Origin of the sequence: Arcobacter venerupis (assembly GCF_013201665.1) — a bacterium.
GTDB lineage: Bacteria > Campylobacterota > Campylobacteria > Campylobacterales > Arcobacteraceae > Aliarcobacter > Aliarcobacter venerupis.
On record NZ_CP053840.1, the window covers coordinates 2,421,442 to 3,209,085 of the forward strand.

The following is a 787,644-nucleotide window of genomic DNA, read 5'->3' on the forward strand; positions in this document are numbered from 1 at the left end:
AAATTGTTCTAAATTAAAATAGTATTTAGTTTGACTTTGTGCAATATCTGAAATACCTTGAATTATGGCTTCTTTTTCATTTCCAATAAAAATCCCATTTGTAGAGAATGGTCCTTTAAACTCTAATTTTGTTAAATTTTTAAGAGTTGATAATTCATTGATTTTTATATCATATTTTAAATCAACACTCTTTTTTAAAATAGATAAATCCCCTGAAATATTAATTTTTGAATTATCATTTATCCATGCATCAAAATTTAGATAATTTAAAGTTAATGTAAAATCATTTACTTTTAACTTAACATCTTTTTGGTCTAAATTAACTTTTCTTTCAATATATGATGAAACAATATTGTTTCCAAATTTTGTAAATAACAACCCATAAATTGAACCTAATATAAGAATAATTATAAGAGTAAGTAATAAAAATATTTTTTTCATTCGTAACCTTTTTTTGATAAATGAGACGATTATATCAAACAATGGTAAATAAAAAGAAAATAGATTTTTTTAGCTTTATTTTATTTTTTTTTGTATATAATCACGAACTCAAAGTGTTAAGTAGGGATACGCAAGCCGAACAGACTTTGGAAATAATAAAATATAAGGAATCTAGAATGAAAAAAATCGTTCTTTTAATGTTAGCTATCGCTGCTGTTGCATTCGCTGCTGATGCTGAAGTTGCTAACCAAACTTTAAAAGCTTACTCTGTAGTAGCTGCTGGAATTGGATTAGGTCTTGCTGCACTTGGTGGTGCTATTGGTATGGGTAATACTGCTGCTGCAACTATTGCTGGTACTGCTAGAAACCCAGGTTTAGGTGGAAAATTAATGACAACTATGTTCATTGCATTAGCGATGATCGAAGCTCAAGTTATTTATGCACTTGTTGTTGCAATGATTGCATTATATGCAAATCCATTTTTAGGATAATCTTTAAATCTACAGATTTAATAACTTCCAAGGGTCAAAAAGTTTATCTTTTTGACCCTTTTTTTTATTCAAAATGACACCTTAATGACACTATTTAGTTGTACAATAGTCTTTTAAACTATAAAAAGGCACAAAATTGAAAAATAGTACAATTAAAAATAAACTTCTTATGCTAACCCTTTTTAGCATATCTATTTCCTTTATTATCTTAGGTTTTTATAATGCCTATAACAACTATACTTCAGAGTATAATTTAATCAAACAAAAAGAGTTAGATTTAGCAAAAGAGACTTCAAAGTCTATTAATAACTACCTTCAATCAAAAATTGATATTGTTGAAGCAGTAGCGAATGAAGTATCAGCATTAACACTTGATGTAAAAAACAAAGAAATAGTTGATAAATTACGTCTAGGTAATTTATCAGGTAAATTTTCAGGATTGTACTTAGGAATAGCAGAAAATGGTAATTTTTTACAATTTGATGCAAGTTTTAGAACACCACAAACCCATGATTATGACTCAAGAGCTAGACCTTGGTTCAAAAAAGCAGTTGAATTAGATGGAGCTGGAGTTAGTGAACCATATATTGACTTTAGTACAAAAAAACTAGTTATCTCAGTATCAGCACCAGTAAAAAAAGATGGCAAAATTATTGGCGTTATTGGTTCAGACATTCAACTTGATACTGTTGTAAATACAGTTTTAAATGTTAATCTTGGAGAAGAAGGTTTTGCTTATCTTATAGATAATCAAGGTAAAACACTAATTCATAAAGATGCTAAACTATTCAACACTCAAAATAAAATTTATGAACAAATTAAAAGTGATGATAAATTACATTTCGATGAAGCTTTAGATGAAAGTAGTCCTCAACTAATCGCTTATAGTTCAGTTCCTATTACAAACTGGAAATTAGTAATTCAATTAGATAAAAAAGCTATCTCAAACAAAATAAACGCTAATTTAATAAAAGATATTATTTTATATATTGTTTTATTAATTATCATTTTAGCTATTTTATTTTTTGCATTAGTTAAAATTCTAGCACCATTGAAAACTCTTGAAGATGGATTAAATTTCTTCTTTAGATATTTAAAAGGTGAAGAAAAAAGTATTAATAAACTTAACATTAAAACAAATGATGAGTTTGGAAATATGGCTGTTGAAATAGATAAACAAATGGAATTAATTTCTCATAATTTAAATGAAGATAAAAAATTAATTGAAGAAGTTAAAAATGTTGTAAATAGAGTTAAAGAAGGACGTTTGGACTTACAAATCAAAAATGAAACTTCTAACTTATCATTAAATGAATTAAAAAATATGTTAAATGATATGATTACTACAATCAAAGGTAATGTAAATGAAGATATTAACATTATATTATCTTCACTTGAACAATATTCAAAATTAAATTTCGTTAACAATATTTCAAATCCAAGTGGAAATGTGGCAATTGGATTAAATAATCTATCAAATATTATTAATCAAATGCTTCATGAAAATAAAACAAATGGTTTAACACTAGATGAAAGCTCAAAGGTTTTATTAGAAAATGTTGATATATTAAATAAATCATCAAATGAAACAGCTGTTTCGTTAGAAGAAACTGCTGCTGCTCTTGAAGAAATTACAAGTACAGTTATTAATAATACTGAAAGAATTGCTACAATGGCTAATCACTCAAAAGTATTATCTACTTCTATTGAAGAGGGTCAAAAACTAGCAAACATAACAGTTGAATCAATGGATTCAATTAATGAGCAAACAAAAGCGATTGCCGATGCTATTACTATTATTGACCAAATTGCATTCCAAACAAATATTCTTTCTTTAAATGCAGCCGTTGAAGCAGCAACAGCTGGAGAAGCTGGACGTGGATTTGCAGTTGTTGCAGCAGAAGTGAGAAACCTAGCGTCAAGAAGTGCAGAAGCAGCTAAAGAGATAAAAGAACTTGTTGAAAATGCTACAAGTAAAACAAACAGCGGTAAAAAAATTGCTGATGATATGATTAATGGATATGTAAAATTAAAAGAAAATATCAGTAAAACTACTCAAGTTATAAATGACATTTCAATTTCATCTCGTGAACAAAGAACAAGTATTGAGCAAATAAATGATGTTGTTAATAGATTAGATAGACAAACACAAAATAATGCTTCAGTTGCTACACAAACCCATGATATTGCAATAAATACATCAAATATTGCAAAAAGAATTTTAGAAACTGTAAATGAAAAAGAGTTTAGAAATAAATAGAATTTATCTATTATTTCTAAACAAGCTATCATAATACTTAAACTTATATGAAGTATTATGATAGTAACATTCCAACCTTATTTTTAAAACTTAAATTTAAGAAGTGCGGTTATGGTGGAACGGTAGACACGCTACCTTGAGGTGGTAGTGCCCTACGGGTGTGCGAGTTCAAATCTCGCTAACCGCACCACTTTTTATTTCAAACAAACTTTCTTCTTCATATATATTATTTAGTAATATTTATTTTTACACCTGTACTATGAAAAGTCTCTATAAATTTATGTTCTAACTTAGTTCTTAATCTATATAATAAAGTTCTAAAAGCACCTTTTGATACCAATTCATCTTGCCAAACATAATTCTCAAGCACATTAAATGGCACAATATTGCCTTTTGCTTCTATTAAAATTTTTAGTAGAATTACTTCTTTTTGTGTAAGTTTAATCTTTTCTTCTTTATAATAAAGTTCATCAGAATTTCTATCAAAATAATAATCTTCATCAAACAATATAATATTTTCAGAAACATAGTTTAGTTTTTTATACTTATTTTCTTTTTTATAAATTGCCAAATAAAGAGTTGTTTTTAACTCTTCAAAACTATAAGGTTTTAAAAGATACCCAACAGGATTTGTTAAAGAAGCTCTTTTTAGAGTTTCATTATCGTTAAAAGCTGTTAAATACAAAATATCCACAGCTGGTTTAACTTTTTTTATATCAGTTGCAGTTTCAATACCATCTCTACTATTATTTAAATTTATATCCATAATTATAATGTCTGGTTCATCTTCTAAAACAAAAGCTATTGCATCATAATAATTTGTTACACTATTTGTAATATTAAACCCTAACTTGATAAGAGATTTTTTTATTTCCAATGCAACAATTGTTTCATCTTCAACTATCATTATCTTAATTTTATCCATTATCTCTCCATGAAATAATCACATTTGTGCCATTTTTAGCTTCAATAATAAATGAACCTTTTAATTGTTCTTTTGCTAAAGTTTGAACTAAAACTAATCCTAATGAATCACTTGATTTAGCGTTATCAAAACCTTTTCCATTATCTTTAACATTTAATTCAATTAAAGAATCAGTCTGAGTTAATGAAATATGAACTGTTCCTTCTTGAGAATTAAAAGCATGTTTAAAGCAGTTTGTAATAAGTTCATTTAAAATCAAACCACAATAAATTGCTTTATCTATTTTAAGATTTGTTTTTATGTCATAAATTATTTTAATATTTTTTTCATAACTATATTGTAACTCTTCAATTAATATTTTAAAATATTCATTTGTATCAATTGTTGTTACACTATTTTGTCCATGTAAAAGTTCATGTAAATGGCTCATAGCTTTTATTCTATTTTGAACAGTTAAGAATATATCTTGTATTTTTTCATCTTCAATATCAATGCACTGCAATCTAATCAAAGAGATAATTGTTTGCATATTATTTTTAACCCTATGATTTAACTCTTTTAATAACAACTCTTTTTCTTCTAGAGCGAAGGTTAAGTCTTTTGTTTTTTCATTTACAATTATTTGTAATCTTTGCTTTTCATTTTTTTGTTGAATCAAAAATTTATTTGCAATAAAATCTTTTTGTTTTTGTAATTGTTTGATTTTATCTGTGAGAGCAATTGAAAAGATTATTGCTTCTAAAACTAAAGATATTTCTACATAATATGGGAAAATCTTATATCCATTAAATAACCCTAAACTTGTTAAATACATATACATTCCAGCAGATATAAAAATACACCAACCAAACAATATAAAATAAGCCTGTCTATTCTTTTTGAATGTGGCATAAATAGTAATAATAAACAAAAGTATGAGTAATACAACAGAAAAGATATTACGATATTTATTAAAATCATTCGTGATAAGAAAAATTGAAATCATGAAAGGAAAAAGATAAAGATATATTTTAAGTATTCTATCAAATCTTGGATATTTTGCTGTATCTAAAAATGACCTTGTAAATAAACCCAATGCAAAGGCTGGAATTCCAACGATTACAGAGGAATAGCCAATTACTATTTCAATTATTTTAGCATTAGGAATATACAAATAACCTACTCCCACATATAATAAGTGATGAAAGATGATACCAACAATATAAAATACATAAAATAAATAATTTTTATCTTTTGTGAAAAAGTAAATAAACAAATTATACATAGCAAGAATCGCCATTGCGCCAAAAAAGAAATTTAAAATAGATTGATGCAAAATCTCATTTTGATAAAAAGGCTCTAATTCCCAAAGGTTTAAATTTATTATCAAAGTTGTAATAGATGAATTTATTTTAAAATAATAAGTTTTTGTTTCATAAGGTTGTATTTTGATTCTAAAGATTGGATTTAAAGATTTTCTATTTTCACTTATATTAAATAAACCCTCTTTTTTTATTAAACCTTCAGAAGAATCATAAAGTTCAATATTTGTTGTTAAAGGATTTGAATATTCTAAAATTTTATGTAGAGTACTATTTTCCAAGTTCGAAAGTGTGATTTTTATCCAAACATTAAACTTTGGTGAATATCCATAACTTAATGATTGTTCACTGTTTTTAGTGAATTCTTTACTCTTAATTTGTTCAAAATTCAACTGTTGTGAATAATCAATATAAATATCAGATTTATCTAATATATTATATTTTTGGACATTTGATGAAATCTCAAAAGCATTTGAATATACAAAAAAGACAAAAAGAAGCACCAACACTCTGAGTATACTCAAAAAAATTCCTGATAATTACTTGATATTTAAAAGTAGATTGTATTTTAATTATGCTTATTTTTTGTATTAATAATTCTGAATTAATTTTTTTAGTATTAAGATATATTTTATGTGACATGAAATGTGACACTTTTTTGCAATATTGTTCCTTAAATTTATAAAAAAGGACCAATATGGTACACATCAATCGAAATCTTTCTTTAAATACTTTACAAGAGTTAGTTGAAAGAACTATGTTAAATAATTTGAATTATTTTCCAGACAACTCTTATCAAGAACAACAAAAAGCTTTGGATATTTTTAAAAAAAAATTATTTTAGAAGAAATTATTGAAGAAAATATTCAATTTTCTAAAAGATTATCTTGGGATAATCAAAATCAAAATATCCACTTAGCCACAACCGCAGAAGAAATAATAGAAGTTTATAAGTTAAGAAGTGATGTTTATTGTAGATTGAATTATAATAGAGAATTTCCAGATTTAATAGATGGACTAAACTTTGATAACTATGATGAAAATGCAGCAATTTTATATACTAAATCGAATAAACAAATCTCAGGAACGTGCCGATTAATTTTTGATTCATCCAAAAGATTCCCAATCGAAGAAAAAACTTCTCTTTCTAATCTAAGAGAAGACTACAAAAAAATCCTAGAAGTTTCAAGATTAATCATAAAACATGAACAAAATGGATTAAATCTTGACTTTAAAAATCTCACAAAAGGAACCTACCTCATCCTTTCACAAAATGAAATGGATTTAGCAGTATCCGTTATAAAAAATGAGCATTTCAAACTTTACTCAAAATTTGGTGGTTTTGAAATCGAACAAGAGGTCAAAAGTTATGGTGAATTAAACTCAAATTTTATAATCACCTCATGGAAATATAAAGAGGTTTCTAATTTCTTTAAAAAAGCTTTTTTGTCGTAAGATTATCTGAAATTATTTAAGATAAATAAGCTAAAAGTTAGTACTGGTGTACTAACTTTTAGTAATGTTGGAGGATTCATAATTAACTGTTGTTTTAAAAATAAAATTTTCTATTGGGATACCCAATCCTATTTTATAGTTGGATTACTTCTATTTTTTCATCCATACCTTCAACTTCTAAATAATATTTTGAGCCATCTTTCCAAATTTTAGTATTTGGTCTATATTTATACTTCTTTTGTTGCCATTTACTTCAATCTATGAATTCAAAAATATCATTTTCATTCCACCATTGGATTCCTCTTCTATTTTCTTATCTTTATATAACTAAACTTTAAAATTATAAACTTACCGCCGTTGCATTTGAGAAAAATTGATTAATTAATACTTCTTCATCTTGTGTAATTAACTTTATACAAGTCAAATTCTTTTTGGTTCGTGAACAAGCAACATAAAAAAGTTTTTGACTTGCAATTTTTTTAACATCATTAATTGTAGTATCAAAAATTTTACTAAAATCATATTCATTCCAAAAATACTCATCTAAAACAACAATTACATTTTCAATTCCAGAGCCTTTTGTTTTGTGCATTGTTATATATTCAACTTTTTCACTAATATAATTATAATAATTGACCACTTCCTCAAAAGTAACAATTGGTGAAAATAAATCTATAAACAATTTTTCTTTTTTTAATTCTTTTTCTAACTCTTTAAATCGTTCTTCTTCTATTTCGACTCCAGTAGTTGTCATTCTTGTATATGTATTTTGTTCAGAAGTATAATTTGTTTTAAACGTTCTATACTCATCATTATTTAAACTCGTTAAAAAGACATCTCTTCTTGATAAAAAAGCATCAAAAGACTCAGATTTTTTAATTAAATTATTTTCAAAAGCATAAATTACTGCTTCAATTGCACCACCTGTAAAATTTAACAAATATTCAATATTTTCTTTTAATTTTTGCTTATCTGCTATAGTTCTTATTGGGTATCCAACTTTTTTCAATTCACTCAATATAAAATTAAAATTCCCCTTTTCATAGGATTGACAAAGTTCTACTAAATCTATAAGCTGTAACGTTATCAATACTTTATCAATATATTCTTTTGGTTCTTGATATCTTTGTGCAAAAGTTTCATAAAGATTTTGAAAATTTGACTCAATCGAAATAGATTTATTTGTTAACATTAAAAATTTTGAATTGGGCTGATTGTTTTTTGCAAGTTCGATTAAACTGTTTATTTTTTCGATATATTGATTTTTGATTTCTTGAGTTGAATAAGTTGTAGGCTTACTATCAACAATAGAATAATAAAATGTAACATTGCCTTGTCTTTCATCCAAAGTAGATTCATCATGCTTTAGTTGAACTTCTTGGCTTAGTCCATCTGTTCTTATATTATTGATAAAATCAACTACTTGGACAGAACATCTATAATTATCCTCTTTAATTATTTCTTCTAAAGTTTCATCAGTAATATAATTTTGAACATCTCCTATTCCATCTTTATAAATCGACTGCATTGCATCCCCAAATAATCCTATTACTGTTGTATCAGATTGAAGCAAATGCTCTAAAAAGATTTTTATGATTTTTTCATTGGTATCTTGATATTCATCAATAAAAATATAATCAAATTTATCTTGAAGAATTTTACCAATTTTAGGGAAAGAGCTAAAAAGTTGATACGCAATTTCTAATAACCCATCATGTCCAAAAGTTAAATCATTATAACTATTAAATCGAGTTTCATTATATTGAATCTTATTGTAGTCTTTTGCTTCTATTTGGCTTTTTATAAGTTCATTTAATGCTTCAATTTTAGTATTTAAATTTGTATTATATGTTACTGGATCAACATCATAAATTCTTTTTCCTTCGGGATTACCTATTTTTTCAGTAGTGACAGTAAAAAGCTTATTAGCATATTTTTCAAAAACTTTTTTGTATTTTTCGTGTTCTTTCTTTCTCTGTTCAGTTACATTACCACTATAAAATTCTATCTCTTTACGCTCAATTTGTTCAACTTTAAAAAGTTCAAAAATACATTGAAAAATATTCTTCTTATAATCTTTGATTATTGAATTTAGAAATGAATGTATAGTACTAATAGTATATTTATCACCAACTCTAGATTTTATCTCACCAACTGCTAAATTAGTATGTGTTATACAAGCAACTTTTTTATTGGGATGATTTTCAGATATATATTCTAAAACATTTTTCAATGTTTCTGTTTTACCACTACCAGCACCACCTTGAAGAACAAAACATTTTTTATCTTCAATACATTGTTTAATACTATCAAGAGGCGTCATTTTGAATCCATTCTAAAGCATTTTTGATGTAAAGAGGCATTGCCCAATCTATATTTTTTGATAATGCCAAATACAATAAAGAAAATGCAAAATCTGATTTTTTATCTAAAATTTCTTCAGTTAATTCATAAATATCATCTCTAATTATTAATTCATCATCATTTTTCAAACCTCGTAAAACGCTTTTATTATCAATTAGCTTTTGTAAATTCACTTTAATAAAAGCATCTTCAAAACTTCTTGCATGATAATTATCTTCTTCAATTTGATATGACAATTTTATTTTTCTATTATTAATTGATATAGATTCTTTTTTTAAATTTTCAAACCAATTAGCAAAAGTATTGTTATTAACATCAGGTGAACTAAAATATTTTCTTATTGTCAGATTGCTTGTATGTGTTGCACCATCAACTTTATGTCCTTTGTAAATAGTTCTTCCCGTTTGATTTTGAGTTTTAAATGTTGTGTCGATATCAGTGATTATTAAAGTTTGAATATCAAAGAATCTTACTAATTTATCAAAAGCTTCTGCATTAGCCCCTACTTCTAAAATTGAAATATTTTGAGAAGAAATAGGTATGTAATTAGGAATATCTTTTCTGTCATTATCAAATTTATTAATAAAATATGGAAGTAACATTTTTTCTGTTGTTCCCTCAATAAATATTATTTTATTTGCAAAAAATAATTCTGAGGCTTGAAGTGTTAAGTATTGTTCAACAAACTGAAATTCTTCCTCTTCAGTTCCATATAGTTCTTTTAATTCTGAATGAAAATTTTTGATTTTTATATTCTCATGGATATTTAATAAATATCTTATATCTTTAAAATCACACTTAGATACTATTTGTGCAGAGTGAGTTGTTATAACTGTTTGCAAATTTTCAATACTTTTAAAAACTTCTTTAATTTTATCAATAAATTTATATTGCATTTGAGGATGAGTATGAGCTTCTGGTTCTTCAATAAAAAGTAAATTTATAGCTTTTTTTTCTTCTTTAAAACTTTCTTTTTTCATCTCAATATCTAAAAGAAGATACAAAATATTCATAAAACCTAATCCATTTAAATGTTCAGGTAAATGATTAGAACTTTCACCATAAATAACCTTTGAAGAATTATTAATAACCTCATTTGATTCTAGGTCAGATACAACTTTTAGTGTATCAATATTTAAAAAATCTTTACCGAGTTTTAGAAAATCTTTAAATTTTTCAGTATATTCAATATCTAACAATCCATCCATTGTTATCATTTGGTCATTTATATTAGAAAAATTTGGATTATTTAAATTTTTCTGATTGAAATACTTAGTAGTCATACTTGAAAGTATTTTTTTACCTTTGTTATCATCTGAACTTGAAACATTTCTTTTTGCATGAATTATTTGGAAATTTATGATGTTTTTAATTTGCTTCAAATCTTTTTTTATTAATTTATAACGATTTACTTCTAGTAAATCATCATCATTCTCAAATGAATAAATAGTTGTTTTTAAATGATTTTGTAAATTCTTCTTTAAATATCTAGTTTTTTTATCTTGGCTATCTAAAGATTCTAAAATAGGTAATATTTTTTCTTTTTTTATTGTTACTTCAAAAAGTATTTTTACGGTATTACTGGCTGGGTCTAAATCCAAAATAAATTCAGATAAATGTTCTAGATTATCAGATTCATCATATTTTATTTCTAAAATCATTTGTATAGTTAATTCTAAAATATTTGTATAAATATCAATATTATCAATTTGTTGACGCAAAGATATACTAAAATCATCATAAGTAAAATTTTCATTGTTATAAAACTTCTCAAACAAAACTAAAAGTGAAGTTTTCCCACTATTATTTCTTCCTATTAGTAAAGATAAACCATCTTTCATTTCTAATACAGAATCTTTTAATAACCTAAAATTCTTTATTTTTATACTTTCTATTTTCACATTATTCCTTTGTTATATATTATAAAAATTTAATAAATTCATACCAGATTTCAAACATTCTATTCAATTCTCTCTATTGATAAGTCCCTATGTAAAAATATATCTTCATTATTTACTTAATTTCTGAGCTAGTTCTCTACAACTCTAATACCTCTAAAATTCTGACCAAAACATCAATCAAAATAAATCCAAAACTTAAAAATACCACTCTTCCCCAATAATCAACCAATATCCTATCAAAAAAGTGTCACACGCGGTGTCACATGTTTTTTTATACTTTTATTTCAAAATCATGGTTATTCTTTTTTAAATATAAAGCTATGTATTAATAAATTAGATATTATCCCTTTATTTTCATGCTATTTACTATTCATTTATAACTTTTTGATACCATGAAAATATATTAAAGTAAGCCTAATAACAATATAATTGCAAATTATAAATCCAAAAGGAAAACTAAATGTTCCAAAAAATTTTATTAAAAATATTTTTTATTTTAATAATCCCAATTCTTTTATTTTCAGATAATATTCCCACAACTCCAATAAAATTATTAATAAAAGAAGTAACACCAACTACTGTAGCAGTTGAACCAACACCAGTTGAGGAGAGCATAAATGCTCCTATTGCTCAAAAAATAGAAGACCAAATAGCTGCACAAACTCAACTAATAAATGATGTAATTGATAATATAAATAATGAATCTTATTTAACAAGTCTTCCTGATAAAACTTATTATGAAAATGAGATTCTTTTTTTAAACAATAGAATAAATGCTAATAATATTCAAAACAATTCAATAGCAATAAAAAGAGATGAACTAAGAGTTGCTTACTTAAAAGAGAAATCAGCTTATGAGACTACGTTAAAAGATATTATTATCGGAAAACAAGAGTTTAGAAATAAGAAATATTTTGAAGATACCCTACTCGATAATATTAGATTAATTCAAAATTTTAAACTTGATGATTATACTTTAATCTATGAAAGTGAGTCAAAAAATAGTACTAATAAAGTTTCAAGTGATTTTGTAAATAATTATATTGATCTTTATAACCAAAAACATACACAACTATTTGTTTTACAATACTTATACACAAATATGCAAAAAATAAGAACTTCAAACTTTTTTATTGATGAATTTAATCTAAAATATATGATAAATAAAATTGATAATATTAGAGGAATCTCTTTCTTATCTTCACTAACTTCATATCATTTAAATTTTTCAATTGGGGAAGCAGTTGTTGTTTTATTTATCATTTTATTTTTTAGATTAATCAATAAATATGTAATTGCATTAATCGCAAATTTCATTTCAAGAATATTTATAAAAGAAGAAACAGCAGATGAAGAAAGTGTAATCTTTTATTTAAAAGATGCTATTAATTCACCTTTAATTTATAGCTTATATCTTCTTTCTATTCAACTTTCTCTTTTTATTTTAATAAAAGACCAAACATTACTAAATCATATTATTCCTTGGATAAATACAATGTATATGGCTTTATTAACTTGGGCAATATATTCTATATTAAATAATAGTATTACAATCTATGCACAGAATTTATTAGAAAAATATCAAAATGTTAGAAAAGAAATGATTGTTTTTATACTAAAAATAATCAAAGTTTTACTTATATTAGTGGTAATTTTATTCTTATTCACGCAACTTGGAATTGATGTAAAAGCAATCGCAGCATCACTTGGAGTTGGGGGTATTGCTATTGCACTTGCTGCTAAAGATACATTAGCTAACTTCTTTGCTTCATTAAATATCATGACTGATAACTCATTCTCTCAAGGTGATTGGATTAAAACAAAAGATTTCGAGGGAACTGTTGTTGATATTAGAATGAGAACTACAAGAATTAGAACTTTTGACAATGCAATGATTACTGTACCAAACTCTCAAATAGCAAATGCACATATTTTAAATTGGTCAAAAAGGGTAATTGGAAGACGAATAAAAATGTCAATTGGTGTTAGTTATGAAAATAAAATGAAAGATATTATAAATCTTAAAAATGATATTTTTGATATGTTACTATCTCATCCAAAAATTGCTACTAATCACAATATAAATATTTCACAAACAAAAGCTTTTGAAGCAATAAAAAGAGAAGATTTATATGGTATTAAAAACACTCTTTTAGTTTTTATTGATGAATTTGATGCCTCATCTATAAATATCTTAGTTTATTGTTTTTCAAAAAGTCCTGTATGGGAAGAATGGCTTGATACGAAACAAGATGTTATGATAGGAATTGCAAAACTTGTTGAAAAAAACAATTGTGAATTTGCATATCCAACACAAACTATATTTATGAAACAAGATGGGAAAATAGAAGAAAATATTTAATCTTATTTTTTTACTAAAAAATCAGCTTTGGTTTGAAGAGTTTTTTTATATAAAAACTCTTTTTCTCTTTGAGTAAATTTTTCTTCTTTTTGCTCTTCTTTTTTAGGTTCTTTGATTTTTGTCTTTTTGTCTTTTTTTAAATTTTTGTCATCACTATTATCTTCTTTTTTAAACATTGTCAAAAGAAGATAAACTGAAAAAACAATATTAAAAATAATAATTACCCATTTTGAAATAAGTGCAATTTCTAAATAAGCTAACTTATCTTTTAATTTTAAATATTCAATAACATCGCCATAAATTGCATTTGCAAAAAAAGCAATTATTAAAAGTAAAACAATTAAGATAACTCTTCTTCTAAATTTAAATAAGTAGTACCAAAAAAATGCAGATTTAACTTGTTTAAACATTTATACTCTATACAATAAAGTTAAGCCCAAGAGCAGCAAGGGCAACAACAAGGGATTTGGTTTTTAAATCATCAATAATTTTTCTCTCTTCATCTGCAATTATAATTTCTAATTGTTCATCACTATAATCATCAAATGTTTTATGATTTTCAACTAATCTAGCTTTTGTAGCTAATATGGCTTTTTCTCTTATTTTTAGTTTTATTGATTCTTTTAATTGTTGACTCTTAATTTTTGGATAATCAAAAGCTTTTGTAGCATTTTCACTAGCAATACTTAATAGTTTATTTGAGTTCTCTTTTAGTATCTCTTTAATTCCCATAATTTATCCATTAATTTTTTTGTTTATTCTAACATTTATACATTAATGAAATAATAACTATAAATATATAGGGTAATTACAAAACATATTCCCATCTAGGATAAACAGCAGCTATGTTTTTTATGTCATCTATTTTAAACACACTAATAATCTTAAATCTACCACTTGTTAAAAAGGCTTTAATTCTCATGTTGTTTTCCTTGATTTTTATACACGCAAATTATATGCTTATTAAAATAATAATATACTTAAATATATATTTATTTACATACTTATTATTAATTTATGATATACTTTTGCATACTATTTGGTGGAGAAATATGGAAAAAGAAAATTTCAAAAAATTATTAAAAAAAGCCGATTTTAATAAACGAACATTTTCAGAATATTTAGGATTAAAATATCAAAGTGTAAACTCATGGGGAAATAATGGACGAAATGTTCCATATTGGGTTGAATCTTGGCTAAATTTATATATTGATAATAAAAAATGCAAACAAATAAAAGAGATTTTAAAAGATAGTGGTATTTGTAAATAATATAAATTATTAGATTAAAATATAAATGATTATAATAAATAAATTCTTACAATATTAGAATAATTTTTTATGCTAGAAAGCTTTAAAAAAGGCTTATTTAAGTATATTATACATAAAATACTCAAATTATAAAAAGGATTATTATTGGAACCACAATATGAAAAAATTATTGTACTTCTTATAGTACTTACATCTGCATTTTTAACATGGAAAATGGTAAAAGATTTTTATATCACTAAAATTCATAAAATTTTTGCACATTTAATTGCAGTTATTACCTCGTCTTTTATGTTACTTTCATCCATGTTTTTATTTATGCCTAAAAACTACCAAAGAGGTGTTGGTCCTGAAGTTGAAATAAATGTTATGAGTATTATTACAATCATAGTTATGTTAGGTGTTTTATATCTATTTTTTAAATTTATACCTGACAACAAAAAATAAATTTTATAGGAATTATTATGCAAGCATTTTTAGAAGAGGCTAAAAGATCTAGCCGAACTATTGCGAACCTAAGTACTGCTGTTAAAAATAAAGTTTTAAATGAAATGGCTGATGCTTTAATGAATCACTGTGATTTTATCATTTCACACAATGAAAAAGATATGATAGATGCAAGAGTAAATAATTTAAGTGAAGCTTTACAAGACCGATTACTTTTAACAGGAGAGAGAGTAAAAGAGATGTCAGATGCAATTAGACAAATTGCATCACAAACTGAACCAGTAGGAAGAATCTTAGATGGTTGGGTTACAAAAGATGGCTTAAACATCCAAAAAGTATCTATTCCAATTGGTGTAATTGGAATTATTTATGAAAGCCGTCCAAATGTTACAAGTGATACAGCAGCACTTTGTTTTAAAAGTGGAAATGTATGTGTTTTAAAAGGTGGAAAAGAAGCTGAACATTCAAATAAAGCAATTGCTGTTGTTTTAAAAGAAGTATTAGCAAAAAACAAACTTCCAGAGCAAGCAATATCTTTACTTCCAGATTCTAGTAGAGAAGGTGTAGCCAAACTTATAAAACAAAACAAATACGTAGATTTAATTGTTCCTCGTGGTGGAGAAGCTTTAATTAAATATGTAAGTGAAAACTCATCAGTTCCAGTTATAAAACATGATAAAGGTATTTGTCATATTTATGTGGATAAAGATGCAGCACCAGCGAAAATAATTGATATTGCAATAAATGCAAAATGTCAAAGACCAAGTGCTTGTAATTCAATGGAAACACTTTTAATACATGAAGATATTGCACCATATATTTTATCTGGACTTGAAGATGCATTTGCAGAACAAGGCACTATTTTAAAAGGTTGTAGTGAAACACTAAAATATATTAGAGTAATTCCAGCAACACTTGAAGATTATGATACAGAATATTTAGCTAATATTTTAAATATTAAACTTGTAAAAAATGTTGATGAAGCAATTGTTCATATTCAAAGACATGGTTCAGGACACTCAGAAGCAATTTTAAGTGAAAATTATTCAACTGTAAATAAATTTTTAAATGAAGTTGATGCAGCTTGTGTTTATGCAAATGCAAGTACAAGATTCACTGATGGTGGAGCTTTTGGATTAGGGGCTGAAGTTGGTATTTCAACAAACAAACTTCATGCAAGAGGACCAATGGGAATAAGTGACTTAACAACATTTAAATACAAAATTTATGGTTCTGGTCAAGTTAGATAATTTTATAATTAGGAAAAAAATGTCAAAGAAAAATTATGTAGAAGCTTCATTTGAAGCTATAGTGAAAATATAATGAAAAAAGTATCATTAACACTAGCAAGTTTATTTGTTGTTGTACTATTTTGGTATATTTTAGGGGCTGTTTTAGTTTTAAAAGATAATTCAAGTACTTTTTCAAAACTTCAATGTGTATCTTATGCTCCATTTGGAAAAGATGATTCACCTTTTATGATGGATAAAGGTTTAGTAATTTCAGAAGAGCTTATTAAAAATGACTTGCAATTACTTTCTAAATACACAAATTGTATTAGAACTTATTCAACAGTAGGTTTAGAAATGGTTCCTAAAATTGCTAGGGAACATAATCTAAAAATGCTTATGGGTGCATGGGTAAATGGAGATGAAAAATCAACACAAAAAGAGCTAGATACTTTAATTAAACTAGCAAGTGAGAATAAAGATATAGTAAATGCGGTTATTGTTGGAAATGAAGCCTTATTAAGAGGTGATTTATCTGATAAACAACTTTATAAATATATCAAACAAGTAAAGACAGCACTTCCTGATACTCAAGTTACTTATGCAGATGTTTGGGAATATTGGCTTAAATATCCAAATATTAGAGAAGTTACAGATTTTGTAACGATTCATATTCTTCCTTATTGGGAAGATGATCCAATGAATATTAGTGATTCAATTAAACATTTAGCAAATGTAAGAGAAGAAGTTGAAGCAATATTAAAAGATAAAAATATCTTAATTGGAGAGACAGGTTGGCCATCTGAGGGAAGAATGAGGGAAGATGCACTTCCAAGTAAAACTAATCAAGCCATCTTTGTGAGAGAATTTGTAAAATTAGCACAAGAAAAAAACTGGAATTACAACATTATTGAAGCTTTTGACCAACCATGGAAAAGACAAAGTGAAGGTGCTGTTGGAGGATATTGGGGATTTTTTGACAAAGACAGAGTTGATAAACATGTATTTACAGGAGATGTTTCAGATTTTCCAAATTATAAATATTTAGGATTTGGTTCACTATTACTTGTTTTAGTTTTTTCATTTTTATTAAAAAATTCAACTATTTCAACAAAAAAAGTAGTTCTATTTAGTGTTGTAAATACACTTTTTGCAATTTTATATATGTTACAAATGGAACAGTTTGATATAACAGTTAGGTCAAGTGGAGAAGTTGTTTGGGCAACTTTGGTTTTAATAACACATATTTTCATCTACTATTTTGCACTTTCAAGTATTGCTAAAAATACAAAACCTGAAATTATTGCTATTAGAGAAATTATCAAAGATAAACATATAAATACAAATACTTTGCCAATGATGTTATTTTATTCATCATTTATTTTTGTATTAATTTCAACAATAATCCTTGCATTTGAAGGAAGATATAGAAATTTTGAAGTTTATATATTTGCTATTTCTGCTATTTCATTTGTTTTACTTTATGGTGGGAAATTTGTAAATATGCAGTTTAAAGAGTTTGAAAAATTATCATTTTTAATTCTTTTAATAACAACAGCAATCACATTTTATAATGAAGGTTCTTTAAATATTTTCTCAAATATTTGGGTTATGATAGCTTTAGTTTTCACTTTTATACTATTTAGAGGAAGCAAAGATACTTCATTTAGTAGTTTAAAAAATGTAATTAAGTATATTGTAGTATTTTTTGCAATTGCAGCTTCATTTAGATATGGATTTGTTTCAGATAAAGATATTATCGCTCAATGTAATTTAAATGATGACACATTGCTTTGTGGCTTTAAAAATGAAATTGGATACTTAGGATATATTGGAGTGTTTGGAATTATTGCTATTTTTAGTGCAATTATTGCTTTAGTTACTAGAAACAAACAATTTATACTTGCTGCTTTATTTATATCTATTTTTGCTATTATGATGTTTAATACAATTGTAGGATCAATAGCATTTATTTTAACTACTATGATTTTGTGTAAAGAAAAAAACCTAAAAGTTTTAAACTCTTAGGTTTTGCTATTAATATTTTGTACTAAATTTATAATCTTTTTTATAAATCTTAGTACAAATTTTTATCTATTTTGAGTAAGTTTTCCCTGTTTGTTTCATCATATCTTCTACCATTTTTTCTTGATCAGGACTTAATTCAGGAACTTCTGAATTATTATTTAATACATCATCCATAACTTTTACAGGAAATGGTGGTAATTTAAATTTATCATCTTTAATATCAATATTAAATACAGCTAATTTTGCTTGTTGTATTTGAATAATTCCCAAAGATTTACTTACAAATTTTAATGGAACTGTATTATAAATCCAAATTTTATCTTCACCTAATTGCCAAATATCACATTTGTAACCTAAAATTTCTTCTGAACCAATTTTTTTAGCTCCCATAGAACTTAATGTTTCGCTATTTTTTAAATTTAAGAAAGGATTCTCTTCATCTACAACCATCTCTTGTTGATAAGTTACTTTTTCATCAAAATCAACATTATAAATTTTATTACCAACTATTTTTGTAATATTATGTTCTTCTTCTTTATCATCTGTTACAATTTGAACTATTTTATCTTCTGATAATTCTAATTGTCCATAATCTTTAAAGTATAACTTACTACTTCCACTCACTGATGCTTCACTTCCCATAACATCACCATTACCTGAAATTTCGTACTCAACAATAGCTGATTTAATATCATATCTATTTGATTGAGCAAATAAACCAACTACCCCAAATAATAAAAATCCAAAAATATATTTTGATTTTCCCACTCTTTTATCCTCTGTCTAAATTGAGCGAATTATACATCTAATCCCCTAAATAAAGCAATACAAAAATTTAATAAATACCACCAAATGAACACTATTTTTACTTAATATAATAAAAATAAAAGGAGCTTTTATGACTTATTCTAAAAAAAGATATTTTGTCTACTTTGCATTAACACTATTTATAATGTTAGTGCCTTTTATAACAATAAATGACAATCATTTATTATTATTGTCTTTTGATAAATTACAATTCCATTTTTTAGGTCTTGTATATAGTGTTAGTGAACTTTATGTTATGCCATTTTTACTTATGTTTTTATTCATAGGAATTTTTGCCCTAACTTCAATGTTCGGAAGAATCTGGTGTGGATGGAGCTGTCCACAAACTATGTTTAGAGTAATTTATAGAGATTTAATCGAAAGTACAATTCTTGATTTAAGAAGAATTAAAAATAAACAAAAAGATATTGATTATAGTAAAGGTTCAAATCAAATAAAAAAATATATTGCAGTTTTATTATGGTTTGTGATTACTTTAATAATTTCTTCAAATTTCATGCTTTATTTTATTCCACCTGAAGACTTTTTTGTTTATTTACAAAATCCATTAGATCACAGTTTTATGATTATATTTATTTTAACAGTTGCCCTATTTTTAGTATATGATATAGTTTTTATGAAAGAAAATTTCTGTGTTTATATCTGTCCATATTCTAGAATTCAATCTGTTTTATATGATGATGACACAAAACAAGTAAATTATGATTACAACCGAGGTGGAAAAGTTTATGAGAATAATGTTAAATCAATCTTTAAAGTAAAAGAGTGGAGTAAAAATGAAGAGTGTACAACTTGTGAAGCTTGCGTAAAAGTTTGTCCTACTCATATTGATATTAGAAAAGGTTTACAAGTTGAGTGTATAAATTGCCTTGAGTGTAGTGATGCATGTGCTAGTGTTATGGGAAAATTAAATAAAGAGTCACTAATTCATTGGGGAAGTACAAACAAAATTTTAAACAAAAAGAATGTGTCTATTTTTACTAAAAAGAATACAACATATTTTGTATCTCTATTTTTATGTATATTCTTAGCATTTTATTTCTCACTAGAAAAAGAGAATTTTTTAGTAAATGTTAATAAAACAACAGAACTTTATAGCGTTAAAGAAAATGGTACTATTTCAAACAACTATATTTTAACTATTCATAATACTCAAGATAAAGATTATACTTTTGATATTAGATTACTTGATGACAAAGATTTCAAAATAAAAAGATTTGAAAGTGTTAAACTAAAAGCTGGTGAAAAAACTAAAAAAATTCTACTTTTAGAAACTACAGATGATTTCAAAAAATTAGAGAAAAAACCATCAAAAGTTTCGATAGAAATATTTACACAAGAAAATGAGAAAATAAAAATCTTAAGACAAATAGCTTTCTTTTATCCAAAAAACTAAAGAGCTTTTTCAATAAAGAGGGAAAATAAAACACCCTCTTTTTTGTTTTCAACAAAAATTTTTCCTGCAAAACTCTCTTCAATAATCATTTTACAAAGATATAAGCCAATTCCAGTTCCTTCTTCTTTAGTTGTAAAATATGGTTCGAATATCTTCTTTAAGTTTTTACTTTTTATTCCGCCACCATTATCTTCTAAAGAGATTATTACCTCAGCTTGATTTGCTGATATATTAATTTTTATTTTAGGATTTTCTATGTTTTTCAAAATATCAATAGAGTTTGAAATAATTGCAATTAAAACTTGTGAAAGTTCACTTTTTACTCCAAATATTTTAATCTCTTCATAAACTTCAAACTTTGATTCTAAAGTTATATTATTAGTTTTTAAATCTGCACTTAATATTGTTGTAGCATTTTGAACTGCATCTTTAACACTAAAAAGCTTTTTTTCTTTATCTTGCGTATAAAAATCTTTAAAATCATCTATTGTTTTTGATAAAAATTGCAACTGTTCATTCGCTTGTAAAACTTTTTTATCAAAATACTCTTCGTCTAATTTTTGAGTATTAAACCTTTTTTTCAGATTCATTAATATATATGAGATATTATTTAAAGGTTGTCTAAATTGATGGGTTATATTAGCAATCATTTCCCCTGATTTTACAAATTTTGATTGCTGTAAAATCATCTTTTCAAAACTTTTATTTTCATTTTTTAATTCATTATATTTTGCAGCTATTGAAGTTGTAAAAAGTATTGCTTCTAGTGTAAAAACAACAAGAACAATATCAAAATATCCACTTTGAATATAAAAATCCTTAAAATCAAAAACAAATAAAACAATACATAAAACAGACCAACCAATTACATAAATGAGTGTTGGTTTAAATCCATCTTTTAAGTTAAAAATAATCGAAATAAATAAAATTGCATAAATAATAGTATAAGGAATATATTCAAATAAAAGATAGTGATAAACAGCTGTTAAAATCACAACATTTAAAAGTAAAGTGTTAATTATTAACTCTTTATAGTTTGTGATTTTTGGTAAAAACTTTCCTTCATAAAAATTTATAGCAAAAATCATAGCACTAAGACTTGCAAATACTAAAGATAACTCTTGAACCAAAACTGCAATATTAAATAATTTACTATAAGAGACAATATAAACTAAAGAAAAAACTTGCATAAAACAGTAACTTATATAAAATATCTCTTTTGAATATACATATCTAATAAATGTATATATTATTGTCATTATTAATATACCAAAAGTTATACCATAAAAAAGAATGAGATTTATTTCAGACATCTATTTTATAACCACTATTTGTAAGATTTAAAATTAGATTTTTAGGGATTTTAGTTTTTAGATTTTTAACTAATGTTTTTAAAGCATCTTTAGTCATAACACTATCGCTCCAAACATAATTTTCTATCTCTTCATAACTTACATATCTATTTCTATTTTTTACTAAGAGCTCTAAAAAAACAAGCTCTTTTGCTCTTAGTTTTACAATTTCATTTTCAATTACTAAGTTTTTATTAAACATATCAAAATATATATTTTCTTGTAGTTTTACAATATTTGATTGATTATTTTCTAAACTATCTATACATAAAAACAAAGCTTCTTCAAACTCTTTTTCACGTACTGGTTTTACTAGATATTTTACAAGTCCTAACTCAATTGCTTTTAATAAATAATCCTTATCACAAAAAGCAGTGATAATAATGATTTGAGTATCTTTATCTTTTTGTCTAATTCTTTTTACAAACTCTAAACCATTTAATTTTGGCATTTGAATATCTGTGATTATAATATCTGGTTTATGTTTTTCGTATAATTGTAAAGCAATAATTGCATCACTTGCTTCATAGATTTGCTCAAAAAAGTTTTCTAAATACTCAATACCATTTTCTCTTGCAATCTCATCATCTTCAACATACAAAATTTTTATATTTTTATATAATTTTTTTATCATTTGAAATTATATCTTATAAATGATTATGATAAAATTCCGCCATGAGAGAATATAAAACCCAAACAAAAGAGTTAATTTTAACAACAACATTTTCAACCCCAATTGGTGAAATGTTTGCTGCTGCTTCAAAAAAAGGTATTGTAATGCTTACATTTTTTATGCCTTTTCATCTTGAAGCTAAAATCCAAACTTTAAAAAATATTTTGGATGCAGAGGTAATTCCTAGCAATTGTGAAATATTTGAAGCTTTAAAAACTCAACTTGAAGAATACTTCAAAAAACAAAGAACAACATTTGAAATACCTTTACAATTAATCGGTTCACCATTTCAAATAAAATGTTGGAAAGAGTTACTCAAAATTCCTTATGGAAAAACAATAACTTATAAAGATGAAGCAAAAAATATAAATCAAGAAAAAGCTTATAGAGCTGTAGGTAATGCAAATGGACAAAATATGATAGCTATACTTGTTCCTTGTCATAGAGTGATTTCAACTAATGGGGAAATTGGTGGATATAGTAGTGGTGTTGAAAAAAAAGAATTTTTATTAAAGTTAGAGAAGAATGATAAATAAAACGATATTTAGACAATACGATATTCGAGGTATCGTAAATGAAGAGTTGACCTATGAAAATTCAAAATTGATTGGATATTATTTAGGTCTTTATATAAAAGAAAAAGTTCAACAAACTCCATATATTGTTGTAGGTTATGATGTAAGAACCCACTCAAATATGTTATTTGAAGCTTTGATTTCAGGATTAAATTTATCTGCTTGTAAAGTTTTACATATTGGACTTGTGGCAACTGGTGTAAACTATTTTGCCTCTTATCAAGAGTTTTTAATAGATGGGAATAAAATAAAACCAAATGCTTCAATTATGATAACAGGAAGTCACAACGCAAAAAAATATAATGGCTTTAAAATCACAATTAATAATGAACCATTTTTTGGCGATGAACTTTTAGCTTTATATTACAAAATCCTAGAAAATCAAACTATAGAAATCCCTGATAATTTTTCTTGCATAAAAACAGATGCAAAAAGTTTATATGTAGATTATATGGTAAATCAATTTTCAGATCTAAAAAATTTTAAAGTACCTTTTGCAATTGATTGTGGAAATGGTGTTGCAAATACAGTTTTGAGTGAAATTTTAGATAAATTAAATCTAAACTATCAAGCTTTGCATTTAATTCCTGATGGAGAATTTCCAAATCATCATCCAGACCCGACAAATGAAAAAAATCTTGAAGATTTAAAAACTCTACTTAAAGATGATTGTAATTTAGGATTTGCCTATGATGGAGATGCAGATAGAATTGCTGTATTAACACAAAAATACAATATCAAAGGTGATATGTTAGCCCTACTTTTTTCAAAAACTATGAAAAATCCAGTAATTATTGGAGAAGTAACCTATTCACAAAATGTATTCAATGAAATGAATCAAACTTCTAAAACTATTATGGATAAAACAGGCTACTCAAACTTGCGATTAAAACTAAAAGAGTTAAATGCTGATTTAGCTGCCGAAGTTTCTGGGCATATTTTTTTTAATGATAGATATTACGGTTTCGATGATGCAATATATGCAACATTTAGAGTTTTAGAGCTTTTATATAAAGGAATAGATTTAGATGAAGAGTTAGATAAACTTCCGAAAGTTTATACAAGTTCAAATATTGAAATAGAAGTTTTAGAAGATAAAAAGTTTTTAATCATAGAAAAAATAGAAAATAAACTAAATGAAATTCAAAGAGGTTTTCCAATAATCAAAGATATTTTAAAAATAGATGGCCTTAGAATCAATTTTGAGTATGGTTGGGCGTTGATTAGAGCTTCAAACACAAATGCTTTAATAATGACAAAATATGAAGCCACAAGCTTTGCCACAGCGATGAGTTATAAAAAGGCTGTAGAAAATTTATTAAATGAGGTAATAGATGAAATTAATAGCACTACAAATTAAAACAACACCAAATTTTCAAGATAATTTGACCCACTTACAAGAGCTTATAAATTCTTGTGAAAATAATTCACTTATTTTAGCTCCAGAATTAGCTCTAAGTGGATTTGCCTATGACAAAATGCAAGAAGCTGCTGATTTTTCTATAAAAGCAATTGAAGAGATAAAAGAGTTAAGTAAAAATAAAACAATTGCTTTAACATTTATAAAAGAAGAAAATAAAAAATTCTTTAATACTTTACATATTTTTCATAATCAACAAATTATTCATAGCCAATCAAAAGTAAAACTTTTCCCATTAGGAAATGAACTTGAGCATTTTTCTGCTGGAAATATTGAAGATATTAAGATAATTGAAATAAATGGATTAAAAATAGCTACATTAATCTGTTTTGAACTTAGATTTCCAGAACTTTGGGGAAAAATAAAAGGTGCTGATATAATTTTAAATCCTGCAATGTGGGGGTTAAAAAGAAAAGACCATTATGAAACTATTTCTAAATCTCTTGCTTTAGTAAATCAATGTTTTGTAATAGCATGTAATAGTGCAGATGATGATATGGCAAAAGGAAGTGCGATTATAAATCCATTTGGAATTGTAAGAAAAGATGATAAAAAAGAGATAATTGAAGATTTTTTTGATTTAAATGAGATAAAAAAAGTTAGAGAATATATAAATATTGGTTTAGATAGATAATTTTGTATTGATTAGAGATTTTTCTCTAATCTACTTTTAGTGAATTTCTTATTTCTTCCAAACTCACTCCATTTTGTTTTGCTAATAATGCTAGTTTTGTAATTCTTCTAATATGAGTTGGAATCACTTTATATGTCGTAAAAGTTGTTGCTTTTACACCTATTTCTTCTGCAAATTTACCTTGAGAAGAAAAGCCAATTTCTTTAATTATTTTTTTAAACTCTTTCTTTTCCAATGTGTTTCATTTTCGTTAAATTTTTTTGGAATTATATTGATATGAAGCTAAATAATTTATTAAGCGAACCCCTAAAAACAAGCAAATCATAGTAATATTTGACAATATTTTCATTTTAAAGTATAATCACGCACTTAATTTAAGAAAAAACAAAGGAGAAGACAATGAGATTGAAAATTATTTTAATATCTCTGATATTTATATCTAATGTTTTTGCATCAGATTTTGACATAAATAACCTTACACCACAAGAGCTTAATACTCTAAAAGAAATAAAAGAACATGGTAAGAAAAACGGTTTAAGTTACTCTTTAATGGCAATTGCAATTAAAGAATCTGGATTGGGTAAATACCTAGTAAATGTAGATACAAAAGATTATGGTTTATATCAAGCGAATATAAAAACAGTTATTAGTAGAGAAAATGCTAAAGATACTTCTATGAATAGAAATATTTTAGCAATGAAACTTATTTCAGATTTTCAATTTGCTACAAAAAATGCAATTGATGAACTTACATTTTGGAAAAAAGTTCATAATAACAATTGGGCAAAAGTTTGGAGCAGCTACAACGGTGGTTGGAAATATAACTCAGAAGCAGCTAAAAAATACTCTGAAGACATAGCTTCAATTATTCGAGAACTTAAAAAAGTTGAAGTTTAATATTTAACTAGGATTTTCCTAGTTATTCTTCTTTAAAACTCATAATATTTTAATCACCTAATTTTTCATTACTTTCAAGTCATCAAATTTTCCTTATTTTCCAATTCTTCTTTTTATTATTTTTATATTTGATAATCATTCTTAATATTAATTTAGAATTAAGATTCATTGGTGTATTATTTCAATAATGATTATCAATATAAAGGATTTGAAATGAATAATTGTTTTGATATAAAAAATAAGAATGACTTAGTTAAACCAACTGGTTGTACTTGTTAAAAAGGATTAAAAATGAGTGTACTAATTATTGGTGGTGATCAAATTTCGCAAATATCTTCAATGTTGGAAGATTTAGGTGCAACAACTATAAATCATTGGGATGCAAGAAAGAAATCTTCTGCACCAAAGAAAAAAGTTCCGCAAGATACTGATTGCATTGTAATGATTACATCATTTTTGAATCATAATACAATGCTTAAATATAAAAATGAAGCAAAAAAGAAAAATATTCCTTTTATCTGTACAAAAAGATCTATCTCTTGCGTGTACGAAGAATATGTGAAAATTATGGGAATCAAAGACTGTTCGAGTTGTTATGCAAATTGTAATGGAGATTCAAATGCTAAATAATAACTTTATAGGTTTTGACGAAAACAAAGAGTACTTACCAAAAGATTTTGATGAATTTAATTCAATAATTAGATTAAGACAATTATTTTTAAGTTTAAGTAATAATATTTTGAAATCAACATGTCATTTCACAAAACATGAGCAAATTAAATTATCTAAAGTAAATTTGAAAGAAGCATTTTCACATAAAATAAAAGAATTGATGCCTTTTAGTTTTATAAAAACAACTAAAAAAAAGAATATAAATAATTTTAAATTATGTGTTAATTCAACAAAAATAATTAATAATTATTTAAATAAAAACACAAAACATTCTATTGTTATTTCAAACAAAAATTTACTTCCAGTTGCAAAAATTATTTCACTTTGCTTTATAAATAATAAAATGCAACTATTTATTGATAAACATTTACTATTCCATGAATTTGTTTTGAAAAAAATAAAAAAACTTCATAGTGACAAAATAGTAATTGATTTAGGTGATTCAATATGTATAAAATCACAAGATTTTGTTGGATTAAAAATTTATACTTCATGGAAAGATATTGAAGTTAAAAAACCAAACATCAAAGATGAACTTGAAGATGCAATTAAATCTATTAAAAAAGGTGAATATTATCAAATATATTTAGCTTATCCAAAAAATAATGAGTTTACAAAACAGATTCCTGTTTTTGTAGATGAATTAAAAAATAAAGAGTATCAAATTAAAGCAATTCCATACTCTTTAAGATCAATAATTAAAAATTAAAATATAAGGAAAATAATAAAATGGCAACAGCGATATTTTTTGCAAGTAGTACAGGAAATTCAGAAGAGATAGCAAATAAAATCTCATTGGAATTAAATAAAATAGAAGTATTTGATTTAGCAGGTACAAAAATTGATAAAATAAACGAATATGATAAGTTAATCCTTGGTGGTTCAACTTGGGGAGATGGTGAATTAAATGATGATTGGGAAGATGTTTGGGGAGATTTTTCAAAATTAGATTTATCTAATAAAACAATTGCATTATTTGGTCTTGGGGATCAAGAGAGTTATAGTGACGAGTTCTGTAGTGCGATGGGAATAATTTATGAACAAATTGCAAATTCAGGAGCAAAAATAATCGGTTTTACTTCAAGTGATGGTTATTATCATGATGCATCAAAAGCACAATTGAATAATCAATTTGTGGGATTAGCAATTGATGAAGACAATCAAAGTGATTTAACAGATAAAAGAATTAAAGATTGGGCCAATACAATAAGAGAAGAGATTTTATAAATATACTATAAGATTAAGAGATTTCCTCTTAATCTTTATTCTTGACAAGCTTCACAAATCCCATATAACTGCATTGAATGACTTGAAATTTTAAATTTATTCTTTTTTGCAATTTTATCTTGTCTTTTCTCTATTTCATCATCCATAAATTCAATTATTTTTCCACAACTTGTACAAATTAAGTGATCATGATGAGATTTTGAATTAGTTTCATATTTTTTACCATCAGTTCCAAAAGTAATTGAAGCAATTAAATCCACTTCTTCTAAAAAACTAAGAGCTCTATATACTGTTGCAATCCCTATATTAGAATCAGAATACCTTTTTTTGATTTCATTGTATACTTCTTCTGCAGTTAAATGTTCTTTTGCATGTAATAAAATACTAAGAACAATCTCTCTTTGTTCTGTATATTTTAATCCTTTTTGTTTAACAATCTTTTTTAATTCATCAATAATTTCTTCATTAGTATTTTCATTTAACATTAAAATTCACCCTTAAAATTTTATAACTATCTAGTATACCTAAAGTTAACAAAAATTTACAAATATTGCATCTTTTTGATATATAAATGATAAGAAAGTTTAATTGTATTATAATAATCATTATTAATCTTAGCGAGGCTATGAATGACGTTAAACCAATTAAACATAAATGAGAAAGCAGTAATTACAGCAATTAATTGTAATGAAATATTAAAAAGTAGACTATATTCTTTTGGAATTAGTAGAGGAGTTGAAGTGCAAATAGTAGAATTAACACTTTCAAAAAGTACAATTGAGATAAAAATCAATCAATCTAAAATTGCTTTGAGATTAAATGAAGCATCTAAAATAGAAGTCGCTTATGAAAAGTAATATAAAAATTGCTTTAGTTGGGCAACCAAATGTTGGTAAATCAATGCTTATTAATTCAATCTCTAATGCAAGATTAAAAGTTGGAAATTTCTCAGGTGTAACAGTAACAAAAGAAGAAGTATTTATTGATTATAAAGATTTTCATATTCAAATAGTTGATTTACCTGGCGCATACTCCTTAAATGATTACACAATTGAAGAGAAAGTTACAAAAGATTTTTTGAATAATGAAGAGTATGACATTATATTAAATGTAGTTGATTCTACAAACTTACAAAGAAATCTTCTATTAACATCTGAATTATTAACTATTGATAAAAAAATGATAATTGCGTTAAATATGATTGATGAAGCACAAAAAGAATCAATATTAATTGATGAAGTACAATTAAGTAAAATTCTTGGAAAACCTTGCATAAAAACAAGCGCAGCAAAAAAAATAGGAATCACTCAATTATTAGATGAAATATTATATAAATTTCAAAGTAATAAACTTCCAAATAAACTATTTTTCTCAAATCCAATAGAAGAAGAAATTGAAAATATTTCAAAAGTCTTAAAAGAGAATAATTTCTCTACAAAACAAACTTATAGAAGTATTGCTATTAATTTATTAAAAGAAGACAAAAATGTTTATAAACAATTAAAAGATGTACCTATTTGGATTAGAATACAACCAATTTTAAATGAGGCTTTTGAGCATTTATTTATTCATTTTAATACAAAAAATATACAAGATATTTTTAATGAAGAAAAATTTGCATTTGCAAAAGGCGCAGTAGTTGAAACTGTAAAACAAAAAAATATTACTGAGAAAACATTAACTGAGAAATTTGACTCAATATTAATACATAAGTTCTTTGGATTACCAATATTTCTATTTTTTATGTGGGGATTATTTCAACTAACTTTTGTACTTGGTAATATTCCAATGGATATGATAGATTCATTTTTTGCAATGATAATTGATAAAACAAAAGAACTTATGGGTGATAATCAAATTTCATCTATTATTGCAGATGGTGCAATTGCAGGAGTTGGTTCAGTTGTTTTATTCTTACCAAATATTGTTATTCTATTTTTTGGAATTGCATTACTTGAAACAACAGGATATATGAGTAGAGTTGCATTTTTATTAGATGGCTTTTTTCATAAATTTGGATTACATGGAAAATCATTTATACCATTAGTAACAGGATTTGGATGTTCAGTTCCTGCATATATGGCAGCAAGAACATTAAAAAATGAAAAAGATAGACTGTTAACCCTGTTTATTATAGGATTTATGTCTTGTGGTGCAAGATTACCAATATATGTACTTTTCGTTGGTGCTTTTTTTAGTGAACATAATGCAGGTAATATTTTATTCTGTATATATATAAGTGGTGCAATTTTTGGTTTATTTGCAGCAAAAATATTAAAAATAGTAGTATTTAAAAGTGAAGATGAACCTTTTGTAATGGAAATGCCAAAATATAGACTTCCTTCATTTAGGTTAATCTGGCACACAGTATCAAATCAAGCAAAAATGTATTTAAAAAAAGCAGGAACATATATATTGGCAGCTTCACTATTAATTTGGTTTGCAAGTAACTATCCTAAACATATAGATATAGAAATATCTTACAATAATAAAATAGAATTAACTAAAGATAGTGATGAAATTTCAGCACTAAAGAATGAATTAGCACAATATAATCTAGAGCACTCGTATTTAGGATATGTAGGGAAAGCATCAGAAGCATTATTCACTCCTTTAGGATTTGATTGGAAGATGACAATAGCACTAGAAACAGGTTTAGCTGCAAAAGAGATTGTAGTATCAACATTATCTATATTGTATGGTTTAGGAAGCGATAATGATGAATCATCAGCAAGTTTAATAGAAAAGATAAAAACGAATATTCCATTTGAGTCAGCTATATCATTTATTGTTTTTGTAATGATTTATTTGCCTTGCTTAGCTGCCTCAATGGTTTTTGTAAGAGAAGCAGGCAATTGGAAGTATTTAGCTTATTTATTTATTTTTACAACTACTAGTGCATGGATTTTATCATTCATTGCATATAATGTAACTAGACTACTAACTATATAAATTAAAAAATAGAGAATAAGTTCTCTATTTTTTAAAGTCACTTCTCCTTATATTTTAATAACTATAATCATAAATCATTTCAGAATAAAACTAAATCAGAATTTATTTATTTTATCCAGAATTTCAAAATAATTAAAAGAAACAACATTAAATAAAGGCTAAATAAAGTAAAAGTTAGGGATGGTGGTGCTCACAACAGGATTTGAACCTGTAACCTCTTCCTTACCATGGAATTGCTCTACCGTTGGAGCTATGCAAGCAAAAGAGAATAATAAAGAACTAACAGAATATGTGGATAGAGTTAGTGTAAAAATAAAGACCAATTATACTAGGATAATAAAAGATGAATATAAAAATAACCTAAAAAGCGGGTTAAAAAAAAAGCTTAGCATTGAATACTTTGGTAAGTATAAAAAGCTAAGCTTTAAAAAAACTCAAGAGCTGGCAGCGGCCTACGTTTCCACCAGGGGACCCGGCAGTATTATCGGCGATGAAGTGCTTGACTTCCAGGTTCGGAATGGGACTGGGTATTTCCACTTCTCTATAGCCACCAGCAAAGTTGAGTGTAAAAAGTAAATAAACATAAGATAAATCAATATGTATTGCTCTTTACACTCAACTCGTAAAGGAGTTAAGAAAAAATAATGTTAAAGTCTTATACGCGCTTAAAAAAATATTCATTTTTTCAAGGTAACGCTAGTTTTTTCTAAAAAAACACAATTTGTATTAAATATAAGAAATATATTTAATAAGATAGTAAACCAAAGAATTTGTTAAATAAGCCAAACGTTCTATTAGTACTGGTCAGCTAAACGCCTTACAACGCTTACACATCCAGCCTATCAACCAGTTAGTCTTACTGGGAACTTCAGGGAAAGTTAATCTTAGAGTTGGCTTCGAGCTTAGATGCTTTCAGCTCTTATCACATCCGTACGTAGCTACCCAACGATGCTCTTGGCAGAACAATTGGTACACCAGTGGTACGTTCATCCCGGTCCTCTCGTACTAGGGACAAATCTCTTCAACTTTCCTACGCCCACGGAAGATAGGGACCGAACTGTCTCACGACGTTCTGAACCCAGCTCGCGTACCGCTTTAAATGGCGAACAGCCATACCCTTGGGACCTACTTCAGCCCCAGGATGCGATGAGCCGACATCGAGGTGCCAAACCTCCCCGTCGATGTGAGCTCTTGGGGGAGATCAGCCTGTTATCCCCGGCGTACCTTTTATCCTTTGAGCGATGGCCCTTCCACACAGAACCACCGGATCACTATGACCGACTTTCGTCTCTGTTCGACTTGTATGTCTCACAGTCAAGCTAGTTTATGCCATTATACTCAACTGGCGATTTCCAACCGCCATGAACTAACCTTTGTAAGCCTCCGTTACTTTTTAGGAGGCGACCGCCCCAGTCAAACTACCCACCAGACATTGTCCTGATACAAGATAATTGTACGCAGTTAGTAACTCAAATATTCAAGGGTGGTATCTCAAGGATGGCTCCGACTCTACTTGCGTCTAGTCATCATAGCCTCCCACCTATCCTGCACATGAATATCCAAGCTACAGTGTCAAGCTGTAGTAAAGGTGCACGGGGTCTTTCCGTCTTTCCGCGGGTAGGAGGAATTTTCACCTCCACTACAATTTCACTGGATCCCTGGTTGAGACAGCTCCCATCTCGTTACGCCATTCATGCAGGTCGGTATTTAACCGACAAGGAATTTCGCTACCTTAGGACCGTTATAGTTACGGCCGCCGTTTACTCGGGCTTCAATCAAATGCTTCGCTTGCGCTGACATCATCAGTTAACCTTCGAGCACCGGGCAGGCGTCACACCTTATACATCCACTTACGTGTTAGCAAAGTGCTGTGTTTTTGGTAAACAGTCGGGAGGGACTCTTTGTTGCAACCTCTCTAGCTTTCTGGAGCAAGTCCATATACCAAAGTAGGCACACCTTATACCGAAGATACGGTGCTAGTTTGCAGAGTTCCTTAACCAGGGTTCTTCCACGCGCCTTAGAATACTCATCCCACCCACCTGTGTCGGTTTACGGTACGGGCAACATACAATATACTTAGTGGCTTTTCTTGGCACGACAGTATCATCGATTCTCCATCTCCTCCGAAGAGTGTCAAGAGCCTGTAAGATCTCGGCCTAATGTAACCCGGATTTGCCTAAGTTACAGCCTACGTCCTTCGACCCACTATTCCATCAGTGAGCTCGATTAACTCTATGCGTCCCCACATCGCGCTTGTATGTTGGTATTGAAATATTAATCAATTTGCCATCGTCTACCCCTTTCGGACTCGACTTAGGACCCGACTAACCCTACGATGACGAGCATCGCGTAGGAAACCTTGGGTTTTCGGCGTTGAGGATTCTCACCTCAATTATCGCTACTCATGCCTGCATGCTCACTTCTATCCGCTCCAACGCTCCTTGCCGGTACATCTTCAACGCTGAATAGAACGCTCTCCTACCACTCGAATAAATTCGAATCTAAAGCTTCGGTGCACATCTTAGCCCCGTTATATTTTCCGCGCAGAATCACTAGACCAGTGAGCTGTTACGCTTTCTTTAAAGGATGGCTGCTTCTAAGCCAACCTCCTGGTTGTCACAGTAACTCCACATCGTTTTCCACTTAGATGTGACTTAGGGACCTTAGCTGTTAGTCTGGGTTGTTCCCCTCTCGACGGTGGATTTTATCACCCATCGCCTGACTCCTGTGATTCCACATATAGTATTCATAGTTTGATAGGGTTTGGTACCGCGGTAAGCAGCCCTAGCCCATTCAGTGCTCTACCCCTATATGCTACAACACAAGGCTATACCTAAATATATTTCGGAGAGAACCAGCTATCACGAAGTTTGATTGGCCTTTCACCCCTATCCACAAGTCATCCGGAGACTTTTCAACGCCTATCGGTTCGGTCCTCCACTGGCTCTTACACCAGCTTCAACCTGCTCATGGATAGATCACTTCGTTTCGGGTCTGCAGCATCTGACTAATTCGCCCTATTAAGACTCGCTTTCGCTACGGCTTCGTACTTGACTTAACCTTGCCAGACACCACAACTCGCAGGCTCATTATGCAAAAGGCAGTCCATCACCCTGATAAATCATAGGGCTCTGAATGATTGTAAGCTAATGGTTTCAGGTTCTATTTCACTCTCCTCGCTGGAGTACTTTTCACCTTTCCCTCACGGTACTTGTTCACTATCGATCTGTAAGTAGTATTTAGGATTGGAGGGTGGTCCCCCCAGTTTCAGTCAAAATATCACGTGTTCCGACCTACTCAGGATACCATTAGAGCTATTGAAAATTTAAATTACAGGAGTTTCACCTTCTATGCTACACTTTTCCAAGTATTTCATCTATCTTCTTTAGTCTCATATCATGGTCCTACAACCCCCAATGCAAGCATTGGGTTTGTCCTAATCCGCTTTCGCTCGCCGCTACTGACGGAATCTCGTTTGATTTCTCTTCCTCTGGCTACTGAGATGTTTCACTTCACCAGGTTAGCTCCCCGTAGGGTAACATAGTTCTCACTATGCTGGGTTGCCCCATTCAGAAATCCCCGGATCAAAGCTCTTTGGCAGCTCCCCGAGGCTTATCGCAGCCTAATACGTCTTTCATCGCCTCTTACAGTCTAGGCATCCACCATTAGCCCTTAATAGCTTATTAATAAATAGAGTTAAACTCTATCGCATTTTTGATAATATTCTTTGGCTACTATCTTATTAAACATATTATTTAAAATATATCAATAAAATTAGTTGTGTTCTATCTATTTCTAGATAATTAAAATTTTTGTTTTTAATTATTAGTTCTATTAGAATAAATTCTTTTAGTTCTTTTAATTAAACGAAAAAATTAAAGACTTTAACATTATATTTTTAAATATCATTGTTACTTAAAAAAATTTACATCTTTTCAAGGCAACATTTTTGATTCGAAAATCAAATATAAATTCAATCTTTTTGAACTTATATTTAACTTTTTTATCATTTCTTCTAATTATAACTTTTAGCTTATTTTTAATAGGTGGTGGAGAATAGCGGGATCGAACCGCTGACCTCCTGCGTGCAAAGCAGGCGCTCTCCCAGCTGAGCTAATTCCCCACACTGATTAATCTTTTAAGATTATTTAATGGTGGGCCTATCAGGACTTGAACCTGAGACCTCACGATTATCAGTCGAGCGCTCTAGCCAGCTGAGCTATAGGCCCATTTTTCTACCTATTTAAATAATCTTTATAAACCGAATATAAAAACTCTTTCTTTTTAGTTTTAAGACTAGAAACGAATCTAGTCTCAATTCTCTGAAAGGAGGTGATCCAACCGCAGGTTCTCCTACGGTTACCTTGTTACGACTTCACCCCAGTCGCTGAATCCACTGTGGAAGGTAGCTATTTTAGCATCCCCGCTTCGAATGAGTTCAACTCCCATGGTGTGACGGGCGGTGAGTACAAGACCCGGGAACGTATTCACCGTAGCATAGCTGATCTACGATTACTAGCGATTCCAACTTCATGTAGTCGAGTTGCAGACTACAATCCGAACTGGGAGATATTTTTGAGATTTGCTCCACGTCACCGTATTGCGGCTCTTTGTATACCCCATTGTAGCACGTGTGTAGCCCTGGACGTAAGGGCCATGATGACTTGACGTCGTCCTCACCTTCCTCCTACTTGCGTAGGCAGTCTCATTAGAGTTCTCAGCCGAACTGTTAGCAACTAATGACGAGGGTTGCGCTCGTTGCGGGACTTAACCCAACATCTCACGACACGAGCTGACGACAGCCGTGCAGCACCTGTATATAAGTTTCTGCAAGCAGACACCAATCTATCTCTAGAAAGTTCTTACTATGTCAAGTCCAGGTAAGGTTCTTCGTGTATCGTCGAATTAAACCACATGCTCCACCGCTTGTGCGGGTCCCCGTCTATTCCTTTGAGTTTTAATCTTGCGACCGTACTCCCCAGGCGGCACACTTAATGTGTTAACTGCATTACTGCAAGGTCTAGCCTCACAACAACTAGTGTGCATCGTTTAGGGCGTGGACTACCAGGGTATCTAATCCTGTTTGCTCCCCACGCTTTCGCGTCTCAGCGTCAATAATGTTCCAGTAGATCGCCTTCGCAATCGGTATTCCTTCTGATCTCTACGGATTTTACCCCTACACCAGAAATTCCATCTACCTCTCCCACATTCTAGATATACAGTTTCAAAAGCAGTTCAATAGTTAAGCTATTGGATTTCACTTCTGACTTATTTATCCGCCTACACGCTCTTTACGCCCAGTGATTCCGAGTAACGCTTGCACCCTCCGTATTACCGCGGCTGCTGGCACGGAGTTAGCCGGTGCTTATTCATATGGTACCGTCATTATCTTCCCATATAAAAGGAGTTTACGCACCGAAATGTGTCATCCTCCACGCGGCGTTGCTGCATCAGACTTTCGTCCATTGTGCAATATTCCCCACTGCTGCCTCCCGTAGGAGTCTGGACCGTGTCTCAGTTCCAGTGTGACTGATCATCCTCTCAAACCAGTTAAGCGTCATTGCCTTGGTGAGCCATTACCTCACCAACTAGCTGATACTGTACAGGCTGATCCTAGAGCTATAAATATTTCCCTTGCAGACTTCTGTCTTAAAGGCATATAGAGTCTTAGCAGTCGTTTCCAACTGTTATCCTCTTCTCTAGGGCACATTACCTATATATTACTCACCCGTGCGCCACTTAGCTGACAATTATAGCAAGCTATAATCCGTTCTCGTTCGACTTGCATGTGTTAAGCACGCCGCCAGCGTTCACTCTGAGCCAGGATCAAACTCTCCATAAATTGAAGTTTTTGAACTTGACTTCTTCTGTATTATTTTACTATTACAAAATTATCACTCATAGTATAGACAAGTTATATGTTTTACCATATTGTTCTTGTTTGTTTTTATATTTTTAACATTTATTCTTATTTTACATCTGTAATAAATAACAGATTTTTATAAGAGTCTCATATTCGGTTTATAAAGATTACTTTACAAACGTTATAATTATTTTTAAAGATCATCCAGTTTCGATTACAACGCTTTCTATCATTCTTTCGTTTGATGCGCTTCAGTCAAATTGGACGGGAATTATAATAGATTCTTTTTCCTTTGTCAAGGGGTTATCGCTTAAATTTGGCTTAAATTTATATAATCACCCTACCTCATCTCTTTTACTATGTTTTACTTGGCTTTAAACATTGCTTCTGCTTTTTTTGTATAATTAATACGTTTTTTTATTTTAATTTAATTAAGAATTTAAATTAAAATAGATTATTCAAGTGATATTTAATTATAATTTATACTATATTAATGTTCTTCACCTTACATATAAACAACAAAGAGGTATTTATGTTCAAAATCGTTATTGCATGTCTTATTCTATTAAATATTCTATTTGCTTCCCAAAAACAAAATTCTAATATTACAGAAAACTTATCTCTTTCAAAAGAAGAACAACAATGGATAAAAAATAACCCTGTAATTAAAATTGCAATAACAAACTATTGGACACAATTTGAAAATATCAATACTGATGTTATAAAACTTCTTAATAAATATGGAAACTTAAACATCGTATTAATTAAATATGAGACTTGGAAAGATGCATACAATGATTCAATCAATGGAATTAATTCTTATGGTATTTTAAATTTGAGCTGGAGTCAAGAAAGAGAAGACAAGTATTTTTATTATACAAAAGCTTATAATTTTACTCCAAGCCAATTAATTGTTAAAAAAACAAATACTGATATCCTATCTCTTAATGATTTAGAAAATAAAACAGTTTATACAAGGGAAAAATCAATTGCTAGAAAAATACTTGAGGAGGAAGTTCCTTCAAGTAATATCGTTGATATTAGTGATGAAATTTCTATGTTCAATAACTTATCACAAAGTCAAAAATCTGAAGCTATTTTCGATTTTGTTTCTGATACTGATTTGATTAATAGTTTTGATTTAAAGATAGTTAAAAATATTTATAATAAATATAGTGAAGTTTCAATTGGAATTAGTAAAAAACATCCTGAACTTCAAAATATTATAAACAAGATTTATGAAATAATTCCAAAAGATGAGTTATTAGAACTACAAAATAGAATATATCTTAAAGAAAAGAAAAAAACTTTTATCTCTTTAAATAGCCAAGAAAAGGAATGGCTTGATGAACATTTAATAATAAAAGTTGGAAATGAACCTGATTATGCACCATGGGATTTTAATAGAAACAATGAACCCCTTGGTTATTCAATTGACTATATAAAATTATTAGCATCTAAACTTGGCGTGAAAATTGAATTTGTTCAAGATTCTTGGGGAAATCTTAATAAAAAACTTGAAAATAAACAAGTTGATCTTTTGCATACAATGTATAAAAACAATTCAAAAAAAGGTGTACTTTATACAGACAAATATAAAACTGTTATAAATGCAATATATGTACATGAAGATAATACTAATATACAAAGTTCAAAGGATTTAGAAGATAAAACTATTAGTATTCCAAAAGGTGATTCGATATTAATTTCTATTAAGGATAATTTTCCTAATGCAAAAATCATTGAACCAGATGGATATGTTGAATCTTTAAAAAATGTTGCATTGAAAAGAAGTGATGCAACAATTTTAGATATGGCAGTTGCAAATTATTTAAAAAATGAGTTTACAATACCAGATTTAAAGATTATAGATCAAATTAAATTTTCTTCAAAAAATCTTGTGCATAGTTATAGAATAGGAGTTAGAGATGATTATCCAATATTGGTGTCATTATTAAATAAAGCTATAAATAGTTTAACGGAAGAAGAACTACAAAAATTAGATGAGAAATGGCTCTTAGAACCAATACAAAAAAAAGACCAAAATAGTTTAAATTTATCTAAAGAAGAGCAGACATGGCTAAATAAAAAAGAAACTATTAAATTCAGTGTAGATCCAAATTGGTTTCCAATAGAAGGAATCAACAAAGAAACTGGGAAATATCAAGGTATGATCAGTGATATAATCGAAAAAATCAAAGAACTAAGTGGAATGCAATTTGAACTTATCCCTACAAATACATGGAGTGAGTCAATTGATTTAATAAAATCAAAAAAAATAGATATGTTATCTGCTGTAAGTGTAACTCCAGAAAAAGAAAAATTTTTAAATTTCTCCCATACAAGCATTGAATTAAATGACGGTGTAATAATGAGAAGTGATGCTCCTTTTATCTCTTCATTAGAAGATTTAAAAGGATTAAAAGTTGGTATTCCAGATGGGAATGGACTTGAAAAAACGATTAAAGATAAATATCCAGAGTTGAGCTTAATCCCAATTAAGGGAGTAAAAAATAGCTTAGAACAACTTAACTCAAAAAAAATTGATGCATATATTGGAAATTTGGAAGTTTCTTCATTTTTAATTTTTCAGGAATCTTTTTTTAATTTAAAAATTGCCCTTAGCCTAAATGAGAAAAGAGCTGTAAAAATTGCTATAAATAAAGAATATCCAAAAGAAGCTATTCAAATTATAAATAAAGCATTAGAAAAAATAAGCCCAGAAGAACTTCAAACTATTAAAAAGCGATGGATTGGTATAAAACTTGAAGATAAAACTGATTACTCACTAATATGGAAATTTTCTGCAGCATTTATTTCTATAGTTCTACTATTTGCTTATTATAATAGAAAACTTAAATTATTAGTTGCTAAAAAAACAGCTCAATTACAATCACTTTTAGAATCTTTTGATACAAATGTAATTGCATCAAGAACTGATTTGAAAGGTAATATTACATATGCTAGTAAAGCATTATGTCAAATAAGTGGATATTCAAATAAAGAGTTAATTGGAAGTTCACAAAATATCGTAAGACATCCAGATACAAAAGAAGAGATATTTGAAGAGTTATGGCAAACAATAACAAATGGAAAAATCTGGAAAGGTGAATTAAAGAATGCCAAAAAAGATGCTGGATTTTATTGGTTAGATATAATTATTACTCCTGAATTTGATGATAATGAAGAAATCATTGCATTTAGTGTAATAGGAGAAAATATTACTGCTAAAAAAGAGGTTGAAGAATTAAGTAAAAATCTTGAACAAAAAGTTGAAGAAAGAACCTATCAATTAAAACAAAATCAAGAACAAATGAAATTTGTATCTCATTATGCAAATCTTGGATTTTGGACATTTAATCCTCAAGTTGGTGATTTATTAGTTAATGATACCTTTGTTCAAATGCTAGGATATGATGCTAATGAAGTTTTAATTGCTGGTTGTGAAAATGAGATGTTTAAACCATTTAAAGATGGTTTGGCTTTTTGGGAACAACTTATACATGAAGAAGATAGAGAAAAAACAGCTGAAAATATTAATGCTCATATAAATGGAGAGACAAATTTATATAAATCAGAATACAGAATGAAAAAAGCTGATGGCTCTTGGATGTGGTCTTTAGATATAGGAAGAGTTGCACAAAGAGATAAAGACGGTAAAGCTATAGAATTTAATGGAGTAAATTTAGATATTCAAGATGCAAAAAACGCCCAAGAACTTATATCACAAAATAAACTTTTCCTCAATTCTCTTTTAGACTCTCAAGAACAAATAGTAATCACTAAAGAGGGTAAAACTTTAAGAAGCGTAAATAAAAAATTCTTAGAATTTTTCGATGTTAAAAATATAAATGAATTTACAAAAGATTATGAATGTATTTGTGATAAATTTGTAATAGATGAAACAAATACTTATTTACAAAAAGATATGAAAAAACTAAGTTGGATAGAGTATGTAATTAAAAATAGTAATAAAACCAATAAAGTAGTAATGGAAAAAGACAACATTCAAAGAATATTTAGTGTAACTGCTGCTGTTATGCCAATAGGTGATGGTACAATAAAATCAGCAGTATTTACAGATATTACAGAACTGGAATTTAAAAAGAAACAAACTGATACGATTCTGTCATCTGTACTTTTACCTATGATTATTACTTCTAAAAAAACAAGAAAAATTGTTTATGCAAATACTTTTGCAGAAGAACAATATGAAACTACATTGGATGAATTAATTGGATTGGATATTGAAGTATTTTATACATCTGATAATCAAAGAGATACCATATTAGCTGAATTAAATAGTAAAGGTATTCTTCAAAATTTTGAAACTACATTTAAAACTTTAAAAGGTAAAAAATTTGATGCTATTTTATCTTTAGTTGATATATCTTTTGGTGGAGAAGATTGTTTTTTAGGAGTTGCAAGTGATATTACACAACAAAAAGAACTTCAAAAAGAGATTGAATCAATACATAGACATACAAGAGAATCTATTGAATATGCATCATTAATTCAACATGCTCTTATACCATCAAATGATTTATTTAGAAAATATTTTAGTGATTATTTAACTATTTGGCATCCAAAAGATATAGTTGGTGGAGACATCTATCTATTTGAAGAACTTAGAAATGACAATGAATGTCTTTTAATGGTAATAGATTGTACAGGACACGGAGTTCCAGGTGCATTTGTAACTATGTTAGTTAAAGCAATAGAAAGACAAATAACATCAAATATAATAAATAGTAATGAAGTTGTAAGTCCAGCGAAAATATTAAGTATTTTTAACAGAAGTATGAAACATCTCTTAAAACAAGAAGATAATGAATCAATTTCAAATGCAGGATTTGACGGAGGAATTTTATATTATAATAAAAAAGAAAAAATAGTTAAATTTGCAGGTGCAGAAACTGGATTATTTTATATAGAAGATGAAGAATTAAAAATGATAAAAGGTAGTCGACATTCAGTTGGATATAAAAAATCTGATGCAAACTTTGAGTTTAAAGAGTTTATAATAGACGTAAAAGATGGAATGCAATTTTATCTAACAACAGATGGATATTTAGATCAAAATGGAGGAGACAAAAGCTTTCCATTTGGTAAAAAAAGATTTAAAAAAATTTTAGAAGAGAATTATAATTTACCTTTTGCAGACCAACAAGAGATATTATTATACGATATGCAAGCTTATCAAGGTGAGGAAGAAAGAAACGATGATATTACTATTGTTGGTATTAAAATATAAGGATTAACATTGAAATTTTTAGTTGTAGATGATTCTAAAATCGCACGAAGTAGAATTTGTGATTATATTAAAGAACTTGGATATGAAGTTCTCGATGAAGCTTGTGATGGTATTGAAGCAATTGAAAAATATAAAAAATTACTTCCAAGTGTTATTACTATTGATTTAGAAATGCCAAATATGAAAGGAATTGAAGCTTCAAAAGAGATATTAAGATTAAATCCTAAAATAAATATTATTTTGATAACATCAATTGTTGATAAAAAAGAAGTGATAAATGCACTTAAAATTGGGATTAAAAAAGTTATTCAAAAACCTTTTACCTTTGAATATTTTGCACAAGAAATAAATAAATTAAAAAAAGGAGCTTCTCTGTGAATATAAGTACTATACAAGAAATAGTAAAAAAAGATGGAATAGTATTTTTAACATATGGTGGTTTTTTATCACAAGCATTAATTTCAGGTATGACAGAAGCCCTTGAAAAAGAAGCAAAACAAAGTGATTTAAATATGGGAGATGCCAATAATATTTTTATTATATTTATTGAACTTGCACAAAATATGATGAATTATTCTAAAACAAAATCAAAAGATAATAATGACTTAGCATCGGAGGGATTAATAGTTGTTGGCAAAGATAATGAATTAAACTATTATATTCATAGCCAAAATGTTGTTGGAAAAGAAGATAAAGAAAAAATTGAACCTAAATTAAAAGAGATATTAACTTTAGATAAGGAAGAGATTAAAAGAATGTACAGAGAGTTACGAAAAAGTGGGAAAAATACACATGGGAAAGGTGGGGGAATTGGATTTTACGAAATAGCAAAAAGATGTGATAAAATTAATTATGAATTTATAGAGATAAATGAAAATAAATTTTATTTTCATTTTAAAGCTGAAGTAGCAACTAAATAATAAGGGAACAATACATGGAAAATATAAAAATTGAAGCTACTAGATACACACCAGAAATATTGATGGATAAAGATACCGGTATAATATCTATAGTAGGAAAATCATACCCTGAAAATACATTTGAATTTTATGAACAAGTTATGAAATGGATGAGTAAATATTTTAAAGAAGCTGCAAAAGATAAAACTATTATTAATCTTGAAATAATTTATTTTAATTCTAGTAGTTCAAAATTATTTTTTGATCTTTTTGATTTATTAGAAGAGGCAAACGCGAATAATAAAATAGAAATAAATTGGTTTTATCATGAAGATAATGAATCTGCACTAGAAGCTGGTGAAGATTTTAAAGAAGATTTTGAGAATTTAGAATTTAACTTAATAAAAAAACAATAAAGAATTAAAATGGAAGAGATTAGTGAAAATAAACTTATACAAGAAATAGAAGATTTAAAAAAAAGTTTTAATGAAACAACAAGTAAGCTAATAAAAGACATTAGAAGACATGATAAAATCATGGCTAGAAGTGATAAAAGACAACAAATCGAATATGATGAACTTCAAACAAAATTACAAGAAATTGAAGCGTTAAGTAAAGAGATAGAAGATACACAAAGAGAAGTTGTTTTTACAATGGGTGCAATTGGAGAAAGCCGTTCAAAAGAGACTGGAAACCATGTAAAAAGAGTTGCTGAATACTCAAAGATATTGGCTTTACATTATGGATTATCGCAAGATGAAGCTGAACTATTAAAACAAGCAAGCCCAATGCATGATATAGGAAAAGTTGCAATTCCTGATGCTATTTTAAATAAGCCAGGTCGATTTGAGGAAGATGAACGAATAATTATGAATACTCACGCTCAAGTGGGCTTTGAAATGCTTAAACATTCAAATAGGAAGTTATTAAAAGCAGCTTCAATTGTAGCTTATGAACATCATGAAAAATGGAATGGAAAAGGATATCCAAGAGGTTTGAAAGGTGAAGAGATTCATATTTATGGAAGAATAACAGCACTTGCAGATGTTTTTGATGCGCTGGGAAGTGATAGATGTTATAAAAAGGCATGGGATGATGAAAAAATATTTAATTTTTTCAAAGAAGAAAGAGCCCAACATTTTGATCCAAAACTTATAGATATTTTTTTTGAAAATTTAGATAAATTCTTAAAAGTTAGAGAAGATTTAAAAGATAAATTTTAAATCTTCATTATACTAAGACTAAAAGTTACTTATATAAACTTTTGATTAATCAATTCCACTTATTTTATAAAACTCACTTAAACTCATTATCTAAGCACTTATTTGATAAAATACAAGCCTAATAATAGTTTCACAATCAAAGGTTTAATAATAATGAGTGAGCACAAAGATTTTTTACGTACAATAGTTGACGAGGACTTAAAGTCTGGCAAATATAAAAAAATAATTACAAGATTTCCTCCAGAACCAAATGGATTCCCACATATAGGACATGCAAAATCTATCTGCATAAATTTTGGTATTGCACGTGATTATAATGGTTATTGTAACCTTAGAATGGATGATACTAATCCAACTACTGAAGACACAAAATATGTTGAAGCACTTAAAGATGCTGTAAAATGGCTTGGTTTTGACTGGAATGATGATGTATATTTCACTTCTGATTATTTTCCTAAAATATATGATTATGCTGTTGAACTTGTTAAAATGGGTAAAGCATATGTTGATAGTCTTAATGAAGAAGAGATTAGAGAATACAGAGGAACTGTTAACGAAGCTGGTCGTAGAAGTATTTACGCAGAGCGTTCTATTGAAGAAAACCTTGACTTACTTGAGAGAATGAAAAAAGGTGAGTTCAAAGAAGGTGAACATATCCTAAGAGCTAAAATAGATATGAGTGCAGCGAATATGAAAATGAGAGATCCACTTTTATATAGAATCAGGCATGCACACCATTTTAGAACACAAGATGAATGGTGTATTTATCCTATGTATGACTTTGCACATTGTTTATCTGATTATATTGAGGGAGTTTCTCACTCTATTTGTACACTAGAATTTGAAAATAATCGTGATATTTACGATTGGGTATTAGATACACTTAATCTTGTTCCACCAAGACCTTATCAACATGAATTTGCACGTTTAGGTATAAACTATACTGTTATGAGTAAAAGAAAACTTTTAGAACTTGTAAATGGTAACTATGTAAATGGTTGGGACGATCCTAGACTTCCAACAATTGCTGGATATAAAAGAAGAGGTTATACACCTGAGTCTATATTAAACTTCTGTGACCAAATTGGAATTGCAAAAGCAAACTCGATGGTTGATGTTTCTCAACTTGAATTTTGTATAAGAGATGATTTAAATACAAAAGTTCCAAGAGTTATGTGTGTACTTGAGCCACTTAAAGTAACTATTGAAAATTATGAAGGAAGTGAAGAGATTGAAGCTTCATATTATCCACATGATGTACCTAAAGAGGGTTCAAGAAAAATACCTTTTTCAAAAGTGATTTATATTGAAAGAGAAGATTTTGAAGAAAATCCTCCAAAAGATTACAACCGTTTAACGCTTGAGCAACCTGTACGTTTAAGACATGCATATATCATCACTTGTAAAGAGATAATAAAAGATGCAAATGGAAATATTGTTGAGATAAAAGCAGAATATAACCCTACTTCAAAAAGTGGTTCAGATACAAGTGGTATCAAAGTTAAAAGTGCAATCCAATGGGTTGATGCAGCACAAGCAAAAGAAATCGAAGTAAGACTATATGACAGATTATACTCTTGCGAAGCTCCTGATGGACTAGAAGATTTAAACCCTAATTCATTACACATTATCAAAAATGCACTTGTTGAGCCAGCTGTTATCACGGATAGTGCAGATGTTAGATTCCAATTTGAAAGACAAGGGTATTTTTATGCTGACCCAATTGATTATACAAATGAAAAACCAGTATTTAATAAAATTGTAGGATTAAAAGATTCTTGGGCTAAAAAAACAAAAGTAGTTGAAAATATAGATAAAACAGAAGTAATATCTAAACAAGAAACTAAGAATTTACAAGTTATTGGTGAAGTTGCACCTATGAGTGAAAATCAAAAAGCATTATTTGATAAATATACAAATGAACTTAATCTAAATAGTGAAGTATCAAATATTCTTGCACGTGATGAAAAACTTTCATCATTCTATGAAGAAACATTATCAAAGCTTAATAGCCCTGTTTCAATTGCAAATATTGTAGTAAATGAAGTAGCAAAAGAACTAAAAGAAAAACAAGCCAATGAACTAAAATTTACAGCATCTCAAATAGCTGAACTTATCAAAATGGTAGATGATGAAATAATTTCAAATAAAATTGCAAAACAAATATTTGAAGAGATGAGTCAAACAGGAGTAAATCCTTCAAAAATAGTTGAAGATAAAGGTTTAGTTCAAATAAGTGACCCAAGCATTATTTTACCTATTATTGATGAAATCATTTCAAAAAATCCAGACAATGTAGAAAAATTCAAAGCAGGAAATACAAAACTGTTAGGCTTTTTTGTAGGACAAGTTTTAAAAGCTACGGGTGGGAAAGCAAATCCACAAGTTATTAATGAGCTTGTGGCTGAGAAGTTGAAATAACACATTAATATCAAAGACTATTTAATAATAGTCTTTGTAAAATTCCAACTAAAAAAGACTTCCTTTCCATCTTCATAAAATAAAACTAGTCTATCAGACAAAATACAATTCTTATTTTCAGTTTGGCAAAAGAATAAAACTAGGAATAATTGATTAAATATGTATTTGATTATCTACCATATGAAACTGAATTAATTTCCCTTCCTCATTAATCCTCAGATGATAATGGTCTCCATTATAAAAAACTGCCATTTTCCCATGTCTTGTAAAAATTTTATTTGTATTCTGAAAGTGATGTTCAATTTCTTTTCATATACTACTCAAGACTTGTTCAATCAATAATTTTAAATCTTTTTCTTTATAGGGGAATGGTGTTTTATCTTTAAAAATTCCAACTTGATAATCTTTCATATGTCTCAATAGAATATGAATATATGAATCAACATCCCAATAAATTTGCCTTTTAGTATGCATTAAAATTGAAGAATCAAAAGTTTCTATAGCACTAAATATTTCAGAAAATATTGGATTATTAATTTCATCTGAATATTTAGCAATTTTAGCTTTCTCTAATTCTTTTATAAATTTTGTAAGTTTTTCTAAATAAATAATATCTTTAATTTCCAAATAATACTTTTTATCTATTTCTGTTAAAAGATTACGATTCGCTTTAACTTTATAATAACTCCTCAACATATTTACATTATTTTCTATACTATCTTTTGAGAAGCCAAATTCTTTTAATATACGTGAATCAATTATTCCTTTATTAAAAGCTAAGGTTATACCAATTAATTGTTCTTTTTCATACTGTATTAACTTTGTACCTCGATTGTACTTCATAATAAAGTAATTTTGAAGTAGAACATCAACGTCAATATCACTTAAATCAGTTTCTATTTCTATAATATTTGGAACTTTCTTTTCACCTGTTTCATATATTTCTATTTCTTTAAAATAAACCAAAAAAGATATTTTACTAATATCCCTTATATCTATTCCTTAATACTTTAGCATTTTATTTTTTTCAATAGAGATATTTTAAGAAGAAGGAGATTTAATGCAGATTTTATTTTCAATTATTTCTTTTGATAAATTCAAATACATTTCTAAATTATCTAAACTTTTTTTATCATAATAAATAACACCTACTATTGAATTACCATAATTTTCAAATGATTTAGTATTATTTTTTAAATCAAACGTAGTCATATATTGATTTTTCCCAACTAATTCATATAAATCTTGATAATGAAAATTTTCTCCATATACTTCAATAGTTGGCATTCCAATAACAGTATAGTCAATAAATTTATATTCATATATCATATAACTCTCAAGATTTTAATTATTAAAATGAGTATATCTAAAACTGTTAGAATTTTAAAACACATCATTAGAACTATCAATATAGTTTTCCTCAATAAAATCTAAAAAGATAGTTCAATGAAAATTGAAAAAATATTATGGAAGTTACCGTCCAGTAATGACTGCTATATTTTTTAGTTTGAAACGGGATTTTTCAAAAAGTGTATTTAGTAATTTGATTTATTTTTGATAAGAAATGGAAGTGGCTCCGGCACCAGGATTCGAACCTGGGACCAAATGATTAACAGTCATCTACTCTACCGCTGAGCTATGCCGGAACTTGTAAGTTTGTTTTTTGAAAATTTATAAATGGCTCCGGCACCAGGATTCGAACCTGGGACCAAATGATTAACAGTCATCTACTCTACCGCTGAGCTATGCCGGAATCTATAAATTTAAACATTAAAAAAGAAGTTATGGCTCCGGCACCAGGATTCGAACCTGGGACCAAATGATTAACAGTCATCTACTCTACCGCTGAGCTATGCCGGATTTTGACTTCATCTTTAATGGGTTGGAATTATAGTAAAAAAATGCTTTAATGTCAAGGCAGAAAAACTATTTCTTTAAATTTTTATAAAATTCAACTCCACTGCTATTTATAAGCGTTATTATCTTGTTTTTTATTAAGTCATTTAAAGTCATTTTTGATTGATTATCAAACATGTTTTCTATATCTTCAGCAGTTAATGGTCTTCTTTTTAGCATTTTAATTATTTCATCTTCTGAGTATGTTTGCATTGATTTTGGTCTATTTTTGTAAACAATATTTACATTAATATTTTTAAACTCACTAGCAACATTTTCCAAAAATTCATAAGTTACAGGTTTCACCTCATAAGCTGGTGGTCTGTCAATTGTTCCTATATCTACTCTCTTAGGCTTAATTTGATTTATCGCTTTATTAAGCAACTCTATCTCTTCTATTTTGTCATTTAAATCTTTTACAAATAAAATCTCTAATACTAAATCATTTTTTGTTTGTTTTGAAAAATCTATCATCGCAGGAACTATTTTTTGTGTTTCAACACTACTATTTACCCTATCAAGTTTTTTGAAACATTTTTCACTTATACAATCAAGGGATAGTTTTACAATATCAATTTTTAAAAGAGCATCGTAAATCTCTTTTTTATATATAGTACTTCCATTTGATAAAATCAGAGTTTTTGTATTTGCTTTGATTTTATTGATTTCAGTAATCAATTCATCTAATTTGGGATATAAAGTTGGTTCACCATTTGCTGTTAGTGTTATAACATCTATTTTAGGATGCATTTCGAAGCTATTTTTAATCTCGTTAATAATATTTTCAACACTTGGATATTCATCCATTTTATCAACTGTTTTAGCGCCTTCTAATTCACAATATAAACAATCAAAATTACACTGTTTTTTTGAAGGAGATAAATCAATACCTAAAGATATACCAAATCTTCTTGAGGGAATTGGTCCAAAAATAATAGAATTTGAATATGACATGATTTTTTCTTTCTGATAGTATAAGTGAGAAAATTCTCACTTATGTTAGTTAGATTATTTTTTACTTACTCTTTGACACTCTTTTACAAAGTGAATTGCATTTTCAACTGGAACATCTGGTAATATTCCATGTCCAAGATTAAAGATATGTCCCTCACCTTGCATTATATTTTGTAAAGCTTCAACACATTTTGTTGTTTGTTCTTTTGAATATAATCTACAAGGTTCCATATTTCCTTGAAGTACATACTTACTTCCTAGTTTTTCCTTAGCTAGTGCCATAGGAGTTCCCCAATCAACACCAAACACATCAAAGTTTCCATAAACTTTATCTAAAAATGCTGGAATTCCTTTTGGGAACATAATTACTGGAATATGAGGATATTTTTCTTTTAAATACTCTGAAATCTCAACCATATATTTCCATGAAAATTCATCATACATAGCAGGTTCAATCGCAGATGCCCAAGAATCAAAGATTTGAACCACATCAATACCTGATTGAATCTGTTTTTCCATATAAAATTTTACAACTTCAGTTACTTTTTTTAATATCTTGTGTAAAAGTTCAGGATTTGAATACATCATCTTTTTACAAAGATTATATGTTTTTGTTCCTTGACCTTCAATCATATAAGTAGCAAGCGTCCAAGGAGCTCCTGTAAAACCAATTAAAGCTTTATCTTCTGGTAATCTTTGTTTTAAAATTTTAATTGTTTCATAAACATAAGTTAATTTATCAGCAGCAGCTTCTCCACCTAAAAGTGCATCAACATCAGCTTCAGTTACGATTGGGTCTTTAAAAATTGGACCTTCACCTTTAATAAAATCAAGGTGCATTCCCATTTCATTTGGAACTACTAAAATATCTGAAAATAAAATTGCAGCATCAACACCTACAATATCAAGTGGTTGAATAGTAACTTCGGCTGCTAGTTCTGGATTATGACAAAGATTTAAAAAGTTTCCAGCTTGAGCTCTAACATTCATATATTCAGGAAGGTATCTTCCTGCTTGTCTCATCATCCAAACTGGTGTATATGGAGTTGGTTTTCTAAAACATGCATCAACAAAAATTTTTGACATTTTTATCCTTAAAATAGTCCCTATTTTAAGGGACCAAAATTTATATATTTACTTTTTTAAAAGTAACAAAAAATTTAATGTTTTCCAACTTTACCTAAAAAGTAAAGTCCTACAGATAATATTCCAATTGATAATGCAAAATATAACATTTGTAATGCACCATCATAATTTGTATGTAATACCTTTTGGAAAAAACTAACAATTAAAACCATCACAATAACTTTTGCAATTTTATCTTTTAATTGATCAAGTGAATGAATAGCTAAGATATTATTTCCAGCTTGTGTCTCTTCAGCTGCATCAATTTTTGAAATAAATAATTCATATATACCAAATGCAAAAATCAACATAACAACAGCAATTAAATATAAATCAACTGCTCCAATAATCTTACTTACAATCTCTTCATGAAAATTTTCTGGATGTAACCCATTTAAATAAACATTTAATGTATAAACTAAAACTTCAAAAATATCTTTTGAAGCTACAACAAAAAGTATTATAGCTCCAATAAGTCCAAAAATAACTGGAAGCAAAACAAAAAGTCTTGCTTTCCACATCGCATTTTCAAAGATTTTTTCTAACATTAGATATCATTTTCCAGATCAGCCCATTTTAGAGCGATTCTAACTGCATTTGTTGCAGCCCCTACTCTTACTTGGTCAGCAACATTAAAATAATGAATAATATTTGAAGAATAAATATCTTTTCTAATTCTTCCAACATATGTAATATCTGTATCTGTTGAAATAATTGGCATTGGATATTTTTTATTTGCTAAATCATCAATAACTTCTACATTTTCAAAGTTATTTAATACTTCTCTTACTTTTTCTAAATCAACATCTACACCATCATTAAATGTAACTGTAATTGATTCACTATGAGATCTTAGAACTGGAACTCTTACACAAGTTGCTGCAATTTGCATCTCTTTGTGCATAATTTTTTGAGTCTCTTTTACCATTTTCATCTCTTCTTTAGTAAATCCATTATCCGTAGCAACGTCAATTTGAGGAATTACATTTAAAGCAATTTGATGAGGGAAAGCTTTTATTTCAGCTTCATCAAGTGTAAATGAAAAGAATGCTTGCATTTGTTTTACAAGTTCTTCCATCCCAGTTTTACCAGCACCAGAAACTGCTTGATAAGTTGATACATCAACTCTTTTAATTCCATATAATTCATCAAGTGGTTTTAATGATAAAACCATTTGAATTGTTGAACAATTTGGATTTGCAATAATTCCTGATTCTTTCCATAATACTATATCTTCTGGATTTACTTCAGGTACAACTAAAGGAACTGTTGGATCCATTCTAAAGTGACTTGTATTATCAATTACAACAGCTCCTGCTTCAACTGCAAATTTTGCAAATTTTTCAGAAACACTTCCACCAGCACTAAAAAATGCAATTTCAACATCATTTTCTTCAAAACAAGTTTCAGTTAATTCTAAAACTGTAATCTCTTTATTTTTATATTCAACTTTTGAACCAGCACTTCTTGAACTAGCTAACGGTATTAATTTATTAATAGGAAAATCATACTCTTCTAAAACTCTAAATAATTCTTCCCCAACTGCACCAGTAGCTCCAACAACTGCAACATTAAACTTTCTCATCTTTCTATTCTTCCTCACCTTTTTCTAAATTATCATCTTCTAAATCTATTACATCTAATAAAGTTTGTGTTTTATTTGTTTCATGATCAAATGGAATTGATTCTAAAATTTCACCATCTTCTGTGTATCTAATAATATTTCCATTTTCATCTAATTCTATCTCTTCATCCTCTTTTGGACATTTAGCAATTGATACAACTTTATCATTTTTATCTACATTTACAATTATTACACCAGCCGTATTTCTTCCAGCTTTTCTAATTGATTGCATATCAACTCTAATCATTTTTCCAATTGAAGTTAATAACATTAAATCTTGTGTATCATCAACTAAAACTTCACCGATTACATTTCCTGTTTTTGGTGATAATTTCATAGAAATAACACCTGAACCTGCTCTATTTGTAAGTCTATATTCACTTACAGTTGTTCTTTTTCCAATACCTTTTTCAGATACAGTTAAAAGTTCTTGTTCTTCATTACTTACAACATCAGCATCTACAACGAAGTCTATATCATGTTTAAACTTGATACCTCTAACTCCTCTTGTACTTCTTCCTTGATCTCTTGTTTTTTCAATTTCGAATCTAATACATTGACCCATGCTTGTGAAAATCATTAAATATTGAGTTTCAACATCTGCAATTTTTGCAGTTACAATTTCATCTAAATCATCAAGAACAATAGCTCTTACACCATTTGATCTAATATTTGAGAACTCACTTAATGAAGTTCTTTTTATAATTCCATTTCTTGTGAAGAATACTAAAGATTTAGATTCATCAAAATCAGGAGTTGGAATAATTTCCATAATTTTTTCGTCAGGTCTTAAGTTGATTAAGTTAACAACTGCTTTACCTTTTGCAGTTCTACTTCCTTCAGGAATTTTGTAAACTTTTAACCAATATAATTGTCCCATATTTGTAACAAACATTAAAGTATCATGAGTATTACTTACAAAGAATTTCTCAATAAAGTCATCATCATGAGTAGTCACGGCAACTTTACCTTTTCCACCTCGTCTTTGTTTTTCATAAGATTTGATTGGAACTCTTTTTACATAACCATTATGAGTGATTGTAACAACCATTGGCTCATTTGGAATTAAATCTTCAATATCAATTTCGTCATAAGAATCTTCAATATCAGTTCTTCTATCACTTGCAAATCTCTCTTGAATATCAGTTAATTCTTCTTTGATAATTTCATTTAATTTCTCTTCAGATTTTAAAATAGATTCTAATTCAGCAATTAAAATCATTAATTCTTGATATTCAGCTTCTAATTTATCTCTTTGAAGACCTGTTAATCTTCCAAGTCTCATATCTAAAATAGCTTGAGATTGAATTGGACTTAAACCAAATCTATTTTGTAAACTATCTTTTGCTTCTTGATCATTTGCACTAGCTCTGATAATTTTTACAACTTCGTCAATATTGTCTAAAGCAATTTTTAAACCTTCTAAAATATGAGCTCTAGCTTTTGCTTTTTCTAAATCAAAAATTGTTCTTCTAATAATTACTGTTTTTCTATGTGATAAGAAAACAGTTAATAATTGAGGTAATGTAAATACTTTTGGTTCTTTGTTATAAACAGCTAAAAGAATAATTCCAAAAGTAGTTTCCATTGGAGTTGATTTATACAAGTTGTTTAAAACAATTTCACTCATCGCATCTTTTTTAAGTTCAATTACAACTCTAATACCTTCTCTGTCAGATTCATCTCTAACTTCTGAAATACCATCAATTTGTTTATCTTTTGCAAGGTTTGCAATAAGTTCAATTAGTCTTGCTTTATTCACTTGATAAGGTAATTCATCAAGAACTATAATCTCTTTTTTACCTCTTGTTTCAATATGATGTTTAGCTCTAATTCTTACTCTTCCTCTACCTGTATTATATGCATCAATAATTCCTCGTCTACCAAAAATTGTTCCACCTGTTGGGAAATCTGGCCCTTGAATAAATTGCATTAATTCATCAGCAGTTGCTTCTGGATTATCAATTGTGTATAAAACAGCATTTAATAACTCATTAATATTATGTGGAGGGATTTTTGTAGCCATACCAACCGCAATACCTTCACTTCCATTTAGAAGTAAAGTAGGAACTCTTGTTGGAAGAACTGAAGGTTCTTTCATCGTATCATCATAGTTTGGAGTAAAGTTTACAGTATCTTTATCTAAATCTCTTAAAACTTCTTCAGCTATTTTTGTCATTCTAGCTTCTGTATATCTCATAGCAGCTGCGCTATCTCCATCAATAGAACCGAAGTTTCCTTGACCATCCACAAGTGGTGCTCTCATTGAGAAAGTTTGTGCCATTCTTACAAGTGCATCATAAACAGAAGTATCACCATGAGGGTGATATTTACCGATAACATCTCCAACAATTCTTGCTGATTTTTTATAAGCAGATTTTGAAGTAATATTTAAATCGTGCATTGCAAATAAAATTCTTCTGTGTACTGGTTTTAAACCATCTTTTGCATCTGGTAATGCTCTACCTATAATAACGCTCATTGAGTAATCTAAATATGAAGCTTTAACTGAGTCTTCAATATTTATGTCTATAATATCTTGATTTTCGAAAAGGTTTTCCATAAAAAAAGGCCTTTGTAATATAAAATTGATTTATTATATCTAAAATGCGCTTAGCATAAGTTGTAATAAAATTTATAAAAATATAAATATAAAAAAAGGGACAAAAGCCTAAACTTTCATCCCTTTATTTTTAGCTAACTAAAAAATTAATTTTCACTCTTATATTTAACGATTATAGAATAAATTTCATCTTTTAATTTTAGCTTCTCTTTTTTACTAGCTTCAATTTCAAATTGATCAGCATGCGATTCTTCAAGTTTTGCAATAATGTCATCTAACTCATTATGTCTTTCAAAAAGTTTATGAAAGTGTCCATCTTTTTGTTTTAACTCTGTAATTAGATCTCTGTATTCGTGAAACATTTTACATCCTATTTTTTAATTTATAAAGATTATACTAACTAAGTACTTAATTTTTTGTAAAAAATTATTTATTAACTTCTATAATCAGCATTTATCTCTACATATTTGTAACCTAAATCACATCCATAAGCTGTAAATTTACCTTCACCTAATCCAATATCACAAATAATTTTATATTTATCTTTTTTTAAAACATCTGCAGCTTTTGCTTCAATTGTTGCATCAAAACAGATTTCACCTTTATTAAAAACAACTACATCATTATAAGAAATTACTAATTTTTCATCATCACAATCAATTCTTGATGCGCCAATAGTTGAAGCAATTCTTCCAAAGTTTGGATCTTCTCCAAAAAGTGCTGTTTTTACTAATAATGAATTTGATAAAGCTTTTGCAGCAATCATTGCTTGTTCATTTGAAACAGCATTAATAACTTCAAATGCAGCAACTTTTTTTGCACCCTCACCATCTGCTACCATTAACATAGCCATATCAAACATTACAAGTCTTAAAACTTCTAAAAATGCTTCTTTGTCATAAGCTTTTGAATTTCCATTTGCTAAGACCATTACTGTATCATTTGTTGAAGTATCTCCATCAACTGAAATTGCATTAAATGTTGTTTCACTATTTACTTTTAATGCTTCCATAATATCTGAGTAAGGAGCAGCTGCATCTGTGCAAATAAAACATAACATAGTTGCAAGATTTGGGTTTATCATTCCAGCACCTTTAGCAACAGCACCAATTTTAAATGAACTTCCATCTTCAAGTTTTACTTCATACATACAAGTTTTAGGATAGGCATCAGTTGTCATAATTGCTCGACTAAGATTTTCACCATTTTTAGAAGTTAAATCAAATCTTTTTGCACCTGCTACAATTTTTTCAATAGGTAATGGATTTCCAATAACACCAGTTGAACTCATAATTGGATTTACTAAACCAAAATCTAATTGAGAAAATAGTGTATTAATATTTGCAATACCTTTTTTTCCAGTTAATGCATTTGCATTTTTAGAATTTATTAAAACAAAGTTTGTTTTAAAATCTTCGCCATATTGTAAAAAATGTTTTAAAGGTGCTGCTTGAAATCTATTTTCTGTAAAAATTGCTCCAACAGTACAAGGTTTATCACTATAGATAAATCCTAAATCATTATTTCCATTTGGCTTAAGTCCTGCGTGAATTCCATCACAGAAAAATCCATCTATTTGATCAATATAACCCTTGATTGGTAAAATAGTAAACATAATTTTAAATATCCTCTGGTTTTTTAGTTAAATTTATAATTTTTTTAGCTCTTACAATACCTTTTTGAGAACCAACTAATAATAATTTACAATTAGCATTAATTAACATTGTTCCTTTTGGCATTTGAACAAACTTACCTTTTTCTTCTGTAATTCCAATAATAGAAACTTTTAATCTATCTCTTAAATGTATATCTTTTATCTCTCTATTTACAACCCAAGAATCAGCATTTACAAAAATCTCTTCCATATCTATTGGAGTATCTCGTTTATATAAGAATTCATCAAGAACATTTTCCATATCAGGTCTAATTGCCATTGCTGAAACTCTTTTTGCCATAAGAGAAGGAGTTGCAACAACTTTATCAGCTCCAAGTTTTTGAAGTCTAATTTTTTCATTTTGTGTTTCTGCATTTGAAATAATTAAAAAAGGATTTCGTCCTAGCTCTTTTTCATAAAGCCTAACAGAAGCTATTAAAGTAATATTATCTGAAATATTTTTTGATAATGAAATTGCACCTTTTGCTGAACTCAAATGAGATTTTAAGAAAGCTACCTCTTTATATGGCTCTTCTTTTACAAAATATGGATAATTATTCTCTTTAGCAATCTCTTCAATATCTTCTCTTGGATCAACTACAACAAAAGGAATGTGATTATCTCTAAATTGTCTTGCCACTTGTGCTGTATATTCATTGTGATAACAAATGACGAAATGTTTTCTTAATCTTGCTATTTTATAAAGCATTTTTCTCTCCCGTAATAATACTAATAAAGAACCATTTGCTATAACATCAATTACAATCCCCACAGAAAAAGTAAGTGTAGCAAAACCTGCTAACATCAAACATACTGTAAATACAATTCCTTGATTACTGAAATTTGCTTCATTTAATGCACCAAATCCTGTTGTAGTAAATGTATAAGCTGATTGAAAAATAGCATGCATAATTGAATAATCTTCAATGTAAACATAACCTAATGTTCCTATCATCATTATAGACTGAATTAGGATTAATGGTAATCTAAAGGGTTTTAATTGTGAATATATTAAGGGATTTAAATCGTATTGAGGTTTGGCTGTTCTTATTTCCCAGCCAATAGCCTTTTTTACTTTAGTAAAGATGCTCATGAAAGCACTTTTCTAGAGCCTACTTATGAGTGTTTTTTAAGAGTTCTTAACTCTTTTGCTGAAACTTTTAATTTAGTTGTAGTTCCATCTTCTAATGTAACTCTTACCGTTCTAATATTTGGTAAAAATCTTCTTTTTGTTCTGTTTTTTGCATGACTTACGTTGTTTCCAGACATAGGCCCTTTTCCAGATATTGCACATCTTCTTGACATTTGTATTCCTTCTATAGTGAAAAATATTTGCGTATTCTACCTTATTTTTCTTAAGGTAAATTTAAACATTACTTAGTATATGTTTAAATTTCGATAAATTGTTTTCAAGAGTAAACTCTAAAGCTAGTTTTCTATTCTCTTTTTTTATTAGTTTCAAATCATCTTTTCCATTTAAAATTGCATCGATTTTAAATATTAAACTTTGATCAGTTGGGCTATCCATTGAAGCAAAAACATCTACAATCTCTTTTGCATCATTATCAATATTCAGAAAAACTGCACACTTGCAAAACATTGCTTTTATAATATTTGTAGAAAAAGATTTATTATAAGTTGGTAATAAAAATATATCAGAAACTAAAAATAGATCATTTATATTTGAATAATTTTCTAGCACAATAATTTTATTTTCAAGTTTTGAATACTTAGGTAGTTGAAATTTTAAAGTGTTAATTTGATTTTTTTCACCTGCGATTATTATTTTGAAATCCTCATAAGTAATAGAAGAACAAATATCTAAAAACTCTTTTACACCTGAAGATTTAAAGTTTTTAGCAGTAAAAAAGATAATTTTTGTTTTTAAATCAATTTGAAATTCTTCACAAAATTTTGCTTTTACCTCTTTTATCTTTTTATATTCGATATTAATACTTGGATAAATCACTTTTATTTTTTCATGGGAAATTTTAGTTTTTGCTATTATTTGATTCATCGAAGCAAAAGTATTTGTAATAGTAATTTTTGAATTTTGAATTTTATCAATAGAGTTATCATCTAAAAGACCAGAATGAAAATATACATCAGCATATGTTTTTTTAGAAAACAATTTAGTAAAAAAATTTCCTTCTTTTAAAACTTCTATATCCTTTTGTTTTTTTAGTTCATCAATTAACAAATTTGTTGTTTTGTATGAGATTGTTGTTTTGTTCATAAATTACTTTTAGAGCCCTTTTATTTTTTTTAAGATAATATCTTTTTTATAATTATAATTTAATATGAAAAGAGAAATTTGTCTAATTTATTAAAAAAAATAAAAAATACACCGCGAATTGATTTAATAAATTATTTGATACTCATTTATGCTTTTACACTAAGTTTTCCCAGTGAAATAAAAAGAGTTGTTGCTATTGTAATGATAATTCTTTGGTTAACAGATAGAACAAAATATGAATTTATTCTTCCCAAAACAAATATATTTTTATTTTTTTGGATATTTATAGGATATTGTTTGTTATCTTATTTTTGGAGTGATGTAAGTTTTAATGAAGCTTTAAAATATCTAAAAAGATATTGGTATTATTTACCAATTTTTATTATCTTTAAATATCTTAAAAAAGAATATTTTGAATATACTATTTCCTTTTTTCTTTTAGGAATGTTAATTAGTGAGATATTATCTTACGGCAATTATTTTTCTATCTGGCAAATTGGCATGGGTAAACCGCATGACCCTACTGTATTTATGCAACATACACTTTATAGTATATTCTTATCTGTAACTACTATATTTTTAATGTCTAAAGTAATTCATGAAAAAGATAAAAAAAGAAAGTTCATGTATCTTTTATTTTTTACTACTGTAACAATAAATCTACTACTAAATTCAGGGAGAACTGGTTATTTTACCTTATTTATTACAATGATTGTTGTAATTATAACTATTTACAGAATGAACTTGAAAATAATTTTTGGCACAATAATCATAATTTCTTTTGTATTATTTTCAGCATACAATTTATCACCAAATTTTAAAAATAGAACTTATGCAATTAAATCTGATATTACAAAAGTAATTGATAATTCTAACTATAGCACTTCAGTTGGAGCGAGAATTGGTTTATGGATTATTGCAAAAGAAATATTAGAAGATAATTCATTATTTGGAGTAGGAATAGCAAATAACATAAATAAAAAAAATGAATACATAACTAGTAATAATTTAGAAAACTTTAGCTACATCAAAACCTTAGTACATTTTCATAATAATTTTCTTGAAATCATTACTCAGTTTGGAATTATTGGTTTGACTTTATTTGCTTATTTATTTTATTTAATAGCTAAAATTAAAATTGAAGATAAAACTATTTACATATTAAAAATTTCTACTTTATGTATTTTCTTCTTGGGTAGTTTAACTGATGTCTTATTTTATCTAAATGATACAATGTTCTTATTTTCATTTGTTATTGGGATTTTATTAGCAAAATATAAATTAGAATATCAAGACAAGGAACTGTTATTAATAAGTGATAAATACTGATTAATAATATTTTCTTCACTAAATTTACTAATATATTCATCTTTAATACCGATATTATGTTCCATCATTTGATTCATTTTTATCGATAGATCATCAGAGTCATTAACTTTTGCTAAATATTTTGATAGCTCACCAGTTAAAATCTCACTTGGCCCCGAAATACAATTTGTTGAAACAACGGGCGTTCCTAAAATTAAAGATTCAATTAATACTGTTGGTAAGCCCTCCCTTTCAGAAGAAAGAATTAAGAATTTAGCTCTTTTTATAATTGGGTATGGATTTTTATTAAACCCTAAAATAATAACTTTTTTTTCTAATCCCCTATCCTTAATCATTTCTATCAACTCTTTTATTGGACTACATAACAAAAATAGTTTTAATTCGATTGCAGATTTTTTATAAGCATCAAGAAGAATATCATATCGTTTAACAGGTCTAAATGCAGAAGCACTTAATATATAATCTTCTTCAATTTCTTCAATCTTTTCATCTCCTTTTTTTCTTATTTCATTAAAATCAAAAGGGTTATATATACGAGTAACTGATTCATATCCAATATTTAAACTATCTAAATCTTCTTTAATTTTATTAGCTACAATAACTAACTTCTTATTTTTATATATTCGTTTATAAAGTTTATACTTTTTATTAGCACGAGAATCATTACCTCTAGATTTAAATTCTTCAATTTCTTGTAAATACGATGTATGAATACAAAAATAGATATTTTTTCTCGTTGAATAATACAAAACCCTATCACTTGCGGGTAAGTTTGATAAAATTAAATCAAAGTTTTTATTTTCTTGTTTTTCAATTATAGATAATTTTTTTTCTAAAAGATAATGTAATCTTTTATCTCCAATAAATGAAAATAATTTATGATATTTTCTATTTGTAGTCAAACTAATGATTTTGCACTTTTCATTATCAGATAAATCGTAACTAATAATATCCTCAAGTAGGATGATATATATACTATGTCCAAACTTTTCAAACATATTAAAAAGATTTAAAACTACTTTTTCAGCACCACTTCCTGCAAGATTTGTAATAACTAGACCTATTAATTTATTATTTTGCATCATTATTTTCTATTATTAAATTTATTTCGTTAAACATTAATTCAATTCTTTTATTTGCATCATTTATATAATCCTCAATTTTATTTAGTTCTTCTTTAGAAAAAAAGTTGCTCTTTCTATTTACTTTCTCAAAATCATTTAGTTCTTTTATATCAATGATTCTTCTTTTATTTAAGCCAATATCACTCAATAAAGATTCAATTTTAAAAGTATTTGAAGATATAGCAACAAAGGGTACTTTAAAATGTAAAGACAAACAAATTGCATGAAACCTTGCAGATATTAGAAAACTAGAATTTCTTATATTTTCTAATAAATCATCTTCATTATCTACAAGAATAAATCTTTTATATTTATATTTAAGAGTTTTAGATTTCTCAATAAAAGATCCATAATTATTAAAAAAATTAAATTTTAATTTCTTAAAAAATCCATTCAAATTACTATATTTTTCAAAAGGAGCTATTATTGGAAGAAAAGTAATTTTATTTTTCTCTGCAATTTTATATAACTTTTCTGATTTCTTAATATCATGACTATCAGTTATATATACTTTTTTTTTATCTTTTAGTACATAATTTTTTTTCAATGCATAAAAGGTCATGTCTGGCACAACCTCAGAATCAATATTATTTTTTATTAACTCTTTTTTACTAAATGTTTCTCTCACATAAATTTTTCTAAATTTTGAGACTAATTCTGAAAACTTTTCAGAATTATTCTGATAAGTCATATTTATTAAGAAACAAGGTTTATTCGTATAATTTACAATTTCTAATAAAGAATAGGCATAATCACTATCATCATGTATTGTTCCCTCTGCATTTATTATAACTCCATCAGATTGATTTAAATTATTTAAGAAAGATGCGTTTTTTTTCCAATCTATTCCTATTGGATTTGTTGCAAGTAATTTTATATCTCTTTTTTCTAAATTTCTTTTTATATTTTCAATAACTATATTGCAACCATGATGATTCTCAAACGAAGTATCATTCAATAAAACTATATTTTTCAATATTAATTTACCTTTATTAATGGGATTTTTTTCTCCATATAATTTTTATATAGATTTTCATACTCTACAATTTGACTCTCTTTTTGTAATTGTGTTTTATCTAATTTAATTATATTAAGAAATTTTATATCATATAAATAGCCTAATGTTTCGAGGGCTGTTGATCGAATTGTTATTAAACCTAAAGGTTTCTTTTGATGTTTAAAAATTGCTAATTCTAAAATTGTAGGAAATTTTTTAAGTTCAAAACCACCTTTTATAGATAATTCTTTTAAATAATCAATATCTTCATATCTGTGAGGAATATATATTATTTTATATTCTTTAAAATATTTAATTGTATTTTTTAATATTTCTTCAAAATACTCTTTTTTTATATAACTATTAATTAAGTTTGAACCTATAAAAAATATCTCATTATCTTGTGGTAAACTATTAATTAATTTTTTGAATTCACTATAATCGTTTTTTATAATCTCATTATTTAATGAATAAAAATTTAAATCAAAAAATGTAAAAATTTTCAATTTATCAATAAAATCTAAATTAAACTTTAGTCCTCTTATTCTATTTAATAGAATATTTTGGAATTTATTTTTATAAGTATCATTTTTAATATTATTAGCAATTAAAAATGTTTCATTGCCATCATCAATTAATATATTATTCTTTGCATTAATTTGATTTACTGAATGTATAATATAAGAGGTAATTAAACCAAAAAAACAAAATTCAACATCTTTATACTTTCTTAATATATTACTTAAAATAAAAGAATAAAAAATTTTATTAAAAAAATTTAATTTAAAAAAATATACTTTTTCCCAGAATAACTCTTTTGAAATTTCCTCAAAAAGATTTTTATCTACTTCATTTTTATATATACATATTAAAATATTAGAACCATTTGTATTAAATCTTTTAATTGCTTCTATACAATTAAACAATTGAAAAGGTGTTCGTATTAAGCAGATTGATAGTTTTTTCATCTAAATTCTTTCTTCATAAAAGTTTTAAATTCATAATTAATGTTTTTATTATTAAATTCATGTTTATTTTCTTGTGAACAAAAATCTTTTAATCTTATTATTTGATTATTTGATTCGAATTTCTCTAATATGCTTTTATAATTTTCATCAGTATTTGAATATTCATTTCCAATTGTAAAAACCTCTTTTGATGAAGAGATAGCTTCACTAATCATTGAAGAACTCTCTTCTGTTACAAAAATAACATCACTTAAACCTAAAAAAGGTAATAATATTTTTTCCTCTTTTTTATTGTATGCTACAAAATAAGTGTAAAACCCTTTTAACTTATCTTCCAATTTATTCTCTATTTCAACTGGTGTTCTTCTTGAAGTTGTGATAAGCCATTTGATATTTTTTTCTTTTGATACTTTTTTTACAAACTTTATTAAATCATCATAAAATTTATTATCATATTTATATCCAGCACCATTTCCACCTATTAACAAAGTATAATATTTTTGATTAATATCTAAATTATTTAATTTTAAAAACTCTTCTGATTTTTCTAATAACTTCTCTTTTGTAATAGTATTTGGTGCAACATCTAAAATTATTTGATTTTTATATCCCAAATCAATTACAGTTGTTATATTTGTAAAAAGTTCTTCTTTTAGACCTCTCAAAGCTCCATTTAAAATATTTTTACATTTATAAACTTTTGTAAACCATGCATTTAAATTTGAAGTATTTCCACCTGTTGAGATAATTAAATCTGGTTTATTTTTAGGAATATTAAAAGTTTTATAAAAAAAAGAAAGATATTTTAAACTATTCTCTTGAAAAAAATCAGAAAAAGTATTTAATAAAAATCTTAATATTTTTCTAGATAGTTTTGATTTTATCTCTATTTGAATATACTCAACTTCTAAATCATTATAAATTTCTTTTAAATATAATACTAATCCATCTGTTTGATTGTAGTGACCTGGTTTATCATCTTTTATTACTAATAGTTTCATTATTTTAAAACTTCTTTATAAACTTCAACTGTTTCATTTAGCATATTTTCTATTGTAAATTTATTTTGTGCATAATCAAATTTCTCTTGAAAATCAGATATTACTTCAGCATAATTATCTTTTATAAATTCAATTTTATTTGAGAGTTTTTCTATATTTGAGAAAGGAACAGTATATTTAGCTCCAAGAAGTTTTTCCATATCAGAAACAGGAGTAGAAATAAAAGGAGTTTTACAAAACATAGTCTCAACAAAAGTATAAGGAAAACCTTCATTATCAGATGACATAACAAATAAAGAAGATGAAGAAACTATCTTTTTAACTTCAGCATTTGCTAAATTGCCAGTGAAAGTAACTTTATTTTTAATATCTAATCTTGCAACTTCATTTTTTAAACTCTTCTCTTCATCTCCAGAACCTACTAAAATCAAGTGTAAATTTAGATTTTTAATAGCTGCTAATATTAATTCAAATCTTTTTACTTTTGTTAATCTTGCAACACTACAAATTATAAATTTATCTTTTTCAATGTTATATTTAAAGTAAAGATCTATTTTTAAATTTTCATCACTGTTGAATGCTATACCATTGTATATTGTAACTCTATTTTTTGTTTTTAGATCTTTTCCAATATTATCTGAAACAGTAATCACAAAATCACTTTTTTCAAAAGCTAATAAATTTTTTTTATAATTATGTAAAGTAGAAACTATCTTAGAATTAATAAATGATTTTATTTTTGTCACCATAGAAGTTGCTTTATTAGCTTGAGTATGAATAATATCAAAATTCTCTTTTTTTAGTATTTTGTAAAGTTTAAATAAAATAAAAAAATTATTCCTGCTTTTAGATAAATCAAGAGGAATAAATTTAATATTTTCAAAAGATTCCTCAAAATCTTTATGAGCAATTACAGTTATATCGAAACCTCTATTTGCTAACTGTTTTGATAATTCAATAGTGTGTTTTTCCAAACCGCCATCTTCATTTCCTGCAAGAACTTGACATATTTTCATTTTTTAAAACCTCTCAATCCTCTTTTAAGTTTAATCTTAAATGCAAACATATTATCTTTGCCACTTATTGTGATTCTTTTTAACTCAAATAAATCTGACTTTGTTAAATCATCTATACCTTTTGTTGTAGTTGTTGCATTTGTGTAAGACTCTTGAACTAATTTTATATCTTCTTTATCATACAGACCAAAAGGATAACAAAAAGAGATACATTTTATATTAAATTTTTTTTCTATTTCTAGCTTAGAATTTTTTATTTCATCAAGCTTTTGTCGTTTATTTAAAGTAGGTAAATTATCATGGGTCATTGTGTGAGAACCAATTTCAATTAAACCAGAATTTATTAATTCAGATATTTGTTCATCCAATAATTTTGGTTCATTTTTCAATTCTCCACTACTATTTTTCTTTTTTCTTTTTGATGACCACTCTTTATTATGTCTATCAATAACAAGATAAATTGTAGCTTTTGCATTATATTTCTTTAAAATAGGAAAAGCATTTGTAAAGTTATCTTCATATCCATCATCAAAAGTTATGGCAATTGATTTTTCTGATAAATTATTTTTATTTTCTATTAATTCACTCATAGTGAAAAAAGTCCAATTATTATCACTTAAGTATTTTATTTGCTTTTCAAACTCTGCTGGTTTTACTCTAAGACCATTAAACTTAGCATTTTTTTTATGATCAAAAATCATGTGATACATTAAAATTCTAGGATAATTATAATCTATAATTTTAGTCCACCAAGCATACTTGTATGAATAATATATAAAAATAATTGCTAATATTAAAAATAATAGTTCCAACTTAGACTAACCTTTTATAAACTTCTATAGTTTTATTTAACATATTTTCCAATGAAAAATTGCTATAAATATAATTATATCCATTAAACTTTAGATTTCTAGATTTTAAAATATTTTTAGCTAACTCTTTATCATCACCAACTTCAAAGAAAAAGCCATTTTCATTTTCAATTATTATATCTTTTACTCCGCCATGATTTGTAGCAATTACTGGTTTATTCATACAAATTGCCTCTGCAACTGCACGACCAAAACTCTCTGGTTTTTTTGAACTGCTGATTACAACATCACTTAAAGCATAGATTTGCTCTATTTTACTTTGACTTCCTGTAAAAATAATATTATCTTCTAAAGCTAACTTTTTTATTAAATTCTTTAAAGAGTTCAAATAATCTTCTTTATCACTTCTTACCCCACCAACTATTAAACCTACAATATTTGGAAGTTCATTTTTTACTATTAAAATTGCTTTTATAAAAGTCTCATAATCTTTTAATTGAGTAACTCTTCCCACACTTGAAACTATAAATTTATTTTCTAAATTAAACTCTTTTTTAAAATTTACAATAAATCTATTATCTATATTTTTTTCATTAAAAAGTTGTAAATCAATGCCTCTTGGAATTACAGTTATTTTAGATTCACTTGTTTGATAATGTTTTTGAATATACTCTTTTATGCTATTACTAACACATATAACTGCATCTGCTTTTTGCATAATTGAACTATAAAAACCAACACTATTAAAACCGTGAACTGTACTCACAACTTTTATTTTTAAACTCTTATTTGCAAAATAGACAAGCCAAGCAGGAACTCTACTTCTTACATGAATAATATTTGGATTTAAATCTTTTAAAATCTTTTTTAGTCCATTAATTCTTGAAAAGGTAGTAAAAATATTTTTACTACAAACATCAAATTTTATGAAAGTTCCACCATCAAGATTAATTTGATTTTCAAGTTTTCCTCCTGCACTAATAACATATGATTCAATTCCAAGTTTTACATATTCTCGGTTTAGTTCAACAACACCTCGTTCAACTCCACCTTCATTTAATTCAGGCAATAACTGTACAATTCTCATAAATTTACTTTTCTCTTAATTGAAGATAATTATACTTTTTCATTAAAGAAGAAACAAAATTCTTTTCTTTTAAAAAGTCATGGGGTGTATCTGTTCTAATTTTTTCTAAATAAAAAGATTTAGTCTCAAAAAAATCAAATCCATATAAATCTACTTTTTGAGCGTTGCAATGTTCTAAGATAAAATATATAATTGATAATCCAGTAGTTGGTCTTATTTGATTTAATTCTTGATATAACTCTTCCCAGATAGAAAAAGGCAACATAAACATCTTTTTATGTAAATATATACTATAAATAGGTTTTACTGATAGTTTTGGAGTAATCCAAAATACATATTTAGGATTAAATTTTTCGTTTACTTCACTCTCTTTTAAAGGAAAAGAACTAGCCCAAATAGTAGTTTTATTTCCTTGAGATTTCGGCTCTTTAATCATGCCACTATTCATTCTTATAACAATATCATGGGAATCTATTTCTATTCCTAATTCTTGATCAAATAAACTTTGAGCATTTCCAATAATTGCAATTGATTTATTATTAAAAAATTCTTTAAATTTATCTTCTTTTAAAGTAAGCTTCCTTAATAGTTTATTTACCAATACCTTTAGTAGTTTCATATTAATTTCTACAATTTCCAAGTAGGATTAGGAACAATTCCTTTAACATCAATAATGATTTTTTCACCAGTTATTATATTATCATACTCTTTTTGGCTTAATGATTTAAATTTATCATGTCCCACTGCTACTAAAATTGAATCATATTTTTTTGAGTTTTCAAATGGATTTTCTACAAAGTTATAATCATAATAATCTTTATCTTTTTCATCTATCCAAGGCTCATATACATCGATGTTTGCACCATAATCTTTTAATTCAGAGATAATATCTACAACTTTTGTATTTCTAATATCAGGGCAATTTTCTTTAAAAGTTAATCCCATAATTAAGATATTTGAATCTTTTATAAGTTTCCCAGCTTTAATCATAAGTTTAATAGTTTTTTCAGCGATATATTTACCCATTCCATTATTTATTTGTCTAGCACCCAAAATTAAGTTTGGTTTATAACCTAATTCTTCAGATTTATAAGTAAGATAATATGGATCAACACCAATACAATGACCTCCAACCAATCCTGGTTTTAATTTAATAAAATTCCATTTAGTTGCAGCTGCTTCAATTACATCATTTGTATTTATATTCATAGTATCAAAGATTAGTGCTAATTCATTTATAAGTGCAATATTTACATCTCTTTGAGTATTTTCAATTACTTTTGCAGCTTCTGCTACTTTTATTGAGCTTGCTTTATATGTTCCTGCAATTATAATTGATTTATATAATTCATCAACTACAATTGCAATTGTTGGATTTGAGCCAGAAGTTATTTTAAGAATTTTTGTAACTGTATGTTCTTTATCACCTGGATTAATTCGCTCAGGACTATATCCGCAAAAGAAATCTTTGTTAAAGACCATTCCAGATTCACGTTCAAGTTCAGGCACACAAACTTCTTCAGTAACACCAGGATATACTGTACTTTCATAAATTACAATATCATCTTTTTTAAGAACTTTTCCTATAGTTTGTGAAGATTTTATTAAAGGAGTTAAATCAGGTCTATTTGAAGAATCAATAGGAGTTGGAACCGTAACAATGTAAATATTACAATCTTTAATATCATCCATGTTAGTTGTATATATCATACCATTAGCAATTGATTCAGTAACTTCTTCATTTGTTAGTTCTAGTGTTCTATCATATCCTGTACTTAATTCAGCAACTCTTGGTTTATTTATATCAAAACCTACAACTTGATATTTTTTACTAAATGCATGAGCTAATGGAAGACCTACGTATCCAAGTCCTATGATACAAATTTTTTTATTCAACTTTTTTCCTTTAAATCTTTAGATTTTTATTTTTTTTAATATCTTTGCAAAATCTAGTTTTTCATCCATATTATTTATAATAGATGCCAACTTATGATATTTTGTATTTTCTTTTTTTGATTCTAAGTTTATAATACTAATTTTTGCATCACTATTTGCTCTTACTTCACTAAGCATTGATGTTGAATCAATAGTTATAAAAAACTCATCACAAATTGCAATAAAATCCCCTATTGGATTTATATTAGGTTCTTTTGAATAAATTAATTTATAATCAAAAGCATATTTATCAATCAACATTTCTACATCAGAAGAAGTTCTTCTTGATGTTGTAATATATTTTAAATATTCAGGATATTTTTCAAAAATTTCATCTAATTTCTGTTTAATTAAATTACAATTCATAGAAAAGATTCCATTATCTCCACCAATGATTATAGCTAATGATTTTTTATCATCAACTTTTTTAAGATAACCTTTAGGGCTTGAATAAGATAAATTCAAAGGGATTGCAATTAAATTATCCAATAATACTGGATGATCATGTTCTTGTGCAATAATATAATAGAAAGTTGAGTATTTATATGATTTTGGAAGCATTAAAGCTATTGATTTTTTATTATACTTTTGAGCTATTACTTTATTAAAATAATAAGTTCCAGAACCAGCACTAATAATTGCATCGTAAAACTCTGGATAATAATTTTTATGTTCTTCAAAAAGTGATTCTGTAAAAAAATCAAAGTTATCAAAAATGTAAGATAAAGCTTTATGAAACTTTGATTTAAATTTAACTTCTAAAATATCATAACTAATATTTTTAATTTTACAAAAAGCAATTGATTGATTTAAATGACCTGGTTTCCCATCACTTATTATTAGAATTCTTTTCATATATCTCTTTATAATGACTTTTAAATCTTTTATGTGCCCAAAACCACTGCTTCTTATCTTCATAAATTATAGCAGATATTGCATTAGCTTCTAATTGAGCTATTCTTTTTATATCTTCTTTTTCATCTTCAGTTTTTATAGGAATTATTGGTTCATAAACTTTGATTTTATACTTATAATTATTCTGATTAAAAATAGCAATTGGAATGATATATGCTCCAAATTTTCTTGATAAATTTGCGCTTGAAGATGATTGATAAGCCATTTTACCTAAAAACTCAACTTCTTCACCTTCTCTTGAATTTATATTTTGATCAATTATCAAAGATACAGCTTCTTTTTTTATCATTGCTTTTACAAGTGTTTTTATAGCACCTGATCTAAAAATGATTTTACTTCCTGATGCTTCTCTAGCTTTTATAATAAACTCATCAATTTCTTGAAAATTAGATTCCCTAGCTACTTGATAAACTGGAATTACAAATCTATTTATATAACTACTTAACATTTCAATATTTCCATAATGAGCGGATATAAAAATTAAAGGTATTCCTTGTTTTTTTAGATTTTCAATTATATGAACATTTTCAATACTTACAGTATTTTTTAACTCTTCATCTGTTAAATCCAAGTTCTCAATCATTGATTGAGCCCATAGAACTAAATTAAAATATGAATATTTCTGTATATTCTTTATTTCAGATTTTGATAAACTATTATTAAATACAAAATTTAAATTAGTTTCAATTATTTTATTTGTTTTTCTAGCAAATAAATACCCTAAATATGCTACAAATCTAAAAAATGCTCTTTCCATTGATCTTGGCAATTTTCTTAGTATAAAAACAACTACTAAAAAAAGTTTATAAACTATTTTTTTCATCATCAAATCTTTATTATTAAATCTTCTGGACTTTCCAATTTATCAATATTTGATTGAATTAAAAATGATTTATTTGATAGATTTATTTTTAATGTATCACTATCAAGTATATATTCAACTTTTGGTCTTGATAAATCTTGATTAATTGCAATATTAAGAGAAATCATAAATGACATCCATTGCATTACTTCTAAAGAGGGTAAAAGTTCTTCATATTTTAAAATATCACTTCTTGATGGAAGAGATTTTTTAGAAAATTTAATTGTATGAGCTACAATTACCCTTGAAGTATGTAAAAAATCATAATTTAAACCATTTAATATAAAATCAAAAGCATTATCATTTGATTTATAAAAGTTAAGTGTTGAACCTATAGAGTGTAGTTTAGATGCAATTATAAGTAATGTTCTAAATTTATTATCTAAATTATGTAAAGGTTTTAACACATCAAAAATTTTACTTGCATTATTTCCCATAAATGCACTTTGTTTTTCATCAATTTGAAATCTATCAAGCAAAGATCTAACACTAACATTAAAGTTTGCAGGGAATTTATGGTTACAATTTCTTAATACATCAGTTAGATAAACACCCTCACGAACTCCAGCTCCTGAAGTTATAACTTCATTAATGCTAAGTTCATCTAAAATAGTTTTAAATATAAAAGCACCCTCTTTTATAGTATCAAATCTATCTTTTTTTACACCTAATGATTTTAAATCATCATTATTTTGTGCTTGAATAATTTCTTCAAATAAAAATGATTCTTTTTTTGCTTTATAAGTATATCCATGAAGAATATCTAAAGGATAGTCATTGTTTGACATTACTATTTTAGATAAGGCTCTTATACTTCCACCAATTCCTACAACTTTTTTAGGAATTTCAATATTCAAATCAAAAATACTTTTTAAATTATCTAAAATATTTTTTCTTGCACCCTCAATATCATTTTTATTAAAATAAAGTTCTTTTATTCTAACTGTTCCTATATTTAAAGATATGGATTTTTCTACTTTTCCATCTTTTACAAAACAAAATTCTGTAGAACCTCCACCAATATCAACAGTTACAAAAGTATCATCGTGAAGTAAATTTAAAGCAGCAACGCCACCATAATAAGCCTCTTTTTCTCCATCAATTACTTTTATATTTAATCCTAAATCTTTTGAGATTCTAGAAATAAACACATTAGAATTTGGAGCATCTCTTAAAGCTGATGTTGCAACACAAATAATTTTTCTTGATTTTAAAGATTTAGATATATTTAAAAAAGATTTTAAAGATTCATATGCTCTTTGCATAGGAATCTCTTGTAGATTTCCGTTATTTTCATAACAGCCCTCAGATATTTTAACTCTACTTTTTGTTTCATTTATTAAACTAAATGCAAACCTACTACTTTTTTGTAATACAACCATTCGCATTGAGTTAGACCCAATGTCAATAATAGTTGTTACTTTAGACATTAATTCTCTTCTTCCATTAATTGTTCATACTTGAATGTTAATTCTTCCATCGTTTCTTGGTTATCTGGATCAATTATAATACAGTCAACTGGACAAACTTCAATACATGAAGGCTCTTCATAATGCCCTACACACTCTGTACATCTATCAGAATCAATCATATAAATTGGATCACCCTCTTCAATAGCATAGTTTGGACATTCTTCTCTACATGCATCACATGCAATACATTCATCAGTAATAATTAAAGACATATAACTTTTCCCTAGTATAATTTATTTATCTTGGAGTTATAACCTAAAATTCATTAATTATTTCTTTAATTAAATCAAATTTTTGTTTATTTTTTGTTATAAGTACAGTTCTATCAGTTTGATAAATAAAAAAATCTTTATTAATGTATAAAGCTGCTGCTACATCAAATTCTCTTATATTACCAAAATATAAGACAAAGTCATAATTCATTGAATCACATAATGACAAAGCTACTGCACCTAATGATCTAAATTTAATATTATTCTCATGCAGTTTTAAACAAATTTGTGGATATTCATATGCTCTTTCAAAGATAGCAATTTTTGTTTTTGATGATGTTATTGGTATTATTTCTTTGTTATTTAAAAGCGAGAAATACTTAATTTTACTATCAAATGCTCTATATGTAATAATTCCCGTTATTAGATTTGTAACAAATCCAGCAATTATAATTCCATCTTTTTGTAAAGCCACGGAAGAGCCATAATAAGGTAAATTAGAATAAAAATTATTACTTCCATCTATTGGATCTATTATAATTGTACACTCTTTATTTGTACTCTTTAAGCCACACTCTTCAGAATAAATATTTCCAAATTCTTCTAAAAGTTCTATAAAAATATTTTCTGCAAATAAATCCATCTTTAAAGAATTATCTCCACCAAAACCTATTGTATTTGTATATTCATAATCATTTAAAGTTAGATTTGTATTTATGTAAGTAAAGAGTTTTTTATTTGCAAGGATTACAGCCTTTATAAAATTCTCTTTATATAAGGCTGTAAGTTTAGTATTCATTTATTTTTATATTTCTTTTATAATAGCTTTAGCAGCTTCTCGTCCATCAAGTGCAGCAGTAACTGCTAAGTGAGCACCTCTTCGGCAATCTCCACCTGCATATACTTTTTTGTTTGAAGTTTTAAATTTAGAATCAATTACAATTCCACCCCATGAATTTGTTTCAACATTTAATTCTTTTAAAAATGATGGAACTTCAGGAGAGAATCCTAATGCTAAAATTATAATATCAGCTTCTTCTAAATATTCACTTCCTTCAATTATTGTAACTTTTTGTCTTCCACTAGCATCAGCTTCACTCATTGAAGTTTCATATAATTCTACCGCAGTTGCTAAATCATTTTGAACTTTAATTGATTTAGGAGCAACATTAAATACAAATTCAACTCCCTCTTCTTTTGCATTAACAACTTCTTTTTTAGATCCTGGCATATTTGCTTCATCTCTTCTATAAAGACATTTAACACTTTCAGCACCTTCTCTAACAGATGTTCTAACACAATCCATTGCAGTATCTCCACCACCAATTACAACTACTTTTTTATCTTTAACATCAATAAAATCAATTTTTTTATTTCCAAGATTTCTTTTTTGAAGTCCTGTTAAAAAATCAATCGCAAAATGAACATTTGAAGATTTTTCACCTTCAATTTTTACTTCATTACTTGCAGTTGAACCAATACCTAAAAATATTGCATCAAAATCGCTTTCAAGTTCTGAAATTGATTTATCTTTTCCAATTTCACAATTTGTATGTAATTTCATTCCAGCTTCTAATAACCAGTTAATTCTTCTATCAACTGTTGTTTTATCAAGTTTAAATCCTGGAATTCCATACATTAAAAGCCCACCAGCACGATCAGCTCTTTCAAACATTTCAACATTAAACCCTTTTCGTAAAAGGAATGTTGCAGCTGAAATACCAGCTGGTCCTGAACCAATTACGGCAACTTTTTTATCATTTTTGTGTTCAGTAAATTTAGGTTTCATTCCTTTTTCAAATGCATCTTCTGAAATAAATGTTTCAATTGCTCCAATTGAAATTGCACCATGACCTGTATTTAAAGAACATGCACCCTCACATAATACATCTTGTGGACAAATTCTTCCTAAAATTTCAGGGAAAGGAGATGTTTCATTTGATAAAGCAAATGCCATATCTGGATTTTTAGTTGCAGTTTGTTTTAACCAAGCTGGAATATAGTTTCCTAATGGACAACCTGTATGACAATATGGATCTCCACATTGCATACATCTATCAGCTTGTTCAGTTGCTCTTTGTTTTCCAAATACTTGATATACCTCTTTGAAATCTTTTAATCTTTGAAGTACATCCCTTTTTTCAGGATTAATTCTTTCAAATTTTGTAAAGTTTAACATCTCTTAATCTCCCTTGTCCGGATCCAGTGGCAACACTGTCATATTTTTAGGTTTAATCATCCAGAAATTTCTAATTTCTGCTCTAAAGTTTTGTAATATATCTTCAGCTATTTCACTTTGTGTTTCGTGTAAATAGTCTAATAACAATCTTTTTAAATATAATCTTTCTCTTTCTGTATCATCTGTATCAACCCTAACTGGTTCAATTAGTTCTTGATTCATTTTATCAACAAATGTTTTTTCAGGGTCATATACAAATGCTAAACCACCTGTCATACCAGCACCAAAGTTAATTCCAGTGTTTCCTAAAATAACAACTATTCCACCTGTCATATACTCACATGGATTATCTCCAGTACCCTCAACAACAGAAATAGTTCCAGAGTTTCTTACAGCAAATCTTTCACCAACAGCTGCTCTAATATATAATTTTCCACCTGTTGCGCCATATAAACATGTATTTCCAGCACCAGCAAATTGGCTACCTTGGTGAATTGGATTGATGATAATTTTACCACCATTCATTCCTTTACCAACATAATCATTAGCAGCGCCATCAAGATATAAATTCATACCTTTTGATAAAAAAGCACCAAATGATTGACCAGCAATTCCTTTTAAATTAATACTAATAGAATTTTCAGGTAATCCTTTATCTCCATAGAATCTTGCAATTTCTCCAGAAATCAAAGCACCAAATGATCTATTTAAGTTAGAAATATCTGAACTTACTTTTATAGGAGAATTTGGGTTTTCTATGGTTCTATGAACTTTTTTCAATAACTCTTTTTCAAATTTATTATCATCAAAAGGAGGATTTGTATCTTTTTGACAAGTGTCAATTCCATCAATTTTTCTTAAAATATTTTGGAAATCAAATTTTTGTGCAAATTTATCATCAATAACTTTTAATAAATCAGATCTGCCAACTATTTCTTCAATAGTTTTATAACCCAATGATGCAAGAATTGCTCTTACATCTTCTGCAATAAAAGTAAAGTATGAAATTAATCTTTCAACAGTACCTGTAAAATGGTCTCTTAATGTTTCATCTTGAGTAGCAACCCCAACAGAACATTTATTTGTATGACAAATTCTTAAAATTTTACATCCAAGTAGTGTTAATGATGCTGTTCCAAATGCGTAAGATTCAGCTCCAAGCATTGCTGCTTTTACAACATCAAGACCAGTTTTTAATCCACCATCAGTTTGCACATGAACAAATTCTCTTAGTTTATTCGCTTTTAAAGCATTATGAGCTTCTGAAAGCCCCATTTCCCAAGGATTTCCTGCATGTTTGATTGATGTTAAAGGAGCAGCTCCAGTTCCTCCATCTCCACCAGAGATAACAATTTTATCAGCATAAGCTTTTGCAACACCTGCTGCAATTGTTCCAACACCAATTGAAGATACAAGTTTAACTGTAATTTTAGCTAATGGATTGATTTGTTTTAAATCAAAAATTAATTGAGCTAAATCTTCAATTGAATAAATATCATGGTGTGGTGGTGGCGAAATCAATGTAACACCAGGAACTGTATGTCTAAGTGTTGCAATTAAAGGAGTTACTTTATGTCCTGGTAATTGTCCACCCTCACCTGGTTTTGCACCTTGTGCAACTTTAATTTGTAACTCTTCTGCACTTCTTAAATAAGCAGGTGTAACACCAAATCTTCCCGATGCAACTTGTTTAATTTTAGAATTTCTAATTGTTCCAAATCTTTTTGAATCTTCTCCACCCTCACCTGAGTTACTCATACCACCAATAGTATTCATAGCTGTTGCCATTGCTTCATGAGCTTCTGGTGAAATTGATCCAAGTGACATAGCTGCACTTGCAAATCTTTTGAAAATATCTTCTTTAGACTCAACTTCGCTTAAATCAATAGCTGTTTTATCAGAATTAAATTCAAAGAAATCTCTAATAAATTTTTTATCTCTATTATTTACTAAATCTCTTAAACCATCAAAATCAGTAAGTTCTTCTTTTTTTGATGCACTTTTATTATGCATAGCTTTAGTTGTAGCGGGACCATAATCATGGTATTCACCACCATTACTATATTTGTAAAATCCACCTAAATCAAGTGGGAAAACTGTATTTTCTTCTACAAATGCATTAATATGAGATTTATTGATTTTTTCTTCAATATCTGAATATGTTAATCCACATAAATCACTATGTGCACCTGTAAAACAGTCATTGTTTATTTCATCACTTAACCCAATAATATCAAATAATCCTGAATTTCTATAAGATGCTATTGTACAGATTCCCATTTTTGACATGATTTTTAATAATCCAGCATTAACTGATTTTTGAGTATTTTTTAAATACTTTTGCATCTCATATTTAGATGGTTTTTCTCTTTGGAAAAGTGCTATTGTTGAAGCATACATCATATATGGATAAATTGCTGTAACTCCAAATGCGATTAAAACAGCCGCCATATGAGGATCATAAACTTCTCCTGTAATAGATACAATAGAAACATTATGTCTAATACCATTTTTTAATAATTGTTGATTAACATAACCAACAGCCATTGCCGCAGGAATTACTTTTTCGTTTTCATTTACTGCTCTATCATCTAAAATAACAACAGAAACACCATCATTTTTTACAGCTTTAATAACATATGAAGATAATCTTTCCAAAGCTGCTTTTAAATCTTTTTTAAAAGTTGTTGTAAATATTCTGTTTTTATAATATTTATCATATCTTGGTGATTTTTCATCTCCAAAAGAAAATAATACATCATATTTTTCTTTCATTAAAATAGGACTTGTTACTTTTAATCTTCTAGCATATTCTGGTTTTTCATCTAGAATATTATGCACTTTTCCAAATCCAGTTTCTAAAGACATTACGACTTTCTCTCTATATGGATCAATTGGAGGATTTGTAACTTGAGCAAATTTTTGTCTGAAATAATCTGTAAAATTTCTATTTACAGTTGAAAAACATGCTAATGGAGTATCATCTCCCATAGAACCAACTGGCTCTTTTCCATCTTTTGCCATTGGCTCAATAACTTGATCTAAAACTTCATATGTAACATTAAAGAATTTTTGTTTTTTTTCTAAGTTTTCTAATTTATAATCTTTAACATTTAAAAAAGTATCTTCAATGTACTCTTGAATATAGTCCATATCATCATTTAACCATTTTGAATAGTGTTGAGATGATTTTAAATAATCATTGATGTCATCTTCTTTTAAAATTTTTCCATGTTTAAGGTCAAGTGCAATCATTTGTCCTGATTGTAATCTACCTCTTTCTAAAATATTATCATCTTCGATTTTTAATGTTCCATACTCAGATGTGATATATAATTTATCATCTTTTGTAATAACATATTTTGATGGTCTTAATCCATTTCTATCAATTAAACATCCAATATGTCTTCCATCTGTTAAAGATACGGCAGCTGGCCCATCCCATGCTTCCATAGCAGTTGCAGTATACTCATAAAATGCTCTTAAATTAGAGTCCATGTGAGGAGCATTTTGCCAAGGTGCAGGAATTAAAGCCCGTGCAGCTTTAAAAAAGTCAACACCATTTGCTAATAAAAACTCAAACATATTATCTAGTGAAGTAGAATCTGAACCAACATTTTGTAGAATTGGTAATAATCTTTTCATTTCATCTTCAGAAAAAATTTCTGATTTTAATTGTTCTGATTTTACTTCAACATTAAATCTATTTGCTTCAACTGAGTTAATTTCACCATTATGTGCAATTGCTCTGAATGGTTGTGCTAATCTCCATAAAGGAAGAGTATTTGTTGAAAATCTTTGGTGAAATAAAGAGAATGATATTTTAAAATCTTCATCTCTTAAATCTATATAAAAATGCTTAATATGCGTAGGCATAATTAGCCCTTTATAGGCTATAACTTTTGAAGAGAACGATGGAATATAAAAATCTTTATTATCTATTAATTTGTGTTCACACTCTTTTCTTGTTAAATAAAGCATTGCATCAAATCTTTTTGATGACATTAATGTATTTGGAACAACAAATACCTGAATAATTTGAGGTAAACTTTCTAATGCCTGTTCTCCAAGAGCATCGGTATCTACAGGAACCGTTCTTGTTAGTACAACTTTTAAATCATTTATTCCACAAAATTCTATAAATGTATCTATATCAGTTAAATCTCTTGTAAAAATCATCGCAACAGCATAGATTTCAGGTAAATCAATACCTTTTTCTAAAACTATTTTTCTCATAAAAGAATCTGGCATTGATAATAATAAACCTGAACCATCTCCAGTTTTACCATCTGCTGCTACTGCACCTCTGTGCATCATTCTTTCGAGTGAAGTTATTGCATCTTCTAAATTTTTATGACTTGGTCGGTTTTTCATATCAGCTACTAAACCAAACCCGCAATTATCTTTAAAAGAAGTTAGTAAGTCTAAATTGCACCCCATCATTTTCCTTTATATTAATCTTTATTATATCCCTTAGTAAAGTCCGATAATTTACAATATACTTGTTTAAAATATGGTTAAATACCTTAGGGTAGCGAACTCACGCAGTTCCATATTCTACTATATAAATTGTTTTAATAAATTTGACAACTGTATATTTTTTAACCATTTATTATTTTTTATACAGATTTCATATCAAAAAAAAATTAAAATAATACATAATACTTACACAAGTTTTAACTATAATTTTTTTATATCAAAAATTAAGGAGAGATAGATATGAGAAAACTAGTTTTAGGAACGGTTGCAGCAGCAATGTTAGCGACATCAGGATTTGCAGCTGATTATGTTATGAAAGTAAGTCATGTGGTTAGTGCGAGCACTCCAAAAGGTAAAGCAGCAGATTTCTTTGAAAAAAGAGTTGAAGAGTTAACTGGTGGGAAAATTGATGTTCAAGTATTCCCTAACTCACAATTATATGGTGATGGTGAAGAAATTAAAGCACTTGCGATGAACAATGTTCAAGTTATTATGCCAAGTTTATCAAAGTTTACAAGTATAGCACCACAAATGCAACTTTTTGACTTACCATTCATTTTCAGAGATAAACAACATCTTTACAATGTAATGGATGGAGAAGTTGGAAAAATCTTAAAATCAAAAGTTGATGAAAAAAAACAAATGATTGCACTAGATTATTGGGATGCTGGATTTAAAGATCTATCAAGTAGTACAAAACCTTTAATTTTACCAACAGATGCAAATGGTATGAAATTTAGAATTCAAAGTTCAAAAGTATTAGAAGCTCAATTTAAATCAGTAGGTGGAAATCCTCAAGTATTACCATTTTCAGAAGTATATTCAGCATTACAACAAGGTGTTGTTGATGGAACTGAAAATCCATTATCAAACTTTTATACTAAAAAATTCCACGAAGTACAATCTAGTCTTACTATGAGTGAGCATGGATACCTTGGATACTTAGTAGTTATGAATGAGCAATTCTGGAATAAATTACCAAAAGATCTTCAAGCAAACGTATCTCAAGCAATGAAAGAAGCTACAGCTCTTGAAAGAAAAGAATCAGCATTAGAAGATGCTAAAATAATGGAAGAATTAACTAAATATTCTAAAGAAACAAATAAGCTTCAAATTATTGAATTAACACCTGAACAAAAACAACAATGGAGAAAAGCAATGTCTGTTGTATATCCTCAATTTTATGATGTAATTGGTGAAGATTTAATTAAAAAAGCTATTGATACAAAATAATAAAGTTTTAATATGAAAAAATTTTTTGAAATTATCGATATAATTGTTGGTACTATCAACCAAACTATGGCAGTCGTTGGACTGTCAGTTGGTGTTTTACTTGCATTTATTAATGTAATATTAAGATATGTTTTTGATATGAGTTTAACATGGGCTGCTGAACTTACAAACTATCTTTTTATTTGGTCTGCACTTTTTGGTGCTGCATATGGATTTAAGAAAGGAGCACATATCTCTGTAACTTTACTTATTGAAAAGTTTCCTCCTCAACTTACAAAGTTTTTTTTAGTTTTTGCAAATTTTATTTCAATTGCATATCTTGGTTTAATGTCATATTTCGGGTATATGCTTATTATTTTATTAAAAGATTTTGGTGAAGATAGTGTTGATTTAGGGATTCCAATGTGGATTCCACATCTTGTTCTTCCTATTGCATTTGCTTTAGCTGCATATAGATGTGCTGAAAAATTAGTTGAAATTTATAATACTGATTCTAATGAAATTAAACTTTTTAGTGAACATGAAACTGTAATACATGAAGTTACAGCAACCAAAGGAGAAAACTAATATGGTTATTGCAACTTTATTTATTTTACTTTTTGCTTTAATGCTTTTAGGTGTGCCTGTTGCTGTTTCATTAGGAGCTACAACATTAATCACATCATTCTTTTTTACAGATATGGATTTAATGGGAGTTCCATCAAAGGTTTTTGATGGCTTAAATAAGTATACACTTATGGCAATTCCTATGTTTATATTAGCTGGTTCTTTATTATCAAGAGGATCATCAGCTTCAAGGATAATTGAATTTGCAAAATCTTTAGTTGGACATCTTCCAGGTGGACTTCCGATTGCTGCTATTCTTGCATCTATAATTTTTGCTGCTGTTTCAGGAAGTTCTCCTGCTACTGTTGCTGCTATTGGTTCAGTTATGTATGGTGCAATAAAACAAGCTGGATATAATGAACAATTTGCTATTGGTACAATTGCAACTTCTGGAACATTAGGTATTCTAATTCCTCCTTCAATTGTATTTATCGTATTTGGAGTAACTGCTGATCAATCTATAGGAAAACTTTTCATGGCAGGGGTAATACCAGGTCTTATGATTGGTGCGATGATGATGATAGCTACTTATTTCTTAGCAAAAAGAAGTGGATTTAAAGGCGGGAAAAGTGCAAGTTTTAAAGAAAGATTTATAGCTTTCAAAAATGCTTTTTGGGCTTTATTAATTATTGTTATTGTAATTGGTGGAATATATGGAGGGATTTTTACTCCAACTGAAGCTGGTGCATTCAGTGTAATGTATGCATTTTTCGTTTCATTTTTCATATATAAAGATACAAAATATAAAGACTTATATAAAATCATCTTAGATTCAGCACAAACAAGCTCAATGATATTCTTTATCATTGCAAATGCTATGTTATTTGCCCATTTCTTAACTGATGAGCAAATTCCTCAACACATAACTCAAATGATTATTGAGGCAAATGTTGGACCTTTAATGTTCTTATTAATAGTAAATATTTTACTTTTATTAATGGGACAATTTATGGAACCAAGTTCAGTGGTAATGATTACTGTACCACTTTTACTTCCAATTGGTATGGCTTTAGGAATAGACCCAATTCACTTAGGTGTTATTATGGTTGTAAATATGGAAATAGGAATGATAACCCCACCGGTCGGACTCAACCTCTTTGTAGCCAGTGGTATTACGGGACTTAGCCTAAAACAAGTTATAGTTGCATCATTACCAATGACTGCTATATTATTAATTGGACTGATGTTAGTAACTTATATACCTGTTATTTCATTATGGCTTCCAAACTTCATGTATGGATAAAAAAGAAAGAGATTTATTCTCTTCTTTTTTAAATTAAAAAACCTTCAAAAATTATTCCATCAACTTTATCATCTATTTCATCAAATCTTTTTTTATTTCTTATAGTCCAAGTAAGAATATCTAAGCCATTTTTTTTACAAAAATAATAAATTGAACTTCCAATCAAAGAGTCTTCTATAGATACATAATCAGGTTTAGTTTTAAAATATTTATATAAAAAAAGTAGATATTTATATCTTTTAAATTTTTTAGAACTGTAACCAAATATTAGACCTCTTTTAAAACTTGTTTTATGGTTTTTAAACCAAAATAAAATATCTTTTTCAAAAGAGCATATAAAATAAATTCCATTATATCTTTCTAATAATTCAACTAATTTACTTTCTAATATTCCAAGCTTATTATGTTTTTTAATCTCTATTACAAGCGCTATTTCGCCATTTATCAATGTTAAGACATCTTTAAATAAAGGAATCTCTTCTTTTGAATCATAGAGTTTTAGCTTCTTTATAAAACTATAATTTAGCGCTTCTACTTTTTTATTTATATTACATAATCTAAATAAATCATCATCATGAAAAACTATAATTTGATTATCTTTTGTTATAGTCAAATCAAACTCTATTGCATAGTTTTTATCTTTTGCTTTAAGAAAAGCCAAAAGGGAATTTTCAGGAATCTCTTTTTTTTGATGCAAACCTCTATGAGCTATAAATTTATTTTTAAACAAACTCATAATTTACAACTTTTTCAAAACCATCTTTAGGAATAAAAATAGCAAATTTTGCACCATGCAGAGTATTTCTAACTCTTAATTTACCTTTCATATTTTTATCAACAATAATTTTTGACATATATAATCCAATTCCTGTACCATTACTATCTTCTTTTGTTGTAAAATAAGGCTCAAATATTTTTCCTTTTGGCTCAACGAGAACTCCACCACCATTATCTTCAATATATACAACTACATAATTTTCTTCTTCATACGCGCTAATTTTTATTAATGGATTTATAATATTTTTCTCAATCAATATATCTTTTGCATTATTTATAATGTTAAGTAACACTTGTTTATATTCATTCAAATAAGTTTTTATTTTTATATTTTCATCTATTTTAGTTTCTATTTTTATATTGTAATTTGATAAAGTACTTGAAATAATATTCATCACAGTTTGAACTTCTTTAAGTAAATAAAATTCCTCTTTCTCTTTTTTTGGCATAAAAAAATTTCTAAAGTCATCAATTGTATGAGACATATATTCAAGTACTTTATCAGCTTCTTTTGACTTCTTTTCCATAGTTTCTTTATCTAAAGCATCTATATTGTATTTGAATTTAATAAACATCATTATTGAAGATAACTCAGATAAAGGTTGCCTCCATTGATGGGCAATATTACTAATCATTTCACCTAAAGCAATAAATTTTGATTTCTGCACTAGAAGCTGTTCTTTTTCTCTATTTTTCTCTATTTCTTGTTTAACTTTCATTTCCAAAGATAAATTTAAATCTTCTAGCTCTTTTGCATTTAATCGTACTTTATTTTCGTACTCTTTTAAAATGTCATCAATTTTTTGAGAAATTGCAATAGAAATTAAAATTGCTATTGATAAAAACATTGTAAATAAAACTACATTTTGTGCAACTTGATTTTTTATTCTTTTTCTTAAATCTTTTCTTTTAATAGCAATCTCATTTTCTATATCATCTGTATATATACCAACAGCAATTACCCAATTCCATCTTTTGTAATATTTAAAATATGAGAGTTTATGTTTTGCTTCATCAGAATCTGGTTTTTTATAGGCATATTCCGTATATGATTCACCTCTTTCTCTAATATCTTTTAAAAATATTTCTCTAAATTTTTTTCCATCATCATCTTTATAATTTGTTGAAATAAATTTTCCTACTAAATCAAGTCTATTTGGATTAACAACTAATTTTGCAAAATCATCGCCACCATTAATATTATTAATTTCATACACAAAGAAATAGTTACTTTTATTCTCTTCAAATGTAATGTTATTTAATAACCTAATTGCATCCATTTTTAATTCATCATCATCCAAATTTGATTTGATAAGATTATAAGTAAGAATATCAAGAACCGTATTAATCTCTTTTTTTAAAGTCTTTTTTTTAGTTAAATAATACTCTTGTACAAACTTATCCATTTCAATATCAAAATCATCATAGGCGTTCTTAACATAAAAGTATGATATGGCAAATATCATAGAAGACATAATAATAATAAATGTAAAAATAATAATCTTTGATAAATTTTTTTCCATCGTAAAATTCAAAATAAACCTTTAATTAGCAATAATTGGTTATGATAACATAAATTTTCTAATAAGGATTTTTATAATATGCAAAATAATTTTATAAATAAACTTACTGCCTTTTCAGTTCTTTATGTAGAAGATGAAGATGGAATAAGAAATAATATAGAAGAGATATTAAAACATCTTTTTAAAGAAGTATTAACAGCTAAAAATGCAAGCGATGCATATTTAAAATATATTCAAAATAAACCAGATTTAATAATAACTGATATAAAAATGGGAAATGAAACAGGACTTGATTTATTAAAAAGAATTAGACAAACTGATTCAAAAACTAGATTAATAATAACTTCAGCACATACAGATTTAAATTATTTATTGGAAGCTACAGAATTACATCTTATAAAATATATTGTAAAACCTATTACAAATGATAAATTAATGGAAGCATTAGAATCATTTGTAAAATCCTATGATGAGAGTAAAATATATAATTTAAATACAAATTGGATTTTTGATTCAAGAAAATCTATTGTTTCAAATACAAATGAAGATTTTGCCCTAACAAAAAAAGAAGCAATTTTCCTAAAACTACTTATTACAAAAAATAGAATAATAACTTATGATGATCTTGAAAACTCAATTTGGGATGATGATTCAATTATGACAGCAAATGCAATGAGATTGTTTATAAAAAATCTAAGAAAAAAACTCCCTGAAAATTTCTTGAAAAATATCCAAGGAGTTGGTTATCAAATATCTAGAGGATTAGATAGCTAACTCTTTTTTGATATCAATTTTACTTAACTCATCTAATTTTATAAAATATGCGTGTCCTAAATAAATAATATAATAAACAGCAGTAAAAAGTGTAGCAAAAGGAATCATTGAAATAAAATACAAAAATAGCGTTCTAAGTCTAAAATTATTCCCCTCAGCCTTATAAATAATCTTAAATTGTTCTTTACTCAAAATCGTTGATGAAACATCAAAATTCAATAACTTATGGAAAAAATAATAAAAAGGTAAAGAAAAAGCCAATACATTTAAAATAGGTACAAAATAAACTGGAATTAAAATTATAAATAAAAAAACCATCATAAACAAACTTTTTAGCAAAAACCAAATAGATAAAGGTATCGTTCCGTATTCATGTAATACTAAATGAGAATAATATCTTTTATGCAAAATTCTTAAAATCATCGGTGTTAAAAATCCAATTACAATAATTGATAAAACAACAGAAGCTTGTAAAATAATCACTGTTCCAACCGTATAAAATAAAAATCCAGCTATCCATGAAGTAAATGAGTATTTAAATAAAAATACAATTAAATAAGTAAACCAGATAAAATAAAAAGGAGCATTTTCATCAATAACAATTTCTTGACCGTTTTGAGAAGCTTGTGCAATTTCTTGAAGTGAAGATATTCCATAATCTGCTGCTGTAAAAAATAACATATATAAAATAATCATTGTTACAATCAATGGTACAAGTGCAATTTTTAACATTGAACTTGTAAAAAAATCTTTAATACTTTTTATTATAATTTCAACTTCATTCATTTTTTCTCCTGTTTATCAAACCTTGTTCGATACTCACATTTTTGGCAGAGCTCTTCAACTAAAATATTGTTTTTAAAACCTTGTTGAATTGCTTTTACTCTTTTTGAATTTAATATATCCTCTAGTTGTGTAGTATTTGTATTTCCAAGATTTACGCACGCATTTTGATCTAGACAACAAGGAACAACATCTCCGTTTGTCAAAATCCCAAAATGAGAATCTAAACCATAACAAAATCCACTTTTCGAGACAATTTCATTTTGTAGATTTGGCCAAGAAAAATATTCATCAAAATTAAAAAATATTTTTCTTGCAATTCTTATATTTTTAGGTCTTTCTTTATACACTTCTTCAATATTTATATTTGAATCAAAGGTTTCATTTATTTTATCAAAAACTTTTTTGTTAAACTCTTTTGCACTTTTTTCTTCATCTAGATTCCAAATCCTAAAATTTATAAAATATTCATGATTTTTACTTTGGGCAAATTTAACAAAATTTAAGATTGGATTTAAATACTCATCAAGTGTTTTTTTGTGTGAATTTGCATTATATGAATTTATTGAAAAATTGATTTGTTTAATTGTAGGATTCATAAGTGCATCATAATATTTTTCATTTATATTATTTGCCGTTGTTGTTATATTTACTTTTAAGCCATGTTTTAAGCTTATGTTTAAATAATCTGCTAAATTTGTTAGAACTAAAGGATCACCAACCATATGATAAGCTAACTCTTTTGTATATGGCTTTAATTGAGCATTTAAATCATCAAATTTTTCTAAACTCATTATTCCATTTGGCAGTATTTTTGGAGGACAAAATGTACATTTTAAATTACAAATATTTGTGATTTCTATATGCACTTTTTTAAATTTTTTTATAATACTTCCTTTTAAAATTTTCGAAATTGTACCCAATAGTAGATAAAAACTAATCTTATGCTAACTTTGGTTTAATTATAATCCATTCAATAATTAAAAAGGCAAAAAATGGAAATGATTCTAAATGAAAACGATTTAGTTGTTGGTGCTATATTTGAAAATGGTACTATTCAAGATTATGTTGATGAAAATAAAACTTATGGACTTATTAGAATTGAAGAATCAACTGCAAACTGGTTTTTATTCAATAAAGATGAGAGTGAAGATGACTTACAAAAACTATATACTAAAATAATCAAGGAAGAGCATTTTATTCAAGATGATTTTGGTGAAGAAATAGTGATTTTTAATAAAATAGGTGAAAAACCTTTTGAAGAATTCATCAAAAAAATTGATGCATATTTAGGTGATGAGATGGGAAGTTTTATTTAACTTCCCTATTTTAAACTTTAAAAGTTTTCCCACTCTGCATCATCTGCTTTACTCGAAACACTCTTTTTTACTTCAGCTGTTTTTGTTTGTTTATGCACAACATGTGTTGTTTTTACATCAACAGAAGAGTTATTCCCTCTACTCATTTTTTTAGCTTTTACATCATTTTTTCCAATAAACTCTTTTGCATTTGCATCACTTACAATTAATCTTGCAATTTCATCTGTAATTTCTGCTACATCTTGTGTTTGTGATGCTACTGCTGCATTTTGTTGTGTTTGTTGGTCTAATTGATTTACTGCATCATTTATCTGTTCAATTCCTAACAACTGCTCTTTTGATGCATTCTGTATATCTTGTATTAAATTTATTGTATGCGTGATATTTCCATTTAATTGTTTATATCCCTCTATCATATTTCCAGCTATTTTTTTACCATCATTCGCTTTTACTGTTGCTGTTTCTACGATTGATTTTATCTCTTTAGCTGCTTCTGCTGACCTTGAAGCTAGGTTTCTCACTTCTGCTGCTACTACTGCGAATCCTTTCCCTGCTTCTCCTGCTGTTGCTGCTTCTACGGCTGCATTTAAAGAAAGAATATTTGTTTGGAATGCTATTTGGTCAATTACTGTTATTGCTTCATTTATCAGGTTTACTTGATTATTTATTTCATCCATTGAAACTGTTGTTTGATTTGCTAATTTCTCACCTTGAGAAGCAGAAGCTGTTACTTCATTTGAAAGAATTGCCATTTTTGAAATATTCTCTGTATTATTTCTAATATTTGAAGTTATCTCTTCTATTGCTGCTGCTGTCTCTTCTAGTGATGCTGCTGCTTCATTTGAGCTTTGGTTTAATTTATCTACATTTGATAAAAGTATATTTGAACTTTCTTCTAATGTTAGACCATTTGTTTTACTTTCTACTAACATATTATTAATCGTATCAGCTAAAGAATTAAGTGCAATTGCTACTCTACCATGAGGATTATTTATTCTAACTGTAAAATTAACATTTTTATATTCATTTAGAACTTCATCAATAACAATTAAATCATTGTTTATTTTTTCTGAAACAATAGATAACATATCATTTAAAATATTTTTTAATTCTTCTAAACTTTCATTATCACTATGTGCATCTATTCTATTTCGTAAATTCCCTTTATTTATTTCAGAAACTACTTCTTTAACGTTATTGATTAATTTTTCATCTTCTTGAATCAATTTATTTGTTTTTTCAATGTTTGTATTAACAATATTTGTCATAATTCCTATTTCATCATTTGATCTAACAGAAATTTTTTCAACATTTTTAGTCTCTTTATTAAGATATTTAAAGAAATTTAAAAGACCAACTTGAAAAGTATTTAAAGGTGCAATTATCTCTTTATTTATAAAGAATGTTACAAACATAATTATCACAACTGAAACAATCAAGGCAATCAATAAGATTCCAAAAATAGTTGATGCTATATTTTCTTTTGATTGTTTTCGCATTTTTTCAATATTATCTTCAATAACATCAGTATATGCACCTGTTCCAATCATCCACTTCCATTCATTAACACCAACTGAATAACCAATTTTATCATACAATTTAGTATCATTTGGTTTTTCAAAATCAAAAGTGACCATTCCACCATCTTTTTTGGCAACTTCAATTAAATCTTTTATGTAATAAACACCTTTTTTACTTTTTAAATCTATTAAATTTTTTCCTACTAAATCAGGTTTTATTGGATGCATTAAATTTACACCATCATAATCATAAATATAAAAATATCCATCTTTCCCAAATCTAAGATGAGATACATCTTCTAATGCTTTTTTTTGTAAAGCTTCTGTTACATTATCTATATAAGCACCTGTTCCAATTATCCAATTAAAAGGTTTAAATAGTTTTACATAAGATACTTTTTGTCGGGGTTCTTTACCTTTTACAATTTGTGCATAAGGAACTAAACCTGCTCCATTTTTAAAAGCTACATCAATAAACTCTTTAACATAAGGTTGAGTATTTTTAGTTCCTTCTCTTTCTGGACTTATAGGAAGTTTTAAAATAGTTGAATTTTCATCATAAACAAAGAAGTAATCCTTATCTTCTCCATATCTAACTGCATCTATAGTATCAAGTAATAACTTCTTTAATTCATCTTCGGAAATTTTACCTTTTTGGTCTTCATACAATCTAGTCAATACTGTAAACAAAAAATCTGATTGATTTCTTAAAGTATTTTCTACATTTTTCTTAACATTTTCAGGTAAAGATTGATTATAAAGATTTACCACAATATTTTTTGCAAAATTTGTATAAGCTTTCAACTCTTCTTCTGAAGTTTTATAGGCATTTTGTTTATATTGTTCAATATTCTGATTAGTTAAATCATTAATCTCAGATATTGATTTTAAGGCTATCATTGTAGCTACAAGGATTATAGTTACTATCACTATAATCAATAATTTACTTTTTATAGAAAAGTTTTTCATGGGAAGATCCTTCTTTAATTCTTGTACTATAATAATTAATTAATGATTAATAATTCATTAATAATTCATTAATTGAAACAAAGAAAAAAGTTAAATTTATTATTGACAAATTATTTGTTATTTTTTCGTAAATCTTCTATAAATAATTGTTTATAAATATTATCAAAATTATTAATTGGTATTTGATTAAACTCTTGTTCTTTTTCATTTCCCCAATATAAATATTTGTTTCTAAATTTATTATTATCTACATTAAAAAAGATATTAAATGCTGTTGCTAAAATGTAATTTGTTTTTGTATCAATGAATTTATACTCATATTTCCCATAAAGTTTTGGGAAAAAAGTTGTTTTTAAATTTCTTTCAATAGTAAATCTAGCTTTTTCTTCTAAATTTTCATCATGATTATTCAATGATACTCTTTGAATACTAGAAATTGTTCTATTATACTTGTAAGCGTATGTTGATATATCAATAAATTTTTCTATATAGTTTTCATGCACATTTCTTATTTCATCTTTTTCAATAGAAGTTAATGTTGTTGAGTATTTAAGTGGATGATTATAAATATTAACTAAAGATAAACTATCAATTTTTTGTCCTTCATTCTTTTGTGGATAAAAATATATTTTTGAATCCATTTGCGTTAATTCATAATATTGCTTGATAAAGTATTTAATAAACAAATCATAATAAGCTATACTCAACATTGAAATCAATAAAATAAAAAATATTATCGCACTTTTAAATATCTTTGACAAAATATAACTTATAAAAAAACATGATGATATAAATGACAAGTTTGCTGGGATAAATAAAAAACTTTGAGGTATTACAAATTCAAAAGAAGGCATTCAAAATCTTTATTTAAGTAAATAAGGTAAATCTCTTTTTAAAGAATCCAATAAATCTTCATTTAAAAAGAACTTTCCATATACTGTGTTTGGATTATTGAAACAATAGACACAAACATATCTATTTTTTTTAATTATTTCAACTGTATATTCTAATAATTCTTGAAGTTGAGTGTTATTTATATAATAATCATAAATAGTTTTTAAATCACTCTCTTCAATTTTTTCTTTTATAAAAACAACTGAATCTTGCATAAATTCTATAACGTTTTCATCTTCTGATTTTATACTTAAAAAAGCCTCTTTTACATCATCAAATCTAATATCAAATTTTGCACCAACTAAAAGTAATTCTTTTAAATTTTTCAAATCGTTTTTTTGAAAATAGTATTGTAACAACAAATTTAAGTAATGTTTTTGTATATCAATATCATAATCTTTTATAAATTCAAAAACTTCATTTGCATCTTTAATTTTTTCATTTTCTAATAAATCATTGTGTAAAATACCTATTTGACCCATTATTTCATGTAATCTATCACTCATAAAATTCCTATATATTAATTAATTTTTGGTTATTGTATCTAAATTATATTTCAAAAGATTTATCAAATTTTTTTGATGATATAATCTAAAATAATCAAATTATAAATTTTTTTTTAATAAAAGATACCTAATGAAAAAAATATTTCAAATTCATATAATTTTTCTAATTTTGTTTTTTAACTTTTTATTTGCAAATACACAAGCAAATAACTTAGAAAAAGTAACTTTACAACTAGAATGGAAACATCAATTTGAGTTCGCTGGTTTTTACACAGCAATTGAAAAAGGTTACTATAAAGATGTGGGAATTGAACTTGAGATAAAAGAGTTTAAAGATGGTATTTATATAACCCAAGAGGTTCTAAGTGGAAATGCAACTTTTGGAATATCTTCCTCTGCTTTAATTTTACAAAAATTAAATAAAAAACCTGTAGTTTTAATTGCTTCTTACTTTAAACAAAATGCACTTGTACTTGTTACAAAACCTGAGATAAAAACTCCCGCTGATTTGAAAAATAAAAAAATAATGGCAGTTGATTGGGAAATGGGACATACAAGTTTAGGTGTAATATTAAAAGATGCAGGAATAACTTCAAATGATTATACATTAGTAAATCACGATTTTAAAGTAGATAAATTTATAAATGGCCAAGTTGATGCAATGAGTGTATTCATAACCTCTCAACCATTTGAGTTAGATAAAGCTGGTGTTAAATATAACATATTAAATCCTGCAGATTTTGGAATTTATTCTTATGATGTTGAATTATTTACAAGTCAAAAAGTAATAAATTTGAATATGGAAAAAGTAAAAAACTTTGTTGAAGCTACAAATAAAGGTTGGGAATATGCCTTTAACCATAAAGAAGAAATTGTTGATTTGATTTATAATAAATATACAAAGAGTAAAAGTAAAGAATCTTTATTATTTGAAGCAAAACAAACAGAAAAATTATTTAAGACAAATGTCTTTAAAATAGGAGCAATTGCACCTGAACTACTAAAATTAAATGCAGATATGTACACAAATTTAGGATTAGTTGATAAAAGTTATGACATTAATCCTATATTAAATAATTACTATTTTGATATAAATAATAAAGTCCAAAATATTCTTACAGATGAAGAAAAAAACTACATCAAAAATACTACTATTAAAGTACATAATGAATCAAATTGGCCACCATATAATTACAATATAAATGGCAAAGCAATAGGATATTCAATTGATTATATGAATTTATTAGCCTCAAAAGTTGACTTATCAGTGGAATATGTTTCAGGTTATAGTTGGGATAATTTTTTGCAATTGATAAAAGAAAATAAAATTGATGTTATGTTAAATATTGGCAAAACGATAAATAGAGAAAAATATCTCAATTTCACTACACCTTATGCAAAAACATTAGATACAGTATTTACAAAAAAAGATTTAAATAATTTCAGAAGTTTGGATGATTTTAATGGAAAAAACTTAGCAGTAATAAAAGGTTTTTATGAAGAAGAACTTTTAAAAATGTTTTATCCAAATATAAATTTAATATTAGTCGAAGACTCTATCTCTGGTTTGAAAAAATTAGCTTATGGACAAGTTGATGGCTTTATTGATAACTTTTCAGTTGCGAGCTACTTTATGGAAAATGATTTAATTAGAAATTTAAAAGTTGCTTTTGAAGTAAAAGATGAAAGGTTTAATCTTAATATGCATTTAGCTACTAATAAACAGAATACATTATTACAATCTATCCTAGAAAAAGGTAAAAATGAAATTAGCCAAGAAGAATTGTTTGAACTAAAAAGAAAATGGATTAATTCAACTCCAAATAGTACTGAGTTAAAAAGAACAATTCCCTTAAGTAAAAATGAAGAAAAATATTTAACTGATAAAAAAGTCTTTACAATGTGCGTTGACCCAGATTGGGAACCTTTTGAAAAACTAGATAAGAAAGGTAAATATACAGGAATCGCTGCAAATATAATAGAATTAATTAGTTCAAAACTTGATATTGATATAAAAGTGATCCCAACTAAATCTTGGGAAGAAAGTGTAAAATTTTCAAAAGAAAAAAAATGTGAACTTATGAGTTTTTTAAATGAAACTCCTCAAAGAAAAGAATGGCTTGATTTTACAGAACCTATATTTGAAGACCCAAATGTTGTAATAGGAAGAATAGATAGCCCAAGTATAAAAGATTTATCAAAAATAAATGCTTCAATTGCTCTACCTAAAGAAACAGCAATGTATGAAAGATTTCAAAAAGATTTTCCAAATCTTGTTATAATTCCTGTTAATTCAGAAAATGAAGCTTTTAAACTTATAGAAGAAAAAAAAGCTGATTTAACTATTAGATCCATGATTATATCTGCATATAATATAAAAGAAAATGGATTTTTTAATTTAAAAATTTTATATCAACCTAAAGATTATGAAAATCATTTAAGAATTGGTGTTATCAAAGATGAATCTATCTTAAGAGATATTCTAAATAAAGCTATTCTTACAATATCTGAAGATGATATTCAAAATATAGTTAATAAATGGGTTTCAATTAAATATGAAAAAGTTGAAGATTATACTTATTTGTGGGTTTCTGTAGGTTTAATTATAATAATACTAATTTTCTTTTTATACAGACAATATTTACTAAAAGATAATAACAATATACTTCAAAATGAGATTAGAAAAAGAACTCAAGAATTAGATAAATTGAACTCTTCATTAGAGCTAAGAGTAAAAGAAGAATTGGAAAAAAATAAACTTTTTCAAGAAAAGCTTTTTAAAGCTGATAAACTAGCTTCTATGGGAGAAATGATAAGTAATATAGCTCATCAATGGAGACAACCTTTATCTATGATCTCAACTGTAGCAACAGGTGTAAAAATACAAAAAGAGTTAGGAACATTAGATGATAATGAGTTAATTCAAAATATGGATTTAATAAATAAAAATTCTCAATACTTATCTGAAACAATTAATGATTTTAAGAATTTTATTAAAGATGATAGAAAAATAAAAAACTATAATTTAACTAATACAATAAATAACTTCTTACATATTGTAGAATCCTCTATAAAAAAAGATAATTTGCAAGTAATTCTAAACTTAAATGATGAAATTAAGATTGATGGTTATCCTAATGAATTAATCCAATGTTTAATTAATATTTTCAACAATGCAAAAGATGCACTTGAAGAAAAGAAAGAAGAATATCCTTTAATATTCATCTCAACTACAAATAAAAATAATATTGTATCTATAAGTATAAAAGATAATGCAGGTGGAATACAAGAAGATATAATTTCGAAAATATATGACCCTTATTTTACAACTAAATATAAATCTCAAGGCACTGGATTAGGACTTCATATGACATATAAACTTATTGATGAAGGAATGCATGGAAGAATTGAAGCTAGAAATGTAGAATATAAATATGAAAACAAAATATATAAAGGTGCTGAATTTATAATAACTTTAAATATATAAAAGATAGATTGGTTGCGGAAATAGGATTTGAACCTATGACCTTCGGGTTATGAGCCCGACGAGCTACCGTGCTGCTCTATTCCGCGTTAAATAATAAGTATACAAATAGTTTTTTATTCAAGAAAAAATTTGGTTGCGGAAACAGGATTTGAACCTGTGACCTTCGGGTTATGAGCCCGACGAGCTACCGTGCTGCTCTATTCCGCGATATATATTTAAATATATAAATAATCAACAGTATCAAGTATTAATTAGATTTTATAATAAGTAAGTTTTTGTGGATGGGGTAGAAGGATTCGAACCTTCGAGTGACGGTACCAAAAACCGTTGCCTTACCGCTTGGCGATACCCCAAGAAAATAAAGTTTAAATATGGAGCTGGTGAAGGGAGTCGAACCCCCGACCTGCTGATTACAAATCAGCTGCTCTAGCCAACTGAGCTACACCAGCGCCGTATTTCTTTCGAAATGGTGTCAAGAGAGGGACTCGAACCCTCGACCTCCGGCTTATGAGACCAGCGCTCTAACCAGCTGAGCTACCTTGACATTTTAAATTGGTTGCGGAAACAGGATTTGAACCTGTGACCTTCGGGTTATGAGCCCGACGAGCTACCTAGCTGCTCTATTCCGCGATATAAATAAAAGAACTTTAATCTTCTAAAGATTAATTAGTGGAGCGGGAGACGAGACTCGAACTCGCGACAGTCTGCTTGGAAGGCAGAAGCTCTAGCCAACTGAGCTACTCCCGCATCACTTTTGGTAAAATAATAAAAATCAAATAGCATTACCAAATCTATTTAATAGTGGAGCGGGAGACGAGACTCGAACTCGCGACAGTCTGCTTGGAAGGCAGAAGCTCTAGCCAACTGAGCTACTCCCGCAAAAAAATGCCTTTAAAACATTTTTAATTCACTTGAAAAGTGAAACTGGTGGGTCATGAAGGACTCGAACCTTCGACCACTCGGTTATGAGCCGAGTGCTCTAACCAGCTGAGCTAATGACCCAGTGGCGGACAGTGAGGGATTCGAACCCTCGGTGCCGTTACCAGCACGTCTCCTTAGCAGGGAGGTGGTTTCAGCCAACTCACCCAACTGTCCGTTGTTTTCCGTAATTTTAACTTCTTAAAATCAGGACGGAAATTATAATACTATGTCACTTAAATCATACTTAAAAATTGAAGAGATAATTAAATATTTTTTAATATCTCTTCAACCACTTTTTTTGGATTCTCAGCTTTATATATAGGTCTTCCAACAACTACAAAATCTACAAGATTTTCTTTTGCAAAAACAATATCAGCAACTCTTTTTTGATCACCACTATCTTCACCAAAAGGTCTGATACCAGGACATAAAGTAATAAACTCTTTTGAAGTATTATTTTTAATATCTAAACTTTCATAAGCTGAGCAGACAACACCATCTACACCAGAAGTATAAGTGTCTTTTGCAAATTGTATAGCTTTTGTAGATATATCTTCGTTGTAGATAGCCTTAAAGCTCTCATTGTCAAAAGAAGTAAGTGCTGTAACTGCTAAAACTAAAGGCTTATTTGGTACATCTTTGATTCTTTGCATAACTGTTTTCATAGCCTCAACACCTGAGCTTGCATGAACATTAAACATATCTACAAGTCCAAAGTTAGCTATTTCAAAAGCTGCATCTGCCATTGTATTTGGAATATCATAAAGTTTTAAATCTAAAAATATTTTGAAATTTGGATTAATTGCTTTTAAATCTTCTAAAAACTTTTTTCCATCTCTAATATATGATCTAAATCCTACTTTTAACCAAACATCAAAATCTTTTATTTGTTCAACTAAAGCTAAATTTTCTTTAGCAGTTGGTAAATCTAAAGATAAACATAATTTCATTGCATTACTCATAAATTAAGCCTTAACAATCTTATCAAGTAAACCATTTACAAATTTTGGAGCACCATCACTTGCTAATCTTTTTGATAATTCAATAGCTTCATTTATTATAATTGCTTTTGGTAAATCTTCAAATAAAATTTCATATACTGCTAATCTTAAAATAGATTTTTCAACAGAACCAATATCTTCTAAAGTTCTTTGGTTTAAGTGAGAAATAATCTCTTTATCAATACTTTCTATATTTTCTATTGTTCCATTAAAAAGTTTTAAAGCAAACTCTTTTTGTTGATTTCTTATTTTTTTATCTTCTAAAATTTCATCAACAAATTTTACAATTCCTTCATTTCCTAAATCGTAAGCATATAATAAACCAATTACAGACTCTCTTGCTTGTGTTCTTGTTGCCAATTATTTCTCCATTTCTGCGTATAAATCTAACATCTCAATAATAGTAACCATAGCTTCTGCACCTTTATTTCCTGCTTTTGAACCAGCTCTCTCAATTGCCTGCTCTATTGTATCAGTAGTTAAAACACCATTTGATACAGGAACACCGTGTTTAATCCCAACAGTTGCAATTCCTTTAGTAGCTTCAGCTGAAATATAATCAAAATGTGGAGTTGCTCCTCTGATTACTGCACCAACACAACAAACTGCATCATATTTTCCACTAGATAGTGCTTTTTCTAAAGCGAAAGGAATTTCAAAAGCACCTGGAACTAATATTAAGTCTAAATTATCTTCATTTCCACCATGTCTTTTGAATGCATCTTGTGCACCTTCAACTAATCTATCTGTTATAATATGATTAAATCTTCCATTGATAATAGCGATTTTTTCAGTACCATTTAATCTTAAATTACCTTCAATAATTTTCATTTATTTCTCCAAAAATGTGTGTATAAGAATTAATTATATCCTAAAGCGTCTTGTATTGCAAAAATGTCACTAACTGTTTTGTATAAATCTTCAATTCTAAGCATATTTGGTCCATCACTTTTTGCTACTGATGGGTCAATATGTGTTTCAAAAAAGAATCCATCAACACCAACAGCTGCTGCTGCTTTTGCCATATACGGAACAAATGATGAGTTTCCACCCGTTGTTCCACCAGTACTAGGAATTTGTACAGAGTGCGTTGCATCGAAGATTACAGGGGCATATTGTTTTAATAAAAGTAAATTTCTCATATCAACAACTAAAGCACCATATCCAAATGTATTTCCTCTTTCACAAAGCCAAACCCTAGCTTTTTCAGATGTTTCATAAGAAACCTCAGTGATTCCTCTTGTATTTAGAATTTTTTCAACTGGATGTTTCATAGCATCAGCTGCTAAAAATTGCCCTTTTTTGATATTTATAATTGCAGGTGTTTTTGCAGCTGCAACTAATAAATCAGTTTGTCTACATAAAAATGCAGGGATTTGTAAAATATCCATAACTTCACCAGCAGGTGCTGCTTGATATGATTCATGAATATCAGTTACAACTTTATATCCAAATTGCTCTTTTATCTCTTCAAATATTTTTAATCCCTCATCAAGTCCTGGTCCTCTAAATGAAGTTATACTTGTTCTATTTGCCTTATCAAATGAAGCTTTAAAATAAAAGTCAATTCTTTTATCTTCACTTAATGGTTTTAATTTTTCAGCAATTCTCATTACTGTATCTCTATCTTCTAGAACACATGGTCCTGTTAAAATTTTCATTTAATTCCTTTAAATATTGTTAATTTTTCTTTTCCGGTTAATGCATAATAAAATTCATAATTATTTTGGCAAATATACTCTACGTCATTTTTAGCGTGTGCATCGCATGCTAATAAAAGTTTATCACCTATTTTTATCTCATATTCCCATTCAGGGGTTAGTATTATATCATTATCTCGTTGAAGTAACAAAGGGACAACATTATTTTTCTGATTATGGTTATAAAGAGAAGTAGCAAATATATCTAAAAATAATATCTCTTTTGTTAATAAGTATTTGCAAATTTCAGGAGCAAAAAATTCTGCTATTTCAAACTCCAATAAAACTGGACATTCATCTATATCTTGCACCAATCTATTTATAAGTTTTGAAGCCCAAATATTATCTTTTTTAATGATTTGTCTTAAAAATATATCACTAAGTGGATTAACTAGTGCATTGGTAACTTTATTTACTACAATTTTTGATGGAGTAAAAATATGGTCGATATTTGCATTCCTAAATAAAAAATCATCTGCTAAATCATTTTCTCTAACTATTGTCATAATTAAAGGATTTAGTTTTTTTGCTGTTGCCAAAATAGATAAATTTGTTGTATCATCATCGGTTGCAGCTACTATTGCAACAGCTTGGTTTATACCAATATTTACCAATAATTCTTTATCATCCGCATCACCAAAAACTAAATGTGAAATCTCATTTTTTGTAAATTCAATATCTCTATTTTTTTTTATTTCTATTAACTTTACGTCAATATTATTATCATTTAATTTTTCAAAAATCTTTTTCCCCATTCGTCCATATCCACAAATGATATATAAACCTTTTGGGAAAAGTGGCAAACTTGAATTTAAATCTCCTAATTTGTAAAGCCACTTCTCAATTTTAAATAAATTTGGAGCAATTAAAGCCATATTTATTTCAGATGAAATAATTGAAAATGGATTTACAATTATTTGAGCATCCAAATCTTTGAGATTTTCTGTATGATTTTTTGTTGTTGATTTAACTGCAACTTTTACATTTTTATTTAAACTTTTTGCAATTAAAGTTGTTTTTAGATTTAAAGCATCATCTTCAAATAAAGAAACAATTGCTTTACAATTTCTTTTAGTAATTCCAGCTGCTTCCAAAACTCGTACGGAGTATGTTTCACTATATAAAACAGGAACTGTTGGTGTAAAATTTTCAAGTATTAAATCATTTATTCTTAATTTATCTTTTTCAATTACTACACTTCTAACGCCTTGTTCTAGTGCTTTTATTATGATTTTTTTTGTAATTTGGTTATAACCTAAAACTATTATAAATCTTTCATTTAAGTTTTTTATCTGTCTTAAAAATTTTGTTCTTTGCATCTCTTGAATAAAAAGTTTATCTTGCAATAGAGAAACCAAAGAACCAATTCCATAAAACCAACCAAGAACAGTAATATATATAGAAAAAGTTACCCAAATTCTTTGAGGATAAGTAAAAGTATAAGGAGTCTCTCCAAAACCAATTGTAGTTGCCGTATAAGAGATAAAATAAAAGGCATCAAAAATAGACATCTTTGTTGGATTCCCATTTGCGTCAACACCTTGTATTAAAATCAATCCAATTATTGCAATAGTATAAGTTATAATAATTACTAAAAAAGGTATACGCATTTTTTGTAAAACTATAAATAAAGAGTTATTTCTCAAAATATTACCTATTTTATCTTTTTGATTTTATGGTATCACCCACATATAATATAACAGATGTTATATTTGCTAATAAAGCTCCACCAGATAAAGACACGACCATACCTATAATTTCACTATCCAACATTGTTGAATAAATTGCTACAGTCCAAATAGTTGCAGCTGCAATTAGTTGAATATCAGCAACTAAAGAAGTTGCTAATAGAACTGAACCTAATTGAGTTTTGTCTCCTAGTTTTAAAATTGTTGCAATCAAATTTACAACAATTGCAGCAAATAATTCATATTTACTATGACTTGCAACTGTATGCATTTCACCATAGAAAAACCCAAAATTTAAAGTCATAGCTAAAATGATAAAAAAACCAGAGATTACTTTGTCTAAATTCATTTTATTCTCCTTTATTTTTAGCTAAATCTAATTTTCTTCTAAATACTTCATCAATATCATCATGTACTCTTGAATCTTTATCTAAAAATAGTAATTTATTTTGATCTAACATTTTTATATTTTTTAATCCCATAATTGCTAATAAACCTTTTACATTTTTTAAAAGATTTTTATGATAATTTGCAACATAATTAGCATGTCTAAAGACAAAATATTTTCTTCTTTTTTTCTTATCTTGAGTTGCCAGTCCCACAGGACACTGTCTTCCTGTTGTTCCTGAGCAATATCTTGCTCGAATACAACCAGCACTCATCATAAAACCACGTGCAATTTGTAAAAAATCTGCACCTAAACTCATTACAATTATAACATCATCAGGAGTTAATATTTTTCCACTTGCAACGATTCTAACTTTATCTCTAATTCCATACTCAGTTAAAACTTTATTTACTAAATAAACAGAATCCCTTACATTTAATCCAACTCTCTCCATCATTTCTAAAGGTGCAGTTGCACTTCCTCCACTTCCAGCATCAAGAGTAATATAATCAGGATAACCATTTATTCCTTCATCAATTCTTCTTTTTATCTCTTTTGCATATGGTTCAATATTTTGTAAATCTGAAATTACTATTTTTATTCCTACAGGTTTTTCTGACATCTCTTGAAGTGTTCCAATAAAATCAAATAACTCTTCAATAGAATTTGCAAAAGGAAATCTATTAGGTGAGAAAACATCTTTATATGCTTCAACATTTCTATAATATGCAACAGCAGGAGTTACCTTTTGCCCTGATAACTTTCCACCTGTTTGTTTTGCACCTTGTGCTAATTTAATCTCTGTCATTTGACAAAAACGCATTACTTTTTGATATCTATCTGGATCAAATTTTCCATCTTTATCCCGTGCGCCATAAAGTCCTGAACTAATTTGAAACACAATATCTGGCATATCTGAAGGAACTTCTTTTGGAAAAGCTTCTAATGGTGCATCCCAATTGGGTCTATAAAATCTCTCTTTTTCCATATCTAAAATATATGTTTCAGCTTCTAAATCTTTTCTAAATACTAATTTTCTATAAACATCAGCAGCAACTGCACCATTAAAGAAAAATTTTACAGCTCTTTTTACAGCTTTATTAAAATTATTACTATCTACAATTTTCATATATGATTCATCATATTTTTCATGGGTAACAAAAAAGTTTGATGTAACACCACCTTCTCCTGAATTAATAGGAAATCCACCTATGAAAGAGCCTTGAACAAAAGCTCTTGTTCCCTCAGGAGAAATTGAACCATCACTCATTGCAGATCTAGCAATTATACTTTTTGATATAAAAGGTTTTTTCCTTCTTTCCCCAAAAAGTACTTCAAAATTATTTTCAACCTCATTATCATTTAAAACAATATTTGCATGTCTAATCATAAACTTAGGTTTTGGCAAAGGTTGAGAAGGAGAAAAAGAAGCATAATTTGGTTTATCTCTTGCTGCTTTATATACCCAATCTAATTTATCTTTTGACTCATAGAATTTCTCATCACCAAAATATTGTCTAAAAGGTTCTCTAATTTCCTCAAATAGATATCTCAATCGTCCAATAATTGGATAATTAACTAAAATCTGATGATCTCTTTGTACATATTTATCATGAATATACCAAGCTACTATTACAAGTATAAAAACTACCCAAAACTCTTCCCAAAATGTAAAACTTTCTATAAATTCCATACTATTCCTTTTTACTAGAAACTAAAATTCCACTTATAACAATTAAGATTATACCAAAAACAATTAACATTGAAGGGAAATTATCCCCTAAAATAAGACCTAAAATTATTGAAAAAACTATATTACTATATGATATCGTTCCTATAATTCCAGCTTTTGCAAATGAGTAAGCTTTTGTCATATAAATTTGAGCTAAGGTTGCAAATATTCCCAATAATATTATGATTAGCCAATCATTTGGCTTTGGCATTATAAATGAGCCTAACATAAAATCCAAATTTGAATTTGAATAAAAACTTCCAATAATCATCAATATCAAAGGTCCTACAGTTCCAATTGTCATAAATGATAAAACTATTGCTCTTGTATCATAAAATTTTCTAAGTTCTCTCACAGATGTATATGCAAGTGCGGCACCTACACCTGATAATATTCCTAAATAATCACTTTTTTCTAAACTACTTCCATCAAATTCTGTAATAAATATAATTCCTATGAAACCCACAAAAACACCAAACCAGCCTTTTATTCCTAATTTTTCTTTTAAAAAAACATAAGCTAAAACAGCAGTAAAAATTGTAGAAGTTTTTGAGAATGTCATAGCTTCGCCAAGAGGTATTTGTGATATATTGTAAAAGAAAAATAGTAATGCTACAAATCCAGCAACTCCTCTAAAAGTCAATAACCAAAATTTTCCACCAATTTGTTTTAATGGAGATTTATAGATTGATATTAAAATAAAAAGAACTCCAAAAACGTTTCTAAAAAATACAACCTCAACTGAACTCATTGAATCCGTTAATTCTTTGGCAGCAGCTCCCATAAAAGCAAATAATAAAGAGGCAAAAAGCATATATTGAATGCCTTTATTAAGCTGATTTTCCATTTTTATCCCTTATTTTTAAAAGTAGATTGTATTTACAATCCTATTAAAGATAGATTATTGAGCTTTCCATATCTTAAAGCTTATTTTAGATATTATATTATCCATATATATAAATACTTCGTAGGGGAAACATGGAATACTTAAAAATTATTGGGGGAAAAGATATTTCAGGAAGCGTAGAAATATCAGGTGCTAAAAATGCAGCCCTTCCTTTGATTGCTTGCACTATTTTAGGAAAAAATGAAATTACTATTGGAAACTTACCAGATGTAGTTGATATTAACACTTTTTTAAAGCTAATCAAAAAACTTGGTGGAACTTATGAAAAAGATAATCACACTGCTAAAATCAATACAACAACAATAAATAATACAACAGCAACTTATGATATTGTAAAAACAATGAGAGCATCTATTTTAGTTCTTGGACCAATTCTTGCTAGATTTGGACACTGTGAAGTTTCACTTCCTGGTGGTTGTGCAATAGGTCAGCGACCAGTTGATTTACATCTTAAAGCACTTGAACAAATGGGTGCAAAAATTGAAATTTTACACGGATATATAAGAGCTACTGCACCAAATGGATTAAAAGGTGCAAAAATAGTTTTTGATAAAGTAACTGTTGGTGGAACTGAAAATACAGTTATGGCAGCTGCTCTTGCTCATGGTACAACAACTATTATAAATGCAGCAAAAGAGCCTGAAATTGTACAACTTTGCGAAGTATTAGCAAATTCTGGAATAAATATTCAAGGAATTGGAACTTCAAAAATCATAATTGAGGGAACTGGACAACAATTAATAGATATAAAACCTTTTGATGTAATACCTGATAGAATTGAAGCTGGAACATATATGTGTGCAGCTGCTATTAGAAATCAAAAACTAACAATCAAAAAAGTAATTCCTCTACACCTAGAAGCTCTTATTTCAAAACTTGAAGAGATGAATTTTGAAGTATTACAAGATGACAATAGTGTTACAATCTTACCTACAGATGAAATCAAACCTGCGAATATTATAACAACAGAATATCCTGGCTTCCCAACTGATATGCAAGCTCAATTTATGGCTCTTGCAACTCAAGCAAATGGAACAAGTACAATTGATGAAAGATTATTTGAAAATAGATTTATGCACGTTAGTGAACTTTTAAGACTTGGAGCTGATATTCATCTAAATGGAAACACTGCAACTATTAATGGAAAAGCTGGAACTTTAAATGGAACAGATGTAATGGCAACTGATTTAAGAGCCTCATCTGCTTTAGTTTTAGCAGCCCTTGTAGCAAAAGGTGAAACAAATATTCATAGAATTTATCACCTAGATAGAGGTTATGAAAATCTTGAAGGAAAACTATCTCTTATTGGTGCTGATGTAAAAAGGTTTACTGAATAGCATCTTTTTTAATGATAAGCAGGAAAATCTCTTGCTTATCATTTTTTTTAAGTAAAAATTATATAAAATCTAAGTAACTATAAAATAAGGTACGTTATTAATGAAACTAGAAATTTCTTTATTCAAATTTGATAAAAACTCTGATTATTTACCATACTACACAAAACATTTTTTAAAAACTGAAAATGAAAAAAATATATTAGATATTTTAAATACAATAAATAAAAGTGCAAGATTAGGATTTACTGATTCTACTGATTTTGATTTGGTTGTAAACGGAATTTATGTAAAATCTTCAATTACATTAGAAGAAGTTGTAAAGAACTTTGGAAAAGAGCTTACTATTGAGCCTATATCAATTAGAAGAGCATATGATGATTTATTAATTGATGATAATGATTTTAAAGATAAAATGAAAATCTTAAGAAATTTGATGCAAGAAGAAGATAAAGCGGAATATTTAAAACTAAAACCATACTTTTACGCTTCTAATACTTTAAACTATAAAAGTGATTATATTGGTGATTCTATTTTAATCTTAGCCCATGATTTAATTAATAAAAATCCAAATTTGACAAACTATATACTTCTTGCTCTTGATGTTGTAGAAATTGGTGCACAATATCATACAAGTTTAGAAAATAGAATTTATAATTTTGATATGCAAATCGAAGAAAAAATTCAAAAAATTCAAGAGAGTTTGAACTTTTTTGATACACTTGAAAATCAAAATTTTAGATTAAATAAAACTTTGATTTTAGATTTTGCAGAGTTTGAAGAAAATTATGAAATAAAACATGATTTCAAAGATTTTAATATTGCTTATTATGCTTCTAAAAATTCAAAACAAACTTTAGATTTATTAGATAAATTGGATGCTAAAATTCTAAAACTTGATAGTTTGAAACTAGATTTAGCAAAACATACTTTTAATAGAAATCCTTTGATTACTTATCATGTTGCTGCAACAATTTTACTAGATGCTTTTGATAATAACGCAGATTTTTTACTTGTTGATACAGCTGAGGATTTTTATATTTTTGACTACAATAGAAAACAATTAGAAAAGGTTTGTGGAAGAGAAATCATTCTTCCAGTTATTCATAAAAATGAATTACAAAAATTAGTATCAGGAAATCATATTGAGGCTTTAAAAACATTAAAGAATCATCAAATTAATCCTGAAATAATTTAAGGATTAATTTTGATTTTAGATTTAACTTATGTGTTTTATTCAACTTTAATTATATTTTGTTTATTACCTCTTTATATTTATAGGGAAAAGATTTTTTCAAAAAACTATAAAAACAATGGAGGTTTTCCTCTATTTATAAGTGATTTAAAACATCATATGTCAAGTTTTCATCCAAAAATAAATATTGATTATCATATTGTTAATAGAACTGCAAATGAACAAAATATAGAATTAAGAGAAACCATGATTATTGAAAATGTTATTGCACAATTTTTCAACTATCCTTATTCTAAAAAGACTCAAAATGACATTCCAAGGGAAAAACATTGGATTAATTATGAAGAAAAATCTTTATCTAATCCAAAATATCCAAGTGATTGGCCATTAAGAAAAGAGTTTGCTTGGAAAAGAGATAATAAGTGTTGTAATAGATGTGGAAATAATCTTAATTTAAAAGATACTCATACTTGTTTTGTTAAAGACATAAAAGATGGTGGTGGGTATAATCTAGAAAATATCATAACTTTATGTATTGATTGTAATAAAATTCTTCATTCTCAAAATCCTAAAAGTACTATGTCATCTTTGGTTTTAAATGAAAAATTAATGGCTTTAATTCACTCTTAATTTTTCAATCCTAGTTTATAAGCATTATAAGAAACTCTATTTTTATCTTTTTGTTTTAGAACAATATTATAATTTACCCCAGTGCTTTTTAGTTCAAAAAACTCTATATTTTCTAATAAAATATCAATATAAGAATTTGCTTCAAAATCCAAAGTCATAGGTTGTAATTCATTAAAAGCTTGATAACTCTCAATTCTTACAAGTTTTTTTGATGAATTTATTAGATAAGTAATATTATTAAAAAAAGCATTATGGTAAGTATTGTTTGTAACTATTTTAACAATTGTATTTTTATTTTTATCATAACTAATAGTAATATTAGAAGACTCACCAAAATCTTCTAAAAAAATATTATGTAAATGATTGGACTCTTTCAAAGCTTGTTCTTTATTGGAAAAAAGATTATTTGAATGTTTTGTTTGGTCAATAGTTTTATATAAAAAAACAACTATTATAGAAAATAATGCAATTGAAATAAGGAGTTCTAAAAGAGTAAATGATTTTTTCATAATTCAATCTTAAAAGTATAAATCTTTTTTTTGATATTGCTATTTTCTAAACTATAAGTTCTTGAAAATATTGTTGTATTTATATAATTTAAATCACTTTCTATTGATTTTGACTCAATTTTATCATCTTTTATTAAAATCTTAATATCCTTTAACTCTTTTCTCATATCATCATTTATATATTGATATTTTTTATCTAAAAAAATATCCTCATTTTTATTTGATATTTCATCTTCAAAATCTACTGATAAAAGAACATAGTCATTTGATTTAGTATTTTCATCATTTTTTGAAATTAAAAAAATATTTTCACTTTTTATTTTAAGTAAAGTAATCATCACAACACTTAACATCACAATTGCAATAATAACTTCCATTAAAGAAAAAGCTTTTTTCACTATTTTATACCTATTCTTACAACTTCTGAAACTGAAGTATCCCCATTTTCTAACATCATTTTTAGTTGTTTATCTAAACTAATCATTCCACTTTTTAAAGCCATCTTCATCAAAGTATTATCATCAACATCAGTTTTTAAATACTCTTTTATCTCATCATTTATAATAAACAATTCACCAATAGCAACTCTTCCTTTATATCCTGTAAAGTTGCAAGATTTACAACCAACAGGTTTATATATAGTTTTATTTGAATCAAATCCAAAAAGTTTATGTGAAGCCAATGAATCGTCACGTTCCTTACAATCAGGACAAAGTGATCGAACTAACCTTTGTGCAAGAACAGCCAGAAGAGAAGATGAAATCAAAAACTTTTCAACTCCCATATCAATAAGTCTAGTAATTGCAGCTGGTGCTCTATTTGTATGAAGTGTTGAAAAAAGTAAGTGCCCTGTAAGTGCTGATTGAACTGCTATTGCTGCTGTTTCTGCATCTCTTATCTCCCCAACCATTATAATGTCTGGATCTTGTCTTAGAATGGATCTTAAACCTGCTGCGAAGGTAAGTCCAACTTTTGTATTTACTTGTATTTGTGAAAATTCATTTGATTTATACTCAACAGGGTCTTCTACTGTTATGATATTTTTTTCCTCACTAACTACTTGATGTAAAAGTGAATGTAAAGTTGTAGATTTTCCACTTCCTGTTGGTCCAGTAACCAGAACCATTCCATAAGAGTTCCCTAAAACACTTTCAAGCTCATCAGTTATATATGAGGGGAATCCCAATTCTTTGATGCTTAAAATATCTTCACTTTGCATCAAAATTCTCATTACTACTCTTTCACCATAAAAAGTTGGAAGAATTGAAACCCTAATATCTAAAGTTTTCCCTGCAACTTTGATTTGTGTTCGTCCATCTTGGGGAACTCTTTTTTCACTAATATCAAGATTTGAAACAACTTTTATTCTTGATATTACTAAAGACATAATATTTTTATCAAGTTCAATATGTTTTGTTAAAACTCCATCAACTCTATATCTAACCTCGGCTTTAAATTCATGCATTTCAATATGAATATCAGAAGATTTTTTCTTAATAGCTTGATAAAAAAGTGAATTTACAAATTTTATAATTGGAGCTGATTCTTCAGAAGTTAAAATATCACTTCCTACTTTTAAAAACTCACTAACAGAAAAATCATCATCACTTAAAGTTGCGTCCTCTTGTTCTTGCTGAATTGCACTCATCTCTTTATCTGTTTTTATTTCTAAAAATTTATTATAAAGCTTTTCAAAAGAGATGTCATCTAAAAAAACTATGTCTTCTTTTGAGTCGAGTTTTGATAGATAATCAAAAGAGATACTCATATAATCCCTTGAAAGAGCAATTACAACTAGCTCATCTATTTTTGTATATAAAACATAGTTTTTTAAGGCTGTTGTATAATTATTTGCTTCATCAAAGGGAACTAAATTTAGATTATGAATTTCATTTATATTCATTTTATTGTCCTAAAATTTCTTTTACTTTTCTTTCATGTTCAGTTTTTTTATCAACCTCTGAAATTGTTTTTTCTGGATTTAAATCTTTTAACTGGTCATTTAAATCAGCTATTTTTTCTTCTCTTTTTTGAGTTTCAACTCTTTTTTTAACTGCATTTTCTTTTAATCTAATTAAAGAATCTTCTAAATATTTATCTTCCATACCTTTAAGTTCTGCTAACTGATTTCTAACATAAGTAATATCTTTTGATTTTGGTATCATATACGGAGTTATAATTACCACTAAATTATTTTTCTTTACTGTATTTGAATCATTTGTAAATAGGTTTCCAACCAGAGGAATATAACCTAAAACTGGAACTTTTTGAATAGTTGATTCATTTTTATTTTCTATTAGTCCACCAATGATTACACTCTCACCATTATTTAAAATAGCTGTTGTTTTAATCTCTTTTTTCAAAGTATCAGGATTTCCACTAGCAGTTTGAGTAGTTTTAATTCCCTCTAATAAAGTACTTATTTCAAGAGTAACTTTTGATTCACTTGAGATTCTTGGTTTTACTTTAAGAGTTAATCCCACATCTTCTCTTTGATAATTTGTTCTTTCTGTTCCACCATCTGTTACTGAACTTGAAATCTGTATCGAGATTTTTTCGCCAACATAAATTGAACTCTCTTTATTATTAACAGCTAGAATAGATGGCTCTGAAACTACATCTAAAGCTCCATTTTGTTTTAAAAGATTTAATGAAGCTCCAAGCGCTAAACCAGATTTTATATCAGGAATATCCAAACCAATTGCATCTTTTACTAATGAAATTGAATTCGAACCACCATTCAAATTCGAAGAGAAAGTTGCAAGTCCATTACTTCCAGAAGTTCCTCCAAATATTCCATATTGAACCCCAATATTATTAACTACCTCATCATTTACTTCAATAATTCTAGCTTGTACATACACTTGACCTTTTTCCTTATCAAGTTCCTCTACTAATGTACTAATATATTCAAGTTCATCACTGGGTCCCATTATAACAATTGCATTTGATTCTTCATCTGCTGAAACTAAAGGTTTACTATTAGGATCTGCATATGTTTTTTTACCTACAATTGAATCAAGTATTTTTATTACATTTACAGCATCAACATTTTTTAAAGAAAAAACTTTTACTTCTCTTTTTATTAATGAACTATTACTATCTACATTTTTTATATATCTAGCTAAATAATTTATATTACTTTTTTCACCTATAATTACTAAAGAGTTATTATCTTTATTATCTACAATCGATACTTTTTGAGTTTCAACTTTTTCATTGAATTTTGATTTCGCTATTGCATCTAAATTTTTCTTTGCATCACTTGCATCTATATTTATAAGTTCAACAATTACAGTATCTTTATTCGCTCCTGAAGTCATTATATTTACAACCTCTTTAACTGTTGTTATATTATCTTTGAAATCAGTAATTACTAAAGCATTTGAATCTTTATTTGTAACCATTTTCCCATCTTTTGAAACTAAATGTCTTATTTTTGAAGCAATATAATCAACATCTGCATCTTTTACTGTAAAAACTTCTGTTACCATCCAATACAAATCATCTTTAGGATTATTATTAGCAACAGGAACATTACTATTTGCACTCTCATTTAATTTAACAATTCTTAACATTTCATCACTTTGAACTAAAGAGTAACCTTTGCCTTCAAGTACAAAACCTAATATTTTTATTAACTCATCTTTATTTACAGGTTTATTGGAAATAAAATCAACATTTCCTTTTATCTCTTCTGTTATCAGAATATTTTTATCTATGATTTTAGAAGTAATTTTTACTAAATCCATAATCTTTAAATCTTTAAAATTTATATTCATTTTTTCTTCAGCACTTAAAGTAAAAATAAATACTCCAACTAACAAAATCTTACTAATTAATCTCATAATTCAACTCCACTAATTCATTTTTTCTCAAAACCTCAATATTTAAATAAGTTGTATCTTTAATATTATTATAAACCTTCATCGCATCACCATAAGAGTTTAAAGCATTATTATTGATAGTTTTTATTATATCGCCCTCTTTTAAACCAATCTTTTCAAAAACAGAATTTTTCGTTATCTTACTTATTTTAAACCCCTCAACTTTATTATCATTTTTAATCTCATCTATTGCAATATTTTCCCAAATTTTTTCTATATTTGACGTATAAGAATTTAAATAATCTCTACTTATTATCGCTCCATTATTTTTTATAACAATCTCTTGATTTTGATTATTTAAAGGTTCACTAAATGAGGAATTACCACCTATTTCTTCTTTAATTTCCAATTTAAACTCTTTATTATCTTTTATAAAAAGTATATAGTTTTTGAAAAGCCTGAAAAGGGTATATCCATCAATTTGTTCACCTTGTGCTAAGATATAACTTTTATCTCCTGATTTTTCTTCTATTGTAATCCAACCCTCATCATTACTTCTAAAGTAGATAGCTTTTAAATTGTATTTTGATAAAGTCTGCACAATCTGTTTTGAATTTGTATCATCAACTTTTTTTTCTATATTTTTTATATTTGAATAAAAAGCATATTTTTTATAATCTAAAAATAAAGAATTATTTTTTATAAAATCAACACCACTTTTTGGAAGGTAAAAAAAGATTACACTATTTATTAAAAATGCTAATAAAATTATATATATAAAAGGTAATGATTTATGGAATAAAGTATTAAAATTTATATTCATAGATATACCTTTCATTTGTAAGTTTCATATTTTGTAGAAGTTTATTGTATGAATTTTTCATCATATTTGAAGCACTTAGCTCAATTTTTACTTCTCTTTTTAGAATATCAATATATCCACTTAATTCACCAAAAGTTCCTTTTGATTTAATATTGATTTTATTAAAATCAAAAATAGAGTGTTCAAAAATAACTTCATTTATTGGGGTTGGAGCAAAAGAGCTTAGAGAATCTAAAAAATTAATATTTTTAATAGTAACTTTTGTTTGAACTAAATATGTATTAAAAGTAATATCATCTACTTTTGAAATATTACTTCCTTGATAAAAAATATCTGCATTCATCACAGAAAAAGAAAATGGTTTCTCTTTTTTTATTTCATTTGAAATTATAATTTGATTTTTTTCTAACTCTTTTTCTAAAAGATTATAAAAAGATTCTTTTGGTAAGAATATTATAAAAAATACAATAAAAACAAAAATATACAAGAAGAGTTTTAATATTTTTTTCATTATTTGATACCTATTTCTAAATCTATAGAGTTTTTATCTAATTGCAATTTTTTGATAATTAATTGTTTATTTAAAACTTTGTTTAAAAAAATATCCAAAATTTCTGGATTAGCTGAATCAATTTTTATTTTTATAAGCTCTTTTGTTGCAGTTCTTGAAATCTGCTCTTTTGCAAAAATCTGACTTTTTGAAATCTCATCTAAGGTGCTATTTATATACTTTTCACTTGTCCAAGCATTTACTAAATTTTTAAACTCTAAAGCTTTACTTTCTAGCTGTTTTGTCTCTTCAACTTTCTTGTAATAGGCTTTTTTCTCATTTGAAATTGTATAAAAAGATAAAAAAACTATTGTAATAAAAAGTAAAATTATATATAAAGGATTTAATCTATTCATAATTGAACCTTTATATTTAAAATCAAATTATTTGAAGTGCTTGAAATTATTTTATATTTTTTTGAAATATACTTTTCTATTTTTGTCTTATCTACATTTAAGAAATTCATATCTAGTACATCACCTTGAAGAGTAATATCTTTTATATCTATACTATTATTTGCCAAAATATAAAACAAAGCGTCCCTTTTATTTATCTCTTTTTGTGCAATGTTAGTATTTGCTTTTATAATTGAATCAATTTGAATTGTGCTTGAGGGAAGATTATTTGAGACTTTTATTTTTTCTATTTTTTCATCAAGTTTTGATATTTCATTTTCATAGGCAAAATATTTAGAAAAGTTAATTGTGAAAATAATCGTACAAATAATCAAAACCATATAAATTTGTTTTGAACTCAAAAAATTATTGTAAAACTTTATATCTATTTTATTTGAAGATAGATTTATATTTTCAATAAAATCATTTAACACTACTTTTTGAGTTAATACTTCATTTGGAACTTTTACTAAAATATCATCACTTGTATATAAAAAACTTTTATCATCTATACAAAACTGTCTAAAATCTTTACACTCATTTTGTGCAAAATAAATAGCATTTACCAAAGATAGATTTATTCCTGAATCTTTTACAGCTTCAAATATTTTTTTATTTATATATGCAAAACATAGATATTTATTCTCATCTGATTTTATTACTTGATAAGAGAGTTCACTAACTTCTTGTAATACATCCTCAAATAATGGCGGTATTACAGCTTTTGCTTGTGTTATATTTTTTACAGGTATATCAAATACTCTAACCCAATAAAACTCAGGTGATAAAATAATATCTACCTTTGAAGTTTCATCTATTTTCATGTTAGAACATAAAAAAACTTTTTTACTTTTACTTGAAACTAAGCTCAAAATACTCTACTCCTCCATTTTTATTTAATATATAATATGCTTTTGCAAACTGTTTTATATAATCTACTTTTACAAATAATTCATAAAAAAGTATCTCTTTTTTTTCATCATTCGTATCCGTATCTTTTTTATCAAATTTTATAAAACCCAAATAATTTTTTAAATCTAAAATTCGTTTATCAGAACTCTCTTTTGTAACAGTTACTAATAAATCATCTAGTTGTTTATAGTTTTTTATATCTTGCTTATCTTTCATTAAATATCTAAAAGTTTCAATATCATAAACGCTATTATCCTCAAAAAACTTTTTTATAGATTCATAATCTTTTTCATCCTTACTTTTTAAAAGATTAATATTATATTTATCATACTCTTTAAGTTTTACTATGATTTTCGCATCTTTTACAACTATAGGATAATCAATATCTAAATAAGAGCTAATATCATTTTCTTGATTTTTAGATAAAATTTTTGATACTTCATCTTTTGCATTATTTAAAAGAAACATTATTTGTGTTTTAGTAAACTTACTATTTTGCTCATTTATATAAGAATCTGTATCTTTAAGATTTTGGATTATCAATAATGAAACGGCTGCTATAAAAAATAAAGAGATAAGTAAAACAATAGATTTTTTCATCTTAACCCAAATTCATAGAGAAGATTGGTAAAAGCATGGCAATAACAATAAATCCAATTGTTGAACCTACAAAAAGCATAAAAACAGGTTCTAATAAAGCTAAAAATATATCTGTTTTATCTTTATTTGCTTCATTATATAAAGAGGCTAAATTACTTAAAATTTGAGCTAATTTACTTGTATCTTCTCCAATTGCAATTGAGTGAATAAAAGCTTCATCAATTTTATATATTTTATTATTGCTAAGTAAAACAGAGAGTTTTTTCCCCTCAACTACACTTTTTGAAGCTTCAATAAAAACTCTTTTTATTACAGAGTTTTTTAAAATATTTGCACCTAAGTTTATGGCTTGAACTATTGGAACACCTGATTTTATCAAAATAGAATTCATATAAGAAAATCTTGAAAGTTCACCTTGTTCTATCATAGTTGAAAAAAATGGGATTTTTAAACAAAACTTATCAAAGGCGTATTTAAAAGTTTTTGATTTTTTTAGTAAAAAAATGAACCCGCCAATACTTATAATAAAAAACAAAAGTACATAAGCATAATTATTTGAAAAAAAATCACCTAATTTTATAACTAATTTTGTACTTGTTGGTAATTCTTGATTTATTTGAGTAAATATATCTGTGATTTTTGGAACGATGAAACTTAACATAAATCCAACCATAAAAAAAGATATAAAAAGAATAAACAAAGGGTAAGCCAAAGCAGAACCAACTTGTTTTTTAATTCTATCTTGCTCCTTTAAAAAAGTTGAAAGTTCAAATAAAACTGACTCTAACAATCCACCATTTTCACTTATTTTTATTGATTGTTTATAAAAATCTGGAAGTTTTATTACATTTTGAGAATCTAAAGCTAAATAAAAAGTCTTTCCTTCATCTAAATACGTAGCAATTGATTCAAAAAAAGAACCCAAAGTTTTATCATTTTTATATCTTTGTTTTAATAAATCTATTGATTGAATTAAAGAGATTCCTGAATTTAAATAGATACTTAAATCTCGACTTAGATATGATAAATTGGCTAAATTAATACTTTTTCTTCTTTTAAAAGAAAAATTTGATAAAGAAAAACTCTCTTCTTCCAAAGAAATATGTAAAATACCTTTTGCTTTTAATTTTAGTTTTGCTTCTTCTAGTGAAGCTGCTTCAAGTTTTGATTTGACTTTCAAACCATTTGAATCAAAACCACTATACTTAAAAAGCATCTCTTACCTCTTTTTGATTTACACTAAAAGTATCTGTACTTTCATATAAAGATTTATATTTTTTAGGCTTTGTAAAAATTGAATTAAAAACGAAAATTTCACTATCTAAAGTATCAGCAATAAACTCATTTGTTTTATAATCATTATTTATTTTCAATTCAAAAATTACATTGTGATTTACATTATCAACTCTTAACTCTTCAAACTCTACTTTTCTTTCATCGGCGTTATATTCGTATATATCAGGTTTTGTTTTAAAAAAGTTTGTTACTTTGAAATCTTTATCAAGAATTCCGTCTTTTTTTATATAACATGAAAATTCATCTTCAATACATAAAAAAGATAACTCTTTTTCAAACTCAAAATTATTTAACAAATACTCTTTTAAAGTTAATAAAGTTAATTTTTCAACATCTTTTTTCATATTAAAAGTACTATTTGAAAAAACTAAAAAATATGTAGTTGAAATAAGAATAATCACAATAATTAATTCAATTAGAGTAAAAGCTTTTTTTACCCTAATCAAATCCATATTTAATTGCCACATTTTGACAAATATATATCATCTTCACTGTTTTCTTTTTTGTCTGACCCAAATGATACTAAATCAAAACTATCATCAGTTGATATATAAATAAACTCATTCCCCCAAGCATCTTTTGGAAGTTTCCCATCTTCAAAGTATTTTTTCTCAACTAAAAGTTTTAATCCCTCTTCAGTTTTTGGGTAACTTGAAGTATCAAGTTTGTACATTTTTAATGTTTGAGCAATACTTTTCATTTGAATACAAACCAACTTATTTTTTGCTTCATCACTTTTACCAGTTAAGTTTGGCAAAACAAAAGCTGCAAGTAAACCTAAAATGATAATAACTACCATCAATTCCATTAATGAAAACGCTTTTTTCAAATCAATTCCTTATAAAAAAGAAGTATCCTATCTCAGTTTGGTTATATTTAGGTTACAAAATACTTTATTATTAAATAACTAATTAAATTATATAATTTACTCCTTAAATATATTTGAATTTTTTATTGAAATTATTTAGTTTGATTATAAAATTTTTATATTTGCTGAATTTTTTAAAAGTTTTTGTACATTTCTGATGATTCAAAAGAACGCTTAATTGTTAGATATTCATATATTTTCTGTATTCACTTAACATACTTTATATAAAGTCACTATAATTTTTCTAAAACAAACTATATCCATCAACTATTTGTTTATGTTGTTCCTTTACACTATTTTGAGCTGTTGAAGTATTATTCAAATTTTATACATAAACATGTATTTAGGATCTTTAGTTTCAATATATTTTTCCTGTAGTTACAATAAATAATCTTCACTAATAGAAATCGTAAATCTACTTATATTTGAATTATCTTCTATTTCACCAATAATTGGTACATATCTAGTAGAGTTTTTATCTCTTATTTCAACCTCTACTTTTTCTTGCTTTGGTAACTCTTTTATCTCTTATACTTTTTCTATATGAGGTCTTGTGGGTTTTACCATTTCCATCACATATTCATCTTTTGGATAAAAATAATAAATTATAAGTCCAACTAACGCAACTAAAATAACAATAATTTTGATTCTTTTATCTTCTAAATTATGCATAATATGACTCTTTTTTTGATTGATTATAATTTTGTTGAAATAAACTATATCCATCAACTATTTGTTTATATTGATTTTTTACACTCATTGGAGCATTTGCATAATCTTCTGAAAATGCTACTACCATTTTAGAAAGAAAATCTTCCACATTTATACTATTTAATTGTGACTTTGTAAGATTTTTATCCGTATGTATTTGGTTATTTGATACTACAAAACTCGCATTAATTGCTTTTCCATAATAATAATCTTGTAGATTTGTGTGTATTTCTGAAGATACTGTAATTGACTCAACAGGGTCTTTTATAGCTCTTAAAGTTTCATAAACTGCTTTATTTAATTTGTCATTATCACTTAAATTTACGCTACAAAGTTGAGTGCAAACATCACTATATACCATTCCCTCATCAAATGAAAATACTTTCATACCTAAATCATTTATTCTTTGATTTATTGCATCATAATTAGCTTTTGCTTCTTCATAGGGAATTTCTTTCATTTGGGCAGGAGTATAGTTACTATAATCAATTTTTGTAGTTTCTTGGCTATAAGTTGTATTTTTAACACTTTGTACTTCATTAATTGCACTCAGATAAGATTCAAAAGAGATTGTTTTATTTTCACTATTCACTTGTGTAGTAAAATTAGAATTACCACTAGAATTATTTTCTATGATTTGATTATTTGTGATTTGCATTTTTTATCCTTTTAATAAAAATATAAAAATAAGTATACTTCGACATAAAAACTTTTTATCAAGCATAAAATGAACTTTCTCTATATGAATTTGTTTTATTAGTCTCTATCTGGTCTTTCATTTGTTGATAATTATCTACTAAGTCTTGATATTTATCTTTTAAATCTCCACTTGAATTTCCTAGTTTTTCTATAAATATATCTAACATTTTATCTACAAATTTTTGACTATCAACATCATCATTATTTGTCATCGTTGCTTTTTTTTCTGTCCAGTTAAATTGTCCATCTTTTCCCACTACAAACATTGAATCTACATCACTTCCATTTTGGTATGCGTTATACTGCATAATAATTTCTGTTTGCATAAACATATATTTTGGATCTTTAGTTTCAATATGTTTTTTTTGTAGATCTGCTAATTGATCTTCAATTTCTTTAGGAAAGAATATTGTATTACCATCAGCATCTGTTCCAGCACGGTGTCTAATTTGAATTGGACTATTTTCATCATTTTTTACATTTGAAACTTCATCATCAGAAGTTTTTGTTTTTAATTGCTCTTGCAAATAACTTTCAAATTCTGAATTACTAATTACTTTTGATGTACTTGTTGTTTTTGATGAACTATATCCATAATCTTGTGTTGAAATTTCCATGATTTTATCCTTTAGTCAATTTTTATATTACTTCTAAATAATAATATAACTAATTGGATTTATTTAAAATAAATGTATTAAATAATTATGAAATTTTTATATTTCTTGAAAGTTTTGATTCTAGGATAAGAAATTGTTCAGATGTGAGTTCTATGATTAAACTTACATTTGTAGAAAAATCTTTTGATTTTATTTGTATATCTTCTTGATTTAAGAGATATTCTAATTGAGAAAGTTCAGTATATTCGCACTCTAATATTTTATTTATTAGTTTTTTGTACTCTTTAAAAACAGCAATTTTTATAACTTCATTTATGCTATCCCCATAAGCTCGAACTAATCCGCCAGTTCCTAACTTAACGCCACCAAAATAACGCACTATTATTACTGCACTATTTATAATCTCAGCTCCTGCGATTACTGCAAGTGAGGGTTTTCCACTTGTACCTTTTGGTTCTCCATCATCACTGCTATTTTCAACTATTTGACCAAACTCATTTAAAAATCTATAGGCATATACAAAATGTCTGGCTTTTGGATGTTCGTTTCTTAGTCGAATCATCACAATATCGAATATTTCATAGGGTATTAAATATGCTATAAATTTTGACTTTTTTTCTTCAAAAGCATAGCTAAACTCTTTTTGAACAAACTTCAACTATAATTGCCTCCATGAGATTAGATTTATACTTAACAACCACTTTTAATGTCCAAAGCCGAAACAAGGCAAATGAACTAATAAAATCAAGCAAAGTTAAATGTGATGGCGCAATTATAACAAAACCATCTTTTAATGTTGAAGAATTTCACAATATTGAACTCTTAGAAGAAGATTTTTATGTGTCTCGTGCAGCATATAAACTAAAATATTTTTTAGAAGAGTTAAAAGATTTTGATTTAAAAAATAAAAATTGTTTAGATATAGGAAGTAGTACAGGTGGTTTCACTCAAATACTTCTTGAAAATAATGTTTTAAAAGTTACTTGCGTTGATGTTGGTTCAAATCAACTACACCAAAGAATAAAAGATGATAAAAGAATATCATTTTTTGAAAATACAGATATTAGAAACTTCAAAAGTGAAGAAATTTTTGAAATTGTAACTTGCGATGTTTCATTTATCTCTATTTTATATATCATTGAAGATATAAATCGTTTAGCTTCAAAAGATATAATTATTCTTTTTAAACCTCAGTTTGAAGTAGGAACAAAGGTAAAAAGGGATAAAAAAGGTGTAGTAAAAGATAAAAATGCGATTATAAAAGCAAGGGAAATTTTCTTAGAAAAAACAAAAATATTAAATTGGAATTTAAACTATTCAAGTCTTAGCAAACTACAAGGAAAAGATGGAAATGACGAAGAGCTCTTCTACTTTAGTAAATAAAAATACAATAACTTCAATTGCAATTGGAGGATTTGATGGAATGCACATAGCCCATCAAGAACTATTCAAAAATTTAGATGAACATGGTGCAATTGTATCAATTGAATCAGGTTATGCAAACTTAACCCCTAAAATATATAGACAAGAGTACAGTATTCATCCTATTTATTACTATGTACTTGAGAATATAAAACATCTTGAGGGTGACCAATTTATTAAACTTTTAAAAGAAGAGTTTCCAAATTTAAAAAAAATAGTAGTAGGTTATGATTTTTGTTTTGGGAAAAATAGAAAATATTGCACAGATAAATTACAAGAACTTTTTGCAGGAGAAGTAAAAATTATTGATGAGATAAAATTAGATGATATAGCTGTTCATTCAAGAATTATAAGAGAATATCTAAAAGATGGAGATATACAAACAGCAAATAAACTTTTAGGAAAAGAATATAAAATCTATGGCCACCAGATCAAAGGACAAGGTTTAGGTTCTAAAAGTTTTGTTCCAACAATTAATCTAAAAATAAAAGAATTTTTACTTCCAAAAGAGGGAGTTTATATCACAAAAACTATCTTAAATGAAAAAGAGTACAACTCAATAACTTTTTTAGGACATCGAGTCACAACCGATGGAAGTTATGCTGTAGAAACTCATATTTTAGGTGAAAATATAAAAAACAGCAACTACACAACTCAAATAAAATTTATTAAAAAAATTAGAGATAATCAAAAGTTTAATGGTTTTGAAGAGTTAAAAAATCAGATACTAAATGACATAGAATCTGCTAAAAATTACTTTATTAATATTTATTAATATGCATTTAGATAAAATATTAGAATGATAGATAAAGTATTTAATAAATCAATAACCAAACAGTTTGAATTTGATGAAGAAGTAGCATCAGTATTTGACGATATGTTAAACAGATCAGTTCCTTTTTACAAAGAGATGCAAAGGTTATCAATAGATTTTGCTTGCAATTTTTTAAGTGAAAATGACAAAGTTTATGACTTAGGATGTTCAACAGCTTCAACTTTGATTGAACTTAGTAAACATTGCAGTCATAATTTAAAGTTAATTGGTATTGATAACTCAAGTGCCATGTTAAGTCGTGCAGCAAAAAAAGCAAAAGCTTTTGGGGTTGAAATAGATCTTATAAATGCTGATTTACATGATGTAAACTATGAAAATGCAAAACTAATTCTTTCAAACTACACTTTACAATTTATCAGACCACTTCAAAGAGAAAAATTAGTAAAAAAAATATATGATTCACTAGAAGACAAAGGAATTTTTATCTTTAGTGAAAAAGTTATCTCTTCAAATTCAACACTAAATAAACAATCTATTGATGAATATTATGAGTTCAAAAAAACTCAAGGTTATAGTGAATTTGAAATATCGCAAAAAAGAGAAGCTTTGGAAAATGTACTAATTCCATATACAGAAGAAGAAAATAAAAAAATGATATTAGATGCTGGATTTAGCCATTGTGAAACTATTTTCAAATGGGTTAATTTTGCAACATTTATAGCAATAAAAAAATAATAGTTCCCTTTCAAATTGGGAACTAATTTAAAAGGAAATATGATGTTAAAAGTTGGAGATATAGCACCTAGTTTTTGTGCACCAAATCAAGATGATGTTGAAATTTGTTCAAGAGACTTAGCAGGAAAATGGATAGTTTTATACTTTTACCCAAAAGATTTAACACCAGGTTGTACTACTGAGGCTTGTGATTTTACAGATAATCACTCATCTTTTGATGATTTAGATGCAGTTATTTTAGGTGTTAGTGCTGATGATACACTAAAACATAGAAAATTTATTGATAAATATGATTTAACAATTACTCTTTTATCTGATGTTAGCAAAAAAATGTGCGAAGATTATGGAGTTTGGCAATTAAAACAATTTATGGGTAAAGAGTTTATGGGAGTTGTTAGAAGCACATTTATCATAAATCCTGAAGGGAAAATTGCAGCTATTTGGGATAAAGTAAGTGTTAGAAAGAAAAAAAGTGTAAAAGGTGAAAAAATAGAGATTTTACACGTAGATGAAGTTAAAGCTAAACTTCATGAATTACAATCAATTTAAATTAGGAATAACAATGACAAAAATATTTAGTAAGCTTTTATTAGTTAGTGCGAGCACTTGTTTATTATCAAATCTAGCATTTGCTCAAGATACAACTTGTTATAAAAATGAGGTAGAAAAACCTTCTTTAATTGAAGATGTTGCACTTGATGGTGGTATTTGTAATGGGAAATTATCATTAAATGATATGAAAGATAATGGTTGGGATGTTTTGGATATTAAAATTAATTCTTCAAAAAATAAATTTAATTATACTTACTACTTTACAAAAGGTAATAATACAAAACAAAATAATAGTAATGTTTTATTAAGAACATCAATTACTGAAAATCCAACTACTTCAAATAATGAATTCTCAATTAAACCAATTGGCACAAAAATTACAAATATCCAAGATAATAAAAGTACTATTGATGTTGGAAATTTAATTATTGGACAAACTGGAATCGTTGTTCATATATTTAACAATGACAAAAGATTAATAGTTTCTAATGCAAAAGTAATAAGTTCAAGTGCAAATAGTTCAGTTGTTGAATTTTTTGAATTCAATGATTTAGAACAAAATGCAATTCCAACATCTAATAGAGTTGTAGCTAACAATGATATTTTAATTTTAAATTATATGTATAATTCATCTTTATTAATAGCACCTGAGTTAGATGCTTTCCAAAGTGTAAGAGATAGTTTTAAATCAAATAACTTTATCCACTCAGATATATTTGCTGCAAAATTAAAAGTAGATAATATTCCTTATCCTACAAAAGAAGATATTCAAAAATTTGCAATTGAGCAAAATCTTGGAACAATCTTTATGGTAATTGAAAATAAAGTTTTTGTTATTGATACGAAAACATTCACTATTTTACAAAGTTATGCAATTAATTATGATAACTCGGCTGAAGTAAAAATGCCATTTTATACAAGAGTTGAAGAAATTGAAGATACTATTTTCCATTGGTCATTTTTTGATTTCTTCTCAGGTAAAAAGAACTTAAGTTACAACGATTATTATAAAATGATTTTAGGAATTAACTAATGATTGACAAAAAACATTTAGATTATATTACTTCAGTTGTTGGTGAAGAAAATATAAAAAGTGACAAAGCACATTTAATTGCATTTTGTTACGATGCAACAAGAACAAGATTCGAACCAGATGCTGTTGTATTTCCACGACATGAACAAGATGTATCTGATATTTTAAAATATTGTAATGAACATCAAATCATAATTGTGCCACGTGGTGCAGGTTCTGGATTTACAGGTGGAGCATTACCTGCAAGTGGAGGGATTATTCTAAGTCTTGAACGACATATGAATAAACTACTTGAAATTGATATGGAAAATATGGTTGGAGTTGTTCAACCAGGACTTATCAATATGCAATTTCAAAAAGCAGTTGAAGAAGTAGGACTTTTTTATCCTCCAGATCCAGCAAGTGAAGAGTACTCAACACTTGGAGGAAATGTAAGTGAAAATGCAGGTGGTATGAGAGCTGCAAAATATGGTATTACAAAAGATTATGTAATGGCTTTAAGAGCTGTTTTACCAAATGGAGATATTATTGTTGCAGGAAAAAGAACTATTAAAGATGTTGCTGGTTATAACACAGCTGGAATTTTAATAGCAAGTGAAGGAACTCTTGCTGTTATCACAGAAATTACTTTAAAATTAATTCCAAAACCAAAGTTCAAACAAACATACATGGGAGTTTTTCCAAGCGTTGATAGTGCAATGACAGCTGTATTTAAATCACTCGCAGCTGGAGCAAATCCAGTTGCTATGGAATTTTTAGATGCCCTTGTAATTAAAGCATTAAAACAAAAATTTCCACAAGTTTCACTTCCTGATAATGCAGGTGGAATTTTAGTTGGTGATGTTGATGCTAGTTCAATGGCAGAAATTGATTCACAGCTTCAAACGCTAAAAGAATCATTTGCTGCAAATGGTTCAACTGAATTTATAATTGCTAAAGATGAAGAAGAAGGTAAAAAACTTTGGTTTGCTAGACGAAATGCAAGTCCAGCAACTATGATTTATGGAACTAAAAAATTAAATGAAGATATTTCCGTTCCAAGATCTAAACTTCCAGTTGCCCTTGATGGGATTTATAAAATTGGTGAAAAATATGGCTTCCAAGTTCCTTGTTTTGGTCATGCAGGAGATGGAAATATCCATGTTAATGTAATGGTAAAAGATAAAACAAATGAAAAAGAGATGGAAGACGGACACAAAGCCATCGAAGAGATTTTTCAATATGTTGTTGATTTAGGTGGAACTTTAAGTGGTGAGCATGGAATAGGTACATCAAAAGCTCCATTTATGCATATTGCATTTACAGAAGCTGAAATGAACCTATTTAGAAATATCAAAAAAGCATTTGATCCAAATAATATTTTAAATCCATTTAAAATGGGTTTATAATAAAATGAATAGTTTTAATAGTGAAGAGAGTTTTTTAAGAAAAGCTATAAATAAATTAGATTCATTTTTTAATGATGATACAACTTATTATGCTGCTTCTTTGAGTTTCTTTACTATTTTTTCTATTCTTCCAATTCTTGCTTTATTTATTGCAATTATCTCTTCTTTTTCAGAATTTGACACTTACATTGATATATTTATAACATATATTTTAAATATAATAAATCCTACACATTCAGATGAAATTATAGTTGCACTTAAAAACTATATTTCAAATTCCAGTAACTTAGGATTTTTAGGAATTGTTTATATGCTTTTTGTATTTATTATGTTTTTTAAAGATTATGAATACATAGTAAATAAAATACATAAAGCTAAAAGAAAATCTATTCAATTCTCTTTTCTTTTTTATTCTTTGTTTTTAGCAATTTTGCCTATTGCATTTACTGCATCTAATATTCTTATTTCATTTTATAATAATACAATTTTACAAAATATATTTTCACATATATTTGCTTGGATAATATTTTTTACACTTTTTAAATTAAGTGTAAATAGAAAAATAGATAATAAAGCAGCTTTAATTTCTTCTTTTATTACCCTAACAGTTCTATCAATAACAAAAAATCTATTTGTTTATTATGTAATCTATAACAAAACTTACACCACAATTTATGGCTCATTAGCAACTTTATTATTTACATTTTTTTGGATTTATATCTCTTGGATTATATTTTTATATGGAATAAAAATCTGTCATAAACTAAATGTGAGAGAACAAGCAAAGCTAATTAATAAATAATAATTTCAGCACTAAAGAATGAATTAGCACAATATAATCTAGAGCACTCGTATTTAGGATATGTAGGGAAAGCATCAGAAGCATTATTCACTCCTTTAGGATTTGATTGGAAGATGACAATAGCACTAGAAACAGGTTTAGCTGCAAAAGAGATTGTAGTATCAACATTATCTATATTGTATGGTTTAGGAAGCGATAATGATGAATCATCAGCAAGTTTAATAGAAAAGATAAAAACGAATATTCCATTTGAGTCAGCTATATCATTTATTGTTTTTGTAATGATTTATTTGCCTTGCTTAGCTGCCTCAATGGTTTTTGTAAGAGAAGCAGGCAATTGGAAGTATTTAGCTTATTTATTTATTTTTACAACTACTAGTGCATGGATTTTATCATTCATTGCATATAATGTAACTAGACTACTAACTATATAAATTAAAAAATAGAGAATAAGTTCTCTATTTTTTAAAGTCACTTCTCCTTATATTTTAATAACTATAATCATAAATCATTTCAGAATAAAACTAAATCAGAATTTATTTATTTTATCCAGAATTTCAAAATAATTAAAAGAAACAACATTAAATAAAGGCTAAATAAAGTAAAAGTTAGGGATGGTGGTGCTCACAACAGGATTTGAACCTGTAACCTCTTCCTTACCATGGAATTGCTCTACCGTTGGAGCTATGCAAGCAAAAGAGAATAATAAAGAACTAACAGAATATGTGGATAGAGTTAGTGTAAAAATAAAGACCAATTATACTAGGATAATAAAAGATGAATATAAAAATAACCTAAAAAGCGGGTTAAAAAAAAAGCTTAGCATTGAATACTTTGGTAAGTATAAAAAGCTAAGCTTTAAAAAAACTCAAGAGCTGGCAGCGGCCTACGTTTCCACCAGGGGACCCGGCAGTATTATCGGCGATGAAGTGCTTGACTTCCAGGTTCGGAATGGGACTGGGTATTTCCACTTCTCTATAGCCACCAGCAAAGTTGAGTGTAAAAAGTAAATAAACATAAGATAAATCAATATGTATTGCTCTTTACACTCAACTCGTAAAGGAGTTAAGAAAAAATAATGTTAAAGTCTTATACGCGCTTAAAAAAATATTCATTTTTTCAAGGTAACGCTAGTTTTTTCTAAAAAAACACAATTTGTATTAAATATAAGAAATATATTTAATAAGATAGTAAACCAAAGAATTTGTTAAATAAGCCAAACGTTCTATTAGTACTGGTCAGCTAAACGCCTTACAACGCTTACACATCCAGCCTATCAACCAGTTAGTCTTACTGGGAACTTCAGGGAAAGTTAATCTTAGAGTTGGCTTCGAGCTTAGATGCTTTCAGCTCTTATCACATCCGTACGTAGCTACCCAACGATGCTCTTGGCAGAACAATTGGTACACCAGTGGTACGTTCATCCCGGTCCTCTCGTACTAGGGACAAATCTCTTCAACTTTCCTACGCCCACGGAAGATAGGGACCGAACTGTCTCACGACGTTCTGAACCCAGCTCGCGTACCGCTTTAAATGGCGAACAGCCATACCCTTGGGACCTACTTCAGCCCCAGGATGCGATGAGCCGACATCGAGGTGCCAAACCTCCCCGTCGATGTGAGCTCTTGGGGGAGATCAGCCTGTTATCCCCGGCGTACCTTTTATCCTTTGAGCGATGGCCCTTCCACACAGAACCACCGGATCACTATGACCGACTTTCGTCTCTGTTCGACTTGTATGTCTCACAGTCAAGCTAGTTTATGCCATTATACTCAACTGGCGATTTCCAACCGCCATGAACTAACCTTTGTAAGCCTCCGTTACTTTTTAGGAGGCGACCGCCCCAGTCAAACTACCCACCAGACATTGTCCTGATACAAGATAATTGTACGCAGTTAGTAACTCAAATATTCAAGGGTGGTATCTCAAGGATGGCTCCGACTCTACTTGCGTCTAGTCATCATAGCCTCCCACCTATCCTGCACATGAATATCCAAGCTACAGTGTCAAGCTGTAGTAAAGGTGCACGGGGTCTTTCCGTCTTTCCGCGGGTAGGAGGAATTTTCACCTCCACTACAATTTCACTGGATCCCTGGTTGAGACAGCTCCCATCTCGTTACGCCATTCATGCAGGTCGGTATTTAACCGACAAGGAATTTCGCTACCTTAGGACCGTTATAGTTACGGCCGCCGTTTACTCGGGCTTCAATCAAATGCTTCGCTTGCGCTGACATCATCAGTTAACCTTCGAGCACCGGGCAGGCGTCACACCTTATACATCCACTTACGTGTTAGCAAAGTGCTGTGTTTTTGGTAAACAGTCGGGAGGGACTCTTTGTTGCAACCTCTCTAGCTTTCTGGAGCAAGTCCATATACCAAAGTAGGCACACCTTATACCGAAGATACGGTGCTAGTTTGCAGAGTTCCTTAACCAGGGTTCTTCCACGCGCCTTAGAATACTCATCCCACCCACCTGTGTCGGTTTACGGTACGGGCAACATACAATATACTTAGTGGCTTTTCTTGGCACGACAGTATCATCGATTCTCCATCTCCTCCGAAGAGTGTCAAGAGCCTGTAAGATCTCGGCCTAATGTAACCCGGATTTGCCTAAGTTACAGCCTACGTCCTTCGACCCACTATTCCATCAGTGAGCTCGATTAACTCTATGCGTCCCCACATCGCGCTTGTATGTTGGTATTGAAATATTAATCAATTTGCCATCGTCTACCCCTTTCGGACTCGACTTAGGACCCGACTAACCCTACGATGACGAGCATCGCGTAGGAAACCTTGGGTTTTCGGCGTTGAGGATTCTCACCTCAATTATCGCTACTCATGCCTGCATGCTCACTTCTATCCGCTCCAACGCTCCTTGCCGGTACATCTTCAACGCTGAATAGAACGCTCTCCTACCACTCGAATAAATTCGAATCTAAAGCTTCGGTGCACATCTTAGCCCCGTTATATTTTCCGCGCAGAATCACTAGACCAGTGAGCTGTTACGCTTTCTTTAAAGGATGGCTGCTTCTAAGCCAACCTCCTGGTTGTCACAGTAACTCCACATCGTTTTCCACTTAGATGTGACTTAGGGACCTTAGCTGTTAGTCTGGGTTGTTCCCCTCTCGACGGTGGATTTTATCACCCATCGCCTGACTCCTGTGATTCCACATATAGTATTCATAGTTTGATAGGGTTTGGTACCGCGGTAAGCAGCCCTAGCCCATTCAGTGCTCTACCCCTATATGCTACAACACAAGGCTATACCTAAATATATTTCGGAGAGAACCAGCTATCACGAAGTTTGATTGGCCTTTCACCCCTATCCACAAGTCATCCGGAGACTTTTCAACGCCTATCGGTTCGGTCCTCCACTGGCTCTTACACCAGCTTCAACCTGCTCATGGATAGATCACTTCGTTTCGGGTCTGCAGCATCTGACTAATTCGCCCTATTAAGACTCGCTTTCGCTACGGCTTCGTACTTGACTTAACCTTGCCAGACACCACAACTCGCAGGCTCATTATGCAAAAGGCAGTCCATCACCCTGATAAATCATAGGGCTCTGAATGATTGTAAGCTAATGGTTTCAGGTTCTATTTCACTCTCCTCGCTGGAGTACTTTTCACCTTTCCCTCACGGTACTTGTTCACTATCGATCTGTAAGTAGTATTTAGGATTGGAGGGTGGTCCCCCCAGTTTCAGTCAAAATATCACGTGTTCCGACCTACTCAGGATACCATTAGAGCTATTGAAAATTTAAATTACAGGAGTTTCACCTTCTATGCTACACTTTTCCAAGTATTTCATCTATCTTCTTTAGTCTCATATCATGGTCCTACAACCCCCAATGCAAGCATTGGGTTTGTCCTAATCCGCTTTCGCTCGCCGCTACTGACGGAATCTCGTTTGATTTCTCTTCCTCTGGCTACTGAGATGTTTCACTTCACCAGGTTAGCTCCCCGTAGGGTAACATAGTTCTCACTATGCTGGGTTGCCCCATTCAGAAATCCCCGGATCAAAGCTCTTTGGCAGCTCCCCGAGGCTTATCGCAGCCTAATACGTCTTTCATCGCCTCTTACAGTCTAGGCATCCACCATTAGCCCTTAATAGCTTATTAATAAATAGAGTTAAACTCTATCGCATTTTTGATAATATTCTTTGGCTACTATCTTATTAAACATATTATTTAAAATATATCAATAAAATTAGTTGTGTTCTATCTATTTCTAGATAATTAAAATTTTTGTTTTTAATTATTAGTTCTATTAGAATAAATTCTTTTAGTTCTTTTAATTAAACGAAAAAATTAAAGACTTTAACATTATATTTTTAAATATCATTGTTACTTAAAAAAATTTACATCTTTTCAAGGCAACATTTTTGATTCGAAAATCAAATATAAATTCAATCTTTTTGAACTTATATTTAACTTTTTTATCATTTCTTCTAATTATAACTTTTAGCTTATTTTTAATAGGTGGTGGAGAATAGCGGGATCGAACCGCTGACCTCCTGCGTGCAAAGCAGGCGCTCTCCCAGCTGAGCTAATTCCCCACACTGATTAATCTTTTAAGATTATTTAATGGTGGGCCTATCAGGACTTGAACCTGAGACCTCACGATTATCAGTCGAGCGCTCTAGCCAGCTGAGCTATAGGCCCATTTTTCTACCTATTTAAATAATCTTTATAAACCGAATATAAAAACTCTTTCTTTTTAGTTTTAAGACTAGAAACGAATCTAGTCTCAATTCTCTGAAAGGAGGTGATCCAACCGCAGGTTCTCCTACGGTTACCTTGTTACGACTTCACCCCAGTCGCTGAATCCACTGTGGAAGGTAGCTATTTTAGCATCCCCGCTTCGAATGAGTTCAACTCCCATGGTGTGACGGGCGGTGAGTACAAGACCCGGGAACGTATTCACCGTAGCATAGCTGATCTACGATTACTAGCGATTCCAACTTCATGTAGTCGAGTTGCAGACTACAATCCGAACTGGGAGATATTTTTGAGATTTGCTCCACGTCACCGTATTGCGGCTCTTTGTATACCCCATTGTAGCACGTGTGTAGCCCTGGACGTAAGGGCCATGATGACTTGACGTCGTCCTCACCTTCCTCCTACTTGCGTAGGCAGTCTCATTAGAGTTCTCAGCCGAACTGTTAGCAACTAATGACGAGGGTTGCGCTCGTTGCGGGACTTAACCCAACATCTCACGACACGAGCTGACGACAGCCGTGCAGCACCTGTATATAAGTTTCTGCAAGCAGACACCAATCTATCTCTAGAAAGTTCTTACTATGTCAAGTCCAGGTAAGGTTCTTCGTGTATCGTCGAATTAAACCACATGCTCCACCGCTTGTGCGGGTCCCCGTCTATTCCTTTGAGTTTTAATCTTGCGACCGTACTCCCCAGGCGGCACACTTAATGTGTTAACTGCATTACTGCAAGGTCTAGCCTCACAACAACTAGTGTGCATCGTTTAGGGCGTGGACTACCAGGGTATCTAATCCTGTTTGCTCCCCACGCTTTCGCGTCTCAGCGTCAATAATGTTCCAGTAGATCGCCTTCGCAATCGGTATTCCTTCTGATCTCTACGGATTTTACCCCTACACCAGAAATTCCATCTACCTCTCCCACATTCTAGATATACAGTTTCAAAAGCAGTTCAATAGTTAAGCTATTGGATTTCACTTCTGACTTATTTATCCGCCTACACGCTCTTTACGCCCAGTGATTCCGAGTAACGCTTGCACCCTCCGTATTACCGCGGCTGCTGGCACGGAGTTAGCCGGTGCTTATTCATATGGTACCGTCATTATCTTCCCATATAAAAGGAGTTTACGCACCGAAATGTGTCATCCTCCACGCGGCGTTGCTGCATCAGACTTTCGTCCATTGTGCAATATTCCCCACTGCTGCCTCCCGTAGGAGTCTGGACCGTGTCTCAGTTCCAGTGTGACTGATCATCCTCTCAAACCAGTTAAGCGTCATTGCCTTGGTGAGCCATTACCTCACCAACTAGCTGATACTGTACAGGCTGATCCTAGAGCTATAAATATTTCCCTTGCAGACTTCTGTCTTAAAGGCATATAGAGTCTTAGCAGTCGTTTCCAACTGTTATCCTCTTCTCTAGGGCACATTACCTATATATTACTCACCCGTGCGCCACTTAGCTGACAATTATAGCAAGCTATAATCCGTTCTCGTTCGACTTGCATGTGTTAAGCACGCCGCCAGCGTTCACTCTGAGCCAGGATCAAACTCTCCATAAATTGAAGTTTTTGAACTTGACTTCTTCTGTATTATTTTACTATTACAAAATTATCACTCATAGTATAGACAAGTTATATGTTTTACCATATTGTTCTTGTTTGTTTTTATATTTTTAACATTTATTCTTATTTTACATCTGTAATAAATAACAGATTTTTATAAGAGTCTCATATTCGGTTTATAAAGATTACTTTACAAACGTTATAATTATTTTTAAAGATCATCCAGTTTCGATTACAACGCTTTCTATCATTCTTTCGTTTGATGCGCTTCAGTCAAATTGGACGGGAATTATAATAGATTCTTTTTCCTTTGTCAAGGGGTTATCGCTTAAATTTGGCTTAAATTTATATAATCACCCTACCTCATCTCTTTTACTATGTTTTACTTGGCTTTAAACATTGCTTCTGCTTTTTTTGTATAATTAATACGTTTTTTTATTTCTTTGTTATTATTTTGGTAGATTTTAATTGATTTTGAAGAATAAGTGTCTGTTTTATTCAAAACAGTAATGATTTGAGGAAGATTGATTTTAAAAAGTGGAGTTTCCACTTTTTATTTTACATTTTTGAGATAAGGTCTGCCAATGCTTCAATTTCAGCATCTGTTTTATTACTAACTTGTCCTGTCATGATATTTTTCATAACTCCACCATAACTACCATCTTTATAACCATGCAATGAATCAATAATTCTTTGTTTATCCCAACCTGCAATCACTTGTGATTTTCCTAAAGCTGATTTTTCTGCTTTTTGTCCATGACAAGATGCACATGTTGTAAATAAAGTTGATGCATCAATTGATGATACATCAGTTGTAGCTGTTTGTTCTGTCACTTCTTTAATCTCACCTTCAACTTTTTCTGGTGCAATTACAATATTTTCTTTTGTTTCTGTAATTGTAGTAACTGTATCTTTTGGTTCTTCCATTTTTTCAGTTGATTCTTCAACTTTAGAAGTTACGTCTTTTACTGTTTCAACTACTTTTTCACTATTTTCTTTAACTTCATTAGAAACTTTCTCTACAGCTTGAGTTGTATCTTGAACAGCAGTTGTTGGTTGTTCTTCTTTCACTACAGGTGTAACTTCATCTTTTTTAATTTCTTGTACAGTTGAACTAGTTTGATTAGACTCTTTTTTCTCGTCTCCACAGCCTGTTAATAATGCAACTGCTACAGCTGAACCTAATAAAAGTTTTTTCATGATTTTTGTTCCTTTGTTAAATAAAATAATAACTTGTTTGTTTTGTATAAAAAACAATTTTCGAATTGTATCTAAAGATTTGTATAAAAATTGTGTTACAAAGCTATAAATTCAAAAATAAACTCTTTTTCGAAATCTATTTTTACCAAACCACCCTTTTTTAACTTACCAAATAAAATTTCATCTGTTAATGGATTTTTAATTTTATCTGAGATTACTCTATTAAGTGGCCGTGCGCCCATTGCTCTATCATAACCTAAAGTAGCTAGTTCTTTTTTCGCTTTTGCACTTATTTCAATTTTGATTTTTTTATCTACTAATTGTTTTTCTAAATCTTCTATAAATTTACCTGCAACTTTAGTAACAATATCAATACTTAACGAATCAAAAGTAACAACCGCATCAAGTCTATTTCTAAACTCTGGTGCAAAAAATTTATTTATAGCTTTGTTTTCATTTAGTTTTTCATTTTTTGCAAATCCCATTACATTTGCTTCTGTTGCTCCTAAATTTGAAGTCATTATTAAAACAACATTTTGGAAATCAGCTTTATTACCACTATTATCAGTTAATTCAGCATTATCCATAACTTGAAGTAAAATTGACATTAAATCAGGATGTGCTTTTTCAATCTCATCAAGTAAAAGTACTGTATGAGGATGTTTTCTGATGGCTTCAGTTAAAAGTCCACCTTGTTCAAATCCTACATAACCAGCTGGTGCTCCAATCAGTCTTGAGATTGTATGAGCTTCCATATATTCACTCATATCAAATCTTTCAAAATGAATTCCAAGTTGAGCTGATAACTCTTTGGCAACTTCTGTTTTTCCAACTCCTGTTGGTCCTGTAAATAAGAAGCTTCCAATTGGTTTTTTATCAAGTCCAAGACCAGCTTTATTTCTTTTTATTGATTGAACAATAGTTGTAATTGCACTATCTTGTCCAAAAACTCTTTTTTGCATATTTTTTTCTAACGATTTTAATAGAGTTAAATCAGATTTTGTTGCACTTCGCTCTGGAATATGTGCCATTTTAGCAATTGTAGTTTCAACATCTTTTGAAGTTATTGTTATATTTTTTTCAGATTTTGTTTTTAAATCACTTGCTAATAATATCTTTTTAGAAGCTCCAACCTCATCAATTACATCAATCGCACAATCTGGTAAAAATCTATCTGTAATATATTTTTTACTTAATTCAACGGCACTTATTATTGCACTTTTTGAATATTTAACACCATGATACTCTTCATATTTTGATTTTAAACCTTCTAAAATAGTAATCGAATCTTCAATTGATGGTTCATTCACATCTACTTTTGCAAATCTTCTACTTAATGCTTTATCTTTTGAAAAATCATTTCTATATTCACTAAAAGTTGTAGCTCCTACACATCTTAATTTTCCATTAGCTAACATTGGTTTTAAGATATTTGAAGCATCCATGGCACTTCCACCAACACTTCCAGCTCCTACAATTGTGTGAATTTCATCAATAAATAAAATCGCATTTGGTATTTTTGCTACTTCTTTTAAAAGTGATTTTAATTTTTTCTCAAAATCACCTCTATATTTTGTTCCTGCAATCATTGAACCCATATCAAGTGAGAAAACTTTTGCTTTTAATAAAAATTCTGGAACTCTTTCTTGTGCTATTTCTAAAGCTAAACCTTCTGCAATTGCAGTTTTACCAACTCCTGGTTCACCAACTAAAATAGGATTATTTTTCTTTCTTCGACTTAAAATTTCAATTACCCTTGAAATCTCTGTTTCTCTTCCAATAACTGGATCAATTTCACCTTTTTTTGCAACAGATACTAATTCTGTTGAATTTTTATCTAAAACTTTATTATCAATATCATTGTCATCTTCATTTATATTATCTTCATCTGTTTCTTTATGAGAAATTTCTTCTAAAATATCAACTCTTTGAATTCCTAACTTTTTTAATAAATATGTAGCATAAGATTTTTCATCTTTTAAAATTGCGACAAACATATCTTCTACATTTGCATTTGATTTTCCACTTGTTTGAACATGTGCTACCATATATTCTATTGTTGATGTTAAAGAGATGGTTTCCATTGGTTCATCTATTACATTAATTGGCAGTCTTGGTGTATTTTCATCAATATATTTTTTTACATCACTAAATAATTGATTTGTATCAACACCTAAATCTATAAATAAATTTTCTATTGTTTGGTCATGAATTAACATTAAAAAAATATGTTCTAATGTTAGATATTCATGTTTACTACTTTTTGCATATCCTACAGCTTGTGTAAAAATGCTTCTTAATTCTTTGCTAATCATTTTATTCTTCTTCCATTATAGCTTTTAAAGGAAAACCCTTTTCTCTTGCCATTGTTTTAACTTGAGCAACTTTTGTTGAAGCAATTTCATATGTATAAGTCCCACATAGTTCTTTTCCCTTGTGGTGAATATTCATCATTATAACTGAAGCTTCATCAACTGATTTTCTAAATACTTTTACTAAAACATCAATTACAAAATCCATTGTCGAGAAATCATCATTTAATAAAAAAACTTTATATTTTTTTGGCTCTTGTAAATCTAACTCATCATCTAATTCAATTTCTATTTCATTACTCACTTCAAACCTTTGTTATAATAATTATTATGTCTCTTATATTATAATAAAAAAGCAATAATTAAAATAAAAAATATTTCCATAATAGCATTAATGAATTATTAATACCTGATTATCTTACTATTAATGCTCTATTTACTCATCTGAATTATACTGCTAAATACACAAAAATAATTTAAACAAAAAGGTATTAAATGAACAACCTAATACAAAATATCAAAAATGAAATGAAAAAAGTTATTGTTGGTCAAGAGGAGTTAATTGACTCTTTATTAATTGGTCTTATTGCAAATGGACACATTTTAGTTGAAGGTGTTCCAGGCCTTGCAAAAACAACTGCAATTAATGCCCTTGCCCAAGCTTTAGGAATAGAGTTTAAAAGAATACAATTTACTCCTGATTTACTTCCAAGTGATATAACTGGAACTGAAATTTATAATCCAAAAAGTGGGGAATTTTCTATCAAAAAAGGACCTGCATTTACAAATCTACTTCTTGCAGATGAAATAAATAGAGCACCTGCAAAAGTTCAAGCAGCACTTTTAGAAGTAATGCAAGAGAGACAAATCACTATTTCAGATACAACTTTTAAATCTCCAAGTCCATTTTTAGTAATGGCAACAGAAAATCCAGTTGAACAAGAAGGAACTTATAGACTTCCTGAAGCGCAACTTGATAGATTTATGATGAAAGTTTTAGTGGGATACAACACTTTTGATGAAGAGATGGAAATCGTAAATAGAGTTGCAATTAAAGGATTTGAACAAATTCAAGTTGTTGCAAGCGTTGATGATATTATAAATATGAAAGAGTCATTAAAGGAAATACATGTTGATACTGCTGTAAAAAATTATATGACAAAACTAATTTTTTCAACAAGAGATCCCAAAGATTATGATTTACATGAAATTGCTGAATATATAGAGTTTGGAGCAAGTCCAAGAGCTTCTATTGATTTATATAAAGCAAGTATCGCAACTGCTTTGATAAGAGGAAAAGATTATGTAACTCCTTTAGATATCTCTTATGTTTTAAAAGGTGTATTAAGACATAGATTAATTCTTAACTTTAAAGCCAGAGCAAATGGAATTACAACTGATTATATTATTGAAAAAATTATCCAAAAAATAAAAACTCCTTAAGTAAAAGGAACAATAAAATGTATGATAAAGCAAAAGAGATAATAATAAAAGCCAAAACAAATATTTTTAATACAAATCTTGGAAATCAATTAACTTCTCTAAAAGGTGATGGTTTAGATTTTAAAGAGATTAAAGAGTACAACTATGGTGATAATATAAAAAATATCAACTGGAAAGCAACTGCTAAAAGTAATTCTCTAAAAGTAAATGTATTTGATGAAAGTAGACAGTTAAATATAATTGTTGCTTTTTTGATAAATGGAAGTTTAGAGTTTGGTTCTGTTAATATGAAACAAGATATTGCAACTGAAATTATCGCCCTACTTGGTTTTTCATCTATTTATAATCATGACTTACTTTTTCCTATTTTTTTTAGTAATAAAAGTGAAATATTTTATGAACCAACCTATGATGAGACAATTATGTATAAACTTATCCAAGATGCCTTAGAAATTAAGTGCATTAAAAAAGAAGTAGATTATAAAAAATTCTGTGATTATATAAATAATACAATGAAACAGCGTTCTGTTATTTTTGTAATTGGTGATTTTTATGGAGATGTGGATTTAAGTGAAATTGCTTATACAAATGATGTTTATGCATTAATAGTACGAGATAGATTAGAAGAGTATCCTTTATTAAATGGTGAATACGAACTTGTAAATGCCACAAATCTTAAAAGTAGTGAATTTAATATTACAAAAAATGTTGCAAAAAAATATAAAGAACTTTTAGATTTACAAGATGAACAACTAAAAGAGCATTTTCTTAAACACAGAATCACCCACGGAAAAATATACACAGACGATGATATTTTCCTTCGATTATCACAAATCATAAAAGGATAAATGTGGAAGAGTTAAAAGATATAAAAGGAATTATTGAAGTTCCTGATTATTCCCTTTGGATTTTACTTAGCATGATTGTTGGTTTATTACTTTGTTTAATCTTTGCAATCTATTATTTTAAAAACCGAAGAAAAAAGAGAAAAAGATTAACATCAAAACAAATTGCAATGAAAAATTTAAAAGAGATAGATTTTGATGATACAAAAGGTGCGGTTTACAGTTTTTGTGAAAATTTCCAATACTTTATAGATGAAAAAAACAAAGAAGCTTTTGAAAAATTACAAAAAGAGTTGGAAATATTTAAATATAAAAAAGAGATAGAAAAACTCTCAGAAGAGCAAATAAACAAAATAAAAAGCATGATAAAGGAGATTAAATGAATTTTTTAAACTATACATTTGAATATCCTTATGCTTTTTTAATATTAATACTCTTTTTTGTATGTTTAAAATTTTGCAAAACAAAAGGTATCTCTTTTTATTTTCCTAATATTGCCTTGTTAGAAAAAGCCTCAAAAAGTTCAATGCTTTTAATAAATAGCTTAAAGTTTTTAACTGTTTTATTTTTAGTTATAGCTTTGAGTTCACCAATTAAAGAGGATGATGTAAATATTAAAAATGATGAAGGTTATGAAATATCACTTATATTGGATGCCAGTGGTTCAATGATAGAAGCAAATAAATTTGGCATTGTAAAAGATATAGTGACAGATTTTGTTGATAAAAGAGAACATGACCGTTTGGGTTTAAGTATTTTTGCAGATTTTGCATATGTGGCAATTCCTTTGACTTATGATAAAAATAGTATAAAAAGATTATTAAGTAAAATAGAAGTGGGAATTGCAGGACGACAAAGAACAGCTTTAAATGAAGCTCTATTTTTAAGTTCAAATCTCTTTAAAACAAGCAAATCAAAAAACAAGATTGCCATACTTTTAACTGATGGAATAGATAATACAAATACAATTCCTTTAGATGTGGCAATATCTACAGCCAAAAAATATGGAATAAAAGTTTATACAATTGGAGTTGGAACTCCTGGAGATTTTAATCCAGCAGTACTGCAAGAAATTGCAAATCAAACAGATGCAAAATACTTTTATGCTGACACAATTCAAGGTTTAAAAGATATATATTCAACAATTAATAAATTAGAAAAAAGTGAAATAAAAGCTGAAAAATATGTGAAAAAAACATATTTCTATCAATACTTTTTAGCTTTAGCAATGCTATTTTTCATGGCATATTTTTATATGTCAAATAAGGAGTAAGGATGTTTTATTTTAAAAATATAGAGTTTTTATATCTACTTTTTTTGATTATTCCTTTGATTTATCTAATAAGTAAGAGAAAAGAGTTTGTTTTAGGACAATTTTCAGCTGAAGTATTTAAGAAAATAGAGTTTAAAAATAACAGATTCTCAAAAAAAACAAGAGCTATAATATTAATTTTCTCTTTTGTTTGTTTAATTTTTGCACTTGCAAGACCTGTAATGCAAAATGGTGAGATAAAAATAAAATCAAGTTTTGTGGATATGTTAGTGGCTGTAGATATTTCAAAATCAATGATGGCAGATGATATTTATCCAAATAGATTTGAGTTTGAAAAAAATAAACTCTTCTCATTTTTAGATGAACTAAAAAATATTAGAGTAGCCCTTGTGGGCTTTAGTTCTCAAACTTTTTTGATTTCACCTTTGACTGAGGATTTTAACTCTTTGAAGTTTTTAGTGAAAAATCTAAGATTTGATTATCTAAATCTAAAAGGTACAAATATCAAATCAGTTTTAGAAGTTACAGATGATTTATTAAAAGATGAAAAAAATAAAATTCTATTAATCTTTACAGATGGTGGAAATGAAGATAATTTTGAAAATGAAATAGCTTATGCAAAAACCCACAATATCACAGTTTATGTTTATAATATAGGAACTTTAAATGGTGGAATTATCAAAGATGATAATGAAAATTCTGTTTTAGTAAAACTAAATGAAAATATTAAAAAATTAGCTTTAGATACAAATGGAGCATATTTGCAACAATCATTAAATCAAGATGATATAAAACAATTAAGTGAAATTATAAACAATAATTACAAAGCTGAAAAAGAAAAAGAAGATGTCATCAAGGATGAAAAAGAGTTGTTTATTTATCCATTAGTCTTGGCAATAATCCTATTTTTTATGGGGATTTTTTCACTTCCAAGGAGAGTATCATGAGAATATTTATAAGTTTACTTTTTATTACTTTTTCTTTTTCTTGGGCTTCGGTTTTTGATTTTAAATATTTAGATGATGCAAAAAAAGCTTATGAAAACAAAGATTATGAAAAAGCAGCAGATTCTTACTCAAAGGTAAATAGTGATGAAGCAAAATTTAATGAAGCAGACTCTTTATACAAAGCAAAAAAATATGAAGATGCTTTAAAAGCTTATTCATCAATTTCAAATAAAAACTTAGAGTTTGACAAACTTTATAATATGGGAAATTCTTACGCTAATTTAAAAGATACAGATAAAGCCATAAAAAGTTATGAAGATGCTTTAAAAATAAAAGATGATGAAGATGCAAAACATAATTTGGAAGTTTTGAAAAAGAAAAAAGAAGAACAAAAAAAGAATCAAGATAATAAAAGTGACCAAAATAAGCAAGATGAAGAGAACAAACAACAAAATTCTCAAAATCAAAATCAGGACAAACAACAAAATAATAGTAAAGAAGATGAAAACAAAAAGGAAAATAGACAAGAGCCTGAACAACAACAAAATAGCCAAGACTCCCAAAAACCAGAGAATCAAAAAGATACAAAACAAGAAAATAAAAAAGAGCAAGAAGAGCAAAAACAAACACCAGCTTCCGAAATGCCACAAAAAGAACAAACAATTAGCAATATGGAAGAGAGAAAATGGCAAAAACTTCTAAATGATAGAGAGATAAATACACTTTTACTTCCATTAACAAAAGGAGATAACAATGAAAAACAACCTTGGTAAAATATTTATATTTTGCACATTTTTTCTAAGTGCCTTATTTGCAGATGTTAAATTAACACTAAATACACCAGCGATTTACGCGGGAGAGATGGCTAGTTTTACAATTACTTCAAATAGTGATGGAGATGTGGAATTTCCAGAAATCAACACAATTGATAGTTATAATATAATCAATAGATCTTCATCTTCTTCAACAACTATTATAAATGGAAACTATTCTAAAAAAATATCAAAAACATATAGTTTTGCTCCAACAAAAGATGTGATTATTCCAGCTTTTGAGGTAAAAGTTGATGGAAAAACTTATACAACAAATCCTCAAAAAATTTCAGTTTTACAGCCAAGTGCCAGCAAAGATGGTGAAGATTTTGTAATTCAAATAAAAGCAGACAAACAAGAAGTAAAAGTTGGGGAATCAATTAATTTAGATGTAATGTTTAAATATAAACTTGATTCTCAAATTGATAAGCTTCAAATTAGTGACCCAAAACTTGAAAATTTTTGGATAAAAAAAGTAGGTGATGCAGAAAAAAGTAGTGAAAATGAGTACATAGTTTACACACAAAAATATCTTTTATTTCCACAAAAATCAGGAGAATATGACTTAAAATCTTTAGAAGCTGATGTGGGAAAAGCTTTTAAACAAAAAATGGCAAATGATTTTTTTAATGATCCATTTTTTAAAGACCCATTTTTTGATTCAATAACAAGTACAATTAAATGGCAAAAAATTTATTCAAATGATTTGCATATATCAGTTAAATCTTTACCAAATAATTTAGAACTTTTTGGTGATTACACTTTAAAAGCAACTGTTGATAAAACTTTAGTTGAAGCAAACCAACCTGTAAATCTAACTATTGATATTAATGGGGTTGGAAATATTGATGATATTCAAAAATTCAATTTAACGATAGATAATGTTGTAAGTTACGCAGATGAGCCAAAAATTGATTCAACATTTGAAGATAAAGAATATAAAGGGGATTTCTCTCAAAAAATAGCTTTTGTTGCCCAAAATGATTATACGATTCCAAAAATTTCTTTGACTTATTTTGATAAAAATACAAATCAAGTTAAAACAATCTATTCAGAACCCATAAATATCAAAGTTATAAATAATAATTCAAATAACACAGCTGTAAAAATTGAAACTTCAAACAATACGCCAATTGTTTCAAACAATAGTGAAGAAACTCCAAAGATAAAAGAAGACAAAAATATAAACTACATAGTTTTAGCTCTTGTTGTTTTAGTTGTTATTTTGGCATTACTTCTACTTTTTAGAAATAAGAAAACAGATAAAAAAGTTGAAAAAGATATAGTACAAGCAATTAAAAAAGCTAAAAATGATAAAGAGTTATTTGAATTACTTTTAACATATAGTAAAAAAAGTGGAATAATTACAGATACTCTTAATAAATTAGAAGAGAATCTTTATAAAAAAACAAATCATAAAATTGATAAAAATGAATTAATGAATTTCTTTGAAGATGAAATAATGTAACTTTCAAGTTACACTATTTTTATTTTGTTATACTTTTGCCAATTAAACCAAAAGAGAAAATATGAAAAAAATTCTATTTGTAAGTGCAACAAACACAGATGTAGGTAAAACTTATGCCTGCGGAAAACTTCTTGAACATTATGCAAAAAAAGGTTTCAAAGTTGGATATTTCAAACCCTTTGAAACAGGTGTTGTTGATTTTCCCCTTGATGGAACTAAAATGTTAAATTTAGTAAAAACTCTAAATCCCTCTTTTAATGTAACAATAAATGATGTTGTTCCTTATCAATTCAAACTTCCAGCAGCTCCTTATGTAGCAAAAGAAAACACAATTATAGATATAGAGTTTCTAAAAGAGAAAAAAAAATATTTAGAACAATTTTGTGATGTGCTTATTATTGAGGGAGCTGGTGGATTAATGGTTCCAATTGAAAAAGATTTGTTTATTATAGATTTAATAAAAATATTTGATTGTGAAGCTATTTTAATCACCTCATCAAAACTGGGAGGTATAAATGACACCCTACTTTCTATTAATGCTTTAAAAGCTAAAAATATTAATTTTAAATTTTATATCAATTTATATCAAGATATTGAGAGCTTTGAAAAAGTGTCAAAACCATTTTTACTTGACTACTTTGGAAAATTAAATTTCCTAGAAGATTTAGAAAAATCATAAGTTTTTTTAAATTTCTTCTAATTTATTTAATTTTTAAACTTTACATTTATTCATATTAAATAAATTTCAAGCTTTTTTTAGCACATTTCAACGCTAAAACTCCCTATTTATAGGCTCTAAATCCTTTCCTGATTTCTACCTTAAATTTATTTGCTATTTCAAAACCCATAAAAACAATTCATTTTAAATGGTGTATAACTTTCTTGTTAGTTTTCAAGTATAATAATTATGATGAAAATAAAGAAACAATAATAAAAATCAATAAAAAGAAAGGTAGATGAGAATGACTTCTGCAATAGATTTATCTAAATTAACAGCAAATGATGATTTAACACCAGTTCTTGGTGGATATTGGCCTGGTATTCAAATATATTACCCACCAATCAAATTTAATCCACTTGATGGAACATATGAAAGTATGGAACAAGCGAAATTAAGACTACAAAAACACGCTTATAAAACAAAAGCACATACTGTATTATTTGATTTAGAAGATGGTTGTAGACAAAAAGCTATGTCAAGGGAGTTATTAATTCAAGAGTTACCAAAATTTCCTGAGCGAAATTTTCAAATTGCTATCAGACTTAATCCATTTAGAACTGAAGAGTATGAAGAAGATTTAAAAATGTTAAAACAAATCCACCAATATATTGATGTTATTGTTTTAGCAAAAGCTGGAGAAGTTTATGGAAGTGCTGAAATTAGAGATTTATCTTCTTGGTTAATTTCAATCGGAAGTAAGTTAACAATTCAACCAATTATTGAACATCCAAAATCTTTACAAATTGCAGATAGATTAATGGAACACTCAACTGTAAAACATGTTGTTTTTGGAATCCATGACTTTTCTAAAGCTATGGCTTATAAAATCACTCCTCAAGGATGGATTAATGAGTTAGAAACTTTCTTTAATATGCTTACAATGGAAGCTAGAATTAAAGGTAAAGGAGTTATTGGTGGAGTTGAAGTTATGTTAACACCACACTCATTACCTGATTCTTGTGTTGAGAAAAAAGATATTAGAAGATGGTTAGATTTACATGGTGATGATGCATCTAGACATGTTTATGCTCATGCAATTAGAGAAAATGCAATGGGATTAACTGGTAAACAAATCATTACACCAAATCATATTAATATCTGTAAAGTTGCATTTACTCCATCTCCAAATGAGCTTGCAAAAGATATTAGAATTTTAAAAGCTGCAATTGAAGCTGATGCGCTATTAAGTGGTGCAATTAGATATGAAGGTGAAATGTTAGATCCACCAATGTTTGGTAAATCTTTACAAAATATTTTAAGAGCTTACGCATTAAGAAGCTTAGAGAAAGAAGATGAAATATTTGCATTATCTGTATTAAATAGAATGCCAATTCACACATTTAAAGAAAACTGGCCATACGGTCAAATTTAGTAGGGAGAAATATTATGAGTTCAAACGTTAAAATAGAAATACCTGAATTTTTAAACATTGGAGTTGCTTGTACTTCTTCTCATGTGGGAACACCTAAAGAGAACAGTATCGCAATGATTATTGAAGATGATAAATTAGGTACAGATGAAATAACTTATAAAGATTTAGCTACTAAATCTGATCAAGTTTGTAATTTCTTTACAGGAATTGGTCTAGAAGCAAGAGATAGAGTTCTAGTTTGTTTAAAAAACTCATTAGCCTACCCTATTTCTTTTTTTGGAACTATGAAAGCAGGAATCATTGCAGTTCCAACTTCAACACTTTTAAGTGGTAGCGAAGTTAAATATCTTGCAGAAGATTCTCAAGCAAGAGCGATTGTATTATCAGCTTCTATGTATGAAAACTTAGTTCCTTACTTAGAAAACCTTGATAATTTAAAAACTATTGTAATTGCAGGAATTGATAGTGTTGAAAATATCAAAAAACCAAAAGGTATTAATGTTTATTCATTAAATGAAATTTTTAAAAATACAGATAAAACTCCTAATCACTATAACTCTAAATCAGGTGAACCTGCATATTTAGTTTATACATCAGGAACAACAGGTTATCCAAAAGGTGTTTTACACTCTCACAGATCACTTGTTGGAAGAAAACCAGCAACTGATTTTTGGTTTAACTTTAAAGAAAATGACAGAATCATGCACTCTGGTAAATTTAACTGGACGTATGTTTTAGGTTCAGCTCTAATGGATCCATTGTTTAATGGGCATACGGTTATTGCTTATGAGGGTGCAAATGATGCATCAACTTGGATTAATTTAATTAAAAAACATAAATGTACTATTTTTATTGGAGTTCCAACAATTTATAGACAAATTATCCAAAAAACTGATTTTACTTTAGAAGATTGCCCATCTTTAAGATATTGTATGTCAGCTGGTGAGCATTTATCTGATGAGATGTTAGGTCTTTGGAGAGAAAAATTCAAACAAGATATTTATGAAGCAATTGGAATGAGTGAATGTTCTTATTATATTTCACACTCGATTTTTAACCCAATCAGACCAGGAAGTGCAGGATTTGTTCAGCCAGGGCATACTGTAAAACTACTTGACCCAGATACTTTAGAAGAAGTAAAAGATGGGGAAGAAGGAATGATTTGTATTGGAGAAGATGATCCAGGATTATTCTTAGAGTATTGGCAATTAGAAGAAGAAACTGCAAAATCAAGACATGATGGATATTTCTTTACAGGTGATTATGCGAGACGTGATGAAGATGGATACATCTGGTTTATTGGTAGAAAAGATGATATTATCAATACATTTGGATTTAGAGTATCTCCACATGAAATCGAAAGAGTTGTAAAAACTCACGATGCAGTTGCTGATTGTGTTGCTTTTGGTTTAGATATTGGAAAAGATAAAACTATTGTTGCAATAGCTGTTATTGGACATGAAGAATTATCTGAAGAAAAACAAGGAGAGATTTTGGCATTTGCTCAAGCAAATTTAGCAAAATACAAAGCTCCAAAAGAGATTTTTGCAATGCTTGATTATCCAAGAACTAAAAATGGAAAAGTTTTAAGAAAACAACTTGTTAAACAATTACATGAAAAATACCATGCTATCGAGACAGGAACAAAAGTTGTAGAATATAAGGCCAGACGTTCAATGTTATTTGTACCTGCTTACAATAAAAACAATGTTCAAAAAGCAAAAACCGTATTAGCTGATACAGTAATTTTTGATCTTGAAGCAATTTTACAAGAGCAAAGAGAAACTGCAAGAGCTGTAATTAGAGAAGTATACAAAGAAGATGGATCTAAATTTGGTGAATCAGAAAGAGTTCTTAGAATCAATAATATTGGAAGTGAAGATGCAGCAAAAGATTTGACACTTGCTGGTGAAATTGAACTTGATGGTTTATTATTTTCTAAAATTCAAACGAAAGAAGATGTTTTAGAAGCAGTTAAATTAACAGAAAAAATAAATCCAGACTTATCTTTGATGATTATGATTGAAACTCCATTAGCTGTTTTAAATATTCATGAAATTTGTGCAGCATCACCAAAAGTTGAAGTTGTAGTTGTTGGTTCTAATAAACTTGCAAATAGACTGCATATTGATGTAAAAAAAGGTTCAAAAGCAATGGTAAATTATTTATCACAAATTGCTCTTGCTTCAAAAGCTTATGGTAAAACGGTAATTGATGGACCACACTTTGATGTACACGATGAGTTTGCTTGTGAAGATTCAACAAAAGATGCCTTTAATTTAGGATTTGATGGTAAATCATTAATACATCCAATTCAAATTGAATATATCAATGATATTTTTACTCCAAAACAAGCTGAAGTTGAAGATTATGAAAAAATGATTGCAAAATATGAAGAAGCAGTAAAAGACGGTAAAGAAGTAATTTTACATAATGATAAATTAGTAGATTCTTCAAGAATTAAATGGGCTAAAAAGATGATAACTTTATATGAAACATATAAAGCTTTAGGTCAAAACCTATTTAATAAATAAGGAGTAAAATTTGTCTAAGATAAACATGGGTAATTTTTTTGAAGATTTTTCAATCGGTCAAAAAATCGTTCATCCACTTCCAAGAACAATAAGTGATGGTGATGTATCTTTATACATCGCTTTCACGGGTTCTAGATTTGCCCTACACTCTTCTGATGTAGTTGCAAAGGAAATGGGTTATGATAAAAAACCAATTGATGATGTTTTAATGTTCCATCTTACATTTGGAAAATCTGTTCAAGATGTTTCTTTAAATGCAATTGCAAACTTAGGTTATGCAGAGATGTCTTTTCCAAATCCAGTTTACGTGGGTGACACAGTTTCTATGACATCAACTGTAATTGGATTAAAAGAGAATTCAAATGGTAAAAGTGGAGTTGTTTATGTTCACTCTATTGGTGTTAACCAAAATGGCGCTGTTGTATTAAACTTCAAAAGATGGGTAATGGTTCATAAAAAAGACCACTCTACTTTAAGTGGAGTAAATGAAGTTCCAACTTTTGCAAAAACAACACCAATTGCAGATGTTATTAATATTCCAACAATTAAAACTGTAGATACAGATTCAACTGGTGGAAAATATTTCTTTGAAGATTATGTGCAAGGGGAAAGATTAAATCACCCAGAAGGTATTACTATTGATAATAGTGACCATACATTAGCAACAAAGTTATATCAAAACAATGCAAAAGTACATTTCAACGACCACATGATGAAAAGCACACCAATGGGTCAAAGACTTATGTATGGTGGAATCATCATTTCAATGGCAAGAGCTATTTCATTTAATGGTTTACAAAATGCTCAATGGATGTATGCAATAAATAGTGGAGCTCATGCAAACCCAACATACGCTGGTGATACAATCTATGCTTATACTGAAGTTGTTGAAACAATTGAAGTAAATAGAGAAGATATTGGATTATTAAGATTAAGAACTATTGCTCTTAAAAATCAAACTCCAAAAGAGATTGAAAATCCAAAAAGTGAAGATGGTAAATATTTACCAAATGTTGTTCTTGATTTGGATTACACGGTTGTAATTCCAAAGAAAAAAACTGAAAAAAAATAATACAAAATTTAAATTTAATAAAAAGGAAATAATATGACACACCCTAATGAAGCACTATTTGGTTCTGGAGACAACTTACCAATCATCCCATCTTGTGAACATTTTGCAGGTAGCGAAAAGCTAATCTTAAAAGGTTTTGAGATGCAAAAAAAATTAGGACCTGTTTTTGATATTACTTGTGACTGCGAAGATGGAGCTGAAACTGGTAAAGAAGTTGCACATGCTGAAATGATCGTAAGAGTTGTTAATTCTGATGCAAATCCTTATGGAATGGCTGGAACTAGAATCCACGATTTTGACCATCCAGATTGGAGACAAGATATTGATATTTTAGTACCAGGTGCTGGAGAAAAATTAGCATATATTACAATTCCAAAATCAACTTCTTATGAAGATGCAAAAACTCAAGTTGAATATATCCAAGAAACTGCAAAAAAAGCTGGAATTAAAAGAGAAATCCCTATTCACGTTTTAATTGAAACTCATGGTGCTTTAAGAGATGTTGAAAAAACTGCAACACTACCATGGGTACAAGTTTTAGACTTTGGATTAATGGACTTCGTTTCTGGTTACCAAGGTGCAATTCCTGCTTCTAATATGAGAAGTCCAGGTCAATTTGAACATAGATTAATTGCTGCTGCAAAAGCTAAAGTTGTTCAAGCTGCACTTTCTAATCACATTATTCCTTGTCATAATGTTACACTTGATTTAAAAAACCCATACCAAACTTACAAAGATGCGGAAAAAGCAAGAAATGAGTTCGGGTTTATGAGAATGTGGTCAATTTACCCAACTCAAGTACAAGCTATTGTTGATGCTATGAAACCAGACTTTACAGAACTTGAAGCTGCACAAAATATTTTAATTGCTGCTCAAGATGCTGAGTGGGGACCAATTCAATATGATGGTGAATTACACGATAGAGCAACTTACAGATATTTCTGGGAATTAGTTCAAAGAGCAAATTTCTCTGGAACAAAATTACAAGATGAAGTAACTAAAAGATTCTTTTCTTAATCCTTTTCACTTAAGGCCATTTGGTCTTAAGTTGTCTTACAATATTTGAACTTTTTTCAAATGAGAAAAGCTCATACTAATATTAAAATAATTTTCAATTCTTCAATTTAAAAAGATGTATTTCATCTGTACATTGGTATAATAATGCAATTTCTAAAGTAAAGGAAAAAAGATGAAAGTAATTAAAGAACAAGATATAGTAGATAGTATTGCAGACGCCTGTCAATACATTTCATATTTTCACCCAGAAGATTTTGTAACAGCTATGGTTGAAGCTTATGAAAATGAAAAAGGTGAAGCTGCTAAAAATGCAATTGGACAAATTTTAATTAATTCTAAAATGTGTGCATTGGGACATAGACCTTTATGTCAAGATACTGGATCAGTAAATATTTTTGTTAGAGTTGGATTAAAAGCTAACTTGGAATTAACGAAAGAATTAGTTGATGTATTAAACGAAGGTGTTGCAAAAGGATATACTGATCCTGATAATACTTTAAGATATTCTGTTGTTTCTGATCCTGCTGGAAAAAGAACTAATACTAAAAACAATACTCCTGCTGTTATTCATGTTACTGTTGATAATTCTGATGAATTAGATATTACTGTTGCTGCAAAAGGTGGAGGAAGTGAAAACAAATCTAAATTTGCTGTATTAAATCCATCAGATTCTATTTATGACTGGGTTATGGCAAATGTTAGAGAAATGGGAGCTGGATGGTGTCCTCCTGGAATTTTAGGTATTGGTATTGGTGGAAATCCAGAAAAAGCTATGCTTTTAGCAAAAGAATCTTTAATGGGTCATGTTGATATTCATGAACTACAAAAAAGAGGTCCTCAAAATGCTTTAGAAGAATTAAGATTAAAATTATATGAAGATATTAATAAAATAGGAATTGGTGCACAAGGATTAGGAGGATTAACAACAGTTGTTGATGTTAAAATTTTAGATTATCCATGTCATGCTGCTTCTTTACCAGTTGCAATGATTCCTAACTGTGCTGCAACTAGACATATTCACTTTAAACTAAAAGCTGGAGAAGGTGTAGCTAAATTTAAAAAACCAAATTTAGATTTATGGCCAGATATTGAACTTCCAATGGATACAATTAAAAAAGTAAATATTGCAGACTTAACTAAAGAGAACTTATCTCAATTTAAATCAGGTGATACATTATTATTAACTGGAAAAATTTTAACTGCACGTGATGCTGCTCATAAAAAAATTGTTGAGTACAAAAATGCTGGTAAACCTCTTCCAAATGGTGTTGATTTAAAAGACAGATTCATTTATTATGTTGGACCTGTTGATCCAGTAAGAGATGAAAAAGTAGGACCTGCGGGACCAACTACATCTACAAGAATGGATAAATTTACAAAAGACATGATGGAAATTGGAATCATGGGAATGATTGGTAAAGCTGAAAGAAAACAGCCAACAATTGATTTAATTAAAGAATATAAATCTATGTATTTAATTGCAACGGGAGGTGCAGCATACTTAATTTCTCAATCAATTAAAGATGCTAAAGTTCTTGCTTTTGAAGAAATGGGAATGGAAGCTATTTACGAATTTGATGTAGAAGACATGCCTGTTACTGTGGCAGTTGATACAGAAGGTGTTTCAATTCACACTACTGGTCCTGCTAAATGGAGAACTATTTAATTTACAAAAGGCTTTTGCCTTTTGTAGTTTTAACTTATAACTTTATACACTTCTATTACCTAAAATAATCCTTATACCAACAAACTAGATTCAATTTTTGACTTTAAGAAGATAAAATAAATGTTATTCTTTCCCACTTAAAAGATAATAATATAGGAAAATAAATGTTATTAGATGATTTAAAAGATTATTTAGGTTTTGCTGTTGCTGGAAATTTTGCTAATCACTTAGGTGAAGCGGGAGAAGCTAGTGAATTTGCAGTAATAAAAACCGAAGAAAAAGATGCACCAAAAGGAATGTTTCCTTTTTATATAAAAAACCATAACAGTTTTTTGGGAACTTATCCAATATGTGATGAAATTATTTTAACACATGGAAGAGAAAATGAGAATTTACAAGTTGAAGCAGAAGTTGCATTAATTTGTGACTTTGAATACAAAGATGGAAAAGTAATTGATATTATTCCAAAATATTTTTCAGCCTTTAATGACTGCTCTATTAGGGTAAATAATGGAGAGAAATTAAGTACTAAAAAGAACTGGGGAATTAATACAAAAGGAATTTCACAAGATATTATAGAGATTGATAACTTTACTGAAAAAGGAATTTTAAGTAAATATCATATCTCTTCATTTATCAAAAGAGATGGAATTGTATATGATTATGGAACAACAAGTGCTGTAAAATCATATAGTTACTTTTTTCATCAATTAAAAGATTGGATGATAAATAAATTAAATACCCAAGAAGATTGTGGACCACTTGAAGAGTTAACTCAATTTATGACTGAGGCAAAAAATTCAAAAGGTATTTTAATAGCAGCAGGTGCAACTGCTTATACAGAATTTGGAAAACACAATTTTCTAAAAAAAGGTGATGAAATTTTTGTTTATGTTTATAATGCCCATGCACATAGTTTCTTAGATATTATGAATGATATGTGCGGGATGGATACTTATTTAGGACAATGTTCAAAACTTCATCAAATAGTACAATAAACAAAGCTTTTAAAAGCTTTGTTTTATTAAAATCAAGTATATATTTTCATATATAAATATATACTCTTATATAAAGATATATAAAAACTTTATAGATTAATTACTTTTTTTAAATTTTTTGAATCAATATATAAAACATCATTTAAGCTGTCAAAAACATTTGCTGTTGCATCTTCAATTTGAGCTGATATTTCTCTTAAAAGTTTATTTTCAACCCTTTTTGCATTATTCTGAATATAAAATCCAATTTTTTCGTGAACTTCTTCATGATTTGTTTTTAATATATTCCACTCTTTTGACTTTGTAAATGGTACATTTTTTTCTTCACAAGAGATAATCCATTTTCCCATGTTACAAGATTTACAATCTACTACTTCACAATTTTCAAAAGAATCAAGTGTTGAGAAATATTTCTTTTTTAGATTTATATGATCATTTTTATATTTTGAAATATCTTTCATTAAATCTATATTTTCAACCATTTCATAATAATTCTTATCTATTTTTGCTTGTGCAGTTATTTGTAATAATCTGCTTGAAAGTTTAGATACTTCTTTTGATAAAACATCAATATTTGAAGAGGTAAAGGCATTTTCTTGAGTTGCAATATCTAATCTTGAAATTGTTTCATTTATTTGAATAATACCAACTTCTTGCTCTTTACTAAACTGTGTAACATTTTGAATAATATCTTTTGTTTGAGTAATTTTTGAAGTTAAACTCTCATATCCTTTTATCATATTTTGAGCTATATCTTTTCCCTCATTTGATTTTAAACTAGCACTCTCAACTAAATTTTTTATTTCACGTGCAGCTTCTGCACTTCTAGAAGCTAAGTTTCTTACTTCTGCTGCAACAACAGCAAATCCTTTTCCTGCTTCTCCAGCTGTTGCAGCTTCAACCGCAGCATTTAAAGATAAAATATTTGTTTGAAATGCAATTTGATCAATTATTGAAATAGCTTGATTAATTGCTTTAACTTTTTCATTTATTTCATCCATAGAATTTGAAGTTTGGAAAGCAAATTTACTTCCAATAGTTGCAGCTTCGTTTACATCATTTGCAATATTCATCATTTGATTCATATTTTGATTGTTATTTCTTATATTTGAAGTTATTTGTTCAAGGGCAGCTGAACTTTGTTCCAATGAACTTGCTTGTTGCGTTGAAGAAAGAGCTAATTCATTTGAAGAACTCGCTAAAATTTTAGTATTGTTTTCAAGTTCAATTCCAGCATTTGTAATCATTGCAATTAATTGAGAAGAAGAATTCCCTAAAAGTTGTGTTGATGTACATAATGTTCCGAAATCACCATACATACCCCTCTTTTGAACTTCACTAAGTTTAAATACATAATCAGATTGCATATAACTATTTAACAAAAGATTTATATTATCAATTTTAGATTTTGTTCTATTTAACATCTTATTTATAATAAGTCTTAAATCTTCAATATCTTTTGTTACAGCTTTTTGTTTTATTGTATACTCAAAAAATCCATTATTTACTTTTTCTATTACATCTGATATTTCTAAAACAACTTTTTTATCTTGTTCTTGAATCTCTTCAATTTTTTTAATTTGAGAGTTCATCTCTTTTGTCATTATTGCAAATTCATCATTTCCTTGAATATCGTGTAAAGTTACTGTTTCTTTTTCTTTCATTGAATAGGCTAAAAATTCATTTAAATTAGCTTGAAAATTTCTCATTGATATAACAATTTTTCTTGTCATAAAATAAATAATAATAAATATTAATATAGTTAAAAATGTTATAAAAGCTAACTCAAAAATTATTTGATTTCTAAAAGTTGTAATATTTGTATTTACATAAGAGATTAAATCATCATATAGTTCTTTTTGAGCATTTATTAATAAATTAATTTTATTAGTTGATTTCTCTTTCCAGTTTATATTAGCACCATAAATATTATTTGATAATTGATTTAAAGCATTAATGGCATTTTTATTATCAATCTTTTCTTTATTTGAAGAGTCATTATCAGATTGAGAAATATCATATGCATTTGCTATCATTAAATCAAATGTATCTTGTAATGTTTTTAACAAGACAATTTCTTCAGGAGTTGTTCCATCAAATTTTTCATAATATTTTATAACTTTTAAAAGAGAAGAGTGTTTTGATTGCATTTTATTTAATAATTTATCATCTTTGTTTTCTAAATAATCTTTGTATAAATTAATTAATCCTCCATAACCACTAAGTTCTTTTATTTTTAACATAAACTCATTTTTCTGACTTTTTAAAAATATAACTTTTCTAATATTATCAATTTGTTCAAAATCATTAGATGAAAATATTTTTTTTAGATTCTCTAAGTCCTCATTAAATATATTATTTTTTATAATTTCTAAATAAAGATTTTGTTTTGAAACTGATGTTAAAAAATTATTGTAATTATCCCCAGAAATATTTCCAATATTTAAAATATTTCTAATATATTCTTGCTCATCAAATGATTCATCTATTAAATGGGAAAATGCAATATAAGATTGAGAATATTTTAATAAATCTGCAATATTTGAATATTTAAGTAAGTTCTCTACAAAATTTGTTAAATTATCAATTTGTGTTGTATAAATTCTTTCTAATTCTTCTTTACTAATTTCTAGTTTTAAACTTTTTTGTCTTATCTCATCAATATTCTTAATATTTGTCTCATAATTTAAAATCTCTTTATTTGAATCTTCATCTTTAAAAAAAGAGTATTTTTTCAAAGATTCATTTAATTTATTAGTTGACTCATCACTTTTGATCTTTTGATTTTTTAATTCCTCAACATATTCTTTTCCATAAGTCTCTAAAAAAAGTATTGAGAATTCTCTTTCTTTTTGTAGATTATGAATTAACGATGAAACATTTTCTAAAAAATAAAGATAGTTTAAACTCTCATTCATTTTTATATTTTTTTCATATTTATCTTTAATTGAGATAAAAGATAAAATTAATATTGCAATAATAGGAAGTAACAATATTAAAAATATCTTATGCTGTAATTTTAAATTATTCATTTTTACCCTTAAAAAATTTTTTTTGTGTAATATATCTTATATTTTTTAAAAGTGGAATTATTGATTATTTTTTGTAATCAAGATGTAATCTAAGGATTATTAATAAGTTATTTAATTTTGATTTTTATAATTTTAGTACCAATGAAGATATTTTGATTATAATTTCAAAAATATTAGGAGTAAGATATGTTAAAAGAATTTAGAGATTTTCTAATAAAAGGCAATGTAGTTGATATGGCAGTTGGATTTATTTTTGGAGCTGCTTTTGCAACTTTAATCAAATCACTTGTAACAAATGTGATTATGCCTCCAATTGGATTATTACTGGGAAGAGTTGATTTTTCACAATTGTTTATCTCTTTAGATGGAAATTCTTATGCTACTTTAGCAGAATTAGAAAAAGCTGGAGCTCCTGCAATTAAATTAGGTTTATTTGTAAATGATACAATTTCATTTGTAATTTTAGGTTTTGTAATGTTTATGTTTATAAAATCATATAACAAATTAAAAAAAGAAGAAGTTGTTGAAGAAAAAGCTCCAACTACAAAAGTTTGTAGTGAGTGTGCAATGGAAATTCCAATTGCTGCAAAAAAATGTGGACACTGTGGAAATACAGCAGTATAAAACAAAATATTAAAAGGCAAATGCCTTTTAATTATAAATCAACTAAAGCTTTAAAAGAGACTCCACATCTTCCAAGATTTTCTACATTTACATGATTTCTTTCATTTATTCTATCATCTTCAATATATTGATACTTTAACTCTAAAACTACAGGTGTAATATCTCCTGAAATTTTATATGTATCATAATATTCACAAAACATTGCACTTTGTGAAGATGCTATCATTGGAGGAAAGCCTTCCATTACATTTTTTACATCTATTTCAAACTTTTCAATTTCACTCTCATCTTTTCCAAGAGGCATTGCACATTTTTGAACTTTATCAACATTATCTTTATTTACAAAACAAATAGTTGCTTTTTTAGTTTTTAAGATATTTGCTAATGAATCTTTTGGACTTCCATCATCTTTTTTCCCAATTGAAACAATTAATAATGCAGGATTTGAAGAAATAGGAATAAAATATGAAAAAGGTGCAGCATTTAAAACACCCTCATCTTCAGTTACTATCCAAGCTATTGGTCGTGGAATTACAGTTCCTGACATAATTTTATATCTATTTAAATCGTCAATATTTTTATAATCTAAAATCATCTATTTCCCTTTTATATTTTAAATTCTTGTTCTACATTTTTAGCAATAACTTCACCTTTTAAAGTCAAATAAGAATCAGTAATAAACTCTTCACTTCTAAGTTTTTTTAAAAGTTTTTTTCCCTCTTTTAAAGAAAATAAATTTGTATTTTCTAGTTTTAAAACAACATCATTTAAAGACTCATCAACTTCTTTTTTTAATATTGCTAACAATAAAATCTTTTCGTTTATATCCATTTCAAAATCCTTGTGTAATAAAAAGCAAAAGCTAAAAATCCTACTCCTAAAAGAATAGTTATTATATCTACAGAAGTTAAACTTGCCATTAATCCAATAAATAAAGTTGTTAGTACACATGAAAGCATAAAAAACATATCGTTGTAAGAAATAACTCTTCCTATAAATCTTTCATCACAAGTATCTTGGATTAAAGCATAGGTAAATGACCATAAAATCGTGGTACTTAGTCCCACAAAAAATAAAGCTATCAAAGATATATAAAAGTTTTCTTGCATAAATCCCCATAAAATTATGCTTAATCCTTGAAATATCATTAAATAGTGTAAGTTCTGTTTTGTAACATATTTTGATATTAACATAGGTCCAATCATCAATGCAACTGCTCTTACAGCATTTGATAATCCAATTGCTAAAGGAACAGAGATAACATATTTATACTCATTTTTTGCCAAAATAGTAATCAAAGCATCAAAAGAAGTTAATCCAACACAAGAGTGTAAAAAGATTAAATGTAACATTATCTTATGGTTTTTGATATAAATAAATCCATCTTTTATAAGTTGAAAGATTTTGTCTGTTGTAACACTTGCTTTTACAACAAAATCAATATTTATAAAAATTATTAAAGCAGTAAAAAATATAAAAGCATCAATAATAAAAGCTACTTTTACACCATAAAGATTTACAACAAAACCACTTATTGCCATACCAGCAGCATAAGTAAATGACCAAATAATTGAATGTATTTCATTTGCAAGTTGTAATGGTTTTTCTCTTAATAGTTTAGCTAATAGTGACATTTCTGTTGAAAAAAACATAGAAGCAGCACTCATTCTAATAAAAATGAAAATCATCAAAAGCCAAAGTTGACTTTTGTCATCTATTGTTAAAAAGCATAAAGTCATTACTAACTCAACTATAATAAGACTTATCATTAAAGGTTTGATTTTAACTCTATCAATTATTGCACCTGAAAAAGGAGCAATTAAAATTGCTGGTAAAAAGTGCATAGCAGTTACTAAAGAAATAGCAAATTCTGTTGAGCCAAAATTTACAAGCATAGTATAAATAGCTACATTTGAAAACCAAGCTCCAAAATAAGAGATAAATTGAACAAGGGATAAATCCCTTATAATTTTATGCTCTCTAAAAAGTTTACGATAGTTCAATTTCCACCAATACTTCTTGGAATATTGCAGAAAATGAACTTTCATCTTCTTTTGCAGGAGTTAGATAATTAGCATTTTTATTTCCTGCAAAAAAGAAAGCACAATTACTTTTTACATCATCATTTATTTTTACAATAAATTTTGCACTTCCATATTTTGAAGATATATTAACAATATCTTCATCTTTAAAATTTGTTGTTGCATTTAAATATACAAAATTATCATTTGTAAATTGAGAATTTAGTGATTTTTTACTTTTTCCTGTAATAAAATAAAAATTATCATTTGTTTTTTCTTTATATAAAGGTTCAATGTCTAACTCTTCTACAAAATCGAATGTTTCAAAATCTTCTAATTTTGGTTTATGATTTTCATAATATGAGATAATTTCATCTTCTTTTTTTAACTCTTTTAAATTAAATTGTTCAATTAAATAAGAAGTTAATTCATATTCACTCATTGTATTTTCATCTTTTGCAATTACAACATCCGAAATAGATTTTAATTCATGACCATAAGATAATCTAACATCTCTTTTTGATAAAAAAGAACAAGATGGAATAATCAAATCTGCATATTCACAAGTCTCATTTAATGTAGTTCCAAAATAAACAACAAATGTTTTATCTAAGCCATCAATTACTTTTTGAGTATTAGGATGAGAAATAACAGGGTTTCCACCTTGAATGAAAACTAAATCATACGAAGAAAATTCAACTTCAGGAATTGAAACTTTTTTATTTGTTCCTTTTATTTCAAATGGTTTTTCATAACCAAATCCTGAATCACTTAAATACCAAATTCCACCAGCATCTTGTTTGTGGAATCCCATGTATGCAGCAAAAGAATCAATACATCTAGTAATTTGAGCACCTTCAAAATATTTTTGAACTCCTAGTCCTAAAACAATAGCTACTTTTTTATCTTTAATTAAATCAAAAAATTCATACACTTGTGAGAGTGAAATACCAGTTGTTGCCTCATATGAAACAAGTGGTCTATTTCTTGCTATATCAAAAAACCAATCTGCACCATTTCCAAACTCTTCAATAAATTGCGAATTTTCTAAATCTTGCATATGAGCAAATCTTGTAAATAATAAAGCTAATTCATAATCAGTTTTTGGATTAATTTGCATATGTATTTGTGATTTTTTCGCAATATCAGTACAAAGAGGATCAATAGTTATAAATGTTTTGTCTTTTACTAAATTATACATATGAGAAGAAGTTACAGTAAAGTTTCTTCCCCAAACAATAATAATATCCGCATCTATTAATTTCTGAATTGGTGGATTAATTACATTCTGTCGCCCTGCTTCAATTCCAGCACCACCACCACCATCACACAAACTACCTTTAGTTAAAGTTGCTCCATATTGTGTAAAAAAGTTTTTTGTTACACTTTGCATTACCCCAATATTTCCACTTCCTTTATAAAAAAGTGTTTTAGAAGGAGTCGTTGTTTTTAATTTATCAACTAAAATATTTAATGATTCTTTTAATGAAATTTCATTGCCTTCAAAAAAAGATTTTTTTAGATTATCTTCTTTTAATAAGTTTGCAAAATTTACACAAAGCTTTCCATTAGTAGTTTTATGCTCTTTTGAGCCTTTTATGTTGCCATCTATCATTTGCCCTTGACAAGCATCATAACAGTCTAAAGGACATGCTACTTTATTATTTGAATTCAATTTTCACCAACCTTGAAAATATTTTTACATCATCTATTATTAGTTCCACTTTATATGCTGAAATATTTGTAGCATCTGCAACATCATAAATTTTTGATATTTTTATATCACTTTTTTTACCATCTAAATAAATATCTTTATTTTTAATTTCATCAATTTGAGCAATTGGAACAAAAAATTCCAGTTTGCCTTTAGATAAATCTTTTGCCTCATAAAGTAGAGTTCCAGGATTTACATAATCTCCATCTTTTACTGCAATATTAAAAATATAATTTGACTTTTCTACTAATTTTTTATTATTTATTGTATCTTTTAATGTTTCAATATTTATTATCATATCAGCTTTTGAAGATTCTAAATTAATTACTTTTAATTTTTGAGTATCTTTTTCAAAGGCTGATTTAGAACTTACTTGATTTAATCTATCATAATTGTTTTTTTCAATTTGTAACATTTCGTCAATATATTTTAATTTATTTTTTGATTGTTCAAGCTCAACTTTATTAACTTGTGAATCTATTTCTATAATTGTTGAATTATTTGCTTTTAATCCTTCAATTTTAGAATTAGAATATATTATTTTTCCAGCAACTGCCGCTTTTACTTCATAACTTTCTATTGGTTCTAATTTTGCATAATATTCATTTGCAAATATTGATGAAATCAATATTAAATAAATCCATATAATTTTCATATATTTTCCTTATATTTTTTAAAACTCTAACGTTCCCTCAATTGCAAAGTTTGCTTTTGAATCAAGTTCAGCATGAGATAAAACTGAAATTTGTAAACCAAATTTCTCATAAATTTCTGATATTCTTTTTCTTAGAACAGGGTCTACAACCATTGTTACTTTTGAAAAACCTTTTGCTTCAACATCATCTAAAAGTTTTTTTGTTTTTGTTACAAGATTATTAATCTCTGCTATTGAAATCATAAGCTGTGAAACTCCATGGTGTTCTTGAAGTTTTCCTATAAACTGTTGCTCAAGGTCAGGTTTAATTGTAACAATATGTAAAACACCATCATTATCTTTAAACTTTTGCGTAATAAGTCTATATAGTTTTGCTCTTACGTGTTCTAATAAAATTTCTGGAGCTTTAGTAAATTCTGCAATATCTGCTATTGCTTCAATAATAGTTAGCATATCAACAATTGGAATTTTTTCATGTAATAAATCTCTACAAACTTTTAATAAAGAACCATAAGAAGTTACTTTCATAGCTTCCTCAATTACAATTGGGAAATCTTTTTTCAATCTTTCAACAATATCAACAATATCTTGTCTTGTAATAATATCTTCTGCATGTTTTTTGATAATTTCAGAAATATGTGTTGAAATAATTGTTGGAGCATCTACAACTGTAAATCCTTTCATTAAAGCTTCTTCTTTTATATCATTAGTAATCCATGTGGCATCGAGATTAAATACAGGTTCTTTAACTTTTAATCCAACTAATTTTTCATTTGCTAATCCACCCATTGCAAGAAGTTTATCAACTTCAACTCTTCCTTTTACAAGTGGAATTCTTTTTAAATATAATTGATACTCATTTGGTGATAAATTTGCATCATCAGAGATTCTAATTTGAGGAATAACAAAACCTAATTCACTTGCAATTGTTTTTCTAATAGCTCTAATTTTATCAAGTAATTCAGAATTTCCTTGTACAAGTTGTAATAATCTGATTCCAAGTTTTAACTCTAAAACTTCAAGTTTCATTATATTTTCAATTGTTTGAGTTTCATCAGCAATAGCCATGCTTTTCTTTTTCTCTTTTAGTACATTGATGTCATCATCAACTTTTGCTTTAACAATTTCTGTTTTAAAGAATCGAGTAATTGAGTTATCTTGTTTATCATTTATCATATTTATCACATACCCTATAAATATCATTAAGAAACCCATACCCATTAAAATACCAGTTGGGAAACCTGGGATAAAACCAAAAAGAACCATTCCAATACCCAATAAAATCAATGCTTTACTGTCATTAATTAATTGAGAAATAGATTGGCTTGCAAAGTTTTCTTCATCCATGTTAGAACGAGTAATAATAATTGCAGTTGCAGTTGATAAAATTAAAGCTGGTATTTGAGCTACTAAACCATCTCCAATAGTTAGAATAGTATAAATTTCTCCTGATTCACTAATAGTCATATCATGTTGAAAAAGTCCTATTAATATTCCTCCAACTAAGTTCACTATTGTAATAATAATACCAGCAACCGCATCACCTTTTACAAACTTTGAAGATCCATCCATCGCTCCATAAAAATTTGCTTCTGAAATTAGACTTTTTCTTCTAGCTTGTGCTTGTTTATCATCAATAAATCCAGCATTTAAATCAGCATCAATGGCCATTTGTTTACCTGGCATTGAATCAAGTGTAAATCTAGCAGTTACCTCAGCAACTCTTGTTGCACCTTTTGTTACAACCATAAAATTAATAAGTACTAATATAATAAATATAATAATACCAATAACCATATTTCCACCAACAACGAATTCACCAAATGCCGAAATTATCGAACTTACAGCATCTGGACCATTATGTCCTTCACTTAAAATTGACCTTGTTGTTGCAATATTTAAAGATAGCCTAAAAAGTGCAAATATTAAGATAAGCGTAGGGAAAGTTGTTAAATCTGATGGTTTTTGTATGTATAAAGATATTAATAAAATAAGTAAAGATATAGATAATGAAATTACCAAGAAGAAATCTAAGATTCCTCTTGGTAAAGGTACAATTATAATTAATAATATAGAAACAAATAGTGCAACAACTATTAAATCTTTAGTAAAAAACTTTTTTATATTCATATATTAATTATAATTAACTAGTTAATTCATAAAATTAACTAATGACAATTGACTTGTTTTATTAATTGTTGAATAAAGTGCAGTATATGTTAGTTCCAAAGCTTTAGCCTCTACTGCAACTTTTGTCATATCCGCACCACCAATATTTTGAGATAATATATCATATTGAGTTAATTTAGAAGAAATATTATCAAGAGCATTTTCAAATAATTTATTTCTTCCTCCCAGTTGTGCATGAGCAATGTTAATTCCGTCATAAGCCTTATTTAACTCTGTACCACTTTTACTAATCAATGCTTTTGATTCTTCATCACTAATAGGATTACCAACACTATCAACTTTGTTTAAAGCATTTATTGTATTATCAATTAAATCAAAAATACTTGTTTTTGCTTCAAATTTTGTACCATCAGTCGATGGGAGAGTTGCAGTATATGTTGCAGGTGTTAATCCATCATTTGTTATAGGAGTAATAGTTTCAGTTGTTGCAACTCCATTTGAATCAAATTTTGTTAAAGTATCATTTGTTGGAGAATTTAATTTCCATTCATTGCCATCTTGATCAAGAATTCTATCTGAACCATTAAAATTTAGATTTTCACCTTTATAAGCAGTAGCACTGGGATACATCATCATATCAAATCCAGTAACTCCTTTTTCTCTATATGATCCCTCCTCAACAGCAACTTTTCTAAGTTGGTTGTTTCCAACGTAAGTTACTTTTCCATTTGAATCTTTTTCAAATGGTTTAATTGTTGAGTTTGAGCCTGCAAATACATATTGACCTTCAACTTGAGTATTAGCAAACTGATAAAGATTCTCTTTTATTCCTGAAAGATTTGCACTAATTGCTGCAATTCCCTCCGCTGTAGTCGTTGCAGTATTTGCTTTACTTAATTCCTGTATAGCATTTTCAAATATTTTCTTTATAGAAGCCATACTGGAATCAGCTACATTATTTTGAGCAGTGGTTCTTTCAATTTGAGTTTGTAATCCTTCATAAGTTCTAACTTTTTCATCAACTGCTATTAATCTTGAATATAAAGTAGAATCATCACTTCCCTCTTGGAGTTTTTCTTTTGTGCTCATTTGATAAGTATTTAATTGTTGTTGAATATTTAAATTACTCAATCTATAAAGCATTTGATCTGTTTGATTAATCATTGTAAAACCTTTCTAAACATTGTTACTATCTCATCAAATCCAAAGACTTTCTGAGTATCTTGAGTTAGAAATTCTCTTATTTGTTCTTTCTTTGACATTGCGTTGTCAAGTTCTGGATCCATTCCAGTTTTATAAGCCCCAACTCTAACCAACACTTCATTCTCTTTTATTAATGATAATACCCTTTTTAACTTTAAAAAATCATTATAGTGCTCTTTTGTAACAACCTTATCCATAACTCTTGAAGCAGATTTCAGCAGATTTATTGGAGGATAAAATCCTTGTTCAGTTAATTCTCTTGTTAATACAATATGTCCATCTAAAATAGATCTACTTTGATCAGCAATTGGATCATTCATATCATCACCATCAACTAAAACAGTAAAAAATGCAGTAATTGATCCTTTTTTATTATTTCCAGCTCTTTCCATTAATTGAGGTAACAATGCAAATACAGAAGGTGGATATCCTCGACTAACAGGTGGTTCTCCTGTACTTAGACCTATTTCTCTTTGTGCCATAGCAAATCTAGTAACTGAATCCATCATTAGTAGAACATCATGTCCTTTATCTCTAAAAAACTCTGCAATTGCCATCGCAGTAAAAGCTCCATATTTTCTCATTAAAGCTGATTCATCTGAAGTTGCTGCAATGATTACTGTATTTTCTAAATTATTATCCAAATTATAATGGATGAATTCAGGAATCTCACGTCCTCTTTCACCAATTAGAGCAACAACTTTTATCTGTGCTTCACAACCTTTTACAATCATTCCCATAAGAGTAGATTTTCCTACTCCTGAACCTGCAAAAATACCAACTTTTTGTCCTTTACCACTTGTCAACATTGAATCAATTGCTTTAACACCTGTTGCAAATTTTTGTTCAATTATTCCTCTTTCAAGAGGAGGCATTGAAAGTTTATTTATTGGCGCATTTTCTTCTAGATTAGTAATTTTTCCCAAATTATCAATTGGTTCACCTAAAGCATTTATTACTCTACCCAATAAACCATAACCACATTTAACAGTTAATCCATCTTTTTGAATGTAGACTTTATCATGAATTCTAAATCCATCAATAAAAGAAAATGGAACAATTGTAAATGATATATTATCAATTGAAGCTACCATTCCTAAAACAGTATATAAATGTTGAACTGATTCTATTTTCACTATATCTCCAACAGCAACTTCTAAACCTGTTGCTGTTAAAGTTGTTGATGAAATATTTTTAATTCTTCCAAAAGGAATTGATAGATTTGTTGAGTCAATTCTGTTTAATATATCTTCAATATCCATTACATCTCATCACACATTTTTTTATATAAACTATCAACACTATCTTTTACTTCTTTACATTTTAAAATATATTCATCTCTTTTACTCTTATTACCCATAGTATCATATAAATTTAAAATATCATAATAAATTTTCACTTCATCATTAGGTTTGATTTTTCGTGTATCTTTTAAAGCTTCAAGTAATAAATCAGCTGATTTTTGGTTTTCATTTGATTCTTTAGCTATTTTTGCAAGTTCAGTTTCAACAAAAGGAGAATAAACAAAAACTTTTAATTCTTTTTGTTTATCATATAATTTATTCAAAATCTCATTTGCAAATTTCTTATCATTATTTTTTAATAAATTAAAATAATAATCATAATAAAAATCTATAATTACAGGATTATTCTCATTTACTTTAAAAAAATCATGATGAATATTAGCATAAGCAAAGAATTTTTCAAGAGAAATGCTATCATCTCTCTGTTTTAGTATTTGATACCTATATAAAAACTCATTTGCCAATACATTTGAATCATCAACCATCTCAACTTTTGCAGAGAATTCTAAAGCTTCATCACTTAATCCTAAACTAAATGCCATTCGTTCTAAATATAAATATATATTAGCATCTCTTGTTTTATCAAAAGTATCTTTTATTTGTAAATAAGCTTTTTCATATGGTGATTCTACTAAACACTCAAAAAAAGAGTATTTAACTGTTTCATCTTCTATTAATTTAACTAAAGTTTCATTTCTAGAGGTTTTTAAAATATCATTTAATTCAGTACATTTTCCTTGTGCTAAATAATCTTTCATAATTTGAATATTTATTTCATCGTAAATATCACTTATACTTTGATAACCAAATCTTTTTACAATATCATTAGAAATTTTGTTATAAACTTTTTCAGCTTTTAATATAAGCTCATATTTTTTATCATTCATATTATTTAAAAGCTCTTGCAAAAGAGCTTTTTGTTGCATTGCTTCTACTTCGAGATATTTAGCAGATATAACAGTTGGACTAATAAATCCTTGTCTCATTAAAATTTCATCAATATACATTTTTGCATCTTTTGCATGTATACCTTGAGAAAAATCATTAATAATATCTTTATACAAATCTTTTGCTTTTTCTAAATAATAATTTGTTTTATCATACATAAGCATATACGTATTAGCTAATTTAAATTTAAAATCTTCAATTGAATCTTCTTTTGTAGTTCTTTTTAATAACTCATTTAATATCTCAGCTGCATGTTCTGGCATACCTGCTTTTATTAAACGATTGATTTTTTTATTTGCCAAATATGAGTCATTAGCATAAAAGTCAATATTTGTTTTTAAAACTTGTGTTATTAATTCATTTGCTTTATCGTATTTTTCATCTAAAATATAAACATCAAATAGTTCATCAGCGACAACTGTAGCAATATTTTTATCTTTTGTTACTGTTAATATCTCATATAAATATTTTATTGCTTTTGGATAATCTTTTTGATATTTATAAACTTTTGCCATAGAAATTTTTCCATAAGTTTTTGTTAATTCATCATCAAAATTATCAATTATAATTTGCGCAAAATATTTTGCATCTTCAATTTTATTTATTTCCAATTTTAATTCAACTAAAAGCATATAAGCTTTTGCTAAATCATATTGGTTAATTTTAGAAGAATTAATTGAGGCTTCTAGTTCAGTTGATGCCTCAAGAATTAATCTTTTTGATTGTTTTTTTAAAGCAAGTTCAGCATATAAAAGTATTGTATCAGAAACTAAAATATTAACTTTATTTTTATCTTTAAAGCTTTTTACTTGATCATAAGCATCATCAATTTTTCCATCACGTGCTAAAGTTCTTGCATTTTGTAAAATATCAAAACCATCATTTATTGATTGTTTTCTTTGCTCTGAAATTTGTACGCCTGAAGAATCAATAAAACCATAATAAAAATCTTTTTTTGCATATGACACATTTAATATTAAAAATATAATTATTAATAATCTCAATTTTTACCTTTTATTTTTTAATTCATATACATATGAAAATATTTCAGCCATTGCTTTATAAAATTCACTTGGTATCTCTCTATCTATATCTATTTGATCATACAAAGACCTAGCAAGTGCCGGATTCTCTATAATGGGTATTCTATTGTCTTTTGCAATGTCTCTTATTTTAATTGCTAAAAAATCAATACCTTTAGCTACAATTTTTGGTGCAGAATCAACTTTATTGTCATACTTTAAAGCAACAGCATAATGTGTTGGATTTGTAATAACAACATCAGCTTCAGGAACGGAATTCATCATACGTTTTTGAGCCATTTGCATTTGAATTCTTCTAATTCGACCTTTTACTTGAGGATCTCCCTCCATATTTTTAAATTCATCTTTAATCTCTTGTTTACTCATTCTTAAAGACTTTATATAATAATGTTTAGTAAAATAAAAATCTATTATAGCAAAAATAATAATAATAAAAAGAATTGCGCTAAGGAAATAAACAGATAATTCAAACATAGTTGCTATTGTATCTTGAGTATCTTGATTCATCATTGTCAAAATTTTTTGATAAGTTAAAGAGAAAATAATAAGCATTACTACAGTAATTAGTGTTAACTTTGCTAACAGTTTGAATGCCTCAATAAGTTTTTTAAATCCAAATATATTCTTTATACCTTTGATAGGATCTAATTTCTGTAAATTAAAACTTATAGGTACAGTAAGAAAACCAAATTGAGCAAGATTACTTGCTAATACTAATACTAATACTAAAATAAATAAAGGGGCTAATGCTTTTAAAAGAGTCAATGTTATTTGAAAAGTTATAGTATAAAATAATGGACCATCTAATTCTTGACCAATAAAACTATAAGAAAATAACATCAATTTTTTAATTTCAAGTAAAGAGTATGAAGAAAAAAAAAGAAGGTACATTGTCCCTAATGTCAATACTGTGGCACCTGAAATTTCTGCAGATTTTGCAACATTTCCTTCTGCCCTTGCATCACTTATTTTTTTATCGGTGGGTTCTTCTGTTTTATCATCATCAGCCATATGAAAACCTTACTTTATTGGAATTTAGAAATAAAATAATCTACAAATGCATTTGTAAATATTTCCATACCTAATATTAAAAAAATAAAAATCAATGCAAATTTCAACTGAAATGTAACAATAAAAGGCGAGAATGAAGGCATAGATTTTGTTCCATAACCATAATAAATATCTAAAATAAAACCAATAAAGAATAAAGGTAAAGCGAAGGCAAAGGCAAAGGCAAACATTCTTTTTATTTCATCAGTAGCTAGTTGAACTCCATCATAAGAGAAAATATTAAAACTTCCTAAATGAATCATAGAAAAGCTTTTTACTAAAATAACTAATGTCATTTCATACATCCCTGTTTGAAAAAACAACATTAAGGCAATCCAATAAAGTAGATTAGCAATTATCCCTTGTTGTCCACCAGTAGATGGATCAAACATTGAAGCCATTGATAATCCAGTTGAGTATTCAACAAACTCTCCAATTATTCTAACTGCTGAAAATATAATATTAATTAACATTGCAGCAGTAAGACCTAATGTTATTTCAGAGATTAAACTCATAATAAAGTTATCTGCATTAACATCTGATGTAATATCTACTAAAGGGAAAATAAAAATTGTTAAATAAAATGCAAAAGCTATTCTTACTGTTGATCCAATAGATGTATGTCCAAAAACTGGCATAAAGGCAACAAAAGATAATATTCTGGCAAGAAGAAGAAGAAATTGATATAAAATATCTTCATTAAGTAAAGATAAAAAGGCTTCCATTACATATAATCTATACTTTTTTCTTCTCTATCTTTATTCTCTTCTTTTAGTTGTAAAATTGATTGAGTATCCATTTGTTGTTCAATTTTTCTTGGATTTTGTCCTTGACCACTTTGATTATTAAACGATGATTGATTATTACTATTTTGATTTGAAGAACTAAAATCTAAATTGAATTCCGTACTTTCATTAAATGTTTTATTTAATGAATTTTTTAATACGTTTTGATTTTCAACTAATGCATCTAAAGTTGAATTACTTGAAGCACTCAAACTAATAGATAATCCATTACTTTTGTCACTTTTCATCAAAATAGCAATTGAACCTAATGTTGTAGGATTTAAATTTATTCTAAAAGCAGTTACAGGTGGTTTATAATTTTCATACATTTGCTTTGCAATATCAGACATCATCGTAGCCATTTGTTGTCTTGCACCTATTATTTTTGATTGAATATTAAATGATAATGGTGAATTTACATTAATTATTGCATCATCTGCTAAGTTAATTGTATTTTCTAATAAAGCAGCACTTGCTTCAACTGACTTAGTAATTAATCCTTTGATATCATCACTTTTAATATTTTTATCTAAAAGAATATTATCAATAAAATCTTTTTTATTTTCAGTTTTTAAATTAATTGTTTTAACTTCAACTTTTTCAATTTCAATATCTTTATCTACATCAATACCTTCTAATCCTAAATCTAACATTTCAGCACTGGTTTTAACAGCATCAATTGAAGTTCCATCTTTTAAAAGAGTCACTGCTTCATTTTTATTAAACAATGATTGATTATTTATCTTATTTTTTTGAGAACCTAAATATAAGCTTGATATAAAATCTTTACCAGCAATTTCTTGTTCTGTTGGGTTAATATCATTAGTAGTCATATTTAAAGTGATTTTTGCACTATTTTTTAAAATTAGTTGATCCATCAAAGACATTTTTTGATCTTTTGTATTACTTACTAATTCTGAAGAATTTTTATTTACATCTTCAATAACTAAAGATTCATCTGGAAGGATACTACTATTTTCTAAATCACTATCAACTAATACCGTTGAATTTAAAGATTCTTTTTCATTAGATAAATCAATATTATTTGTGATATTTTCTGTACTTATTTCTACTTCAATAGAATTATTATCTACAATATTATTTGATAATAAATCTTTTCCATTATTTACTAATTTCGACTCATTGATTATCGATGTATCATTATTATTTATCTTATTTAAAGACGAATCTATAGTAATCTCTTTTGTTATCTTTTTTTCACTATTTTCTTTTACATCAATTTTTTGTTCGATTGATTTATTTGAATTTGACTCAAGTTTAGGAGTAATAATTTCTAATGTATTTTCTACTACTTTATTTTTTGTTTCTAAAGGTTTTTCAATTTCTGAAAGAACTAACTCTGAAGTATCTTGATTTAACTTATTTTCACTATCTAAACTATTATCCTTAGCATTGATATTAATTAAATTTGATGTATCTTGAATATCTGTATTTAATTTATTTGTTAATGTGTCATCTAGCATTTTTGTTGTTGTAGTTTTTGTATCATCTGTTAAATCTGCAGTTTTTAAATCATTACTTTCATCTTTTTTAACTTCTTTGATATTTCCATCTACTGTTGTTTCAATATTATTCAATAATGTACTATCAGTCTTTCCATTTTTAGTATCAGTCTTTTCATTTCTAATGTCAATATTTTCATTTGTATTTGATGCTTCTTTAGCACCTTTTTTTGCTTCTATTATTAATCTATCTAATAAAGAACTTGTACTAACTTTTTGCTCTTTATCAGTACTAGATATATCTTCTTCAGGCAATGCTACATCTTCTGTAGTTTCAATATTATTAAGTGTAGTTACTACATCTTCTTTTTTTATTTCTGATATAACAGTCGTTTTTGTATCAACATTTGATTCATCTTTTGGCATACTATTTAATAATAAAGAATCAAATAAAGAAGGTTTATCTTTTAATGGTTGATCCGTTGTTGATGTAGTATTTGTATTTACTATTTTATCTGTAGGAAGTAAATTATCTATTATGTTTGACATTTTAATTACGCATTTAATATATCTAATGTTTTAGAATCAATATTTTTATGAGTATTAAATGAAGCCACATTTGCTTCATATGATCTCGTTGCTTCTATCAAATCTACCATTTCAACAACCGGATTAATATCTGGATATGCTACATACCCATCTGCATTAGCATCAGGATGAGCAGGTTCATATCTCATTACAGGTTTTGCTTCTGATTGTACAATTGATTTGACTCCAACACCTCTCAATGCTAAATCAGAATTTTTATTATTTGTAGTTTCAACATCATTAGAATTTGTTTTATTAGTATTAGCTAAAAGTACATCTTGAAAAACAACTTGTTGTTTTTTATATGGACCACCCTCTAAAGTATGAGTAGTTTTTGCATTTGCAATATTAGCACTTACAACATTTATTCTTGTTCTTTGAGCACTCATACCTGAAGTTGCTACATTATAACCATCGAAAAAACCCATAACTACTCCTTTTACTAAATTTGCATTCTCATAATTTCTTTATATGCACTTATTGCTTTATTTTTAACTTCTAATGCTAATTTCATAGATAATTCAGCTTCTTCAATTTTTTGAACTGCTTCTTGTAAATTAGTAACTTTACCACTTGCAATTCCTTCCATAGCATTATAACCCTCAACTTGTTGATTGTTAACATCAGAAATAGCATTATTTAACATATTTTGAAAAGATTTGTCATCACTCTTTTCAATTTTATTATTTGTGTTTAAACTCAAAGAGCCAATTGAATCTGCTATTGAAGATATATTCATAATTTACCTCTTATTTTGTCTTTTTTTGATCTTTTGTATTTGCGTCTATAACGTCTTTTACTGTTAATTCATTTAACATAACTTGAATTTTCTCTTCATTATATTTAAAATTAAATTCATTTCTTTTATTATCAAGACTAAAAAGACTAATAATCAAAGAGAGCATCATATTGCTAATGCCTTTTAAAGATATAGTTACTAAAATTATACCTAAAATCATCTCCATTGGAGTAAATAAATCTGCATTAATCGTAAAAAAAATTAATGTTGCAAAAAATCCAGTTGCAATATAAAATCTAAATATTCCACTATTTATTACAGTTTGAGAGAATCGTTCTACAACCATGATTCTCTACTTGAAACAATAAAAATAGAATTAATTAAATTTAATTTTAACACCTAGAACAGACCTTAATGAATGTTTTTTAATAATTGATCGATAATCACTTGTAACTGTTTTGTTGTTTCATCAGATGAAAATTCATTGGCAAATAATTTTCTAAGCCTTCCTGTTGTAGAAATATTTGCAGAAGTTGAAACGTTTCCTATATATTCTACCATAAAATCTTTATTTAATCTATTTTTTTTTCCCAAGTTTACTAAAGAATTGGCTATGGTTTCGCCAATTTGATAATTTCTTGTATGATTAAAACTCAACATTAATTTACTTTTATCAAGTGAAAGCATTTTCATCAATGAGTACACATCAGTTAATGCACTTGGATCTGTTGTAGTAATTGCCAAAATATTATCAGAAATTGATAAAAATTCTTTTACATATTCATTTAATCCCGCACCAGTATCAATAAGTAAAACATCGAATCTATTTAATTCAATTATATCTTTAACTATTCTTGAGAAAACAAAACTGTTTCGTGTAGAACTATATTGATAACCACTTCTGCCTGCAATTAAATGAATATTTGAATAGGCTGTTGGGGTTATAACCTCATCTAATGTTTTAGTACCATCAATATATTCAAATAGAGTATTTTGAGGTTTTATATCAAATAAAACTTGCATATTTGCTAAACCAATATCAGCATCTAAAACTGCTACATTAAAACCTCTGCGTGAAAGTAAAAAAGCCATATTTGCAGTAAAAGTTGATTTTCCAACACCACCTTTTCCTGATGTTATTGTTACAAGTTTTGTTTTAGAATAATTCTTTTTTACTCTATTAGTAAGATTAATTAATTTACTGGCTTGTGAAGAAATTGTATTAAGCAACTCTATCTCCTAACACATTGTTTATTCATAAAACAATCAATTAGATATGTTGAATCAGAAACAATTAAATCATCTGGAACATTTTGTCCAATTGAGAAATATGTAATTGATTTTTTTGTTTTGTGAGCAAAAGAGATAAGGTTTCCAAAACTTCTTGTTTCATCTAATTTAGTAAAAGTTAAATAATCAATAGAAAGCCTAGAATAATTCTTATAAATCTCTAATAAATCACTATGTTTAACATTTGCAGGAAGTACTAAAATCTTCTCAATTGGTAACTCTTCAACTCTTTTCTGATATTCATTTATAAGTTCAATTTTATCAACATCATATTGACTTGAACCTGCTGTATCAATAAAAATATAATTACAATCTTTTAATCTTAAAAGTGCTTCAGATAATCCCTCAGGTTTTTTTACAATCTCTAAAGGGAGTCTCATAATATTTGTATAAGCTTGTAATTGCTCAATTGCACCAACTCTAAAAGAATCAAGAGTTACAATACCAACTTTATAATTTTGTCCCAATTTATAAGCATATCTTGCTGCAAGTTTCGAAATAGTTGTAGTTTTGCCGACACCAGTTGGTCCTACCATCATAATTATTTTTCTTTGATGTTTTCGCAAAGGTACTTCATGTTTTATAGGAATTACTCTTCTTAGAATCAATTTAAAAAAATCATTAACTTTTTTTGGATTTGACTTTAATGCAATAGGTAATTGTTTAATAGTTTTTTTCATAATAGTATAAGTCATTTCTTGATCAAACTCATTTTGTTCAAAAATATTATACATAGATGCAAATTCAGGAGGAATAGTTAAATCGTAAAGTTGACTTTTTGGATTCCAAATTGATTTTTGAACTTGTTCTAAAACACTTTGCATTTTTAGGATTTCTTCTTTAAAATCATAAACTTGCGTTTTTATTGGCTGAGAATTTTCACTTGCTTTAGTTATTGCAGTTTTTGTATATTGTAAATTTTTCTTTTTTTGTTCATCTTCAACAGCCACAACAACTTCATACATACTTTTACCATTTTGTTGTGTTGATATTTTTTTTGTAGATATTACAATTGCATCTTCTCCGCACTCTTCTTGTGCTTGACGTAGAGCAATTGTAGGGGTTTCTCCTAAGAAAGAGAGCATATTCATTTTATTCTTCCATCTTTATATATTTGTTCTATACTTCCATCTGTATTTTTTATACGAATAAAATCATTATTTTCATAAATAATTTTACCTTTCTTTTCGATTTTAACACCACCGAAATTAAAAACTATAGATTCATCTTCATATTTTTTTACATCTTTTAAACAAATAATTGTATTTTTATTTATGTAATGAGTTGTAATATACTCTTCTTTTTGTATATGAGATAATTGTAAAGGTACACAAGTTTTATTTAGTTCATCAATATTTTGTACTTTAACTTTTGTGTTATCAATTTTTTCTTCAAAATTTATAGATTCTTTTGAAATTAATACACTAACAGCAAAAAGATTCATATTTAATATAAAAACTATAAAACTAAGCTTTAATATCAAAGATTTTTCCTCCGTTTGCCGCACTTATTTCAGCAACCAATTCCTTATACATTTGTTGAACTGGTAATACAATTGAAGCTAACTTTCTATTTAATTCATAAAGTTCTTTTAATTGTATTTCTAATAAATCAACACTTGCTCTATAAATATTAACATCTTTACCTTCTTGTATCTTTAATATAAGTTCATTATTTAACTGTGCTTTTAATAGAGTAATATTATCTATCATAACATGCTTTTCATCATTTCTTTTAAGAAGTTCTTCATGCTTGGCAGCTTTTATATCTTCAATATCCAAAGAAATAGAGTCTTTTAATTTTGTAATCAATTCTGACATATTTTTTATAGTATTTTCAATCATAAGAACCCTTATTTATTATTTTTAGTTAAAAATTCATATAACATATTGCTAATTCCTAAACTTCCAGAAGAGTTATCAGCAATAGCTTGTGTATACATTCCTTTTATTATATCAGAACCAGCACCTTCCCCTGCAACTTTTGTTGATCGTAAAGATACATCCATAATTTGATTTAAAAAAAATGATTCAAAATCATTACAAACTTTTTTTAATTGTTCATCATCATTATTTTTTAAGTTTTCTTGTTTTATATTACTTAATTTACTACTTTGTAATAAATCTTGATTTATTACATTATTAGTTCCTATTTCCATTATTCCAACCTATCGAAGAAATTTTCTTGCGTTAAAATATCTTGTTGATTATCTTGAGAAAAGAATCTCATTTCAACCCTTCTATTATCAGCTGCAACATCACTCTTAGGATGAAATGAACCATAAGCTGAAACCTTTAATATTGATGGATCAATTTTATTTTTAATTAATTCTTTAACTACTGAAATAGATCTCAAAGCAGATATATCCCAAGCATCACGTGGAATTGTACTACTTAAAACTCTATTAGTATCAGTATATCCTATTATTTCAATATTAAAAGTTTGAGGCATTGTTCTTATAACTCGTGCAATTTTAGAAATAAATGTCTTTGCATTTGCATTTGTTAATTCATATTCACCATCATCAAACATTATACTTGATGGAATATCTAAAACAAACTCATTTTTGCCTTTTTCCATTTTAATTTCTTGACTTTCAATATTTTGACTAGAATTCATTTCTTGAACAGCTTGTGCAACATTCTGTTCAGTATTATCAAAAGAACTTTCATTTGATGAATCATTTTGATCTGAAGTTGAACTATTATTTTGAGTAGAATATGAATCACTTTGAGTTTCCACATCTGTAGATGCATCAATAAATCCCATTGCTTTTTTCATAATATTAAAATATTCTTCAACTTTAACTTTATCCATAACCGCCATAGATAATAAAAGAATAAAAAAGGTAAGTAATAATGACATTAAATCACCAAATTGTACAAGCCAACCGGGTAAACATTTAGGACATTCTGGACATTTATTTTTTGCCATTATTCAACTCTACTCTACAACTTCAACTAAAATAGAATTTAATTGCATTTTTATATTTCCTATTGATTCTTCAGCAGCAATCATTGTTGCACCATGAATAATTACTTCACAGGCAGTTGCTTCTTTTGAATGTTTTTGAGATAATTTACTTTCAGCAATACCAGCAAAAAGAGTTCCAAGTAACGCACCATATAAAGTTGTTAACAAAGCAACAGCCATAGCAGGTCCAACAGCTGCAGGATCAGATAGATTTGCAAGCATTGCAACAAGTCCAACAAGAGTTCCAATCATTCCCATTGCACCTGCAGTTCCACCTATATTCCCAAAAATAGATATCATAGTCGAATGTCTTTTTTCCATATGTTCTAACTTTAATTCCATTAATGGCTGTAAAACATCAGCTTTTGTTCCATCAACTAAAAGTTGGAATGCTTCTCTAAAAAAAGGATTCGTTTCTTGTAACACTTTTTGCTCAATTTGCATAACACCATGTTTTTTAATCTCCGTTGCATAAAAAACAATTTTTTCAACTAATTCAGGCAGAGGTTCAACTTTAACTTCGTTTAATGCAACTTTAAATGCGGGCATAATTCTTTTTAAATCGCTAGATTCAAATTGAGCAGCAGTAACTGCAATTGTACCACCAATTACAATTACAACAGAGGGAACATCCACATAAGGGCCGAAACCAACTCCCCCTAAAATTATGGCGAGAGCAATTAATGCCCAACCTCCTCCTAATCCTCCTGCGGTACTTTTATCCATAAATTACAATCCTATATGATTTAGTCTAAAATCTTCATTTCCGATTTTCTTAATTTTAAGCCCAAATTTTCCCTCTACAATTACAGCTTCACCCACTCCAATTTTTACGCCATTAACTAAAACTTCCAATGGTTCATTTACCATTTGCTCAAGTTCTATAATTTCTCCAACATCCCATCTTAAAATATCTTTTAATAAAACGACTTTTGTTCCTAATCGAACACTAAGTTTTAATTTTATGTTATATAAAAGTTCAAGATTTTTTGGAGTTTGTACCGTTGGTTGATTCGAGTACATATTATAATTATTATTTGACATAACAGTTGGCGTCTCACTTCTTGTTTCTATTTCATCTGAGTTTACTCCTGTAATAGAAGAAAAGAATGGTAAAATCATATCATCAAAACATATAATAAAAGGCAATTTTTCATCATCCAAAGAAACAATCATTTCATAAATATTTGTTTTATTTTCTAATGAAGAACCTTCAATAATTATTGAACTTTTTACTTCTGATTTTATTGTTCCAATATCACCTAATCCTTGTGCATTAGCAGAAGTACAAAAACTTCCACAGATATTTGAAATTATTTCATTTACAGCATCTGTAATTTCATCATCAATATGTTCTTTTAAATCTCCCATTCCTCCAAGCATCAAATACTCAAATTTCGTAGCAGTTAATGTTGGTATATAAAAACTAATTTTAGGAGAGATTCCTTTAAAATCAAATTTAACAATACATTCAACAAGCTGCGTAGAATCAAAATTATCACTAACTAAAGCTACTATATCTTCAATCTGAGCACTTTTTGATAATAATTGTTCTAATGTATTTGAGAGTTCTTCTTTAAATATATTTGATAAATCTGATGCCAATTAAAACTACCTTTATTTATTATTTGAATTTTCTAATTCTTGTAAAACAAATGCTTTAACTTTCATCATATCCTCTGTTGGATATTTATATTCAGCTTCACCTCTTGTTATTTTTACAAAAAAATCTTTCGAACTTTTATTGTATCCGAACTTTACATTATCTAAAGTTACTTCATTTTTATCTGAAATATTTTCAGTACCTAATGCTTTTTTATATTCATCTTCTTGGATAACTTTACTCTTTTGATCAACATTACTAACTTTTTGGATTTTTTCTAAATTATTAGCTTTAGAATTATCTATCTCTGCAGTTCTACCAATTTCCATAATATCCTCCTTAAAAAGTAACTATTTTAAGCCATTATAGCAGAAAAAAATTAAATTATTTAAGAATCTTTGTATAAACTATAGAGATTCCAAATACTCATCAAATCCTATTAATTTGAAATCTATCAAAGAATCTAAGTAAGGTCGAATCAAATATTGCTTAGCACTTGAAATTTTTAACTCTTGAATTAATTGAATTGCAGTTAAAAAATCTGCATCTTGATCATTTAAAATGGCTTTAATTAATGATATTTGTATTGAGGCATCATTATATCTTCCCGCTTCTAATAATGCAGCAACCATTAAATACATCGTATATTTATCTTCAAGTTTATATTCTAATTGTAAATACTCTAAAGTTTTTATAGATTCATCAGGTGCATTAGAGTGTAAATCTTTTAACGCTTTAGTTCTTAAATATGAAGGTGTTTTTTTACCTGTAATATTCATATCAGCTTTTGAGAAAAGACCTAAACCTTTCAAAATATCTACATAATATCTTGTAATAATTAGTGGACCTTCTAAAAATTGATTATTTAATGTTAAAGGTAATGAATCTTGTAATCTTGAATGATAAGAGTAATCTGTTTCACTTTTTCTTCGTTGAACTAATTTTATTAAAAATGTTAAAGGATCTTTAAAATGCTCATCTAATAAAATATGATTTTCATCTAATTTTCCACTATCCATAGCTTTTAAGAAATCTATTGCTTGATAAAATATAGTACTTTCATATTCTAAAGGTTTATCTGCTGATGTGAATTGAGGGTTAATAAATAATTTGTATATTTCTTTAGAAAAATAATTATAAAGACCATTATTACTTTTTATATTTGATTCTATATACTCTTTATCTTTTACTTTTATATTTAATCTATTCGCAGTTATTAAATACATAATTGAGTAAAGTTTATTACCTGGATTTAATTTATATGCTCGTTCAAAATACTTAAAGGCATTATTAAAGTCATTTATTTGAGCAAAAGATAGTGCCAAATTATAAAAAATATAAGATTTTGTATCTTTAGTCAACATTTTCTGAAGTTCCACAACTCTTATAATTGGGTCTTCTTTTACAATTTTAAGAAATTTTGCATTATATTCAACCATCTCTTCAAGATTTAAAATACTTTCTTTTTGATTATAAATAAAACCTTTCAAACTATCATAAATAATCTCCTGAGAATCTGAAAAAATAAATGGTGCAAAATAAAAAATAAAATCAACTTTTCTATCTTCATCAAATTTTATAACTGAATCTAAATATTGTTTTGTTGTATATTTATTTTTATTAAAAAATATTTCTAAAGGTAATTCAGTATTCGCTTTAAAAGTGTTTTTTCTCTCATTTATTAAATCTAAAGTCTCTTTTAATCCTTCAATATTATTCATTTTTAAATCAGTATAACTTAAAAACCATAGAATTTTATCGATTGTATTTGGATTTACATTTTGATCTTTTGCTTTTTTTAATAATAAACTTGCTTTTTCATACTCTTTTAATTTTATATAAATTAATGCTTTTTTTAAATCCATAGCATAATCCATTGTATTTAAAACATCTAAAGCATTCTCATACTCTTTTAAAATTATATAAGTATCAGAAAGCATTCTTTTTGAGTGTTCTGATAAATTTTTAAATTTTTTTGAAACTTTTACGATAGTATCAAGATACTTATTATCTTTTGAGATTTGATATAGATAATAACATGCTGACATATAAGGGAAAGTATGAATATTTGCATTTTCTGGTTTTTCATAAATTTTATTTAAATACACTATTGCATTATCAATTGAACCCAATTTATAATATGCAATTCCCATGTTTAAATAAGATGGAACTTCAATTATTTTAGAAGTTTTTTCAAAAAGTTTAATTGCTTCTTCGTATTCATCTTTACTTAAATGTAAAACTGCTTTATTAAAATCAATTTGTAAAGACAGATTCTCTTGAGATTTTTTTAATTTCTCAAACTGAAATATTATTTCAGGTTGTGATTCAATTACATCTTCATTAGCACATAAAGTATAATTTATAAATATAGCTGTTAATAATAATTTATATACTAAATTCATGTAATATTAAAACCTAAACCATCGCATTAACTTGGGCATAAAGCTCTTCATTTCTTTTTTGTAATTCATCTAATCTATTTTTTAAGTTTATATTTTCTATACGTAATACTTGTAAATCATCTCTTGCTACTTGTAATGTACCTTGATTAGTTTTTAAGGTATTTGCACTTATCTTTACTTGTTTTTCATATCTCTCAATCAATGATTCAAATTTACTTACTTCTTCTTGTAAAATGTTTTTTTCTTCATTTACTTTTTTATATAAAGATTTATAAACGTTAGAACTTGAGAAAAAGTAGAGTAATAAAACCCCTAATACAACAATTAATAAAAAATTTTCCAAATTAATCCTATTCAAATATAAATAGAGTAGATATTCTACTCTATTTAAGAAATTATCTTTTTAAGCCAATTAAGGTAGTTAAAAGTTCGTCAGCTGTAGTAATAGATTTAGCATTTGCTTCAAAAGCTCTTTGAAAAACCATTAAATTTACAAGGCTCTCTGATAAGTCAGCGGTACTTAGTTCTAATGTTTTAGTTTGTATTTCAGCTGTTTTAGCATTATTTAAATTATAAATAGGATCACCTGATTCATTTGTTTTTGCTAAAAGATTTCCACCTACTGGATTTAATCCTCTATTATTATTAAAAACAGCAACTGCAACTTGACCAATAGCAAATTCAACGCCATCTTGTTTCATTGTAATAAGACCTGTACTATCAACTGAGAATTCTCCAAAAGGAGAATCAGAAATACCTAAAGTGTCCAATCTTAATTGTAAACTTCCTTTTGTTGATGTTTGGTCAACTTTATTTGTTATTTCAATAAATTCTGCACCAGCACCTTTTCTTCCTGAATAATTAGCATTTACATCTATTGGAGTGAAAACTCCAGCAGGAGCCACTGCTGTACCTGAAGCATCATCAGAAACTTTCATACTTCCTGTAAATTCAACATCATAATTTGAATCAAGTGTCTCTACTACTAAATTTCCATTTACATTTCTTGCTACAACTTGTGCTGATAAATCTGGATTAGAATTAATTTGCGAAACTACATCATCAATACTTGCTGCATTATCAATATAAAAAGGTTTAGCTTGAGGAGGAACACCACCATCATTTGGTATTGGTAAGTTAATTCTTAACTCTTTATCATATATAGTTAAGCCATAAGTATAATCTTTAGGTGTGCCATCAATTCCCAAATTAGAAGCAGTATAAACATCTTGTTGTTTTCCAGTTATTAACTTAGTAAGAGCATCTCTTGAGGCATCTAATGCACCAATTCCTGAACCTTTTGATGCTGTTGATGTTGTTTGGAAATTTCCTTGAACTACTGATTCTTCACCAGCTGATTCTGCTACTTCTGATATTTTAAATTCTTGACCAGGAATTAATGATTTAATTTGAATAATACCTTTTAACATATCAATATTATTTGTCGAAGATGTATATGTTTCCCCTGTATTAAAAGCATCTGCTCTTCCAGAGTCAATAGCCATTGTTGCCACAAGACCGGGTATCTCTGAAATTTGATCAGCTAATGCTTTATATGTAGCAATTTTACCTGCAGCTTTATCATAAACTGCAATTTGTGCTGGTGTTAAAGTTCCAGTTGGATCTGCGTATGTTACAGGATCATCAGCAAAAAGTTCAGCTTTTAGAGAATCACTTGCACTAGTTACAACAAATTTTTGTGAAATTTTATTCCCATCTATATATACATATATTTGATCTGAATCTTTTCCAATAACTGACTCACTACCTGATTTAAAATTAATTTGAGATATTTGAGGAATTGATGTGGCTGATAAAGCATCTGGTTCCTCTTTTAATTTTTGTAACCAATTAGTATAATCTTTTATTGCTGCTTCAATATCAGAGACTTTTGAAGATTTTGTTTTTCCACCATCTCCACTAAAAACTGTGCTTGAATCTGATTTTGCAGTCAAGTTATAATCAGTTGCTTTAGCTGTAATTGTTTCTATGTAAGTACCGTGCCTTATTATTCTTGAAGCTAAAGGTTTAGTAAAATCAGAAGTAAAAACACTTGTATTTGGATTTGTACTTGTTACATCATTTTGGCTATCAATTGGACTCATCATCCAACCTTGTACCTCATTTCCTGCTGAATCTTGAAGAGTTCCATTATCACCCATTCTAAAATTCCCAGCTCTTGTATAAAAGGTTTCAGATCCTCCTGAAGTACTTGATTTCATTACTGTAAAAAATCCATCCCCATTCAATGCCATATCATAGTTTACACCAGTTAATTTGGTACCACCTTGAGTATATAATTTTTCTGCATCAAGTACTGTAGAACCTTTTCCAATTCTATCTTGGTACATTTGATCTGCAAATGAAATTCTTGAGGCTTTATATCCTATTGTATTTACATTTGCTATATTATTTGACTCATTATCTAAAGCTTTTTGTTGTGACGCTAATCCTGAGATTCCTGTCCAAAGTGCTCCTATCATGACTGATCCTTTATTTATTAAGGTGATGAACTTTAATGTTCATATATTAATACTTAATTAGCACTAATATAAAAACACTATTTTCTTAATTGAATTGCAGTTTGTAACATTTCATCAGAAGTTGTAATTGACTTAGAATTTGCTTCAAATGCTTTTTGGTATACTAGCAAATTTGTTAAACTATTCGCTGTACTTGATGTACTCATTTCTAAAGAATTACCAACAATTTTGTTTAAAGTCCCTGCATAAAATGCTCGTCCTGACTCTAAAGTATTTTCATACATATTGTCACCCTGCGGCATTAGTCCTTGTTCATTCGTAAAATTTGCGGTCTGTAGTTTTCCAACTATAAACTTATTACCATTATCTTTTAAAAAAATTATTCCATCTGATATTTCAACTTTACCAGAACTATTTTCTGATAAATTTAAATTCGATAGTTTCATTTGTATTTCATTAACAGATAATGATTCTTGACCAACTAAAGACATTGTGCTTGTAATATCTAATAATTTAGCATTAGAAAATTCTAATGCAGTTTTTAATGCATCTCGAGAGCTATTAACCAGCCCTATTCCTGAACCTAAAATTGCATTTTGAGTATTTGTAATATTCAAAAAATTTTCATTTATTTGAGCATCTTTTATTTTTACTTCTTTTGCAGGAATCAAAGAATTAATAGTTAAAAGTCCAGTTGTAGTATTAACAGATGAACTTAAACCTTTGATATTAGATATTTTATCTGAAAGTTTTTTCATCGTTGTTGCAATATCTGTATCAAAAGCCTGACGTATTTCAGCATTATCTATTGTAACTTTTATACTATCATTCTCATTTATCAATTGATTCATAGAAGTTGATAAATCAATATTAGTTACTTGAGAAGCTGAAGGAGAAGAAACTGCTGTTGACGTTGTTGAATATAAATCAAGTTTGTTCTTATAATCAGTAATTAAAGCATCTATGTCAATAATTTGTGCAGATTTTGTTTTTAATCCATCTCCACTTACACCTTTATCAACAGCTGAAGTTGTGTAGTTAGTTGCTCTTGCATTTATTGTTTGCAAAAAGTTTGGATTACCTATAGTTTGTGCTACAATATTTTCAGTATATGAATCATCAAATTTCGTTTTTGTTGAATCAGAAGTAACAATATTATTTGACTGAGGAGTTAATCCAAGTACCTTCATGCCATTTTGAGTTTGTAATAAGCCATCTTCAGCCATATAAAAATTACCAGCTCTTGTATAATAAGTATCATTAGTTTTTCTGTCTGAGATTATAAAATAGCCTTTCCCTTCAATTGCAACATCATAATTATTATTTGTTTGTTTCAAATTACCTTGTGTCATAATTTTACTTACAGAACTAATAGATGTACCTTTTCCATATCCATTTTCATACATCATATTTTCAAATTTTATATCATCAGCTTTATGTCCAATAGTATTAACATTAGTAGAATTATTTGATTCAACATTTAATGCTTTTTCAAAAGCACTTAAACCTGAAACTCCATTCCATAATGAACCAATCATTTTTTCACCTTAGAATATTTTTGTTATAGTTGAAAAGGGTAATGTAGTCATTTGGTCAGAATACACAGCTACAGAGACACCAGCTAATGAATATTTATTATCTGGAATTTTTTCATCATTTTCATCAAGTATTGTTAATTTACCATCACTAACTAAAGGAGTCCCCGGAGCTGTTAAAACAATTTTCTTTCCTGTTTTAACACCATTATCATCTAAAATCTCACCATTAACATTGTAATTTACTATTGTACTTTTTGTGGGATCTGTAGAATCAGGAAGAACAACTCTATCTTCAAGATATAAAATTTCTTGTGCTTTTACTTGAATATTTCCATCAACGTTTTCTACTGATCTTACTGTATATGCTTTAGTAACACCTGATTGATTAATATTTCCATCTTCAACATTTTTTCCAATAATTCCTGATGCATTTGATAAAGAAGATTGTGAAAAAGCCGTTTGCATTGATTGCATTGCTTTTATCATTTCTTGATTTGTATTCATAGATGACATTTGCATCTGAGTAGAAAGCATTGATGCTGAATCTGTTGGTTTTGTTGGATCTTGCATTTTTAATTCTTGAATCATCAATTTTAAAAAATCATCATTAGTTAAAGTATCATTACTTATTGCTGTTGTATAAGTATTACCGTCTACACCTGTGCTTGAATTTACTTCTACTGTACTAGCCATTTTAATCTCCTATATCATATGTTCTTCAAAGAAATATCGAACTACATTATCAGAGTCCATAGAATCTTGAACTCTAACAGCCAACTTATCATCCATTACAATAATATCACCTGTTCCAATGATTCTTGTATTTACATAAATTTCGCCACCTGTTCCAGCGGCTTTATGCAAAGAAATTATATCACCATCACTTAATTTAAGAAATTCCGAAACTGTTATATTTGTACTACCTAGCATTACATCGACAACTATCTCTGTATCAACTAATAAATCATAATCTCTTTCACTAATTTCCATTTAAATACTTTGCTTATTATTTTGATAAATTATATCATAAAGTTACAATATTTACTAAATGATTTTTTTATTACTAAATGATTAAATCCAAAGAATCGAGCATTGAAGAAACTTTTGATTCAATATTTCCATCGAAATTGCCAAGATCACTTGCAATTACTACACCACCTGCTGTCACGTTAGCATCTTTTTTTAATTCTATAAAAGGTTCTAAATCTAATTGACCTTTCAAAATTTCATAATCCTTGGGATTAAGATGTATTTGTACTTTTGAAGCTGTTTTAATCTTATTTAAAAGATGATTTATTGTTTGTTGTGCAATCTTTGACGAATTTTCACCTACTTCAATACTTATAATTTTTTGTGCAATTGAAATTGATGTTTTTAATAATTTAGTTTCCATTTGAAAAGTTGCTTGTTCAAAAAAAGCAGCATAATTCTTTAAATCTTTTATTGCTTGAACAACTTGTGCATCAACATCCTTTCCTTTTATTCCATCACTTTCAATACTATTAACTTTTTGAGATATCTCATTTATTTTTAAATTTAAATTTCTAATTTCAATAAGAACAGGATCTGTACGTCCATTTATTTCCCTATCATCTAAAATTGATTTAGAATTTGAAAGTACATTATTATCAATTTCACTATTTATAAAAGTACCTAATTCATATTTCTGTACTTCTTCATTTTTAGTTAAAATCTTAGCACTAGAATATACATTATCAGCCATTAACCATTCTCTCTCTCAATGATGCCATCTTCTATCATTTTTTGTGCTACATCTAACATTTTTCTTTGAGCAATTTCAATATCTTTGATTTTTACTTTATTCGACATTTCAAACTCTTCTTTGAATCTATCTCTTGCTCTTTGTGACATTGAAGATGTAACTTTTTCCATATCTTCATCTGTAGCATTCTTCATTGCAATTACAACATCTGCTGTATCTACACCTTGTAAAATCTTCATAATATATTCAGGATCTAGATTTAATAAATCTTCAAATACAAACATATTTTCTTTTATTTTTGTTGCAAGAGAAGTATCAATTCCATTTATATTTTTTAATATATCTTGCGCTTTTGGTCCTAATTTATTAAGCATATCAGCCACAACTTTTACTCCACCAACATCAACAATTGATGATAATAAAGATTCAAGTTTTTTCTCCAAAACTAAGGATATTGTTCTTACAACATCAGGAGATACATCCTTAATAGTTGCTATTTGAATAGTTACTTTCACCCTTATTTCTTCATCTAATTGCATTAAAACTTCTGAAGATTTATTCGGATCCATATGAGATAATATTACTGCAATTGTATGAGGAGATTCATCTTTAATAAAGTCACTTAATTGTTTTGGATTAATCCCATCTAAATATGAAAAAGCTTGAGATGCTAGTTTCATTTTTGATAATTTTGCTAATACTTCATCAGCTTCATTTTTCCCGAGTGATTTATATAAAATTTCTCTTGCAAAATCATAACCACCTGAACTTATAAAACCTTTTGTTCTAGTATATAAATGGAATTCTTCGAGAACTGCTATTGACACATCTTTATTTATCGATGTAATTTGAGTAATTGCCGTTGAAATTGCTTCAACTGTCTCTTTAGGTAAATGTTGAAATATTTTAACAGTTGATTCTTCACCTATTAATACAAAAAATCTTGCAACTTTTTCCATCATTGACATTCCTTTTAGAATATCATTTTCTTTTGTATTACTTTCAGCCATTATTTAACACCTTTTTATTTAAAAGTTCCACTACCTTCATTTAATAGTAACTCAATCATTCTCGCAACTTCAAGTGGATTAGTATTTATATCTTTATCTAATTCTTCAATAAATACTTCATATCTTGCTGCTGATTCTTCATCTAAGCCTTCAATATTGTTTAATATTTGACTTTTAACTTTCGATTTTAATCTTCCTTGTGCAGTACTTGAATCAAACTCATTTTCATAATCTGTTAACATATCTTTAACTAAATTTTCATCTGTTCCATCAACACTTTTTCTTGTGCCATCACCTAATATAACAACTTCATTGCTTGCAATAAATTTTCTATAAAAAATAAAAAGTAAAATTGCAGCTATTAAATATTGTATATATTCACTGAAATCTCTTAAAATAGATTTAATCATTGCAACCGTATCAGTAGACTCATCACCAACAATTATAGCATTCCCATCTTTATCTAAAGTTTGACTAATTTGTTCTATTGGTTTTACTCCAATAAATTTAAAATCTTTTACTGTAATTTTGTCACCTCTTGCTTTATCAAAACCAATTGTATCTTGAACTACAGACTCTAATGAAGTTATAAAATCATCCTTATTTATATCTTTAAGCACAGAAGAATCAAAGGTTACAGCAGCAGTTATACGCTTAATATTAGTATAATTATTGTCTTTTTGACTAATTATTTTTTTAGAAATTTCATAATTTGTAACAGTGTTTGTACCTTCATTATTTGAAGCTATATTATTATTTCCAGTGCTTGTAGCAGGTTGCTGAATATTACTATCAACGCCTGCTACACCACCATTATTTGAAGGCATACCTTGTGATTTTGAACTATTTTCTATTACTTGTTGTGATCGAATAGTTCCCTCAGGATTATAAATTTCTTCTTCAACATCTTTTTTAACAAAGTCTAAAGATACTGTAACTTTTGCAACAACTCTTCCAACTCCTACAAAAGGTTCTAATAAAGCAACAATTTTCTTAGAATAATCTTCTTCTAAGCCCTCTTTATATTTATTTTGTGTTGTTGATTTTAAATTATTAATCTCTTCTGGTGATTGTTCAAGTAAACTTCCATCTTGGTCAATAAGTTGAATGTTTTCATGTTTCAAATCTGGAACAGCAGAAGCAATAAAGTTTTTAATCCCATCTATTTGCTTTTGAGTTAAAAATATTCCTGGCTTTAATGAAACCATAACAGAAGCTGTAGTGTCACCCCTTTTTTCAGTAAAAATTGTATCTTTTGGAATTGCAATTTTTACACTTGCTCTTAAAACACCATTTAAAGATTCCAAAGATCTTGATAATTCACCTTCTAGTGCACGTAAATATTTAACTTTATTTTCAAAATTTGTAGTACCTAAAGAAGATTTTTCAAATATTTCCCAACCAACATGTTGACTAGTTGCTGCTTCACTTGTAACTAATTTGATTTTAGCAATATTTATAAACTCTTTTGATGTTTTTAAAGTTAAACTATTTCCCGTTCCACTTACTGCAAATAAAATTCCTGATGCTTCAAGCTCATCACTTGCTAACATAACTTGAGATTTAGTTAAATTTGAAGCAATTGTATAATTTAATTTTTTATCTTCTGCATTGATACTTGAAAAAACTAAAAAACCAACTAATAATATAAATAATAAAGAGAAACCTCCTATTATTACTGCTCTTTGAGCAGTATTTAAATTACTAATAAACTTTAAAAGTTGATCCATTGATTACTTATCCTAATTAATTTTTTGCAGAAGATTCAATAACTGATCTAAATAATCGAGAATCCCTTTTTATAGATGATTGAATAGCATCGAATAATACTTTATTTTTAGACATTTCACTCATTTGAGTATCTAAATTAACATTATTACCATCATTTTGTTCTTCTAATCCTGCAACTTGGATAAGTTTAGGATTTCCTATAGATGAATTATTATCTATAGATGCGATGTGTCTTGAATTTGTTTGTTTCATTTTTAAAGTATTATCTAATTTATTGTTTAACACATCATCAAAAACCAAATCTTTTGTTTTATAGTTTGGTGTATTAATATTAGCTATATTACTTGAAATAACTTTTTGCTTTTCACCTCTAAAGTTTAATTGCTCATAAAGATTGCTTGATACGCTACTTGCTTCCATTATTTAGTATTACTTCCTATTTTTTCTATTAATGAAGCATTTAATTCATCTATGGATTTAACGGCTTTTTGTGCTTGTTCAAAACTTCGGTTTGCATCTATTAATTCAACCATTGTACTAACTGAATTAACATTTGATTTTTCTATAGCACCATTAACAATTAAACTATCATTATTATCAAATATTTCCATTTGATTAGGATTTTTTATTGAAAAAGTATTGTCTCCAATTTTATCTAAGTTTGTATATGGGATTTTAACAACACCAATTTGTGAAGCAAATTCATCCTCAAGTGTAATTGGCTCATTATCAGCATTTAATATATTATTTCCATTTGAATCAACCAAAAAATTATCTAAATTTTTAAAAGCACCATCTCTTGTATAAACTATATCTCCATTTGCATTTTGAACTTTAAAAAAAGTATCAGAATCATTTAATGCAAAATCTAGTTTATTTCCAGTTAATGTAATAGAACCCATTTCAGAATTAATAAATTTTGAATCAATCTTTGGTATGTTGTTTGTTACTGTATTTATTTTAGTTGGAACAACATTTTGCTCCTGAGCTTTTTGTAAATAATAATTAAAAGTAGTTTCTGTTGTACCTTCTTGTTTAAAACCATTTGTATTTAGATTTGCCAAATTATTACTAATTTGATCAAGCCTATTTATTTGGTTTATCATTGATGCAGCGAGTGGATAAGTACCTTGATTCATAAACTACTCCTCTAAATTATTTATTGTTTGAAAATTCTGCAATTAATTTATCTAAATCATCACCAATTAAATCATTTGTGTCATCACCATGTATATGTCTTGCAATTGCTACTTCTTTTGTTGCACCATCATCTTCAAATAAGTTATTTAAATACATAGATAACTTTCTAATAACAGACATAACTCTTTCGATTTTTTGTCTATTTATATCATTAAATTGCATTAATTCCATTGCTTGAAAAATTTCTAAATCTTCTGAATTAAGTATACCTTTTAATTTTTTCAAAGAATCTGACATTTTATTTGCGCTAATTAAATGTTCATCAAATATTTTTATATTCGGAAATTTACTATTCAATGAATTAAGTAAATTTGATTGCATATTAATAAAAGATTCAAAATCTTTTATCTGATTTCTAATTTCATTATTATTATCAAGTGTTAAGCTTAATACATCAAATATCTGTGAAACTTTTTCTTCTGAATCGTTCGCAACTTGACTTAACTGATTAACAACTTTTGTATCTTTTTCTGCAGGAAGAGGAAAAACACCTTCATTTATTTTAGTAGATGTCCAATCTTTTACTATTTCATCTTCGCTTCTGTTAGATTTTTGTTCATTTAATAGCTGCATTTTTTCTGATTTAACTGCTGATGATAAATCAAGCATAGGTTCATCTACTATTGGTTCTAAACTTTTTTCTAGTGTATTTTTTTCATTTACACTTTCGATTTCACTTAATAGTTTCTCAATGTCTGTACTATCAACACTACTAGAATTAGATTTAGGTTTAATAACTTCTTCAGATATTACGACTTCTTCTTTTTTTATTTTTTTACTACTATCTTCTTTAAATTCTTCTGTTTGTGATAATAACTCTTCAATTTCTTGCGTATTGACTTTTACACTCTCTGATGCGTCTTCTGAATCACTATCATCTTCAATATCAAGACCATTCATTAAAGCTTCAATTTCTTCTTGGCTCATACTCATGATAATACCTTATATTATTTTTTTAATACTCCGTCAAGTTTCTCTTTTAAAACTTCAGCATTAAAAGGTTTAACGATATAATTATTAACACCAGCTTTTAAAGCTATAATAACTTCGCCTTTCCCACCTTCTGTTGTAATCATAATTATAGGTGTTTTTTGATGGATACCTTCACTTCTAACTTTTTTAACTAATTCTAAACCATTCATATTAGGCATATTCCAATCTGTTAGAATAACATCATATCGACCTTCACTAAGTAGTTTCCAAGCTTTTACACCATCTTCAGCTTCATCAAAACTTTCCTTAGTAAATCCTAATTGCATAACCACATTACCAATGATTCTTCTCATTGTAGAGCTATCATCAACTATTAGAATTTTCATTAACTATCCCTTTTTTTATAAATATCTTCAAATTAGTATGCATTATATATAATTTGTTTTAAATTTATACTTAATGTATCTAAAAAACTATAAGCTATTTTATCTAAATTTAATTATTCTTAAAATATAATAAATATATGCAACTTTTAAGGATATACCGTGATTAGAGGACTTTACACAGCAGCAACAGGTATGAACTCAATGCAACATCAAATCGATGTAACATCAAATAATATAGCCAATGTTAATACAACAGGTTTTAAACAAGATAGAGCTGAATTTCAAGATTTAATGTATGAATCACTAAATTACACAGCAGGACAAACAACTCAAACAACAATGAATCCAACAGGCATTGATGTAGGACTTGGAGTTAGAATTTCTGGTATTCAAAAGAATTTCACAGAAGGTGATTTAAAACAAACATCAAATGACTTGGATTTAGCAATTGAAGGCAAAGGTTTTTTTCAAATAACATTACCAAGTGGTGAAACAGCCTATACAAGAAATGGGGCTTTTAAGCGAAATAATGAAGGTTCAATTGTTAATGCAAGTGGTTATCCACTTAGTCCTGAAATTGTTATTCCTGATAATGTTACAGATTTAACAATTGGAAAAGATGGTACAGTAACTGCAACTGATCCACAAACAAGTGCAACTGTAGATTTAGGTCAAATAACAATTGCAGATTTCATAAATCCAGCAGGACTTACCCCATTAGGAGATTCTTTATTTATGCAAAGTGATTCATCAGGCGATGCGTTAGTTGGAAATCCAACAGAAGAACAATTTGGAAGTCTTCAACAAGGGATGATTGAACAATCAAATGTTAAACTAGTTAATGAAATGGTTGATTTGATTACGGCTCAAAGAGCTTATGAAGCTAATTCAAAAGCGATAACTACAGCTGATAGTATGCTTGATACTGTAAATAGATTGAAAAACTAAAGTAGCTAAATAAAGTTTATGAATTTAGATGAATTAAAGAAACTTCGTGAAGAAAAAGTTTTAGCCCATAAAAGAAAAAAAAGGGAATATTATCTCAAAAAAAAGCAAGAAGTAGTAAAAAAAGTTTATGATTATGATACAGAACTTAATAATGAGAATTTTACTCTTAAAATAAAAGAGATTATAAAAGCCCAAAAGAATTATCTTGATAATAGAAAAGATATAATTATTTCTAAACTAAATGAATATAAAGATAAAAAAAAAGAATATTATGAATTGAATAAAGAAAAAAGACTTGAATACGATAAAGAGTATCGAGAAAAAAGAAAAGAAGAACTTAAAGAGTATAGAAAAGAGTATTATAAAAAGAAAAAAGAAAATAAAACTTTAAAAGAGTAAACAATGCCAGATGAAAAAGATATAGAACCTGAAAATATAAATTATACAACTAAGGATTACTCTTCAGGTGGTGGAGATGATGAAGAAACTTCTTCTGAAATCAGTGAAGATATTGAAGATAACAATGAACCTCCAATTGAACTAAAAGATGAATTTGTAAAACCTAAAAAAAGTATTTTATTGAAAATATTATTTGGAATTATTGGTCTTTTATTTTTACTTTTAATTATAGGAGCTATTTTATATTTCACAGGCTTTTTTAAACCAAAAGAGATAAAACAAACTGAAGCACCTATTGAGGCACAAACTGCTCAAAAGGTTGAACCTGCACAAGATACATATAAATTTGATATTAAAGATATAAATTCAAAAAAATTAAATGAGCAATTAGCAAATCTAACTAATGCAAATTTGAATAATGATAAAATTGATGAGTTAGAAAAAAAAGCAAATGAAGAAAAATTAATAGCTGAACAAAAACAAAAAGAAGATGAATTATTAAAAGAAAAAGAAGATGAATTATTAAAACAAAAAACTGAACTTGAAGAGAAAAAACAAGAATTAGAAAAACAAAAAGCACAACTTGAATCAATGAAACAAGAAGCTTTACAACTTAAAGAAGAGTTATCTAATATAAATGCACAAGAACCAAGTGTATCAACGCAAGATAAAGTTATTCAAGATGCTTCCAATAAAACTACAATGAATCATGATGATAAAAAAGTTGAAAATTTAAATAATAATTCTATTAAAAAAGAAAATAAAAATGGATTTTTAATGTTGATTAATGTTGCGAAAATAAAAGGTGTTTTATACAAAAAATATCTTGATAAACTTACTAAAATCAATCCTAACATAAAACTATGTAGAGATGATCAAAATAGAATTGAATTGTACTATGGGCCTTTTGAAGATGATACTCAAAGAAGTGAATTATTAAATAAATTGATTAGCAATAAATTTAATGAAGCATATGAATTAGAATTTACGCAAGAAGAGTATGATAAAAGATGTAACTATTAATTTAAGAATTTTCTAAAATAATTAGTGAATCTTTTACTTCTATTTTTTTATCATTGATATTTACATCTAAAATGTATTTATCAAACATATGAGGTATTAAAAATACTTTTGAGAAACCTTTTTCAACAAGTTCATCAGAAGTTTGAATTTCTAAATAATCATTTAAAGGATACCTTTGTATCTCTTTAACTTTTCCTAACAATAAATCATTTTCAAATACATTACAAGAAATTAAATCAAACCAAAAAAATTCGTTCTTTTTTAATTTACAGTTCTCTTTTGTTTGCTCAATTGTTGAATATAGTTCTTGATTAGTTAGTTTTTTAGAAGTTTCGAGATCATCAAAATTTTCAAATTTTATTAGTTCTCGAGTAGTATTATATTCAGCTACTTTTAGTTCTAATTTTTTATTAGTTTTAAAAACAGCACCTTTTTTAAACTGCTCAGGAAAATCTGTATCCATAAAAAGTCTTAAATGACCTTGTAATCCAACAGCTTTTCCTAACTTAGCTACAAATATATCATTACTATTCATAGACAACTATTTCACCACTACTTGTATTTTATATGAAATACCATCTTTTGCTTTACAACCATTTGCCATAGTTTTTAAAGCATTAATCATATTACCATTTTTACCAATAAGCTTGCCAATATCAACACTGTTTACACTAATAATAATTTCAGCAAAATTATCATCAATTAATTCTTTTGTAATAGTAACATCCTCAGGAACGCTTACAATTAGTTTTGCATAGTTTTCTATAAATTTAGTAATCATATTATTTTCTAATTATAATTATTTAGAAGCTAATTTTTTAACTTTTTCAGAAGGTTTAGCACCAACACTTAACCAATAGTTATATCTTTCTTCATCAATTTTTAATACTTTTGGCTCAACTACTGGGTTGAAATAACCAATTGATTCAATCCATCCTGAATCTCTTCTTTTTCTTGAGTCTGTTACAACGATTCTGTAAAATGGTTTTTTGTTTCTTCCCATTCTTGTTAATCTAATTACTGTCATGTTTTCTTTCCTTTTTTGATTATAGTATTGAATTCTGAACTCCAAAACATGAAAGTTAAAAGTTCACAGCTCAACACTATTTAATTTATTTATCTAGGGATTTTTGGCATCCCATTTGGTCCCATTTGAGACAACATATTTTGTAAACCTTTCATTCCGCCCTTAGAAGAAAGTTGTTTTGCCATTTTTGAAGCATTTTTAAATTGTTTCAAAATTTTATTGATTTGAACTTCTGAAAGTCCAGAACCAACTGCAATTCTTTTTTTTCTGCTAGGATTCATTAAATCTGGGTTTTCTCTCTCTTTTGGAGTCATAGAACCAATAAGAGCTTTAATTCTTTTAATCTCAGTTGAGTTTTCAAAATCCATATCTTTAATTGGTCCAGCCATTTGTGAAAGACCGGGAATCATCCCTATAATAGATTTCATTGAACCTAATTTACTCATCATAGAAAGTTGATCCAAAAAGTCATTAAAGTTAAATTCACCTTTTTTAATCTTTTTACTAACTTCTTTTGCTTTTTTCTCATCAATAATTGCAGAAGTTTTTTCAGCAAGTCCTTCAATATCTCCAAGACCTAATAATCTTGAAACAATTCTATCTGGAATAAATACTTCTAAATCTGGCATTTTTTCACCAGTACCTATAAATCTTAAAGGAACTTCAACTTGATTAGCAATAGAAAGTGCAACTCCACCTTTTGTATCACCATCATATTTTGATAAAATAACTCCATCAATTCCTATTTTTTCTTTAAAAGTAGTTGCTGTTTTTGTAGCATCATGTCCTGTTAGTGCATCTGCCACATAAAAGATTTCATTTGGATTAATTGCATCTTTTACATTTTTTAATTGCAGCATTAACTCTTCATCAATTGCAAGTCGTCCTGCTGTATCTATTAATAAAACATCGTAATGTTCTTTAACTGCTTTTGCTTTAGCTGCAAGTGCAATTTTAATTGGATTAGTTTCATTGTCATCGAAATAAATATCAACTTCAATTTGAGCTGCTATTTGTTTTAATTGTTCAACTGCTGCTAGTCTTTGTAAGTCACAAGCTGCTACTAAAACTTTTTTCTTTCTAGTTTTTAAATAGTTAGCTAATTTACCTGTCGTAGTTGTTTTTCCAGAACCTTGAAGTCCTGTCATTAAAATTGTTGTTGGAGGAGTATTTGAGAAAACAAAACCTTGATTTCCAGGAACTGTTAAAAGTTTTGTTAATTCACTTTTTAAAGCTCTTAAAAATGAATCTTGACCAATACCTGCATTTTTTGTTTGTAGTTCAATGGCAGATATTAATTCTTTTGTAGTTTTATGATGTACATCAGCTTTTAATAAAGCTTTTTTAAGTTCTGCTGTTGCTTTTGTTAAAGCTGCAACATCATCTTGATGTCTTATTTTGTTAACTGCATTTCGAATTGAGCCGGTTATTGAATCAAACAAAGTAAATCTCCACAATTTTTAAATTGCGTAATTCTACTTTAAATATGCTTTATTTTAGATTAAATTGCGAAGTAGTTTAAGTAAATATTTATATTTATATTTTTAGTAAAACCCTAAATATAGGGTTTTACTATTTATCTAAGCTTAATTATGAATTAAAGTCATACACTTTAAATTCTTTTGGTTCCTTTGATTCAAAAACATAATCAAAGATTTTTGTAATTTTTGAATGAAGTAAAACTCTATTTATATTTGAAGCTGTTCTACCATAAATTGCATCTCCAATTATTGGTAATCCAACAGAATTTAGATGAACTCTAATTTGATGAGTTCTTCCAGATTCAATAACAACTTTAATTTTTGATTTATTACCCTCAACTAATACAGGATAAACTGTACTTTTTGCTGGTTTTCCTCTTTTTAAATCAATTTTAGATTTTGCCATTCCTCTATCTTTTGTAGTTAGAATTGGTTTATCAATTTCTATTTCATCAACAACTTTCCCCTCAACAATAGCAACATACTCTTTGTAAACTCTATTTGCTTGAAATTCTTTAATTGCTTTTTTCTGAAATTCTTCATTTTTTGCAAACATCATTACACCACTAGTTTCTTTATCAAGTCTGTTTAATAAAATTGCCTTTTCATATTTTTTTGCAACATCATCAGCAGTTAAAAACGCTGGTTTATCAACTACTAAAATATCATTATCTTCAAAAATTACTCTTATTTTAGAGATCTCTTTAATATTAAATTTTGTATCACTTCTAATTTCACCACGTGCAATTAAAACCTTTTGCTCACCAACTTTTACAACACCTCTATCGATTAACTCTTTTGCCTTTGAGTTTGATATATTTTCTTGTAATGCTAATAGTTTATACGCTTTATCATAAGTTACAGCCATCTGTTTATCTCCTTTATTATAGGTTCGATAGAACCTGCTTTTGTTAGTATAGGTTTTTCTAAATTTTTTATATTATTTAAATAATCACCTAATTCATCATTTTGTATTAAATAGTAATTTTTGATACAATCAAAAAGAGATTTTTGATTAAATATATTTTTACCACTAATAATCTTACAATTAAAAAAAGCAGGCTCAACTGGATTATGCCCACCAATTTTTTCAAATGCACCACCAAGAATAACTACATCTGATATTGCATAAATATCATTTAGTATTCCCATTTTATCAACTAATATTATATCAGATTCAAAATCCTCTTTTGAAGAATATCTGTGATATGAAATATTTTTATTTTTAATATACTCTTTTATAAGTAAATCAACTTTGTCGAATCTTTCTGGATGTCTTGGAACTATTACTAATTTTCCTTGCTGTTTTTTATAAGCATCTAAAATTAATTTTTCCTCATTTTCATGAGTACTAGCAGCTGTTATTAAAATACCATTTGTTTTTTCAAAACTAATATTCACTTTTGGTAACTGCGCTAGTTTTATATTTCCAATAACTTCAACATTAGAAGCACCCAATTCTTCAAGCCTTTGTTTATCTGTCAAACTTTGTGCAAAAACTTTATCAATATTTTTAAATATTCTTTTGTATAAAAAAGAAAATCTTCTATATGATTTATAAGATTTATCTGAAATTCTTGCATTAATTAATAAAGTTTTTGCACCTTTTTTCTTTGCTATCAAAAAAAGTAGATACCAAAGTTCCGCTTCCATTACAACTAAAACTTTTTGTTTATTTATCCAAAATGGCAAAAATATTTCAAATGGCAAATATCTTACATTTGAAGATATTTTTTTTGCTTCTTCAAATCCTGTATTTGTTATAACAGAAATATTTGCATCATTCAAATAATTTTCAATCAAAGGTTTAATAGCTTTTGTTTCACCCATTGAACACGAGTGAAACCAAATACCATTTTCTTTAAATTTACGATTATTTCTTAAAAAAAATTTTGCGGGAATTGCTTGTCTATATTTAGAATTTTTTGATTTAAAAATTAAATAAGGAATTGCAAGTATATAAATAAAACTTAATATTAAGTAATAAAATATACTAAAAAGGCTCAAGATTAAGCCTCTTCTATTTCATCTTCTTTATAAAGTATTCTTCCACAATGTGGACAATTAACAATCTCTTCTGCTTTAATAACTTCTGCATAAGTTTTATCATTAATTTTCATATGACATCCATAACATGCTTGTTTTTTTACAGGTACAACAGCTGAATCTTTAGCCCATCTTTTGATTTTTTCATAAAAAGTTAAAATTTTATTATCAAATATTTCTAATAATTCACTTCTTTCTTGATATACAACATTTCTGTCTTTATTAATCTCTTCAATAGTAGAATCAACTGCAACTTGGATTTCTTTAATATCTTCTTCTTCAACAGCTAGTTTTTCTTGTAACTCTTTTAAAGTAACTTCTTTATTTTTAGCAAGACTATCTAATCTTTCGATTTCTTCATTTGCAAATGAAATTTGCTCTTTTGCAATTTCTTCTTCTAATTGTAAAGCTTTTAACTCTTTTTCATTGTGAACATCTTTGTTCTTTTTAGCAATATTGTCTAACTTAGTTTTTAATTCAGCTAAGTGAATATTGTTTTTTGTTCTTTTTGATTTTACATCATCAATTTCTAAATAAATTGAATTAATTGATGCTTTAATTGAGGCTGCTGTTTCAACAAATGTTGCTAACTTAGCTTTTTCATTCTCAATTTTTGGTTCAAACATACTAATTGCTGTATCAAATTTTGATAATTTGATTAAATCCTGTAAATACTTATTCAACCGTTTCTCCTTCTATAAAAAACTCAAATGGATTTTTTGAAGCTGTTATTATAGCTTTTAATTTATTTTTTTTCAAATATTCTGAAAGAAGTCCCTCTAACAAGGTGTTGAAGTATCTTTCACTCTCATAGTGTCTTATGTCAATAAGTGATAAACCTCGAGCTTTTGCTTCCATCGCATCGTGATATTTTATATCACCCGTTAAGAAACAATCAGCCTTTAATTCATCAATTAATGACATTCCAGAACCTGTAACGATTCCTATTCTTTTAATAAAATCATTACATCTAACTGTTTTTGTAGTTTTTAAACCCAATTTTGATGAAACATATTTTACTAGCTCATCAAAGTTCATATTTACTTCACAATAAGATATAAACTCTTTTGAATTCTCTATTTTAAATCCAAGTATCTCTTCTGTTACATATTTATTTAAATGGGTTTTATCAATATTTGTATGCATTGAAATTAAAGAAATATCTTTTTTAATCAATTCTTTTAGTAATTTTGTACTATAAGTATCAAAATTTACTTTTTTTAATCCTGAGAAAATCAAAGGATGGTGAGTAATTATTAAAGAGTTTTTTTCAACTTTTGATAATAATTCTTCATCTAAATCAATACTAATATAGATATTTTTAATCTCATCAGATAATGAACCTACAAGAATTCCTGCATTATCCCATTTTTCTTGTAATTCAAATGGAGAAATTTCATTTAAAACATCGTAGATTTCTTGTAGTTTCAAAGTAAACTCCTAAACAAATAATTCAGGATGTTTTACTTTTAGCTCTTCTAATGCTTTTAAAGAAGCAGGACTTCCAATTCTAGCTAATCTAGCTGGCTCTTGCTCTTTGTAAAGCATTGCGCATCCTTGAGCTAATTCTCGCACTTTTAAAATGTAATTTTGTCTTTCCGTTACGGAAATTGCTTTTCTTGCATCTAAAGTATTAAAAGCATGTGATGCAATCATACATTGATCATATGCAGGAAGTGGAAGAGCTGCATTTAAACATGATTTACACTCATTAAAAGCATCATCAAAATGTTTAAATAACATATCAGTATTTGCTACTTCAAAGTTGTAAGTAGAAAATTCAAATTCACTCTCTTTATGAACGTCTCCATAAGTTGTTTTACCAAATTTATTTTCATTCCATACAATATCATAAACAGAATCTACACCTTGTAAATACATAGCAAGTCTTTCTGTTCCATAAGTTATTTCAACAGCTACAGGATCACAAGCTAATCCACCTACTTGTTGAAAATATGTAAATTGAGTAACTTCCATTCCATCAAGCCAAACTTCCCATCCAAGCCCCCAAGCTCCAAGAGTTGGTGATTCCCAGTTATCTTCAACAAATCTAATATCATGTTTAGATATATCTAAACCTAAAAATTCTAAAGATTGTAAATATAAATCTTGAATATTATCTGGACTTGGTTTTATTAACACTTGAAATTGATAATAAGCACCCAATCTATTTGGATTTTCTCCATATCTTCCATCAGTTGGTCTTCTGCTAGGTGCCACATAAGCTGTACTCCAAGGAGTTGAGTCTAAACTTCTTAAAAGTGTAGCGGGATGAAATGTCCCTGCACCTGCAGGAATATCGTAAGGTTGAACAATATTACAACCTTGATTTGCCCAAAATTCTTGTAATTTTAATAGAATTTGTGAAAATGTAACCATTTATTTAAGTCCTAACTCTTTATTTATTTTATCTTTATCAAAACCACAAATCCATACATTTCCTATTAAGATAACAGGAGCTCCTGTACATTTGTGCTTTTGACAATCTATTAATGCTTGTTTATTTTTTGATAAATCAACTATGTTGAATTTTATCTTTTTAGTTTTTAAGTAAGTACTAGCCTCTTTGCACCATTTACAATTTGGTAAAGTAAATAGTGCAACAGGTTTCATTATAAAAGTACTTCTATTTCTTTAGAATCAGTCTCAACAGCTTTTGCTTTTACAATTCTGTCTTCTTTTAATTTAATTGATAATTCTTTATCAGTAATTGCTAAAATTTGCATTGCTAAATAAGCAGCATTTATTGCTCCAGATTTTCCAAGAGCTACAGTAGCAACTGGCATACCTGCAGGCATTTGAACAGTTGAAAGCATTGCATCCATGCCATCCATTGCTCCACCTTTCATAGGTACTCCAATAATTGGTTTAGTTGTAGTTGCAGCTAATGCACCAGCTAAATGAGCTGCCATTCCTGCAGCTGCTATGAATACTACAGCACCTTTTTCTTCTGCTTCTTTAACATAATCTTTAGTTCTTTCTGGAGATCTATGTGCTGATGATATAATCATTTCATACTTAACATTAAATTTTTCAAAAGTATCTGCACAATTTTTCATAATTTCAAAATCTGATTTACTACCCATAATAATTGATATAAAATTCATTCTAATCCTTTTTTTATTTTTAAAAGTGCAAGATTATATCAAAAATTATCTAATAGTTTTATAATCTTATTTACTTTCAATTTATTCCAAGACTCAAATTTATTTATAGTTAGGCTATCATTATCATAAATGAATTTTGATAAATTTTTTGATTTATCTTCTATAAAAATTGGTTTAATATATTTAAAATATTTTATTTTCTTCAAATAATCATTTTGTGTAAAAATTACCACTGTTGGCACCATAAAAGCATCACTTATATGAAATGTTGAAGTATCAGCTGTAATAATTCTGTCCATTGAAGAGATAATATACATAAAATCATTTATATTTTTTGATTCTTTTGTTAAATCAATAAACCTATCATCTTTTATTTTATTATCTATTAAAAGTGTAGAAACTATGATGTAATTTTCTGCTTTTAACAAAAGTGATTTTAATAATTCAATGGCAATATTTTGAGGAATTGATTTATTTATATTTGCAGAATATGGATGAAATAAAAGCAATTTACCTTTTGATTTTAGCTCTTTTAATCTTTTTTTTAGACTATCTTGAACTTTATAATTTGAAATATCTAATTCATTATATTTTTCATTTTCACTTATTTTTTTATAGTCTATTCCAAATTTTAAAAGCCAAGCATCAACATAATTTAAAGAGTCTAGTTCTAAAAAATTTATTGATATACTATTATCTATAAAGTAATCATATTCACACAATTTTTTTGAAGTAATACTCAAGGGAAGAATATTATTGATGTAATCTTGTGTTTCATATATCTGTTTATCTCTTGTATAAAAACTATTATTTGAAGCATTAATATACATATCAAATTTTATATTTTTATAAATCTCTTTTAGTTTTTTATGAAGTATTCTCAAAGCTGTACAAGAAGAAACCATCTCACTAATACTAGTACCAACTCTTCCAATAATTGCAATTGACACTTCATCTTTTTTTATACTTGTTAGTTGTTTATAAATATCTACTTTTTTAATATCTTGGAAAAATTTTTGTTTAAAATTTTCTCTGTAATTATATTCAGCAAGATTTCGGATTCCCAATTCAATTGGAAAGTTTTCTGTAGTTCTAATTTTATCTTCATTTAATACTTTTGCAAAATATTTATCTTTATCAACTTTTAGGAATATCTCTTTTAAATCTAAGAAATCATCATAAGTTGTAATATAAATAGTAGAGTTTTCCATATCTGATGGAATTTTCAGTTTAAAATAATTAACCAAAGTTCCATCAGTAGTTTTAATATTTATATTTTGAGTAACTCTAAAAAATATCATTTATAGTTTAAAACTTATTCAATAGTTTCTTCAATATTTGCAACTCTAAACATTGTTAAATAAGGTAATCTTCCAGGAAGTTTTATTTTGTTAACATTTCCACTATGAACAGATTCTAATTCTTTATTTGTTTCTGTTAATATTTTCTTGAAATTAATATAATAAATTCCATCTTTTTTAAAGATCTTTCCAATTTCATTTTCACACTCAACTAATTCATCACCCATTGGTGTAAAAATTTCAATATCTTCATTTGGATAAACTTTGTATTTACATAAAAAATGTTCTTCATCTTCTGTTACAAGTCCTGTAACTTCATATGAACCTTTACTTAATGCATATTCATGATTTTGTGAATCTGTTTTTTCAAATGGTCTATGAATTAAATAAGCATCTGTAAAACCTCTATTTTTTGTTGTATAAAGTTCTCTTTGATATTTGTCAGCTTCAAATTTACCATCATAATAGTCATCAATTGCATTTCTATAAGCTTTTGCAGTAACTGCTGCATAATATGGTGATTTTGTTCTTCCTTCAATTTTAAGGGAATCAACTGCACCAGAATCAAGTATCTCTTTTATATGAGAAGCTAAGTTCATATCTTTTGAATTAAAAATATATGTTCCAACACCTGGTTCTTCTTCTAATCTAAATAATGTACTGTGATCTTCATTTGCTGCGTATAATGTATATTCAAATCTACAGTCATTTGCACAAGATCCTCTATTTGGAACTCTTCCCATTTGAACTGCACTTACTAAACAACGTCCAGAATATGCAAAACACATTGAACCATGTACAAAAATTTCTATTTCCATATCTGGTAAGTGTTTTTTAATTTCAACAACATCTTTTAATGAAATTTCCCTTGCAACTACGATTCTTTTTACTCCCATATCCCAAAAAACTTGGGCATCTAGATAATTTAAAACATTTGCTTGTGTTGATAAATGAATATCAATTTGAGGTGCAAGTTCACGACATAATTTAACAACTCCAGGAGCTGCTACAATAAATGCATCGGGCTCAAGTTCTGCCATTTTTATAATATGTTTTTTTAATAAATCTATTTGAGAATTAAAAGGAAAACCATTAATTGTGGCATAAACTTTTTTACCACGAGCATGGGCATAGTCAATTCCTTCTTTAAATGTTTCAAATGTAAATTCTTTTCCCGCTCTAATTCTTAAGCTAAAGTGACTAACACCTGCATATACAGCATCTGCGCCATATTTAATTGCTATTTTTAATTTTTCTAAATTTCCAGCAGGTGATAATAACTCTACTTTTTCATTATTCATATAATTCCTTTAAATATTTCATTGTTTTATTTTATTTTTTGATTGGCATTATATCTATTTTTTAATAAATATAAAAGAGGATATTTTTACTCTTGTTTACTCTTGTTTATTTAGGAAAGCTTAAAAGCTTTCCCATTCATCATCATCTTTTTTTAATGAAGTAATACCTGTAGTTTTTTGTTTAGTTGCTAATTGTTTATTCTCATGAATATATTCATTACTATTTTTTGTATTTAACTGTTTTGAGCTAGAAGCTACTTTTTCACTTAATAAAGGCTTTGCATTAACATTATCTTTTTTTAATTGATCTAAACATTTAAACACTTTTAATGTTGAATCATCTAATTTTTGAGATAAATCACTTAATAGAACATTATCTACATAATCTTTACAATCTTCATTAATATACTCTTGAACACAATTATGAACAAAATCATGATTTAACTTTAGTTGTTTCCAGTTTTCAGTTTTTGTAAATGCTTTTCCTGAACTTTCTTCTTGCAATAACCATTTACCTAAATCACACTCTGTCGATTTTGTAACACTCCATGCAACTTTTGTTTTACCAATTTTATCAAAGTTTGTTAACTTAAATTTAATGTGATCATTTTTTAATTTAGAAATTTTAAATACTAAATCTATATCTTCAATCTCTTCTTTTGAAATTTCGTTAAATTTAGCTCTATCTGCAATTTTCAATAAATTTTCTGATAGTTTCGTAACTTCACTTGCTAATTCACTGATAATTGTTGCAGAATTTGCATTAACTTGTGTAGCTTGATCCAAAGTATTAATAGTGTCATTTATTTGTATGATACCTTTCTCTTCTTCTTTGCTTCCTTGAGATACATCTTCAATTAAAGTAATTGTCTGGTTAATTTTAGAATTTAAAGTTGCATATCCACCTATCATTTCATTTGCAATAGATTTTCCTTCATTTGCTTTTGATGTTGCAATTTGAACTATATTTTTTATCTCTTTAGCTGCTTCAGCTGATCTATTTGCTAAGTTTCGCACTTCAGCTGCAACAACGGCAAATCCTCTCCCTGCTTCTCCAGCAGTTGCTGCTTCAACAGCTGCATTTAATGAAAGAATATTTGTTTGAAAAGCAATTTGATCTATTACTGTAATTGCATCATTAATTGAATTAACTTGGTTATCAATCTCATCCATAGCTTTTGTTGTTCTTGAAGCTAATGTTTCACCATCTTTTGAAGAGTTTTGAAGTTCAACAGCTAAATTTGACATTTGATGAACTTTTTGTACACTTGATTTTACAATAGAAGTTATCTCTTCAACAGCAGCTGCTGTTTCTTCTAGAGAAGCTGCTTGTTCATTTGCAGATGCAGATAATTTATTTGCTGCTGTTGATAAGATATTTGTATCTTCATTTAGTTTTCTACCACTTACAATAATCATAGATAAAAATTCTGAAACGGTAACACCAATTAATTGGCTACTTGCTGCTAATGATGAGATAACTCCATTAACTTTTGAAGTATTGAGTTTTGAGTCATCAACACTAAAATTTGAATTTCCATATTCAATTAATACATTATTTAATGCAACTAAATTATCATTCGTTTTTTCTATCATTGAATTAATCGAATCTCTTAATTTAATAATTTGTGGATTAGATGATGTTTTCTCAATTTTATAAACATAGAATCCATTAATTACTTTTTCAATAACTTCATCAACATTTTCAATAACTTTTGAATCTTCTTCATAACCATCTTTTAATTTACCAATATAATCATTGAAACTATCAACTAATTTTCCAATTTCATCATTTGATTTTTTTTGAATTATTGCTGTGCCATTTGTATCATTGCTAATATCAGTAATTGCTTTGTTTAAATTTTCTAATGGTTTAATAATAGATTGATTAACGAAATAACTATATATTACATAAACAATTATTATTGAAAGTAATGAAAATAATATAATATTTAGAATGATTTTATTAATTTCTTTTGTAGTATTTTCTTCCATTAGTATAACTTCATTCTCTATATCATCAACATAAGCACCTGTTCCAATAATCCAATCCCAAGGTTCAAATTTTTGCACATAAGAGAATTTTTCTCTAGGTTCCCCTTTTTTATTAGGTTTGTCCCAAAAATATTTTACTAAACCACCATCTTTATTATTTTTAACAACTTCAGTCATTTCAACGAAATGTTTTTTACCTTTTGCATCTTTATTTTCAGATAAATCTTGCCCATTTAATTCAGGTTTAATTGGATGCATTATCATTTTCGGTGTTGAATCATTTATCCAAAAATAATCATTATTTGCATATCTCATTTCTGATATTGTTTTTAAAGCTTCTTCTTGCATTTTTGAAGTTACATCCTCAACATATTCACCTGTTCCAATAACCCAATTATATGGTTTAAACAATTTTACAAATGACACTTTTAATTGAGGTGCTTCAAATCCTGGTTTTGGCCAAACATAATCAACAAAACCTTCACCACTATTTTTTGCAACTGTTGCAAATTCTTTGAATATTTTTTTACCATTTTTATCTTGATAATCAACTAAATTTTTACCATTTAATTCAGGTTTAATTGGATGAACTACAATAACAGCATTTGTGTCATTAACCCAAAAATAACCAGTACTTCCGTATCTTGTTGAATTAATAATTGATTTTAATCTATATTGTAATGCTTCTTCTGATAAAGAATCTTTTAACTTATCATATTCAGATTGTAAAATTGAAAATAGAAAATTAGTCTGCATTTTTAATTGTTCTTGCACTTCAACTTTAATTTTATCAACTGATGTTCTACTATGATATGCTTCAACGGTTTTAATTGCCAAAGATACATAATTTTTAAGTTCTAGCTCTTTTTTTGCATAAGCTTGATTCTTAAAGTTCTCAATATTTTTATTTGAAAACTTTTTTATTGAATAAATAGAATTCACAGCAATTGCAAATGATACTATCATGATTGTCACTAAAGAAAGAAGTAAAATCTTACCTTTAATTGATATGTTTTTGAACATAAAAAACTCTCCTAGTTATTATAATTGTTTATATAATATCCATAGTCAGGATATTTTGTCAAGTTTATGTTATTTTAAAAGATTTTTTGCAAATTCTACAGCTTCTGATGTAACTTTTTCTCCACTTATCATTCTTGCAATCTCATTTACTTTTTCATTATTTTTTAATTCTTTTACAAATGATTTACCATTTATTTTGTCAACTAAAAAATGTTGATTTGCACTTGATGTTAGCTGTGGTTGATGTGAAATTGCAAATATTTGATATGAATTACTTAATTTTTTTAGAACTTTTGAAATTGCATCGCTTTCTTTTCCACTTAAATTTGCATCAATTTCATCTAAAAAAAGTATTCCATTATCAACAATATCAAACTCACTCATTGAAGTTAATAATGCCAATCTTAATCTATTGTATTCCCCTGAACTAATTGTGTCTAAAGATACCCCATTTAATTCAAATAGAACTTCATCTGCACCTGAAAAATCTAACTCTTTTTCATTAATAATTATTTTAGCGTTACTTAAATATAGAAATTTCAGATACTCATTTATTTTTTTCTCAAGAATTAAAGAACTCTCTTTTCTATAAATAGAAATTTCACTTGCTAACTCTTGTAATTTTAAATTTAAATCTTCATATTTTTTTTCTAATTTTTCTTTTTGGAAAAATATATTTTCATAAGATTCTAACTCAATTTTTTTCTGTTCTTTATATTTTAAACACTCTTCAATTGAACCAAATCTTTTTTGTAAAGCTGAGAGTTTTTCAATTCTATCCAGTACATTTTCAATATTTATATCATCTAATTCATGTAATGAATCATTGAATTTTTCAAAGATATTGTTCAACTCATTCATTGTTTCATCAAAAAAACTAGAATCTGTTTCCATTAATTCTAATGCTTGAATAACATTGTGATTAAATTCCAAAATTCCAGAAGCTTTTTTTATTGCAACTTCTATTTTTTCTTTTTTAGCTAATCTTTTTTTTATTAAATTTAGTTCTTCATATTCATCAATACTTGGATTTATTTGCTCAATTTTATCTATTTCAAATCTTGCAAACTCTTTTAAATCTTCTAATTTATTTTCATCATCTAATATTTTTTGTAACTCTTTTTTTACAACTATTAATTCTTTATATAAATTATTAAATGTTTCTTTTTTCTTTTTAAAATCTTTTTTCTTTTGAATAGTTAATCTATCTAAAAAATCTAAAAGTTTTAAACTATCAAATTCTGAGGTATCTTTTAAGTTAAGATGTTTTATAAGTTTTGTTGAAAAATCACTAAGATTTTTTTTAGAAACAGATTGATTATTTAAAAAATATCGTACTTTATCTTTTTTAATACTTTTAATAATAATATCGTCATCAATAGACAAATCATAAGTTTCATCATTAATTTTTGAATTATTTAGTAATACTTCACCAAGATTTGCTTTTACATCAGCTAGAGCAAATAATGATAAAATCGCTTGCATCAAAATAGATTTCCCAGCACCACTTGGTCCTGTGAAAATATTTAAACCATTTTTAAACTCTAAATCAACCTCTTCAAAAGATAAACAATCTTTTAAATATACTCTTGTAATCAAATTAATTTCCCCATCTTAGTTTTTCATTTAATACTTCAAAATAATCTCTTTGAATTCTATGCATCATTTTTGCTTTTTTATTTGCTATTCTAATTTTAATAGATTGATTTTGTTCAACTTCATAAATATCTTGTCCATCAACAATTACAACTGCACCTTGATTATCAACTATTTTAAACTCTATTTCAAAATCAGCTGGCATAACTAGTGGTCTTTGTGTTAAAGAGTGAGGAGCAACTGGCGTTACAATAAAAGCTTCAGTTAAAGGATAAACAAGAGGTCCACCAGCTGAGAGATTATAAGCAGTTGAGCCTGTTGGTGTTGAGATAATTACACCATCACCATAATAAGTATTAAAAGCTTTTCCATTAATTTTACCTTTTATTCTAATCATTGATGAGATAGATTTTCTTGAAATTACAATATCATTAAATGCAACAAATTTATTTAAATTTACACTTCCTTCAACCATCATTCTATTATCAATTTTATAAATATTTTTTTTCAAATCTTCAATAAATTTTGGTAATTGTTCCATACTTATATCAGTTAAAAAACCTAAAGTTCCTAAGTTAATTCCTAAAACTGGAATATCATATTTGAAAGATTTTCTAACGACTGAAAGTAAAGTTCCATCTCCTCCAACTGAGATTAGAAAGTCAACTTTATGGCATAATTCATCTAAGGAATGTCCACCTTTTAGGCATATCATATTTGCTGAATTATCTTCTAAATAGACTTCGATTTTAGCTTGTTCAAAAAGAGTTTTAATTTTTAAATATATCTCTTTTAATTCTGGACTTGAAGGTTTTAAAATTATTCCTGCACTTTTAATATTATTCAATAATTCATTATTTGTTTCTATTCTCAATGTTATTCCAATTTTAAATTTATGTAAACCATTTTAGCTGATTATTTATAATAACTTAAATAAATTTAAAACAAAAAAAAAGGGATATGCAAACGCATATCCCTTTTTGTACAAAACTAAAGAAAATTTCTATTATTCTATACAGACCTTTAGGTGTTATTAGGAAATCAAAGATTTCTATAACACAAAAAAGCTCGTTAATCACTATAAGAGTGAAATACTTTACTCTTATTTAACGTGATTAACCATTTCTCTTTTTAATAATTTCATCAGAAACATTTTTTGGAACTTCTGAATAGTTATCAAAAATCATTGAATATGTAGCTCTACCTTGAGACATAGATCTTAAGTCTGTAGAGTAACCGAACATTTCAGATAATGGAATTAATGCAACAACTAGTTTAACACCAGCTCTGTCATCCATAGACTGAATTTGTCCTCTTCTTTTATTACAATCGCCGATACAATCACCCATATAATCTTCAGGTGTTTCAATCTCAACTCTCATAATTGGTTCTAAGATTACAGCTTGAGCAGCAGCAGATCTACAACCTTGTTTGAATCCCATTGAAGCAGCTAATTTAAATGCCATTTCAGATGAATCCACATCATGGTAAGAACCATCATAAAGTGTTACTTCAATATTAACCATTGGATAACCAGCTAAAATACCACCTTGCATTGCTTCAAAACAACCTTTTTCAACAGCTGGGATATATTCTTTAGGAACAGTTCCACCTTTAATATCATTGTTAAATTTAAAGTTTTCTTCACTATCAACTAATGGTTTAATGTCTAAATATACGTGACCGTATTGACCTTTACCACCTGATTGTTTTGCGTATTTATACTCTTGTTTAACAGCATTTTTAATTGTTTCTCTATAAGCAACTTGAGGAGCACCAACTTCAGCTTCAACTTTAAATTCTCTTTTCATTCTATCTACAAGAATTTCAAGGTGTAATTCACCCATTCCTGAAATAATAGTTTGTCCAGATTCTTCGTCAGTATTAACTCTGAATGAGGGATCTTCTTCTGCTAATTTTCCTAAAGCAATACCCATTTTTTCTTGGTCAGCTTTAGTTTTTGGCTCAACTGCAACAGAAATAACTGGTTCAGGGAATTCCATTCTTTCTAAGATAACAGGATCTTTTTCAGAAGCAAGTGTATCTCCAGTAATTGTATATTTTAAACCAACAACAGCACCGATTTCTCCAGCATAAAGCTCTTTGATCTCTTCTCTATTATTAGCATGCATTTTAAGTAATCTTCCGATTCTTTCTTTTTTCATTTTTGTAGAGTTATAAACATAAGTTCCAGATTCTAAAACCCCTCTATAAACTCTTGTAAATGTTAACTGTCCAACAAATGGGTCAGTCATAATTTTAAATGCTAGCGCAGCTACTTCACCTTCGTCTGTTGAAGGAACAATAACAGCTTCACCATCTTGAGTTTCACCATTAATATCAGCAACTTCAGTTGGAGCTGGTAAATACATAGCAACAGCATCAAGTAAAGTTTGAACACCTTTATTTTTGAATGCAGTTCCACAAGTCATTGGAGTAATAGTCATATTTAAACAACCAGCTTTAATACCAGCTGTAATTTCTTCTTCAGTTAACTCTACACCCTCAAGATATTTTTCCATTAACTCTTCGATTGACTCAGCAGCAGATTCAATCATTTTTTCTCTATATTCTTCTGCAATTTCCATCATATCAGCTGGAATTTCTTCAATATGGTAATTAGAACCCATTGCTGCATCTTCATCCCAAACGATAGCTTTCATTTGAACTAAATCTACAATACCTTTGAAGTTTTCTTCTGCACCAATTGGTAATTGAATTGGAACCGCATTTGATTTTAATCTTTCATTTACTTGGTTTAAAACATTATAAAAATCTGCACCTGTTCTATCCATTTTATTAACGAATATCATTCTTGGTACTCTATATTTATTAGCTTGTCTCCAAACAGTTTCAGATTGTGGTTGAACTCCACCTACTGAACAAAATACTGCAACAGCTCCATCAAGAACCCTCATAGATCTTTCAACTTCAATAGTAAAGTCAACGTGACCTGGAGTGTCAATGATGTTAATCATTAAATCATCACCTGTTTTTGGGTGTTTCCAATGACAAGTTGTAGCAGCAGAAGTAATTGTTATACCTCTTTCTTGCTCTTGTTCCATCCAGTCCATTGTAGCAGCACCTTCATGAACTTCACCAATTTTATGTGAAACACCTGTATAGAATAAAATTCTTTCAGTAGTTGTTGTTTTTCCAGCATCAATGTGAGCTGCAATACCAATATTTCTAACTCTGTTAAGTGGTGTTTTTCTTGCCATGTTATAATCCTACCATCTATAGTGTGCAAATGCTTTATTAGCTTCTGCCATTCTATGAATATCTTCTTTTTTCTTGAATGAAGTTCCTCTTTCGTTAGCAGCTTCGAATAATTCGTTAGCTAATCTTTCTACCATAGTTCTTTCATTTCTTTTTCTTGCAGCATCAACTAACCATCTTAATGCTAAAGTTTGTCTTCTTACGGCTCTTACTTCAACAGGAACTTGATATGTAGCTCCACCAACTCTTCTAGATCTTACTTCTAAAAGTGGTTTAACATTTTCAATTGCTTTTTCAAATAATTCAATACCAGCTGCTTCACCTCTAGCGTCAAGGTTTGCAATTGCACCATACATGATTTTTTCTGCAGTAGATTTTTTACCATCTTGCATAACTGTATTAACAAATTTTGTGATCACTTTACTATTATAGATAGGATCAGCCATTATTTCTCTAACTGGAGCTTTTCTTCTTCTCATTTTCTATCCTTCTACTTTTTCTTAGCTTTAGCTTTTTTAGTACCATATTTAGATCTTGCAACAGTTCTGTTAGCAACACCAGCAGTATCTAAAGCACCTCTTACGATGTGGTATTTAACCCCAGGTAAATCTTTTACTCTTCCCCCTCTTACAAGTACTATTGAGTGCTCTTGTAAGTTGTGACCTTCTCCACCGATATATGAAATAACTTCAAAACCTGTAGTTAATCTAACTTTTGCAACTTTTCTTAAAGCCGAGTTAGGTTTTTTAGGTGTAGTTGTATATACTCTTGTACATACTCCTCTTCTTTGTGGACATTCTTTTAATGCTGGCGATTTAGATTTTTTGATAACCTTTTTTCGCTCATTTCTTACAAGCTGATTGATTGTAGGCATTTCTTTCCTTTATATAAATTGGTTTGAGTAATTATAGCCTTACCCATGCTTCTCGTGCACTTCAACATTAAGTTGAAACGATACTCCCATTCTAGGAAACTCAATTATTTTAGTTTTCTAAAAAAGTACGGGATTATACTGAAGACATGCTTAATAATTGTTTAGTCAAAAATTTCATTACTTCATCCCAAATTTCCAATAATTCTCATTTAAGTCTAAAATAAATATTTCTTACTAAAATTCCGAATTACATAATTTAAATTCAAAAAAAGATTCTACATAATGACAAAAAAATTACTTCCCCTAGCCTTAGGTGGACTTGCTATTGGTACTACAGAATTTGCAATCATGGGATTATTACCAGATGTTGCAAATGACTTAAATATCAGTATTCCCGTTGCTGGACATTTAATCTCTATATATGCTTTAGGAGTAGTTATTGGAGCACCAATTTTGGTTGCTTTAAGTTCAAAATTTCCTGCTAAAAATATCTTAATTGTATTTATGATTTTATTTACATTTTTCAACTTTTTATCTGCTATTGCTCCTAATTACACTACATTACTAATATCAAGATTTTTAAGTGGTTTACCACATGGCGCTTTTTTTGGTGTTGGTACTGTTGTTGCTGCAAAACTTGCTGATAAAGGAAAATCAGCACAAGCAATTGCTGTAATGTTTACAGGACTTACAATTGCAAATGTCGCTATGGTTCCTCTTACTACATATCTTGGTCATACTTTTAGTTGGAGATATGCCTTTGCAATAGTTTCAATAATTGGTTTAATAACAATTTTCTCTTTATATAAAAATCTTCCAAAACAAAAAGAGGTAAAAACTGTTACATTAAAAGAGGAACTAGAATTTTTCAAGACAATCAAAGCTTGGCATATATTAGCTATTGTTGCAACTGGTTTTGGTGGATTGTTTGCATGGATTAGTTATATTGCTCCATTGTTGATTCATGTTACAAAATTTGAAGAGAGTAGTGTCTCATATTTGATGATTGTTGCGGGGCTTGGGATGTTAGTTGGAAATATAGTTGGAGGATATTTAGCTGATAAAAGAAACCCTATAAAAGTTGCAATTTTCCTTTTATCTATGATGGTTATATGTTTAATATTGGTATTTTCCCTATCTGAATATAAGTTTGCAACTGTTGTTCTTACATTTGTATGTGGTGCATTTGCTATGTCTATTGGTGCACCTATTAATATTATCATGTTAGATAGTGCAAAACATTCTGCCATGCTAGGAGCTGCATTTTTACAAGCTGCATTTAATGTTGCAAATTCTTTAGGTGCATTTTTAGGAGGTATTCCTTTATTTATGGGATTAAACTATAATTATCCATCATTAAGTGGTGCTTTAATGGCCTTGGTTGGTGTGGGATTATGTTTAATTTTCCTAAAAAAATATAAAGTGCAGGGATAGTTTGTATGACAATACTTGGGCATAAAATTGTAGGTAGTGGTAAAAAATATATCTTAGTTTTACATGAACTAATGGGAGACCACACAAATTTCGACCCAATTTTACCATATATTGATGCCACAAACTTCACATATATTTTTGCTGACCACAGAGGTTATGGTTTATCAAAAAACATATGTGGTGAATATACTTGTGAAGAAGCAGCAAATGATGTAAAAAACCTCATCACAAAACTAAATCTAAAAGAAGTAAATCTACTAGCTCACTCAATGTCCACGATGATAGCCCAAAAAGTAGCTCTAATCGATGACAGAATTAAGCAACTAATTCTAATCACACCAATCTCAGCAGCTGGTATAAAAATGAAACCTCATGCCCAAAATGAGTTAATAAACGCAATGAAAGAGAATAAAAATAAAATAGAAGAAATTGTAGAAGCTGCAAGTAAAAGATACAGCAAAACTTGGTTTGATTATAGAGTAAAAATGGCATATGAAGCCTCAACGGTAGAAGCCAGAGTTGGATATATGACCATGTATCTTACAACTGATTTTATAGATGAAGTAAAAGATATAAAGATTCCTATTAAAATCATGACAGGGAAACATGACTTTGCTGTGTTCAATAAACTACATATTAAAAAACTTTTTGAACCTTATTATAATGATTTTGAGATTATAGAGTGTATGGAAGCTGGACACTATCCGATGATTGAGTGTCCTGTTTATTTTGCCACTGAGGTTGAGAGATTTTGTAAATAGATTTGTCTTCAAAAAAAAGAAAACTTATAAAACTATTTTGAATACCTTTTTAATGTCTTAATAGCTAATTCTGAATCAGCGAAAACTGTTTTATAAGATTTCTTATAAATATATTCATTTAAATTTAATACATCACTTTCATTTATATTATCTTTCAAATTATTATATGTATCTGAATCATTAATCATGTAAGCATAACTTGGAGAAAGAGGAAAATATAAATCCATATGTTCTGGGGCTGTTCCTTTTTTTAATTCATTTAATGATGAGTGAATATTAATTACAGGAGAATCACTTGTTATAAATTTTAAATTTGTATTATTAACTATAAATATATGATTATTTTTCTTATGATTTTGATATAAACTATGCCCTAAATTAATTCCAAACATATAAGCAATAAACCACCAGTTTTTTTCCCATAAATCATATAATCTGTCATCTTTGGCTAAAGCAAATAAGATTTTTTCTTTAAAAGCCTTTGTTCTACTTAATTGATGTCCTATAAAATATAAAAAAGCTATCATTTTTTTATCTTCATGAAGTACTTGAGAATTTCCTTCTATTAATTCTGATATTACTTTTAATGCTAAATTCTCAATTATTGAATATGTATTTTCTAAAGTATTTGATTTAATTGTATTCACCAACTGATTTTGTTCATTTTGGTAAAATTTATTGATTTTATAATTTTCAATATCTAATAAATTTTTAAAATAATTTAACTGTCGTAAATGTATATTTTGTAAATTGATAGATGAATATGAAGAAAGCTTTTTAATAAAAAATATATCTTTTTCATTTAATGAATTTATTTTATAAAAATCAATATCTTTTGCAAGTCCTTTAACACTATCACAAGAAATTTTGCCTTTTTTTGATATATAAAACACTTTATTATCTTCAAACGACCAACTTTTAAGATAATAACTCCAAACATAATGATGATTTCTTTTTATTTGTTCAAACTTTTCCATGAATACTAGTATATAACATTTGTAATTAGAATAATAAATTTTTAGCTTTTAATTATTACCCTTTTCTATATCGAATAATCTGTCCATTAAAAGGTTCATCCAAATACTCTTCCGTATCCAAAGGTTCACTTTGACTATGTTCATATCCTAAAGCAACCATCATTTTAGAAAACTTAGCGTGATTTCCTCTTCCTGGGTCTACTATTATTATCTCACAAGTTTCATTTGTGTGTTCATTTAAAAATCTACTTAAATTTTCTAAGTGAAACTGTTCATATAAAATATCACTTGCAATTATTAAATCAAATTTTCCTAGAGTATCATCACTATTTGCCCAATTTGCACACTCAAAAGGGATTATTTTTCCATAATTTATTCTTGTGTTTTCACTTAAGAACTTTTTTACTTCTGGATTAAAATCTGTTGTAGTTATATTTGCATTTCTGTGATTTAAAACTAAACTTGAAAGGGCTATTCCACACCCTACTTCTAGGATTCTTTTATCTTTGATATTATAGTTATTCATTAAAGTTGCTAGGATTCTAGCTGAGGGCCAAATCACACCAAACAAAGACCAATTTGCAGAAGAAATTCCAGCAGTTGGGTTTAAATCACATTTTTCATCGTATTGTTGTTTATCTTTTAGTGTTTTGACATGTATGTCAATGTTATCAAACTCTATTGTTTGATATATGTATCGTAGTTTTGGCATAAGAACCTTTCAAGGTTCAGTATACCCTTTTATTTACTAGTATCTATATTATTGGAAGTTTTCTTATAGAATCTCTTGAACACGACCAACTTGTCCATCTTGAAGTCTTACTTTTATTCCATGTGGATGAGTTGGTGAATTTGTTAAAATATCTTTTACAATACCTTGTGTTAATTTTCCACTTCTTTGATCTTCTTTTAAAACAATATTTACTTTTAAACCTTGTTTTACATTAAATCTTTTTTTACCATCCATTAATTTTCTTCTGTTTTATAATTTATAACATCTTTTGCAAAATCAACATGATAAAAAAACATCATTTTGTAGAATAAATCAACTTTTGTTTTTTTCTCTACACTTGTATCTAAAATAGAAAATGAAAACATTTTTGGTTCATCAACTTTTTTTGGAGTAACTGTAATTATAAGAGGTTTTAAAGTTCTCATCATATTCATAGTCTCTTTGTAATCTTTTGGAGCTAAACCATTTAGCATATCTCCATCTTTTTCTTCTTTTCTCATAGCTGAAAATAGATTATTAATACTTTCTTTAAATAGTTGTTTATTCCAATTTAATTTACCTTTTGAGAAGTGAAATACACAACTTTTATTTAATAAGGCATGGGGTTTTTCCGTTTTTATATCTTCTATCATTTGAAGAAAAAAATTAACTCCACCTAAATTTGTTGCAAGTTCCATTGCTTTTGAATGTAATTGTTTTTTTTGTTCTTCATCTAATTGATTAAAATTCATAATTCTCCGATTAATTTACTTTTTGCAAGTATAGCTAAATAATCATTTACTATTTACCCTCAAACTCTTTTTCATTTGTATGCTCTACAACTTTTTCTGCAATTTCACTTACTTCACGTGCTACTTTGTTTGCTTCTTCAGCTGATGCAGCATTTTGTTGAGTTACTCTATCAAGATTATTAACCGTATCATTTATTTGCTCCATCGCACTAAACTGTTCTTTTGATGCTGTTGATACTTCTTTTATTAAAGATAAAGTATTATGAATATTATTATTTAATTTTTCATATCCTTTTATCATCTCTGTTGAGATATTTTTTCCTTCGTTTGCTTTATTAGTAGCATTTACAACTAAATCTTTTATCTCTTTTGCAGCATCAGCACTTCTTGATGCTAAATTTCGCACTTCAGCAGCAACTACAGCAAATCCTTTTCCAGCTTCTCCTGCAGTTGCTGCTTCAACGGCTGCATTTAGTGAAAGAATATTTGTTTGAAAGGCAATTTGATCAATAATTGTAATCGAATCAGCAATTGCATTTGTTTGAGTATTTATCTCATCCATTGATAATGCTGTTCTTGAAGCTAAATCTTGACCAATTGCTACTGAACTTGAAACTTCATTTGCGAAAGAAGTCATTTTTACAATATTTTGAGAACTATTTTGCATATTTGATGTTATTTCTTCAATTGCAGCTGCTGTTTCTTCAAGTGATGCAGCTTGAGTATTTGCAGAAGATGTGAGTTTTTCAACATTTAAAGATAAATTTTCAGCATTAGATGATAAAACTAAACCCATTTCTTTATTTTCTACTAACATAGATGTTATTGAAACACCTAAATTATTTATGTCTTTGCATAAATCTTTTAAATCTCCATCTAATGCTGATATATCTATTTTTGTTCGATAATCATAATTTGTATACAAAGACAAAGTTTTCATGGCTTTATTAATATTTAACTCTGTTGCTTCTAACATTTGATTAATTACATTTTTCAATTCATTTAAAGATGGATTTTTTGTTTCACCTTTTATTCTTGCATTTAATAAACCTTTTTTTGCTTCATTTGCGCATGTTATTGCACTTTCAACAACTAATCTATCTTTTTGAAGTGAATCATTAATATCTAAAATATTTCTATTTACCTCTTTTGCCATAATACCTAATTCATCTTTTGAGTCAATTTCAATTAACTTTGATTCATTTGTCTCTTGATTTAAGTATTTAAAGAATTCAATTAATCCACTTTGGAATCTTTGTAATGGCTCTTTTATTGAATTTGTAATGGCAAGAATTACAAAAAATAGAATAATTAAAACAACTATAACAAGAGTGTACAATGTATATGTTGTTGAATTAATTTTTTCTAATGCAGAAAGATAACTTGATTTATTTTCTTCATTGGCGGTTTTATTTATTGCATTTAATTTTTCATTTATTTTCAAAAACATCTCATCTGTTATAAATAACATAGGTGTGGCCATTCCTAAATCAACACTTAACATATCAACGGCATCTTTTATTGCTAAGTTATATTCAATTAATTCTTTATTAACAGATTCTATACTTTTTTTATTTTCTTCTGTTAAATATGGTGCTTTTAAGAAATTTTCCATCTCTTTGACAATACTAATTCTTAATTTTTCTAAAAGAGCTAATTGCTCATCAATCATAAATTGTTCATATTTACCAGTTGAATAACTGAAGGTTTTATATAAAATTGAATTATACAAATTTACATCACTCAGTAATTTACTACTTGTCTTGTACAATTCAAATTTTACTTGCACTATTTCATTTAATGTACTTTTGTCAGATTTAAGAGCATTATTAGAAAAAAGTGCCAGAATCAATAAGAATAGAACAGCAATTGCAGGTGCAATTATAATTTTTTTTCCAATTTTCATATTTTTTATACCAAACATTGATAACTCCTGTAGATTAAATTCTCAAATAAATTAAATGCATTTTTTAACTTATTTGGAAATTTAAAGCTTTGAAAAACAAAGCTTTAAATTAGAAGATTATTTATAAACTCCAGCACCGATTAACTGATTTTCTCCAATTCCAATAACATAAGAAGTTTTTGGAGTTTGTTCTCCTCTTGTTGGATGATCCCAAACATAATCAACCCATCCAGAACCATCAGCTTTTACTTTATCAATAAATTCTTTGAATAATTGATTTCCAGCTCTATCTTTATATCTGTACATATTTTTACCTTTTAAAGGTTTTTTAGGATGTGCTGTGATTATTCCATCAAAGTCATTTGCCCAAATATATAAATCATCTTTTACAAATTCACTATCAGGTTTATTGAACTCTTCAACACAAGCAGTAACTCCAACTTTTTTACAAAATTCAACACCTTTATCAACTAATGCTTTTGCATCAGCTTGTGTACTCTCAGCATTTGCAAATGTAACACTTAATAATAAAGCAGCTGTTAACTTAACTAATTTACTCATAATCCATCTCCTTAGTTTATTTTCAAACTTGATATTTACATAAAAGAAATTAATCTATTCTTAATATTTTAAAATTATTAATTATAAACTTAAAATTTTATTAAAATGCTATTCTATTGCTATTAATGCTATTTTATAGGCTTTTCAATTGATAATTAGAATCAATTTTCCCTATATTAACATTTCTAAGTTTATTAATAAAAATTATTTTTTTAAATCTTTAGAATATTAATATATTTTTATATAATTAGATATATTTTATATATTTAATATTATATTTGTTATAATATTAATACATAATTTATATTTATATATAGAATTATATATAAATAAAATAAAGGATTTATATTGTCATTCGTAGTTTATAGTATTAAAGGTGGAGTTGGAAAAACTACCCTATCAGTTCAAATTTCTCAAATGTTAGATTACACATACGTAACAAATGATTCTCATTCTTCTGCACATAATCTTATGCCGGAAGAAAAAGGTTTTTTAGTTTCAAGTGAAGAGTATGAAGAGATTCCTTTTGATAACAATATAGTATATGATTTTGGAGGATTTAAAGATACAAGAATCAATGATATTATCAAACAATCAAATAAAATTATCATCCCAACTCTTACATCAATTGTAGATGTTCAAGCAACACTAGCTACATTAAAAGATGTATATGAAGTTAATAAAAATATAATCATTGTTGTAAATAGGGCTAAAAACAACAACAAAGCTATAGAATTAAAAGAGTATTTACTTGAAGAAATAAATAAATCATATAAAGAGATAAATGCAACTATACTTTTTGTAAGAGAATCATCTGTATTAGAAGATAGTTTATTTGATTGTGAGTATGTTGAAACAAAAGCTGGTAGTAATAGATTTAAAAGACATATTTATAGAAATGCAATAGAAGATATGATTACACTAAAAAAAGCTTTGGAGAGTTAATATGGGATATGCAGATAAATTAAAAGAAAACTCATCAAAAATCCAAACTGAAGAGAAAGTACTGAAAGAAAAAGTTACTAAAAAGAAAATACTAGGTAGACCAAAAAAAACTGAAAATGAAGTTAGAAACACAGCAATTCCAGTTGCGCTAAATCAACTTGAAAAAGTCTGGATAGAAGAACAAGCCATTAAAATGTCAAATGAAGTTGGAGTAAAAATTACAACATCAGCTTGGATGAGAATGGTTTTACTAAAAGATATGCCAAAAAACAATTAAATATTTTAACTTGTCTTTTTATTAAGGATAATATTTATCCTTTGATATAATTTATTAATAATACTTTAAGAATAAAAGTGTACAATTTCAACATAATAAAAAATATTAAAGGAAAAGATATGTTAGTAACAAAAAAAGCTCCAGATTTTACAGCAAAAGCTGTACTTGCAGATGGTCAAATTGTAGAAAATTTTAACTTATATGAAAACATTGGTGAAAAAGGTGCAGTATTATTCTTTTATCCATTAGACTTTACATTTGTTTGTCCATCAGAAATAATTGCATTCTCAAAAAGAATTGAAGATTTCACTTCAAGAGGAGTATCAGTAATTGGTTGTTCAGTTGATTCTCAATTCTCACACTTTGCATGGAGAGAAACTGCTGTTGAAAATGGTGGAATTGGAAGAGTTAAATTTCCATTAGTAGCAGATTTATCAAAATCAATTTCAAGAGATTATGATGTATTATTTGGAGAATCAGTAGCATTAAGAGGTTCATTCTTAATTGATGCAGATGGAACAGTAAGACATGCAGTAATTAATGACTTGCCACTAGGAAGAAATATTGATGAAATGATTAGAATGGTAGATACAATGTTATTTACAAATGAGCATGGTGAAGTTTGTCCTGCTGGATGGACTAAAGGTGACGAGGGTATGAAAGCTTCTACTTCTGGTGTTGCTGAGTATTTAGCTAAAAACGAAGGTAAATTATAATGGCAAGTTATATTGAATTAAATCAAACAAATATTCAAGAAACAATTAACGAAGGTGTAGCATTAGTTGATTTCTGGGCACCTTGGTGTGGACCTTGTAGAATGATTGCACCTGTAATTGAACAATTAGCACAAGAGTTTGAAGGAAAAGCTAAGATTTGTAAAATAAATACAGAAGAAGAGCAAGAATTAACACAACAATATCAAATTAGATCAATACCAACTATTCTTTTTTTCAAAAATGGTGAAATAGTTGACCAATTAATTGGAGCAACAACAAAAGCGATACTTGAAGAAAAATTAAATAAATATTTATAAATTTTACAGTATAAAAGCCCTATTTTAGGGCTTTTAGTTTTTAGGAAGTAGTTTCATAGGAACTATCTGGAATTCAAAGTATATCTACAAATACCTATAAAATAGATAGTTTTAAAATTTTATTTTCTAAAATACCTTAAAAAATACCTTGAAATTCATTGCCACAACATTTACATTTATAATGGTTTGTACCTCTATTTGAAGGGTCATCCCAATCTCCACTTTCAGGAGGAGTTTGATAATGTTCATGACATGTATATAAATTACACTTTTCACAAAGTCTAACTTCCTGTCCTGACTCACAATTTTGCTCTTTCTTACATAGATATCTCTTAAAAACTTTAAAAAAATAAATAATTATAATAATAGCTATTATTATAATTACAATATTTATATTGTCACTCATAAACATCCTTTTTAGTTAATATAAAATATATTATTTAACAATTATTTAATTTCTCAATTGTATTTTTCACAATATATTTATTAAAATTTTCTCTTATCATATAATTCTTTATTTTTTGTTTTTCATCATATTTATAATTATCTATTAACTCATTTACATTAATCCAGAAATCTTTTTCATTTGTTAAAAAACGACAATAGCTTACTTGTTCTTGATATAAATAATTATCTGCATATCTTGAAGATAAAATTTCTGCTAAAAATTGTATCCCTTTATTTGGACATTCATAAAGTGAGTTAACAAATTTTGTTGTATCTAAATCCTTTAGAATTGGTATATCTTGATATTTCTCGCTGAAAAATGATTTAAGATAGTTTTCATCACCATCTCTTATTGATTTAAGAAATAATTCTAATTCATCTTTGTCTTTCAGAACTTTTTGATTATAGAAATATTCTTCATTCTCTTTTAATATTTTGTTATACATTTTAACAAAATCTTCATCATTACTATTCATAAAGCCAAGTCCAAATCCACCATATATCATATTATTTTTGTTTAAAAGTTTTTTTCCCCATTTTTCTTTAGTTTTCAATAAACTTATATTTATATCAATTTGCTTTTCGATTGAATCAATAGAATATTCAGATAATTTTTCTTTATAAAAGAATATCAATAGAGCTATAACATGAAACAATACAATTTCATCAGTATAGTTATTTTTTATAAATTTATCTTTCATATCGGCAAATGCTAAATTAAATTCATCATCATTTAATTTTCTAAAATTCCATAGTTTATACCAACTAGGTTCATCTCGCTTTTTAATAAAATATGTTGTATTTTCAATATTAGCTTTCAAAATATCTTTATCTAAATAGCTTTTTATTAAAATATCTGACCAAATATCGTTAGTAAATATATGTTGATTAATTTCATTTTCATTAAGAATATCAATGCATTTCACTATTTTTGATTTTTCATTTTCTTCTTGATTATTAAACATTCTAGCTTTAAGTTCTTTAGATAAAATAAAATAATTTTTTATCAGTTGTTTAATAAACTCTTTATTTTCCACAAATTTATCTTCTAAATATTCAAAAGAATATTCAAATGCCATAATACTTTGTTTAACAATTCTTAAATTAATTGAATCATTATTTTTACATACAACATCAATTAAAGTTTCAATATTTTCATTTAATATATTTTTTGTTTTATTTGAATATTCTTCTACAAACGTCTTAATTATTGAATGTATATCCTCTTGTTGTAATTCAAAAGTTTTTCCAATAACTTTTTCTTTAAACTCAATATATTCTTTATCTGCCAATTTTTTTTCATCTGTAATAATAATTATTTTATACTGTAGTTCCTCTAATATAGAATTAATGTACCCTAAGAATAATCTAAAATCCAATTTAGTTCTTTCTAAATCATCAAAAATAAAAACTAATTTTTTCTTGCTTTTATTCTTAGAAAAATAATCATCAAAATTTGATTTCATATCAAAATTAACATTTAAATCACTTTTACTATCACCATTAAAATCTATATTTGGTATACCTAATTTAACTCCATTTTTTAAAATACCACCTGCAAATTTTACATATTTATGACCTAATACAGGGTGTATTTGTTGATATATCTTTTCATCAATTAACTTTAAATCACTTATACCAAAAAGACTTATTTTTATAAATTTACATTCTTCTTTCTTAGAATCTTTTTTATAGTCTTCTATATATTCATTTATAAAAAATGTTTTTCCAGTCCCCCATTTCGCTGTTAATAAAACTGCAAATTCTGATTTTTCAGATTTTAAATAATTATCAAAATATTTCTTAATATGTAAATTATTTTCTTTTTTTTCCACTTTTATATCCTCTGTATAATTATTCTTCTGGAAGTATTTTATAATAAAGTTTGTAAGACTTTTCACAAGTCTCATTTTTTAAATCCACTAACGAGAGTTAATAAATCTTCTTCAGTAGAAGTCATCTCATTTTTTGAATTTTCTAATTTATTTATTTCATCAAGCTTTTCTATATTTTTAGTCTCTTTTTCTGCAACTTGTTTATCATTTTTATTAGTTCGCTTTTCTCTAACTTTTATGAAACTTTGCAATGCAGTTAAACTTTTATCATTTTTTAAATTGTATGTATCTTCTAAAAATTGTGCTATTCGAGAAATAGGAAAACCTTCTTTTTTTAAAAACATTATATCTGCTTCATAATCTTGATACTTAGATTTTTTTCTATTTATCAGCTCTTTTTCTTTATTTTTCACTAAAGCCAAAGCTTGTTTTGAAATTACCATATATCAATCCTAACTATATATTTAACTAATATGAAACTATATAATAAATTATATAAAACTATATTTAACTAATACATTATTTATATAATACTATTTAACAACTATATTAAACAATCTATTAACCCAGTATATAAACTATTCTTTACCTATTAAAATATTTTTTTTATTAATCAGGTAATGTCATAAAAAATATTAAGCAATAAATTGCTAAAATATTTCCAATGACTAAGCTATATGCTTAACTATCGTCAAGCTTTTTTATAAAGGATTTCTATGAGCAAGAATGAATCATCTTACAGGGTTGATTTACATATTTTAGACCATGCAGAAACTATTTATAATACTCTTGGAGAATACAATCCTTTAAAACACAAAGCTCACTTTAAATGCTCTATTGATACAAGCCAGTTAATTGCAAATGGATTTAATTCAAAAGATAAAATAAACAATGTAATGAAATTAATGTTAGATGAGATAATCAATACAAAATATATTTTTAGAGTAAAAACTAGAGAATACATTGATAGAAATGGAAATAAAAAAGAGTATTTTTCAAATAAGAGTTTTGATTTAGCAAGTGATACATTAAGTGCATATCACAATAGAGCTTTTAGTAGTGAAATTGATTTTGATAATATTGAGCCACATTTTCATTTTTTATTAGACTCTTCAAAACAAACTGGTTTAAACTATTACCATTTAAAAAAGCATTTACAAACTGTTGCAAGTAAATATAGTTTAGTATTTCATTTTGATGAAGAAAAAGATAGAAGTGTAAATAAATTTCAAGGACTTATGGAAAAGTGTTCAAGGTTCTCTTGGTTCACTCAAAAGATGACAGATAAACAAGTAATAAACTATGTTAATTCAAAAGCTGATGATTTAACAAAGAACTTAGAGCTTTTATATGATTATGCAACTGCAACTGGTAATTTACAGTTTTATATTAAAGCTATGAACAATATCAAAAAAAGATTAAATAGATTAGATTTAGGTTTCGAGTTCAGGAGTAATAATATAAAGCACATCTACCCTATTCCAATTGATGAAATTACAAATGAAACTTTAATCGCAATTGCAAATAAAGATAAAGAAAAATTAAAAAAGCTAATGACTAGGGATAACTTTTTAGCTAGAGATTACATCAAATATACAAATGGTTTTCAATCTACAATAATTGATGAGTTAAAACAAAGAGATTATATCTTTCCAATAATTTCTTCAAATGATTTAATACTAGATAATATGAAAGGTAAAAGCAAAACAGAGTTTAGAAGTAGTGATAAATTTTTATCTTTTAACAATGCTGTTAAAAATGATATATTAGAAGCTTTAAAATATGCAAAAAATGAAATTGAGCTAAAAGAGATACTTTTAAAATTTGGATATAAAGATTTAGGATTTAGAAATCAAAATATACAAGGAAAAAGAAAAAAAACTGGATTAAAATTTAGCTATGAAGATAAAAATTACTCTGTATATTTTAATCAAATTGGACTAGATGAAAGTACAATTTTATTTCACTTACAAAATAATGTAAAATCAAATGTAACTAATACTTTAGATTTAAAACAAAAATCAAATATTCAAAACCTAAAATTCTTTGATTCTTTCCAAAATAAAATCTATAAAGATATTTACAATCTTGAAAGTGATATTGATTTATCAAGATACTATATTAAAAAAGAGAATAATTCTGTAAAAATAACTTCTAAATCAAAAGATAAAGACCTTGAAATTATTGACTCTATAAATGAAATTTTAAGTAGTGGAGAGATTAGTGAACAAGAGGCTAAATTAATAGTTCAACTTATGAAACAAAAGGGATGGACTGATATTAATAAACTTGATTTTAACGACTCTAGTAAAGAATTTATTTCTAAGATTAGGGATGAGTTTAATAATGAGAAATAATATATTTTGATATAATAACTAATTAATAAGATATTTTTAAATTAAAAAAAAGGTAACATGATAAAAATTATAAAAAAAGTTTTCAATTCTTTAAATGGAAATAAAAATCTAACAAAAAATACAAATAAAGAATCAACATCAATAGATTATAGTGAAAAAGAAGTGAAAGTTGTAACATTCAAAAATAAAAAATTTTCTAATATTGAAAATGAAATAAAAAATGATTTGACTAAGTTTGAAACAATTAAATTTATTGATTGTACTTTTACTAATTGCTTTTCAGATGATTTAATAATAAATAAAAATTGTGAGTTAATTTTTGAAAAATGCACTATTCAAGGAGAATTTAGACACATATTTTGTGAATCAATTATTTTTAAAGATTCTGAAATTGAGAGATATTATTTTAATAATCCTTCAGAAGATAAAATTGAAATAAAAGATTTATTATTTTTTAATTCAAAAATAGACAATTTAGAATTAGAAGGTGTTGTTCTTAAAAAACAACTTATAAAAAATAACAATAATATAAAAGAAAAATTTAAAGAAATTAAGTCTCTAATATTAAAAAATTGTTCAATAGAAAAAAATTTCATAATAGATTCATCAGAAAGAAAAAAAGAAAATGATTCTAAGCGATTCAAAATTACTGAATTAGATTTAACTAATTCAACATTTGAAGAAAATACAAAAGTAAAAATCCAATTTTGTGATATAAATAAAGCTATATTTTATAATACAAAATTTAAAGATTTAGCAGACTTTTATCAAAGTAAATTTGAAGAAGTAGATTTTGAAAGAACTGATTTTGAGAAAATATCAGTTTTTAGTGAATCTGAATTTAATTGTACTTTAAATTTTAAATATACTAAATTCTTAGGAAAAGCGATTTTTAGGGATACAGTAGTTTCAGGAGAATTAGATTTAAGAAATTCTATTTTTGATGATGAAGCAAATTTTTTAGATATTACATCAATATCGAGAAAAGAATATGATGAAAAATTAAAAGATTATAAATTTATTGGAGAACCAACTGATATAAATGTAGCCAATAGAGAAACAGCAAGAATCATAAAAAATTTTTATGATAATTCAAATAATATTATTGAAGCTAATAGATTTTATAAATTAGAAATGAATAAAAGGATGGATGAATATAAACTTTTAAAAAGAAGTGATTATCGTACATTTGAAAGATTTGTATTCTGGCTACATAAAATTAGCTCAAATCATTCTCAAAGTTGGTTTTTAGCTTTTTTTTGGATTATGTTTTTTACATTTACATATTCAGCTTTCATGAACAATTTTAAATATGAATATACTTTAATATATAATGAGTTTTTATCTCAATATTTTGCAAAAATATTTATATTAATTTGTATAGTTATAATGTTATCATTTCTTGTTTTTTGGAAAATGAAAAATGAAAAAAATTTACTCTATTCCTTTTTATTTTTTTCAATAATATGTTTATATTTAGCTTACTCATATTTAACACAGGATGCAAATTTAAAATATTTTTCAAATTCAGTAAACCCTTTTTCTATAATGACAGGAAAAGAAGAATTAACATTTTGGGGACTAGTTTATAAAACAACTATCGCTTATTTAATTTATCAATTAATTATTTCAATAAGACAAAACACAAGAAGAAAATAAATTCATAAAGAATAAACTTGTATTACTATGAATTAATTTAATAACAAAGATGTTAAATCATCCTTCTTATTACTTATATCTATTATAAAAATTTTGTTGCTATTTCTCTTGATTTTATTAAACATATAAAATTATTTTCTTTAAAATTTGTAACCAACTGTTTCTTAGTTTTTTTACTTTTAGTTTGTCAGTTACTAATTCTTGCTCTAAATATTCAATTGATTTATTTAGTTGATTTTTTATTATTTGTTGCATTTTGATTTCCTTTATGAAATAAAAAAAGAGCAAGAATTATATTCTTGCTCCTCCTAATGTTTGAACTCTATCTCCAAGTAAATTTGTTAATCCACTATCACTTTCATCTTTATATTTGAACTTAGATAATATCATGTCATCACCTTTTAGGATAATAAAATAAGCTAGTATCATTCCAATAAAATATATAAATATATCTGCAAATCCTGTTATAACACTTTGTGTAACAAAAGACAATGCAATACTTGAATCTTCATACAATGAATTAGATAAATTTAAAGTTGAAAAAATAACATCAAATATTAATGAATAAAGTGCAATAAGAATTTCATAACTAACAATAAACATGAAAAAAGAAATTACCATTAATGTTGGTTTTGCCATAAAAAGCACAAAACCATCCACAAAATAAGCATTTACTCTATCTGTTTTTTCTTTTACTGTCATTTGCCAAAGCACAATAAATGGAGACATAAAGAAATACATAAAACAATCCCAGAAATACAATCCTATCTTTAGTATTGCTAATAGTGTAACAACTGCTGCGAAAATTCCTTGAATCATAAGCTTATATAAAATTACTGCAAGTGTAAAACTAGCAGTATAAGACATAAATGATTTAAATCCAGAACTTAATACATCTATATTTTTTTGACTAAAAATATTACTTTCTTTACTATTTTTTGATTTTTGCTCATTAGTTTCTTTTACAAACTTATCCAAAGAAGATTTTGCAAAAGATAGAAGTTTACTTTGCGGTAAAAATATTCCTGCAATCTCAAATAAAGATTCTCCCGTTCCTTCAACAGCTTTTTCAAAAAACTGTCTAATTTCACTAAAAAAAGGAAACATATTATATACCTGATAAGACATCATTGTAGAAAAAGAATTTTTAATCCAGTTACTTGTCATTGAATTTAAAATCTCTGTATCTAATGTTTGTTTACTTATATTCTCACCATCTTTTTCATATAAATCATTTGCTTTATTGACTAACATTGTAGTTACTGCTTCGCCGTTTGTTGTTCGTGATAATCCATCGTAAGCATTATTAATTATGTTTGAATTCAACATAAATACATGACTTACAGGAAGAGTCGAAGCCATAAACCAACCTATACTTTTAAAGCCTAATAGTTGAGTATCTATATATAAATGACTCATTGTTGAGTATGAACTATTATTAGTTGCAAAATTTACATTTGAATTTTTTGATAGATTTGCAATAGTTTTTTCACTAACTGATTTGGTTCTTTTTAAATATTCCCTTCCTATCATAAGAGAAATTTCTAAATTCTTACACATAAGAGGTGATATAGTTCCAGTATCATTAAAAATTTTATTACTTCCAGTGTTTACATTCCATAATAAATCAATGTGAGAATCTGCCATTTGAAAACCATTGTATTTTTTATAACTTGCTTCATGAGAAGCTATACAATTATCTTTGAAAAATGATTGAAGTACTGCTTGTTCAACAATATCTCTTCTATTTTGATTTAGTAGCGTTATTGTATCTCCATAACTTTTTGTATGAGTTACCTCTGTTAAATAAGTCATGTAAATAACACCAATATTTGATGCAGTTAAATCAGCTATTTGAGCTCCCATATTTGCTAAAAAGCCAATTACTTCTTTGAACACAGTTGAATGAGAATCCATTTGTATACTTTGATTATTAATAGTAGTATTTACTTCTACCATTTTATCGCTCTCATTATTGTTTAATGATACAGTTTGAGAATTTCCCGTAGGAAAGTGAAGAAAAAATACAGCTAACATAACAACAATTGCTACGATTCTATTTGTAAAAGGAAAATCCCACTCTTTGTTTTCATTATTATTGTTAATTCTAAACATTAAATATTTATATCCAATGATTCCACCTGAATACATAAATACCATTGCAAGTATCAAAAGCCCTGCATAATTAAAAATTGATTGCCAACCAAGAGACATAAATCTGTAATAAAGAGCAAATATTTTTTTATCAAAATATTGCTCGAAACTATATACACTTGTATAATTTACATCAGTAATTTCATTTCCAGTTGAACTTTTATAAATCTCAGAAACTTTGTCTTTAAAGTTAGCCCATATCCCTTTTTGATACTCAACTGAATCTAAAATAGCCATTTTATTTTCAACTTCAGAATCAATACTAATATCTCCCATTGAATCTACACCTGTTACAACACTACTATTTAAGGTTACTAAACCAGTTACAAATTGAGATACAGTAAAATTTTCTTTATCGCTGTTTTGACCTAAAAATTCAAGTCCTAAACTCCTAGCCCTTGACATTACATCATAAGGAGTTGTCACTAAACTATTTGAATCATCTGTACTGTTTCCAATAGTTAGTATTTTATTCCCTAATCTTTTAACCGCTTCCCAAGTAGTTTCATAATGCTCAAATTCTGGAAGTACACTAAGATTTGAAGGTTTATATTCACCATCAAATAAATTATATACATCATTTATTTCAGTAGGTACATCAACTAAACTTTTACCTGATTTTGTGCCATCGATGAGCCCTAGTAATAAAGTCCAGTTGGAGATTGAAAGAGTTATTGATTTACTGGCATTTCCAAACTCTTTCTCATTTACATAAGAGCAAGTAAATGTTCCCTCTTTATAGTTAAAATCAATTAGATATTTTTGAGCATCTACTTTTGATTTTGATTTAATGTTTTCGTTTTCATCATAAACATATTTATATAAATCATTACATATTGGAGTACTTGTATTAAATTTTAAGCTTTTAGAACTTGCCCCTTTTATTATAGTACTTGCCATTTTATCATCTAGTAAAGAACTTCTATTCTCTGTCTGGTATCTTGTTATTTCAACTGCTATACTATTTACTGAACAAATAAGTAGTAAAAAGATATATAATATATACTTTTTCATAAGTGACTCTTCTCAGAATTATTTTTAAGCTCACTTAAAAATATCAAATCATCTACATTTATATTTAATTTTTTAGTGATTAAACCTAAAATAACTACCTCATATTTATTTGGATTTGTTTTTTTTAAGCCAATTAAACTGCTAATTGAAATGTTATCTATATCGCCAATTAAATCTGTAGATTTCTTTTCTCCAATTACTTTTGCAATTTCAGTAGGAGATAACAACTGTATATTCATTTTACATCCTTTTAATTGTCATTTAAAGAATAATGCAAAAAGTAAAAAAACAATAACTATCATCAAATAGACAACTTTATTATTGCTTTTTGTTTTTTGATTATTCAACATCTTTTCAAACTCTAATTCGAACTCTTCCATTGATTTTGAGATACGAGCGTTTATTTCTAGTTCACTTTGAGAGTTCAATTTTGCTTTTTGCTCACTTGCTTGTAAAAGGATTATCTCTTGAATCTCTTCCATGATTTCAAATATATCTTTTATTTTTGACTCATAAATATCAAGCTTTGAGACAACTTGTTTAATTATCTCTTGACCTAAAGCTTCATGTAAAACTTCTAAGTTATCTCTCTTTTTCTCTTGAGAACTCATGCTCATTTCCTTTTATATTTTCTGCTATATTTTGAGGATTGATATATTTTTCGAACTTTTTGTCGTCAAAAATTTCATATAAACTATTGTTATCCAAAAACTCTTTTAGATCATGGCTTTCAGCTTTTTCAATAATATTAATTCTTTCTCCAACTTGCTCGAAGAAATCGTTAATCAATTTCTCTTTTTCTGTTGTAATTTCATTTTGATTTTCTAATCTATTTAGCTCTTTTTTTGCTAATTGTTTTTTAGTTAGATAATAAATATCAGCTAAAGCCATTAGTCCAAAAATATCATGATTAGACTCTTGTATCTCTTTTAATTTAGAAGAAAAGATTTTATAGTCTTCATCTTTTGTATCTATTTGTTTTAAAAGCTCTTTTTTTGAGTTTTTTGTTCTTTCTTGCATATCTTTTATTTTTTGAATAAAATCTATTTTTTTAGCGTTTGTTAGCATTTTATAATCCTTTCTCTCTCCATCTTTTTTCTCTATCTCTTTGTTTTTCTTGTTCTATTTCTTTGTGAGTTCTAAAACTTTGCAGTTCTTCTTCTTTTTTAACATCTAAATCATTACCATTAATTACACTTTTAATGGTTGCTATCTCTTTTTTTAGTTGGGCTAATTCATCAACTTTTGAGTCAAGTTGAGAAAGCTTCGAGTTATAATTTTTTAAAAAATCTAAAGCTGTTTGTTCATTGTTTAAATACTCACCTTTGGCTTTTTTTTCTTCAAACTCACTAAACTCTTTTTTTAGTTCATAGTTAGTTCCGTAAACATCTTTTGTTAAGCCATCTTGTTTGAACTCTTTTGTAAAAAGTAATAACTCTAAATCTATAGAATTTTCTCTCATTTGATGAAGAGTTAAAAAATCTCTTGAAGTTCCATATTCACCTTTTCCAAACCATCTTCTAACCTTTTCTTTAAGTTGTTCCCATGGAGTTAATTTAAGTGTTTCTTTTGGCATTTAAACTCCTAGCTCAATTTGTTTTTTTATAATCACATCAACATCTACATATCTGTTTAGAACAACATCATCTTTTGCAGTTTTGTATAAGCTTTTTTGCTTCATATACTTAGCCATAAAAGGTGATGCTATAGAGTTTTTAATTATGTAGCCCTCACCATTTTTAATATTGCTTAACATTTCAGGTTTAAAAAAGTCTTCTTCACTTTTTGAGAGTTTTGAATCTTCGTTGTTATGAGATTTTTTTAGATTTTTTTCTCTTTTCATACTCTCTTCAAGAGTGATTTTTTCAACTTTTTGTACTTTTGAATTAAGAAGTTTTATAAGTTCTACATCTTCTAATTTTAAAGATATAATTGTTTTTACATTTGCTATTATTTGAGAGTTATCAATACTTCCCATCGTCTCTTTTAAATCACTTTGAAATGAAAGAACTGCTCCCATGTATAAACCTCTAATAACTGAGAGTAAATCTCCAATTTGATAGCTTTGATTATTTTTTGTTTTAAGCCATGAGTTAATCTCATCAAGTATTACAAGGGTAGTAGTATCAGGAATAAAATCTTTCCCGCGTCTTTCAGCTAGTAGATTTAAAGTTGATACTAAAAGTTCGGCTAAAATTGGGCTATAGATTTTATTTTGTCCTGGCAAGTTCACTATTACAATTTTATTACTATCTATAGCATCTAAGATATTTAAGTCACTATTTACATTTTTTAGAATTGGTGCGAAAGAATCAAAGAAATTAACTAACTTATCCATCAATCCTTGAGCTACTGAAAGGTCATAGAAAGTTCCACTTCTTTGTGGATATTTTAAACTTACTGCTTCAATACCTTTAATAGTAGTTCCACTCTCTGTTACTACTCCATTTAAGTATGTTTCTTTTAATTTTTCCCAATCTGGTACATTCGAAAGCATAATTACAACATTTTTTAATTCATTGTGAAATTGGTTTTTTACACTACTATCTAAATGAGAAAGTGAACTATTATTTTTACTTTCAACTTCAATAATTTTAATGAACTTTGAATATAACTTAGTGTTAATCTCATTTTTATTTGTTTCATAAATCTCATCAAAAATTAGTAAAAACTTGATTAATAAATCTGTTTCACTAAGAAGCCTATTAAATGAAAAATAGTCCAGTTTTACTAAATGTTTTTGATACTCTTCAAACTTATTAGTTGAATTAAAAACTTTATCAATTTTTGAAATATCTAAAAAGAAATTTGCATCTCTTAGAGTTAATATTACTTTTAAAAGTGATGATAAGAAAAGTTTTGCTTTTCCATTCCATGAGCCATCATCATTTCCCTCTAAGTCAGCTATACTTGTTAGCATAGTAATAATATCTTTTGAAGCTCCTAATTCAAAAAGATTAATTGTATTTGAGTTAAATTTTCCTCTTTTATCAGGATTCCAGTTTACTATGTGTAAATCAGACAATCTATTAAAAGTTGCGCAAATAGATTGAACTCTTTGAAGCATTGAGTTGTCTGCTTTTCCAAAAATTGCAAATACTCCTGAACCTTTTGATATACTTGATTCTATATACGAATTCAATAATAACTCTGTTTTTCCACCACCAGTAGTAGCCATCAAAGCACAATGCTGTCTTAGAATTGCATCATCAATTAAAACTGGAGTAATTGCATTACTTTTACTTGAAGTTAGTTTTTGAGACGGGATTGTTTTTTCAATTTCATAATCAAATCCAAAAAATTTTCTAACTTGATTGTAAAGAGTTAAAACATCAACATCTTTTTTATGCTTTTTTACAAGCGTTCCAAGATGTATACTGTATTTATTTTTTAAATTATCATTATTTATGAGAAATAGCTCTTTAATCTTTTCATATTTATTTTTGTTTTTTAATAAATTTTTTTGAAATTTAAAAGAAAAGAAATAGATAAAAAGTGCAAATGCGAAGAAGTGAATCTTTAAACCAATACTAAATACAAAAAATAGAATTATCCATAAGCTAGACCAAAAAACTTCGTCAAGTAATTTTTCTTCACTATCATCTATTTTTGTGTAGGTATTAACCCTTATTTTATCACTGTTATTATTTTCCATTTTATACCTCTTTTATATAAAAAATTGCGTGTTTAAGGCTTAAGCTAGAGTATTTATCATGAGAGTAATCTCTTAAGAAATTTAAAAACTCTGTTTCTTCTGGAATTGAAATTTGAAATAATTGGCTGATACTTGGAAAGTATTGATTTTCTTTGAAGATTTCAAATTTTGAAAGAATTAAAAGCTTTAGAGTTTTTACTGTTTTTATCTGTTTTAAATCTTCATTTGAGATTTTCTGATAATCAAAAATATCAGCTTTTATGTTAATGTACTCTATTAATTTTAAATAAAATTGAGTTATTTGAACTGGTTTATCTTGAAGCTTTGAAAACTCTTGCATATCAGCATTAGTGATGTTAATTGTTACATTTTGAATAGTAAAGTCTTTAGGACTGTACTCATAGGTAATTCCACTATAAAAATGTGCATAGTCTTTTATTTTTTTAACCACTCTTTGTACAGGAGAAAGATTAAAAGGAGTGTCTTGTTTTAATTTTACAACTCGCTCATCTACTAACTCCAACTTACGATTATAAAGATAATTTACAACTAAAAAAAATAAAGCTAACAAACTGAAAACTTGAAATTTAAAGCTTGTCTCTATTTGATTTAAACTATCTTGAATTTGTGTATAAATAAGAGTTAAGATATGATTTAACCCCATAGATAAAGCAATTAATGATACTAATATGATTCCTTGTTTTATAACCAAGTTTGTACGATTTGAACGCTGATAGCCTGTTAATTTTTTGTCTTTTGTTAAAGCCCAAAGGATTGATAATAGGATAAAAAAAGTAATGAAAAAAATGTAGTAAAATACTACTCTGTCACTTAGTGGTTGCATTATTTCTCCTTTTGGTTATCGTTTAGATTTTCATAATCTTTGATTAATTGAGACTCTGGCTTATTGTATGTGATTTTATTCCCAGTTGTTTTTTCTTGAAACTCAGTTTTAGAATTTTTAGTTTTATCTTTTAGGGCTTCGATTTTAGATTCTAGTGATTCATTTTCTTTTTCTAAGCCTGATTTTTGAGACTCTATTTTATTTTTTTCAACTAGAAGCTCTAACTCTTTTTTTAAGTTTTGGTTTTCTTCTTTTAATTTTTCAACCGTTGATTTAAGGTTTAAAATGTCTCGTTCAAGCTCAGCGAACAATTTATCTTTTTCGCTTTGAGATAAAGAAGCATCTGTTAAGTCGTTAATTTTTGAATAAATTTTTTTGCTGTGATTTTTTAAATCGTTTATATCTATTTCGATTTTTTCAGCTTTTTTTAAATTTTGCTCAAAAGCATCATTAATAAGCCCAATATTTGGGCTTATTAATGATTTGAATTTATAAAATTGATTTAAAAAATCTGTATTATCTTTTTCTTTTTTTGGTTCGATTTTTACATCTTTACTTTGAAAATTATCAGATTTTAAATCTTTGATTTTTTGCTCTTGCTCTTGAATTTTTTTAGAGAGATTATCTAGCTCGTTTTCATTTTTTAATCCCCACTCTTTTATAAATTGTGAAAAAAAATGTTGCTCTAATTTTTTTTTTGCTTGGTCTTGATTTATTTTATCCTTGTAATTAACTAACCCATTTTTATTAAAAATTTCTTTTACATTTTTTTCGGCTTCTTTTTTTACATTTTCAAAATAAAGTGGATTAAGTTTACCATCTATAATTATTTCTATTTTATTTTTTGATTCTTCTATAATTTTTTTCATTTTTCACTCCAAATTAAATTTATATGTAAAAATTTTAGTGCTGTTACTATTTCTCTTTTCAATTTCATTTTTTTTGAATTTGAAGAAATAAAATTGATACTCGTGAATATCTTCGATTTCAAATTCATTTTTGATTTTTTGAGCCAAAATCTCGACATTGGTTGTATCCCAGTATGTTCTAAGATTTTGAGAATATCCATCTATTACTAGCAGCTGATTTTCTAAATCTATAAAAAAAGGTATTGTCTCTGCACCTGTTACTTTTACGTTTATTTCAATATTTTCATCTTTTAGTTTTAGGTCTTTTTTTACTATTTTTTTAAGATTCTTCTCAAAAAAATCTATTTTATTTTCCATTTTTATTCCTTTATTTCAAAATTATAAAATTTATGCCAGTTGTAACAACTGCAACTATCAACACCACTTTTAAGACAGAGAGATTAAGTATCTTGTCTGCAAGATTTATTATTTTTTCTATTTTTTTAAGCTCTTGATTTTTCCCTAAATCTTCAAGTTTTTGAGAAAGAAATGAAAGATAAAGTGAGTAGTTTTTAATCATCTCTTGCTCATTTTTTGGCTCGAACTTGCTTATCATAAATGTATAATCTTTCATTTCTGAATTTAAATCTTGCAGTTGAGTAATATTATTAATTACCTCTTGATTTAAAACATCGAGTTTTAAAATTGATGCTTTTAACTCTGCGGTAACTCTTTTTGCTTCACTTAGAGTTATCTCATCATTTTGCATTAAGCACCTCGTCTAATACTTGGTGAGCGACATCAATAACTTCTGTTTTGTAGTTTTGAGAATCTTCAAGAATCTCTAGAATAAGACTATATGAATATATTGAGTTCTTATCATTTTTATCAAAAGATTCTAAAAGTTTTTGATTAATGTTCTCTTTTTCTTGCTCATCTTGAGCAAGTTCATAGACAGTTTTCTTAAGCTTTCTGCTTAAATCTATACAATCACTCTCTGGCAATATAATATATGGATATTTATTTAATTCTTTATCTTCAAAAAAATCACCGTATTGAAACTGAACTCTTTTTGGATTTCTCACTCGAGATAAAACAAATAATACTTTTACATTTTTATTCATATCTAATATAATTTTCAGACATTCTTTAGCATTTTTTAAGTCTTGCGAACCGCCAGACATGGGAACGATGAATAAATCAACCATGTTGTACATGTGTGTTGATTTAAGCGATCGTAAAAAATTAGTTGTCGTAGCGTTCCCCCCAACATCCAACACTGTGTTATTTTTATTTTCAGATAAAAATAAATCTCTAACCGTTTGATTTAAATCTTTTGAATTAGAATCTACAATTATTTGTTTTGTCTTGATTTTTGATTTTGAAAATATTTTCGCATCTTGATTTTGATTATCTAACTCCCATAATTCTATTTCTTGACCTTTTGCAAGAAAATAAGTTGATATAATCTGCATAGCAGTAGTAGATTTTGAAGCTCCACCTTTAGATTGAACAACTAGAATATTTTTCTGATTTCTCATTTTTTAATCCTTTTTTAAATTAAAAAAGGTTGAATAATCATTGCTATTATCAGTTATGTTATAATGGCAACGGTTAAAAACTATTACTTATGGTTTTACCACTCTCTCTCTTTTGTTGCTCGTCGAAAAGTTTTTTAAAAGAGGGAGTTTATTTTGTTATTTTTCTTTTTTGTTTTTGTTCTTCAATCCATTTTTGTATCTCCTTTACGCTGTATAGACTATGCGCGAATCCTTGTATAAATATTGGTGTCACAAAATTTCCTTCTTTTATAATTGCATCAAGTTTTGTCTCCCCTATCTTAATGTACTCAGAAAGTACTTCTGTTTTTTTAATCAATTTATCTTCTTTTTCCATTTTATTTCCTTTATGTTAATAGAATATATTTCCACTTATATTAAATCATATTAAATCATATAAGCAGTAATAGAATTATATTCCATTAAACTTATTTAAAACTTAAAATGGTAAAATATTCCATAATAACTTATTAATTTTATAATTTGAAAAAGAAAAAGGAATAATATGCCTGAAAACCATAAACAACCAGAAAGAGGATTTAAACAATTAGCTTGTGAGATTCTTGATATTAGTACTCGAAGCTATTCTAATTTCAGCAAACAGAAACGATTAATAATTACTCTACTAGAAAAATATTTTACTAAAGAAGATTTACAAGAATTCATTGAATTTGGGAAAATAAACAATTTTGAAAACAACAACAGTATTCAAGAGTATTTTATAGAGACAAAAAAAAATAAATATATTCAAAATTTTAAAAATAATCACTCATCATTAAAGTTTGTTGCCGAAAATGAATATATCACAGATTTCTATTTCTATTTTTTAACAAATTTAAAAAACAAAAAAAACTTCTTTTCAACTACAGATTATGAGTATGAATCATATTTTATTGAGAGATACGACTTTAATAAAGCACTCAGTGATTATATATTTGAAAATCAACAAAAAGAATTTGAAAAAAAGAACTTTGAAATAAGACTACTATTTATAAAAGAAGAAAAAGAAGCGGAACATGAATATTTTATAAAAGATATTGAAGAATTTTTTCCTCAACAAAAAAATGAAACAAAAAAAGATGAAATTAAATTAAAGAATAATGATTTTAATTTTGATGAAGAAAAAGAAAAACAAAATTTAATTAAAGAAATAATTGAGCATTCTCAAAAGCAATTTGAACATATATACAATCACTTATCATTTATACAACATTGGGATAATGATATGTATTTTTTCATAAATTTTTTAATTAAAACAGATTTTGAATTATTTATAAATTCTGGCGATGATGAATTATTATATCATGCAATAGGATTTTTGGTTTATTCAAATAATAACTTTAAAGAAGAAGATATTTTATGTGATAATAAAGTATCCGTTGTAAATGAAATTTATGAATATTTTAATAAAAATAAAAATGAAATAAATAAAAAACTAATAAAAGATATATCATCAGATTTTGAAAAATTATATGAGTTTAAAAAATATAAAAAAATTAGTGAATATTTAAAAAAAATAAATAAAGAATTATCTAAAGAGGAAATATACAAAATAATTTCAGAACCTAAAAAATTTGAAAAAATAAGTAAAGAAATAGAAGAATTTGATAGAAATGAATTTGGGAAAGAAATTTTAAAAAATCTAGTAGAAAATATTAAATCCTAACCACCTTTTTTATCTCAGTTGTCCCCGCTTTTCTGATTTAATCTTTCCGTTCGCCTTTGGCTAAGTTCAAATGATATGGTAGGGAATGGCTCAAGAGCGGAGACATCTTGCCCTTATACTACTTTGGATTTAACAAAATAGTACAGGACAAGTTAGTCTAAAAATTTGCAAATGACACGGCTTTTGCAGGACTTTCGCTTACGACTTAAGTAGATTATTGAACAGCGCTTAATCTACGACACAATTACACTAGACGGTTCCCCTTATCTAGTAACCTATATCTTTAATAAATCCAGTATTAGTTCTCATACTAATTTAAAAACCTCTGTTTTATATATTAACTGGTAAATCTATAGGAGTGTCCTTGCTACTGCTTTCGCAGATGAACGGGCATCTCCAAGGTGAATCGTACCACATACACTTCCTCACACCTTGCTGATTTGGTCTCTTATTTGGCTGTGATTGTTTTCGGTGAGTTCATTCTCACCTTGCATAAGTATTTAATTTTATCGCAGGGTTTCACCTTACTGTGCAGTCCTTATACTCTACCGCTTAATAGTTTTTTAGACAATACTTTATCCTCAACACTTAAGTTGATTTTTTTTTGAAAATTTTTTGGATAAAAGCTTGAAATTTATTTAGATATTTGTTAAGATGTCATTACTTTTTTAGCAATTCTTTTAGTCGCCAAACTAACAGGGAAGGATTGCTGAAATACTCCTTTTTTTAGACATAAAAATATTCTCCAACAATTAAGTGGCTTTCATACTTTTACATTTAACATTTGAATTTATTTTGAGATTTGTATTTAAAATTAGAATGTAGATTTGGCAAGATACATATCTAATTAAAATACTTAGAGCTTAGCAAATCTATCGAGCGATAAATCTACCAAGCAGATATGTAGCTTGCCAAGCTCTAAATATTTATAGAGCAAGTATATACGATTTTGTGGGCTTTGTAAATAAAGAGTTTTTATAAAAAGTTTATGTTAGTTTGATTTTTTTTGATTTGATTTGAGAAGTAATCATTTGAAAGATAGATAAATAAACTTAAATTTATAAATTAACTTTTATATTTTATACTGAATTAATAATATAAAGAAAGTGCCTTGTAACAACTGGATTAACTCATTTTTGCTAATAAATTGCCTAGCCAGTTGTTCGCTCATTTTTCTTAACGGATTTTTGTAAAATCCTAAAAAATCGAGCCCTAGAAATAAAATAGATATTAAAAATTAAAAAAAATCTTAGTGAAGCAAAAAGATATTTCTCAGAAGATTGTTAAAGAAATGAAGATGTTAACTTTAGTGAGAATTCACCTGAACAAGATTTATTGAATTTAGTTAATGATTTATGATAAAAATTAAAATTGTGACGCTATATGTGACGCAAGTAATACATCTGATTGTAAAGAGATGACAAGAGCTGATAGTATAGGAAATGTTTTTGCTTGTAAAGATGAAAATGAAGCAAGAAAATTGTGTGCAGAACATGGAAGAAAAGTTTGTGCTAATTGTATAAGGGAATTATATAAAACTATTTAATAAAAATTTGTACTGTAATAAAAACAGAATTTATTGAATCTTTGTAGTGAATTAAGAAAAGTAAAGCTTTATAAATAAAATATAGTAGTTATTTACTTGGTTTAACAATTAAATTGTCTAGACTATTTTTTATAACATACACTATATTTTTTTCTTATTATATGAAATAAAAAAGGTCAAAATGAAGCAAAAATTAAAACTTATATACATTTATTTTATAAAAAAAAGTATATTTAAAATACTAATAAGTATTTTTCTTCTTTACAATTTTTCCTATTATTTTATGTATATTATGAATATAGGGAAAGAAGACTTATTTAAAGACGCTATTTTAGATGACAATTACTGGTTTCAAATGTTAATAAATCTTATTTATTTGCTAATATCTACAGTATTAGTATATGATAAAAAAGCAAAATCATTATTTGATAGACATACTCAAATCAACAAACTTTTAATTGTTTTTATTCTGGGATTTATAATTATGATAAATCAAAGAGACCAATACTTAGACGATGTTAAATTAAAAAAAGATCTTAATGAAATTAGAAATAAATTAAAACAAATAGAAAATACTTTTAATACTTAATTTGTTTTTTCTAATCTTCTAACTAATTTTAATAAATCTTTTTCCGTTAAAATTATATTATTAAATATTTATTATTTATTTTATACAATGTAGTTCACTGATAAACCAGTCAAATATTAAGTCAATTAAAACTGATTTTAAATCATAGTAATTTTAAAAAGGATCTTATGATGCAAAAGATTGAATATAATAAAAGAAAAAGCAAATTTAAAAATATTGTTCTTGAACATTTACGTGCTATGACTATTCCTCAACTAAAGGATGATTTAGAAATTAACTTTACTAAAAATGGTTACAATGGAAATTTAATAATTGAAATTAGTGAAGAAGATTATTTTTATGCAAATTCTTCATTTTCTGATATATCAAGATTTCCTGCAAGAATAAAAGCTACAGCTTCTGCATTAAAGTCACTAAACTTTTTTGGTAAATTCAATATTACTCATTATAATGGTATATTAAGAATTTCCCAAATATAGTATGCTTATATAAAATAAAGTATCAAACATAATTTAATTTAAAAATATATTGATGGGTACTTATTTTATTTCTATCTAAAAAAAATTTATAATTTTAAATTGTTAAATTTTCTTATAGATAAATTTTCCATAATTTTCTTATCATATGAAAAATAGAGTTTTGATTTTTGAATATCTTTTACCTTTTTAATTGTTTTTTGATTTATATTACCAAGACAATCTCTCCAGCTTAATTCTAATGACTTCGTACTATCATTATAAATTAACCAAGATAACATATCGTTTTTTACATCACTATGTTGCAAAGTGGAATTATCTAAAAAAGTAAATATTGTACCCTCTGATAAAGAAAGTTGTATTGCTACAATGTAATATGATCTATCAACAATTTGAAAAAATTTTATTACTTTTAATAGATCTTCTATTTCTGAATTTTTTTTAACTAATTCATTTAATATTTCTATGTTATTAAATAATTTATCAGGAGAATCTAATTTACTGATAATATTCTCATTAATAGTAGAGATATATTTACTATTAAAAAAACTATGTATATCCAAAAAAGCATTATTATGTATTGCACTATTTAAAGTTTTAAATAAAAGGTCATGAACTTGTAAATTTGAATTATCTTCATTCTGTGCTAATATAAAAGCTATTTCTAAAAGTTGATTAGTAAGGTATGAATGTTTGTCAATAAATTCCTTTAATTCAAAAGCATTAGGATCCTCCATAGCTATAAGTTTTATTATTTGACCTAAATGTGACATTAAATAAATCTCATTATTTGGTTTAATTGAGCTGTTATACTTTCTAAGCGTGCTTTTAGCATAGTCTAAAGCAAATTGTTTATTAAATAATGACACTGTTTCAAATGCTGCTACTTTCCATGAATAATTTATATCAGAATTATTCAATACACTAATTGAATAAGGTAACATATTTATTGATTTGTTAAGATTTTCGATTAATGATAATTTTTTATAAGAAGTAAAATTATTGCTATTTAATATGTTCAATATAAAATTTTTTTCTTCAACTTTCTCTTCAAAATTAATGCTATATGGTCCATAACCTAACTTAAGAACTTTTAATCCATCAATAAAGTTGCTTAATAATAAGTCTGGATTAGAGAGATAATTCATTAATTCTGTTTTTTCTTCTAAATTAAGTTCACTTACTCTTACACTATACTCATCTATACTATTTTTTTCTAATTTAATTAAGTTGGCATTAATCATTGTTTCAACTCTAATTTGTTTCATTTCTTTTGAAATTGGAGAATTTTTATCTGAAAAAGTAAGCCAATTATCCATTTCTTTTTGAAAAATATTTTTATAAAAAGTTTCTAAATTATCTCCAGTTGCCCAAGTAACAAAACCAATAAAAATAATTAGTCCTGAGAATAAAGCAAAAATAAATTGTATATAACTATTTATTTTTGATAAAGCTTTTTCTATAATACTATATTCTATTACTTTCATTTTATTTTCAAGTTCATTCAAATATCCCTTACTTTTTTTAATTCTTTCTTCTAATTCATCTAAATCTGAACTCATTTTACATATCCCTTTTATAATATTAAAATTAATTTTCAAATAAATCAGGAATAAGATATCCAGATAATTTACTATTTAATTTAAATCTGAGCTTTCCTCGTGGACTGTTTGTTTCTAAATAATCTTCTTCTAAAAGCTCTTTTACAATAGATATTGCAGTAGGTGCACTTACATCTAAAACCTCTTGTGCTTCTCCTCTCGTTACTTCTCCATGAATTAATAGATGTTCCAAAAGCTTATTTGATTCTTTAGGTAATGGCTTTATATTATGAAGTAAACCTTTTTGTGATAGTTCTACAAATGCCTTTATTTTTCTTGCCATAGAATCTAATTTTAAATATTCACTCATAAATAATACTTGATCCAATGCAATATCTAACATAAACTCTAAAAAAGCCTCTAAACCTTTTAATGTCAAAGGACCTCTTCCATCATTGTATCCATTGAATTGTTCATCTGCTTTTGCTAAAAACTTTCTATAATCTTCTTGATTACGAGCTAAGCCTCTTGATATATTCCATAGACCATATCCTTGAATACCTGAATGAAATAGCAAATAATCTAAATAAAGCCTTGATACTCTACCATTCCCATCATAAAATGGGTGAATATAAGTTAATCGATGATGTGAACACAGAGCATAAATTAATTTCATTGTATGAGTTGAATGTTTAGACTGATTGTATAATGTCTCAAACTCATTGAAACAAGATTGTAATTCATTACTTTCAGGTGGTATATGTTGACCTACTCGAACATATCCTTCTCTTAATTTACCAGGAATCATTTCCACTTCTAAATCACCATTTTTAATATTTAAAGCATACTTCATTTCTTCTTTATTATAAAACACGTTATGGATTTCTAATATTTTTTCTAATGAATATGATGGAGTAGATATATCTAATGTACTTTCAAGATATTTTTGTACTTCAATATGTACTAATGATAATTGTTGCATACTCTTCTTTTTATCATCTTGAGAAAAATCGTTTTTCATTGCTCTTTCAATATCAATTGGATGAGTACCCTCAGATTCAATTTTGTTAGAGTAATATGAATTTATTGTACGTAAATTATCTTTTATTGCATTGATTACATGAATATTTAAATTACCTGTTAACTTAGCGCTTTCAATTATAATACGTTCTGCTTTATTAATTATCTCTTGCTTTAAAGAGTAATGTTCTGTTTGAGGTATAATTGGAGTTGTGTACATTCGTAACCTTTTTATATAAAAAAACTATTTATATTTATCATTTTTTTAATAGTAATTTTAAATCTGTTTATCTAAAAAATATACCATAACCGTGGTATTATGTCAAGTTTATCATATAAATATTTTACAAATATTTTATAAGATTTTTTAAAAACTAAAAGATGCTAATGAATTAATCAATAAACACTCATTTTTAATTTGTCTAACCAATCGGCATACCACTGAACTAGTTCTTTTTTCTCTTCAAAATATTTATATTTTGATTCTCTGTTGTAAGCTGCTTTAGTTTGATTCCTTTCTTTATGAGACAGGCAAGATTCAATAATATCAGAATGAAAACCATGTTCTTTATATAATTCATGTGCTATTGTAGAAAACATACTTCTAAAGCCATGGAAAGTGTGTTTATCTTGATAGCCTAACTTATTTAATGTATTTGATAATGTAGCTCCTGAAACTCCTCTATCATTCTTATATGGAGAAGGAAATACAAATTTACTTTTATGTCTTGAAAAAGGTTCTATTTGTTTTAGTATATAAATTGCTTGAGTTGGTAATGGACAAACAAAATCAACTTTCATTTTCATCTTTTCTTTTGGTATTGTCCAAATACCTTTTTCTAAATCTATATTTTCCCAACACATAAGTCTTATATTATCACTTCTAACAAATACATAAGGAATTAATTTAAATATAAATATTGTACTTATTTCACATCTTAATTTTTCTCCTATTAAGTTTATATCAATAAGTAATTGTTTTATATCCTTTGGTTCAGTTAATGCAGGAAGATGAGTATCTTTTTTATTTGGAACTAAAACAGCATTTTTATCTATATCAGCAATTATATTATGTTCTATATACTCTTTAGTAACTGCATACATATATATTTTATTTATTATCGATAAAAGCCTATGAGCTGATTCTATAATTCCTTTATTTTGCATTTTTTCTAATGCAGTTATAATATTAACTCTTTTTATGTCTTTGATTGCAACACTACCTAACCAATTTGTGATATTTTTTAAAATTCTTGTATTTTGAATAATTGTTGCTTCACTAGAACTTTTTTTTCTTAATTCAATCCATTCATCTACAACATTTTGTAAAGTCAAAGATTCTGAAGCTTTTTTAATTCGTTTTGCTGAAATGGGATTGATATTATTAGTTAATAATTGTCTAGCTTCTTCTCTTTTTTCTCTTGCTTCTTTTAAAGTTACTTCTGGATAAACACCAAAAGACATACTAAGATTTTTATTTCCATATCTAAAATCATATCTCCATACTTTAGAGCCATTAGCTTTTATAATAAGATACAAACCTTTTCCATCTGCTAACTTATTTTTTTTTATTGCTTTTTCATTTGAATTAGATTTTTCTAATTCTTTCTTTAACAGCTCAAATTCTTCATCAGTAGTGTATTTAGCATTTTTAATCTCTGTATCACTAAGAGGTTTTGATATTTTTGGCATTTTTAAGGTACTCATCTTTTAATAATTCTTATAGTACCTGAAATATTACCTAAAAAAAACTTGATTTAGTCTAATTTATTATGATTTAATATGATGTAATGTGAGATTTACAAGTAGAAATAAGCCCTATAAAATGGGCTTATTTGATGTATTATTTAGTTTTTTGGGAGTAATTTCATAGGAACTATCTGGAATTCGTCCATATTCCAAACATTATTTTTTACATATGGCTCATTTTCTAACCATTCATCTAACTCTTCATCAGTTTCAAAATCAATTAATAGTGTAGATCCAACCATAACTTCATCTTCTATTAGTGCGCCAGCATTAATTATTTTTCCCTCAGCCATTAATTTTCTAGCACCATCAATATGAGCTTGTCTTGATTCTAATCTTCTTTCTAGTGCATTTTCATTGTCATAAGCTATTACTAAATATTGCATTAATATCCTTTTTAATTTAATTTTATCATTTTACCATAATATTAAAATGATAAAATTAAACTATGTCAATTTGATTGCAAATAAAAATGTCAATGGATATATTATGACATTAAAGTATCTTAACAAAGGAGTCATAAGAATATTCATTGGAATAATCTCTTCAACTAAATTTCCATTAGAGAGTTTTTTCATAATAAATAATTTAAAACTAATATCTGCAAACTTTACTATAAAAATTGAACTCATCCAAAAACCAAAATTATTATAATAAAAAGATAAATAAATTGTATAAAAAAATGTTAGATGTAACAAAAAATATAGAAAAATATTTTTTCTGAAGAAATTGAAGTTATTATTTAAAAAGCCAAATAAAGAATCAGATTTTTGCCAAGTTGACTCAAAAAATTCTAAGGCAATAAAGATTAAAAGTAATGAGATAAAATCCATTGTAAGAAAATCAATAGGGGAAAACCCTATTGATTAATATTAATGTTCAGAAAATTTAATTTTTTGGTTTTTGTATAGACCAGTTCCAACAGGAATTGTTCTACCAATAACAACATTTTCTTTTAAGTCTTCTAACATATCCATTTTAGCACTAATTGCAGCTTCTGTTAAAACTTTTGTAGTTTCTTGGAATGATGCAGCTGAAATAATAGAGTCAGATGTAACAGCAGCTCTTGTGATACCTAATAATAAAGGTTCAGCAATAGCAGGTTCTCCACCAAGTTTAATTATTTTTGCATTTTCAATTTTAAATCTTTTTTTAGAAACCATATCACCTACGATAAATTTAGTGTCTCCACCATCTAAAATTGAAACTTGTCTTAACATTTGAGAAGTAATTACCTCAATATGTTTATCCGCAATATTAACCCCTTGAGATCTGTACACTTGTTGTACTTCAGAAACAATAAAGTAATGAAGTGCTTTTTCACCAAGAATTCTTAATACATCATGTGGAGATATTTGTCCATCTGTTAATGCTTCACCAGCATGAACAAACTCCCCTTCATGTACTAAAACTTGTTTAGATTTCTCAACTAAATATTCTGTATTGTTACCAAGACCATCAGAAATTATGATTCTCTCTTTATTTCTTAATGGTTTACCAAAAGAAACAACACCATCAAATGATGCAAGAACTGCTATATTTTTTGGTCGTCTTGCTTCAAATAATTCAGATACTCTAGGAAGTCCCCCTGTAATATCTTTTGATTTTTGAGTTGCTTTTGGTGTTTTACCAATAATATCTGCAACTTCAACTCTTTTACCCTCTGCAACGTTTAATGAAGTTTTTGGGTCTAATGAATATCTAATAATCTCTTTATCATCAGTAGCTAAAATAATAGTCGGTTTATATCCACTTGGAATATACTCATTAACAACTAATTTTGAAGTTCCAGTTAATTCATCAAATTGTTCAGAAACAGTAACACCTGGAATAATATCTTCAAATGAGATAGTTCCTGCTTTTTCTGCAATTGTTGGATTTGCATATGGATCCCATTCTGCAATTACAACTTGTTCTGCAGTTTTAGGTGTTGTAATAATTGAATCTTTTTCAACTAAAGTGTTGTCATTTAATTCAATTAAAGAACCACGTGCAACATAATGTCTTAATGCTTCTCTATCTTCAGCATCAACAACTACTGCAAATACACCTTTTTCAGTAACTGTATCACCAGCTTTAATGTCTGATCTTCTTTCTAAATAGTCACCAGTTAATTTATAATATTTAACTGCACCTTTTGCACCTGAAATAATTTTAGATGTAATTGGAGCACCATCTTCAACTTTTAATTCAGAGGCAAATGGAATCCTATTTGGAATATTCCATCCATCTTTAATCATCTCAACGATAGACTCATTTTGTTCAACTTCAACACCATCTTTATATGGTAAGTATAGTTTACCTTCAATTTTTCCAGAAATACCTGCTAACTCATTTGCTTTAGCAACGTCATTTTTTCTTAAGAAATATTTTTTCTCTTCTTTACCATTTGAAATAGTTAGAATTGTTTCTTCATGTAAAGTTTCAACAGTAACTTTACCTTTAAATGGTGCATTAATTTTTGGTTCAACTAATAAAACACCAGCATTTCTTCTATTTGCAACAATAACTTTTCCGTCAGATTTAACATGTTTTTTAATGTTATAGTATCTAATGAAACCTTCTTTATCAGCTTTTAATTCTCTTTCAGTTTGAGTAGCACTTGCAGTTCCCCCAACGTGGAAAGTTCTAAGTGTCAGCTGTGTTCCTGGTTCCCCAATTGATTGAGCTGCAACAACTCCAACTGCTTCACCTGGTTTTGCTTTTCTTTGCTCACCAAGGTTTAGACCATAACATTTTGAACATAAACCATTTTCAACTTTACAAGTTAATGGAGTTCTAATTACTACTGATTTAACTTCTGCTTCAGTTACTAATTTAGCATCTTCTTCAGTTATTAATGTACCCTCTGCAAATAAAATCTCATTTGAAATTGGGTCAATAATATCTTCAGCAATAACTCTACCTGTGATTCTTTCTTCTAATGACTCAATTAATTCATTACCAGAAGTAATATCAGTGATTTCAATACCTTCATGTGTTCCACAATCTTCAACTGTAATTCTTACATTTTGAGAAACATCAATTAGTTTTCTTGTTAAGTAACCAGCATTTGCAGTTTTAAGTGCAGTATCGGCAAGACCTTTTCTAGCTCCGTGAGTTGAAATAAAGTACTCAAGTACATTTAGACCTTCTCTAAAGTTTGAAATAATTGGGGTTTCAATAATAGAACCATCTGGCTTAGCCATAAGTCCCCTCATACCTGATAACTGTCTAATTTGTGCAGCAGATCCCCTTGCTCCTGAGTCAGCCATCATATAAATAGAGTTAAATCCATTTTTATCAGATTTAACTAATTCCATCATTTCAGAACCAAGTCTGTTATTAACTTCTGTCCAAATATCAATAATTTTATTATATCTTTCTTGCTCAGTTAATAAACCTTGAGAGAATTGTTTTTGAACTTCAATAACTTCTTTTTTAGATTTAGCAATATGTCCAACTTTAGTCTCAGGAACTCTAATATCATCAATAGAAATTGAAATACCAGCTACTGTTGCATATCTAAAACCTAAATTTTTAAGGTTATCTAAGAATCTTGGAGTTACTTCATATCCACCATGTTTGTAAATATAATCAACTAAAATTCCAATATCTTTTTTCTTTAAAATTTTATTCCATAAATTATCAGGTACAAAACTTGGCAAAATTTCATGAATAATTAATCTTCCTACAGTTGTATGAATAACTTTATCATTTAATTTTGTTCTAATTTTTGCATGCAAATCAATTTTATTCATATCTAAGGCAATTTTTACTTCATTTACATCAGTAAATAATTTATGTTCACCTCTTACACCATCTTTTTCTAATGATAGATAATAAATACCTAAAATCATATCTTGTGATGGCACTGCAATTGCTCTACCAGATGCAGGAAGTAGAATATTCATTGAAGACATCATTAAAATTTTTGCTTCAGCAACTGCTTCTTGTGATAAAGGCACGTGAACTGCCATTTGGTCACCATCGAAGTCGGCATTGAAGGCAGCACAAACTAATGGGTGTAATCTAATTGCTTTTCCATCAATTAAAACTGGGTGGAAAGCTTGAATAGAAAGCTTATGTAGAGTTGGAGCTCTATTTAACATAATTGGATATTCATCAACGATTTCGTTTAAACATTCCCATACTTCATTTGCTTCTGATTCAATTAATCTTTTTGCAGCTTTTAAAGTTGTTGCATAACCTTTTTCTTCTAATTTAGCCATCAAATGTGGTTTAAATAACTCAAGAGCCATTTTTTTAGGAATACCACATTGGTCCATATTTAATGTAGGTCCAACAACAATTACAGATCTTCCAGAGAAGTCAACCCTTTTACCAAGTAAGTTTTGTCTGAATCGTCCTTGTTTACCTTTGATAATTTCTGATAAAGATTTTAAAGGTCTTTTATTTGCACCTTTAACAGCATTTGCAGTTTTACCATTATCAAATAAAGCATCTACAGCTTCTTGAAGCATTCTTTTTTCATTTCTAATAATGATTTCTGGAGCATCAAGTTCTGTTAATCTTTTTAATCTGTTGTTTCTGTTAATAACTCTTCTGTATAGGTCATTTACGTCAGATACAGCAAATTTTCCACCATCAAGTGAAACAAGAGGTCTTAAATCTGGTGGTAAAACTGGAAGTTGAGTAAGCATCATCCATTCTGGTTTATTTCCTGAATTTAAGAAATTTTCAACAACTTTTAATCTTTTAATTATGGTTTTTCTTTTTGCTTCTGATTTAGTAGAACCCATTTCTTCTTTTAAAACTGTTAATAATTCAAATAAATCAATAGTTTCTAATAAATCCCTTACAATTTGTCCACCCATACTTGCTTCAAAACCTGTGTGTTCAAATAAATCAGCAATAGTTCTGTATTGTTCTTCATTTAAAATATCATATTTTAAAACTTTTTTAGTTTTTTCATTATCATAATAAGCTTCACCAGCTTCATTTACGATATATGCTTCATAATATAATACTCTTTCTAAATCTTTTAATTTAACACCTAATAAAGTACCAATTCTTGTTGGAAGTGAGCTTACCATCCAAATATGAGCAACAGGAGATACTAAATCAATATGACCCATTCTATGTCGTCTAACTTTTGATGATGTTACTTCAACACCACATTTTTCACAAACAACACCTTTATATCTCATTTTTTTGTATTTACCACAAAGACATTCATAATCTTTTACAGGTCCAAAAATTTTAGCACAAAATAGACCATCACGTTCTGGTTTTAATGTTCTATAGTTGATTGTTTCAGGTTTCTTAACTTCTCCACAAGACCAAGAAAGGATTTTCTCAGGACTTGCAAGTCTTAATTGAAAAGCTGCAAAATCTTGCGGTCTTTCTAATTCTTTAATTTCAATAGGCTGTAACGTTCTTTCAGTTTTACTCATTGTTTTCTACCTCTCCAAAAATCTCTACATCTAAAGCAAGAGCTTTTAATTCTTTTGTTAATACGAAGAATGTTTCAGGAACACCTGAATTTGGAACATTTTCACCATTTGCGATTGCTCTATAAGCTCTTGTTCTTCCTTCAACATCATCTGATTTCGTTGTTAGCATCTCTTTAAGTACATTAGTTGCACCATAAGCTTCAAGAGCCCAAACTTCCATCTCTCCAAATCTTTGACCACCAAATAGAGCTTTTCCTCCAACTGGTTGTTGAGTTACTAAAGAGTAAGGACCAGTAGATCTTGCATGCACTTTTTCATCAACTAAGTGGTGAAGTTTAAGCATATACATGTAACCTACATTTACTCTTTCCATCATTTTATTACCAGTTTTTCCATCATAAAGAACACATTTTCCATCAGTATCAATTTTTGCTAATTCAAATAATTTAACAAATTCTTCTTCTTTAACACCATCAAAAATTTGTGTAGCAAATCTAACACCTTTTGTCCAGTCTTGTCCATATTTAATTAAGTCATCATCACTTAATGCATCCATAAATGCTTTACCATTCATAAGTTTTGCAACAGATGCAATTTCAGTCATTTTAGCTCTAAGTTCAGTAACAAAATCAGCTTTTTTAGCATCAAATATCTCTTGAATTTGTGCTCCTAATCTTTTACCAACTAATCCTAAGTGAACTTCTAAGATTTGTCCAATATTCATCCTAGATGGAACCCCAAGTGGGTTAAGAATAACGTCAACCGTTGAACCATCTTCTAAGTAAGGCATATCAACTTTAGGAACGATGTTAGAAACGATACCTTTGTTCCCATGTCGTCCAGCCATTTTATCCCCAACTTTGATTTTTCTCTTAGTTGCAATATAAACTTTAACTTGTTTAATTACACCAGAAGATAAGATATCATCGTGTTCTAAAACTTGAAGTTTTTCTTCATGTTCATCTCTTAAATGAGCTTTTTGTTTAATGAAATGTTCTTTAATATCATTATAAGTTTTTTCAATCTCTTTTGGATAAGAAGAAACAACTTTTTTCATTGCAAATCTATTTACATTTAATAATACATCTTCAGGTAATGTTTCACCTTTGTTGTATGTAACGTCATCTAACTCTAAATCTTTAATTAAATTTGATTTTAATAATAAGTCATTAATTTTTAAAATCTCTTCTCTATCAAGCATTAATAATTTGTCATGGTGTTTTAAATCTAATTCAGCTTTTTCTGATGCAATTTCAGCGACTGCTCTTTCATCTTTTTCATAACCTTTTTTAGTAAACACTTTTACATCAACAACTGTACCTTCCATTGATGTTGGACAAACTAATGATTTATTAATAACATGTCCAGCTTTTTCACCAAAAATTGCTCTTAATAATCTCTCTTCAGGAGTTGGTTTAATTTCACCTTTTGGAGTAACTTTTCCAACTAAAATCATTCCTGATTTTACAAATGTACCAATTTTAACGATTCCTGAATTATCTAAGTGAGTAATTGACTCTTCTTTAACACCTGGTAAATCTCTAGTTATTTCTTCATTACCATGTTTTAATTCTCTACACTCAACTTCTTTTTCATAAATATGAACAGATGTAAATGCATCTTCTTCAATTAATCGCTCAGAAAGGATAATAGCATCTTCATAGTTATATCCATTCCATGGCATAAACGCTACCATTGCATTAACACCAACTGCAAGTTCACCTTTATCCATTGAAGGACCATCAGCAATTACTTGACCTTTAGATACAAATTCACCCTCAGTTACAGCAATTCTTTGTCCAAATGAAGTGTTATTATTAGTTCTTACATTTTTATTTACTGAATAATGATCAATGAAAGCACCGTTTGTATCTTCACCTCTAACATAAATATTTTTTGCATCAGCTTTTTCAACAAGTCCTGCTCTATTAGCTTTAATTGCTTCCCATGCATCTCTAGCAACTGTTTTTTCTAAACCAGTTCCAACAACAGGTGCATTTGGTCTTAATAATGGAACAGCTTGTCTCATCATATTTGAACCCATAAGTGCTCTGTTGGCATCATCATGTTCTAAGAATGGAATTAAAGAAGCCGCAACCCCCATAACCATTTGAGAAGAAATATCAATTAAATCAATTTTACCTTTTTCAACTAATAAAATTTCTCCATCTTGTCTAGCTTCTGTTAAAGACTCAATGATTTTTCCATTTTCGTCAACTTTAGTTGATCCTGGAGCAATTACTAACCCCTCTTCCTGAGTAGCTGTGTAATATTTGATTTCATCAGTTACTACACCATCAACAACAGTTTTATAAGGAGCTTCAATAAATCCTAATTCATTTACTTTTGAAAAAGTAGATAAAGTATTGATAAGACCAATATTTTGTCCCTCTGGAGTTTCAACTGGACAAATTCTTCCGTAGTGTGTTGCATGAACGTCTCTTACTTCAAATCCAGCTCTCTCTTTTACAAGTCCACCTTCACCAAGTGCAGAAAGTCTTCTTTTATGAGTCACTTCTGATAATGGATTTGTTTGGTCCATAAATTGAGATAATTGTCCTGAAGTAAAGAATTCAGTAATTGTTGATGTAATCATTTTAGAGTTAACTAAATCATGTGGCATAATATCTTCTAATGTACCAGATAAAGTAGTCATTTTATCTCTAATTGCTTTTTGCATTTTGATTAAACCAGCATGTAATTCATTTGCTAACAGTTCACCAATTGCTCTAATTCTTCTGTTACCTAAGTGATCTCTATCATCAATATGACCGTGACCAGATTTTACTTTTACTAGGTATTGAACAGTTTTAATAACATCTTCATAAGTTAAAGTTGTCACATATTCTGGAACATTTACACCAAGTTTGTGGTTCATTTTCATTCTTCCCACTTTTGTTAAATCATATCTTTCTGGATCAAAGAATAATTTTTTAACAAACTCTTTTGCAGCTTCTTTAGTAACTGGCTCACCTGGTCTCATAACTTTATAAATTCTGATTGCTGATAAATCATTTTCATCATCAATTTGTTCAGTTTGTTTTAATAATTTTAAAGATTCAACATCAGCTTTAAATGCATTAATGATAGAGTTATCAATCCCTGTAGCTAAATCATTTGCAATATCGAATGATTCAAATCCTAAATCTAAAAGTTTTTTTAATTTTAATTCATCAAGATTAGTCAATGCATCAAATAAAACTTCTCCAGATTCTGGATCATAAATTGTATTTGAAGTATATCTATCCATTAATTGTTCTAATGGATATTCAATTAATTTAAGACCACCATCAATTAAAGCTTTAGCTTTTCTAGCTGTTAATCTTTTTCCAGCACCAATAACTAAATTACCTTTATCATCTTTAACATCATATTCAATTCTTCCCATAAAATCATCAGGGTTGAATTCAGTTAAAAATTTATTACTTTTAATTTTGATATTTACTATTGGGTAGAATAATTTGATAATATCTTCTTTAGAGTAACCTAATGCTCTAAATAAAATTGTAACAGGAACTTTTCTTCTTTTATTTATTCTTACATATAACACATCTTTTGAATCATATTCAAAATATAACCAAGAACCTCTATCTGGAATAATTTGTCCAGTATAAATTAGTTTATTATCAGCAGTATTTGATTCTTCTTCTTTAAAGATAACACCAGGAGATCTGTGTAATTGATTTACAACAACTCTTTCAACTCCATTAACAATAAAAGAAGTTCTATCAGTCATTAAAGGAATTTCTCTAATGAATAAAGATTGCTCTTTCATATCTTTAACACCGATTTTTTCACCAGTTTTTTCGTCTAAATCCCATAGTGTCAATCTAATATTAATTTTAAGAGGAATTGAATAAGTAAGACCTCTAACCATTGATTCTCTAACATCATATTTAGGTTTACCTACTTCTGAGCCTAGGTAGTCAAGTGTAATTCGGTTTTGTACATCATGAATAGGGAAAATAGATTTAAATACTTTTTCAATCCCAGCAGCAGTTCTATCATCTTGACCAATCATTAAGAAAGTATCATATGAAGTTTGTTGTAGTTGTAATAAGTTTGGAATTTCAATTTGTTGTGGATTTTTTGCAAAATCAACTCTAAGTCTATTACCAGATTTTAAAGAGTTTAACATTGTCGGCCTTGTTATAAAATTTGGTTAAGTTTTGCTTTTTATATTAGTATAAAGCACAAAAGCATCCATAAAGGATAGGGTTAAAATTTCAAAAAATTTTAACCTTAACCTTCAAAGATGCTAATCTTTATGCAGGACAAAAGCCCTGCATATCAATCATAATTACGAATAATTATTTAATTTCTACTTTTGCACCAGCAGCTTCTAATGCAGCTTTTGCAGCTTCAGCATCTTCTTTAGAAATACCTTCTTTAATTGTTGAAGGAGTTTCTTCAGCAGCAGTTTTTGCTTCTTTTAATCCTAAACCAGTTAATGCTCTAATTTCTTTAATAACATTAATTTTTTTGTCACCTGCATCTAAGATAACAACATCAAATTCAGTTTTTTCCTCAACAGCTTCAACAGCTGCTACAGCACCACCAGCAACCGCAACAGGTTGTGCAGATACTCCAAATTTTTCTTCGAATTGTTTTACTAATTCAGATAACTCTAATACTGATAAACCAGAGATGTATTCTAATACGTCTTCTTTAGAAATTGCCATTTCTTTTCCTTTTAATTTTATTTTAAATTTATTAATAGCTTAAATAATTAAGCTGCTTCTTCTTCTTTTTTCTTTCTAAGTGCGTCAAGTCCGATAGTAAAGTTTGTAACAGGTGCCATCCAAGTAGCTGCAAGCATACCAAGAAGTTGTTCTCTAGATGGTAATTTAGCGAATGCATTAACTGTATCAAAATCTGCAACTTTACCTTCAATAATACCTGATTTAATAACAAATTTTTCTTTATTTGCAGTTGCAAATTTATCTGCAACTTTACAAGCTGAAATTTGATCTGCAGACCATAAGAAAATATTTGTACCAGTTAATTCAACATCACCTAATTCTGCATTTTTTACAGCAACTGTAACTAATGTATTTTTAGCAACTTGAACTTTAGTATCATTTACTCTTGCTTCTTTTCTTAAGATTTCTAACTCTTTATGAGTAAGACCTTTATAGTCACATACAACGATTGCTAAAGAGTTTTTGAACTCACCTGTTAATGAATCAATAATTTCTGATTTTTGTTGTTTAGTCATTTTTTCTCCTCCCTTCAAAACATCGACTTAGGCGGGACTTACAAGAAACGGAGGTGTCTCTTACCAGCTGTCTTCAGTTTTATTTCAGTGCTTTGAATAACACTCAATAATAAAGAAATAGTTCTTTATTATTGAATGCTAAAAAAAAATTAGATAAGGAAGACCTTATCTAATTTCCATTATTTCCATATTATCAATAATAATTGATGGGCTCATAGTTAGCGATATAGCTGCATTAGCAATATATCTACCTTTTGCAGTTGAAGGCTTAGCTTTATTAATTGCAGCAATAAATGCTGCAGCATTTTCTCTAAGAGCTTCAGCAGAAAATGAAACTTTTCCAATTCCAGCTTGCATATTACCTTTTTTATCAACTCTATATGTAACTTGACCACCTTTTGCATCATTAACAGCTTTAGTAACATCCATCGTTACTGTACCTGTTTTAGGATTAGGCATTAAACCTTTTGGCCCTAAAATTCTACCAACTTTTCCTACAATTCCCATACAATCAGGAGTTGCGATTAAAACATCAAAATTAATGTTTCCAGCTTGAATAGCTTCAGCTAAATCATCATTTCCAACAACATCAGCACCTGCAGCTTTTGCTTCATCCATTTTTAAACCTTTAGCAAATACTGCAACTCTAACAGTTTTACCAGTTCCATTTGGAAGTACAACAGCACCTCTAATCATTTGGTCAGCATGTCTTGGATCTACATTTAATTTAAGTGCAATTTCAACACTTTCATCAAATTTAGCTGATTTTAACTCTCTTACACTTGTACAAGCATCCGTTAAAGAATATTTTCTATCTTCAATTTTTTCAGTTAGTGCTTTGTATCTTTTTGAAATTTTTGCCATTATTATCTCCGCAATTTATATTATTTTGCTACCGCCATTATTGAGTCTGGTGGTAAGACTTAAACCAAAACAGAATATTATAATTCTGTTTCGATACCTATTGATCTAGCTGAACCAGCAACAATTCTTGCTGCCGCTTCTTTATCATCTGTATTTAAATCTTTGATTTTCATATCAACGATTTCCATAATTTGATCCCTAGATAATTTACCAATTTTTTGTTTAAGCGGATTGCTTGAACCTGATTTAATACCAGCAACTTTTTTTATTAAATCTGTCATTGGTGGTTGTTTTACTTCGAATGTAAAACTTTTATCAGTATAAACTGTAATAACAACTGGTAATCTAAACCCAGCTTTATCTTTAGTTTTTTCATTAAAAGCTTTACAAAACTCCATTATATTAACACCTCTTTGACCTAGTGCTGGTCCAACTGGTGGTGATGGGTTTGCAGCACCTGCAGGTATCTGTAATTTGATTAGACCTTGAATTTTTTTAGCCATGCTATTCCTTTATCAATTTTTTAATGATTAGACATTAGGCAAGAAAACTATTTACAAGAAGCTAGTTTTTTTGCCTAATGCCTACAATTACTTTTTAAATCAAACTACTCTTTCAACCTGAGTATATGAAATTTCAACTGGCGTATTTCTACCAAAAATAGAAACATTTAATTTTAATAATCCAGAAACCATATCAAAATCTTCTACTAAACCATTAAAATTAGAGAATGGACCCTCATTAATTCTAACCATTTCACCCTCTTCAAATGAAACTTTTGGTTTTGCTGCTGCTCTATTTTTAACTTTTTCCAAAATTAAATTAATATCTTTATCTGATAATGCAGTTGGTTTTTTTGATTCACCAATGAATCTTCCAACTTTTGGCATTGATTGAATTCTATGCCATAATCCAGTATCTAAATCTATTCTAGCAAATGCATATGCTGGATATAAAGGTCTTTCAACAATAGATTTTTTACCTTTTTTAATTTCAATTAAATCTTCAGTAGGTACTAATACATCTGATATTCTATCATCAGCCATTTCTTCCGATAATTGTAATAAAGCTTTTTTAACTGATAACTCACTACCTGAATAAGTTTGAATTGCATACCATTTATGTGCCATAATTACTTCCTTAGTTAATAATTGAAGATAAGCTTAATGACATTATTCCATCAATTAAAGCTAAAAATAAAGTTATTACAGTAACAACAATAAAAACAGATAAATATGCAGATCTAATTTGCTCTTTAATAGGGAAAATAACTTTTAGTAATTCTGATTTTGCATTTTGATAGTAATTTTTAACTCTATTCACACTTACTCCATTTTGATTGCTATTATATTTAATAAATTCTTTCAAAAAAAGAGATCTACTTCTTTTAAAAAAATTTAAAGTGGCAGGCCAGGAGGGACTCGAACCCACAACCATCGGATTTGGAATCCGGCGCTCTACCATTGGAGCTACTGACCTATGTTTAAATGAACTTATGGCTTTTCAACCATAAGTTCAAAAATTATGATTTAAGTTTCACTTCTTTGTGTAAAGTGTGTTTCTTTAATCTTGGGCTATATTTTTTAACTTCAAACTTTTCAGTATGAGTTTTTGGATTTTTCCAAGTAGTATAGTTAATATCACCATTCTCTTGACATTTTAATCCGATTTTAATTCTAATGTTTGCCATTATAAATCCTTATTCAATGATTTCAGCAACAACTCCAGCACCTACAGTTCTACCACCTTCTCTAATAGCAAACTTTGTACCTTTGTCTAGAGCGATTGGAGCAACTAATTCAACCGTCATTTCTACGTTATCACCTGGCATAACCATTTCAGTACCTTCTGGTAAAGTACAAGAACCTGTTACGTCTGTTGTTCTTACGTAAAATTGTGGTCTATATCCTGAGAAGAATGGAGTATGTCTACCACCTTCATCTTTAGAAAGAATATACACTTCACATCTAAATTTAGTATGTGGAGTAATAGTTTTAGGTTTACATAAAACTTGTCCTCTTTCTACGTCTTCTTTTTTAATACCTCTTAAAAGAATACCACAATTATCTCCAGCTTGACCTTGTTCCATTTCTTTTCTGAACATTTCAACACCAGTTACAGTAGTTGTTTTTGTATCAGAGAATCCAACGATTTCAATAGTTTCACCAATTTTAATTGTACCTTTTTCAATTCTTCCAGTAACAACTGTTCCTCTTCCTGAGATAGAGAATACATCTTCAACTGGCATTAAGAAATCTTGGTCAACATCTCTTTCTGGAGTTGGGATATATGAATCAACAGCATCCATTAATGCAATAATTTTTTCTCCCCAAACACCAATAGAACCAGCCTTAGCTTCTTCTAATGCTTTAAATGCAGAACCTGCAACGATAGGAGTATCATCACCTGGGAAATCGTAAGTAGATAATAATTCTCTAACTTCCATTTCTACAAGTTCTAACATTTCTTCTCTATCTTCATCATCTAATTGATCTTCTTTATTTAAGAAAACAACGATGTATGGAACACCTACTTGTTTAGATAATAAAATGTGTTCTCTTGTTTGAGCCATAGGACCATCAGTTGCTGCAATAACAATAATAGCACCATCCATTTGAGCAGCACCAGTAATCATATTTTTAACGTAATCGGCATGGCCTGGACAATCAACGTGAGCGTAGTGTCTAGTTTTTGTTTCATACTCAATATGAGAAGTAGCAATTGTAATTCCTCTTTCTCTTTCTTCTGGTGCATTATCGATTTGATCGTAATCCATCATAGTTCCACCATCTCTTACAGATAATACTGCCGAGATTGCTGCTGTTAATGTAGTTTTACCGTGGTCAACGTGACCGATTGTACCGATATTAACGTGCGGTTTATTTCTTGAAAACTTTTCTTTTGCCATAGAATTCCCCTTCTAAATTTTGGTTATTGCCCTCTGAGTAGATAAGCCCATTTGGCTTCTCTATTCAGAGGGGATTTAATTATTTAAATTACACAATAAAATTGTGTGCGTATTATATTTAAAAAATACTGAAAAAAACTTTAATGGAAGATATAATATATATTAAGAGTTATAAAAAAATTGTGCTTATAACTCAGCTCCCAGTAATCAATAAAATAAATGGAGCGGGAGACGAGACTCGAACTCGCGACAGTCTGCTTGGAAGGCAGAAGCTCTAGCCAACTGAGCTACTCCCGCAACATTTGCGTGGTGGTGAGAGAAGGATTCGAACCTTCGAAGCCGTAGGCGGCGGATTTACAGTCCGCAGGATTTGACCACTCTCCAACCTCACCGTTGAAAAATATTATTGTTCTGGTCAAGCGCTGTTCTTTAGAAAGAAGACGCAGGACAAAATGGAGCTGGTGAAGGGAGTCGAACCCCCGACCTGCTGATTACAAATCAGCTGCTCTAGCCAACTGAGCTACACCAGCATCCACAAAATGGTGGTTCGAGACAGAATCGAACTGTCGACACAAGGATTTTCAATCCTTTGCTCTACCGACTGAGCTATCGAACCTATGCAAATTGGAGTGAGATTATACAAATTAAATTATTAATATTAACTTAAAGAATATACTAAATTTTTAAATTCATCGCCTCTATGAGCATACGACATAAATTGATCTAATGATGCAGCAGCAGGAGATAACATTGCTACTGAATTTTCTTCTAAAATTAAGTCTATTTTTTCTATTGCTATATTAAGAAATGTACAACTTTCAACATTGATTTTATATTCTTTGCAATATTTCACAATTTTTTCAGTATTACTTCCTATTGCATAAACATTAATATCTAATGTCTTTATATTCTCAAAAAGTGGAAGTAAATTGGCACCTTTATCATCTCCACCTAATATTATATGTATATTTTTATCTTTATATGGAACTATTGCATTTATCGTGGCATCAACGTTTGTTGCTTTACTATCATCAATCCATAGTCTATTTTTACTATCTTTAAACTCTTCAACCTTATGTTTATCAATTACAAATTCGTTTATTAACTCATAATCAATTTCATCAAATATGATTTTTCTTGTTGCAATTGATAAAATTGCATCTAATAAAAATGGTTCTTTAAATTTAATTTTTGTTTTATCAATATTAAAATGTTTACATAAATCATCACTATTTTCATATGTAATCAAATGTGCATTAGTTTTAATATCTTTAAATTCACTTGGAATTATTGCTATTTCATTTTCATTCATTAAAGATAATGGCTTTAATTTTGCATTTTTATATTCTTCGAAAGATCCATGCCATGTAATGTGATCTTCAGAAATAGGAAGTAAAATATAAATATTTGGTTTCGTTTTATTTGTATAATGTAAAGTAAAAGATGAAGTCTCTAATATCCAAATAGGTGCTTTTTCATCTAAATGACTAAGAGGAACACCAATATTTCCGCCATAAATTGCTTTATACTCTTTTAATAAGTGTTGACACATTTGTGTAGTAGTTGTTTTCCCATTTGTTCCTGAAATCCAAATTGAAAAAGGCATTACAGATGCAAATAAATCATAATCGCTAATTAAATTTTTAGAATTTAATATCATTTTATTATAAGGTGGAATTCCTGGACTTACAACTGTATATTCATTTGAATTTAAATCATATTCATTAAAATCGTTATCATCATATAGTATTGCATTAGGAAATTTATCTTTTAGTGCAAGTGCAGTGATACCTTTTCCTAAAATTCTAATTCTTTCATTTTTTGTAATCATTATTTAATCTTTATCTGATTTTTAAACTTAATAGAGCAAGTAAGTTTGTCATAAATGCAATAATCCAAAATCGCACAATAATCTTATTTTCTTTCCAACCTTTTTTTTCAAAATGATGATGAATTGGAGCCATTAAAAACACTCTTTTTTGTCTTAATTTATAAGATCCAACTTGTAATATCACTGATACTGTTTCTAATACGAATATAAATCCTATTGCTAATAAAAGTAATTCTGATTTTGCAACTATTGCCATATATCCCATAAATGCTCCTAAAGGTAAAGAGCCAGAATCTCCCATAAATACTTCTGCTGGATGAGAGTTAAACCATAAAAATGCAATTAATGCTCCACAAATTGCACTTCCCATTACAGCTAATTCACCTGCTATTTGAATACTTGGTAATAATAAATATGATGAGAATATTGCATGACCTGTAATATAAACTAACACAGAAAGTGAAACAAATGCCATAATTGAGGGAACTGTTGCTAATCCATCTAGTCCATCTGTTAAATTTACTGCATTTGATGAAGCTACAATAACCATCATCCATAATACTATTGCAAACACTCCCATATCAAATAAAGGAAGTTTATAAAAAGGTGTATATAATTCTGTTGTATGTGAATAGTAATAAAGAGTAAAACCTACAATAAATGCACAGAAAAATTGTAATACAAGTTTAGCTCTTGCACTCAATCCTGCTGAGTTTTTCTCTTTTGAAATTTTTGAATAGTCATCTTGAATACCAATGAATGAGAAAAGAGCTAAGGTTGTTAATCCACCAACCACATAAAAATTACTTAATTTAGCTGTTAAAAGTGTTGCAATTATGGTAGAGAAGATGAAAACTACCCCGCCCATTGTTGGTGTTCCAGCTTTTGCTTGATGAGATTCTGGTGCATGTTCATAAATTGGTTGTGAGGCTTTTTTATTTTTTGCCCAAGCAATAAATTTTGGCATTAAATACATTGTTAAAACAAAAGCAATAAAAAAACTAATTCCAGCTCGCACTGAAATATATTGAAAGATATTAATCTCTAGATGTCTATAGAACCAATAAAACAAACTTAAACCTTGATTTTGATATAATATGCGCGATTATAATATATTATACTTTTTAAAAGGTTTAAATCATGACAAATAAAACACTACTTATAATAACTGATGGAATAGGACACAACTCTTCAGATAAATTTAATGCTTTTGCTAGTGCCAAAACTCCAACATATGATTATTTATTCAAAAATGCTCCTTATTCATTAATTCATACTTATGGAAAATTTGTTGGTCTTCCTGATGGGCAAATGGGAAATAGTGAAGTGGGACACATGACTATTGGAAGTGGTAGAATCTTATATCAAGATCTAGTAAAAATAAATATTGCTATTGAAAATGACACTTTAAAAGATAATACAATTTTTAAAAATATTTTAGATACATCTAATAATATTCATTTAATTGGACTTTTAAGTGATGGAGGAGTTCATTCACATATTGATCATATAATTGCAATGGCAAAAATTGCAAAAAATTCTAATAAAAAAGTTTTTATCCATATAATTACAGATGGAAGAGATGTTGCTCCTGATTGTGCGGAAATTTATATTAATCAAATTCTTAATATCTGCGATGAAGATATTAAGATTGCAACTATTTCTGGAAGATATTACACTATGGATAGAGACAATAGATGGGACAGAGTAAAAAAAGGTTATGATGTAATTGCTTTTGCCCAACCTTCAACATCAACTAATGTTTTAACTTATATTGATAATTTATATAAGAATAAAATTTTTGATGAATTTATTACTCCTACAGCTTTTGATAAATATGAAGGACTAAAACAGAATGATGGAATAATCTTTTGTAATTTTAGAAGTGATAGAATGAGAGAAATTTCATCTGTATTTGTTAATAAAGAATTCGCAGAATTCCCTACTTTTAAAGATTCTTTAAATCTTGCAACTATGACACAGTATGATAAAAACAATCCTATTGATGTTTTATTCCCAAAAGATGCACCAATTAATACATTAGCTGAAGTTATTTCAAATGCTGGATTATCTCAACTTCACACAGCTGAAACTGAAAAATATGCCCATGTTACATTTTTCTTTAATGGAGGAATTGAAGAACCTTTATTAAATGAAACTAGAGTTTTAATTCCATCACCTGCTGTAGCAACGTATGATTTACAACCTGAAATGTCAGCTCCACAAGTTGGAACTGCTGTTAGAACTGCTATGAATGAACAAATAGACTTTATTGTTGTAAATTTTGCAAATGGAGATATGGTTGGACATACTGGTATTTTTGATGCAGCTGTAAAAGCGGTTGAAGCCGTTGATTATGAACTTGGATTAATTTTAGAAACTGCTAAAAAAGAGAATTATAATATTATATTGACATCTGATCATGGAAATTGTGAAATGATGAAAGATGAAGATGGAAATACTTTAACAAACCATACAGTTGGGGATGTTTACTGTTTTGTTATTGCAAATAATGTTAAAGTTGTTAGAACAGGAAGTTTAAATAATATAGCTCCAACTGTATTAAAACTGATGAATTTAGAAATCCCTCAAGAGATGGATGAACCATTAATATAAAGAAAAACTGTGTTAAATATTAATATAAAAAAATTAGAAATAAAAAGCAATGAAAAAAAGCTAGTTGATATATCTTTTGATATGTCAACGTCTACAGCACTAATTGGTGAAAGTGGAAGCGGAAAATCATTGACTTTAAAAGCTTTATTAAATCTACTTCCCTCGACACTTGAAATAAATAAAGATATTGATTCAAATTTTGAGCTAAATTATCATACAATAGGTTTCATTCCACAAAATCCATTTACATCATTATCAACAATGACAAGAATTAAAAATCAATTTTTTTGTAGTGATGAAAAAAAAGAAGAAGTTTTAAATTTAGTTAGTCTTGATAAAAGTGTATTAAAAAAATTTCCTTCACAATTAAGTGGAGGACAAATTCAAAGGGTTGTTATTGCAATTGCATTAAGTCGTGATGTAAAATTGTTATTGCTAGATGAACCAACAACTGCGTTAGATGAAGAAAATAAAAACAATATTATAGATTTAATTAATGAGATTAAAGATAGATTGAATATATTAATTTTATTTGTAACTCACGACATAAATTCGATAAAAACAATTTGTGAAAATATAATAATTTTAAAAAATGGAGAGATAATCGAAAAAGGTTTAACAAATGATATTTTATCAGCACTTAAAGAAGATTACACAAAAAGATTAATTAATTCAACATTTAAAAATAAAACTTTTAGGACATAATATGATGAAATATATTTTTGGTTTATTAATTATTTTAGGATTAGCAGCAGCTGGTTGGCTATATAATTTATATGATGAAATAAAACATGACATTGATGTAGTTGTGAACTACACACCAAAACAAAGTACTCAATTTTTCGACAGAAATGGAAAAGTAATAGCAAATACTTTCAAAGATGAAAATAGAGAATATGTAAAATATGATGATATTCCTGCAAGAATTATTGAAGGATTAGTTGCAATTGAAGATACTCAATTTTTTGAACATCATGGTATTAATCCAGATGCAATAAGTCGTGCGATAATAAAAGACATAAAAGCTGGTGGATTTGTTGAAGGTGCAAGTACTTTAACTCAGCAATTAATTAAAATGTTAATTCTAACAAGAGAAAAGAAATTGTTAAGAAAAGTTAAAGAAGCACTTCTAGCTATTAGACTTGAAACCGTTCTAACAAAAGAAGAAATTTTAGAAAGATATTTAAACCATGTATATTTTGGACATGGTTATTATGGAATCAAAACAGCAGCAAAAGGATACTTTAATAAAGATTTATATGAATTATCTTTAAAAGAGATGGCTATTTTAGTAGGACTACCAAGAGCTCCTAGTTTTTACGATCCTACAAGAAATTTAAAAATTTCACTAGCACGGGCAAACCAAGTTATAACAAGATTAAATACATTAGGTTGGATAAATAAAGAACAATATGAAAGTTCAATGAAAGAAACTCCTGTAATTTATAATCAAAGTTTAACAAAAAATTTAGCTCCCTATGCAGTTGATTATGCAATTAGTTTATTAAGTAATGATATTCCAGATATTTTATACGGTGGATATAAAGTTTATTTAACTATTGACTTAGATGCTCAAGAAATTGCACAAAATAGTTTAAAAGATGCATATGAGGAAGCATTAAAAAGAGATTTAGATTTTAGAAAAAGAGAAAATAAACCTAATGATGACTCTTATGTAAAAGAGTTAAATGGTGCACTGGTTTCAATGGAAAATAATTCTGGAAAAATTTTAGCTTTATGTGGTGGAATTGATTATAATCAATCAATGTTTAATAGAGCTTTTCAATCAAAAAGACAAGCAGGAAGTTCAATTAAACCTTTCTTATACCAAGTTGCATTAGATAATGGATACAATCCTGCCTCACAATTAATTGATATATCAAGAACATATAATTATACAGTTGGTGGTGTTGAGAAAAAATGGCAACCAAAAAATTATGGTGGAAAATTTGAAGGAATTGTAAGTTTAAAAGAGTCATTAACAGATTCACGAAATTTATCTACTTTGAATTTAGTAACTGATGTTGGAATTGATACAGTAATCAAAGGATTAAATAATTATGGATTTAAAGATATTCCTAATAATCTTTCTATTACTCTTGGTTCAATGAGTGTTTCATTAATTGATTATAGTGAAGCTTATAGTATGTTCTCAAATGCAGGTACTCAAGTTAAACCTTATATAATAGAACAAATTGTAAATCAAAGTGGTAACACAGTAACTTTTGGTCCACAAACAAAAGAAATAGACAAACCAGAACAAATATATTTAATGACTACTATATTAAATAATGTTGTAAATAATGGTACAGGGAAAAATGCACAAGTTCCAGGTATAGAAATAGCTGGAAAAACTGGAACAACAAATGACAATATTGATGGATGGTTTTGCGGATATTCACCATCAATTCAAACTATAATTTGGTTTGGTAATGATAATAATACTCCAATGAGAAGAACAGAAACTGGTGGAAGAATTGCAGGTCCTGCATTTTCAAACTTTTATAAAAAATATATGGAAATACATCCTGAAATTCCTAGAACTTTTGTAATGCCTTCAAATGTTTATACATCAAATATTAATGGTAGAGATGAACTTTATACAGATATGTCTCCTCTTCCTGATGTGGAATTTCAAGCTGAGCCACAAAACTCTGGGCAAGAAGTTCTAGATTTTTAATGATTAGTTAAACTAATCATTATATTTTAGATATAAAAAAAGGGTAAGTTTTAAAACTTACCCTTTTTTATTTTGGTAAATTAAATACTAACAAGAATATGTAGTTTTTAACTCAAATGGAGTAGGTCTTGCTTCATTAGGCCATACTTGAGTTTCAAATTTATAATGTTGGTATGTATCAACCATATCTTTTGTAAATACTGGTTGTAAGAAATCATTATCTCTAACTAATGCTTCTAATGCACCTCTTAAAGTATGAGGCATTTGAGGGATTCCTCTTTCTCTAATTTCATCTAATGGTAATTCATATAAATCATCATCCATTGGTCCAATTGGTTCAAATTTATTTTTAATACCATCTATTCCAGCCATTAACATAGCAGAGAATGCTAAATAAGGACAAGAAGTTGAATCTGGGAATCTCATTTCAACACGTACAGCTTTTTCACCAGCTCCATAAGGAATTCTACAAGATGCAGATCTATTTTGTGAAGAGTAAGTTAAAATTGAAGGTGCTTCAAATCCTGGAATTAATCTTTTGTAAGAGTTAGTTGATGGATTAGTAAATGCAGCAACTGCTCTTGCATGTTTAAACACACCACCAATATAATGTCTAGCCATTTCTGAAAGATTTCCATATTCACCTTGTGTGTAGAATAAGTTTTTACCATCTTTCCAGATTGATTGGTGTACGTGCATTCCATTTCCATTATCACCATAAAGTGGTTTTGGCATAAATGTTGCAGATTTACCATTTAAATGTGCAACCATTTTGATTACATATTTTAATTTTTGAACATTATCAGATGCTTCAATTAAGTCACCAAATACAACACCTAATTCATGTTGACCTTGTGCAACTTCATGGTGTCCTAAAACAACTTCTAAACCAACTTGTTCTAATACTTGCATCATTTCAGCTCTTAAGTCAACACCTGTATCAATAGGAGCTACAGGGAAGTACCCACCTTTAGTTCTAGCTCTGTGACCCATGTTCCCGCCTTCCATATCAGCAGCATCATTCCACTCACCATCTTCAGTATCAACTCTATAATATGATTCATTTGCTTTATCAATGATTTTTACATCTTCAAATACAAAAAATTCATTTTCTGGACCAAAGTATGCAACATCTCCAACACCTGATTCAGTTAAAAAAGTTAATGCTTTTTTAGCAATAGATCTTGGACATTTTTCATACATTTCATTTTTGTAAATGTCGTAAACATCACAAATTACAATGATTGTAGAATCAGCAGTAAATGGATCTAAAAATGCTGTACCAACATCTGGTTTTAATAACATATCTGATCTATGAATTGGTTGCCAAGCATCAATTGATGAACCATCAAAAGGCATTCCATTATCTAATTGAGAAGCACTAACCGCACTCATCATATAAGTTACATGGTGCCATGTACCTTTCATATCAGTAAATCTAAAATCAACAAATTTTACTTCATTTTCTTTACAATAAATAAAAAACTCTTCAGTATTATTAACAAACTTTCCCATAGGTTTAACTCCTTCAAAATTATTTAAAACATTTTATCTAAAATAGTATAAAATAAAATAAAACAGCTGTATATTTTTTAAACAACTATAATAAAAATATAATCTAATATCTATTTTTAAAACCTTATTACTTTTTTTTCTCTATTTTCAAAACTAATACATTCTTTAAAGCCTATTTCCTTCGCAAGAGAGGCAGCTTTCGCATACATAAATCCAACTTGCTCAACACTATGGGCATCTGAACCAAAGGTAATATCAATTCCCATTTCAAAAGCCAATTCAAGTAATTGTTTAGAAGGATATGTTTCATTAATAGGTTTTCTCAATCCTGCTGGATTAATTTCTAAAACCATATTTGATTTTTTTATTTCATTTAATGCATCTTTTGCAAGTAATCTAATATCTTTTTTTGGTAAAAATTTGAAAACTTTTATTAAATCAAAATGTCCAACAATATCAAATAGGTTTGTTTTAGCCATTGATTTAATTGCATCAAAATATTCAATCCATATTGCATCAATATCTTTTGATTTATAAACACCGATAAATTCAGGATTATCAAAACCCCACATATCATTTTTATTTTTCAAGAAATGTACTGAACCAATTAAATAATCAACCTTAGCATTTTTGATTTCATCTAAAACATAACCATCTAAATAATCTACTTCATAAGCTAATAGAACTTTAATTTTATCTTTATATTTTTCTTTTGCATCAAGTACCCATCTCTCATACAATTGTTTTTGAGAAATGTCCATTCTATATTTTGGATCGTAATTCATTGGTGCATGGTCAGAAAATCCATACTCATCAATACCTAATTCAATTGCTCGTTCTAGATATTCATCAACACTACCTTCTGCATGATTACATAAAATTGTATGATTGTGTAAATCTACTCTCATTTTTTATCCTGTTTTATACTCATAATAAAATACCTGCACCACTTATTGCAGTGCTTCTATCTTTTGCATAAACTCTTTGTTTATTTATAATATCATATTTCCATATTGGAGCTTGTGCTTTAAAATCTTCAACAAATTCATCAATTAACTCTAAAGCAACTCTTCTTTTTGGGCTACAAACAGCTGCAATATAAGAGCTTTCATGATTAAAAACATCTCCACGGCTATGCGCCATTAAAACTATTGCATTTTTATCATTTGCTATTTTTTGCCACTTATCAAACCATGAGTTTAATATAGGTTCATAAATATCAAAGGATAAACCCTCAATTTTATTTTCATCTCTTACTACTCCCACAAAAGTAATAATTGCTCCATAATTTGAATTTTTGTATTTTTCATACCAAGAGTTAGTAATCTTTTCTACAGGTAAACAGCCATCAAATAAATGTAAAAATTCTTTTCTATCCAGCATTATTCAACCACCACAAACAGGAGGAAGTAAAGAAATTTTATCACCATCACTTAATTTTATATCTTTTGAACAAATTAGTGTATCATTAATTGCAACTGCACAAGTTTCAAGCCATGTTGAAACCTCTTTATCATTTTTTAAAATTTCACTCAATTGCGATAAATTATCTATATCTAAATCCATATCATCTTTATTTATTGGTCCTAGAAATTCTATTTTAACCATTTTAACCCTCTTTTATAATATTTGTATTACCATATCAAAAAAATTTTACCATAATAAGGACAAATATTTCATGATATTTGCAAAAATAGATTTTATTAATTTACTTCCCTTTCACATATTTATCAAAAAAAACATTAAATCTTCTCAATTAAAAGCTAGTATTGAGTATAAAAAATCTTATCCATCTTTAATAACTAATAAATTTAAAAAAAGAAAAGTTGATAGTGCATTTATATCTTCTATTGCTTCAAGAAATGAAAAATTCTTAAATTTTGGAATTGTAGCACATGATGAAGTTTTATCGGTTTTATTAGTTCCAGGAGTTGAACAAAGTGATTATCAATCAAAAACATCAAATGCACTTGCAAAAGTTTTAGACTTAAAAGGCAAGGTAATAATTGGAGATAAAGCACTAAATTTTTACCATGAAAATAAAGATGAAGAAAAAATAGATTTAGCTAAACAATGGAAAAACAAATATAATCTACCTTTTGTTTTTGCAGTACTATGTTTTAATGCAAATGAAAAAGCATTGACAAAACTTACAAAAAACTTCAATAAAAAATATATTAAAATTCCTCAATACATACTAGAGCAATACTCAATTAGAAGTGGTGTTTCAAAAAAACATATTCTTGAATATCTTAAAAAAATAGATTATGACTTAGGAATAAAAGAAAAAAGAGCTTTAAAACTCTTTCTAAAATTAACAAAAGAAAAAGGATTAAAATGACAATTTTAGACTCTATTATTCTAGGAATAATAGAAGGATTTACAGAATTTCTACCAATATCATCAACTGGCCATATGATTGTTGCTAGTGAATTTTTAGGATTAGAACAAACAAGTGTAAATAAAGCTTTTGAAGTTATTATTCAATTTGCAGCAATATTGGCTGTAATATTAACATATCCATCAAAATTTACTTTTAAACATATTGATTTATGGACAAAAGTATTTATTGCATTTTTACCAATTGCAGCTCTTGGTTTTATATTTTCTAAACAAGTTAAAGCTATGTTTAGTTTAGAAATTGTCGCAATAATGTTTATAATAGGTGGAATTGTTTTTTTAATTGTTGAGAAATTTTATAAAGAAGAAACTACACATACTCTAGATGTTGAAGATGTAACATATAAACAAGCAATTTGGATTGGAATTGCACAAATATTTGCTTTAATTCCAGGGACAAGTAGAGCAGGAGCAAGTATTATTGGAGCAATGTTAGTAGGACTTAATAGAAAAACAAGTGCTGAATTCTCATTTTTATTAGCTTTTCCTGTTATGTGTGCAACAACTGCTTATGATATATTAAAACATCACGATGAACTTTTAGTTGGTGGTAATTTATTACTTTTATTAGTTGGATTTGTTGTATCTTTTGTTGTGGCGTTTTTAACAATAAAAATATTTCTTAAATTCCTAGAAAAGTTTACTTTCGTAGCTTTTGGAATTTATAGAATTATATTTGGGATTTTACTTCTTATTATTTTCTAAGATAATATTTAAAATTAAAGATATTGCATTTGAATTGATTGAACCAATTAATTCAATGCTTATTTTGTGAATATCAGAATTTACAGCTTTAAAAAAATCTTCTACATTTAAATTTTCTTCTCTTTGTAAAAAACATAAACCTTTATCAAATAAAACTTTTGCATTATAATATTGATGGTCTCCTGCTGCATATTTAAATGGAATAAAATATGTAGGCAATGAATTCGCACACAATTCCCATAAAGTTGAAGCCCCTGCTCGACTAACTGCAAAATCAGCTGTTGCCATTTTATTAGGTATATCTTTTGAAAAATCAAAAACATCTGCACTTATATCTAGTTTTTTATATTCAGCTTTTACTCTTTCAAAGTCATTTTTACCTGTTTGATGAATAATTTTTATTCCCATTTCAGTTAAAGTTGGTGCAACTTTTAAGGCAAAATCATTAATACAAACAGCACCTTGCGAACCGCCAAAAAAAGCAATAGTTTTTATTTTATCTCGTACTCTTGCTGTATCAAAAAACTCTTTTGCAACTGGATAATCTTTTACTAAAGAGTTTTCGTCAAATGAAGAGAAAACTTCAGTTGCAAATTTAGAAGTAATTTCATTTAATTTACCCATTTTTGAGTTTTGTTCATGAATATATAATTTACATCCAAATTTTAAAATTGATGCAAAAGTTCCTGCAGCTGCTGAAAATCCTCCAACAGAAATAACAGTTTTTACATTGTATTTTGCATAAAAACTTAAACAATATAAAGTTTTTGAAAATATATTTAATAAAGATAAAACTTTTCCAAATGAGCTTTTATTAACAACGCCTCTTGTATCCAAAAAAATAGCCTTTTTTAATCTTCTATCATTTTCAAACCAAGCTTTATCTTGTCCATTTGAAGAACCAATAAAAATTACATTTATGCCTCTATTATGAAACTCTTCTATAAAAGCATCTGCAACTTTTAAATGCCCACCTGTTCCACCACCTGTAACAACTACTGTTCCATTCATTTATCTTTGACCTTTTTAATAACTTTCTCTTCTTTTGCAACTCTACTAATTGATAATACTAACCCAATAGCTAATGCCACGGAAAGCATTGAAGAACCTCCATAAGATAAAAGAGGAACAGCAATACCTTTTATTGGAATCATCCCTGATATTCCATATGAATTGATTAAAAATGCAATAATTATCATTAATGCAATTCCTAATGTAAATAGATGATAAATTGGATTTTCTACTCTTCTACTAATTTTAAAAATTCTCCAAATAATCAAAAACATAATTGTTGAAATTAACATTAATCCAACTAAACCTATCTCTTCAGTCAGACCTGCTAAAACGAAGTCAGTATGAACTTCAGATAAAAATCCAACTTTTAAATCACCTAATGCAACACCTTGACCAAAAAAGCCACCATTATGAATCGCATTTAATGAGTGAGAAACCTGATAAGGTTCAGGTAAATCATCAATTCTAAGGTATGTCTCTGCCCATGAAGGCAAAACCGATAGAATACCATCTTGAACCATTGCCCACCAAGAGTGAATCCTTTGAATTCTATGTGGTGCTACAATAATTAATCCAAATACTCCAACAATTGCAATAGTTCCTAAAGTAAGAAATATCTTAAATGACCTATTTGCAAAAATTAGTAAAACAACCATAATAATTGCAAGTAATACAACTTGACCTAAATCTTTTTGTAAAAATGCAATAATAAATACAACAATAAAAAAAGTAAAAAAATACGGTGCTAATAGCAACATCTCTTCTATCAATCCAATTTTTTTAGGTTGATGAATAACTTTTCTATGAAAAGACCAAGATAAAAAATATATAAATCCTATCTTAAAAAATTCTACAGGAGATAATGAAAACCCAGGAAGCCTAATCCATCTATTTGCTCCCCCTGATTCAGTCACCATAAAACCAGGTAAAAAAGGCATTAATATCATAATGATAAAAAAACCTATAAAAAGTCCCATCCCAATTTTTTTAACTATTTTATCTGGATCTAATAAAGAAAAATACCACATAATAAAAATGGCAGAGATTCCTACTAATCCTTGTCTTATGAAAAAGTGGAACTGATCATATCCAAAAAAATCTACAGTATAAACGGTTAAAGAATATGAAAAAACTATACTTACGATAATTAATATTGACACCAAAATAAATAAAGGGTAGTCAGCTTCATTATTATTTAAATTATTGTTATTTGCTTTAATATTAGTTTTGTTAAAATACATTTCTCATTATATAATAATATGGATAAATATGCCTTCAAAAAAAATCGAAAAAGTTGATAAAACAAAAAAAATAGTGATACTATTTTCATTTATTTTTTTATTCCTATGTATTCTATTTTTTTCAGTGTTTCGAACAATAACTGAAAAAAGACATATACCCTCATTAAAGGGAGAAAAATCAGAGTTATCAGTAAGAGGAGATATAATTAGTTCTGATAATTTTAAGATTGCTTCATCTAAAAAAGTATATAAAGCAATGATTGATACAAGGTATCTTGATCCCTTAAAAGAAGAACTTTTTTTAAATCTTTTTTCAATTTATAGTGGAATTGATTATAATACATTAAAAGAAAAATTAGCTGAGGGAAAAAAAGACCCAGGAAGTTTAGTTCTTTCATATAGTATTGATTCAAGATCTGCAAAAAACTTAAAAGAATTAGCTTTTAAATTAATCCAATTAGATGTTTTCACAAGTAAACAAATAAATGGTGTAAAAATACTAAGAGGTTTAACAGTTAGTGAAAGTGGTGAAAAAAGAACATTTTCATATAATGACACTCTAACTCCTGTTGTAGGATATATTTCAAAATTTGAATCAGAAGCAGGAAAAACAAAAGTTAATGGGATTAAAGGTTTAGAAAAATATTATAACAAAGTATTAAATCAATCAAAAGATGGGATTTTGCAAGGAGATAGAGATGTATTATCATATATCTCATTTGACAAAAATTCAATTATTAGAAAAAGAGTAGATGGAGCAACTTTAAATTTAAATATTCCATTAAAGCTTCAAAAAAACAATGAGCTTACACTTGATATGTATAAAAAGAAACTAAGTGCTGATGAAATTATAGTTTCAATTATGGAAAATAAAACTGGTAAAATCATTACAATGGCTTCATCAAATAGATTTAATCCTGAGAAAATCGCAAAAGAAGATATTCCAAATTTAAATGTTAATGCTATTGAATACCAATACGAACCAGGTTCTGTTATAAAGCCAATTTCAATATCACTTGCCCTTGATAAAAATTTAGTAAAAAGAAATGAAAACTTCTATGCTTTTAATGATGGGGTTAAAGGTTCAAAAGGTACATTTCCAAAAGGTGCATATAAATTAGGTAGATTTACTATCAAAGATGACCATGAATTCTCTAAACATAATTTATCAATTGATGACATCGTAATGTATTCTTCAAATATTGGCACATTACAAATCGCACAAAGATTGTCTGGACCTGAATTCTTTGAAGGTATGAAAAGATTTGGATTTACAAGAAAATCAGGTATAGATTTACCATATGAAAAAAAGGGTGTAATGCCTAAAATTTGGCAATTTTCAGCTGGAGACAAAGATAAAAAAGATAATGTTTTTAAAGCAACTGTATCTTTTGGTCAAGGTATGACATCAACATTTATTCAATTAATTAAAGCCTATTCCACATTTAACAATGATGGATATATGATTACACCTAGAATCGTTTCCCACTTAACATATGACAACAATCAATATAAAGCTAATGATAGTAAACCTGAAAGAATAATCTCAAAACAAACTGCTGATGAGATGAAAAAACTTTTAGTAAGAACTGTTGAAGAAGGAACTGGTAGGTCGGCAAGAATAGAAGGTTTAGAAATTGGAGGGAAAACAGGAACTGCACAAATAGCTCGTGGTGGAAAATATTTAAAAGAATATATTTCTTCTTTTATTGGTTTTGTAAATGATGAACATAATAACTCATACACTATTGGAGTTACTGTTTTTAATCCAATATCAACTGGTGTCAACTGGTATTATCACTACGCTGCATCATCTGCTGTTCCTGTATTTAAAGAAGTAATACAAAATTTAGTAAAATTAAATTATTTAATACCCAAAGAAAATATAATTTTTGACAAAAATATAAAAGACGATATAATGCCACCTGATGAAAACTTAAAGGATTAGAATGTTCGGATTTAAAAAAGAATTAAAAAAATATAATTTAACACAAGAAGAATTAGCAAAATTTGGCTATGCAAAAATTACTACTGAAAATGGAGTAATTTGGATTAAACTATTTAATCAAGAGACTCCGACTGCTGTATCAAATTTTGCAACTTTAGCAAATGATGGTTTTTATAATGGATTAAACTTTCATAGAGTAATTCCAGGATTCATGGCGCAAGGTGGTTGTCCAGAAGGTTCTGGTGCAGGAGGTCCTGGATGGTCAATTGAGTGTGAAACAAAAGCTGAAAAACAAGTTCACAACAAAGGAAGTTTATCAATGGCTCACGCTGGTAAAAATACAGGAGGAAGCCAATTTTTTATCTGTTTTGTACCTTGTCCTCATTTAGATGGTGGTCATACTGTATTTGGTGGAATTGAAGAAGATGATAAAAATAGTTTTGCTGTACTTGATGCAATCAAACAAAAAGATAAAATCATTTCAATTGAGATTTTAGAAAAAAGAGATTAATTCTCTTTTTCTAGTCTTTACAGTATTTCCTCTTTTTTTGTAGTTTAGCTTTAAATTTTGTTCTATCTTTTTTATAAATCTAATTGCTTCAATTGTTTCTTTATTTTTATATTCATATAAACAATAAATATTTCTTGCTTTTTCCATATAGACTTTTGCAATTTTGCACTCTTTTAAATCTCTGTAAATAAATGCCAAATTATTATAAACTCTTGCTAATTCAGGATGATTTTTATCTAATATATGTTCACTTATTTCCAAAGATTTTTTTGCATAATCTAATGAGAAATTGTATTTTTTTAAATTATAATACACTAAAGATATATTTCCATAATCAATTGATAGTGAAATATGGTTATTAACCAATATCTTTTCACTTATTTCTAATGCTTTCTTTGCATAATCCAATGATAAATCATATTTTTCTAAATTTCTATATATCATAGATATATTTCTATAACGGATTGCTAAAGAAAAATGATTACAATCTAATATATTTTCAGAAATTTCTAAAGCTTCTTTTGCAAATTGAAGGGATAATTCTATTTTTTTTAAATCAGAATAAATCAATGATATATTATTATAACTTACTGCTAAATCTTTTTTTAATACTTTTTTATTTTTCCGTATAATTATTGCTTGATTATGTAATTCTAAAGCTTCATTATATTTTCCCAATTCTCTAAATATAACTGCTTTTAAATTCAAACCTTTTGCATATTCATTCACATCTTTCCCAAATAACTTTTCTCTTAAATATAACATCCTCTCTTGTATATCTAAAGCCTTTTCATACTTTGCAAGGGAATAATACAAAAATGTTAAAGAATCATTTAATCTTATTAAATACTCATCTTCATTTATTCCATAATCATTTAGAAAAGATTCAATAATAGGAATATAATAAATCAAACTAATAGCATTTACAGTAGAATCATCTGGATTAATAAAATTTGAAACTCTTTTAAATAGAAGTTTTACTTTTTCATAATCTAAAACTATTTTCTTTTTTATCTAACCAGCCATTTTTTTCAAGTTTAATCAGTTTATTTTTTATATTTTCATCATCAAAACATTTTCCAAACACACTAATGTCAATCTCAAGGGATGAAAAAAGTGAAAGCATTAATAACAATTCTTTTAAATCCTCTTTTTTCAAGCTCTCATATTGTCTATTAAAATTATCTTCTAAATGCTCTTGAAATATTTTTGCATCATCAATATCTATATCTTTTAGTTTTTTCTTTTTCAACTCTTCAAGGATAATAAATCCATTTCTAAGTGACTTTGCCGTTAGTTTTATAAACAATGGATGATTTCCCAAATACTCTTTTACAATATCACCTATCTCTTCATCTGTGTTATAGTTTAATTTAAATAAATCTATTGCATCAGTATCATTTAAAACATCTAAATTTATCTGATTTATTTCATCAATATTTTTAAGTCTTGTAGTTATTAATAAATCAAAATTATGATTTAAAAGTTTTAGTTTTTCAAAATCCTCTTTTGATTCTAAATTATCAAGTATAAAAAGATTTTTACCACTTATATTTTGTAATCTTTTTATAACCGTATCAATTGTGCTATCTTTATCTAGTTCTAGTTTTTCTTTAAAAGAAGTAATCATCAAACTTTCAAATGTAGTTTTCTCGGAAATCTCTAAAAATATAATATTCTCATATTTATCTTCATTTAAAAACATATATTTTCTTACAATCTCACTTTTTCCAACACCACCAATTCCATTTACGATTAAAGTCACGTTACTCTTTTGCAACATAACATCAATTTTATCTAAATCTTCTTTTCTACCAATAAACTCTGTATTAACACTTGGTTTAATAGTCCAATATCTATCAATATCTCTGATTTGTTTTTTCTCACTTATTTCAACAGAATTATGTGGTATTAACTCTTCAATAAGTTTTGGTAAATCACTATGTTCTTTATAAGTAATTATTTTAATATTTTCACTCAAATTACTTATAACTTTATCTTCTTTTATTATCAAATAATGATTTCTTCCATGCCCAGCATATAAATCTAATATATCTTTTATAACATTAAATTCATGCCCATGTATATTCAAAACCATTGGTTTTGTTTGTTCATCTGAAACAACTTGAGAAAGCTTAAAATTATTATCTAAATATAGAGCCTGTACATTATCACTCTCATATGCTTTTTCTAAAACGCTATCATAGTTTGTTGAGATTATAAATAAAGAAAAACATTAAATAAGGGCTAAATAAAGTAAAAGTTAGGGATGGTGGTGCTCACAACAGGATTTGAACCTGTAACCTCTTCCTTACCATGGAATTGCTCTACCGTTGGAGCTATGCAAGCAAAAGAGAATAATAAAGAACTAACTGAATATGTGTATAGAGTTAGTGTAAATATAAAAATAAAGATCAATTATACTAGAATAATAGGATAATAAAAAATGAATATAAAAATAACCTAAAAAGCGGGTTAAAAAAAAAGCTTAGCATTGAATACTTTGGTAAGTATAAAAAGCTAAGCTTTAAAAAAACTCAAGAGCTGGCAGCGGCCTACGTTTCCACCAGGGGACCCGGCAGTATTATCGGCGATGAAGTGCTTGACTTCCAGGTTCGGAATGGGACTGGGTATTTCCACTTCTCTATAGCCACCAGCAAAGTTGAGTGTAAAAAGTAAATAAACATAAGATAAATCAATATGTATTGCTCTTTACACTCAACTCGTAAAGGAGTTAAGAAAAAATAATGTTAAAGTCTTATACGCGCTTAAAAAAATATTCATTTTTTCAAGGTAACGCTAGTTTTTTCTAAAAAAACACAATTTGTATTAAATATAAGAAATATATTTAATAAGATAGTAAACCAAAGAATTTGTTAAATAAGCCAAACGTTCTATTAGTACTGGTCAGCTAAACGCCTTACAACGCTTACACATCCAGCCTATCAACCAGTTAGTCTTACTGGGAACTTCAGGGAAAGTTAATCTTAGAGTTGGCTTCGAGCTTAGATGCTTTCAGCTCTTATCACATCCGTACGTAGCTACCCAACGATGCTCTTGGCAGAACAATTGGTACACCAGTGGTACGTTCATCCCGGTCCTCTCGTACTAGGGACAAATCTCTTCAACTTTCCTACGCCCACGGAAGATAGGGACCGAACTGTCTCACGACGTTCTGAACCCAGCTCGCGTACCGCTTTAAATGGCGAACAGCCATACCCTTGGGACCTACTTCAGCCCCAGGATGCGATGAGCCGACATCGAGGTGCCAAACCTCCCCGTCGATGTGAGCTCTTGGGGGAGATCAGCCTGTTATCCCCGGCGTACCTTTTATCCTTTGAGCGATGGCCCTTCCACACAGAACCACCGGATCACTATGACCGACTTTCGTCTCTGTTCGACTTGTATGTCTCACAGTCAAGCTAGTTTATGCCATTATACTCAACTGGCGATTTCCAACCGCCATGAACTAACCTTTGTAAGCCTCCGTTACTTTTTAGGAGGCGACCGCCCCAGTCAAACTACCCACCAGACATTGTCCTGATACAAGATAATTGTACGCAGTTAGTAACTCAAATATTCAAGGGTGGTATCTCAAGGATGGCTCCGACTCTACTTGCGTCTAGTCATCATAGCCTCCCACCTATCCTGCACATGAATATCCAAGCTACAGTGTCAAGCTGTAGTAAAGGTGCACGGGGTCTTTCCGTCTTTCCGCGGGTAGGAGGAATTTTCACCTCCACTACAATTTCACTGGATCCCTGGTTGAGACAGCTCCCATCTCGTTACGCCATTCATGCAGGTCGGTATTTAACCGACAAGGAATTTCGCTACCTTAGGACCGTTATAGTTACGGCCGCCGTTTACTCGGGCTTCAATCAAATGCTTCGCTTGCGCTGACATCATCAGTTAACCTTCGAGCACCGGGCAGGCGTCACACCTTATACATCCACTTACGTGTTAGCAAAGTGCTGTGTTTTTGGTAAACAGTCGGGAGGGACTCTTTGTTGCAACCTCTCTAGCTTTCTGGAGCAAGTCCATATACCAAAGTAGGCACACCTTATACCGAAGATACGGTGCTAGTTTGCAGAGTTCCTTAACCAGGGTTCTTCCACGCGCCTTAGAATACTCATCCCACCCACCTGTGTCGGTTTACGGTACGGGCAACATACAATATACTTAGTGGCTTTTCTTGGCACGACAGTATCATCGATTCTCCATCTCCTCCGAAGAGTGTCAAGAGCCTGTAAGATCTCGGCCTAATGTAACCCGGATTTGCCTAAGTTACAGCCTACGTCCTTCGACCCACTATTCCATCAGTGAGCTCGATTAACTCTATGCGTCCCCACATCGCGCTTGTATGTTGGTATTGAAATATTAATCAATTTGCCATCGTCTACCCCTTTCGGACTCGACTTAGGACCCGACTAACCCTACGATGACGAGCATCGCGTAGGAAACCTTGGGTTTTCGGCGTTGAGGATTCTCACCTCAATTATCGCTACTCATGCCTGCATGCTCACTTCTATCCGCTCCAACGCTCCTTGCCGGTACATCTTCAACGCTGAATAGAACGCTCTCCTACCACTCGAATAAATTCGAATCTAAAGCTTCGGTGCACATCTTAGCCCCGTTATATTTTCCGCGCAGAATCACTAGACCAGTGAGCTGTTACGCTTTCTTTAAAGGATGGCTGCTTCTAAGCCAACCTCCTGGTTGTCACAGTAACTCCACATCGTTTTCCACTTAGATGTGACTTAGGGACCTTAGCTGTTAGTCTGGGTTGTTCCCCTCTCGACGGTGGATTTTATCACCCATCGCCTGACTCCTGTGATTCCACATATAGTATTCATAGTTTGATAGGGTTTGGTACCGCGGTAAGCAGCCCTAGCCCATTCAGTGCTCTACCCCTATATGCTACAACACAAGGCTATACCTAAATATATTTCGGAGAGAACCAGCTATCACGAAGTTTGATTGGCCTTTCACCCCTATCCACAAGTCATCCGGAGACTTTTCAACGCCTATCGGTTCGGTCCTCCACTGGCTCTTACACCAGCTTCAACCTGCTCATGGATAGATCACTTCGTTTCGGGTCTGCAGCATCTGACTAATTCGCCCTATTAAGACTCGCTTTCGCTACGGCTTCGTACTTGACTTAACCTTGCCAGACACCACAACTCGCAGGCTCATTATGCAAAAGGCAGTCCATCACCCTGATAAATCATAGGGCTCTGAATGATTGTAAGCTAATGGTTTCAGGTTCTATTTCACTCTCCTCGCTGGAGTACTTTTCACCTTTCCCTCACGGTACTTGTTCACTATCGATCTGTAAGTAGTATTTAGGATTGGAGGGTGGTCCCCCCAGTTTCAGTCAAAATATCACGTGTTCCGACCTACTCAGGATACCATTAGAGCTATTGAAAATTTAAATTACAGGAGTTTCACCTTCTATGCTACACTTTTCCAAGTATTTCATCTATCTTCTTTAGTCTCATATCATGGTCCTACAACCCCCAATGCAAGCATTGGGTTTGTCCTAATCCGCTTTCGCTCGCCGCTACTGACGGAATCTCGTTTGATTTCTCTTCCTCTGGCTACTGAGATGTTTCACTTCACCAGGTTAGCTCCCCGTAGGGTAACATAGTTCTCACTATGCTGGGTTGCCCCATTCAGAAATCCCCGGATCAAAGCTCTTTGGCAGCTCCCCGAGGCTTATCGCAGCCTAATACGTCTTTCATCGCCTCTTACAGTCTAGGCATCCACCATTAGCCCTTAATAGCTTATTAATAAATAGAGTTAAACTCTATCGCATTTTTGATAATATTCTTTGGCTACTATCTTATTAAACATATTATTTAAAATATATCAATAAAATTAGTTGTGTTCTATCTATTTCTAGATAATTAAAATTTTTGTTTTTAATTATTAGTTCTATTAGAATAAATTCTTTTAGTTCTTTTAATTAAACGAAAAAATTAAAGACTTTAACATTATATTTTTAAATATCATTGTTACTTAAAAAAATTTACATCTTTTCAAGGCAACATTTTTGATTCGAAAATCAAATATAAATTCAATCTTTTTGAACTTATATTTAACTTTTTTATCATTTCTTCTAATTATAACTTTTAGCTTATTTTTAATAGGTGGTGGAGAATAGCGGGATCGAACCGCTGACCTCCTGCGTGCAAAGCAGGCGCTCTCCCAGCTGAGCTAATTCCCCACACTGATTAATCTTTTAAGATTATTTAATGGTGGGCCTATCAGGACTTGAACCTGAGACCTCACGATTATCAGTCGAGCGCTCTAGCCAGCTGAGCTATAGGCCCATTTTTCTACCTATTTAAATAATCTTTATAAACCGAATATAAAAACTCTTTCTTTTTAGTTTTAAGACTAGAAACGAATCTAGTCTCAATTCTCTGAAAGGAGGTGATCCAACCGCAGGTTCTCCTACGGTTACCTTGTTACGACTTCACCCCAGTCGCTGAATCCACTGTGGAAGGTAGCTATTTTAGCATCCCCGCTTCGAATGAGTTCAACTCCCATGGTGTGACGGGCGGTGAGTACAAGACCCGGGAACGTATTCACCGTAGCATAGCTGATCTACGATTACTAGCGATTCCAACTTCATGTAGTCGAGTTGCAGACTACAATCCGAACTGGGAGATATTTTTGAGATTTGCTCCACGTCACCGTATTGCGGCTCTTTGTATACCCCATTGTAGCACGTGTGTAGCCCTGGACGTAAGGGCCATGATGACTTGACGTCGTCCTCACCTTCCTCCTACTTGCGTAGGCAGTCTCATTAGAGTTCTCAGCCGAACTGTTAGCAACTAATGACGAGGGTTGCGCTCGTTGCGGGACTTAACCCAACATCTCACGACACGAGCTGACGACAGCCGTGCAGCACCTGTATATAAGTTTCTGCAAGCAGACACCAATCTATCTCTAGAAAGTTCTTACTATGTCAAGTCCAGGTAAGGTTCTTCGTGTATCGTCGAATTAAACCACATGCTCCACCGCTTGTGCGGGTCCCCGTCTATTCCTTTGAGTTTTAATCTTGCGACCGTACTCCCCAGGCGGCACACTTAATGTGTTAACTGCATTACTGCAAGGTCTAGCCTCACAACAACTAGTGTGCATCGTTTAGGGCGTGGACTACCAGGGTATCTAATCCTGTTTGCTCCCCACGCTTTCGCGTCTCAGCGTCAATAATGTTCCAGTAGATCGCCTTCGCAATCGGTATTCCTTCTGATCTCTACGGATTTTACCCCTACACCAGAAATTCCATCTACCTCTCCCACATTCTAGATATACAGTTTCAAAAGCAGTTCAATAGTTAAGCTATTGGATTTCACTTCTGACTTATTTATCCGCCTACACGCTCTTTACGCCCAGTGATTCCGAGTAACGCTTGCACCCTCCGTATTACCGCGGCTGCTGGCACGGAGTTAGCCGGTGCTTATTCATATGGTACCGTCATTATCTTCCCATATAAAAGGAGTTTACGCACCGAAATGTGTCATCCTCCACGCGGCGTTGCTGCATCAGACTTTCGTCCATTGTGCAATATTCCCCACTGCTGCCTCCCGTAGGAGTCTGGACCGTGTCTCAGTTCCAGTGTGACTGATCATCCTCTCAAACCAGTTAAGCGTCATTGCCTTGGTGAGCCATTACCTCACCAACTAGCTGATACTGTACAGGCTGATCCTAGAGCTATAAATATTTCCCTTGCAGACTTCTGTCTTAAAGGCATATAGAGTCTTAGCAGTCGTTTCCAACTGTTATCCTCTTCTCTAGGGCACATTACCTATATATTACTCACCCGTGCGCCACTTAGCTGACAATTATAGCAAGCTATAATCCGTTCTCGTTCGACTTGCATGTGTTAAGCACGCCGCCAGCGTTCACTCTGAGCCAGGATCAAACTCTCCATAAATTGAAGTTTTTGAACTTGACTTCTTCTGTATTATTTTACTATTACAAAATTATCACTCATAGTATAGACAAGTTATATGTTTTACCATATTGTTCTTGTTTGTTTTTATATTTTTAACATTTATTCTTATTTTACATCTGTAATAAATAACAGATTTTTATAAGAGTCTCATATTCGGTTTATAAAGATTACTTTACAAACGTTATAATTATTTTTAAAGATCATCCAGTTTCGATTACAACGCTTTCTATCATTCTTTCGTTTGATGCGCTTCAGTCAAATTGGACGGGAATTATAATAGATTCTTTTTTCTTTGTCAAGGGGTTTTTCCGCAAATTTGCAAATTTATTGACTATTCTCTGCTCTTTTGCTCTTTTACTATCTTTCTCTTGGCTTTTTATACCCTCTTGTGTTTATTTTCTTTAGTTATACTCTATTTTACATATCCAGTTTTTGGGAAAAGTACTAATTCAGTACTTTCCCCATCTCTTGATATAAATTTTATATTACAAGGCTCAGTAATTTCATATTCAAGAGATTCATTTTCGTATGCACTTAATTTTGAATATACTTTTCCATCACTTCCAAATGAGAGTTGTCCTAAAGATGTTGTTTCATTACAAGACATTTGTACATCTGTTATTCCAAAAGCTTTTGTTAATAAAACATATTTACTATTTGAAATATTTTCTTTACAATAATTTGAGCTATATATATTTTTACCACTTAATGGATCTTTTAAACTATCCTCAACACTTGGATGACCTGTTTTATTTTTATCACTATATATAGAGTAATATATTCCATCTTCATAATCTCTACATCTGAAAAATTTCAATGTCCATCTTTTTTTATACCATAAAGAATCATCTAAATCATATTTATCATCTATTAATGCTACGTATCTTATATATGATAGATATAAAGATATTCGATTTGAAAATTCATCTAAGTAATTGATTTTATTTTTGGGAAGAAAAATTGTATATAAAAAAACTATTAAGGTAATAACCAATATTAATTCTAATATAGAAAATGATTTTTTCATTTTATTTTTATTAGATAAGCAACGAAAAGTTCTTTTCCATAATATTTAATACTTATCCTTTGACTTGGATAATTATAATTTTTTAGTGTTAAAAAATAATCATCACCTTTATCTATTTTATAAAATTTTAACCTTAAAGCCAATTCTTGATCATCAGTTGTTACTGCTGTAATTCCTCTTTTAGATAATTCTTGTGCTAATTCTTTTACAAAATGGTATTCATAAACAAAGTGTTTACTTGGATTTGGAAGAATTAAATACAAAGGCTTATTTATAAATGTCAAAATTACATTAATTGACAACATAAATATAACTAATCCAGCCAATATATTATATTTAGTTCTAAACTCTTTTAATCTAACTCTATATGCATGAAAAAATGTTTTTAACATAAACGGTAAGAATATTACCACATAAGGTGCAAAATCTTCTATATATGCTCTTTGTCTAAAAGAGACTGCCAAAGATAAAAGTAATGCAGTTATTGAAATGTACCAAGTCAAATTTTTTTCTTTTTTTATCCATGCTCTATATATTGTGTATAAGAAATACAAAAAAAGAAAGGGTGAAAATACTGTTGCGTATATTGCAAAAGTATCAACTAAAAATCCTCGAGGTTTTCCTCCTGTTGGGAATCCATATATATACATAGATATAGAAAATAGTATTAATGAAATATATAAAAGTTTTGTATCTTTGTTTTTTAACGAATAAAAAAATAATGCTAAATACAAAATAGCAAATGAGTTATCAATAAATAGAAATATAAATAATAACAGATATGAGTGTTTATTGTATTTTTGATAGTAATACAAATACAATAAAGTACAAAAGATTATTATTATTGCACTATTTACCAATAATGAAGCACTAAGAAAACCTGGAAGAATCATAAATATTAGAATGGATATATATCTGTCTTTTTCATATCTGAAATAATTTTCAGTAATTTTATACATAAGTAATGCAGAAAAGATATAAAACAAAATAAATGGCAATCGTAATGCTATATCATTTTGTCCAAAAATGTAAATAGATATATTTGTAATCAAAGATAAAATTGAAGTATTCACAAATACATTCAAAGCTTCTTTGTATGAAATACTAAGAGAATTACTTGCTTTAAACAACAATATAAATGTTAAAAATAGTAGTGATAAATAAAAATAGTATTTATATTTGTTGTTTGTTATCATTTTTTATAATTTTAAGAAATTATCTATAATTTTATATCCGTGCTCACTCATAATTGACTCAGGGTGAAACTGCACTCCATAAATTTGTTTTCCTTTTATCTCTAAAGACATAATTTCATCATCATCTTCGCTATATGAAGTAACAACAATATCTTCTGGCAAATTATCTTTTTCAACTATTAATGAATGGTATCTAGTTTGTATAAACTCTTTAGGTAAATCTTTAAAAATTTCTGTATCTTCTACAACTTTAATTAAAGAAGTTTTCCCATGCATCATATTTTTAGCTCTTACTACATTTCCACCAAAAACTTGCCCTATTGCTTGATGTCCTAAACAAATACCAAAAATTGGTTTTTTACCAGCGAAATGTTTAATTACCTCTAAACAAACTCCTGCATCATCTGGTGTTGCTGGGCCTGGAGAAATGATAATTTTTTGTGGATTTAAATCTTCTATTTGCTTTAAAGTTAGTTCATCATTTCTTATAATCTTTAAATCTGCCCCTAATTCTAGGCAATATTGAACTATATTATATGTAAAAGAATCATAGTTATCAATCATTAAAATCATATATATTATTTCCTTTTTTTTAAGTTTGCTATTATAACAATAATAAAATTTGTTTATCTTAAAAATCATTTCTGTTTAATATGATAATCATTCTTAATATTAAGAATCATTAAAGAAAAAAAGTATTACTATACAACAATTAAATTTTGTATAAAACAAAAAGGAATGTTATGATAAAAAAGTTAGCATGTGGAGCAATTATTTTAGCCTCTTCATTATTTGCTTCTAATGAAGTAAATGTATATTCTCAAAGACACTATGATTCAGATAAAATCTTATATAAACAATTTGAAAAAGAAACAGGGATAAAAGTAAATGCTGTTACTGCAAAAGCTGAAGAACTTGTAGCAAAACTTGCAATTGAAGGAGCGAATACTCCTGCTGATGTACTAATAACAGCAGATATTGGAAATTTATATCAAGCAAAACAAAGAAAATTATTACAACCAATTGAGTCAAAAATATTAAATGAAAATATCCCTGAAAACTTAAGAGATAATGATAATAATTGGTTTGCACTGACAAAAAGAGCTAGAGTTTTTGTTTATAATCCACAAAAGGTTAATCCTGCTGATTTAGGTGATTATTTTAGTCTTACTCAAGAAAAATTCAAAGGAAGAGTAGTTACAAGATCATCAACAGCTGCTTATAATAAATCTTTACTAGCTTCAATTATTGCACATTATGGAGAAGATAAAGCTTTAGAATTTTCAAAAGGCTTAGTTAATAATTTTCCATATAGTCCAAAGGGTGCTGACAAAGATCAAATTGTAGCAGTTGGAGCTGGTGATGCTGATATAGCAATCGTAAATACTTACTATTTAGGGGTTATGCTAAATAGTAAAAACAAAAAAGATCTTGAAATTGCAAAAAGTTTAAAAATATTTTTCCCAGCACAAGAAACAACTGGAACTCACATGAATATTTCAGGAGCTGGAGTTACATACTATGCAAAAAATAAAGATAATGCTATTAAATTTATTGAATTTCTGAGTTCTGTAGAAGCACAAGAAATCTTTGCAGAAGCAAATCAAGAATTTCCTGCTAATCCAAAAGCTAAATCTTCAGAAATTGTAAGTTCTTGGGGAACATTTAAAGAAGATAAAATTCAATTAAATGAAGTTGGAAAATATACTAAAGAGGCTGTAGAAATAGCTACAAAAGCAAATTGGAAGTAAATAAATCGAAATATTTCATAGCTCCACTTATTGGGCTATGTATATCGCTACCTATATTAACACTACTGTTTTACTTTATAATCAAAGGAAACTTTGATTTTGGTTTTTTATTCAGTGAAATGTTAGCTGGATATATCACTAATACAACAATATTAGTAGCTGGGACTTTTTTTGTTGTTGTAATATTAGGAACAGTAAGCTCATATTTAAGTGCCAGATTTGAATATACTGGTGATAAAATCTTTTCAATATTATTTGTACTTCCCCTTGCCTATCCTGCTTATCTTTTAGGTTACACTTATGTCGGTTTTTTTGAATATAGAGGTGTTTTATCTGAAATTTTAGGTAATGTAGAGGCAAGATATGACATTTTAAATATGTCTGGTGCTATATTTATTTTTGGAATTGCTATGTTTCCTTATGTTTATATCCTAGCAAAAGTGTCATTTGGCTCTATTTCATCAACAGTTGGAGAACTAATTTCTTTACATAAAATAAATCCTATAAAAGCTTTTTTTACCGTATATCTACCATTAGCTTATCCAGCTATTTTTGCAGGAAGTATTTTAGCTGTTATGGAAACATTAAGTGATTATGGAACAGTTTTATATTTTGGTATTGAAACTTTCAGTGTAGGAATTTTTAAAAGCTGGTTTGGATATGGGGATTTAATGCAATCTATAAATGTAGCAATCATTTTACTTGTATTTGTATTTGCAATATTATGGACAGAGAGTTTAATTAGAAAAAAATATAAATTTGTTAGTTCAACTTTTAGTGGAAAAAAATCTTCAAAAATAAAGTTAACAGGTAAATACAATTTAATTGCATTTTTTATCTCATTTTTTATTACAACCATTACACTTTTAATTCCAACTTTTGTGTTGATTTATTGGTTTATCTCTGATTTTGATTCTTTAGATTTTGATACTTTAGATTATTTTTACCATACAATTAGTTTAAATATCTTTTCATCAATAATTATAATTTTATTATCTTTTTTTGTTGTCTATATGCTTAGATTCTATCCAAGTAAAATTGGCTACTTTACTCATAAATTGTCAATGTTAGGATATTCAATTCCAGGAGCTGTTGTGGGAGTTGGATTATTATTAATAAGTAGTTTTGTTGATACAGCACTTGGACATGTGCTTATGGGAGGAACTTTTTTCCTTTTAATTTTTGCTTATACAACTAGATATTTTACCTCAAGTATTGGCTCTATTGAAAATGGTTTTAGTAAGATTGATACAAGTATAGATGATGCAACAAAAATATTTGGGAAAAGTGAATCAAACAATATTTTTAAAGTATATTTGCCTTTAATGAAACCTTATATTATAAGTGGTTTTTTAATTCTTTATATAGATATAGCAAAAGAATTACCAGCAACTTTAATATTAAGACCATTTAATTTTGATACTTTAGCTATAAGAATTTATGAATTAGCTAGTAATGAGTTACTTTATAAAATTGGTTTTCCAGGACTCATCCTTGTTGGAACAACGGCAATTGCTGTTATATTACTTAATTCAAAATTTACGAGAAAAAAAATATGAAAAAAATTGTACAAATTAAAAATCTTAAGAAAGTATTTTGTAAAGGCAATATTTGTGTTGCAAATGATATTAACTTATTTATAAATGAAGGTGAAATTTTTACAATACTTGGTAAAAGTGGAAGTGGAAAAACAACTTTTTTAAGAATGATTGCAGGTCTTGAGATACCAGATAGTGGTGAAATTATAATTGATGATAAAGAAGTTTTTTCAAAAAACAACAATCTTCAACCAAAAGATAGAGGAGTTGCAGTTGTATTTCAAAACTATGCATTACTTCCACATTTAAGTATTGCTTCAAATATTACCTTTGGAAGTAAAGCTTCAAAAGCTGATTTGGAAGATGTTTTAGAAAAAACAAAACTAAAAGGTCAAGAAAATAAATTTCCTCATGAATTAAGTGGAGGTCAACAACAAAGGGTTGCCCTTGCTAGAGCTATTATTACAAAACCAAAAATTTTACTTTTAGATGAACCTTTAAGTAATATTGATACAGAATTAAGAGCTCATTTAAGAGTTGAACTAAAAGAGATGATAAAATCTTTTGGAATAACTGCTTTATTTATAACCCATGATAAAGAAGATGCTTTTTATCTATCAGATAGAATTGCCATTATGAATGGTGGAGATATTTTACAAGTTGGAACTGCAAAAAATATTTATCATAATCCTGTAGATTTATATTGTGCAAATTTTTTAGGAAAAATCACAGAAATCTCCCAAAATAATTATGTAAGGCCAGAACATATTTTTATTACTCCAAATGGTAGATTCAATGCAATTATTAAAAGTATAGTTTTTTATGGTAGTTTTTATGAAATAATCCTAAAAACGGAGAAAACTGAACTACTAATTCACAGTTTTGATGATAATTTAGAAATTGGACAAAATGTTAAATATGACTTTAGTGGTGAAATTCTAAACTTTTAAATTATTATTACAATATTATTTTTATATATAATGTTGTAGAATAATGAATGATCTTAAAAAAATTACTTTTATTATTTTTACTACTTGTTACAAGCTTAAATGCACAATCAAATGATAAAGTTACTCTTTATTTAGATTGGTTAAATCAATTCCAGTTTGCTGGGTATTATATAGCTAAAGAAAAAGGCTACTATAAAGCAATTGGGATAGATATTAACATTAAAGAATTTGATATAGATACAAATATTTTAAAAAATGTAATGGAAAATACAGCAACTTTTGGAGTTGGAAAATCATCTTTAATTATTGATAAATTTAATGGAAATGATTTAATATTGTTATCTAGTATTTATCAAGCTTCACCTTTAGTACTTATAAGTTTAAAAGATTCAAATATTAATAATCCAAAAGATTTAATAAATAAAAATGTAATGATTACAGATGATGCGATTAGTTCAGCTAGTATTAATTCAATGATTATTTCTCAAGGGGTAAAACTAAATGATATTACAATTCAAAAACACTCTTTTAATATAAATGATTTAATAAATAAAAAAACTGATGCTATGGCTTGTTTTCTTTCAAATGAGCCATATTTTTTAGAAAAAAATAATATTCAATATAATATATTAAATCCACATAATTACAATTTTGATTTTTATGAAGGTATTCTTTATACTTCTCAAAAAGAGTTATTAACTAATCCTACACGTGTTCAAAACTTTAATAATGCTTCATTAAAAGGCTGGAGATATGCTTTTAATAATGTAGAAGAGACTGCAAAATTAATTTATGAGAAATATAATACTCAAAATAAAAGCTTAGATTCTTTAATTTATGAAGGATTTGCATTAAGAAAATTATCTGGAATTGATGAAGGTAAATTAGGAAAAATTGATTCACAAACAATTGATGAAATTAAAAGGTTTAATAGTTTTTTAGGATTAAATAAACAGAATACTACATTTGATACTAACTCAATTATATTAGATAAAATGAACATTCTTTTAAGTGAAGAAGATAGTAAATATTTAGAAAATAATAATTTTACTCTTTACGTTGAAGATAATAGAATTCCTTTCTCGTTTAAATTAACAAATCAATTAAAAGGTATTGAAATTGATTTTTGGAATTTGATTTCACAAAAGTTATCAAAGCCTTTAAATATTGAAGAAACAATAAATAACCAAATATTTACTATTTTCTCAAATTCAATAAAAGCAAAATTTATTTATAGTTTTGAGAAGAAAAACACTCCTGGTTACTTATTAACAGATCCTGTTGCTCAAGTTCCTATTGCAGTTGTTACTAAAAATGATAAAAATTTTATTACTAATTTATCAACTCTTAGAAATATCAAAATTGGTGTAATTAATAATTTAGAAATAATTTCAACTTTACAAAAAGAGTATCCAAAAATAAATTTTATTGGAATTGATTCTATTGATATAGCATTGATGAAATTGCAAAGAAATGAAATATTTGCATTAATAGACAATATGTATACAATTTCTCACAAAATAAATAAAAATAATCTAAATAATATAAAAATCAATACTTTACTTAATCACAAACTAAATTTATATTTGCAAAGTGAAGAAAAAAATAGATTATTTATAAATATTCTAAATAGTGCAATTAATAGATTTTCACAAGATGATAAAAACAATATTTTAAATAACTACCAATTTATTTTTTATCCAAAAACTATTGACATATACTTTATAGCTAAAATTATTATCCCATTTATTTTATTATTGATAATTTTTATATATTTTAATTTTAAACTGAAAAAAGAGATAGAAAAAAGAAAAGAGATAGAAAAACAATTATCAGAATTAGCTAATAAAGATGGATTAACTAATATATATAATAGAAGAAGAATTGAAGAACTTTGTGAACTAGAATTAATAAGAAATAAAAGATATAAAACAGATCTTTCTATTATATTTTTTGATATTAATGATTTCAAAGATATAAATGATAATTTAGGTCATCATTTGGGAGATGAAGTTCTAATCAAAATCGCAGGGGTAATAAATAAAAATATTAGAAATAGTGATTTTATTGGTCGATGGGGTGGAGATGAATTTTTGCTCATCCTGCCTCAAACAACTTTAACACAAACTAAAAATATTGTTTATAATTTAGAAAAGTTATTAAGTGAAATTGATTTTACTAACTCTATAAAAGTAACTTGTAGTTTTGGAATAGCAAACTATGAAGAAGGTGATACATTAGATTCACTACTTAAAAAAGCAGATGAATCTATGTATACACAAAAAGCTAACCATAAAAAGTTTAAGAATTAATCATCTTGTTCTACAGCACCAGCTGGTTGTAAAGCTGCTAAATAATCTTTAAATCTTTTTTGACCTAAATTATCAGCTTTATAATCATTTATTAATTGTCCAACATAATCAACTAATCCTGTTGCTGGAACTTTTACTCCAACTTTTCTAGCAAGTCTACTATTTGTTGTTCCCTCTAGATTTCCTCCTAAAAGAACTTCGTAACCCTCAACTCTTTCACCATTATGTCTAATCATTCCACCAACAAATCCAATATCAGAAATTTGAGGATGAGAACATCCATTTCCACAACCTGAAATTGCCATTGTTACATCTTCTTTAAAATCTGGGAATCTATTTTCAAGTTCAACTAAGAATTTTTTAGCAAACTCTTTAGTTTCTGTAATACCAAATTTACAGAACTCTTTTCCTGTACATGATTGTAATCTTGCTCTAAATGGAGTTGGAATATATGGATAACCTAAATTAGCAAATTCATCTGCTAGATTCTGAGCTACCTCATCTTTTACACCATAAACAATAAAGTTTTGAGTAGCTGTGATTGTAATTCCACCTGCATTGTATTTTTTACAAATATCATACATTGCTTGGAAATCTTCACCTGCAACTCTTCCAGAGTTTGTAGCAAATCCAACATAAGACTCGCCATCTTGTTTTGCTTTATTGATTCCAAAATGGTTTCTATTTTCAGATGAAGTAATTTTTGGTTCAACTAGTCCTTCTTGTAAAGAGTAACCAATTACTTTTTCAATTTCTGCAACAAATTTTTCAATTCCCCAGTCATTTAATAAGTGTCTTACTCTTGCTTTATTTCTGTTATCTCTATTACCATTGTCTCTAAATATTTCTGCACAAGCAACAGCTACATCTTGAACTTGTTCAGGTTTTACATATCTGTTTGCACGAGTAGCTATTTGTTTAGATTTTGATAAACCACCACCAATAGTTAAATCAAATAATACTTCACCCATTTCAGTTTTAAAAGCAGTAAATGCAACATCTTGAATTTCATGTGAAGCACAATGACAAGCACATCCACTAATACCTATTTTATATTTTCTAGGAAAATTACAAAATCTATCATCGTTTTTGTCAAAATATGTATCTACATTTTTTACAAGTTCTCTTGCATCAAAGATTTCATCCTTATCAATTCCACCAACGGGACATGTCATAATTGGTCTTGGTCCATCACCTGATGCCATTCTTGAAGTTAATCCAACAGATTCTAATAATTTAAAAATCTCTGGCATATCTTTAATTTGAATATAGTGAAATTGAACATTTTGTCTATTTGTAAAGTCAACTAATCCTTGCGCATAATCTTGACCGATTTTTGCCATAACTTTTAATTGCTCTAAATTCATACTTGTATCTACAAGTTTAATTCTTTTCATAAAATATTTTTTATCTTCTCTTCCATCACTATTAATATGAGGATACATTCCGTACCATTTTAAAAGTCCAATATACTCTTCTTTTAAAGGTACACCTTCTAATGCTTCTTTATATATATCATCAATAACTCTTAAAGGATTTCTTGAAGCTTTTAACTGCTCTAGCGCTGATAACTCTTTTGCCATCTTTTTCTCCTATTTTTAAAGTTTTTTTTATCTTTAAATATCTTTCTTTTTCAAAATTATATCTTATTTTTATAAAAAATAAATAAATTTAATCCTGATTAAAAAAGTAGAGATTAAAAATCCTTGATTTTTGATTTTTTCTGTATTTAAATTATTGAAAATTAATCTGAAACAATTTATTCATCTAATAAAAATTCCCATTTCTAGGCACTTATTAAGAGAAAAATAATTTTAAGATTTCTTTCAGGAAATTTCTTTTTTTTATGGTTTATAATTACAGCATAGAATAAGAATTAAATCACAAAGTATTTAATCTAGCTTCCTACAGCCTTATTCTATCTAAAATTTCCAGGAGAATAAATTGGATAGTTCATATACAAATGAACCCGTAATGAATTTTGTACATTTCCTCGACTTATTAAAACAATTGATAAGAGTTCCATCAGTAACTGGTGCTGAGCACTCATTTTTATTGTATTTAAAAAGAGAGCTTGAAGAAATAGGTATACAAACTCAATATTATGATGGTTTATTAGTTGCGCAAGGTAAAAATCCTACAAAAGGAATGCTTAGTGCACACATTGATAGACATGGCGTTATTTGTACAGGCCCAAATGAATTCCAATTTGCTGCCTTTCTTGCAAAAAATCGTTCTGATTTAAGAGGAAACTCATTATCTGAACAAACTTATCAGTTAATTGCAAAAAGATATATAAATCAACAAGTACAAGCTTATGAACCTTGGAGTGGAGGTTATTTAGGAATTGGTAAAATTACTAATGCTTTCATGTGTGAAGAAGTTAATAACTTGATTTTTGAAATTGAGGGTTTATCTCACTTGCAACCAGGAACACCGATTGCATTTAGCGATAGACTCAACATTGAAGATGATTTAATTTCAGCTCAACTTGACAATGTTATTAGTGCAGCAATTATTATCTATTTATACCAAAATGGATTTCAAGGAACTGCATTTTTTACAGCACAAGAAGAAGCTGGAAAATCTTGGAGATATGTTTATGAGTGGTTTAGAAAAAATAAAGTTACTACAAATGAACTATTAGTTTTAGATACAAGTCCTTATGATACAAGAATTGAAGCTGAAGTTCAACAAGTAGTTTTAAGAAATAGAGATGCAAATGCACGATTTAAATCTCCTGTTTTAAAACAATTAAAAAACTTCTGCCATAAAAATCGAATTGATTTTTCATGTAAAGATACTTATATTCAAGAAAAAAATAAGATAAGAAAAGAAAAAAATTTACCTTTACTTACTCTTGGAAGTACAGAACTTGGAAGAATTGTAATGGAATCTCGTGGGTCGATTCAAGGATCAACTTTACAAATACCAACAACAGGTTATCATACAGTCGAGGAGACAGCTTCTATAAAGTCTGTTAAAACAATTTTATATATGTTAAGCAGTTTATATATTGATAAAAAGCCTAATATAAAGTAATTTAAAATCAAAAATATATATTAATTAGAGGAATTAAAATTATGGATTTAGCGATTATTTATGAATTAAGAGCAAACAATGTTAGTGAAGAGCACATTGAATTAATCATGGATAGAGTAAAAAATAGATTGACAGAAGAAAATATTGACAAAGAACTTCAAAAGCTTGGTTATGCAAAAATGTTTACTGTAGATTATGATGAATATGATAACTATGATTTTGACGATGATTATAGTTCAAGCCACAAGGGAAATCATGAAGAAATTGACTAATAAAGAGTTAGTAAAATTATATTATAACGAATTATGGAATAAGCAAAATAAAGATTATATTGATATTTTATTTGATGATGAAATAACATTCCATGGTTCTTTAGATATTTCAGTTGTAGGAAAAAAAGAGTTCGAAAAGTATATGGACACAATGCATATTGCTATTCCAAACCTTTTTCATAGTATTATTACTATGGTTTGTGAAGATGAAAATATTGCTGTAAAAGCTTTATATAATGGTCGACATACTGGTAAATTATTTGATTATGAACCAACTAACAATAAAATTGTTTATAATGGAGCATCTTTTTTTAAATTTAAAGATGGGAAAATTGTAGATATTTGGGTACTTGGTGATTTAAAAAATCTTACTAAGCAACTTTCATAAACATATGTTTATGAAAGGCGGTAAATGACACAAATTAGCAATAATATATATTGTGCTGATTTCTTAATTACATTTGATATTGAAACTAAATTATTACCTAACCCTTATTATGACTATCCTTATTTGATTATTGACAATTTTCTAAGTATTCATGACTGTGATGAAATTAATAAACAAATCAAAGAAGACGATGATTATCAAAAAGCACAAATAAAAACTACAGATATATTAATATCAGCGCAAACAAATGAAGAGATTAGAAAAACAAATATCTATTCATTAAGTGAAAAATATTTAGATGTGTATACAAATAGATTTTTAGAACATCAAGCCCTAATAGAAGATTATTTTAAAATAGCACTTACAACATCAACTGAAGTACAAGTTTTAGAATATCTAAAAGACTCATTTTATACTATGCATAGTGATGATTCAAGTATGTTATACAAAGATGAACAATTAATAGGTTTTCTTCCCGTTGCAAAACAAAGAAAAATATCAACTGTTTTATTTACAACATCATATGATGAGAATATTAGTGATAATACCTTTACTGGTGGTGAGCTTTTATTTAACTTTTTATGTGATAAAGATGCAAATGAAGTAAAAGTAAAACCAAAAGCTGGAACTATGTTAGTATTCTTAAGTAATCCATTTTTTACCCATGAAGTTTTAAAAGTAAATCAAGGAAGAAGAATAAGTTTAGTTCAATGGCATAATGCACTTATCAATTAAAAAAAAGTTTTTTTTACTATAATTACACAAAATATCAATATTAAGAGATAATATGAAATTAGATGAAAACCAACTAAAAGAGTTCAATGAAAATGGATTTTTAATCCTAAGAAATTTTGCAGATTCAGCACTTTGTGATGAGATTTTAGAAAAAGCTAAAATCCATCTTGAAAATAAAACTGCACCTATTGAAACTGAACAAGAGTATATGCACTTAAACAAAGACAAAATAACTGTAAGAAGATTAAGACAAGTATATGATAGAGAAGAAGTTTTTCAAAAATGGATGACAAATGAGAAAATTAGACCCATTTTAAAACAAGTTTTAAATGATACACCTGTTTTAACTTTAGCTCATCATAACTCTATTATGACAAAGTTACCACACGAAAGTACTAGAACTTTTTGGCACCAAGATAGACGTTATTGGAATTTTGAAAATAATGATTTAGTTTCTGTTTGGTTAGCTTTAGGCGATGAATATTTAGATAATGGACTTTTAGAGTTTATACCAGCTTCTCATAAACTAAATTTAGAAAAAGATCAATTTGATGAAGTGAGCAATTTCAAAGATGAACATCCAAAAAATCTTGAAATCATAAAAAATAAAGTTCATGCAAATTTACAAAAAGGTGATGTTGTATTATTTCACTGTAAAACTCTTCACCATGCAAGTAAAAACAATAGTGACAAAGCAAAAATCTCTTTTGTTTACACGGTTAGAGCAGCTTCAAATAAACCTTTAAACAACACAAGAAGTGATTTTAAAGAGGTAATTCTTGACTGATAATTTAATAGCACTTTTAGAAGAAAAAACCTCATTTTCTAAAGGTGTTATCCAAAACATACTAAAACTTTTAGAAGATGGTTGTACTATTCCTTTTATTGCTCGATATAGAAAAGATTTAACTTCAAATGCTACAGATGAACAACTTCGTGATTTTGAAGACATATATAATTATTCACTAAAACTTCTAACTAGAAAAGAAGAGATAATTTGCATTTTAAAAGAGAGAAACTTTTTAGATGAAAAAATTAAAACTCACATAAATAGTGCTACAACTTTGCAAATGTTAGAAGATATTTATGCACCTTTTAAAGATAAAAAATCATCAAGAACATCAACAGCTATTGAAAATGGACTTGAACCACTAGCAAATATTATTCAATCAATGAAATACTCACTTGATGAGATAAACCAAAAAGCAAAACAGTTTATAAATAAAGAAGTTACAACTGTTCAAGATGCAATAAATGGAGCTAGTGATATTATCGCTCAAAGATATGCCGATGATTTTAGAACAAAAGAAGTGATTAGAAGTATCGTTTTAAACTATGGAATTTTAGAAACTAAAAAAACAAAAACATTTAATGAAAATGGTGTTTATATTAGTGTTGCAAATATAAGTGAAAAAGTAAAATATATAAAATCACATAGATTTCTAGCAATAAATAGAGCTGTAAATGAAAAAGAACTAACAGTAAAAATCGAAGTTGATGAAAACTATATTTTAGAAAATATAAAAAAATATAAAATTCCTTCAAGTGCATCAAGCTCAAAAGAGTTAGTTTTTGAAGCCTACAAAGATGGACTAAAAAGATTACTTCTTCCAAGTTTAAAAAGAGAAGCATTAAGTGAACTAAAAGAGAAAGCTTCAAGTGAAGCAATCACACTTTTTGGAAAAAATCTAAAAGAGCTACTTCTTACTCCTCCACTTGTAAATCAAGTAATTTTAGGAATGGATCCTGGTTATGTGAGTGGTTGTAAATTAGCAGTAATTGATGAAAATGGAAACTATCTTGCTTCAAATGTGATTTATCCAACCAAACCAAAAGAGGATTTTCTAAACTCTTCAAAAATAGTTTTAGAGCTAATAAAAAAATACAAAATCAACTCTATTGCTATTGGAAATGGAACAGCTTCACAAGAGACAGCAGCATTTATATCAAAATTGATAAATGAAAATAACTTAGATATAAAATACGCAGTTGTAAGTGAAATAGGAGCAAGTGTTTATTCAGCTTCAAAAATAGCTATGATGGAGTATCCAAATCTTGACGTTACAATAAGAGGTGCAATCTCAATAGCCCAAAGACTTCGTGACCCAATGGCAGCTTTAGTAAAAATCGACCCAAAATCACTAGGAATTGGACAATATCAACACGATGTGAATCAAAAAGAGCTTGGAGCAAAACTTGAAAATGTAACAGTAGATTTAGTAAATAAAGTAGGAGTTGATATAAACTCAGCTTCATATAAACTGCTTTCATTTATCTCAGGAATTTCTGAAAAACTAGCTCTTAATATAATAGAACACAAAGAAAAAATCAAAAACTTTAAAACAAAATCAGAACTTCTAAAAGTAAAGGGAATCGGTGCAAAAGCTTACGAACAATCAGTTGGATTTTTAAGAATCAAAGATGGAAAAAGTATCCTAGATAATACAGCAATTCATCCAGAAAACTACGATGTTGTAGAAAAACTTCAAAAGAAATACAAAATAGAAGAGATAAAAGATAATCAAATTGAAGAAATTTCAAAAGAACTAAACTGCCCTATTTTACTTCTAAAAGATATAATCGCCGAACTTCTAAAACCAGGCTACGATGTGAGAAGTGAATTTGATACAGTAGAGTTTTCAAAAGATATAAAAACAATAGAAGACTTAAAAGAAGGATTTATAATAAGTGGAGTTGTAAGAAACATCACAGACTTCGGAGCTTTTGTGGATATTGGTCTAAAAAATGATGGATTAATCCATATCTCACAAATCAGCGAAAAAAGAATCTCCCATCCAATGGATGTTTTAAGTATAAATCAACAGTTGAAAAATATTAAAGTTATTAGTATTGATTTGGAGAAACAGAGGGTTGGGTTGAGTTTGAAGTAATTATTTAAGAATTATTTCAATACTATAATAATTATAATGAAAAGGAACATAGATGCAAACATGTTTTATAATTCAGCCATTTGATAATGGACAATTTGATAAAAGATACAAAGATACAAAGATACAATTGAACCTGCCATCAAAAATTTAGGATTAACCCCATATAGAGTTGATGAAGATCACAGCACTATCGTGCCTATAGAAAATATTGAAAAAGGGATTAGAGATTCTGTAATTTGTTTAGCTGATATAAGTGAAGATAATCCAAATGTCTGGTATGAACTAGGGTATGCATTTTCTGCAAATAAACAAGTTATACTTATCTGCTCTAAAGAAAGAGATAAATTTCCATTTGATATTAGACATAGAACAATTATCAGATATTCAAAAGATTCTATGCGAGATTTTACAGAACTCCAAGAAAAAATTGAGAAAAAAGTTAAAGCACTTTTAGAAAAACAAGAGACTTATTCTAAAATCTCATCAGATAGTATCGCTAAGGTTGAAGGATTATCACAACATGAGTTAATTACAATTGTTTCTATAGTAGAAAACTTAGATGAACCAAATGGTAATGTAGCGGCATATAGTATAAAACAAGATGTAGAAAACAGTGGTTTTACAAAAATGGCTTGTGTTCTTGGATTACAAAGTTTAGAAAAAAAAAGATTTATTCTATATACACCATATCAAGATTATAATGGAAATGAATATTTTGCTTATCAACTTACAGAATTAGGTTGGAATTGGATTAATAAAAATCAAGATAAATTCGAAATGAAAAAAACTCAGGTTACAAATCAAATAGTAGATTTTGATGAAAATGAAATACCGTTTTAAAAAGTGAGCATTTCCAAAATAGCGTAAAGAAAAATTTATATAAATTCGTAAAGAAATTTGAACTGTTTGAGACGGAGGAACGGAGTCGAGTTTTCTCAAAGAGAGTGCAAGCACAGCAAATTTTAGAATTTCTATAAATTTTTTAGCTATTTTGAAACCAGCGAACGCTTTTCTTTTGTTTCTTTTCTTTACTAAAAAGAAAAGAAAAAAGCATCCTTACTCAGAAATCTTCGAATTAAACCAAATGCTCAGGTTCATGGAACAAATAACCTTGTGAAAAATCTATTCCCAAAGACTCAACAATATCTTGAACCTCTTGACAGTGAACATACTCAGCAACAGTCTTGATATTAAGTACCTTTGCAAAGTTTACAATAGTTGAAACTGTTAATCTAACATTATCATTCACATGAATATTTTTAATCAAAGAACCATCTATTTTTAGAAAATCTACATTTAATTTTATAATATATTCAAAATTCGAATATCCTGTTCCAAAATCATCAATTGCAACTAAACAACCAAGTGCTTTTGCTTTTCTAATAAAATCTCCAACCTCTTCAAATTTCTCAATACCCTCTGACTCTACTATTTCTAGAATAACTCTATTTGCAAGATTTGATTCCATTAATTTTGAAAATAAGAAGTTTACAGTTTTTTCATTTTTTATATCTTCTATCATCAAATTTATAGAAAAAATTGCATCTTTATCTTTGAAATATTCACAAGATTTTTCAATCATTTTATTTGTCATCATAGAATAAAGTCTTGCTTTTTTTGCATGTTCTAAAAATACAAAAGGTGACAAAATTTTACCATCAGGAAGTTGCATCCTCATTAATGTTTCATATTTTATCTCGTTAGTTTTATTATTTATAATTTTTTGTCCATACATTAAAATATTATCTTCTTTTAATGCTTGTTTTATATCTTTTGTTAACTGAATGTTTTTCTTTAATTCTCTATAAATAGGCATATCTTCATCAAAAACTCCAATATCTATATTTATTTTTTTTGCCCAGAAAAGTGCAATTTCTGCATGAGTTAGTAATTTATCATTAGTATCTGCAATTCCTATTGTAAATGAAATATCAAAACTATAATCATCAATAATAAAATTTTCCCTATCACACAAAGTAATAATATTCATACATGTTTTACGTAGTTCTTCTATTTTAAAATTTCCAGAAGCCATAAATGCAAATATATCTCCTGAAATTCTATAAATATTTAGATTTGTACTTTTAAATGTCATCAACCTTTTTGCAAATCTTTTTAATATTTCATCTCCAATTTCTATACCATAAGAGTTGTTTATATCTTTAAATCTATCAATATTTATAATTGCAAGTTTTGGATTTATTGAATTTTTTAAGTCATTTAAGAGTTTTTGTCTATTTGGCAAAGACGTTAATTCATCTGTAAATTGTTCATAAATTAATTCATCTTTTTCGAATAAAGAAGTAATATCATTTCTTATTGCAATATATTCAGTAATTTCATTATTCTTATCTAAAAGTGGAATAATAGTTGAATTTACATAATATGCTTGATTATTCTTTTTCTTATTTTTTATAATACCTTTAAATACTTTTTTATTATTTATTGTTTGCCATAAGTGTTTAAAGAAATCTTTTTGTGTATCTGGATGTCTAATAATATTGTGATTCGCTCCGATTAATTCTTCTTTTTTATATCCTGAAATTTCACAAAAATTATCATTTACATAAGTAATGATTCCTTTTAAATCTGTTTTAGAAACTATTGAACTTTCATCAAGAGCTTTTTTATAACCTTCTAATAATATTAAAGATTCAAGTAAATTTTCATTATCTTTATTTGATAATAAAATTTCATTTATTTTTTGAATATATTCATCTTTTTGCTCAACAATTTGTTTTTGTTTAATTAAATCTTTTTCAATATTTCTTGTAGTTTCTAAATTTTTTAATTTGCTTACTAAAACCTCTCTGTCGTCGATAAGAACTTTTTTTAAATTAATTTCTACTAAAAAAATTTTTCCATCTGTAGATTTAGAAACCCACTCAAATGTATGCTCACCATTTTTATAACAAAGAGCTAACATTCTCTTAGCTTTTTTAGATGATAGTTCACCATCAGGTTGATATTCAGGAGATAATTGAAAAGGATGATATAAAAAAAGTTCGTTTTTTGATTTTATTTTAAAAAGAGATAATGCCGATAAATTGGCGTTAATATAATTTTGACCTTCTAACAAAAAGATTGGTTCTGAGACATTTTTGAAAATCTCTTCATAATAAGAATTGTCACGATACATTAAAACCTACCAATGTTAAAAGATATTTTCTTGTATAGTACAAAATTTTATTATTTATGTCAACAGCTTATTTTTAAAATTATTATTTAAATTAAAAACTAGGGAAAATCCTAGTTTTTAAAAGCAATTGTATCAACTTCAACTAAAACATTTTTAGGTAAAGTTTTCACAGCAACTGTTGATCTTGCAGGTGCAGTTTCACCTTTGAAATATTGAGCATAAATTTCATTGAAAGCTACAAAGTTATCCATGTCTGATAAATAACACGTAGTTTTTAAAACATTTTCAAAAGAGCTTCCTGCTTCTTCTAAAACTGCTTTTAGATTGTCCATAACTTGTTTTGTCTGCTCTTGAACTCCACCTTCAACTATTTCCATAGTTTGTGGATTTAATGCAATTTGTCCAGATGTAAAAATTAATTTATCAAATGCTGTTGCTTGATTATATGGTCCGATTGCGCTTGGTGCTTTTGGTGTTGAAATAATAGTTTTCATTTTAATCCTTTTGTAGCTTGTTGTTAAACTCTCTTCGAAAAAATCCAAAGACTTTAAGTCCAAAGCTTTTAATTTTTTGTATTATACAAACTTCTAACTTTCTATTGGGAAAAATAGTTCGAAATCTTTTTTAATATGACAAAGAACTTCTTGATTCGCTCTTTTTAAACCTTTAAAATTTATTGCTGCTAAAACTATTGCCTTTGAATAATCAGAAACATTTATATCATCTAAATAACTATCCACATCCATCCATTTTGCATCAATTATTTCTTGAGTATCATTTATATTTATTTCTAAACTTTTTGGAATTGCTGTACATAATATATATAAATTTGATTTATAAAATTGGTGGGGATAAAAATGCCCTAGAGAGACTATAGACTCAAACTCAACATCTATTCCTGTTTCTTCTAAAACTTCTCTTTTAAGTGCACTTGAAATCATCTCACGGTTATCAATGTGCCCACCTGGAAGTTTATATCCAACAGTTGATATTCTCTCTTTGATTACTAATAATTCATTTTTATCATTTATGACAACAGCTCCCACACCTAAAGTATGATTTGAAGCTGTTGGGATTATGGCATTTTCTTTTAGTGCTTTTACAAGTAAAATATAATCTTCATCACAAGAGTGAAAAATAAATCCTTTTTTTGTAGCAATTGGAATAAAGTCTGATTTTTTTATATCTATATAAATCCAAATTAAAAATCTTTTATTTTCAACTTCATTAATTAAAAAATCAAGGTTTAACTCAAACTCTTCTTTTGATTGTGGTAAATCTATACTATTAATTGTTATTCCATTATATGGATCAAGAATTGTTTTAAAGCAACCAATATTTTCTAAACTTGTATTATTGTTCATTATTATTCCCTTTTCGTGAAATAATTATAACTAATAAACTATCAAATCTTTTAAAGAGTAAGCAATAAACAACATCAAAAAACCAATACTAATATCAAGTAGTTTCCAAGTAATAGGCTTTTTAAATAGTGGAATTAAAAATCTAGCTCCAAAGCCTAATGAAAAAAACCATATAGCAGAAGCACTTACCGCACCTAATAAAAAATAGATTTTCAAGCCATTTTCAATATTTGCACCAATTCCACCAATTAGTAAAATTGTGTCCAAATAAGTGTGTGGGTTTAAAAAAGTAAAAACTAGAATTAGAGTTATAACTTGTTTTATTGGATTTGTTTTAACATTTCCATCTATTTGTAAACTCTCATTTTTTAAAGCAGATTTAAAAGATAGTATTGCATATACACATAAAAAAACTATTCCGATAATTGCAATAATATTTATTAAAAGTTGATTACCTTGAATAAAATATCCTAACCCAAAAACACCAAGACTAATTAGAATAAAATCAAATAAAATACATAAACTAACAGCCAATAAAACATACTGTTTTAAAAGTCCTAGTTTTAGTATATAAGCATTTTGAGCACCTATAGCAACTATCAAAGAAATAGTTACTATAAAGCCTTTTAAGTATATATCAAGCACCTAAATAACTTTTTGATAAGGCAACGATTCCACCAATTATAAATTGCACTGCAATTGCTCCAACAATTAATCCCATCAATTTTGTAATAATATTTTGTCCAGTAAGACCTAAATATTTTTTAATATAAATTGAGTTTCTAAGTATCAAATAAAATACTAAAGCATTTAAACAAAAAGCAACGGAAATAGACAATAAATCTAATGCACTCTGAGCTTGATGTTTAAAAATTACAATAGTTGTAAATAATCCAGTACCAAAAGCAATTGGAATTCCAATTGGGATTACTGATAATTCTTCATTATTTTTATCATCAGCTGAATCTTTTGAAGTTTTCTTTTCAACTGAACCATTTACCATAGAAATAGCCATTAAAATTAGAATAATTCCACCCATAACTTTTAATGAGTTTTCATCTATTCCAAAAAGTTTTAAAACCAAATCTCCACTAATTATTACCACAAAAAAAGCTACTAAAATCGTAATAGTAGCTTTATATGCAACAGTATTCATTTGTGTTTTTGTAATATTTGTACTAAGTATTGACAAAGCAATTGCACTTATTCCAATTGGGTCTAAAATTGCGAAAAAAGTAATTGATTGTTGTAAAAAAGCAGAAAGGTTATCCACTAACTCATTCCACCTTTTGAAGCCATTTTTTTCTCTATAATATGTCCAATATAACTCATACTTGAAGTAATAGTTAAATAAACTAACGCAACTACTATCCACGTTTCAAATGGTGAGAAAGTATTTGCAACAATCTCTTTACCAACTTTTGTTAAATCTGTAATTGAAATAACTGAAACTAAAGAAGAATCTTTCACTAAAGCAATCATTTCTCCTACAAGTGTAGGTAAAGCTCGTTTGAAAGCTTGTGGTAAAATGATATATCTCATAGCTTGAAAATTTGAAATCCCTAAAGATTTAGAAGCTTCAAGTTGACCTTTGTCTATTGATTGAATTGCACCTCTTAAAACCTCAGCAACATAAGCACCAAAGAATATTCCAAGAGCTAAAACCCCTGCTACAAATCTATCTAATTCAAATATATTTGCAACTATAAAATAAAATAAAAATATCTGAACAAGTAAAGGTGTTCCTCTAACAATTGTAATATAAACTGTTGCAATATCTTTTAAAAATTGATAACTTGATAACCTCATTAAAGAGACTATTATTCCAATAAAAAGAGTTAAGATAGCAGCAAAAAAAGATATTTTTAAAGTAACCCAAAGTCCATTTAAAACAGGACCTGTTTTACTTATTGATTTTTTAGCAATAGTATCACCCTCATAAACATCTTCTCCAACATTGTAAGAAAATTTATAAGTATCATCTAAAGCTAACTGAGTTTTATCTTTATTATTTTGTATATAATAAATACCATTTTCAAGTACAAGTTTCCCATCTACAGATGCTTCAACTGCTTTTGTTTCAGTATATACAAAATAATCAGGAATAGAATTCCATTTCCATACATAATTCATATTTGATGCAGCAATATATAAGAAATATCCTACAACTACATAAAACATTAGGGCAATTAGATGCCCTAAGTTTTTATTTTGTGCTAATGATTGATGCTTTTTTGACATATATTATTGAACTCTTTTTAGCCAAGTAGTATCAACTAACCATTTATTATATAACTCATTTGAGAAGTCAACAACTTTGTCTTCTTGACATTGTCTTAAGAAATTATTTAACCAATTTAAGAAATCTGGATCACCTTTTCTAATAGCCCATGCTAATGGTTCATAAGTTAATGCTTTATCTAAATGAACTAATTTATCTTTACCTTTATCAGCCATAAACAAAAGATTGTATGGTTGGTCATAAACAAAAGCATCGGCATTATTATTTAAAACTTCACTAACAGCATCTGCTTCAGTTTCAAATGTAACAATTTTTGCATTTTTATAGAATTTTTTAATTGCAATTTCTGCTGATGTTCCAAGTTTTGTCACAATTGTATATCCAGATTTATCCAACTCTTGTGCAGTTTTAATTTTACCTTCTAATGATTTATTCATAAGAACAGTTTGCCCTACAACTAAATATGGATTTGCAAAATTTACTTCTAAATTTCTTTGTTGAGTAACAGTCATACCAGATATGATAATATCGTATTTATCAGTTATTAAACCAGCGATAATTCCATCCCACGCAGTTGGAACTAATGTTAATTTAACACCTAATTCTTTAGCCATTTTTTTAGCCATATCAACATCATAACCTATAACTTCACCTTTTTTATCTTTCATTTCAAAAGGCATATAACCTGGTTCTAAACCAACTCTTAATTCACCTTTTTGAACAATCTTATTCAAAGTTGAATTTTTCCATAAATCTAAATCAGCAGCAAACATATTTAATGATGCAAATGCTAAAACCAACATAACTAGCTTTTTACCTGTGTGCAGGATTCCATTTTTTCTCATAATTTTTATCTCCTTTTAATGTGTTAAAATTTCATTTAAGAACTTTTTAGCTCTTTCACTTTTTGGATTATTAAAGAATTCCATAGGACTATTTTCTTCAATAATCACACCATGATCCATAAATACAATTCTATCCCCTACTTCTTTTGCAAATCCCATTTCATGAGTTACACAAACTATTGTAAAATTTTCTTGGGCTAAATCTTTCATAACAGAAAGTACATCTCCGATTGTTTCAGGATCAAGTGCAGATGTTGGTTCATCAAAAAGTATTATTTTTGGTTTCATGGCTAAAGATCTTGCAATTGCAACTCTTTGTTTTTGACCACCACTTAAATCAGCTGGATAAGCATTTGCTTTATCTGATAATTTTACTTTTTTAAGTAATTCCATAGCTACATCTTTAGCAATTTTTTTATCCATATTTTTTACTAAAGTTGGAGCTATTGTAATATTTTCTAAAATTGTAAGATGTGGGAAAAGATTAAAGTGTTGAAATACCATTCCTACTTCACTTCGTATTTCTTGAAGATTCTTTTTACTTCCATGAATATCAATTGAATCAACAATTATATCACCATCATCAATATCTTCCAATCCATTTATACACCTAATTAGCGTAGATTTACCTGAACCACTAGGCCCACAAACTACTACTATTTCACCTTTTTTTACAGTAAAATTAATATTTTTTAATACATGAAAATCATCATAAAATTTATTAATATTTACCATCGAAATTATGTTGTCTGACATCAATACTCTTTTTTTATTTATTAAAAATTAATCATATCCAAAGTTTTATTTAATTTTTATACCATAATCATATAATTTATATACAATTTATACATAATATACAATTTTGTAAATATGATATAATCTCGGCTTTTATTTTTAAAGGAATATTTTGAAGTCAAAATTATATGAATTAAGAGCAGATTTATTACTTTTATCTGTTGCAATTGCTTGGGGTGTAACATTCCTAATGGTTCAAGATGCCATTAATACAACACCTGTTTATGCTTTTTTATTTTTTAGATTTGCTATTGCATCTATTTTAATGTTTTTTATTGCATTTAAATTTTTAAATCAAATTAATAAAAAAACCATTTTTTATGGAATTATTCTTGGAATATTTTTATTTAGTGCTTTTGCTACTCAAACCTTTGGATTGAGTTATACAAAAAGCTCTATTGTTGCTTTTATTACAGGACTTAATGTAATTTGTGTTCCTTTTTTAGCATATTTTATTTTTAAAGATCATATAAAGAGAAATGTATTAATTGCCACATTTATAGCTGTGATTGGTCTATATCTTCTAACTATGTCAGGAGCATTAACAATAGGAAAAGGTGAGCTTTTAACTTTAATTTGTGCATTTTTATTTGCCTTACAAATAATCTATACAGGAAAGTTTTCAAAAGAGGTAAATGTATTTTTATTAGTTTTATTTCAGTTAATTACAGTTACTGTATTATCTTTAGGCTTTTCACTTCTACTTGATAATGTTACATTTAATTTAACATATGATTATGCATTTTTTAAAGCTGTTTTAATCACAGCTATATTTGCAACTGTTTATGCTTTTTTAATTCAAACTTATATGCAACAATTCACAAGTGCCACAAAAACTGCCATTATCTTTGCTATGGAGCCTGTTAGTGCTTCTATTTTTGCTTTTTTAGCAGTTGGTGAGTTATTAACAAATATTCAAATAAGTGGGGCTATTTTAATTGTACTTGCAACTATCATTGCAGAAGTAAAATTCAAAAGCCTTTCACACATATTTAATAGGTAAATAATAGTCCAAAACAAACTCTTCGTCACTACTTAGAAAATGATTTTTTTGATAAATAGTATATGAAGGGTTTGGTGTTGTTTCATAACCACTATCAATTAACCAATAATGATAAACCCACTGAATAAGTTTTATTACATCCCCATATCTTCCACTAAGGGAGAATTTTGCATAAACTCCCTTTGGAATAATTAAACTAGGAAGAGAAACATCTTTTAAATCTTCATTTTCAAGGGTTACAATTGCAATATATTGACACTCTTCAAGTGGAGTTATAATTGGATTATCATGGTGTAAAGCCATTTGTTTATACTCTTTAATATCATTTGTATAAATCCATGTTTGTAATTTTCGCCAAGTTTTTTTGATACTTACATCATAACCTTGATGTCTTATATAATAACCTTTAATCTCTGGCATTTTTACAATAACTGGTTCTATATCAAAAATAGTGATACTCTTATTTTGGTTTGTAATTTTTTCAACTATTTTACTTGAGTAATCTTTGTATCCACCATTTTTCCAAATTTTTGGTGTCATTTCAAATCTTTGTTTAAATGCTCTTAAAAATGAAGTTTGAGAACTATATCCACACATACTTGATATATCTGTAATTGTAGAATATTTATTTGTAATCAATAGATTTGAAGCTTTTTGAAGTCTTATAGATTTTATACTTTCATAGATATTCTTTCCAAACTCTTCTTTGAAAATTCTATGAAGATGAAACTTACTTACTTTTAATTCTATACTTAATTCATCTATATTTATATCTGTGTCTATATATTTATAAATATAGTTCATCACGTCATTTGCAATTTTTGCTCTTTTTTCATGGGTACTTTTTTTCATAAATGAATTATATCTACAAATTAGCAAAAATAGATAATAATAAAAGCAATATATGTAAAGAATAAAAACTCTCATTTGAGTATGCTTATAATAAAAAATAGGAGACTTATGAAAAGATCATTTATTAGAGAAATCCTTGAATCAATTGATGAACATACAATATCATTTGCAGGTGGACTTCCAAGTGAAAAACTATTTCCAAGGGATGATTTAAAAACTGCAACAATGAAAATATTTGATAATCCAAAAGTATTTCAATACGGAGTTAGTAATGGAATTTCTGAATTAAGAGAAAAAATTGCAGCAAGATATACAAAAGAGGGATTTCCTACAACTAAAAATAATATTTTAATTACAACAGGAAGCCAACAAGGTATGTACATCCTTGCTAAATATTTTGAAAGTAAAGATATAACTATTGAAGAACCATCATATTTAGGTGCTATGAACATTTTTAGATTAAATCATCTTACAATGAAAGGTGTAGAACTTGAAAAAGATGGAGTTAATATTGAAAAATTCAAAGAGAGTTTTAAACAAACAAAATTAGCATATTTAATTCCAGATTTTCAAAATCCATCAGCAACTACATACTGTGATGAAAAAAGAGAAGAAATTGCAAAAATTGTTGAAGATGAAAATGGATTATTAATCGAAGATAGTCCTTATAGTGAACTCTATTTTGATAAAAAAAATATTTCTATTAGTTGTAAAATTCCAAATAGATCATTTCATTTAGGAAGTTTTTCTAAAACTTTAGTTCCAAGTCTTAGAATTGGATGGATTAGAGCAGATGAAAAATTACTTCAATCTTTAATGATTATAAAAGAAAGTATTGACTTACACTCTTGTGGAATTTCTCAATATATTTTAAATGAGTATTTAGAAGATGAAGCAAATTATGAAAAACACCTTCAAGATATTAGAGATGATTATGAGAAAAAAGCAAACTTCTTTTGTGAACAATTAGACAAGTATTTACCAGAATTTAAATATGAAAAACCAAAAGGTGGAATGTTTTTATATGGTAGTTTTGAAGGAATTGACTCTTTTGCATTGGTACAAAAATGTATTGAGAAAAAAGTTGTTTATGTTCCAGGTAATCAATTTTATATAGATAAAATTCCAAATGGAGAAATTAGATTTAACTACACTCACTCAAGTTTTGAACAAATTGAGCAAGGTATTAAACTAATCAAAAGCTGCTTATAAAACTATAGACTAGAGATTTCTCTAGTCTATGACTTAAACTCTTTATTATTTACATCTTCTAATATTTTCTTAGCAATTGTTGAAGTTTCTTGTGCAATTGTTGAAGTTTCACTAGCTACAACAGCATTTTGTTGTGTTTGTTTATCTAGTTCATTTATTACATCATTTATTTGTTCAATACTTGTTCTTTGCTCTTTTGATGATTGTGAAATATCTTCAATAATTTTTGTTGTTTTTGAGATATTGTCATTTAATTGTTTATAACCACTTATCATATCATCAGCAATTTTTTTACCATTATTAGCTTTATTAGTTGCATTTTCTACAAGTGTTTTAATCTCTTTAGCAGCTTCTGCTGAACGAGATGCAAGGTTTCTCACTTCTGCTGCAACTACGGCAAATCCTTTTCCAGCTTCTCCAGCAGTTGCTGCTTCTACGGCTGCATTTAAAGAAAGGATATTTGTTTGGAATGCAATTTGATCAATAATAGTAATTGCATCTGCAATTGCATTTGTTTGCTCATTTATTTCATTCATTGAAATAACTGTTGAGTTTGCAAGTTGCTCACCTTGTAAAATCGAACTTGTTAATTGAGTTGAATATGAAGACATTGTTGCAATTTTTTCACTGTTATTTGCAACTGTTGATGTGATTTCTTCAATTGCTGCTGCTGTTTCTTCTAAAGCTGCTGCTGTATTATTTGAAGATTTATTTAAAATACTTACATTACTTGATAACTTTTTAGAATTTGCTTCTAAAGTAATACCAGTCGATTTATTTACATTTAGCATTTCATTAATAGTCAAACACAAATTATTTAAACCCCTTGCAATATCACCTTTTGGATTTTGAATTGTTTGTGTAAAGTTTGATTTTGAATATAAATCTAAAGTAGTAATTATTTCATTAATATTATCATGAACATTTTTACTAATTTGACTAATCATCTCATTTAATATCTCTTTTAATTCACCTAAAGATTTATTGTTTGTTTCTTGAGTTACAAATTTATCTAATTTTCCCTCTTTAACCCTATTTACTACAGATTTTACATTTTCAATTAATTTTTTATCATTTTCAAAATTTGTAGAAACTAATTCAATCTCTTTATCAAGAATAGCTGCCATTTTCCCAAATTCATCTTGAGAATTTATATTAAGTTTTTTAACATTTTGAGTTTCACCTTTTAAATAATTAAAGAAATCATTAAATCCATTTTCTAAAATTTTTAGAGGTTGCAACATTTTTGTTAATGAAAAATATAATATAGAAATAAATACAATTAAAAGTGCTAAATATGTAATGATGTCAATAATAACATTATCATGAAGCTTTTTAAATACAGCATCATTATCTAACTCAATTACTAAATACCAATTAGTTAAAGGAACTTTACTAAAACTAACGATTTTTTTAACACCATCAACATCTAAAATCTTAAAGGCAGAATCTGTATTTTTTTCTATTGATTTAAAAGCAACACTTTGTTTATTTAATAACTCTTTGTTTTTATGAATTAAAATTTTGTTATCTTTATCTAATAAATAAGCAAAACCAGATTCATGAATTTTAAGATTTAAAATAGTATTAACAACTGTATCTAAGAAAATATCTGAACCAATAACTCCAACAATTTTTCCATCTATAACAAGTGGTGTTACAACTGAAATAATTAATTTACCAGTTACCACATCCATATAAGGTTCAGAAACAGCTGATTTATTTAGCTCAATTGCTTTCATGTACCAAGGTCTTTTTCTTGCATCATAATTTTTGCTTTTTAAATCATAGATTTCACCAGTAGATAATATTAATGCTCCATCTTTTTCATAACCTAAATATAAATCTGCAAATGAACCTGAATCTCTACCTAATACTAATTTAGATATAAATTCACTATTTTGATTATAAATATCAATTTTTGCTAACTCTTTAGCAACAGATTCAACTATGACAATCTTTGATTTTAAATAATTATCAATAAAATCAGATGTTTTAGTTACTAACTCTAGATTTCTTTCCTCAACCAATTTATACTCTGATGTATATGCATGGCTTGTATTTAAAAATCCCAATATTGAAAAAGATAGAATAAAGCCAATTAAAACTATTAATAAAACTTTGTTTCTAATATTATATTTTTCCATGAAAACCCTTATTTTATATGTTCAAGTGATTATATCTTTGAATAATACCAATATGGTATCATTTCTTACATATGATTTATTGATTTTACATCAATTAATAAATAGATATAATTAAAATATGAATATTTTATATCCTTATTTATTTTTTGTATATCATCTATTTTAATTTAAATCAATAATCTATATATTCACGGGTGAACAGGTATATTGGGATACTATGGGATAATAAAGAAATCAAATAAAATGATTTACTTGTATATACCTGCTCACCAGTAAATATAAAATTTACTGTTTATTACTTTTGTTTTTCAAATATTCTTCTTTCAAATAATGAGTCCATATCATCATGTATTTTTGAATCAATATCAAGAAAAATTAATTTCTCTTTTGTTAAACCTTTTACATTTTTTAATCCCATAACAGCTAATAAGCTTTTCATACTTTTTAAAACATTGTTATGATAATTTTTAATATATTCTGAGTGTTTAGCTACAAAATAATTTTTTCTTTTTTTAATATCTTGAGTTGCTAATCCAACTGGACATTGATGTTTTGTGGCACCTGAACAATATCTCGCTCGAATACATCCAGCACTCATCATAAATCCACGTGCAATTTGAACAAAATCAGCACCTAAACATAAAATGATAATTACATCATCAGGAGTTAATATTTTCCCACTTGCAGATATTTTTACATGTTCTCTAACACCATAATCTTTTAATACTTTATCAACTAAATATAAAGCATCTCTAATATCCATACCAATTCTCTCCATCATATCAAGTGGAGCTGTTGCACTTCCACCACTTCCTCCATCAATAGAGATATAATCTGGATATGGTAAATTTAATTCAACTCTTCTTTTTATCTCTTTTGCTATTGGCACAATATTATCGTAATCAGAAATTACAATTTTAATACCAACTGGTTTTTGTGACGCTTCTTGTAAAGTACCAATAAAATCAAATAACTCTTCAATACTATTTGCATAAGGAAATCTATTTGGTGAAAAAGCATCTTTGTATGGTTCAATATTTCTATAATATCCAATAGAAGGAGTTACTTTTTGAGCAATTAATTTTCCACCTGTTTGTTTTGCACCTTGAGCCAATTTTATCTCAGTCATTTTGCAAAAACTCATCTGCTTTTTATATCGTTCAATATCTAGTTTTCCATCTTTTGTTCTCACCCCATAAAGCCCTGAACTAATTTGTAAAATAATTTCTGGCATATCAGAGGGGACTTCCTCAGGGAAATTTTCTAAAGGTGCATCCCAATTTGGTCTATAAAAAGACTCATTTTGTTTATTAAATACATAAGTATCTTTTAAAGGATTTTTCTTAAAAACCAATTTTCTATAAATATCAATAGCAACTGGAACATTAAATAAAAACTTTGAAAGCTTAAAAATCTTTTGTTGTAAATCATTACCAATAACTTCAGTCATATATTTTTCATTGTAATTATTATGAGTAACAAAGAAATTTGATGTTAATCCACCCTCACCACTATTTATAGGGAATTTACCCATTTGTGAACCTTGAACAAAAGCTCTTGTTCCCTCAGGAGAAATAGATCCATCACTCATAGGAGCTCTTGCAATTATTGAAGATGTTTTAAATGGTTTTCCTCTTTTTTCACCAAATACAACTGAAAAATCATTATCAACCTCATCATCATTTAATACAATAGTTGTATGTCTTAACATAAATTTTGGTTTTGGTAAAGGTTGAGATGGAGAGAAAGATGAGTAATTAATCTTATCTCTAGCAGCACTATAAACCCACTCTAATTTATCCATTGATTCATAAAATTTTTCATCACCAAAATATTGTCTAAATGGCTCTCTAAACTCTTGAAATACAAATCTCAATCTTCCAATTATTGGATAATTTACTAATATTTGATGTTTTCTTTGTACATATTTATCATGTATATACCACGCAAGTATTACAATAATAAAAATTAAGAATACTAAAATCCCTACTGTCATTTTTAATCCTAATTTATTTAATTTAGAATCATATCACTAAAAAGTGCGTGAAAAGTAGTCTTAAAATTAGGAATAAAATAAGAAGATTAACTTCTTATTTTATTCCTCTTGCACCAATATTTCCATATCTATGGAAAGAGTGAGAAATTGATTGTTCGATGAAGTAATTAAGTAATTCTAATCTTCCTTCCATCATAGGTTTTGCTCTTACAATAAATGTTAATAATTTAGTTGCTGCTTCAAAAACTAATGCAGGAACTTTTGAAATATCTGAGTAAATTACTCTATCGTATCTTGAAATAGATGTAATAAGTTCTTCATCACTTTGTTCTATTAATCTATCTCTTGTAGAGAATAACTCTTTTGTAGCATTTAAAAATGATTTTACTTCTGCATTATTATTTACAGAAACTTTAAAATGAACCCCTGAAACTTTTGCTGCTAAAATTCTTGAAACTGTTTCGAAAATTGTATCACCTGAAGAAACTCTAATTAAAACATTTTTTAAAGGTAAATATTTAAAGTGATTATCTTCACCTCTTACTTTTGCATAATCTTTAGCTTGAGAGAATTCATTTTCAAAATTTTCTAAATATGATTGTAATGCTACTTCAAGTTTTTCAAACTCTTCTTTGTTTTTAGAACTGTTTTTACAATTTTCTAGTAATCTTGTTAAATCATTGTTATATTTTTTAGCTACTTTTGGAGCTGATTTTTCTTTAAATTCTACAAATTGTGTGATGTAGTTAAAAATACCTACTTTTCTTCCTGCCCCAATTGCTGATTTACCCATTCCACCAAATGGCTGTCTTAATACAATAGCTCCAGTTGTTCCTCTATTAATATATAGATTTCCAGCTTTTAGATTCTCTTTCCAATATGTTACTTCTCTTTCATCAAGTGATTCAATTCCAGAAGTTAAACCATATCCTGTATCATTTACAATTTTTACAGCATGTTCTAAATTGTTTGCTTTAATAACTGCTAAAACTGGCCCAAATAATTCATTTTTATGGATAAAACTTCCTTCACTAACTCCCCATTTAATAGCAGGTTTTAACATATATTCATTATCTTGTGCATATGAAGGAGCCAATAGCCATGATTCATTTTTTTCTAAAGTATTAAGTGCTTTTTCAAGATTTCCAGAAACTTTATTTGCTAAAGTTCCAATTCTATTTTTGAAATCCCAAACAGATCCCACACTCATTGAACTTGCAGTATCAATTAATGCTTTTTTAAATCCCTCATCATTGTAAACTTCTTCTTCTAAAACTAATAGTGAAGTTGCACTACATTTTTGACCTGAATTTGCAAAGGCACTTTGACAAACATTTTTAACTGCTTGTTCTCTATCTGCCATATTTGTAACTATTGTTGCATCTTTTCCACCAGTTTCTGCTGTTAGAAATAAATCTGGTCTAGTTTTTAGCATAGTTTTTGCTGTATCTTCACCACCTGTTAGAATTACAAAATCTACATCTTTATTTGCAATTAAATGCTCACCTGCAAGTGCTCCAGCACAAGGAACGAATTGAAGAACATTTTTAGAAATACCTGCATCCCAAAAACATTTGCACATTTCATATGCAGTTAACGCAGCTGATGATGCTGGTTTGATAATAACTGTATTTCCAGCTGCTAGTGCAGAAGCAACTCCTCCTAAAGGAATAGCAACAGGGAAATTCCAGGGTGGAATTACAACACCAACACCTCGTCCACTAAACTCTAAGTTTTCATATTTTTCAAAATATTGAGTACTATATGGATAAAACTCTAAAAAATCAACTGCTTCACTTACTTCAACATCAGTTTCAGTAAATACTTTACCAACCTCAGCAGCAGCAACTCCAATTAAATCACCTCTTCTATCACGTACCTTTATAGCAACTAATTTTAAAGCTGCTTGTCTTTGAGCATGGGTTAAACTTCTCCAACCATCAACATCAGCCTTTGCAACTTCAACCGCTTTTTTAATATCTTCAGCATTTGCATTTGCAAATCTTCCAGCTAAAACGCCCTCTTTTAATAAAGATTTATCAATTGCATCAACAACTATTCTATTTTCTGTAATATCTAATCCACCAATTACAATTGGAGTAATAGCATGAACTGTATCTTTTGTAAATTTCCATTTTTTAACAATATTTCTAGCCCACTCTTGGTTAGCAGGTAATACAAAATCTGTATCAGCTTCTGCGTGATAATGTTTTGTGTCATAAGATGAATTAGAAAAATTATCCCAGTTTTCAGTAAGTCTATTTTGTTTTCTTTTTGCACCTACAAATGAAGTTTTTTCATTTTCAAAAGATTTCAAAAATAACTCTTTTTGCATTTTCCAATCAGATGAACCAACTTTTAAACCAAATGAATATCTAATAAAATTATTTGGACCTGTATTTTCATCAAGTCTTCTCACTAAATATGCAATTGCATTTGTAAATTGTGCTTTTGAAGCAGTTGGTGCATATAAAATTACAGATTTAGAAATCTCTTTTATTGCTAATCTAGCAGCTTCACTCATTCCCTCTAACATTTCCAAAGTATGATATTGGCTTGTTCCATTTTCAGCAGCTAGTGTTGTTGCATATGCTAATTCAAATAAGTTATGAGAAGCTGTTCCTATGTGCATATATGGAGCATTTTCAGATTCTAATGCATATCTTGCCATTCTTTTATAGTTTGAATCTGTATCAGATTTATCAGTATAAGTTACCATTTCCCAATGTTTTTGACTAGCTTCTGTCTCTTCCATTTCCATATTAGCACCTTTTACAAGTCTAAACTTGATAGGACTTCCACCATTAGCAACTCTATTTTTTGCCCATTGGCATAAATCTTTTTGCCAATTAAATGAATCTGGTAAATAAGCTTGTAAAACAATACCTGCATAGAAATCTTTAAATTCTGGTTTTTCTAGGGTTCTTTTAAATACTTCAACAGTAATTGCTAAATCTCTATACTCTTCCATATCAAGATTGATAAATTTATTTGATTTTGTTCCATCAGGAGCAATATATGGATATTTTTTTGCTTGTGCGTAAATTTTAGATAATTTTTCAACAAGTACTTGAACTGTATGTTCAAAATTTAAAGCATTAATTTGAGAATATATAGTTGAAATTTTAATAGAAATATAGTCAATATTTGGATTTGATAGAGCTTTTAAATATTTTTCCATTCTCTCTGCTGCTTCAACTTCACCAAGAACAACTTCACCAATAAGGTTGATATTTACTCTAGTTCCCTCTTCTTTTCTCATTACTAAATGTTTATTAAATGGTTCTTCTTCACCTTTAATAACTACAGTTTTAGTATCTTCTCTGATTTGATTTACAAACATAGGAACAGATAAATTTGGTAAAAATTTACCAAAATTAGTAAACAACCATAAAAGTGTTTTATCTTTTGTTGTAAAAAAGTGAGCCATGCCATGTTTTTCAAGTAAAAAACAAATTTGATCAGCAATTCTAGCATTTGAATCACATCTAAAACATTGATCCATTAACTCTATTAAAAGTGCTTTATCTTTTGGATGATCAAGCATTTTATTCATTTTTATATAAAACTCTCTATCAAAGTCACTTACAAGTTGTGTTGCTCTATTTTGCCATTTTTCTGCAAGACTTATTGCTGAATTTACAATTTCTACTTCATTTTTCATATACTATCCTTAAAATTAATTAAATATTAACCAGATTTTAAGTAGCTTACGACGCACGCTTTAAATGTGTCAATAGAGGGGAAACCGCCAAGTTACACCCCTCTTGCTACTTATACTTCTTTTCTTTTATGTTCTTAATGCTTTTTACCCAAATAGGCTTCTTGAATGGTTTTTGAGTTTAGTAATTCCTGTGATGTTCCTTCATGTGTGATTTTTCCAACTTCTAAGACATAAGCTCTATCTGCTAATTTTAAAGCTGCCTTTGCATTTTGTTCAACTAATAAAACTGTAACTCCTGATGAGGCTATCTCTTTAACTGCTTTAAAAATTGCTTTTATCAAAATTGGTGCAAGTCCAAGTGATGGTTCATCTAAAATTAAAAGTTTTGGTTTAGACATAATTGCTCTTCCAATTGCAAGCATTTGTTGCTCACCACCTGAAAGTGTTCCTGCAAGTTGTTTTTTTCTCTCTTTTAATCTTGGCAAAATGTCATAAATCCACTCTAAAGTCTCTTTGTCATGGTCTTTTAATGTGTAAGCCCCCATCATAAGATTTTCTTCAACTGTTAAAGTTCCAAAAACTCTTCTTCCTTCTGGAGAATGAGACATTCCAAGAGCTACAATATCATGTGCTTCACATTTAGTAATATCATTTTTATCAAAAATAATATTCCCCGATTTTGCTTTTAAAAGTCCAGAAATTGTCTGTAAAGTTGTAGTTTTTCCAGCACCATTTGCACCAAGAATTGTTACAACTTCACCTTTTAGAACTTTTAGTGAAATTCCTTTAATAGCTGATACTGCACCATATGAAACATGAAGGTCTCTTATTTCTAGTAATACTTCATTATTTACCATTATTCATCCTCCTCATCATCAGTTCCAATATATGCTTCAATTACTTTTGGATCATCTTGAACAAAATCTGGCTCACCTTGAGAAATTTCTTTTCCAAAGTTAATAACTGTAATATAATCAGTTAATTTCATAACCATTTCCATATCATGCTCAATCATCATAATGCCAAGACCCATTTCTTTGATTTTTAAAATAATATTTGTAAGTTCAATTGTCTCATTTTCATTTAATCCTGCTGCTGGTTCATCTAAGATTAAAAGCTCAGGATTAGCTGCTAGTGCTCTTGCCATTTCAACTTTTCTTTGATTTCCATAAGATAAATCTCCAGCAGGTGTTGCTGCATATTTTGTTAATGCAAAAAACTCCATCAACTCTTCAACTTTTTTCCATTGTTTCAACTCATCTTTTTTATAAAAAGGAGTATGAATAATCGAGTGATACCATTTTTGCATCGATTTTGTATGACAACCTGCAATAATATTTTCAGCAACACTCATCTCTTTAAAAAGTCTGATATTTTGAAATGTTCTTAAAACTCCCCTTTGGGCAATTTTATATGGAGCCATTCCTGTTATATTTTCACCTTTGTATTTAATAGTTCCCTTTTCAGGAGTATAAATACCTGTAACACAGTTAAAAAGGGTAGTTTTCCCTGCTCCATTGGGACCAATAATTCCATATATTTGGCCGGGTTTTACTTTGATTGTTAAATCATCAATTGCAACTAAACCATGGAAAAATTTTGAAACATTTTCAATTTCTAATACATATTTCATTATTTTGATTCCTCCACTTTAGCTGCTTTCTTTTTTAAGAATTTAGGAATAGTTCCAAAAGTTGCAGGCCAAACACCATTTGGTCGCAAAATCATCGTAAGAACCATCGCTGCTCCAAAAATCAAATATCTTGATTCTTTAAATTCAGTGAATAATTCAGGTAATACAAACATTACAAATGTTCCAATAATAATTCCAGGAAGTGAAGCAGAACCACCAACAAGAACGATTGCAAAGAACATAACAGATTGCATAAAGTTAAATGACTCAGGACTTACAGCTGAATACTGAATAGCAAAAACACACCCAGCAGCACCTGCAATTGCAGCACCTAAAGCAAAAGCAAAAAGTTTATAATATGAAATATTAATACCCATAGATTTTGCAGCTATTTCATTTTTATTTATGTAATATAAAGCTCTTCCATATTTTGAGGTATCTAAATTTCTAATAATAAATAGTGTAAGAATTAATAATCCAAAAGCAATGTAATAAATTGAAGTATCACTAAATAATTCATAACCAAAAACTCTAACAACATCAATTCCAAAAATACCATTTGGACCACCTGTTAATCCAAATAGATCATTTGATAAAACTTGCTCAAATATAATATTAAATCCAATAGTTGCAACTAATAAATAATCACCTCTTAAATGAATAATTGGACCAGCAAGTAAAATTGAAAAAACAACTGGTACTAAAATAGCAAAAGGTACAGTTTCAATAATTTCAAATCCAAAATGCACATTTAATATAGCAGTTGTATATGCACCCATTCCAAAGAAAATTGCGTGTCCCATATTAAAAATTCCAGCTCGTCCAAGAATAATATCTTGCGAAAAAGCAACAACTGAAAATACTAAAAATGTAATACCAATGCTTAACCATGCAGAATCAACTAAAAATGGAAAAACAGCCATAACCGCTATAAATAATGTAGCAATAATTGTAGTTTTATTCATTATACTTTCTCCGCCGTTTTTTCACCAAGAAGACCTGTTGGTCTTACAATTAGAATTACTATCAATAAAATAAAGGTAAAAGTTTCTGCCCAAGTAGTTGAAATATAACCTGAAATCATTGCATTAAATAATCCAAGTAATAATCCACCTAGCATTGCTCCTGGGATTGAACCAATTCCTCCAATAATTGCTGCAATAAATGCATTTAAACCATAAAGCCATCCCATATCAAATGTTAAACCTCGATAATAAATACCTATGAATAAACCTCCAACAGCTCCTAACATTGAACCTATAATAAAAATAGTCATAATAATTCTATTAACATTAATACCCATTAATTTTGCAGCATCTTGATCAATAGCCGTTGCTCGAATTGCTGTTCCAATTTTTGTTTTATTAATAAAAATATAAAGTGATACCATTAATACAGATGACAAAAGTAAAATAATAACTTGTGTAAATGAAATAATTACGCCACCGAAATCCCAAGATGTACTTGGAAATATATCAGCTGGGAATATTTCCATATTTGGTCCCCAAATAAGCATAATTGCATTTTGGATTACCAAAGATGCCCCAAGTGCTGAAACAACTGCACTTAATCTTGGTGCCGTTCTTAAAGGTCTATATGCAAGACGCTCAAGAAGAACACCTACAAAAGCCACCACTATTGCTGTTAATAAAAATACGATAATTATATTTATTAAAGACAATGCATTTGAACCAAAAAACTGCGTAAATATAGTCAAGCCAACATAAGCAGAAAAAGCTACCAAGTCACCGTGTGCGAAGTTAATTAACTTCATCACACCGTAAACCATTGTATAACCTAAAGCTACTAATGCATAAAGACTTCCTATAGTTAAACCATTAATTAACTGTTGAAGAAAAATATCCATTATTTATAAACCTTATTGACTTATTACGTCTTTAGTACCGTCATTTTTCATTTTATAAACGACAAATTTAGCACCAATTCTTTCACCATCTTCTCTTATGTTAAATGGTCCTGTAATACCTGGAAAATCTTTCATAGTTCTGATATATTTTGCAATTTTTTCAGTATCTAGCGAATTTGTTTTTTCTACAGCTTCCATTATTGCTCTTAAGCCATCTGCATTTGTAACTGGCCAAATTGATGGAGGATCCATTTGGAATTTAGTTTTATATGCTGATAAATATTTTTTAGCTTCTGGGTATGGCAAAATTTCAGGAGTTGGGAAGTTAATTAAAACTGTACCTTCTGCTGCATTACCAGCTAATTTATAGAAATCAGGATTATCATTTGAATCTCCACCAACAAAATCTGCATCAATTTGTAGTTGTTTTTGTTGCGCTCTTAATAAACCACCATCAGTATAATAACCTGAATAATAAATTACATCTGGTTTCATCTCTTTAATTTTAGTTAACATTGCAGAAAAGTTTTGAGTTCCAGATTTAATTTTTCCTCTAAATATCACATTTCCACCAATAGCTTTAATTGAAGCTTCTGTTGCATCACCTAAACCCTCAGAATAAGAAGAATAATCAGATAAAACAACTATATTTTTGTATTGTTTTGTTTTAACCATGTACTCAGCTGTGTAATCACTTTGAGATGAATTAGGGAATGAATTTCTAAAAAAAGTCCAATATTTATTTGTAATTAAAGAATCACTTGTTCCATCAGATGTTTGTAAAACTTTACTTCTGTAATATGTAGTTTGAGCAGCTTCTGTTGCTCCTGAAGTATAAGAACCAATAACTGCAAGTACACCTTCATTTACTAATTTCTTAGCACATACAGCTGCTTTTTGAGCTTTTGCTTCATCATCACAAGTTACAACTTCAATTTTTTTACCTAAGAGTCCACCTTGAGCATTTTTTTCATCAACAATCAATTTTACAAAGTTTTCAATACTTTGCCCTTCATTTGCATATTCTCCAGTAATTGGCGCTTGTACACCTATTTTTACTACATCACTTGCAAAAAGTGAGCCTGCTAATATTGTACTCAACGCTATTGTTTTAGTTATATTTCTTAAATTCATTTATCTCTCCTTAAATTTTATTTATATTGTATGTTCTATCACATAGCAACCTATGCACCATTCACCGATTTTGTCAATTTTATTAATACTCCCCCCTTTAAAGCTAGATTTCAAATTTTTATGTGAAGACACTATTTTATCAAAGGCTTCAATAATATTTTCTAATCTCTCTTTTGCATTTTTTCTAGCACTTGATGAAATATCTAAATAGAATCCAAAAATTCCATAATCTAAAGTTGTTTCATCTTTATTATCTCTTTCTAACATTTTACACATTAATTCAATGTCATCTAAATACTCTTGTTGAACATTTCTAACACCATTTTTTAAAAACATTATTACTTTTGAGATAGAATCATTGTCACTTTTGTGGATAAATCTTTTATCTAAAGTAAGACAAAGAGTTCTATCAATAATATATTTTTTTTTCATAAAATCTCTAAAATCACTTCTATTAGGTAATGAACATCTTAAAATATCAGATACTGTAGCATCTAAAAATAATTCTGGACTATCTTCTAATTTTGCGATTTCTTGAGCAACATGAATAGCTAAAAATTTTGGCGGAGCATAAGATAAATATAACTCATCACATGTCCAAAAAGTATAATTTTTTTTAGCATTTAACATTCCTGTTATTACTGAATTTTCTACACTCTCTTTTAAAGGAAATTTATTCATTATCTAACTCCACATAATTTTCATCAACTTCTTGCAAAATACCACTTTCAAATAAAATGTCTTCAATTAATCTATTTTTTGAAATATTAAGTTCAGAACTTAATATTTTTAATGCCTCATCTAATCTACTATCTATCTTAATAGTTAATTGAGAAATGGTTTTTTTATTTATCAATGTATGCTTATTGATAACTTTTTGAATAATTGATCTTTTATTTTTTAGCTTTGCCATTTTCACCCAAATTATTAAAGATTATTTAGTAATACTTTTTGTACTACCTTTTTTTCTTTAAGCATTATTTCATAGTGAAACTTAACTGAAACTTAATATTTTCACTATATTTGTATAATATATAATCAATTTCGCAATATATAAAAGAATGCTATTTTGATGCTATTTTTCTGTAGATTTTATAGAAAGTTGTATATTTTTTATTAGTTTTTTTCTTTGTTTGATTGCTGTAAAATTAAGCCAATTATAATAATTGATAATCCAAAAATTGTAGATAAAAATATCTCTTCCCCAACAATAAAATGAATAAATATTAAAGAAAGAAAAGGCGATATGAAAATCAAATTTGCAATTTTTGCAGTTGATGTTGCTGTTTGCATTGCTTTTAACCAAAAAAGAAAAGTAATACCCATTTCAAAAAAACCAACATAAGCAGCTGATAATACTCCTTTTACATCAGGAATTATCAAAGGTTGAGTTAATACAAAATAAATAATGATTAAAGGTAGTGAAATTAAAAAGTTTGAGAATAATCCAACAATCGGATCACCTTTATGTTTGGTATTTACAATCCAATACATAGACCATAAAACAGTAGATAATAAAGCAAAAAATACTCCATCAAAATTTGAGAAGTTCAAAGAAAAAGGTGCACCTTTAGTTGAAATAATAAGCACACCAAAATAACAGATAATTCCTGCAAGTATATCTTTAAGTGTTAGTTTTTGTTTTAAAAATATTACTGATAAATATGCCAACATTAAAGCCCAAGTATAATTAATTGCTTGTGCTTCTTGCGCTGGCAATAAATCATAAGCTTTAAAAAGAACAAGATAATATAAAAAAGGGTTTATTAAACCTAATATAAAAACTTTTTTATAATTTGAAAAAATGTGAATTTTTACATCATTAATCTTTTTCTCATAGACAATTACAAAAAATAAAATCAGTGTTGAAAAAAACGATGAATATAAAACTAATTCAATAGGAGTTAAAAATTGTAAAGATACTTTAAAAGCAGTTGCTACAGTTGACCAAAAGAATATTGAAATTAATGCATATTTATATGCTTGTTTTTGAGTATTAATAATTAAGCCTTCAAATTTTAGCTTATTGTATTATATAAAGTTTAATTAATATTTAATTTTTGTTATTTTGTGTTTTATTATTTTATAAAGTCCCATAATTTTATGTTTTAATCTACCTTTACTTAAAAAACCATTCTCTTTCAAAAATTTTTTATATTCAGCAACTTTTCCTTTTATCATTATATAAATTGAAGAGTTTTTAATTTTATAAATAGCTAAAATCAAATTATCATATACAAATTTAAACCATTTGAATTCTAATAATTTTGGTCTTACAATATTGAAAAACCAAAAAATAAACGCAGCTACTGGTATTTTAAGAATATATATAAGTACTGCTGTAACAATATGTCCAGATATAAACAATAATCCTGCATAAGCTCCAATAACTTCAACAATTACAAATATTGAAACAAAAAATATTAAAATAAAATATGAGTTTAAATTTAAAATTTTGGGAATAAGATTTTTAAATATTTCTTGTTTTGTAATAAAAGTAATTATAGGCTTTGCGAACTTTTCCCAAATTAACTCTTCAAAAATTATGTAAATAAATACTAAAAGAATTAAAACAATTTTTAGTATTTTTTTATACATCTATAATCCTTTAATTTTTGTTTGTTTTTTATAATACCAAAAACATAGAATTACTAATAATATCAAAATAACTATAATAATGTAGTGCAAATACTCTTTAATTAATAATTGATTATCTCCTAAAAAATATCCTAAAAGTGTTAAAATCACAACCCAAATAGCAGCACCAAAGGTTGTGTATAAACAAAATACAAATAAATTCATCTTTGCAAGTCCTGCAGGAAATGAGATATATTGTCTAACTACTGGTATTAATCTTCCTGAAAAAGTTGAAATATGCCCATGAACTTTAAAGAATTCTTCCATTTTAATAATAGTTTCTTCTTTTACAAAGAAATATTTGCCATATTTTATTAGAAATTTTCGTCCATATTTTACTGCTAAATAGTAGTTAAATAAAGCTCCACTAAGAGAACCTAATATTCCAAACAAAAGAACTAGGTACATATTCATTTCACCTTTGAATACTAAATATCCAGCAGGAATCATAACAACTTCAGAAGGAAATGGGAAAAATGAACTTTCTAAAAACATCATTATAAAAATACCTACATAACCTAAAGTTCCAACAGTGTTAACTATGAAGTCAATTATACTTGTAAACAATTTATACCTTTAAATTAGTTTTTTCCACTTTGAAATTGAATTATTAATGAGTTCAAATATTTTATCAGATGTTGGTTCAACTTCATCAAAATAATCAGAAACAATTTTTAATATATAAAAATCTTTTATATTCTCTTTACATTTTTGAGAAAAAAACAAAGCTTGTTTATCAACAAGTAAAGTCTCTAAATTTTCATCGGTTTCAAGGGGTTGTTCAATAGTAGTAATATTAGCAAAGTTTAATCCACCAATAAATCTATTAGTACAAAAAAGTGTTCCAAGGGCAATTGAGCCATCACTACAAGATGCAATACTTAAATCAAATGCTTTTGAAATTGAATAGTTTTTAAAAATATAATCCAAAGACTTAACTATTAAATCTTTACTTACTCCAGATATTATAAGTAAGATATCATCGTTGGAATATATTTTATTTTCGACAGACTTTTCTAATTCTTTCAAATTAAAAAATTCAATAATCGGGTTAGCTTCGATTATTGAGGTTGTGTGAATTAAAATCTTAGACATAAATCAAACTAAGGCAAAAGCCTAAGTTTTACTTTCTTTTAAGTTCTTTAATTCTTGCAGCTTTACCTTTTAATTCTCTTAAGAAGTTAAGTTTAGCACGTCTAACTCTTCCTCTTCTTAATACTTCAAAAGATTTTAAAGACTCAGAATATAATGGAAAAATTCTTTCAACACCGATTGAATTTGCACCAATTTTTCTAACTGTAAAAGTTGCGTCTACACCGTTTCCACTTCTACCAATAACAATACCTTCAAAAAGCTGAATTCTTTTTTTCTCACCTTCTTTAATCTCTACACCAAGTCTTACAGTATCTCCTGCTCTGAATTGAGGAATCTCTTTTGACTCAATTTGCGCTGCTTCGAAACTAGCTATATATCTATTTTTCATCGTTTTTCCTTATTAGGTCTATAATATTTTGTCTTACAATTTGACATCTGGAATTTTAAGTCGGAAATTTTACTATGATTTCCCTTTAAGAATTCTTTAACAACACTTAATTTTTGAAAAATTTCAGGTTTAGTAAAAGATGGCGCTTCTAAAAGATTATTTTCATAGCTCTCAACATCCAAAGAATCAGCATTTCCAAGTACATTTTTAACATTTCTTGAAATAGCATCAGCCATGACAAGTGAGGGTAATTCTCCTCCAGTTAAAATGAATTCCCCTATAGAAAATACCTCATTTGCATATTTTTCTATAACTCTTTCATCAATTCCTTCATATCGTCCACTAACAAATACTACATTTTTTTTCTTTGCTAGTCGCTTTGCATCATTTTGTCTAAATGGTTTAGCAGCAGCTAGTGGAAACACAATGTAAGCATCATTATTTTTACTCTTTATTTCATCTAAACAATCAAATAAAGGTTGGCAAGTAAGAAGCATTCCTGCTCCTCCACCTACCATTTGATCATCAACTTTTTTATGTTTATTAGTTGTAAAATCTCTAGGATTATAAAACTCATAAGATATAAAATTTGATTCAATTGCTCTTTTTAATATAGAGTCATGAAAATATGGTTCTATCAAATTTGGGAAAAGTGTTACAAATGTAAATTTCAAAATAAAATCTACCCTTTTTTTGATGGAATCATACCATATTTACTTTTATTTACAATTAAGCATTAATTATTTACACTTCGTACTTATTTATTATAAAGGTTTTACTTGAGATTGCTAAAGGGTTTTGGAAAAAAATATTTTACACTTTGTTCAATACAAGCGTATGCTGTTGCTCCAAAATTACATAGTGTAATTACTTCATTTAAAAATCATTTAAATACAAAACTTTTATTATCATCTCAAGATGAGAAAGAAGAAGACTCTCCACCTAATTTACAAGAATCTCTTGTTCTTTGTTTTTTACAAAACAATAAACCTTGTCATTGTGACTGTGTTTTTAAAAGAAAAACTGCCTTAGCAGTAAGCTTATTTAAATTTATTCCACGATGTCCTTATTATAATACATTCTTCGCATTTAGAAGAACTGGCGTTCATCCTCCTATTTTTTAATTAATCAAAATTTTATATCTGTTGTTATGGCTTTATTCTTAAAGGCCTTTAGTTTTTGCTGCTTGTAAAAGTTGGCAATTATTCTTAAGTTCCATTTTATGGACGCATTTAAAAGGATTAATTATGCAAAAAAATTATGTTATAGGATTTCCAAGAATTGGAGAAAAAAGAGAGCTTAAAAAAGTTTTAGAAAAATACTGGGCAAATCAAAGTGATTTTAGTGAAGTTGAATATTTAGCAAGTCAACTAAGAAAAAGACATTGGAATTACCAAAAAGATGCAAAAGTTGATTTTATTTCATCTAATGATTTTTCATATTATGACAATATGTTAGATACTTCTATATTATTAGGAGCAATTCCAAAAAGATTTGAAAATCTAAAAAACGAAGAGTTATATTTTGCAATGGCAAGGGGAAATGAAACTTGTGTAGCAATGGAAATGACAAAATGGTTTAATACGAACTATCATTACATTGTTCCTGAAATCTCAAAAGAGACTACATTTAAACTAAATAGCAAAAAAATAATTGAAGAGTATAAAGAGGCTCGTGAATTAGGAATTAAAACAAAAATTAATCTAATTGGAGCAATTACATATTTAGGTTTATCAAAAAGTGTTGATAATAGTGATGTTTATTTACATATAAATAGTGTTGTTAATACCTACAAAGATCTATTATTAGAAATATCAAAACTAGATGAGCAAGTTATTGTCCAATTTGATGAGCCATTATTTGTAAAAGATTTAGATTCAAAAGTTTTATCTTTAATCAAACCTGTTTATGATGCACTTGCAAATACAGCTTCTAACATTAAAATTGTTGTTACAACTTATTTTGAACACTCAAATGAAGCCACTAAAATATTAGTAAATACACCAATTTGGGCTCTTGGATTAGATTTTATTTATGGAGCTAAAAATTTTGAAAGTTTAGAATATATAAAAAATTCAAATAAAATTTTAATTGCAGGAATAATTGATGGAAGAAATATTTGGAAAAGTAATTTTAAAGATAAATTACAATTATTAGAAAAAATAGCTTTAACTATTCCAAAAGAGCAATTAATAGTTTCAACATCTTGTTCATTATTGCATGTTCCATTTTCATTAAAATATGAAGACAATTTAGATAAAGAGATAAAATCTTGGTTGGCATTTGCTTGTGAAAAATTAAATGAATTAGCACTTGTGGGAAAACAATTCTTTGATTTAAAATTAAATTTAGAAGAGACATCAACAATTAAAAGAAATTTTGAAGATAACAATCAAAGAAAAACATCACCTAAAATTCACAATATACAAATTCAAAAAGAACTAAAAAATTTAAAAATCCTTGAAAGAACAGATAAATTTGAAGATAGAATAAAAGTTCAAAGAGAGTTTTTTAATTATGATTATCTTACAACTACAACAATTGGTTCATTTCCTCAAACACCAGAAATTAGAGAAAATAGAAAAAACTTTAAAGCAAATCTAATTTCAAAAGACGAATATGAAAAAGAGATAAAAAAATATATTGATGATTGTATCTCTTTTCAAGAAGAGATTGGACTTGACGTTTTAGTGCATGGTGAACCTGAAAGAAATGATATGGTTGAATACTTTGGTGAAATGTTAGATGGCTTTGCCTTCACTCAAAATGCTTGGGTTCAATCTTATGGAAGTAGATGCGTAAAACCTCCTTTAATTTACGGAGATGTAAACAGAGAAAATCCAATGACTGTTGAGTGGATTAAATATGCACAAAGTAAAACTTCAAAAGTAGTAAAAGGAATGTTAACAGGACCAGTTACAATATTAAATTGGTCATTTGTTAGAGATGACATTTCAAGAAGTGAAGTAGCTCATCAAATAGCCCTTGCAATTGCAAAAGAAGTAAATGATTTACAAAATGCTGGAATCAAAATGATTCAAGTAGATGAAGCTGCTTTTAAAGAGGGTTATCCATTAAGAATTGAAAACATGAAAGACTATGCACAATGGGCAGTTGAAAATTTTAGATTAAGTGTAAGTACCTCAAAAATAGACACACAAATTCATACACATATGTGTTATAGTGAGTTTAATGACATTATAAAAACAATTGAAGCTATGGATGCAGATGTTATTTCCATAGAAACAGCAAGAAGTGGAAATAGACTTTTAAGAATTTTTAAAGAAGTAGCTTATAAACAAGAAATTGGTCCTGGAATTTATGATATTCACAGTCCTAGAGTTCCAAGTATAGAAGAGATGGTAAATCAAATAAAAGCATTACTTGAAGTTTTACCAAAAGAACAGTTATGGATAAATCCAGATTGTGGATTAAAAACAAGAAAATGGCCAGAAGTTAAACAGAGTCTAAAAAACATGGTTGAAGCAGTACAAATTATAAAAAAAGGAGAAAAATAAGTAGAGCTTTTGCTCTATTTAAAAAAAGTTTTAATAATACTAAAACTTTTTTTAGATAACATCACAAAAAAAATGAGAAAAGAAATCATGATAACACTTAACAATATAAAAGAAGCAAGAAAAAATCTTGAAAATATAGCAATAAATACTCCAATTGCAAAAGCTCCAATTTTAAGCAAAGAATTAAATGCAGAAATTTTCTTAAAAAAAGAGAACCTACAATTAACAGGAAGTTTTAAATTAAGAGGTGCATTTAACAAAGTTGCCTCTTTAACAAAAGAACAAAAAGATGCAGGTGTAGTTGCAGCAAGTGCTGGAAATCATGCACAAGGTTTAGCTTTTGCAGCACAATATTTTGGCTGTGAAGCTACAATATTTATGCCAGAAGCAACTCCTCTTACAAAAGTATCTGGTGTTAAATCTTATGGTGCAAAAGTTGTTTTAATTGGTGAAAATTTTGATGAAGCTTATCAAGCTGCAACAAAATTTGCAACTGAAAATAAAAAAGAGTTTATTCATCCCTTTGCAGATGATGCTGTAATTGCGGGACAAGGAACAATAACTTTAGAAATTTTAGATGAAATAAAAGACTTAGAACAAATTATTGTTCCAATTGGTGGAGGTGGATTAATCTCTGGAATTGCAATTGCTGCAAAAACTATAAATCCCAATATTAAAATTGTTGGCGTTGTAGCTAGTGGAGCAAGAGGAATGAAAGAATCATTTGAAGCTAGAATGCCAATTGATTCAGTATCAGTAAGAACAATTGCAGATGGAATTGCAGTTAGAGATGTAACGCCAAAATTACTTGATATTATTTTAGATTATGTTGATGAAATAGTTGAAGTTACAGATAATGAAACTGCAAATGCAATTTTATTTTTATTAGAAAAACATAAACTTGTTGTTGAGGGTGCAGGTGCAGTTGCTACAGCTGCACTTATGCATAAAAAAATTGATGTGAAAAATTCAAAAGTTTGTGCAATCGTAAGTGGTGGGAATATTGATGTTACTATGTTATCTTTGATTATAGAAAAAGGTTTAGTAAAATCAAATAGAAAAATGAATCTAATCGTAACACTTATGGATAAACCAGGTGCATTAATGCACTTAACAGAAGTTTTCACAAAAAGCTCTGCAAACATTGTACAAATAGATTATGATAGAAAGTCTGTAAAACTGGACTTTGGTGAAGCACACGTAACCATTGCCCTTGAAACAAAAGGTGAAGAACATCAAGAACTAATAAGGGAAAATTTGAAACAAAGTGGTTATAGATTTAAGCAAATCTAAGTTAATTTATTATCTTTAGAAAGATTTTAGAAAATAAATATTATAATGCAGGCATAATTTAGTATGTAGTAGAACAAAACAAAGGAAGAACATGGAAGGAAGACTGTTTACATTCTTGGGTCTAATTGGTGGGCACGGTCAAGAGTGGATCATCTTATCGCACTATATTTTAGTGCTTGGTATTATTTTTTTAATTGCAAGAGCTGCGACAAGAAAAATGCAATTAGTTCCAACTGGTGCACAAAATGTAATGGAAACATTTATTGGTGGTATCATCAAAATGGGAACAGATACAATGGGTGAGCAAAATGCTAGAACATATATGCCATTAATTGCATCTTTAGCTATTGTAATTTTCGTAAGTAACATGATGGGAGTTATTCCTGGATTTGAAGCTCCAACAAGTAATATTAACTTTACTTTATCATTAGCATTAATTGTATTTGTTTATTATAATTATGTTGGTATTAAGAAAAATGGTTTTGTAGCTTATTTTAAACATTTTATGGGACCAATGGCTATTCTTGCTCCTTTAATGTTCCCTATTGAAATTATCTCTCATATATCAAGAATAATTTCATTATCATTCAGACTTTTTGGATCAATCAGAGGTGATGATATGTTCCTTATGGTACTTTTAATGTTAGTACCTTGGTTATTACCATTACCAGGATTTTTCCTATTAACAGCGTTTGGTTTCTTACAAGCGTTTATCTTCAGTATATTAACTTATGTTTATATTGCTGGTTCTGTTATGATGGAACACGAAGAACACTAATTAAATTTAGTTTCTATTTAAAAAAGGGAATAAGTTTTTACTTATTCCCTTTTTTTATATCTTTTAAAAAGGAATTCTTCTTTTATGAATAATCATAATTTCAAAAACTATCTAATTACTGACCCAAAATATTATTCAAATAATAAAGAACTTTTCAAAGAAAATTTAACGAAAGCTTTAAAAAATCACAAAATAGACTTAGCTTGTTTTAGAGATAAAAGCTCTTCAAATTTTAAAGAGTTAGCTTTAATATTTATTGAAACTTGTAAAAAGTTCAATATAGAAAAAATACTTTTAAATGGTGATTATCTTCTATCTCATGAATTAAAAGCAAACGGAGTTCATCTAACTTCCACTCAATTTGATAAAATAAAAGAGGCAAAAGAACTTGGTTTATATGTGATTATTTCATGTCATAGTTTGAGTGATATTCAAATAGCTTTGGATAATAAAGTAGATGCAGTTACTTATTCTCCTATTTTTGAAACACCAAATAAAGGCGAACCAAAAGGAATAATTGCTTTAGAAGAAGCTATTTATAAATATCCTAATATAAACATTATCGCTCTTGGCGGGATTATAAATGAAGAACAAATAATGCAAATATCTAAAACAAAAGCCTATGGAATTGCATCTATTAGATATTTTGTTTAAACTTCACTAATCTGCACTTCATTTGATTGTAAATAAAGCAAATAAGAAAAAACATTTTGTGTTTGAAAAATATCTTTTATAGCTTTTTTGTAAAAAGCAACTTGAGCTATATGTTCAAGATGTCTATCTTTTGTAGTTTTATAATCAATAATATAATAATTTCCATCTTTGAAAAGAAGTAAATCTATAATTCTTATCTCTTCTTTATAAACCAAAGATTGTTCAGTAATAAACTCACTATCTTTAATAAGTGAAAGAAATTGCTCATTTTTTACCAATAAAGATAATCTATTTTTTATATCAAGAAAATCAATCTCATCTAAAAAGTTTGAGTATCTAGTTTTTGATAAATTCAAAGAATATAGTAAATTATCACTATTAAATTCATTCATCATTTCAAGACAATAGTGAGTTGCAAGTCCAAAATATTTAGCTTTTAGATGGTTTTCATCAAACTCTTTTTCTTTTGAAATTTGTTTCTCTTGCGTTCCTAAATTCATAGCAGTATATAAAACTTTTTCTATTTTTTCATAGTTTTTTGAGATATTTTGACTTTGGATAATAGTTCCAATTTGCGTAGGTTTCATATTTAAAACATCAAAAACTGAAGATTTTGATTTTTTGAAAATAATCATATTATTTTTAGCCCGAGTTAATGCCACATATAAAATATTTATCTCATCTTCAATACTCAAAGCTTTCTCTTTTGAAAGTGCTTTTTCATAATCTTTGTTATAGTTTTCATAACCTTTGATTTTATAAAAAATATTTTTTAATTGCACACTTTCATATTCAAATAAAAGTGAAGATTTATCTACATTTTTTCTTTTAATTCTATCAAGTAAAATTACAGTATTAAACTCTAAACCTTTTGATTTAAAAATAGTTAGAATTTGAAGTCCAACTGATTCTGAGTTTTCCATATTAGAATCTAGTTTATCAATCTCATATACAAAATCAACAATATTTGAAAAAACTGAACTTACTTCAATTAATTTAATTATATTTTCATCAATGATTTTTAGTCTACTTGCTAACTCTTTTATCACTTCTTGAATTGATTTTTCTTCTAATTCTATAGTTAAATCAAGTTCATTTAATATTGGTTTTCCAATTAATGCATTTAGATTTTCTTTGTAAATCTCTTCTTTAAAATAGAGATATTTTATGGCATTTATTACAGCTTTTACATTTTGTTGATTTATAAGTTTTGAAGTCATCTCTGTTGATATTTTCAAAGATGGGAATTTTTGTTTTAAATAATAATATAGATTTAAAACATCATCATTTGTATAAGTTAAAATTGCAATATCATTTGAATTTACACCCTCTTTTAAAAGTTGGGCAATTTTAGAAGCAATATTTTCATATTTATCATCTTCTTCAAGTTTTTCATCAACTATAACTTCAATATATCCACCTTTTGAAACTGACTCTTGTTCAAAGTATTCATAATTTGGAATATTTAAAAACAGAGAGTTTACGTAAGAGATTATATTTTCACAAGAACGATAATTTGTATTTAAAACTTCAACTTCTAAAAGTTTATTTGTATTTGCAACATAATCAAAAAGTTCTCTTTTCCCACCTCTAAATCTATAAATTGATTGTTTTGTGTCTCCCACATAAAAAAATGTTTTGAATTTAGTTTGGTCACCTGCAAGAATCTCTTTTATTAATGGTTCTAAGATTTTATATTGTAAAAGTGAAGTATCTTGAAATTCATCCATCAAAATATGTGAAAAAGATGAATCAAGTCTAAAATATAAAAAATCTTTATCAATTTTTGTAGATAGCAATTCATAAACTAAATTTGAAATGTCATTAAATTCTAAATAGTTTTTATTTTTGTTAAAAGTAAATTTAAACTCTTTAAACATCAAATAAAGTTCAAAAAGTTTACTCAAACTATATCCAGCTCTTAATTTATAATAAATAGCTATTTGTTCTTTCAGATTAAAAAAGTGATTTTCTAAAATATCATTTGCACACTTTTTAAAATATGAATAATCAGCTAAGGTTTCTTTTTCAAGCCAAGTTCTTCCAAATAATTCATCAAAAGTTTCAAAATCAACAGCTTTAATTGCACTAGCACTTGCACCATTACAATTTGAAATTTGCTCTTTTATTTTAAATGCAAACTCTAAAACATTTTGTTTTTGTAAATCAATAAGTTTTGCGTCAATATTTACAATATCAACTGTTTCATTTTTCTCAAGTAGATTTTTGAATAATTCAAAAATTGAATTAAATTTCTTTTTTTCATAGTGAGAAAAATCAATCAAAGTTTCAAATTGAGTTGCATTTAATGATTGTAAAAACTTCATACTTAAAGCTTCAATATCATCAACTTTTATCTCAAAATCATCTGATATTCCAATATATCCACAAAATTCTCGTAAAATCTTATTTATAAATTTATCAATTGTAAAAATAGATAGAGTTGCATTTGAAAATGATTTAACTAAAAAACTCTTTTTTCCAAGAATATCTTGTTTACTTAAATTTGATTGTTCAACAATTGCACTTAAATATGCTTCATCATCACCTAAAGTTAAAAGAGTTTTATAAATTCGCTCACTCATTTCATTTGCAGCTTTATTTGTAAATGTAAGAGTTAAAATTTCATTTGGTTTTGCACCAAGCAACATTAGTGTTATATATCGAACAGTTAAGGCAAAAGTCTTTCCACTTCCTGCACTGGCTTTTAGGGCTAAGTATTTTTTCATGGCCTAATGATACTAAATTTTTTATTAATAAGATTCTTTTAGATATAATCAGCACTCAAAAATCACTTAGGATTATAGATATGCAAAATAAACATCAAAAAGTTCAAACTCTACTTGATGCAATACCATATATTAAAAAATTTTTCGGAAAAGTTATTGTTATCAAATATGGTGGCTCAGCACAAACAAGCCCTGATTTAAAAGAAAAATTTGCTCAAGATATTGTTTTTCTTTCACTTTTAGGAATCAAACCTGTTATTGTTCACGGTGGAGGGGCTAGAATTACTGAATTATTAACAAAATTAGAAATTCCTTCACACTTTGTTGATGGACACAGAGTTACTTGTGAAGAAAGTATGAAAGTTGTTGAAATGGTGTTAAGTGGTGAAATCAATAAAAATATTACATCTTTACTTACACATCATGGAGCAAAAGCAATAGGAATTTCAGGAAAAGATTCAGCTTTAATAAATGCAATCCCAAAAGATGGTGGGAAATTTGGATACACAGGTGAAATCACAAAAGTAAATGGTGCAATGATTAATAATCTAATTAAAGAAGGATTTATTCCTGTTATTGCTCCAATTGGAGATAGCGCAGAACCAAATCATCCAGGATTTAATATAAATGCAGATGTTGCCGCTTGCGAAATTGCTGCTGCTATTGGAGCACAAAAAGTTCTATTCTTAACTGACACTATTGGTGTTTTAGATAAAGAGGGAAAATTAATTCAAACTTTAGATAAACAAAGTGTTGAAAACTACAAAAAAGATGGAACAATCGCTGGTGGAATGATACCAAAAGTTGATTCTTGTATTGATGCAATACACAATGGCGTAAATAAAGCGCACATCATTGATGGAAGAGTTGAACACTCTATTTTACTTGAGTTATTTACAAGTGATGGAATTGGAACTCAATTTATAAGAAAAGAAAATCCTAATAATGGGATAGATATGGAAAAATTATTAAGTGAATAAATAAAGAGCAACGAGTTGCTCTCTTTAGAGTTTGTTTCTTTAGCTGAAATTTATTTTCAGCGTTAAAAGAAATTAAAAAATAATAGGTCCCTAAAAAATTGGGACAATTTTTAAGGATAATTATGAATTTTATTGAAACAAGAGGAAATGATGGTATTAAACCAGTTGAAGTGCCATTTAGTGAAGCTATTTTAAATCCTAGCACTTCATTTGGTGGATTATATGTACCAAAAAGTTTACCAAAATTAGAAGATAACTTTATTTTAAATCATATTAACTCTTCTTATAAAGAACTTGCTTTTGACATATTAAAAGCATTTGAAATTGACATTGATGAAAATGAAATAAATAAAGCCTTAGCTTTATATGACAATTTTGATGATGCGTCAAATCCTTGCCCAGTTGTTAAAGTTAAAGATGATTTATTTGTTCATGAACAATATCATGGTCCAACACGTGCATTTAAAGATATGGCTTTACAACCATTTGGTTCAATTCTTTCTTCAATTGCAAAAAAAAGAGATGAAAAATATTTAATTCTTGCTGCAACTTCTGGAGATACAGGACCAGCTGCACTTAATACTTTTAAAAATAAAGAGAATATTCAAGTAGTTTGTCTTTATCCAGATGGAGGAACAAGTGATGTTCAAAGACTTCAAATGGTTTGTGAAGATGGAAAAAACCTAAAAGTTTTAGGAATAAAAGGAAATTTTGATGATGCACAAAATGCACTAAAAAAACTATTAGCATCTAAAACTTTTAAAGAAGAGTTAGAAAAAGACAATATCAATTTAAGTGCAGCAAACTCAGTAAACTTTGGAAGAATTATTTTTCAAATAATTTACCACTTCTGGTCATATATCCAACTTTTAAAACAAGAAGAGATTACAAATGGTGAAAAAATTTATCTAGTTGTTCCATCTGGAAACTTTGGAAATGTTTTAGGTGGATTCTATGCACTTCAAATGGGTGTTCCAATTGAAAAACTTTTAGTTGCATCAAATGAAAACAATATTTTAACTCAATGGATTAATACAGGAGTTTATGATATTAGAGAAAAAGAGCTAAAACTTACAAAATCTCCTGCAATGGATATATTAAAATCTTCAAACATCGAAAGAGTAATCTATTCATTATTTGGAGCAGAGAGAACTAAAGAATTAATGGAAGATTTAAATAAAAATAATATCTTTAAAATGAGTAAAACTGAAACAGAAAATCTGCAAAAATACTTCTCTGCAATTCACTCAGATGATACTTTTGGTACAAAAACTATAAAAGAGTTTCTTAATATTGGTTACTTAATGGACCCTCATACTGCAACTTGTATTAAAGCTTACAATGACTTAAGACAGAAGCCATTAAAAACTGTTATTTATTCAACTGCTGAATGGACAAAATTCTCTCCAACAGTTTTAAATGCACTAAAAGAAAATGACAACAAATACTCTGATAAAGAGGCTTTAGAAGAAATTTCAACAAAATACAATGCAACTTTAGTTGATAGTATAAAAGAATTATTTAATGCAAAAATAAATCATTCATTGGTTATTGAAAAAGAAAATATTGAAGAAGAAATTGTAAAATTTATTAGAGAATCATAAGATTCTCTAATAATTACTTAAGCATACTTATAAACTATATAAAAAATATACACTGTGTCAGAACTTCACAGAAATCTACTAAAAACAATCAAAATGTGACCTAAGTCAAAACTTTTTAAGTAATTTGATAATATAATCCTAGAATTCTAAATTTAAAAAAAGGAAGCCAAATATGTCTAAAGAAACAAATAGACGAGATTTCATTGGTTACTCATTTGCTGCAGTTGCTGCAGTTGGTGGTGCGGCCTCGCTTGTTGGTATGAAACAAGCATGGGATCCACTTCCAAGCGTTTTAGCTGGAGGATTTACAACAGTAGATCTTGCGTCTATAAAAGCTGGAGAACCTGAAACTTTTGTATGGAGAGGGAAACCTGTATTCGTACTTAAAAAAACTGCAGAGATGGAAAAATCGGAAAGAGATTTAATTGTTGGAGCAGATAGATACATTATTGCTATTGGATTATGTACACATTTAGGTTGTATTCCAGCATGGAGTAAAAATATGTGGAAATGTGCATGTCATGGTGGAGAATATGATGCAAATGCAAAAAATACTTTTGGACCACCACCAAGACCTCTAGATGTTCCTCCATTTAAAATAGATGGTTCTACTATTGTTTTAGGCGAAACAGGTCCTGAATACAACACAATTGCTGCTTTTGTAGCAACAGAAGCATAGGAAAGGGTTCGCATGGCAAAATTTGAAAAAGCAAACTCAGTTGGTGAGTGGTTAGACCAAAGATTAAATCTTACAACATTCAATAAAGTTATGATGACTGAATATTGGATTCCAAAAGATATTAACTTCTTATGGGCAATGGGTGTATTGTTAGCAACAACATTTGGAATATTAATAATTTCTGGAATATTCTTAATGATGTACTACAAACCAGACATTAATTTGGCATTTGATTCTGTAAACTATACAATTATGCAAGAAGTTGCATTTGGTTGGTTATTTAGACATATGCATGGTGTTGCAGCTTCTGTTGTATTCTTAATTATTTATATTCACATGTTTACAGGAATCTATTATGGTTCTTATAAACAAGGTAGAGAGATGATTTGGATTTCTGGTATGTTATTATTTATGACATTCTCAGCTGCTGGATTCTCTGGATATATGTTACCATGGGGACAAATGTCTTACTGGGCGGCAATGGTTATTACAAACTTATTTGGTGGAGTTCCTGTTATTGGAGATGCACTTGTAGTTTGGATTAGAGGAGACTTTAACGTGGCTGATGCTACATTAACAAGATTCTTCATGTTACACGTATTTTTATTACCTATTACTATTATGGCAATTATTGGTGTTCACTTTTATACATTAAGAATTCCTCACGTTAATAATCAAAATTCTGATGAATTTGATTTCGATGCAGAAGCTGAAAAATATTTAGCAGGAAATAAAAAAGAATCAAAAGTTATTCCTTTTTGGCCAATTTTTATCTCTAAAGATTTAGCTGTATTAGGTGTTTTCTTAATTTTCTATTTCTATTTAGTGTTCTTCCATTATAACTTTGCAATGGATCCAGTTAACTTTGACCCAGCTGATAATATGGTAACACCTGCTCATATTTATCCTGAGTGGTATTTCTTATGGTCATATGAAGTATTAAGAGGTTTCTTCTTTGATATTGCTGGATTTAAAGCATTTGATATTGGATTAATAGCATTCGCATTTGCAAATGTTATCTTCTTAGTATTACCATGGTTAGATAGAGATCCAAAAATTCTACCTGCACATAAAAGACCTGTATTCTTTATTTGGTTCTGGGTACTAATGATTGACTTAATAGTATTAACTGTTTATGGTAAATTACCTCCAACAGGTGCAAATGCATGGGTTGGATTCTTTGCAGCATTAGGATTTATCTTATTATTTGTTGTACTTCCAATCGTTACTAAAATTGACGCTAAGAAAAGGGGATCACTATGAGAGAATTAAAAATACTAGCAGTAGTAGTAGCTTTAACGTTAATTACATACTGGGGAGTTGAACCATTCGCACACTCTCAAATGCATCCACATGTTGAAGCAGCAAATTATAAATTTGATAAAGCGGATGAAGAAACATCTAAAGACGCAGTTAAAAAAGCTGAAGAAGCTTTAGTAAAAGCTGAAAAATCAACTAACAAAAAAGATATTGATGCAGCAAAAGCTGATATTGCATCATTAAAAGAATTTGAAAAAACAAGTAATGAATTTTGGGCTTCAAATAAAGAAGCAGAAAATTTAGTTGGTAATGTTGCAAATGGTGAAACATTAGTTACTAGTAACTGTACTGCTTGTCACTCAATTGAAGCAAAAGGTTTCCCAGCAGTTATGGATAATGCAAGTTCAGCAGCTGCTTATGGTGTAGTTCCACCTGATTTAGGAACAGTTGGTAAATTATATACTAAAGAATATTTAGTTGCATTTATTAAAAACCCACCTATGGCATCAAAAGTTTCTCATAAATTTGTTGATGGTAAAGTGCATCCAATGCCAAACTTTGATTGGTTACAACCTCAAGAAATTGCTGATTCTGTTGCTTATTTAAAAGATATCGCACCAAAAGAGATGACTAATAAAGAAGTATTTATTAATGCTTGTCAAAGATGTCACTCAATTAAATACGCAGATATGAAAAATGGTACAATGGCAGCATTTACACCATCTGATGATATCAAAAAATACATGGGAAAAGTACCACCTGATTTATCTCAAATGATTAGATCAAGAGGTCATGAATATTTAGAAACATTCATTAATGATCCACAAAAACACCTTCCTGGTACAGCAATGCCTAGAGTTGGATTAACAGAAGAAGCTCAAGCTCAAGTTATTTCATATTTAGAAGAAGTTGGTGATTCTAAAAAAGCACAAAGAGAAGAACTAGGACCTAAATTCTTAATCTATCTAGTGATTTTTGCGATTTTTGGTTTCTTATGGAAAGCAAGTAAATGGAGAGATGTTCACTAGAACATCTCTTCTATAATAGGAGAAAATAAATGAAATTAGCAAAATTAATAATCGCAGCATCATTATTTGTAGTTTCTGTAAGTGCAAATGATGTGTTACAAAATTCAATGTCAACTATGGAAAAAGGTATGACTCAAATTCAAAAAGGATTTTTAAATAACAACCTTGATTTGATTAAAGAGGGTACAAAACTTGTAAAAGAAGGAAATATTCTTTTTTCTGATGCTAAAGTAATAAACCAATATTTACCTGATAATAAAAAACACATGGTAAATGTTGCTGAAAATGCTTCAAAAAGAATTTCTTTAGATATTACGGAATTAGAAGCTAATTTAGATAATAAAGCATTTATAAAAGCTGCTAATTCATATTCTGATATGTTAAATGCCTGTTCTAGCTGTCACTCAATAGTTAGAAATTGGTAAAAAATTAAAAAAGATAAACTTTAAAGTTTATCTTTTTTTTATAAAAGAATTTTTGAGCTAGCAGATATTATTGCTGTTTCAGAACGAAGTATTAAATTAGAATTAAATCCTACAATATTTTCACTATTAAATTTTCCTCTTTCATTTTTTGAAAAACCACCCTCACATCCAATAACTAAAGTTTTAATTTCATCTTTTTTATTATCAATACAAACTGTTGAGAAATCTAAAAAATAAACATCTTCATTCTCTTTTATAAAATTTTCTAAACCTTTAGAAATTTCAAGTTTAATAATATCAGATCTTCCACATTGAGATGAAGAATTAATTAAAATCTTTTCTAGTTTTTCGATATTTATTTTGAAGTTTTTTTGTGAATAATCAGCATAAATAAATGTGATTTTATCAACTCCCATTTCATTTAGTGAAGTTATATACTTTTCAACTGTTTTTGGATCTACAACACACCAACCAAGATGTAATTTTTTTTCATTAATTAAAATTTTCTCTTCACTTAAAATTAAATTCAAGTTTGCTTTTTTTTTGTCAATAGAGCTAATTTTATATAAATAAATATTATTATCTTTTAAATTTCTAAAATATATCTCATCATCAATTTTATGTCGTCTTGCTTTTATCAAATAATTATAAACATCATCTTTAATTTCTAATATTTCTTTTCCACAAAATTCATCATAAGTAAACTGCATTAAAATACCTTACTTATAATATAAACAGCAATTATTACTGATATTTCAATTGTATAAATCTTTTTTGCATAAACAAAAAATTCATTTTGTAATTCAATTTGATCATGTTTAATAACTCTCATTTTTTTGTATCTTTTTATTTCAATTACTAATAAAAATATAGAAGCAGGAATCATTAAAGCTATTGTAATACTAAAAGTTTGGGCATAAAAAGCTACTATTGTTCCTGTGTAAATTACTATTGCATTTGTTAAATGATATAAAGGTGTCATAAATTTCAATCGTTTTGCTAAAACAATAAACTCTTTTTCTTTAGATACTGAATATAGATTAAATAACATAATTGCTAAGAAAAAATATATTGTATAAACGTGCATCTGAACCGCACTGTGCATTAATTCCATTCTTGTTTATCTCACTTTTAAAAAATTTTGGTATTATATCTAACTTGTCATAAGTTTTTATTTTAACTACAAAAAGGAATAATATGGCTATTAATGTACAAACTGCTGTAGATATTATTTCAAATTTAACACTAAGTCTTAATTTTGAAATTATCCCAATAGAAAATGCTACAAGTAGAATATGTGCTCAAGATGTTTTTGCCACAAGTTTTTTACCAAAATTTAATAATTCAGCAATGGATGGTTATGCAATAATTTATGAAGATAAAAATAGTGAATTAGAAATAATTGATATTATTTTTGCAGGTGATAATAACGATAAATTATTAGAAAAAAATTCTTGCATAAAAATCATGACTGGTGCAAAAATTCCAGAAAATTCAACAGCTATAATTCCAAAAGAAGATATAGAAGAACTTAATGATAATAAAATAAAAATTTTAAAAAATGTTAAAGAATTTCAACATATAAGATATATTGGTGAAGATATAAAACAAAATGAACTTTTAATAAATATTGGTGATGAAATAAATTTCTCAAAAATTGCCCTACTTGCAAGTCAAGGAATATCTCATATAAAAGTTTATAAAAAACCAAAAGTTACTATTTTTACAAGTGGTGAAGAGTTAAAACTTCATTATGAAAAAATTGAATCTTTTCAAATTTATAATTCAAACACTCCAACATTTATTTCAAGAACTCAAGAATTAGGTTGTGATGTAACATTTATAGGCCAAGCAAAAGATACTATTGAAGCTATTAAAGAGTTAGTTAATAACTCATTAGATGCCGATTTAATAATTACTTCAGGTGGTGTTTCTGTTGGGGATGCTGATTTTACAAAAGAGGCATTTTATGAATTAGGATTTGAAACACTTTTTGATGGAATAAATGTAAAACCAGGAAAACCAACGGTTTTTGGAAAAATTAAAGATACATATATTTTGAATCTTCCTGGTAATCCTTTAGCATCTGCGCTTATATTTGAAATGTTTGGAAAAATATTAATTCAAAAATTTCTAGGTTCAAAAAATATTCATCAAAATTTTATACTTGGAAAAATCAAAGATACCTTTTGCACAAAAAAAGGTAAGACTACAATAATTCCAGGTTTTTTTGATGGAGAATTTTTTGAAGTTTCGCAAAAAAGGTCACCAGGAATGGTATCAATTTTAAGCTCATGTAATTCAATGATTATTATTGATGATGAAGTTGAAACTTTAAAAAAAGATAATTTAATAAAAATATTACCAATAAATTGGAAATTCTTTAGCGATATAAAAAAGGACTTTTTAACACATGAATAACAAAACTAAAAAAGCAATATGCATTTTAAGTGGAGGAATGGATTCAACATTAGCTTCATACATAGCAAAAAATGATGGATATGAAATAATTGCAGTTCATTTTAATTATGGACAAAGAACACAAGACAGAGAACTAAAAGCATTTAGAGATATTTGTGAAGATTTAAAGATTTTAGAAAAATATGAAATAGATATTCCATTTTTTACACAAATTGGAGCGAGTGCTTTAACAGATAAAAATATTGATGTACCAACAGGTGGAGTTGAAACTGGTGTTCCTATAACTTATGTTCCATTTAGAAATGGGATATTTTTATCAATAACGGCAGCAATTGCAGAAAAAGAAGGTGCAACTGCCATGTATATTGGAGTTGTTCAAGAAGATAGTTCAGGTTACCCAGATTGTACTGATTTATTTATATCAGACATGAAAAGAGCTATAAATCAAGGAACAAAAGAAGATACTCATATTGATATAAAAACTCCTTTAGTTCATCTTTCAAAAGCACAAATTGTTTTAGAAGCAAAAAAACTAAATGTTCCACTTGAACATACTTGGTCTTGTTATAAAGAAGAGGAAGAAGCATGCGGAGTTTGTGATTCTTGTAGATTAAGATTAAATGGATTTAAAATAGCAAATCAAATTGATCCAATTGCTTACAAGGCTTTATAATGCATTGGAAAATATCAAAAGAGTTTGAATTTTGTTATGGACATAGAGTTTGGTCACAAACTTTAGATGCCGAATTTTCATTGGATTCATGTTTAAAATGCAGACATTTACATGGACACCAAGGGAAAATTTTAGTTTATTTAGAAGCTCATGAATTAAAAGATGGAATGGTTACAGACTTTAAACATCTAAATTGGTTTAAACAATTTATTGATGATGTATTAGATCATAAATTTATTTTAGATTTAAATGATCCTTTATTTTCAACACTACTTCCAAAAATAGAAAAATCAGAATTAATAAAATTTGATGAAAACTTCTATTTAGTAGATTTAACAAAATTTAAAGATGAAGAAAATCACATTAAAGAGCTTTATGAGGGTTATGTAATTGTAGATTTTGTACCAACAAGTGAGAATCTTTCAGCTTGGTTTTTAAAAATTGTTCAAAAAAAGATGGATAAATTAAATATAAAAGTTTCCCATGTGGAATTTTTAGAAACACCGAAAAGTAAAAGTACCTTTTATGCTTGAGATAAATGAAATCTTTGGACCAACAATTCAAGGTGAAGGAAAACTTGTAGGAACTCCTTCAATTTTTATTAGATTTGGAAAATGTAATTTCAAGTGTGAAGGATTTCAAGTTGAGTATGAAACTCCAAGTGGAATAAAAAAATGTGCTTGTGATTCATATTACGCTGTTGATACAGAGTTTAAAGATACTTGGACAAAATATAAATCTTATGAAGAGATTGTAAGTGAAGTAAATGAATTATTATCAAAATATCCAAACAATTATAAAATCGATATTGTAATAACTGGTGGAGAACCTTTATTATATTGGAATAAAATTGAGTTTCAAAAACTAATAAAACATTACATAAATGATGGTCATAAAGTTACAATTGAAACAAATGCTTCACTAAACTTAAACTTTGAATTTGACTATCAAAAAGAGATTTTATTTTCAATGAGTGTAAAATTAAGTAATTCATTAGAGCCTTTAAAAAAGCGAATAAATAAAGAAACTCTTACAAAAATATTAACAAATACAAAAAAATCATATTTGAAATTTGTTATTGGAAAAGATTTTTTACAAGATGCAAATAAAGAAATTCATGCAATTTTAGAAGATATTCCAAAGTGTGAAGTATATTTAATGCCACTTGGTGATACAGCAGATGAGATAAATAAAAATTGTGAAGATGTGATAAATATGGCAATAGAAAATGGTTTTAGATATTGTGATAGATTACATATTAGAGTGTGGAATAATAAAAGAGGCGTTTAACACTCAAATATATTATTTATAAAAGTGTTGATATAATAAACAATTAATGTAAAATTAAAAAGGATTAAAATGAAATTTACAGGTTCTAATGTATTAGTTACAGGTGCAAGTAGAGGAATTGGTGCACAAATTGCAAAAACTCTTGCAGGTTTTGGACTAAAAGTTTGGATAAATTATAGAAGTGGCGCTGAAGCTGCTGAAGCTATAAAAGAAGAGATTGAAAAAGCAGGAGGAATTGCTGCAATTATAAAAGCTGATGTAACAAATGAAGATGAATTTGCAAATGCAGTTAAAACAATAGTTGATGCTGATGGTGAATTATCTTATTTAGTTAATAATGCTGGAATTACAAAAGATAAATTAGCTTTAAGAATGAGTGTTGCAGATTTTAATGATGTAATTAGTGCAAACTTAACATCTGGATTTATAGGTTGTAAAGAAGCTTTAAAAGTAATGAGTAAAAAAAGATTTGGTTCAGTTGTTAATATCTCTTCAATTGTTGGAGAAATGGGAAATGCTGGTCAAACTAACTATTCAGCTTCAAAAGGTGGCTTAAATGCAATGACAAAATCATTTGCAAAAGAAGCAGCTTCAAGAGGAATTAGATATAACGCAGTTACACCTGGATTTATTCAAACAGATATGACACATGAATTAAAAGATGAAGTAAAAGCTGAATATGAGAAAAATATTCCTCTTTCAAGATTCGGTCAACCCTCAGAAATAGCTGATGCAGTAGCATTTTTATTAAGTGATCATGCTTCATATATTACAGGTGAAATATTAAAAGTTAACGGTGGATTATACGTTTAATATTTTTAATTAAACTTCAAATATTTAATTTAAAAGAGTTTTTAAAAACTTTTTTGTTATAATACGTAAATAATTTTATAAAAGGAATAAGTATGGCATTATTAGATGATGTAAAAGAAGTTGTTATTGAGCAATTAGATTGCGATCCAGCAGAAGTAAAAGAAGATTCAAAATTTATTGAAGATTTAGGTGCTGACTCTTTAGATGTTGTTGAATTAGTTATGGCATTAGAAGAAAAATTTGACATCGAAATCCCTGATGAAGATGCTGAAAAAATCTTAACTGTTGCTGACGCTATAAATTACATCGAAAATAACGCGTAATTTATACGCTATTTAAATAGAAGATTAATTCTTCTATTTATATTTAAACTATTGAGTTTTTTTATAAAAAAATTGAATAATTCAAATAATAAAAACATGGAGCATATTTAAATGAGAAGAGTTGTTGTAACGGGTATTGGTACTATTAATTCTACAGGACATAATGTAAAAGATTCTTTCAAAGCTGTTGTAGATGGTGTTTGTGGTATTGACACAATTACACTATTTGATGCAAGTGAATTTTCTGTAAAAATTGCTGGTGAAGTAAAAGATTTCGATCCTACAACTGTTATGGACAAAAAAGAAGTAAAAAAAGCTGATAGATTTATTCAATTAGGTATAAAAGCTGCTCTTGAAGCTATGATTGATTCTGGTTATGTAACACAAGAAAATAAAAAAGTTGATGCTTCTATTGCAGATAGATTTGGAATGATTTCTGGTTCTGGAATTGGTGGTTTATCAACGATTGAAAGAAATTCTGTTGTTTGCGAAACAAAAGGTTCAAGAAAAGTTTCACCTTTCTTTATTCCATCATCACTTGCTAATATGTTAAGTGGATTTATTTCTATTGAACATAATTTAAGAGGTCCATCATTGGCACATGTTACTGCTTGTGCTGCTTCAACACATGCTTTAAATGATGCTGTAAAAACTATAATGATTGGTGGAGCAGATAGAGTTTTAGTAGTAGGTGCAGAAAGTGCAATTTGTGGTGCAGGAGTTGCAGGATTTGCAGCGATGAAAGCATTATCGACAAGAAATGATGAGCCTAAAAAATCGTCTAGACCATTTGATATTGATAGAGATGGTTTTGTAATGGGAGAAGGTGCTGGAGCACTAGTTGTTGAAGATTTAGAAATAGCACTAGCACGTGGTGCTAAAATTTATGCTGAAATTATTGGATTCGGAGAATCAGGCGATGCTAATCACATCACTTCACCTGTTATGGATGGTCCGTTAAGAGCTATGAAAGCAGCATTTGAAATGGCAAAAAGCATTACTGGAGAATATCCAAAAATTGATTATATTAATGCACATGGAACATCAACTCCTGTTGGTGATAAAAATGAAACAGCAGCAATTAAAGCACTATTTGATGGAAAAGATATACCATTAGTTTCTTCAACTAAAGGTCAAATTGGACATTGTTTAGGAGCAGCAGGAGCTATTGAAGCTATTTTTACTATCAAGGCTCTTGAAGAGGGAATTATTCCTCCAACTATTAATATAGATAATCAAGACCCAGAATGTGATTTAGATTATGTTGCAAATGTTGCAAGAAAAGCAAATTTAACTACTGTTATGAGTAATAATTTTGGTTTTGGTGGAACTAATGGTTCTGTAATATTTAGAAAATATGAAAAATAATTTAAAATAAAACCTAACTATAAAGGAGATAATTTTTATTATCTCTTTTTTTTTTAAAGGGAAAAAATTGGCAGCTTACCTAGAATTCGAAGATAAAATCAAAAAAATTGAAGATGATATAATAATAGCTAAAACAAAAGCAGATGAACATGCTGTTGATATTTTAGAAAAAAAATTAGAAAAAGAAGTTGAAAAAACTTTCAAAAACTTAAGTGATTATCAAAAACTACAACTTGCACGACATCCAGATAGACCTTATTCACTAGACTATATAAATGGTTTACTAACAAATGCTTATGAAATTCATGGGGATAGACACTATGTAGATGACCATGCAATTGTATGTTATCTGGGATATATTAATGATCAAAAAGTATTAGTAATTGGTGAACAAAAAGGAAGAGGAACTAAAGATAAACTTTTCAGAAATTTCGGGATGCCAAATCCTGAAGGTTATAGAAAAGCATTAAGAGCAGCTAAAATGGCTGAGAAATTTCAAATTCCTATACTCATGTTAGTTGATACTCCGGGTGCATATCCAGGAATTGGAGCAGAAGAAAGAAGTCAAAGTGAAGCGATTGCAAGAAATTTATATGAATTTGCTGACTTAACAACTCCAACTGTTTCTGTTGTAATTGGAGAAGGTGGTTCAGGTGGTGCATTAGCAATTTCAGTTGCTGATAAACTAGCTATGATGAGATATTCTGTTTATGCTGTTATCTCACCAGAGGGATGTAGTGCTATATTGTGGAATGATCCTTCAAAAGTTGAAACTGCTGCAAATGCATTAAAAATTACAGCTGAAAACTTAAAAGAATTAAATTTGATTGATGATGTAATAAATGAACCATTAATTGGTGCACATAGAAAAAAAGAAGAGGCTATTCTAGCTTTAAAAGAGTATTTTTTAAACTCTTTAACTGAGTTAAAAAAATTAACTCCTGAAGAAAGATCTAATAAAAAATATGAAAAAATTATGAACTTAGGTTCTTTTTTAGAAAAATAATCTCAAAGATAAGAAGTAAACTTCTTATCTAACTAATCTACCAACTGGTTCCCCACCAATTAAGTGAAAATGTAAATGATGAACCTCTTGTCCACCATGATCTCCAATATTTGTAATCAATCTATAGCCACTTTGTTTTATATCTAATTTAGCTGCAACTTTTTGAATAAAAGTAGTCATATCAGCCATAATATTTGAAGGTACTACATCAAAAGAGTCATAATGTTCTTTTGGAATAATTAAAACATGAATTTTTCTAGTAGGATTAATATCGTTAAATGCTAAAAAATTTTCATCTTCTAAAATAGTTTGATTTGGTATCTCACCTTTTACAATCTTACAGAATATACACATTATTTTTCCTTGAAATTAAATAGTAAAATATTATAACCAAACTCTAATAAATCTTTAAGTATAATCCCAAAAATACAGATACGAATAATTTAAATCCAAGATAATTATTTACAAATTAGGGAGAAAAAAGTGACACAGTGGATTGAAAAAATAACCAATGCAGCTTCACTTGAAGAATTAGAAAATCTTAGAATTGATACTTTAGGTAAAAAAGGTATTTTAACTTTAGAATTTGCTAAAATGAAAAGTGTTCCAAATGAAGAAAAAAAAGCATTTGCAGAAAATTTAAATAAACAAAAAGAATTAGTTACTAATGCTTTAGAATCAAAAAAAGTAATTTTAGAAAAAGAGGCTTTAAATAAGAAGCTAGAAAATGAAAAAATTGATGTAACAAGATTTAACAATGAACTAACTTGTGGAGCTACTCATCCAGTGGTTGAAACAATGGATAGAATAATTACATATTTTCAAAATTTAAATTTTGCTGTTGAAGAGGGTCCTTTAGTAGAAGACGATTTTCATAACTTTGAAGCACTAAATCTTCCTAAATATCATCCAGCTCGTGATATGCAAGATACATTTTATAATAAAGATTATACATTACTAAGAACTCACACATCTCCTGTTCAAATTAGAACTATGCTTAGTCAAAAAACTCCAATTAGAATGATAGCACCAGGAACAGTATTTAGAAGAGATTTTGATATTACTCACACTCCTATGTTTCATCAAATTGAAGCATTAGTTGTTGATGAAGCAGATAAAGTTTCATTTGCAAATTTAAAACATGTTTTAGTTGAATTTTTACACCATATGTTTGGTGATGTTGAAGTAAGATTTAGACCTTCATTTTTCCCATTCACAGAACCATCAGCCGAAGTTGACATATCATGTGTATTTTGCAAAGGTGAGGGATGTAGAGTTTGTTCACAAACAGGATGGCTTGAAGTTTTAGGTTGTGGTGTTGTAGATCAAAATGTATTTAAAGCAGTTGGCTATGAAAATAAATCTGGATATGCTTTTGGATTAGGTGTTGAGCGATTTGCAATGCTAATTCATAATATTGGAGATTTAAGATCACTATTTGAAAGTGATACAAGACTATTAGGACAATTCAAATGATAATTACGAGAACATGGTTAGAAGAATTTATAGATATTTCAAAAATTTCTACGGATGAAATTTGCAAAACACTTAATTCAATTGGTCTTGAAGTTGATAGTCTAGAAAGAATTACAATTGTTCCAAAAGTAGTTATTGGAAAAGTTTTAGAAAAAAAGAAACATCCAGATGCAGATAAATTAAATATTTGTCAAGTTGATTTAGGGACACAAACAGTTCAAATAGTTTGCGGTGCTAAAAATGTAGATGCAGGACAATTTGTTCCAGTTGCAACTGTTGGTTGTGATATGGGAAATAATTTTATTATTAAAGAAGCAAAATTAAGAGGTGAACAATCAAATGGAATGATTTGTTCATCAACTGAACTTGGACTTACAAAATTAAATGATGGAATCTTAGAACTTGATAACTCTATTGGAGAATTAATTTTAGGAAAAGAGTTAAGAGAATATCCAAAAGTATGTGATGATGTTATTGAAATTGGATTAACTGCAAATAGAAGTGATTGTTTAAGTATAAATGGAATTGCAAGAGAATTAAGTGCATATTATAATATCCCTTTACTAGAATGTGACAAACAAATTAAATATAATGATTTAGGAATTGGTCAATTTTTAGAAATTGAGTGTGATAGTAATATTGATTCATCTTTATCTTTTAAAATAGTTGATTTTTCAAATTTCATATTAAATGTTTTACAAAAATTAAGAACTGGAATAATTGGTAAATATAAAGATAACTCTGATGTAAAAAATATATTAAATTATGCTACTCAAGCAACTGGCGTAATTTTAAATGCTTATACAAAAGAAAAAACTATTAAAAAGAATAATCTTAATATTTTACATGTAAAAAAAGATGAATTAGGTTTTGATAATATTTATGGAAGTGAACAACTAAGTAAAATTTGTGTTGAATATAAAGATATTGATTTTAATGAAACAGATTTGATTATAGAAGCTTCTTATGTAAATCCAGAGCTAATTTCAAAAAGAGTTTTTGATACAAAAGTAAAAACAGGAGAAGTTTTTTATAAATCTTCAAGAGGAAGTGAACCTAATATTGAATACGGTATTGATTATTTTTCTAATTTAGTTTCTAAATTTGGAGCATTAGTTTACAAAGGTGTAGAAACTTTTATTGATGATAAAGAAAAATTAACACTTGATGTTAATATAAAAAAAGTTAATTCAATTATTGGTCAAGAAATTGAAAAAATTACTATTGAAAAAATTCTTGTTTCATTAGGTTTTGAAGTAAAAGATATGGGTAGTATTTTAGTTACTAAAGTACCTCATTTTAGACATGACATAAAAAATATTGCAGATATTACAGAAGAAATTGTTAGAATAATTGGAATTGATAATATTATTGCAAAACCTCTGCAAATTGATGAAGTAAATAGAGTTAACAAAACGTCTAATGACATAATTAAAAAAAATAAGTTAAGATTTAAAGCAATAGAAAATGGTTTTTATGAAACTTTAACTTATGTATTTTCATCAAAAGAGAATTTAGAAAAATATGGTTTTAAAACAGTTAAAGATGAATTAGAATTAATAAATCCTATAGTAAAAGAATTAAATACATTTAGAACAACTATGCTTTTAAATTTAGTAGAAGCTTGTGCTAATAACTTTAAAGTTGGTGTAAGATCTAGTGCATTTTTTGAGATAGGAACAATATTTGATGAAAATAGAGCTGAGAGTAAAAAAATATCGTTTATTCAAACGGGCTTTGCTGAATTAGAAGATTTTTCAAATGCAGGAAAACCAAAAAATATTGATTTTTTCTCATTTTCTAAAAAGATTTTAAATAGTGTTGGAAAATTTGATTTAGAACCAATGACGAATATTGATAATATGTTTATTCATCCTTTCCAAAATGCAAATGTATTAATTGATGGAAAAGTTGTGGGATTTATTTGTAAATTACATCCAAGTGTTTGTGCTGATTTTGATTTAAATGATACATTTGTTGCTGAAATTGATTTTGAAGCAATCAAAGATGAACTTGTAAAAACAACTTCATATTCAAAATTCCAATCATCAAAAAAAGATTTAACTATCATTGTTCCGAAATCTTTAGAATATAAAGAGATTAAGAAAGTAATTAATTCTTTAAATAATTCAAATATTAAACAATTTAATTTAATTGATATTTATAATGATGAGAAACTTGAAGAAAATGAGAGTTTAACAATAAGATTTGTTTTACAAAATAATGAAAAAACGATGGAAGAAGAAGATATTACAACAACAATGAGCTCAATTTTAGATGTACTTAATAAAGAGTTATCAATTGGTTTAAGACAATAATCAAAAGGAAAAAAAGTGGAAAAATTCAGCATTAAAAAATTGACAAAAGCATTTGATGTAGAAATAGATTCAATTGCAAGTGATAAATCAATATCTCACAGATGTGCAATGTTTTCGCTTTTTTCAAACCAAACTTCATACATTAAAAACTATTTAACAGCTGAAGATACGTTAAATACTTTAAGTATCGTAGAACAATTAGGTGCAATTATTAAAAGAGATGGTTCAAGCGTTGAAATAACGCCAACACCAACTCTTACTGAGCCTTCTGATGTTCTTGATTGTGGAAACTCAGGAACAGCAATGAGACTATTTTGTGGGCTATTAGCTAGCGTTGATGGTGCATTTACACTAACAGGTGATAAGTATTTAAGAAATAGACCAATGAAAAGAGTTGCAGATCCACTAAGAAGTATCGGTGCACTAATAGATGGAAGAGAAAATGGAAATAAAGCACCTTTATTTATTAGAGGAGTAAAAGAGCTTCAACCATTTACTTACCATTCTCCTGTTGATTCAGCTCAAGTTAAATCTGCAATGATTTTAGCAGCTCTTAGAGCAAATGGAATTTCAAAATATAAAGAGAATGAATTAACAAGAGACCACACAGAAAGAATGTTAAAAGGAATGGGCGCAAAGCTTGAAAATGATTCAGATGGTTTCATAAATATTCATCCTCTAACTGAACATTTAAAACCTTTAAATATTACAGTTCCAACTGATCCTTCCTCTGCATTTTTCTTTGCACTTGCAGCTTCTATTACAAAAGGTGCAAGAGTTCTTATTAAAAATGTAACTTTAAATCCAACAAGAATTGAAGCTTATCAAGTTTTAAAAAGAATGGGTGTAATTGTAAACTTTATTGAAAAAGAGAATGTTTACGAGCCTATTGGTGATATTGAAGTAATTAATAATGAATTAAATGGTGTTGACGTTAGTGAAAATATATCATGGCTTATTGATGAGTTGCCAGCCTTATCAATTGCAATGAGTTTAGCAAATGGAAAATCAAAAGTTTCAAATGCAAAAGAGTTAAGAGTTAAAGAGAGTGATAGGATTTCAAGTGTTGTAAACAACTTAAAACTTTGTGGAGTAACTTATAAAGAATTTGAAGATGGATATGAAATAATTGGTGGATCTATACAAAAAGCTGTAATAAATTCTCACGGTGACCACAGAATTGCCATGAGTTTTGCAATAGCTGGACTTAATAGTGATATGGAAATTGAAGATGTTCAATGTATTGAAACATCTTTCCCAAATTTTAAAGAACTTCTAGACTCTTTATACTAAGAATAACTCGTTGTTCCCTTTATGGTTTGCTTCTTTAAAGATTGCTTTGCCAACTTGTTAAAAAAATGTCCCTTAAAATTGGGACAATTTTAAGGATAATTAATGAAAGTAAAATTAGCATCAAATTATGGTTTTTGTTTTGGTGTAAAAAGAGCAATTAAAATTGCAGAAGATTATAAAAACTCAGCAACAATGGGTCCACTTATTCATAACCAAGATGAAATAAATAGGCTACAAAATGATTTTAATGTAGGTTTATACAATAATTTAAGTGATGTAAAAGAGAATGATACGGTAATTATTAGAACACATGGTATTCCCAAAAATGAATTAAAAAATTTAAGAAAATTAAATGCAAAAGTTATTAATGCAACTTGCCCATTTGTTACAACTCCTCAACAAATAGTAAAAAAAATGTCTAATGAAGGATATTCTATACTTATTTTTGGAGATGCGGATCATCCAGAAGTAAAAGGTGTTCAATCTTATGGAGAAAATCAAGAAGACGTTCATATTATTTTAGAACCCTCAGATTTAGACAATATTGTATTTAGGCAAAATAAAATTGCAACCGTTGCTCAAACAACTAAAAAGAAAGAAAAATATCTTGAAATTGTTAATACTTTAATCTTAAAAAATAAAGAAGTTAGAGTTTTTAATACTATTTGCGATGCAACTTTTGAGAATCAAGATGCAGCTAGAGATCTTTCAAAAGAGGTTGATATTATGATTGTAATTGGTGGCAAAAACTCATCAAATACTAAACAATTACACTCAATTTGCTTAGAAAATTGTCCAGATTCTTACCTAATAGAAAATGAAACTGAACTTGAAAATATTTGGTTTAATAAAAAAGATTTATGTGGTGTAACAGCTGGTGCAAGCACTCCTGACTGGATAATACAACAAGTTATAGATAAAATAGAATCATTCAACTAAGAGTTTTTAAGTCAATTTTCTGTATAATCATCCCATTTAATAAAACTGGTAAATATGAAGGAATAAAATGGGTATCGAAGATATTGATTTAGGTGAAGACTTTGATTTTGAGCAAATGCTTAATGAGTCTTTTGAGAATGCAGAAAATAATTCTGTAGTTGATGGTGTAATTGTAGAAATTTCTAGTGAAAGAGTTCTAGTTGATGTTGGTCAAAAAATTGAGGGTCAATTAAATATTTCTGAAATTACAATTGGTGGTGAAGTTAAATACAAAGTTGGTGACACAATTCCTGTTATGTTAATGGGAAGCAGAGGTGAGAGACCAAGTATTTCACATAAAAAAGTTTTACAAAAAGAAAAATTTGACGCTTTTGTAAAACTTCATGGTGAAAATGTAGAAGACGTAACTATTGAAGGTAAAATCGTTTCTGTTAAACAAAGAGGTGGTTTTATAATCGAAGATACTGATGGTTGTGAATATTTCATGCCGATGGCACAATCTTACTTAAAAGCTATTGGAGCAGTTGGAAAAACTGTTAAAGCAAAAGTTATTAAAGTAAACAAAGCACAAAATTCAATTATTGTTTCAAGAAAAAAATTAATTGAAGAATCAAAAGCTGTAAAAGACAATAAAGTAACTGAAATTTTAGATAATAAAGAAGCAGTTATTGGAACAATCAAAAAAATTACTTCTTATGGAATGTTTGTTGATTTAGGTGGAATTGATGGTTTAGTAAACTACAATGAAATCTCATACAAAGGTCCTGTTAATCCTGCAAATTATTACAATGAAGGTGATGAAGTTTCAGTTGTTGTTTTATCTTATGACAAAACAAAACAACATTTATCATTATCTATCAAAGCTGCACTTTCTAATCCTTGGGAAGAGATCAAAGACGAATTAGAAGTTGGAGATACAATTACTGTAACTGTTTCTAATTTTGAATCTTATGGTGCATTTGTTGATTTAGGAAATGATATTGAAGGTTTACTACATATTTCAGAAATTTCATGGAATAAAAACTTAAAAAATCCAAAAGAACTTTTAACAATTGGTGAAGAAATCAATGTTGAAGTTATTGAATTAAATATTGAACAAAAAAGATTAAGAGTATCTTTAAAAAATCTTCAAGAAAAACCTTTTGCAAAATTCACTAATGACCATAAAGTTGGTGATGTAATTAAAGGTAAAATTGCCACATTAACTGACTTTGGTGCTTTTGTTAGCATTGGTGATGTTGATGGTTTATTACACAATGAAGAAGCTTCATGGGAACCTAATGCAAAATGTAAAACTCTTTACAAAAAAGGTGATGAAGTTGAAGTAAAAATTATCAAAATTGATAGAGAAAAAGAAAATATCTCATTATCAATTAAAGAAATTGCTGATTCTCCTGCAAAAAAATTCCAAGATGCTTATAAAATTGGTGATATTGTAAAAGGAACAGTAAAAGATGCTAAAGATTTTGGAATTTTCATCAAATTAGAAAATAACCTTGATGGTTTAATTAGAAATGAAGATTTTGGTCCATTAAAAGCCGATGAAGTAAAAAATGGTGATGAAATCGAAGCAGTTGTTGTAAATATTGATACTAAAAAAAATAGAGTTAGATTATCTGTTAGAAGATTAGAACAACAACAAGAAAGAGAAGTTTTAAAATCTGTAAATGATGATTCATCTATGACTTTAGGTGACATTATAAAAGATCAAATGAAATAATAGGATTTATTTAAATGACGAAACATACAATTGTAGTTTGTGATCATATACATGAAGCTGGTTTACAAATTCTTCAAAATACTGAAGATGTAAACTATGTATATGCAGCAGATGTAAATAAAACAGAACTATTAGATATCATCAAAGATGCTCATGTAGCAATTACAAGATCATCTACTGATGTTGATGAGAAATTTTTAAATGCAGCTACTAATTTAAAAGCAATTATTAGAGCTGGTGTTGGTTATGATAATGTTGATATGGAAGGTTGTAGTAAAAGAGGGATAATCGCAATGAATGTTCCAACTGCAAACACAATAGCAGCAGTTGAATTAACTATGACTCACATGCTATCTTGTATGAGAAAATTTCCATACGCTCATAATCAATTAAAAAATGATAGAGTATGGAAAAGAGAAGATTGGTATGGAAATGAACTTTATGGTAAAAAACTTGGAGTTATAGGTTTTGGTAATATTGGTCATAGAGTTGCACTTAGAGCTAAATCATTTGAAATGGATGTAATGACTTACGATCCATATATTCCTTCAACTAAAGCAACTGATTTAGGTATTAAGTATACAACTAATTTCGAAGATATCTTATCTTGTGACATTATTACAATTCATACGCCAAAAAATAAAGAAACTATCAATATGATAGGTTTCGAAGAAATTGCAAGAATGAAAGATGGTGTAGTTTTAATTAACTGCGCAAGAGGTGGATTATATAATGAAGATGCATTGTATGAAAACCTAAAATCTGGAAAAATTGCAATGGCTGGTATTGATGTATTTATCAAAGAACCTGCAACTAGTCATCCTTTATTAGATTTACCAAATGTAACTGTAACTGCTCACTTAGGAGCAAATACAAAAGAATCACAAAGAGAAATCTCTGTTCAAGCGGCAAATAATGCAATTGAATCAGCACGTGGAATTGCTTATCCTAATGCTCTGAATTTACCAATTGATGAGAGTAAAATCCCACCATTTGTAAAACCATATATTGAATTAACTCAAAAAATGGCTTTTTTAGTAGCACAAATAAGTAAAAGTGAAATTAGATCTATTAATATTTCAGCTGAGGGTAAAATTTCTGAATATTTAGATTCTTTACAAACATTTGCAACGGTTGGAGTGTTAGCTGTTAGTTCAGGAAGTGAAGTAAACTATGTTAATGCTAATTTTATTGCAAAAGAAAAAGGAATTGAACTTACAACTTCTGAATACTCAAATAATAGTGGCTACCAAAATAAGGTAACTATTAAACTAACAACTTCTACAGGTGTTAAAACAATATCTGGAACTGTATTCAATGATGATGTACAAAGAATTGTTGAAATTAGCGGTTTTTCTTTAGATATTGAGCCAAAAGGTAAAATGATTATTATGAGAAACAGTGATGTACCAGGTGTAATTGGTGAAGTTGGAAGAATTTTAGGTGATAATAAAATTAATATTGCTGACTTTAGGTTATCAAGAGGGAAAGATGGCGCGTTAGCTGTAATTCTAATTGATGAAAAACCAAGTTCAGATATATTAAAAAAACTAGATAATTTAGAAGCTGCAATTGCAGTTGCTTATGCAGAAATTTAAGGAGAAAATATGGCAATTGGTATGAGTGAATTAAAAAAGGGATTAAAAATTGAAGTAGATGGTGTTCCTTACAAAATTACAGAGTATCAACATGTAAAACCTGGAAAAGGTGCAGCATTTGTTAGATGTAAAATTAAATCATTTTTAAATGGAAAAGTTATTGAAAAAACATTCCATGCTGGTGATAAATGTGAAGTTCCAGATTTACAACAAAAACAGATGCAATTTTTATATGATGATGGTGAATTATTACAATTTATGGATAACACAACTTATGAACAAGAGGGGTTAACTTACGATCAAGTTGGTGAAGCTTTTGATTGGATTATAGATGGTATGTCTTGTGACATGATGTACTATAATGGTAAAGCAATTACTGTTGAGCCTCCAATGGTTGTTGAATTAAAAATTGTAGAAACACCACCAAACTTTAAAGGTGATTCTCAAGGTGGTAGAAAACCTGCTACTTTAGAATCAGGTGCAGTTGTGCAAATTCCTTTCCACATTCTAGAAGGTGACATTATTAAATGTGACACAAGAACTGGTGAGTACTTAGAAAAAGTAAAATAAAAATAAAATCTTTATCGCTATAAACTGCGATAGAGATTTCTTTTCTTCAGTACACTAGTCAGATCCTTCTTCAAAAAAATTTCTCTGTTGTTTCTATCAATAAATGTTTACATTTTAGAAGATTTTATTATGTTTGCTTTTTTAATTTTTGGTCATTTATATTACTAATAGAAAGTTCAATTATTTTAGAAATTTATATAAATTATTTTCTCTTTAAATATATAATTTTTTCTTCTCCAAGATAATTCTCATGGACAATTTCAAAATCTATGTTTATGTCATTTAAAGCATTAATTCCATTTCTAATTTTTGGACTTACAATTAATACAATATAATCAATTTTTTCTTTTAATATATTCATTAAATTATAAACACCCTCAACCATTACAAGCTTGTAATCAAGTAATTTAAATAAATCATCGCTAATCAAAACTTGCCTATTTGGTACTTTAAATAGTTGAATATTATTATCAAATATTTTATTTTTACTATAAATCATTATATTTGGAGCACGACCTGCAATATATCTTGCATCAAGGGTTGGTTTATCAATTCTTACTGTATTTCCACCTATTAACATTAAATCTACTTTATCTCTTAATGTGTGAACGTAAAGTTGGCTCATTTTTGAGGATACTGTTCCATCAATGCAGCCATTTAATGTTTGAGCCATTTTATAAAAGATAAAAGTTCCACTACTCCACTTTATAAATGGATATAAAAGGTTATAAGCCTCTTTTTTCATACATCCTAAGCTAACATCAATATTAAAATTTTTTAGTGTTTCAATGCCTCCTGAGGCAACTTTATTTATATCTTCATGGGCAACAATTACTCTTTTTGGTTTTAACTCTTTTAATAAGTTTGCACATGATGGCGTTTTACCTATATGATTACAAGGTTCTAGGGTTACAAAAATTTCACAATCATTAAAATACCCATTATGATTTTCTAAAAGAAAAGTATGAATATCTTGAGAACTATTTTTCATTTTTAGTATTGAATTTGGATATTCTATTAAATATGCAGCTTTAAGTGCATTAACTTCTGCATGGGGCATTCCAGCCTCTTTATGTGCCTCTATTGATAATAACTTACCATCTTTTAAAATAACACATCCAACAGCAGGATTTGGGTATGTTAAAAGCTGATATTTCCATGCTTCATCAATAGCTAATTTCATATAAAAATTATCATCTATTTTCATTATAATATTCGCTTTTTTTGTATAAATTTTTGAGAGTAGTATATATTAAGTAGTTTTAATTAGGGTTAAAAAACAATAGAAATAACTATTGTTTTATTACCACTCGTAGTAAGTTGCAGCTGCTAAAATATTATCATATGTGATTTCATCATCTCCAAATTCAGTTTTAACAATTATTTTTTCATTATCAGCAAAAATTAATTCACCTTTGAATACTTCAGTTGCAAAGTTTTTAATTTTAACTTTTTCACCAACTGAGGCAAGAAAATGCTCTTTTCTTCTAAGTTTTCGCTCGATACCTGGAGAGCTAACTTCTAGAATATATTCTCCACCCATTGGCTCATTTACATCCAATATTGGTGAAATCATTCTTGAAATTTCCGCACATTTATCTAAACTGATACCATTTTCAGCAGTTACTAAAACTCTAAAAATATTTCTATCATGTTCTTTTGCATTTACAATATCGTAAAGTTTAGCACCTAAACTCTCGACAGCTAATTTAATTGATTCTTCTAAACTCATTCTTCTTCACTTTTCGTTTTTCTAATTTGAGCAAATAATGCTTCAATATTTTTTGATTTTTCTAAAGATGTATCATTTAAAAAAGTAAAGTTTGGACATTTGTACCAACCAGTACTTGCAAGTATATGTGTCTTTAATCTTCCATTTGCTTTATTTAATAAAGCAATAATCTCTTTTATTTCTGCTTTTTCATAATCAGAACCATCAAAATATACAATTGCATCATATTTACCATTTTTGCAATTTACCGCTGTTATTGGTAAAGAATTAATTCTCGAATCAACTAAATTTGATAGTGCTTCTGGAATTAATTCCATTAATAAAGATTCTGTTCTTTGTAGATTAATACTTTTCATTAGTTCTTATCTACTGATACTTTCTCTTCGATTTGTATGAATGTTTCAATAAAGTCACCTGGTTTAATATCATTGAATTTATCAAACATAATTCCACACTCATAACCATTAGCAACTTCTTTAGCATCATCTTTAAATCTTTTTAATGATGAAATTTTACCTGTATAAGTTACAATTCCATCTCTAATAATTCTAGCATGACCACCTCTGATTACTTTTCCATCTGTTACTAAACATCCAGCTACAGTTCCAACTTTTGGAACAACGAAGGTGTCTCTTACTTCTGCTTGTCCAGTATTTTCTTCTCTAATTACTGCACTCATCATACCTGATAATGCATCTTTAACATCATCAATTAAATCATAAATAATTGAATAAGTATTAATAGAAATTCCATCTGCTTTTGCTTTTGCTTTAACAGAACCTGTAGGTCTTACATTAAATCCTAAAATAATACATCCCTCAGATGCACCAGCAAGAATTAAATCAGATTCTGTAATTCCACCAACAGCTGCATGTATTACTTTTACTTTTACTTCATCATTTGCAATTTTTTCTAATGAACCTTTAATAGCTTCTAGTGAACCACCAACATCCGTTTTAATAATTACGGGAAGTTGTTTGATTTTACCTTCTGCAATTAATCCACTCATCTCTTCTAAAGAAACTTTAGTAGATTTAGATAACTCTTTAGCACGTGCATGTTCAGCTCTTGTAGTTGCGATATCTCTTGCTTCTTTATCAGTATCAAGAACAACCATTACAGTACCAGTTGTTGGAACATCATTTAAACCTAAAACTGTTCCAGTTTCTGATAGTCCAAGTTCTTTAACTGGATTTCCATTATCATCAGTGATTGCTTTTACTCTACCAAAAGTAGTATCACAAACAATATTATCACCAATTCTTAGAGTTCCGTTTTGCACAATAATAGTAGCAACTGGACCTCTACCTTTTTCTAATGAAGATTCAATAACAGCAGCTTTTGCTTTTACAGTTGGATCAGCTCTTAATTCTAATAGTTCAGATTGAATTAAAATGTTTTCTAATAAATCATCAATTCCAGCACCAGTTAAAGCAGAAACTCCAATGAATTCTGTATTTCCACCCCAATCAATTGGAGTTAAATCTCTCTCAGCCATTTGAGCTTTTACCATGTCTGGATTTGCAGTTTCTTTATCCATTTTGTTAATTGCTACAATAATTGGACAACCACTAGCTTTTGCATGAGAAATAACTTCTTCGGTTTGAGGTTTAACCCCATCATCAGCAGCAACAACAATAATAACGATATCAGTAATTGCAGAACCTCTTGCTCTCATAGCAGAGAAAGCAGCATGCCCTGGAGTATCTACAAATGTGATTTTTTGTCCATTTTTTTCAACTGTATAAGATGAAATATGTTGAGTAATTCCACCTGCTTCACCTTTTGCAACTTTAGAAGATCTAATTTTATCTAATAATGAAGTTTTACCATGATCAACGTGCCCCATAATAGTAACAACTGGCGGTCGTGTAACAAAATCTGAATCATTTATATCTTCATCAAGATAATCACCAACATAATTTACATCTTCTAATGCATCTCTAACAGTTACTTCTATTCCGAACTCTTCACCAAGAATTTCTAATTCATCTTGTTTTAAGAAATCATTTTTAGTAACCATCATTCCTAAAGAAAATAAAACTGTAATAACTTCAGCAGGTGATTTTCCACAAGCTTCAGCAAATTCATAAACTCTAATATCTTCAGGAATTGTAACTTCTGTAATTTCTATAGTTTCTTGTGTTCTAGCAATTCTTTTCTTTCTTTTCCCTCTTTTTAAACCTTGAGGTGCATTTCCAAAAGCAGCTGGTCTTGAACTTCTTGATTGTTTTGCAGGATTTTGTGGTTTTGGTTCATCAAATATTTTGAATCCATCACCTAAATCCATATCTAAAAGAACAACTTCCTCACCAAGTAAAGAATCATCTGAGCTTACGAAATCATCTGTATAAGTTCTATTAACATCAAGTTTTTTACCATGATCTTGAGCTCTTACAATAGTTTTCTTTTTCTCTTTTTTTATTCTATTAATTCTTTTTTGATCTTCACTTAAAATGTGATTGTCAATATTTGATTTGTCATCTTCATCATTAGAACCTAAAATTTCACTTAATGATTTCATTTGTTTTCTTGGTTGAACTTCTAGCTCAAATGAATTAACAACTGGTTCTTCTTTTTTAGGTTTGTTCTTTTTAACAATAACTAGACCTCTTCTTTTAGGTACTATTTTATTTGCATTATCAGGATTAACTTCAGGTTTGTCTAATTCTTCTTGAGTTTTTAAAGCAGGTCTTGAAATAGGTTTAGAAATTACAACTTTTTTTAATTCAGGTTTTTTTATAACTTCCGCCTCTTTTTTTTCGATAACTTCAGTTTTCTCTAATTCTATTTTAACTTCTTTTTCTTCTTTTACTTCTTCGCTAATTTCAGGAATCTTATTTTCAATAACTTTTTTTGCTTTTGATGCTGGCTTACTCGGTAATCTTGAACTATTTCCTGTCATGATATATTTTGTAATCTCTTCAGCATCTTCATATGATACTGCACTTTGCGGTGATTTTAGTTCTATTCCTAAATCTTTAGCTTTCGCAATTACATCTTGGCTACTTGCTCCCGCTTCTTCTGCAATTTCATATACTCTTACTTTATCTGACATCTGTTAGCATCTCCTTAAGTTGTGTGACATACTTATCTTTATTTTTACACTCTCTGCAGAGTGACTTTTCGATTTTTTTATAATCTTTTCCGTTTATATCCATTTGTAAATGTTTTTCACACTCTCCACAAATATAAAAACTTCTACCATAATTATTGTAAAACAATAATTTCTTCTCTTCACATTTTAGTCTTAATAACTCTTTTTGTTCAAATTTGCCTCTGCAAATGACACAAGTTCTTAAGGTCTTTTTTAAACTAGGCAAATATTATACCTAAAATATACTTAATATCAAAGACTTTCAAATTTCTATTCTCACACCGACATTATCAAAATCTGCTACAAACACTTTGAAATGAGGAAATCTAAGCTTTAGTGCTTTTTCAAGATTTTTACTATCATCTCCATAAGCCATTGAAAATAGTGTTGAACCAGATCCAGAAAGTGTACTCATTAACGCACCTTCTTTTAAAGCAGTTTTTTGAACATCAAAAAGTTCTGGCATCTGTTTCATTCTATATTTTTGATGAACTTGATCATGAGAAGCATTTTTTAACATTTCCCAATCTTCAGCCATAAAAGCAGCTGTTAATAAAGATGAATGTGAAATATTAAAAACTGTATCTTCTTTTGAATATTTAAAAGGTAGAGTTTTTCTTGATAGTTGCGTAGATATTGCTCTATTTGGAACAACAACAACAGCTTTTAAACTTTTTGGTATCTCTTTATGAATATATCTTACTTCATTTTCTTGAACACATGCTACATTAAATCCACCCATAACGGCTGGTGTTATATTATCAGGATGATTTTCATATGCTAAGGCTAAATTCAATAATTTATCTTTTTCAAGTTTTATTCCCTCAATTGCATAAGCACTTGCAATTGCAGAAACAATAACAGCTGATGAGCTTCCTAATCCTCTTGATAAGGGAATTTCATTTTGAAATTCAAATCTAAAATGTCTTTTTTTATATGATAAGTTGTGATAAAAATCATTAAAAATTGATATAAACATATTATTATCTTTTAAAGCAGGATTATTAGCACCCTCACCTTTTAAAGATACACTATGAAATTTTGATGGTCTGATTATTACTTGATTTTTCATTGAGATTGCTAGACCTAAGCAGTCAAAACCTGGGCCTAAATTTGCACTAGTAGCTGGAACGCTTACTTTCATCCATTTCCTTCTTAAACAGCTGGTAAATTATATATCGGCAGTGTTTCTTCATTAAATTTATATTTTTCTATACACATAGGTAATTTAAAGTCGTGGATTATACTATCTTTTTCTAAAAAGTCTACTTTAATTTTATTATTTACTTTTATAAAGTATTTTTTTCCTAAGGCTTTTATTGCAGAATTTTGATTAAACTCAAAACCATCAGAAGCTTCTAGTTTAATATTTTTTGTAATACTGATTGTTTTTAAAAAAATGTAAGCAACTTTTATTGCCATAAATGAACCTGGAGAATTTACATAAATTATTTTATCTATATTATATTCTATTATAAGTTTTTCAAATAAACTTGGCAGCAAATCAGATGTTTTGCCATCAAGTTTATGTTCTTTAATTAATTTTTTATTTTCATAAATTCCAATTAATAATGGATTTGAGATAGTTATTACTAAAACTTCAATCAAATTTAACCTTAACTATCTGCATTAGCATAAGCCATTTCAAACACAACAGCTTCACTACTTGCTTCTTCTAAGTCAATAATTTCATAATTATCAGCACTTTCGAAAAGTTTTTTTGTTAACAGATGATTTAGATGATGACTTCCTGCAATTGCATCATATTCACCAACCATTGTATATTCAAGTAAAGCCATATCACCAATAGCATCTAAAATTTTATGTCTTACAAATTCATCTTCAAACCTTAAACCTTCAGGATTTAAGACTTTAGTTTGATCAAGCACAATAGCATTTTCCATAGAACCACCTTGAGCTAATCCAATACTTCTTAAATATTGAACTTCATGTAAAAACCCAAATGTTCTTGCTCGACTAATATTTTCTTTATATTCAGAAATAGAATAATCAAAATGAAATTTTTGTTTCCCAATTGCTGGATGATCAAAAGTAATCTCAAAATCATAAACAATTCTATCCGATGGTTTTAAACAAACTCTTTTGCCCTCAGGAGTTGTAACTTCAACCATTTTTTTGATTTTAATTGCTTTTTTTGATTTATCAAGCTCTTTTATTCCAGCTTCTTCAATTAACATACAATATCCAGCAGAACTTCCATCAAGAACAGGAACTTCATCATTATCAATTACTATTCTTAGATTATCAATTCCATAAGCATAAATTGCAGATAAAAGATGTTCAATTGTTGAAATAACAACTCCATCCTTACCAATTACTGTTGCCATTTTTGTGTCAACAACATACTCTTTTTTAAGTGGAATAGTAACTCCTGCATCAACTCTATAAAAAACTATTCCCATATCACTTTCTAATGGTTCAAGTCTCATTTTTACAGGGACACCTTTATGCAATCCTATTCCTACTATTTCCGTACTTTTTGCTATTGTTCTTTGTTTCATTTAGTATTTATCACTTTCACAGCATCATTTATTGTTTTAGTAACATTTGTACTTATCCAATCTTTTGTTTGCCATTCATTAGGGTTTACTTCTATTCCTTGAACTAAGACACCAAAGTGTAAATGATCACCAAATACAGCCCCAGTTGATCCAGTATTTCCAATTTGTTGTCCAGCTTTTACTTCATCATTTAATTCAACATTTGCACTACTTGTATGGGCATAAAGTGTTGCTAATCCGATACCATGATCTATAATAATAGAATTTCCATAAATTCCTAAATAATCTTTAAATATTACTTTTCCATCATTATATGTTTTAATTGGAGCTCTTTTTACACTTGCCCAATCCATTCCTAAATGCCACTCTTCATCAACTTTTTGATCATTGTAAAAATAACTTCTTCTTTCTCCATAACCCGCAACTGTTGCTGAATTTTCTAATCTTAAAAATGTTTTTAAATCATATGATGTAACTAAGTTATTAGAGAAATTTTTTCTTGTAACATCTCTAATTGTTTTAATATTCTTTTCTCTAACTTCTTTATTAGTTTTTAGGAATATATCCACAGGATCAGTTGGAATATTTACATCACTTTTTTCTAATACTTGTTTTGCTACATTTTGAATAAAATCATCTGATACTTTTATATCATCATCTTTTTCTTGAAAACTTTTAATATAAAAAGGAACTTTAGCAACACTTTTATTACCAGCCATATCAACTGCTACTAAATTTACTCTACTAAATTCTTTTATTTTTACTGGCCATGTAATAATTGCTATATAGTAATTCTTTTTATAAAAAGGGAATAGTTCAAATAATTCTTCATCATTAAACGAGATGTAATAATCTTTTAAATTTTCATCTGAAACTTCTACAATTACAACACCACTTCCACCTTGTCTTAATAAATATGAATTTGCAATTACATTTGCAACTGGACTTTTTTTATCAATAATTACTTTTGATGTTGTTACGCTTTGATTTCCTCTAAAGAAATTCCATTTACTTACATCATAAACATCAATTTTAATATTTCCATCTTTTGGTTTTTGCATTTCATTAAAAGAAGGAGGTAATATCTCTAATTCAATTAAACCTTTTTCACTTTTAGTAACTTTTGTCTCTAATTTTGTTTGTTTTTGTCCATCATCATAAATGATATCATATGATTTTATATCATTATTATCTGTGATCTCAACTTTTATTGGTTTTTGTAAATTCCAATAAATCTCTTTATCTATTGATATTTTGGGAGCAACTCTTTCAAAAGTTGGAGATAAAAATAAAAAGGCTATTAAGGCCATAACTAATATAAGAAGGATTATAAAAATCCAAAATACTTTTCCGTTTTTATTATTTGTAAATTTCAAAAATTTCCTTTAATACAATTTCTTTCGCTTTATTAACATCTAATATTTCTAATGTACAACCAGATGCATTAAAATGTCCACCACCACCAAATTTCATGGCTACAGTAGAAACATCAATTTGTCCCTTTGATCGCAAAGATACTCTTGAGACTCCATTAACTACTCTTACAAATATTGCAATTTTTACAATTGCCATACTCATAATCATATCTAGGGCATCTTCACAATCCCTATTATGAGCGCCCGTTTGTTTAAACCATTCTTCCATAGCAATAATAGAAGCAACTTCTCCATCTTTAAATAATTCTAAACTATCCAAAACTTTCGGAATAATTCTATATTTTGCCAAAGAATCTCTTCGTAAAAGTTTATTTGCAATTCCAGAAGGGCTTGCACCACACTCTACTAAAAAGTTAACCTTTTCAAAAGTCATTTCATCGCATCTTCCTAAAGAAAAAGCTAATGTGTCATCATAAATGCCAACATAAAGTGCAGTCGCAGAATCTTTTGTTATATATAAACCATTATGCTTAAAAAATTCAAAAACTAATTCAGCAGTTGAACTTTTCTGAGAATCAACAATATTAACAACCCCAAAACTATTATTTGATTTATGATGATCAAAATTTATAAGTGGAATTGATGGATCAAGTTCAAACCCTAATCTTTTATAAGTTCCACAATCAACACTTATAGCTAAATCAAAAAAAGCTGGTAATTGATCTGTGATTTTTTCAAATCTTGGTATAAAATCAAGATTTTGAGGTAAATCTGAACTTATATTAAATACTTTATGTTTTATTTTATTTTCATGGAACAGATTTGACAAAGCTAAAGCTGAACCTATAGAATCTGGATCTGGATTTACATGAGTAATTATTAATATATATCTACTTTTTTCAATAAGCTCTAATGCTTTTGTATACTCAGACATATCAACTTTATTACTAATTATAAAATCTTTTTTCAAATCAAATCCTAATCAAACTTCATAGAGAAATCAAGCCAAGTTGCTTGGTGAATTATACTTCCACTACTAATTGCATCAACACCAGTTGAAGCATAGTTTCTAATAGTTTCTAAATTTATATTTCCACTTGCTTCCAATAAAATATGTGGATAATTTTCATTTCTAAAAACTACAACCTCTTTTATTTGCTCTATAGTCATATTATCACACATAATAATATCAGCACCAGCATGCATTGCTTCTTTTACTTGGTCTAAAGTTTCACACTCTATTTCGATTTTTGTAACCCAAGAAATTCTTTTTCTTGCTTTTTTTACAAACTCTTCAAGATTATCAATAGTTCTTAAGTGTGTATCTTTTAACATTAAACAATCATCAAGTCCAAGTCTATGATTTATCGCACCACCAACTCTTGAGGCATATTTTTCAAAATCTCTAAGTTGTGGTCTTGTTTTTCTAGTATCTAGTAAAACTACACCTGTTCCTTCCATAAGCTTTGCATATTTATTTGCCATAGTTGCAATTCCAGATGCATGTTGAAGCATATTTAAAAAAGTTCGCTCAGAAGACAATAAGATTGAGGCTTTCCCCTCAAGTTCAGCAATCACATCTCCAGCTTTTATCTCATCACCATCATTTTTCAAAAATTTACAATCAAATTTCTCAGTTCTTGCTAATACTTTTGCATATTGAACACCTGCTAAAATACCATCAGATTTACAAATAGCACGTGCAGTAAATCGTCCTTTTGGAGCAACATCGAAGAATAAATCTCCTCTACCATTATCTTCAATAATGGCATTTTTAACAAACTTTTTTATATTAATCATACTTCAAACATCCTTTCAAGGGCAACTTTAGCCCATTTAGCAGTTTCTGCTGATACAAATATTTCATTCTCTTTTAATATATTATCATCTTTAATTGATTTCAAAGTATTATAAACATCTTCCAATGTTGTCTCGTTCATTGTAGGGCATTCAGGTTTTGTAGAGCTTAAAATATAAGTATTTTTTTGTCTTAATCTATTTACCATATTAAATTCAGTTCCAACAGCTATTTTTTGCTCAATAGGTAATTCTTTTATATATGCAATTAATTGAGAAGTTGAACCTACAAAATCAGCAGCATCGCAAACACTTGGATCACATTCTGGATGAACTGCTATTAAAATATCTGGATATTTATTTCTATAAAATTCAATATCTTCTACAGAAAATTGTTGATGAACTGAACAAAAACCATTATAACAGATAATATCTGCTTCTTTTAAATCAGTACCATCTCCAACAATTGCAGATTTTAGATTTAATGATTTAGCAAAATTTTGCCCTAGACATCTATCAGGAACAAAAAATATCTTTTTACCAGATTTCAAACCTTTTTCTATGATTTTATAAGCATTTGATGACGTACAAACCATTCCAGCCATTTGCCCAACTTTTGCTTTAACTGCTGCACTTGAATTTATATATGTAATTGGTAAAATATTTTCATTAGGAATTCCAGCATCATTTATTTTTTTTAAATTTTGCTCAAAATATCCCTCATCAATCATTCTAGCCATTGCACAACATGCAATTTTTGGCATAAGTACTGTTTTCTCTGGACTCATAACTTTTACACTCTCACCCATAAAACCAACACCACAAAATACCACAAACTTGGAATCTGTAAGCATTACTTTTTTTGCAAGTTCTAATGAATCACCTGTTATATCAGCTAATTCAAATACCTCGTCTCTTTGGTAAAAGTGTGCAACAAGAGTTACATCTAACTCTTCTTTTAATTTTAGTATTTCTTCTTTTAAATTCAAAATAAACCTTCACATCTTTATTAAATGTGAATATAACAAAACTTTAGTTATAATCTCATTTAATCACACACTTTATACAAGGGTAATATATGGATTTTATCACAAATACAAATATTTTATTTTTTCTTGCAGCTTATTTAATAGGTTCTATTCCTTTTGGTTCAATTTTAGCTAAAACATTTGCAGGAGTTGATATTACAACAGCTGGAAGTAAATCAATTGGAGCTACAAATGTTCTAAGAGTTGTAAAAGAAACTAATCCTAAATTAGCAAAAAAATTAGGAATTGCAACAGTTTTACTTGATGCTTTAAAAGGTGCAGTTGTATTACTCGTAGCTCTATATTATGGAGTTAGTGACTCAACGCTTTGGGGAGTTGCAATTTTAGCTGTTTTAGGTCACTGTTATTCTATTTATCTAGGATTAGAAGGTGGGAAAGGCGTTGCAACTGGACTTGGTGTTTATTTAGTACTTATTCCAATACCAACACTTATTGGTGCTCTTGTTTGGATAGTTTGTGCAAAAGTTTTAAAAATTTCATCTTTATCATCACTTTTAGGATTAATTGCGGTAATAATAAGTGCAAGTTTTTTAAATAATGGATTAAATGTAGGTTCAAATGTGCCTATGTATATTATTGCTTTTATAATAATCTATAAACATATTCCAAATATTTTAAGAATTATAAAAGGTGAAGAGAAAAAAGTTATATGAAAATTGAAATTACTGATTTAACATTTAAATGTATAATAGGAATTTTAGACTTCGAACGAATCAAAAAACAAAAAGTCATAATAAATATATCTTTTGAGTATGAATATTCAAAAGATTTATTTATTGACTACTCACATATTTCAAATCTTGTAAAAGCAACGATGAAAGAACAAAAGTTCTTACTTTTAGAAGATGCAATTTTACATCTTGAATCATTACTACTTAATAGTTACAAAATAGATACACTAAAAATCAAGATTTCTAAGCCAAATATACTCAAAAATTGTATTGTTAGTCTGAATAACTAAATAATAAACAAGACAAAAAAGCTCCTAAAATAGCATTAATCAAGCATTAACTATGTGTTAATTAAAAACTAACTTAAATTAACGCTTAATTAACACTCAAAACCTCATTTTAAGAAAACTTTAAAATTTAGTGCTGTAGAATGGCCACAACGGTATGTCGGAAAAGGTTTAAGGCAATAGTCTTAGATGAGTTCGCGCGCTCCGATAGACTGAAAACAAGATTTCGAAATTTTAGGAGAACAAATGAAAAAAATCGCAAAATTAAGTTTAGTAGCAGCTGTTGCAGTTGCTGGGTTAACTACGGCTAATGCTCAACCATTAGAAGAAGCAATCAAAAATGTAGACGTATCTGGTTCTGTTGTTTATAGATATAATGACTATAGTAATGATACTTCGGATACTTCTTCTCAAACAAATAACTATAAAATTGGTTTAAATTTAGCTTCTAAAGTAAATGAAGATGTAAAATTAAATACAAGATTTATTGTTGGAAGAGCTGCAAATGCAGGATTTGCTCAATTAGGTAATGCATCTGGTGATGATGTTAATAAAGATACAAATGCTGATGTTTCATTATCAAATGTTTATTTTGGATACACAGGTATTCAAAACACTACTGTTAATGTTGGGAAACAAGGTTTAACAACTCCTTGGACTGTTGCTATTGACTCTGATAATAATGAGCAAAATGGTACTGGAATTTTAGCTCTTTCAACTGTTGGTCCAGTTACTTTAGCAGGTGCATACTTTAATCAAACTAATTTAGATGCTTCTACAGATGCAAAAATTAGTACTTTAAATGGAACTGGAACTCCTTCAGAACAAAATGCTGGCGGAAACTTTGCAGGTGTATTGGATGGGGATGAAGATGTTGCAACAGTAGGAGCAATCGTTGCTGCTGGACCTGTTACAATTGATGCTTGGTACTTAGATTTACAAGATACTTTTGATACATACACTGTAGGAGCAAAAGCAGATTTAGATTTAGATGGTATTAAATTAGGTGCGGATGCAAGATTTGCATCATTAACTCTTGATGATGATTTTTTTGGAATAGGAACAGATAATTCTATTGCAAAAATTGCTTTAACTGCAAAAGCAGGTATTGTTAATGCAAAAGTTGTTTATGCAACTACTGATAAAGATGGTGGGTTAACTGCATTAGATAATGATGCTGTAACTACTGTAAATGGTTGGAATACAACTGTAAATGGTAAAGCTGATGCTGATTACTGGCAAACAACTTTAGGTGTAGATATTTTATCTAACTTAAATTTATCAGCTAACTACAATAATTTACAATATGTAAATGGTGCAGATGCTGATATGACTGAAGAAGAGTTATATGCTCAATTAGTATATAAAATGAGTAAAAACTTATCTACTTATGTTAGATATGGAACTTATACTAAAGATAATGACACAACTAACACTGAAGTTAATGATGATGTTAGAGGAAGATTACAAGTTGAATATACATTCTAATATTTTTAGAGTATAAAACTTTTATTTTCAAGGCTAGAGATTTTATCTCTAGCCTTTTTTTATTTCTAAATTGTAATCATTTTTAATCTTATTCTAAATATTTAATCTTATTATGCTAAAATCTACAAAATTAAAAAAAGGATTTAATCTTGAAAAAAGCGATTCTTTCAACAATAATACTATTGGGTTCATCTTCACTTTTTGCTGATACTACAATGTGTTTTAAAGAAAATCACCAATCAATGAGTACTATTGAAAACACTGCACTTGACGGTGGTCTTTGTAATGGAAAATTTACAGTAAATGACATGAAAGCAAAAGGTTGGAATGTAGATGATATAAAAATATCACAATCACCAAATGGTATGAATTTTATATATATTCTAAAAACTGCAACAACTGAAGTTTCTTCTAATTTCACAGGAAATCAAGCTCAAATGGAAGCTAATATTTTAGCAAAACTTGAAAAGAAGAAAGTTGCTGAAGAAAAAGCAAAAGTTGAAAAAGAGTTAAAAGATGCAACAATTCTTGCACAAGAACTTTATACAACTAAATGTCAAACATGTCATGGAACAAATGGTGAAAAAAGAGCTTACAATACTTCAAGACCACTAAAAGATTTATCACTTGAAGATATGCAAGAATCAATCAAAAACTATAAAGTTGGTAATGTTAATTCAATGAATGCAAATATTATGACTCCCTATGCAAACTTTTTAGATCATAATGAGATAAAAGGTATTCATGCTTATTTAAAGTCAATAAATAACAAATAAACAAATTCTACTAATATTTTTTAATTCTGAGGTATAAACTTCAGAATTAATTATTAACTATACAACTAATCCTAAATTTATAAGTAAGTTATAAGTAATTTTCCGATAATTTTATAAAACATTAAAATAAAAAAGGATTCAAAAAATGAAAATAACAAAATTAAGTTTAGCAACTGCGATTGCGATTGGTAGTATTACATGTGCAAATGCTCAACCATTAGAAGAAGCAATAAAAAATGTTGAAGTATCAGGATCTGTAGCTTATAGATATAATGACTATGAAGAAAATAATAGCTCAGTAAAAGGTGATTCATCAACTTCAAATCTTTATAAAGCGGCTATAAATATCGGTACTAAAGTAAATGATGATGTTAAATTTAACTCAAGATTTATCGCAGGAAATAAAGCTAATGCTGGTGAAGTTTCATTAAATACTCAAGCTGATAGTGATTCTAACGTAGATATATTCTTATCAGAAGTTAATTTTTCATATACAGGTGTTCAAAATACTATAATTACTCTTGGTAAACAAGCAGTTGTAACTCCATTTACTATTTCTAGAGATTCAATTGGTAATGAATCAACTGGTACAGGTGTAGTTGCGGCGACTCATTATGGAGATTTAGTTTCATTAACTGGTGGATACTTTAATCAAACTAATTTTGATAATAATGATGGTCATGCATTAGATACAATAGGTATTGATGGTTCAGAAAGTTTTTATTATGTAACTGGAACTTTAGCATATGCAGGAGCAACTTTAGATGCATCATATGCTGATTTACAAGATGAATTTGATGCATATTCTATTGGATTAACAGGTAACTATGATATTGCTGATTTAAAGTTAAATCCTTATGCTAGATATTCATCTTTAGATTTAGATTCTTCAGATGATAAAAATAGCTTGTGGAAAACAGGTATTCAAGCTAACTTAGGTATTTTTGGTGCTTATTTAGCATATGGACAAACTGATAAAGAAGGTGGAACTGTTGGTCTTGATGATAGTTCTGATGCAGGAATGGATGACCACTGGAGAGTTACATTATCAGGTATAAGTGATGCTTCTGCAATTTATGCATCTGTTGATGCACAAGTTACTGAAAAAGTAAATGTTGCATTAAAATATAGTGGTATTGATGTTGGAGCAAATTCAAATGATTTAGATCAAAATGAAATCTATGTTCAAACTAAATATAAAATGAGTAGTAATTTATCAACATATTTAAGACTTGGTCAATTAGAAAAAACTAATTACTATGGTACTAATGATGATTTAAAATCAAATATGGGAAGACTACACGTAGAATATTCTTTCTAATCTAAAAGTTTATTTTACAAAAAAATTAAAAAGCTCAAAGTTTCTTTGAGCTTTTTTTATATCTAACTCAAAAGCTTCCTAACCAACTTTTATACATATTTTATGTATAATGCCTTTTTTTAAAGGATTACACTAAATGGATGCATACGAATATTCAGAACTATTAAAACTTTTAAACACTAAACTTAAAAATATCAAAGGTATTTTAAAACCTGATGATTTAAACAAAAGATTAGATGAAATTAAAGAAGAAGAATCAGCACAAGACTTTTGGAATAATATAGAAAATGCTACAAAAATCGGTATTGAGAAAAATAGAATTTTAGGAAAATTAAGTAAATATAATAAAGCAAATGATTCTTTAAAAGGAACAAATGAACTTTATGAGATGGCAAGTGATGAAAAAGATGAAGATACTTTTGAAATGCTTTATGATGAAGCACCTGAACTTGAAAAATTAATTAAATCAACTGAAATTTCGGTAATGCTATCTAATCCTGATGATGCTTCAAATGCAATTGTATCTATTCATCCAGGAGCTGGTGGAACTGAATCGCAAGATTGGGCATCAATTTTATATAGAATGTATTTAAGATGGGCTGAAAGAAATGATTTTAAAATAGAACTACTTGATTATCAAAATGGTGATGAAGCTGGAATCAAAGATGTTTCTTTTATCATCAAAGGTGAAAATGCTTATGGATATATGAAAGCTGAAAATGGTATTCATAGACTTGTTAGAATCTCTCCATTTGACTCAAATGCAAAAAGACATACTTCATTTTCATCGGTAATGGTGAGTCCAGAAGTTGATGACAATATTGATATTGTAATTGAAGATAAAGATATTAGAATTGATACATACAGAGCAAGTGGAGCTGGTGGGCAACATGTTAATAAAACAGAATCAGCTATTAGAATCACACATATTGCTACAAATATTGTAGTTCAATGTCAAAATGACAGATCTCAACACAAAAATAAAGCAAGTGCAATGAAAATGCTAAAATCAAGACTATACGAACTTGAACTTGAAAAACAACAAGCAACAAAAGATGGTGTTGAAAAAAGTGATAATGGCTGGGGACATCAAATTAGATCTTATGTACTTCAACCATATCAACAAGTAAAAGATAGTAGAAGTAATATTGGTTATTCAAATGTTGATGCTATTTTAGATGGTGATATTACAAAAATTATTGAAGATGTTTTAATCGCAACTGCAAAATAAATAGTGATGTTATCACTATTTATTTTGTATTATTTTGATAGTACAAGTCACACCAGCTCTTAATATAAACCCCTCTGGAACTTCATCAATATGAATTCTTACTGGAATTCTCTGAGCTAACCTCACCCAAGTAAAAGATGGATTTACATTTGCTAAAAGTCTTTTTCCAAAATCATTATCCCTATCCGTTATTCCATTTGCAATACTTTCCACATGACCTTTTATAATAAAATCTGTTCCAAGAGGCTGAATATTTGCAATATCACCCTCTTTTATAAGAGGGATTTTATGTTCTTCGAAATATCCATAAATCCAAAAAGAATTATTAATAATTAGAGCTAGACTATTTTCACCTTTATTTATATAATCTCCATTTTTTAAAACTAAATTCGTAACCCAACCATCTTCACTAGCTTTTACACTTGAACGCTCTAAATTTAATTTTGCAATATTTAATTCAACTAAAGCTTTATCATAATTTGCTTTTGCAATTTCTAATTGATAGGTAGCAGTTTCATGTTCTTCTTTTGAAATAACATCATTATTTACTTTAAATCTTCTATCAAACTGTTTTTTCTTCATTTGATATTCAGATTTTTGGATTTCAAAAAGTGTTGCATATTTTGCAACATCTTCTAAAAATCTTTTTTTATCAATTTGAAAAATCAACTCACCTTTTTTTACAAGTTGATTGTCTTTTACATAAACTTTTTCAACTAAACCACTAACATCAGGAGAAATCATAATTGTATCTGCACGAATACGTCCATCTCTTGTCCATGGATTATTCATATAGTTATGCCAAAGTTTTAGTGCTAAAAAAATTGCAATTACAACTATAAAAAACGTAATTACAAATTTAATAAATTTAATTAATTTACTATTTTTATTCATTATTATATTTCCTTATTTATAAATCAAAAGTGATGTAGCAGCAAAAAGTGCTACAAAAAGTGCTGTTCTAAACAATCCTGGATGCCAAACATAATTATAAACTCCAAGATCAGCTAAAATTCTATTTATCAAAATTTGAACAATACCTACTATTATAAAAATTACTACCATTGTTGGTATTTCATTTCCTAACAATGTAACAACTAAATTCATCTTATTTATCCTTTTGAGGGTAGTGATATTTTATTTAACATAAGAGTATAAATCAAAGAAATCTCAACTAAAATATTTTGCATAATTTTTTGTTCAATAGCTGATTTATATACTCTATTTTTTTCTAATTCTATAAACTCTTCTCTAATCTTAAAAAAGATTTTTTCTTTTTTCTTTTCATCTTTTAAAGAAAAATAATCTTTAATTGAATTTAAAATTTCATAAACAAATTTTGGTTGATTGTCTTTTTTAAACTCTTTTAATAAATTTTTTATATCTATGATTGCCCTAGCTATTTCAATACTTGAAAGTAACCATTGAAAGATTAAAATATTTGATTGAGGATTTAATCTTCCTTGAGTTGAAAAATGTTGAATCAAATCTAAACCACGACTTTCTAAAACTACTCTTCTTAAATCCTTCTTCTCATTGATTAATTTTATTATTCTATTTACTAAAAGATTTGATACTCTTCTTTTTGTCCAAGATTCAGACCAAGAATTTACAAGTTCATAAGCAACACCAGCAACTATAATTCCTATCAAAGAAGCAATACTTGTTTCAAAATAAGTAATATAATCCATACTATAATATAAATTCATCGAACAAACAGTAATAATAATAAAAATAAATCCAAATGCAAATAATCCTCTTTGAGGTGAAGTTCCAAGCCATGCAGCTATTGCAAAAACAGGTGCCATTACAAAACAAAAAGTTGGTATATCACTAACATAAGTTGGTATTAAATAAAAATTATAAATTCCCGCTACAAAAAAAGATAAAATTGAACCTTTTAAAAAACTTTTACTTGCATCTATTGGATTTGGATTAGAACTAAACATAAGAGTGGTTGCAACAGCTGAGATAATCGCAAAAGGAGCATAACCCCAAGCTGTAATTATCCAAAATATTGTCATAACTATTAAAACAACTACTGCTCTAAATGAGGCTAAAAGTACAAGTAAATTATCAGTATAAGTTGAAAATTTTAATGATTGAGTAACTACTTCAGCTTCTTCATTTCTTAACTTACTATTCAAAAATGATATATATGTTTTTGTATATTGTGAAAATTCATCAAAAAATCGTACTACTAAAAAGGATGATGAATTAAAATCATTTTGTAAATCAAAATCTAAATCTTTGAATTTTTCTTTTTTTAAAACTATTCTCTCTTTTATTTTTATTTTTGTTGTTTCAAGTTCACTTACTATATTTTCAACATTATGTTCAAATAAACTATCAGAATATTTTTCCAAAAAAGTTTTTATTGGTTCATAAATCTCTTGCAATGATAAAATTACATTTTTCTCTATTTTTTCATTATTGGAAATACTATTTATGATATTTTTTAAAGAGTGAAAAGTAACGGATAAATGCATAAATTCAGAATTTAATCTTTGATAATACATCTTATCTTTTTTATTTATATTACTTTCAAATATACTATTTACTCTAAGAGCATCTGAACCTAAAATATTTTTTGAAAAATTTGAAGTACTATTTTCTTTACTAAAAATATTATTTGTATCTAAAATCGATAAAAAAATATTTTTATATCTTTGTTTTTCACTTGCAAATAGTGTATCTGATAATTTTTTTGGAAACACAACTTCACTTATTACACTAGCACTTAATAAACCAACTACAACTTCTGAAAATCTTTCAATTGCAAAGCCGTAAACACTTAAAGGGTTATGAATATTTGGTAAAACAATTAAGGCAACAGTATAACCAGAGAGAACAAATCCATAAGAGATAAAGTTTCTATATTTAAATCCTGCTGCTGCACAAATTGCTATCCAAATAGTAAAAAACCCCATAAACCAAACTCTATCTTGAGAAAAGGCAGAAGTTAAAACTAAAGAGATAATAAATCCTATAGTTGTACCTAAAAATCTATAAAAACTTTTTGAAAAAACCATTCCACTATACATTTGCATTACTATAAAAACAGTAAATACAGAAGTTTGTGGACTTGAAAGATTTAGAAACATAGATACACTCATTGCAATCAATGCAGAAATAGTCAATTTAACAACATAAACAATAATTGTTAAATCACTATTTATCCACTCTTGCAAAGCAAGTTTTAAAATGCCAAATTTAACCTTTGACATTTTTTAAATTCTCTTCTTTAAAACCACCACCAATTGATTTTATTAATTCTAACTCTAGTTTTGAATGACTCTCTAATAATTCCATTTCTACAATATGAATCATTAAACTATTAATTTTTGAATCAAAATAAAAAATTTTGTCATTTAATCCTATCTGAAATCTTTTATTTGCAATTTTTTCATTTAATTCAACAGATTTTTGCTCTTCATTATGCATTCTTATCTGCAAATTTTTATATTCTATTTTATTTAATACACCTATAACTTCATTTACTGCTTTATTAACAATATCATTATACTCATAGATTGAACTATTATATTCAACTACTTTTTCATCTAAATTAGCTGCTCTTTTCCCCCAGTCAAAAATTGGTAAATCAACTGCAAATCCAACAGATGGTACACTTGAAGCTTTTGATAAAAAATCATTTGATAAGAAAGAAGTAAATCCTAATACTCCTGACAAATTAATATTTGGATAAAACTTTGTAGCTGCTACATTAATATTTTCATCATTACTTAAAACTATATATTTCTGAATTATAACATCAGCTCTATTTGATAATAAATTTAAATTAATATCTTTAGGAATTGATAGATTAGTTGAACTATTTACATTTGGTTTTTTCAAGTTTTGGGCAAATGATGGTAAAAATCCACCCAAAATACAAATACTTGCTTTTTGGCCTTTGATTATCTCTTCAATAGAATATATATTATATTTTATTTGAGAAATTTGAGCTTTTTTGTTATTTAATGAAACTTCATCAGCTAATCCGATATCGTATTTTTCTTTTAACAATTTTGATTCATTATCTAATATTTTTGCAATCTCTTCTAAAATCTCTACTTTTTTTTCATTAAAATTCCATGATAAATAAAGTTGCGTTATAGCTAAAGATAAATCTAATTTACTTTGTTCAATAAATGCCAATTGGGCATAAGCTCTATTCTTTACAGATTTAATTTTTGATTTCCGTTCATCCCAAAAATCAAATTTATAATCAAGTGTTGTTCCTACATGATAAGTTGTGAATTCGCCACCACCAAGAGGAGCTGGAAATATATGGTTTTCACTAAATCTCTGTCTTGTTACATCTGATTCAAAAGAGATATTAGGTAAATTCTCTGATTCAACTGATTTAATTATTGCATTTGCTTTTTCATATCTTTGTTTTATACTTTTTAATGAATTTGATTCTTCTAAAGCTTTTGTTATAATTAAATTTAGTTGTAAGTCTTGAAAAGATTCCCACCATTTAATAGTTAATTCATCTTTACTCTTATATTCTTTGATTATTTTTAATTCATCCGATATCTTTGACTCATCATTTTTTTCTATTTTATTAATTTTAGGAACACAAGCTATTAAAATAAAACTGCAAAAAATGATATAAATAAAACTCTTTATCTGCATCATTTATCTTTGTTTAAATTGTAATAAATTTTATCTAAAATATATAAAAACTCTTTTTTCTGAGTCTCAGAAATTCCATCTAAAATTCTTTTTTCTAGCTCTTTTGCAATTATTATTAATTTATTTTCTAGTTCAATACCCTCTTTTGTTATTGCTATTAAATATGCTCTACGGTCATTTTCTTTTGCTTGTCTAATTATTAATTTTTTTGATTCAAGTTTATCAAGAATAAGTGTTAAAGCAGATTGTTTGTGATTTGTCTCAATTGCTAAATCTTTTTGAGTCATTTTATCTTTTTCACATAATTTTAATAATACAACAAATTGAGTTGTTGTTATTTCATATGGTAAAAGTGCAATTTCCATCTCACTTTTTATACTATTTCTAACTTTTGCAACTTTTATTCCAAGATACTCTTCTAATGTATAATTCATTTGAAAACCTTTTTTCATTTTTTTGAATGTATCATATCATTAATTAATATATTATTAACATGTTAAGTATATTTAGAAAAAAAATTATTCTCTATCGCATATTATTGAATATGCACAATAAGTACAATTAGATTTATCATTGCATTTTGAAAATGAAATTTCATTTTTTGAACTTTCTTTTAATTCGTTAAACTTTTCACATAATAACTCAAGTTTTTTATCCAATGCAATTTCACAAATAAGTGAAGTATTATTTAAATCATAATAATAAGCTTCAATTCTTTGTGTTTTATAAAGTTCACTCATTGCAAGATAATAAAATTCTAATTGAAAATCATCTGTTTTTTCATAATTTTTCAAAGTATCAACACTCAATGAACTAGAAGTTTTATAATCTATAACTTCATAAGTATCGCCATTCATATCAATTCTATCAATAACACCTCTGATTTTTATTCCCTCAAATTCACATTCAAAAGTTTTTTCTAAAGCAATTATTTTTCTATTTTTTAATCTATCTTTTTCATATAAATAAAAATCATAAAGTTTCTTTTTCCATATTTCTAAATCTAAAATCAAAAATGGATTTGTACTTTTATACTTATTAAATAAATCTTCAATTTTTTCAAAAGAGAGTTCATTTGAATTTTCATTAGCAGTATAATAATCTTCTAAAATTGAGTGAATAATTTCACCTAATTCATAAGCTTTAGGTTTTAAAGAAACAGTGTGTTCTCTTATTTTTAAAATATTTTGTAAATAAAATTTTCTTTTACACTGTAAATAAGTTCGTAATGATGTTGCAGACCAAGTAATTTTTGATAAATCAATCTTAGCTATTATTTCCTCTTCAAAATGATTGATTTTATGATTATTATAAAGAATATGTTTATACATATTATCATTGGTATCCGTTTTAATATGAGTATTAAATAGTTCATTTGCAAATCTTGATATTTGATTTGTATCTGAATTAACATATGATATAAATACATTTTTTGATGAGCCAATCAATCTTTTATAATAATATTTTTGTAAAGATTCTCTATCTGTTTGTGTTGGAAGCTGAGAGAGTTGTTTTAATTTTGTTGATAAAAACTTATCTTTAACAGAAATTTTTGGAATAAAAGATTCATTAAAATCACAAATTATAACTGTTTCAAAAGATACTGCTCTTGTTTCAAGAAGTCCTAAAACTGTTACTTTCCCTGAGTTTACATCATCTAAAGTAATTGAATTAAGTCTTTGTAAAAATATTTTATAAACATCTTTTAATAAAATATTATGATTAGTTGAAAATAATATAATATTTAGCTTATAGAGTAATTCATCATATTTTTCAAGTAAATCACCATTTTTTTCAAAAGATTTTATAAACTCAGAAATAACTAGAAAATTCTCTTTAGTGGCTTTTTTATTCCAAATAGTTCTAATATTTTTGTCAATGAATAACTTATCAATTCTAAAAAACTTCAAAAATTCAAGATGTTTTATTTCATCTTCATTTAAATATGAAAATATTGAATATGCAATTTGATATAAGTTTGCATTTTTAATACTTTTACCCATTGCGTAATTAAAATATCCTTCATTATCAAATAGTTGCAAGCTAACGGCAAAATTCTCATCTGGCAATACTAAAGCAATATTTGAAGGATTTACTCCATTTTGTACTGATTTTGTAATAATACTTTTAATATATGCAATTTGATTAAGTCTTGAAGAAAAACCTTTTAATTCTACAAATGCTAAATTATTTATAATCTTTTCTTCTTCTAAAATAAGTTTATTTGTTAAATCAATTTTATATTTATAATCTAGTTTTATATCAAAATTTAAACTATTAAAAACTTCAAGAGATTTTTGATTATATGTATTTGAATAAAAATTTATGTTTAAATTAACTACTTTTGATATTTTTTCAACTATGTCAAACTCAACTTTTGTGAAATATCCTTCGAAATGTAACTCTGCATTTTCAAATTTCTTTAAAAAACTTTCATTAATTCTATAGTGTTTTTCCATATTTATTCTATCAACATAAGAATTTTTTTCTAATATCTCTATGTAATTCTTTTTTATCATTTGAAGAATTTGTAAATGTTCAAAATAAAAATCGTAGGTATCAACATTTTGAATATCACTTATCTCTATTTTTTCACTTGCTAATTCTAAAAAGAATCTATATATGTAATCACTTTGTTTTAAAAATTTTGTAAAATTATTTGAAATTCCTAATTTCTCAATATTTATATCTTTAATAGCTTCATTTAAAAAAAGAACTCTTTGCTCTTCTTCGCAATATTTCATATTATCAAAAACTATTGATTTTTTAAAAAATTCATCTATTGTAAGTATAAAAGGTAAAAGAGTATTTGTACTTTTTTGTGTAGTAATAAAACTTCTAATCGCCCTTGATGTAGGGAAGATTAGAAGTTTTTTTTTAAATTGCATTTGTTTTTATATAGATATAACCTGTATTTTCATCAACTTTGAAGCTACCTGTTATAATCCAATTTGTTTCATCTTTAATTTCAAATAAAGAAGTAAATACTTTATCATTATTATGAAACTGTTCATTTTGCAAGATCAAATCAGAATTAGCAGAAATAGTTTTAGAAACTTCAAGCTCTATAGTTATATCTTTTTTCTCTTTCGTAATTTTATCAATAACAATTACTTTTAGTGTATTTTGACCTATTTTTAAAATGTTTTTATGTTCAGAATATTTTTCAATAACCCTTTGGGAAAATTTAATATCTGAAGTTGTTAAATCAAGTTTTTTATCATTTATATCTATTTCAAAGTCATATTTAGCCAAAAATACATCATTTGAAGTCATCATGTCATTATAATTTTCATCAACTTCTTGATACTTTTTCATAAAACTTTTATCTTCAATAACAGGTACAGAAACTGCACTTTTAACTGTCCAAACAATCATAGAAAATACGAAACCGAAAATTCCTATAAAAAATAAAGGCCAATAATTTCTTTTCATTATTCTACTTTCTCTTTCTTAATATAGCGTATGTGTAAGCTAATAATCCTAAAACAACTACTGAATACATAAAAACTCGCCAAATTGTACTTGATACCTTACCAGCATTTCCAATACTACTTTCTAATTTAACTTTTTTTGATTCAGCTATTGTATCTGCAATTGCTGCATATCCGTTTAAAGAAGCTGCACTAACTTTTGCAAAAAGTGTATTTTTATCATTTGAAGCTAATAAAGGCACAACATAACCATCTAAAATATCATTTTTATTTATAATGCCTTTTAGTTCATCACTAAATAATAAATTAACATGTGTTTCTTCAACAGAAATACTTAATAGTACATAAGGTTTTTCAAGAGTTTCTACTATTTTAGTTTCATTATTTTTGATAAAATCAATTTTATCTTTTGTACTAATATGTTCAGCTAATCCTAAAGTAGATTTTGCATATATGTATATATTAACACCTAATTTAGATTTAGTTTCATCACCTATTTGATTTATTTTTTCTATCGCTCTATTATCTATTAATTTATCATCATTTAAGATAAAATTCTGAGCGCTTAAGTTTTGGCAGAAAAAAAATAGAAGTGAAAAAATCACTCCTACTTTTATAAAATTATATCTTTTCATTAACCAACAAACACTTTTGCTGAATCAAAGAATCCATAATATACAGTCATTACAGCTGATACAACAAGTAAAATACCAATAATTTTTTCCATATCTTACCCCTTATTTACCAGAACCAACAAGTTGATACTGTTTATAATTATCTGAACTATTCATTTTTAAACCATTCAAATCTTGATTGATTTTATAAAAATTACTAGCCTCATTTTGTTGTACTTTTATCCCATTAAATGTTAATACACCTAATATTGTTAATAACAATACAACTGCTACTAACATACCTGTAATACCATTTAGTTTAAAAGTCCCTCTCTCATTCTCATTCATTTGTGTATTTCCAGCCATCTTACTCTCCTATACTTCTTAAGTATGTAGCTAATGCTTTCTCTTGTGTCTCATTTAATCTACCATCAAAACTTGGCATTGATCCAATAGCACCTTTTTTACCATTTTTTAGTACAGCTGTTACTAAAGCATCATCATAAGCTCTGATATTTGGAGCTACAAACTCCATACCTTTTCCATCATCACCATGACAACCAGCACAAGTAGCAAATGAAGCAGGTTGTTCACCTTTAAATCCACCAGCAACATAATCAGCAACTGCATTTATATCTGCATCTTCTGTTAACATCATTGGAGGCATTCCAGCTGGATATACTGTTTTTAAGTTATTCGCACCATTTTTAATAACATAAACAACTTGCTCTTTTGACATTCTTTTTGTTAAGTTATGAGCTTTACCATCAATTCCCTCAGCATCTACACCATGACAAGGTGCACATTGTACTAAGAAAGTTGATTGACCCATAGCTTTTAAAGTCTCATCTGATGGGTTTTCCCATTTCTTCTCAAATTTTGCATTATATTCTAATGTCTCTTCATTCCATTGACCAACTTGTGAAAATCCATTTATTGGATAACCAACAGTAAAATACCAGAACATCCAAATTATTGTTCCTATAAATGCTAATGCCCAACCAGTTGGAACTTGGTTTTTATATTCACCAATCCCATCCCATTTCTCTTCTGCTAATTCACCACTTGCTGTATCATTTTTCATTTGATTAACATATTTTAATGCAACAAATACAGTAATTGTAATAATAGCTACTGCACCCAGCATTGTTAAGCTGTTAATATAATCATCACCATTAAAAGCATCACCTGCTACAAAGTAAGTTCCTGCTAATAAAGCGATGATAAGAATTATTCCACCTATAACCATAGATTTCATCTTATTTCTCCTTATTATCTATATCTTTATCATTTTTTCTTTCTTCAAGAGGAACTGAAACACTTGAATCATCATGTACAAGTTTTGAATATTTTTCATAATCTCTCTCTCCTGTTTTATCCCTTTTATATATTGAATAAGCATAAGAGTAAAAAATAATAAATATTACTAAAATCAAAAAGAATTTAGCATACCCTTGTAATGTTAAAAGTGTTTCATAATCCATAACAACCTCTATTTTAAAGAATTTAAATATGCAATTAATGCAACTATTTCAGGAATTTGACCGTTTGCAACAGCATCTTTTATAGCTTCATTTTTCATATCAGCAGCAATAGCTTTTGCATCTTCTTTTGCTTTTGCAATTGCTGTAGCATAATCACCTAACTCTACATCAATTTTCCCATCACCATTTAAATCTTGATCATATGGTGTTGCAAACACTGTTTTTACTGTATATGCTTCTGCATATGCTGTATCTAAATCAGCTTTATTTGTAAATTGATGTTTATATGCTGGCATAATACTTCCAGGAACAACAGCTGATGGTTCATACATATGGTTTTCATGCCAATCTGTAGTTCTATAATTTCCAACTCTCATTAAATCTGGACCTGTTCTTTTTGATCCCCATAAGAATGGTCTATCATATGCATACTCACCACTTAATGAATACATCCCATATCTATCAGTCTCTGATTTAAATGGTCTAATTAATTGTGAGTGACAAGCATTACAAGAATCTTTTATATAAACTTGTCTACCTGCTAATTCTAATACACTGTATGGTTTTGTACCAACAGTTGGTCTACTTTGTTTTGCAAAATCTGGAATAACTTCAACAATACCCGCAAATGCAACGAATAAAAATACTAGTACCGCAAAGAAAAACGGTCTTTGTTCAAACCAATGAAACATAATTTCTCCTTTTCTTACGCAGCTACTGGTGTAGCATTTACTGGTTCTTTATCAAGTACTCTTCCACATCTAATAGTTTTATAAATATTATATGAGAACATAAAGAATCCAATTAGGTATAATAACCCACCAACTGCTCTAATTGTATAGTATGGATGTAATACAGTTACTGTATCAATAAATGAATATACTAAAGAACCATATTCATCATAAGCTCTCCACATCATACCTTGTGTAATACCTGCAATCCACATAGAAGTAAAGTATAAAACAATACCTGTAGTTTGTAACCAGAATTGTGTATCCATTAATGATTTAGAGTAAATCTCTCTTTTATACATTCTTGGAACCATATGGAATAGTGCTGCCATAATCATAAATACAACCCATCCTAAAACACCATCATGTACATGTCCTGGAATCCAGTCAGTAAAGTGTGCGATAGCATTTACAGATTTAATAGCTTGAATTGGTCCTTCAATAGTTGATAACATATAGAAAGTTGAAGCTAATACCATAAATTTAATTAGTGTATTTGTTTGTAATTGTTGCCACTCACCCTTCATTGTTAAAAGCATATTAATAGCTGATCCCCATGATGGTAAAATTAAAACAACTGACATAACAGAACCCATTGTTTGCATCCAGTCTGGAACAGTTGAATAAATAAGGTGGTGTCCACCAGCCCATAAATAAACAAATAATAATCCCCAGAATGCTAAAATAGAAAGTTTATAAGAATAAACATTCTGACCAGATTCTTTTGGTAAAAAGTAATAAATTAAAGCAATAATTGGAGTTGTAAAAACGAATGCAACAGCATTGTGTCCATACCACCATTGAACTAAGGCATCATTTGTACCTGAATACATAGAAACAGAGTGAATCCATGAACCATAACCAGATACTAAAGCTGTTGGAACTTCCATATTATTAAATAAATATAACATTGCAACTGCGATAAATGTAGCAATAAAATACCATAAAGAAATATAAAGAGTTCTTTCTCTTCTAATTCCAATTAATCCAAAAATTGAAATACCCCATAAAACCCACCAAACAACAACTAAGATATCTAAGGGCCATTCTAACTCAGCATATTCTTTTGAAGTTGTAATACCCATAAAAAGTGTAACAACTGCTAAAAGAATTGTAATAAAATATAACGCAAAGTGTAATTTAGCAATTGCCATTAAAAAAGGTGACTCTTTTAATGAAACTTTTAATACCCTTTGTGAAATATAATACCATCCTGCAAAAATACCACTTAGAGCAAAACCAAAAGCAACACCGTTAGTGTGTAAAGGTCTTAATCTACTGAATGTACCATATTCTCCAGCTAAATGATTTAACTGTGGAAACGCCAATTGAAACGCAAGTATAACACCAACTGTCATACCTATGATACCAAACAAAATTGTTGCAAATGTAAACGCTTTTGCAACTGAGTAATCGTACTCAATTTGTGCACCGTTTTGCATCAATCTCCTCCTACTAATTTTATATACAAGTCACAAAAATGTCACTCATTGCGGTAATCATAGCCAAGAGAAACTTAAAATTAACAAAAGAATTAACGAATAATTAACAAATAAAATGTATTTTTATTATAATTTTAACTTATAAAACAAGAGACTTTTTATCTTATTTGATGCCTTTTAATATCTGCTGAGTTTCTCTTTGCATCGTTTTAGCTTTCATATCTTCTCTTTTATCATGTAACTTTTTACCTTGAGCCGTTGCTACTTCAACCTTTATCATATTTTTATCATTAAAATATAATTTTGTAGCAATTAAAGTTATTCCATCTTTTGTAACTTTTGAAAATAATTTTGCAATTTGTTTTGAATGTAAAAGTAATTTTCTATCTTTTCTTTCATCTGGTCTATAAGTTGTATGAGTTGTACTTAAATGTGAAATATGCATGTTTAAAATAAATACTTCGCCTTTTATTATTCTAACAAATGAATCTTTTAAATTAATTCTTCCTTCACGAATAGCTTTTACTTCACTACCTTCAAGCATGATTCCTGCTTCTAATGTATCCATAATTGTAAAATCATGGAATGCTTTTCTATTTTTAAAAACTAAATTTTTTTTTGTATCTTTTTTATTTGACATGAGTTACCTTAAAAAATGAACTTCCACTTCCACTAAAAAACCAATTTTCTTTTGCATATTCTTCTAATTGTGAATATACACTTATTGCTGGTTCATATAAGTCATTAGCTTCTTTTATATCAAAATTACTTAAAATTTCTGTTGATTTCATTTTAAATAATCTATCTGATTCTTCTTTTGAAATCTGTTTATAAAATTTTTCTCTAAAAACTTTAAAAATTTCACCTGTATTACACTTGATTTTAGGAGTTATTGTTTGTATATCTAATATTTCTTCTTCAAATTTTTCAACAATTTCTCCAATACCAGTTACATTAGCACTATCGTATTCATAAACAAAGAAAGGGACATCTGCCCCAATTTTAACTGCTATATAACATAATTCATCTTTTGATAAATTTAGATTGCAATATTTATTTGCCATAAGTAAAAATGTAGCTGCATTTGAACTTCCACCACCAAGACCTGCAAACTCTGGAATATTTTTGTCAATTATCACACTATAATTTTTAAAAAACTCTTCAACACCTTCAAAATTTTCTATTAATTTGTATGCTTTATATACAGTGTTTGTCTCCATTTTGCAACCAAAATTTCCTATAATACAAAATGCTTTCCTGCTAGATTTAATAAACGAGATAGTATCATACAAACTATGTACTCTAACAAACCTAGATACAAGTTCATGATACTCATCTCTTTTTTTTGAAATTTTTAGAAAAATATTCACTTTAGCGTAAGATTTCTCACTCATTTCATTCATGCTTTTAGAACCTTATTTAATAAATATTTTACATCACCATCTTCTATTTCTATAATACTAAAAAATTTATCTGTAATAATTAGATATTTCCCATTTTCTTTTATTTCTAAATAATCTATAGAAATTTTTTTACCTGTGTTTAGCCATTCACTTGTACCAAAATATTTATTTATTGGTAAATCAATATAATCAAGAGGATCTAAATCTTTTTCATTATCATAAAAGAATGCACCTTCATTTATTCTTTCTAGATAAGAAAGAGTTCCAACTGTTCCTAATTTTTCTAATAATATTTGTGCAAAAGATCTAATATAAGAACCTTCGCTCACTGTTGTTTCAATTGTAATAAATGGATGTATATACGAAATAAACTTTGTATCATAAATATGCATATTACATTTATTTAATTCAACATCAAGACCTTGTCTTGCTAAATCATAAGCTCTCATTCCATCAACTTTTTTTGCAGAGAATTTAGGTGGAATATATTCTAAATCACCAATTAATGAATTTAATTCTAATTTAATATTTTCAACATTGATTTTATCAACTAAATCTACACTTATAACTTTTTCAATATCAAAAGATTCAGATTGAGCGCCTAACCAAACAACTGCTTTATATGTTTTTGGAGTTTTTTTCAAATATTTAAAAAGTTTAGAATATTGACCAAAGGCAACTATTAAACACCCTTTTGCAAAAGGGTCTAAAGTTCCACTAAATCCAGCTTTTTTATTTTTATATTTCTTTTTAATTTTTGTTAGATAAAAATTTGAACTCATAAACAAAGGCTTATTCACGACTATCAATTTATTAATTGATTCTTTATTATAAAATCTCTTTTGCAAAATTTTTCCGTTTATGCTTTTTGAACAAATGAAGATAAAATATCTCTATGTGTTCCGCCAAAATTTATTGTTAATTTATAATCTTTTCCAGCATTTGTAGATTTAATAACTCTTCCCATTCCAAAAATCTTATGTTGCACTAAATCACCTTTTCTAAAACCTGATTGTTTTTCAATAGTTAAGCATCCTTTTATAAGTCCACTTTCACTTAAAAACCTACTTTTTATTAATGTGGTTCTTTTCCCTTTATAAAATCTTGAATGAACAAATGATAAAGTTAGATTATCCATAGCTCTTGTAATTGCCACATAACCTAATCTTCTTTCTTCTTCCAAATCACTTCCATCACCAACAATTGGGAAAAATCCTTCTTCAAAGCCAATAATAAAAAGTTTTTTAAACTCTAAACCTTTAGAAGCATGAATACTCATCATTGAAACAGCTTCTCCATTATATTCATCTTTTTCACTCTCAAGTGCAATTTCATTTAAAAAATCTTTTAAATCTAAGTGTGGATTTTGAATAAAATAATCTCTAATATATCCATAAAACTCATCAATATTAGCTTGTCGTTCAAATCCATCTGGAAGATTATCATATGATGCTCTATAATCAAATGTTTCTTCAAAAGTGTCAAAAAATTTCATTTTTGACTCTTCTAATAACTCTTTTAAATCTAAAATAGAAGCTTCAAATACCTTTAGAGTTCTTGCATTTTTTTTACCTACAATTGAGCTTATCTCTTCTGAATCTAATTGTTGTATTAAATCAAAAATTGATTTACCGCTTTCAATTGACTTTGCCTCAAGTTTATCAATTGTTGTTTTACCTATTCCACGTTTTGGTTTATTTATAACTCTTTTGATTGAAAAGTTATCATTAGCATTTGTAAGAATTCTAAAATATGCAATTAAATCTTTAATTTCAGTTCTTTCGTAAAATTTCATTCCTCCAACTAATTTATAGTTTAAACCTGCTTTGTTAAAACCCTCTTCTAAAGATCTTGATAGGGCATTTACTCTAAATAATATTGCAATATTTTTAGGACTAGTTCCCTCATCAATTAATTGTTTAATATCTTCTATTATTTTTCTTGTTTCTTCATTTTCATCTTGTGATTCATAAACTCTGATTGAATCACCTTTTTGTCTTGTTCCAATAAGTCTTTTCCCAAGTCTATCTCTATTGTGTTCAATCAATTGATTCGCATGATTTAAAATAGTATCTGTTGATCTATAATTTTCTTCAAGTTTAACAACATTTGTATCTTCAAAATGTTCTGAGAAATTAAGAATATTTTTTATAGTTGCACCACGCCATCCATAAATTGATTGATCATCATCACCAACAACACAAAGATTATTATGACTTGAACATAAAAGTCTTAAAAGTCTATATTGTAACTCATTTGTATCTTGGTACTCATCTACCATTATATACTGATATTTTTGACTTATTTCATTTGCAAGTTTTTCATTTTTACTTAATATTCTATATGGAAGTAATAATAAATCATCAAAATCTACAAGATTATTTTTTTCTAAATATGCTTCATATTTTTCATAAATTTCTGCGATTTGTTGATAGAGTTTTAATTGAGCTGCACTTTTTGCTTCACTTGGAGTTAAGAGTGAATTTTTATATTTTGAAATTTCTGCTACTAATAATGATGTTGTAATATCTTTATCAATAGATTTTATTATTCTTTTTTTATCATCTGTATCAATTATTATGAAATTATTCTTTCTATTTAATTCACTCATATGAAATTTTAAAAATAAAAGTCCAAATTTATGGAAAGTACATAATAAAGGTGGAGTATTTATCATTGAAGAATCAAGCATACTAAAAGCTCTTTCTCTCATTTCACTTGCTGCTTTATTTGTAAAAGTAAGAGTTAAAATTGACCTAGGATCAATACCTATTGATATTAAAAATGCAAGTCTAGTTGTGATAGTTTTAGTTTTACCAGAACCAGCACCAGCAAGTATAAGCATTGGGCCATCGATATGTTGTGCAGCTGTTTTCTGCGATTCATTTAATGATAATAATAAATTTTCAGACATTTTTTCTCCAATATTAGATTATTATATCATATATTAAATAAATTCATTATTGCTCTTAATTATTCTATATATAAATAAATGTTATCATAATCATAATTTATTTTATGGAGGTTATGATGCTTACTGATTTTGCAAAATTAGAAACTTTTCTTACAGTTGTAAGAGAAAAATCTTTTTCAAAAGCTTCAGCAAAACTTGGCATTTCGCAACCTGCTGTTACACAACAAATGAAATTTATTGAAGATTATTTAGATGTTCAAGTAGTTGACCGAAAAAAGAATGGTATTAGACTTACCAAAGAAGGACAAATGCTTCACGCTATTGCTTTAAAGATTGAAAAATGTGTTGCAAATGGTGAAAAAGAGTTATTAAAAATTATGAATAAAAATGTAACCTTTGTATTTGGAGCATCTTTTATAATAGGAAATTATATATTACCTAGATTTTTAAATAATTTAAAAGAGAATATTCACAATGATGTTTCAATAAATGTTTCTGTTTCGCATGAAGCAATAGAAGATTTATTAGATAAAAAAATAGACATAGCTTTAGTTGAAAATTATGTTCCAAATGATGATATAGTTTATAGGGAATGGATGGAAGATGAAATTGTAATTTTTTCTAACCAAAAATTACCAGCAAAGGCTAAAGCAGAGGATTTATTATCTTATAAATGGGTATGTAGAAATCCTGAATCAAATACTAGATTATTATTTAAAGAAAATCTTGAAAAAGCAAATTTCCCTGATTGTGATACTTTTAATGTTACAAGTGAAGTTACATCAGCAACAACAATAGTGCAAACAGTTTTACATTCAGATAAAAATCAAACACCAACTGTTTCTATTGTTTCAAGAAATGCAATAGATTCACTTTTAAAATCTGGGGCTTTATTTGAATCAAGAATTAATAATCAAAAAATGTTAAGAAAATTATATATAGCATATAGAAAAGATAGAAAGCATGATGCATTTATAGAAAATGTTGTAGACTATCTACTTAAAATGAAATAATATTAGGGTAAAAAAGCCCTAATACATTTTATCAATAAATCTCTCTTTTAATCAAATTTTTAAAAAAGGTAAAAAATGGATTCAATAGATAAAATAGAACTTACATATCTTCAAATAGAAGACCACCAAAACATAGTTTCATTAATGAATGACGAATACAAAGATTTAGAAGATTCAAGTTGGTCAATGGAAGAATATTCAACATTATTAAAAAAATTTCCCAAAGGTCAAGTTGCCATTAAAATAGATGGTGAATTAGCAGGTTTTGCACTTAGTATTGTTGTAGATTATAATAAATTTGATGATTCTCACACCTACAAAGAAATCACTGGAAACTACACTTTTAACACCCACGATAACAATGGAGACACTCTTTATGGAGTTGATGTTTTTGTTAGTAAAAAATATAGAGGATTACGATTAGGACGAAGACTTTATGAATTTAGACAAGAGCTTTGTGAAGAGTTAAATTTAAAAGGAATTATTTTTGGGGGAAGACTTCCAAATTATAAAAAATATTCTGAAAGTTTAACACCAAAAGAGTATATTTCAAAAGTTAGAGAAAGAGAAATTTATGATCCTGTATTAAACTTTCAACTTTCAAATGATTTTTATGTAAAAAGGGTTTTGAAAAACTACCTTGAAGGTGATATAGAAAGTTGTGAATATGCTTCTTTATTAGCATGGGATAATATCTACTATACAAAACCATCTATAAAACCTATGCATCAAAAAACTGTTATCAGATTAGGACTTATTCAATGGCAAGTAAGACCATATAAAAATATTGAAGAAGTTCTAGAACAAGCGGAATATTTTGTTGATGCTGTGTCGAATTATAGAAGTGATTTTGCTTTATTCCCAGAGTTTTTTAATGCTCCACTTATGGCTGCTTTTAATCATTTAGGAGAAGCTGAAGCAATAAGAAAATTAGCTAAATTCACACCAAAATTCAAAGAAGAGTTTTCAAGACTTGCTATTGCTTATAATATTAATATTATTACGGGAAGCATGCCTGAGTTAGTTAATGGTAACTTATATAATGTTGGTTTTGTATGTAAAAGAGATGGTTCAGTTGAGAAATATGCAAAAATACATGTAACTCCTGATGAGAAAAAAGTTTGGGGATTAAAAGGTTCAAATAGTATAAAAACATTTGATACAGATTGTGGAAAAATTGGTGTTTTAATTTGTTATGATAGTGAATTCCCTGAGTTAGGAAGAATATTAGCAAAAGAGGGAATGGATATTTTATTTATACCCTTTTTAACTGATACACAAAATGGATATTCAAGAGTAAAAATTTGTGCCCAAGCTAGAGCTGTTGAAAATGAATGTTATGTTGCAATTGCAGGATGCGTAGGTAATCTTCCTAAAGTTGCCAATATGGATATTCAATACGCTCAATCAGCTGTATTTACCCCTTGTGATTTTGCGTTTCCACCAAATGGAATAAAAGCAGAATCAACTCCAAATACTGAAATGATTTTAGTGGCTGATGTTGATTTAGAATTGTTAAAAGAACTTCATAATTTAGGAAGTGTAACTAATTTAAAAGATAGAAGAACTGATATTTATGAAGTAGAATTAAAAAGTTAAGATTAGAGTTTTAAAACTCTAATTCTTAGTTTTTAGTAATTTAATCCCTCTTTTTCTAAAGCCAATCTGATATTTTTCATTTGGGTATGTTTATCTCTACACCAATCAGGTGATAAAAGTGTACTGTCATTAATTCCAGCAGTTATTCTTTGAATAGAAATATTTTCAGGTAAATCTTTAATTGACTTAACAACTGTATCAATATAAAGTTCTTCACTAATCGGAGTAAATCTACCTTTTTTAAATTCATTTGTTAAAAGTGTATTTTTCACAACATATAAAGGATGAAATTTGATAGAATCTACCTTTAACTCAACTGTTTGTCTAAATGTTTCAAGCATCATTTCTTGTGTTTCATTTGGTAAACCATAAATCAAATGTCCGCAAACATTTAATCCTTTTTCTTTACTTCTATTAATCCAATATCTCATATTAGAAGCGTTGTCCCCACGATTTATATTGATTAATGTTTCATCATAAAAAGATTGAATACCAAACTCTATCCATATCTCTTTATTTTTTGATAAATCAACTAAATAATCTAGTATTTCATCTGTAACACAATCTGTTCTCGTTCCAATACTTAAACCAACTACATTATCAAAACTTAATGCTTTTTCATATAAGGCTTTTAGCGTTGCAAAAGGGGCATAAGTATTTGTAAAAGATTGAAAATAAACCAAAAATTTTTTAGTTCCAAATTTATTTTCTAATCTTTTTTTTGTTGCAGTAAACTGCATTTCTAATTGTTTTAATTGATTGTCTAAATATGGATTTTCATTAATTCTAGGATTTAGTTTAAACTTAGTTTTTTTCTCTTGCAGATTAGGAGAAAAGGAGTCATTTTCACAAAATGAACATCCTCCTTTTGCCACAGTTCCATCAATATTTGGACAAGTAAAACCAGATATTGAGATAGGAACTTTATAAACTTTTTCACCAAACTTATTTTTTAAATATCTTCCGATAGTTAATACATTTTTTAATTCACTCATTCTACTCTTTTACGAAATAGTCCCCATCAAAACTCTCTAGGGCATAATTTCTATCATTTCCAATAGCATTTACTAAATCTTCAACTGATAGATATTCTAAACTATCTGCTTCAATATATTTACAAACTTCTTCTTTACTCATATTATTAGAGATTAACTCTTCTTTATGAGGTGTATCTATTCCATAATAACATGGGAATTTGATTTCTGGACTTGCAACTCTAAAGTGTACTTCTTTAGCACCTGCTTCTTTTAATATTTTTACAATTCTTTTTGAAGTAGTTCCTCTTACAATCGAATCATCGATAACTAATAGAGATTTTCCAGCAATTAGAGATTTCATAGGACTTAATTTCATTTTTACTTTTAAATCTCTCATCTCTTGAGTTGGTTCAATAAATGTTCTTCCAATATAATGATTTCTAATAATTCCCAATTCAAAAGGTATACCGCTTTGAGCAGCATAACCAAGGGCTGCTGGAACTCCAGAATCTGGTACAGGAATAACCATATCAACTTTTATATGAGAATTTTCATCATTTTTTGCTAAAACTTTTCCCATGTCTTCTCTTGCTCTATATACACTTTTACCATCAATTACAGAATCAGGTCTAGCAAAATAAACATATTCAAAGGCACATGGTCTATACTCTGGTTCAAATAGTTGTATTGATTCAGGCTCTTGATTTTCACTAAAAATCAACATTTCTCCAGGTCTTATATCTCTTAAAAATTCAGCATCAACTAAATCAAAAGCACAAGTTTCACTGGCAACTATATATCCACCACTTTTCAATTTTCCAAGTGATAGTGGTCTAATTCCATATCTATCTCTAATAACAAACTGTTTTGCCCTACTTTGAACAATAAAACAGTATGCACCAATAGTTTTTGTTAATGCTTCTTTAATTCTATCTCTTAATCTATCTTTTGTATTTTTTGCAATTAGATGAATTAAATTTTCAGTATCCATCCCTGTTTGGAAAATAGCACCTTTATCAATTAAATCTTGTCTAACTTCATCTTTATTAATTAAATTTCCATTATGAACGATAGAGATTTCACCGAGTTTATATTTAGCATAAACAGGTTGTGCATCTAAAATCGAGTCTCCACCAGCTGTTGAATATCTATTATGACCTATTGCCATATTTCCTTTTAGATATTTTAGTGCATCATCAGTAAATACTTCTGAAACTAAACCTCTGTCTTTTTTTGTATAGATTTTTCCATCACATGATGATGAGATACCTGTAGCTTCTTGACCTCTGTGTTGCATTGCAAACAAAGCAACTGAGGCCAGTCTTGCAGCATTATTATTCCCGTAAATTCCAACTATTGCGCACATATTTAATTTTCCTTATAGACCTAAAGCGTCATTGATTGAGTATAGTTTAGCTTCTTTTCCAATAATCCATTTTGCAACTTTAATTGCACCTTTTGAAAAAGTATTTCTAGCAGTTGCAGTATGATTTAATTCCAAAAATTCGCCATCATTGTATAATCCAACCGTATGACGACCTACAATATCTCCACCTCTTAAAGCCATTACTGCAATTTCATCTTTAGTTCTAGCTCCAATATTCCCATCCCGTCCAGAAATTCGTACATCATCTAAATCTAAATCTCTTGCACTTGCAGCATGTTCTGCAAGTGTTAACGCTGTTCCAGATGGGGAATCTACTTTATTTCTATGATGTTGCTCAACAATTTCAATATCAAAATCTCTTAAAGTTTTAGAGGCAAGTGCTACTAATTTATTTAAAACAGCAACTCCAAGACTCATGTTTGTTGCATATAAAATAGGTACGATTTTACTAGCTTCAAACAATAAATTTTGCTGATGCTTACTAAATCCAGTAGTTGCAATAACAAGCGGTTTATTTGCTCCATTTTCTACAACTTCAGTTAGAAGTGCTTCAGTTGCAGCTGGTGCACTAAAATCAATAATTACATCTGATGAATCGAATAATACTTTCATATCATTTGTTACAATTGTATCAGCAGGTAAATTTTTAACTAATTTATCTTTTACATATACTGCTGATACTCTTGCTTGACTATCATTTGTTAAATCATCAATTAAAAGTGAACCTACCCTTCCTGTACTACCTAAAATACCTATTTTAATCATTTAAAAACTTCCTTATCCTAAATATTCAATAATATTGACAGCAGCAGTTGCACCATCACCCGCTGCACAAACTACTTGTTTTGGAGCATCAATTCTAATATCTCCTGCTGCATAAAGACCAGAAACTGATGTTCTCATTCTTAAATCAACAATAACTTCACCAGCTTCATTTAAATTACAAAGGAAACTACCATCTTCTTGTTTTAATGGAGCATTTAATACATCACGACCAACAAAAATAAATACACCTGGAGTTGGTAAATCTCTTATTTCACCAGTTTCTCTGTGTTTTACTTTTATACCTTGAACTCCACTCATATCACCATAAACTTCTTCAACAGTAACATTTGTAACTTCTTCAATATTTTGGGCATGCTTCATATGTTCAATTGTACTTGGAGCTGCTCTATATGTATCTCGTCTGTGAACTAAATAAACTTTTGAACACATTTTTGATAAATAAACAGCCTCTTCAATAGCAGAATCTCCACCACCAATTACTGTAACTTCTTTTCCTCTATAGAAAAATCCATCACAAGTTGCACAAGTTGAAACACCTTTACCAAAAAATTCATTTTCACCTTTAAATCCAGCACGTTTAGGAACAGAACCAGTTGCAATTAAAACTGTTTTTGCTTGAAACTCTTTTTTGTCATTTGTAGTCAAGGTAAAAATATCACCATTTTTTGTAACTCTATCAATTTGTGCCATTTCATGTTTTAAACCAAATCTTTGACATTGTTCAGGCCAATTTGCCATTAAATCCATACCTGAAACAACTTCTGATTGTCCTGGATAATTTTCAATCTCTGATGAACTTGTAATTTGTCCTCCTGGCATTCCCATTTCAAACATAACTACATTTTTTAATCCACCTCTTGTTGCATATAAACCAGCTGTTAATCCTGCGGGTCCTCCACCAATTATTGCTAAATCTAACATGTTAAATCCTTATTTTATATTAAATAATCTATAGTATTTTTTGAAGCTCTAATAATACAAAAACATTTGTAAGTTATAGGTTAAACAAATACTAAATATCAAGGATAAATTTTATCCAATAATAATTTATATTAATCTTAAATCGATAAAATAGTTTTTAGAATAAAAAAAGGGAGAAGTAAAAACTTCTCCCTTTTTAATTAATTGTCGTATATATTATAATAATGAGTTAATTTTATCAGTAAATGCTTGTTTAGAAGAAGCACCAACCATAGTTTCAACAACTTCACCATTTTTCATGAATAAAATTGTAGGAATTGATCTGATTCCATATTTAACTGCTAAATCTTGTTCTTCATCAGTATTAACCTTACAAATATTAGCTTTTCCTTCAAAGTCAGCAGCTAATTCTTCAATAACTGGAGCAATCATTCTACAAGGTCCACACCAAGGAGCCCAGAAATCTACCATAGATACACCAGCTTTTGTAACTTCTTCAAAATTTGCAGGAGTTAATTCAATATATTTTCCCATTTTATTTCCTTAATTATTAAATTTTTAATTTCATTCTATCTAACATGTTTATCTTATAAATTAAACTTAATCATTATAACTTGTGAAAACTTAAATTTTGTTTTACATTATTTAAGTTTTACTAATCAAGGCTAAATAATATTTTCGTTAAAATAAAACAATTTAATTTAAATGGATAAATTTATGGATATCAGAAAAGAATATTTAGAGTTTTTTAAAAGTAAAGGACATGATGTAATATCATCAATGCCACTAGTTCCAGATGATCCTACATTAATGTTTACAAATGCAGGTATGGTTCAATTTAAAGACATTTTTACAGGTGCAATTCCAAGACCTAAAAATCCAACAGCTACATCGTGCCAATTATGTGTAAGAGCTGGTGGAAAGCACAATGATTTAGAAAATGTTGGCTATACAGCACGACATCATACACTATTTGAGATGTTAGGTAATTTCTCATTCGGAGATTATTTCAAAGAAGATGCTATTGCTTATGCATGGGAATTTATAACTGTAAATTTAGCTTTACCTATAGAAAAATTGTGGGTAACTGTTCACGAAAATGATGATGAAGCATTTAATATTTGGTCAAAATATATCAACACTTCAAGAATTATAAAATTTGGAGATAAAGATAACTTTTGGGCAATGGGAGATACTGGTGCTTGTGGACCTTGCAGCGAAATATTTTATGACCAAGGGGAAGAACACTTCAATAGCGAAGAAGATAAAATGGGTGGAGATGGTGATAGATTTTTAGAAATCTGGAACTTAGTTTTCATGCAATATGAAAGAACAGCTGATGGAAAATTAAATCCATTACCAAAACCTTCTATTGATACAGGGATGGGACTTGAAAGAGTTATCGCTATCAAAGAAGGCGTTTTAAATAACTTTGACTCATCTAATTTTAAACCAATCATTGAAAAAATTGAAGAGTTAGCAGGTAAAAAAGCAACTAACGAGAATATTGGTTCATATAGAGTAATTGCTGACCATTTAAGAGCTACATCATTTATGTTATCTCAAGGTATTTTATTTGGAAATGAAGGAAGACCTTATGTATTAAGAAGAATTCTTAGACGAGCAGTTAGACATGGATATTTAATTGGTTTTAGAAAACCATTTATGGCAAAACTTCTTGATACTCTTATTAATATAATGGGTGGACATTATTCTGAACTTGTTGAAAATAAGAATTTCATAAAAGATCAATTAACACTAGAAGAAGATAGATTCTTTAAAACTATTGATTTAGGAATGTCTTTATTTAATGATGAATTAGAAAATACAAAAGAAATTTTCTCTGGTGAAATTGCATTTAAACTTTATGATACTTATGGATTCCCTTTAGATTTAACAGAAGATATGTTAAGAGATAGAGATTTAAAAGTTGATTTAACTAAATTCGATGAATTAATGAATGCTCAAAAAGCTATGGCAAAAGCTGCATGGAAAGGAAGTGGAGATTCTTCTAATGAAGGTGATTTCAAACAACTAATCGAGAAATATGGAATAAATGAATTTGTTGGTTATGATAATGTTACATATAAATCAAAAATCGTTGCCTTATTAGATGAAAATTTCAAAGAGGTTCAATCTTTAAATGAAAACTCTATTGGTTGGGTAATGCTAGATAAAACTCCATTTTATGCAACAAGTGGTGGGCAAAGTGGTGATATTGGAGCATTAGAAGATAATAGACATATTGCTATTATTGAAGAAACTTCAAAATTTCATGGATTAAATCTTTCAAAAGTAAAAGTTGCAAATTCAACAATTAAACAAGGTGAACTAGTTGATGCAGTTGTAGTAAATAGATATGAGATTGCAAAACATCACAGTGCAACACACCTTTTACAATCAGCTTTAAAAATGGTTTTAGGAGATAGCGTATCTCAAGCTGGCTCTTTGAATGATTCTTCAAGATTAAGATTTGACTTTACTTATCCAAAAGCTATGACCACTGCTCAAATTGATGAAGTTGAAGATTTAGTAAATACAATGATTTCAAGAGGAATTGCTGGAAATATTGAAGAGCTACCAATAGACCAAGCTAAAAACAAAGGTGCTATTGCTATGTTTGGTGAAAAATATGGTGATATGGTAAGAGTTGTAAGTTTTAGTGATGTTTCTGTTGAATTTTGTGGTGGAACTCATGTAAAAAATACAGCTGATATTGGAAGTTTTTATATTGTTAAGGAATCAGGTGTAAGTGCAGGTGTAAGAAGAATAGAGGCTGTTTGTGGAACTGCAGCTATTGCTTATACTAAAGAGATTATAACTGCAATGAATGATATTAAAGCTGAAATTAAAAATAACGATGTAATTTCAGGAATTAAAAAATTAAAAGAGCAAATCAAAGATTTAAAAAAAGAAGTTGAAACAGCACAAAGTCAAACATCTGCACCAATTAGTGAAGAACTTATTGGGGATACAAAAGTTGTTGTAGCTGTTGTTGAAAATGGTGATTTAAAGAAAATAGTTGATGATTTAAAAAATGCAAATGAAAAACTTGCAGTTTTATTACTTCAAGCAAAAGATGACAAAGTATTAATTGTTGCTGGAAGTAAAAATACAAATATTAAAGCTGGTGAATGGATTAAAAATATTGCGCCAATCGTTGGTGGAGGTGGAGGTGGAAGACCTGACTTCGCTCAAGCTGGTGGAAAAGATGTAACAAAAGTTGAAGATGCAAAAATTGCTGCTTTAGCTTATGCAAAAGAAAATTTGTAAGGCATTAAATTGAGCGAGTTTTTTAACAATTTCTCAACACTGATTATATTCTTACATATTATATCTGCAATAATTTGGGTAGGAGGAATGATTGTAATTAGATTTGCAGTTCATTACTCTATGCAAAATATTGAAGATCCAAAAATAAAATTAGGAAGAACTTTAGAAAATCTAAAAAGATTTTTTTCTATGGTTATTCCATCTATTATTCTTTTAGTTACAACAGCTATCATAATGATATTAGCTTTAGAATTTAAAGGTGGAGAACTTTATAAATTTGTTATCTTAAAAGAGATAATTTGGTCTATTATGACTATTATCTTTATTGTTATCTATATTAAAAGAAACAAAGCTCAAAAAGCTTTTGATAATGCGGATTTTGCAAGTGCAAAAAATCAATTAACTCCACTTGCAAAATATCTAATTCCCATAAACATTGTGTTAGGATTATTTGCAATTATTTTAGGAATAACTCTTAGAGGATTTTAAAATCCTCTAATTAATGATTAAACAACTCTCTATTCTTATAAGTTACCAAAAGAACAACTAATAAAATAAATACAAAACAATAAATCATAATATCCCAACCAAAATATTTATATATAATAGATGGAAGAAATGAGCCAGTTGCTCCACCTATATAATAGAAACTTAGATACATCCCTGATGTTAATGATTTTTGAGATGCTTTCATAGAATTTGCAAGGCCTGTTGAAACAGTATGAACTGTAAACATTCCAATACAAAATAAAAACAATAAAACAAAAAGATATATTACATTACTTGTTACAAGAAATACTAAAATAAAAAGAAAAAATGAAATTGAAATTATTATAGTATTTACTTCATTTTTGAAAAAACCAACTATTCTTTTAGAAGCTAATGAAACAACAATTCCCATACCATATCCCAAATATAAAAGACTAATCTGAAATTCATTAACTGAATCCGATATATCTTTTACTCTAAATGGTAAAATATTTAAAACTCCACCAAAAACAAAAAACATACAAAACATAATAAAATAAACAAGTGCAAATCTTTTATCTTTTAATATAGTTACTATGTCATTCAATTTAGGTTTAACAAGTTTTGCATCACCCTCGAAAGATAATTTCTGGATTAATAATATTGAAACAAATAAAGCAGCTGATAAAGAATAAAATACGTATTCATAAGAAAAGTTTGTTGCAATAAAACCAGAAAATAATCTTCCTACTAATCCACCAAATACAGTGGAAGCTACATATATTGACATATTAAATTTAATATTTTCTTTATCAGTATTTGCTAATATGCTCATAAGTGCAGTCAAAATTGCAGGGACAACTAAAGCTTCACAAATTCTAAGAGTTAAAAACATTTCATATGACTTTGCCATACCAAGAAAAATATTTGTGATTAACAAAATTATAGATGAGTATGTAAGCATCTTCTTTGCGCATACTTTTTCAAGTACATATCCATATACAATTGGAGAGATTGCTAGAAATAGCATTATAACAGCTGTAAATTGTGAAGCCTTTATAATAGATATATCAAACTGTTTTGCAAGTAATGGCTGTAAAGGTTGAGTAGCATACATAACAGATAGAACTATTATAATACAATAAACAATTATAAATAAGTTAATTCTCAAAATCACTCCTGCTTATAGAAAAATATCTATTTAAAATATTCATTCGTACTAGACTATTTAAATAATTTGAATCGAATCTAGGTTCATTTAGAAATCTATTAATATAGTTTATATCAAATTTCCTAATCTCTTGATCAAAATATTTACCATCATAATCAATAATAAATAAATCTTCATACACTAAATATTTATAAACTAAATTCATATAATATTTATTATCAATCAAATAAGTACTAAACTCATAATTTTTATATTCTTTTCTTTCTATAACTTTTAGACTATTTAGATTTAAAGTAGATTTAAATAAATCATCAAAGAAACCTCTTTGCATTCCATTCCAATGACAAGATCTATCTAAGTTAATATATTCATAAAATAATTTTCCATATTTTTCTTCTTGATTTTGTGAAATATATGAGAAATTTGTACAGCTGTCATGGGTATAGATTTTTTTATTATTTTTTAAATTTCCAATATTATCAATAAAATTATTTGATAATGAAGAACAACCAACTAACAGTAATAATGAAGATAAATATATAATCATTTTCATAATTAAATCCTTTTTTTAATAGTTATATTATACAACTTAGAAATTAAAACTTGACATATTCTTTTTTTTTCAATATCATAAAAATCGGAAAACTATATGTAAAAGGTATTTAGTGTGGCTAGGTACATAAAAAATTTCTTATTTTTTCTTATTTTTATAATTGTTATGAATGGCTGTTCATCTAAATATGTTGACAATTCAGATTTATCTAAAAATGAATACATATTTCAAAGTGCATCATTACAAAACACTATATTACAAAGAGATTTAAGATTAAAAAAGTACAAAGAACTTACTAAATCAAAGAAAAACTTTGATTCATTTAAAAATGATCTTGCTTTTCAAGATGATAGAATGGGTTTAAACCTTGAGCTATTCGATTTTTACAACGAATGGGAAGGTGTAGGATATAAGTTTGGTGGCAATTCTAAAGATGGTATAGATTGCTCAGCTTTTATTCAAAAAGCCTTTAGTGAGAAGTTTGACTTATCAATGCCAAGAACAACTGATATGCAATCAGAGCTTGGTAAAGAAATAGATAAAAGTGAACTTAAAAGTGGTGATTTAGTTTTTTTTAGAACAGGTGATACTAATCATGTTGGGATTTACCTAGAAGATGGAATGTTTATTCATGCATCAACATCAAATGGCGTGACAATATCTGAGTTAGATAATGTCTATTTTAAAGAAAATTACTGGACAGCTAGAAGAATTATAAATTAATTTTATTATAAAAGGAGAAATTAGTGACAAAGAAGACCTTTATGCTTCTACCTATTATGTTATTGCTTACAGCTTGTAGTAATAATAGGGATATTCAGATAGAAGAAAACAATAAAATAAAAGATGCGAGTAGCCTAAATGCCTCAAATATTTCTTATAATGATTATAAATCAGCTTACGAATCAGAAAACAATAAACTAAAAGACAGACCTCACTTAAGATATGAACCAAAAATCAGTAAAACAAGTTATGACAAACTGGTTTTAACAAACGATGAAAATGCATCAAATGACACACCAACTTCTAAAATCCTAACAAAAAAACAAGCCTTCCTTGATTTTTATGGTGATTGGAAAAATGTAAAATATAAAATGGGTGGAACATCAAGAACAGGAATAGATTGTTCTGGATTCACACAAAAAGCATTTAAAGAGAAATTTGGTATTGAATTACCAAGAACTACAACTACACAAGTAAAAGTTGGAGTTGAAGTAAAAAAATCTGAACTTAAAATGGGTGACCTTGTTTTTTTCAAAACAAGTAAAGTTACCAAACATGTAGGAATTTATATGGGTAATGGAAGTTTTTTACACTCTTCAATTAAAGGTATTCAATTTACAAAATTAGACAAACCTTTTTATAAACAAACTTATTGGACAGCTAGAAGAATTATTAATTAATTCTTCTAAAATCCCCCGTATATAATTAAAACAATTGGTATATAAACAACTGATATTAATGTACTAAGCAAAACAGTAAAAGAAGCTTTTTCTGGTCTTGCTTTTAATAATACTGCCAAAGTTACAGTATTTCCTGCAAGTGGTACAACCGAGAATAGAAATAACACTTTATAAATCTCTTCACTTAAAAATCCTATAAAAGTTTTGTCTATGAAAATTATAAATAAAATTGAAGCTGGCCAAAAAATGAATTTATAAAAATACGCTACTTTTAAATACTTTATATCTGCATCTGTATTTAAATCAAAACCTTTCATTCCCATACCTAACATCATCATTCCTAAGATTCCATAAGCCCATTTAAACCCCTCAAAATAAGGAATTATTAACTCTGGTATTCTAAAACCTAAAACATTTAAACTAAGCCCTGCTATAAAAGCATATAATAATGGAAGTTTAATTACTTTTACAATAGATTGTCTTGCTGTAAAAGTACCTTTTGCTGTTACATAAAAACCTGTTGTATTTTCATATAATAAAGAAGCAAGTGTTGCAAAAATAAAAATATTTGCAGATTCAGGACTTAATAAAATCATAGCTAGTGGAATACCAAAATATCCAGTATTCCCAGTTCCACAGGTAAATGCCAAAGTATTTATACTAGCATCATTCCAATCTTTTTTATATCTTTTTAATATATAAAAAGCAATTGATGAGCCAAAGAAAAAAACAAATAATGGAAGAAAAACTAATTGTAGATTTATTTCAATTGAAAGTGTTGCGAAGAAAATTACAATTGGTCCTAAAATATAAATGAGAAGTGTTGCTATTAAATCTCGTTTAACCTTAAAATATCTTGTTAAAATATATCCAAAGGCGATATTTAGATATAAAGGAGAAATTTTGCCTAATAAAATAAAAAATAAATTCATATTGTTCTCTTAAAATAATTTAGGCTTATTGTAACGAATAATATTAAAAATAAAGTAAATGCACAAATTTATAGATTTAGGAAGCAGAAAGAATATAAATATCTTGTGCATCTACAATATTTGAATAATTTTATAAAAATAAAATGATAATTATATGATTTTTTATAATTTTAAATAATTTGACAAAATAAATAAACAAAAAATAGAAATTAAATACATTTTTGCAGCATAAAAGATATTTAATTTAAAAATCTCTTTTGCTTCAAAATTATATCTAGCTACAATTGTAAGATTCAATCCAGAAAATGGTGATGTTGAAACTGTAATTGACCAAGCCATTAAAAAAGTAACTGCTAAAAGTGTATGATTTACTCCACTTAAAAAGTCTCCAATAATTGCTATTGTAATAATTGGATGAATTCCAACAAAAGCAAAAATTATAAATATTAAAAGTAATATAGAGGCAATTTGCCAATCAAAAACTTCAAAAGGTAGATTTAAATTCATTCCTATTAATATTGAACTAATTGAAATACCAAACATTCCAGCTACTAAAAATAGTGATAATTCACCTTTCATTCTAGGTAATTCATCTATAATATGTAAGTTGAATTTTTTAAAAGAATCCTTTACTCCTTTTTTTACTGGTAAAATTAGCAGTGTCATTAAAACAGAATAACTTGAAATTAACACTATTACTTTTATTTCTGGATGAAAATGATTTGTAAATAATACTAATAAAGCCAATAGAAAAGGTAAATATAAACTCTCAAAAGATAAGGGATAACCATTAAATTCATCTAAATTAAACTTTTTATTTTTTAATACTTCGTAATATGTAATGAAAAAAGCTAATAAAGCTAAAATTATTCCATTTAATAAAATAATAAAAGTATTCAGTTTAGGGGCATAAGTAATAGCAGCAGCAAAAGCTACAAAAAATGGTGACCAAAAAGCATCACTTGCAAATGCTCTTGTTAATAAAACAATTTGAGTAGCACTCAAAGGTGCTTTTTTATACATTTTATCAGCTACTAAAATCAGTGAAGATAAATTAATAACTGAACCAAAAAGATGTACACTTATATATGTTTTTATAAATGATTTTTTTCCTTTTGGTAATTCTGATATTTTCTCTTTTTTTGGACTTGCAATCAATCTTAAAAATCCAACTGCTATTAGTAGTGTTAATAAATATTGATTAACTGTAAAGACTTTTATAAAATCAATTTTATAATCATTAAAATATGAAAAAACAAAAGCAAAAAAACTCAATATAAATAGAATAATAATAATTTTTTTACTCTTAAGTCCTGAAAAAAGTATTAGTAATGAAATCCAAGCAAATAAACCTGAAATAATCAAAAGATTATTGTTAAAAAAATATGCATATATAGTCAACAAAAAAGATAAAAAAATAAAGATACCTGATAATTTTGATAAAAGTGCCATTTATATTTTTTCTCTTTTAAAAAATATTGATAAATAAATTCCTAAACCTATTAAGCTAATCCCAACTAAATGATAAGATTTTAATACTTCACCTAAAAATAAATAAGCCAAAATTGCTCCAAAGATTGGCATTAAATGTGTGAATTGTCCTGCTTTATTTACCCCTACTTCAACGGTTGAAATATTCCAAAAGTAAAATGCCAAAATTGATGGAAAAATTACAATATATATTAATGAGTATAAAACCTTTTCATTCTCTAAAAAGTCTAAATTAAAACTGTAACCTTGATAAAGAAATAAACAATATAAAATAATTGTACCAATAAGCGTAGTTAAACCAAAGAATTCAAAAGAGTTTAACTCTTTGGGTTTATGTTTTAATAATACAGTATATAAAGCCCAATCAACACAAGCAGCAATTATCCATAAATCTCCACTAGTAAACTCTAACTGCGAAATATGATTTATTTCACCTTTTAAAATTAGATACATAACACCTAATGTAGAAATAATTACACCTGTTAATTGCAGTTTTGTAATTTTTGTTCTAAAAATCAAAGAAGATAAAACAATTATAAATATTGGAATACTAGAATTAATTAATAAGGCATTTGTGGCAGTTGTAGTTTGTAAACCATAATATAAAAAAGTGTTAAAACCAGAAATTCCCAAAGCACCAAAAGTTATGATTAAAATATATTTTTTTTTAAATACACTTAGAATATTTTTATAATGAATCAAAATATAAGGCAGTAAGATGACTAAAACAAAAAACCATCTAAAAAATGACAATTGCGTGGGTTCAATACTTGTTGAAACTAATCGTCCAAATACAAAATTTCCAGACCAAAAAAGTACGGTTAAAACTAAAAAAACATAATATTTCATAAATAACTTTCAAATTTTTTTGTATTATACAAAAAATATATTAGGTAACACTTTTTACATATTTAATGCAATTATAATTTTATTTAACTCTTCTTTTATTATAAGAAAATTCTAAAATAGTAGAAATTGTTCTTGTATATGGTGCATCTAATCCTTGCTTTTCACAATTTTTTATCACAACTCCACAAATATCTTCAAGCTCTAAATCTCTATTATTTAATTTATCAAGCCACATTGATGGTTTTATTGATTCAAAATTTATCATCAATTCAAACATCATATCAACATTTTCTTGTGTAATATTTACTCCAACTACTTTTGCTGCAATTGCTGTTTCACACATAAGTCCATAAATTAGTTTTGAAACCTTTTCATCTCTTATTAGAATTCCAGTTTTCTCTTCTAATAAGGCACAAATTGCGTTTAGTCCATTATTAATAATTAATTTATTCCAAAGTTCAAGTTCAATATTATCACTTAAAAAAGTAGTTGTATTTGTTTTATCTAACTCAATTTTTAGATTATTTAAAAAAAATTGATTAGCTGAAGTTGGTTTTATTGCACCTAAGATTGTTTGAACTTCACCTGTAGATTCTACATATCCCAGTCTAATTGTGTGTGCTGCTATTAATCTTGTTAAGCCTCCAATTACAAACTCAATTGGATAAAATTTAGCCATAATATCTTCATTTTCAACACCATTTTGTAAAGAGATGAAATATGGTATAACTTTATTATCTTTTATCCATTCACCCATTTGGTTTGAGATAATTTCTGTACTCATAGATTTTGTTGCTAAAAAGATTACATCAACTTCACTTGGATTTGAACTCATTAATTCAGCCATTGAAATAACATTTACTTTTTCTTCAAAATCAAAACTACTATGGCTAAGTTTTAGTTTATTATTTTTTAAATATTCTAAGTTTTCATTTCTTGCTACAAACTTTACATTATGTCCAATTCTATGAAAAATTACACCATAAAATGAACCTACTCCTCCAGAGCCAATAACTACAATATTCATATTTAATTCCTAAATCATATTAATATCTTTAAAAATTAATTATATACAATTTAAGTATAATCCAAATAAAAAAGGCTTAATTTGATTAGACTTGGTTCAAATTCCCCAACAAGAGCATTAATTTTAAAAAACTTTGGCATTGATTTTATTCAAAATGGTGGAGATTTTGATGAAGATTCTATTACAACAACTAACCCAAAATCTTTTTGTTACCTTGCAACAAAAGGCAAATTTGAAGAACTCTTTAAAAAATATGGCATTAATGAAATGCCTTTATTAGTTGCTGATTCTGTAGTTACTTGTGAAGGGAAACTCTTGAGAAAAGCAAAAGATTTAAAGGATGCCAAAAGCATGCTAGAGTTACAAAGTGGAAATAAAACTTCAGTAATAACTTGTATGATTTATAAATCAAAGGAAAAAGAACTTATTGATATTTCTATTACAACTTATGAATTTTTACCCTTTGATAAAAAACATATGCAAGAATATTTAGATTCAGGGGAATGTTTTGGAAAAGCTGGTGCAATCATGGTTGAGGGATTTTGTAAACCTTATATAAAAAATGTTATTGGATATGAAAGTTGTGCTATGGGATTGTGTGTTGAAAAATTAAAAGTATATCTTTAGAGGAGAACCTCTAAAGATTTTTATTTAGAATCTGGTCTTGCAGTATCTATTGAAGATTCTGGAAGTTGTGGATAAGAAATATCTGGTTTTACACCTTTTAGTGTTTTTAAGAAAGTAACTATTTCATTTGCATCAGAATCTGAAATCTCAATTCCTAATTGAACTGAACCCATCTCTTTTACTGCATCATTTAATGCCCAAATTTGTCCATTATGGAAATATGGTGCTGTTTCTGTAATATTTCTTAATGTTGGTGTTTTAACCATTCCATTTTTATCACCTTTAAAATCTCCTATATTCATGAATTTATATTGTGAAGCCACTTGGAATGGTTGCATTGTTCCACCAAGAGCAATTCCTGTATGACAAGTTGTACATCCTTTATCTATAAATAAAGCTAAGCCTTTTTTCTCTTCATCGTTTAATGCTTTTTCATTCCCATTTAAAAAATCATCAAATTTTGATGGCGTTACTAATTTTTTTTCAAATGTTGCAATTGTTGCAGTGATTTTTTCAAAATCTATTTTTACATCTTTTCCATAAGCAGTTTTAAATTCATTTACATATTCAGGAATAGAGTTAATTCTTTGCTCAACAAGGGATGCTGGTGCAGCCATTTCAGGACCTGCTTGAACTGGACCTTGTGCTTGATCAGCTAAATGAGGACTTCTTCCATCCCAAAATTGCGCTTTAAAAAATACTGAATTATATACAGTTGGAGAATTTAAGTGATGTGGATTTGCTGTCCAACCATGACCAATAGCCGCAGAAATACCATCTGCACCACCCAATCCTAGATTATGACAAGTATTACATGAAATAAGTCCACTTTTTGAAATCCTAGGGTCAAAATATAACTTTTTACCTAATTCAACTTTTTCTTTTGTTATTGGATCTTTTTTATCATCAATTAATTTCATTAATTCAACATTAGAACTTGGAATACCAACTAAACCATTATCTTTAGCCTTTGTAATTAATGAACTACTTGCAAACAATGTACTCGCACCTAATAAACATATTGTCAGTGACACTACTTTTTTCATAATTGCTCCTTTAAATTGTTATTTAACTTTAGAACAAATATTATTAAAAGAAAATTAATTTCTATACTATTTTATTAAATATAGTATAATTTTTTATTATAATATAAGATATTTTATATCCTATTTTAAGGCTTTTTACTCATTTTTGTTATATAAATAAGATATAAATTATCTTATTTATATATAAGTTTTAGTTATAAAATAAATTTGAATAATAATAAAATGTGAAAGTAATTGATAGAACAAAAAAAATATTAAGAATGTGTTTATATTTGTAGATAATAAGAGAATCTAATATTATTTAGACTAGGTTCTCTTATTTAATTTTTAATACTAATTGTTGTGGTAAAAGTTCTAAAGATTCTTCAACTAGATTTGTATCACCATGTTCTATAAAATTATCATTATATTCAAATGATGTTACATCTACATTATGGATTTTTTTCTCATTTAAAACTTCTAAAATTGCACTAGCAACTCCACCTTGTTTTTGAGAATCTGAGAATACATACCAATCATTATATTTTTTTGATAATTCAACTAATGTATCTTTATCAATTGGTTTTACAAATCTTAAGTCAAATATTGCAATATCATCTTTATGTAAAGACTCTGTCTCGATAGCCCTGCTAACCCCTGCTCCATATCCAATAAATAGTTTTTTACAACTTCCAACTTTTAGAAGTTCTGCTTTTCCTAAAGTAAATGGAGTTGATGGATAAATTAACTCTTTAAATGCACCTCTTGGGTATCTAATTGCACAAGGACCTGTTAAATTATAAGCAAATTCTAAACCTGATTCTAAAGTTGTATTATCTCTTGGAGCAAACAAAATCATATTTGGTATAAATCTTAAATATGAAATATCAAAAGCTCCTTGATGAGTTTCTCCATCATTTCCAACAATTCCTGCTCTATCCATTGCAAAAACAACTGGAAGATTTAATATACATACATCATGAATAATTTGGTCAAATCCTCTTTGAAGAAAAGTTGAATAAATAGTAATAAATGGTTTAAAACCCTCTTTAGCCATTGCTGCCATTGAAGTAATTGCATGTTGTTCTGCAATTGCCACATCCCAAAACCTGTCAGGAAACTCTTTCATAAGTTTATTAATTCCTGTACCACTTGGCATTGCAGCAGTTACACCAACCACATTTTCATGATTTCGTGCCAATTCAAGTAAGGCATCAGCAAATACAGCAGTAGCAGCTTTTGGTGCTTCTTTTTTAATAAATACACCATCTTGAATATTAAAAGGCCCAACTCCATGCCAACATTCATGTTGTCCCTCAGCAATTGGATAACCTTTTCCTTTTACAGTTCTTGCATGAACAATTACTGGTTTTCCCATTGCTTTTGCTATTTGTAAAGTGTCAATAATTTCAGCAATATCATGTCCATCAATTGGACCTATATAATCAATTCCCATCTCTTCAAACAAAATCCCAGGAGTTATTAATTTTAAAGCTTCTTCCATTCTTTTTGCTATGTAAGTTGTGCCTTCTGGCATATTCTTTTTAATAAATTTATCAACTTTTCCTTTGAATCCTTGATAATATTTTCCTGCAAGAAGTTTTGATAAATATTTTGAAATAGCTCCAATTGGTTTTGCAATTGACATCTCATTGTCATTTAGAATAATTACAACAGGAAGTTTTATATCCCCAAGTTCATTTAAAGCTTCATAAACCATGCCAGCAGTCATTGAGCCATCTCCAATCATAACAATTGGAACTCTGTTCTCTTTTTTTAAAGCGATTGCTTTAGCAGCTCCAACAGCTAAAGATATTGAAGTTGAACTATGTCCAGCTACAAAATAATCAGCAGGACTCTCATTTGGTTTTGTAAAACCACTAAGTCCTCCAAATTGTCTTACAGTTTCAAACTCTTCCCATCGTCCAGTTAAGAGCTTATGGGGATAACATTGGTGAGAAACATCGAAAATAAAAGGATCACTATATGCATCAAATACATAATGCATTCCAAGAGTTAACTCAACAGCTCCAAGAGTAGACGAGAAATGTCCACCCTTTCTTGATACCACATCAATAATTCTATCTCTTATTTCTTGTGATAGTGTTTCTAACTCTTTTACTGATTTATCTTTTATTTCCATTTATTTAATACTTTATTTTAATTTTTCTAATACTTCGTCTAATTGTTCAAATACTTTTGTATTTTGCTCATTTTTCCCTATTGTAATTCTAATTGCATTTTGTCTATATCCAGTTAGATCTCGAACAATTACTCCTCTTTCAAGTAGTTTTTGTGCAACCGTTTTTGATACAAATTTATCACCAAATTTAATTGTAATAAAATTTGTATAAGAAGGAATATATTCAAAACCTCTTGAACTTGCATAATCTTCATATCTTTTCATCTCTTCGAAATTTTTAGTAATACATTCAGTTACAAACTCTTCATCTTTTAAAGCTTCAATTGCAGCTGCAAGTGTTAAAGTTGTGATATTAAAAGGAGCTCTTAATTTATAAAAAGTATTAATAATTTCAGGTTGAGCAATACCATATCCAACTCTCATTCCACCAAGTCCATATGCTTTTGAAAATGTTCCTAAATATATTGAATTTGGGAAATTTGCAATTAAATCTTTTGGTACAATTCTTTTGTTTTCATCTTTAAATGCAGCAAACTCTTGATAAGCACCATCAACTACAATTAATGTTTCTTTATCAACTGTTTCTAAAAAGGCATAAACATCATCTCTATCCAAACATTCACCTAAAGGATTGTTTGGTAAACATAAAAATATTACATCTGCTCCATGTTCTTTATATAATTTAGAAAATTCTTCAAGATTATGTTGGTCATCTTTTGTTTTAATTATTTCAGCACCAGTTTGTTTTCCATAAATCTCATACATAGCAAATGTTGTGTTTGCCATAAGAATTTTTGAGCCTTTTTCACATTTCGCATGAACACAAAACTCTAAAATCTGATCACTTCCAGAACCTATAATTACATGTTTATTAGTTACATCAAATTTATTTGATAATGCCTCTTTCAATTCATACATTGAATCATCAGGATAAACCGACATGCTCTCAACTAAGTCTTTAATCTTAGCTACAACTTTTGGACTAGTTCCATAAGGATTTTCGTTTGAAGCTAATTTTATAACATCTTTTGGATTAACACCATATTCTCTAACAACTAACTCAATTGGTTTTCCAGCTTCATAAGTTGTAACATTTTCTAATACTTGATTAAATTGCATTTACTTTTCCTATTAAATTTTAAAATTAAATATCGTTTATCTCTTTTACATAAGAACCAAGAACCTTAATACTTGATTCATGTTTTAATAATACCTTTTTAACGTTTTCATCATCTTTATGTCCGTCAAAATCAATAAAAAAAATTGAATTTCCCTCAACAATATGTGATTTTATTTTAGTTAAATTAATTCCAGCTTCATTAAAATCTGTTAAAAATTGTACTAAAACTCCTTGTCTGTCAGGAAATTTTACTAATATTGAAGTTTTATCATTTCCAGATGAAGCATTTTCAAAATCACTAATTATAAAAAATCTTGTTTTATTATTGTCTTTATCTTCAATATTTTCAAATAATATTGGTAAATTATGTAATTTTGCTCCAACATGTGGACAAATTGCAGCACTTCCTGGTTCATTTGCTGCAATCCTTGCTGCTTTTGTTGTAGATTCTATTGGAATTAATTCCACTTCATCTAAACCAAAATTTGCTAAAAATTTTCTACATTGTTCAAAAGCAATATCTTTTGAATAAATTCTTTTAATATCACTTACTTTATCACAAGTAGTTGCTAAAGTATGATGAATATCTAAAACAACTTCAGCAATAATTTTTAAGTTATATTTACTAAGACAATTTATAGTGTCTGTTACAATCCCATTTGAAGAATTTTCAATTGGAACTACTCCAAATCTCACTTTTTTTGTATCAACTTCTCTAAAAATTCCACTAATTGAGCCAATAGAAATATAAGAACTCATTGCACCAAATCGCCCTTCTGCTGCTTGATGAGTAAAACTTCCCTCAGGGCCCAGATATGCAATATTTTCTGGTAATTCAATATTTCTTGAAATAGCAAAAATCTCTAAAAATAGAGCTTCAATTGCACTTCTATTTAGAAGTCCATCATTTTCAATATTTATTTTTTCAAGTCTGTCAATAATTGATTTTTCTCTCTCAGGTCTATAAATTGCTCCACCACTTTTTGCTTTTAAAGCGCCCACTTCATGAACTATTTTCATTCTTTGATTAATTAATTCTAATAAATTATTATCAATACTATCAAGTTTGTTTCTTAGTTCTTTTAATCCCTCTTCACTCATAAAAAGACCTTTTACCTAATTATTTTATAAACTCTTCTTCTAAAGCAATTATATCTTCAAAAGTTTCTCTTTTTCTAATTAATCTATCAATTCCATTTTCTACTGCAATTTCAGCAACTCTTCCTCTTGTATTGTAATTGCTAGCCATTGTAAATCCATAAGCTCCAGCACTGTAAATTGCTACTAAATCATTATGTTGAGTTTTTGGTAATTGAACATTTTTAGCAAAAAAGTCTCCACTTTCACAAATTGGTCCAACTAAATTACAATCTGAAAACTCTTGATTGTCATTTAAAACTTCAATTCTATGATAAGCATTGTATAAAGATGGTCTAATTAAATCATTCATTGCTCCATCAACAATAACAAATCTTTTATTTCCATTTACTTTTTCATATAAAACTTTTGTTACAAATGTTCCAGCATTTCCAACCATAAATCTACCTGGTTCACAAATTATTGTAATATCTAATCCAAACATATTATCTAATACAGATTGTGCATACTCTTTTGTATCAATTAAAGTTTCATTATCATATACAATTCCTAAACCACCTCCAATATCCATAAAAGATAGTTCAATTTTAATTGCTTTTAAATTTCTTACTAAATCAGCAACAATTTTTACTGATTCTTTAATTGGCTGTAGTTGAGTTAATTGAGAACCAATATGACAATGCATCCCAACTGGTTCTAAATTTTCAGAATTTTTACATTGAATATACATTCTTTTTGCAGTATCAATATCTACACCAAATTTATTTTCATGAAGTCCAGTTGAAATATATGGATGAGTTTGAGGGTCAATATTTGGATTTACTCTAATTGATATTCTAGCAACTTTTCCTAATTCACGCGCAATTGTTTCAACTCTATTTAATTCAGCATCACTTTCAACATTTATCATTAAAATATCAAGATTTAAAGCTTCTCTAATTTCATCATCAATTTTTCCAACACCAGAAAAAATGATTTTATAAGGAGCAATCCCTACTTTTAAAGCACGTTTCACTTCACCAATACTAACACAATCTGCGCCTGCACCTAAATCTGCTAAATGTTTAATTACAGACAGATTTGAATTTGCTTTTACAGCATATGCAATTAACGATTTTCTTGCTCTAAATGCACCTTTTAACTCTTCATATTGTTTTGTAATATGGTCAAAATCATACACATAATAAGGCGTTTGATATTTATTTGCTAACTCTTTAAAATTTATACTCATTATAATAATTATCCTATATTTAAAATCTTAATTTAAAATTTCATTAAATTTAAAAGTAAAATCTTTATTCTTCTTATTCTGATAGTAGTCAGAAAGTGGAGATTTTGAGTGAAGTTCAAGGCGGAAGATAGATTTTAAATAGGAGCTTACAAAGGTAAGTGAGTATTTAAAATTTATCTTCTAACGCAGAACTTCGCCAAAAGCTTACGCTTATTGACTATTTTTCTCCGTTCCAAGCGATTGTTGGTTTACCCTCTTCGTCGAATTTTACTGCTGGCATACCCATAATATTGTATCCACAATCAACATAATGAATTTCACCAGTTACAGCACTACTTAAATCAGAAAGTAAATACATTCCAGAATTTCCAACTTCTTCAATAGATACATTTTTCTTTAATGGTGAGTGAGCTTCATTCCATTTTAACATAAATCTAAAATCACTAATTCCAGCTGCTGCTAAAGTTTTAATTGGCCCTGCACTAATTGCATTTACTCTAATTCCATCACGTCCAAGATCTTCAGCTAAATATTTAGTTGTCATTTCTAAAGCTGCTTTTGCAACACCCATTAAATTATAGTTAGGAATATATTTTGCTCCACCATAATATGTTAATGTTAAAATTGAAGAGTTATCAGATAATAGAGGTTTTAATTCTCTTACAACTTCAATTAATGAATAAACAGAAACATCCATAGCAATATCAAAAGCTGCTCTTGAAATGTCATAAAATCTTCCAGATAATCCCTCTTTTGGAGCAAAGGCAATTGAGTGAACAATAAAATCAATTTGTCCTAAATCTTTTTCTAAAGACTCTTTTAAAGCTTTAATTTCTTCAGGATTTGATACATCACAAGGATATACTAAGTCAACACTGCCAAACTCAGCAGCAATTGGTTCAACTCTTTTTTTCAAAGAATCATTTAAATAAGTAAAGGCAATTTGAGCACCTTGATCAGCACATGCTTTTGCGATTCCATAAGCTATTGACTTATTATTTGCAACTCCTAAAATTACCCCTTTTTTACCCTTCATAAACATCTTATAAATCCTTTGTATTTTCTAATATTTGTATAAAATCTTCTTTTTTCCAAGAAGCCGTTCCAATTAAAACGCCATCAACATTTGCTATTTGACAAATTTCTCTAACATTTTCTACTTTTACACTTCCACCATATAAAAGCGGTTTTGAAATCTTTTCTTTTATTGCATTATGAATGTTTTCAATATCTTCATTTGTTGCAGTTACCCCTGTACCAATTGCCCAAACAGGCTCATAAGCAAGAATTAGATTTTCATAATTTGTATCAATTTCATCAAACTGCCCGTAAATATACTCTAGAGTTTTTGGTAAACCTTGATTTTTTATTTCTAATGGCTCACCAATACAATAGATTATTTTATAACCTAACTCTTTATAAAATTCATATTTTTTAGCAATCTTATTTTGAGTTTCACCCAAAATATGTCTTCTTTCACTATGTCCAATTAAAATAGTTTTAATTTCAAATTCATCAAGTTGAGATGTTCCTATTTCTCCTGTAAATGAGCCAGAAACTGTTGCATACGCATTCTGAACTCCGATAAAAAAAGTTGGAACTGTTTCAAAGTAATCCAATGAAGTTGCTGTTGGAAAAACATAAACTTCATTTTTTATTTCATTTGATTTTAGATAATCATTCACTTCATTTATAAATAAAGCTGTTGATTTTCTCGTATGATTTGTTTTGAAATTACTAGCGATAATTGCCATTAATTATCTTCCTCAATTACTAATGCTTTAACACCTGGAAGTATTTTTCCTTCGATTAGTTCAAGAGAAGCTCCACCACCCGTACTAATAAATGTCATTTCGTCTTCATCACCTGTAATTCTTACAAGGTCAGCTGTATCTCCTCCTCCAACAACAGTTGTTGCAAAAGAGTTAGCAACTGCATGGGAAATTTTTGTACTTCCTTTTGCAAATTTATCCATTTCATAAACACCCATTGGACCATTCCATAAAATAGTATTCGCATCTTCTAAAGCTTCTGAAAATAACATAGCAGATGCAGGTCCAATATCAAGTCCCATCCAATCTTTTGGAATTTCTTGGATTGTCACAATTTTTGCAATTGCTTCTGCACTAAAACTTTCAGCTGCAACAACATCAACTGGTAAATATAATTTTACACCTAAAGTTTTTGCTTGATCCATTATTTTAAGAGCTTCAGGAATTAAATCTTCTTCAACTAAAGAGTGTCCAATTTCATGCCCTAATGCTTTAAGAAATGTAAATGCCATTCCTCCACCAATAATAATTTTGTCAACTTTTGGAACTAAATTATGTAAAGCTTCAAGTTTTCCTGAAACTTTTGATCCACCAACAATTGATATAAATGGTCTTTTTGGATTGTGTACAATATGATGGAAAAATTTAATCTCTTTTGCCATTAAAAAACCAGCTGCTTTATGCTGCATATCAAAATATTTTGCAATTCCTTCAACAGATGAGTGAGCTCTATGAGAAACACCAAAAGCATCATTAATATACACTTCTGCCATCGAAGCTAGTTTTGCACTTAATGCTTCATCATTTTTTGTTTCACCTAGTTCAAATCTCATATTTTCTAATAATAAAATTTCACCAGCTTTAAGCTCTTTTGCCATTTTCATAGTTTCATCACAAATAATACTTGGAGCCATTTTTATGTCTTGTTTTAAAAGAGTATGTAATCTTTTTGCAATTGGCTGTAAAGAATATTTCTCTTCAAATCCACCTTTTGGTCTCCCAAAGTGTGAAGCTAATATAACTGAACAATCATTGTCAATACAGTATCTTATAGTACTTAATGCACTTCTAATTCTTCTATCATCAGTAATATTATTGTACTCATCCATTGGAACATTAAAATCACATCTAATAAAAATTCTTTTACCAGATATATCAATGTTTTTAATCTCTTGTAATTTCATTGCTAACCTTATTTATTTGCCACAAAAACAGCCATATCAATCAATCTTGACGAATAGCCCCACTCATTATCATACCAACTCATAACTTTTATCATATTTCCACCGATAACTTGTGTTAAATCTGATGCCACAATTGTTGAATTTGTATTTCCAACTAAATCACTTGAAACCATCATCTCATTATCAACTGCAACAATTCCAGCTAACTCTTTTGCTTTTGATTCAAATAAAGCATTAATTTCTTCTTTTGTTGTGTCTTTTCTAATTATAAAGTTTACATCTACCATAGAAACATTTGGTGTTGGAACTCTAACGCTTTGTCCATGTAATTTTCCATCAAGCTGTGGCATAATTAATTTCATAGCTTTTGCTGCACCTGTAGATGTGGGAATCATATTTTGAGCCCCAGCTCTTGCTCTTCTTTTATCTGATTTATGTTTTACATCTAAAATATTTTGATCATTAGTGTATGAGTGAATAGTTGTCATTAAACCTTTTTCAATTCCAAAAGCATCATCAATAATTTTTGCTATTGGTCCTAAACAATTTGTTGTACAAGATGCATTTGAAACTATTGGCTGTCCAGCATAAGTTGACTCATTTACTCCTAATACGAAAGTTGGAGTATTATCTTTAGCAGGTGCGCTCATAACAACTTTTTTTGCTCCATTGTCAATATGAATTTGACATTTTTCTAGTGTTAAGTAAGCGCCTGTACATTCAAGGATAACTTCAGCTCCACAATCTTTTGTAAAAGTTAACTCAGCTGCATCTCTTGTTGAGTAAAGTTTTGCATTAACTTTCCCCATTTTTAGATAACCATTTTCAACTTTTACATCACCTTGAAAAGTTCCATGAACAGTATCATACTTTGTAATATATTCTAACATTTCTAAAGATGCTGTATCGTTTATTGCAACTAATTCAACATCATCTCTTGTTGCGATAATTCTTGCAACACATCTTCCAATTCTTCCAAAACCATTTATTGCAACTTTAATAGCCATTTGTTCCCTTTAAATAAATCTAATTGTAGATATTTTATCGAAAAATTGCTATAATAATATTTAAGTATATTACAAAGGTTTTAATTAGGTGCGAATTGCAATATTTGGTGGAAGTTTTGACCCTATACATGTTGCACATGTCATAGTCGTAGAAGAAGCATTAAAAACACTTAATATCGATATGATGATTGTTGTTCCAACATATTTAAATCCTTTCAAGAGTAGCTTTTACTTAGATCCAGAAACTAGATTTAAACTACTAAAAAAAGTTTTTAAAAACTTTGATAAAGTTCAAATCTGTGATTATGAAATAAATCAACAAAAAACTAGCTATTCAATCGATACAGTTAATTATTTAAAAAATTTATATAATCCCTCAAAAATTTATTTTATAATTGGTGAGGATAATTTAAAATCTTTAGATAAATGGCAAGAGATTGATAAACTAAAAGAACTTGTAGAATTTGTAGTTGCTTCAAGAAAAGGTTTTGAAAGTAAAAAAGCAAAAGAGTTTAAAAATTTGGATGTAAATATAAATATTAGTTCTACCTCTTTAAGAGATAAAATTGATTTAAATTATATTCCAAAAGAAATTAAAGATGATATATTAAATCTTCAAGAAAAAGGTAAAAGTTTTTGAATACTAGATTAGAAAACATTAGAAAAATATTAGATGATAAAAAAGCGGAAAATATAGAAATTATTGATTTAACATCAAAAGACTATATAGTTGATTATGTTGTAATTGCTACAACATTAAATTCAAAACATGGATTTGCATTATTAAACTACTTAAGAACTGATTTAAAGCCAACAGGTGAAGAATTTTTAAGAGTTGATGAAGATGACGAATGGACAATTATTGATTTAGGTGATATGTTCATTCACTTAATGAGCGAGAAATATAGAGATAAATACTCATTAGAAGAGTTCTTATCTGAATTAGTTACAAAAGAAAAATAACACACCAGAGAATTACTTCTCTGGCGTTGCTCTTAACAATTTGTTGTAATTTGATGCAGCATCTCTTGCTCCACCCATATTATTTGTATAAATAGCATAGGCAATAATTATTACAGTTATTGTCAAAATCCATTTCATTACATTTGCTCCTTCGCCTTTATTCCAAGTAGACTTAATCCAACATTTATGCTTAATGCTGCCATTGCTAAAACTTTTAAATACATACTCTCTTCATTACTTCCAATTACTTTATGTTCGTTATAAAACTTATGAACACTTGAAGCTAATGAATACAAATATTCAGTTATTTTTTGCATATCTCTTTTAGTAAATGCTTCAGTTAATATTGATTCTAGTAAAAGTGATTCAAATACTAAATTTAAGCCATCTTGATTTAAATTTTTAAAATCAACGTCTTTAATATTATCAAAAGAAGTTTCTGATTTTTTGAATACTTGATTTATTCTAGCATGTGCATAATTAATATAAAAAATTGGATTTGATGAATCCTGATTTTTTAGCATATCAATATCAAATTCTAAGTGAGTATCACTTTTTCTTGTTAAGAAAATAAATCTTAATGCATCAGCACCAATTTCTTCTGTGATATCTGACATCAAAATAACATTACCAGCTCTTTTACTCATTTTGTATGGTTCTCCACCTTTTAATAGCTGAACCATTTGAGATAAAATTACTTCTAATTTTGATGAGTCATTTCCTAAAAATTCTATAGCTGCTTTTACTCTTGGAATATATCCATGATGATCAGCACCCCAAATATTTATATATCTGTCAAAATTTCTATCATATTTATTTTTATGATAAATAATATCACCTGCAAGATATGTAGGAATTCCATTATCTCTTACAACAACTCTGTCTGAATCATCTCCAAATTGAGTTGATTTTAGATAAATTTTTTCATTTTTTTCATATAAAGAACCATTTTTTTCTAATACTTCTTTTGTAGAATTCCAAGATGAATATAAAGATTTTTCAGATACAAAGTTATCAAACTCTATTCCTAAATCTTTTAAATCTTTTATAATAATTTCAAGTACTAAATCTTTTGCAAAAAATGCAATATCTTTAAATTTATTTTCATTATAAATAATATCTTTACCAAATTTTTCTATTACTACATTTGCAATATCAATTAAATAATCGCCTCTATAGTATGTTTCAGGATATGTTACATCTTCTTTAAAAATAAAATCTCTTGCGGCTAGGGATACTGATAAACCTAATAAATCCATTTGAGCACCAGCATCATTTATATAATATTCAGTTGTAATATCAAAACCTAGATATTTTCCAACTCTAGCTAATGAATCCCCTGCTATTGCACCTCTTGCATGACCAATATGTAAAGGACCTGTAGGATTTGCTGAAACATATTCTAATAAGATTTTTTCATCTTTTTTTTCTTGTTTTGCAAATTCATTTTTGTTGTTTAATGCAGTGTCAACCAAAGACTGTAAAAAAGATGATGATAATTTAAAGTTAATAAAACCTTTAACTGCCTCAACTTTTTCGAACATATCAGAGTCACTTAATTTTAAAACCAATTCATCTGCTATAACCATTGGAGATTTTTTTAATTCTTTTGCTAAAGAAAAAGCAACAGGTGTTGCATAGTGACCAAAAGATATATCTTTTGGTTTTTCTAATACTATATTTGTATTTAATTTTTTTTCAATAAATTCTTTTACTAAATTTTGCAATAGTTTCTCTTATACTTGTTTTGTTTCGTTTTTATCAACAGTTGTTGTTTCTGATTTTTTTTCTATTTCATCAGCTTTTTTATTTTCTGCCACTTCATCTTCATCATCTTTTATTGCTTTTTTGAAGTTTTTAATACCTGAACCTAAACCTTTAGCTAATTCTGGTATTTTTTTACCTCCGAATAACAACAATACAACTAATGCAATTATTAACCACTCCATACCACCTGGCATACCCATGATATATCCTTATATTGATTTTGTATTATTATAACTACATAATACTTAAAGAAATTATATGAGTCTATTTTATGAAGAAATGCATTAGCTTATATCCTCCGCCTGCAGCAAGTATAGTTCCAACTAAATTAAATGTAATATTTATTAGTGCTAAATAAATTGAAGTACCAAATAATAGATATGATTCAATAGCAAAAGTTGAATAAGTCGTTAATGCTCCTAAAAAACCAGTTGTTAGAAAGGCTTTTAAATTAACTGAAATTGTATAATTTGAAAAGTATGCAAATAGTATCCCAATTATAAAAGAACCTATTAAATTAACTAAGAGCACTCCTAAGGGAAAATCTAGAGGGAAAAATCTATTTGTAAAATGTACAGCATATGCTCTTGCAATTGAACCTAAAAATCCTCCAAGTCCAATTGCTAAGACCATAGACCAATTAAGAGACATAATTATTACACTCTTTCTTAAAAACTTCTTTCATGTTTTCTTCGGTTTTTTCAAACCAATCTGTATTTTTATCAGCTTGTATTGGTTCTAAATATACAACTTTTACAATGCCTGGAGTTGCTAACATTTTTTTAGAATCTACTATATTTCTAGTATTAAATAAAACTATTGGTTGAACTCTTAAATTAAATTTATTAGCTAAGATTTTTGCACCTGGTTTAAAACTTAACATTGATTTCCCATTACTTCTTGTTCCTTCAGGAAACATTGCAATTGGTCGTCCTTTATCAAGTCTATCTTTAGCTTCTTTTAAAAGATTAATTATTCCAGCTTTATTTTCTCTATCAATACTAATCATTCTTGGAGCTTTTATTATATGGCCAAAAAAGAATAAATCAGTTATTTCTTTTTTTGCAACCCAAGCTAAATCTCTTGAGTGTATATATTCCATTACAATAATGTCTAGTAAAGATTGATGATTTAATAAAATCATGTCACAAGATTCATCTAGTTTTCCCTGTGTTTCTAGTTTTATTCCTAAAACATACATTTGAAAACTCATCCAAACTTTTATTACTTTGTGAGTATGATTTTTAAATATATACATTAAAACAACTGTAATTGCAACAGTGATAGAAAATTGTATAAATAATATAAGTCCTCTAATTCGTGCCAAAACTCTCTTCCTTTATCCAACCTATGAAATCACTATCTAGGCCTAGAACTTTCATAAATCCATTCTTTTTCTCTAATATTTCAACTTTTTGTTCATTTTCTAATTTGAAGAAAATAGTTGAATTTTTCGTAGGTAAAATATAAACAAAAGAATCTTTTTTAACAATGCCTCTGCTATTAGGCAAAAAATACACAATTGAAAGAACAAAGAATACTAATGAAATAATTAAAAGTAATTTTTTTCTTTTCCACATAAATAAAAGTAAAAATAAAACAAAACATATTAGTAAAACTACTTTTTTATATCTTTCAAAACTTGAATCATTTGGATTTAAATCTGTTTGTGTACTAACCAATTCATTTTGTAAAATCAATGGTATTATTACATCTTTAAAGCTTTTTGTTTTACTATTATAATAAGTAATAACAACTTTCTTTTTATAAATTGGAGTTACAAAGTAGTAAACTAAATTTTCTTTTTCTTCATAATCTTTTATATTAGAAACACCTTGTTCATCAATATCTTTGATTTTAAAATCTTCTAAGTTTGAGTTTACAGCATCCACATCAATAATTGTTAAAGCCTCTTTATTATTATACTGCTTTGTTTTGTAAGCTTTTAGAATAAATTCATCTGCAATTACTCCTGAAAATCTTTCATCACCTTTTGCAATATCAGAATATCTAATTGTTGGAGCTGATAATTCGCTAACATCTATTAAAGCGCCATTATTCATTAATCGCACACTAATATCTGGGAATTTGAAACTTCCTTGTTTTACTTTAAAATAGTAACTATTTTCATATGTATCATTAGATATTTTTTTCCAAGGATTATTCGCATTTAAAATTGTTATATTAGAAGAATTGGTAAAAGTGGTAGCTAATTCATCAAAATTACCAGTAGTAATTAAAGCCTTAACAATTACTTCAAATTTTTGATTTTTATATACATTTGTAGGTATTTTATTATATGATAAATATAGATTCTTTGAAGCGAAAAGATTCACACATAAAATAATATTTAATAAAATAACTAATTTTAATATTCTTTTCATTTTACTTTTTACAATATGAGATTAACTCATTATTGTAAAAAACCCTTCAACATATTTACACCATCAATAGAACCTAATAGTTCTTCAATAGCACGTTCTGGGTGAGGCATTAAACCAAATACATTTTTCTCTTTATTACAAATTCCTGCAATATTTGATATAGAACCATTCATGTTAACTAAACTTCCATCTTTATCACAATATTTTAAAAGAATTTGATTATTTTCTTCTAATTCTTTTAATCCATTAGCATCTATGTAATAGTTTCCATCATGATGAGCAACTGGAATATTAATAATTTGATCTTTTTTCATTAAAGATAAAAATCTATTATCCGTGTTAATTACTTTTAAAGTGTGATATTTTGAAATAAAATGTAAAGAATCATTTCTTTTCATAGCACCAGGTAACAATCCAGCTTCTAATAAAATTTGAAATCCGTTACAAATTCCTAAAACTTTTCCACCATTTGCTGCATACCTTTGAACTGACTCCATAATATTTGCAAATCTTGCAATTGCACCACTTCTTAAATAATCTCCATAAGAAAACCCACCAGGAATTACTAATAAATCTGTATCTGTTGGAATATTTTTCTCTTTATGCCAAATAATTTCTACAGTACATCCTAATTGCTCAAATGCGTATTTTGTATCATATTCGCAATTTGTCCCAGGAAATTGTAATACTGAAACTTTCATAATTAACCTACTATTTCTATATCATAATCTTCAATAACTGTATTAGCTAAAAGTTTTTGGCACATTTTAACAACTTCTTCTTTTGCACTTTTTTCATCAGAAGAGTTTAATTCTAAAATGATTTGTTTACCGATTCTTACATCTTTAACAATTTCTTTAAAACCTAAAGTATCTAATGCATGATGAGTTGCTTTACCTTGATCATCTAATACACCTTGTTTCAATGCTACATTTACGATTGCTTTCATTTATTACCTTCAATTTATATTTTTTGGGATTATATCTAAAACTGCCTTATAGCAGTTTAGACTCCTAGAATATAATAATATATTCTAGAAAAATTATTTACTTAGTCTATTAAGAATAGTTGTATATCCACTTAAAATTTTGTCTTTTAATGTTTGTGGTACATCTACATCTAATTTTTCACCAGCTTTAAGTGCTTTTGAATTCTCTTTCCAATTATTTGCTTTTCCAAAATCTCTTAAAATTTGTTTATCCATTGAGATATAATTTCCTGAATCAAAATCTTCTTTTGATATAAATCTTGAACTCTCAGGAGTTAGAACTTCATCTCCAAGAACCCATTCACCTTTTTGGTTAACAAAAATTTCAAATTTAGTATCAACAACAATAATACCTCTTGCATATGCAAATTCAGTAAAATCTTTAAATAAATTTTCAAGACTTGAAGCAATTTCTGGGAATTTAATTCTTACTGTATCAGAATTTAATGGTTCGTCTTTAATACCTTTTGTAGTTGGTGTAAAAATTGGTGTTTCAAATTTATGCCATTGTTTTAAACCTGAGGGTAAATTTAAACCATATGGATCTAAACCATTTTGACAAGCATCAAAAAGTGAACCAGTTAAATAATTTCTAAAAATCAACTCAAATTGAACTACATCCCCATCAATCTCAGCTTCTAAAGGTTTACATAATTCCATAAGTTGACATCTTGGAGCAATTGCCAATGATGGATCAACTGTTTCTGATAAAATTGCTGTTCTAATTCCAGCTTCTTTTGCAAATGCTGCTCCATTATTAGAAATAGCAGTTTGAGAAACACCTTTCCCTTCTATTTCAAGATTTAATGGAATATCAAATACAGAACATCTATCACTTCTAACTAATAAAACTTTTGGCTCTACTCCTGGACAAGTATAAAGATCTGCATTTTTACCAATATAAAATAGGTTATAACCTAAATCTTCTAATTGAGAAATTCCTTTTTTTGTTGTAGTTTTCTTTGATTGGGGCCAAAGACCAAGTGCAACAATTTCACTTATTTTCATCAACGCTCCTAATTATTTATTCATTATTATTAGACTTTTTAAAATTGCAATAGAAGTATTCAATTGATTATCTCCTAGTACATCTTCACCTGTAATTACTTTTTTAGTTTCATTAGCTATTACTTTTTCTTCTTTTTTTGTATCATCAACTTTTGCAAGTTCACCTTCAAGATGTTTTTTCAAATCAGCTTCTTTTATTTTGAATTTATCTTCATCATCTTGAGTTACTTTTCCAGCAGTTACGACAACGTCAGGGGTAACACCAACAGCTTGAATAGTTCTGCCACTTGGTAAATAATATTTTGCAATGGTTAATTTTATATTTTCAGTTCTATCATTATCAATTGGTAAAACAGCTTGAACTGAACCTTTACCAAAAGTTTTTTCTCCAATTATTACTGCTCTTTTATGGTCTTGTAAAGAACCACTTACAATTTCAGATGCAGAAGCTGAACCTTCATTTACAAGTACTACTAAAGGTAATTTAGTTTTTGTTTTTGAAGGTGATGCATCAAATTTCTCTTCATCTTCAGCATTTCTTCCTTTTTGAGAAACAATAACACCTTCATCTACAAATAAATTTACTACTCCAATAGCTTGAGATAGTAATCCTCCTGGATTATTTCTTAAATCTAAGATATAACCTTTTACATTTTTATTAGTAGATATAATTTTTTCTAAATCTTCTGTTACTTTTGTATCAAAACTTGAAACTCTTAAATACATTAAATCAGTATTTTCAATTGTTTTTGAAAAAACAGATTGAATTTTTATTATGTCTCTTTTCATTTTTATTTCTAAAGGTTTAAGTTCACCTTTTCTTACAAGAGTTAATGTAATATCTGTTTGTGCATTTCCTCTCATTAAAGAAACTGCTTCATCTAAAGTCATATTTATAGTTGATGTATTATCAATCTTTAAAATAATATCAGAAGCTTTTACACCTGCTTTAAATGCTGGAGTATCATCAATAGGTGAAATTACAGTTAATGCACCATCTCTCATTCCAACTGTTATTCCTAATCCACCAAATTCACCTTGAGTCTGAATGGCCATCTCTTTTGAGGCTTTCTTATCTAAATAAGAAGAATGGGCATCTAATTCTTGCATTAAACCTTTTAATGCTTTATCCACAATCTCTTGTAGTTTTATGTCATCAACATAATACTTTTCAACTGTACCAATAACTTTTGTTAATTTCGACAATGACTCAAATCTTGATTGTTCTGATACTACTTCCTCTTTTGCAAAAAGATTTTGCGAAATAACTAGAGCAAGAGTAGAAGTTAATAATAATCTCTTCATATTTTTAGTAACCCTTATAAATTTATAGAGAAATATTATACAAAAAGTAAGATAAAAGTAAGATTTTATCAAAAATTTTGTACCATATCAACTACTTTTCAGAAAGGTTATTAAAATGAGTATAAAAGAGAATGTAGATTATGTTAAATCAGAGCTAACTAGCGAAGAGAAATTTTTAGAGAATTTCGTAAAAGGTGAAAGGTTTTTTAAAAAATATAAAACATTAATCATTGCATTTATAGTAATTATAGTAATAGGAATTATTGCTTTTTTTATTAAAAATAATATAGCAGAATCAAATAAAATTGAAGCAAACATTGCTTTCAATAAAGTACTTGAAAATAGTAAAGATAGTAAAGCGCTAGAAGTTTTAAAAGATAAAAATCCACAACTTTACAATGTTGCATTGTTTTTACAAGCACAAGATGAGGGAAAAGCTATTGATATTAATGTTCCGATGTTAAAAGAATTGGCTAAATATCAAACTGCATTAACAAATAATGATATTGCACAATTAGATAATTTATCAATGCAAAATGATTTTTTATTAAAAGAGTTTGCTATTTTTAATAAGGCACTTCTTTTAACAAATGAAGGAAAATTTAATGAAGCAAAAACAACTTTGGCACTGATTCCTCAAACATCAAAAGCCTTTGAACTAGCTAAATTATTAAACCACTATCTACTTACAAAATAAGGAAAAACTATGAAATATCTTCTAATTTCATTATCTGCTATATTTCTATTTACAGCTTGTTCAGGAAAAAAATATTTTGAACCTGAAGATGTAAGTAGTAATATAGAATTAAATAAAGAGTCTATGTCTTCATCAATAACATCGATGAATAAAATTGGTGCAACATTAGAAAATAAAGAAATTATTACAAATACAGGTATTTCATCTTTTAAATTACCTGAAAATTTTGATTTTTTAAATGTAAGTGCAGACGGAAAAATCATTGCAACAAATTATATTGATAAAATTTTAATTGGCAATGAAGAAAAAGCTGTTAAAGATGTAGTTGTTGCTGCATCTTTAAAAGATAATAAATTGGCATTAGTTTATTCAAATAACACTATTGAATTAATTGATATTAATACAAATAAAACTCTATTTAAAGAGTATTTACCTGTATCAATTGCAAATGATACAAGAATTACAAATCCATATTTTATGGGTAATTTAATACTTTTCCCAACTTTAAATGGAAAGGTTGTAATTGTTTCAGCAACAACAAATGAATCAGTTAGAAATATATCTGTTGATCCAGATAGTCAATTTAACAATATTATTTCTTTAAATGTAATTGAGAGTTCACAAACTCTAATTGTGGCTAGTCCAAACAAAGTTGTATCGATTTCTCCAAAAGAAATTCTTTCAAAAAATTATGAAGTTAGAGATATTATTGTAAACAAAGATGATATTTACTTAGCAACTATTGATGGTCAAATTATTAAGTTAACTCCTAGTTTAGTTGAAGTTGCTAAGAAAAAATTTAAATATGCAAAAATTCATGCTTTAGCATATTCAAACTCATTGTATGCAGTTGAATCTCAAGGTTATTTAATAAATTTAAATCAAGATTTTAGTGACTATAAAATTTATGATTTTAGTTTTGATAATAAAGAAAGAATGATAGCAATTGGGGATAAAGTATATTATGATTCAAAATATATTACTTTGCCATAATTAATAGTAAAAAAATTTAAAAAGGGATATTTGGAAAACCAAATATCCCTTTTTTTATGTCAAAATATAATTTTAAGAAAAATTTCTATTTGCTAAATATTCAACTAAAACTGTTGCATATGAACCTTTTGGAAGAATGAAATCCAAGTTGCATATTTTTTTAGCTGCATCATATTTACAATTTACATCTTTTGGAAAAACTAAGGCTTCTCTTCTATAACCTTTTTCTTGTATGTATACATCGTCATACTTTTGTTCTATTAAAGCAGCTTCACCAACGGCTTTGAATACTTTCCTACCAGGTAAAAGACCTGTTGGTGTAATTTTAAAGTTATGGAAATCATTTATTATATTTGCTGTTATAACTTTTGGAGTAAATAGTTTATCTTTTTGTAAATCTAAAAAAACATCTCCATCTAAAAGTTTAAATTCATCATTTGATAATTTCAATCTTTCAACTAACCAAGCATTAAAAAAACTACTTTGATAAGCAGAAATTAACATTTTTGATAATTTTTTATCTTTAACTATCTCTTCTCCATAAACTACATCTTTAGCTTTTGCAAGATTATCAACTACTTCTTTCCCAAATCTTTGATAACCAAAATAGTTTGGCATACCATCTTTATTAATTAATTTAATGATTTTTTGAATATGATTTATATCAGAAACTTCAACATCGTGAAGATTTATTTTAAATCTATTTCCCTCTAAATCACCAATATTTAATTTTTCGTTATGCAAAGTAGTATCAAGAATTTCAATCTTTTTATTTTTAAAAAGTTTAATTTCTTTTGAGTATTTTTTGGGAATTGTAATATATTGAGTTGTTGTAGCTCGTTTATCTTTTAGTCCAGCATAACCAATTTCATTTGAAAAAACATTCAGAAATTTTGCTAATCTATCAATTAACTCCCAAGTGTCACAGTTATCTTTTTTAATTTTTAAAACTAAAAAACTTCCTGCGCCTGAAAATTTTATAGGTTGTTCTTCAACTATAAAATCTTCATCATTTTGAACAAATTTGAAATTTAAAGTTTTATCATTTTTTGGATAAAATCTTTTTATCAATTCTTAGCTCTTTTCATTGTTTCATTTTCAAAAACAGTTCTACATTCTGTACAAAATTTTGCGAATGGTTTTGCTTTTAATCTTCCTAAAGGAATAACTACTCCACACATATCACAAATTCCATAAGTTCCTGCATCTATTTTTTTAAGAGAATCTTCAATTTGCTTTAACTCTTCAACTTGATGATTTGCAATCATTCCTTCTGTGAAAGAATCACTTACTAATTCAGCATAATCTAATTCATCATTAATTTCTTGTTCTTTTAACTGATCAATGTTTGCTCTACTATTGTTTATGTTTGATAGAATATTTTCTTTTCTTTCAATTAAAATTGCTTTTAATTCATCAATTTGCTGTTTATTTGGCATAGTTTCTCCTTAAATATTCGCGCAATTATATACTTTTAATTATATATTATTACTTAAATAAGACTTAAGTGCCTATATTATGGGATTTTACACAATGAAAACAATTATAAAGAATAAAAAAAACCGCATTTTACTATTATTTATTTAACTATTACTTAACTAAAAAAAGATAGAATATTCAACTTTTAAGAGGAGTTTATTATTACTACATTATCAAAAAAATTCACTTTTTTTATTTTATTCTTTTTATTCACTTTTATTTTTTTTATTTTTTTTCACTCTAAATTAAATAACAATATTAACTTCTCAACAAAAATTAGTGCAATTACAAAACAAGCAAACTTAAGTTATTCAAATAATATTTATGAAACAAGAATCAAAGAATATAAAGATTTCACTAATGTATTATTTCCAATGCATACTCAAATTAGTTATGAGGATTTTGTTTATGAAAAATAGTGTTTTTTTTAATTTCTTATTTCTTTTACTTCTAAAACACAAATCAAAACATATTGCTATTTTTATTATTTCAATTTTAATTGTTTTTTTGATTTCTAGTGTTTTATTTATTTCTAATAGTTTAAAAAAAGAAGTTTTTTTTACTTTAGAGAATCAAAGTGATTTTGTAATTCAAAAAATAAATAGTGGAAAAATTTTAGATATTCCAACTTCTTGGATTGATGATTTTTCTTCAATAAATGGAGTTACAAATACTCAACAAAGAGTTTATGGTTCATACTATTTTATGCCAGAGAATGTTTATTTTACAATAGTTGGTGTTGATTTATTTGAAGAAAATATTAATAAAAATCTAAAAGAGCTTTTAAGTATTTTAAATATCTCTGATTTTTTACAAAATGATTCTATGATTATTGGAAATGGAATTAAAAAGATATTCGATAAATATCACTATTTTGATTCATACGATTTTAAACTTTTTAACAATGTTACTACAGATGTAAAAATATTTAAAGATTTACCAAAAGAGTCAAATTTAGTAGCAAATGATTTGATTATTATGGATATAAATCTTGCAAAAAAGATTTTAAATATAGAAGAAGATGGAGCAACTGATATTATTTTAAATGTTCCAAATGATTTAGAGAGACAAAATATTAAAGAGCAACTTATTTTAAAACACTCAAATATTAGAATTTTACAGAAAGAGACTCTAAAAAAAGAGTATGAAAATATGTTCAACTACAAAGGTGGAATTTTTTTAGTTCTATTTATAGTTGTTATATTTACTTTTATTTTGATTTTATATCAAAGATATTCGATGATTAGTTCAAATGATAAAAAAGAGATTGGTATTTTAAAAGCTGTTGGTTGGAGTATTAAAGATATTATAAAACTAAAAATTATTGAAAACTTTATTGTGGGATTCATGGCTTTTATTATTGGAATAATAATTTCATATATTTTTGTATTTATTTCAAATGCTCCAATATTAAAAAATATTTTTATTGGTTTTTCAAATGTTCAGAATGATTTTGTTTTAAATCCAAGTGTTGATTTTACAACTCTTATAACACTGTTTTTGTTTTTTATCATTCCTTTTTTAAGTGCAGTTTTAATTCCTGTTTGGAAAATTTCTGTAATTGATGCAAATGAGAGTATGAAATGATAAAAATCACAAACCTAAATAAAATATTTAATGAAAATACAAAAAGAGAATTTCACGCATTAAAAAATATCAACTTAGAAATAAAAAACTCATCTTGTGTTATTTTAAAAGGAATAAGTGGAAGTGGAAAATCTACACTTTTATCAATAATTGGGACTTTATCAAAACCTACAAGTGGAAGTATTCAAGTTGAAGATGAAAACATAGCTAAACTTCCAGATTTGCACGCTTCAAATTTTAGAGCAAAAAAACTTGGTTTTATTTTCCAATCATATAATTTATTTGATACTTTAAGTGTAAAAGATAATGTCTCTATTGCTTTAATTCCTTTAGGATTTAATCAAACCCAAATAGATGGAATGGTTTTAAAAGCTTTGGAATTAGCAAATATCCAACATAAAAAAGATGAGTTAGTTTATAATCTTTCAGGTGGAGAAAAACAAAGATGTGCAATTGCTAGAGCAATTGTTAATAATCCAGAGATTATCCTTTGTGATGAACCTACTGCGAATTTAGACTATGATAACTCACTTATTTTTATTGAGAGTTTAAGAACTCTAAAAAATCTGAATAAAACGATAATTGTCGCAACCCACGACCCAATATTTGACAATCTTGATTTTGTAAATAAAGTAATAAATATCAAAAATGGAGAAATTTGTGAGTGAAATACTTTTATCAAATGAGATAATTATCTATTTATTTACACAAACTATTTTATTTATTCTTCTTTTTATAGCTTTTTATTTCTCTATTTTTATAATCAAAAAATGGAATTATGAAAAAACAACATCAGCCCAATATAAACTTGAAAAAACTTCATATTTAGTAATACTTATAATCTTTTTTACTCTCGTAGTAAAAATATTTTTGATGCCCTACTTTGCTTATAGTTTAGATAGTTTATCACATATAATTCCTGGAGCTATGTGTGCAGCTGGTGTGATAAAAGCCAATAATTATGGTGAAGTTTTATTAGCATTAAAACTAATCATTCTGTTTTGTATTGGAGTTTGGTTAATAATTAATAGTTTAGATTTAAAAGAGAAGACTTATCCTTATACAAAAAAGAAATTTATTTTTTATATTTTTATATTTTCTTTGATTTTAATAGAAACAACTCTTGATATATTATATTTATCAAATATCTCAACAAAAGAGCCTGTAATGTGTTGTTCTGTGATATTTGGAGTTAATTCATCAGGGAATAACATTCCTTTTAATCTATCAATTTCTATGCTTGTGGGTCTATTTTATTTAATTTATGTTTTAACTATTTTTACAAACATTCAAAAACAAAAAATGTTAAATTTTATAATAAATCTATTTTTCTTATATATTGCATATTATGCTGTTACATATTTTTTCTCAACATATATTTATCAACTTCCTACACATCAATGTCCATTTTGTATGCTTCAAAAAGAGTATGGTTTTATTGGATATTTTATTTGGTCAACGCTGTTTTTGGGAACTTTTTTTGGAATTGCAAGTTTTGTTGTACCTAAATTTACAAATAAAGATTTAGATTATTGTTTTAAATATTCGATTTTATTTAATTCGATTTTTGTATTTTTGTGTTCTTTTTATTTACTTAGATATTATTTTGTAAATGGAGTTTTTTTATAAAGATATTCCGTGTTAATTTTATCAACACGGAATATTTAAATATAAGTTTAAAATTATTTGCTTACTTCTTCTTTTTTTACTTCTTCAGTTGCTTCTGATGCTTTTTCTTCTGTTGTTCCAGTAGTTGCAGCTGGTGTTGTTTCTTCAACTTTTTTTACTTCTTCAGTAGCTTCTGTTGTTGTAGTTGGTGCAACAACTACTTCATCTTTTTTCACATCTTGTGTAGTTTCAGTAGTTTGAGCAGGTTTTTTTTCTTCATTACAACCTGTTAATAATAAAATCGCTACAGCAGTACCTAATAAAATTTTTTTCATGGATTGCGTCCTTTTTATACATAATTTTTATTTTGTCTTTGTAAAAACAATGTGGAATAATATCAGATTGATTGTGTATTAATCGTGATAAATATATATTTTATTAAATTTTGGGAATTGAAATTTTAAACATTGCTCCATTTTTTACATTTTGAATTAGGATAATACCTTTGATTTTTTTTCTATAATCTTTTTGATAAATATAAACCTAAACCTATTCCATGCTGAGCCTCTTTTGAAGAACTATATGGTTCAATTATATTTTCCAATATTTCAGAATACTTCCGCATTATCAAAGAATTCAATATTAATTAAATCTTCACGACATCTTAGATTGACAATAATTCTTTTCCTTCTATATTTTTATCCATTAACCAATCCTTTTTGTTCAATTCTATATCCATCTTTAACTACAACATTTACTTCATCTGAGCTTTTGTTTATTTTTTCTTTATCATAAGTTTTTTTTGCATATGGTAAATGTAAAACCAATCTCAAAGCATTTTTTACTGAATAAAATCCTTGATAGTTATAAATATCAATTTACTAAATCTTTTAAATTTTCTGTGATTTTTGGGTAACTAATTACTTGTGATGAACTGATAATATGAGTTTTATTTATATCTGATAATAGATTTATTTCAATATAACCTTTTGTTTTTGCATAACTATAAATGCTTTTTAAATATCCAAATAATTTAGAAGCTGTAACTGGTGCTTTTTTATTTTTTTCAATCAATACAATTGTAACATCTTGGATTTTAATATCTTTTATTTTCTTATTACCAATAAAAGGCAAAATATCATTTTCAATTCTTGTTTTCTTCCATTGATATTGAGGTAAACCACTTTTTGATTTTTCCATCTCTAACCATTGAATAAAGATATTTTTAAAACTACTTGTATCTTCAATTTGTTTTAGTTCTTTTTGTTCTTTGTAGTATTCAATAGGGTCAATTCCAAATTAGTTAAGGAGTTTGTAGTACTTTTGGTACCTAAAAAAACATATTTTTATGTTTTTTAGTTTTTATGTACCAATTTATGTACCAGTTTTATTTAGATGATGTTAGAATACCTTAGATTAATATTTGATTAAATAGGCTTAGAAGTTCGATTTTTTCGTGGTTGCTTAGATTGATTGAATTTATGAGGTAGTCGGACTCGAACCAACGCATGTCGGATTTGCAATCCGAGGCATTACCAGCTTTGCTATACCTCCAACAGAAATGTATAGTCTATTTTTAAATCATTTAAAATTGAAAAAAGTTAGATGATTTAGTTATGAATAATGGCAGAGGGCAAGGGATTCGAACCCTCGGAGGCTTTCACCTCGCCGGTTTTCAAATTCTTCTTTAAGTAAGAGTTTATGGATATAAGTCCGATATATACTAGGCTTTGCAAAAAGTTTTCCGGTCTAAAACCTGTCTTTTTCTAACTTTTTACATTCATAATAAGCGTACCTTCAACATACATCACATAAACTAATCATTTTAATATTTGAGTTAAATCATTTTTACTTATTTTATTCAAAATCAACTCAAACATATTTATTTTCTTTATTCTTGATAAATTTTATTAAACTCTATTTTTTACAAAATTAAATATCATTAGTTTTGATTTAAAACTAGCAACAAAAACCACTAAACTTATTATTAAAGAAAATAATTGAATTATCAACCCTAATGTAAAATTTATAATGAATTCTCCTATTGTTAAAGCATTTTTACCTAGTATTTTAAATACTCCTTTCGTTTTTGAACCAAATTTTGCAGAAATTTTATTAAGTCTTTTCAAATCGTCTGTATTATCAACATATTTTAATAGCTTTATAGTGTCAATTTTTGAGGAAACATTTTTACTAAGTATTGAAATATTCTCAAAAAGCTCTTTCGTATGTTTTAAATCAATTGTTTTCCCAAATGAAGCAAAATTTGTTTTTAAATTTTTTGTATCTTTAAAATCTATAGATTTTAATTTCGAGTAATCCATTGATTTTGAAAGTAAAGATGAAAAATTTTTAGTGAATTTTTTAGTTAAATTATTTGTTTTTTTTGCAAATTTCATTATAGAAGTACTTATTTTTAGTGAGCTAGAGCCTCCTAATGTAACTAATTGAGATGCACTCATACCAACACCAATTGCAGCAAGTCCCATAACAAGAGAGTCATATTCTTCACCTGAAACTAATTTTTGACCTTCTAATGATAAATCCCTAATATCACCAACTATTAACATATCAGAAATAGTACTACCTGCTAATCCTGCCATACTATCTGATTCGCCAGTAACAAAAGACTCTCCAAAATCGTGTGTATTACTTTTTACTTTAGAGAAAAAAGTATTTTTTTCTTCCAGTTTTTTACTTAATTCTTCTGATAAATCAATATTTAAATATTCTGCCATATCCCTATAAATAATACTATCTTCAATTTTATTTTCATTTAGTGATTCAATAATCTTTTTTTCCAAGTATTCTTTTGTTGCAACTTGTTTTAACTCTTTCTCAACTTCAATACTTGGGTCTTTTATCTCATAAGTAAAAAAGATAAACACTGCTATTATTAATATAGATATAAAAGATAGATATCGCCACTTCTTTTGATTATTTTCTTCCAAATATGTTCCTTTTTTAGTAAAGAATGTTTGTATTGTTTTTATTATATCCATCCAAATAACTCATAAATGACTCATTTTCTTATTTTTCAAAAGAATTCCAAAATTTACTAAAATAATTATTCAATATTCCCTCAATATTTGCTTTCTTATATTTTCAAATACTCTTTCAAACCATTTTCCAGTTTTTCTTTGAGATAATCAGGAGAGATAATCTCTACATTTGGTATCCAGTATCTAACTATTTTTAGTATTTCTTCATCAAATGAAACTTTACAAGAAACAAGTAATCCTTTATCATCTAGTTCTTTTAAAACAATTTGATTAGGGATGATTTTTCTTCTTAAGAAATAGTTAGATACTTCTTTTTTTATTTTTAATACTACTTCTATTTCACTATTACTAAACCAAACATTATCATCATTATTGATTTTATCAATTATGCTTTGTTCAATTTTAAAGGTTTGTGATACTTTTTCTAATTTAGTGATTTTTTTGAAGCTAAAAGTTTTTATTTCATCTTCTTGAGTTGCTATAAGATACCAAATACCTTTAGTATTTAGTAGCTTATATGGTTTTACTATTCTTGCTTTATCATTGTAAGTGAATGTAATAGAATTATTAGAAAGAATAGATTCTTCAACTAATTTAAACTCATTTGTTTTATCACTTACATCTTCATAGTTATGCCCTTTTATGATATAGGCTTTAGAGATTGTATCATCAAGGATATTTTTTAAAAAATCTTCTTGTAAAGATGGATATAGTTCTTTTATACCACTCAAAACTGCAAAGTTTTTTATATCATCAAAGTTTAATTTTCCTAGATAATACTCTTCGAGATAATAAAGATTATTCTCTTTTTTAATTGGTAAATATGAAAGTCTTTCAGATAAATCCCTTTGAATAGTTCTTTTTGTGACATTAAACTCTTCAACTAGATTATCTATACTAAACTTTTCACCTGAGTTGAATTTATTTAAGATTAAAGCTAATCTAGTTGCAATTTTATCGTGACTTTTCATATCTATCCTTCTATTTTTTTACATTGGTTGATTGTGTATTTACAGATGTTTTTCGTTTTTCTTCTTCAATTAAACCTCTAATACTACCAATTTCATCTATACATTCACCACTATCAAAAGTGGCATCTACACAACTTGTTTTATTTACATCTATTTTTGATGCAACAGTTTTCACAAATTCTATCATTTCATCTGCTCTTTTACTTGTATTATTTTTATAAGCATCTAATGTTATTTTGCCCCAATCTTGTTCTTGAAACCAACTATAAAAAGGTATACAATTATGTAGTCTAACTGAACCAATTGCAAAATCATTGATTTTACAAATCATTTGTACTTCAATTCCCTTTGATAAATTTGATGCCCAATCAATATACTCTTTTTTCATTCTAGCACTTGGAGTCATATATGGATTACTTCCACCTGATAGTGATAAAGAAGGTTCATTTGATGAACTTTTACTAATATTTATAACTTTCCCACTAACTAACAATAACTTATTCTTAAACAAATTATCAGCATTAATTTCATTTTTTTCATATTCTAATTGAATTGCATTTGCAGAAACAACACTAGGTATTACAATATTCTCATCATTTGAAAATATTGGTTCTCCACCATTTATTAGGGCTTCCGTTTGATTTTGTATCAAAGTATGAAATATATTTGCTTCTATTTCAGTTAGATATAGTTCTTTTTTTACAGTTGATGAACTTGATTTTTCAGTTGAATTTGTTCCAAGTTTCGAATCATCAATATTATTCCCTACAACAGATAATATAATAATAGCTATCAAGAAAATCATAATATAAAACCAAATACCTCTTTTTCTTTTATATCCACAATGTGGACACACTTTCACATTTGATGAAATCTCTTTCCCACACTCTTCACATTTTACCAATGCCATGTTATTTTCCTTTTTTTTGTTTTTTTTCTTACATATTGAAATCATAACTTTATGCTTTGCAAGGTTGTGTCGCAATCAAATAACATACTCCTGCAATTTCTCCTTTATTTCTTCATCCAATATATCTTCCAACATCACAAACGCAACATTCACATCATTATCTATAAACACCAATATTTCAATAACTCCATCTTCTATTTCAACCATATTTATATCATCATAAAGTCCTGTATCTATAGAACTTAATTGACAAGTTGACAAAGTTATTGGAGTTGATTTTATTTCATTTTGATTTTCTATTATTACAAAGTAACCATCATTTAGATAATCAAACTCTTTAGTTAATCTATCAAATGATTTATACAGATGATTTTTTAGTTTTTCATTTTGGATTTTATTTATATCTGTTTTATTAAGTATTTCTATCATTGGTGTTCCTTTTTTATTACACTTAATTTTGTAGGTTTAAAAGAGGTATCTCTTTCAACAGCTAAACCAAGTTGACCTTTTACAGATTCTAGTTCTTCAAGTGAGAAATATCCCAACTCACGTTCAAGTCCACATACATAACCAAAGAATATTTCATTTGTTTTATCAAATTCAAGTACATACCAACTCCAAGAGCTATCAGGAGTGAAGAATTTACATTGGATTAGAGGGTCTTTGATATTTTCAGTTGAGTATAGAGGTGGAAGTGTTTTTATTAGTTCATCAGTTAGCAGTTTCATTTTTTACTTCTTTATTAGCTTTTTTAAGAACAAAGAGCTGACCACTTTTATCTTGTGAATTGTTATAAGAGATTTTTCTCACATATTGTTTTAAATCTGTATTTTGAGAGATAAGTCTGCCTAATCTTCTTTTATCCCCTACTTCAAGTTTTACATTTAGTATCATGGTATAACTTGATTTATCTATAGTGATATTGATTAATTTATCTTGTAGATAAGTTTTTACAATATCTTCTAAAGCATCTTTATAATCAAGTAGATTTATCTCTTTTATTTGAGTTGGGTTTGATAATACATAAGTGTATGAGAATTGAGTAATTTCATTATCATCTACTTTTGTTTTTACAGGTGTTGGGATTGGAGTTTTGTTTAGAGAAGATGATTTTTTGATAAGCTTTACTATTAGTTTTACCCAATCATCTGGGTAATCACCATCTTGATGGGCAGATAGTTCTATATTGTAATTAGCTTTGAACTTATTTACAACATTTACTTCTTTTGAGGCATTGAACCAATCTTTGGCTTCTTGTTCATTGCTATTCTTAAACTCAAATTCTAATTGCGCTCCATCATCATTACTAACAAATTTGATACTATCAGGAATACCGCCTTTTGGGTATTCGCCTTTTCTATTTTGGAAATCAGCTGTTTCTAGCTTTTTTAGTTCTTTAATTAGATTCATGGATATTTTTTCCTTTACTATTTTTTACATTATTTTCAACAACAATTGCAATTACTGCAACAACTAAACACTTAACCAATACGCATATATTTTTATTCATACAATTTCCTTATTTTGATTTTGATTTTTAATATCACATTTTTAATATATTGTTATAGATATAGATTTTTCACCTCGCCGGTTATCTTAGTTGTAAAGGAAGGTCTTAGTATGGATGGAAGGTTGATTTATAGGTTTATTTGTGGAAAAATACCCTGTATAAAATAGGTCAAGTTTAGAGTCATTTTTGTAGTGGTTCATTAAGAGCATTGGGGGAAGAGAATTATTTAAAAGAGTTTTTATTAATAATTTGAAAAAAGGTATACTAGTCTTATATTAAAAATGGGAAATACAATAATGAGATTACTTGGCAATTTTTTATGGTTTATTTTAGGTGGAGTAATAATGGGAATACTTTGGTGGATAATGGGATTGATTTGTTTCATATCAATTATTGGTATACCTTGGGGAAAAGCTTGTTTCGTAATAGGAGAGTTTACATTTTTTCCATTTGGAAAAGAAGCTATTAGCAGGAAAGAGTTATATCAAACTGAAGATCTTGGTACGAGTGGATTTGGAGTAATTGGAAATATCATTTGGTTTTTACTCTTTGGATTATGGCTAGCAATTGCTCACATACTTAATGCTGTAGCTTGTTTCATTACAATCATTGGGATACCTTTTGCTATACAACATTTAAAACTTGCAGGTATTGCACTTTTTCCAATAGGTCAAACAATAGTTGATAAGGAAGTAGCATTTGAAGTTCGTATGCAAAATGCTAGAGAGAAAGTTAATCAATTGCGAAACTAATACTAGTTTACAAAAAAAAAGAGTAGATGAATAAATCATCTACTCTTTAGAGTTATCAAGCTGTTAAATTTTCTAATTGGTCTCGAATATCATCTTGATTCGCATTCCCAAATTGTAGATAAAATCGTTCTGTGGTGCTTAAAACACTATGACCTAAGCATTTTGATACAGTTGATATGGGTATCTTATTCTCAACAGCAACACTTGTAAAAGAGTGTCTAGTATTGTATAAAACTCGATATTCAAGGCTTAACCTTTTTAAAAGAGGCTTATAATATTTATCAACTATAGTTCTTGAATCACTATAGGGAGAATCTGTATATGGTTTTGGAAACAGATATATTCTTTGAGAAGTTCCTATCCATTTGATTAAAGTTTCTTTTAGAGTTTTTATCATTGGAACAACTCTTGTTTTTCCCGTTTTTGTACCAGATTCTACACCTTTTCTGATTGAGCGTTGAATGGTTATTGTATTTCAAGTTTTAAAGCCATAATTTCACCAGTTCTAGCACCTGTTAATAATGCTATATGCATAAAAGTATTTATAAATGGAAAATCTATTTTATCTTTAGCTGTTCCATTTTCACAAGTATCATTTAGTATGATATTTCTTTCATCTTTAGAAAAATATTCTGTACTTTTATCTTTAGGTTTTGAAAAAAGTTTTGAACTTCTTTTTACAAAACTTATAGGATTTGATTCGATATATTCATTTTCACAAGCGTAATCTAACACTCTTTTAACCACATAGTACTTTTTATTAAATCTACTTTGAGATAATTCTTGCTCTGCTATTTCATTTACCCATGCTTTAATATCTTTAACTTTAATATCTTTTAATGGCATCTTTGAAAAAAATGGCAACACATCTAGTTTAAGAATATTTTGATAATCTTTTGTACTATCAAGTTTTCCTCTATCTGCTTCTGCTTCTTTTAATGCTAGATGTGCAACATCTTCAAACAATACTATTTCTTTATTCTCTAAAGTTTGAAATAGTGATTCATAATGTTCTTGTGCTAAATCAAATTTATTCTTTTCAATAGACTTTAATGCACTTGGTGTTGATTGTATTCCTGTGCTAAATCTAAATCTATTACCAACTTTTCCTTTTGGTAGCTTTACATTTGGTTTAGTTCTGTAATCTAATTTAATAGAACCATCTTCTTCAAAAATCCTAACAGATTTAATAACTGGGTTTTGGTTTAATATTTTCATAATTAATTCCTTGGTTTTATAATTTATTCATATTTTTAATATATTATTGAAAATGCATAAATCCCAAAGGATTTACGCATCAATTTCCATGAGTTCAGCATTCATTATTAATTTTAATTCATTATAAGCTGAATTATTTTTTGCTAATACATCTGCTTCATCTTTTGTGAAAAGAATTTCATCTTTATCACACTCTAATTCTCTACACATCCACTTTAAATGAGCTTCGTTGTCACTAAAATCTCTAAGTGTTTCTTGTTTTTTTGAAGCACTAAGCCAAATATTTTTATCAATTTTTTTCATTTTATTTTTTCCTATTATTCATTTTTTATCAATTTTTATATTTTTACTGCAAAAAATCACCCGTCCCGCCCATAAATTTTTATGGGTGGGCATGGGCAAAAAAATTATCATTTTTTATTCATAATCATCAGTATTAGGTTCAAAACCAGTTTCATTTTTCAGTTTATTTTTTACAATTCTAAAATGTTTAGAAGAGTTTTTATAAGATATAAAGCCCATATGCTCTAATTCATGACTCAAATATGATGAGGAATATGGATTATGCCCATGAGTGTTACACCAATTTTTAAAAGCACCAAATAATTCTATTAGTGAAGTACCTGTTTTAAAACTTTCATCAACTGCTTCATATTGTTCTTCTTCTACAAAACTTGCAACATGATTAGATGATTCTTTATAAGTGTTCATTGCTTCTTTCATAGCAACAGCTTCTGTGAATTTTCCTTGTTTATTTAATCTTTGCATACCTTTTATTGCAAAATTTAATATTGCTGGAAGTTCATTTGCTATAACTTTTGATTCAAGTTCATAATCTTTATCTTCATCTTTAATGATATTTTTAAAGGGAACTAGAAGTAATCTTCTATAAAATCCAAATGAATTATCCCCATTATGAAATGGCAATTTATTAGTTGCTACAAAGAGTTTTGGTAGATTCTCTATTGTATAAATATCTTTAAATAGATATTTACCAAGAACAGGTTCGCCACTTACTATTTTTTTAAAGGCTGATGTTTCAAGTCCATTCCTCTTAGCATCACTGCTAATATTTAATAATTTCCCATCCATTAATGCACATTTGAGCATATCACCCATATCAGTTATTTCAACAACTGATATATTTTCAACACCAAACAAAGCTTTAGTTATATTTATTAATGTACTTTTTCCATTTGAACCATCGCCATATGCAAAAAATGCTTTTTCATATTTTTTAGAATTGTTATCTAAAACATATCCTAAAAATTCCCCTAAAACATCTTTTAAATCTTCATCTACAAGAGATGTTTTTAAGAATTTATCAAATACTGGTGATGTTGCATTTTCATCATAATCATAAGGTAATTGATAAGTAAAATTGTATTTTTCATCATGTGGCAAAACTTCAATTTTTCCATCTTTATGAATTGCTAATACATTTGATTTCATATTTATGTATGTTACATTTGAATTCTTAGGAATATATAATTCATGGAACTCTGTAAATAATTCATTCAATACTGCACTAATTAAATTACTTGGTACAGCTCTAACTGCATTAAATTTCATTATTAGTCTTTTGATATAATTTTCTGCTTTCGCCATTGAATTTATTGGAATATATCTTCCATTATAATAAATCCAAATTCTACCAGCAGAGGCAATAATTTTATGGGGAGTTTGTTTTAATATCTCAATACAATACTCCAATGGTGTTCTTTGTATAACTTCACCCTTTTTGTCTTTTTTTGCTTCTAATTTATTTACCTTATCAATAATTTCTACGAAAACATGATTTAATAATTCTCTTTCATTCATAAAATAATTTCCTTTAATAATATCCCATCAGTACCACAAGAAACGCACTTTGCATAAACATTATTGGTATTTAGATAGATAAAACATGAAGGGTTTTTATCTTCATGCTGTGGATTTAAAAAGCAATGACAAGGAATTGCACTATTACTAACTTTAATGTTGTTAATAATATAATCCAGTATATCTGTTGCTTTAATGCCATTTTGGTAATAAGTAACTTGACTGTTCAAATCTAAATCAACTCTTTTCTTACTATTAGTTGATTTAAAGCTATTCAAAATAGAAGAAGTTAGGTTTGGCGACGGAACTTCTTCATTTTTTTCTATTAATGTATCAAATTTACTTACTTCAAAAAACTTGCCACTATTACTATAATAGACTTCCTGATTAGGATTAGGACTATAATATCTAGCAGGGTCACTACAAGCTATGTCAGCATCATAAAACCTTGTAAGATATCTCATTAATTTAGAATAATATTCCATATCAATAATCGATTGATTTAGAGGTAAAATTACTCTATATCTATCAGCAACTAATCCTTTTTTTTCAATTTGATGAGATTTTGTGGTAACTATCAAAGATTTGAACTCTTTGAAAGTTTCTATCCCTTCTTCAAGTGTTTGTCCATCATCAATATCTAGGATAATAGTAGATACACCTTTTGCGGAAATATTGTTTCTCTTACCATTTTTAAATTTTGTTGCACTATATTCATATAGTGCAGTAACTTTAGAAATATCTTCCCAATTACCAGTAGTCCATTTTAAATTATTGGCATGAGGTAAAGAATCGATATTTACTGAAATTCGGATCAAAAATTTATGCATTGAATTCCTTTTATTTTCTTTTTCTAGCTTATAAATCATATTTCTTTTAGCTAGAAGCTTTAACATTGAATTTTTAAAGATCGTAACAATTATTACTAATTGATAATGAAATTATAAATGATATTTTTCTATTTTATTCGATACAAAGTCCATAAATTAGGAACTTGTACATATATATAGGAAGTAGTACCATTAAAGCTTGTTACTAGTTCTAAGGTAAGTATTGGTACTATTTGCCATATATAATTGGGTGGATTTATGAAAGATTTTAGATATAAAAATTATAAAAAAATACTTTTTGAGGAGAAATTGAGTGGACCACTTAAATTTTGTCCTTATTGCAGGGTAATTTTTAATAGTACAAAATACTATGAATATACAAATGATAATAAATATAAATGTTTATCTTGCGATAAGGAAGATATCTCTCACGATACTTACGCTAGTCAACAAAGAAATGGACAAAATTATAAAATAAATAATAGAAATGATAAAAAGGAAATTAACGCTTTTATTTTGAAAGAAATATTGAAGTTAATTAATGAAGGTTTTAGTCAAGAACAAATTTATGAAATAACTCACTTTTCAAGAATTAGAATTGCTAAAATTGTAAATAGAGATAAGACAGAAAAAGGAATACCTCATTCTAAAAAAACTTTTTTTAATAATTATTTGAAAATAGATTTAGCATTGATAGAAAAAGTTTGTAAAAATGAATTTCTGAAAGATGAGGAGAAAAAACTATTGATTACTGCATCATTGAAATTCGGTTGTAGTTTTGATTTTATAGCAAAAGTTTTTCATCTAAGCAAACGAGAAATCAGCACTTACAAAAAGAAATTATCAGATGATGATTTGAAAGAATTAATTAGAAATAAAAAACAATATCAAATACAATATATTGATAATCCTTCTTCAATTGGTTATAACATAAGCATAAAAAATTTAATAGTAAAATAGTAATAATTGAACCCGTACCCGCCCGTGAATTTTTATGGGCGGGTACGGGTGATATTTTTATAAAATTACTCAAAAAAACTTAGCAAAATCATAAATTAAGACATTTTTTAGTCAGAGGGAAAAACCAAAATCATGAATATAGCCTATTTCTCGAATCCCTTGATATATACCTCGCCGGATAAGGAATTTGGCTGGATTATTCTCCATCTAGATTTATTTCAATAATAAAATTCGAGAAAGTTCCAAAACCTACAGTTTGTGGAACTTATTTTTAAAACTTAGATATTTTTAAATTCTAAGTATGAATTATTGTAGCCGGATCATAAAAAGCACATCATAAACTTAAAATTTATTTAAGAAATATCTACAAAAATACTTTATTTAAGGTGTTTATAGACATTTTGATATACAATATTTTGGGCATATTATTTGTTGATTTTTAGGATGTTTTATATAGAATATGTATTCAATAAGTAGTTCAATCATGTTATAAAAAAGTTAAATAATTAAAAATTGTAATTTAGAAAGAGCCGTTTATAGCTTTAATGCAAAAATACAATCGTATAAAATTATCAAGGGATACAATGCAACATCATGCAAATACATTAAAAGCATTATCAGATATTACAGATGCAGGATTGTTTGAAAGGTTAGCTACTGCTGTATTGAGAGAATCTAATCCACTGTATGAATCATTAATCCATACGGGAACAAATACAAGTGGACAAACCGTAAAAAGTCCTATTGATGGAATAACATTTGTAAGTGGAGCCAATCCTCCTCATATGATTTGTGTTCACCATACAACGGGAGATAGAGATGAGTTAGAAAAAAAATTGTTAAAAGACTCTTCAAAAATAAAGTCTAAAAAAAATATTATATACCCTGATGGAGATATTTTAAAAACGATTAAACTTCATAAAGAAGAAAGACTTAAACAACCTACATTAAAAACTACTTTAATTTTGACTTTTACTTCTGAGCCATCTCAAGAAGTTATAAGAAAATCAGAAGAAATTGTAATAGCTGAGGAAATTGTAATTGATTTTTGGTCTGCTTCTAGGATTGCACATTTTCTTGATACAAAACCAAATGGACAATATATTAGAAAACAATATCTGCATATAACCCAAGAGAGAATATCTTCCAAACTTTTATTAGAGTTATCTAAAAAAAGTATTGCTAATTTTATTATATATAATCAAGATAGCTGGATAGAAAGAGATTTGGATAAGCAGTTGAAAGTTCTTGAAAAATCAGGCTTGACAATACTTTCAGGGGAATCAGGAAATGGAAAGAGTGTAGCTTGCTATAAATATCTTACTCAACATATTCAAGATGGTGGTTATGGGTTTATTTTAACAGATGAAGTTTTAGTTCAATCTCAAACCCTTGAAGAAGCTATTCGTAAAACACTTTTAAATTTGCATCCGTCCTTGACAAATGATTGTGGATACGATGTCTTAGAAATGACTACAACAGATAAGCCTATTGTTTTAGTTCTTGAAGATATTAATACCTCTGGAAAAGCTAAGTTACTTCTTGAAAAAATCATCTCATGGAATGAACAACAAAAGAATAATAGTTTTTTCTTATGGGAAATACTTTGTCCTGTTTATCCAAAATTTGTTGGAGAACTTGATGAAAATATAGTTAAAAAGATAAACAGTCATGTTATCAGATGTTTAGAATTTTCAAAAAAAGAGGGTATTCAGGCTGTAGAAAAAAAACATGAATTATTATCTAGAAAAATTACTCCACTTGAAGCAGAAAATAGATCTTTAACTTTAGGTAATGACCCTTTATTAATTGCTTTATATGATATAAATGAAAATTTAACATCCTCAGAGATTATTCGAGAATTTATTAATAGCAAAGTTATGAATCTTGCTCAAACACATATTGAATTTATGAGTTCAGATTATTTAAACTCTCTTTTAAGTTTGATATTTAAACTGCTTTCAAATTATATTGTTCAGCCTAAATGGTCAGATATTGGGATAGTTAATCTTTCTAACGAAGAGAAAACTATGTTAAGACACTTAGCTCATCAAGGAGATATTTTTAGACTTAGTGGGACTATGGAAGAGCAAATTATTATTTTTAGACATGACCGTGTTTATAATTGGTTGGCTTCAAAAGCAATAGCTAAATTTATAAGCACAATAGAGTTAGATAACAGTTTTCTCAAAGAACCATATCTCGCTGAAATTATAGGATTATCACTAAATGAAAATACTATAACAGATAAAATAATTGAATTTATAAAATTACATAATCCATTGGCTCTTTTTTATTCTTTACAAAAGTTTTCAATTGCAAATACAGATATAGAAAAAACAATTTTATCAGCCATATTGAATTGGTCAAGTAATGAGAAGATTCATAGTAGGTCAAATAAAAATTTAAGATTTGAATGTATTCATTGTCTTTCTGAAACAGACTCACCTCATGCATTAGCAATATTACAGTATTTTAAAAATGATAATTACAGTTATGATAAAGCAGGATTTAGGAATGGAGACTTTGATAAAGGAATTACGCTTTGTCAACTTACACATCCTGGAGTGAGCTATATAGCTCATGAGCAATTAATGGAGTATATGATTACAAAGTATAGAGATGAATTAGTTGCTTTTGTTATAGAAAGATTGAATTCAAATCTCTCATCAAGTTTTGTTTTTGCCTCTTCTGAGCGTATTGGTATATTACGAATGTGTGGTTATTTAGCAGATGATAAATTATTTGATGTATTAAAAAAGTCTTGGGAATATGAAAATAATAAATCTGAGTTATTAGGTGATTACTTTTGGGCTTGTTCTCATTGTTGTGGGGATAATGCCTCTGTCTTACTTGAACCTATTTTTGATATGTGGGCATCCCTTTCTGATAAAGAAGAAACTGAAGGGTTCGGAACACCTAGAAATAGCTTTGCCGCGCATGAGATTCATTGGGCTTTAAAAAAATATGTCCCTAAAAAAGCTATTGATTATTTTATAGAGCAGACAAAAAGAGAAGAATTAACATGGCCTATCACATATATGCTACATGGTATAGACCATCCCAATGTAGTGAATTATATAGCTCATTATTTTGCACAAAAAGAAGAAGAACTTGAAGATACAGGCTATTCTAATCATTTTCTTTCTAGTTCTAGCGATGTTTGGAAAAGGAACAATAAAGCCATGTCTGAATCTTCCAAAGCTGAATTATATAAATTATGGTCAAATATAAATTCAAGTAAGTATATAAGGCTACAATCATTTAAGCTTTGGTCTGCAACATATTTAGAATATGACAAGGAACTGTTAATTGATTTCCAACATGATACGGTTTTATATGATGCTATTTTACGACAAAGAATAGAGCAAAAAGATATTACAGCTATTCCCTTATTTATAGAAAAAATTAGAGACAGTAAAAACAGTGGTTATTGGTGGCAATTTGCTAGAGACTTTTGGACTTCCGATTTAAGTAAATTATTAGATGAAGAATTAGACAAGAAATCATATGATGAAATAATGGATATAGAAGATTATAGTGTATCAATGATATCAGAATTAATTAATAAAATGAATATAAATGAAGCTGAACTCATTCTATTGAAACATTGGGATAAAATTAAAAAGAGTCCAAGTTTTATTCAAACATCCTTATATATAGCATCTGATAAACTTATTAAATTAGTAGCTGAGACAATAAATAGTTCGTCTTCTCCAGATACTTTTTTTATTCATATTAGTTCTCATTATGGTATCATGAACAAAAACCATAAAGGTATTACAAATATTAGACAGTTAGAAGTTTTAATACCATATTTAGGATATATAAGTGAGATGGAGTTGTTTTTTATTGCCGACCTGTGCAATAAAAAAGGCTACTTTGAATTTAGAAAAAAATATTTAGATATTTATTTAAAAGATGAAAAATATAAGAATACTCAATATTCATCAGAAAAAGAAATTATTACATCACTTAATAAAAAGCTTAACGAAACACATTTTTGGCATTTAGAACATTGGGTTGATATGGTTTTAAACACAGGAATATCAAAAGCTGAACTTATGAATATTGTTTTTAAGTGGATTAAATCACAAAATAATATTGACTTAAAAATGATTAATATTGCACTTGTGATATTAATCCACATAGGAAGTTGGAATCATTATTCTGAGTTATTGAAGGTGCGGGAAGGTATCAAAGATAAATATATAGAAGAGTTTGAAAATGCTTTATTTTTGATTCAACGACGAGAATTAAATTTTAGAGTCAAGTAATAACTTGATACTTTAAATAACAGCAGATACACACTCCGCAAGTAAGTTGCTAAACCTCTTACTTTTGGAACACGAAGTACTCATATTAGTTTTCCCTGTTCCACAAAGTGTTCCAAAAGTAAGAAATGACAAAACTCCACAACCTTTAAGAAAATTTGGAACAAAAAAAAGTATATAAATTTACCCTGACTAAATCCGGTCAAAACTGGGTCAAATTAGTGAAAAAAAAAGAGTTAAATGAATATTTTATAAAAAAGTTAAGTTGTATTCTAACTCGCGGTTATAATAATTATTGCATTAAATTAAGAAAATTAACATGACAAATTCCGGTCAAAACTAGGTCTGAAAGTTAAAAAAAAGTTGTATTTGAAATTGATTGAGATTGAAAAGTGGAGGAGGTAGTCGGACTCGAACCAACGCATGTCGGATTTGCAATCCGAGGCATTACCAGCTTTGCTATACCTCCAACAGAAATGTATAGACTAAAAGTGAAAATCATTTAAAATTTAAAAAGTTAGATGATTTTTTGAATAATGGCAGAGGGCAAGGGATTCGAACCCTCGGAGGCTTTCACCTCGCCGGTTTTCAAAACCGGTACGATAGACCAACTCTGTCAACCCTCTACATTATAATGGTGCGAATGATCGGAATCGAACCGATACTCCGAAACCGGAATTGGATTTTAAGTCCAACGCGTCTACCTGTTCCGCCACACTCGCACACTTCGTAAGTCAATTTAAAGTATGTTCTACTTAAATTGGACTGGAATTATAATAGGTTTTTATTTATTTGTCAAGATGTTTTTAAAAAAATTTTGAAATTCTAATAAAATTATATATTTAATAAAAATTGAACTGCAAAAAATGTATAATCTAGCCATATAATTTATGCATATTTAAAGGATTAAAATTGAGAAGTGATGAAGTAAAAAAAGGGTTTGATAGAACACCACATAGATCATTATTAAGAGCTACTGGGCTTAAAGATGAAGATTTTGATAAACCATTTATTGGTGTTGCGAACTCTTTTATTGAGTTGATTCCTGGACACTTTTTCTTAGATAAAGTATCTGCCATAATAAAAGAAGAGATAAGAGCAAATGGTTGTGTTCCATTTGAATTTAATACTATTGGTGTTGATGATGGAATTGCAATGGGACATGATGGGATGTTATTTTCACTTCCTTCAAGGGAATTAATTGCAAACTCTATTGAAACAGTAATGAATGCACATAAACTTGATGCAATGATCGCTATTCCTAACTGTGATAAAATTGTTCCTGGTATGATTATGGGAGCTTTAAGGGTTAATGTTCCAACTATTTTTGTTTCAGGTGGACCAATGGAAAAAGGTTACACAAAAGATGGAACTCCAATTGACTTAGCAACTGCATTTGAAGCTGTTGGAAAACATGAAGCTGGACAAATGAGTGATGAAGAGTTAAAAGATATTGAATGTAATGCATGTCCAAGTGGTGGTTCATGTTCTGGAATGTTTACAGCAAACTCTATGAATACACTTATGGAAGCTATGGGAATTGCACTTCCTGGAAATGGAACTATCTTAGCCCTAACACCTGAAAGAGAAGTTTTATATAGACAAGCTGCTAGAAGAATTTGTGAAATTGCATTAGATGCTCAAGCAAGAGAAAAATATAAATTAACAAATATTTTAAATGAAAATGCAGTTAGAAATGCTTTTGCTGTTGATATGGCAATGGGTGGAAGTTCAAACACTGTTTTACACATGTTAGCAATTGCAAAAGAAGCGAAAGTTAATTTTAACCTTGAAGATATTAATAAAATTTCTAAAAGAGTTTCTCATATTGCAAAAATTTCTCCATCTTTATCAACTGTTCACATGGAAGATATTAATAAAGCGGGTGGTGTAAATGCTGTTATGAAAGAGATGACAAAAAGAGGTGATGATATTTTAGCTGATAACCTTACAATCTCAGGAGAAAGTGTATTAGAAAAAATCAAAGATTCTTACATCAAAGATACAAATATTATTCACACTATTGATAATCCATATTCACAAGTTGGTGGATTAGCGATTCTTTACGGAAATCTTGCAGAGCAAGGTGCTGTTATTAAAACTGCTGGAATTACAGGTTCAAGAGTATTTACTGGAACTGCTGTTTGTTTTGATGGACAACCTGAAGCTGTTAAAGGAATCATAAGTGGTAAAGTAAAAGCTGGTGATGTTGTAGTTATTAGATACGAAGGTCCAAAAGGTGGTCCTGGAATGCAAGAGATGCTTGCTCCTACTTCATTAATCATGGGAATGGGACTTGGAGATAAAGTGGCACTTATAACTGATGGAAGATTCTCAGGTGCAACAAGAGGAGCTTCAATTGGTCACGTTTCTCCAGAAGCTGCTGAGGGTGGAATGATTGGATTATTAAAAGATGGTGATGAAATTCATATTGATGTTGACCAATATATTTTATCTGTAAATTTAACTGATGAAGAAATAGCAAGTAGAAAAGCTAACTTTGTTCCTCTTAAAAAACCTCTTAACTCTTCTTGGTTAGGACAATATAGAGCACTTGTTACAAATGCAAGTAGCGGAGCTGTTTTAAAAACTGATTTATAATAAAGGCTAACTAAGGTAATTGCCTTAGTTAGGGCATTAACCAAGCATTAACCTTTGATTGAAAAATAGTTTACACTTATACTCCATAATGTCACTATAAAAAATAAAAAGAGGATATACAAGTGAAGAAAAAACTTCTAATCATTTCAACATTAATTGCAACTCAATTGTTCGCAAAAACAATTGACTTTGAAATAATGGACTCAAATCCTACAAGAACATCTCCAAATTCAACAAATGAAATTTTATCTTTTAATAATAGTATTAAAAATTCTGTTCATTCAATTGTTAATATTTCTGCAAAAAGACATGTGAATGACAGTATAGATAATCTTCCTTTGCAAATGTTTAATGATCCATTTTTCAAAAGATTTTTCGGTGATCAATTTGGGAACCAATTTAAACAAAATAGAATTCAAAGATCTTTAGGTTCAGGTGTAGTAATCTCAAAAGATGGCTACATTGTAACTAATAATCATGTTATTGAAAATGCAGAAGAAATTACTGTAACTATTGGCGATGAAACAACAGAATATAATGGAAAACTTGTTGGTCGTGATGCTGATAGTGATATAGCTGTTATAAAAATCGACTCGAAAACACCTCTTTTACCTATAAAAATTGCAGATTCTAACTCTTTATTAGTTGGGGATGTTATTTTTGCTATAGGGAATCCCTTTGGAATAGGAAGTACTGTTACTCAAGGTATTATTTCAGCTTTAAATAAAAATAAAGTAGGAATAAACAGATACGAAAATTATATTCAAACGGATGCTTCTATAAATCCTGGAAATTCTGGTGGTGCTTTAGTTGATTCAAGAGGTGCATTAATTGGTATAAATACTGCCATTATCACAAAAAGTGGTGGAAATAATGGAATTGGTTTTGCCATTCCAGTTGCTATGGTAAAAGATGTTGTTGAAAAATTAGTTGCTGATGGTAAAGTAACAAGAGGTTATTTAGGTGTTGCAATTGCTGATTTAGATAATGACTCTTTAAAAGTTTACAAACGACAAGAAGGTGCATTAGTTTTAGATATTTCAGCAGATACTCCAGCTGCTAAAGGTGGATTAAAAAGAGGTGACTTAATTTATGCAATAAATGGTAGATTAGTTAAAGATAAAACTTCTTTACAAAATACAATTGCATCTTTTAAGCCAGATGAAAAAGTAAAAATCCAAGCAGAAAGAGATGGAAAAGATATTGATTTAAATATTGTTTTAGGTGATAGAACAACATCATTAGATGCAACTACTCCAACAGCACAAGTAAATAATAATATTTTTCTTGGAGGATTAAAATTAAGTATAATTGATGCTGAAACTCAAAAACAATTTAGATTATCAGCTGACACAAGTGGAATATTAATTACAGATGTTGAAGTAAAATCTAAAGCTGAAAAAGCAGGTTTTCAAGCAGGAGATATTATTGTTCAAATAGAAGATATTGAGATAAAAAACTTTGCAAATGTTGAATCAGCATTGAAGAAATATCCAAATAAATACAAAAGAGTGTATATAAATAGATATGGCCAAACTATTTTATTTATCATTCAATAAAAAGGATAACAAATTATTAAAGTACTAATGATAGAAGATGATATTGAACTAGCTCAAATCATCACCGATTACCTAAAATCGTTTGACATAGAAGTTACGAACACTGATAGTCCATATAATGGACTATCAATGCTTAGTGTACATAAGGATTATCAACTTATTATATTAGATTTAACTCTTCCTGAAATTGATGGACTAGAATTAATCCCAAAAATTAGAGAAAAATCTGATATTCCAATTATTATTAGCTCAGCTCGTGATGACATTTTGGATAAAGTTATGGGATTAGAACGAGGCGCTGATGATTATCTTCCAAAACCTTATAACCCAAGAGAACTTCAAGCTAGAATTAAAACTATTCTAAAAAGAGTTGATACAAACAATGAGCCTAAAAAGCCTGAACATAATTCACTTTTTGAAGTGAGAGAAGATGATATGCAAATATTATTTCAAAATACAGCATTAACATTAACACTCGCAGAATATGATATTTTGAAATTATTAGTTCAAAGAAATCATGGAGTTGTTGCAAGGGAAGATTTTATTTATGCTAGTGATAATATTGAAGATGATTCATCTTTAAAAAATATTGATGTAATAATTTCAAGAATTAGAACAAAATTAGCAAAAATCGATGAAAACAACTCTCATATAAAATCAGTAAGAGGTATTGGATATCAGTTAATATGATAAAAAATATCTCTATTTCTACTTTTGTAAATATTATATTTTCATTAGCTTTTCTCTCTATTTTTATAACATTTGCAATGTTTCTAAATTATGACCAACAAAAGCACGAAGTATCTTTGCAAAATAGATATGAGTTAATCGCTGAAAACTTTTTAAGTACTTTCCAAAATCAACCAACTGCTGAATCCCTTATAACTCTTTTTAAAAAATTTAAAGTAAAACCCATTGAAGAAAGAGAACGAAAATTAGAGATTATAAAAAATGCTCAAGAGCTAACAATAACACAGAATTATTTAGGAACTTATAGAGTTTATAAATATGATGATAACTATTTCATTTACGTGCAACAACATGGCTATAATCTGATGCTAAAAGATGCCGATGCTCATAATTATAGTATTGCTTTTATAATTGCTGGATTTATAATATCAATTTTAACTTTTTTGATTTTATATGAAATTTTAAAAAGAAAATTAAAACCTCTTAAACTTTTAAATAAACAACTCATTGAGTTTTCAAATGGAAATAAAGATATTAAACTAAACTACACAAGTAGTGATGAAGTAGGAACTATTGCAAAAAGCTTTAATGAAGCTATAAGTATCATAAATAATCAATCAAAATCAAAAGATTTATTTATGAGAAATATGATGCATGAGTTAAAAACTCCAATAACAAAAGCAATGTTTATAGCTGAAACACTAGAGAGTGAAAAAACACGAGAAACTCTTCAAAGAGCTTTTAAAAGAATGGATGATATTATAAAAGAGTTAGCAACGGTAGAAAAACTAACATCAAAAAATACAATGATTTATAAAGAGAAAAAGTCTTTTTCAAGCATATTTAATAGAACTGTGGAAATTATGATGGTAAATCATGACCATATAGTTGTTGAATTTACTGATTTTGATTTTGATGTTGATAACTCTATGATGCCAATTGCTTTAAAAAATCTTATTGATAATGCAGTAAAATTTTCTCCTAATAAAAAAGCTATCATAAAAGCGAATGAAGAAAAAATTGAAATAATCTCTTTAGGTGAACAACTAAAACATGAACTTTCATATTACACAGAAGCTTTCTCTCAAGAAGAAAAAAGAAGTGATGGTTTCGGATTGGGACTTTATATTGTAAAAACAATTGTAAATTTACATGGATTTAAACTTGAATATAAATATGAGAGTGGAAGAAATTATTTTATCATCAATATGAAAAGCTCAACTAAAAGTATAAAAGAATCTAAAGAGAATTTAATTACAACAAAAGCGCTCAATTAAATTGAGCGCTTTTTTTTCTTAAGACTCTTTAGGTCTTACATCTTTCATAACTTCAAACCAATTTCTATTAAAATTCTTTTTAATATATTTAGCCCTATGGGGCACGATACAGCCTGAACAATTTTGGTGAATATAATCTTCACCAATATATTGACTTCCATCACGTGATTTGATATTACAAACAGAAAAAAGAGTTTTTCCATCAGGTGTTTTTTCAAATCCTTCCATTTTAAATCTGAAATTTGGACAAGCACATAAATAACAGTTCAAATCTTCCATATCATGGCATTTTTTATTGTCTTTATATAATGGGCAAAAATCTGGCTCATTTTTTACCATATTCTCAAATTTAAAATATTCTATTACCTCATCAACTGATTTGTCAGTTAATTTTTTCATTACATTTGCATGAAGATTACCCTGTTGGATAAACCACTCTTCATAAGTCATCATAAAACTCCTAAAATTAATACAATTATTATAAAAATATCTAAGGCGTATTTAAAACTTACAGCTTTTAAAACATCACTATTTTCGATATTTTCTTTTCCATCTCCAAAAAAAGGTTTATTTTTTATTTTTCCAAAATATGAAGTAGGACCGCCAAGTTTAACATTTAAAGCCAATGCAAAAGCTGATATTGGAAGTCCTGCATTAAAACTTTCATGTTTTTTTCCATATTTATAAAACTCTAAAAATGCCTTTTTAGAAAAAAATAGAAGTGATATTATTAAAGCTGTAATTCGTGAGGGAATATAATTTGCCACATCATCAAGTCGGGCACTAAACTTTCCAAACTTCTCATACTTATCATTTCTATATCCAACCATAGAATCAAGAGTGTTAATCGCTTTATATAAATAAGCTCCAACAAGGCCAAAACATAAAAGATAAAAAAGTGGGGCAATTACTCCATCACTTAGATTTTCTGCATAGGTTTCAATACTAGCTTTGTTTATATCACTATTTGAAAGAGTCGAAGTATCACGACTAACTAACATAGAGATTTTATATCTTTTGTCTTCAATGTTCTCATTTGATATTACATCTTTTACAGCATCATAAAGCATTTTTGAAGATAGTGTAAAAGAAGCCAATAATCCTTGAATAAAAACATTATCAATCAAGGCAAAAATAGAGACAATAATATAAACCACAAAAAGCAAAGAAAGAGTTAAAAAAAATCCTCTAAGAATTGAGTCTTTATAAAACCTCTTTTCAAACCAAGAGATATAATCTCCCATAAAAATTATTGGATGTTTAAAATATTTGAATTTTTGGAATTCAGAAAAAATCATATCTATAATATATGCTATCAAAGCTACTTCAAAAAACATGAACTGACAATTTCCCTATCTTTAAATTTTTAATTAGTGATATAATTAATTTAACGCAATAGTAACATTAGTTTATTAAAAGGAGTCAAAATGAAAGTTCTACTTACAGGTTCTACTGGATATATTGGAAGAAGACTGAAAAAAAGATTAATAGAAGATAAAAATATAGATTTAAGACTCTTAGTTAGAAATAAAAGCAGTTTATCAAATGAAGTAAAAGACAATTTAGAGATAGTTCAAGGTGACACTTTTGATTTAGAATCACTTAAAATTGCCCTAAAAGATGTGGATGTAGCCTATTATTTAATTCACTCTTTAAACAAAGATAATTACAGAGATTTGGATAAATTATCTGCTCAAAACTTTTTAGAAGCTGCTGCTTTTTGTAAAGTAAAAAGAGTTATATATCTGGGTGGATTGGGTGTAAAAAATAGTGATACAAGTGAACATCTTTTAAGTCGTATAGAAACGGGAGAAATTTTAAGTTCAAATAAAAATGTTCAAACTATTTGGATTCGAGCAGGAGTTATAATTGGTTCAGGAAGTTCAAGTTTTGAAATTATTAGAAATATAACAGAAAAACTTCCAATAATGACAACTCCAAAATGGGTAACTACAAAAGCACAACCAATTGCCGTTGAAGATGTTTTATCATATCTGCATAACTCAATATATTTAAAAGAAGAAGAAAATTTAATAGTAGATATTGGAAGTGAACAATTAAGTTATAAAAGCATGATGTTAAAAACAGCGAAAGTTTTAGGATTAAAAAGAATTATTATTCCACTTCCTTTTATGTCTATAAACATTTCATCATATTGGTTAAACCTTTTTACTCCTGTTCCTTTTAGTGTGGCAAAAGCTTTGATTGAGGGACTAAAATCAGAAGTTGTAATTCAAAATGACAATGCGAAAAAATATTTCCCCGAGATTACTCCAATTTCTTATGAAGATTCAGTATCAAATGCAATAAAAGAGATAGAAAACGACCAAGTAATAAGTAGATGGAATGACAACTCAAATAATATTTGGGAAAAAGATGCCCAAAATGAAATATCAAAAGCTGTTTTCATTGATAGAAAAGAGATTGATATTTCAAATCTCGATGCCTCAAAAGTTTATCAATCATTTATTGGAATTGGTGGAACAAATGGCTGGTTTGATTTTGATTTCTTATGGGAAATAAGAGGAATAATTGACAAAATGATTGGTGGCGTTGGACTAAAACGAGGAAGAAGAAGCCAATGTGATTTAAGAATTAGTGATTGTTTAGATTTTTGGAAAGTTGTTGATTTAAAACAAAATGAAAGACTTTTATTATTTGCTCAAATGAAACTTCCAGGGATGGCTTGGCTTGAGTTTAAAATCAAAGATAATAAACTAATCCAATCAGCTTACTTTTATCCAAAAGGAGTTTTGGGAAGATTATATTGGTATATTTTAGTTCCCCTACACTATTTTGTATTTAATAACATGATAAAAAGTATAATCAAAAAGGCTAAAAGTCTATAAAATATTTTATTAATTCTTAAAAAAATTGCATATATCTACATCTAAGATTTTTGCAATTTTATATAAGTTTTCAATATTGTAATGTTTATTTTCTAATCCAGCTTCTATTTTCCCGATACTACTTACAGATTTATGTCCCATGCTTAAAGCTAATTCCATCTGAGAGATATTTTTTTCTAATCTATGTTTCTTAACATTCAATGCAATTTTCCTGTAAAACTCATCAACTTCTGCCGTATCTATTTCCGAATATAGTTGCATTTATTCCCCATAGTGAAAGTTTTATCTAAGAATATTACAGATAAAATAATTTTCCTATTCCCTATAGGGAATAAAAAAAATAAATTATTATTGGAGCTAAATATGGATGAAAGATCTATTCTAAATTTTATAAAATTTATTCCTTTCTACTATATATTCTCTTTTATAATGGCCTATATAGGATATTGTTTATATTTTAATGTTGAGTTCAAAAAAGACATCATAATAATCTTATTTTTTTTAATAATTACATTGTCAATTATTACTATGTATATCTCAAAAATAACAAAAATTAAATTCCAAAATTTTAAATTAAATTTATTAAATAATGAAAATAATAAATTAGAAAATATGAAAAATATTCTTGATGAACTTCCTATTATGATTATCTATAAAGATTTAAATGATTTTATACTAACAGTGAATAAAGAGGCCTTAACACAGCTCTCTATATCTTTAGAAAATATTATTAACAAACCAGCAAAAGAAATTTTTCCAATTAGTTTTCAAAAACAATATAATGACGATTTAGAAATAATTAAAACTAAAAAAGGTAAATTTAATCTTATTGAAAAATTAATTATAAATAATAAAGTATTAATGGTAAAAACTTCAAGAGTTCCCATTTTTGATGAATATAACAATGTAAAAAATATCATAATATTTATGATTGACATAACAAAAAAGATAAAACTAGAAAATGAAGAAATAAAAAAAAATAAACTTTTATATCAACAGAGTAAAATGGCTTCACTTGGTCAAATTATTGGAGATATAACTCATCAATGGAGACAAACTCTTTCCATTTTATCTACTGCTTCAACAGGAATTAAACTCAAAAAAGAAATGGGAATATTAGAAGATTCAGAGCTAATATCTACAATGGATTTAATAAATAAATCTACTCAAAATTTATCTAATACAATTGATGATTTTAGGAATTTTCTAAATCCATCAAACAGCAAAACAAAAAAGTTTAATATTAAACAAACAGTTGAGCAAACTTTAAAAATTTTAAATGTTCAATTTCTTTCAAAAAATATTAGAATAATAAAAAATATAGATGATATTGAAATAGTTTCATTAGAAGATCAACTGATTTTAGTTTTTATTAATATCTTAAACAATGCAATAGATGCTTTAGCAAATCTTGATTCTTCAATAAAAAAACTCATTCTTATTAATTGTTATAAAAAGAATAATTATTTAATAATTGAAATACAAGATAATGCAAATGGTATAGATGAATCAATAATTGATGAAATCTTTGAACTTTACTTTTCAACAAAAACTCTAACTCTTGATTCGGGAATTGGTTTATACATAACAATGATGTTAATAACAAATATCCTAAATGGAGAAATATATGCTAAAAATGAGAAATTCACATATGAAGAGACTGAATATTACGGCGCAAAATTTACAATAATGCTACAAGAGAAGGCATTAAGCCTTTAACTTATACTTTTTAGAATATATTCCACATCTAGTTTTTCTTTTAGTGTTCCTATAAAATTATCAACAGTTTGTTTTTTGTACTCTTGAAAATCAAAACCTACATAATCAGCTTTTATTAATTTAAAATATTTTGTTCTAAATTCATTGTTATCAAAAATTTGATGTACAAAAGTTCCTTTGAAATTTTGTTTTTCAAAAGATAAAGGATAATTTTTACACATTCCGTGGTGTATTTCAAAACCTTCTATTTTTTCACCAAATAAATCATAAGTTTTTTTCTCTAAGATTTTCTCTTTTTCAAAAACAATTACATCATCAATTAAAGCAAAACCGTCTTCTTTGATGGCTTCTTCATTTTCCAAAGAGTATTTATCTTCAAGATTTTCAAACATCATTTCATATCCGCCACAAATGGCACAAATATCTTTTTTATAGTTTTGTATTTGAGAAAAAAGTCCAGTTTCTTTTAACCATTTTAAGTCTTTAATTACAAGCTTACTTCCTGGCAAAATCACTAAATCAAACTTTTCAAGTGAAATGTTGGAACTCACAAACTCCACAAAAACCTCATCATCTGCAATCAAAGGCTCAAAATCATTGTAATTACTCATATATGGATATGCAATCACTGCAATATCTAGTTTTTTATTTCGTGGTTGTTGAACAAAGTTTGTCAAAGATGCACTATCTTCAAAGCCTAAATTAAAAGGTAAATATGGCAAAACTCCCAAAACTGGGATTTTAAAATCCTCTTCTATGATTCTAATTCCCTCATCAAAAAGTGTTAAATCACCTCTAAATTTATTTACAATCACACCTATTACATTTTTTCGTAAATGCTCTGGCAAAAGATTATAAACTCCCCAAATAGAAGCAAAAACTCCACCTTTTTCTATGTCTGCCACTAAAATGATTTTTGTGTTGTATTCAGTAGCTATAAAAATATTAGATAAATCCTTATCCATTAGATTTAGCTCAACAGGACTTCCTGCACCCTCACAAACAACACAATCATACTTTGCATCCAAATAATCAAAACATCTCTTTACAGCTGGTTTTAGTAAGTCTAAATCCCTATAATATTCCCTAACATCTTTGTTTGTAACAACTTTTCCCTCAACGATAAGTGAAGCAGAACTTCCTCGACCAGATTTTAGTAAAACTGGATTTAGATGATATGAAGTTTGTACGCCCAAAACTTCAGCTTGAAAATACTGAGCAATAGCAATCTCACTTCCATCATCACAAACATGAGAATTATTTGATACATTTTGAGCTTTAAAAGGGGCAACGCTATATCCCAAATCTTGAAGGATTTTTGCTATAACAAAAGTTATAGTTGATTTTCCAGCATCACTACTTGTACCAAAAATTGAGATGTTATTTAATTTATTCATTAATCATTTTCTTCCATTATTTATTATTTATACAGTCATTTCAATTATTTTTTCAAATCTTATCGTTATAATTCTAAAGCTAAGTATATGTATTAATACTTAAAATAAAGAATATCAAATGAAAAAACTAATAAAAAGCTTTAGCATAAAATCTGTTTATATTATAATTTTTACTTCTTTAATTTCATGGGCATTTTTTGCTTATTGTACAATGAGCAATCAAATTCACAATCAAGAGATTTATGCAGAAATTATAAACCTAAGTGGTAAACAAAGAATGCTTTCTCAAAAAACTGCACTTATTACAAAAAGATATTATGAATCAAAAGATGAAAATTTAAAAAACCATTTAATAGAATTAATTGCTTTAATGTCAAAAGAACACTCTTATATCATTGAACATTTAACATCTAAGGAAATCAAAAATATATATTTTTCAAAAGAAGATAATTTAAATGAAAAAGTAGAAAATTATCTAAAGTTAGTTACTTCTTTTTATAAAACAAATAATTCAGATTTATTAAAACAAATAGAACTTAACTCTTTTGAACTCTTACCTTTTTTGGATAAAGCTGTTTTAGCTTTTCAGATGGAAAGTGATAAAAAAACGGCTGAACTGTTAAAAAGAGAACAACTAATATTGTTTGGTACACTTTTAACTTTGTTATGTGAAGCTTTATTTATTGTAATTCCCTCAATAAGAAAAGCAGAACAAAAAGAAAAAGAGTTATTAGAACTAAATAGTTCACTTACTATAAAAATAGAAGATGCAATAAAAGAGAATTTAGAAAAAGAAAAAGTAATTCAACAACAATTTCACTTTGCTCAAATGGAAGAAATGATAATAAATGTTTCACATCAATGGAGACAACCTTTATGTATTATTTCAACCATTGCAAGTAGTATTCAAATTGAAAATGAATTAAGTAAAAATGTAAATAAAGATTTATCTGAAAAAACCAATATTATTATGTCTAAAGTAGATTATCTATCAAATACTATAAATAACTTTGATGAGTTTGTAAATATTGATAATATTTTAGAAAATATTGATATTGTGAAAAATATCGAAAGAACACTTTTTATATTAAATTCGAGTTTCACTGAAAATAAAATCACTATTAAAAAAGAGTTCCCAAAAGAGAGTATTTTTTTAGTTGGAAATAATTCAAAACTATCACAAGCACTCTTAAGTATATTAAATAATTCAAGAGATTTTTTGCTTAGTAATGCAATAGAAAATAAACAAATATCTATAAAAGCTTACAAAAAAAATAGTTTTGCCTATATTGAAATCGAAGATAATGCAGGTGGAATAAAAGAAGAAGATTTAAAAAAAGTTTTTGATATATATTACACAACAAAACACCAAAGCCAAGGAACTGGACTTGGATTGTATATTACTTACTATATCATCAAAAACTATTTTAAAGGAATAATAAAAGTTGAAAATACGCAGTTTGGAGCAAGGTTTATTATTGAACTACCTTTGACTTAGCTTGTGGATTTAGATGTTATTCATTTATTAGGATTCCTGTTTCTATGAAGTTGTTGATTTTGTTTAATTCTCTTTTTGATACATTTTCATCAAAACTAAACATTGTTGCAAAATTAATTGCATATATATTAGAATGATTTTCATTAATGAACTTAATGCTATTATCAATAACACTTTGATTATAAATTTCTTTTCTTACTTGAGATACTTCATCTATAAGTCTTTTTATTATTGATTTTTTAGAACAAGCTATATCCATTGTATCGTTGAAAAGTTTTATGAATTTAGCATCATTTTCCATATTCTTTATACAATATCTTTTTATATCTAAATTATCATAAACCACTCTTTCTTGCTTGATGCTAGATGTTACTATCTTATGATATAAAATAAAATTAATATTCACCAAAATCAAACATCTCAAAATATTATCATTTATCTCTTGTTTTTTATCACACCACTCAACTAAATTATCCAAAACTTGAATATAAATTCTTGCATTTAATTCTTGTGTGTCTTCAATAATTTTTAAAATGATTTTTACATATTTTCTTAGTTTTGAATATTTAAATTTATCACTATTATCTTTTTCAAAGATTATAGATTTAAATAAGTCTCTAATACTTGGTTCATATTTTAAAAACTTAGATACAGATTTCTCTTTTACTCTTGAAAACACATTTTTCTCTTTGCCTTCAAAAACATCATCATTTAAAATAATCACTACTTTACAATTTAGGTCAATAGCTAAATGTGAAATAAATCCAAATAAATCATTTAAATCTATATCTTTTGATTTTCTTTCAAAGTCATCAAAACAAACAATTCCACCATTTTCAAGATATGATAACGCACTCTTTTTAATATTTTTTTGTTGAATATCATCAATTCCATCTACTAATTTTGATACATCAAGAAGTGAGCAAAAACTTCCAAATCTCTTCCCAAAATCTTTTACTTTTTCGTATCCAGATATTACTGCATTTTTCCCACCAACTGAACATAAATAAGCTTGAGCATAAATATTATCCTCAATTTTATCAATTGTTCTATTTCCATATAAACTGCTATAGACATAGGCTTTTTGCTTTTTAGTTTGAGATTCTATTAAATCTTTTTCTATAATATTCTTCCAAAAATGAGTTTTACCACTTCCCCATTTTCCTGAAAGCATAATAACTTTGCCATTTGAAATGTCATCTTTTAAGTAACTCTTTTCATTACCCACTAAATACTCTTCTAATCTTTGTTGATTTGACATTTTATTTCCAATAATTTTTATGTAGTTTATTATATTCATTGTCCATATAATTTAATATTAAAATTACTCTTTGCTTGTCTTGATGAGCTTTTAGATAAGTCATTTTTAAATCTTATTTTGATAACTTCTATCAAAATTAAGAAAAAGAAAAAGATGTTAGTTTACTACAAAGATATATTCAATTTTGTTACAAAACTTGTGGGAGATAAAGAAACTGCAAAAGATATAACCCAAGAAGCTTATGCCAAATGCATAGAACTAGATTCAAACAAAGAAATTAATCGTTCATTTTTATATAAAGTTGCAAAAAATATTGTAATTGATGAATCAAGAAAAAACAAAAAAATATCTCAAATAGAGTTTCAAGAAGAGATATATTCTATCCCAAAAGATGAACAACCAGATGAAATTGTTCTTGAAACAAATCAATACGAAAACCTAATGAAAATAGTTGAAACTTTACCAAATAGAAGTAAAGAAGCTTTTTTATTACATACAATAGATGGTTATAGTAGAAAAGAGATTGCTTTTATGATGGGAATAAGTCCAAATGCAGTTGAAAAACATATAATAAGAGCTACAAAAAATCTGCAAGAAAAATTAACTAAATAATAGGAATAAAGTTGAAAGATAATATCAAAGACAAAGCTATATATTGGGTAACCTGTCAAAAAGAGGGATTAACTTTGCAAGAAAAAGAAGAATTAAATTTATGGTTAGAATCAAATATCGAACATAAAAAAGCTTTTGATGAAGTAAAAAATATCCATAATATATTTCAAAATATTCCAAAAGATTATTCACAAACTCTTAGCAATAAAGCTCACTATGGAGCAAAAAAAATCAAATTTGTAGAAAAAACTCTTAAACCTATTATTGCTTGTGCTGCTGTTATATTTGCTTTATTTATTGGTTATGATAATTTTATTCCAAACTATGAAAAAAATTATCAAACCCAATACACAAATCTAAAAAAAGAGCTTCTTCCTGATGGTTCTATTATTTCAATAGATACAAAATCAAATATTGGAATAACTTATTTTAAAAATAAAAGAGAAGTTTTATTACAAAATGGTCAAGCATTATTTGAAGTTGCAAAAGATAAAGATAGACCTTTTATTATAACTTCTGGAAAAACATCTATTGAAGTTGTTGGTACAAAATTTGAAGTAACTAATTTAAATGATACTACAACAGTAAGTGTTTTGGAGGGTATTGTAAAAATTGGTCATATTCAAAATCAATTTTTTGAACCTCAAAATATAACTCATCTTAAAAAAGGAGAAAAGATTATCCTTGATAATACGGGAAAAATTCATTATCTTGGAGAAACTGAAATCCAAGAGATTGCTCCTTGGCAAAATAATGAATTGATTTTTCGTAAAATCACACTAAAAAATGCTTTTAAAGATTTTTCAAGATACCAAAATATTGAAGTTGAATTTAAAACAAAAGATATTGAAGATAGGCTTTTTAGTGGGAAATTTAATACAAAAGAAATAGATAAGTTTTTATTTGCTATTCAAAAAATATATCCTATTAAAATAAAAAAAGAACAAAATAAAATTTACATTAGTAAAATATAAAATTTCTAAATTTCTAAATTTCTAAAAAATAGTGTCCGATTTTTTAATCCTATTTCGTTTTATAATTACGAGAACGATTCTCATAATTATTTATGAATATAACAAGGAAAAGAAATGACGAAATTACAATCTAAGATTATAACTTCTTCTATTGCAATATTACTTTGTAGTAATTTATTTGCACAAGAAACTTATACAATAAAAGATATGTCTTTGAAACAAGCACTAGAAAAAATTTCAAAAGAATCAAAACTTTCATATATTGTAGATGAAAATTTAATTGAAGGTAAAAATGCTGCAAATATAAATAATATAGAAGGTGTAAAAAATGCCCTTGATAAGGTTTTAGCAGGAAGTGGACTAGAAGCTACTATTGAAAATGGAACTATTATTATAAAAAAGAAAATAATAGTTGGAAGTGGAACAATTCTTGATGATATTTCTGTAACAGATAGTTATAGAACGGGAAGTGCTGAAGATGGATATGTTGTAAATGAAGTAAAACAAATTGGATTTTGGGGAGCAAAATCACTTCAAGATACTCCTTATTCTATGACAGTAATGCCCCAAGAATTAATTGAAAATTCTATTGCAGGGGATATGGATCAAGTTTATAAAATGAATCCTATTACTCAAACTGGTCCTACAACTTCTGTATATGGAACACCATATGCGACAATTAGAGGGTTTAGTACACAAACTGGAATTATGGATGGAGTAAGACTTTCTTCAACTTCATCTGGTATTAGTATGGAAGAATTAGAAAGTGTTGAAATATTAAATGGACTTTCTGGATTTATGTATGGAGTAGGAAATGTTGGGGGAACAACAAATTATGTACTTAAAAGACCAACTTATAAACCTCTTACAAATTTAACTATTGGTAATTATGGTGGAGAACAATACTTTGCACATCTTGATTTAGGAAATAAAATAGATGAAAAAGGCAAATTTGCCTATAGATTAAATACTTCATATCAAGATGGTGAAACTTCAAAAGATGACCAAAATATTGAAAGAAAACTAATAAGTGGAGCTATAGATTGGAATGTTTCTGATGATTTATTATTACAATTAGAAGCTGCACATCAATATTACAAAGCAGAAGGAAGAGAACAATCTTTCTATTCAGATATACCTAATGTTTGGCCTAGTGCAGATTCACTAGATATGAATAAAACATATGTTCCTACTAATTGGGTATATAATGAAACTGAAACAAATAGAGTTGGTTTAAATGCAAATTGGAGTATAAATGATATTTTTACACTTAGAAGTGCTTATTTATATAAAAAAGATACACGAGAACATACTCAAGCTTTTCCAACATTTACAACAACAGGTTGGAAATTACAATGGATGAGTAAAGTAAATCCAGTTGATTATATAGCACAAGGTACATATACTTATTTAGACAGCGAATTTAATACTTTAAATATTAAACATAAATTAACAATGGGAATTTCAGGTGATATTTTAGAACAAAGACAATATGAAAAAAATTCTATTTGGGCTTCTACAACACCATCTAATTTAACTCTTGATGATTTACTAAATTATCCTATGCCTTCTGAATTTAACACAAGTGATTATGGAAAAAAATACAAAGCAAATAAATCAGAAAATACAAATATTGTAATTGGAGATGATATAGCTTTTAATGAGCAATGGGGTGCATTAATAGGGGCTAACTATACAACTATTGGTACAAAAGTTTTTAATGCTTCAGGAAAAGAAACATCTAAATATAATAAATCTGAATTAACTCCAACTCTATCTTTAATATATAAACCTTTTGAAGACTTAACAACTTATGCAACTTATATGGAAGCTTTAGAAAAAGGAACAATAGTTGGAAGTACTTATAAAAATGCAGGTGAAATATTAGAACCATTAAAAAGTGAGCAATACGAAGTTGGAGCAAAATATTCTGTTTCAGAAAATTTACTTTTAAGTTCATCATTATTTAGAATAGAAAAACCTTATGAATATTCAGATAAAGCTTTACCTATACCAACTTATGTGCAAGATGGTAAAAGAATACATGAGGGAATAGAATTAACTATTACAGGAAAAGTAACCGACAATTTGACTGTAATTACTGGTGGAACAATATTAGATCCTAAAATTGACAAAAGTAATGACCCTAAACTAGAAGGGAAAAAACCAACTGGGACAGCATCAAAAATGGCAAAACTTTATGCTGAATATGATGTAGTTCAAATAAAAGGAATAACTTTAACTGGTGGAGCATATTATACGGGAAGTAGATTTGCAGACAATACAAATCTTCAAGAAATAGATGCTTATATTATTTATGATGCAGGACTTAGATATAAAACAAAATTAGATAAATATCCTACAACTTTTAATCTAAATATAGCAAATTTAACTAATGAAAGTTATTGGGCTTCAAGTGATACTTTAGGTATCCCAAGAAATATTGCTTATTCAATGAAAGTAGAATTTTAATAATAAAGAGACTTTATAAGTCTCTTTATTAAAATATTAGCTCATGGGTTCTAAATACCTTATTCCTTAGGTATATGATTAGTCTCTTTTAGAACCTATGACCTAGTTTTTAAAAACTTATTTATATTCCAAACTATTGATTATCAACTTTTTATTTACAAATGGATCAACTATTGCTTCTATTTCATTAAAATTATATTTCAAAGGAAAAGCTATTTTTGAATTTTCAGCTGTACTTTCTAAAATATAAAATCTTTTATCATTTACATATAAAGCTTTTTTATTTCCCAATTTTTCTTCCATATTTACAATCACAAAAATATGTTTTGGCACTAAAACAAAATAGGCTTCATAACCTTTAACTTTTAGCATTGAAATCAAAAGGTTTGATTTATCATCACAATCTCCAAAATTTTGATCAACTACTTGTTTTGCACTTCTTGCAATACTTTCATTTATTTTATACGGAATTGCTGTTACAAAATCAAGCATTGATTGAACTTCACAAACTTTGTTTAAAGCACAATCTTTTGTTAGATAATTTGCTAGTTTTATGGTGTAATCATTGGTTCGCACTTGATTTACATAAGTTGCATCACCAATATCTATAAACTGGTTTTTAACTATAAAAAAAGAAGAAATTATCAAATAAATCACATAAACAATAAATATAGTTGACAATAAAAAAGAGAAATATTTTAGATATCTATTTTCTACTAACATATTTGATTTAAAGCCTTTTGTAAAATCTCATTTGCACTTGAACTTTTCACTGCAATTCTTACAAATCTTTCGTTTAAATAATCAAAATTTGAGCAATCTCTAACCATTATTTTATAAGGTTTTAGTAATTCTTGGAACTCTTTTGCACTTAGATTTTTTAGTTTTATAAGCAGATAATTTGCGCTACTTTCAAAAATCTCTTCCACTAAAGTTGAGTTTTTCAAGATATTTTCTAACTCAATTTTATTTTTTATATTTATAGCTTTTGAAATATTTTTAAAAAGTTTATCATCTAATGCTGCTTGTAAATAGTTTGAATCAAACTGTGAGAGCTTCCACATTGGTTCAAATCTTTTTAGTTTTTGTATATTTTCTTTTGTTGAAACTATTGTTCCAACTCTTATTCCTGCACTTGAATAAAACTTTGTCATTGATTTTAAAATATACAATTTATCGTAAGTTTCTAGATATTTTATAGCGCTTGGTTTATCACAAAAATCCAAAAAGCTCTCATCTATTAAAATAGTACAAGATTTTTCTATCCAAGTTGTCATCAGCTCTTCTAAATCATAGTATTTTCCATCGGGAGTTGAAGGATTTACAAAAATCACCAAAGAATTTTCTTTTACATTTTCATTGATATTCTCAAATCTGTTTATTGTATTTAGTTCATATCCAAAATTTAAAGAGGCTTTTTTATACTCCAAATATGCAGGTGAATAAATAGTACAAGTTTGTAAAGACAAATGTTTAAATAAAGTAAAAATCGCACTACTTCCACCGTTAAAAAGCTCAATTTGAGAAGTCTCAACTCCATAATTTAAAGCTATTTTTTCATACAACTTATCATAAGTTGGATACGATGAAATATCTAAAGTGTTAAAATCAATATTTATTTGTGGTTTTACAAAATTTATATTTGAAGATAAATCTATTATTTCACTTACATTACAACCCAAATCAAAGGCAAATTTTTCTATTTGTCCACCATGTTCAAATGTTTTCATAATATTATCGCTAGTCCTATATTTAAAAGTATTAATTCTGTGTGTTCAAGGGTAAAACCTAAACAATCTCCATTTACAAAACCAAACTTGTTGTTTAAAATTTTTAAAATAAAATAAAAACTCAAAAGTGATATTCCAAATAAAACTAAAACATTTGAGCCAATAAAAAATGCAATAATTACATAAAGCAAAGCAAAGATTTTTAGTTGAAATATTCCAGAGTTTGCAAAAGCCAAAGATAAAAAACTATCTTTACTAAATTTAAAATATCCAAGTAAATAAATCAAGTTAAGTCTTGAAAAAATGCAAACAATCAAAAATAAAGCATATTGTTTTTCATATAAAACATAAGTGATAATTCCAACTTTTAATAAAACAAAAGCAACACCATACAAAGCTCCAATTGCTCCAATAGTTGATTCTTTCATGATTTTATAGGCATCTTTTCCACTATATGAAGCAAACCAAGCATCAACCACGTCGATTATTGCTTCTGTGTGAATAAATCCATAAAGTGCTAGATATACAACGGCACAAACAAAGGCAGAATATAAAGGATTAAAAAACTCATTTAAACCTAGATTTAATCCAATTACAAGTGAAGCTAAAATCGCTCCCACAAGTGGCAGCATTACTAAAGTATATTTGTAAGTTTCGTTGTTTATTTCCATGTTTTTAACAAATACTGGAATTATAGAAAAATATGAAAGAGCGAATAAAAAGGCATTTAATATCTGTTTCATTTTAATCTTCTTTCAATTCCATATTTTACCTCATAAACTTCATCACAAAGTTTTGCTAACTCTTGGCCGATTAGTCCTGAAAAATCCACAAATCTTCGTGATTCTTTATCAAGGGGAATTATTCCACAAGAGACATCATTTAAAATAAAAATGATATTTGTTTCTATTTGGCAAATCTTTTGCAGTTGAATTTTTAAAGCTTCTTCACTATTTTCAAGATTATTAAAAAGCCACATAGAGACACAATCAATCAAATATGTTTTATTTGATTCTACAATTTTTACTAAATCTTTTGGCTCTTCGATTGTATAAAAATTTTCTTCTCTTTCATTTATATGTTTATTGATTCTATCTTGCATAGAATCATCACCAAAAGAGTTATCATAAGTTGCCACATAATATGGTTTTTCATTTTCTGATAATTCTAAAGCTTTTTTGATTCCAGCTTTTGTTTTTCCTGATTTTTGTCCACCAAAATAAAATACTTTCATCATAATCCTAAAAAGTTTTTAATACCAGTAAATACAATTTGAGCTGAAAGTGCAGCTAAAAATAGACCTGTGATTTTTGAAATCACTAAAAGTCCTTGTTTTCCAATAATTTTTTCAATAATACTAGAGCTATAAAGCATGAATCCTATTACTAAAACAGCACAAACAAGAGCTAAACTTCCCATTATCAGTGAAGAAGTATCTTCAAAAGTTGCTCCCATTACAAGTAAAATACCAATCGTTCCAGGTCCTATTGTAACTGGAATTGCAAGGGGAACTACTGCTAGTTGAGAAATATCTTTATCCCCCACTTTTCCACTATCTTTGTTACCTTTGATTAAGTCAACTGCTGATAAAAATAGTAATGCACCTGCACCTATTCTAAAAGCATCAAGAGTTATTCCAAAAACTGAAAAAATATGTTTTCCAAAAAATAGCAAAACTAAAGTCATAACAACAACAGAGATTGTAACTTTTATGGCTAGTGCTTTTCTCTCTTTTGGTGTGGCATCATTTGTAACCGTTAAAAAAACTGACAACACAAAAAATGGTGTCATAATAAAAAACATTTTTAAAAATGTTGAAATAAAAATATCCATTAAATTATCCTAAAAAACTTTCGATTTTTTTTGTTAATTCTTCTTTTGTTATACCATTAATTGTTGCGTAACATAAAGCGCCACCACAACCAACTCCCTCTTTTGCTTCACCTTGATCATAAAGTTTAAGTGCTGGATGATTTGATAAACTAAAATCAAAATCACTTGCATAGGCATTTATAGAAAAATCTAGTTGTTCTAAAAGTGCTTTAATATTTGAGTTTTCATCTTTATTTATCCATTTTGTGGTACTTAGTGCAAGATTTGAAGAGTCTATAACTCCATCCATACTTCTTAAAACTGAATTTACCACAAGTAAAACAGCAGCCATTTGAGTTCCACCAGCAAGAACGATTTTTAGATTATTTGCTCTACTTCCAAGTATAAATCCAGCATTAAAAATAATCATATTATCGCTTACACTTGAAAGAATCTCAAATAAATCACCATTTAAATCAACTCTTTTTAAAGCTTTTTCTATTGTTTGATTTTTTATATCACTTGGATTATCTTTATATGAACTTGAGAAATATCCCTCACACTCATAACTCAAAGCTTTTGCTGTTGCATTTGCTGTTGTTGTTCCTGCTGGAATTGATTCTGCTAAAATTACATAATCATCAGAAGTCTGATAAGATTGACCAAACTCAATACCTTTTTGAAAAACTTCTAAGGCAGGTATTTTTGCTCCATCATCAATTCTTCCACTAGGCTTTATATTAAAGTTATGAATCTTAAAATAATTAATTTGTGGTAGAACCTCTAAGCCTAAATTTAATACTTCTATATTTGAATATGGTTTTAATTCATACACTGCTCTTGTAATTAGTGCAGGGGTTGGAACACCCTTTGGAGTTTGTGCAATATCTGGCATTGAACGCACTTGTTTTGTACATAAAAACTCAGCATCCAACGTTGGTGTTAAATATAATTTTCCAGGGATTCCTGCTTGGGAAATATTGGGGATTTCGCAAGTTTTTGTAACACTTGCACTTAATAAAAATGTAGCTTTTTTACCTCTTAGAAACTCTAAAAAATCTACGCTTCCTAAAATCGTTTCAAAGTTCATTTGAACCCTCTTTTGTAATTTTTAAGAAGTATAACAAATCTTATATAAAGTCCTAGTTTTATCAACTTCTATTAATAAAACATTCTATTAATATTCAATACATACCCTATTCCACCTTGAGAAACAATAGTCTCTTCTGGAAGTTTTTTTCTTAATCTTTTGATTAGTGCTCGTATATTTTCATTTGTAGTTAAATCACCTTCCCAAACATATTGTTCTATTTGTTCAAAAGTTATAATTTTTTCTAAATTTTTTGAGAATAAATTAAAAAGTAAAATCTCTTTTTTTGCTAGTTTTATCTCTTCATTTTTTTCATCAAATAATTTTTCTTTATCTATTTTATAAATATAATTATTTGGAAGTTTTAAACTATCATCATTTTTTTTACATAATTTATCTAATTTCAATGCTAATTCATAAATGTAAAAAGGTTTTTTTAAATATTCATCACAACCTTTTATATAAGCATCTTTGATAGTTTCAAGCTCGACATTTGCGCTGATTACAATAGCGGGAGTTTTAGTGTCCATAACTCTTAATTCTTTTAGTAATGTTAAACCATCAATTCCAGGAACATTTATATCAAATATAAAACAATCGTATCCATTATAAATAGATTCTAGTGCTTTTTTACCATCGTCAAACCAATCAACCTTATAATTCTTCTCTTCAAGTGCTTCTATAATCAAACTTGATAATCTTTTATTATCTTCTAGTAACAATATTTTCATATTAACTTTCAACCTTATTTATAAGAGATATTAAAATATTTGCGCCAGTATGACATTTTATAGCTTCTATTTTGCCATTCATCTTATCTTCGATTATTAATTTCACCATGTATAATCCAAATCCATCACCATTTTTTTTACTTGTAAAAAATGGTTCAAAGATTCTTTCTAAGTTTTCTTCTTTGATTCCAATACCATTATCTTTTATACTTAATATTGTTTTATTATCTTGTGATTTAATTTCAATAGTTATTAATCCTTCAAATTCTTCTGTTTGTCTTCTTTTTAAAATACTATCTCTACTATTATTTATAATACTTAATATTGTTTGTTTAAATTCATTTGGATAACCATAAATATTAAATCTTTTATTATCTTCATAGCTTACTTCAATTTTAATATAATTATATTTTATGTTATGCTCAACAACTCTAAGAAGTTCATCCATGGCTGAATTTACATCAAATTCACTTTTTATTAAAGAGGGTTTTATAAAACTTCTGAAATCATCTATTGTTTTTGTCATATATTGAACTTGTGTCATTATTTCATTAACAAACTCTTGATTATCTTCTTTAGTAAACTCCTTTTTATTCTTTTTATATAATAACTCTTGTGCAATTGTAGAAATTTCAATTAATGGTGCTTTCCATTGGTGAGCAATGGAAGTCATCATTTCTCCAATTTCAGATAACTTTGAACGTTGTATTATAAACTGTTCATTTTTTTTTCTTTGATTTTCTAATTTTTTTAATTGTGTTAAATCTGAAACAATTGTTACGACTCCTGCTTCTTCATTATTTTTATTAAAATATTTTCTTCTTCTTATTAAAGCATCAACTTTTCTATGTTTGAAATTTAAAATTGTTTCCATTTCTTCAACAAATTCATTCTCATCATTTACCTTTTCAAAAAGTTCAGGTATAACTTTTTTTATGTCATAACCAATAATATTTTCTTTTGATAAATCTAATAGTCTGCATAAAGAGTCATTACAACCTAAAATCTTATTATCATTACTTTTCCAATAAACGGCACCTTTGATATTATTAAGTAAAACACTATCTAGTTTATTTTGTTCAATTAGTTTTATTTCTAATCCTATTCTTTTTGTGATATTGACAATAAGTCCAATAATTAAAAGAATAAATAGTGGTATTAATATAAAAGTACTATCAATAAATTCTCGATTTTCTTCAAAGAAATTCTTTGGTTTATTTAATACAGTTGCTAAAAGTGGTATTGAAGAAGAATTTAAATTAAATTTTTCTAATACATTATAATCAAAATAATATTTTGAAACTGGCTTACTAATTGGTATTAAATAAGGTTCTTTACCATCTAAAATTTCTATTGTTTTTTGTGCAGCTAAAAAACCTTGCTCAAAAGGATCAACAACAATTCCACCAATTACACCTTCATTCAAATGTATTTTATTCGTTGCAAAAACTGGATATTTTGATGATTTAAAAAGTGTACGTAATTGACTATATGGTATATATTTATTATTTTTATCCCTATATAGACTTGTAAATAATACCGCACTATTAGGAGGAAGAGAATTTATTTTTTCGCTAATTGTATCTATATCTATTTGATTATCAAAAATAATTTTAAATTTATTTTTAAACTTATGTATCTCTTCTAAAATTTGATTTTTAATTGCTTCTGAAGAAAAAGATTCATCACTTATAATATATAAGGTATTTAAATCTTTAATTGTTTTACTAATAAGATTTATATTCTTTTCAATTTCTTTGTATTCAACTACACCTGTTACATATTTCTTCTGATTAGTTGGGATTATCTTTTCATTAAAATTTTCAACTCCACAAAATACTATTGGCGAATTATTAAAAATATCTTCATGATGTGATAGTGCAAATTCAAAGGCATAATTATCTGCTGTTATAACTACTGCGTATTTTCTATTTGAAAACTTTTTTTTATATAAAGATAATAGATTATCAAAATAGTCATTTGTATCAATTTTTTTACTATCCATACTTTCAATAGTTAACTCATATTCTGGATATTTATCTAAAATATCTTGAATACCTTTTGTAATATTATCACTCCATTTTAGTCCATTATTATATGAATGCAAAAGCAGTATTTCATTATTTGATGACGAATATAAAGAAGACATAAACAGTATAAAAAATATTATTAATTTCATTTTGACCATTTCAATATTGATTTAATACTATTTTAGCAGATTTTTTATTGAGAGTTTATTGAAGAGGGACAAGAGAGTAAAAAATACCCTCTTGTATTTATTCTAATTTTATTAAAAGTTTATATTCACTTGTTATATAAAGATTAACGAACCTATAATTATAGCAGCTAAATATATACCTCCAAATATTAGTCCAAGGAACCACCATCTACCTTGTGAAATATATCCAGCACCATACCAAATTGGAGAAGGACCTGTTCCATAAGGAGTTATAATTCCCATAACCCCTAAACTACCTGCAAGAAGAATACTAAAAGGTATTATTTGTTCTGGTGTTAATAGTTTTACAGCAATTGCTAAGAAAATTGGCATCAATGCTGTTGTATGAGCAGTTGAACTTGCAAAGAAATAATGTATAACATAGAACAGTACTAACATTGAAATAATTAATGCTGTTGGAGTCATATTCATTAAATATGGTTCAGCTGTATTTCCAACCCAAGTTAACACTCCAACTTTTTGAAGTCCAGATGCCATAGCAACTAATGAAGCAAACCAAATAAAAACATTAAACGCAGCTTTATTTGAAATAACATCATCCCAAGAAATTATGTTTGCAAGAACCATTACACATACAATTGCAATTGCAGCTGTAGTTGAATCCATATTAAATGATTTTCCAAATATCCAAAGAACTAAAGCTAATACTGCAAGTCCTGCCATTAAATACTCTTTTGCAGTAACTGATCCTAATTTTTTCAACTCTTCAGCTGCCCAAGCTGGAGCTTCAGGAGATTTTTTTTGAGTTGGTGGATACACAACATATACTAACCAAGGAGTTAATAAAAACAATGGAATCATTAAAGGTAACATAATACTTGCCCATGCAGACCAAGAAATTACATTTCCTGTACCTTTTGCAATTAAATCAACTGCAAGTAAGTTAGGTGCAAGTGCTGTTAAGAACATTGAACTTGTAACACAAGTAATTGCAATAGCTACCCATGAAATATATGAACCTAATTTTCTAGGGTCATGATCAGGAGTTGAATCAAAAATCAAAGGGATATTACTTGCAATTGGGAAAATAGTTCCAGCACTTCTTGCAGTATTTGATGGCATAAATGGTGCTAAAATTAAATCTGAAAAAGCAACCGCGTAACCAAGACCAAGTGAACTTTTTCCCATATATTTAATCATAATAAGAGAAATTCTTCTTCCTAAACCAGTTTTTTTGTATCCAAGTGCAAACATAAATGCAGCAAAGATAAGCCAAATTACAGTATTAGAAAATCCAGATAAGGCCCAAGCGATATTATCTTTTGCTGAATTACCCATCAAACCTAAAACAGCAGTTAGTGAAATCCCCACCATACCTATCAATGCAGCTGGAACTGGCTCAATAACAAGCCCTACAACTACTGCAAAAAATATAGCAAGAAAATGCCATGCGTTCGCACTTAAACCTTCTGGTGCTGGTAAGAACCAGAATACTATCAACACCGCAATGGGGATAATATATTTAACCATTTGTGACATAATGTCTCCTTTTTATTTATTATTCCAAATTATAAACCCCTTGGTGGGATATAAATGAGACTTTTTGCATGACATTAGTAAGACTTTTTCTAATTTTGGCAGAAAAAAATGAAGTAATTGATAAGGATTATTACTATTTTTCTATATTATTCATAGAATAACCTATTCCTTTTACTATTTTGATAGAATTTTCAGGTATTTTTTTTCTTAATCTTTTTACTAAAGCTCTAACATTTATTAAATTTGTTTCTTCTCCTTCCCATACATAATCTTCTATTTCATCAAAACTAAAAACTCTATGAATATCTTTAACTAATAATTCTAAAAATAAAATCTCTTTTTTTGCAAGCCTTACTTGCTCTGTTCCTTTCATTAAAAATTGTTTGTTATAATCAAATATAAAACCTTCACCAAAATCTATTAAAGTATTTTTTATTTTGCAAAGTTTTTGAACTTTTTGAACCAATTCGTACATAAAAAAAGGTTTTTTCAAATAGTCATTACATCCTATTTCATAAGATTTTTGTATTTTTTCTAAATCATGATTAGAACTAATAATAATAACAGGTACATCTTTGTAGTAACTTCTTACATATTCCAAAATAGATATTCCATCTAAATTTGGTACATTTATATCTAAAATAAAACAACCATAACCATTTACAATCATTTCTAAAGCTTTTTCACCATCATCAACGGTATCAACTCTATACATATTTTTTGTTAAAACTTGTTTCATTAAATTACATAATCTTTCATTATCTTCTAATATTAATATTTTCATTTTGTAATCTCCAATTGAATCGTAAACTTAGCTCCAATATCTGTATTTGAAACAGTAATTGAACCTCCAATTTTATCTTCTATAATTAACCTTGCCATATATAATCCTATTCCATGTCCATCATTTTTTGTTGTGAAATATGGTTCGAATATTTTATCAATATACTTTTCAGGAATACCTTCTCCATTATCACAAATATCTATTTGAATCTTGTTATAAATATTTTTGATATTTATAACTATTTTTCCCCTTGATATTTTTTGTTCACTTTTTTTCTTAATTATTGATTCCTTTGCATTGTTTACAATATTTAATAAAATTTGCATAAATTCATTTTTATAACCTAATGTCATTAAATTTGTATTTTCTTCAACAACAACTTTGACATCTACATAATTATATTTTATATTATGTCTAATAATTTCTAGCATTTCTTCAACAGATTCATTTATATCGAATACTATTTTTTGAGTGGAAGGCATTATAAATTTCTGAAAACTATTTATTGTTTCTGACATATATTTAACTTGAAACATAATGTCATTTATACAGTTATTCGTTTCTTCCACACTAATTACATCACTATATAGTTTCTCTTGTACTATTGTCGCTATTTCAACTAAAGGCGTTTTCCATTGATGAGCGATAGATGAAAAAATTTCTCCAATTTCTGCTAATTTTGACTGTTGAATAATAAACTCTTGATGTTTTCTTTTTTCAGCTATGGCTTGTTTTTCTTTTGTAATATCTGTAAAAACAGTTACAGTACCTTTTGTTTTAAAAATATTTTCTTTATAATTTGTTTGAGTAACCAAATATATATATTCTTTACCTTTTTCATCTTTTACAGTTATCTGATTTTCTTCATTTAAAAAACTGTTAATTAAGTGTGTAAAAGTATTACCTACTAAATTATATTTATTATTTTCAATATAATCTTTTAATTTTTTTCCTTTTATTTTAGGACATGGTAAATCCATAAAATCACAGAATTTAGAATTTGAATCAACTACTCTACCTTTATCATCTTGCCAAACAATAGGTGATTCAATTGAATTTAGTAATACTTTATCAAACTCCATTCTTTGTTTTAATAGTTTTGTATTTTTTACTCTAAGATAGATATTGTGGATTAATCCTAAAATTAAAAATAGTAAAAAAGGAGATAATAAAAATACAAAATCAACAAATTGTCTATATTTATCAAGAAAATTTACAGGTACATTTATATATTCAAATTCATTTTTTAATATTTCAGGGTTTAAATTATATTTTTTTATTTTTTTATAATCAAAAATATATTTGTAATCTTTATAAACTTTTATAAAAGGAACCATCGAATTATTATTTAGAATATTTAAAATGTCTTTACCAGCTTCTATTCCTAAATCATTAATAGAAACTAATTTTCCTCCCAAAGAACCTTTGCCAAGGAATAAAGTATCTGTTGAAAATATAGGTATTTTACAGGATTCAATCATCTCAGCTATTTCACTATTTTTATATAATTTCCCATCTTTATCATTGTAAAATCTTATAAAAAAGATTGCTTCATTAGGTACATATTTAGAAAATTTTTTTTCTAGTTCTTCAATTGTAGAAGTTCGAATGTATTCAATTTCCATTTTATTATTTAACTTATTTATAGTATTTAAAATAAAAGGTTCTGAATCATCTCCATTTCCACTTTTATCATTTATTATATATAGCTTTTTTATATTTGGCATTAGTTTATAAATTATTTTAGATGTATCATCAATCGCTCGTTCTTCTATTAAACCTGAAACTTTTGTTTTCAAATTATATTTATCTACTTCTTGTTGTGAATATTGTTCAATTCCAATAAAATAAACTAATTCATCAGTAAATAATTCATCATAATTTTCAAGAATAAATTCATAAGCAAATTTATCCACTGCAACAACTAAATCATATTTTCTATTTAAAAGTTGGAGTTTATATAAATCTTTTAATTTTTGATTATATGTTGGCGAAGAAATTCTTTTAGAATCCATATATAAGATTGTAGTATTAATTTTAGTGCCATATGTAGAATTTTCAATTCCACTTATTACATTATCACTCCATTGAAAACCTCTATGATAAGAATTAATTATCAAAACATCTTTATTATCAGTTCCAAACAAATTGCAACTAGATATAACAGTTAAAAAAAATACTAAAAAAAATCCAAACTTCATTTCATTCCCTACTTATAATTGTGTATTTTAACGTAACAACCAATAGAAAGAAGTGAAAAACCTCTTTCTATATCTTTAATAATTAAAAAACATCTCTTGTAATTGTTGTTTACTATTAATTCTTGTAAGTCCTAACATAAGTAAAATTCTTGCTTTTTGAGCATTTAAATCATCAGTTACAATAAACCCGAGTTTTTCATCATCAACTTCACCATGTAAATTTGTTCTACCAGAACCAACTCTTGAAGTTCTAGCAACAACTACACCTTCTCTAACCGCTTGTGCTAATGCATCTTGCGTAGTAGGATAAGGATTTCCATTGCCCATTCCAGCATAAATAATACCTTTAGCATCTGCTGCAACTGCAGCTTTTACAAAAATATCATTACCATTCGCATGTCCGTAAATAATTTCAACTCTTGGTAAAAAATTAATTTTCTCAATATCAAATTCTGATTGATAAGTGTGTTTTTTAACAGAACTCATATAATAATGAACATCTCCATAGTAAACCGTTCCAATTTTTCCAGTATTTGGAGAAGCAAATGCATTTACAGAAGAAGTATTAACTTTTGTAACTTCTCTTGCACTATGAATCTCATCATTCATTACCACAACTACACCTTTTTCATAACTTTCTTTATTAATAGCCACACTAACTGCGTTATAAATATTCATAGGACCATCAGCACTCATAGAAGAACCTGATCTCATTGCACCTACAAATACAATTGGTTTTTTACTTTTAACTGTTAAATCTAAAAAATATGCAGTTGATTCCATTGTATCTGTACCATGAGTAATTACAACACCATCAACATCGTCTCTTTTTAGTAATTCATTTGCTCTTTTTGCTAATTTCAACCAAACTTCGTTGTTCATCTCTTGTGAACCAATATTTGAAATCTGTTCACCTTTAATATTTGCCATATCATTAATTGAAGGAACGGCTGCAAGTAGTTTATCTACAGTTACTGCACCTGCTGAATAAGCACTTTTTGTCGATGAAGTACCAGAACCTGCGATTGTTCCTCCTGTAGCCAAAATAATAATATTAGGTTTAGCAAAAAGTACTGATGTTCCAATAAGAGTAAATATTGCTACTGTTTTTAATAACTTTGTCATCTGTTTTCCTTTTTAAATTTTAATTAGAAGGTTTTGTAATTATTCAAAGCCTATAAGATTAAAACTTTCGTGTAAGAATAAACTTACACGAAGTAAATAGCTTTTCTATTTAAAGTATCATTCCAGATACGATGAATCCAAATACAACACTTAATGTAATTGCAAGAACACCAGGAACAATAAAGGGGTGATTAAATACTAATTTTCCAATTCTTGTAGATCCTGTATCATCCATTTCAACTGCTGCTAATAATGTAGGATAAGTTGGTAATACAAATAATGCACTAACTGCTGCAAATGATGCAATAGCTGTTGTAGGATCTACACCTAATGCTAATGCTGCTGGCATTAATGCTTTTGTAGTTGCACCTTGAGAATATAAAAGCATACTTGCAAAGAATAGTGTTACAGCTAATAGCCAAGGATATTGACTTAATAATGTACTTGCAAAATCTTTAATTTCATTAATATGAGCATCAACAAATGTTGTACCTAACCAAGCAACACCCAAAACACATATACAAGCACTCATACCAGATTTAAATGTTGATGCACTAATAATTTTACTAGTATCAACTTTTGCGAATAATACAATCAATGTTGCACATGCCAACATAAATACCATAATTGCTTCATTTCTTGGCAATGTTGGATTAGTTATAATCCCTATTTTATCACTGATTAATGTTGAATAAGTAACCACTGAGAATATAGTTATACAAAAAATAGCAACTGAAAGTTTTGCACCTTTTTTTATTTCTACTATATTTTCACCTCTTAATTTAACTAATCCTTTTTTCATTCTATCTTGATAAACAGGATCATCTTTTAAGTCTTTTCCTAAATAATTACTTACAAACGCAGTAATCATACAAGCAGCAAATGTTGTTGGAATTACAATCGCTAATAATTCAATATAACCAACACCTAAAGGTTCTAAAATACCACTAAAAAATACAACTGCCGCAGAAATTGGAGATGCTGTAATCGCAATTTGTGATGCAACAACCGCAACACCTAATGGTCTTGATGGTCGAATACCTTGTTCTTTTGCAACTTCAGCAATAACAGGTAAAGTAGCATACGCAGTATGCCCTGTACCTGCAAGCAGTGTCATGAAATATGTAACTGCTGGTGCTAAATATGTAATCTGTTTAGGATTTTTTCTTAAAATCTTTTCAGCAATACTAACCATATAATCAAGTCCACCAGCAACTTGCATCGCAGCAATTGCTGCGATTACTGACATAATAATTAAGATTACGTCAATAGGAACACTTCCTGGTTTAAGACCAAAAAATAAACATAATACAAGTACACCTAATCCACCTGCATAACCAATACCAATACCACCCATTCTTGCACCTAAAAATATAGATACCAACACAACTGCTATTTCTAAAATTAACATAATGTCTCCTTTTTGTTATTCAGATACGTGATAATTAACTATTAATACATCTAGGTTTAATCATATTTTCTGGTTTTATAATGTCTTCTAATTCGTCTACTGTTAATAATTTTTTTTCTAATATAAGTTCATATACAGATTTTCCAGTTTCTAATGCTTCTTTTGCAACATTTGTTGAGTTTTCATAGCCAATATATGGATTTAACGCAGTTACTAATCCAATACTATTTAAAACTAAATTTCTACAATGTTCTTCATTTGCTGTAATCCCATCAATACATTTAGTAGATAAAGTTTCAAAAGCTTTTATCATCATATTCATTGAATTAAATAAGTTATATGCTATTACTGGTTCGAATACATTTAATTGTAATTGTCCACCTTCACTAGCCATTGTAATAGTAACATCTGCACCAATTACTTGGAAAGCTACTTGATTTACAACTTCAGGGATAACAGGATTAACTTTTCCTGGCATAATTGATGAACCCGGTTGCATTGCTGGTAGATTAATTTCATTAAATCCAGTTCTTGGACCTGAACTTAATAATCTTAAATCGTTACAAATTTTAGAAATTTTAGTAGCAACTCTTTTTAATACTCCAGAAATTTGTACATATGCACCTGTGTCTTGAGTAGCTTCAATTAAGTCTTTTGCTGTAACAAAAGGTCTTCCTGTAACTTCTTGTAGTCTTTGTTCAACTTCATGTGCATAATCAGGATGAGAACAAATTCCAGTACCAATGGCTGTTGCTCCTAAATTCATCTCTCTTACTAATTGTTGAGATTCAATTAATCTTTGAATATCTTCACCAATCATTGTTGCATATGAGTTAAATTCTTGTCCTAATGTCATAGGTACAGCATCTTGTAACTGTGTTCTTCCCATTTTAATTACATCTTTAAATTCATCCGCTTTTCTTGCAAAAGATTTTTGCATGATTTTCATTGAATCTGTTAATTCATAAATTTTTTCAAATAATGCAATTCTGAATGCTGTTGGATATGAATCATTAGTTGATTGTGATTTATTTACATCATTATTTGGATGTAAGAATTGATATTCACCTTTTTTATGACCAAGTAATTCTAAAGCTCTGTTTGCAATAACTTCATTTGCATTCATATTAACAGAAGTACCAGCTCCACCTTGAATCATATCAACTACAAATTGGTCATGTAAAGCTCCACCAATTATCTCATCACAAGCTTCACAAATTGCACTTTTTTTATGTTCATCTAATAAACCTAAATTAAAATTAGCAAGAGCTGTCGCTTTTTTAACTTTTGCTAATGATGCAATAAATGTAGGAAATTGTGATAAAGTCACACCTGTAATATTAAAATTTTCTTGGGCTCTTTTCGTTTGTACACCATAATATACATCGTTAGAAATTTCTCTTTCACCAAGTAAATCATGTTCCATTCTTTTTGTCATTTCGAATCCTTCAATTTAAATTTTAAGAAACATAAACTCTCTATATTTTCTTATCTAAAGGAATTTTAATCCTACTAAATGAACTAAAAGTGACCTTTTCGACAAATTATATAAATTTATAAAATTTATAACATCAAATTATATTTATCAGTAGGAAAAGTGATTTATTGGGGGAGTAAGTCTTATTTAAAAGTATATTTTTAGAGAAAATATTTATAAGTATATGTTTATTTTATTGCGATTTTAACCACAAAGGAAGACTCCTTTGTAGTTAAAATTTTTTTATTCATCAATATTTTCTATAAATCTTTTTTCATTTACAGAATCTAAAATTTTTTTAGCAATATTTGCTGTATGAATAGCAATATCATGTGTTTTTGTAGCTACAGAAGCATTATTTTGTGTTTGTTGATCTAATTTATTAACGACATCATTTATTTGTTCAATACTTAACTTCTGTTCGTGAGATGATTCAGAAATATTCTGAATGATTTTTTCTGTTTTAATTAAATTTTCTTTTAAATTAGAGTATCCATTTATCATTGCATCTGTGGTTTTTTTACCATCATTAGCTTTAATTGTTGCATTTTCAACTAATTCTTTAATTTCTTTTGCTGCTTCTGCACTTCGTGAAGCTAAGTTACGAACCTCTTGTGCAACAACTGCAAAACCTTTACCTACTTCTCCAGCTGTTGCAGCTTCAACAGCTGCATTTAGAGATAGGATATTTGTTTGAAAAGCAATTTGATCTATCACCTTAATTGCATCTGATATAGATTTTGTTTGTTCATTAATTTGATTCATTGATTCAACACTTGAATTTGCAAGTTCTTGTCCTATATTAATAGACTTAGATAACTCATCAGAATATTTAACCATTGTTGCTATACTTTGAGTATTACTGATTATTGTAGATGTAATTTCTTCTAAAGAGGCTGCTGTTTCCTCTAAAGAAACAGCTGTATTGTTAGAAGATCTATTTAAAATATCAACATTTGCAAGTAGATCTTCTGAACTTTCATTTAAAGACAATCCATTCATTTTATTTTCTTGTAACATTTTATTAATAATATGACTCAAATCATTTAAACCTATTGAAATATTACCAGTAGGACTTTTAATATTATTCGTAAAATCTAATTGTGAATAATTTTTTAATGACTCTAAAATACAATTGATGTCTTTATCCACATTATTACTTATTGTTTTTATCATTTCATTAAAAATTTCTTTTAATTCATTTAATGATTTATTTGAAGTTGAACTCTCAACAAAAACATCTAATCTACCTTCATTGATTATTTTTACAACATCTTTAACATTATTTATAAATTTTCTGTCTTTTTCTAAATTGTACTCAACTAATTCCATCTCTTTATCAATTATTTTTGCCATATTCTCGAATTCATCATTTGAAGTAATATTTAATTTTGTAATATTTTCTTCTTCACCTTTTAGATATTTAAAGAAATTAAATAATCCATTTTCAAGAATTTTTAAAGGTTTTAATGCTTTTAATAAAGATAGATATATGAATAAAAGTATAACAATTAACAATATTATATAAAGCATTATGTCGTGAATAATATTTTTGGTAATATCAGTAAAAATAGATTCTTTATCTAATTCAACTACTAAATACCAAGAAACAACTGGAATTTTACTATAAGCTGCAATTCTTTCAATATCATTTTCTATTGCTTGCCCAAAATCATTATCTAATTCTGTTTTGATTTGTTTGAAGATTATATTTTCTTTATTTAAGAGTTCTTTATTTTTATGAATTAATGTAGTGCCATCTTCTGATAAAAGATATGCAAAGCCAAAATCTCCTATTTTTAAATTTAATATTGTATCAACTACCGTATCTAAAAATATATCTGCTCCAACAATTCCAATAGTTACTCCATCTTTTTTTAAAGGTGCAAAAACTGTAATTATTAACCTTTTAGTTGTATTATCAATAAAAGGTTCAGTTACTCCAGCTTTATTTACTTCTATTGCTTTTTTGTACCAAGGTCTAAGCCTTGCATCATAATTTGTTTTTGCAATATTTTTTAATATTCCATTAGATTTAATTAAATCTCCATTTTCTTGTATTCCTACATAAGAACTTGCAAAAGCACCTGATTCTTCGGCTAATAACAATTTACTAATTAGAACTTTATTTGATATATCTAAATTTTCATCTACTATTCCATTTGTAACAGCTTCAATAATTCTAATTTTAGATTCTAAATAGCTATTAATAAATTTAGATGTATTTTGTGATAAATCAAGCTCTTTTTGTTTTATCAAACTATATTCTGCATTATATTTATTTTTTGTATTATAAAAACCAAGTATTAAGAAAGAACAAGAGATACTAACAAAAAGCAGTATTAATAATTTTGATTTTATATTATTAATTTTCATTTTTTTCCTTAAAAATACAAAGAACTATCATTCTTTGTATTTTTGTAAATTATCTAAGTGCTACCAGTTTTCTTCTTAAGTAAGCGATTTTATTTTGTAATGGTAAGTGTTTTGGACAATGGTCTTCACACGCCATTAAAGACATACAACCAAATATTCCATTATCATCACCAATTAATTCATAAAAATCTTCTGCACTTCTTTTATCATGTGGATCTACTTCAAATCTTGCAACTCTATTTAATCCAACAGGTCCCACAAAATCTGGTCTCATTAATGCTGTCCCACAAGAAGCAACACAAATACCACATTCAATACATCTATCTAATTCAAATGTCTCATTTGCTACATCTGGATCGATTCTATCTTCTAATTTTGAAATGTTTACTTCATGGTCATTATGAATCCATGATTCAACTCTTTTTGACATACTATCCATCCATTTACCAGTATTAATAGATAAATCTTTGATTAGTTCAAATGCAGGCATAGGCATTAATTGTAATTTACCACTTGGGTAATTAGCAATTAAAGTTCTACAAGCAAGAGTTGGTTTACCATTTACAACCATTCCACAACTTCCACAAATTCCAGCACGACAAACAAAGTCAAAAGATAAATCAGCATCAATTTCTTCTCTGATTTTTGTAAGTGCAATAAATAGTGTCATACCTGGAGTTTCTTCTAAATGATAATCAACAAAGTGAGGTTTAGAAACCTTACTTCTTGGATTGAATTTTAAAACTGATATTGTAATATCTCTACCTTTTTCAATACTCATTATAAATCTCCTACTCTTTCGTTTTTCTCTCTATAGTTCATTGGTAAATCAAATGGCATTAAAGCATGTTGGATTTCATGTCTATCTTTACCCTCTGCACTCATTCTTTCACTAATTTCATCAACTTGTGCTTGTCTTATTTCAGATAATTCATTTTCTATAATCATCCCTTTTGCACCATATCCTCTAAATGCAGGAGGCATTTCCATAGTCATAATGTCAATTCCTTCATAATATATAGTTGGTTCTAAATCATCTGGATTTGCCCAAGAAGTAATAGTTCTATTTAACCAATTTGCATCATCTCTTTTTAAGAAGTCTTCTCTATAGTGAGCACCTCTTGATTCTGTTCTATCCCTTGCACCTTTTGCCACACAAAGAGCAATTTTAAGCATTTTTGGAACTCTGTATGCTTCTTCAAGCTCTGGATTCCCAGCTCTTTCTTTTGATTTAACGCTGATATGTTTTGTTTTTCTAAGTAGTTCTTTTAACTCTTCAACAGCTTCAACTAAATTTTTTCCATTTCTAAAAATACCAACTTTTTCATCCATTAGCATTTGCATTCTATTTTTGATTCTAAAAATATCTTCATTACCTTTGTATGCTAAAATTTCATCTAAATATTTATCTTGAGCTTCTAAAAATTTTCTTACTGTTGCTGTTGAAATATCAACTTCATTAGCTAAACAATAATCAGCAAAATAATTTCCAATAATCATACCAGCAACAACTGTTTCAGAAACACTGTTTCCTCCAAGTCTATTAAATCCATGCATATCCCAACAAGAAGCTTCACCACAAGCAAATAAACCATTTAAAGTTTGTGATTCACCAGTTGGTTTTGTTCTAATTCCACCCATTGAGTAGTGTTGCATTGGAAGAACTGGTGCCCATCCTTTTTTACCCTCATCTGCTGGATCAATTCCATTAAAAATTTGGCAAATTTCTTGAACGTCTCTTAGATTTTTCTCAATATGCTCACGACCAAGAATAGAAATATCAAGCCAAATATGATCACCATATGGAGAAGGAACACCTTTACCATTTCTGATATGTTCAATCATTCTTCTTGAAACAACGTCTCTTGAAGCTAGTTCTTTTTTCTCAGGCTCATAATCTGGCATAAATCTATGACCATCAACGTCTCTTAAGATTCCACCATCTCCTCTACAACCCTCAGTTAATAAAATACCTGATGGTACGATTGGTGTTGGGTGAAATTGTACTGCTTCCATATTTCCAAGTATTGCTACACCTGTTTCTAAAGCAATTGCAGCTCCTACTCCATCACAAATTACAGCATTTGTAGTTTGTTTAAATACTCTACCATATCCACCAGTTGCGATACATGTACCTTTTGCAACATAAGCTTCTAATTCACCTGTAATTAAATCTCTTACAATTGCTCCATAACATCTGTTGTTTTCATGGATAAGATTAATAGCTTCTTTTCTATCTCTAATGTCAACATTATGTTTTAAAGCTTCATTTGCAACACCAAATAACATAGTATGTCCAGTTGCATCTGCTGTATAACAAGTTCTCCATTTTTTAGTTCCACCAAAGTCTCTTGATGTAATTAATCCATGTCTATCAGCATCTTCAGTAATTGTTGTTTTTTTAGCATTAATAACTGCTTCATGGGCACCTTGTCTAACTCTTGACCAAGGCACACCCCAACCAGCAAGTTCTCTAATTGCTTTTGGTGCAGTGTGAACAAACATTCGGGCAACTACTTGATCACATCCCCAGTCTGAACCTTTTACAGTATCAGAAAAGTGTAAATCTTCATTATCTCCATCAGACATTTTTGAGTTACCTACAGATGCTTGCATACCACCTTGTGCAGCAGCACTATGTGATCTTTTTACAGGAACTAAAGATAAAACAATTGTACTTAAACCTTTTTTTTGTGCAGCAACAGCAGCTCTTAAACCTGCAAGTCCTCCACCAATAACTAATGCATCACAGTAATTAATTTTCATTACGCAACTCCTTTCACACTAATTTTGTATTCCATACATGCTGTTGGAACATATTTTTCACCAACTTTATCAGCATGTTCCATACCTATTTTCATATAAGCTAATAATGTTGTAAAGCCTAAAATTAGGAAGAACCATGTTAATGCTTTTTTAATTTTTTTAAGTTTTACTCTTGTAGCTTTAGGATTTTCACCATCAAACCAACCCCATTTAACACACAATCTATAAAGACCAATTGTTCCATGAAATTCAACAGCTAATAATAAAAGAATATATAAAGGCCACATATATTCAGACCAAACTCTATCAGCACTTGCATATGGTCCAATAGCTTCTGAGTGAGTCATAATAATATATAAGTGAACTGAACCCAAGAAAAACATTGCAAAACCTGTAAAGGCTTGAATAAACCACAGTTTTGTATCCTCATGATTCATATGCTCAGCATGAGCTTTCATAACTTGATATTGTTTAAAATTACCTGGAAGTTTTCTCATTCCAAGTGCTGCATGAACAATAAATATAATAAAAATAACCATTGCAATTAACGAAACAATAATTGGTTTACCACCATCAAATAAGAAATCTGCTTCAAAAAACTTTGTTACCCTATACATAAAATCTTTACTAATCAAAATAGTTGATACAAAAAGCATATGTCCCCACATAAATAAACCTAAGATAAGTCCTGTAGCACTTTGTACATAATCCATCTTAGCTGGAACTCTACTTTTCTTTCTATCAACAGTTTCACCTAAATAACCTTCTATTAGGTTGTTCATCTGTAATCCTTTCAAAATTAAATCTTTAAAAACTAAACGAAATCGTCACCTGTGTATAAAATTACAATAATTAATACATATAATCATTACAATTCTGAACCGTTTTTATTAAGGGCCATTCTCCTTTTCAAAAATTAAAATATTCATTTATTATCCTCTTCCCATTTATAACCAGAGATAATAGAATCCATATCTCCTTTTTTTCCATAAACTGAATTAAATATTACTAGATAGATATGAATAGGTAAAAATATTAAAAATATCCACATACAAATATGATGTATTTCCCTCACCATTGCTAATCCACCTACCATTACTTCTAATGGTTTTAAAGTTCCATATAAAAGTCCACCTAATCCCTCATGATATACATTCACATGTAATATCAAACCTGTAATACAAATTACTAATAGCGCTACAAATATTCCTGTGTAGGCCATAAATTGCAAAGGATTATATGTTCCTTTTAAATGAGCATGTGAACCTACTAACAAATAATATTTTATTTGTTTAAACCACATTTTAGGAGATATAAAATCCCAAAAAGATGCCCTTTCACCTTTACTTTGTTTATCAAAAACAAATAGATAAAATTTTCCAATAGTCGTAGCTATTAATAAAAATCCAAAAATAATATGCCAACTTCTCATTAAAGCATATAGATAATTATTTGGTTCATCCATATTCAAAGCAGGTGCAATAAAAGGAACTGCAATATAAAATCCTGTAAATGTAAGAATTATAATTGCAAGGACTCTAAGCCAATGGGTAAGTCTTAAGCTCAAAGAAAATTCATAATGTTTTTTAATCATAATTATCTCCTTAACAAGATGTTCCATAATTAGGGTCAATTCTATAAACACCTAAATCATTACCTTTTTTATCCATAACATGAACAGCACAAGCAATACATGGGTCAAAACTATGAATAATTCTAATGATTTCTAAAGGTTGAGAGATATCTGCAACTTTTAATCCTACTAAACTAGCTTCATAAGGGCCTAATTGTCCTTTTGAATCCATTGGCCCTGCATTCCAAGTTGATGGAACTACGGCTTGATAATTTTCAACTACACCATTTTTGATTCTAATCCAGTGACTTAACATTCCCCTTGGAACATCACCTATGAATCTACCTTTATATTCTTTATCTTTATCAATTTTATAAGAAGTATAAGTTTCTTGATCAACTTTTAAATTTTCAATTAAAGTAGTAAAAGCTTCTAAACCATGTTTACTAATTGCTCTTGCTTGAATCATTCTAGCAGCTGTTCTTCCAAGAGCTGTAAATAGTGCAGCTTTTGGAAGATTTGTTTTAGCTAGGAAATCATCTACAAGTGGAACAATTTTTTTATTTCCTTTTGCATAAGAGATTAAAATACATGCAAGTGGACCTACTTCCATAGCTTTTCCATCATATCTTGGAGATTTAATCCAAGAGTATTTTGCTTTTTCATCTACAATTTTTGAATCAACTTCTTTTCCATTCATTCCAATTGTTTTAGCATCAATTAAACCTGTATATTCAGGATTTGTTTTTCCATCATAAGGGTGTAAAGGTTCATTATCTTTATACCAAGAGTGTGTTGCTTCTTCTGTAATTAAATCTTCATTTATATCAAATACTTTTGACAAATCTGCATTATAAATAATTCCACTATCAAATAGAAAATCATTTCTATTTAATTGCATTTCTCTATGAGACATAAAATTCATTACACCTGCTGGTTGAGTAACTGAAGCTTCATCTTTATAAACAAGTGCTGCCATAATTACATCTGCTTGATAAGCATTTTCAATAAACTCAACACCTTTTTTATATAAAGTAAAATATTCACCCATTCTTGAGGGATCTAATAAATCCATTACACAAGTAACTCCACCAACTGTTAAGCTTTGTGGGTGAGGTTGTTTTCCTCCAAAGATTGCCATTAATTTTGCTAAGTCTCTTTGTACTTCTAAAGCTTTTAAATAGTGACTTAAAAGTATTAAGTTTTGTTCAGGAGAAAATCTATATGATTTATGTCCCCAATAAGCATTTGCAAAAGGGCCTAATTGTCCCCTTTGTACAAACTCTTTAACTCTTAGTTTTACTTTTTTTAAATCATTCTCACCTGTTGCAATTGGAAGTTCACTATATTTAAATGCTTCTTTTGAAGCTTTTGCTTCATCTGCATCTAAAGCAGAAACCACATCAACCCAATCAAGTCCATGAAGATGATAAAAATGTACAACATGGTCATGCATAAACAAAGCTTGATTCATCAAAGATCTTGTTAATTTTGCATTTAAAGGAGGAACAATTCCCAGTGCATCTTCAACAGCTTCAATTCCTGCTCGATAATGAGAGAATGTACAAACTCCACAAATTCTTTGCATTAAAAAACCAGCATCTCTTGGGTCTCTATTTTTTACAATAGTTTCTAAACCTCTCCACAAAGTTGCACTTGAATAAGCTTTTTGGATTACGTTATGTTCATCAACTTCAACTTCTATTCTTAAATGTCCCTCAATCCTTGTAATTGGGTCTATCACTACTCTTTGATTTGACATAATTTACTCCTGCCCATCTTTTGGATTTTTATATTTTGAAATAGCAGCATGAACTGCAATTCCAATACCTGTTACTGTTAATAATCCAACACCAATTTTATCAGCTGTTGCATCTGCACCTAGGCCTTTAAATACTGTGTCATACAATCTATTTGCAACTGGTTCTTCAAATGGTCCCATAGTATCCCAAAAACCAGGTTCACTACATCCAATACAACCATGTCCAGCTTGAATTGGCCAAGAAGTATGAGAGTTAAATTTATTTTTTGAGCAGTTATTAAAAGTATAAGGACCTTTACATCCTACTTTATATAAACAGTAACCATTTTTAGCACCCTCATCACCAAACTCTTCAACAAATTCTCCTGCATCAAAGTGACCTCTTCTTTCACAGGCATCATGAATTCTTGTTCCATAAGCCCATTTTGGTCTATTATAAGCATCAAGAGCAGGCAATGTTCCATATAAAATATAATGAAGCAAAGTTCCTACAATATTTTTTTCACTTGGAGGACAGCCAGGAACATTTATAACTGTTTTATTTGTAACTTTTGAAAGTGCTACTGCACCTGTTGGGTTAGGAATAGCAGCTTGAACTCCACCATAAGAGGAACAAGTTCCAATTGCGAAAATTGCAGCTGCATGTTCTGCTGCTTCTTTTGCATTTTCTTCTCCTGTTTTTCCTTGGCCACCAACTGTTAAAAAGTGAGCGTTTTCTCCATATGGAATTCCACCTTCAACCATTAAGATATATTGACCTTTATGTTTTTGTATTGCATGTTCAAGATTATATTCTGCTTGCCAACCAGCAGCTGCCATCAAAGTCTCATGATATTCCAAAGATATATAATCAAAAATCAAAGAATCAATAGTTGGAGAATCTGTTCTTAATAAAGATTCACTACAACCTGTACACTCTGCCATATGAAGCCAAATAATTGGTAATCTATCTGCTAGTTCTGCAGCTTTTGCAACAAGTGGAGTAAATGACATTGGTAACATTAGCATTGCTGTTATACTTCCTGCCCATTTCATAAAATCTCTTCTTGTTACGCCTTTTTTCTCTAATTCTGAAGATATAGTTTTCTCACTTTCCAATTTTGGTAGTTTCTCTATTTCTTTTAATCTATAAGTTATTTTTTCAAATAATTCTGTGTTCAAAATAAATCCTTACTTTTATGAATGTTCATTCATATTAATGACTGAAGGAATTGTAACACTTAATAAAGGACATAAAAAAGACTTTTTCAAATAAATTTTCAGATAAATGAAAAAAAATATTAGAAATATATAACTTAAATAAGATTAATAAAAAAATTATTTTAATTACTTGTACACTTAAAAACTTGCATAAATAGAAATTAATACTCTATATTGTTTTATAAATCAGAAGTTTGCAAAAAAATAAAATATACATTCTAATAAAAAATTATTATTTTTAATTTATCAATTAAATAATTTTTTATTATAATTTCAGTATACTAAGAACCTCAACTATATAGGAGTTATAATCACGAATGAACAAAATTGTAAAAAATAATCTTGATGAAATAATTCTTATTTTATTTATTCTTATAATTTCACCAATCTTAATTAATTTAAATATGTTTGAGGTTATTTATGAAATTACTCGTTCAAATGAAGAATATGAATTAGATGAATTATTTATTGTTTTTATATCAATATTATTAGGATTATCATTATATTCATTTAAAAAATTCAAAGATTTAGAAAAAACAAGAAAAGAAATAATTACTATTAATGAGACAGACTCCCTTACTAAATTAAAAAATAGAAATGCCTTTTTAACACATGATGAATATGAATATAGATATGTTGTTTTATTAAATATAATAGACTTTTCTGTTTTTAATAAATATTTAGGCTTTAAAAAAGCAGATAAACTTTTGATTCAAGTATCAAATCAACTTCAAGATATTATAAAAGAAAATACAAATCAAGCTCTTTTTAGAATATATGGAGATGAATTTGCGTTTTATTGTAATGATAATAATATAAATGAATTACTAAAAAAAATTAAACTAAAATTTGAAGAAAAGAATTTTACTTTAGATAAATATAAATTTACAATTCATTTAAATATTTCATACTCAGATACTGCACCTAAATATCTAACTGCATTATCAGCATTACGTTTTACTAGAAACTCTATTCATAAAAGTATTTATAAATATACTGAAAATAATGATTTAAAATCTAATTCTCTTAAGATGCTTCAAATTTTAGAAAAAGGTTTTAAAGAAAGAAAAGTTATTCCAGTTTATCAAGCTATTTATGATAATAAATCAAAATCTATTTATAAATATGAATCATTAGTTAGAATAAAACAAAAAAAGAATTTGATAAGTCCTTGGGAATTTATTGATGTAGCAAAAAAATTTAAAATCTATCACAAAATTACAAAAAATATAATTCAACAAACATTTGAAGATTTTGAAAATATAACAGATGAATTTTCAATCAACTTATCTTATATTGACATCATCAATATAAATACAAATAAATACATATTTAAAATGCTTAGTTTATATCCTGATGTAGCAAAACGATTAACTATTGAGTTTTTAGAAACAGAGAATATTGAAAACTATGAGTTTTTATTAGAATTTACAAAAAAAGTAAGAGAATTTGGCACAAAAATTGCTCTTGATGATTTTGGAACTGGTTATTCAAACTGGAATAATATATTAAAACTCAAACCAGATTATATAAAAATAGATGGTAGTTTAATTCAAAATTTGATTAATAATCAAGCAAATATTAATCTAATTAAACTAATAGTTGAGTTTGCTAAAATAAACAATATCAAAACTATTGCAGAGTTTGTTGATAATGAAAAGTTAGCTGAGTTAATAACTAATTTAGGTATAGATTATTCACAAGGTTATTTATATGCTGAACCAAAAGAGAAAAATCTAATTTGGAATAATTAACATTTAAATCTAAAATTTCATCGAAATATTCATTAAATAATTTCGAGCATCACCTTTTGTATCAGAATAAATATAATAATCTTTATTAAGAACATTTTTGATATTTAATTCAATTTTTACATCTTCATTATCTAGTTGAGTAAAAAATGTTGCACCAACACTTTCAATAGTATAACTATTTACTTTATCGCTATTTAAACTATCACTATATCTATCTCCAACATGGGTAACTTTACTTGAGAATTTCACATCCTCAAATAGATATTCAACTTTCAGATTTAACTCTTCATTAGGAACGTAAGTTGGTGTTTTACCTACTAGATTTGATAAGTTACTATCAGAAATCACAACATCAGTAACTTTTGCACTTGTTGTAATTTTTAAATCATCTAAGAGTTCTTTTGACAAAGATAATTCAATTCCTCGATATAATTCTTGAGTGCTTTGTAAATAATCATCTGTATCACTAGTTCTATATGTATCATTATTATCTTTTATTATTTGAAAGAAAGAGCTGTTAATTACTACAAAATCAAATTTTGTATTTACATTAAAACTCAATTTATTGTTATTACTATTGTTATAACTTTTATATGTAAATTTATCATAATCAAGACTATTATTAATATTTTCAAAACTTAAATTTGAAGTAATTATAGAATTTGGTTTATAATATAGTTTCACAATTGATTCTTGTTTTATGCTCTTTTTTTTATAAGCTAAATTACCCGTAGTATCAAGAATATTTCGTAAAGAATCTTTATAATTTATATCAATATCCAACCAAATATCATCATTTAAATATACATTACTTGAAAAAATAAATTTATAAAAATCTTCATTATAAAGTGTTGTATCATAATTATCAGTATAATCTAAATCTTCATAACCGTATTTACCTAATTTTGAATTTATTTCATAATTGAATATTTCTTGTTTCTTTTCTATTTTAAATTCTGCATTTTTATCATCTAAATTAATCCATTTAAAGTCATCATTTTTGATTAATAAATTTGGATTATTTATCTCTTTTGCATTAAGAAAGTTAAAAATAAGGCTTGGTATTAAAAAAGTAGGTATTAAATTAAGTCTAAACATTTTTCCATAATACTTAATAAAAGTTAATAGAAAATTATAAGAAGCTTTTTAAAAGAGGAATTTTCCTCTTTTAAAAGTTTTTATTTAGTATTTCTAAGAAATCTTTTGGATTTTTATATCCAACAATTTTTGAAGAGTTAACTTCTTTTTTATCTTTATCCCAAAAGATAATTCCAGGAGGTCCAACAATTGAAAACTTTTTTTGTAATGCTTTATCTTCATCATTATTAGCTGTAACATCAGCTTGTAAAAGTGTAAAGTTTTGAAGCTTTTTAATAACCTCGTCATCTTTAAATGTTATCTCTTCAAACTCTTTACAAGCTACACACCAAGAAGCCCAAAAGTCTAAAAGTACTGGTTTGTCTGAATCTTTTATGGCTTGATTTAACTCTTCAATATTTTTTATTTTTTTAAATACAAGTTTTTCACTTGAAGATTGTATCACTGTTGAAGAAGTAAATTTAGCTAAAGGATTTAAAGGATTTGTAGCACCACTTACAGCTCCTACAAATAAAAGAACTCCTAAGAGAAAAATCACTAGAGTAATTAATTGAGCAATAATATGTTGATAAACTTTTAAATAAATTGCACTTCCAAGAAGCAATAATGCCCATAAATACATAATAACAGTTGCATCTAAAACTCTATCAAGAAGCCAAATAGCAACACCTAACATTACTATTCCAAAAATTCTTGTGATTCCTTCCATCCAACCACCAGGTTTTGGCATAAATCTTCCAGCACCAAGTCCGATAAGTAGTAAAGGAACTCCCATCCCTAAACTCATTACAAATAAGGCCATTCCACCTAAAAGTGCATCACCTGTTTGTCCAATATAAACTAAAGCACCAGCAAGTGGAGGAGCAACACAAGGGCCAACAATTAAAGCTGATAAAAATCCCATAATTGCAATTCCAACTAAACCTTGTTTCTCTTTTCCATCTGTTGTTTTATTTACTTTGTTTTGTATAGATGCAGGAAGTTTAATTTCAAAATATCCAAACATAGAAAAAGCAAGAGCCACAAATACTAAAGCAAATACTACTAATACATAAGGATTTTGAAGAGCTACTTGTAAATTTGCTCCAAAAACTCCAGCTATTACACCTGCAATTGTGTAAGCAGCACTCATTGAAAGCACATAAACTAAAGATAGGAAAAATCCACGACTAGCAGTCATGCTCTCTTTTTGAGAAGCTCCCACAATAATTGATGATAAAATAGGAATCATTGGAAAAACACAAGGCGTTAGAGAAAGTAACAATCCAAAACCAAAGAATGTTGCTAAGATTAACAATAAACTTCCATCTTTTAAACTATTTGCTATTGAATCAGTTTCATTTAAAGTAACAGCAGGAGTTATATCTTTTTTAGCTTCAACTTTTTGACTCGTTGAATCTAAAGTAAGTAAAAACTTTTCACTAATTGGTGCATAACAAAGTCCAGCTTTTGAGCAACCTTGATATTTAACTTCAATTTCATACTCTGATGCTTGAACTTTTGATTTTAATAACTCATAAGGAATAGTTAAATTTAAATCATCAAAATGAACAATAAACTCTTCATAAGGTACAGGTTTTGGAATATTTATCTCTTTTGTAATTTCAATTTGTTGGGGTTTTGTAATAAATATTTTAAGTTTGTCATCATATAAATAAATATCTTTCCCTAAATTCAATTTAAAATTTAAATCTTTCTCATTTTTTGTAAAGTTTGTTTTAAAAGCCTCATTTACTTCTAAAAAAGATTGATTTAAAACAGAAGAAAAAAGATAAGCAAAAGAGCTTATCAGTAGTACTAATATTCTTTTCATAATTTATCTTATTTTAAAATTTTCTTTTGATGCTTCAAGTAACTCTTCTGAACTTAATACACCAATATAATTTTTTACAATTTTTCCATTTTTAAAATATATTAAAGTAGGAAGTTGAGTAACTCCATATTTTTTTGCAAGAGTTAATTCATCATCAATATTTACTTTATAAATTTGAACATTATCTGGTTTTGTAACATCAAAATCTTCTATATTATTTGCAAGAATTTTACAAGGTGGACACCAAGGAGCATAAAAATCTACTATTACATTTTTATCTTTTATTTTATCTTCAAAATTATTTATGTTTAATTCTTCATAGGCAAATAGACTAATTACCCCTAATAAAATTATTAAAACTATCTTTTTCATTAACGTACCTTTTTATTTTTTCTTATTATATTTAATATTTGTAAAGAGTTTGTTTATAACTTTAATTTATTTATTGATATAAGATTTTATTATATATTTTATGTTAAAATTTATTCTATAATTAAAGGATTTTTATGGATAAACTAGTAGATTTACAACCAAAAACTGTTGAAAAAATGATTGAAGATAATATAGTAATGATTGATGTTAGAAGAGTTGATGAATGGAAAAGAACAGGGATAATAAAAAATTCTCATCTAATTACATTTTTTGATGATTTTGGAGATTATGATATAGAAAGTTGGATGAAAGAGTTTGAAAAACTCGTTACTTCAAAAGATCAAACTTTTGTTTTGATTTGTGCCCATGCAAATAGAACTAGAAATATTGGGAACTTTTTAATTGAACAAGGTTATAAAAATACTGCACATTTATTTGGTGGTATGGCTTTATGGGCGCAAGAATTAAGAGAAACTATTCCTTATAAATAAGAAGTTTTATTTACTTCTTATTCTATAATCTCTTCATTATGTAACTCATAGAATTCACTTTGTTCAATTACATTTTCATTAAAATATTCTAATTTTGTTTCTGCACTTTCAAGATTTTTTAATTTTGCTATATGAAAAACAGCATCACCTTCTTGAACAAGTGGTATTTCTGATTTTCCAATAATAACTCCATCAAATAAAGCTTTTATTTCAAAACTATCATCACCCATTGGTTCATCAATATAAGCGATAATTTCATCTTTCTTAACAGTATCACCTAAAGCTTTTATAGTTCGTAACATTCCACTCTCACTTGAACGAATCCAAGTACTAAATCGCGTAACTATTGGTGATTTAAAATTCTTTTTTCTAACAACACTTGGAAGCATTTCCATTTCTCGAAGAACATTTATTATACCTTTTACTCCAATTCTAATAGAAAATTCATGAAATCGTAAAGCTTCACCTGCTTCATAAAGTAAAATTGGAATACCACTTTCTTGAGCAACAGAGCGTAATGAACCATCTCGTAATTCTGAATGTAATACAACTGGTGCTTGAAAAGATTTTGCTAAATTAAAGGTATATTCATCATCAATATTTGTTCGCACTTGTGGAAGATTTGATTTATGAATTGAAGCTGTATGTAAATCTATTCCTAAATTACACTTACATACTATTTCATCAAAAAAAATCTGCGCGACTCTACTTGCCAGTGAGCCTTTTATGCTTCCTGGAAAACTTCTATTTAAATCTCTTCTATCAGGTAAATATCTTGAAAGATTCATTATTCCATATACATTTACAATGGGAACTAGAATTAATGTACCTTTTAATTTATTAAGAATATTTAATTTTCTTAATCTTCTTATAATTTCAATTCCATTTAATTCATCCCCATGAATTGCAGCACTAACAAAAACAACTGGCCCATCTTTTTTCCCTCTTATTATCTTAATAGGAAGATTCGTTGGAGTATTATAAAGTTTTGGTAACTCTAAATTTATAGTTGTTTTTGTTCCTTTTAAAATCTCAGTATTTGCAATTATTAATTTTAAGGGCATCCTTTATTATGCTCCTATGTTATCTTTTTTAATTTTTCTTTTTTGTGGATTAATTGGGCATGTAGGTTTTACACTTTGCTCTATATAATTCATAATTTTTTCTGCAATATTAATATTTGTAGATTTTTCTATTCCTTCTAAACCAGGCGATGAGTTCACTTCCATAACAAGAGGACCTCTTTTTGAGGGAATCATATCAACACCACAAACTCCTAATCCCATAGCTTTTGCAGCAGCTAATGCTGTAGCTTTTTCTTTTCGATTAAGTTTATATGCAACTGCACTTCCACCTTGATGTAAATTTGATCTAAAATCTCCCTCAGCACCTTGTCTTTTCATTGCACCTACAATTTCATTATTAACAACAAAAGCTCTAATATCAGCACCGCCAGCTTCTTCTATATACTCTTGAACAAGTAAATTAACATCCATTCCATAAAAGGCATCAAGTACAGATTTAGCTGCTTTTTCACTATCAACTAAAACAACTCCAACGCCTTGTGTTCCTTCAAGAATTTTTAAAACCAAAGGAGCTCCACCACTTAAAGCGATAACATCTTTTGCATTTGATTTATTTGAAGCAAAAACTGTTCTTGGCATATCAACACCATTTCTTGATAAAACCTGTAAACTTCTTAGCTTATCTCTACTTCTTGTAAGTGCTAAATTTCCAGTTGTGCTAAATACTTCCAACATCTCAAAGTGTCGTACCATTGCAGCACCATAAAATGTTCTACTAGCTCCTATTCTTGGAATTATTGCATCAGGAGTTGGTAATACTTTCCCTTCATAATTTATAACTAATTCATTTTTCATAATCTCTATTGTACATTTTAAATAATCAATTACTCTTACTTCCCAGCCTTTATTTTTTCCTTCTTCAACTAATCTTTTAGTTGAATATAAATCTTTATTTCTTGATAATATATAAATTCTCATTTTAACCTCTTCTATTTGGCTTTTGTAAGATATTCTTGTGAAACATCAACTAAAAAACGATCTGTTAAAAATTTTCTTCCTATTAACATTGGATATTTCATATCTGATCGATTAGTTAGGGAAACTATAGTTTTGTATTTTTTACCAAAAAATAAAATATCCACTTTTATTGAAGCCCTTAATTGAACTGTTCCATTAGAACTTTTTACTCTTTTAAGTTTATAAAGGGGGATTTTCATTTTTTTACCGTGGTAAGCTGGATGAATTTCATCTAATAATGTGAAGTGTACAAAATTCTCATCATCTATAAAAATATCATCGCAATGTAGAGAATTAGAATCAGCACCTGTATCAACTTTTGCATCTAATTCGAACAATTCTAAATCTAGAATAGATATTATTTCTCTTCTTCCTATAACTCTTTTTTGTGACATAATAAACCTCTTAAAAAGGGTATTATATCACAAAATATACTATAAGATTTTGAAATCTATTTTTTGCTATCTAATGCTTTTTGTAATATTGCAATTACATCTTCTAAATTCTCATAAGGAATATGAGATTTCCATTGAACATCTTGTCCATTTAAAGATATACCGATACTAACAATATCAGAAGTATCTTTTCCGTAAGGCTCAGTTACATTTGAAATAGAAATTTTTCCTTTTTTAGTACCAGCAAGAGCTAATGTTCCTAATTCTGTAATAGTTGACATAATCAATCCTTTTTATTTTATTTTACAACAATAAACTTTTGTTTAATTAAAATCAGAAAATATTAGTTTTAGGCTCAGCTAAATAAAATCCCTGAAATTCATTAATTCCTAATTCTAAAAGTAAATCAAATACTTCAGATGAATGCACAAATTCTGCAATAGTTGTTATATTTAAAGCTTTTGAGAAATCAACAACTGATTTTACCATTTCATAAGAGTTTTTATCTGTATTAATGTTTTTAATTAAAGAACCATCTATTTTTATATAATTTGGTCTAATTTTTAAAATATGAGCAAAATTTGAATATCCCGTACCAAAATCGTCAATTGCTATTTTTATACCTTGATTTCTGTATTTGTTAATAAAATCTTCAAGTAAAGTATAGTCTGAAATATAATCGCTTTCTAATATTTCAAATACTAATCTTTGTTTATGAATATTTTCAAGTTTATCTAAGCTTTTATCTAGAGAAACAATAAATTCACTATCTAAAATATCTTTAAAACTTAAGTTAATAGAAATTTGTTTATCAGTTTTTATTAAATCATTTAAGGCTTTTGAAATTACTTGATTTGACAGTTGCAAATACTGTTTTGTTTTAACTGAAATATCCAAAAATAAATATGGACTTATATATGTAATTTCACCTTTTTCATTAACATCTTCTATTCTCATTAGAGTTTCATATTTAACAATATTTTTATTTCTATCAAAAATTGCTTGATAAAATGGCGTGACTTTACTTTCTTCAATAGCTTTTTTTAATTTCTCTCGCCAATAAATAGATTTTTTTATAATCTCTTTTGTATCAATTTCATTATTATAAACAAAAAAAGGCATATTATTTTTTTTAGCTTTTTTCAAAGCAATTCCAGCAGTTTTAATTGGTTCTTCTTGAGCTATTGATATACCTAAAGTTATGTTTATAAAAATATCAATATCTAGTTGTTCCACATAAATAGGTCTGTTTTTAAAAAGTGTTTCTAATTCTGTAATAAACTCATTATACTTAGCAAAACCCATCATTTTTTTATCTGCTAAACAATATACATTTCCATATATTCTATAAACTGAAACACTATATTTTGATGAAAATTCATTTAATATTTTTGCAACTTCAATTAAAACTAAATTTCCAGTTGAAAAACCATAAAGTTCATTAATATCATCAAAAGCATCAATATCAATTAATGCAATAGATACAAATTCATTATCTTTAATATCATCTTCTAAGGCATATCTATTTTTTAAACTTGTTAAATCATCATAATATAATCTATTTTGAATCTCTTTTGTTTTTACTTGAACTTGTTCTTCAAAATTCACTCTATTTGTCTCTACTTGATCAAGTAAAGTATTAAATTGAGTTGCTAAAAAACCTATTTCATCTTTTGTTTTAACTCCATTTTCAAAAGTATTAGAATCTATATTTGCTTTTTTTACTTCTGAAAACATTTTGTTAATTGGTGTGATAACTTTAATTGTAATAAATATTCCAATTATTGCTAACATACCAAATAAAAGCATTGAAATATTTAAAATCAATGAATTAATACCTTGAACATATGAAGAAAAATCTTCTTTATAAACAGATGAAACAACATAACTATCTAGATTTTTGTTATATTCAATCCAAGACATTTTTGTATATTTATAATTTAAAGGGTCATAAATTTTGTTCCAATTATATTCAAGTACTTCTCTTTTGTTATAACTATTTTTAATTTCATCAAACAATTTTTTACCACTTTGAGGTAAAATTGTTGTTAATAAATCTTGATTTTGGAAAGCTCCACTTGGATCAAAAATTATTTTCCCTGAATTATCAACCAAATAAATATAACCTGTTTTACCTAATGTAAAACTAGTCAATAAAAGATCAATCTCTTTTTTTAATTCTACTTTATTTTCAATGGTTTTTGATTTATTATTTATGATAGAAACAATTTTATCAAATTGTATTTTTGAATTTTCTATTTCAGTTTGAGTTAGATAATTATTTACTTTTGGTGATAAATAAAATACAACAAAAAATAAATAAAATAATAAACTTATAATAAATAACCAACCGATTTTTAGAAATATTTTATTATTCATAATTATCCAACTTTTAAATTATAATATTTTTGCTATTTTTTGTCCAAATCGTACATCTTTATCAAGTAAATTCTCAAGTTCAACCATTTGATCTTCCCAAAGCATAACAACAGTTGAACCCATTTTGAAATATCCTAAACATTCACCTTTAGTAATTTCAATATTTTCATATGTATATACTTTCATCTCTTTAGCATCAATATTTGTTTCAACCCTATTCTCAAACTCAAATACCATTTGTCCTACATTTAAGGCTCCAACAAAAACCATATAAAATATTTTACCATTAGTTTCACACTCTAAAATCACTCTTTCATTTTGAACAAAAAGTTCTAATTCTTTATTTAGATACTTTAAATTTACAGGATAAAGTTTTCCAGGAACATGAATTAGTTTTAATAAATTAAAATCGCAAGGTGCATGGTATCTATGATAATCTTTTGGTGACAAGTAAAAATTCATAAAAGAACCATTCTTTACTTTTTCAAAGTTTGAAGTACAATAATATGTTAATAACTCTTCAACACTATATTCCATCCCTTTTATTTGTAAAGCAATATCTTCTTTTATTTGTCCACATTGAGTAATTAAACTATCAGTTGGAGAAATAATCACATCTTTACTTCTATCTATTTCTCTTTTTATAATCAATTCTCTTGTAAATAAATCATTTAATGATTTATAATATCTCGCATTTTTAAATTCACTCATATTTAAACCCATTAGTTTTACATAAGAAGCATTTATGAATTTTTGAATAAATGATGGAAACTCTTTTTTAGCGAATTTTCCGAAATTTAGAGAAATTAGATTTGTTATATGCATTATTTTCCTTTTTTAAATCAATTAAGTAGTTATTTTAGCTGTTTTTTCTTCTTAAATTGCTTTAATAAAAATTTAGCTAATCTTGCACTATTAATTTATCAAATTTTTTAAGGATTTTTTTATGTATAAAATAGTTGTAGCAAATCAATGTGGGTGTTTTAAAAATAGTAATTTACAAAATAATTTAACTTTTGAATCAAAAGATGAAGCTTTAAGTAAAGCAATAGAGATGAAAAATTTCATGAATAAAGATTTCTGTAAAAAACATGAATTTGAACTTCAAGAAATGTTCAATAATTTTGTAATTTCATTCTATACAGGAGCACGTGATAACTGTTGTGGAAATGGTTGTTGTATGTAAATAAAAGATGAAACCTATTTTATTAAATAGGTTTCTCTAATTTACCAAGCTCTTTTTGAATATCCTCTATTAAATTTATACTATTAATCAATTTATCAAAATTACTCTTTTTACCCGCAATAAAACTATTACTTTGTTTAGAACTTGAATGTATTTTCAAAAATGATTCATTTATTTCATTCATATTTAGTGAAACTTTTGATAATTTATCACTTGAGCTATTTATAACTTCTGAAACACTTTCGATACCTTTTATCGCCACATTAACAGAAGCATTTGTTTCAGATAAACTTATTTGTGTTTTTTTAGCAAGTTTTTTTACTTCATCAGCAACAACTGCAAAGCCATTTCCATATTCACCAGCATGAGCGGCTTCAATTGCAGCATTTAATGCTAAAAGATTTGTTTGAATTGCAATTGCTGAAATTGAAGATAATACTTTTTTAATATCAGCTGCATTTGAAGTTAAAACATTCATATCAGCTACAAGATTATTATTTTGTTCAACATTATGAGTAATATCTTTTGTAAACATTACAAAATTTTCTAATACTTTATCAATAACTTTGTTATCTTCAGTTGTATTTTCATACACAAAATTTAGAATTTTCACCATATCTTGAATTAAAGGGAAAGTCTCTTTTAAATTTTCTAATAATTCTGTTCTAACCTTTGATAAAAGTTGATATTGATGGATTTCTCTTTGTTTATAATATGAATGATAAGAAGCATATTTATCCACAAAATTATCTGCAAAATCATCATAAAAATCACTGTTTTCTTCTACTTGATAGAAAAATAGTGCAGTTAATGTCTGATTGATATTTAAGCCTAATAATTCTCCAAAAGTTGAACTTCCTGCTAAAGGAATGTCATTAAAAGTTTTTAATGAGTTAAGATTTTTTGAATTAAATAATCTTCTTAATATACAATCATTAAATATTGCACCAATTGGTTTTTCTTTTTTTGTTGAAGAATATATAGCAAAATCTCTGTCTGTTTGGCTCACAAACTCTTTATTTTTTACTAAATATAAAATATCTCCAAAAGATATATCACAAAAAAATGAAATATTCTTATTTGCAATATCTAAATTTGAAACAGATCTTATATATAATTCATCATCTAATTTAATAGCAAAACTATATTCAGCTAATAGTGCTGGTAAATTTTCTAAATCACATCTAAATGTTTTACACAAAGCATCCACAAAATTTATAATTTTATTATCGCTTGGGTTCAAAACACTTTGAACACTTCTATTTAACATATTTGATTGAGCAACTAAAAATGAGACATCTGTTTCATCACAACTTTGTGATTTAAAAACTCCATATTTAATATTTTCTTTTAATTTTACTAAAGTAATTACCGCTTTATGTCGAACGGGCTCACTATTATTAAATATGTATGTTTCTTTAAAATCTAGTTTTCCACCAGCAGAACCACCAATTAATAAACATGGAAGTTTTCCGCTTTTGTACACTGCTTCTGTAAAAAAGCTTTCACTATTTGATAAACCATCTACAAAAGTTAAGGCAAAAGTATGGTCATGATTTATTTTAAAGGGAATATGTAATTTTGAAATTTCATCACTGATTTTTTTGATTCTTTCTTTATGAGTAATATTTTGGTTTGTGATATTTTCACTAAATAAAGGAACTGTTAATATTTCAACTTTATCAATAATCTCATCACTAAAACTTTGTAATACAATATTTTTCCAAGTTGTACTTGCATCATTGTATAAGTAATCTCTTTTCTTATCAAGGTTAAAAGTGCATAATTCACCAGCGGTAGTTGTTAGAACTAATTTTGTTGAAGAGGGAAGTAATGATTTTATTTTCTTTGAAATAGACTCAAAATTTATATGAGGGGAGATAAATCCCAAAACTAACTTTGGAGCATTATCTTTAAAATACAAGTTATTAATTACATCTGCATTAATATCGTTCTCTTCTAAGTTTACTACTTTAATAAAATCATTCATCTTTTATACCTAATTTTTTTATTAAGTATAGCGAAACTTTATAGCGATAATAAAGCAATATTTTAAAAAGAGCATCCTGAATTTGATACTTGGTGAACTTCTTTTAATCCACAACTTTTGCAAGTGAACTCTACTTCTGATACACCTGAACAACCATGATTTTTCAAAACTCTACTTGATATAACTTCACTTGTAAAAGTTGTATTAGTATTTTTATCAAAAAATGTTTTTGTTTTTTGTTTACAAGCTGGGCATTCGCCACTACTTAATAAATCTAGTCTGTTTTTATTAGTTTTAAAATATAGAAGTACTGAAAATATAGAGATTAAAAAAAGGATTAGAATTAAAATAAGAGTTTGCATGAAGCAGAGATTTACTCTACTTCAGCGTCGATAACGTCATCATCATCTTTTTTTGCTTTTTGGTTTGGTTGAGCACCAGCTTCCCCACCCTCTTTTTTGTACATAGCTTCTGCTAATTTGTGAGATTTTTCAGTTAAAGTTTTTAATTTAGCTTCAATATCTTCTTTTGTAGCATTGTCATTTTTTAATGTTTCTTCTAAGTCAGCAGCTGCATCAATAATAGCTTTTTTCTCTTCTTCGCTAACTGCACTTTCGTTTTCTTCTAAAGTTTTTTTAGTTGAGTGTAATAAAGCATCTGCTTGATTTCTAACTTCAATTACAGCTTTTTTCTTAGCATCAGTCTCTTTATTAGCTTCTGCTTCTTGAACCATTTTCTCAATTTCAGCATCACTTAATCCTGAACTTCCAGAAATAGTAATTTTATTTTCTTTACCAGTTCCTTTATCTTTAGCACTTACATTTAAAACACCATTTGCATCAATATCAAATGTTACTTCAATTTGAGGAACACCTCTTGGAGCTGCTGGAATATCTGAAAGTTCAAACATACCTAAAGATTTATTGTCTCTTGCGAATTCTCTTTCACCTTGTGAAACATGAATAGAAACAGCTGGTTGATTATCATCAGCAGTTGAAAATACTTGAGATTTTTTAACTGGAATTGTAGTTCCTTTGTCAATTAATTTAGTCATAACTCCACCTAAAGTTTCAATTCCAAGTGATAAAGGAGTAACGTCTAATAATAAGACATCTTTAACATCACCTTTTAAAACTCCAGCTTGAACAGCGGCACCAGCTGCTACAACTTCATCAGGATTTACACCTTTATTTAAATCTTTTCCAAAGAAATCTCTAACAACTTTATTTGCTTTTGGTAATCTTGTAGATCCACCAACCATAATAATTTCTTGAATCTCTTCTTTTTTCAATCCAGCATCTTTTAGTGCAGTTTTGATGTGCTCTAAAGTTTCGTTAATTAAATCTTCAGTCATAGACTCAAATTTTGCTCTTGTTAATGATTTAACTAAGTGAACAGGACCTGCTGAACCCATAGAGATAAATGGTAAGTTGATTTCTGTTGATTCAGCTGATGATAACTCTTTTTTAGCATTTTCAGCAGCATCTTTTAATCTTTGTAATGCCATTTTGTCATTTTTAACATCAAACCCATTTTCGTCTTTGAACTCTTTTGCTAACCAATCAATAATTCTATTATCGAAGTCATCTCCACCTAGGAATGCATTTCCATCAGTTGAAAGTACTTCAAAAGTTCCATCACCAATTTCTAAAACAGTAACGTCGAATGTTCCTCCACCTAAATCGTAAACAAGAACTTTTTCTTCACCTTTTTTATCTAAACCATAAGCTAATGAAGCAGCTGTTGGCTCATTGATGATTCTTAGTACATTAAGACCAGCAATTGTTCCAGCTTCTTGAGTTGCTTTTCTTTGTGCATCATTGAAGTATGCAGGAACTGTAATAACAGCATCAGTAACCGCAGCTCCTAAATACTCTTCAGCATCTGCTTTTAATTTTGATAAAATTTTTGCAGAAATTTCTTGTGGAGTATAAACTTTTCCACCAATTTCAACAGCTGCAGCACCATTTCTATCAACAATTTTATATCCAACTTTTGATTGAGCAGCTTTTGCATTTGGCTCATCCATCATTAGACCCATAATTCTTTTGATTGAATAAATAGTTTTTTCTGGATTTGTAATCGCTTGTCTTTTTGCTGGGTCTCCAACTAAAACTTCACCTTTATCTGTGAATGCAACAATTGAAGGAGTTGTATTTTTTCCTTCTTTATTAGGGATAATTTTAGCTTCCCCACCTTCATAAACTGCTATACAAGAGTTTGTTGTTCCCAAATCTATTCCAATTACTTTACTCATTTTATATCCTTATCAAGTTTTAATTTTTTATTTTAATTTATATCTTTTCAAATCTATCTAGTTTATTGACATCACGGTCAAATTGTCTATTTTTTACAGATTGAAACCATAGCTGGTCTTAACAATCTATCTTTTAATAAATAACCCTTTTGAAGTTCTTGAACAATCGCACCATCTTCATGTTCTGCACTATCAACTTGCATTACAGCATTGTGTACATTTGGATCAAACTCACCATCTGTTTCAATTTTTGTAATATTGTGTTTTTCAAAAGTTGTATTGAAATTCTTAATAGTTAAAGAGATTCCTTCTTTTACTTTTTCAAGTAATTCATGTGCATCTAACGGTGTATTTGTAGATGATAATGCTAACTCTAAAGTATCAATTGGAGCTAATAAATCTTTTGCAAATTTTTCACTTGCATAATCAATAGCTTGATATTTCTCTTTTTCTAATCTTTTTTTGATATTTTCAAAATCAGCATGTACTCTTAAATATTTATCTTCACTATCTTTCAATTGTTGCTCTAATTTTGCTACTTTTTCTTCTAAAGTTTCTTCTTTTATCTCTTCAACAACTTCACCTTGAACTTCTTGCTCAGCTATCTCTTCTTGTATTAATTCTTCTTTTGTTTCTTCGCTCATTTTATCTCCTAAAAAGTTGTAATTTTTTCATAAAAATATTCATAATCTTTTGGTAATTCACCAATAACCAACATTTTTACATCTTCGTTATTGATTTTGCAGTAATTACAAATTCCAATATAATTTGATGGTAAAAACTTATCAAAATATAAACCCTCTTTTAACTCATCTAAAATTTGACCTTTTAAAAAACTGTTTATAGTATATTCATCAAAATCATAATTCAAAGCTAGATTTAGAAACTCTTTGTAATTAAAAATCTGAAAATCTGAATTTTGTAGAGTTTGGTTTATAGATTCATAAACCTCGTAAGCTCCCACATCTTTCGAAACTTTCGTAATATCTTTTAAATCTAAACCTATCATATCATTTAAAAATCTATAAAGTGCATCTGAATATTTTACACTTATGGCAAATGAAGAAAATTCTAAAATCATATATCTATTTTCAACATTTAAAATATTTTTTAATACATCAGATTTCTCTTTTTTTATAAAAACAGACAGCCCTATTGTTGAGGCAAAATATTCTAATGCTCGTAAATTTATACCTTTTAGTTTAAAATTAAGTTTTGTCTGCCAATACTGTTTTAAAGCTTCTGTAGTTGGAGTTCTTCCACTACTTATATGCTCTTGTGCAAGATAACCCTCATCACCTAACTTTTTAAAGTATCCTCTAATTGTCGCTGGTGAATAAGTAATATCGTACATAGATTTTAATTGAGTTGAACCAATTGGTTCTAAATGCTCAATATAAGCTTTAATAATAGATTGTAATAAAAACTCTTTTTTATCTATCATTGTTTACGACCACTTTCATAATTTAGCACTCAGTATCTTAAACTGCTAAAGAATTATAACCTATTGAGTCTTTATTTGTCAAGTATTTTATTTTAATTTTTTAAAATTTAAAACTTATATAATAAATATTTTATAGTATAAAAAGTTTAAGTAAATATGAATTTATACTATGTTAAATTTTATTATTGTAATTTATTAACAATTTTTATGTAATTAATCATTTTTTGAACTAGCAAAAATTATATTTTGTTGATATAATAACTTTGATAGTTTAAATCGAAGATTTTTACATAATAAAACTAAGGAGAAAAAATGAAGAAATCTAGTGAAATACCTATGGGTAAAAAAATCACAACTGTTGCACTAATAGGGATGTTAGCTGTTCCAGCTTTCGCTGCTGAATTCATTACAATAGGAACTGGTGGAGTTACAGGAACTTACTATCCAACTGGTGGAGCTATTTGTAGATTAGTTAATCAATATAAAAAAGAGACAAAAATCAGATGTTCTGTTGAATCAACTGGCGGATCTGTTTATAATGTAAATACCATCAAAAATGGTGAACTAGATTTTGGTATCGTTCAATCTGATATTGTATATCAAGCTAGCAAAGGAGAAGGTGCATTTAAAGATGCTGCAATTCCTAAACTAAAATCTGTTATGGCTATTTATCCAGAACTATTAACTTTAGTTACTAGAAAAGATGCAAATATCAATAATTTGATAGATGTAAAAGGAAAAAGAATCAACCTTGGAAATCCAGGAAGTGGAAATGAAGCAACTGCTTTAACTTTATTTGATGAAAGTGGAATCAAAAAAGAAGATTTAAAATTTGCAGGTGCATTAAAAGCTTCTGAAATGCCAGATGCGTTAAGAGATAATAAAATTGATGGTTACTTCTATATGGTAGGACATCCAACAGCAAATATTCAAGATGCTGCAAATTCTGTTGATGTAAAAATTACACCAATTGAAGGTACTAATGTTGATACTTTAATTAAAAAATATCCATATTTTGCAAAAGCAAATGTTCCTGGCGGGATTTATAAAGGAAATGATGCAGATATTCCTACTTTTGGAGTAAAAGCTGTTCTTGTAACAAGTGATGATGTAAGTGAAGATGCAGTTTATACAGTAGTTAAAGCTATTTTAGAAAATTTTGATGAATTCAAAAAATTACATCCAGCATACAGCCAAATTACAAAAAAATCTCTACTTGATGGATTATCTGCTCCTTTACATGAAGGTGCAAAAAAATATTTCCAAGAAGCTGGATTATTATAAAAATACTTCTATCTAAGGATTTTTAATCCTTAGATAACTCTTATTTTCATACTTCATTTAAAATCCATTTAAATGAAGTATGAGAACAAAATTTCACCTATTATTAAAGGATTTACTATGGCAATTTATGAAGAGAAACCTCATAAAATTTCCCAACTCGAAGTCGAACAAATGCATGAAACTGAAGCTGCAATAAATGAGCTTGAGGGACAAAGAGTATTTGGTTCACAACACTATGAATTTTGGTTAATATCAATAATTGCTCTTGCTTGGTCATTATTTCAATTATACATTGTAATTGAACCTACAAATTCAACTATTTCTAGATCTATTCACTTATCATTTGGTATTGTTCTAGCATTTTTAATCTATCCAATGATGAGAAAACCTTACTTCTTACAAAAGATTAGATGGTTTGGATATACCTTTGCAGCTATTGGATTAGCGACAGCTTCTTATGTTGCTGTGTTTTATAATGAGATTTCATTAAGACCTGGAGATTATACGACTACTGATATTGTAATTGCTGTTATTGGAGTTATTATTTTACTGGAAGCTGGAAGAAGAGTTTTAGGATTTGTATTAAGTTTTATTGCTATTATATTCTTAGCTTATGACTTTTTAGGTCCTTATATGCCTGAATTAATTATTCATAAAGGCGCTAGTTTAAATAAACTTGCAGGTCACATGTTTTTAACAACTGAAGGAATTTTTGGTGTTCCTCTTGGAGTTTCAGCTGGATTTGTATTTTTATTCGTACTTTTTGGTTCTTTATTAGATAAAGCAGGTGCTGGTGAATATTTTATAAACTTAGCATTTTCACTACTTGGAAAATATAGAGGTGGTTCTGCAAAAGCTTCTGTAATTGCATCTGGATTTGCAGGTATCATTAGTGGTTCATCTATTGCAAATACAGTTACAACTGGAACATTTACCATTCCACTTATGAAAAGAACTGGATTTAGAGCGGAACAAGCAGCAGCTGTTGAAGTTTCAGCTTCTTCAAATGGTCAATTAATGCCTCCTGTTATGGGAGCGGCTGCATTTATTATTGCAGAGTTTTTAGGAATGGCCTACACAGATGTAGTTGTTACTGCATTTATTCCAGCATTCGTTTCATATTTTGGACTATTTTATATTGTTCATTTAGAATCACTTAAATTAGGTCTTGTCGGAATGAATAAAGAAGATATTCCTCCTAAATTAAAAACATTTATGCAAGGTGCTCACTATTTAATTCCAATCTTCTTCTTATTATATACACTTATGGTATTAAGAGAAAGTGCTGCAAGTGCTGCATTTAATGCAATTATGCTTTTAATGTTATTAATGGTTGTTCAACATCCTTTTAGAGCTTTTTTAGCAAAAGAAAAAATTACAAAAGATATTTTACTTAGTGGATTTGTTGATATTTTAGCAGGTATGATAAGTGGTGCTAAAAATATGGTTCCAATTGCAATAGCAACTGCAATTGCTGGAATTATTGTAGGTTCTATTACATTAACAGGTCTTGGTCAAGTTTTATTAGAAGTTGTAGAAACATTATCAAATGGAAATATCTTTGCAATATTAATTCTTGCAGCAATTATTTCATTAATTTTAGGGATGGGATTACCAACAACTGCAAACTATATTGTAATGGCATCTTTAACTGCACCTGTTATTTTAACACTTGCAGCTGATAATGGATATTTAATCCCTGCAATTGCAGCACACTTATTTGTATTCTACTTTGGTATTTTAGCTGATGTAACTCCACCTGTTGGACTAGCAGCCTATGCAGCTGCGGGAATTGCAAAAGCAGATCCTATTAAAGTTGGGATTCAAGGATTCAAATATGATATTAGAACAGCAATTTTACCATTTATGTTCTTCTTCAACTCAGAGTTATTATTAATTTCAGGAGTAGATCCATTAAATCCTGCTAACCCTGCTGGTTGGATTTGGATTACAAATCCAATTGACATTGCTGTAATATTTATAACTGCATTTATTGGAATGATGGCATTTTCTTGCTTTACACAAGGATATTTTATTACAAAAACACCTGTTATAGAAAGATTGATTTTTCTAGCTGTTGTTCCATTTATGTTCTTACCAAAAGTAATGCAAGCATATTTACATTTACCAAGTCACTATATTTCATATGGAATTGGTATTTCTGTTATTGTAGCAATTTATATTATTCAAAAAGCAAGAGAAAAAACTCAAGCAGTAGTTGTATAAGAGATATAAGAGGGAAACCTCTTATATTATTTAATTAGAACTTTCTCGATTATATATCCATAACCCTTATGTGATATAATAAAATCATCATCTTTAATTTTATCTTTTAATCTTTTCATAACTGTTCTAAACGATGAATCGTTTATATTAATATTATCCCAAACCTCTTCTTTAAATTTATCAAGTGAAATTAAAGTTCCTATATTTTTAATAAGTACATCTAAAATCTCTGCTTCTTTTTTTGAAAGTTTTACAATCAAATTATTATGATATAACTTATTATTTGTTAAATCAAAAGTATAACTATTGTTTAATGTAATTAAGTTCTTTGTTTCAACTTTTGGTTGTTTATCTAAAATAACTTCTTGTTTCGCTTTTTTTAACATTTCCATCATATTATCAATATTTAAAGGCTTAACAAAATATCCACAAACTCGTAAATTAATAAGTTTTAATAAATCTTCTTCATTTTTATGGGCACTTACAATTATAAATCTTTGATTTGGAACAAATTTTAAAACTTCATCAATCATTTGAATACCATTTACATTTGGCATATTAAGATCTGTTAATACTAAATCAAAATTCTTATTTTTTCCATAATTCTCTTTTATAATTAAAAGAGCTTCTTCTCCATCACAAGCTACTATTACTTCATCAAAAATTGTATTTAAATAAAAAGCTAAGGTTTTTCTCGCGAGTTCTTCATCTTCAACTAACAAAACTCTTGTTTTAAAATTCTTCATATTTTCTCACCTACATCTAAATTATTAGATTATATCTAAAATTATTCTAAGCATCCAATTTTATTAAAAACTCTACTCCATCATTTTTATTTATTGCTTCAATTTTTCCATTCATGTTTTTTTCAATAATTACTTTTGTCATATATAAACCAATTCCTGTACCTTGATTTTCAAACTTTGTAGTAAAATAAGGTTCAAAAATTCTTTCTATTATTTGTTCATCTATATTTCCACAATTATTAAATATTGATATAAAAACTGTTTTATTTACTTTATAAATCTTGATTTCAATTACAGCTTTAAATTTAATAATTTTATCTTTTAATAATTTTGCATCTATTGCATTATTTATTATGTTAACAATTACTTGCTCAAACTCATTTTCATAACTATCAATCTGTAAATCTTGCGCTTCTATTTCAAGTTTTATAGAATTCTTTTCTAAAGAAGATTTAACTATTTTTGAACTTTGAATAATTGAATCTTTTATATTAAACAATTTTTTCTCTTTGGAAGGCTTATAAAAATTTCTAAAATCATCAATTGTTTGAGACATAAAATCAATTTGTAATTTTGCATTTTTAATAGTTTCATTAAACTCTCTTTGAGAAATTATTCCGTAACAATCTCTAATATAATAAATCAATAAACTAATATTATTTAAAGGTTGTCTCCATTGATGTGCAATATTCCCTAACATCTCTCCCATTGATGCCATTTTATTTTGTTGAACTAATAATCTATCTTTTTGTAAATTTTTTTCAACTTCTTCTTCTATTTTTAATTTTAACTCTTCTTCATTCATCTTAAGTTTTGTTATATCATTTAAATAACCATAAAAACCAATTACATTTGCATAATCATCTTTTATTAAAATTGCTCTATTATAAACCCATTTTATCTCTTTATTTTTATCTATAACCCTATAAACACAAATAAAAGAGTTTGCGTCATCAGAAATTGCCTCTTTAATTACATCTTTTAATTGTTCAATATCATCTTTATGTACAAAGTCAAAAAAGTTGCTTTTATTTTCAAAATCATCAACTTCATAACCATAAGTGCTAATACTTTTAGACACAAATTTCACACTCAAATTTTCATCATTTACCCATCTAAAAATTACTGTTCTTCCGAATTCAGTTAATAATTGTACATCTTTTAACTCTTTTGTTAATTTAACTCTTTCATCAATATTCATTGACATCATCAACATTCTATTTGAATTAAACTCTTTCCCTCGAACTAATATCCATTTATAGTTATTCCATTTATCTTTTAATCTATATTCACAAATAAAATGTTCACTCTTTTTATTAATATGATTTTCATACTCTTGTATAACTTTTAATTTGTCATCTTTATGAACTAACTCTATCCATTCATCAAAGTTTTGAATATCTTTTCTTTCATAACCAAACATTTCAAGCCATTTGTTTGAAAAAAAGATTTTTTTTGTTTTTAAATCCATATCCCATAAACCATCATTTGAAGCAATAATCGCTAATTCGTATCTCTCTTTCCATTTTTTAAATAAAAGATTTCTTCTTTGTAATCTTTTATCATATCTATTAAAAATTGTATTAATAAATCTTCCAAAGAAATTTGCAGATGTTATTAGCAACAAAGCTATAAATACAACTAATAGATAAAAAGCTACTAATTTAGTTTGATATTCATCATTAATTTTTTTTCTTTCTTTATTTGATGAATTAGTTTTTATAAAAATTTTAAACTGATATTTAGAGAAAGTATAAACTAAATCATTCTTACTCTCTTTTTCAAAGTCAAGAATATTTTTTACATCATTCAACTTTCCATCCATTTTATAATTAAAAACTTTTCCCTCATTTACATCATAAAAATAAAAATATGAATTATCCAATGTTTTACTTTTAGCAACAATTGAATCAAAAATTGCTTTTTTCGTTAAAACTTTCATATCATCTATTTTAGAATATGCCCCAATAAATAAATTTAAGAAATCAATATTTTTGATATAACTTAGCTGAATATTACTTCTTTGATTGTCAATATTGTACATAAGATTATTATCGCCAATGTATTCAATATTTCTTAACATATGGTTTTTAAATTTATCTGTTTTACTTTCTGAGTTTGTAAGTTCAATTAATTTATCAAGTATTTCTCCACCATATAAAACCTCATAATTAATATTATCAAATATCAGAAAATTTATATTTTGTTTTGATTCTATTTCGTGCAAAAAAGGTTTTAATAGATTAATATTGAACTCTTTTTTATATATTTCTTTAGCTTTTATATAACCAATTATTTCATAAATATAATTTCCTAAATCATTTTCAATATCATCAAAACCTGTACTTGTATTATATTTTATACTTGAAATATATGTTTTTAGAATATTGTTTTTATAGAAATTTTCATTTTGAACCAAAATATCAATTTTACTTCTTTTTTCATATTCTAAAAAGAAAAAAATGACTAGAAAAGAGATAATTGATAATAAAAAGATAAATATTAAAGGCGTAAATACTATTTGATTTTTAATATCTAAAAGTGTGTAGAATTTCTTCTTTTTAAAAAACATTTTAAGCCTTTAATATTTTATTTTTGCAAGATATAATCCATTTGCCTTTGCTGGTGTTTTAAAAATATTTTTTTCTAATCTTAGCTGTTTTTTCAAATCTTCGATTGTTAATTTCTTATCATTAATTGCCAATAAAAAACCAACCATTAATCTAATTTGAGAACGTAAATATGAATTTGCAGTAAATTTGAATACATAAATATCTTTGTATTTATAGAAAATTGTATTATAAATTTCTCTTACAGTTATATCTTTATCACTTCCTGTTTTATGGAAATATTTAAAATCAAAAACTCCGATAAACTCTTTTATTGCTTTTTTCAATAACTCTTCATCAACAAAAGGAACATAAGTTATAAACTTGTCATTAAAAGGAGTTGTAGCTTTTGTAGTAATTATATATCTATAATCTCTTTTTTTAGCATGAAACCTTGAGTGAAAATCATCTTTTACTTTTGAGACTTTTAATATTTTAATAGAAGTTGGAAGATTTCTATTTAAAACTTCTTTTAATTTAGAAAAATCACTCCAAAAATCAGGAACAATACAATTAAAAACTTGTCCTGTTGCATGGACTTCTTTATCGGTTCTTCCACTTAAAACTATATTTGTTTCTATATTTATTTTTTTAAATGCCTTAAGAAGTTTATCTTCAATAGTCAAACCATTTGGTTGTTTTTGACTTCCTTGATAACAACTGCCATCATAAGAGATTACAAATTTTAAATTCATAAATTTTATCAATACTCTTTTTTTATAGTTTGTGAATATAAAAGATATGTTCCACTAATCCAAACAACAGGAATAATATATATTGCATGTAACAAAATTTTATCTCCAATTGATTTAATTAAAACATAATATAAAACTACAGAAATTAAAGAATAAAACACTGCTCTATTTTTTTCATATCTAGGATTAAAATATCCAAATGTAATCACTAGAAAGAGAGATAAAAAAGGAAAAAATGAAGTTAGTATAAAAAATGTTAAATCATCAATATTATCATTACGTTTAATATTATCTTTCCAATATGAGTAAGTATCAGTAAAAATTCCTAATTTACTATCAGCAATAGAATCATTTATATACATAGATTTAAAGTCTATTTGATTAAATTCTTTTGAATCTATAATAAAAGCTTTCCCATCATTTAATTTAAAACTTAAAGAACCTTTATCATTATCTAAAACTGCTGTCTGGCTAATTATAAATTGATCATTCTTTTTATCAGTTTTAAAAAGTTTCACATCATCATAAACTTTTTCATCTTTTGCATTTATATAAATTAGCCAATCCCCGAATTTCTGCCCAAATTCACTAGCTTTTATATTAAAATTTGCCTCTTTTTTCTTTTTTTCTAAAAATTGTTTTGTTAAAAATTTTGTTTTTGGAATTAATCCAACAGAAATAACAAGTAACATAGCTGTTAAAAGAAGTGTAATTGGCGCAAATATTTTTAAAATATTTATAGGATTTAAACCAAAAGAAGTAATTACTGTTAATTCATATTCTCCTGCTAATTTTGCTAAAGTAATAACTAATGATAAAAAAAATGAAATAGGCATAGTATAAAATACAATTTGAGGTATTACATAAGAAAAAAGGGTGAACAACTCCAAAAAATCAAGAGTAATAACAGAAGTTAAAGATGCGATTTTTACTAAAAATACTACTGAAGTTATAAAAAATAGTCCTAAAAATATAGGAAAAAATGTGATTGCTAATTGGGAAAATAAGTATTGTTTTAATTTCAATAAAAGGCCTTTATAATTGTTTCTAAGTCAAAAAAATATTCGCTATAAAAACCTAAAACTAAATAGGGAATAAATGGAGTTTGAATATCTTTTTTTACAAAATTTGAATAGATTGCAGGAATTATAGCAAAAAAAGCAGCTAAAAATATAGCAATTAATCCACCACTTACTCCAAGTATAATTCCCATCATTGCAATTATTGGAATATCACCCTCACCTAAGGCTTCTTGAGTTTTTAAATTTTCATCTTTTAAAATTCTTGATTTTATATTTTGTATATAAAATGTAATTAAAAAATTTAGTAAAACAAATGCACCTGCAAATAAAAAAGCATTCTTAAAAGCTTCAATTATAAAAAAGTTTGTGGCAAAGAAGGAGAGGATAAAAACTATTAAAAGTAGATAATCAGGAACAGCCTTGTACTTTAAATCAATAAAAGATAGAGTTATTAAAACGTAAGATAATAAACACATAAAAATAAATTCTTCACTAATCCCCAATTTTAGAAATAAAGCAAAAGTTACAATTCCACTAATTAATTCAACAAAAAAATACTGAAAAGATATTTTGGCTTTACAATAAGAACATTTTGCTCTAAGAAATAAATAGGAAAAAAGAGGGATATTATGGTACCAATAAATTACATGATTACACTTTGGGCAATGACTTCGTGCAGTTATTAAAGACTCATTTAACGGTAATCTTAGAATTAATACATTTAAAAATGAGCCTATACAAGCTCCAAAAATAAAACTAAATAGCTCCAAAGCGTCTCTCTCTTTTTGAGAAATCACTTATAATATCATCTAATTCAGCTTTTGAAAAATCCGGCCAATAAGTTTGAGTAAAAAACATCTCAGCGTAGGCATTTTGCCATAATAGATAATTTGAAAGTCTTACTTCTCCACTTGTACGAATTAATATATCTACATCCCCCATGCCTGCTGTATCAAGACAAGATTCTAAATTTTCTTCGGTTATTTCAAGATTTTTCTCATTTAATTTCTTAATAGCTCTAATTATTTCATTTTTTGAACCGTAGTTTAAAGCTAATACTTGAGTTAAACCTTTACAATGAAAAGTTCTTTCTTCTGTAATTGTTATTATTTTTTGTAAAGATTTTGAAAATCTAGTTAAATCCCCAATTGCTTTAAATCTAATATCATTTTTTAAATAGATTTCTAACTCATTTTTTAAATATCTCTCAAGAAGTTTCATCAAAAATTCAACTTCAATTTTTGGTCTTTCCCAATTTTCAGTTGAAAAAGCATATAAAGTTAAATATTTAATTCCTATTGATGAACAATATGAAGTAATTTCTCGCACCGTTTTTGCGCCCTCTTCATGTCCAGCTGTTCTTTTTAATCCTCTCTCCGTTGCCCATCTTCCATTCCCATCCATAATAATGGCAATATGTTCTGGCATCTTTAAATCACTCATAACTATTAAACTCATCTTTTAATTTTTCTAAAATATCTAATGAAACATCCAATTTTGAACCTTTAAATTCAAAAGAGTTGTTTTTTAATATTAATTCTATATTATTATTTTCGCTTCCAAAACTATTTTCTTCATTTAAAATATTCAAACAAACTCCATCAAGATTTTTATTTTCTAACATTCTTGTGGCACTATTTAAGGCTGTTGTTTCATCCATTTCAGCTTTAAAACCAATAGTTATAATTCCATCTTTTTCTAAAGATTTTAAAATATCCATATTTTGTTTTAACTCTAAATTCCAGTGTGTTCCAATTAACTCTTTTTTTAATTTTCCATCTTGTGGAAAAGCTGGAAGATAGTCACTAACAGCTGCCACCATAAACAAAAATGGTTTTTTCATAATTAAAGTTGGAGTTGAATTATCCATTAAAGTAGGTTTTGTAAGAACTCCTTTTTTAGCAACTCTAAGAGAATCAACTAAATATTCATACATCTCATTTGAACTTTCAACTTTTATGATGTGAATATCTTTTGGTAAGTTTTCATAACCTCTTGTGCTCACTAAACAAACATCTGCACCTTTGTAATATAAAGCACGTGCTAAAGATGAAGCCATTTTTCCAGATGAAAAATTTGAAATATATCTTACTTCATCAATTTTTTCTATTGTTCCACCACCACTTAATACAACTTTTCTATTTATCCAATAATCATTTTTAAGTAGTTCTTTACACGTAACATCAAAAATATCAGCTGGTTCTGCCATAGCTCCATCACCAACATCTTTACAAACTAACTCTTTTGTTTGTGATGAGATAATCTCATAATTACAAAGCTTTAGCATTTTAAGACTAGCTTGTGTAATTGGATTTTTTATCATATTTGTATTAGCTGCTGGTGCAATTATTTTCATTCTTGGATAGGCAAGTGCTGTTTGCAAAAGCAGATTATTTCCTAAACCATTTGCTAGGGCATTTATTGTGTTAACACTAGCTGGTGCAATTACAAAAATATCTGACCATTTTCCAATATCAATATGATTATAATCTTGGCTTTTATCCCAATTTTCACTTGACTCATCTAAAACTTTGTTTTGTGAAATTGCTTCAAAAGTAATTGGGTTTATAAATTTTTTTGCACCTTCTGTCATAATAACTCTAACTTGCGCACCAGCTTTTATATAAAGTCTTATTAGTTCTAAAGCTTTATAAATTGCAATTGAGCCACAAACTCCAACTAATATTTTTTTGTTTTTTAATAACATTTAAAATCTTTTATTTTTTACTTAAAAAATGTTTGTAAAAGTAACCAGCAATAGTTTTTGCTTTTGCTCTTGTTAAATACAACTCACCTTTTTTTACATTTCCAGTTACAGTTGAACCAGCTCCAATTAAGACATCATCTTCAATATTTACAGGGGCAACAAACTGTGTATCACTTCCTACAAATACATTTTTACCAATAATTGTTTGATGTTTATTCACACCATCATAATTACAAGTAATTGTTCCACAACCAATATTTGTTCCCTCATCAATAGAACAATCTCCCAAATATGAAAGGTGTCCAGCTTTTACACCATTTAAAATAGCTTTTTTTGTCTCTACAAAGTTTCCAATATGAGTTTTATTTAATTCACTTAAAGGTCTAATTCTAGCCATTGGTCCAACGTCACTATCTTTAACAATTGAGTCTTCAACAACTGAGTTTGTTTTGATATGAGAGTTTATAATTTTTGAATTTCCAAGAAGCGAAACACCATTTTCAATGATTGATTCACCCTCAATTTGCACACCCTCTTCTATATAAATAGTATCAGGTAATCGCATAATAACGCCAGCTTTCATAAACTCTTTTTTGATTCTATTTTGGTGAATCACTTCAGCGTCAGCTAATTCAACTTTTGAGTTTACACCTTTAAAATTTTCTTCATTTACTGCTAATGGTTTTAAAACTTTATTTTGATTTATAGCCATTTCAACTAAGTCAGTTATGTAATACTCTTTTTGTGCATTGTTATTATTTAATTTAGGAAGATTCTCAAGTAAAAATTTTGTTTCAAATTGATAAATTCCAGCATTTGCAGTTGTTACTGCTAATTCAGTAGTATTTGCATCTTTTTGTTCAACTATTTTTTTAACATTTCCATTTTCTATAATTACTCTTCCATATCCATCTGCACTATTAAGTTCTAAAACAGACATTACAATAGTTGCATTTACATCAAATTTTTCTAATTCACTTGATTGAATTAAAGGCATATCTCCATTTAAAACTAACACTTTTTCATATTTAGGTGTAATTCCCATAACTGCTCCACCAGTTCCTGGATAATTTAAATGGTCTTGAATTACAAAATTTATATTTGAAAAATATTTTTCCATTTCAGCTTGAACTCTTTGTGCTTGGTGAAATAAAACTACTGTTATATCATCGCTTAATTTTAAAGCCTCTTTTATTGAATAATATAACATTGGTTTTCCAGAAATCTTATGTAATACCTTTGGAGTATCTGATTTCATTCGTGTACCTGCACCTGCTGCTAAAACTATAATTGATTTATTAAACATTCTTTTCCTTATTATTGTAAAACTTCATTAATTTCATTTTTCAAATTTTCTACTAACTCTTTTATTGCTAATTCCATTTTATCATCACCAACACTTGTTGTTAACAATTTATCTAATTTACTCTCTCTATCTTTAAAAAATTGTGCGACTTTTCTATTTTTTGGGTTTTTATTATACATTAAAACTCCTGATGCAATTAGTGCAATAATAAGTCTTAAGTGACCAAAAACAGCTGCATAATTTAATAAAGTAAACCCAGAATTATCAGGTAAATTCATATCAGCACCAGCTGCGATTAACCATCTTGCAATTTTGTAATTTCCATGCCATTGGGTATGATGAAGTGCCGTTCTGCCATGAATATCTCTTATACTTAAATCTGCTTTTTTTGTTAATAATTTTTCAACAACAAGTAAATCATTAGCAATTACAGCCTTATGAATTACTGTTCTACCATCATTATCTTTAGCATCAATATTTACTCTATATTTTAAAAAGTAAATTAATCTTTCAATAAAAATATCTCTTTGTTTTTTATCTTTGATTTTTATTCCCTCTTCAACCATAAACATCAAAGGAGTACAACCTCTTTTATCTTTTATATTAAGATTTATTCCATAATTTATAATTGTTTTTAGAGTCTCAAAATCATTATATAAAACCATATCAAATAAAATATTACTTCCATCTAATCTTTGAGTTTGAATATCTGGTCTAAAAGTCAATACTTTTTTTAATAAAACATCATATTTCTCATCATCTTTTATAAGTGCAGATAAATAAGGAGTTGCTGTTTTAAAACCTTTTATTACAGCAATTATTTCAACAATATCATCAACTACACTTCTTTCATCAAAATCTCTTGCATCAATATTTGCTCCATGAGCCATTAAAAAGTCAATCATTCTAAAATTAGAGTAACCTTTTAATATCTCTTGATGTATTAAATTCTTTTCAAATTCATTACAAATATTTACATCTGCACCACAATCTAATAAAAATTCTATATTTGAGAAGTTCTTTTTTTCAACTTCTCTTTGAAGTGTTGTTTTCCCTTCACTATCAATTTTATCAATTTCAATACCTTGGTCTATAAATAACTGTGCAATTGGCATATACTCTTTTTCTGCAGTTACAAGTTTATATTTCCCTTCTAGCTCTTTTGGGGGATCTTTTTGTAAAGCTGAAATATATAATAACTCATCAATAATATTTTTATTAAAATTATCAACTACATTTAAATTTGTACCTTTTTTAATAAGAAGTTCTATTAAAGGTATATTTTTTGAGCCGTGAAGGATTGTGTTAAAAAGGACATTTTGCCCATCTTTATCTAAGAAATTTACATTAATTCCATGTAAAACTAATTCTGTTGCTAATGAAATATCATCTTTTAAAACAGCTTTAAAAAGAACTGTTTGATGATTTTCATCTAAAATATTTAAAGTGTTACAGTTATTTATAACATCTTTTAAAATTAAAAGGCTTCCACCTTCAACTGCATCAAACAATACAGTTTTTCCATAATTATCTTTTTGATTAAAATCTGCATTATAATTCATAAAAATTTGAAAGATTTTATAGTTTCCCACAAAAGCAACATCTTGAAAAACTGTTCTACCTACGCTATTTTTATGATTTATTGAATATCCATTATCCAATAAAAAACGAATCATAACACCATCTGTTCGATTAATTGCATCATCTAAAACTGTTTTTCTAAAGTTATCTTCAATAGTTAAATCAGCCCCATTTTTTACTAAAACTTTTATAGCTTCAAATTTCTTTTTAGCTACCAATGTAAAGAGTATTGTTTTACCTCTTTCATCTCTTTTATTTAGATTAATACCTTTATTTATGTATTTTTGAATTTTATTAATGTCAATAGTATCTGACAATAATTCTTTATAAAACAAATCTTCATTGATTTTAAAAAATCCAAACACGATATTAAATCCTTGTACATATTTTAGGGCTTTGAAAGTCTATAATTTTAGCTAATTTTTTATTAAATTGTTTTTCGCCTTCTTGGTCTATAATCTTTTTTGTGATTTGTTGATTCTTTTGAGTCATTTTCGCGTCTTGGAAATGGTTTTGAAAAAGGTTTTTTAGAACTATCTTCCTCTATTAAATTCCCTTTTAAAGATTTTTCAATAAATGAGTTAAATGAGTTTCTTAAAATATAAGCCTTATCATGGTCAGGGAAAAGTTCAGGGATTTTATATGAAAGCCATAAATACAAAGATATTTTTTTAACCTCATCCTCAACTAAAAGTAAATCCCTTTGAGTTATTGCTTTTTTTGGTAGTGTAATTGATGGTTTATAATGACAAACCTTTTTCTTAATAACACTTGCAATATAAGCTTCATAAGCTTGTAAAATAATAGTTGATTTTGTTGTTATTGGAGCTTGGGCTAAAAGATATTTATCTTCAAGTTTTAGATTAAATCTAGTATCAACAATTTTTGCAGCTTCAATCATAGATGAAATATTTGCAGCTATAAATGGGCCTGAGAAATACATATTATCAGCAAAAAACTTTAATACTTTTGTTAAAGAGTTGGTTTTTATGTGAGCGGCTAAGGCTTCCAGCTGATTATTGTTTATTTTTACTTTAAAAGGTGGTTTTATAGTTTTTATTGGACTGTCAAATTCAAGTCTAACATGATCAAGTACATCTCTTCTAGTTGCACCTAAATATCCAGCTTCAAAATGTCCATAACGCCCTGCTCGACCAGCTATTTGAACTATTTCATTAACTGTTATTTTTCTTTTACTAACCCCATCAAATTTTGTATCGGTTGTAAATAAAATTGTTTTAATAGGAAGATTTAATCCCATTGCAATTGCATCAGTTGCAATTAAAATCTGACTTTTTTTCTCTCTAAATCTTTGAGCTTCATCACGTCTTACTTCTGGAGATAAATTTCCATAAATAACGGAAACCGTATATTTTTTTTGAAGTTTTTGTTTCAACTGTAAAACATCTCTTCTTGAAAAAGCAATTAATGCTGTTCCATCTTCTAATTTATCAAGAGATGTCCATTTTGGTAAAACTTTTAATTCATTTTTTCTTTGATGTTTTACAATCTCTAAATCTTCATCAAGGTAAGCAGCTATTCTTTTAATTGCATCAAGAGCATTTACACTTCCTGTCATAATAATTCTTTTAGCAGGACAACCAATAATAGCATTTACCCAAGCCCAACCTCGATCATTATCATCAAGCATTTGAACTTCATCAATTACTGCCACATCAACATCTAAATCAAAATCTATCATTTCAATAGTTGAACAAACGTGAGCCGCTTCTTCGTGCAGAATTTGTTCTTCACCAGTGATTAAACTAGCAATTATATTTGAAGCTTTTAAATCTTCATAACCTTCTAATGCCAAAAGCCGCAAAGGTGCTAAATAAAGTCCAGAATTTGCCTCTTTTAATTTTTGCATAGCATTATAGGTTTTACCTGAGTTTGTAGGTCCAACATAAAATTCTAATTTTCTGTTTAGACTTCGAGCCAATGGATATAAGGTTTTTAAATCACAGTTTAATAGTGATTGTAGTTGTTGTTGCCAATTTTCTTTCATGGGCGTATTATATACAATAGAATATAATATCAGATTAAACAATAATTTGGAACAAATTTAAAGGCTATTAATGAACTGCAAATATTTTGGAATGTGTGCGTCATGTACACTTTTTGATAAATCATATGATGAACAACTCACATTTAAATTAGAACGAGAAAAAGAGAGATTTTCAAACTTTACAACTATGGATTTTGATCTTATTAAAAGTAGTGATAAAAACTTTAGAAATCGTGCAGAATTTAGAATTTGGTGGGAGAAAGATGAAAATGGAGATGAAATTTTATCATATGCAATGAATGATTTTAAAAAAGATATTTTAAAAATAGATTCATGTCAAATTGTAAGTGCTCATATACAAGAGATTATGCCAAAACTTTTAGATTTACTTATGGAAGATTTAATCCTTTCTTATAAGCTTTTTTCCGTTGAATTTTTAGGAAGTACCACAAACGATATGCTTGTAACTTTGATTTATCATAAAAAATTAGATGAACAATGGAATGAATTAGCAAAACAAATTGAAGAGAAATTAAATATCAAAGTTATGGGAAGAAGTAGAAAACAAAAAATCGCTCTTAGTAGTGACTCTATAAATGAAACATTAACTATAAATAATCAAGAATTCAAATTTGCCTATCAAGAAGGTGGATTTACTCAACCAAATACAAATGTAAATATCCAAATGATTGAATGGGTTTTAAATAATATTGAAGACTCTTCAAAAGATTTATGTGAACTTTACTGTGGTGGTGGAAATTTTACAATTCCATTATCAACTAAGTTCAATAAAGTTTTAGCAACTGAAATTTCAAAAACATCTATTAAATCAGCTTTAAACAATTGTGATTTAAACAATACAAATAAGATAACATTTTTAAGAATGAGTGCAGAAGAGTTTGTGCAAGGACTTCAAGAAGTACGAACATTCAATAGACTTAAAGACATAAATCTAAAAGATTATAACTTTGATGCCATATTTATGGATCCACCAAGATCTGGACTTGATAATACAACAAGAAATTTGGCAAAAGATTTTGAAAATATTATATACATTTCATGTAATCCTGAAACATTACATAGAGATTTAGAAGAGTTAACAAAAACCCATGAAATCGTACGATTTGCACTGTTTGATCAATTCGCATATACAAATCATATAGAAAGTGGAGTAATTCTAAAAATGATTAGATAATTTAATCTAATTTTAAGAAATGGTGTGCAATAATTTCAATATAAAGATTAGGGACCAATGGGTTCCGAAGAGAAGAAAAACTTTTCCTCTCTATGCTTGGGACTTGAAAAAGAAACAAGAAGGTCACCGGCTGTGAGTCAAATCACAATGTGTCATATTAAAAAGGATTTATTATGAGAATCAATACAAACGTTTCATCTTTAACAGCTCAAGAAGCTGCACAAAATACAAGTAAAACTTTAACTTCTTCATTAGAAAAGTTATCAACAGGTTTAAGAATTAATAAAGCTTCTGATGATGCTTCTGGTTTAGCAATTGCTGATAAACTAAGAACTCAAGCAACTTCTATTAATCAAGGTATTGCAAATGGTAATTCAGCTGTAACTTTACTTCAAATTGCTGATAAATCTATGGCTGAGCAATCAAACATTCTTGATACTGTTAAAGCGAAACTAATTCAAGCAAATACAGCAACTACATCAACTGATGGTAGAAAAGCTATTGCATCTGATGTTGCTAAATTAATGACTCAGTTTGATAATATTGCTAAATCTACTAACTATAATGGTACAGATTTGATATCTTCAAGTGCTAAAGCTTTAGATTTCCAAGTTGGAGAAGATGCAACAAAAGGTAAAATTACGTTATCTAAAGTAAATTCATCAGCATCAGCTTATGGTTTAAGTTCATTGACTAGTATAACATCTCTTGGAATGGCTTCAGCTGCAACTTTACAATCAACAGTAGATACTGCAATTAACACTCTAAATACAAATAGAGGGTCAATAGGGTCTACTCAAAATCAAGTTGAGTCTGCGGTAAGAAACTTAATGACAATGGCAACAAATGTTAAATCTGCTGAGTCAATCATCAGAGATGTTGATTATGCACAAGAATCAGCAAACTATAACAAACAGAACATTATTTCTCAAGCTGGTTCTTATGCAATCAGTCAAGCGAACTCTGTTCAACAAAATGTATTAAAATTATTACAATAGTAATTAATCTTAAACATACTAAAGGGCTTAGATTTTATCTAAGCCCTTTTTTTATGTGAACTAAATAAGATTCATAAATATCTATTATATTTTCAACTTGTTTATAAAATACATTTTCTATTTGACTTAGTTTACTTTCTATTTCACTATTCTCAAGATTTTTATCATTTAAACTATAATTAATATATGGCACTACAAAATTAAAATAATTTGTTATTACAGATAAAAAGAATTTATCATTTTTTTTAAGCATAATATTTAAAAGTATCAAAAATTTATCATTAAATTTTAAGATATTATTTGAACTCTTCTGTTTCTTAAATTGTTCATTTAAAGTTTTTCTAATAAATTTCATATTATTAATTTTTATATCTAATTGTGCAAATTCATTTTTTAATAATCCAAATTCACTTATCTTTTCTAAATTACTAAATAAAAAATCTTTAATTTCTATATCTTTATAATTTTCTATATCATTTATATTTTTTAGAATCGTACCTTTAATATATGCACCATCTTCACAAAGATTATATATATTTTGAAAAGGTTTTTTAAAAAGAGTAATTATTCTAACATATTGATTAATTGATAAAGCAAATATTCTATTGGTTACAACTTTATCTCTTTTATTTCCTTTTACTTGAATAAACTCTTCTCTTGAACTATTCCCTGTTTCTAAAACTTCATCAACTTTTGATTTATTATTTTCAAAGTCTTCTCTTTTATTTACATATCCCTCAAAGTGACTTGAACCTGTTTTCTCATCAAAAGCCAAGTCAGTTCCCAATAAATATATCTCTTTCACATTCATATCAAGTAAAAGAGATAAGGTAATTTCTCCAATACTTATTCCATTATAAGCATTTGAATTATTTTTAAAAGTATCAACAACTTCATATAAAAATAGTTTTTCTTGATTAAATCTATCTAATATTTTTGTGGGAGTATTAATTGAAGCTAAAACCATAGTATTTTTTAGTAGTTCTACATCATTTAAATTGAAATGCGTTCTATTTAAAATACGAAAGTTAGGATCAACTGTTGTTACAATATCAGGAATTATGCCATTATCAAATAGTTTTTTATATGTTGCCCCTATTGCCACTAATATAAATTTATCTTGATTTTCTTTCAACCATTTTAGATTTTTACCTAAAGAAGGACCTGCACCAATAAGCAGAGTTGGTTTATCATTTGTTAAAGAAAAATTAGCAGATTTATTTTTTGTTGTTAATATCTTATATTTATTTATATGTTTTGAAACTGAATAAAAAGTATCAAATAGAAGTTTTGTATAATCATAACTTGAACCATTTGATAGATATAATTCTGATAAAATTTTATGAAATACACTGTCCTCTACATTTATCATTTTGTAATATTTAATATTGTAATTTGAATAAATAAACATCGCTCTAAAAAACTGATTTAATTTACCAACTAAAATATCTTCTTCATCCATTACTGAAAATACAAGTTGAGATTTATTATTTAAACTCTTATAATCTGCCACAAATAATGACAATCTAAATATTTCCAGATTTGGCTCATAAATAAAACAACATTTAAAAGCCATTTTTTCTTGAAAATTCTTTAAATGTGTTCCTAGAAGATTTCCAAAAAAAAGAAATTTATCAAAATCTTTATATACTTTATCATCTGAATAACAATGTCCTAAAATAGAAGCATATTCAGACATATTGTCATAGATAATTCTATCTAAAACATCAAACTTAGAATCACTTATTTCAATATCTTTTTCTCTTGGTAAATATAGATTATTTACAAGATTTCCAAAAATTGATTTTTTACTAAAATCACAATTATTTAAAAAGTTTTCATTAATTAATTTAGCATTTCTTCCATAAGTATAGGTATTTGTAGCAAGATTCAAAATATCAAAATCACCTGTCTCTTTTACAAATTCTAAAACAAAATTTTCTTTAAAATAATTCTCATCAATCATTCTAGAAAGTGTATTTAGTTTATTAAAAAGTTCCAAATCATGTTCTTTAAAAAATTCAAGATTAGCGAAATATTGGCTGACTAATGCATTTTGTAAATCTTGTTCTGCTTGTGTCATAGTTATAACCTTTATTTAATTAGTTAGATATTATACTATTGAATGAGTAAAACCAACGAACTAGAAGAGATTCAACAAACATTACAGCAAATTTTTTTAAATAACTTAAATTTTTTAAAACAAAATAATAAAAATTTATATGAAAGATTAGTTGCTTTTGAAAAGTTAAATATTGAAAATTATTCAATTGAATTTATTGATAATAGATTTGAATTAATTGATATAAAAAACAAAACTTCTTTTTATAATAAAGACCCATTTATAGATGCAAAAAATAGAGTAAATAATTTTGAATTTTCTAATGCTTTTAGTTTAATAAAACTTGAACCTTATGAAAAAAGAAATCACTATGAAAATGAGATAAATGCATATTTATACATAAATGATTTCATAAACAATTTTGCAAATACAAGTACAGAAATAAATAAATTTGTATTTATAGGAACTCTTTTAGGTGTTCATATAAATGACTTCCACAATAGTATTAATTCAAAATCATATTTAATAATTGAATCAAATATTGAGATTTTTAGACTCTCAATGTTTATGACTGATTACACAACTCTTGCAAAATCATCAAAACTTTTTTTTGCCATTGCAGAAGATGAATTTAATTTTCAAAAAATAGTAAATGATTTTTTAGAATATAAAGAAGAGTTTAACAATCTGATTCATTATGAATTAGGTGATGAGAGTAACAGAGCAATAATTGATAGATTATCTTTACAATTTACCCAATCAAGTCAAATGAGATACCCATTTTCGGAATATCTAATAAGCTTAAAAAGAGGATTTAAATATTTTCTAGAAAGTAAAAATAAAATTATAAATCTATCAAAAAATTATGATTTTCTTGAAAAGAAAAAAGTCCTATTTTTAGGAGCTGGTGTTTCACTTGCTAGAAATATAGAGTGGCTTTATACAAATCAAAATAAATTTGTAATTGTAGCTTCGTCTGCTGTTTTAAAACATTTGCAAATACTTGATATTGTTCCTGATATTATTATTTTAATTGATGGTCAAAAAGATTGTATGTTGGATCAATTTAATATAAAAAAATCAATGTATGAAAATTCAACAATTTTATGCTCAATCAAAATAGATGAAGATTTATATGAAATCATAAAAGATTCAAATGTCTTTTTTATGCAAAACTCCCTTGAATTATTTAGAGATTTTGGCTTTTTATCAGGCGTAACTGTGGGAGACATTGGAACTGATATATTGTTAAGATTAGGAGCAAAAGAGTTATATCTTTTAGGTGTAGATGCTTCACTTGATTCAAAAACAGGAAAAACACATATTGGAACGCATCGTTCTTCAAGAAAAATAAATTTAAATAATAATTCTAATAGTATTAATTTCCAAAATAATATCATTTATGTAAAAGGAAATTTACAAAAAACAGTCCCTACATTTATGGAATATACAGAGATGATTGAACATTTAAGCCATAAACTTCAGTTTTTAGACAAAAGCTATAACATATATAATCTCTCAGATGGTGCATATTTTAGAAATACAACTCCTTTAGAGATTAAAAATCTACCTCTGGAAAATAGTGCAGATATAGATAAAATTATGTTAAAAGATTTTTTACTTAGTTCCTTAAAACAAATCAATAAACAACAGCTTAATGCTTTAGATATAAAAGAGATACAAAAAGAGCGAAAAATCTTAAAAAAATTGTCATCATTTAACAAGATAGAAGATTTTCTAAAAAACTTTAAGAACTTAGAAAAAACCATCTCATATTCAATTGTTATAAATATTTTGGATAATTATTTTAAGCTAATATTGCCTTATTATACATTTCTTAAAAATAAGCCAGATGCGAATGAAATATTGAACGCTCAACTTAATAAAATTTTAAATGACTTTAATAGTATCTACGATAAAATCAGTAATAAAATATAAAGTAGGTAGAAATGATTGTCCCATCTAAAAACCAAAAAACTTACGGAGTCCTTCATACTGAAAACTATTTTTCTTTTTTAGGTTTTTGCAAAAAAGTAAATAGTGACGAAATCCAAAAAGTTGATGTTTATTTAGATGATAAAAGAATTGATACAATCATTGCAGATAAACACCTCCAAAAAATTGAAGACATCTATGAATTAGATGGTTTTGGATTTAGTTATAACTTGCCTGAAGAATATATAGGTCAAAAAAGTTTAATTAGTTTTAAAAATCATGAAACGCAAGAAAATTTGCAAAATTCTCCTTATTCATTAGTAGATACAACTCATCCTAAATTTAATGAAACAAGATTTATCTATAGTTTAAATGAACCTATAGGTGAAGAACTTAGAAATATGTATAAACCAAATTGTGTAGGATTTTTAGCTACTAAAGAGAATTTAGAAGATGAAGAGTTTGTAGAGTATATAAATCAAATTATGAATGATTTTCCAGAGTATGATTTTAAAGCTTTCTATTTTGATAAAAATTCAATTAAAGAAATAAAAGAGAAGTTTAGAAATAATAATTTAAAATTAATAGAACTAACCGATGTAAAAGATATTTTTGAGAATTTGGAAGTATATTTGAGTAATTACGAAAAGACATTTAAAGATAAATTTGAAATACCAATAATGAATTTTTTAAGATATAAATCACATAATATTGCTTTATTAACGTTAAGTCTCAATAGAAATAAATTTTTTACTTTGAATGAGTTTGAAAATCAAAATAAAACATACTTCCAAAAATTACTACATAATCTTGAATATCTAGGGTTTGATAAAAATGATATAAATAAATATGGGAATAATTTTAATGCTATAAGTTTTAAATCAGATAGCCAGAAGTATTCTGTAGATATAAATTTTAATTTAGAAGAATCAACAAGAAAAGCATATGTTTATTATCACCTAAAATTAGGTTACAAAAATCATAGCTATTTCAAAGAGATTATAAATCGAATAAAAAAATCTATAGAATTACAAAAATGAATCAAAATAAAATACTTCACATAATGATTCTTGATAAATTTCTAGCTCCATTCATAGATTTTGTTGATGAGTATTTCGAAAGAGTTGAGCATCACTATGTTTTTATCACAAGCGAAAAATACGATTACGGACTAACCCCTGGACATAAAGTAGAGTTTTTACATACAGATGATGATATATTTATAACTTTACTTAAATATATGAAAATGGCAAAAAAAATAATATTACATGGACTTTGGAGAGATAAGATTGATATATTACTATATTTCAACCAAGAACTTTTAAAAAAATGCTATTGGATTATGTGGGGAGGAGATTATTACTTTTCAGAAAAGCAGTCTCAAATTAGACATAATATTATAAAAAATATGGGAAATTATATTTCAGCTACAAAACATGATATAGAGTATCTTAAAGAAAGGTATGAAATTAAATCAAATAATTTTTTTTTTAGTCAGTATTATCCAAATTGTATATCTGATTTTGAATATGTCACTAATGAACTAAATAATAAGAAATTAAAAATACTGATTGGAAATTCTGCTACATATACTAATAGACATAAAGAAGTATTTGAAATTCTGAAACAATATAAAGATCAAAATATTGAAATAATTGTTCCTCTAAATTATGGAAATAAAGAATACAAAGATGAAATAATAAAAGAAGCTACATCTATTTTTCAAAATAAATTTAATCCTATTGTAGATTTTATAGAATTTGATGCATATAAAAAGATTTTGTTAGATATTGATATAGCAATATTTAATAATAATAGACAGCAAGCTGGAGCAAATATTAAATTGCTTATTGGTTATGGTAAAAAGGTATATATTTCGAAAGAAAATTCTTTTTATAAAGAACTAAAATACAACAATATAACTATATTCGATATAAAAAACTTTAATTTAAAAAAAATCAGTTTAGAAATTTCAAAAAAAAATAGAGAGCTAGCTTTAAAATATTATTCATTAGACTCTCTTATTGAATCGTGGAAAGGAATTTTTAATTCAAAATGAAAAAAATAGCAATTTTACAATCAAACTACATCCCTTGGAAAGGATATTTTGACCTTATTAATATGGTTGATGAGTTTATACTTTATGATGATGTGCAGTATACAAAGAATGATTGGAGAAATAGAAATAAAATTAAAACATCTCAAGGTATAAAATGGCTTACTATTCCTGTTTATCAGAAAAAATTAGAACAAAAGATAAAAGACACTAAAATAAATGATAAAAAGTGGAATATAAAACATTGGAAGAATATATCACAAAACTATGTAAAAGCTGAGTATTTTAAGGACTTTAAGGATATGTTTGAAGAGCTTTATTTAAATTGTGATGAAGAGTATTTAAGCCAAATTAACTATAAATTTATAATGGCTATAAATCAAATTTTGGGGATTAAGACAAAAATCAGATTCTCTAGTGAATTTAATTTAAAAACACAACAAGGAAAAACTGAAAAACTATTAGATATTTGTAAATATTGTAATGCAAATATTTATATAAGCGGACCAGCTGCAAAAGGTTATTTTGATGAAAATTTAGCAAACAAAAATAATATAAAAGTAGAATGGATGGATTATAGTGGATATAAAGAGTATAAACAGCTGTACCCTCCTTTTGAGCATGGAGTTACTATTTTAGACTTAATATTCAATACGGGACCTAATGTAAAAAAATATTTAAAAAAAGGTGTTTAATGAAATCAGTTGACATAGAAATTTCTTCGGTATGTAATTTAAAATGTATTAATTGCGCTTATAATTCTGAAGATAATATAGATAAACAATTTATGAAAATAGAAGTTTTTACTAATATTTTAAAAAAAATTAAAAAAATGAATAATTTAGTTTATATACATTTAGTTGGATTAGGAGAAGCAACTTTACATCCAAAATTTATTGATTTTTTTGAATTAATAAAAGATTTAAAAAGCAAAGGTGTTAATATTGGAATTACTACAAATGGGACCAATATTTTAAAATACGTAGATGTGCTAAATAAGTTTGATACAATTACAATATCTTTTGATGCGGCTTCTGCAGAAGTATTTGATAAGTGTAGACCAGGTTATAATTTCTCTAAATTAGTAGAAAATGTGAAAAAGCTCACTAACAAAAAAAAACGTTTTTCATTTATAATAAATAACTATAACTTTAAAGAAATAGAAGCATTTGTTGAATTGTCAAAGAAATTAGGAGCAACTGATGTTTATTATGAATTTGCTAATGAGCCATGGATAAAAAAAAATAATAGACACTATGATAAAACCAATATTAAATTAATAATTGATAAATTAAAAAAATCAAATGATTTAAACATCGTTTTAAAAGATTCTCCAGTTTCCGGAGTATGTAATTATTTTGATAATGTTCTTAAGTTTAATCAAGATGGTACTACTTCAATATGTCCTTTTATTAATAAAAAAATTTTATTTGAAGATATTATTCTTTCTAGAAAAGCATTAACTGAAGATATAGAAAATTTAAAGTATAGTGAGTGTAAACAATGCAACCATTTCTCAATAATGAATAATGGAACTAAATGCTAATGTATGGATTTCAAAAACATCTAAATAGTGAATTCCCTTCACAAATTATCGTAGATAGTACACAGTTTTGCAATCTTGCATGTATACACTGCCCACATCCAAATTTTATAAAAACAGATGCTTATAGTGGTTCACATTTAAATGTAGAACTTCATAAAAAACTTATTGATGAAGTAGCAACAGATGGATTGGGAATATGTCAATACATAAGATATACAGCAAATGGCGAAACACTTATACATCCAAAATTTGATGAGATGATAGAGTATGCTGGTAAATACAGTAAAACAAGAATAAATGTAACTACAAATGGTGTTTTACTTACAGAAAAAAAAGCTAAAACGCTCCTTGATGCTGGTGTAAATGTATTTGATATTAGCATAGATGCTTTTAGTGATGAAACCTACTCAAAAATTAGAGTTAAAGGTGATTTAAATAAAGTTAGACCCAATGTTTTAAATCTAATAAAACTAATAAAAGAAGGTAATTATGATACAAAGCTTGTCATAAGTTTTGTAGAACAACCATTAAACATACATGAAACAAAACAATTTGAGAATTTTTGGAATGATTCTGGAGCTGATTTTGTAATAATACGTAGACTTCATTCAGCTGGTGGGGCAAAAAATGGAATTAAGTCTAAAATGGAAGAAGATTTTAAATATATAAAGAGAAAACCTTGTTTATATCCTTGGGAGAGATTAACTATTACTCCAGAAGGTGATTTATCTTATTGCCCGACAGATTGGATGAATAAATCACACTTTGTACACTTTTCCAAAACTACGATAAAAGAAGCTTGGCAAAGTCAATTTATGTATAATTTGAGACAAGCTCATCTATCAAATAATTATAAAGGATTTGATTTTTGTAAACAATGCCCTGATTGGATTCATACTAGATGGCCAGAAGAAGGAAGAGGCTATTCTGATATGATGCAAGAACTTATTCCTAGTGATTTGCTTTAAAAGGATATTAAAATGATTAGATTTTCAAAAGCATGTATAGCTGGTAATGAGTTGAAATATATTCAAGAATCAATGCAAACTTTTAGTATAAGTGGAGATAATCTGTTTACTAAAAAATGCCATAAATGGTTTGAAGAAAGATTAAACTGTAAAAAAGTTTTACTAACTACCTCTTGCACACATGCACTTGAGATGGCAGCTATTTTGCTTGATATAAAAAAAGACGATGAAATAATTATGCCTTCATATACTTTTGTAAGCACCGCAAATGCTTTTGTATTAAGAGGTGCTAAAATAGTTTTTGTAGATATAAGACCAGATACTATGAATATAGATGAAACAAAAATAGAAAAAGCTATTACTCCTAAAACAAAAGTTATAGTTCCCGTACACTATGCAGGAGTTGCTTGTGAGATGGATAGAATAATGGACATAGCAAAAAAGTATAACCTTTTTGTAGTAGAAGATGCAGCTCAAAGTATGATGAGTAGATATAAAAATAAAGCTTTAGGAACTATTGGGCATCTTGGAGCATTTAGTTTTCATGAAACAAAAAACTATACAAGTGCTGGAGAAGGTGGACTTCTTTTAGTAAATGATGAAAAGTTTAAAGAAAGAGCAGACATAATAAGAGAAAAAGGTACTAACAGAAGTCTATTTTTTCGTGGAATGGTAGATAAATATTCTTGGGTAGATATTGGAAGTAGTTATCTTATGAATGATATAAGTGCTGCATATCTTTGGGGAAATCTAGAATTTGCTGATGAGATAAATCAAAATAGATTAAATAGTTGGCAAAAATATTATGATGGATTAAAAAATCTTGAAGATAAAGGATTAATTCAACTTCCAATTATTCCAAAGGAATGTATACAAAATGCTCATATGTTTTATCTAAAAGTAAAAGATTTAAATGAGAGAACAAAATTAATAGAATATTTAAAACAAAATGATATTTATGCAGTATTTCACTATATTCCACTTCATAATTCTGAAGCTGGATTAAGATTTAGTAGATTTTCTGGAAAAGATATTTTTACAACTAATGAGAGTGAAAAATTGATTAGGTTACCTATGTATTATGGATTGGAAGCTTCTATTATTACAAAAATTATCAAAACTGTAAAATCATTTTTTGGAATTTAAATGCAAAACCCAAGTAAATTTCACAACAATAGAAAAGCTTACAATTGGCTCATATATAATAATATAGATAAATGGTTGTTAGAATATTCAAAATATTATAAACGTACATTAGTGGATTTAGGATGCGGAACAGCACCATATAAAGATTTCTTTTTACAATATGCTGACAAATATGTTGGTGTTGATTGGACAAATACTTTACATAATTCAAAAGCAGATGTAATATCAAATTTAAATGAAAGAATTGAACTACCTGATAATTACGCTGATACAATTGTTTCTTTATCAGTTATGGAACACCTTTGTGAACCACAAATATTTTTAAATGAAGGTTATCGAATATTGAGAAATAATGGTGTTATAATACTTCAAGTTCCGTGGATGTGGTGTATTCATGAAGCACCTTATGACTATTTTCGTTATACTCCATATGGACTTAAATATATGTTTGAGAAAGCTGGATACAAAGATATTCATATTCAACCAATTACAGGATTTTTTACTATGTGGTTTTTGAAAATGAATTATTTTAGTTTAAAATGGATAAAAGGCTCAAAATTGCGTAAAACTTTTACAAAAGCTTTATTAATTCCATTTTGGTATGTTGCACAGAAAATTGCTCCTTGTCTTGATAATAAACATAGAGGTTGGTCACTTGAAAGTGCTGGCTTTTTTGTAATAGCTAAGAAATAAATTTTATTATAAGGAAACAGAAGATATGTTGCAAGAATCTGAAACAATATCCGTTATTATACCAACATATAATCGTGCTAAAACCATTGAATACTGTATAAAATCTATTCTAGAACAAACTCTTTTACCAAATGAAATAATAATTGTAGATGATACTTCAACTGACAATACAGAAAGTATAGTTGCATCATTAAATAATAATTTAATAAAGTTTATTAAACTTGATAAAAATAGTGGGGCTCAAGTTGCTAGAAATATAGGTATAACTAAAGCCAAAAGTAAATGGATAGCATTTTTAGACTCTGATGATATGTGGGAGAATAATAAACTTGAATTACAAATGGGAGAACTTAAAAAAGTAAATTTTGATGTATATACTCTCGTTCATGGAGATTGTTATTGTTTTGATACACACCTAAATAAAAAATGGGTTTGGAATATGCCAATGACAGAATATAAATGTTATGACAAATTGCTACTACGACCATCTACATTATTTCCTAGCTTATTAATTTCAAAGCAAGCGTTAGAAGAAATTGGATTTTTAGATGAAAATATTCAATCTTTTCAAGAGTGGGATACAAGTATAAGGTTAGCAAAGATCTGTAATTTTATTCATATAAAAGCACCATTATTCATATATATGCTACATGATGGTGAAACTATCTCTAAAAATAATGTAAAGTATATTCAAGGATATTTATATATACTAAATAAGTTCAAAAATGATTTTTATAAATATCATGGAGAATTAAAATGGAAAGAACAAATAAATTCTTTAAAAGAAAAAGCTTTAAAAGAAAATATCTATAAAGAAGTAGAATATTTATTTGAAATATAAAAGATAAAGGTAATTCATAAATGATTAAAACAATAATTCATAATAATGTACAACTAGCAATCATAATTAAACATAATTATAAAAAAGATGGTATTGAGTTTTTCACGCCTAATGAATATTCACAACAATTAGCATATATGTCTCATAAAAAAGGTAAAAAAATAGATGCACATATTCACAATAAAGTAACAAGAGATGTGCACCTAACTCAAGAAGTACTTGTTATAAGAAAAGGTAAACTAAGAGTTGATTTTTATAGTCAAGATAAAATATATTTAGAAAGTACTATTTTAGAAAAGGGTGATGTTATTTTACTTGCAAGTGGTGGACATGGATTTGAAGCCTTAGAAGATTTAGAAATGATAGAAATTAAACAAGGCCCTTATTTAGGAGAAGAAGACAAGACTCGTTTTGAACATATTTCAAATAATAAATTGGAAATAAAATAATGATACCAGTAAATGAACCATTGTTGAATGGAAATGAGAAGAAGTATCTCAATGAATGTATAGATACAGGTTGGATAAGTAGCGAAGGTCCTTTTATAAACAAATTTGAAAATGCAATGGCAAATTATGTAGGACGAAAATATGCAGTAGCTGTTACAAACGGTACAGCAGCACTAGAAATGGCAATAGAAGCTTTAGGAATAGGTAAAAATGATGAAGTGATAATGCCTAGTTTTACTATAATTTCTTGCGCGCAAGCAATTGTAAAAGCTGGAGCGAAACCTATACTTGTAGATTCTGAATATGATACCTTTAATATGAAAACATCTGATATTGAAGCTAAAATAACTTCTCGAACAAAAGCAATAATGATTGTACATATTTATGGATTACCCGTTGATATAAATCCTATTTTAGAATTGGCAAAAAAACACAACTTAAAAATCATAGAAGATGCAGCAGAAATGCATGGACAAACATATAATGGAAAAATGTGTGGAAGTTTTGGAGATATAAGTATATTTAGTTTTTATCCAAATAAAATCATTACAACAGGAGAAGGGGGAATGGTATTAGTGAATGACGAAGTACTTTATGAAAAATGCAAAAGCCTTAGAAATCTTTGTTTTTCTTCTGATGGTGATAAACGATTTATTCATGAAAATCTAGGCTGGAATCTTCGTATGACAAATATTCAAGCAGCTCTTGGAGTTGCTCAACTTGAGAGAATAGATGAGTTTATATCAAAAAAAAGATGGATAGGAGCTATGTATCAAGAGCTTCTCTCAGATATTAAAACAATAAATTTACCAATAAAACAAAAAGATTTTGCAGAAAATATCTATTGGGTATTTTCTATTACACTTAAAAATGAATACCAAAAATCAGCAAAAGAAGTTATGAAAGAATTAGGAGCAAAAGGAGTTGCAACTAGACCATTCTTTTACCCTATGCACTCTCAACCTGTATTTACTAAAATGGGATTATTTCTAAATGAAGAATATTCAAATGCCTCAAAACTATATGAAAAAGGTTTTTATATTCCAAGTGGTATGGCTATTACTGAAGAACAAATAAAAGAAGTATCTAAAATTATGCATGAGATACTGACATGAATCAATTTGGAGATTTATACTCGCAATATTATGATTTACTATATAGTGATAAAGATTATCTAAGCGAGGTTAAGTATATTGATAAATTGATTAAATCAAATACAAATAATGCTAAAACTTTACTGGATATGGGATGTGGAACAGGAAAACATGCTGAACTCTTTTGTAACAAAGGATATGTAGTTCATGGTATTGATTTAAGTTTAGATATGTTAAAAATTGCTGAAACTAGACGAAAAGGAAAAGAAAAAAATCTTAATTTTAGCCATAGTAATATTACGAATCTGAATCTAAATAAAAAATTTGATGTAATAGTTTCTCTTTTTCATGTGATGAGTTACCAAAATTCAAATGAAGAACTAATTAAAGCTTTTGAAGTAGCAAAAGAGCATCTTAATGATGGTGGTATTTTCATATTTGATTTTTGGTATGGACCAGCTGTTTTAACTGATTTACCAACAACAAGAATAAAGAAACTAGAAAATAAAAATATTAAAGTTACAAGATTGGCAGAACCGATTTTACATTCACAACAAAATATTGTAGATGTGAACTATATTGTATTTATAGAAGATAAAAATACAAATGAAATAATAGAAAAAACTGAACTACATAAAATGAGGTATTTTTTTGATACTGAATTAGAAATGATTTGTGATAAAGTTAATTTAACTTTTGAAAAGAAATATACCTGGTTACTAGAAACTGAACCTAATTTTAATAGTTGGAATGCGGTATGGATATTGAGAAAATGAAAAAATTAAATGTTGCATTTTATATAAGTTCATCTAAAAAAGTTGGTGGTGGATTTCAATATGAATATAAAGCAATTTCATTATTACTAAATGCAAATTTTAACGATATAAATATTCTTATTATGACAGATATCCGAAATGTTGTAGCAGAATATACTGAAATGGGTATTGAAACTATATTTATAAAATATCGACAAGAAGATGATACTTTAATCTCTATGGAGGAATTTTTAACTCGTAGAAATATTGACTTAGTTTATTTCCTAACACCAAGTAGTAAAGCCAAAGAGTTGATAAATATTCCTTATGTTATGACTGTTTGGGATTTATGCCACAGAGACTTCAATGAATTTCCTGAAGTTAGGAATAATAATGAATTTGAAAAACGAGAAGAAAGATATACTACTTTATTAAAAAAAGCAATAAAAGTCACTACTGATTCAGAACTTGGTAAAAAAAATATTTGTTATAGATATGGAATAGATGAATCAAGAGTTAAAATATTAAAATTCTTACCACAAACAATGAATAATGATAAATACATAAATATAAAAGAAAAATATAATATATCTAATAATTATATATATTATCCTGCTCAATTCTGGGCACATAAAAATCATATTTATATTTTAAAAGCATTAAAGATATTAAAAGAACAATATAATTTAACAATTGATACTATATTTACAGGAAGTGATTATGGCAATCTAAATTATATTTTAGAAAAAGCTCATGAATTTGATATTAAAAAACAGGTTCACTATTTAGGCTTTGTTGATGAAGAAGAAATTTCAAATTTATATAAACAATCTATTGCACTTGTAATGCCTACATATTTTGGTCCAACAAATATCCCCCCTTTAGAAGCATTTTCTTTAAATGTTCCTGTTTGTTATTCTGATTTAGAAGGGCTACGAGAACAAGTAGGTGAAGCTGCATTTTTAATGAATCTGCAGGATCCAAATAGTCTTGTTAAACATCTTTTAACTATATTAGAAGATAACAGTATTGTTACTGATAAGATATTACTGGGGCAAAATATCATTAATTCTTGGACAGAAAAAGATTTTTTAAATGGTATTTATAATATTTTAGATGAATACAAAATACTAAGAGAATGTTGGAAATAAAGATATATGAAAAATATCCTATAGGAATTTTTAAATAATTAACATAATTCTATATATAACAAGTTAGAGAATATACAGAAGTAGATGATATTGTAAGAATTAATGATGATTTTAAAAAAGAAGAAGATAAATAATATGACAGAAAAAAAAGTAGCATTAATCACAGGAATTACAGGACAAGATGGAAGTTATTTAGCAGAGTTTTTACTAAAAAAAGGTTATATTGTACATGGAATAAAAAGAAGAACTTCTTTGTTCAATACAGATAGGATAGACCATCTTTACGAAGATCCTCATGTAGAAAATAGAAATCTAATTTTACATTTTGGGGATATGACAGATTCTATGAATTTAACTAGAGTTATCCAAGAAGTACAACCTGATGAAATATATAATTTAGCAGCAATGAGTCATGTTGCTGTATCTTTTGAAACACCTGAATATGTTGCAAATGCAGATGGAACAGGGACACTTAGAATTCTTGAAGCAGTAAAACTTCTTGGACTTACAAAAAAAACAAAAATATATCAAGCCTCTACTTCTGAACTTTATGGAAAAGTACAAGAAACACCTCAAAGTGAAACTACTCCATTTTATCCAAGAAGTCCTTATGCTGTTGCTAAAATGTACGCTTATTGGATAACTGTGAATTATAGAGAAGCTTATGGTATGTTTGCTTGTAATGGAATTCTATTTAACCATGAATCACCAGTAAGAGGAGAAACATTTGTTACTAGAAAAATTACAAGAGCAGCTTCAAAAATAGCTTTAGGTTTACAAGATAAATTATACCTTGGAAACTTAGATGCAAAAAGAGATTGGGGTCATGCAAAAGATTATGTAAGAATGATGTGGATGATTTTACAAGCTTCTGAGCCTGAAGATTGGGTTATTGCAACTGGACAAACAACAACTGTTAGAGATTTTGTGAAATTTGCTTTTGCATATGCTGGAATAAACTTAAGATTTGAAGATGTTGGTGTTGATGAAATTGGTATTATAGATTCTTTAGATTTAGAAAAAGCAAAAGCTTCAAATGTAGATATTTCGCATCTAAATATTGGACAAAATGTAGTTTGTGTAGACCCAAGATATTTCAGACCAACTGAAGTTGATTTACTTTTAGGAAATCCTGCAAAAGCTGAACAAAAACTTGGATGGAATAGAGAATACAACTTACAAGATTTAGTAAATGATATGATGAAATCAGATTTAAAATTAATGACAAAGGATGTTTACCTAAAAGATGGTGGATATAAAACTATGAGTTATTTTGAGTAAAATTAAAATGAATAAAACATAGGCCGAACTTGATTTAATAAATCAAAAAGAAGTTAAAGATTTTTTTGAAACTAAAAAAATAGAATATGTTATTTTGGCTGGTACAAAAGATATATTTATAAAGGAATTAGCAGAACTAATCAAAAATATTGTAGAGTTTAGAGGAGAATTAATTTTTAACATAGATAAGCCAGATGGCTCTTTAGAAAATCAACTAATGTATCTAATCTTCATAATTTAGGATAGAAATACAAAATTGAGATAGAAGATGGTATAAAAAATATATATGAGTGGTATAAAAATGAATACAAATAAAACAAAAGTAACCATTGTAACAGTAACTTATAATGCACAAGAATATCTTGAACAAACTATTAAGAGTATCATAGAACAAGATTATCCAAATATTGAATATATAATTATTGATGGTGCTAGTACTGATAAAACTGTTGATATTATAAAGAAATATGAAAAATACATCACTTATTGGATTAGTGAACCTGATACTGGAATTTATGATGCCATGAATAAAGGCATTAATGTTGCAACAGGAGAATGGATTAATTTTATGAATGCAGGTGATAGTTTTTGTGAAAATAATACAATTCTAAATGTGATAAAAAGCCTAAAGAATGATACAGATCTTATTTCTGGTGATATATATTATATTGAAAATGACGAAAAAACTTATCACAAACAACAATTAATTAATTATCCAATGCAAAATATGTTTTGCTATCATCAGACGTTATTTACAAAAACATCTATCATGAAACAAATAAAGTTTTCAACTGAATTTAGAATTGCAGGGGATTATGATTTTGTCCTTAAATGTTATATAAAAAACTATAAATTTCAATACTTAAATTTTGCCATAGCTAATTTTATAAGTGGAGGATTAGCTGAAAGTCAAAATATTATTGCTAGAATTGAAGATATATTTATTCAATCAAAATATACACAAGATTCTAGTGATATATTTAATTCATACTCTTTTACACGATTAAATAGCTACAATAAAACAAATAATTCACTATTTACTAGACTATTAAATAATTTGTATTTACAATGTCAGGAATACGATTTAGATAAGAAAAAATTTGTACTTTACGGATATGGTAATATAGGAGAAATTATTTACAATAAATATGAAAATAATATTACTCACATTATCGATCAAAATCATGAAAATATAATACATGATAAATTATATGGAACTAATTTATTATCATCTTTAAATTTTGAATACATTCTAATTAGTGTCTTGGGTAAAGAAAAGGAGATTAAAAAATATTTAATAAAAACTTTCAATATCCCAGAAAGTAAGATTTTAACATTTAAGATTTAAATTTCAAATCTTGATTTTTCAGGGAATATCTCTAGTAAAGCTTTATTTAAAATAGTTTTAGAAAAGTTAAAATCTTTATCACTCATAGTTTCTTTAGTATATCTTCCTTTTGATGTGGAATCATTAATACAGTATATTTTATATGTTCTATTTTTTATATCCTGTGCAATTTTTACTGCATCATTCGTGGTTCTTAATTCAATATATTTTCTATGGTTAATCATATTATTAATATTTCCTGGATAAAACTTTCCACTAACTAATTGCCAATATCTAAAAAGATATTGATTGACATCACTATTATCTCTAAATTTTGATAAAGATGTTTGAATAAGTAATTCTTCTTCTTTAGTCCAAAGATCATAAAATGTTGACTTTAAAAATGGTTGAGGATAATGATTTATTAAAAATCCTGTAAATGTTTTCCAATATAATAAAAGTAAATTTGGGAAACAATAGATTCCATAATTTAAATTAAACCATTTAAAAAAATTCTTTAAAATTATTCCTCTTTTTGTCAATCTATCTCCAACATGTCTATTAAAATTTTTATTTATAATATCTATATCATTCATTACAATATGTGAAATGATTCCATCATGCATTATATTTGATATAGCAAAATCTACAGGTAAATTATTCTTAAAAAATTCATCTATACTTAGAGGTTTTAGGATAAAAAGGTCATCATTAAAGTAAACAAATTTTTCACTTAATCCTTCAATTTTATGTAAGTTTATTTCTATAGGATGAGAACTAAATGTTGGTAAATATCTTTTCTCTAAATAATCTTTGTGAGTAATAATAACTAATTTTTCATGGTGAATATTTAACCATTTAGGTAAATGCCCATATGTAATAAGATATATTTTATTAACCCAAGGGGTACATTTCTCAAAACTTCTAAAAATAAATTGTAAATTATCCCAATCTCTAAATCTATCTTCTGAATTAAGTAATTTATTTTTAGGCACATATTTATTAAACTCTATTTTCCATTCCAAATCATTTCCATCAACCCAAGGTATCACAAAATCGATAACATTATTTTTCATCCATTTTACCTTTATACAAACTCTTTTCTAAATATAAATAAAAATGGCTAGATTTCAATGATTTATCAACAAATTTTGGAACAATATCTTTAAGTAAAAAAGGATTATTTTCAACATTTTTTCTTGCATCTTTAAAAATATTAAAATATTTATCCAAATAATATAAACTATAACCATAATTTCGATATAGATTTACAAATGTTTTTTCAAAAATACCACTTTTATAAAAATCTACATTTCTATAATATGCCACATAACCTTTTGATTTCCAATCATTATTTCCATGAATTAAAGTGCTCTCTCGAATAACCAAAAAACCATCTTTATTTAGCAATTTTAAAAGATTGTTATAAACATTTTCAACATCATTAGCAGGTGTGTACATAAAAATATCACCTACAAAAACAAAATCAAATTTACCTAAAGCATCTTTTTTCATAGTCATAAAATTTTCATATATATAATTTATGTTAGGATTTTGATTTTCTTGATTATTTTGAATAATTCTCTCTTGCGATAAATCAATACCAACGGTATTATCAAATAATTTTGCAAACTCTTTAGTATATCTTCCATTCCCACAACCAATATCCAAAGCTCTTGATTTATTTTTTATATTCTCTTTTATAATTGTTTCTAATTCTTTAACTTCATAACTAAATCTGACTTTTGAGATATATTCATCATTTGTTATATATCCACCATCTTTATAGTTTTTATAAGCTTTTGACCAAAAATCACCAATTATATACTTTTGCGTTTCATCTGTATCATACTCATCACTATCAAAATATAAATGAATTTTATCTTGTAAAAATTTGTACTCTTCATCTAAAGCTTTTTTTTCTTCTTCTATAGCTACTAATCTTTTTTTTGCTTCTATTAATTCTAGGTTTAATTTATCCATCTATTTATCTCGCTCTAAATAAATTTTTATTCTTTCATAATCTTCAATATAATCAACCTCAGCCCAAAATAATCCATTAATATCTTTAATAAAAACATTTTTCTGATCTAAACTTCTATAAAATATATCTTCCCACCAATAATTATGTTTTTGTTCACTTATTAATTCATTAAGTCTTTTTTTCATAAATGAAATATCATTTTTATTGATTTTTGCAATTCCAACATATTCGCCAGTTGTTTCTTCTACACTTAACTCTTTTCCAAATTTTACTAATTTATTATTTTTCCATTGAAATTTATAATCTGCATCTTCAATTCTTGAGCTATCACTTAAAAATAAAGGTGAGGTTTCTTCTTTTAAAAGTAAATCTACCACTTTTTCTTCAATAAAAACATCTCCATTCATAATAATATAATCATCATTATCTTCTAAAAAATCTTGTGCAAACCATGTTGATGCAATTGAGTTTGTTACATCGTAAAAATTGTTTTTATATGATTTATACTCCAATCCTTTTAAAGAATCTACTATAAAACTTTCACTATACCCTGTAACTATTGCAATATCAGTTATAGCTTTTTTGTTTAATAACTCAACCGTATATCTAATTAATTCAATATCACCTATTCTAACACAACATTTTGGTTGTCCATTTAGATGCCTACTAATTCTACTACCAATACCAGCTGCCATTATTAAAACTTTCATTTATATTTTCCCATAATATTGTTTTAGAGCATTTATTAATACATCAACATACTTTTTATTCATATTACCCATATGTGAAACTCTTATTAATTTCTCTTTTAAATCTCCACCACTTGGTGTTAATATAATATTATATCTTTCTTCAAAATCTTTTATTATTTGACTTGCTAATTTTCCATCAGTTGGAGTTAAAGTGGTCATTGCATTTGGCATATTTTTTACATAAAATTCAAAAGGTAAATCTTTTATATTTTTTCTAAAATAGTTAGCTAGTTTTTTTGTTTTTTTATTAGTTTTAGAAATTGTTTGTTTTTTTAACTCTTGTAATCTTTTATTTAATTGAAGAATTATTGAAATAGCAGGAGTAAATGGTGTTTGTCCCCTTTGTACATCAAGAATATATGATTTAAAATTAAAATATATAGAATTAATCTCTTGTAATTTCGAAACTGCTTTTGGGCTTAAAACAACTATCCCAAGTCCAGGAGGAAGTGCCAACCCTTTATTTGAACTAATAATCAAAGCATCAATATTATGTTTTATCATATTAATTTCATCACTTACAAATGAACTTATAGCATCTACAATATTTAGAAGTTTATTTTTTTTACAAAATTGTCCAACCTTATTTAAATTATAGAGTTTTCCAATAGTTGTTTCATGGGCATTTACAATAAAGGCATTTGCAGGAATAGAACTAAATTCTTCAAACTTTATATTATCATCTTTGTTAATCTTCACATCAAAATTTGGAATATTATGAGTATTACAAATATCAACAAATCTTTGTCCAAATCCACCACCATTTATTACAATTGCATTATCTTCTTTTGACAAAAGATTCATAATAACCGCTTCCATAGCTCCTGTTCCTGAACTTGTCATAAAGATAACTTCACTGCCTTTTGGAGCACTAGTTAATGTTAATAAATCTTTTTTACATTCTAAAACTATTTTTGAAAAATATTCATTTCTAAAATAAGGCAATTGTAAAGAACCAATTTTTAAAATCTTTTTTGACATAGGTACAGGACCTGGTGTAAATATATATTGTTTATTCATCTGTTTTGTTCTTTTTTATAAAATCAATTAATTGCTGTGTATCTAATAAATTCCCATAATCTTTATATGACCATTTTTTAGCTGGTATTTTCCAGCTTTCACCATATAATAATTTCACATATTCTTGAGCATTATTAGGAATAAGTAACTTCATATCTTTGTAATCAAAATAATTTTTACCATCAACAAACTCTTTATTAAAATACAAATAATAATCAGCTTCATAATCCATTACGTAATATTTACCTATATCCACAGCTAAATTAATATCTAAAACTGTTGGTTCAGTTTGGCTTGGATTTGAATTTGATTTTATTATTATTTTATCAATTTCATCTTTTTTTGTAAGGATTCTATCTTCTTTATAAATTACTTTTATAAGTTGATTTTGTTTTAATAATTCATTTTCATTTATTAAATTCCAAATCTTTTCTAAATCATTTTGCGATTTTATTAAAACATCTACATCGGGAACATCACTTAAATTTTGTCCCCTTAATAAACACAATAAAGATGAACCCTCAATACAATATGAAATATTATTTTCTTGCATTAATAAAGCAAATTCTTTTACAATATTATCTGTGTTTTCAATTCTATCATGTGTAGAAAACTCTAAAGAACTATCTTCAATAAGCCATATTTTATCTTTTAGAATATTTAAATCAAGAAGTTGTTTTTCCATACTTTCAATCCATACTCCACTCATAGCAATTTTGTCAAACGATAATTGATTTAATTCTTCAACAGCATAAATTGGGATGTTGTTATACAAAGTCCCATGCAAATTCTTATTATTCTCAATAAATCCAACAATCTCGTGTTCAAATTGTAATTGTCGATAAATTGCTCGACCAGCAATACCTATTCCAAAAATTATTATTTTCATCTTTTTACTTTATTCTAATTTTTTTAAATCGTTCAGAAAAATTTGTTTTTTCAACCACATTTACTTTTGTAGGAATCTTAAAAGTTTCAAGTTTATCTTTACAAAATAGTCTTATGATTTTTTTAATATTCTCTTTTGGTTCATGTAAAACCACATCACAAACCACAGTTTGACCTGTGATTACATTTACTTCAGAATAAACCATACAATCATCAATTTCATCCATAAACAAAATCACCGATTCAACCTCAGCTGGAAGAACTTTTTGTCCACCAACATTTATAACTTCTTTACTTCTTCCAATAATTTTTAAATATCCATCTTCAAGCTCTTCGACTAAATCACCTGTTTTAAACCAACCATCACTTGTAAAAGAGTCCATTGAAGCGTTTAAATATCCTAAAACTTGAGTTTTACTTCTAAGCCACAATTCATTCTCAACTATTTTATACTCTTGATTTGCATCTTCTATTTTCATATATAAAGAATCCGATGATTTAGAACTTGTTGTACTAATTCCCGTTTCACTTGTTCCAAAAGTTTGTAAAAATTTTACTTTTGGAAAACTCTCTTTTAGTTTTAATAAAAGTGATTCAGGCATAGCTTCTGTTCCATAAGTAATCATTCGTAAAGAATTTAAATCGTAATTTTTATTTTCACCTGAAATCAAAATCAGATTTAAAAAAGTAGGACTACTTGGAAGCACCATGATTTTATAATTTTGTATTAATTCACAAATATTTTTTGCATCTCTATTTTTTGGAATAATCAAACAAGCACCCATACATAAAGCATTAAACAAAGTATTTAATCCACCAATATGATCAAACATTAAAAACACTAACATATTCATAGATTTTGCTTTTTTATCTTTGTATGAATTGATTAAATTATCTAAATTATGAATCATCGCTTTTGGTTTTCCTGTGCTTCCACTTGAAAACAAAATCAACCCAGAATTTTGATTTTTCTTTAATTTTTTTATCATTTCGTGAGAACTATTTTGTTCTATTGTTTGAATATCTAAATCACTCTTTATTGTTTTAATTGTGTATTCACAAAAAGATTCACTTATATATTCATCTTGAATTTTAGAAATAGTTGAAGTAATTGGAACGATGATATTTTTATTTTCAAATAAAGCAAAAAACAAAGCAATATTAAAAAAAGAGTAATCACCCAAAATTGCCACCACACTTGAGGGTTTAATCTGCTTTTCTAATATGCTTTTATAAATTTTTATTTGCTCTAATAATAAACCATAAGAGTAAGTGATTTCATCTACAACTATTGCATCTTTTGTTTCAAACTCTTTGAATTTTTCAAATAAATAGTTCATTAGTTATTCACTCCTCCAAGATAAATGATTTGCCCTGTGATAAATTTACTTTTTTCATCCACAAAAAACTCAATTACATTTATAATATCTTCAAATGTTCCAAATCTTTTTATTGTTTGTTTATTTAAAAGTTCTTCTATTTTATTTTTTGGAACTGCTTTTATCAAATCAGTCTCAATTGGAGTTGGACCTAGGGCATTTATAGTTATATTAAAAGGTGCTAACTCTTTTGAAGCCGTTTGGGTGAAGTTTTCAATTGCTGATTTACTTGCAGCGTATACAGCTTCACCCTCAAGTCTAAGGGGAGTTGCTACTGTTGTAAAGTTTACAATTTTTCCATTTTTTTGTTTCATCATAACTTTTGAAACTTCCCTTGTGAATAAAAAAGTTCCTATAAAATTTGTATTAAAAAGTTTAGAAATTGTCTCAACAGAAGTTGTTAAAATATGATTCATTGAAGCAATTCCAGCATTATTTATCAAAATATCAATTTTCCCAAACTCTTTTTTTACAGCTCGTATCATACTTACAACTGCTTTTTCATCACTAACTTCCAAAGAAAAATGTCTATAATTTGGATGATTTATTGAACTCTCAGTTCTTGAACAGCCAATTACAAAATCATTTTGCTCTAAATAATAGTTTGCAATAGCTTTTCCAATTCCCTTAGAAGTTCCAGTTATAACTATGATTTGATTCATTAGTTTTCCAATAAAGATTTAATATATAAAGTTAAACTTTCAACATTTCTAAAAGGAGAAGTTTTTGCACTCATTGCTTTTTCATCGGCTAAAACTATCTCTTTATCAAACTCATCTGAGATTTTTTCTTCCAAATCTGTTATAAAACTAACAAGTGCCAAAGAGTCCAAACCACCATTTGCACCATAAAGTTTTGTTTTTGAATTTGGATTTTCTAAAGATTCATTTTCCAACTCTTCATTTAATTCAACTAATGTTTCTATTATGATTTTTTCGATTTTATCTTGCATATTTCTTCTTTATTTAAATTTAAAATCTATTTTATCTAAATAGTTTTTAATTGGTTTTAGTAATTTCGAATTTTTTCGATTTTCCCACTTTTGTTTTTCTAATTCTAAATAAAAATACTCTTCATTTTCTTTGTACAATTCAAAACCAAAGTTTTTATTAAAACTAAAAGCAATGCTATTTTCTTTTTTTACTAAAGAACCTATTTTTTTTATTTTGTTATTAAAAAAACAATTATCTAAAAAAAGATAAGCACAACAAGATGAAATTATTGGATTTACTTCTTCTTTAAAAAATATTCCCCAAGTAAATTCATCTTTTTCTTTCACCCAAGAGCAAGAACCTAAAACTTCATTTTCTTTAAGCACTGCAAAATATTTTTTATCTGAATTATTTTTTAAAGAATTTATCCATTTTGTATGATTTTCTAAACTTATGATTTCATTTGTAATCATATTTTTTCTGATAAAATCTCTGTTTCTAATATTTAATATTTCAAAAGACTCTTGTTCATTTAGTGTAGAATAATTCTTAAAAACTATTTTCATTTTAACTCTTTAAGTATCTTTTTTACCAATCTATTTTTTGCAAATTTTAGAGTTAATTTTTTATAACAATTACTTTTTTTTACATAATCTATTTTAGTTTTTAAAACTTCTTTTGTTAAATCTTTGGCTTTTATTGTTGTTTTTATGCCTTTATTTTTCAAAAATTTATCTACAACTTTTTGATTAGAGGCAACTTCAATATTTATAAACTTTTTCTTTAAAGCCAAAACTTCAAATAAAGTTCCTCCACTTGCAGTTATCACCAAACTTTTTGTTGCAATTACCGAAGCCATATTATTTATATCAACTAAAAGTTCGATATTTTTATTCTCTTTTAACTCTTTAATATTTGGATTTACACTTGTTGTTATAACTGTAATTTTATATTTTTTGTTAATTTCCAAAAGTAAACTAGCAATTTTTGAAGAGAGATTTAAAACATCATTTCCACCTAAAATAATAGCAACACTATTTCGTGTAACTTTTGTTTTTTTAGTCTCCAAAAACTCATCACGTAAAAGTGTATATTCACTTCCGCAAAATAGTTTTGTTTTTTTAGGAAGTAATTTTTTATACTCTTTTTCTTGGGCTTGAACTCCATGATTTAAAACCATATCTGATTTATGGGGATTTATAGTATCGTCAAAACTTAACATTTTTAGAGTTGGATTTTGAATTTTTATTTGCTCTTCAAATTTATAATCTATATCGTAAGAGTCTATAATCAAAAGATTTATTCTTAAACCTTTTACAAAATAATCTAACATTTTTACACTATTATCACTGATAGAATAGATGGAAAATCCTGATTTTAAAATCTCTTCATTTATATTTCCATATAAATTTTGCGTTGCAAAAAGTATTTTTAGATTTTTATCACACTCTTTTAATCTTTTTGCCAAAAGCAAACATCTTTTAACATGCCCTAAACCAATAGTTGATGATGAATCACATCTAAAAAGTATTTTTTTCAACTCTATCTCCAAACTTATAATCTTTAAGTGAAGTTTTTCCCAAGATTTCATTTAAATATTTTGGATGAAGTCCAAATCCTGGTCGAACTGATTTTATATTTTCAAGACTGAATTTTTCGCCTTTTTTTATATCTTTAGATATATAAAGACTTCTTGAAAATCTTCTTTGTTTTTGTTTTTTTTCATCTAAACTATAATCAACAATCCCTAAAAGTTTTTCAGTATCACGAATTACATCAACAAGAAGTTTAAACTCTTTTTTGTCCAATGAAAATTCACAATCAGCTCCACCAATACTTTTATCAATAATAAAGTGTTTCTCAATTACTTTTGCTCCTAAAGTAACTGCAACTATTGGAGCTGTTACTCCTAAAGTATGGTCTGAAAATCCAACCTCAACTCCAAAAGTCTCTTTCATATTTGAAATAGTTTTTAAATTAGCCTCTTCAAGTGGCGCTGGATATTGGCTTGTACATTTTAAAAGTACAATATTTTCATTTCCCTCTTTTTTACAAATATTAACAACATCTAGAATTTCATCAATTGTAGCAATTCCTGTACTAATGATAATTGGCTTTTGTTTACTTGCAACATATCTTACAAGTTCATAATCTGTTATTTCAAAAGAGGCGATTTTATATGCACTTGGATTAAATTGTTCCAAAAAATCAACAGCACTTTTATCAAAAGGAGTTGAAAAAATATCTATATCTAAACTTCTTGCATACTCAAATAACTCTTTGTGCCACTCCCAAGGAGTTGTTGCCCATTCATAAAGTTCATATAAACTTTTTCCATCCCATAAAGTTCCACCTTTAACCATAAAATCATCATTTTTACAATTTAAAGTTAAAGTATCTGCTGTATAAGTTTGAAGTTTTATGGCATTTGCACCTATTTCTTTGGCTGCTTTTATTGTTTCTAGGGCTGTTTGTAAACTTCCATTATGATTTGCACTAAGTTCTGCAATAATATAAGTTCCATCTTTTTGTAAATCAAAGTTTCCTATTTTCATGCTTTTACCTTTTGTATAACTTCGTACATAATTTCAGCCCTTTGCCAATCCTCTAAAGTATCAATATCTTGAACAAGAAATCTTGGAAGTATTATGGGAATTGAGTCTTTGCCAAATATAATCTCATTTGATTTAATATTCAAGTTTGTCCAATAAAACTGTCCAGCATCTTGAAAAGCCTCTTCTAAATCTTGACTTCTTTTTGTGAAATTTTCAGGCCAAAACATTTCACATCTTTCATTTTGCGTGATTTTAAATGTTCGTTGAATTGGAAATGGCATTGATGTACAAGAAAAAGCATTTTTTGCACTTGAGTTTTTTAGTTTTTCAAAACCTTCGATTAAATACTTTTCATCTAAAAAAGGAGCTGTTGCATAAATAGTGCAAACAAAAGCATAAATTTCACCAACACTTTTTAAATACTCTAAAGCATGATTTACAACAGCTCCCGTTCCTGTAAAATCATCACTTAACTCTTTTGGACGCAAAAAGGGAACAATAGCTCCATATTCTTTAGCAATTTTAGCTATTTCTTCATCATCTGTTGAAACAATAACTTTATCAAAAAGCTTAGATTTTAAAGCAACTTCTATACTATAAGCAATTAGTGGTTTACCATGAAAAAGTTTTATATTTTTTCTTGGAATTCTTTTACTTCCTCCACGAGCTGGAATAATTGCTACTGTTTTGTTCATTTTAAAATTTCCAATATTTTTTCACAAACATAATTTTGTTCTTCGTGGGTTAAAGTTGGATAAATAGGTAAACTTATAGCTTTTTTATAATATTCATCCATAAGAGGTGTGATTTCATTTCCAAACCCTAAATTTTTATAATATGGTTGTTTGTTTATAGGAATATAATGAAGCTGTAAACCAATGTTTTTCTCTCTCATTTTTAAAACAAACTCTTTTTTATCAATATTGAGTTTTTCAAAATCTATTTTGATTACATACAGATGATAAGCACTATTATTTGTAAAAGTATATAAAGGTTTTATAAAATCTATTTTAGAAAAAAAGTCATCATATCTTCTAGCAATTGAGCGTCTAAGATATAAAAAACTATCAAGCTTTTTTAGTTGAGATAAACCCAAAGCACATGAAATATCAGTTAATCTATAATTAAATCCAAGTTCAATCATATCATAGTGCCAAGGAGCGATATCAGCTCTTGGACTCATTCCATGACCTCTTAAAAGTAAAAGTTTTTCATATAACTCTTTTGAGTTTGTAGTGATTGAGCCACCTTCACCTGTTGTTATTTGTTTTACTGGATGAAATGAAAAAATAGAAATATCACTATTAGCACAACTTCCCGCTTTAATTCCCTCAAATGTTGCACCAATTGAGTGGGCACAATCTTCTAATATTTTAATATTGTATGTTTCTTTTAAATATTTTAATTTATTCTGATTTACTGGATTTCCAGAAAAATGAACAACATAAATTGCTTTTATCGAAGAGTCTTTCTTTAGCTCTTCTTCACATAAATCTAAATCTATATTTCCATCTTCTTTGATGTCTACAAAAATAGGGTTTGCATTTGCATATAAAATTGAGTTTGAAGTTGCTAAGAATGAGTTTGGAGTAGTTAGAACTTTTTCATCTTTTTCAAGTAAAACTAAAGAAGCTAAATGTAAAGCTGCTGTTCCATTTGAAACTGCCACACAATATTTTGCGCCACAATAATTGGCAATTGCTTCTTCAAACTCTTTTATCTTTGGGCCAGTTGTTAAAAAATCTGACTTTAAAACTTCAATTACACTATTAATATCATCATCACTAATAGTTTGTTTTCCATATGGTATAAAATTCATTTATATCTCTTTAATTAACTTTAATAACTCAGTTTTATCTAGCCACTCTTTATTATTTCCAGAGTTGTATTCAAATCCTTGTACTACTTTTGAGCCTTTCTCACCAAGAATATTATGATCATAATCTCTTCTTTTTGTAAAAGTTATTGTAGGAGCTATTACAAAATGGTCATCAAACTCAAAAGTTAAATGACTATCATCAGCAGGACACATTATTTCATGAAGTTTTTCACCAGGTCTAATTCCAATTATTTTTCGCTCTAAATCTGGACCCATAGCATCTGCTAAATCAACCATTTTCATTGATGGAATTTTTGGTACAAATATCTCTCCACCTTGCATTCTCTCAAAGTTTTTAAGTACAAAATTAACACCAGCATCTAAAGTAATCATAAATCTAGTCATTTTTTCATCAGTTATTGGTAAAAACGTAGTTCCATCACGTAATAGTTTTTGAAAATATGGAACAACAGAACCTCTACTTCCTATTACATTTCCATATCTTACGACTGAAAACTGAGTATCTTGAGTTCCAACTAAATTATTTGCAGCAACAAAAAGTTTATCAGAAGCTAATTTTGTAGCTCCATAAAGATTAACAGGATTTGCAGCTTTGTCAGTTGAAAGAGCAATGATTTTTGAAACTCCATTATCAAGGGCTGCATCAATAACATTTTGTGCACCATAAATATTTGTTTTAATACACTCCATTGGATTATATTCTGCAATTGGAACATGTTTAAGTGCAGCTGCATGAATAACAAAATCAACATCTTTCATTGCCTTTTTTAGTCTTGCACCATCTCTTACATCTCCAATGAAATAACGCATACATTTATCGTTATACTCTTGTGACATTTCATATTGTTTTAGTTCATCCCTTGAATAAATAATAATCTTATTTGGTTTATATTTTTCAAGTAAAATTTTTGTGTATTTTTTACCAAAACTTCCTGTTCCGCCAGTTATTAAGATATTCTTGTTATTAAACATATAAAATGCCTTTTATTTTTATTTTATTACTTATATAATAGCAAAGATTACATTTAATTTATATTTTAATCTTGTATATGTAATAATTAATAAAATCTTTTAAAAGGCCTGTTTAATATGCAAAATAATTCAATCCCATCTGATATTATAAAAATACAAAAAAAATTATCAACTTTAGAAAAGGATTCTCGAAATTACAAAAAATATACAAAAATACTTGCAAAACATATTAAAACTTATACTATGAAACAAAGGGTAAATTCTCATATTAAAACTATTGAAACAATAGAGAAAATCGAAAAAGAGAATAGTTAAAATAAAAAACATTACAAATTGTAATATAAATCTTTACTTCATAAATAATCTGCTAAAATCCCAACATAAAATAAGAACATACCAATATAGGAAATAAAATGAATGAAAATCAAAAAAAATCATTAGACTTGGCAATAAAGCAAATAGATAAAACATTTGGTAAAGGTACACTTATCCGACTTGGAGATAAAGTTGTAGTTCCAACTGAAACTATTAGTACAGGTTCTTTAGGACTAGATTTAGCACTAGGTGTTGGTGGTTTACCAAAAGGAAGAGTAATTGAGATTTATGGACCTGAATCTTCAGGAAAAACAACTCTTACTCTTCATGCGATTGCAGAAGCACAAAAAGCTGGTGGAGTTTGTGCCTTTATTGATGCGGAACATGCTTTAGATGTTGGATATGCAAAAAACTTAGGTGTTGACACAGATAACTTACTTGTTTCTCAACCAGATTTTGGTGAGCAAGCTTTAGAAATACTTGAAACAGTAATTAGAAGTGGTGCTGTTGATTTAGTTGTAATTGACTCAGTGGCAGCATTAACTCCAAAAGTTGAAATTGACGGTGATATGGATGATCAACAAGTTGGTGTTCAAGCTAGACTTATGTCAAAAGCATTAAGAAAAATTACTGGATTATTAAATAAAATGAACTGTACAGTAATTTTCATTAACCAAATTAGAATGAAAATTGGAATGACAGGTTATGGGAGTCCAGAAACTACAACTGGTGGAAATGCACTTAAATTCTACTCATCAATAAGACTTGATATTAGAAGAATTGCAACACTTAAACAAGGTGAAAATTCAATTGGAAATAGAGTAAAAGTTAAAGTTGTAAAAAATAAAGTTGCAGCTCCATTTAAATTAGCAGAGTTTGATATTATGTTTGGTGAGGGAATCTCTAAAACTGGTGAATTAGTTGATTATGGTGTTAAACTTGACATTGTTGATAAAGCTGGAGCTTGGTTCTCTTATGGTGATTCAAAAATCGGTCAAGGAAGAGAAAATTCAAAAGTATTCTTGAAAGATAATCCAGAAATTGCAAAAGAGATTGAGAAAAAAATTCTTGATTCAATGGGAATTAATGATGCACTAATTAGCAGTAGTACAGATGATCTTGAAGATGCATCTGAAATAGACGAATAACAAATATCTCTGCCAAAGGAACTCTTTTCCTTTGGTAAAATACCTAAAATTTAACAACTAACCAAAAACTACAAAAGCAAACAACAAATTTATTTTAGCTATAATCTATGAAATTATGAAATTAGGAGACCTAAGTGGTATTTATCGACAATGTATACGCTGATGAAGTATTAGATTCAAGAGGAAATCCAACTGTAAGAGCAACTGTTATATTAAGTGATGGTACAAAAGGTAGTGCTATAGTACCAAGTGGTGCAAGTACAGGGAAAAGAGAAGCTTTAGAATTAAGAGACGGTGATAATAGATTTTTAGGAAAAGGTGTTTTAAAAGCTGTTGAAAATGTAAATACTACAATTGCAAATGAATTAATTGGATTAAGTCCATTTAACCAAGCAGAAATTGATGCTACAATGAAAGATATTGATGGAACTCATAACTATTCAAATCTTGGAGCAAATGCAGTTTTAGGTGTTTCAATGGCAACTGCACGTGCAGCTGCAAACTCATTACAAATTCCATTATATAGATATTTAGGTGGAGCAAATGCTATGACTATGCCTGTTCCTATGTTTAATATCATAAATGGTGGAGAACATGCAAATAACTCTGTAGATTTCCAAGAATATATGATTATGCCTGTTGGATTTGAAAACTTCAATGAAGGATTAAGAGCAACTGCTGAAATTTATCAACACTTAAAAAAAGTTATTGACTCAATGGGTGAAAGTACAGCTGTTGGTGATGAGGGTGGATTCGCACCAAACTTAAAATCAAATGAAGAACCAATTCAAGTTATTATGACTGCAATTGAAAAAGCTGGATATAAAGCTGGTGAACAAGTTGCTATCGCACTTGATGTTGCAGCATCTGAGCTTATCAATGAAAAAGGTCTTTATGTATTAAAATCAGAAAATAGAGAACTTACATCTGCTGAGTTAGTTGCGTATTATGCTGATTTATGTTCAAAATATCCTATCGTTTCAATCGAAGATGGTTTAAGCGAAGATGACTGGGATGGATGGAAAATATTAACTGAAACTTTAGGGCATAAAGTTCAATTAGTCGGGGATGATTTATTTGTTACTAATGCTTCAATTTTAGCAGAAGGAATCAAAAAAGGAATTGCAAACTCAATTTTAATTAAACCAAATCAAATTGGATCAGTTAGTGAAACTATGCAAACAATCAGACTTGCTCAAAGAAATAACTACAATTGTGTAATGTCTCACAGATCTGGTGAAAGTGAAGATGCATTTATTGCAGATTTCGCAGTCGCTTTAAATTGTGGACAAATTAAAACAGGAAGTACAGCAAGAAGTGATAGAATTGCTAAATACAATAGACTTCTTGAAATTGGTGCAGAAATTGGTTATAGTGAATATTTAGGGAAAGAACCTTTTAAAAAATAGAAATGATTGATGATAGCAAAAATGCGTGTATATAACAAATTTATACTGATAGTATTATTTTCTTTAGCACTAACAGTATATCTTTCATATCACGCAACCAATATTCTTTTTGGGGATAACTCTTTACAAGTTTATAATTCATTGAAATATAAAAAAGAGTATCTCGAAGAAGAGATTTTAAGATTACAAAAAGAAAATGCTTATTTACAAAAAGAATATTTTGAATTAAAAAACTTGGAGCCAGAAGAATGAAAACTTTATTTTTATTTACATTAACATCTATTTTAGCCTTAAATTTGAATGCAAGAGAAAATCCATTTGAACCAACAACAGTTTTTGACCAAGATCTTGGAAAGATAGTTCAATTAGATGAAAAAGCTGTAAAAAAATCTATGGAAGATGCTCCTTATATACAAGAGATGCAAGAGAAAATGCTTAATATTTCTTCACAAAATGAGAATAAAAATAAAGTTGAAGAAAAAACAAGTAAACCTACTACTGTTATTGAGGATGATTCATACTCAAAAAGAGAAGTTGATTCTTTAATTCAAAAAACAAAAAAACAAACTGAACAAAAAGCAAAAGAACTTGTAAAAAAAGAAGTTCAAAAAAATGTTGAACCAACACAAGTTGTTTATGTAAAACCAAGAAGTGATGTTGCTGATGATGAAGCTTTACTTACAAAAAATATACTACCATTTTTAAAGCTTGAATATAATGATAATAAATTACTAATTACTACTTCTTATGAGGTTTCTAAAAAATTCTCTATAGTTAAAGAAAATAAGATTATCATTGATTATAAAGGTAAAGTTAATTTCAATACAAAAAAAGATAGTTTAGAATCTAGTGCTTTCCCAAAAATTGCTGTAGGGAATCATAAAGGTGAAGGGTATTTTAGAATTGCTATTGAATTAAGTGACAAACCATCAAAATTTGATGTTACATATAAAGACAATTTAATTACTATTTCTAAAATAAACTAAATTTGTAATTATTCTAATAACAATCATTACAAGTAATACTTCAAGGATTGAAGCTAAAATAAATGCATAGTAGTATTCTTGTGTAATTGTATGATTGTTGTATGCTATTGTACTTACTGCGATTAAAAGTGTAAGTGGCATTGAATGTGATAAACCTAACATAAAGAACTTATTCCAACCCATCTCTTTTATAAACAGTAAAGAAGCTATTAATCTAATCATAACCATAGCAAGAGTTATCAATAATGCTTTAATGACTAAATCCCAATTTAATAATGCTTGTATTTCTAAAGATGAACCTACAGAAATAAAGAATATGGGAACAAGCCAACCAAAACCAAAATGCTCTAATTTATGAGGTAATTGTTTATTATGCTCTTCAAAAAATGTAGTAATAAAAATACCTGCGATAAATGCCCCAAAAGCAATTTCCAAATGTAAATACATCATAACAGTAATCATTAAGAAAAATATTGCCATTGAAATTCTAATATCTTGTTCTTGATGATCTTTTTCTGGCATTAAATAGTTTTTTATCTCAGGAAACCACCACATGAAATTGTGAAATAGCTTATAAATAATTAGCATAACAACTAAAAATAGCATAAATAAAGCCATTGTTTTATAAAAATCAATGCCCATTCCAAACTCTAAAGCAGCTGATATTGTAGTTAGAGCAAAAATTGATAATACCTCTCCAATTAAACCCACAATAAATGCTAGTTTAATCCACTCAGTATCTCCATACTCTTTTTTAAGTGCAGCTAATACACCAATTGAAATAAGAGGCAAGATAACTATAAATATTTTTCCTAAATCAAAATAAAATGTTATAAGAACAGAACTTGAGAAAAGTACAAGATTGTATAAAAGAGATTTTTTTAGCATTGTTGGAGAAATACATAGAAGCTTTTTTAAGTCAATTTCAATACCAGCAAGAAACATTAAATATAAAAAACCCAACTCTGCGACTAGATGAAATATTGGATTATCTACTATAAAAGCAAAATATGCAGCAAATGCGCCTAACATAATTTCAACAGGAATTGTAGGTAATTTTAAAAGTTTTGAAACTAAGGGTGAAGAAAATATTATTAACGAAATTGATATGATTATTAGTATTTCTTCACTCATTAAATTATTCCTATTTCTCGTCTGGCATTACGTGAAAATTTTTAGCAATTTTGTAACCATAAGATTCAAGGGCATCAACATCATCTTTAGGTGTTCTTCCAGTTGTAGTTAAATAATCTCCAATAACAAAAGCATTAGCTCCTCTTTTAAAGATTTCATATTGCTCATCACCAAACATTAACTCACGTCCACCTGCAACCATAATTTTATGTGCATTTGGAATCATTTTTCGTGCCAAAGTAATTAAATCAAAAGCTTCTTCTCTATTTATTGTATTTTTTACAATAGGTAAAGCTTCATTTGGATGGAAAAAGTTTAAAGGAACATTCATAGGATCTAATGAATTAATTGCTTCTAACATCGAAATTCTATCTTCTTGAGTTTCACCCATTCCAAAAATTCCACCACAAACAAGTTTTAATCCTGCTTCTTTAACATTTAAACATGTTTGGTATCTTTCATCCCAAGAGTGAGTTGTACAAATTGTTGGATAAAAATCTCTTGATGTTTCTAAATTATGGTTATAGTTACTAATTCCTGCTGCTTTTAACTCTTTTAACTGCTCAACTGTAGCTGTTCCATTACAGGCAATTAATCTAAGTCCTAAATTTTCTTTATTAATTGCACGTGCAGCTTGGGCAATAAATTTAGTTTTTTTCTCTGTTAAACCAAGTCCAGCAGTTACTAAACAAAATCCAACTGCGCCATTTGCTCTAGCTTTTGCAGCTTCTAATACAATTTGTTCTATACTTTTAAGTGTATATCTTTGAATATCAGCTTTATATCTTACACTTTGTGTACAGAATTTACAGTCTTCATTACATGTACCACTTTCAACATTACAAATTGCACATAAGAATATTTCTTCATTATTATCGTTCATATTTATACTCTTCTTTCGTAAAATTTATTTCATTAATATTTTTAAAATAACGCGAGATTATATACTCTTTTTCTTTAACCTCTAGTTGTACACACTCAATCAAAGGTTTTTCCCTTGCACAAACTTCCCCTGGATTTAAAAAAAGTGTTTTGTTTTTATAATCACATTCAAAAATATGAGTATGCCCAAAAATCACTATTTGGCTATCGGGAGTTAAATAATAAGGTAAATGCATTAATTTAAAGGTTGTATCTTTAATTTTAAAATAATAAGGTTCTTGTTTTATATTATATTTAAAAGATAAATTAAGTAAATTTCTATCATTATTGCCAAAAACAGCAATATATTTTAATTCAGATTCTTCCAATAATTGAAGATTTTTTTCCATACATAAATCACCAGCATGAATTAAATACTCACAATTAATCTTTTTTAGAAAATCAATAACATCTTTCGTATAGTCACTTTTTAGGTGACTATCAGATAGTATTCCAATTTTCATACTTATTTAGTAGCACTCTTTTTTGCTGTCGTTTTTTTAGTCGTTGTCTTTTTAGCTGTTGTTTTCTTAACTACTGGCTCTTTTTTTGTTGTTGTTTTTTTAGCAGTTATAGTTTTTATTGTTTTAGGAGATTTTGAATCTTTTGCAATTATTTCTAAACATTGTTCAAGAGTTAAATCATTTGCTTCCATTCCTTTTGGAATTTTGAAATTCTTTCTACCTTGTTTTATATAAGCTCCATATTGTCCAGTTAAAACTTGGATTTTTTCCTTATCAAATGTTTTTATTGTAGCCTTTTCTTTTGCTTCATCTAAATCTTTTATTATCTCTAAAGCTCTATTTAAATCAACAGTATAAGGGTCGTCAGTTTTTAATGAATAATATTTAGTTTTTACTTGTAAATACGGACCAAATCTTCCAATATTTGCTTTAATTTCTTCACCATTTACATCAAGACCTACAACCCTAGGAAGAGTAAATAAAAACATTGCTTCTTCAAATGTAATTGTGTCCATATTTAAATGATCTGGAATTGCCACAAATTTTGGTTTTTCTTCATCATCTTTTGTTCCAATTTGAATAAATGGACCAAATCTTCCTACACGGGCACTAACGGGTTTTCCTGATTTTGGGTCTGTTCCAATTTCTCGTACTTGTAAATAATCTTCTTTATTTACACTTGTCTCTTTTTCATCAATAGTTTTTTTGAAACTACCATAAAAGTCTCTCATCACTTGTTCCCAAGTAATTTTACCAAGTGCAATATCATCAAACTCTTCTTCAATTTTTGCAGTAAAACCTAAATCAATAATATAAGAAAAATGGTCAACTAAAAAACTATTTACAACTTCACCTGTTGGTGTCGGAATTAATTTTTTGTCTTCAGTTTTTGTTACATATTCTCTTGCTTGAATTGTTGAAATTGTTGGAGCATAAGTTGAAGGACGTCCAATTCCCTCACTTTCAAGTTTTTTAACTAATGAAGCTTCCGTATAACGAGCAGGTGGTTTTGTAAAATTTTGTTCACACTCTAGATTTTCTAACTCTAAAATTGTTCCAACATTAATATTTGGTAAGATTTTTTCAGTACTATCAAGTGCAGCTTCAGGATTATCACTACCTTCTGTATAAGCTTTCATGAATCCTGCAAAAATAATTCTTTGACCTTTTACTTGAAATTCAAACTCCTTATTTTTCCCTGCTTCAATTTTATAAGTTGTATTTGCTATTTTTGCAACAGCCATTTGAGTTGCAAGTGTTCTTTTCCAAATAAGACTATAAAGTTTGTATTGAATATTTTCAACATAAGGTTTTATTTCACTTGGTTTTAAAGCTAAATTTACAGGTCTGATTGCTTCATGGGCTTCTTGTGCACCTTTTGCTTTTGATTTGTAAACTCTTGGTTTTGGAAGAGAATACTCTTTCCCATACTCTTCTTCAATTACAGCTTTAGCAGCAGTTGTAGCAACTGTTGAAAGGTTTAATGAGTCAGTTCTCATATAAGTAATTAAACCGCCTGTGTGGCCTGGAATATTACCTACATTCCCTTCATAAAGTTGTTGTGCAACAATCATTGTTTGTTTAACTGAAAGTCCAAGTTTTCTACTTGCTTCTTGTTGAAGTGTTGAAGTTGTAAAAGGAGCTGCTGGATTTCTAGTGCTATCTTTTTCTTCAATATCTACAAGTTTGTAAATGCCTTGATTTAAAGAGTCCTCAATTTTTAATGCTTGTTCTTCATTTTCAACTTTTGAAGTTTTACCATTTATTTTTGCCAACTCTGCTTTTAATTCAGGATTAATAAAATCAGCTTTTACTCTCCAATACTCTTCTGGAATAAATGCTCTAATTTCATTTTCTCTGTCAACGATGATTCTAACTGCAACTGATTGAACACGACCTGCACTTAGTCCATATCTTACTTTTTTCCATAAAAGTGGCGAAAGTTCATATCCTACGGCTCTATCTAAAATTCTTCTTGCTTGTTGAGCATCAACTAAATTTTGATCCACATCTCTTGGATGTGCTAAAGCTTCTAAAATTGCATCTTTTGTAATTTCATGAAATACAATTCTTTTTATAGGATTTTTTTCGATTTTTAATGCAGGAATTAAGTGCCAAGCAATAGCTTCCCCTTCCCTATCCTCATCGGCCGCTAGGTAAATGGTTGTATCTTTGTTAATATGTTTTTTTAAATCGCTTATTACTTTTTTCTTATCTGTTGATACTAAATATTTTGGTTTAAAGTTATCATCTGGGTCAAAACCTAATTGAGATTTTGGTAAGTCTCTTACATGCCCCATTGAGGCCATTACTGTGTAATCACTACCTAAAAATTTCGATATTGTTTTCGCTTTTGCTGGGGACTCCACTATTACTAAATTCTTCACTAAAAAACCTTCATTATTTTTAAAGTTTGCATTCTAACATAAATAAATTAATTTTACTTGTAAATAATAATCTCTTCTTCTATATCTATATTAAACTGCTCTTTTATTTTTTTCTTTGCTACTTCTATCAAATATATCGCATCTTCAAAAGTTCCGTCACCATAATTTACTAAAAAATTTGCATGTTCTTCTGAAAAACTCATATCACCTCGCCTTTGTCCTTTTAATCCAATCTCTTGAATTAATCTTCCTGCAAAATCACCTTTTGGGTTTTTAAAACAGCTTCCGGCACTTGGCACACGGGGTTGGTTATCCCTCATTTTATTAAACTCTTTTAACATATCTTTACTAAAACCGTACTCAATATTAAAAACTACTTCATAAACAATAGTATCAAGTTTAGTTTCTCTATATGAATATTCTACATCTTCTTTTTTTATATATCCATCTTTTGTTTTTATACTATGAATATAATTAAACATTTCCCAAGATTTAAGTCCTGCGTTCATTTTTACTAAACCACCTAAATTTCCAGGAAGTTTGGCTAAAAATTCTAAGTTTGCAATGTCATTATTTCTTGTAAACGTAAGAAGTTTACCTGATGTTGTTGCACATCCTACATAAAGAAGATTCCCTTCTTGCTTAATATAATCAAAAGCTGAACCTAAAATTGCAAAATTTTTATTTACATTTGGAGAAATTAAAAGATTATTACCTCTTCCAATAATTTGATAATCACTATAATCACCTATTTCATTTATCTCTAAAACATCTAAAACTGGACCTATTTTTATTGAAGAGTATTTTTTAAAATCAATTGTTCTTATACTATTTAACATCTATTATCTTGCTCTTAACTCTGCATACTCATTTGGAATTAAAAAATCTTCTGCTTTTATTAGATTTTCATAAAAGCCATTTTTATATCCTAACTCATACAATTTATCTAAGGCTTTATATTGAATTTCACTCATTTTAACTGAGTTATCATTTGCATATAAATCTAAATATTTATCTAAAGTTTCTGCATCAACTCTAATCAAACCTTTTTCTAATAACATTGGGGCTAATACACGTCTGTTTTTATTTGCTACTTCAACTGCTTTTATCAAAGTATTTTCATAATCTATTGCACTGTGAAGTGGAATTGAACGTCTTAAACACATTCCACCAAGGGGTAAGGGTAAATCTCCACCACTAAGTTCAACCCAAATGTCCCACATTTCACGCTCTACTTCTAACTCATTATTATAAGTTAAAATTGATTCATGAATTAATACACCAGCATCAACTGTTCCATTTAAAACAGCTTCTTCTATTTCTAAAAAGTTCAAATAGGTAACTCTTGCATCTGGATAAGCAATTCTAAATAAAAGTGCATTTGTTGTAAACTCTCCACTAAGGGCAACTTTAAAGTTTTTCTTTAACTTTACACCTTTTTTCTTTATAAGTTTTGGTCCATATCCCTCACCAAAAGAAACAGCCGTTTTTAATAGAGCATAATCATCTTTTACAAAAGGATATAAGGCAAAGGAAATTGCACAAATGTCATATTCACCTTTTAATGTTGCTTGATTTAAACTTTCAATATCATCTGCAATATTTTCAAACTTAGCATCTTTTGGAGTAACCCAACCAAATTTAATGGCGTAATACATAAAAATATCATCAGCATCTGGTGAATGAGCTACACTTATAGTTTTCAATTTCTTGTCCTTGATTTTTTTCTTGGGGGATTGTAACAAGTTATGGTTTATCTTTTGGTTATAGTAACGCTTATTTTATAAATCATATTCAAATTTTAGCTTTTTAATTATATCAAAAACCGATGTTGCATATTCTAAACCTGTGTCGCTTTTATATTGCCATCCAGTATTATAACTTGCCCAAATTTTTATCCAATTGTCTTTGTGTACTTTTCTCCAAAAGTCAATTTCAACAATTGCATTTGCAGTTGAAAAGCCCACATCATAGACAAGTTTTTTTGCAAAATATTGTCTATTAAACATTGTATCTGGGACTTTTTGTCTTCTTATTACACTTTTAATATTTGATTGAAATAGTCCATAATCATTACTTATTGGATTGATTAATTTTTTGCCAACTGATGATTCTTTTATTGCAATTGCCATTAAAGTATATTTCATATAATTATCATCTGTTAGTGATTTTATTTTTTTTAAAATTATAATATCAATTGGAGTTAAACCCAAAGAGTTTGAAAAAGCAAAATTAAAAAGAAGTAAAAATAGCGTAATAATTTTTTTCATGTTTTTATTTTACAATAAATTCTAATCATTTTTTATAAATGATTAGAATCTTGAAATATTAAAAACCTGAGCTTACTACGTAAGATGAAATAATATTTAAAAGTGGATCTATTAATAAAATAGAAATAAGTGTTAAAAATACAACAAACCCAACTACAGATTTCATAGGTGTTGTTGCATTTTGCATAAACCTTGCATTTGCACCTTTTTCTGGGTCTCTTAAGAACATATATGAAACTGGTCTTAAATAGTAATAAGCAGCAATTACAGAGTTTAAAACAATTATAATTGCTAGTGCAATATGCCCCGCATTTACAGCACTTGCAACTAAATACATTTTACCCCAAAATAGTGCAAAAGGAGGAAGTCCAGTTAATGCAAATAAAAACATTCCTAATATTGAAGCTGTAAATGGTGATATTTGTGCGAGTCCTGAAAATTTTTTAAAGCTATAAGGAGATTCATAATCTTTGAATTCTTTTCCTCTATTAAGCCATAACATTCCAAAGGCACCAAAATTTGTAATTGTAAATAAAATCCAATATAAGAATAAAGCATTAGTTGCTTGTTGTGTTCCAATAACAATTGCAGCCATTGCCATTCCAGCATTTGAAATAGATGAATATGCAAGCATTCTTTTAATATCTTTTTGCTGTAAAGCAATTAAATTAGGAATTGTCATTGTTAAAATAACTGTTACATAAAGCATAGTTTGAATAATAATATCATTTGCATGAATAAATATCTCAAAAAATCTCAAGGCTACTACAAATCCAGCCATTTTAGGGATTACAGATAAAAATCCTGCCATTGCAGAAGTTGATCCTTGATAAACATCTGGAACCCAAATATGATAAGGGAATAACGATAATTTAAATCCAATAGCTGCAAACATAAATGAAAATCCAACTAATACCAAAACATAATTAGCATAATTTTCATGGGATAAGAAACCTTCTTGTGTTAAAACTTCTGCCATTTGAGATAACTCAACAGTACCTGTTATTGCATAAAATATCATTGCAGCAAATACAAAAAATGCAGCCGCTAAGGCACCCATTGTAAAGTATTTAACTGCAGCTTCAATTGATACCATTCTATTATGCATAGCAATCATTGTATACAAAGCAAGTGATGATGTTTCAAGTCCAACAAATATCATTATCAAAGAATCAGAACTTACCATAAATTGGAATCCTGCAACCGCAAATAAATACAATGCAAAATATTCAGCATGTCTAAACTCTTGAAGTCTTAATTTTGATAATCCTAAAAATACAAAAAATATTGAACCAATAATTATTATACATTGAGATAAAACTGCAATTCCATCTAATAACATTAAATCAAACATTCCTCTTTGATCACCATGAAAAGCTAAAAGAGTAAATAAATCAAAAATCAAAAATAATACAACTAAAATTACATAAAGTGATTTATGTTTATTTTTATTAAAAATATCCGTTAATAAAATACTCAAAGCTCCAATAATCGCTATAGATACGGGTGCAATAGTTCCTAGATTTAAACTTTCTAGACTTATTTTTATAGGTTCAAGCATTATTTAACCTCCCCTGTAGAGTTTAAAAGACTCAATTTTTCTTTTGTACTATCATTAACAGCCTTTACTTCCATTACTTTCGTAAGTTGAGTAACTGATGTATTTAATGGATCTAATATAACTTTTGGATAGATTCCTAAAGCTATAATTAAAACTACTAAAGAAGTAAGTGCCACTAATTCTCTTCCATGAATATCTTTTAAAATTTTATTCTCTGGTTTTCTTAATCTTCCAAAAAATGTTCTTTTATACATAGATAACATATAAACAGCACTTAAAACAATTGTTAAAGCTCCAATAAATGTAAGAATTGGTGAATATTTAAAGAATCCTAAAAGAGATAAGAACTCACCAATAAAACCAACTGTTAAAGGCAACCCAATTGAAGCCATTAAAACAACAGCATAAACAAGAGCAAACATTGGCATGTTATGTGCTAATCCACCAAACTCTTTTATCATCTTGGTTTTTCTTCTATCGTATAAAACTCCAACACTCATAAATAGTGCTCCTGATACAACACCATGTCCAATCATTAAATAAACAGCACCAGAAATTCCCTCAACATTTAAAGCAAATACTCCAAGAGTAATAACCCCCATATGTGAAATTGAAGAATAAGCAATCATCTGTTTCATATCTTCTTGGGCATAGGCAATCATCGCTGTATAAATAATTGCAATTAATCCAAGAGTTGCCATAAATCCTGCGAAATATACACTTGCATCTGGAAACAAGGGAAGTGAAAATCTTATAAATCCATAAGTTTCCATTTTTAGTAAAACTGCTGCTAACATAATTGAACCAATTGTTGGTGCTTGTCCATGAGCCAAAGGAAGCCAAGTATGGAAAGGGAACATTGGAACTTTTACAGCAAAAGCCATAAAGAATGCTATAAATAACCATAATTGTAAATCAAATGGAAGATCAATGCTATTCCATTCTAATACACTAAAACTCCAAACTCCTGTTGTTTCATGAAAAATATACCCAAAATATAAAATCCCAATAAGCATTATTAGAGAACCTGTAAATGTATATAAAAAGAATTTAATTGCTGCATAAAATCTTTTCTCTGCTCCCCAAAATCCAATAACATAAAACATTGGGATAAGTGTTAACTCCCAGAAAACATAAAATAAAATCAAATCTAAAGAAACAAAAACTCCAACCATTGTCATTTCTAAAAATAACATTGTAATAATTAGATTTTTTACATTTTTTTTCTCTGTTAATCCTATTAAAGCAATCATTGTCATAAATGTAATCATAATTATTAAAAATAATGAAATTCCATCTACTCCTACTAAATAATTAATTCCATAAGAACTAATAAGGGGTAAACTTTGCACAAATTGCATATCAGAAATACTTGTATCAAAGTAATACCAAAGTAAAAGTGATAATACAAATTCAACAACAGTTACAACAACTCCGAATTGTCTCATAGAATCTTTATCAATTAAAAACCCAACAACCGCAGCTGCCGCAGGAAAGAATATCAACATAGATAAAATATTTTCCATTTACATAACCCCTTAAAGTACTGATAAAACTAAGGCAAAGATTAATCCTGTGATTAATCCTAAAACCATTAGTCTTAAAGATGATGATAAATTGCCAGATTGAATTGGTCTTACTTTCACTCCTAGTTTATTAACAAAATGAGCTAAACCATCAATTGATCCATCAATTAATTTTATTTCTATTGTTTTCCATGCCCAAACTGAAAACTTATAATAAGGAATTGAAATAAAATTTTTATAAAATTGTGGAATAAAATATTGATTACTTAACAATTTATAAATTGAAGTTTCTTCCCAAGATTTACTAAATCCACCATTCTTGTATTTGAATACAGCAAGCAAAATACCACCAATAGCAATAATACTTGTTATAAGAATTAAAATCCAAGCAACAGAATAATCAATATTTGCATCCCAAGTTGGAAGGACTTTTGTAACAAACTCTACAAATGAGTGTTCAAACCAACCAGCAATTACAGCTAAAATAGCAAGGGGAATCATTGCAGCTATTACAAAGTTTTTAGCTTCGTGTGGATGATGCTCTTCATTTGAATAATTTTGTTCTCCAAAGAAAATTTTCATTACAAGTCTAAATGAATAAAACGCTGTTAAACCCGCAGTTATCCATAATATCGCCCATAAAACAATTGCATTTGAGTTAAATGCAACTTCTAGAATTTTATCTTTTGAAAAGAATCCAGCAAGGGGAAAGATTCCAGCAAGGGCTAAAGAAGCGATAGTCATAATAATTGAAGTTGCTTTCATTTTATTATGAAGTCCACCCATTTTTCTAATATCTAATTCATCATCCATTGCATGCATAACATTTCCTGCACCCAAAAATAATACTGATTTAAAAAATGCGTGAGCAGCTAAATGGAAAAGTGCAACCCAATAAGCTCCCAGACCAGCTGCTACGAACATATATCCAAGTTGTGATAGGGTAGAATAAGCAATAATTCTTTTCATATCATTATTAACAAGTGCCATAGAAGCTGCAAAAATTGCCACAAAAGCTCCAAGAGCAGCTATTGCATATCCAACTTCTGGAATTAAAGTATAAAGTTCATTAGATCGTACAACTAAATAAACCCCAGCTGTTACCATTGTAGCTGCGTGAATTAATGCAGAAACAGGAGTTGGTCCTTCCATTGCATCTGCTAGCCATGTATGAAGAGGAAATTGTGCTGATTTTCCCATTGCTCCTAAAAACAATAAAGCACCAATCCAAACTAAAGTGCTATTTTCTAAAGTTGAAACTTTTGAAAATACAATATCATATTGTAAACTTCCAATGTTCCAATAAATTACAAACATACCAAGAAGTAGTCCTAAATCTCCAATTCTATTCATAATAAAAGCTTCATTTGCAGCCCAAGTTGCTGATTCTTTGTGATACCAAAAACCAATTAACAACCAAGAACAAACTCCAACACCTTCCCATCCTATAAATAAAACGGCAAAGTTATCACTCATTACTAAAACTAACATCGAAAATACAAAAGCTGAAAGATAAGAGAAATATCTATTAAATCCACTATCGTGTTCCATATAGCCAATTGAGTGAATATGAACCATTGTAGAAACAACAGTAACCACACTCATCATTACAACACTTACTTGATCAACTACAAAACCAAAAGGAATATCTAAATTTCCAATTACAATCCAATCAAATAAATTCACATGTAAAGTTGTATCTGTTGTATAAACAAAATATAATAGATATAAAGATGCATACATAGAAACAGCCAACATAAAAGATGTGAACCATCCTGTAAAAGCTGTTTTTACTTGCATAGAAAAAAGAGCTGCTACTAAAGAACCTACAAGTGGGGCAAAAAGTGCAATGTATATATATTTCTCCATAATTACCCTTTCATCCCTGCAATATCATCTAAGTTAATAGAACCTGTTCTTTTGTACCATAAAATCAATAAACCAAGACCAACTGCTACTTCACTAGCTGCTACTGCTATTATAAAAAATGCAAACATTTGTCCTGTTAAATCTCCATGAAATTTTGAAACAGCAGCAAAACCTACATTTACTGCATTTAGCATAATTTCTGTTGAGAAAAATAACATCAAGACATTTTTTCTTCTAATTACGCCAACTAAACCAATACAAAATAAAATTGTCGAAAGTATTAAATAGGCATTAAGAGTCATTTATTATCCTTTGCAGATGCTTCATCAAGTCTGATTTTTTCATCTATTTCATCTTCTGTCATTTCTGAATATGATTCATTCATTTTTTTACCTGCAAGTACAAGCCCACCAACCATTGCAACAAGAAGCATGATGGCTGCTAGTTCAAAAGCCAAAAGATATTTAGTAAACAGTACAATTCCCACATCTGCTGAATTTCCATACTCTGGATGTATAGGATAATTTGCTTCTATATTTTGTCCAATAACTGGTGCTAATAATACAACCACAATTACAACTGCTAATAAACCTGAAAGTAAAAATACTAATCTTGGATTTTTGATTTTTTCTTTTACTTCTGATAATGAGTCAAAAAACATCATTCCAAAAGCATATAAAGACATAATTGCACCTGTGTAAACCACAATTTGAACGGCTCCAAGGAAATCTGCATTTAATAAAAAGAAAAATGCTGAGATAAAAATCATTCCAGCAGCAAGTGAACTTAATGCATATAAAGCATTATTTGTTAAAACTGTAATACTAAACATACTAATAGTTAATACTGAAAATATTATAAAAGCTATAACTTCAAACATCTAGACTCCTCTTAGTATGATAATGGTGTTTTTTTAATTTTTTTATCTGCATCTGGTGACACCGAACCATATCCATCAAATTCAAGTTGTGCACCTAAACCATTTGCAGATGTTAAAATATCTTCTTTAAGTGAGAAATGTGCTCTTTGTTCACTTGAATTTTCATATCTTCCACCATGAACGATTGCAAGTTCTGGACAAACTTCAGCACAATATCCACAGAAAATACATCTTCCCATATTAATTGTATATTCTGTAATTGCTTTTCTTGAATTTTCATCAATTTTAGTTTCCATTCTAATACAGTTTGATATACAAATTTTTTCACAAAGTCCACAACCAATACATCTCTCTTCACCTGACTCTAAAAGTCTTAGAAGTTTATGTACTGCTCTATATCTTGGACCTATTGGTAATTTTTCTTTTGGGTATTGAACCGTTGCCATTTCACCTTTAAATAATGCTCTATACATTATTCCAAAAGTGATTTTCATACCAGCAAAAAGTTCACCTTTTACTGATCTTGATAATACTTGTTTGAACATATCCCAAGAAGTTTTAGGATAATTATCTTCTTGAACTGTTACATATCCATCTGATACATTTCTATTTTTAAAATCTTTTAGTTCCATCTTAACTCCTAAAACATCATTACAAAACCAGTAACTAAAATATTTAGTACTGATAGTGGCATTAATATCTTCCAACATAACCACATCAATTGATCAGGTCTAATATGAGGCCAAGAAGCTCTTGTCCATAAGAAAACAAAAATCAAAGCCATAACTTTTAATACAATTGCTAATCCACCTGGGATAAACCATAAGTCATTAAATCCACCCAAGAAGATTAGTGTAATTAAAAATGAAATTGTAAAAAGATTAGCATATTCTCCAATAAAAAACATCCCCCATCTCATACCTGAATACTCTGTTGCATAACCAGCAACTAATTCAGCTTCATGTTCAAGTAAGTCAAATGGAGTTCTATTTGTCTCTGCAAATCCAGCAATTGTGAATAAAATAAATGCTAATGGTTGAGACCAAATAATCCAATCACTAACTCCTCCTGATTGATAGTTATTAATATCAATTAAAGATAAACTTCCAACCATCATAAGTGGAGATAAAAGTGAAAGTCCTGATACAACTTCATAAGATAAAAGTTGGATTGCAGTTCTTGCACCTCCTAGTAATGCCCATTTGTTTGCAGAACTCATACCACCAAGTAATGGGCCATAAAGTCCAACAGCACCCACAGACATTACAAATAAAACACCAACATTAATATCTGAAATAATTGGTCTAACTGTATATCCAAACATTTCAAATTCTGGAAAAAATGGAACTGCACTCATTGCAATAAATGCAGTTGCAGCAGTTATTAAAGGTGCTACCATAAAAATAGGTTTACATGCATTTGCAGGAATAAAATCTTCTTTTGTAAATAGTTTAATTCCATCCGCTGCAATTTGTAATAATCCATAAGGCCCAACATTTGTAGGCCCCAATCTTCTTTGCATAAATGCTAAAACTTTTCTTTCAATATAAGTTGTAAATCCAGCAAGTGCTGAGAAAACTGCAAGAACAACTATTACTTTGATTACTGTTTCTAATATGATACTTGTTTCCATACTATGCCTTTACTACTTTTGCTTTATTAAATCTGTAACTGTTAAATAAAACATTTGATGGGCTATTTTTCATAAATGTTGATACATAAGGAATATTTCCCTCAATTTGAATATCAACAAAAGCATTTAATACTAACTCTTGATTATTTGCATTTACTTTTACTTTATCACCCTCAGATAATTCAAGTTTTTCAAACATAGCTTTTGAGAAGAAAATTCCATCTTGTAAATTTCTTTTAAATTCATGGCTAATTGCTGTAAATTCATTAAATTGATTAATTGGATTTGCTTTATAAATTAAAATTTCATCAGCATCTAGTGATATTTTTTCAACACTTATCTGTTTTGTTGTATCTTGAGTTAAAGTATCATTTGAAGTTAATTCATAACCTCTATATTCAACTTGGTCATTTCCAAATTTGTTTGGTAAATCGTCAAATGCAAGAGCTTTGTAACCTTTTTCAAGAGGAAGTTTTGCTGTATATTCTATTGTATATTCAACATCTTCATTTAAAAGTTCATTTGCAATTTCATTTAATGTATAACCATTAAAGCCTATTGCAGCATTTGTAGGAATTACTTTTTTATCAATATTTGTAAAAGTTCCCTCTTGTTGATTAAGTGCTGGAATATCTAAATCTCCATCACCTAAAGCTGACAATTCAAAATCTGCTTTAATGTTGTAACCCACACTAAATCCTTCAACTTCATTTGAAAGCATACAGATTTGTGCAACACCTAAAGTATTTGTTTGAGATGGAATAATTACCACATCAAAAGCTGTGTGTTTATCAACTAAACCACAAAGTTTTGCAAGATTTTCAGCATTTGGATGAGTGATTAAATCTTCTCCAACCATTAAAGAGAAAGAATCTTTTTTAGCTAACATTTCATCAACTAAATCAAGGAATTTTTCATTTTTCCCAAATGCTTCAACAAGTTTTGTATATTCATACTCCACTTCTTTTGAAACTTTATTTGTTACAACTTTTTTAACTTCTTTCTCTTCACCTGTTGCTTCATCAACAACTATTTCAACCACTGTTTCTTTAACTTCTTCAACAACAGTTTTTGTTTTCATCTCTTTAAATGAATTAATATATTCTTGAACTTCAGCTGGTAAATCTTTTGCAAATTTATATAAAATAAAATATAAAATTGATTCTTCAACCATTGCATCGTGATAAATAAACTCTGTTGTTTTACCTTTTTTACCAATTTTTTCCATAATTGGATCTGCTATTGGATGAAAATATAAACCACTTCCTTTATTCATTGAAACTGAGTTATTAAAGGCATATCTAGCATTTGGTAAATCAGATTTTAAATAAGAACCTACAGAAATCACAAAGTTTGAATTATGAACATCTGATAGTTTTGATGAATAAAGTGATTTTCCTGAAGTTTTAGAGTAATTTCTTAAAAACTCTTGGTATCTTCTTGCATCTTCATTTACAAGATTTGAACCCATTTTAGAAGCTATTTTTTGTAAAATTAAAGCCTCTTCATTTGTGATATATGAATTAAATTTGATATTTTTTGCTTTTTTAAAGGCTTCAAGTGCTTTTGCAAAAGCATCTTTATCTTTTGATTGAACTTTATTTTCAAAATCATAAGCAAATCTTCCAGCTCCATTTACCGTTGAAAAATGTGGTTCACTGTTTACTCTATAAATTTTTTTAGTTGCATGTTTGTCTATCGATTCGTGTTTTACATCATAATATAAAAATGCGCAATCACTTGAGTGAGGATTAGCTGCTGGTATTTTTTTAAGTTCCCAAGCATTTGAAGTATATTGAAAATCATGTGAAACTAAAGCTCCGACTGGACAGGCAGAAATACACTCTCCACAGTTGGTACAGGCATCAGCGTCATAACCAATAAGTGATTTGTTAAGTTTATTCCACATAGCATATGCATCTTTTGGCATCTCATCTTTAAATACTTTATCAATGTTATCAGAATCTCTTTTTACAGTACTAAGCGCACTTGAACCAACCATATCTTCACATACAGTTACACATCTTTCACAAACAATACATAAAGCTGGGTCATAATTCATAACTCCCCAATGTTGTGTTGGTCTGTGAATGTCTTTGATGCTATAAGATTGAGAATCAACTTTCATATACAAAGAGTAATTTTGTAATTCACACTCTCCACTTTGGTCACAAACTCCACATTGTAATGGATGGTTTACATCGTAAACTTCCATTATTGCTCGTCGTTCTTTTTCGATATTTTCGGTAACTGTTGTAATGTTCATGTCAGCTTTAACTTTAGTATTACAGCCATATACTTGTTTTCCATCAGCTTCAACTAAACACAATCTACAGGCAAGTGTTGGTGAACATCTTGTTAAATAACAAACAGCAGGAACAAATACATCATTTGCCCTTGCTACATTTAAAATTGATTCACCCTCTTTGGCTTGAACACTTTTACCATCAATAGTTAATGTAATCATCTCGCTCATTACGCTTCAACCTTTTCAATCTTTACTTGTTTATATTTGTATCCACCAAAAATATCCTCACTATTTTTTGTTTTTAAAATAGCAATTGTTCCTTGTAAGTTTTCATCAATTTTTAATACTCTTTTAATTTTTTCATTTTTTGATATTACGAAAACTTCATTACCATTTGATACCTTTGCTATATTTGCAAAAGTTTGACTTGTTATTAATTCATCATTTTGTTCATCTACTAATTTGTAAACTAATGTTCCATTAAATGATTTTAATTCTTCTAGTTCTTCTAAATCAAAATCTGTACAAGAATTGATTTTTTGTGCTAATTCTTCATTTAGAACAACTACATTAAAATCTGAATATTTTTTTAATATTGCAATTAATTTAGTAATATTTTCTACTCTTTCGTGATTTACTAAATCATTTCCAACAATTAATGTTTTAACTTTTGCTTCTTGCGAGTTTTCTAAAGCCTCTTCAAACTCTTCTTCCCCTGCACTACTTTCAGCACTTATGTAACCTAAGTCTAAATCATCTAAAAAAGTTTTAATTTTTTCATCACAGTTTGAAGCAAAACTATTTAATAATAAAGCACTAATTCCCTCTTCACTTCCAACTTCATATTTAATTAATTGTGTATAAAATGGTTTTAAATTAAAATTATCAATTGGATGCATATAAACAAATTTTGCGTTATTGTTTTTTACTGCTTGTTCAATAGAATCTTTAACTTGTTCATTTTCTAAAAAAGTTCCAAAAGTGATGATAAAATCACTATTTAATATCTGTTGTATTTTATTCATCTTTAGCACTTTCTTCAACCACAGCTCTTGGTTCTGGTTTTACTTTTTTTACTACTAATGTCCAATCAACTTCATTAAATTTAATAGAATTCATCAAAGTATAACCAGCTTCATAAATCACATCGGCTGATTTTTGGATATTAGAAAAATCTCCAATTTCAAACATAATAATTGCTGTCTCTTCAGGAGCAATTTGTTTATCCATTAACTCTAACATTCTTGTGTAGAAGTCATTTTTTAAGTGTCTTAAATCAAATCTTTTCATAACTTCATTCCCTATCTATCTATTTCACCAAACACGATGTTTAGGTTACCAATAATTGTAACCACATCGGCTAATTGACATCCAACTAAAAGCTCTTCTAAAATTGCTGTATGTTGAAAACTTGGGGTTCTCAGTTTCATTCTATATGCATAAGGACTTCCATCACTTACTACAAAATAACCAAGTTCTCCTTTTGGAGATTCAGTTGCAACATAAACTTCACCAACTGGTGGTCTCATACCTTGAGTTACTAAAACAAAGTGTTGCATTAAAGAGTAGTTTTGAGTCATTATTTGCTCTTTTGGAGCTGAAATATAATTTGGAGCATGAGCCATTAATTGAGTATCTGACTCTTCATACATAGGAACTAACTGTTTTAAAATTTTTGAAGATTCTCTCATTTCAGCAATACAGATTTTATATCTTCCATAAGAGTCATTAGTATGTGAAATAGGAATATCAAAATCAAGTTCAGGATAGATTCCATACGGCATCTCTTTTCTTAAATCCCATTTGATTCCAGAACCTCTTAAAATAATTCCTGAACAGCCCCAATCTTTTGCCATTTCTTGTGTAATAACTCCAACATTTTCAAGTCTCATTTTCCAGATTCTATTTTCAGTTAAAAGCCCTTCATAAGTTTTAAGTTCTGTTTCTAATACATCTAAAAATGATAAACAATCTGCTGTCCAATTAGCTGGTAAATCCAAAGGAACTCCACCAATTCTAACAGCACTATGTGTTAGTCTTGCTCCACAATAGTCCTCAATTAAGTCCATTGCATATTCTCTTTCTCTAAAACAGTAAAGGAACATAGACATTGCTCCTACATCAAGAGCGTGAGTTGCAAGCCAAAAAAGATGTGAAGTAATTCTATTTAGTTCTAAAAGCATAGTTCTAATAATTTCAGCTCGTCTTGGAGCAACAATGCCTAAAAGTTGCTCAATTGCTAAGGCATAACCGTAGTTATTTGAAGTTGCAGCGATATAATCCATTCTATCTGTTGTTGGTAAGAATTCATTATAAATCATATTCTCAGCCATTTTTTCCATACCTCTATGAAGGTATCCAATCATTGGTCTTGATTTAACAACTTCTTCACCTTGAAGTTCTAAAATAAGTCTTAATTGACCATGAGCAGATGGATGTTGTGGACCGAAGTTCACCATCATAGTATTATCATCACGCTCAAAGTGAATATTTTCAAAAAAAGGTTTTAGTCTATTTGGTTGTTGCATATTCTTACCTTCTTCTTTTTAAAACAACTGATTCTTCAGGTTTTAATTTTTTCATAATTTTTGAAGTATTCTCTTCTTGATAAGAGATATTAGTTTCAGGTTCAAACTGAGAAATATCTGTATCAAATGGAACTTCATGCCCAAGTCTTGCAAATCTTGTTGTATCGTATCTATCAATTGCAGCGGAATCTCTAAGTTCTGGCCCAATAATATCTCTAGCTTCTTTTCCAAAAATTTTGTCAACTTCGTACCAAGATGCAACTTCATCACCTTGAAGTGGATAAGTTTTTTTCAATGGATGGTCATACCAATCATCTGGCATGATAATTCTTTTTAAGTTTGGATGATTTGCTACTTTTACACCTAACATGTCATACATTTCTCTCTCTGACCAATTAGCTGACTTGAAAATTGAAGTCACAGATTCTATTGCTTCATCTTTTTGTAAAAAACATTTAACTCTTAATCTTTTATGTTTTGACATTGATAACATTTCATAAAAAATCTCATACCCATCACGAGTAGCTAAATAATCAATAGCTGACATTTCAATTAATATATCATATTCAAGTTCATTTTTTAAAAAATTCATAGCTTCAATAATTGAATTTTTATTTATGTGCAAGACTAAATGAGTATGTTCAATATAAGCATCTTTAATATTTATAAGATTTGATATTTTTTGAAAATCTTTTGAAAAAATTTCATCTGAATTTATTTCATATCTAGGAACAATAGGAGATACAAAAAATCTATCAGAAAAATAAGCTTCTTTTTGAACGCTATTTTTTGGCGTATATTTTCTCATTATACTAACCTCTTTTTCTTGTGAGCTCTAAAAATAGACTCTTTTCTAATTTTTTGTTGAAGTGTCATAAGGGCATATTGTAAAGTTTCTGGTCTTGGAGCACAGCCAGGTAGATAAATATCAACAGGAATTATTCTATCTGCACCTTGAACCGTCGCATAAGTGTTGAACATTCCACCTGTATTTGCACAGCTTCCCATAGAAATTACCCACTTAGGATCTGGCATTTGATCATATAATCTTCTCATAAATTCAGCATGTTTTTTTGTAAGAGTACCTGCAATTATTAAAACATCTGATTGTCTAGGGCTTGCCCTAAAAATTGTACCAAACCTATCAAAATCGTATCGAGATGCGCCGGTTGCCATCATCTCGATGGCGCAACAGGCCAAACCATAAGTCATCGGCCATAAAGAGTTAGAACGACCAAAATTAACTAATTTATCAATAGTTGTTAATTTAACAGCAGCCCCATTATCTTGTAAATAATTTATTTTATGCTGTGCCATTCAAGCGCTCCTTTTTTCCATGCGTATAAAAATCCGATAGCTAATAATGTAATAAATAATATCATTTCAATAAAACCAAACCATCCTAATATTTTAAAATTGATTGCCCAAGGAAACATAAATATTATTTCTACATCAAATAAAATAAATAATAATGCTGTTAAATAAAATTGCGTTGAAATACTGTTGGGTTGTTTAGTAACTTCTGGTCCACATTCGTATAGAGTAGTTTTTAATTTTTCAGTATCAAGTCTTGCAATTTTTCTACTTACAAATCTTGAAAGCCATACCGTAGCACCAAATGCACCAAATGTTACAATAAACATCACAAATGCACCAAAATAGGGATGTGCAAATTCCATATGTGTCATTAAATTTATCCTTTTAAAGCTAAAAAAGTTTATTTCAATCTACAAATATAATATCTAATTTGTAATAAATAGCCACTTATTCATAATGTAAGCAATAATATTCTAACCTGATAAAAATTAGCTTATAATTTAATCTTTTTCTAAGGATAATAATGAAATTGGTACAAAAGGAAACAATAACGCTATAGTTAAAATACCAGAGGTTTATGGGCTATTTTACTAATTTTAAATATTATCTTTAAAAGATGAAATATCTATGAAAATCTATTTTTTAATTTATATATTAGAAAAAATAATTTTAGAACAAAAAGTAGTTTTTAGAAAAATCCTACTTTTGTTTCACTGTCAAATTGACCTTTTTGCTCTTTAGTAATTTGCTCTTTAAAATTCTCAATTTTAAATAAAGGTTCATCACTAACAGCAATTTTGTAAGCTGTATTCTTAATTACTAGCTCGATTTGTCCACCTGTTAACTCATAACTAGCTAATTCTTCAATATTAAAATCTTTTTCAAGTGGTAAGTTTGCTGGTAATAGTTTTTTCCAAAGCTCTATTCTTTGGGCTTTATTTGGTTTTACAAATTCAATTTTATAATTAAATCTTCTAGAAAATGCCTTATCTAAATTCTCAAGTAAATTTGTAGTTGCAATTAGGATTCCGTCGAATCTTTCTATTTGTTCTAAAAAGATATTTTGCATTTGATTATGCATCTTATCACTACTGCTTGCACTTCCTGAAGATCTTGCACTTAAGAACTGATCTGCTTCATTTAGAAGTAAAACTGGTTCTGATTTTGTTTGAGTTCTTAAGTCATAATATTTATCAAAAATACTTCTAACATTTTTTTCACTCTCACCAATATACATTGATAAAATTTTTGAACAGTCAAAACTTAGAACATCTTTTTTAAGAGATTTTGCTAAAGCTAAAGCAGTTAAAGTTTTTCCAGTTCCTGCAACTCCATAAAATATGATTTTAGCTTCGATTCCTCTTTTTTTATCTTTAATTCCCCATTGTTTTAATCTGTTAATTACATTTTTATCAACTTGTTTTAAAAGTGCATCTAAAGTCTCTTTTGTTTTTTCATTTAAAATTACATCATCTAAAGTTTTTGTAGTTGAAATAAGTTCAAACATATCTTGTTCTTTGATAACAGTATCTAATTTAATTTTTCCAACATTTGTACTTTTTTTAGTTGGATGTGAAATTTTATATAAAACCTCATCTGGAATATAAAAATTTCTATTAATTCCACCAAAAGGAGTTAAAACTTCATCATAATCAATCAAAGCTTTTGAAACAAGAGTTGAACTCTCTTCAAGTAAACTTCTATATTTGATTTTTTCATAATCATCACTTGAGATTAATTCAATCAAAGAGTTCATATCTCTTAAACTTCCATCTCCACCTGAATATTCTTCTTTTAGTAAAGCTAAAAACAGAGTTTGTTCTTGCTCATTTAAATCATTACTTTTGAAAAAATCTTCAAGCATTATAGAATTACTTGTAACTTTGATTCTCTCTTTAATTCTATTTTCTAATAAAATTAATTTTGATTTTAATCTATTTGAACTAGGACTATTTACATCAAAGTTTTTTCTAACCACATTTAATTGTTGAGCTAAATCAATTCTAAAAAACTGATCTTGTAAGTATTCTAAATGGTCAGAGTAATTTTTAATCTCAGGAAGAACAAAATCATTACTACCATTTTCTAACATTTTTAAATACGCACTTGAAAGAGAAACACTAGAATTTATAAGTTCAAGTTTAGAAACTTCACTTAGTTTTACTTGGTCAAATGAAACTTGCACCAACCAACCAAACTCCAAAAGAGATTTTATTAAATCAAGTTTTTCTAAATGTTTATATGTTTTTAAATCATAAAATTCACCTAAAACATCAATAACTCCTAAAGTATCTCTACCATTTACATACTCTTTTGATAAATATTGTAAAATTTTAGCCTCTTCAACAGAACATTTTAGCTGTGCAAAAAAATTCGTCGACTCAACATTTTGCGCTTTTATAAAATTAATTACTTCTTTCATTCTTACTTGTGTATCCTAGTTCTTTATTTTTTCTGATATTTTTTTATAAAATTTATCTAACTCTTCTTTTTCTTTGAAAGTTATTTTATGGGTATTATTAATAACTAAATTAAGCTGATTAATTTGTAGATTATTTATATCTTTATATTTAAAAATAGTAGAATTTTCATCTATATTTACAATAAAACTGTTTCTAACTTCAACGAAAGAATCCCCACAAAAAGCCTTATATGAGCCTTTTGAATAAATATATTCTTCACATTTACTTTTTTGTAAATAATCTTTAATATAATCCAAATTTGAATGGTTATACATATTTAAAGATATAACGACAATTGTGATAAATAAAAAAAGTCCAATAAAAATCATTTAATCTCCCATTAAGGACAATATGATACAGCAATATGTCTTAACTACTTATGAATAAAAAACTTGCTAGAATTAAGCGAATTTATAAGTAACTAAAAAAGGAATCGCATGCGTAGGATAATATCTTCTTCTTTTGCTTTAATAACGCTTTGTTTATTGGGCTTAAATGGATGTGCTAATAATAATGAATTCTTAAAAACTTCATCAAATGAACTCTCTATTGCAGATGATTGTAGAAATACAAATAAACATTTCGAAATGGATTGTTATGATTTAATTTCTTACAAAAATTCTTATGCCCAATTAAGACTGGGACTTAATGCACAGTTAAGAGGTGATTTTGAAGAAGCAATACAAAGATTAAATATCTCTAAACAAAAAGGTAATTTCTATGCAAATGCACCTTTATCAGATATTTACAAAAGTGGATATGGTGTTGCTATTAATGATGAATTAGCAATGAAACTTTTAGAAGAGACTAAAGATATAGATCCTATTGCTGCGTATAAATTATATTTTTTCTATATAGATAAAAATAAAGTTGAAGATGCATTTAAACTTCTAAATTTTGCTGCTTCAAATGGAGTTAAAAGTGCCCAACAAGAACTCTCTAAAATATATAAAAGTGGTGAATATATTGAGAGAAGTACAGATAAATCTGAGTATTGGGATGAACAATATCAAGATAAATCAGATAGTTTTACAAATAAAATATATGGAATATAAATGTTAAAAAAAATCGCTCTACCAATCTTATCAGTTTTTCTATTTTCAGCTTGTTCATTAAAAATGCCAGAATTTTCTATGCCTTCATTTTTATCATTTTCGAATGATGAAGAAAAAGATGCTCTTGCACTTGAAAAAGCAAATGTTTGTCAAAAAATGGAAAATATTGATAATAAACTTTTTTGTTATAGAAAAATTGTAGATGAGAATTCATATGCTCAACTTAGACTTGGAACATATAGTGTTGAAAAAAAAGATTATAAAAAAGCTATTGAATATCTAAATCAATCAATTCAAAATAAAAATGCCTATGCAAATCTTGCTTTAGCATTTTTATATTATAAAGGTGATGGAGTTGAAAAAGATATAGATAAAGCTTTTAAACTTCTAGGTGATTCAAGTGATACTGATCCAAATGCTGCTTATCAATTATCAAGATTTTATCTTCAAGGTATAAATACAGAAGTAAATACTGATAAAGGGATTGAACTATTAGAGTTCGCCGCTTCTAAAAATATGATTGCCGCACAAAAAATGCTTATAAAAATTTACACTGAGGGTCTATTCTCTCAAGAAAAAAATGCTAAAAAAGTAAAAGAATGGCAAGATGTGATTAAAAAAGATGTAAGAGATACAAACTTTGAGGTTTATAAACTCTAAAAAAATTATCTTACTTTTTTTCTAAACCATTGAAAAAAAGTGAGATTGTATCTTCCACAATATTTTTTGTATCATACTTATTTAATAAATAACTCTCAATAAAACCATCTGACAACTTCTTAAAAAGTATTACTGTATGTTTATAATCCATATTTGAATTTGGATATAAACCTTTAAATTGTCTGAGTAAAAACTCATATATTTCTTCAACTATTCCATGATTTGAAATATCTAACTTATGAAAGAAATATGGGTCAGTTATCAAAGTTTCATCTCTATTATTATCTATTTGAATAAATATTTCATATTTACATGATAAATATAACTCAATATTTTGCATAGGATTGGTAGTTTCATTTTCTTTTAATTTATCTAAAAATGTTTGTAGCTTTAAAATCAAATACTCTAAGTATAAATCATCTTTTGAAATAAAAAGATTATAAATTGTTCCCACAGAAGTTTCAAGCTCAGCGGCTAGATGTGAGATTTTAAAATTTTTATAACCACACCTATCAAAATATGAAGCCGATGCTTTTAGATACAAATCTCTTTTTACTTTGTTTAATTCATCATTTATTTTACTTTTCATTCTTATCCAAATTTTTTTTTGAATTATAATTTAATTCATATTAAAATCTTAAATGAACACTTATTAATATTTTGAACTTAATTCATTATTAAGTATTATTGATTTAAAATCATCATATCTTAATATTTAGGATTTAAATGAGCATTAACAATAAACCACAAATTTGTATAAAACTTTTAAGAGATATAAAAACCGATGCTTTACTTATTTATGTTAAAACTGTTATTGAAGAACTTTTAGAAAATATAAAAAATGACACTTATAAAATAGATTTAGGCGTTGAAAAATTCAATAATGAAATTGAAAGAAATATAATAGAACTAAATGAAAAACTAGACAAAACAATAATAAATGCCTACGAACTAAAATCTTTTATGGCTTATCAACAAACCCGACAAGTAAATCATAAACTTCTTCCAAATGACGAAGCGTTAATCTTTTATTACAACACAATTGTAAAACAAATTGAGACTTATTTAAATGAAGGTGAGCTTTGGATTCCTGAACAAATAATTTTAGCACTTTTGAGTGAATGGATAATTGAAGAGGAAAAATCCATAACTTTTTACTCTTTTTTAAATGATTTTGATTATATAAAACTTCTTGGATTCTATGAGCTTGCTAGAAATAATGAAAAAAACCTGAACCTAAAAAAAAATATTTTAAAAATGTATCAAATTTCATCTTCAATGATAAAAAAACTCAAAAACTCAAAATATAAAATTAACTCTTCTAGAAAATCTAAATTGAGAAAAAAATGAAAAATAATATTTTAGCTGGTTTAACAGTTGGAATAATTGCCCTTCCTTTATCAATGGCTTTAGCCATTGCAACAGGAGTTCCACCACAACTTGGACTTTATACAGCCATAGTTGCTGGAATAGTTGCTGCTATTTTTGGAAGTAGTAAAATAAATATTTCAGGACCAACTGCTGCTTTTGTAGTTATTTTAATTCCAATTGTTCAAGAATTTGGGATTTCTGGATTACTAATTTGTGGACTATTATCTGGAATTATTTTGATTCTTGTGGGTGTTTTAAAACTTGGAACTTTAATTGAACTTATACCTTATCCAGTAACCGTTGGATTTACTTCTGGAATTGCAGTTGTAATTGCAACGTTTCAAATAAAAGATTTTTTTGGTTTAACCATAGAGAGTTTTAGTGGTCACTATTTAAATAAAATTTATCTGATTTTCACTTCTTTTCCTAGTTTTAAAATCTCCGAATTAGCTGTTGGATTATTTACACTTTTTTTACTAATTTTATGGCAAAAAACAAAAAGCAAAATTCCCTCAGCACTTGTTTCTTTGAGTTTTACAACAATAATCGTAGCTTTTTTTAATTCTTATTTTCCTCACATAAATATAGCAACCATTGCCTCAACTTTTCAATATAACATAGATGGAATACAAGGTAGTGGAATTCCACCAATTCCTTTACAATTTTCACTACCATGGAGTTTTTTTAAACCAGAAGATATTACTTTAGATTTATTTTATAAACTTCTTCCACATAGTATTGCAATTGCAATTTTAGGTGCATTAGAATCCCTTTTATGTGCAGTAATAAGTGATGGAATGACAGGAAATAAAACAAATCCAAATAAAGAATTAATAGGACAAGGAATAGCAAATATAGTCGTTCCATTTTTTGGTGGAATTCCAGCAACTGCTGCAATTGCTAGAACTGTTGTAAATATAAAAGCAGGTGGAACTTCAAAACTAGCTTCAATTGTTCACTCTTTATTTATTTTATGCTCAATTATGCTTTTGTCTCCATATTTATCATATTTACCTATGGCTTCACTTTCAGCATTACTTTTAGTTGTTGCTTGGAATATGTCAGAAGTTAAACACTTTACAAATATCATAAAAGTTGCACCCAAAAATGATGTTTATGTACTTTTAACTTGTTTTTCTTTAACTGTATTATTAGATATGCAAATTGCAGTTGCAGTGGGAATTGGTTTAGCTTCAATTTTATTTATAAAAAGAACTATTGATTTATACTCTATTGAGCTTGTAAATACAAAACTTACAGTGCATCCTGATATTCCTGAAAACATCTCAATTTACGATATAAATGGCCCAATGTTTTTTGGAGCTGCTCAAAATGCTTTAAAAACTCTTTTAAATACAAAAGAAGATATTGATGTTGTAATTTTAAATATGCAAAATGTAACAATGATTGATATGACAGCGATGGTTGCCCTTAAATCGATAGTTGATACTTTTAAAAGTAGAAATAAAAAATTGATTTTTTCAGGTTTAAATGAAAGAATTTTAAGAAAATTAATAAAAGCAAAATTTACTTTTGATGATATTAATTTAAAAAGTTTTAATAATATAAACGATTCAATTGCTTATTCAAAAACCATAATATAAAAGTAAAATTTACTTTTATATTACCGCATCAACTTCAAAATCAAAATAGTCTTTTATATTACTAGATATAAAATCTTTATAATCCTTTGAAAAAATCTCATAATTCAAAGGAATTATCTCATTTGCCAAACTCACTTTTTTATAATCCAAATCCAAAAGATGAGGAAATTTTTTTGTTAACTCTTTAACTGTAATTGAAGTATCAAAGTCATCAGGATCAAATGGAACTTTTGTTTTATTTTTCACGGAATTGCCTTAAAGAGTTTTTTATACTCTATACACATATCATTCCCTTAAAAATCATTTCTCTACATAAAGTAATAATAAGAATTAAATCCTTTCTATAATAAAAAAGTTTTTAAATCTTCAAAAACCTCTTTTTGTTCTTTATCAGATAAGTTTATATATTTTAAAGTCATAGAAGTAAACATTGCTTCTGAAAATAAAAAAGCTAATCTTAACTTTTTACCTTCATCTGTATTTGTATCAATTGATTCTAAGGCGCTACTATGCCAATCTTGTAATCCTTCAAAAACAGATTTATCTTGTAAAAGGATAGTAATGACTTTAGATATTTTATCCAATTCTTCATTGCTATTGTACTTTGAAATATATTCAATATGTGCTTTTAATTCAGAGTATTTTAAACTAGTATCTTTTGACAAAATTTTTATTTGATGATTATAATCATCTTCATTCTTATCAAAAACAGCTTTTATCATATCTTCTTTATTACCAAAAATGTACTGAACACCTCCTATTGAAATATTTGCTTTTGCTGCAACTTTTCTAATACTTAAACCAGAAAGTCCTTCACTTAAAATAATATCTTCAATAATGTTTATCAAATGATTTTTATCTATTTTGTTTTTTGTACTCAATTTATAACTCCTATATAATTTGCATAATATTTAATTAAAATTTAATATTACTTTAAATACTATTCTAGACATTCAATACATACGTATGTATTATAAAGGTTAAATAATGTATTTTTACTTAAAAAAGATATTTTTATTGTTATTTACTATTTTATTGCTTGGATGCAATGATGAAGGAAATAGTAATTTTTCAATGGAACAACAAGAAATTGAAGTTGGATATATAACACTAAAAAAAGAAGAAGTTCCATTACAACAAGAATTATCAGGAAGAATAAAAGCTATTTACAAATCAGAAGTAAGGCCACAAATTGATGGAATTATAAAAGAACAACCTTTCAAAGAAGGAAGTTATGTAAAAAAAGGTGATATTTTATATGTAATTGATTCAGATTCATATGAAGCGATTTATGAAGAAGCTTTAGCAACATTAAAAAGTTCAGAAGCAAACTTAATTACACTAAAATTAAAGAATGAGAGATATGCAGAATCTGTAAAGTTTAATGTAATATCAAAACAAGAAGCAGATGATACCAAAGCTGCTTATTTACAAGCAATTGCTTTGGTTGAACAAAATAAAGCTTTAGTAAAAAGTGCTAAAATCAATTTAGATAGAACAAAAATAAAAGCACAAGTTTCGGGATTTATTGGAATATCAAATTATACTGTGGGAGCCTTAGTCTCGCAAAATCAAACAAATGCATTAACTACAATAAGAGATACAACTAAAGTTTATGTAGATTTAAGTCAGTCTAATAATCAATTATTTAAATTAAAAAAATTAAATAAAGATACTATGAAAGAAAATGATATAGATGTAAATATTATTTTACCTGATGATACTATATATAAACATACTGGAAAACTTAAACTTCAAGAAATATCAGTTGATGAAGATACTGGATATGTAACTTTAAGAGCAGAATTTCCAAATCCAGATGGAGAATTATTAGATAATATGTTCGTAAATACGATAATTGAAAGTGGTAATTCTAATGCTTTTTTAGTTCCTCAACAAGCTGTTACTTTAGATGCAAAATCTAATTATATTGTTACTACTATTCAAGAAAACAATACTATTCAAACAAAAAAAATAACAGTAATAAGAGCAATTGCCAATAAATGGCTTGTAACAGATGGTATTTTACAAACAGATAAAATTATAATTGAAGGCTTAAATAAAATAAATGAAAAAAGTATTGTTATTCCAAAAGATGTTAACAATTTATATGAAAATAACTTAAAAGAAGAAATGAAATGATAGCTCGTTTTTTTATTAATCACCCTATTTTTGCTTGGGTTATATCTTTACTTATAATGCTAATAGGAATACTTTCTATTAAAAATTTACCTGTAGAACAATATCCAGATATTGCTCCACCAACAATTAATATCCAAGCAACCTACTCAGGTGCATCAGCTAAATCTATTGAAAATAGTATTACTCAAATCATTGAACAAGAATTAACAGGGTTAGATGGTTTATTATATTTTTCTTCAACTAGTCAAACAGGAACTTCAAGTATAAATGTTGTATTTGAAAAGGGAATAGATCCAGATATTGCACAAGTTAAAGTAAACAATAAAATACAACAAGTACTGCCAAGGCTTCCTGAAGATGTTAGAAGAGAAGGAGTTACTGTTACAAAATCACAAGATGATTTTCTTATGATACTTAGTATATACGATGAATCAAATAAATCTAATGAAAGTGATATATCAGATTATTTAATTAGTAATATAAAAGATGGTCTTTCAAGAGTTGAAGGAGTTGGAGGAATTGAACTTTTTGGGGCAGAATATGCAATGAGAGTTTGGATAGATCCTAAAAAACTAAAATCTTATAATTTAATGCCTTCTGATATTAATAGTGCAATACTAATACAAAATGCACAAGTATCCGCAGGAAGTATTGGTGCAAGACCTCAAATCCAAGAGCAAGAATTAAACGCAGATGTGGTATCAAGAAATAAGTTAGAAAATGTAAAAGAGTTTGAAAATATTGTTATAAAAAGTAATAAAAATGGAGCAAATGTTCTTTTATCCGATGTAGCAAAAGTTGAATTAGGAAGTAATGATTACTCCTTTATATCAAAGAATAATGGTTTTCAAGCAAGTGGTATAGGAATAAAATTATCTGCTGGTTCGAATGCAGTAAATACTGCAAAAAAAGTTAAAGAATATCTATCTTCATTTGAAGATTCTTTACCAAGTGGCTACAAAATTTCATATCCATATGATACAACTATTTTTATTGAAGAATCTATAAAAGAAGTTGTAAAAACACTTTTTGAAGCAATATTTTTAGTAGTTGTTGTAATGTTTGTTTTTTTAAATAGTTGGAGAGCAACTATAATTCCTGCTATTGCTGTGCCTGTTGTATTACTTGGAACATTTGCTATTTTAAATTTTTTAGGATTTTCTATAAACTCTTTAACCTTGTTTGCGATGGTATTATCTATTGGTTTATTAGTTGATGATGCCATTGTTGTAGTTGAAAATGTTGAAAGAAATATGAGAGAAAAGAATCTTTGTGCAAAAGAAGCAACAATTATTTCTATGAATGAAATAACAAGTGCATTAATTGGTGTTGCTACTGTTCTTTCTGTTGTATTTTTGCCTATGATATTTTTTAGTGGTTCAACGGGAATCATCTATAAACAATTTGCAGTTACGATTATCTCTTCAATGGTTTTATCTGTAATTGTGGCATTAACTTTATCTCCTGCTATTTGTGCAACATTTTTAAAACCTCATAATCCAAATAAAAAAAAGAGTGGTCTCATTTTTTGGTTCAATAAGAAATTTGATAATTTAGCAAAAAAATATAAAAGAGGTGTTTTTAAATTTGTAAATAGTCCTATAAAGTCACTTGCTGCTTATATGGTAATAATAGTTGTAAGTATTTTATTTTTTATAAAATTACCTACAGGATTCTTACCATCAGAAGATCAAGGTGATTTAATGATTCAATTTACACTTCCAGCAGGTGCTAGTGCAACACGTTCTGAAAATGTTGAAAAAATAATAAGAAATTATTTTTTAAATGAAGAAAAAAGTAATGTTAACTCTATTTTTTCTATTGTTGGATTTACATTTACTGGGAATGGACAAAATGGAGGAATGGGATTTATAGAGTTAAAAAATTGGAATCAAAGAGATGGTATAGAAAATAAAGCAGATGCCATTGCAAATAGAGCAATGATAACTTTTACAGATAATAACTCAAAATATTTTATAAGAGATGCAGAAGTGTTTGTAATGAATTCAGCTTCTGTTCCAGGGCTTGGAAATACAGATGGTTTTGAATTTCAACTACAAGCTGGTTCAAAAATGACAAGGGAAGATTTACTCTTAGCAAAAAATTCTTTATTAGAGACAGTAAGTTTAAGTGAGTTAATAGAAGGAGGAAGAGTTGAGGGAACAGAAGAAACTCCACAATTAAAACTTGATTATGATAAAAAAAAGATATTTTCATTAGGACTATCTTATGATGATATTGATAATACACTAAATACAGCTTGGGCCGGTTCCTATGTTAATGATTTTATTGATAAATCAAGAGTTAAAAGAGTTTATGTACAAGCAGATGCACAATATAGAGCTAAACCTGAAGATATATATCAATGGAGTGTTAGAAATAATGAAAATGAAATGGTATCTTTTGAAGAATTTACTAATATATCATGGCAACCAACTGAAAAATCACTAACACGATATAACGGCTTGGCCTCTTATTTGTTTCAAGGGAAAGCTAGTTATGGAGTAAGTTCAGGGGTTGCAATGGATGAAATGGAAAAATTAGCAAAAACCAATAATCCAGATACTAGATATTCATGGAGTGGATTATCTTATCAAGAGAAGCTAGCAGGTGGCCAAGCTATTTATTTATATATATTATCTTTAATAGTAATATTTTTATGTTTAGCCGCTTTATATGAAAGTTGGAGCATCCCTCTTTCTGTACTGTTAGCTGTACCATTAGGAATTATTGGTGCGGTTTTAGCAGTTTATTTTAGAGGATTAAATAATGATGTATATTTCCAAGTTGCTCTTTTGACAACTATTGGGCTTGTTGCAAAAAATGCAATATTAATTGTTGAATTTGTTGAAAGTTCATATAAAAAAGGAGAATCTTTAGTTTCATCCGCAGTAGAAGGGGCAACTTTAAGATTTAGACCTATAATTATGACTTCTTTAGCTTTTATTGCAGGTATTATTCCTTTGGCATTATCAACGGGAGCTGGAGCAAATAGTAGAATTTCAATAGGTACTGGAATTATTGGAGGAACACTAACAGCAACTATTTTAGCAATATTTTATGTTCCACTTTTATTTATTTTGATTAAAAAAATATTTACACCCCAAAGCGAACAAGCGAAGCTTGTAAGAAAAAAAGAGCAAAAAGGTATAGAAAATGTTTAAATTTTTATTTATATTAATAAATATTTTTATCTTTACAGGTTGTAGTTTAAAGCCAGAAATTGAATATAATGATTCAATAATACCAACAGAATTGAAAAATAGTTTAGATAAAAATAGTAATTTAGAATATATACAACCAAGTTGGGAAAATTTTGTCAAAAATGATAAGTTAAAAGAATTGATTAAAATAGCTTTAGAAAATAATAGAGATTTAAAAATAGCAATTTTAAACATAGAAGCAGCAAGAGCCACGTATAGAATAGAAGAATCAAAATATTTTCCTACTATTGAAGCAATCGCAAGTAATACAAACTCTAGAGATATTACATCTAATAATACAGAAATATCTCGTACATATTCAACAAAATTTGGAGCTTCTTATGAACTTGATTTATTTGGAAAAACAAGAAGTTTAAATGACTCTGCATTACAGAACTATTTAGCTACAAAATATGCAGCAACTTCAACAAAGATTAGTCTAATATCAGAAGTTATTAATATTTGGAATACTCTTTGTGCAAATACTGAACATTTAAAAATATTAGAAGATAGTATTAAAAATCTAAAATTATCATATGAATTAACACAAAAGAAATTTGATATGGGAATTATTTTAATTGATGATGTTCTTACTGCAAAAACGAGTTTAAAAGAAGCCGAAGTTAACTTATTTAATCAAAGAACAATTATTGAAAAAAATAAAAATACTTTAGAACTATTAATATCAACAACTATTCCTAAAAAATTGATACCAGATGGTTTTGAAGAGAATGAAAAGAGTTTAATGCTAATACAAGCTGGAATTTCATCAAAAGTGTTATTTTCACGCCCTGATATTATCCAAGCAGAATATAATTTAAAAGCAAAAAATGCAAATATAGGTGCTGCTAGAGCTGCATTTTTTCCTTCAATTACTTTAACAGCAGATTATGGTCTTGCAAGTACTTCTTTGAGTTCATTATTTAATGGAAATTCACAAACTGTATGGTCTTTTATTCCAAGTATAAATTTACCTATTTTTAAAGGTGGAGAAAATAAAGCAAATTTAGATTATGCAAAAACTCAACAAAAAATAGCTCTTGCTCAGTATGAAAAAACTGTACAATCAGCATTTAAAGATGTATCTAATGATTTAATTGAAAGAGCAAATATAAGTAAACAGTTAAATGCGCAAGAAGACTTAGTAAATACAGCAAAAAAAAGTTATGAAGTATCTTTAAATTCATATAAATATGGATTAGGAAATTATTTAAATGTATTAATTTCACAAAAAAAGTTTTTTGATTCACAAAGAGCTTTAGTAGATACTAAACTAAGTGAATTAATTAATAGGGTAAGTTTATATACTTCTTTAGGAGGCAATGAGAAAATAGATTAAATCTATTTTCTTCACTATTTAACAAAACTGTATAAAGTCTCTATTTCTTGCGCCCAAATCTCTTCATTTATCGTTTCCAATACAAGAGGAATATCATCCATTCTTTCATCATTCATTATAAATTTAAAAGCATCCCAACCAATTTTTCCATCACCTAAAGAATCGTGTCTATCAACCCTGCTTCCAAGTTCTGGTTTTGAGTCGTTTATATGCATTCCCATTAAATATTCTCTTCCTACAATTGAATCAAACTCATTCCAAGTTTTATCATAAGCTTCACGTGTTCTTATATCATAACCAGCTGTGAACATATGACAGGTATCAATACAAACACCAACTCTGCTTTTATCTTCAATTTTGTCAATAATATAAGCTAAGTGTTCAAATTTGTATCCAAGGTTACTTCCTTGACCTGCTGTATTTTCAATTACAAGTTTTACATCATTTGTAATATCTATGGCTCTATTCATACTTTCTGCAATATTATTTAAACACTCTTCTTCAGATATTTTTCTTAAATGGCTACCTGGGTGAAAATTTAATCTATCAAGTTTTAGAATTTCACATCTTTGTATTTCATGTACAAAACCGTCAAATGATTTAGCTCGTGCTTCAAGTTCTGGATGACCTAAATTTATTAAATAACTATCATGGGGCAAAATATGTTTTGCTTGAATTCCTGATTTTTCTAACTCTTTAAACCATTTATCAATTGTTTTTGTATCTAACTCTTTTGCAGTCCATTGTCTTTGATTTTTTGTAAATAAAGCAAAAGCTTTTGCTCCAATTGCCATAGCATTTATTGGTGCATTATAAACTCCACCACTAGCACTTACATGTGCTCCAACATATTTCATATTTATTCCTATTTTTCTAAAATTACCCTATTCTACAAAAATAGAACTTTAGAACTAAATTAAATAAATATTTTATTAAATAATAATTCTAACTTAATTAGTTATTAATCTACAGAAAGTGTCATTTAGGTACACAAATTGCATGAAAAGAAAAACTTTTGTTCATTTTTATTTTCTAATTAATTGTTTAAGTATACAATAGCAAATAATTTTGAAGTCTAATAATCGCTACATTAGGGCTATAATTTTTTAGTATCATTTGCCCCTTAGCTATTAAAATAAAAATGACATTTCAAGCACACAGTAATATATAAAAGGATAAAGCCTTATGAAAAAAGTGGTAATAATTGGTGGTGGATATGCAGGTATTTATGCATTAAGAGAGTTGGTAAAAAACAAGAAGATAAAGATTACTTTAATTGATAAACATACATACCATAATTTACAACCCGAAGTTTATGATTTAATTGCCAATAAATCTAACTTTGCGGACGTAACGATTGATTTAACAACATTATGTTTAGGGTTTAATCATCATCACTTAGAATACAAAAATCTAAAAGTTAGAAAAATTGACCAAGTTGCAAATAAAATTTATACAGAAGAAGAAGAGATTGTAGAATTTGATTATTTAATAATGGCAGCTGGTACAAGAACTTTTTTCCCACCAAGTATTCCTGGCCTTAATAATGCAGATGACATCAAAAAACTTCATAGAGCAATTACATTTAAACAAAGTTTTGAACAACAACTATTCAAAAAAATCAGAGATGAAGCAAAACAGTGTGAAGATACTAAAATTGTAGTTGTTGGAGCTGGTTTATCTGGAGTTGAAATTGCAGCTGAAATGGCTTATTATTCAAATAAATTCTTCGAAAGGGGAAATTTTTCGTGCGATAACTTAAAAATCTCTCTTATTAGTAGTTCGGTTACTATTCTTCCTGGTCTTTCTCAACAACTTATTAGTATTTCTCAAGAAAGATTAAAATCTCTTGGAATTAAAATCATTACAAGTACAAAACTTACAAAAGTTGAAGATGGTTACTGTTATTTCTCTAATGGAACAAAAATAAATCATTCATTTGTAATTTTTACAGGAGGAATTGAAGCTTCAACAATTACTGCTGAGTTAGAAGATGTTGCAAAAAATGGTAGAGGTCAAATTATAGTTAACGAGTATCTACAAACTGATAAATACGAAAATATTTTTGCCATTGGTGATATTGCTGAAATTAGAAATGCAAAAGGTGAAATAATGCCACCTAATGTTACAGTTGCTAGAATTAGTGGTACTGATGCTGGTAAAAATGTTTCTAATATGATTTCAGGTAAAAAAATGATTAAATCTAATCCTAAATTAGATGGTATATTAATTGCTCTTGGTGGAAAATATGCTGCTGGTGATTTATTTGGATTAGTAACTGTAAAAGGAAGGATTGCGTATGCTATTAAAAAATATGTATTTAGCTCTTATAGTAAACCTCTCTTAAAACTTATTAAAGTTGGTTATAACAAACTGAAAAAATTATAATCGACTCTTTTGTCTTTTTTAAAAAATTATTTTCTTCAAATCTTTAATTATAAATTTTGTAATTAAAGGTTTACAACAATACTTTAATTAAATATTATATATAATATTTAATTATTTTAAGAATGAGTGATAATGAAAAAGAAAATAACCTATAATAAACTTATATTAAAAATAATTCTTATCACCCTTACTTTTTCCTTGACTATAGCTTTTGTTTATACTCATTACATGAAAAAAGAAGCTATTGAGAAATTATCAAAAGTAGACGCAAAAAAAACAACTGAACTTATCTTTCAAACTTTGTATTCAGCAATGGAGAGAGGTTGGACTAAAGATGATTTAAATAGCATTATTGCTAGAGTAAATACGGTTGATAAAAATATGATTGTAAATGTATATAGAGGAGAAGAAGTTGCCAAACAATTTGGAGATATTCAAAAAGATTCAAATGCCAGAAAAACTGATTCTTCTGTACAATCTGCCCTTGCAAAAAATGAAGTATTAAATATCATAGATGAATCAACGATTGAATATTATTATCCAATAATTGCAAAAGAAGAGTGTTTAAAATGTCATACACAAACCCAAGAAGGTAATGTTTTAGGAGTAATAAATATTCTTTACCCAATTGATGACTTAAAAATTTCTCTTTCATCAATTATTAATTTTTTTATCTTATTTATAATTTTATTCTCAATTGTAATTTTTATAGCTTTATTTATAGAGTTTGACAGGCATCTAGTAAAACCAATTAAAAACTTTATCGCTAATATTAACTATATTTCTAATAATAAAGATATTACAAAAAGAGTTGGTACAAATAACGAAATTACTGAAATTGATTCGATGCAAAGTGTATTTAACAATATGTTAGATTCATTAGAATATCAGTTCTATCATGATGAATTAACTACTCTTCCTAATAGAAAAAAACTAATAGAAACTCTTTCTTCTGATAAAGACTCTATTTTAATGATTATAAATATTGATAAATTTCAACATATAAATGATTTATATGGAGATAAAATTGGAAATGATATTATAAGAAATACAGCAAATATTATAAAAGATAATGTATCAAAAGAAGCTATTTTATTTAAACTTCATGCTGATGAATATGCAATTTATCAGCCAAGTGATGTTATTTATGAGGAGATTAAAGATCTTGCTTTGCATCTTGCTAATTGTATAGAGAATCACACTTTTATTATAAATGAAAATGAAATTTATGTAAATGCAACTATTGGTGTGGCGTATGGAACTTCATTTTTATTGCATAATGCAGATATGGCTTTAAAATTAGCGAAAAAAACGAGGAAGAAATATCTGATTTATAACTCATCTATGAATATTGAACATGAATATGCACAAAATCTAAAATGGTCTAAAAAAATAAAAGATGCAATAGAAAATGATAAAATTGAACCACTATTTCAACCAATTGTAGATACAAAAACTTCAAAAATTGTAAAATATGAAGCACTAATAAGAATGATTGATGAAGATGGAGAGTACGTTGCTCCTATACATTTTTTAGAATTAGCTAAAAAAAATAAACTTTATCCTAAACTTACGAAAATAGTTATTGAAAAGACTTTTAATATTTTTAAAAATATTGATGCTCAAGTATCAATTAATCTATCTGTTCAAGATATTTTAAACGAAGATGTATATTCAACTATTATTCAAAAACTACATGAATATAAATTGGGTGACAAGATTGTATTTGAACTTATTGAATCAGAAGGTATTGAAAATTTCGATGAAATTATTGAGTTTATCTCTGAAGTAAAAAAAACAGGTGCAAAAATATCAATAGATGATTTTGGAACTGGTTACTCAAATTTTGAATATATAATGAAACTAAAAGTTGATTATATAAAAATTGATGCTTCTATGATAAAAGATATTGATAAAAATATAAATTCACAAATGGTTACAGGAACTATTATTGATTTTGCAAAAAAAATGGATATTCAAACAATTGCAGAATTTGTTCATTCGCAAAGTGTATTTGAAGTAGTAAAAGAAATGGGGATAGATTTTGCACAAGGTTATTACTTTGGAAAACCTCAAAAATTAAGTTAATTAGAAAAAGGAGAAAAATGCATAAAAATCGTTTTACAAGAGTTGGATTTATTCTTGCAGCTGCTGGAAGTGCAGTTGGGCTTGGGAATATATGGAAATTTCCATATATAACAGGAGATAATGGAGGAGGAGTTTTTGTATTAGTTTATCTAGCAACTGTTTTTCTAATTGGTATGTCAATATTTATTGCTGAAGTTTTACTCGGAAGTAATGCACATAAAGATGGGGTATCAACCTTTGAAACCCTTGCTCCAAAAGGTAAAAAATATTGGAAATATTCAGGTTTTACTTTTTTAACTGGTTTTATGATTTTAACCTTTTATTCAGTAGTAATTGCTTGGATTTTTAATTATATTGTTCTTTCATTAACAGCATTACCTGCAAGTTTTAAAGATTCAGAAACTTTATTTTTAGGTTTTCTAAAGAATGATATTTATACTCAACTTATTTATTACACATTAACGTTTATACTTATTGCTTTGACTATTGCAAAAGGTATTAAAAAAGGTATTGAAAAATTAAACAATATATTAATGCCAGCACTTATGTTAATTTTACTTGGTTTACTTATTTATTCAATTCAATTAGATGGATTTATGAAAGCTGTTGATTTTATGTTTTATCCAAATTTTGAGAAATTTAAATCAGGTTCGATTATCGTAGCAGTTGGACATGCATTTTTCACATTATCAATTGGTATGGTTACAATTCTAACTTATGCTGCTTCTTTAGATAAAGATGTAAATATTGTAAAGGCATCTATTTGGGTTGTAGTAATGGATACTTTAATTGCTATTGTTGCTGGGTTAATTATCTTTTCTATAACTTTTACCGCTGGTCAAGAACCAAGTAAAGGAGCTGGACTTGTATTTATAACATTACCTGCAATTTTCTTTGAAATGGGAACTATTGGTATTTTTTTATCATTCTTATTTTTTGTGGCCTTAGCATTTGCAGCCATTACCTCAGCTGTTTCAATACTAGAACCAACAGTAATGTATTTAGTTGAGAGAAGAAATATTGAAAGAAAAAAAGCAACTTATGGAGCTGCTTTATTTGCTTATGTTATTGGAATTGTAGTTTTACTATCAAATACTGCTGTTTTCTCAGAAAGTTTAACATTTGGAAGTAAAAATCTTTTTGACTGGTTTGACTTTATCAGTTCTGCAATCTTAATGCCACTTGGTGGAATTGCTGTAGCAATCTTTGTTGGGTATATTCTTGATAAAGAAGTTGCAAGAAATGCTATTGTACCACACACAGGAGAAAAATTTTATAATATCTGGTTATTTATAATGAGATATGTAGCGCCTATTTCCGTGTTTATTATAATGCTAAAAGAGATAGGAATAATCACTATATAATTAGAAAGACTAGTTTTCTAGTCTCTTCTAATTTTTATTAAAATCCCGTTTTCTGTATCCCTGTGAATAACTTCTTTTTCATTTCGTTCAAATAACTCTTTTAAAAAGTTATCAGAATATGTTGAAGATAAATTCTCTTTATTAAAAGTTTTTAAATCTTGACATTTAAAAGTACTTCTACAAACTTTGTCTTCATAGATTTTCATATCTAAAACAGCAGTTCCTGCTGTAAAAATCTGTACTTGTGTGTAATCTTTATATTTGTAAATAAAACCTTTATCATAAAACTTCATTTGAGGAGTTTTGATTAAAATTGTAGCACTTGATGAGTTAAGTTGTGGGTCATTTGTACCTAAACATCCACTAAAAATGAATATAGAAAAAATGAGAATAAATAAATTTTTTATAGCTAATCCTTTGTTTTGAAAACTTTTACTATAATTATATCAAATTATATAATTAAAGGTTTTATATTGCTAGTTCATATTTGTTGCGCAGTTGATAGTCACTATTTTTTAGAAAGAATTAAAGAAGAATTTCCACAAGAAGAGTTAGTAGGTTATTTTTATGACCCTAACATTCATCCTTATAGTGAATACAGATTAAGATATTTAGATGTTGAATACTCATGTAAAAAATTGGGTATAAAATTAATAGAAGGTGCTTATAACCTAGAAGAGTGGTTAAAAAAAGTAAAAGGAATGGAGCATTTACCTGAAAAAGGTGATAGATGTACAGTTTGTTATGATGATAGACTCGATACAACAGTTCAAAAAGCAGTTGAATTAGGACATAATAAATTCACAACAACACTTTTGATTTCTCCAAAAAAATCTCAAGAAAAATTAGAAAAAATTGGAAACAATCTTTCATCACTTACAGGTTTAGAGTTTATTTATAGAGATTATAAAGCTGGAAATGGAGCAGAAATCCAAGGTCAAAAAGTAAAAGAGAACTCTCTTTATAGACAAAATTATTGTGGTTGTTTATTTGGACTTAGTGCCCAGAGAGTTGCTCAAGATAAGATAATGGATGAGATGTTTAATCCAATTTCAAATCAAATATTGCCAGAGTCAATAGAAGAAAGACTTGAACTTTATAAAAAAAGAAATGAGTTAGAAGAACTAGGATCTGATTATAAAATCATTAAACAGAGATTTTTAAATTATAGACTTTTAGGAGCAAAAGTTATCATTGCAAAAAAAATTGTTCCATCATATATTTTATGTTATTCAACAATAAATAGAAATAAAACAAACGGAAGAATTGAGTATGAAAAAGATGGAATAAACTACTTAAATAGAGATGAAGTTAAAATCATTGATATTACAACATTTAATCTATTCGCTTCAACTTCATACAAAGATGTAAAAGAGCTTATGTACAATCCACTAACATTCAAACAAGAGTTAGAAGTACGAAATCAGATTCTAAAGAATCCTTATGATTTAAGTGCAATTATTATTCTTGATGAAATTAAAAATGAAAAATATGAAATAGAAATAAACTCAGAAACATATGAAGATATAAAAGAAGAGATTATATGAAACTTCTTGTATGTGCTATGGAAACTTCATCAAATGTCCACTTAAAAGAGTTAAAAAAGTACTTATCTAATGATATTGAACTTGTTGGAGTTTTTGATAAAGAGCTTGGAAATCCCTTATATGACTTAACATCATTAGCAATTATGGGATTTGTTGATGCTCTTAAAAAACTTAGATTCTTTTTTAAATTAAGAGATGAATTAGTTGAATTAGCACAAGATTGTGACAAAGTTTTACTAATGGATAGTTCAGGATTTAATCTTCCTTTAGCCAAAAAGCTAAGGGAAACTTATCCAGATAAAGAGATTATATATTATATTCTTCCACAAGCTTGGGCTTGGAAAAAAGGAAGAGTAAAAAAATTAGAAAAATATTGTTCAAAACTTTGCTCAATCATTCCTTTTGAGAGTGAAATTTATAATGATAAAAATAAAATCACATACGTTGGACATCCTCTACTTGATGAAATAAAAGAGTTTAAAAATGAGTTAATTCCAACAAATAAAATTGCTTTTATGCCAGGAAGTAGAAAAACTGAAATTACAAATTTAATGCCTATTTTTAAAGAATTAATCAAGAAAATTCCAAATAAAGAGTATATTTTAATAATTCCAGCAAAATTTGACAAAGAATACATAAATAAAATTTATGGAGATATTTCAAACTTTACAATTTCAAGAAATGCTCACGAAACTCTACAACAAAGTGAATATGCTTTTATTTGTTCAGGGACAGCTACACTTGAAGCAGCACTAATTGGAACACCATTTACACTTTCATATATTGCAAAAAAATTAGATTTCTTTATAGGAAAACTTTTTGTTAAATTAAACTATGTTGGTCTTGCAAATATCTTTTTTGAAAAAATGGGAAAAAATCCCTTACATAGTGAATTTTTACAAAAAGATGTAACCCTTGAAAACCTATTAAATGATTATCAAAACATGGATAAAAAATTATTTTTTGATAATTCTAAAATGTTAAGGGAATATCTAGGAAATGGAAGTTCTCAAAATGTGGCAGAGATAATTCAAAACTAATTTTTTTTTAGATATAATATTTGTCATTCAATAAAAAATCAGGATATTATATGTTAGATATTACACAAATTCAAGAGATTCTTCCTCATAGATACCCAATGTTACTTGTGGACAGAATTACAGATATGGAACTTAAGAAATCGATAAAAGGTTTCAAAAATGTTTCTATATCAGAACCAGCTTTTCAAGGACACTTTCCAGGTCATCCAATTTATCCAGGTGTATTAATTTTAGAAGGTATGGCTCAATGTGGTGGTGTTTTAGCTCTTAAAAGTTCTGATTTATCAGACGAAGAGATGAAAAAGAAAGTAATCTATTTTATGAGTATAGACAAAGCAAAATTTAGAACTCCTATAAAACCAGGAGATAGATTAGATTACGAATTAGAAGTTGTTAGAATGAAAAGTTCTTTAATGACTTTAATAGGAAAAGCCTATGTTGATGGAAAATTAGCAGCAGAAGCAGAATTAAAAGCTATGATAGTTGATAAATAATAGGCAAATAAATGAACAATATTCATAAAACAGCAATAATTGAAGAAGGTGCAATATTAGGTGATAATATCACTATTGGCGCTTTTACAATTATTGGAAAAGATGTTAAAATTGGTGATGGAACTGTGATTCATTCACACACACTAATAGAAGGAAAAACTACTATTGGTAAAAATAATCAAATTTTTTCTCATGCTAGTATAGGAAGTATTCCTCAAGATTTAAAATTCAATGGAGAAGATGTTGAATTAATTATTGGAGACAATAATAAAATAAGAGAATTCACTCTGTTTAATCCAGGAACTATTGGTGGTGGTTCAGTTACTAAAATTGGAAGTAATAACCTATTTATGGGATATACTCATGTTGCCCATGATTGCATTATTGGAGACAATTGTATATTTGCAAATGGAGCAACATTAGCAGGTCATGTTGAGTGTGCTGACTTTGTTGTTGTTGGAGGATTAACTCCAATTCATCAATTTTGTAAATTAGGAACTCAAGTAATGGTTGGTGGGGCATCAGCTGTTGCTCAAGATATTCCTCCATTTTGTTTAGCAGAAGGAAATAAAGCAGTTTTAAGAGGTCTTAACTTAACAGGATTAAGAAGAAGATTTGAGAATAGAGAAGATATAGATGCTATAAAATCAGCATATAAAGAACTATTTGAATTAGGAAAACCTCTTCAAGAAGTTGCACGTGAATTATTTGAAACAAATGAAAATAAACATGTTAAAGAATTAGCTAGTTTTGTATTAAATACAAAACGAGGTATTCCTTTTAACAGAAAGTAAGATAGGTAGAAAATGAGTAAGATTATATGTGATTTTTGTGGAGCAACGGATACGAGAGATAATCCCGTAATAGCTGGAGATAATGCTTGTATTTGTAAAGCTTGTATAACAGCAGCAAATGAAATTATGAATGGGAATCATCCAGACGAACAAGGTGATAATAAAATCACTCCAGCAGAAGCTAAAGAGATTAAAATTAAAACTCCTGCTGAACTAAAAAAAATATTAGATGAGTATGTAATTGGTCAAGATAGAGCTAAAAAAGTTTTATCAGTTGCAGTGTACAACCATTATAAAAGAATTTTTAGACATAATGAAATTGATGATGATACAGAATTAAATAAATCAAATGTACTTTTAATTGGACCAACTGGTTCAGGGAAAACACTACTTGCTCAAACTATTTCTAAATATCTTGATGTCCCACTTGCAATTGCAGATGCAACAAGTTTAACAGAAGCTGGTTATGTTGGTGATGATGTTGAAAATGTTGTAACAAGACTTGTTCAAGCAGCTGATGGAGATATTAAAAAAGCAGAAAGAGGAATTATTTTCATTGATGAAGTTGATAAAGTTGCTAGAATGAGTGAAAACAGATCAATTACGAGAGATGTTTCAGGAGAGGGTGTTCAACAAGCTTTATTAAAAATTGTTGAGGGTGCTGTTGTGAATGTTCCGCCAAAAGGTGGAAGAAAACATCCTGGTCAAGATGCACTTCAAGTTGATACTACAAATATTTTATTTATTTGTGGTGGAGCTTTTGATGGCCTTGAAGATATTATCAAGAAAAAACAAGGTGCAAATGTACTTGGATTTAATCAAGATAAAAAAGGCAAAAATGACCACGATAAAGTTTTATCAAAAGTAGAAGCAGATGATTTAGTGAAATATGGTTTAATTCCTGAATTAATAGGAAGACTTCATATGGTTGCAACTTTAAATGAAATAACAGAAGATGATATGGTTCATATCTTAACTGAACCAAAAAATGCATTAATTAAACAATATATCAAACTTTTCCAAATGGATGATGTTAAATTAGAATTTGAAAAAGAAGCATTAAAAGAGTTAGCAAAATTAGCAATTATTAGAAAAACTGGTGCTAGAGGATTACGTTCAATTTTAGAAGATATTATGTTAGATATAATGTTTGATCTTCCAAAATATAAAAATAAAACTATTACTATTTCAAAAGAAGTTGTTCTTAAAACCAAAGAACCAAAAGTAGCATAAAAAAGGATATACAAGTGTTTTTAGATAAATTAATAGGTCTTTTTTCAAGTGATATGGCAATTGACTTGGGAACTGCAAATACAATCGTTTCTGTAAGAGGAAAAGGAATTATCATAAATGAACCATCAGTTGTTGCGGTTCAAAGTGATAAACATGGTAAAGATAGAATTTTAGCTGTTGGTCAAGAAGCTAAACAAATGATTGGTAAAACTCCTTTAAATATTCAAGCTGTTCGTCCAATGCAAGATGGTGTTATAGCTGACTTTGAAATGACTGAAAGAATGATTAGGTATTTTATCGAAAAAGCACACTCTAGAAAATCTTTTATTAGACCAAGAATCATCATTTGTATTCCTTATGGTATTACTCAAGTTGAGAAAAAAGCAGTTGAAGAATCAGCAATGAGCGCAGGGGCAAGAGAAGTGTTCTTAGTTGAAGAACCAATGGCAGCTGCTATTGGTGCTGGAATTCCGGTATCTGATCCATCTGGTTATGTAATTGTTGATATTGGTGGAGGTACAACTGAAATTGGTGTTACTTCACTTGGTGGTTTAGTTTTATGTAAATCTATCAAAGTTGCTGGTGATAAATTTGATAAATCAATTATTGAACACGTTAGACAAAACTACAATCTATTTATTGGTGAAAGAACTGCTGAAAATATTAAAATTGAAATTGGTACTGCAATAAAACTTGATACTGAATTAAAAATGAAAGTAAAAGGTAGAGATAACTCAGGTTTACTTTCTACTATTGAGCTTGGTAGTGAAGGTGTTAGAATTGCAATAAAAGAACCTCTTAAAGAGATTGTTTCAGCAATTAAAAGTGTATTAGAAAATATGCCACCAGATTTAGCAAGTGATATTGTTGACAATGGTGTTATTATAACAGGTGGTGGTGCATTAATTAGAGGATTAGATACTTATTTAGCTGATATTATCAAACTTCCTGTAAAAATTGCAGATGAGCCTTTATTATCAGTTGCATATGGTACAAGCCAAGTACTAGATCAAGCAGAGTTATTAAAATTAATTACTAATGCGTAAATTCATTTTTGTATTTCTTTTTATAATTGCAGGATTATCTTATCTTTTTAAAATAGATGAACTGCTAGTTGAAAAATTTAGTTTTGTTAATGATATGAAAGTGTTATATATAAATAAAATTATTAATTTTTCAACTTCAGTTGAAAAACACTTTGAACAAGTGAATACAATTACTAAATTAAAAACTGAAAACAATGAGTTAAAAGAGTATAAAATCTTATACGAAACTACACAAAATCAACTTAATACTTTAAAAGAGTTTTTAGTAAATGTTGATATTCCAGATAATAATCCAAAAATTGAACTTGTAAAAGTTCTTTCATATATGAATTTTGATGATTTTACAAAAGTTTGGTTAGATAAAAAAATCAATAATGATTCAATTTTAGGTCTTATTACAGATAATTACTCAGCTGGTATTGTTGTTAATAAAGATGGCCGAGCAGTTGGATTATTAAATGGAAATAAAGATTGCACTTATGCTGTTTTTATTGGTGAGGGGAAAGCACCTGGAATTATCACAGCATCATCAAAACAAGATGAATTAGAAATCAAATTTATACCTATTTGGGCAGACCTTAAAAAAGGTGATGAAGTTATAACTTCAGGTATGGATAACATCTTTTATGAGGGTTTAAAAGTTGGAAGAATTATTGAAGTTACAGATTTAGCAGATATGAAAGTTGCAAGAGTAAAACCTTATGCAAATGTTTTAAAGAAAAAATATTTTTACACTTACAAAAACAATCCTGAATATGTAAACCCAATTATAGAAAATAAAGATGCAAAAAAAGAAAAAGGAAATGCTAAAAATAAAGAATAAATATTCTAATAATTAGCCATTATCTTATCTACCTCGCCCCAGCTTAAACCATTATCTTTTTTCTCTTTATTCCCTTGAAACATATTATAAATATATCTTGCAAACATATCCGTCTCAAGATTTACTTTTGTTCCAATTTTATAGTTTTTAAACAGTGTATTTTTAACGGTATGAGGAATTATTGTAAGTCTAAAAGAGTCTTTCATAACTTCATTAACTGTAAGTGAAACTCCATCAATTGTAACACTACCTTTTGGAATAATATATTTAGAATATTCGCTTGGCAATGATACATAAAAATCTGTTGAATTCCCATTTGCTTTTATAGATTTAATAGTTCCAACACAATCAACATGTCCTTGAACAATATGACCTTCGAATCTATCACCCATCATCATTGCAGGTTCTATGTGTACTTCGTTTTTATAGTTTTCCATTGCAAGAATTTTTTGTGATTCTGGTGAAAGCTCAACAGTGAAAGTGTCACTTGTAACTTTTACAACAGTTAAACAAGCGCCATTAATAGCTATTGAATCTCCAATTTTTGGATTGTATTTTGCATGTAATGTCAAAAAATTGTTTTTAAAACTAACAACTTTTGCCATTTCTCTTATAAGTCCTGTAAACACTTAAAAAACCTTTTGATATATTTCAGGTATAATATCTAAAAATTGTTAAGAAGCTAATTTTAACTACTTTTAGTAAATTTCTTAGATAAGTGGAAGAAAACATTTATCTAAGGAATTTCCAAAATATAAAATCACAAAAAAATATATAAGGAATAATATGGATTATGATGTAATCGTTGTTGGTGGTGGTCATGCTGGAATTGAAGCATCACTAGCAAGTGCAAGAATGGGTAAAAAAACACTATTAATAACTATGTTAGTAGAACAAATAGGAGCAGCTAGTTGTAATCCTGCTGTTGGAGGCCTTGCAAAAGGTCACCTAGTGCGAGAACTTGATGCAATCGGTGGAGAAATGGGACTTTGTACTGATACAGCTGGTATTCAATTTAGAATATTAAATGCCTCAAAAGGTGCAGCTGTTCAAGGAAGTCGAGCTCAAATTGATATGGATAAATATAGAGAGTATATGAGAAAAGTTTGTCATAATACGCCTAATTTAGAAGTATATCAAGATGAAGTATCTGCACTATTAGTAAATGACAAAAATGAAGTTTACGGAGTTAAAACAAAATTAACAGAAGAGTTCACTTCTAAAAAAGTAATCATTACAACTGGAACTTTTATGAGAGGACTTATTCACATTGGTGAAAATAGTTATTCTGCTGGACGAGCTTGGGAATTACCATCTAGTACACTTTCAATTCAATTAAAAGAATTAGGTTTAAATGTTGGAAGACTAAAAACAGGAACTCCATCAAGAATTGATGCAAACTCTATTGATTTTTCATCTATGGATATGCACGGTGGTGATGTAAATCCATCTCCTTTTTCATTTAGAACAGATAAATCTAAATTTTCACCAACACAATTTCCTTGTTATATCACATATACAAATTTAGCTACCCATGAAAAAATATCTTCTAACTTCTATAGAGCACCACTTTTTACAGGTCAAATTGAAGGATTGGGACCAAGATATTGTCCAAGTATTGAAGATAAAGTAAATAGATTTAGCGAACGAGATAGACATCAACTATTTTTAGAACCTCAAACAGCAATGTGTACAGAGTATTATATAAATGGTCTTAGTACATCTTTACCAATTGATGTTCAAAAAGAGATGATTCACTCAATAAAAGGTCTTGAAAATGCAAAAATTGTTAGATATGGATATGCAATTGAGTATGATTATATTGACCCAACTGAGTTAAAACATACACTTGAAACTAAAAAACTAAAAAACCTTTACAATGCTGGACAAATAAATGCAACAACAGGTTATGAAGAAGCAGCAGCACAAGGATTAATGGCAGGAATTAATGCAGCACTGGCAATTGATGAAAAAGAGCCATTTATTTTAAGACGAGATGAAGCTTATATTGGAGTTTTAATTGATGATTTAGTTACAAAAGGAACTAATGAGCCATATAGAATGTTTACTTCACGAGCTGAATATAGACTTCTTTTAAGAGAAGAAAATGCCGATTTAAGATTATCACAATATGGTCATAATTTTGGGCTAATAGATGATAATACTATGGCAAAAGTAGAAAATAAAAGAAAAGTTATTGATGAAGCAATCGAGTTTATGGCAAATGAATGGGTAACTTCTAAAAAAGAGACTTTAGAACTACTTGAAGCAATTGGTGAAGAAAAAATCAATGACAAAGTTCTACTTGTAGATTTAATAGGAAGAAACACTATTGATGCACCTAAATTTGATAAATTAGTTCCAACTTTAGCTTCAATTGATGATTATTTAAAAGAGCAAATAATTATTGAAGCAAAATATTACAGATATATTCAAAAACAACAAAAACAAATTGAAAAAATGAAAAAAATGTTAAAAGCTACAATTCCTGAAAACTTCTCTTTCAAAGGATTAGCTGGATTATCAAATGAAGTTATTGAAAAACTTGAAAAACATAGACCTCCTACTTTATTCAACGCAAGTTTAATTTCTGGAATTACGCCAGCAGCTTTGGATATTATTCATTTAAATATAAACATAAAATCACAGAATCAATAAAATTGATTCTGTGATAGTTAATAGAAGAACTTAGTTATTTCAAATATTTCTCAATATCTTCTTTAGTATCAATATCAACTGCAAACTCTTTTTCAAGTTCTATATTTATTGTTTGAGAATTTTGCAGTAGATGTTTTGCACCAAAATCTTCATTTAATTTCTCAAGTTCAGCATAATACTTTTTTGGGAAAATAGCAGGAACAGTTGATTTATTGGTGTGTTTATAAAATGAGCTTATTATTGTTTTATTGTCTATACTATTTTTTAATTTTTCTAAATGACTTAAAGGTATAAAAGGCTGATCGCATAATAAAACCAATGTATTCTCAAACTTTGAGGTACTGCTTATTCCAAAAGATAAAGATGATCCTAAACCTTTTTCATAATCTTTATTATATAAAATATTAATATCAAATTGCGCCAACTCTTTTTGGCATTTCTCACTATTATGGCCTAAAACCACATAGACATTAGATGAAATTTCTAGGGCTTTTTTAACAGCTATTTTTAGAAAACTTTCATCTTTATATTTTAAAAGTTGTTTAGTTATTACGCCTAGTCTTGATGATTTTCCTGCTGCTAGGATTAAAACTGCTAGATTATTAGATTTTTGCATTTTTTCTTGCTTCTATTTGTGCACAAATTGATAAAGCTATTGATTGGTGAGTATTTCCACCTATATCAAAACCAACTGGAGCAAAAAATCTTTTATCATTTTGAAGATTAAACTCTTCAGTTTTTCGTTTCATATTTGTTTTATTTCCCATAAGTCCTATATATTCAACTTTTGAGTTAAGTAAAGCTTTTAAATATGCATCATCTGTTTTTGGACTATGACTTAAAATAACTGAGGCATTATAAGAACTTAAATCCATAGATAAAATATCTTCAAAGTTCTGTAATTCTATGATTTCATCTGCTTGATTTATATAATGCTTTTTAATATTTATATCCATTATTGTAGTTTTCCAACCCATAAGATTTGACATACTTACAAAGGATGTAACATGAGCACCTGAACCAAAAATCAAAAGAGAATAAGGTAATTTTATTGTTTGATAAAACTTGTTTTTATCAAATTTTGTTTCAATTTTTTCATCTTTAAATTCATACTCATCGGTTTTTATATCTCTTATTAATGTTTTGCTAAAACTTTTTAAAGACTCACCCAATATTCCATAATCATCTTTGAAAAAGTAAGCTTGCAGAAAATATTTACTATACCCATGTCCAGAGGACTCATCTTTTGGGATATTTTCAAAATATAAGGATTTTTTGTTTTCAAAGGCAGTTTTTGAATACTCTAAAATTTGATTATGTAGATGTTTACTTCCAAAAACGCCTACAAACTCAAGATTAGAGTTTATAAGCATAAGATTTCCAGCTTTTGCATAAGTAGAACCTAGTGTTTCAACAACACTAACTCCTACTAAATCAAGACATTGATTTTTACTATTTTGAATAAATTTTAAATACTCTTTATTCTCAAACATAAGATATTAACCTATTTTAATTGGCATTGAATGATATCTTATTCCAGTTGCATCAAATAGTGCATTAGGAACGGCTGCTAAAATTGGAGGAACACCTGGTTCTCCAATACCACCTATTTTTTCACCTGAGTTTATGATACTTACTTCCATTTCAGGAGAATCAGAGATTCTAGTTACTGTATAGTCATAAAAGTTGTTCTGTAGTGCTTCTCCATTATTAATAGTTATTTCACTATATTTAAGTGCTGCTATTCCAAAGTTTATAGAACCAGTTATTTGATTTTCTACATTTTGAGGATTGAATGCAAATCCACAATCAACACTTGCCCAAACTTTTTCTACTTTGAAATCATCTTTTGTAACTCTCACTTTTGCGATTTGAGCACAAATTGTTCCAAAAGATTCATGAATAGCTACACCATAACCTACATTATCTTCTTTTTTTCTATTTGCCCAATCTGCTTTTTTAGCCACATCTTTTAATACATTTATAAATCTATGATTTGTTAACATTTTCAATCTATACTCAATCGGGTCAATTCCAGCTGCAAATGCTGCTTCATCAACTATTCCTTCGATTGTTGGAGAACTTTGTGTGTGACCCACTGATCTCCACCATAATACAGGGATTGGAGAATCTACTGTATAAGCTTGCATATCATGGTTATTTATTTTATAAGGATGATCTACCAGACCTTCTTTTTGTCCTCCATCTACCCCATTTATATATCCAAATGCTTCAAAAAGAGAACCTTTAAAAATAGATTGTGAAGTTACTTTTGCATCAAATGCTGAGATATTTCCTTTCTCATCTAAAGCAACTTTTACTCTATTTTTATATTTAGGTCTATAATTACCCATTTTAATGTCATCTTCTCTTGTCCATAATGTCATAATTGGGAACTTTTCATCTTTTGAAACATAAGCACCATCTAAAACAAAATCTAAATTAATAGAGCCTCTTCTTCCAAAACCTCCACCTAAATATGGAGTGTTGTATTTGATATTTTCAGGTTTTACATCTAATACTTTTGAAATTGCCCCTAATGCCATTGTTTGTGATTGTGATGAAGACCATACAGTTGCTTTTTCTTTTTCTTGATGAATAACTATTCCTAAAGGCTCCATTGCTGCATGGGCTAAAAATGGATAATTATATTCTGCTTCGATTGTTTTTTTTGCACTTTCAAAAGCTTTTTTACTATCTCCATCTTTTCTCATAGATGCACCATCTTTTTCCATCATTGCAGAATATTGTGCATCTAATTCTTTTTCACTTGTATTTTTAAATTCATCATTTTCTAATACTACAGTTATATCAAGTAAAGCTTGTTTAGCTATCCACCAATGTTCAGCAATAACAGCAATTCCTGAAGGGATTTGTTTTACTTTTATTACGCCTTGTTTTTGTAAAACTTTACTTGCATCAAAGCTTTTTATTTTTGAACCAAATATTGTTGGGTGATATACAGCTGCATACTTCATATTTGGAATTCTAACATCTATCCCAAATTCTGCTTTTCCAGTAACTTTTGCCCAAGCCTCTTTTGGATGTCTAGGTTGTGGCTTACCTACAAATTTACAATCTTTTAGCTCTTTTATTTTAGGATTAGTTGGAATTTTCATACTTGATAATTCACTTACTAAATCACCAAAATTCATGCTTTCTTTAGTTTTCTTATTAAAAACTTTTGAATCTTTTGTATAAACATCATAAGTTCTTACTTTCCATTTTTTAGAAGCAGCTTCAATTAACATCTCATTTACAGCAGCTCCTATTTTTCTCATTTCTAATTGTTTACTATAAACAGAAGATGAACCACCTGTTATCATCAATGGCCCAAAAACACTGTAATAAACTGGTGCAATTGATGCTGGTTTGAAGTTTATATCTTTCCAATGTACATTTAACTCTTCAGCAATACACATAGATAGAGTTGTATACGTACCTTGCCCCATTTCAACTTGTCCAATAATAAAATTGATATTATTATCTGGTGTTATCTCAACAAAAGCATTTGGTTGTAATGGTTTTTCTTCTTTTTTAGTTTCACTAGCTTTTGATTTAGTTGGTACATAAAATCCAATAACAAATGCTGCACTTACAGCTGTAGTTGTTTTTAAAAAATCTCTTCTTTGCATTTTAAGCCTCCACTGTTGCAGCTTTTATAGCTGTTTTGATTTTATTATATGTTCCACATCTACAAATATTTCCATTCATTGCTGACAATATTTCTTCTTCATTTGGTTTAGGATTTGATTTTACAAGTCCAGCTGCATTCATTATTTGTCCAGATTGACAATATCCACATTGAACCACATCTTCTTGTACCCAAAATTTTTGTAGTTTTTGTACAGTTTTATCTGTTTGTGTTTCTATTGTAATTATTTTTTTGTTTCCAACTTCACTAAGAGGTGTTGAGCAACTTCTAATAGCAATATTGTCAAGTAACACTGTACAGGCTCCACATTGTCCAACACCACATCCAAACTTCGTACCAGTCATATTTAAATAATCTCTTAATACCCATAATATTGGTGTCTCTTCTGATATATCTTTTAATTCATATTTTTTATCATTTACTGTAATAAATTGCATTAATTATCCTTTATTTAAAACTTTTATCCATTTATATTATAGAAAGTTTTGAATCATTTCAGTATATAATTTCTCCATATTTCTTGCCTAATTCTACAAATTAACAGTTTAATAGAATTATTTATTAGCATTAATTATGTGTTTTGGATGTTAGAGGTTTTAATAAAGATTTTTATTAGTTTTAAAGTAAGATTATCTTAGAAAAACAGCACTTCTCATGAAGTGTTGTTTTTTTATTCTGCAATATTAATATTTATTCCTTGTTTTAAAAGTTCTGCTTCTCTTACTTTTAAATAATCCAAATAACTTCTTGGATACTGTTCATAATATTTCCCACTTACATATCTAAGTATCTCTTTGAAATGAAATGAATATAAAAGTGCATCAACAGTTGTGATTAGTTTTTTGTCATCATAAAGTAAAACGCCCGGCCTATAATCTAGGTTTATTTTTTGTGCCCATTCTTTTGGTGTTGTTTTATTTCCATCAACATCAATAATTTCTTCTGTACTATTTGCATCTAATCTTATAGCTGTGAATTTTTTTAATTCACTTTTTACATCTTTATTTTTTAGTACTTTATCATGAAAATAATCACACTGAGTACAACTACCATCTTCAAAGATAATAGCAAGAGGCGTTTTTATTTTTGATAAATCTTTGATATTTTTAAACATATCATTATCTTTAAAAGTATAAAGAGTTTGTTTATCGATTTTGTTAGCATATTCCATTAAATTCATATTTTTATAATATTCACCTTGAATATATTCCAAAATCAATTTAAAATCTTCTGGACTTCTATATCCATTTACTCGTAAAACAATCTCTTTTTTATCATCAAAAAATAAGATTGTTGGACTATATTGAATCTCTAATTTTGAAGCTAGTTCTTTTTCACTTAACGTTGTATTTTCATCCCAAGTAACTTCGCGACTTCCTTTTACATTTATTTCAACTACATCAAAATATTTTTTTATAAAATCACTTGTTTTATTCTGTTGTAAAAAATTATCTTTTAACATTTTTGCACAATAAGGACAAGCATCTAAATCCATAAATATCATGTAATGTCTATTTTTCGCTTTTGCTTCATCAATATCTTCTTTAATATCTAAAAAACTCTCTTTAAACCAACTAGGAATTTCATGTGATACTCCACCACTTAATTTTCCCTCTTGAGCATTTGCATTTATACTTAAAAATGTAAAGATTAAAAAACACATAAACATTACTCTCTTGAATGATAATTTCATAAATTCTCCTTATTATAATTTTATATATTCTATTGTATTAAACTTTAATATCAAGAAATTTTTTTTTATTTTAGATACAATTTCACAATAACAAGACACTTAATTTATTTTCAAAAGGTTTATAATATGCAGGTTTATTTATACGCAAAAAGTGGTCATACAATTGGATTGGATGCAACCAAAAGATGTGCAGCAATTGCCAATGCACTCAAAGAATTTGACCCAATTTTATGCACAAGTGATTTTAGAGCTGGTGCTTTTGCAAAAGATAACTTAGGCATTAAAAAATATGTAAATATTGATGTGGTAAGAAATCTTCATAATATTATGCAAAGAAGAGATATTTTAATTTATGATACTCCTGAAGTAAATGAAGAGATGAAAAAAGACATGAAAGAATTCTGTACTTTTCTGTATGAAGTAGGTGTGGAAATAGATGGAATTATCGTTGATAAATCTATATATTCAAAAAATCAAACTCCAAATCTTGAAAAAACCATATTCTTTGGAGATGATGATTATAATAATCTATTTTTAAAAATGACAAAAGAATATGAAAAATTTGATTTAAATCTTTTAATGGGTCATTATTTTTTTCTTGGAAATGAAAAAATATTTAGTAAACATTTTTCAAATGTAATTGAGGAAGAAGAGTATGTTCAAACTATTCAAAATTCAAAATATCTCTTGACAGCATCACTACAAACTGCACTTGAATCTCTTGCTTGTGGTAATAACCCTGTTTTATTTAAAAGAATTGATAAAAGTTATGATGATAAACTAATAAATGAATTAAACCTTCCCGTACTAGAATTTACAAATATAAAAGATTTAATTAACCAATTTGATTCAATAATAAAAAATTATCCAACAATTACAAATTTTAAAATTATAAATCTTGATAATTATATTTCAGAAATAAAAAATAAAATAGAATTATTCAATAAATTATTAAAAACATAACTCTTACAAATACTTAAATATAATCAAATCTTATAATTAATTATGCAAATCATAAGGTTTCTTTATATAGAATTAAAAAAAATTATAAAGGTCTTATAATGAATGAAAAAAATGCGTTTTCAAAAAAAACTCCTTACAGATACAGAAGATATATTGGTTATTTAATAGCTAGTATTGTTGCGTTAGGTTTACCTTTTATCAGAATTGATGGTAATCATATCTTTTTATTATCTTTTGATAAAAAACAGTTGCATCTTTTAGGAACTGCTTTTGATATGCAAGAGTTATATTTAATGCCATTTCTATTAATGCTTCTTTTTTTAGGAATATTTGCTGCAACTTCTCTTGGTGGTAGAGCATGGTGTGGTTGGGCCTGTCCACAAACTATCTTTAGAGTTATATATAGAGATTTAATTGAATCTTGGCTTTTAGGATTAAGAAGAATAAAAAATAAACAAAAAGAACCTGATTTATCAAAAGCTGAAAATAAAACAAAAAAAGTTATAGGTATTATACTTTGGGCATGTTTAGCGCTTCTTGCAGCTGCTGATTTTATGTGGTATTTTGTTCCACCAGAAGATTTCCTAGCATATTTACAAGATCCTACTGAACATCTATTTTTAATTGGTTTTGTTTTATCAATTGCAGCGTTTTTAGTTTATGATGTTGTATTTTTAAAAGAAGATTTCTGCGTATATATCTGTCCTTATTCAAGAGTTCAGTCAGTTTTATATGATAATGATACATATCAAGCAATTTACTCTACAAATAGAGGTGGAGAAATTTACAATGACCACAAAGAAAAAATCATTTTTAAAGCAAAAGATTTACCAGACACTAAAAATGAGTGTACAACTTGTGAGGCTTGTGTAACTGTTTGTCCAACTCATATAGATATTAGAAAAGGTTTACAACTTGAGTGTATCAATTGTTTGGAATGTGTGGATGCTTGTACAAGTGTTATGGGGAAATTAGGTAAACCTTCACTTGTTCAATGGTCAAGTACAAATGCAATTAAAAATGATATCCCTACAAAAATGGTTAGAAGATCAACAATTATGTATTTTGTTGCGTTAGTTGTTGTAATTGCATTGCTATTCTTAATGGGTGGAGAGAAAGAGCATATGCTTTTAAATATCAATAAAACAACTCAACTATATAAAATAAAAGAGAATCATGTAGTTGCTAATAATTTTGTATTACTATTCCAAAATACAGAATCAAAACCGCTAACTTATGATTTAGAAATTGTTGATCATCCAGATATTAAAATTATAAGATTCGAACCATTTACTTTAAGTCCAGGAAAACTTGCAAAAAAAGTTGTTATTTTAGAAACTGACAAAATTTTAGTAAGTGATAAACTGAAAGACACTCCTATAACGGTTACCATAAAAGCTTTTGCAAAAGAAGATCCTGAAAAAGTTGTGGTTTATAGAAAAGCCGTATTTATCTATCCTAGATTAGACGAACTTAAATAATTATATACTAGATAAGAGTTCTCTTATCTAGTATTTTTACCCTGCGCTTAACTTAACTATCAACAAAACTTAGATACAATCGCGATTATATATTTATCAACTATTTTATGGAGTATTATTAATGACAAAATTCATTTTTGTAACAGGTGGAGTTCTTAGTTCACTAGGAAAAGGTATAACTTCTGCTTCAATTGCAACAATATTAAAACAATCAGGCTTTAAAGTAAGTATGCTTAAAATCGACCCTTACTTAAATGTAGACCCAGGAACAATGAGTCCACTTGAGCATGGAGAAGTTTTTGTTACAGCAGATGGTGCTGAAACAGACTTAGATTTAGGAAACTATGAAAGATTTATTGATAAAACTCTAACTAAAAAAAATAGTTTTACCACAGGACAAGTTTACCAAAGTGTAATTAAAAGAGAAAGAGAAGGTGGTTACTTAGGTAAAACTATTCAAGTAATTCCTCACGTAGTTGATGAAATTAAAGAAAGAATCTATGCCGCAACTGATGATAATGATTTTTTAATTATTGAACTTGGTGGAACAGTAGGAGACATTGAAGGTTTACCTTTTATGGAAGCAATTAGATCTATTAGACATGAACTTCCAAAAACAAACACTATGAATATTCACCTAAGTTTAATTCCATATATCAAAGCAGCTGGTGAGCTAAAAACAAAACCAACTCAACACTCGGTTCAAGAGTTAAGAAGAATCGGTATTACTCCTCATATGTTAGTTTGTAGAACAGAAAGAGAATTACCAAAAAATTTAAAAGATAAATTAGCATTAGCTTGTGATATTGATAGAAATGCAGTTATTGAAGCTGGTGATGCACAATCAATTTATCAAGTTCCATTGCATTTTATAAAAGAAGGAATTTTAACTCCTTTATCAGAGCATTTCAACATTAAAATCAAACCAAATATGGAAAAATGGGATACTTTAGTAAAAAATATTTTAGTTCCACAAAATGAAGTTACGATTGCATTTGTTGGAAAATATTTAGATTTAAAAGAATCATATAAATCACTAATTGAAGCTTTAATTCATGCAGGTGCTCACTTAAATACAAAAGTAAATATTCACTGGTGTGATAGTGAAAGAATTGAAGATGTTGGTGCATTTGATATTATTGGAAAATCTGATGCGATATTAGTTGCTGGTGGTTTTGGACACAGAGGTGTTGAAGGAAAATTAGCTGCTATTAAATATGCAAGAGAAAATAAAATCCCATACCTTGGAATTTGTCTTGGAATGCAATTAGCAATTCTTGAATTTGCAAAAAATGTATTAGGTATTGAAGATGCGAACTCTATAGAATTTGATCCAGATACTAAAAATCCATTAATTTACCTAATTGATGAATTTATTGACCAAAGTGGAAATACTCAATTAAGAACTCATGAATCACCAATGGGTGGAACTATGAGACTAGGTGAATATCCGTTTGAACCACTTAAAGGTTCAAAATTACAGAAAGCTTATGGAAATGAAGAAGTTTATCATGAAAGACATAGACATAGATATGAAGCTAATCCTAAATACAAAGAGCAATTAGAAGCTGCTGGTATGATTATTTCAGGTCAATCAAATGGTTTAATTGAAGCTGTTGAATTAAAAGATCATCCTTGGTTTGTTGGAGTTCAGTTTCATCCTGAATTCACATCACATTTAGAGACACCAAATCCTATTATTTTAGAGTTTGTAAAACAAGCAACTAACAGAAAATAATGTCTAAGATTACAAAAAGTAGACTTTTTGAACTACTATCTGCGAGACACTTGAATAACCCTTATTCAAGACTTGCAGACCTTCCCTCTCCTGAAAAATTTAAAGATATTGATATTGCTTGCAAAAGAATAAGAAAAGCAATTTTAGAAAAAGAGACTATTACAATTGTAGGTGACTACGATGTTGATGGTGTTGTTTCAACATCAATAATGTTGGATTTTTTTAATACTATAAATGTAAAAGTAAATCATATCATTCCAAATAGATTTGAACATGGTTATGGCTTATCAACAAAAATTGTTGATTTAATAGATGAAGGTTTAGTAATTACTGTTGATAATGGAATTTCTGCATATGAAGCTTCTGTTAAATTAAAAGAAAAAAATATTGATTTAATAATCACTGATCATCATACAGTAGGAGCAAAAATTCCAATAGCACTAGCAATTATAAATCCAAAACAAAAAGATTGTAACTTTGAATTCAAAGATATTTGTGGTGCTCAGGTTGCTTGGTATTTATGTGCTGCAATTAAAAAAGAGATGAACCTTGATGTAAATATGTCAAACTTCCTTGATTTGCTTTGTGTGGCAATTATTGCTGATATTATGCCTATGACTGCACTTAATTACACTATTGTTAAACAAGGTCTTAAAAAAATAAAAACCTCATCAAGGGAAGCATTTAAGAAATTAAATGAAATTATGTCAAAAGAGATTTTTGTATCTGATGATGTTGGATTTTTTATTGCTCCAAAATTAAATAGTGCAGGAAGGATGGATGATGCAAGTGTTGCATTATCATTTCTACTTTCAAAGGATTCTTTCTCAGCAAATGAATCTTTATCTCTATTAGATGACCTAAATAATTTTAGAAAAACCCTTCAAGAAGAGATTTCAAAAAAAGCTGAAGCAAAAACTGATAAAAAAGATAATGCTGTTATTGTTTGGGGTGAAAACTGGCATGAAGGTGTAATTGGAATTGTGGCTTCGAAACTATCAAATTTACATAAAAAACCAGCTTTTATCTTCTCTATTCATGAAGGAATTGCAAAAGGAAGTGCTAGAGCAAATGCTAATATCAACCTCTATGATGTTATCACTAAAGCAGCTCATCTATTACTAGGTTATGGTGGGCATAAAAATGCTGCAGGACTATCTTTAAAAGAAGAGAACCTTGAAGAGTTCAAAACTATAATAAATCAAGAATTAGAGAGTTTTAAAGAAGATCTACATATAGAACCTATTACCTTAGGTGAACTTGACGTTTCAAGTGTAGACTTAGAATTTTTATCTATTATTGAACAATTTGAACCTTATGGTTTAGAAAATCATAGACCTATTTTTAAAATTTCTAATACGTCTTTAGTAAAATATGATTTAATTGGCCGTGATAAAAATCATTTAAAATTAACACTAAATAGTGATGGTGCGATATTTGAAGCTTTAAAATTTAATGATTCGAATATTAATTTATCTAAAAATTTAGATTTGATTGTGTCAGTTAGTAAAAACGAGTTTAGAGGAGAAGTTACTCCTCAATTTTTAATTCAAGATATTTTATAAAAGAATTATAACACCATACGAGGACGATAATAAACAGGTTCTTTAAGTTGTTCCTCTTGTGTTTTTTGTTGAATACCTTCTAATTCTAAAATTTCAGTGTCTATATCTGTTCTTTCATAAGAAGAAGACAAAATATTTCCATTTCTAATATCAATCAATTTTATAAATACATTTAAACTTCTACTTGTGATTGAGTATGTTCCAACAACAGCATATTTCTCTTTTGAAAGCTTATCAGAAATTATATTATCTTTGTTTCTTGTTAGCAAATTAAATCCACTTTTTCCAAACTCAAACTCTTTTCCTAATTCAATCTCTCTTACAATTATATTTTGAGAAACTAAACTATCTTTTAGCATACTAGAAAGTAAAAATCCTAATTGAGATTTATTCCTTAACTTATCAAGATTAACAAAATCAGATACTAAAACTACATCTGTTGGGGCTAGATTCTTTTTGATTTTACTTGCTGATTCAGATACAAGTTTTGATACTAAAGAGTGGAAATTATTTGTTCCATTAATTGGATTTTTATAAGAACAAGAACTAAGAAAAAATACTAAGAAAATTGGAATAAAAATATATTTCAATTTTCCTAAATAATTAAATACCATTTACTTATCGTTCTTTTACAATATTAATAGTTCTAGCAGGAGCACAATCTTTAAAAATTATACAATCATTTGCAATACCATGTTCATAAGTAGCTCTTGCACTTGTAATGATTTTACCAGTAATATTATCTATTACTCTAGCATTTAACATTATTTTACCTAGCAATCTTGAATAAGTTCCAACTACAACATAAGTATTAGGTATTCTGCTTTTTAGTTCATGGGGTTTTCTTGAAATAAAATATTCACCTTCATCATTTATTGAAATAGCCATTTGTCCTCTAAATTCAGTAATATCAAAACCTCTATTTGAAAGTTCATTAATTAAACTTTCACTTACAATTCTTCCAAATTCAGTAGTTTTTTTAAACTCATCAAGTCTAACAAAAGATGTGATTAATACAGGTTTGTTTGTATCCATTTTTTTGTTTAATAACATTTGAGTTGCTAAAGATGCGATTGTTGATTCTAATGTATTTTGAGTTGTTACATTTTTTTGCATATCAGCCGCAACTGCAAGTTGTTGTTTGTTATCTTGTACTTTATTATATTCTTTTGTAATAGGATCACTTCTAGTAACTGTACATCCCGTTACAAAAATTAAAAATGTACCTACCAATAAACTCGACTTAAGAATACTTTCAAACATTAAAAACCCCTTTTCATAATTGCTTAAATTCTATTTAAAGTTAGCTTAGATATTCTTGAATGATAATTTACTACTTTAAAAGTAATATTATATCCTATATTACAAGGCTTTTGTTTTAAATTATCGTAATATATAATCAATTAAAAAGAATAAGGAAATTTTATGTCAAATATTATAATACCCATATCAAATGGATTCGAGGAAATTGAAGCAATAACGATTATTGACGTATGTAGACGGGCAAATATAAAAGTTACTATTGCAGGTGTTGAAAATATAGAAACAATAGGTGCACATGGAATAAAAATAATTTCAGATGCAAAAATAGAAAATATCAATTGTGATGATTTTGATATGATAGTTTTGCCAGGTGGACTTCCTAATGCTTTCACACTTGCTGATAATGAAAAAGTTCAATCTTTATTAAAAGAATTTAAAGAAAAAAAGAAAAAAATTGGAGCTATATGTGCTGCTCCGTATGCTTTGCACAAAGCAGACGTATTAAATGAAAATTTTACGTGTTATCCATCTTTTGAAGAAAAAATTAGACTTTCTGGTTACCATGAGAATGATGCAGTTGTAATAGATAATGATGTGATTACATCAAGAGGTCCAGCAACTGCGATGATTTTTGCCTTAGAAATTGTAAGTATTCTTTGTGATGAAGAAGTTTATGAGAGTGTTAAAGAAGGTTTATTAGCAAAGGATTATTAAAAAATTGTCATTCAATTGTAATCAAAAAGATTTAGAATGCTTGGATGAAATACAAAAGCATTTTTATATCAGATGTACATTTAGGTACTCGCTTCTCAAAGGCAAAAGTTCTTCTTAATTTTTTAAAACATAATAACTGTGAACAACTATTTTTAGTGGGAGATATTATTGATGGCTGGGCTATAAAAAGAAAATTAGTCTGGCCACAAGCCCATTCAGATGTTATTCAAAGAATTCTAAAAAAAGCTAGAAAAGGTACAAAAGTTACTTTTATTACTGGTAACCATGATGAATTTTTAAGACCTTTTGTTCCTTTACTTTTAGGAAACTCTTTAAATATTGCAAATGATTTAGAATACATAGGAATTAATGGGAAAAAATATTATATTACCCATGGAGATTTTTTTGATTCTATTACTATGACAAAAAAATGGTTAGCGGTTTTAGGTGATTATGGTTATGACTTACTTTTACATCTAAATGCTTTATTAAATTTTATTAGAAAATACATAGGTATAAAAAAATATTGGTCATTATCAAAATATATAAAAGATAGTGTAAAATCTTCTGTTTCATTTATCAATGACTTTGAAACTGTTTTATCAAATCATGCAAAAAACAAAGGCTACGATGGTATCATTTGTGGACACATTCATAAAGCAGAAATAAGAGATATTGAAAAAATTGAATATTTAAACTGTGGAGATTGGGTTGAGTCTTGTACTGCAATTGTAGAAACATTTGAGGGAGAATTTTTGATAATTAATTGGTTAGATAAAGAAATGACACATGAAAATAAAGACAAATAATCTAGCTCTTACCCTTGGTGGTGGAGCTGCTCGTGGTGCTTTTCATTTAGGAGTATTAGATTTTTGTGAAGAACATAAAATAGAAATTCAAGCGTATAGTGGCTCATCCATTGGAGCAATAATTAGTGCTTCCCACGCTAGTGGAATAAGTGCAAAAGAACAATTAAAAATATTCTCTTCAAAAGATGTTAGACAAACTTTAAAATTCAACTATTTTAGAAATGGTTTATTAAAAATTGATCAATCAAATAAAATCATAAAAGAGCTTCTTCCCATTGAAAGACTAGAAAATATTCCAAAACCTGTTTGGGTAAATGCTTATGATTTAAAGAAAAAAGAACTTCATAGCTTTAATAGCGGTGATACTGTAACTTTATGTATGGCATCAAGTGCCTTAGTTCCAATATTCAAGCCAATTTCTTATGAGGGAATGTATTTAATTGATGGTGGTTTATTTGATAATATTCCAATAAAACCCCTAGAAAATAAAGGTTACGACATATATACAATTGATTTATTTGCAAAAAATAGTGAAATTAAAAACAAAAAATATAATCCACTAAAAAATATAAAAAAATCACTTTTTAAACAACTCCATTCAAACCACAAATATTCTACAGAAAATACAAACTATTATTTAGGTAGTCCTCATATAAGAAATTTTTCTTTATTTACATTTACTCAAATGGAAGAGTGCTTTAAATTAGGTATTAAAGAGGCTCAAAAACATTTTTTAGATATACTATAAATAAAAAACTAAAAAGATTTATATTATGTCTGATACACCAAAATTTACCCATCTACATTTACATACAGAATATTCTCTACTTGATGGTGCAAATAAAATAAAACCCCTTGCAAAAAAAGTAAAAAAAATGGGAATGACTAGCGTTGCTATGACTGACCATGGAAATATGTTTGGAGCAATTGATTTTTATAATGCCATGAGAGCTGAGGGAATTAAACCAATCATTGGAATGGAAGCTTATATTCACAATAGTGAAGATATAGGTGATAAAACAAATAGACAAAGATTTCACCTTTGTTTATATGCAAAAAATGATGTTGGTTACAAAAATCTAATGTTCTTAAGTTCTCAAGCTTATATGTTCGGGTTTTATTATTATCCTCGAATTAACAAACAACTTTTAAGAGACAATTCAGAAGGATTAGTTTGCTCAGCTGCTTGTTTGCAAGGTGAAGTAAACTGGCATTTAAATACCCAAAGTGAAAGAAACGTAAAAAATGGTGCAAAAGGATATGAAGAAGCAAAAAGAATTGCTTTAGAATATAAAGAGATTTTTGGTGAAGATTTTTATTTAGAGATTATGAGACATGGAATTGGAGACCAACATTTTGTTGATGACCAAATTTTAAGAATTTCAAAAGAGACAGGAATAAAAGTAGTTGCCACAAATGACACTCACTATTTAGAGCAAAAAGATGCCGATGCTCACGAAGCATTTATGTGTATTGCAATGAATAAACTTTATGATGACCCAAAAAGATTAAGACATAGTGTTCATGAATTTTATTTAAAATCTCCAGAACAAATAGCAAAACTATATGCTGATATTCCAGAAGCCCTTGAAGCCACTCAAGAAATAGCTGATAAATGTAATTTAGAGATAAAACTAGGAAACCCTACTCCTCCAAATTTTAAATTTACAAGACAAAAATCTGAAGAAGCTAATCTAAATTTACCAGAGCCTGAACTTGAATATTCCCTAGAAAATGACAAAATCTTATTTATACATGAGTGTAGAAAAGGTCTTGAAGATAGATTAGTAATAGTCCCTCATGAAAGACATCAAGAGTATAGAGATAGACTTGAAGTAGAAATTGAAATCATAAATAATATGAAATTCCCAGGATATATGCTTATTGTTTGGGATTTCGTAATTGTTGCAAAAAGAATGGGAATTCCAGTAGGTCCAGGACGGGGATCAGCTGCTGGAAGTTTAGTTGCTTTTTCTTTAAAAATCACAGATATTGACCCTATTCCTTATGGTTTACTTTTTGAAAGATTTCTAAATCCTGAGAGAATTTCAATGCCCGATATTGATATGGACTTTTGTCAAGCAAGACGGGGTGAAATTATTGATTATGTTGTTCAACAATATGGTCGAGCAAACGTTGCACAAATTATTACCTTTGGTAAACTTCTTGCAAAAGGGGTAATTAGAGATGTTGCAAGGGTTCTTGATATGCCCTATGCAAGAGCTGATGCAATGGCAAAACTAATTCCCGATGAATTAGGAATAAATCTAACAAGTTCTTATGAAAAAGAACCAAAAATCAAAGAGCTTTGTGATGCAGATCCACAAGCAGCAAGGGTTTGGGAATATGCTTTAGCGTTAGAGGGATTAAATAGAAATGCCGGAACTCACGCAGCTGGAGTTGTTATTTCAAATGAGCCTTTATGGAAAAAAACTCCTCTTTTTAAACCCTCAGGACTTGATACACTAGCTACTCAATATAATGGAAAATATGTAGAAGATGTGGATTTAATTAAATTCGACTTTTTGGGTTTAAAAACCCTAACAGTTATTGAAGAAGCAAATAAATTAATTGAACAAAGACATGGTAAAAGAGTAGATTTTCTTACTGTAGATGTAAACGATAAAGGTGTTTATGATTTAATCCAAACTGGAAATACAATCGGATTATTTCAAATTGAGTCCGATGGTATGCAAGATTTATGTAAAAGATTAAAACCATCAAATTTTGAGGATATTATCGCCGTTCTTGCATTATATAGACCAGGTCCAATGGAATCTGGAATGCTCGATGACTTTATTGATAGAAAACATGGTCGAGCGCAGATTAATTACTTTTACGATGAATTTGACGCACCTCTTCGACCAATTCTTGAAACAACTTATGGAGTTATCGTTTACCAAGAGCAAGTTATGCAAATCGTACAATCTATTGGTGGGTTCAGTCTTGGTGGTGCCGATTTAGTAAGACGGGCAATGGGTAAAAAAATTAAAGAAGAGATGGACAGACTAAAAGGCGAATTTGCAATTGGTGGAGTTAAAAAAGGTTTCGTAAAAGAACATTGTGAAGAGCTATTCGACCTGATTGTAAAATTTGCTGGATATGGATTTAATAAATCTCACTCAGCAGCTTATGCTCTTGTAACATTTTATACATCTTATTTAAAAAAATATTATGCCTCAGAATTTATGGCAGCACTTTTAACCCTAGAAAAAGACAATACGGATAAAGTTGTTAAATACGTCGATGAAGTTAAAAGATTAGGACTTGATTTATTTCCACCTGATATTAATAAATCAGATTTAGTGTTTTCTGCTAAAAAAATCGAGGGAGAAGAAGTTGTAATGTTTGGAATGGGTGCCATAAAAGGTGCCGGAGATGTTGCAATTAACTCTATTTTAAAAGCTAGAAATGAAGGTGGATTATTTACAGATTTACCAGATTTTATCTCACGAATTGATGGAAGTAAAGTAAATAAAAGAGTAATTGAATCTTTAACAAAAGCAGGTGCATTTGATGGTTTTGGATATTCAAGACAAGCCCTTCTTAATCAAATAGAAAAAATCGTTGAAACAGTTGGAAAAGCAGCACTTGCTAAAAAAATGGCAACTGGTTCTTTATTTGGTGATAGTGATGAACTTACAAAAATTGATATTGAACTTGAACATCTTCCCGAATTTGAAGCAAAAGAGATTCTTGAACTTGAAAAAGCATCTTTAGGTTTTTATGTTTCTGGACATCCACTTGATGAATATAGAGAACAAATTGATAAAATCAATTATACACTCTCTTCTCAAATTGATGAACTTGAAGATGGGAGTCAGGCTTTATTTGTTGGAAAAATTGAAAATATCACGGAAAGAATTTCCAAAAAAGGTAATAAATTTGGAATTGCAACAATTATGGATTTCCATGGAAATATTGAACTTATGCTTTTTGAAGATAGATTAAAAGAATTAAAAGAAGATTATAATCTAAATGAACCAATTGCATTTAAAGTAAAAATATCAAAAGATGATAATTTTACAAGAATGAATATTTTAAAAATTGAAAGCATAAAAGATGCAAAAAATGAAAAATTAAAAACTAAACCAAAAGAAATTATTGAACCACCAATAACTATTGCAATTCCTTTTTCAAATGATGAAAATTTAATGTACAAACTATTTGATATTGTGGCAAATAATCAAGGTAAAAGAGAACTAAAACTTTTAATTAAGTCAAAACTTGCAGATTTAGAATTGGAAACTGGTTTTAAAGTAACTTCTCAAGTGGAAAACTTAATACACCAAATTGAAGGAGTTTATATAGTAGCATGAAACATATCCTACTAACAAATGATGATGGTTTTGATGCAGTTGGGTTAAAAGCCTTAATTGAGGCCTTAAAACCAGTTGCTAAAATAACCATAGTTGCACCTGCGAAAAACAAATCAGCTTGTGGTCACTCTTTAACGTTGGACAGACCATTAAGAATGGTTTGCGTGGAAGATGATTTTTACAAAATTGATGATGGAAGCCCAACTGATTGTGTATTTATTTCAATAAGTGATTTATTTAAAGAAGGGAATAAACCTGATTTAGTAATTAGTGGAATAAATATTGGTGCAAATATGGGAGAAGATATTACATATAGTGGAACAGCCTCAGCTGCAATGGAAGCTGTAATTCACGGAATTCCTGCAATTGCAATATCTCAAGTATGTAGAGATAGATGTCAAGATATACAAAATAATTGGGATTTTGCCCTTGCAAAAGAAATAATTGCTCAATTAGCTTTTAAAATATTAAGTAATAATTTTCCATTAGATGAAAGAAAGTTTTTAAATGTTAATATTCCACCAATAAAAGTTGAGGAATGTAATGGCATAAAAGTTACAAAAGCAGGATTTAGAGAGTATGGAAATGATACTCACAGACATCTAAATCCAAGAGGGGAAGAGTATTATTGGATTGGTTTACATCCATTACTTTGGAAACCATCAGAAAATAAAAATTGCGACTTTGAAGCAATAAAAGCAAATTATGTATCAATTACACCAATTATGCTTGATATGACTTCTTACAATGATATACAATCAGTTGAAAATTGGTTAACAAAATAAAAGGAAACAGATGAATTTTACAAAATCGTTATTAAAACATATCGACAAATTAGTTGGTACGTTAAGATCAGATGAACAATTACAAGAAATCTTAAAAAGAAAATTTACAAAAAAAGAGTATAAAATTTTTGTAGCTTTTGAAGAAGGAAAATCTATTGAAGAGATTAAAACTCTTGTAAAAGATGATGCAGAATCAATTGAAAAACACTATAAAGTTGCTTGTAAAAAATTAAATCAAGAAAAATTTAAACAAGAATTAGTATCTTACGAATAAGATACTAATTAATCATAACACCATTTTAATATTAGAATGGTCACCTAACATTTTATAAATCTCTGTTCTATCATCATCATTATGTACTAAAAGTTCAAGAGTATAACTTTTGTATTTACCTTTACTACTAACTTTTGACTCTTTTACTTTATGTTCTCTACTTGATACAACTTCTTTTACAGTTACGTGTATATCAATATGTTCTAAAACAACTAATTTATATTCCCAAGAACATGGGTAATTTAAAACTAATTTTTCTTTACTTAAATCAATCATTATTTAAATCCTCTCTTATAAAATCACCACTTTTACCACCTGATTTTTTCTCTAATTGAACATTAGATATAACCATAGATTTATCAATTGCTTTTACCATATCATAAATAGTTAATAAACCAATAGAAACACCTGTTAGTGCTTCCATTTCAACACCAGTTTGTCCATTTAGCTTAGCAGTTACAATTAGTTTAAATCCAGGTAATTCAGGCTTTTCTTCCACATCACAATTTATTCCACTTAACAATAAAGGATGGCACATAGGAATTAAATCACTTGTTTTTTTCACCCCCATGATTGCAGCAATTACAGCTGTTTGTAAAACTGGGCCTTTTTTTGTAGTATTTGAAATAATTGCTTCAAATGCTTCATCACTCATAGTAATTTCGCCAGAAGCAATTGCAACTCTTCTTGTTTCATATTTATCAGAAACATCAACCATTTTAGGTCTATTATTATCATCTAAGTGTGTTAAATTCAAAATATTCCTTTGTATTAAAAATCAATTATATTCTAATGTTTGTTAAAGTTAAATAAGGATTAAGTAAACTTTAAATATAATCCTACCCTAAAATTTTAAAAAGAAAGTGGGTGATTTTAGTGCCAGGCATAAAAGTTAAAGATAGCGAATCTTTCGACGAAGCTTATAGAAGATTTAAAAAACAATGTGATAGAAATCTTATTGTTACAGAAACTAGAGCTAGAAGATATTTTGAACCAAATACAGAAATTAGAAAAAAACAAAAAATATCGGCTAGAAAGAAAATGTTAAAAAGATTATACATGTTAAGAAGATACGAATCAAGATTATAATATCTTTGATTTGTAAATGCAAAACTCTATTTATAGGGTTTTGTGTTTCTTACATAATTAAAAAACTACTTATATCTACAAAATTCAGCAATTCAAATACCAAATTCCAACTAAGATTTATTCATTAATTTAATTTCAATAAGAAATGAAGATTTACTTCAATTCAAATTGTGAGATGTAGTCTTTACCTTGATAAGTTATTTTAAAATCCCATTTCCCATTTTCTCTACCATCAATATATCTATAGTCATAAGCTGAACTGTCGCCTGCTGGTATAAGCATTTCTCTTGTTCTTGAAATTTCACCTGTTGGACTAATCCAATTTATAATAATATTTTGATCTTTCTCATCTCTGATTACTTCAAATTTACATATAATTGAATTTTCATCTTCTAATATTAAACAATCTACATTTGGATTGTAAGGTACATTTTGTGTTGTTTCTTCTTGGTTTGGTACAAGGTTCTGTGCAAATAATACATTAATTAGTAATAAAAAAGAACTTATATACTTAATCATCTTTCCCTCTTTCTTCCTCTATTTTCATATATTTCATAATAATATGTTTTATAGGAGCATAAAATGTTGTCATCGATACTATTGTCAATATTAGTTGAGCAATTTTAAAAAAGCTACTCTCTTCACTTAAAAAAAATAGGACAAAATAGTAGCTAATAAGCAGTGAGATTATAGCACAAATTATTGTACTTATAATCACAATAATATTATAATTCATTTTTCTCCCAAAGAGGGATTTCATCAATAGTAGCTCTATTTTTTAATACTTCAAAAGGTGTATAAGCTTCTTTATATCCCATTGAAAAATGATTTTTAATCCAATAACCTAAATATATATAAGGAATATTCAATTCTTTTGCAACTTTTATTTGTGCCAATATTGAAAATTTTCCTATAGATAAGTCTGAATATGAATGATCATAATAACAATAAATAGCAGAAATTGAATTAGGTAAAATATCAACTAATGCTACTCCAATTAATTTATCATCTTTTACATATAAAAACTCTTTTGCAAACTCTTCTTTTGCTTCTACATAAGATTTTAAATAATCATCTGGTTCAATTGGAGTATAAGGCCAATCTTTCTTCTCGTTCATAAATTTATGATATTTATCATAAAGATTTAAATGCTCCATTGTAATAGAAGGAGGTCTTATATATAATTTTGTATCTTTATTTTTAGAAATTACTCTTTTTTCTGATTTTGAAAATTTATAATTAGCCACATCAATTCGCATAGAAACACATTTATTACAAAGCTTACACTCTGGAACAAAATGCATTCGACCAAATCTTCTCCAACCTCGTTCCAACATCTCTTGGTATTTAGCTGTTGAACAAGAGTAGATGTATTTATATCTAATATCAGACATTTTGTTTTCAAAATAAGAGCAATTTCTATTCTCTTCCAAAAATTCAATATCTTGACTAAAAATCTGCATTGTTATTCGTTTATTTTTTCTTTTATCTCTTTTGCAATTGCAGAGATTCTTTTTATTTTTTCAGTATTTGATAAACTATCATCAATAATATGTTTTACAAAAGCACTTCCAACAATTACCCCATCAACACCAATAATTTTTTCTTTACAAGTTTTTTCATCAACTCCAAAACCAATATATAAAGGTGTAGAAGAATATTCTCTTACATTTTCTATAATTTTTGATAAATCTTCTTTTTGTCCACTTCCTGTAATTCCAGCATATGCAACCATATAAATAAACTTTTTAGAATTTTCAACAATTGTTTTAATTCTTTCTTTGCTATCAGTAGGTGCAACAAAAGAGATATTTACTTTATTATATTTATTAAATAAAGGTTCTAAATTTTGTGCCATTTCATATGGAAGATCAGGAATGATAGTCCCTTGAATATTATATTCATTTGCTTTTTCTAAAATTTTTTCCACTCCATAATGATAAAATGGGTTTGTGTATCCCATCCATAATGTGTCAATATCTTTTGCAATTTTTGAAGAAACTTCAAATAAATCCTTTAATTTAAAGCCATTATTTAATGCAATTAAATTTGCTTTTTCAATTACCGGTCCATCAGCAACTGGATCAGAAAAAGGAATACCTAATTCTAAAGTATCAACACCAGCATCTTTCATACTATATGCTAAATCTATTGTAAAATTATTATTTGGAAGAGATGATGTAATATAGCCAACTAATTTTTTCAAATTTCTATCCTATTATTTAAATTTATTTTATTTTATCTAAAATCTTCTTTTAAACTATTATTTAATTTCATCTTCATTCAGTTCAGTTTTTTTTCTCTTTCTACTAATAAGTAGTTTAATAATTCTTTGCATATTTATAAAAAATCTTGTAGTATAAGTGGTTTCTGTATTTTCTAACTCTCCACCTAATTTTATATCAATTGCTTCAGATTTTTTCATTGATAAAACTTGAGAAGGGAAAACACTTCTATGTCCTGTCATTAAAAAAGCAATTATAATTGATATAGCAGCATAGTGTCCAATATCCATTCCAAATAACTCAACTGACATTATCATTGCTGCAATTGGAGCACTTGTAGTTCCTGCTAATACACTTACAAATCCAAGTGCTGCAAATAATGGGATATATCCATCTACTAAATATCCAAAAAAGTTACCACTTGTTGCACCAATATAAAAAATAGGAGTAATTACGCCACCACTTCCACCAAAAGATAGAGTTAATGAAGTAAAAATAGTCTTTAAAATAAAGGTATACCAAGGAATATTCTCATGAATCATTTCATCTGAAGACAAAGCATCTTTTATGGTGTTAAAACCTAACCCTAAGTATTCATCCCCAACAATTAAAGTCAAAATTACAATAATAATTCCACCTAAAAATGCTTTTAAAATATAATTTATTTTTATCATTCCAATATATTTATGTAATTCATGTAATGTTGTAATAATAAAATCTGCAACTAAACCAAAAAATATCCCACCAATAATTACTTTTGAGATTAAGACATAATTAAAATCAAAATTAGAAAAAAATGCAATATAAAAATATGTGTAGTTAATTCCAAACATTTTTGCCACAAAAAAAGCAGAAAATCCAGCAACGATAGATGGTAATAAAATATCATACATTAATCCGCCAACGATTAATATCTCAACTCCAAAAATAGCCCCAGCAAGTGGCGTTCCAAAAACTGAAGCAAAACCTGCACTAATTCCACAAATAACTATTTTTTTTCTGTCTCTGTTTGAGAATCTTAATTTCATTGCAATAAAAGAAGCTAATGAAGCACCAATTTGAGCACCAGGTCCCTCTTTACCAACTGAACCACCAGCAAAAATAGTTAATACTGTTGCAAAAAGTTTCGTAGGAACTACACTAAAGTTTATTCTCCCTGCATTTTTATGAATAGCCTCGATTACCTTTTCTGTTCCATGTCCTTCAGCACTTGGAGCAAATTTTTTTACTATAAATACTGTTATTGCTAAAGCAAAAGGCAAAGTATAATAATAATCAAAAGGAAGTAAACTCCTTGAATTTTCACAATATTCTAAAAGTTTTAAAAATAAAGATACAACAGCACCAATTAGTGCACCAATTAAAGAGGATAAAATAATCCATTTTGTAATACTTGCAAACATAATAGTTTGCTCAGCTAAGTGATTTTGAAGATTTGTTTCTTTGTTCATAGTAATACTTTGTTAATACTTGAGTTTTATATAGATTATATTAACAGAACAGTTATTTACTTGTTCTTTAAATATCCATTTTTTCTTACAAATCTTAAAATTTTTATTAAAAAAGTTTGTTTTAGATATAATCTTTACAAATTATTAATAGCTATTAGGAAAAAATATGAGCATTATAAAAAATGATTTTGAAAAAATGAATATAACTAAAATCAAAAAATCAAAAAATAATAAAAAACTAACAGTAATTACAGCTTATGATGCACTTTTTGCAAAACTATTCGAAGAAATCGCAGATATGATTCTGGTTGGAGACAGTTTAAATATGAGTTTTGCAGGAAAGCCAGATACTCTTTCAGCAACACTTGAGCAAATGATTTATCATACAAATGCTGTTTGTACAGGTGCACCAAAATCATTTGTAATAATGGATATGCCATTTGGAACATATATCAATAAAGATGAAGCATTAAAAAATTGTATTGAAGTTTATAGACTTACAAATGCAGCAGCAGTTAAAATTGAAGGAGGAGAAGACAGAGCTGATATTATAAAGCACTTAACTTCTAATTCAATAGCAGTTATGGGACATATTGGATTAATGCCTCAATACGTAAGAAGTGAGGGTGGATATAAAGTTAGAGGTAAAACACATCAAGATGAAAATCAATTAATTGAAGATGCCATTGCTGTTGAAAAAGCAGGAGCTTTTTCAATTGTTGTTGAGGGAGTTATGAGCAATGTTGCAAAAAAGATCACTGAAGTAGTAAATATTCCAGTTATTGGAATTGGAGCTGGAAATGTAACAGATGGACAAGTTTTAGTTTGGTCTGATATGTTAGGATTTTTTGAAGAGTTCAAACCAAAATTTGTAAGACATTATTTAAATGGTGCTTCATTGGTAAAAGATGCCGTTAATCAATATAGAAATGATGTTCAAAATTCTTCATTCCCTTCACGCGAAGAAGAGTATTAATATAAATGGAAAGATTAGTAGAAGTTGAATCAGTATCTTTTGAAGAAGATAATACAGAAATAAGTTTAAGACCATCAAATTGGGATGACTATATAGGTCAAGAAAAAATCAAAAAGAATCTAAAAGTATTTATAGAAGCTAGTAAAAAAAGAAAAGAAGCTTTAGATCATATTCTTTTTTACGGCCCTCCAGGACTTGGGAAAACTACACTTTCATATCTTATCTCAAATGAAATGAATACAAATATCAAAGTAACAGCTGGACCGATGATTGAAAAAAGTGGTGATTTAGCTGCAATTTTAACTAATCTTGAAGAGGGTGATATTTTATTTATTGATGAAATTCACCGTCTTTCTCCAACTGTTGAAGAGATTTTATATCCTGCAATGGAAGATTATAGATTGGATATTATTATTGGGTCTGGACCTGCTGCCCAAACTGTGAAAATTGATTTACCAAGATTTACTCTAATTGGAGCAACAACAAGAGCTGGAATGTTGTCAAATCCTTTAAGAGAGAGATTTGGGATGCATTTTAGAATGCAATTTTATAATCAAGATGAATTATCGAAAATTATTCAAAAAGCAGCAGTTAAATTATCAAAATCTTGTGAAAATGATGCAGCTTTTGAAATTTCAAGAAGAAGTAGAGGAACACCAAGGGTAGCTCTGCGACTTCTAAAAAGAGTTAGAGACTTTGCAGAAGTTGAAAATGAAAATTTAATTCACCTATCTAGATGTAAATATGCCTTAGATGAATTAGGTGTAAATGAGAGTGGTTTTGATGAAATGGATATAAATCTTCTTGAATTATTAGTTTCAAATAGAGGAAAACCAATGGGACTTTCTACAATGGCAGCTGCATTAAGTGAAGACGAGGGAACAATTGAAGATGCAATTGAACCTTATTTACTAGCAAATGGCTATATAGAAAGAACAGCCAGAGGAAGAATCGCTTCATTAAAAACATATGAAATGTTTAGATTATCATATCCAAACAGCGAAAAGTTAGATGAAGATTTACAACAAGGAAAATTATTTTGAAAGCAGCCTATTTTCTAATTGCTATTGCTATTGTAATGATTTTTTTCATTATTCAACTTTTTGATCCATTTATAAAACCAATTATAGTTTCTGTTTTATTAGTCGTAGCAACAAGTTCAATATCACTTTATTTAGAAAATAAATTAAAAAGTAGAGTTGTCTCTGTTTCAATTATGACTATATCTTTAGCTGCACTATTTTTTATTCCTGTTTTATATTGCATATTTTCCTTTGCAAATTTTTTCAATCATGTTGACAAACAATTGTTAATTGAAAATTTAAACCAAATAAAAATATTTATACAAGATAGTTCTAATGATTTTATTTTTATGAAAGATATATTTTCTCAAATTGTTTCAAAAATTGATGTTAGCAAAATTGTTGAAAATATTTTATCTATTAGTGCATATTTAGGAAAAAACTCTGCAAAGTTTATGATTGACATGGTTTTGATTTTAATATTTTATTTTTTCTTTTCACTGTATTCAATCTCAATTGGAACATTTATAAAAGGATTACTTCCAATAAAAAAAGAAGATTCAATCATACTTTTTTATGAATCTTCAAATGTAATGACTGTAGTTTTGTATTCACTTTTAATAACTGCAATATTAGAAGGATTTTTATTTGGAGTTTTTCTTAGATTTTATGGTTATGATGGATTACTTTTTGGAGTTTTATATGGATTCGCTTCTTTAATTCCAGTTGTAGGCGGAGTTATAATGTGGCTTCCAATTGTTATCTATGAAGCAACTACTTCAGTGACAAACGCACTTGTAATCGCAATATATTCTATAGTTGTTATTTCAGTAATTGCAGATACTTTTATAAAACCAATGATTATTAAATATATAAATCAAAAAGTTGTAAAAACACCAACAACTATAAATGAACTTTTAATCTTTTTTTCAATTGTAGCAGGTCTTTCAACATTTGGGTTTTGGGGGATGATAATTGGGCCAGCAATGGTTACATTTTTTATATCAATAATGCAACTTTTAAAAAAATATAGTGATGATTTTAAAGATAATGTATCCTAAAATTAGGATACATTAATATTAAATATCACCGCTTTCTCTTTCTCCACCATATGAAGAAATTCCATAATCTAAATTAGCAACCGATTTGAAACCTAAATCTTTCATTATTCTTTGACAATAAGCACTTCTGCTACCACTTAAACAATAAACAACAACTGGAGTATTCTTTTTATCTATAATTCGCTCTAAAGCATCATAAAATGATGTTGTAGGGATTAAGTAATCTGTTCCTTTGATTCTAGTAGAAACCCATTCCATCCATTCTCTTGTATCAACTAAATTAAACTCAACAAAATTCAAGTTTCGAGCTTCTAATAAAGATTCTAATTCAACTGAATTAACTTCATTTTTAGTAAGTAATTTTTCACACTCCTCTTTTGTTAAACCTCTTGAATGAGTTGCAACTGCATCATGTAAACTATTATCTTTACTAATTTCTAATGCTTTTTCTTTTGTACAGAAAATTCCACAGTGACATGAACCTTTTGATGGTATTTCATTCGTTAATGCAGGAGTACATGGACAAAGTCTATTCTCAGTTGTTTCTTGTTCTGACGGTGTTTGTCCTATAACCATAAAACATGGACAGAATTTTTTACCATAAATCATTTGATTTCTAGTAAGTCCCATTTGAATTGATTTATTAACCTCTTCATCTGGATTATAAACTAAACTATGTTTAGATATTACTTCATCGGTAAACTGTTTTGTTAATTCAAATTCATTTAAAAATTCATCACTATTTGTATCTATTTTTCTTATCATTTTAAATCCTATATTATTATAAAAAAGAATAATAGTGTAATAATCTTTACATATGGATATACTAGATTTTATTTAATTGAAGATAAATATAAATTCTCAACTTTTTTTCTAGCCCAAGGGGTTTTTCTAAGAAAAGTTAAACTTGATTTTATAGATGGATTATTATAAAAACATCTTATTTCTATACGATCTGCTAATTCATCCCATCCATACTGTTCTACAAGAGATTCAAGTATCATTTCTAATTTAATTCCATGAAGTGGGTTGTTTGGTTGTTCTATCAATTTTATTCCTATAGTGTATATTAAGTAGATTCTATCAAAAAAAAGCTAAAGAGTTGAGATATAAAAATAACCTAAAAAGCGGGTTAAAAAAAAAGCTTAGCATTGAATACTTTGGTAAGTATAAAAAGCTAAGCTTTAAAAAAACTCAAGAGCTGGCAGCGGCCTACGTTTCCACCAGGGGACCCGGCAGTATTATCGGCGATGAAGTGCTTGACTTCCAGGTTCGGAATGGGACTGGGTATTTCCACTTCTCTATAGCCACCAGCAAAGTTGAGTGTAAAAAGTAAATAAACATAAGATAAATCAATATGTATTGCTCTTTACACTCAACTCGTAAAGGAGTTAAGAAAAAATAATGTTAAAGTCTTATACGCGCTTAAAAAAATATTCATTTTTTCAAGGTAACGCTAGTTTTTTCTAAAAAAACACAATTTGTATTAAATATAAGAAATATATTTAATAAGATAGTAAACCAAAGAATTTGTTAAATAAGCCAAACGTTCTATTAGTACTGGTCAGCTAAACGCCTTACAACGCTTACACATCCAGCCTATCAACCAGTTAGTCTTACTGGGAACTTCAGGGAAAGTTAATCTTAGAGTTGGCTTCGAGCTTAGATGCTTTCAGCTCTTATCACATCCGTACGTAGCTACCCAACGATGCTCTTGGCAGAACAATTGGTACACCAGTGGTACGTTCATCCCGGTCCTCTCGTACTAGGGACAAATCTCTTCAACTTTCCTACGCCCACGGAAGATAGGGACCGAACTGTCTCACGACGTTCTGAACCCAGCTCGCGTACCGCTTTAAATGGCGAACAGCCATACCCTTGGGACCTACTTCAGCCCCAGGATGCGATGAGCCGACATCGAGGTGCCAAACCTCCCCGTCGATGTGAGCTCTTGGGGGAGATCAGCCTGTTATCCCCGGCGTACCTTTTATCCTTTGAGCGATGGCCCTTCCACACAGAACCACCGGATCACTATGACCGACTTTCGTCTCTGTTCGACTTGTATGTCTCACAGTCAAGCTAGTTTATGCCATTATACTCAACTGGCGATTTCCAACCGCCATGAACTAACCTTTGTAAGCCTCCGTTACTTTTTAGGAGGCGACCGCCCCAGTCAAACTACCCACCAGACATTGTCCTGATACAAGATAATTGTACGCAGTTAGTAACTCAAATATTCAAGGGTGGTATCTCAAGGATGGCTCCGACTCTACTTGCGTCTAGTCATCATAGCCTCCCACCTATCCTGCACATGAATATCCAAGCTACAGTGTCAAGCTGTAGTAAAGGTGCACGGGGTCTTTCCGTCTTTCCGCGGGTAGGAGGAATTTTCACCTCCACTACAATTTCACTGGATCCCTGGTTGAGACAGCTCCCATCTCGTTACGCCATTCATGCAGGTCGGTATTTAACCGACAAGGAATTTCGCTACCTTAGGACCGTTATAGTTACGGCCGCCGTTTACTCGGGCTTCAATCAAATGCTTCGCTTGCGCTGACATCATCAGTTAACCTTCGAGCACCGGGCAGGCGTCACACCTTATACATCCACTTACGTGTTAGCAAAGTGCTGTGTTTTTGGTAAACAGTCGGGAGGGACTCTTTGTTGCAACCTCTCTAGCTTTCTGGAGCAAGTCCATATACCAAAGTAGGCACACCTTATACCGAAGATACGGTGCTAGTTTGCAGAGTTCCTTAACCAGGGTTCTTCCACGCGCCTTAGAATACTCATCCCACCCACCTGTGTCGGTTTACGGTACGGGCAACATACAATATACTTAGTGGCTTTTCTTGGCACGACAGTATCATCGATTCTCCATCTCCTCCGAAGAGTGTCAAGAGCCTGTAAGATCTCGGCCTAATGTAACCCGGATTTGCCTAAGTTACAGCCTACGTCCTTCGACCCACTATTCCATCAGTGAGCTCGATTAACTCTATGCGTCCCCACATCGCGCTTGTATGTTGGTATTGAAATATTAATCAATTTGCCATCGTCTACCCCTTTCGGACTCGACTTAGGACCCGACTAACCCTACGATGACGAGCATCGCGTAGGAAACCTTGGGTTTTCGGCGTTGAGGATTCTCACCTCAATTATCGCTACTCATGCCTGCATGCTCACTTCTATCCGCTCCAACGCTCCTTGCCGGTACATCTTCAACGCTGAATAGAACGCTCTCCTACCACTCGAATAAATTCGAATCTAAAGCTTCGGTGCACATCTTAGCCCCGTTATATTTTCCGCGCAGAATCACTAGACCAGTGAGCTGTTACGCTTTCTTTAAAGGATGGCTGCTTCTAAGCCAACCTCCTGGTTGTCACAGTAACTCCACATCGTTTTCCACTTAGATGTGACTTAGGGACCTTAGCTGTTAGTCTGGGTTGTTCCCCTCTCGACGGTGGATTTTATCACCCATCGCCTGACTCCTGTGATTCCACATATAGTATTCATAGTTTGATAGGGTTTGGTACCGCGGTAAGCAGCCCTAGCCCATTCAGTGCTCTACCCCTATATGCTACAACACAAGGCTATACCTAAATATATTTCGGAGAGAACCAGCTATCACGAAGTTTGATTGGCCTTTCACCCCTATCCACAAGTCATCCGGAGACTTTTCAACGCCTATCGGTTCGGTCCTCCACTGGCTCTTACACCAGCTTCAACCTGCTCATGGATAGATCACTTCGTTTCGGGTCTGCAGCATCTGACTAATTCGCCCTATTAAGACTCGCTTTCGCTACGGCTTCGTACTTGACTTAACCTTGCCAGACACCACAACTCGCAGGCTCATTATGCAAAAGGCAGTCCATCACCCTGATAAATCATAGGGCTCTGAATGATTGTAAGCTAATGGTTTCAGGTTCTATTTCACTCTCCTCGCTGGAGTACTTTTCACCTTTCCCTCACGGTACTTGTTCACTATCGATCTGTAAGTAGTATTTAGGATTGGAGGGTGGTCCCCCCAGTTTCAGTCAAAATATCACGTGTTCCGACCTACTCAGGATACCATTAGAGCTATTGAAAATTTAAATTACAGGAGTTTCACCTTCTATGCTACACTTTTCCAAGTATTTCATCTATCTTCTTTAGTCTCATATCATGGTCCTACAACCCCCAATGCAAGCATTGGGTTTGTCCTAATCCGCTTTCGCTCGCCGCTACTGACGGAATCTCGTTTGATTTCTCTTCCTCTGGCTACTGAGATGTTTCACTTCACCAGGTTAGCTCCCCGTAGGGTAACATAGTTCTCACTATGCTGGGTTGCCCCATTCAGAAATCCCCGGATCAAAGCTCTTTGGCAGCTCCCCGAGGCTTATCGCAGCCTAATACGTCTTTCATCGCCTCTTACAGTCTAGGCATCCACCATTAGCCCTTAATAGCTTATTAATAAATAGAGTTAAACTCTATCGCATTTTTGATAATATTCTTTGGCTACTATCTTATTAAACATATTATTTAAAATATATCAATAAAATTAGTTGTGTTCTATCTATTTCTAGATAATTAAAATTTTTGTTTTTAATTATTAGTTCTATTAGAATAAATTCTTTTAGTTCTTTTAATTAAACGAAAAAATTAAAGACTTTAACATTATATTTTTAAATATCATTGTTACTTAAAAAAATTTACATCTTTTCAAGGCAACATTTTTGATTCGAAAATCAAATATAAATTCAATCTTTTTGAACTTATATTTAACTTTTTTATCATTTCTTCTAATTATAACTTTTAGCTTATTTTTAATAGGTGGTGGAGAATAGCGGGATCGAACCGCTGACCTCCTGCGTGCAAAGCAGGCGCTCTCCCAGCTGAGCTAATTCCCCACACTGATTAATCTTTTAAGATTATTTAATGGTGGGCCTATCAGGACTTGAACCTGAGACCTCACGATTATCAGTCGAGCGCTCTAGCCAGCTGAGCTATAGGCCCATTTTTCTACCTATTTAAATAATCTTTATAAACCGAATATAAAAACTCTTTCTTTTTAGTTTTAAGACTAGAAACGAATCTAGTCTCAATTCTCTGAAAGGAGGTGATCCAACCGCAGGTTCTCCTACGGTTACCTTGTTACGACTTCACCCCAGTCGCTGAATCCACTGTGGAAGGTAGCTATTTTAGCATCCCCGCTTCGAATGAGTTCAACTCCCATGGTGTGACGGGCGGTGAGTACAAGACCCGGGAACGTATTCACCGTAGCATAGCTGATCTACGATTACTAGCGATTCCAACTTCATGTAGTCGAGTTGCAGACTACAATCCGAACTGGGAGATATTTTTGAGATTTGCTCCACGTCACCGTATTGCGGCTCTTTGTATACCCCATTGTAGCACGTGTGTAGCCCTGGACGTAAGGGCCATGATGACTTGACGTCGTCCTCACCTTCCTCCTACTTGCGTAGGCAGTCTCATTAGAGTTCTCAGCCGAACTGTTAGCAACTAATGACGAGGGTTGCGCTCGTTGCGGGACTTAACCCAACATCTCACGACACGAGCTGACGACAGCCGTGCAGCACCTGTATATAAGTTTCTGCAAGCAGACACCAATCTATCTCTAGAAAGTTCTTACTATGTCAAGTCCAGGTAAGGTTCTTCGTGTATCGTCGAATTAAACCACATGCTCCACCGCTTGTGCGGGTCCCCGTCTATTCCTTTGAGTTTTAATCTTGCGACCGTACTCCCCAGGCGGCACACTTAATGTGTTAACTGCATTACTGCAAGGTCTAGCCTCACAACAACTAGTGTGCATCGTTTAGGGCGTGGACTACCAGGGTATCTAATCCTGTTTGCTCCCCACGCTTTCGCGTCTCAGCGTCAATAATGTTCCAGTAGATCGCCTTCGCAATCGGTATTCCTTCTGATCTCTACGGATTTTACCCCTACACCAGAAATTCCATCTACCTCTCCCACATTCTAGATATACAGTTTCAAAAGCAGTTCAATAGTTAAGCTATTGGATTTCACTTCTGACTTATTTATCCGCCTACACGCTCTTTACGCCCAGTGATTCCGAGTAACGCTTGCACCCTCCGTATTACCGCGGCTGCTGGCACGGAGTTAGCCGGTGCTTATTCATATGGTACCGTCATTATCTTCCCATATAAAAGGAGTTTACGCACCGAAATGTGTCATCCTCCACGCGGCGTTGCTGCATCAGACTTTCGTCCATTGTGCAATATTCCCCACTGCTGCCTCCCGTAGGAGTCTGGACCGTGTCTCAGTTCCAGTGTGACTGATCATCCTCTCAAACCAGTTAAGCGTCATTGCCTTGGTGAGCCATTACCTCACCAACTAGCTGATACTGTACAGGCTGATCCTAGAGCTATAAATATTTCCCTTGCAGACTTCTGTCTTAAAGGCATATAGAGTCTTAGCAGTCGTTTCCAACTGTTATCCTCTTCTCTAGGGCACATTACCTATATATTACTCACCCGTGCGCCACTTAGCTGACAATTATAGCAAGCTATAATCCGTTCTCGTTCGACTTGCATGTGTTAAGCACGCCGCCAGCGTTCACTCTGAGCCAGGATCAAACTCTCCATAAATTGAAGTTTTTGAACTTGACTTCTTCTGTATTATTTTACTATTACAAAATTATCACTCATAGTATAGACAAGTTATATGTTTTACCATATTGTTCTTGTTTGTTTTTATATTTTTAACATTTATTCTTATTTTACATCTGTAATAAATAACAGATTTTTATAAGAGTCTCATATTCGGTTTATAAAGATTACTTTACAAACGTTATAATTATTTTTAAAGATCATCCAGTTTCGATTACAACGCTTTCTATCATTCTTTCGTTTGATGCGCTTCAGTCAAATTGGACGGGAATTATAATAGATTCTTTTTTCTTTGTCAAGGGGTTATCGCTTAAATTTGGCTTAAATTTTTGGATTATAACTTATATTTACTTATTATTAATAACTTATCTATAAAAAAGCTTTCTTATTTATAAATTACAATAGAATCTAAATTGACAATTCGAATAGATACAAGAGGGAGTATCTTTTTCTTATTTTTTAATAAAGAAGACTTAGTATTAATACTATTTAATAAATCAAATCATCTTATTCAAATATATAAACCTATAAATCCAAGCTAAATAACTAAGTGATGAGTTAATAAAAAGAGAAGAAAGAGTATTAAATAAAGAAAAACATTAAATAAGGGCTAAATAAAGTAAAAGTTAGGGATGGTGGTGCTCACAACAGGATTTGAACCTGTAACCTCTTCCTTACCATGGAATTGCTCTACCGTTGGAGCTATGCAAGCAAAAGAGAATAATAAAGAACTAACTGAATATGTGTATAGAGTTAGTGTAAATATAAAAATAAAGATCAATTATACTAGAATAATAGGATAATAAAAAATGAATATAAAAATAACCTAAAAAGCGGGTTAAAAAAAAAGCTTAGCATTGAATACTTTGGTAAGTATAAAAAGCTAAGCTTTAAAAAAACTCAAGAGCTGGCAGCGGCCTACGTTTCCACCAGGGGACCCGGCAGTATTATCGGCGATGAAGTGCTTGACTTCCAGGTTCGGAATGGGACTGGGTATTTCCACTTCTCTATAGCCACCAGCAAAGTTGAGTGTAAAAAGTAAATAAACATAAGATAAATCAATATGTATTGCTCTTTACACTCAACTCGTAAAGGAGTTAAGAAAAAATAATGTTAAAGTCTTATACGCGCTTAAAAAAATATTCATTTTTTCAAGGTAACGCTAGTTTTTTCTAAAAAAACACAATTTGTATTAAATATAAGAAATATATTTAATAAGATAGTAAACCAAAGAATTTGTTAAATAAGCCAAACGTTCTATTAGTACTGGTCAGCTAAACGCCTTACAACGCTTACACATCCAGCCTATCAACCAGTTAGTCTTACTGGGAACTTCAGGGAAAGTTAATCTTAGAGTTGGCTTCGAGCTTAGATGCTTTCAGCTCTTATCACATCCGTACGTAGCTACCCAACGATGCTCTTGGCAGAACAATTGGTACACCAGTGGTACGTTCATCCCGGTCCTCTCGTACTAGGGACAAATCTCTTCAACTTTCCTACGCCCACGGAAGATAGGGACCGAACTGTCTCACGACGTTCTGAACCCAGCTCGCGTACCGCTTTAAATGGCGAACAGCCATACCCTTGGGACCTACTTCAGCCCCAGGATGCGATGAGCCGACATCGAGGTGCCAAACCTCCCCGTCGATGTGAGCTCTTGGGGGAGATCAGCCTGTTATCCCCGGCGTACCTTTTATCCTTTGAGCGATGGCCCTTCCACACAGAACCACCGGATCACTATGACCGACTTTCGTCTCTGTTCGACTTGTATGTCTCACAGTCAAGCTAGTTTATGCCATTATACTCAACTGGCGATTTCCAACCGCCATGAACTAACCTTTGTAAGCCTCCGTTACTTTTTAGGAGGCGACCGCCCCAGTCAAACTACCCACCAGACATTGTCCTGATACAAGATAATTGTACGCAGTTAGTAACTCAAATATTCAAGGGTGGTATCTCAAGGATGGCTCCGACTCTACTTGCGTCTAGTCATCATAGCCTCCCACCTATCCTGCACATGAATATCCAAGCTACAGTGTCAAGCTGTAGTAAAGGTGCACGGGGTCTTTCCGTCTTTCCGCGGGTAGGAGGAATTTTCACCTCCACTACAATTTCACTGGATCCCTGGTTGAGACAGCTCCCATCTCGTTACGCCATTCATGCAGGTCGGTATTTAACCGACAAGGAATTTCGCTACCTTAGGACCGTTATAGTTACGGCCGCCGTTTACTCGGGCTTCAATCAAATGCTTCGCTTGCGCTGACATCATCAGTTAACCTTCGAGCACCGGGCAGGCGTCACACCTTATACATCCACTTACGTGTTAGCAAAGTGCTGTGTTTTTGGTAAACAGTCGGGAGGGACTCTTTGTTGCAACCTCTCTAGCTTTCTGGAGCAAGTCCATATACCAAAGTAGGCACACCTTATACCGAAGATACGGTGCTAGTTTGCAGAGTTCCTTAACCAGGGTTCTTCCACGCGCCTTAGAATACTCATCCCACCCACCTGTGTCGGTTTACGGTACGGGCAACATACAATATACTTAGTGGCTTTTCTTGGCACGACAGTATCATCGATTCTCCATCTCCTCCGAAGAGTGTCAAGAGCCTGTAAGATCTCGGCCTAATGTAACCCGGATTTGCCTAAGTTACAGCCTACGTCCTTCGACCCACTATTCCATCAGTGAGCTCGATTAACTCTATGCGTCCCCACATCGCGCTTGTATGTTGGTATTGAAATATTAATCAATTTGCCATCGTCTACCCCTTTCGGACTCGACTTAGGACCCGACTAACCCTACGATGACGAGCATCGCGTAGGAAACCTTGGGTTTTCGGCGTTGAGGATTCTCACCTCAATTATCGCTACTCATGCCTGCATGCTCACTTCTATCCGCTCCAACGCTCCTTGCCGGTACATCTTCAACGCTGAATAGAACGCTCTCCTACCACTCGAATAAATTCGAATCTAAAGCTTCGGTGCACATCTTAGCCCCGTTATATTTTCCGCGCAGAATCACTAGACCAGTGAGCTGTTACGCTTTCTTTAAAGGATGGCTGCTTCTAAGCCAACCTCCTGGTTGTCACAGTAACTCCACATCGTTTTCCACTTAGATGTGACTTAGGGACCTTAGCTGTTAGTCTGGGTTGTTCCCCTCTCGACGGTGGATTTTATCACCCATCGCCTGACTCCTGTGATTCCACATATAGTATTCATAGTTTGATAGGGTTTGGTACCGCGGTAAGCAGCCCTAGCCCATTCAGTGCTCTACCCCTATATGCTACAACACAAGGCTATACCTAAATATATTTCGGAGAGAACCAGCTATCACGAAGTTTGATTGGCCTTTCACCCCTATCCACAAGTCATCCGGAGACTTTTCAACGCCTATCGGTTCGGTCCTCCACTGGCTCTTACACCAGCTTCAACCTGCTCATGGATAGATCACTTCGTTTCGGGTCTGCAGCATCTGACTAATTCGCCCTATTAAGACTCGCTTTCGCTACGGCTTCGTACTTGACTTAACCTTGCCAGACACCACAACTCGCAGGCTCATTATGCAAAAGGCAGTCCATCACCCTGATAAATCATAGGGCTCTGAATGATTGTAAGCTAATGGTTTCAGGTTCTATTTCACTCTCCTCGCTGGAGTACTTTTCACCTTTCCCTCACGGTACTTGTTCACTATCGATCTGTAAGTAGTATTTAGGATTGGAGGGTGGTCCCCCCAGTTTCAGTCAAAATATCACGTGTTCCGACCTACTCAGGATACCATTAGAGCTATTGAAAATTTAAATTACAGGAGTTTCACCTTCTATGCTACACTTTTCCAAGTATTTCATCTATCTTCTTTAGTCTCATATCATGGTCCTACAACCCCCAATGCAAGCATTGGGTTTGTCCTAATCCGCTTTCGCTCGCCGCTACTGACGGAATCTCGTTTGATTTCTCTTCCTCTGGCTACTGAGATGTTTCACTTCACCAGGTTAGCTCCCCGTAGGGTAACATAGTTCTCACTATGCTGGGTTGCCCCATTCAGAAATCCCCGGATCAAAGCTCTTTGGCAGCTCCCCGAGGCTTATCGCAGCCTAATACGTCTTTCATCGCCTCTTACAGTCTAGGCATCCACCATTAGCCCTTAATAGCTTATTAATAAATAGAGTTAAACTCTATCGCATTTTTGATAATATTCTTTGGCTACTATCTTATTAAACATATTATTTAAAATATATCAATAAAATTAGTTGTGTTCTATCTATTTCTAGATAATTAAAATTTTTGTTTTTAATTATTAGTTCTATTAGAATAAATTCTTTTAGTTCTTTTAATTAAACGAAAAAATTAAAGACTTTAACATTATATTTTTAAATATCATTGTTACTTAAAAAAATTTACATCTTTTCAAGGCAACATTTTTGATTCGAAAATCAAATATAAATTCAATCTTTTTGAACTTATATTTAACTTTTTTATCATTTCTTCTAATTATAACTTTTAGCTTATTTTTAATAGGTGGTGGAGAATAGCGGGATCGAACCGCTGACCTCCTGCGTGCAAAGCAGGCGCTCTCCCAGCTGAGCTAATTCCCCACACTGATTAATCTTTTAAGATTATTTAATGGTGGGCCTATCAGGACTTGAACCTGAGACCTCACGATTATCAGTCGAGCGCTCTAGCCAGCTGAGCTATAGGCCCATTTTTCTACCTATTTAAATAATCTTTATAAACCGAATATAAAAACTCTTTCTTTTTAGTTTTAAGACTAGAAACGAATCTAGTCTCAATTCTCTGAAAGGAGGTGATCCAACCGCAGGTTCTCCTACGGTTACCTTGTTACGACTTCACCCCAGTCGCTGAATCCACTGTGGAAGGTAGCTATTTTAGCATCCCCGCTTCGAATGAGTTCAACTCCCATGGTGTGACGGGCGGTGAGTACAAGACCCGGGAACGTATTCACCGTAGCATAGCTGATCTACGATTACTAGCGATTCCAACTTCATGTAGTCGAGTTGCAGACTACAATCCGAACTGGGAGATATTTTTGAGATTTGCTCCACGTCACCGTATTGCGGCTCTTTGTATACCCCATTGTAGCACGTGTGTAGCCCTGGACGTAAGGGCCATGATGACTTGACGTCGTCCTCACCTTCCTCCTACTTGCGTAGGCAGTCTCATTAGAGTTCTCAGCCGAACTGTTAGCAACTAATGACGAGGGTTGCGCTCGTTGCGGGACTTAACCCAACATCTCACGACACGAGCTGACGACAGCCGTGCAGCACCTGTATATAAGTTTCTGCAAGCAGACACCAATCTATCTCTAGAAAGTTCTTACTATGTCAAGTCCAGGTAAGGTTCTTCGTGTATCGTCGAATTAAACCACATGCTCCACCGCTTGTGCGGGTCCCCGTCTATTCCTTTGAGTTTTAATCTTGCGACCGTACTCCCCAGGCGGCACACTTAATGTGTTAACTGCATTACTGCAAGGTCTAGCCTCACAACAACTAGTGTGCATCGTTTAGGGCGTGGACTACCAGGGTATCTAATCCTGTTTGCTCCCCACGCTTTCGCGTCTCAGCGTCAATAATGTTCCAGTAGATCGCCTTCGCAATCGGTATTCCTTCTGATCTCTACGGATTTTACCCCTACACCAGAAATTCCATCTACCTCTCCCACATTCTAGATATACAGTTTCAAAAGCAGTTCAATAGTTAAGCTATTGGATTTCACTTCTGACTTATTTATCCGCCTACACGCTCTTTACGCCCAGTGATTCCGAGTAACGCTTGCACCCTCCGTATTACCGCGGCTGCTGGCACGGAGTTAGCCGGTGCTTATTCATATGGTACCGTCATTATCTTCCCATATAAAAGGAGTTTACGCACCGAAATGTGTCATCCTCCACGCGGCGTTGCTGCATCAGACTTTCGTCCATTGTGCAATATTCCCCACTGCTGCCTCCCGTAGGAGTCTGGACCGTGTCTCAGTTCCAGTGTGACTGATCATCCTCTCAAACCAGTTAAGCGTCATTGCCTTGGTGAGCCATTACCTCACCAACTAGCTGATACTGTACAGGCTGATCCTAGAGCTATAAATATTTCCCTTGCAGACTTCTGTCTTAAAGGCATATAGAGTCTTAGCAGTCGTTTCCAACTGTTATCCTCTTCTCTAGGGCACATTACCTATATATTACTCACCCGTGCGCCACTTAGCTGACAATTATAGCAAGCTATAATCCGTTCTCGTTCGACTTGCATGTGTTAAGCACGCCGCCAGCGTTCACTCTGAGCCAGGATCAAACTCTCCATAAATTGAAGTTTTTGAACTTGACTTCTTCTGTATTATTTTACTATTACAAAATTATCACTCATAGTATAGACAAGTTATATGTTTTACCATATTGTTCTTGTTTGTTTTTATATTTTTAACATTTATTCTTATTTTACATCTGTAATAAATAACAGATTTTTATAAGAGTCTCATATTCGGTTTATAAAGATTACTTTACAAACGTTATAATTATTTTTAAAGATCATCCAGTTTCGATTACAACGCTTTCTATCATTCTTTCGTTTGATGCGCTTCAGTCAAATTGGACGGGAATTATAATAGATTCTTTTTTCTTTGTCAAGGGGTTATCGCTTAAATTTGGCTTAAATTTTTGGATTTATCCTCTCATTAAACTTTTACTATCTTTTTATTGGCTTTTGAGTGTTTTTTAGTGATTTTAATACTCATTTAATTTTATATTAATCTTTTATTTACTTTTTTGAGATAATATATTGCTAATATCGTTATCTATATTTAATGTAAATATATAAGTATACTACATAGTAGAATTACGAAATCAAAATTTAAAGGAAGACTATATGTACAATAGAGATTATTTATCAAACCAATCTTCAGAATATACACATGAATCATCACAAGTTCAGTTAATGAGCTTTTTAAAAGCTACTTATCAATTATTTGCGGGGTCATTATTAGCAGCGACTGCTGGTGCGTATATAGGATTAGGAATTGTTTCAATTTTAATGGGACCTGTTAAATGGGTTTTATTTGCTGTAGAATTAGCATTAATTTTCTTTGTTATTCCAAGAACAAAACACACTCCTGGTGTTAATTTAGCTGTTTTATTTGCATTTACATTTATTACAGGTTTAACAATTGCACCATTATTAACTGCAATTTTTTCAATGCCAGGTGGTGCAGCTATCGTTGGTCAAGCATTTTTAATGACTTCAGTTGCATTTGGTGGGATATCAATGTTTGCAATGACTACTAAAAGAGATTTCTCTTCAATGGGTAAATTTTTACTTATTGCTTTAATAATTATGATTGTTGCAGGTATTTCTAATATCTTTATCCAATCTTCGATGATGCAATTAATAATTGCAAGTGCAGGAGCTTTGTTATTTTCTGCTTTCATTTTATATGATACACAAAATATTATCAAAGGTCATTATGACTCACCAATTGAAGCTGCGTTATCTTTATATTTAGATTTCTTTAATTTGTTTATATCTCTATTACAAATTTTAGGAATTATGAATAGTGATGACAAATAATAAAACTAACTCTTTATAAGAGTTAGTTTTCAATTACTATGAAAAAAGAAAATTACTTAAGACTTATCGATGCAAATTTAAATAGACTACGTGAAGGAATCCGTGTAGTTGAAGATATTTTTAGATATGTATATAATGATAAATCAACTGCTATCAAACTAAAAGAATTACGACATTTATCAAGATTAAAAAATTACATTGAATTACTTGAAACTAGAGATGTAAAAAATGATGTTTTAAGAAGTTCTATAAAAAGTGAACTAAACCGAACGGATTTATACTCAATTTTAATAGCTAATTTTAAAAGAGCCCAAGAAAGCTCAAGAGTTCTTGAAGAATTCTGCAAATTAATCTCAATTGAAGATAGTGAGAATTTTAAATATATTAGATATGAACTTTATAATTTAGAAATTGTTTTAACAAAAATAACTTCAAATTCTAAATAATTTAAATTATAATCTTTGTATAATTTTTTTGCCTCTTTGAAATCCAATGATGCTTTACCACTTACCCCAGACTTTTTAATATAATCAAATAAATCTCTTTTATTATCAAACTCCAATTTGTACATTATAGTTTCAAATTCACATAAAAAATATTTTGAAAAAGCCTCTTTTATTGATTCTTCATCTAATATTGGTGATTTTGAATTTGTAATTTCTTGAATAGTTTTAAAAGTATTTGATGTGAATAAAACAGCATTTATTTCATTTGTAATAAATGAAAGATGTTTTATTATCTTTGATAAATCTTTTGACCATTGTAAAGCAGATGATGATAAAACAATATCATAACTGTTATCTTTTATTTCATCTAAAAACTCTTGTGCATCAAAATCAAAACACTTTACATTAATATTTTCACCTTTTGGATGTAACTCACACATTGATGCTGAAAAATCTATTGCTTTATAAAAATCTATATCCCATGAAATATGATTATATACTTGCCCTGAGCCACAACCTAATTCTAAAACTCTTTTTGGTTGAAATTTTAATTCACGTACAAGTGATTTTGCAACAATTTGCTGAATAATATTGTGATTTTTATACTCTTTTGCATATTTTGAGAATTGGTTTTTAACTGACAAATTTACTCTTTATAAAATTACTAGAAATATGTTTTAATATCTATTTTAACTTATTCTTAATAAGTTTTAGATAAAATAGCTACCATTTTTAAAAAAGGAAATAGATAATGACATCTACACTTTTAATCGTTCAGTTTGTATTAGCAATTTTACTAACAATAATAATCTTACTTCAAAAAAGTTCAAGTATTGGTCTTGGAGCTTATAGTGGAAGTAATGATTCATTATTTGGGGCTAAAGGTCCTGCAAACTTCTTAACAAAAGCTACAATGGCTTTAGGTTTAGTTTTTGTAATAAACACTGTAGTTTTAGGTTATTTATTTAATCAACAAAGAAATCAAAGTGCTGTTGACTCAGTAAAAGTTGATTCTTTAATTCCAACAGCACCTATTACACAAACTTCTGAGCAAGCACCAGCAGCTCCTACAACAGCAGCCCCTGTTCCAACAGTTCCAGAAAATAAATAAGCCTAAGAAATAAAGAAATATGAAGTATTTCTTACTTCTTTGTTTATCTTATTTTTATCTTCAAGCCAACGGTCATATCTTTGTATATCACCGATTTGGTGATGAGAAACATCAAAGTACAAATACAACTTTACAAGAATTAGAAAAAGAGTTTGAATATTTCAAAACTAATAATTATAAAGTAGTAACAGTTTCTCAAATTGCCAATAAAATTAAAAACAATGAAGAAATTCCTGATAATTGGATTGCTTTTAGTATAGATGATGCGTATAAAAGTTTTTATTTAAATGCGATGGAACTATTTAAAAAGTACAATTATCCCTTTACTCTTTTTGTTTATGTTGAAGCAACAAATAGTAAATATTCAGATTTTATGACGTGGGAAGAAATAGCTGATGCTTCAAAATATGGAGAGATTGCCCTGCACTCTTATTCACATAAGCAATTAATGAAACTCACAGATGATGAAATTTTAAAAGATACAAAAATTTCTTATGAAATCTTTGAAAAAAACTTAGGTTTTAAGCCAAAGGGATATTCATATCCTTATGGAGAGTATGACCAAAGGGTAAAAGAAAAAATAAAAGAGTTTGATTTTGAATATATTGTAAATCAAAATAATGGCTCAGTAAATAAAAATAGTGATATTTTTGATTTAAATAGAGTTGCCTTAGTTGGTAAAATTAATTTACATGAAAAACTAAAATATAAAACACTAGAAGCAACTTGGGTTGAACCACAAACATATCCAAAAGATGGGATACTAAAACATGTAAGAGTTGAAGTAAATCCACAAATAACGGATGCAAAATTGTTTATATCAACCTATGGTTGGCAAGATATCAAAGTTAAAAATGGTATAATTGACATCAAATTAAACAAAAAACTAAATTTACCTAGAAACAGAGTAGCTATTAGCACTGATTACTACACTATTTCAAACAAATTATTAATCAAATAAAGGAGAATGAATGTTAGAAGAAATATATGCTCAAACTAAAGAACATATGGAAAAATCTATCGAGGCTTTAAGAAAAGATTATAGGTCTTTAAGAACAGGAAAAGTAAATGTTAATATCTTAGATGGTATTAAAATTGATTATTATGGAACACCAACTGATTTAAGTCAAGTAGGTTCAGTTTTATCACCAGATGCTACAACTATTGTTATTAATCCATGGGAAAAGAATCTTTTAGGCTTAATTGATAAAGCAATTCAAACGGCAAATATTGGTGTTAATCCAAACAATGATGGTGTTGTAATTAAATTATTCTTCCCACCAATGACTACTGATCAAAGAGAAAATACTGTTAAACAAGCAAAAGTTATGACTGATAATGCAAAAGTTGCAATTAGAAATATTAGACAAAATGCTAATACTAAAGCAAAAAATCTTCTAAAAGATAAATTAATCACTGAAGATGAAAATAAAAGAGCGCAAGACGAAATCCAAAAGATAACTGATTCTTATGTTGTTAAAGCTGATGAGACTTTAAAAGCAAAAGAAAAAGAAATAAGAACGATTTAATTATGAATGTAGCTCAAATATATAAAGATGCCCAAGCATTATTAGAAGGTCACTTCAAATTAAGTAGTGGAAATCACTCAAAATTTTATTTACAATCAGCAAAAGTTTTAGAAGATCCTAAAACTGCAAAATTATTAGCTGAAGCCTTAGCTGATCAAATTAAAGAAGCTGGTATAAAAGTTGATGCTGTTTGTTCACCTGCACTTGGTGGATTAATTGCTGGTTTTGCCCTTGCAACTGCACTTGATGTAAGATTTATTTTTGCAGAAAGAGTTGAAGGTGAGATGTCAATCAGAAGAGGTTTTGAAGTTAAAGAAGGTGAAAACTATATTATTTGTGAAGATATTATCACAACTGGTGGAAGTGCACTTGAAGCTGCAAAACAAGTTGAAAATGCTGGTGGAAATATTGTTGCTTATGCTGCACTTGCTAACAGAGGATTTTGTTCAAGAGTTGGAAGCACATTAGAAGCAAAAGATAATTGTAAATTACCACTTAATAAACCACTTTTTGCACTTGATGATTTCACATTTGAAATGTATGCACCAGATGAATGTCCTATGTGTAAAGAAGGAAGCATTGCTTATAAACCTGGTAGTAGAGGTAATTAATTAATGGCAAAATGGAGAGATGTTAAGCATAACAAAGTTAAAACACAAAAAAATGAGCTTAATATTAAATCACCTAAAAGTGATTTAGCCTCTCTTCTTTCTAGATTAAAAGCTTTTCTTACTGATACATTTTTGATTACCACTCCTATTCTTTATATAGTTATATATTTAGTAATGGGAAGTGGTGAAGAATTTGCACAAAATAGAGTATTGGGTTGGAGTATAATATTTATAGTTCATGCTCTTCTTATCTTAATTTTTTGGCTTAAAAATGGACAAACTCCAGGACTTAAAGCTTACGATTTAAAACTTGTTGACAATAGAACTAAACAAAGAGTTTCAGTTATTCAAGTTCTTGTTCGATACATAACAACACTATTTGCTGTGCTATCATTTTTTTTACTTTTTATGCCTTTTTTTAATAAGGATAAAAGAACTTTCCAAGATATTCTTTCAAACACAATTATCATCAATGATAAATAATGCTTTTTTTTAACTTATCAGCATTCTATTTTTTTTATTTTGCAGCAGTTGGTGTATATGTAATATTTTTACCAAAAGTACTTCACGATATTGGTTATGGCACTTTTGATATAGGTATTGTTTTAGCACTGGCACCTTTGATGAGATTTTTGACGCCTTTTATGTTTTTAAAACATATTAAATTAGATCAAAAGATGTTTAAAAGGGCTCTTTTAACAGCTATCTTTTTGGCTTCTTGTTTTTATTTAACAATAGAAAACTTTTATTTATTTACAATAAATAATGCAATTTTAGGAGCTTGTTTATCACTTATATTACCTTATCTTGAAATAATTGCAATTTCAAATCTTGGAAAAGAAAAATATGGAAAATCACGCCTTTATGGTTCAATTGGGTTTATGATTATTGCATTAGTGCTTGCAAAATTTTTAACTCAACCTTATATTGCAATACATTACTATTTAGTTTTAATTACTTTAACGGTAATTTTTGCAATCTCTTTATTAAAGTTTGATGTAGAACACAAAATTGAGCAAAATAACAAAGTATTTTCTTTTTTTGAATATTGGCCTTTTTGGTTAAGTATTTTTTTCATGCAAATAAGTTTTGGAGGTTTTTATAATTTCTTTACAATTTATGAAACCCAACATGGGATAAGTCTTGAAATGACTTCTTACCTTTGGTCATTTGGGGTTATTTGTGAAATATTGATGCTTTATTTTCAAGCTCCTATTTTGAAAAACAATCTGCTATCAATCATAAAATTTTGTGTTACAATTACAATTTTAAGATGGCTTCTATTATATCTATTTCCAGATTCATTGAATGTAACATTTTTTTCTCAAGCTATTCATGCTTTTTCATTTGGACTTTATCATAGTTCTGTAATTATGTATTTATATAGTTTGTATGAAAATAAAAAATTAGCACAACAATTTATGTATGGTGTAGGTTATGGTCTTGGTGGATTTATTGGAGCTTTAGTCGCAGGTGCTGTTTATGGTGAGTTTTTATTTATATTTAGTGCATTATTTTCACTATTATCTTTAATAGCTCTTAACTTTATAAAAATTAATTTAACAAAAGAAAAAACATGAAATTTATATTCCTCTTCCTATTTTTAATCTCGTCATCTTTCGCTATCAGTATTGATAAAACATGGTATGACAATACAAAAGAAGAACTACAAAAATTATACACGACACAAATAACTAAAATTACTTCATCAAAAAGTGATTTAAATGCGGAAGAAAAAGAACAAGTTGAATATCAACTTTTACTTTTAAAGAAATTGCAAGCAACATTAAATGATGAAAATAGTTTTGATTTAAAAAATATTGATGAAATTACAACAATAGATAAATATATTGATCAAATAAAGCTATATTTAAAAATAGCAAATGATTATGATTCAATAAAAGAGGAATTTACTCAAAACAGCAATAAAATTTATCTTCTTGAAGAGCAAATAGATAAATTAACAAATAAAGAAGATATTTCAACAGTTAATTCTCAATTATTATATGCCTATTATAAATTAAAAAATATTCAAGATAAAGCTACTATTGATGAATATGACAAATATTTAGAAAATTTTAAAAAAATATTACTTGATAGTTTAGAACCTATAAAATTTGTGGATAATCCAACTTTACAAAATAGAATTGAAAAAGCATTAAACAGTTTCAATGATATTATTAAAGATGAAAAGAAATTATCACTTGCTTATGACAAAGCAAAAATCACAGAAAATGAGTGGAAAATTAAAGCACTTGATGCTCAAATTGAACAGTTAAAAATTGATAAATCAAAATTAATAAATCAATATGTTTATTTAAAAGTAGAAGAGCTTCTTCCACTATTAAAAAATAAAAAAACTAGCTACTTTGAAATGAGTAATACTCTACAACAATTTATGAGAGAGAATCAAGCAAATTATGACTCATTAAATGAACTTCTAAAATATCTATCAAGGGAGAGATTAGGAGTTACTAAAAGTACATTTGCAGATACAAAACAAAGTTTTATTGATATAATAAAATTTGGATGGGAAGAGATAAATAATCCAATTATTCCAATTGGTGATGGAATTTCAATTTTAGCAATTAGTAAATTCTTTTTTATCTTTATTCTTGGTTTCTCAATAGCAACTTTTTATAAAAAAAGAATCTCTAATGCTCGTTCAAACTATCTAAAAAACACTTCAATTTCTACAAGAACAATGCTTGCAAATCTTGGGTACTACTTTTTAGTTGCTATAACTTTTGTCTTTGGGTTAAAATCCATTGGAATTGATTTATCTTCACTTACTATTTTAGTTGGGGCTTTATCAGTTGGTATCGGGTTTGGTTTACAAAATATTGTTTCAAACTTTATTTCTGGAATTATTCTAATCTTTGAAAGAGCTATTCAAGTTGGACACATAATTGAAATAGCAACAGGATTAAGAGGAAAAGTTTCTCAAATTAATATGAGAAGTAGTGTTATTACAACTTTTGATAATATTGATATTATTATTCCAAACTCTACATTAATTCAAAACAATGTAATAAATCTTACTTTTTCAGATGACATAAGAAGATTAAATATTCCTTTTGGAGTGGCATATGGTTCAGACATTGATAATGTTATTCACATTCTTTTAGATAATTTAAAAGATAGTAATCTAATGTACATAAGAAATGATAGTGAAAAAATAGCAAAAGTTAGAATGACTATGATGAATGCTAGCTCTATTGATTTTGAATTACTTGTTTGGATTAGTGAGAATCCTGATGAAAATGGGATTGGTTCGTCTAATATGTCTGATTTTTTAATTTTTATTTATAAAACATTACAGGCAAATAATATAGAAATTCCATTTCCTCAAATGGATATACATTTGAAAAGAAATTAGTATGAAATATTTTAGAATATCTTTTTTACTTGTCATTTGTTCATTAATTCTTGTTTCATATCTTGGCTTTATAAAAGATGGGATTACTGGTGCTTTAAATCTACTTTGGTTAACTACAATATTGATACTGATGGAAATTTCTTTATCTTTTGATAATGCAATTGTAAATGCTTCAATTTTAAAAAATTGGAATGACTTTTGGAAAAAAGCATTTTTAACAGTTGGCATTCTTGTAGCTGTTTTTGGGATGCGTTTACTTTTTCCTTTATTAATTGTTTCTGTTACTACAAATTTATCATTAATTGATGTTTTTAATTTGGCAATGAATAACCCTGACCAATATGAAAAAGAGTTAACTTCGCATGAACATGAAGTTTCTGCTTTTGGAAGTATGTTTTTACTTTTAGTATTTTTAAACTTTTTATTAGATACTGAAAGAAAAATATTTTGGATTGGAAAATTTGAGCAAAAAATAGCAACTTTTGGTAAAACTAAAATCTTATCTTATCTTGTTGCTTTTTTAATTTTATGTATTTTCTTATTTCTAATGGAAGATTCTAAGAAATATGATTTTTTTATATCTGGATTATGGGGAATTGGGATTTATCTATTTATTCATCTTTTATGTTTTTTATTAGAAAAAGGTGGGGACAATTTTCAAAATCTAATTAAACATGGAAGTGTTGTAGGATTTTTATATTTAGAAGTACTTGATGCTTCTTTTTCTTTTGATGGAGTAATTGGAGCTTTCGCAATAAGTAAAAATATTTTAGTTATTATGATTGGATTAGGAACAGGAGCCATGTTTGTAAGGTCGTTAACTATTTATTTAGTTGAAAAAGAGACTTTGAATAATTATGTATTTTTAGAACATGGTGCTCATTATGCGATTGGGATATTGGCTTTTATTATGCTTTTAAGTGCTAAATTTCATATACCAGAAGCTTTAACTGGATTAATAGGAATCTCTTTTATTTTATTGTCTTTATACTCTTCAATAAAATATAATAGGATTTCTTAAATCCAATTTTTTCTTTTAAAAATATAAAACTGAATTGTTACGAGAACAACTAAAATAAGAGAAAAAACATAAAAAGCATTATCATCTTTTGCCCCTGGAATTCCACCTATATTTATACCTAAAAGTCCAGTCAAGAAAGTAAGTGGCAGAAAAATTACTGAAATAAGAGATAAAACATACATCTTTTTATTCATTTGTTCACTAAGTGTATTTGCTAGCTCTTCTTGAATTAAAATTACTTTATCTCTTATGGTATCAAGTTCCTCAATATGTCTCATAAGTTGGTCATTTATCTCTCTTAATTCTATTCTTTGATATTCATCAATCCAAGAGACTTTATCATTATAAAGTTTATTCAAAGCCTCTTTTTGAGGGAAAAGGTATCTTCTAAAAATAATAGTTTCTCTTCGTATTGATAATATCTCATTTCTAAATTGCATATCACTTGAATCAATCAAACTCTCTTCTAAAGAGTCTGTTCTATCTTCTATTTGATTTATAATATCTTCCAATCGAGAAGTTATTCTATATGTTAAATCAATCAAAAATTCAGAAGAACTTTTAGGCCCACTGTTATTTTTAAATGAATCAATTATTTCACTAATTGATAATATATTTCTCTTTTTTGTAGTAATTATCAGATTTTCAGATACATATAATCTAATAGAAACCATGTTTTCAGGTTTTGAATTTGGATTTAAGTTAGCACCTCTTAAAGCAATAAGTAAAGAATCACCTAAAACAGTTGTTCTAGGTCTTGTCTCTTCTGTCAAAAGTGCATCAGCAGCAATTGAATCTATTTTGCTTTTATTAGTAATCCACTCAATTGCTTCATTACTTGAATAATCAAAATGCACCCATAAAATTTTATTTGTTCTATCAACAGTATCTAACTGTTCATAACTTAACTCTAATGCTCCACCATTTTTATCAAGTAAAAAGGCTTGAACTGGTTTTTTGTCTGACATGAATAAACCTTTAAATTATTGAATAAACTATTTCTGTTTTAAGTTTTTGTTTTTTAATCTCTTCTATTTTTAGATTTTCTATTTGCATATTCATCAGTTCATCTATAGTTTTTATATTACTTCGTGCAATTAATTTTAAAATAATTCCACGATAAGCTTTTGCCCAATGACTCACAACTTTTCCATCTTTTATAAATTTCATTGTTGTATATGGTTTTTCTATTTTGTAAAACTTCTCATAAAATCCAGCTCGTAAATCTATAATATCTTCATCTTTTAAATATTCATCTAAAGCTTTTGAAAAACTATCATTATAAAACTTCTCAATTTTTAAACCATTAAAAGTTTCACCTTGTTTTAGTTTATAATCTGGAAGTCCTGCATCCCCCGCTTTCAAAGCTCCAAAGAGATTAGAAAATATTATTACATTTTCATCAATATAATCTTGTTCGTTTTTAGCTAATTTTGAATACTCTAAATAATCAAAAGCAACTCCATCATATCTTTGAATAACTTTCATTGTAGAAGTTTTAAATATATCCTTTGAATATTGCTCTAAAACATCCTCTTTTTTTGTTCCAAAAAGTTTTATCAACTCTTCTTTTGGGGCATTTAAAATAAATTCATTATATTGTTTTACAATTTCCATTCTTTTTTCATATAGTTCTGGAAATATAAAACTGTTTTTATCAAATGAAGTTTCTTCTCCACCTGCTATTTTTGTCTCACTTGGTGAAAATAGTATTTTCATTTTTGTCCTTCTTCTATAAATTGTCCATCAACATATTGCCACTTTCCATCAACTTTTAGGAATCTGCTTTTTTCTGTGAAACTAACATCTCTATTATCTTGAAATAAAGTCGCTTTAAAAGTTACAAAACTCTCAACATCTTCTATAAAATCTAGAATTTCTAATTTCTCAAATCTTGTATTTTTAGAAAAGTTTATAATATCTTCATTCCAAGATTTCAAATCATCTGTAAAATCTGGATTTTCTTTGTGTGTTGTTGAAATAATATATTTTGAATTTTGTGTAGCAAAGGCAGAGAATCTTGATTTCATTAATTCAAGGGCAGTTTTTGGAAAAGATATTCCATCGTGAAAAATTTTGCAACATTTTTTATATTTTTTTAATGAACCACATGGACAAATATCATTTACGCTAAATTTCAAGATAGACCTTTTATAATTTTAAGGGATTCTATCATAAATGAAGTAAAAATCTAAAATGGGGAAAATCCCCATTTAGATTATAATTTTGGTAGTACAGAGTTTGTAGTATTTTCTATTTTTTTATCAATTTTGTTTGTTAACTCTTTTTTCTTCTCTTCTTTTTGCGTTTCAACTTTTTTGCTTAATTTCTCTTGTGTAGTTGAATCTGCATTATTAATATTCCCAACAATACTATCACCAAAGCCTTTGATATTTTTCAAATCTTCAGGAGATTTTATAGTATTTGTTTTTCTATACTCAATTATTTGTTCAGCTTTTTTCTCACCAATTCCTTTTATCCCCATTAATTCTTCTTTTGTGGCAGTTTGCAAGTTTATCGCTGCAAAAACATATGAGACACCTAACACTAACAACAAAATTAATTTTTTCATTAATTCTCCTTTAAAATAATTTGTTTAATTATATATAAATTATTTTAAATATTATTTAAATAAAAATTAATTCCTATTATAATCTATTAAATTTTCATTATAATATAATCAATATATTCTCAAAAACAAAACAAATTAACTGCAAATTTATTGATGTAATACTTTCATTAACTTAATCACATCAATGTATATTTTATGATTAAGTAAAATTTATAAGGAGGAAGATATGGCTTTAGGAGACGAATTTAAAGGTTTACCAATGGCATCCTTAATTGGAGCCCCATTAACAGCTGCTTGTGAATCAAATCTAAATTTGGCACAAACAACTGCAGATTTTATTGATAAAGTAGGATTTGCAACGGATGACAAAGGAAATAAAAATGTCAGAACTGCATCATTTGCATATAACATTATAGGCAATGATGGAAAAGAACAAAAAGTTGACATAGATGTTCCTTTATTGGCGATAGTTCAAATTCCAAGTTTAAAAGTAGATCTTGTAGATATTACTTTTGATATGGAAATTAAAACTTCTGAAACATCAAAAGAATCTAGTGATAAACAAGGTTCCTTTTCAGGTACTGGAAAAGTTGGTTTTGGACCATTTAGCCTTAGTGTTACAGTATCTGGTTCAGTATCAGCGCATAAAGAGAATACTAGAAGTTCAGATAAATCTGCTAAATATCATGTAGAAGTTAAAGCTACAGATCATGGCATGCCAGAGGGATTAGCAAGAGTTCTTGATATTATGAATAGAGCAATTGTTCCATCTGGGGGAACATCAAGTCCACAGCCAGCAGTAGAGGATAAAGACAAATAAAATATATACACCTTAATCATTAAGGTGTGTATTATATAAGGGAATAAAATGGAAAAATCATTTGCAATGTCTGACATTAAATTCATAAAAAGAATCACCGTAGGAAATATCGATCCCAATAATCCCATGACAGATGCAACAAAAGATAAACAAGTAAAGCAGCTAAATGATTTTCTTAATGGCTATCCAAAGGGTAGAATTATAGGTAAAGATATTAGCTTTGGTATATTTCAAGTTGGTGAGCATCAACTGACAATGCAAGCAACAACTTATCATATAGGATTCGAGAGAGAAGTTAGATAAAAGGAAAATATAATGGCAGTTTTTTTAGATAATGTATTAAAAGCAATACATAATTCAGTTGTAGAAGCACAAAAGATCTCAGAACAACAGCATATGAGAGCACTTGGAAGATATTTCTATCTTAGTAAAGATAAGGATACAATGGAAAAAGAGGGTATTACTGTTGAAGACTTAGGACTACCTAAGAATGTGGAGATAAAACTCCCTTTTGTTGTAGATAATAAAGTAAATTACCATGATGTAGAGATTCCATTAATCGCACTAAATCCTCCTAGTTCTATCAAGATTAAGAAAATGAAAATTAGTTTTGAAGCTAAACTAACAGGTGTAGATGAAAGTGAGAAAAGAGAACAGGGCTTTTTCAAATTCTTTAAGACAAAGAATGGAGACAAAACTATTCAAAAAGATACTGACAATGCACCAAAAGGACCAATTTTATTAGATTTATCTGGAGACAAAAATAGTGGAGGAATGGCAAAGATAGAAATTGAGTTTGTCAATTCAGAGGTTCCTGAAACTTTTGCACGGATTAATGATCATATTGTAAAAAGTTTTCCATTTTAGAATAATGTGGCGTAAATTTCAATGAAATTTATTCTTTATAAATACAAAAAGGACAAAAAATGTATGAATATCAATACAAAAAAGGCGATCATGTTTCTGATTGGTGTGGCACTAAAGAGGAAGCAAAGAATAATTTTATAATGAAATATGGTCAAAATGAGTTTTTAGAAAGTACTCTTTTGACAAGACCAAAAAAATAAAAATTCTATCTTAAGATAGCTATAGAACCTTACTTTTCTTTATAAAGAGAAGTGAGGTTCTTTTATTAAATTATATATTCATATAATTTTTTTCCCAATCATCAGGAACATTTGTAACAATCGGTTCTAAAAAAGAGCAGAACAAATTTCTTTCTGATAATCTTCTTCTAACTAAACCTTTTAATCTAGTCCCACCTGCATTACTCCATTTTATAAACTCTTTTGAAGCATTAAATGAATCATTTGAATTAAGCAATTTTAGTAGGGTTGAACTTTGTAAATTACCAATACCTAAATTAAATGAAAAACTCACAAGTGCAGCAAATTGATTCTCATTTAAATCTATACTTACCAAACTATTTACAGCCTTTACAAATCTTGATAAATCATCTTTCAATAAAGCATCTGCCTCTTCTTCTGTTATTGTTTTCCCCTCTTTGACATCTATTCCAGTGTGTCCCCAACCTATTGTCCATATCCCAACACTATCTTGATAAGCGTTGAGTTCAAGTGATTCAAAATGTTTTATTAAATTTAAACCATCTGCATTAATCGTATTTTCTTGCATCTTTTCTCCTTATATAATTTCATAATATTATGTAATATTAAAATTTGTAAAAAATTTGTTTTTGATAAATTATTTATTATAAAATTATTTATAATAAAATTATGAAATCTCAGTATTAAGGGACTTTATGTTTAAAAAAAATAAAATATTAATTGTAGAAGATGACATATTTGTTGCAAGAATGATTAAATATGAATTAGAAACTCACAATCTAGATGTAATTAATATAACGTCTAGCCATGATGAAACATTGGATTTTTTACAGAACAATAAAGTTGAGTTAATTTTAATGGATATTAATATTAATGGACCAATTGATGGGATTCAAAGTTGTGATATTATTTATTTAAAATACAAAGTTCCCGTTATTTTTATAAGCTCATTCTATGATAAAGAAGTCATATTCTTAATTCAAGAAAGCTTTGCAAAAGGTTATTTAATAAAGCCATTTAGAAATGAAGAACTTTTAATGCTCATATTTTTCTTATTAAAACCAGCATCCAACGATATTTGTAATATTGACTTTAAAAAAACAACTTTAAAAAATGATTTTGTATTTTGTATAGATAAACAAATACTTCTTCATCAAAATAACGAAATGAAATTAACTTATAAAGAGAAAAAATTAATGCAAATTTTATGTAAAAATAAAAATGCCTATGTTTCATATGAAAATATATTTGATTATGTATGGGGAAAACAAAAAATTTGTATCAATAAAATTAGAGGAACAATTTTTAGATTAAAAAATAAGCTTCCATATTTATCTATAAATAATAATCAAGAGCATGGGTACAAAATTGAATAATCTTTTATTTGGAATTTTATTAGGAGGAAGTATAACTGCTCTTCTTTTTATTTTACAACTTAAAAATCAAAGAAAATTCTATCTGTTAAATATCCAAGAACTGAATCATAGAATTAAAAATCATCTTACAATAATTATCTATATAATTAAACTGTATCAAAAAAATGAAAATAAATTAGATGCATTAATAAGTTTGGAAAATAAGGTTTTTGCGATATCAGCAATTTATAATCATATGAATGCATCAGATGACTTCTTATATGTAAATGCAAAAGAATATTACGTAACTCTTACGGACAATATAATCAAATGTTTAAATACTGAAGAAAAAAAAATAAATTATATTTTTGAATGCTCTAATTTAACAATGAATTCAAAACAAGCAATTCATCTTGCAATTATTATTAATGAACTAATACTTAATTCATATAAACATGGACTAGTAGAAACTAATAAACATACTATTTTTATCAGTTTGACTAAGAAATATAATAAATTCTATTTTACATATAAAGATAATGGAACTGGCTTAATAAAAGTGTCAAAAACTGGATTTGGAACATATATGATTAACGCTTTTATAACTTCACTGAAAGCGAATATGACATGTACCAATATAAATGGCCTAGAATATGAAATTGTATTTTAAGTACTTTGTTTATAGAAACTTATACACAAGGTTGAATTTCCACTTATTTTAACCAAAGATTTACTTTGTATTTTTTGTCTAAATTTGTATAGTAATATCAAAAATAAATGTTATAAATATAGAATATATAGCAAATTAATTTATATGATGGAAAAATTCAAAATCTAAATTAAATAAACTCTTTTATATAATCTAAATAAAAAAGGCAAACGATGATAAATCAAATTCCAACAGAAATCATATCAAATGTAATTTCTATATTATTAGTTATAGTTTTATTTTACAAATTCTCAAAACATAAAAAACAACTAACTGTAATACAAAAGTTATCTGCATTAAATGATGAAAATTCTTTAACTAATTCTGATATTTCATATATAAAAGATAATGAAAAAGAGTATGAACAAAAAGCTTTAAAAGCTCAACAATTGATTAAATTACTAAATCCAATTTTTATTTTTTTTATTGGAATTATTTTCATCTATCTGCCACTTAGTGAAGCTTTGTTAAATCTTAATGCTTTTATTGTTGCTTATATTCTAATACAACTTGATAAAATCAATAAAAATAATACTTTTACACTTTTAAAAGAGTTGAGAAAATCTATTCATGAAGCGAAGGAAGTATAAATTTAAAGATACAGAATCTCTTTTTTCTTAAAGCAAGAATACGCCTAGTTTCATTTATAAAGAGGATGTTCGGAACGAAGGAAAGTAACATCATAATAAAAATCCTTTGGAGGTATTACTCCATAATCCCCACAACCAATAACACATACATATCCTGAGTGTGGAGAGGAGTTTTTTTAGTCTTCTGGATTTTTTCCATTAAACATTGTTTTTGCTCCTCTTTCAAACCAAACATAAAAACTCTCTCCTTCACTTTTACTTGAGTTATTTATCCCCGCTACATTTCCACCTAAAAAAATACTAATTGAACCTACTGAATCTCCTGGGTTTACTGATGAATGGAAGTAGTTTTCTAAAACATTAAGGTCTTTTTCTTTTACATTACTTCCTGTATATAAATCTTTTACTAAGCTTGTGAATCTTCACTATTTATAGGAGAACCGTAAAAGCCTACTTTTAATGTTGTATCTTTTTTATCTTTTAATATATTTTGTAACTCAGATTTTGCATTTAGCATTGCTACATATGTTAAAAGTGTACCTTGAGAATGTGCATCTACTATTAGATTACCATTTGTTGCTTGTGCTAAATTTACCAAATAATCTGCTGTTTGTCTTGCACTTCCTGTTAATAAATAACTTTGTCCTAATGTATTTACAAAAAATTTATCTTGTCCACTTTCCATTAAATCTCCTACAATTCCATGAGTTTGGTTATAATTTATAAATACTACACTTGCATTTCCTGTCTGTTCTTTTGAGTTTTCTAATGAATCTTTTGTATCATTCATTATTCCATAATGATTATTTATATACTCGATTTGTTAAGACTTTGAAGACACCAACGATTTTCTTCTTTTATTAAAATAATTTGTACATTAATATTTTTTTGTTTTTCTGTAGTAAACGTAGATAAAAAATTTAATTTTCTATTATCTATACTACTAAAATCATAAATTTTTGTAACATTCAAACATTGATTATTTTCATCAACAATATCATCAAATGGAAATTTTATTTGTGTTTCTGAATTATTCGGGCTAAATTGAAATAATACTTTTTTTATGTATTCTTCACTACCACTACAAGCAACTTTATTTAATATTGCATATATATTAGGTTTTGCTTCTAATATAATTTGTTGTAATTCATCATTATTTGGTAATTGTATTGTATTATCGTAATCTACTCTATCTTTTAAATCCTTATAGTTTAAATAATTTAATCCATCCATCGTTTTCAATGCAGTTTCTACATTAACACACCCAAAAAATAATATTCCAACACATAATATAATCATCAAATTTCTCATCTTTTTCTCCTATTTTAAATTTATTCATCCAAACCATCTTTTATATACAAACTATCAAGCATTCTTTTTGCTCTTTCTTGCAAGTCTTCATAAGTATATTCCTTAGACAAAGATTCTAATTCTTTTGGAAGGGTTGGAGCTTTTGTATAAATAAGTTCAATGCTTACTGTTTTTGCCATAGTTTTTTCAGAATTAGATTTTAGGCAAGAGATTCTTTTGTAATAAGTTTCCACCTGCATACCATATGTACCTAGAGGTCTAAGAAATTCTCTGACTTCACATGGATAATTCTCTTTACCATAATGTTCGAGATATAATGGTTTTGTTCTACTTCTTTATTTATAGTTATCTTACCAACATAGGAATTATAATATTTTCTTAAAAACTCCTCATCTCCATTTTCTAATGCTCTATCTTTTGCGGAATATGAGGAAATTGAGACATAGAAATCAATATCATATGCCAAATATCTATCATCTTTTGTTGCTAAATGTAACCCATGACCTGAATCACTTTGTCCACCATGCCAACCACCTTGAGGATTCCATCTATGACTCCAAAGTTGACCCCAATCACTATCTTTTGCTAAAGGTGTCATTGCTTCATAATCATCATGTTTTAGCATCCAATAGTTATTAAATCTATCTGCTGAAGTAAATACATTTAATGTTGCCGTTTCTCCTGGTTTCATAGCACAACCTGATACTAGTAGTACAATAATAAAAATCATATTTCTAATCATTATTTTTTCTCCTCTTTTGTAATATTTTCTGGGTGATATACATTTGAATAACTTGGATCTGTATTAATTGATTTATAATAATCTTGTAAAAGTATTTGTTTATCCTTAGAAGTAACATCATAATAAAAATCTTTTGGAGGTGTTGTTCCATCATTTCCACAACCAATAACACATACATATCCTGAGTGTGGTGATGAGTTTTTTAAATCTTCTGGATTTTTTCCATTAAACATTGTTTTTGCTCCTCTTTTTTCCTCGTATAATAAATTTATTGATATTTTGGAGCATCCTCTGGAAAATCTTCATCACTAGCTACAAAGCTATCCAAACTTCTTTGACTTCTTTTTAACATATCTTCAAATGAATATTCAACTAACAATTCTGGATCATCTGCATTTGCTTTATCTATATCTACCGAGATTATTATCTCATAATATTTTAACTTACCTGTTTTTGAATAACTATATAATTTATATTCTCTTAAATATTTATCTACATCCATATATTTTGTTTTAGTAGTTATTTCTATTGCTAGATATTTATTTACATTTGAATATTTTGCAGAAATTATTCCTTTTTTCTTCCAATATTCATTATTTAAATATCTATTTTCTAAATACTCTTTATTTCTCTTTTCCATAGCTTCTTTTTCAACTAATATTTGCTCTTTATATCCTGCCGTTATAGTCTTTCCAAATATTAAACTATCTTTAAATGTATAATTCTCTCCTGAATAGGTTCTAATTTCGAGATGATATTTTAACCATCTTACATTTTTTTTATCATTATGTTTATTTAATCCCATATTGAAAGAATATATATTATCTGAAGCAAGAAAATGCCATTTTTTTGCTTCATTTTCATCTTTTATAATTGGTGCTAAAATATTAAAATGTTTAAAATAAGCTGTTTTATTTGAACTTTTAATATCTACGCTATAAAATTCCATATCTGGCTTTACATTACTACACCCTAAAAATAAAATTGATATTAGAACTAAAATTAAATTATTTATTTTCATTATTTTTCCATTGATTAAAATTTGCAAATCCTTTATTTAGATTCCTTTCATCATAAAAATTATTTAGAGATTCTGTAGTTTTATCCTCTTTTACATAATCTCCAAATTGAGGAGTAAGCATACCATCCCCACAACCTATTACACATACATATCCTGAGTGTGGTGATGAGTTTTTTAAATCTTCTGGATTTTTTCCATTAAACATTGTTTTTGCTCCTCTTTCAAACCAAACATAAAAACTCTCTCCTTCACTCTTACTTGAGCTATTTATCCCTGCTCCATTTCCACCTAAAAAAATACTAATTGAACCAACTGGATCTCCTGGATTTACTGATGAACGGAAGTAATCTGATACTTTTATATCAGTATTTGTGTACACAGATGAATTTAAATATAGTTGTCTAACTAAACTTGATGAATCATCACTATTTACAGGCGAACCATAAAACCCTACTTTTAATGTTGTATCTTTTTTATCTTTTAATATATTTTGTAAATCAGATTTTGCATTTAACATTGCTGCATAAGTTAGTAATGAACCTTGTGAATGCGCATCTACTATTAGATTACCATTTGTTGCTTGTGCCAAATTTACCAAATAATCTGATGTTTGTCTTGCACTTCCTGTTAATAAATAACTTTGTCCTAATGTATTTACAAAAAATTTATCTTGTCCACTTTCCATTAAATCTCCTACAATTCCATGAGTTTGGTTATAATTTATAAATACTACACTTGCATTTCCTGTCTGTTCTTTTGAGTTTTCAAATGAATCTTTTGTATCATTCATTATCCCATTTGTAAACATATGAGTTATTTTACTAGTTTGTTCTTGAGTTAAGTATATTTTACTATCATTAAAATCACTTAATTTTTGTTCTTTTTTTATTGCTTCTTCATCTTTTAGAATAACAACTGTTTTATTTGGATCTGTTACATATTTTCCATCTCCGGTTGGGTATATATCTTCTGGATTTATTCCCATATTTAATAAATCTTGTTTATTTGCTGTTTTAATTATTCCTCTATTATCACCAAAAAGTTGAGTAGCTATTTGGGTTACATATCCACCAGCATTTCCAACTGTTGGTATTATTCCCATCCCATAATCTGTTGTTGCATCTAAAGCCTTACCTATTGTTTTATCAAATATATTTCCATTTCCATCTTTATCTAGTTTTGTTGCTGATGGTAAATTTTGCATTATTTCATTTCTTACATTTAATCCTAAATCTTTAGAGTCTTGTCCCCATTTAGCTATTGTTTGAGTTGGGTCTAAAGCTTTACTTATTGAGGTATTACTTAAGTATATATCCAAGTTACTATTTTTATCTTTTGTAATCACTTGTGATTGGTTTACATCTCTATTTACATTTGAAATATCTGTTCTATCTTTTACTTCTATATTTCCATTTCCTATTGTTGCATAGTTTATTTGCTCTTTTTGAGAATTTGATAATCCCAATTCCATTTTAGCTTGAGTCTCATTTTCTGATTTATCAACACCTACACTTAAATTATAAGAACTACTTTTATCTTTATCATTGATATTTTCAACTGAAAGGCTTTTTGTACTAAGATTTAGATTATTCTTATCTACAAAGTTTCCATTTTCATCATAGTTCCCACTTGCTATTACTGCTCCTTTTATTAAAGTATCTCCTTGAACATTTACATTTACACTATTTGTTCCTATAATTGTTGTTTGATTATCTACCCAATCTCTTTGGCTATTATTTTTACCAACTCCTACTCCAATACTTCCATTTCCACTTGTTCCTAAAGATAAACTTGAGCTACTTCCATTTGAATTTGAACTATTTTGCAAAGAAGCTATTGTTAGATTATTTCCTACAGTTGCATTTATATCTTTTGCTTGAATATTTGCTCCTTCAAATTTAGCATTATTATCTATATTTAGGTTTAGATTTTTTGCTTGAATATTTGAGTTCACATAATTAGTTGATTGTGATGTCTGTTTTGCTTGGCTTACCGATAAATCAACTTTTCCCGCGTTTGTTCCATACAATCCTACACTTAAATCCATATTTTTATCTGTTGTTTTACTATTTGATTTCTCTGCAGATGCTTCTACATTTAGGTTTTTTGCATAAATATCTAAATTATTTTGTGAATAAACATTACTTCCTTTAATATTTACATCTTCTCCTGCAACAAATGTTGCGTTATTTCCTGCATAAATATTTGAACTTTGCACAGTTTGATTCGTTGATGATGATGTATTTTTATTTACAATAGCTACTGCATTTAATCCAGCACTAACTGGATTTGATAATGTACTACTTACTGTATCTATTAATTTTAATGTTCCGAATCCTGCATTTGCTGCATTATCTGATTTGGCAATACTTTGGGCTGAATTTGCTATATTTTTAGCTCCATCTGTTATATTTTGTTTTACACCTAAACTAATTCCTGCTTTTAGATATGTGTGTATTTTATCTTTATAATCTGTTGCTTCTTGCGATAATACATTTATATTTTTCCCTGTAGCCAATATTAAATCATTATTTGCCATTATATTTGATGCCATAATATTTGTATTGTCTTTTGATATTAAAGTTACATTATCTCCTACAATATTACTTGCTAATTGAGTAGTATTCCCTTTATTTATTTCATCTTTATTTACTATTCCTCCTGCAAATATTGAAGCTTCTTTTGAGTTTAATGTTACTTCTACTCCTATTTTTTTTGTAGATTCTGAATGCTCATTTGATGCACTTTGTGTAGCTGATAATAAATTTATATCATTTGCTTTTAATGTTATATCTTCTCCTACTACATTTGAACCTATTATTGTTAACTCATTTTGTGCTTGTAACATAACTTCCTTACCAGATAAATTAGATGCTATTTGTGTTGTTGTTAGATTTTTATCACTATTGGTTTTTTCTTGTGCATACACTAACATATTTCCACTAAATGAAGGACTAAAGCTTGTTTTTTTATGTATCTCTTCTTGTTTGAAAATTTCTTCATCTGACATAATATTTAAATTATTTTTTGCATCAGCTAATAATAAATTCCCACTATTTATTTCACTAGCAAGAATATTTATATCTTTTCCAGAGCTTATTACTACATTTGCAGCTTGAGTTTCTAGTAAAGCACTGTTTAGTTTTAAAGCATCACTTGAACTTATATCTAAGCTTTTTTTCAATCCTCCAAAAGAAGATTTACTTGTTTGATGTAATTCTCCTTCTCTATACTCTTTTGCTAGGATATTTACATCTCCTTCTTTTGCATTTACGATTATATTATCTTGTGCTTTTAATTTTGAAGCTTCTAAATTTACATTATTATTTGCGTTTATTACAATATCATTTGCATTTAGTTCACTTGATACTACTTCTTCTTTATAACTCATATCTCTTTGTGTCTTTTTACTCATAAATCCTTTTGAACTTGTTTGAACATCGGTATAGTGTACATTATTTACTGCTGTTATATTTACATCATTTGAAGCATTTAGATTGATTTGATTTACGGCATTTAATTTAGAAACTTCTAAGTTTATATCATTTCCTGATTTCATTATTACATTTTCACCTGCACTTGCTGTTGCTGCTAGATATTCCATATCAAGGGCTTTATCAAAGCCTCCACCAAAGTATAGATTATGTTCATTTTTTAGTTCTATTGTTTTTAGATTTACATCTTCATTTATTGCGTTTAGAGATAGAATTTTTGAAGCACTTAGGCTTGAACCTATATTATCTATATTTTTATTTGCTTGAATAACTAGATTACCATTTGTAGCTTCTATTTGACTTTGATTTCCTAAAAGAGTATATGTGAAATTATTTGTACCTTGATTTATAGTATTTTGTTTTAAGAATGTTTCATTTATTATATTCCCATTTAAAGATGCTATTTGTACATCAGAACCTTTTATTATTCCGCCATTTTTATTTACAAAGTCATTAATTGAAATTAGTGAGGCTTTTCCATTAGATAAGATTACTCCAGAGTTATTTATAATACTATTTGCATCTAGGTTTATATAATCTTTGGCTTTTATAACTCCACTATTATTTACATTTGAATTTACTTTTAAATCTATTGAGTTTCCTGCAACTATACTTGCACCTTTTAAGTGTTCATAATCTTTGGCTAAATATACAACTGGAACTAATACACTTTGTCCATCTACTATTTTCTCTTCCATCCATACTATATCTTCACTTAGGTTTGATAGTTGGATGGGGGTTAAAGCTTTACCTATTTCTAATTCTAATACTCCACTCATATTTACTGCATTTCCCATCAGTGCTACAAACTGTGCATTTTCACTTGTGTAATTTTCACTTAAAAATCTTTGTCCTGTTTGCTGAATTATCGCTTGACTTACTAATTTTGTCTCATAAGCTGCGTCACCTAATCTTTTTGTAGTTCTATCACCTTGATAATTCATCTTCTCTAGAAAATAAGAACTCCCTGTATAATTTGATAAATCTGTATATAAGGGATTTGATTCTACTAGATAATCTAAGTTTTTATTTGGATCTACTGGTGTAAATATTCCAAATTTATTTGTTGGTAATTTATAATCATCTTTTATTGTCTCTACAGCTATATTTATATTTAAATTATCTTTATTTAATAATTGACTATCATTATTCTCCACTATTTTATCTATACTACTTTCAATTTTTTCTTTTTCAAAAAATTCTATCTCTTTATTTTGTTCTTCTGCTAATTCTTCTTTTTGAGTATCTTTTACATCAGTTTCATTTGAATTTACTATTTGTTGAGTGTTTATTTCTTCTATTGTTTTAGTTGTTGTATTGTCTAACTCTTCTTTTTGAGTATTTGCTACGATTATTCCTGTTGAAGAGCTTGTTTCATTTTGTGTATTTTTTGTTATTATAGATAAATCTGAACTTACTATATCTGTATTTGTTGTTGGTTTATATGTACTAAATTCTATTATTGCATTTTCGTTTCCATTAATCAAACTATTAGATGTCCCAAAAATATTTCTACCTGCTTCAATTGAGGAACTAATAGTATCTACTATCTCTACATCATATGTTACTTGTGTACCTTTATAGGTAGAATATTCTTTACAACTACCGTACCACTTACATTTCTTTTCCCTAGTATAAATAGCTTTATTTGTTGTAGTTAACTTTACTATATCAATATTATCATTTGATATAACATCGCTTTCAAAGTATAAATCATTCTTACCTGAGATTAATGAATAATTATTTATTATAGTATTCGTATTAAAATAAATATCCCGTCCAGATAATATTTGTGCGATTATTGGTTTATCATAACTCATTATATCCGTATAAATTGTATAACTATTATAAGTATATCCTGGTTTATCTCTAGATATATATTCAGTACTTATTCTTTCTCCTCCACGAATGGACATACTTCCATTATTCTCTTGAATATATTCACCCTTTATATTTAACTCAATTGCTAGATTTTCTAATTTATTTGCAAAAATATTAATATCCCCATATTGTGTTTGTATAACTGATTTATCATTTGTTATATTTTGTGTTCTTAAAGTTTTATCTTTGTCTGCTTGAATATTTATATGATTTGTTGCATAGATAGTTGCTTCTTTATTATTTAAATCTACCAAATTATCATCTGTTTTATTTAATAAATTATTTTTTATAAACAAATTTACACTATCATTTGAATAAATTGTATTATAGTTTGTCAAATTATTTGCAGTTATACTCATAATAGAAGAGTAATTATCTGCATTACCTGAAGCTATTCCTCCATAATTTACAATATCATTAGCTTTTAAATTCATTTCATATAATGAAGAAATTAATCCATAATTCGTAAGAATATTTGTATTCAGATTTGTAAAAGCTCCTTTTATCCCAAATAAAGTTTCATTTGAATCATTATTTATTATGTAGTTATTTGCATTTAAAGTTATAGTATTTCCTGAAGATAGTAATGCGTTATTTATTATATAATCATTTGCATTTATTGTTATATTATCATTAGAAATAAATTGGGCATTGTTTGTCAGTGATTTTGAATTTAAAGTTACGCTATTTAAAGCTTCAAAAGTATTTGAACTATCAAGTGTTATATCATCATCAATAGTTATATTCATACTATTACCACTTTTAAATACATTATTTGAAAGAATTGTATTACTATCTTCATTTTCAATATTATTTGTTTGTAAAAAGAAATTTCTAAGAGATAAATATTTAGAATCTTTTGTATTAAAATTTGTTGTTAAAATATTTATATCATTATTCACATCTAGTGTAGAGTTATTTACTATTAATTTTTCAAGTTTATTTTTTTTTTGATTTTTAATATTTAAATCTTTTGAAGCTAATGTAGTATTATTTAAATCCAATTTATTAGTTATTAGATTTATATTTCCTTGTTTATATCCATTTGCATAAGTTTCGTTTATATCTACTACACTTTGAACAATACTATTATTTAATGTTATATCTAAAGAATTAATATCAATATTATTATTTGCTTGAATACTTAAATAGTTTGAAATAAACTTTTTAGAATTTATTAAAATATTATTTGTTGAATATAATAAACCTTTATTCGTAATCTCACTAGAAAAATCTAAATTATTAGTTTTTAATCCTAAATCCCCATCTGTTGCTACGATATTTGAACTCTTCGCATTTACATCATTCGCTATTATCTCTATCTCTTTTGCTTGGATATTTGATTCTTCCCCTTGGAAATTAAATATATTTAATACTAATCTCTTCCCTGCTTGTATTATCCCTTTTACATTATTAAACATCCCATTCTCTTCTGAATTGATATTTAAATTCTCATTTGTTACTATTACTCCATTACTATTATCTATATCTTTTGATTCGATATTTATATCTTCTTTCGCTCCTATATATCCATTTATATTTTTTAAACTATTTGTATTTATATTTATACTTGTATTTGAAATTAATTTTGAGTTATAATCTTCTTCTTTTGTATTCTCTTTTGATAGTTCTAAACTTTTCGAGCTTATATCTATTTTATTCCCTTGCATATTCACATCTTGGGCTAATATTTCATTCTCTACTTTTAAATCTATATCTTTCCCTACATTTACTATTGACTTATTTAATTCTAATTTCTTCGCATTTAAACTAAGATTCCCCTCTTGACTTAATATCTTTGTATTATTTAACTTTGTCTCTTTTGAATCTATCTTTAAATCTTTTAAGGCTGCTATTTGTAATGAATTATCTAAATCTAAATTATTAGTTTTTAATCCTAAATCCCCATCTGTTGCTACGATATTTGAACTCTTCGCATTTACATCATTCGCTATTATCTCTATCTCTTTTGCTTGGATATTTGATTCTTCCCCTTGGAAATTAAATATATTTAATACTAATCTCTTCCCTGCTTGTATTATCCCTTTTACATTATTAAACATCCCATTCTCTTCTGAATTGATATTTAAATTCTCATTTGTTACTATTACTCCATTACTATTATCTATATCTTTTGATTCGATATTTATATCTTCTTTCGCTCCTATATATCCATTTATATTTTTTAAACTATTTGTATTTATATTTATACTTGTATTTGAAATTAATTTTGAGTTATAATCTTCTTCTTTTGTATTCTCTTTTGATAGTTCTAAACTTTTCGAGCTTATATCTATTTTATTCCCTTGCATATTCACATCTTGGGCTAATATTTCATTCTCTACTTTTAAATCTATATCTTTCCCTACATTTACTATTGACTTATTTAATTCTAATTTCTTCGCATTTAAACTAAGATTCCCCTCTTGACTTAATATCTTTGTATTATTTAACTTTGTCTCTTTTGAATCTATCTTTAAATCTTTTAAGGCTGCTATTTGTAATGAATTATCTAAATCTAAATTATTAGTTTTTAATCCTAAATCCCCATCTGTTGCTACGATATTTGAACTCTTCGCATTTACATCATTCGCTATTATCTCTATCTCTTTTGCTTGGATATTTGATTCTTCCCCTTGGAAATTAAATATATTTAATACTAATCTCTTCCCTGCTTGTATTATCCCTTTTACATTATTAAACATCCCATTCTCTTCTGAATTGATATTTAAATTCTCATTTGTTACTATTACTCCATTACTATTATCTATATCTTTTGATTCGATATTTATATCTTCTTTCGCTCCTATATATCCATTTATATTTTTTAAACTATTTGTATTTATATTTATACTTGTATTTGAAATTAATTTTGAGTTATAATCTTCTTCTTTTGTATTCTCTTTTGATAGTTCTAAACTTTTCGAGCTTATATCTATTTTATTCCCTTGCATATTCACATCTTGGGCTAATATTTCATTCTCTACTTTTAAATCTATATCTTTCCCTACATTTACTATTGACTTATTTAATTCTAATTTCTTCGCATTTAAACTAAGATTCCCCTCTTGACTTAATATCTTTGTATTATTTAACTTTGTCTCTTTTGAATCTATCTTTAAATCTTTTAAGGCTGCTATTTGTAATGAATTATCTAAATCTAAATTATTAGTTTTTAATCCTAAATCCCCATCTGTTGCTACGATATTTGAACTCTTCGCATTTACATCATTCGCTATTATCTCTATCTCTTTTGCTTGGATATTTGATTCTTCCCCTTGGAAATTAAATATATTTAATACTAATCTCTTCCCTGCTTGTATTATCCCTTTTACATTATTAAACATCCCATTCTCTTCTGAATTGATATTTAAATTCTCATTTGTTACTATTACTCCATTACTATTATCTATATCTTTTGATTCGATATTTATATCTTCTTTCGCTCCTATATATCCATTTATATTTTTTAAACTATTTGTATTTATATTTATACTTGTATTTGAAATTAATTTTGAGTTATAATCTTCTTCTTTTGTATTCTCTTTTGATAGTTCTAAACTTTTCGAGCTTATATCTATTTTATTCCCTTGCATATTCACATCTTGGGCTAATATTTCATTCTCTACTTTTAAATCTATATCTTTCCCTACATTTACTATTGACTTATTTAATTCTAATTTCTTCGCATTTAAACTAAGATTCCCCTCTTGACTTAATATCTTTGTATTATTTAACTTTGTCTCTTTTGAATCTATCTTTAAATCTTTTAAGGCTGCTATTTGTAATGAATTATCTAAATCTAAATTATTAGTTTTTAATCCTAAATCCCCATCTGTTGCTACGATATTTGAACTCTTCGCATTTACATCATTCGCTATTATCTCTATCTCTTTTGCTTGGATATTTGATTCTTCCCCTTGGAAATTAAATATATTTAATACTAATCTCTTCCCTGCTTGTATTATCCCTTTTACATTATTAAACATCCCATTCTCTTCTGAATTGATATTTAAATTCTCATTTGTTACTATTACTCCATTACTATTATCTATATCTTTTGATTCGATATTTATATCTTCTTTCGCTCCTATATATCCATTTATATTTTTTAAACTATTTGTATTTATATTTATACTTGTATTTGAAATTAATTTTGAGTTATAATCTTCTTCTTTTGTATTCTCTTTTGATAGTTCTAAACTTTTCGAGCTTATATCTATTTTATTCCCTTGCATATTCACATCTTGGGCTAATATTTCATTCTCTACTTTTAAATCTATATCTTTCCCTACATTTACTATTGACTTATTTAATTCTAATTTCTTCGCATTTAAACTAAGATTCCCCTCTTGACTTAATATCTTTGTATTATTTAACTTTGTCTCTTTTGAATCTATCTTTAAATCTTTTAAGGCTGCTATTTGTAATGAATTATCTAAATCTAAATTATTAGTTTTTAATCCTAAATCCCCATCTGTTGCTACGATATTTGAACTCTTCGCATTTACATCATTCGCTATTATCTCTATCTCTTTTGCTTGGATATTTGATTCTTCCCCTTGGAAATTAAATATATTTAATACTAATCTCTTCCCTGCTTGTATTATCCCTTTTACATTATTAAACATCCCATTCTCTTCTGAATTGATATTTAAATTCTCATTTGTTACTATTACTCCATTACTATTATCTATATCTTTTGATTCGATATTTATATCTTCTTTCGCTCCTATATATCCATTTATATTTTTTAAACTATTTGTATTTATATTTATACTTGTATTTGAAATTAATTTTGAGTTATAATCTTCTTCTTTTGTATTCTCTTTTGATAGTTCTAAACTTTTCGAGCTTATATCTATTTTATTCCCTTGCATATTCACATCTTGGGCTAATATTTCATTCTCTACTTTTAAATCTATATCTTTCCCTACATTTACTATTGACTTATTTAATTCTAATTTCTTCGCATTTAAACTAAGATTCCCCTCTTGACTTAATATCTTTGTATTATTTGATACTATTTTATCTTCACTTTTTATGGTAATATCATCTTTTGATTGAATCGTTACATTATCTTCATTTTCTAGATTTTTACTTTTTATAATTATTGCTTTTTTTGAATTTATATTTGAATTTTGAGAATTTTTTATATTTGTAGAATCTATTGTTATATTATCTTTTGAATAAAGAGTTTTCTTATTTTCTAGATTTTCAGAATTTATAGTAAGATTTCCCTTTATTGAATCTTCTAATTCTTCAGTTACTCCTGAAGCTATTATGTTATTATTTATAACTTTTTGAGCTGTTAATTCTATATTATTTTTTGAAGCTATCATATCCGCATTAACTATTTCATTTTTTGCATTTAAATTTACATTATTTGCATATACTTGCTCACTATTTATACTATTTGAATTTGATTTTATATTTATATCATTTGTGGCTATTACTTTTTTTACTACTATTTTTCCATCGGCACTTAATTTTAAATTATCTTGAGCTGCTATTTCTACAGGTAGATTTACTCCAACCCCAGCTTGCGTTCCGATTAAGTTTATTTTATTTGCATAAATTCCACCTAAGCTTGATGAATCTAAAGAAAAACTTGGCTTTTCAGTATCTACTTCATCTATTCTTTCTATAGTTCCATCTTCTGAGATTTTATTCTTTCCTGTTACTATATCTATATCTTTTGCATGAATTTGGGCATTTAATTTCACTGTTTTTGCATATAGTTCAGCTTTATCTACATTTGTTGTATTTAAGCCATCTCCATCTATTTGTATTTCTGAATCTCTTACTTCAAAATTTCGGATTTGATTATCTTGAATATTTATTTTTCCTGTTGTTATTGTTGCTTTTGAAGTATTTATAAATCCTGCTCCATTTATATATATTCCATTGGGGTTTGCTACAACTACACCTGCTTTATCACCTGCAACTTCTGTAAATCCTTTTAGTTCACTTTTGTTTTTGCTTGTTACCTCATTTAATATTGTTTTTGCAGTACTTCCTCCAACTAAATTCTTATTTCCATAGATATATCCACTTAATTGAGTATTTACATCTCTTTGGTTTGAATTATTTAAGATAACTCCCTCTTTATTTACATTATAATCACTAAATTTATTATGAGAAAGCCCTTTTTCATTTGGTACAACTATATTTACTATAGGAACTCCATTTCTTGCAGTTTCTAATGTTGCCTGATTTGATTTTACTGCTGTATTATCAACTACTATGCTTCCAGCAATCACTGTTTGCTGAAAAATCAATAAACTACTTATTTTTATAGCTATTATTTTTTTTATTATATTTCTCATAAATTACCCTTAATAGTTATACATTAAATTAAATCCAAAAAAATTAGAACTCTCATCTTTTGTATTTTCAGCATCTTTTAGAGGAAGATTATAAAATAATTCTAAATTCATACTTCCCAAATAAAATCTAGTACCAATAGCTGAACCTATTATATTCCCACCTATATTATTTTCATTTTCTGTTACATATCCATAATCTAATCCTAAATATGGAATTACGATATAATCATCTAAATTATATTGTGCAGATAATTCATTTCGTGTGTAAAATCCTATGTTTCCAGATAATCCAGTATCGTTAAAACCTCTTACACTATATACTCCACCCATTGATATTTCTTCTGTTCCAAAAAGATTATTATCAGAGATTTGTCCTCTTAAATAAAAATTATATTTTAGATTATTTGAAGTATCAAAATATTTGTTAAAACCCAAATCTAACACATATTTTGTAAAATCTATTTCTTGTTTTGCATATTCATCTGACTCTCCACTTAAACCTTGACTCATTAGAAATTTACTGTAATAGTCAAAACTATCCCCTTTATAACTGTGTTTAATACCCCATTCGAAAGAAGAGCTTGAATAACTTTGTAAATCCAATCTAACATCATTTAAAACATTTTCTGTCTCTTTTTTTTGGAAATTTAATAATAGTTCTATAGTATGACTTGAAGAGTGGTAAAGCTTATATGATATATCTAAGCCAAAAGAATCATTATTTCCATCAGATTGAAATAAATTATTAAATTCATCACTATTTATTTGCTTATAGTTTGAATAGTTATAAAAAATATCAAATAAAAATCTTTCAAATGGAAAAGAGTAATTTATTGAACTTCCAAAAGTTTTATCATTATTTTTAAAAATATTATTTGTAGAATTAATGTTTAAATCTAAAATATCATTTATGCCAAAAAGATTTTCGTAATTAAAGTTATTATATATCTGGTATTGTCCTGTTTTCTTAGTTCCATAATTGTTAATTCCTATATTTCCAAAATATGATTTTAGATTACCATTATTAACTATTTTCACTATTGTGTATCCAACTTTTGTTCCAGGAATTAACTGTAAATCTAAATTCTGAGAACGCAATCTTTCTGCTTGTTGAACAACTACTTCTAAATCTCTAAGATTTAATATTTTATTTTCATAACTTGTATATAAATTTGAAATATTGATATTTTCATTGATAATTTTCTCTATTTTCCCCTCTACAACATCTATATCAACAACACCATCACTTAAATCTTGTAATTTAAAGAATGCTCTACTTGTTACATAACCTTTATCTATATATTTATTTGATATTTTGTCTTTTAAATTCGATAAATTTTTCAGCCCATTACATTTATTTAAATAGGGTTCGACTAAATCTTCAAAATCATCTTCATTAAAAACAGTCATATTTAGAATATTAATTTTTTCAATTTTTACGCAATTCTCTTCATTTTTTATATCTTCACTAACTTCAATAAGTTTCATATCATAAACTTTATTTTCTTCTATTTTCTCATTTTTCTTTTGCTCTTCAAAAACTTTCTTTTCTTCAAAATCCTTGATATTTTTGTTTATAATATTTGTTGATATATCTGCATATGAAAAGCTAAAAATTGCAACTAACGCTAGTAAATATTTCATTTCTTTTCTTTGTGATTAACTAGAGCTATATTGTAAAAGTTATTCTTTTTTAATAAATCAAAAACTTTTATTATTCTTTGATATTTAACTTCTTCATCTATTCTTACATTTACTGAAGTATTTTTATTTTCTATTTCATATAAGTTTTTGTCTAAACCTTCAAAATCAATCTTTTTATCTTCCATATAAATTTCATCTAAATTGAGTGATATATTTATGTTTTTAGGATTAATAACTTCTACTGAATATTGAGATTTTGGGAGATTTAATAAAAAAGCCAAATCTTCTCTTTTTAAAACAGAAGAAACCAAGAAAAAAATCAATAATAAAAATACAACATCTATAAGTGGAGTCAAATCTGGAGCTAAAAATTCTCTATGCTTTCTCATAATAAATTCTTATTTTTTCAAAATTTTAAAATCAATCTCTTTTAATAAAACAGATTCAAAGTGATTGATACTTCTAACTAAATAGTTATAACCAACATAATGAGGAATAGCTATAATTAATCCCATAACTGTAGTAATTAATGCAAGAGAGATTCCAGCTGCAAAAGCAGTTGGTTCACCTAAGCCAGTTTTTGAAATTACATCAAAAGCTTGTAAAATACCTATTACTGTTCCAAGTAGTCCTAATAATGGAGAAATAGAAGCAACAATTCTAATTGTACTCATTCCACTTTCTAATTCTGACATTTTTTCATCAATAATACTTTTTGAAACTTTCATACATAACGTTGGGTCTGCTATCTCTTTAACTTTTTCTAAAACTGCTTGTAAATATTTTTCCCTTGTTGATTTAAAATAAAAAATATGAATAGATTTCCAAATCATTATTGATATTCCTAGTGTGAATAAGATTAATAATATATATCCTATCATTCCTGCTTTATCTACATAATCCATTAAATTAAGATAATTTTCATTCATGTTTGTCCTTAGTTTAAATTAAATTTTATTGGAACTTGAATATCTAAATATTCATTTTCAAGTTCTTCTGGTATTCTTTTGTATATACCTACTGCTTTAACAGCTTTCAAAGCAGCTTCATCTAGTTTTTCGTATCCTGAAGATTTTAAAATCTTCAAATTACTAATCTCTCCTTTATTATTAACTCTAAAAAATAAAACAACTATCCCTTCTTCCTTTTTAGCCTTTGAAATAAGTGGATAGCTTTTATTTCTTTCTATTTCTATTCTCAAATCATTAATATATCCATCTCTTAATCCTGAAAGAAAAGCTCTTTTTTGGGCTTCTGCTTCTGATTTTTTTCTTTGCTCTGCTTCTGCTTCTGATTTTTTTCTTTGCTCTGCTTCTGCTTCTGATTTTTTTCTTTGCTCTGCTTCTGCTTCTGATTTTTTTCTTTGCTCTGCTTCTGCTTCTGATTTTTTTCTTTGCTCTGCTTCTGCTTCTGATTTTTTTCTTTGCTCTGCTTCTGCTTCTGATTTTTTTCTTTGCTCTGCTTCTGCTTCTGATTTTTTTCTTTGCTCTGCTTCTGCTTCTGATTTTTTTCTTTGCTCTGCTTCTGCTTCTGATTTTTTTCTTTGCTCTGCTTCTGCTTCTGATTTTTTTCTTTGCTCTGCTTCTGCTTCTGATTTTTTTCTTTGCTCTGCTTCTGCTTCTGATTTTTTTCTTTGCTCTGCTTCTGCTTCTGATTTTTTTCTTTGCTCTGCTTCTGCTTCTGATTTTTTTCTTTGCTCTGCTTCTGCTTCTGATTTTTTTCTTTGCTCTGCTTCTGCTTCTGATTTTTTTCTTTGCTCTGCTTCTGCTTCTGATTTTTTTCTTTGCTCTGCTTCTGCTTCTGATTTTTTTCTTTGCTCTGCTTCTGCTTCTGATTTTTTTCTCGCTTCTAACTGAAGCTCGTAAGTATCATTTTCTTGAGTTTCTTTAAATTGTATTTTGTAAAAGTTTTCTTTTTTTTCTACTGGTTTATTTTTATTAAAAGGATATAACAAAATAAATTGTTCGATTAAAATAATAAATGACAATAACAAGATATATATAATTTTGATTTTAATTCTTTTAAGCATTTAAGAATAATACATAAAATTATATAAATATATTATTAATTATTTAGTTATTTTTACATAATATAGTGAGTTATCTTCTAAAAAGTTGAAATTTATTCTAATTACTAATATAATCTTTTAATTTTTCATGATCTAAGATTTTTATATAACCTTTTTCATTTTGAATAATGTTTTCTTTTTTTAGTTTTGCTAGTTTTCTTGAGAAAGTTTCTGGTGTTATATTTAAAATTTGTGCGATTTTTACTTGTTTTAGATTTATAAGTATTGATTCATTTTCAAATAAAAATTTTGCTATTTTTTCTAAGCTATTTGAGCTTATATTGTAGTTTATGAAACTCTCTAGTGCTTTTATTTTTTTTGTTAAAGATTTTATAAAAAACATTGAAATTTCTGGTTTTAGTAAGAACTCTTTTTTGAACTTTTCATAATCAATTAATAATACTTCAGCTCTTGTTTCAAATGAACAATTTGCTGGAAATTTCATCTCTTCATAATTTACAATTTCAGCTATTAAAGATGGTGCCATAAGATTATGAATGATTACTTCGTTGTCTTTTGTATCATAAGTATAAAGTTTTGCTACACCTTTTATTAATAAATGTAGATATTTTGGTTCGTCACCCTTATAAAAAAGTATTTCATCTTTGTTAAAATATTTTTTTATACTTATCTCTTTTAATCGCAGAAGGTCTTCTTCTTTTAGGAAACTAAAAAAATTGAAATCCTCTAATCCTGTTTTTTGCATAATTTTTCCTTTTATTGATTGACATCAATATATAATTTTGTATTTTATGCAAAAATATTAAATCTAAAGTTAAATAGGATATAAATAATCCTACTTTTAAAAAGAAGTGAAAATATGACTTATGAAAAATTCGAAATTGAGATAAATACTTTAAAAAACTTTTGTGAAATTTATTGCAAAGATAAACACCAAAATCAAGAATCAAAAGAAATTTGTCTTGAGTACAAATCAAAAACTTTTAATTTAAAACTAGATTTATGTAAAGAGTGCCAAGAAGTTATAAACTATTCATTTTTAAAACTTCAATCTTGTCCACATGAGATAAAACCTAGATGCAGAAAATGCCCAAAGCCATGTTATGAAAAAAAACAATGGAAAGATATTGCTAAAGTTATGAAATATTCTGCAATAAAACTATCTTTAGGAAAAATCAAATCAAGGATTCTAAATATCTTTGATTGATTACCAGTTAATCTCTTTTTTCCCTAATCTTTTTAAAATCTCATTTGTTTTTGAGAAGTGTTTGCAACCAAAAAAACCTCTATAAGATGATAGTGGACTTGGATGGGGAGCACTTAAAATATGATGTTTATTTGTATCAATTAGTTTTGATTTTGAAATTGCTGGTGTGCCCCAAAGTAAAAAGATAATATTTTCTTTATTGTCATTTATGTATTTGATTATATTGTCTGTAAATATTTCCCAACCAAGATTATGATGTGATTTTGGTTTTGACTCTTCAACTGTTAAAATAGTGTTTAATAATAAAACGCCATCTTTTGCCCATGAAGTTAAATCTCCATCAAGACAAAAAGAATCTTTTTGTAAATCCTCTTTTATCTCTTTTAAAATATTTACCATTGAAGGTGGATTTTTTATCTCTTTTGGAGTTGAAAATGATAATCCTTGAGCTTGTCCAAATCCATGATATGGGTCTTGTCCTAAAATAACTACTTTTAAATCGTCAAGTTTTGTAAGTGAAAAAGCTTTAAAAATGTTTTCTTTTTCTGGGAAAACTACGCTATTTTCATATTTTTTATCTATTTGTTCAGTTAAAGTTTTAAAGTAAGGTTTTTGTTTTTCATTGTCTATTATTTCGTTCCAAGTCATTATAATTCCTAATTTTTTTAAATAAAAAAAGCTAAGGCATTTATACCTTAGCTTTTATTTATTTCTTCTGATTTGTAATTATAATACTGGTGATTTGATTACCATCATTTTCTCATTACTCATCTCTTCCATTGAATATGGTATTCCACCCATCCCTAATCCTGATACTCTTGCTCCTCCAAACGGCATCCAATCTACTCTAAATGCCGTATGATCATTTACCATTACTGCTGTTGCGTTTAATCTTTTTACTGCTTTTAATGCTGTATCTATATTTTTTGTAAACACTGCTGCTTGGAAAGACACTTCTAGTGAATTTGCTTTAGCTATTGCTTCATCAAATGTTTTATAAGAGTAAATACAAACTACTGGTCCGAATATCTCTTTTTGTGAAACGATTGCATCATCTGTAGGATTTAAAATTACAGTTGGTTCAAAGCAAGAAGCACTTATTCTTTTTCCACCTGTTAGGATTGTTGCACCTTTTGCAACTGCATCATTTACCCATTCTTCTACTCTATTTACTTCATCATTATTAATCAATGGTCCAACTTCAGTTTTTGGGTCTAATTGATCACCTACAACTAATTTTGAAGCTACTGCTGCTAATTTATTTGCTACAGTATCAAAGATTGATTCATGAACATAAATTCTTTGAACAGAAACACAAACTTGACCTGCATGGTAGAATCCACCTTTAGCTAGTGCTGGAATCATATCTTCAATATCTGCATCTGGTTCTACAATTACAGGGGCTACTCCACCATGTTCAAGAGCTACTCTTGTACCTGGGCTTACTTTTGAGTTTAAGTACCAACCAACTGGTCCTGAACCTATAAATGTTAGGAAGTTAGTTTTAGTTGAAGTTGCTAATAATTCTCCACCCTTTCTATCACAAACAACAGCTTGTGCCCATCCTTTTGGAAGTCCTGCTTCTTCAAGAATTTCTACAAGTCTAATAGCACTCATTGGAGTTTGAGTTGCTGGTCTGATAATTACTGGGCAACCAACTGCAAGTGCAGGAATTACTTGATGAACTGCTAGGTTAAAAGGGTGATTAAAAGCTGAAATTGCAGCAACTACACCGATTGGTTCTTTAAAAGTATAAGCCATTCTATTTGCGCTTGTATTAGTATGTCCCATTGCTACTTCTTTACCTTCGTAAACACTTAGGTGTTCAATAGCAATTTTAATACCATTAATAGCTCTTAAAATTTCAACTTTAGAATCGATATATGGTTTACCACCTTCACTTGCGCAAAGGATTGTAAGTTCTTCAACTTGAGAAGACATTATTTTCATTACATTTTCTAAAATCTCTACTCTTTTATATCTTGGTATCCAGTTTGTTGTATCTAAGAATGTTTTATGTGCTAAATCTATTGCGCTTTCTACTTCTTCATACGTACTGAATTTTACGTTCCCTACTACTCTTCCATCAAATGGCGATGTTACTTCTATTGTACTCATCTTTCTTCCCTTTTTTATTTATCTGTGTGACGTAAAACAAAAACAGAACAATTTGCATGACGAATTACTCGCTCAGCAGTTGTTCCAATAAAATAGTTCTTTAAACCAGGTCTACTTGCCATCATAATAATAGTGTCTGCTTTTATTTTTATAGACTCTTCTAAAATCTCTTGATGACTAACACCTTCTCTTATTTTAAAAGTTACTTTTTCTCTTGGTACAAGATTTTTATCAGCTATCTCTTTTAATTGTTCTAAGGCATCTTTGTTGTAATTCTTTTGATTTGTTTCTTCCATTAAAGGTGAAACCGAACCATGTTTCATATTTTCATTTACAAACAGTAAAGTCATTTTTCCCTCAGGATCTAATACTTTTAATGCAGTACTAAGTACTTTTGGATGATTCTCTAAGTACTGTAAATGAATTGTTACTAAAATATTTTTAAACATTTTCTAATCTCCTTTAACCCATGACTTTGGTAGGTAACCACAGAATAATTTCTGGGAAAATCATACAAATAATAAGTACTGATAAATTAACTAAAATAAATGGCGTAACCGATTTATAAATTTCTCCCATACTAACATCAGATGGAGCAATACCTTTTATGTAAAATAGTGCAAAACCATATGGTGGTGTTTGTACTGCAATTAATATATTAATAATCATTAATACCCCAAACCAAATTGGGTCATATCCTAATGAAACTGCAATTGGAGTAAATAAAGGAGCACACATTAATACAATAATGAACTCATCAATAATAAATCCTAAAAGTAACATGATAATTTGGAACATAATAATAATCATAATAGGAGGTAAATCTAATCCATTTGTAAAATCTGCAATAATTCCTTGTATACCCATAAGTAAATGGAAATTACTAAATACTGAAGCACCAAAAATAATCCACATTGCAACACTTACTAATATAGCCGTTTGCATCCCTACTAATCTAAACATTTCTAGTTTAAATCGTTTAAAAAATATTGCTAAAAGAATCGCACCAGCAACACCTAAAGCACCTGATTCAGTTGGAGTTGCAATACCTGTAATAATACTTCCTAAAACAACAAAAATTAAACCAATTGCAAAAAAACCATTTCTTGCAATTTTAAATTTTTCTTTTGCAGTTAATACTGGTAAATCAAATTTTTCACTTAACAATGGAGCTTTTTCTGGCTTTAATCTTGTACTTATTACAATATATGCGATTAAAACAACAATTGTTAATGCTGCTGGAACTATTGCGCCTAAAAACATTCTACCAACAGAATTTTGTGTAGCTGCGGCAAACATAATCATAGGAATACTTGGTGGAATTAAAATTCCTAATGCTCCACCTGCCATAATTGTACCAAGGGCTAAACGTCTGTCATATCCAGCTTCTAACATTGGTTTTAAGGCAATACTACCTGAACTCATAATACCAGCACCAATAATACCTACCATTGCACCAATCATCGAGCAAATAAAAACAACACTAATTGCTAAAGAACCTCTAACTTTTCCAATAAGCATTTGGCTTGCATTAAACATTGCATCACCAATCCCTGAATGGGTTAAAAGCTGTCCCATATAAATATATAAAGGAATAGATAGCAGAATAAAACTAAAGTATGTTGATTCAACTGTAGTTGGAATTACGTTAAAAATTCCATCTCCCCATGTGAAATAACCAATTAACATTGCAATTCCACCTAATGCTAATCCAACAGGAGCACCTAAAGCAAAAAATATTAAAATACATAATACTAAAACGACAGATAATAACTCAACACCCATCTTCTGGCTCCTTTTCAAATAATTCTTCACCTGTTATTAAGTGATAGATTTCTGTTATCATGTCCCTAACTAACTGTGCAATAAATAAAGAGCTAGCTATACATAACATAACCCAGAAGTGCCACATAGGAGGCGCCCATTCACTTTGTCGACGATAATCAAATTCTATAGCTTCATTAAATTTTCCAATACTTACATAAAAAGTAATAATTAAGAAAAAGATTCCTAAAGAAAAAGAGATAACATTAAAAATATTTTTAACTTTAGGAGAAACTGTTAAATAAAGAATATCAACATTAATATGAGCTCTTTTTTGTTGAGCGTAAGCTCCACCTAATGCCGCAATGTAACCGAATAAAAATAAAGATGAATCATATGCCCATACCGTTGGGGCATTAAATAAATATCGAGCTGCAACCTCGTATACAACAATAAAAGCAAGGATAGGCATCAAATATGATGCCCCCTTCCCTGTCCACATAACAATTTTGTCAATTATTGAACAAAATGATTTTAGAATTTTTTTTAACATAATTAATTTCATTTTAGAATTAATTATTTTGTTTCATTTTTTCTAAGGATATCTATTAGCTCTTTGCTATATTTATCTGTAGAAGAGTATTCATCCCATAATCCAGCACCAGCTTTTTTCCATGCAGCTTTGTCAGCATCTGAAGGTTCTGGAGACCATTGTAAACCTTTTGCAGTCATTTGATCAATAGCTTCTTTTTCCCATTTTTTTGAGTTTTCTAACTGAGCTTTTGCATGATCAACAGTTGCAGCATAAACTTCTTTCTTTAAATCATCAGATAATTTATTCCAAGCAGCTTTATTAACAACGATTGGTAATACTTGTGCACCAGCTAATGGTAATTTATACATATATTTTGCAACTTCAACGTGATTTCCATCTCTATGGTCAATCATATTTGAACCAATAGAACCATCAATAACACCTGTTGCTAAACTTGTATAAATTTCACTCCAAGCTAAAGATACAGGAGATGCACCTAATTCTCTTAAGAATTTACCATAAGCACCTGGTGCTCTAATTTTAAGACCTTGGAAATCAGCAATTGAGTTAATTGGTTTTTTAGTAATAATATAAACTGCTGGTTGAATATATGGTTCTAACCAAACTAGACCTTGTGCATCGTAAGCTTTTTTCATTACATCACCAAATCCTTGCTCATGGAAAAGTTTATATAATTCTTCAGTATCAGCTGTACCACCTGGTAAACCAATTTCAACTATACCTGATGGTAATTCACCTGCATGCATTGATTGAAATGGCGCTGCCATTGTTATTAATCCTGATTTTGCTGCACCTAATACACCTGAAGTTCCAACACCTTCACCTGAAAATAGTACTTGAACTTTAATTGCACCATTTGTTCTTTTTTCTATATCAGCAGCAAGGTCTTTATATAATTCACCAAATGCTGTACCTCTACCATATAGATTTGCGAATCTCCAATTATACTCAGCTGCAGATGCAGTATCAACCATAGTTACAAGACCTAATAATGCAACAATTGATGTTGCCATTAAGTTCTTTTTAATTTTACTAAATAAATTAAACATTTGTTTTTCCTTTTTTTGAATTTAAATTTTCTTACGAATATATCTTGATCTTTTCTAATTTATTTAGAAGCTAAACTTCTAAATAATTTAACAAATTTGTCTAAACCTTCATTTGCAGTTTCATCACTAATTGTTAATGGAGGTAAGAATCTAATAACATTTGCGTTATATCCACAAGATAATAAAATTAATCCCGCTTCAACTGCATTTGCAATAATTGCTTTTGTTAATTCAGTATTTGCATTATTTGCATCACCATCAACCATTAATTCAAGTGCAATCATAGAACCTTTATTTCTTACACAAGAAATTAATTTTGGGAATTCATTTTGTAAATCAGTTAATCTTTTGTTGAATAAATCTCCAATGATTACTGATCTATTTAATAAATCTTCTTCTTCCATAATTTCTAATACTGCTAAACCAGCTGCGCAACCTACTGGTGAACCACCATAAGTTCCACCTAATCCACCAGGAATTGGAGCATCCATAATTTCAGATTTTCCAACAACTGCTGATAAAGGATAACCACCTGCAATACCTTTTGCCATAGTCATTAAATCTGGTTCAACTCCTGAATATTCACTATTAAACATTTTTCCAGTTCTACCAAATCCTGATTGAATCTCATCAAAAATTAGTACGATTCCATTATCATCACAAATTTTTCTTAATGCTTGTAATAATTCAACTGGAGTTTGATAAAAACCACCCTCACCTTGAACTGGTTCAACAATGATTGCTGCTACATCTTCTGCAACAACATCTGATTTGAATATGTTTTTAATAGCTCTTAATGAATCTTCAACAGTAGCACCATAAGCATCAGCTGGAAATGGAACATGATAAATTTCACCAGGGAATGGTCCAAATCCAACTTTATATGGAGCTGTTTTCCCTGTTAATGCCATTGTTAAACTTGTTCTTCCGTGGAAAGCACCATTAAATGCGATTACTGCTCTTCTTTTTGTATGAGCTCTTGCTATTTTCACACAGTTTTCAACTGCTTCTGCACCAGTTGTAACGAAAATGATTTTTTTCTCACTATCACCTGGAGCTAATTTTGTTAATTTTTCTCCTAATTCAACTGCTACTTCATATGGATTAACCATTACACAAGTGTGACTAAATTTTTCAATTTGATTTTTTACAGCTTCAATGATTTTTGGATGACTATGTCCTGTATTACATACAGCAATTCCTGTACCAAAATCAATAAATCTATTACCCTCAACATCCCATAATTCTGCATTTTTTGCTTCTTTAACAAAAACTGGATAAGTATTACCTTGTCCTCTTGCAAATACTTTTAGTTTTCTTTCTTGTAACTCTTTGTTGTTCATTTTAAACCTTCTTTTAAATTAAATTATTTAGATTGAGTTTTTCTAAGAATATCAATCAATTCTTCACTATATTTATCTTTAGCACCATTCATCCCATAAACCTGCACTGCTTCTTTCCAAGCTGATCTATATAATTTGTTCCCTTTTTAACTTGATTTTTATTCTTTATCTAAAATATACATCTCTTACTAATTTGTGAAGTTTTTTAATGATTTCATGAAAAGTAATATATGAATAATCTAAACAATTAATTATTACGGAAAAGAGTAGTGAAAAAGTAACCATGAGTTGTATTTTTATAAGTATTTAAAATGATTGATAATATGAGAAATTATGATGTTTATAAATGAAATAAATTGAAGTTTTTTGGAATGGAATTTAAAAATTATTCTTTATAATTAATTGGGATATACATAGAAAATTCTACTCCTTGAGGAATGTTTTTTACTTTTAATTCTCCTTGCATATTTTGTTCAATAATTATTTTACTCATATACAAACCAAGCCCCGTACCATTATAACTATCTTTAGTTGTAAAATAAGGTTCAAATATTTTATTGATAATTGATTCACCAATTCCACCTGCATTATCCGAAATTAAGATTTTGATATGGGTTTGAATTCGTTTAGCTTTAATTATAATATGAGGATTCTCAATATTTTTTTCTAAAAAGGCATCTTTTGAATTGGTAAGAATATTTAATAAAACTTGTGAAAGCTCACTTTGAAAACCATATAATTTTATGTCATCTAAGATTTGAACTTCAATTTTAATACTGTTACTTTTAAAACTATCAACAATAAGAAAGATTGTTTGAGAGATAGCATCTTTTATTGAAAACGCATGTTTTTCTTTATTTGGTTTAAAAAAGTTTCTAAAATCTTCAATAGTCTTTGACATCTTTTCTGTAAGAGCATTACTTAAAATTCTTTGTTTATCTAAATACTCTTTATCAAGTTTATCTAATGAATAACGTAAATGTATATTTTGAATAACTGTACTAAGAGCACTAAGTGGTTGTCTCCATTGATGGGCAATCATACTTATCATCTCTCCCATCTCTGCTAGTTTTGATTGTTGAATCAAAAGCTGTTCTTGTTTTTTTCTATTATTGATTTCTTCTTTTATTCTAGTATCTAGTGTATTATTTAAATGTTCAAGTTCTAAAGTTTTAATTTTTAATTTTCTATTTGATAGTTCTAATTCTCTAGTTCGTAAGTGTACCTTTTTCTCTAAAGTACTATTTAACATCTCAATTTCTTCTTTTGCTTTAGTTAACTTTTTAATATATCTGCTTTGAAGTATATATGTATATAAAATTAATAATAAGATAAAAACTAAAATACTTAAGATAGTCCAAAATAACTTATAGTCAATACTTTTTTCATATTTAACAGATACCCAATTATTTATGATTTTCTGTTTATTTTCATCACTAATAGAGTTAACAACTTTTTCAAAAATATTTAAAAGTATCGGTGCATCATTTCTTACTCCCACGGATAAATACCATTTATTATCAAATTTACCGGATATTTGTAAACTTCCATAAAATTCTTCTTGAAAGGCATATGCAACATTAAGATGGGTGGTTACTTGACCAAAAAGTTCTCCCCTTTCAACTTTTTTTAAACCAACACGCAAGTGTTCCACATCTACTACTTCTAAGTTTGGATAGTTTCGCCTAATTATTTCATTATAAGCAAAGTCTTTTTGAATACCAATTTTTTGATTTTCTAAAGTATTTAAATCATTAATAAAAGTTACATTTCTTTTCGTAACTAAAACCAATGGTGCTGTGATATATGGTTTAGTAAAATTCATATACTCACGCCTACTTTTTGTATCCATTACAAGAGAAAGAATATCACAATTCCTATTCCTAACATACTCTAACGATTCACTCCAATTTTGTGTTTCAACAAGTTTTATTGGAATACCAATTTTTTCTTGGAACTCTTTCATATAATCAGCAACTATTCCAATATGTTTATGATCTTCTATTTTTTCATATGGCATCCAATCTGGATCGACACACATATTTATACTTGCTTTTCTCTGCAAATAATTCATTTCTTCTTCTGTAAGAATTAGAGGTAAATCAGCTACATCTTTTAAGAACCACTTATCAAATAGTTCTTTTTGCTCTTTTATGGAAATAGAGTCTAATCCTTTTTCTAAAATTGATTGTAAGATAGGTTTATTTTTATTACTAAAAAAGTAAAAAATTGAAGGTTCAAAACTAATAAGAGGCATAGCTTTTAAATCAATAACTAAATTATCTTCTAAATATTTTTGAACAGTAATTGGAGAAGCAATTAGTGCATCAACACTTCCTCCAAGTAATTTTTGTACAGATTCTTCTATTCTTTGTGTTTCTACTATTTTTATCTTTGGATATTTCTTTTTAATATCTGATATTGTTCCTGTTTCATCAACAATAGCAACTCTTTTATAATTTAAATCATCATAAGAGTTAATCTTATTTTGTTCTTTTTTAACAAATAGAATATTTCTTATTTTTAGAATCTCAGAAGAGTAAAGTCCAAAATTATTACTTATTTTTGAATTATTTATTATGGGTACTAAATCTATTTCACCATTTTCAAAAGCATATTCAATATTACCATGATTAATATCTACTGTTTTAGTTTTTATTTGGAATTTTTTTATGATAAGATCTAAAATGTCATTCGCAAAACCATCTCTTTGATAGTCTTTGTTTAAGTAGCTTAATGGGTATAAATTAGTAATTCCAATTTTTACACTATTATTTTCTATCCATGCTTTTTCTTCTTCATTTAAAACAGATGAATTTGCAAATAAAAAACTAAAAAAGAACAAACTAAAAACAATAAACTTCAACTAATAACTCCAAAAATACCTTTTTTCGATTATATCATACAATATAAGATTATAAAAAAACTAATACCTTCTTTTGTATTTTTAGCAAATATTTTTCCTTGATGATTCTTCTCAACTATAACCTTTGACATATAAAGACCTATTCCTGTACCATTTTTCTCTTTTTTAGTTGAAAAATATGGTTCAAAAATAATATCTAAATCATCTTCCGCTATTCCGCCACCATTATCATATATTTCAATTTGCACACCATTTTCTATATCTTGTGTTTTAATTTCAATTTTTGCATTTTTAATCTCTTTGTCTAAAAACTTATCTTGAGCATTTTTTAATATATTTATAAAAACATGAGTAATTTCATTTTCAAAGATATTAATTTTATTTTGACTTTCAAAATCTAATATAAGCTCAATATTATTAGATTGTAAATCTTTTTGTATTATTTTTAATGTATTTTTTATTGGATTTTCAATAGTTGAATTAACAAAAACTTTATCGGTTTTAAAAAAGTTTCTAAAATCGTCTATTGTTGTAGTTAAATTTTGTACATAAAACTCTATTTCATCAAGTTTGTTAGTAAAAAAATTAGCTTGTTCAACTCTACCTTCTTGCGTTTCTAAGTTGAATTTTCCAGAAAGTAATTTGTATTTTAAATTATAAGATGCAGTTCCAATTGAAGATAAAGGTTGTCTCCATTGATGAGCTATCATATTTATCATCTCACCCATCGCTGCAAACCTTGATTGTGTTTCTATGATTTGCTGTTTCTCTTCATTTTTCTGAATTTCAATTTCAAGTCTTTTATTTTTTTCTATTAATTCTTCTCTTAATACTTTTGCTTCAATTGCTTTTATTAAAGAAGCTTCTAATTTATAAATATCAATAGGTTTTAATACATAAGCACTAATATTTAACTCAATAGAATCCATTAGAAAACTTGTCTCTTGATGAGCTGTTGTAATTATTATAGGAATATCTTTATCTATTTCTCTGATTTTTTCAATCATACCAATTCCATCTAGTTTTGGCATTTTAATATCTGTAAGTATTAGATCTATTTTTTTATCTGAAGATTTAAAAACTGACAAACCCTCTTGTCCATTTTTAACACAAATTACATTTATCTCGAAAAGATTTAAAGTTTCAGTTATACCTTCTTGGATTATAAGTTCATCCTCAGCATAAAGAACAGTTATGTTTTTTAGAATTTTTGTATCAATCATAATATCACTTTTTTATTTTTTATACAGTATATCACTAAATAGTAGCCAAATAATAATATATAATACAATAAACAAAATCATAGTATAATTAATAAAAACCTCTATAAGATAGATTGCTACACTGTTTAGGGAAGTCTAAAGAGTTTTATAATTTGATTAATTTATGTATCACCTAAGGATTTTAATGGACTATGGATTGTTAAAGAAATATACTAAAAATATAAATATACTTTTTGTTGAAGATGATATAGATTTTAGAAAAGAATTTTCTGAATTACTCCAAGATATTTTTCCAAAAGTTACCACAGCAATTGATGGATTAGATGCCATTAATAAATATAAAGAATTTTATGAAAGTACAAGCAGCTATTATGATTTAATCATCTCAGATATAAAAATGCCAAATTTAGATGGCGTAGAATTAATTGATTATATATATAAAATAAAAAAAGATCAATTAGTTATCATCTTATCTGCACGAAATGAATTTAACTACTTATTACCTTTAGTTAATCTAGGAATACATCAATTTTTCACAAAACCTATTAATTACAATACTTTTTTAGAAGATATTTTTAAATTATGCAATCAGATTTATCATAACCGTTTAAATAATGATATTAATATTATAAAAATCAATGAATCTTTAATGTGGGATAAAAAGAAAAAAAAGTTATTAGAAAATGATAAAGCAATTGAGTTAACTAAAAATGAGATTCTCTTTGTAGAAACCATTTTAAATGATAATGGAAAAATATGCACAGTAGATAAACTTATTGATATTATTTGGGCAGATGAATTTGATTTAATTGCAGATATTACACATTTAAAAAGTCTGATATATCGTTTACGAAAAAAAGTACCTGGATTACTGATAAAAAACATCTATGGAATGGGATATATACACGATTCTTAATATATCAGACATAAAAAAAGCTAAGGCATTTATACCTTAGCTTTTATTTATTTCTTCTGATTTGTAATTATAATACTGGTGATTTGATTACCATCATTTTCTCATTACTCATCTCTTCCATTGAATATGGTATTCCACCCATCCCTAATCCTGATACTCTTGCTCCTCCAAACGGCATCCAATCTACTCTAAATGCCGTATGATCATTTACCATTACTGCTGTTGCGTTTAATCTTTTTACTGCTTTTAATGCTGTATCTATATTTTTTGTAAACACTGCTGCTTGGAAAGACACTTCTAGTGAATTTGCTTTAGCTATTGCTTCATCAAATGTTTTATAAGAGTAAATACAAACTACTGGTCCGAATATCTCTTTTTGTGAAACGATTGCATCATCTGTAGGATTTAAAATTACAGTTGGTTCAAAGCAAGAAGCACTTATTCTTTTTCCACCTGTTAGGATTGTTGCACCTTTTGCAACTGCATCATTTACCCATTCTTCTACTCTATTTACTTCATCATTATTAATCAATGGTCCAACTTCAGTTTTTGGGTCTAATTGATCACCTACAACTAATTTTGAAGCTACTGCTGCTAATTTATTTGCTACAGTATCAAAGATTGATTCATGAACATAAATTCTTTGAACAGAAACACAAACTTGACCTGCATGGTAGAATCCACCTTTAGCTAGTGCTGGAATCATATCTTCAATATCTGCATCTGGTTCTACAATTACAGGGGCTACTCCACCATGTTCAAGAGCTACTCTTGTACCTGGGCTTACTTTTGAGTTTAAGTACCAACCAACTGGTCCTGAACCTATAAATGTTAGGAAGTTAGTTTTAGTTGAAGTTGCTAATAATTCTCCACCCTTTCTATCACAAACAACAGCTTGTGCCCATCCTTTTGGAAGTCCTGCTTCTTCAAGAATTTCTACAAGTCTAATAGCACTCATTGGAGTTTGAGTTGCTGGTCTGATAATTACTGGGCAACCAACTGCAAGTGCAGGAATTACTTGATGAACTGCTAGGTTAAAAGGGTGATTAAAAGCTGAAATTGCAGCAACTACACCGATTGGTTCTTTAAAAGTATAAGCCATTCTATTTGCGCTTGTATTAGTATGTCCCATTGCTACTTCTTTACCTTCGTAAACACTTAGGTGTTCAATAGCAATTTTAATACCATTAATAGCTCTTAAAATTTCAACTTTAGAATCGATATATGGTTTACCACCTTCACTTGCGCAAAGGATTGTAAGTTCTTCAACTTGAGAAGACATTATTTTCATTACATTTTCTAAAATCTCTACTCTTTTATATCTTGGTATCCAGTTTGTTGTATCTAAGAATGTTTTATGTGCTAAATCTATTGCGCTTTCTACTTCTTCATACGTACTGAATTTTACGTTCCCTACTACTCTTCCATCAAATGGCGATGTTACTTCTATTGTACTCATCTTTCTTCCCTTTTTTATTTATTTATATTAAACACTGTTTTTTAGCTAATAAATCATTTAAAATTGCATGATTTAAAGAGTAATCAACTGCTAAATCAATAAGGTGAACACCTTTTGTATTCACACATTTTTCTAAAATTGTAGCAAAATCTTCACAAGATGTTGGTCTGTAACCATGCGCTCCATAAGATTCAGCATATTTAACAAAATCAGGATTTCCTAAATCTAAACCAAATGTTTCAAATCCCATTCCTGTTTGTTTCCATTTAATCATTCCATATGCATTATCATTTAAAATAATTACAGTTAAATCAATTCCTAATCTTACTGCTGTTTCTAGTTCTTGAGAGTTCATCATAAATCCACCATCTCCACAAACTGAAACAACTCTTTTAGTAGGATTTACCATTTTTGCTGCCATTCCAGATGGAAGTCCAGCACCCATAGTTGCTAGTGCATTGTCAAGTAATAATGTATTTGGTTGAGCACATCTATAGTTTCTTGCAAACCAGATTTTATAAACACCATTATCAAGTGTTACAATATCTTCATCATCTAAAATTTGTCTAATAGTTCTAACAGCTTTTTGAGGTAAAATCGGGAATCTTGTATCTCCAAAATATTTATTTAAGTGTGTTTTAATCTCATCAACCATTCTGATATAATAATCAAAATCCCAATGTTCTTGAGGAGAAATTGCAGTAGTTAAATTTGTAATATTTGAAGCAATATCACCAACAACATCTAATTGAGGGAAATATGTATCATCTACTTCTGATGGTGAGAAGTTAACGTGAATAACTTTTGTAGCTTCAGGTGTATTTTCCATGAAAAATGGTGGTTTTTCAATAACATCATGCCCAACATTGATGATTAAGTCAGCTCTTTCAATTGCGCAGTGAATAAAATCATCTTTAGATAATGCAGCAGTCGATAAACAAAGTTTATGATTTTCGTCAATAACACCTTTTCCCATTTGAGTAGAGAAGAAAGGAATTCCTGTTTCATTAACGAAATCTGTTAAAGCTGTTCCGATTCTTGTTCTATTAGCTCCAGCTCCAATTAGTAATAATGGTCTTTTTGCTTTTTCAATCATTTTAACAGCATCTGCAATAGTATCTTTTACAGCTTTTGGATATTTAAACTCTTTTACTGGATAGATATTAAATTCAACTTCTTCAGCAGCAATATCTTCAGGTAATTCAATATGAACAGCACCTGGTCTCTCAGTTGTAGCTATTTTAAATGCTTCTCTTACCATTGATGGAATGTTATTTCCATTAACAACTTGTTTTGCATATTTAGTCATAGGTTTCATCATACCAACGATGTCAATAATTTGAAATCTACCTTGTTTTGATTTTTTGATTGGTTTTTGACCTGTAATCATCATCATAGGCATTCCACCAAGTTGCGCATAAGCTGCACTTGTTGCGAAGTTAGTAGCTCCAGGGCCAAGAGTTGATAAACAAACTCCAACTTTTCCTGTTAATCTTCCATAAGTTGCTGCCATAAATCCAGCTGCTTGCTCATGTCTTGTTAAAATTAATTTAATATTTGAAGTTCTAAGTGCTTCAAGAAAATCAAGATTTTCTTCACCTGGAATTCCAAAAATATATTCAACACCTTCATTTTCTAATGCTTTTACAAATAATTCTGATGCATTCATTTTATATACTCCATTTTGATTTTTAGAAAAAATTATTGATAATCATATTCAACATCCATTAAAAAATTGTTTATATTTTATCGATTATCAAAAAAATAAAAAATTGTGTATGTTTTTACACAAAAGTGATTATAGTTTATTACTGCTTAATATAATAACCTTATTTTTTTAATACTTTATATCATATTAATGATTTTTTTTATACTATGTATAAATTTTAAAAAAGGCGAAATATGAAAAAAATTTTTATCCTCGTAATTCTTGCAATAGTTGCACCTTTAATCTACTTAATAGTATCAAACTACAATAACATTCCAAAGCTTGATGAAAACGTAAAAGAGAAGTGGTCTCAAGTACAAAATCAATACAAAAGAAGAGCTGATTTAATACCAAATTTAGTCGAAACTGTAAAGGGTTATGCCCAACATGAGAAGAGCACTTTTATAGAAGTTACAGAAGCAAGAAGTAAAGTTTCTGCAATAAATATCAGTGCTGATACGCTAAATAATCCAGCTGTTATGCAACAATTTTCAAACGCACAAGCAGGACTTTCTAGTGCTTTATCAAAACTTATGCTTGTTGTAGAAAAATATCCTGAATTAAAAGCAAATGAAAATTTTATGGCTTTACAATCTCAACTTGAGGGAACTGAAAATAGAATTACAGTTGCGCGAAAAGATTTTATTGAAGCAGTGAAACTTTATAATTTAGAACTAAGAACAATGCCTGGAAAACTCGTAGCTGCAATTGCTCATCCTGATGCTACAATCAAAGAGACTTTCACAGCAAGTCCAACTGAGCAAGAAACTCCAAAAGTTAAATTCTAATGATTTTAAGCGAAAACGAAAAAAAATTAATCGCTCAAGAGATAGAAAACCTTGAAAAATTAAGTTCAGCAGAACTTGTAGCTGTTGTTACTAAAAGAAGCAAAAGTTACAAATATGCTTCTGTAATGATTTCTGTATTTTTTGTTTTTTGTTTTTCTTTTATACTTTATTTTATAAGAGAAACATCAACCTTAGAATTATTACAATACCAACTTTTAATTTTCATAGGGATAAATCTATTCTTTGAAAAATTTGATGGTTTTGTTTTAAAAATTCTTCCAGAGAGTTATAAACATAGAAAAGCCTCATTAAATGCAAATGAGCAATTTCATAATCTTGGATTAAATAGAACAAAAACAAAACAAACAATAATGTTTTTTGTCAGCCTTGATGAAAAATATGTAGAAATTATAACAGATGAAGAGATAGCAAAAGAGATTCCAAATGAATTTTGGCAACAGTTGGTTTATGAGTTTATTGAAGATGTGAAAAAAGAAGATTTTTTAAATGGTTATTTAAAAGCATTAAGAACTTCAAAAGCTATTCTTATAAAACATTTTCCTATTAAAAATAATGATGAAAATGAACTTTCAAATGAAGTTATCGAGTTAATATGAAAAAAATTATATTAATCCTACTTTTTATTTTCAGTTTTTTAAATGCTGATATTACACAATATTTTCCAAAACTTGATGGAAGAGTTATAGACCAAGCAAATTTATTATCTCCTGATGTAAAAAAGGATATTGATTCAATATTGAAAGAGCAAGAAGATAAAACTTCAAATCAAATTGTTGTTGTTGTTTTAAATTCTTTAAATGGTTACACAATTGAAGAGTATTCTTATCAACTTGGAAGATTCTGGGGAATTGGACAAAAAGATAAAAACAATGGTGTTTTACTTGTAATCTCAATGGAAGAAAAAAAGATTAGAATAGAGGTTGGTTATGGACTTGAAGGTGCGTTAACTGATAAAATTTCCCATGAAATAATTAACTACACAATAAAACCAAATTTCAAAGCAAACCAATATGAATTGGGAATTTTAAAAGCTGTAAATGAAATAAAAGCTGCAATAAAAGGTGAATATGTTGCAAAAGCTAAAAGTGATGATTTTAATGGAGCTATAAATGCCTTTATTCCTCTTGGATTTTTTGCTTTAATGTTTTTATCAATGTTAGTAAATAGTGCTTCAAGAAGACTAAGAAGTCAATTTTTATATAAAGTAACTAAATCATCAATGGCATCATCTTTTTTTGCTTTTTTCAGTTATATTATGTCTCAAACATTTACAACTTATAACTTCTTAGTTGCTACAATTATTTTTATATTAGTGTATATTTTCAATTATAAAACTAGTAAAAATATTGATTTTGATAAACCAATAGCAACTAACTACACAAATAGTTCAAGAAGTTCATCTGGATTTGGTGGATTTGGCTCTTCAGGTGGAAACTTTGGCTCTTCAAGTGGAGGTTTTAGTGGTGGTGGCGGAAGCTTCGGTGGTGGCGGAGCTAGTGGGGGATGGTAGTCCTCCAATTTTAAAGGAAAAAAATGAATACTAAAAAAACAATAATATTTGATTTAGATGGAACACTTATTGATTCACTCGAAGATATAGCTCTTTGTATGAATACAGTTTTAAAAGAGTTAGATTTACCAACATATGAAATAAATGCTTATAAATATTTTGTTGGTGGTGGAGTTAGTGTTTTAGTTGATAATGTCCTAAAAGATTTAAATGTAGATTCACAAACCCAACTAAAAGAGACTATCTCTGAAAAATTTAAAGAAATTTATGATTTAAAACTTCATGATAAAACAAAACCTTATGAGGGAATTTATGATTTACTTGATGAACTTGTAAAGTTAGATTATAAAATTGGTATTTTATCAAATAAACCCCATGAAGCAACCCTCGCTCATGTGAATAGTTTATTCTCAAAATATAATCTAAAAGAGATTCATGGTCAAAAATCTCATGTTGAGAAAAAACCTAATCCTACAGCTGCAATTCAAATTGCAAATAGTTTTAACACTCCTTGTGAAGAGATATATTTTATTGGAGATACAATGATTGATATGCAAACAGCAAAAAATGCGAAAATGATTGGTGTTGGTGTTTTATGGGGATTTAGAGATGAAAAAGAGTTAAGAGACAATGGTGCAACTTTTATTGTTAAACATCCTTTAGATATTCTAGAAATACTCAAATAACATGGGTGATATATATAAAACAATAAGCTGTCAATTTTATGATATGTTAGAAGAGTTGGCAGTAAAAAGAATTAAATCGAAAATTCTTTATATGGATAATGAAAATGAACTACTCATAGAAGAGTTAATAGTTGATTTTAAAACAAAAAATAAAGAAGAGTTTTTAATTCTAAGTGATGGAACTCAAATCAGACTTGATAAAATTCTAAAAATCAATGATTTAAGCCCATCAAACATAAAATGTTAGATTAATTACCTTTAAAGGTTGTATATGCAACTATTGCATATGCAATCAAAGGATAATTATGGCTTATGAATTAGAAAAATCACTTGGTTTTAAAATAAATCAAACTGCAAATAAAATAAATAACAAATATACGCAAGTACTTCACACTTTTGATATAGCTCCTGAACAAAGAGCTACTTTAGAAATTATAAAATATGAAGAAGATGTAAATCAAACAAAAATCGCAAATATTTTAGGAAAAGACAAAACTACAATAAGTAGAACCCTTGCAACCTTAGAAAAAAAAGGTTTTATCTTAAAAAAACAAATAGACAAACGAACAAATCTAATTGAACTTACAAAATTAGGAGATGAAATTTTAGAAAAAAGTGCAAACCAAGTAAAAGAATTTAGAGATTCTTTATTTTCAAATTTAGAAGATACAGAAGTTACTATACTTATAAACTTACTTGAAAAGGTTACTTCAAATGTTGAAGAGTTGTAATGAAAAAATCAATTAATCATTTATATCTAATAATTTTATTATCAATTTTATCTTCAGTTGCACCAATGGGTGTTGATACGTATATTCCATCTATACCAGATATTGCAACTGTTTTTAGTGTAAGTATTGAAAAAATCGAGTTATCATTATCTATTTTTTTAATAGGACTTGCTGTAGGACAAATATTTGGAGGACCTCTTTCAGATAGATATGGAAGAAAAATGTGTTCAGTTTATGGACTTTTAGGTTATGCATTATTTAGTTTTATCATAATATTTAGTACAAGTATCTATGAGCTATGGACTTATAGATTTTTTGAAGCATTTTTTGGAGGAGTTGTTATTGTAAATGCAGCTGCTGCTGTAAGAGATAGATTTCATGGAGCAGAAGCTGCAAAAGTATTTTCACTCATGGGAATAGTAAGAAGTATCGCACCACTAATCGCTCCAACCATTGGAGCTGCGATTGTTCATTTCTTTGATTGGGAAGCTGTATTTATATTTTTAACTCTTTATGCTTTAGTTGTAGCATTTTTTATATATAAAGATTTACCTGAAAGTTATACTTATGTAAAACAAAATATTTGGGAATCGTACAAAATAGTATTAACTCACAAAGCAGCTATGAAAGCTATGCTTGTGCTTGGATTTAGTTTTGGTGGATTTTTTATAATTATTGCAAAAAGTTCATTTATCTATATAGAATATTTTAAAATCTCAACTGATTATTTTCCTTTTTTCTTTGGAATAAATTTTGTTTTAATGATGCTAATGATAAAAGTTAATATCAATTTATTAAAAAAATATACTGATTTAACACTTGTAAAAGTTGCTATTTTAATCCAAATTGCGACAGGTATAATTTTTACTTTAAATCAAGAAAATATCAGTTTAATTTTAGTAATGATTTTAATTGCTACATACATGAGTATGATGGCATTTATTTTTGGAAATTGTATGTCTTTAGCTTTGGAATATTTTCAAAAAAATGCTGGAGTTGCATCAGGTGTAATTGGAGTTGTCCAATTTGGATTAGGATCAATTATTTCATCAATTGCTCTAATGTTTCATGATGGAACTTTTTTACCAATAGGACTTTCAATCTGCTTTATTTCTATAATTGCTTTTCTAATAATTAGAACCTACAAAAATGTATAAAAGAAAAATCTTTTATACATTTATTCTCTAATCTAACTCTTTTATACTAGATAAATCTATTTTTTAATATTGTCATTTTTACTATATTGTTTTAAGCTATAATAATCGTTCGACTCTGTTATTTAATAAAAGGATAATCCTTAGATTGTGTATAGATATTTTATATTTATAATTTTCCTACCTTTTCCTTTGAGTGCCAATGAAGTTTTACAAAAAACTATATTACAACTTTCATGGTTTAATCAATTTCAATTTGCTGGATATTATATAGCAAAAGAAAAAGGCTTCTATAAAGATTTCGGGCTGGATGTGGATATAAAAGATTTTAATTTAAATATAAATGTCACGAAAGAGATCAGCGAGGGAAAAGTTGACTTTGGAATAGCCAGAGAAACTTTAATTTCTGAAAAAATAAATACTTATCACAATATAATTGCTCTTTATCCTCTACTACAAATTTCTCCACTTATTCTAATAGCAAAAAGAGATTCAAATATAAATAATATTAAAGATTTCAAAGATAAAAGAATAATGCTAAGTGAAAATGATAAAACTCAAGCTTCAATAAAAGCAATCTTTGTTTCTAACAATATCAATCAAACATCCTTAAATATAATTAAACATTCCCATAATATAAATGATTTAATAGACAACAAAGTGGACATAATGAGTGCTTATGTTTCTAAAGCACCTTTTACTTTAATACAAAGGAATATCCCTTTTAATACTTTCTCCCCAAAAGATTATGGTTTTGATTTTTATAGTGATTTCTTATTTACAACTAGTGAATTAATCAAAAAAGATTTAGCTAAAGTTTTAGCTTTTAAAAAAGCTTCATTAAAAGGTTGGGAATATGCCTACTCAAATATTGAAGAGAGTGTAGATTTAATTTTAGAAAAATACAATACTCAAAATTTAACAAAAGAAGAACTTATTTTTGAAGCTAAAGAATTAAAAAAACTATCCTATTATAAAAATAATGCTCTTGGAAATGTTGATAAAAATAAATTAATTCGTATCTACGATACATATCGATTGATGGGACAATTTGAAAATTCTAAAAACCCTACAGATTTTATATTTGATGAATCTAAACCTATATTAAATATAGATGAAAGTAATTATTTAGAAAATAAAGATACATTAAAAATGTGTATGAGAACTAACTTCTTACCATATGAAAATTATTCGAATAAAAATTCTATTGGAATAAATTATGAGTATATAAAATTTCTGGAAAAAAAACTTGATATAAATATAAGTTTAGTAGCTACAAATTCAGAAGAAGAAAGTTTTTTACAATTAGAAAATCATAATTGTGATTTTCTTTCATCCACACTAGAAAACAAAAATTTCATATCTACCAAACCTTATTTAGAACTCCCTTACGTATTTGTTAGTTTGGACAACAACTCATTTGTTACAAGTTTTGAACAATTAAAAAGCAAAAAACTATTTATGTTAAATGATGACAAATTAGTAAATATTTTAAAACAAAATTATCCCTCTAGTGAAATTTACACAACACCCTATTCAAGTTCTGCATTCAAACAAATTCTATCAAATAAAGCAGATGGCTATATTGGAAATATTGCTGAAGTAATTTATAATTTGCAAAAAAGTTATAACGTTGAACTTAATATTACTGGAAATTTAGAATACAAAACTAACTTATTTTTATATCTTAGAAAAGATGATATTTTATTAAAAAATATTTTTAATAAAATAATTAACAATACTACAAAAGAAGAAAAAGAGCTTATATTGAATGATTATACTTCTATTAGATATAAGGAAATTATAAACCATAAATCAATGTTCTTGGTACTTTTAGTTTCATTATTAGTTATTAGTTTTCTCGTAATTGTTTATATTAGAGAAAGTATTTTAAAAACTAAAATTCAAAAACTAAATAAAAATTTAGAGAAAAGAGTAACAGAAGAGAGTTCAAAAAATAGAAAAAAAGATGAGATATTATTTAAACAAGCAAAATTAGCGTCCATGGGAGAGATGATAAATAATATTGCCCATCAATGGAGACAACCATTAAATAGAATAAACTTATCAATACAAGTAATAGAGAATATACTAAAAGATAATTCTCATATTTTAGATCAAAAAGAGTTAATAGACAAAAAAATATTTCACATCAATAAAAATATAAGTTATATGTCAAATACTTTAGAAGATTTTATGAATTTCTTTCATCCAAATAAAGAAAAAAATAGTTTTTGTTTGAATAGCTTAATAAAAAAAGCCATTACTTTGGTACAAAGTAGTGACCACAATATAAAATTTGATATAGAAATAGATGAACAAATTAATATCTACACTTTCGAAAATGAATTTTTACAAGTACTATTGATTTTATTAGAAAACTCTATTGATTCTTTTAAAAAAACAAAAATTCATCACAAATATATTGGGATTTTTGCCAATGTTGAAAATCAAAAAGTTATATTATATATAAGAGATAATGCAGGAGGAATTCCTTCTTCAATTATAGACAAAGTTTTCGAGCCTTATTTCACTACAAAATTTAAGAATGAAGGTTCTGGGCTTGGACTATACATGGCAAAGATGCTTATAGAAGAGAGTATTGGTGGGAAGATAGATGTTTACTCACAAAATTCTTATACAAATTTTAAAATAACCCTACCAAAGGAGAATGAATGTCAAATTTAAATTTACTTTATGTCGAAGATGATGAAGATACTATTGAAAATATAGATTTCTTTTTAAAAAGACACTTTAATGAAATAATAGTGGCACAAGACGGAGAAGAAGCTCTAAAATTTTTTAAAGAAAAAAAAGTTGATATTATAATTTTAGATATTAATATTCCAAAAATAAATGGATTAAAACTTGCTGGAAAAATTAGAGAACTAAATAGAAAAATTCCCATTATTTTTTTAACTGCTTACAGCGATAGAGAAAATTTATTACAAGCAATAAATGTCCATGCTTTTTCTTATCTTATAAAACCTTTTAAAATTGATGAATTAATAGATGTACTAAATAAATGTAAAAAGGATTTTTTTTGTAAATATCAAAATCCAGATATAAAAAAATTAAGTGGAAATTTCACATGGAATAAACAAAAAAAAGAGCTATTTTTTGATAATCAAAGAATTTCACTAACAAAAAATGAAATTGCATTAATTGATTTATTTATTGAATATGATTCTAGGTTTTTTACTCCTGAAGAGATAAATGAATATATATCTTTAAATAATGACATAAAAGATAACTCAATAATTCAACTTATATCAAGGTTAAAAAGAAAAATAACAAATCTTACGGGAAATAATAACTTCTTTATTGAAAATATTTATAACAAAGGTTATCATATTTTATAGAGTCAATTCTTAATATTTTTATTTCTTACTAATAAAAAATAGTATTAATACGTCATTTGTCATTTTTTACATATAAAGTTGGAATAGAATTCTAAGAAAAAATAGTTAATGTATTTGTAAATTATACCAATTTACAAGTAGTAAAAATAATATTTTTTACACATATAAATATTATTAACTAATTCTTCCAAGGATATATTTATGTTAAGAAATTTAAGTACAAAAAAGAAACTGTTCCTATTCCCTACTTTATTTATAGCAATTGTTGTTATTTCAACTTTTGTATATAATTATTATAGCAATATGGCAAATACTAGAAATTATGTTGCATTAACAACTGATGAATTTGTTCAACAAGTACTAAAAGGAAGAATTTCTATCTATCAATTCTTACGAAACCCTAAAGAAGAAAATAGAGTAATTGTTATTGAAAATTTCAAAAAATTAGACAAAAATGTTTCTGAATTAAAAACCATTCTTGTTACTAAAAAAAATAGAGATTTATGTGATGATATTTTGGCATTTTCTGAAAACTATATTAATGATTTTGATTCTTTATCTAAAAAGAGAATTGTTGATTTCGCAAATGGCGTTATAGTTGAGTCTGATGGGATGAAAGAAAAAATATTAAAAATGGCAGATATAGGCTTAAAATTAGAAGATAAAATTATTGAAATAAATTTAAGTGCTGTAGAGTTAAGGGATGAAGCTTTTAATTTATTGAATAGAATTTTAATCATTCTTGCAATTATTTCTGTTGTAGTTTTTATTTTAATCTCAATACTAATATCAAATATTGTTGTAAATTCATTAAATGAGTTTAAGAATGGATTACTCACATTTTTTGGATATTTAAACAGAGAAATAAAAGATGTTTCTCTTCTTGATGATAGAGCCAATGATGAATTTGGGGAAATGTCAAAAGTTGTTAATAAAAATATAACAAAAACAAAACAAGGTATTGAAGAAGATAGAAAATTAATAGATGAAACAATTAGTGTTTTAGGAGAATTTGAGCAAGGTGATTTATGCCAAAGATTAAATATTAATGTTTCAAATCCTGCTTTAATGCAACTAAAAGATGTATTAAATAAAATGGCTGATAATTTAGAATCAAATATTGATAATGTTCTTCATATTTTAGAAGAGTATTCAAACTATCACTATTTAAATAAAATTTCAACAAATGATATAAAAGAGCATCTACTAAAACTTGCAAATGGAGTTAATACTCTTGGTGATTCTATTACAGAAATGTTAGTTGAAAATAAATCAAATGGTTTAACTTTAGATGAGAGTTCAAATATACTACTTACAAATGTAGATAAATTAAATATCAGTTCAAATGAAGCAGCAGCAAGTCTAGAAGAAACAGCAGCAGCAATAGAAGAGATAACTTCTAATATTAGACATAATACGCAAAGTATTTCAAAAATGGCTAGTTACTCAGATAAAGTTACAAGTTCAGCAACACATGGAGAAAAACTCGCTAATCAAACAAATATTTCTATGGATGAAATAAATGCACAAGTTACAGCGATTAATGAAGCAATTACAGTAATTGATCAAATTGCCTTTCAAACAAATATTCTTTCACTAAATGCAGCCGTTGAAGCAGCAACAGCAGGAGAAGCTGGAAAAGGATTTGCAGTAGTTGCAGCAGAAGTAAGAAACCTAGCTTCAAGAAGTGCAGAAGCAGCTAAAGAGATAAAAGATTTAGTTCAAAATGCAACAACAAAAGCAAATCAAGGTAAAGAAATTGCTGGAAATATGATAGAGGGATATAAACAGTTAAATGAAAATATTTCTTTAACAATAAATTTAATATCAGATATTCAAAATGCTTCAAAAGAACAACTTTTAGGAATTGAGCAAATCAATGATGCTGTTAATCAATTAGATCAACAAACTCAACAAAATGCCATGGTTGCTTCTCAAACTCATGATGTTGCAGTTTTAACAGATGAAATAGCGAAATTAGTTGTAAGTAGCGCTGATGAAAAAGAGTTTTTAGGTAAAAACCAAGTAAAAGCTAGAAATGTTGAGAAGAAATCAAAACCTGATTTAATATCAAAAAAGAATAGTCCAGTAAAACAAGAAAAAAAGATAATTACTTCAAAACATGAAGAATCAGATTGGGAGAGTTTTTAAACTCTTCAATATATAAAAAACAAACGCTTCTGTTAGTAAGGTAAAAATTATATGTTTACACTAAACCATAAATATGAAAAAAAAGAGGATTTAGAAAATTTTATTGTAAAAAATCAAATCAGAAATTCAAATAATCTTTTAATTCAAATCTTCTATTCAAAAAATAGGATAGAAAACATATTAGAAATCAAAGAATTTTTACAAAATTCTTTTTATAATAGCGCAATTATTGGTGCATCAACAAGTGGAATAATTTCAGATGGAAAAATCACATACAGCGATATTATCATTTCATTCTCAATTTTTGAGGCATCAAATACTCTTTCAAAAGGTTATAAAAACCAATCTATTGATAATATTTTAATTGATTTATCAAAGAACATAATTCAAGAAAACACTAAACTATTAATAATAATTACAAAAAATTTTAGTTTTGATTATTCTACTCTTTTAAAAAAATTGAATATGAAATTTCCAAATATTGTTATTGCAGGAGGAAATACAGGAGATTATTCTTCAAAAGAACAAACTAATTTATTTTCAAATAATCATGATGATTGTGATTTAATATTCGCATCTATTAATTCAAATATCTTAGAAGTTCAAACAAACTATTTATTTAATTGGGAATCAATAGGTGAAGAAATGAGTATTACAAAAATCAATAAATCCACTGTTTATACCATAGATAATAAAAGAGCCATAGATGTATATAGGGAATATTTAGGTAATACTCTTGCAGATGATTTAATAAAATATGGAGCTGAATTTCCTTTGATTTATGAAGAGAATAATGTACTTATTGCAAGAGCTTTAATAAATTGTAATGAGCAAAATGGCTCAATTACTTTTGCAGGAGAAATACCTAAAAATAAAAAAGTAAAATTTGGTTTTGCAAATATTGATTCAATAAAAGAGCTTAATAAACAAAATATTTTACGTAAATATGAGCATAAACAAGAATCCATTTTTATCTATTCTTGCTCAGCAAGAAAACAAATGCTTGGCTCTTTTTTTAAAAAAGAAATTAAAATGTTAAATAACTTAGGAATTTCTAATGGATTAATAGTTAATGGGGAATTCTTCCATGATAAACAGGACTCTACAAATAATTTATTAAATATTTCAACAACATTCGTCACTTTAAATGAAAATACAGTTAATGAAAAATTAGAGTTTGAAAATGATGAGATTTTAACTTCAAAGAAAGATATAAAACTTAATGCCCTTACAAATCTTATAAAAAAAACCAGTGAAAAACTCGATGAAAATAACTATTATCTTAAACAATTCAAAAATATAGTAAACGAATCTTCTATTTACTCTACAACCAATCAACTTGGTGAAATAACTCATATAAATAAGAATTTTCAAGAAATTAGTGGTTATAAAAAAGATGAACTTATAGGTAAAAATCATAATATTGTTAAGCATCCAGATACTCCTTTGAAAAAACATGAAGAACTATGGGAAACTATTCAATCAGGTCAAATATGGCATGGTTTGATAAAAAATCAAAGAAAAAATGGTTCTGTTTATTATCTTCTTTCTGATATAGCTCCTATTTATTATAAAAATGGTGAGTTTCGAGAATATGTTGGCATCAAACATAATGTAACAGAAGTTGAAGAGTACAAACAACTATTAAAGCATGAACTTGATTCAACAAGTAAAACATTAAAAGATAATCTAAACTATACAAAACAATATGAAAATGCTGTAAATGCTTCTGTTGCTATTATGAAGATTGGTATAAATGGACTAATTACATATGTAAATGAAAAATTTTTAAACCTAAGTGAATATGAGGAAAGTGAAATTCTTGGGAAAAAATGGGATGAATTACTTAGTTTAAAGCATAAAAATAATGGGGATAATACAAAAATATTTAATCAACTAGAAAATGGAAAAACAGTAAATACCATATTAACTAAAAAAACAAAAAAAGGTAAAACTTTTATAACTAGGTCAATCTTTTACCCAATTATTAAAAAAGGTAAAATCCTTGAATATTTAAATGTATTAAATGATTTAACAGATATTTTTAAACTAAACGAAGAGATTATAAATACACAAAAAGAAGTAGTTTTTACAATGGGAGCAATTGGAGAGACAAGATCTCAAGAAACTGGACTTCATGTAAAAAGAGTTGCTGAATACTCTTATTTACTTGCTATCTTATCTGGACTAAGTGAAAAAGAAGCAAACTTATTAAAACAAGCAAGTCCTATGCACGACATTGGGAAAGTTGGAATTCCTGATAATATTTTAAATAAGCCAGGAAGGTTAACTCCCGAAGAGTTTGAAATCATGAAATCCCATGCTCAACTTGGTTATGAAATGTTAAAACACTCAAAAAGAGATATTTTAAAAGCCTCAGCAATAGTTGCAAGAGAACACCATGAAAAATGGGATGGAAGTGGTTACCCAAGAGCTTTAAAGGGTGAAGATATTCATATTTATGGAAGAATTACTGCAATTGCTGATGTTTTTGATGCTTTAGGACATGATAGAATTTACAAAAAAGCTTGGCCTCTTGAAGATATTTTTAAACTATTAAATGAAGAAAAAGGCAAACATTTTGACCCAAATTTAATAGATATTTTCTTTAATAATTTAGATAAATTCTTAGAAATAAAAGAGCTTTTAAATGATTAAAAGATATAAAAGAGTTTCCTCTTTTATATCTCTAATTCAAAAAAGTTTTCCTCAACTTTTTCGTATTTTGCAAGTGAACATGTGATTTTTATTGCGTTATCATAATCTTTGAATTCATCAATAAATAATTTTTGTAACTTTTCAACTTCAACTGCTCTAAAAATAAAATAACCTAAAACATCTGTTCCTCTTGAACCTGTTTTTTCTATTCCAAAGCTATCAAATTTCCAGTCAATTCCCCTTGAAAAGAAAAAAACTTCTGATAATCTTTTTTCTAATTCTTCTCTTACGCTATTATTATATGCTTTTAAATGTATGAAAAATGCTACGTTTGTATTAAATTGTGATTGTACTAACTTCTCTTGTTCTGGTGTTGTTGGTTTTTCTATTAACTCTATATTGCTCATGTGAAAATGCTTCCTATTTTTTCCCGTATTATAGTAAATTTTCATAAAATAAAGCTTGTATTAATAATTTAAATCTATAATTGAAGTAATAAAAAAATACATAAGGTTATCATGACTGTTAAATTAAACCAAGATACAATAATTTGGAAATCAGAATACAATATCAATAATTTTAAGATTGATAAGGAACATCAAAAACTCTTCACCATAGCCAGAGAAGCCATGAATGTTTCTAAACTAAAAGATGATGAAAAAGTAAAAAGTAAACTAAAAGACATTATTACAAAACTTTTTGATTATGTTGGTACTCATTTTTCAAATGAACAAAAATATATGGAAGAAATCTCTTATCCAGAATTGCATAATCACAAACTTCTTCATAAACATATGTTAAATATGCTAACAACATTAATCTCTGAATTAAGTAAATTGGAATTACATGAAATTGAAAAATCTCTTCTTAATTTCATTGAAGAGTATTTTATAAGACATATAGTTTTAGAGGATAAAAAAATCCAACTTTGGAATACTTCACTTGCTGATTTAAAAAGTAATTTTGGTTGGAAAGAGATTTATAGTGTTGGGAATAAAGAGATTGACAAAGAACATAAAAAACTTTTTGATATTGCAGAAGAAGCTTTTACAGAGGTAGAACCAAAGTTAAGAAATGCAAAAATCAAAGAAGTTTTGACTGATTTATACACTTATATGAAAACTCATTTTAAACATGAAGAAAAATATATGTCACAGATGAATTACCCATTAATTGAAGAGCATAAAGTTTTACATCATGACATTATTGAAAAGATAAATAGCTTTGTAAAACAGTTACCAACAATAGATGAAAGTGTCTTTGAAAAAGAGTTAGCAAAGATAATTGATATAGCTTTAGTTCATCATATAATCCAAGAAGATAGGAAAATTATATCTTGGGCAAGGTCAAATTCCGAGATAAAATGATATAATCCGCCACATTATTTTAAGGATTATATATATGAAAAAAATCGTTTTAGCAACTGCATTATCTATTTCTGCACTTTTAGCATTTGATGTTGGAGGAGCTTTAAAAAATGTAGGAACTTCAGCTTTAAATGGAAATACTGATACAAAATCATTAACAAAAACAGCTGGTGAATCTTTAGGTTTAACATCTGACGCATTAGGTGATAAATTAGCAACTGCTGTAAAATCAAACAATACAGCTGTTGCATCTATGGATAAAGCAAAAGAATTATGTGAAAAAGCTTCATCTATTCAATCATATGCAAATATTGATAGTAGCATTGTAAAACAAGCTATTACTGTTTGTAGCGAAAAAGTTATGGCAAAATAATCTCACTTTTTTAAAAGATGAAAGTTTTTCTTTCATCTTTTTATACTACTTTCAACTCAGAAAAAAGAACTCAAAATGAATATAGAATTTAGATTTTTACAAAAAGCTATTGTTGATAAAAACTATATTAGTTTTACTTACGAAGATAAAAGTTATAGAAATGTCAAAGCTTTAAAGATGGATGATGAGAATAGAGTTCATTGTGATAAGGGTATTTTTGAGTTTGGGAAGATTAGGAAGTTGGTGGTTTTGAGGGAGAGGTTTTAAAAGTTTATTTTAAATAACCTCTAATTTCTCCAACTTTTATTTCTAATTCTTGTAGTTCATTTGAACAAATATCAAAAACTGTTTCAGAATCAATATCAACATAATGATGAGATATAAAATCTCTTGTTTTTATGATTCTACTCCAATAGTTTTTATCTGCTACTTTTAAAAGAAGTTCATTTTCTCTTTTATACAAATTCTTTAAAGCTTCACCAATAGCTTGGATTCTCATAGAAATAGCATCTAATTTATCAAGTCCTTCATCCGAATCTAAAAAATCATCGCTCGATTTTATGCTTTTAAATCTTCTATTTATAAGTCTAATACTTTCTAGAATAAAATCAATTAGTTCAATAGTTGTTGATTTATCCATAAATTACTTCTTTTTGGATTTTGTCAAAAATCGCACCATTACTTCTTTTGTGTTTGTGCATTAAATCGATTTTTTTATTATAAAGTTCTTCTAAAAATACCCATAATCCTGAGATATTTTTAAATGTTTTATTTTTAAACTCTACATAAATATCAATATCACTATTTTCAGTTTGTTTATCTTTTGCATAACTTCCAAATAGTCCTATTTTATCAACTTCAAAAGTATTTTGGATATAACTTTTTTCTTGAGTTAGTTTTTCTAAAATATCATTTTTTGTCATTTAGACTCCTTTGATAATGAGTGGGTATTATTATAACAAATTGTACCATTTTGACCAAATCATTTAGAAAAATGAGTGATTAAAAATTCTAACCATGCTGAAGTATTTGTTAAATTACCTACAATAATATTATCAATGTGTTCTTTTAAACTAACATAACCTTTTGAATCTTCTTTTTTCAACTCTAGCAATAATTGTTTTGTTTCTGTTATATCTCTTTTTTCAATAGATTTAGTCAATCTCTTAATCAACTTGTCTTTTGTAAGTAATGAACTTAAAAGAATCTCTATATTTTCTTTATTTGTTAATAAAGCTTCTGAAAACTCTTTTCTAAGAAAATTCACTTCATCTTCAAGTGATATAATTCTATTTTTATAAGTATCATCTTTTAAAGATAATAATTCCTGTTGAAATAAGATTTTATTTTGTGCTTCTCTTAGTTCTTGTTTTAACTCAATTAATTGAATTGGATTTGATGTAAATTCTTGGGGAGTTATTTGATTTGTTATAACCATTCCATATCTATTTAAATATTCTTCTATTTCTTCTTTTTTACCATCTGGAGTTTCTATAATCATAGTTACTCTCAGACCTTCTTGTTTAATTGAAACACTTACTTTTTCATTTGGATACTTTTCTTGTAGTAATTTCCCAAAATACTGAAGAATAGATATCCCTGCTGTTAAATGTTCAGGAGGAAATTCGATATTTTTATTTATATTACAATGTTGAAAAATTTTTTTATGAATATTTCCTATTTCATTAAGAAAAAAAATTTCTGTATCTTTTAATCTTTCATTTTTATCTACAAAATAAACTACCTCTACAAAAATATTACCTTCTTCGTATATAGGATCACAATCAGCAAAATAAAACTTAAATAATTTACAATATTCTTTAGGTGAAATTGAATAATTCCAATCTTCTACAGGTAAAACTTTAAATAACTTAAAAATAATACATTGTTCTTTTTTATAAAAATGATATCCTATATCATTTAATAAACCATCAAATAATATATTATTTAAAATGTCATTCTCATTTAGATTTAATAAAATTTCTAATTCTTCAGTTGTTTCAATCTCAACCATTTTCTCACAATCATCATCAACTATGTTATCCTTAATACTTTTAAATTTAATTTTATCTAAATATAAAATATCATTTCTATTTTCTAATCTCATATATTTCCCTTATATTTCATAATTAGCATTTTACTTTCCCAAGCTTTTCCCAACCAAGTAACCACTCGCCCACGCAAATTGAAGATTAAAACCTCCCCTATTTCCTACTATATCTAAAACTTCTCCTGCAAAAAACAGACCTTTACATAACTTACTCTCATAAGTTTTATTATCTACCTCAGCGGTTCTTACTCCTCCGCCACTGGCTTCTGCGTGTCCGAAACCTTGGGTGTCTATTATTTTTAGTTTCCATTGGTTTAATTGATAGGCTAAGGCTTTGATTTGTTTTGCGTTTACATCAGCAGCTTTTGTATCTATGTTGATTTTACAAATATCTAATAATACTGGTGCTATTTTATTTGATACCATTCCTGTTATTATATCTACGGCTTTTTGACTTGGGATAGTTTTGAAAAGTGTTTGGATTTGGTCGCCTAGATCATTTCTGTTTATTTTTGGGAAGAAGTTTATTGCTATTTTTACATCTTGGTATTGGCTTAGGTTTAAAACTGCCAGTTGTGATATATCTAAAATTGCGAATCCTGAAACTCCATAACTTGTGAATAATACATCTCCAAAAATCTCTTGCTCTAAATTTCCATTTACATATAGGCTTACATTACACTCTTTTTTTACACCTTGAAGTTTTCCATTATAGGTATTATCAGTTTTAAGTCCTACAAGGGAAGGATAAGTTGGATTGAAACTGTGTCCAAATTTTGAGGCGAAGTCTAAACCGCTTTCGTTTGCATTTAGTTGTGGAGCTGCTCCTAAACCATTTGAGATTAGTACTTTATCATATGCTTTATATTCATTTTCTTGAGTTTTGATATTAAACTTATCTTCTACTTTTTCAATGTCTGTTATCATTGATTCTAAATATATATTCACACCTAACTCTTTTAATGCTAACTCCAAAAGATTAGTTACTGATTTTGCTTCATTTGATAAAGGATATACTTTTCCACTTGGTTTTATATCAAGTAAAAGGCCAATACTTTTGCAAAACTTTTCAAAGGCTTTGAAATCAAACTCTTTTAGTGCAAAACTTGTAAAGTCTGGATTTTCTCCTAGATAGTTTTTTGAAGTTATTTGATTGTTTGAGATATTACATCTTCCATTTCCACTGGCTAGTATCTTTTTACCTATACCTTTGTTTGCATCAAATAAATCTATTTGTAAATTTTTGTTTAATCTTTTGGCAGTAATGGCGGCAATTATTCCCGCTGCTCCTGCTCCTATTATTGCTATTTTCAAATCTATCCCTAAAAGTTTTTTTGATTATAGCTAATAGACTCTTTCAAATACAAGGAACGTTTATTGCAATACTTATCCCATAAATAAAGGATATACATGAATCCACAGAAAATAAAACGCTCAGTAGAACACCTATGTGAAAGAAAAGTACCTATATTCTTATGGGGACCTCCTGGTATTGGAAAATCTTCAATCATTGCTCAAATTGCAAAGGAAAAAGGAATAGCTTGTATAGATTTAAGACTATCACTTCTTGACCCTACAGATTTAAGAGGAATTCCATTTTTTGATGCAGTTAATCAAACAGCTATTTGGGCACCAGCTTCATTCTTACCAGATGGTAGTATTAAAGAGGGAATTCTATTTTTAGATGAATTAAATACAGCAGCTCCAATGGTTCAAGCTTCTGCTTATCAGTTGATTCTTGATAGAAAAATCGGGGAATACACTCTTCCTGATGGTTGGTCAATAGTTGCCGCTGGAAATAGAGAAAGTGATAGAGGTGTAGTTTTTAGAATGGCAGCACCACTTGCAAATAGATTTATTCACCTTGATATGGAAGTAAGTGTTGATGACTGGAGAGCATGGGCAATAAACAATAATATTGATTTATCTATAATCTCATTTATCTCATATAGACCTGATGCTTTGTTTACTTTTAATACTCAAAGTGATACAAAAGCCTTTGCAACTCCTCGAACTTGGCATTATGTAAATGAAGTTCTATTATCAACTCCTGAAGATGATTTGATAATGGCACTAATTAGTGGAGCAATTGGTGAAGAGTTAGCAGCTTCATTTTTAGGATTTAAAGCAGTTATCAAAGATCTTCCAAATATTGATGGAATCCTAGATGGAACTGAAAAAGAGTTTCCAACAGATACTTCTGCTTTACATATACTTTGTACAGCCTTAGCAATTAGAATTTCAGAAGATACAAGAACAAAAGAGTTAGAGAATCTTCTTAATTATTCTCTAAATCTTCCAGGAGAGTTTTCTGTTATGATTATTCAAGATTTAAGACAAAGAAGTATTGAACTTGATTATCTAAAATCTTGGCCATTGTGGATGAAAAAATTCAACACGCTACTTCGTTAATTATGAATGCAAACACACTTTTAATCAAAGCCAAAAGCCAACTAACAACTAAATACCCATATTTTGGAATGTTGGCATCAAGATTAAAACATGAAGAGAGTGAAAATATAGAATCTTATGCCAGTAATGGAGTAAGGTTTTTATATAACCCTGATTTTATAAACAGTTGTACAATTGAAGAACTCTCTTTTATTTTGACAAACTGTGTTATGCATCACATTTTATCTCACCAACAAAGAAAACTAAAAAGAAAAGGTTATCTTTGGCAATTAGCAACTGATTATGCAATCAATAATCTTCTTTTTAAAAATGGTATGAAAATGCCCCATGGTGTAAATTATGATAAAAAATTCAAAAATATGTACGCTGAAGAGATTTATGATTTTCTAAAAAAAGAGTTAATTGAGAGTGGAGTTGATGCTTTTGATGATGAAAAGGTTCAGCAAAATGATGAGCAAAAAAACAATAGAGATAATACTCAAAAGTTTAGAAAAGTAAAAAAAATCCAAGAGAACCTAGATGAGCGAGACGAAGAACAATGGGAATACGCAAGCGCACTTGCAAAAGAGGTATCAACTAGAAAATCTCTAATGCCTTTAGGTTTTGAAAGACTTGCAAAAAAAGTAGTAGCCCAAAATATAGATTGGAAGTTTGAACTTTACAATGCCATAAATCGCCACATGAGAAATAACTACGCTTTTATGCCACCAAATAAAAAACATCTTTACAGAGGTTTTGCCCTGCCCTCACTTACAAGTGATACTTTGAGTTTAATAGTTGCCATTGATACATCTGGTTCTATAAGAGAAGAGATTTTAGGAGCATTTATAGAAGAGTTTAAAGCAATTATGCAAAACTTTCCAGCAGTTAATATCGAACTTCTAATAGCAGATGCAAAAGTTCATGCTCACTATAGTTTTAGAGGTGCTGAAGATATAGAGTTTGCCCTAAAAGGTGGAGGAGGAACGGACTATCGACCAGTTTTTGAATACATCGATGCAAACTTCCCAATGTCAAGTATGCTTTTATATTTTACAGATGGAGATGGAATATTCCCAAGAATCCCACCATCTTATGAAGTTCTTTGGGCATTGTCAAATAAAAAAGATAGGATTCCATTTGGTAGAGCTTTGGTGATTTTTTAATCTTCTTACAAATGGCCTTTAATAATGTAATTGTGTTAAGATACTATTAATTCTGATATACTAAAATCCTTATCACATATAATTACTTAACATAGGATACAATTTTGAATAATTACCTTACAAAAAGTTGTTTTTTTATTAGTTTAATTGGAGTAATCACTATTTTTAATGGTTGTTCTGAACAAGCTGAAAAAAATACACCTACAAAAAAATCAGCAGAAGTTGGAATGCCTCAAATGCCTCAAACTGAAGTAGGCACTTACACAATAAATCAACAAGAAATCACACTACAACAAGAACTTCCAGGAAGAACTGTAATTGCTTTAAACTCAGAAATTCGTCCTCAAATTGGAGGAATAATTGAGCGTCAATTATTTAAAGAGGGTTCAACTGTAAATAAAGGTGATGTTTTATATAAAGTAGTTTCATCAAGTTATGAAGCAGCATATAACGAAGCAAAAGCTTCTTATGCAAATGTTTTAGCAAATGTAAAAGCTGCAAAACTAAAAGATGAAAGATACAAAGATTTACTAAAAATTGATGGTGTTTCAAAACAAGAGTATGAAGATACAAATGTTGCATATTTACAAGCCCTAGCAAGTGTTGAAGAGAAAAAAGCAGCAATGCAAAGTGCTAAAATCAATCTTGAATACACTCAAATCACATCTCCTATTTCTGGACATATTGGAATATCTAGCGTAACAGAAGGAGCATTAGTGACAGCACAACAAGAAACAGCTCTTGCAACTGTTAGGTCTCTTGATCCAATTTATGTGGATTTTACTCAATCAAGTGTTCAAATGTTAAACTTGAAAAAACTTCTTAAACAAGAAAATATGAAAGAAGCAAGTGCAACTGTGAGTCTAAAACTTGAAGATGGTTCAATCTATGAAAATAAGGGAGAATTTAAACTTCAAGAATTAGCAGTTGATGAAGCAACTGGTTCTGTTACATTAAGAGCTCAATTTCCAAATCCAAAAAATATATTATTACCAGGAATGTATGTAAATATTATTGTAAATGAAGCTATTAATACAAAAGCTATTTTAGTTCCTCAACAAGGTGTTACTTTTGATGAAAAAGGAAATGCAACAGCAATGATTGTAAATAAAAATTCAGAAGTTGAAAAACTCCATATTGTAATAGATAGAACAATAAACGACTATTGGTTAGTAAAAGATGGATTTAATGTTGGTGACCACTTAATTGTTGAGGGTCTAAATAAAATCCGAGTTGGTGCAAAAGTTAAAGATAGTGATATTACATCAAACTTCAAATTTGATAACCCTAAAATAAACTAATGGGTACTTTTTTTATAAACAGACCCATCTTTGCTTGGGTTATTTCAATCGTTATCATGTTAGGTGGATTAGCTTCTATATTTAATCTACCTGTTGCTCAATATCCTGATATTGCGCCCCCAACAATAAAAATTTCAACTACTTATACAGGAGCATCTGCTGAGACTGTTGAAAATAGTGTTACTCAATTATTGGAACAACAATTAACTGGATTAGATGGTTTATTATATTTCACATCTTCTAGTACTTCTTCTGGTAGTGTTACTATTAATGTATCTTTTGAACAAGGAACAAATCCAGATACAGCACAAGTTCAAGTTCAAAATAAAATCTCTCAAGTAACAACTAGATTACCAAACTCTGTACAAGAAGAAGGAGTTAATGTTACTAAATCTCAAACAGATTTCTTAATGATTGCTGCTTTGTATGATGAAACAGATAAAGCAACTGCATCTGATATTTCTGATTATTTAGTAAGTAATATTCAAGATTCAGTAGCAAGAAGTGAAGGAGTTGGAAGTATCCAAGTTTTTGGTTCACAATATGCAATGCGTATTTGGTTAGATCCTTCAAAACTTTTAGCATACAAACTTATGCCCTCAGATGTACAAACAGCAATTACAACTCAAAATGTTCAAGTATCAGCTGGTAAAATAGGGGCAATGCCTACCTTAGAAAATCAACAACTAAATGCAACCGTAACTGCTGAATCTAAATTACAAACTCCTGAACAATTTAAAAATATCATACTAAAACATGATACAAATGGAGCATTAGTTCGTCTTTCAGATGTAGCAAGAGTTGAAATAGGAAATGAATCTTATAATAATATAACTAGATTAAATGGTCACCCTGCTTCTGGACTTGCAGTTATGTTATCGTCAGGTGCAAATGCCCTATCAACTGCAAAAAAAGTTAGAGCATTATTAAGTGAATTACAACATAATATGCCAGATGGTTATAAAATTGCATATCCTATTGATAGTACGAAATTTATTAGTATTTCTATAAATGAAGTAGTAAAAACTCTAATTGAAGCTATTTTATTAGTTGTTCTTGTAGTATTTATCTTTTTACAAAATTGGCGAGCTACTATTATTCCAGCAGTTGCTGTTCCAGTTGTTCTTTTAGGAACATTTGGAGTACTTCAAATTTTTGGATACTCAATAAATACCTTAACAATGTTTGGTATGGTTTTATCCATTGGTTTGTTGGTTGATGATGCAATTGTTGTAATTGAAAATGTTGAAAGGATTATGAGAGAAAAAGGTCTTTCTGCACATGATGCAACTGTAGAATCTATGAAAGAAGTAAGTACAGTATTAATAGGAATTGCTATTGTTCTTTCTGCTGTTTTCTTACCAATGGCATTTTTTGATGGTTCAACTGGTGTTATTTATCGACAATTCTCTATTACAATTGTATCTTCAATGATTCTTTCTGTAATTGTGGCTTTAACTTTAACACCAGCATTATGTGCCTCACTATTAACTGAAAAGCACCAAGAAAAAACTACTGGTTTTTTCTATTGGTTTAATAATACTTTTGAATCTATTACAAAAAAATATGAACAAAAAGTTCTAGGTATCTTAAAAAAACCTATAAGATGGATGTTTTTATATTTAATAATTATAGTATCAATGTCATTTTTAATATACAGACTTCCTACAAGTTTTTTACCCCTTGAAGATCAAGGTGAAGTAATGGCTCAAATATCATTACCACAAGGTGCATCAGTAAAAAGAACAAACGAAATCACAAGAAAAGTAGAAGATCATTTTTTAACTAATGAAAAAAACAATACAGAATCTATTTTTACAATTTCAGGATTTAATTTTAGTGGAAGTGGACAAAATGCAGGAATGGCTTTTATTTCTTTAAAAGATTGGGATTCAAGAGTTGATGAAAAAGATAGTGCATCAGAAATAGTAAATCGAACAAATAAACAATTATTTACAACAAGAGATGCTATGATTTTTGCTTTAAACCCTCCTGCTATTAGAGGATTAGGAAATACAAACGGATTCACTTTTCAACTTCAAGCAAATGCAGGAACTTCTAGAGATGATTTAAAACAAATGAGAGATTCATTATTAAGTGGTGCTTCAACTGACTCTATGTTAACAGGTGTTAGATTAGGAAGTATGGAAGAAACTCCCCAATTACATATAGATATTGACCATGAAAAAGCTGTTTCTTTAGGTCTTGAATTATCAGATATTGACTCAACATTAAATGCCGCATGGGCAGGAAGTTATGTAAATGACTTTATTGATAGAGGTAGAGTAAAAAAAGTATATATTCAAGGTGATTCAGCATTCCGTTCTGCTCCTGAAGATATTAATAAGTGGTATGTAAGAGCTAGTGATAATGAGAGTATGACTCCTTTTTCAACTTTTGCTACTACAAAATGGACTTTTGGACCAGAGAGTCTTTCAAGATATAATGGTTTAGCTTCTTATGAAATACAAGGGGCAGGTGCGCAAGGGGTTAGTTCTGGAACTGCTATGAATGAGATGGAAAAATTAGCAAATGAACTTCCAAAAGGTTCTAGTTTTGCATGGAGTGGATTATCATATCAAGAGCATCTTTCAAGTGGACAAAGTACACTTTTATACTCAATTTCTATTTTATTTGTTTTCTTATGTCTTGCTGCTTTATATGAGAGTTGGTCAATTCCTTTTTCTGTTTTATTAGTTATTCCTCTAGGGATTATTGGAGCTGTTTTGATTACAACTATTAGAGGATTAGATAATGATGTTTATTTCCAAGTTGCCTTATTAACTGTAATTGGACTATCCTCTAAAAATGCAATTTTGATTGTCGAGTTCGTTGAAGTCGCCTATAAAAATGGCCACTCTTTAATGGATGCTGCTGTCGAGGGTGCAAGATTAAGATTAAGACCTATTTTAATGACTTCATTAGCCTTTATAGTTGGGGTTTTACCCCTTGCTGTTTCAACAGGAGCTGGAGCAAATAGTAGAATTGCAATTGGAACAGGAATTGTTGGAGGAACACTAACAGCCACTATTCTTGGGGTATTTATGATTCCACTATTTTATGTTTTAATAAGTTCAATATTTAGAAAAAAAGGTAAAGTAAAAAATGAAAACAAATAAAATAATTCATATATCTATCTCACTTACTTTATCAATGTTTTTAAGTGCTTGTAGTTTAATAGATTCTAAATATGAACAACCAGCTGCTCCAATTCCAGTTAATTGGCCAAAAGGAGAAGCATATAAAGTTGAAACTTCAAATATAAGTGAGCCTCTTTTATGGGAAAATATGATTTTAGATGAGAAATTAAAAGAAGTTATAAAAATATCACTTAATCAAAATCGAACACTTAAACAAGCAATAGCAAATATACAATCAGCAAGAGCAACTTACAAAGTACAAAATGCTTCTGAATTTCCAACAATAAATGGGGAAGTTTCTGGAAATAAATCTAAATCTTTGAATAGTTCATCTTCAAATAATTCTACAAATATCTCTGAAAGTTACAATGCAAATGTAGGATTAAGTTCTTACGAATTGGATTTTTTCGGAAAGGCTAGAAATTTATCACAAGCTGATTTTGAAAGTTACTTATCAGTAAAAGAAAATGAAAGAACAACTCGTATTACGATTATTGCAGAAGTTACAAATGCTTGGCTAACAATGGCAGCTGATAAAAGTTTACTAAATTTTGCACAAGAGACTGCTGTTAATAGCAAAAAAAATCTAGATATTATCCAAGCTAGAATAAAAGCAGGTGTTGATTCAAAAGTTGCACTTTATGATGCCCAAACTATATATTTTCAAGCATTAGCAGACATTGAAAAATATAAAACACAAGTAGCCCAAGATTTAAATGCACTTAACTTATCTGTAGGTGAAAATCTTAAAGAAGAGTTACTTCCTACTGGATTAGATGAAAATGCACAATATTTTACTGCAATTCCCGTTGGATTATCTTCAAATGTTTTATTAAATCGTCCAGATATTTTAGCTGCTGAACATGATTTAAAAGCTGCAAATGCAAATATAAGTGTAGCACGAGCTGCATATTTTCCCTCAATTTCGATTACTACAACAGCAGGAGTTGCAAGTTCTGCTTTAAGTAATCTTTTTAGTGGAGGAGCTGCTTCTGTTTGGAGTTTTGCTCCAAATATCTCTTTACCAATTTTTGATTGGGGTTCAAAAGAGGCTTCACTTGATTATGCAAAATCTCAAAGGGATTTATATATTGCAAAATATGAATTAGCAATTCAAACTGCCTTTAGTGAAGTATCAGATGCCCTTGCAAGATATGGAACAATAGAGAATCAATTAAGCGCTCAAGAAAATCTAGTTAATGCTTCTAAAAATAGCTATTTTCTTTCTGAAAAACGTTATAAAGCAGGTATTGATACATACTTAAATGCTTTAACAGCACAAAGAAATTTATATAGTGTAGAACAAGATTTAATCTCTTTACGTTTAACAAAAATTAATAATCGTGTAACTTTATATAGAGTTTTAGCAAACGATGTTGAATAAATAATAGGCTCATCTTTTAAAGGAATCCTTTTTAAGATAGAGCTTTGGTGATTTTTCAATAAACTTGTTATATCATAAAAATAAAAATTGAGTTTAAATGAAAAACTTTAGATATAAAAAATATGTTCCAAATGAGTTAGGAAAAATCATCTTTTTTGAAGATTTAATCCCAAAAAAAGTTTTAAGACAACAGTTTCTTTCAAATCTTTTTACACTATTCTTTTCAATTTTTGGTTTGGTTATTTGTATTTTAATGTTCTCTCATTTTATAATTTCAAATGACTTATTTGGGCTATTTTCTGCTCTACTATTTTCACCTTTTTTCTTTTATCTTTATAAAGCAATCTTAAATTTTTTCATCATTGAAATTGGTGTTGTTTGCGATAAAGGGATAATGATACTTCATTTAAGAAGCGATGATAAGCTAATTAAAAACAGAATTTTTTATTTTGATACAAAATATGAAATAAAGATCCAAGAAAGAAGAAACTTCCATATAGCAGGAAGATACAGATATACCTACGACAAAATCTGCACTTTTTTTGATAAAAATAAAAAAATTTTTCAATTAGGCTACTCTTTTGTGGATAATAGAAAAAGTTCAAAAAAAGAGTTTTTTGATAATAGTGTTTTGGCTTTTGAGACTTTTAGGATTACGAGAAGGTAATTTGATATATTTAAAATCACTTGAAGATATTGAAATTATTTTTTAATTTTAAAATTACTTATTTTGTAAGCAATACTAAACTATTATTTTTTTATAATCGATTACTATATAAAAAGGATTTTTATGGCTATTCCAAGAGTATTTATTAGTTCTACTTGTTATGATTTAAAACACATAAGAGAAAATTTAAAATTTTTTGTAAAAACAATTGGTTATGAATCTGTTTTATCTGATGAGGGGGATGTATTTTATAGTCCATATAGTCATACTCATGAATCTTGTTTAAAAGAAGTAGAAACTTGCCAACTATTTATATTGATTATCGGTGGTAGATATGGTGGAAACTTCAAAGATACTGATAAATCGATAACAAATAATGAATATAAAGAAGCTGTAAAACAAAATATACCTATTTTCACTTTAGTTGAAGCAGGGGTATATTCTGACCACAATGTTTATAATAAAAATAAAAAAGATAAACCCAATATTTATAAAAATATTTCATATCCAAATATAGATGATATAAAAATATTTGATTTTGTTGATGAAGTTAGAAATAACGGCAAAAATAATGCTATTCAGCCTTTTAGAAATTTTTCAGATATGGAAATATACTTAAAAAAGCAATGGGCAGGAATGATGTATGATTTTTTATTAGAAAAAAATAAAGAATCAGAATCTAAACTAACAAATAAATTATTAGATAATATAAACTTAGCATCTAGAAAAACTGAAGAATTAGTAAAATATTTACTAAAACAATCAAATCAAGATAATACAAATATTGATAAAGAAATTGAAAATATTGACAATAAAATTGAAGCAGAAAAATTTGTTCAATTAGTTATTGACAAGTTTAACTTAAACGAATTGCCAAAAATTGCACTCAATAAGTTAATTAATTTAGATATTAATAATATTTCTTGGATTGAATTTCTAGAATTTTTAGGATTTAAACGTACTAAATCTCCTGATAATAAACTTGAAATACTTTGGGCACCACATGAAAAGATGGGATTACAAATTAAAAAGGAAGGTGTTGTATCAAATCATGAAAATTTTGTCAATTTAACAGAAACTTTTAGCTCTCTAAAAAAATTAAATGAAAAAGATAAAAAAGACATTTATCAAAAATTTGTAGATTTATCAAATAAATAAAATAGTTACATTTAACGTAACTATTTTTCTCAATAAAACACTGCAAACCAAACCGTTGGCTCATCAAGACTCGTAAATTTTACTTTATGTTTTTGATAAGCCTCTATATTTAAACAATCACCTTTTTTTAATTCCACTTCCCTATTCTCAAACTCAAGTATTGCAAAACCTTCTAAAAGCAAAACAAACTCATTTTTTTCTTGTTCATACCAAAAATTTTCAGGTGATTTTTGTCCATTTGAAACTATTTTTTCTACTTTTATTGTCTCATTTTTAAAAATTTCAAAAAAAATTTCCTCTTTTTTATCTACTATTATTTGCTCAAAAATATTATATTTTTCCATATTAGAACTCTTTAGAATTATGATTTATTGGTATTTTACATAAAATTACTTAATCATTTGATATAATCTTGATAGATTTAATCAAGTTAGTTAATCACCCCTTATTTAAAGGGTATTATATTAATTGTGATTAAATTACTTGACATTAATAAAAAAAAGTTCTATAATTTCAACATATAAAGAAAAGAACAAAAAAATAGAAAGGAAAAGAATGCAAAACGAAACAATTGCAATACACGCTGGGTATAACAAAAAAGAAGGTTTTGGGACAATGAGTGTTCCAATTACTCAAACAACTGCTTATGCATTTAGAGATTCTGAACATGCTGCAAATTTATTTGCATTAAAAGAACTTGGACCAATCTATACAAGATTAACAAATCCAACAACTGATGTTTTAGAGCAAAGATTTGCTGCACTTGAAGGTGGAGCTGCTGCTATTTGTACATCTTCAGGACAAGCTGCATCATTTTTTGCAATCGCAAATGTAGCTGAAGCTGGTGATAATATTCTTATTTCAGATAAATTATATGGTGGAAGCGTTACATTATTCACTTACACTATGAAAAGATTTGGAATTACGGCACGTGTATTTAAAAGTGACGATGCTTCTGATTTAGAATCATTAATTGATGATAAAACAAAAGCTATCTATTTTGAATCATTATCAAACCCTCAAATTGCTATTCCTGATGTGGAAAAAGTAGTTGAGATTGCAAAAAAACATGGTGTTTTAACTATTTGTGATAACACTGTTGCAAGTGCAGCTTTATTTAATCCAATCAAATGGGGAGTTGATGTTGTTGTTCACTCAACTTCAAAATATACAAATGGTCAAGGAACTGCACTTGGTGGAATTGTTGTTGAAAGAGATGGATTAGCTGAATTTTTCAAAGCAAATGAGAACAGATATTCACACTTTACAACTCCTGATGTATCTTATCATGGATTAGTTTATACAGATGTTCCACTTCCAAACTTTTGTTTAAGAATTAGATTATCACTTTTAAGAGATATTGGGGCAACTCAAGCGCCTTTTAATTCTTGGCTATTAATTCAAACATTAGAAACATTAAGTTTAAGAGTTGATAAACATTCAGACAATGCTTTAGAAGTTGCTAAATTTTTAGAATCTCATCCAAAAGTAAAATCTGTAAATTATCCAGGATTAAAATCTAACAAATATTATGACAAAGCTCAAAAATATTTCAAAGGTGGAAAATCATCTGGACTTATCTCTTTTGATGTTGAATCATTTGAAGAAGCAAAAAGAGTTATTGATAGTGCAAAACTATTTAGTGTTGTTGTAAATATTGGAGATAGTAAATCACTTATTGTTCATCCAGCATCTACAACTCACTCACAAATGAGTCCAGAAGAGTTGGCAAAAGCTGGTGTAAATCCTGTAACAATTAGACTTTCAATAGGTTTAGAAAATACTATTGATTTAATTGAAGATTTAACACAAGCATTAAATTAATAAAATGCCGTTAATATCAACAAAAGGTGTATATGGTCTAACAGCCATGTACGAGTTAAGTAAGCATCAAGAAGATTCTCCCATGCAAATCAGAGATATTTCAGCTAATGCTAATATCCCTCAAAATTACTTAGAACAACTTTTAAGTAAATTAAGACGAGCGGAACTTGTAAAAAGTATACGAGGTGCAAGGGGTGGATATGTTCTTGCTAGAAGTGCTAAAGAGATTAAAATAGTTGATATTTTAATCGCTTTAGAAGATGATATTAAAATAGTAGATGTTAAAACTGATAATCCAATTTTAAACATCTTTTTTGATGAATCAAAAAACAGTATGAAAAAGATTTTTGATATAAGCCTAGATAAACTAGATGAATATCAAGAGAAATATAACGAATTTTTACATTACAATATATAACTTAAAATAAAGGAAAATAGAATGAAATATGCAAATAACATAACAGAATTAATCGGTAACACACCTTTAGTAAAATTACAAGGTGCAAGTAACACAAGTGGTGCAACAGTTTTAGGTAAATGTGAATTTATGAATCCATCACATTCAGTAAAAGATAGAATTGGTACAAACATGATAAATGCAGCTTTAAAAGCTGGATTAATTAAAGAAGGTACAACGGTAATTGAACCTACAAGTGGAAATACTGGAATTGCATTAGCTTCTGTTTGTGCAGCTTTAGGAATTAAATTAGTTCTTACAATGCCATCATCAATGAGTATTGAAAGAAGAAGATTATTAAAAGCTTTAGGAGCTGAGTTAGTATTAACTGCACCTGAAAAAGGTATGAAAGGTGCTATTGAAAAAGCTGTTGAATTACAAGAAGAGACTCCAAACTCTTTTATTCCTCAACAATTTGCAAATGCTGCAAATCCAGAGATTCACAGACTTACAACTGCAAAAGAAATTTTAGCAGACACTGATGGGAAAATTGATATTTTTGTAGCTGCTATTGGAACAGGTGGAACAATTACTGGAACTGGTGAAGTTTTAAAAGCTCACAATCCAAATATCCAAATTATTGCAGTTGAGCCAGAAGCATCACCAGTATTAAGTGGTGGGAAACCAGGACCTCATAAAATTCAAGGAATTGGAGCTGGGTTTGTACCTGATGTTTTAAATACAAAAATTTATGATGAAGTATTACAAGTATCAAATGATGATGCAATTGCAGCTTCAAGACAAATTGCTCAATCTGAGGGATTATTAGTTGGTATTTCAGCAGGAGCTAATATTCACGCTGCACAATTAGTAGCATCAAGACCAGAAAATAAAGGTAAAACTATTGTTACAATTTTATGTGACACAGGTGAAAGATACCTAAGTTCAGGTTTATATGATTATGATGAAGAGTAAAAACTCTTTATCATAATTGCTTTAATTAAATATAGGAAAACAAATGCACGAAAAACCATATAGGTCAGTTGTAAAAGCCATTTCATGGCGGACAGTTGGAACTATTGATACAATTATTGTTTCATATTTTATTACTGGGAATCTAGTAATGGCAGCTTCAATTGGTTCAATTGAAGTTATTACAAAAATGGCTTTATACTATTTCCATGAAAGAGCATGGAATAAATTATCTTTTGGAAAAGTGAAAACTCCAGCAGTTGATTATCAAATTTAGGTTATACAATGAGTAATAAAGAATTAATACAAAATATAAATAAAGAGTTAGAAAATAAATCTACACAAGAAGTGATAGAGTATTTTTTAACAAAATTCAAAAATGTAGCACTTAGTTCAAGCTTAGCAGCTGAAGACCAAGTTTTAACAGATATTATTTTGAAACAAGATAAGAATGCAACAATATTTACATTAGATACGGGAAGATTACATCCTGAAACTTATGATGTTATGGATGCAACAAATTTAAAATACAGTGTAAAAATTGATGTATTTTTTCCTCAATATGAAAAGGTACAAGAACTTTATCAAACTCAAGGGGTAAATGGTCACTATGAGAGTATTGATAACAGAAAAAACTGCTGTAACATTAGAAAAATCGAACCTCTTAAACGTGCTTTAAAAGATGTTGAAGTTTGGATTACAGGGCTCAGAGCTGCTCAAAGCGTTACAAGAGTTGATATGCCTTTAGTTGAATGGGATGAAAACTTCAAAGTAATTAAAGTAAATCCTTTAATTAATTGGACAGAAGAGAATGTATGGGATTATATAAAAGAAAACAGAGTTCCATATAATAAACTTCACGATAAGGGCTTTCCAAGTATTGGTTGTGCTCCCTGTACCAGAGCCATTAAGGATGGTGAAGATATAAGAGCTGGAAGATGGTGGTGGGAAAACCCAGAACACAAAGAATGTGGTTTACACAAAAAATAAGAAAGGAAAAAAATGCAAATAAGTCAAAATAGATTAACACATCTAAAACAACTAGAAGCAGAATCAATGCATATTATGAGAGAAGTTGTAGCAGAGTTCTCAAATCCAGCGATGTTATATAGTGTAGGAAAAGACTCTTCTGTAATGTTACATCTTTTACAAAAAGCATTTTATCCTGCACCTCCTCCACTTCCTTTAGTTCATGTTGATACAACATGGAAGTTTAAAGAGATGATTGAGTTTAGAGATAAAAGAGCAAAAGAAGTTGGTATGGAACTTATAGTTTATACTAATCCAAAAGGTGAAGAGATGAATATCTCTCCATTTACTCACGGTTCAGCATTACATACAGATGTAATGAAAACTGAAGGATTAAAACAAATGTTAAATATCCAGAAGTTTGATGCAGTATTTGGTGGAGCAAGACGTGATGAAGAAAAATCAAGAGCAAAAGAGAGAATCTACTCTTTTAGAGATAAAAATCATAGATGGGATCCAAAATCTCAGCGACCAGAATTATGGAATGTATATAATGGAAGACACACAAAAGGTGAGTCTATTAGAGTATTCCCATTATCAAACTGGACAGAATTAGATATTTGGCAATATATTTATTTAGAAGGTATTCCTATTCCTGATTTATATTTCTCAAAAGAGAGAGAAGTAGTTGAATATATGGGTACAAAAATCATGGTTGATGATGAAAGAATGCCTGAAAGTTTGCGAAAAACAGCTAAAAAAGAGATGGTAAGATTCAGAACTTTAGGTTGTTATCCATTAACTGGTGCAGTTAACAGTGAAGCTACAACTTTACCTGAGATTATTCAAGAGATGTTAATTTGTACTACAAGTGAAAGACAAGGTAGATTAATAGATAGTGATGGTGACGCATCAATGGAGAAAAAGAAACAAGAAGGATATTTTTAGAATGGCACATCAATCAGACTTAATTGCAGAAAATATAGAACAATATTTAAAAGAACACGAAAATAAAGAAATATGTAGATTTATCACTTGTGGAAGTGTTGATGATGGTAAAAGTACTCTAATTGGAAGACTTTTATATGATTCAAAAATGATTTTTGAAGATCAATTAGCAGCTATTGAAAAAGATAGTAAAAAATCAGGAACTACTGGTGATAAAATCGATTTAGCACTTTTAGTTGATGGATTAGCTAGTGAGAGAGAACAAGGTATTACTATTGATGTTGCTTATAGATTCTTCTCAACTGATAAAAGAAAGTTTATCATAGCAGATACTCCAGGTCATGAGCAATATACAAGAAATATGGCAACGGGTGCTAGTACTGCTGATATTGCTATTATTTTAATAGATGCAAGACAAGGAATTTTAACTCAAACTAAAAGACACTCTTATATTGCAAGTTTATTAGGTATTAAAAACCTAATCGTTGCTATTAACAAGATGGATTTAGTTGATTTTAGTGAAGAAGTATTTGAAAAAATCAAAAAAGATTATAATGAAATTATCGAGTACCTTCCTCATCATAATGATTTAAATATTCAGTTTATCCCTATTTCGGCACTTGATGGAGATAATATCTTAACTATTTCACCAAAATGTTCTTGGTATAAAGGTCTTGCTTTAATGCCATTATTAGACAATACGTCTATACATAAACAAGAATCTTCATCATTTAGACTTCCTGTTCAATATGTTTTACGTCCTCACTTAAATTTTAGAGGATTCTGCGGAACTATTGCAAGTGGTGAGATAAACGTTGGTGATGAAATTACAGTTTTACCATCAAGAAAAACATCTAAAGTAAAATCAATAGTATCAAATGATATTAAAGATTTAAAACCAATTGGAAAAGATGAGCAAGTTGAAACAATACAAAAAGCATTCGCTCCAATGGCAACAACAATTACACTTCAAGATGAGATTGATATTAGTAGAGGTGATATGATAGTTAAATCTACTGATATTCCAAAAGTATCAAATCACTTATCAGCAATGGTAGTATGGATGGATGAAACTCCAATGAAACTTAATCAAAATTATGTGATTAAAAGAGCAACTTCAGTTATAAATGGTGCATTTAACGCTATTGAATTTAAGAAAAACATTAATACTTTTGAAGAAATTGAAGCAAGTGAATTAGCACTTAATGATATTGCAAAATGTACAATATCACTTGATAGAGAAATTGCAGTTGATTCATACTATGAAAATAGATACACAGGAAGTTTTATTATCATTGATAAATATACAAACTCAACTGTGGGTGCTGGAATGATTCTATCTTCAATTGAAGGTTTTACAAAACTTGAAGATGAGAAAAAAGTTTACTCAAAAGCTGAAATTGAATTAAATGAATTTATTAGAAGAAATTATCCTGAATGGGATTGTAAGGCAATATAATGTCTAATAATTTAACATTAAATATAGAAAAAATTAAACAAGAAAAAAATGAAATAGATGTTTTAGCAGACATCTTTTTTCATGCTGTTTTTGGAGAAAAAATAAGTAATGAAGATTTAGAAAGATTCAAATGGTATGGAATTTATGCCCAAGATGAAAAACAAGAATTCTTTGAGCTAAAAATTCCATTATCAATGGGTGAGTTAAATCTTCAACAAATTAAAACACTTAGTTTAATTTCAAAAGAGTATGCAAATAATAGTTTAGTTTTTTCATCTAATCAAAAAGTTGAATTAAAAGATATAAAAATATTTAGTCTGCCAAATATCTTTAATCTACTTCAAGATGTAGGTTTAGAAACCTCTTTTGAAGCGGGACACACAGTAAGAAGAGTTCTTACTTGTCCTATTAATACTATTGATGACTCTCAGATATTTAATGTCTCAGAGTTGGCAAATAAACTAAATGAAACTTTTATAGGAAATAAAAAATTCTCAAATTTACCAAATAAACTCCAAATGGCAATAAGTGGTCATGCAGAAGGATGTAATATACAAATTACTCCCGATGTTAGTTTTAATGCAACAAAAGATAATAAAGATAAAATCTTATTTGCTATAAAAATTTTAGATATAAATATAGGATATATTAGCAGTGCTCAAGTTATAAATGCAGCGAAAGCAATAGCTGAAATTTATAGAGATTTTGGAGATAGAGAAAACCCTGAACTTAACTCTTTTCAATCTTTAGTAAAAAAATGGGGAATACATAAATTTTTTGATGTATTAAACGCATCTATTAATTACAAAATTCAAAAAAATGTACAAACAAAAGAGCATACGATTCCGAGAAAACCTAGAATGGGTATAAATGAGAGTAATATAAAAGAGCAAAGTTATATAGGCTGTAAAATCAACTCATCAACAATACATAATACTAATCTTGATTTCTTATCTTCATTATTAGAAAAATATCAAGCGTCTAAAATTAGAATTTCACACAAAGGTAATATTATTATTCTTGATGTTCCAACTTCACAGGCTTTGAACTTAGCTAAAGAGTTAGAAAAAATCGATTTTAATCCTTTTGCTTAAATAAAAGAAGCTTTTTTAAGCTTTTTCTATTCAAGCTAACTCTTATAATAAATAACTTAAAATTATGAAATTAATAACTACAACTAATCAAAAGAGCAATTAAAAATGAACAAAAATATTTTCAGACCTTTTTTCAATGAAAACACAGATAAATTAAATTTTATTAGATACAACACTATTGGAAAAAATAAAAAAGAGTATTTTGATTATACTGCCTCAGGATTAGCTTTTAGACAAATAGAAAATAGAATCCATGATGTACTTGAAACTTATGCAAATACACACTCTAAAGAGGCTTCAAATGCTGATACTACAACAAATTATTATGAAATAGCAAGAACAAATCTGGCAATTAATCTAGAACTTAATGAAGATTTTGCCATTCTTCCTAGTGGTTGTGGAACAACTGCTGCTATTAAACATTTTCAAGAGTTAATGGGATTATATATTCCTCCTTCAACAAAAAAAAGATTTGGTTTTGAAATTGATAAACAAAAAGCTCCTTTAGTAATAGTAGGCCCTTATGAACATCACTCAAATGAAGTTTCATTTAGAGAAGCTTTATGTGAAATTCAAAGAATAGATTTAGATAAAGAGGGTTTAGTTGATTTAAATCACTTAAAAGAAATTTTAGAAAAAAACAAAAATAGAGAGATAATAGCTTCATTTTGTATAGCTTCAAATGTTACAGGAATTATAACTCCCTACGAAGAAATTTCTAAATTATTAAGAAGTTATAATGCTGTAGTTTGTTTTGATGCAGCTGCTTCAAGTCCATATATGAATATTCCTTGCCATCTTTATGATGCTTTATTTATGTCACCGCATAAACTTTTAGGAGGTCCTGCTTCTTGTGGTTTATTAGTTATTAGAAAATCTCTAATTGATACAACAATTGCTCCTTCATTTGCTGGTGGTGGAACTGTTTTATATGTAAATAAAACATCTCAAACATACCAAAATGATATTGAAATAAGAGAAGAAGCAGGAACTCCACCAATTTTACAATTTATTCGAGCATCTCTAGCATATCAATTAAGAAATGAAGTTGGTTTTGAATTTATAAAAAAACAAAAAGAAGAGTTAAAAGAGATATTTATAAATGAACTAAGAAAGATTCCATCTTGCGAAATATATGGAAATCAAGAAGCCCAAAATATAGGAATTATCTCTTTTAATATCAAAGGTATAAATCCTTATGAATTATGTAATCTTTTATCTTCAAATGACAATATCCAAACAAGAGCTGGATGTTCATGTGCAGGACCTTATGGACATGATTTATTAGGAATAAAAGAGTTAGATATGAATAATCGTCCAGGATGGGTTAGAATCTCAATTCATTTCTCTCAAACAAAAGAAGAGATTATGAATTTAGTAAAAAGTATTAAAAAAATTGCAATTTAAGTGAAATTAAACTCTTCATTTAACCTTCATTAACTTAAAATGTTTACAATTACAAATGAATTTAATAATATTTTTTTTAGTATTTATTATCGTTTTTGCTTTTCAAACTTTTATAATAAAAAAACGTCTTATAAATAAACTTGATTTTACTTATAAGACGAAAAAGTATCTTAGCCTAATATTATATATAACTTTTTTTGGGGCTGTTCTATACCCAATGGCAAGATACTATCCCTTAGTGCCAAACTGGCTCTACTTTGTCCTTTCCTTGCCAATTGGGATGATTTTTTTAACATTTATTATTACTCTATTACATGAAATCATCTCTTTTGGAATCAAAAAAACACCATTCAAAAATAATCGAAGAGAATTTTTCAAAAAAGGCTTAGATATAGGAGCCATTTCCCTAGTAATTGCTACCAATGCTAAAGCTATGGATAATGCAAAAAATGTTCAACTTGAAGTTGTAGATGTAAAAATAAATAATTTAAAAATACCATATAATATAGTACAAATAAGTGATGTCCACATCGGTGGATTGATTGATAAAGAGTTTATAAAATCCCTTGTAGATAAAATTAATATATTAAATGCGGATGCTGTTGTAATTACAGGGGATTTAGTTGATACAAAATTAGAATATGCTATTCCTGCTCTTAATGAACTTAAAAATATTAAATCGAAATTTGGAACATATTTTATAGTTGGAAACCATGAATATTTTCATGGAGTTAAACCAATTATTGATTATGTGAACTCATTAGGAATAAAAACTTTAGAAAATGAAAATGTTTATGTTGGACCAAAAGATGAAGGTTTTAATCTTTGTGGAGTTTATGATAGATTTGGTTTTAAATACAATGATTTTATACCTGATATTAATAAAGCCATGCAAAATTTAGAAAATTCTCCAACTATTCTTTTGGCTCATCAACCAAAATTTATAGAAGAAATAGAAAATACAAAAGGAATTGATTTAATGCTTAGTGGACATACCCACGGTGGACAAATCTTTCCCTTTAATTTTTTAATAAAACTTCAACAACCTTATGTAAAAGGTCTTCACACTTTTAATGACTACACCCAAGTTTATGTGAATAAAGGCACAGGATTTTGGGGACCACCTATGAGACTTGGTGCTAGTAGTGAGATAACTATTTTAAAATTACACGCTTAATCTAACTACTAGCAAATTTCTAACTCTTTCAAATTAATGCATTGCACAAGGACTCATTCCTGTTTTGAAAAACATTGCAGTTACTGTATCCATTGTTTGAATATGATTAACTAGCCAAGATACAAGATTATTTTCGAAATAGTTTTTTAATTCTAAAATATTTTTAGTCTCTTCAAAATTATCGAAAAGTTGTTTTATTTCTGATAAATTCATATTATGCTCATTTTTATGAAATTCATAGGCAAAAAAACCTTTTTCTCTCATTTGTATCTCTTCAGTTTCAAAATGATTTTCAGTGTGAGTTATCCACTCTTTATATTTATCTTCTAAACTTTTTAGATTTAATTCACTTTGTTCTTTTTCATACTCTAAAATATCTTTATAAAGTTCATTTATTATTTCTACATCTTCAAAATGTGTATCATTCATAAAATCCATTGATACAAGTGGTAAATCATTCTTATTTATTAACATACAAACTCCTATTTTTCATAATTGTATAGAAATTAAAATTCTTTTTAATTGATTAGAATCAAGTATTAAAATATACACAATATTTTAAAGTTTCAATTGTATTACTTATATACAGCTATTTAATAAATTTACTTATTTTATTCATGTATAATAATTTCAATTAAAATTTAAAAGGATTTAAAATGTCTTTAAAGGTAGTTATTTCACATAAAACTCACTATAAATATGATAGACCTATATCTTTATCTCCACATATTATAAGATTAAGACCAGCCCCTCACAGTAGAACTCCAATTGAAGCTTATTCATTAAAAATAAAACCCGATGGACATTTTCTAAACTGGCAACAAGATCCATTTGGAAACTACCAAGCAAGAATTGTATTTCCTGAAAAAACAAAAGAGTTTTTTATTGATGTTGAAATTATTGCAGATTTAATTACATTAAATCCATTTGACTTTTTTGTTGAAGAAAGCGCAACAAATTTTCCTTTTGAATATAAAAAAGATTTAAAAAAAGAGTTAAAACCTTATTTAAAAATTGAAGAAGATGGCAAATTATTAACTGAGTTTGTTGGAAAAATTGATAAAACAGAAAAACCAATTATTGATTTTTTAGTAGAAGTTAATCAAAAAATTAACCAATATGTAAACTATACTGTAAGACTAGAACCAGGTGTTCAAACTTGTAAAACTACTTTAGAAAAGAAATTAGGTTCGTGTAGAGATTCTGCTTGGCTTTTTGTACAAGTTTTAAGACATTTAGGACTTGCAGCACGTTTTGTATCTGGATATTTAGTTCAATTAACAGCCGATGTTAAATCACTTGATGGACCAAGTGGTCCTGAAGCTGACTTTACAGATTTACACGCTTGGACAGAAGTTTATATTCCTGGTGCTGGATGGGTTGGACTTGATAGTACAAGTGGATTATTTGCTGGTGAAGGTCATATTCCTCTTGCTTGTACACCACATTATAACTCTGCTCATGCAATTGAAGGATTTAGTGATAAATGTGAAACTGAATTTGAATTTGAAAATAAAGTTACAAGAATTTTTGAATCTCCAAGGGTTACAAAACCTTATAAAGAAGAACAATGGAAAGCTATTTATGACTTAGGTTTTAAAGTAGATGAAGATTTAGAGAAAAATGATGTTCGTCTAACAATGGGAGGAGAACCTACATTTGTTTCTATTGATGATATGGAATCAGCTCAATGGAATAGTGAGGCAGATGGAGAACATAAAAGAGAATTAGCTACAAAACTAGCAAGAAGACTTTTAGAAACTACTACAACTGGTGGGCTTTTACACCATGCACAAGGAAAATGGTACCCAGGAGAACCACTTCCTAGATGGCAAACAACAATTTATTGGAGAAAAGATAAAAAACCTGTTTGGGAAAATCCAGCACTTCTTGCAAATAAAAATGATGTTTTTCCTTATACAACTGCTGATGCAAAAAACTTTTTATCAACACTTGCATCTGTTTTAGGTGTTAGTGATGAAAATATAAGTCCAGCCTTTGAAGACCCAATCTATTATATTATGAAAGAAGCTGAACTTCCTATTGATATTGACCCTTTAAAATATGATTTAAAAGACCCACTTGAGAGAAAAACAATAGCTGATAAATTAGCACAAGGTTTAAACAATGAAGTGGGATATGTTTTACCTTTAAATTTTGGAGTTACAAAATGGATAAGTTCTAAATGGGAATTTAGAAGAAATCATCTTTTCTTAAGTGCTGGAAATTCACCATTGGGATTAAGACTTCCCTTAGAATCATTAGTAGTAAAACCACCTGTTGAATTAGAAAAAAATTTTGAAACAGACCTTTTTGCCTTTGCTCCACAACTTGGCGATTATATTAAAGATGTGAAAAAAAGAGCTAAAAAAACTAGTAAAAAAACAACTACAAAATTTAATTCAAATACTTTTGTAAGAACTGCAATTACATCTGAAATAAGAGACAATAAACTTTGTATTTTCCTTCCTCCAATTGAAGACACAGAAGTATTCTTAGATTTAATTGCTTCAATTGAACAAACTGCAACTATTTTAAATTTATCTGTAATCATTGAAGGTTATGAACCTCCACACGATTTAAGAACAGATAGAATCAAAGTAACTCCAGATCCAGGTGTTATTGAAGTAAATATTCAACCTGCAAGTTCTTGGAAAGAGTTAAGTGATAATCTACTTGCACTTTATGAAGATGCAAGACTTTGTAGACTTGGAACTGAAAAGTTTATGATTGATGGAAGACACACAGGAACTGGTGGTGGTAACCATGTTACTATTGGAGCGATGAAACCAAGTGATTCTCCACTATTAAGAAATCCTCAATTACTAAGAAGTCTAATCACATTCTGGCAACACCATCCAGGTTTATCTTATCTATTCTCAGGAGCATTCATAGGACCAACTTCACAAGCTCCAAGAGTTGATGAAGGAAGAGCTGAAAATCTTTATGAATTAGAGATTGCCTTTTCACAAATTCCAGAAAGTGGTGATGTTCCATTTTGGTTAACTGATAGATTATTTAGACATATGTTAACTGACATTACAGGAAATACACACAGAAGTGAGTTTTGTATAGACAAACTTTATTCTCCTGATAGTAGCACGGGAAGACTTGGAATATTAGAGCTTAGAGCTTTTGATATGCCACCTCACTCTCAAATGGCACTTTTACAAATGTTATTAGTTAGAGCTTTAGTATCTTGTTTTTGGAAAAAACCATATAAACATGATTTAGTTAGATGGGGTACAAGATTACATGATAAATTCTTACTTGAACACTATGTAAAAGAGGATTTAAGAAGTGTCGTTCAATACTTAAATGATGAGGGTTATGAGTTTAAACTTGATTGGTTTGACCCATTCTTTGAATTTAGATTCCCATTATACGGAATGACTATGATTGAGGGAATGCCAGTTGAAATTAGATCAGCAATTGAGCCATGGAATGTTCTGGGAGAAGAATCAAGTTCACAAGGAACATCAAGATATGTTGACTCATCTGTTGAGAGATTACAAATAAAAATTGAAAATTTCAATGAAGAAAGATACATAGTAACTTGTAATGGGGTGCAAGTTCCCCTATCAAAAACAGATGTTGAGGGTGAGTTTGTAAGTGGGGTTAGATACAAAGCTTGGCAACCTTGGTCAGCCCTTCATCCAACCATTAAAGTAGATACACCTTTAACTTTTGATATAATAGATAAATGGAATACTAGATCTATTGGTGGGTTTAATTATTTTGTTGCACATCCAGGTGGAAGAAGTTATGATACTTTCCCTGTAAATTCTTATGAAGCAGAGTCAAGAAGAATAAATAGATACTGGGACTTCAATCACTCACAAGGTGAAGTTGAAGCATATGAACCATCTATTTCAGGGGAAGCAAATACTCTATTTGCTGTGGAAGCAACAAGAACATTAACAAATACAAAAGGAAGTAAAAAACTTCTTTTTAAAGAGATGCCAAAAAATAAAGAATACCCACATACATTAGATTTAAGACAAAGGTGGATAAAAAAGTAGATGTCAATTTTTGATAGTTGTAAGTTAGAGTCATCATATGATGAAATGTTTGATACAAAATGCAATATTAAACCTCATTGGGATGACATTGTAAAAGGTTTAGAAGAGGCAGGTATTAAACAACTTGAACAAAAACAACTAGAAATTGATTGGAAACTTGAAGATAATGGGGTTACTTATAATATTTATAATGACCCAGAAGGAAACAACAGAAGATGGAATTTAGACCCTATTCCCTTAGCTCTTACATCTACGGAGTGGGAAGAGGTTTCAAGAGGACTAAAACAAAGAGCAAAACTTTTAAATCTAATTTTCAAAGATTTATATACTGAGCAAAGATTAATTAAAGAGGGAATTGTTCCTGCTGAAATTATTTTTGCCCATAAAAGTTTTATTCCTGAAGTTTTTAATTTTGAAAATAAAGATTATTACTCTATGCGATTTTATGCAGCAGATATAAGCAGAGGTCCTGATGGAAAGTTTTGGGTTATAAATGATAGAACTCAATCTCCATCAGGTCTAGGTTATGCAATAGAAAATCGACTTACAATGAACTCAATCTCAAATGATTTATATCCAAATGTTGAAATTCTAAAAATGGCAAAATTTATTGAGGGTTTTAAAACTATGTTAAAATCTCTCTCATCATCAAATCAAGACAATCCATTGATTGTTCTTTTAACTCCAGGTCCTTTAAATGAGACCTATTTTGAACACTCATATATTAGTTCTTTTTTAGATTTAACTCTTGTTCAAGGTGAAGATTTACTTGTAAAAAACAACCAATTATGGCTAAAAAGTTTAAATGGATTAAGAAAAGTTGATACTTTAATTAGAAGAGTTGATTCACAATATTGTGACCCTCTTGAATTAAGAAATGACTCACATTTAGGAGTTGCTGGACTTGTAAATGTAATTAGAAAAAATAATCTATCAATGATAAATCCAATTGGTGTTGGTATTTTAGAAAATATTGGACTAAATCCATTTATGAAAAATATTGCAAAGTTTTTACTAAATGAAGAATTAATTCTTCCTCAAATAGCAACTTGGTGGTGTGGACAAAAAAAAGAACTTAAATTTGTACTTGAAAATATCAAAAATTTAATCATAAAAAAAATTGACCGAACAGATAATATAGAAGTTCATTTTGCTAATAAATTAGATGATATTCAATTAAAAGAGTTAATAGAAAAAATAGAAAAAAATCCACACTATTATGTTGGACAAGAAATTATTGACTTTTCTACAAGTCCATCATTTACAAAAGGTAAAATTGAACCTAGAAATGCAGTAATAAGGTCATTTTCTTATTTACATGAAGATAAATATCATGTAATGCCTGGAGGATTAATTAGAGTTTCTCCATCAAAAGATTCCCTTGTTGTATCAAATCAAAAAGGTGGAGCTAGTAAAGATTTATGGATATTAGGAAAAAATGTTGATTCTACTGGAAATAATATCTTTAAAAATAGAGCTTTTATTGATTCACGCTTAGAAAATATTTCAACTAAAAGAGCAGAAAATTTATTTTGGTTAGGAAGATATTTAACAAGATCAATAACAACTTCAAGAATGATTAGATTTAATTTAAAAAGTATGCTTAATCTAAACCGATATGACGACAAGAGTAATTCAAAACTCACAATTAAAATTTTAAATAATGCATTAACGCATTTAACTATGAGTTATCCTGGCTTTTTGGATGAAAAATCTACTATTACGCCAATTAAAGAGATTATTTCACTAATAAGAGATAAAAATAGAGTTGGAACTCTTAGTTTCAGTCTTTCTATGCTCTCAAATTTAAATGCAAGTGTAAAAAATCTTCTTACAATAGAAGCATGGAGAATCTATGAAAAAATGCAAAAAGAGTGGAATAGCTATAATAAAAGAGAAGTTTTCACATACAAAGATCATATAAATGAACTAGATAGTTTATTAATTTTTTTAATGGCTTACAGAGAGCTAATTGATGAAAGTATATTTAAAGAACAAGGATTAATTTTATATGATATTGGATGTAAAATAGAAATATCTCAACTATTAATTTCTAAATTAAGATCACTTCTTACTCAAAAACTTGATAAATTAATAGAGTATGATGTTTTAGATTCTATGTTAAATTCTTATGAAAGTTATAACTCTTATAGGGCGTATTATAAATCTTCTTTAGACTTAGAAAATGTATTAGACTTTTTAATATTTAATACAAAATATCCAAAATCTTTGATTTATATAATAAATCAACTATTAAGTGATTTAAAAGAACTCCCAAAAAATGAAAATAATTCACACTTAAGTAGTTTCGAAGAACCTGTATTTAAGGTATTTTCAATGATAACTTTAACAAGCACGCAAAAACTATTAGAGAGTTCTGAGGAAGAGTATGTATATAAAGGATTAGATGAGTTTTTATCAACTCTTTCTGATTTATTAACACAAACATCTGAAGAATTAACTAAAACATATTTTTCACACTATAATGAGTAACAATGATTTATGAAATATACCACGAAACAAACTTTAATTATGCAGGACTTGTAACTTTTAGTCATAATATTGCAAGATTAAAACCTAAAAATTCAAATACGCAAAAATTACTTGAATACTCACTAAAAATTGAGCCAACACCGTATGAAACAAATGAATTTGTTGATTATTTTGAAAATACAAATAATTTTATGCTTATTAGAGAAGCCCATAAAAACCTAAAAGTTATTGCAACTTCAAAAGTTGAAAGACTTGAAACGGAAATAAAAAAAGAGTTAAGCCTTTTTAAGGATGTAAAAATTACTCTTAAACAATTAAAAGAGAGATTTAGCAGTTATAATGCAAATGATGTATTGGCAAAATATTTTTTATTTGAAACAGAATCTATCCCAATGCCATCACTTGAAATAAAAAAATATGTTTTAGAATCTTTTAGTGAAGATAGAAATATAATTGAAGCAACAACTGAATTTATGGCTAGAATATTCAATGATTTCAAATTTGTATCTGGATTTAGTGATATTACAACTCCTATTGAAGTAATTTTCAAAGAGAAAAAAGGGGTTTGTCAAGATTTCGCGCAGTTTGCAATTTCAGCACTTAGAAGTATCGGTATTCCAACTAGATATATAAGTGGTTATATTCAAACAATCCCAGCAGAGGGAAGTGAAAAACTTTTTGGTGCAGATGCTTCTCATGCTTGGTTTTCTATTTATATTCCTGATGTTGGATGGTTAGATTTTGATCCAACAAATAATAAAATCCCAAATGAAGAGTATATAATTTTAGGTTATGGAAGAGATTATTTAGATATTTCACCCTTAAAAGGTGTTGTTCAAAGTAGTGGGAATAGTGCTTTAAGTGTAAAAGTTAATGTGAAAATTATAGAAGGATAGAAGAGTTTAAAAACTCTCCCATTCATCTGTATCTTTTGTTTTAGCTGAGTGTGACTCTACAGGTTTTACTACTTTTTTAGATACAACTTTATTATGACTTTGTTTTTCTTGAGCTTCTGCCATGTGTATAGCTTTAGCTGCTGATTTTATATTTTTTGATTTAGCTGTATTTTTCCCAATAAATTCTTTTTCATCAGCACTACTAACCACCAATTTAGCTATTTGATCTGTTAACACTGCCACATCATGAGTTTGTGATGCTACTGCTGCATTTTGTTGTGTTTGTTGGTCTAATTGATTTACTGCATCATTTATCTGTTCAATTCCTAACAACTGCTCTTTTGATGCATTTTGGATATCTTGTATTAAATTTATTGTATGAGTGATATTTCCATTTAATTGTTTATATCCCTCTATCATATTTCCAGCTATTTTTTTACCATCATTCGCTTTTACTGTTGCTGTTTCTACGATTGATTTTATCTCACGTGCAGCATCTGCTGAACGAGATGCTAGGTTTCTCACTTCTGCTGCTACTACTGCAAATCCTTTTCCTGCTTCTCCTGCTGTTGCTGCTTCTACTGCTGCATTTAAAGAAAGAATATTTGTTTGGAAAGCAATTTGGTCAATTACAGAAATTGCATCATTTATAGCATTTACTTGAGTATTTATCTCATCCATTGAAACTGTTGTTTGATTTGCTAATTTCTCACCTTGAGAAGCAGAAGCTGTTACTTCATTTGAAAGAATTGCCATTTTTGAAATATTCTCTGTATTATTTCTAATATTTGAAGTTATCTCTTCTATTGCTGCTGCTGTTTCTTCTAAAGATGCTGCTGCTTCATTTGAGCTTTGATTTAATTTATCTACATTTGATAAAAGTATATTTGAACTTTCATCTAAAGTTAGACCATTTGTTTTATTTTCTACTAACATTTGAGTAATGGAATTTTGCAAAGTATTAATACCTACTACTAATCTTTCAAACACTCCACCATGTTCATCATTTTCATGCATCTTTAAAGTATCTACATAATTTAGTTTTGCATATTTTTCTAATAATTCATCTACTTCAATAAACCTATCTCTTGTACTTCTTATCATTTGATTTACATTATTTTTAAACTCTTCTAGTGAACTGTTATTAGTTGATTTCTCTATAAATTGTCCATACCAACCATTATTTACTCTTGTCATTACTACTTTTGCATCATCAATTAAAGAGTTATCTTGGTTTAGTGTGTTTTCTATTTGTTTAATATTCTCATTTACAAACACTGCCATTTCACCAAATTCATCTTTTGATTTATCATCAAGAAGTAAAACTGTTGTTGATTTTTTATTTAGGTAATCAAAAAAAGAGATTAATCCAGTTTTAAAATCATTTAGGGATTTTATTACTATATTTGAAATTAACAAAGAAATAATTATAAATATAGCAATTGAGATAATTACTAAAGCCATCAATATATTATTCAATAAACTATGAGCTTCTATCTTTAATTGTATAGCACTAATATTTATTGCATCTATTTTTTTTTCTAAAACAACACCTGCTTCAGCCATCATTTTTACTGTATTTTTTAACTCTTCAGATTCTTCTTTTATACCATTTGTTTTATTATCTATTAACATTGAGGCAACTTGATTAAAACTTGTTAGATACTCTTTTGAAGAAGAGATAATTTCATCACTCAAATCTTTATTTTTTTGAGTAGTTAACTCTTTTTTTAATTGTGTTACATCATTATTTAATGTATTAAAGTTATCTATTACTTTTTGTTTATTTTCATCATTTACGGCTCTTAAGAACTGATAAACTGATATTCTTCCTTTTAACAATTGTTGAATAAAGTTCTCTGTTTCTATTGCTACTTTATTTCTTGCATTTTCTATATCACTAAAATGAACATACACTATCCCTGACACTATTACTATTACTACAAACATTAATGGAAACAACAGGAGTTTCATTTTTGTATTGATGTTTTTTATCATTATTTCTTCCTTATAATTTAAAACCCAATAGTATTATTTTTTTATTGTATTTGTAATTAATTATTTACATAATTATAAATAATAAATTTAATAAGTGATAAAAGTTACCTATGTAACTGATAAGGAGTAATATTTCTGATTTCTAAGGATAAATATAATTTTTTAAGATTCTTTTTCTTTTTATTATTTTTCTAATTGGCTAGTAAATACTAACCAATTTTTGCAATTCTAAAAGCAACTGCGTGTTCATAGATTAAAGAGTAACTATAAGAACATGTAATCATACCATTACAAGGAGCCAAAAATTGGTGAATAACCTCACCTTCTAAAGAGTGAACTATTTCTCCAATAATTTGATCTTTAGATACATAATTTCCTGGAAGTTCTTTAGGAATAAAAATACCACTTCTAGGAGATTTAACAACATTAATTGAATTTCTATCAATTACAGTTGATTCGTAACCCGCAAAAATATGATAATCTATAATTTTATTTTTATCCATAAATCTAATCATGGCTTGATTTATTTGGCTTGCACTCTTTTTATCAACTAAATTATCACTTGGGCAGATAATTGAAAAAGCTTTGGTTCCCCAAAGTTGCCAGTTATATTGTAGAGTAACAGTATCAATTGACTTCATAGTTCGATGATGGATCATTTTAAAACCAAACTTTTTTGCAGCCACTAAATCTTCGTAACCACTTTTATAAAGTTTTATATATGGTAGGCAAGTTGCAGGATCTGGGCGTCTTTCTAAAATAATTCCATAATCATATCCACTAATTGCATCAAAAACTTTTTTAGCAATTCTTTGTGTAGTTTCACCCAACTCATATCCAGGGAACATCATGTTTAAATCAGTATTATCTAAAGGCCAGAATCTTTTTCCAATATTTAAAGCATAATGATTAATTGAAGGGATAATTAATACATCACCTTTGATTTTTTCTTTATCAATTTTATTCTTGAAAAAATCTACCATTTTTGAAGCACAATATAATGGTAAGATAGAATCACCTTCCATGGCACCAATAATTGCAACTTTAGGAGCTTTTGGGTTAGTTCCTTTAAAAAAATATCCTTCAATAACTAATGGAGCACGACTTAATGATTCAATTCTTAATATTTCAATTTTTTCCACTGTTATCTCCAAAAATTCTAGCTATTAACGAACCCTCATAAACAACAGGATATTCTCTTAAAGTAAATAATATTCCATCAGCAGGAGCTATCAAAGTAACATGTATTGAACCAGTTAATGGATCAACTATATCTCCAATTTTTTCATCTTTTTTAATAATTGCACAATGATCAAGAGCAGGAACAAACAGTCCACTTTTTGGAGCATTTAAATAAAATACTTCTCCTATTTCAGAGTTAAAAGCTTCTCTTACGATAAAATCATCTTTACCCTCAATAATTCCCTCTTTTTGCATTAGATTTAAAATTCCCAGTAGTAATTGGTGTCCATATGCTTTTGTAAGTCTCATTCCAACACCCATTTCAACCACAAGGGTTTTTGTTCCCATTGAATTCATTGTATGTGAAAAAGTAGATTCAAGAACAGTTACTGCATCATGAATCCAAATAAAATCACAATTTAACTCTTTTGCAAGGGGTAAAGTAGATTTTGAATACTCTTTATTTATTCTAATTTGTGGGATTTCTCGTAAAAAAATATTGCTTGAATGAATATCAATAGCAATATCACTTCCTTTTACATCATTTGCAAGAGCAAAAACAACTTGTCCTGGTAAAAATTCATTAGAATTACCAGGAAATGTTCTATTTAAATCAACATTATACAAAGGAAAGCCCCTTGTAATTGTATCTACACCTAAAGAGTTTACAGCTGGATAAATATCAACAATACCTTTTAATTTATCACTATTAGTATTTAACCAATTTGCTAAAAGATAAATAACTAACTGCCCTTCTAATTCATCTCCATGAATTCCACTTACTATTGAAATCCTTTTAGTTTTATTATTAGACTTTTTTAAAGGTTCAAATCTAGTTCTTTTAACTGCTAGTTTTTCACCTACTGGTAACTCAGATGTAAATATCTCTGTTGTTTTCATTAATTCTCTACTATAATTTTATTTATTTTAGCATTAATTGAATTCAAAATGGTTTCAAAAGAATCATCTATATCATGAGGAACAAATTTTGATTCAGGTGCTAATCTAGTAACAATCTTATCTATTTCTTCCATAAGTACCAATGAAAAAACTTTATCTTCTTCTAGTCTTAAATGAAAATCTACTTTCTCGACAAGTTTCCCCAGTCTGATAAAATAATCACTCGCTTGTCTATGCTGTTTTCTTGTTAGTTCACCCCAAATTTCACTAATTAAAGATAAAACCTTATCAATAAATCTACAATCAACATCTAAACTTGAATGTTTTAATAAATTAGCCAACTCAACAACAGAACCAAAAGCCTCAGTATCCATATTAGTTCTACTAATAATTGCATTCTCTTTAGCAAGATTAATTAATGTTTGTAAATTCGCATGATGATTTCCAAATATTGAAATATTTAAAAACTCCTTTGCACTTGAATATTCTAAATCTATTCCAAATTTTTTATAAAGTTCTTTACCACAATCTTTATCAGTATCAATAACCTTATCAAAGGCATAAACGATTTCAAGTAAAGTTACTTCAACTCTTTCTAAATATCTACCAAACCAATATAAGTTTGTTGCAACATTTGCAGTTAATAATTGCTCCATCTTATGCCTCCATAACCCAAGTATCTTTAAATCCACCACCTTGAGATGAATTCACTAAATAATTCCCAGCTTCCATTGCATAACGTGTCAGTCCACATTTCCAAACTTTTGGCTCATCACTCATTACAACATAAGCTCTAAAATCTGCTTTTCTTTGAACAATTTCATCGTTTAAGTAACACTCTTCATCATAAAACTCTATTAACTCTTGTGCAATGAATCTTCTAGGATTTGCTTCAATTATAGTTTTTAAATCTGATAACTGGATTTTCGTCATCGCATGCCCAAACATAACCCCATAACCACCTGCTTCTGCAACATCTTTTATTACTAATTTTTCAATATTATCAAAAATATATTTTTTATCATTTTCAAAATAAGGTAAATATGTTGGTGCATTTTCTAAAATTGGCTCTTCACCTAAATAATATTTAATCATTTTTGGAACAAAATAGTAGATACCTTTATCATCAGCAACTCCATTTCCAGGTGCGTTCATAATGGCAACATTTCCAGCTAAATAAGCTTCCATGATTCCTGGAACTCCAATTAAACTCTCTGAATTAAAGAACTTTGGATCTAAAAATTCATCATCTAATCTTCTATAAACAGCTCCAACTCTTACTAATCTTCCATCATAATTTTTAAAGAATAAAATTTTATTTTTTACGACTAGTTCTTCATTTCTTACAAGTTGAGCACCTATTTTTTTTGCTAAATACGTATGTTCATAATATGCCGAATTAAATCTTCCAGGAGTTAAAACAACATTTATTCCTCCACAATTTACATAATCCATAGACTCTCTCAGCATTGATGGATACTCTTTAATAGGTTTAATTTTTAGCTTTTCAAAAAAACTTGGATAGATTTTTCTGTAAGTATCTCTAATTGATAAAGGATAACTAGCTCCACTTGGAACTCTTAAGTTATCTTCTAAAATAACCCATTTATCAGAAACTGTATCTTTTACTAAATCTATACCATTAATATGAGTACGAATTTTTTTTGAAGGAGAGAAACCATGAAGTTCTTTTAAATATCCTTTTGCTTGATAAATAAACTCTTCTGGCACAATATTATCTTTTACAATATTTTTAGTAGTATATAAATCTTCTAAAAATAGATTTAAGGCTTTTATTCTTTGAGTTAATCCTCTATCAATTATATCAAACTCTTTAGTTTCTATAATTCGAGGAATAACATCGAATGGTAAAGATCTTTCAATAAAATTTCCATCTTTGTAAAGATTGAAATTAACAGCAAACTTATCCATATAATTTTGGAACTCTTTTATCTTTTGTCTATCCTGATTAGAAAAGGTTTCCCAGAAAACTTCAGATACACTATTTTTTTCATTACTCAAATTACACCTCCTGAACTAAATAAATTCTAGTCTTATTTATCTAAATCTAAACTAAATAATTCATATGGCAAAACATTTGACTGTATAATTATTATACACAATGGTATGATTATTTTATATAGCATAAAAAAAAAGGGAAAGGATAAAATATCCTCTCCCTCTTATAAAAATAACTAAAAAGTTAAAATTAGTTATATTTCTCTTTTTTTGCTGTTCTTTTTCTAACAGTTGGATCTAACTCTCTTTTTCTTACTCTAACTGAAATAGGTGTAATCTCAACTGATTCATCTTCTTCAATCCATTCTAATGCATTTTCTAAAGACATAGCTCTTGGTGGAACTAATTTAATAGCTTCATCAGCACCTGAAGATCTAACATTTGATTGAGCTTTCCCTTTAGTTGGGTTAACATCTAAATCGTTATCTTTTGCATGTTGACCAATTACCATTCCAACATATACTTTATCTTGAGGTTTAACAAACATAATTCCTCTATCTTGTAAGTTGAAGATTGAATAACCAACAGCTTCTCCAGCTTCCATAGAAACTAATGCTCCATATTTTCTTGATTCAACTATTCCTGAATATGGTCTAAATTCTAAGAATGAGTGATTCATAACACCCTCACCTTTAGTTTCTGTTAAGAATTCTGTTCTAATACCAATTAAACCACGTGCAGGAATTTCAAACTCTAATCTTGTATAACCAGCACCCATTGGTACCATATTTGTCATATTAGCTTTTCTTTTTCCAAGTTTTTCAATAATAGCACCTGTATGTTCATCAGGTAAATCAATAACTAAATGTTCAAATGGTTCAGTTTTAACACCATTTTCAATTTTTGTAATAACTTCAGGTCTTCCAATACAGAACTCAAAACCTTCTCTTCTCATATTTTCAGCAAGGATACAAATTTGTAATTCCCCTCTTCCATTTACTTTAAATTTACCCTCACCAATTTGCTCATAATTCATAGCAATGTTAGTGTTCATTTCAGCTGCTAATCTTTCATTGATTTTATTTGAAGTAATAAATTTACCTTCTGTTCCTGCTAATGGAGAATCATTTACAGCAAATGTTACAGAAAGAGTTGGCTCTTCAATGTGCATTGGGTCAAGTGGCATTGGATTTGTTGGGTCACATAATGAATCACCAACATCAATAGTTTCAAAACCAGCAACAGCAACAATATCACCAGTACCAGCAGTTTTAATATCAAATCTATCCATACCTTTAAATCCGATAAGTTTAGAAACTCTTCCTTTGATTTTTTCACCATCAGCTTTAACTAAAAGTACAGTTTCACCCATTGAAATAGTACCGTTAAAGATTCTAGCAATACCAATTTTTCCAATGAAGTTATCATAGTCAAGTGTAAATACTTGAAGTTGTAAACCATTTTCATCAGAACCTACTGGTTTTGGAACTTCTGTTAAAATTGTTTGAAATAATGGAGTTAAATCTTTGTTTTCATCAGATAAAGACATTTTTGCATAACCATCACGTGCAGCTGCATAAACAACTGGGAAATCTAATTGCTCTTCAGTTGCATCCATTTGAGCGAAAAGGTCAAATACTTCATCAACAACTCTATCTGGATCTCCACCTGGTTTGTCAATTTTATTAATAACAACGATTGGTCTGTGTCCTAAAGATAAAGCTTTTTTAACAACGAATTTAGTTTGAGGCATAACACCTTCTTGAGCATCAACAAGTAATAAAACAGAGTCAACCATTTTTAATACCCTTTCAACTTCTCCACCAAAGTCAGCATGGCCTGGAGTGTCGATGATGTTAATTCTTACACCTTCATAATCAATAGCTGTATTTTTAGAAAGAATAGTAATTCCTCTTTCTTTTTCGATAGCATTGCTATCCATTACTCTTTCATCAACATTTTGGTGCGATGAAAATGTTCCTGATTGTTTTAATAACTCATCTACTAATGTAGTTTTACCGTGGTCAACGTGTGCAATTACTGCAATATTTCTAATGTCTCTCATTGATTCTCTTTATATAAATTTTCGCGATTATACTAAAAAATAGCTTAAGTCCACAAATATATCTATGAAAGCAGGAAAAATCGTAATTTACCTGTAATAATTGTAAAGAAATTGTAAATACATTTTACAATTGCAATTTATAATAAACATATATAATGAACAAAAATTAATTTATGGTTAATTGAATATTAATTAAATACTATTATCATTCAGCCATCATAAATAACACAAGGGCTTTGATTGAAACAAATTTCTCAATATAGACTAATATTTATTAGTGCAATATTTTTTACAATATTTTATAATTTTTCATTTTTTAAAAATGTATTAAATACTTATCCAAACCAAGGATTAAATATCATTTATATTTTTTCTATTTTTATTTTATTAATAAGTTTTATTATATTTTTATTTTCACTTCTTTCATCTAAATATACAACTAAACCTCTTTTAATAATTACATTGGTTGTTTCAGCATTTACTGCATATTTTATGGATACTTATCATGTTGTTATTGATGATAGTATGATTAGAAATACTTTACAAACAAATTTAAATGAGTCATCTGATTTATTTAGTTATAAACTAATCATCTATATTTTATTTTTAGCGATAATTCCTTCATATCTTATTATTAAAACTAAAATTGAATATAAACCTTTTAAACAAGAGATTTTCTCAAAACTAAAAACTCTTTTATTATCTTTAGCAATTATTTTGGTCGTATTATTTAGTTTTAGTAAATTTTATACTTCATTTTTTAGGGAGCATAAACCACTAAGATACCATATAAATCCAATATATTGGATTTACAGTATTGGAAATTATATAAGTAAAACCACAAGTGGACCAATTATTATCAAAGAAGTTGGGCAAGATGCAACTATATTAAAAGATGCTAATAATCGACTTGAGAAAAAGGAATTAATTATTATGGTAGTTGGAGAGGCTGCACGAGCTAATAGATTTTCACTAAATGGTTATGAAAAAGAGACAAACCCTCTTCTTAAAAAAGAGGATATTATAAATTTTTCAAATATGTATTCATGTGGAACATCAACAGCAGAGTCTGTTCCTTGTATGTTCTCAATTTTTGATAAAACAGATTATGATTATAAAAAAGGTATATCAACTGAAAATATTCTAGATGTTTTAAAACATACAAATGATGTAAAGATTTTATGGAGAGACAATAATTCTGACTCAAAAGGTGTTGCATTAAGAGTAGATTTTGAAGATTATAGAACTTCTAAAACAAATACAATATGTGATGAAGAGTGTAGAGATGAGGGAATGTTAGTTGGACTTGATGAATATATCAAAAAAAACAAAGATGAAGATATTTTAATAGTACTTCATCAAATGGGAAATCATGGCCCTGCTTATTATAAAAGATACCCAAAAGAGTTTGAAAAATTCACACCTGTTTGTAAATCAAATCAATTGGAAGAGTGTACGCAAGAAGAAGTAAGTAATGCTTATGATAATGCAATTTTATATACAGATTACTTTTTGTCAAAAGTAATTAATTTCTTAAAACCATATTCTAATGATTATGAAACGGGAATGGTTTACATGAGTGATCATGGAGAAAGTCTTGGTGAAAATGGAATTTATTTACATGGGTTACCATATTTTATGGCTCCAGATGAACAAAAACATATAGGTTCACTTATGTGGTTTGGTGGAGAGATAAAAGAAGAAATTGATACAAATAAACTAAATACTTATAAAAATGAACGATTTTCACAAGATAATCTGTTTCATACACTTTTAGGTTTATTTGAGATAAAAACTAATGTTTATAAAAAAGATATGGACATTATAAATAATGCTAAAATCTCTCAATAAGCAAATAGTAATTACAGCTATTTTATTAATAGCTGTAATTGCACTTTTTCAATTTAGCAATTTAGATATATTTGTACAAAACTTTTTTTATAATTTTGATACAAAAAATTGGTTATTACAAAAAGAAGAATCCATTCTGAGATTTTTTTTATATGATGGGATAAAAGTTCTACTTATTATATTTGCTGTAGCTATTTTATTCTCTTTAATTTTTTTAAGAAAAAAGCAGTTTATACAAGAGTATAAAAAAGGTTTAATTATTGTTTTATTATCAGCTATTTTTGTTCCATCACTCATAGGTACATTAAAAGCCGTTACAAATACACCTTGTCCTTGTGATATTGTCCATTTTAATGGAACTTATCCTGATATTAAAGTATTTGATTCTTACCCAAAAGATTTTGTTCAAACTTCAAAAATCAAGTGTTGGCCAGCAGGTCATGCTAGTGGTGGTTTTGCACTTATGGCTCTATTCTTTTTATTTAAAACTGTAAAAAATCAAAAACGTGCATTAATTGGTGCTTTAATAGTTGGTTGGAGTATGGGTACATACAAGATGCTTTTAGGTGACCACTTTTTAAGTCATACAATTATTACTATGTTGTTAGCTTGGCTTATTATTTTATTAATAGTAAAATTAACACAATTCAAACAAAAGGTAACCCTTGAGAAATCAACCTAAATATAATTTTTTTAAAAATACCTCTTATGCATTAAAAGGTTTAATTGACTTAATCAAAACAGAGACTTCTTTTAAAATAGAGTTAATCATAACTATTATTTTACTTCCTGTAATTATTTTTATTGATGTAAGCCTTACTAACAAAGCTTTAATGTTCATTACTTTAATGGGAATGATCCTAGCAGAAACTACAAATAGTGCAATCGAGCGAGTTGTTGATTTAGTAACTTTGGAACATCATGATATGGCAGGACGAGCTAAAGATGTAGGAAGTGCTATAGTATTTTTAAGTATTTTTATCTTTATTGTAACTTGGGCAATTGTACTAATAGATACTTTGTAAAGAAATTGTCAAGACAAATAACAAAAAAACTTTAAACTATTCCCTTATACTTCTGTTATATAAAAAGCAGAGGTATAACAAAATGAGAATTCTACTCCTAACAGCCCTATTTCTAAATCTAACTTTCGCAAGTGTTGTTGATGATTATCTAAGCACTTTAAAACAAGAGGTTTTAAAAATTAATCCAACTTTCACAACGTTTGATGCCAAAAGAGGTGAAGAGATTTTCACCTCAAAACATATTGGTAAAAAAGGCAAAGAGATTTCATGTACAACTTGTCACACTATTAATCTTAATAATAGTGGAGAAAACACTTTCACTGGAAAAACTATTGAACCCCTTTCTCCAAAAGCAAATCCAAAAAGATTTACAGATGTTAAAGAGATTGAAAAATGGATGAAAAGAAACTTTAACGATGTTTATAATCGTGAGGGATCTGCACTTGAAAAAGGTGATGTAACAACTTACATCATAAATAAATAAAGGAAAAACCATGAAATATTTAATTTTCTTGACACTAATTATAAACTCTTTATTTGCAGAGTCTTATTCATCTACTAAAACAGATGTTGCACCTGTAAATAATCAGTTATATATAAATGAATGTGCATCTTGCCATTTTGCTTATCAACCAGGATTACTTCCAGCTAATGCTTGGACTAAAATAATGAAAAATTTAGATAAACATTTTGGAACAGATGCCTCACTTGCACCTGAAGATTTCCAAACTTTATCAAAATATTTAGAAGATAATAGTGCAGAAAAAAATATGCAATATAAAAGAAGTAATAGAATTGTTTCAAGTATTCCAGCTGGACAAATTCCTGATTCAATTTCAACAACTCCTTACATGATTAAAAAACATAGTGAACTAAGAAAAAATATGATTACACAACCTGAAGTTAAAGGTTTATTTAATTGTGTTGCTTGTCATACGACAGCTGATAAAGGAATCTATGGTGAAAGAGATATAAAAATCCCAAACTATGGTAGATGGGAAGATTAAAGGGGTAATTAATGAAAAAATCATATATTTGGTCAATGCCAACTAGAGTTTTTCACTGGCTTTTTGTACTATTTATTTTATTAGCTTTTTTAAGTGATGATGAAGCTAAATTATTAAATTATCATGCAATAGCAGGATATGCCGTATTAATTCTTCTTATTTTTAGAGCTTTTTGGGGATTCTTTGGACCTAAATATTCATTATTTAAGGATTTTCCAGCAAATCTTCAAAGTTCAAAAGATTTTCTAAAAAATATATTTGAAGAAAAACAAAAGTATATTGGTCATAATCCCTTGGCTTCTTATGTATTAATTGCCATGTTCATTGTGGCTTTTTTAACTATACTTTCTGGTATTTTAGCCTTTGGTGTTCAAGAGGGAAAAGGTATTTTAGCTTTTTTAAATAGTTCATATTTTAAAGATATGAAACTTTTTAAAGAGATACATGAACTTTTATCAAATCTCTTTATAGCTTTAATAATTGCCCATATTTTGGGTATTTTAGTTGATAGATTACTTCATAAAAAACATGAAACTCTTAATTCTATAATTACAGGTTACAAAGTTACAAATGATGATGAAAGTATAAAATTAAACATCTATCAAAAAGTATTTGCAGGAATTATGTTTATATTTTTTATTAGTTTTTTATGTTTTAATCTTTACAAACCAACTAATATCTTAACCTCATCAATTTACAAACCTGTGGATTATCAAACACAAAATGCAGCCTTTGTAAATGAGTGTGCTTCATGTCACACTTTGTACCCTCCAAATCTTTTACCAAAAAAGTCTTGGGAATTAATCATGAGCAATTTAGAAAATCACTTTGGTGATGATGCTTCAATAGATGAAAAATTAAATGAAAATATTCTAGCTTTTCTAATTAAAAATAGTGCCGAAACCTCAACTATGAAAAATAGTTGGAAGTTTTTAAACTCTATTGGAGACAAAGATATTATTGCTATGACTAAAACAACTTATTGGGAAAAAAAACATAAAGATATACCAAAAGAGATTTTTGATAATGAAAAAGTTAAAAGCAAAGCAAACTGCAAAGCTTGCCATACAGATATAGAAAAAGGATTAATTGATAATGAAAATATTAAAAATCTTTCTGCTTTTAAGTAGTTTTTTTTTATTTTTACATGCCAGTGATGATAAACATGGCAAATATTCCTACAAAAATCTTGAATATTTGGATTTAAATCCTCAACAAAAAAAAGATATAAAAGAGGTTTTAATCGACTTTAAATACAAATATAAAAAATTCTATGAATATAAAAAAGATAAAGAAGATGAACTAAAAGATATAATAGAAGATAATATTTTTAATGATAAATTATATTTTGAAATTTTAACTGATTTAAAAACAAAAGCCTCTTTTTTAGAAATCGAAAAACTTAAAAAAATACATATGATTTTAAATGAAAAACAAAGAGAAAAATTTTCAAAATATCTTGAGGAGCGAGAAATTGAGTAAAAATGTTTTATTAATTGAAGATGATTTACAAATGCAAAAATTAATATTTGAATATTTACAAGATTATGATTTTACTTGTACGGCTTTTTCACATCCAAAAGATGCCCTTGAAAACTTCAAAAATAACAACGACTACGCAATTATAATTCTTGATTTAATGCTTCCTGATATTGATGGTTTTGATTTATTTAAAAAACTAAAACAGATAAAAGATATTCCTATTATCATCTCATCTGCAAGGGGTGATATAGGAAATAAAATCCACGGTTTTGAGCTTGGAGCCGATGATTATTTAGCAAAACCCTATGAACCAAGGGAACTTGTTTTAAGAATTGAACATATTTTAAAAAAGAATTTATCAAATAAAATCACTATTGGTGAATTTGTAATTGATAAAGATAATAGAACTGTAATTTTAGATGATTTTCCAATAGATTTAACAAAAATAGAGTTTGAAATATTTATATTTTTAATTGATAATATAAATAAAATATCATCAAGAGAGCAGATACTACATGCAACTTCATTGGATGAAAATACAAAAAATAGAACAATAGACATGCATATTTCAAATATTAGATATAAAATTGGTGATGACTCAAAAAATCCTAAATATATCAAATCTGTTTGGGGTATTGGTTATAAGTTTGTAGGATAAAATGTCAATTTTTAAAAAAATATCAATTTTATTTATCATTAGTTTAACTCTTATGTCTATTATTGGTTTTTGGATTGATAATATAAATTCAAAAAGAGTAGATAGTTTAGTAAAAGAAAAATATATAAAAATCTCAAATGAACTATTTGAAAATATTGAAAATAAAAGTCTATTAGATAAGTTAATTAAAATTTATGATTTAGAATATAAAAAAAGCATAAAAAAAGAGAAAGATTATGAAGTTTTATATGATAATAGACTCACTTTTGGAAATATTATAATTCTAAAAAAATCCTTTGATGATGAATTTATTATAAAAATAAAATATTTAGATGATGAGTATATTTTAGAATCTCCCGATGAAAAAAATATCATAGATAAACTGATATTAAATATTCTTGTTTTTACAGATATTTTTGTTTTAATTCTAATCTTTTTATATCTAATAAAACTACTATCACCTTTAAAAGTCATAACCAAACAGCTCACAAATTTTGCAAATGGTGATTTATCAAGTAGGTTAGATATATCTTCAAAAGATGAAATAGGAGTTTTGGCAATTACCTTTAATAAAATGGCTAATTCCCTTGAAAATTCTATAAAAACAAGAGAAGAACTCTTAAGAGATATTGGACATGAACTTCGAACTCCTATTGCAAAAGGTAAATTTGCTATTGAAAAAATTGATGATTTTTCCCAAAAAGAGTTATTGAAAAAGATTTTTTTTGATCTAGAAATTTTAACAAATGAGTTAATAGAACTTGAAAAGCTGGATCTTACAAAACTAAATCTCACAAATTTCACTGCTGAAACTTTAATTGTAGAATCACTTGGAAAACTCTATTTAGAAGATGAGTCAAAAATAGATATAAATATAGTTGATAATTTTAAGATTTTAGGAGATTTACACTACTTATCAGTAGCTCTTAAAAATTTAATTGATAATGCTTTGAAATATGCTATTTCATTCCCAATAATTATTGAAGTAAATAAAAAAGAGATATTAATTTCAAATAAAGGTAAAAAACTATCAAAAGAGATAGAGTATTACTTAAAACCCTTTACACAAGAACTATCTCAAAGGGACGGCTTTGGATTAGGTTTAAGTATTGTAAAAAAGATTATTGATAAACATAATTTTAAATTGGATTACTCTTATGAAAATGAGTTTAATACCTTTAAAATTTATCTTTTAATTCCATAAATTTTTCTACTTGTTCTTGATTTAGCTCTTTATTTTCATCTCTATTTACAAATATTTTTAGAATATGTTCACCTTGTATATCATAAAAAACCACACTATGAGATATCATCCCTCGATGTTTTTTAGATATAAAAATGATTTTTTCAATATCATTTACTTTTAAATGTCCTGAAATTGAAGAGTCATTAGAATCAAAATTATAATACCCGTGTCCATAAGTCCCAGTTGGCATATTATCTTTAATTTCTATTACAAAAGATGGAGTAATTTTTATCATTAGTATCTTCCCCCATGTGGAAATATCTTCGATTATTTCGTCAAATTTTGAACCATCAACTGCTTTAGCAATATTATCATTTATATTCTGTAATACCTCATATTCATTAACATTTAATTTTTGTGCTATTTCCAATGTAGAAATTTCTGGATTTTGATTTAAAATCTCTTCAATCTTTTTTTTCATAATTTTTTCCTTTGTATTAAATTTTGTATTTTAAATTAGTTGATTTTTAATAAATTCTAAATAGTGTCCCTCTTCTTTTTCTAATTTATTATGATTTCCTTCTTGAACTATTTTGCCATCATCAAGTACATATATTTTATTTACATTTTTTACTGTACTTAATCTGTGTGCAATTGTAATAACTGTTTTATTTTCTAAAATAGGTTTTAAATCATTAAATAATTTTGTTTCAGTAAGAACATCAAGTGCAGAAGTTGATTCATCAAAAATCACAATAGATGGATTTGCAATAATCATTCTAGCAATAGATAATCTTTGTCTTTGCCCTCCACTAAGTCTTACTCCATGCTTCCCTACTATCGTATCAAGTTTATCATTCATATTTTCTACACTTTGTTTTAGTTGTGCAATTTCTAAAGCTTTATTTATAGATTCATCACTTATCTCTTCATCTCCCATAGTTATATTAAATCTTAGTGTATTATTAAATAATATTGGCATTTGCAAAACAAGGAAAATTTCACTTCTCAAACTTTTTTTATTTAACTCTTCAATTTTTATATTATTATATTTTTGTTCACCACTTATCTTAGTATAAAAGCCTGCAATTATTTGTGCTAAAGTTGTTTTTCCACTTCCACTTGCACCAATTAAAGCTACTTTTTCACCTGCTTTTATTTCTAAAGATATATTTTTTAAAATATCTTTATTTTCATTATAAAAAAAATTAAGATTTTCTAATTTTATATCTATACCATTTTTATTATCTTCAAAGAATTTTGTTCCATTTGGTTCATTTCTAAGTTGTAAAATTTTATTTATTCTATTTAATGCTGCAATTGCAGTTGCATACGAATATTGCATAGATAATATATCTTGTACAGGAGTCATAATAAACCAAATATAACCAAACATTGCAAGCATCATACCAATAGATAAATCGCTATACATAACCATAACTAAACCAGTTGCTCTTAAAATCTCAAATACAATCAAAAATAGTGTGAAAGAAAATCTTTCAAATGCCACACTTTTATATCCATAATTATTTGAAGTAATTTGAATATTTTTTGCTTTTAAAATTGCTGTTTTAAAAAAATCTTCTTCTTTATTACTTGCTTTAATTTGACTAAATAAATCTAAAGATTCTCCAATATTATTTTGAAAATCTTCAATTGCTTGATTTTCTTCTTTTTTTAAATTTCCAACTTGTTTTACTATTTTTCTTGATAAAAACATTATTAAGGGTTGAATTGTTATTATCATTAATCCTAAAACTGGATGAATTACTATAATTACTATTGCAACTGCTATTAAAGTTAAAATAGATGTAACAAGTTTGCTAATTCCTGATATAACAAAATTATCTAATGTATTTACATCAGTTATTAAATTTGCTGAAATTGCACCACTTCCTAAACTTTCATATTCATTCATAGAAACTATTTTTAAATGGAAAAGTAAATTTTCTCTTATTTTAAAAGTTACATATTTTGCAATATTTGTAAATATTTTTGTAGTTAAAACAGATAACAAAAAATATATAAGTCTTAGAAAAACTACACCTAAACTTACTATAAATATATAATAAAAAGCTGTTCCTTCTCCAAATAAATCATTTATATTCAATACAAAAAAAGCTGGTTTATTTAAAAGAACTTCATCTACAAGTGCTGGAAGCATTAAAGGTATCGGAACACTTATTAAAATTGTAATAACAGTTATTAATTGACCTATTATAAGAAGTTTTTTCTTTTTTAAAAGTAAGTTCCAAATATATTTTAAATCAATTTTTTCCATAATCACTCTCTTATTTTTATTGAATTTTATTATAAAGATAATTTATTCAGAATGAAGATAAAAAGTGTTATTGGCTTAAAATATAAATTTTAATCTATTTTTAAGTTAAATTCTAATCAAATTATAAGAAAAATTAATTATTATCTAATAAAAAACAAGCTTTAAAAGCAATCAAAGTTAATTTAAATTAAAATTCATTTTAATAATCATTATTATAAAGAGAATGCATGACTAAATTATCAAGATCTGAACTTTTTAAAACTGGTAAAGTATTAGTGAAAGAAGAAAGGAGCAAATTTTTTATAAAACAAATAGCAACTATAAATAATCAATTTATAGATTTGAAAATAATAAATGCCATGGTTGAAGACAATATTTATTTAAATATTGTCGATAATAATATTAAATTATCACATATTCAAAAACTTCGTAGTAAAAGTAAACAACTTCAAATAAGAATAATATTACAAGGTAAACTTGAAAAGTTAAACCACTCAACAAATGAAAAGAAAATTTATAACAAAAATGAAATAAGTTTAGAATATGAAGAAGATATTGAAGAATCTTTATTAAATAAACAGGGGCAACATTTAAAATATATATGTATAACTTTAGATGAAAAATATCTAAGTGAAAATGGATTTTTTTCCAATATGTTCATAAATAACTTTAGTAAAAAGTTATATGAACCTGATTTAGAAAATAGATTTCATGAGCTATTTAATAGAGAGTATACGAGTGGTCTTGATAAAATTTATTTGAAAAACAAGACTATGGAAACAATACTTTATGTTCTTGAAAAAGTAGAAAAACTAGAAAAACTTAATCTAATTGGCTTAGATGATGAAGATGTAAAAAGAATAAAAAAAGCAAAAATGATAATAGATGAATCATTTCAAGAAAATATAACTATCGCTTTTTTATCAAAAAAAGTGGCATTAAATCAAACAAAATTAAAAAAAGGATTTAAACAACTTTTTAATAAAACAGTTCACGAATATTTAAAAAATATTAGACTTGAAAAAGCCGTAGAATATTTAAAAATAAATAAATATTCTGTAAAAGAAGTTTCTTTAATGGTTGGATATACAAATCAAGGAAGTTTTTCTTATGCTTTTTCAAATAAATATAATTGTTTGCCTAAGGATATTCAAAAAAAATCCGATTTATGAAAAAAGAGTTCCATTTTATATAAATTAATATTGATATTCATTCTTAGTTCTATTATAATTTAAAACAAATTTATGTATATAAAACAAAGGAATTTTATGGAAAATAAACCAAAAATTATGAAAAAAGAAGAAGCTCAAGAAGAGTTGAATATTTTTTTAAACAACATAAAAACAGTAATATTATCTACAGTTAACCAAGAAGGTGAACCTTTTGCAAGTTATTCACCATATGTACAAGATGAAGAAAGTAATTTTTATGTATTTGTAAGTACAGCCGTTCAACATTCACATAATATGTACAATACAAAAAAAGCTCATTTACTTTTTATTGAAGATGAAAGTGTAACCAATCACATTTATGCAAGAAAAAGATTATATTTTAAAGCTCATGCAGAAAAATTTGAAGCTAATGATGAAAGATTTGAAAAGATTGCCCAACTATTTGAACAAAGACATGGAGAACAGGCTTCCTTAGTTAGAGTTATGCCCGATTCAAGATTTTATAAATTAACACCATCTGATGGTAATTTAGTTTTAGGATTTGGCGCAGCATTTAAACTTGATACTTCAAATAAGAAAATTGAAAAATTACAAACGATGAATGGAAAAGCCCATGGAGGAACACATGAAGAAGGATTAAAAAAAGATGCTTAATATAATTAAATTAGTTTTAATTTTAATTTTAGCAAGTAATCATGCTTTTGCTTCAAAAATTGTAAGTGTTGGTGGTAGTATTACAGAAACTATTATTGCTCTTGGTCATGAAAAAGAATTAATAGGTGTTGATCAATCAAGTATATATCCAAAAGAAGTAACCTCAAAACTTCCTAATGTGGGATATTGGTTGACTTTACCTCAAGAAGGAATCTTATCTTTAAAACCTGAAGTTGTAATTATTAGTAGTCAAGCCGAACCTAAAAAAGTTGTGGAAAGTCTTCCTAAGTATGGAATAAAAACATACATTATCGAGGATAAACCATCTTTAGAATCTGCAAAAATTAAAATTAAACAAATTGGTGAGATTTTAGGAGAAGATAAAAAAGCATCAGAAATTATTAATAGAATAGAAAATAATTTTTTAAAAATGAAAGAAGAGATAAAAGATAAAGATAGACCTAAAGTATTATTTTTATTTTCAAGAGGTGAAGGTACAGTAATGGCTGCTGGAACGCAAACAAAACCAGGAGTTATGATAAATTTAGCTGGTGGAGAAAATGTAGTTAATAGTAAACAATATACTAAAATTTCTTCAGAATCTATTTTAGAAATGAATCCTGATGTAATAATAACATCTAATCATGCAGGAGAAAGTGGACTTGACAATAATATTGTAAGTTCAACAAATGCAGGTAAAAATAATCAAATTTATTCTATGGATATGCTTTTAATTTCAGGTTTTACTGTTAGAGTTGATACTGCTTTACAAAAATTATCTTGTATATTAAATAATCAACAATTAACATATTGTAAATAAGTTTAAAGATGACAAAAATAAAAAAATCAGCTATAGGAATATTTTTAGTTTTACTAATAATATCGATGTTTTTAAATTTAGCTATAGGAGCATTTAGTATTTCAAGTAGTGAAATTCTAAATGCTTTACTCTGCCCTGAAGAGAATAAAATATATTATCAAGTAATAATGGATATAAGATTCCCTAGAATTCTTTTAGGAGTACTTGTAGGAATTGCTTTTGGTATTAGTGGAGCAATGATGCAAACACTTTTTAAAAATCCTCTTGCAGATCCTGGATTAATAGGAGTTTCAGCAGGTGCAAGTGCAGGAGTTGTGATATTTATGCTGCTTGGAAGTTTTTTACCAAATTTTCTTTACAATAGTTTTTTATCTTATCTTTCTTTACCTTTTAGTGCATTTTTAGGTGCTAGTATTACTATTTTTATCATTTATAAATTAGCAACAGTTTATAACAAAGTGGCTGTAACTGTTATGCTTTTGGCAGGTATTGCCATAAATGCTATGCTTGGAGCGTTAGTTGGATTATTCACTTATGTTAGTACAGAAGAAGAACTTAAAAGTTTTACTTTTTGGACAATGGGAAGTTTAGCAAACGGTGATATGAAAGTTATTTTGACTTTGATTCCAATAGTTTTAGTAACATATCTTTTTGCTTATAGAAAAAAAGTTGAATTAAACTTAATGTTATTAGGAGAAGATGAAGCTAGAAATTCAGGAGTAAATGCTGAAAAACTTAAAAAAATGATAATACTTTTTGTTTCATTATCTATTGGTGCAAGCGTTGCTTTTTGTGGGATAATTGGATTTATAGGTTTAGTAGTTCCTCACATAGCAAGACTTATAGTTGGCTCTAATCACAAATTTTTTATACCGTTAAGTGCTATTTTAGGTGCTTTTGTTTTATTATGGGCAGACAGTTTATCAAGAACTATAATTGCTCCTGCTGAGTTACCAATTGGAATTATTACTGCTATTTTAGGTGCACCTTTTTTCTTGTGGCTTTTACTTAAAAATAGACAAAATTCTATGGCTTAAGGAAAAAAATGTACAAAATAAAGAATTTAACTTATTTAATACAAAAAAGAAAAATATTAAATAATATAAATATAGAAATAAAACCAAACTCTTTTTTATCTATTATTGGTCCTAATGGTTGTGGAAAATCAACATTAATGAAAACAATTAATAGAAATATAGATATTCAAGAAGGCAATATTACTTTAAATAAAAGAGATATTAATAATTTTGAAGATAAAGAACTGGCATTAAAAAGATCTGTTCTACAACAATCTTTCTTTTTCCCTTATAATTTTAAAGCTATAGAAATTGTCGAAATGGGTCTTTATGCATATGATTTAAATCCAAAAGATAAAAAAAATATATTAAGCTATATTATAGAAAAACTAAATATAGAGCCTTTGGCAAATAAAGATTATCAAGGGCTTTCAGGTGGAGAAAAACAAAAAATTCAATTTGCTAGAGTGGTTGTACAACTTTATGCAAGTTGTGAAAAAGAAAAATATCTTTTTTTAGATGAACCCACTTTAAACTTAGATATATTTTACCAATACAAAATTTTAGATTTAGCAAAAGAGTTACAAAAAGATTTAAATATTGGAATATGTGCAATACTTCATGATATAAATCAAGCTTACCTTTATTCTGATCAGATTGCTATGATGAAAGATGGTGAGATAAAATATTTTGGAGAAACAAAAAATATTTTAACCTATGAAAATATTTATGATATTTTTCATGTTGAAAGTGAATTTGTTTACTCAAAAAGACTCAATAAAGAAATGTTAATTACTACTTCATAGTATGTGTTATATACACTCTAATAAACCCAATTTATGAAAAAACAATTCCAATTTATATAAACTAATATTGATATTCATTATTAGTTTAATTATAATGATCTAAAAGAAATTAATCAAAAATTTACAAAGGAAAATAAAGTGTATAAACAAAGTCTATTTACAATTTCAGCTCTTGCAATACTTACATCAAGTGTAATTGCAAATGAAGAGATAAACAAAAATACAACAAAGTTAAATGAAATAATAGTAACTGCAAAATCAAATAAATCAATAGATGATATTTCAAGTTCAGTTACAGTTATAACAGCAGAAGAAATAGCTAGATTAAATGCAACAAGTATCAAAGATATTTTAGTTAAGCAAGCAGGAATTATTGAAACTGTAAATTCATCTTCATTAGCTGGAAGAAAAAGTATCTCTATTCGAGGTCTTGATTCAAGTTATACATTAATTTTAATTGATGGTAAGAAAATAAGTCCAACAGATGCTTATATTGGACATAGTGATTTTCAATATTCATGGGTTCCTGTTAATATGATTGAAAGAATTGAGATTATAAAAGGGCCAAAAAGTTCTATTTATGGTTCACAAGCTATCGGTGGAGTGATAAATATTATCACAAAAAAAGATACTAAAAAAATTTATGGAGAAATAGATATTCAATCTGGTTTCTCTTCTGCTGAAAAAGGTGGAGACGAAGAGAATATTAGTGCAAATATAGGTGGAAATATTTCTGATAAACTTTTTATGTTTGTTGGTGCGAATAAATATAATAGAGATTATACAGTAGGTTCTGAAATTACAGGATTTGATCATACATACATGGAAGGTATTGATAATGAAAGTGCAAATATCAAACTCCAATATAATTTTGATGATACACAAAGTATTTATACTTCATATATAAAAGGTGAAGAAAAAAGAGAACTAGAAGACTATCCAGAATATTATAATTTGAAAAGAGATATATATAGTATTGGCTATAAAAAAAGTTTTGAAAAAATATCTTTTGATATAGATTATTCTAAAACAAAATTAGATTCAAAATATAAAGGAGGTTCATCATCTACTATGAACTATATTACTAAACTTACTAATGATTCTTTAAAAGCAGAAGCAAAAGTTACAGCACTAAAATATAATGATATTGTTTTAGGGGCTGAAACATCAAAAGAGACTCATGATAGAGAATACCCAATGACTGGTCAATCAAAATGGAATTTTGAGTCTAAAACTAATGCTTATTATATTCAAGATGAAATAGAACTAGGAAACTTTATCTTCACTCTTGGTGGAAGATATGATGATAATGAAAAATATGGAAATGAATTTTCATCAAATATTGGTTCAATATATAAAATAGATGATAACCAAAGATTAAAATTAAACTATGGAGAAGGATTTAAAGCTCCCCTTTTAACTCAAGGTTCAAGTGGATATATTTCTATGGGTATTCAAGGTAATGATAATCTAAAAGCAGAAACTTCAAAATCTTATGAACTAGCTTATGAATTATATGGAAATAATACTACATTTAAAGCATCTGTATTTAAAACAGATTTAGAAAATATGATTAAATCGGAAGGACATGGAACAGGGTCAAAATATGTAAATGTTGATGAAGCAGAAGCTAAAGGATTTGAACTAAGTATTAATTATGATATTACAGAAGATCATCAAATAAATACAAATTATACTTATGTTAAAACAGAAAATAAACAAATAGGAAAAGATTTAACTTATAAACCTGAACACACATTTAATATTGGTTTAACTTCTAAATTAGCTTGGGGTATATCATCTTATATAAGTGCAAACTATCTAGGAGAACAATATGTTGATGAAGCTAATTTAGAAAAAGTTGGTGGTTATACAATTTTAAATACTCAAATTTCTAAAGAACTTACTAAAAATTTAACCGCAAGAATTGGTGTTGATAATATTACTGATAAAGATTTTGAAGATGCCAATCCTTATGTATTAAAAAGAAGACTTGCTTATGTAGGATTAAACTATAAATTTTAATTTATTATAAAAGAACTCATACTTTAATATGAGTTCTTTTGGAAAGACTATAGATAAAAGGGAAAAAAAGAAGATAATAAACTTTTTATTGAAACCTATAATTTTATGAAGTTAAATTTCATGGTTTACTTTTAGTAAAACCAACTTCATTTGATTTAAATATTGAATTAACTTTTATAGAAAAAGGTTTTCATATAACAATAGATGATGGCGTACAAAAACAAACAAATTTTATTTTTTATAATAAAATATTTTATAATGAAATTCAATAAAACATAAAAAGGAAAAAATATGTTAAAACTCTTAATAGCTTTTATAACTACAATTTTTTTATTTACAGGTTGTACAAATAAAGTTGCACCATTAACTCATAATCTTGAAAAAAAAGAGGATATTTACTCTATTAAACAAGCAAAAAGCATCTCTATGCAAGAACTTCTAAATGAAGTAGAAAATTATCCAGTTATTTTTGTAGGAGATCATCATAATACAGAAAAAACTCACAAATTTTTTGCAGACTTTATAAATGAACTAACTAAAAAAGGTTACAAATTAAGTCTAGCAAATGAATGGTTTACTCCTGAACAAAACTCTATATTAAAAGATTACACGGATAATAAATTTGATACAGCTACACTCAAACAAAAAGTTGAGTGGGATAAATTTACAAAATTTAAATGGGAATATGTATCACCACTTTATAAAGCTATAAAAAATAATGGTGGAAAACTTTATGGTATGAACATATCAAAAAAAGATAGAACAAAAATCTCTTTAAAGCAATTTGATAAAATGAGTACAGAAGAAAAAGCTTTTTATGACAATCTAGATTTAAATGTAACTGCTCATAAACAACTCATCTCTCCATATTTAAAGCATTGTGACAAAATGCCATCAATAACTAAAGAACCTTGTGAAGAAAGAATGTATAGAGTACAAGTTGCTTGGGATACATATATGGCACAAAATGTGGCAAAAATATCAAAAGAGGTTATAAAAACTCCAAAAGATAAACTTTTAGTTTTTGCTGGAACTATGCATATAGAGCAAAACTTAGGTATTCCTTTGAGATTTACAAGATTGAGTAATCTTCCATATATTACTATTTCAAATGAAAAAATAGAAAAAAATGAAAGTTTAAAAATAGATGCAAATAAATCTGATATAGTTTATATTTATGAAGTTGAAGAAAATAATAAAAATGATTAATGTTATTTTTGTATGGACGAGCCTATAAAATTTCTTGAAACTTATATTATTTTAAATATTAAAAAATCAAAGTTTATAAGCTTCAACTCTTAATCTTACATAATCAGCAATCCAGCCACTTTCTTGGTCATATATCTTTTTTCTTAAAATCTTTTCAACTTCATTTTTGAAAATGATTTTTTTCTCTTGGCTCAAATTTATAGTAATTCCATTTGCAAAAATATCTAACCACTCTTTTATATCATTAATTTTTGTGGGTCTTGGAATTAACTCTATTGATTTAATATCAAAACCATTATTAATTAAAATATTTCTATACTCTTCAACACTCACAAAATTCCAAGGATTATTGAATTCTCCAAAATCATCATGAGTTAAAAAAACCTCTTGCATTGTTTGGCATAAAGAGTTTATATTCCCAAATCCTCCAAATTCAGCTACAAATTTTCCATTTTTTTTTAAAACTCTTGATATTTCACTAGCACTTGTATTTAAATCTTTTACCCAATGTAACACTGCATTTGAAAATACTTTTTCAAAAGTTTCATCTTTAAACTGTAAATTTGTAACACCCATAACAAAAGCATCAATTCCGTTCTCTTTTGCTTTTGTAACCATATTCTCACTTAAATCAACACCTATTACTTTTGCACCTTTATTTTGAATCTCTTTTGCTAAAGTTCCCTCTCCACAGCCTAAATCTAAGATTTTTTCATCTTTTTTTGCATCTAAAATATCTACTAACGAAAAAGCTAAAGTTGACACAAAACTTGCTCCTTGTGCATATTTATCTGCATTCCAAATATTACCATTCATATAAATTCCTCTAAATTTTAGAAAATATTACTCTATATGAAAAATTTAAAGTACAAGAAAAGTTCTATTTTATATCTGTAATCTTTTGCTTTAAGTTATATCTTTTTAAAACTTATCTTTAAAAGTCTCTCTAATTTTTAAAAACTCATCTAAATGTTCAAAGAAAATGTCCACAAGTTTTGGGTCAAAATGTTTTCCTTTCTCTTCTTTAAACAAATTAAATATCTTTTCATCATTCCAAGCTTCTTTATAAACCCTATCACTTCCTAAAGCATCAAAAACATCAGCAAGTGCAGTAATTCTTCCATAAATATGAATATCTTCTCCACTTGCTCCTCTTGGATATCCACTTCCATCCCATTTTTCATGGTGTTCATTTGCAACAATTGCTGCCATTTTTAAAAGGGGTCTATCTGAATGTTTAAGCATTTCATAACCCAAAGCTGCGTGAGTATTCATAATTTCTCTCTCAGCTTCATCAAAACGTCCAGGTTTATTTAAAATAGCATCTGGAATTGCAACTTTTCCAATGTCATGCATTGGACTTGCTTGTTTTAACATCTCTGCTTCTTTTTCATCTAAACCATAATATAAAGCTAAAAGTTTTGAATACTCTGCAACTCTTTTTACATGATTTCCTGTCTCTTTAGATCTACTTTCACCAATAGCACCCATTGTAAATACAACTTCTTTTTGGGTTTTTTCTATCTCTTGATTTAATTTTGTAATTTCAATTAAACCATCTTCTATTTTTGTTTCAATTTCATCTACAGATAAACCAACATTTTTATAAACTTTATAAGCTAAAAGTGTTAGAAAACTAATTACAATTATTAAAAGTATCAAAATACTTATATATGTAATATTAATAAAATTACTTGAAAGTTTTTCTATTTTTTCTTCTATTTCAAAACTATAGTTTTTATTAATATTAATGATATTTAGACTTATATTTCTAATTTCAAACTCTTTGTCTTCAATATCTTTAATTTTAACACTTTGAGTACCAACTTTTTCAACAATTTGTAGATATTTTTGAGTATCAACATTATCATAACTGTTTTTTAATAATTGAATTTTTCCTAACCATTTCTCAAAAGTTTCCCTATCTCTTTTTTGATAAAGTACTTCTTTACTATAATATTTCACATCTCCAAATAATTGAGAAAGTTTAAAATCTTTTTGCTCAATTATCTCATGGTCAATTTTTTTTCTTATTTCATTTTCTATTGGATAATCACTATTAAATTGCTCAAGCAACTCAATTTTACTCTCTTGTAATAAATAAATAGAATCAAATGCTTTTTCTATTTCTTGTTCACTTTTAAATAAAAGTTCAAGTCTTTTAGCAATAACTTCATCTTTATTTATACCTGTTATAAAAAAATCTATTAAATCATTTTTATCTTGTTCTTTAAAAGTCTCTTGTATCTTTTCAAACTCTAATTCATACTTAACAAAATCTTCTTTTGCTTTATCCAACTCAACAATAGAATCTAAAGTAATTGTATCTTTTAATAATTCGTTCATTCTTTCTTGCATAGAAACTAAATTATTAATAGATTGTTTAGCTAAATTATTCTCTTTAATTTGATAAATAACTATAGTATTTATAATTCCAATTATCGCAATAATGAACAAAATCAATATAAAACTAAATTTAACTATTTTTTTTATACTCATATCTATCCTTGAAATTAATTATCTATGTATGTAGTTTTTTGTATAATCTATTTTAATTATACAACAAGGTGCTAAAAAATGATAAACATGATTAACAAAAAAGAGAATATATTTGGTGATGATATCGCTTTTGTAGAGAATTGGGACTTTTCAAAAGCCAATCTAAATGAAGAAAATAGAATCTTAGCTATCACTCAAGTTGCTTCAATTTGTTATCAATCACCAAAAGCCTTAGGAAGTGAAAGTTTATATAACAGACTTATGGCAGAATCACAAGGTCTACCATCATCAAGTTTTGAATTTGTTCCTGTTTTACTTGATTTTACAAATGAAAAACATAAAGAAATTTTAGCTCTTGAATTTTCAAATACAAAAAAGTTTGGAGAATTAATTTGTGATGGGAAATATCTTCTTACAAATTATAGAGCTTTAGTTTATGATTTTGAGAATAATCCAAAAGAGTATAGCTTTGATATTAGAACCACTTATAACACACTTGAAGAGTGTAAGATTATCGAAGAATATTTCAAAGTATTTTTATTTAAAGTTGACTTCCCAACAAGATCTCAAATGGTAAGACATAGAGTAAACTGGCAAGAACTTTCAAGAAGATATGTGAGTGGGAAAAGAGTTCCTTTTGATTTTTATGTAAGTGAAAAGATGAAAGATGTAACTACTGAATATGGTAATACACAAAAGATATTAGATATTTGTTTAGAACATTATTACAAAGCTTTAGAAGATGGTGTAAAACCACAAGAAGCTAGAAGAATAATACCACAAGCTGGATATTCACAAATTTGGGGAGGTTTTCAACCAACTCAATTAGAAAACTACTTCAAACTAAGACTTGATTCTCATGCTCAATGGGAGATTAGAAAAACAGCCGAAGCGATGAAGGAATTATTAGGAAATTAATGAATTATCAAAAAATATTAGAAGAGATTGAACAAGAGATTCAAACTCTTTTTTCAGAAGGTAAAGTTGCAAACTATATACCTGCACTTGCAAAAGTAAACCCAAACCAATTTTCTATGTCCATTCAAATGTTTGATGGAACTTCTTTTGGTATTGGGGATGTAAATAAAAAATTCTCTATTCAAAGTATCTCAAAAGTTTTTACTTTCACCTTGGCTTTAAATCACTATGGAAGAAACTTATATAAAAGGGTTGGTCACGAACCATCTGGAAATCCCTTTAACTCTTTAGTTCAACTAGAATATGAAAATGGTATTCCAAGGAATCCTTTTATAAATGCAGGTGCAATAGTTACAGCTGATTCTTTAATCTCTATTTATAAAGAAAATAGTTTTAATCAAATTTTAGAGTTTATAAGAATGGTTTCTAATGACCAAACAATAAGTTATGATGAAGAAATTTTTCATTCAGAACTAGAACATGGATTTAGAAACTATGCACTTATAAATATGATAAAAAGTTATGGAAATATTTATAATAATATAGATGATGTAATAAATACATACTTTAAACAATGTTCAATTATGATGAGTCCAGCTCAACTAGCTCGTTCTATGCTTTTTTTAGCAAATCATGGAGAAAATCCTCTTACAAATGAAACTATCATAACTGAATCAAAAGCAAAAAGAATAAATTCACTTATGCTTACATGTGGTCACTATGATGCTAGTGGAGATTTTGCATATAAAGTTGGACTTCCAGGGAAAAGTGGTGTTGGAGGAGGAATAGTTGCCCTTGTTCCTAAAAAAATGGCCATTTGTGTATATTCTCCAAGATTAAATCAACAAGGAAATTCACTTATTGGAACAAAAGCTTTAGAATTATTTACAACAAAAACTGGTCTTTCAATTTTTTAACCTAAATTTTGTATAATCATAAACAATACAAGATTTGTATCAATTCTTTTTTGGAGATTTAAAATTATGAGTGCATTAGAAATTGCTGATATTATTGGAATTATTTGTTTTGCACTGAGTGGCTTCTTAATATCCGTTCACTATAAACTTGATATTTTAGGTGTTTTCATCTCTTCATTTCTAACTGCTCTTGGCGGAGGAATGATTAGAGATGTACTTGCTGATAGAACACCTTATGTTTTTACCACAAATCTTCCTGTTTTTTTAGTAGTTGCAACTGTTGTAATTGCACTTTTATTTAAACTACATAAAATTGATGATTTAGAAGGAAAAAGTGCTTTTATAATCTCAGATGCTATTGGTTTGGTTTCTTTTTCAATAACTGGCTCAATTGTAGCAATTCAAAACGATTTTAATTTTTTAGGTGTATTAATACTTGCATTTTTAACAGCAGTTGGTGGTGGAACAATTAGAGATATTTTAATAAACAGAGTTCCTTCTATTTTAGTTTCTGAATTTTATGCAACAGTTGCATTAATCATAGCTTCAATAATTTTTGTATTAGAAATTTTACAATTAAGAACTTTACCAGCAATCACTCTTGTATTTATTTTTGGTGTAGTTTTGAGACTTCTTGCATATTATAAAAAATGGCATTTACCAACTTTATCAAAGGAATAATTTTTTCTCTTTAACTTTTCATTTACTTTTTGTAGGTATTATTCAACAATTTTAAAGATACAGGAGAAAAAATGATAAAAAAATTTCTATTTACAGTTTTTTTTGGTTTAAGTGCATTTGCAGCTTCATTAACAGTGGGACAAACTCTTCCAACGTTAACAATCAAAGATCAATTTGAAAAAGAACATGCGGTTGATGAAAATATTAAAACAATAATTTTCTCAGCTACAAAAGCTGAAAGTGCTACTATAAAAGATTTTTTATCTACAAAAGATAAAAATTATTTAAGTGCAAATAATATTGATTATGTAGCAGATATTACAGGAATGCCAAGTTTAATTTCTAAATTTTTTGCTTTACCAAAAATGAGAGATTATGCTTTTCCTATTCTTTTAGTTGACGAAGAAAATAAGGGATTATTTCCAGTTGAACAAGATAAAATTTCTATAATTACTTTAGAAAACTCTAAAATTACAGACATTAAATATGTAAAAACTGCTGAAGAATTAGCAGCTATTTTTAAATAAAAATTTAACTACTAGCTTTTTGCTAGTAGTTTTTCAAATGCTTCAACAATAGCAACACTTTCAAGCTCTTTTATTCTATTTTCTAAAGAATCAACTGTTTCATCATTAGTAAGTTCTAGCTCTTTTGTAAGAATAATTTCACCTTCATCATAAACTTCATCTACATAATGAATTGTAACACCTGATATTTTTTCACCATTTTTAATAACAGCCTCATGTACAAATCTTCCATACATTCCAATTCCACCATAAATTGATGGAAGTAATGCTGGGTGTGTATTTATTATTTTATTAGGAAATGCACTTAAAAGATTTGATTCTATTTTTTTCATATATCCAGATAAAAATATATAATCACAACCAAATTCTAAAAGTAATCTAGCAATTTTATCATCTATATTTTGTCCTGGGTATCTTTTATCATTTATAATAAAATAAGGAATATCATAAGATTCTGCTTTTTCTAAAACTCCTGCATTAGTATTATTTGTAATTACTACAACAACTTTTGCATTTAATTTTTTTTCAATTATAGCTTTTTGAATTGTTTCAAATCCACTTCCATTATATGAAGCTAATATTCCGATTTTTTTTATCATTATTTATCCTAATTTTTGGGGGCTGAATTATATCTATTTTAAAATTAGTTTACAATCTTTGAGCATGCGTTAAAGCGATTGCAATAGCATCTGTTATGTCAAGAGGTTTAATCTCTTTTTTAACCCCTAAAAGCCTTTTAACCATGAAAGCCACCTGCTCTTTTGTAGCTTTTCCATTTCCTGTAACTGCTTGTTTTACTTGAAGTGGAGTATATTCTGCAAAATTACCAAATTTTTGCAAAATTTTTAAAGATATTGCTCCTCTGAATTGGGCAAGTTTAATAACTGTTTTTGGATTAAAGGCATAAAACATATCTTCAATAGAAACTTCATCTATTTCATGTTTGGCAAATATCAAATCAAAGCCCTCTGTCATCTCTACAATTTGCTCTTGTAAGATTTTTGTTTTAATTTTTATTAATCCAGCTTCAATAAGTTTTACACTGTTTCCACTCTTTTCTACAATAGCATATCCACAGTTTCGAGTACCTGGGTCAATTCCTAATATTTTCAACTTTTCACTCTTTCTGTTTAATTTCTATTCACATTCATCTATAGCCCGTATAATGGTATCTTTTTAATAAATTTTCACTTAAAGGAAAAACTTTATTCACTACTTATTCACTATGTGTATAACTTATTTTATTTGGCAAATTTAAGCCCTTTAACAACAAATGAAGCTGTTTTATAAAAAATTTTGATATAATATTTACTAATTACGATTAAAGAGTTTACAAATAA

726 protein-coding genes, 37 tRNA genes, 15 rRNA genes and 4 pseudogenes (1 of these 782 only partly in view) are annotated in these 787,644 nt (G+C 27.9%); 287 read left to right on the plus strand and 495 right to left on the minus strand.

Annotated features, from left to right (window positions below; translation table 11 throughout):
• Positions 1–441 carry the start of a hypothetical protein gene (locus tag AVENP_RS11970; protein ID WP_128359124.1) on the minus strand. The gene continues 1,644 nt to the left of window position 1, outside the view, so the window shows 441 of its 2,085 coding nt (coding positions 1–441); its start codon is at positions 439–441; the stop codon falls past the left edge of the window.
• Between the two features lie 176 nt (positions 442–617).
• Between AVENP_RS11970 and AVENP_RS11975 the strand changes: the two genes are divergently transcribed.
• The 3 genes from AVENP_RS11975 to AVENP_RS11985 all read left to right on the plus strand — a co-directional run bounded on the left by AVENP_RS11975 (position 618) and on the right by AVENP_RS11985 (position 3,382).
• Entirely contained in the window at positions 618–932 is a 315-nt protein-coding gene (locus AVENP_RS11975; protein WP_128359125.1) for a F0F1 ATP synthase subunit C, read from the plus strand.
• 136 nt (positions 933–1,068) lie between these two features.
• Positions 1,069–3,192, plus strand: a complete 2,124-nt coding sequence (locus AVENP_RS11980) for a methyl-accepting chemotaxis protein (RefSeq protein ID WP_128359126.1) — start codon at positions 1,069–1,071, stop codon at positions 3,190–3,192.
• Between the two features lie 105 nt (positions 3,193–3,297).
• Positions 3,298–3,382: transfer RNA gene (locus AVENP_RS11985), tRNA-Leu, on the plus strand.
• A 36-nt stretch (positions 3,383–3,418) separates the two neighbouring features.
• Here the strand turns inward: AVENP_RS11985 and AVENP_RS11990 are convergent.
• Together AVENP_RS11990 and AVENP_RS11995 are read right to left on the minus strand one after the other, a co-directional pair.
• On the minus strand, positions 3,419–4,117 hold the full coding sequence (locus AVENP_RS11990) for a response regulator (protein WP_128359127.1): 699 nt from the start codon (positions 4,115–4,117) through the stop codon (positions 3,419–3,421).
• On the minus strand, positions 4,110–5,942 hold the full coding sequence (locus AVENP_RS11995) for a 7TM diverse intracellular signaling domain-containing protein (protein ID WP_172664304.1): 1,833 nt from the start codon (positions 5,940–5,942) through the stop codon (positions 4,110–4,112). The genes AVENP_RS11990 and AVENP_RS11995 overlap by 8 nt, the downstream gene beginning before the upstream one ends.
• A gap of 173 nt (positions 5,943–6,115) precedes the next feature.
• Here AVENP_RS11995 and AVENP_RS12000 point away from each other — a divergent pair, with 173 nt between their 5' ends.
• Positions 6,116–6,262 carry a hypothetical protein gene (locus AVENP_RS12000; protein WP_153802241.1) on the plus strand — a complete coding sequence of 49 codons (147 nt, stop codon included), beginning with the start codon at positions 6,116–6,118 and terminating at the stop codon, positions 6,260–6,262.
• A gap of 95 nt (positions 6,263–6,357) precedes the next feature.
• Positions 6,358–6,873: an N-acyl amino acid synthase FeeM domain-containing protein gene (locus tag AVENP_RS12005; protein ID WP_228201881.1), complete on the plus strand. Its 516-nt coding sequence runs from the start codon at positions 6,358–6,360 to the stop codon at positions 6,871–6,873.
• 340 nt (positions 6,874–7,213) lie between these two features.
• On the opposite strand, the gene AVENP_RS12010 is transcribed toward AVENP_RS12005, so the two are convergent.
• The gene (locus tag AVENP_RS12010; RefSeq protein ID WP_172664306.1) at positions 7,214–9,196 is read right to left on the minus strand and encodes a UvrD-helicase domain-containing protein; all 1,983 of its coding nucleotides are present in this window, start codon (positions 9,194–9,196) and stop codon (positions 7,214–7,216) included.
• On the minus strand, positions 9,183–11,138 hold the full coding sequence (locus AVENP_RS12015) for an ATP-dependent nuclease (protein ID WP_128359132.1): 1,956 nt from the start codon (positions 11,136–11,138) through the stop codon (positions 9,183–9,185). The genes AVENP_RS12010 and AVENP_RS12015 overlap by 14 nt, the downstream gene beginning before the upstream one ends.
• A 460-nt stretch (positions 11,139–11,598) precedes the next feature.
• Between AVENP_RS12015 and AVENP_RS12020 the strand changes: the two genes are divergently transcribed.
• Positions 11,599–13,500 (plus strand): mechanosensitive ion channel family protein, encoded by a 1,902-nt coding sequence (locus AVENP_RS12020; RefSeq protein WP_128359133.1) that lies wholly within the window; start codon positions 11,599–11,601, stop codon positions 13,498–13,500.
• A gap of 2 nt (positions 13,501–13,502) precedes the next feature.
• On the opposite strand, the gene AVENP_RS12025 is transcribed toward AVENP_RS12020, so the two are convergent.
• On the minus strand, positions 13,503–13,910 hold the full coding sequence (locus AVENP_RS12025; protein ID WP_128359134.1) for a hypothetical protein: 408 nt from the start codon (positions 13,908–13,910) through the stop codon (positions 13,503–13,505).
• Positions 13,911–13,917: 7 nt separating this feature from the next.
• Entirely contained in the window at positions 13,918–14,232 is a 315-nt protein-coding gene (locus AVENP_RS12030) for a hypothetical protein (protein ID WP_128359135.1), read from the minus strand.
• Positions 14,233–14,552: 320 nt separating this feature from the next.
• On the opposite strand from AVENP_RS12030, the gene AVENP_RS12035 reads away from it, so the two are divergent.
• From AVENP_RS12035 to AVENP_RS12050, 4 genes are all read left to right on the plus strand, one after another.
• Positions 14,553–14,771 carry an XRE family transcriptional regulator gene (locus tag AVENP_RS12035; protein ID WP_128359136.1) on the plus strand — a complete coding sequence of 73 codons (219 nt, stop codon included), beginning with the start codon at positions 14,553–14,555 and terminating at the stop codon, positions 14,769–14,771.
• Between the two features lie 144 nt (positions 14,772–14,915).
• Complete coding sequence (locus AVENP_RS12040; RefSeq protein WP_128359137.1) at positions 14,916–15,215, plus strand: hypothetical protein; 300 nt, start codon at positions 14,916–14,918, stop codon at positions 15,213–15,215.
• A 17-nt stretch (positions 15,216–15,232) separates the two neighbouring features.
• Positions 15,233–16,465 carry a glutamate-5-semialdehyde dehydrogenase gene (locus tag AVENP_RS12045; RefSeq protein ID WP_128359138.1) on the plus strand — a complete coding sequence of 411 codons (1,233 nt, stop codon included), beginning with the start codon at positions 15,233–15,235 and terminating at the stop codon, positions 16,463–16,465.
• Positions 16,466–16,537: 72 nt separating this feature from the next.
• Positions 16,538–18,472, plus strand: coding sequence for a glycoside hydrolase family 17 protein (locus AVENP_RS12050; protein WP_128359139.1), 1,935 nt, complete (start codon positions 16,538–16,540; stop codon positions 18,470–18,472).
• Positions 18,473–18,538: 66 nt separating this feature from the next.
• Here the strand turns inward: AVENP_RS12050 and AVENP_RS12055 are convergent, their stop codons facing one another.
• A complete protein-coding gene (locus tag AVENP_RS12055) occupies positions 18,539–19,240 on the minus strand; it encodes a hypothetical protein (protein WP_128359140.1) in 702 nt (233 codons plus the stop codon).
• A 130-nt stretch (positions 19,241–19,370) separates the two neighbouring features.
• Between AVENP_RS12055 and ccoG (AVENP_RS12060) the strand changes: the two genes are divergently transcribed.
• The gene (ccoG, locus tag AVENP_RS12060) at positions 19,371–20,696 is read left to right on the plus strand and encodes a cytochrome c oxidase accessory protein CcoG (RefSeq protein ID WP_128359141.1); all 1,326 of its coding nucleotides are present in this window, start codon (positions 19,371–19,373) and stop codon (positions 20,694–20,696) included.
• On the opposite strand, the gene AVENP_RS12065 is transcribed toward ccoG (AVENP_RS12060), so the two are convergent.
• Positions 20,693–22,009, minus strand: coding sequence for a sensor histidine kinase (locus AVENP_RS12065; RefSeq protein ID WP_128359142.1), 1,317 nt, complete (start codon positions 22,007–22,009; stop codon positions 20,693–20,695). The genes ccoG (AVENP_RS12060) and AVENP_RS12065 overlap by 4 nt on opposite strands.
• A complete protein-coding gene (locus tag AVENP_RS12070) occupies positions 22,002–22,682 on the minus strand; it encodes a response regulator transcription factor (protein ID WP_128359143.1) in 681 nt (226 codons plus the stop codon). The genes AVENP_RS12065 and AVENP_RS12070 overlap by 8 nt, the downstream gene beginning before the upstream one ends.
• Before the next feature lie 41 nt (positions 22,683–22,723).
• Here AVENP_RS12070 and AVENP_RS12075 point away from each other — a divergent pair, with 41 nt between their 5' ends.
• Genes AVENP_RS12075 through AVENP_RS12085 form a run of 3 tightly spaced genes read left to right on the plus strand, consistent with a single transcriptional unit; the run spans position 22,724 to position 25,350 of the window.
• Positions 22,724–23,257, plus strand: coding sequence for a methylated-DNA--[protein]-cysteine S-methyltransferase (locus AVENP_RS12075; protein ID WP_128359144.1), 534 nt, complete (start codon positions 22,724–22,726; stop codon positions 23,255–23,257).
• Positions 23,247–24,656 (plus strand): phosphomannomutase/phosphoglucomutase, encoded by a 1,410-nt coding sequence (locus AVENP_RS12080; protein WP_128359145.1) that lies wholly within the window; start codon positions 23,247–23,249, stop codon positions 24,654–24,656. Before AVENP_RS12075 ends, AVENP_RS12080 begins: the two co-directional genes overlap by 11 nt.
• Positions 24,631–25,350: a carbon-nitrogen hydrolase family protein gene (locus tag AVENP_RS12085; RefSeq protein WP_128359146.1), complete on the plus strand. Its 720-nt coding sequence runs from the start codon at positions 24,631–24,633 to the stop codon at positions 25,348–25,350. Before AVENP_RS12080 ends, AVENP_RS12085 begins: the two co-directional genes overlap by 26 nt.
• Before the next feature lie 25 nt (positions 25,351–25,375).
• Here the strand turns inward: AVENP_RS12085 and AVENP_RS12090 are convergent, their stop codons facing one another.
• On the minus strand, positions 25,376–25,585 hold the full coding sequence (locus AVENP_RS12090; RefSeq protein WP_128359147.1) for a hypothetical protein: 210 nt from the start codon (positions 25,583–25,585) through the stop codon (positions 25,376–25,378).
• Between the two features lie 164 nt (positions 25,586–25,749).
• Between AVENP_RS12090 and AVENP_RS12095 the strand changes: the two genes are divergently transcribed.
• The 4 genes from AVENP_RS12095 (at position 25,750) to AVENP_RS12110 (ending at position 28,146) form a co-directional block, all read left to right on the plus strand.
• Entirely contained in the window at positions 25,750–26,247 is a 498-nt protein-coding gene (locus AVENP_RS12095) for a transglycosylase SLT domain-containing protein (protein ID WP_128359148.1), read from the plus strand.
• A 291-nt stretch (positions 26,248–26,538) separates the two neighbouring features.
• Complete coding sequence (locus tag AVENP_RS12100) at positions 26,539–26,877, plus strand: DUF2325 domain-containing protein (protein WP_128359149.1); 339 nt, start codon at positions 26,539–26,541, stop codon at positions 26,875–26,877.
• Positions 26,867–27,628: a hypothetical protein gene (locus tag AVENP_RS12105; RefSeq protein ID WP_128359150.1), complete on the plus strand. Its 762-nt coding sequence runs from the start codon at positions 26,867–26,869 to the stop codon at positions 27,626–27,628. Before AVENP_RS12100 ends, AVENP_RS12105 begins: the two co-directional genes overlap by 11 nt.
• A 20-nt stretch (positions 27,629–27,648) precedes the next feature.
• Complete coding sequence (locus AVENP_RS12110; RefSeq protein WP_128359151.1) at positions 27,649–28,146, plus strand: flavodoxin; 498 nt, start codon at positions 27,649–27,651, stop codon at positions 28,144–28,146.
• Between the two features lie 35 nt (positions 28,147–28,181).
• On the opposite strand, the gene AVENP_RS12115 is transcribed toward AVENP_RS12110, so the two are convergent.
• Positions 28,182–28,631, minus strand: a complete 450-nt coding sequence (locus AVENP_RS12115; RefSeq protein ID WP_128359152.1) for a Fur family transcriptional regulator — start codon at positions 28,629–28,631, stop codon at positions 28,182–28,184.
• A 144-nt stretch (positions 28,632–28,775) separates the two neighbouring features.
• Between AVENP_RS12115 and AVENP_RS12120 the strand changes: the two genes are divergently transcribed.
• Positions 28,776–29,003 (plus strand): FeoA family protein, encoded by a 228-nt coding sequence (locus AVENP_RS12120; protein ID WP_128359153.1) that lies wholly within the window; start codon positions 28,776–28,778, stop codon positions 29,001–29,003.
• On the plus strand, positions 28,993–31,098 hold the full coding sequence (gene feoB, locus AVENP_RS12125; protein WP_128359154.1) for a ferrous iron transport protein B: 2,106 nt from the start codon (positions 28,993–28,995) through the stop codon (positions 31,096–31,098). The genes AVENP_RS12120 and feoB overlap by 11 nt, the downstream gene beginning before the upstream one ends.
• A 184-nt stretch (positions 31,099–31,282) precedes the next feature.
• Here feoB and AVENP_RS12130 read toward each other — a convergent pair.
• The 6 genes from AVENP_RS12130 to AVENP_RS12155 all read right to left on the minus strand — a co-directional run bounded on the left by AVENP_RS12130 (position 31,283) and on the right by AVENP_RS12155 (position 36,940).
• A tRNA-Thr gene (locus tag AVENP_RS12130) sits at positions 31,283–31,358 on the minus strand.
• A 179-nt stretch (positions 31,359–31,537) separates the two neighbouring features.
• Positions 31,538–31,653, minus strand: a 5S ribosomal RNA gene (gene rrf / locus AVENP_RS12135).
• Positions 31,654–31,871: 218 nt separating this feature from the next.
• A 23S ribosomal RNA gene (locus AVENP_RS12140) occupies positions 31,872–34,784 on the minus strand.
• 361 nt (positions 34,785–35,145) lie between these two features.
• Positions 35,146–35,221 (minus strand) — tRNA-Ala (locus tag AVENP_RS12145).
• A 29-nt stretch (positions 35,222–35,250) separates the two neighbouring features.
• Positions 35,251–35,327: transfer RNA gene (locus AVENP_RS12150), tRNA-Ile, on the minus strand.
• A gap of 96 nt (positions 35,328–35,423) precedes the next feature.
• Positions 35,424–36,940: ribosomal RNA gene (locus tag AVENP_RS12155) — 16S ribosomal RNA — on the minus strand.
• Together the 16S, 23S and 5S rRNA genes with 3 tRNA genes alongside form the textbook arrangement of a ribosomal RNA operon.
• Before the next feature lie 553 nt (positions 36,941–37,493).
• On the opposite strand from AVENP_RS12155, the gene AVENP_RS12160 reads away from it, so the two are divergent.
• From AVENP_RS12160 to AVENP_RS12185, 6 genes are all read left to right on the plus strand, one after another.
• Complete coding sequence (locus tag AVENP_RS12160) at positions 37,494–42,215, plus strand: transporter substrate-binding domain-containing protein (RefSeq protein ID WP_172664307.1); 4,722 nt, start codon at positions 37,494–37,496, stop codon at positions 42,213–42,215.
• Positions 42,216–42,224: 9 nt separating this feature from the next.
• Complete coding sequence (locus AVENP_RS12165; RefSeq protein WP_128360254.1) at positions 42,225–42,593, plus strand: response regulator; 369 nt, start codon at positions 42,225–42,227, stop codon at positions 42,591–42,593.
• Entirely contained in the window at positions 42,590–43,135 is a 546-nt protein-coding gene (locus AVENP_RS12170; protein WP_204514139.1) for a SiaB family protein kinase, read from the plus strand. Before AVENP_RS12165 ends, AVENP_RS12170 begins: the two co-directional genes overlap by 4 nt.
• Positions 43,136–43,149: 14 nt before the next feature.
• The gene (locus AVENP_RS12175) at positions 43,150–43,530 is read left to right on the plus strand and encodes a DUF1987 domain-containing protein (protein WP_128360253.1); all 381 of its coding nucleotides are present in this window, start codon (positions 43,150–43,152) and stop codon (positions 43,528–43,530) included.
• A 9-nt stretch (positions 43,531–43,539) separates the two neighbouring features.
• Positions 43,540–44,337 carry an HD-GYP domain-containing protein gene (locus AVENP_RS12180; RefSeq protein ID WP_172664308.1) on the plus strand — a complete coding sequence of 266 codons (798 nt, stop codon included), beginning with the start codon at positions 43,540–43,542 and terminating at the stop codon, positions 44,335–44,337.
• Positions 44,338–44,490: 153 nt separating this feature from the next.
• Positions 44,491–46,758 carry a glutamine--tRNA ligase/YqeY domain fusion protein gene (locus AVENP_RS12185; protein ID WP_128360252.1) on the plus strand — a complete coding sequence of 756 codons (2,268 nt, stop codon included), beginning with the start codon at positions 44,491–44,493 and terminating at the stop codon, positions 46,756–46,758.
• Positions 46,759–47,067: 309 nt separating this feature from the next.
• Here the strand turns inward: AVENP_RS12185 and AVENP_RS12190 are convergent, their stop codons facing one another.
• The 15 genes from AVENP_RS12190 to AVENP_RS12260 all read right to left on the minus strand — a co-directional run bounded on the left by AVENP_RS12190 (position 47,068) and on the right by AVENP_RS12260 (position 58,810).
• A complete protein-coding gene (locus AVENP_RS12190) occupies positions 47,068–47,724 on the minus strand; it encodes a hypothetical protein (RefSeq protein ID WP_128360251.1) in 657 nt (218 codons plus the stop codon).
• A gap of 75 nt (positions 47,725–47,799) precedes the next feature.
• Positions 47,800–48,087 (minus strand): hypothetical protein, encoded by a 288-nt coding sequence (locus AVENP_RS12195; protein ID WP_128360250.1) that lies wholly within the window; start codon positions 48,085–48,087, stop codon positions 47,800–47,802.
• A gap of 242 nt (positions 48,088–48,329) precedes the next feature.
• A tRNA-Asn gene (locus AVENP_RS12200) sits at positions 48,330–48,404 on the minus strand.
• A 32-nt stretch (positions 48,405–48,436) separates the two neighbouring features.
• Positions 48,437–48,511: transfer RNA gene (locus tag AVENP_RS12205), tRNA-Asn, on the minus strand.
• Positions 48,512–48,543: 32 nt separating this feature from the next.
• A tRNA-Asn gene (locus AVENP_RS12210) sits at positions 48,544–48,618 on the minus strand.
• Positions 48,619–48,684: 66 nt separating this feature from the next.
• Positions 48,685–49,608, minus strand: coding sequence for a radical SAM protein (locus AVENP_RS12215; RefSeq protein ID WP_128360249.1), 924 nt, complete (start codon positions 49,606–49,608; stop codon positions 48,685–48,687).
• Between the two features lie 54 nt (positions 49,609–49,662).
• The gene (hemE, locus tag AVENP_RS12220; protein WP_128360248.1) at positions 49,663–50,694 is read right to left on the minus strand and encodes a uroporphyrinogen decarboxylase; all 1,032 of its coding nucleotides are present in this window, start codon (positions 50,692–50,694) and stop codon (positions 49,663–49,665) included.
• A gap of 74 nt (positions 50,695–50,768) precedes the next feature.
• On the minus strand, positions 50,769–51,281 hold the full coding sequence (locus tag AVENP_RS12225) for a YqhA family protein (RefSeq protein ID WP_128360247.1): 513 nt from the start codon (positions 51,279–51,281) through the stop codon (positions 50,769–50,771).
• Positions 51,281–52,318: an aspartate-semialdehyde dehydrogenase gene (locus tag AVENP_RS12230; RefSeq protein ID WP_128360246.1), complete on the minus strand. Its 1,038-nt coding sequence runs from the start codon at positions 52,316–52,318 to the stop codon at positions 51,281–51,283. Before AVENP_RS12230 ends, AVENP_RS12225 begins: the two co-directional genes overlap by 1 nt.
• A 4-nt stretch (positions 52,319–52,322) precedes the next feature.
• Entirely contained in the window at positions 52,323–54,920 is a 2,598-nt protein-coding gene (gene gyrA / locus AVENP_RS12235; protein WP_128360245.1) for a DNA gyrase subunit A, read from the minus strand.
• A 146-nt stretch (positions 54,921–55,066) separates the two neighbouring features.
• On the minus strand, positions 55,067–55,282 hold the full coding sequence (locus AVENP_RS12240; RefSeq protein WP_128360244.1) for an HP1242/YdcH family protein: 216 nt from the start codon (positions 55,280–55,282) through the stop codon (positions 55,067–55,069).
• Between the two features lie 71 nt (positions 55,283–55,353).
• Positions 55,354–56,535, minus strand: a complete 1,182-nt coding sequence (argJ, locus tag AVENP_RS12245) for a bifunctional glutamate N-acetyltransferase/amino-acid acetyltransferase ArgJ (RefSeq protein ID WP_128360243.1) — start codon at positions 56,533–56,535, stop codon at positions 55,354–55,356.
• Between the two features lie 4 nt (positions 56,536–56,539).
• Positions 56,540–57,667 carry a potassium channel family protein gene (locus AVENP_RS12250; protein WP_128360242.1) on the minus strand — a complete coding sequence of 376 codons (1,128 nt, stop codon included), beginning with the start codon at positions 57,665–57,667 and terminating at the stop codon, positions 56,540–56,542.
• Positions 57,668–57,690: 23 nt separating this feature from the next.
• Positions 57,691–57,879, minus strand: coding sequence for a 50S ribosomal protein L28 (rpmB, locus tag AVENP_RS12255; RefSeq protein ID WP_128360241.1), 189 nt, complete (start codon positions 57,877–57,879; stop codon positions 57,691–57,693).
• Between the two features lie 61 nt (positions 57,880–57,940).
• Entirely contained in the window at positions 57,941–58,810 is an 870-nt protein-coding gene (locus AVENP_RS12260) for a glycosyltransferase (RefSeq protein WP_128360240.1), read from the minus strand.
• 78 nt (positions 58,811–58,888) lie between these two features.
• Between AVENP_RS12260 and AVENP_RS12265 the strand changes: the two genes are divergently transcribed.
• Positions 58,889–60,139, plus strand: coding sequence for an O-antigen ligase family protein (locus AVENP_RS12265; RefSeq protein ID WP_128360239.1), 1,251 nt, complete (start codon positions 58,889–58,891; stop codon positions 60,137–60,139).
• On the opposite strand, the gene AVENP_RS12270 is transcribed toward AVENP_RS12265, so the two are convergent.
• The 16 genes from AVENP_RS12270 to gltB are packed head-to-tail and all read right to left on the minus strand — an operon-like array spanning position 60,100 to position 79,159.
• Entirely contained in the window at positions 60,100–61,224 is a 1,125-nt protein-coding gene (locus AVENP_RS12270) for a glycosyltransferase (RefSeq protein ID WP_128360238.1), read from the minus strand. The two genes, AVENP_RS12265 and AVENP_RS12270, sit on opposite strands and share 40 nt — an antisense overlap.
• Positions 61,211–62,239 carry a polysaccharide pyruvyl transferase family protein gene (locus AVENP_RS12275; RefSeq protein ID WP_172664309.1) on the minus strand — a complete coding sequence of 343 codons (1,029 nt, stop codon included), beginning with the start codon at positions 62,237–62,239 and terminating at the stop codon, positions 61,211–61,213. The genes AVENP_RS12270 and AVENP_RS12275 overlap by 14 nt, the downstream gene beginning before the upstream one ends.
• A gap of 2 nt (positions 62,240–62,241) precedes the next feature.
• Positions 62,242–63,228 (minus strand): hypothetical protein, encoded by a 987-nt coding sequence (locus AVENP_RS12280; protein WP_128360236.1) that lies wholly within the window; start codon positions 63,226–63,228, stop codon positions 62,242–62,244.
• A complete protein-coding gene (locus tag AVENP_RS12285; RefSeq protein WP_128360235.1) occupies positions 63,225–64,229 on the minus strand; it encodes an ELM1/GtrOC1 family putative glycosyltransferase in 1,005 nt (334 codons plus the stop codon). The genes AVENP_RS12280 and AVENP_RS12285 overlap by 4 nt, the downstream gene beginning before the upstream one ends.
• Positions 64,229–65,245 carry a glycosyltransferase family 4 protein gene (locus AVENP_RS12290; RefSeq protein ID WP_128360234.1) on the minus strand — a complete coding sequence of 339 codons (1,017 nt, stop codon included), beginning with the start codon at positions 65,243–65,245 and terminating at the stop codon, positions 64,229–64,231. Before AVENP_RS12290 ends, AVENP_RS12285 begins: the two co-directional genes overlap by 1 nt.
• On the minus strand, positions 65,242–66,057 hold the full coding sequence (locus AVENP_RS12295) for a polysaccharide deacetylase family protein (protein ID WP_128360233.1): 816 nt from the start codon (positions 66,055–66,057) through the stop codon (positions 65,242–65,244). The genes AVENP_RS12290 and AVENP_RS12295 overlap by 4 nt, the downstream gene beginning before the upstream one ends.
• 1 nt (position 66,058) lies before the next feature.
• The gene (locus AVENP_RS12300; protein ID WP_128360232.1) at positions 66,059–67,144 is read right to left on the minus strand and encodes a glycosyltransferase family 4 protein; all 1,086 of its coding nucleotides are present in this window, start codon (positions 67,142–67,144) and stop codon (positions 66,059–66,061) included.
• Positions 67,145–67,148: 4 nt separating this feature from the next.
• A complete protein-coding gene (locus AVENP_RS12305; protein WP_128360231.1) occupies positions 67,149–67,763 on the minus strand; it encodes a glycosyltransferase family 29 protein in 615 nt (204 codons plus the stop codon).
• Positions 67,764–67,771: 8 nt separating this feature from the next.
• On the minus strand, positions 67,772–69,040 hold the full coding sequence (locus tag AVENP_RS12310; protein WP_128360230.1) for a nucleotide sugar dehydrogenase: 1,269 nt from the start codon (positions 69,038–69,040) through the stop codon (positions 67,772–67,774).
• An 18-nt stretch (positions 69,041–69,058) separates the two neighbouring features.
• Positions 69,059–69,934, minus strand: coding sequence for an ELM1/GtrOC1 family putative glycosyltransferase (locus tag AVENP_RS12315; RefSeq protein WP_172664310.1), 876 nt, complete (start codon positions 69,932–69,934; stop codon positions 69,059–69,061).
• On the minus strand, positions 69,909–70,817 hold the full coding sequence (locus tag AVENP_RS12320) for an LpxL/LpxP family acyltransferase (protein WP_172664311.1): 909 nt from the start codon (positions 70,815–70,817) through the stop codon (positions 69,909–69,911). The genes AVENP_RS12315 and AVENP_RS12320 overlap by 26 nt, the downstream gene beginning before the upstream one ends.
• A gap of 2 nt (positions 70,818–70,819) precedes the next feature.
• Positions 70,820–72,286, minus strand: a complete 1,467-nt coding sequence (locus tag AVENP_RS12325; protein ID WP_128360227.1) for a Ppx/GppA phosphatase family protein — start codon at positions 72,284–72,286, stop codon at positions 70,820–70,822.
• Complete coding sequence (locus tag AVENP_RS12330) at positions 72,286–72,540, minus strand: YfhL family 4Fe-4S dicluster ferredoxin (protein ID WP_128360226.1); 255 nt, start codon at positions 72,538–72,540, stop codon at positions 72,286–72,288. Before AVENP_RS12330 ends, AVENP_RS12325 begins: the two co-directional genes overlap by 1 nt.
• A 43-nt stretch (positions 72,541–72,583) precedes the next feature.
• Positions 72,584–73,339, minus strand: coding sequence for an inositol monophosphatase family protein (locus AVENP_RS12335; protein WP_128360225.1), 756 nt, complete (start codon positions 73,337–73,339; stop codon positions 72,584–72,586).
• A 6-nt stretch (positions 73,340–73,345) separates the two neighbouring features.
• Positions 73,346–74,719: a glutamate synthase subunit beta gene (locus AVENP_RS12340; protein WP_128360224.1), complete on the minus strand. Its 1,374-nt coding sequence runs from the start codon at positions 74,717–74,719 to the stop codon at positions 73,346–73,348.
• Between the two features lie 3 nt (positions 74,720–74,722).
• On the minus strand, positions 74,723–79,159 hold the full coding sequence (gltB, locus tag AVENP_RS12345; protein WP_128360223.1) for a glutamate synthase large subunit: 4,437 nt from the start codon (positions 79,157–79,159) through the stop codon (positions 74,723–74,725).
• A 279-nt stretch (positions 79,160–79,438) separates the two neighbouring features.
• Here gltB and AVENP_RS12350 point away from each other — a divergent pair, with 279 nt between their 5' ends.
• From AVENP_RS12350 to AVENP_RS12360, 3 genes are read left to right on the plus strand one after another with little or no spacing between them, the layout of a single operon-like run.
• The gene (locus AVENP_RS12350; RefSeq protein WP_128360222.1) at positions 79,439–80,431 is read left to right on the plus strand and encodes a DctP family TRAP transporter solute-binding subunit; all 993 of its coding nucleotides are present in this window, start codon (positions 79,439–79,441) and stop codon (positions 80,429–80,431) included.
• Positions 80,432–80,443: 12 nt separating this feature from the next.
• The gene (locus AVENP_RS12355; protein WP_128360221.1) at positions 80,444–80,998 is read left to right on the plus strand and encodes a TRAP transporter small permease; all 555 of its coding nucleotides are present in this window, start codon (positions 80,444–80,446) and stop codon (positions 80,996–80,998) included.
• A 1-nt stretch (position 80,999) separates the two neighbouring features.
• Positions 81,000–82,280 carry a TRAP transporter large permease gene (locus AVENP_RS12360; protein WP_128360220.1) on the plus strand — a complete coding sequence of 427 codons (1,281 nt, stop codon included), beginning with the start codon at positions 81,000–81,002 and terminating at the stop codon, positions 82,278–82,280.
• A 28-nt stretch (positions 82,281–82,308) separates the two neighbouring features.
• Here AVENP_RS12360 and AVENP_RS12365 read toward each other — a convergent pair whose 3' ends face one another.
• Together AVENP_RS12365 and AVENP_RS12370 are read right to left on the minus strand one after the other, a co-directional pair.
• A complete protein-coding gene (locus tag AVENP_RS12365; RefSeq protein WP_128360219.1) occupies positions 82,309–83,016 on the minus strand; it encodes a glycerophosphodiester phosphodiesterase family protein in 708 nt (235 codons plus the stop codon).
• Positions 83,003–84,592 (minus strand): cache domain-containing protein, encoded by a 1,590-nt coding sequence (locus AVENP_RS12370; protein WP_128360218.1) that lies wholly within the window; start codon positions 84,590–84,592, stop codon positions 83,003–83,005. The genes AVENP_RS12365 and AVENP_RS12370 overlap by 14 nt, the downstream gene beginning before the upstream one ends.
• A 66-nt stretch (positions 84,593–84,658) precedes the next feature.
• Here AVENP_RS12370 and AVENP_RS12375 point away from each other — a divergent pair, with 66 nt between their 5' ends.
• A complete protein-coding gene (locus AVENP_RS12375) occupies positions 84,659–85,354 on the plus strand; it encodes a response regulator transcription factor (protein ID WP_128360217.1) in 696 nt (231 codons plus the stop codon).
• On the opposite strand, the gene AVENP_RS12380 is transcribed toward AVENP_RS12375, so the two are convergent.
• Both AVENP_RS12380 and AVENP_RS12385 read right to left on the minus strand, forming a co-directional pair.
• Positions 85,343–86,140, minus strand: a complete 798-nt coding sequence (locus AVENP_RS12380) for an EI24 domain-containing protein (RefSeq protein WP_128360216.1) — start codon at positions 86,138–86,140, stop codon at positions 85,343–85,345. The two genes, AVENP_RS12375 and AVENP_RS12380, sit on opposite strands and share 12 nt — an antisense overlap.
• Positions 86,137–87,006, minus strand: coding sequence for a radical SAM/SPASM domain-containing protein (locus tag AVENP_RS12385; protein ID WP_228201916.1), 870 nt, complete (start codon positions 87,004–87,006; stop codon positions 86,137–86,139). The genes AVENP_RS12380 and AVENP_RS12385 overlap by 4 nt, the downstream gene beginning before the upstream one ends.
• A 126-nt stretch (positions 87,007–87,132) precedes the next feature.
• Here AVENP_RS12385 and AVENP_RS12390 point away from each other — a divergent pair, with 126 nt between their 5' ends.
• Entirely contained in the window at positions 87,133–87,456 is a 324-nt protein-coding gene (locus tag AVENP_RS12390; RefSeq protein WP_128360215.1) for a hypothetical protein, read from the plus strand.
• A gap of 17 nt (positions 87,457–87,473) precedes the next feature.
• On the opposite strand, the gene AVENP_RS12395 is transcribed toward AVENP_RS12390, so the two are convergent.
• From AVENP_RS12395 to AVENP_RS12405, 3 genes are all read right to left on the minus strand, one after another.
• Positions 87,474–89,945: a methyl-accepting chemotaxis protein gene (locus tag AVENP_RS12395; RefSeq protein WP_128360214.1), complete on the minus strand. Its 2,472-nt coding sequence runs from the start codon at positions 89,943–89,945 to the stop codon at positions 87,474–87,476.
• A gap of 110 nt (positions 89,946–90,055) precedes the next feature.
• Positions 90,056–90,799: a hypothetical protein gene (locus AVENP_RS12400; RefSeq protein WP_153802254.1), complete on the minus strand. Its 744-nt coding sequence runs from the start codon at positions 90,797–90,799 to the stop codon at positions 90,056–90,058.
• Positions 90,800–90,808: 9 nt separating this feature from the next.
• Positions 90,809–91,345, minus strand: coding sequence for a hypothetical protein (locus tag AVENP_RS12405; protein WP_128360212.1), 537 nt, complete (start codon positions 91,343–91,345; stop codon positions 90,809–90,811).
• 130 nt (positions 91,346–91,475) lie between these two features.
• Here AVENP_RS12405 and AVENP_RS12410 point away from each other — a divergent pair, with 130 nt between their 5' ends.
• Positions 91,476–94,832, plus strand: a complete 3,357-nt coding sequence (locus AVENP_RS12410; RefSeq protein ID WP_128360211.1) for an ABC transporter substrate-binding protein — start codon at positions 91,476–91,478, stop codon at positions 94,830–94,832.
• A gap of 9 nt (positions 94,833–94,841) precedes the next feature.
• Here AVENP_RS12410 and AVENP_RS12415 read toward each other — a convergent pair.
• The 18 genes from AVENP_RS12415 to AVENP_RS12500 form a co-directional block, all read right to left on the minus strand.
• Positions 94,842–94,918: transfer RNA gene (locus AVENP_RS12415), tRNA-Met, on the minus strand.
• Between the two features lie 44 nt (positions 94,919–94,962).
• Positions 94,963–95,039, minus strand: a tRNA-Met gene (locus tag AVENP_RS12420).
• A 71-nt stretch (positions 95,040–95,110) separates the two neighbouring features.
• A tRNA-Gln gene (locus tag AVENP_RS12425) sits at positions 95,111–95,185 on the minus strand.
• A gap of 19 nt (positions 95,186–95,204) precedes the next feature.
• A tRNA-Thr gene (locus AVENP_RS12430) sits at positions 95,205–95,281 on the minus strand.
• Positions 95,282–95,299: 18 nt separating this feature from the next.
• Positions 95,300–95,376: transfer RNA gene (locus AVENP_RS12435), tRNA-Met, on the minus strand.
• A gap of 9 nt (positions 95,377–95,385) precedes the next feature.
• Positions 95,386–95,462: transfer RNA gene (locus tag AVENP_RS12440), tRNA-Met, on the minus strand.
• Between the two features lie 40 nt (positions 95,463–95,502).
• Positions 95,503–95,579 (minus strand) — tRNA-Gly (locus AVENP_RS12445).
• A 55-nt stretch (positions 95,580–95,634) separates the two neighbouring features.
• Positions 95,635–95,711 (minus strand) — tRNA-Gly (locus AVENP_RS12450).
• 46 nt (positions 95,712–95,757) lie between these two features.
• Positions 95,758–95,834: transfer RNA gene (locus AVENP_RS12455), tRNA-Ile, on the minus strand.
• A gap of 2 nt (positions 95,835–95,836) precedes the next feature.
• Positions 95,837–95,927: transfer RNA gene (locus tag AVENP_RS12460), tRNA-Ser, on the minus strand.
• A gap of 89 nt (positions 95,928–96,016) precedes the next feature.
• Positions 96,017–96,715 (minus strand): orotidine-5'-phosphate decarboxylase, encoded by a 699-nt coding sequence (gene pyrF / locus AVENP_RS12465; RefSeq protein ID WP_128360210.1) that lies wholly within the window; start codon positions 96,713–96,715, stop codon positions 96,017–96,019.
• A 3-nt stretch (positions 96,716–96,718) separates the two neighbouring features.
• Positions 96,719–97,114: a transcription antitermination factor NusB gene (gene nusB / locus AVENP_RS12470; RefSeq protein ID WP_128360209.1), complete on the minus strand. Its 396-nt coding sequence runs from the start codon at positions 97,112–97,114 to the stop codon at positions 96,719–96,721.
• Positions 97,115–97,585 (minus strand): 6,7-dimethyl-8-ribityllumazine synthase, encoded by a 471-nt coding sequence (ribH, locus tag AVENP_RS12475; protein WP_128360208.1) that lies wholly within the window; start codon positions 97,583–97,585, stop codon positions 97,115–97,117.
• 29 nt (positions 97,586–97,614) lie between these two features.
• Positions 97,615–98,415 carry a 3-deoxy-8-phosphooctulonate synthase gene (kdsA, locus tag AVENP_RS12480; RefSeq protein WP_128360207.1) on the minus strand — a complete coding sequence of 267 codons (801 nt, stop codon included), beginning with the start codon at positions 98,413–98,415 and terminating at the stop codon, positions 97,615–97,617.
• A complete protein-coding gene (locus AVENP_RS12485; RefSeq protein WP_128360206.1) occupies positions 98,412–100,100 on the minus strand; it encodes a potassium channel family protein in 1,689 nt (562 codons plus the stop codon). The genes kdsA and AVENP_RS12485 overlap by 4 nt, the downstream gene beginning before the upstream one ends.
• Before the next feature lie 13 nt (positions 100,101–100,113).
• Positions 100,114–100,491 (minus strand): DUF6394 family protein, encoded by a 378-nt coding sequence (locus AVENP_RS12490; protein ID WP_128360205.1) that lies wholly within the window; start codon positions 100,489–100,491, stop codon positions 100,114–100,116.
• 1 nt (position 100,492) lies between these two features.
• Positions 100,493–102,223, minus strand: coding sequence for an FMN-binding glutamate synthase family protein (locus tag AVENP_RS12495; protein ID WP_128360204.1), 1,731 nt, complete (start codon positions 102,221–102,223; stop codon positions 100,493–100,495).
• 1 nt (position 102,224) lies between these two features.
• Positions 102,225–103,109, minus strand: a complete 885-nt coding sequence (locus AVENP_RS12500; protein ID WP_128360203.1) for a DMT family transporter — start codon at positions 103,107–103,109, stop codon at positions 102,225–102,227.
• A gap of 131 nt (positions 103,110–103,240) precedes the next feature.
• On the opposite strand from AVENP_RS12500, the gene murA reads away from it, so the two are divergent.
• The 3 genes from murA (at position 103,241) to AVENP_RS12515 (ending at position 106,328) form a co-directional block, all read left to right on the plus strand.
• On the plus strand, positions 103,241–104,506 hold the full coding sequence (murA, locus tag AVENP_RS12505) for a UDP-N-acetylglucosamine 1-carboxyvinyltransferase (protein ID WP_128360202.1): 1,266 nt from the start codon (positions 103,241–103,243) through the stop codon (positions 104,504–104,506).
• Between the two features lie 100 nt (positions 104,507–104,606).
• On the plus strand, positions 104,607–105,701 hold the full coding sequence (locus AVENP_RS12510; protein WP_128360201.1) for a DUF5644 domain-containing protein: 1,095 nt from the start codon (positions 104,607–104,609) through the stop codon (positions 105,699–105,701).
• 9 nt (positions 105,702–105,710) lie between these two features.
• Entirely contained in the window at positions 105,711–106,328 is a 618-nt protein-coding gene (locus AVENP_RS12515) for an HNH endonuclease (protein WP_128360200.1), read from the plus strand.
• On the opposite strand, the gene AVENP_RS12520 is transcribed toward AVENP_RS12515, so the two are convergent.
• The 16 genes from AVENP_RS12520 to AVENP_RS12595 all read right to left on the minus strand — a co-directional run bounded on the left by AVENP_RS12520 (position 106,325) and on the right by AVENP_RS12595 (position 118,793).
• Positions 106,325–106,837, minus strand: coding sequence for a PulJ/GspJ family protein (locus AVENP_RS12520; RefSeq protein ID WP_128360199.1), 513 nt, complete (start codon positions 106,835–106,837; stop codon positions 106,325–106,327). The two genes, AVENP_RS12515 and AVENP_RS12520, sit on opposite strands and share 4 nt — an antisense overlap.
• Entirely contained in the window at positions 106,834–107,235 is a 402-nt protein-coding gene (locus AVENP_RS12525; RefSeq protein ID WP_128360198.1) for a type IV pilus modification PilV family protein, read from the minus strand. The genes AVENP_RS12520 and AVENP_RS12525 overlap by 4 nt, the downstream gene beginning before the upstream one ends.
• Positions 107,235–108,740 (minus strand): GspE/PulE family protein, encoded by a 1,506-nt coding sequence (locus AVENP_RS12530; protein WP_128360197.1) that lies wholly within the window; start codon positions 108,738–108,740, stop codon positions 107,235–107,237. The genes AVENP_RS12525 and AVENP_RS12530 overlap by 1 nt, the downstream gene beginning before the upstream one ends.
• 1 nt (position 108,741) lies before the next feature.
• Complete coding sequence (gene gspD / locus AVENP_RS12535; RefSeq protein ID WP_172664312.1) at positions 108,742–110,685, minus strand: type II secretion system secretin GspD; 1,944 nt, start codon at positions 110,683–110,685, stop codon at positions 108,742–108,744.
• On the minus strand, positions 110,672–111,487 hold the full coding sequence (locus AVENP_RS12540; protein WP_172664313.1) for a PDZ domain-containing protein: 816 nt from the start codon (positions 111,485–111,487) through the stop codon (positions 110,672–110,674). The genes gspD and AVENP_RS12540 overlap by 14 nt, the downstream gene beginning before the upstream one ends.
• Entirely contained in the window at positions 111,471–111,998 is a 528-nt protein-coding gene (locus AVENP_RS12545) for a hypothetical protein (RefSeq protein ID WP_128360195.1), read from the minus strand. Before AVENP_RS12545 ends, AVENP_RS12540 begins: the two co-directional genes overlap by 17 nt.
• A complete protein-coding gene (locus AVENP_RS12550; RefSeq protein ID WP_128360194.1) occupies positions 111,998–112,393 on the minus strand; it encodes a hypothetical protein in 396 nt (131 codons plus the stop codon). The genes AVENP_RS12545 and AVENP_RS12550 overlap by 1 nt, the downstream gene beginning before the upstream one ends.
• Positions 112,390–113,304, minus strand: a complete 915-nt coding sequence (locus tag AVENP_RS12555) for a hypothetical protein (protein ID WP_128360193.1) — start codon at positions 113,302–113,304, stop codon at positions 112,390–112,392. The genes AVENP_RS12550 and AVENP_RS12555 overlap by 4 nt, the downstream gene beginning before the upstream one ends.
• Entirely contained in the window at positions 113,285–113,944 is a 660-nt protein-coding gene (locus AVENP_RS12560) for a hypothetical protein (protein ID WP_128360192.1), read from the minus strand. Before AVENP_RS12560 ends, AVENP_RS12555 begins: the two co-directional genes overlap by 20 nt.
• A 1-nt stretch (position 113,945) precedes the next feature.
• Positions 113,946–115,160: a type II secretion system F family protein gene (locus AVENP_RS12565; protein ID WP_128360191.1), complete on the minus strand. Its 1,215-nt coding sequence runs from the start codon at positions 115,158–115,160 to the stop codon at positions 113,946–113,948.
• Positions 115,150–115,707, minus strand: a complete 558-nt coding sequence (locus tag AVENP_RS12570) for a prepilin-type N-terminal cleavage/methylation domain-containing protein (RefSeq protein ID WP_128360190.1) — start codon at positions 115,705–115,707, stop codon at positions 115,150–115,152. The genes AVENP_RS12565 and AVENP_RS12570 overlap by 11 nt, the downstream gene beginning before the upstream one ends.
• Positions 115,695–116,069 (minus strand): type II secretion system major pseudopilin GspG, encoded by a 375-nt coding sequence (gene gspG, locus AVENP_RS12575; RefSeq protein ID WP_128360189.1) that lies wholly within the window; start codon positions 116,067–116,069, stop codon positions 115,695–115,697. Before gspG ends, AVENP_RS12570 begins: the two co-directional genes overlap by 13 nt.
• A 567-nt stretch (positions 116,070–116,636) precedes the next feature.
• Positions 116,637–116,780, minus strand: coding sequence for a hypothetical protein (locus AVENP_RS12580; protein ID WP_153802253.1), 144 nt, complete (start codon positions 116,778–116,780; stop codon positions 116,637–116,639).
• Positions 116,773–117,477, minus strand: a complete 705-nt coding sequence (locus tag AVENP_RS12585) for a hypothetical protein (protein WP_128360188.1) — start codon at positions 117,475–117,477, stop codon at positions 116,773–116,775. The genes AVENP_RS12580 and AVENP_RS12585 overlap by 8 nt, the downstream gene beginning before the upstream one ends.
• Before the next feature lie 58 nt (positions 117,478–117,535).
• Positions 117,536–118,135 (minus strand): MCP four helix bundle domain-containing protein, encoded by a 600-nt coding sequence (locus tag AVENP_RS12590; RefSeq protein ID WP_128360187.1) that lies wholly within the window; start codon positions 118,133–118,135, stop codon positions 117,536–117,538.
• A gap of 85 nt (positions 118,136–118,220) precedes the next feature.
• Positions 118,221–118,793: an IMPACT family protein gene (locus AVENP_RS12595; protein ID WP_128360186.1), complete on the minus strand. Its 573-nt coding sequence runs from the start codon at positions 118,791–118,793 to the stop codon at positions 118,221–118,223.
• 14 nt (positions 118,794–118,807) lie between these two features.
• On the opposite strand from AVENP_RS12595, the gene tlyA reads away from it, so the two are divergent.
• The 8 genes and pseudogenes from tlyA to AVENP_RS12635 all read left to right on the plus strand — a co-directional run.
• Complete coding sequence (gene tlyA, locus AVENP_RS12600; protein WP_128360185.1) at positions 118,808–119,518, plus strand: 23S rRNA (cytidine-2'-O)-methyltransferase TlyA; 711 nt, start codon at positions 118,808–118,810, stop codon at positions 119,516–119,518.
• A complete protein-coding gene (locus tag AVENP_RS12605; RefSeq protein WP_128360184.1) occupies positions 119,487–120,332 on the plus strand; it encodes a bifunctional riboflavin kinase/FAD synthetase in 846 nt (281 codons plus the stop codon). Before tlyA ends, AVENP_RS12605 begins: the two co-directional genes overlap by 32 nt.
• A gap of 24 nt (positions 120,333–120,356) precedes the next feature.
• Positions 120,357–121,067 (plus strand): carboxy-S-adenosyl-L-methionine synthase CmoA, encoded by a 711-nt coding sequence (cmoA, locus tag AVENP_RS12610; protein WP_128360183.1) that lies wholly within the window; start codon positions 120,357–120,359, stop codon positions 121,065–121,067.
• 42 nt (positions 121,068–121,109) lie between these two features.
• Positions 121,110–121,616: a thioredoxin-dependent thiol peroxidase gene (bcp, locus tag AVENP_RS12615; RefSeq protein WP_128360182.1), complete on the plus strand. Its 507-nt coding sequence runs from the start codon at positions 121,110–121,112 to the stop codon at positions 121,614–121,616.
• 13 nt (positions 121,617–121,629) lie between these two features.
• Entirely contained in the window at positions 121,630–122,652 is a 1,023-nt protein-coding gene (locus tag AVENP_RS12620; protein ID WP_128360181.1) for a plasminogen-binding N-terminal domain-containing protein, read from the plus strand.
• The gene (locus tag AVENP_RS12625) at positions 122,652–124,040 is read left to right on the plus strand and encodes an FAD-linked oxidase C-terminal domain-containing protein (protein ID WP_128360180.1); all 1,389 of its coding nucleotides are present in this window, start codon (positions 122,652–122,654) and stop codon (positions 124,038–124,040) included. Before AVENP_RS12620 ends, AVENP_RS12625 begins: the two co-directional genes overlap by 1 nt.
• A gap of 4 nt (positions 124,041–124,044) precedes the next feature.
• Positions 124,045–124,842 (plus strand): YihY/virulence factor BrkB family protein, encoded by a 798-nt coding sequence (locus tag AVENP_RS12630; RefSeq protein WP_128360179.1) that lies wholly within the window; start codon positions 124,045–124,047, stop codon positions 124,840–124,842.
• A gap of 11 nt (positions 124,843–124,853) precedes the next feature.
• Positions 124,854–125,276 (plus strand): annotated as a pseudogene (locus AVENP_RS12635) (nucleoside recognition domain-containing protein); the annotation flags it as partial.
• A 184-nt stretch (positions 125,277–125,460) separates the two neighbouring features.
• Here AVENP_RS12635 and AVENP_RS12640 read toward each other — a convergent pair.
• The 9 genes from AVENP_RS12640 to AVENP_RS12680 all read right to left on the minus strand — a co-directional run bounded on the left by AVENP_RS12640 (position 125,461) and on the right by AVENP_RS12680 (position 134,937).
• Positions 125,461–125,536: transfer RNA gene (locus tag AVENP_RS12640), tRNA-Thr, on the minus strand.
• 179 nt (positions 125,537–125,715) lie between these two features.
• Positions 125,716–125,831: ribosomal RNA gene (gene rrf, locus AVENP_RS12645) — 5S ribosomal RNA — on the minus strand.
• A gap of 218 nt (positions 125,832–126,049) precedes the next feature.
• Positions 126,050–128,962, minus strand: a 23S ribosomal RNA gene (locus AVENP_RS12650).
• Between the two features lie 361 nt (positions 128,963–129,323).
• Positions 129,324–129,399: transfer RNA gene (locus tag AVENP_RS12655), tRNA-Ala, on the minus strand.
• 29 nt (positions 129,400–129,428) lie between these two features.
• Positions 129,429–129,505 (minus strand) — tRNA-Ile (locus AVENP_RS12660).
• 96 nt (positions 129,506–129,601) lie between these two features.
• Positions 129,602–131,118 (minus strand): 16S ribosomal RNA (locus AVENP_RS12665).
• Positions 131,119–131,679: 561 nt separating this feature from the next.
• Positions 131,680–132,321 (minus strand): c-type cytochrome, encoded by a 642-nt coding sequence (locus AVENP_RS15915; RefSeq protein ID WP_128359628.1) that lies wholly within the window; start codon positions 132,319–132,321, stop codon positions 131,680–131,682.
• Positions 132,322–132,416: 95 nt separating this feature from the next.
• Entirely contained in the window at positions 132,417–134,636 is a 2,220-nt protein-coding gene (gene clpA / locus AVENP_RS12675) for an ATP-dependent Clp protease ATP-binding subunit ClpA (RefSeq protein WP_128359629.1), read from the minus strand.
• 1 nt (position 134,637) lies between these two features.
• Complete coding sequence (locus tag AVENP_RS12680; RefSeq protein ID WP_128359630.1) at positions 134,638–134,937, minus strand: ATP-dependent Clp protease adaptor ClpS; 300 nt, start codon at positions 134,935–134,937, stop codon at positions 134,638–134,640.
• A 191-nt stretch (positions 134,938–135,128) separates the two neighbouring features.
• Here AVENP_RS12680 and AVENP_RS12685 point away from each other — a divergent pair, with 191 nt between their 5' ends.
• From AVENP_RS12685 to AVENP_RS12750, 14 genes are all read left to right on the plus strand, one after another.
• Positions 135,129–136,076, plus strand: a complete 948-nt coding sequence (locus AVENP_RS12685) for an AAA family ATPase (RefSeq protein WP_128359631.1) — start codon at positions 135,129–135,131, stop codon at positions 136,074–136,076.
• Positions 136,077–136,093: 17 nt separating this feature from the next.
• Positions 136,094–136,924 carry a DUF58 domain-containing protein gene (locus AVENP_RS12690; RefSeq protein WP_128359632.1) on the plus strand — a complete coding sequence of 277 codons (831 nt, stop codon included), beginning with the start codon at positions 136,094–136,096 and terminating at the stop codon, positions 136,922–136,924.
• A gap of 2 nt (positions 136,925–136,926) precedes the next feature.
• Complete coding sequence (locus AVENP_RS12695) at positions 136,927–137,304, plus strand: hypothetical protein (RefSeq protein WP_128359633.1); 378 nt, start codon at positions 136,927–136,929, stop codon at positions 137,302–137,304.
• On the plus strand, positions 137,301–138,194 hold the full coding sequence (locus AVENP_RS12700; RefSeq protein ID WP_128359634.1) for a vWA domain-containing protein: 894 nt from the start codon (positions 137,301–137,303) through the stop codon (positions 138,192–138,194). The genes AVENP_RS12695 and AVENP_RS12700 overlap by 4 nt, the downstream gene beginning before the upstream one ends.
• Positions 138,195–138,196: 2 nt before the next feature.
• The gene (locus tag AVENP_RS12705; protein ID WP_128359635.1) at positions 138,197–139,141 is read left to right on the plus strand and encodes a vWA domain-containing protein; all 945 of its coding nucleotides are present in this window, start codon (positions 138,197–138,199) and stop codon (positions 139,139–139,141) included.
• Positions 139,138–139,914 carry a tetratricopeptide repeat protein gene (locus tag AVENP_RS12710; protein ID WP_128359636.1) on the plus strand — a complete coding sequence of 259 codons (777 nt, stop codon included), beginning with the start codon at positions 139,138–139,140 and terminating at the stop codon, positions 139,912–139,914. The genes AVENP_RS12705 and AVENP_RS12710 overlap by 4 nt, the downstream gene beginning before the upstream one ends.
• The gene (locus tag AVENP_RS12715; RefSeq protein WP_128359637.1) at positions 139,895–141,421 is read left to right on the plus strand and encodes a BatD family protein; all 1,527 of its coding nucleotides are present in this window, start codon (positions 139,895–139,897) and stop codon (positions 141,419–141,421) included. Before AVENP_RS12710 ends, AVENP_RS12715 begins: the two co-directional genes overlap by 20 nt.
• Before the next feature lie 61 nt (positions 141,422–141,482).
• Positions 141,483–142,100: a dethiobiotin synthase gene (bioD, locus tag AVENP_RS12720; RefSeq protein ID WP_128359638.1), complete on the plus strand. Its 618-nt coding sequence runs from the start codon at positions 141,483–141,485 to the stop codon at positions 142,098–142,100.
• Between the two features lie 283 nt (positions 142,101–142,383).
• Positions 142,384–143,514, plus strand: a complete 1,131-nt coding sequence (locus tag AVENP_RS12725; RefSeq protein WP_128359639.1) for an HpcH/HpaI aldolase/citrate lyase family protein — start codon at positions 142,384–142,386, stop codon at positions 143,512–143,514.
• 14 nt (positions 143,515–143,528) lie between these two features.
• The gene (locus AVENP_RS12730; protein ID WP_128359640.1) at positions 143,529–146,048 is read left to right on the plus strand and encodes an aldolase/citrate lyase family protein; all 2,520 of its coding nucleotides are present in this window, start codon (positions 143,529–143,531) and stop codon (positions 146,046–146,048) included.
• A gap of 10 nt (positions 146,049–146,058) precedes the next feature.
• Positions 146,059–147,120, plus strand: coding sequence for a MaoC family dehydratase (locus tag AVENP_RS12735; RefSeq protein WP_128359641.1), 1,062 nt, complete (start codon positions 146,059–146,061; stop codon positions 147,118–147,120).
• Positions 147,121–147,153: 33 nt separating this feature from the next.
• A complete protein-coding gene (locus AVENP_RS12740; RefSeq protein ID WP_128359642.1) occupies positions 147,154–148,137 on the plus strand; it encodes an HpcH/HpaI aldolase/citrate lyase family protein in 984 nt (327 codons plus the stop codon).
• A gap of 172 nt (positions 148,138–148,309) precedes the next feature.
• Positions 148,310–149,803 carry a fumarate hydratase gene (locus tag AVENP_RS12745; protein WP_128359643.1) on the plus strand — a complete coding sequence of 498 codons (1,494 nt, stop codon included), beginning with the start codon at positions 148,310–148,312 and terminating at the stop codon, positions 149,801–149,803.
• 164 nt (positions 149,804–149,967) lie between these two features.
• Positions 149,968–150,801: a DUF5718 family protein gene (locus tag AVENP_RS12750; protein WP_128359644.1), complete on the plus strand. Its 834-nt coding sequence runs from the start codon at positions 149,968–149,970 to the stop codon at positions 150,799–150,801.
• A gap of 668 nt (positions 150,802–151,469) precedes the next feature.
• On the opposite strand, the pseudogene AVENP_RS12755 reads toward AVENP_RS12750, so the two are convergent.
• Positions 151,470–153,833, minus strand: a pseudogene (locus AVENP_RS12755) (methyl-accepting chemotaxis protein); the annotation flags it as partial.
• Positions 153,834–154,019: 186 nt separating this feature from the next.
• On the opposite strand from AVENP_RS12755, the gene mscL reads away from it, so the two are divergent.
• Complete coding sequence (gene mscL / locus AVENP_RS12760; RefSeq protein WP_128359646.1) at positions 154,020–154,457, plus strand: large conductance mechanosensitive channel protein MscL; 438 nt, start codon at positions 154,020–154,022, stop codon at positions 154,455–154,457.
• Positions 154,458–154,488: 31 nt separating this feature from the next.
• Here mscL and AVENP_RS12765 read toward each other — a convergent pair whose 3' ends face one another.
• The 37 genes from AVENP_RS12765 to AVENP_RS12945 form a co-directional block, all read right to left on the minus strand.
• Complete coding sequence (locus AVENP_RS12765; protein ID WP_128359647.1) at positions 154,489–155,052, minus strand: flavin reductase family protein; 564 nt, start codon at positions 155,050–155,052, stop codon at positions 154,489–154,491.
• 11 nt (positions 155,053–155,063) lie between these two features.
• Positions 155,064–155,288, minus strand: a complete 225-nt coding sequence (locus tag AVENP_RS12770) for a hypothetical protein (RefSeq protein ID WP_128359648.1) — start codon at positions 155,286–155,288, stop codon at positions 155,064–155,066.
• Positions 155,279–156,460, minus strand: a complete 1,182-nt coding sequence (locus tag AVENP_RS12775; protein ID WP_228201893.1) for an MFS transporter — start codon at positions 156,458–156,460, stop codon at positions 155,279–155,281. The genes AVENP_RS12770 and AVENP_RS12775 overlap by 10 nt, the downstream gene beginning before the upstream one ends.
• Positions 156,447–158,153, minus strand: a complete 1,707-nt coding sequence (locus tag AVENP_RS12780) for a molybdopterin-dependent oxidoreductase (RefSeq protein ID WP_128359650.1) — start codon at positions 158,151–158,153, stop codon at positions 156,447–156,449. The genes AVENP_RS12775 and AVENP_RS12780 overlap by 14 nt, the downstream gene beginning before the upstream one ends.
• The gene (locus AVENP_RS12785) at positions 158,140–158,847 is read right to left on the minus strand and encodes an efflux RND transporter periplasmic adaptor subunit (RefSeq protein WP_128359651.1); all 708 of its coding nucleotides are present in this window, start codon (positions 158,845–158,847) and stop codon (positions 158,140–158,142) included. The genes AVENP_RS12780 and AVENP_RS12785 overlap by 14 nt, the downstream gene beginning before the upstream one ends.
• An 18-nt stretch (positions 158,848–158,865) precedes the next feature.
• Positions 158,866–160,977, minus strand: coding sequence for a flagellar biosynthesis protein FlhA (gene flhA, locus AVENP_RS12790; RefSeq protein ID WP_128359652.1), 2,112 nt, complete (start codon positions 160,975–160,977; stop codon positions 158,866–158,868).
• Positions 160,978–160,998: 21 nt separating this feature from the next.
• Positions 160,999–162,141: a flagellar hook-associated protein FlgL gene (locus AVENP_RS12795; protein ID WP_128359653.1), complete on the minus strand. Its 1,143-nt coding sequence runs from the start codon at positions 162,139–162,141 to the stop codon at positions 160,999–161,001.
• Entirely contained in the window at positions 162,138–163,442 is a 1,305-nt protein-coding gene (fliI, locus tag AVENP_RS12800; RefSeq protein WP_128359654.1) for a flagellar protein export ATPase FliI, read from the minus strand. Before fliI ends, AVENP_RS12795 begins: the two co-directional genes overlap by 4 nt.
• Positions 163,442–165,436: a tetratricopeptide repeat protein gene (locus tag AVENP_RS12805; RefSeq protein ID WP_128359655.1), complete on the minus strand. Its 1,995-nt coding sequence runs from the start codon at positions 165,434–165,436 to the stop codon at positions 163,442–163,444. The genes fliI and AVENP_RS12805 overlap by 1 nt, the downstream gene beginning before the upstream one ends.
• Before the next feature lie 3 nt (positions 165,437–165,439).
• Positions 165,440–166,486, minus strand: coding sequence for a flagellar biosynthesis protein FlhB (flhB, locus tag AVENP_RS12810; RefSeq protein ID WP_128359656.1), 1,047 nt, complete (start codon positions 166,484–166,486; stop codon positions 165,440–165,442).
• A gap of 14 nt (positions 166,487–166,500) precedes the next feature.
• The gene (locus AVENP_RS12815; RefSeq protein ID WP_128359657.1) at positions 166,501–167,250 is read right to left on the minus strand and encodes a flagellar biosynthetic protein FliR; all 750 of its coding nucleotides are present in this window, start codon (positions 167,248–167,250) and stop codon (positions 166,501–166,503) included.
• A complete protein-coding gene (locus AVENP_RS12820) occupies positions 167,250–169,322 on the minus strand; it encodes a flagellar hook-length control protein FliK (RefSeq protein WP_128359658.1) in 2,073 nt (690 codons plus the stop codon). Before AVENP_RS12820 ends, AVENP_RS12815 begins: the two co-directional genes overlap by 1 nt.
• 5 nt (positions 169,323–169,327) lie before the next feature.
• Complete coding sequence (gene flgC / locus AVENP_RS12825; RefSeq protein ID WP_128359659.1) at positions 169,328–169,789, minus strand: flagellar basal body rod protein FlgC; 462 nt, start codon at positions 169,787–169,789, stop codon at positions 169,328–169,330.
• A gap of 14 nt (positions 169,790–169,803) precedes the next feature.
• Complete coding sequence (gene fliE / locus AVENP_RS12830) at positions 169,804–170,100, minus strand: flagellar hook-basal body complex protein FliE (protein ID WP_128359660.1); 297 nt, start codon at positions 170,098–170,100, stop codon at positions 169,804–169,806.
• A 10-nt stretch (positions 170,101–170,110) separates the two neighbouring features.
• On the minus strand, positions 170,111–170,446 hold the full coding sequence (locus tag AVENP_RS12835) for a hypothetical protein (protein ID WP_128359661.1): 336 nt from the start codon (positions 170,444–170,446) through the stop codon (positions 170,111–170,113).
• A gap of 65 nt (positions 170,447–170,511) precedes the next feature.
• Positions 170,512–171,330 carry a P-loop NTPase gene (locus AVENP_RS12840; protein ID WP_128359662.1) on the minus strand — a complete coding sequence of 273 codons (819 nt, stop codon included), beginning with the start codon at positions 171,328–171,330 and terminating at the stop codon, positions 170,512–170,514.
• A 2-nt stretch (positions 171,331–171,332) separates the two neighbouring features.
• Positions 171,333–172,481, minus strand: a complete 1,149-nt coding sequence (gene flhF / locus AVENP_RS12845) for a flagellar biosynthesis GTPase FlhF (RefSeq protein ID WP_128359663.1) — start codon at positions 172,479–172,481, stop codon at positions 171,333–171,335.
• Positions 172,478–172,873 carry a hypothetical protein gene (locus tag AVENP_RS12850; protein WP_128359664.1) on the minus strand — a complete coding sequence of 132 codons (396 nt, stop codon included), beginning with the start codon at positions 172,871–172,873 and terminating at the stop codon, positions 172,478–172,480. The genes flhF and AVENP_RS12850 overlap by 4 nt, the downstream gene beginning before the upstream one ends.
• On the minus strand, positions 172,857–173,234 hold the full coding sequence (locus AVENP_RS12855) for a hypothetical protein (RefSeq protein WP_128359665.1): 378 nt from the start codon (positions 173,232–173,234) through the stop codon (positions 172,857–172,859). Before AVENP_RS12855 ends, AVENP_RS12850 begins: the two co-directional genes overlap by 17 nt.
• 8 nt (positions 173,235–173,242) lie before the next feature.
• A complete protein-coding gene (locus tag AVENP_RS12860) occupies positions 173,243–173,548 on the minus strand; it encodes a rod-binding protein (protein ID WP_128359666.1) in 306 nt (101 codons plus the stop codon).
• Entirely contained in the window at positions 173,548–174,324 is a 777-nt protein-coding gene (locus AVENP_RS12865) for a flagellar motor protein MotB (protein WP_128359667.1), read from the minus strand. The genes AVENP_RS12860 and AVENP_RS12865 overlap by 1 nt, the downstream gene beginning before the upstream one ends.
• A gap of 9 nt (positions 174,325–174,333) precedes the next feature.
• The gene (locus tag AVENP_RS12870) at positions 174,334–175,089 is read right to left on the minus strand and encodes a motility protein A (protein WP_128359668.1); all 756 of its coding nucleotides are present in this window, start codon (positions 175,087–175,089) and stop codon (positions 174,334–174,336) included.
• A gap of 3 nt (positions 175,090–175,092) precedes the next feature.
• A complete protein-coding gene (locus AVENP_RS12875; RefSeq protein WP_128359669.1) occupies positions 175,093–175,968 on the minus strand; it encodes a FliM/FliN family flagellar motor switch protein in 876 nt (291 codons plus the stop codon).
• Positions 175,969–175,980: 12 nt separating this feature from the next.
• Entirely contained in the window at positions 175,981–176,295 is a 315-nt protein-coding gene (locus AVENP_RS12880) for a flagellin (RefSeq protein WP_128359670.1), read from the minus strand.
• A 78-nt stretch (positions 176,296–176,373) separates the two neighbouring features.
• Entirely contained in the window at positions 176,374–178,371 is a 1,998-nt protein-coding gene (locus tag AVENP_RS12885; protein ID WP_128359671.1) for a tetratricopeptide repeat protein, read from the minus strand.
• Positions 178,372–178,384: 13 nt separating this feature from the next.
• On the minus strand, positions 178,385–178,714 hold the full coding sequence (locus tag AVENP_RS12890; protein WP_128359672.1) for a hypothetical protein: 330 nt from the start codon (positions 178,712–178,714) through the stop codon (positions 178,385–178,387).
• 52 nt (positions 178,715–178,766) lie between these two features.
• Entirely contained in the window at positions 178,767–180,854 is a 2,088-nt protein-coding gene (locus AVENP_RS12895; RefSeq protein WP_128359673.1) for a flagellar hook-basal body complex protein, read from the minus strand.
• A gap of 77 nt (positions 180,855–180,931) precedes the next feature.
• Positions 180,932–182,392, minus strand: coding sequence for a flagellar hook-basal body complex protein (locus AVENP_RS12900; RefSeq protein ID WP_128359674.1), 1,461 nt, complete (start codon positions 182,390–182,392; stop codon positions 180,932–180,934).
• Between the two features lie 9 nt (positions 182,393–182,401).
• Positions 182,402–183,085 (minus strand): flagellar hook assembly protein FlgD, encoded by a 684-nt coding sequence (locus AVENP_RS12905; protein ID WP_128359675.1) that lies wholly within the window; start codon positions 183,083–183,085, stop codon positions 182,402–182,404.
• A 9-nt stretch (positions 183,086–183,094) separates the two neighbouring features.
• Entirely contained in the window at positions 183,095–183,382 is a 288-nt protein-coding gene (locus AVENP_RS12910; RefSeq protein ID WP_128359676.1) for a FliM/FliN family flagellar motor switch protein, read from the minus strand.
• 73 nt (positions 183,383–183,455) lie between these two features.
• The gene (locus tag AVENP_RS12915) at positions 183,456–184,115 is read right to left on the minus strand and encodes a FliH/SctL family protein (RefSeq protein WP_128359677.1); all 660 of its coding nucleotides are present in this window, start codon (positions 184,113–184,115) and stop codon (positions 183,456–183,458) included.
• Positions 184,115–185,125, minus strand: a complete 1,011-nt coding sequence (gene fliG, locus AVENP_RS12920; protein ID WP_128359678.1) for a flagellar motor switch protein FliG — start codon at positions 185,123–185,125, stop codon at positions 184,115–184,117. Before fliG ends, AVENP_RS12915 begins: the two co-directional genes overlap by 1 nt.
• 14 nt (positions 185,126–185,139) lie before the next feature.
• On the minus strand, positions 185,140–186,855 hold the full coding sequence (gene fliF, locus AVENP_RS12925) for a flagellar basal-body MS-ring/collar protein FliF (protein ID WP_128359679.1): 1,716 nt from the start codon (positions 186,853–186,855) through the stop codon (positions 185,140–185,142).
• 16 nt (positions 186,856–186,871) lie between these two features.
• Positions 186,872–187,276: a flagellar basal body rod protein FlgB gene (gene flgB, locus AVENP_RS12930; protein ID WP_128359680.1), complete on the minus strand. Its 405-nt coding sequence runs from the start codon at positions 187,274–187,276 to the stop codon at positions 186,872–186,874.
• Positions 187,276–187,995, minus strand: a complete 720-nt coding sequence (locus AVENP_RS12935; RefSeq protein ID WP_128359681.1) for a flagellar hook-basal body protein — start codon at positions 187,993–187,995, stop codon at positions 187,276–187,278. Before AVENP_RS12935 ends, flgB begins: the two co-directional genes overlap by 1 nt.
• 16 nt (positions 187,996–188,011) lie before the next feature.
• Positions 188,012–188,983: a hypothetical protein gene (locus tag AVENP_RS12940; protein WP_172664315.1), complete on the minus strand. Its 972-nt coding sequence runs from the start codon at positions 188,981–188,983 to the stop codon at positions 188,012–188,014.
• A gap of 20 nt (positions 188,984–189,003) precedes the next feature.
• Positions 189,004–189,375 (minus strand): response regulator, encoded by a 372-nt coding sequence (locus tag AVENP_RS12945; protein WP_128359683.1) that lies wholly within the window; start codon positions 189,373–189,375, stop codon positions 189,004–189,006.
• A 159-nt stretch (positions 189,376–189,534) separates the two neighbouring features.
• On the opposite strand from AVENP_RS12945, the gene flgG reads away from it, so the two are divergent.
• The 3 genes from flgG to AVENP_RS12960 are packed head-to-tail and all read left to right on the plus strand — an operon-like array spanning position 189,535 to position 191,745.
• The gene (flgG, locus tag AVENP_RS12950) at positions 189,535–190,323 is read left to right on the plus strand and encodes a flagellar basal-body rod protein FlgG (protein ID WP_128359684.1); all 789 of its coding nucleotides are present in this window, start codon (positions 189,535–189,537) and stop codon (positions 190,321–190,323) included.
• An 18-nt stretch (positions 190,324–190,341) separates the two neighbouring features.
• Complete coding sequence (locus AVENP_RS12955) at positions 190,342–190,722, plus strand: hypothetical protein (protein WP_128359685.1); 381 nt, start codon at positions 190,342–190,344, stop codon at positions 190,720–190,722.
• A 3-nt stretch (positions 190,723–190,725) separates the two neighbouring features.
• Positions 190,726–191,745 (plus strand): hypothetical protein, encoded by a 1,020-nt coding sequence (locus tag AVENP_RS12960; protein ID WP_128359686.1) that lies wholly within the window; start codon positions 190,726–190,728, stop codon positions 191,743–191,745.
• A gap of 1 nt (position 191,746) precedes the next feature.
• Here AVENP_RS12960 and rimM read toward each other — a convergent pair whose 3' ends face one another.
• The 19 genes and pseudogenes from rimM to rpsL all read right to left on the minus strand — a co-directional run bounded on the left by rimM (position 191,747) and on the right by rpsL (position 210,715).
• A complete protein-coding gene (gene rimM / locus AVENP_RS12965; protein WP_172664316.1) occupies positions 191,747–192,280 on the minus strand; it encodes a ribosome maturation factor RimM in 534 nt (177 codons plus the stop codon).
• 6 nt (positions 192,281–192,286) lie between these two features.
• Positions 192,287–192,526, minus strand: coding sequence for a KH domain-containing protein (locus AVENP_RS12970; protein ID WP_118887199.1), 240 nt, complete (start codon positions 192,524–192,526; stop codon positions 192,287–192,289).
• An 18-nt stretch (positions 192,527–192,544) separates the two neighbouring features.
• Positions 192,545–192,772, minus strand: a complete 228-nt coding sequence (gene rpsP / locus AVENP_RS12975) for a 30S ribosomal protein S16 (protein ID WP_004511333.1) — start codon at positions 192,770–192,772, stop codon at positions 192,545–192,547.
• Between the two features lie 89 nt (positions 192,773–192,861).
• Positions 192,862–194,214 (minus strand): signal recognition particle protein, encoded by a 1,353-nt coding sequence (ffh, locus tag AVENP_RS12980; protein ID WP_128359688.1) that lies wholly within the window; start codon positions 194,212–194,214, stop codon positions 192,862–192,864.
• Between the two features lie 148 nt (positions 194,215–194,362).
• The gene (locus AVENP_RS12985) at positions 194,363–195,121 is read right to left on the minus strand and encodes a pseudouridine synthase family protein (protein WP_128359689.1); all 759 of its coding nucleotides are present in this window, start codon (positions 195,119–195,121) and stop codon (positions 194,363–194,365) included.
• Positions 195,112–196,263, minus strand: a complete 1,152-nt coding sequence (gene waaA, locus AVENP_RS12990) for a lipid IV(A) 3-deoxy-D-manno-octulosonic acid transferase (RefSeq protein ID WP_128359690.1) — start codon at positions 196,261–196,263, stop codon at positions 195,112–195,114. The genes AVENP_RS12985 and waaA overlap by 10 nt, the downstream gene beginning before the upstream one ends.
• On the minus strand, positions 196,263–196,982 hold the full coding sequence (locus AVENP_RS12995) for a zinc ribbon domain-containing protein (RefSeq protein ID WP_128359691.1): 720 nt from the start codon (positions 196,980–196,982) through the stop codon (positions 196,263–196,265). Before AVENP_RS12995 ends, waaA begins: the two co-directional genes overlap by 1 nt.
• A complete protein-coding gene (locus AVENP_RS13000; protein WP_128359692.1) occupies positions 196,975–197,730 on the minus strand; it encodes a Nif3-like dinuclear metal center hexameric protein in 756 nt (251 codons plus the stop codon). Before AVENP_RS13000 ends, AVENP_RS12995 begins: the two co-directional genes overlap by 8 nt.
• Positions 197,731–197,739: 9 nt before the next feature.
• Positions 197,740–198,678, minus strand: a complete 939-nt coding sequence (gene glyQ, locus AVENP_RS13005) for a glycine--tRNA ligase subunit alpha (protein WP_128359693.1) — start codon at positions 198,676–198,678, stop codon at positions 197,740–197,742.
• Positions 198,679–198,912, minus strand: coding sequence for a glutaredoxin family protein (locus tag AVENP_RS13010; RefSeq protein WP_128359694.1), 234 nt, complete (start codon positions 198,910–198,912; stop codon positions 198,679–198,681).
• On the minus strand, positions 198,912–199,406 hold the full coding sequence (purE, locus tag AVENP_RS13015) for a 5-(carboxyamino)imidazole ribonucleotide mutase (protein WP_128359695.1): 495 nt from the start codon (positions 199,404–199,406) through the stop codon (positions 198,912–198,914). The genes AVENP_RS13010 and purE overlap by 1 nt, the downstream gene beginning before the upstream one ends.
• A 38-nt stretch (positions 199,407–199,444) precedes the next feature.
• On the minus strand, positions 199,445–200,707 hold the full coding sequence (locus tag AVENP_RS13020) for a glycosyltransferase family protein (protein WP_128359696.1): 1,263 nt from the start codon (positions 200,705–200,707) through the stop codon (positions 199,445–199,447).
• Positions 200,708–200,721: 14 nt separating this feature from the next.
• Positions 200,722–202,008 carry a peptidase U32 family protein gene (locus AVENP_RS13025; RefSeq protein WP_128359697.1) on the minus strand — a complete coding sequence of 429 codons (1,287 nt, stop codon included), beginning with the start codon at positions 202,006–202,008 and terminating at the stop codon, positions 200,722–200,724.
• 749 nt (positions 202,009–202,757) lie between these two features.
• A pseudogene (locus AVENP_RS13030) lies at positions 202,758–205,026 on the minus strand (methyl-accepting chemotaxis protein); the annotation flags it as partial.
• 69 nt (positions 205,027–205,095) lie between these two features.
• Positions 205,096–206,625: an AAA family ATPase gene (locus AVENP_RS13035; RefSeq protein ID WP_128359699.1), complete on the minus strand. Its 1,530-nt coding sequence runs from the start codon at positions 206,623–206,625 to the stop codon at positions 205,096–205,098.
• Between the two features lies 1 nt (position 206,626).
• Positions 206,627–207,496, minus strand: a complete 870-nt coding sequence (locus AVENP_RS13040) for an NAD(+)/NADH kinase (protein ID WP_128359700.1) — start codon at positions 207,494–207,496, stop codon at positions 206,627–206,629.
• A gap of 241 nt (positions 207,497–207,737) precedes the next feature.
• Positions 207,738–209,843 (minus strand): elongation factor G, encoded by a 2,106-nt coding sequence (gene fusA, locus AVENP_RS13045; RefSeq protein ID WP_128359701.1) that lies wholly within the window; start codon positions 209,841–209,843, stop codon positions 207,738–207,740.
• Positions 209,844–209,852: 9 nt separating this feature from the next.
• Positions 209,853–210,320 (minus strand): 30S ribosomal protein S7, encoded by a 468-nt coding sequence (gene rpsG / locus AVENP_RS13050; protein ID WP_128359702.1) that lies wholly within the window; start codon positions 210,318–210,320, stop codon positions 209,853–209,855.
• Between the two features lie 11 nt (positions 210,321–210,331).
• Positions 210,332–210,715, minus strand: a complete 384-nt coding sequence (gene rpsL, locus AVENP_RS13055; RefSeq protein WP_108559629.1) for a 30S ribosomal protein S12 — start codon at positions 210,713–210,715, stop codon at positions 210,332–210,334.
• 282 nt (positions 210,716–210,997) lie between these two features.
• On the opposite strand from rpsL, the gene AVENP_RS13060 reads away from it, so the two are divergent.
• Both AVENP_RS13060 and AVENP_RS13065 read left to right on the plus strand, forming a co-directional pair.
• Complete coding sequence (locus tag AVENP_RS13060) at positions 210,998–212,149, plus strand: MFS transporter (RefSeq protein ID WP_128359703.1); 1,152 nt, start codon at positions 210,998–211,000, stop codon at positions 212,147–212,149.
• Positions 212,150–212,154: 5 nt separating this feature from the next.
• Complete coding sequence (locus tag AVENP_RS13065) at positions 212,155–212,910, plus strand: alpha/beta fold hydrolase (protein WP_128359704.1); 756 nt, start codon at positions 212,155–212,157, stop codon at positions 212,908–212,910.
• A 32-nt stretch (positions 212,911–212,942) separates the two neighbouring features.
• Here the strand turns inward: AVENP_RS13065 and AVENP_RS13070 are convergent, their stop codons facing one another.
• The 6 genes from AVENP_RS13070 to AVENP_RS13095 all read right to left on the minus strand — a co-directional run bounded on the left by AVENP_RS13070 (position 212,943) and on the right by AVENP_RS13095 (position 217,818).
• The gene (locus AVENP_RS13070) at positions 212,943–213,887 is read right to left on the minus strand and encodes a DUF4238 domain-containing protein (protein ID WP_128359705.1); all 945 of its coding nucleotides are present in this window, start codon (positions 213,885–213,887) and stop codon (positions 212,943–212,945) included.
• Positions 213,888–213,942: 55 nt separating this feature from the next.
• Entirely contained in the window at positions 213,943–214,599 is a 657-nt protein-coding gene (locus tag AVENP_RS13075; RefSeq protein WP_128359706.1) for a class I SAM-dependent methyltransferase, read from the minus strand.
• 63 nt (positions 214,600–214,662) lie between these two features.
• Positions 214,663–214,854 carry a YwbE family protein gene (locus AVENP_RS13080; protein ID WP_108559633.1) on the minus strand — a complete coding sequence of 64 codons (192 nt, stop codon included), beginning with the start codon at positions 214,852–214,854 and terminating at the stop codon, positions 214,663–214,665.
• Positions 214,854–215,351 carry a hypothetical protein gene (locus AVENP_RS13085; protein ID WP_128359707.1) on the minus strand — a complete coding sequence of 166 codons (498 nt, stop codon included), beginning with the start codon at positions 215,349–215,351 and terminating at the stop codon, positions 214,854–214,856. The genes AVENP_RS13080 and AVENP_RS13085 overlap by 1 nt, the downstream gene beginning before the upstream one ends.
• A 49-nt stretch (positions 215,352–215,400) precedes the next feature.
• Positions 215,401–217,275: a methyl-accepting chemotaxis protein gene (locus tag AVENP_RS13090; RefSeq protein ID WP_128359708.1), complete on the minus strand. Its 1,875-nt coding sequence runs from the start codon at positions 217,273–217,275 to the stop codon at positions 215,401–215,403.
• A gap of 99 nt (positions 217,276–217,374) precedes the next feature.
• Positions 217,375–217,818, minus strand: a complete 444-nt coding sequence (locus tag AVENP_RS13095) for a cache domain-containing protein (RefSeq protein ID WP_128359709.1) — start codon at positions 217,816–217,818, stop codon at positions 217,375–217,377.
• A 348-nt stretch (positions 217,819–218,166) separates the two neighbouring features.
• Between AVENP_RS13095 and AVENP_RS13100 the strand changes: the two genes are divergently transcribed.
• The 4 genes from AVENP_RS13100 to trxA (AVENP_RS13115) all read left to right on the plus strand — a co-directional run bounded on the left by AVENP_RS13100 (position 218,167) and on the right by trxA (AVENP_RS13115) (position 220,073).
• Entirely contained in the window at positions 218,167–218,763 is a 597-nt protein-coding gene (locus tag AVENP_RS13100) for a nucleotide-binding protein (RefSeq protein ID WP_172664317.1), read from the plus strand.
• 1 nt (position 218,764) lies between these two features.
• A complete protein-coding gene (locus AVENP_RS13105; RefSeq protein ID WP_128359711.1) occupies positions 218,765–219,040 on the plus strand; it encodes a hypothetical protein in 276 nt (91 codons plus the stop codon).
• A 119-nt stretch (positions 219,041–219,159) separates the two neighbouring features.
• Positions 219,160–219,756: a peroxiredoxin gene (locus AVENP_RS13110; RefSeq protein WP_128359268.1), complete on the plus strand. Its 597-nt coding sequence runs from the start codon at positions 219,160–219,162 to the stop codon at positions 219,754–219,756.
• Positions 219,756–220,073 carry a thioredoxin gene (gene trxA, locus AVENP_RS13115; protein WP_128359712.1) on the plus strand — a complete coding sequence of 106 codons (318 nt, stop codon included), beginning with the start codon at positions 219,756–219,758 and terminating at the stop codon, positions 220,071–220,073. The genes AVENP_RS13110 and trxA (AVENP_RS13115) overlap by 1 nt, the downstream gene beginning before the upstream one ends.
• A 136-nt stretch (positions 220,074–220,209) precedes the next feature.
• Here trxA (AVENP_RS13115) and AVENP_RS13120 read toward each other — a convergent pair whose 3' ends face one another.
• From AVENP_RS13120 to AVENP_RS13130, 3 genes are all read right to left on the minus strand, one after another.
• Entirely contained in the window at positions 220,210–220,479 is a 270-nt protein-coding gene (locus tag AVENP_RS13120; RefSeq protein WP_128359713.1) for a hypothetical protein, read from the minus strand.
• Between the two features lie 34 nt (positions 220,480–220,513).
• Positions 220,514–222,355 (minus strand): P-loop NTPase fold protein, encoded by a 1,842-nt coding sequence (locus tag AVENP_RS13125; protein WP_172664318.1) that lies wholly within the window; start codon positions 222,353–222,355, stop codon positions 220,514–220,516.
• A 71-nt stretch (positions 222,356–222,426) separates the two neighbouring features.
• Positions 222,427–222,798, minus strand: a complete 372-nt coding sequence (locus tag AVENP_RS13130) for a hypothetical protein (RefSeq protein ID WP_128359715.1) — start codon at positions 222,796–222,798, stop codon at positions 222,427–222,429.
• 273 nt (positions 222,799–223,071) lie between these two features.
• Here AVENP_RS13130 and AVENP_RS13135 point away from each other — a divergent pair, with 273 nt between their 5' ends.
• Together AVENP_RS13135 and AVENP_RS13140 are read left to right on the plus strand one after the other, a co-directional pair.
• On the plus strand, positions 223,072–224,712 hold the full coding sequence (locus tag AVENP_RS13135) for a hypothetical protein (RefSeq protein WP_128359716.1): 1,641 nt from the start codon (positions 223,072–223,074) through the stop codon (positions 224,710–224,712).
• A 57-nt stretch (positions 224,713–224,769) separates the two neighbouring features.
• On the plus strand, positions 224,770–226,371 hold the full coding sequence (locus tag AVENP_RS13140) for a pentapeptide repeat-containing protein (protein ID WP_128359717.1): 1,602 nt from the start codon (positions 224,770–224,772) through the stop codon (positions 226,369–226,371).
• 117 nt (positions 226,372–226,488) lie between these two features.
• Here AVENP_RS13140 and AVENP_RS13145 read toward each other — a convergent pair whose 3' ends face one another.
• From AVENP_RS13145 to AVENP_RS13205, 13 genes are all read right to left on the minus strand, one after another.
• Positions 226,489–226,626, minus strand: coding sequence for a hypothetical protein (locus AVENP_RS13145; protein WP_153802245.1), 138 nt, complete (start codon positions 226,624–226,626; stop codon positions 226,489–226,491).
• Positions 226,627–226,662: 36 nt separating this feature from the next.
• On the minus strand, positions 226,663–229,539 hold the full coding sequence (locus AVENP_RS13150; RefSeq protein ID WP_128359718.1) for a hypothetical protein: 2,877 nt from the start codon (positions 229,537–229,539) through the stop codon (positions 226,663–226,665).
• Positions 229,536–229,778, minus strand: coding sequence for a hypothetical protein (locus AVENP_RS13155; RefSeq protein WP_128359719.1), 243 nt, complete (start codon positions 229,776–229,778; stop codon positions 229,536–229,538). Before AVENP_RS13155 ends, AVENP_RS13150 begins: the two co-directional genes overlap by 4 nt.
• Before the next feature lie 18 nt (positions 229,779–229,796).
• Positions 229,797–230,150 carry a hypothetical protein gene (locus AVENP_RS13160; protein ID WP_128359720.1) on the minus strand — a complete coding sequence of 118 codons (354 nt, stop codon included), beginning with the start codon at positions 230,148–230,150 and terminating at the stop codon, positions 229,797–229,799.
• A complete protein-coding gene (locus AVENP_RS13165) occupies positions 230,122–230,607 on the minus strand; it encodes a hypothetical protein (RefSeq protein WP_172664319.1) in 486 nt (161 codons plus the stop codon). Before AVENP_RS13165 ends, AVENP_RS13160 begins: the two co-directional genes overlap by 29 nt.
• 1 nt (position 230,608) lies before the next feature.
• Positions 230,609–231,115: a hypothetical protein gene (locus AVENP_RS13170; protein WP_128359721.1), complete on the minus strand. Its 507-nt coding sequence runs from the start codon at positions 231,113–231,115 to the stop codon at positions 230,609–230,611.
• Positions 231,116–233,194: a type IV secretory system conjugative DNA transfer family protein gene (locus tag AVENP_RS13175; RefSeq protein WP_128359722.1), complete on the minus strand. Its 2,079-nt coding sequence runs from the start codon at positions 233,192–233,194 to the stop codon at positions 231,116–231,118.
• Position 233,195: 1 nt separating this feature from the next.
• Entirely contained in the window at positions 233,196–234,038 is an 843-nt protein-coding gene (locus AVENP_RS13180) for a hypothetical protein (protein WP_128359723.1), read from the minus strand.
• Entirely contained in the window at positions 234,038–234,907 is an 870-nt protein-coding gene (locus AVENP_RS13185; protein WP_128359724.1) for a GumC domain-containing protein, read from the minus strand. The genes AVENP_RS13180 and AVENP_RS13185 overlap by 1 nt, the downstream gene beginning before the upstream one ends.
• 3 nt (positions 234,908–234,910) lie before the next feature.
• The gene (locus AVENP_RS13190; protein WP_128359725.1) at positions 234,911–235,264 is read right to left on the minus strand and encodes a hypothetical protein; all 354 of its coding nucleotides are present in this window, start codon (positions 235,262–235,264) and stop codon (positions 234,911–234,913) included.
• Positions 235,265–235,274: 10 nt separating this feature from the next.
• Complete coding sequence (locus AVENP_RS13195; RefSeq protein WP_128359726.1) at positions 235,275–235,655, minus strand: hypothetical protein; 381 nt, start codon at positions 235,653–235,655, stop codon at positions 235,275–235,277.
• The gene (locus AVENP_RS13200; RefSeq protein WP_128359727.1) at positions 235,645–236,427 is read right to left on the minus strand and encodes a P-loop NTPase family protein; all 783 of its coding nucleotides are present in this window, start codon (positions 236,425–236,427) and stop codon (positions 235,645–235,647) included. Before AVENP_RS13200 ends, AVENP_RS13195 begins: the two co-directional genes overlap by 11 nt.
• A gap of 148 nt (positions 236,428–236,575) precedes the next feature.
• Positions 236,576–236,782 carry a helix-turn-helix transcriptional regulator gene (locus tag AVENP_RS13205; protein WP_128359728.1) on the minus strand — a complete coding sequence of 69 codons (207 nt, stop codon included), beginning with the start codon at positions 236,780–236,782 and terminating at the stop codon, positions 236,576–236,578.
• A gap of 168 nt (positions 236,783–236,950) precedes the next feature.
• On the opposite strand from AVENP_RS13205, the gene AVENP_RS13210 reads away from it, so the two are divergent.
• The 4 genes from AVENP_RS13210 (at position 236,951) to AVENP_RS13220 (ending at position 240,725) form a co-directional block, all read left to right on the plus strand.
• Complete coding sequence (locus AVENP_RS13210; protein ID WP_128359729.1) at positions 236,951–238,111, plus strand: hypothetical protein; 1,161 nt, start codon at positions 236,951–236,953, stop codon at positions 238,109–238,111.
• A gap of 1,417 nt (positions 238,112–239,528) precedes the next feature.
• Positions 239,529–239,657, plus strand: coding sequence for a hypothetical protein (locus tag AVENP_RS16025; RefSeq protein WP_268907627.1), 129 nt, complete (start codon positions 239,529–239,531; stop codon positions 239,655–239,657).
• A gap of 292 nt (positions 239,658–239,949) precedes the next feature.
• Positions 239,950–240,246, plus strand: a complete 297-nt coding sequence (locus tag AVENP_RS13215) for a hypothetical protein (RefSeq protein ID WP_128359730.1) — start codon at positions 239,950–239,952, stop codon at positions 240,244–240,246.
• Positions 240,247–240,416: 170 nt separating this feature from the next.
• A complete protein-coding gene (locus AVENP_RS13220; protein WP_128359731.1) occupies positions 240,417–240,725 on the plus strand; it encodes a hypothetical protein in 309 nt (102 codons plus the stop codon).
• Between the two features lie 86 nt (positions 240,726–240,811).
• On the opposite strand, the gene AVENP_RS13225 is transcribed toward AVENP_RS13220, so the two are convergent.
• From AVENP_RS13225 to mraY, 22 genes are all read right to left on the minus strand, one after another.
• Positions 240,812–242,284, minus strand: a complete 1,473-nt coding sequence (locus AVENP_RS13225; protein ID WP_128359732.1) for a hypothetical protein — start codon at positions 242,282–242,284, stop codon at positions 240,812–240,814.
• Between the two features lie 28 nt (positions 242,285–242,312).
• Positions 242,313–243,503 carry a Fic family protein gene (locus AVENP_RS13230; protein WP_128359733.1) on the minus strand — a complete coding sequence of 397 codons (1,191 nt, stop codon included), beginning with the start codon at positions 243,501–243,503 and terminating at the stop codon, positions 242,313–242,315.
• A 176-nt stretch (positions 243,504–243,679) separates the two neighbouring features.
• On the minus strand, positions 243,680–244,990 hold the full coding sequence (locus AVENP_RS13235) for a tyrosine-type recombinase/integrase (RefSeq protein ID WP_228201895.1): 1,311 nt from the start codon (positions 244,988–244,990) through the stop codon (positions 243,680–243,682).
• A 140-nt stretch (positions 244,991–245,130) separates the two neighbouring features.
• Entirely contained in the window at positions 245,131–245,418 is a 288-nt protein-coding gene (locus AVENP_RS13240) for a YciI family protein (RefSeq protein ID WP_128359734.1), read from the minus strand.
• Positions 245,419–245,478: 60 nt separating this feature from the next.
• Positions 245,479–245,664, minus strand: a complete 186-nt coding sequence (locus tag AVENP_RS15920; RefSeq protein WP_228201896.1) for a hypothetical protein — start codon at positions 245,662–245,664, stop codon at positions 245,479–245,481.
• A gap of 240 nt (positions 245,665–245,904) precedes the next feature.
• Positions 245,905–250,428 (minus strand): DNA-directed RNA polymerase subunit beta', encoded by a 4,524-nt coding sequence (gene rpoC, locus AVENP_RS13250; RefSeq protein WP_128359736.1) that lies wholly within the window; start codon positions 250,426–250,428, stop codon positions 245,905–245,907.
• The gene (gene rpoB / locus AVENP_RS13255) at positions 250,421–254,566 is read right to left on the minus strand and encodes a DNA-directed RNA polymerase subunit beta (protein ID WP_128359737.1); all 4,146 of its coding nucleotides are present in this window, start codon (positions 254,564–254,566) and stop codon (positions 250,421–250,423) included. Before rpoB ends, rpoC begins: the two co-directional genes overlap by 8 nt.
• Positions 254,567–254,738: 172 nt before the next feature.
• A complete protein-coding gene (gene rplL / locus AVENP_RS13260) occupies positions 254,739–255,110 on the minus strand; it encodes a 50S ribosomal protein L7/L12 (protein WP_128359738.1) in 372 nt (123 codons plus the stop codon).
• A gap of 47 nt (positions 255,111–255,157) precedes the next feature.
• A complete protein-coding gene (gene rplJ, locus AVENP_RS13265) occupies positions 255,158–255,646 on the minus strand; it encodes a 50S ribosomal protein L10 (protein ID WP_128359739.1) in 489 nt (162 codons plus the stop codon).
• A gap of 165 nt (positions 255,647–255,811) precedes the next feature.
• Complete coding sequence (gene rplA, locus AVENP_RS13270) at positions 255,812–256,510, minus strand: 50S ribosomal protein L1 (RefSeq protein ID WP_128359740.1); 699 nt, start codon at positions 256,508–256,510, stop codon at positions 255,812–255,814.
• A 77-nt stretch (positions 256,511–256,587) separates the two neighbouring features.
• Positions 256,588–257,013, minus strand: coding sequence for a 50S ribosomal protein L11 (gene rplK, locus AVENP_RS13275; RefSeq protein ID WP_128359741.1), 426 nt, complete (start codon positions 257,011–257,013; stop codon positions 256,588–256,590).
• A gap of 99 nt (positions 257,014–257,112) precedes the next feature.
• The gene (gene nusG / locus AVENP_RS13280) at positions 257,113–257,643 is read right to left on the minus strand and encodes a transcription termination/antitermination protein NusG (RefSeq protein WP_228201897.1); all 531 of its coding nucleotides are present in this window, start codon (positions 257,641–257,643) and stop codon (positions 257,113–257,115) included.
• Positions 257,644–257,650: 7 nt separating this feature from the next.
• Positions 257,651–257,833 (minus strand): preprotein translocase subunit SecE, encoded by a 183-nt coding sequence (gene secE / locus AVENP_RS13285; RefSeq protein WP_172664320.1) that lies wholly within the window; start codon positions 257,831–257,833, stop codon positions 257,651–257,653.
• A gap of 80 nt (positions 257,834–257,913) precedes the next feature.
• Positions 257,914–257,989: transfer RNA gene (locus tag AVENP_RS13290), tRNA-Trp, on the minus strand.
• Positions 257,990–258,032: 43 nt separating this feature from the next.
• Entirely contained in the window at positions 258,033–258,191 is a 159-nt protein-coding gene (rpmG, locus tag AVENP_RS13295; RefSeq protein WP_165790421.1) for a 50S ribosomal protein L33, read from the minus strand.
• A gap of 18 nt (positions 258,192–258,209) precedes the next feature.
• On the minus strand, positions 258,210–259,418 hold the full coding sequence (gene tuf / locus AVENP_RS13300) for an elongation factor Tu (protein WP_128359744.1): 1,209 nt from the start codon (positions 259,416–259,418) through the stop codon (positions 258,210–258,212).
• Positions 259,419–259,638: 220 nt separating this feature from the next.
• Positions 259,639–259,715: transfer RNA gene (locus tag AVENP_RS13305), tRNA-Gly, on the minus strand.
• 10 nt (positions 259,716–259,725) lie between these two features.
• Positions 259,726–259,810, minus strand: a tRNA-Tyr gene (locus AVENP_RS13310).
• 61 nt (positions 259,811–259,871) lie between these two features.
• Positions 259,872–259,948: transfer RNA gene (locus AVENP_RS13315), tRNA-Thr, on the minus strand.
• 10 nt (positions 259,949–259,958) lie between these two features.
• Positions 259,959–260,034 (minus strand) — tRNA-Phe (locus tag AVENP_RS13320).
• A 42-nt stretch (positions 260,035–260,076) separates the two neighbouring features.
• Positions 260,077–261,249: a UDP-N-acetylmuramoyl-L-alanine--D-glutamate ligase gene (gene murD / locus AVENP_RS13325; protein WP_128359745.1), complete on the minus strand. Its 1,173-nt coding sequence runs from the start codon at positions 261,247–261,249 to the stop codon at positions 260,077–260,079.
• A gap of 10 nt (positions 261,250–261,259) precedes the next feature.
• Positions 261,260–262,321 carry a phospho-N-acetylmuramoyl-pentapeptide-transferase gene (gene mraY, locus AVENP_RS13330; protein WP_128359746.1) on the minus strand — a complete coding sequence of 354 codons (1,062 nt, stop codon included), beginning with the start codon at positions 262,319–262,321 and terminating at the stop codon, positions 261,260–261,262.
• A gap of 68 nt (positions 262,322–262,389) precedes the next feature.
• On the opposite strand from mraY, the gene gpmI reads away from it, so the two are divergent.
• Genes gpmI through AVENP_RS13345 form a run of 3 tightly spaced genes read left to right on the plus strand, consistent with a single transcriptional unit; the run spans position 262,390 to position 266,545 of the window.
• Positions 262,390–263,865, plus strand: coding sequence for a 2,3-bisphosphoglycerate-independent phosphoglycerate mutase (gene gpmI, locus AVENP_RS13335; protein ID WP_128359747.1), 1,476 nt, complete (start codon positions 262,390–262,392; stop codon positions 263,863–263,865).
• Between the two features lie 9 nt (positions 263,866–263,874).
• Positions 263,875–264,570, plus strand: a complete 696-nt coding sequence (locus AVENP_RS13340) for an ATP-binding cassette domain-containing protein (RefSeq protein WP_172664321.1) — start codon at positions 263,875–263,877, stop codon at positions 264,568–264,570.
• Between the two features lies 1 nt (position 264,571).
• Complete coding sequence (locus tag AVENP_RS13345) at positions 264,572–266,545, plus strand: penicillin-binding protein 1A (protein ID WP_128359748.1); 1,974 nt, start codon at positions 264,572–264,574, stop codon at positions 266,543–266,545.
• An 87-nt stretch (positions 266,546–266,632) separates the two neighbouring features.
• Here the strand turns inward: AVENP_RS13345 and glnA are convergent, their stop codons facing one another.
• The 4 genes from glnA to AVENP_RS13365 all read right to left on the minus strand — a co-directional run bounded on the left by glnA (position 266,633) and on the right by AVENP_RS13365 (position 269,668).
• Positions 266,633–268,060, minus strand: a complete 1,428-nt coding sequence (gene glnA, locus AVENP_RS13350; protein WP_128359749.1) for a type I glutamate--ammonia ligase — start codon at positions 268,058–268,060, stop codon at positions 266,633–266,635.
• Positions 268,061–268,176: 116 nt separating this feature from the next.
• Entirely contained in the window at positions 268,177–268,968 is a 792-nt protein-coding gene (gene hisJ, locus AVENP_RS13355; RefSeq protein ID WP_128359750.1) for a histidinol-phosphatase HisJ, read from the minus strand.
• 19 nt (positions 268,969–268,987) lie between these two features.
• Positions 268,988–269,443 (minus strand): molybdopterin synthase catalytic subunit, encoded by a 456-nt coding sequence (locus tag AVENP_RS13360; protein ID WP_128359751.1) that lies wholly within the window; start codon positions 269,441–269,443, stop codon positions 268,988–268,990.
• Positions 269,444–269,446: 3 nt separating this feature from the next.
• Positions 269,447–269,668 carry a MoaD/ThiS family protein gene (locus AVENP_RS13365; protein ID WP_128359752.1) on the minus strand — a complete coding sequence of 74 codons (222 nt, stop codon included), beginning with the start codon at positions 269,666–269,668 and terminating at the stop codon, positions 269,447–269,449.
• Between the two features lie 70 nt (positions 269,669–269,738).
• Here AVENP_RS13365 and AVENP_RS13370 point away from each other — a divergent pair, with 70 nt between their 5' ends.
• Positions 269,739–270,401, plus strand: a complete 663-nt coding sequence (locus tag AVENP_RS13370) for an MqnA/MqnD/SBP family protein (protein WP_128359753.1) — start codon at positions 269,739–269,741, stop codon at positions 270,399–270,401.
• A complete protein-coding gene (locus AVENP_RS13375; protein WP_128359754.1) occupies positions 270,398–271,165 on the plus strand; it encodes an undecaprenyl-diphosphate phosphatase in 768 nt (255 codons plus the stop codon). The genes AVENP_RS13370 and AVENP_RS13375 overlap by 4 nt, the downstream gene beginning before the upstream one ends.
• Here the strand turns inward: AVENP_RS13375 and AVENP_RS13380 are convergent.
• Together AVENP_RS13380 and AVENP_RS13385 are read right to left on the minus strand one after the other, a co-directional pair.
• Positions 271,145–272,176 (minus strand): UDP-N-acetylglucosamine--N-acetylmuramyl-(pentapeptide) pyrophosphoryl-undecaprenol N-acetylglucosamine transferase, encoded by a 1,032-nt coding sequence (locus AVENP_RS13380; protein WP_128359755.1) that lies wholly within the window; start codon positions 272,174–272,176, stop codon positions 271,145–271,147. The two genes, AVENP_RS13375 and AVENP_RS13380, sit on opposite strands and share 21 nt — an antisense overlap.
• Positions 272,173–273,420, minus strand: a complete 1,248-nt coding sequence (locus tag AVENP_RS13385) for an FtsW/RodA/SpoVE family cell cycle protein (RefSeq protein WP_128359756.1) — start codon at positions 273,418–273,420, stop codon at positions 272,173–272,175. The genes AVENP_RS13380 and AVENP_RS13385 overlap by 4 nt, the downstream gene beginning before the upstream one ends.
• Positions 273,421–273,448: 28 nt before the next feature.
• Between AVENP_RS13385 and AVENP_RS13390 the strand changes: the two genes are divergently transcribed.
• Both AVENP_RS13390 and AVENP_RS13395 read left to right on the plus strand, forming a co-directional pair.
• Positions 273,449–275,368 (plus strand): peptidoglycan D,D-transpeptidase FtsI family protein, encoded by a 1,920-nt coding sequence (locus AVENP_RS13390; RefSeq protein ID WP_128359757.1) that lies wholly within the window; start codon positions 273,449–273,451, stop codon positions 275,366–275,368.
• Between the two features lies 1 nt (position 275,369).
• The gene (locus tag AVENP_RS13395; protein WP_128359758.1) at positions 275,370–275,879 is read left to right on the plus strand and encodes a peptidylprolyl isomerase; all 510 of its coding nucleotides are present in this window, start codon (positions 275,370–275,372) and stop codon (positions 275,877–275,879) included.
• Here AVENP_RS13395 and AVENP_RS13400 read toward each other — a convergent pair.
• The 11 genes from AVENP_RS13400 to AVENP_RS13450 all read right to left on the minus strand — a co-directional run bounded on the left by AVENP_RS13400 (position 275,862) and on the right by AVENP_RS13450 (position 286,641).
• The gene (locus AVENP_RS13400) at positions 275,862–276,791 is read right to left on the minus strand and encodes a tetratricopeptide repeat protein (protein ID WP_128359759.1); all 930 of its coding nucleotides are present in this window, start codon (positions 276,789–276,791) and stop codon (positions 275,862–275,864) included. The genes AVENP_RS13395 and AVENP_RS13400 overlap by 18 nt on opposite strands.
• Before the next feature lie 73 nt (positions 276,792–276,864).
• A complete protein-coding gene (locus AVENP_RS13405; protein ID WP_128359760.1) occupies positions 276,865–277,977 on the minus strand; it encodes an NB-ARC domain-containing protein in 1,113 nt (370 codons plus the stop codon).
• 175 nt (positions 277,978–278,152) lie between these two features.
• Positions 278,153–278,228: transfer RNA gene (locus AVENP_RS13410), tRNA-Thr, on the minus strand.
• 193 nt (positions 278,229–278,421) lie between these two features.
• A 5S ribosomal RNA gene (rrf, locus tag AVENP_RS13415) occupies positions 278,422–278,537 on the minus strand.
• A gap of 218 nt (positions 278,538–278,755) precedes the next feature.
• Positions 278,756–281,668, minus strand: a 23S ribosomal RNA gene (locus tag AVENP_RS13420).
• 361 nt (positions 281,669–282,029) lie between these two features.
• Positions 282,030–282,105: transfer RNA gene (locus AVENP_RS13425), tRNA-Ala, on the minus strand.
• Between the two features lie 29 nt (positions 282,106–282,134).
• Positions 282,135–282,211 (minus strand) — tRNA-Ile (locus AVENP_RS13430).
• A gap of 96 nt (positions 282,212–282,307) precedes the next feature.
• Positions 282,308–283,824, minus strand: a 16S ribosomal RNA gene (locus AVENP_RS13435).
• A 433-nt stretch (positions 283,825–284,257) separates the two neighbouring features.
• Positions 284,258–284,872 carry a type II secretion system protein gene (locus AVENP_RS13440; protein ID WP_128359890.1) on the minus strand — a complete coding sequence of 205 codons (615 nt, stop codon included), beginning with the start codon at positions 284,870–284,872 and terminating at the stop codon, positions 284,258–284,260.
• Positions 284,869–286,068 (minus strand): glycosyltransferase family 39 protein, encoded by a 1,200-nt coding sequence (locus AVENP_RS13445; RefSeq protein WP_128359891.1) that lies wholly within the window; start codon positions 286,066–286,068, stop codon positions 284,869–284,871. Before AVENP_RS13445 ends, AVENP_RS13440 begins: the two co-directional genes overlap by 4 nt.
• A gap of 3 nt (positions 286,069–286,071) precedes the next feature.
• Entirely contained in the window at positions 286,072–286,641 is a 570-nt protein-coding gene (locus AVENP_RS13450; protein ID WP_128359892.1) for an aminodeoxychorismate/anthranilate synthase component II, read from the minus strand.
• A 170-nt stretch (positions 286,642–286,811) separates the two neighbouring features.
• Here AVENP_RS13450 and AVENP_RS13455 point away from each other — a divergent pair, with 170 nt between their 5' ends.
• From AVENP_RS13455 to AVENP_RS13470, 4 genes are all read left to right on the plus strand, one after another.
• Positions 286,812–287,819, plus strand: a complete 1,008-nt coding sequence (locus AVENP_RS13455) for a Fe(3+) ABC transporter substrate-binding protein (RefSeq protein WP_128359893.1) — start codon at positions 286,812–286,814, stop codon at positions 287,817–287,819.
• Positions 287,820–287,938: 119 nt separating this feature from the next.
• Entirely contained in the window at positions 287,939–289,378 is a 1,440-nt protein-coding gene (locus AVENP_RS13460; RefSeq protein WP_228201904.1) for an ABC transporter permease, read from the plus strand.
• Positions 289,375–290,307 carry an ABC transporter ATP-binding protein gene (locus AVENP_RS13465; protein ID WP_128359895.1) on the plus strand — a complete coding sequence of 311 codons (933 nt, stop codon included), beginning with the start codon at positions 289,375–289,377 and terminating at the stop codon, positions 290,305–290,307. The genes AVENP_RS13460 and AVENP_RS13465 overlap by 4 nt, the downstream gene beginning before the upstream one ends.
• Positions 290,308–290,354: 47 nt before the next feature.
• On the plus strand, positions 290,355–292,619 hold the full coding sequence (locus tag AVENP_RS13470; RefSeq protein WP_128359896.1) for a diguanylate cyclase: 2,265 nt from the start codon (positions 290,355–290,357) through the stop codon (positions 292,617–292,619).
• On the opposite strand, the gene AVENP_RS13475 is transcribed toward AVENP_RS13470, so the two are convergent.
• Positions 292,616–294,202: a nitrite/sulfite reductase gene (locus AVENP_RS13475; protein WP_128359897.1), complete on the minus strand. Its 1,587-nt coding sequence runs from the start codon at positions 294,200–294,202 to the stop codon at positions 292,616–292,618. The two genes, AVENP_RS13470 and AVENP_RS13475, sit on opposite strands and share 4 nt — an antisense overlap.
• Positions 294,203–294,593: 391 nt before the next feature.
• Here AVENP_RS13475 and AVENP_RS13480 point away from each other — a divergent pair, with 391 nt between their 5' ends.
• The 7 genes from AVENP_RS13480 to AVENP_RS13510 all read left to right on the plus strand — a co-directional run bounded on the left by AVENP_RS13480 (position 294,594) and on the right by AVENP_RS13510 (position 300,787).
• On the plus strand, positions 294,594–295,661 hold the full coding sequence (locus AVENP_RS13480; protein ID WP_430385362.1) for a peptidase M42: 1,068 nt from the start codon (positions 294,594–294,596) through the stop codon (positions 295,659–295,661).
• Between the two features lie 41 nt (positions 295,662–295,702).
• Positions 295,703–295,933 (plus strand): hypothetical protein, encoded by a 231-nt coding sequence (locus AVENP_RS13485; protein ID WP_128359899.1) that lies wholly within the window; start codon positions 295,703–295,705, stop codon positions 295,931–295,933.
• Entirely contained in the window at positions 295,917–296,321 is a 405-nt protein-coding gene (locus AVENP_RS13490) for an ester cyclase (RefSeq protein ID WP_128359900.1), read from the plus strand. The genes AVENP_RS13485 and AVENP_RS13490 overlap by 17 nt, the downstream gene beginning before the upstream one ends.
• Positions 296,322–296,345: 24 nt before the next feature.
• Positions 296,346–297,056 carry a 2OG-Fe(II) oxygenase gene (locus AVENP_RS13495; protein ID WP_128359901.1) on the plus strand — a complete coding sequence of 237 codons (711 nt, stop codon included), beginning with the start codon at positions 296,346–296,348 and terminating at the stop codon, positions 297,054–297,056.
• A gap of 52 nt (positions 297,057–297,108) precedes the next feature.
• A complete protein-coding gene (locus tag AVENP_RS13500) occupies positions 297,109–297,843 on the plus strand; it encodes a phytanoyl-CoA dioxygenase family protein (RefSeq protein WP_128359902.1) in 735 nt (244 codons plus the stop codon).
• On the plus strand, positions 297,836–299,947 hold the full coding sequence (locus tag AVENP_RS13505) for a helix-hairpin-helix domain-containing protein (protein WP_128359903.1): 2,112 nt from the start codon (positions 297,836–297,838) through the stop codon (positions 299,945–299,947). Before AVENP_RS13500 ends, AVENP_RS13505 begins: the two co-directional genes overlap by 8 nt.
• Positions 299,948–300,139: 192 nt before the next feature.
• Complete coding sequence (locus AVENP_RS13510; RefSeq protein WP_204514134.1) at positions 300,140–300,787, plus strand: hypothetical protein; 648 nt, start codon at positions 300,140–300,142, stop codon at positions 300,785–300,787.
• 235 nt (positions 300,788–301,022) lie between these two features.
• Here AVENP_RS13510 and AVENP_RS13515 read toward each other — a convergent pair whose 3' ends face one another.
• The 8 genes from AVENP_RS13515 to AVENP_RS13550 form a co-directional block, all read right to left on the minus strand.
• On the minus strand, positions 301,023–303,086 hold the full coding sequence (locus tag AVENP_RS13515; RefSeq protein WP_128359904.1) for a GGDEF and EAL domain-containing protein: 2,064 nt from the start codon (positions 303,084–303,086) through the stop codon (positions 301,023–301,025).
• Positions 303,087–303,196: 110 nt separating this feature from the next.
• Positions 303,197–303,580 carry a RidA family protein gene (locus AVENP_RS13520; RefSeq protein WP_128359905.1) on the minus strand — a complete coding sequence of 128 codons (384 nt, stop codon included), beginning with the start codon at positions 303,578–303,580 and terminating at the stop codon, positions 303,197–303,199.
• A 93-nt stretch (positions 303,581–303,673) separates the two neighbouring features.
• Positions 303,674–304,450: an NUDIX hydrolase gene (locus AVENP_RS13525; protein WP_128359906.1), complete on the minus strand. Its 777-nt coding sequence runs from the start codon at positions 304,448–304,450 to the stop codon at positions 303,674–303,676.
• A gap of 30 nt (positions 304,451–304,480) precedes the next feature.
• Positions 304,481–305,095, minus strand: coding sequence for a LysE/ArgO family amino acid transporter (locus AVENP_RS13530; protein ID WP_128359907.1), 615 nt, complete (start codon positions 305,093–305,095; stop codon positions 304,481–304,483).
• Positions 305,088–305,723 carry a MarC family protein gene (locus AVENP_RS13535; RefSeq protein WP_128359908.1) on the minus strand — a complete coding sequence of 212 codons (636 nt, stop codon included), beginning with the start codon at positions 305,721–305,723 and terminating at the stop codon, positions 305,088–305,090. The genes AVENP_RS13530 and AVENP_RS13535 overlap by 8 nt, the downstream gene beginning before the upstream one ends.
• Positions 305,723–306,691, minus strand: a complete 969-nt coding sequence (locus AVENP_RS13540; protein WP_128359909.1) for an amino acid ABC transporter permease — start codon at positions 306,689–306,691, stop codon at positions 305,723–305,725. The genes AVENP_RS13535 and AVENP_RS13540 overlap by 1 nt, the downstream gene beginning before the upstream one ends.
• Positions 306,692–306,694: 3 nt before the next feature.
• On the minus strand, positions 306,695–307,537 hold the full coding sequence (locus AVENP_RS13545; protein WP_128359910.1) for a transporter substrate-binding domain-containing protein: 843 nt from the start codon (positions 307,535–307,537) through the stop codon (positions 306,695–306,697).
• A gap of 15 nt (positions 307,538–307,552) precedes the next feature.
• Positions 307,553–308,281 (minus strand): amino acid ABC transporter ATP-binding protein, encoded by a 729-nt coding sequence (locus AVENP_RS13550; RefSeq protein ID WP_128359986.1) that lies wholly within the window; start codon positions 308,279–308,281, stop codon positions 307,553–307,555.
• A 163-nt stretch (positions 308,282–308,444) separates the two neighbouring features.
• On the opposite strand from AVENP_RS13550, the gene AVENP_RS13555 reads away from it, so the two are divergent.
• Positions 308,445–309,335 (plus strand): DMT family transporter, encoded by an 891-nt coding sequence (locus AVENP_RS13555; RefSeq protein ID WP_128359911.1) that lies wholly within the window; start codon positions 308,445–308,447, stop codon positions 309,333–309,335.
• Here the strand turns inward: AVENP_RS13555 and AVENP_RS13560 are convergent.
• Positions 309,315–310,187: an AraC family transcriptional regulator gene (locus AVENP_RS13560; RefSeq protein ID WP_128359912.1), complete on the minus strand. Its 873-nt coding sequence runs from the start codon at positions 310,185–310,187 to the stop codon at positions 309,315–309,317. The genes AVENP_RS13555 and AVENP_RS13560 overlap by 21 nt on opposite strands.
• Positions 310,188–310,295: 108 nt before the next feature.
• Here AVENP_RS13560 and AVENP_RS13565 point away from each other — a divergent pair, with 108 nt between their 5' ends.
• Positions 310,296–311,399, plus strand: coding sequence for an aminotransferase-like domain-containing protein (locus AVENP_RS13565; RefSeq protein ID WP_128359913.1), 1,104 nt, complete (start codon positions 310,296–310,298; stop codon positions 311,397–311,399).
• A 26-nt stretch (positions 311,400–311,425) separates the two neighbouring features.
• On the opposite strand, the gene AVENP_RS13570 is transcribed toward AVENP_RS13565, so the two are convergent.
• The 16 genes from AVENP_RS13570 to trmD all read right to left on the minus strand — a co-directional run bounded on the left by AVENP_RS13570 (position 311,426) and on the right by trmD (position 328,634).
• Positions 311,426–313,546, minus strand: coding sequence for a methyl-accepting chemotaxis protein (locus AVENP_RS13570; RefSeq protein WP_128359914.1), 2,121 nt, complete (start codon positions 313,544–313,546; stop codon positions 311,426–311,428).
• Between the two features lie 295 nt (positions 313,547–313,841).
• Positions 313,842–315,542, minus strand: coding sequence for an FMN-binding glutamate synthase family protein (locus AVENP_RS13575; RefSeq protein ID WP_128359915.1), 1,701 nt, complete (start codon positions 315,540–315,542; stop codon positions 313,842–313,844).
• 94 nt (positions 315,543–315,636) lie between these two features.
• The gene (locus tag AVENP_RS13580; RefSeq protein ID WP_128359916.1) at positions 315,637–319,206 is read right to left on the minus strand and encodes a bifunctional proline dehydrogenase/L-glutamate gamma-semialdehyde dehydrogenase; all 3,570 of its coding nucleotides are present in this window, start codon (positions 319,204–319,206) and stop codon (positions 315,637–315,639) included.
• 134 nt (positions 319,207–319,340) lie between these two features.
• Positions 319,341–320,063, minus strand: a complete 723-nt coding sequence (locus AVENP_RS13585; RefSeq protein ID WP_128359917.1) for an ABC transporter ATP-binding protein — start codon at positions 320,061–320,063, stop codon at positions 319,341–319,343.
• Positions 320,063–320,839 (minus strand): ABC transporter ATP-binding protein, encoded by a 777-nt coding sequence (locus AVENP_RS13590; protein WP_128359918.1) that lies wholly within the window; start codon positions 320,837–320,839, stop codon positions 320,063–320,065. The genes AVENP_RS13585 and AVENP_RS13590 overlap by 1 nt, the downstream gene beginning before the upstream one ends.
• Positions 320,839–321,804: a branched-chain amino acid ABC transporter permease gene (locus AVENP_RS13595; RefSeq protein ID WP_128359919.1), complete on the minus strand. Its 966-nt coding sequence runs from the start codon at positions 321,802–321,804 to the stop codon at positions 320,839–320,841. The genes AVENP_RS13590 and AVENP_RS13595 overlap by 1 nt, the downstream gene beginning before the upstream one ends.
• Positions 321,804–322,706 (minus strand): branched-chain amino acid ABC transporter permease, encoded by a 903-nt coding sequence (locus AVENP_RS13600; RefSeq protein WP_128359920.1) that lies wholly within the window; start codon positions 322,704–322,706, stop codon positions 321,804–321,806. The genes AVENP_RS13595 and AVENP_RS13600 overlap by 1 nt, the downstream gene beginning before the upstream one ends.
• Positions 322,707–322,718: 12 nt before the next feature.
• Positions 322,719–323,840 carry a branched-chain amino acid ABC transporter substrate-binding protein gene (locus tag AVENP_RS13605; RefSeq protein WP_128359921.1) on the minus strand — a complete coding sequence of 374 codons (1,122 nt, stop codon included), beginning with the start codon at positions 323,838–323,840 and terminating at the stop codon, positions 322,719–322,721.
• A 21-nt stretch (positions 323,841–323,861) separates the two neighbouring features.
• Positions 323,862–324,521, minus strand: a complete 660-nt coding sequence (locus AVENP_RS13610; RefSeq protein ID WP_128359922.1) for a hypothetical protein — start codon at positions 324,519–324,521, stop codon at positions 323,862–323,864.
• Positions 324,514–324,753 carry a hypothetical protein gene (locus tag AVENP_RS13615; RefSeq protein ID WP_128359923.1) on the minus strand — a complete coding sequence of 80 codons (240 nt, stop codon included), beginning with the start codon at positions 324,751–324,753 and terminating at the stop codon, positions 324,514–324,516. The genes AVENP_RS13610 and AVENP_RS13615 overlap by 8 nt, the downstream gene beginning before the upstream one ends.
• Before the next feature lie 203 nt (positions 324,754–324,956).
• Positions 324,957–325,844, minus strand: a complete 888-nt coding sequence (locus AVENP_RS13620; RefSeq protein WP_204514136.1) for a DMT family transporter — start codon at positions 325,842–325,844, stop codon at positions 324,957–324,959.
• A 42-nt stretch (positions 325,845–325,886) separates the two neighbouring features.
• On the minus strand, positions 325,887–326,438 hold the full coding sequence (locus tag AVENP_RS13625) for a hypothetical protein (RefSeq protein ID WP_128359925.1): 552 nt from the start codon (positions 326,436–326,438) through the stop codon (positions 325,887–325,889).
• Entirely contained in the window at positions 326,439–326,975 is a 537-nt protein-coding gene (locus tag AVENP_RS13630) for a DedA family protein (protein WP_430385363.1), read from the minus strand. It abuts the gene before it with no gap.
• Positions 326,976–327,053: 78 nt separating this feature from the next.
• Positions 327,054–327,572, minus strand: coding sequence for a hypothetical protein (locus AVENP_RS13635; RefSeq protein ID WP_128359927.1), 519 nt, complete (start codon positions 327,570–327,572; stop codon positions 327,054–327,056).
• A 28-nt stretch (positions 327,573–327,600) separates the two neighbouring features.
• The gene (rplS, locus tag AVENP_RS13640; RefSeq protein ID WP_128359928.1) at positions 327,601–327,960 is read right to left on the minus strand and encodes a 50S ribosomal protein L19; all 360 of its coding nucleotides are present in this window, start codon (positions 327,958–327,960) and stop codon (positions 327,601–327,603) included.
• Positions 327,957–328,634, minus strand: coding sequence for a tRNA (guanosine(37)-N1)-methyltransferase TrmD (trmD, locus tag AVENP_RS13645; RefSeq protein ID WP_128359929.1), 678 nt, complete (start codon positions 328,632–328,634; stop codon positions 327,957–327,959). Before trmD ends, rplS begins: the two co-directional genes overlap by 4 nt.
• A 105-nt stretch (positions 328,635–328,739) precedes the next feature.
• Here trmD and AVENP_RS13650 point away from each other — a divergent pair, with 105 nt between their 5' ends.
• The 5 genes from AVENP_RS13650 to AVENP_RS13670 all read left to right on the plus strand — a co-directional run bounded on the left by AVENP_RS13650 (position 328,740) and on the right by AVENP_RS13670 (position 334,203).
• A complete protein-coding gene (locus tag AVENP_RS13650) occupies positions 328,740–329,084 on the plus strand; it encodes a hypothetical protein (RefSeq protein ID WP_128359930.1) in 345 nt (114 codons plus the stop codon).
• 123 nt (positions 329,085–329,207) lie between these two features.
• On the plus strand, positions 329,208–331,478 hold the full coding sequence (gene metE / locus AVENP_RS13655) for a 5-methyltetrahydropteroyltriglutamate--homocysteine S-methyltransferase (RefSeq protein ID WP_128359931.1): 2,271 nt from the start codon (positions 329,208–329,210) through the stop codon (positions 331,476–331,478).
• Between the two features lie 87 nt (positions 331,479–331,565).
• Entirely contained in the window at positions 331,566–332,771 is a 1,206-nt protein-coding gene (ilvA, locus tag AVENP_RS13660) for a threonine ammonia-lyase (RefSeq protein WP_128359932.1), read from the plus strand.
• 91 nt (positions 332,772–332,862) lie between these two features.
• Positions 332,863–333,549, plus strand: a complete 687-nt coding sequence (locus AVENP_RS13665; protein ID WP_128359933.1) for a F0F1 ATP synthase subunit A — start codon at positions 332,863–332,865, stop codon at positions 333,547–333,549.
• A gap of 84 nt (positions 333,550–333,633) precedes the next feature.
• Positions 333,634–334,203, plus strand: a complete 570-nt coding sequence (locus AVENP_RS13670) for a thiamine phosphate synthase (RefSeq protein WP_128359934.1) — start codon at positions 333,634–333,636, stop codon at positions 334,201–334,203.
• On the opposite strand, the gene AVENP_RS13675 is transcribed toward AVENP_RS13670, so the two are convergent.
• Entirely contained in the window at positions 334,200–336,932 is a 2,733-nt protein-coding gene (locus AVENP_RS13675) for a RecB-like helicase (RefSeq protein ID WP_128359935.1), read from the minus strand. The genes AVENP_RS13670 and AVENP_RS13675 overlap by 4 nt on opposite strands.
• 80 nt (positions 336,933–337,012) lie before the next feature.
• On the opposite strand from AVENP_RS13675, the gene argB reads away from it, so the two are divergent.
• The 6 genes from argB to AVENP_RS13705 all read left to right on the plus strand — a co-directional run bounded on the left by argB (position 337,013) and on the right by AVENP_RS13705 (position 342,908).
• Entirely contained in the window at positions 337,013–337,912 is a 900-nt protein-coding gene (gene argB / locus AVENP_RS13680) for an acetylglutamate kinase (RefSeq protein ID WP_128359936.1), read from the plus strand.
• A 122-nt stretch (positions 337,913–338,034) separates the two neighbouring features.
• Positions 338,035–339,516, plus strand: a complete 1,482-nt coding sequence (thrC, locus tag AVENP_RS13685) for a threonine synthase (RefSeq protein WP_128359937.1) — start codon at positions 338,035–338,037, stop codon at positions 339,514–339,516.
• A gap of 172 nt (positions 339,517–339,688) precedes the next feature.
• A complete protein-coding gene (locus tag AVENP_RS13690; protein ID WP_128359938.1) occupies positions 339,689–340,195 on the plus strand; it encodes a Rieske 2Fe-2S domain-containing protein in 507 nt (168 codons plus the stop codon).
• 12 nt (positions 340,196–340,207) lie between these two features.
• Positions 340,208–341,458, plus strand: coding sequence for a cytochrome b (locus AVENP_RS13695; protein WP_128359939.1), 1,251 nt, complete (start codon positions 340,208–340,210; stop codon positions 341,456–341,458).
• Positions 341,455–342,483, plus strand: coding sequence for a c-type cytochrome (locus tag AVENP_RS13700; protein WP_128359940.1), 1,029 nt, complete (start codon positions 341,455–341,457; stop codon positions 342,481–342,483). Before AVENP_RS13695 ends, AVENP_RS13700 begins: the two co-directional genes overlap by 4 nt.
• 29 nt (positions 342,484–342,512) lie before the next feature.
• Positions 342,513–342,908 (plus strand): hypothetical protein, encoded by a 396-nt coding sequence (locus AVENP_RS13705; protein ID WP_128359941.1) that lies wholly within the window; start codon positions 342,513–342,515, stop codon positions 342,906–342,908.
• Between the two features lie 38 nt (positions 342,909–342,946).
• Here AVENP_RS13705 and AVENP_RS13710 read toward each other — a convergent pair whose 3' ends face one another.
• The gene (locus AVENP_RS13710; RefSeq protein ID WP_128359942.1) at positions 342,947–343,618 is read right to left on the minus strand and encodes a 16S rRNA (uracil(1498)-N(3))-methyltransferase; all 672 of its coding nucleotides are present in this window, start codon (positions 343,616–343,618) and stop codon (positions 342,947–342,949) included.
• On the minus strand, positions 343,618–344,022 hold the full coding sequence (locus tag AVENP_RS13715) for a hypothetical protein (RefSeq protein ID WP_128359943.1): 405 nt from the start codon (positions 344,020–344,022) through the stop codon (positions 343,618–343,620). Before AVENP_RS13715 ends, AVENP_RS13710 begins: the two co-directional genes overlap by 1 nt.
• Positions 344,023–344,105: 83 nt before the next feature.
• Between AVENP_RS13715 and AVENP_RS13720 the strand changes: the two genes are divergently transcribed.
• The 8 genes from AVENP_RS13720 to accA all read left to right on the plus strand — a co-directional run bounded on the left by AVENP_RS13720 (position 344,106) and on the right by accA (position 350,802).
• Positions 344,106–345,329 carry a molybdopterin molybdotransferase MoeA gene (locus AVENP_RS13720; protein ID WP_128359944.1) on the plus strand — a complete coding sequence of 408 codons (1,224 nt, stop codon included), beginning with the start codon at positions 344,106–344,108 and terminating at the stop codon, positions 345,327–345,329.
• The gene (queC, locus tag AVENP_RS13725) at positions 345,322–346,002 is read left to right on the plus strand and encodes a 7-cyano-7-deazaguanine synthase QueC (protein ID WP_128359945.1); all 681 of its coding nucleotides are present in this window, start codon (positions 345,322–345,324) and stop codon (positions 346,000–346,002) included. Before AVENP_RS13720 ends, queC begins: the two co-directional genes overlap by 8 nt.
• Positions 346,002–346,535: a 6-carboxytetrahydropterin synthase gene (locus AVENP_RS13730; protein ID WP_128359946.1), complete on the plus strand. Its 534-nt coding sequence runs from the start codon at positions 346,002–346,004 to the stop codon at positions 346,533–346,535. Before queC ends, AVENP_RS13730 begins: the two co-directional genes overlap by 1 nt.
• Positions 346,528–347,292: a 7-carboxy-7-deazaguanine synthase QueE gene (locus AVENP_RS13735; RefSeq protein ID WP_128359947.1), complete on the plus strand. Its 765-nt coding sequence runs from the start codon at positions 346,528–346,530 to the stop codon at positions 347,290–347,292. The genes AVENP_RS13730 and AVENP_RS13735 overlap by 8 nt, the downstream gene beginning before the upstream one ends.
• A 69-nt stretch (positions 347,293–347,361) precedes the next feature.
• Positions 347,362–348,105: a 3-oxoacyl-ACP reductase FabG gene (gene fabG / locus AVENP_RS13740; RefSeq protein WP_128359948.1), complete on the plus strand. Its 744-nt coding sequence runs from the start codon at positions 347,362–347,364 to the stop codon at positions 348,103–348,105.
• Positions 348,106–348,197: 92 nt separating this feature from the next.
• The gene (gene acpP / locus AVENP_RS13745) at positions 348,198–348,428 is read left to right on the plus strand and encodes an acyl carrier protein (RefSeq protein ID WP_128359949.1); all 231 of its coding nucleotides are present in this window, start codon (positions 348,198–348,200) and stop codon (positions 348,426–348,428) included.
• Positions 348,429–348,539: 111 nt separating this feature from the next.
• On the plus strand, positions 348,540–349,796 hold the full coding sequence (locus AVENP_RS13750; RefSeq protein ID WP_128359950.1) for a beta-ketoacyl-ACP synthase II: 1,257 nt from the start codon (positions 348,540–348,542) through the stop codon (positions 349,794–349,796).
• A 67-nt stretch (positions 349,797–349,863) separates the two neighbouring features.
• Positions 349,864–350,802: an acetyl-CoA carboxylase carboxyl transferase subunit alpha gene (accA, locus tag AVENP_RS13755; RefSeq protein ID WP_128359951.1), complete on the plus strand. Its 939-nt coding sequence runs from the start codon at positions 349,864–349,866 to the stop codon at positions 350,800–350,802.
• Between the two features lie 24 nt (positions 350,803–350,826).
• On the opposite strand, the gene AVENP_RS13760 is transcribed toward accA, so the two are convergent.
• Positions 350,827–351,156 carry a histidine triad nucleotide-binding protein gene (locus AVENP_RS13760; protein WP_128359952.1) on the minus strand — a complete coding sequence of 110 codons (330 nt, stop codon included), beginning with the start codon at positions 351,154–351,156 and terminating at the stop codon, positions 350,827–350,829.
• Positions 351,157–351,285: 129 nt separating this feature from the next.
• Between AVENP_RS13760 and pheS the strand changes: the two genes are divergently transcribed.
• The 7 genes from pheS to efp all read left to right on the plus strand — a co-directional run bounded on the left by pheS (position 351,286) and on the right by efp (position 360,716).
• Positions 351,286–352,278: a phenylalanine--tRNA ligase subunit alpha gene (pheS, locus tag AVENP_RS13765; protein WP_128359953.1), complete on the plus strand. Its 993-nt coding sequence runs from the start codon at positions 351,286–351,288 to the stop codon at positions 352,276–352,278.
• Entirely contained in the window at positions 352,275–354,596 is a 2,322-nt protein-coding gene (gene pheT / locus AVENP_RS13770; protein WP_128359954.1) for a phenylalanine--tRNA ligase subunit beta, read from the plus strand. Before pheS ends, pheT begins: the two co-directional genes overlap by 4 nt.
• Positions 354,597–354,611: 15 nt before the next feature.
• Entirely contained in the window at positions 354,612–355,889 is a 1,278-nt protein-coding gene (aroA, locus tag AVENP_RS13775; protein WP_128359955.1) for a 3-phosphoshikimate 1-carboxyvinyltransferase, read from the plus strand.
• A gap of 102 nt (positions 355,890–355,991) precedes the next feature.
• Positions 355,992–356,828 carry a 4-hydroxy-3-methylbut-2-enyl diphosphate reductase gene (locus tag AVENP_RS13780; protein WP_128359956.1) on the plus strand — a complete coding sequence of 279 codons (837 nt, stop codon included), beginning with the start codon at positions 355,992–355,994 and terminating at the stop codon, positions 356,826–356,828.
• A gap of 67 nt (positions 356,829–356,895) precedes the next feature.
• Positions 356,896–358,548 carry a 30S ribosomal protein S1 gene (locus tag AVENP_RS13785; protein ID WP_128359957.1) on the plus strand — a complete coding sequence of 551 codons (1,653 nt, stop codon included), beginning with the start codon at positions 356,896–356,898 and terminating at the stop codon, positions 358,546–358,548.
• Positions 358,549–358,562: 14 nt separating this feature from the next.
• A complete protein-coding gene (gene serA, locus AVENP_RS13790) occupies positions 358,563–360,146 on the plus strand; it encodes a phosphoglycerate dehydrogenase (RefSeq protein WP_128359958.1) in 1,584 nt (527 codons plus the stop codon).
• Between the two features lie 9 nt (positions 360,147–360,155).
• Positions 360,156–360,716 carry an elongation factor P gene (efp, locus tag AVENP_RS13795; RefSeq protein ID WP_128359959.1) on the plus strand — a complete coding sequence of 187 codons (561 nt, stop codon included), beginning with the start codon at positions 360,156–360,158 and terminating at the stop codon, positions 360,714–360,716.
• Between the two features lie 202 nt (positions 360,717–360,918).
• Here efp and ribD read toward each other — a convergent pair whose 3' ends face one another.
• The 12 genes from ribD to nadA form a co-directional block, all read right to left on the minus strand.
• Positions 360,919–361,923: a bifunctional diaminohydroxyphosphoribosylaminopyrimidine deaminase/5-amino-6-(5-phosphoribosylamino)uracil reductase RibD gene (gene ribD / locus AVENP_RS13800; protein ID WP_128359960.1), complete on the minus strand. Its 1,005-nt coding sequence runs from the start codon at positions 361,921–361,923 to the stop codon at positions 360,919–360,921.
• A gap of 96 nt (positions 361,924–362,019) precedes the next feature.
• Complete coding sequence (gene rimP, locus AVENP_RS13805; protein ID WP_128359961.1) at positions 362,020–362,448, minus strand: ribosome maturation factor RimP; 429 nt, start codon at positions 362,446–362,448, stop codon at positions 362,020–362,022.
• Entirely contained in the window at positions 362,445–362,804 is a 360-nt protein-coding gene (gene rbfA / locus AVENP_RS13810) for a 30S ribosome-binding factor RbfA (protein WP_128359962.1), read from the minus strand. The genes rimP and rbfA overlap by 4 nt, the downstream gene beginning before the upstream one ends.
• Positions 362,804–365,506, minus strand: a complete 2,703-nt coding sequence (gene infB / locus AVENP_RS13815) for a translation initiation factor IF-2 (RefSeq protein WP_128359963.1) — start codon at positions 365,504–365,506, stop codon at positions 362,804–362,806. Before infB ends, rbfA begins: the two co-directional genes overlap by 1 nt.
• On the minus strand, positions 365,496–365,771 hold the full coding sequence (locus AVENP_RS13820) for a YlxR family protein (RefSeq protein WP_128359964.1): 276 nt from the start codon (positions 365,769–365,771) through the stop codon (positions 365,496–365,498). The genes infB and AVENP_RS13820 overlap by 11 nt, the downstream gene beginning before the upstream one ends.
• A gap of 36 nt (positions 365,772–365,807) precedes the next feature.
• Positions 365,808–366,689 (minus strand): homoserine kinase, encoded by an 882-nt coding sequence (thrB, locus tag AVENP_RS13825; protein WP_128359965.1) that lies wholly within the window; start codon positions 366,687–366,689, stop codon positions 365,808–365,810.
• Positions 366,690–366,700: 11 nt separating this feature from the next.
• Positions 366,701–367,153 carry a hypothetical protein gene (locus AVENP_RS13830; RefSeq protein WP_128359966.1) on the minus strand — a complete coding sequence of 151 codons (453 nt, stop codon included), beginning with the start codon at positions 367,151–367,153 and terminating at the stop codon, positions 366,701–366,703.
• An 8-nt stretch (positions 367,154–367,161) separates the two neighbouring features.
• A complete protein-coding gene (lpxC, locus tag AVENP_RS13835; RefSeq protein WP_128359967.1) occupies positions 367,162–368,067 on the minus strand; it encodes a UDP-3-O-acyl-N-acetylglucosamine deacetylase in 906 nt (301 codons plus the stop codon).
• Positions 368,064–369,443, minus strand: a complete 1,380-nt coding sequence (locus tag AVENP_RS13840) for a M23 family metallopeptidase (protein ID WP_228201905.1) — start codon at positions 369,441–369,443, stop codon at positions 368,064–368,066. The genes lpxC and AVENP_RS13840 overlap by 4 nt, the downstream gene beginning before the upstream one ends.
• Positions 369,427–370,413, minus strand: coding sequence for a DHH family phosphoesterase (locus tag AVENP_RS13845; protein ID WP_128359969.1), 987 nt, complete (start codon positions 370,411–370,413; stop codon positions 369,427–369,429). Before AVENP_RS13845 ends, AVENP_RS13840 begins: the two co-directional genes overlap by 17 nt.
• Before the next feature lie 8 nt (positions 370,414–370,421).
• Positions 370,422–371,243: a carboxylating nicotinate-nucleotide diphosphorylase gene (nadC, locus tag AVENP_RS13850; RefSeq protein ID WP_128359970.1), complete on the minus strand. Its 822-nt coding sequence runs from the start codon at positions 371,241–371,243 to the stop codon at positions 370,422–370,424.
• Complete coding sequence (nadA, locus tag AVENP_RS13855; protein WP_128359971.1) at positions 371,240–372,229, minus strand: quinolinate synthase NadA; 990 nt, start codon at positions 372,227–372,229, stop codon at positions 371,240–371,242. The genes nadC and nadA overlap by 4 nt, the downstream gene beginning before the upstream one ends.
• 89 nt (positions 372,230–372,318) lie before the next feature.
• Between nadA and plsY the strand changes: the two genes are divergently transcribed.
• The 6 genes from plsY (at position 372,319) to prfB (ending at position 378,063) form a co-directional block, all read left to right on the plus strand.
• Positions 372,319–372,942, plus strand: coding sequence for a glycerol-3-phosphate 1-O-acyltransferase PlsY (gene plsY, locus AVENP_RS13860; RefSeq protein WP_128359972.1), 624 nt, complete (start codon positions 372,319–372,321; stop codon positions 372,940–372,942).
• Complete coding sequence (locus tag AVENP_RS13865; protein ID WP_128359973.1) at positions 372,939–373,250, plus strand: dihydroneopterin aldolase; 312 nt, start codon at positions 372,939–372,941, stop codon at positions 373,248–373,250. The genes plsY and AVENP_RS13865 overlap by 4 nt, the downstream gene beginning before the upstream one ends.
• Before the next feature lie 243 nt (positions 373,251–373,493).
• Positions 373,494–374,735, plus strand: a complete 1,242-nt coding sequence (locus tag AVENP_RS13870) for a major outer membrane protein (protein ID WP_128359974.1) — start codon at positions 373,494–373,496, stop codon at positions 374,733–374,735.
• A 149-nt stretch (positions 374,736–374,884) separates the two neighbouring features.
• Positions 374,885–375,511: a c-type cytochrome gene (locus tag AVENP_RS13875; RefSeq protein ID WP_128359975.1), complete on the plus strand. Its 627-nt coding sequence runs from the start codon at positions 374,885–374,887 to the stop codon at positions 375,509–375,511.
• Between the two features lie 145 nt (positions 375,512–375,656).
• Positions 375,657–376,832, plus strand: a complete 1,176-nt coding sequence (locus AVENP_RS13880; protein ID WP_128359976.1) for a major outer membrane protein — start codon at positions 375,657–375,659, stop codon at positions 376,830–376,832.
• A 136-nt stretch (positions 376,833–376,968) separates the two neighbouring features.
• Complete coding sequence (gene prfB, locus AVENP_RS13885) at positions 376,969–378,063, plus strand: peptide chain release factor 2 (protein WP_128359977.1); 1,095 nt, start codon at positions 376,969–376,971, stop codon at positions 378,061–378,063.
• 15 nt (positions 378,064–378,078) lie between these two features.
• Here prfB and AVENP_RS13890 read toward each other — a convergent pair whose 3' ends face one another.
• The 17 genes from AVENP_RS13890 to AVENP_RS13970 all read right to left on the minus strand — a co-directional run bounded on the left by AVENP_RS13890 (position 378,079) and on the right by AVENP_RS13970 (position 394,729).
• On the minus strand, positions 378,079–378,957 hold the full coding sequence (locus tag AVENP_RS13890) for an HlyD family secretion protein (RefSeq protein WP_128359978.1): 879 nt from the start codon (positions 378,955–378,957) through the stop codon (positions 378,079–378,081).
• Between the two features lie 12 nt (positions 378,958–378,969).
• Entirely contained in the window at positions 378,970–379,170 is a 201-nt protein-coding gene (locus tag AVENP_RS13895) for a DUF1656 domain-containing protein (RefSeq protein ID WP_128359979.1), read from the minus strand.
• A gap of 5 nt (positions 379,171–379,175) precedes the next feature.
• Positions 379,176–381,290 (minus strand): FUSC family protein, encoded by a 2,115-nt coding sequence (locus tag AVENP_RS13900; RefSeq protein WP_128359980.1) that lies wholly within the window; start codon positions 381,288–381,290, stop codon positions 379,176–379,178.
• Positions 381,277–382,707, minus strand: coding sequence for a TolC family protein (locus AVENP_RS13905; protein ID WP_172664323.1), 1,431 nt, complete (start codon positions 382,705–382,707; stop codon positions 381,277–381,279). Before AVENP_RS13905 ends, AVENP_RS13900 begins: the two co-directional genes overlap by 14 nt.
• On the minus strand, positions 382,707–383,141 hold the full coding sequence (locus AVENP_RS13910) for a MarR family winged helix-turn-helix transcriptional regulator (protein ID WP_172664324.1): 435 nt from the start codon (positions 383,139–383,141) through the stop codon (positions 382,707–382,709). The genes AVENP_RS13905 and AVENP_RS13910 overlap by 1 nt, the downstream gene beginning before the upstream one ends.
• A gap of 84 nt (positions 383,142–383,225) precedes the next feature.
• The gene (locus tag AVENP_RS13915; protein ID WP_128359983.1) at positions 383,226–385,595 is read right to left on the minus strand and encodes a PD-(D/E)XK nuclease family protein; all 2,370 of its coding nucleotides are present in this window, start codon (positions 385,593–385,595) and stop codon (positions 383,226–383,228) included.
• The gene (locus tag AVENP_RS13920; protein ID WP_128359984.1) at positions 385,585–386,142 is read right to left on the minus strand and encodes a hypothetical protein; all 558 of its coding nucleotides are present in this window, start codon (positions 386,140–386,142) and stop codon (positions 385,585–385,587) included. The genes AVENP_RS13915 and AVENP_RS13920 overlap by 11 nt, the downstream gene beginning before the upstream one ends.
• Positions 386,143–386,146: 4 nt before the next feature.
• On the minus strand, positions 386,147–386,776 hold the full coding sequence (locus tag AVENP_RS13925; RefSeq protein WP_128359985.1) for a hypothetical protein: 630 nt from the start codon (positions 386,774–386,776) through the stop codon (positions 386,147–386,149).
• 102 nt (positions 386,777–386,878) lie between these two features.
• Entirely contained in the window at positions 386,879–387,121 is a 243-nt protein-coding gene (locus AVENP_RS13930; protein WP_128360385.1) for a DUF4006 family protein, read from the minus strand.
• A gap of 1 nt (position 387,122) precedes the next feature.
• Positions 387,123–388,013: a c-type cytochrome gene (locus AVENP_RS13935; protein ID WP_128360386.1), complete on the minus strand. Its 891-nt coding sequence runs from the start codon at positions 388,011–388,013 to the stop codon at positions 387,123–387,125.
• Position 388,014: 1 nt separating this feature from the next.
• The gene (locus tag AVENP_RS13940) at positions 388,015–388,239 is read right to left on the minus strand and encodes a CcoQ/FixQ family Cbb3-type cytochrome c oxidase assembly chaperone (protein WP_128360422.1); all 225 of its coding nucleotides are present in this window, start codon (positions 388,237–388,239) and stop codon (positions 388,015–388,017) included.
• An 8-nt stretch (positions 388,240–388,247) separates the two neighbouring features.
• The gene (ccoO, locus tag AVENP_RS13945) at positions 388,248–388,931 is read right to left on the minus strand and encodes a cytochrome-c oxidase, cbb3-type subunit II (protein WP_128360382.1); all 684 of its coding nucleotides are present in this window, start codon (positions 388,929–388,931) and stop codon (positions 388,248–388,250) included.
• A gap of 14 nt (positions 388,932–388,945) precedes the next feature.
• Positions 388,946–390,412, minus strand: a complete 1,467-nt coding sequence (ccoN, locus tag AVENP_RS13950; RefSeq protein WP_172664325.1) for a cytochrome-c oxidase, cbb3-type subunit I — start codon at positions 390,410–390,412, stop codon at positions 388,946–388,948.
• 163 nt (positions 390,413–390,575) lie between these two features.
• Entirely contained in the window at positions 390,576–391,052 is a 477-nt protein-coding gene (gene smpB / locus AVENP_RS13955; RefSeq protein ID WP_128359987.1) for an SsrA-binding protein SmpB, read from the minus strand.
• Entirely contained in the window at positions 391,042–391,806 is a 765-nt protein-coding gene (locus AVENP_RS13960) for a 4-(cytidine 5'-diphospho)-2-C-methyl-D-erythritol kinase (protein ID WP_128360078.1), read from the minus strand. Before AVENP_RS13960 ends, smpB begins: the two co-directional genes overlap by 11 nt.
• Positions 391,807–391,811: 5 nt before the next feature.
• On the minus strand, positions 391,812–392,663 hold the full coding sequence (gene truB, locus AVENP_RS13965; protein WP_128359988.1) for a tRNA pseudouridine(55) synthase TruB: 852 nt from the start codon (positions 392,661–392,663) through the stop codon (positions 391,812–391,814).
• 11 nt (positions 392,664–392,674) lie between these two features.
• Complete coding sequence (locus AVENP_RS13970; protein ID WP_128359989.1) at positions 392,675–394,729, minus strand: ATP-dependent helicase; 2,055 nt, start codon at positions 394,727–394,729, stop codon at positions 392,675–392,677.
• Positions 394,730–394,845: 116 nt separating this feature from the next.
• Between AVENP_RS13970 and AVENP_RS13975 the strand changes: the two genes are divergently transcribed.
• Positions 394,846–395,742, plus strand: coding sequence for a LysR family transcriptional regulator (locus AVENP_RS13975; RefSeq protein ID WP_128359990.1), 897 nt, complete (start codon positions 394,846–394,848; stop codon positions 395,740–395,742).
• 75 nt (positions 395,743–395,817) lie between these two features.
• Positions 395,818–397,341, plus strand: a complete 1,524-nt coding sequence (locus AVENP_RS13980; protein ID WP_128359991.1) for a bifunctional GNAT family N-acetyltransferase/carbon-nitrogen hydrolase family protein — start codon at positions 395,818–395,820, stop codon at positions 397,339–397,341.
• Positions 397,342–397,373: 32 nt separating this feature from the next.
• Here the strand turns inward: AVENP_RS13980 and mnmL are convergent, their stop codons facing one another.
• From mnmL to trxA (AVENP_RS14005), 5 genes are all read right to left on the minus strand, one after another.
• Positions 397,374–398,336: a tRNA modification radical SAM protein MnmL/YtqA gene (gene mnmL / locus AVENP_RS13985; RefSeq protein WP_128359992.1), complete on the minus strand. Its 963-nt coding sequence runs from the start codon at positions 398,334–398,336 to the stop codon at positions 397,374–397,376.
• 1 nt (position 398,337) lies between these two features.
• Positions 398,338–399,684, minus strand: coding sequence for an amidophosphoribosyltransferase (gene purF, locus AVENP_RS13990; protein ID WP_128359993.1), 1,347 nt, complete (start codon positions 399,682–399,684; stop codon positions 398,338–398,340).
• 12 nt (positions 399,685–399,696) lie between these two features.
• A complete protein-coding gene (gene dapB, locus AVENP_RS13995) occupies positions 399,697–400,470 on the minus strand; it encodes a 4-hydroxy-tetrahydrodipicolinate reductase (protein ID WP_128359994.1) in 774 nt (257 codons plus the stop codon).
• 12 nt (positions 400,471–400,482) lie between these two features.
• Positions 400,483–401,412, minus strand: coding sequence for a thioredoxin-disulfide reductase (gene trxB / locus AVENP_RS14000; protein WP_128359995.1), 930 nt, complete (start codon positions 401,410–401,412; stop codon positions 400,483–400,485).
• 216 nt (positions 401,413–401,628) lie between these two features.
• Positions 401,629–401,946: a thioredoxin gene (trxA, locus tag AVENP_RS14005; RefSeq protein WP_128359996.1), complete on the minus strand. Its 318-nt coding sequence runs from the start codon at positions 401,944–401,946 to the stop codon at positions 401,629–401,631.
• Positions 401,947–402,129: 183 nt separating this feature from the next.
• Here trxA (AVENP_RS14005) and alaS point away from each other — a divergent pair, with 183 nt between their 5' ends.
• A complete protein-coding gene (gene alaS / locus AVENP_RS14010; protein ID WP_128359997.1) occupies positions 402,130–404,685 on the plus strand; it encodes an alanine--tRNA ligase in 2,556 nt (851 codons plus the stop codon).
• A 9-nt stretch (positions 404,686–404,694) separates the two neighbouring features.
• Entirely contained in the window at positions 404,695–405,174 is a 480-nt protein-coding gene (locus tag AVENP_RS14015) for a hypothetical protein (protein ID WP_128359998.1), read from the plus strand.
• A 10-nt stretch (positions 405,175–405,184) separates the two neighbouring features.
• Here AVENP_RS14015 and AVENP_RS14020 read toward each other — a convergent pair whose 3' ends face one another.
• Positions 405,185–406,324, minus strand: coding sequence for an MFS transporter (locus AVENP_RS14020; RefSeq protein WP_128359999.1), 1,140 nt, complete (start codon positions 406,322–406,324; stop codon positions 405,185–405,187).
• Complete coding sequence (locus tag AVENP_RS14025; RefSeq protein ID WP_172664326.1) at positions 406,314–406,877, minus strand: hypothetical protein; 564 nt, start codon at positions 406,875–406,877, stop codon at positions 406,314–406,316. Before AVENP_RS14025 ends, AVENP_RS14020 begins: the two co-directional genes overlap by 11 nt.
• A 114-nt stretch (positions 406,878–406,991) precedes the next feature.
• On the opposite strand from AVENP_RS14025, the gene AVENP_RS14030 reads away from it, so the two are divergent.
• Positions 406,992–407,600, plus strand: coding sequence for an NlpC/P60 family protein (locus AVENP_RS14030; protein ID WP_228201906.1), 609 nt, complete (start codon positions 406,992–406,994; stop codon positions 407,598–407,600).
• 23 nt (positions 407,601–407,623) lie between these two features.
• A complete protein-coding gene (locus AVENP_RS16030; RefSeq protein ID WP_128360001.1) occupies positions 407,624–408,280 on the plus strand; it encodes an NlpC/P60 family protein in 657 nt (218 codons plus the stop codon).
• A gap of 5 nt (positions 408,281–408,285) precedes the next feature.
• Here AVENP_RS16030 and AVENP_RS14040 read toward each other — a convergent pair whose 3' ends face one another.
• From AVENP_RS14040 to AVENP_RS14055, 4 genes are all read right to left on the minus strand, one after another.
• A complete protein-coding gene (locus AVENP_RS14040) occupies positions 408,286–409,212 on the minus strand; it encodes an AEC family transporter (protein ID WP_128360002.1) in 927 nt (308 codons plus the stop codon).
• 162 nt (positions 409,213–409,374) lie between these two features.
• Complete coding sequence (locus tag AVENP_RS14045) at positions 409,375–410,664, minus strand: tellurium resistance protein TerC (RefSeq protein ID WP_128360003.1); 1,290 nt, start codon at positions 410,662–410,664, stop codon at positions 409,375–409,377.
• On the minus strand, positions 410,665–411,552 hold the full coding sequence (locus AVENP_RS14050) for a DMT family transporter (protein ID WP_128360004.1): 888 nt from the start codon (positions 411,550–411,552) through the stop codon (positions 410,665–410,667).
• Between the two features lie 79 nt (positions 411,553–411,631).
• The gene (locus AVENP_RS14055; RefSeq protein ID WP_128360005.1) at positions 411,632–412,579 is read right to left on the minus strand and encodes a ketopantoate reductase family protein; all 948 of its coding nucleotides are present in this window, start codon (positions 412,577–412,579) and stop codon (positions 411,632–411,634) included.
• A gap of 81 nt (positions 412,580–412,660) precedes the next feature.
• Between AVENP_RS14055 and maf the strand changes: the two genes are divergently transcribed.
• Positions 412,661–413,206, plus strand: a complete 546-nt coding sequence (gene maf / locus AVENP_RS14060) for a septum formation inhibitor Maf (RefSeq protein WP_128360006.1) — start codon at positions 412,661–412,663, stop codon at positions 413,204–413,206.
• 20 nt (positions 413,207–413,226) lie between these two features.
• Here maf and AVENP_RS14065 read toward each other — a convergent pair whose 3' ends face one another.
• The 9 genes from AVENP_RS14065 to gap form a co-directional block, all read right to left on the minus strand.
• Entirely contained in the window at positions 413,227–414,252 is a 1,026-nt protein-coding gene (locus AVENP_RS14065; protein ID WP_128360007.1) for a cytochrome-c peroxidase, read from the minus strand.
• 316 nt (positions 414,253–414,568) lie between these two features.
• A complete protein-coding gene (gene dxs, locus AVENP_RS14070) occupies positions 414,569–416,374 on the minus strand; it encodes a 1-deoxy-D-xylulose-5-phosphate synthase (RefSeq protein WP_128360008.1) in 1,806 nt (601 codons plus the stop codon).
• A 12-nt stretch (positions 416,375–416,386) separates the two neighbouring features.
• Positions 416,387–417,493 carry a histidinol-phosphate transaminase gene (hisC, locus tag AVENP_RS14075; RefSeq protein WP_128360009.1) on the minus strand — a complete coding sequence of 369 codons (1,107 nt, stop codon included), beginning with the start codon at positions 417,491–417,493 and terminating at the stop codon, positions 416,387–416,389.
• Positions 417,494–417,518: 25 nt separating this feature from the next.
• Positions 417,519–418,595 (minus strand): chorismate mutase, encoded by a 1,077-nt coding sequence (gene pheA, locus AVENP_RS14080; RefSeq protein ID WP_128360010.1) that lies wholly within the window; start codon positions 418,593–418,595, stop codon positions 417,519–417,521.
• Between the two features lie 19 nt (positions 418,596–418,614).
• The gene (gene lysA / locus AVENP_RS14085) at positions 418,615–419,823 is read right to left on the minus strand and encodes a diaminopimelate decarboxylase (RefSeq protein WP_128360011.1); all 1,209 of its coding nucleotides are present in this window, start codon (positions 419,821–419,823) and stop codon (positions 418,615–418,617) included.
• 217 nt (positions 419,824–420,040) lie between these two features.
• Positions 420,041–420,865, minus strand: coding sequence for an enoyl-ACP reductase FabI (fabI, locus tag AVENP_RS14090; protein ID WP_128360012.1), 825 nt, complete (start codon positions 420,863–420,865; stop codon positions 420,041–420,043).
• A 1-nt stretch (position 420,866) separates the two neighbouring features.
• Positions 420,867–421,577: a triose-phosphate isomerase gene (locus tag AVENP_RS14095; RefSeq protein ID WP_128360013.1), complete on the minus strand. Its 711-nt coding sequence runs from the start codon at positions 421,575–421,577 to the stop codon at positions 420,867–420,869.
• Positions 421,577–422,779, minus strand: coding sequence for a phosphoglycerate kinase (locus tag AVENP_RS14100; RefSeq protein ID WP_128360014.1), 1,203 nt, complete (start codon positions 422,777–422,779; stop codon positions 421,577–421,579). The genes AVENP_RS14095 and AVENP_RS14100 overlap by 1 nt, the downstream gene beginning before the upstream one ends.
• 8 nt (positions 422,780–422,787) lie before the next feature.
• Entirely contained in the window at positions 422,788–423,786 is a 999-nt protein-coding gene (gap, locus tag AVENP_RS14105) for a type I glyceraldehyde-3-phosphate dehydrogenase (RefSeq protein WP_128360015.1), read from the minus strand.
• An 88-nt stretch (positions 423,787–423,874) separates the two neighbouring features.
• Between gap and nadD the strand changes: the two genes are divergently transcribed.
• Positions 423,875–424,426, plus strand: a complete 552-nt coding sequence (gene nadD / locus AVENP_RS14110) for a nicotinate (nicotinamide) nucleotide adenylyltransferase (protein ID WP_128360016.1) — start codon at positions 423,875–423,877, stop codon at positions 424,424–424,426.
• Entirely contained in the window at positions 424,423–424,749 is a 327-nt protein-coding gene (gene rsfS / locus AVENP_RS14115; RefSeq protein ID WP_128360017.1) for a ribosome silencing factor, read from the plus strand. The genes nadD and rsfS overlap by 4 nt, the downstream gene beginning before the upstream one ends.
• Positions 424,750–424,761: 12 nt before the next feature.
• On the opposite strand, the gene AVENP_RS16035 is transcribed toward rsfS, so the two are convergent.
• The 10 genes from AVENP_RS16035 to AVENP_RS14160 all read right to left on the minus strand — a co-directional run bounded on the left by AVENP_RS16035 (position 424,762) and on the right by AVENP_RS14160 (position 432,201).
• The gene (locus AVENP_RS16035) at positions 424,762–424,887 is read right to left on the minus strand and encodes a hypothetical protein (protein ID WP_268907628.1); all 126 of its coding nucleotides are present in this window, start codon (positions 424,885–424,887) and stop codon (positions 424,762–424,764) included.
• Complete coding sequence (gene argS, locus AVENP_RS14120; protein WP_128360018.1) at positions 424,887–426,476, minus strand: arginine--tRNA ligase; 1,590 nt, start codon at positions 426,474–426,476, stop codon at positions 424,887–424,889. Before argS ends, AVENP_RS16035 begins: the two co-directional genes overlap by 1 nt.
• Positions 426,477–426,485: 9 nt before the next feature.
• Complete coding sequence (locus tag AVENP_RS14125) at positions 426,486–426,716, minus strand: Sec-independent protein translocase subunit TatA/TatB (protein ID WP_128360019.1); 231 nt, start codon at positions 426,714–426,716, stop codon at positions 426,486–426,488.
• Positions 426,717–426,780: 64 nt separating this feature from the next.
• Complete coding sequence (locus AVENP_RS14130) at positions 426,781–427,167, minus strand: fluoride efflux transporter FluC (protein WP_128360020.1); 387 nt, start codon at positions 427,165–427,167, stop codon at positions 426,781–426,783.
• The gene (locus AVENP_RS14135; protein ID WP_128360021.1) at positions 427,157–427,843 is read right to left on the minus strand and encodes a lysophospholipid acyltransferase family protein; all 687 of its coding nucleotides are present in this window, start codon (positions 427,841–427,843) and stop codon (positions 427,157–427,159) included. The genes AVENP_RS14130 and AVENP_RS14135 overlap by 11 nt, the downstream gene beginning before the upstream one ends.
• A complete protein-coding gene (locus tag AVENP_RS14140) occupies positions 427,830–428,900 on the minus strand; it encodes a hypothetical protein (RefSeq protein WP_128360022.1) in 1,071 nt (356 codons plus the stop codon). The genes AVENP_RS14135 and AVENP_RS14140 overlap by 14 nt, the downstream gene beginning before the upstream one ends.
• Positions 428,901–428,929: 29 nt before the next feature.
• A complete protein-coding gene (gene purQ / locus AVENP_RS14145) occupies positions 428,930–429,601 on the minus strand; it encodes a phosphoribosylformylglycinamidine synthase subunit PurQ (protein ID WP_128360023.1) in 672 nt (223 codons plus the stop codon).
• 2 nt (positions 429,602–429,603) lie between these two features.
• A complete protein-coding gene (gene purS / locus AVENP_RS14150) occupies positions 429,604–429,849 on the minus strand; it encodes a phosphoribosylformylglycinamidine synthase subunit PurS (protein ID WP_128360024.1) in 246 nt (81 codons plus the stop codon).
• Between the two features lie 93 nt (positions 429,850–429,942).
• The gene (locus tag AVENP_RS14155) at positions 429,943–430,896 is read right to left on the minus strand and encodes a phosphoribosylaminoimidazolesuccinocarboxamide synthase (protein WP_128360025.1); all 954 of its coding nucleotides are present in this window, start codon (positions 430,894–430,896) and stop codon (positions 429,943–429,945) included.
• A gap of 12 nt (positions 430,897–430,908) precedes the next feature.
• Positions 430,909–432,201 carry a S41 family peptidase gene (locus AVENP_RS14160; protein WP_128360026.1) on the minus strand — a complete coding sequence of 431 codons (1,293 nt, stop codon included), beginning with the start codon at positions 432,199–432,201 and terminating at the stop codon, positions 430,909–430,911.
• Between the two features lie 115 nt (positions 432,202–432,316).
• Here AVENP_RS14160 and AVENP_RS14165 point away from each other — a divergent pair, with 115 nt between their 5' ends.
• Both AVENP_RS14165 and AVENP_RS14170 read left to right on the plus strand, forming a co-directional pair.
• A complete protein-coding gene (locus tag AVENP_RS14165; RefSeq protein ID WP_128360027.1) occupies positions 432,317–432,898 on the plus strand; it encodes a hypothetical protein in 582 nt (193 codons plus the stop codon).
• Positions 432,899–432,907: 9 nt separating this feature from the next.
• Positions 432,908–433,891, plus strand: coding sequence for a hypothetical protein (locus AVENP_RS14170; protein WP_128360028.1), 984 nt, complete (start codon positions 432,908–432,910; stop codon positions 433,889–433,891).
• Positions 433,892–433,963: 72 nt separating this feature from the next.
• On the opposite strand, the gene AVENP_RS14175 is transcribed toward AVENP_RS14170, so the two are convergent.
• On the minus strand, positions 433,964–434,962 hold the full coding sequence (locus AVENP_RS14175; RefSeq protein WP_128360029.1) for a tRNA pseudouridine(13) synthase TruD: 999 nt from the start codon (positions 434,960–434,962) through the stop codon (positions 433,964–433,966).
• On the minus strand, positions 434,959–435,330 hold the full coding sequence (gene dksA / locus AVENP_RS14180; RefSeq protein WP_128360030.1) for an RNA polymerase-binding protein DksA: 372 nt from the start codon (positions 435,328–435,330) through the stop codon (positions 434,959–434,961). The genes AVENP_RS14175 and dksA overlap by 4 nt, the downstream gene beginning before the upstream one ends.
• Positions 435,331–435,778: 448 nt before the next feature.
• On the opposite strand from dksA, the gene AVENP_RS14185 reads away from it, so the two are divergent.
• Genes AVENP_RS14185 through AVENP_RS14195 form a run of 3 tightly spaced genes read left to right on the plus strand, consistent with a single transcriptional unit; the run spans position 435,779 to position 438,586 of the window.
• Entirely contained in the window at positions 435,779–436,957 is a 1,179-nt protein-coding gene (locus AVENP_RS14185) for an ABC transporter permease (RefSeq protein WP_128360031.1), read from the plus strand.
• Positions 436,954–437,625, plus strand: a complete 672-nt coding sequence (locus tag AVENP_RS14190; RefSeq protein ID WP_128360032.1) for an ABC transporter ATP-binding protein — start codon at positions 436,954–436,956, stop codon at positions 437,623–437,625. Before AVENP_RS14185 ends, AVENP_RS14190 begins: the two co-directional genes overlap by 4 nt.
• The gene (locus AVENP_RS14195) at positions 437,618–438,586 is read left to right on the plus strand and encodes a hypothetical protein (protein ID WP_128360033.1); all 969 of its coding nucleotides are present in this window, start codon (positions 437,618–437,620) and stop codon (positions 438,584–438,586) included. Before AVENP_RS14190 ends, AVENP_RS14195 begins: the two co-directional genes overlap by 8 nt.
• Before the next feature lie 53 nt (positions 438,587–438,639).
• Here AVENP_RS14195 and AVENP_RS14200 read toward each other — a convergent pair whose 3' ends face one another.
• The 10 genes from AVENP_RS14200 to AVENP_RS14240 all read right to left on the minus strand — a co-directional run bounded on the left by AVENP_RS14200 (position 438,640) and on the right by AVENP_RS14240 (position 444,858).
• Positions 438,640–438,900: a lipoprotein gene (locus AVENP_RS14200; protein WP_128360034.1), complete on the minus strand. Its 261-nt coding sequence runs from the start codon at positions 438,898–438,900 to the stop codon at positions 438,640–438,642.
• A gap of 363 nt (positions 438,901–439,263) precedes the next feature.
• Positions 439,264–439,392 (minus strand): hypothetical protein, encoded by a 129-nt coding sequence (locus AVENP_RS16040; RefSeq protein ID WP_268907629.1) that lies wholly within the window; start codon positions 439,390–439,392, stop codon positions 439,264–439,266.
• Between the two features lie 46 nt (positions 439,393–439,438).
• Entirely contained in the window at positions 439,439–439,858 is a 420-nt protein-coding gene (locus AVENP_RS14205; RefSeq protein ID WP_306461059.1) for a phage integrase central domain-containing protein, read from the minus strand.
• Positions 439,859–440,045: 187 nt separating this feature from the next.
• A tRNA-Cys gene (locus AVENP_RS14210) sits at positions 440,046–440,119 on the minus strand.
• A 356-nt stretch (positions 440,120–440,475) separates the two neighbouring features.
• Positions 440,476–441,567, minus strand: coding sequence for a hypothetical protein (locus AVENP_RS14215; RefSeq protein ID WP_128360037.1), 1,092 nt, complete (start codon positions 441,565–441,567; stop codon positions 440,476–440,478).
• Positions 441,568–441,662: 95 nt separating this feature from the next.
• Positions 441,663–442,538 (minus strand): helix-turn-helix transcriptional regulator, encoded by an 876-nt coding sequence (locus AVENP_RS14220; protein ID WP_128360038.1) that lies wholly within the window; start codon positions 442,536–442,538, stop codon positions 441,663–441,665.
• Positions 442,539–442,548: 10 nt separating this feature from the next.
• Complete coding sequence (locus AVENP_RS14225) at positions 442,549–443,448, minus strand: OB-fold protein (RefSeq protein WP_172664359.1); 900 nt, start codon at positions 443,446–443,448, stop codon at positions 442,549–442,551.
• A gap of 75 nt (positions 443,449–443,523) precedes the next feature.
• Positions 443,524–443,877, minus strand: coding sequence for a hypothetical protein (locus tag AVENP_RS14230; protein ID WP_128360040.1), 354 nt, complete (start codon positions 443,875–443,877; stop codon positions 443,524–443,526).
• Positions 443,874–444,176 (minus strand): DUF2958 domain-containing protein, encoded by a 303-nt coding sequence (locus tag AVENP_RS14235; RefSeq protein ID WP_128360041.1) that lies wholly within the window; start codon positions 444,174–444,176, stop codon positions 443,874–443,876. The genes AVENP_RS14230 and AVENP_RS14235 overlap by 4 nt, the downstream gene beginning before the upstream one ends.
• On the minus strand, positions 444,160–444,858 hold the full coding sequence (locus AVENP_RS14240) for a hypothetical protein (protein WP_128360042.1): 699 nt from the start codon (positions 444,856–444,858) through the stop codon (positions 444,160–444,162). Before AVENP_RS14240 ends, AVENP_RS14235 begins: the two co-directional genes overlap by 17 nt.
• Before the next feature lie 396 nt (positions 444,859–445,254).
• Here AVENP_RS14240 and AVENP_RS14245 point away from each other — a divergent pair, with 396 nt between their 5' ends.
• Complete coding sequence (locus tag AVENP_RS14245; RefSeq protein WP_128360043.1) at positions 445,255–445,710, plus strand: YccF domain-containing protein; 456 nt, start codon at positions 445,255–445,257, stop codon at positions 445,708–445,710.
• Between the two features lie 55 nt (positions 445,711–445,765).
• Here AVENP_RS14245 and AVENP_RS14250 read toward each other — a convergent pair whose 3' ends face one another.
• The 5 genes from AVENP_RS14250 to AVENP_RS14270 form a co-directional block, all read right to left on the minus strand.
• Positions 445,766–446,179 carry a tyrosine-type recombinase/integrase gene (locus tag AVENP_RS14250; RefSeq protein WP_306461060.1) on the minus strand — a complete coding sequence of 138 codons (414 nt, stop codon included), beginning with the start codon at positions 446,177–446,179 and terminating at the stop codon, positions 445,766–445,768.
• The gene (locus tag AVENP_RS14255) at positions 446,176–446,928 is read right to left on the minus strand and encodes a tyrosine-type recombinase/integrase (RefSeq protein WP_128360045.1); all 753 of its coding nucleotides are present in this window, start codon (positions 446,926–446,928) and stop codon (positions 446,176–446,178) included. The genes AVENP_RS14250 and AVENP_RS14255 overlap by 4 nt, the downstream gene beginning before the upstream one ends.
• 72 nt (positions 446,929–447,000) lie before the next feature.
• Positions 447,001–447,231 (minus strand): hypothetical protein, encoded by a 231-nt coding sequence (locus AVENP_RS14260; RefSeq protein ID WP_128360046.1) that lies wholly within the window; start codon positions 447,229–447,231, stop codon positions 447,001–447,003.
• Between the two features lie 114 nt (positions 447,232–447,345).
• Positions 447,346–448,749: a DNA primase family protein gene (locus tag AVENP_RS14265; RefSeq protein WP_128360047.1), complete on the minus strand. Its 1,404-nt coding sequence runs from the start codon at positions 448,747–448,749 to the stop codon at positions 447,346–447,348.
• Positions 448,746–449,579: a hypothetical protein gene (locus AVENP_RS14270; RefSeq protein WP_172664327.1), complete on the minus strand. Its 834-nt coding sequence runs from the start codon at positions 449,577–449,579 to the stop codon at positions 448,746–448,748. The genes AVENP_RS14265 and AVENP_RS14270 overlap by 4 nt, the downstream gene beginning before the upstream one ends.
• A 258-nt stretch (positions 449,580–449,837) precedes the next feature.
• Between AVENP_RS14270 and AVENP_RS14275 the strand changes: the two genes are divergently transcribed.
• On the plus strand, positions 449,838–450,539 hold the full coding sequence (locus tag AVENP_RS14275; RefSeq protein ID WP_128360049.1) for a hypothetical protein: 702 nt from the start codon (positions 449,838–449,840) through the stop codon (positions 450,537–450,539).
• A 584-nt stretch (positions 450,540–451,123) separates the two neighbouring features.
• Positions 451,124–454,816 carry a hypothetical protein gene (locus tag AVENP_RS14280; RefSeq protein WP_153802248.1) on the plus strand — a complete coding sequence of 1,231 codons (3,693 nt, stop codon included), beginning with the start codon at positions 451,124–451,126 and terminating at the stop codon, positions 454,814–454,816.
• A 390-nt stretch (positions 454,817–455,206) separates the two neighbouring features.
• Here the strand turns inward: AVENP_RS14280 and AVENP_RS14285 are convergent.
• The 3 genes from AVENP_RS14285 to AVENP_RS14295 all read right to left on the minus strand — a co-directional run bounded on the left by AVENP_RS14285 (position 455,207) and on the right by AVENP_RS14295 (position 455,535).
• A tRNA-Cys gene (locus tag AVENP_RS14285) sits at positions 455,207–455,282 on the minus strand.
• A 68-nt stretch (positions 455,283–455,350) separates the two neighbouring features.
• Positions 455,351–455,439, minus strand: a tRNA-Ser gene (locus AVENP_RS14290).
• A 9-nt stretch (positions 455,440–455,448) separates the two neighbouring features.
• A tRNA-Leu gene (locus AVENP_RS14295) sits at positions 455,449–455,535 on the minus strand.
• Between the two features lie 190 nt (positions 455,536–455,725).
• Here AVENP_RS14295 and ilvD point away from each other — a divergent pair.
• The 4 genes from ilvD to AVENP_RS14315 all read left to right on the plus strand — a co-directional run bounded on the left by ilvD (position 455,726) and on the right by AVENP_RS14315 (position 460,940).
• Positions 455,726–457,414, plus strand: a complete 1,689-nt coding sequence (gene ilvD / locus AVENP_RS14300; RefSeq protein WP_128360051.1) for a dihydroxy-acid dehydratase — start codon at positions 455,726–455,728, stop codon at positions 457,412–457,414.
• A 122-nt stretch (positions 457,415–457,536) separates the two neighbouring features.
• Positions 457,537–458,973: a Do family serine endopeptidase gene (locus tag AVENP_RS14305; RefSeq protein WP_128360052.1), complete on the plus strand. Its 1,437-nt coding sequence runs from the start codon at positions 457,537–457,539 to the stop codon at positions 458,971–458,973.
• Positions 458,974–458,985: 12 nt separating this feature from the next.
• The gene (locus AVENP_RS14310; protein ID WP_216836543.1) at positions 458,986–459,663 is read left to right on the plus strand and encodes a response regulator transcription factor; all 678 of its coding nucleotides are present in this window, start codon (positions 458,986–458,988) and stop codon (positions 459,661–459,663) included.
• Positions 459,660–460,940 (plus strand): ArsS family sensor histidine kinase, encoded by a 1,281-nt coding sequence (locus tag AVENP_RS14315; protein ID WP_128360054.1) that lies wholly within the window; start codon positions 459,660–459,662, stop codon positions 460,938–460,940. The genes AVENP_RS14310 and AVENP_RS14315 overlap by 4 nt, the downstream gene beginning before the upstream one ends.
• An 18-nt stretch (positions 460,941–460,958) precedes the next feature.
• Here the strand turns inward: AVENP_RS14315 and AVENP_RS14320 are convergent, their stop codons facing one another.
• The gene (locus AVENP_RS14320) at positions 460,959–461,390 is read right to left on the minus strand and encodes a hypothetical protein (RefSeq protein ID WP_128360080.1); all 432 of its coding nucleotides are present in this window, start codon (positions 461,388–461,390) and stop codon (positions 460,959–460,961) included.
• On the minus strand, positions 461,390–462,277 hold the full coding sequence (gene cbiB / locus AVENP_RS14325; RefSeq protein ID WP_128360055.1) for an adenosylcobinamide-phosphate synthase CbiB: 888 nt from the start codon (positions 462,275–462,277) through the stop codon (positions 461,390–461,392). The genes AVENP_RS14320 and cbiB overlap by 1 nt, the downstream gene beginning before the upstream one ends.
• A gap of 90 nt (positions 462,278–462,367) precedes the next feature.
• On the opposite strand from cbiB, the gene AVENP_RS14330 reads away from it, so the two are divergent.
• The gene (locus AVENP_RS14330) at positions 462,368–463,789 is read left to right on the plus strand and encodes an SDR family oxidoreductase (protein WP_128360056.1); all 1,422 of its coding nucleotides are present in this window, start codon (positions 462,368–462,370) and stop codon (positions 463,787–463,789) included.
• Between the two features lie 9 nt (positions 463,790–463,798).
• Here the strand turns inward: AVENP_RS14330 and AVENP_RS14335 are convergent, their stop codons facing one another.
• On the minus strand, positions 463,799–464,050 hold the full coding sequence (locus AVENP_RS14335; RefSeq protein ID WP_128360057.1) for a helix-turn-helix domain-containing protein: 252 nt from the start codon (positions 464,048–464,050) through the stop codon (positions 463,799–463,801).
• A gap of 102 nt (positions 464,051–464,152) precedes the next feature.
• Here AVENP_RS14335 and AVENP_RS14340 point away from each other — a divergent pair, with 102 nt between their 5' ends.
• A complete protein-coding gene (locus AVENP_RS14340; RefSeq protein ID WP_128360058.1) occupies positions 464,153–465,508 on the plus strand; it encodes a sensor histidine kinase in 1,356 nt (451 codons plus the stop codon).
• Here the strand turns inward: AVENP_RS14340 and AVENP_RS14345 are convergent.
• Positions 465,505–466,905 carry a cobyric acid synthase gene (locus tag AVENP_RS14345; RefSeq protein WP_128360059.1) on the minus strand — a complete coding sequence of 467 codons (1,401 nt, stop codon included), beginning with the start codon at positions 466,903–466,905 and terminating at the stop codon, positions 465,505–465,507. The genes AVENP_RS14340 and AVENP_RS14345 overlap by 4 nt on opposite strands.
• 118 nt (positions 466,906–467,023) lie before the next feature.
• On the opposite strand from AVENP_RS14345, the gene AVENP_RS14350 reads away from it, so the two are divergent.
• Positions 467,024–468,403 (plus strand): ATP-binding protein, encoded by a 1,380-nt coding sequence (locus tag AVENP_RS14350; protein ID WP_128360060.1) that lies wholly within the window; start codon positions 467,024–467,026, stop codon positions 468,401–468,403.
• A 16-nt stretch (positions 468,404–468,419) separates the two neighbouring features.
• Here the strand turns inward: AVENP_RS14350 and AVENP_RS14355 are convergent, their stop codons facing one another.
• Complete coding sequence (locus AVENP_RS14355; RefSeq protein WP_128360081.1) at positions 468,420–469,664, minus strand: P-loop NTPase fold protein; 1,245 nt, start codon at positions 469,662–469,664, stop codon at positions 468,420–468,422.
• A 153-nt stretch (positions 469,665–469,817) separates the two neighbouring features.
• On the opposite strand from AVENP_RS14355, the gene AVENP_RS14360 reads away from it, so the two are divergent.
• The 3 genes from AVENP_RS14360 to AVENP_RS14370 all read left to right on the plus strand — a co-directional run bounded on the left by AVENP_RS14360 (position 469,818) and on the right by AVENP_RS14370 (position 473,722).
• Positions 469,818–470,276, plus strand: coding sequence for an RNA polymerase sigma factor (locus AVENP_RS14360; RefSeq protein ID WP_128360061.1), 459 nt, complete (start codon positions 469,818–469,820; stop codon positions 470,274–470,276).
• Between the two features lie 11 nt (positions 470,277–470,287).
• Positions 470,288–471,250: a FecR family protein gene (locus tag AVENP_RS14365; protein ID WP_128360062.1), complete on the plus strand. Its 963-nt coding sequence runs from the start codon at positions 470,288–470,290 to the stop codon at positions 471,248–471,250.
• A 114-nt stretch (positions 471,251–471,364) separates the two neighbouring features.
• Complete coding sequence (locus tag AVENP_RS14370) at positions 471,365–473,722, plus strand: TonB-dependent siderophore receptor (protein WP_128360063.1); 2,358 nt, start codon at positions 471,365–471,367, stop codon at positions 473,720–473,722.
• A 117-nt stretch (positions 473,723–473,839) separates the two neighbouring features.
• On the opposite strand, the gene AVENP_RS14375 is transcribed toward AVENP_RS14370, so the two are convergent.
• From AVENP_RS14375 to AVENP_RS14475, 21 genes are all read right to left on the minus strand, one after another.
• Positions 473,840–474,445: a transglutaminase-like domain-containing protein gene (locus tag AVENP_RS14375; RefSeq protein WP_128360064.1), complete on the minus strand. Its 606-nt coding sequence runs from the start codon at positions 474,443–474,445 to the stop codon at positions 473,840–473,842.
• Complete coding sequence (locus tag AVENP_RS14380) at positions 474,439–475,452, minus strand: aminotransferase class I/II-fold pyridoxal phosphate-dependent enzyme (protein ID WP_128360065.1); 1,014 nt, start codon at positions 475,450–475,452, stop codon at positions 474,439–474,441. The genes AVENP_RS14375 and AVENP_RS14380 overlap by 7 nt, the downstream gene beginning before the upstream one ends.
• Positions 475,449–476,195, minus strand: a complete 747-nt coding sequence (locus AVENP_RS14385) for an adenosylcobinamide-GDP ribazoletransferase (protein ID WP_128360066.1) — start codon at positions 476,193–476,195, stop codon at positions 475,449–475,451. The genes AVENP_RS14380 and AVENP_RS14385 overlap by 4 nt, the downstream gene beginning before the upstream one ends.
• Positions 476,192–476,686 (minus strand): bifunctional adenosylcobinamide kinase/adenosylcobinamide-phosphate guanylyltransferase, encoded by a 495-nt coding sequence (locus AVENP_RS14390; RefSeq protein ID WP_128360067.1) that lies wholly within the window; start codon positions 476,684–476,686, stop codon positions 476,192–476,194. The genes AVENP_RS14385 and AVENP_RS14390 overlap by 4 nt, the downstream gene beginning before the upstream one ends.
• Positions 476,686–477,285: a MarC family protein gene (locus AVENP_RS14395; RefSeq protein WP_128360068.1), complete on the minus strand. Its 600-nt coding sequence runs from the start codon at positions 477,283–477,285 to the stop codon at positions 476,686–476,688. The genes AVENP_RS14390 and AVENP_RS14395 overlap by 1 nt, the downstream gene beginning before the upstream one ends.
• Before the next feature lie 4 nt (positions 477,286–477,289).
• A complete protein-coding gene (cobT, locus tag AVENP_RS14400; RefSeq protein ID WP_128360069.1) occupies positions 477,290–478,354 on the minus strand; it encodes a nicotinate mononucleotide-dependent phosphoribosyltransferase CobT in 1,065 nt (354 codons plus the stop codon).
• Positions 478,355–478,425: 71 nt separating this feature from the next.
• Entirely contained in the window at positions 478,426–479,085 is a 660-nt protein-coding gene (locus AVENP_RS14405; RefSeq protein WP_128360070.1) for a response regulator transcription factor, read from the minus strand.
• Between the two features lies 1 nt (position 479,086).
• The gene (locus AVENP_RS14410) at positions 479,087–481,264 is read right to left on the minus strand and encodes a sensor histidine kinase (protein ID WP_228201907.1); all 2,178 of its coding nucleotides are present in this window, start codon (positions 481,262–481,264) and stop codon (positions 479,087–479,089) included.
• 132 nt (positions 481,265–481,396) lie between these two features.
• Positions 481,397–482,803 carry an anion permease gene (locus tag AVENP_RS14415; protein WP_172664328.1) on the minus strand — a complete coding sequence of 469 codons (1,407 nt, stop codon included), beginning with the start codon at positions 482,801–482,803 and terminating at the stop codon, positions 481,397–481,399.
• A gap of 133 nt (positions 482,804–482,936) precedes the next feature.
• Positions 482,937–483,587: a response regulator transcription factor gene (locus AVENP_RS14420; RefSeq protein WP_128360073.1), complete on the minus strand. Its 651-nt coding sequence runs from the start codon at positions 483,585–483,587 to the stop codon at positions 482,937–482,939.
• Positions 483,584–485,788 carry a sensor histidine kinase gene (locus AVENP_RS15930; protein WP_228201908.1) on the minus strand — a complete coding sequence of 735 codons (2,205 nt, stop codon included), beginning with the start codon at positions 485,786–485,788 and terminating at the stop codon, positions 483,584–483,586. The genes AVENP_RS14420 and AVENP_RS15930 overlap by 4 nt, the downstream gene beginning before the upstream one ends.
• A gap of 75 nt (positions 485,789–485,863) precedes the next feature.
• The gene (locus AVENP_RS14430; RefSeq protein WP_128360074.1) at positions 485,864–486,913 is read right to left on the minus strand and encodes a type II asparaginase; all 1,050 of its coding nucleotides are present in this window, start codon (positions 486,911–486,913) and stop codon (positions 485,864–485,866) included.
• A 109-nt stretch (positions 486,914–487,022) separates the two neighbouring features.
• Entirely contained in the window at positions 487,023–488,324 is a 1,302-nt protein-coding gene (locus AVENP_RS14435) for an anaerobic C4-dicarboxylate transporter (RefSeq protein WP_128360075.1), read from the minus strand.
• Between the two features lie 34 nt (positions 488,325–488,358).
• A complete protein-coding gene (gene aspA, locus AVENP_RS14440) occupies positions 488,359–489,762 on the minus strand; it encodes an aspartate ammonia-lyase (RefSeq protein WP_128360076.1) in 1,404 nt (467 codons plus the stop codon).
• Positions 489,763–490,044: 282 nt separating this feature from the next.
• Positions 490,045–492,177, minus strand: a complete 2,133-nt coding sequence (locus tag AVENP_RS14445) for a methyl-accepting chemotaxis protein (RefSeq protein WP_128360077.1) — start codon at positions 492,175–492,177, stop codon at positions 490,045–490,047.
• A 49-nt stretch (positions 492,178–492,226) separates the two neighbouring features.
• Positions 492,227–492,958, minus strand: a complete 732-nt coding sequence (locus AVENP_RS14450; RefSeq protein WP_172664329.1) for a fumarate reductase iron-sulfur subunit — start codon at positions 492,956–492,958, stop codon at positions 492,227–492,229.
• Positions 492,958–494,943 (minus strand): fumarate reductase flavoprotein subunit, encoded by a 1,986-nt coding sequence (locus AVENP_RS14455; RefSeq protein WP_172664330.1) that lies wholly within the window; start codon positions 494,941–494,943, stop codon positions 492,958–492,960. Before AVENP_RS14455 ends, AVENP_RS14450 begins: the two co-directional genes overlap by 1 nt.
• Positions 494,943–495,725, minus strand: coding sequence for a fumarate reductase cytochrome b subunit (locus AVENP_RS14460; protein ID WP_128359619.1), 783 nt, complete (start codon positions 495,723–495,725; stop codon positions 494,943–494,945). The genes AVENP_RS14455 and AVENP_RS14460 overlap by 1 nt, the downstream gene beginning before the upstream one ends.
• A 143-nt stretch (positions 495,726–495,868) precedes the next feature.
• On the minus strand, positions 495,869–496,537 hold the full coding sequence (gene cybH / locus AVENP_RS14465) for a Ni/Fe-hydrogenase, b-type cytochrome subunit (RefSeq protein WP_128359618.1): 669 nt from the start codon (positions 496,535–496,537) through the stop codon (positions 495,869–495,871).
• A 10-nt stretch (positions 496,538–496,547) separates the two neighbouring features.
• On the minus strand, positions 496,548–498,278 hold the full coding sequence (locus tag AVENP_RS14470; RefSeq protein WP_128359617.1) for a nickel-dependent hydrogenase large subunit: 1,731 nt from the start codon (positions 498,276–498,278) through the stop codon (positions 496,548–496,550).
• A 3-nt stretch (positions 498,279–498,281) separates the two neighbouring features.
• Positions 498,282–499,415, minus strand: a complete 1,134-nt coding sequence (locus tag AVENP_RS14475; protein WP_430385364.1) for a hydrogenase small subunit — start codon at positions 499,413–499,415, stop codon at positions 498,282–498,284.
• Between the two features lie 380 nt (positions 499,416–499,795).
• On the opposite strand from AVENP_RS14475, the gene AVENP_RS14480 reads away from it, so the two are divergent.
• The gene (locus AVENP_RS14480) at positions 499,796–501,232 is read left to right on the plus strand and encodes an EAL domain-containing protein (RefSeq protein WP_128359615.1); all 1,437 of its coding nucleotides are present in this window, start codon (positions 499,796–499,798) and stop codon (positions 501,230–501,232) included.
• A gap of 9 nt (positions 501,233–501,241) precedes the next feature.
• On the opposite strand, the gene AVENP_RS14485 is transcribed toward AVENP_RS14480, so the two are convergent.
• The 3 genes from AVENP_RS14485 to trxA (AVENP_RS14495) form a co-directional block, all read right to left on the minus strand.
• Positions 501,242–502,330 (minus strand): hypothetical protein, encoded by a 1,089-nt coding sequence (locus AVENP_RS14485; protein WP_128359614.1) that lies wholly within the window; start codon positions 502,328–502,330, stop codon positions 501,242–501,244.
• 70 nt (positions 502,331–502,400) lie between these two features.
• Complete coding sequence (dsbD, locus tag AVENP_RS14490) at positions 502,401–504,143, minus strand: protein-disulfide reductase DsbD (protein ID WP_128359613.1); 1,743 nt, start codon at positions 504,141–504,143, stop codon at positions 502,401–502,403.
• A gap of 3 nt (positions 504,144–504,146) precedes the next feature.
• Positions 504,147–504,515, minus strand: coding sequence for a thioredoxin (gene trxA / locus AVENP_RS14495; protein WP_128359612.1), 369 nt, complete (start codon positions 504,513–504,515; stop codon positions 504,147–504,149).
• A gap of 134 nt (positions 504,516–504,649) precedes the next feature.
• On the opposite strand from trxA (AVENP_RS14495), the gene AVENP_RS14500 reads away from it, so the two are divergent.
• Positions 504,650–505,006, plus strand: a complete 357-nt coding sequence (locus AVENP_RS14500) for a rhodanese-like domain-containing protein (RefSeq protein WP_128359611.1) — start codon at positions 504,650–504,652, stop codon at positions 505,004–505,006.
• A 17-nt stretch (positions 505,007–505,023) separates the two neighbouring features.
• On the opposite strand, the gene AVENP_RS14505 is transcribed toward AVENP_RS14500, so the two are convergent.
• The 6 genes from AVENP_RS14505 to AVENP_RS14530 are packed head-to-tail and all read right to left on the minus strand — an operon-like array spanning position 505,024 to position 510,647.
• Complete coding sequence (locus AVENP_RS14505; protein ID WP_172664331.1) at positions 505,024–506,070, minus strand: succinylglutamate desuccinylase/aspartoacylase family protein; 1,047 nt, start codon at positions 506,068–506,070, stop codon at positions 505,024–505,026.
• Positions 506,071–506,076: 6 nt separating this feature from the next.
• Positions 506,077–507,009: a 30S ribosomal protein S6--L-glutamate ligase gene (gene rimK / locus AVENP_RS14510; RefSeq protein ID WP_128359610.1), complete on the minus strand. Its 933-nt coding sequence runs from the start codon at positions 507,007–507,009 to the stop codon at positions 506,077–506,079.
• Between the two features lie 11 nt (positions 507,010–507,020).
• A complete protein-coding gene (locus tag AVENP_RS14515) occupies positions 507,021–507,443 on the minus strand; it encodes an ATP-dependent zinc protease family protein (protein WP_128359609.1) in 423 nt (140 codons plus the stop codon).
• A 56-nt stretch (positions 507,444–507,499) separates the two neighbouring features.
• Complete coding sequence (locus AVENP_RS14520; protein WP_128359608.1) at positions 507,500–507,724, minus strand: hypothetical protein; 225 nt, start codon at positions 507,722–507,724, stop codon at positions 507,500–507,502.
• Positions 507,725–507,776: 52 nt separating this feature from the next.
• Positions 507,777–509,822, minus strand: coding sequence for an EAL domain-containing protein (locus tag AVENP_RS14525; protein WP_128359607.1), 2,046 nt, complete (start codon positions 509,820–509,822; stop codon positions 507,777–507,779).
• An 18-nt stretch (positions 509,823–509,840) separates the two neighbouring features.
• Positions 509,841–510,647: a phosphatidylserine decarboxylase gene (locus tag AVENP_RS14530; protein WP_128359606.1), complete on the minus strand. Its 807-nt coding sequence runs from the start codon at positions 510,645–510,647 to the stop codon at positions 509,841–509,843.
• Positions 510,648–510,768: 121 nt separating this feature from the next.
• Here AVENP_RS14530 and AVENP_RS14535 point away from each other — a divergent pair, with 121 nt between their 5' ends.
• Positions 510,769–511,008, plus strand: a complete 240-nt coding sequence (locus tag AVENP_RS14535) for a hypothetical protein (RefSeq protein WP_128359605.1) — start codon at positions 510,769–510,771, stop codon at positions 511,006–511,008.
• 22 nt (positions 511,009–511,030) lie between these two features.
• Here AVENP_RS14535 and AVENP_RS14540 read toward each other — a convergent pair whose 3' ends face one another.
• The 5 genes from AVENP_RS14540 to AVENP_RS14560 all read right to left on the minus strand — a co-directional run bounded on the left by AVENP_RS14540 (position 511,031) and on the right by AVENP_RS14560 (position 516,699).
• Positions 511,031–512,998 (minus strand): methyl-accepting chemotaxis protein, encoded by a 1,968-nt coding sequence (locus AVENP_RS14540; RefSeq protein WP_128359604.1) that lies wholly within the window; start codon positions 512,996–512,998, stop codon positions 511,031–511,033.
• Between the two features lie 62 nt (positions 512,999–513,060).
• Positions 513,061–513,360 (minus strand): hypothetical protein, encoded by a 300-nt coding sequence (locus tag AVENP_RS14545; RefSeq protein ID WP_128359603.1) that lies wholly within the window; start codon positions 513,358–513,360, stop codon positions 513,061–513,063.
• An 11-nt stretch (positions 513,361–513,371) separates the two neighbouring features.
• On the minus strand, positions 513,372–515,255 hold the full coding sequence (gene dnaK, locus AVENP_RS14550; RefSeq protein WP_128359602.1) for a molecular chaperone DnaK: 1,884 nt from the start codon (positions 515,253–515,255) through the stop codon (positions 513,372–513,374).
• An 86-nt stretch (positions 515,256–515,341) separates the two neighbouring features.
• On the minus strand, positions 515,342–515,899 hold the full coding sequence (gene grpE / locus AVENP_RS14555; RefSeq protein WP_128359601.1) for a nucleotide exchange factor GrpE: 558 nt from the start codon (positions 515,897–515,899) through the stop codon (positions 515,342–515,344).
• A gap of 8 nt (positions 515,900–515,907) precedes the next feature.
• Positions 515,908–516,699 (minus strand): heat-shock protein, encoded by a 792-nt coding sequence (locus tag AVENP_RS14560; RefSeq protein WP_128359600.1) that lies wholly within the window; start codon positions 516,697–516,699, stop codon positions 515,908–515,910.
• A gap of 312 nt (positions 516,700–517,011) precedes the next feature.
• Here AVENP_RS14560 and AVENP_RS14565 point away from each other — a divergent pair, with 312 nt between their 5' ends.
• Entirely contained in the window at positions 517,012–517,983 is a 972-nt protein-coding gene (locus AVENP_RS14565; protein WP_430385351.1) for a TAXI family TRAP transporter solute-binding subunit, read from the plus strand.
• Between the two features lie 117 nt (positions 517,984–518,100).
• On the plus strand, positions 518,101–520,209 hold the full coding sequence (locus tag AVENP_RS14570; protein ID WP_128359599.1) for a TRAP transporter permease: 2,109 nt from the start codon (positions 518,101–518,103) through the stop codon (positions 520,207–520,209).
• A 26-nt stretch (positions 520,210–520,235) separates the two neighbouring features.
• Here the strand turns inward: AVENP_RS14570 and AVENP_RS14575 are convergent, their stop codons facing one another.
• The 10 genes from AVENP_RS14575 to AVENP_RS14620 all read right to left on the minus strand — a co-directional run bounded on the left by AVENP_RS14575 (position 520,236) and on the right by AVENP_RS14620 (position 532,883).
• Positions 520,236–520,955, minus strand: coding sequence for a response regulator transcription factor (locus AVENP_RS14575; protein ID WP_128359598.1), 720 nt, complete (start codon positions 520,953–520,955; stop codon positions 520,236–520,238).
• A gap of 46 nt (positions 520,956–521,001) precedes the next feature.
• Positions 521,002–523,527 (minus strand): sensor histidine kinase, encoded by a 2,526-nt coding sequence (locus tag AVENP_RS14580; RefSeq protein WP_128359597.1) that lies wholly within the window; start codon positions 523,525–523,527, stop codon positions 521,002–521,004.
• Between the two features lie 9 nt (positions 523,528–523,536).
• Entirely contained in the window at positions 523,537–524,259 is a 723-nt protein-coding gene (gene truA / locus AVENP_RS14585) for a tRNA pseudouridine(38-40) synthase TruA (RefSeq protein ID WP_128359596.1), read from the minus strand.
• Positions 524,260–524,267: 8 nt separating this feature from the next.
• A complete protein-coding gene (locus tag AVENP_RS14590; protein ID WP_128359595.1) occupies positions 524,268–525,284 on the minus strand; it encodes an LptF/LptG family permease in 1,017 nt (338 codons plus the stop codon).
• Complete coding sequence (locus AVENP_RS14595) at positions 525,281–526,078, minus strand: prepilin peptidase (protein ID WP_228721230.1); 798 nt, start codon at positions 526,076–526,078, stop codon at positions 525,281–525,283. Before AVENP_RS14595 ends, AVENP_RS14590 begins: the two co-directional genes overlap by 4 nt.
• Positions 526,038–526,739 carry a di-trans,poly-cis-decaprenylcistransferase gene (locus tag AVENP_RS14600; protein ID WP_128359594.1) on the minus strand — a complete coding sequence of 234 codons (702 nt, stop codon included), beginning with the start codon at positions 526,737–526,739 and terminating at the stop codon, positions 526,038–526,040. Before AVENP_RS14600 ends, AVENP_RS14595 begins: the two co-directional genes overlap by 41 nt.
• Positions 526,717–527,988, minus strand: a complete 1,272-nt coding sequence (coaBC, locus tag AVENP_RS14605; protein WP_128359593.1) for a bifunctional phosphopantothenoylcysteine decarboxylase/phosphopantothenate--cysteine ligase CoaBC — start codon at positions 527,986–527,988, stop codon at positions 526,717–526,719. The genes AVENP_RS14600 and coaBC overlap by 23 nt, the downstream gene beginning before the upstream one ends.
• A 10-nt stretch (positions 527,989–527,998) precedes the next feature.
• Positions 527,999–529,294: a bifunctional UDP-N-acetylglucosamine diphosphorylase/glucosamine-1-phosphate N-acetyltransferase GlmU gene (glmU, locus tag AVENP_RS14610; protein ID WP_128359592.1), complete on the minus strand. Its 1,296-nt coding sequence runs from the start codon at positions 529,292–529,294 to the stop codon at positions 527,999–528,001.
• Positions 529,295–529,305: 11 nt separating this feature from the next.
• Positions 529,306–531,240 (minus strand): ankyrin repeat domain-containing protein, encoded by a 1,935-nt coding sequence (locus AVENP_RS14615; RefSeq protein WP_128359591.1) that lies wholly within the window; start codon positions 531,238–531,240, stop codon positions 529,306–529,308.
• Positions 531,241–531,302: 62 nt separating this feature from the next.
• Positions 531,303–532,883 (minus strand): helicase-related protein, encoded by a 1,581-nt coding sequence (locus tag AVENP_RS14620; protein ID WP_128359590.1) that lies wholly within the window; start codon positions 532,881–532,883, stop codon positions 531,303–531,305.
• A 70-nt stretch (positions 532,884–532,953) separates the two neighbouring features.
• On the opposite strand from AVENP_RS14620, the gene trmA reads away from it, so the two are divergent.
• Positions 532,954–534,078 (plus strand): tRNA (uridine(54)-C5)-methyltransferase TrmA, encoded by a 1,125-nt coding sequence (gene trmA, locus AVENP_RS14625; RefSeq protein ID WP_128359589.1) that lies wholly within the window; start codon positions 532,954–532,956, stop codon positions 534,076–534,078.
• Between the two features lie 173 nt (positions 534,079–534,251).
• Entirely contained in the window at positions 534,252–535,076 is an 825-nt protein-coding gene (locus AVENP_RS14630) for a flagellin (RefSeq protein WP_128359588.1), read from the plus strand.
• Positions 535,077–535,110: 34 nt separating this feature from the next.
• On the opposite strand, the gene AVENP_RS14635 is transcribed toward AVENP_RS14630, so the two are convergent.
• Positions 535,111–537,159, minus strand: coding sequence for a motility associated factor glycosyltransferase family protein (locus AVENP_RS14635; RefSeq protein ID WP_128359587.1), 2,049 nt, complete (start codon positions 537,157–537,159; stop codon positions 535,111–535,113).
• Between the two features lie 42 nt (positions 537,160–537,201).
• Here AVENP_RS14635 and AVENP_RS14640 point away from each other — a divergent pair, with 42 nt between their 5' ends.
• From AVENP_RS14640 to AVENP_RS14715, 16 genes are all read left to right on the plus strand, one after another.
• On the plus strand, positions 537,202–539,076 hold the full coding sequence (locus AVENP_RS14640) for a 6-hydroxymethylpterin diphosphokinase MptE-like protein (RefSeq protein WP_128359586.1): 1,875 nt from the start codon (positions 537,202–537,204) through the stop codon (positions 539,074–539,076).
• Between the two features lie 11 nt (positions 539,077–539,087).
• Complete coding sequence (locus AVENP_RS14645) at positions 539,088–540,113, plus strand: hypothetical protein (RefSeq protein ID WP_128359585.1); 1,026 nt, start codon at positions 539,088–539,090, stop codon at positions 540,111–540,113.
• Positions 540,110–541,132: a TDP-N-acetylfucosamine:lipid II N-acetylfucosaminyltransferase family protein gene (locus AVENP_RS14650; protein ID WP_128359584.1), complete on the plus strand. Its 1,023-nt coding sequence runs from the start codon at positions 540,110–540,112 to the stop codon at positions 541,130–541,132. The genes AVENP_RS14645 and AVENP_RS14650 overlap by 4 nt, the downstream gene beginning before the upstream one ends.
• Positions 541,129–541,824 (plus strand): WbqC family protein, encoded by a 696-nt coding sequence (locus tag AVENP_RS14655; protein WP_128359583.1) that lies wholly within the window; start codon positions 541,129–541,131, stop codon positions 541,822–541,824. The genes AVENP_RS14650 and AVENP_RS14655 overlap by 4 nt, the downstream gene beginning before the upstream one ends.
• A complete protein-coding gene (locus tag AVENP_RS14660) occupies positions 541,824–542,675 on the plus strand; it encodes a radical SAM protein (protein WP_128359582.1) in 852 nt (283 codons plus the stop codon). The genes AVENP_RS14655 and AVENP_RS14660 overlap by 1 nt, the downstream gene beginning before the upstream one ends.
• Positions 542,669–543,643 (plus strand): radical SAM/SPASM domain-containing protein, encoded by a 975-nt coding sequence (locus tag AVENP_RS14665; protein ID WP_128359581.1) that lies wholly within the window; start codon positions 542,669–542,671, stop codon positions 543,641–543,643. The genes AVENP_RS14660 and AVENP_RS14665 overlap by 7 nt, the downstream gene beginning before the upstream one ends.
• A gap of 12 nt (positions 543,644–543,655) precedes the next feature.
• Positions 543,656–544,789, plus strand: a complete 1,134-nt coding sequence (gene rffA / locus AVENP_RS14670) for a dTDP-4-amino-4,6-dideoxygalactose transaminase (protein WP_128359580.1) — start codon at positions 543,656–543,658, stop codon at positions 544,787–544,789.
• A complete protein-coding gene (locus AVENP_RS14675; RefSeq protein WP_204514130.1) occupies positions 544,790–545,482 on the plus strand; it encodes a methyltransferase domain-containing protein in 693 nt (230 codons plus the stop codon).
• Positions 545,483–545,507: 25 nt separating this feature from the next.
• Positions 545,508–546,323 (plus strand): glycosyltransferase family 2 protein, encoded by an 816-nt coding sequence (locus tag AVENP_RS14680; RefSeq protein WP_128359579.1) that lies wholly within the window; start codon positions 545,508–545,510, stop codon positions 546,321–546,323.
• 20 nt (positions 546,324–546,343) lie between these two features.
• Positions 546,344–546,772: a cupin domain-containing protein gene (locus AVENP_RS14685; protein WP_128359578.1), complete on the plus strand. Its 429-nt coding sequence runs from the start codon at positions 546,344–546,346 to the stop codon at positions 546,770–546,772.
• Positions 546,772–547,887 (plus strand): DegT/DnrJ/EryC1/StrS family aminotransferase, encoded by a 1,116-nt coding sequence (locus AVENP_RS14690; RefSeq protein WP_128359577.1) that lies wholly within the window; start codon positions 546,772–546,774, stop codon positions 547,885–547,887. Before AVENP_RS14685 ends, AVENP_RS14690 begins: the two co-directional genes overlap by 1 nt.
• Positions 547,884–548,642: a class I SAM-dependent DNA methyltransferase gene (locus tag AVENP_RS14695; protein ID WP_128359576.1), complete on the plus strand. Its 759-nt coding sequence runs from the start codon at positions 547,884–547,886 to the stop codon at positions 548,640–548,642. Before AVENP_RS14690 ends, AVENP_RS14695 begins: the two co-directional genes overlap by 4 nt.
• Positions 548,624–549,772, plus strand: coding sequence for a glycosyltransferase (locus AVENP_RS14700; RefSeq protein WP_128359575.1), 1,149 nt, complete (start codon positions 548,624–548,626; stop codon positions 549,770–549,772). Before AVENP_RS14695 ends, AVENP_RS14700 begins: the two co-directional genes overlap by 19 nt.
• A gap of 135 nt (positions 549,773–549,907) precedes the next feature.
• Complete coding sequence (gene gmd, locus AVENP_RS14705; protein WP_128359574.1) at positions 549,908–551,053, plus strand: GDP-mannose 4,6-dehydratase; 1,146 nt, start codon at positions 549,908–549,910, stop codon at positions 551,051–551,053.
• Positions 551,054–551,147: 94 nt separating this feature from the next.
• Positions 551,148–551,294, plus strand: a complete 147-nt coding sequence (locus AVENP_RS14710) for a hypothetical protein (protein WP_153802244.1) — start codon at positions 551,148–551,150, stop codon at positions 551,292–551,294.
• 60 nt (positions 551,295–551,354) lie between these two features.
• On the plus strand, positions 551,355–552,401 hold the full coding sequence (locus AVENP_RS14715; protein ID WP_172664332.1) for a glycosyltransferase family 2 protein: 1,047 nt from the start codon (positions 551,355–551,357) through the stop codon (positions 552,399–552,401).
• Here the strand turns inward: AVENP_RS14715 and AVENP_RS14720 are convergent.
• The 14 genes from AVENP_RS14720 to pseB are packed head-to-tail and all read right to left on the minus strand — an operon-like array spanning position 552,398 to position 564,702.
• Positions 552,398–553,456, minus strand: a complete 1,059-nt coding sequence (locus tag AVENP_RS14720) for a Stealth CR1 domain-containing protein (RefSeq protein ID WP_128359623.1) — start codon at positions 553,454–553,456, stop codon at positions 552,398–552,400. The genes AVENP_RS14715 and AVENP_RS14720 overlap by 4 nt on opposite strands.
• Positions 553,446–554,363: a class I SAM-dependent methyltransferase gene (locus AVENP_RS14725; RefSeq protein ID WP_128359572.1), complete on the minus strand. Its 918-nt coding sequence runs from the start codon at positions 554,361–554,363 to the stop codon at positions 553,446–553,448. The genes AVENP_RS14720 and AVENP_RS14725 overlap by 11 nt, the downstream gene beginning before the upstream one ends.
• Positions 554,364–555,074: a phosphocholine cytidylyltransferase family protein gene (locus tag AVENP_RS14730; protein WP_128359571.1), complete on the minus strand. Its 711-nt coding sequence runs from the start codon at positions 555,072–555,074 to the stop codon at positions 554,364–554,366. It abuts the gene before it with no gap.
• Entirely contained in the window at positions 555,075–556,136 is a 1,062-nt protein-coding gene (locus AVENP_RS14735; protein ID WP_128359570.1) for a pyridoxal-phosphate-dependent aminotransferase family protein, read from the minus strand.
• The gene (locus AVENP_RS14740; RefSeq protein WP_128359569.1) at positions 556,129–557,025 is read right to left on the minus strand and encodes a hypothetical protein; all 897 of its coding nucleotides are present in this window, start codon (positions 557,023–557,025) and stop codon (positions 556,129–556,131) included. The genes AVENP_RS14735 and AVENP_RS14740 overlap by 8 nt, the downstream gene beginning before the upstream one ends.
• Positions 557,026–557,029: 4 nt before the next feature.
• Positions 557,030–558,364 carry an ANL family adenylate-forming protein gene (locus tag AVENP_RS14745; RefSeq protein WP_128359568.1) on the minus strand — a complete coding sequence of 445 codons (1,335 nt, stop codon included), beginning with the start codon at positions 558,362–558,364 and terminating at the stop codon, positions 557,030–557,032.
• The gene (locus AVENP_RS14750) at positions 558,364–559,065 is read right to left on the minus strand and encodes an SDR family NAD(P)-dependent oxidoreductase (protein WP_128359567.1); all 702 of its coding nucleotides are present in this window, start codon (positions 559,063–559,065) and stop codon (positions 558,364–558,366) included. Before AVENP_RS14750 ends, AVENP_RS14745 begins: the two co-directional genes overlap by 1 nt.
• A complete protein-coding gene (locus tag AVENP_RS14755) occupies positions 559,065–559,355 on the minus strand; it encodes a hypothetical protein (protein ID WP_128359566.1) in 291 nt (96 codons plus the stop codon). The genes AVENP_RS14750 and AVENP_RS14755 overlap by 1 nt, the downstream gene beginning before the upstream one ends.
• A gap of 9 nt (positions 559,356–559,364) precedes the next feature.
• Entirely contained in the window at positions 559,365–559,901 is a 537-nt protein-coding gene (locus tag AVENP_RS14760) for a hypothetical protein (protein WP_128359565.1), read from the minus strand.
• Positions 559,898–560,875, minus strand: coding sequence for a UDP-2,4-diacetamido-2,4,6-trideoxy-beta-L-altropyranose hydrolase (gene pseG / locus AVENP_RS14765; protein ID WP_172664333.1), 978 nt, complete (start codon positions 560,873–560,875; stop codon positions 559,898–559,900). The genes AVENP_RS14760 and pseG overlap by 4 nt, the downstream gene beginning before the upstream one ends.
• On the minus strand, positions 560,856–561,890 hold the full coding sequence (gene pseI / locus AVENP_RS14770) for a pseudaminic acid synthase (protein WP_128359563.1): 1,035 nt from the start codon (positions 561,888–561,890) through the stop codon (positions 560,856–560,858). The genes pseG and pseI overlap by 20 nt, the downstream gene beginning before the upstream one ends.
• Complete coding sequence (gene pseF, locus AVENP_RS14775) at positions 561,887–562,585, minus strand: pseudaminic acid cytidylyltransferase (protein WP_128359562.1); 699 nt, start codon at positions 562,583–562,585, stop codon at positions 561,887–561,889. Before pseF ends, pseI begins: the two co-directional genes overlap by 4 nt.
• On the minus strand, positions 562,582–563,709 hold the full coding sequence (gene pseC, locus AVENP_RS14780; protein ID WP_128359561.1) for a UDP-4-amino-4,6-dideoxy-N-acetyl-beta-L-altrosamine transaminase: 1,128 nt from the start codon (positions 563,707–563,709) through the stop codon (positions 562,582–562,584). The genes pseF and pseC overlap by 4 nt, the downstream gene beginning before the upstream one ends.
• Positions 563,710–564,702, minus strand: a complete 993-nt coding sequence (gene pseB / locus AVENP_RS14785) for a UDP-N-acetylglucosamine 4,6-dehydratase (inverting) (RefSeq protein WP_128359560.1) — start codon at positions 564,700–564,702, stop codon at positions 563,710–563,712.
• Positions 564,703–564,819: 117 nt separating this feature from the next.
• On the opposite strand from pseB, the gene AVENP_RS14790 reads away from it, so the two are divergent.
• From AVENP_RS14790 to AVENP_RS14810, 5 genes are all read left to right on the plus strand, one after another.
• A complete protein-coding gene (locus tag AVENP_RS14790; protein ID WP_128359559.1) occupies positions 564,820–565,017 on the plus strand; it encodes a hypothetical protein in 198 nt (65 codons plus the stop codon).
• Positions 565,018–565,115: 98 nt separating this feature from the next.
• A complete protein-coding gene (gene recA, locus AVENP_RS14795; RefSeq protein ID WP_128359558.1) occupies positions 565,116–566,165 on the plus strand; it encodes a recombinase RecA in 1,050 nt (349 codons plus the stop codon).
• A gap of 134 nt (positions 566,166–566,299) precedes the next feature.
• Positions 566,300–567,574 (plus strand): phosphopyruvate hydratase, encoded by a 1,275-nt coding sequence (eno, locus tag AVENP_RS14800; RefSeq protein WP_128359557.1) that lies wholly within the window; start codon positions 566,300–566,302, stop codon positions 567,572–567,574.
• A 9-nt stretch (positions 567,575–567,583) separates the two neighbouring features.
• Positions 567,584–567,826: an FtsB family cell division protein gene (locus tag AVENP_RS14805; RefSeq protein ID WP_128359556.1), complete on the plus strand. Its 243-nt coding sequence runs from the start codon at positions 567,584–567,586 to the stop codon at positions 567,824–567,826.
• On the plus strand, positions 567,823–568,560 hold the full coding sequence (locus AVENP_RS14810) for an AMIN domain-containing protein (RefSeq protein WP_128359555.1): 738 nt from the start codon (positions 567,823–567,825) through the stop codon (positions 568,558–568,560). The genes AVENP_RS14805 and AVENP_RS14810 overlap by 4 nt, the downstream gene beginning before the upstream one ends.
• Here the strand turns inward: AVENP_RS14810 and AVENP_RS14815 are convergent.
• The 23 genes from AVENP_RS14815 to AVENP_RS14925 form a co-directional block, all read right to left on the minus strand.
• Complete coding sequence (locus AVENP_RS14815) at positions 568,534–569,694, minus strand: cation:proton antiporter (RefSeq protein ID WP_128359554.1); 1,161 nt, start codon at positions 569,692–569,694, stop codon at positions 568,534–568,536. The two genes, AVENP_RS14810 and AVENP_RS14815, sit on opposite strands and share 27 nt — an antisense overlap.
• A gap of 10 nt (positions 569,695–569,704) precedes the next feature.
• Entirely contained in the window at positions 569,705–570,577 is an 873-nt protein-coding gene (locus tag AVENP_RS14820) for a biotin synthase (RefSeq protein WP_128359553.1), read from the minus strand.
• Positions 570,567–571,079, minus strand: a complete 513-nt coding sequence (locus tag AVENP_RS14825; protein ID WP_128359552.1) for a YfcE family phosphodiesterase — start codon at positions 571,077–571,079, stop codon at positions 570,567–570,569. Before AVENP_RS14825 ends, AVENP_RS14820 begins: the two co-directional genes overlap by 11 nt.
• Before the next feature lie 2 nt (positions 571,080–571,081).
• On the minus strand, positions 571,082–573,466 hold the full coding sequence (topA, locus tag AVENP_RS14830) for a type I DNA topoisomerase (protein ID WP_128359551.1): 2,385 nt from the start codon (positions 573,464–573,466) through the stop codon (positions 571,082–571,084).
• Between the two features lie 53 nt (positions 573,467–573,519).
• Entirely contained in the window at positions 573,520–574,305 is a 786-nt protein-coding gene (locus AVENP_RS14835; RefSeq protein ID WP_128359550.1) for a UDP-N-acetylmuramate dehydrogenase, read from the minus strand.
• A gap of 3 nt (positions 574,306–574,308) precedes the next feature.
• On the minus strand, positions 574,309–575,172 hold the full coding sequence (locus AVENP_RS14840; RefSeq protein ID WP_128359549.1) for a menaquinone biosynthesis family protein: 864 nt from the start codon (positions 575,170–575,172) through the stop codon (positions 574,309–574,311).
• 75 nt (positions 575,173–575,247) lie between these two features.
• Positions 575,248–575,736 (minus strand): transglycosylase SLT domain-containing protein, encoded by a 489-nt coding sequence (locus AVENP_RS14845; RefSeq protein ID WP_128359548.1) that lies wholly within the window; start codon positions 575,734–575,736, stop codon positions 575,248–575,250.
• A 58-nt stretch (positions 575,737–575,794) separates the two neighbouring features.
• A complete protein-coding gene (gene nuoN, locus AVENP_RS14850; RefSeq protein ID WP_128359547.1) occupies positions 575,795–577,297 on the minus strand; it encodes an NADH-quinone oxidoreductase subunit NuoN in 1,503 nt (500 codons plus the stop codon).
• Positions 577,297–578,823 carry an NADH-quinone oxidoreductase subunit M gene (locus AVENP_RS14855; RefSeq protein WP_128359546.1) on the minus strand — a complete coding sequence of 509 codons (1,527 nt, stop codon included), beginning with the start codon at positions 578,821–578,823 and terminating at the stop codon, positions 577,297–577,299. The genes nuoN and AVENP_RS14855 overlap by 1 nt, the downstream gene beginning before the upstream one ends.
• Positions 578,824–578,835: 12 nt before the next feature.
• A complete protein-coding gene (nuoL, locus tag AVENP_RS14860) occupies positions 578,836–580,692 on the minus strand; it encodes an NADH-quinone oxidoreductase subunit L (protein WP_128359545.1) in 1,857 nt (618 codons plus the stop codon).
• A gap of 2 nt (positions 580,693–580,694) precedes the next feature.
• The gene (nuoK, locus tag AVENP_RS14865; RefSeq protein ID WP_128359544.1) at positions 580,695–580,994 is read right to left on the minus strand and encodes an NADH-quinone oxidoreductase subunit NuoK; all 300 of its coding nucleotides are present in this window, start codon (positions 580,992–580,994) and stop codon (positions 580,695–580,697) included.
• Positions 580,991–581,572: an NADH-quinone oxidoreductase subunit J gene (locus tag AVENP_RS14870; protein WP_128359543.1), complete on the minus strand. Its 582-nt coding sequence runs from the start codon at positions 581,570–581,572 to the stop codon at positions 580,991–580,993. The genes nuoK and AVENP_RS14870 overlap by 4 nt, the downstream gene beginning before the upstream one ends.
• Before the next feature lie 11 nt (positions 581,573–581,583).
• Positions 581,584–582,204, minus strand: coding sequence for an NADH-quinone oxidoreductase subunit NuoI (nuoI, locus tag AVENP_RS14875; protein ID WP_128359542.1), 621 nt, complete (start codon positions 582,202–582,204; stop codon positions 581,584–581,586).
• 8 nt (positions 582,205–582,212) lie between these two features.
• On the minus strand, positions 582,213–583,205 hold the full coding sequence (nuoH, locus tag AVENP_RS14880; protein ID WP_128359541.1) for an NADH-quinone oxidoreductase subunit NuoH: 993 nt from the start codon (positions 583,203–583,205) through the stop codon (positions 582,213–582,215).
• 1 nt (position 583,206) lies between these two features.
• On the minus strand, positions 583,207–585,681 hold the full coding sequence (locus AVENP_RS14885; RefSeq protein ID WP_128359540.1) for an NADH-quinone oxidoreductase subunit G: 2,475 nt from the start codon (positions 585,679–585,681) through the stop codon (positions 583,207–583,209).
• Positions 585,681–586,478 (minus strand): hypothetical protein, encoded by a 798-nt coding sequence (locus AVENP_RS14890; RefSeq protein WP_128359539.1) that lies wholly within the window; start codon positions 586,476–586,478, stop codon positions 585,681–585,683. The genes AVENP_RS14885 and AVENP_RS14890 overlap by 1 nt, the downstream gene beginning before the upstream one ends.
• Positions 586,471–586,743 carry an NADH-ubiquinone oxidoreductase subunit E family protein gene (locus AVENP_RS14895; RefSeq protein ID WP_128359538.1) on the minus strand — a complete coding sequence of 91 codons (273 nt, stop codon included), beginning with the start codon at positions 586,741–586,743 and terminating at the stop codon, positions 586,471–586,473. Before AVENP_RS14895 ends, AVENP_RS14890 begins: the two co-directional genes overlap by 8 nt.
• An 11-nt stretch (positions 586,744–586,754) precedes the next feature.
• Complete coding sequence (nuoD, locus tag AVENP_RS14900; RefSeq protein WP_128359537.1) at positions 586,755–587,981, minus strand: NADH dehydrogenase (quinone) subunit D; 1,227 nt, start codon at positions 587,979–587,981, stop codon at positions 586,755–586,757.
• Positions 587,982–587,985: 4 nt separating this feature from the next.
• The gene (locus tag AVENP_RS14905) at positions 587,986–588,789 is read right to left on the minus strand and encodes an NADH-quinone oxidoreductase subunit C (RefSeq protein WP_172664334.1); all 804 of its coding nucleotides are present in this window, start codon (positions 588,787–588,789) and stop codon (positions 587,986–587,988) included.
• A complete protein-coding gene (locus AVENP_RS14910; protein WP_014475415.1) occupies positions 588,789–589,298 on the minus strand; it encodes a NuoB/complex I 20 kDa subunit family protein in 510 nt (169 codons plus the stop codon). The genes AVENP_RS14905 and AVENP_RS14910 overlap by 1 nt, the downstream gene beginning before the upstream one ends.
• Entirely contained in the window at positions 589,280–589,669 is a 390-nt protein-coding gene (locus AVENP_RS14915; protein WP_128359535.1) for an NAD(P)H-quinone oxidoreductase subunit 3, read from the minus strand. Before AVENP_RS14915 ends, AVENP_RS14910 begins: the two co-directional genes overlap by 19 nt.
• Positions 589,670–589,986: 317 nt before the next feature.
• A complete protein-coding gene (locus AVENP_RS14920; protein WP_128359534.1) occupies positions 589,987–591,720 on the minus strand; it encodes an ATP-binding protein in 1,734 nt (577 codons plus the stop codon).
• A 15-nt stretch (positions 591,721–591,735) separates the two neighbouring features.
• A complete protein-coding gene (locus AVENP_RS14925) occupies positions 591,736–592,089 on the minus strand; it encodes a hypothetical protein (protein ID WP_128359533.1) in 354 nt (117 codons plus the stop codon).
• Between the two features lie 108 nt (positions 592,090–592,197).
• Between AVENP_RS14925 and AVENP_RS14930 the strand changes: the two genes are divergently transcribed.
• Both AVENP_RS14930 and AVENP_RS14935 read left to right on the plus strand, forming a co-directional pair.
• On the plus strand, positions 592,198–592,815 hold the full coding sequence (locus AVENP_RS14930; RefSeq protein ID WP_128359532.1) for a tetratricopeptide repeat protein: 618 nt from the start codon (positions 592,198–592,200) through the stop codon (positions 592,813–592,815).
• Positions 592,816–593,475, plus strand: a complete 660-nt coding sequence (locus AVENP_RS14935) for a tetratricopeptide repeat protein (RefSeq protein WP_128359531.1) — start codon at positions 592,816–592,818, stop codon at positions 593,473–593,475. It begins immediately after the preceding gene.
• Positions 593,476–593,485: 10 nt separating this feature from the next.
• Here AVENP_RS14935 and AVENP_RS14940 read toward each other — a convergent pair whose 3' ends face one another.
• Positions 593,486–594,064: a TetR/AcrR family transcriptional regulator gene (locus tag AVENP_RS14940; RefSeq protein WP_128359530.1), complete on the minus strand. Its 579-nt coding sequence runs from the start codon at positions 594,062–594,064 to the stop codon at positions 593,486–593,488.
• Between the two features lie 137 nt (positions 594,065–594,201).
• Between AVENP_RS14940 and AVENP_RS14945 the strand changes: the two genes are divergently transcribed.
• Positions 594,202–594,825: a hypothetical protein gene (locus AVENP_RS14945; protein ID WP_128359529.1), complete on the plus strand. Its 624-nt coding sequence runs from the start codon at positions 594,202–594,204 to the stop codon at positions 594,823–594,825.
• The gene (gene dauA, locus AVENP_RS14950) at positions 594,822–596,450 is read left to right on the plus strand and encodes a C4-dicarboxylic acid transporter DauA (protein WP_128359528.1); all 1,629 of its coding nucleotides are present in this window, start codon (positions 594,822–594,824) and stop codon (positions 596,448–596,450) included. The genes AVENP_RS14945 and dauA overlap by 4 nt, the downstream gene beginning before the upstream one ends.
• A 15-nt stretch (positions 596,451–596,465) precedes the next feature.
• On the opposite strand, the gene AVENP_RS14955 is transcribed toward dauA, so the two are convergent.
• Together AVENP_RS14955 and AVENP_RS14960 are read right to left on the minus strand one after the other, a co-directional pair.
• Entirely contained in the window at positions 596,466–596,696 is a 231-nt protein-coding gene (locus AVENP_RS14955) for a hypothetical protein (RefSeq protein WP_128359527.1), read from the minus strand.
• A gap of 95 nt (positions 596,697–596,791) precedes the next feature.
• Positions 596,792–597,331 carry a TetR/AcrR family transcriptional regulator gene (locus AVENP_RS14960; protein WP_128359526.1) on the minus strand — a complete coding sequence of 180 codons (540 nt, stop codon included), beginning with the start codon at positions 597,329–597,331 and terminating at the stop codon, positions 596,792–596,794.
• A 106-nt stretch (positions 597,332–597,437) separates the two neighbouring features.
• On the opposite strand from AVENP_RS14960, the gene AVENP_RS14965 reads away from it, so the two are divergent.
• From AVENP_RS14965 to AVENP_RS14975, 3 genes are read left to right on the plus strand one after another with little or no spacing between them, the layout of a single operon-like run.
• Positions 597,438–598,592 carry an efflux RND transporter periplasmic adaptor subunit gene (locus AVENP_RS14965; protein WP_128359525.1) on the plus strand — a complete coding sequence of 385 codons (1,155 nt, stop codon included), beginning with the start codon at positions 597,438–597,440 and terminating at the stop codon, positions 598,590–598,592.
• On the plus strand, positions 598,589–601,756 hold the full coding sequence (locus AVENP_RS14970; RefSeq protein WP_128359524.1) for an efflux RND transporter permease subunit: 3,168 nt from the start codon (positions 598,589–598,591) through the stop codon (positions 601,754–601,756). Before AVENP_RS14965 ends, AVENP_RS14970 begins: the two co-directional genes overlap by 4 nt.
• Positions 601,749–603,134 (plus strand): efflux transporter outer membrane subunit, encoded by a 1,386-nt coding sequence (locus AVENP_RS14975; protein ID WP_128359523.1) that lies wholly within the window; start codon positions 601,749–601,751, stop codon positions 603,132–603,134. Before AVENP_RS14970 ends, AVENP_RS14975 begins: the two co-directional genes overlap by 8 nt.
• Before the next feature lie 14 nt (positions 603,135–603,148).
• On the opposite strand, the gene nfo is transcribed toward AVENP_RS14975, so the two are convergent.
• Positions 603,149–603,991, minus strand: coding sequence for a deoxyribonuclease IV (gene nfo, locus AVENP_RS14980; RefSeq protein ID WP_128359522.1), 843 nt, complete (start codon positions 603,989–603,991; stop codon positions 603,149–603,151).
• Positions 603,992–604,319: 328 nt separating this feature from the next.
• Here nfo and AVENP_RS14985 point away from each other — a divergent pair, with 328 nt between their 5' ends.
• From AVENP_RS14985 to AVENP_RS14995, 3 genes are all read left to right on the plus strand, one after another.
• Positions 604,320–605,522, plus strand: a complete 1,203-nt coding sequence (locus AVENP_RS14985; RefSeq protein WP_128359521.1) for an NAD(P)/FAD-dependent oxidoreductase — start codon at positions 604,320–604,322, stop codon at positions 605,520–605,522.
• A gap of 132 nt (positions 605,523–605,654) precedes the next feature.
• Complete coding sequence (locus tag AVENP_RS14990) at positions 605,655–607,610, plus strand: EAL domain-containing protein (RefSeq protein ID WP_228201891.1); 1,956 nt, start codon at positions 605,655–605,657, stop codon at positions 607,608–607,610.
• A 17-nt stretch (positions 607,611–607,627) separates the two neighbouring features.
• Positions 607,628–608,974, plus strand: a complete 1,347-nt coding sequence (locus AVENP_RS14995) for a sodium-dependent transporter (RefSeq protein WP_128359520.1) — start codon at positions 607,628–607,630, stop codon at positions 608,972–608,974.
• Between the two features lie 17 nt (positions 608,975–608,991).
• Here the strand turns inward: AVENP_RS14995 and AVENP_RS15000 are convergent, their stop codons facing one another.
• Entirely contained in the window at positions 608,992–609,267 is a 276-nt protein-coding gene (locus AVENP_RS15000; protein WP_128359519.1) for a hypothetical protein, read from the minus strand.
• A 10-nt stretch (positions 609,268–609,277) separates the two neighbouring features.
• On the opposite strand from AVENP_RS15000, the gene AVENP_RS16045 reads away from it, so the two are divergent.
• Genes AVENP_RS16045 through mreC form a run of 8 tightly spaced genes read left to right on the plus strand, consistent with a single transcriptional unit; the run spans position 609,278 to position 615,951 of the window.
• Positions 609,278–609,400 (plus strand): hypothetical protein, encoded by a 123-nt coding sequence (locus AVENP_RS16045; RefSeq protein WP_268907624.1) that lies wholly within the window; start codon positions 609,278–609,280, stop codon positions 609,398–609,400.
• Positions 609,401–609,447: 47 nt separating this feature from the next.
• Complete coding sequence (locus tag AVENP_RS15005) at positions 609,448–610,521, plus strand: epoxyqueuosine reductase QueH (protein ID WP_128359518.1); 1,074 nt, start codon at positions 609,448–609,450, stop codon at positions 610,519–610,521.
• Entirely contained in the window at positions 610,518–611,561 is a 1,044-nt protein-coding gene (gene lpxB / locus AVENP_RS15010) for a lipid-A-disaccharide synthase (RefSeq protein ID WP_128359517.1), read from the plus strand. Before AVENP_RS15005 ends, lpxB begins: the two co-directional genes overlap by 4 nt.
• Before the next feature lie 50 nt (positions 611,562–611,611).
• Complete coding sequence (gene fabZ / locus AVENP_RS15015; protein ID WP_128359516.1) at positions 611,612–612,055, plus strand: 3-hydroxyacyl-ACP dehydratase FabZ; 444 nt, start codon at positions 611,612–611,614, stop codon at positions 612,053–612,055.
• Between the two features lie 11 nt (positions 612,056–612,066).
• Positions 612,067–612,849 (plus strand): acyl-ACP--UDP-N-acetylglucosamine O-acyltransferase, encoded by a 783-nt coding sequence (lpxA, locus tag AVENP_RS15020; protein ID WP_128359515.1) that lies wholly within the window; start codon positions 612,067–612,069, stop codon positions 612,847–612,849.
• 12 nt (positions 612,850–612,861) lie between these two features.
• Positions 612,862–614,082, plus strand: a complete 1,221-nt coding sequence (gene clpX / locus AVENP_RS15025; RefSeq protein ID WP_128359514.1) for an ATP-dependent Clp protease ATP-binding subunit ClpX — start codon at positions 612,862–612,864, stop codon at positions 614,080–614,082.
• 14 nt (positions 614,083–614,096) lie between these two features.
• A complete protein-coding gene (locus AVENP_RS15030; protein WP_128359513.1) occupies positions 614,097–615,128 on the plus strand; it encodes a rod shape-determining protein in 1,032 nt (343 codons plus the stop codon).
• Positions 615,121–615,951 carry a rod shape-determining protein MreC gene (gene mreC / locus AVENP_RS15035; protein ID WP_128359512.1) on the plus strand — a complete coding sequence of 277 codons (831 nt, stop codon included), beginning with the start codon at positions 615,121–615,123 and terminating at the stop codon, positions 615,949–615,951. Before AVENP_RS15030 ends, mreC begins: the two co-directional genes overlap by 8 nt.
• 5 nt (positions 615,952–615,956) lie before the next feature.
• On the opposite strand, the gene ribE is transcribed toward mreC, so the two are convergent.
• Positions 615,957–616,580, minus strand: a complete 624-nt coding sequence (ribE, locus tag AVENP_RS15040; protein WP_128359511.1) for a riboflavin synthase — start codon at positions 616,578–616,580, stop codon at positions 615,957–615,959.
• A 157-nt stretch (positions 616,581–616,737) separates the two neighbouring features.
• Between ribE and mnmG the strand changes: the two genes are divergently transcribed.
• On the plus strand, positions 616,738–618,609 hold the full coding sequence (mnmG, locus tag AVENP_RS15045) for a tRNA uridine-5-carboxymethylaminomethyl(34) synthesis enzyme MnmG (protein ID WP_128359510.1): 1,872 nt from the start codon (positions 616,738–616,740) through the stop codon (positions 618,607–618,609).
• A 34-nt stretch (positions 618,610–618,643) separates the two neighbouring features.
• Here mnmG and AVENP_RS15050 read toward each other — a convergent pair whose 3' ends face one another.
• The 5 genes from AVENP_RS15050 to AVENP_RS15070 form a co-directional block, all read right to left on the minus strand.
• Positions 618,644–619,225 (minus strand): nucleotidyltransferase family protein, encoded by a 582-nt coding sequence (locus AVENP_RS15050; protein WP_128359509.1) that lies wholly within the window; start codon positions 619,223–619,225, stop codon positions 618,644–618,646.
• Complete coding sequence (locus AVENP_RS15055; RefSeq protein WP_128359508.1) at positions 619,212–620,102, minus strand: XdhC family protein; 891 nt, start codon at positions 620,100–620,102, stop codon at positions 619,212–619,214. Before AVENP_RS15055 ends, AVENP_RS15050 begins: the two co-directional genes overlap by 14 nt.
• A gap of 6 nt (positions 620,103–620,108) precedes the next feature.
• On the minus strand, positions 620,109–622,244 hold the full coding sequence (locus AVENP_RS15060; RefSeq protein WP_128359507.1) for a molybdopterin cofactor-binding domain-containing protein: 2,136 nt from the start codon (positions 622,242–622,244) through the stop codon (positions 620,109–620,111).
• Between the two features lies 1 nt (position 622,245).
• Positions 622,246–622,701 (minus strand): (2Fe-2S)-binding protein, encoded by a 456-nt coding sequence (locus tag AVENP_RS15065; RefSeq protein ID WP_128359506.1) that lies wholly within the window; start codon positions 622,699–622,701, stop codon positions 622,246–622,248.
• Between the two features lie 233 nt (positions 622,702–622,934).
• Positions 622,935–623,957, minus strand: a complete 1,023-nt coding sequence (locus AVENP_RS15070; RefSeq protein WP_128359505.1) for a thioredoxin family protein — start codon at positions 623,955–623,957, stop codon at positions 622,935–622,937.
• A 126-nt stretch (positions 623,958–624,083) separates the two neighbouring features.
• Here AVENP_RS15070 and AVENP_RS15075 point away from each other — a divergent pair, with 126 nt between their 5' ends.
• The 4 genes from AVENP_RS15075 (at position 624,084) to recJ (ending at position 629,704) form a co-directional block, all read left to right on the plus strand.
• On the plus strand, positions 624,084–624,920 hold the full coding sequence (locus tag AVENP_RS15075) for a hypothetical protein (protein ID WP_128359504.1): 837 nt from the start codon (positions 624,084–624,086) through the stop codon (positions 624,918–624,920).
• A 98-nt stretch (positions 624,921–625,018) separates the two neighbouring features.
• The gene (gene ccoG, locus AVENP_RS15080) at positions 625,019–626,401 is read left to right on the plus strand and encodes a cytochrome c oxidase accessory protein CcoG (protein WP_128359503.1); all 1,383 of its coding nucleotides are present in this window, start codon (positions 625,019–625,021) and stop codon (positions 626,399–626,401) included.
• Positions 626,402–626,522: 121 nt separating this feature from the next.
• A complete protein-coding gene (pyrG, locus tag AVENP_RS15085) occupies positions 626,523–628,139 on the plus strand; it encodes a CTP synthase (RefSeq protein WP_128359502.1) in 1,617 nt (538 codons plus the stop codon).
• Positions 628,139–629,704: a single-stranded-DNA-specific exonuclease RecJ gene (recJ, locus tag AVENP_RS15090; RefSeq protein WP_128359501.1), complete on the plus strand. Its 1,566-nt coding sequence runs from the start codon at positions 628,139–628,141 to the stop codon at positions 629,702–629,704. Before pyrG ends, recJ begins: the two co-directional genes overlap by 1 nt.
• A gap of 5 nt (positions 629,705–629,709) precedes the next feature.
• Here recJ and AVENP_RS15095 read toward each other — a convergent pair whose 3' ends face one another.
• Positions 629,710–630,294: a FlgO family outer membrane protein gene (locus AVENP_RS15095; RefSeq protein WP_228201890.1), complete on the minus strand. Its 585-nt coding sequence runs from the start codon at positions 630,292–630,294 to the stop codon at positions 629,710–629,712.
• Positions 630,295–630,322: 28 nt separating this feature from the next.
• The gene (locus AVENP_RS15100; protein ID WP_128359499.1) at positions 630,323–630,967 is read right to left on the minus strand and encodes a FlgO family outer membrane protein; all 645 of its coding nucleotides are present in this window, start codon (positions 630,965–630,967) and stop codon (positions 630,323–630,325) included.
• Between the two features lie 162 nt (positions 630,968–631,129).
• Between AVENP_RS15100 and AVENP_RS15105 the strand changes: the two genes are divergently transcribed.
• The 6 genes from AVENP_RS15105 to AVENP_RS15130 are packed head-to-tail and all read left to right on the plus strand — an operon-like array spanning position 631,130 to position 637,868.
• Positions 631,130–631,681, plus strand: a complete 552-nt coding sequence (locus AVENP_RS15105) for a DJ-1 family glyoxalase III (RefSeq protein WP_128359498.1) — start codon at positions 631,130–631,132, stop codon at positions 631,679–631,681.
• Positions 631,682–631,725: 44 nt separating this feature from the next.
• Entirely contained in the window at positions 631,726–632,490 is a 765-nt protein-coding gene (locus AVENP_RS15110) for a UDP-2,3-diacylglucosamine diphosphatase (RefSeq protein WP_128359497.1), read from the plus strand.
• Complete coding sequence (locus AVENP_RS15115; RefSeq protein WP_172664335.1) at positions 632,471–633,238, plus strand: patatin-like phospholipase family protein; 768 nt, start codon at positions 632,471–632,473, stop codon at positions 633,236–633,238. Before AVENP_RS15110 ends, AVENP_RS15115 begins: the two co-directional genes overlap by 20 nt.
• Before the next feature lie 25 nt (positions 633,239–633,263).
• Positions 633,264–636,809 (plus strand): DNA polymerase III subunit alpha, encoded by a 3,546-nt coding sequence (dnaE, locus tag AVENP_RS15120; protein ID WP_128359496.1) that lies wholly within the window; start codon positions 633,264–633,266, stop codon positions 636,807–636,809.
• A complete protein-coding gene (surE, locus tag AVENP_RS15125) occupies positions 636,806–637,594 on the plus strand; it encodes a 5'/3'-nucleotidase SurE (RefSeq protein WP_128359495.1) in 789 nt (262 codons plus the stop codon). The genes dnaE and surE overlap by 4 nt, the downstream gene beginning before the upstream one ends.
• A gap of 10 nt (positions 637,595–637,604) precedes the next feature.
• Entirely contained in the window at positions 637,605–637,868 is a 264-nt protein-coding gene (locus tag AVENP_RS15130) for a hypothetical protein (RefSeq protein ID WP_128359494.1), read from the plus strand.
• Between the two features lie 12 nt (positions 637,869–637,880).
• Here AVENP_RS15130 and AVENP_RS15135 read toward each other — a convergent pair whose 3' ends face one another.
• Positions 637,881–638,144, minus strand: a complete 264-nt coding sequence (locus AVENP_RS15135; protein WP_118887507.1) for an HP0495 family protein — start codon at positions 638,142–638,144, stop codon at positions 637,881–637,883.
• Positions 638,137–638,625: a cyclic pyranopterin monophosphate synthase MoaC gene (gene moaC, locus AVENP_RS15140; protein WP_128359493.1), complete on the minus strand. Its 489-nt coding sequence runs from the start codon at positions 638,623–638,625 to the stop codon at positions 638,137–638,139. The genes AVENP_RS15135 and moaC overlap by 8 nt, the downstream gene beginning before the upstream one ends.
• Positions 638,626–638,744: 119 nt before the next feature.
• Here moaC and rpsU point away from each other — a divergent pair, with 119 nt between their 5' ends.
• Positions 638,745–638,957 carry a 30S ribosomal protein S21 gene (gene rpsU / locus AVENP_RS15145; protein WP_108558764.1) on the plus strand — a complete coding sequence of 71 codons (213 nt, stop codon included), beginning with the start codon at positions 638,745–638,747 and terminating at the stop codon, positions 638,955–638,957.
• 153 nt (positions 638,958–639,110) lie between these two features.
• Here the strand turns inward: rpsU and AVENP_RS15150 are convergent, their stop codons facing one another.
• From AVENP_RS15150 to AVENP_RS15170, 5 genes are read right to left on the minus strand one after another with little or no spacing between them, the layout of a single operon-like run.
• Positions 639,111–639,476: a hypothetical protein gene (locus AVENP_RS15150; RefSeq protein WP_128359492.1), complete on the minus strand. Its 366-nt coding sequence runs from the start codon at positions 639,474–639,476 to the stop codon at positions 639,111–639,113.
• On the minus strand, positions 639,469–639,693 hold the full coding sequence (locus AVENP_RS15155; protein WP_172664336.1) for a hypothetical protein: 225 nt from the start codon (positions 639,691–639,693) through the stop codon (positions 639,469–639,471). Before AVENP_RS15155 ends, AVENP_RS15150 begins: the two co-directional genes overlap by 8 nt.
• Entirely contained in the window at positions 639,683–640,420 is a 738-nt protein-coding gene (locus AVENP_RS15160) for an arginyltransferase (RefSeq protein ID WP_128359491.1), read from the minus strand. The genes AVENP_RS15155 and AVENP_RS15160 overlap by 11 nt, the downstream gene beginning before the upstream one ends.
• A gap of 2 nt (positions 640,421–640,422) precedes the next feature.
• Positions 640,423–641,163, minus strand: coding sequence for a tryptophan synthase subunit alpha (gene trpA / locus AVENP_RS15165; protein WP_128359490.1), 741 nt, complete (start codon positions 641,161–641,163; stop codon positions 640,423–640,425).
• Positions 641,164–641,220: 57 nt separating this feature from the next.
• Positions 641,221–642,633: a chloride channel protein gene (locus tag AVENP_RS15170; RefSeq protein WP_128359489.1), complete on the minus strand. Its 1,413-nt coding sequence runs from the start codon at positions 642,631–642,633 to the stop codon at positions 641,221–641,223.
• A 166-nt stretch (positions 642,634–642,799) separates the two neighbouring features.
• Between AVENP_RS15170 and panB the strand changes: the two genes are divergently transcribed.
• The 3 genes from panB to AVENP_RS15185 are packed head-to-tail and all read left to right on the plus strand — an operon-like array spanning position 642,800 to position 645,692.
• Positions 642,800–643,609: a 3-methyl-2-oxobutanoate hydroxymethyltransferase gene (panB, locus tag AVENP_RS15175; protein ID WP_128359488.1), complete on the plus strand. Its 810-nt coding sequence runs from the start codon at positions 642,800–642,802 to the stop codon at positions 643,607–643,609.
• A 5-nt stretch (positions 643,610–643,614) separates the two neighbouring features.
• On the plus strand, positions 643,615–644,652 hold the full coding sequence (ruvB, locus tag AVENP_RS15180) for a Holliday junction branch migration DNA helicase RuvB (RefSeq protein WP_128359487.1): 1,038 nt from the start codon (positions 643,615–643,617) through the stop codon (positions 644,650–644,652).
• The gene (locus AVENP_RS15185; protein ID WP_128359486.1) at positions 644,649–645,692 is read left to right on the plus strand and encodes an AI-2E family transporter; all 1,044 of its coding nucleotides are present in this window, start codon (positions 644,649–644,651) and stop codon (positions 645,690–645,692) included. Before ruvB ends, AVENP_RS15185 begins: the two co-directional genes overlap by 4 nt.
• A gap of 18 nt (positions 645,693–645,710) precedes the next feature.
• Here AVENP_RS15185 and AVENP_RS15190 read toward each other — a convergent pair whose 3' ends face one another.
• From AVENP_RS15190 to AVENP_RS15250, 13 genes are all read right to left on the minus strand, one after another.
• Positions 645,711–646,457 (minus strand): ferredoxin-thioredoxin reductase catalytic domain-containing protein, encoded by a 747-nt coding sequence (locus tag AVENP_RS15190; protein ID WP_128359485.1) that lies wholly within the window; start codon positions 646,455–646,457, stop codon positions 645,711–645,713.
• A gap of 68 nt (positions 646,458–646,525) precedes the next feature.
• Complete coding sequence (locus AVENP_RS15195) at positions 646,526–646,741, minus strand: VF530 family protein (protein ID WP_128359484.1); 216 nt, start codon at positions 646,739–646,741, stop codon at positions 646,526–646,528.
• 150 nt (positions 646,742–646,891) lie between these two features.
• Positions 646,892–647,007 (minus strand): 5S ribosomal RNA (gene rrf / locus AVENP_RS15200).
• A 218-nt stretch (positions 647,008–647,225) separates the two neighbouring features.
• Positions 647,226–650,138, minus strand: a 23S ribosomal RNA gene (locus tag AVENP_RS15205).
• Between the two features lie 361 nt (positions 650,139–650,499).
• A tRNA-Ala gene (locus AVENP_RS15210) sits at positions 650,500–650,575 on the minus strand.
• A 29-nt stretch (positions 650,576–650,604) separates the two neighbouring features.
• Positions 650,605–650,681: transfer RNA gene (locus tag AVENP_RS15215), tRNA-Ile, on the minus strand.
• 96 nt (positions 650,682–650,777) lie between these two features.
• Positions 650,778–652,294: ribosomal RNA gene (locus AVENP_RS15220) — 16S ribosomal RNA — on the minus strand.
• 657 nt (positions 652,295–652,951) lie between these two features.
• A tRNA-Thr gene (locus AVENP_RS15225) sits at positions 652,952–653,027 on the minus strand.
• Positions 653,028–653,220: 193 nt separating this feature from the next.
• Positions 653,221–653,336: ribosomal RNA gene (gene rrf, locus AVENP_RS15230) — 5S ribosomal RNA — on the minus strand.
• A gap of 218 nt (positions 653,337–653,554) precedes the next feature.
• A 23S ribosomal RNA gene (locus AVENP_RS15235) occupies positions 653,555–656,467 on the minus strand.
• 361 nt (positions 656,468–656,828) lie between these two features.
• Positions 656,829–656,904, minus strand: a tRNA-Ala gene (locus AVENP_RS15240).
• Positions 656,905–656,933: 29 nt separating this feature from the next.
• Positions 656,934–657,010, minus strand: a tRNA-Ile gene (locus AVENP_RS15245).
• A gap of 96 nt (positions 657,011–657,106) precedes the next feature.
• Positions 657,107–658,623, minus strand: a 16S ribosomal RNA gene (locus tag AVENP_RS15250).
• Positions 658,624–659,181: 558 nt separating this feature from the next.
• On the opposite strand from AVENP_RS15250, the gene AVENP_RS15255 reads away from it, so the two are divergent.
• On the plus strand, positions 659,182–659,880 hold the full coding sequence (locus AVENP_RS15255; RefSeq protein ID WP_128360321.1) for a Bax inhibitor-1/YccA family protein: 699 nt from the start codon (positions 659,182–659,184) through the stop codon (positions 659,878–659,880).
• 38 nt (positions 659,881–659,918) lie between these two features.
• On the plus strand, positions 659,919–660,326 hold the full coding sequence (locus AVENP_RS15260) for a thiamine-phosphate pyrophosphorylase (RefSeq protein WP_128360322.1): 408 nt from the start codon (positions 659,919–659,921) through the stop codon (positions 660,324–660,326).
• Here AVENP_RS15260 and AVENP_RS15265 read toward each other — a convergent pair.
• The gene (locus tag AVENP_RS15265) at positions 660,278–660,970 is read right to left on the minus strand and encodes a methyltransferase domain-containing protein (RefSeq protein WP_128360323.1); all 693 of its coding nucleotides are present in this window, start codon (positions 660,968–660,970) and stop codon (positions 660,278–660,280) included. The genes AVENP_RS15260 and AVENP_RS15265 overlap by 49 nt on opposite strands.
• 107 nt (positions 660,971–661,077) lie before the next feature.
• Here AVENP_RS15265 and secG point away from each other — a divergent pair, with 107 nt between their 5' ends.
• Genes secG through AVENP_RS15305 form a run of 8 tightly spaced genes read left to right on the plus strand, consistent with a single transcriptional unit; the run spans position 661,078 to position 667,977 of the window.
• On the plus strand, positions 661,078–661,437 hold the full coding sequence (secG, locus tag AVENP_RS15270) for a preprotein translocase subunit SecG (protein WP_128360324.1): 360 nt from the start codon (positions 661,078–661,080) through the stop codon (positions 661,435–661,437).
• Between the two features lie 19 nt (positions 661,438–661,456).
• On the plus strand, positions 661,457–662,398 hold the full coding sequence (locus AVENP_RS15275) for a polysaccharide deacetylase family protein (protein WP_128360325.1): 942 nt from the start codon (positions 661,457–661,459) through the stop codon (positions 662,396–662,398).
• A 10-nt stretch (positions 662,399–662,408) separates the two neighbouring features.
• Entirely contained in the window at positions 662,409–662,966 is a 558-nt protein-coding gene (frr, locus tag AVENP_RS15280) for a ribosome recycling factor (RefSeq protein WP_128360326.1), read from the plus strand.
• Between the two features lie 2 nt (positions 662,967–662,968).
• Complete coding sequence (gene pyrE / locus AVENP_RS15285; RefSeq protein WP_128360327.1) at positions 662,969–663,577, plus strand: orotate phosphoribosyltransferase; 609 nt, start codon at positions 662,969–662,971, stop codon at positions 663,575–663,577.
• 3 nt (positions 663,578–663,580) lie between these two features.
• Positions 663,581–664,060, plus strand: a complete 480-nt coding sequence (locus tag AVENP_RS15290) for an RDD family protein (protein WP_128360328.1) — start codon at positions 663,581–663,583, stop codon at positions 664,058–664,060.
• Positions 664,060–665,157 (plus strand): MFS transporter, encoded by a 1,098-nt coding sequence (locus AVENP_RS15295; protein ID WP_128360329.1) that lies wholly within the window; start codon positions 664,060–664,062, stop codon positions 665,155–665,157. Before AVENP_RS15290 ends, AVENP_RS15295 begins: the two co-directional genes overlap by 1 nt.
• Positions 665,154–666,956, plus strand: a complete 1,803-nt coding sequence (locus AVENP_RS15300; protein ID WP_128360330.1) for a mechanosensitive ion channel domain-containing protein — start codon at positions 665,154–665,156, stop codon at positions 666,954–666,956. The genes AVENP_RS15295 and AVENP_RS15300 overlap by 4 nt, the downstream gene beginning before the upstream one ends.
• A gap of 1 nt (position 666,957) precedes the next feature.
• A complete protein-coding gene (locus tag AVENP_RS15305) occupies positions 666,958–667,977 on the plus strand; it encodes a DUF475 domain-containing protein (protein WP_128360331.1) in 1,020 nt (339 codons plus the stop codon).
• Here the strand turns inward: AVENP_RS15305 and AVENP_RS15310 are convergent.
• The 4 genes from AVENP_RS15310 to AVENP_RS15325 form a co-directional block, all read right to left on the minus strand.
• A complete protein-coding gene (locus AVENP_RS15310) occupies positions 667,974–668,945 on the minus strand; it encodes a zinc transporter ZntB (RefSeq protein ID WP_128360332.1) in 972 nt (323 codons plus the stop codon). The genes AVENP_RS15305 and AVENP_RS15310 overlap by 4 nt on opposite strands.
• Before the next feature lie 10 nt (positions 668,946–668,955).
• Positions 668,956–669,696, minus strand: coding sequence for a YaaA family protein (locus tag AVENP_RS15315; protein WP_128360333.1), 741 nt, complete (start codon positions 669,694–669,696; stop codon positions 668,956–668,958).
• Positions 669,693–670,118 carry a YchJ family protein gene (locus AVENP_RS15320; RefSeq protein ID WP_128360334.1) on the minus strand — a complete coding sequence of 142 codons (426 nt, stop codon included), beginning with the start codon at positions 670,116–670,118 and terminating at the stop codon, positions 669,693–669,695. Before AVENP_RS15320 ends, AVENP_RS15315 begins: the two co-directional genes overlap by 4 nt.
• A 77-nt stretch (positions 670,119–670,195) precedes the next feature.
• The gene (locus AVENP_RS15325; RefSeq protein ID WP_128360335.1) at positions 670,196–670,549 is read right to left on the minus strand and encodes a ComEA family DNA-binding protein; all 354 of its coding nucleotides are present in this window, start codon (positions 670,547–670,549) and stop codon (positions 670,196–670,198) included.
• A gap of 226 nt (positions 670,550–670,775) precedes the next feature.
• Here AVENP_RS15325 and AVENP_RS15330 point away from each other — a divergent pair, with 226 nt between their 5' ends.
• The 4 genes from AVENP_RS15330 to AVENP_RS15345 are packed head-to-tail and all read left to right on the plus strand — an operon-like array spanning position 670,776 to position 672,436.
• Entirely contained in the window at positions 670,776–671,369 is a 594-nt protein-coding gene (locus tag AVENP_RS15330) for a DUF2589 domain-containing protein (protein ID WP_128360336.1), read from the plus strand.
• Positions 671,370–671,417: 48 nt separating this feature from the next.
• On the plus strand, positions 671,418–671,672 hold the full coding sequence (locus AVENP_RS15335; protein WP_128360337.1) for a hypothetical protein: 255 nt from the start codon (positions 671,418–671,420) through the stop codon (positions 671,670–671,672).
• A 12-nt stretch (positions 671,673–671,684) separates the two neighbouring features.
• Entirely contained in the window at positions 671,685–672,236 is a 552-nt protein-coding gene (locus AVENP_RS15340) for a DUF2589 domain-containing protein (RefSeq protein ID WP_128360338.1), read from the plus strand.
• Positions 672,237–672,295: 59 nt separating this feature from the next.
• Positions 672,296–672,436, plus strand: coding sequence for a hypothetical protein (locus AVENP_RS15345; RefSeq protein WP_153802261.1), 141 nt, complete (start codon positions 672,296–672,298; stop codon positions 672,434–672,436).
• A 70-nt stretch (positions 672,437–672,506) separates the two neighbouring features.
• Here the strand turns inward: AVENP_RS15345 and AVENP_RS15350 are convergent, their stop codons facing one another.
• Positions 672,507–673,004 (minus strand): lysozyme, encoded by a 498-nt coding sequence (locus AVENP_RS15350; RefSeq protein WP_128360339.1) that lies wholly within the window; start codon positions 673,002–673,004, stop codon positions 672,507–672,509.
• Between the two features lie 127 nt (positions 673,005–673,131).
• Here AVENP_RS15350 and AVENP_RS15355 point away from each other — a divergent pair, with 127 nt between their 5' ends.
• The 3 genes from AVENP_RS15355 (at position 673,132) to AVENP_RS15365 (ending at position 675,090) form a co-directional block, all read left to right on the plus strand.
• Entirely contained in the window at positions 673,132–673,812 is a 681-nt protein-coding gene (locus AVENP_RS15355) for a response regulator (protein WP_128360340.1), read from the plus strand.
• Positions 673,805–674,461, plus strand: coding sequence for a sensor histidine kinase (locus AVENP_RS15360; RefSeq protein ID WP_172664337.1), 657 nt, complete (start codon positions 673,805–673,807; stop codon positions 674,459–674,461). The genes AVENP_RS15355 and AVENP_RS15360 overlap by 8 nt, the downstream gene beginning before the upstream one ends.
• Positions 674,462–674,673: 212 nt before the next feature.
• Positions 674,674–675,090 carry a hypothetical protein gene (locus AVENP_RS15365; RefSeq protein WP_128360342.1) on the plus strand — a complete coding sequence of 139 codons (417 nt, stop codon included), beginning with the start codon at positions 674,674–674,676 and terminating at the stop codon, positions 675,088–675,090.
• 406 nt (positions 675,091–675,496) lie between these two features.
• Here AVENP_RS15365 and AVENP_RS15370 read toward each other — a convergent pair whose 3' ends face one another.
• The 12 genes from AVENP_RS15370 to AVENP_RS15425 all read right to left on the minus strand — a co-directional run bounded on the left by AVENP_RS15370 (position 675,497) and on the right by AVENP_RS15425 (position 694,286).
• Entirely contained in the window at positions 675,497–675,880 is a 384-nt protein-coding gene (locus AVENP_RS15370) for a hypothetical protein (RefSeq protein ID WP_128360343.1), read from the minus strand.
• Positions 675,881–675,897: 17 nt separating this feature from the next.
• Complete coding sequence (locus AVENP_RS15375; RefSeq protein ID WP_128360344.1) at positions 675,898–676,401, minus strand: hypothetical protein; 504 nt, start codon at positions 676,399–676,401, stop codon at positions 675,898–675,900.
• A 20-nt stretch (positions 676,402–676,421) separates the two neighbouring features.
• Positions 676,422–676,640, minus strand: coding sequence for a hypothetical protein (locus tag AVENP_RS15380; protein ID WP_172664338.1), 219 nt, complete (start codon positions 676,638–676,640; stop codon positions 676,422–676,424).
• Between the two features lie 11 nt (positions 676,641–676,651).
• Positions 676,652–677,143 (minus strand): hypothetical protein, encoded by a 492-nt coding sequence (locus tag AVENP_RS15385; RefSeq protein WP_128360346.1) that lies wholly within the window; start codon positions 677,141–677,143, stop codon positions 676,652–676,654.
• Positions 677,143–677,376: a hypothetical protein gene (locus AVENP_RS15390; protein WP_128360347.1), complete on the minus strand. Its 234-nt coding sequence runs from the start codon at positions 677,374–677,376 to the stop codon at positions 677,143–677,145. The genes AVENP_RS15385 and AVENP_RS15390 overlap by 1 nt, the downstream gene beginning before the upstream one ends.
• A 35-nt stretch (positions 677,377–677,411) precedes the next feature.
• Entirely contained in the window at positions 677,412–678,164 is a 753-nt protein-coding gene (locus AVENP_RS15395; RefSeq protein WP_128360348.1) for a hypothetical protein, read from the minus strand.
• Positions 678,151–689,868, minus strand: coding sequence for a two-partner secretion domain-containing protein (locus AVENP_RS15400; RefSeq protein ID WP_172664339.1), 11,718 nt, complete (start codon positions 689,866–689,868; stop codon positions 678,151–678,153). The genes AVENP_RS15395 and AVENP_RS15400 overlap by 14 nt, the downstream gene beginning before the upstream one ends.
• A 9-nt stretch (positions 689,869–689,877) precedes the next feature.
• Positions 689,878–691,512, minus strand: coding sequence for a ShlB/FhaC/HecB family hemolysin secretion/activation protein (locus AVENP_RS15405; RefSeq protein ID WP_128360350.1), 1,635 nt, complete (start codon positions 691,510–691,512; stop codon positions 689,878–689,880).
• Positions 691,509–691,901 carry an ExbD/TolR family protein gene (locus AVENP_RS15410; protein WP_128360351.1) on the minus strand — a complete coding sequence of 131 codons (393 nt, stop codon included), beginning with the start codon at positions 691,899–691,901 and terminating at the stop codon, positions 691,509–691,511. Before AVENP_RS15410 ends, AVENP_RS15405 begins: the two co-directional genes overlap by 4 nt.
• Before the next feature lie 9 nt (positions 691,902–691,910).
• A complete protein-coding gene (locus AVENP_RS15415; RefSeq protein WP_128360352.1) occupies positions 691,911–692,441 on the minus strand; it encodes a MotA/TolQ/ExbB proton channel family protein in 531 nt (176 codons plus the stop codon).
• Positions 692,442–692,449: 8 nt separating this feature from the next.
• Positions 692,450–693,541, minus strand: coding sequence for a TonB family protein (locus tag AVENP_RS15420; RefSeq protein ID WP_172664340.1), 1,092 nt, complete (start codon positions 693,539–693,541; stop codon positions 692,450–692,452).
• A gap of 97 nt (positions 693,542–693,638) precedes the next feature.
• A complete protein-coding gene (locus AVENP_RS15425) occupies positions 693,639–694,286 on the minus strand; it encodes a Crp/Fnr family transcriptional regulator (protein WP_128359884.1) in 648 nt (215 codons plus the stop codon).
• Between the two features lie 114 nt (positions 694,287–694,400).
• Between AVENP_RS15425 and AVENP_RS15430 the strand changes: the two genes are divergently transcribed.
• Positions 694,401–694,748, plus strand: a complete 348-nt coding sequence (locus AVENP_RS15430) for a nitrous oxide-stimulated promoter family protein (protein ID WP_128359883.1) — start codon at positions 694,401–694,403, stop codon at positions 694,746–694,748.
• On the opposite strand, the gene ung is transcribed toward AVENP_RS15430, so the two are convergent.
• The 9 genes from ung to AVENP_RS15475 form a co-directional block, all read right to left on the minus strand.
• The gene (ung, locus tag AVENP_RS15435) at positions 694,749–695,396 is read right to left on the minus strand and encodes a uracil-DNA glycosylase (protein WP_128359882.1); all 648 of its coding nucleotides are present in this window, start codon (positions 695,394–695,396) and stop codon (positions 694,749–694,751) included.
• 78 nt (positions 695,397–695,474) lie between these two features.
• Entirely contained in the window at positions 695,475–696,866 is a 1,392-nt protein-coding gene (locus tag AVENP_RS15440) for an aldehyde dehydrogenase family protein (RefSeq protein ID WP_128359874.1), read from the minus strand.
• Positions 696,867–696,880: 14 nt separating this feature from the next.
• Entirely contained in the window at positions 696,881–697,315 is a 435-nt protein-coding gene (locus AVENP_RS15445; protein WP_128359881.1) for a universal stress protein, read from the minus strand.
• A gap of 13 nt (positions 697,316–697,328) precedes the next feature.
• A complete protein-coding gene (locus tag AVENP_RS15450; protein ID WP_128359880.1) occupies positions 697,329–698,651 on the minus strand; it encodes a TRAP transporter large permease in 1,323 nt (440 codons plus the stop codon).
• On the minus strand, positions 698,641–699,102 hold the full coding sequence (locus AVENP_RS15455) for a TRAP transporter small permease subunit (RefSeq protein ID WP_228201903.1): 462 nt from the start codon (positions 699,100–699,102) through the stop codon (positions 698,641–698,643). The genes AVENP_RS15450 and AVENP_RS15455 overlap by 11 nt, the downstream gene beginning before the upstream one ends.
• Positions 699,103–699,206: 104 nt before the next feature.
• Entirely contained in the window at positions 699,207–700,235 is a 1,029-nt protein-coding gene (locus tag AVENP_RS15460; protein WP_128359879.1) for a TRAP transporter substrate-binding protein, read from the minus strand.
• Between the two features lie 59 nt (positions 700,236–700,294).
• The gene (gene gabT, locus AVENP_RS15465) at positions 700,295–701,578 is read right to left on the minus strand and encodes a 4-aminobutyrate--2-oxoglutarate transaminase (protein ID WP_128359878.1); all 1,284 of its coding nucleotides are present in this window, start codon (positions 701,576–701,578) and stop codon (positions 700,295–700,297) included.
• Positions 701,579–701,963: 385 nt separating this feature from the next.
• Entirely contained in the window at positions 701,964–704,444 is a 2,481-nt protein-coding gene (locus AVENP_RS15470; RefSeq protein WP_128359877.1) for a transporter substrate-binding domain-containing protein, read from the minus strand.
• A gap of 29 nt (positions 704,445–704,473) precedes the next feature.
• A complete protein-coding gene (locus AVENP_RS15475) occupies positions 704,474–705,667 on the minus strand; it encodes an ATP-binding response regulator (protein ID WP_128359876.1) in 1,194 nt (397 codons plus the stop codon).
• Positions 705,668–705,851: 184 nt separating this feature from the next.
• On the opposite strand from AVENP_RS15475, the gene AVENP_RS15480 reads away from it, so the two are divergent.
• Complete coding sequence (locus AVENP_RS15480) at positions 705,852–706,583, plus strand: response regulator transcription factor (RefSeq protein ID WP_172664341.1); 732 nt, start codon at positions 705,852–705,854, stop codon at positions 706,581–706,583.
• Positions 706,584–706,650: 67 nt separating this feature from the next.
• On the opposite strand, the gene AVENP_RS15485 is transcribed toward AVENP_RS15480, so the two are convergent.
• Both AVENP_RS15485 and AVENP_RS15490 read right to left on the minus strand, forming a co-directional pair.
• On the minus strand, positions 706,651–708,042 hold the full coding sequence (locus tag AVENP_RS15485) for an aldehyde dehydrogenase family protein (protein ID WP_128359874.1): 1,392 nt from the start codon (positions 708,040–708,042) through the stop codon (positions 706,651–706,653).
• A gap of 22 nt (positions 708,043–708,064) precedes the next feature.
• Complete coding sequence (locus AVENP_RS15490) at positions 708,065–709,711, minus strand: acetolactate synthase large subunit (protein ID WP_128359873.1); 1,647 nt, start codon at positions 709,709–709,711, stop codon at positions 708,065–708,067.
• A gap of 233 nt (positions 709,712–709,944) precedes the next feature.
• Between AVENP_RS15490 and AVENP_RS15495 the strand changes: the two genes are divergently transcribed.
• From AVENP_RS15495 to AVENP_RS15545, 11 genes are all read left to right on the plus strand, one after another.
• Positions 709,945–710,538: a LemA family protein gene (locus AVENP_RS15495; RefSeq protein WP_128359872.1), complete on the plus strand. Its 594-nt coding sequence runs from the start codon at positions 709,945–709,947 to the stop codon at positions 710,536–710,538.
• A complete protein-coding gene (locus tag AVENP_RS15500; protein ID WP_128359871.1) occupies positions 710,538–711,155 on the plus strand; it encodes a TPM domain-containing protein in 618 nt (205 codons plus the stop codon). The genes AVENP_RS15495 and AVENP_RS15500 overlap by 1 nt, the downstream gene beginning before the upstream one ends.
• Complete coding sequence (locus AVENP_RS15505) at positions 711,152–712,069, plus strand: TPM domain-containing protein (RefSeq protein ID WP_128359870.1); 918 nt, start codon at positions 711,152–711,154, stop codon at positions 712,067–712,069. The genes AVENP_RS15500 and AVENP_RS15505 overlap by 4 nt, the downstream gene beginning before the upstream one ends.
• A 23-nt stretch (positions 712,070–712,092) precedes the next feature.
• Entirely contained in the window at positions 712,093–712,755 is a 663-nt protein-coding gene (locus AVENP_RS15510) for an HAD family hydrolase (RefSeq protein ID WP_128359869.1), read from the plus strand.
• 1 nt (position 712,756) lies between these two features.
• On the plus strand, positions 712,757–713,002 hold the full coding sequence (locus tag AVENP_RS15515) for a hypothetical protein (RefSeq protein ID WP_128359868.1): 246 nt from the start codon (positions 712,757–712,759) through the stop codon (positions 713,000–713,002).
• A 58-nt stretch (positions 713,003–713,060) separates the two neighbouring features.
• Positions 713,061–713,486: a MarR family winged helix-turn-helix transcriptional regulator gene (locus AVENP_RS15520; protein ID WP_128359867.1), complete on the plus strand. Its 426-nt coding sequence runs from the start codon at positions 713,061–713,063 to the stop codon at positions 713,484–713,486.
• Positions 713,486–714,643, plus strand: coding sequence for a multidrug effflux MFS transporter (locus AVENP_RS15525; protein ID WP_128359866.1), 1,158 nt, complete (start codon positions 713,486–713,488; stop codon positions 714,641–714,643). The genes AVENP_RS15520 and AVENP_RS15525 overlap by 1 nt, the downstream gene beginning before the upstream one ends.
• Before the next feature lie 147 nt (positions 714,644–714,790).
• Positions 714,791–717,328, plus strand: coding sequence for an ABC transporter substrate-binding protein (locus tag AVENP_RS15530; RefSeq protein WP_153802246.1), 2,538 nt, complete (start codon positions 714,791–714,793; stop codon positions 717,326–717,328).
• Positions 717,316–718,002 (plus strand): response regulator transcription factor, encoded by a 687-nt coding sequence (locus AVENP_RS15535; protein ID WP_128359864.1) that lies wholly within the window; start codon positions 717,316–717,318, stop codon positions 718,000–718,002. The genes AVENP_RS15530 and AVENP_RS15535 overlap by 13 nt, the downstream gene beginning before the upstream one ends.
• A 201-nt stretch (positions 718,003–718,203) precedes the next feature.
• Entirely contained in the window at positions 718,204–720,153 is a 1,950-nt protein-coding gene (locus AVENP_RS15540) for a methyl-accepting chemotaxis protein (protein WP_128359863.1), read from the plus strand.
• A 51-nt stretch (positions 720,154–720,204) separates the two neighbouring features.
• Entirely contained in the window at positions 720,205–722,811 is a 2,607-nt protein-coding gene (locus tag AVENP_RS15545) for an HD domain-containing phosphohydrolase (RefSeq protein ID WP_128359862.1), read from the plus strand.
• A gap of 23 nt (positions 722,812–722,834) precedes the next feature.
• On the opposite strand, the gene AVENP_RS15550 is transcribed toward AVENP_RS15545, so the two are convergent.
• Positions 722,835–723,218: a hypothetical protein gene (locus AVENP_RS15550; RefSeq protein WP_128359861.1), complete on the minus strand. Its 384-nt coding sequence runs from the start codon at positions 723,216–723,218 to the stop codon at positions 722,835–722,837.
• 111 nt (positions 723,219–723,329) lie between these two features.
• Between AVENP_RS15550 and AVENP_RS15555 the strand changes: the two genes are divergently transcribed.
• The 3 genes from AVENP_RS15555 to AVENP_RS15565 all read left to right on the plus strand — a co-directional run bounded on the left by AVENP_RS15555 (position 723,330) and on the right by AVENP_RS15565 (position 724,818).
• Positions 723,330–724,178, plus strand: coding sequence for a bacteriohemerythrin (locus tag AVENP_RS15555; protein ID WP_128359860.1), 849 nt, complete (start codon positions 723,330–723,332; stop codon positions 724,176–724,178).
• Positions 724,179–724,212: 34 nt separating this feature from the next.
• Entirely contained in the window at positions 724,213–724,551 is a 339-nt protein-coding gene (locus tag AVENP_RS15560; RefSeq protein WP_128359859.1) for a hypothetical protein, read from the plus strand.
• A gap of 75 nt (positions 724,552–724,626) precedes the next feature.
• Positions 724,627–724,818, plus strand: a complete 192-nt coding sequence (locus AVENP_RS15565) for a hypothetical protein (protein WP_128359858.1) — start codon at positions 724,627–724,629, stop codon at positions 724,816–724,818.
• Positions 724,819–724,822: 4 nt separating this feature from the next.
• On the opposite strand, the gene AVENP_RS15570 is transcribed toward AVENP_RS15565, so the two are convergent.
• From AVENP_RS15570 to AVENP_RS15585, 4 genes are read right to left on the minus strand one after another with little or no spacing between them, the layout of a single operon-like run.
• The gene (locus AVENP_RS15570; RefSeq protein WP_128359857.1) at positions 724,823–725,191 is read right to left on the minus strand and encodes a HepT-like ribonuclease domain-containing protein; all 369 of its coding nucleotides are present in this window, start codon (positions 725,189–725,191) and stop codon (positions 724,823–724,825) included.
• On the minus strand, positions 725,184–725,474 hold the full coding sequence (locus tag AVENP_RS15575; RefSeq protein WP_128359856.1) for a nucleotidyltransferase family protein: 291 nt from the start codon (positions 725,472–725,474) through the stop codon (positions 725,184–725,186). The genes AVENP_RS15570 and AVENP_RS15575 overlap by 8 nt, the downstream gene beginning before the upstream one ends.
• A gap of 59 nt (positions 725,475–725,533) precedes the next feature.
• A complete protein-coding gene (locus tag AVENP_RS15580; RefSeq protein ID WP_128359855.1) occupies positions 725,534–726,658 on the minus strand; it encodes a hypothetical protein in 1,125 nt (374 codons plus the stop codon).
• 30 nt (positions 726,659–726,688) lie between these two features.
• Entirely contained in the window at positions 726,689–727,915 is a 1,227-nt protein-coding gene (locus AVENP_RS15585) for a BaiN/RdsA family NAD(P)/FAD-dependent oxidoreductase (RefSeq protein ID WP_128359854.1), read from the minus strand.
• A 96-nt stretch (positions 727,916–728,011) separates the two neighbouring features.
• Between AVENP_RS15585 and AVENP_RS15590 the strand changes: the two genes are divergently transcribed.
• From AVENP_RS15590 to AVENP_RS15620, 7 genes are all read left to right on the plus strand, one after another.
• On the plus strand, positions 728,012–729,013 hold the full coding sequence (locus AVENP_RS15590; protein WP_128359853.1) for an AAA family ATPase: 1,002 nt from the start codon (positions 728,012–728,014) through the stop codon (positions 729,011–729,013).
• Positions 729,014–729,015: 2 nt separating this feature from the next.
• Positions 729,016–730,158, plus strand: a complete 1,143-nt coding sequence (locus AVENP_RS15595) for a vWA domain-containing protein (protein ID WP_128359852.1) — start codon at positions 729,016–729,018, stop codon at positions 730,156–730,158.
• A gap of 104 nt (positions 730,159–730,262) precedes the next feature.
• Positions 730,263–731,459 carry an efflux RND transporter periplasmic adaptor subunit gene (locus tag AVENP_RS15600; RefSeq protein WP_128359851.1) on the plus strand — a complete coding sequence of 399 codons (1,197 nt, stop codon included), beginning with the start codon at positions 730,263–730,265 and terminating at the stop codon, positions 731,457–731,459.
• The gene (locus AVENP_RS15605) at positions 731,459–734,578 is read left to right on the plus strand and encodes an efflux RND transporter permease subunit (protein WP_128359850.1); all 3,120 of its coding nucleotides are present in this window, start codon (positions 731,459–731,461) and stop codon (positions 734,576–734,578) included. Before AVENP_RS15600 ends, AVENP_RS15605 begins: the two co-directional genes overlap by 1 nt.
• Positions 734,565–735,983 (plus strand): efflux transporter outer membrane subunit, encoded by a 1,419-nt coding sequence (locus tag AVENP_RS15610; RefSeq protein ID WP_128359849.1) that lies wholly within the window; start codon positions 734,565–734,567, stop codon positions 735,981–735,983. Before AVENP_RS15605 ends, AVENP_RS15610 begins: the two co-directional genes overlap by 14 nt.
• Positions 735,984–736,080: 97 nt before the next feature.
• Positions 736,081–736,650 (plus strand): hypothetical protein, encoded by a 570-nt coding sequence (locus AVENP_RS15615; protein WP_128359848.1) that lies wholly within the window; start codon positions 736,081–736,083, stop codon positions 736,648–736,650.
• A 123-nt stretch (positions 736,651–736,773) separates the two neighbouring features.
• A complete protein-coding gene (locus tag AVENP_RS15620; protein WP_128359847.1) occupies positions 736,774–737,808 on the plus strand; it encodes a DUF4062 domain-containing protein in 1,035 nt (344 codons plus the stop codon).
• 29 nt (positions 737,809–737,837) lie between these two features.
• Here the strand turns inward: AVENP_RS15620 and AVENP_RS15625 are convergent, their stop codons facing one another.
• Complete coding sequence (locus AVENP_RS15625; RefSeq protein WP_128359846.1) at positions 737,838–738,152, minus strand: cupin domain-containing protein; 315 nt, start codon at positions 738,150–738,152, stop codon at positions 737,838–737,840.
• A gap of 211 nt (positions 738,153–738,363) precedes the next feature.
• Between AVENP_RS15625 and AVENP_RS15630 the strand changes: the two genes are divergently transcribed.
• From AVENP_RS15630 to AVENP_RS15675, 10 genes are all read left to right on the plus strand, one after another.
• The gene (locus AVENP_RS15630; RefSeq protein WP_128359845.1) at positions 738,364–739,632 is read left to right on the plus strand and encodes an O-acetylhomoserine aminocarboxypropyltransferase/cysteine synthase family protein; all 1,269 of its coding nucleotides are present in this window, start codon (positions 738,364–738,366) and stop codon (positions 739,630–739,632) included.
• Between the two features lie 4 nt (positions 739,633–739,636).
• Positions 739,637–740,050 (plus strand): RrF2 family transcriptional regulator, encoded by a 414-nt coding sequence (locus AVENP_RS15635; RefSeq protein ID WP_128359844.1) that lies wholly within the window; start codon positions 739,637–739,639, stop codon positions 740,048–740,050.
• A 21-nt stretch (positions 740,051–740,071) separates the two neighbouring features.
• The gene (gene cysK / locus AVENP_RS15640) at positions 740,072–741,004 is read left to right on the plus strand and encodes a cysteine synthase A (protein ID WP_128359843.1); all 933 of its coding nucleotides are present in this window, start codon (positions 740,072–740,074) and stop codon (positions 741,002–741,004) included.
• 43 nt (positions 741,005–741,047) lie between these two features.
• The gene (locus AVENP_RS15645) at positions 741,048–741,278 is read left to right on the plus strand and encodes a DUF2061 domain-containing protein (protein ID WP_118887565.1); all 231 of its coding nucleotides are present in this window, start codon (positions 741,048–741,050) and stop codon (positions 741,276–741,278) included.
• Between the two features lie 8 nt (positions 741,279–741,286).
• Positions 741,287–741,991, plus strand: a complete 705-nt coding sequence (locus AVENP_RS15650) for a phosphoadenylyl-sulfate reductase (protein ID WP_128359842.1) — start codon at positions 741,287–741,289, stop codon at positions 741,989–741,991.
• A gap of 12 nt (positions 741,992–742,003) precedes the next feature.
• Positions 742,004–742,918 (plus strand): sulfate adenylyltransferase subunit CysD, encoded by a 915-nt coding sequence (gene cysD, locus AVENP_RS15655; protein ID WP_128359841.1) that lies wholly within the window; start codon positions 742,004–742,006, stop codon positions 742,916–742,918.
• A 1-nt stretch (position 742,919) separates the two neighbouring features.
• A complete protein-coding gene (cysN, locus tag AVENP_RS15660) occupies positions 742,920–744,377 on the plus strand; it encodes a sulfate adenylyltransferase subunit CysN (RefSeq protein ID WP_128359840.1) in 1,458 nt (485 codons plus the stop codon).
• Positions 744,377–745,471 (plus strand): sulfite reductase, encoded by a 1,095-nt coding sequence (locus AVENP_RS15665; protein WP_128359839.1) that lies wholly within the window; start codon positions 744,377–744,379, stop codon positions 745,469–745,471. Before cysN ends, AVENP_RS15665 begins: the two co-directional genes overlap by 1 nt.
• A 105-nt stretch (positions 745,472–745,576) precedes the next feature.
• Entirely contained in the window at positions 745,577–746,878 is a 1,302-nt protein-coding gene (locus tag AVENP_RS15670; RefSeq protein WP_128359838.1) for an aminotransferase class V-fold PLP-dependent enzyme, read from the plus strand.
• 280 nt (positions 746,879–747,158) lie between these two features.
• Positions 747,159–748,055 (plus strand): metallophosphoesterase, encoded by an 897-nt coding sequence (locus AVENP_RS15675; protein WP_228201901.1) that lies wholly within the window; start codon positions 747,159–747,161, stop codon positions 748,053–748,055.
• Between the two features lie 33 nt (positions 748,056–748,088).
• Here the strand turns inward: AVENP_RS15675 and AVENP_RS15680 are convergent, their stop codons facing one another.
• Positions 748,089–748,529 (minus strand): hemerythrin family protein, encoded by a 441-nt coding sequence (locus AVENP_RS15680; protein ID WP_128359836.1) that lies wholly within the window; start codon positions 748,527–748,529, stop codon positions 748,089–748,091.
• Between the two features lie 182 nt (positions 748,530–748,711).
• Between AVENP_RS15680 and AVENP_RS15685 the strand changes: the two genes are divergently transcribed.
• The 3 genes from AVENP_RS15685 to AVENP_RS15695 are packed head-to-tail and all read left to right on the plus strand — an operon-like array spanning position 748,712 to position 755,466.
• On the plus strand, positions 748,712–752,077 hold the full coding sequence (locus tag AVENP_RS15685; protein WP_128359835.1) for a transglutaminase family protein: 3,366 nt from the start codon (positions 748,712–748,714) through the stop codon (positions 752,075–752,077).
• Entirely contained in the window at positions 752,078–754,570 is a 2,493-nt protein-coding gene (locus AVENP_RS15690) for a circularly permuted type 2 ATP-grasp protein (protein WP_128359834.1), read from the plus strand.
• A 2-nt stretch (positions 754,571–754,572) separates the two neighbouring features.
• Complete coding sequence (locus AVENP_RS15695; RefSeq protein WP_128359833.1) at positions 754,573–755,466, plus strand: transglutaminase family protein; 894 nt, start codon at positions 754,573–754,575, stop codon at positions 755,464–755,466.
• A 6-nt stretch (positions 755,467–755,472) separates the two neighbouring features.
• On the opposite strand, the gene AVENP_RS15700 is transcribed toward AVENP_RS15695, so the two are convergent.
• From AVENP_RS15700 to typA, 6 genes are all read right to left on the minus strand, one after another.
• Complete coding sequence (locus AVENP_RS15700) at positions 755,473–757,464, minus strand: methyl-accepting chemotaxis protein (protein ID WP_128359832.1); 1,992 nt, start codon at positions 757,462–757,464, stop codon at positions 755,473–755,475.
• A gap of 209 nt (positions 757,465–757,673) precedes the next feature.
• Complete coding sequence (locus AVENP_RS15705) at positions 757,674–758,606, minus strand: M14 family metallopeptidase (protein WP_128359831.1); 933 nt, start codon at positions 758,604–758,606, stop codon at positions 757,674–757,676.
• Entirely contained in the window at positions 758,593–759,546 is a 954-nt protein-coding gene (locus AVENP_RS15710) for a M14 family metallopeptidase (RefSeq protein ID WP_128359830.1), read from the minus strand. Before AVENP_RS15710 ends, AVENP_RS15705 begins: the two co-directional genes overlap by 14 nt.
• The gene (locus AVENP_RS15715) at positions 759,546–760,202 is read right to left on the minus strand and encodes an alpha-E domain-containing protein (protein WP_128359829.1); all 657 of its coding nucleotides are present in this window, start codon (positions 760,200–760,202) and stop codon (positions 759,546–759,548) included. The genes AVENP_RS15710 and AVENP_RS15715 overlap by 1 nt, the downstream gene beginning before the upstream one ends.
• Before the next feature lies 1 nt (position 760,203).
• Positions 760,204–761,568 (minus strand): circularly permuted type 2 ATP-grasp protein, encoded by a 1,365-nt coding sequence (locus tag AVENP_RS15720; RefSeq protein WP_128359828.1) that lies wholly within the window; start codon positions 761,566–761,568, stop codon positions 760,204–760,206.
• A gap of 187 nt (positions 761,569–761,755) precedes the next feature.
• A complete protein-coding gene (typA, locus tag AVENP_RS15725) occupies positions 761,756–763,570 on the minus strand; it encodes a translational GTPase TypA (protein ID WP_128359827.1) in 1,815 nt (604 codons plus the stop codon).
• 240 nt (positions 763,571–763,810) lie between these two features.
• Between typA and AVENP_RS15730 the strand changes: the two genes are divergently transcribed.
• The 9 genes from AVENP_RS15730 to AVENP_RS15770 all read left to right on the plus strand — a co-directional run bounded on the left by AVENP_RS15730 (position 763,811) and on the right by AVENP_RS15770 (position 770,797).
• On the plus strand, positions 763,811–765,421 hold the full coding sequence (locus AVENP_RS15730) for a phosphoethanolamine transferase (protein ID WP_128359826.1): 1,611 nt from the start codon (positions 763,811–763,813) through the stop codon (positions 765,419–765,421).
• Complete coding sequence (locus tag AVENP_RS15735; RefSeq protein WP_172664342.1) at positions 765,402–766,103, plus strand: phosphatase PAP2 family protein; 702 nt, start codon at positions 765,402–765,404, stop codon at positions 766,101–766,103. Before AVENP_RS15730 ends, AVENP_RS15735 begins: the two co-directional genes overlap by 20 nt.
• Positions 766,087–766,446, plus strand: coding sequence for a diacylglycerol kinase (locus AVENP_RS15740; protein ID WP_128359824.1), 360 nt, complete (start codon positions 766,087–766,089; stop codon positions 766,444–766,446). The genes AVENP_RS15735 and AVENP_RS15740 overlap by 17 nt, the downstream gene beginning before the upstream one ends.
• 82 nt (positions 766,447–766,528) lie before the next feature.
• Positions 766,529–766,930, plus strand: a complete 402-nt coding sequence (locus AVENP_RS15745) for a DUF1924 domain-containing protein (protein ID WP_128359823.1) — start codon at positions 766,529–766,531, stop codon at positions 766,928–766,930.
• Between the two features lie 10 nt (positions 766,931–766,940).
• A complete protein-coding gene (locus AVENP_RS15750) occupies positions 766,941–767,453 on the plus strand; it encodes a diheme cytochrome c (RefSeq protein WP_128359822.1) in 513 nt (170 codons plus the stop codon).
• A gap of 11 nt (positions 767,454–767,464) precedes the next feature.
• Positions 767,465–768,583 (plus strand): cytochrome b/b6 domain-containing protein, encoded by a 1,119-nt coding sequence (locus AVENP_RS15755; protein ID WP_128359821.1) that lies wholly within the window; start codon positions 767,465–767,467, stop codon positions 768,581–768,583.
• On the plus strand, positions 768,549–768,935 hold the full coding sequence (locus tag AVENP_RS15760) for a hypothetical protein (RefSeq protein ID WP_128359820.1): 387 nt from the start codon (positions 768,549–768,551) through the stop codon (positions 768,933–768,935). Before AVENP_RS15755 ends, AVENP_RS15760 begins: the two co-directional genes overlap by 35 nt.
• The gene (locus AVENP_RS15765; protein WP_128359819.1) at positions 768,928–769,593 is read left to right on the plus strand and encodes a response regulator transcription factor; all 666 of its coding nucleotides are present in this window, start codon (positions 768,928–768,930) and stop codon (positions 769,591–769,593) included. The genes AVENP_RS15760 and AVENP_RS15765 overlap by 8 nt, the downstream gene beginning before the upstream one ends.
• Before the next feature lies 1 nt (position 769,594).
• Positions 769,595–770,797 (plus strand): ArsS family sensor histidine kinase, encoded by a 1,203-nt coding sequence (locus tag AVENP_RS15770; RefSeq protein ID WP_128359818.1) that lies wholly within the window; start codon positions 769,595–769,597, stop codon positions 770,795–770,797.
• Here AVENP_RS15770 and hutX read toward each other — a convergent pair.
• Together hutX and AVENP_RS15780 are read right to left on the minus strand one after the other, a co-directional pair.
• Positions 770,772–771,260, minus strand: coding sequence for a heme utilization cystosolic carrier protein HutX (hutX, locus tag AVENP_RS15775; protein ID WP_128359817.1), 489 nt, complete (start codon positions 771,258–771,260; stop codon positions 770,772–770,774). The genes AVENP_RS15770 and hutX overlap by 26 nt on opposite strands.
• Positions 771,261–771,290: 30 nt before the next feature.
• Positions 771,291–773,060 carry an ABC transporter ATP-binding protein gene (locus AVENP_RS15780; protein WP_172664343.1) on the minus strand — a complete coding sequence of 590 codons (1,770 nt, stop codon included), beginning with the start codon at positions 773,058–773,060 and terminating at the stop codon, positions 771,291–771,293.
• A gap of 227 nt (positions 773,061–773,287) precedes the next feature.
• On the opposite strand from AVENP_RS15780, the gene AVENP_RS15785 reads away from it, so the two are divergent.
• From AVENP_RS15785 to AVENP_RS15815, 7 genes are all read left to right on the plus strand, one after another.
• Positions 773,288–774,232, plus strand: coding sequence for a helix-turn-helix domain-containing protein (locus AVENP_RS15785; RefSeq protein ID WP_128359815.1), 945 nt, complete (start codon positions 773,288–773,290; stop codon positions 774,230–774,232).
• Between the two features lie 96 nt (positions 774,233–774,328).
• On the plus strand, positions 774,329–774,886 hold the full coding sequence (locus tag AVENP_RS15790; RefSeq protein WP_172664344.1) for a HugZ family pyridoxamine 5'-phosphate oxidase: 558 nt from the start codon (positions 774,329–774,331) through the stop codon (positions 774,884–774,886).
• Positions 774,879–775,706 carry a heme/hemin ABC transporter substrate-binding protein gene (locus AVENP_RS15795; protein WP_128359813.1) on the plus strand — a complete coding sequence of 276 codons (828 nt, stop codon included), beginning with the start codon at positions 774,879–774,881 and terminating at the stop codon, positions 775,704–775,706. Before AVENP_RS15790 ends, AVENP_RS15795 begins: the two co-directional genes overlap by 8 nt.
• A gap of 8 nt (positions 775,707–775,714) precedes the next feature.
• The gene (locus AVENP_RS15800) at positions 775,715–776,743 is read left to right on the plus strand and encodes a FecCD family ABC transporter permease (protein WP_128359812.1); all 1,029 of its coding nucleotides are present in this window, start codon (positions 775,715–775,717) and stop codon (positions 776,741–776,743) included.
• A gap of 8 nt (positions 776,744–776,751) precedes the next feature.
• Positions 776,752–777,528 carry an ABC transporter ATP-binding protein gene (locus AVENP_RS15805; RefSeq protein ID WP_128359811.1) on the plus strand — a complete coding sequence of 259 codons (777 nt, stop codon included), beginning with the start codon at positions 776,752–776,754 and terminating at the stop codon, positions 777,526–777,528.
• 138 nt (positions 777,529–777,666) lie between these two features.
• Positions 777,667–779,553, plus strand: a complete 1,887-nt coding sequence (locus AVENP_RS15810) for a TonB-dependent receptor plug domain-containing protein (RefSeq protein WP_128359810.1) — start codon at positions 777,667–777,669, stop codon at positions 779,551–779,553.
• A gap of 291 nt (positions 779,554–779,844) precedes the next feature.
• A complete protein-coding gene (locus AVENP_RS15815) occupies positions 779,845–780,762 on the plus strand; it encodes a ChaN family lipoprotein (protein WP_128359809.1) in 918 nt (305 codons plus the stop codon).
• Positions 780,763–780,828: 66 nt separating this feature from the next.
• Here AVENP_RS15815 and AVENP_RS15820 read toward each other — a convergent pair whose 3' ends face one another.
• Positions 780,829–781,578, minus strand: a complete 750-nt coding sequence (locus tag AVENP_RS15820) for a class I SAM-dependent methyltransferase (RefSeq protein ID WP_128359808.1) — start codon at positions 781,576–781,578, stop codon at positions 780,829–780,831.
• A 105-nt stretch (positions 781,579–781,683) separates the two neighbouring features.
• Positions 781,684–782,328: pseudogene (locus AVENP_RS15935) on the minus strand (HD-GYP domain-containing protein); the annotation flags it as partial.
• A 1,011-nt stretch (positions 782,329–783,339) separates the two neighbouring features.
• On the opposite strand from AVENP_RS15935, the gene AVENP_RS15830 reads away from it, so the two are divergent.
• The 4 genes from AVENP_RS15830 to AVENP_RS15845 all read left to right on the plus strand — a co-directional run bounded on the left by AVENP_RS15830 (position 783,340) and on the right by AVENP_RS15845 (position 786,304).
• Positions 783,340–784,179 (plus strand): FAD-dependent thymidylate synthase, encoded by an 840-nt coding sequence (locus tag AVENP_RS15830; protein WP_128359806.1) that lies wholly within the window; start codon positions 783,340–783,342, stop codon positions 784,177–784,179.
• Positions 784,179–785,096 (plus strand): glutaminase, encoded by a 918-nt coding sequence (locus tag AVENP_RS15835; RefSeq protein ID WP_128359805.1) that lies wholly within the window; start codon positions 784,179–784,181, stop codon positions 785,094–785,096. The genes AVENP_RS15830 and AVENP_RS15835 overlap by 1 nt, the downstream gene beginning before the upstream one ends.
• 66 nt (positions 785,097–785,162) lie before the next feature.
• Complete coding sequence (locus AVENP_RS15840) at positions 785,163–785,777, plus strand: trimeric intracellular cation channel family protein (protein ID WP_128359804.1); 615 nt, start codon at positions 785,163–785,165, stop codon at positions 785,775–785,777.
• Positions 785,778–785,848: 71 nt separating this feature from the next.
• Positions 785,849–786,304, plus strand: coding sequence for a hypothetical protein (locus AVENP_RS15845; RefSeq protein ID WP_128359803.1), 456 nt, complete (start codon positions 785,849–785,851; stop codon positions 786,302–786,304).
• Positions 786,305–786,315: 11 nt separating this feature from the next.
• On the opposite strand, the gene purN is transcribed toward AVENP_RS15845, so the two are convergent.
• Complete coding sequence (gene purN / locus AVENP_RS15850) at positions 786,316–786,900, minus strand: phosphoribosylglycinamide formyltransferase (RefSeq protein ID WP_128359888.1); 585 nt, start codon at positions 786,898–786,900, stop codon at positions 786,316–786,318.
• 52 nt (positions 786,901–786,952) lie between these two features.
• Positions 786,953–787,417: a crossover junction endodeoxyribonuclease RuvC gene (gene ruvC / locus AVENP_RS15855; protein ID WP_128359802.1), complete on the minus strand. Its 465-nt coding sequence runs from the start codon at positions 787,415–787,417 to the stop codon at positions 786,953–786,955.
• Positions 787,418–787,644: the final 227 nt, after the last annotated feature.

Coding starts and splice junctions, on each gene's coding strand:
- AVENP_RS15260 (WP_128360322.1), top strand. CDS start 659,919: ATGAAAAAAGAAAATTACTTAAGACTTATCGATGCAAATTTAAATAGA.
- AVENP_RS12590 (WP_128360187.1), bottom strand. CDS start 118,135: ATGGAAATTTCAACACAAGATTATGGATATAGTTCATCAAAAACAACA.
- AVENP_RS14910 (WP_014475415.1), bottom strand. CDS start 589,298: ATGGCACAGCATAAAATAAATTATTTACAAGATAATGGGGCTGCTGTT.
- AVENP_RS12520 (WP_128360199.1), bottom strand. CDS start 106,837: ATGAAAAAATCATTTACTCTTTTAGAACTCCTTATTTCAATTGCATTA.
- AVENP_RS14575 (WP_128359598.1), bottom strand. CDS start 520,955: ATGAAGAATTTTAAAACAAGAGTTTTGTTAGTTGAAGATGAAGAACTC.
- AVENP_RS12710 (WP_128359636.1), top strand. CDS start 139,138: ATGAGAATATTTATAAGTTTACTTTTTATTACTTTTTCTTTTTCTTGG.
- AVENP_RS14140 (WP_128360022.1), bottom strand. CDS start 428,900: ATGAAAAGAATATTAAAATTAGTTATTTTATTAAATATTATTTTATGT.
- AVENP_RS14435 (WP_128360075.1), bottom strand. CDS start 488,324: ATGTTAATTTTAGAAATAGCAGTTGTGTTGGTATCTATATTTTTAGGT.
- AVENP_RS12030 (WP_128359135.1), bottom strand. CDS start 14,232: ATGGGAATTAAAGAGATACTAAAAGAGAACTCAAATAAACTATTAAGT.
- AVENP_RS13470 (WP_128359896.1), top strand. CDS start 290,355: ATGATCTTAAAAAAATTACTTTTATTATTTTTACTACTTGTTACAAGC.
- AVENP_RS13690 (WP_128359938.1), top strand. CDS start 339,689: ATGTCTAAAGAAACAAATAGACGAGATTTCATTGGTTACTCATTTGCT.
- AVENP_RS14970 (WP_128359524.1), top strand. CDS start 598,589: ATGATAGCTCGTTTTTTTATTAATCACCCTATTTTTGCTTGGGTTATA.
- AVENP_RS14560 (WP_128359600.1), bottom strand. CDS start 516,699: ATGATAGATAAAAAAGAGTTTTTATTACAATCTATTATTAAAGCTTAT.
- cysK (WP_128359843.1), top strand. CDS start 740,072: ATGAAATATGCAAATAACATAACAGAATTAATCGGTAACACACCTTTA.
- AVENP_RS14730 (WP_128359571.1), bottom strand. CDS start 555,074: ATGAAAGTTTTAATAATGGCAGCTGGTATTGGTAGTAGAATTAGTAGG.
- queC (WP_128359945.1), top strand. CDS start 345,322: ATGAATAACAAAACTAAAAAAGCAATATGCATTTTAAGTGGAGGAATG.
- AVENP_RS15645 (WP_118887565.1), top strand. CDS start 741,048: ATGCACGAAAAACCATATAGGTCAGTTGTAAAAGCCATTTCATGGCGG.
- AVENP_RS15440 (WP_128359874.1), bottom strand. CDS start 696,866: ATGAGTACAATAGAAGTAACATCGCCATTTGATGGAAGAGTAGTAGGG.
- alaS (WP_128359997.1), top strand. CDS start 402,130: ATGGATATCAGAAAAGAATATTTAGAGTTTTTTAAAAGTAAAGGACAT.
- AVENP_RS13345 (WP_128359748.1), top strand. CDS start 264,572: ATGATGAAATATATTTTTGGTTTATTAATTATTTTAGGATTAGCAGCA.
- AVENP_RS13220 (WP_128359731.1), top strand. CDS start 240,417: ATGCAAAAGATTGAATATAATAAAAGAAAAAGCAAATTTAAAAATATT.
- AVENP_RS13090 (WP_128359708.1), bottom strand. CDS start 217,275: ATGTTTGGTATAAAAAATATGAAAATTGGAAAAAAAATTATAATTGCA.
- AVENP_RS12500 (WP_128360203.1), bottom strand. CDS start 103,109: ATGGAAAATCAGCTTAATAAAGGCATTCAATATATGCTTTTTGCCTCT.
- AVENP_RS15345 (WP_153802261.1), top strand. CDS start 672,296: ATGTATGAATATCAATACAAAAAAGGCGATCATGTTTCTGATTGGTGT.
- AVENP_RS12160 (WP_172664307.1), top strand. CDS start 37,494: ATGTTCAAAATCGTTATTGCATGTCTTATTCTATTAAATATTCTATTT.
- AVENP_RS13750 (WP_128359950.1), top strand. CDS start 348,540: ATGAGAAGAGTTGTTGTAACGGGTATTGGTACTATTAATTCTACAGGA.
- AVENP_RS15560 (WP_128359859.1), top strand. CDS start 724,213: ATGAAAAAAATCGTTTTAGCAACTGCATTATCTATTTCTGCACTTTTA.
- AVENP_RS15160 (WP_128359491.1), bottom strand. CDS start 640,420: ATGCAGATTTTTAGTCAAGATATTGAATTTTTGGAAGAGAATAGAAAT.
- AVENP_RS14430 (WP_128360074.1), bottom strand. CDS start 486,913: ATGACAAAGTTATTAAAAACAGTAGCAATATTTACTCTTATTGGAACA.
- AVENP_RS13020 (WP_128359696.1), bottom strand. CDS start 200,707: ATGATATTTTTTAGAGTTACTCAAAATATAAATATTAAAACTACTGAT.
- AVENP_RS14640 (WP_128359586.1), top strand. CDS start 537,202: ATGAGTAAAACCAACGAACTAGAAGAGATTCAACAAACATTACAGCAA.
- AVENP_RS13440 (WP_128359890.1), bottom strand. CDS start 284,872: ATGAAAAAATCATTTTCTATATTAGAATTAATATTGGTTATTACCTTA.
- AVENP_RS12240 (WP_128360244.1), bottom strand. CDS start 55,282: ATGTTTCACGAATACAGAGATCTAATTACAGAGTTAAAACAAAAAGAT.
- pheA (WP_128360010.1), bottom strand. CDS start 418,595: ATGAGTGAAGAGGGATTAAAAGAACTAAGAAACAAACTTGATAGTATT.
- AVENP_RS13405 (WP_128359760.1), bottom strand. CDS start 277,977: ATGGTTTTGAATATACATGGGCATGAATTTAATGTTATAAAAGATATA.
- AVENP_RS14460 (WP_128359619.1), bottom strand. CDS start 495,725: ATGAACAACCTAATAGAAGGTTATTTAGGTGAAACTGTTGATAGAAAG.
- AVENP_RS12230 (WP_128360246.1), bottom strand. CDS start 52,318: ATGAGAAAGTTTAATGTTGCAGTTGTTGGAGCTACTGGTGCAGTTGGG.
- AVENP_RS14500 (WP_128359611.1), top strand. CDS start 504,650: ATGGATAAACTAGTAGATTTACAACCAAAAACTGTTGAAAAAATGATT.
- AVENP_RS13165 (WP_172664319.1), bottom strand. CDS start 230,607: ATGCTAACAAACGCTAAAAAAATAGATTTTATTCAAAAAATAAAAGAT.
- recA (WP_128359558.1), top strand. CDS start 565,116: ATGAATGAAAATCAAAAAAAATCATTAGACTTGGCAATAAAGCAAATA.
- AVENP_RS13185 (WP_128359724.1), bottom strand. CDS start 234,907: ATGAAAAAAATTATAGAAGAATCAAAAAATAAAATAGAAATAATTATA.
- AVENP_RS12260 (WP_128360240.1), bottom strand. CDS start 58,810: ATGAACAAAACAACAATCTCATACAAAACAACAAATTTGTTAATTGAT.
- AVENP_RS14630 (WP_128359588.1), top strand. CDS start 534,252: ATGAGAATCAATACAAACGTTTCATCTTTAACAGCTCAAGAAGCTGCA.
- AVENP_RS15105 (WP_128359498.1), top strand. CDS start 631,130: ATGTCAAATATTATAATACCCATATCAAATGGATTCGAGGAAATTGAA.
- AVENP_RS14715 (WP_172664332.1), top strand. CDS start 551,355: ATGAATACAAATAAAACAAAAGTAACCATTGTAACAGTAACTTATAAT.
- AVENP_RS13780 (WP_128359956.1), top strand. CDS start 355,992: ATGAAAGTAAAATTAGCATCAAATTATGGTTTTTGTTTTGGTGTAAAA.
- AVENP_RS13730 (WP_128359946.1), top strand. CDS start 346,002: ATGCATTGGAAAATATCAAAAGAGTTTGAATTTTGTTATGGACATAGA.
- AVENP_RS14935 (WP_128359531.1), top strand. CDS start 592,816: ATGTTAAAAAAAATCGCTCTACCAATCTTATCAGTTTTTCTATTTTCA.
- rplS (WP_128359928.1), bottom strand. CDS start 327,960: ATGAAAAATAGATATATAGCTAGTTTCGAAGCAGCGCAAATTGAGTCA.
- AVENP_RS13540 (WP_128359909.1), bottom strand. CDS start 306,691: ATGTCAAAAAAGCATCAATCATTAGCACAAAATAAAAACTTAGGGCAT.
- AVENP_RS13455 (WP_128359893.1), top strand. CDS start 286,812: ATGATAAAAAAGTTAGCATGTGGAGCAATTATTTTAGCCTCTTCATTA.
- pseB (WP_128359560.1), bottom strand. CDS start 564,702: ATGTTTAATAACAAGAATATCTTAATAACTGGCGGAACAGGAAGTTTT.
- AVENP_RS14755 (WP_128359566.1), bottom strand. CDS start 559,355: ATGCAAGATAAAATCGAAAAAATCATAATAGAAACATTAGTTGAATTA.
- AVENP_RS14235 (WP_128360041.1), bottom strand. CDS start 444,176: ATGAAACTGCTAACTGATGAACTAATAAAAACACTTCCACCTCTATAC.
- pheT (WP_128359954.1), top strand. CDS start 352,275: ATGATAATTACGAGAACATGGTTAGAAGAATTTATAGATATTTCAAAA.
- AVENP_RS12910 (WP_128359676.1), bottom strand. CDS start 183,382: ATGGAAATTAGTGAAAGAGATTATGATTTATTAGTTGATACAGAGATA.
- tlyA (WP_128360185.1), top strand. CDS start 118,808: ATGAGATTAGATTTATACTTAACAACCACTTTTAATGTCCAAAGCCGA.
- AVENP_RS14480 (WP_128359615.1), top strand. CDS start 499,796: ATGAACAAAATTGTAAAAAATAATCTTGATGAAATAATTCTTATTTTA.
- AVENP_RS14275 (WP_128360049.1), top strand. CDS start 449,838: ATGAAAGATTTTAGATATAAAAATTATAAAAAAATACTTTTTGAGGAG.
- AVENP_RS14485 (WP_128359614.1), bottom strand. CDS start 502,330: ATGTTTAGACTTAATTTAATACCTACTTTTTTAATACCAAGCCTTATT.
- AVENP_RS14735 (WP_128359570.1), bottom strand. CDS start 556,136: ATGAATAAACAATATATATTTACACCAGGTCCTGTACCTATGTCAAAA.
- thrC (WP_128359937.1), top strand. CDS start 338,035: ATGAATTTTATTGAAACAAGAGGAAATGATGGTATTAAACCAGTTGAA.
- rplA (WP_128359740.1), bottom strand. CDS start 256,510: ATGGCAAAAATTTCAAAAAGATACAAAGCACTAACTGAAAAAATTGAA.
- AVENP_RS14130 (WP_128360020.1), bottom strand. CDS start 427,167: ATGTCTCTTAATTGGTCTATGGTCTTAGCAATTGGACTTGGAGGATTT.
- AVENP_RS13070 (WP_128359705.1), bottom strand. CDS start 213,887: ATGGAAAAGTTTGAACAAATAAAAAGAAATCATCATTATGTTTGGAGT.
- rpoC (WP_128359736.1), bottom strand. CDS start 250,428: ATGAGTAAAACTGAAAGAACGTTACAGCCTATTGAAATTAAAGAATTA.
- AVENP_RS13940 (WP_128360422.1), bottom strand. CDS start 388,239: ATGGATTATGAAACACTTTTAACATTACAAGGGTATGCTAAATTCTTT.
- AVENP_RS12320 (WP_172664311.1), bottom strand. CDS start 70,817: ATGAAAAAAATAGTTTATAAACTTTTTTTAGTAGTTGTTTTTATACTA.
- AVENP_RS12100 (WP_128359149.1), top strand. CDS start 26,539: ATGAGTGTACTAATTATTGGTGGTGATCAAATTTCGCAAATATCTTCA.
- AVENP_RS12545 (WP_128360195.1), bottom strand. CDS start 111,998: ATGAAAAAAATATTAAAACTCTTCTTGTATATTTTTGTTTTTATTGTA.
- rpsP (WP_004511333.1), bottom strand. CDS start 192,772: ATGACAGTAATTAGATTAACAAGAATGGGAAGAAACAAAAAACCATTT.
- AVENP_RS13385 (WP_128359756.1), bottom strand. CDS start 273,420: ATGTATTTTAACAAAACTAATATTAAAGCAAATAACAATAATTTAAAT.
- clpX (WP_128359514.1), top strand. CDS start 612,862: ATGAGTAAGATTATATGTGATTTTTGTGGAGCAACGGATACGAGAGAT.
- AVENP_RS14185 (WP_128360031.1), top strand. CDS start 435,779: ATGAAAAATAGTGTTTTTTTTAATTTCTTATTTCTTTTACTTCTAAAA.
- AVENP_RS13200 (WP_128359727.1), bottom strand. CDS start 236,427: ATGAGAAATCAGAAAAATATTCTAGTTGTTCAATCTAAAGGTGGAGCT.
- AVENP_RS13700 (WP_128359940.1), top strand. CDS start 341,455: ATGAGAGAATTAAAAATACTAGCAGTAGTAGTAGCTTTAACGTTAATT.
- fliG (WP_128359678.1), bottom strand. CDS start 185,125: ATGGCTGAAAGTAATACAAAAGAAAATGATATTCTAAAAGGAATGTCA.
- AVENP_RS13390 (WP_128359757.1), top strand. CDS start 273,449: ATGCCTTCAAAAAAAATCGAAAAAGTTGATAAAACAAAAAAAATAGTG.
- AVENP_RS14170 (WP_128360028.1), top strand. CDS start 432,908: ATGAAATATCTTCTAATTTCATTATCTGCTATATTTCTATTTACAGCT.
- AVENP_RS14200 (WP_128360034.1), bottom strand. CDS start 438,900: ATGAAAAAAATTTTATTAGGTACTGCTGTAGCGATTTTATTATTAACA.
- fabG (WP_128359948.1), top strand. CDS start 347,362: ATGAAATTTACAGGTTCTAATGTATTAGTTACAGGTGCAAGTAGAGGA.
- AVENP_RS15780 (WP_172664343.1), bottom strand. CDS start 773,060: ATGGAAAAAATTGATTTAAAATATATTTGGAACTTACTTTTAAAAAAG.
- AVENP_RS13140 (WP_128359717.1), top strand. CDS start 224,770: ATGATAAAAATTATAAAAAAAGTTTTCAATTCTTTAAATGGAAATAAA.
- AVENP_RS12115 (WP_128359152.1), bottom strand. CDS start 28,631: ATGTTAAATGAAAATACTAATGAAGAAATTATTGATGAATTAAAAAAG.
- AVENP_RS15785 (WP_128359815.1), top strand. CDS start 773,288: ATGACTAAATTATCAAGATCTGAACTTTTTAAAACTGGTAAAGTATTA.
- AVENP_RS15070 (WP_128359505.1), bottom strand. CDS start 623,957: ATGAAATTATCATTCAAGAGAGTAATGTTTATGTGTTTTTTAATCTTT.
- AVENP_RS15000 (WP_128359519.1), bottom strand. CDS start 609,267: ATGAAGTTTTATGATAAAGGTTTTATTTACAAATATAAAGATTACACA.
- AVENP_RS14975 (WP_128359523.1), top strand. CDS start 601,749: ATGTTTAAATTTTTATTTATATTAATAAATATTTTTATCTTTACAGGT.
- AVENP_RS14680 (WP_128359579.1), top strand. CDS start 545,508: ATGTTGCAAGAATCTGAAACAATATCCGTTATTATACCAACATATAAT.
- dnaE (WP_128359496.1), top strand. CDS start 633,264: ATGTCTGATACACCAAAATTTACCCATCTACATTTACATACAGAATAT.
- ccoG (WP_128359503.1), top strand. CDS start 625,019: ATGAATGAAAAAAATGCGTTTTCAAAAAAAACTCCTTACAGATACAGA.
- AVENP_RS13450 (WP_128359892.1), bottom strand. CDS start 286,641: ATGATTTTAATGATTGATAACTATGATTCTTTTACATATAATATAGTT.
- AVENP_RS14760 (WP_128359565.1), bottom strand. CDS start 559,901: ATGAAAATAGTTTTTAAGAATTATTCTACACTAAATGAACAAGAGTCT.
- pseC (WP_128359561.1), bottom strand. CDS start 563,709: ATGAATTTTATACCATATGGAAAACAAACTATTAGTGATGATGATATT.
- AVENP_RS14815 (WP_128359554.1), bottom strand. CDS start 569,694: ATGAGTGAAGAAATACTAATAATCATATCAATTTCGTTAATAATATTT.
- pseI (WP_128359563.1), bottom strand. CDS start 561,890: ATGAAAATAGGAAACTTTGATTTACAAAAAGATGGAACTTATATTATT.
- AVENP_RS12035 (WP_128359136.1), top strand. CDS start 14,553: ATGGAAAAAGAAAATTTCAAAAAATTATTAAAAAAAGCCGATTTTAAT.
- AVENP_RS15770 (WP_128359818.1), top strand. CDS start 769,595: ATGTCAATTTTTAAAAAAATATCAATTTTATTTATCATTAGTTTAACT.
- AVENP_RS15050 (WP_128359509.1), bottom strand. CDS start 619,225: ATGCAAAAATCTAATAATCTAGCAGTTTTAATCCTAGCAGCAGGAAAA.
- AVENP_RS15625 (WP_128359846.1), bottom strand. CDS start 738,152: ATGGAAAAATATAATATTTTTGAGCAAATAATAGTAGATAAAAAAGAG.
- AVENP_RS12360 (WP_128360220.1), top strand. CDS start 81,000: ATGGTTATTGCAACTTTATTTATTTTACTTTTTGCTTTAATGCTTTTA.
- AVENP_RS15385 (WP_128360346.1), bottom strand. CDS start 677,143: ATGATTAGAAATATGATTTTTATTATTGTACTACTAGTATCAGGTTGT.
- ribD (WP_128359960.1), bottom strand. CDS start 361,923: ATGAAAATAGATGATAATTTTTATATGAAATTAGCTATTGATGAAGCA.
- AVENP_RS14895 (WP_128359538.1), bottom strand. CDS start 586,743: ATGAAAAGATTTGATTTAAGACACTTAAAAAATGACTTCTACACAAGA.
- AVENP_RS14360 (WP_128360061.1), top strand. CDS start 469,818: ATGTTAGTTTACTACAAAGATATATTCAATTTTGTTACAAAACTTGTG.
- AVENP_RS12955 (WP_128359685.1), top strand. CDS start 190,342: ATGAATTTAGATGAATTAAAGAAACTTCGTGAAGAAAAAGTTTTAGCC.
- AVENP_RS12785 (WP_128359651.1), bottom strand. CDS start 158,847: ATGAAAATTATATGGATTTATTTAATATTGATTTCATCAATATTTGCA.
- AVENP_RS14540 (WP_128359604.1), bottom strand. CDS start 512,998: ATGAATGATTTTATTAAAGTAGTAAACTTAGAAGAGAACGATATTAAT.
- AVENP_RS14340 (WP_128360058.1), top strand. CDS start 464,153: ATGGATGAAAGATCTATTCTAAATTTTATAAAATTTATTCCTTTCTAC.
- AVENP_RS15525 (WP_128359866.1), top strand. CDS start 713,486: ATGAAAAAATCAATTAATCATTTATATCTAATAATTTTATTATCAATT.
- AVENP_RS12715 (WP_128359637.1), top strand. CDS start 139,895: ATGAAAAACAACCTTGGTAAAATATTTATATTTTGCACATTTTTTCTA.
- ilvA (WP_128359932.1), top strand. CDS start 331,566: ATGATAACACTTAACAATATAAAAGAAGCAAGAAAAAATCTTGAAAAT.
- AVENP_RS12900 (WP_128359674.1), bottom strand. CDS start 182,392: ATGATTGGTTCATTATGGAATGGAGTTTCAGGTTTAAGTGCTTTTGAA.
- AVENP_RS15075 (WP_128359504.1), top strand. CDS start 624,084: ATGCAGGTTTATTTATACGCAAAAAGTGGTCATACAATTGGATTGGAT.
- AVENP_RS14165 (WP_128360027.1), top strand. CDS start 432,317: ATGAGTATAAAAGAGAATGTAGATTATGTTAAATCAGAGCTAACTAGC.
- ccoG (WP_128359141.1), top strand. CDS start 19,371: ATGACTTATTCTAAAAAAAGATATTTTGTCTACTTTGCATTAACACTA.
- gyrA (WP_128360245.1), bottom strand. CDS start 54,920: ATGGAAAACCTTTTCGAAAATCAAGATATTATAGACATAAATATTGAA.
- AVENP_RS14280 (WP_153802248.1), top strand. CDS start 451,124: ATGCAACATCATGCAAATACATTAAAAGCATTATCAGATATTACAGAT.
- flhB (WP_128359656.1), bottom strand. CDS start 166,486: ATGGCTGATGATGATAAAACAGAAGAACCCACCGATAAAAAAATAAGT.
- AVENP_RS13665 (WP_128359933.1), top strand. CDS start 332,863: ATGGAAGGAAGACTGTTTACATTCTTGGGTCTAATTGGTGGGCACGGT.
- AVENP_RS13375 (WP_128359754.1), top strand. CDS start 270,398: ATGACAATTTTAGACTCTATTATTCTAGGAATAATAGAAGGATTTACA.
- AVENP_RS13925 (WP_128359985.1), bottom strand. CDS start 386,776: ATGAAAAGATATAATTTTATAAAAGTAGGAGTGATTTTTTCACTTCTA.
- AVENP_RS14855 (WP_128359546.1), bottom strand. CDS start 578,823: ATGGAAAATATTTTATCTATGTTGATATTCTTTCCTGCGGCAGCTGCG.
- AVENP_RS14515 (WP_128359609.1), bottom strand. CDS start 507,443: ATGTCACAAAAAAGAGTTATAGGAAGAAGAGAAATAATATCTATTCTA.
- lpxB (WP_128359517.1), top strand. CDS start 610,518: ATGAAACTTCTTGTATGTGCTATGGAAACTTCATCAAATGTCCACTTA.
- tuf (WP_128359744.1), bottom strand. CDS start 259,418: ATGGCAAAAGAAAAGTTTTCAAGAAATAAACCGCACGTTAATATCGGT.
- AVENP_RS15845 (WP_128359803.1), top strand. CDS start 785,849: ATGATAAAAAAATTTCTATTTACAGTTTTTTTTGGTTTAAGTGCATTT.
- AVENP_RS15420 (WP_172664340.1), bottom strand. CDS start 693,541: ATGCTTAAAAGAATTAAAATCAAAATTATATATATCTTGTTATTGTCA.
- trxA (WP_128359712.1), top strand. CDS start 219,756: ATGGCAAGTTATATTGAATTAAATCAAACAAATATTCAAGAAACAATT.
- AVENP_RS15365 (WP_128360342.1), top strand. CDS start 674,674: ATGATAAATCAAATTCCAACAGAAATCATATCAAATGTAATTTCTATA.
- AVENP_RS14965 (WP_128359525.1), top strand. CDS start 597,438: ATGTATTTTTACTTAAAAAAGATATTTTTATTGTTATTTACTATTTTA.
- AVENP_RS14845 (WP_128359548.1), bottom strand. CDS start 575,736: ATGAAAAAAATTATTACGCTATTTTTACTTCTTTTTAATTTTGCTTTT.
- AVENP_RS12185 (WP_128360252.1), top strand. CDS start 44,491: ATGAGTGAGCACAAAGATTTTTTACGTACAATAGTTGACGAGGACTTA.
- AVENP_RS13870 (WP_128359974.1), top strand. CDS start 373,494: ATGAAAAAAATCGCAAAATTAAGTTTAGTAGCAGCTGTTGCAGTTGCT.
- AVENP_RS14990 (WP_228201891.1), top strand. CDS start 605,655: ATGAAAAAGAAAATAACCTATAATAAACTTATATTAAAAATAATTCTT.
- flhF (WP_128359663.1), bottom strand. CDS start 172,481: ATGAATATGCTCTCTTTCTTAGGAGAAACCCCTACAATTGCTCTACGT.
- AVENP_RS15370 (WP_128360343.1), bottom strand. CDS start 675,880: ATGAATGATACAAAAGATTCATTAGAAAACTCAAAAGAACAGACAGGA.
- smpB (WP_128359987.1), bottom strand. CDS start 391,052: ATGTCAAATAAAAAAGATACAAAAAAAAATTTAGTTTTTAAAAATAGA.
- AVENP_RS15710 (WP_128359830.1), bottom strand. CDS start 759,546: ATGAAAACAACAGAGATATTTACATCTGAGTTACCAGTAGGTGAAAAA.
- AVENP_RS15295 (WP_128360329.1), top strand. CDS start 664,060: ATGCTTTTTTTTAACTTATCAGCATTCTATTTTTTTTATTTTGCAGCA.
- AVENP_RS13630 (WP_430385363.1), bottom strand. CDS start 326,975: ATGATGTTTTTAGAAAGTTCATTTTTCCCATTTCCTTCTGAAGTTGTT.
- dksA (WP_128360030.1), bottom strand. CDS start 435,330: ATGCCAAATAAACAGCAAATTGATGAATTAAAAGCAATTTTAATTGAA.
- fliE (WP_128359660.1), bottom strand. CDS start 170,100: ATGAATATATCTTCAATAGCAGATTCAATTGGCTCTTTGAGTTTAAAC.
- AVENP_RS15580 (WP_128359855.1), bottom strand. CDS start 726,658: ATGAGATTAGAAAATAGAAATGATATTTTATATTTAGATAAAATTAAA.
- AVENP_RS12495 (WP_128360204.1), bottom strand. CDS start 102,223: ATGGAATTTATAGAAAGTTTTACATTTTGGGAAGAGTTTTGGGTAGTT.
- AVENP_RS13585 (WP_128359917.1), bottom strand. CDS start 320,063: ATGGTAAATAATGAAGTATTACTAGAAATAAGAGACCTTCATGTTTCA.
- AVENP_RS12905 (WP_128359675.1), bottom strand. CDS start 183,085: ATGGCTAGTACAGTAGAAGTAAATTCAAGCACAGGTGTAGACGGTAAT.
- AVENP_RS15605 (WP_128359850.1), top strand. CDS start 731,459: ATGGGTACTTTTTTTATAAACAGACCCATCTTTGCTTGGGTTATTTCA.
- rimM (WP_172664316.1), bottom strand. CDS start 192,280: ATGAATAGTAATGATATATTTGTAGCTAAGTTAGGAAAAGCTGTTGGA.
- AVENP_RS12085 (WP_128359146.1), top strand. CDS start 24,631: ATGAAATTAATAGCACTACAAATTAAAACAACACCAAATTTTCAAGAT.
- AVENP_RS14535 (WP_128359605.1), top strand. CDS start 510,769: ATGTATAAAATAGTTGTAGCAAATCAATGTGGGTGTTTTAAAAATAGT.
- AVENP_RS13235 (WP_228201895.1), bottom strand. CDS start 244,990: ATGAGTACCTTAAAAATGCCAAAAATATCAAAACCTCTTAGTGATACA.
- trxA (WP_128359612.1), bottom strand. CDS start 504,515: ATGAAAAAGATAGTTTTAATAATTTTATTAGGGGTAATTAGTCTATTT.
- AVENP_RS13195 (WP_128359726.1), bottom strand. CDS start 235,655: ATGCAAAATGATGAGATAACTCTAAGTGAAGCAAAAAGAGTTACCGCA.
- AVENP_RS14545 (WP_128359603.1), bottom strand. CDS start 513,360: ATGCAAACTCTTATTTTAATTCTAATCCTTTTTTTAATCTCTATATTT.
- AVENP_RS14620 (WP_128359590.1), bottom strand. CDS start 532,883: ATGAAAGAAAATTGGCAACAACAACTACAATCACTATTAAACTGTGAT.
- AVENP_RS15405 (WP_128360350.1), bottom strand. CDS start 691,512: ATGAAATATTTACTAGCGTTAGTTGCAATTTTTAGCTTTTCATATGCA.
- AVENP_RS14270 (WP_172664327.1), bottom strand. CDS start 449,579: ATGCATAAATTTTTGATCCGAATTTCAGTAAATATCGATTCTTTACCT.
- AVENP_RS14995 (WP_128359520.1), top strand. CDS start 607,628: ATGCATAAAAATCGTTTTACAAGAGTTGGATTTATTCTTGCAGCTGCT.
- AVENP_RS15650 (WP_128359842.1), top strand. CDS start 741,287: ATGAGTAATAAAGAATTAATACAAAATATAAATAAAGAGTTAGAAAAT.
- AVENP_RS12355 (WP_128360221.1), top strand. CDS start 80,444: ATGAAAAAATTTTTTGAAATTATCGATATAATTGTTGGTACTATCAAC.
- AVENP_RS12380 (WP_128360216.1), bottom strand. CDS start 86,140: ATGAATGAAGTTGAAATTATAATAAAAAGTATTAAAGATTTTTTTACA.
- AVENP_RS12285 (WP_128360235.1), bottom strand. CDS start 64,229: ATGAAACTATTAGTAATAAAAGATGATAAACCAGGTCACTACAATCAA.
- AVENP_RS14745 (WP_128359568.1), bottom strand. CDS start 558,364: ATGAACTATTTATTTGAAAAATTCAAAGAGTTTGAAACAAAAGATGCA.
- AVENP_RS15675 (WP_228201901.1), top strand. CDS start 747,159: ATGATTTTTTTAACATTTATTATTACTCTATTACATGAAATCATCTCT.
- AVENP_RS13010 (WP_128359694.1), bottom strand. CDS start 198,912: ATGAAACCTGTTGCACTATTTACTTTACCAAATTGTAAATGGTGCAAA.
- AVENP_RS15455 (WP_228201903.1), bottom strand. CDS start 699,102: ATGCCTATCCTTGCTTTTATTGTTGTATACGAGGTTGCAGCTCGATAT.
- AVENP_RS12855 (WP_128359665.1), bottom strand. CDS start 173,234: ATGATTGAAAATACTATAAAAAATATGTCAGAATTGATTACAAAATTA.
- AVENP_RS15415 (WP_128360352.1), bottom strand. CDS start 692,441: ATGAATGAAAATTATCTTAATTTAATGGATTATGTAGATAAAGCAGGA.
- AVENP_RS15380 (WP_172664338.1), bottom strand. CDS start 676,640: ATGCAGGTGGAAACTTATTACAAAAGAATCTCTTGCCTAAAATCTAAT.
- AVENP_RS13980 (WP_128359991.1), top strand. CDS start 395,818: ATGGATTCAATAGATAAAATAGAACTTACATATCTTCAAATAGAAGAC.
- AVENP_RS12405 (WP_128360212.1), bottom strand. CDS start 91,345: ATGAGTGATAGATTACATGAAATAATGGGTCAAATAGGTATTTTACAC.
- AVENP_RS12570 (WP_128360190.1), bottom strand. CDS start 115,707: ATGTGGCAATTAAATATGGATTTGATTAGGGTAAAAAAAGCTTTTACT.
- AVENP_RS13360 (WP_128359751.1), bottom strand. CDS start 269,443: ATGCTGGATAGAAAAGAATTTTTACATTTATTTGATGGCTGTTTACCT.
- AVENP_RS15310 (WP_128360332.1), bottom strand. CDS start 668,945: ATGTCAGACAAAAAACCAGTTCAAGCCTTTTTACTTGATAAAAATGGT.
- AVENP_RS13075 (WP_128359706.1), bottom strand. CDS start 214,599: ATGCCAAAACTACGATACATATATCAAACAATAGAGTTTGATAACATT.
- AVENP_RS15540 (WP_128359863.1), top strand. CDS start 718,204: ATGTTAAGAAATTTAAGTACAAAAAAGAAACTGTTCCTATTCCCTACT.
- pseF (WP_128359562.1), bottom strand. CDS start 562,585: ATGAACAAAACAGTAGCAATTATTCCAGCTCGTGGAGGAAGTAAAAGA.
- AVENP_RS15255 (WP_128360321.1), top strand. CDS start 659,182: ATGTACAATAGAGATTATTTATCAAACCAATCTTCAGAATATACACAT.
- AVENP_RS12010 (WP_172664306.1), bottom strand. CDS start 9,196: ATGACGCCTCTTGATAGTATTAAACAATGTATTGAAGATAAAAAATGT.
- gabT (WP_128359878.1), bottom strand. CDS start 701,578: ATGAACAACAAAGAGTTACAAGAAAGAAAACTAAAAGTATTTGCAAGA.
- AVENP_RS15715 (WP_128359829.1), bottom strand. CDS start 760,202: ATGGAGCAATTATTAACTGCAAATGTTGCAACAAACTTATATTGGTTT.
- AVENP_RS15110 (WP_128359497.1), top strand. CDS start 631,726: ATGAAATACAAAAGCATTTTTATATCAGATGTACATTTAGGTACTCGC.
- AVENP_RS12020 (WP_128359133.1), top strand. CDS start 11,599: ATGTTCCAAAAAATTTTATTAAAAATATTTTTTATTTTAATAATCCCA.
- AVENP_RS13160 (WP_128359720.1), bottom strand. CDS start 230,150: ATGAGTTCTCAAGAGAAAAAGAGAGATAACTTAGAAGTTTTACATGAA.
- nuoD (WP_128359537.1), bottom strand. CDS start 587,981: ATGCAACAACCAAATAGACTAAAACCTTTTTTTGAAAATATTCACTTT.
- AVENP_RS13600 (WP_128359920.1), bottom strand. CDS start 322,706: ATGGATATTTTTCTTCAACAGTTAATTAATGGTTTAACTATAGGAAGT.
- AVENP_RS13150 (WP_128359718.1), bottom strand. CDS start 229,539: ATGAAAAAGTATATATTATATATCTTTTTACTACTTATTTGTTCAGTA.
- AVENP_RS13735 (WP_128359947.1), top strand. CDS start 346,528: ATGCTTGAGATAAATGAAATCTTTGGACCAACAATTCAAGGTGAAGGA.
- AVENP_RS14985 (WP_128359521.1), top strand. CDS start 604,320: ATGAAAAAAGTGGTAATAATTGGTGGTGGATATGCAGGTATTTATGCA.
- AVENP_RS13560 (WP_128359912.1), bottom strand. CDS start 310,187: ATGAAAAAAAGTACCCATGAAAAAAGAGCAAAAATTGCAAATGACGTG.
- AVENP_RS15665 (WP_128359839.1), top strand. CDS start 744,377: ATGTCTAATAATTTAACATTAAATATAGAAAAAATTAAACAAGAAAAA.
- AVENP_RS15390 (WP_128360347.1), bottom strand. CDS start 677,376: ATGTTTAATGGAAAAAATCCAGAAGATTTAAAAAACTCATCACCACAC.
- AVENP_RS15915 (WP_128359628.1), bottom strand. CDS start 132,321: ATGAAAAAACTTTTATTAGGTTCAGCTGTAGCAGTTGCATTATTAACA.
- AVENP_RS13545 (WP_128359910.1), bottom strand. CDS start 307,537: ATGAGAAAAAATGGAATCCTGCACACAGGTAAAAAGCTAGTTATGTTG.
- AVENP_RS15570 (WP_128359857.1), bottom strand. CDS start 725,191: ATGGATAAATCAACAACTATTGAACTAATTGATTTTATTCTAGAAAGT.
- hisJ (WP_128359750.1), bottom strand. CDS start 268,968: ATGAGAGTAGATTTACACAATCATACAATTTTATGTAATCATGCAGAA.
- AVENP_RS13395 (WP_128359758.1), top strand. CDS start 275,370: ATGTTCGGATTTAAAAAAGAATTAAAAAAATATAATTTAACACAAGAA.
- glmU (WP_128359592.1), bottom strand. CDS start 529,294: ATGTTTAATAAATCAATTATAGTTTTAGCAGCAGGTGCAGGTACACGA.
- fliF (WP_128359679.1), bottom strand. CDS start 186,855: ATGGATCAACTTTTAAAGTTTATTAGTAATTTAAATACTGCTCAAAGA.
- AVENP_RS12175 (WP_128360253.1), top strand. CDS start 43,150: ATGGAAAATATAAAAATTGAAGCTACTAGATACACACCAGAAATATTG.
- AVENP_RS15590 (WP_128359853.1), top strand. CDS start 728,012: ATGAATCCACAGAAAATAAAACGCTCAGTAGAACACCTATGTGAAAGA.
- AVENP_RS12395 (WP_128360214.1), bottom strand. CDS start 89,945: ATGAAAAACTTTTCTATAAAAAGTAAATTATTGATTATAGTGATAGTA.
- AVENP_RS14260 (WP_128360046.1), bottom strand. CDS start 447,231: ATGAAAAAAATTGATAAAAATATTTGGCTTAGTGCTTCAAAAAAACAA.
- AVENP_RS14530 (WP_128359606.1), bottom strand. CDS start 510,647: ATGCATATAACAAATCTAATTTCTCTAAATTTCGGAAAATTCGCTAAA.
- purF (WP_128359993.1), bottom strand. CDS start 399,684: ATGTGCGCAATAGTTGGAATTTACGGGAATAATAATGCTGCAAGACTG.
- AVENP_RS15755 (WP_128359821.1), top strand. CDS start 767,465: ATGAAAAAATCATATATTTGGTCAATGCCAACTAGAGTTTTTCACTGG.
- metE (WP_128359931.1), top strand. CDS start 329,208: ATGCAAAAAAATTATGTTATAGGATTTCCAAGAATTGGAGAAAAAAGA.
- AVENP_RS12860 (WP_128359666.1), bottom strand. CDS start 173,548: ATGGAAATAGGAACTAATAATGTAATAAATCAAGATTTATTACAAAGT.
- AVENP_RS12870 (WP_128359668.1), bottom strand. CDS start 175,089: ATGGATAAAAGTACCGCAGGAGGATTAGGAGGAGGTTGGGCATTAATT.
- AVENP_RS13240 (WP_128359734.1), bottom strand. CDS start 245,418: ATGCAATATTTAGTAATAGCTTATGACAATGAAAATGCACTAGAAAGA.
- AVENP_RS14335 (WP_128360057.1), bottom strand. CDS start 464,050: ATGCAACTATATTCGGAAATAGATACGGCAGAAGTTGATGAGTTTTAC.
- purQ (WP_128360023.1), bottom strand. CDS start 429,601: ATGAAAGTTTCAGTATTACAATTTCCTGGGACAAATTGCGAATATGAT.
- AVENP_RS15795 (WP_128359813.1), top strand. CDS start 774,879: ATGCTTAATATAATTAAATTAGTTTTAATTTTAATTTTAGCAAGTAAT.
- cobT (WP_128360069.1), bottom strand. CDS start 478,354: ATGAACTTTGAAACGATTTTAGGAAGCGTAGATTTTTTAGAGTTTCTA.
- AVENP_RS13710 (WP_128359942.1), bottom strand. CDS start 343,618: ATGCAGTTTACTTATGATGAATTTTGTGGAAAAGAAATATTAGAAATT.
- trxA (WP_128359996.1), bottom strand. CDS start 401,946: ATGGGAAAATATATTGAATTAACTCCTGCAAATTTTGAAGAAGTTACA.
- AVENP_RS14720 (WP_128359623.1), bottom strand. CDS start 553,456: ATGAAAAATAATGTTATCGATTTTGTGATACCTTGGGTTGATGGAAAT.
- AVENP_RS12400 (WP_153802254.1), bottom strand. CDS start 90,799: ATGCCTTCTTTTGAATTTGTAATACCTCAAAGTTTTTTATTTATCCCA.
- AVENP_RS14330 (WP_128360056.1), top strand. CDS start 462,368: ATGAAAGTTCTACTTACAGGTTCTACTGGATATATTGGAAGAAGACTG.
- bcp (WP_128360182.1), top strand. CDS start 121,110: ATGTTAAAAGTTGGAGATATAGCACCTAGTTTTTGTGCACCAAATCAA.
- AVENP_RS14040 (WP_128360002.1), bottom strand. CDS start 409,212: ATGAATTTATTTTTTATTTTATTAGGCAAAATTTCTCCTTTATATCTA.
- AVENP_RS15630 (WP_128359845.1), top strand. CDS start 738,364: ATGCAAAACGAAACAATTGCAATACACGCTGGGTATAACAAAAAAGAA.
- AVENP_RS14350 (WP_128360060.1), top strand. CDS start 467,024: ATGAAAAAACTAATAAAAAGCTTTAGCATAAAATCTGTTTATATTATA.
- fliI (WP_128359654.1), bottom strand. CDS start 163,442: ATGGATATTGAAGATATATTAAACAGAATTGACTCAACAAATCTATCA.
- AVENP_RS12025 (WP_128359134.1), bottom strand. CDS start 13,910: ATGTTTAAACAAGTTAAATCTGCATTTTTTTGGTACTACTTATTTAAA.
- AVENP_RS14740 (WP_128359569.1), bottom strand. CDS start 557,025: ATGAAAATAATAATTTTTGGAATAGGTATTGCTGGTCGAGCAATTTAT.
- AVENP_RS15315 (WP_128360333.1), bottom strand. CDS start 669,696: ATGAAAATACTATTTTCACCAAGTGAGACAAAAATAGCAGGTGGAGAA.
- AVENP_RS12045 (WP_128359138.1), top strand. CDS start 15,233: ATGCAAGCATTTTTAGAAGAGGCTAAAAGATCTAGCCGAACTATTGCG.
- AVENP_RS12110 (WP_128359151.1), top strand. CDS start 27,649: ATGGCAACAGCGATATTTTTTGCAAGTAGTACAGGAAATTCAGAAGAG.
- AVENP_RS12940 (WP_172664315.1), bottom strand. CDS start 188,983: ATGAGCCAAGAAGAAATTGAAGCTTTAATGAATGGTCTTGATATTGAA.
- clpA (WP_128359629.1), bottom strand. CDS start 134,636: ATGATTAGCAAAGAATTAAGAAGCATTTTTACACAAGCTGTAGGATAT.
- AVENP_RS13625 (WP_128359925.1), bottom strand. CDS start 326,438: ATGTATAAAAAAATACTAAAAATTGTTTTAATTCTTTTAGTATTTATT.
- AVENP_RS12180 (WP_172664308.1), top strand. CDS start 43,540: ATGGAAGAGATTAGTGAAAATAAACTTATACAAGAAATAGAAGATTTA.
- AVENP_RS12065 (WP_128359142.1), bottom strand. CDS start 22,009: ATGTCTGAAATAAATCTCATTCTTTTTTATGGTATAACTTTTGGTATA.
- AVENP_RS15060 (WP_128359507.1), bottom strand. CDS start 622,244: ATGCAAAGAAGAGATTTTTTAAAAACAACTACAGCTGTAAGTGCAGCA.
- AVENP_RS15460 (WP_128359879.1), bottom strand. CDS start 700,235: ATGTTTAATTTATTTAGTAAAATTAAAAAGAACTTAATGGCAACATCA.
- AVENP_RS14470 (WP_128359617.1), bottom strand. CDS start 498,278: ATGTCAAATCAAAGAGTAGTGATAGACCCAATTACAAGGATTGAGGGA.
- AVENP_RS12865 (WP_128359667.1), bottom strand. CDS start 174,324: ATGGCAAAAAATAAATGTCCAGAATGTCCTAAATGTTTACCCGGTTGG.
- AVENP_RS13085 (WP_128359707.1), bottom strand. CDS start 215,351: ATGAATTTTAATCAATTAGATGAAGAACAAAAAAAACAATTACATTCA.
- AVENP_RS15760 (WP_128359820.1), top strand. CDS start 768,549: ATGAAAATATTAAAAATCTTTCTGCTTTTAAGTAGTTTTTTTTTATTT.
- nadC (WP_128359970.1), bottom strand. CDS start 371,243: ATGATTAATATAAAAAAGTTTGTTAAAAATGCCATTATTGAAGATAAT.
- AVENP_RS14835 (WP_128359550.1), bottom strand. CDS start 574,305: ATGTTAAATAGTATAAGAACAATTGATTTTAAAAAATACTCTTCAATA.
- AVENP_RS12530 (WP_128360197.1), bottom strand. CDS start 108,740: ATGAATATAAATGAAATTCATAATCTAAATTTAGTTCCCTTTGATGAA.
- AVENP_RS13105 (WP_128359711.1), top strand. CDS start 218,765: ATGGGATATGCAGATAAATTAAAAGAAAACTCATCAAAAATCCAAACT.
- AVENP_RS13675 (WP_128359935.1), bottom strand. CDS start 336,932: ATGAAAAAATACTTAGCCCTAAAAGCCAGTGCAGGAAGTGGAAAGACT.
- AVENP_RS12765 (WP_128359647.1), bottom strand. CDS start 155,052: ATGATTTTAGATTATAAAAATATTGACGATTTAAATAGATATAAAATT.
- AVENP_RS15700 (WP_128359832.1), bottom strand. CDS start 757,464: ATGATAAAAAACATCAATACAAAAATGAAACTCCTGTTGTTTCCATTA.
- AVENP_RS13975 (WP_128359990.1), top strand. CDS start 394,846: ATGCTTACTGATTTTGCAAAATTAGAAACTTTTCTTACAGTTGTAAGA.
- AVENP_RS12560 (WP_128360192.1), bottom strand. CDS start 113,944: ATGAAAAAATCTATTGTTTTACTTATCTCTTTATTTTTTATAGCAGCC.
- purS (WP_128360024.1), bottom strand. CDS start 429,849: ATGAAAGCAATCGTAAATGTAGCATTGAAACAAGGTGTATTAGATGAT.
- AVENP_RS15800 (WP_128359812.1), top strand. CDS start 775,715: ATGACAAAAATAAAAAAATCAGCTATAGGAATATTTTTAGTTTTACTA.
- pyrG (WP_128359502.1), top strand. CDS start 626,523: ATGACAAAATTCATTTTTGTAACAGGTGGAGTTCTTAGTTCACTAGGA.
- AVENP_RS12985 (WP_128359689.1), bottom strand. CDS start 195,121: ATGGCTGTAACTTATGATAAAGCGTATAAACTATTAGCATTACAAGAA.
- AVENP_RS13920 (WP_128359984.1), bottom strand. CDS start 386,142: ATGAAAAGAAATTATTGGCCTTTATTTTTTATAGGAATTTTCGGTTTC.
- AVENP_RS13460 (WP_228201904.1), top strand. CDS start 287,939: ATGTTAGCTGGATATATCACTAATACAACAATATTAGTAGCTGGGACT.
- AVENP_RS15620 (WP_128359847.1), top strand. CDS start 736,774: ATGGCTATTCCAAGAGTATTTATTAGTTCTACTTGTTATGATTTAAAA.
- AVENP_RS15750 (WP_128359822.1), top strand. CDS start 766,941: ATGAAATATTTAATTTTCTTGACACTAATTATAAACTCTTTATTTGCA.
- cybH (WP_128359618.1), bottom strand. CDS start 496,537: ATGATTAAAAAACATTATGAATTTTCTTTGAGCTTAAGACTTACCCAT.
- AVENP_RS13610 (WP_128359922.1), bottom strand. CDS start 324,521: ATGAATAAATTTCCTTTAAAAGAGAGTGTAGAAAATTCAGTAATAACA.
- cysD (WP_128359841.1), top strand. CDS start 742,004: ATGCAAATAAGTCAAAATAGATTAACACATCTAAAACAACTAGAAGCA.
- AVENP_RS14265 (WP_128360047.1), bottom strand. CDS start 448,749: ATGAATGAAAGAGAATTATTAAATCATGTTTTCGTAGAAATTATTGAT.
- AVENP_RS12750 (WP_128359644.1), top strand. CDS start 149,968: ATGTTATTAGATGATTTAAAAGATTATTTAGGTTTTGCTGTTGCTGGA.
- AVENP_RS13025 (WP_128359697.1), bottom strand. CDS start 202,008: ATGAATAATGAAAAAGTAGAGTTATTATCACCTGCTGGAAATTTAGAA.
- AVENP_RS14220 (WP_128360038.1), bottom strand. CDS start 442,538: ATGAAAAGTCACGATAAAATTGCAACTAGATTAGCTTTAATCTTAAAT.
- AVENP_RS12620 (WP_128360181.1), top strand. CDS start 121,630: ATGACAAAAATATTTAGTAAGCTTTTATTAGTTAGTGCGAGCACTTGT.
- AVENP_RS15275 (WP_128360325.1), top strand. CDS start 661,457: ATGAAGTATTTCTTACTTCTTTGTTTATCTTATTTTTATCTTCAAGCC.
- rpsL (WP_108559629.1), bottom strand. CDS start 210,715: ATGCCTACAATCAATCAGCTTGTAAGAAATGAGCGAAAAAAGGTTATC.
- AVENP_RS14525 (WP_128359607.1), bottom strand. CDS start 509,822: ATGAATAATAAAATATTTCTAAAAATCGGTTGGTTATTTATTATAAGT.
- AVENP_RS13065 (WP_128359704.1), top strand. CDS start 212,155: ATGACAATACTTGGGCATAAAATTGTAGGTAGTGGTAAAAAATATATC.
- AVENP_RS13865 (WP_128359973.1), top strand. CDS start 372,939: ATGAAAATTGAAATTACTGATTTAACATTTAAATGTATAATAGGAATT.
- AVENP_RS15170 (WP_128359489.1), bottom strand. CDS start 642,633: ATGAACAAAGAAACAAATCTTCAAAATCACTTAGCTGAGCAAACTATT.
- thrB (WP_128359965.1), bottom strand. CDS start 366,689: ATGAAAGTAAGCGTTCCAGCTACTAGTGCAAATTTAGGCCCAGGTTTT.
- AVENP_RS12510 (WP_128360201.1), top strand. CDS start 104,607: ATGAAACTAGAAATTTCTTTATTCAAATTTGATAAAAACTCTGATTAT.
- trmA (WP_128359589.1), top strand. CDS start 532,954: ATGAACTGCAAATATTTTGGAATGTGTGCGTCATGTACACTTTTTGAT.
- AVENP_RS15425 (WP_128359884.1), bottom strand. CDS start 694,286: ATGCAAAAAACAGGATTAGAGGATTTCAATTTTTTTAGTTTCCTAAAA.
- AVENP_RS14155 (WP_128360025.1), bottom strand. CDS start 430,896: ATGAAAATAAGTGAAATTGTTGCACTTGGTCTTTGGCCCCAATCAAAG.
- AVENP_RS14635 (WP_128359587.1), bottom strand. CDS start 537,159: ATGACACAAGCAGAACAAGATTTACAAAATGCATTAGTCAGCCAATAT.
- gspD (WP_172664312.1), bottom strand. CDS start 110,685: ATGAGATTAATTAGTAAGATTTTGTTAGTTGGAGTATTTATTTTTACT.
- AVENP_RS15670 (WP_128359838.1), top strand. CDS start 745,577: ATGAACAAAAATATTTTCAGACCTTTTTTCAATGAAAACACAGATAAA.
- AVENP_RS13895 (WP_128359979.1), bottom strand. CDS start 379,170: ATGAATTTAGTTGTTACATTGTTAGGAAATGAAATACCAACAATGGTA.
- secG (WP_128360324.1), top strand. CDS start 661,078: ATGACATCTACACTTTTAATCGTTCAGTTTGTATTAGCAATTTTACTA.
- dapB (WP_128359994.1), bottom strand. CDS start 400,470: ATGATTAAAATAGGTATTTTAGGTAGTACAGGAAGGGTAGGTTCACTT.
- AVENP_RS15135 (WP_118887507.1), bottom strand. CDS start 638,144: ATGATTGATTTAAGTAAAGAAAAATTAGTTTTAAATTACCCATGTTCT.
- hutX (WP_128359817.1), bottom strand. CDS start 771,260: ATGAAAAAAAAGATTGAAGAGATTTTAAATCAAAATCCAGAAATTTCT.
- AVENP_RS15565 (WP_128359858.1), top strand. CDS start 724,627: ATGAATATAGAATTTAGATTTTTACAAAAAGCTATTGTTGATAAAAAC.
- gltB (WP_128360223.1), bottom strand. CDS start 79,159: ATGGGGTGCAATTTAGACTTACTAACTTCTTTTAAAGATAATTGCGGG.
- AVENP_RS14825 (WP_128359552.1), bottom strand. CDS start 571,079: ATGAAAATTGGAATACTATCTGATAGTCACCTAAAAAGTGACTATACG.
- AVENP_RS15505 (WP_128359870.1), top strand. CDS start 711,152: ATGAAAAAAATTATATTAATCCTACTTTTTATTTTCAGTTTTTTAAAT.
- rbfA (WP_128359962.1), bottom strand. CDS start 362,804: ATGAAAAGTATTAATCTACAAAGAACAGAATCTTTATTAATGGAATTA.
- AVENP_RS13595 (WP_128359919.1), bottom strand. CDS start 321,804: ATGAATAAAACTACAATTATTGCTACATTATTTATAGCGGTTATGGCT.
- AVENP_RS13720 (WP_128359944.1), top strand. CDS start 344,106: ATGGCTATTAATGTACAAACTGCTGTAGATATTATTTCAAATTTAACA.
- AVENP_RS15500 (WP_128359871.1), top strand. CDS start 710,538: ATGATTTTAAGCGAAAACGAAAAAAAATTAATCGCTCAAGAGATAGAA.
- AVENP_RS13705 (WP_128359941.1), top strand. CDS start 342,513: ATGAAATTAGCAAAATTAATAATCGCAGCATCATTATTTGTAGTTTCT.
- AVENP_RS15355 (WP_128360340.1), top strand. CDS start 673,132: ATGTTTAAAAAAAATAAAATATTAATTGTAGAAGATGACATATTTGTT.
- AVENP_RS13365 (WP_128359752.1), bottom strand. CDS start 269,668: ATGGTTAAAATAGAATTTCTAGGACCAATAAATAAAGATGATATGGAT.
- AVENP_RS12095 (WP_128359148.1), top strand. CDS start 25,750: ATGAGATTGAAAATTATTTTAATATCTCTGATATTTATATCTAATGTT.
- AVENP_RS15395 (WP_128360348.1), bottom strand. CDS start 678,164: ATGAAAATAAATAATTTAATTTTAGTTCTAATATCAATTTTATTTTTA.
- grpE (WP_128359601.1), bottom strand. CDS start 515,899: ATGAGCGAAGAAACAAAAGAAGAATTAATACAAGAAGAGATAGCTGAG.
- AVENP_RS15450 (WP_128359880.1), bottom strand. CDS start 698,651: ATGGGTGTTGAGTTATTATCTGTCGTTTTAGTATTATGTATTTTAATA.
- AVENP_RS15325 (WP_128360335.1), bottom strand. CDS start 670,549: ATGAAAAAATTAATTTTGTTGTTAGTGTTAGGTGTCTCATATGTTTTT.
- AVENP_RS12585 (WP_128360188.1), bottom strand. CDS start 117,477: ATGCAAATCACAAATAATCAAATCATAGAAAATAATTCTAGTGGTAAT.
- AVENP_RS16025 (WP_268907627.1), top strand. CDS start 239,529: ATGACAAGAGCTGATAGTATAGGAAATGTTTTTGCTTGTAAAGATGAA.
- AVENP_RS14445 (WP_128360077.1), bottom strand. CDS start 492,177: ATGAAAATTAATAATATAAAATCAAAATTATTAATACTGCTTTTTGTT.
- AVENP_RS13580 (WP_128359916.1), bottom strand. CDS start 319,206: ATGAAAAATGAAGTAGAAATTGTAAATTCAGCAATAAGTCTTGCAGAA.
- mscL (WP_128359646.1), top strand. CDS start 154,020: ATGTTAAAAGAATTTAGAGATTTTCTAATAAAAGGCAATGTAGTTGAT.
- AVENP_RS12280 (WP_128360236.1), bottom strand. CDS start 63,228: ATGAAAAAACTATCAATCTGCTTAATACGAACACCTTTTCAATTGTTT.
- AVENP_RS12935 (WP_128359681.1), bottom strand. CDS start 187,995: ATGAATCAAGGTACTTATCCACTCGCTGCATCAATGATAAACCAAATA.
- AVENP_RS14055 (WP_128360005.1), bottom strand. CDS start 412,579: ATGAATATTGTAGTTATTGGCTCTGGAGGAGTAGGTTCATTTTATGGT.
- AVENP_RS14885 (WP_128359540.1), bottom strand. CDS start 585,681: ATGAGCGAGATGATTACATTAACTATTGATGGTAAAAGTGTTCAAGCC.
- AVENP_RS14810 (WP_128359555.1), top strand. CDS start 567,823: ATGAAAACTTTATTTTTATTTACATTAACATCTATTTTAGCCTTAAAT.
- AVENP_RS13695 (WP_128359939.1), top strand. CDS start 340,208: ATGGCAAAATTTGAAAAAGCAAACTCAGTTGGTGAGTGGTTAGACCAA.
- AVENP_RS14380 (WP_128360065.1), bottom strand. CDS start 475,452: ATGAAAACATTTGAACATGGTGGACAAATAGAAAAATTTGCCTTTGAT.
- serA (WP_128359958.1), top strand. CDS start 358,563: ATGACGAAACATACAATTGTAGTTTGTGATCATATACATGAAGCTGGT.
- AVENP_RS13080 (WP_108559633.1), bottom strand. CDS start 214,854: ATGGATGGTAAAAAAAGATTTAATGTAAAACAAGGTTTAAAAGTAAAT.
- rpmB (WP_128360241.1), bottom strand. CDS start 57,879: ATGTCAAGAAGATGTGCAATATCTGGAAAAGGGCCTATGTCTGGAAAC.
- AVENP_RS13910 (WP_172664324.1), bottom strand. CDS start 383,141: ATGAATTATACATTAGAAGAGTATCTTGGAATAAAAGTTGCAAAAGTT.
- recJ (WP_128359501.1), top strand. CDS start 628,139: ATGTCTAAGATTACAAAAAGTAGACTTTTTGAACTACTATCTGCGAGA.
- flhA (WP_128359652.1), bottom strand. CDS start 160,977: ATGAATATAAAAAAGTTTTTTACTAAAGATTTAATAGTTGTTGCACTA.
- gpmI (WP_128359747.1), top strand. CDS start 262,390: ATGACAAATAAAACACTACTTATAATAACTGATGGAATAGGACACAAC.
- AVENP_RS13485 (WP_128359899.1), top strand. CDS start 295,703: ATGGATTTAGCGATTATTTATGAATTAAGAGCAAACAATGTTAGTGAA.
- AVENP_RS15130 (WP_128359494.1), top strand. CDS start 637,605: ATGAATTTTACAAAATCGTTATTAAAACATATCGACAAATTAGTTGGT.
- AVENP_RS14225 (WP_172664359.1), bottom strand. CDS start 443,448: ATGGCATTGGTAAAATGTGAAGAGTGTGGGAAAGAGATTTCATCAAAT.
- AVENP_RS14255 (WP_128360045.1), bottom strand. CDS start 446,928: ATGAAAATATTAAACCAAAACCCAGTTATTAAATCTGTTAGGATTTTT.
- AVENP_RS13190 (WP_128359725.1), bottom strand. CDS start 235,264: ATGGAAAATAAAATAGATTTTTTTGAGAAGAATCTTAAAAAAATAGTA.
- AVENP_RS14805 (WP_128359556.1), top strand. CDS start 567,584: ATGATAGCAAAAATGCGTGTATATAACAAATTTATACTGATAGTATTA.
- AVENP_RS12050 (WP_128359139.1), top strand. CDS start 16,538: ATGAAAAAAGTATCATTAACACTAGCAAGTTTATTTGTTGTTGTACTA.
- AVENP_RS15300 (WP_128360330.1), top strand. CDS start 665,154: ATGAAATTTATATTCCTCTTCCTATTTTTAATCTCGTCATCTTTCGCT.
- AVENP_RS14520 (WP_128359608.1), bottom strand. CDS start 507,724: ATGTCAACTATTACAGAATTAGGAACATTAGCTCTTGCTGGTACTAAA.
- AVENP_RS13880 (WP_128359976.1), top strand. CDS start 375,657: ATGAAAATAACAAAATTAAGTTTAGCAACTGCGATTGCGATTGGTAGT.
- AVENP_RS15305 (WP_128360331.1), top strand. CDS start 666,958: ATGAAATATTTTAGAATATCTTTTTTACTTGTCATTTGTTCATTAATT.
- fabI (WP_128360012.1), bottom strand. CDS start 420,865: ATGTTTATGAAGGGTAAAAAAGGGGTAATTTTAGGAGTTGCAAATAAT.
- AVENP_RS15475 (WP_128359876.1), bottom strand. CDS start 705,667: ATGATTGATACAAAAATTCTAAAAAACATAACTGTTCTTTATGCTGAG.
- AVENP_RS14580 (WP_128359597.1), bottom strand. CDS start 523,527: ATGTTTTTTAAAAAGAAGAAATTCTACACACTTTTAGATATTAAAAAT.
- argB (WP_128359936.1), top strand. CDS start 337,013: ATGCAAAATAAACATCAAAAAGTTCAAACTCTACTTGATGCAATACCA.
- AVENP_RS13495 (WP_128359901.1), top strand. CDS start 296,346: ATGACACAAATTAGCAATAATATATATTGTGCTGATTTCTTAATTACA.
- AVENP_RS12730 (WP_128359640.1), top strand. CDS start 143,529: ATGAGTTCAAACGTTAAAATAGAAATACCTGAATTTTTAAACATTGGA.
- panB (WP_128359488.1), top strand. CDS start 642,800: ATGAGCATTATAAAAAATGATTTTGAAAAAATGAATATAACTAAAATC.
- AVENP_RS14405 (WP_128360070.1), bottom strand. CDS start 479,085: ATGAAAATATTGTTACTAGAAGATAATAAAAGATTATCAAGTTTGATT.
- AVENP_RS14420 (WP_128360073.1), bottom strand. CDS start 483,587: ATGAAAATATTAATATTAGAAGATAATGAAAGATTATGTAATTTAATG.
- AVENP_RS15685 (WP_128359835.1), top strand. CDS start 748,712: ATGTCTTTAAAGGTAGTTATTTCACATAAAACTCACTATAAATATGAT.
- frr (WP_128360326.1), top strand. CDS start 662,409: ATGTTAGAAGAAATATATGCTCAAACTAAAGAACATATGGAAAAATCT.
- rpoB (WP_128359737.1), bottom strand. CDS start 254,566: ATGTTAAACTCTTTAAAATCTGGTAATAGACTTAGAGTTGATTTTGCA.
- AVENP_RS13465 (WP_128359895.1), top strand. CDS start 289,375: ATGAAAAAAATTGTACAAATTAAAAATCTTAAGAAAGTATTTTGTAAA.
- AVENP_RS14725 (WP_128359572.1), bottom strand. CDS start 554,363: ATGGATAAATTAAACCTAGAATTAATAGAAGCAAAAAAAAGATTAGTA.
- dnaK (WP_128359602.1), bottom strand. CDS start 515,255: ATGAGTAAAGTAATTGGAATAGATTTGGGAACAACAAACTCTTGTATA.
- AVENP_RS15535 (WP_128359864.1), top strand. CDS start 717,316: ATGTCAAATTTAAATTTACTTTATGTCGAAGATGATGAAGATACTATT.
- AVENP_RS13155 (WP_128359719.1), bottom strand. CDS start 229,778: ATGAATATACAGTTGTTATCTCCTACTGAAATTGCAAAAGTAATTGGA.
- AVENP_RS16035 (WP_268907628.1), bottom strand. CDS start 424,887: ATGAAATGGATTTTGACAATAACTGTAATAATTATTGCCTATGCTATT.
- AVENP_RS14890 (WP_128359539.1), bottom strand. CDS start 586,478: ATGAATAAAATACAACAGATATTAAATAGTGATTTTATCATCACTTTT.
- AVENP_RS14505 (WP_172664331.1), bottom strand. CDS start 506,070: ATGCCCTTAAAATTAATAATTGCAAATACTGAGATTTTAAAAGGAACA.
- aspA (WP_128360076.1), bottom strand. CDS start 489,762: ATGACAAAAAGAATGGAACATGATTTACTTGGTGAAAGAGAAATTTCT.
- AVENP_RS12895 (WP_128359673.1), bottom strand. CDS start 180,854: ATGATAGGAGCACTTTGGACAGGAATCTCAGGATTAGCGTCACAACAA.
- AVENP_RS13060 (WP_128359703.1), top strand. CDS start 210,998: ATGACAAAAAAATTACTTCCCCTAGCCTTAGGTGGACTTGCTATTGGT.
- AVENP_RS12325 (WP_128360227.1), bottom strand. CDS start 72,286: ATGTCTAAAGTAACAACTATTATTGACATTGGGTCTAACTCAATGCGA.
- purE (WP_128359695.1), bottom strand. CDS start 199,406: ATGAATTTTATATCAATTATTATGGGTAGTAAATCAGATTTTGAAATT.
- AVENP_RS12000 (WP_153802241.1), top strand. CDS start 6,116: ATGGTACACATCAATCGAAATCTTTCTTTAAATACTTTACAAGAGTTA.
- AVENP_RS12960 (WP_128359686.1), top strand. CDS start 190,726: ATGCCAGATGAAAAAGATATAGAACCTGAAAATATAAATTATACAACT.
- AVENP_RS14215 (WP_128360037.1), bottom strand. CDS start 441,567: ATGGATATAATAAAAACAATACAAACATTCTTTACTAAAAAAGGAACA.
- AVENP_RS15520 (WP_128359867.1), top strand. CDS start 713,061: ATGGCTTATGAATTAGAAAAATCACTTGGTTTTAAAATAAATCAAACT.
- AVENP_RS12080 (WP_128359145.1), top strand. CDS start 23,247: ATGATAAATAAAACGATATTTAGACAATACGATATTCGAGGTATCGTA.
- AVENP_RS13380 (WP_128359755.1), bottom strand. CDS start 272,176: ATGAATGGAACAGTAGTTGTTACAGGTGGTGGAACAGGTGGGCATTTA.
- AVENP_RS11975 (WP_128359125.1), top strand. CDS start 618: ATGAAAAAAATCGTTCTTTTAATGTTAGCTATCGCTGCTGTTGCATTC.
- AVENP_RS14100 (WP_128360014.1), bottom strand. CDS start 422,779: ATGAAATTACAAGAGATTAAAAACATTGATATATCTGGTAAAAGAATT.
- cbiB (WP_128360055.1), bottom strand. CDS start 462,277: ATGTTTTTTGAAGTAGCTTTGATAGCATATATTATAGATATGATTTTT.
- AVENP_RS14925 (WP_128359533.1), bottom strand. CDS start 592,089: ATGATTTTTATTGGACTTTTTTTATTTATCACAATTGTCGTTATATCT.
- nuoI (WP_128359542.1), bottom strand. CDS start 582,204: ATGGAACTAAAAGATTTTAAAAATAGAAATGTATCAGATGGATATGTA.
- AVENP_RS14370 (WP_128360063.1), top strand. CDS start 471,365: ATGACGAAATTACAATCTAAGATTATAACTTCTTCTATTGCAATATTA.
- AVENP_RS13225 (WP_128359732.1), bottom strand. CDS start 242,284: ATGAGTTCAGATTTAGATGAATTAGAAGAAAGAATTAAAAAAAGTAAG.
- AVENP_RS14160 (WP_128360026.1), bottom strand. CDS start 432,201: ATGAAGAGATTATTATTAACTTCTACTCTTGCTCTAGTTATTTCGCAA.
- AVENP_RS13230 (WP_128359733.1), bottom strand. CDS start 243,503: ATGTACACAACTCCAATTATACCTCAAACAGAACATTACTCTTTAAAG.
- AVENP_RS13445 (WP_128359891.1), bottom strand. CDS start 286,068: ATGATAACAAACAACAAATATAAATACTATTTTTATTTATCACTACTA.
- AVENP_RS13670 (WP_128359934.1), top strand. CDS start 333,634: ATGAATAATCATAATTTCAAAAACTATCTAATTACTGACCCAAAATAT.
- AVENP_RS14570 (WP_128359599.1), top strand. CDS start 518,101: ATGGCAATTTATGAAGAGAAACCTCATAAAATTTCCCAACTCGAAGTC.
- AVENP_RS15805 (WP_128359811.1), top strand. CDS start 776,752: ATGTACAAAATAAAGAATTTAACTTATTTAATACAAAAAAGAAAAATA.
- AVENP_RS15920 (WP_228201896.1), bottom strand. CDS start 245,664: ATGAGTTCAATTTTTATAGTAAAGTTTGCAGATATTAGTTTTAAATTA.
- AVENP_RS15510 (WP_128359869.1), top strand. CDS start 712,093: ATGAATACTAAAAAAACAATAATATTTGATTTAGATGGAACACTTATT.
- AVENP_RS13960 (WP_128360078.1), bottom strand. CDS start 391,806: ATGAGTGAGAAATCTTACGCTAAAGTGAATATTTTTCTAAAAATTTCA.
- lpxC (WP_128359967.1), bottom strand. CDS start 368,067: ATGAAACAAAGAACAATAGCAAAAAGTACGGAAATAGTAGGAATAGGA.
- AVENP_RS14750 (WP_128359567.1), bottom strand. CDS start 559,065: ATGAATCAAATCATAGTTATAACTGGAACTTCTAAGGGAATTGGAAAA.
- AVENP_RS15695 (WP_128359833.1), top strand. CDS start 754,573: ATGATTTATGAAATATACCACGAAACAAACTTTAATTATGCAGGACTT.
- AVENP_RS12705 (WP_128359635.1), top strand. CDS start 138,197: ATGTTTTATTTTAAAAATATAGAGTTTTTATATCTACTTTTTTTGATT.
- AVENP_RS13570 (WP_128359914.1), bottom strand. CDS start 313,546: ATGGAAAAATATAATATTAGAAACAAAGTTTTATTAATAGTTTTAATT.
- AVENP_RS15335 (WP_128360337.1), top strand. CDS start 671,418: ATGGAAAAATCATTTGCAATGTCTGACATTAAATTCATAAAAAGAATC.
- AVENP_RS15690 (WP_128359834.1), top strand. CDS start 752,078: ATGTCAATTTTTGATAGTTGTAAGTTAGAGTCATCATATGATGAAATG.
- AVENP_RS14230 (WP_128360040.1), bottom strand. CDS start 443,877: ATGATAGAAATACTTAATAAAACAGATATAAATAAAATCCAAAATGAA.
- gmd (WP_128359574.1), top strand. CDS start 549,908: ATGACAGAAAAAAAAGTAGCATTAATCACAGGAATTACAGGACAAGAT.
- AVENP_RS14645 (WP_128359585.1), top strand. CDS start 539,088: ATGATTGTCCCATCTAAAAACCAAAAAACTTACGGAGTCCTTCATACT.
- AVENP_RS12745 (WP_128359643.1), top strand. CDS start 148,310: ATGAAAGTAATTAAAGAACAAGATATAGTAGATAGTATTGCAGACGCC.
- infB (WP_128359963.1), bottom strand. CDS start 365,506: ATGTCAGATAAAGTAAGAGTATATGAAATTGCAGAAGAAGCGGGAGCA.
- hisC (WP_128360009.1), bottom strand. CDS start 417,493: ATGCAATTTAATCAAGTATTAGAAAATGTTACAACTTATGAAGCTGGA.
- AVENP_RS13520 (WP_128359905.1), bottom strand. CDS start 303,580: ATGAAAACTATTATTTCAACACCAAAAGCACCAAGCGCAATCGGACCA.
- AVENP_RS12330 (WP_128360226.1), bottom strand. CDS start 72,540: ATGTCTTTAATTATTACTGATGAATGTATTGCATGTGATGCATGTAGA.
- AVENP_RS12305 (WP_128360231.1), bottom strand. CDS start 67,763: ATGAAACTACTAAAGGTATTGGTAAATAAACTATTAAGGAAGCTTACT.
- mnmL (WP_128359992.1), bottom strand. CDS start 398,336: ATGAGTGAATTAAAAAATGTATTAACTATCGGAAGATATTTAAAAAAT.
- AVENP_RS12605 (WP_128360184.1), top strand. CDS start 119,487: ATGACGAAGAGCTCTTCTACTTTAGTAAATAAAAATACAATAACTTCA.
- AVENP_RS12565 (WP_128360191.1), bottom strand. CDS start 115,160: ATGCTTTTTAAGTATAGTGGTTTTGATTCAAATGGTTTGAAAGTCAAA.
- AVENP_RS14695 (WP_128359576.1), top strand. CDS start 547,884: ATGAATCAATTTGGAGATTTATACTCGCAATATTATGATTTACTATAT.
- AVENP_RS14665 (WP_128359581.1), top strand. CDS start 542,669: ATGCTAATGTATGGATTTCAAAAACATCTAAATAGTGAATTCCCTTCA.
- nuoK (WP_128359544.1), bottom strand. CDS start 580,994: ATGACTCTTAATGCCTATTTAATACTTTCGACAATTTTATTTTGTATT.
- AVENP_RS14600 (WP_128359594.1), bottom strand. CDS start 526,739: ATGAGTTTAATAGTTATGAGTGATTTAAAGATGCCAGAACATATTGCC.
- lpxA (WP_128359515.1), top strand. CDS start 612,067: ATGAACAATATTCATAAAACAGCAATAATTGAAGAAGGTGCAATATTA.
- AVENP_RS12700 (WP_128359634.1), top strand. CDS start 137,301: ATGAATTTTTTAAACTATACATTTGAATATCCTTATGCTTTTTTAATA.
- AVENP_RS12690 (WP_128359632.1), top strand. CDS start 136,094: ATGTATGATAAAGCAAAAGAGATAATAATAAAAGCCAAAACAAATATT.
- AVENP_RS15545 (WP_128359862.1), top strand. CDS start 720,205: ATGTTTACACTAAACCATAAATATGAAAAAAAAGAGGATTTAGAAAAT.
- hemE (WP_128360248.1), bottom strand. CDS start 50,694: ATGTCAAAAATTTTTGTTGATGCATGTTTTAGAAAACCAACTCCATAT.
- AVENP_RS14345 (WP_128360059.1), bottom strand. CDS start 466,905: ATGAATAAATTAAATAACATCTCAATTTTTGGTACAAGTAGTGATGCT.
- AVENP_RS12375 (WP_128360217.1), top strand. CDS start 84,659: ATGCAAAATAATTTTATAAATAAACTTACTGCCTTTTCAGTTCTTTAT.
- AVENP_RS13935 (WP_128360386.1), bottom strand. CDS start 388,013: ATGAAATCTATGGTTATAGGTGGAATAATTCTTATCATCGCTTTATTA.
- AVENP_RS14565 (WP_430385351.1), top strand. CDS start 517,012: ATGAAGAAATCTAGTGAAATACCTATGGGTAAAAAAATCACAACTGTT.
- AVENP_RS14375 (WP_128360064.1), bottom strand. CDS start 474,445: ATGTTAGTAGAAAATAGATATCTAAAATATTTCTCTTTTTTATTGTCA.
- feoB (WP_128359154.1), top strand. CDS start 28,993: ATGAAAAGTAATATAAAAATTGCTTTAGTTGGGCAACCAAATGTTGGT.
- AVENP_RS12340 (WP_128360224.1), bottom strand. CDS start 74,719: ATGTTAAACTTTACAAAATTTGAAAGAATTAATCCTGAAAAAAGGGAT.
- pyrE (WP_128360327.1), top strand. CDS start 662,969: ATGAATGTAGCTCAAATATATAAAGATGCCCAAGCATTATTAGAAGGT.
- AVENP_RS15815 (WP_128359809.1), top strand. CDS start 779,845: ATGTTAAAACTCTTAATAGCTTTTATAACTACAATTTTTTTATTTACA.
- AVENP_RS12070 (WP_128359143.1), bottom strand. CDS start 22,682: ATGATAAAAAAATTATATAAAAATATAAAAATTTTGTATGTTGAAGAT.
- AVENP_RS13500 (WP_128359902.1), top strand. CDS start 297,109: ATGAAATTAGATGAAAACCAACTAAAAGAGTTCAATGAAAATGGATTT.
- AVENP_RS15330 (WP_128360336.1), top strand. CDS start 670,776: ATGGCTTTAGGAGACGAATTTAAAGGTTTACCAATGGCATCCTTAATT.
- trxB (WP_128359995.1), bottom strand. CDS start 401,412: ATGTTAGATTTAGCAATAATTGGTGGAGGACCCGCAGGATTAACAGCT.
- AVENP_RS13890 (WP_128359978.1), bottom strand. CDS start 378,957: ATGAATAAAAATAGTAAATTAATTAAATTTATTAAATTTGTAATTACG.
- rimP (WP_128359961.1), bottom strand. CDS start 362,448: ATGAGTTTAGAAGAATCAATTAAATTAGCTGTCGAGAGTTTAGGTGCT.
- AVENP_RS11990 (WP_128359127.1), bottom strand. CDS start 4,117: ATGGATAAAATTAAGATAATGATAGTTGAAGATGAAACAATTGTTGCA.
- rplL (WP_128359738.1), bottom strand. CDS start 255,110: ATGGCAATTTCTAAAGAAGACGTATTAGAATACATCTCTGGTTTATCA.
- glyQ (WP_128359693.1), bottom strand. CDS start 198,678: ATGGTTACATTTTCACAAATTCTATTAAAATTACAAGAATTTTGGGCA.
- AVENP_RS15445 (WP_128359881.1), bottom strand. CDS start 697,315: ATGTTTAAAAATATTTTAGTAACAATTCATTTACAGTACTTAGAGAAT.
- AVENP_RS12215 (WP_128360249.1), bottom strand. CDS start 49,608: ATGTCATATTCAAATTCTATTATTTTTGGACCAATTCCCTCAAGAAGA.
- AVENP_RS15430 (WP_128359883.1), top strand. CDS start 694,401: ATGACTTATGAAAAATTCGAAATTGAGATAAATACTTTAAAAAACTTT.
- AVENP_RS13900 (WP_128359980.1), bottom strand. CDS start 381,290: ATGTCAAAGGTTAAATTTGGCATTTTAAAACTTGCTTTGCAAGAGTGG.
- AVENP_RS14065 (WP_128360007.1), bottom strand. CDS start 414,252: ATGAAAAAAGTAGTGTCACTGACAATATGTTTATTAGGTGCGAGTACA.
- AVENP_RS15555 (WP_128359860.1), top strand. CDS start 723,330: ATGACTGTTAAATTAAACCAAGATACAATAATTTGGAAATCAGAATAC.
- AVENP_RS15830 (WP_128359806.1), top strand. CDS start 783,340: ATGATAAACATGATTAACAAAAAAGAGAATATATTTGGTGATGATATC.
- coaBC (WP_128359593.1), bottom strand. CDS start 527,988: ATGTTATTAAAAAACAAAAAAATATTAGTTGGAGTTTGTGGCTCAATT.
- fabZ (WP_128359516.1), top strand. CDS start 611,612: ATGTTAGATATTACACAAATTCAAGAGATTCTTCCTCATAGATACCCA.
- AVENP_RS15735 (WP_172664342.1), top strand. CDS start 765,402: ATGCTAAAATCTCTCAATAAGCAAATAGTAATTACAGCTATTTTATTA.
- AVENP_RS13210 (WP_128359729.1), top strand. CDS start 236,951: ATGCCTGAAAACCATAAACAACCAGAAAGAGGATTTAAACAATTAGCT.
- rplJ (WP_128359739.1), bottom strand. CDS start 255,646: ATGACTAAACAACAAAAATCAGAAATTATTGATTCATTAACAGGTGAG.
- AVENP_RS13905 (WP_172664323.1), bottom strand. CDS start 382,707: ATGCAGATAAAGAGTTTTATTTATATCATTTTTTGCAGTTTTATTTTA.
- AVENP_RS15745 (WP_128359823.1), top strand. CDS start 766,529: ATGAGAATTCTACTCCTAACAGCCCTATTTCTAAATCTAACTTTCGCA.
- AVENP_RS14240 (WP_128360042.1), bottom strand. CDS start 444,858: ATGAATCTAATTAAAGAACTAAAAAAGCTAGAAACAGCTGATTTCCAA.
- AVENP_RS15595 (WP_128359852.1), top strand. CDS start 729,016: ATGAATGCAAACACACTTTTAATCAAAGCCAAAAGCCAACTAACAACT.
- AVENP_RS15610 (WP_128359849.1), top strand. CDS start 734,565: ATGAAAACAAATAAAATAATTCATATATCTATCTCACTTACTTTATCA.
- typA (WP_128359827.1), bottom strand. CDS start 763,570: ATGAGAGACATTAGAAATATTGCAGTAATTGCACACGTTGACCACGGT.
- AVENP_RS15115 (WP_172664335.1), top strand. CDS start 632,471: ATGAAAATAAAGACAAATAATCTAGCTCTTACCCTTGGTGGTGGAGCT.
- AVENP_RS14870 (WP_128359543.1), bottom strand. CDS start 581,572: ATGTTTGAAGTTATAGCTTTTATAATATTTTCAGTATTAACTATTAGT.
- AVENP_RS15515 (WP_128359868.1), top strand. CDS start 712,757: ATGGGTGATATATATAAAACAATAAGCTGTCAATTTTATGATATGTTA.
- AVENP_RS14320 (WP_128360080.1), bottom strand. CDS start 461,390: ATGACTTATGAAGAGTGGTTTATCCAACAGGGTAATCTTCATGCAAAT.
- AVENP_RS14930 (WP_128359532.1), top strand. CDS start 592,198: ATGCGTAGGATAATATCTTCTTCTTTTGCTTTAATAACGCTTTGTTTA.
- AVENP_RS14045 (WP_128360003.1), bottom strand. CDS start 410,664: ATGGCACTTTTATCAAAATTATCAGGTATCTTTATTTTTTTATCTTTT.
- AVENP_RS12580 (WP_153802253.1), bottom strand. CDS start 116,780: ATGCATAATTTAGAAGATAAAAGAATCAAAATTATTGTTATTTTAGTT.
- AVENP_RS12300 (WP_128360232.1), bottom strand. CDS start 67,144: ATGAGAATTGTACAGTTATTGCCTGAATTAAATGAAGGTGGAGTTGAA.
- AVENP_RS12770 (WP_128359648.1), bottom strand. CDS start 155,288: ATGGATATAAACGAAAAGATTTTATTGTTAGCAATATTAAAAAAAGAA.
- AVENP_RS13175 (WP_128359722.1), bottom strand. CDS start 233,194: ATGGAAAATAATAACAGTGATAAAATAAGGGTTAATACCTACACAAAA.
- rimK (WP_128359610.1), bottom strand. CDS start 507,009: ATGAGAATTTATATATTATCAAGAAATAAAGATTTATATTCAACTAAA.
- AVENP_RS13490 (WP_128359900.1), top strand. CDS start 295,917: ATGAAGAAATTGACTAATAAAGAGTTAGTAAAATTATATTATAACGAA.
- AVENP_RS12390 (WP_128360215.1), top strand. CDS start 87,133: ATGGAAATGATTCTAAATGAAAACGATTTAGTTGTTGGTGCTATATTT.
- AVENP_RS12350 (WP_128360222.1), top strand. CDS start 79,439: ATGAGAAAACTAGTTTTAGGAACGGTTGCAGCAGCAATGTTAGCGACA.
- rplK (WP_128359741.1), bottom strand. CDS start 257,013: ATGGCTAAAAAAATTCAAGGTCTAATCAAATTACAGATACCTGCAGGT.
- murA (WP_128360202.1), top strand. CDS start 103,241: ATGGAATACTTAAAAATTATTGGGGGAAAAGATATTTCAGGAAGCGTA.
- AVENP_RS14385 (WP_128360066.1), bottom strand. CDS start 476,195: ATGAAACAGATATTAAATGCCTTTTTATTCGCTCTTTCATATTTTTCT.
- AVENP_RS14190 (WP_128360032.1), top strand. CDS start 436,954: ATGATAAAAATCACAAACCTAAATAAAATATTTAATGAAAATACAAAA.
- AVENP_RS15820 (WP_128359808.1), bottom strand. CDS start 781,578: ATGAATGGTAATATTTGGAATGCAGATAAATATGCACAAGGAGCAAGT.
- murD (WP_128359745.1), bottom strand. CDS start 261,249: ATGATTACAAAAAATGAAAGAATTAGAATTTTAGGAAAAGGTATCACT.
- AVENP_RS13120 (WP_128359713.1), bottom strand. CDS start 220,479: ATGAGTGACAATATAAATATTGTAATTATAATAATAGCTATTATTATA.
- AVENP_RS13635 (WP_128359927.1), bottom strand. CDS start 327,572: ATGTCTAAGATTTTAATTCACACAACCTCAATAATCGAAGCTAACCCG.
- nuoN (WP_128359547.1), bottom strand. CDS start 577,297: ATGCTTGAACCTATAAAAATAAGTCTAGAAAGTTTAAATCTAGGAACT.
- AVENP_RS13605 (WP_128359921.1), bottom strand. CDS start 323,840: ATGAATTTAAGAAATATAACTAAAACAATAGCGTTGAGTACAATATTA.
- nuoL (WP_128359545.1), bottom strand. CDS start 580,692: ATGGAGAAATATATATACATTGCACTTTTTGCCCCACTTGTAGGTTCT.
- ccoN (WP_172664325.1), bottom strand. CDS start 390,412: ATGCAAAACGGTGCACAAATTGAGTACGATTACTCAGTTGCAAAAGCG.
- AVENP_RS12795 (WP_128359653.1), bottom strand. CDS start 162,141: ATGATTAATCAAACAGATCAAATGCTTTATAGATTGAGTAATTTAAAT.
- cysN (WP_128359840.1), top strand. CDS start 742,920: ATGGCACATCAATCAGACTTAATTGCAGAAAATATAGAACAATATTTA.
- AVENP_RS12075 (WP_128359144.1), top strand. CDS start 22,724: ATGAGAGAATATAAAACCCAAACAAAAGAGTTAATTTTAACAACAACA.
- AVENP_RS15150 (WP_128359492.1), bottom strand. CDS start 639,476: ATGATTAAGTATATAAGTTCTTTTTTATTACTAATTAATGTATTATTT.
- AVENP_RS15840 (WP_128359804.1), top strand. CDS start 785,163: ATGAGTGCATTAGAAATTGCTGATATTATTGGAATTATTTGTTTTGCA.
- AVENP_RS13525 (WP_128359906.1), bottom strand. CDS start 304,450: ATGAACAATAATACAAGTTTAGAAAATATTGGTTGCTTTAAAACAATT.
- AVENP_RS12365 (WP_128360219.1), bottom strand. CDS start 83,016: ATGAGTTTGTTTAAAAATAAATTTATAGCTCATAGAGGTTTGCATCAA.
- AVENP_RS12820 (WP_128359658.1), bottom strand. CDS start 169,322: ATGTCAAACATAATAGATAATTTACTTCCTACAGATAAAATAGTAAAT.
- AVENP_RS12725 (WP_128359639.1), top strand. CDS start 142,384: ATGACTTCTGCAATAGATTTATCTAAATTAACAGCAAATGATGATTTA.
- AVENP_RS13565 (WP_128359913.1), top strand. CDS start 310,296: ATGAAAAGATCATTTATTAGAGAAATCCTTGAATCAATTGATGAACAT.
- AVENP_RS14700 (WP_128359575.1), top strand. CDS start 548,624: ATGGATATTGAGAAAATGAAAAAATTAAATGTTGCATTTTATATAAGT.
- AVENP_RS13145 (WP_153802245.1), bottom strand. CDS start 226,626: ATGCAACAAATAATAAAAAATCAACTAAATAAATCAATTGAATATTTA.
- AVENP_RS14685 (WP_128359578.1), top strand. CDS start 546,344: ATGATTAAAACAATAATTCATAATAATGTACAACTAGCAATCATAATT.
- AVENP_RS15480 (WP_172664341.1), top strand. CDS start 705,852: ATGGACTATGGATTGTTAAAGAAATATACTAAAAATATAAATATACTT.
- AVENP_RS13760 (WP_128359952.1), bottom strand. CDS start 351,156: ATGTGTATATTCTGTAAGATTGTAAAAGGTGAGATACCAAATCAAACT.
- flgC (WP_128359659.1), bottom strand. CDS start 169,789: ATGGGTTTTTTCGATGGTTATAATGTAGCAACTTCAGGTATGAGTGCT.
- kdsA (WP_128360207.1), bottom strand. CDS start 98,415: ATGAAAATTTTAACAGGACCATGTGTTCTAGAAGATAGAGATACAGTA.
- AVENP_RS13515 (WP_128359904.1), bottom strand. CDS start 303,086: ATGTATCGTGACAATTCTTATTATGAAGAGATTTTCAAAAATGTCTCA.
- AVENP_RS12490 (WP_128360205.1), bottom strand. CDS start 100,491: ATGAATTTAGACAAAGTAATCTCTGGTTTTTTTATCATTTTAGCTATG.
- ruvB (WP_128359487.1), top strand. CDS start 643,615: ATGGAAAGATTAGTAGAAGTTGAATCAGTATCTTTTGAAGAAGATAAT.
- ribH (WP_128360208.1), bottom strand. CDS start 97,585: ATGAAAATTATTGAAGGTAATTTAAGATTAAATGGTACTGAAAAAATC.
- AVENP_RS13715 (WP_128359943.1), bottom strand. CDS start 344,022: ATGGAATTAATGCACAGTGCGGTTCAGATGCACGTTTATACAATATAT.
- AVENP_RS15550 (WP_128359861.1), bottom strand. CDS start 723,218: ATGAGCAATATAGAGTTAATAGAAAAACCAACAACACCAGAACAAGAG.
- AVENP_RS12410 (WP_128360211.1), top strand. CDS start 91,476: ATGAAAAAAATATTTCAAATTCATATAATTTTTCTAATTTTGTTTTTT.
- AVENP_RS14650 (WP_128359584.1), top strand. CDS start 540,110: ATGAATCAAAATAAAATACTTCACATAATGATTCTTGATAAATTTCTA.
- AVENP_RS13205 (WP_128359728.1), bottom strand. CDS start 236,782: ATGGAAAAAGAAGATAAATTGATTAAAAAAACAGAAGTACTTTCTGAG.
- prfB (WP_128359977.1), top strand. CDS start 376,969: ATGGATGCATACGAATATTCAGAACTATTAAAACTTTTAAACACTAAA.
- AVENP_RS13615 (WP_128359923.1), bottom strand. CDS start 324,753: ATGGCAAAGCTAAAAAATAAAAGATCAATTATTCAAAAAGTTATCAAT.
- dauA (WP_128359528.1), top strand. CDS start 594,822: ATGAAAAATAATATTTTAGCTGGTTTAACAGTTGGAATAATTGCCCTT.
- AVENP_RS15190 (WP_128359485.1), bottom strand. CDS start 646,457: ATGATAAGAAAAATAGATACAAATAGTGATGAATTTTTAAATGAATTT.
- AVENP_RS15410 (WP_128360351.1), bottom strand. CDS start 691,901: ATGAGAAAGCATAGAGAATTTTTAGCTCCAGATTTGACTCCACTTATA.
- dxs (WP_128360008.1), bottom strand. CDS start 416,374: ATGGAAATAAAAGATAAATCAGTAAAAGAGTTAGAAACACTATCACAA.
- AVENP_RS14455 (WP_172664330.1), bottom strand. CDS start 494,943: ATGAAAATTAATTACTGTGATGCATTAGTTATTGGTGGAGGACTTGCA.
- AVENP_RS15635 (WP_128359844.1), top strand. CDS start 739,637: ATGCCGTTAATATCAACAAAAGGTGTATATGGTCTAACAGCCATGTAC.
- dsbD (WP_128359613.1), bottom strand. CDS start 504,143: ATGAAAAGAATATTAGTACTACTGATAAGCTCTTTTGCTTATCTTTTT.
- AVENP_RS15400 (WP_172664339.1), bottom strand. CDS start 689,868: ATGAGAAATATAATAAAAAAAATAATAGCTATAAAAATAAGTAGTTTA.
- AVENP_RS12630 (WP_128360179.1), top strand. CDS start 124,045: ATGAATAGTTTTAATAGTGAAGAGAGTTTTTTAAGAAAAGCTATAAAT.
- AVENP_RS15680 (WP_128359836.1), bottom strand. CDS start 748,529: ATGTTAATAAATAAGAATGATTTACCACTTGTATCAATGGATTTTATG.
- plsY (WP_128359972.1), top strand. CDS start 372,319: ATGGATTTTATCACAAATACAAATATTTTATTTTTTCTTGCAGCTTAT.
- AVENP_RS12685 (WP_128359631.1), top strand. CDS start 135,129: ATGAACAACCTAATACAAAATATCAAAAATGAAATGAAAAAAGTTATT.
- AVENP_RS12815 (WP_128359657.1), bottom strand. CDS start 167,250: ATGGAAGCCTTTTTATCTTTACTTAATGAAGATATTTTATATCAATTT.
- AVENP_RS13930 (WP_128360385.1), bottom strand. CDS start 387,121: ATGGCTGGAAATACACAAATGAATGAGAATGAGAGAGGGACTTTTAAA.
- AVENP_RS15340 (WP_128360338.1), top strand. CDS start 671,685: ATGGCAGTTTTTTTAGATAATGTATTAAAAGCAATACATAATTCAGTT.
- cmoA (WP_128360183.1), top strand. CDS start 120,357: ATGATAGATAAAGTATTTAATAAATCAATAACCAAACAGTTTGAATTT.
- AVENP_RS14395 (WP_128360068.1), bottom strand. CDS start 477,285: ATGGATATTTTTATTTCAACATTTTTAAAAATGTTTTTTATTATGACA.
- AVENP_RS14450 (WP_172664329.1), bottom strand. CDS start 492,958: ATGAGTATTGAAAAAGGTAGAGATATTACAATATCAGTTTTAAAATTC.
- AVENP_RS12945 (WP_128359683.1), bottom strand. CDS start 189,375: ATGAAAATTCTAATAGTTGATGATAGCTCTACAATGAGAAGAATCATT.
- flgB (WP_128359680.1), bottom strand. CDS start 187,276: ATGGAAGCAAGTAGCGTATCAAGCAATCTTTATGAGCAATTAAACTTT.
- AVENP_RS14245 (WP_128360043.1), top strand. CDS start 445,255: ATGAGATTACTTGGCAATTTTTTATGGTTTATTTTAGGTGGAGTAATA.
- AVENP_RS13915 (WP_128359983.1), bottom strand. CDS start 385,595: ATGCAATTTAAAAAAAAACTTCTAATCTTCCCTACATCAAGGGCGATT.
- acpP (WP_128359949.1), top strand. CDS start 348,198: ATGGCATTATTAGATGATGTAAAAGAAGTTGTTATTGAGCAATTAGAT.
- AVENP_RS14790 (WP_128359559.1), top strand. CDS start 564,820: ATGCAAAATAATTCAATCCCATCTGATATTATAAAAATACAAAAAAAA.
- AVENP_RS13170 (WP_128359721.1), bottom strand. CDS start 231,115: ATGCCAAAAGAAACACTTAAATTAACTCCATGGGAACAACTTAAAGAA.
- mnmG (WP_128359510.1), top strand. CDS start 616,738: ATGGATTATGATGTAATCGTTGTTGGTGGTGGTCATGCTGGAATTGAA.
- AVENP_RS13095 (WP_128359709.1), bottom strand. CDS start 217,818: ATGAGTAAATTAGTTAAGTTAACAGCTGCTTTATTATTAAGTGTTACA.
- AVENP_RS13575 (WP_128359915.1), bottom strand. CDS start 315,542: ATGACAGTAGGGATTTTAGTATTCTTAATTTTTATTATTGTAATACTT.
- AVENP_RS15350 (WP_128360339.1), bottom strand. CDS start 673,004: ATGCAAGAAAATACGATTAATGCAGATGGTTTAAATTTAATAAAACAT.
- mreC (WP_128359512.1), top strand. CDS start 615,121: ATGCGTAAATTCATTTTTGTATTTCTTTTTATAATTGCAGGATTATCT.
- AVENP_RS14315 (WP_128360054.1), top strand. CDS start 459,660: ATGATAAAAAATATCTCTATTTCTACTTTTGTAAATATTATATTTTCA.
- rffA (WP_128359580.1), top strand. CDS start 543,656: ATGATTAGATTTTCAAAAGCATGTATAGCTGGTAATGAGTTGAAATAT.
- AVENP_RS14095 (WP_128360013.1), bottom strand. CDS start 421,577: ATGGCAATTATCGCTAGTAATTTCAAAACAAATCATACGAGAAAATCA.
- AVENP_RS13110 (WP_128359268.1), top strand. CDS start 219,160: ATGTTAGTAACAAAAAAAGCTCCAGATTTTACAGCAAAAGCTGTACTT.
- argJ (WP_128360243.1), bottom strand. CDS start 56,535: ATGTTTACTATTTTACCAATCAAGGGTTATATTGATCAAATAGATGGA.
- AVENP_RS14915 (WP_128359535.1), bottom strand. CDS start 589,669: ATGACACATATGGAATTTGCACATCCCTATTTTGGTGCATTTGTGATG.
- AVENP_RS12885 (WP_128359671.1), bottom strand. CDS start 178,371: ATGAATTTAGTATATAAATTATTATTAACAGCTATATTTATAAATTAT.
- AVENP_RS14820 (WP_128359553.1), bottom strand. CDS start 570,577: ATGAACGATAATAATGAAGAAATATTCTTATGTGCAATTTGTAATGTT.
- AVENP_RS15490 (WP_128359873.1), bottom strand. CDS start 709,711: ATGAATGCATCAGAATTATTTGTAAAAGCATTAGAAAATGAAGGTGTT.
- AVENP_RS12250 (WP_128360242.1), bottom strand. CDS start 57,667: ATGAGCATCTTTACTAAAGTAAAAAAGGCTATTGGCTGGGAAATAAGA.
- AVENP_RS14025 (WP_172664326.1), bottom strand. CDS start 406,877: ATGAAAATGATTATATATTTATCTTCATTATTACTGTTAGTTGGTTGT.
- nuoH (WP_128359541.1), bottom strand. CDS start 583,205: ATGGAAACAAGTATCATATTAGAAACAGTAATCAAAGTAATAGTTGTT.
- AVENP_RS15375 (WP_128360344.1), bottom strand. CDS start 676,401: ATGAGAAATTTGATGATTATATTATGTGTTGGAATATTATTTTTTGGG.
- AVENP_RS14050 (WP_128360004.1), bottom strand. CDS start 411,552: ATGAAATATTATGTTTTTTTAGTTTTAACCGTACTTTTTTGGTCTGGA.
- AVENP_RS12915 (WP_128359677.1), bottom strand. CDS start 184,115: ATGGCTGATAATGTATATTCTAGTGCTAAGATTTTAACTAAAAATGAA.
- AVENP_RS13180 (WP_128359723.1), bottom strand. CDS start 234,038: ATGCAACCACTAAGTGACAGAGTAGTATTTTACTACATTTTTTTCATT.
- bioD (WP_128359638.1), top strand. CDS start 141,483: ATGAAAAAAATTCTATTTGTAAGTGCAACAAACACAGATGTAGGTAAA.
- AVENP_RS15485 (WP_128359874.1), bottom strand. CDS start 708,042: ATGAGTACAATAGAAGTAACATCGCCATTTGATGGAAGAGTAGTAGGG.
- truA (WP_128359596.1), bottom strand. CDS start 524,259: ATGAATTTAAAATTTGTAATCTCTTATGATGGCAGTTGTTATCAAGGA.
- AVENP_RS15100 (WP_128359499.1), bottom strand. CDS start 630,967: ATGTTTGAAAGTATTCTTAAGTCGAGTTTATTGGTAGGTACATTTTTA.
- AVENP_RS13130 (WP_128359715.1), bottom strand. CDS start 222,798: ATGGTAATTTCAAAACAAGCTTTGGCTTTAGTGAAAAATAAAGAAAAA.
- AVENP_RS14390 (WP_128360067.1), bottom strand. CDS start 476,686: ATGAAAGTATTTTATTTTGGTGGACAAAAATCAGGAAAAACAAAAGCT.
- AVENP_RS13785 (WP_128359957.1), top strand. CDS start 356,896: ATGGGTATCGAAGATATTGATTTAGGTGAAGACTTTGATTTTGAGCAA.
- glnA (WP_128359749.1), bottom strand. CDS start 268,060: ATGGGAAAGTTTGTTAATAATACTGAAGAGTTTTTTATTTATTGTAAA.
- efp (WP_128359959.1), top strand. CDS start 360,156: ATGGCAATTGGTATGAGTGAATTAAAAAAGGGATTAAAAATTGAAGTA.
- AVENP_RS12740 (WP_128359642.1), top strand. CDS start 147,154: ATGACACACCCTAATGAAGCACTATTTGGTTCTGGAGACAACTTACCA.
- rpsG (WP_128359702.1), bottom strand. CDS start 210,320: ATGAGAAGAAGAAAAGCTCCAGTTAGAGAAATAATGGCTGATCCTATC.
- AVENP_RS15615 (WP_128359848.1), top strand. CDS start 736,081: ATGAAAAACTTTAGATATAAAAAATATGTTCCAAATGAGTTAGGAAAA.
- gap (WP_128360015.1), bottom strand. CDS start 423,786: ATGGCTATTAAAGTTGCAATAAATGGTTTTGGAAGAATTGGAAGATGT.
- AVENP_RS13475 (WP_128359897.1), bottom strand. CDS start 294,202: ATGGCAAAAGAGTTATCAGCGCTAGAGCAGTTAAAAGCTTCAAGAAAT.
- AVENP_RS12540 (WP_172664313.1), bottom strand. CDS start 111,487: ATGAATATAAATTTTAATACTTTATTCCATAAATCATTACCTTTTATA.
- ung (WP_128359882.1), bottom strand. CDS start 695,396: ATGACTTGGAACGAAATAATAGACAATGAAAAACAAAAACCTTACTTT.
- AVENP_RS15575 (WP_128359856.1), bottom strand. CDS start 725,474: ATGACAAAAAATGATATTTTAGAAAAACTAACTCAAGAAAAAAGTTAT.
- AVENP_RS14690 (WP_128359577.1), top strand. CDS start 546,772: ATGATACCAGTAAATGAACCATTGTTGAATGGAAATGAGAAGAAGTAT.
- AVENP_RS12270 (WP_128360238.1), bottom strand. CDS start 61,224: ATGATGCAAAATAATAAATTAATAGGTCTAGTTATTACAAATCTTGCA.
- AVENP_RS15790 (WP_172664344.1), top strand. CDS start 774,329: ATGGAAAATAAACCAAAAATTATGAAAAAAGAAGAAGCTCAAGAAGAG.
- AVENP_RS12120 (WP_128359153.1), top strand. CDS start 28,776: ATGACGTTAAACCAATTAAACATAAATGAGAAAGCAGTAATTACAGCA.
- AVENP_RS12835 (WP_128359661.1), bottom strand. CDS start 170,446: ATGGTTGTAGAACGATTCTCTCAAACTGTAATAAATAGTGGAATATTT.
- AVENP_RS14655 (WP_128359583.1), top strand. CDS start 541,129: ATGAAAAAAATAGCAATTTTACAATCAAACTACATCCCTTGGAAAGGA.
- AVENP_RS14905 (WP_172664334.1), bottom strand. CDS start 588,789: ATGAGAAAATATACGCCAAAAAATAGCGTTCAAAAAGAAGCTTATTTT.
- AVENP_RS12225 (WP_128360247.1), bottom strand. CDS start 51,281: ATGTTAGAAAAAATCTTTGAAAATGCGATGTGGAAAGCAAGACTTTTT.
- AVENP_RS15835 (WP_128359805.1), top strand. CDS start 784,179: ATGAATTATCAAAAAATATTAGAAGAGATTGAACAAGAGATTCAAACT.
- AVENP_RS12290 (WP_128360234.1), bottom strand. CDS start 65,245: ATGAAAATATGTCAAGTTCTTGCAGGAAATGAAGATGGCGGTTTGGAA.
- AVENP_RS14125 (WP_128360019.1), bottom strand. CDS start 426,716: ATGGGTATGCCAGGTGGTATGGAGTGGTTAATAATTGCATTAGTTGTA.
- AVENP_RS13480 (WP_430385362.1), top strand. CDS start 294,594: ATGAATTTTGTACATTTCCTCGACTTATTAAAACAATTGATAAGAGTT.
- AVENP_RS13370 (WP_128359753.1), top strand. CDS start 269,739: ATGATATTTGCAAAAATAGATTTTATTAATTTACTTCCCTTTCACATA.
- AVENP_RS14660 (WP_128359582.1), top strand. CDS start 541,824: ATGAAATCAGTTGACATAGAAATTTCTTCGGTATGTAATTTAAAATGT.
- AVENP_RS13135 (WP_128359716.1), top strand. CDS start 223,072: ATGAGCAAGAATGAATCATCTTACAGGGTTGATTTACATATTTTAGAC.
- AVENP_RS14415 (WP_172664328.1), bottom strand. CDS start 482,803: ATGTCACAAATGGTTAAATATATTATCCCCATTGCGGTGTTGATAGTA.
- AVENP_RS12315 (WP_172664310.1), bottom strand. CDS start 69,934: ATGAAAAGAATTCTAATAATAAGTGATGGGAAACCAGGTCATTTAAAT.
- AVENP_RS14920 (WP_128359534.1), bottom strand. CDS start 591,720: ATGAAAGAAGTAATTAATTTTATAAAAGCGCAAAATGTTGAGTCGACG.
- AVENP_RS13590 (WP_128359918.1), bottom strand. CDS start 320,839: ATGAAATATGTATTAGAAATTGAAAATGTTTCAAAATTTTTCCATGGT.
- AVENP_RS14940 (WP_128359530.1), bottom strand. CDS start 594,064: ATGAAAAGTAAAATAAATGATGAATTAAACAAAGTAAAAAGAGATTTG.
- AVENP_RS15155 (WP_172664336.1), bottom strand. CDS start 639,693: ATGAATTATAATATTATTGTGATTATAAGTACAATAATTTGTGCTATA.
- AVENP_RS15930 (WP_228201908.1), bottom strand. CDS start 485,788: ATGAAGTTTGGATTTTTTTTAGTATTTTTTTTAACTGTTATATCTAGT.
- lysA (WP_128360011.1), bottom strand. CDS start 419,823: ATGAGTATAAATTTTAAAGAGTTAGCAAATAAATATCAAACGCCTTAT.
- AVENP_RS13970 (WP_128359989.1), bottom strand. CDS start 394,729: ATGTCTGAAAATTTATTATTATCATTAAATGAATCGCAGAAAACAGCT.
- AVENP_RS14355 (WP_128360081.1), bottom strand. CDS start 469,664: ATGTCAAATCAACAAAGATTAGAAGAGTATTTAGTGGGTAATGAAAAG.
- fusA (WP_128359701.1), bottom strand. CDS start 209,843: ATGGCAAGAAAAACACCACTTAACAGAGTTAGAAATATTGGTATTGCA.
- AVENP_RS12335 (WP_128360225.1), bottom strand. CDS start 73,339: ATGAATACTAAACTTACAGCCTTATATAAAGAGAATTTTATAAAGGCT.
- AVENP_RS15495 (WP_128359872.1), top strand. CDS start 709,945: ATGAAAAAAATTTTTATCCTCGTAATTCTTGCAATAGTTGCACCTTTA.
- AVENP_RS12550 (WP_128360194.1), bottom strand. CDS start 112,393: ATGAATAGATTAAATCCTTTATATATAATTTTACTTTTTATTACAATA.
- AVENP_RS12970 (WP_118887199.1), bottom strand. CDS start 192,526: ATGATTACTAAATTTATAGAAAACTATGCAAAACTAATTGTAAGCGTT.
- surE (WP_128359495.1), top strand. CDS start 636,806: ATGAAACATATCCTACTAACAAATGATGATGGTTTTGATGCAGTTGGG.
- AVENP_RS14410 (WP_228201907.1), bottom strand. CDS start 481,264: ATGAAATTAATAATATTTTTTATACTGTTTATGTCTTCTTTATATTCG.
- AVENP_RS15290 (WP_128360328.1), top strand. CDS start 663,581: ATGGCAAAATGGAGAGATGTTAAGCATAACAAAGTTAAAACACAAAAA.
- nfo (WP_128359522.1), bottom strand. CDS start 603,991: ATGAAATATGTTGGAGCACATGTAAGTGCTAGTGGTGGAGTTTATAAT.
- AVENP_RS13215 (WP_128359730.1), top strand. CDS start 239,950: ATGAATATAGGGAAAGAAGACTTATTTAAAGACGCTATTTTAGATGAC.
- pyrF (WP_128360210.1), bottom strand. CDS start 96,715: ATGAGTAATGCAATGAAATTATGTTTATCTTTAGATTTACCAACTGCT.
- AVENP_RS15065 (WP_128359506.1), bottom strand. CDS start 622,701: ATGCAATTTATTACAGTAAATGATAAAAAATATGAATTAAAAGATATA.
- AVENP_RS14675 (WP_204514130.1), top strand. CDS start 544,790: ATGCAAAACCCAAGTAAATTTCACAACAATAGAAAAGCTTACAATTGG.
- AVENP_RS14945 (WP_128359529.1), top strand. CDS start 594,202: ATGAGCATTAACAATAAACCACAAATTTGTATAAAACTTTTAAGAGAT.
- ccoO (WP_128360382.1), bottom strand. CDS start 388,931: ATGTTTCATTGGTTTGAACAAAGACCGTTTTTCTTTGCGGTACTAGTA.
- AVENP_RS12195 (WP_128360250.1), bottom strand. CDS start 48,087: ATGATATATGAATATAAATTTATTGACTATACTGTTATTGGAATGCCA.
- AVENP_RS15055 (WP_128359508.1), bottom strand. CDS start 620,102: ATGTTTGAGAATAAAGAGTATTTAAAATTTATTCAAAATAGTAAAAAT.
- AVENP_RS12105 (WP_128359150.1), top strand. CDS start 26,867: ATGCTAAATAATAACTTTATAGGTTTTGACGAAAACAAAGAGTACTTA.
- AVENP_RS12880 (WP_128359670.1), bottom strand. CDS start 176,295: ATGGAAATTGGTAGAACTGCAGAGATAGATAATTCTAAAGCTAATAAT.
- AVENP_RS12625 (WP_128360180.1), top strand. CDS start 122,652: ATGATTGACAAAAAACATTTAGATTATATTACTTCAGTTGTTGGTGAA.